Raw genomic sequence first — 916183 nt, 5'->3', positions numbered from 1 at the left:
TGGCCGCCTTCGTACCGTCACGGAAGCTCGTGTGCATATAGGGGTTGAGTTGGCCGGAGTCGGTGAGCTCCTTCGAGAACTCCCAGTTCTCCCAGACGTTGTCGGGGTTCATCTGGTGGTAGTGCTCGAGGAATTTGGCGCCCTTTCCGGCGCAGACCACGTCGAAGCCGCTGGTGCGGGCCCAGTCGACGAGCTCCATGATGAGGGCGGGCTGGTCTCCGTAAGCCATGGAATAGACGACCCCGGCCTTCTCGGCCCGTTTCTGCAGAGCCGGCCCCGCGAGGGCATCCGCCTCGACGGTGACCATGATGATGTGCTTGCCGGTCTCTATGGCGGCCAGCGCGTGGCGGATGCCGACGATCGGGTTGCCGGTCGCCTCGACGATCACGTCGATGTCGGCGTCGAAGAGCAACGAGGCGTCGGCGACGATCGTCGTGGTGCGGTTGGCGAGGGCCTCGGGGATGTCCGCCGCCATCTGGTCAGCGGGCCAGTCGACGAGGGCGAAGGCTCCCTTGGCCCGCTCGACATTGATGTCGGCGATGGCCACGACGTGCACGCCCGGGATGTTGCGGGCCTGCGACAGGTACATCGTGCCGTAGCGGCCGGCGCCGATGAGCCCGATCCGGATGGGCTTGCCGTCGCTCTCTCGTTCTTCGAGCAGTTTGTGCAGATTCACGTTGACCTCTCTGATCCGTGCGATTTGCGGCGGAGGACCAGAGGCCGGGGGCCTCACGACATCCTCGTCGCGGTGTGTGCGTGAAATTGTGAAGAATTCACCCGGATTGGAACCGGTACCACTTTTGTACCATCGGCTGATACGATGTGTCAACAGCCGGTTTCGACGGGCCTGAAACTGCTCGCGGCCTATGCTGTGGCAGGGGGAAGCGATCGTAGACAGCACGCCGGCGACGAGGGAGTCACGTGAAGAAGGCACCAACGATCAGAGACGTCGCCGCTGCCGCGGGCGTCTCTGTGTCGGTCGTGTCGCGTGTGCTCAATGAGGGTTCGGTCGCCGTCGCCACGCGCGAGAAGGTCGTCGCGGCGATCGCCGAACTCGGATTCCGGCCCCGGGCGGCCGCTCGCGAACTCAATGGGGCGAACCTCACGATCGGACTCGTTCTCGCCGACCTCACCAACCCGTTCTTCGCCCGTCTCGCCGACCGCATCGTCTGGGAGGCGCGTGGCCGCGGCGTGCAGGTGGTGCTCATGACCACCCAGGAAGACCCGCACATCGAGGCCGAGACCCTCGCCACACTGCTCGACCGATCGGTCGGAGGCGTCATCGCGACCCCCACGGGCGGCAACATCGACAAGTGGTCACGGCTGCAAGACCTGGGAGTCGACCTCGTCTTCGTCGACAGGTCGATCGCTGCGCTCGAGAACACCGACGTCGTCAGCATCCACAACGAGGCTTCGGCCGCAAGCGCCACCGAGCATCTGATCGGTCTCGGCCACCGTCGCATCGCCGTGATCTCGGGGCCGCTCACCACCTCCACGGGAACCGCCCGCATCGCGGGGTACGAGTCGGCTCTGGCGGCCGCCGGCATCCCCTCGGATGCGGCGCTCATTCGCGGCGTGCCTTTTCGAGGCGACGCCGGTGCCGATGCCGTGGCGGCCCTTCTCGCGTTGCCTCTCGCCGAACGGCCGACCGGGCTCATCGTGGCGAACACCGCGCAGGTGCAGTCGAGCATGCGCCAGCTCTACCAGATGGGCATCGATATTCCGCGCGAGCTCTCGGTGATCGTGTTCGACGACAACCCCTGGACGGAACTGGTGTCGCCGCCGCTCAGCGTCATACGGCAGCCCATCGACATGCTGGCACGACACTCCGTGGATCTTGTTCTGGGCCGGATGCAGGGCAGACTTCCTGTAGGCCCGCGTTTCATCGAGGTGCAGGCCGAGTTCGTGTCGCGCAGCAGCAGCGCTGCGCCCAACCCCGTGGAGTCCCATGTCTGAAGCAGTCGTCGTCACCGTCACCTTCCGTCCTGTCGAGGGCGCCAGAGACGAACTCGTGAAGGCCCTCTCGGCGGGCATCGCCGAGGTGCACACCGAGACCGGATGCGAGCTCTACGCGATTCACGACGCTCCCGACGGAACGATCATCATGCTCGAGAAGTGGAGCTCGGCCGCCGACCTCGAGGCCCACGGCTCCGGCGAGATCGTCGCCCGCATGAACGCGACCCTTGTCGGCCTGCTCGAGTCCGCACCCGAGATCACCCTGCTGTCACCGATTCCCGCGGGAAGCAGCTACCAGGGCCAGCTCTGATGGCGGGCCAGAGCGCGGGCCATGAGCTCGTGATCGTCGGGGGCGTCTCGGGGTCAGGCAAGTCGACGGTCGGAGCCCTGCTCGCCCAGCGCCTCGAGGTTCCGTTCATCGATGCCGACTCGCTGCACCCCGAGGCGAACGTCACCAAGATGGCGGCCGGCCTGCCGCTCACCGACATCGATCGCGAGCCCTGGCTGGTGCGCATCGGCGAGGTTCTGGCCGAGCACGACGCCTCGGGTCTCGTTCTCGCGTGCTCAGCGCTCAAGCGCAGGTATCGCGACACGATTCGCGCTGTGGAGCCGTCGACCGTTTTCATCACCCTCTCCGGGCCTCGCGAGCTGATCGCGTCGCGCATGGGAGCCCGTACCGACCACTTCATGCCGGCCTCCCTGCTCGATTCGCAACTGGCCGCGTTCGAGCCGCTGGAACCCGACGAGATCGGAGCCGACGTCTCGGTCGACGCGCACATCGACGACATCGTGGATGCCGCCGCCCGCGTCGTTCGCCCCGCCTGACAGACGTCACCACGGCCGACCCACCCTCTGCTGCCCTGCGGCGCGTGCCGGATTCTGCCGCCCGCGCCATCCGGGCTCGCGCACGTGCGGCTTGCCGCGGATCATCTCGAGTTGCCACGCCGAGGTGTGGATCGTGGCGTGGTGGAACGGGCACAGCAGCGCCAGGTTGTCGAGATCAGTTCTGCCCGCGAGGAAGCTGCTGCTGACCCACGGCACGACGTGGTGCGCCTGACACCGCGATGGCGGCACCCTGCATCCGGGAATCACGCAGCCCCCGTCGCGCGCGGCGAGGGCTCGTCGTTGTCGGCGGCTGGCCAATCGTTTGGCCTTGCCCTGGTTCAGCACACCTCCGTCGGAGCCGAACAGCGTGACGATCATGTCGGAGTCGCACGCGAGCATCTCGACGGTGCTCATGGGCACCGGTTCGGTGCTGCCGTCGATCCAGCCGACCCCACGCCCCGCCTCGAGGTCGCTCACGGAGACGTGCACGTTGATCGTGGGCGCGAAGCCGTTCAGTCTCGACGCCGCGGGCGACGCGGCCGCCAGCTCGATGAGGGCCATCACGGCGTCGAGGAGCTTCTGCTCCGAGGTACGCGTGTCGACGACGACATAGTCGCCCGCGCCGGCGCCGCGGCCGGACCCTTCATCCCCAGCAGCGTCGGCACTCACGCCCGCGTCGCCGTCTCCCTCCGCCCGCGGCGCCACCGGATCGCCCGTGCGTGGACTCAGAATCGAGTCGACCGCCGCAAGAAACACTCCCAGTTGCAGAGGCGGCAGCGCATACCGCCCGCGCGCCATGCCGTCGGCGCCCACCTTCGGGTAGCTGAACCCGCGCAGCTGCTGCTTGACGGCATCCCGAGGTTCGGCCCCGTCGGGGTCGAGGTGTTCCCGGATGCGTGTCGCAAGTCGGGCGAGCTCGTCGACGGTGAAGCGCGGGGTCGCGTCGACACGATCACACTCGCCGCCGTCGGCTGCGGACTCCTCAGCGGCCGAAGCACCGGGAACCACATTCTCTGTCGCCGCATCGACCAGTCTCCGTTCAGCCTCGTCGACCGCCGCGGACCACACGACGCGAGTCACCACCTCGGTGAGAGTGCGGCAGATGACCGACGCCGCGTCGACACCGATGCGGCCCGAGAACATGGCCCGCTCGACAGCCGGAAAACGACTGGCCAGCGGCAGTCCCGTGGGAGATGTGACCGACCGCACCTGCCGCCCCAGCATCATGCGCGCGCCGGCCGTGCGCTCGGACACGTTCGCCGTGGCCGCGAGCAGTTTCTTGCCCGTCGCGAACCCGTGCCGGTAGGCGAGCCCGTCAGACTCGAGTTCGCGCCGCGACTCGTACTCGACCTCGGCGGCGGCCCAGACGCGAGCCGCATCGGAGGCCCGGCCGACGGCCTCCCAGTCGTGCACAGCATCCAGGAGCTCATCGCCGACGACGCCACCCGCAGCACCGACGCCACCCGCAGCACCCGCAGCACCCGCGCCGCGCTGCTCATCGAGCAGCTCGAGCAGGCGCGCGGCGATGTCGCCGAGGGATGCGTCGCGGAGGTCCATACGAGAAGTAGAACAGCAGCCACCGACATCGGCATTGAGAACGTATTCTGGTCATGATCAGGGGATCTGGCTGTGGACAATTGCAGTTATACGTTGCCTGTGGAGGAGTAGCCAGGGCCGCGCTCCCGATACGGCCACACGTGGCCCATTCGATCACCGCGGCGCGCGCATGAGCGCAGTTCGTATCGCATGGTGCAGCCAACTGAATACAATCGGGGCCGGTAACACGTTGTTTACGGCCAGAAACATGGCTGAAACATCAAACTGTATACCGTTTGATCATGACCTTCGAGATCGACGTGCAGCCGTGAGCGCCTTCCGCCTTGTGGGCGTGATCCATCTTCCGCCCCTGCCCGGGGCCGCGAACTATCGCGGCGCATCCGTGCGTGAGATCGCGCGCATCGCCGCCGAGGATGCGCGCGTTCTGGCCGACGCCGGCTTCACCGATGTCATGATCCAGGACGCCAGCGACAACCCCCAGCCCGTGCACGTGGGTCCCGCGACGGTGGCCGCCATGGCCGTCGTCGGCGCCGCCGTGCGGAACGCCGTCGACCTCTCGCTCGGTGTCGTCGCCGGACACAACGACGGCGAGACATCCGTGTCGATCGCCCACGCCATCGACGCGCAGTTCGTTCGAGTGAAGGTCCTCACCGGGGTCTCGGCCGGCCCCGACGGGTGGATCGAGGGATGTGCTCACCGGGTCGCCATGCTCCGCCGCCTGCTCGGCTCCGAGGTGGAGGTCTGGGCCGACGCGCACGAGGCCACGAGCCGCGCCGTCACCGGCGACGTGGTGTGGGCGGCCCAGCAGGCCATGTCGTTCGGTGGCGCCTCGAAGGTCATCGTGACCCGAGACAGTGGAGTGACCGATGCCGTGACCGACATTTCTGCGGTCAAGGCGGCCGTGGGTGACGACATCGACGTTCTGATCGGTGGACGCGTCAACCTGGGCAACATCGCGATCGCCAGGGCAGGATCCGACGGCGCGATTCTCGGCAGCGCCATCAAAACGGGGCCCGGCGACGATGCTCGCATCGATCCCGAGGCCGCCCGCGCCTTCGCCACGAGCTGACCGACGACGCGCCCCCATCCACTCGAACCGACACCAGAAAGCACCGCACCCCATGAGCACCCCCATCCTCGACAGCCCCCTTCTCGGACCGGACAGCCCGCTCGACGCGCGGCAGAAGCAGGTCGTCGAGCGCGTCTCAGCAGCAGAACGGGCGAGCATCCTGGCCCTGCCGACCGACGACCCGCTCGACCCCAAGCGCCGCCTCCGGGTCGAGGCGACGCGAGGCGAGATGTTCGGCCAGCCCGACGCCATCCGCGCGACGTGGCTGCGCAACGAGCAGACCCTGAGGGACCTCGCGAACACGATCGCCGGAGCGTCGATCGACCGGGTCTTCCTCGTCGGTGCCGGAGACTCCCTCGCGGTGATGATCGCCGCGCGCAGCATCCTCGAGGAGATGCTCGGCGTCGCGTGCGAACCGGTGCAGAGCCTGGAGTTCGCCTACTACCGATCGCACCTCGTCACCGAGCGCAGCCTCGTGATCGCCCTGTCGAGCTCGGGCGAGACCACGCGCACCGTCGAGGCCGCCCTCGCGGCGCAGCACGCCGGCGCCATGACCCTCGGCCTCACGAACACCCCGGGGTCGACACTGGATATCGAGAGCCAGACCACCCTCCTCATCGAGGCGACCCGCGTCGGCTGGCCGACCCAGTCGTCGACGGCCGCCGTCGCCCTCCTCTTCCGTCTCGCCGTGCTCGTCGGCGCGCACCGCGGCATCCACCGCTCTGCCGAACTCTCGACGGCACTCGACGGGCTGCCCGAGCTGATGGCCGGGGTGCTCGCCTCCCTCGACGAGCCGATCGCCGCCGTCGCCGCGACCGAGGCGCATCGACCGATGTACCTCTTCTCTGCAGCGGGGCCGAACTGGGCCGCCGCGATCGTCGGCGCCGCCAAGATCAAAGAGACCACGCCCGACCACGCCGTCGAGATCGAGGTCGAGGAGTTCCACCACTACAACTCGCAGAAGCCCGGCGAGCCCATGTTCCTCATCGCCCCGACCGGCCCCTCCGTTCCCCGCGCGGTCGACACGGGAACCGACGCCCGCCGCTTCGGCGGCCAGCTCTACGTGTTCACCACGATCGGCGAGACGGCCTTCGCCGAACACGCCAACGTGATCTTCGGGCTGCCGGCGATCGACGAGACTCTGAGCCCCCTGCTCTACCTTCCCGCCGCGCAGCTCGTGGGCTACCACCTCGGCATGGCCAAGTTCGCGGCGGCCGAAGCAGAGCTGGCAGCAGCGAGCGAAAACGAGACCCCTCGTGCCTGAAACCCCGTCCCTCGTCTGCATCGGCAACCTCACCGTCGACGTCGCCGTTCACAACGGCGAGCCGAGCGAGCCCGCGATGGGAGGCGACGCCGCCTACGCCGCACTCGCCGCGCGACTGCACCTCGACGCGGTGCGCATGCTCGCTCCCGTGGGAACCGACCTGCCCGCGGGAGTCCTCGACTCGCTCGACGACGCCGGCATCACCGTCACGGATCTCCCCCGCCGAGACCTGCCCACCGTGCGCAACGTCATCACGTACCACTCCGACGGCACCCGCACCTGGGACATGCTCGCCTCCGAAGAGGACTTCGACCGACTCTCCGTCTACCCGGCCGACGTCGACGCCGACGCGCTCGGCGCATCCGGCATTCTCGTCTCGGCCATGAGCCTGGCCTCGCAGCTCGCCCTGGGCCCCTGGCTGCGCGCCAACACCGACGCCACCATCTACCTCGACCTGCAAGAGGACTACCTCGACGGCAACCGCGAGGCCCTGCTCGAACTGGTCGGCCAGTGCGATGTCTTCCTCCCCAGCGAGGTCGAGGCCGTGAACCTCGCCGGCACCGACGACCTCGCCGCCGCCGCGCGCCTGTTCGCCCGCCACGGCGCATCCGTCGTCGTCATCAAGCGCGCAGAGAATGGATGCCTCGTGCTGGCCGCCCCCGAGGCCGACGTCGTCGAGGTGGCCGCGCAGACGGTCGCGCCGGTCGACAGCACCGGCGCGGGCGACGCCTTCTGCGGTGCGTTCGCGGCCGTGCACCTGCTCACCGGCGACCCCGTCGCGGCGGCCGAGGCCGGCTCCGCTGCCGCCCGCATCGCGATCGGCGCCTTCGGCATCGACGGACTGCTGCGGGCGAGCAGCCGCGAACGCGGCACTAGCGCCGCATCCACCACCCCGAGCGAGGCGCGCTGATGCGCATCGCGATCATCAACCCGAACACAACGTCCGCGATGACCGCATCGGTCGTCGCGGCGGCCACCTCCGCGGCCCGAGAAGGCACCGAGCTCGTCGGCATCACCCCCGCCCACGGAGTGCCGAGCATCGAGAGTCACATCGACGAGGTGCACGGCGCCGCATCCGCGCTCGCCGAGGTGCAGCGGCTCGAGACCGGCGCCCCGGGCGAGCGACCCGACGCCTACGTCATCGCCTGCTTCGGCGACACGGGAGTTCCCGCCGCCCGCGAGGCCGCCTCTGGCCCCGTCGTGGGCATGACCGAGGCCGCCCTCTCCACCGCCGCACTCATCGCCCACCGCTTCACCGTCATCACGATGCCGCCGCGCACCCGCGAGATGTCCGACCGCGTCGTGCGTACGCTCGGCCTCGAACACCGGGTCGTCGTGCGGGCGATCGACGAGCCCGTCTCCGCCGTCGAAGACGGGTCGCTCCACCTCCTCCCCCTCTTCATCGACGAGGGCCGCCGCGCCCTCGCCGACGACGCGGCCGAGGCCATCGTTCTCGGATGCGCCGGGCTCGCCGAGCTGGTCGGCCCGCTGAGCGACGCCCTCGGCGCGCCGGTCGTCGAGGGCGTATCCGCCGCGGTCGCCTTCGCCGACGGCCTCCTCGCCCAGGGCCTCGGCACGTCCCGCGTCAGCACGTGGGCGGCACCCTCCGCTTCACCCGCCCCCGAGGGAGTGGCCGAATGAGCATCCTCTTCAGCGACGTCTACGTCTACGACGACACCGCGACGAGCGGCATGTTCGGCCCCACCGACGTGCTCGTCGAGGGCGACCGCATCGCGACCATCGGCCCGGATGCCCGCCGCCGGTTCGATGAGCGGGTCGCGACCCGGCCTGGCCGAGACCACGAAGAGCACCGCGAGATCGCCGGCCGCGCCCACCACATCGTTGTGCCCGGACTCATCAACGCCCACTTCCACTCCCCCGCCAACCACATGAAGGGATCGATGCCGAGCCTGCCCCTCGAGCTCTTCATGCTGTTCGAGTCGCCCTCCGACCCCGAGCTCACGCCCACGCCGCGCGAGGCCTACCTCCGCACGATGCTCGCGGCCCTCGAGATGCTGCGCACCGGCACCACGACCGTGCAGGACGACGCGTTCCTGATGCCGTACCCCACTCCCGAGATCATCGACGCGGTCATGCAGGCCTACGCCGACTCCGGAATCCGCGCATCCGTCGCGCTCGACCAGCCCGAGATTCCCGAGGCCGAGAAGCTGCCCTTCCTGCGCGAGACCGCCGGGGGCGACCTCGCCGCGGCGCTCGACGCGCCCGCTCCCCTCGATGCGGCCGGCCTGCTCGAGGCCTACGACTATCTGCTCGACCGCTGGCACGGTAGCCACGATGGTCGCCTCACCGCCGCGGTCTCGATCTCCGCCCCGCAGCGCGTCAGCCCCGAGTACTTCGGTGCGCTCGACGAACTGAGCCGCACCCACGGCATCCCGCTGTTCGCCCACATGCTCGAGACCAAGGCTCAGCGAACCCTGATGACTAAGCAACCACGCTTCGCCGGCCGCTCGCTCGTGCACTACACCGCCGACCTCGGGCTGCTGAGCGAGCGGATGAACGTCATCCACGCCGTCTGGGTCGACGATGACGACCTCGAGTTGATCGCCCGGGCCGGCAGCACCATCGCCCACAACCCGGTCAGCAACCTCCGCCTGGGCAGCGGCGTCGCTCCATACCGCCGGATGCGTGAGCTCGGCATTCCTGTCGCGCTCGGAGTGGACGAGGCCGTCTGCGACGACAGCGTCAACCTCTGGGGAGTCGTGAAATCCGCCGGGCTCGTGCACAACGTGTCGGGCCTCGACAGCGATCTCTGGCCGACCGCGGCCGAGGTGCTCGACAGCCTGTGGCGCGGCGGAGCCGCTGCGCTCCTGCGCTCCGACGACCTCGGCGCCATCGAGGAGGGCCGGCTCGCCGACATCGCCCTGCTCGACCTGCACAGCCCGGCGTTCACCCCGTTCAACGACCTGCGCGGCCAGCTCGTGTACTGCGAGCAGGGCGCGAGCGTGCGCCTCACCATGGTCGGCGGTCGTGTCGTCTTCGAGAACGGCTCCGTCACCACGGTCGACGAGACCGCGTTGCTCGACGAGGCTCGAGAGCTCTTCGCCCGCAAACTCCCCGTGATCGAGCGGGCGCGCCAGGCGGCGCGGCCGCTCGTGGCGCCCTACCAGGCGATGGTCCGACAGTCGGCCGCGGCCGATGTCGGCATGAACAGATGGATCGGACCCTCATGACCACCGAATCGATGACCGAATCGACGACCTCGGCGTCCCTCGCCCGACGCATTCCAGCCCACGACCGTTACCCGTACTCCCCGATCACGACGCGCGTCGGACCGACCTGGCCCGGCGGCGCCCGGCTTGCCGTCTACGTGGCCGTCGGCATCGAGGATTACCACTTCGGAGACGGACACACCGAGAATCTGCTCGACGGGGTTCCCACCCCCGACCTCGTGAACACGAGCTGGCGCGACTACGGCAACCGCGTGGGAGCCTTTCGTCTACTCGGTCGCTTGGAGCGGCTGGGCATCCCCCCGACAGTCCTCCTCAACACCGCCGTTTACGACAGCGCCCCCGATCTCATAGCCGAAGCCCGCAGACTCGGCGCCGAGTTCGTCGGCCACGGCATCTCGAACTCCGATTCGCTCGTGGGTCTCGACGAGGAGTCGGAGCGCGCCTATCTCTCCGCCGTCTCCGCCCGCATCGAGAAGGAGGAGGGCGCAGCCCCCCTCGGCTGGTCGAGCCCGTGGCTCTCGCACACCGACAACACCCTCGACCTGCTCGGCGAGACCGGCTACGGCTATCTCCTCGACCTGCGCATGGACGACCAGCCCACCTGGCTCACCACCCGCTCGCAGCCGCTGCTCTCCGTTCCCTATGCGCTCGAGCTCAACGACAGCACGTCGATGATCGGTCGCCATGTCGGCGCCGCCGAGTTCGCCGACATGATCATCGACGAGTTCGACGAGCTCCTCCTCGCGGCCACGCCCGAGCGGCCGCTCGTACTGAGCATCGTGGTGCACTCCTTCATCTCGGGCGCTCCCTTCCGGCTCCGCCAACTGACCCGCGCGCTCGAGCACATCGCCGCCCGGGCGGGCGACGACGTCTGGCTGACCCAGCCCCGTGACATCCATGCGGTCGTTCACGCCGCCCTGACGACGCCCGAGGTGACCCGCCATGTCTGACTCCGCCGCCCGCGTCGAGGGCCTCCGCGTCAGCCTGGTGCGCGACGGAGTGCGCTCCGACGTGCTGCGCGGAATCGACCTCACCGTCGGCCGGGGGGAGATCCTCGGCATGGTGGGCGAATCGGGCTCCGGAAAGAGTGTTCTGGCTCTCGCCATGATGGGCCTTCTGCCCGTCGCGGCCGATCCGCAGGTCGACGGAACCATCCGCGTCGGCGACGTCGACATGGTGCACGGCAGCCCCGAGCAGCTGCGCGCCGTGCGACGAAACGAGCTCGGCGTCATCTTTCAGGATCCGATGACGTCGCTCAACCCGACCATGCGCGTCGGCGCGCAGATCACCGAGGCCACACACGACTCGGCCGAGTCGATCCGGCTGATGTCGGCGGTGGGTATCGCCGACGCCCCGCTGCGTTTCACCGTCTATCCGCACGAACTCTCCGGCGGACTACGCCAGCGCATCATGGCGGCCATCGCCGTCGCCGGCCGTCCGTCGCTGATCATCGCCGACGAGCCGACCACCGCCCTCGACGTGACCGTGCAGGCCCAGGTGCTCGACCTGCTGCGCGAACTTCGCGACGAGTTCGGCTGCAGCGTGATGCTCATCACCCACGACCTCGCCGTGGCGGCCCAGATCGCCGACCGCGTCGCCGTGATGTACGCCGGGCGCATCGCCGAGATCGGCGCGACCGAGGAGATCATCCACCGGCCGACCCATCCCTACACGGTGGGGCTCCTGCGCTCCCGTCTCTCGCTCGACACCCCGCGCGACCGCCGGCTGCTCACCCTGCGACCTGAGACCGCGAGCGCCGCCGAGCGAATGAAGGGCTGCGCCTACCACTCGCGCTGCCCGCTCGCCGTCGAGCGGTGCGCGACCGAGCAGCCCCCGCTCGCGCCGGCGTCGCAAGGCGACACGGCAGGAACGGCAGACACCGCGACCGAGCATCTCCGCGCCTGCTGGCGCACGGTCGCCGATGTGCAGGGCTACACCCACGAGACGAGCGATGCGACGCCGATCGCCTCGCTCGCCCGACCCGGCGCGTCCGCTGACACCACCGCGACACCCGCAGCCCCCGCCGTGCGCATCACCGACCTCACCACGGTCTTCGCCCTCAAGGGCGGAGGCCGCCGCAAGCGCCAGGTGCACGCCCTCCGCGGCGTCGACCTCACCGTGGCGGCCGGCGAAGCCGTGTCGATCGTCGGAGAGAGCGGCTCGGGAAAGTCCACGCTCCTGCGCGTGATCGCCGGACTCGCCCCGGCCACCACAGGGCGCGTCGAACTCGCGGGCCGCGGCGCGCAGATGGTGTTCCAGGATGCCGGTTCCTCCCTCACGCCCTGGCTCACCGTCGGCGACATCCTGCGCGAGCGGCTGCGCCCTGCGAAGCTCGATCGCGCCGCCGCCTCCCGCCGGATCGGCGACGCCCTCGAGGCGATCGGCTTGCCCGAGACCGTCGCCGCGCTCCGTCCCGCGCAGCTGTCCGGCGGCCAACGCCAGCGCGTGGCCCTGGCGCGCGCCACGATCATCCCGCCGTCCGTTCTGCTCTGCGACGAGCCGACGAGCGCACTCGACGCGTCGCTCGCCGCGAGCGTGCTCAACCTCATCCGCGAGCTGCGCCGCAGCCTCGACATGACCGTGCTGTTCGTCACGCACGACCTCGCCGTCGCCCGGCTCATGGGTGATCGCGTCGTGGTGATGACCGAGGGCACGATCGTCGAGAGCGGTGACGCCGACGACGTCATCCATCACCCCGAGCATCCGTACACCCGGTCGTTGCTGGCATCGGTTCCCGACATCGGGGTGCTCTCGTGAGCGCGGCGGTTCCCGAGGTCGGCTCGCGCCGGTTCCGGATGCCTGCGGCCACCCTGGGCGCGCACGCCGGCACCCGGCTGAGCGTGGTCATCCTGGTCGCCCTGGGCATCCTGACCCTGGTCGCGCTGTTCGCCCGGGTGCTGACGCCCTACGATCCGGTGCAGCCGATCGGCGCGCTCAACCTTGCGCCAGGATCCGACGGTCACCCGCTCGGCACCGACTCGATCGGCCGCGACATCCTGAGCCGCACGCTCATCGGGGTGCAGGTGTCGTGGTTCTCGTCGCTCGTCATCGTGGCATCGGGGCTGGTCATCGGCGGCATCGTCGGCATCGCCGCGGGAGTGTTCGGCGGTTGGCTCGACGCGCTGCTCATGCGCTTCACCGATCTGTTCCTGGCGCTGCCCGGCACCCTCGTGGCGATCGCCATCGTCGCCGCCCTCGGCTACAACCTGCAGAACACGCTCATCGGCATCGCCGTGGTGTGGTGGCCGTACTACGCCCGCATCATCCGCGGCGAGGTCAAGTCGTTCGCCGCCCGGCCCCATGTCGAGGCGGCGCGGGTGGCCGGGGCCAGCCGCACCCGGGTCGTGTTCCGGCACATCGTTCCGGGAGTCGTGCCGACCGCGATCGTCACGGCAAGCCTCGACATCGGCAACGTCGTGCTCCTGCTCGCCGGCCTGTCGTTCCTCGGCCTGGGCCAGCCCGCTCCCGCCCCGGAACTCGGCGCCGACACCGCGCGCAACCTGTCGCAGCTGCTCAGCGAGTGGTGGGTGCCGGTCATCCCCGGTCTCGCCGTGCTCGTTCTCAGCCTGCTGTCCAACCTCGGTGGCGACGCCGTTCGAACGCTTCTGGCACGAAGGAGGTAGCCGTATGTTCCGATTCATCGTCCGCCGGGCCGGCTCCGCCGTTGTGCTCATGCTCGTGCTCTCGGCCATCATCTTCGTGCTGCAGGCCGTGAGCCCCGGCGACCCGGTCAAGGCCTACCTCGGCGCCAACGCGTCGCCCGAGGCCATCGCCGCCAAGCGCGAGGAGCTCGGGCTCAACGCTCCGATCTATGCGCAGTACCTGCGCTTCATCGCGAACCTGCTGCAGGGCGACCTCGGCCAGTCCTTCCGAACTCACCGCCCCGTGCTCACCGACCTGCAGTCCTTTCTGCCGGCGACGCTCGAGCTCGTGATCTTCTCGTTCCTCGTCGCGGTACTCCTCGGTGTGCTGTTCGCGGTCTCGGGATCCCTGCGCTGGAAGGGCGGCGCCCTGTTCCGCGGTCCGCTGCTCGTGCTCGCGGCCGCTCCGCCGTTCCTGCTCGCGCTCGGCGGGATCGTGCTGTTCTACGCCCAGCTCGGCTGGCTTCCGGCCAACGGGCGCGGCGTCGACAGCAGCTCGCCGACCGGATTCGTCATCCTCGACAGCATCCTGACCGGGCAGCCGGCCTCGATCGGGCTCGCGTTCCAGCATCTGCTGCTGCCCGGCGTTGTGCTGGCGATCGCCCCGGCCATCGCGATCGGTCGCATCCTGCGCTCGAGCCTCGACGCCACCATGAACGCCGACTATGTGCGCACGGCCGAGTCGAAGGGACTCACTCCGTTCACGGTGCTGAGGCGGCATGTCGTGCGCAACTCGATCGGCCCCGGCCTGTCGATGGCGGGCCTGCAGCTCGGCTTCATGTTCGCTGGCGTCGTTGTGGTCGAGCAGATCTTCAGCTGGCCCGGCATCGGCAACTACCTGGCCGGAAGCATCCCCGTCTCCGACTTTCCCGCGATCGCCGGCGTGACCCTCGTTCTCGGAACCGTCTACATCGTGACCAACGCGATCGTCGACATCCTGCAGGTCGCGGCCGACCCGCGCCTGGCCGCCTGACCCACCACCCCACAAGCTGCACCACCGCACCACACGGCACCATCTCCCTGTCCCACCCCACCCCCTCTCCAAGGAGTCGAAAGTGACATCTCGAAAGACCCGGAAGCTCGTTCGCGCGGGCCTCGCCGCCCTGGCCGTCGTGCCCATGCTCGCGCTGGCCGCCTGCACGGCGAGCGGCACGACCAGCACCCCCAACGCCGCGCCCAGCGACGGCGTTCTCACCATCGGACTGCTCGGCGACATCGGCCAGCCGCCGGACCCCGACATCTACTACGCCAACAACGGCCTCGCTATCGTCCTCAACACGTATGAGGGTCTTGTTCAGTACAAGAACGACATCGACACGGTCGAGATCGCACCCCGTCTGGCCGAGTCGTGGGAGGTCTCGCCCGACTTCACGACGTACACGTTCACGCTCAAGCCCGACGTCACGTTCCACGACGGAACCCCGTTCACTTCGGCAGCGGTCAAGTCGTCGCTGCAGCGCCGGGTCGATGTCGACGGCGGGGCCGCCTACATGGCGGCCGGCGTCGCATCGGTCGACACCCCCGACGACCTCACGGCCGTCGTGACGCTGTCGGAGCCGAACTCGGCGTTCCTCGACTACCTCGCGTCGCCGTTCGGTCCGAAGATGGTGTCGCCCACCGGGGTCGAGGAGAACGCCGGCTCCGACAACGCGCAGACCTACCTGCAGACCCACGACCTCGGCACAGGACCCTACGAGCTGAGCGCCGTCGAGCCGGGAGCCAAGTACACGCTCACGCAGTACGACGATTACTGGGGCACGAAGTCGCCCTTCACCACCGTCGAGCTGCCCATCTACAACGACGTGTCGGCTCTCCAGCTGGCCTTCGACAAGGGCGATGTGTCGGCGATCGTCGCGGCGCTGCCCTCGTCGAGCCTCGACAAGTACGACGGCAACGCGGCATTCAACAGCGACATGCTGCCGACGCTCCAGTCGGCCCTCGTCACCGTTAACCCGAGCAAGCCGTTCTTCGCCGAGAAGGAGGCCCGCCTGGCCTTCCTGCAGTCGATCGACCAGGAGAAGCTCGTCGACCAGGTTCTCGGGGCTCGCTCCGAGCCGGCCACGACGCTCTACGCCAAGGGCATGATCTCCGACGGCTCCGACAAGCAGAACATCGAGTACGACCCGACCGTGATGGCCGACTACGCGAAGACTCTGCCCGAGGGATCCGAGATGGTCGTGGGCTACGCATCCGGCAACACGAACGCCGAGCAGATGGCCAACATCGTCACCGCCAACCTGCAGACCACGGGTATCCAGGCCACGGCCCAGAGCTACCCGACCTCGCAGGTGTTCGGCTGGGCGAACGACCCCACCCAGGGACCGGACGCGTTCATCGACGGCAACAACGGACCGGACGGCGGCAACCCCTACATGTGGGGACACGTCTTCTGGGACAAGACCGGAGGAATCAACTACTTCCTCTGCGACGACCCGTCGACCGACGCCGACCTGAACGAGGCCGTCAAGACCGGTGACGAGGCGCTCTTCGCCAAGGCCGCGCAGACCTACTCGGCGACCGGCTGCTACATGAACCTGTCGTACAACAAGGACTGGGTCGTGTCGCAGAAGTGGCTCGACGGTGTTGCCGAATCGCACAACATCGGCGCGAACGAACTCGACTTCAGCCTTCTCTCGATCGCTGAATAGGCCATTCTGAATACAGGTGGGGCTTCCGGTTCTCCGGCGGCCCCACCCGTGTTCGCCCCCACCCAAGGAGAACTTGTGACGACGGAGACCGACCCGACAGCATTCGTCCGCCCGGATTCGCTGTCGCGGCAGGCGTATCTGGCGCTGCGCGAAGGCATCATTCTGGGCCGCTACCCGCAGGGATCGCGACTGGCCGAGCAGCGACTGGCCGAGGAGCTGCAGATCTCCCGGGTTCCACTGCGCGAAGCAGTTCCGCAGCTCGAGCGCGACGGCTTCGTCAAGACGTATCCGCGCCGTGGCGCCGTCGTCGAGACGTGGACCGAGAAGGGCGTCAACGACCTCTTCGACCTGCGCTTGTGCCTCGAGGTCGGGGCCGCCCGCTATGCCGCACGTCAGATCGCAGCGGGCGCATCCATCGCCGCCCTCGACGAGGCGCTGCACGATTCGCAGAACCTCGTGCATGAGGGCGACGCCTACAAGATCGCCCAGTCGAGCACCTCGTACCACGAGGCGATCGTCGAGCTGGCGGACAACGAGCTGATGACCACGCTCATGCGCTCGGTCTCTGGCCGCATGATCTGGCTCTTCTATCTGACGTCGCAGCTCGACGCCGATGACGCCTTCCACGACCACGTGACGCTGCGCGACGCGATCGCCTCGGGCAACGAGCGGGTCGCCGAGTCGGTGGCGTACGCGCACATCGAGCGCGATCGCATCCCGTCGTTCACAGCGCTAGACAGCTGACTGGGGACCGCCCGCTCTAGAGGCTCGGCAGGCGCCTGAGTACCATGACCCGCATGCCCATAAAACTGGAGAATGTCGGCATCGCGGTGACCGACCTCGACGCCACTATCGCCTTCTTCACCGACCTCGGCCTCACCGTTGTCGGCCGCGACGAGGTCAGCGGCGAGTGGGCCGACACCGCTGTGGGCCTCGACGGCAACCACGCGAAGATCGCGATGCTCCAGACGCCGGATGGCCACGGCATGCTCGAGCTGTTCGAGTACATCCACCCCGACGCCATCGAGACGTCGCCCACCCTGCCGAACGAGATCGGCATGCACCGCGTCGCCTTCTCGGTCGACAGCATCGACGACGCCCTGGCGATCGCGGCGAAACATGGATGTCACCCGCTTCGCGGGGTGGCGAACTACGAGGGCGTCTACAAGCTCAGCTATGTGCGTGGCCCGAGCGGCATCATCGTGATGTTCGCGGAGGCGCTGAAGTCCTGACCCAGCCAGCGCTGGCCGACGGATGCGCGGGCCGTGCTCACCGCCGGGTAGCGTGGGGCACTCGACTCCTACATCGCCCGCTGGATGCGCCTGTCCAACTCGTCGAGTTCGGCAAGAAGGTCGGCCGCCACCCAGACGCGGTCCCTCTTGCGCCCGGTGATCTCTCGGATCACCCCGGCCTCGACGAGCCGATCGATCGCTGCGTACGTCTGCACCGTCTTGGCACCCGAGTAGCGCTCGACCTCGTCGGCGTTCATGACGGGATGATCGAAGAAGACGGGCAGCAAGGCTGCCAGCGCCGAACCCTTGCGCGGCTTGACCTCGTCTATCCATTCGCCCGGCAGGGCCTTGATCCGGTCGATCGACGTTCGCGACTCCTGTGCCGCAACGCGTGCGGCGCGAGTGAAGAGCTCGACGACCGGGGCAGGGTCGCCCCGGCGATAGATTCCCAACGCCTCGAAGTAATCGTCCCTCCTAGCGAGAATTCCTGACGCCAACGGAATCACCGCGTTCCTGGTCACACCGCGCCGTCGCAGCGACGCCGAGACGAGTGCACGACCGACACGACCATTCCCGTCGGTGAAGGGGTGGATCGACTCGAACTGCGCGTGGGCGATCGATGCCTGAATGAGCGCAGGGACATCGTCGCGATTGAGGTAGCCGAGAAGGTCACGCATCAGCGGTTCGACCCGCTCGGGGGCGGGAGGAACGTGAAGCGCGCCTCTCGGCGAATAGTCCGACCCGCCGACCCAGTTCTGCATATCTCGCAGGCGACCCGCGTAGTCCGCCTCGACCGGATCCTCATTCATCAGCGATCGATGAGCATCGAGCACGTCGTCCAGCGAGAAGACACCGCGCTCTCCGACGACCGTCACCAGCTCGTGGAGTGCGCTGCTCGCCGCGACCATGCTCACGGCCGACGAGTTGCTTCGGTTTCCCGCGATCGCCCCCGCGTAGTCTTCAGCGCTGGCCGTGATTCGCTCGATCTTCGACGAGGCGACCGACTCTGTTCGGATCATGAACCGGCTGAGCGCGACAGACTTGCCGGCGGCATCCGTGTCGGCTTGGGCGATTGCAATGAGCGCACTCTCGGCCAGGGATATGAGCCCAAGGGATGGCGTGTAGTCGAGGTGTTCGATGAACGGCGGAACAGTGGCGTCGATCGACCGAACCATGCGGTCCTCACGCGTCCCTCCGCGCGCTCTTTGCTGCCACGGAAGGGCTTCGATCTCATGCGCGGGCCACCCGGGATGGTCCAACGAGGCCGACATACCGAAATTATGATCCGTTTAGTTCGGTTTAGCAACAACAAACCGAACTAACGCGAGTCGTCGTTCGGCCTGACGAACCAGCCGCGCCGACCCCGTCGCATCCGCTACCCCTTCAGCCCCGTCTGAGCGAGCCCTTCCACGAACTGGCGCTGCGCCAGCACGAACACCACGAGCACCGGCACCGCCGTCATGGTGGCCGCGGCCAGCTGCACGTTCCACATCTGCCCGCCATACGCATCCGTGTATCGGGTCAGCGCCTGGGGAAGGGTGAAGAGCTCGGGGCTCTGCAGGTAGACGGTGGGCTCGAGGTAGAGGTTCCAGGTGTGCAGGAACGTGAAGATCGCGACCGCACCGAGGGATGCCTTGGCGAGCGGCATCGCGATGCGCCACCAGATCGCGGCGCGGCCGAGGCCGTCGAGCCGCGCCGCCTCTTCGAGCTCGACGGGCAGGGTCACGAAGTACTGACGCATGATGAACGTGGCCAGCACGCTCGGCGCCCCGAAGGTGGTCACGAGCAGCAGCGGCCAATGCGTGTTCACGAGCCCCAGCTGGTTGAAGATCTGGAACAGCGGCACGATGGTCACCTCCGACGGCACGAGCAGGCCGACCAGCACCACGAGGAACAGGGCGTTCACACCGGGGAACCGGATGCGCGCGAACGCGTAGCCGGCCATCGCCGAGAAGAGCATGGTCGCCGCCGTCACGACGACCGCGATGTACATGCTGTTCCAGTACTGCAGCAGGAAAGGCTGCTCGGTGAACGCGTCGACATACGGCTGAATGGTCGGATGCTGCGGCCACAGCGTCGGGGGAAAGGCGAAGATCTCACCGATCGGCTTGAACGACGAGGTAATCATCCACCACGTCGGAAAGACGAACGGGATGGCGAGCAGGCTCAGCCCGACGTAGAAGAGGGCCCGCAGCGCGGGACGGCGCCTAGTTTTCATAGTGAACCCATCGCTTTCTGAGCTGCCATTGCACGACCGTGAGAATGAGCACGATCACGAACAGCACGAGAGCCAGCGTCGAGCCGTAGCCGAAGCGGTGGAACTCGAACGCCTGCTGGAAGAGGTAGTAGACGAGCACGGTCGTCGAGATGCCCGGCCCGCCCTGGGTGAGCACGGCGATCTGCGCGAACACCTGCAGCGAGCCGACGATGGTGATGATCGTGGTGAGCAGGATCATCGGCGAGATGAGCGGCAGTGTGATGCGGCCGAAGGTGCGGAACGGGCCCGCGCCGTCGATCGCGGCGGCCTCGGTGATCTCCTTCGGAACGCCTTGCAGCGCCGAGAGGAACAGGATCATGTTGAGGCCCACGTTCTTGAAGACCTGCACCACGATCACGCTGAGCATCGCGGTCGGTCCCTCCCTCAGCCAGTTCGGTCCCTCGACGCCGACGAGCTGCAGCAGCCCGTTGATGCCTCCGTCGTCTTGAAGCAGGAACCCCCAGACAATCGTCCACGCCACGAGCGACACGACGACCGGCGAGAAGAAGAGAGTGCGGAAGAGCGTGATCGCCCGGGCCTTGCGGTTGAGCAGCACGGCCAGCAGCAGCGCGATCGAGAGGTTGCCGATCACCAGGCCCACCGAGAAGATGCCGGTCGCCCCGAGAACGGGCGCCACCTTCGGGTCAGAGAAGAGCCTCTCCACGTTCTCGGTGCCGACGAAGCGGAAAGTGTTCGCCAGCACGTTCCACTCGTGGAAGCTGTAGTAGACGATGAGCACCAGCGGCAGCAGCACGAAGGCCACGATGCCGAGCACCTGCGGGGCTACGAAGAGGTAGCCCACGAGGTTGTCGTTGCCCGAGAGCGAGCGACGCCGCCGCCGGGTGACCCGGGCCGCGCTGCGATCGGCAGCGCGACCCGAACGACCCGAACGACCCGTGGTCACCGTCTCTCGCTCGAGGGTGTCGGTCACTGCTCGAGCAGGGGATCGATGGCGGCGCAGACGTCGCCGAGGGTGCCTTCGACATCGGCATCGGCCACCCAGAGAGCGTCGAGTGCCGAGCGCACCTCCTGCTGGATCTCCGCCGAGCCGGTGTGCGAGGGGCGCACCTCACCGTTTTCGATGGCGGGAACCACGATGTCTCCGAGCTGCTCCTCGGTCAGCACGGGGTTGGCCGCCGAGAGCGTGGCCGCGTCGAGCTGCGAGGTGCGGGCCGGCGGAAAGTACTGCGCCAGCTTCGCCGAGTTCTCGGGGTTGGTGAAGTAGGCGATGAACTCGGCCGACTGCTCCGGGTGTTCCGCCTGGGCGAGCGCGCCCACACCGGCCTGGCCAACGATCGAGTAGTCGCCATCCGGCCCCTCGGGCAGCGGCGCGAGCTCCCAGTTCTGGATGCCGGACTCGCCGAGCAGCGAGGCTCGCGAGATCTGGGTGACGGTGAACGCGGCCTCGCCGGCGAAGAAGTCGGCCGCGGTTCCGGGGCCGGGCATCGACTTCGCCGTGAAGGCGGCGTCGTGCAGGAAGGTGAAGGCGTCGACCATCTCGGGCGAGTCCATGGTGCAGGTGGCGCCGTCCTTCGACCACGGCTCTGCACCCCAGCCGCCCCACACGGTCGACAGGTAGTCCCACTGCGTGTAGTCGAAGTCGCGCACGACGAAGCCGGCCTTGCCGGTGGTCGCGTTCACGGCCGAGCCGACCTCGGAGATCGACTCCCAGTTCCAGCGGCCGTCGGCCTGCAGTTGGGCCGCGGTGGGCTGGCCGGCGGCGGCCAGCAGGTCGTCGTTGGCGAAGACGACGAAGGGCGAGGTCGAGAAGGGGTAGGCCGCGAGCTGCCCGTCGCCATCGGTCCACAGCTCGGTAGCGCTGGGCGACAGGTCGTCGAGGTCGTAACCCTTGGTCGCCTCGAGGGTCTCGTCGAGGGGAACCAGGGCGCCGGAGGAGACGAAGTCGGGCGCGGCGTTCTCGAGCACCCACGCCATGTCGGGCGGGTTTCCTCCGGCCAGCTGGGTGGTGAGGGTCGTCGTGTAGCTCTCGAAGTCGAGCGGATCGAACGTGATGCTCTTCACCTCGGGGTGATCGGCGATGTACGCGTCGGCGATCTCGTCGAACAGTGCGAGCTGGTCCTCGTTCGAGGTCCAGACGGTCATTCTCAGCGACACCGGAGTGTCGTCGTCGGAGGCGCCCGCGGCGCATCCGCTCAAAACCAGGGCCGAGACCGCGAGGGCTGCCGTCGCGCTCAGCTTCATTGCTGACATTCTCATGTGCTGTTTCTCCTTAGTAACCGGTGACGTCGGGCCAGTGGAGCTCGACGCCCTGACGGGCGAGCTGTGATTGGAATTCGCCGAGCAGGCAGGGGTCTGCCCGAACCTGACGAGGGGTGAGAGAACGTTCGACGCAGAAGGCCGCGAGCGCGCCCGCCGATTCGCCGATGTTCCATTCGACGGGATGGAGCCGGAAGGCCCCGTTGGTGATGTGGGTGGTTCCGATGTTCTTGCCGGCCGGAATGACGTTGTCGACGCGAACAGGGATGAGGGCGCCGAGCGGGATCTCGAACGGCGAGGAGGCGATGTCGAGGTAGTTGTCGCCGCCCGTCGAGGGGTGCAGATCGATGCGGTACATGCCAATGCCCACGGTGTCGTCGTACTGCTTCGGCTTGCCGTGTCCACGCAGCTCGATCGAGAGGTCCTGCTCCACGACCGTGTACTCGGCCTTGATGCGCCGCGACTCGCGGATGTACGGGGCCTGCGCGAATCCGTCGTGCGTGCCCGTGACGTCGCCCCGCAGGCGCAGCCCCGGCCATCCGGTGCCCCCGTCGGGACGGGGAGCCTCGGTCTGCAGCCAGTAGAGCATCGCGCGCGACTGCTGCTTGGCGGCCTCGAGGTGCTTCGACGGCTCGGGGCCGGTGAGGGTGCCTCCGATGTAGTCGATCATCGGCCAGTTGACCAGCACGATGTCGCTGTCGATGGTGCCCGGCTCGAGCAGGCGACGGGCCAGGATGCGACGGAAGGTCCACAGCTCGCGGTCGCCGCCCTCGGCGCGCTGGTCGGCGAGCTGCGCGAGCGGGTCGTCGTCGATCGTGGGGGTGAAGGTGCGCGTGAAGATCTCGAGGGTGCGGGGGTCGGGGCCGGTCAGCGAGATCATCGGCGCACCCCAGAAGTCGGGCTGCAGGGTGCGCCACCGGTCGTAGTCTTCGGGGCGATCGATCGTGTGGTCTTCGCCCTCGATGTGATCGATCACGAAGCACCAGCTGAAGGCCTGCTGGTTCTCGGGCTGCGCCTCGTCGGGAGCGCTCGGCTCCCCCGTGTCGTGCCGCGACTCGAATCCGGTGACGTGCTCGATGTTCGCGAGCGGCAGCAGCTCGCCGGTCTCGGTGGCGTCGAGCACGATGGTCGCGCTGAGCGTGGTGCGGATGCCGCGGGTCGCGTCTTCGACGTCGACCGACGTCACGAGATCGCCGTCGCGCACGGCGGCCACCGCACGAACGCCGTGGATCACACGCAGCCTGCCCGAGGAGATGTGCGGCGCGAGCAGTCCGTCGATGACGGCCACCGCGGCGCGGGGCTCGGCGCACATGCGACTCACGAGCCCGGCGCCGGGGTTGAGCGTCGGCTCGCGTCGGGCGGCCGCCGTGAGCGGATAGAGGCGGCGGTAGTAGTCGCGGATTCCATCGCGCAGCTCGCGGTAGCTGCGGGTGGCGCCGAACTGCTCGATCCAGGTGTGCTCGTCGAGCGGAACCGCCTGGCTCGTCAACTGGCCGCCGAGCCACGGGTACTCCTCGGTCATGATCACGGTTCGACCCCGGTGCAGCGCCGAGAGAGCGGCGGCCACTCCTCCGAGTCCACCGCCGATGATCAGCACGTCGGCATGCTGCGCGGTCACTTCGTTCCCTCGCTGCTCGGTGCGGCCAGGGTCGCGCCGTCGATGATCGTGCAGGCGAGCAGGCTTCGCATATCGAGATCGGAGGGCGACTGGTCGGGGTCGAGGATGCGCGAGAGCAGGTGCACGGCGCGTTCGCCGAGCTCGGCCCGAGGCGGGTTGAGCCGGGTGAAGTCCACGTCGTCGGGCGTGAGCCGCGGAGACGATCCGAGCACCACGATGCTGAGTTCGCCGGGAACGTCGACACCGTCGCGCTCGGCCGCCTCGTAGAGAGCGGATGCGACATCCGGCGACTCGACGACCAGCAGGGTCGGGGCGAAGGCCCGGATGGCGGCCCAGTCGTCGGCGACCGTGGCGAGGGTGCCGATGCGGCTCTCGATCGCGACCGCGCGATCGGCCGTGCCCATCCGCACGCCTTCGAGTCGGTCTCGCACCGACTCGCCCTCGCTGCCGACCCGGTGGTAGAAGACGCGTTCGTGGCCGAGGTCGAGGGCGCGGCTCACCAGGCTGCGCGTGGCCGAGGAGTAGTCGATTCCGACGTAGGGGATGCCAGGCGTCTCGCGCCGACCGACCGCGACCACGCGGTAGCCGCCTTCGACGAGGCGCTCGAGTTCGTGGGAGTCCATCTCGACACCGAGCAGGAGAACGCCGTCGGCGAGCAGCAGGCGGTTCTGCTCGTGGAAGAGCTGGCGGCGGCCGTCGACGACCGGGGTGCTCGTGAAGAGCAGCAGGTCGCTGCCGAGCTTCTCTGCGCCGGCCTCGATGCCCGCGAGCAGCGGCGTGTAGAAATCGAGGCTGCGGGTCGGGAACGCCGGCTCGTAGGTGAACACGCCGAGGATTCTGTTGTCGGCTCCCGCCAGGCGTCGGGCCGAGGGGTCGGCCACGTACTTCGTCTCCTCGATCACCCGCAGGACGCGTGCCCTGGTCTCCTCGGGAATGCGGATTCCCTCGTCGGTGCGCCCGTTCAGAACGAGCGAGACGGTGGCCTGGCTCACGCCGGCGAGTTCGGCGATCTGCTTCTGGGTGACTCGGCCATTGACGGCTCGTGACATGTGAGGTGCTCCCTTGGATCTCGTGTCGACCCGAAACGGTAATACGCATTATCGGGTCGAGAACCGACAGTAATACGCATTATCTCGATTGCGCAAGTGCGACTTTTCGACAGGGCCAAGATCGACCATGACTCTTCCTTTTTGCGGGTCACGTGGGGTAGCGTGAAAATCGAGTCGGTGATAATACGTATTATCAAAATCGGCCATCCACCCCGTCAGTGACGACGAAAGGACATCGCGTGATCCCCCTCACCTCTCAACCTCCGAAACGGTGGCCCGGCCGGCTATCCGTTCTGCTCGCGGCCGCTCTTGCGCTCGCCCTCGTTCCGGCGCTGGCACCGAGCTCCGCACCCTCTGCCGTGGCGGCCGATCCGCTGCCGACGTTCGCCTTCGCCGGCGAGATCACCGTGCCCGAGCAGCTCGACTACAACCCCACCGACGAGTTCATCTTTCCGAGCGTCTTTCACGCGGGCGAGCATCTGACGAATCCGCTCGGCGAGTGGTATCTCTACTACGCGCCGCACGACAGCCCCGGCGGAATCTCGATGATGTACTCCGACTCGCTCGCCGGACCCTGGACCGAGTACGCCTCGAACCCCGTGATCTCGAACGTCTGGTCGCCGAACTACAGCGTCAATCACGTGTCGAGCCCCGACGCCATCTGGAACGCCCAGGAGCAGACGATGTTCCTGTACTTCCACGGGGGCAACGACCAGACCCGCTACGCGACGACCGACGACGGCGTGACCTTCACCTACGGCGGCACCGCGGTGACGAATGCCATGGGCGGCGCGACGACGACCGAGACGTCGTACGCGCGTGTCTTCACGCATCCAGACCCGACGTCGAGCTTCAACTACGGCATGTTCTACATGGAGAACACCACGGCCAACTCCCGCCGCATCCGAGTGGCCGAGTCGGTCGATGGCCGCAGCTGGGTCGTGCGACCCACCCCCATCGTGACCCCGGGCAGCCTCGACCAGGGCAACGTGTCGGGCGCCAACCTGTGGGAGTGGGGCGGACAGAAGTACATCATCTACCACGCGTCTTCGGGCAAGACCTTTGCTCGTACGATCGACGACACCCTGTCGACGGTGGGCGCACCCGTTGTTCTTCACGCCTCCAGCGGAGTCGGAGAGGACACGGGCCGGGTCGCGGCACCCGAGATCGTGACCGACGACACGGGCACCTACCTGTTCTACGAATCGGGCGCACGGCTGAAGGCGACGATCAGCTACGCCACCGCGGTGACGACGCCTCCCCAGCCGGCGTTCGCCCTGAAGACCACGGCGACCGCCACCAGCAGTTGCGCGAGCGGAGTGGCACGGATCACGGTGGATGCGCTCAACGGGTCGACCGCCCCGAACGACGTGCGCGTCACGACTCCTCTCGGTGAGAAGAAGTTCACCGGTGTGGGAGCCTCGGGTCACGCGGTGTGGACCTTCGCGGGCAGCAGCGCCTCGCTCGCCGCGGGCCAGGCGACCGTGAAGTCGTTCGCCCGGGTCGACGGGGTCGCCTACAACGACACGATCACGGCGAACTACCCGGCGATCAGCTGCTGACCCGCGGGCGCTGTAACTGATTCAGGAGGAGAGCGTCGCCGCCGCCATAATCCACGCGGCCGGGCTCTCCTCCTGAATACGCAACACCTACCGGCGCGACAGCAGCGACGTCACCTTCAGCTTCTCGCTCTGGATCCACACGTCGGAGTACTCGATCGGTCGGCCGTCTGACAGGTACGTGACCTGCTGCATGTACTGCACCGGCGCACCCACGGCGATGTCGAGCGCCGACGCGACCTCGGCATCGGCGGCCTCGGCACTGAAGGTGCGTCGCGCCGTTCCGATCTTCAGGCCATAGTGGCCCTCGAGCGTGCCGAACAGGCTGACGATAGAAAAGTCGAAGTCGTCGATGCCGGGCACGACATCGGCGCGCACGTAGTTCGTGAGGTAGGTGACGGGCGCGTCGGCCATCGACCTCAGCCGCACGAGGCTCAGCACACGACCGGATGCCGGCAGGTCGAGCAGGGCCGCGACGGGCTTCGGCGGCTCGATCACGGCGTGGGAGATCACCGAGGTGTCGAAGATGACGCCCTGGTCTGAGAAGTCCTCCGACAGGGTGCTCAGCCGCTGGGCGATCGACGGCTCGAAGGTCATCGAGGTCACGAACGTTCCGCGCCCTCGAACCTGCCGAAGAAGGCCCTCGTGGATGAGCGTCGCCAGGGCGCGACGCACGGTTCCACGGCTCACTCCGAGGTCGGATGCCAGCTCGGGCTCGCTCTTGAGCCGGTAGTGCGCGGGCCACTCGCCCGTCGCAATCCGCGTGCGGATCCGCTCCGAGATCTGCGCATGGATAGCCACCGGGGCCTGCCTGTTGATGGCGGTCTCCCCGGCCGTGCTGTTCGTGCTGGTCATTGACGCTCCTGCCGTGGTCTCCCAGTCTCCCGGCCCGGAGCGTTTCGCGCATCCGGACCGGGAGGGTGTCGTGCGCTAGTAGCTGACGGTGGCGTCGTCGCCCGTGTCCGAGATGATCGAGATTCCCGCGCTCGTGCCGAGCAGCACGGCGCCTGCCTGCAGCAGCGAGAGGGCCTGCGGGTAGCTCTTGATCGATCCCGACGCCTTGACCAGAACACCCGGGCGGGCGCGCTCGACGAGGAACCGCACGCTGTCGGGGTTCGCCACCTCGACGGCGCCGCTCGACGCGTTCTTCAGGTAGGCGGCGCCGGCCTCCATGGCGAGCTCGACGGCGGCCTCCTTCTCGGAGTCCGTCAGCAGGGGCAGCTCGAGCATGACCTTCACGGGCAGGCCGGATGCGCGCACGACGCCCGCGATGTCTTCGCGGAACTCGTCGAACATCCCGCTCTTGAGCCAGCCGACCTGCACGCCGATGTCGAGCTGGGTGGCGCCGAGGCGGGCGATCTCCGCGGCTTCGGCCGCCTTGCCAGCGCTCGTCATCACGCCGACCGTCGGGAAGTCGAGGGCCGAGGCGATCTCGATTCCCGTTCCCTTCAGTTCCGCTGCGACGAGCGGCACCCAGGATGCCGGCACCATGGCCGCGTTGAATCCGTGCTCGGCGGTCTCGCGGGCGTGGGCGATCATCTCGTCGCGCGTGCTGCCCAACTCGATCTTCGTGTGCTGGATGAAGGGGGCGAGCTGCGCAGGAGAGAGCTCCTGCAGAGCGGTGGTCGTGTCGGTCATGGTGAGTTTCGCTTTCTTTTGAGGTGGTGAATCAGAGTTTGGATGCGTAGTAGTCGGGCGCGATGACGCCCTCTCCGCCGAACCACTGCGGCACGTCGACGCCGCAGAACAGGCCGATGTTCCCCCACGGTTCGAAGGCGCCCGTTCGCACGATGACCTTCGCCTGGCGGGCGAGTTCGCCGAGCATGTCGGCGTGGGTTCGAGTGCTGAACTCGGCGTCGGCGAACCGGTCGAGCAGCCACTCGTCGAGCTTCGGATTGTTGCTGGTCACGTCGTCGGCACGCACGACGCCCTCGACGATGATCTCGTCGGCGATGAGCGAGATGACGGTGCGCAGGTCTGGCAGGTTCTGCGCGATGGCCAGGTCGACGCGCTGCGCGTCACGCGGAATGGGGAAGCCGGCGTCGACGACGAGAATGAGATCGGTGTGGCCGAGGGTCGCGAGTGCGCCGCTCAGCTGGGCGTTCAGAATACCTGTGCGCTTCATGGTTGTCCTTTCGAGATGGTCGAGCGGGTGAGGTCCGGATGCTCAGGCGAGCGTTCCCGTATGGGTCACGGCTCCGGTCGCCGAGGTCATGATCGACTCCTCGGTGGCGGTCTTGGTCGCGACGATGTCGACGACGCGCCCCTCCGACATCACGGCGATCCGGTCGGTGATGGTGAGCAGTTCGGGCAGGTCCGACGAGGAGCAGATGATGGCCACGCCGCGATCCGCGAGAGCGAAGAGCTGTTCGTAGATCTCGGCCTTCGCCCCCACGTCGACGCCTCGGGTGGGCTCGTCGAGGATGAGCACTGCGGGGTCGATGGCGATCCAGCGGGCGAGCATGGCCTTCTGCTGGTTGCCGCCCGAGAGGTTCGTGATCGGCTGGTCCATGGTGGCGGTCTTGACCCGGAAGCCTCGCGCGAGTTCGGTGGCGCGCTTGTCGAACGCCCGACGCTTGAGCAGCCCGGCCGAGGTGAGGGCCTTCACCGTGAGCACGCCCACGTTCTCGGCCACGCTCATCGAGGTCAACAATCCCTGGGCCCGCCGCTCACCCGGAACGAATCCGAGCCGCCGCTCCACGCTCTCGATGGGGCTCCGGTTCACATAGGGCCGGCCGAGCAGCTCGACGGTTCCGTCGCCTCCGGCGTCTCCGGCGTCTCCGCCGAAGATGTTGTGCAGCAGTTCGACGCGTCCGCTGTCGGGCAGACCTGCGATGCCGACGATCTCTCCCGGCCGGATCTCGAGGTCGACGCCGTGGTGACGGCGGCCGGAGAGTCCGCGCAGGGCGAGAGCGGGCACCGATTCGTCGCGGTCGGTCGCACGGGCGACCGAGAGCTCGGCTCGCGAGGTGAACTGCCCGAGTTCTCGCCCGACCATGGCGGCGACCGCCTGGTCGGGGGTGACCTCGTCACGTCTCCATCCGGCGACCTGACGGCCGTCGCGCAGAACCTCGATGCGGTCCGCGAGCAGGAACACCTCGGGCATCCGGTGCGAGACGTAGACCATGGTCGTGCCGGCCCGTTTGAGCGTCGCCATCAAGGAGAACAGTCGGTCCGACTCGGCCGGGGTGAGCATCGCCGTGGGCTCGTCGAGGATCAGCACGCGGCATTCCCGGGCGATCGATCGCGCGACAACGATGAGCTGCTGGGTGGCCAGGTCGAGAGTCCTGACAGGCGCGTTGGGGTCGACCACGAGATCGAGGTCGGCCAGCAGATCCAACGCCCGCGTGATCATCCGGCGTCGTGACGGGAACCAGCGGTTGCCGGGCTCGATGCCCGCCAGGATGTTCTCGGCGACGCTCCGATCGGGCAGCAGCGAGAGTTCCTGCGGCACGATCGCGATGCCGTACCTCGTGAGCATCGTGTTCGGGTCATACGATTCGACGTTCTCGCCGAAGGCGACGACGCCTCCCCCGCTCGGGGGCTGAAGGCCGGCCAGGATCTTGAGCAGTGTCGATTTGCCGGCACCGTTCTCTCCGAGCAGCGCGGTGGTCTCGCCTGCGGTCACGTCGAAGCTCACGTCTTCGAGCGCCCGCACCGGGCCGAAGCTGCGGCTCAGGTTCTGGATGCGGATGGCGACGTCGGCCTGGTCGCCGGCGGCATCGGCCTTGTCGAGCGGGGAAGGCATCGTCATCAGCCCTCTACCGTCGCGTCGGCGATGTTCGACTTGTCGATGAACTGGGCGCCGGTATCGACGCCCTTGATCGCCGTCTTGTCCTTCAGGAAATCGACCAGCACCTTCACCGCCTGGTACCCCTGCTCCTCGGGGTTCTGGCTGATGGTGAACGAGACGACGCCGTTGTTCACGAAGTCGGCGGTCTGGGGAAGCAGGTCGAAGCCGACCATGGTGATCTTGCCCGTGTTGCCCGACTGCTCGACCCACTTGGCCGCGGCGGTCGTGCTGCAGCAGTCGAGGCCCGCGATGGCCACGACGTCTCCGGCACCGGCCATGGTCGACTCGACCGTGTTGTACGCGGCGTTCGGCTCGTTGCCGACGTTCACCGGGCCCATGACCTCGAGGCCGGACGCCTTGATTCCCTCTTCGAAGCCGCTGAATCGGTCGTTCGACCATCCGGCTCCCGTGTCGAGCGAGAAGACCACGACCTTGCCGGTCGCGCCGTCACCGAGCGTCTTCACCAGCTCCTCGGCCTCGGACTTGCCGGACCCCTTCAGGTCCTGGCCGACGAAACCCATCTGCTTGGAGTCGGGGTTGTCGGTGTTGAACGAGATGATCGGGATTCCAGCGTCGTAGGCCTGGGCGATCACGGGCTTGAGGGCGTCGCTCGAGGCCGACGAGACTGCGAGGCCGTCGATCGACTTCTGCTGGATGAGCGTCTGCAGTTCGGAGACCTGCTTGGCTGCGTCGCCACCGGTCGGGCCGATGAGCTGCACGTCGGCATCCATCTCGTCGCCGGCCTTCTCCATACCCTTCGAGATGGGCGTCGCGAAGGCGAGGGAGGGGTCGTGGTAGCTGAGCTTGATGCGCATGGGCTCGCCGCTGTCGACGCGGTCCTGGATGTAGGACGCGAGCTGGAATCCTCCGTCGGTGGATCCGGCCTCGTTGCCGGTGGTGATGGCGCCGCATCCGCTGACCGCGAGGGCGGTTGCGGCCACGAGCGCACCCGTGGCGAGAAGCCGCCGGGCTGTGGTGGTGAGGGACATGAGTACTCCTTTGTTGATGTCCGGTGCTATCAGGGTTTTTCTGGGGGGTGGGGTGAAGCTCGTCAGGCCTTCGTCTTTCGTCTGCGCTGCCAGGTGTCGGCGGCGACCGCTGCGACGATCACGAATCCGGTCACGACTGTCTGCCAGAAGCTCGAGATGCCGTTGATGTTGAGGATGTTCTGCAGCAGGCCGATGAACACGACGCCGATGATTGTTCCCCACATCGTTCCGGAGCCTCCGAAGAGGGCCGCGCCGCCGATGATCACGGCCGAGATCACGGTGAGTTCGAGGCCGGTGCCTGTGACGCCCTGCACATACGAGAGGAACGAGAGCCCGAGCACTCCGGCGATGCCCGCTGTGATCCCCGAGAGGATGAATGCGGTGAGCTTCACGCGCTTCACGTTGATGCCCACGAGGCGGGCGGCCTCCTGGTTTCCGCCGACCGCGTAGGTGTTGAATCCGAGGCGCGCTCGCGAGAGCAACACGATTCCGATGGCGGCGATGGCGGCGAAGATCAGCAGCTGCATGGGGATGACGCCGAAGAGGCGACCCTGGCCGATGAGGGTGAACTCGGCGACGCCCGGCTGCTCGCTCGAGAGCGAGATCGGTGCGCCGTTCGAGATGAGCAGCGTCGCGCCGCGGAACACGCTGAGGCTCCCCAGGGTGACGATGAACGAGGGCACCCCGAGCAGCACGACCGCGAGCCCGTTCAGAAGTCCGGCCAGCGCGGCCACGACGACGCCGAGCAGGATGGCGAGGGGCCAGGGTGTTCCGGCCGTGATGGCCATGCCGGTGGTGATCGCGGAGAGCGCGTAGATCGAACCGACCGAGAGGTCGATCTCCCCGTTGATGATCACGAACGTCGCGCCCACGGCCATGATGCCGATCTGTGCGACCTGCTGCCCGACAGAGAGCAGGTTGCTGGGCTGCACGAAGCTGGGCGAGAGCACGACTCCGAGGATGAAGAGCAGGATCAGGGCGGCGAACACCCCTGCCTCGCGCAGTTTGAGCAGCCTGCGGGGATCGAACGAAGAGGCCGGACGCGTCATCGCGGTGGCGGTGGTCATCAGAGATTTCCAATCAGGGGCGGGAGCTGGTTGCGGGTGGGGAGCGCCGGAATCACGCCGGCGATCGTGACGGCGTGCGCGCCGGCGGCCGCCGCGTAGTGCGCGGCGTCGACCAGCGGGATGCCCTGGGCCAGGGCCACCGCGAAGGCTGCGGTATACGAATCGCCGGCTCCGGTGGTGTCGACGACGTGGTCGACCGTCAGCGCGGGGATCGAATGCAGCTGCTGATCAGCGCCGCAGAGCAGCGACCCACCGCCTCCCCGGGTGAGCACGACGCAGCCGCCGGTGCGTTCCTGCAGCTCGCGGACGAGCTGCTCGTCGGAGCGGCCGTGGTCGGCGGGAAGCCCGAGGAGCACGGGCGCCTCGGTCTGGTTCGGGGTGATCACGTCGATCATCGACCAGACGTCATCGGGCAGGGCACGGGCGGGAGCCGGGTTGAGCAGCGTCGTCGTGCCGCGGCGACGTCCGATTCGCAGGGCCTCGACGACGGCAGCCTCGGGGATCTCCATGGAGACGACGAGCACGTCGGCCGCCTCGATCTCGTCGGCGAACGTCTCGACGTGAGAGGCGTCGAGCTCGTCGAGAGCACCCGGCGCGAGGGCGATGCGGTTCTCGCCAGATGGTTCGACGATGATGAAGCCCACCATGGTGGGGCGATCGCCGGTCATCACGTGCGACGCGTCGACGCCCTCGTCGATCCAGAGGTCTCGACCTGTCTGCCCGAAGGCGTCGTCTCCGACCGCTGTGAGGAACGAGACCTGCGCCCCGAGGCGTGCGGCGCCGACGGCCTGGTTCGATCCCTTGCCTCCGGGGCCTTCGTCGAATGTGCCTCCGGCCACCGTCTCGCCGGGCCCGGGGGCCTGCGGAACTCTCATCGTGAGGCCGACGCCATAGCTGCCGACTACTGCGATCTTCATTGATCAGTGCTGCCTTCTTGTGTATGAACAAACGTAGACAAGAAGAATCTATGTATAGAGATGTCCAGTGTCAAGCGGACAGCGAAAAACCCTCAAGAACTCATGAGTCGAGCGGCCGGCTCGCGCGGATCGAGATCACCCGCACCCGATAAGTCAGATCCGCGGCGCCGTTCCGGGCCCCTCGCTCGAGGGTGCGGGCGGCTGCTCCGCCGCCTGAGCCTGGCGACGATTGGATGCCTTCACCAGAAAGTAGATCCCGAGCCCGACCCCTACCGCGAGCACAACGAACACGACGAAGAGAACCACCAGGCCGATCGAGAGCACGCTCATGACTACAGGCTAGCCACCCGCCCGACGAAGGTGCCGGCGTATCGAGATCAGACCGCCAGAACCCGCGCCCGCGCCATCCACCCGACGACGACCCCGAGGCCGACCGCCACAAGAACGCCGCCGCCAACTCCACCAGCGACGCTCACCACGGTCACCCCCACAACCACCCCCGAAAGAATCACCGCATCGGCCTGCCACGCAGCCACCACCAGCGCCGACGCATCGCCCGCCGGAGTCGGCACCGGGGCCATCAACGTCAGCGGTAACGGCCCCTTCGCCGAGTCGTACACGCGCACGAGAACGAGCAGCAGCACGCACAGCACGGCGGCCACGAGCGCCGACCAGCTAGGCTCGACGCCGACGCCGCCACCTACGCCACCCAACGCACCACCCAACACCACTCCCCCGACGCCGACCCCCACCCCCGAGAACACCACGCCCCCAACAACAGGCAGCACCGCATGCAGCCCGAGCAGCCGAAGCGTCGACACCCCGTACAGCGGAGGCGCCGACGCCACCTCGGCCACGTGCCTGAACCCGTCGCTCCACACGCCCAGCGCCAGGAACCCCACGATCGCCGCGGCGCACGCCGCGATCCACACCCCGGGCCCGGATGCGCCCACCGCGACCGTGATCAGCAGACCGAACCCGACGCATCCGGCACACGCGAGAGCGAAGCGGGCCGGCGTGCGCAGCGAGCCCACCAGGTCGCGCCGCGCGAACATCAGCGCCAGCCCGCCACCGCCGATCGCAGCCAGCCGGCGTCCGCGCCGCGGCACCGCCCTGAACTCCCCCATGGCCATCGCGAGGTCGCCCGTGAAGGCGAGCGTTCCGGCGGTCTGCCAGCGCTGAGCCTGCGAAAGCAGCTCGGGTCCGCGGAGCCCGTCGAGCAGCATCGGAGTCACCGCGAGCGCCGCCGCAGCGAGAACGCCGAGCCCACTCAACGCGCCCCAGCCGAGAGCCGCGTCAGCTGCACCAACTTCACCGCCTCCCACCGGAAACAGCGACGCGAACCACCCCCACGGCAGCACACCGCCGATCCCGGGCACCGCCACCCACGCGGCCCACGTCGCCACCACGCCCACGACGGTCCACGCGCGAACCGCAGCCGTCACGCGCTGGCCGAGCAGCCAGCATCCGCCGCACACCACGCCCACCAGCGCGCCGGCCCCCGCGAACACGAGCGCCCCACCCACCGTGGCATCCCCCACGCCCGCCACCGCCAGCGCGGGAAGCAGTGCGAGCCCCGCCCCTGCTACCGCGAGCGCCAGCACGCTTCGCACGACCGGCCCCAGCAGGGTGCGGCGACGCGGATGCCCGCCGCCGGCCACCGCAAACAGGAGAAACGGTGACAGCAGGGCCGGTCCGCGAACTCCGCCGAGCGCCACGAAGGCGGCGCACGCGAGCGCGAAGACGGTGCCGCTCACGGTCGGCCCCACGTCGACGAGCACAGCGGATGCCGCGGGCTCGGCCAAGTAGAGAACGACGGCTCGCACAATGGGTACACCCACGATCGCCGCCACCATCACGCCCGCGTAGACGGCGTAGACCACATCGCCGCGCGAGCTGCCCTCGGCGCGCGCACGCCGGATGGCGCGCACGGCCCGCAGCGCGTGAGCGGCCTCGCGACTCACGCGTCGGAGCCCGAGGAGTCGGAGGAGTCTGCAGAGTCGGAGTCTGGCGAGTCGGAGTCTGGCGAGCCCGAGCCCGCGTCTCCCCCGCCCCCGCCCAACCGCAGAATCCGGCTCGCGATGGCCTCCCTCAGCACAACGCTGTGCGTCGCGAACACCACGGTGCGCCCCGCCGCGATCTCCTCTCGCAGAACCTCGATCACGATGCCGAGCCGGTCGGGATCGAGGCGCTGCTCGGGCTCGTCGAGCACCAGCACCTCATACGGACGCACCACCGCGAGCGCCAGCGCGAACAGCTGCGACTGCCCCGACGACAGCTCGTGCGGAAACCTGCGCCGCAGCGCGGTCAGCTGCCACCGCTCCAGCTCGGCGGCAGCGCGCTCTCGGGCCTCGCCCACCGACGACCCCCACGACGCCGCGACCAGGGCGAGGTGCTCCTCGAGGGTGAGGTCGCGGGCCACGGGAGGCCGCCCGATCGACCCGCTCACCACGCGCCGAAACGCGGGGCTGCGCTCGTCGACGGGTGCCCCGTGGATGCGCGCCGCTCCCGAGGTCGGCCGAGCGAGCCCGGCGAGGATGCGCAGCAGGGTGGTCTTGCCAGAGCCGTTCGATCCGGTGACGGCGAGGGCCTCGCCCGCGGCGAGGCGAATCGACGTCGGCTGAAGAAGAGCCACGTCATCGATCGCCAACCTCAGATTGCTTGCCTCGATTGCGTTGCTCACGTATCGAGTCTTGCAGAGCGCGTGCGGAGTCTCCTGCCTGGCTGTTACCAATTCAGGAGGAGAGCGTCACCGCCGCCACTATCCACACGACGACGCTCACCTCCTGAATACGTCACGCAGAGCTACCGCACGACGTGTTCTGTCCGCGCGACGCTACTGGTCGAAGCGGGCGCCGGCCGGCACGGGCGCCGTCAGCGTGAAGACGAGCAGAATGATGCCGCCGACGAAGGGTACGAGCCCGATCAGGATCCACCAGGCACTGTGATCGGTGTCGTGCAGCCGGCGGGCCAGCAGCGCAAGGCCGGGCACGATGGTGGCGAGGGCCCACAGTCCCCAGATCACCCAGACGATCACCGCCAGTGTGCGCGGAGTCGCATAGGTCTGGTCCATCTGAAGGCCGTAGCCGCCGGCCCCGAACGACAGCACGTTGAAGACGATGCCGACGATGGCTGAAACGAGGTACCACCACCAGTACTCGCTTCGGCTGGCCCGGCCGCTGAACGTCGCATACTTCTTCCAGAACCGCGCGACGGCGGCACCGAACGGAGCGTTGTAATACGGGGCCGCGAGCGGCACTGCGGAGGCTGGAGTGGTCATGGAGTTCCCTCGGGTCTTTCGACGGGGCATCCCCCGATCCCTAGCGGGAATCTAACGAGAACCCTCCGCGGGGCGCCACTCCCCTTACAGGGGGCGAACCCCGCTTTCTCATGACACGCCGGCCAGGTTCGGTCGGGCTCACGGCGTTGCAGAGGGGGGTCAGTTGGCGATGTCGTGCCGCTGCACGCTCTCGTCAGTGCCGGGTCGCGGGCTAACGCTGGGTGGGCAGAGGATCTGGAGCAGGATTGTCGAGGACATCTCCGTTCTCCGACCCGACGGTCGTGACCGTATAGGGGCTCAGGTTGAGAGTGTCGCCGACGTACAGCTCGAACGCTCCGTTGCGGCGTACCTGGTTCAGCGCATTGATGTAGTCCGGATGCAGACAGAACCGATCGGCGACGTCCGCCCAGAGGTCGTCGGGCGCAACGACGTACGCGACCGGACGCCCCTCGTCGTCGAGCATCGCTTCGCCCGATGCGTTCGCCCGAGCGCCGAGATCCACGGGAATGCGAAGCCGATTGCCGCCGAGTGTGGCACGCAACGGTGTGTCGGCCGACCAGGGTTCGTACAGGATTGGCGGTCCGCATCCATCTGTCGCGGTGGGCGAATCCGTCGTAGTCGCCTGGTGGTCGTCGGACGACGGGGTGGCCGTCGGGATCACGCTCGTCGTCGGCGAGCCCGCCTGCGAGAGATCCGTCGAATTCGGCGCGGTCACGCATCCGGCCAGGCCGAGCGCGAGGAACAGGCCCACGCACAGTGGCGCAAGCGCCCGTCTCTCTCCGGCACGATGCGCATCACAGCGTTCTCGTCTGGCCTCCATTCCCACACCTTGCCACCGCGCGCCTGCCTGCGCAGCACCTCCATGAGACCCCGCGTCCACTCAAATGCCCCGCTCATAAGGACACCTCGGCCACGTTGTGGTTAGGCTCACCGTCGATGGGGATCACGACACCGAAGGATTTTCATGGACTCGTTTCAGTGGCTCGGCGACCTGCCGACATGGATCACCACACTCTCTATCGCTCTGGCCGCCGCCCAGTTCTTGACTGATCGAAAGCGACGCGCGGCCGAAGAGGCCCGCGAATCGAAGGCGCAGGCCACGGGCCTCACGGCGTGGACCGTGAGCGACATAGAGACGCACGACCCGAAGGTTCTCGGCGTCGTCGTCTCGAACTCGTCGGGCTCGACGTTCCACGACGTCGTGATCACGGTCAAGATCGACGGCTCCCGCGTTCCGCGCCCGATCAGTCTCAAGATCCTTCCGCCGGGTGCGTACTTCGTCGCCTACGCTCCGAAAGCCAAGTTCGTCTGGGACTTCCCTCTTCCGATCGAGGCCTGCACCGGCGTCCTCCAGCCGTACATGAACACGGACGGGTACCAGATCGAGAGCATCGAGTTCGCAGACAACCTCAACCAGCGCTGGTCGACCGATGCGCGGGCGGTGCTCACCGCCCGGTAGGGGTTCAGAGGCGATGTCTCGTCTCGTCGTTGCACGCTCCCGCTAACGCGACTCCAGGAGACCCCCATGAGCACCGCCGAGTCACCACTCGCCCGCACTCGACTCGCGCCACAGAAGACCATGGTGATCGAGCAGGGCGATCCAGTGGTCGACGGCCAGGAGACGCGCCTCTGGTACGACGCGACCAACCCGGGCGACGTGGGCGGCATCGTGGTGGAGTTGGCACGCGAGCGGCGGCTGCGGCGGTAGGTGACCCGTGGATGCGCGCGGCTCCATCAGCCCCGATTGGCATTCCCCACCCGTCGAGTCTCACAAAGCCTAGGCAGGCACCAGCGTCTTGACGATGTCGTCGGTGTACCCGTCGGGCGCGAACTCCACGTAGAAGGTCGCGATCCACAGGCCGCCTCCGATGAAGTGCGTTTCTCCCCACGATGCGTACTCGTCGGTGCGGTCGACGGCGCAGCGGGTTCCGTTGCTCTGCTCCGTGCAGCCGAATTCAGCGGCGCTGAGCTGCGATACCAGGGAGGCCTGTTCGTCGGATGCGGCAAGGCTGATCGAGGTCGACAGCCCCATGCCGCTTCCTCCGCCCGGTGCCACCCAGAAGCAGTCGAGATGCTCGCGGCTCTCGAGCAGGGGAAGGAGCGCGGCCTCCTGCGTTCCCAACGTCGCCTGCCCCGGGGTGGCGGTCCACTCCGGGTTGAGCACCACGCCCGGCGTCGCCCGGAGGGTCTCGAGGTAGCCCGGGCTGTAGATCGACTCGCAGCTTGGCGGGATGACGGCTGCGCCGGCTGCCGGGTCGGGTGTCGCCGACGGCGCGACCGGAGTCGCGGTGCTCGTCTCCGCGGGAGTCGTCGAGCCCGATGTGGGCGCCGATGTCGCGCTGTTCCCACCCGCTCGGGCGGAGCATCCGGATGCCGTCACGAGCACGAGCAGCAAGACGGCCGGAAGCCAGCGGGATCGGGTCACGCGTTCACCATATCGGCCGGGTTCGGCTCACGTCCGCCCCCCATGCGGTGCGAGAGAGGGATCACGTCACTCGATGGCCCGCACGCCGACGTCAGGCCAGCAGCGGGATCGACCCCACCAACACCCCGACAGCGAGCATCGCGAGCGACACGACCACCGCGCGCCACAGAACCTTCTTGTGGTGATCGCCGAGGTTGACGTTCGCGAGCGAGACGAGCAGCAGGATCGCCGGAACGAGCGGGCTCTGCAGGTGCACGGGCTGGCCGGTGATCGACGCACGGGCCATCTCGACCGGGCTGATCCCGAAGTTCGACGCGCTCTCCGCGAGAACGGGCAGGATGCCGAAGTAGAACGCGTCATTCGACATGAAGAACGTGAACGGAATAGACAGCACGCCCGTGATCACGGCAAGGAAGGGACCCATCTCCGGCGGGATGCCTTCGGTGATCCAGGACGCCATCGCGGTCACCATTCCGGTGCCGTTGAGAACGCCGACCAGCACTCCGGCTGCGAGAACCATCGAGACCACCCCGACGATCGACGGCGCGTGCGCCACGATCTGGTCGGCCTGGGTCTTGATACCGGGGAAGTTCACGATCAGGGCGATCGCCGCGCCCACCATGAACACGAACGCGAGCGGGAACAGATCGAGCACGAGCAGCACCATCACGGCGACCGTCAGAACGAGGTTGAACCAGATGAGCTTCGGACGCAGCGTCGACCGGTTCGGGTCGAGCATCGTGTCGGCCATGGCCGTGTCTGCAGCATCCACCAGCGCGGTCGCCGAGAACGCCCCACCGCCTCCGCGCACGGTGACGATGTTGCCGGTGCGCAGCGTCACGGCCGCACCGGGCTTCGAGCCGGCCCCGCGGAACAGGCGGGGAGCGCCGAGGATGCCGTCGCCGCGAGGACCGTCGATGCGTGTCGTGTCGATCGACCCGGCGAGGCGCCGGCGCTCGCCGAGGCCGAGGAACCAGGCGAACGTGAGAGAGATGACGAGCCCCACCGCCAGCGACGGCAGCATGGGAACGAAGATATCCGTCGGCTCCAACGAGAGCGCGGCGGCCGCACGCACCGTCGGACCGCCCCACGGCACGATGTTGAGGGTTCCGTTCATCAGACCGGCGACGCACGTGAGCACGACCGGGCTCATTCCCAGCCGAAGGTAGATGGGCAGCATCGCAGAGGTCGTGATGATGAAGGTCGTCGAGCCGTCGCCGTCGAGAGAGACTGCGCCCGCCAGCAGCGCGGTGCCCAGCACCACCTTCGCCGGGTCATCGCCGAGCAGGCGGGTGATCAGTCGAATGAGCGGATCGAACAGGCCGACGTTGATCATGATTCCGAAGTACATGATCGCGAACATGAGCAGTGCGGCTGTCGGCGCCATGTCCTTGATCGCGTCGATCACCATGTCGCCGAGCCCGAACCCCGCGCCTGCGAAGAGGCCGAAGACGGTGGGCACCACGATCAGCGCGACCATCGGGGTCAGTCGACGCGTCATGATGAGCGCCATGAAGACGAGCACCATCGCGAACCCGAGCACGACCAGCGTGCCATCCGACGGGGTGAAGGCCAGGTCGTAGCCCTCCTCGGTAGCGGCGGCCGCAAGGCCGGAGAGAACAGGGGGCATCTCGACTCCTTTGTCTGCGACCGGCGAGCCTCGTCGATCGGATTCCGCGAATCTAGGTGCTTTTCGGCGGCGGCGCGCGCTATGTCTCATTGCCAGGACTTCTGCGCGAAGCGCGAGTTCAGCGCATTATGCTCACGGTGGAGGAATGATGAGGTTCGCAACCCGGGTGGTTCTGCTGCAGACGGCCACGGCCGTCGCCGTGGTGGCGGTGTGCGCGGTGGTCTTCCTGCTTCTCGGCATCCAGCAGCTGCGCACCGAGGCCGAGACGTCCGCCCTCAACATCGCCCGCACGATCGCCGTCGACCCGCAGGTGCGTGCCGAGGTGGCCGAGGCGAGCGCCGACCCGGGCACGCCCCAGGCCGCCGACCTCCGAGTCGGTGAGCTGCAACGGCTGGCCGGCGCGGTGACCGCACGCACCGGCACGCTGTTCGTGGTGATCGCCGACGACCACGGCATCCGCCTCGCCCACCCCGATGCCGATGCCCTCGGCCAGCCCGTCAGCACCGATTACCGCGAGGTGCTCGCCGGAAAAGAAGTGGTGACCTGGGAGCAGGGCACCCTGGGTGTCTCGGCGCGCGCGAAGGTGCCCGTGCTGCCGCCCGACGGCGAGGGCACCGCGCCCGTCGGCGAGGTGAGCGTGGGCTTCGAGCCGTCGAGCGTGTTCACCGACCTCCCCACTCTGATCGGCGGAATCGCCGCCGCCGCCGGCGCCGCTCTCCTGCTGGCGGCGCTCTCCGCGCTGCTGTTGCGACGACGGTGGGAGCGCACAACACTCGGCCTGCAGCCCGAAGAACTCATCGCTCTCGTGCAGAACCAGGCGGCGGTGCTCGACGGCGTCGGCGACGGCGTTGTGGCCCTCGACGCCGACGGCATGGTGCGCCTGTGCAACGAGACCGCCCGCGACCTCCTCGGCCTCGACGATCCGGAAGGCAAGAGCTTCGCCGCGCTCGGCATCTCCCCGGCCATTCTCGCGGCCGTGAACGACGGCACGGCCGGAGACGGGATCGTGTCGGGAGACCGCGTGCTCTACGTCGATGCGCAGACGGTGCGGCGAGACGGCCGCGATCTCGGCTCGGTGCTGATCATCCGTGATCGCACCGATGTGGTGGCCCTGAGCGAACGTCTCGAAACGGTGCGGGCGATGACGAGTGCGTTGCGGGTGCAGCGGCACGAGTTCGCCAACCGTCTGCACGTGGCGGCCGGTCTTCTCGACGCGGGTCGCGGCCTCGAGGCGCGGGAGTTCCTCGGCGAACAACTGCAGCGCGGTCCCGTCGACTACCCCGTTGAGAACATCGACCTGATCGGCGACGCGCTGCTGCACGCGCTCATCGGCGCGCACGCGCTCGAGGCGGGAGAGCGCGGCGTGCGACTGTCGGTCACATCCGACTCACTGCTGCTCTCACCGCTCGGCGACGTCGAGGATGTGGCCGCGGTGCTCGGCAACCTCGTCGACAATGCCGTGCGCGCCGCCGTCGCCGGGCGCGAGCCACGCAGCGTGAGCGTCGGCTGTTACGGCGACGGCGCCGATCTCGTGCTGACTGTGGCGGATTCCGGACCGGGCGTTGCGGACACAGACGATCTCTTCCGCCGCCGCGAGGGCGCCGGCGCCGGCCCTCGCGACGGTACCGATCGCATCCATGGCCTGGGTGTCGGCCTGCCGCTGTCGCGCGAGCTCGCCCGCCGTCGCGGCGGCGACGTCTGGCTCATCGAATCGGGTAGACCGGATGCCGACACGACCGACTCGGGCGACTCCCAGGGCGGGCCGGATGCCGACCACGCCCTCTCGGGTGCGGTCTTCGGTGCACGCCTGCGCGACGTGCTGGTCGTCTCACCCCATGTAGTCACACCCCTCGAGACCTCTCCCCTGATAAAGGACAGTGACCTATGACCGCGCCCGTTCGTGTCCTCGTCGTCGAAGACGACTTCCGCGTCGCCGGACTCCACTGCGACATCGTCGCTGAACGGCCCGGTTTTATGGCCTTGGAGCCGGCCCGCACCCTGGCCGACGCCGCAGCGGCGGTGCGCACGGAGCATCCGGATCTGCTGCTCGTCGACGCGTTCCTACCCGACGGCGACGGGGTCGCGTTCATCCGCGACGTCGGGGTCGACGCGTTCGTGCTCTCGGCGGCGACCGACGCCCGAACCGTGCGACGGGCGTTGCGCTCGGGTGCGCTCGGCTACCTGGTCAAACCGTTCGCGCGGCGTGCGCTCACCGACCTTCTGGATCACTACCTGCGCTTTCGCAACATCCTCGATGACGACCGAGCGGTCACCCAAGAAGACATCGATCGCGGCCTGGCGATCCTCCGCGCCGGTGGCGACACTCCCTCGGTCTCCCGTTCCGCGACCGAGCAGGTGCTGCTCGAGGCACTCGGCGACGCCGAGTCGTCGGCATCGGAGATCGCCGACCTCGCCGGCGTCTCGCGAGCCACCGCGCAGCGTCACCTGTCGACGATGGCCGAGCGCGGTGTGGTCGACGTGCGACTCCGCTATGGCACGACCGGTCGTCCCGAGCATCGCTACCTGCGCGTACGCGGCTGAACCACAGGGCGAAGTCGCCCGCCGGCTCGGCTTGGCTTGGCTTGGCTTGGCTCGTAAGACGGCGTTACAGCAGGGCGCGGCGTTGGGATGCGACGACCGCCGTGATGCCGGCCGTCGCGTCGCGCGCGAATCGGGGATAGTTGAGGAAGCCGTGCGGCATGGCCGGGTACTCGATCAGCTCGACCTCGACGCCCGCTTTCTCTAGCGCCTCCGCGTAGAGCACCCCGTCGTCGTGCAGTGGATTGCCCGCCCACCTCGATCAGGGTCGCCGGCAGGCCTGCCAGCGACGGAGCCTTGATGGGCGACACGCGCCAGTCGTCGCTCGGTCCTGCGTAGAGCTCGCCGAACCGGGCCATGTCGGCGCCGCTCAGAATGTAGGCATCCGCGTTCTGCCGACGCGATTCCGTGTCGCCCGCCCCGACCGAGGGATACAGCAGCGCCTGATGCCCGATCGCCACCTTTCGGGAGTTGAACCACTCGGCTTCGCCACAGACCAGAATAGAATCGCGAGCGGAATTCGCATCTGAAAACGCAAAGCTCCTGACGACCATCAGCGGAGCCGCCGGTACATCGAGCTGCAGCGATGGCCCTCATGTTGCTCCGTATCCTGCCTGTGCGGATCGCTGCCATTTCACCTCATGCGGCTCACATTGAGGCCGCAAGGAGGATTCTTGCGAGGCACCATGCTCGCCGTCAATCTCGTCTTCGTCTGCTCGATGAGCCTGGGAGTGTTGTGCGACAGACTGTCGGCAGTCCGTCCCATAATAATCAAATGACTTCAGCACCCTCAGCAAGCGATCGCGTTACTCGCATAGTGAACCTACATGGAACCAAATCTGTCGCTGCCGCCTTGGGTTGCAGTACCCGCACTCTCGAGAGGTGGGCATCGGGAGAAACGACACCGCCGCCCTTCGTCGCGAACGCAATTGATTCCATTTACGGCCCCGTCTCAGCTGCGCCGACCGAGCCCGGCAAGGCACGTTTCGTCGATTTGTTCGCCGGAATTGGTGGCTTGCGGCAGGGCGTCGAAAACGCCGGTGGTACATGTGTGTTCACCAGTGAGTGGGATCGGCACGCGGTCGCCACCTATTCCGCCAACTTCGACGCAGGACATGAAATACGAGGCGACATAACGAGCATCGGGGTTTCGGAGATTCCTGATCACGATTTACTCACGGCAGGATTCCCCTGCCAACCGTTCTCGCTCGCCGGGGTATCTAAGAAAAACTCGCTTGGTAGGCAGCACGGATTCTTGGACAAGACCCAGGGCACTCTCTTTTTCGATGTGGCTCGAATAATCAAAGAAAAACGACCTAGCGCGTTTATCCTCGAGAACGTTAAGAACCTGCTGAGCCACGACCAGGGGCGCACCTTCCAAGTGATCCAAGAAGTCTTAATGAAGGAGCTTAACTACCACGTCTCCTACCGCGTGATCGATTCATCACCGTGGGTGCCTCAGAAAAGGCAGAGAGTCATCATACTAGGGACCTTGAACGAGACTTCCTTTGATTGGGCTAACGTCGCGTCAGCCGCAGCGGGCCCAAAACTTGGATCGATACTCCACAGCGAATTGGACCCAATAGAGTCCCGAGATGCTAGGTATGTCGATATGTCCACCGGTCTTGCACTACCGAAGTACACACTGAGCGATAAGCTCTGGAGCTATCTTCAGGGGTATGCCAAGAAGCACAAGGATGCTGGCCATGGATTCGGGTTTGGGTTGGTCGACGCAACCTCTGTGACGCGCACGCTGTCGGCGCGCTACCACAAGGACGGCTCAGAGATTCTTGTTGACCAAGGCGACGGAGTTAATCCGAGACGCCTAACTCCCCGGGAGTGCGCCCGCCTTATGGGTTTCGACGACAGCTTTGCAATTCCAGTTAGTGACACACAGGCATATCGACAGTTTGGCAACTCCGTCGTTGTGCCGGTGATCACGCAGGTGGCGAGCGAACTGTTTCGCGCGATCCGCGATGCACCTACTGAACAAGCGGCCTAGGCTCATCGCATGATCGTCGACTGGCTGACCGACACCACCGACAGATACGTGATTGGAAGGGCTGAAGACGGAGCCCTTCATCAACTTTCGGGCCGCGAGGTTTGGAATGCTGAGTTTGCTCAATCCTCACCAACCGACAGACGACCGTCTCGCGCGCTTTCAGGGATTCGATTCGTGCAGGGGTCAGTCCGCCCACGCCTAGCTCTGGTCAACTACGAGTCAGGAGATTCGCGGGTTGCACTGATCGGCCGCGGTGGGCGAGAGATTCCGAGCGACATCCAACTCGAGCGAGGCCAGTTCGTCGCGGACGGACAATGGTTTTCACTGGAGCCTGAATCGACCACACGGATAGTCGCTCTACTCACGGCGTCGGGACTCCGAGTAGGGCAATATCTGACAGCGGCAGAGACTCTCTCGTTGGCCATGAACGACTTGGTCGAGGAGTTCATGACTGGTCATCCCTCCAGCGACACGAGCCGTTCTACGCCTGCCCGGACATACTTGGTCAACGCGGAGCTGTTCCCCTATCAGCAAGATGGCGCTGACCGCATATCCGACTTGGTAGGCGCGGGCATCGGGGCGCTCCTCGCCGATGAAATGGGCCTGGGAAAGACCATTCAAATATTGGAGATGTTGCTGAGACAACTCGGGCTCGAGAAAGGATGCAACTTGGTCGTCTGCCCCGCTAGTCTCATTCGGAACTGGACGAAAGAGATCGATCGCTTTGCGCCTGAGCTCAATTATCATGTGCACTACGGCGCGAGACGCTCCGGCGATCCTGACTTCCTCAGAGATTACGACCTCGTGATCACATCTTTTGACACGGTGATTCAGGATCGATTCCTGCTCGAGCTTGTTAAGTGGAATGCTGTCATTGCTGACGAAGCGCAGTATATAAAAAATCCTATGACTGCTCGCTCCATAGCAATAAAGGCACTGCCACGTCGAGCGGGAATCGCCGTGTCTGGCACACCGATCGAAAACGAATTCAGTGATCTGTGGAGCATCTGCGAGTTCGTAACTCCGAGCTTCCTCGGAGACCAAGAAGTCTTTCGCGCGCGGTTTCCGAATCAAACCGCCTCCGCTTCGCGCCTAGCAGCTGCAATACTGCCCATTACGATCCGGCGAACAGTCGAGGAAGTCGCAGGCGACCTACCTGAGCGCGTTGATGTGCCGACAACGTTCGACACAAGCGCTGAGATGGCTCTTCAATACAATGAAGCGCTCAAGAGTCAAGACCTGACATCTTCGGGGGCCATGCTGGCGACGATTACGCGGCTGCGCCAGATCACAAGTGAACCTTTCTCGATGACGGGTCCTGTGCGTCACGAATCACCGAAACTTTCGCGCCTTTTAGACATATTGAGCGAAGTTTTCAGGCGGCAAGACAAAGCACTTGTTTTCGCGCCATACCAATCGGCGCTGGACCAGCTGAACGCGACTGTTGGCGCAACGTTCCCCTTAGCTAGCGCCGCAATAATTGACGGAAGGGTGCCGGTATCGGCCCGCCAGTCGATCATCGATTCTTTCAACAATCAGGACCGCGCCGGCGTCTTGTTCTTGAACCCTCGGGCCGCAGGAGTCGGTCTCAATCTTCAAGGCGCGACAACGGTTGTCCACTTCGCCCCGGAGTGGAATCCTGCTGTTGTGGCCCAAGCCACAGCCCGTGCACACCGACGGGGTCAAAAGCGCCCAGTTGTGGTGCACTACTTCACGTATGCAGACACCGTCGAGTCCGTAATGGCGGGTCGGTTGCGCGACAAGGCCGAGCTGTCGGACGCGGTGTGGCAGGCTTTGCCCGGAGCGCCCACGAATCGGGAGCTTGCGCTTGCCCTTAGAGTTTCCCCAAGACGAGGAGGATTCAATGATTAGGTCCGGAAGCTCGGTTCAGAAAAAACTCAGCGCGAACGACGTCGGCGATACCGGAGGTCATCAGGACGGGATTCTGATCCCAAAGCACGTGGACATCCTCAACCTCCTGCCGAAACTTCCCACCGGAGAAACGAACCCTCGACTGACAGTCCGCTTCGAGGATCTCGACGATGGAGAGGCTTGGTCGTTTCAATACATCTACTACAACGGAAAGACCCTTGGTCACTCCACTCGAGACGAATATCGGCTCACAGGTTTCTCTGGTTTCTACAGAAAGCACAACGCAGTGCAAGGTGGCTACGTCGAACTCTCTAGGTCATCCGACAATAAGTACTACATCCGATACACAGGGCCCGCGGCGGAGCTCGCGGCGGATGAGGACGATGACGTCGTCGTCCTGAGCGGAACCTGGACAACAATCCGGAGCCGCACGCGATGACAAATATTGGGCCCATCCTCCATAACGTCGAACCTGACCCTGAAAGGGTCACAAGCACCCTCAGGGACACGGGTTATGACTTTAACGACGCTGTCGCTGACATTGTTGACAATTCGATCGCTGCCGAAGCAACTCGTGTAAATATCGAACTGGAGCTGGATCCCAACGGGGATTTGGTCTTCAGCGTCACCGATGACGGGATTGGAATGAACTCCGAAGGTCTCGTCAATGCGCTGCGGTATGGGTCAGCCCGTCGTTCGAACGCGGCGAGTTTGGGCAAATTCGGGATCGGCCTCAACACCGCTTCTACTGCATTTGCTAGAGCGATCCATCTCACCTCAAGAAATGAAACGGATGGTGCATTCACTACGGCGGTTTGGGATCTGGACCACGTTCCGGCTCGGGGTTGGAACGTCGAAGAACTGTCCGAAGCCGACGCCAATGACTCGCTTCTGATCGAGGACATCGCCGGTCACCAGAGCGGGACCACTGTCAGATGGAAGAAGATCGACAGGGTTCTGCGAGCGTACCGACTGCCGGTGGGTATGCACGCACAGAAGGCGGTGGAGAGGCTTTCCACCTCCCTGGGCGAACACCTCGGAATGGTATTCCAGCGATTCCTAGATCTGAACGACTCGAGAGCTGCAAACGTCGAGATTGCGATTAACGATGTTCTCGTGAGCTCGTGGGACCCCTTCAGACCAGCCGGGCAAGGCGATCCCATCTCGGAGAAGATTCTAAACGTCTCAATCTCGGAGACGGAGAAGGCCCCGCTCACACTCAGAGTTTTTATATTGCCCTCCAGCAAGAAAATTTCTGAGCTTTATGGCGACGCCGCCGCGAGCTCGATCGACATCTCGAACAAAAAGCAGGGTATCTACGTCTATCGGGAGGATCGCCTCATTCACGGACCGGATTGGCTGGGCATTTGGGCTCAAGAGCCTCACTCCTCAATTTGCCGTGTCGAATTGTCGTTCGACCACCGCTTGGACGAAGCCTTCCAGGTCGATATCAAGAAGTCGTCCATAACGCTCGACAATGCGCTCCTCGACAACCTAGAGAAGCGCGTCGCCCCATTTCGCAGGGAAGCCATCGAACGGACGAGACAAAACAGGCGGCAGCCAACCCCCGGAGTCGGAAAACCAAACATTCACGCCGGATCTGACGAAACAATCCGGGAGAAGGCCCAAGATATTGGAGTCTTTGAGCCAGTCGCGGTTGACACGGCGGCCAACACCGCGGCGATCTCCAACCGCTTCGGCAGCGTCCGAGTCAAGTTCTTTGAGAACGAAAACCAGCGCGCATACGTTGATCCAGTTGAATCGTTAACTGACGGCATTCTCTATGAGCCTGCATTCGTCGGAGGAAACCAGGGCGTTCGAGTGAACACATCGCATCCGTTTTACGAAAAGGTGTATCTCGCACACAAGGACGATCTGGACACGATTCAGGCGCTGGATTCACTTCTATGGGCGCTAGCCTCGGCCGAGTTTGCAAATACTAGAGACTCTAATAAGGCACTCTTCGTTGATATGCGCTATGAAGTTGCGCGTGCCCTGAGACGGCTTGTAGAGGATCTCCCTGAGCCCGAGGAAGAAGACATCTAGGTGCTCGACCGCGAAAGGCTAGCTGCGAATCTGAATGCCGAACTGGAACTTCCGTTTGTCGTCAAACCATTGGGCTCCGACCGGGTTGAAGTCCGCATAAATGGCCTTGACCGCCCCAACGGGTTTTCTGTGCAGGCTCACGAAGGGATGCAATTGACCTTTGCCGAGCTCCGGCTCGACAGTCTTGCACGAGAGCTGCTAGATGCTGCTCGCGTCAACTTCGCTTCAACTGGTCAGCGCTTCGGCGAGCTTTACGCGGCCTATCGAAATCTCGGAGTGAATGTTGCATTCCGCCTAAACGGAATCGAGCTACAACCCTCGCAAGTGGATCTCGCAACGACGCAATGGAACACTCTGGAGCTTGACGCAAGGGTCCTTCGATTGACCGGAGTCGACGATGAAGCCGCCGCCAACGTAGTATCGGCCGTCGTCGCATTGTTCGTGTCGCTACTCCCACTCGATGCTGGTACGGGCGCCTTCGAAAATGAGAGTTTTGCCGAGGAAGGCAAAGTGCGCTACGGCGTTTCAAAGTCATACGAACGGAGCAGGTCCAACCGCGCGATCGCCATATTGGCACACGGAACAAAATGCGTGGTCTGCGACTTCAGTTTCGAGGACTTTTACGGCGCAATCGGTCGCGGCTATGTGGAGGTCCATCACCTACTTCCAGTTCATTTGATGGACGGTCCCGCAGTGCTCAATCCGCTCACGGATCTGGTTCCGCTATGCGCCAACTGCCACCGAATGGCTCATCGGGTCGACCCACCCCTAACACCTCTGGAGCTTCTTGCGGCGACGAAGTCAATTAGAGGCTCCTACGCGGACTGAACACCCAACCAGTCTGCGCTGGTCTCAATCGTCCTGTCCGCGTTCAGCCGGAGATCGCATTCCCACACGACAAATGATCTCCAGCCCTGATCCGAAAGAGACCTCAAGGCCTGGACGTCTCTCTCAACAGTTCGTGCGCGCTTGTCGGCCCAGAATTGTGCTCGCGTCTTGGGCACAACCTGCCCCCACTTGCATGAGTGAGAGTGCCAAAAGCACCCATTGACGAAAATTACCGCCTGCCGCGATGGAAAGACCAGGTCGGGAGATCCGGGAAGATCCTTGGCATGAAGACGGAATCGAAGTCCTCGAGCGTGTAGCCCTTTTCTTAGGATCAATTCCGGGCGGGTGTTTTTGCTCCTGATTGCAGCCATGTTATTGCGGCGCGCGGCAGGTACGTCATCGAAAATACTCACGCATCCAGCATCCCCAATATCCGTCCTAACCCTCAACCACCTTCTAAGTCGTGAGTTTACTTGCGTCGACCCGGCTTGGATTGCTGTTGTTTTAGGAACGGCAACGACCATCGGCGGGCACGAGAATGGTTACCGTCTATGCGAACAGTGCGGTGAGAAGTAGCTAGTCCGCTGCAGGATGTCAACGCCGCCTGCAGCTCATCGAAGAACATCATCGTTCCCCACGGAAACGTGTACTGGGCCGGAATGGTTCTTGTTTTCTATTCAAGTGTTTCCGCTAAGAAGCCGCTCCAGCCCCGTCTCGTTCACAATCGCGATCCCATAATCGCGCGCCTTCCGCGCCTTCCCCGACAACGAATCCGGGTCCGACGCGACCACCAGCTTCACCTTCTTCGAGATCGCCGGCCGCGGCACAAAACCTCGCTGCTCCAACTCTCGATGCCAGTCCTCGCGGCTGCGCCGCATGTCACCCGTGAGCACCACGTAGTCGCCGACCTCTAGGCGGAATCCGCCTGCGGAACGAGGCGAAGCCGAGCCATCTAAGCCGAGGCCATCGGCATCCAACGGCGCCGCATGCCTGCCGGCGCTCTTCGGCGGCGGCTCCACCGCCGCGGCCACGTAGACAGCCGGAAGCCCAAGCAGGGTAGCGACCGCGGTGAGGTCCGCGATCTCATCGAGCGTGAGCACCCCATCCGACCAAGCCACATTCACCACGGCCTCGAAGTACTCGATGTGCAGACGTTCGCACGTTGATCGGCTGATGCTCAGCTCGTCTGCCACGCGCACGAGCGAGTTCGCCTCGTGCACCGACAGCTGCCGATCCAGCAGGCACTGGTCGAGCAGAGCCCAGTAGTTCTGGTGCTCGGCAGGCCCGCCGAACTCAGGCAGCTTTTCAGCGATGCGCTGCAAGAAGGTCAACGTGTCGCTCGAGGCGGCGGTCGCCTCTCGTGCTCGCCACACCTCGTCGAGAACGGTCTGCCTCGCGAGCGTGGGCCACACGGTGTCAAGCGCGCGGTCGAGGGTGTCATTCCACAGTTCGGATCCCTCTGAGGCTGCGATGTACTCCCCGAGAAGGCGAGCCGTAGCCGCCGCATCCACACTGGCCCGGTGAGCGTGCTCGAGCTCGATATCGAACGCGGCGCAGCAATCGGCGAGCGAACGTCCCGCCCCAGGGATGAAGTCTCGAGCCAGCTGCATCGTGCAGAGATGCTCGATGTCCAGCACGGATGCCGGCGGATAGCCCGCGCGAGAAAGCTCGGCAAGCAGAAAGCGCAGGTCGAAGCTGGCGTTGTGCGCTACCAGCACGCGGCCACCCAGCAGCTCGACGAGATGCGGGGCAATGGCAGCAAAGGTGGGTGCGTCGAGAATGTCGGCCGATCGGATGCCGTGGATGTGTTGTGCCCCGAGGTCGCGCTGCGGATTGACCAGAGTCTCCCACTGTCCGGTTACCCGCCCGGCGTCGCTGACGTGCACGACGGCGACCTCCACGACGCGATCATGCCCGCCCGCGAAGAGGCCGGTAGTTTCGAAGTCGAGAACGGCGAAGCCTGGTCCGGCCATGATGAAACCCCCTTGTTGATACCTTCTCGAAGGTATCGGAGGTGCGTACTCGTCGGGCAGCCCTCGAACAGGGCGCGGTCAGCGAAGCCAGGTACCCAAAGTGCTGACAGGCATTCCATTCCTGTCCCGCATCGAATGCAATGACCGTAGAGCGACTTGTACATGGAGTCGATCTACGCTGGCCGTCGCGTGAGATCTGGACGAATCAAATAGATTGCTCACATGTCCAAACGAGTACTGGAACAGCACATTGCCGTCTTCGGAGAGAGTGGGAGCGGGAAAAGCGTTCTGATTTCGTCTTTCTATGGACTCATGCGAGAGAAACGAACGCAGGAGAGAACGCGCCTCGATGTCGTGGCCGATGACCCTGGGCAGGGTGACAAGCTTTATCAAAACTATCTGGGCATGAGCCGTGATGGGCGCGTTCCCCAAGCGAACCGTTTCTCGTCAGTTCATTATTCGTTTACAGCTCGCCTCAAGCATCGCTCAGAATCGAAGAAGTCGTCCGACTACGACGGAATTCGACTGGTCTGGCACGACTACCCGGGCGAATGGTTTCATGAATCACCAAGCGGCCCTGAAGAGGCGCAACGTCGTGCCGAGACCTTCCGCGCTTTGTTGGCGTCGGATGTGGCGATCATCCTCGTAGATGGGGAAGAGGTGAAGCGGAATGCTGGACACGAGGGTGAGTACCTAAAGCTGCTTTTCACCAATGTAAGAAACGGGCTTTTACCCATCGTGGAGGACCTGACGGACTCGGGTAAGCCTCTCGCACGATTCCCTAGGATATGGATGTTCGCGCTCTCGAAATCTGACGTGCTACCCGACTTCGACGCAGCCGATTTCCGAGACCTCGTTATTCTCTACGCTGCCCACGAAGTCGGCCAGCTTCGAGATTTGCTTGGACGGGTCGTCCTCGGCCGTGAGGCACTATCGGTCGGGGAGGACTTTGTACTGCTCTCGTCTGCGAACTTTTCTCCGGGAGTCATCGAAGTATCAGAGCGTGTAGGGGTTGACCTCATCATGCCGATCGCCAGCGTGCTTCCACTCGAGCGCTTCGTGCGGTGGGCCGAAGCCCGAAACCTGCGCGGCAAGGTAGCTGAAGCCCTGCTCGGCCAAGCCAGCGCAATCGCGGGTGTTGTAGCGGTGCTGGTTGGTTTGATTGGTCGAGTTGCCAAACTTCCGGGGCGTGTGGGCGCCATCGCCGCCCTAATCTCGTCAGTGATCTCTAAGGAAATGATTGACAAAGCAGTGAACCTCGCCGGGGACAAGCTTCGTCAAGCCAATGCCGAAGCTGTCTCAAAGGGAGACTACCTACGGGCCGCACTTACGCAGTTCGGAATTGATCTTGAAGAGGGCGAAGGGCGGAATGTCCTCCTGCGGAGCCGTCGATGAGGATGATCTGGGCCACGCGTGGCCGGACATGGGGATTCCGATTTCTTCGTCGCGGAGGCCTAGATGATCCGCTGCCTACCTACTCTGCAGCCTTCGATGGATTCGACGGAGTCGAGCAACTCTGGACCCGCTCCGGCAAACTAACCGCGCTGCGTTTTGGCGATCCTTTGGGCAGGAAAGACCGAGCCGGCAGACTGATACCGCACGATTTTGTGATCTTAGGCGACCCCTCGACTGAGATAAATTCAGTCTCCAGCGGAATCGAACTTGTCTGGCAACTTGTCGCCGCGGACTACGCCCGTGACTACGACCTCCCACAACCGCTCGAAAACGAATCCTAAGCTGCCGTCGATCAGCGGGAACCTCGGACGCCGTCAGTTTGAAGGACGTCGAGTTCTTTGCTAATGCCCTCGCAGACCCCGACTCATACTGCCCATTGCCGATCGACGAAACGATTGACGATGTTCTTGGATGCAGCAAGTCCCTTCATACCGAAGCCTAGAAGCGTAACAAGCGCGGATTGGGCAGAGTCTTTATTCGGAGCGTCGAAGACGTCAGACCAACCATCCGGGAGCTCATTGGTCCAGCTGAGCGCAGGCTTGTCCGATTGATCAGTAACGATTCGATGACTAGTCGGCTCCTATCCCGTGCAACGATGGTCCGATGCCCACCCCGCCCAACCCTGCCCTCGTCCCCGAACTGCTCGTCACCGATCTCGGCCGCAGCCTCGCCTTCTGGCGCGACCTGTGCGGGTTTGGGGTCGCCTACGATCGGCCCGAGGAGCGGTTCGCCTACCTCACGCTCGGATCGGCGCACCTCATGCTCGAGGAGATCGGCGACGGGCGGCACTGGGTGACCGGACCGCTCGAGGCCCCTTTCGGTCGCGGCATCAACTTTCAGATCAGCGTTCCGGATGCCGAGTCGCTCAGCCAGTCAATGCAGGACGCCGGGGTCGAGTTCTATCTGTCGCTCGAGACGACCTGGTACCGCGTCGGCGACGAAGAAGCCGGAGTGCAGCAGTTCCTCGTCACCGATCCCGACGGCTACCTCGTGCGCTTCCAGTCGTCGCTGGGCCGCCGGGCCGCAGCTCAGGCCTAGCCCAAGGCCCAGCCCGCCATCGGCCGAGAAGCCCCCGAGGGCGCCGGCCACGATCGACGTCGTCGAACACGGAACCGCGCCACCGATTCGCGGCGGAGTCACCGAAGAATCCACCGAACCGTTCGGCGTACGCATCGCGTTAACGCGAGCTCCACGTCGATCTCGCAACGTCCGAGCCCGACAAGACGAGCAGCAGCTAACGTCTAGCCAAGCCAGTGCCGCGGCCTCCTGAGCGCAGGCGGCAGCACGGTTGCGCCGTCGCCCTGAGCTGCATCGACTTGCAGCTGCGTGAGAAACAGCGCACGCGACAGGTCCGCTCCGTCGAGCCGCGCGTCGCGCAGATCCGCACCGAGCAGGTCGACGCCCGCCAGGTCGCCGCGGCGAAGATCCGCCGCGATGAGGTACGCACCGCGGAGATCGGCGCCGCACAAACGAACTGATCGCAGGTCGCGACCGACCAGGTCCGCCGCCGGATGCAGCTCGCTCACGCCGGCAGAGGCAGCGGCAGCGGCAGCGGCAGCGGCGTAGCCGCCGCGCGCCTCTTCGCTCACCTCGATCAACGTGCTCCGCGCGTCTGCGCGAATGCTCGCGACATCAGCCGCCAGGATCGATGACGCATCGTCGTCTAGAGTCCGCAGGATTTCGCTTCGGAGCTCGTTCACCTGCTCCGCGAGGTCTGACATCGTGGTGAGTTCAGCAGCTTCAACCAGATACCAGAGCATCTCGTGCAGCTGCCGCACCACGGCGAATGTGCCGAACATGTCAGCGCTAGTGTCGGGGCGCTCCTTCCAGCTCGTTCCCCCGAACAGGGTCTGAGACACGTATTGGCCCGCACCGAAGCAGTCGAAGACAGTGCAGCCGCGAAAGCCTCGTGGCCGTAACGAGTCGTGGATGGAGCAGGAGAACTCGTCGGTGAGATTCGAGCACGGTGTACCCGCCGGCTTATCGATCGGAAAGTCGGCAGATCGTTGAAAGCCGAAGGCCGTGCAGCAGAGCGCGAAGCAGTCAGCACAATTCGCTCGCAGGGTTGAGCGGATGTCGGTGGGCACGTCGGAAGAGTCGGCGAACGTCATGAGTGAAAGGTCTTTCTGAGGTGGTTTCGTCAGGGGGCCAGGGTGCAGGGGAACTCCGCAAGGAGCTCCCTCTGCGGGCACACGAAATCAACGCCCCTCGAAGGAGGAGCAACCGGGTGTCGCTGAATGGCCTCTGGGTCACAGAGAGAAAGAAGGTTTCACTGAGCTCAGGGTAGTCCGATGCCCGGCGCTGCAGCTCACCCGCCGTCGCATAGCCGCGCTCGCGAGGCCGGAGTAGGGTGTCGCCCATGGTCCCAAACGCCGACAGTTTGACCTCGCTGACGCACCTCTACAAAGACCTGCACGCGCATCCGGAACTCTCTTTCGAGGAGCACCGCACCGCCGCGATCGTCGCCGAGCGCATGTCGGCGCTCGGCCTGCAGGTCGTCGAGGGCATCGGCGGCACGGGCGTCGCCGCGGTGCTCGCGAACGGCCCCGGGCCCACCGTGTGGTTGCGCGCCGATATGGATGGCCTGCCGGTCGCCGAACTCACCGGGTTGGATTACGCCAGCACCGCCATCGCGACCACTGCCGACGGTGTCGAGACTCCGGTCATGCACGCCTGCGGCCACGACATGCACGTCACCTGGCTGGTCGGTGCGATGGAGCAGCTCGTGGCGCAGCGCGACGAGTTCTCGGGCACGATCGTCGCCGTGTTCCAGCCGGCCGAGGAGGCGATCGCCGGGGCGCAGGCCATGGTCGACGATGGACTTCTCACGAAGGCGCCACGCCCCGACCTCGTTCTCGGGCAGCACGTCGGGCCTCTGCCCGCCGGCATCATCTCGCTCACCTCCGGAGCAGTGATGGCCGCGGCCGATGACATCTCGGTCGTGATGCACGGCCAGGGCGGCCACGGCTCGACCCCGCAGCGGACCATCGACCCTGTGCTCGCCGCGGCATCCACGGTGATGCGTCTGCAGGGCATCGTCTCGCGCGAGGTGACCCCGGGCGAACTGGCCGTCGTCACCGTGGGAAAGCTGCAGGCCGGAACGAAGAGCAACATCATCCCGGCCGACGCGTCACTCGGCGTCAACGTGCGCTCGGTCGAGGCCGCCACCCGCGAGCGCATTCTGGCCGCCGTCGAACGAATCGTGCGAGCCGAGGCCACGGCATCCGGAATGACGACCGACCCCGACATCACCCTGCTGGCCAGCGCGCCGGCCACCGTGAACGACGCCGAGGCCACCGAGCGACTGCGAGCGGGGTTCGTCGACGCCTTCGGCGAGAGGGCGGTCATCGACTACGGAACGATCTCGGGCAGCGAAGACGTGAGCGTGCTGTCGTCGAGCGCGAGCGTGCCGCTGGTGTTCTGGTTCACGGGTGGCGCCGATCCGGTCGCGTTCGCCGAAGCATCCGCCGCCGGCCGGGTCGAGATCGATATTCCGAGCAACCACTCGCCGTACTTCGCTCCGGTGATCGAGCCGACACTGCAGCGCGGCGTCGAGGCGCTGGTCGTGGCGGCGCGCACGTTTCTGGAGGCGCCTGCGGGCTGAGGGGCTGATCTCGACGCGGTGCTCGTTCCCTGAGCTTGTCGAAGGGCGCCGCTTCTCGTTCCCTGAGCTTGTCGATGGGCGCCGGTTGAGTAGCTCGAGGCCGCCCTTCGACAGGCTCAGGGAACGGGGCGGGGTCGGAGGCAGGGACGGCGCGGGGGCGGGCTAGTCGATCGGTGCTGAGGCGTCCGCCGGCAGCGGCACCTCCACCGCGTACGTCGTCGGCAGCCACAGCGCCTCCGGCCTCACCGCATCCGACGCGCTCAGCACTGGAAGTTCCCGTTGCCCTTGTCGACGCAGCCCTCGCGGTCGAACTGCCCGTTCTGCGTTCCGCCCTCGGGAGCCGAATCGACCACCGAGGTCCGCACCGCCGTGAAGCCCGTCGTCGTTCCGGCCGGGAAGCCCCAGCCCTCGTCACCCAGCTCCACCCGACGTTCCCCGATGAGCGCTCCGGTCTGCGTGTCGATGATCAGGTCCTGCCTCGAATTGTCGGCCGACTCCACCCGGCCGATCGAGATGCCCGTTCGTCCGTCGAGGTTGGCCACCTGCTCGGTGATCTCGACCCCGGGAATTCCGGCGGCCGCCTGGTAGAGCGCGGCACGGACATCCGCCGGCGCCACCCCGGTGCGCAGGGTGTCGGCGATCCAGCCGAGCGCCGCGCCATCCGCCGAATTGCCGCCGCCCGCCGTGACCTTATATATGTAGTTCAGCAGCTGCTGCGGATCCCTCGGCAGGGCATCGAAGTCGGGCACCGTCGAGTTGCCATAGAACTGCGCGTCGGGAGCCCGAAGCAGCTCGGGCACGCCGTCGGCCTCGGCCACCTCCTCGTCATAGCTCTTCTGCGCCAGCGCCTTACCCTCTGCGTTGAACGACGCGTACGGCTCGCGGAACGACCGCACCCACACCCAGTCGTCCGATCGATCCGCCGGAACATAGAGCTTGTCGCGGTTCATCGTGAGATAGCTCACGTAGTCGCCCGCCTCGGTGTACGTGGTGTTGCCGTAGACCGCGTCGGTCTCGACCAGCAGGTACTGCCCGGGCGCCACCACCGGGTCGGAGTTCTCGACCGCCGCGAGCGCCGCCGCCTGCAGCGCGTCGGCCGCAGCCGGCTCCGCACCACCGCGCCACCCGGCGAATCCGAGCACGTTCGTGGCGATCAGGGCCACCGTCAGCGCCCCGGCACCGAGGGCGCCCAGGCCGACCCAGCGCACCGGATGACGTCGCTTCGCGACGGCTGCCGCGGCATCCGGCGTCGTGCCCCGAACCCGCGCGCCCTGAACAGCCAGACCGGCCCGCGCATCCATACCCGCCTCGGTACCGGCGCGCTCGAGCAGAGCCGCGCGCCCCCGATCGAGAGCGGCCTGCTCGGGCTCGCGTACCTCAGAGCGAATCCGGCGAAGCAGAGACAATTCGTCCATGATCGACCTCCTCATCACGGGCAGCGCCCGGATCGATTGCGATGCGCAGCTTGCGGCGTGCGCGATTGAGACGTGAGCGAACGGTTCCGACGGGCACACCCAGAGCGGATGCGACGCCCTCGTAATCGAGGTCACCCCAGGCATACAGAAGCAGGGCGTCGCGATCGCCGGCCGGAAGCCGACGAAGCGCGCCACCGATGCGTCGCGCCGTGGCGCTCGCATCGAGGCGTGCCGCAGCCTGTTCGATCGCGTCGATGTCGACGCGGCCGAGATCGGATGCGACGAGGCCCTTCCATGCGCGCGCTTCGAGCCGCGCGTGCTTCTTGATGAGGTTCGTCGCGATGCCCAGCAGCCAGGGCAGGGCATCGTGCGATCCGTCGAAGGCGGCCCGGCGCTCGAACGCGACGAGGAACGTCTCGCTCATCACGTCGTCGGCAGCCCCCGCATCCAGCCGCCGCGCCGCGTACCGGTGAACGGTGCGCGCGTGGCGATCGAATACCTCGGCGAACGCCCCTGCGCTATGCAGGGAGCGCTCGATGATCTCGTTGTCGGTGCTCACAATGGGTATTGCACGATCCCGAGGATTAAGTTCACGACAAGTAGTCTCCCCGGTCGAGCGGGTTGCGCCGGTCGAGCGGCAGCGCACCCGCCGCGCCGGTCGAGTAGCCCGAGGCCGCCTGCGGCCGAAGCGTATCGAGACCACACCCGCCAGCCGAGTTGCCCGAATCGGCCGCCTCCCCACCCATTGAAGCGGCAGATCCGGGCAACTGGGCGGAGGGCGAAGAGCCCGGCCCGCCAGGCGAGGGGCTTTCTCGAGCGGCTTGTCCCTGAAAGACTGCATGAATGAGCACCGGTGGCGACAACGACGACTCGACCCCGAAGAGGTTTCGACGCCTCCGGTTCAACCCCCTTCGCGAGATCCTGCCCTATGTCTGCATCGTTGTCGGAATAGTGATGGCGGCTAGGAACGGGTTCACCTTCTCGGGAAACGAAGGCGTTCTGGTGATCTGCAGCCTCGCCCTGGTTGCCGTCGGCGTCATCGCGATCCCCGTCAACCTGTGGATGAAGAAGCGCGGACTCTGACTATGCCCGCCCGCGTCACCGAGCTACGGAAGTCATCATGCGATCACGAATGATCAGGTACATCATCGCCTCGCGCTGGACCTTTACCCTGGTCGGCGGACTCACCCTGGTCTCCACCTCGCTCTCCAGACTCTGGAGCGATCCGCCCGTGTGGTTCGTCATCGGAGCGGTCGCAGTCGGGATGATGTTTCTCACCGGACTGGCTGGACAGGTCGCGTTCCTGCTGTCACGCCGGGAGTCGACCGCAGCACGCCAGACCTCGAACGACACGGTCGATGAACGGAAATAGTCCGGTGAGCGCGTGACGGTGTTCCAGTCTCGGAAGGCTCGTTCATAGCTGGTCCCTGGTTTCGTCGTCGTCGAACGACACCCAGGGCTGCCGCGCGACATAGGCGTAGAAGCCGATGATGAATAGCTTGCTGGCCGCCAGAGGGAACAAGCCCCACGCGAACGCGTACCCGGCACCGACGAAGACGATCCCCAGGGCAATCGCTATGGCGGCTCCGAGTAATAGAAACACGCCGCCGGCCACGTTCAGCCCCGGTGACGCATTCATTGACAGCTGCATGTCACGCAGACGATCCGAGCCTTTCAGCTGTCTCGGCATCACTACGACGACGGCAAGAAAGACGGCGCAACAGGACCACGGAAAAAGACTTCCGGCAAGATCCATTGCGCGCCCCTCGGTCTGTCTACTTCACCACCGCCGCAACTCCTTGTGCAACTGAAATCGGCGCCACCAAGATACTGAGTGACAGAGACAGTGCCATTGAATGGGGAAGCCATGAGCGGTCGACACGGCAAGAAGGGCAGGCCGAACACAGTCCTCATTGCGATCATCAGCGGTGTCGCGATCGCCGCCTTCGGGCTCGTCATCGCATTCGCAGCAGACGCCTTCTGGGGGGCCATGATCGGGCTTGCCGGCGTCGCGCTCACGGGGGCGGCAGCGCGCATCCGAACCGACCGTCGCAACAGAGCAGCCGAAACCGCTCATGGTCCTGGCTCCCTCATCCAACAGCGGATGAGGATCAACCGATCGCGAAACTCAGGGCTGCAGTTTTTGGCAGCAAGTGCGCTTTTCCCGGCCCTCGAGGTGATTTTGGTCAGCATCAATCCGGATCGCCCACTGAGATTGTCCGCGATATTTCCCACCGTCCTGTTCGTCACCATTGGAATCACACAACTGGTTCTGGCTGCAAAAGAGCGAAAAAACTTCGAGAACGAGTTCGGCAGGGAAGCCGGCAAACAGCAGGCCGTGGAACACTGAAGCGCGCCGCTAACGGGCAACGGCGCCACTCTGGAACGAGCGTGTGCCCGCTCCGAGCGCGCTCGAGTAGCTAGCGTTACCCCATGGAATGGTGGCAGGTGCTTCTCGGCGTGCTCGGCGGCCTCGTGCTGCTCTGGCTCGCCCTGATCGCCGCGCTCGCCTGGATGTCGCGAGGCAGGTCCGAGAAGATCACCCTTGTTGCGGCCCTTCGCCTCGGCCCAGACATCGTCCGACTCACGCGCAGGCTCGTCGCCGATGCCACCGTTCCTCGCGGCGTTCGGGTGTGGCTCGTTGTGCTCCTCGGCTACCTGCTGATGCCGATCGACCTGGTGCCCGACTTCATTCCCGTGATCGGCTATGCCGACGACATGATCGTCGTGGCCCTGGTGCTGAGGTTCGCCACGCGCCATGCGGGGCCGGATGCCCTCGAGCGCCACTGGCCCGGCACCCCTCAGGGGCTGAACGCCCTCCGCCTGCTGGCCGGACTCGACTAGCCGGCATCCAGTTGCCCGAATCCGCCGCCTCCTCGCACACCGAAGCGGCAGATTCAAGCAACTGGGCGCGGGCGCGGGACTACTCTTCAGACGCGCTCCGAGACCCGGGCGACGAACGCGTCGATTCGAGCATCGAGTTCTCGGTCGACCACCCGTCGGCTCGGGTCCTCGTCGTACCAGTCGACGATCTCCCGGGCGCCGAGGGAGAACGGCACGCTGGCGACGAAGTCCGGAACCAGGGAGGTGATCTTGCTGTTGTCGAAGATCAGGGAGTGCGCCTTGTCGCCGATGATTCCGTCCGCCCACTCCGGGAAGGCCTGCGCCACCTCTGCCGACGCCGCGTGCACGAGGTTCGCCGTGGTGCCGGCGGCGGCCGCGAGCTCGTTCGCGATCATGTCCCAGGTGAGGATCTCGTCGCCGGTGATGTGGACGGCCTCGCCGATGCTGCGCGTGAGGCCGAGCAGGCCCACCAGGCCGCGAGCCACGTCCCGGTGATTGGTGAGCGTCCACAGCGAGGTACCGTCGCCGTGCACCAGCGTCGGCTTGCCCTGCCGCATGCGTTCGATCACCGTCCAACCGCCGTCGAGGGGCACCAGCGTGCGGTCGTAAGTGTGAGACGGACGCACGATCGTGACCGGAAAATCGTCTTCCTCGAACGCCTGCATCAACACCCGCTCGCACGCGATCTTGTCTCTCGAGTACTGCCAGAACGGGTTCTTGAGCGGAGTCGACTCGACGATCGGAAAGCGGGTCACCGGCTTCTGGTACGCCGACGCCGAACTGATGAAGATGTACTGGCCGGTTCGATCGCGGAAAAGGTCGACGTCGGCCCTCACCTGCTCGGGGCTGAAAGCACGGAAGTTGACGACCACGTCGAACGTTCTCGTGCCGAGAGCGTCCCGCATGCTCTGCGCATCCGTCGAGTCGCCGATGAGGGTTTCGGCACCCTCGATCGCAGGCCGCGAGGTGTCGCGACCCCGATTCAGCAGTGTCAGGTCGAAGCCTCGCTGCACCGCCAGCCGACTGCAGGCCGAGCTGATGATGCCGTTTCCGCCGATGAAAAGGACTTTGAGCATGGTGTCTTCCTTCTGAGAGGCTGTCATATTCACGCAGGCACGTCCGTGACGTCGCACTCATCCCAGGCGAATCGTCATCGGCCGCGCTCCAGCTTCGCACCCCGCGCCCATCGGCCGCAGACGCTTGAACCCGACGCGCTTCCGTGTGTCCCAGGAGAACGCCGTGCCAAGATCGTGGCGAACATCAGATCGATCACATTGCATGAATATGTCTGGAGTCCTTAGAAAACACAACGCCCCGCATCGAGCGGGGCGTTGGCAGGTGCGGGAGGCCTTTCAGCGTCCTGCCGTATCAGAGTACATCAGCGGTCTGACATCAGACCGAGGTCCGGCAGAACTCGAGTCCGTTCGGTATGGATGAGCGGGCCGCGGCTATGCCTATGGCAGCCATCGATGACCGTCGGAGTGCGCTCGGAGCGATCTCGATACGTCGGCTCCTTCGTCGCGCGACTACTCGATCAGCGCAGAACTGCGCCGGTCGAGTAGCCCGAGGCCGCCCGCGGCCGAAGCGTATCGAGACCATACCCACGAAGCGCGTTGTCATAATATAGAAATAGCGTTCTCATTCCGAGCAGCACAGGAGTCACCCCATGGCAGCCGAACCCACCGAGCCCAAGCGCGTTCCCGGTGCGGAGAGCAGTCGCAAGCTGCTTCAACTGCTGCTGAGCTTCACCGTGGAACACCCCACCTGGACTGTCGCCGACCTCAGCCACGCTCTCTCGATGCCTCAGTCGATGGTCTACCGCTACGTGGCCCTGCTGCGCGAAGTCGGTCTTCTGGACTCGGCGTCGGGCAAGGCCTACCGCGTCACCGATCTCGCCCAGAGCCTCGCCGAGGCCGCGAGCGTCGCTCGTGCACCGCTCTCCGACGTCTCGCTCCCCTACATGACGGCGGTGCGCGACGAGATCGACGAGACCGTTCTGGTGAGCCGCCGCAGCGGCTGGTTCAGCTACTGCGTCGAACGCGTCGAATCCCGCCAGCCGGTGCGCCTGCAGTTCGAGCGAGGCCAGGCCATGTCGCTGCACTCCGGCTCGATGTCGCGCATTCTGCTCGCCGCCATGAACCCCGCCGAACGCGAGTCGTACTTCGCCCGCTTCCCCGACGCGCTCGAGTCCAAGAACAAAGACCGCCTCGGCGACGAAGCACTGCGCGAGGTAGCCCGGCGCGGCCACACCGAGAGCTTCGAAGAGGTCGACGAGGGAATCTGGGGCACGGCCGCCGCCATCACGCTGGGCGGCGAGGTGATCGCCAGCATCGGAACGGCGGCCCCGATCTACCGCGTCGACGAAGCCCAGCGCGCCCGCACAAAGCAGCTCATCGTCGACGCGGCTGCGAAGATCTCGGCGGGCCTGCAGGCCCAGTCGTCCGCGAGCCGGGCAGGCTGAGCCCACCCTCGAGGCGAGATGCGAGATAGGCCGCGACACCGGATGCGACGGCGCATCCAGCCGCGACAGCCCAGCCGACCCCGAGGCCGGCCTGGGTCCCAAGGAACCCGAACAGCAGCGGGCCGACGGCCCCACCCGCGTAGGCACCGCCCTGCACTAGGCCCGTGGCCGATGCGGTGAACGCGCCCGCGCGCTGGGCGATCGTGTAGTGCACGAGGCCGTTCCACCCCCAGCCCGCGCCGAACGCCAGCACGCAGCCCGCGATGAACACCGGCCCGCTGCCGTAAGCGATTCCGCCGAGGCCGACGGCGCCCAGCAGCAGCATCACCGCCACCGTGCGCATCGTTCCGCCGAGGCCGCGGTCGGCCGCCATGCCCACGGCGATGCGCACCACGATGCCGGCGATGCTCGCGCCCACCACGATGAAGCCCGCCTCGGCCGGGCCGAAGCCGCGCTCGACGGCGGTCTGCACGGTGAAGCCGCCGATCACGTTGGCCTGCGCCACCCCGAGAAAACCCGAGACGGCCATCAGCAGAAAGTAGGTGCGCAGGGTGCCGGTGATCCCGTCGCCCTTCCCAGCGCGGCGCCGGGCCTCCAGGGCGGGCACGAACAGGCCGATGGCGAGAAGGGTGAGCGCGCACAACGCGGCGCCCACAATGAAGGTCGCCCGCCAGCCGAGTGTCAGCGCGATCAGCGGAACTGCGATTCCCGCGCACAGCGTCGAAATGGGAATGGCCGCCTGCTTGATGCCGAACGCGGTGCCCGTGAAGGTCGACCGCACGGTCGCCAGAATCAGCGCGTTCGACGGCGGATGGCCGAACCCGTTCGCGGCCCCGGCCACCAGCATCCACAGGGCGAACCACGGCCACGACGGCGACGCGAACGCCACCCCGACCATGGCCACGAATGCCAGGCCCACGGTGAGCATCAGCGTGGGCCGCACACCCCAGCGCTCGGCGATGCGACCCGCGGGCCGCGAGAACACCGACGACGACGCCCAGAACACCGCGATCACGATTCCGAGAATCGCGGCGGTCAGCCCGAGGTCGGCGTTCGCCTGCACCGAGAGGCTGCCCGCCAGGAACACCGGCAGCACCCCGCACACGGTCGTGGCGACCGCGATCGCGATGCCGGCGAACGCGCCGCGCCGGGTCCGTGCCGGCTCAGACACCGGATGCGCGTGCGAGCGTCTCGCCCGTCAGCTCGCCCACGAAGGCGGCGACCCTGTCGGCCACGATCGTCTCGAAGCCGCCGTACCAGTGGTCGCTGCCCACGATCGGGCCGCCGGTCGCGGGGGCGTCGATGCGGTCGAGCAGGCCGGCCCAGGCGGCGTTGCGGTCTTCGGTCTCGCCCCACATCATGAGCACCGGCGAGGCATCGCGGTTGACGGCCTCGATCCACAGACCCTCGGGCTGCGAGGCCCGCTCGATGAGAGAGCGCGCCGAGATGGCCCAGTACCACGAGGGCAGCGCCATGATCTCGTCGGGGCGACCGGCCGCAACGAGCGCACGGGCCTGCGCCAGCGCGGCGTCGAGCTCGCCCTCGCCGGGAAACCACCAGCCCAGCGCCGTGGTGTTCGTGAACAGCGGCGACAGCAGGATGCGACCGGCTACGGGGTCTCCCGTCACGCCGTACTCGCCGGCGTAGTACCCGCCCGACGAGTGGCCGCACACGATGATCGTTTCGTAGCCCTCGGCGCGCAGCCACGCGATGGCCGCGGCCACATCGACCTTGCCGTCGTCGAGCGCCTCGTACATGCCGCCCGCCACCGGGCGGTCCTCGCGGTCGGTGTTGTAGGCCAGGTCGTGGCAGCGCATGTTGAGTGAGAGGTGGGCCACGCCCGGCAGCATCTCGGGGAGGAACCGCGCCTGCACGCCCAGCATGTTCGCTCCCTTGCCGTGCAGGTGCAGCAGCACGGTGCCCGACAGGGGTGTCGATGAAGACGACGCCGTCGGCGACGCGACGGGCGCGGCCGGGTAGTGCAACGCATCCAGAACCCAGCCGTCGGCCGTCGCGACGGTCACCAACTCGGTGCGGATGCGCGCCAGCCCTGGGGTCTTGGGCTTGGGGATGGCGGCCATCAGTGCATCACCGTCCCGCCGTCGACGACCAGCGTCTGGCCGGTCACGGATGCCGCGGCGCCCGACGCGAGAAACCGCACGGCGGCCACGACGTCGGCGGTCGAGATGTCCTGGTCGAGGGCGCGCGTGGCACGGAAGGCGGCCGCGCCGTCGGAACCCCAGAGTTCCTGCTGGCCGGGAGTGGAGACGAGGCCGGGCGCGACCGCGTTCACGCGCACGCTGTCGGGGCCGAGGGCCAGGGCGAGAGCCTTGACCAGGCCGATGACCCCGGCCTTGGCGGCGGCATACGAGAGCATCTGCGGGTGTCCCTTCAGGGCGACGGCCGAGGCGATGCTCACGACGCTGCCCCGCGCCTCGCGCAGGCCGGCGCGCAGCGAGTGCACGGCGAAGTAGGTGGAGTTGAGGTTGATGTCGATCTGCTGCGACCAGATGGCCGGCGTCAGGTCGTCGAAGCTCAGCAGGGGCCAGGTGCCGACGGCGGTGACCAGCACGTCGACCCGGCCGATCGCATCCAGTTCGGCCACCGCGTCGGCGTCGGTCAGGTCGACGACGTGCCCGACAGCACCGAGCGACGCGGCGATCGAGAGCACCGCGACGTCGCGGTCGACGAGGTGAACCGCGCTGCCGTCGGCCACGTAGGCGCTCGCGAGCGCGCGGCCGATCTCACCGGCACCCCCGGTGATCACCACGACGTGCGCGGTCATCGGCTCGTCCCGGCCAGATACGTGCGCACCTCGTCGAGCGACACGACCTCGCCGATCTTGGCCTGGATGTCGAACAGGTTCGCCTCATGCGGGCCGGGCAGCCGATCGCCGACCGCCTCGCGCACGACCACGGGAACGAAGCCCGCCTGCATCGCATCGGTCGCGGTCGCGCGGATGCAGCCGCTCGTGCTCAGACCACCGATCACCAGGGTGTCGATGCCCAGCGCGGTGAGGGTGGCCGCGAACGAGGTCCCGGCGAAGGCGCTGGGGTACTGCTTGGTCACGACGGTCTCGCCGGCGAGCGGTTCGAGCCCGTCGATGTAGCCCGAGTACGGGCTCTCGGGGTCGAGCCATTTCAGGGCCGGCACCTTGCGGCGGAACACTCCGCCGTCGGCCGGGCCGATCACCACGCGGGTGACGAACACCGGGATACCCGCAGCCCGGGCCGCCGAGAGCAGCTCGCGCATGCCGTCGGCCGCATCCTCGACACCCGCGTAGAGCGGGCACTCGGGGTCGACGTAGGCCAGGGCCGGGTCGACGAGCACGAGCGCCGGGCGTCGGCCGAGCGCGAGGCGCCCCGCGAATCCGGCTGACTCGTAATCAGTGGTCGCGTCAGTGGTCGCCGCGTCTGTGGTCGCCGCGTCTGTCACGCGACGGCCCCGTCGACCTGCACGAAGGCCTTGGATGCGAGGACCGGCGCGATCCGCTCCGTCACGACGGCTACGTGGGCGGGATGCCCGCCGTACGCCTGCCACGACTCCGCGGTGTCGAAGGTCATGGCGAAGACGATCGACGCATTGCCCTCCTTGAGCCCGAGGTCGAAGCGCACGTCGGCCTTCTCGAGGCCGGGCACGACCCCCACCAGAGCCTCGAGTCCGTCGCGGATGCTCTCGCGGTCGGCGGCCGTCGCCGTGTCGACGAGGGTCAGCATTCCCATGTGTACGGTCATTTCGCTTCTCTCCTAGTGCTCGGCCATCAGCGAGCCGAAGCCCTCGAGCCGGTCGTCGATTCCATTGGTGCGGTAGGCGTGCCACACGGTGGCGGTGTTGATGGCGATCACGGGCTTGCCCAGTTCGGCCTCCATCTCGGCGGCCACGATCGAGGCGGGCAGGTTGGTTCCGGCCTGGATGAGCAGGTCGACATCGGGCCCGTCGACGAGCCGGAACGCCGCCTTGATCTCGTCGGGCGTGACATCGCCGATCGAGGTGGCCGAGTCGCACTTGAGACCGTGGATGGCGGCGACCTCGTATCCCATCTGCTCGAAGAAGTCGACGACCTGCTGGTCTCCGACGGGCTGATACGGTGTGATCACGCCGATGCGCTTCGCGCCGTAGGTGTCGAGCGCCGCCTTGCAGGCCGCGGCCCCGGTGGTCACGTCGAGGCCAGAGAGGTCGTTCATCCACGACGCGAACTCGGCCGCTCCCTCTTTGCCGCCCCAGAACGTCTCGGCCGACATCCCCATGACGAGGTAGTCGGGCTTGGCCGTCATGACGCCCTTCACCGCAGAGCCGATCTCCTCGCGCAGGCTCTCGAGAAAGGCCACGAACGAGGCGTCGTCGTCGAGGATCGGGTTCGGGATGAAGATGCGACCGGTGTGCCACGAGACGCCGGGCACGCGCATCCAGTTGAACTCGGCCTCGACGACCGTGTTGGTCGAGGGCAGGATGAGCCCGAACTGGGCCCGGGGCGACGAGATGCTGACCATGAGTGCTGTCCTTCTGGGAGTGGTTGTTTCAGTGGGCGAGCGCGGCGGCGGCCGGAACCCGGGCGCCCTCGATGACGATGCGCACCCCGGCGAGCATGAGCTCCTGCAGACTGGCGAGCTCGGCATCGGGCGGGGTGAGCAGCACGAGCGGAACCTGGGGCACCGCCTGGTGGATGGCCTGCAGCTCGTCGAGGTCGACGATGCCCACGAGGCCGAGCAGGTCGGCGCCCGCGGCCACATACTGCGTGCCGCGCTCGATCGCGACAGCCACGGGGTCCGTGTCGGCTCCGCTCGCGTCGACCGGTCCGACCGTCGCGAGCACGAGGATGTCGCGCCGCGCCGTGTGCGCGGCCGAGACCGCGGCGGCCACGACCGATGCGTCCGCGTCGCCGTGGTCGGCGATCTCCACGGCGGCCACGTCGCTCCGCTCGAGGGCGGCGGTCTCCGAGGCGACGGCCGCGGCATCCACCAGGTCGATGCCCAGCCCCAGGATCACCGGGGCCGCACTCGCGGCCGTGACCGTGTGCAGCGGGTCGGCGAGCAGCTGCGAGTGATGCGGTTCGAGATAGGCGACGGATGCGTCGGCCGAGGCCGCGCTGTCGAGCGCGGCTCCGGTGATCGCGCCCTCGCGGACGAGGTCGGAGAGCCGGCGCCCGGCGGGGAGCTGACCGGCGGGGCGAACGGGGGTGAGCCCCCTCAGCATCCGGCGCTTCGACACCTCGAAGCTCGCGATCATCGAGCTGCCGCGCAGGTAGGCCCGCAGGCGCACCGGGTCGGCGGCGATGTCGGCCATCTCGGTCTTGCGTCCGGCGCGCTGGGCGGCGTCGCGCTCGCGCATCTCCTCGTAGTTCTTCTGCGTGTTGGCCTGCACGTCGCCGGCGGCCGCATCGCGGCGAACCGTGGCGTAGGTCGCGACGGCGCGCACCGGATCGCCCCCGTCGAGGGCGTAGCGGATCGCCTGCACGGCCGCGTGGGCGTCGTGGATGCCGCTGTTCATGCCCATGCCGCCGAGCGGGTTGTTGATGTGCGCGGCATCGCCGGCCAGCAGCACGCGGCCCTGGCCGAACGTGGCGGCGAGACGCTGGTGCACCTTGTAGATGGTGCTGTGCGCGATGTCGTAGGGCTTGTCGAGGGCGATGACTCCCTGCAGCCGCTGTTGGACCCGCGCGGGGTCGAGGGCCTGGGCGTCGGTCTCGTCCTCTTCGATCGGAAAGAGCACGCGCCAGTGCTTGGGCGTGCGCAGCAGCACACCCCAGTCGTCGGGATCGTAGATGTAGCTCACGTAGGCGAGGTCGTCGAAGTCGTCGAGAAAATCGTGCGTGGTCGAGGCCACGAGGAACCGCTCGGGGTAGGTCACGCCCTCGAACGCGATGCCCAGGGAGTTGCGCACCTTCGACCCGGCGCCGTCTGCGGCGAGCACCCAGTCGGCGGTGTACGAGGGCTCGCGCCCATCGCCGGGAAGGAAGACGTAGGCCTTGTCGGTGCCCATCTCCACGCGCTCGACCGGCGCGTTGTAGCGCAGGGTCACGTGCGGCATCGCCTCGAGGTGACGCCGGATGATGCGGGTCACGTTCCCCTGTTCGTTCTGGATGCGGAACGGGAACCGGGTGTCGCCCTCCAGCGCCTCCATGTCGAGGTGCGCCAGCAGCTCGCGATTGTGGCCGCGGTACTGGAAGCCGGGCGCCTTGAGCCCGGTCTCGATCAGCTCGTCGGCCACGCCCAGCTCGTCGAGGATCTCGAGGCTCGGCGGGTGAAACGTGGATGCACGTGACTCGCTCGACAGGTCGGCGCCCGCCTCGAGCAGGGTGACGGGGATTCCGGCGAGGGCGAGGCTGAGGGCGGCGGTCATGCCGACCGGCCCCATTCCCGCGATGACAATGGTCGGCTGCGTCTCGCTCGTCACGATGGCACCTTCTAACTTGTGGTTCATAAGAGTGGGTGGGGTGATGGGTTCAGCGGGCTTCGTCGGTCAGCCGGTTCAGTGGCGTTCGACGAGCAGGTCGGGGAAGCCGTCGAGCGGCATGCCCGCGACAGAGAGCTGGCCGGCATCCACGGGCAGGATGTGCCCGGTGATCATCGACGCGTCTGCCGAGAGCAAGAACGCGATCGCGTCGGCGATGTCCGACGGGTCGGCCATGGTGCGCAGCGGAACGCGCAGGGTCAGCCCCTCTTCGCCCTGCGTCTGCCGCATGAACTCGGTCATCGGGGTGCGCACCAGCCCGGGGGCGACGGCGTTGACCCTGATTCCGTGCATGCCGAGCTCGCCCGCGAGCGCCCGGGTCATGGCCACGATCGCGCCCTTCGAGGCGTGATAGTGGGCGCCGAGCCCGGCGACATGGCCGAACGCGACGGTGGAGGCCACGGTCACGATCGCTCCGCCGCGACCTCCGTCGATCATGGCCCGCGCGGCCGTCTGGCAGGTGAGCGCCGTGGCGAGCACGTTCACGGCGAGCGTGGTCGACCAGGTGTCGACTCCGGAGTCCATGAACGACTCCTTCACCGAGACGCCCGCGCAGGCCACCAGGCCGGTCAGCTCGTCGGCCGCGATCTCGGCGACCGCCGCGACGAGCGCGGTGGTGTCGGATGCGTCGACCGTGGCCCAGTGCCCGCGTGACTCGGGCGCCAGCTCGTTCCACCAGTCGATGCCCTCGGGAGAGGTACGGTCGAGCACCGAGACGCGCGAGCCGGTCGAGGCGAGCAGCTGTGCGGTGCCCGCGCCGATGCCAGACGCTCCTCCGGTGATGAGTACGTGGTTCACGCTGTCCTCCGTGCGAGATGGGGGCTGTCGCGGGTGTCGATGGGCGAGGGCTCGTAGCCGGTGATCGGGGCGCCCGCCGAAGCGACCTGGCCGCCGTCGACCGGCAGCACGTGGCCGGTGGTGAGACCGGATGCCGGTGACAGCAACCATGCGGCGGCCGCGGCCAGCTCGTCGGGTTCGGCGAGCCTGCCGGCGGGTGCGCGGCGGCCGAGGCGGGACTCGCCCTGGGCGTCGCGCTGCGGAACGGTCATCGGGGTGCGCACGACGCCCGGGGCGATGGCGTTGACCCGGATCCCGTGCTTCGCGAGGTCCCCGGCCGTCGACCAGGTCACCCCGAGAACGGCCGCTTTCGACGCGTGGTAGGCGAGTCCGAGGCCCGAGACGTAGCCGATGCCGGCGGTCGAGGCCACGGTCACGATGCTGCCGGGGCGGCCGCTCGCCACGAGGTGACGAGCGACCGCCTGAACGGCGGCGACTGTTCCGCCCAGGTTGATCGCGAGGGTGCGATCGAAGTCGTCCTCCGTCACCTCGAGCACGTTCTCGCGGGAGGCGATGCCGGCACAGGTGACCAGGCCGTCGATGGCGACGGACGCGATCTCGTCGATCGCCGCTGCCACCGCCGCCCTCTCGGCGATGTCGACGACGACCCAGGTTCCGCGCGACGACTCGTCGAGCTCAGCCCACCAGGGGCATGCGGTCGAGGGGGTGCGGTCGAGGATGGAGACGCGCTGGCCGCTGCGGGCCAGCCGACGGGCCAGCGCTTCTCCGATACCCGATGCGCCGCCCGAGATGACGGTGTGGATCACTTCGGGTCGACGCTGAGCGACTCGTCGGTCGTGTAGACGCCGTCGACATAGTGACCGAGGGTCACTCCGAACGACAGGTTTCCGTCTTCAGTTCCTTCGTGGACGCCGCAGATGCCTTCGGTCGAGGGCAGCGACTGCAGCGCCTTCTGCAGCTCGGCGGGGTCGGTGCCCGCGGTCTTGAGCGCGTCGGCGAGCAGGTTCATGCCGTCGTAGGCGATGGCCGCGTACTCGGTGGGAGCCTCTCCGTACTCGGACTCGTAGTCGGCCGACCACGCGGCGAGGTCGTTGTCGACGGCAGCCGACGGAACGCACTGGTTGCGGTTGTAGATCTGCTCGAAGCCCTCCTGATTGAGCTGGGCGTACGTTCCGCCCTGCAGACCGGCCACGAAGGTGGGCAGCTTGACGCCGGCGGTCGCGAGCGCGTTGGCGACGACGATGTAGTCGGCCTGCTGTCCGTAGACGAACAGCATGTCGGCGTCGGAGCCGCGGAGGTTGTTGGCCTGGGTGGCGAGGTCGACGTCGCCCGACTGGAAGATCTCCTCGTCGACGACGTCGATTCCGAGGTCGTCCGCCGTCTCGTTGACGACTTCGGATGCGCCGGTTCCCAGCTCGCCGCTCTCGCGGAGCAGGGCGATCTTCTTCACGCCGAGGGTCTCGGCCGCGAACTCCACGGCGGCCGTCGTGGTGACGGCGTCGCTCGAGGTCATCGAGAACGCCCAGTCGCTGCCTGCGGCGAGCTTGGAGTTGGTGCCGCCCATGATCACGGGGATTCCTGCGCGGTCGACCTGCGTCATGACCGCGAAGCCCTGCGTCGAGACGGGGAAGCCGATGACGGCCGCGGGCGATTCGCTGGTGATGCGGTTGAAGGCGTTGAGGGCGGTGGTGTCGTCGGCTCCGCTGTCCTCCTGCACGAGCTTCAGGTTCGCGCCATCGATACCGCCGTCGGCGTTGATCGCCTTCACGGCCATCTCGAGGCCCTGCGCCATCGGCAAGCCGAGCACGGCCGATCCTCCGGTGGTGGGCAGCGCGACGCCGATGGTGATGTCGGCCTTGTCTCCGCCGTCGGCGGACGCAGACGAGGAGTCGCCGCTCGACGAGCAGCCGGCGAGCACGACGAGCGTGGTCGCCGCGGCGAGGAACGCCGCAGTCTTTCGGGTGGTGGTCAGTGCCATGAGGTGTTGTCCTTCGGGATGAGCGATGTGAGGTGCATAGGGAGGGTGGAGATGGGAGTCGGCGGCGCAGTCGGGCGGCGGCTTACGACCCCAGGTACGCCCTCCTGACTTCCTTGTTGTCCTGCAGTTCGGCAGCTGGCCCTTCGGCCACGATGCGTCCTGTCTCCATGACGTATCCGCGGTCACTGGCGCTGAGCGCAAGACGGGCGTTCTGCTCGACCAGCAGCACGGAGAGGCCGTGGTCACGGCTGTACCTGCTGATGAGCTGCACCACTTCTGTGGCGAGTTTGGGGGAGAGTCCGAGCGAGGGCTCGTCGAGCAGCAGCAGGCGCGGCTGGGCGATGAGAGCCCGGCCCATCGCGAGCATCTGCTGCTCGCCGCCCGAGAGCGTCCACGACAGGCTGTCGCGGCGCTCCTCGAGGCGAGGGAAGATCTCGTAGATCTCGCGGATCTTCGCCTTGAGCGCGGCACCGTGCAGGTTGCTGGCGGACGCCGCGACGTCGAGGTTCTCGGCCACCGTGAGGGCGGCGAAGACGCGTCGGCCCTCGGGAACCAGGTTGAGTCCGTGGCGTGCCAGCCAGTCAGTGCGGCGGGTGGTCGTGACATCGCCCGCGAACCGGATGCTGCCACTGACGGGCTTCACCAATCCGACGACGCCCTTCAGGGTGGTCGACTTGCCGGCGCCGTTCGCCCCGATCAGGGTGACGACCTCGCCCTCGGCGACGTGCATGGTCACCCCGCGCACCGCGGCGGCCGCGCCGTAGCTCAAGACGAGATCGGTGATCTCCAGGATGTTGGTCATTTGTCGTCCTCACTCGATCCGAGGTAGGCGCGCAGAACCTCGGGGTGCTCGCGCACCTCGGCGGGGGTGCCCTCGGCGATGATGTTCCCGTTGTCGAGCACCGTGACCTGGCTCGCGACCGACGTGACGAACTCCATGTTGTGTTCGACGACGAGGATCGACAGGTCGGGGCGCGCGATGCGGCGCACGAGCTCCGCGAGGCGCGCGGTCTCGGTGTCGTTGAGTCCGGCGGCCGGTTCGTCGAGCAGAAGCAGCGTGGGCTTGAGCGCGAGCGATCGGGCGATCTCGACCAGGCGGCGGTGCCCGTAGGGCAGCGTGCCCGCCTGTCGTTCCGCATCGCGTTCGACGCCGGTGAGAGCCAGCAGTTCGCGCGCCTCGTGGCGCATCCGGTTCTCGGCCTTTCTGAATCTCGGGCCGAGAGTGATCGCCGAGAACAGGCCGTAGCCGCGTGCGTGGTGCATGGCGACCATCACGTTCTCGAGCACGGTCATCTCATCGAAGAGGCGCAGCGTCTGGAACGTGCGGCTGATTCCGCGGCGGGCGGCGCCCACCGGGTCGCGACCCTTGATGGGGGCGCCGCCGAGGGTCACGGTGCCCTCGTCCCAGCGGTCGACCGCGGAGACGCAGTTGATCAGCGTGGACTTGCCGCTGCCGTTCGGGCCGATGAGGGCGCGCGTCTCGCCGAGGGCGACGCCGAGGCTCACCCCGTTGAGGGCGGTGACTCCACCGAAGCGGCGGGTGAGGCCGCTGATGACGAGCGCCTGGTCGGTGCTGGTGGTGGCGGCGAGCTGGCTCATGACTGGTCTCCCGTTCGAGCGCGTGTTCTGAAGCGGGCCGGCAGCGAGCCGACGAGCCGGAACAGGTTCCAGATGCCGCCGGGGGCGAAGGCCACGACGAGCAGCAGCAGGATTCCGTAGATGAGCAGGTAGTACTCCTGCACCGGGCGCAGCACCTCGGGGAGGAAGGTGAGGACGATCGCGCCGATCACCGCGCCCCAGGGGCTGGCCGCCCCGCCGACCACGATCATCGCGAGGATGGTGACCGACAGCGACAGGTCGTAGGTGCCCGGGCTCACGTAGGTGACGAAGCCGGCGTTCAGGGCACCCGCGAGGCCGGCGAAGATCGCGCCGACCACGAAAGCCAGAACCTTCACCTGGCTGAGCGAGACGCCCATCGATGAAGCGGCCACGTCGCTGTCGCGCACGGCCTGCATCGCGCGGCCGTACGAGGAGTTCTTGATGCGGGTCACGACGAATACCGACAGCACCGCGACGACTCCGATGAACATGGCCCAGTCGGGCACGGTCTTCAGCTCGAAGCCGGCCACGATCGGGGCGACGATATTGCGGATGCCGTTGGCCCCGCCGGTCAGCCAGGTCCAGTTCACGAGGATCAGGGCCACGACCTGGCCGAAGCCGAGGGTGGCGAGCGCGAGGTAGTTGCCGCGCAGTCGCAGCGACGGGATGCCGAGGCCGAGGCCCACGAGACCGCTGAGGATCACGCCGAGCACGAGCGCCAGCCCGAAGTCGAAGCCGAGGGTCGTGACGAGCAGGCCGGTCGTGTAGCCGCCGATCGCGTAGAAGCCGGCCTGGCCGAGCGACACCTGGCCGCTGAGCCCGAAGGTCACATAGAGGCCGACCGCGGCGATGACCATGATCTCGGCGTTGACCGCGATCTGCAGCCAGTAGTTGTTGTCGATGCCCTGCGCGAGGGCGATCACGAGAACGAGCAGCGCCGGCCAGATGAGCCAGGAGACGAGTGTCGTGGCGCGGGTGCGACGCACGGGCGCGGCCGTGGGCAGCGTGGGGGACTGGGGCATCGCGAGCTTCGAGGCGTTCACAGCTTCTCTCCTACCTTGGCCCCGAAGATGCCCTGGGGGCGCACGATCAGGAAGGCGATCATGAGCCCGAAGGCGATGAGGTCCTTGCTGTCTGTGCCGATGAATGTGCCGGCGAGGTTCTCGACCACGCCGAGGCCGACGGCGGCGATGGCCGCTCCCGGAAGATTGCCGAAGCCGCCGATGACGCAGGCGGCGAAGGCCTTGAGGGCGATGAGCACGCCGAGCCCGACCGTGACGGAGAACATGGGTGCGACGAGGATTCCGGCGACGCCGGCGAGGCCCGTACTGATGGCGAACGCGATGATCACTAGGCGACCGGTGCGGATTCCCATGAGCTGCGCCGTGTCGGAATCGACCGAGGTCGCTTCCAGCTGGCGTCCCAGGCGGGTCTTGGTCAGCACCAGGTGGAGTGCCACGATGAGCACCGCCGAGATCACGATGAGAAAGAGCGAGACCGTGCTGATGCGCGAGCCGAGAAAGTCGATCGAGACGTTGGGCACGAGCGAGGGCAGGGTGCGCGGGTTCGGTCCCCAGATCAGTTGCGCCGCCTGGGTCAGCACGATGCCGACCGCCACGGTCGAGATGATCATGGATGCGTGGGGCTTGTTGCGCAGCGGACGGTACGTCACGCGCTCCATGGCCACGCCCGCGAATGCCGCGGCGCCGACTCCGAGTAGAGCAGCGGCGATCAGCGGGATCCCGGCGATGCCCGCGACCGTCGACGCGACGAAGGCGCCGACCATCACGAACTCGCCCTGGGCGAAGTTGAGCACTCCCGACACCCGGTAGGTGAGCAGGAAGCTCACGGCGAGCAGCGCGTAGATGCCGCCGATCGCGAGTCCTGAGACGAGGGGCTGGATGATCACGTGGTCACCGCCGGCGCGACGAACGCGTCGTAGAGTGCCGGATTGCGGGTGCCGACGGGGTCGAGGTGGAAGCCCTGCATCTTGCTGTGCGAGTCCATGAGGTCGACTACGAGGAAGATGTTCTCCTCGAAGCCGGTGCGGGAGACGTAGGCCGTGGGGTATCGCATCAGCGCCACGGGCTGACCGGGGATGAAGCGGTCGGCCACCACGATCTGGCTGCCGAGCACGGCGGGGTTGTCGGTGCGCGAGGTCGAGACGAGGTGCGTGCGATTCTCTTCGGTGCGCTCGGTCGCGGCCTGCGTCGCTGCCTCGACGCGATCCCAGCTGGTGGGGTGGGCGATCACCTCGGCGCCGCGCAGGGTGAGGATGCGCGCGATCTCCGGCATCCAGATCTCGTTGCCGATCATCAGGCCTATCGCGCCGATCGGCGTGTCGGCGACCACGAACTCGTCGCCCGCCGTCGCCCAGGCGCGCTCGGCCTCGCCGAGGTGTGCCTTGCGGTACTTGGCGAAGACCTCGCCGGTGTCGGAGAGCAGGTAGGCAGTGGAGAAGTAGCGGGGCGAGCCGTCGTCTGCGGTGTCTCGTTCGACGAGGTTCACGACGGCCCACATGCCCGCTTCTTTCGTCGCAGCCAGAAGCGTCTCGAGCACGCTCTCGGAGAGGGCGGCCGCCGCCTGGACGTCGGCCTCGACCTCGCCGGGCGCGAAGCAGAACAGTTCGGGAAAAACGCCGAGCTGCGTGCCGCGGCTCGCCGCGTAGGTGATCTGGCCGACAGCGCGGCTGATGGTCCACGACTGCGCGTGGTACCAGGAGATCTGCAGGGTCGCCACGGCCAAAGGCTTGGCGGGGGTTCCGGATGCGACGGGCCCGTAGTCGACGACGTGACTGTCGAGCGGCGCGACCAGTTCGGCGTAGAGCTCTGGGCGGCGGAACGCGTCGAAGTCGCCGATGTCGCGCAGCCGCTTGGGGAACGAGGTCGCCGGCGTGATGTCGGCCCACACCATGCCCTCGTCTGTCTCGCCCGCGTTGGCGAGGATGTCGCCGACGGGGCTGATGACCTGCGAGCCGCCCGTCCAGGGGTAGCCGTCGGCCGGTCCGCCGACCGTGTTGGCCGCGATGTGCCAGACATGGTTTTCGATGGCGCGCAGCGGCTCGTGCACGCGCATCTCGTCGGGGCCGCGGGAGTTCAGCGAGTTGGCCAGGATCTCGGCACCCTTGAGGGCGAGGATGCGGGGAACCTCGGGAACGATGCCATCGGCGCACATGAGCATGCCGATTCGTCCGATCTCGGTGTCGATGACCTCGAGCTGCTTCGTGCCGGGCGTGAAGAGCGTGTACTCGTAATCCCAGAACACCGTCTTGTGGTGCACATGCAGGATGTCGCCGGTCGGGCCGATGAGCACCTGGGCGATGTTGACGTCGGGTGCGGTCTCGGCACGCAGGTCGACGCCGATCACGACGTGGATGCCGAGCGTCGCGGCCTCCGCGCGGATTCCGGTGATGAAGTCTCCGTCGAGCGTCTCGCTCTTGTCGAAGCAGTCTTCACGTGACGAGTAGGTGCGAACGCGGTTCGAGTTCTCGGGGGTCACCAGCAGCTTCGCGCCGGCGGCGGCGGCCTGCCGCATGTAGTCCACGACGATGGCGAGGTTGGCGGTGACGTCTTCGCCCGAGAAGAATTGCGCGGTCGCAACGCGCACGGTGCCGGCGGGAGACAGGGTGACAGGCGTCATTCTCAGACTTTCCATATTGTGTAAATCGCATTCTCACTTTGAGATATGGCGAGCGTAAACAACACCTGTCGAGCCAGTCAATTTCGTTTTCGGGCCCGCTCGTGCTCCGAAATATTGGCGAAACAATTCGAAGGCTGCCGCGGGACAGCACTCCCGGGCGAACTCGGAGCGGCAAAATCCGCGCGCCTATTCGGAATCGAGGGGATGCGAGCGCGCAGGTCATCACCGGAGTCCGCAAACTCAGGCGGTACTGGATGCGCTCCCGAACAGGAACGAGAACCGCTCAGAATTAACGCGGCCGTAACGCGGGAGTACCCTTGTGCTCGCGAGCTAGCCCGAGGCGCCCGGCCTCAGAACCTCTTTCACCACGATCATCCGATACGGCTCGCCGTCGCTCGAGCAGATACGGTGCTGGGTTCCCCCCTTGAAATAGGCGGAGTCCGACGTCTCCAATGCGAAGAGCCCGTCGTCGCCCAGATCGAGCCTGATCGACCCCTCGATCACATAGAGGAACTCGTCTTCGTCGTGCTGGAAGAAGTCGCCGAACTCCGAGTTCTCGCCACGTACATCCATCGGCAGAAGTGCCACATCGCCGCGCACGAGGATGCGACCCTGGCCCGACCCGAACCCACCCTCAGAGCCTTCTCGTCCGCGCACGATGTCGACGCGCGGCGCGGGCTGGTCGAGGGGCACCGTGCTCGAGGCTCCGGCGGCGAGCAGCTCGACCTGGCTGCTGCCGAGGGCACGCGCGATCCTGCCGAGCGAACCGATGCTGGGCTGGGCCAGGCCCCGCTCGACCTGGCTCAGGAACGGATGCGACAGCTCGGCCATCTTCGCCAGCTCGACGAGCGTCAGCCCGCGTTGGCGCCGGATGCTGCGGATCCGGTTGCCGAGGTCGGGCGACTCCCGCGGGTCGATGGTTGCGTTCGGCGACATGGAGTTCCTCAGTGGATCGAAGACGACGGCATCCGTCGGCGGAGTGCCGACAGGAGCGTCGCTGCCAAATTTACACGCCGCATTTCTGCCGTCACACGGCTGAAACATCGCGACACTACTTTAGCTTTTATCAACATTGTGTTGAACCTATCAACATTCTTGTTGATGACCACTCGCCCAGCACCCGCTCCACACCACCTCCCCACTCATCCACATCAGGAGACGACATGCGCAGCACCCGAACCAGGCTCATCGCAGCCAGTGTGGTGGCCCTCTCGGCCGTCACCCTTAGCGCCTGCAGCACCGACGCATCCGGCACCACCGACTCGAGCACGTCGAGCGATCTCGCGATCGGCTCGACCGACCTCGCGGCGGCCGGATGTCCCGCCAACGTGGTCATCCAGACCGACTGGAACCCCGAGGCCGAACACGGCCACCTCTACGAGCTGCTCGGCGACGACTACACGATCGACGCCAGCAACAAGCTCGTCTCGGGACCGCTCATGTCGAAGGGCGAGTACACCGGAGTCAATGTCGAGATCCGCGCCGGCGGCCCGGCCATCGGCTTCCAGTCGGTGTCGAGCCAGATGTACACCGACACCGACATCACCCTGGGCTACGTCGTCAGCGACGAGGCGATGCAGGTGTCGGACTCGCTTCCGACGACCGCGGTGTTCGCCCCGCTCGACAAGAGCCCCCTCATGGTCATGTGGGACCCGGCGACCTATCCCGACGCCGAGACCATCCCCGACGTCGTCGCCGAGGGCGCCATCGTGCGCTACTTCGACGGCTACACCTACATGGAGTACCTCAAGTCGACCGGCGTCATCCCCGCCGAGCAGGTCGACGGCGGCTACGACGGAACGCCGGCCAGCTTCGTTGCGGCGGCCGGCAAGGACGCGCAGCAGGGCTTCGCCTCGGCCGAGCCGTACATCTACCAGAACGAGGTGTCGTCGTGGGGCAAGCCGGTCAAGTACCAGCTGATCCACGACCTGGGCTACCAGCCCTACATCTCGGCAATGGCCGTGCGCTCGGGTGAGCTCGAAGACCTCTCGCCCTGCCTCACCGCACTCGTGCCGGTTCTGCAGCAGGCCGAAGTCGACTACTACGCCGATCCGGCCGCAGCGAACTCCCTGATCCTCGACCTCGTCGACCAGTACGACACCGGCTGGGTCTACACGCAGGGCGTCGCCGACTACTCGGTCAAGACGCAGCTCGAGCTGGGCCTGGCGAGCAACGGCGACAACGACACGGTCGGCGACTTCGACACCGACCGCGTCGGCGACCTGCTCACGAAGGTCGCCCCGATTTTCGACAAGCTGGGAACGCCGGTCAAGTCGGGCCTCACGGTCGACGATCTCGTGACCAACGAGTTCATCGACACGTCCATCGGCCTCGACAAGTAATCGAATGAACCAGCTGCCCGGCGCACACGACATAACGGCGACGAACGCCCTGGCCGAGAGAGCGAGAGCCGAACGCGCTCAACTCGCCTATCCCGACAGGGTCTGGACGAATCCGGGGCTCTCGGCCTCGGGCGAGGCCATCGACGACGTGGTCATCGTGGGCGCCGGGCAATCCGGGCTCGGCATCTACGAGGGGCTTCGTCGCGACGGCGTCGCGCGCATCCGTCTCGTCGACGCCGCCCCGCCCGGCCGGGAGGGCGTGTGGGAGACGTTCGCCCGCATGTCGACTCTCCGCACGCCGAAGATCCTCAACGGGCTCGACTTCGGCCAGCCCTCGCTCTCCATCCGCTCCTGGTACGTGGCCCGCCACGGCCAGACCGCTTGGGACGAGCTGCACCAGATCGGCCGCAGCGACTGGGCCGACTACCTCGCCTGGTATCGCGAGACCCTCGAGATCCCGGTCGAGAACGGCGTGACTGTCACTGATGTGCGATCGAACGGCACGGATGGCGTGGTCGTCGAGGCCCAGACCCCCGACGGCCCGCGGTCGTTCGCCGCGCGCACGGTCGTGCTCGCCACCGGGTATGACGGCGCGGGCAGCTGGTCGGCTCCGGCGATCGTGCAGGATGCCGTCGAACCGGCGCTCTGGAGCCACTCCAACGGTGACATCGACTTCGCCGCGCTCGCCGGACTTCGCGTGGGCGTGATCGGGCACGGCGCATCCGCGTTCGACAATGCCGCATCGGCCCTCGCGGCCGGAGCGGCCAGCGCCGACCTGCTCTTCCGGCGCGCGGCACTCCCGCGCGTCAACCCGCTCCGACACGTCGAGACCGCCGCTCTGATGGGGCACTACCCTGCCCTGTCCGACGAGACCCGCTTCGCCATCGCGCGCTTCATCAAGCGCGTCGACCAGCCGCCGGCGGAGTCGGGCTACCGGGCCGCGAACGCGATGCCCGGCTTCGCGATGCATCCGTCGTCGCCACTCGTCTCCGTCGAGCAGGTGGGGCAGACCGTGCACGTGACGACCCCGCAGCGAACGTTCGTGTTCGACCACCTCATCTGCGCGACGGGGCTGCGAGTCGAGCTCGAGAACCGAGCGGAACTGCAGACGCTCGCCCCGCTCGTCTCGCGCTGGAGCCAGCGGCGGCCCGACCTCGCCGGCGGTAGTGGCGAGAACGGCGAGGCCGGCCAGACCGATGCGACCGACCACGCCCTGGGGCAGTACCCCTACCTCGGCCCGTCGTACGAGTTCACCCCGGTCGACGACGCTCACGACTGGGTCTCGCGCGTCTTCGCCTTCAGCGGGCTGGGCTTCATCAGCCAGGGGCCCCACTCCACCTCGATCAGCGGGCACAAGCACGCGATCCCGCGCGTCGTTCGAGGCATTACGCAACGCCTCCTGCTCGACGAACAGCCCCGCATCCTCGACGACCTCGCGGCCTTCGACACCGCCGAGCTCTACCTCTGAACGCGACGAACGCGACGAACCCGACCGCCCTCTCCACCCCGACCGACCCCACCGCCCCACGAAAGGACAACCCATGACCACTCAACTCACCGAGCGCATCCTCGAGGTGCACGACATCACGGCCGAGAACTTCGCCCCGTTCGGCACCCTGATCGAGCCAATGGAGGACGGCACTCCCTTCGGCGAGCTCGACGCCAAGCTCGACTTCAGCGCCGGAACACCCCGCTTCTACGCCATGAAGCTCGTGGGTCGGGGCACCTCGTTCACCCGCATCACGCGGCACCGCCAGGTGTCGCAGCTGCTCGCATCCGTCGGCGGACACGAGTGGGCGATCGCCGTCGCTCCCCCGCTCGACCCCGAGAACCCGGATGCCGCCCCGAACCTCGACGACATCACGGCGTTCCGCATTCCCGGCGACGTCGCGATCGCCCTGCACCGCGCCGCCTGGCACGCCGGCCCCCTGCTGCCGAAGGGCGCGGAGCAGTCGTTCTTCAACCTCGAGCTGGCCGACACGAACGTGGTCGATCACCAGAACTTCGAGATCGGCGCCACGCACGGCATCACCATGACCCTGGCGCTGTGACGGAGGCCCCGGCCGAGCTGCAGCTCGACCCCCGTCTCACCGATCCGGATGCCGCCCGGCACGTCGCGCGGATGCTGCAGCAGGGCGCGGGTCAGCTTCCCGGCCCCCTCGCTGGCGTGGATGCTCTTCGCCAGCGCACGCGCAAGACTCGCGCCCCCGACGCGGCCGGCATCAGAACGGTCGACGTCTCCGTTCCGACGAGGGAGGGCAAAAGGGCAGGCCGCCTCTATGTTCCCGCCGAGGGATCGTCGGGCTCCGTGCTCTTCCTGCACGGCGGCGGCTGGATGAACGGCGACCTCGAGATGAACGATGCGCTCTGTCGCGACCTGGCCGTCGCATCCGGGGTCACCCTGCTCAGCCTCGACTACCGACTGGCGCCCGAGCATCCTTTTCCGGCCGCGATCGACGACTCGGCCGACGCCCTCCGCTGGATGGCGGCCGGCGCCGACGGCCGACTCAACGAGGGCCCGCTGGCCGTCGCGGGCCACAGCGCCGGCGGAAACCTGGCCGCCGTGATCGCGCAGCAGAGTCGTGACGGGGTGCTGCCGGCGATCGCGCATCAGCTGCTGCTCTGCCCGGTTCTCGACCACGACGTCGACCGCCCGTCGTACCTCGAGAACGCCGCCGGTCTGCCGCTGACCCGCGACGACATGATCTGGTACTGGCAGCTGTACCTGCCCTCCGCAGAGTTGCGGTCGCACCCCGACGCGAGCCCGCTGCGCAACGAGAACCTGCGGGGGCTCGCGCCGGCCACGATCGTGGTGGCCGAGGCGGATCCGCTCTGCGACGAGGGCGTGGAGTACGCGCGTCTTCTCGAGGAGCAGGGCGTCGAAGTTCGCCTGCTGCAGCAGCCGGGAGTGCCGCACCTGTTCCTCAATTTTCCCGACATGCCGTCGAAGTCGGCGGCGATCGCCTTCGCCGGAGCCGCCCTGCGCCCCGTTCCCTGAGCCTGTCCAAGGGAGCCCGTTCCACGCCGATCGCGTGACGCACTGAGGTGCGGAAAGTGGCCGCTTCGACGACGGATGACGCGGCCACTCTCCGCACCTCAGTGAGGCTGTGGCCTCGATACGGCCGCAGGCGGCCTACTCGACCAGCGCGGGAGGGTGCAGGGCCCGTTCCCTGAGCTTGTCGAAGGGCGTGTCGGCGGCGGGCAGGTACCATACTGTCAACTGTCAACGAAAGGCGCTCATGGTCTTCACCGCACATTCTCCGCGCCCCCTCGCCATGGGAGAACAGATCTCGCACAAGCTGCGGGTCGACATCATCTCGGGCTCGATCGCCGACGGCACCCACCTGTCGGAGGACAGCCTGGCCACCCGCTTTGACGTGAGCCGCGGGCCCGTGCGCGACGCGCTGCGCCAGCTCGAGAGCGAAGGCCTGGTCGACAACCGGCGCAAGCGGCTCTACGTGAGCTTCCGGGGCCAGCGCGACATCGAAGAGCTCTACTCCCTGCGCGAGAGCCTCGAGTCGATGGCCCTGCGACTGGCCATCGAGCGAACGAGCACCGAGGGCTGGGACGAGGTGCAGCAGCTCGTCGACGCGATGGCTGCGGCCGCGAAGAGCGGCGACCCCGAGGCGTTCGACCTCGCCGACATGGAGTTCCACACCAGCTTCTACCGCCTCTCCGAGCACCGCCGACTGGCGGAAGCCTGGCGCCCCTACCAGCGCACCTTCGAGGTTCTGCTCGACATGAGCAACACCGCAGACATGGATGCCGCGGTCATCGACCATCAGGGATTCCTCGACGTCGTGCGGGCCGGCGATCCGGATGCCGCGGTCGAGCGACTGCACGACCACCTGATGCGGGCCAAGGGTCGTGTGAGAGACGCCATCCAGTGGTCGGCCGACTCGTCGACCGACGCGGTGTGACACCGATCCCGAACCAACTTCCACAAAAACTGTTAACAGTTGCCAAAAAAGCTTGACGGGCCGATAGTGCATCTCATACGTTGACTGTTAACAAGTTACAGTTCCTCGATCAATGGCGACGAGCAACGCGGTTCTCCGGAACGCTGCCTGGGCCATAGAAAGCGACCCTCCTCATGGCGTCTCCCTCCTCGATCGGATCCGGTCGAACCGTGATCGTCGGCCCCGTGCGTTACGCAGAGCTCTGCGCCGCCGGCCGCGAGCTGCTGATCGAGAACGGTTTCACCCTCGTCGAGAACGAACGGTCCGTACCCTGGACGGCCGACGACCTGGCCGCGCTGCTCCCGACGGCCGCGGCATCCGTCTGCGGCGTCGAGGTCTTCGACCGTGACGCGCTGGCCCTGGCGCCCGAACTCCGCATCATCTCCCGCCTCGGCGTCGGCCTCGACAACATCGACCTCGCCGCGGCGCGCTCCCGCGGCGTCGACGTCGTGAACGCCCCGGGCGGCAACGCAGCGGCCGTGGCCGAGCTGGCACTGGGCCTGCTGCTCTCCGTCTACCGCCAGATCCCCGCCATGAACTCGGGAATCCGCACGGGAATGTGGGATCGCTTCGTGGGTGCCGAGATCTCGGGCAAGTCGATCGGCCTGATCGGCTTCGGCGCCGTCTCGAGGCTGCTCGCCCGTCGACTGGCGGGGTTCGACGTCGACATCGTGGCCTACGACCCGTTCGGCGACACCGACGAGGCTGATCGACTCGGCGTGCGCCTGGTCTCGCTCGAAGACGCGGTCTCGAACGTCGACGTCGTGAGCGTGCACGCTCCCCACGTCGAGTCCACCCATCACCTGGTCGACGCCGGACTGCTGGCATCGATGCGGCCGGGCACCGTGCTGCTGAACACCAGCCGCGGCGGCCTCGTCGACGAGTCGGCCCTCACCGACGCACTCGAATCCGGCCACATCGCCGGTGCCGGGCTCGACGTGTTCGAGGTCGAGCCCGTCGCATCCGACAACCCGCTGCTCGCGTTCCCGAACGTGATCGCGACCACGCACGCCGCCGCAGACAGCCTCGAGGCCTACCACCGCATCGGACTCTCGACGGCCCAGGCCATCGTTGACGTCTTCTCCGGTCGACGCCCGCAGGCACTGGCCAACTGATTCTCACCCCGCATTCCCGCACCAGAACACTCCACGCACACTCACCCAGAGAACAACGGAAAGGATCAATGATGATCACTCGATCACGACGAAACCGACGGGCAGCCCTCGCGGCACCCCTCGCGCTCGCCCTCGCGGCAGGCCTGATGGCCTGCGCGGGCGGCGGCGGCTCCTCGGAGAAGGTCACCGACCTCACCCTCATCGCGGCGAACAGCCCCTGGACCGAGGGACTGAAAGACCTCGCGACCGAATACGAAGACGAGACCGGGGTTAAGGTCAACCTCGAGTTCTACGGCAACGAGCAGCTGAACGACACCCTCAAGGTGAAGCTCAACGCCCAGTCGAGCGACTTCGACATCTACGGCTACCAGGTGCAGGACATCATGCGCGAGTTCAGCCGCAACGGCTGGCTCGCCGACATGACCGACTACGTCGAGAGCGACGCCGACTGGAACTGGGACGACTTCCAGGAGTCGTCGCGAGACGCCGTGACCCTCGACGGCGTCGTCTACGGCGTTCCCGTCATGACCGAGCGCCACATCATGTACTACCGCGCCGATCTGCTCGAGGCGGCGGGCATCCCCGTTCCCACGACGCTCGACGAGCTCGACGCCGCGGCCGCGAAACTTAACGACCCCACCAACGGCTTCTACGGCATCGCGATGCGCGGCGCCAAGGTGCCCCTCGTCACCCAGTTCTCCTCCTTCCTCTACAGCTACGGCGGCGACTTCCAAGACGAAGACGGCAACGCCACGGTCGACACCCCCGAGGCCAAAGACGCCTACGCCTTCTACGGCAAGCTGCTGAAGGACTACGGCCCTCCCGGAGCGACGAACATGGGCTGGCCCGAGGCCTCCGCGATATTCGCGCAGGGCAACGCCGCGTTCTACCTCGACGCCGACAGCCAGGCGTACACCTTCCTCGATCCGGCCAGCAGCGCCGTCGTCGACACCGTCGCATACGGTGCCTTCCCCGAGGGACCTGCCGGATCGCATCCGTACAGCATCGTGCCGCAGACCGTGGGCATCAACGAGTACTCGAAGAAGAAGGACGCCGCCTGGGAGTTCATCAAGTGGGTCACCAACGAGGAGAACAGCAAGACGCTGCTCGCCGATGACACCGTGCCGAGCGCCCGCGACTCCTCGTGGGCCGACGACGCGGCGACCGCATCCTTCCCCGCCGGTCTCGTCGAGATCGTGCGCAACAGCGAGGGCACGGTCGGGCACGACCGCCCCCAGCTCGAGAAGGTGGCCCAGGCCCGAGAGATCGTGGGCGCACCGGCCATCAGCGCCATCGAGGGAGGGGACGTCGATTCGGCCGCCGACAAGGCGAACACCGACTTCCAAGACCTCCTCGACGGCGAGAAGTAACGCCTCGTGCCGGGCGGGCGCTCACCCAGCGCCCTCCCGGCACACCCCCGAACAACACCCTCACGACATCGAAGGCAGATCATGACAACGACCAGTCACCCGAGCTACCTCGCCCCGAAGAGGCGGCGCGGCAGCGGGCTCACCACGTGGGCCGACCGGCACATCAAGTGGCTGTTCACCGCCCCTGCCATCGTGTTCGTCGCCCTGCTCATCATCTTCCCCATCGCCTACACGGTGTTCCTCTCGTTCACCGACTCGGCCAGCTCCGTGACCCGGCCCTTCTCGTTCGTGGGCTTCGAGAACTACGGCAAGTGGCTCGGCGACTTCGAGCGCTTCTGGCCCGCCGTGGGCCGCACCGCCTACTTCACGATCACGGCCCTCGTGATCGAGCTCGTTCTCGGCCTCGCGATCGCACTCCTGCTGCGCAAGACCTTCCGCGGCCAGAGCATCGTGCGGGTCTTCATCCTGCTGCCCCTCGTCGCGACCCCCGTCGCCGTGGGCATGATGTGGCTGCTCATCTTCGAACCTTCCATCGGCTTCGCCAACGTGCTGATGAAGTCGCTCGGCCTGCCCGCGCAGCTCTGGCTGTCGGGAACCGACACGGCACTCAACACCATCGTCTTCATCGACGTGTGGCAGTGGACCCCGATGGTCATCCTCATCCTCCTCGCCGGCCTGTCGACCCTGCCCGAGGAACCCGACGAGGCCGCCCGCGTCGACGGCGCCAACGCCTGGCAGCGGTTCCGCCACATCACCCTGCCCCTGCTGATGCCCACCCTGGCGGCCGCCGCCATCCTGCGCTCGATCGATGCGATGAAGACCTTCGACATCATCTACGCCACGAAGGGCCGCACCGGCGGCTCGAACAACGAGGCCGAGACGCTCAACATGCTCGCCTACAACGAGAGCTTCGGAAACTCGCAGTACGGCAGCGCCGCCGCCCTGCTGATGCTGTTTCTCATGTTCATCATCATCATCCTCACCGCACTCACCATCCTGCGCTCGAAAGGACACCGAGCATGACCGCCACCGCCCAGCGGCCCACGCGCTCCCCCGCCGCCACCGCTCGCGTCTCGCCACCGGCTCCCCGCCGCCGCAAGAAGCGCCTGCTCGGTCCGACCCTGCGCACCATCGCCATCGTGGTCGTGGTACTCCTCTTCGTGCTCCCCCTCGGCTGGATGCTCATGGCCGCGTTCAAGACGAACCTCGACATCGTGACGCCGTCGCGCACCTTCGACTTCACGCCGACCCTCGACAACTTCGGCACGGTGTTCGGTGCGCAGGACTTCGCACCGTTCATCGTGAACAGCGTGGTCGTGGGCGTCGGAGCCACGATCGTCGCCCTCGTACTCGGGGTCCCCGCGGCCTACGGCATCGCCCGGTACCGCATCCGCAACGCGACCGCGTTCGTGCTGCTCGCCCGCGTCATCCCGGGCGTGAGCCTGCTCATCCCCTGGTACTTCCTGTTCAGCCAGGTGCAGCTCGTCGGAACCTATACGGCGCTCATCCTCACCCACATCTTCGTGACGATGCCACTCGTGGTGGCCATCATGGCCGGCTTCTTCGAGGGCCTGCCCGAAGAGCTCGAGGAGGCCGCCCAGATCGACGGCTCCAGTCGTGTCGGCGCCTTCGTGCGCGTCGTGCTGCCGCTCGCTCTTCCGGGTGTGGCGACCAGCGCGATCCTCGCCTTCATCTTCAGCTGGAACAACTTCCTCTTCGCGCTCGTGCTCTCGAACCAGGAGACGCGCACCCTGCCCGTGGCCATCTCGAACTTCACCAGCTACGCCTCGGTCGACTGGGGCGGACTGATGGCCGCGTCGGTCATCATCACGGTTCCCGTGATGCTCGTCGCGCTGTTCGCGCAGCGCTACGTGGTCGCCGGTCTCACGGCCGGGGCGACGAAGGGATGACCGCGGGCACGCATCCGGTCGCCTGGATTCTGGGTGGCGGAAGCGGCATCGGGGCGGGTTCCGCCAGAGCTCTCGCTGACGCCGGCTACACCGTGGTGGTCTCCGGCCGACGCGAGGCCGAGCTGCAGCAGGTCGTCGACGCGCACGACGGGCGGCCGGGCCGCATCGTCGCGCTGCCCGTTGACGTCTCCGCATCCGCCGGCCCGGCCAGCCCGGCGGCGGCCCTCGCGCTCATCGAAGCCGAGCACGGCGAGGTGCAGGTGCTCGTGTACTCGGCCGGCACCAACGTGACCGCCCGCTACTGGAGCGATACCGACCCCGAGGACTTCGCCCGCGTGCTCGACGTGAATCTCACGGGCGCGGTCCGGGCCGTCCACGCCGTTCTGCCGGGCATGCGCCGGGCGCAGAACGGGCTGCTGATCCTCGTGTCGTCGTGGGCTGCCTGGCGCTTCGCGCCCACCGCGGGCGCCGCGTACTCCGCCAGCAAGACCGCGCTCGGAGTACTCGCCGAGACCCTGAACGTGCAGGAGCGCGAGCACGGCATCCGGGCCACGCACCTGTGTCCCGGCGAGGTGCGCACCGACATCCTCAAGACCCGACCGATCGTGCCCACCGAGGCCGAGCAGCAGCTGATGCTCACAGCCGACGACCTGGGCGAGACCGTGCGCTATCTCGCGGCGCTGCCCTCGCGCGTCTGCATCAACGAGCTCGTGATCACCCCGACCAGCAACACCTCCTACTCCGCGGCCAACGCGGCGGCTCGCGCACCCGCGGCCGACACTCCACCCAGCAGAAAGCGAATCCCATGACACGCCGCGACATCCTGACCGCCGTTCCCGTCGCCTTCCACGACGACGGAACCCTCGACCTCGACGGCTCGCGCGAGATCCTGCGCTACGTCGCAGCATCGGGCAACGAGGGCGCGTTCGTGCTGGGCACCACCGGCGAGTTCCCCTCGCTGAGCTTCGAGGAGCGCGGGCAGCTCACGGCCCTCAGCCTCGAGGAGCTCGCCGGCGCCATGCGCGTCGTGGTGCACGTGGGCGCTCCCAGCCTCTACGAGGTGCTGCGACTCATCGACCAGGCGCGAGACCTGGGCGCCACAGAGATCGCGGTGCTGACGCCCTACTACCTGCCCTCCGACGACGACGCCCTGCGCGAGTTCTTCACGGCGGTCGACGCCGCGGCCGAGGGCCTGTCGGTCTACATCTACGTCTACCGCAAGCGCAGCGGCAACTTCGTGAGCGCCGAGCTCATGGCCGAGCTGGCCCGGCTGCCGCACATCGTGGGCGCCAAGGTCAGCGAGGAGCCCCTCGACGTCATCGCCCAGTACCGCGCCGTGGTGACCGACGACTTCGTGCTCTACACCGGGGCCGACGCCGAGCTCGCGGCTGCCGCCGACTTCGGCGCACAGGGTGTCATCTCGGGCGTCTCGTCGGTGCTCCCCAAGCCGTTCCGCGCCCTTGCCGCCGCCGCCGAATCCGGCGACCCCGAGCAGCTCGCCGCGGCGCAGGCCGACGTCGACACCGTGGTCACGGCCATCGCCGGCAACATGGGCCGAATGAAGGCCGCCTACCGCGTGCTCGGAGTCAACGGGGGCACCACCCGCATGGCCATCACGCCTCCCGACGCCGATGCGCTGGCCGAGATCGAGCGCGTGACGGAGCTGCACCGCTGATGAGCACGTCCTACTCCCTCCCCGAGGTGCGCGACCGCGGCATCGTCGCCCCGAAGACCGCCTATCTCATCTCCAGCGGAGACCTGCGCGAATCGGCCAACACCGCCGGCTGGCCCACCCAGCAGCAACTCGAGGCGGCCCTCACCGAGGCCTTCGCGAAGCAGGGCTGGAGCGTCGTGCGCGCCCACGGCGTCGACCCCGTCACCGGCCACGGCTTCATCTCGAGCCAGCGCATGGGCCTCGACGTGTTCACCACGATTCCGCCCGACGCGCCCCTGATCGTGGCCGAGGCCGTGTGGCAGTACAGCCACCACGTTCTCGCCGGACTCCGCACGCACCGCGGTCCCATCCTCACGGCCGCCAACTTCGCGGGCGAGTGGCCAGGACTCGTGGGCCTGCTCGGCCTCAACGCCGGCCTCACCAAGATGGGCACCCCGTACTCCACGGTGTGGAGCGTCGACTTCACCGACGACTGGGCGCACGACCGTATCGCCGAGTGGATCGCGACCGGCGGCATCCGGCATGACGATTCTCACGTGCGCGCGTTTGGGCCCGTCGACTCGCTCGCGGCGACGCCCGAGGTCGAGCTCGGGCGGGCGCTCGCGCACCAGCTGCATACCGACAAGGCCATCATCGGCGTCTTCGACGAGGGCTGCATGGGCATGTACAACGCCATCATCGACGACGAGCTGCTCAACTCGATGGGCATCTACAAGGAGCGGCTCTCGCAGAGCGCCCTCTACGCCGAGATGCAGAAGGTCGACGACGAGACGGCCGATGCCGTCGGACGCTGGCTGCTCGACGCCGGAATGACCTTCAAGCTGGGCACCGACGATGCCACCGAGCTCACCGAGCGCCAGCTGCGCGAGCAGTACAAGATGTACGTCGCCGCGCTGCGCATCAGCGACGATTTCGGACTCGATGCCGTGGGCATCCAATACCAGCAGGGTCTCAAAGACCTGACCCCGGCATCCGATCTGCCCGAGGGGCTGCTCAACAACGTGGAGCGCCCGCCGGTCACGTCGCGCGACGGGTCGCGCGTGCTGTGGGAGGGCAAGGCGCTTCCCCACTTCAACGAGGCCGACGAGGGCGTCGCCGCAGACGCGCTCATCACGAACCGGGTGTGGACGGCGATGGGGCTCGACCCCGCCACGACGCTGCACGACGTGCGCTGGGGGGAGGAGTTCGACGGGCAGTTCGTGTGGGTCTACGAGATCTCGGGCTCGGTTCCGCCGTCGCACTTCGAGAACGGTTACGCGGATGCGGTGGGCTGGCGACAGGGCCCGGTGTTCTTCCCGGCCGGCGGTTCCACGATCACGGGCGTCTCGAAGCCCGGCGAGATCGTGTGGTCGAGGCTCTACATCGCGGGCGGCGAGCTGCACCTCGACATCGGCCGCGCGTCGGCGGTGTCGCTGCCGGCCGAAGAGACGTCACGCCGGTGGGAGGCCACCAACATCGAGTGGCCCATCATGCACGTGGTTCTGCACGGCGTCAGCCGCGACCAGTTCATGGCCCGGCACAAGGCGAATCACGTTCAGGTCGCGTATGCACCGGATGCGGCGACCGCCGATGCAGCCCTGCTTGCCAAGGCGGTGGCCTTCGCTGAACTCGGGGTGCACGTGCACCTCGCGGGCGACGTGCCCCTCGCGACGGCCGTTCCCTGAGCGGCCCCGTTCCCCGAGCGACCCCGTTCCCTGAGCGGCCCCGTTCCTGAGCCTGTCCAAGGGAGCTCGCCCTCGGCCGGTCGAGTTGCCCGAATCCGCCGCCTCATTCGCGATCGATGGGGCCGAATCGGGCAACTCGGCGGTCAGCCCAGCGGGGCCGGTTCCGCGGCGACTCCGAAGTTGTCTTTGAACACGAAGTCCGGGTCGACCTCGGCCTTGATCGCGCGGAGCCGCTGCAGCGTCGCCGGCGGAAAGGCCTGCGCCACGATCTGCTCGCCCGTGCGGCTCTCGAAGCTCAGGTACAGGCCGTCGAAGTGCTGCGCCAGGTCGTCCCACAGCTGCTCGAACCGGGCACTCCGCCCGACCGAGGTGATCGAGAAGTTGGCCGACCTGTGGGCGTAGGCCGTCGCATCCGGGGCCACGTCGTTGATCGCGCCGCCCACCGGGCGGATCTGGAACCACGGCGCCGAACCCGACGTCGCCAGCGCGGCCGCGGCCCGCGCGGTGTCGGCATCCAGATGCTCGACCAGCCCCGAGCGGAACGACGGCTCGCCCTGCCCGTTGTGCGCGACATCCGAGGCGTTCGCCATGACCGCCGCGTACGGCAGCAGTTGCACCTGCTGGCCGACCAGCGGTGCGAGCGCAGCGAAAGGCTCGAGCCTCGCGATGATCGTGTCGGGGTCAGAGGAGTTCACCACTCCGTACATCTGCGCCGTCGCGGGCTCGGCCGGGCGACCGCCGCTGAGGATCACGAAGAGCGTCGTGTCGCGGGGAGACTGCTCCTGCAGGGCTCCGAAGCGCTCGAGGAAGTCGGCCGCGTCGTCGACCTGGAAGGCCAGCTGCGCCCATCCGACGTCGCCCACCGGGTCGGCCACGAAGTCGAACGACACCACGATGCCCACGTTGGCACCCGCGCCGCGCACGGCCCAGAACAGCTCGGGGTTCTCGGTTGCCGAGGCGTGCGCGACGGTTCCATCGGCGAGCACCACGTCGGCGGCCACGATGTGGTCGATCGTGAGCCCGTGCTCGCGCCCGAGAAAGCCCACGCCGCCGGCCGTCGCGAGTCCGCCCACGCCGACTCCGCCGTAGTCGCCACTCGAGAGCGCCAGTCCGAAGGGCTGCAGGGCGGCGGCCACGTCCATCCACCGGGCGCCAGGGCCGATGCGCACGAGCCGGGTGTCGGCATCCAGAACCTCGATCTCATTGAGGTTCTTGAGGTCGATCACGATGCCGCCGTCGTTCGTGCTGCGACCGCTGATGCCGTGGCCGCCGCTGCGGATGCCGAGCGGCAGCGACGGGTGCCGTCGCGCGAACGCGAGCGCGTCGCGCACCTCGTCGACCGTGCGCGGACGCAGCACGAGACCCGGCGCACCGCCCCGCATATAGGTGGAGCGCACCGACGCGTACGCCGTGTCTCCCGGCTCGATCGCGGTCTCGCGCAGCGACTCGGGCAGCTCGTCGTAGGCGATGCCCTCGCGCCTCAGCGCGATCGCCCTGGCGGGCCGGATGCTGTCGGTCGCCACGGTTCCGCGGCTCGCGCGCTCCGTCGCCACCGCTTCACGCACCGGCTCCATGACCTGCTCGGCGAAGCGCTGCAGCGCCGACGGGTCGTCGCCCATCACGATGAACGTGCCCACGCCGTCGTCGAGTGCCATGCTCGTGAGCTGGTCGACGCTCTCGGTGCCGGTGATGTTGAGCATCCTCCTGACTTCCGCAGGTTTGCGCCCCGCCTCGGCCGCCGCGTCGTCGATGCGCGCGTTGCCCGATTGCAGGTCGCCGGGCTTGAGGTAGGGCAGGCTCGGCAGCCATCCATCGCCCTTTTCGCCTGTGAGCCGCAGCATGCGCGGCTTGTACGCGCCCACCCAGATCGGAATGTCGTGCGCCGGCGCCGGCCCCCGCTTCGCCCCGTTGACCGAGTAGTACTCGCCGCCTCTCAGCACGGAGCGCTCGCCCGCCGCCCAGATGCCGCGCATGATGTCGATGGCCTCGCTGAGGGCATCCACCGCCTGCCCCGGGGTAAGGCGACGCCCGCCCATCGCCTCGATCGCATCCCAGAAGCCGCCCGCGCCGAGGCCGAGGCCGAAGCGGCCGCCACTCAGCAGATCGAGCGACGCGGCAGCACGGGCCGTGACCGGCGCGGGTCGCAGGGGCAGGTTCAGCACGTTCGGGGCGATATGGATGCGCGTGGTCGCCGACGCGACGAACGACATCAGCGTCCAGGTGTCGAGAAACGACGACTGGTACGGGTGGTCTTGAAAGGTCACGAGGTCGTAGCCGAGGGTCTCCGACAGCTGCGCGAGCTGAACCGGAGCCTGCGGCTGGGCGGCCGACGGGGTGATGAAGGTGCCGAAACGGAGGGTGTGTCCGTAGTCCATGGTGCTACTTCTTCTCTGCGGGAGTGGTGTCTTGCTCGTTCTCGGCGGGACGCTCGAGGTTGGCCGCGGCCCACTGTCCGAGCTGCTCGAGCAGGGGCAGCAGCTGCTCGCCCTGCGTGGTGAGCGCGTAGGTGACGGCGACCGGAGGCCCGGCGTCGACGCTGCGGGTGAGCAGCTTCACCTCTGCCAGGCCGGTGAGGCGGTCGGAGAGCATGGCGTCACTGATGCCCGGAACGCCGCGCTTGAGCGCCGCAAACGAGAGCACGCCGGAGCCGAGCGTCGAGAGGATCATGCCGTTCCACCGCTTGCCCAGGATGCTGAAGGCCAGGCTCACGGCGGCGTCGCAGGTGTGCAGATCGATGGACGGGGCATCAGGCTTCGGGGTCATGCCCCTAGGCTACGCCGCTAGTTTTCTTAAAGCAACTCTGAAAAGCAGAGTTCTCTCGCCGCGGACGTCATCCATCCGTCAGTCGATGCTCTTCTGCGCGTGGGTGAGAGCGTTTTCTGACGGATGGATTCCCTTCGACAAGCTCAGGGAACGGGAGGGACGAGTCGACTCGGTACGCTCGTAGCTCGCGGAGGAGGGGACTACATGAACGAGGTTGCCGAGGCCTACGGAGCGAGAGCCGCCGAGTACGTCGAGCTGCTCGGCTCCATCGACGCCATGCACCCCTCCGATCGCGAGCTCATCGGCACGTGGGGCGACCAGCTCGTCGGCGCCGCGATCGATGCCGGATGCGGCCCCGGCCACTGGACGGACTTCCTCGCCCGACGCGGCGTCGACATGCGCGGCGTCGACCTCACGCCCGCGTTCGTCGAGCACGCGCGCCTGCACTACCCCGAGCTGCGGTTCGCGACGGGCAGCGTCGACGCGCTCGACGCATCCGACGCCTCTCTCGGCGGCGTGCTCGCCTGGTACTCGCTGATCCACCACGCACCGGATGCGATCGGCTCGGCCCTCGACGAGATCGCGCGCGTGCTGCGCCCCGGCGGGCTGCTGCTGATCGGGTTCTTCGTCGGCTCCGCCGTCGAACCCTTCGATCACGCGGTCACGACGGCCTACCGCTGGCCCGTGGCCGATCTGGGCGAGCGGCTGCGCGCATCCGGATTCGAGATCGTGGAGAGCCACACGCGCACCGGCGTCGGATACCGCCCGCACGGCGCCATCGTAGCCAGGCGGTAGCGGCGCCGGCCGGTCGTGACGTTGTGTTTCACCGGGTGGCGAAGGGTTACGCGAGGTGTCATGCGGAGCGACGCGGCTCCACGAGCATGGGTCGCACCGCGCACGAGCCCATTTTCGAGGAGACCCCCATGACCATTCAGACCGAGGCGCCCACGTCGGCCGACGCGTCGACCGTACGGCGAACGGCGCTGATCTCCGCGTTCGCCACCCCCAAGGGTTTCGGTGACGCCACGCTTCGCGACCCCCGTGCCGATGCGATCGAGCTGCTCGGCGGCGTGCCCGATCCCAGCGTGCTGCCCTCGGCCGAGCTCGCCGAGGCCACGGCCCGCGTGCTCTCGCGACCGGGCGTTCCGGCGCTGCAGTACTCGCGCACCGAGGGCATCTCGCCGCTTCGCGAATGGATAGCGGAGCGCGAGGGCGTCGCGGTGGAGCGCATCATCGTGACCAACGGAGGGTTCCACGGCCTCTCGCTCGCCATCCAGACGGTGGTCGAGCGCGGTGACTTGGTCGCCGTCGACAACCCGATCTTCCCTCTCTTCCTGCGGGGCCTCGAGTTGTCGGCCGCCGACATCCTGCCCATCCGGATCGGGGCGAACGGACTCGACCTCGAGCAGCTGGCCGATCGCCTGCGTGACGGCGTGCGACCGAGCGCGCTGTACACCGTTCCTGACTTTCACAACCCGTCACAGGGGTCGCTGACGGCGGAGGGGCGCGCCGAGCTCGTGCGTCTTGCCGAGCACTACGGCTTCGTGGTGTTCGCCGACAACCCCTATCGCGAGCTCTGGTACTCGGGCGCGCCGGAGAGCTCACGGGAGTTCAACTCTTCACCGCAGGTCATCCACATCAACACCTTCACGAAGACGCTCGGACCAGGCCTTCGTCTCGGGTGGGTTGTGGCGCCGGAAGGCCGTTCGGCGGACATCCTCGCCCTGCGCAGCCGTCAGGATTCGCACAGCTCGACGCTCGTGCAGGCGATCGTCGGCGAGCTGCTGACCAGCGACCCGACCCTGTTCGACACCACCCTCGATCGCGCCCGCGCCCTGTATTCGGAGCGGGCCCGGGCTCTCGTCGCGGCGCTCGAGCGCGAGGCTCCGGGAGCGTTCGAGGCGACAGTTCCAGGCGGTGGACTGTTCTTGTGGCCGCGACTCGTCGACGATGCGATCGACGCGGACAGGCTCGCAGCCGACGCCAGCGCCGAGGGCGTCGAGTATCAGCGCGGCGCGTTCTTCGCCTCCGGCCCCGGAACGGACTCCGCGCGCCACCTGCGGCTCGCCTACGGAAACGTCGACGTCGCCCTGCTCGAGGAGGCGGCCGCGCGCATAGGCCGCGCGCTCCGCAGGCAGTAGCTTTCGGGTCGCCTGCCCGCTCGCGACTTGCCACAAAATGCTCTCTCCGGCCAGAAACTGCGCGTTTTGCGGCAAGTCGAGGCCCGCCCGAGGCCAGAAGTACGTCCGCGCCGCCGAAACCCAGAGTTAACACGGGTGAAACGGCGCCGCAATTGCGATCGCCCAGCATGAGAACATCACCTGTCAATCGACAGGTATTCGAGTTGTTCTTCTGCGGAAGGTCGTGCCCATGAGCACCCTGGAACCAACCCCGATCCACCCCGCTCCATCTCAGAACCACAAGGTCTACCGTCAGGAACTGCACCGCGGTGTGGGCTCCTTCGCGTCGTTCGCGGCCGGATTCTCGTTCGTGTCCATCCTCACTACCGTGTTCCAGCTCTTCGGGCTCGGCTTCGGAATCGGCGGGGCCGCGTTCTTCTGGACCTGGCCGCTCGTGTTCGCCGGCCAGCTGCTCGTGGCCCTCAACTTCGCGCAGCTCGCCGCGCGCTGGCCCATCGCCGGCTCCATCTTCCAGTGGGCGTCGAGACTCGCGGGCACCACCTTCGGCTGGTTCACCGGCTGGGTCATGATCGTCGCGCAGACCCTGACCGTGGCCGTGGCCGCGATCGCCGTGCAGGCAGTTCTCCCCGCGATCTGGGATGGCTTCCAGATCGTCGGCGGGCCGACCGCCGACCCCTCGCTCGCCTCGGCCACCGGAGCGCAGAACGCCGTGCTGCTCGGCGTGATCCTGCTGGTGATCACCACCGTCGTCAACATCCTCAGCGTGCGCATCATGGCCCTCGCCACGAGCGTGGGCGTGCTCATCGAGATCGTCGGAGTGGTCGTGCTGGTCGTCGCGCTGCTGCTCCTGCCCGCGCGCAGCCCCTCCGCCGTCTTCACCACCGACGGGGCGGGCGCCACCGACTCCCCCTACATCTGGGCTTTCCTCGCCTCGTCGCTCATGGCGGCGTACGTGCTCGTTGGCTTCGACTCCGCCGGTGAGCTGGCGGAGGAGACGCACGCTCCGCGCCGAACGATTCCCAAGACGATCATTCGAGCGGTCGTCGTGTCGGGACTCGGCGGAGCGCTGCTGATCATCGCCGCCCTCGTCGCCGCACCCAGCCTGACCGACGGAAACCTCGCCGGCGGCGGAATCGCCTACGTCGTCACCGAGCGCCTCGGCCCGGTGTTCGGTCGACTGCTGCTCGTGGCCGTCGCGGTGGCCGTGTTCGCCTGCACATTGGCGGTGCAGACATCCGGCTCGCGCATGATGTTCTCGATGGCCCGCGAGCGCGCCCTGCCGTTCTGGCGCACCCTCGCCGCCGTGTCGCCGCGCACCGGCACCCCGATCGCCACCAGCGTGGTCGTCGGCGTGGGCGCGGCCCTTGCCCTCGCGGTGAACTTCGGACAGTCGGCCATCTTCACCGCCCTCTCGAGCCTCTGCATCGCCATGCTCTACCTGGCCTACCTCGGAGTCACCGTGCCGCTGCTCGTGCGCCGGTTCAGAACGCCCGACCAGGGTTTCCCGCCCGGCGTCGACGAAGACGGCAAGCCGCTCTTCACCCTGGGCCGCTGGGGAATCCCGGTGAACGTGATCGCCGTGGCCTACCAGATCGGCATGGTCGTGAACCTGGTCTGGCCCCGCGCCGAGATCTACGACCTCACCGGCGAGACCTGGTGGCTGCAGTGGAGCGCCCTGCTCTTCATCGGCGCCACGCTCGTGGCGGGCTTCCTCGTGCACCGCCACGGCCGCAGCCGACACGGCGCGATCCTGCTCGGACACCTGCCGACCTCGGCCGTGCCCGGGGCGCAGGCGGGCGCCGTCGCCACGATCGCCTAGAACACCACTACCCGCACCACCCGAAAGAGAGCACCGGCACCATGACCTCGATAGCCGACGACCACCAGACCGACAGCGTGCTGGCGGCGAGAGCCGACGCACGCGCGCAGGCCGAACGCACCTCGGAGTACATGCCCTACCGACCCGCCTCGTCGTCGCCGGTGGTTCCCAAGGGGGTCGATCGCGACGCCCTGGTCTGGGCCGAGACGGTCGCCCCCGGCGGGTACACGCACAAGGTCATCGCCCGCGGCACGCGGCTGCGGCTCGACGACCCCACGGGCACGGCATGCGCTCACGTCGTGGTGTTCAACGCCCTCGAGACGAACGAACGGCTCAACGTGGCCGACACCATCAAGATCCCGTGGCAGGCCTACCTCGGGGCAGGTCACCCGCTGCTCTCGGGCGACGGCCGCGCGCTGGCCACCATCACCTCCGACACCTCGGGCCACCACGATACGTTCTGCGGCACGAGCACCGACGAGTCGACCACGGCGAAATACGGATCGGCGGCTCCCGAGGGGCCGTCGCCATCCGGCCGCTCGCGCTTTCTGCTGGCCGCGGCCAAGCACGGGCTCACCGGGCGCGATCTGCCGCCGAGCGTCTCGTTCTTCCAGGGCGTTCGGGTCGAACCGGATGGCGCGCTGACCTTTCTCGGCAGCGCCGGTGCGGGCGCGCACGTCGAGCTGGTGGCCGAGCTTCCGCTGGTCGTGCTGATCGTCAACGTGCCTCATCCGCTCGATCCGGCCGACGACTACCTGGTCGGGCCGCTCGTCGTGCACGCCTGGCCGGGCGAGCCCACCCTGCCCGGCGACCCGCAGTTCACCGCGACGCCCGAGGTGAACCGCGCCTATCTGAACTCGATCGACTACGCGGAGGCCCGAGCACTGTGAGCACCAGCACCAGCACCACCCCAACAAGCACCGGCACCGCCACCGGCACCACCACCCACACCGTCGCAGGCCGCGCCCTCGTCACGACCGTGCCCGTCGGCGCCCACTATGTCGACGGCACCACGCTCGACCCGAACGGGCCCCTCGCATCCGGCCCCGTGGTGCTCGACCAGACCGTCGCCCCGCTCGCGCCCTGGTCAGCGCGGCTCCTCGCCGGGCAGACGCTCACCATCGTCGACGTCGGGGGCAACCAGTCGGCCGACTTCCTGGTCTACAACGCGCACGACACCGACGAGCGCTACTCGGCGCCCGACACCCTCGCGTGGCAGGGCAACGCCTACCTCAGGGAAGGATCGGTGCTGCGCTCCAACCTCGGCCGCCCACTGATGACCGTGACCGGCAACGAGATCGACCGGCAGGACACAATCGGGGGCGCCTGCTCGAAGGAGTCGAACACGCTGCGCTACGGGTTCCACACCGAGCACCAGCACGGCTGCCGCGAGAACTTCCTCGCCGAGGCGGCCCGCCACGGACTGGGCGCCCGCGACCTCGTCTCGAACATCAACTGGTTCATGAACGTGCCCGTCGAGCCCGACGGCGCGCTCGGCATCGTCGACGGCATGTCCGCTCCGGGCAAGCGGGTCGCCATCCGGGCCGAGATGGACGTGCTCGTGATCGTCTCGAACTGCCCCCAGATGAACAATCCCTGCAACGACTTCAACTGCACTCCCCTGCGCATGCTGGTCACCGACCCGCTGCGCGAGACAGGACCGGACAACGCATGACCCCCGCCTTCGACACCCTGCTCATCGCGAACAGGGGCGAGATCGCGCGCCGCATCATCCGCTCGGCGCGCACCCTCGGCCTCCGAACGGTGGCGGTCTACTCCGACGCCGACCGCGCCGCCCCGCACGTGCGCGAGGCCGATGAGGCCGTGCGCCTCGGTCCGGCTCCGGCCCGCGAGTCGTACCTCGACATCGACGCGATCCTCGCCGCCTCCGAGCGGCTGGGCGTCGGCGCCATCCATCCCGGCTACGGCTTTCTGTCGGAGAACCTCGAGTTCGCCCGACGCGTCGAGGCAGCAGGCATGAGCTTCATCGGCCCCACGGCCGCCCAGATCGCATCGTTCGGCGAGAAGCACACGGCCCGCGAGCTCGCCGCCCTCGCCGGCGTGCCGATGCTCGCCGGAACCGGCCTTCTCTCGTCGACCGACGAGGCGGTCGCGGCCGCCGAGAGCATCGGGCTTCCGGTCATGCTGAAGGCCACCGGCGGCGGCGGCGGAATCGGCATGCAGGCCTGCACCACCCTCGACGAGGTGCGCGAGGCCTACGACCGGGTCGCCCGTCTCGGCGAGAAGAACTTCGGCTCGGCCGGCGTCTTCCTCGAGCGCCTCGTGCGGCCGGCCCGCCACGTGGAGGTGCAGCTGTTCGGCGCCGGTGACGGCCGCGTCGCCGTGATCGGCGACCGCGACTGCTCGCTGCAGCGACGCAATCAGAAGGTCATTGAAGAGGCGCCCGCTCCCGCGCTTCCGGATGCCGTGCGCCGGCAACTGCACGATTCCGCCCGGTCGCTCGCGGCGTCGGTCGAGTACCGCTCGGCCGGCACCGTCGAGTTCGTCTACGACCCGATCCGCGAGGAGGCCTCGTTCCTCGAAGTGAACACCCGGCTGCAGGTCGAGCATCCGGTCACCGAAGAGGTCTACGGCGTCGACCTGGTGGCTCTGATGCTGCGCCTCGCCCGCGACGGCGCCGAGGGCATCGACCCCGCGATCTTCACCACCCCGTTCGAACCGAGCGGCCACGCGTTCGAGGCCCGCGTCTACGCCGAAGACCCCGACAAGAACGGCCTGCCCAGCTCGGGACTCGTCACCCAGGCCGCCTTCCCCGGCTTCGGCACCCCGACCCTCACCGGCGTTCGCATCGACGGCTGGATCGAGACCGGCCTCGAGGTGTCGCCCTACTACGACCCGATGCTCGCCAAGGTCATCGCCGCCGCTCCCACGCGCGACGCCGCACTCGATCTGCTGCGAGAGGGACTCGACGCCAGCCGCGTCGACGGCGTCGTCACCAACCTGGGCCTGCTGCGCTCGCTCACCGACGAGACCGGCCTGCGCGCCGCCGCGCACTCCACCTCCACCCTCGACAGCACGGCAGACCCCGATCCCCGCATCGACGTGCTGGATGCCGGCGCGATGACGACGGTGCAGGACATGCCGGGCCGCACCGGCTACTGGCAGGTCGGCGTGCCGCCGAGCGGCCCGATGGACGCCGTCTCGTTCTCGGAGGCCAACCTCGCCGTGGGCAACCCCGCCGGCGCACCCGGCCTCGAGATCACGGCCACCGGGCCCACCCTGCGATTCAGCGCGCCGGGCCTGATCGCCCTGACCGGCGCACCGGCATCCGCGACCCTCGACGGCGCCGAGCTGCCGATGTGGCAGCCGGTCGAGGTGGCCGCCGGCAGCGTGCTGAGCATCGGCACCCTGCACGGCCCCGGCCAGCGCTCGTATCTCGCTATCCGGGGCGGCATCGACGTTCCGCTGTATCTCGGCAGCGCGTCGACCTTCACCCTCGGTGGCTTCGGCGGGCATGCCGGCCGCGCCCTGCTGCCGGGCGACGTGCTGCGGCCGGGCTCGCCCGACTCCGACGCAGCACATCCGGCCTTCCCCGCGGGCACCCGTCTTACGCGGGTCGGCGGCGCCACCCCCGCCGATCGACGGCCGGCGCTGACGACCACCTGGCAGATCGGAGTGACCGAGGGGCCGCACGGCGCGCCCGACTTCTTCACCCGCGGCGACCTCGACGTCTTCTACTCCACCGACTACACGGTGCACTACAACTCCGCCCGCACCGGCGTGCGCCTCGACGGGCCGCGCCCGGAGTGGGCTCGCGAAGACGGCGGCGAGGCCGGCCTGCACCCGTCGAACATCCACGACAACCCCTACGCGGTGGGCGCGATCGACTTCACCGGCGACACCCCGATCATCCTCGGCCCCGACGGCCCGAGCCTCGGCGGCTTCGTCTGCCCGGCGGTGGTCGCGAGCGGCGAGCTGTGGAAGGTCGGGCAGCTGCGCCCCGGCGACACCATCCGCTTCGTTCCCGTGCGCGAGGCCGACGCGGCCGCGCTCGACGCCGACCGCGCCTCGTTCACCGTCGCGACCTCCGGCGGCGACGGAGACGACGGCGTGATCGACCGGCTCGAGGCCACCGACGCCCGACCCTCCGTCACGTATCGCCGCGACGGCGACGACAATCTGCTCGTCGAGTACGGCGACCTCACGCTCGACCTGGGGTTGCGGATGCGCGTGCACGCGCTGATGGAGAGACTGCAGAGCGAGTCGCCCCAGGGCGTGCTCGAGCTGACGCCCGGCATCCGGTCGCTGCAGATCCACACCGACTCCTCCGAGCTGAAGGCCACGGCGCTGGCGGGGCTGCTGCGCGAACTCGAGCAGGACATCCCGGCCACCCACGAGCTGGTCGTGCCCTCTCGAACCGTGCGACTGCCGCTGTCGTGGGACGACCCGGCGACCCACCTCGCCATCGAGCGGTACATGAACGGCGTGCGTTCCGACGCGCCGTGGACGCCGTCGAACATCGACTTCATCCGCCGCATCAACGGGCTCGACTCGGTCGACGACGTGCTGAAGACCGTGTTCGACGCCACCTATCTCGTGCTCGGGCTCGGCGACGTGTACCTCGGGGCGCCCGTGGCCACGCCGCTCGACCCGCGGCACAGGCTCGTGACCACCAAGTACAACCCCGCCCGCACCTGGACGGCCGAGAACTCGGTCGGCATCGGCGGAGCGTACCTCTGCATCTACGGCATGGAGGGCCCCGGCGGCTACCAGTTCGTCGGACGCACCGTGCAGGTCTGGAACCGCTTCCGCCGCGGCGGCCTGTTCCAGGAGAACCCGTGGGCGCTGCGCTTCTTCGACCGCATCGAGTGGTACCCGGTGGGCGCCGACGAACTGCTCGAGCTGCGCGCCGAGACCGACGCCGGCCGCGGCGAGTTCGAGACGAGGGAGGGCACGTTCGCGATCGCCGACTACCAGCGCTTCCTCGCCGACAACGCTGACTCCATCGCCGACTTCCGTGAGACGCAGGCGCGCGCGTTCGGCGAGGAGAAGGAGCGCTGGCGCGCATCCGGCGAATTCGATGTGCGCCCCGACGAGAAGGCGAGCGCGCCGGCCGACGCCGTCGTCGTCGCGGAAGGCTCTTTCGGCGTGGCCGCGCCGTTCACGTCGACGGTGTGGCAGATCGCCGTCGAACCCGGTCAGGCGGTGAGCGCCGGCGAGAAGCTGATGGCGCTCGAAGCCATGAAGATGGAATCATCCGTTTCGGCCACACACGACGGCATCGTGGGCGAGATCCACGTGCGACCCGGGGACCAGGTGTCGCCCGGCCAGATTCTCATTTCGATCATTGGAGCAGCAGCATGACCCTCGCCCCGACCGCAGTAGACCGGGTCGACGCCGCCTTCCGACGCATCGACGCCGTCGACCGCCCCGAGATCTGGATCAGCCTGCGCGACCGGCAGGACGCGCTCGACGAGGCGGCGGCGATCGACGCCCGCGTCGCGGCGGGCGAAAGCCTGCCCCTCGCCGGAACCGTGGCCGGCGTCAAGGACAACATCGACGCGGCCGGTTTCGACACCACGGCGGCCGCGCCCAGCTTCGCCTATCGGCCGGATGCGGATTCGACCGCGGTCGGTCGGCTCCGGGCGGCCGGCGCCGTGATCATCGGCAAGACGAACCTCGACCAGTTCGCGACCGGACTCGTGGGCACCCGCAGCCCCTACGGCGCGGTGCGCAACGCCTGGAACCCCGATCGCATCTCCGGCGGATCCAGCTCGGGGTCGGCCGTGGCCGTGGCGCTCGGCATCGTCGACGTCGCCCTCGGCACCGACACCGCCGGATCCGGCCGCGTGCCCGCGGCGCTCAACGGCATCGTCGGCGTCAAGCTCACCCGCGGCCGCATCCCCACGACCGGAGTCGTGCCGGCCTGCCGCACCCTCGACTGCGTCACCGTCTTCGCCCGTGAGCTCGGCCTCGCGCGCCAGACGGCGGAGCTGCTCGCCGGCCCCGACGGACTCGACCCCCTGGCGCGCACGCTCGAGGAGCAGGCCCAGCATGCGACGGCCGCCGCGCTTCCCCCGCGACCCCGTGTCGGCATCCCCACCGCCTCGCAGCTGGAAGGTCTGGCGCCCGGTTGGGCCGAGGCGTTCCACGCGGCGGCCGACCGCCTCGCCGCCACCGGCCTCGACATCGTCGAGGTAGACATCTCCGCCCTTCTCGAGGCCGCGCAGATGCTCTACAACAGCGCCTTCGTCGCCGAGCGCTACGCGGCCGTGGGTGCGCACATCGACGAACACCGCGACCTCATCGGCACCGACCTCGATGAGTCGGTGGCCACCATCGTGCTGGGCGGCGCCGAGCGCACCGCCGTCGAACTGTTCCACGCCCGCGAGGAGCTCGACAGGCTCGGCGCCGTCGCGACAGCCGCCCTCGACGGATGCGACGCCCTGCTCACCCCGACCACCACGTGGCATCCGACGCTCGACGAGATCGCCGCCGACCCGATCGGCGGAAACAGCCGCATGGGGCGCTACACGAACTACGCGAACCTGCTCGATATGGCGTCGTCGTCCGTTCCCGCCGGAACCGTCGACGGGCTCCCCTTCGGTGTCATGATCACCGCGCCCGCCTTCCACGACCTCGCCGTGCACCAGCTGGCGGAGCGCCTGCTGTCGCCGACCATCGACATCCTCGTGGTCGGAGCCCACCTCGCCGACCAGCCGCTGAACCACCAGCTCGTCGCGGCCGGGGGCTCGTTCGTGCGCAGCACGACGACCAGCGCGGACTACGCCCTGTTCGCGCTCGACACCACGCCGCCCAAGCCGGGCCTGCTGCGCGTCGACCACGACGGCGTCTCGATCGCCGGGGAGATCTGGTCGCTGCCGGCGGCCGGCTTCGGGGTGTTCGTCGCATCCCTGCCCTCGCCCATGACCATCGGTCGGGTGACCCTGGCCGACGGCGGCGCGGTGTCGGGGTTCCTCTGCGAGCCGATCGCCACGGTCGGTGCCGAGAACATCAGCGGGCACGGCGGATGGCTGGCCTGGCGACGGGCGCAGGCCTCGATCTAGTGAGACCATGGCACCCATGAGTTCCGTCTCCACGTCCGGCTCCGGCGCGGGCTCCGGCTCCGGCAAGGCGGGTCGGCCCCGGGCCAGCGCCCAGGCGCAGAATCCGACCCTGAGCTCGCGGGAGCAGATCCTCGACGCCGCGGCGGCGCTGTTCTCCGAGACGGGGTTCTCGGGAACGTCGACGCGCGCGATCGCCGATCGGGTGGGCATCCGGCAGCAGTCGCTCTACTACCATTTCGCCGGAAAAGACGAGATCCTCGCCGAGCTGCTCAGCGGATCGGTGCGCCCCAGTATCGACTTCGTTCAGCAGGTCGAGGCGCGCATCCCGCACGACATCACGCCGGCCGGAGCGCTGTTCGCGCTCGCCAGCGTCGACGCGCGAACCCTGCGGCAGACACCGCACAACATCGGCACGCTGTACCTCCTGCCCGAGATCCAGGAGCCGCGCTACGACGCGTTCCGGGCCGAGCGGGAGCAGCTGCGCGCCAGCTACGGCCGCCTCGGCGCGGCGGCTGCGCATCCCGATGTGGCGGCCACGATGAGCGAGGAGCGAATCGGCGACGTGCTGATTCAGCTCGCCGAGCTCGTGATCCGGCTGCGCCGCGACGGGGGCGCGTCGACGGGCTCGTCGGCAGACGCCTCCGACGACGACTCCACGATCGCCGCCTCGTGCCTGCGCGTGCTCGGCCTGTCGACGGCGCAGATCGCCGCCGCCCGCGAGGAGGCCGACGTGGTCACCGCACTCGAACCCCTCAGCGCTGCCACGCGCTGAACGCGGGGTCGTGCCCGGGCCAGACCTCCACGCCCGGCTCGCCCGCCAGATCGGCGAGCCGCTCGATCGACCGTTGCGCGGCATCCTCATCGCCGGGGACCGCCGTCCACCCGCACGGGATGCGCTCGGTCAGGTTGCGCTGCAGATCGGCGGCATCGCAGGCGAGAACGACAGAGCGCTCCGCCAGATCGACGCGGAACGACTGGTGGCCCGGGGTGTGACCGCGGGTGTCGAGAGCGGTGAAGCCCGGGGCCAGAACCGTGTCGCCGTCGAGCAGCAGAACCTGCACATCGGCGTCGAGCACGTCTGCGGCGACGACGATCTCGCGCCGGCCGATTCCGGTCTCGAGCCACTGCCACTCCCGGCGCTGCACCACGACGGGCGTGCCGGTGGGGGCGAGGCGCAGGCCTCCGGTGTGGTCGAGGTGCAGGTGCGAGATGGCGCAGAAGGTCAGGTCGCTCCAGTCGAGCCCGGCGGCCGAGACGCCCTCGGCGAGTGCGTCTCCGGGCGGCACGACGGCCGTGTAGCTCTCGTAGTCGTAGTGGGCGGCGCGGCGCTCAGGATCGCGCACGCCGTCGAGGTTGAACCCGCCGTCGACGAGCGCCCAGCCGTCGTCGTAGACGACGATCGCGCCCGTGACCGGCTCGAGCAGGAATCGCTTCGGGTCGCCGCCGCGCACCGAAAGCGACTCCTGAATGGGTTCGTAGCCCAGCACCAAGGGCACGACCCTGCGCGGGATACCGGCGAGGTCGAAGGGGCTGCTCCAGTCGCGCACGCTGCACTTCATGGGGTCTCCTCCGGGGTGACGCTTCATCTGGAACGAACTCTTGTGGCCCGTTCCAGATTGGATACAATATAGGTCAAAGCGAATCCATTCTATGGTTTTCCCGCCCGAGATTGTTTCCCAGCCCGAGATTGTTCCCAGCCCGAGGACGCCATGACCGACGCCATTGACATCAACATCCCCATCCACGGCGAGATGCTGCACTGGGGCCGACGCCCCACCTTCGAGATGGTCGAGCAGATGGCCGACGGCTACGCATCCGACGTCTCGCGCTGGCTCATCGGCGCCCACACCGGAACGCACGTCGACGCTCCCTCTCACTTCGTTCCCGGCAGCACCACCGTCGACCAGATCGCCCTCGACAACGTCGTGGGGCCGGTTCGTGTGCTCGACCTGCGCCACGTCGTCGAGGAGATCACGGCGGCCGACCTCGAGGGCGCCGGCGCCGAGGGCGCCGCTCGCGTGCTCTTCCGCACCCGCAACTCGACCGACGCGCTGACCCGGCCGGAGAAGTCGGAGACGTGGGTCGGACTCGGTCCGGACGGCGCCGCGTGGCTCGTCGAGCGGGGAGTGCTCTTCGCCGGCATCGACTACATGACCATGGAGGCGCCCGCGAACACCGCGACCTGGCCGACCCACGTGGCCCTGTGCGGAGCGGGCGTGGTGATCCTCGAGAACGCCGATCTCTCCGAGGTCGAGCCCGGCGACTACCTGATGGTCTGCCAGCCCGTGCCGTTCGCCGGTCGCGAGGCCGCCCCTGCCCCGACCGTGCTCCTGCCCCTCCCCGCGTAAGTCGTCCTTGATGAATACAGAGAGCCCCATGCATCTCGTCCTCGTTCACGGAATGGGCGGAACCCCCTTCACGTGGTCGTCCGTCGTTCCGCTGCTCGAGCAGCGCGGACACTCGTTCTCCCTGGCCGACAACCTCTCGCAGTCGCTGTACGACGACGAGGCGAACGTGCGCGCCCTGATCGACGCCGTCGACGGCCCCGTGCTGCTCGTCGGGCACTCCTACGGCGGCGCCGTCATCACCGCCGCGGGCAGGCACGACAGGGTGGTCGGACTCGTCTACGTCGCCGCGTTCGCCCCCGACGGCGGCGAATCGGTGAGCGAGATCGTCAGCGCCTACGAACCGGCCGAAGTGTCGAAGTACTTCACACGCGGAGCCGACGGCGAGTGGATCCCGGCGCCCGACGAGGAGTCGTGGCGCGAGCTCGCCTGGGACGTTCCCGAGGAGGTGCGCCTCGCCGGTCGCGCCGAGAGCAGAGTCTCGGCGGATGCGATCTTCACGCAGTCCACACCCGCGCCCGCCTGGGCGTCGAAGCCGAGCTGGTACCTGATGGCCACGAGCGACAAGCACCTGCGCCCCGAGATCCAACGCGACATGGCCGCACGCATGGAAGCGACGCTCGACGAGGTAGACACCAGCCACGCGATACCGCACGCGGCCCCCGAGCGCGTGGTCGCCACGATCGAGCGCGCCCTCGAGGGAACCTCTGCGCTGGTTGAGTAGCCCTCTGCGCTGGTTGAGTAGCGAGGGACGAGCATATCGAAACCACCGCCGACTCCAGGCCCTAGCCACCACGGCATCACCGCTCCGTCAGCGGGCAGCCGCGCGGTCCGCGACAGAGCTCTCACCCGTTAAGGGCGCGTTCGCCGTCGCGCGCACCTGCCGGTTCAAGGCTGGCGCCCTTCGACAGGCTCAGGGAACTATCCGTTCCCTGAGCCTGTCGAAGGGCGAGCGTTGCCCCGGAGTCGCCGGTAACCAATTCAGGAGGAGAGCGTCGCCGACGGCACTATCCACGTGGGCGACCGCTCCTCCTGAATTACGCACGACACTTCAGCGGGTCAGAGCGCGGCCGGCACCCTGCCGTCGAGGTCTTTGACGACGCGTCCGGCCTGAAGCACCATGCGCACGGCAGCGGAGTCGGCGAGTTCGCCGATACTCTCGAGCGGATCCACCGCGGTCACCACCAGGTCGCCCTGCTTGCCGGCCTCCACCGTTCCGAGGTGCTCCTCGAGTCCGAGCAGCCGGGCGCCGCCCAGGGTGCCCGCCCGGATGGCCGCGAGCGGGTCGAGGCCTACTTCGACGAGGCGCGCGAGTTCCGCGAGGTTGCGGCCGTGCGGGTGCACTCCCGCGTCTGTGCCGAGGGCGACGGGCACGCCGGCCGCCACGGCGCGGCGCACGGAGTCGAGGCCACGTCTCTGCCGCGCCTCGCGGTCGGCCAGCGCCGCGGGCGAAGTGGTCGCCGGGTCGAGCGTGCGCAGCAGCGTGCTGAGCGTGGGCACGAGCACGGTGCCGTGCTGCAGCATCAGCTCGATCGTCTCGTCGCTCAGGTCGTAGCCGTGCTCGATGCTGGCGGCTCCGCCCAGAACGGCGACGCGAACGGCAGCGTCGGTCAGAGCGTGCGCGGTGACAGGCCGCCCACCGCGCTCGGCCGTGAGCCGGGCCACGAGACGTACGTGTTCGACGGGCAGTCCCGCATCCGCCGGGTCGTCTGTGGGCGAGCCGACGCCGCCGGAGGTCGAGACCTTGATGGCGTCGGCGCCCATACGCATGAGCTCGCGCACGGTGCGGATGACGTCGTCGTCGGTGTCGACGACGCCCGGCGTGGGCATGCCCGGGCGCACGGCCCACGCGGGCAACGAGCCGTTGGGGCGCACCGGGTCGGCGTGCCCTCCGGTGGGCGACAGCATCGAGATCGCCAGGTGCAGTCGAGGCCCGATGGCCGAACCGCGCGCGATCGCGTCGCGGTAGCCCGGGGTGAGCCCGTCGAGGTCGCGCGCCGTGGTCACGCCCGCGAGCAGGGTCGTTCTCAGCACCGACGCGGTCTCGAGCACGTGCTCCTCGGCAAACCGCGAGCGCTGCGTCTCGGGGTCGCCCGGAACCATGCTGAGGTGCACGTGCGCGTCAACGAAGCCCGGCATCAGGAAGGCGCCCGTGAGGTCGATCGACGGCGCAGACGACACCGACGACACCGACGACACAGCGGCTCTGCGCGGTCCGGCGTAGGCGATCACCCCGTCGACGAGCTCGACCTCGGAATCCGCCAACGGCGGACATCCGGTGCCGTCGATGAGCGTCGCGCCCACCAGGCGCACGACGCCAACCGACAAAGGCGTCTGGGGAAGACGAGCCGCCATCAGCCGGCGAGGCTGAACCCGGGCGCGCCCGGATCGGCGTCGAGCAGCCGGCGGGTGTACCAGTGCTGCGGATCGGAGTAGACCTGCTCGACCGGGCCGGACTCGACCACCTCGCCCTGATAGAGCACCACCACGTCGTCGCTCACGCGCTGCACCACGGCGAGGTTGTGCGAGATGAACATCATGGTCACGCCCATCGACTCCTTGATCGAGGCGAGCAGTTCGAGGATCTGCGCCTGCACCGACACATCGAGCGCCGAGGTGATCTCGTCGGCGATCACGAGGTGCGGGTCGATGATGAGACCGCGCGCGATGGCGATGCGCTGGCGCTGCCCGCCCGAGAACTCGTGCGGGTGGCGGTGCATCATCTCGGGGCTCAGGCCGACGCGCACCAGCCACTCGGCGATCAGCTGCTCGTGCGTCGCCACGCGGCCGCGAGCCGGGTCGATGGCCTCGGCGAGCGTCTGCGCGATCGTGCGGCGAGGAGACAGCGACGAGTACGGGTCCTGCGGAATCATCTGGGTGCGACGACGATACGCGCGCATGGCCCGGCGGTCGGCCGCGACGATGTCGACGCCGTCGACGGTCGCGGTTCCGGATGCCGCGCGCACCGTTCCGACGAGGACCTTCGCGAGCGTCGACTTGCCCGAACCGGATTCGCCCACGACTCCCACGGTTCGTCCCCGCTCGAGACGCAGATCGACCCCGCGCAGCACCTGTGCGGACCCGAAGGCGACATCGAGGCCGCGAACGTCGACCATCGGCTCGACCGTCGGCTCGCTCATCGGCTCGCTCATGCGCGGGCCTCCCCCGGCGCCTTCGCCGGAGCCGACGCCGGCGCCTTCACGGCAACGGTCGGCGTCGCAGCGAGGAGCTGCTTCGTATACGGATGTTGCACGGTGTCCTCCGAGAGTGTGGCCACGTCGTCGATGCGCTCGACGATGCGGCCGTCCTTCATCACGAGCACGCGATCGCAGAGCGCGCGAACGACGCCGAGGTCGTGCGAGATGAACAGCACCGCGGTGCCCGACTGCTCGTTCATGCGCTTGAGCAGCGACAGCACCTCGCGCTGCACGGTCACGTCGAGGGCGGTGGTCGGCTCGTCGGCGATCAAGAGATCGGGCTTGGTGCTCATGGCAGACGCGATCATGGCGCGCTGCTTCATGCCGCCCGAGAGCTGGTGCGGATGCTGCCGCAGTCGACCCTCCGGATCGCTCAGCTTCACCGCCTCGAACGCTCGCGCCAGAAGCCCGAGGGCCCCGCGTCGCGAGAAGCCGAGGCGCATGGTGAGCACGTCCGACAGCTGGGTGCCGAGGATGAGGGCCGGGTTGAGGGCCGTGCCGGGGTCCTGGTAGACGAGGCCGATCTTCGAGGCGAGGGTGCGACCGGATACGCGGCCGAGCAGATCGGTGCCGCCGAGCTCGAGGCGCCGGGCCGAGGCCTCGAGGCCCTCGCCGAGCAGCCGGGCCACCACCGACGCGGTGAGCGACTTGCCCGAGCCGGATTCGCCGACGATGCCGAGCACCTCGCCGCGGCGGATCGTGAACGACACGTCGGAGACGAGGGGCCGCCCGGTGGTGCCGTGCAGCACCGTGATGCCGTCGGCGACCAGAACGGTGTCGTCCGCCTCGTCGAGGACGACGGCCGGTTCGCCCTCTGCCCGCACGAGACGGGCGCGGGTGGAGTTCGATCGGGGGTTCGCGGCCGCTGCGAGGCCGTCGCCGACCATGAGGGCAGCGAGCGAGGTGAAGGTCAGCGCCACCGCCGGCCCCACGATCACGATCGGGTTCACGGCGATCCTGCTCAAGCCGTCGTTGAGGAGAGTTCCCCAGTCGAACGCCGGGCTCTGCGCGCCGAGGCCGATGAACGAGAGGCCCGAGATCTCGACGAGGGCGCCCGAGAAAGCCCCGGCGATGAGAATCAGGATGGGCTCCGCCATGTTCGGCAGCACGTGGCGCAGCGCGAGGCGATGCACCGGCACGCCCATGAGGCGCGCGGTCGTCACGTATTCGCTCGACGAGATCTTCGCGGCGAGGTTGGCCGTGAGCCGCGCGAAGCCGGCGATGTTCGCCACCGCCACCGCCACGACCACCTGCACGACGCCCTGGCCGAGGATCGCCGCGACGATGATGGCGACCAGCATGGTCGGGTAGCTCACGGCGAACTCGATCAGTCGCAGGCCCAGTTCCCGGATGCGCCGGGGCGCCAACCACACGCCGATTCCGAAGGCGATTCCCACGATCGACGAGAGCGCGGTCGCGAAGAGCGCCATCAGAACGGTCGACTGGGTCGCGACGAGCGTTCGGGCGAGCATGTCGCGTCCGAGCGTGTCGGTTCCGAGCGGATGCGCGGCGCTCGTTCCCTGGCCAGGGTCGCTGCCCACGCCGGTGGCCTGCGTGCCGAGCATCAGCGGCGCGACCACGGCGATGACCGCCACGACGGCGAGCATAACGAGGCCGATCACGAGCCCGGGGTTCCAGGCGAAGCGGCGCGGCCGGTCGGCGGGGGCCTCCGCCATGCGGGCGAGGGCTGCGGGATTGGACTCAGTCACGCTTTTCTCCGAGAGTTCGGGGGTCGATGAGACCGAGGATGATGTCGATGACCAGGGTCATGACCAGCGAGATCAGCCCGATCACGAACACGGCCGCGCGGATCACCGGGTAGTCCTTGTCGATGGCGATGGCCTGCACGATCACTCCGCCGAGGCCGGGCCAGGCGAACACGGCCTCGGTGATGAGCGCCGATCCCAGCAGGGCGGTGAGGATGATGCCCGAGAGGGTGAGTGCCGTTGTCAGCAGGTTGGGCAGCATGTGCTTCACGTACAGCGATAGCGTCGGCAGGCGCCAGCCGCGCGCCGTGCGCATGTAGTCCTGCTCGAGGATCACGGCCGTCTCGCGACGCACGATGCGGGCGACCGAGCAGATGCCGCCGATCGAGAGCGAGGCGATGGGCAGGATGGCCGCAGTTCCGAGGTTGTAGGCCGGCGAATAGGCCGGCGGCAGCACGCGCCACAGCACGGCGAAGACCACGACGAAGCCGGTGGCGAGCACATAGGTGGGAATCGACGAGATGATCCCCGTCACGACGCTGAACGAGAGATCGAGCCAGCGCCGGCGGTCGCCGCGCGTGGCCACGCCCACGGCCATGCCGAGGGCGATGCCGAGCACCAGCAGGAGCAGCACGGCGGCGATGGTGATCGTGAGCGTGTACGGCACCGCCGTCATCACGATGTCCATGGCCGGCTGCCGGTAACGGTACGAGTCCCCGAAGTCGCCCTGCACGACTCCCGAGAGATAGGTCCAGAGCTGCACCGGCAGCGGCTGGTCGAGGCCGAGCTGGGTGCGCACCAGCTCCACCTGGTCGAGGCTGGCGTTCTCGCCGGCGATGGCCGTGGCCGGGTCGCCGGGAATCAGCTGCACGATCAGGAAGGTCACCAGCACGAGCAGCGCCAGGTTCACGACGAGGCCGACGACGCGGCGCACGAGGAACGTGCGCCACGCGCCGGCGAGGGTGGCAGCCTTGACGGGGCGGCCGTTTGTCGGGGTGCCCGGACCGGGCGCCGAGAGGCCTTCGGCGGTCGTGGTGCTCATCGCGTGTTCTCCTCAGTACTCCGGTCCGGGCGGTGCGTCATGTCGTTACGAGGTGATGCGCATGGCCGAGATGTCCCAGTAGCCCGAGAACACGTACGAGGCGAATCCCTCGCGTGCCACGTAGCGGTGGGTGTCGGTGATCAGCGGGGCCATGTCGACGCGCTCAAGAATCGTCTTCTGCGCGGCTTCGAAGTCGGCGCACTGCTCGTCGGGGTCGGTCGCGCTCATTCCGGCCTCGTAGTCGGCCACGCCCTCGGGGTTGTCGCTCGAGGCCACGTTCGTGCCGCCCTGGGCGTAGGTCGGTCCGAGGTAGCGCGCGATCGACGTGTCGATGAGCCCTGCCTCGGCGTTCTCTGCCGCTATGGCCACATCCCAGGTCTCGGGCTGGGTGCGCATCTGCTTGGTCCAGTCGGCGGGGTCGGGTGCCGAAACCGTGACGGTGGCGCCGGCCGCACGAAGCGACTCGGCCAGGAAGTCCGCCGCCGGGTCCCAGTTCGACATCATCAGCAGTCGGATGGTCTTGCCGTTGAGAACCTTCGCGGCCGCAGCGGGGTCGTAGGACTGAACCAGCGACGAGTCGTCGAGTGCACAGCGGTAGCTCGCAGCATTGACGGTGTTCTGCTCGACGCCCAGACTGTCGAGACCGGCGGCGTTGAAGCCCTCGCGGTCGATGGCCTGCGCGACGGCGGCGCGAAGATCCTGGTTGCCCTCGAAGACCGAGCCGGCACCCGGCGCCTGGTTGAACACCAGGTTGTAGGCCGAGCTCGCGAAGGTGACCGTGGAGTACCCGTCGCCTTCGAAACGCTGCGCGTTGGCGTCGTAGAAGCGAGCGAGATCGACGCCGCCCGACTCGAGCAGGTTGGCGCTCGTGTTGGAGTCGGCCTGAACGGTGAGGTTGATCGTCTTGGCCGGCTTGCCCTCCACGTTCTCCCAGGCGGGCCACGCGTCGTAGTCGTCGCGCAACTCGTACTGCACGCTCTTCCCGGCCGCGGACTCGCTCAGCGTGTACGGACCGGACCATGCGCCAGCGACAGTTCCCGCCGCGAGACCCTCGGGGTCGGCGATGCCTGCGGGGCAGATGATGCCGGAGCCGGGGCGGGTGAGTCCGCCCAGCATCTGCGAATACGGCGCACTGAGCGAGATGGCGAGGGTTCCGGCAGCGTCGTCCGGGGTGAAGGTGGGGGTACCGGAGCCGAAGGCCTGGTTCTTCCAGGTCTGGGCGCCCGAGTCGTCGAGGCCGACCAGGTAGCCGAACGAGTCGGCGACGACGGTCGGGGTGATCGGGGTGCCGTCGGAGCAGGTGGCGTCGTCTCGGATGGTGAACGTGTAGTCGGAGGCCGAAGTCGACGACCAGTCGGTGGCGAGGCCTCCGATGTATCCCTCGGTCTCGCCCTGACGCAGCAGGGTGTCGAAGCCGAGGCGGGCGACGGTCACGTCGCTCGACGCCGAGGCCTTCGCGGGATCGAAGGTGGCCGGGGCGTACCAGAGTTCGGCATTGATCGTGTCGGTGGTGCCGGAGGCGGCCTGGGGCGCGCCGGTGGAGCAGGCGCTGAGCGCGAGGCCCGCCGCCGCCACCAGCGCGACGCCGGCGATCATTCTCTTCCTAACCATGGTGCTGTCCTCCAAAGGATGTCGGTGGTGCGTCGGGTGCAGAATGTGTGGTCGAGGCCGCAGGCGCACCGTCTTCGCGCAGGCGAATCGGAAGCCGGTCTCTCAACTTGGATCCAATCTAGTGCGATACGCATCCAATAATGTTTCGAGGGGATTACAAAACCCGGAGATTTTCCCGCGTACCGCTGACCCCGGGCGGAGATTCCTGCCTACCGGGAGGCATAGACGGCCGGTGGCTCGAAATCTCCGCCCAACCTGGCGAACGGGAGGAGATACGCCAGACCGACGCAGTATTCGCGTCGGATGTGCTCATCTCCGCCCATTGCGCTGGTCGAGGAGGCCGCCCGCGGCCGTATCGAGACCATCCCGGGCGGAGATTCCTGCATACCGGGACGCATAGGCGGCCGGTAGCTCGATTCCTCCGCCCAACGTGGCGAACGGGAGGAGATACGCCACACCGACGCAGTATTCGCGTCGGATGCGCTCATCTCCTCCCGTTCCGCTGGTCCTCTCGCGCGGGAGTTCCGTCAGTGGGCGGGCGGGAGCTGGTGCACGGGAGCCCCGCCCACCTCCGTGCGCAGCACGCGCGACGCGGCGAACTCCGACGCCGAGCACGTGGTCGGGTCCACGTCGAGCAGCACCCAGTCGGCGAGGAATCCCTCGCGCAGCATTCCGCAGCGGTCCTCGGAGAAGGCCGCGTACGCCGCGCCGCGCGTGTACGCGCGCACCGCCTCGAGAACCGTGATCGCCTGATCCGGGCCGAGCGGGACATCCAGCCCGCGCATCCGCCGCTCGACGGCGGTCGAGACGAGCTCGCGAGGGTCGAACGGAAAGTAGGGGGCGTCGCTTCCCATGGCGACCGTGGTTCCCGCGTCGAACCACGCCCGCGTCGGGTTGACCGAGGATGCGCGGTCGCCGAGGCGCTCGGCCAGACCTCGCGCGTTGTTCCAGGCGATGGATGGCTGCAGCGACGCGATGACTCCGAGCCGGGCGGCGCGGCGCATGCTCTCGACGCTCGGCTCGAGATATGCGTGGATCAGCTGGCAGCGCAGCGGGCCGAGAACAGAGGGAGGCGCCGCGGCCTCGAGCCCGTCGAGCACCTGCTCGACCGCCCTGCTGCCGACGGCGTGCACCCCGAGGCCCCAACCGCGCTCGACACAAGCAGAAGCGAGACGCGCGAACTCGTCGGCAGAAAGGCGCTGAACGCCATGATCGCCAGACGCCCATGGTCGCTCGAGCAGCGCCTGGCCCTTCATGCCCTCTCCGTCGTAGTAGACCTTGATCGGGCCGAGCCGCAGGCGGTCGTCGCCGTCGCCGGTCGCGCCCGCGATGCCGTCGAGAACGCGCAGCGCGGCGTCGACGTCGGGCACCTTCTCCGATCCGAGCTGCGGCCACGGCATAGCCACCACGCGCAGGGTCAGCTGCGACCGGCGGTGGGCCTCGCGGTAGCCGGCGAGCTCGTCGACGGTCACGGCCGGGTCGACGACGCCGGTGAATCCCATCGCGTGCAGAAGGGGCTGCACCCGAGCGAGGGCGGCGAGCCGATCCTCGAGACGCGGGGGCGTGTCGCCGAGCCAATCCGGGGCATCCGGATCTGCGTCGCCGTCGGCGAGCATCACCGCCGAGAAGGTCGCGGCAGCCGCGCCGTCGTCGAGCAGCTGAAGAGCCTTCAACCCCGCCCGCTGCATGTGCGAGTGCGCGTCGATGAAGCCGGGCACGATGACACCCTCGAACCGCTCCTCGATCGCGCCCGCGGGAGCCGCCGCGCGCACCTCGTCGAGCAAGCCGATCGCCGCGATGCGCTCGCCGTCGATCAGCATCGCCTCGGCCTCGGGCCGCTCGTCGTTCATCGTGCGGATGGTGGCGACGATCAGCCGGGCAGTGGCGGCCGCCGTCATGGCCGAACCTCGCGACCCACCCGGCGGCGGCGGAACGGAAGCAGCTCGTGCACGCCCACAGGGGCGAATTCGTCGCCGACCGCGACCCAGACGGATGCGTCGGGCGCGTGATCGGCGAGGAGTTCGGCGCACACGCCGCACGGCTCGATGATGTGCCGACTGCCGCCCGGTCGGCGCAGCACGCCGACGACCGACACCACTGGCGAGCCCGCGATGACCGCCGCGCTCAGCGCCGCCGACTCGGCGCACACCGATGCGCGGCCCGCCGTCGCCTCGACGTGCAGGCCCGTCGCGATGCGACCGTCTGCGAGCCGGAGCGCCGCGGCGACCTCGTGCACGCCGACGAGGTAGCGGGCATCCAGAATCTCGAGTGCGACCGCGAGCAGTTCGCGGTCGTCGTCGCCCATGCCGGCCGGAGGCCCGTCGAGCACGGGCCGGTTCGACCCGGTCACGACCAGCCCATGATGCGGGCCATGTTTCCCCCCTCGATGAGGGCGCGGTCGGCCTCGTCGGGAACGGCCTTCGCGATCTTCATGCGCTCGAGGTCGAAGTCGCTGCCCGGCCACTCCGAGCCCAGCAGGATCTTCTCGGCACCAAGCCGGGCATAGGCGCGCTTCACGTCGGACATGAGCGTCGCCGAGGTCTCGAGGTAGATGTGCGGATTGCGCTCGGCCACGATGATGGCCTCGGGCACGTTCCACACGGCGCCCATGTGGGCGATGATCGTGGGCACGGTCGGATGCCCCTTCGCGATCTCCTCGATGGCGAACGGTGCGCAGAACGCGTCGTCCAGGGCGTTGATCAGCACGGGCAGGCCTAGCTCGGCGCAGACCTCGAACAGCGGGTCGAGCAGGCCGTGGTCGGCCACGTGGTAGCCGTGCATGCTCGGGTGCAGCTTGAGACCCACCAGGCCCGCCTCGGCGAAGCGGCGGATCTCGTCGGTGGCGTTGTCCCACTGCGGCATGACCTGGCCGAAGCCGAAGAGCCGGTCGGGATGCTGGGCGACGAGATCGATCAGGAAGTCGTTCTCGATGCCCTGCGCGAGCGAACAGACCATCGCCTTGTCGACGCCGGCGGCATCCATGCGGTCGAGGATGCGCCGCACGTCGAAGGGCGTGTACTCCGGCAGCTTCTCGCCGGGCCGGACTCCGCTGAGGTAGTCGCTGCGGCCTCGGCGATCCTGGGTGGTGTTGTAGGCATCGATGATCATGCGGCGTCTCCTGGCTTCTCGGCGCGGTACGAACGGCGCGCGGTAATTACATCCGATTCAATCACAATTGGATCCAATACTGAACTCTCCGTCTCGCATCGTCAGTTCAGCGCGGGCAGCACGACCATCGCGGCCATGGCGAGCAGCCCGGCGAGCGATGCCAGACAGCGCGCCGCCTCGACGCGACCCGGTCGGCGCAGCACGACCCACACCACCGCCGCCGAGTACGCGGCCACGGCCCCGGCGACCGCCACGACGAGGGCCGACGACGGCACGGCTCCGTGCGCGTGCACGATTCCGGATGCGCCGGGGCCCGCGAGCGCGGCCGCGTCGGGCGCGGCGGCCCCGACCAGCAGAACGAGGACGGCGCCCAGCAGCATGCCGGACGAGTGGAGGTGCGCGGCGGCCGCACCCGCGTGGCGCGAGCCGCGCATCCGGCCCGTGAAGGCGCTCGCCATCGCGCATCCGACCAGCAGAAGCGACCACAGCGGAGCGGGAACCGCACCCAGCGCTGACACGTGAACGTCGACCATGGCAGCGAGCATGACGCAGTCGAGCACCGGTGCGACGCGTCCGCTGTGCCGCCTGCCGATGATCGCCAAGGTCAGGGACGCGAGGCCGGCGGCGACAACGACGACGAAGAGGCCCGTCATCGCGAATCCGAGACACGACGGGGCCGACCTATCACTGCGAGTACATCAGGGCCCATAATTGGATCCAATCACAAGGTCGACGGATCCTGAACATCCGTTTCTCCGAATGCCTAACCCGGCTCGGGACCTACGGTATCCACTGTCTGACAGCATGGGGTACCGAACGGTTCCGACCGACAGACCAGAGAGGGTCACCACGTGCCCGAAACCGATGGCAGCGCACTCGTCGACGATCTCGCCGCGCGCATCCGCGCAAAGATCATGTCCGGCGAGATCCCGATCGGTGCGCCGCTGCGCCAGGCCGATCTCGCCGCGCAGTTCGGCATCAGCCGCACCCCCGTGCGCGAGGCGTTGCGTCAACTGCAGACCGGCGGACTGATCGAGGTCGTGCCCAACCGGGGCGCCGTCGTGCGCGTGCCCGTTCCCTGGGAGGTGCGCGAGGCCTACGAGGTGCGCGCCGAGCTCGAGTCGCTCGCGGCGAAGCGGGCCGTCGACCGGCTCGACGACGCGACCATCGCCGAGCTGCGCGCCGTGAACACGGCCATGTACGAGCGCTCCGTCGCCCTCGCCGCGGGCGCCGCCCCCGAGCACGACGGCACCGCCAACGACCAGTTCCACGGCCTGATCTACGAGGCCTCGGCCAATACGCGCCTCACCCGCATGCTGGGCGAGATCAACGACGCGTTCCCCCGCAACGTCTCCGCCCTCGTGCTGCGCGACAGCGCCCGCCATCGCGAGGAGAACTTCCGCGAGCACGAGGCGCTGCTCGAGGCCTTCGCCGCGGGCGACGGCGTGCTCGCCGCCGACCTCATGCGCCAGCACGTGCTGCGCGCCGGAGAGCACCTCGCTCACTGGTACGAGCGCCGCTCGTCGACGGTCTTCACGGGCTGACCACCGGCGGAATCGCCACGGGCGGCCGGACCGCGCGGTGGCATGACCGCAACGGCGCCGGCCCCGCGGCGGGCCATCAGAACGACGGCGCGCGGCTGATCCAGCCCGTCGCCTCCTCGATGGCCCGCGTCACCGCGAGCAGCTGCAGCTCGCGGCCGTGCCGGCCGACGACCTGCACGCCCACGGGGAGCCCGTCGGCGGTGAAGCCGGCCGAGGTGACGACCACCGGATGCGCCGTGAGGGTCAGGCGGTTCGCGAGCATCTGCCAGGTGAAGTAGCGCTCGAAACGGGTGCCGTCGACCGTCTCCACCCACTCGAGCCCGGCATCCGGAGCCGCGACCGGCGTGGCGGGCAGCACGATCACGTCGTAGCGCTCGAGCAGCGCGGTCGTGTCGCGGAACGCCCGCGTACGCCGCTCGTAGGCGTCTGCGAGCTGGGTCGCCGACGTCTGGCGGCCCTGCTCGACGTTGCGCAGGTAGTCGGGGCGGAATCCGGTGGCGCCGGCATCGACCGCGTGGCGGCCGCCGAGGAAGAACTCGAACGTCTCGATCGTCTCCCAGGCCTCGTCGGCGCCCGCGAAGTCGGGTTCCCCCGGCTCGACGATCGCGCCGAGGCCCGCCAGTTGCTCGGCGAACGCGGCGTGCACGGCGGCGACATCCGGATCGATCGGCAGCCCTCCCGCGTCGGCGCTCCAGGCAATGCGCAGCCCGTCGAGCTCGACGGGACGTGCCGCATGCACGGGGAGCGACGACAGGGGCCAGACGCCCTTCTCGACCGAGAGCGCATCGAGGAAGAGCGCGGCGTCGGCCGAGTCACGGGCCATCGGTCCGGTGACGCCGTGCGGCGTCCAGGCGTTGCCGGTGCGCCCGCTGGCCACACGGCCCGGGGTCGGGCGCACGCCGACGACGTTGCAGAACGCGGCCGGATAGCGCAGGCTGCCGCCGCTGTCGGAGCCGTCGGCGATCGGGAGCATGCGGGCTGCGAGTGCCGCGGCTGCTCCGCCGCTCGATCCGCCCGCGTGCCGGGTCGTGTCCCACGGGTTGACCGTGGTGCCGAACACGGGGTTGAACGTGAGAACGCCCTGGCCCATCTCCGGGGTGTTCGTCTTGCCGATGATGAGCGCTCCGGCCTCCCGCAGAAGCGTCGCGAGCACGCTGTCGTGCTGGGCGGGCGGGGCGTCGGCGAACGCGGCCGAGCCGTTCGTCGTGGGCAGGCCCGCGACATCCATCAGGTCTTTGACCGCGGTCGGCAGGCCGTGCAGGGGCGGCAGCGGCTCGCCGGCCGCCTTCGCGCTCGCCGTGCGCCGGTCCGCCTCCTCCGCAGCGGCCAGCGACACCGAGTCGGGCTGCTGCGAGACGACGGCCCGGATGTCGGGGTTGCGTTCCTCGATGCGCTCGAGGTGGGCCCGCATCACCTCCACGGCCGAGACGTCGCCCGACGCGATCGAGCTCGCGAGCCGGGTCGCGCTCCAGTCGGCGAGGTGCGACATCAGCGGCCTCCCTCGTGGCCGTGCTGCTGGTGGTCGTGCCCGGCATGATCGTGCCCGGCATGATCGTGGTCGTGCTCCGCGTTCGGCGCGGCGCAGTGGTCGGACATCGCCGACGGCGGCACGTCGAGCGAGGGATTGCGGTCGAAGAATCCGTCGGGCTCGAGTCGCAGCGTGATGCGGTCGACCGGCATGATCGGCCACTGCTCCGGGCGGGGGAAGTGATGCACGCCGAGCACGGGCCAGAGCACGAGCCTCTCGTTCTCGAGCGAGCGGTCGGCCTGCTGCCACACGTGCACGCCGTCGTCGCCGAGCTCGCCCTGGTTGGGGTACTCGCCGGCGATGAAGCGCTGCTCGGGGTCGAACGCGCTGGCCCAGAGGTGCTGCGCCACGAAGGGAGCCTTGCGCTCGACGACGCTGCCGGGCCGGGCGTAGAGCTGGGCCGTGTTCTGGATGGCGAGCCGGTAGGCGGTGCTGTCGCCGTAGCGGTTCACCGCCGATTCGCTCTCGACCCTCCAGTGCAGGGCCTTCGCCGGGTCGGCCCGCCGCGCTCCGAGCGCCTCCGACGAGATCGGCGTCTCGACCGCGATGCAGGCGTTGCCCCAGGGGTTCAGGGCCTCGTCGGGCTCCGGCTCGGCGTGCACCTCGACGAGGCGGTTCAGGGCGCCGTCGATCGCCATGTCGAGGCGTACCGCGAAGTAGTGCTGGTGGGTGGGGGCCTGCACGTTCGGGGCGACCAGTCGGCCGTAGCGGGGGCGCTCGCCGTCGGCGATGCCCGACACCGACATGAGGCCGGTGAGCTTCACCTCGAGCTCGATCGAGCCGTCCTGATAGAGCGACCAGTAGAAGCCGTAGTCGTAGTTCGCGACCGTGGCGAAGCTCGAGATGACGAGTCGGCGGCTGCGGCGCACCTCGGCGCTGCCCGTGCGGGTGTTGACGTGCTTCCAGAGGATCGAGTCATCCTCCTCGTGGATGCAGATGCCGTTCGCGATCGTCTGCGGTTCGCCGAGGCCGTCGAGGTATTCCACGTCGAAGTAGCGGATCTCGCCGAGGCAGTCGCAGCCGAGCTCGAGGCTCGCGGTCAGCGGCCCCGCGCCGTACTCGCCCCAGTCGAAGAAGTTCTTGCGGTAGGCGGTGGGGTCGCTGTCGAGGTACGGCACGTACATCTCGTTGACGGCCGCCCGGTCGATGACCGGTCGCACCGTGTCGCCGTCGCGGTAGCTCACCTCGTGCAGCACGAGCCCCTCGCGGTGGCTGAAGCCCACGCGGAACGACCAGTTCTGCCACGTCACCTGCCGGCCCTCGATGGTGAAGCCGGGGCCCTCGGGCTGCACGACATCCAGAGGCGCCACAGTGCGGTTCGGCCCCCAGGTTCCGGGCGTGTACACGCCTGTCTCGCTCGCCATGGGGATCACACCATGGTCCTCGATGCGGATCACCTCGAGGGTGTCGAGGTCGAGAATGGGCACGAGCCCCGCGACGGGGCGGGCGTAGCCGTTGTCCTCCGGGAACTCCCGGTACCAGACGGTTCCCCAGCTCAGTCGGCGATCGGCGAGGTCGTCGGGCACGAAGCCCGTGATCGACTCGGGGTCGACCCAGACCAGCGACGTGTCGGTGATGCCGCGCTTCGCGAGCGCCTCGACCAGCAGGGGCGAGTCGCGTGCCGCCCGCGCGATCAGGCGCGCCTCGTCGCTCGACACCCCGGGGCGCCGGTGGTCGACATCCGACCACACCTCGACGATCGCGTCGTTCGTCGGGCCGGCCGTCCAGCCGCGCACCTCCCAGGATGCGTGTGCGTCGGGGTTCATCACGACGAGCCGCACGGGTCGCGCGTCGCCCGGCTTCAGCGCCTTCGCCTTCTCCTCGTCGAGCGAGATGCCCCAGAAGCGGGGACGCGCGCCGATGCGGTCGCTGGCACGCACCGCTGCGACGAACGAGGCGATCTCGGCTGAGGTGAGGGGATCGAGAACGTGGGCGGTCATGGGGCTTCCTTCGGGTGGTGGGATGGGCTGGTTCAGGGGGCGTCGAACACGACGGCTCGCCCGTCGGCGCGGGGATCGCTCGCGGCGTCGAGGCGTCCGTCGGCGTGCAGGCGCACCACCTGCACGTGGCCGGCGTCGTCGATGAGACCGTCGGTGGTGACCACGGGCAGGCCGAGATCGTGCGCGGCCTCCGCGGCCACGCGCATCCCGGGCTCGGCGACCAGCGTCATGACCTCGTGGCCGATGTCGCGGGCGCCGATGATGAACCGCGGCCGGCCGAGCGTGCCGACCGGAGCTGCGGAGGGGTCGATGAGGTCGCGCACGAGCTGCGAGAGGATCCAGGGCTGGGCGCTGCCGCCCTGGCAGCCGAGTCCGACCACGAGTTCGTCGGTCTGCGCGATCACGGGCAGCAGGGTGTGCGGCGGCCGCAGGCCGGGCCCGACATGCCCCGGATGCGCGGGGTCGGTGCTGAATGCCGAGCCCCGGTTGTGCAGCAGCACGCCCGTCTCGGGGTCGAGGATGCCCGAGCCGAAGAGCTGGTAGACGCTCTGAATGAGAGTCACGACGGTTCCGTCGGAGCCTGCGGCGGTCACGGCGACGGTGTCTCCGAGCGCTCGGCCGGCGCGGGGAAGCGCGCCCTCGTACGCCCCAAAACTAGGGCGCAGCATCGCGTCGACGTCGATCGGGCCCCCGCGCGGATCGCCGAGCTGCGCCTGCCGGATGAGCGCCGCCCTGTGCACGGCACCCACGAGCTCGGCCGTGTCGCCGTCGAGCGCCTCGGGCAGGATGCCGAGCAGCACGACGCCCTGGCTGGGCGGCGGGGCCACCCACCAGCGCGCGCCGCCCAGCGACGACGTGACCGGTTCTGCGATCTCGGCCTCGTGCGCGGCGAAGTCGGCCTCGGTGTGCGCTCCGCCCAGCGTGCGCAACCGCGCGGCCAGGGAGGAGGCGATGCGTCCCTCGTAGAAGGCGCCGGGATCGAGAGCGAGCTCGTCGAGCGTGGCCGCGAGCGCGGGCTGCACGATGAGGTCGCCCTCGATCGCGAGCCCGCCCCGCCCGTCGCCGAAGATGTCGCGCGTGCCCTCGTCTGCCAGCAGCTCCTCTCGGCGGATCGCGACGGCGCGGGCCAGGCCCTTCGACACGGCGAAGCCGTCGGCGGCGAGGCGCGCCGCACGCTGCAGCGGGGCCGCGAGGCCGAGGCGTCCGCCGAGCGCATCGAGGGCCCGCCATCCGGCGACCACGCCCGGAACGGTCACGGTCTGCGCGCCCTGTTTGGGCATCCGCTCGTGGCGCGACAGTGCCGCGACGTCGATCGCGGCCGGGGCGGCGCCGGCCGAGAGCACCGCGGTCACGCTGCCGTCGGGGCGACGCACGAGCGCTACGAGGTCACCGCCGATCGCGCACTGGTGCGGGTAGACGACGGTCAGCGCCGCCGCGGCCGCGAGGGCCGCGTCGATGGCGTCGCCTCCCGCGGCTACGGCCTCGGATGCCGCTTCGAGCGCGGCAGGGTGCGGTGCGGCCACGGCGATACGGGCCGCCGAACGAGGCGTGTCGGTGGTCATACGTGGGCCTCCATGCGGGCGGGGCTGACGAAGTCGAGGTCGGGTCGAGCCACGCCGGTCACGAGGTCGGCGACCGCCTCGCCGATGGCCGGGCCGAACTTGAAGCCGTGGCCGGAGCAGGCCGAGGCCAGTACGACCTCGGGCGTTCCGGGCAGGGCGCCCACGACGAAGCGCTTGTCGGGCGTCATCGTGTAGAGGCAGGCGACGGCCTCGCCCTGCGTGGTGTCGATTCCGGGTACGAAGCGGCCGAGCAGCTCGGCCAGCTGCCGCACCTCGGCGTCGGTCGGCGGGGCGACGGGCACATCCGGGTTCCAGACCGGGCCGGCGTCGATGCCGATCTTGGCTCCCGAGCCCGATGCCTCGGGGAGGCCGAACACGAGCCCCTCTGGCAGGTCGACCGAGAAGCAGCCGAGCGCCGGGGGCTGGGCGACGGCCTGGCCGGCGGCAACGGTGAGCGTGACGATGCGCCACACCTCGAAGAAGCTCGCCGCCTGGGGAACAAGTGCGGGCGCCCAGGCTCCGCCCGCGAGAACGAGTCGTCTGGCGCGGATCGTCTCGGCCGACGTGCGCACGGTCACCACTCTCGCGTCGACGCTGTAATCGAGCACCGTTTCGCCGAATCTCAGCTCGGCACCGGCGGCTCGGGCGCCCGCGCGGGCGAAGGCGAGGGCGCCGGCCGCGTCGATCACGCCGGCGTCGGGATCGTGCACGACTCCGAAGTCGGCTGGGGGCGCGAACGACGGGGCGATCGTCTTGCGCTCCTCCTCGGCCACGGGTCGGCTGTGTCCGCCCTGCAGGGTCGGCGCTCCGTCGTGCGCGTAAAGCCCACCCGTGGTGGTCACGAACGGGCGACCGGCCGCGAGGTTCCAACGGTCCCAGCCGAGGTAGGCGCGGTCGACCAAGTCGTTCCAGACCGGATGCGGGTAGGCGCGGCGGATCATGCGGGTCGCGCCGTGCGACGACCCGCGCACATGACCCGACTCGAACTGCTCGATGCCGACGACGTCGAGCCCGCGCTGGGCGAGCTCGAACGCGGCGGCCGATCCGTGGATTCCGAGGCCGAGAACGACGACGTCGCGAAGAGTCATCGGCTCGCCTCCCGTGCGATGCCAGCCACGTGCCGGAGCAGCGCCGCCGTGTCGTCGTCGTCGTTGTAGACGTGGGGTGACACCCTCACGACGCTCGCGAGGCCGCGTGCGCCGAGATCCCATTGAGCATGCCCGGCGGGTACGGAGATGGAGTCGATACGGGCCTCGCGCAGCTGGGCGCTGACCCCTTTGCCCGCGACCCCGTCTACGGTGAACGTCACCAGTCCGGAGGGCGACGCTCGCGGGTCGGTGACGGAGACGCCGGCGATGTCGGCGAGACCGTCGCGCAGGCGCGTGCCGGAGGAGACCAGGTGAGCCTCGGTCTGCGCGACCCCGCGTTCGATCGCCTCGCTCAACGCGACGCCCAGTCCCAGGCGCGCGGCGACCGAGAACTCCCACGTCTCGAGCCGGCGAGCGGTGTCGTCCATCGTCCACTCCTCCGCCCCGGTCCATACCGAGCCTCGCACGTCGGGTGCCCAGCCTCCTATGCCGTCGAGCATCCCGGCGCGCAGGTACACGAATCCGGTACCCCGGGGACCGCGCACGTACTTACGGCCGGTGGTCACGAGCGCGTCGCAGTCGAGCAGCGTCACGTCGATCTCGAGGTGGCCCACCGACTGGGTCGCGTCGAGCACGGTGAGTGCGCCGTAGCGGCGGCCGAGTGCACCGATCTCGGCGACGGGCTCCACCAGCCCCGATGAGGTGGGGATGTGCACGGCGCTGATGACGGTGCGCCCGGGGGCCGACGCGAGCTCGCTCTCGAGGGCGTCGAGGTCCATCGCGCCCGTGCCATCCGTCTCGATGATCCGAAGCCGCACGCCGTCGTACCGGCTGAGGGCGAGCATCCGGAGCGCCTGGCTGACGTAGCTCGAGCGAGGGGCAAGAACGGTGTCGCCGTCGCCGAGACGCAGCGCGTCGAAGACGGCGCGCAGGCCGGAGGTGGCGCTGTCGAAGAAGGCGATCTCGTCGGGCCGGGCGCCGAGCAGAGCCGCGGCGGCCTCGTAGCCCGCCGCCAGCTCGGGCGCTCTGAGAGTCGCGGCCTCGTATCCGCCCATGCGCTGCTCGAGACGGAGGTGCATCACCATGGCCTCGATGACGGCATCGGTCATGAGTCCGGATCCGGCCGCGTTGAAGTAGTGGCGACCCGCCGCGCCGATCGTGCGAGAACGCTCGGCCGACACGTCGATCGGACGTGCCCGCAGCGAGGCGCTGGTATCGCCCTCGAGACCGATGGTCATGTCGCGGCTCCTTCCTCATGGCATCAGATTGGATGCATAATGGATCCCATACTAATCAGGTTGTATCCACTTACGCCACCGGCGGTTACGCTGGACGCCCGGCACGAGGAAGACACATGACGCACTCCGCAGAGGCACGAGCACTCGAGCTCGGCCTCGAGATCCCCGACTACTCCGACCCTCCCTACGGCGGCCGCTACGGCAGCTCGCTGCGCGCGTTCCACCGCACCGGCAACCTGCTCGAACTCAGCGGAATCACCCCGGAGTCCCGGAGCGGCGAGATGCTGCACGGCGGAAGCGTCGGCGTCGACATCACCCTGGAACAGGCTCGCGAGGCGGCCCGCTACACGGCAGTGAACGCACTGGGCATGATCCGCTACGCGCTCGGCAGCCTCGACGAGGTCGTGGCGCTCTCGCGCGGCCTCTGCTTCGTGCTCTGCCCTCCCGGCTTCACGCTGCTCAACGAGGTGTCCAACGCGGCGAGCGATCTGCTGCTCGACGTGTTCGGGCCCGACGCCGGCCGCATGGGCCGCGCGTCGATCGGCGCCACCGCCCTCTCTCGTAGCGCGTGCTTCGAGCTGTGGCTCAGCCTCGAGTGCCGGCCGCTCGACACCACCGGGTGAGGCCCCTTCGCGAGACCGGCACGAAGGGGATCGCGTTCTGGACGCTGGTTCTGGCCTCTACGGCCGGACACATCGTCAACGGCGCCACCACCCCCGTCATCCCCCGCCTCGCGCAGCAGCAGCTGGGGGCGGACGCCGCCGTCGGCGGGCTGCTCGTGTCGCTGGCCGCCTTCGCCTCGATCATCGCGATGCCCATCGCCGGGGCACTCACCGACCGCTGGGGACCCCGGCGCGTGATCGCGGGCGCGGCCGTTCTCAGCGCCGCCGGACTGCTTCTCGTGCTGGTGCTGCTGACCGTGCCGAGCCTGGCCGCGAGCCGTATCGTCTTCGGCGCCGGCAACGCGGCGGTCGCGACGGCCCTGACCGCCTGGGTGGTGGCCGAGACCCCGGTTGGAGAACGGGGCCGAGCACTCGGCTTCTTCGGGCTGAGCGTGTGGGTGGGCCTGGCGCTCGGCCCCGTGATCGGCGAGAACCTGCTGCAGACCTTCGGCTACCGGGCGGTCTGGGCGACCGCGGTGGTCGTGCAGCTCGCGGGCCTGTTCCTGGCCATGCTGGCGCGCGACGGCAGTGCCCCGCCTCGCGCGGTCGTCGACCGCGCCGAGCCGGCGCCGGCCGGCAGGCCCCTGATCGCGACCCTCCTGCGCCCCGGAAGCGTGGGATTTCTCGCCTGGGCCGCCGAGGGCTTCCTCATCGCCTTCCTCATCGCGCACCTGATCGGCCACGGGGTCGAGGCGCAGGGCCTCTTCGGAGCCGCGAACGTGTTCACCGTCTTCGCGCTCAGCGTCGTGGCGTCGCGCCTGCTTCTCGGAGGACTGCCCGATCGCATCGGCGCGACCATCACCGCCCGCATCAGCCTGGCGGTGCTGGCCGCGGGCCTCGCGGTTCTGGCGTTCGCCAGCGACTTCCCGTCTGCGGCGGTCGGCGCCGTCCTCATCGGCGTCGGGTACTCGCCGCTGTTCCCCGCGCTCACGCTGCTGTCGACGCAACGGCTCGATCCTGCGCGACGGGCCACAGGCGTGGGCGTCTTCTCCGCCTTCACGAGCGCCGGCTACGCGACGGGCTCGCTCGTCGGCGGCCTTCTCGTCTCGACCCTCGGATCACGCGAGGCGCTGGTCATCCTCGCCGTGCTGCAGCTCGCCGCCATCCCGATTCTGAGCAGACGGCTCGAGGGCGGCCGCGGCGTGGCCCCCGCGGTGGAGCCGCCGCTCGTCTGAGCGAAGCCCGCCCCCGCCCACGCGCCGGTCGCGTGACGCACTGAAGTGCGGAGAGTGGCCGCTTCGTCGACGGATGAGGCGGCCACTTCCCGCACCTCGGTGAGGCCGTGGCGTCCAGCGAGGGGAGGCGCGCGAGGGTCAGAGGGCGATGACCACGCTCTTCGACTCGCAGAACGAGAGCAGCGCCTCTTCGCCGAGGTCGCGGCCCAGCCCCGACTCGCCCACGCCGCCGAACGACAGCGCCGGGTCGAACACGTTGTAGGTGTTCACCCACACGGTTCCGGCCCGCAGGCGCTGGCCCATGCGGTGCGCCCGGGAGAGATCGCGGGTCCACACGCCGGCGGCGAGCCCGTAGCTCTGGTCGTTGGCGATGGCGACGGCCTCGTCTTCGTCGTCGAACGGGATGATGCCGACGACCGGCCCGAAGATCTCCTCGCGGGCGATGGTCATGTCGTTCGTGACTCCCGTGAAGAGCGTCGGCTCCACGTAGTAGCCGGCTCGATCGGGCACGCCGCCGCCCACCGCGATGGTGGCCCCCTCGTCCTGCCCTCGCGCGATGTAGCCGAGCACCTGCTGGCGCTGCTCCTCCGACACGAGCGGTCCGACGGTCACGCCGCCCGCGAGGCCGTCGCCGAGCGACACGCGCTTCACGGCCTCGGCCAGGCGCGCCGTGGCCTCCTCGAGGATCGACCGCTGCACGAGCAGTCGGCTTCCCGCGGTGCACATCTGGCCGGAGTGCCCGAACGAGGCGCGCATCGCGGTGAGCACGGCCGCGTCGAGGTCGGCGTCTTCGAAGACGATGTTGGGGCTCTTGCCGCCGAGCTCGAGCGTCAGGCGTTTGAAGTCGGCGCTCGCCGCGGTCATGACCTTGCGGCCCACCTCGGTGCTGCCCGTGAACGACACCTTGTCGACGCCCGGATGCGCCGTGAGAGCCGCGCCGACCCGGCCGTCACCGGTCAGCACCTGCACAACACCGGCCGGAACTCCGGCCTCCTCGCAGATCGCCGCGAGACGCAGCATGGTGACCGGGGTCTGCTCGGCGGGCTTCACGATGATCGCGCACCCCGCAGCGAGCGCGGGCGCGACCTTGAAGCTCGCCGTCATGATCGGGAAGTTCCAGGGCAGGATGAGGGCGGCGACGCCCACGGGCTCCATCGTCGTGTACACGTGGTGCTGGCCGCCGTCGATCGGGATGACCGTTCCTGTCAGCCGCGACGGCGCCCCCGCGTAGTAGCGGAAGACCCGGGCCGAGGTCGCGGTGTCTGCGCGCGAGCGCTCGATCGGTTTGCCGTTGTCACGGGTCTCGAGCTGCGCCAGCTCTTCGAGCCGCTCCTCGATCAGGTCTGCGACCCGGTTCAGGATGCGGCTGCGATCATGCGGGGTCATTCCGCTCCACCGGCGATCGTCGTGCGCGCGCCTGGCCGCGGCGACCGCAGCGTCGATCTGGGCCGCGTCGGCCTGCGGCACCCTCGTCAGCAGCTGCTCGGTCGCCGGGTCGATCACGTCGATCAGTTCGGCGCCCTCCGGCGTCACCCAGGCACCGTCGAGAAGGTACGGCTCGATACTCGCGAGCGGGGAAAGCTGGTCTCTCATGGGGTCCTCCGGGTGGTGGGTTCTGGTCAGTCGGAAAGGTCGAGGAGCCGGGCCGGCTCGAGCACGGTCATGCGATGGAGCACATCGTCGGAGACTCCGAGAAGCCTCAGCGCCGGCACGACCCGCGCGCTCAGATGGTCGAGGCCGTGTCCGCCGAACCGGCGCAGCTGCCCCTTCGTCCAGGTGCTGTGCCCGAGCACCCAGCGCGTGTCGGGGGCGTCTTCGAGAAGCGAGCCGAGGGCATCCAGTCGTTGCGGGTCGCTCGCATTGCGGATGCGGCCGACGTGCGAGCCCTCGTTGCCGAAGCACATCTCGAGCACCGAGCCGGCCTGGCCGAGGTCGCGCAGATAGGGCAGGTCGAGGAACTCGTCGACGGTGGTGAACACCACTCGCTGGGGCTCCACACCGAGGGAGGTGAGATGCTCGAGCACGACGAGCCCGTTGCGCGCGTCGGCGGCGAGCCGCACGCTGATCGCAGAGCCGGTCGCGAGCGCGGCCCGGCCCGCGGCGGTGAGGCTGCGACGCTCCTCGTCGCCGTCGGGGGTCGAGAACGCGCCGGTCGTTCCCATGAGGCCGAGGATGCCGGCGCGATAGTCGGCGCCCGGCACCGCGTCGGTCAGGGCCCGCTCGAACAGCGCCGTGCGCCCGTCTTCGTCGAGGGCCAGGTACCACTCGGGCAGCAGACGGGGAAGGTACGCGCCGTAGCCGGCGACGACGTGCATGCCGCCGCGGCGGGCGAGCTCGGGAAGACGCGCGTGATCGGGGCCGAAGCCGAGCGAGCTGAGGTCGACCACGGCCCCGAGTCCGGCGCGCGCGCCGCCCGCGACCTCGTCGGCCAGCAGATCGAGGTCGTCGAGCCGCAGGTTGTCGGCGAGCGCCAGCTGGCTCCAGCGCAGGGCGGCGGCGAGATCGGCTGTGACGGGCTGGTCGGGGTCGAGCGCCTCGACCCCGGGGCGCTGCAGCGCGCTGGCGTCGGTCAGCAGATGCTCGTGCATCGAGACCGAGCCGAGCGCGGCCGCCTCGACGGGCCCGAGTACGGTCTGGATCACTCGGGGCTCCTCACGTCGGAGGCGCGAGCCTCGCTGAATAGGATCCAATCTACACATTTATGTATCCGACTAGTGAGCGTTCTGCATGCCATCGAGGCCGAGGACCTGCTGAACAGTCCGCGGCTCCCGACCGAGCAGAGTCGCGAGAAGGGGGTCGGTCCCGGCGAAGAATCCCCCGTGGGCGGCCTGATACATGCCCAGCATGAAGCGCGCCACGAACTCCGGCTGACCGGCCGCGACCTGCGCAGCCACCCAGGCGTCGTCGCCGAGCTCGCGAATGCGCACGGGCCGACCCGTCGCATCCGATGCCATCGCCGCGATGCCTGCGAACGTGGGCGCCGCGCTCGCCGTGAGGGTCACGGCTCCGTCATGGCCGCCGTTCGACGCGAGGATCACCGCGGCCGCCTCGGCCGAATCCTCGCGCGCGGTCCACGACATCGGGCCGTCGACGGGAACGGTGACGACACCGGATTCGCGCCAGTCGCCGAGGCTCCACGCGAGGGAGTGCGCGTAGAAGCCGTTGCGCAGCGAGGTCCAGGCGATTCCGGATGCGGCCAGCAGCCGCTCGGTGGCGGCGTGGTCGCGGCCCGGCCCGAAGGGCGTGTCGGGGGCGGCGCCCTGGTGGCTCGTATAGAGGATGCGCCCGACTCCGACCCGCACGGCGGCGTCGACGGCGGCGCGATGCAGGCTCACCGCGTCGGCCTTCTGGTCGCTCGACGAGACGAGCAGCAGCTGGTCCGCCCCGTCGAAGGCCGGCGCGAGCGAGGCCGGATCTGCGTAGTCGGCGCGCCGCACCTCGATGCCGAGGTCGGCGAAGCGCTGGGCCTTGGCGGTGTCGCGCACCGCGACGACGATGTCGCTCGCCGCGACGCGCTCGAGGAGGTGGTCGACGGTTGCGCCATTGAGGGCTCCGGTTGCTCCGGTGACGATGATCATGGGTGAGCCTTTCGTGTTATCGATGAAATCGGTTAAACAGTAACACCGGAAACACTTTGTGATAACACCCGACTGTTATCGTCGTTACGTGGAGAAGGCGAACCGAGCGAGCGGCCAGGCCGATACGCGCGCCCGCATCATCGACGCCGCAGCGCATCTGCTGCAGAACGACGGGCCGGCAGCGGTCACGACGCGAGCCGTCGCAGTGCGGGCCGGCGTTCAGGCGCCGGCGATCTATCGCCTGTTCGGAGATAAGGACGGACTCCTCGAATCCGTCGCCGAGCACGTGATGAGCGAGTTCGTCGCCACGAAGGCCGCCATTGTGCAGGCGGCCGCCGACGACGACGTCGACCCGCTCGACGACCTGCGCCATGGCTGGGACACGCAGATCGACTTCGGACTCTCGAATCCGGTGCTGTTCCGCCTGCTCAGCGACCCCGCTCGAGTCGAGGGCTCCCCCGCCGCCCAGTCTGGCCGGCGCGTTCTCGAGGCCCGCGTGCACCGCGTCGCCGCCGCCGGCAGGCTCCGCGTCGGCGAGAACCGCGCGGTCGGAATCATTCAGGCAGCGGGCATCGGCACGATCCAGACCATGCTCGCGACTCCGCCGGAGCTCCGCGATGCCGGCCTGCCCGACGCCATGTACGACGCGGCGCTCAGCCAGATCCTCACGGATGCGCCGGGGCCGGTCTCCGACGATCGCCTCACGGCCGCCGTAGCATTCCGGGCGGTCGCTCCCGACCTCGACGCCCTGAGCTCGGCCGAGCGACAGGTGCTGGTCGAGTGGCTCGACAGGGCCATCGCCCAGGCCTGAGCTACGCCGAGCGCGGCAGCAGCACCCACACGCTCGCGCCACCCAGCGGCGACCGGTCGATGCCGATCGTGCCGCCGTGAGCATCCACGATGCGGCGGCACGTCGAGAGGCCGATGCCGAGGCCCGGGGTGTCGCCCGACGTGTTGCGTTCCATCAGGCCGAACACGCGCTCGCGCTGGTCCTCCGGAACGCCGGGGCCGTTGTCGTCGACCGTGATGCGCCAGGTGCCATCCAGCGCGTGAGCCCGAACCTCGACACGCGGGTCGACCCCGGCGGCGTGACTGAACTTCACGGCGTTGGCGATGAGGTTCTGGAACAGGGCGCCGAGCAGGGTCGGGTCGCCGGAGATCTGCGCGTCGGCATCGACCGAGACGACGGACTCGGTGATGCGGATCGCCTGGTCGAGGTCGTCGAGCACGGCGCCGATGAGTTCGCTCAGCTCGAGCTGCTGGCGGCGCGGACGGGCGCCCCCGAGCCGCGCGAAATCGAGCAGGTCGGCGATCATGCTGTCCATGCGGGTGGCGGCCGCATCCGCCCGGAAGAGCGCGGCGGCGACCTCGGGTGCGGCGACCACCGCGGGGCTGTCTGCTGCGAGTTCGATGAACCCGGCCACCGCCGTGAGCGGATTGCGCAGGTCGTGGCTGACCTGGCCGGCGAATCGCTCGAGCTGCTCGTTCGACGACTCCAGGTCGCGGGTGATGCGGCGCAGCTCGAGAACGTCGACGATCTGATGCGCGATCAGATCGAGGCTGTGCGCGATCTCGTCGGTGAGGTCGCGCGTGATCTCATCGAAGATGCAGATGGTTCCAATGGGCACGCCCGCCGGGGTGATCAGCGGGCTCGACGCGTAGAAACGCACGTTTGCCAGGTCTCCCGTGACGAACGGGTTGGATGCGAAGCGCGCGTCGAGAGTCGCGTCCGGCACCACGGTGAGGCCGGGCGTGCGCAGGGCCACCGCGCACATCGACTCCTCGATCGTGCACACCGACGGCTCGAAGCCCGTGGCCGCCACCTGGTACTGGTTCGTGTCGTCGATGAGGTTGATGACGGCGGTCGGGACGCCGCACATGAGCGCGGCCAGCTCGGCGAGCCCCTGCAGGTCGGTCTGCGGGGATGCGCCGACGATGTCGTACTGCGCGATGGCGTCGCGGCGGGTCACACTCTGGACTGATGACACTGAATTCCCCCATGCACGATGTGCGATCGTCGCTCCATTGTTCCAAGGATCCGAGAATTCCGCTCAGTTCTTCCTTATCGGCACGATCACCGGAAAGTACTTGCTTAAATGGAAAGTAGTTGCGAGACTGGAGGCAACGACAAGGAGATCACCATGAGCGACACCACCCCCGTAGCCCCGGCCGAAGCACAGGCGCTTCTCGATCGCGCAGAGCACCTCAGCCGTTCCGCCCACAACGCCACGCGCTGGCCGTACATCACGTTCATCCTCGCGCTCGGCGTCGCCACCTCGATGGGTACGCTCGCCATGGGCCTCACGACCGGGAACGCGTTCGGCCTGGCATACTTCGGCACGCTGACGGCGACGTTCGCGCTCATCATGTTCTTCATGATCACCATCCGTGGCCGCTCGGCGTTCGCGCGCGGACGCCGCTGGACCGCGTATATCGCGAGCTGGTTCGTGACGTATGCCGCAGCAATCTCCGTGGTGATCTGGGCTCACGGTTCTGTGCTCGCGTCGGGCATCACCTCGGCGCTCATCCTGGTCGTCACCATGGCGTGCGCCGCACGAGAGGCACGCTCGTGACCGCGATCGAGCAGCACCCACGGCACCGACTCGACGAGCTGCTGCAGAACCCGGTGCGGTTCTCGATCGTGGCCGCGCTCGATCGGGCGTCGACGCTGTCATTCAAAGAGGTTCGCGACGTCGTCGAGATCACCGACTCCGCCCTGAGCAAGCAGGTCTCCCTGCTCGAGGGGGCCGGATACCTGGCAGTGGGCAAGTCGTTCGCAGGAAAGATGCCGCGCACCTCGCTCACCCTCACGCGCGAAGGACGCGCCGCGTGGAAGGCCCACCTGGCGACGCTGCGCGAGATCGCGCAGGGACTCTCCTAGACCACGTGAGCCTCACCCTGCACGACCGATCGATGCCCGAGCGCGCTATCGGCGGGCGGGCGCGCCACCACCGGAGGCGCGCTCGCCCGCCAGGAGCGCGCTCGACCCAGCAGCCTGCCCCCATAAACACAAGAACTGTTGCGCAATAGTTCTTGTGTTTATAGTCTGAGGTCGTGACCCCCACCGATCCCACCCGCAGCACGCTCACGTCCGCCGCCTCGATGCGGGTGCTGGCGCATCCGACCCGCCTGAGGCTGCTCGGCCTGCTGCGCGAGCGCGGCCCGCAGACCGCGGCGCAGCTCGGAGACGTCGTCGACGAGGCGCCGGGCACCGTGAGCTACCATCTCGCGAAGCTGGCATCCATCGATCTCATCGAGCCGGCCGAGCCGCAGACGCGTGACCGGCGTGAAAGGTGGTGGAGGGCGACCGCCCCCCTCACCAGCTGGGACACCGCCGAGCTGCTCGACGATCCCGACAAGGCGGCGGCATCGTCGGCGCTGCAGAAATCGGTCGGGCAGGCCTATGCCGCACGCTTCTCCGACTACGTCGATTCGCTGCCCTCGCTTCCCCGCGCGTGGGTCGAGGCCGGCACGAGCAGCGACAGAATGCTGAACCTCACGGTCGACGAACTCGCCGCCCTGACTGCCGAGCTCGAGGCGGTCGTCGCCCGCTATGCCGAGGTGAGCGAGGCGCACGGCGCATCCGCAGGCCGCGGCGCCGAGCCCGTTTCGGTCGTCTATCAGACCTACCGTCGGCCGTGACGACGACCGCGACCGAGAGGCGCCGCGCCGTCGGCTCCCTCTCCGCGTTGCTCGCCGCCCACGCCATCTCGCAGACGGGCAACGTGATCACGGCGTTCGCCATCCCCTTCTACGTGCTCGGCCTCGGCGGCACGGGCGTCGAGGTCGGAGTCGCGGCGTTCTTCTCCACCCTTCCGGTCGTGGTCGGCGGCGCGCTCGGAGGCGTGGTCGTCGACCGGGTCGGACCCCGGCGGGCGGCGATCGTCGCCGACATCGTCAGCGGAGCGACGGTGCTGTCGATCCCCGTGCTCGCGCTCACCGTCGGCCTGCCGTTCTGGGCCCTGCTGCTGCTGGTCTTCGCCGGAGGCCTGCTCGACACCCCCGGCCAGACCGCGCGCCGGGTGATGCTGCCGCGGCTCACCGAGCGGGCCGGCATCCGGCTCGAGCGCAGCGTCGGCCTGCTCGACGGCTCGGAGCGCCTCGCCCGCATGATCGGCGCCACGGTCGCCGGGCTGCTCGTCGCCCTCATGGGCCCGATTGCGGCACTCTTCGTGAACGCCGCCACCTTCGCCGTCTCCGCCCTGCTCACCTGGCTCTTCGTCGCGGCGGTACCCGCTGCCGCCGCTGCTGCCGCCGCTGCTGCTGCGGGTGCTGCCGCTGCGCCGGCCGACGCGGAGTCGCCCGAGGAGCCGAGCGGCTACTGGCGCGACCTGGCCGTGGGGCTGCGATTCGTCATCCACGACCCGCTGATGCGTCTGATCGTCGGCCTCGTACTGATCACGAACCTGATGGATGCCGCGCGCGGCTCGACCCTGCTGCCCCTGTATGCGAATGACCGGCTCGGCGGCGCTGCCGCGCTGGGCGTGCTCGTCGCGGTGATGGGCGGATGCGCACTGCTCGGCAACATCGCCTTCGGATTCGTGGCGCATCGCGTCGGGCGTCGGGTCACCCTCGCGGCGTGCTTCGCGATCGCGGGCGGCCCGTCGAGCGCCGCCTTCGCGCTCGGGGCTCCCCTGCCCGTGCTGATCGGGGTCACCGCCCTGGCCGGACTCGCCGCCGGTTCGCTCAACCCGATCCTTGGAACAGTCGAGCTCGAGCGCGTTCCCGAGCACATGCGCGGCCGCGTGTTCGGGCTGGTCAACGCAGGGGCCTGGGCCGGCGTGCCCTTCGGAGCGCTGCTCGGAGGGATCGCGGCCGACACCATCGGACTCTCCTGGGCCTTCGGAATCATCGCGGTCGCGTACACTCTGGTCACTCTGAGCCCCCTGCTCGGCGGCCCGTGGCGGCAGATGGAGAGGCGATCCCCCGCCTCGGAGTTCAGCTCGTCGGCACCACATCCCAGTGCTCGCGAATGAGCTTGTCGTCTACCCGGAAGATGTCTGCGGCCAGGAATGGATCGCTCGCTGTCGCACCGGCGCTCTGCGAGAAGGTCCATACGAGGTCGCCATCCGATAGCGAGATCGAGGACTCCTGCGGCGGGAAGGTCGCGGAGCCCGAGAAGAAACCTTTGAGCGCAGCCGTGCCATTGGGAGCCACGGAGTTGTGCTGCAGGTAGTTCGGATCGAACGAGGTATCGAGCACGGATACGTCCTGATCGCGGAAGAGGGTGTTATAGGCGTCGACGGCGAACGTTCTGTTGCTCTCCTCCTGCGCTTCGGTCACCGAGCCCGGCTCGGCTGCGTTCGCGTAGAGGTCGCTGAACATAGTGTTCGTATTGCCGCTCGCCGGGGTGCCCGTCGGGATCGGCTGCGAGAACGACCACCGCTCGACGATCGTGCCGTCGGTCACCCGGAAGAGGTCGACGGCGGCCTCTCCGCTTCTCTCGTCGTTCGGGTCGGAGGCCACCTGCCAGTGCACGGCCACGAGGTCACCGTCTGCCGCCTCGTGCTTGACGACCGCTTGGGCATTGGCGACGCGCGTGTGCGTCGCCGCGAACTGGTCGAGCAGGCCATCCGGTCCGGCCGCAAGACCCGCTCCGTGTGCGACCGCATCAGGAGCGACGACAGCGTCGGCCTCGGTCTTCGCCGACGCCGACGCCGGATCCGGGAAGACATCCTCGATGAGGGTGAGCACCGTCTTCTTGTTGGCGGCTTCGACATCCGAATCCGCGCGGTCGGCGCTCGTACCGCCGTTCGAGGTCGAACTCGCCACCGCGGTCTCCGTCGGGCCGGACGCCGTCTCGCCGGCCGACGAAGCCGAGCCGGCCGACGAGCATCCGGCAAGAATCGCGACGCCCGCAACGGCCGCCGCCACCCGTGTGACCATACTGAGGGTTCCTCTATTAGTTGTCATGACAAGTATTTTGAGGATCGCAACTGAGAAGGGGCCCCAAGTCGGGTGCGGGTAACCCGACAAAGCTCACGGGCACGGAGAACAGTCAGGTTCATGCCTGGCGCACCCGCGCACGCACGACGCGAGGAGCGGCATACTGGGCGAATGACTCGCGCACTGCTCATCGTGGACATCCAGCTCGACTACTTCCCCGGGGGCGCGTTTCCCCTCGTCGAACCGGATGCCGCGGCCGCCGTCGCCGGCACTGTGCTCGACGACTTCCGCGCATCCGGCGAGACCGTCGTGCACATCTTCCACGTGTCGACCGAGCCCGACGCCACCTTCTTCCGCCCCGGCACGCCGGGCATCGGCATCCACCCGCTCGTCGCGCCGAGCGGCGACGAGATCGTGCTCGAGAAGCACGAGCCCAACAGCTTCATCGGAACGGGACTTCAGGAGCTGCTCGTCGACGAGGGCGTCACCGAACTCGTGATCGTGGGCATGATGAGCAGCATGTGCATCGACTCGACGACGCGAGCCGCCAGCGAACTGGGCTTCGAGGTCACGGTGGTGAGCGACGCGTGCACCGCGCCCGATCTCAGTTTCGGCGAGACCGTCGTTCCGGGGGCCACGGTGCACGCGTCATTCATGGCCGCGCTCGACGGCAGTTTCGCGACCGTCGTCTCGAGCGACGAACTGCACTAGCTTCAGCTCATACCCACCCCCTAGCCGCCTCATAGCAATCGCATAGCACCGCCCCGAAGACTGACGTTTCAGAACGAAGCAAACGTCACCCCGAGAGGCAGTCATGAGCAGGATCCCCGAACCAGAACTCACCCCGCAGGGGCCGGCCTACGAGGGCCGACTCCTCGACCGCGCAGACGAGGAGGTCGTCGACCAGGGCGTCGCCTTCGACATCCGCACGCTCGTCAGCCGCCGCGTCGTTCTGAGCATGCTCGGACTCGGCGCCGGAGCCGTCGCCCTCGCGGCCTGCTCCACGGGCGGCTCCGGCTCGAGCGCGGCAGGCACCGCGACGGCCACCGCCACCCCGACGACCACGCCCACCACGAGCAGCACGGCCGCGGCATCCACGACCGCGGTGCCCGCCGGCGAGATCCCCGACGAGACCGCCGGCCCGTACCCCGGCGACGGCTCGAACGGCGCCGACGTGCTCGAGGAGTCAGGCATCGTGCGCAGCGACATCCGCTCGAGCCTCGGTGGCGGCACCACCGCAGCCGGCGTTCCCATCGCGCTCAGCCTGACCATCCTCGACATGGCCAACAACGACGCCCCGTTCGCGAACGTCGCCGTCTACGTCTGGCACTGCGATGCCGACGGCAACTACTCGATGTACTCGTCGGGCGTCGAGAACGAGACCTACCTGCGCGGCGTGCAGGTCGCCGACGGCAACGGAACCGTGTCGTACACCTCGATCTTCCCCGCCTGCTACTCAGGCCGCTGGCCCCACATCCACTTCGAGGTCTACCCCGCGATCGGCGACATCACCGACTCGGCCAACGCCATCGCGACCTCGCAGGTCGCCCTGCCACAAGACGTGTGCGACACCGTGTACGCCCTCTCGGGCTACGACGGCTCGAGCTCGAACCTGTCGAAGGTCAGCCTCGACAGCGACAACGTGTTCGGTGACGACGGCGGCGCCCTGCAGCTCGCGACCGTGACGGGGGATGCGACGAACGGCTACCAGGTCGCGCTCACCGTTCGCGTCGACACGAGCACCGCACCCACCGCAGGCGCCGCGCCCAGCGGCGGCGGCGGCCCCGCCAACTAGCCGCATCCGCGCCCGTTCGGCGCATCCGCGGCCCGTCGACCGGGCGCACATGACCCCAGCGGGCGCGGACGCTCACCTCCTCCACCTCACACACGAAAGAAGGCCCCTCATGGGACTGCTCCAGAACCTCACCGGATGGCACGCGCTCATCCTCCTCGCCGTCGTGCTGCTCTTCTTCGGAGCCAGCAAACTGCCGGCGCTCGCGAAGAGCGTCGGGCAGTCGGCCCGCATCCTCAAGTCCGAATCCCGCGACGGGTCCGCCGCCGCAGACGCCCCTGCGACCTCGGCGACGACCGTGGATGCGCCCGTTCCCGCAGACCGGCTCTGACCGTGAGCGGCTCACGCCGCTCACGCGGCAGCAGGGCGGGCCGGGCCGAGAGAGGCCGGATGACGCTCATCGAGCATCTGCGCGAGGCGCGCACGCGTCTGTTCCGCATCCTGCTCGCGCTGCTCGTCGGAGCCGCCGCGGGGTACCTTCTCAGCGACCAGATCCTCGAGATCCTGCGCACGCCCATCGAAGCGCTGGCCCTCTCGCGCAACGCCAGCCTGAACTACGACAGCATCAGCGCGGCCTTCGACCTGAAGCTGCGCATCGCCCTCTTCGCCGGGGCGGCCCTGTCGAGCCCGGTCTGGCTGCATCAGGTCTTCGCCTTCTTCCTGCCCGGGCTCACCCGCCGCGAGAAGAACTACACGCTGGGCTTCTTCGTCGCGGCCGTGCCGCTCTTCGTCATCGGATGCGTCACGGGCTTCCTCCTGTTCCCGCACGTCGTCGAGCTGCTGGCCGGCATTGCCTCGACCGATGACAGCACGGTGCTCGTGGCCTCGTACTACGTGGACTTCGTGATGAAGCTCGTTCTCGCCGTGGGCGTGGCCTTCGTTCTGCCCGTGTTCGTGGTGCTGCTCAACGCGGTCGGCGTGCTTCCGGGCAGGACTGTGGTGTCGAGCTGGCGGATCGTGATCCTCGGCATTCTGGTGTTCAGCGCCATCGCCACACCCTCCGCCGACATCGCCACGATGTTCCTGCTGGCCGTTCCCATGGCGGCCCTGTTCGCCGCCGCAGCGCTGATCGCGGTGCTGCACGACCGCGTCGCCGCGAAGCGACGCGCCCGACTGCTGACCGACGACACGGCACACTATCGCGACGCGGACATCGACCGCGAACTCGACATCGACCGCAATCTCGTCGACGCCTGACAGGCGCCGACCCCCGCCTGCCCCGCCGCCTGACCGCCCGTCCCCGACCGGCTGACCGCCTGGCCTCCGCCCGACCGACCGACCGACCGAAAGGAGCACCCCGTGTTCGGACTCACCCTCGACAAGCTGGTCGTGATCGGCATCATCGCCGCGATCATCATCGGCCCTGAGCGCTTGCCCCACTACGCCGAGAAGCTCGCCTCATTCGTCACGACCGTTCGCGCGTTTCTCGACGGCGCGAAGGCTCGGGCCGCGGAGGAGCTCGGCCCCGAGTTCGATCCGGCGGAGTGGAGAAGGCTCGACCCCCGACAGTACGACCCTCGCCGCATCGTGCAGGAGGCGCTGGCCGTCGACCCGACCCCGCGCGACGACCCCGCCCCGCCTGTCGGCTCGGAGCCGGCCGTCGACCCCGCCCCGGCCGAACCGGCGTCGGATGCCCGGTCCGAGGCATCCACCCCGCCGCTGCGACCGGCCGCACCGGCGACCGGTTGGCAGCAGGCGCTGCTCGCCCGCGTCAATGCGGTGGAGTCACCCCAGCGAGCGAGCGAGTTGCCTGATTCCGCCGCGTCGCATCTACTCGAGGCGGCGGAATCGGGCAACTCGACGCCCGCCCGAGAGAAGCCGCGTCAGACCCAGTCAGCTCACGGAGTGGGCTTGCCTCCGTTGACCGTGAGCGTCTCGCCGATCACGTAGCTCGACTCCGGCGACGCGAGGAACACGTAGGCCGGAGCGAGCTCGGCGGGCTGTCCGATGCGGCCGATGGGAGTGTCCTGTCCGAGCTCGGGAAGCTCTTCGATGATCTGGCCGCCCGCCGTCTGCAGGGGCGTCCAGATGGGTCCGGGGGCGACGATGTTCACGCGGATGCCCTTCGGAGCAAGCTGCTGCGCCAGCGCCTTCGAGAACGTGTTGACCGCGGCCTTCGTCGTCGCATAGTCGACGAGGTTCTCGCTCGGGGTGTACGCCTGGTTCGACGAGGTGGTGATGATGGTTGCGCCGGGCTGGAGATGCGGGAGTGCGGCCTTGGTGATCCAGAACGTGGCGTAGACGTTGGTCTTCATGGTCTCGTCGAACTGCTCGTCGCTGATGTCGACCAGGGACTCCGCGTGCTGCTGCTTCGCCGCATTGTTCACCACGATGTCGAGGCCGCCGAGCTCCTCGACCGCCTGATCGACGAGAGCGCGGCAGTGTGCGGGGTCGGTAATGTCGCCCGGAATGCCTACTCCGGTGCGCCCGGCCTCGCGCACGAGCTCGAGGATCCTGTCGGCATCCGGCTGCTCTTCGGCGAGGTACGAGATGACGACGTCGGCGCCCTCGCGGGCGAAGGCGATCGCCACGGCCGCGCCGATGCCCGAGTCGCCGCCGGTGATGAGGGCCTTGCGTCCGATGAGTCGACCGGATCCCCGGTAGCTCTGCTCGCCGTGGTCGGCCCTGTTGTTCAGCTTCACGTCGAGTCCGGCGCCCAGCTGGTACTGGGCCGTCGTGTCGATGTCGGAGTACATGGCGGACGGATCCTGGAAGGTGTACTGGTCGGTCATGGCGATCCTTTCGGGGGTGAGACGCGTTCCAGCGACGCTACCCGCGGCATCCGATTCACCCCGATGGGGTTGACGCCGCGCACACCGGCCCCCGGAACCCGGATTCGACCCAGATGTTCTGCGGCCGTGCAAGCCACCCGTGCCCGGGAGCACCCGGACGTACGATTCGGATATGACCGACAACAAGAAGACCCAGGACGCGCCCATCATGGACGGCGCCACCGAAGCGACCGAAGAGGAGAAGGAGGCCGGACGCCGCGATCACGCCGAGGCGGATGCGAACCGCAACGCGGGGCTCGACGACGACCTCCGCAGCATCCGCGCCGTCGACGAGGGCAAGACCCGCCCCCGCACCGAGGGCAACGGCAACGGATCCGACGGCGCCGTCGACATCTCGAACACCGGTGACACAAACAAAGACAGCGACACCGCGGGCGACGTCGACCGCACTGCCGAGTAGCGCGGACGGGGCCCGGCTCCCCTCCAGGAGCCCGGGCCCCGCTCAGATGCTGCGCAGCTCGCCTCGCACGATCGAGTCGCCCGAGTGCGTGGTGTCTCCGTCGTCGGGCTCGGCCGAGACGTCGACGAGGGAGTACGTCGCGAGGTCGACGCCCGCCGGCAGCTCGAACCTGCCCTCGGCCCCGTCGAGGAAGCCGATGCTCACGAGCGCGGTTCCGTCTGTAGAGATGAGCCACACCTCGCGCAGCCGGTCGTCTGCGGGGCCGCTCTGCCCTGCCGTGTCGATGTCGACCACGACCTGACGCGTGCCATCGGCCAGAACCTCGACCACCGCGCTGCCGTGCGCATCCGCCCAGTCGGGGAACGGGTCCAGCTCGGCACCCGCGACCACGACTCCGGTGTTCGCGCTCTGGGCGGACTGCCACCAGATGCCGACTCCGGTTCCTGCGACGAGCCCCACCACGAGGGCGGCGACGGCCAGCGGAACCACCATGCGCGTGCGCCAGCGCCTGCGAGCACGCTCGGAGGCCGGCCGAGATGCCGCAGATGGCGACTTCTCGGCGCGCGAAGCAGCCCTCTGCGACATCTCAGGGCCCGCCGCGGCCTGAGCGTCGGCGGCGACATCCGCATCGGCGACGATCTGCGTGCGGATGCGCTCCCACACCGCGGGCGACGGTTCGACGAGCGACTCGCCGTGCGCAGACCGGCCCCGGTGCACCACCGTCGACAGCTCGCGCAGTTCGGCGGCGCACGAGGCACACGAGGCCAGGTGCTCGGCCTCGACGGCGCTCGGCGCCACCTCGCCCAGCGAGATCAGCGCCAGTTCATCGGCATCAATATGTGTCATCGTTCACCTCCAAACGTATTCGTAGCCGAGACAGACTTCGACGGATATGACTTTTCACGGTTCCGAGCGGAAGCCCGAGCCTGTCGGCGATCTGGGCATGAGTCAGGTCGGCGAAGAAGGCCAGCCGCATGATCGTGCGCGGCACGGGGTCGAGCCGCGCGAGCTCGTCGGCCATCATCAACCTGTCCGCCACCTCCGCCGTGTCGTCGACGGTCGCGGCGTCGCTCTCGAGAGCGTGCGCCTCATCGGCCCGGCGCATCCGGCTGCGCGCCTCGTGGGCGTCAGCGATGCAGTGCCGTGTGATTCCCACGAGCCAGCCGCCCATGCTCGCCCTGTCGGGGTCGTAGCCCGAGCGGCCGCGCCACGCGGCGACGAACACCTTCTGGGTCACGTCCTCCGCGTCGCGCGCGTCGCCCAGCGAGCGCAGCGCCAGCGTGTAGACGAGCGACGACCAGCGCTCGTAGACGCCGGCCAGAGCCCGGTCGTCACCCGAGCAGAAGGCGTCGACCAGCGCGCTCTCGTCGATCGATGTGTCGGTCACGTCAGTGTGCGGCTTCCTTGTGGACACCTCGAGCATACGTCGCCACCCCCATCACGCGATCGGTACCGCGGTGACGATCACGTTGCTGAGGTAGTGACCCGTATCGTAGTTGAACTCTCCCCCGCAGGTGATGAGCGCCAGACGGTGCGGGCCTGAGCGGTCGAAGACGGCGTTCCAGTCGACGCCGGTCTTGTCGATCATCGACACCTCCTGAACCGAGAAGCGGGCGACCCGGCCATCGACCGAGGTGGTCACGATCTCCGTGCCGACCGGGGCATCCAGCAGCAGGGCGAACTGGCCGACGCCGTAGTCGAACGAGTCGACGTGGGCGGCGATCACGGCGGTTCCGGCCGTGCTCCACGGGGTCGGTCCGTAGCGGTACCACGAGGCGATCGCGGGGTCGTCGGAGAGCGCGAGCGCCCCGGTCGCGTCGACTCCCTCGGGCGACACCGTCACGTCGATGCCGAGCGACGGCACCTGCACCCTGGCCGGCTGCACGACGGGCTCGGCGGGGTGGGCCCCCAGGCTCGCGTCGGTCAGGGGTACGCCGGATGCCGCGGGCCCGGTCGGCGCGCCCGTCGCGCTCGGCGTCGGTGCGGGTGTCGCCGTGGGTGTCGCCGACCGCGCGACGCCGGCCGGCGTCGGGGTGGCGGGGGCGTCGGCGGCGGCGCCGCATCCGGTGATCAGAAGCATCGAGGCGCACGCGAGCGCGCCGATGACCGCGGCCCGGGCTGCGTGTGCCCGAACCGCGGTCGCGAGGGAGTGCCTGCCGGTCAGCGCTCGACCTTGGCAAGCGCCCGGCTGCGCACGGCGGTGATTGCAAGCGCCGCGAGCAGCAGGGCGAGCGCCCCGCCGACCAGCAGACCGGTGGAGTCTCCTGGCTGGTTGGTGGCGACGAGGCCCGCGTTACCGGCGGGAACACCGCCCGGGTTCGAGTGCAGTCCGCCGATGGTCTGCACCGCGAGCGCCAGGTTGCCGTCGGCGAGGCTGCCCCACGCGTAGACGATGGTGTTCGTTCCCTCGGCCACGTCGACGTCGGCCGGGCCGATCACAGGGTCGGTGGTTCCTGTGGCGGCGACCGACGCCGACACGGTGCCGGCGGGAAGTGTGAGCACGGACTCGCCCGGGTTTGCGAGGTTCGTGATCACGGGGCTGCCTCCGGCGAGAACGTCGACCGCGGGAGCGGCGGCGACGTGGCGCACGGTCAGGCGTCCCTCGCCGGCGGCGAGGGTGGCTGTGTCGTTCGTGAACAGGGTTGCGGTGGGGTTGCCCGACGCGTCGAGGTGGGCCACGGCGGTGTAGTTGCCGTTCGCCGCGAGGGGCAGGTCGACCGGTCCGATCACCGGGGCGCTCGCGTCGGCGGCATCGGATGCCGTGATGGCCACCGAGTAGGTTCCGGCCGGCAACGGCAGGGGTCCGGCGAGCGTGCCCGGCGTGAAGTCGTCGAGGGTCAGGGCTCCGTTCACGTAGACGTCGACGGTGACGCCCGGAACCGCGTGCAGCACCGAGAGTTGTGCGTCGCCTTCGGCCGCGGATGCGGGAAGAGCGGCTGCGGCTGCGATGAACGCACCGGCTGCGATGCCGGCGATGAGGGTCTTGCGCATGGATACCTCCTGGTCGAGCCCCGATCGGGGGCGAAGAGAAAACTGCTTACACAGACCACTTCTGTCGAACCCATGCGTTTGGATGCACCTCTTCAGAACTTTTTTCCGACATCGCAAGCGGTAGCGGCTTTCGCGTCGGGTGACCCATCATCGAGTAATGACCTACCTCGCCTCAGACTCGCGCTACGACAGCTTCCCCTACCGACGCACGGGGCGAAGCGGCCTCAAACTTCCCGCCGTCTCGCTCGGACTCTGGCAGAACTTCGGCGACGACGTGGCCATCGAGACGCAGCGCGCGATCCTCCGCCGCGCATTCGACTCCGGCGTGACCCACTTCGACCTGGCCAACAACTACGGCCCGCCCTATGGCAGCGCCGAGACCAACTTCGGCCGCATGTTCGCAGAGGACTTCGCGCCCTACCGCGACGAGCTCGTGCTCTCGACCAAGGCCGGCTACGACATGTGGCCCGGACCCTACGGCGACCACGGATCGCGCAAGTATCTGCTCGCCTCGCTCGATCAGTCCCTCGCTCGCATGGGCATCGACTACGTCGACATCTTCTACAGCCACCGCGCCGACCCCGACACTCCCCTCGAAGAGACGATGGGCGCCCTGCATACTGCGGTGCAGTCGGGTCGCGCCCTCTACGCCGGCATCTCGAGCTACTCGCCCGAGCGCACGCTCGAGGCGGCGCGCATCCTCGCCGATCTCGGCACGCCGCTGCTGATCCACCAGCCCTCGTACTCCATGTTCAACCGCTGGATCGAGGACGGCCTGCTCGACACCCTCGGCGAGCTCGGCGTCGGCTGCATAGCATTCTCTCCGCTCGCCCAGGGCCTGCTCACCGACCGCTACCTCGACGGCATCCCGGCCGATTCGCGCGGCGCGCGAGGCGGCTCGATGCAGAAGCGGATGCTTACCGACGAGACGCTCGGGCGGGTTCGGGCCCTCAACGACATCGCCTCAGGCCGAGGTCAGACCCTCGCCCAGCTGGCGCTCTCGTGGGCGCTGCGCGACGAGCGCGTGACCTCGGTTCTCATCGGAGCGTCGTCGGTGAAGCAGCTCGACGACAACCTGGCCGCCGTGCAGAACCTCGCGTTCACGAGCGAGGAACTCGCGAAGATCGACGAACTGGCCGGCGACCGCGACATCAACCTCTGGGCGAGCTCGAGCGCGGTCTAGCGGCGCGCGATCGGCACGATGCCGAAGGCCCGCGCGAGGCGGTCGATCTTCTCGGCGCGTCCGAGCCTCGGCAGGTCGCTGCCGTCGCGGATGACCCGGCCCCGCGACTCGAAGTCGTCGAGGAAGTCGCGCGCCCACGTCGCATCCGACACCGTGGGGCTGATCGTCTCGTTGATGACCGAGAGCTGGTCGAGGTCGAGGCACAGCTTTCCGGTTAGGCCCATGGCCACGGCGTGCTCGGACTTCTGGCGCAGCACCGGGTGGTTGCTGCCGACCGTCGGGCCGTCGATGGGGCCGGGCAGGTTGCCGATGCGGCTCGCCACGACGAGGCGCGAGCGCGGATAGGCCATGGCCAGGTCGTCGGCGCTCGTGCCCGTGTCGCGGCGGTAGTCGCCGCTGCCGAAGCCGAGGCGGAACGCGCCGCGGGCGCGAGCGATGGCCGGCGCCTCCTCGATGCCGAGTGCCGATTCGACGAGGGCGAGAACGGGCACGGTGCCGCCGAGTCGATCGAACGTCTCGGTGACCTGTTCGGCCGACTCCGTCTTGGCGAGCATCACGCCCGACAGCCCCGGCACGCCCTTGAGGCCGTCGACGTCGTCGGACCAGAACTCGGTGGTGCGGTCGTTGATGCGCACCCAGCCGGCGCCGCCAGCGCTGAGCCAGTCGATGACCGACGTTCGCGCATCCGCCTTCAGTTTCGGGTCGACGGCGTCTTCGATGTCGAGGATGATCTGGTCGGCGCGCGAGTCGGCGGCCGGGTCGAAGTCCTCAGAACGGATGCCCGAGACGAGCAGCCAGGAACGCGCGATCTGGGGGTCGATGGTCGATGCTGTCATGTACTTTCAACTTCTCTATCGGCATGGAGGACACAGGCCCCGGTCGGTGAGGATCGGCGCTGGCCACACGACGGCGCTCCGCTGCGCGTGCCTCAGCATCGTATCGAACCCGGCCTGACCATGGCGTGAGACCACCCGATCGGGAGAGGATGGGCGCATGCCCGCGACCTCGAACGCGCCCGACAGCCAGCCCGGTCCTCCCGAGCCCGTCTCGCGCGGACCCCGCGGACAGCGCGGACCCCGCGGGCCGAGGCGGCTGCGGGCCGGTGCGATCGCCGTCGGAGCCATCGTCGGCGTCGCCGGAGTGCCCCTCTGCTACCTGATCCTCCAGCTGCTCGGCGTGATCATCTCCGACGCCGGGCTCATCGCGTGTCTGGTCGCACCGACGGCGGTGCTGCTGCTCGTGTGCCTCGTCCCGCGGGCGCGTGCGTGGGCGCTGCAGGCGGCGGTGGCGTCTGCCCTCGCATCCATCGCGCTTGTCGTGTTCGTGTTCGGCGGCATCACCCTGATCACAGCGATGCTCTCGGACCCCGCCTAGGACCGCAGCGATGCCGCGCAGGTCGACAGCATCGTTCGCAGCGCGACCTGTTCGGCCGGCGCGAGGCCCGACTTCATGCGGTCCTCGACTCCCCTGACCGCGGCGCTGGCCGTGGCGAGCTGGGCCCTTCCGGCCGCCGTGAGCTGCGTCGGCAGGGCGCGCCCGGAGGCAGGCTGCTCTGATCGCGTGACGAGCCCGTCAGCCTCGAGCGTCTGCAGCAGCACGTTCATCGCCTGCCTCGTCACGAAGGTGCCACGCGCGAGCTCGGAGTTGGACAGCCCCGGCCGCTGGGCGAGCAGTTCGAGGCAGGAGTAGTGCGTGACACTCATGCCGAGCGGACGCAGCACGGCCTCCATGGCGGTGCGCAGCGCACTCGAGACCTCCTTCATCAGGTACCCCAACGACGTCTCCAGCTCGATTCCCGCACCGTCTTGACTCATGTCAATATTCTGACATACTGGGGATGTCAACAAACTGACATCAATGAAGGAGAACATCATGACCGCATCCGGCCCCGGCTTCATCTCACTGCAGGTCCGCGACATCGAGGCGTCCGCCGCGTTCTACGAGAAGCACCTCGGTCTCACGCGCCAGCCCGGCCCGCCCCACGCCATCGTCTTCGGCACGACGCCCGCGGCCTTCGCCGTGCGCGACGCGATGCCCGGCGTCGACCTGAACTCGGGCGCGCAGCTCGGCCTCGGCATCGGCGTCTGGATGCACGCGCCCGACGCCCAGCAGATCCACGACACCCTCATGGCCGACGGATTCACCATCACCTCGGCACGCGTCGACGGTCCCTTCGGTCGCACCTTCACCTTCGCTGACCCCGACGGCTACGCCATCACCCTGCACGACAAGGCCTGACCCTCCGGCTCACGCGTGTCGAAACCTGATGGTCGAGCGCGCCCTTATTCGGCGAACGCTCCTGCGCCGACGGCGCGTTCGCCCGATAACGGCGCGCTCGGCCGGATGGAGCACCGCGCACAGGGCGCCTGACCTCAGGCGGCGGCCCGCTCCACGACGTCGCGGATCTCGGAGGCGCTGAGGTTCGCGCCGAACAGCTCGCGCCCCGGTTGCAGCACCGCACCCTCGGCCAGCGCACCCAGGTCGACGGGGTCGAAGCCGAGAGAGTCGATCAGGTCGGCGACCACGTCGTTGGCCGCCACGTCATCTCCCGAGAGCGCGATCGCCTTGCGATCCGGGTCGCCCGCGGGCCGCGCGCCCTCGTCGAGGTCGTGGTAGCCCATGTGATTGAACGCCTTCACCAGGCGTGAACCGGGCAGGGCTGTCGCCACGAGCTCGCTGGTCGTGACGTCGTCACCGGTCAGATCCGGGCGAACGCCGTCGACCTCCCACCAGTAGTTCATGGCGTCGATCACGATCTTTCCGCGCAGCTCGTCGACCGGCAGGGTCTCGACCCCGTCGAGGGGCAGGGCCTTGCCCAGCGGAAGAGCCAGGATGACGATGTCGGCCCGGCCCGCGGCATCCGATGCCGTCGTCGCCTCGGCGCCGTGCGCCAGCACGTCGATCGTGAGCTCGATCGCGGCGGGCGGCCGCGAGCTCGCGATCAGCACGGGGTACCCGGCTGCGATCGCGAGACGGGCGAGCACGGTGCCCACTTTTCCGGCGCCGAGGATGCCGATGGTCGCCTGCTTCGGTTCGGTCAAGGAATGCATGGGTGCGCCTCTCAGGCCAGGATGTCGCGGACGAGGGGAACGACCTCGGTTCCGTAGAGCTCGACCGCACGCATCCGGTCGCTCATCGGGGTGGTGCCGGCCGAGTAGATCAGGTCGAATCGCCCGGCCCCCAGCGTAGCGATCGCGCTCGCCATGCGACGGGCGACCGTCTCGGGCGAGCCCACGTACATCGAGCCGTGCTCGACCTCGTTCTCGAACTCGGCGCGGGTCACGGGCGGCCAGCCGCGCAGGGCTCCGATGCGGTCGCGCATCACCTTGTAGTGCGGAAAGAAGATCTCTTTGGCCTCGTCGTCGGTGCGGGCGATGAAACCCGGCGAGTGCATGCCGATCGGATGCGCCGTGGTGCCGAACTGCTCGGCCGCGCGTCGGTAGAGATCGGTGTAGGGCGCGAACCGTTCGGGGCTGCCGCCGATGATGGCCAGCATCAGGGGGAAGCCGTACTGCGCGGTACGCACGACCGACTGGGGCGAGCCGCCCACGCCGACCCAGGTCGAGAGGTGCCCCGACTCGGTCTTCGGAAAGACGTCGGCGTCGTGAAGCGCTGCGCGGGTCGTGCCGCTCCAGCTCACGGGCCGCTCGGTGAGCAGGCGCGAGAACAGCTCGATCTTCTCTTCGAAGAGGGTGTCGTAGTCGCTCATGTCGTAGCCGAAGAGGGGGAACGACTCGGTGAACGAGCCCCGGCCCAGGATCACCTCGGCGCGCCCATTCGAGAGGGCGTCGACGGTGGCGAAGCGCTGGAACACGCGAACGGGGTCGTCGGAGCTCAGAACCGTCACGCCCGAACTCAGCCGGATGCGCTCGGTCTGCGTGGCGATACCCGCCAGCACGGTCTCGGGACTCGAGATGGCGTACTCCGGCCGGTGGTGCTCACCGACGGCGAAGACCTCGATGCCGAGCTGGTCGGCCAGCACGGCCTCGGCGACCACGTGCCTGATCGCCTGCGCGTGGGAGGCGAGTTCTCCCGTGTCGGTCTGCGGAATGTCTCCGAAGGTGTCGAGCCCGAATTCGATGTCAGCCATGATCGCGTCCTTTGATGATCTAATTGACATGTCAAATGAATGGAGCGTCGTGAATATTCCCGAGGACGACGGCGAGCGCGGCGCCGGCCGCCGGTCCGGGCGCCCATCCGCCGGTCGGAAGTCGCCGACCCGCGACGAGCTACGGGCCTGGCGCACCTTCACCGAGACGACCGATCTCGTGAAGCGGCACATCGAGGCCGAGCTGCAGCAGGCATCCGGTGTCTCGTCGGGCGACTACGGCGTGCTGCTCGCCCTCTCGGAGCAGCCCGACCACCGGCTGCGCTCGTCGCCGCTGGCCGAGCAGATCGGCTGGGAGCGCAGCCGCCTCTCGCACCACCTCGGTCGCATGGAGCGGCGCGCGCTGATCGCGCGGGAGCGGGCATCCGACGACAGCCGCGGAGCGTGGGTCGTGCTCACCGACGAGGGAGCCCGCACCTTTCGCCGAGCGTCGTCACCGCACCTCCACTCGGTGCAGAGGCTGTTCGTCAGCGCCCTGACATCTGAGCAGCTCGCGGCCCTCGACGACGCGATGCGCGCGCTGGCCGCTCACCTCGAGGAGCCCTCCACCGTTCGACAGGACGAATCGACGACACTCCGGGTGTCGACCGACGACACACCGACGGACTGACGAAGCGTCCTGTAATAGGGGGGGGAAACTAGCGACGACGACGTCCGCGCCCGCGGCTCCGGCTCCGGCCGGTCGACTTTCCTCCCCTGGCATCGGCTGCCTGGCGCTTCTTGAGCTGCTTGGCAGCGATCGACAGAATGAACGGGAGAAGTCGAAGAAACACGGGTCGTCCTTTGAGTGGAGTGGGCGAGCACGATGCTCGCTCACCCTCGAGCGTGGTCGAGAAGACGATCTTCTGCAGAAGGCTTGACTTCGCAGAACCTCCTGTGGAGCGCAGCACGACCTCAGTCGCGCACTCCGAACAGGCCGTCTCCGTGCTTCACGAGCACGTCGTAGGCGTCGGCGTAGTTGTCAGGCAGGGGTGCACCCGGCTCGTACTTCGCGAGCAGAATCCCGATCAGGCCCAGCGCCGGAGGGGTCAGCGGGCGGGTGCGGTCCTTGTCTTTGTCCGCGCGCGGATTCGCCTCGGGGTTCGGCGGAACGTACGCCGGCGTGACCGTCGGCCAGAGCGCGGGCTGCCGCGGCTTCGTGAGATTCACCGCGTTGAAGATCGGGGTGGCGGATGCGTCGCGCTCGGTGAGCGGGTCGAGTCCGTGGAGCTCGGCGAGGGTTTTCGCAAGCGACCCATGGTGCATCTCGTCATTGATCACCGAACCGGCCTTGGTGTACGCCGACACCACGATCGTGGGAACCCGCAGCCCGAGGCGATCGAAGGTGAAGCCCATCTCTCCGGGCTTCTCGTTCTTCACCGGAGGAACCGCGGTCGGCGGCGCGACGTGGTCGTAGAGTCCACCGTGCTCGTCGAAGGTCACGAGCAGCACGGTGTTCATCGCGTTCGATCCGGTGGCCGAGGCGCCGTTCTTGACCGCCGTGTAGACCTCGCCGAGCAGCTGCTCCCCCGCGCGCATATCGGAAAAGGCAGACGCCATCTCGGGCGTCTCCGGGTCTTCTCGGTCTTTCGAGGGCCGCACCACCGGCGGGTGCATGTCGTTGTGGTCGAAGACCATGCGCGGCTCGACGAAGGCGTAGTCGGGCAGGTTGCCCTTCGCGGCGTCGTCGTGGAACTGCTCCATGCTGCGGAAGTTGCTCTTCCAGTACTTCTCGATCGACGGCGCGCTCAGCAGCCCGGTGAGCGAGACCACCTGTTGCGCGTCGTAGTACACGCGCCACGACTTGCCCGCGTCCTCGAGCCGGGTGAACACGGTCGGCACGGCCGGCGCATCCAGCCATTTGCCGATGCCCGCACCCTCGGCGTTCGTGACATAGCCGTGCGACGTGCTCGCGTGAAAGAACGAGCGGTTGCAGAATGTCTGCGACGGCACCGCCGCGTGCCAGTGGTCGTAGACCCCGAAGTTCTTCGCGAGGGCCGAGAGCACGGGCAGCATCGTGGGCGAGAAGCCTCCCATCACCACGGCGTATTCGTCGGGGGTGGGCTTGCGTCCGCGCGAAAGCGTGGAGTTGACGATGTAGTCCTTCACGAAGCCGTTGTTCTGCGGCTTCGACGTGTCCTTCGGAAGATTCCAGGGCTCCCTGAGCGGATTCTTCAGGTCGGCGTTGCTCTCGGGGTCGATCGTGCCGAAGAGCTGCGTGTTCACGTGCGGGTAGAACTCGCCGGGGTCGGGATCGGGCTGCGCCATGATCTGGTCGGTCGGCCCGCTGTAGACGTGGGCGGGCACGGCCTCGCCCGACTCGCCCGGATTGCTGTACGACCCCTGGTGCAGGCCGTCGAAGGTCTGCCCGGCGGGCTCCTGCCCCGACTCGTAGAGCCATCCCAGCATGTGGTCGAACGAGCGGTTCTCGAACATGACCACCACCACATGGTCGAAGCCCGGCTCGCTGCGAACGGGCAGCGGCGTGAAGCCGAGGTCGTCGGCATCGGCCTCAGACGATCGGATGCCGGCGGTCACGCCGCCGACGGCGGCTCCGCCCACCGCAAGGCCGGCGACCCCGATGCCGGCCGTTCGCAGAAAGTTGCGACGCGATGCGCCGCGCTCGGTCAACCCGTCGTTCTTCTTCTTGTCGTCGGCCATGGCGCGACCCCCTCCCGATCCCGCCAGATTACCTGTGCGAGCGGCGGGAGGCCCCACCCCTTGCGCCTGCGCCAGGAGGAGGCCGCCCTTCGACAAGCTCAGGGAACGACGCGGCGGCGCGGCTCCTAGAAGGCGGCCACTCCGTCTCTGTTGATGAAGGTGCCCGTCGGCCCCTCGCCGCCGCGGGTTGCGAGCTCTACGATCGCATCCGTGCCCTCGGTCACGGTCTGCGGGCCGCTGTTGTTGTTGAAGTCGGTGGCCGTGTAGCCGGGGTCGGCCGCGTTGATGCGGATCTCGGGGTACGCCTTCGCGTACTGCACCGTGAGCATCGTGACCGCCGACTTCGACGACTGGTAGATCGGCGCGATAATGGTCGATTCGATGTGATCCGGGCTCAGCACAGACGCGAACGAGCCCATCCCGCTCGAGACGTTCACGATGGTCGCCTCGTCGGAGCCGCGGAGCACGGGCAGGAACGCGCGGGTCATGCGCACGATGCTCACGACGTTGGTCTCGAACACGCGCGTCGCGTCATCGGGGGTCAACTCCTCGGCGGGCACGTAGGGCTGCGAGATGCCGGCGTTGTTCACGAGCACGTCGATTCCTCCCGCCTCGACGATCGTGTCGACGGCGGCGGCGACCGATGAGTCGCTCGTCACGTCGATCGGAATGAACCGTCCGCCCAACTCGTCGGCGGCCGTGCGGCCGCGGGTCTCGTCACGTGCGCCCATCCACACGGTGTGGCCGGCCTCGATGAGTCGGCGGGCTGTCTCGTGGCCGAGGCCTTTGTTGGCCCCGGTGATCAGTGTTGTTGTCATGCCCAGAAGTCTGCGCCGACCGTGCGCGGCTGTCGTGGCCCGTCTCAGCGTACGGACGGCCAGTACCACCCAGCCCGGGCGGACCGCTGGCACACTGAGTGAATGCAGGATGCGCACGGCGATCTCGGGTCCCTCCTTCGTGCGTGGCGCGATCGGCTCTCTCCCCTCGACGTCGGCTTCCCCGCCGGCGACTCCCGCCGCGCTGCGGGTCTGCGGCGCGAAGAGCTCGCCTCGCTCGCCGGGCTCAGCGTCGACTACATCGTGCGCCTCGAGCAGGGCCGTGCTCGCAGGCCGTCGGAGCAGGTGGCCTCGTCGCTGGCCAGAGCCCTTCAGCTCACCGATGCGGAGCGCGACCACCTGTTCGTTCTGGCGGGCCTGCTTCCTCCGTCACCGCACCAGGTGCCGGCGCACATTCCTCCGGGCGTGCAGCGGCTCGTGGCACGGCTCGGCGAGATTCCCGTCGCCGTCTTCACCGCATCGTGGGATCTGCTGAGCTGGAGCCCGCTGTGGACCGCGCTGCTCGGCGAGCCGGTGCGCCCCGCGTCGGGCAGGCCGAATCTGCTTCGCGCGCACTTCGGCAACCTCATGCTCGGCGACGGCGGCGGCAGAATCGTGAGCCGTTCCGGCAGCGTGGATGCCTTCGGCGCGTCTCTCGTCGCCGACCTGCGCCGGGTGGCGGGCCGGTACCCCGAAGACCGCGGGGTGCGCGCCCTTATCGCCGAACTGCTCTCGACGAGCGAGGAGTTCCGGGTGCTGTGGGAGAGCGGGATCGTGGGCGAGCACGAGTCCGAGAGCAAGGTCGTGAGCAACGAGCTGGTGGGCGACATCGCCCTCGACTGCGATGTCTTCAGTGTCGCCGGAACCGATCTGCGCATCGTCGCGTACACCGCACCGGCGGCGTCGGAGGCCGCGGCGAAGCTCGACTTCCTGCGTGTGACGATGGCAGCCGCGCTCCACTAGTTCGCCCCGCGCCGCATCCGCTCCCGCTGGGGCCATCCGCGCCCGGCCGTCCGGCAGCGGATGCGCCGGGCGGGCGCGGTTACGCAGGGTGGAGTGCGGAGAGCGGGGCCGTCGGGAGGGCGGTCCAGCCCTCGCGGCGCGCGCGGGCCAGCTGCTCCGGCGCCGGAGCGTCGTAGTGGCCGAGCGCCGCACTCCGCGAAGCGAGGGCCGCGATCACGGCGTCGAAGGCGTCGCCCGACCGCACCATGAGATCGGCGGAACCTTGCAGGTCGAGCCAGGGGGCGGCATCCAGAATCTGCGCCAGCAGCAGCTCGCGGGCCGTCGCGCCCACCCGGTACCCGGTGGTGTCGAACCCCCAGAGCCTGAGGCTCGCGCCGGGATAGATCTCGACCACGACGCCGGCGCCCGAGCGGTCGACCTCGACGCCCCGAGCCTGGATGCGGCCGAGCAGACCTGCGCACCGCATCGCGGTGAGGCCGAGTCGGTCGGTCGACACGCTGAGCGGCCAGCGGCCCGTCTTGGCTCGCACCTCGCGATCGGTCTCGCGGTAGGCGAGAGTGCGGCGCCAGTCCATGCCTCCGTCGACCTCGAGTCCATCGACGGATTCATGGTCGGCGTTGGCGACGACGAAGCTCACGAACTCGTCGGGCCAGCCGAAGGCGCAGTCGATGCCGAGCTTGTCGACCGCCGTGGCAGCATCGGCGATCGCCGCGTCGCCGACGCCGAGCGTAAGCTCCGCGAGCGTGGCCCGGGCGCCCGACCACTCGATCACCGCGAGGGCGGTTCCCTTGTTCTCGGCGGCGAGATCGACCCCGGCGGTGAGCATCCGTCCAGCGTAGTCGCGACCGCGGACAGGCTCATGAGTGGGGACTTCTCCCCATTCTCGATGCGCGGGCCGATCTATAGCGTGGAACCATGACAACCGGATCCTCTTACGAATCCCTGCCACCCCAGACTCCCGGCCAGCCCGAGCCGGCGCCCAGCTCCTACCAGTCGGCGTACCAGCAGCCGTATCCTCAGGTCGGGCAGCAGCCGAATCTGCCGGCGGGCTATTCGCAGCCACTCGCGGCTGCCCCCACGGGCGCTCTTGCCTACGGACTCGGCTTTCTCGCCTACATCCCGATCCCTTATCTGAGCCTGCTGGTTGCCGGAATCGTGATGGCGGCGATGTACCCCTCGCAGAAGACGAAGGGCGAGCTCGCCGCCGAGAACGCGCGCCAGGCCGCGAACTGGGGCCTCAGCCTCATCGCGTACATCGTGCTCGACTTTCTCTTCTTCGCCATCATGCTCGCGACCCGCGGCGACGACAGCACGGGATTCTTCCCCATCGGCATCCCCGTCGTGCTCTTCCTCGCCCTCGGCATCGCGCACCTCGTGGTGATCATCATGGGACTCGTCGCGGCGAACAAGCGCACCGTGCTGCGCAACCGCATCGCGATCCCGTTCATCCGCTAGGGCAGCAGCGCCCCGCCCGCCACCAGCAACCGATACCACTCCGGCCTGGTCAGCTCGATCTCCGAGCCGGCGGCCGCCTCGCGCACCCGCGAGCCCTTGGTCGTTCCGAGCACGAGCTGAATGCGCGCCGGATGCCGGGTGATCCACGCGGCGGCGATGGCGGTGGGCGTCACTCCGTAGACGGCGGCGAGGTCGTCGAGCACGTCGTTCAGCTCGGGGTAGTTCTCACGGTCTCCGATGAAGACACCACCGGTGCCGCCCGACTGGAACGGCGACCACGCCTGCACCGTGATGTCGTTGAGGCGGCAGTAGTCGAGAACGCCGTTGTGCCGATCGACCGACTGCTCGGAATGCGCCATGTTCATGGCGAGCCCCGAGGTGATCGACGGAGCGTGGGGGATGCTCAGCTGCAGCTGGTTCACCACGAGCGGCTGCGCAACGGACTTCTTCAGCAGCTCGATCTGGCCGGGCGTATGGTTCGAGACGCCGAAATGCCGCACCTTGCCCTCGGAGTGCAGCTGCTCGAACGCGGCGGCCACCTCATCGGGCTCGACGAGCGCGTCGGGACGGTGCAGCAGCAGAAGGTCGAGGTAGTCGGTCTTGAGCGCCGTCAGCGATCCGTTCACCGAGTCGACGATGTGCTCGGCCGAGAAGTCGAAGTAGCCCGGGCGGATGCCGCACTTGGTCTGCAGCACCATCTGCTCGCGCTCGGCCGACGTGTAGTTCAGCGCGTCGGCGAACAGGCTCTCGCACACGTGCTCGGGGCTTCCGCCCGAGCCGTAGATGTCTGCATGGTCGAAGAAGGTGATGCCCTCGGCTCGGGCGTCGCCCACGAGCGTGCGAATCTCGGATGCCGACAGCTCGGGAATGCGCATCAGCCCCAGAATGTGCTGGGAGACGGTCAGGCCGGTTGTTCCGAGGGGCACGTATTTCATGCTTCGCAGGCTATCGCGCCGCACCGACGGCCGGGTCGCGCCCGGGTCAGATGTTGTCCGGCTCCGCAGGGGTCGGCGTCGGTGTCGGCGTCTCCGTCGGCGTGGGGGTGGGTGTGGGGGTCGGGGTCTCCGATACCGACGGGGTCGGAGTGGCGGTGCCGATGTAGTCGGTATCCTGAGCCTCGCCCGTACATCCGGCGAGCAGGAGCAGGGCGGCAGTCGCGACGAGGGAGTGAGCGATGAACTTCTTCATTCCGCCAATGTACGGAGAAGCAACCGATCGTCGCCGACCCATAGATATACGGGCGATGCGGTGATAGCCGACCCGGCGCATCCGGCTGTCGCGCCTGCCGGCCCGCCGACCGTCATCAGGATGCGAGGCGTATCGTCGAGTGAGACCATTCGATTCACCCGAGGAGCCCCATGACGAAACAGCTCGACAAGCCCGCCTCGAAGGGCCGCACCGCAGCCCGCATCGCGCTCGGCGCCATCCTCGTTCTCGCCGGCACCAGCCACCTCACCTTCGCCCGCGACGACTTCCGCGCGCAGGTGCCCGAGTTCGTCCCCTTGAAAGAGGACACGACGGTGCTGTTGAGCGGCGTGGCCGAGATCACGCTCGGCGCGGCACTGCTCTTCGCTCCGCGCTCGCAGCGCGAGCGGGTAGGCGGCCTGGCAGCGGCCTTCTTCACCGCGATCTTCCCCGGCAACATCGCACAGGCGATCCACCACCGGGATGCGTTCGGTCTCGATTCCGACGCCAAGCGCGTCGGGCGCCTGTTCGGCCAGCCCCTGCTGATCGCGTGGGCGTGGTGGTCGACGCGCACGGCCAAATAAGAGTTCTTGCTTAAAGGAAGATAGCTTCCTATGGTGGACGTATGGCCAAACGTAAACCAGGACGACTCTTTCCCATCGAGTTCGATGTGCTCGAATGCGGCCTCGCGCTGCAGGCGAGCGACGGCACCTTCTACGGCTTCGCTCTCGCTCGCGCACTGTCCGATCACTCCGGCACCGAACTGACGGCCCACGGCACGCTCTACAAGGCGCTCGGCCGCATGAAGGACTCCGGGCTCCTCGAGTCGACGTGGGAGGACTCGGCAGCCGCCGACGCCGAGAACCGGCCTCGGCGCCGCCTCTACACGGTGACGGGCGAGGGCGAGAAGGCCTATCGCGCGGAGGCGCTGGCCCTCGGCGCGGATGCCGTGGCCGAACGTCGGCGCGCTCGTGCCGGTGGCGTCATTCCGGGGGTTCCGCTTCTGGGCATCGACGCGGGAGGGCTGGCATGAGCGTCGCACGCACGGCCGACTACCGGCGAATGACCGCGCATGTTCTGCGCTGGGCCGCCTGGTACACCCGGGGCATCGATCGACAGGCCACGAATGATCGGCTCGACGAGCTGACCTCCGACCTGTACGAACACGTCGTCTGGGCGGAATCGGTCGGCCTGCAACCCGACGAGGTGGCCCGCAGCATCCGCCGACGCCGCCTGCGCGGCATGGTCGACGACCTCCGCTGGCGGCGTGCGCAACTGCGAGAGGCCCGCGTGCACGACCCCCTGGAATTCCGCCTCAGGCGCAACGACAACGCCGCTCTCGCGATCACGGTCACGGTCGGATTGGGAGTCGTCGTCTTCGGAGCGTTCACGCTGACCCGCGTTGTGTCCTACCTCGCGGTCACGGGCGATACCGTGGTCACCGCGCTCAGTGGGGCGCTCGTCCTGTCGCTTCTGCTGTCCACCGTCGGCCTGATCCTCCTCGGGTGGAAACGCGCCCGGTTCGCGGGCGCACTCGCCCTGATGATCGCGCAGGCGGCCGTCGTGCAGTTCGGATTCCACGGTCTGCTCTACGGCAGCGCGGCGGTCAACTCGTTCATGTACTTCTCCGAGCTCTGGCCTCTTCCGAAGTACGCCCTCGTCGGCGCATTGGGCCTGTTCTTCGCCGCAGCCGCGCTCTGGTGGTGGCCGAGCAGCAGGGCGGTACGGCCGCCCCTCGCCTCCGCGTCAGAAGAAGGAAGCGCACGATGAAGCGCCGGATCGCCGCGATCATCGCAGCCGTCGCGGGCATCGGCATCGTCGCGACCGCCGTCTTCATCGGAGTCGGAGTCGTCGAGTCGCACGCCCTCCTCGAGTCGGCCTCGACTCCCGCTCTCCAGACCACCATCGACTCCGCGCTCTCAGAGGACGCACCTGCCGAGCCGGTGGTCTCGAACCTTCCAGCCGAGTTGATCGCAGGGTTGCCCGGCTATACCGACGAGCACGATCGAGACACCTACATCCGCGTTCAGACGGCGATCAAGATCTGCATGACCACGCACGGGTACAGCTACCAGTTCGCGCTGGCGCCGGAAACGGGCTCGGTGATCGGATTCGTCTCGACCGGGTTCAATCCGATGCCCGAAGGCTTCGACCAGAGCGAGCAGGGGTCCCTCTACGGCTCTCCCGACAACCTGCTCCCCCACTACGACTGGACGTCGGGCGGCTGCTACGGAGAGGCAGTTCACAAGGCGGGGCTCCTCGATGACGACTCGACAGGCTTCACCGACGCCGAGCTCGCGAAGATCACCGAGCTCTACAACTCGATGGCCTACCCGCCCGAGCAGCCCTATGGCTACGCCGGCGAGACTCCGGGCTTCGCCTCGGGGTTCGATGCGGCGACCGCGGAGGCCATCGACGCCTCCATCACGTCGTGCATGAACGACCGGGGATTCACCTTCGACATCTCCGACAACGTCAGGCCAGACGGCGCGATCCAATTCAACGGAGGCGCGTTCGACGTGAATCCACTGGCTGGAGACGGAGACACATCACAGTCGGATATGGACGACGCGTTCGTCGCCCTCTACGGCCCGCGGTTGTCGGCCGACCAGCCCTACGACTGGCAGACGGGCGGCTGCTACGGCGCGGCCATCCACGAAGCCGGAGTCCCCGGCGCATAGAAGCTGACCCCGTTCTGATCAAGTGCCGCCTACCCGACCCACTCCCCGCGGTCAACGCCACCCCGCACATCCATCGCGACGGCCTACCGTGAGGGAATGCCCTCCGCTCGCACCCTGACCACCGGCATCCGAGCATTCGTCGGTGACACGCACGCGAGCGACGCGGTGTCAGCATCCGGAGCGGGACCCGCGATCGTGCTCGTGCACGGCATCGGCACCTCGCACCGTTACTTCTCCCGGCTGCATCACGAGCTCGAGAGCGACGGCCCTGTCTACTCGCTCGACCTGCCCGGATTCGGCGGTACGCTCAAGCCGAGCTTCTCGCCAACCGTGCGCGAGATGGCCTTGCTGCTGGCTCGCTCACTCGACGAGCTCGCACTGCGCGACGTCGTGCTCGTCGGTCACTCGATGGGCGCGCAGTGGGTGGTCGAACTCGCTCTCCTCCGGCCCGACCTCGCGTCTCACGTCGCGATCATCGGACCGGTCTCCGACTCGAGGCACCGCTCGCTGCTCGCGCAGTCCCGAGCGCTGGCCGTCGACATCCTGGGCGAACCGCCCCTGACCAACGCCGTGGTCTTTCTCGACTACCTGCGCTGCGGCCCCGTCTACTTTCTCGCGCAGTCGAAGCCCATGCTGACCTACCCGATCGACGAGCGGGTCACGTCGCTCACCCAGCCGCTGCTGGTTCTGCGCGGCGGCAATGACCCGATCGCGAGCGAGGACTGGTGCCGACGGCTCGTCGCGCGAGCGCCGATCGGATGCCTCGCAACGGTTCCCCGCAATAGGCACGTCGTGCAGTACACGGCTCCCCGAGCCGTGGCGGGCGCGCTCCGCAGTTTCGTCGCGGGAGAGCTCGCGTCGTCGGTGCACGCCGCCGTGTCGGGATCGCGATCGTGAGGCCGCTGCGCATCGCCGGGTGGTGGGCACGCGACTACGTCTACGCCCTCTATTGGCAGGCGCGGGCGATCCTCGGCAGAACCGACCCCGCCTCGTTCCGCTCGGGAGAGGCGAAGCCGATCGTGGTCATTCCCGGCGTGTACGAGACCTGGCGTTTTATGCAGCCGCTGATCCGCGCGATGCATGACCGCGGGCATCCGGTGTACGTAGTCGATGCACTGAACTGGAACAACCGGCCCGTCGTCGAGGCTGCCGATCTCGTTTCGGCGTTTCTGGCCACCCACGACCTGCGGGGCGTCGTGGTCGTCTCGCACAGCAAAGGCGGGCTCATCGGCAAATACGCCATGACGGCGGGGAGGGAGGCCGCGCGAATAGAGTCGATGCTCGCCGTCGCCGCGCCCTTCGGAGGATCGTTCTATGCCCGGTTCATGGTGCTTCCCAGCCTGCGCATCTTCTCGCCGAAGAACGCGACGATCCTCGCGCTGGCCCACGACGAGTCGGTGAACTCGCGCATCGTGTCGGTGTACGGGGAGTTCGATCCGCACGTTCCCGCTGGCAGCGAACTGGTCGGAGCCAAGAACGTGCGGCTCGACACGGGCGGGCACTTCCGCGTGCTCGCGCACCCGCGCGTGATGGCCGAGCTCGCCGCGCTGGCGGAGTAGCGCTCAGTCCATGCCGTCGAGCTGTTCACGCAGTCCGGCCACGATCTGCGCCTCGCTGTCGTAGTAGGCGAGGCCCCAGTCGGCCACCATCGCGGCGTAGCGAACGCGATGCTCGTCGCCGAGCATGTCTCGCACACCCTGCAGGTCGGCCCGGCGCGCGGCCAGGTCATCCAGGTGCGTCTCGAGCATGGAGCCCAGCTGATCGGGCGTCGACAGCCGACCCATGAGCAATCGCAGCGCCACGGGGTGCTTGAGGATGGGGAAACCGACCTCACCGTGGAAGAGCCAGGTCTGCAGCTGTTCCTCGCCGAGCTCGGTCACGCGATAGCGCGTCGGCCCGTCGGAGGGCGCCGTCTCGACGAACTCGGCTTCGGAGAGCTTGCGCAGCTCGGTGTAGATCTGGCTCATCGCCGGACTCACCCAGTAGTAGCGCAGGGTGAAGTCGGCGCGCTGCTTGAGCTCGTAGCCCGTCATCCCCTCGGGGTTCTCGCGATCGAAGACGAGCAGGCCCAGCAGCGCGTACGCCGTGGGCGACAGAGCGCGATTCACCATGAATGCAACCTTAGGTTCCCGACACGGACATTCCTGCTAGGAACAATCAGGGCTATTCTGTGGCGGCGAGCACCCGGGCGAGTTGCGCCGCCTGGTGCCGGTGGCCGATCGTCTCGTAGCCGACGACCACGACATAGGGGCTGAGCGTGACGAGCATAAGGCAGACGCCGATCGATGCACCCGCCGCCGCCGCGATGACACCTCCGGCCAGAAACGCCGCGCTGATGGCGACCAGGACGATGTGGAGCGGGTCGAGAGAACGCATCAGCCAGGCATACAGGGCGAACGACGTGATCATGAACACGAACACCGGAATGGCGACGGAGAGCACGGTGCCGACGATGCCGATCTCCGTATGGTGCTCGATCAGGTACTCCACGAGGTGCAGCCCGGTGCCCGTTGCCGTGATCGACGCGAAGATCAGCAGGTGGCCATAACCCCAGACGAACGCGCGTGACCTGAACTTCTGCAGAACAGCGCCGGCATCGAGGATGAAGTAGGTCCACCAGAGACCGAACGCCAGGCCGACCCCCGTGATCACGAGGATGGCGGTCTCGCCGTTCCACCCCGACTCGTCTATCACGGCGGTCGCCGCGGTCACCGTGCCGAGCACCACTTCGCCGAGCGTGATGATCGCCAGCAGCCCGTAGCGCTCCGCGATGTGGTGCGCGTGCCACGGCGTGGAGCCCACCCCCGATCGCACACCCTTGCCCTCGGCGAAGACGGGCGCGGCCATCTCGGCCGCGAACAGCACCAGTGAGATCGGGATCGCCACTCCGATCGGAATCGGCAGGATGGCGACGACCACCCATCCGATCTGAATGAGGGCGATGTTCTTGGCATAGCTGAGCGCGACGACCTTGCGCGCCGGATCCTGGGCGGCTGCGCGAAGCCACTGCAGCACGAGCGCCACGCGCATGATCACGTAGCCCAGCACGACGATGGTGTTGTCGAGGCGGTCCCCGTGATCCAACGACTCGAACAGCACGGGGAGGCCCAGCGCGAGAACGATGACGCCGATCATCTGCACCATCGTCAGCACCCGGAACAACCAGTCGTCGGTGTCGTAGGCCGACGCGAACCACGAGAAGTTGATCCACGCCCACGAGATCGCGAACAGAGCGAAGCCGAATCCGAGCAGCGCGGGTCCGACGTGCCCCTCGGACAGCAGATGGGCCGTCTGCGAGCTGGCCACACCGAAGGCCACGACGAACGTCAGGTCGAAGAGCAGCTCGAGCGGAGTCGCCGCGCGGTGGGCCTGCTGCGGGTCCCGACCGGTCATGCGGCGGAGGCTGTGTGCGAAATGCGGGATGGACGTCACGATGACATCATGCCGCTCGCATCGCATTGCGTGCATTAACTGTCGATTCCTGTTTACAATATTCCTACTAGGAATAACGTCGACGCCGACCCCTCAGGAGAGCCGCATGGCCGAACTCGCGATCGAGACGCATGCGCTCGTGAAAAGATTCAAGAAGACCGTCGCCGTCGACGGCATCGACCTGGCGATACCCCGCGGTGGCGTGCACGGCTTTCTCGGTCCCAACGGTGCAGGCAAGACCACGACGATCCGCATGCTGGCCACCCTCACCAAGCCGGATTCGGGCACGGCCCGCGTTCTGGGTCGCGACATCATGACCGAGGCGAACGAGGTGCGTCGTCGAGTCAGCCTGACCGGGCAGTTCGCATCGGTCGACGAAGACCTCACGGGAGCCGAGAATCTGCGCCTCATCGGCCGCCTCTTCGGCTACACCGGCGCCCGCGCCACACGCCGGGCAGACGAACTGCTCAGCGCGTTCGGGCTGTCGGATGCGCGAGACAAGCAGGTCAAGAAGTACTCCGGCGGCATGCGTCGCCGCATCGACATCGCCGCGAGCATCGTCGTCACCCCCGAGCTGCTGTTCCTCGACGAGCCGACGACCGGCCTCGATCCGCGCAGCCGCAACGAGGTGTGGGACATCATCCGGGCCATGGTGTCGTCGGGCACCACGGTGCTGCTCACCACGCAGTACCTCGACGAGGCCGACCAGCTCGCCGACCGCATCAGCGTGATCGACACCGGTCGAGTCATCGCCGAGGGCACCTCGAGCGAACTCAAGGCCAGGGTCGGCAACGGTGCGTTGCACGTGCGGGTGATGCACCCGGCGGACCGGCCACGGGCATCCGCTGTTCTCGCGCGGGTCTTGCATGTCGAGATCCGAAACGAGGTCGATCCGGCCGCCGTCAGCGCGACCGTCGCCGATCCGGCCATCGTCACCGCCGCCCTCACGGCGCTGGCCGACGAGAACATCGAGCTGGCCCAGTTCTCGCTCGGCCAGCCATCACTCGACGAGGTCTTCCTCGCGCTGACCGGGCACACATCCGAATCGCAGACAGACGAGGAGGCCGCAGCATGACGCGTCTCGACAAACTCGACGAACGACCAGATGTCGTACCCGCGAGCGCGGAATCGCTCGCGGCGGCGATGCGCGCCGCCCTGGCCGACGTCGAACGACCGAATCCGCCCGGGCCGCTCTCGACATCGCTCACCTTCGGCTGGCGGGCGCTGCTCAAGATCAAGCACGTGCCCGAGCAGCTGTTCGACGTCACCGTGTTCCCCGTGATGTTCACGCTGCTGTTCACATTCCTGTTCGGCGGCGCGATCGCCGGAAGCGTGGGCGGGTACCTGCAGTACGTGCTGCCCGGCCTGCTCGTGCAGGGCGTCATCATGATCACGATGTACACGGGGTCGACCCTGCGCACCGACATCGACAGGGGCGTCTTCGACCGCTTCCGCTCGCTGCCCATCTGGCGCCCCTCTGCTCTCGTCGGAATGCTGCTCGGCGACGCCGTGCGCTACACGATCTCGGCGGCAGTCACGATCTCGCTCGGACTCGCGTTGGGCTACCGACCCGAAGGAGGAGTCGCCGGGGTGCTGATGGCGGTGCTGCTGATCCTGGTCTTCGCGTTCAGCTTCAGCTGGCTCTGGACCTTCTTCGCCCTCGTCCTCCGCACCCCCGGCGCCGTGATGGGCGTGAGCATGCTCGTGATCACGCCCCTCACCTTCGCGAGCAACATCTTCATCGAGCCGTCGACGCTTCCGACCTGGCTGCAGGCGTTCGTCGAAGTGAACCCGGTGTCGCACCTGGTCACCGCCGTGCGCGACTTCATGGGCGGCATGGATGCGTCGGGCGAGTTGAGCATCACGCTCCTGTGGTGCGCGGGGCTGGTCGCCGTGTTCGGCCCGCTCACCATGATCCGCTACAGAACGGCAGGATGATCACATGCCCCTCGAATCCAATCCCATCACGACGCTGTTCGAGAACTACACCTCACGGGTGCTCTCCAAAGACGTCGAGAGCTTTCTCGAGCTCTACGCGCACGACACCCTCGTCTTCGACGCGTGGGGCATGTGGGAGTTCGCCGGTGTCGACGCGTGGCGTCCGATGGTGACGATGTGGTTCGAGAGCCTCGGCGACAAGCTGTGCGAGGCGCGCTTCACCGAGGTCGTCGCCACCGTGCGCGACGACGTCGCCTTCGCCCACGCTGCCGTGCGCTACGCCGAAGTCACGGCCGATGGCGAGCAGGTCGACTCGATGATGAACCGCATCACGGTCACCCTCGAGAAGCGCGACGGCGAGTGGAAGATCACGCACGAGCACACCTCGATGCCCCTCGACATGCAGAGTGCGAAGGGCATCTTCGACGCCTACGAGAAGCGCGACGCGGGCTGATTCGAGGTGCGATCCTCGCTCGTCAAGGGCTGGATGCACACGCTCCGACGTCGTTAGCCTGATGCCTCGTCAACGATTAGGAGCACCATGAACACCTCTTCACTCATCAACCAGGTCAACGAGTCGCTCGCCACCCTCGGAGCGGGGCCGTTCATGACCGACAGCTCGAAGGACACCGAGACCGGCGCCGTGGTCACCGGACGCCTCGACGGACGGGCGCTGCGCATCGAATTCGTCGAAGAGGGCAGCGGCGACGGCCCCGAGAAGGGCCACCGTGTCGACGTCGTCGACGACGCATCCGGCGAGAACCTGGGCACGGGCCGAGGAGACTCGACCTTCGCCGACGCCATCTCGAGCCACAACTGGGGCGGAACCGTCGAAGCGTTGAAGCAGCTCGGCTAGTCCGCTCCGTGGGGCCCGAAGGTCAGCCCTTCGGGCCTCCGCGCAACTCGAGCGCGATCTGAGACCCGTCGAGGATCTGCAACGCGTACGCGAGAACGTCGGCGTCGAAGGTGCCGTGGTCGCGGGCCTCGAGGAGCGCCGACCTCTGCGCCGCGATCACACTCAGCTCGTGCTCCTTCGCTGAGATGAAGCCCTGCACCGTCTGCTCCACGGGCGGCGCCGGCGGCACGGCACCCGCACTCGTTCTCATCAGCTGCATCAGCCGCGTCCGCTCGGCGTTCGTCTTCTCATCGACCGCCGCCTGATCGACCACCGACGAGATCGCGCGCAGCAGCGGTCCGATCGTGCCGCCCTGCACGAGCAGCGACATCACAGCCACCGCGAACGCGATGAGCACGAGCACCGACCGCTGCGGGGTGTCGTCGGGCAGAGTCTGCGCCGCAGCCACCGTGACGGCCCCGCGCATGCCGGCCCACACGACGGCCGTGCCATCCCGCCACCCGAGCGGAGCGTTGCGGAAGTACGTGATATCGGCCAGCGACTGCACGATGCGACGACCCAGCCGCTCGATCTGGTTGTCGGATGCCCGGCGGCGGCGCCCGTTCGCCTCGCCGAACATCTGCTCGGCCCCCTCGGGTGTGCTCATCTTCTCGCGCATCTCGAGCAGCCTGTCCTGCATCTTCGCGTTGCGGTTGCGCAGGGTCGAGAGCCACCACAGCAGCGGAGCCACGTAGGCCGCGCGCACCACGACCGTCAGCACCAGGGCGCCTGCCGCGATGAGAACCGCGGGGCCGACTCCGGCGTGATCGCGCTCGACGTTGGCCACGATCGACGAGACCTGAACACCCATCGTCAGGAAGACCGCGCCCTCGAGCACGAGCTCGACCGTGCGCCAGTTCTGAGAGTCAGACAACCGGTTCTGCGCCGAGAGGTAGCGCGGCGCCCGGATGCCCGTGACGAGTCCGGCCACCACTGCGGCCACCAGACCGGATGCGCCGAGCAGCTCGGCGGGCACGGCCGCGGCGAAGGGCACGATGAACGAGATGACGGTGTTCACCGTGGGATCGGTGACCCGCTTGCGCACAACCAGGTTGCCCCAGCCGACCAGGCCGCCGACGATGATGGCGATCACCACGGAGTACGCGAAGGTGCCGGCCGCAGCCCAGAACGAGAACGACGCGGCGGTGGCCACGATTGCGGTGCGCAGCAGCACGAGCGCGGTCGCATCGTTGAGCAGGCTCTCGCCCTCGAGCATTGCCACGACCCGCTTCGACACCGAGGTCTGCTTGACGATCGACGTGGCCACCGCGTCGGTCGGGCTGACGATCGCCCCGAGCGCCACGCCCCAGGCGAAGCCGAGGTCGGGGATCACCAGCATGAAGAACACGCCCAGAACGAGCGAGCTCGCAATGACCAGCGCGACCGACAGGCCGCTGATCGCGCCGAACTCGCGCCGGAAATTCATGGCCGGCATCGACACGGCCGACGAGTAGAGCAGGGGCGGAAGAACCCCCGCCAGGATCCACTCGGGTTCGATCTCGATCGTGTCGAAGACGGGAAGGAAGCTGGCCCCGACGCCGATCGCGACGAGGATCAGCGGCGACGCGATGCCGAGCCGCGGGCCCAGCAGGGTCGACGCCACGATCACGGCGAACGCGGCCACCAGAACGACGAGAAGTTCAGTCACGGGTCCAGACTGGCACGGACCACGTGCTGCAGCGGCTAGTCGCGGCCGAAGAGACCCCCGAGCCCACCCAGTCCGGGGATCTCGAAGTTCGAGCCCAGCTCGGAGAGGTGGTCGCCGATTCCGCTCGCGTAGTCGCCCGCGCCGGACGCCACGTCGCCGAGTCCACCCTCGAGCCCCTCGAGCCCGCCGAGGGCCTCGAAGTCGACTCCCATGCCCGAGGCCTGCTCGAGCAGGGGGCCTGCGACGCTGCTGAGCACTGCTCCCCCGGCGACAGCCGCGAGAAGCCCGCCCGCGACGGCGCCGACTCCGACTCCCGCCACCGCACCGGCGGCCCCGGCGACTCCGGGCTTCGCGAAGAGCCCACGCAGGAACCCGGGCTTGTGCGCCTCTCCGCGCACGGCCGAGCGCGCCAGATCGTCGGGCGACGACGACGCCGGCTGCTCGCCGACGGGAAGCTCATCGCGTAGCCGCGACTCGACCTGCTGTCGCTGCGCCGGCGTGAGCCGCGCGAACGCATCGCGGTGCACCTGCTCGAGCTGCTCGGGCATCGCGGTCTTCAGCAGGTAGTCGTAGCGGGCGATCGCGGCCCGGTCCTCCGGGCTCGCGGCGGCCTGTCCGGGCGCCGCGTCTTGCACCGGCGCACCCGTGGGCGTGCCGTAGACGGGCACGTCGTGCACCGGCGCATCCTGAACCCGAGACGGCGTCGGATGCGTGGCCCCGCCGGTCGCGCTCGGCTGATGTGTCGAGGTGGTCGGGCGAGCATCGCCCGTGACCTTGTCTGCGGCGGTGCGCACGAGGTCGCGCCAGTCGGTTCCACCCGACCGCGACGAGCTGGACTGCCCTGACGAATCGAGTGCCTTCGACGCCATCTTCATCAATCGCTGGAGGGTGCTCATCTCGGGCCTTTCATTCGAACGGTCTGGGTCGTCCAGCATGCAGGACCGCTCTGGGCAGAACCCCGGAGCAGCCTGATGAAACGCCGGTCAGAGCGTGTCGCCGATCCGACTCGCAGGCTCGCGACGCTCGGCGACGGCACGTCAAAGGGGCGGGCACTCGGCCCGCCCCTCCTCTGGCGCTCTGCTGTTCGCGCGTCGACGGTCAGACGGTCAGCGTCTTGTGGTCGTCGGCGGCCTGAGCGGCCTTGACCTCGATCTTGCGCGGCTTCGCTCTCTCGCTCACGGGGATGATCACCGACAAGACTCCGTTGTCGTAGCTCGCGGAGATCTTCTCGGAGTCGACTCCGTCGCCCAGGCTGAACTGCCGCAGATAGTCGCCGTTCGGTCGTTCGCGGGTGAGCCACTTGACCCCGTCGTGCGCGGCGGCCGTGCGCTGCGCACGGATGGTCAGCAGCTGCCCGTCGACATCGACATCGACGGAGCCCGGATCGACTCCGGGCAGGTCGGCGCTCAGCACGTACTGGTCGCCTTCCCTGTACAGATCGACGGGCATGAACTTCGGCCCCGGGCGGAAGTGCAGCAGGTCACCGGTGAGCCGGTCGAGCTCGCTGAAAGGATCAAAAGACATTGCCATGAGGATTCCCCTTTCTTGAACCTGAGTCGGGTTGACTCAACTTGTGACAACTAAATTAGCACTCGACCCTCGAGAGTGCCAATATTTTTCTCTCACCGCATGCGATCGATCGCATCCCGCGCCTTTCTTTCATGGCCACTCCAGAATGCTCGTATGCTGGAGCCCATGACGGCAAAGCAGGTGGTTCTCGCGGAGTACCTGCGTGCTCGACGTTCCGCCCTCAAGCCCGAAGACGTGGGCCTGCCGCCCGATCCGCAGCGACGGGTGCAAGGGCTCCGGCGCGAGGAGGTCGCCGAGCGCGCGGGTATCAGCCTCGAGTACTACGTGCGCATCGAGCAGGGACAGAACCACAGGATCTCCGAACAGGTGCTCGACGCCTTGGCTCGCGCGCTCGACCTCGACGAGAGCGGACGGAGCTACCTCTACAGACTCGCCCTGCCGTCTCCGTTCGACACCCGACCGGTGCGGCCCGATCACGAGGTCAGTGAGCTTCTGCGCTCGATGCTCGACCAGTGGGCGGGCACGGCGGCGGTCATCTTCGATCGCAACCAGGACCTGTTGTTCGTCAACACGCTCGCAGCGGCGCTGTCGCCCGGCTACGTGGTGCCGGGAAACAACTACGTCGAGATGATGTTCGGAACCCCGGCCGAGAATCGGTCGAACGAGCGTTGGCGCGACACCGCGAGCGACACCGTCGCCGCCCTGCGCTTCCACGCCGACCCCGACGACCCCCGCCTGCAGCAGCTGGTCGCGAAGCTCACGCCCGACCCCGACTTCGCGGCCATGTGGGCCGCCCACGAGGCCCGACCGTTCTCGTCGGGACTCGCCCCCAACTTCGTCGAGGGTTACGGATGGGTCGAGCTCCCGTTCCAGGTGCTCGACGTTCCCGACGGACTCTTCATGAACGTGATCGTGTGCGAACCCGACTCCCCGGCGGGGTTCGCCATAGAGCATCTGCTGGCCCGGCTGCGCGCGCCTGACGAGTTCGACGAGTCGGATGCCCCTCAGTCCGAAGCGAGCGCAGAAGCAGGCGCCGAGCCGAGCGCTGCCGCCAGATAGGGCGCCGTTCGACTCTCCGCGTTCGCCGCCACGACCTCCGGCGCTCCGGCCGCGACGACGCGCCCGCCCTTGTCGCCACCCCCAGGCCCCATGTCGATGACCCAATCGGCGTCGGCGACCACGCTCATGTCGTGCTCCACCAGCACGACCGTGTTGCCGGCATCCACGAGGCCGTTCAGCTGGGTGACGAGCAGGCGCACGTCGGCCGGATGCAGCCCCGTCGTCGGCTCGTCGAGAACGTAGAGCGTGTGGCCGCGTCTGGCGCGCTGCAGCTCGGTGGCGAGCTTGATGCGCTGCGCCTCACCGCCCGAGAGCTCGGTCGCGGGCTGGCCGAGGCGAAGGTACCCGAGCCCGACCTTGCGGAGGGTGTCGAGGCTGCGGGCCGCCGCGGGCACGTCGGCGAGGAACCCGGCCGCGTCGTCGACGGTCATCGCCAGCACATCGGCGACCGACGCGTCACGGTAGCGCACCTCGAGGGTCTCGGCGTTGTAGCGCGTGCCGCCGCAGTCGGGACAAGGCGCGTAGCTGCCCGGAAGAAAGAGCAGCTCGACCGACACGAAGCCCTCACCCAGGCAGGTCGGGCAGCGGCCTCCATCGACGTTGAACGAGAAGCGGCCCGCATCGAAGCCCCGCCCGCGAGCTCCCTCGGTGGCGGCGAAGGTCGCGCGCACCGCGTCGAAGAGCCCCGTGTACGTGGCCAGGTTCGATCGCGGCGTGCGCCCGATCGGCTTCTGATCCACCTGTACCACCCGGTCCACGGCCGCGTCCGACAGCGCCTGCTCGGCGAGCACGCCGCCGACCAGGCTCGACTTGCCCGAGCCCGACACCCCGGTCACCGCCGTCAGCACTCCCAGGGGCACGTCGACGTCCAGATTCCGGATGTTGTGGCGCGAGACCGCGCGCAGGCTCAGCCAGTCGCGGGGCTCGCGGGCGGCCCGCCGCGCAGGCTCCTCGCCCGACGGGAACAGGAACGGCCGCGTGACCGACTCCTCAACCTCGGCGAGCCCGCCGACGGCGCCGCTGTACAGCACGCATCCGCCGCCCGAACCGGCCCCGGGGCCCACGTCGACGACCCAGTCGGCCTGGCGCACGACATCCATGTTGTGCTCGACCACGAACACCGAGTTGCCCGACGCCTTGAGCTGCTCGAGCACGGTGATGAGCGGCTCAGCGTCGGCGGGGTGCAGCCCGGCCGAGGGCTCGTCGAGCACGTAGATCACACCGAACAGCCCGGAGCGCAGCTGCGTCGCGATGCGCAGTCGCTGCATCTCGCCGGGCGACAGGGTCGGGGTGGCGCGGCTGAGGCCCAGGTAGTCGAGGCCGAGGCCCACGAGAACCTCGATGCGCGCGAGCAGATCGCGCGAGATGGTGACGGCGACCTCGGTGAGCTCGCCCGAGGAGCGGTCGGAGCGTGCGGCGCCCGCCGTCTTGAGCTCGGCGGTGGGGCGCAGAACGTCGGCGAGGCCGGCGAACGGCATGTCGTTCAACTCGGCGATGCTGTATCCGGCGAAGGTGACCGCGAGCGCGGCCCGGGTGAGGCCGCTGCCCCCGCACAGCGTGCAGGGCGCGGTCTCGACGAAGCGCTCGGCGCGGTTTCGCTGCGCCTCGCTCTTCGAGTCTGCAAGGGTGTGCATGATGAAGCTCTTGGCGCTCCAGAATCGACCCTTGTAGGGCTTCGCCACGCGGTCGCGCTGCGGAGTCACCTCGACCACGGGCTGCTCGTCGGTGAAGAGCAGCCAGTCCCTGTCCTTCTGCGGCAGCTCGCGCCAGGGCCGGTCGATGTCGTAGCCGAGGCCGGCCGTCACGTCGCGCAGGTTCTTTCCCTGCCAGGCGCCGGGCCAGGCCGTGATGGCGCCGTCGCGGATGCTCAGGGCCGGGTCATGCACGGCCGTCGCCTCGGTCACGTCGTGCGCGATGCCGAGTCCGTGGCAGCGGGGGCAGGCCCCGGCCGCCGTGTTGGGTGAGAACGAATCGGAGTCGAGCCGGCCCGTCGCATCCGCCGGATAGGTGCCGGCACGCGAGTAGAGCATGCGCAGCAGGTTCGAGAGCGTCGTGAGGGTGCCCACCGTGGAGCGCGAACTCGGCGCCCCTCGGCGCTGCTGCAGAGCGACCGCCGGCGGAAGGCCCGTGATCTCGTCGACGTGCGGGGTGCTGCCCTGGGCGATCAGACGCCGGGCGTAGGGAGCCACCGACTCGAGGAAGCGGCGCTGCGCCTCGCCGAAGATCGTGCCGAAGGCGAGCGACGACTTGCCCGATCCCGACACGCCCGTGAAGGCCACGATGCGGTCGCGCGGCACGTCGACGTCGACGTCGCGCAGGTTGTTCTCGCGGGCGCCGCGCACACGCACGAACCCGGGCTCGGCGGATGCGATGGGCTGGTTCGGGTCTGTCTGCACCATCTCAATCGTATGGGGGGTATGGGGAGTTCTCCCCCTGTGTGGGAATTCGTGCCGCTGTTAGTGTCCTGTAGGTGCCCGATTCAGTCCCACAGACCACACCCGCCTCACAGGCCGCAACGCCCCAGCCCTCCCGCGACCCGCAGCGCGACGCCCTGCGCCGCATGTACGGACCGCCCCGCACGTTCGAGCTGGCCTTCCTGTCGCCGGCGCCGGCACTCGCCTACGCGGTTCCGGTGGCGGTCTCCGTGATCCTGGCCACAGTGGTCGCCCTCACGATCGTGCCGCGCGACGCGGTGGTGATCGTGAACGGCAACCTCACCCAGCTGGCCTCGTCGACCGCGGTTCTCGTGGCCTCCGTGGTCGCCGCGATCCTCCTGTGCGCGGGCCACGCGTTCGGCATCACCGCGGCGACGCACTCGCTCATCGCGAACGCCACGGACTCGAGCCTCCCGGCGCGCGGCGCCTGGCGTCGTGCCGCCCGCCGCCCCGGCCTCGTCGCGCTGGCGTTCGTCGGCGCGCTCGCCCTCTTCGTCGCGGCCGTGGCCGCATCCATCGCGCTCATCATCGCCCCGCTCTGGACGATCGCCGGCCTCGTCGTCGTGCTCATCGCTCTGATCGTCACCGCCCCGCTGCTTCTGGCGTGGCCGCAGATCGTGCTGGGCGACACGTCATGGGGAACGGCACTCGCGCGGGCATGGCGCTCCGGGCGCGACATCGTGTCGGGACGAGCAGAGGATCGCACGCCGAGAGTCACTCTTGTCATCGCTGCCGCCCTCACAATCGGCGTCGGTGTCGGCCTGAAACTGCTCGCCGATCTCATTCCCCAGTCGCTGCTGTCCGGGATGGTCGCCGTCGCGGTCGGTCTCATCGTTCCCACCGTGTTCGTTCTGCTCATGACGGCCATCGCGGTGCGCGCGGTGATCGTTCGCGAGGAGTCCCGCGCCCGTATCGGAACCGAGCCCATCGTGCCGCACGCGGCGCCGTCGTGGGCAGCTCCAGAGCCGGATGCCGGCACGCGCGGGGGCGCGCTCGTCGGGCTGGCCGTGCTGCTGGTTCCCGCCCTGCTCGCGGCGCCGCTCGCGCTCGTGAACCCGTGGGGATTCGTGTCGTATTCAGCCGGAACAGTGACCGAATTCAAGGATTCGGTGAGCATCGTATCCGTGGGCGACGATCGCACCGCCGTGCTGGGCGGCAACCCCGGCTATGACCTCAACACCCTGAAACTGTGCGAGGGCGCGACCTGTTCGCCGGTCCTCACCATGTCGTCCTCCCTGTCGACCGCCACCGTCGGCACCGACGACGGCGGTCTCTTCACCGCACAGTGGAGGTTCGTCGGAGACGAAGAGGACATCGCCGACAACCGGTTCGAGCTCGACGCGATCTCGACGAGCGCCGATGAGCTGCGCGAGTGGGATGACGCGACGACTGCCGAGGAGCTGCCCTCCCAGCTGCCGCCCGGAGACCGCACGACCGTGGCCGGGCTCGATTCGACGTTCGATGAAGACGACGAGCTCGACTCCCGAACCGTGGCCGACCGCAGCGCGGTCGCCGTCTCCGACGACGGCGAGCATCCGGTGATCGCCGCTGTGGCGCGGCGCACCGGCGGGCCGCCCGTGGCGACGGTGTGGATCATCTTCTGCGACGACGACGCGTGCTCGTCCACCACTACGACGACGACGTCGCTCGAATGGATCGGCCAGGCTCCGAGCAGAGCATCCATCGACGTCGTCGTCACCGAGGACGGAACCGCCGTAGTGACCCTCGCGGACCGCTTCGATTCGCGCTCGGACGTACCGATCCCCGCTCTCCGGGTGATCTCGGCGAAGGCCGATGGCGCCGAGCCTCGCGTCGAAGCTCCCCCTCTGGCTGCTGCGGTCGAGAGTGAGTATCCGTCCAGCATGGGCTACGACATCACGTTCGGTGCCCAGATCGAACTTGGGGCCGACGGCCTTCCCGTCATCCTCTCCCGTCCCGAAGACAGCTCGGAACTCCGGCTCATCACCTGCGCCGACCCCACCTGCTCTTCGACCGGCACCAGCGATCTGAGTGGTTACGACGCGGGCTCTCGCACTCCGTCCTTCGCCATCGACGAGAGCGGCCGCCCTCTGATCGCCTTCGTCGACGAGCGGCGCGCATCCCTCGACCTGCTCGACTGCGCCGACGCGGGCTGCACCGATCTCGAGTCACGTTCGATCGCCACGCTGGCTCAGGGCGAAGACCTCTGGTCGTCCGACGCGCTCTCGCTGAGCCTTGATGCGCGGGGCAACCCGATCATCGCCGTGGGCGACAGGCTCGTCGGTGACGTCAAGCAAGACGTGGCCCCGACCAGTCAAGACGCGGGCTACGTCAAGCCGGACAATCGTGAGGAGCAATGGGCCGGCACGGTGATCCAGTGCGCCGACTCCCGCTGCGGGCTGAAGTGACGGGCCCCAGCTCCCTGGCTACTTTCCCGTGAACACGATGCGGTTGCCGTCGGGGTCGACGACGGGCAGGATCCGAGAGGACGACGCGGGTCTGATGCCGCCGTTCTCGATGCCGGCACCGTCGAGCAGCCGAAGCCGCGCATCCAGATCGTCGTCGTCGAGCACCATGCACGAGGTGCCGGCTCTCTCGGGCTCGACCCACACCTGCACGCCGAACGTGTCGGCGAGGTGCCACTCGACGAGTCCGTCCATGGGATGCGCGTCAGGCCCGCGCCCGAACAGCAGGGAGTACCAGGGAATGGACTGCGCGGAATCGCTCACCGTCATCTGGGCGAGCAGGCGCGATATCGTCACGACGACCTCCTTGTCTCGTGCTGCAAGGGTACGTCCGTCGGATGCCGCCCCTCTAGGCTCGACGCCATGAATATCGTGGATTCCGACGAGCGCGACAGCACGTGGGAGGAGCACTCCTCGCTCTTCCGCGTCTACTTCGCGACCGTTCCCGACGGCGCCGTGCGCACGATGGACGTGTCGGATGCGACGTTCACCGAGACCCTCGTTTGGGCACGCGGCGAGGCGGATGCGCGCGAGACGATCTCGATCGCACTGATCGGCACCGACAACCGAGGATTGCGCGGCCTCACGTGGCTCTTCGGAATGGACCCGAACGACTCGTCGGAGTCGGAACTCCACGACCGCATGCTCGCCGAGATGCACCAGGAGCGCCGCGACCGGGCGTGACGCCGCCACACGCCACCGAGGTGCGGAGAATGGTCGCTTCGACCTGTGCCGAAGCGACCGATTCCCGCACCTCAGCGCGCGGGGCGTGTCAGGCGGTCGCGCTGATGTCTTCTGCGAAGGAGGCCGCGCGGATCTGCAGCGTTGCGATGCGATCGAGGCGCGCGGCCTCGATGTCGAAGCCGATGTACGCCATGGTCGGGCGCTTGCGCACGTTGCGCGAGCACTCGAACTCCGAGCACACGAGCGTTCCGACGGTATCGCCGTTGCGCCCGGCCGCGCCCGCGCGACGGGCACTGAAGAACACGACGTCGTTGGGCAGCTGCACGTCTTGGCACCACGAGCACTGAGCTCGGGATGCGGGCTTCGCGTCGGCCCGCCGCAGCAGCACGCCGATAGCGACGTCGCCGACGGGAACCACGACGTAGGCGCGACGGGGGCGCTTCGGGTCGTTCCAGCCGAAGTAGTCGAGCTTCGCCCAGTCGATCTCGGCGAAGTCCTCGGGCAGTGTGAGGTCGGAGAGTTCTTTACGGGACGCGTTCACGAACGAGTCGCGGATGGTTTTTTCGTTCAGGGAAAACATGATGAGTAGCCAATCAGTGTCGACCCGCGACTCGAAGCCGTCGGGTGGATGTCCATTCGGACGGCGTGCGCACACAGAACGTGCCCGGCCTCGGCCGGTTCGCACACCGCTTGGCCGCCTGCGTCGAACGCAAGCGGCTGAGGAACGGGGCTATCTGATGCCGGCGAGAAAACCGCCGGCAACCCCCTCACGCCCGAGAGGCGACGCCGATGACCAAGAGGAACTCACAGATTCCACTGTAGCCACTCAGCACGGCACTCGCAGCGAACCGGACTAGGCTAACCGGACTAAGCTGAGGAAGAGGAGTGCCGTGAGAACAGTGAACATGCACGATGCCAAAACACACTTCTCACGCCTCGTGGCAGCTGCCGAAGCAGGCGAGGCGATCATCATCGCCAAAGCGGGCCGACCTGTTGCAAAGCTCGTGTCGTTGAGTGCCGCTGAGCACGTCATTCAGCGACGAATCGGCTTTCTCTCATCGACGGCCGTATTTCCCGATGACACAGACACTCTCGCCGAAAACGACATCGCGGCGATGTTCTCCGCTGACGAATGAGGCTGTTACTCGACACGCACGTGGTGCTCTGGGCTGCCACCGACAGCCCTCGCCTGACGCCACGAGCTCGCGCACTGCTGGAGTCCTCCGAGAACGCACTCGTCGTCAGCGCCGCCACGCACTGGGAGATCTCGATCAAGAACTCGCTTGCGCGACCCGACTTCGATGTCGACGTGGAGGCACTGCGCTCAGGGCTCCAGGCGAACGGTTATGTCGACCTGCCCATTACAGCCGCGCATGCTGCGGTGCTCGCAGGCCTGCCTGACCTGCACCGCGATCCATTCGATCGAATGCTCGTTGCTCAGGCACTCTCCGAGGGATTCACACTGGTGACCTCCGACGACAGGATCCTCGACTACCCCGTGTCGACGATCAGGGTCTGACGCCCGCCCCTACCGGCCTGGGTTCAGTTCACGGACGAACGACTCCGGCAGCCGCACGTTCAACGGCACACGCGCGAAGAGCGGCGCCACCTCGGCCGGCGTGTACCCGGCGATGCCGCAGCCGATCTCGGTGACCAGGAAGGTGAGCTCGGGGCGCGTCTCGGCGAACTCGACGAACGTGCCGATCTCGCGCTCGAGAACACCGAGTCCGCTCATCGTGTCGATCGCATACGACTGGCCGTGCAGCCCATGGCCCTCGCCCCACACGGCGCCGAAGTCGCGCTGCGCCTGCGCCGCGGCGCCGGCGCCGTGATGCCCGCTCGCGTTCGAACCGAAGACGAAGATCTCACCGGGCTCGAGGGCCCCGATTCTCGAGGCAGAGGATTGTATTGGCATGGCGGAAGACTACGTCGCTCGCGCACGCATCACCAGCGCCCTGTCACCACCGGCGACGACCGCGGTAGGGAGGGCGCTGGACGACCCTTGAGATGGCGGCCTCGAACGCCTCGTAGTCGTCTACGTCGACCAGTTCGTCGTTGACGAGCATGCGGCCGAGGCCTCGAACGACCTCGAACTGAGTTCGTCTGGCTGCTGAATCGAGTGCAAGACGATGCGGCGCCAGGAATCCCGGCAATGCGGCGAGCAGCACGCCCGCGTCGAACAGTCGAGCCACGACATTGTGCGGGTCGAACTGTCGCTCCGCGACGATGAGGGCTTGGCAGTCCGAGCACAGCCGACTCGGTATTTCGGTCTCGAGGTACTGACGCAGCCGGGCGTCGACGTCGCCCAGACGCTGCCTCCTCTCCGGTTTCGCGCGCTGCACTTTCGTATCGAAAAAGGCTTGCAGGAGGATATCTATCGGAGGGGTCAGGAATGTCATGCGCACAGTGTCGACCCGGCCACCGACATCCGGTGCTCTCTGTCGGCGCCCGCGCGCATCCGCTACCGTCGGGAGCATGTCAGCCGAATCATTCACCTACACGATCTACATTCGCGCGACTCCGGAACGCATCTGGCAGGCCATCACCGATCCGTCGTCGGCGAGCCAGTTCTGGGGCGTCACACACATCACCGATTGGATGCCGGGGTCGAGCATGACCTGGCAGGTCGCCGGCGCCACGATCGCAGACCCCGAGCAGGTGATCCTCGAAGCCGAGGCTCCGCATCGCCTCTCGTTCACCTGGCACACCATCACCGACGAGTTCGTGCTCGCGGTCGGCGACGACGACGATCTCGGCGCCTCCATGGCAGCCGAGGAACGCTCCACCGCGACGTTCGACGTCGAGCCGTTCGGCGCGCAGGCGAAGCTCACGGTGACCCACACCGGCTTCACCTCGGGCAGCGCGATCCTCGCCGGAGTCACCGAGGGGTGGCCGATGGTGTTCTCGAGCCTCAAGTCGCTGCTCGAAACGGGAGACGCGCTTGTCTTCGGTTGACGAGACGCAGACCGAGCTCGACGCGGCGATCGCCGAGGGATACGCGCGTCGCGACCGCGACGACATGGCCCCGACGATCGAGTACTTCACCGAGCTGCTGGCGAGGTATCCCGATCACCCCCAAGCCATCTATGAGGTCGGCGGGGCCTACGACACCGCGGGCGACGAGCAACGGGCTCGCGGTTTCTACGAACGCGCCCTCACCGCCGGCCTGCAGGGCGACACGCGCCGTCGTTGCCTGCTGCAATACGGCAGCACCCTGCGAAACCTCGGACTCTTCGACGAGTCGATCGCCATACTCCGCGAGGCGCGCTCCGACTACCCCGACTCCGACTCGGTGCGCGTGTTCCTTGCGCTCTCGCTGCACGCGGCGTCACGCAGCGATGCGGCCGTCGCCGAGCTGCTCTCATTGGCGGCCGATCGCATCCACTCGCCCGACATCGACCGCTACGAACCCGCCCTCCGCGGCAACGCCGACTACCTGCGCGACCTCGACGCGGCAGCACAGGAACGCACTCCACAATAGGAGTCATGGTCACCCTCCCGAGCGGCATTGTCGCTCCCGCCCTGCGACTCGCGCGCGCCAACCGCATCTTCGTCTCGGCCGACGAGGCCAGGCGCCACGTGCGCGCCCGCGAGCTCAGGCCGGCGTCGTACGCCCCGCCCGGCCGCCTGCATCCGGATGTTCGTGTCGACGTCGAGCATCGCGACGGCTGGCCCGTGTACACGGTCGCGCCGCGCGTCGGAACGCCGGTCGGCAGCCTCGTCTACGTGCACGGGGGCGGCTGGGTCAACGAGATCGTGAGCCAGCACTGGAATCTCGCGGCGCAGATCGCGGCCGAGGCGAACACCACCGTCACCCTCCCGATCTACCCGCTGATCCCCTTCGGAACGGCGGCCGACACTGCGGCGTTCGTCGTCGATCTCGTTCGACGCAACATCGATCGCTTCGGCAGCGCGAGCATCGCGGGCGACTCCGCGGGCGGCCAGATCTCGCTGTCTGCGGCCCTCGCCCTGCGCGACGACCACGATATCACTCTCGCCCAGACGATCCTCATCTCACCGGCCCTGGATCTCACGTGGAGCAACCCCGAGATCCCGCGGGTTCAGCCCAGCGATCCGTGGCTCGCGACCCCGGGCGGCAAGGTTCTGGCCGAGTACTGGCGCGGTGACCGCGATCTGCTCGACCCGGTCGTGAGCCCGCTCTTCGGCGATCTCACGGGCCTCGGTCCGATCACCCTGTTCTCGGGAACGCGCGACGTGCTGAACCCCGACGCCCGTCTCCTCGTCGAGAAGGCGGCGGGCGCCGGGGTCGAGCTCGACTATCACGAGGGAGTCGGGCAGGTGCACGTGTTCCCGTTGCTGCCGACCGTCGTGGGGCGCGACGCGCGCGCCGTCGTCGTGGCACGCATCCGGAATGCGCTCCGCGCGAGCGGCCCTGCGGTCTAGAGCCGGCCCTCTTTCGCGTCTTCGGCGACCTCGACCTCGTCTCGTCGGGCGTCGCCGCGCGTCTTGCGCAGGCTGAGCACCGTGGCGACGGCGATGGTGAGGCCGATGAACACGAGCGAGAACCAGATCGGGATCTCGGGCGCCCACTCCACGTGCTGACCGCCGTTGATGAACGGAAGCTCGTTGACGTGCAGGGCGTGGAACACGAGCTTCACGCCGATGAAGGCGAGGATGACCGCCAGGCCCTGGGCGAGGTAGACGAGGCGCTCGAGCAGGCCGCCGATGAGGAAGTACAGCTGGCGCAGACCCATGAGTGCGAAAGCGTTGGCGGTGAAGACGATGTACGCCTCGTTGGTGAGACCGTAGATGGCGGGGATCGAGTCGACCGCGAACACCAGGTCGATGAAGCCGATGGCCACGATGGTGAGAAGCATGGGTGTGAAGAAGCGCTTGCCGTCGATCTTCACGGCGATCTTGTCGCCGTGGTAGTCGTCGGTGATCGGCAGCACCCTGCGGGCGAACTTCACGATCTTGCCGTTGGCCGGGTCTGACTCGTGGTCACTGAACGCCTGGCGGTAGGCGAGCACCAGCAGCAGGGCGCCGAAGATGTAGAAGATCCACGACACGTTCTCGATCAACGTGGCGCCCACGGCGATGAAGGCGCCGCGCATGATGAGCGCGATGATGATGCCGATCATCAGCACCTTCTGCTGGAACGCCTTGGGGACGGCGAATCCGGTCATCACGATGAGGAAGACGAAGAGGTTGTCGATCGACAGTGCCTTCTCAGTGAGGTAGCCGGCGAAGTACTCGCCGCCGAAGTTCCAGCCGGAGACCATGCCGATGCCGACACCGAAGAGCAGGGCGAGGCTGATGTAGAAGACCGACCAGCGAGCGGACTCGGCGATGGTGGGCTCGTGCGGCTTGCGCACGTGCACGAAGAATTCGAAGACGAAGAAGGCGATCGTCACGGCGATAGTGATCAGCCAGATGAGAGGGGTGATCTGCATAGGGGTAACTCCACGTTCGGGTGTAGTCGGACCAAGGTCTCTTCCACCCTCAGAGATCTGAAGGCCGGCTGCCCGGAACCCGTCGATGGATCCGTACTGACGAGTCAGCCGTGCGGGAATACTCCCCTTGCAGGCTCAAGTCTATCCCCTGTCGTGCTCTCGCGCACTGCATGAAGCTGGACGAGTACCTACAAAAGGAGACAAATATCATGTCCGATTCACCCGCCGACGTCGCCAAGGTCGCCGAGCTCATCAAGGATTTCCGCTTCGCGATGGTGACCACCGTCAACACGCTCGGCGAACTCGTCGCGCGCCCCCTCACCGTGCAGGAGGCCGAGTTCGACGGCGACCTCTGGTTCATCGTGGCCCGCGACTCCCACGAGGTCGCGGAGCTCGAGGTGAACCCCGTGGCCGGAGTCTCGTTCGCCTCGAACGACACATGGGTCTCGCTGACCGGAACGGCGAAGCAACTGGATGACCCGGCCCGGCTCAAGGAGTACTGGAACCCGTTCGTCGAGGCCTGGTTCCCCGACGGCCCCGAGGACCCGAATGTGACCCTGGTCAAATTCTCCGCCTCCGGCGCCGAGTACTGGGACAGCCCCGGGGGCCGCATCGCCTCGGTGATCAGCTTCGTGAAGTCGAAGGTCACCGGCTCCGTCGGAGGCGGCAGCGAGAACGCCAAGGTCAACCTCGACTAGCTGACCGCACACGAAGAATGGCCCGCCACTGATGTGGCGGGCCATTCTTCGTTCCCTGAGCCTGTCGAAGGGTGTGCGTCTCGACAGCTCGACGAACGGGGTTCGTTCCCTGAGCCTGTCGAAGGGGCTGCGTCTCGACAGGCTCGACGAACGAGGTTCGTTCCCTGAGCCTGTCGAAGGGTGTGCGTCTCGACAGGCTCGACGAACGAGGGGGTGTTACTTGGTGTTGACGGTGATCTTGGCGATTCCGACGAGGAGGCCGGCCTTGACGGCGTCGGTCTTGANCCGGCGATCACCGCCGTGAGCTTGACGTCGCCCATGCCGAGCCCGAGCTTGTCGAAGGGTGTGCGTCTCGACAGGCTCGACGAACGAGGGGGTGTTACTTGGTGTTGACGGTGATCTTGGCGATTCCGACGAGGAGGCCGGCCTTGACGGCGTCGGTCTTGAACGTGTCGTTCAGCAGGCCAGCGGCGTCGGCRGAGATGTGCACYGTGGTGCCCTCGAGGATGGCGGTGTCGTTCGGGCCRGTCTGCAGCGGCTTCAGGGTTCCACCCCACAGGTCGAAGAGCAGGGCCTGCTCGACGGCGACGGTTCCGTTGACGCTGACGTCACCGTAGAGCTTGGAGGTGCCGGGGTCGATGGTGAAGTTSGTCAGGTCGACGACGGTGTCGCCGGCGGTGAGGGAGAAGCCGGAGCCTTCGTGCTCGATGGTTCCCTGCACGTAGGGGCGGTAGGACTCGTTGGGGTCGTAGTAGTCGACGTTTCCACCGGTGATGGGGAAGATGAGCGAGCCGTCGACGAGGGTCGCGGTTCCGACGGTGCCGGGGGTCAGGCCGAGGCTGGTGAGGGCGGCGGCGAAGTCGGCGTCGAGGAGCACGGCGGTGTCGACACCGGTGAGCTCGGGGATCGACGCGACCGGCGTCGGGGTGGACTCGGCAGAAGGTGAGGGCGGCGGCGAAGTCGGCGTCGAGGAGCACGGCGGTGTCGACACCGGTGAGCTCGGGGATCGACGCGACCGGCGTCGGGGTGGACTCGGCAGAGGACGACGGCGACGACGAGGTCGAGTCCGTGGTCTCAGAAGTCGTGGAGCAGGCGGCCATGGAGACGGCCAGGATGCCGGCCGTTGCGAGGCCGAGGGTGGCTTTCGTGAACTTGTTCATGATGATTTCCTCTTCTTTGCTGTCGTGTTTGGCAGGTGCCTATGATTCGGCACCCTCACGAAGGTGGTTTGGTCTGCTCTCAAATTGGTGCCGTGCTGCTGAGAGGATGGACGCGACGGAGGGCGAACACGATGGAACGAATCGATGTTGTGGAACTGAGCATCGTCGAGATGCGCGAGCTGCTCGAGAAGGGTGCGGTCACGAGCGTCGAGCTCGTCTGCGCCTACCTCAACCGCATCGCCTACTACGACCGCACGGGGCTCTGCCTGCACGCCATCGCCGTGCTCGATCCGAGCTGCCTCGAGCAGGCCGCCGAGTCGGATCGCCGTCGGAGCGCGGGCCAGGCCGGCCCGCTCGAAGGCATCCCGTTCACGGTCAAGGACAGCTACAAGGTGAAGGGCCTCACCGTCGCATCCGGCAGCCCCGCCCTCGCCGAGCTGGTCGCGACCGACGACGCGGCATCCGTGGCCCAGCTGCGCGCGGCCGGAGCCGTGCTGCTCGGCAAGACGAACATGCCGCCCATGGCGGCGGGCGGAATCCAGCCCGGCGTCTACGACTACGCGCGCAGTCCGTATCATCCCCACTTCCTCACGGCCGCCTACGGCTCGGGCTCGTCGGCCGGATCCGGCACCGCGACGGCGGCGAGCATGTGCGCCTTCGGCATGGCAGAGGAGACGGTGTCGTCGGGGCGAGCTCCGGCGTCGAACAACAGCCTGGTCGCGTACACGCCGTCGCGCGGGGTGCTGTCGATCCGAGGGAACTGGCCGCTGCGCCCGAGCTGCGACGTCGTCGTGCCGCACACGCGCAGCGTCGCCGACCTGCTGCTGCTGCTCGACGTGCTGGCCGTCGACGACCCCGACACCACGGGCGACTTCTGGCGGCAGCAGAGCGCGGTCGTCCTCCCCGCGCCGGAGTCGGTGCTGCCGCATCCGGTGTCGCGACCTCGGCGAGAGCGGCTCGACGGCCTGCGCATCGGTGTGCCCCGGCTGTACATCGGCGAAGACCCCGTGCCCCTCGACCCGCCCGTCGTGCGACCCAGCGTGCGGGCGCTGTGGGATCGCGCGGCCGCCGACCTAGAGGCCCTCGGCGCCGAGGTCGTGGCTGTGGACTTTCCCGTGGTGTCGAACTATGAGGAGGACCGCCCGGGAGCGCAGGGGCTCGCCGACCGGGGACTCGTTCCGGCGAACTGGCGCGCCCTCGAGGGCGGCCCGATCACGGCGATGGCACTCGATGCGTTCCTGCGGGAGAACGCCGACCCGACGTTGAGCAGCTGGGCCGACGTCGACGGCGACACCGTGTTCCCCACCCGCGACGCCCCGGTGCCGGTGTGGATCACCCGCGCACGCGGAGGCTTCGACTGGCAGCGCCTCGCCGAGCTCGTGAAGCAGGGCCTGCCCGCGAGCTACGACGAGGTGCCCGGCCTCGATCACCTGCTGCGGGGGCTCGAGAGTGCGCGCAAGCAGGACTTCGAGGACTGGATGACCGAGCAGCAGCTCGACGTCGTGGTCTTCCCCGCCGCGGGCGACGTGGGACGCGACGACCTATTCAGTCGTCCCGAGAGCCTCGAGGCGGCGTCGCGCAACGGGGTCGTCTACTCCAACGGCAATCGGGTCATCCGGCACCTCGGGATTCCCACCGTGACCGTTCCCATGGGGTTCATGTCAGACATCCAGATGCCCGTGGGCCTCACTTTCGCCGGCGCCGCCTACAGCGACGACGCGCTGCTCGACTACGCGTCGGCCTACGAGCAGTCGACGCGCAGGCGGCAGGCCGCGTTCCTGACACCGACCCTGCCGAGCAACCAGATCGAGCCGGTGGCGGCGAGTGCGAGTCCATCGGGCGACGGCGCCGCGGTACCCGAACCATCCGTCTTCGTCGAGGCGGTCGGTCGGTCGTGGCAGGTGGAGGTTCGGATCGCCGACGATGAGGCTGATGGCGACGCCAGCACCTCGACCGTTCAGGTGTGGGCCGACGGTCACATCCTGCGCCCCGTGCCGGGACAGCCGGGCACCTATCGAGGCGCCGTCTCGCTGTCGCGACCGCGCCTGACCGACGAGATGATGATCCTCACGCTGTCCGGCAGATCGAGCGCGTCACTCGCTTTCGTTCCCCTGCGCGCCCGCAACGTCTGATCGCCGGGCGCACCCGCTCCGACGAAGGAAATACCGAAGGGTCACGGCGCTGACAGGCGTCAGAACCCGGTTCTTCCTGAGTTGGAGCGGCTCCGCTCAGCAGCCAGCGTCACTGAAGTGCGGAGAGTGGCCGCTTCGATCGAGAATGAAGCGGCCCTTTTCCGCACTTCGGCGTCAGGATGCGGTGGCGGGCAGAGTGTGCGCGCGGCGGCGGCTGCGACGGAGGTACAGGGCGCAGGCCGCCGCGGTGAGCACGGCGACCGCGGCCCAGAAGAGGGCGAGGTTCAGTCCGTAGTCCAGCGGAAGGATCGTGGGGTTCTTGGTTCCGATCGACTTCTTGTAGATCTCGGGCAGCACCAGCATGCTCATGATCGCCCCCACGACCACGCCGCCCTGGATGATGGCGAGCACGGCGTAGGGGATGCGGCGACCGGCGCGGCGCATCCAGACGTCGACGAGCAGCAGCAGCGGCGACAGGATGCCGTCGTGCACGATGATCGCGGCGCCGATCCACACGATGACGCCCAGGATCTGGTCGGGGCGCTCCTTCTGCACCAGGATCACCGCACCGGCGAAGAGGCCGGCCAGGCCGATCGCTATCAGCGCGATGCGAACGATGGTCATGCGTGTGGGCTTCATGCCTCGACCTCCAGGCTGCTGAGCCACTTGGTCTGCAGCACACCGGGTCGGCCCGGCGCGATCATGCGGGCGGGGTAGCCGTGGTCGATGTCGAGGGTCTCGCCGTTGACCTCGAGCGCCACGAGGGTCGATGCGTCGAAGGCGTACTCCGGGCCCATCTGGGTGACCCGGTAGCCGCCCTTCTTCTCGAGGCTGGTGAGCTTGAGTCCCTGCGAGGTGTCGGCCCCGACCCGGTCGAGCAGGTCGCGCAGGCGCACGCCCTTCCAGGTGGCCATCTGGCTCCAGCCCTCGACGCACGAGATGGGCAGGTCGACGGTGGTCTGCGGCAGGGCCAGCAGCTCCGCGCGCGACATCGAGATCGTGCGCGATCCGTTGGCGATGGTCAGGCTCCAGTCCGGCGCGACGGCAGTATCGAGCACCTGTGCCGCCTTGGCCGTGCGGTTCACCGGCAGGCCGGCGGGGCCCGTTCCCTTCACACGCGGCGCGAAGATGTTGAACGGGCTGAGCGCCGCGAACGACTGGCCCGCGGTGAGCGCCACGACCGTCGCGGTCGAGACTCCGACGGCGGTCACGAAGCCGCGTCGGCTGACCGCGGGCTCGGCGGCGGGCGAGCCGTCGATCCAGCGGAAGACGCGGCCGGTGACGCCGCCGACCGGCGTGCCCACGGCATCCGGAGTCTTTTCGGTCGGCGTCTCGCCGTCGGCCGTCTCGCCGCGCAGCTCGCGAGTGCCCTCGGAGTTGCGCGTCCAGAACCGGGTGATCATGGGCAGCTTCACCGCGATGTGGATGGCGAGGGAGCCGATGACCACGAACGAGAGCGCCCAGTGCACCTGCCGGAAGCCGAAGTTCCACGGGTACCACTGGTAGGTGTTGAGCAGGCCGATCGTGATCTGCACGAGCGATGCGCCGACGAACAGCGCGATCGATGCGCGCTCGAGCAGGTGCAGCGGGCCCTTCACCGGAGGCGTCTGGAACAGCTGCGGATAGATCGTGTAGAGCTTGCCGAGAATCAGGGGGAAGCAGGCGATTCCGGCGGTGATGTGGATGCCCTGGGTCACCTGATACAGCTGCGCGGGCACCGTGGAGAACCGCATCCACGGCTCGGGCTCCTGCAGGAAGTGACTGTAGAGGCCGGTGCCGAAGCAGAGCAGGAACGCGATCGCGAGGAGTCGACCGATGACGACCGCCATGCGCGGATTGCGCGGGGGCGCGGCGAGAGCCTGCTGCGTCAATGCGAGAAGGCGTCTCACGGTGTCACCCTAGACCCGTCGATCGAGCAGCGGTTCGCGCACGCCGGCGCGGAGGCTGACGCGATCGAACACCTCGGCGAAACGGCCGTCGGGGGCGATCGCCGCCACCTCGCGGGCGTCGTCGATGGAGTCGACGTCATTGATCTCGGCGAGCAGCTTCACGCGGAGGTCGGCCTCGAGCAGGCGCTCCAACTGGTCGCGGCCCGTCTCGGCCTCCGACATGGCCACACCTCGGATGAGGTCGCCGTTCGGCTCGCGCATGCCGAGGGCCCAGAATCCGCCATCGCTGGCGAAACCGAACCAGGCGTCGATGTCGTCGTGCCAGCGCTCTACGACGGGGCTGAGCAGGGCCCGGCTCACCTGCGGAGTGTCCATGCCGATCATGAGCAGGGGCCCCTCGACTGAATCGAAGAGATAGCCGAGGCGCGCATCAAGCGTTCCCTCGTTCTGCTGCAGGATCTCGAAACCGTCGGCTTCTGCGGGCGGGTTGCTGCCGTCGAAGAACAGGATGCGCCGGTCGGCGGGCACGCTGCGCACCACGTCGAGCGTGTCACCGAGGCTCGCCGCCGCGATCTCCGCGGCCTCCTCGAGTGAGAACGGCGGGTGCAGCCGCGTCTTGACGCGTCCGGGGATGCATTCCTTGGCGATGACGGCGATGGTGAGCATGAGGCCTCCTGGCTTGGTCTCCTGGTTGGTCTCTATAGCGAGGCACAGTATCGAGTGAGCCTTATCGGCCACTGTATGTACTTCGTCGCGAAGGCCGGATCGGATTCCTATTAACCACGATCTGCGCTATGCGGTGCCGGGTGCGGTACGCCACTTGCCGCAAAACGCGCTGCGACGGCGCATTCTGCAGCATTTTGCGGCAAGTCGACGCAGCCGACCGGCTACTGCACTTCGCGCAGCAGCTTCGACATGTCCTTAACCGCGATGTAGGTGCCGCGGATCGTGCCGGTCACCTTCGATCGTCCGACGCGCGGGCTGTAGGGCGTGTCGAGTTCTTCGATGCGCCAGCCGGCGGCGGATGCCTTCAGCAGCATCTCGAGTGGATAGCCGCTTCGGCGATCCCGCAGGTCGAGCGACAGCAGGCCCTCGCGGTTCGCGGCGCGCATGGGACCGAGATCCTTGATAGCTATGCGCGCTCGACGCTTGATCAGGAAGGACAGGGCGCGGTTCGCGAAGCGCGCGTGCAGCGGCCACGCTCCCCGGGTGGTCGGCACTCGTCGACCGAGGATCAGCTCGGTCCGGCCATCGGTGATGCGCTTGACGAGTACGGGCAGTATCGACGGGTCCATCGATGCGTCGGCATCGCAGAACGCCACGATCGGCGCCGTCGCGGCGAGCAGGCCGGCGTGGGCTGCCGCGCCGAAGCCGCGCCGGGACTCGGCGACCACCGTGGCGCCGGCCGCGCGCGCGATCTCGGCCGAGGCATCCGTCGAGCCGTTGTCGACCACGATGGCGCGATAACCCTCGGGCAGCCGCGACAGCACCCAGGGCAGAGCCGCCGCCTCATTGAGACACGGCAGCACGACGTCGACCAGGGCGATGGATGCCTGCGGCACGTCGACCGCGTCGGTGTCTGTCATGAGGCGGCCGAGCGCAGCGGGGCCGTGGCGAACTCGGCCATTCCTGCGTCGAAGTCGACGGCGGCCCGCCAGCCGAGCTCGCGGGCGATCCTCTCGCTCGACGCCGTGATGTGGCGCACGTCGCCCAGGCGGAACTCGCCCGTGACCACGGGCTCGGCGCCGTTCGAGGCGCGGGCGATCGCGGCGGCCATGTCGCCGATGGTGTGCACGACACCGCTGCCCACATTGAAGGCGCGGAAGGTCGACGCCGACTCAGGGACCGCCGTCGCGTCGATGGCCGCCAGGTTCGCCGCTGCCACGTCGCTTACGTGAACGAAGTCCCGACGCTGGGCGCCGTCTTCGAAGACGCGGGGAGCCTCGCCTCGAGCGAGTGCCGAGCGGAACAGGGAGGCCACCCCGGCGTAGGGGGTGTTCTGCGGCATGCCCGGTCCGTAGACGTTGTGGTAGCGCAGGCCGATGGCCCGTCCGCCGGCGGAGCGCGCCCACGAGGTGGCGAGGTACTCCTGGCCGAGCTTCGACGAGGCGTACACATTGCGGGGGTCGAGCGGAGCGTCCTCGGTGATGAGGCCGGGAAGCAGGGGGTCACCTGTGGCCGGATCGAGCGGCTCGAAGCGTCCTGCCTCGAGGTCGGCGACCGCGCGGGCGGGAGGACGCACGGCCTCGCCGGCCGCGTTGCGGTAGTCGCCCTCGCCGTAGACCACCATCGACGAGGCCACCACGAAGCGATCGATACCGGCGCGGGTCATGCCGGCCAGCAGCACGGCGGTGCCGAGCTCGTTCGACGAGACGTAGTCGGGGGCGTCGTAGAAGTCGACGCCGAGGCCGACCTTGCCGGCCTGGTGGCAGACCGCGTCGATGCCGTCGAGCGCACGCGCCACGGTCTCCTCATCGCGCACGTCGCCGAGCACGAACTCGGCACGGGGCTCGAGCTCCGGGGCCGTCTCGTGCACGTCGGCCCGCAGCGAATCGAGCACGCGCACCGACCATCCGGCATCCAGAGCCTGGCGCACGATCTCGCTGCCGATGAAGCCGGCGCCGCCGGTGACGAGCAGATGCGGCATGTGAAGACCCTCCAAGATGTGGATGATCAGCCTAACCGCCGGTTCGCATCCATGCGGTTCCGCGGGCGCGCAGCCCGAGTGTGAGGGCCCGCGCGCTCATGTAGCCGAGGCCGAAGGCGAGCCACAGCCACACGAGGCCGGCGGTGCCGTCGGGGCCGAAGAGGGCGACGAGCAGCAGGAGCGGCGCGTAGATCACCACGGTCGCGAGCCCGGCGAGGGCGAGGTAGCGCGCGTCTCCCGCGCCGATCAGCACCCCGTCGAGAACGAAGACGTAGCCCGCGAGCGGAACTCCGATCGCCATCACCAGCACGACCACGAGGAGCGCCTGCTGCACGTCGCGGCTCGAGGAGAAGACGGGGCCGAGCAGGGGAGAGAGCGCTGCGAGGCCGAGCCCGAGCACGACGCCCGCGCCGATTCCCCACTGCACGAGCCGGCGCATCACGCCTCGCACGCGCGGCGCATCCTCTGCCCCGAGGCCGTGGCCTACCAGCGCCTGCCCCGCGATCGCCAGGGCGTCGAGGATGAAGGCCAGCGTGAAGAACAGAGTCGACGCGATCTGGAAGGTCGCCAGCTCGACGACCCCGAGACCGGATGCGACGACCACCGTTGCGAGCAGGGCCGCGCGCAGGCTCGCCGTGCGCAGAAACAGCCAGCCGCCGGATGCCGCGGCGCCGGTCACGCCCGCCAGTCCGGGCCGCAGGCTGACGCCGTCGCGCCGGGATGCCCGCACGGCGATCACGAGATATACGGCGGCCATCGCCCACTGCGCCACGACCGTTCCCGCCGCGGAGCCCGCGATTCCGGCGCCGAAGCCGTAGATGAAGAGGGCGTTGAGGCCTGCGTTCGCGGCGAAACCGCAGACGGCGACGATGAGGGGCGTCTTCGTGTCCTGCAGTCCGCGCAGCAGCCCTGTGGCCGCGATCACGAGCAGCATGGCGGGGAGCCCGGCGAGCGACACCGTGAGGTAGATCACGGCCTGCTCCTCGACCGCGGCCGTCGCGCCGAAGAGCTGAACGAGGGGGCGGGCCGCGACGATTCCGACAAGCACGAGCACGACGCCGAGCAACAGTGCCAGCCACAGGCCGTCGATGCCGGCCCGGATCGCGCCCGGCCTGTCGCCCGCGCCGAGCCTTCGCGCAACGGTCGGGGTCGTGGCGTAGGCGAGAAAGATGAGCAGCCCGATCGCGGTCTGGAGGAGGGCGCTCGCGATGCTGAGGCCGGCGAGCGGCGTCTCGCCGAGGTGCCCGACGAGGGCGGTGTCGGTGAGCAGAAAGAGGGGCTCGGCGACCAGGGCTCCGAGCGCGGGGACGGCGAGGCGCAGAATGTCTCGATCCAGTGCCTTCACCCTGCGAGCCTAGTCACGGTCGCAGTTGCCGGTTCCGGTATCACCACTGATACCATTTACGTATGCCTATGACCCTGCGCCTGTCCGATGACGAAGCCGACGCGCTCCGCCGACGCGCCGAGCTCGAGTCCCGCTCGATGCAAGACGTCGCCAAACAGGCGGTGCGGGAGTATGTCGAGAACCACAGCCGCCGTGATCTGCTCGAAAACGTGCTCGAGGCAGAACTTCCGCGCTACGCCGAGGCCCTTGATCGCCTCGGGCAATGATCTATCTCCGTTACGACGAGCTGATCTACATTGCGGAGCGGGCGATCGGACCTGACGTCGTCGTTCGAGACCACGGCCTCCTCGAATCGGCCTTGGCTCGTCCGCAGGCCAGCGTGTTCGGTCGGGACGCCTACCCCACTCTGATGCTCAAGGCGGCAGCGCTCACGCATTCTCTCGTGCGCAATCACGGTCTCGTCGATGGGAACAAGCGCCTCGGGCTGTCGGGCCTGATTGCGTTCCTCGGTCTGAATGGAATGAGCCTGACGTGGACGAACGACGAGGCGTACGAGTTCATCGTGGAGATCGCATCCGGAGCTCTCGATGAAGTCAGCGAGATCGCCGAGAGAATCGAGCGCGGCAGCACTCGTCGCTAGGCTGGCGGGATGACGACTTCCGGCATCGACTCGACCGAACTCGACCCCACGATCCGCCCGCAGGACGACCTGTTCAGGCACGTCAACGGAAAGTGGATCGCTCGCACCGTCATTCCCGATGACCGCGCCCGCGACGGCTCGTTCTACCAGCTGCACGAAGAGGCCGAGAAGGCCGTGCGCGACATCATCATCGAGGCGCAGGATGCCGTGCCGGGCAGCGAGGAGCGCAGGTTCGGCGACCTCTACGCCAGCTTCCTCGACGAGGAGCGCGTCGAAGAGCTGGGTGCCACACCCATCGAGCCGCAGCTCGCCGAGGCCGCCCGCGTCTCGAGCGTGCACGAGTTGCTCGAGACGGCCGCTCGTCTCGAGCGACAGGGCGTGGGCGGCTTCTTCCGCCTGTTCGTCGACAACGATCCGGGCGACCCCGAGCGCTACCTCGTGTTCCTCGAGCAGGGCGGCATCTCGCTGCCCGACGAGAGCTACTACCGCGACGAGAAGTTCGCCGAGATCCGCGCCGCCTACCTGGGGCACATCGAGCGGATGCTCGCGCTCGCGGGGCTCTCCGACCACGCTGCCCGCGCACAGCGCGTCTTCGACCTCGAGACCGCGATCGCGGCCACGCACTGGGACAACGTGCGGACTCGCGACGCCCAGGCCACCTACAACCTCGTGTCGTGGAGCGAGTTCACCGCTTCGGCGCCGACCGTCGACCTCGACCTCTGGCGCAGCGCGCTCGGCGCGCCCGAGGGCGTGTTCGACGAGCTCGTCGTGCGCGAGCCCTCGTTCGTGTCGGGCATCGCGTCGCTTCTGACCGAGGAGCGGCTCGACCAGTGGCGCGACTGGCTGTCGTGGCAGGTCGTGCACGGGGCCGCGGCCTACCTACCTGCCGTTTTCGTGAACGAGAACTTCGACTTCTACGGGCGCACCCTCACCGGAACGCCCAGCATGCGGGCGCGCTGGAAGCGCGGCGTCTCCCTCGTCGAGGGCGCGATGGGCGAGGCCGTCGGCCGCATCTACGTCGACCGCCACTTCCCGCCGACGGCCAAGGCGGCCATGGATGTGCTGGTCGCCAATCTCATCGAGGCGTACCGGGCATCCATCACCGACCTCGAGTGGATGACGCCCGCCACGCGCGAGCGGGCCCTCGACAAGCTCGACAAGTTCACCCCCAAGATCGGGTTCCCCGTCAAATGGAGGGACTACTCCACTCTGGCGATCGACGCGAAGGATCTGGTCGGCAACATCCGTGCCACGAGCGAGTTCGAGTTCCAGCGCGAACTCGGCAAGATCGGCAAGCCGCTCGACCGCGACGAGTGGTTCATGACGCCGCAGACCATCAACGCCTACTACAACCCCGGCTTCAACGAGATCGTCTTCCCGGCGGCCATCCTGCAGTACCCCTTCTTCGACGAGGGTCGGGATGCCGCGGCGAACTACGGCGCGATCGGCGCGGTCATCGGCCACGAGATCGGGCACGGATTCGACGACCAGGGCTCGCGCTTCGACGGCGACGGCCGGCTCACCGACTGGTGGACCGAGGCCGACCGCGAGGCGTTCGAGAAGCGCACCTCGTCGCTGATCGACCAGTACAACGCGCTGGCTCCCGCGCAGGTCCCCGACCAGCACGTGAACGGCGCCCTCACCATCGGCGAGAACATCGGCGACCTGGGAGGCTTGAGCATCGCTTGGGACGCCTACCTCATCTCGCTCGATGGCGAAGAGCCTCCGGTGATCGATGGACTCACGGGCGTGCAGCGCTTCTTCCTGTCGTGGGCCCAGGCCTGGCAGCAGAAGTCGCGCGACGAGGAGGTCATCCGCCTGCTCTCGATCGACCCGCACTCGCCGAACGAGTTCCGCTGCAACCAGATCGTTCGCAACATCGACGAGTACTACGACGCGTTCGGCGTGACAGAGTCGGATGCCCTGTGGCTGGCTCCCGAGGAGCGCGTCACGATCTGGTAGTCGGCCTCGCCCGCTGTGACAGCTGCTAGCCGACCTTCAGCTCGCACGTGTTGTCGGTGAAGTAGTTGTCGACGAGAAGCGAGCCGGAGTCCGCACCCGAGGTGGGCACGAACACCGCGATGTTTCCGGTGACCGAGTCGCCCTGCGAGAGGTCGGGGGCGAAGAGCAGCTCGGGTTCGGGCAGCACGGCGTAGTCGGCAGGCGACGCGATGTCTTCGGCGACGCCCTTGAAGATGCCGCGGCTGGCGCCCGCGGGGAACGACTCGGTTCCCAGCTGCTTGATCGTCAGCGAGATGAGCGCGTACTGGTAGCCGTCCGGCGGTGTCTCGTTGAGCGAGTTCTCGGCGAGCACCGTGTCGGTGGCGTCCAGCTGGACATCCTCGATCGTGACCTCGGCCTGGTTCTCGCCGTCATAGGTCAGGATGCCCGCCTTGCCGAGCGCGATCGCGGTTCCGTCGGCGCAGACCGTCGCACCGGCCGAGGGGGTGGAATCGCCGGGCACGACCGTCGGGTCGCCGGGGGCGGCCGTGGGCTCGTCGGGCGAGTCGGACTCAGTCGGGTCGTCGGAGGGGCTCGAGGTGTACGGGGTGTCGGTGTAGTCGGGGCCGGAACCGGCCGTGACGAAGGCGAGCGTGTAGATGACGATGAAGACGACGGTCAGGAGGAAGGCGACACCCGAGACGATCGTTCCTGTCAGCGACAGGGCCCGCGAACCGAACTTGCGGAACAGGGCGATGAGGCCGAAGACCAGACCGGCGATCGCGCCGAAGACCGTCAGGTAGTTCAGGAACGGGATCCAGCACACGAACAGGGCCAGGCCACCGAGCACGATGCTCAGGATGCCCATCCAGCCGCCCTTGCTGCGCGGCGGAATCTGGCCGGGCGCGTAAGGAGTCGTGTACGGCAGCCCGCCCGCGGGCGGTGCTCCGGCCGGCGTCGGGCCCGATCCGTAGGGCGAGCCGTACGAGGGCGTCGGTGCCGACGAGCCGGTGGATGCCGGGGTCCCGTAGACGGGCGGCGCCCCATAGGAGGGCGCGGGCGACGAGGCGCCTCCGCTGGGCGGGCCGTAGCTCGGGGCGGCGGGTGCCGCCGGTGCAGTGGGCGGCGTAGGCGGCGTCTGGACCGGGGGGAGAGAGGAGGATGCCGGCGGCAGCGGAGCTGTGGGCGGCGCGAACGAGGGCGCTGGCGGAGTGGAGGGCGCGGGCGGTGTCGGAGGAGTCGGTGGCGCGGACGGCGCAGCAGGAGTGCCCCCGGGGAACGGGGGCGCACTCGGCGGCGGTGCACTCGGCGACGACGGCGCGGCCGGAGTCGGCTCGCTCGGGGTGGGCTCCGCGGGAGTCGGCTCGCTCGGAGTGGGCTCCGCAGGTGTCGCGGGGGTGTTCTCGGTGGACTCGGGCTCGGAGGGCTCGCGGGGATCGGACATGCGTCGATTCTGTCAGAGGACCCCCAGTCGAATCGAGGCTGGTGCATATTCCGCGCATATGTGACGCGATGGCCGATCACAGGTGGATGTGGCACGATACCCGTTATCCCTCACGCGAGTTTCGGCCATGCGACCGTGCGACGAGGGAGTCCGGAGAAGGGGGGCGAGATGGCAGAGTCCACCAGGCGCCGCAACAGACGAGGCGACTCGCCCGACGCGCCCACGGCCCGACGCGCCCGGTCGGGCGCCACTCCTGCCGGCGACGATTCGTTCCGCCGCGGGTTCGCCAGCCTCACCCAGTTGGCCCTGTCCGGAGTCCAGATCACCGCCTGCGTGATCGACGTGAAGAGCGGACGCCTGCTCTTCTCCGTCGACGACCACCTCTCCGTTCCCACGGCATCGATCGGCAAGGTGCTCCTGCTCATCGAGGTCGCCGCCCGGCTGAGCGCCGGCGACAAGACGGCCCACGGCATCCTGAATCGCACGGCCCAGGATTCGGTGGCCGACTCGGGACTCTGGCAGCACCTGCAGGTGCCCGCGCTTCCCGTCGGCGATGTCGCCGCGCTGGTCGGCGCGGCCAGCGACAACCTGGCCACGAACGTGCTCATCAGGCGGGTCGGTCTCGACGCCGTGCGCGCCCGCGGCGAGGCGCTCGGTCTCACCCGCACTTTTCTGCTCGACACCGTTCGCGACTACCGCGGGCCGGACGACGCGCCCCAGCTCTCCGTCGGATCCGCACGCGAGCTCGCCACGCTCTTCGCGGGCCTCTCGCGCGGCGAGATCGTCGACGTGGCGACGAGTCAGCAGGTCATGGAGTGGCTCGCCCTCGGCTCGGACCTGTCGATGGTGGCCAGCGCCTTCGGGCTCGACCCGTTCGCGCATCGTACGAGCGACCACGGACTGATCCTCACGAACAAGACGGGCACCGACGTGGGCGTGCGCAGCGAGGCCGGCGTGCTGCGCGGACCGAGCGCGACCGTCGCCTACGCGGTCACGATGCGCTTCAACGACACCGATCTCACCGGCAGGCTCGCGGTGCTCGACGGCATGCGCACGCTCGGAACAGACATCCTGGAGTACGTCTTCTAGTCAGCCTCGATCCAGCGCAGCGGGCACGCGGGGCACTCTCACGACGAGCCCGTGATGCCGCACGGAGAGCGAGGCGGCCGTGACCGGTCCGTGGGTGTCGCCGTCGAGCTGGATCTCCTGGGCCTCCGGAAACCGCACGCGCATGCGCGAGGCCTGGGCCCAGCGGATCGCGCGCGGGGTCGGGGTGAGACTGGCGACCAGGCGGCCGAACCCCGTGCGGTGCAGCATCCGGTTGAAGGCGAGGCGATAGCCGATGTTGGTCCAGCCCGAGCCGCGGCCCGGCCGGAAGATGACGGCGTCGAGGCGCCCGTCGTCGATGACCGCCGCGGGAAGCAGCAGCAGGCCGCCCGTGAGCATGCCCGAGTTGCCCACGATCACGGTGTGCGCGCGGGTCGAGACCTCGGGCCGGTCGTCAAGGCGATAGTTCAGGTCGAACTGCCTGTTGCCGAAGACGCTGCGGGCGATCGGGTCCGAGTAGGCCAGCCAGCCGATGCGCTTCTTCAGACGCTCGTTGGTGTGCCCGGCCATGTGGGCGTCGAGGCCGATGCCGGCCATCACGAGGAACGCGTGCTGGGACTCGCGCCCATCCGCTCGCTCGAGAACGGCGAGGCCCGCGTCGACAGGGCGGTCGCTGCCGCGAAACGCGGTGGCGATGGATGCCCTCAGGTCGTTCAGAGGCAGGCTCAGCTCGCGGGCGAACAGGTTGCCGGTTCCTGACGGCACCAACCCGAGCGGGATGCCGCTGTCGACCAAGGCCTCAGCCGCGGCCCGGAGGGTTCCGTCGCCTCCGGCGACGACGATGAGGTCGGGAGCCGAGCGCACCGCATCCTCGGCTGCCGACCTGCCGTCGTCGGAGGCGCTCGTCTCGAACCACTCCGAGGCCGACCAGCCGGAGCGGGCCTCCTCGGCGGCGACGGCGGCGCGCAGTGTCTCGACCGAGACCTTCGCAGGATTGACGACGACGGCGGCCTTCCGACGGGGCATCGCCACAGCAGAATCTCCGGTCACGGCAGCCAAGAATAGTGCCCACAGGCCGTGCCCGACCGCGTGTCGCGGGGGTGTCAGCCAGTCTGCGCGAGGCGTTGGGGCCAGGTGCCGTAGCGGGCCTCGAGATCGGCGGAGATCATCGACAGCGCCGTCTGGGCGTACTCCATCGAGCGGATATCGAGCTCGGTGAGGGCCGCGGCCACTCCCGATGCCGTGCGGCCCGCGCCGGTCACGCGGATGACCGCATACCGTTCGGGCGCGACCTCGGTCTGCGACCAGACCTGCCTGAGCACCTGGTCGAGCAGCTCGGTGTCCGAGCCCGAGAAGTCATCGGAGAGCTCGATGTTGATACTCATATACGTCTGAAAACCGTCTTTGGCGTGGCCGATGCGGGCGTCGAAGACTCCCGGGATCGACTTCAGGGTCGCCTCGGCTTCGTCGGCGCTGCGCTCGACCGAGGAGGTCGAGTGGGAGGGCGTCGTCGTGATGCAGCCCACGAGGCCGAGCCCGAGAGCGCAGGCCAGCAGCGAGGCCGAGAGCGTGACGCGAACTCGGGATCCCATGTTTCGACCCTACAGTCGGTCGTGTGCCACTCTCGATTCATGAGTTCTGTGCGCCTGACCGGTCGGCTTGTCTGCGACACCCTCGAACAGGCTCGCGTGGTCGAAGAGAATCTGCCCCTGCACACGCAGCTCACTCGAGCGGAGCCGGGCTGCGTCTCGTTCGAGGTGACGCGCACACGCGATGAGCTGGTGTGGCAGGTCGACGAGCTGTTTCAGGATGCGGAGTCGTTCGCGGCGCACCAGCGGCGCGTCGCCGACAGCGAGTGGGGCCGCGCGACGGCGGGCATCGAGCGCCGCTACGAGATCGAGGGCGCGTAGGCCCTACGTCAGCGGGCGCGACAGGGCCTCGAGACCCCAGGCGGCGGCATCCAGTGAGCGGATCGCCGCGATCGTCGCCCCGATCGCGGGCACGCCGGCCGAGCCCTGTGCCGTCACGAGGTGCACCGTGCGGTAGTCGGCGGCCGCCGGCGGCCTGGTCGTGACCCCGGCAGGCAGGGGCGTCGCAGACAGGGCGAGCGACGGCAGCAGCGCCACGCCGAGGCCCGCCCCCACCATGGCCAGCACCGCCTGCACGTTGTCGGTCTCGTAGCCGAGCGAGGGGGTGAATCCGGATGCTTCGCACAGCTCGACGAGGTGCCCGCGGCACCGCGGGCAGCCGGCGATCCAGCCGGAGTCGGCGAGACCCGCCAGCTCGATCGCGCCATCGCCGAGGCCCGGCGCATCCGGAACCACGAGCAGCATCTGCTCGCGCCAGAGCGGCACAGTGGCGAGTCCCGTGGCGCTCGCCCGGTGCGGGTCGTCGGGGTCGCGCGGGTAGCTGAAGGTGAGGGCGATGTCGGCGGCGTGGTCGCGCACAGCCTGCACGGCCTCGGGCGGCTCCGCCTCGAGGTAGCTGAAGCGCACGCCCGGATGCCGGCGCGTGATGTCGCCGAGCAGGCGCGGCACCACGGTCGACGACGCCGAAGGGAACGCCGCGATGCGCACCAGCCCGGAGCGCAGCCCCGAGAGCTCCGACAGCTCGTCGGCCGCCGAGTCGATGGCTCGCAGCACCGTGGCCGCGTGCCGCGCCAGCACCTCGCCGGCCTCGGTGAGCTCGACACCCCGCGCGACCCGGGTGAGCACAGGCATGCCGAGCTTCTCCTCGAGCCGTCGGATGCTCTGACTGAGCGCGGGCTGACTGTAGCCGAGCGAGGCCGCGGCCGCCGTGATCGATCCCTTGTCGGCGACGGCCCTGATCACCCGCAGGGTCTGGGAGTCGAGATCGGTGGCCAGGCTCGATCGGGAGGGAGGGGTCAGCGTCATGCGATGAGCATAACGGCGGCTTATGTCAGCGATGCCCAAGCTGCCGTTGTCCAATGGGTCGTGAGAGGTCACTCTGGATGCATGACCACACTCGCCGAGGCCCGTGCCCAGTTCGTCGGAGGCCGACGATACCTCGGCGCATGCTCGCTGGGCATGGCGACGTCGTCGACGCTCGAGGCGATGCGGGCCGACCAGGCGGACTGGGCTGCCGGACGCTGTTCGCCGGCGAAATACGACGCCGTGATCGACCGCACCCGCGCATCCTTCGCCCGTCTGATGAACGTCGACGCGGGCCGCGTGGCGATCGGATCGCAGACCTCCGCGATGGTCAGCGTGCTGGCCGCGGCGGTGCCGGCGGGCCGCGAGGTGCTGTGCGTCGACGGGGACTTCAGCTCGATGGTGTTTCCGTTCGTCGTGGCCCAGGGCCGTGGCGTCGTGGTGCGGCACGTTGCGCTCGAAGCGCTCGCGGCATCCATCACCCCGGCTACGCATCTCGTGGCGTTCTCTCTCGTGCAGTCGTCGTCGGGCAGGGTCGCCGACGTCGACGCGATCGTGGCGGCGGCCCGGGCGAACGGCGCGTTCACCCTGTGCGACACGACTCAGGCGGCCGGCGCGATGCCCGTCGACGCCTCGCTCTTCGACGCCACGGTCTGCCACGCCTACAAGTGGCTGTGCGCACCGCGTGGAGCGGCCTTTCTGACCCTGGCCGAGGGCTACCAGCAGACGCTCGCCCCTCTTCAAGCGAACTGGTACGCCGGCGAAGACATCTGGGGCTCGTGCTACGGGCCGAACATGAACCTCGCCGCGGATGCACGCGGCTTCGACGTGTCGCCGGCCTGGCCCGTGTGGGTGGGCGCCGAGCCCGCGATCGAGCTCTTCGCGTCGCTCGACCTCGCCGAGGTGCACGCGCACAACGTCGCCCTGGGCGACGCGCTCTGCGACGGGCTCGGTATTCCTCGCCGCGGTCAGGCGATCGTCACGTGGCCGGATGCCGATGGCCGGCACCTGCAGGCGCTGGTCGCCGCCGGCATCGTCGCGTCGGGCCGGGCCGGATGCGCGCGCGTGGCGTTCCACCTCTGGAACGACTCACGCGACGTGGCCGACGTGCTCACCGCGCTCGCGCCCGTTCCCTGAGCCTGCCGAAGGGTGCCCCGCCCGTTCCCTGAGCCCGAGCTCGCACGCCCCCTCAGCCGCCCGTTCCCTGAGCCTGTCGAAGGGTGCCCCGCCCGTTCCCTGAGGCCGAGCTCGCGCGCCTCCTCAGCCACCCGTTCCATGAGCCTGTCGAAGGGCATCCACCCGTCAGAAGATGCACTGATGCCGGCCGACAAGAGCATCAACTGACGGATGGATCGCGCTACCCGTCGACCCGTCGACGGATGTGCACCACCGCAGCCCCGAGGGCCCACCCCAGAGCCGTGCCCGTGGTGTTCGTGATGAGGTCGTTGACGTCAGACGTGCGACCGACCTGCACGACGAACTGACTCAGCTCGATCGTGACCGAGAGCAGCAGTCCGATGAGCAGTGCGACCGGGAACCGGATGGCCGCCGCCGCGAGCAGCAGCCCGAGCGGCACGAAGACGCCCACGTTCAGCACCGCGTCGACCACGGCACCCGGACCCTCGAAGCTCAGGGGAACGAGGTTGAGCAGCGATCCTCTGCCCGAGCTCGGGCGCAGCGTCATGAAGAGGAGTCCGGCGAGCCACGCGGCGAGGAGGACGGCGATCGCGATGCGGTCGCCGCGAGGAATGCGCGCGCCGCGGGTCGAGCGGGAACCGCGCACGGCGAGGATGATGCCGGCGACTCCGATCACGGCGAGCAGCGCCGCGTAGGCGAGCTCGAAGGGAAAGCCGCTCACTCCGTTATGCGCAGGCTCACGCGCTTCTTCTTACGGCCCTTCTTGCCGAGGCGTTCGATGAACATGAAGATGCGGTACTCGAGGCGGTACTTGGCGAGGAAGATGCGCTCCTGGCTCGAGCGGGCCTCGTCGGTGTCGACGATCTCTGCGTGCCCCGAGACGGTCTGGGCGTCGTCTGCCACCTTGCCCATGCGATCGCAGGGGCGCAGCTCGACGCGGACGTCGTTGCGCAGCCGCTTCACCTTGCCCGTGCCGTCGGGAGTCGTGACGATGAGGGCGTCGCCGTCGCGGGCGATCCATACGGGAGTGGACACTCCCTCTCCGGTCTTGCGAAAAGTGGTGAGTGAAACGAACCGCTCGTCGGCGATCGAGGCGAGCCCGGCATCCAGTGTCATTGGCCAACCCTAACCGGCGCACAAGGTAGCCGGCCGGGCGGGGTCAGTCGATCAGGCCTAGCTCGGCCAGACGTCGAAGAGTCTCTCGGCCGGCCGGTGGGCAGCGGTCGGCGTCGGCAGTGGTCACCCAGTGCACGGCGTCGACCTCGGCGGATGCGACGGGCTCGTCGGGCGTGGACGCCTGGAACACGCGCATCTCGACCAGTCGGCCCTCGGGTTCGCCGTGCGCCTGCACGGTCACGGTGAAGAGTTCAGATACGGAGGCGGGGTCGAGGTCGACCGAGATCTCTTCGCGGGCCTCACGGATGGCCGCGTCGAACGCGGTCTCGCCGGCGTCGATCTTGCCGCCGGGCATGTAGACCACATCGCGTGCCCGCGCCGTGACCATCAGAACGCGGCGGTCGCGCACGAGCGCCACCGCCGCGACGAGGATCGTGGGCAGCCCAGGCGTGCCGGACCGCTCAGCCATCGAGCGCGTTCCGGGCGTTCCACTCCACGTCGAGGATCGCGTAGACGGCGAGGTCTCCCCACTCTCCCTTGAAGATCTCGCTGTGCACGAAATGCCCCTCGAGGCGCATGCCGAGCCGGTAGCAGAGCGACGATGAGGCCGTGTTGCGGGGATCGAGCTCGGCGATGACCCGGTGAGAGTGGAGCTCGTCGAAGGCCAGCGTGAGCACCCGGGAGGCGGCCTCCGCCGCGTAGCCCTTGCCCTGATACTCGGGGTTCAGCACCCAGCCGATCGTGGCCTGCCTGTGCTCGACGCTCGAGAGAACCAGAGTCATATCTCCGATGATGCGGGGTCGCGACTCCGGGTCGTCCGGTGTCGCGGGCAGCTCGATGCCGAGCACGATCACGTCGCCATCGGAGGCGAGTGTGGTGTTCAGCCGCCTCGCCAGGTGCTCGGCCACCTCGTCGCGATTTCGCTGGGGCCAGGGCAGGTACCGGATGACGTCGTCGCGTCCGGCGTACGCGAAGACGTCGTCGAGGTCGTCGGGGGTGAGCGTGCGCAGCAGGAGGCGCTCGGTGCGGATGGGGTCTGTCACACGCAGCAGGGCCTCGTCGCTCACTCAGCCTCCGTGGGTGCGGTGAGTAAGAGGAAGGGTGGAGGCGACCACGGCCTCGACAGCGCCGGAAGCGCCGGATGCGTCAGCGGGCGAGGCCTGCAGGCCGAAGAGCGCCTCGACGGCCGCGAACACGGTCTCGGTGCCGCCGGTGCGAGCCAGCTCGCGGGCCCTCACAGAGGGAGTGTGCAGGATCACGCCGACCAGGTGCCGCAGCGCCCGTTCGGTCTCGTCGGACGAATCTCCGCGCGAGCGTGCCCGCGCGATCTCCGCGTCGAGAAGGTCGAAGAGGTGCGAGCGCAGCGCCACGACGGCCGGAGTAACCTCGGCCTCGGCGCGGGATGCGCGGTACTCGGCCGCGGCCTCTCCCACGAGCGCACGCGCGTCGGATTCGGCGTTCAGCTCTTCGAGCGGCGCGTGCAGGCTGACGGTCTCGAGGTCGAGCAGCTCTGTGCCGGCGACCGTCGACACGGTGGGGTCGACGTTGCGCGGCAGGCCGAGGTCGATGACCAGGCGACGCTCGACGGCATCGGGCAGCTCGCCGGCCGCGGCGAGCTGGGCCGCGGTCAGAACGACGGTGGGTGCGGTGCTGCAGGTGACGATCACATCGGATGCCGCGATCGCCGCGATCAGCTCGGCCTTCGCAACGGCCTGCAGCTCATGAGAGGCGGCGAAGTTGGCGGCGCGGCCCGACGGCGAGTACACCCGCACATTCGTGACGCCGCGGTCGCGCAGGGCGGCGAGGCTGGCGCGGGCGTAGCGCCCGGTGCCCACGAGCAGAACCGTGGTGCCGGCCCAGTCGGTGACCCGGCTCTCGGCCAGATCGAGGGCGAGGCGCACGAGGCTGCGGCCGGCGCCGCCGAGACCCGTCTTGGTCTTGACGCCCCGCGAGGTCTTCGACGCGCGCTGGAACAGGCGCTCGAGGTCGCTCGACGTGGTGTGCTCGACGCGGGCCGTGGTGAGGGCCCGGCGAACCTGGCCGGCGATCTCGTCTTCGCCGATGGCGACCGACTCGAGTCCGCTCGAGACCGAGAAGAGGTGCTCGGCCACGGTGTCGCCGCAGAGAACGGTGAGGGTGCTGCGCACGTCTTCGACGTCGACGATGGATGCCTCGGCCAGCACCTCCATGGCCTGCTCGGCCGCGAGGGCTGCCGCGGCAGTGAGGGGCTCGTCGACGTCGAGGTAGGCCTCGAAGCGATTGCAGGTGGCGAGAACCACGGCGCCCTGGATGAAATCGCTGTCGGTGACGAGCGACGTCGCGAGGGAGGGTGCGCCGATCGACAGCTTCTCGAGGAGATCGAAGCTGGCGTTGCGATGGTTCGCAGTCAGGCAGAGCAGCACCAGCCAAGTCTACGTCGTGTAGAAGACCGCTCAGGCTGCGCAGGTAAAATCGCCCGGTGACTTCGACAACCGCCGCACCCGCCCTGCCCGCCGAGCATCCCCTGGTCGACGGGCGCACGGCATCCAGCGCCCTCGTCACCACCTACCGGGGCCGGCGCGGCGACGTCACCCCCGTGTGGTTCATGCGCCAGGCCGGACGATCGCTGCCCGAGTACCGCGAGCTGCGCGTGGGAACGCAGATGCTCGACGCCTGCCTCGACCCCGAGCTCTCGAGCGAGATCACGCTGCAGCCGGTGCGTCGCCACGGAGTCGACGCGGGCATCTTCTTCAGCGACATCGTGATTCCCCTCAAGCTGGCCGGCGTCGACGTCGACATCGTTCCCGGTCGTGGCCCCGTTCTCGCGAAGCCCGTGCGCACCGCCGCCGACGTGGCCGCGCTGCCCGCCCTCGACCCCGCCGCGCTCGCACCGATCTCGGCAGGCGTCGCCCGCACCGTCGCCCAGCTCGGCAGCACGCCGCTCATCGGATTCGCCGGGGCCCCCTTCACCCTCGCCGCCTACCTCGTGGAGGGCGGTCCGTCGAAGGACCACCTGAGGGCGCGCACCCTGATGCACTCCGACCCGGATGCCTGGGCCGGCCTGCTCGACTGGGCCGCGACGGTCACGGGCCAGTTCCTGCGGGCGCAGGTACTCGCCGGGGCCTCGGCGGCGCAGCTGTTCGACTCGTGGGTGGGATCGCTGTCGCTCGCCGACTACACCGCGCACGTGCAGCGGCACTCCGCGAAGGCGCTGTCGGCGGTGGCGGACCTCGGCGTGCCCACCGTGCACTTCGGAGTCGGCAGCGGCGAGGTGCTCTCGGCCATGCACGACATCGGAGCCGACGTCATGGGAGTCGACTGGCGCATCCCGCTCGCCGAGGCCAGCCGTCGCCTCGGCGGCGGCGTTCCCCTGCAGGGCAACGTCGACCCCGCCCTGCTGTCGGCGCCGTGGCCGGTGCTCGAGAAGCACGTTCTCGACGTTCTCGAGAGCGGCAAGGCCGCCCCGGCCCACGTTCTCAACCTCGGCCACGGTGTTCCGCCCGAGACCGACCCCGCCGTGCTCACCCGCATCGTCGAACTCGTGCACTCTCGATGAGCACCTCGGCTGCGGCTTCGGTGCTGAGTCAGCACGAATCGCCCAACACGCCGGCTGACGGCGCGAACGAGCGGCGTGGCGACATGAACGTGCTGACCTGGAGCCTCGAGTGACCGAGATGAACGCGGTCGACACCGACGTCGTGGTGATCGGGGCGGGCGTCGCTGGACTCGTCGCGGCCCGGGAGTGCGCTCGAAAAGGCCTTCGCGTTACCGTGCTCGACGCGGCCGAGACCCCGGGCGGATTCGTCGCCACGCACACGGTCGACGGCATCCGGCTCGACAGCGGGGCCGAGAGCTTCGCCACCCGCGGCGGCGGGAAGGGCAAGCCTGGCCCCGTCGCATCGCTGATCGCCGACCTCGGTCTGGGCGACGCGATCGTCACTCCGAATCCCCGTGGCGCCTGGGTGCAGCTGCCCGACGGAGCCGCGCCGCTGCCGAAGCTCAGCCTGCTCGGAATCCCGGGCGCCCCGCTCGCCGACGACGTGCGCCGCATTCTCGGGTGGAAGGGCGCGCTGCGGGCCCAGCTCGATCGCTACATGCCCCTCTTGCGCGTGCGCCCCGAGACCGACCTCGGCGGCATCGTGCGCCGACGCATGGGCCAGGCCGTTCTCGATCGTCTTGTCACGCCCATCGTCGGCGGAGTCCACTCGGCGTCGCCGACGGTGATCGACGTGCACGCCGTGGCCCCCGGCCTCACGAAGGCCATGACCAACCAGGGCTCGCTGTCGGGCGCAGTGCTGGCGCTGCTCGAGGAGCGCGGATCGAAGGTGGCCGCCGGTTCGGCCGTCGCGGGTATCGACGGCGGCATGTTCCGGCTGGTCGAGGCGCTCGTCGCCGACTGCAAGAAGTTCGGAGTCGAGTTCCGCATGTCGACGCCGGTGCAGAGCACCGGGCCTGCCCCGTTCCCTGAGCCTGTCGAAGGGAACGGCGGCCGCTGGGTCACCACCGCGACCGTCGCCGACGAGTCCGCGCAGATCACTTCGCGGGCCGTCGTCGTGGCCACGTCGTTCCGCACAGGGCTCGCGCTGCTCGGCGGCGGCCTCGGCCTCGACACCGGCGCCCCGGAGTCGTGGCCGGAGCCCGCCTCGGTCGAGCTCGCCACCCTTGTCGTCGACGACTCCCGCCTCGACGCGGCCCCGCGCGGAACCGGCGTGCTCGTCGCGACCGGCGTTCCCGGCATCCAGGCCAAGGCGCTGACCCACGCGACCGCCAAGTGGAACTGGCTGGCAGAGGCCGCGGGCCCGGGCCGCCACGTGCTGCGCCTCTCCTACGACCGAGACGTCGTCGCGCAGTCGCCGACACAGGCCCAGGCCCTGGCCGACGCCGGCGCCCTGCTCGGCCTCACCCTCGAGGAGAGTTCGGTGCGCGGCTTCGACGTCACGCGCTGGAACGACTCCCTGGCCTTCGCCACCGTCGGCCACCGCGCCCGAGTCGAGGCCGTGCGCGCGCAGGTGGATGCCGTTCCCGGCCTGCTGGTCGTCGGGGCCTGGATGGCGGGCACCGGGCTGGCCGCGACGATCGCGCAGTCGCGGCCCGCCGCATCCGATTTCGCTTTCGAGCTGCGCACGGGCGCGACGCCCGCGTGACGGGCCTCTAACACACTGCAGCCCGCGAAATCAGCCCGCTCGACGTTCAGGCCGCAAGGTCTACGCTTATAGCTCACGCCAACTCTTGAATGGATCGGAGTCGTTATGCGCGGCAAGTTGATTTTGGTGGTCGGTCTGGCCACAGGCTACGTTCTCGGCTCTCGTGCCGGACGGCCGCGGTACGAGCAGATCAAGGCGGGTGCAGACAAGGTGTGGAACCTCGCACCCGTTCAGCAGGTGGCCGGAGCCGTCAAGGAGTTCGCCGGCCAGCGCGTCGACACGGTGCAGCTGAAGGCGGGCAACGCCACGAAGAAGGCCGTGCGCTCGCTGCTGCACCTCGACGACACCCCCGCGAAGTCGACGAGCCCGGCGAAGAAGAAGTCGACCTCCGGCGCGAAGTCGTCGGCGGACAAGACCTCGACCGCCAAGATGAATCCGGCGACCCCGGCGCCCGCCACCGCGGCGACCGACACCGACGAGTAGGCCGGTTCCATGACGAACATCCCCAACCCGGCTCGCAAGAAGTCGCTCGGCGAACTTCTCGGCGAACTGCCCGGCCTGCTCGTGACGCTCGTCAAAGACGAGATCGAGGGCCTGAAGCGCGAGATCACCTCGAGGCTCGCCAAGCTCGGTGTCGGCGCGGCACTCTTCGTCGTGGCGGCACTGCTCGGCTTCTTCGCCCTCGCGGTGCTCATCGCGGCGGCCGTCCTCGGGCTCGCCACGGTCTTCGCGCCCTGGCTCGCCGCCCTGATCGTGGCGGGTGCGCTTCTCATCATCGTTGCGATCCTTGTGCTCGTCGGAGTGAGAAGCATCAAGAAGGGCATTCCGCCCGTTCCCGAGGAGTCTGTCGACTCTCTCAAGAAAGACGTCAACGCGATCAAGGGACTCGGCCGATGAGCACCGAAAAGAAAGAAGCGCCCGTCGACGGGGCCGCCGTTCGCGCGACCACCCAGCTCGCGAAGAACGCTCTCCAGAGCGACGACAAGCCCGAGCCCCCGAAGCGCAGTTCGGCCGAACTCTCCGCAGACATCGTGAAGAACCGCGACGCTCTTGCCGCGACGCTCGACGCCATCGAGTACAAGCTCAACGTGCCGAAGCAGGCCAAGCTCGCGGCGGCAGACATCTCCAACAAGATCCGCGTGCTGCGCGACGAGAACCCGGTGGCCCTGGCCGCGGGCGTCGGTGCGCTCGCGGTCGCCGTGGGCGGGGCCGTGTTCCTCGTCGTGCGGCTCCTCGCCCGGCGCTGACGCGTCGAGCCCATCACGGGTGCTCTGCGCCCGTGCGAACCACCCGAACAAGATGAATGAGGATCATGACTGACCCGACAGTCGACCAGACCGCCACGCCAGCCGAGGAGGTCATCGGCTACACGTTGTGGGCGGTCCTTCGACGCAACCCTGAGCGCCCCACCGCGCTCGATGGACACGATGTGGCCAACGCCGTCGGCCAGCTCGACGACGCGATCGCGATCGTCGAGGCCGAGGGCGTCGTCGTTCGCGGCATCTACGACGTGTCGGGGCTGCGGGCGGATGCCGACCTGATGTTCTGGCTGCACGGCCCCGTTCCCGAGACCCTCCAGTGGGCGCTGCGCGAGCTGCGGCGCACCGGCCTGGTCGAGCCCCTCCTCCCCACGTGGAACGCCCTCGGCGTTCACCGCGACGCCGAGTTCTCGTCGAATCACCTGCCCGCTTTCATGCGCGGCAAGGAGCCGGCCGCCTGGCTCACCGTCTACCCGTTCGTGCGCAGCTACGAGTGGTACCTGCTGCCCGAAGAGGAGCGTCGTGCCATGCTCGGCGAGCATGGCCGCAAGGGCAGCCAGTTCTCGAGCGTTCTCGCCAACACGGTCGCCTCGTTCGCCCTCGGCGACTACGAGTGGATCCTCGCGCTCGAAGACGACGACCTGCTGAACCTCGTCGACCTCATGCGCGATCTGCGCCAGACGGATGCCCGTCGGCACGTGCGCGAAGAGGTCCCGTTCTTCACGGGCCGCCGCATCACCACCGCCGAGGTCGTCGAGGTCCTTCAGTGAGCACTCTGGTCCGCAACGCGACGCCGGCGGCGGCGGACGGCCCCGAGCACGTCACCCAGCCCACGAAATACGACGCCATTCTGCTCGCCTCGTTCGGCGGCCCGGAGGGGCAGGACGACGTCATCCCGTTCCTGCGCAACGTCACGCGCGGCCGCGGCATCCCCGAGGAGCGCCTCGAAGAGGTGGCCCACCACTACCGCGCGTTCGACGGCATCAGCCCGATCAATGCGCAGAACCGTGCCCTGCAGATCGCGCTGCAGGCCGAGATCGATCGTCGCGGCATCGACCTTCCCGTGATCTGGGGCAACCGCAACTGGGACCCGTACCTCGCCGACGCGCTGCGCGAGGCATCCGCTGCGGGCCACCGCAAGCTGATCGCCATCGCGACCAGCGCCTACAGCTCGTACTCGAGCTGCCGGCAGTACCGCGAGGACTTCGCGCTCGCCCTCGAAGAGACGGGGCTCGGAGACGAGCTCGAGATCGACAAGGTGCGCCAGTTCTTCGACCACCCCGGCTTCGTCGAGCCGTTCATCGAGGGCGTGCGCGAGGCCTTCGTCTCGCTCGCGGCCGAACAGCCCGACCTCAACCTCGACACCGAGGTCGAGGTGCTGTTCTCGACGCACTCGATTCCGTCGACGGATGCCGCCCGCTCGGGCCCCGAGGCCCGTGGCTTCGGCGAGGGTGGCGCCTACAAGGCCCAGCACCTCGCGGTCGCCGAGGCTGTGATGCTCGCGGCGGAGTCCAGCGCACCGTGGCAGCTCGTGTTCCAGTCGCGCAGCGGTCCGCCTACCCAGCCGTGGCTCGAGCCCGACATCAACGATGCGATCGCCGAATTGCCGGCCCGCGGCATCCGGGCCGTCATCATCGTGCCGCTCGGATTCGTCAGCGACCACATGGAGGTGAAGTGGGACCTCGACAACGAGGCGCTCGCTTCGGCCGCCGAAGTCGGCATCGCGGCCGTGCGGGTGCCGACCCCGGGCATCCACCCCGCCTATGTCTCGGGACTGGTCGATCTGGTTCTCGAGCGGGTGCAGGCGACCCCCGTCGACGAGCGTCCAGCGGTGACCGAGCTCGGTCCCTGGTACGACGTGTGCCGCCCGGGATGCTGCGAGAACGTACGCTTGGGGTTCAAGCCCGCGATCTCCGGACTCGCCCCCTGAGCATTTTCGTTTCATTGAGTACACCCGTTTCATTCTGAGAGCATTTCTGCTGTGACCCGAACTCTTCGCATCGCCACCCGTGGCAGCGCGCTCGCGCGCGCGCAGACGGGCATGGTGGCCGATCAGATCACGGCGGCCACCGGCGTTCCGATCGAGCTGGTGATCATCAAGACAGAGGGCGACACCTCGCGCGAATCGTTGGCGTCGCTGGGTGGAACAGGGGTTTTCGCCAGTGCGCTGCGAGAGGCGCTGGTGCGGGGCGAGGTCGACCTGATCGTGCACTCGCTCAAAGACCTGCCCACCGCGGCCTACCCCGGACTCGTCATCGGAGGGGTTCCCGAGCGGGAGGATGCGCGCGACGTGCTGTGCACGGCGGGCGGCGTCTCGCTCGCCGATCTGCCCGAGGGCGCACGTGTGGGAACGGGTTCTCCGCGTCGGCGTGCCCAATTGTTATCACTTCGTCCTGATCTGGAGGTCGTGGATATTCGAGGGAATGTCGACACACGACTACGATCGGTTGAACGGGGAGACCTACACGGCGTCGTGTTGGCCGCGGCAGGGCTCGAACGACTGGGTCGGCTGGCGGAGGCGTCGGAGTTCTTTGATCTTGAGCTGTGGCCGACCGCACCCGGCCAAGGCGCTCTCGCCATCGAGGCGCGAGAAGGAGACGACATCACTGAGCTGTTGAGCATCGAACACGGTACGACACGAACCGCCGTTCGAGCCGAACGATCCGTTCTCGCCACCCTCGAAGCCGGATGCGCCGCACCAATCGGCGCGCACGCCACGATCGATGGCGACCTTCTTGTTCTCACCGCCGTGGTCTACGACCCGTCGGGCGATGCCGAACTCGGATGCACGCGACAGGCGACCCTCACTGGCATCGACGACGATGTGCTCGCCGAGGCGCTCGGTGCTGCGGTCGCGGCGCAGCTGCTCGAAGACGGGGCTGCAGAACTGGCTCCCCTCGGAGGCGCTGCATGATGACGCCCTGGAGCAATCGACCGCTCGGCGGCTGGCGCGTGCTGGTTCCGCGAGGCGGCCCCTGGGGCCACGGCGTGGCATCCGATCTTCGTGCCGCCGGAGCGACGCCCGTCGTCGCCCCCATGATCAACTTCGCCCCCGCCGCCGACGACGAGGCACTGAACGTGGCCCTCGCGTCGCTCGCCTCGGGCGCGTTCGACTGGCTCACGGTCACGAGCGCCACCACCGTCGACGTGCTCTCGGCGCACCAGGCCAGCGTTCCCTCGTCGACGCACATCGCGGCTGTCGGAGAGACCACCGCCGCGGCGCTCACCGCCGCCGGCTACCAGGTCGACCTCGTTCCGCCGGAGGACAACTCGGCCAAGGGACTCCTGCGCGAGCTCGCCCAGTTCGAGAAGTACGGCGCCGAGCTGCGCATCCTCACCCTGCGCAGCGACATCGCGAAACCCGTGCTCACCGAGGGCCTCACCGCCCGGGGCCACACCGTCGAGTCGGTCGTCGCGTACCGCACCATCGGCGTCGCCGTCGACGAGGCGATCGTGCGCGACATCCAGGCCGGGGCGTTCAAGGCGGTTCTCGTCACGTCGGGAAGTGTCGCGGAGCAGATCCAGCTGCAGTTCGGTCCTCTGCCCGAGACCATGATCGTGGCCGCGATCGGCCCGCAGACGGCCCGCGACGCGGAGGCCTACGGCGTGCGCGTCGACCTCGTGGCCAAGGAGCGCAGCGCGGTGTCGCTGATCGACGCGATCGTCGAAGTGGCCAAGGCACAGAAGTCCGACGACTAGGAGCCCGCTACGGGCGCTCGGCGTCGAGAACGAGGTCGAGCAGGCCGGGGAACCGGCGGTCGAGTTCGTCTTTTCGAAGCCAATTCCTGTGCCGGGTCCCGTGAGCCTCCTGCCTGATGATGCCCGACTCACGGAGCACGCGCCAGTGGCGGGTCAACGCCGACTTGGTGACTCCGAAGTCTCTGTTGCCGCATCCCGTTCCCGGCTCGGCCGCGATGAACGCGACGATCGCGCGCCGCGTCGGATCGGTCAGCGCCGACATGACCTCGAACAGGTCGATGTCCTTTTCGTCGGGGATCGTGAGTGGAGTCGCCAATCTGCTGGCCATCTTGCTCCTCTCGCTGGCTCGAACTCATCGCATATGTACGCGTGAACGTGTACATGATGTACCGTTTATGTACACCTAAAAGTGTACAAGAGCACAAACACCGGGAGACATATGACGACCATCGGTTTGATCGGAAGCGGAAACATCGGCAGCGGCCTTGCCCGTCTGGCCGTCGCGGCGGGCTACGACGTGATCGTGAGCAACAGCCGTGGCCCAGAGACCCTCGGCGACCTCGTCGCAGAGCTCGGCCCCCGTGCTCGCGCGGCCACATCCGCTGAAGCGGCCGCCGACTCCGACCTCGCCATCGTCACGATCCCCTTGAAGGCGTACCCGCACGTGCCGGTCGCCGAGCTTCGAGGCAAGACGGTGATCGACACGAACAACTACTACCCCGAGCGTGATGGCCACATCGCAGAACTCGATGACGAGAGCACGACCACGACCGAGCTCCTGCAGAGGCACGCGCCCGACTCCCGAGTCGTGAAGGCGTTCAACAGCATCTACTTCCCGCACCTCACCTCGCTCGCGCGACCGAGTGGGTCGGCGGACCGTTCGGTGCTCCCGATCGCTGGAGACGACCCGGCGGCCAAGCAGACCGTCGCGGAGTTCCTCGACCGCATCGGCTACGACACCCTCGATACTGGCCCGCTGTCCGAGGGGTGGCGTTTCCAGCGCGACACCCCCGCATACACGCGCCCGTACTTCAGCGGAGAGGATCCGGACCTGGGGCGGCCGGTCTCCCGAGACGAACTCGCGACGAAGCTGGCCGAGGCTCGACGCTACCGCGACATGTGACGACACCGGCGCGGGTGTTCACGCCGAGCGCTGTGGTTCGGCCACCGCGCTACGCGTGAACACCCGCGTTCGCCTCAGTCGGCGCGCGAGGCTTCGGCGACCTTCGCCGTATCGACGAACTGCTCGAACCGCACGATGAGGCCGCCGCGAACGACGAAGTGGTGGGCCACTCGCACGTTCATCGCCTTGCCGGTCGCCTTGTTGGTGGCGGTGTAGCGCGCGAGCACCACGACGTTCTCGCCGTCGACCACGTAGCTGTCGTCGTGCGCGGTCCAGTCGGCCCAGTCGCGACCGAGGATCTCCATGACACCGGATGTGACGCCCTCGGGCGTGCGGTAGGTGCCGGCCAGGGGGAACCCGGCCATCTCGGTCCATTCGACGTCGGGCGCCAGGGTCGCCCGCAGCGCATCGAGATCGCCAGCCGCGGACGCCAGATACTGGCGGCGCACGACGTCGCGAGCCGTTGTCGAGACGGCAAAGTCTTCGAGTGTCAGCCCCATGTCATCTCACCCTTCGCAACCTTCGGTCCGAGCTGGGCGGCGATGAGCATGCCCGAGTTCGGGTAGGCCTCGACCAGCGCTGCAGTGGCAGCCGCGCCGTCTTCGGAGCGCTCGAGCACCCTCTCGAACTCTTCGAGGTACGAGCGGGTGTAGTCGATGCCCGAAGCGTCGTTGGGCGTGCCGGGAAGGCGGTGCCCCGCGACCACCAACTCGGGGCGGAGTGCCGACATCTGGTCGAGGAGAGTGATCCAGTCCGCGCGCTGCTCGGGTCGGGCCGTGTCCGCGGTCCACACGTGCTCCTGCTGGAAGACGAGTACCCCGCCGATGATGGCCTTCTCTTCGGGTGCCCACAGGTAGTGGCGATCAGGCAAAAGAGTGGATGCGCCCCGCAGCTCGAGCTTGTGGCCATCGACGTCGAGATGGTCGGCGGTCAAGGGCTGGATGTCGACGAGGCGGGTGGGCAGGTTGGTTCCGAGGGCGGCCCACGCCGTCAGCTTGCCCTCGAACGAGGCCCTGATGTGGTCTATCACGATGGGCGTCGCGAGAATCTGCGCGTCGGGGAATGCGTCGGCGACGACCTCGAGACCGAAGTAGAAGTCGGGGTCGGCGTGGCTGACGAACACGGTCGTGAGCTTCTTGCCGGAGTCGAGGACGGCGGCGACGAGTCGGTGGCCGTCGGCGAGAGTGAAGCCGGCGTCGACGAGCAGCGCCTCCGTTTCGCCGGTGACGAGCGTCGCCGACTTGTTGGGTGAGCCGGCAGGGAAGTCGAGGTCGAAGACCTGAAAGGAGAGTGACATGGTGATGGTGGTTCCTTGTCTCTGGGCGCTCGGGGTGGCCGAGGCGGCAGCGCGGTGCTGCCATCGAGGAGAACAATAGCTGACTAGTCAGCTATTCCCATCTCGTCGAAAGTGATCGCGAATCGGGTCAGGGCATCACCGGAAGCTCGGCCGCCGCGTTCTTGCTGAGCGTGCGGATTGCTTCGGCGAAGCTGCGCGCCTGGTCGGCGGGAAGAACGTCGACGAGGTAGCGCTCGATGTTGCGGACGTGGAGTTCGCTGGCCTCGAGGAGCTTCTGCTCGCCCAGGTCTGTGAGCTCCACGAGCTGCACGCGGCCGTCGGTCTCCGAAGGGCGCCGTCGGATGAGGCCGAGTTCGACCGCGCGGTTCACGAGCCGGGTCGCCCCACCCGACGTCACCACCCTCGACTGTGCGACATCGCGCACGGGAACCCCGTCGCCCCCGGCCCGCCCCACGACCAGGAGCAGCTCGTAGATGGAGTGGGTCAGGCCGGTGGACTCCTCGAGCGCGTGCCCCAAAATGTACTCGAGTCGATTCGCTGCACCGAGGAGCCGCCCGAAGACCAGGATCCTCGGATCGTCGGCCGCCTGTTTCGCCGTGGTGAAAATCATCGTTCGCTCACGAGTCCACCTTAGGTCGGGGCATCCCCCGGCTTCCGCCCAGTTCACGCGATTAGGCTGGAACCCATGACTTCCGGCTTTCCTGTCGTGCGCGCGCGCCGTCTTCGCGCCACCCCCGCCCTTCGTCGACAGGTGGCCGAGACCCGGCTCCATCCCGCCGATCTCGTCCTTCCCCTCTTCGTGCGCGAGGGCGACGAGCCCCGCCCCCTGAGCTCCATGCCCGGAGTGGTGCAGCACACCCTCGACTCGGTCCGAGGCGTCGTCGCCGAGGCCGCCGCCGCGGGCATCGGCGGAGTCATGCTCTTCGGCGTTCCCGAGCACCGCGATGCCACCGGTACCGGCGCGACCGATCCCGACGGCATCCTGAACCAGGCCACCCGCGTGATCGCATCCGAGGTCGGCGACCAGCTGGTCGTGCAGACCGACCTGTGCCTCGACGAGTTCACCGACCACGGCCACTGCGGTGTTCTGGATGCCGATGGCCGGGTCGACAACGACGCCACGCTCCTGAGATACCGCGACATGGCGCTGGCGCAGGCCGACGCCGGCTCCGCGCTGCTCGGCCTCTCCGGCATGATGGACGGCCAGGTCGCCGCCGTGCGCGACGCCCTCGACGGGGCAGGCCGCAGCGATGTGGCGGTGCTGGCCTACTCCGCGAAGTACGCCAGCGCCTACTACGGACCGTTCCGCGAGGCCGTCGAGTCGACGCTCACGGGCAACCGCCGCAGCTACCAGCTCGATCCGGCGAACCGCCGCGAGGGCCTGCGCGAGGCGCAGCTCGATGTGGAGGAGGGCGCCGACATCGTTATGGTCAAGCCCGCCAGCAGCTACCTCGACGTGCTCGCCGACGTCGCAGCCTGGTCGCCGGTTCCCGTGTGGGCCTACCAGGTCTCGGGGGAGTACGCCATGATCGAGGCCGCCGCCGCCAACGGCTGGATCGATCGCGACCGCGCGATCCTCGAGTCGGTCCTCAGCATCAAGAGGGCCGGAGCCGACACGGTTCTCACCTACTGGGCGACAGAGCTCGCCACCACCCTTCGACAGGGAGTCTGACCCCATGACCCGCAACGACGAACTCTTCGACAGGGCGCGCCTCTCCATTCCCGGCGGCGTCAACTCGCCGGTGCGCGCCTACCGCTCGGTCGGTGGAACGCCGCGCTTCCTCACCTCGGCGAAGGGCGCCTACGTCACCGACTCCGACGGCACGCAGTACGTCGACCTCGTCTCGAGCTGGGGCCCTGCGATTCTCGGCCACGCGCATCCCGATGTGGTTGCCGCAGTGCAGGACGCCGCCTCCCGCGGCCTCTCGTTCGGGGCCTCGACCCCGGGTGAGACCGAGCTCGCCGAACTCGTGCGCGCCCGAGTCACCAGCGGCGGAGCGTCGCCGATCGAGAAGATCCGCCTCGTCTCCACCGGAACCGAGGCCACGATGACGGCCATCCGCCTCGCCCGCGGCTTCACCGGGCGCGACGTGCTCATCAAGTTCGCCGGCCACTACCACGGGCACTCCGACTCGCTGCTGGCCGAGGCCGGCTCGGGACTCGCCACGCTGGGACTGCCCGCATCCGCCGGCGTGCCCGCAGCGACGGCAGCCCTCACCCTCGTCCTTCCCTACAACGACCTCGACGCGGTGCGCGAGGCCTTCGCGCTGCATCCGGGTCGCATCGCCGCGATCATCACCGAGGCCGCGGCCGCCAACATGGGCGTCGTGGCGCCGGATGCCGGATTCAACGCCGCCCTGTCGGCCCTCGCTCACGAGAACGGTGCGCTGCTCATCATCGACGAGGTGCTCACCGGGTTCCGGGTGCACCCGGCTGGCTACTGGGCCCTCGAGTCCGAGGCCCAGGCCGCAGCGGGGTCGGATGCGTACAGTCCCGACCTCGTGACGTACGGCAAGGTCATCGGCGGCGGAATGCCCCTCGCGGCGCTCGGCGGTCGGGCCGATGTCATGGACTTCCTCGCGCCCGTCGGCCCGGTGTACCAGGCGGGCACGCTGTCGGGAAACCCGGTAGCCGTGGCCGCGGGCATCGCCACGCTGACGCTGGCCGACGCATCCGTCTACGCGCGCCTCGACGCGACGGCCGAGCTGCTGAGCGCATCCGTTTCGGAGGCGCTCGCCGACGTGGGCGTCGCGCACTCGGTGCAGCGCGCCGGAAACCTGTTCAGCTTCGTGTTCGGCGACTACTCGCCGTCGGCCGGGGGCGCCCCGCGCACCTACGCCGACGTGCAGCGGCAAGACGCGTTCCGCTATCCGGCGTTCTTCCACTCGATGCTCGACTCGGGAGTCTCGCTTCCGCCGTCGGTCTTCGAGGCGTGGTTCGTGTCGGCAGCCCACGACGACGAGGCGATCGGCCGCATCCTCGACGCGCTCCCGGCGGCGGCCCGCGCAGCGGCATCCGCGTCGCCCACGCTGGCGGTCTAGCTGCGCGTCAGCGCTTCCAGAAGCCCGAGAACGTGATGCGGCTCTTCGGCAGTCCGAGCGAGTGCAGGTGTCGGCGGCCCCCGGTGGCGAGGGCGGACTCGCCCACCACGAAACCGTAGCCGCGCGGGTCGACCGTGTTGCGCCTGCGCAGCGCATCCAGGGCCTTGCTGCCCGCGACCGTGTGCGTGTCGTCGCGAATCACCCAGGAGAGCGTCACGCCGGCCGGCTTCGCGAGGTCACGGGTGTCGTGCGCCGTCGGCACCTCCTGGATGACGTGGCCGACCGTGTCGCTCGGAAGCGATTTGAGGATGCCTGCGACAGCGGGCAGGCCGCTCTCGTCGGCGACGATCACCACCTCGGTCGCGTCGTCGGGTCGGTCGAACAGGATACCCTGGTCGAGCAGGGCGAGCTGGTCGCCTGGCCGGGCGCCGCAGGCCCAGATCGCGGCCGCGCCCTCGAGCTCGCCGCCCGGGCCGCGGTGGATCACGAAGTCGATGTCGATCTCGCGCTGCTCGTGGCGGTAGTCGGCCACGGTGTAGTTCGAGCAGTGCGGCCGGGTGTCCTCGGGAATCTCGAGGTACTCCTTCCACCACGTGGCGGCCGCGATCTCGGGCATGGCGAACTCGTTCTGGTGCGGGCGGCGCATGAACAGGCGGAACCAGTGGTCGTAGCCCATCCAGTCGAAGTCGGCGAGGCCGTCACCGGTGATCGTGACCCGCTCCATGCTGGGAGTCACGGGCGCGCTCGACACGACGTGCGCTCGAAAGAGCTGGGGATCGGCGGGTGCGGTGCGCGTGGCTCTCTTCGACATAAGGCAAGCCTAAGCTCACCTCATGCCGTCGAGCTCACCCCGGTGCTAGAGAACGCGGGCTTCGGCCTCGTCGTCGTTGTCGTCGTCGGAGGCGATGTGCACGTCGACGATGGTCACGTTGACCTCGGTGACCTGCATGCCCACGAGGGTCTCGACGGCGGAGATGATCGACGTGCGAACGCCATCGGCCACCTGCTGCAGCGGCGCCGGGTACTCGGCGACGATGGTCACGTCGACGGCGACCTGGGTCTCGCCGACCTCCACGCTGATGCCCTGCGACAGGTCGGTGCTGTTTATGGCACCGCGGATGGCGCCGAGAGCGCGGGCCGCGCCGCCTCCGAGGGCGAAGACGCCGGCGACCTCGCGTGCAGCGATGCCCGCCACCTTGGAGACGACGCCGTCATTGATCACGGTCTTGCCGAGGGCGGTCTGCAGGTTCGTGGGGGTGCTTACACTGGCGGGAGTCGTGCTGGCCATGGGGTGTCTCCTTTTTCGGTGTGGAATAGTCTCATTGATAGGTCGTATCTACTCGACGGATCGTCACAGATCCGCCGGAAACTTTTTCTCAGACGTCGGAACAGGGGAGTTCGGTGGATTCAGTTCCCTCTCGTTTCTCGCTCGACGAGGCCGACGACCGCACGCTCGCGGGGCGTGCGGCAGACGGCGACACCCGAGCTTTCGAGGTGCTGGCCCGGCGCTATGGGCCGTTGCTGCGCGCGTACGCCCGCCGCATCCTGGGCTCGAGCGATGAGGTCGACGACGTGGTGCAAGAAACGCTGATCACGGCATGGCGGGAACTGCCATCGCTCAACGACGGCTCGGTGGTCAAGAGCTGGCTCATGCGCATCGCGAGCCACAAGAGCATCGACCGCATCCGGGCCCGCAAGAACCACCTCGACGTCGACGATGTCGATGCGGCCCAGCCCGAGCGGCTGTCGCCCCACGCCGTCAGCCAGGCGACGTCGCTGCACGAGGCGGTGTCGCAGGCACTGGCCACGCTGCCGCTCGAGCAGCAGCGATGCTGGGTGCTGCGCGAGGTCGGCGAGCAGAGTTACGAGGAGATCGCCGAGCAGATGGGGATCCCCGCCAGCACCGTGCGCGGGCTGCTCTCGCGCGCCCGACGCAATCTCATGACCGAAATGGAGGCCTGGCGATGACCGATCTCGACAACGAGCGCGACGACCTCGACGGCCACACGATCGACGAGCTCAGCGACTATCTCGACCGCGGGCGCACGCCGCTCGACCCGTCTATCGAGGGGTCGCCGGGATGCCGCATCGCGCTCGGCTCCCTCGAGCGTCTGCGGCAGATCTCGCAGTCGCTCGTCGAGGTGGATGCCGCGGCCGAGGCCCCGCGCAACGACGACTGGTTGGGTGGGATCCTCGAGAGCATCGGCCGCGAGGCGCGGGCAGGGCGGGACATCCCGCTGCTGCCGCCGTCGCCTCGGGCCACCCTCTCGGTGACGGAGGGGGCGGTGCGCGGACTGATCCGGGCGGCGGGAGACCGCGCCGGCGGGCTGATCATCGGGCGCTGCCGTCTCGACGGAGACGTCACCGTGCCGGGCACTCCGATCACCGTGTCGATCGACGCATCGGTGTTCTGGGGCGAGCGCATCGTCGAGACCGTCGACCGGGCCCGCGAGGCCATCTACTCTGCGCTGCTCAAGCACACCGAGCTCACGATCGCGAGCATCGACATCACGGTGCACGACGTGTACTTCGCGCAGGTCGCGGAGCCCGATGTCTCGGCCTCGACCGATGCCCCGGAGCCCGACGCTTCGACCTCGACCGAAGGGGATGCGCTGTGACCGACGAGATGAGTGCCGCCGCCCTGACGATCGACGAGGTGGTGCGAGCAGTTCCCGGAGTCACGAGCGTCTACCCGCAGCTGCCTGAGATCCTCGGACTGCCCGCCCCCGTCGCCGGCCTGGCGCGCGGAGTCGCGGCGCACATCGGGGAGCCGACCCTGCGCATCCGGATCGGCATCGCCGATGTCGAATCGTCGCGCGCCGTGTGCGAGCGGGTGCACGCCGCGGTGCTGCAGCACCTGCTGCGGCAGTCTGCGGCGAATGCCGACATCGCGGGCGTTGCCGTGCCTCAGCCCCTGATCGCCGTGAGCGTCGTCGCGATCGGCTGAGCTGGCGTCATCGGTTCAAGGGACCGAGTTCTGTGTAACCAATTCAGGAGGAGCGCGCGGCCGCCGCCACTATCCACGAGGCCGCTCTCTCCTCCTGAATTGGTAGCGGCATCGCCCGTCGTAGTCAGATCGTAACGACGAGCATCCGGTGATTTACGCATATCACCAGCTATCGCGGGCAGGATAGACGTATGGCTGTTCTTCTCGTGCACACCGACCGACTCGAGATACGCCTGACCCGTGCAGAGAAGATCCTGTCGCTGCGCCGAACGAACATCGACATTCCGCTGGAGCGGATCCGCTCGGCCGTCATCACGGAGGATCCGTGGGTGTGGGTGCGCGGCATCCGGGCGCCCGGCTCGGCGGTGCCGAAGACGCTCGCCATCGGCACTTGGAAGGTGCATGACGGCAAGGACTTCCTGCTCATCAAGGGCACGCGCACCTCGGTGGTCATCGACATCGACGGCGACGGCTCGGAGTTCATGCGCGTGATCCTCACCACCACGCACGCACTCGAGCTGCTGCGTGCGCTGCGCCTTCCGCCGGCGATCGAGGATCCGGCGAAAGAGATCGTCACCGACTGAGGGGCTCGCCGTGACCGACGATGCTGCTGCCCACTACGCCGCCCACGAGACCTACTTTCGCGAAGAGGCCTGGGCGCTGATCGCTCCCGGTTTCACGACCCTCGACGAGGTGCTCGAGGTCATGATCGAACTCGTCGAGTACGACGACGACAACCCCACGACGGCGGCCCGCGCCGAGCAGATCGTGCGGCACTACTGGGCTCACCGGAAGGCCGAACTGGATGCGCCCGGCCCCCGGAAACCCAGCGACGACGAGCGGGTCACCCGTGCCTTCGTCAGCCTGCATCTGCAGGGCATCGTGGCGAAGATGAACGCCGGTTTCGACACCGACGAGGCGATCGCCGAGTGCGAGAGCGCCGTCGCGACCACGGCGTCGGGCCCGGGCTTCGTGTTCTTCCATGGGCAGGATGCGGCGCGCCTCGCCTACCCCGGCGCCACCCTGTACATCGGCTACGGAGCGGTCGTCGCGCCCGGCCCCGGCTGGGTCGAGGTCGCCGAGAAGGTTGCGAATGCGGCCGTCGCCGCGTTCCGCGAGCAGGGTCTGGATGCGCAGTGGGACGGCGATGTCGACCACCGCATCGAGCTGCAGAACGTGGTCTGGCGCAAGCCGCTGCCGACGTAGACCGATTACGTACGTGTGCTCTTAAGTAGGGCTTGAACCTTAAGAGATGATGCGACCCCCAGTTCGAGGGCCAAGTGGATCGCACTTCCGCATGCCTCCGCGGTGGAGCTTTTGTCAGCTTTTCGAGAGTTAGTTTGCGGGTTGTGCCCATGTTGCTTTGATCGCTACTTTGGGCCCGAGCCTTTCGGGGGAATGGCTTCCATCCCTTTCTCCTGGTCTGAAGGCTTGCCATGTCTGTGCTCTTCCGCGCGCTCAGCGCCATGTTCGCTCTGCTCGTTCTCGTCGGGTTGGCGTTCGTCGCGACTCCCGCGCAAGCGGCGACTGCCGCTTCTGCTGCCTTTTATGCGGCCCCGTCGGCGTTGGGCGCTGATTGCGAGGTCGAGTCGGATGCTGCGAATTGCGACATCGACAGGGACCGCATTCCCGACGTGGTCGAGCAGGTCGTCGCGGGCGGTCTGACCGGCGCCACGGGCACCGAGGACCACGACGGCGACGGCATCCCGTCGTGGACGGAGGTGCTCGCCTGCGGCACGGTGACGTGTGCGGATTCCCGCGCAGACGCCGACGAGGACGGCATCCCGGACTACGCGGAGCAGTTGGTGTGCGGGTCGGAGACGTGTTCGAACAGCAAAGAAGACGCCGACGGCGACAAGGTGAGCGATTGGATCGAGTTCGTCATCTGCGGTGACCGCACCTGCGCCACGGGTCTCGAAGACTACGACGGCAACGGTGTCGCCGATGCGGCGGAGTTGCAGGCCTGCGTGAAGGACACGTCGGGTTTGGCGCTGACCGGGTTCGGTATCGTCGGCATCCTGGCCGTCATCGCCGCGGCGCTGGTCGGGCTCGGTGTGCTGCTGCGCATCCGCCGCCGCAACGCAGCTGCCGCCTCCGCCACCGCGGACGCGGCGGCGGCTGCGGCTGCGGGTGACGCCGAGCTGGTCGGTTCGAACCTGTGACCGGTCGCATCCGCCCCGCCGTGACGGCCGGGCTTGCCACCCTGACCCGAAAACTAATGCGCACGCCTTCTCGCTGGGCTCGCCGCCACGGCAGAACCCTCGCGCAGGGCGTCGTCACGACGACCGCCGTTATCGCCCTGACCCTCACGGTCGGCGTCGCCCCGTCGATCGCATCGCCCGCCCTCGTCGCGCAGCGTCAGGCGGAGAAGACCCTCGCCGAGGTGCGCGACGCGGCCGCGAAGACCCAGCTCGCCCCCACCGAACCCGCCCCCGCCGCAGACCCCGCCGGTGAAGGAACCATCACTCCCGACCAGTCCTCCACGATCACGGCGCAGGACCCGAATGTTGAGGTCACCTTCTCGGGCCACGAGATCGACGAGAAGCTCGACGTCGACATCACACCTCTGCCCGACACCGCTGCTAAGTCTGCCGAGACGGAGACAGGCGGCACCGCTGTGGGAACTCCCGTCGACATCACCGCCACGACCGATTCCGGCGCAGAGGTCACGACGTTTCCCGCCGACGCCACGCTGACGGACCAGGCGAACGGCACGCAGGTGGCAACGGACGTGGTTCCCGGCGTGGCGCTGGAGATGGCCGTCACCGACAAGCAGATCAAGGGTCTCGACCCGTCGTCGCTGCAGATCTACACCCGCGAGAACGCGGGCGACCCGTGGGTGGCGCTTCCGTCGGTGTACGACGCGGATGCCGGTGTGGTGCGCGGCGAGTCCGGTCACCTGTCGCAGATGGTCGTGATCGGTATCGCGTTCATCGCGCCTCCCGGCCCGAAGATCGTTCTCGATCCAGACGACGATCTGGCCTATGTGACGCAGCCGGCGCCCGAACTGCATGAGCTGCCCTTGAACATCCAGCTGGCGCAGCAGGTGAGGCAGCGCCTCGAGACGAATTGCCGCGCCGATGTGACGATCACGAGGGAAGATCCGAACACGCCGATCGTGTCGACGCAGCTGCGTGCCGACATCGCGGCGGCGGCGAACCCCGATGCCACGATCACGCTGGCGTTCGACGCCATCCACACCGATGAGGCCTGGGATGCCGACGGCACCGAGTCGGGTGGACGCGTCTATTACCGCAGCAATCCGCAGGATCAAGCCCTGGGCGACACGGTGCTGTCGACGATGCCGGCCTACGTGCAGCGCCCCTTCAAGCCGGGCAACCTGTCGTACTTGCCCGCTCCGGAGTTCAACAATGTGCCCGGCGCGTATACGCACTTCGAGACGCTGTTCCTCGACAGCAACTACGACCGCGCCTACATCGATGATCCCGAAGGCTTCGCGTTCATCTCCGCCGGAGTGGCGGCGTCGCTGAGCGTCTACCTCGCTGACCGCTTCAACTGCATCGACCCCGCCACTGGTGGTCTTCCCGGGCGCCCGACCCAGGCGCAGCTCGACCACTGGCGAGACCTCGGCTACCAGAACTACGAGATGTACGGTGCCGAGCCGGTGTCGTTCTCGACCGGAAACCTCATCGAGGCCGCGCCGCTGTTCAAGCTCTCCGGCCCGGGCAACTCCGACCTCGACCTCAACCTGATCTACAACTCGCTCGACGGCCGGGACTCGCGCGTCGGTGCGGGCTGGTCGTTCGCGTATGGAGCCCGGGCGCAACGCTACGAGGACGGTTCCGTGCTGGTGGTGCGCAACGACGGGGCCACCTTCGACTTCGCCTCCGATGGCTCGGGCGGCTACATCGGTGAGCCCGGGCTGTTCCAGACGCTGACCAATGACGGCAACAATCAGCTGACGTTGACCGCCGTCGACGGTGAGTCCTGGGTGTTCGACGCCGCCGACATCGATGGCGTCGGCGAGCTCGTCAAGCACACCGACCAGCAGGGCAACGCGACGACTCTCACGTATGGCGCGACCGACTGGCGTGTGAACAAGTTCGCGCCCCTGCAGTCGATCACCGACGCTGCGGGCCAGACCATCACGGTCGGGTCGGATGCCGAGGGTCGGCTCACATCGTTCACTCACCCCGACGGCCGCACCTGGAGCCTCGGATTCGACGCGAACGCGAACCTCACCGCGATCACCAACCCCGATGGTCGGGTGCGCTCCTACTCCTACGACGACGCTCACCGCATGGTCACGGCCACAGACGCGCTCGGAGTCACCTATCTGACGAACGAGTTCGACGCCGAGGGGCGGGTCGCCAAGCAGACCGACGCCGACGGCAACGTGCGTTCCCTGAGCTACGACACCGCAGCGGGCACAACGACGTACACCGACAACGAGGGCACCGAGACGGTCTTCTCGTACGACGCGCAGCACCGCATCACGGGCAAGACGGATGCGGAGGGCAACTCCACTGCCTACGTCTACAACGACCTCGACCAGGTCGCCGCGTACACCGACAAAGCCGGCCATGAATGGGCGTACACGTACGACGCGACCGGCAACGTCGCATCCACGGTTCTGCCCGACGGTACGACGACCACGTTCACGTACACGCCCACCGGCGAACTCGCATCCCAGACCGACGAAGGCGGGCCGGATGGGGCCGAGCGCACGACGAGCTACCAGGTCGACCCGCTCGACCTGGTCACCGGCATCACTCAGGCCGACGGCACCGAACTGGCCCGCACGTATGACGGTCAGGGAAACCTGACGTCGTCGACGACTCCGTCGGGTGCCACCACGACGTATGCCTACGACAACCGGGGCAACGTCACCACGCTGACCGACCCCAACGGCAACGTCACCTCGTTCGCCTACGACGCGGCGAACCGGGTGACCTCGACCACCGACCCGACCGGCGCGACCACGACGCTGGCATGGGATGCCGGCGACCGGCTGGTGTCGAAGACGGATGCGATGGGCGGGGTCACGTCATACACCTACGACGCGAATGACAATCTCACCAGCTCGACGGATGCGGCCGGTGCCGTGACCTCGTACGCGTGGAACAACGCGTTCAACCTCGTGGCCGTCACCGCTCCCGACGGCGGAACGACGAACTACGAGTACAACACTGAAGACGAACTGACCAGGACCACAGACCCGCTCGGCAACGTGACGTCGTTCGTGCTCGACGACCTCTACCGTCCCGTGACCGTGGTCGACCCCAAGGGTGGCGAATGGGACCGTACGTACGACGAGACCGGCAACCTGCTCAGCCAAACCGATCCATCGGGTGCCGAGACGACGTACGTCTACGACGAGCTGAGCCGGGTAACGAGCGTGACCGGGCCCACGGGGATCACGTCGTCGACTTCGTACGACTCGGTTGGGCGCGTGGCGAAGTCGACGGATGCCGACGGCAACAGTGTCTCCTACGTCTATGACCTGCTCGACAGGATCACGCAGGTCACGGACCAGCAGGGTGAGACGTCCACGTTCACGTACGACGTGGACTCGAACCTCGTCGCCTCTACCGACCGGCGTGGTAACGAGACGACGCTGACGTATGACGCGAATGGTCAGCTGACCGGGTCGGTCGACCCGACCGGCGCGGCCACCCAGCTCGTCTACGATCCGGCGGGTCGTGTGCAGGAGCAGATCGACGCCCTCGGACGTTCGAGCACCGTGTCGTACGACCCGCTCGGCAGGGTGACCGCAGCGACGAACCCGCTCGGCGACACCACGACCTATGGGTATGACGCGGTGAGTCGGTTGACTGCGATCACTGACGCGAACGGCAACACCTCGACCACGGCGTACAACCCGACCGGCACGGTCGCATCGACCACGAACGCGGTCGGCTCGACGACAACGTACGGGTATGACCTGAACGGTCAGCAGACGAGCATGGTCGATCCGAACGGTAACGAGACTCGCTATTCCTACGACCCGGCCGGCCAGCTCGCGAAGGTCGTCGAGGGCTTTGACGTCGACGTAGATGCTGCAGCGACGGGCACCTCGGATGTGAACGTGACGACGGTGTACGACTGGACCGAGACCGGAAACCTCGCCTCGATTCTCGACCCGAACGGTCACAAGACGTTGTTCGATTACAACGCGGCCGGTCAGGTCACGTCGGAGACGAACCCTCTCGGCAAGTCCTGGAACTACGCCTACGATTCCCTCGGACGCCTCGCGTCTCAGCTGGACGGCAACGGCCAGACTACGAACTATTCGTACACGTCCCGGTCCGACCTGGCCCAGGTCTCCTACCCGACCTCGAGTGTGTCGTTCGAGTACGACGCGAACCAGCAGCCGATTGCGATGACCGACCCTCTCGGTGTGACCGGGTGGAAGTACGACGCCAATGGGTTGATGACCGAGCAGATCGACGCCAACGGCTCCCGCCTCGGCTACGCCTACGATGCCGCCCAGCAGTTGACTGCGTTGACGATGCCGACGGGCGAGTCGATCGGGTACGAGTACGACGATGCCGGGCGCCCGGTGGCGCAGACCTCCCCGTGGGGCAACATCGCCTACGAATGGGACCCGGCCGGGAACCTGACGACCATGCTTCGCTCCACCGGAGTCTCGACCGATTACACGTATGACGCGGCGAACCGGGTCACCCAGATCCAGCACGTTGCCCCCGCCGACCCGAACGCGGCACCGGCATCCACCGTCGCACCGGAGGCCGCAGCGGTGAAGCCGGTGACGACCGAGGTCGACCAGTGCGTCACTGCGGCCGGGTATCTCGAGAACCGGGCCATCCCTGCCGCGGGTTCGTCGTCGCATGAGTGTGTGAAGACGGGTGACTACCTCGACCGCCGCACCGTCCCCTCGCTGCCGAACCCGGTGGAGAACGTCGACACCATCACCTTCGACTACACGTACGACCCGGCAGGAAACGTCTCCAACGCCACAAGAACTCTCGGGGCACTCGATGACCCGGCCACCCCTGACACCGGAACAACACCCGGTTCGGCGACTATGCCGTCGGTGACGGCTCCCGATCCGACCCCAGCGTTCCCGTCGGTACTCGAGACCCCGGATGTCGACTCCCGCGACTACGCATACGACAGCCTCAACCGGCTCGTCGGCAGCGAAACCAGCAAGGGCAACACCGCCGAGTACGCGTACGACCCGGCCGGCAACCGAGTCCAGGCCACCACGACGACCAATGCGGGAACGACGGATGTGACCGCGTCGTTCAATGAGGCGAACCAGCTCACCGGAAGCACCAGCAACGGCGCATCCTCGAGCTACGGGTACGACGGCAACGGAAACCGCACCACCCAGAACGAGAACGGCGTCACCACCGACTTCAGCTACCAGACCGATAACCGCCTCACCGGAGTGAGCCGCGACGGACGCTCGACGTCGTACGCCTACGACGGCGCCGGCCGACAGCTGAACACCACCGAGACCTCTGGCCTGGGTTCGCAGACGACGAAGAGCGTTTGGAACGGCACATCAATCGTTCAGCAGTCGAACACCGCATCGGGAACCAGCACCCTCATGCGCGACGCCTTCGGCGAGGTCGCCCTGCAAACAGCCGACGGAAGGGACGCCTCCTGGGCGCTCTTGGATGGGCTCGGCACTACCGCAGCTCAAGCTGTAGGCGGTTCGGTCGCTCAGTTGTCGACGTTCGATGACTGGGGCAACCAGTCCTTCGACACTATTGGCTGGAACTCCGCCGTCAACTACACCGGAGAAACCACCGACCCCGGCTACGGACTGAACAACTACTACTCCCGGACCTATGATCCCACCACCGGGACGTGGATGTCCCAGGACTCCTGGCGCGGGCTACTCTCCGAGCCGCAGAGTCTGAGTCGGTACGCCTACGTCGACAATGGCCCGACGTCCCGACAGGATCTGCTCGGCTACTGCTATGCCGACAACTCCGGCGCGTATCTGTACGGCGGGCCGTGTCAGGTGAAGCCGACACCGGTCAGTTCGATTCCCTCATCGCGGGTCATGGAGGCGTACTCGTCCGAAGGCAATCCTGGTCCCCACACCACGGAGTGGGAACCACAGGTCTACAGCTACGACCCCTCCGGCGACCTGCAAGCAATCCCCGCACGGCACGTCCAAGGCTACGACGGCGCCTTTCCAGGGTACGAGGATGGATTCACCATCAGTCCTGAGGCGGCCGAGGCGCTAGGCAAGTCGTTCACTGAAGGCGCTTGCAAAGCATCCCGCAATTACGGCTACGCCGGAACCTGCTCTGCGACTGAGTCGGCTGCATCGGATCTGGCGCTCTCCAATCTCATTGGAGTAGCAACGGATGCATCTGAGTGGTTCTTTGCCCTTTGTATGGCCGACTTTTCAAACCCCTACTGTGGTGGATTTAAAACGGCCGGATTGGGAACGGCGGCGGCGGGACGTGCCATTGATGAAGCCGCAGTAACAGCCATGCTTGCAGGCGCGAAGCCAATTGGCAGTGCACTCAAGACGGACACTTATCATTTGGCGCCGGTGTTTGTGCAGGATTCGATTGCCGCCGACTCGACTGTCTTTGCTATCACAGGCGAGGACGGTGCCGCCTACACTTTGATCCAAGCGCCGGCGAATGTGAATGGCGTTGCGGGTCGATTCGAATGGCTGATTAATGGCGCGGGAGAGATGACACACAGGGCATTCATCGCAGGCGGGTCAATCAACGGACGGGTGAATGCCAGATGATTTCGCTTCGCTTTGATGCCCTACGTCGTGCAGATTTAAGCATCGAAATATCCGTCGATACGGTGCCAGACAGATTTCGGCCCAATCTCTCGGAATTGAGGCGAGCGCGCGCGGGTGGCTATATTTCACAATCTGACGTCGTCGAGTTTGCATTACGTCAGTATGGCTCGACGAACCAACCATCGATTTTGAATCAAATAGCTCTCCTGCTATCCGACGAGGTCAATCGCGTAGATGAACTCTTGTTCGACGGCGAAACGTCAGACGATGCCGCTGATGAGTCGGAAAAGATCTGGCTATTTTTGTTCCTACGCGAGATTGATCTGCATCCATCTCGGTGGTCGGAGCCTCTCGTTGCTATTGAACTTGTTAGTGACGAGTTCGGAAATCCGGACGAGACTCAGTCACTGATCTATTACGCCTCGCCAACATCCGACGAAGGTGAGTTGGGCAACATAATGGAACGACTCCACCGGTATGTCGAGGCCCGGGATGCGTACTACTCACGGCGTGATTGACGTCGACTAGTGAGCAGATCGGGTACGAAACATGACCATGTCGGTCGGTCAGTGGCACAGAGAAGCGCAGAAGTCGGATTCTTGCGTTCAGGCGACAACCGCGTTCCGCTCCGCTATCCACGCCATAGTAAGAGGCGTAACAAGTAGGGGCTCCGACATCATCTTCATAAACTGATCGGCTCATGTCGTGGCGAAGTTCAAGAAGGACCATCCTGGGGAAATCTTTCCCTTCGACATCGAAGGCTGCTCCAGATTTGTCGATGGAGCCACCTGCCGACTGATTGAGGCCGCACCGATTGAAGGCAACGGAGACGTTCGTGTGAACACCACCCCGACAAGTGTCCTGTTCACAGTGACATCGAACGACTACTTCGCCGCACCCGGGTCGACCATCGGTTTCGAGATCATACGAAAAACAGACGGCCTCTACTTGGTCCAGACTGGTGACGCTACGGCGACGAACATCTTCGTAACCACTGGTGTGAATGCCGGTATTGCCGCATACGCCTGGGAGGTTCAAGCCGCGAATTTACGCCAAGCGATCCTCAAGTACGGGAATAACTAAATGCGATCGTTATGTCTCTACCGAAAAACGTTTGTTAGTTCGGTCCTCTTCTTTGGACTGATGGCTGGTTCCATCGCGGCCGTTTGCTTCCAGCTCATCTACGTTCCGATTGTGAACGACTTACGAATCACGGTGGCGTTTTTTGGGGCATCTTCTTTCTGCTATTCGAAGTGCCGGTTGGAGCGATCGTTGGAGCGTTGCTTGGTCTGGTCGTGGGTGGAGTGAATGCGCTTCTGTCTCCACAATCGCACATAGCAAAACGCATCCTCTTAGCAGGATTCCTTTCTGCGATAACTCTCACAGCGCTACTCAGCGCGGCTGAGCTGCTAATACCGGGAGAAGGCGGCTTTTCAGTTACGTTCTACGCGTCAGTTGTAGTCATTGTGGGGCTAGTCTTTGGAGCCTTCACATGGGGCTATTTCCGGCGGGCTGAGTTTGCCGCCGGGGGCGACAACTGACTGCGCGTAACACCGCTTGCCAAGAGTTGTCGTGCAGAAAGCGGATGGAAAGTGTGCCTCATTGCTTGGAAACGCAACCGGCGAAGCTTCGAGAAGCAATCTCGAAGTACGGAACGTAGTCCCCAAGTGCTGAGATTCTTTTTGAAGCAACGACTGTGGGTGTTCCTTCTGATGAGCGGGTTCGCGTTGGGTGGGATCGCCGGAGTTGTTCTTCAGCTGGTGGTCACGTTTAGTTCGTCCACCTTCAGGCCCGCGATGGCGCTCTACGGGCTGTCATTTCTTCTCATCGAAGTGCCGGTAGGAGCCGTGCTCGGGCTGATAGCCGCCAGCATTCCGGCCATGTTCTCCCTCGTGTTTGCGGGCGGCAGTCGCCCTGGTCTAGCGATCGTCGTCTTGGGACTAGCGGGCTTCTTGGGAGGTGTCCTGTTCGAAGTGCTGGTCCGGCTCCTATTAGCGGCCGACGACTCTCCAACCGCTCCGATCTTGATCGCCGGTGCATTTTCAAGCGCACTGATTGTGCTCTTGCAGCAACTGCACAGACACCAGACCCCGGGTAAGCGTCTGGATGATTAAGAATGCTGCAGCCCGACGCAGGATCGAACTTCGTTTCACGTCACCGCGTGCACTATTGTCGAGACGTTGGGGGAAATGATCGGCAGGGGTCACTTCAATGCTCTCAACGTCCGGTTCGCTGTCGCCGTTCGGGCACCGTGCGCGCCCGCTGCTATTCGCAGTGGCTGTCGCAGCATGACCGAGTACCCTCCACGTCGGCTACGTGTGGCGTTGATCTCCTTCATGACCGCAGCGAGCGGTGCTGGCTTGCTGATCTGGGCCATGATCGGCACTGTCTACGGCAGCGGTGCCACCTACATCAATCTCTATCTTGGCTTTGCCTTCGCGTTGTTCCTCCCGTCGTTGTTCGCAGGAATGGTCGCAGCCATGGGAGCCATCGCTGCCATGAATATGACCTCTCGCTGCGGGTGGGTTTCAGAGACAGTGCGCGCGGGCCTCGGCGCGTTCGTCGCCTATGCGGCGACATCACTCGCTGTGATGTGGGGTCTGACCCAAGGACTCTTTCCGGCCTGGGTCGCGCTGGTGTCGGCCCTCGTTCTCGGATTGGTGGCGAGCGCCATCGTCTACATGTGGCGACACAACGAAGGGGAACAGTTCGACGTAGCTAGGAACGGGAACTCACCCGTGCCGGACGGTGGTCTGGACTCGTGAACGCATCCGTCAGTAGGCCGCATCGGGTCAAGGGAGTCCTGACCGGGTGGGGTGCGACGTTGGATCAGCGCAGAGGCGAGACCCACGGCGGACGAATCACGAATTCCTCATGTGGGACAGAAACGTCCCGATGATCGCCGTCTTCGCCCTCATGTTCACTGTGCCATCCATGGTCGCCCTCGTCTGGCTCATCCTGCTCGTCGCGAGCCCGGACGTTCTCCGGCAGAAGTGGATCTACATCGCATCGCTTCGGGTGGGTCTCATGTGCGGCGTGGCCGTAGCAATATGCATCTACTCGCCAGGGTGGTCCCTTGTGCTCGGATCTGAGGCCGACGAGTGGCGCGGCTTCTATGGCTACATTCTCGCGTTCAACGCGATCGGCGGCACCGCGGTCACGCTCGGAGCATGGGCGTTGTCGCCTCTTCTCGGACGGCCAGCTCGCGTCTCCGGCGAGGCCGCCCAACCCGGAGAATCGCATTACAGGGCCGATTGACGACACTCCGTCGATCCAGCGAAGAAACGCCGACGGCGGCGCGGTTAATCCTGTTGAACAACAACGCCGCGCCGCCCCCGCCACAGTCGCGCCCTACAGCGTCGGGTAGTCCGTGTACCCGACCGGTCCGGCTCCGTAGAACGTCTTCGCGTCGGGCTCGTTGAGCTCCGCCTCGTCGCGCCAGCGGCGCACCAGGTCGGGGTTCGCGAGCAGCGCGCGGCCCACGACGACTGCGTCGGCGAGTCCGTCGTTCACCAGGCCGTGGGCCTCCTCGCGGGTGGTCGGAGTCGTGAATCCGTTGTTTAGAATGACCGCGCCGCCGAAGCGTCCGCGCAGGTCCTGGACGAGCGACGAAGCGGGCTCGGGGTGCAGGATGCTCAGGTACGCGAGGCCGAGCGGTGCGATCGCGTCGACGAGCGCCTCGTAGGTGAGGCGGGTCTCCTCGGCGTCCTTCTCGAAGACGTCCTGGATGTTGCGCTCGGGTGAGATGCGCACGCCCACCCGGTCGGCTCCGATCTCGCGGGCGACGGCGGCGATGACCTGGGCGCCGAATCGGGCGCGGTTCTCGGGGGAGCCGCCGTAGGCATCCGTTCGCGTGTTGCTCGTGGGCGACAGGAACTGGTGCAGCAGGTACCCGTTCGCGGAGTGCACCTCGACGCCGTCGAGCCCGGCTTCGACGGCACGGCGGGCCGCGGCCACGTGCTCCTCGACGATGCGCGCGATGTCGCCTTCAGTTGCGGCAGTGGGCACGGGGTACGGGAACGCGCCGTCGGGGGTGCGCACCTCGCCCTCGATGGCGGTGGCGCTGGGCGCGTAGATCGTGAGTCCGCTGTTGATGAGCGGATGCGTGACCCGGCCCGCGTGCATCAGCTGCATGACGATCAGGCCGTCTTCATCGTGCACGGCGGCGGCCACGCGGCCCCAGCCCTCGGCCTGCTCCTCGGTCTCGATGCCCGGCTGGCCGGGGTAGGCCTGGGCGCCGGCCGAGGTGAACGTTCCCTCGGTGATCAGCAGGCCGGCCGTGGCGCGCTGCGCGTAGTGAAGGGCGATGAGCTCGCCGGGAACGCCGTGCTCCTCGGCACGCAGGCGCGTGAGCGGTGCCATGACGACGCGGTTGTCGAGGTCGAGCGAGCCGAGCGAGATGGGGGAGAAGAGCTGCACGAAATGCTTCTTTCGGTCGAGAACGTGTGAATCCGAGGCTAGAGCGCCTCTCTGGCAAACACGTCTGTGTGACGAATTCATTCCGCATGACCAGAAAGGGGGCCCGTGTTCGCACAGATGTGCAAACACGGGCCCCTCAGTCAGCGGCGGCCGACGCTAGTCGCGCGACACCGCCTGCGCCCTGCGCCGGTACATCACGAACAGGATGCCTCCGGCCAGCAGCACGGACGCGGCCAGCGCCCAGCCGGTCACCTGCAGGCCGGTGGCCGCCAGGTTGCCGGATGCCGCATCCCGGCTCGAGCCCGAGCCCGCCGGCACCGAGGTGCCGCCGTCGCCGTCGCCCGAGCCCGAGCCCGAGCCGGAGCCTGGGGTGCCGGGGTCGGTGCCGGGCGTTCCCGGGTCGGTGCCCGGATCGGTCGGGGTGACCGGAGCATCCGGATCGAGCACCTCGAAGGCGGCGGCGAGCGTACGCGCCGAGCCGTAGCCCGTGGCGGTGTACTCGTGGGTGCCGAACTCGGCATCCGCGGGAACCACCGTCTCGAACGAGACCGTTCCGTCGGCGCTCACGAGCTGGCCGAGGGCGACCGGCTCCGAGTGGAACACGAAGTCGACCGCTTCGCCGGCGCGGAAGCCTGCTCCGGTGACGACGACCGGGGTGCCGGGAACCGCGGAGGCCGGTGTGACCGTGAGCGTTCCGGTGCCGGAGAGGGCCTCGGCGCACGCGTCGCCCTGCGTTCCGACGGGCGGCACCGAGTCGGCGGGGAGGCCCGCCGGCGTGACCACACCGTCGTCTTCGCGAACGATGATCTTGCCGAACGAGTCGCCGATCGTGACGCCCTGCTGCGTGTTCGTCACGTTCGTGATGAACGAGGTCGTCGCACTGCGGCTGGCGATCGAGTCGCCCTGCACGGGAACGCTGATGACCTTGCACTGCTCACCGGGCGCGAAGTCGACCTTCTGCATGGTCGGCAGCACCTGGTTGGCGGCGCGCACTCCGATCGCCGAGACGTAGACCGACGAGGCCTCCTCCGCGGCGCGGGAGAGAACCACGGGCAGGTCGACCGAGCCGACACCCGCACCCTCCTCCACCTTCACATCGGGCATGGATGCGACGGGTCGGGTCGACAGCTCGGGCGTGCCGACCGTGGCCGCATCCTGCAGCGTGAGGTCGGAGAGCAGGACGCCGCCGACCTCCCGGGGCGCCGTGAAGCGCACCTGGCGGATGTCGGTGAGGTCTGCGCCAACGAACGACTCGACGGGAATCGCGATCTGCTGCAGCAGGACCTTGCGCAGCGGGTCGGTCGACCCGGGCAGCACGGTGAGCGCGTCGCCGAACTGCGAGGCGGTGACCGAAGCCGATCCACCAGAACCGTCGACGATCGTCACCGTGAGCTCGGTGCTGCCAGCGATCGCGACCGAGTCGTCGGGCGAGACGCGGAACGATAGGCTCTCGTGCGCCGAGAAGTCGGCGGCATCCGACGGCACGACGACTCGCAGCTCACCCGCGGCGGCGGTGTTCGATGCCGGCGCCGTGTAGGTGAAGTGCATCGACGGCGTGGACGGAACGGAGGTGGCCCGACCGTTTCCGTACGGCGCACTCAGGAAGCCGTAGTCCGGGGCCTGCGCGAATCCGAGTTTCGTCACGCAGTAGGGCAGCGTGGCCGGCACCTCGAGCGGGCTCATGCTCTCGCACGTCGCGTAGGTTCCCGCTCCGACGACCTGAACGGTGGTGTCGGTCGTGTCGAAGTTGGTGATGTCGACACGGTTGGATGCGGGCAGGGTCGCCGAGACGCGAACGTCGGCGCGACCGGCCGACTCGGGCTTCGCGTCGGATCCGTCGAACATCGGCAGGAACTGCTGCTCGTCGCCGAGGGTGAGGCGGAAGAATCCCGAGATATAGGCGTTGCCGGCGGCATACTGCTCGTCGGCGTTCAAACGACTCGGGGCGCTCGCTCCGCAGGTGGGGTCGGTCTGGTTGCGGTCCATGGCCGACCAGTCGTCGCTGGTGGCGACGGGGTACTTGCCCGGCGTCCACGCCGTGTTGAAGTAGTTGTGGTTCGTTCCCATGATCAGAACAGAGGAGCGGAGCACGTCGTCGTCGTACGCGTGGCGCGAGTCGTTGATGTACTTCTGGCCCATCTGGTCTTCGACGTCGCCGTCGCAGTAGGGCAGAACGACGGCGGTCGTGACACCGGGAACCGTCATGCGCGTGTAGTCGGTCGGCGCGAGCGGAAGGACGCTCGTGATGCCGAACGGCTCGCCCTGCTCGGCGTTCAGCAGCGCGGCGCGCATCACGCCCTCGCCTCCGCGCGAGTGGCCCATGAGGCCCACGTTGTCGAGGTCGAGCCGGCCGGTGAGCGAGGCGCTGAGACCTGCGGCCGTTCCGGCGTTGGCCTGACGCAGCAGCGACAGGTGGTCCATCACGAGCTGTGCGCGGGCGGCCGCGCCGGTGTCGTCGGCGAGCGAGCCGTCGAGCGCGTTGATGGCGTTGGCCGAGATCGAGACTACGGCGTAGCCCTGCGAGGCCAGCATGGTGGCGGCGTCGTTGTAGCCGAGGTAGCTCTCGACGTCGACCTGACCGGCGTAGCCCGTTGCCGGGTCGGCGGGGTAGCAGGGCCAGGCGCGGGCGACCGCTCCCTGCGGAATGGCGCCGGCGCACGAGGTGTGCCGACCGTGCAGGAAGACGACGACGGGCCGCTCGCCCGTGGCGCCGACCGGCATGAACACGGCCGCGCGGATCTCGCCCTTGCGGTTGAAGTCGCGCAGCTCGACCGCCTCGTCGCCGAGGTCGTAGTCGTCGCGCTCCACGGCGTAGGGCCCGGATGCCGTGGGGTCGGCATCGAGCACGGGTGCGACGGTCGGGGCGGCCAGGCTGCCGACCTGACGGGATGCGGCGCCCGAGCGGTCGGCGGCCGAGTCGTCGGCGGCCGGGTCGCCCGATCCGGACCAGCCCTGGCTGACCGAGGTCGCGGTAAGCACGCTGTCGTCGGCGGTCGTCACCGTCAGGGTCAGGCCGTCGAGCGAGGTGGTGGCCATGCCGAGTTCGACGCCGTCGGCCCAGAGGGTCGGGTAGTCGCTGCGGATCTCGATGGGCTCGGCGAGGGTCTTCGTGACCTCGTAGCCGCCGGGAACCTCGGTGATGGTCCAGTCGTCACCGCTGATGGCGACGGGGGCGACATCCTGCGTCACTCCGGCCGCAAAGGCGGGAACGCTGGCGAAGGCGGGTGTTGCTGCGATGAAGAACGCCGTGGCTATGGCCACGGCTCTCCACGGGCGCGCTGAGATGGACAAGCTGCTCCTGAGGTGAGAGGGGTCGGATGACCCGCCTCACGCCCCGATGCGCAGTCCCCCCGGTGCGGAGCGTGCAATCGGCCCGCCGGTGGGTCGACCACACACTATCCGGCAGATTCACAGCAAAAAGCGCGCGAAATCAGATCGAAACACGAAGTTAACGAGGCACTCGATCAGGGAGCGCCCAGAGCTCAGAGGCGGGGGCCGTCGCCCTCGAGCACCTCGGGGTCTTCGTCGTCGTCGACCTCGACGCGCTCATCGGGGTCGATCGTCGTCGGCACGTCGAGCTCGTCGACCTCGAGGTCGACCTCCCGCTCGTCGTCGGGGTCGGGCTCGAACAGGGGATCAGTCGTGCTGCTCACGGTGAGCTCCTCTCGTCGGTGCTGCTCCTTCCATCCTGCGCGCGCCGCCGCGATGCTGCAAGCGCGCCCGGCGCCGAGCGTCGATCAGGTGACGTCGCGGCGCCAGCTTGTGAACCAGCCCAGCACGCTCACGAGAACGGCGATGCCGAGAAGCACGAGGCCGCCCTGCCACCACTCGAGCATGGTGCCGCCGCCGCCTCCGGCGAGCGCGAAGAAGCTCGCACCGACCAGCGCATCGCTGGCGGCACCGGGAAGGAACTGGCCGATCTGCGCCGTCCAGTCTGCGATCGACGAGGCCAGTCGCAGAATGGGCTCGATGAACTGAGTGAACGCGAGCACGATCACGATCGCGGCCACCTGACTGGGAACGAGCACCCCGAGACCGACCCCGATGGCCGACCAGAGCGCCATGGCCAGAACGGAGCGGCCCACGAGTGCCCACGTGTCGGGGTCGCCCAGCTGCGGATCGATGCCGAACGCCAGCAGAAGCCCGGCGCCCGCTCCCACCGCCGCGACCATGGCGAGCACGCCGTAGAGTGCGCCCGCGCCCGTGAGCGCCACCAGCTTCGCCACGAGCACGCGGCCGCGCCGTGGGGTGGCGAGGAAGGTCGGCGTCAGCGTCTGATGCCGGAACTCGTTCGTGGTGGCCAGAGCTCCGAGCAGCACCGCGAACACGTAGCCCAGAGTGGGCCCGAAGCTGTAGATGAGCGGCGCCAGGCTCTCGCCGGAGATCGACGGGCCGTTCGTGGCGTCGCCGAGCCCTCCGAACAGCGCTGCAGCTCCGCCCGCGCACACGGCGACGTACGCGACCATGATGATCGCAAGGATCCACCACAGGCGGGTGGAGGTGATCTTGGTGACCTCTGACTGAAGGGCTCCGCCGAAACTGCTCACAGCGCCCCCTCCTCTCCGACGAGGTGCAGAAAGCTCTCTTCGAGGCCCACGCGCTTTTGCGACAGGGCCGTCACGGCAATGCCCGCGGCGAAGGCGATGCGCCCCACATCGGCGGCCTCCGCGTCGGCGACCAGGACGCCGCCGCGCAGCGGGCTCACGGTGTAGCCGGCGGCCTCGAGCGCCGCGGCCAGAACCTGGCGATCCGTCGCATCCACGATCACCTGCTTCTGCTCGCTCTGGTCGAGGCTGGCGAGCGACCCCCGATGGATGAGCCGGCCGTGCGACACGATGACGACCTCGTCGACGCTCTGCTGCACCTCGCTGAGCAGGTGCGACGAGATGAGCACGGTGCGACCCTCGTCGGCGAGTTCGCGAAGCAGAAGGCGGATCCATTTGATGCCCTCGGGATCGAGGCCGTTGATGGGCTCGTCGAGCACGAGGACGCGGGGGTCACCGAGCAGCGCGAATGCGAGCCCGAGACGCTGCCGCATGCCGAGCGAGTAGCCGCCGACCCGGCGATCGCCGTAGGCGCCGAGGCCCACCCGGTGCAGAACGAGCTGCACGCGCTCGCGGTCGATTCCCGCTGACTGGGCGTAGATGCGCAGGTGGTTGGCGGCGCTGCGGCCGGGATGGAAGCTGGCCGCCTCGAGCGCTGAACCCACGGTGGCCAGGGGCGACGGCAGGTCGCGGTATGCGGTTCCGCCGAAGGTCGCAGAGCCCGATGTCGGTCGCACGAGACCCAGCAGCATGCGCAGGGTCGTGGTCTTGCCCGCCCCGTTCGGACCGAGGAAACCGGTGACCTGCCCCGGCTCGACCGTGAACGACAGATCGGAGACCGCCTGCACCTGCCCGAAGGTCTTCGTGAGGCTGCTGAACTCGATCGTCACGCCCGCGCTCATAGTCGGACTTCTGCGCGCGGGCGTGGATCGAATAGTCGAGGCATCCACACCACCCTATTCGGGTGCGCGTGAGAAGTCACCGGTAATAGAGTGTGCATCCAGAGGCTTGTCGAACGAGAAGGTGCACGCGATGGTGGATGCGACGGGTTCCGTTGTGGTGATCGGCGACGCTCTTATAGACGAGTTCCGCACCCCGGAGGGCTCCGAGGATTTCGTTGGCGGCGCGGCCCTGAACGTGGCCGTCGGACTGGCCCGCCTGGGCGTCGCGACAACGCTCGTGGCGATGGTCGGAGACGACGCAGACGGCGAGAAGATCCGCGCCTTCCTCGGCGACTACGGCGTCGAGCTCATCGCCACTCCGAGCCCCCGCGGCACCGCCCGCGCCATCTCCGACCGAACAGACGGGGAGCCGCGCTACAGCTTCAACGAGGCGTCGGTCGAGCGCTTCATCGAGGTCGACGACCGAGTTCGCCACGCGATCGATGCGGCGCCGTTCGTGGTGGTGAGCTGCCTGCGCTTCGACTCGGCCGAGCAGGTCGAGCTGCTCTTCAGCGCCGTCTCCGATCCGCAGACCCGGCTTCTGATCGACCCGAATCCGCGCGAGGGCATGCTGCACTCCGCCCACGACTTCGTCGCCAACTTCGAGCGCGTCGCGTCGACGGCGTTGCTCGTGAAGGTCGGCGACGAAGATGCGGCCCTGCTCTACAACGCGTCGCTGCCGATGCTCACCGAGGGGCTCATGGCGACCGGCTCGCAGACGGTGCTGTCGACGGCGGGGCGCGACGGCGCATCCATCGCCACCGCGTCGGGAATCCTCGTGCACCAGCCCATCACGCTGATGTCGGAGCCGGTGGTCGACACGATGGGCGCCGGCGACTCCACCCTGGCGAGTGTCGCGGCCAGTCTCGTCGAGGCGCGTGAGCGGGGCGGGCTGCCCGAGACCGTCGACGAGTGGCAGGCGGTTCTCGAGCGTGCCATGGCCGTGGCGGCCGCGACCTGCCGAACGAAGGGCGCGCTGCTGCAGCTGCCTCCCTCTGCAACGCTCCCGGTGTAGCCGTGTCGACGCCGCTCGACGAGCTCGAGGCCGACGAGCGCGACGCGCATCCTGATTCCGTGCGCCAGCGCATCGGAATCGTGCGCATGGTCGATCGCGCCTTCTTCGTGTTCGGCACAGTGGCGACGGGATGGCTCGGCTACCTGCTCGTGACCGAGTCGTTCACCCGCGGCTGGCAGAACCTCTGGTTCATCGTGATCTTCTGGGCCGTGCTGGCCTACCTGCTGCTGCCGCGCATCCACACCCTGCTCACCGTGATCTACGTGCCCGACTACTTCATCGGTCGTGCCCGCACCCGTGAGGGCCTGCTCGGAGACCCCGTGAACCTCTCGCTGTTCGGCAGCGCCGAGCAGGTGCACGCCGCGATGGAGGCGGCCGGCTGGACGCGCGCCGACGAGGTGAGCCTGACCTCGGGGTGGCGCATCGTGATGTCGACGATCATGCGACGCAGCTACTCGGATGCGCCGGTGAGCCCGCTCTACCTGTTCGGCAACATCCAGGACTTCACCTACCAGCAGGAGGTCGCGGGCAACCCGGCGCAGCGTCACCACGTGCGGTTCTGGCGGGCGCCGGAGGGCTGGCTGCTGCCCGGTGGAATCGCCACGCAGTGGCTGGCGGCCGGAACCTACGACCGCAGCGTGGGCCTGTCGCTGTTCACCCTGCAGGTCACGCACAAGATCGACGCCGACACCGATGTGGAACGCGACCACATCGTGTCGACCGTCACGGCGGCCAACCCTGCCGCGGTCGTCACCGTCATCCGCAATTTCTCGACCGGCTACCACGCCGTGAACGGCGGGGGCGATGCCATCGTGACGGATGGCGACCTTCCGCAGATCGACCTGAGGGCGCTGCCCGTCACGCTGCCGGGGGCCGCGTCGTGAAGCGGCCCATCTCGATCTATCTCGGCGTGCTGATGATCCTGCTGCGCACAGTGACCACCGTCGTCACGGCCGTGAACATCGCCCTCGATTGGAAGAAGGTCGACATCTCGCTCGACGCGGGCACCAGCGCCGACATGGAGGCCCTGTCGGGAGCCCTGCTCGTGGGTCTGATGATCTTCTTCGGCGTGGCCGTGGTCATCGACCTGACGGTCGCGGCACTGATCTTCAGGGGAAGCAACCGCGCCCGGTTCGTGGCGATGATCCTGGCCACCGTGCTCGTGCTGGGCTCGGCCGTCGACTTCTTCGCAGACGGCACGTCGTTCACGCTCGAGAACGGCGGGCTGCTCGGCCTGTCGCTCGACATCCTCGTTCTGGTCGCCCTCTCCGATTCGGATGCGCGCGATTTCACGACCGGCAATTCCAACACGCGCAGCGACGCCCGACGCACCAGACGAACGCTGCGTCGCCGAGCGCGTCGACGGCCGCGATCGGCCTAGCGCCGACAGTCAAGTCCCTACCGCACATCCGGGGGGAGGCGTAGTGTCGGCGACACAACACTCCATCTTCACGTCGTCTCCCCCGGACCCGGGATGCGCCGCACCAGGCCCTGCACGGCCCGGCCGCCGCACGTTCCACCGAGGGAAGCCCCATGCAGATCGTTCAGGCTCGTATCGACGGGCAGGCCTTCGTGCTCGCCGTGGGGGTCGATCTCGGCGAACTGCAGGAGCGCATCCTCGAGGCGGCGCGTGTCGGAGCAGGATTCGTGGACCTCGATCTGGTGGGTGGCCGCCGGTTCTCGGTTCTGATCACTCCGGCGATCCCCGTTCGCTTCGAGATGTTCGAGATCGACGACGACGGCATCCCAGACCACGGCCAGCTCTTCTCATCGTTCGACCTCGCCGACCAGTTCGAACTCTTCGATTACGCCGACATCGAGTCCTGAGAAGAAGCCGCGGCCTCTCGGGCGAGGAGCGCGCGCTTCACGGGGATGCCCCAGGCGAATCCGGCGAGACCGCCCGCCGTGTTGACGACGCGGTGGCAGGGCACGAAGAGCGCGGGCGCGTTGCGGGCGCACGCGCTCGCCGCGGCCCGCACGGCGCGGGCGTTGCCGGAGCGCGCGGCCAGCTCGGTGTAGGTGATGGGGGCTCCCGGAGCGATGCGCCGGAGCTCCGTCCACGAGACGGTCTGCAGCGGTGTTCCGAACTGGCGAACCGGAACGGCGTCGATCGCCCGCACGTCGCCGGAGTAGAAGGCCTCGACCGCGTGACCGTTCCGGGATCGCCCGGCCCGCGCATCCGGTCGGTTCTTCGGCGCGAGGCGTGCGAACAGCGCCTCGGCCGCGTCCGTCCAGCCCGACGAGAGCACCCTGCCCTCGTCGTCTTCGAGGATCATGAACGGCCCATCGGGGGTGTCGATGGTGTCGATGAGAGCTGTTGTGGTCATGGGGTCTCCTTCGGAGTACGGGCGGGAGTCTGATTGGGGGCGAGGGTCGGAGCGCGGACCGCCGCCCGCCAGAGGTGCATGCACAGGTAGCTGCGCCACGGCGCGAAGGCGGCGGATTCGGCAAGGAGCGCCGCGTCGGACTGCGCGAAGCCGAGCTCGCGGGCACCCGATCGGATCGCGACGTCGCGGCGGACGAACACGTCGGGGTGTCCGAGCACGCGCATCGCCACGTAGTCGGCCGTCCACGGCCCGATGCCGCGGATCGCGGTGAGCCGGGCCGTCACGTCGTCGCGGGTGTCGGAGAGATCGATCGCGAGCGACCCGTCGGCGAGTGCTGTCGCGACCCGGCGCACCGTGTCGGTTCGAGCGGCAGGGCCGCGGAGGACCTCGTGCGCGTGCTCGGCGATCGCGACCGGGGTGGGAAAGAGGCGCGCGGCGGCCGCATCCGGGGCGTGGTCGCTGCTGTCGCTGTCGCTGTCGTCGCGAGCGTGCGCGATCGAGAGCGGCATCGGCTCGCCGAGCGCGTCGACGAGCCTCGACAACTGCGTACGCGCGGCCGCAACCGTGACCTGCTGGCCGATCAGGGCGCGCATGAGCATCTCGCCCGCGTCGAGAGCACCGGGCACGCGGATGCCGGGCACCCGCGCGACCTGCGCCGCGAGACGTCCGTCGCGCGAGAGCGTCGCATCCACCGCCTGCGGATCCGCGTCGAGATCGAGCAGTCGCCGAACGCGACCGAGGAGGGCGGGCAGGTCTCCGAGATTCTCGAAGCGCACGACCGCGTCTATGCGAGGGCGCCCGGCGACTCGCTCGGGCGCGCTGAGATCGACGTGGGCAGAGCCCCGCGGAAGCCGAACCGTGCGGGCGTACCGGCGCGCGCCGACGGACTCCATTGCCGGCACCGCGCGCGGGGCGAACCAGCCGAAGAGGCCCTCCACATCGAGCGGTTCGCGGTAGGGGAGGGCGAGACGGATCGTGCCGGCGGCGTCTGCCGCTCCGGGCGCAGGGGCCCGGTGCGACCGGGAGCGCAGGGCCGACGGGGTGAGATCGAACACCTCGGTGACGGTGTCGTTGAACTGGCGGATGCTGGAGAAGCCCGAGGCGAAGGCCACGTCGGCCATCGGCATCGTCGTGCCGGTGATCAGTGCGCGGGCGTTCTGCGCACGGTGGGCGCGGGCGAGCGCGATGGGCCCGGCGCCGAGCTCGGCCACGAGAATACGGTTGAGCTGTCGCGCGGAGTATCCGATGCGCCGCGACAGGCCGTCGACGCCGTCGCGCTCCACGACCCCGTCGGCGATGAGGCGCATGGCCCGCGCTGCGACGTCCTCGCGAAGATTCCATTCGGGGCTGCCGGGCGTCGCCTCCGGCAGGCAGCGCTTGCACGCGCGATAACCCGCCAGGTGGGCTGCCGCGCTCGTGGCGTAGAAGGTGACGTTCGACTGCTTCGGCGTGCGGGCCGGACAGCTCGGCCGGCAGTAGATGCCGGTGGTGCGCACGGCGGTGACGAAGCGGCCGTCGAATCGCGCGTCGCGCGACTCGATCACGCGATACCGCTCTCCGAAGTCCATGACTCAACCCTGCCGCATGGCAGAGGAGCCCGCTAGCGGAAATCGGACACGGCGGTGGAGGCTTGCTGGGTCGTGGACACAAGACCGGATGCGCGGAGTTGTCAATGTCTCGGCGCGATGAGCCCCGCGGCCTAGCGTGGGGGCATGACTGAGCTGAGCGGTTCGCGTGTTCTTGTGATCGGTGCGTCGGGCGGGCTCGGGTCGCGCATCGCGAGACGACTTGCCGATGCGGGTGCCATCCTGGCGCTCAGCGGCCGCGACGCCGCACGCCTCGACGCGCTCGACGTGCAGGCCGAGAGGATCGTCGCCGATCTGCGGTCGGAGTCCGGATCCGCATCGGTCGTTGCCGAAGCGGAGAGCCGCCTCGGCGGGCTCGACGCCGTCGTCATCGCGAGCGGAGTCGTGGCGTTCGGCCCGGCATCCGAACTCGACCCCGACACGGCGACCGAGCTGTTCGCGGTCAATGCGCTGTCGCCGATCGACACGATCCGGGCCGCGCTTCCCGCACTCACGCGCAGCGCCGGCGAGGGTCGCAAGCCCGTGGTGGTCAGGATCAGCGGCATCGTGGCCGAAGCTCCCACGGCGGGCCTCGCCGCGTATTCGGCGTCGAAGTCGGCGCTCGCCGCGTTCATGGTCGCGGCCGGGCGCGAGAACCGGCGGGCGGGCATCCGTCTGCTCGACGCGAGGCCCGGGCACACCGAGACGGGGCTCGTGACCCGGGCCATCGCCGGCGCCGCACCCGCGTTTCCTGCGGGACTCGACCCCGACCGCGTGGCCGACGTGATCGTGGAGGCCATCGCATCCGATGCCCGCGACCTGCCCAGCAGCGCCTTCTGAGCGAATCCGCGCCCGATCGGCGCATCCGCCGCCATGCGACCGGCAGCGGATGCGCCTGGTGGGCGCGGATGCGCGCGTCAGTTCAGCGGCTGGGTGCCCTCGGGCAGGTGGCCGCCGGCCAGCAGCTCGCGGGCGGATGCCTGCAGCGCGGTGAGCGCGACACGCTGGGTCCACGGTCCGTACGAGATGCGCGCCACGCCCAGCTGCTCGAGTCGGGCGGGGGTCAGCGAGCCGGGCACGTTGATGACGCTCACGCGGTGCTCGCCGATGCCCTCGACCAGGCGGATGACCGTCTGCTCGTCGAGCAGGCCGGGAACGAAGATGCAGGCGGCGCCCGCGTCGAGGTAGGCGCGGCCGCGCTCGATGGCGTCGGCGATCACATCGTCGAGGGGGCGATCGCCGGCCTTGACGAACGCGTCGGTGCGGGCATTGAGAACGAAGCCCACCTCCTCCTTCTCGGCGGCCCGGGTGACCTCGGCGACGTTCTCCACCGACTCGATGAGCGGCTTCATCTGGTCTTCGAGGTTCGCGCCGACGATGCCCACACCGATGGCCCGGCGCACCGTCTCGCCCGGGTCGCCGTAGCCGGCTTCGAGGTCGGCCGACACCGGCAGGTCGGTCGAGGCCGCGATGCGCCCGACCATGTCGAGCATCAGCTCGAGCGGGATGTTCTCACCGTCGTCGTACCCGAAGGTCGCCGCGATGCTGTGGCTGGCCGTGGCCAGGGCGGTGGTGCCGGGGAGGTCGGCGACCACCCGGGCGCTCGCCACGTCCCAGACGTTGACGACCTGGAGGATCGCACGCTGCTCGTGGAGGTGAAGAAGCTGATGAGCCTTGTCTTTGGTGTTCATGCCGCGAGCCTAGGACGAAAACCCTGTGGATAACTCTGTGGAAACTATCCCGCTATCATGCCGACGTGCTCGGGGCATTCCGGCGCTGAAACCGCAGCGCAGGCAGCGCAGACCACGAGCTGGGTTCGGCACGACACCTCGGTGCAGTTCTGCATGCGGTTCGTGGATGCGCCGCAGCGGTGGCACTGGCCGATCACCGCAGCGTCGGGCGTGAAGTCGATCGAGACGCGGTTGTCGAAGACGTAGAGCGACCCGTTCCAGAGGCCGGAGTCGCCGAAAGTCTCGCCGTAGCGCACGATTCCGCCGTCGAGCTGGTAGACCTCGCCGAAGCCCCGCGACGTCATGAGACTCGACAGCACTTCGCACCGGATTCCGCCTGTGCAGTAGGTAACTACTGGCTTTCCCTTGAGATGGTCGTAGACGCCCGAGTCGAGAACGGCCGCGAATTCGCGCGTGTTCGACACATCCGGCACCACCGCCCCCGCGAATCTGCCGATCTCGGCCTCGAAGGAGTTGCGGCCGTCGAAGAACACGACGTCGTCGCCCTTCTCGGCCACGAGTTCGTGCAGTTGTAAGGGAGTCAGCTTGGTTCCGCCGCCCTTCACCCCCGCATGGTCGACGAGCATTTCGTCGGGAGCGCCAAAACTCACGATCTCGTCTCGCACCTTCACCACGAGCCGCGGAAAGTCGAGACTGACCCCGTGCGGAGCCTGTGGATAACTCTGTGAAGAATCGAGGCCCGATCCTTCGCTCCACTTGACGTCGAGATGCTTGAATGCCGGGTAGTCCCGCGTTTTGCGCAGGTACTTCTTCACGGCTCCGAGCTCGCCGCCGACGGTTCCGTTGATGCCGTGCTTCGAGATGAGGATGCGTCCGCGCAGGCCGAGCGACTCGCACAGGTCGCGCTGCCACAGCCGAATGGCGTCGGGGTCGGCGAGCGGGGTGAACGCGTAATAGAGGACGACCTTCGAGACTGCCACCTGCCGATTTTACGCCGGGGTCGAGAACCCGGCGTCGGTAATAAAGCTGTTAGTTGTCGTAACAATCGCTGGATGCGCCGGGGGAGTCCCTAGGCTTGAGGGGTAGCCCCTCTGCTCGTCGACGAGCTCCCTCGTTCAGATTAAGGATTCGCCATGCCCAGTATCTACAACGACATCACCGAGGTCTTCGGAAACACTCCGCTGGTGCGCCTCAACCGCGTCACCGAGGGGCTCGGCGCCACCGTGCTCGCGAAGCTCGAGTTCTACAACCCCTCCGCCAGCGTCAAAGACCGTCTCGGCGTGGCCATCGTCGACGCCGCAGAGGCGTCGGGCGAACTTCCCCCGGGCGGAACCATCGTCGAGGGCACCTCGGGCAACACCGGCATCGCGCTCGCCATGGTCGGCGCGGCCCGAGGCTACAAGGTGATCCTCACCATGCCCGAGTCCATGTCGAAGGAGCGCCGCACCCTGCTCCGCGCGTACGGCGCCGAGCTCGTGCTCACCCCCGGACCCGAGGGCATGCGCGGCGCCGTCGAGAAGGCGGCCGAGATCGTGGCCAACACCCCCGGTGCTGTGCTGGCCAAGCAGTTCGCCAACGCGGCCAACCCGGCCATCCACCGCGCCACCACCGGCCCCGAGATCTGGAACGCCACCGACGGCGCCGTCGACATCTTCGTCGCCGGCATCGGAACGGGCGGAACGATCACGGGCGCCGGCAACTACCTCAAGGAGCAGAAGCCGGGTCTGCAGGTCGTGGCCGTCGAGCCCGCCGAGTCGCCGATCCTCAACGGGGGAGCACCCGGCCCGCACAAGATCCAGGGAATCGGCGCCAACTTCGTGCCCGAGATCCTCGACCGCGAGGTCTACGACGAGGTCATCGACGTGAACATCACCCAGTCGGTCTCGATGGCTCGCCGCCTGGCCGCAGAAGAGGGAATCCTCGCCGGCATCTCGTCGGGCGCCACCGTCACCGCCGCCCTCGAGCTCGCGGGTCGCCCCGAGAACGCGGGCAAGACCATCGTGGTCGTCGTCGCCAGCTACGGCGAGCGCTACCTCTCGACCGTTCTGTACGAAGACCTGCAGGACTGACCGGATGCCGCCGGTCGCGTTTCGCACGTCGGCCGAGTTCCGGGCGTGACCGCCCGGGGCTCGGTCGTGTTCGCGCGCGCCCGGGAGGACATCGCGACCGCCCGCAGGCGTGATCCCGCATCTCGCTCGCGGCTCGAGGTGCTGCTGAGCTATTCCGGGCTGCACGCGGTGTGGGGCTATCGCGTCGCCCACAGGCTCTGGATGCGCGGCCTGCGTCTGCCCGCACGGCTCGTCTCGCAGTACGTGCGCTTTCTCACGGGCGTGGAGATCCACCCCGGTGCCAGTATCGGGCGCCGCTTCTTCATCGACCACGGCATGGGAGTGGTCATCGGAGAGACGGCTGAGATCGGCGACGACGTGATGCTGTATCACGGGGTCACGCTCGGCGGGCGCAGCACGGCGCGCGAGAAGAGGCATCCGACCCTCGGCAACGACGTGACCGTCGGAGCGGGTGCTGTGCTGCTCGGCGACGTGGTGATCGGCGCGCACTCCGTGGTGGGCGCGCAGGCCGTGGTGGTCAACGACGCCCCCGCGTATTCGGTGATCACGGGCATCCCCGCCGTCGCGAGGCCGCGCGCGCACGCCGCGGAGCCGACCGCGGAGGCGTTCTACACCGACCCGGCGATCTACATCTGACGCCGAGCCGTTCCCTGAGCCTGTCGAAGGGCCTTGGTCTCGACGAACGGACAGCCCGTTCCCTGAGCCTGTCGAAGGGCCTTGGTCTCGGTGAACGGACAGCCCGTTCCCTGAGCCTGTCGAAGGGAAGGCGCCTCGACAGGCTCGACGAACGGGCCCGCTAGCTCTTGTTGCCCGTGAGGGCCAGGCCGCCGCCGAGTCCGATCATCAGAACCCCGCCGGTCGCGCCGAGCCTCGACATGCGACGGGGGTTGGTGGCGAACCAGGTTCGAGCCTGGCCTGCGGTGAGCGCGTAGATGCTGTCGAAGGTCATGGCGAAGACGAGGAAGACCAGGCCCAGCTCGGCCAATTGCAGCGGCAGCGAACCCGCACCCCGATCGACGAACTGGGGAAGGATCGCGACGAAGAACACGATCGACTTGGGGTTCGAGACACCCACGATCACGGCCTCGCCGTAGACCCGCCGCAGCGTGCGCGGGGTGGGGCGGGAGGCGACATCCGACACGTCGTTGCGGTGCCGGATCGCCTGCACGCCGAGGTAGACGAGGTACGCGGCGCCCGCGAACTTGATGATCGTGAATGCCACGATGCTGGAGGCGACGAGCGCGCCGATGCCGGCGGCGACCGCCGCCACCTGAAGAGCCATGCCGCTCGCGTTGCCGACCACGCTGAGCAGGCCCGCTACGCGGCCGAGCGAGAGGGAGCGTCCGATGATGAAGAGAACGCTCGGCCCGGGAAGCGCGGCGAGCGCGAGGGCGGCCAGCGCGAACGCGGCGAGGTTGTCGAGAGGCACCATGAGCCGATGCTAGCGGCGTCTCGACGGGCTCGACGAACGGACTCCCGTTCCCTGAGCCTGTCGAAGGGCGGGCTCGACGAACGGAGTCCCGTTCCCTGAGCCTGTCGAAGGGCGGGCTCGACGAACGGAGTCCCGTTCCCTGAGCCTGTCGAAGGGCGGGCTCGACGAACGGATTCCTACGCGGCGAGGACCTTCTTCAGGAACGCGACCGCCTGCGTCTCGTCTTCGATGCCGCCGCCCTCGTGCCCGTTGAACGCCCACTCGGTGATCTCCTTGGGGCCGCCATACGCGTTGAACGCGGCGTAGACCGTGGAAGCCGGGCACGTGGCATCCATCAGCGCGACCGAGAAGTGCGCGGGCGCCGTCGCCCGACGCGCGTGGCGCACGGCGTCGAAGCTGCCGAGCACCTCGTAGACGGATGCCGCCTGGTCGCGATGGATCCGCAGGTAGTCGACGATCTCGTGGTACGGATACGAGTCGGTGATCAGGGTGGCGCGCCCGAAATCGCAGAGGAACGGCACGAACGCCACCACCGCGGCGAGATCGTCGCGCAGCCCGGCCACGGCCAGCGCGAGACCGCCGCCCTGGCTTCCCCCGGCCACCGCGATGCGCGAGGCATCGACCTGCGGCAGCTGCTTCGCCGCGTCGACGGCGCGCACCGCATCGATGAACAGTCGGCGGTAGTAGTAGTCGTCGCGGTTCTGGATGCCCTTGGTCATGACCCCGGGGATCTGCGGGCCGCCCGTGCCGACATCCGGTGTGTCGCCGACGCTCCACGACGCGCCCTGGCCGCGCGTGTCCATGTGCAGATGCGCGAAGCCGGATGCGACCCAGGTCAGGGACTCCTCGGCCTTTCCGCGCCCACCGCCGTAGCCGACGTAGGTGACGATGGTCGGAAGGGGCTCCGTCGCGTCGGCTGGAACGCGGAGCCACGCCCTCACGTCGGTACCGTCTGCGCCGCGGAAGGTCACATCGAACACGTCGACGATGCTGAGCACACTCTCGACGCGCTCGACACGAACGTCGAGGGGAACTTCGCCTGCTGCAGCCAGAGTCGCCTCCCAATACGCGTCGAAGTCGGCGGGCTCGTCGCCCGCGATCTCGTGGCGGCGAACGGCGTCGAGGTCGGATTCGATCAGCATGGAACTCCTTTGTGCGAGTGACGACTGCGTCGAACATAGCCAAGTCCGTACGTTTGGGGCGACTTGCCGTGCGCACGCGGCTGATTTCCGGCGTGTTCCCTCGAATGTGCGGACTTAGCCGAGGCTCGCAGGCGTCGCGCTCCGCATAAAGTCGAACAATGACGACTGAGGTTTTTCGCGCGGCCCGCGACCAGCTGGTAGACCTGCGCGACGACTACGACACCGCCCGCCGAGACTTCGTATGGCCGGATGTCGGCCCCCGGTTCAACTGGGCGATCGACTGGTTCGACGAGATCGCCAGGGGCAACGACGCCGAAGCCCTCGTGATCGTGGAGGAGGACGGGCGCCGCACCACCCGCACCTTCGACGAGCTGGCCACCCGCTCCGACCTCCTGGGGCACTGGCTCAGCGCTCAGGGCGTCGCGAAGGGCGACACCGTGATGCTCATGCTCGGCAACCAGGTGGAACTGTGGGAGGCGATGCTCGCCATCATGAAGCTCGGCGCCGTCATCCTTCCGACGACAACGGCGATGGGGCCGGCCGATCTCCTCGACCGCGTCGAGCGGGGCGGCGTGCGTCACGTGATCGTGGATGCCGCCGACGCCGCCAAGTTCGATGCCGTGCCGGGGGAGTACACGCGCATTCGGGTGGGCCGAGCGGCGGCCGCGCCAGCGGCATCCGGCTGGCTGGATTTCGATGATGCGTTCGCAGCCAAGCGCGGCCGGCTCCCGCACCCCGGCAACGCGTCGAGCGACACCCTGCTCCTGTACTTCACGTCGGGCACGACCAGCCGCCCGAAGCTCGTCGAGCACAGCCACGTCTCCTATCCGGTGGGGCACCTGTCGACCATGTACTGGCTCGGCCTGCGCCCGGGCGACGTGCACCTGGCGATCAGCTCGCCGGGCTGGGCGAAGCACGCGTGGAGCTGCTTCTTCGCGCCGTGGATCGCCGAGGCCACGATCTTCGTCTACAACTACGCGCGCTTCGACGCGGTGGCGCTCGTCGATCGCATCCGTGAAGAGAAGGTGACCTCGTTCTGCGCTCCGCCCACGGTGTGGCGCATGCTCATCCAGACCGACCTGAGCGCCGGCGCCGGAGAGCTGCGAGAGGCGATCTCGGCGGGCGAGCCGCTGAACCCTGAGGTGATCTCGCGCGTGCGAGAGCACTGGGGCCTCACGATTCGCGACGGCTACGGCCAGACCGAGATGACCGCGGTGGTGGCCAACACTCCCGGCTCCGACATCAAAGACGGCTCGATGGGCCGCCCGCTTCCTGGGTGCCCGATCGTGCTCGTCGACCCGCTGACCGGTCTTCAGGCCGATGAGGGCGAGATCTGCGTCGGCGTGCGCTCGCGTCCGGTGAACCTCATGACCGGCTACGTGGGAGACCCCGCGAAGAACGCCGAGAGCGAGCACGACGGCTACTTCCACACCGGAGACGTGGCCACGCGCGACGCCGCCGGGTATCTCACATACGTGGGCCGAACCGACGACGTGTTCAAGGCATCCGATTACAAGATCAGCCCGTTCGAGCTCGAGAGCGTACTCATCGAGCACCCGGCCGTGGTCGAGGCGGCCATCGTGCCGGCACCGGATGCCGTGCGGCTCGCGGTTCCGAAGGCCTACGTCGTGCTCGCGGCCGGCTTCGACCCGACGGATGCGACGGCGAAGGAGATCCTGCGATTCGCGCGTGAGCGGCTGGCCCCGTTCCAGCGCGTGCGCCGCATCGAGTTCTTCGAGCTGCCGAAGACGATCTCGGGCAAGATCCGCCGGGTCGAGCTGCGCGAGCGCGAGGAGCGGGTCGCCGAGGGCGTCGTCGTCGCGGTGGAGTGGCGCGACGACCAGTTTCCCGAGCTGAAGTCCGTGGGCAACGCGGGAGGGGCGACGTCGTGACGGATGGTGTCGCCGGCGACGACGTTCTCTTCGAGGTTCGTGGCCGCCTCGCGCACATCACGCTGAACCGCCCGCGGGCGATCAACGCGTTGACGCACGAGATGGTCACCGCGATCGGGGAGGCCCTCGATGCATGGGCTCTCGACGAGTCGATCAGCACAGTCCTGCTCACGGGAAACGGCGCCCGCGGTCTCTGCGCGGGCGGCGACGTGACCCAGCTGCACGCTCGTGTTGCCGACGACGACGTGTCGGCGGCCGTCGGCTTTCTGCGCGACGAGTACCGGGTCGACAAGCTGATCGCCCGCTACCCGAAGCCGTTCGTGGCGATCATGAACGGCTTCGTGCTGGGCGGCGGCATCGGCCTCTCGGGCCATGCCTCGCACCGGGTGGTCACCGACGACTCGGCGCTCGGCATGCCCGAGGTCAGCATCGGCCTCACGCCGGACGTCGGCGGCAGCTGGCTGCTCAGCCGCGCTCCCCGAGAGCTGGGCACCTACCTCGCACTCACCGCACGCACCGCCTCGGCGGCGGACGCGATCGAGCTGGGGCTCGCAGATGCGTTCATTCCGGCGGACCGACTTCGCTCTCTCGTGGCGTCGCTCGAAGACCTGCCCGCCGACGAGGCCGTGGCCGCCCTGCGTGCCGAGCCGCCGCGGGGCGCCCGCGCATCCGGCGATCTGGTGTCTGACGCGTCGTGGATCGAGCCGGCCTTCGCGCACGACACCGTCGGCGAGATTCTGGATGCCCTGGCGGCGACACCCGAGTCGGCGGCGGCAGAGACCGCTGCGCTCATCAAGACGAAGTCGCCCACGGCGGTGGCGGTGACGCTCGAGTCGCTGCGTCGCGCTCGCGAGCTGCCCACCGTCGAGGCCTGCTTCGACCAGGAGCTTCGGATCATGGCGCACGCCCTGGCGCACCCCGACTTTCGCGAGGGAGTGCGCGCGCAGGTAATCGACAAGGACCGCACACCGCGGTGGGCGCCGGCGACTCTCGAGGAGGTTTCGCCGTCGACCGTCGCGTCGTTCTTCGAGGTCTAGCCGCTGTCGGAGGCGATGCCTACACTTCGGCTATGAGAGCCGATACCTTCTTTCTTCTGTCAGACGCCGCTCTTCGCAGCGTCATCGATCGAGTGCAGCCGGGCGACTTCGACAAGCCCGTTCCCGCATCGTGGTCCTCCTTCGAGAACCCCACCGTCCTCGACCTGCTGAAATCACACGCCTACGACGAGGCCTGGGTTCCCGGTGTGCTGGCCGGCAGGTCCATCGCCGACGGCGACGAGCTGCGTGACAAAGACCTGCTCGGCGACGATCCCATCGCCTCGTACGACGCCCTGAACGACGCGGCGACGGAGCGTGTGCAGGCCGGCGTCGACCTCGATACGACGTTCCGTTTTCAGTACGGCGACTATCCGGCCGACGAAGGTCTCTCACACCTCGGTATGTATCGGGCGACCCAGGCGTGGATGATCGCCAAGCATCTCGGCATCCCCTTTCATCTCTCGCCCGAGCTCATCGACGGGCTGAACGAGTGGGTCGTTCCTCACGCAGACGAGTGGCGCAGCTTCGGCGTCTTCCCTCCCGCGATCGAGCCGCCGGCCGGGGCAGACGACGAGACGCGACTGCTGTGTGCGATCGGGTTCTGGGTGCCGTAGCGCCGATCGGTGCCTCTCGTCACTGAGGTGCGGAAAGTGGCCGCGTCGATTCGTTGCGAAGCGGCCCTTTCCCGCACTTCAGTGAGCGACAGCGCTTACGCGAACGCGTTCACGCCCGTGAGCTCGGCCGACAGCGCCCACAGTCGGGCGGCGTCGTCGCGATCGATCGCGTGCGCATCCACCCCTGCGAAGCGGGCCGTCGGGCTGCCGGCGACCGTGGGCTCGGCGATGTCGCAGTCCTCGCAGTAGACGCCGCCCATTCCGTCGAGCTGCGGTGAGGTCGCTGCCCACGTCGAGGTCGCGGCTCCCTGGGCGGGCGTCTTGAAGCGCTCGTTCACGGTGCCGTCCTCGGTGATCCAGCCCGAGGCGATCATCTCCTCGCGAGGCAGGTGACGCTGCAGCTCGGTCATGATGCCGCCCGGATGCGCCGCGAAGGCCCTGACCCCGAACGGCGCCCCGAGCGTATCCAGCTGCACGGCGAACAGGCTGTCGGCCGTCTTCGCCTGGCCGTACGCCTGCCACTTGTCGTAGCCGGTCGTGAACTGCGGGTCGTCGAAGCGCATGGGGCTGAGCTTGTGACCCGTCGACGAGAGCGCCACGACGCGGGCTCCGCCGTCTGCGACGAGCGCGGGCCACAGCAGGTTCGTGAGCACGTAGTGGCCCAGGTGGTTCGTGGCGAACTGCGACTCCCAGCCGTCGCCCACTCGCGCCTCGGGCGAGGCCATGATCGCCGCGTTGTTGATGAGGATGTCGAGGCCCATACCCGAGGAGAGGTAGCGCTCGGCGAAGGAACGCACGCTGGCCAGATCAGACAGGTCCAGTCTGTCGACGGCCACGCCCATGAGACCGCGCTCCTCGAGGGCCTGCCGCGCAACGTCGGGTCGGCGGGCCGGCACGATCACCTGCGCACCGGCATCCGTCAGCGCCGCGACCGTCTCGATGCCGAGCCCCGAGTACCCACCCGTGACGATGGCCGTCTTGCCCGCGAGGTCGATTCCCGCGAGCACGTCGCTCGCCGTCGACCGGTCGGTGAATCCAGAGGGAAGCGCGTGCTGGGGAGTCGTTGTCATTGGTCAAGCGTATGCCTGTTTCGGAGGCTAGATTCGGGGGATGCACCTCTTCTTCCGCACGGTCTGGTACCAGTGGCGCGCCCGAACGAGACGTCGCGTCGGAACGTTCGACGTCGCATCCACGCCCTTTCGTGTGCTGCCCAGCGACCTCGACCTGTTCCGGCACATGAACAACGGCGTCTACCTGTCGATCCTCGACCTGGGCAGGCTCGACATGCTCGTGCGCAGCGGCATCTGGGCGATCGTGAACGGCCGCGGCTGGTACCCCGTGGTCGTCGCCGAGACCATCAGCTTTCGCAAGTCGCTCACCCTCTGGCAGCGCTTCGACGTCGAGTCGCGCGTGCTCGGCTTCGACGACAAGGCCGTCTACGTGGAGCAGCGCTTCACGGTCGACGGAGAGATCTACGCGCAGGCGTTCATCCGCGGCCGGTTTCTGAAGCGCACCGGCGGCGTGGTGCCGATGCACGAGCTTCTGGATGCCGTGGGCCCGATCCCCGCCGAGGTCACGGTCCCGGAATGGTTGCACGAGTGGGGCCAGACCACCGCGCTGCCCCCGACGAAGGCCCCCGCGCCGAGCGAGTGGTGACTAGTCTGGGTGGCACATCGCATCCACCTTCGTCAGGGGAGAACTATGACCACGATTCCAGGAATCGACCCGTCGGCGCCGCCGAGCGGCACCGGCTGCGTGGAGTGCCTCGAGACAGAGGATCAGTGGTGGTTCCACCTGCGTCGCTGCGCGCAGTGCGGGCACATCGGCTGCTGCGACAGTTCGCCCAACCAGCATGCATCGAAGCATGGCGCTGAGACGGGACACCCGATCATCCAGAGCTTCGAGCCCGGCGAGGACTGGGTGTGGAGCTTTGAGACCAACCAGTACTACGACGGTGCTCCGCAGCTCGCCGCCCCCGACAGCCACCCCGCCGACCAGCCCGTTCCCGGGCCTGCCGGGCGGGTTCCCTCGAACTGGCAGGAATTGTTGAACCAGTAGGGGAGTTCACTTCCTCGTTCCCTGAGCTTGTCGAAGGGGACTCGCGTTCCCTGAGCTTGTCGAAGGGCAGCGATTTCGAGGATTCCCTTCGACAAGCTCAGGGAACGGATACCTAGAGAGGGAGGGCGGCACCGTGGAGGACTCCGTTGTCACGATCATCTGGATCGTGTCGTTCGTGGTGGTCACCGTCGCCGTCAGCGGGCTGACGAAGCGCATCGGCTGGTCGGCACCCGTGTCGCTGGTGCTCGTGGGCGCCGTGGCCTCGTTCGTGCCCGGCGTGCCCCACCTCGAGATCGAGCCGGACCTCATCCTCTACGGGCTGCTGCCCCCGCTGCTGTTCGCGGCGGCCATCCGCACGTCGTTCGTCGATGTACGCGCCCGGCGCGACGGCATCCTGCTTCTGTCTGTGGGTCTCGTCGCCTTCACCGTGGTGGTCGTCGGCTTCACCGCGTGGCTCATCATTCCCGCGATCACGCTGGCCGCCGCGTTCGCGTTCGGCGCCGTGGTCGCGCCGACGGATGCCGTGGCCGTGACCGCCGTCGCCGGGCGCCTCGGGCTGCCCCGGCGGCTCGTCACCGTGCTCGAGGGCGAGAGCCTGCTCAACGACGCCACCGCCCTCGTCGCCCTGAACGCGGCGGTGCTCGCCATGATCAGCGTCATCAACCCGTGGATGGTGGCGGCCGATTTCGTGATCGCCGTGGTCGTCGGCGTCGCGGTCGGGCTGGGCGTGGGATGGGTGCTCTCGAAGATCCGGCAGCAGCTGCGCGCCCCCGTGCTCGACACGAGCCTGTCGCTGGTCACGCCGTATCTCGCGTTCATCCCCGCGCAGCTCTTCCACGGGTCCGGTGTGCTCGCGGTCGTCGTGGCCGGACTGTTCCTCGGCTACCGGTCGCCGGTCATACAGACGGCCGAGGCGCGCATCGCCGAGTCGATCAACTGGCGCACCATCCAGTTCCTGCTCGAGAACGCCGTCTTCCTGCTCATGGGCCTCGCCCTGGCCGAGATCTTCGACGGGGTCGTCGACTCGGGCCCGGGATTCTGGCCGACCGTGGGCATCTCGGCGATCATCCTGCTTGCGCTCCTCGTGTCGCGGGTGGTCTGGATGCTCATCACCACCTCGGTCTATCGGTTCGGCCCCCAGTGGTTGCGGGGTCGCGGATGGAGCTGGCGCACCGGGATCGCGGTGTCGTTCGCGGGCATCCGGGGCGTGGTCACGCTCGCAGCCGTGTTCCTGCTGCCGGAGGAGACGCCGAACAGGGAGTTCCTCCAGTTCCTGGCGTTCGTCGTGGTGGCGGGCACTCTGGTCGAGGGGCTGGGGCTGCCCTGGCTCATCCGCCGACTGCGGCTTCCTCCGCCCGATGTCGAGCAGGAGCGCGGGGAGACGCAGCGGCTCATGGTCGAGGCGCAGACCGCGGGGCTCGATCTGCTTGAGCAGCAGGAGCTCGAGGGAGTCGAACCCGGAGTCGTCGAACGACTGCGCACGAACGCCCGCTTTCTCGCAGAGGCGCTCGAGAACCCGCCCGAGGGAGACCGCGAGACGCGTCCCGCGTCGTACAACAGGCTGCGTCGGTTGATGGTGCAGGCCGAGCGGCAGGCGGTGCTCGACGCCCGGGCCGAGGGCCGCTACCAGGAGCGCGCGGTGAAGACGACGCTGGCGTTCATCGACGCGGAGGAGTCCGCGCTCGACATGCACAAGCCGCCGAAGCCGGGCTCGAACCTTACCTGAGCAGTTCTGCGCGGGCGGGTGTTGCCCGCGGCGACGGATGTTGCTGGTCGCCCGGCAACATCCGTCGCGACGAGCAACAATCGCCTACGGCTTGAGGAGTTCTGCGCGGGCGGCGGCCGCGCCGTCCACCCCGAGGGGCCACTCCGGGCGGGGGAAGTTCTCGCGGTCGAGGCGCAGTTTCTGCATCGTGTTCGGTTCTCCCGGGCGCGGTTCGACCACGGTGACGCCCGCGTCGACATAGCCCAGGCGGCGCGAGACACCGAGCGACGACGCGTTCCACGTGGCCGCGCTCGACTCGGCGACCTCCACATCGAGATGATCGAACGCGAACAGCAGGATGGCGGCCCGCATCTCGGTTCCGAATCCGTGGCCCTGCGCCGCCCGGGTGAGCCACGACCCCGACGACACGGTCTTCGTGCGGGCGAGGTTCTCTGCGCGCACATCCTGCATGCCGATCACGCGGCCCTCGTGCAGAACGACGAAGTCGAGGGTCCAGGTGCCGGGCTGCACGGTGGTGCGCAGGTGCCAGTGGTACTTCGCGAAGTCGCGGGCGAGCTGCTCGGGCTCCGCGTCGGTCCAGGGCGAGTCGAACGGCATCCGATCAGCCGGGTGGATGCCTGCCAGCACGGCCTCGACGATGGCCGGAAGATCGTCGTCGCGCATCAGCCGCAGCTCGAGCCGGGGCGAGCGAAGCCGCAGGGCGAAGAGGGGCCACACGTCGTCGAGGGTCAGCATGGTGCCCCAGAGTACTCGACCTCCGCTATCCGCTCCTGCTGGGTGCATCCGCGCCGCGTCGGCCGGTAGCGGATGCGCCGAACCGGCGCGGATGCGTTCAGGCGGCGGCGCGGTGACGGCGGATGCGGCGCACCACGAGCCACACGACCACACCGGCGATAGCCGCGTAGACGATGTAGTTGAGGTAGTCGCTGTACTTCTCGATGAGCTCGTACTGCGTTCCGAGGGCAGCGCCGAGGCCGATCAGAAGGCCGTTCCAGATGGCGCTGCCCGCGATCGTGAAGATGCTGAAGCTCACCAGGTTCATGCGCTCGGCACCGGCGGGAAGCGAGATGAGGCTGCGCACGCCCGGAATGAACCGGCCGAAGAATACGGCCGACTTTCCGTGCCTGGAGAACCACGAGGCGGCCTTCTCGAAGTCCTCTTTGTCGACGAGCGGCAGCTTCGACAGCCCCGCGATCGCCCTGTCCATGCCGAGCTTGGCGCCGAGCCAGTACAGAACGAGCGAGCCCACGTAGGCGCCGAGCGTGCTGGTGATGACGACGAGCACGATGCTCAGCTCGCCACGCTGCGCCAGAAAACCCGCGAGCGGCAGGATGACCTCGCTCGGAATGGGAGGGAAGACGGTCTCGATCAGGGTGAAGAGCCCCACGCCCCACTCGCCGATGCCTTCCATCAGGGTGAGCGCGAAGCCGGCGAGCCCGCCGAGCTCGGTGGGATTGCCTGCTGTTCGAATCATCCCTTCAAGGGTGGCATGCCAGCGAAGGCTCAGCCTCCTAAGGGGCTGGGAACAGCGCTCCTCGGAGCGCGGCCGCCTGCGCCCGCCAGAACCGTCGAGAGACGGGCTTCTCGGCGAAGAGCACGTCGAAGCCGTGGAACGCGCCCTTCACGACGGTGCTCTCGCACGGAACACCGGCCTCGCGCAGCCTGCGCGCGTACTCGAGATCCTCGTCGAGGAAGAGATCGAGCGACCCCACGCCGATCCACGCTGGCGGCAGGCCCGAGAGGTCTTCCCGCCGGGCGGGTGCCGCGTACGGCGAGATGCCGGGACCGCCGGGGGCGGTGCCGAGGTACGACGACCAGCCGTAGCGGTTGCTGCCCGGGCTCCAGATGCGCACGTTGCGGGTGTCGAGATCGTCGCGCAGAACCGAGCGGTCGTCGAGCATGGGGTAGACGAGCAGCTGGAAGGCGGGAACGATCTCGCCCCTGTCGTGCGCGTAGAGCGCGAGTCCCGCGGCGAGCCCGCCGCCCGCGCTCGCACCTCCGATCGCGATGCGCTCGGGGTCGACGCCCCGCTCGGCCGCGTGCTCGGCCAGCCAGCTCAGGCCGGCATAGGCATCCTCGATCGCGGCGGGCGCCGGATGCTCGGGGCCGAGCCGATAACGCAGGCCCACCACCGTGATCCCCAGCGTGCGGGCGAAGTCGATGCTGGAGCGCTCGTCTTGAACCGGGTCGCCCTGCAGGAATCCGCCGCCGTGAATCCAGAACAGGGCGGGCGCCGGCCCCGTGAGCGTTCTCGGCCGGTACACCCGCAGCGAGACGTCCGGACCGCCGGGAGCGCCGGGCACCGTGATCTCGTCGATCAGCATGTCCTCGGGCGTCGGCGGTGTTCGCTGCGGAACACGGCTCATCACCGACACCACTCGCGGCCCGAACGAGAACCGCGGAATGAAGCGGCCGACGGCGAGATCCGGATGAAAGGCGCTCATAGATCCTCCTCGATCAACGCAACCGTACAACAGTCTCCGGTACGGGCTCAGCTCGAGATCATCGCGATGCGCACCGTGACGCTGGCCTGCACCCTCGTGCGGGAGAGCAGGTCGACGATGTGGTCGTGGGCTGCGCGACCCGTCTGGTGGGCGGGCGCACGTTCATCGACGCCGATGACCGCGGTGACGGTCGTGCCCTGCTCACCCGCCTCGACACTGATCAGCGGGGCCGGAACTGCGGGCGCGGGAACGACGGCTGCGCCGACCTCCTCGACGACGACCTCGACGATGGGAGCGCTCGAATAGATGGCGGTGACGCCGTCGACGTCGCGGAGGACCTTCTCGATCTCGACGGCGAGCGCGGTCGCGGGGGAATCGGCCATGCGGGTGTTCCTCTGCATCAGGCTCGAGTCGATCACCCCCGAGCGGGTTCGGCATGCAGCCATTTCTCAGCTTTTTCGCACACCTGGGGCGTGACGATCGGGCGTCGACATGCGTCCTACGGGTAAGAGTCGCACACACGGATTTCTTCATCGAAGTCTTGACACGAGTCGATGTCGTCGGTTTCGGCGTCGACATGCGAGCGTGCGCGACTCCCGCCGGCCGCACCCCGCGAACCGGGAGAACCCGAGAAGAACAGGAACGACATCATGAGCGCAGCAGACAAGATCCAGAACGCCGCCGAAGACCTCAAGGGCAAGGCGAAGGAAGCACTCGGAAACCTCACCAACGACGACAGCAAGGTCGCGGAGGGCAAGGCCGACCAGGCCAAGGCCGACGCCAAGAAGGCCGGCGAGAACGTCAAGGACGCCTTCAAGCACTGATCGCACCTCACCCTCTTCGACCCCGGCCTCCGTCTACGAGGCCGGGGTCGAAGCATCCGAATCACCGACAGGACCCTGATGGGAAAAATCATCTACGGCAACTCGGGGGTCGAAATGATCCTCGACGACAGGCCGCTCAACCACGTGCGCGTGGTCGTGCTGGCCAAACTCCGACGGGGCGAGAGCTTCGCCCTCTCGTGGGAGAACGACCGCGGCCACCACATGATGTGGCTGCACCCCGCGATTCCACTCGCATTCACCTTCTCGGGCAAGAGGCACCCGGCGCTCAACCGCGCCTGGGTCGACGCGCTCATGCGCACGGCGAACTCGGCCACAGGTCTCGAGGTCGTGCCCGAACCGCCTGAGACAGAACGATGAGACACCGCCCACGGAGTGTGTGGTTCGCGCTCGGCACGGGAACCATCACGACGATCATCGTCGCGGCGATCGTGCTCGTGCCGGTCGCGGGGCTCGTCGGCTCCGCCGCGGCGGCGGCCCCGTTCGTCGACTTCCCCGTCGCGAGCATGACCGTCGCCGTCGTCGGCGGCTACGCGCTGGCTGCCGGACTCCTGGCGCTCATCCTGCGCATCCGTCGCGGCCCGCTGGCCTGGATCTGCGCCGTCGCCGCCGTCATCGCCGCGCTCGTCGTGTCGGTGTACCCGCTGGCCGCGGGCGCCGGAGCGGCCGCAGCAGAAGCCGGCGAGGCGATCCCGACGATCGTCGACTGGGTCGGCAGGCTGCAGCAACTGCTGCCCTGACCGATCGAGTTTCTGTTCCCGCCAAGTCGTCCAAAAGATTTTCAGATTCTTTCGTGACGAACCGGTCGCATCACACGACCTATCCATGAAGCAGCACCAAGCCCCGGAGAATCCGGGCACTCATACCAAGGAGACAATCATGGCCACCACGCCCACCCCCGCCACTCCCGCCACCGCGGCGAATGCACTGCCCGTGTCGACCACGCTCGGCAAGACCACCATCAACGATGGAGTCGTCGCCAAGGTCGCCGGCATCGCCGCCCGCGAATCCCGCGGAGTCTTCGCCCTCGGTGGCGGAGCCGCCCGCGCGTTCGGCGCCATCCGCGAGGCCGTCGCCGGTGCGGACCAGAGCCAGGGCATCAACGTCGAGGTCGGCGAGAAGCAGGTCGCCGTCGACGTCACCATCGTCGCCGAGTACCCCGCGCCCCTGCAGGACGTGGCCGACGGCGTTCGCGACAACGTGATCCGCGCCGTCGAGACCATCGTCGGACTCGAGGTCACCGAGGTCAACGTGACCGTCAACGACGTGCACCTGCCCTCCGACGACAACAACAAGGACGACGCAGCAGAGGCGCGAGTCCAGTGACCCCCTCGGCAACCCGCACGGGCATCCTCATCGGCGCGGTCCTCGCGCTCACCTGGATCGTGCTCGGATTCTGGGCGTTCTTCTTCGTCGCCATCGCCATGGCCATCGGTGCCCTCATCGGCCGCGTCATCGAGGGCAAGCTCGACGTGACCAGTCTTGTCGACGCGTTCCGCGGCAAGCGCTCCTCGTCATGAGCATCGCCTCGACGACCGAGACCGGAGCGGCACAGCGCGGTCGCACCCGTGTCACGTCGAAGGCCCTGAACAAGGTCGTGTCGGCGGTCACCGCCGACGCCCTCGGGGTCGACGCCGCGCGCGTGGGCGTCGAACTCGCCGACCACACGGGTGCGCTGGCCCTGGTCGTGACCACCCCCATCCGGATCGTGTCGCTCGATCGAGTGAGCACCGACAACTCGGTCGTCGCACGATCGGGCGGAACGATCCTCGACAGGGCCGGCCAGGCGCAGACGACGATCCGCGATCGGGTGAGCGCGCTCACCGGTTCGCAGATCGCCCGCGTCACCGTGAAGGTCTCCGGCGTCACCATCCAGCCAGAGGAGAGAGTGAAATGAGCTCCGACAACAAGGCTCTCTACGCGCGGATGAGCCGGCGCGAGACCCACTCGCCGCGCTCACTGCTCGCGATCGTTCTCGCGGTCGTGCTGATCATCGTGTTCGCCTGGGTGGGCACCGAGGTCGTGATCGCCCTTCTCGGGCTTCCCGCCCTGCTGGTCGCGCCATCCGACATGTTCGCGTCGGCCCTGGGCCTCGCCGAGCAGCCGGCAGCGATCGTTGCGGCCGCGGGAATCGTCGTGGCGGTGATCGGTCTCGTGCTGATCATCCTGTCGCTCTCGCCCGGCCGCCGCGCCCGTCATGTGATCGACACCGAGCGTGCGGCGACCGTCGTCGACAACGAGGTCATCGCATCCGCCCTGGCCCGGCACGCGTCGTACGCGGGCAACGTCGACCCCGACAACACCACCGTGTCGGTCTCGCACCGCCGCGCCGTGGTCGACCTCACCCCCACATCCGGAATCCCGGCCAATCGCGACGACGTGACCGAGGCCGTGACGGCCCAGCTCGACGCATACGGCCTGCGCCCCACCGTTCGGGCACGGGTTCAGATCGCAGAGAAAGCGAAGGTAGGCGCATGAACAGCACCAATCGTGCAGCCAACAGGCTGCTGATCTTCGTCTGCGGTCTACTTCTGCTCGTCGTCGGTGCGGCCGCGGCCGCCGCCGTGCTCGTTCCGTTCGTTCGGGATGCCTGGAAGGACAAGAGCGGGCAGGTCACCGACCAGGTGGCGAGCTGGCTCGAGCAGACTCAGCTCGCCGGCATCGGAGTGAGCTGGATTCTCATCGCCGTCGTCGCGCTGCTCGTGATCGCCATCATCGTTCTGATCGTGTTCATCTCACGGCAGGGGCGCGGCCACACCGGGATCGCGCTGACCGACCCCACGAGCGAGCACGGGTCGACCGTGATAGAGTCGTCGGTCGCCGAGAACGCCCTGAAAGACGCGCTCGACGCACACTCCGAGTTCGTCGGCTCCCACGTCTCGACGTACAAGGTGCGCCGCACCCCCGTGCTGAAGGTGTCCGTCACCTGCCGACGCGGCGTTTCGCCGAAAGACGCGGCCGCGATCGTCGAGTCGAAGCTCCACGCGCTCGACGAGCTGCTCGGCCGCGAGCTGCCCGCGCTGATCCAGATCAGCGGCGGCTTCCGAGCCCGGGTCACCAAGACCACCCGCCTGCAGTAACTCTTGAGAAAGAAGAAGAACATGCCCAAACCCCTCGTGTGGCTCGTCGTGATCGTCGTCGGAACAACCGCCTACGTCGTCGGAGCCAAGGCCGGCCACGGCCGCTACAAGGAGATCAGCGAGACGGCGAAAGCCTTCTGGAACGATCCCGCCGTGAAGAAGGCCCGCGCCCGCGCCCAGAAGAAGACGCAGAAGGCGGCCAAGAAGGCCGTGAAGAAGATCTCGAAGTAACTGCGCTCGTCCACCCCCGCCCCACCACGCAAGGAACGCACATCATGACCGACAAATCCCCGAAGCACACCGCCGATGATGTCATCGACAAGGCTGCAGACACCGCGCACGACCTGGCCGACAAGGCGGGCGTCGAGGGCGACGTGAAGAAGACCGTCGACCGGGCCTCCGACGCGGCCAAGGACGCCGCCGGCACAGCCTCCGACGTGGCCGAGGACATCGGTCGAAAGGTCGAGAAGACGGCCGATGATGTCGTCTCGTCGGCCCGGGACTTCGCTGATGAGGGCAGCAGCCGCATCCGTTCGGCCTACGATGACAACCCGACGCGGTTCGTGACCGTCGCCGCGCTCGTGGGTGCCGCTGTCATCGCGCTCGTGGTCGCCCTGGCCAAGCGCAGGTAGCCGCCCCGTCAGGCCGAGCCGTCGACGTAGACCCAGGCTCCGTCGACGCGCGTGAAGGTGCTGATCTCGTGCTGCACGCCCGACGATCGGCCCTCCGGCGCATCCACCCGGTACTTCGCGCGGAACTCGACGACACCGTCGGTGTCGCGTTCCGCACCGCGCTCGGTGCGCACGATCTCGAGCCACAGCCAGCGCGTGTCGGCGTCGAGTTCGAGCGTCGCCGGGCGGGTATCCGGATGCCACGACCGCAGCAGGTAGGCCGGGTCGCCCACCGCGAACGCCGAGAACCGCGACCGCATGAGCCGCTCGGCCGTCGGCGCGGGGGAGAGCCCGAGGTGGATCGGGCGACAGCACTCGCCGTAGCTCAGGCCGGAGCCGCAGGGGCAGCGCGCGTCCGTTTCCACCCCTCCATTATCGGTGGGGCAGCGCGTGTCAGTGGAACTGCGGAATGATCAGGTACAGCCCGTAGAGCACCGCCGCCACGCAGACGGCCAGGCAGGCGAACGCGCCGACGGTCGCGCCGAGAGGCCTCGAGCCCCTGGCGGTCGACACGATCGATCCGTCGGCGCCCGTGTCGTCGTCGGAGCCGACCGCCAGCAGGCGCAGTCCCAGTGCGAAGAACACGACGATGGCGACGGCGGCGCCGAAGGCCACGACGAAGACGATGCCGAATGCGGCCCAGTCGACGCCGAGGAACTTCTCCGAGCCGTCGGCTGCCACGACGAGAGCGGTGGCGGTGGAGTCGATCATGATCAGGCCTTTCCGGTCGATGCGGTCTCGGGTTCACGCGATTCCGCGTCGACGTCGTTCACATTGTCGTGGGTGACGGGGTGCCTGCGCGCAAGGAACACGAACGCCAGCCCGCCGGCGAGGGCCAGCACGGCCACGACGATGAGTCCCACGGTGCTGGTGCTCGCGATCCAGGCGGCGAGCCCGCCCACCAGAGCTGCGGCCGGCAGGGTGAACACCCAGGCCATGGCGATGCGTCCGACGACTCCCCAGTGCACGGTCGCGAGCTTCTTGCCGAGGCCCGAGCCGACGACGGCGCCGGAGGTGACCTGCGTGGTCGACAGGGCGAATCCGAGGTGTGACGAGATGAGGATGGTTGCGGCCGAGCTGGTCTCTGCGGCGAAGCCCTGGGCCGGCTGCACGTCTGTGATGCGCTTGCCGACCGTGCGCATGATGCGCCAGCCGCCCAGGTAGGTGCCGAGCGCGATGGCCAGACCGCAGGATGCGACGACCCAGAACTGCGGGCCCGTTCCCGACCCCTGGTAGCCGGCCGCGATGAGCGTGAGCGTGATGACGCCCATCGTCTTCTGCGCGTCGTTGGTGCCGTGGGCGAGCGACACGAGGGAGGCCGAGATCGTCTGTCCGTGCCGGAAGCCGGCATCCGCCCCTCGTGAGCGGGCCTGCTTGGTGATGCGGTAGGCGGCGTAGGTCGCCACCAGCGCGACGAGGCCGGCGACGAGCGGCGAGAAGAGCGCGGGCAGCACGACCTTCGAGAGCACGACGGCGAAGTCGACCGATCCGAATCCGGCGCCGATGATCGCCGCTCCGATGAGGCCGCCGAAGAGGGCGTGGGTCGAGCTCGACGGCAGTCCGAGGTACCAGGTGCCGAGGTTCCAGAGCACGGCGCCGACGAGTCCGGCGAAGATCATCGTGGGCGTGATCTGCACACCCCCGTCGCCCTCCTTGATGATGCCCTGCGAGATGGTCTTCGCCACCTCGGTCGAGAGGAAGGCACCGACAAGGTTGAGCACGGCCGAGATGGTGACCGCGACCTTCGGCTTGAGCGCGCCGGTCGCGACCGAGGTCGCCATGGCGTTGGCCGTGTCGTGGAAGCCGTTCGTGAAGTCGAACACGAGGGCGATGGTCACGACGAGCAGAACGGTGATGAGAACATCCACGTTTTCGTCCCTTCGAATCGGGCACTCCTGGCGATCGGGAAGCGGTTCGTTCGGCGATCGCGGGCGACGGTACGCCCCGACGGTTAAATCGGGATGAACAACGCCGGAGCGATAGTCTCAGCAGCCGTTAACCTCGGCGGCGCACCCTGAACGGCATGTCGATGTCAGAGCCTTTCGAACCCCAGATCGAGCGCCACCCCGCAGACCGAGACGAAGATCTCGACCTGCACGACGGACCGGTCGACGGACCGGACACACTCCCCGGCAACGATGCCGGGGAAGAGGGCACGCTGCAGCAGCACGAGTCCACGAAGGACATCCCTTTCCGACGTCCGACGCCCGGCGAGCACCTGACTCCGGAGCAGCTCGAAGCCGAACTCGACGACTGAGACGCCCCGCACCTGGCGCGCGTCAGCGCAGCGCGGTCGGCACCACGTCGCGGCGCTGCCAGCGCACCGAGATGCTGCGCCTGAAGTCGGAGCGGCCGAAGCCCTCCTGCAGTTCGTGAACGACGGCCGCCATCGATGCGGCGAGTGCCTTTTCGTCGGCCGCGACAACGCTGAGCGTGAGCGACCGGCCCTCCTGCCTCACCAGCGCGCGCCCCGCGATGGGAATCGACACGATGAAGCCCTGGGCATCCACCGGCATGCGTCGATATCGAGCGAGCCGATCGGTGAAGACCGAGAGGGCGTGTGGGGAGTCGAATGCGGTGAGGATCGCCGTTGACGTCTGCATGGGGGCACCCTCGCAGGTCGCGGTGACGGGGCGGTGAACGCGCCGTGACGGGAGATCGTCACGCGTCGATGCGATGAATGTCCGAACCTCGGGTTAGCCTGCCGTCACCATGACTCTCGAAGCGCCCCGCACCACCGTCGACACCGTCGCCGGTGACGTCGCCGCCGGTGCCGCCGTGGTCACCGTCTATGCGCCGGCGCACGAGGTCGACGTCGCGCGAACGATGGGCGTGCACTCCCGGGGCACGGGAGACCCGACCTGCCGGTCGACGCCCGAGGGGTTCTGGCGCACGGTGCGCACACCGGAGGGCGCTGCCACGTTGCTGATGCGCCAGCGACAGCACGGCATCGAGGCGCGAGCCTGGGGGCCGGGCGCGCACTGGGCGATCGACCGGGTGCCCGCACTGCTCGGTGCCGACGACGACTGGTCGGGGCTGACGCTGCACACCCATCCGGCGCTCGCCGAGGTGCGTCGCCGCAATCCGGGCATGCGCCTCAGCCGCTCCGGCCTCATCATGGAGGCGCTCGTACCCGCGATCATCGAGCAGAAGGTCACCACGCTCGAGGCGCATCGTGCCTGGTACCGCCTCATACGCATCTACGGCGAGGTCGCGCCGGGCCCCGCGCCCGCGGGCATGCACGTCGCGCCCAGCGCGGAGACCTGGCGCGGAGTGCCGTCGTGGCAGTGGCATCGTGCCGGCGTCGACCCGCGCCGCAGCCGCACCGTGGTGTCGGCATGCCAGTTGGCCACGGCGCTCGAGCGCGCCGCGACGGTGGATGCGGAGACGGCGGCCACACGGCTGCAGACGCTGCCGGGCATCGGCAGGTGGACGGCGGCCGAGACCACCCAGCGCAGCCACGCCGACCCCGACGCGGTGAGCGTGGGCGACTATCACCTCGCCGCGCACGTGGGCTACGCGCTCACGGGTTCGCCCGTCGACGACGACGGCATGCTCGAGCTGCTCGAACCGTGGCGCGGACACCGTCAGCGCGTCGTGCGGCTCATTCTCGCCAGCGGCTTCGCCAAGCCGAGGCACGGCCCGCGCATGACGATTCAAGATCACCGCGGTCACTGATCGGCGCCGCGGGGCTGCTCGACTACCGCAGCACGGCCTTCGAATGGTCGGCCGGGTTCACCAGAACGTCGACTTCGGTTCCCGGCTGCCACTCGAACTGCGCCCTCTCGGGAATCAGTTGGCGCTGCTGGAGTTCGTAGACCTCGAACCCCTCGAGATCGATGCGGAGCGTCACGTCGAAGAACTCGTTGCGGTCGACCCATTCGTCGGTGCGAGCGACCGAGACGATGATGGCCGTGCCGGGCAGCCAGTGGCGCATCAACCCCGAATCGACGTCGAACGGATTCTCGATGTCGTCGATGCCCCCGTCAATCATTGAGCCATCGTAGCCACAATGACTCAGTGAGAGTCAAGACTATTGAGTAACAATCAGCTACTGGCGGACGCATCCGAGCGCAGCTCGAGAACGGCCATCGCCGCGTTGTGGCCGCCGAGGCCGCTCACGGCCCCGCCGCGGCGGGCACCCGAACCGCAGAGCAGGATGCGGTCGTGACCGGTCGCGACTCCCCAGCGCTCGGCCGGGCTCTCGAGCGGGGCGTCATCGTCGACGAACGGCCACGACAGCGGTCCGTGGAAGATGTTGCCGCCCGGCATGCCGAGCGATCGTTCGATGTCGAGCGTGGTCTTGGTCTCGATGCAGGGGTGTCCCTCTGAGTCGAGCAGCAGGCATCCCTCGATCGGCTCGGCGAGCACGCTGTTCAGCGAATCGATGACCGCGGCCTGCAGGCGCTCACGCATCTCGTCGTTGTTCTCGTCGGTGATGAGGCGGGACGGCACGTGCAAGCCGAACACGGTGAGGGTCTGGGCGCCGGATGCCTGCAGCTCGGGTGACAGGATCGACGGGTCGGTGAGCGAGTGGCAGTAGATCTCGGCGGGCAAGGGCGACGGGAGAGCGCCCGCCTCGGCCGCATCCACGGCCCGATCGAGCTCGGCGTAGCCCTCGTGGATGTGGAACGTCCCTCCGAAGGCGGCCTCGGGTGACACACTCTCGTCGAGCAGCCGCGGCAGGCGCGAGAGCAGCAGGTTCACCTTCACCTGGGCGCCCTCCGGCTTGGGGCGAACCCCGGCCTCGCCCTCGCCGAGCAGGCGGTCGAGCACCCAGGGGGCGACGTTCGACAATACGTGGCCGGCGCGCACGAACCGCTCCGACCCGTCGAGAGTGAACGACACGGTGCCGTCGGGGTCGATCGCGGTGACCTCCGCACCCGTCACGATGGTGGCACCGGCCTCCGTGGCCGCATGCCAGAGCGCACCGCTCACGGCACCCATGCCGCCGACGGGCACATCCCAGTCCCCGGTTCCGCCGCCGATCACGTGGTACAGAAAACAGCGGTTCTGCGCGAGATCGTCGTCGGATGCTCGGGCGAACGTTCCGATGAGCGCGTCGGTGAGGAGAACGCCCCGCACGAGGTCGTTGTCGACGTCGGCCTCGATGGCTCCGGCGAGCGGATGCTCGATGAACGCGTTCCAGGCGTCGTCGTCGCCGACCAGGGCGCGGGCCTCCGCCCGCGTCATCAGCGGTTCGGTGAGGCTCGGCCACAGCGTCTCGGCGAGCCGCGCCGCGCGACCCTGGAACCGGGCGAGACCCTGCGCATCCGGTTCGGCCCCGATCGCGGCGAACGACGCCGCGGTGGCCTCGGAGTCGCCGGTGTCGATGAGCAGGCCCGTCGATGTGCCGGGCAGGGGAGTGTAGGAGGAGTAGCGGCGGCGCAGCAGCGTGAGGTCGAGACCGAGGTCGTCGATGATGCGCTGGGGCAGCAGGCTCACGAGGTAGGAGTAGCGGGAGAGCCGCGCGTCGTGGCCCGCGAACGCCTGCGCCGAGACGGCGGCCCCGCCGGTGTGATCGAGGCGCTCCAGCACCACGACCTCGAGGCCCGCTGTGGCGAGATAGGCGGCCGCGACGAGGCCGTTGTGGCCCCCGCCCACGATCACGATGTCGGCCGAATCGGGAACGGCTGCAGTGCTCATGCGTCGAGCATAGTTGCGGGGTGCGCTCCGCCTCCGGGCGTTGGGGGCACCCACGCCATATCCTCGAAGAGTGACCTCTGCGAACCCGAACTCGCCCGAATTCGAGGCCGACCCGAGCCTGACCCCCGTCGATCTCGCGGCACCGGCGATCGCCCTCGTGCGCCGCTGGCTCGACGAATCGAAAGACGTCGAGCCCGACCCCTCGGCCGAGCGCCTCGCGGGGGTTCTCGAAGATCCCGACGGCCTCGCCTTCACAGTGGGCTTCGTCGACGGTGTCGCGCGCCCCGAAGACCTGGCGGTCGCCGCCAAGAACCTGCAGGCCCTCGGCAGTCGGGTGCCCGCTTTCCTGCCCTGGTACCTGCGCAGCGCGGTCGCCGCCGGAGGCGTCTTCGGCGAGGTCGTTCCCGGAGTGGTGGTTCCCGCGGCGCGCAAGGTTCTGCGGCAGATGGTCGCACACCTGGTGATCGACGCGACCCCGGCGAGGCTGGGCGCGGCGATCGAGAAACTGCGCGCCGACGGCTCGCGGCTGAACCTCAACCTGCTCGGCGAGGCTGTTCTCGGCTCGGCCGAGGCCAGGCGTCGACTGGAGGGCACCGAGAAACTGCTCGCCCGAGACGACGTCGACTACGTGTCGGTGAAGGTGTCGGCGATCGCCAGCGACCTCTCGATGTGGGCGTTCGACGAGACGGTCGAGCGCGTCGCCGAGACCCTGCTGCCGCTGTATCGCATCGCTCTCCCCACGAACAAGTTCATCAACCTCGACATGGAGGAGTACCGCGATCTCGACCTGACCCTTGCGGTGTTCATGAGGATCCTCGACCGCGAAGAGCTGCTCGGCTACTCGGGCGGCATCGTGCTGCAGGCCTATCTGCCGGATGCGCTGGGCGCGATGCAGCGCTTGCAGACCTGGGCGGCCGAGCGTCGTTCCCGGGGCGGGGCTCCCATCAAGGTGCGCGTCGTGAAGGGCGCCAACCTCGCCATGGAGCACGTCGACGCGGCCCTCCACGGCTGGCCGCTCGCCACCTTCGACAGCAAGCGCGAGACCGACACGAACTACAAGCGGGTGCTCGAGTGGGCCCTGACCCCCGAGCGCACCGACGCCGTGCGCATCGGAGTCGCGGGTCACAACCTGTTCGACATCGCGCTCGCATGGCTGCTCGCCAAGCACCGCGGGGTGACCGACAGCATCGACTTCGAGATGCTGCTCGGCATGGCCACGGGCCAGGCCGACGCTGTGCGCCGCGAGGTGGGCGCGCTGCTGCTCTACACACCCGTCGTGCACCCCAAGGAGTTCGACGTGGCGATCAGCTACCTCGTGCGCCGACTCGAAGAGAATGCCAGCGACGAGAACTTCATGTCGAGCGTGTTCGACATCGCCGCCAGCGACACCGTGTTCGAGCGCGAGAAGAACCGCTTTCTGGCGTCTGTGGATGCGTTGGAATCTGAGCGGTTCCCTTCGACAGGCTCAGGGAACGGGACAGGCGCAGGGAACGGGAGCGGCTCAGGGAACGGGAGCGGCTCAGGGAACGGGAACGCGGCCAACCGCACGCAGGACCGCGGTGACCTCTCCGAGCTCGCCCGCGCGAACGCCTTCGAGAACACGGCCGACACCGATCCGTCGCTGGCGGCCAACCGCAGCTGGGGCCGTCGCATCCTGTCTCTTGTCGGGCCCGGCAACCGCATCGGCGTCGACACCATCGACGCGGCCGTGGTGACCGATCCCGCGGTTCTGGATGGCATCATCCACTCGGTGCGCGAGGCGGGGGCCCGTTGGGGCGCGCAGACCGGCGCCGAGCGCGCGGCCGTGCTGCGCCGGGCCGCGCTGGCGCTCGAGGCCAACCGCGACCGGCTGATCGAGGTCATGGCCTCGGAGACCGGCAAGACCATCGCGGAGGGCGACCCCGAGGTGAGCGAGGCGGTCGACTTCGCGAACTACTACGCCGAGCGCGCTGAGGAGCTCGACCGGGTCGACGGGGCCGTGTTCGTGCCGTCTGCGCTCACCGTCGTGACGCCTCCGTGGAACTTCCCCGTGGCCATCCCCGCGGGCGGTGTTCTGGCCGCCCTCGCCGCCGGCAGCGGAGTCGTCATCAAGCCGGCACCGCAGGCACGCCGATCGGCCGCCGTGCTGGTCGAGGCCCTGTGGGAGTCGGGCATCCCACGCGAGCTGCTCGCGCTCGTCGACATCGAGGAGGGCGACCTCGGCCAGAGGCTCATCTCCCACGAGCTCGTCGACCGCGTGATCCTCACCGGCGCCTACGAGACCGCGAAGCTGTTCCGCTCGTGGCGGCCGGAGCTGCCTCTTCTCGCCGAGACGAGCGGTAAGAACGCCATCGTCGTGACGCCCGCCGCCGACCTCGACCTCGCCGTGGCCGACATCGTGAAGAGCGCCTTCGGCCACGCCGGCCAGAAGTGCTCGGCCGCGTCTCTCGTGATCCTCGTGGGGTCGGTGGCGCGTTCCGAACGTTTTCACCGGCAGCTCGTGGATGCGGTGTCGTCGCTGCGGGTCGGCTACGCATCCGACCCGCTCACCGAGATGGGCCCGCTCATCGAGCCCGCCGAGGGCAAGCTGCTCGAGGGGCTCACCACGCTCGGACCGGGCGAGAAGTGGCTCGCCGAGCCGGTGCGGCGCAGCTCCGACGGGCGACTCTGGACCCCGGGGGTGCGCGAGGGCGTGCTGCCGGCCTCGACGTTCCACACCACCGAGTACTTCGGCCCCGTTCTGGGCATCATGCACGCGTCGACGCTCGAACAGGCCGTCGAGTACCAGAACGGCACCGACTACGGACTGACCGCCGGGCTGCACTCCCTCGACCCGGCCGAGGTCGAGCAGTGGCTGGCCACGGTCGAGGCGGGCAACCTCTATGTGAACCGCGGAATCACCGGTGCCATCGTGCAGCGCCAGCCGTTCGGAGGGTGGAAGCGCTCCGCCGTGGGCGCGGGCGCCAAGGCCGGCGGCCCGAACTACCTCGTGCACCTCGGATCGTGGGTCACCGAGCCGGGTGAGCCCAGCGAGGGCCTCAGCAACGCGGGGCTCGACGGTCGCGTCGGCGCTCTGCTCGACTCGGCGCAGGCCGGCCTCGACTGGACCAGCTTCGACCTCGCCCGGCGCGGGGCGAAGAGCGACGCGGTCGCCTGGTCGCAGTCGTTCGCGCCCGTCGACCGCTCAGGCCTCGGCGTCGAGCGCAACGTGCTGCGCTACCGGCCCGTTCCGGTCACGGTGCGGCTCTCCGACGACGGTGAACGGCACGAGCTGCTGCGCGTGCTGTCGGCGGCGACGCTGGCCCGGTCGAAGGTCACCCTGTCGTCGGCGCACAAGCTTCCCCGGCCGATGCGAGCGCTGCTCAAGGAGTGGGCCGTTCGCGTGGTCATCGAGAACGACGAGGCGTGGCTCGCCCGTGTGGCTGCGGAAGGGGTCTCGACCCCGCGCATCCGGCTGATCGGCGGCTCGGCTGCCGCTCTGGCCGCGGCCCTGGGTGACGAACCGGATGTCGCGGTGTACGCCGGCGAGGTCACTCGCGCCGGCCGCATCGAGCTGCTGCCGTTCCTGCGCGAGCAGGCCGTCTCGATCACGAACCACCGGTTCGGCAACCCGAGCACCCTGAGCGACGGACTGCTGTAGCTCGCGACTTCGAGTTGCCTTTTGCGGCCACGCGAGTTGGCATCGTGGCGCGGTCGAGCGGCGCGAAGTGTCATCTCGGCGAGGCGGGCCGGTGCGGGATGATGGGGGCATGAGCTCTGGCACCTTCGACTTCTTCGCGCAGGACGAGCTGCCGGGGCCGGCGCTCACTCTCGGCGAGGCGCAGCGGATCGCCCACGAGAAGTTCTGCATCGACGGCGTCGCCAGCGAGCTGGGCAGCCAGCAGGACGCGAACTTCCTGCTGATCGACGAACAGGGTCAGCGCGCCGTTCTCAAGATCGCGAACCCCGCGTTTTCGCGTCTCGAGCTCGAGGCGCAGGATGCGGCGACCCGCCATCTCGCCGAGCGGCAGCCCGGGCTGCGGCTGCCGATCTCGCGGGCCGGGGCATCCGGGGCCACGATCGAGACGGTCGACGTGGGCGGCGAGCCCATGCTCGCCCGGGTGATCGAGCACCTCGGCGGGGGCACCCTCTCGGGAGGCGGCTACCTTCCCCCGGCGGCCGTCGCGAGCCTCGGGGAGGTGGCCGCGCGCGTGTCGTCGGGCCTCGCCGACTTCGCGCATCCGGGTACCGAACGCACCCTGCAGTGGGACCTGCGGCATGCGGCCGCGGTCGTCGACCGGCTCGCCCCCTACATCTCCGACGGGTCCCGGCGAGCAGCAGTGCTGGATGCCACGGCCCGGGCCTCGGCGGCCGTCGCCACCCTCGCCGGCCGGCTTCCCGTGCAGGCGATCCACGGCGACGTGGCCGACGACAATGTGGTGTGCACGGTGTCGGCCGAGGGCTACCGGGTGGCCGACGGCGTGATTGACTTCGGCGACGTGATGACCTCGTGGCGCGTGGCCGAACTGGCCGTCGCGATCTCGTCGGTGCTGCATCACGCGGGCGCCTCCCCGCTCACGGCGCTGCCCGCGGTGCGCGCCTTCCACGCGATCGCGTCGCTCACGGGCGACGAGGTCGACGCCCTCTGGGCGCTCGTGGTTCTGCGCGGAGCCGTGCTCGTGGCCAGCGGAAACCAGCAGGCATCCATCGACGAGGGCAACGACTACGCGACCGGCGCCGTCGAGCACGAGTGGCGCATCTTCGAGGTCGCCGACAGCGTTCCGCTCGCCGTGATGACGGGCGTTCTGCGCGAGGCACTGGGTCTGGGTGCGCTGGGTTTGGATGGGCCGGGCTCGGATGGGCTGGGCGCGGCGACCTCGCCGGCGACGGTTCCGCCCGTGGTCGCGCCGCTCCTGCCTGCGCTCGATCCCTCTGCGCCGGCGGTGCTCTCGCTCTCGAGCGATTCCGACGAGATGAACGAGGGCCGCTGGCTTGCGGCGTCGGTAGAGTTCGACGCCGCCCGGCGCCTGCTCGCGACGGGCGCGGATGCCGTGATCACCCCGTACGGGGAGCGTCGGCTCTCGCGGTCTGCCGCCATGTCGCCGGAGGCCCCCGCCGTGGCCGCGCTGTCGACCTCGGTGTTCCTGCCGGTGCCGACCGCTGTGCACGCTCCCTGGTCTGGACGCCTCGAGCGCCGCGACGACGCGGTGGAGCTGGTGTCGCGCGGAGTCAGACTGGTGCTCCGCGGCGTCGACACGGGAGTTGCCTCGGGCACGCAGCTGCGGGCGGGCCAGCAGCTCGGAACGACGGCCGTCGTCGCGGCCGGGCTGTCGGCGCTGTCGGTTCAGCTCGTGACGATCGACGGGGCCGCGCCGGAGTTCGTGCAGAGTGCGCTGTTCGCCGGGTGGAGCGTGGTGAGCCCGGATGCGACGTACCTGCTGGGCCAGTCGTTCCCTGAGCCTGTCGAAGGGGAAGGGGCAGTCGACACGGGTTCCCTTCGACAAGCTCAGGGAACGGGCGCTGCTCAGGGAACGGAGGCCGCTCAGGGAACGGGCACCCCGTTGCTCGAGCGCCGCGCAGCCGTCTTCGCCGATGTGCAGGAGCACTACTACGCCGATCCGCCCCGCATCGAGCGCGGCTGGAGGCACACCCTCGTCGACACCGACGCCCGCTGCTATCTCGACATGGTGAACAACGTCGCCTCGGTCGGCCACGCGCATCCGAGAATCGCCGAAGCCGCGTACCGCCAGCTGCAGCGGTTCAACAGCAACTCGCGGTTCAACTACTCCTCTGTCGTCGAGCTCTCCGAGAGGCTCACGGCCCTGCTGCCCGACCCGCTCGACACGGTGTTCCTCGTGAACTCGGGCTCGGAGGCCGACGACCTGGCGCTGCGCATCGCGTGGGCATGGAGCGGACGGCAGGACGTCGTCTCGGTGCGCGAGGCGTACCACGGCTGGACCTTCGCGACCGATGCCGTGTCGACCTCGGTGGCCGACAACCCCGACGCCCTCGAGACGAGGCCCGACTGGGTGCACACCGTGCCGGCCCCGAACGCATACCGGGGCGAACTGCGCGGTGCCGACGCGACCCACTACGCGGGCCGAGCGGCCGCCGAGATCCGCGAGCTGACGGCATCCGGTCACCCGCCCGCGGCGTTTCTCGCCGAGGCCTTCTACGGGAACGCGGGAGGGATGCCGCTGCCCGACGGCTACCTTGCCGAGGTCTACGCGGCCGTGCGCGAGGCCGGCGGGCTGGCGATCGCCGACGAAGTGCAGGTGGGCTACGGCCGACTGGGCGAGTGGTTCTGGGGTTTCGAGCAGCAGGGGGTGGTTCCCGACATCGTGACGATCGCGAAGGCGATGGGCAACGGGCATCCGCTCGGAGCGGTGATCACGAGCCGCGAGGTGGCCGACAACTACCGCAACCAGGGGTACTTCTTCTCGTCTGCCGGAGGATCGCCGGTGTCGAGCGTCATCGGCCTGGCCGTTCTCGACATCCTGCGCGACGAGGGACTCCAGGAGAACGCGCGCGTCGTCGGAGGGCACTTGCGCTCGCGACTCGGCGCGCTCGGAGACGCACACGAGCTGGTGGGCGCGGTGCACGGATCCGGCCTCTATCTCGGCCTCGAGTTCGTGACCTCGCGCGAGACTCTCGAGCCGGCGACGCGCGAGACCGCGGCGATCTGCGAGCGGATGCGCGAGCTCGGCGTGATCATCCAGGCCACGGGCGACCGCCAGAACATCCTCAAGATCAAGCCGCCGCTGACCCTCACGATCGAGGCGGCGGACTACTTCGTCGACATGCTCGACCGGGTGCTCGCCGAGGGGTTCGGCTTCGACGAGAGGCGCCGCTCGGCGTGAGCGCCCCGTTAATCCGACTGCGCTAGCGTGCGGTCGTGACTTCACCGCGACTGGCCCGTCGACTCACGCTGGGCGACGCCGTCTTCATCGGCCTCGGATCGATGATCGGCGCCGGCGTCTTCGCCGTGTTCCAGCCCGCCGCGCAGACCGCGGGCGTCGGCCTGCTCGTGGGTCTGGCGATCGCGGCCGTCGTCGCGTTCTGCAATGCGCACTCCTCTGCGCGGCTCGCGGCGCAGTACCCCTCGGCCGGCGGAACCTACGTCTACGGCCGCGAGCTCCTCGGACCATGGTGGGGGTTCGCCGCCGGCTGGAGCTTCGTCGTCGGCAAGGTCGCCAGCTCGGCCGCCATGGCGATGACCTTCGCGGCCTACGCAGTGCCGTCTCCGTGGTCGCGCCTGGCCGCCGTCGCGGTGGTCGTCGTGCTGGTCACGGTGAACCTCTTCGGAATCACGCGCACCGCGTTTCTCACCCGGCTGATCGTGGTGCCGGTGCTGGCCCTGCTCGCCGTGGTCGTCGCATCCGGCCTTCTCGGATCGGCACCGAGCGGCCCGGGCGCCGACGCTCTCGCGGGCCCGTCGGGCGATGCCTTCGCCGTGCTGCAGTCGGCGGGCCTGCTGTTCTTCGCCTTCGCGGGGTACGCGCGCATCGCGACCCTCGGCGAGGAGGTACGCGACCCGGCCCGCACGATTCCGCGGGCGATCGGCATCGCCTTCGCTGTCGTCGTGGTCGTCTACGCCGCCGTCGGAGTGACGGCGCTCGGTGCCCTCGGCGCATCCGGTCTCGCGGCCAGCGACAACCCGCTCGTCGATGTCGTGACGGCCAATGGATGGGCGTGGGCCTCGCCGCTGGTGCGCATCGGGGCCGCTCTCGCCTCGCTCGGCGCGCTGCTGGCGCTCATCACCGGAATCGGTCGCACGAGCTTCGCCATGGCGCGCGAGGGAGACCTGCCGCGCTGGTTCAGCGCCGTGCATGCCCGCTACAGCACGCCGTATCGGGCGGAGATCGCGGTCGGCATCGTGGTGGTCGTGCTGGTGCTCGTCGCTGATCTGCGCGGAGTGATCGCCTTCTCGTCGTTCGGCGTTCTGCTGTACTACTTCGTGGCCAACGTGGCGGCGTTCCGGCAGCGCCGCGAGCTGCCGTGGGTTCGGATGCGCACTGTCGGGCGCGTGGTGAGTGTCGTCGGCGCGATCGGCTGCGCGGTGCTCGTCGTCACGCTGCCCCTGCCGGCCATCGTGACCGGTGCCGCAGTGGTTCTCGCCGGCTTCGCACTGCGGGCCCTGCGGATGAGTCGTGTCTAATTCAGGAGGAGTGCGTCACCGTGTGGATAGTGGCGACGGCCGCGCTCTCCTCCTGAATCAGTCGCGGGCAGCGGCGCGAACGAGGCGTGAGCCCTGGCGCTGCACCCGGTTCTGCGAGAGCGCGAGCTCGAGGCCGCGCTCGATCCACACGCGGGTCGACTCGGTGAGTCGCGAGTAGCCGAGAACCGACGCCGTCTCGCGCAGCAGCTCGTCGGAGTCGATGCTGAGCGACTCGGCGAGCAGCAGCTCGATCGCGTTCGAGATCTCCTGCGGGCTCACGTCGGTCACGGGACGAATGGCGGTCGAAGAGGTGCGACGCGCCCCCCTCCAGGTCGACGCGTCGAGCCCGGCGGGCCACACGAAGTCGTCGGGCGAGATCGCGAACGCTCCGCGCACGGTCTGCTGCAGCAGTTCACGCTTCGCGTCGCCGACGCGGCTGTAGTCGAAGCGGCGCGCGATCGTCGACACCAGTCGGTCGACGGGTATCGGCCCCTCCACCTCGAGGATGCTCGCCGCCTCGGTCTCGATGATCGGCACGGCGTCGAGGTTGTCGAGCTTCGACTGCGGGTACACCGCACTGTCGTCGGCCGGCTCGAACACGGGAAGTTCGCGCGCCAGAGTAGACGTCGACGCGGTCGTGGGGAACGCCCTCTCGGCCCGCGCATCCTCGGCGGCCCGGTCGGCGGCCTTGCCTGCGTCGCGCGTGGCCTCCACCGCATCCGCGTCGGGCAGGCGTGCACTCGCCGGGTGATCGACGGCCACGACGATCCGGGCGATCAGGGCGCTGCGGTCCCGGATCCACGCCGGCAGCCAGGCGCGGATGACCGCGGGCCACGACATCACGTCGACGAGCAGGTTCGGCGCGCCGTCACGGTCGCTCACCGTGGGGCGCGATGCCCAGCCGGGTCCGTCGACCATCACGGCGACGGCCCAAGACGACGATCCGCGGTGCCGCACGGCGAGGTCGACCGTGAACGACGAGAGTCCGAGGCCGGTCTCCACCTCGAGTCCGCGATCGCGCAGCGCGGTGGCGAGCTCGTCGACGAAGCGTCCCTGGTTGCCGGTGACGGCATCCTGCGCCCCGCCCCGGCCGCCGCCCGGAAGCGCGCCCGCGCTGCGGGTCGCCGCGAACTCGAGATACGACTTGAGGTCGGCGATTCCCTGGGCGCGCGATCGGGTGAGCTGGATGTCGGCCGCGTCGAACGAGCTGAACAGCACCACCTGCCGCTTCGCGCGGGTGACCGCCACGTTGAGCCGGCGCTCGCCGCCGGGCAGGTTGAGAGGCCCGAAGTTCAGGGGCAGGATGCCCGTGGCCAGGTCTTTCGAGAACGCGAGCGAGAACAGAATGGTGTCGCGCTCGTCGCCCTGCACGTTCTCGAGGTTCTTCACGAAGAGCTCGGAGCCGGGGGCGGCGAGCAGCGCCTTCTGGATCACCGGGTCGGTGCTGTCCTCGAGCTTGTCGAGGATGAGGTCGCGCTGCTGCACGTTGAAGCACACGACGCCGATCGACTCGCGCATCGTCGAAGGCGCCCGCAGCCGAGCCACGATCTCGTCGACGATGGCCTGCGCCTCGACCTCGTTCGTGCGGGTGCGCCCGCGGTCGAACGTGCCGTCGACCCGGCGCCAGCTGAGCCCGGTGCCGCCGGCGCCGGCCGACGCGCCGGAACCGGCCCCCGCAGCCGCCGCGCCGCTGAGCGGCGACGGCAGGCTCACGAGCTTGTTGCCGTAGTAGGCGGCGTTCGAGAACGCGATGAGGCTCTCGTCCTGGCTGCGATAGTGCCAGTTGAGCCAGAGCTGAGGCAGCCCGGACTCCACCGACTCGGTGAGGATCGACTCGAGGTCTTCGACCACCAGCGGTTCGTCGCGTTCGGGGGCCGGGGTGTCGGGACCCGTCGCATCCACCTGCATGATGCGCGTGGGAGGCATCTGCTTCGAGTCGCCCACCACGATCACGGCCTTGCCGCGCCCCATCGCCCCGATGGCCTGAGGCACCCTGATCTGCGACGCCTCGTCGAAGATCACGAGGTCGAATTCGATGCTGTCGGGGTCGAGGAAGTGCGCCACCGAGCCCGGGCTCATAAGGAACACGGGCACGATCGACGTGAGCGCGCGCGGGTAGCGGCGTGCCACCTCGCGGAAGGCGAGGCCGCCGCGCTTGCGCTCGATCTGGCGGGCGAGCTCGGCGACCTCGCCGCGCAGCTCGTCGGCGTCGAAGGGTCGGGCCGCCAGAAGTTCGGAGGCGAGTTCGCCGCGCAGCTGCTCGCGCACGAGCGCGCCCTGGTCGCGGTAGGCCGACACATGCCGATCCTGTGCGTCGCCGTCGAAGGTGTCGAGGTTCGCCGCGCGCAGCCGCTCCTCGAGCGACGCCGTGGCGAGACCCCGCATCAGGGCCTCGGATGCGTCGGTCGGCTCGATCTGGCCCGTCGCCAGCTGCGTGCTGAAGCCGGCCAGGCCCAGTTCGCGCAGGTGCTCGAGCTGGCGCCGCGTCTCGGTGAAACGCTGCAGCTGCAGCAGCCCGGTGGCGCGCACGTCGATCAGCCAGGCCACCTCGTCGGTGGCCCAGGACGAGACCCAGTCGCGTCCGTGCGTCCACTGGCGCACGGTCAGTCCGGTCGCGCCGACGGCGGCGAGCCAGCGGTTCCAGCTCGCGTCGATGTCGCGCACGATGGCGGCGTCGGCGTCGGTCGTTCCAGTGGCGCCCGCGCCCGCGCCGTCGCCTGCGCCCGCGGAGACCCAGCTCCAGGCCCTCGGGGTGCGCTTCGCCAGCCAGACGGAGCCGAGCGAGGTGCGCACGGCCGTGTCGAGGGCGGTCTTCGCCTCGGGCGCGTAGGGCTGCCAGCCGGCCGGAAGAACGAGACCCGCCAATGCCGACGCCTGGCGCTGCAGCTCCTGCGCATCCGATCGGGCCGCCTGCAACGCCACGAGCAGCGGAGTCACGGCCTTGCCGCTCGGCTCGAAGCCGGAGCGCAGCAGGGGGCGCAGGGCGGAGCGGATCGAGCGGCGGCGCAGCTCGGGAAGGAACCACGCGCCGTCGAGCGCCGTCGAGCGCTCGACCCACTCGTCGAGTCGGGGCGCCTCGATGGCGGCCGCCGAGGCATCCGTCAGAACGGCGGCGTGCCGCTCGAGGTAGTCGGCGAGGCCCGTTCGCAGGTCGTCGGATGCCTCGCGCCAGCTCGTGCGGTCGATGGCGGCCAGCGCGTCGGCGGGCGGCAGAAGGCCTCGCGAGCGGGCGTCGAGCAGCCGCGATGCGACGGGCAGCTCGGTGGCCGGGCGCAGGTCTCCGAGAACGAGGCGCGCCTCGGGCGACAGCTCGTCGAGCCGGGGGCGCACGGCGGCAAGGTCGCGCAGCGAATCCGTGACGGGTGCGACCTGCAGCCGGGCGGGATCCGTCGCGCCGACGACGAGCCACGGGTGCGCGGGCCGCAGGCCGAAGCGCTGCGCTGCATCACGGAAGTCGCGGGCGATGATGGTGGGACTCTCGTCGGGAGTGGTGGTGAGCCAGCCCGTCGGCACGGCCGCGGTCGGGCCTTCTCCGAGTGCGGCCAGGGCGTCGTAGGCCGACCACACCGTATAGCCGAGCGCGTTCGGCGAGTGCACCCGCGTGGGATGCCGGTCGAGCTCGGCGATCGCCGCGCGCAGCCGGGTGTCGGCCAGGGCCCACGCGTGCGGATCGGTGGCCACGCGCAGCCGCAGCGACTCGCGCAGCTGCTCGCGGATCGTGTTCATCGACTGCTTCGCGCCGTGCAGCTCGAGGCTGAACGCCCCGAGCCCGATCCGATCGAGCCGTCGCTTGACGACCTCGAGGGCGGCCTGCTTCTCTGCCACGAACAGCACCGTCTTGCCCTCGGTGAGCGCGTGCGCGATGAGGTTCGTGATGGTCTGCGACTTGCCCGTGCCGGGAGGGCCCTCGAGCACGAAGGACTGACCGCTGGTAGCGCGCACCACGGCCGCCATCTGCGATCCGTCGGCCGCGATCGGCAGTCGCAGGGCCGCCTCGTCGATCGTGGGACGAGAATCGCCGGCGGGCTCCACGAACGTCTCGCCCGGACGCTCGACGAGGTGCCTGACCACGGGATTCGACAGCAGGGAGCGCCAGTTGCTGTCGATGTCCTTCCAGATCTGGAAGGTGGAGAAGCGCAGGATGGCGAGACTCACCGACTCCTCGAGCCGGTAGGGCAGCTCGGCCTCCGCGAGCTGGCGGCGGATTCCCTCGAACACCGCCTCGATGGCGAGGCCGGAGTCGTCGATCGCCGGCGAGCTCAGCTCGGTGAGGTCGAGCCCCTGCGTGGTCTGGAACCACTGCAGAAGGCACAGATTGGGCTGCGCGAGGTCGTCTCCGTCGGCCGCGAGGAAGTAGGGGGTGAACGACAGGCCGCCCGTGAGGCGCACCGGCATGAGGAACAGGGGAGCGCGCGCCTCGCGCCCATCCGGCCTCGTGTGAACCAGCGTGCCCAGCGTGAGGTACAGGTAGTTGCTGCCCGTCTCCTGCTCGAGCGACTCGGCCTCGCGCTTCATGGCGCGCAGCTGCTTGCGATGCTTCTCATCGTCGAGCTGAGAGAACAGGGTGCGAGAGGTGCGGAAGACGGCGCTCAGCTCGTCGTGCGCGAGCGGCGTGTGCGAGTCGATGCCGTCGACCCGCTTGCGGCCGGATGCGTCGAGGCCGCTCGAGAGGCGCAGCTTGCGGCCCGCGTGCACGGCGTCGTCGATGGAGGGGAGAAGGCCCGGAGGCACCACGAGGTCGAGCACCTTCTGGGTGCGCGGCATGTTCAGCAGCGGATTGCGCAGGGTGAGGTCGAGCAGGTCGCGCTTCCAGTTGCGCACCCGGGCGGGGGAGTCGTCGAGGCGCTCGAGCCTCGACAGCACCTCGGCGTCGGCCGCGTCTTCGACGGGGTTCTGGGGAGCATCCTGCACGGCGTCCTGCAGGGGGGCTTGAACGGTGGCTTCGATCGGCGCGTCCTCGACTGGGGCATCACCGTCTTTGAGCGGTCCTGCGTGCCTGGCGCGCCTGACCGGCTCGTCGGTGTTCATGTTCATGGTGCGTGTCTCTCCCCTTGCATCCAGTGTCGCCTCTGTGCGCTGGAGGAAAGATGTGCCGAGCCGTGGAGGGCGAAACCGGCGGGCCGACTGCCCTGGTTTCCATGGCAGCGGGGGGTCTGTCAAGGCGGGGTGGCCGCAGAGGGAACATCCCTACCCTCGAAGCATGAAGCACATCATGTATGCAGAGAAGACACTGATGATCGGCGATGACGCGGCCGACCTGGCGATCGAGTATGCGGCGGTGCTGGCCAACCTCAGCAAAGCCGACACGATCACGCTGAACGCCTTCGACGCCGACGGCGACACGGTTGAAGCGAAGCTGCTTCTCAACTCGGGAACCAATATCGTCGCGGCTACGAGCCACAACAGCCTCGAGGAGCCCGACAACTCGGAGGCCGTCGCGTACATTCGCGAGCAGATGGTCGCTTTGAGCTCTCCGCGCTACGCGATGCCGCACGCCGGCGGCGACAGCTCCGACGCCGTCGACATCGACATGGACTTGGACGGCATCGACCGCTAGCGCCGCAAAGGGGGTCGCGCCGCTACCCGATCAGCGCAGCTTCAGGGCCTGCGAGACCAGGTCGAGGGCCTCGTCCGAAGTCAGGCCGAGCGAGCGGGTCTTCGCCGCGTAGTCCGCCGCGGCGTGCTGCGCGGCCCGATGTGCGGCGTCGCCCTGTGCAGACACCAGCGTGCCGCCCCGGCCATGGGTCTCGACGATGCCGTCGGCCTCGAGCTCCTTGTACGCGCGGGCCACGGTGTTCGCGGCGAGGCCGAGTCGTTCGGCCAGCGCGCGCACCGGCGGCAGCCGGTAGCCCGCGGGCAGCTCGCCCGAGGTGGCGAGCTCGAGAACGTGAGCCCGCAGCTGCTCGTAGGGGGGAGTGCCGCCCGCGGCATCCACCGACCAGTCGCCGGGAAACCCGGCGTCAGGCATCGGATGCCTCCGGCCGCTCGGGCGCGTCGGTGTCGGCCCGCCCACGGTCGGCCAGCGACTCGAGCAGCGCCTTCGGAACGATGAGCCGCTCGAGGTCGCCGAACGGAACCGCACCCTCGTCGGCCCGGTCGTCGGCGCTGTTGCTGAGCGCCCGCACCTGCGTGTGCAGGTTCTGCATCTTGAGGTCGAGGCGGTTCGCCGTGTCTGCCGCATCTTTCAGCTCGTCGAGCAGCGTGGCCGGAACCTCGCGGTTGTACTTGTAGTAGATCTTGTGCTCGAGGCTCGCCCAGAAGTCCATGGCGATGGTGCGGATCTGGATCTCGACCGGAACCTGCTCCACCCTGTCGGACATGAAGACGGGCACAGACACGATGAGGTGCAGGCTCGTGTAGCCGTTGGCCTTGGGGTTGGCGACGTAGTCGCGCTCGGCGATCACCGTGAGGTCGACCTGGCTCGCGAGCATGTCGCGGATCTTGTAGATGTCGCTCAGAAAGCTGCATGTGATGCGGATGCCCGCGATGTCGTGGATGCAGTCGCGGATCACCGCGGTGTCGATCGCGAGCCCCTTGCGACGCGCCTTCTCGAGAATGGAATCGGGCGACTTGAGCCTCGAGTTCACGTGCTCGATGGGGTTGTAGTCGTGCACGTGGTTGAACTCCTCGCGCAGGATGTTGATCTTCGTCATCACCTCGTCGATGCCGAACTTGTACGACATCATGAAGCGCGTGAACTCGGCCCGCAGGTCGCGGATCTCGGCCTCCGTGCGGGGCAGCTCGGTGACGGGCGGGGTGTCTGAAGGGGCGTGCACAGCGGAAGTCTGCCAGTGCTACCTGCGGATCAGGTTCGAGAGCACGATGGCGCTGCGGGTGTGATCGACGTTCGGCGCGATGCGCACCTTCTCGAGGGCCAGCTCCAGGCTCGGGATGTCGCGCGAGCGCATGTGCACGATGGCGTCGGCGCTGCCCGTGACGGTTCCCGCATCGACGACCTCGGGCACAGACGAGAGGATGCGCTTGAGCTCGGCGGGCGCGACCGTCCCGCGGCAGAACAGCTCGACATACGCCTCGGTGACCGTGCCGTCGAGGGTGGGGTCGAGCTGAATCGTGAAGCCGCGGATGATGCCGCTGCCCACGAGCCGGTCGATGCGTCTCTTCACCGCCGAGGCGGAGAGCCCGATGACCTGCCCGATATCGCCGTACCCGGTGCGGGAATTCAGCTTGAGCAGGTCGAGAATCTTGTAGTCCAGGGCGTCCATACCCCGAGGATACGCGGAATTGTTGCACGGGCAGGGAGTTCGCGCACAAGAACAGCGTTGAACGATAGTCACGCGCGGATTGCCGCATGCAAGACTGGTCTCAGGCGTGCCCGGCTGTGCAACAGGCCTGGGCCACTGGACTCAGTCCGCCTCCCGTGACAATCCTCGGAGGAACTCCCCATGACGTCCACCCTCGAAACCTCAGGCCAGTCCGCGGCTCCCGCCCGCGTCGCCACCCCGCGCCACTACCTCATGTGCCGCCCCGACCACTTCACCGTCGCCTACCGCATCAACCCGTGGATGGATCCGGCGATTCCCACCGACACCTCGCTCGCCGTGGCCCAGTGGAACACCCTCTACGAGACCTACCTCTCGCTCGGCCACACGGTCGAGCTCATCGACCAGATCCCCGGCCTGCCCGACATGGTCTACACGGCCAACGGCGGATTCGTCATCGACAACGTCGCCTACGGCGCCCTGTTCACACATCCGGAGCGCCAGCCCGAAGGGCCGGCTTTCATGGAGTGGTTCCGCGAGCACGGCTATCAGGTCGCCGAGCCGCAGAACATCAACGAGGGCGAGGGCGACTTCCTTCTCGTCGGAGATGTGATCCTCGCGGGCACCGGGTTCCGCAGCGCATCGAACAGCCACGAGGAGATCGGCGCCCTCTATAACCGCGAGGTCGTCACGCTGAACCTCGTCGACCCCCGCTTCTACCACCTCGACACCGCGATCTCGGTGCTCGATCCGCTGACGGGTGACTCGTCGGCCAACATCGCCTACCTGCCCAGCGCCTTCGACACGGCCAGCCGCCTCGAGCTCGAGAAGCGCTTCCCCGACGCGATCCTCGTCAGCGAAGAAGACGGTGCGATCCTCGGCCTCAACTCCATCTCCGACGGCTACAACGTGGTCATCGCGAACCGCGCGGTGGGCTTCGAGAAGCAGCTGTGCGAGCGCGGCTACAACCCCATCAAGGTCGACCTCTCCGAGCTGCTGCTCGGCGGCGGCGGCGTGAAGTGCTGCACGTTGGAACTCCGCCCTTCGGCAGGCTCAGGGACCGAAAAGTGATTACGGACAGCAGTCTTTCAGTTGCTCAGGCGGCGGCCATCCGGCTCGTCGACGAGCATGCCGCGCACAACTACCACCCGCTTCAGGTGGTCGTGGAATCGGGCGACGGAGCGTGGGTCACCGATATCGACGGGCGACGCTACCTCGACTGCCTCGCGGCGTATTCGGCGGTCAACTTCGGCCACTCGAACCCCGTGCTGATCGACGCGGCCAAGGCGCAGCTCGACCGCATCACGCTGACGTCGCGCGCGTTCCACTCCGACAGGCTCGGTCCGTTCGTCACCGCCCTGGCCCAGCTCGCCGGCAAAGACATGGTGCTGCCCATGAACACGGGCGCCGAGGCCGTGGAGTCGGGCATCAAGGTCGCCCGCGCCTGGGGATACCGCGTCAAGGGCGTCGCCCCCGAACAGGCGAACATCATCGTCATGGACGGCAACTTCCACGGCCGCACCATCTCGATCATCAGCTTCTCCGACGACGCCACGGCCCGCGACGGCTTCGGCCCCTTCACGCCCGGTTTCCGCAGTGTCGCCTACGGCGATGTGGATGCGATCGCGAACGCCATCGACGAGAACACGGTCGCCGTGCTGGTCGAGCCGATCCAGGGAGAGGCGGGCATCGTGGTTCCGCCCGCGTCGTACCTGCCCACGCTGCGAGAGCTGTGCACGGAGCAGAACGTGCTCATGATCGCCGACGAGATCCAGTCGGGCCTCGGCCGCACGGGAGCCACCTTCGCGTGCGATCTCGTCGGCGTCGTTCCCGACCTCTACCTGCTGGGCAAGGCTCTCGGCGGCGGAATCGTTCCCGTCTCGGCCGTGGTCGGCAACTCCGATGTGCTCGGGGTGCTGAATCCCGGCGAGCACGGATCGACCTTCGGAGGAAACCCGCTGGCAGCCGCCGTCGGCCACGCGGTCGTCGACCTGCTGGCCACCGGCGAGTACCAGGCCCGCGCGGCCGAGCTCGGAGCGCACCTGCACTCGCGTCTGCTCTCACTCGTCGGTCGCGGCGTGGTCGAGGTTCGCGGAGCCGGCCTCTGGGCGGGCATCGACATCGATCCCGCGCTCGCGTCGGGACGTGAGGTCTGCGAGGCGCTGCTCGCCCGCGGCATCCTGGCGAAGGATACGCACGGCTCGACCATCCGTCTGGCTCCGCCGATCGTTGTCTCAAGGGAAGACCTCGACTGGCTGGTCGACGAGCTCGAGCTCACGCTGGAGTCGTTCGCGGCCTAGCCCTCTGGCTATCCGCGCCCTTTTGGTGCGTCCGCCGCCGCTCGACGGGGCGCGGATGCACCAAGCGGGCGCGGACTTGCCTACTCGCTCGGCGCGTACACGTTCTGCACGAACGACTCGAAGGCGCTCGCGTCGTCGAGTGCCCCGGTGTAGGCGGTTCCGTTCACCACGACGAGCGGCGCGGTGTCGAGGGCCGCCACGTCTGAGTTCGGAACCGATGCTTGGGCCCTGCCCGTCGCATCCACGACCCAGTCGTCAAAGGTGCCCGACGTGATGCAGTCGGCGACCGCGGCGTCGGTCACGCCGGCGGTCTGCACGAGAGTGACGAGGGCGTCATCGGCGAGGCCCGACGCCCCCGCCGTGGACTGCGCGGTGGCCAGGGCCGTGTTCACGGCCGGAACGGCATCGGGTGACGCATCGGCGACGCAGGCCACCGCGTTCGCCGCGCGCTTCGAGTAGTTCTGGTTCACCGAGTCGTCGAGGGCCACGGGGTGAAGCTCGAGCGTCGCATAGCCCGACGTGACCCATGACAGCAGGGCGCTGCCGTTGGTGGTCTCGAACAGCGCGGAATCGGCGCTTCCGTAGTCGGCGTAGACCACCACGTGCAGAAGCTTGTCGCTCGTGTCGAGCGTGCTGGCCACGGGCGTCGCGTCCGACTCCAGCCCCGCCGCGGTCGCCGCGGTGACGGTGCTGCCGTCGCCCGAGAACAGGATGCCGTCGCTCGCCATGTTCATCGGCCCGAGCACGGGGGTCGGCTGGAGGGCGGACACGATGGTGACCGTTCCGACCGAGAGCACGGCGACTCCGACCACCGCCAGGCCCGTCCTCCAGGCGATGCGTCTGTGCCTCCGCCTGCGGGCGGCCTCCTCGCGTTCGAGCCGCGCGAGTTCGCGGGCCAGCGCGCGGCGGTCCTTCTTGACGAGTCCGGTGAACAGGGTCTTGTCGGCTCTCATCGGCGGGTCTCCTCGGCAGTGCACAGATCGAACGGCCCGACGCTATTCACGCCACCTTCGACGTCGCTATGACTGCGCTTGCAAAACGCTGGGCAGAATGGACCCATGGCATTCGAGAGTTTTCCTCTGCGTCGTGCCCACGAGCATCCACTCGAACCGATGCCCCGCGGCGCGTGGCCCGCGACGCTCGCGCCCGTCATCCACCTGCTCGACGAGGGAATCGACTTCGCGCCTGTCACGGTGTTCGTGGGCGAGAACGGCTCCGGCAAGTCGACCCTCGTCGAGGCGATCGCCCAGGCCTATGGGCTCTCGCCTGAGGGCGGCTCCGTGAACGCCATGCACTCGACCCGGTCGACCGAGTCCGGCCTGTGGCGGCATCTGCAGCTCGTGCGCAACGCGGGGGCGTCGAAGCGCGGCTACTTCCTGCGCGCCGAGACGATGCACGGCTTCTATACGTACCTCGAGCAGAATCCGGGCGCTCGCGCCGAACCGCGCTTCCACGAGCTGTCGCACGGGGAGTCCTTCCTCGAGCTGGTCGTCGACCGGTTCAGGGGGCCGGGCCTGTGGGTGCTCGACGAGCCGGAGTCGGCGCTCTCGTTCACCGGCTGCCTGTCGTTGATCGGCATCCTCAAAGACCTCGTCGCCACGGGAGACTCGCAGGTCATCCTGTCGACACACTCACCGGTGCTCGCCGCTTTTCCGGGCGCCGACATCCAGGAGGTGGGGGAGTGGGGCCTGCGTCGATCGGAATGGGCCGACCTCGACCTGGTGCGCAACCTGACGCTGTTTCTGGATGCCCCGGGCCGGTTTCTGAGGCACGTCTAGGTGGTCTCGATACGCCGTGCTCGTGCCTCGCGACGACTACTCGACCGGCGCAGTCGGGGAACGCATAGTGCAGAGCTAGAATTCTTCAAAACCGAGTAGCCGCTTGGTTTTGCCCACGACGCCTAGGATGCCACTGATGCCAGCCTCACTCGCCCGACTCCGCGATCTCGTTCCCGCCCGCGCCCGCGTGATCATCGACAACGACTTCTCCGGTGATCCCGACGGTCTTCTGCAACTCGCCCACCACCTGCTCTCGCCCTCCGTCGACATCCGCGCCGTCATCGGCTCGCACCTGCGCCCCGGCGACCCGTTCGACCCCAGCGAGGTCACGGCCGACAACGCCGCTCGAGAGGCTCTGGATGTCGTGACGCGGCTCGGCCTCGACGGCCACGTTCCGGTGGTGGCCGGCTCGAACGTCGGCCTGGCCGATCGGGCAACGCCCATCCGGTCTGCGGCGACCGACGCGATCATCGCCGAGGCGATGCGCGACGACACCGACCTGCCGCTGTATCTCGCGTTCGGGGCGGGGCTCACCGAGCTGGCCAGTGCCTGGCTGCTGGAGCCCCGCATCGCCGACCGCCTCACCCTGGTGTGGATCGGCGGGCCCGAGCACCGCGGTCTCGCCGTTGCGCCTCCCGGCTCGGTCGGCCCCGAGTACAACCTCAATATCGACCTGATCGCCGGCCAGGTGGTGTTCGGCGATTCCGGCATTCCCATCTGGCAGATCCCGCGCAACGCCTACCGGCAGACGCTGCTCTCGACCGCCGAGCTCATCACGCGAATCGGGCAGGCGGGGTCGCTGGGCGAGCATCTCGAGCGTGCGATCACCCGGGTGTCGACGATGGCGGGCCGGCAGGGCATCCTGCTGGGTGAGACCTATATCTGCGGCGACAGCCCGCTCGTTCTGCTCACGGCGCTGCAGTCGGCGTTCGAGGCCGATCCGTCATCGAGCGACTACGTCGTGCGGCCCACGCCCTCGTTCGACGACGAGGGCGGCTACATCGAGGCTGCGGGGGTGCGCGACATGCGCGTCTACACCCGGCTCGACGTGCGGCTCATGTTCGACGACCTGTTCGCCAAGCTCGACCTGTTCGCCGCGACAGAGCGATGAGGAGTCGCATGCTCGGCGACCTGGCGGTGTCGTCGATCGCGTTCGGCGGAGCCGGTCTCACGTTCGCGGAGCAGCTCGACGACGCGCGGCGCGAGCAGTTGCTGCGCGTCGCCGTGGATGCCGGGTGCACGCTCATCGACACCGCCCTCGCCTACTCGACGGCCGACGAGAGGCATCACAACGAACGGCTCGTCGCGCGCGCCCTCGGCTCATCGATGCGCGACGGCTCGGTGACCGTGATCTCGAAGGGCGGCCACTACCGCGACGGCGACAGGTTCCCGATCGATGGGCGTCCCGAGGCGATCGCAGCCGATTGCCGGGGCAGCCTCGCGGCGCTGGGCGTCGACGCCATCGACCTGTACCTGCTTCACAAGCCCGATCCCGACGTTCCCCTGGAGGAGAGCGTCGGAGCGCTCGCGACTCTGCGGGAGCAGGGCCTCGTGAAGCGGGTCGGGGTGTCGAACGTGAGCCGAGACGAGCTCAGACGCGCGCAGTCGGTCACCGCGATCGATGCGGTCGAGAATCGGCTCGACCTTGCGCTGCACGACTCGTGGGCGGTGCTCTCGTATGTCACGAAGATCGGTATGCCGTATCTGGCATATTCGCCTCTGGGCGTCGTTCGTGACTGGCAGAAATTCTCGGCGAACGACTTCGTCACGGCGCTCGCGGCTGAACAGGGCGCGTCGCCGCAGCAGCTCGTTCTCGCGTGGATGCTCGTGCAGGGAGCGACCGTGATTCCGATCACGGGGGCCACTCGCGAGGAGAGCATCCGCTCATCCGCCGCTGCGAGCGAGATCCAGCTCACCTCGGAGCAGGCGGTCCGACTCGGCGACCAGATCCGCGCGAGCGCCGGCTAGAGCGGAACGGTGAGCAGCGACTGCACGTAGCGCCGGGTCTCGTCGGCCATGTCGATCGAGTCCTTGTCGAGGAGCCATTGAACTTGCAAGCCGTCCATCAGGGCGACCAGAGATCGCGCGGCGCTGGCCGGGTCGACGCCGACCTCGAGCCGACCCTCGTGTCTCATGTTCTCGAAGGCCGCGGTCGTGAATCCGACGACCCATTTGTATCGATTGATGAAGTACTTGTGGGCGGGATGGTCGGCCGACGTGGCCTCGGCGGACAGAATGCAGTGCAGTTCGACAAGGCCGGGAACGCTGGCGTTGTATTCGACAAGGGACACAAGGCCACGAATCTGCTCGAGACCGTCGGGGTTGTCCATGTTCGTCAGTGTGCGCGACTGGTCGTCGCGCAACTCGAGCACGCCGGCCAGCAGCTCGTTCTTGTTCGAGAAGTGGTGCAGCAGGCCGGCCTGGCTCATACCGACCCGTTCGGCGATCTCGCGGATCGAGCCGCTGCGGAAGCCGTTCGATGAGAAGACCTCGATGCCGGCCTCGAGAATCTCTCGTCGCCGGGCAGCGGTCTTCGCGTACGTGCCGCGGGGCTTTCCGGTAACAGTCATGGGGGCGACTCTACCGGCGAAAATAACGATTCGGTCAAAACCTAGTGGTCGCTCGCTTTTCGTGTTAGCGTCGCCCCAGACGTAGCCCAATGGGGGTCTACATGCACCCGAAAGAGACAACGATGTTCCGATGGAAGAGATTGGCGGCGGTCGCTGCCGTCGTCGCACTGGGCCTGACCGGCTGCTCCGCTTCATCCGGTGGTAGCGAAGATGCGGGAGGCACGCTGACCCTCGGTCAGATCGTTCAGCCGACCACGTTCGCTGCAGCGCAGTCGAACTGGGCGAACGAGTCGCCCTACATGCAGGCCGTCTACGACACCCTCCTCACCGCCGACCCCGAGGGCGAGCTTCAGCCCGGGCTCGCCACCAAGTGGGAGTACAACGACGACAAGACGCAGCTCACGCTCACGCTGCGCGACGATGTGAAGTTCACCGACGGCACCGCCCTCGACGCCGAGGCCGTGGCCCAGAACCTGGTCCGCTTCCGCGACGGCGCCGGCCCCAACGCCTCGTACCTCGTCGACATGACGGATGCGGTCGCCACCGACGCCACGACCGTCACGATCACCCTCAAGGCCGCCAACCCGGCGCTCCTCACCTACCTCTCGCAGAACGCGGGCCTCGTCGAGGCGCCGAGTGCCTTCGAGTCGTCCGACATCCAGACCGTGCCGGTCGGCAGCGGCCCCTACACGCTCGACACGGCGGCGACCGTCATCGGAACCTCCTACGTGTTCAATAAGAACCCCGACTACTGGAACGCCGAGAACCAGCACTACGACAAGATCGTGATGAACGTGTACGGCGACCCGACCGCTCTGCTCAACGCGGTCAAGGGCGGACAGGTCAATGCGGCGAACACCCTCAACAACAACGACGTCGCGCAGATGGAGGCCTCCGGCTTCACGGCGAACCCGCTCGAGCTCAACTGGGCCGGTCTCACCCTGATGGACCGCGACGGAACCGTCGACCCGGCACTCGCCAACGTCAAGGTGCGCCAGGCCATCAACTACGCGTTCGACAAGGACGCGATGCTGAAGACGGTCGAGAGCGGCTTCGGCACCCCGACCACCCAGGTGTTCCCCGAGCGTTCCGCCGCCTACGACAAGAGCCTCGACTCGGCCTACGACTACGACCCCGCCAAGGCCAAGGAGCTCCTGGCCGAGGCAGGCTACGCCGACGGCGTCACCATCCAGATGCCGAGCACGCCCCTCCTCGGATCGGCCACGTTCACGCTGATCCAGCAGCAGCTCGCCGACGTCGGCATCACCGTCGAATACGGCGAGCCCGGCAACAACTTCATCGCCGACGTGCTCACCCCGAAGTACCCCGTGGTCTACATCCCGCTCCAGCAGGGTGGCGACTGGGAGCTGATCCAGTTCCTGATCTCCCCCACGGCGACCTTCAACCCGTACCACACCACCGACGACACGGTGAATGGCTACATCGCCACCGTGCAGAACGGAACCCAGGAAGAAGCCGACAAGGCGGCCGCTGACCTCAACAAGTACCTGGTCGACAACGCCTGGTTCGCACCGTGGTACCGCCCGCAGTCGACCTACGTGACCGACGCGAACACCTCGGTCGTGATGCAGCCCGGCAACGCGGTGCCCTACCTCTGGAACATCACGCCGAAGGCCTAGGCCCTCGGTGCCCGGCCGGCGCCGGCAACCCTTGGTTGTCGGCGCCGGCCGGCCTTCAGCGCAGCTTCATCCCTCTCATTCCCGTAAAGGAACAATGGTGTTGAGATTCATTCTGAGGCGTTTGGCCTCCGGCGTGGTGCTGATCGTCGTCATCTCGACGATCGCCTTCGGCCTGCTCTACGTCGGCGGCGGCGACATCGCCCGCCGCATCCTCGGTCAGACCGCGACGGCCGAGACCGTCGCCCAGAAGACCGAGCAGCTGGGTCTCAACCGGCCCCTCTACGAACAGTTCGTCGACTGGGTGTCCCACGCCGTCGTCGGCGACTTCGGCACATCGTGGTTCACCGGCCAGGAGGTCATTCAGGCCATCTCCTCTCGGGTCGCCGTGACGCTCTCCCTCGTGATCGGCGCGACGCTCATCAGCGCGATCGTCGCCGTGCTGCTCGGTGTGTGGGCCGCGCGCCGGCGTGGCTGGCCGGACAGGCTCGTGCAGGTCATCTCCGTTCTCGGCTTCGCCATTCCCGGGTTCCTCATCGCCCTCGGTCTGGTCATCGTCTTCGCCATCAACCTCGGCTGGTTCAAGCCGACGGGCTTCGTGCAGTTCGCGACCTCGCCCTCGGGCTGGTTGTCGTCGATCACCCTTCCCGTCATCGCCCTGGCCATCGGCGGCATCGCCGGCGTGACCCAGCAGATCCGCGGATCGGTCATCGACGCCCTGCGCCAGGATTACGTGCGCACCCTCCGCAGCCGCGGGCTCTCGGCGAATCGCGTCATCTACAAGCACGTTCTGCGCAACGCCGGTGGTCCTGCCCTCGCCGTTCTCGCGGTGCAGTTCGTCGGTCTGCTCGGCGGGGCCGTGATCGTCGAGCAGGTCTTCGCCATTCCGGGCCTCGGCCAGGTCGCCGTGAGCGCCACCAACCAGGGCGACATTCCACTCGTCATGGGCCTCGTCGTGGTCACGGCCATCATCGTCGTGGTCGTGAACCTCGTCATCGACATTCTGCAAGGCTTCCTCAACCCGAAGGTGCGACTCTCGTGACCTCCTCCATGCCCCTGCCCGATCCGCAGCTGACTCCCGCGCTCGAAGAACGCGCCGCTCGAGTCTCCCTCTTCCGCAAGCTGGTCAAGAACCCCGTGGGCCTCATCGCGCTCATCTTCCTCGGGCTGCTCGTGCTCTCCGCGATCTTCGCCCCGCTGCTCGCTCCGGCCGACCCGAACACCGCCTCGCTGCAGGAGGTTCTCGCTCCTCCTGGAGGCGAGCACCCGCTCGGCGCCGACTCGGCCGGACGCGACGTTCTCTCGAGGCTTCTCTTCGCCACACGGTTCTCGCTCGCCGGCGCCCTGTTGGCCCTCGCGGTCGCCGCGGTCATCGGTGTGGTCAGCGGGTTGATCGCCGGCTACTTCGGCAAGTGGTTCGACTCCGTCTCGTCGTGGTTCGCGGGCCTCCTCATGGCGCTCCCCGGCATCGTCGTGCTGCTCGCGGCCCGGGCCGTGCTCGGCCCGTCGATGTGGCTGTCGATGGCGATCTTCGGCGTGCTGCTGTCGCCCGCGTTCTTCCGGCTGGTCTACGCCTCGGTCTCGGCCGTGCGCAACGAGCTCTACGTCGACGCGGCGCGGGTCGCCGGTCTCTCGGATGCCCGGATCATCGCCCGCCACATCCTCACGGTCGTGCGCGCCCCCGTCATCATCCAGGCCGCCATGATCACGGGAATCGCGATCGCGATCCAGGCCGGACTCGACTTCCTCGGCCTCGGCGACACGACCGTGCCCAGCTGGGGATCGATGCTGAACGACGCGTTCGCCAAGATCTACACCAACCCCGATCTGATGATCTGGCCGGCATCGGCGATCGCCCTCACCTGCATCGCGCTGACGCTGCTCGCCAACGTCATGCGCGACGAGCTCGAGCGAACCGCCGGTCCGGTCAAGCGCCGCAAGAACCGCAACCGCGACACCGAGGCCCCCATCGTCAAGGCCGCCCACCTCTCCACCGTCGGCATGGCCACGATCTCCGAGGAGGAGCGCCGCCTGGCCCTCGAGCAGCCGACCGCCTCGGAGCCGCGAGAGATCGTGCACCCCGTGGTCGTGCATCCCGACCCCGAAGACGGAGGCCGGTCGTCGACCGGCAACCCGTTCGGCGAAGAGCTGCTCTCGGTCAGGAATCTCGCCGTCGGCTACGACCAGCCCGACGGGTCGATCAAGGTCGTGGTCAACGACGTGTCGCTGCGGGTGCGCCGCGGCGAGGTGCACGGACTCATCGGCGAGTCGGGCTCGGGCAAGACCCAGACCGCGTGGAGTGTGCTCCGCCTTCTGCCCGACGGAGGTCGTGTCATCGACGGGTCGATCTCGTTCGAGGGAAAGGACCTGGCCCACGCCACCGAGAACGAGATGACCAAGCTCCGCGGCGCGAAGATCGCGTACATTCCGCAGGAGCCCATGTCGAACCTCGACGCATCGTTCACGATCGGTTCGCAGCTCGTCGAACCGATGCGCGTTGTACTCGGGCTCGGCAAGGCGGAGGCGACCAAGCGTGCCCTCGGACTGCTCGAGCGGGTCGGCATCCCGAACCCCCAGCGCACCTTCGACGCCTATCCGCACGAGGTCTCTGGCGGCATGGCCCAGCGGGTGCTGATCGCGGGCGCCATCTCGTGCGACCCCGATCTGCTCATCGCCGACGAGCCGACGACCGCCCTCGACGTGACGGTGCAGGCCGAGGTTCTGAGTCTGCTGCGCGAGCTGCAGGCGGAGCTGAACATGGGTGTGATCCTGGTGACCCACAACTTCGGCGTCGTCGCCGACCTGTGCGACAGGGTCTCTGTCATGCGCGCCGGTCGCATCGTCGAGACCGGGCCGGTGCGGTCGATCTTCGCGGCACCCCAGCACGAATACACGAAAGCGCTCTTCGCGGCGATCCTCGAGGAGGGCGAGCCCCGCGGCGAGCTCGTCGCCGCACAGACTGAGAAGGAAGGCCTGCGATGAGCGAGCTGCTGCTCGACGTCAAAGACGTCGTGGTCGAATACCCCATCAAGGGATTCCGCAAGGCGCCCTTTAAGGCCCTCAAGGGGGTCTCGCTCGACATCCGACCCGGCGAGACCGTCGGTCTCGTCGGCGAGTCGGGATCGGGCAAGACCACACTCGGTCGCGCCGTGCTGGGACTCGCTCCGGTCACGGGCGGCTCCATCCTCTACAAGGGCGCCGACATCGCCCACCTCGGTCGTCGCGAGCGTCGCGCACTGTCGAGCGAGATCCAGGTGGTCTTCCAAGACCCCTACACCTCGCTCAATCCGTCTCTCACGATCGAGCAGATCCTGGTGGAGCCCCTGACGATCAAGAACATCCCCGCAAAGGAGGCGTCGCGGCGGGTTCTGTCGCTGCTCGACCAGGTCGGCCTGCCGCAGTCGGCCGCCGACCGCCTGCCCCGGGAGTTCTCCGGTGGCCAGCGCCAGCGCATCGCGATCGCCCGAGCCCTCGCCCTCGAGCCGCGACTGATCGTGTGCGACGAGCCGGTGTCGGCGCTCGACCTGTCGACGCAGGCCCGGGTCATGGACCTCTTCAAGGAGATCCAGGAGCGCACCGGTGTGGCCTACCTCTTCGTCTCCCACGACCTCGCGGTGGTGCGCAACCTCAGCCACCGCGTCGCCGTGATGTACCACGGAGAGATCGTGGAGTGGGGTGACGGCGACCAGGTCACCGCGCGCCCGAATCACCCGTACACGCAGCGACTGTTCCTCGCCGCTCCGGTGCCCGACCCCGTGCGCCAGGAGCAGCGTCGTGCCGAGCGCGAGCGCCTTCTGACAGAACAGAGCCAGCAGGGCCAGCAGGCGGCAGCTCTGTGAGCATCCGTTTCGGAGCCGCTTACTATCACGAGTACCAGCCGAGCCCCCGGCTCGACGACGACCTCGACCTCATGCAGCAGGCCGGATTCACGGTCATCCGCGTGGGCGAGTCGGTCTGGTCGACGTGGGAGCCGGAGGACGGCGTCTTCGACCTCGACTGGCTGCAGCCCGTGCTCGACGGCGCCCACGCCCGCTGCATCGGCGTGATCCTCGGCACGCCGACGTACGCCCTGCCCATGTGGCTGGCCCGCAAGCATCCGGAGGTCGCGGCCGACGTGGCGACCGGCGTGCCGAATCGCTGGGGCAACCGGCAGGAGATGGACTTCACCAACCCGGCATTCCTGTTCCATGCCGAGCGCATCATCCGCAAGATCGTCACGCGCTATCGCGACCACCCCGCGATCATCGGCTACCAGGTCGACAACGAGCCGGGCATCCGCCTGCTCTACAACCACGGCGTCTTCGAGGCGTTCAAGGACTCGTTGCGGCACAGCTATAAAGACGTCGAGACGCTGAACCGCGAGTGGGGCCTCGTCTACTGGTCGCATCGGCTCTCGACCTGGGACGACCTCTGGGTTCCCGACGGCAACTACCAGCCGCAGTACGACCTCGCGTGGCGGCGCTTCCAGGCGCAGCTCGTGACCGACTTCATCGGCTGGCAGGCAGGCATCGTGCGCGAGCTCGCCGACCCCAGGCACTTCGTGACCACTTGCATCTCGTACGATCAGCTGGGCGTCGAAGACGTCGACCTCTCGGCCGAGCTCGACGTGGCCAGCGGCAATGCGTACTACGAGATGGAGTCGTCGCTGGCGCATCCGTCGACCGAGGAGCGCTCGACCGGCTGGATCGTCAAGGGCACCTGGGCGCTTTTCCACCTCGCCGACCTCATGTACTCGTCGAAGCAGGCCCGTTTTCTCGTGACCGAGACGAACGCGTCGTCGATCGGGCACTCGCCCATGAACTTCTCGCCCTACGACGGCCAGTGGCGCCAGGCCGCCTGGGCGCTCGTGGCCCGCGGCGCCGACATGATCGAGTACTGGCACTGGCACACGCTGCACTTCGGCACCGAGACCTACTGGGGCGGAATCCTGCCGCACAGCCAGAAGCCCGGTCGCACCTATCGCGAGCTGGCCCTGCTCGGCGCCGAGTTCGGCCGCGCGGGCGAGCTCATCTCCGACGGCACACCCGACGTCGACGTCGCCGTGCTCTACGACTCCGACAGCAAGTTCGCCCTGTCGTCGCAGGCCCCGTTTGCGGCGCCCGGCCAGTACATGGATGCCGACGCGTACCGCAAGATCATGGCGTCGTTCGTGCGGGGCGCGTTCGACGCGGGCCTGCAGACCCGGCTCGTACGCCCGCAGCAGCTCTTCCCCACACGGGCCGCGGATGGCGTCGAGCCGATCGCGGGCCGGGATGCCGCCGCGGTCGCGGCCGAGCTTCCCGTGCTCATCGTGCCCGCCTTCTTCACGGCGGCAGACGCCGAGCTCGACTGGCTGCGCGACTATGCCGAGGCCGGCGGACACCTCGTTCTCGGGCCGCGCTCCGCGTACTCCGACCGAGAGGGCCGTGCCCGCCTCGAGCAGAAGCCCGCGCGGCTCGACGACGCCGCGGGCGCCTGGTACGACGAGCTCGCGAACCTGACCGAACCGCTCGAGGTGACCGCGGCATCCGATGCACCCGACGGCATCGCCGGCCTCGCCCTGCGAGACGGCTCGGCGGCGACCGACTGGATCGACGGACTCACCCCCACCACGGCCGACGACCTCGTGTCGTATGTGCATCCGCATTTCGGCCGCTGGCCCGCCGTGACGACCAGAGCCCATGGCCGGGGTCGCATCACGATGGTCGGCACCGTGCCCAACCAGCAGCTCGCTCACTCGATCGCCGAGTGGCTCGTCGCCGAGCCCGTGGCCGCGTGGGGCGAACTGCCGCCCAGCGTCACCGTGACGAGCTCGACCGGGCCCGATGGGCGCCGCGTCTTCTTCGTGCACAACTGGTCGTGGCTCGAGCACTCGGTCGCGATTCCGCGCGAACTCGTCGATGTGCTGGATGCCGCGGGCCCGGTGCTCGCGTCGGGCTCGGCTCTCGAACTGGGCGCGTGGGACGTGCGCGTGCTCGCGACCGAATCTTTGACGCCTTCTGAAACACCCTCACTCAAGGAGACCCCATGACCCGCTCGCTCGAACTCGACGAGGCCGGAGAAGCCCGCCTGGCAGAGATCGTCGCGTCGCTGACCCTCGACGAGAAGGCCGGCCAGATGTTCCACGCCATGGCCTTCGTCGATGCCTCCGCCATCCCCGCCGAAGACGGGCAGCCGCTGCTTCCGGGCCCGGTGCACGACTTCGTGGTGAAGCACCACGTGACCCACATGAACCTGGTCAACGTGCTGCCGCCCGCCGAGCAGGCGCGCTGGTACAACGCGCTGCAGGTGCTCGCCCGGCAGACCGGATCGGGCGTTCCCGTGACGGTGTCGAGCGACCCGCGCTCCGCCGCGACCGAGCGCGCCGGCGCCTCGCACGCGGCCGGACACTTCTCGGCCTGGCCCGAGCCCACCGGACTCGCAGCGACCCGCGACCCCCAGCTCGCCCGCCGCTTCGGCGACGCGGTGCGGCAGGAGTTCCGGGCCGTGGGCATCCGGCTTCTGCTCGGCCCCCAGATCGACATCGCGACCGAGCCGCGCTGGTCGCGCATCAGCGGAACCTGGGGCGGCGATCCCGAGCTCACGAGCGAACTCGCCTCGGCGTTCATCAAGGCGGTGCAGACTCCCGAGCTCGGACCCGACTCCGTGGCCACGATGGTCAAGCACTTTCCGGGCGGAGGCCCCCAGAAAGACGGGGAGGACCCGCACTTCGCCCACGGCAGGGAGCAGGTCTACCCGGGCGGGCACCTCGCCGAGCACGTCGTGCCGTTCCCGCCCGCGCTCGCGGCCGGAGCCAACCAGGTCATGGCCTACTACGGCATGCCCGTGGGCACCGAGCTCGAAGAGGTGGCGTTCGCCTTCAATCGCCAGGTGATCACCGGAATGCTGCGCGAGGGACTCGAATTCGAGGGCATCATCTCGACCGACTGGGGCGTACTGAACGACCACGAGATCATGGGGCAGATGTTCGTGGCGCGTGCGTGGGGCATCGAGCAGCTCGATCCGCCCGCCCGCACCCAGCGTGCGCTCGAGGCGGGCGTCGACCAGTTCGGCGGCGACTCCGAGAGCTCGCTCGTGGCCCAGCTCGTGCGCGACGGTCGCATCAGCGAGGAGCGCATCGACTCATCGGTGCGACGCATCCTGCGCGAGAAGCTGCGACTCGGCCTGTTCGACGCCGAGCCGCTCGACCCGGCGACGGCTGCGGATGTCGTGGGCCGGGCCGATCTCGTGGCCTCGGGCCTCGAAGCCCAGCGCCGCTCGCTGACGCTGCTCACGAACGGCGACCCGGCGCATCCGACCCTGCCGCTGGCCAACGGGCTGCGCGTCTTCGCGCCCGACATCGACGACGCCGTGCTGTTCGCGTACGCCGACGTCGCGAGCTCGGTCGGCGACGCCGACGTGGTGATCCTGCGCCTCTCGACCCCGCACGATCATCGGCAGACCACGATCTTCGAGAGCAACTTCCACTCGGGGCCGCTCGACTTCGCTCCCGACGAGCTGGCGCGCATCCGCGAAACGCTCGCGGGGCGGCCCACCGTCGTGGTGCAGAACCTCGAGCGCCCGGCAGTCATCCCCGAGATCGCGGCCGAGGCCGCGGCGGTGGTCGGCGACTTCGGATCGAGCGACCGCGCCGTTCTCGACGTGCTCTTCGGCAGGGCCGAGCCCGAGGGACGCCTGCCGTTCCAGCTGCCGCGCTCGATGAGCGACGTGCTCGCCGGCGACCTCGACCAGCCGCACCGCTTCGCCGACCCCCTCTTCGATTTCGGCCACGGCCTCAGCTACTCACACGCTCGACGCTCAACAGAAAGCAAATAAGTCATGACCGACCTCATCCAGGCCCCCGCCGACCCGCGACTGCTCGAACTGCTGTCGAAGCTGACCCTCGAAGAGAAGGTGCTCGTGCTCACCGGGCACGACTTCTGGGCCACGTGGCCGCTCGAGAAGATCGGACTGCGCCGCATGCTCGTCTCCGACGGGCCGTCGGGTGTTCGCGGCGAGGTGTGGGACGAGCGCAGCCCGTCGCTCAACCTGCCCTCGGCCACCGCGCTCGGCTCGTCATGGGATGCGGACATCGCCCGCCGCTACGGGAACGTCGCCGCCGTGGAGGCGCGTCGCAAGGGTGTCGACGTTGTACTCGGCCCGACCATCAACCTGCACCGCTCCCCGCTCGGCGGCCGCCACTTCGAAGCGTTCAGCGAGGACCCGGTTCTCACCGCCGACCTGGCCGCCGCCTACGTCGTGGGCATGCAGGAGAACGGCGTGGGTGCGACGCCCAAGCACTACATCGCCAACGACTTCGAGACCGACCGTTTCACCGTCGACGTGCGTGTGGCCGAGCGCCCCCTGCGCGAGCTCTACCTGCTCGCCTTCGAGAAGGCCATCACCGAGGCGCACGCCTGGCTCGTCATGAGTTCGTACAACTCCGTCAACGGCGCCACGGTCACCGAGAACGACCTGCTCGAGACCCCGCTGAACTCGGAGTGGGGCTTCGACGGCGTGGTCATCAGCGACTGGACCGCGGTGCGCGACGTGAACAGTGCGCGCTTCTCCCAAGACCTGGTGATGCCCGGACCGGCAGGTCCCTGGGGCGACGCCCTCGTCGCCGCCGTGCGTGCCGGCGAGGTCGAGGAGTCGGCCGTCGACCGAAAGGTGCTGCGACTGCTGGCCCTGGCCGCCCGGGTCGGAGCGCTCGAGGGATTCGACGCCTCCGTGCCCGAGCCGGTCGTGGTCGAAGACGGTGTCGCCTTCGCGCGCACTGCCGAGGTCGAGGGCGCCGTTCTCGTGCGCAACGAGAACTCCGAGCTGCCGTGGAACGCCGCATCGCTGACCTCGGTCGCCGTGATCGGGCACAACGCCCGCTTCGCCCGCACTCAGGGCGGCGGAAGCGCCACGGTTCTTCCCGACAAGGTGGTCACGCCGCTCGACGGACTGCGCAGCGCCCTTCCCGACGTCGCGATCAGCTACTCCGTCGGCGCGGTCGTTCAGGAGGGCATCGCCGAGCTCCCGCTCGAGAGCATGACCAACCCGGCCACCGGCGAACCGGGCGCGCACGTGCGGTTCCTCGACGCATCCGGTGCCTCGATCTTCGACGAGGAGCGCCGCGCTTCGGCGCTCGTCTGGTTCGGCGGCGACGCCCCGATCGCGCAGGCCTCGTCGCTCGAGTTCAGCACCCGCTACACGCCGGATGCGACAGGCGAGATCCTGCTCGGCTTTGCGGGCGCCGGTAACGGCCGAGTGATCGTGAACGGCGAACTGCTGCATGAGGAGAAGGTGGTCACCGCCGGAACCGACCTCGGCGCGGCGTTCCTCTCACCGCCCTCGAGCTCGGTCGCGGTTCCCGTCGTCGAGGGCGAGCCGATCGATGTCACCATCGAATACGACATCGAGCAGGGCGGTCCGCTGGCCGGCGCGCTGAGCATCACGATCGGCATCGAGCCGGATCGCTCGCACCCCGAGCAGCTCATCGCCGACGCCGTCGAGGCGGCCCGTTCGGCCGACGTCGCCGTGGTGGTCGTGGGAACGAACTCGCGCGTCGAGTCCGAGGGCTACGACCGCGAGTCGCTGGCTCTTCCGGGTCGGCAGGACGAGCTCGTGCGCGCCGTCGCCGCGGTCAACCCGCGCACCGTCGTGGTGGTCAACTCGGGATCGCCCGTGCTGCTGCCGTGGCGCAACGAGGTCGCCGCCGTTCTGCTCAGCTGGTTCGGAGGACAGGAGTACGGAGACGCGGTCGCCGACATCCTGCTCGGGCTCGCCGAGCCGGGCGGCCGCCTGCCCACGACCTGGCCGATCGAGCAGTCCGACGTGCCCGTGATCGACGTGACGCCCCAGAACGGTGTCGTGTCGTATGACGAGGGCATCCATATCGGGTATCGGGCCTGGCTGAAGGCCGGCACAGAGCCCGCCTACGAATTCGGCCACGGCCTCGGTTACACCACCTGGACCGTCGACGACCTCGCGCTCGACACCTCGTCGATCGCCGAGGGCGGCACCGTCTCGGCCGCCGTGCGCGTCACGAACACGGGAACGCGTCTCGGCAAGCAGGTCGTGCAGCTCTACGCCTCACGCGAGAGCTCGGCGATCGACCGCCCGGTGCGCTGGCTCGTCGGCTTCGCCGCCGTGCGCGTCGAACCGGGCGAGAGCGCGTGGGTCACCATTCCGGTGTCGGCTCGCGCCTTCGCCGACTGGGGCGTGGATGCGCAGGGCGCCCCGGGCTGGCACTACGAGCCCGGCGTGTTCCGTCTGCACGCGGGCACCAGTGTCTCGGCGCTCGCCCGCTCGAAGTCGGTCGAGGTCACCGCGTGAGCGAGGGCGTCACAGGCGGCAGCGCCTGGCCCAACCCGCTCATCGCCGGCTTCTACCCCGACCCGAGCGTGCTGAAGGTCGGCGACGACTACTACCTGGTGAACTCGACCTTCGAGTACCTTCCCGGAATCCCCGTGTTCCACAGCCGCGACCTCGTCGAGTGGACGCAGATCGGCCACGTCGTCTCGCGTGAGGGTCAGCTCGACTCGCACGCGGTGCCGACGCTCGGCGGGGCGTGGGCTCCCACGATCCGGCACCGCGACGGCGTCTTCTACGTCGTCGTGACGGATGCGATGGGTCGCGGAATGCTGATCTTCACGGCCACCGACCCGGCCGGCCCCTGGAGCGACGGCACGCTCGTCGACGGGGTGCACGGCATCGACTCCGACCTCGCCTGGGACTCGGACGGGCTCGCGTACATCACCTATTCGGGCCTCGACGTGACCAGCGGCAACCCTCCCGGCGAGCACGGCGGCATCCTGCAGGTGACCGTCGACCTCTCGACCGGCGCCGTGCTCTCTCCGCCCGTTCCGCTGTGGCAGGGATCCGGGCTCAAGTTCCCCGAAGCGCCCCACCTCTACCAGCACGGCGACTACTGGTACCTCGTGATCGCCGAGGGCGGCACCGAGCGCGGGCACGGCATCAGCGTGGCCCGTGGCACCCACCCGGCGGGGCCGTTCGAGCCGGGGCCGGGCAACCCCATCCTGTCGGCGCGCAGCACCTCGCGGCCCATCCAGAACACCGGCCACGGCGACCTCGTCGAGACCCCGGATGGCGGCTGGGCGATCGTGATGCTCGGCATGCGGCCCACCGGCATGACGCAGGCGTTCTCGGCGATGGGGCGCGAGACGTTCATCACCGATGCGCGCTGGACGGCCGACGGGTGGCTCGAGGCCGACCCTGTTCTGCTCAACCCGCGGGCGGGGGAGTTCGAGTTCTCGGATTCGTTCGAGGGAACCTCGTTGGGGCTCGAGTGGATCGGCGTGCGGCGGTATCCGTCGTCGTTCGCGTCGCTGAGTGCGTGGCCCGGGCAGGTCGTTCTGAGCGGCGACGGGTCGACCCTCGACGATCTGAGGCCGGCGTTCCTCGGGTATCGGCAGCAGCATCCGCTCGCCTCGGTGTCGGTGCTGGTCGACCCCGGATCGGATGGTCTCGGCGGGCTGGGCGTTCGCTACGACGAGCTGCACCACTACGAGGTGGAGGTGTCTGCGGGGCGGGTGACCGCGCGCGCGGCCGTGGCGGGCATCCGGCAGGAGTGGAGCGCCTCGATCTCACCCGAGTCGCCCGTGACGCTGCGCCTCGACTTCGTCGCGTCAGTCGGCGAGGGCTTCCTGCCGAATCTCACCAGCGATGTCGTCGTGTTGAGCGTCGAAACCGCCGAGGGCGAGCAGCACGAGCTGGCGCGCGTCGACGGCCGCTACCTCTCGCAGGAGACGGCCGCCTCGTTCACGGGCCGCGTCATCGGCCTCTACGCCACCTCCGGAGACGTGGCCTTCACGGCCTTCCACTACGAGGGCCGCGACTGACCCCTTCGGTGCGCTGGCGAACTGACGCGAAGTGCTCTGGGGTGCTGGCGAACTGACGCGAAGTGCTCTTTTTCTGTCGAGATAGAGCAGTTTGCGTCAGTTCGGTGCCCTCCGTCGGCCGGAAGGCAGCACTTCAGGTCAGCTCGCGGTGGTCGAACCAGCTGAACGCGACTCGTTCAGGGTGGTCAGGTACTGCTCGACGCGGGCGACGTTGTGCGGGGGCATCATGATGAGCGACTTGCCCAGAGGGCTGCCACTCTTCCAGCGGCCGTCCTTCGTCCAGCCCAGGCCGATGAAGTAGCCGAGCTCTGCGAAGAGCGCCTCGAGTCCGTCGCGCGCCTCGGTGTCGCCGACGATCCGAGACAGCGGAGTCTCCATGGTCAGCGGCTCGACCTCCGCGGCGGCGACGAGCGCCGACACGTCGGCCGTGAACTCGTGCCGCCCCGATCCGACCTCGATCGCCTCAGAGGCAGCGCCGACATCAATGCCTGAGCCCGGCAGCGTGATGCGCGCGGTGACGTTCGGCGGAACCACCGCGACGAGCAGGAACGACGCGCCCTCGAGCATCCACGACACGTCGACGAGACCGAAGCCGGTGTCGAGGCTCGCGTGCGCACGGGTGAGCCCGCCCCCGAGCACGGGAGCGATCTCGACGACCGAGTAGCCGGGCGCGCCGGGAGCGATTCCGCCGATCGAGCGCTGCATCCAATCCGCCACCGCGCCCAGCGCGTAGTGATTGAACGACGTCATCTCGCCCGGGTTGATGCTGCCGTCGGGCAGCATGCTGTCCCAGCGCTCCCAGATCGTGGTCGCGCCCATGGTGATCGGGTACAGCCACGACGGGCAGCCCTCTTCGAGCAGAAGCCTGAACGCCACGTCGCTCTGCCCGCCGCGCACGAGCGCGTCGCAGATCAGGGGAGTGCCCACGAATCCGGTGCCGATGCGGTAGCCGTGCGAGCGCACGAGCTCCGCGAGTCGCGCCCCGGCCGTGGCCAGCGCCTGCGGCTCGGTGATCAGCTCGAAGCCGATCGCGATCGCGTACGCGGTGTGCGCATCCGACATCACGCGCCCGGCGGGCGTCACATACTCGGCGAGGAAGGCCGATCGGATGCCCTCGGCCAGCTCGCCGTATCGGCTCGCGTCGGCCGCATGGCCGAGCACGCGGGCGGCCTCGGCGGTACGCGCCGTCGAGCGGTAGAAGTAGGCGGTGGCCACGATGTCCGGATCGGTCTTCGCCTTCGCCGGGTTCTCGGGCGGCGCGCTCGGGTCGAGCCAGTCGCCGAACTGGAACCCGCCCGTCCACAGGTGGTCGTCGCCGGCCAGCGCATCCACCACGTCGACCCACCGGGTCATGCTCTCGTACTGCGCGGCCAACGCGACCCGGTCTGCGAAACGCTCGAAGAGGGCATCCGGAACCAGCGTCGCGGCATCGCCCCACGCGGCCGCGGCCATCGGCGGGGTCGGAAGCGGGCTGGGGACGACGAACGGCACCACGCCCGCGGCCTTGCGCTGCTCGGCCTCAAGGTCGCGCAGCCACGAGCCGAGGAAGCCGCTCGTGTCGTAGAGGTAGCTCGCGGTGGGCGCGAAGACCTGGATGTCGCCGGTCCAGCCGAGGCGTTCGTCTCGCTGCGGGCAGTCGGTCGGCAGGCTCAGGAAGTTGCCGCGCATGCCCCAGAGCACGTTCGAGTGCAGCTGGTCGAGCATCGGATTGCTCGTCTCGAGGTAGCCGGTGCGCACCATGTCGTTGTGAACGACCACCGCGGAGATGTCGTCGAGCGTGAGCTCGCCGGGCCAGTTCGTGATCTCCGCATAGCGGAACCCGTGGAACGTGAAGCGCGGGCTCCACGTGCGCTCGCCGCCGCCGTCGCCGGTGAATGTGTCGGTCGCCTTCGCGAAGCGCAGCGGCCGGATGCCCAGCTCGCCGTCTTCGAGCACCTCGGCGTGGCGCAGGGTCACCTCGTGCCCCGCCGGCGCGTCGATCCGCAACTCGAGCCAGCCCACGAGGTTCTGGCCGAAGTCGACGAGGGTCTTGCCCGACGGCGAGGTGAAGATGCGCTGCGCGGGCATGGTCTGGATGCGACGCACGGGCGGCGCGAACGACGGCACGAGCCGCGCGGGGTCGGCTTCGTCGGTGCTCAGCTCGTGGGTGCGGGCCGGCTCGGGGAACCCGGCGCCGACGGCGAGGAGGGCGTCGTCGTCTTCGCGGGCGTCGAACGCCTCGCCGGGGTAGATGCCGGCGCTGACGACGGGCCCTGCGGCGGTGCCCTGCCAGCTGTCGTCGGTGATGACGCGCTCGACAGTGCCGTCTTCGTAGCTCACGACGAGCTGGGCCGAGAGGGCGACGGGGCCCGGGTAGAAGGTGGCGAAGTTGCCGTCGAAGCCGAAGCGCTCGCGGTACCAGCCCTCGGCAACGGTGGCGCCGAGCACCACGGCTTCGCCCGCGGCGAGGCGATCGGTCACGTCGTAGCTCTGGAAGGTGAGGCGGTCGTCGTAGGCGGTCCAGCCCGGGGTGAGCACCTCGTCGCCCACGACCGAACCCGCCAGGGTGAGCTCGTAGATGCCATGGGCGGTGGCGGAGAGCACCGCGGAGGTGACGTCGCTGCTCGGCGTGAACTCGGTGCGGAAGCGCACGGTTCCGCGGTCCAGGTTGCTGTGCTGCGCGAGGTCGGCATCGGTGGGCCCATCGACCGCGATGAAGGGGGCGACCCAGTCGTCGGCAGTGAGCGGGCCGGTGCGCAGCGATGCCCAGTCGCCGAACTCCGAGGTCGAGCCGTCTTCGCCGCGCACGCGCACGCGCACCTCGGCGGAGTCGTAGGCGGCGAGCGGCGCGAACGGCCACGCGACGTGCTGCGACTCGCGCCCGTCGACGGTGAACGACTCCGTGCTGCCGGCATTCGAGCTTCCGGCATGCGAGCCGCTCTGCGAGCCGCGGCGTATCTCGATGTCGGCCGACGCCTGCAGCCAGCCCGGCGCATCCGTGGTCACCTGCCACGAGAGCGACGGGATGCCCGTGGCCAGGAACTCGGGTCGGCCCCGGCCCTCGGCCCAGAGCTTCGAGACGGTGACAGTGGAGTCGGATGGTGACTGGGACATGGACTCTCCGTTGAGACGTGGGACGCGCGGCGAATGAACCGATTCAAAAACCTTACAGTCGTTCGGTTTTTACCGCTAGTGGGCGGGGCGGGGTGGTCTCGATACGCTCGTTCCTCGCTACTCGACCGGCGCAAGTGGGCGAGCGCGCGTTCAGCGGGCGAGCGCTCCACCGGCGACGGCGCGTTCGCCCGCTGGGGGCGCGCTCGCTGCCCTTCGACAGGCTCAGGGAACGACAGGCTCAGGGAACGGGAGGGGGCTCAGGGAGCGGCGGCGCTCAGCTCCAGGGGCGGGCGGCGCGCGCCTCCCAGTACTGTTCGGCCGGCTCGGCCAGTGCCGCGAGGCGCTCCTCGTCGAGAGAGGGCGCGCGCGCCTCGAGGTTCTGCTTGAGCTGCTTGCGGGTCACCGCTCCGGTCAACACGATGTCGGCCCACGGATGCGCGACGGCCGCACCGATGGCCAGCCCGTCGAGGCGCTGGCCGTCTTCGGCGGCGAGGGCAGCGGCGGCCGCACCGATGGCCAGCCCGTCGAGGCGCTGGCCGTCTTCGGCGGCGAGGGCAGCGGCGGCCGCGACCGCGGCATCCGGAACCGCCCCGCCGGCAGCGCCCGGAACAGACCCGTCAGACCCGGCAGCACCTGCGCTTGCAGCCCGCGACGTCAGCCGCCCATTGGCCAGCACCTCCTTCACCACGACGAGCCACTTGGCGTCGTTCGCCGCGGCGAGCGCCTCGCCCACCGAGGGCTCGAGAAGGTTCCAGGTGGACTGCACGGCAGAGAACGGGGAGTCGGCCAGGCCGAGCGCGCGCTCGATCACGGCGGCCTGCGCCGGCCCGCTCGTCGAGAAGCCCACGCGCACCCCGCTCTCGCGCAGCGCGCGCAGCCGGTCGAGCAGCGCGCCGTCGTCGAGGGCCGTGCTGTCGGAGGTCAGGGAGTGCACGAGGTACACGTCGGGTTCGGTGCCGAGCGTCTCGAGCGTCTGCGCCCACTGCCGCTCGAACATCGCGAGGGAGTGCTCCTTGCGCTCCTGCTGCGGCGCGTCGAGCCGCCAGTCGCCGGTGTACTCGTAGCCCCACTTCGATCCGATGGTCAGCTCGTCGCGATACCCCGGATGCGCGGCGAGCCACGATCCGAGGAACTCCTCGGCGCGTCCGTACGAGCGCGCCGCGTCGACGTAGCGGATGCCCAGCCACCACGCGGCATCCAGAAGCTTGTGCGCCCGCTCGCGCATCGCATCCACGCTGCGATCGGCGCCCTCGCCCAGGTCCTTCGTGCGCCCGGCGGTGATGTACGCGGGGCGGCCGATAGCGGCGAGTCCCAGCCCCAGGCGCGACGCGATGCTGTCTTCGATCTCGATGTCTTCCACCGTTCGAGCGTACGCGGGTCAGTTGACACGCACCCAAACACCACATAGTGTTCTTGCTTGTATACAGGTTCGGATACAAGGTCGATGCAGACCGCGGACCGTGACACGAACCGTCCACACGACACAAAGGAGTCTCCGTGGGGAACCATGATCTGGGCAGCAGCGTCGACACCACACTCGTCAGCGGCTCCTCGTTCCTGCGGGGCCACGTGCTGCGCGAACTCCAGATGGCCATCGGCGCCGAGCACGTGTCGATCGATCAGGCCGAGACGCAGGAGCAGGCCGCCGACTGGTCGTGGATGAGCAAGTACCTGCAGTATCGCGATCTCGCGGTGCCCGCCGCCGACTTCGTAGTGCGCCCGGGAACGACCGCCGACGTGCAGGCCGTCGTGCGACTCGCATCCGACTACCGCATCCCCGTGGTCCCGCGCGGCGGAGGCTCCGGCACCCAGGGCGGCACCTTCGCGCCCTACGGCGGAATAGCCGTCGACCTCACCCGCCTGAACACGATCGTCGAGATCGACGAGGAGAGCCTGGTCGTGACGACGGGTGCGGGAATCGACGGCCCGACGCTCGAGGCGGCCCTCAACGAGAAGGGCCTCACGCTCGCGCACTACCCCGGCAGCTACCACCTCGGCGCCACGATCGGCGGCTTCATCGCCGCCCGAGGCTCGGGAGTCGTGAGCACCAAGTACGGCAAGGCCGAAGACCAGGTGCTGCAGGTCGAGGCCGTCGTCGCGCCCGGCACGGTCGTCAAGACGCTGAACGTTCCGAGCCACGCCGCGGGCTCCGACCTGCTGCAGACCTTCGTCGGCAGCGAGGGCACCCTCGGCGTGATCACCGAGGCCAGCCTCCGCATCGACCCCCTGCCCGAGGCCCGTGGGTTCCTCTCTTTCAGCTTCCCCGACATCTTCGCGGGCATGGATGCGGGTCGCCGCATCATGACCGCCAGGTTGCGTCCCGCGGTCATCCGGCTCTACGACGAGGCAGACTCGAAGAAGCTCAAGGACTGGGTCGGCACCCCGTTCACCGGCACCCTCATGGTGATCATGTGCGACGGCGATCAGGAGCTCGTCGACTACGAGCTGCGCGCCATCACCGCGCAGGCGGAGAAGGCCGGCGGCACCTCGCTCGGCCCCGATGTGGGGCGCATCTGGTGGGACGGGAAGTACGAGCCCTACGCGAAGGGCAAGCTGCCCCAGCCGCCTCTGCTCTACGGAACCTTCGACACCGTCGCCCGCTTCAGCGACCTGCCCGCGATCTACCGGGCCAAGAAGTCGGCGATCGAAGCGCAGTTCGCCGACTACGGCGCCCGCTACACGGCCCACCTCTCGCACTGGTACGACTGGGGCGCCATGATCTACGACCGGTTCTATGTCGACGAGCCGCCCACCGACCCGGCCGAGGCCATGGCGCTGCACGACAGGCTGTGGGATGTTGGAATCCGTGAGGGAATCTCAGCGGGGGGCGTGCTCAATGATCACCACGGCGTGGGAATGAAGCTCGGTCGATTCATGCGCCTCCAGCACGGCACCGGCTTCGAGCTCATGCGTGCACTCAAAGACGCGTGGGATCCCGACGGAATCATGAACCCCGGCAAACTCGGCTTCGGGCCGCCCCGCAACTCCCGCTGGTAGCCGGCCCCCGGCATCCGGCCCCCACAACTGAACAGCCTCACCCCCACCCCGCAATTCTCAAAGGAGAGAGTCATGCATCTGTCCATGCACAACTGGATGCGATCGGAACCGATCGAGACCACGATCGCCCGTCTCGCGAAATACGGCTACAAGAGCATCGAGATCTCGGGAGAGCCCGAGAAGTACGACCCCAAGCATGTGCGCGGGCTGCTCGACCACTACGGCCTCGACTGCTGGGGATCCGTGACGCTCATGGTCGGCGGCCGCAACATGCAGTCCGGCGACGAAGGCGTGCGCGCGTCGAGCGTGCAGTACGTGAAGGACTGCATCCAGCTCGTCTCCGACCTCGACGGCCAGATCCTCACGCTCGTTCCGGGCGAGGTGGGCAAGATCACGCCCGACTCGACTCCCGAGAACGAGTGGGGCTGGCTCGTCGACGGCGTCAAGGAGATCTACGAGGTCGCCGAGGCCAAAGGCGTGCGCGTCGGCATCGAACCGCTCAACCGCTTCGAGTCGTATCTCATCACCCGCGCCGAGCAGGCGCTGGCGCTCTGCGACGCCGTGGGCCCGAACCTCGGAGTGGTGCTGGATGCGTTCCACATCAACATCGAGGAGGCGAACCTCTGGGACGCCATCCGGCTTGTCGGCCCGAAGCTCGTCGACTTCCACGTCGCCGAGAACAACCGGATGCCCGCCGGCTACGGGGACTACGACTGGCAGAGGGTCGTCTCGACGCTCGAGGAGATCGGCTACGACGGCGCCCTCACGGCGGAGTTCGTGGCCCCCGTCGACCGCACGCCGGCGAACAAGTACCCGAACGCGCTCGAGACGAACTTCGACGGGCTCGACATCGACCCCGACCAGCTGAAGTTCATCATCGACCACGGCTCGTCGATCCTCACCGAGGAGTACTACGACTGGCTGGTCAAGGTGAACGCCGAAACGCTGCTGCCGCTGATCACGAAGTAGGCCGTGGTTCTTTCTCGAAGGGAGCCCGTCATGGGTGCTGTCGTTCTCATAGCGACGCTCGACACCAAGGGGCCGGAGGTCGCGTATCTGCGCGACCGCCTCGCCTCCCTTGGCGTCGACACCTTCGTGATCGACTCCGGCATCCTGGGCGAGCCGGTGGGCATCACGCCAGACATCTCGCACGGCGAGCTGGCTCGTCGAGGGGGCATGACCCTCGACGAGCTGCAGCACGCCGGAACCCGCGGACGCGCCGTCGAGATCATGCGCACCCTCGTCACCGACCTGGTGCGCGAGAAGTTCGCCCTCGGAGAGGTGGTCGGCGGCATCAGCGTCGGGGGAGTGGGCTCGGTCATGGGCGCCGCCGCCATCCAGGTCCTGCCCGTCGGCGTGCCGAAGATCGTCGTCGCGCCGACGGCATCCGGTCACCACGAATTCGCGCCCTACGTGGGCACGAAAGACGTGATGGTCGTGCACTCGATCGTCGACATCCTGGGCCTCAACCCCATCTCGACCACGGTCTTCGACAACGTGGCCGCGGCGATGCTCGGGATGCTGCGGGCGGGTCATCCGCTCGGCCCGCCGTCGGCAGACACCCGCTATGTGGCCACCACCATGCTGGGCAACACCACCCACGCCGTGGAGGCGATGAAGGCGCGCCTCGCGGAGCTCGGCTACGAGACGGTGGTGTTCCACTCGAACGGCGTCGGCGGGCCCGCCATGGAGGAGCTCGCGGCGGCCGGCCAGTTCGTGGGGGTCATCGACTACACGACGAACGAGATCACGGATCCGCTGACCGGAGGCATCCACAACGGCGGGCCGAACCGTCTGCGGGTCGTGGGCGAACTCGGCTTGCCGCAGGTCATCGTGCCCGGCTGCATCGACTTCTCTGTCTTCGCGGCGGGGCAGATCCCCTCGGCGCTCGCGGGCCGACCCGTCTACGACCACAATCCCGAGTACACGCTCGTGCGCACTCCCGAAGACGAGATGCGACAGATCGGGCGCATCTTCGCGGATCGGCTGAACTCGGCCACCGGGCCGGTGCGCGTCGTCGTTCCGACCCGCGGGCTGTCGATCCCGTCGACGCCCGACGGTCCGTTCTGGAACCCCGCGGCCGACGCCGCGTTCCTCGAGGAGGTGCGGGCGAACATCCGGCCCGACATACCCGTCGAGACCATCGACCTGCACATCAACGACCCCGAGCTCGGGCGCCATGTCGCCGAGCTGTTCAGTACCATCCTCGACTCGACCCGCCCCAAGGAGGCACTCGCATGAGCGAACGCATTGTGAACAGACTGACCGAGGGGGACGAGGAGTTCCGCGAGAAGTTCCGCTCGTGGAACCTGGCGCACCTCTCGTACGTCGACATCGGCGAGTACCTCAAGACGAAGGACACGGTGCTCGTTCCCATCGCGTCGACCGAGCAGCACGGGCCGCACCTGCCGCTGTTCACCGACACGATCACGGCGGTCGAGATCTCGGAGCGCATCTCCGAGGAGATCGGCGTGCTGCACACCCCTCCCATCTGGACGGGCTACTCGCCGCAGCACATGTACGGCGTGGGCGAGGGGCGCGGCACGATCACGGTGCGCTCGTCGACGCTGCTCGCGCTGATGAACGACATCGCGCGCAGCCTCATCCATCACGGATTCAACCGCATCATCTTCATCAACGGCCACGGCTCGAACATCAAGGTCGTCGACCCGGTGCTGCGCAAGCTCCGCTACGAGACGGGCGCGCTGATCTCCTTCGTGAAGCCCTACATGGAGCGCTACGAGGGCATCCTGAAGGGACTCATGGAGAACCCGCCCGAGGAGACTCCCGGCTGGCACTCCTCCGAGCTCGAGACGTCGCAGGACCTGGCCTGGAACGAGAACCTCGTGCGCATGGAGCGCGCCGTCGACACCCGCGCGCACATCCCTGCCTTCCTGCCGAAGGCGTTCTCGAAAGACGACGGGATGCCCGACGCCGAGTTCGAGGGGTACCAGTACTTCAGCTTCCCCATGGACCACCACGAGTTCGTCGAGAACGGGATCATCGGCAACCCGATGCGCGCCACCGCTGAGAAGGGGCACGAGGCCTTCCGCCGGCTGTCGGAGCACGTCGCCCGGGGCATCCTCGAGCTGCAGAAGGTTCCGGTGACGGTGCACAACCGCGAGTTCGTCGACCGCGTGCTGTGATCGTTGCGCCGGTCGCTGAGCTTGTCGAAGCGGGCCGGCGTCGTCACGGGAGCTTATTCTTAGTGCACAAGAAGGGTGGTCTTCGATGGTGATCACAACGACCGAGGCGAGCTCACGGGTCAACGACGCCTACGAGTTCCTGCTCTCGGAGATAACGGGTTTCCGCCTGCGCTCCGGAGCGCCGCTCTCGGAGAACCGCATCGCCAACCAGCTCGGAATCTCGCGCACTCCGGTGCGCGAGGCCCTGCAGCGCCTTGAGAAGGAGGGGCTCGTCAAGCGCACCGACAATGCGCGCTTCACCGTGTCGCAGCTCACGCGCACCGAGGTCAACGACGCCTGCGACCTGCTCGAGGTTCTCGACACCTACATCTGCCGCAAGGCGGCCGAGAAGCTGACGGAAGACGACATCCAACGCCTGCGTTCGTCGGTCGAGGAGATGACGCGGGCGGCGCACGGCGACGATCGCGACTCCTGGTCGGAGGCGGACCTCGCGTTCCACCGACTGGTCAACGGAATCGCGGGCAACCAGCTGGTGGCCGACACGGTCAAGGAGACGCGACGTCGCATCCAGCGCTTCTGGCTGCGCGCGGCCACGCTGCAGCACCGCCTCGAGGCGTGCTCGACCGAGCACCAGGTGCTGGCCGACGCCATGATCGCCAAGGACTACGCGGCCATCGAGCCCGCCGTGAAAGAGCACATCGGCCACATGCGCCGTCGCATGCTCGACATGCTCGACGCTGCCGCGATGCTGCTGGGCGATGCGTAGCCCAGGCGCCCCGCCCCTCCGGCGTCCCGCTCCGCTCCTCTCCTCCCCAGCGACTTGCCGCATAGTGCGCTCCTTCTGCGAAAGGAGAGCAGTTAGCGTCGGTTCGCGTTCTCGGTGACGACGCGAACCGACGCAATCTGCTCTCCTGACGTCAAAAGGCAGCAATTTGCGTCGGTTCGCATCGCCGCCCAGCCGAAGACGACCCTGTGGAGAGGCATCCATCCAGTCGGGCTGCTGCCCCATCATGGGCGCATGACTTCGCACCGACCCCTTCCTCCCCGGCTTCGAGGGCGCGCGTTCTCCGTCAGACAAGCGCGCACCGAAGGTGTCAGCCCGGCACGTCTGCGTAGTTCCGACCTCGCCACCCCGTTCCGCGGGGTGCGGATGCCGGCCGGGACCGCAGTGCAGCTCAGCACTGTCTGCGCCGCCTATCGACACCGCATGTCAGACGGGCAGTTCTTCAGCCACACCACCGCAGCTCGCATGTGGCTTGCACCGCTTGCCGGTTACTTCTCAGCGCTCGAGCCCCTGCATGTGATGTCGAGATCACCGGAGCGCGCCGCCCGCGGTCGAGGCATCGTCGGCCACGAGACGAATGATCCGCGTCTGATCGTGGTCGATCGCTTCGGATTCCCCGTCGCCGACCCCGCCTCGACGTGGCTGCAGCTGGCCGCGACCCCCGGCGTCTCCCTCGACGAACTCATCATCGTGGCCGACCACCTTGTCCTTGTGCCCGAGTACGTGAATCCGGCAGACCCGCGCCCGTTCGTCACGCTCGACGAACTCCGGATGCGCGTGGCCGGCTACTCCGGGCGGGGCGCGCGCCGGGCGCGCGAGGCTCTCGAGCACGTGCGCGTCGGATCGGAGTCGCGCAGGGAGACCCAGCTCCGACTCGCCATCGTGAGGGCTGGACTGCCGGAGCCCGAGCTCAACCAGGTGATCTACTCGAAGGCGGGCGAGCGCATCGGGCGCGCCGACAAGGTGTACCGCCGCTACAAGCTCATCGTGGAGTACGACGGACAGCAGCACAGGACCGACTCCGTGCAGTACGACCGCGACATGACGCGAACCGAGGAGTTCATCAGGGCCGACTGGTTTCCCCTGAAGATCCGCAAGGAGCAGATGCGCAACGGCGCAGCCGAGGCGACGCGCCGCGTCGAACGCGCCCTCCGCGAGAGAGGCTGGACCCCGTGACCGCCTATGCTGCCGGCGACCATCTGTCGCAGAATGCGCTCCGCCCGCCCAGCTCCAGTCGGAAAGTGCCATCCACCCTCTCACAGGGGGCACTGCACCCCTAGGCTGGGGGCCATCCACCCGCAACGCACGAGAAGGACACTCCCCATGCGCTCGACACTCTTCAGCCAGGAGAACAACGAGGTCGAATCCGACGCTCTGATGGCCCTGCAGAACCCCTACATGCTGCGCTCCCGGGTCACGCCCGGGCGAGACCTCATCACCAGGAAAGGCGCGATGGTCGCCTACCAGGGCAACGTCGAGTTCAAGCACGAAGGTGCGAGGGATGCCGGTGCCCTGTTGCGCAAGATGGTCTCGTCGGACGACCAGCCGCTCATGCGCGTGTTCGGACACGGCGACGTGTTCTTCGCGCACCACCGGGCCAACATCCACCTCATTCAGCTCGAGGGCGAGGGCATCACGATCAACGGAACGTCCCTCCTCGCGTTCCAGGCCGACCTCGGCTACGAGCTCACGCGACTCAAGGGTGCGAGCATGCTCGCCGGCGGATTCTGGAACACGACCGTGCACGGCCACGGACACATGGCCGTCGCCACGCAGGGCACCCCGATGATCCTCGACTGCTCGCAGCAGCCCACGTTCACCGACATCAACGCCACCGTCGCCTGGAGTGCGAACCTGCAGCCGACCGTCAAGTCTTCGCTGAGCGCGGGGGCCTTCATCGGTCGTGGATCGGGCGAGGCGTTCCAGTACGCGTTCCACGGACCGGGCTGGGTCATCGTGCAGCCGTCCGAGTTCACGGGCGTGGTCGCGACGGCGTAGCCGCACCAATTGCGCCGGTCGAGTAGGCCGCCCGCGGCCGTATCGAGACCCGTCGAGGTGGTCTCGATACGCCCACTCGTTCCTCGCGGGCTACTCGACCGGCGCAGTGCAGCCGCTAGTCGACCTTCGTCGAGAAGGCGGCGTCGAAGGATGCCGTGGGCGCCTCCCAGAGCAGCGAGCGCACGAAGGCGAGGGCCTCGGGCGCGCCGCGCAGGCGGTCCATGCCGGCGTCCTCCCACTCCACCGAGATGGGGCCGGTGTAGCCGATGTGGTTGAGCGCGCGGAACGCGTCCTCCCACGGAACGTCGCCGTGCCCCGTCGACACGAAGTCCCAGCCGCGGCGCGGGTCGGCCCATGGCAGGTGCGAGCCGAGGATGCCTGCGCGCCCCGAGTTGCCGTTGCGCATGCGGGTGTCCTTGCAGTCGACGTGGTAGATCAGCTCGGCGAACTCGGTGATGAACTCGACCGGGTTGATGCCCTGCCAGACCATGTGGCTCGGGTCCCAGTTCAGCCCGAACGACTTTCTGTGGTCGATGGCTTCGAGGGTGCGAACGGTCGACCAGTAGTCGTAGGCGATCTCCGACGGGTGCACCTCGTGGGCGAAGCGCACGCCCTCGCCCTCGAACACGTCGAGGATCGGGTTCCAGCGGTCGGCGAAGTCCTGGTAGCCGGCATCGATCACGTCTTGACCCACGGGCGGGAACATGGCCACGTACTGCCAGATGCTCGAGCCGGTGAAGCCCACGACGGTGTCGACGCCGAGCTTGCGCGCCGAGATCGCGGTCTTCTTCATCTCCTCGGCAGCGCGCTGGCGAACGCCCTCACCGTCGCCGTCGCCCCAGACCTTCGCCGAGACCATGTCCTTGTGGCGGAAGTCGATGGGGTTGTCGCAGACCGCCTGACCCTTGAGGTGGTTCGAGATCGCGAAGACCTTGAGGTTGTTCTTCTCGAGGATGTCGAGGCGCGACTGCACGTAGGCGTCGTCTTCGGCTGCGCGCCACGGGTCGAGATGATCGCCCCAGCAGGCGATCTCGAGGCCGTCGTAGCCCCACTCTCCGGCGAGCCTGGCCACCTCCTCGAACGGCAGGTCGGCCCACTGGCCGGTGAACAGGGTGACGGGGCGTGTCATGTGCTTCTCCTTGTGCTCGTTCGTTCCCTGAGCCTGTCGAAGGGAACTCGTCTGAACGCTTCCCTTCGACAGGCTCAGGGAACGGATCTGTTACGGGGTGACGGATGCGCCGCCTGCGGCGGCAGAACTCTCCACGGCGGCGAGCACCTTCTGAACCCGCAGTCCGTCGGCGAACGACGGCTGCGACTCGGTGTCGTCGCGGATGGAGTTGAGGAAGTCGGCGAACTGGTGCACGAACGTGTGCTCCCAACCGATGATGTGGCCGTCGGGCCACCAGTGGCCGACATACGGATGCCCGGCCTCGGTCACCAGGATGCGTCGGAACCCCTGTTCCCCGGCCGCATCGCCGGAGTCGAAGAACATCAGCTCGTTGAGGTTCTCGAGGTCGAACGTCAGGCTGCCCTTCTCGCCATAGATCTCGAGCGCGAGGCCGTTCTTGGCGCCGAGCGCGAAGCGCGAGACCTCGAGCTGCACGATGCCGCCCCCTGAGAGCCGACCCGTCGCCCACGCGGCGTCATCCACTGTCACGTCTTCGAGCGCGACGTCAGCCGACCCCGAGTCGGAAGCCGAGCCGCCGATCGCCCCGTCACCGCTGTCGCCCGACGGCCGCTGCGTCACGAAGGTGTGCACGCCACCGGTGAGGCTGTCGATGCTCTCGCCCGTGAGGTGCAGCACGAGGTCGGTGGCGTGCGAGCCGAGGTCGCCGAGCGCGCCCGATCCGGCCTCCTCGCGGCGAAGCCGCCAGCTCATGGGGGAGGAGGGGTCGCTGAGCCAGTCCTGCAGGTAGCTGATGCGCACGTGCCGGATGGGGCCGATGCGGCCGTCGTCGATGAACTTCTTCGCGAGCGCGATGGCGGGCACCCGGCGGTAGTTGAAGTTGACGATCGCGTGCTGCCCGTTGGCCCTGGCCTTCTCGAAGGCCTCGGCCATCTCCTCGGCCTCGGCGACGGTGTTGGCCAGCGGCTTCTCGACGATCACGTGCTTGCCTGCCGCGAGCGCCGCGAGCACGATCTCGTGGTGCAGGATGCCCGGGGTGCAGACGTCGACGATGTGCACGTCGTCGCGCTCCAGCACCGCACGCCAGTCGGTGGCGCTCTCCTTCCAGCCGAACCTCTCGGCGGCGGCGGCGACCTTCGCCGCATCACGACCGACGAGCACGGTCTGCTCGACGGCGGGAACGTCGAAGTAGGCGGCCACGTTGCGCCAGGCTCCCGAGTGGGCCTTGCCCATGAAGGCGTATCCGATGACGGCTACGCCGAGCGGTGCGGCTGCCCGGGGAGTCACGGGGTCTTGGCTCACTTGGTCTCCATTCGCTTCGTCGCGATTTGTTGTGGTGTGCATCTATTCTGCTCCGTTGACAGCGGAGAGCCGTGCAATTAGTGTACAAGAAGTTGTATACAGGTGTGGATACAGTTACGTGTCCAATACCGAATGTTCAATCGATCACAGCGTTGTGAGAGAGAGGTGACATGGATCAGTTCCTGCTGATCGCGCTCAACGGGCTCACGCTCGGGGCCGTCTATTTCCTCGTGGCATCAGGGCTCACCCTGATCTTCGGGCTCATGCGCGTCATCACGATGGCCCACGGAACCAGCTATCTCCTGGGCGGATACCTCGGCTACGTCGTGGCCCGCGAGACCGGCAACTGGTTCCTGGGCGCTCTCGGGGGCGCGGTCGCCGTGGGAATCCTGGGACTCCTCATCCACCAGCTGCTGATCCGTCGTTTTCAAGACGACGACATGCGCGTGGCGCTCATCACCCTCGGTGTGAGCCTCATCGGCACCGACCTGATGCTCGCCACCTTCGGCGGAACGGCGACGCAGGTTCCCCTGCCGCCGGAGCTGCAGATCGGGCTCGAGCTGCCGGGCATCGGGCAGTACCCGCTCATCAGGCTGCTCATTCTCGCGGTGTCGATCGCCGTAGGAGTCGGACTCTGGCTGTTCGTCAATCGCACCCGCTTCGGCTCGATCGTGCGGGCCGGCGTCGACGACAGCCAGATGACCAGCGCCACAGGAATCAACGTGCGAGTCGTGTTCGCCCTCATCTTCGTGCTGGGCTCGGCGCTCGCGGGATTCGCCGGTGTGGTCGGCGGCACCCTCTTCCCGCTGCTGCCGGGGCAGGACGGCACCTACCTGCTCTTCTCCCTCGTGGTCGTGATCGTGGGAGGCATGGGGAGCATCCCGGGGGCGGCGATCGGGGCTGCCTTGGTGGGCCTGATCTCGCAGTTCTCGCTGGTCTTCGCCCCGACGTACTCGCTGGTTCTCACCTTCGCCCTGATGGTCGTCGTGCTCGCGTTCCGGCCCCAGGGAATCCTCGGACGACGGACGGCCACGGCATGAGCATCCTGACCAAACCCACCGACAGCGGACTCGTCGAGCCGCTGCCCGTCGGCACGCCGCAGAAGTCGACGTGGCAGCGCTACCGGTGGATCCTGTGGGTCGTCGTGCTGGGCGCGGCTCTCGCCTTCCCCTACGTGGTCGACAGGCCGCGCTTCTGGATTCCGAATATCGGCATCAAGTCCCTCTGGCTCGGCACGATCGCCATGAGTCTCGTCTTCCTGAACCGCTACGTGGGGCTGCTGTCGCTGGCGCAGATGACGCTGGCCGGCATCGCCGCCTACGGCGTCGGCTACATGGTCGTGACCCTCGACCAATCGGTGTTCCTCGCCGTGCCGGTGGGCATCCTCGTCGGCACCGTCGCGGGCTTCCTCGTCGCGCTGATCGCGGCCCGCACCAAGGCCATCTACTTCCTGATGATCACCCTCGCGATCGGCCAGGTCGTGTACTCGTTCGCATCGCAGTCGATCGAGGTCACCAACGCGCGGCGGGGGCTCGCCCCGATCCCGCGCCCCGACCTGGGAGTCGTCGATTTCGCCCAGCTGCACATCTTCTACTACGGCGCGCTGGCCGCCGCGGTGCTCTGCTACCTGCTCTGCCGCTACGTGGCCGCGACCAGCTTCGGCCTGGCGCTGCAGGGCATCCGCGATTCGCCGGAGCGCATGAGCGCGCTCGGCTACAACGTGAACCGGTACCGCATCGCGGCGATGACGTTCACCGCGTTCATCGCCTCCATCGGGGGCGTGATCATGGTCTTCGACAGGGCCCAGGTCGACCCCGATGTGGTGAGCCTCTCGTCGACCCTCGACATCCTCGTCGTCGCCGTGATCGGAGGGGTGGGGTCGCTGGGCGGAGTCTTCGTCGGCGGCATCGTGCTCACCCTGCTCGACAACTTCGCCCAGAACGTGACCGAGCGCTACATGACGCTCACCGGACTGGTCTTCATCGTCGTCCTGCTCTTCGCCCCCACCGGCCTGGCCGGCGTCGGCAAGCAGGTCGTCAGGGCACTCTCGACTCGTCGGCGCGCACCCCAGGCGCCGACAGCTCCCGACGTGCCGACACCCCCTGGAATCACAGATCCATCCAATGAAAGGAAACAGCAATGACGCTGAATACGAAGAGGACCGCGTTCGCCGCGGCCTCGGCCGGGGCGGGCCTCGTGCTCCTCCTGGCAGGATGCGCACCGGCCGGAACGGGCGGCGACTCGGGAGGCGACTCCGGCGACGGAGGCTCCGACACCATCAAGATCGGCGTGCTCGCCACGTCGGAAGGCAACCTCGCCTTCGGAATGGGCGAGGCCAAGGCCGCGATCGGCGTGGCCATGGAGGCCCGCGGCGGCACCGTCGACGGCGGTGAAGTCGGCGGCAAGAAGGTCGAGTTCGTCTACGAGGGAACCGACGGAACCTCGGGCTCCGCCCAGACGAAAGTGAAGAAGCTTGTCGAGAACGACGGGGTCGACATCGTGTTCGGACCGGTCTCGGGTGACGAGGGAGAGGCGGTCGTGCAGTACGCGCTCACGACACCCGACATCACGTTCGTGAACGGATCGGCGAGTCCCGTGAGCATGACTCTCGAGGGCGCCGAGAACTTCTTCCGCTTCCACGGCGACTCCGCCATGTGGATGGGCGGCCTCGGCGACTACGCCTACAACGACAAGGGTTACAAGAAGATCTACTCGATCGCCGAGGATTACTCCTTCCCCTACGACAACGCGGGCGGATTCTTCTCCGAGTTCTGTGCGGCGGGCGGCGAGGTGAACGGCAACTCGTGGGTTCCCGTCGGCACCACCGACTACGCCACGATCCTGTCGCAGATTCCGGCGGACACCGACGCGGTGTACGTCGGTCTCGGTGGTGCGGATGCCGCCAGCTTCCTCTCGCAGGCCGTGACGGCCGGCGTCAACAAGCCGCTCGTGGGCGGTTCGATCGCCGTCGACACGACGGCCCTGTCGGGGGATGCGAACATCGGCCAGGCCGCGATCGGCACGATCACCGGTGGCCCGGTTCCCGGTGCCGACTACGACAACCCCGACTGGAAGACGTTCGTCGACGCCTATGCCACTCAGCCGGACGCGTTCCCGAGCCCGTCGATCTTCTCGATCCTGTACTACAACTCGTTCGAGTCGCTGCTGCTCGGCATCGAAGACGTCAAGGGCGACCTCGGCGATGGACAGGCCGACCTGCGTTCCGCGCTCGAGGCCACGTCGTGGGACTCACCCACCGGACCGATCTCGATGGATGAGAACCGCCAGGCCGTCGTCGACAACTTCCTCGTGGAGGTCGCCGCGGGCGACGGCGGTGCGCTCACCCTGACCGATGTGAGCGAGGCCAACGGTGTGAAACAGGGCACCACTGTCTACGACCGCTTCGACGGCTGCCCGTAACAACCACCGTTCCCTGAGCTGCAACCACCCGTTCCCTGAGCTTGTCGAAGGGCCCCTTCGACAGGCTCCCCTTCGACAGGCTCAGGGAACGAACCGCTGAAAGGAAAAGACCATGACTGATGTCGCTCTCCGTGTCGCCGACGTGTCCAAGCACTTCGGCGGGCTCAAGGCGATGCGCAACGTCGACCTGGAGATCGCCGACGGGGAGCGCATCAGTGTGATCGGCACCAACGGTGCGGGCAAGTCGACGCTCTTCAACCTCATCGCGGGGGTCTTCCCCGTCACCTCGGGCCGCATCGAACTGTTCGGCCACGATGTGACGGGGCTCTCCACCGCGAAGAGGGCCAAACGCGGGCTTGCCCGCACATTTCAGACCTCCCGGCTGTTCGAGCAGCTGACGGCGGCCGAGAACGTGTTCGTGGCGCTCGGCGGCTCGGAATTCAGGGGCGCCTCGCTGCGCGTCGCGTGGCCGAGTTCGAAGCACGTGAACACGGTCAACCGCTGGTCGCGTGTCGAACGCCTGCTCGACCGCGTCGGGCTCGGCGACAAGGGTTCGGCGATCGTCGCCGACCTCTCGCACGGTGAGCAGCGCCAGCTCGAACTGGCCATGGCGCTCGCGCTGCAGCCCAAGCTGCTGATGCTCGACGAACCGGCCGCGGGATTCTCGCCGGCCGAACGCATCCATCTCGTGCGACTCCTGCGTGAGCTGCCCGAGGAGATCACCCTGCTGCTCATCGAGCACGACATGGACATCGCGCTCGCCGTGGCCAACCGTGTCGTGGTGATGCACGACGGCGAGAAGATCCTCGAGGGCTCGCCCGCAGACATCCGGGCGTCCGAACGTGTGCGCGAAATCTATCTCGGAGGCTCCCTTGACGACGTCGCCTGACCCCCTCTTCCGCGTCTCGAACCTGAACGTCTCGTACGGGCGGGTGCACGTGCTGCAAGACGTCTCGTTCGAGATGGGAGTCGAGCCCCTCGGAATGGTCGGCCGCAACGGCATGGGCAAGACCACGCTGGTCAATGCGATCGCCGGCATGCTGCCCGCCCAGTCGGGCTCGATCGAGTTCGAGGGGCGGGATGTCGCGAACAAGGCTCCTTTTCAGGTCACCCGGGCGGGCATCGGCTACGTGCCGCAGGGGCGCCGCATCTTTCCGTCGCTGACGGTGCACGAGCACCTCACGATGGTCGGCGCCAAGAAGTCGGCGAGGTGGAACCCGGACGCGATCTACGAGCTCTTTCCCCGGCTCGCCGAGCGCAAGAAGAACGGCGGCGGCGCGCTCTCCGGCGGCGAGCAGCAGATGCTCGCGATCGGTCGGGCGTTGCTCACGAACCCGCGTCTGCTCGTGATGGACGAGCCCAGCGAGGGCCTCGCGCCCGCGGTCGTCGACCACCTGGCCGACGTGTTCCGCCGAGTCGTCTCCGAGGGGCAGGCGGTGCTGCTCGTCGAGCAGAACCTGCGTTTCGCCGCCGAGCTGTGCGACAGGATCCTCGTAATGGTCAACGGGCGCATCGCCGCCGACCTGCCGGCGGCCGAGATCGCGGGCGACCCCGAGGTGCAGTCCCGCTACCTCGGAGTGGTGTGACAGATAGGCTCCCCCCATGTTCGATCTGACCGGAAAGCTCGCCGTCGTCACCGGCGCCCGTCGGGGCATCGGACTCGGCATAGCCACCGCGCTCGCGGATGCCGGCGCCGACATCGTCGGCGTAAGCCTCGGCATGGAGGCCTCGGGAAGCGAGCTGCAAGCGGCCGTCGAGAAGCGGGGGCGCGCGTTCACCGCCATCCGGTGCGATCTCGCCGACCGCACCGCGACCAGCGCCCTGGCGAGCCGGCTAGCCGAGCTGCCCGTCGGCATCCTGGTCGGAAACGCCGGAACGTTCCGGCGGGTGCCCGCCGCCGATCACTCGCAGGAGGACTGGGACCACGTTCTCGAGGTCAACCTGTCGAGCCAGTTCGTGCTCGCACAGGCGGTGGGGCGCGGAATGCTCGAGCGCGGCTCGGGCAAGATCATCTTCACGGCGTCGATGCTGAGCTTCCAAGGCGGGCTGAACGTGGCGAGCTACGCGGCCGCGAAGTCGGGGCTGGCCGGGCTGACGCGGGCGTTGTCGAACGAGTGGGCGGGCAGCGGCGTGAATGTGAACGCCATCGCGCCCGGCTACATCGACACTCGTGTGACCGAGGGGTTGAAGGCAGACCCGGTGCGCTCGAAGCAGATCCTCGAGCGCATTCCGGCAGGGCGACTCGGTCAGCCGGGCGACCTGGCGGGCGCCGCGGTCTTCCTGGCGTCGACCGCGTCGGACTACGTGAACGGCATCCTCCTGCCGGTCGACGGGGGCTGGCTCGGCCGCTGAGCTCGGCGTTCCTTCCTGCAGTGGCGCTGGGTCGTGCGACAATCGAGCGCGCCTCCAGCGGGCGAGCGCTCCGGCGCCGACCGCGCGTTCGCCCGGCGACGGCGCGCTCGGCACCCAGCGAGGGCAGACCATGCTGGGAATACGCTCCCGGGCGGCGTCGTGGGTCTTCCCTAGACTTCTGCTGACGAGAGGCTCACCATGGCGCGCAAGTCCGGCACCCAGGCACCGCGATTGGATGCGATCGTGCTCGACGACCTCGTCGCCGGCGATCCCGAGACGCTCGAGTCGCACGACGTCTACGAGGGCCTGCGCTTCGAGGCAGTCGACCTCTCCGGCCGCGACCTGTCGGGCATCCAGTTCAGGGAGTGCGCGTTCGACGAGCTGCAGGCGCACGATGCGGCTCTGCGCGGGGCGACGTTCGCCGACGTCGAGATCCACCGGCTGAACGCGCCCATCTTCTCCGCTCCGCGGGCGGAGCTGCGCTCGGTCTCGATCGACGGATCGCGCCTCGGATCCGCCGAGCTGTACGAGTCGGCCCTCTCGTCTGTGCACATCTCGTCGACCAAGCTCGGCTTCGCCAACCTCTCGGGCGCGAACCTGCTCGACGTGCTGTTCACCGGCTGCTCGATCGACGAGCTCGACCTGAGCAGCTCCAAGCTCAACCGCGTGGCGTTCGTCGACTGCACGATCGGAGTGCTGAGCCTCAACCACGCCACGCTGCAGAACGTCGACCTGCGCCGCGCCGAGATCTCGCGCATCGACGGGTTCACCGCGCTCGCGGGGGCGACGCTGTCGAGCGGACAGGTCGCCGACCTCGCGTCGTCGTTCGCCGAGCACCTGGGCATTCGCGTCGAGGACTGAACGGCCCCCTTCGACAGGCTCAGGGAAGGGCGATCACCTCCGCAGCTACACCCCGGCGCCCACAGGCAGCCGCTCCGCACCCGATGCGGAGACCGGCCCCGCGGCATCCAGAGCATGGCCCTCGGTGTCGATGTTCGGAACGATGCGGTCGAGCCACTTCGGCATCCACCAGGCCGACTCGCCGAGCAGGCTGAGCAGCGCCGGAATCAGGACGAGCCGCACGATGAATGCGTCGGCCATCACGCCGACCATCAGCCCGAAAGCGATGGATGCGCCGATCGCGAAGGTTCCCGTGGCGAACCCGGCGAAGACCACGGTCATGATGGTCGCCGCTGCCACGAGCACCGGGCCGGAGCGCGCGAAGCCCTCGCGGATCGCCTTCTTCGGGGACATTCCCCGGTCGTGCAACTCTTTGATGCGCGAGACCAGGAACACCTGGTAGTCCATGGCGAGGCCGAAGAGCACGCCCACCAGCAGCAAGGGGAGCAGGCTCATCATGGGGTCGCCCTGGGGCGCGGCGATCACCGGATCCAGCCAGCCCCACTGGAACACCGCCGTGCTGGCGCCGAACGAGGCCCCGACCGACAGCAGGTAGCCGAGCGTCGCGATCAGCGGAATGAGCAGCGATCGGAACATCACGACGAGCAGCAGCATGGAGATCACCACGATCACGATGATGTACTTGATCAGCGCGCTGGTGAGCGCCGCGTCCTGGTCGAGACCGATCGCCGTCTCGCCGGTGACCTCGAGGTGCACGCCTGTCAGCGAGTCGGCGTCGTCGGTGATCGTGGTCACCACGTCTTTCGTCGCCTGGTTGATCGGGCCGCCGTCGGGGATCACGACGATCCGCGCCATGCGTCCATCGGCCGAGATCTCGGCCGGAACCACCTGCTGAACACCCGCCAGCGCGCCCAGCCGGCCCTCGACATCCGGCGTCTTCGAGGCGATGTCGTCGCCTTCGGCGAGAACGATCAACGGGCTCTGGATGCCGCCGAACTCGTCGACGATGAGGTTGTACGCGGTGCGCTCCGTCGACTCCGGATCGGCGCCCCCGGGGATGCTGAACGCGGTCTTCATGCTGAACAGGGGCAGGGCGACGATCACGAGAATCACGATGCCGGCGAGCGCCGAGACGATCGGCCGGTTGACCACGACGCTGCCCCAGCCGCGCAGGAGTCCCCGCTTCTGCGTGGCACCCTCCACCCAGACGGTTCCGGAGGCGAGCTCCGCGCGCTGCTTCTTGGAGAGCGCCCGGGTGCCCATGGTGCGCATCAGCGCGGGCAGCAGGGTGAGGGCGAGCAGCACGGCGACGGCGACGGCCGCGGCGGCCGCGAAGCCCATCTCGGTGATGAAGCTGAGGTTCGCGACGAGCAGGGCCACGAGGGCGACGATCACGGTGAGGCCGGCGAAGACGACGGCCGTTCCGGCGGTTCCCGTCGCCCGGGCGACCGCGTCCTCGACGCTCTTGCCGCCTCGCAGCTCTGTTCGGAAGCGGGACAGGATGAAGAGGCTGTAGTCGATCCCTACGGCGAGGCCGAGCATGGCCGACAGGATGATCGAGTTGTCGCCCAGGGGGAAGAGCGCGCCATAGGCGAGCACACCGACCAATCCGACGCCGACGCCGAACACGGCGATGAGCAGATTGACACCGGCGGCCAGCAACGAGCCGAAGGTGAGGATGAGCACGAGGAACGCGATGATCACACCGACGCCCTCGCCGATGCCCGGCTCGGGGGCGCCGAGGGGAACGAGGTTGCCGCCGAGTTCGACGCCGAGGTCGCTCGGCGCGTTCGCCTGCAGCTCGAGGGCCGCGTCGTAAGACGACACCTGCTTCGCGTCGGACAGCTCGCCGTAGCTCAGCGTCGCGACGGCGAGGGTGCCGTCCTCGGATATGTAGGGCCGGTTCGCGTCGAACGGATCGCTGACGGCGTCGACTCCGGGGAGCGCCGCGGCGTCGCTCAGAACGTCGGCGATCTGCGCCGAGACCGCCGGGTCGGAGACGTCGCCGCCATCCGGCTGGAAGACGAGCTGCAGCGTGTCGCCTGTGGCATCGGCCGAGGCGGGGAACTCGTCGTTCATGCGATCGAGGGCCTGCGACGCAGGGGAGTCGGGAATCGAGTCGGTTGCCGCGGCCGGCGAGGCGAGGTTGCCCCCGATGATGAGGGTGCCGATGAGGCCGGCGAAGATCAGGAGCCAGGCTCCGATCACCACCATGCGGTGGCGGGCGCTGAACCGTCCGACGCGGGCGAGAAATGTGGACAAGAGAGGCTCCTTCGAGAGAGGCGGAAAGGTCTACCTCGATACTCGCGAGCGGTGTACTCCTCGGAATCGTCCTGTCGAATCGGTCTGTCTACTGCGTCTGGATGAGATCGGGTGTCGGGCCACCCGATCGATCACAGATCAGATGGATGCCGCCGGGTTCTGATCGGCCGGGTCCGAGACCGGGCCGTCGGCCGGGCCCGTGGTCGGCGGCGTGGCCGAGCCATCGACCGGCTTGGCCGCATCCGCCTTGCGTTCGACGACCAGCGTGATCTTGGAGACGACGGCCGCGATCGCGCCGATCGCGACAAGCACGGGCGCGAACGCGACGGTCAGTGCAAGACCGACGAGTCCTGCGTTCACCGGGATCTCGAGCAGCACACTGCCGTCTTCGCGCTTCAAGATGATGCGCTGCACGTTGCCCTCGTGGATCAGGTTCTTCACGGTCTCGACCAGCTTGTCGCCGGCAACCTCGAACTGCTCGAACGTGGATTTCTTGTCGCTCATGTCGCTTCGTCCTGTCTGACGTCGATGTTCGTACGACGATCCGGTTCGGAACGCCTGGATTCCAGTCTGGCCGTGTCGCGCCCTGCGCGCATCAGTCCTGGGTACGACTCACCCGATTCACATGCAGTACTACGACGCCGTGAACCCGGCCCGATAGGCGAATGTCACGAGTTGGGCGCGGTCGCGCGCACCCAGCTTCGCCATGGCCCTGTTCGCGTGGGTCTTCACCGTGTACGGCGACACGAACATCTCGGCGGCGATCTGCGTGTTGTCGAGTCCGCGCGCCGCGGCCTTCACGACGTCGAGCTCGCGCGGGGTGAGTGCCGAGAACCGGTCGAGCATGGCGGAGTCTGCAGCGGGTCGGCTCTCGTGGGCGACGTGGCCGATGAGAGCGGCGCTCGCGGAGGCCGACAGCGCCCCGCCGCCCGTCGCCACCTCGCGGATGCCCGCGGCCAGCTCGGCGGGGCCGATCCCCTTGCTGAGAAAGCCGTTGGCCCCGGCGCGCAGGGCCGCGAACACGTTCTCGTCGTTGTCGAAGGTGGTCAGCACGATGATGCGCAGCTGCTCGCTCGTGTAGGCGGCGCGCAGACGCTTGGTCGCCTCGACCCCGTCGATGCCGGGCATCCGGATGTCCATGAGCACGACGTCGACGCTCAGCCCGTCGATCGCGGCGAGGGCCTCGAACCCGTCGCCGACGTCGGCGACGATCTCGATGTCGGTCTGTGGCTGCAGAATCGCGCGGAGCCCGGCGCGGATCATCTCCTGGTCGTCGACGATCATCACCCGGATCATCGGATCTGCCCTCCGTCCACGCGCAGTGTCGCGACGACGCTGAAGGCATCGTCGGTGTCGACGACCTCGAGGCGGCCACCGGCCGAGGTGGCGCGCTCGCGCATGCCGATCAGGCCGTAGCCGCGCCGCGTAGCGGCAGTCTTCGGCGCCCGGCGCGCCCGGGCATTCGTGACCGTGATCGTCAGGATGCCGGCATCCGCCTGGGTCGTGACCGAGACCGCACCCGGGCCGTGGCGCTGGGAGTTCGTGAGCGCCTCCTGCACGATGCGGAACGCGGCCGTGCTGACCTCGGCATCGATCGCATCCGGTGCCTCGCATAGTTCAGCGCGCACGTCGACGCCGGCCGAGCGGTAGGACTCGATGAGGCGTGCGATGCCGCCGAGGTCGGGTGTGGGCCGGGACGAACCGTCGTCGACGTCGTCGGTGCGCAGCACGTGCAACAGGCGCTGCGTCTCCGACAGCACCGCCTGCACGTTCGCGCGCGCGGCGACCAGCGACGCGTGAGCCGTGTCGGCCTCGATCGGCAGGTTCACCTCGGCGACTCCGAGGTGCATGTTGAGCACGGCGATCTCGTGCCCCACCACGTCGTGCAGGTCGCGGGCGATGCGCAGCCGCTCCTCGCTCACGCGCTGGTTCGCCTCGGCGTCTCTCGTCGCCAGGGCCGCAAGGGCCCTCTGCTCGAGCTCGCGTCGGTAGCGATCCTGGCTGTACGCCGCGCTGCCCGCTGCCGCCGCTGCCAGGGCGAACGCGGCCGCCACGATCGCCACCGGATAGACGAGGCCCTGGTTCTGGAACAGGGCCACCGAGACGTAGTTCGAGAGCCCGATGAGCAGTGCGACCCGAACCGCGGGGCCGCCACGGACGGTGAGCGAGAATGCCGCGAAGACGGCGAGGTTCCAGCTCATCAGCGGATCCCACGCGACAGCGTTCGACACGAAGGGGGCCGCGGCGATCAGTGCGACTCCGAGCCAGCGCCACCGGTACGACGCCGCGATGCCGAGAAGCGAGACGATCAGCGGCACCCACGCGATGAATCCGTGGCCCTGGAGAGGAGGCGCGACGAACTCGGTGGCCGATGCCAGTCCGATCACGACCAGTGTGATGCGATCGAGCAGAGCCGGACGGCGGAACCACGACGGTCGATACGCCACCATCTCGGCGGGCGCATTCGGCGTGGTCATGGGTCGATCCTCCCACCGGGCTCTTATACGCGAGTACAGCGGACGCAGTAGATCCCTATGCCACCGACCAGCCGCCGTCCGACGGCAGGATGACGCCGTTCACGTTCACGCCGTCGTCGCTCAGCAGGAACGTGATCGACGCGGCGAGGGCGTCGCTCTCGACGGCCTCGGGCATGACCGACATGCCCACGCGCACCCGCTCGGCGCCGAGCTTCGAGTTGAACTTGGCTTCGATGTTCGTGATCGTCGGGCCGGGGGCGACGGCGTTGACCCGGATGCCGCTGGGTCCGTACATGAAGGCGCTGCTCTTGGTGAGCCCCGCGACGGCGTGCTTCGACGCGGTGTAGGCGGCGCCGGCGGCCGAGCCGCGAAGGGCCGCCTCGGATGCCGTGTTCACGATCGATCCGTAGGCCTGGCCGAGCATCGTGGGCATCACGGCGCGCATCAGCTTCATCGTGCCGTCGACGTTGATCGAGAAGACGCGCTTCCACACGTCGTCGGAGACGTCGCCGACCGGGGTCATGTCGTCCATGATGCCGGCGATGTTCGCGAGGCCGTCGATGCGGTCGCCGGCTGCGGTGATGATCTGCGCCACGGCCGCGTCGTCGGTGATGTCGGCGACGACCGTCACGATCTCCGCGCCGGGGGTCTTGGCCACGAAGTCGTCGAGGCGTTCCTGCGAGATGTCGACGGCGACGACGCGGCCGCCCTCGCGGGCGATTCTGGATGCCGTGGCCCGGCCTATGCCGGACCCTGCGCCCGTGACGATGATCGTCTTGCCCGAGAAGCGCCCGTCGTCGATGCGCTCGACCCACTCGGGGGACTGGACGGTCGGCTCGGCGTCCTCGGTCACGACGACGGCCGGCGTGCCCTCGGGAACCTCTCCGGCGGCCGCGCGGCGGACGAGGTCGTCGATCAGGTCCTGGCTGAACGCGCCCTGGCTCATCTCGACCAGTCGATCGAGCGAGAGCTTGCTCACGGTGCGCAACGCACTGGCATCCTGACCGGCCTTGGCCAGCAGGTCGTTCATGATGGGGCCGCCGACCGGGTGCGACAGCCAGGTGCCGATGGTCGAGGAGCTGGTGAGGGGCGTGTTCTCTGCGGTCATGGGGTGCATCTCTTTCTCTCGGGTCTTGAACCGGACAACTCTGTCCGCACGTAGGCTACACCCGTGACAACACCGAAACCTGAACCGCGCAAGCCGAATCGCGGGCCCAGTGCGGGGCCCGAGAATCGGCGCGCGCTCATCGCCGCTGCGCGCGAGGTGTTCGGCGACGGGGGCTACGCCGCGCCGCTGAGTTCGGTGGCCAAGCTGGCGGGGGTCGGCCAGGGCAGCCTCTACCGGCATTTCCCCGATCGGCTGTCGTTGGCCGTCGCCGTCTTCGACGAGAACATCGGAGAGCTCGAGACGATCGCCGAACGCGAAGGCAGCACTCTCGACGAACTGCTCGACGCGATCATCGCGCAGGCGCTGGTGTCGACGGCGATGATCGACATGATCACCGCCGACCTCGACGACCCCCGGGTGCAGCACCTCGAGACGCGCATCGAAGACGTGGTCGACACGGTCGTGCGACGCGAGCGGTCGGCCGGTCGACTCGGAGGCGAGGTCGAGACGGCCGACGTGCTGCTCGCGATCTCCATGCTCGCCGGCGTCGTCGCCCGCACTCCGGCCGATCGCCGCGACGCCGTGGCGCGCCGGGCCTGGTCGCTGTTCCACGTGGCGTTCGCGCGCTCGGAAAGCGGGACTCAGGTACCACCGACGCAGTAGGAGAAGTCATCCCTGCGCACGATTCGCATTCCTGCCGAACCCGCGAGTCTGGAGTCATCACACGCGAACAACCGAAAGGACGCGACACGATGACCACGACCTACACCCCGCTCCGAGCCCGTGACCATGCCGAACGGCCCTCGAGGCGCCCGTCGGCCCTCTCGACGCTCGCCTGCGTGGCCGTCGGCACCGGAGCGATGGCCGTGAGCGCACTCGCCGTCGGGCTGGGCGTCCTCGCCCAGAACTGATCGCGCCGGACTGATCGCGGGCGACCACTGTACGCACGGGCGACGGATGCGGCAACCCCGCGAGCCCAGACGGCCGGGTGCGAGGAGAGTTCCGCCATGGCCCATTCGAAAAAGTCCTCCTCGCGCGTGCAGCGCATGCCGAAACCTCTCTACGAGAAGGAGCTCGAGCGCCTGCAGATCGAGCTCGTGAGCATGCAGCAGTGGGTGATCGACACGGGCGCCCGCGTGGTCGTGATCTTCGAGGGCCGCGACGCCGCAGGCAAGGGTGGCGCGATCAAGCGCATCATGCAGTACCTCAATCCGCGGTCGGCCCGGGTGATCGCTCTGCCCACGCCGAGCGAGCGCGAGAAGGGGCAGTGGTACTTCCAGCGCTACATCGAGCGGCTGCCCACGACGGGCGAGATCGTGCTGATGGATCGCTCCTGGTACAACAGGGCCGGCGTCGAGCGGGTCATGGACTACTGCACGCCCGAGCAGTACCGACGCTTCCTTCACCAGGTTCCGACGTTCGAGCGCATGCTCGTCGAAGACGGCATCATCCTCATCAAGTACTGGTTCTCGGTGTCGGACGACATTCAGGAGGAGCGGTTCCACTCGCGCCTGAACGACCCGATGCGGCGCTGGAAGCTCTCCGACACCGACGTGGTCTCGATCACGAAGTGGGAGGACTACTCCCGCGCGAAGGACGCGATGTTCGAGGCGACCGACCACGCCGACGCGCCCTGGTGGACCATCGAGAGCGACGACAAGCGCGCATCCAGAATCAACACCATCAGCCACCTGCTGTCGCAGATTCCCTACGAGTCGCGCGACCCCGACGAGGTCACGATCCCACCCCGCCCCGTTGCCGACGACTACGACCGGCCGGAGAAGGGGCGCTACAAGTACGTGCCCGATCACGCGGGGGCAGTGGCGAAGAGCTAGTGGTCGTCCGCTAGAACTCCGCGCCCGCCTCGACCAGCAGCACTCCGCCCATGACGAGGGCGATGCCCGCTGCCATCACCCAGGTGAACGGCTCCTTGAAGATGAGCCGCCCGGCCACCGCGGTGAGCGCGACTCCGGCCGCCGACCAGATTCCATAGGCGACGCCGAGCGGCATGTCGTTCTGCAGGGCGAACGACAGGCACGTGAACGCGATTCCGTAGCCGACTGCGACCGGGATGTACCAGAGCTTGCTGCCGGTGATGGCGGCCTTGAGCGAGAGCGTGGCGGTGACCTCGGTGAGGATCGCGCCGACGAGGAAGAGCCAGGCCATCAGCGGGCCTGCCCGTGCATGGCCGACTCACGCGTCTTCTCGGCGCGCTGCCGTCCGAGCTCGATGCACAGCACCCCGCCGATGATCAGCACGAGCCCCGCCCCCATCACGGGAGTCAGCGGTTCGCCGAAGAGAAGAGCCGAGAACAGGGCGGTGAGCGCTACCCCGAGGGCGCCCCAGATTCCGTAGGCGACGCCGAGCGGCAGCCCCGCGCGCAGCACCAGCGACAGGAACACGAACGCCCCCGCGAAGCCCGCCGCCATCAGCGCGTACCAGCCCGGATTCTCGAGGCCGGCCTTCAGCGACAGCGATCCGGTCACCTCGGTCACGATGGCGCCGCCCAGAAACAGCCACTTCTTCATGCTTCTCCTTCGTCGGCGCAACGTATTCAGGAGGAGCGCGTCACCGTCGACACTATCCACACGGTGGCGCGCTCCTCCTGAATAAGGAACGACGAATCAGACAGCGACTATGCGTCGGCCGGCGTCGCCTCGACCTTCTTCGCCGCCGCCTTGGCGACCGCGGGGGTGGATGCGGCGGGCTTGCGGGTCGGCGCCTTGCGCGCGCCGGCCGACGACGCCGTGCCCTTCGCCGGCCGCGAGGCGGCCTGCTCGGCCACCGCAGCGGTCTGCGCCGAGACGGCGCGGGGCGCCAGACGCTGCAGCTGCGTGACGTGGGCCGGGGTCAGCTCCTCGATGGAGGCGACCTCGAGCAGCTTCATCGTGCGCACGATCTGCTCCGACAGGATTGCGATCGTGCGGTCGACGCCCGCGCGCCCTCCGGCCATGAGCCCGTAGAGGTAGGCGCGGCCGATCAGGGTGAACTTCGCGCCGAGGGCGAGCGAGGCCACGATGTCGGCGCCGTCCATGATGCCCGTGTCGACCATCACCTCGACGTCGCCGCCGACCTCGCGGGCCACGTCGGGCAGCAGGTGGAACGGGATCGGGGCGCGGTCGAGCTGGCGCCCTCCGTGGTTCGAGAGCAGGATCCCGTCGACGCCGAGGTCGGCGAGGCGCTTCGAGTCCTCGAGGTTCTGCACTCCCTTGATCACGATCTTGCCGGGCCACATGCTGCGGATGAACGCGAGGTCGTCGAAGTCGATCGACGGGTCCATCGCCGAATCGAGCAGCTCGCCCACGGTGCCGCCGGTCGACGAGAGCGATGCGAACTCGAGCGGGGGAGTCGTGAGGAAGTCGTACCACCACCACGGCCGGGGGATGGCGTTGATGATGGTGCCCGCGGTGAGCTGCGGAGGAATCGAGAAGCCGTTGCGCTTGTCTCGCAGGCGCGCGCCGGCGATGGGGGTGTCGACGGTGAACATGAGCGTGTCGAAGCCGGCCGCGGCGGCGCGCTCGACGAGACCGTAGGAGATCTCGCGCTGGCGCATCACGTAGAGCTGGAACCAGTTGCGCCCGGTCGGGTTCGCCGCCTTGACGGCCTCGATCGACGACGTTCCGAGAGTCGAGAGTGTGAACGGGATGCCGGCGGCGGCGGCGGCCCCGGCCCCCGCGATCTCGCCCTCGGTCTGCATCAGGCGGGTGAAGCCGGTGGGGGCGATGCCGAAGGGCATGGTCGAGGTGCCCCCGAGGATCTGCGTCGTCGTGTCGAGCCTCGACACGTCGCGCAGGATCGACGGGTGGAACTCGATGTCCTGGAACGCCTGGCGCGCCCGCCTCAACGAGATCTCGCCCTCGGCCGATCCGTCGGTGTAGTCGAACGCCGCCTTCGGGGTGCGCCGCTTGGCGATCGTGCGCAGGTCGTCGATGGTCAGCGCGCCCTGCAGTCGACGCTTCTTGCCGTCGAGCTCGGGCTTCTTGAACTGCATCAGGGGAAGCAGTTCCTTGGGGTTCGGAAAGCGGCGTTCAACCATGGGGCAGTCCTCTATCTGGTTCGGTCCCCTTCGACGAGCTCAGGGAACGGTTGCCCTCGACGAGCTCAGGGAGCGTTCCCTGAGCCTGTCGAAGGGGGTCGGTCGGTGCGGAGATGAAGTTGGTCTCGGTGTAGTAGCCCGTGATGTGGGCGCGAACGCGGCCGCGGGCGAGCTCGGCGTCGCCCTTCTCGATGGCGTCGACGATGTCGCGGTGCTCGTGGCGCAGGCGACCGGATGTCTCGGGCCACGACGGCAGGTTCGGCACGCCGGCGAGAACGTAGCTCTCGATGGAGTTGCGGAGGCCCGCCATCATCGAGGCGATCACGGCGTTGCCGGAGAGCTCGGCGAGCGCCAGGTGGAAGGCCGCGTCGAGCGCGAGGAATTCGGCCTCGGAGACCCGGCCATCGGCATCCATCGCGTCGAGCAACTCGACGGCCGGGCCGAGATCGAGCCCGTCGATACGGGCGACGGATGCCTCGGCGAGCTCGGTCACGACGGCGGCCTCGAGCACGAGTCGGGTCTTGACCACGTCGCGAACGTCGAAGCCCTGGGCGGCGACCTGCAGCCGCATCAGCGACGACATGCCGCCGGATGGGCGAGCCACGATGATGGCGCCGGATTGCGGGCCCGATCCGGTCTGCGTGCGGATGAGCCCGAGGACTTCGAGCACGCGCAGCGCCTCGCGAACGGACGAGCGGCCGACGCCCAGCTCGCTCGCGAGAGTCCGCTCGGCGGGCAGGTGATCGCCGGGAACGAGGCGCCCCGCGAGCAGGTCGGCCTCGATGTGCTGCAGCACGACCTGCCAGGCGCGGCGCGGGTCGACCGGGGCAACGGATGCGGGGGCGCGTGTGTCGATGGCGGTCACGTCGCGTCCTCCTCGATCGCTGGCTGTCACTGGACTCATGTGTGGTCAGGCCATGTGGTCAGACCACAGCATAATCGGGGCGTGGTCGGTTGTCCATCCATTCCGCTCTCTCAGGTGTCGGGTCTAGCGTTTAAGCCAGCCCTCTATCGACAGGCTCCCGGAACGCGTTCCCTGAGCGAGACGCGATCCCTGAGCCTGTCGAAGGGCAACGGCACCCGAACAAAGGACTCCCCATGAGCGCGAACCCCTACGACCGACTTCCGAAGCTCCCGGCATTCGACCTCGAGTCGACCGATGTGAAGCAGGGAGTGCGGCTGTCGAACGACCAGGTGGGGGCGGGGGCAGGGGGCGGCGACGTGTCGCCCCAGCTGAGCTGGTCAGGGGCGCCGGAAGGGACCAGAAGCTATGTCGTGACGGTCTACGACCCCGACGCACCCACGGCATCCGGTTTCTGGCACTGGGCCGTGTTCAACATTCCGGTCGAGGTGACGAGTCTCGCCGCCGGCGCCGGAACGCCGGGCAGCGATCTGCTGCCACAGGGCGCGATCACCCTGCGCAATGATGGCGGCGTCGCCGGATACGTCGGAGCCACCCCTCCTCCCGGCCACGGCGACCACGAGTACTACGTCGTCGTGCACGCGGTCGATGTCGAGACCCTCGACATTCCCGCAGACGCGTCCCCCGCGATGCTCGGCTTCAATCTCTTCTTCCATGGAATCGGTCGCGCCGTGATCAGCGCCCCCTACAGCGTGTCCGACTGAGTCACAGCGTCTCCGACTGAGTCGCGCGGGCGGTCAGCCGAGGAGCGACCGCACGTAGTCGAAGGATTCTCTGGTCAGCGCCGACCAGGTCTCGAGCGTCTTCGAGGGATCATTCGTGTGCAGATCGTCGCCCGCGGGCACCTCGACCCACTCGCGCATCGTTCGGCGACCCATCGACAGCGGCGCGGCGCGCCCCTGCTCGATCAACTCGAGCGCGCGCTCGCGCGGCACCTTCACGATGAGTCGGTCGTCGCTGCCGATGAAGGCGACGATCTTCGTGCCCGTGCGGATTCCGGGATTGTGGAACATGGTTCCGAGCTCGACGGGGCCGGCCGCGCCAAGGATGGCGGCGATCTCGTGCAGGAGATCGATCGCGTCGTCGGATGGTCTGCCCATGCGCACCACCGTACTCATCCTGCGCTCTTCTGCTAATCAGTATTGCTATGTACCGGTACTCATGCTTACTATGTAGTGGTAGTCAATATCACTGAGTAGTAGGGAGTCCGGATGGGCAAGCAGGCGACCGAGATGCTCAAGGGTGCGCTCGAGGGAATCGTGCTCGGCGTCCTCAGTGATCGGGCGGCGTACGGCTACGAGATCACGGCCTGGCTGCGTGATCAGGGTTTCGCCGACATCGCCGAGGGCACGATCTACGCCCTGCTCCTGCGCATCGAGCAGCGCGGCTACGTCGACGTCGTGAAGGAGCCCTCGGAGAAGGGGCCGCCGCGCAAGGTCTACACGCTGAACTCCGCCGGCGCCCGCACCCTCGACGAGTTCTGGAGCAACTGGAGCTTCCTGGCCGAGCGCATCGAGCAGCTTCGCACCCGCGTCGACGCTCCACCGACAGACACCGCACGAACACCGACACCACGAATCGAAGGAGAACACTCATGACCGCCGCCTGGATCGAACAGATCACCGGATCGTTCGAAGACAAGAAGCGCTGGCGCGAATACAAGGCGCGCAAGAAGCAGCTGCCTGCCAGCTACCGCACCGCGATCGACGGGCTCGAGCGCTACCTCACCTATGCCGGCGCGGTCAGCAAGGGAGACGTGCTCGTGCAGATGTTCGACGACCTCGCCGACCTCGTCGAGCGCGCGGCGACAGACTCGACGCCGATCCGCGAGATCGTCGGCGACGATCCTGTGGAATTCGCCGAGGAGTTCATCAGGAATTACAGCGACGGGCAGTGGATCAGCAAGGAACGCGCCCGGCTCGTCGAATCGATCGATCGTGCCGTCGCCGATCAGGCCTGACGCGGGGCCCGCCATCCGGGTGCGCGGGCTCGCCAAGTCGTTCGGCGACCTCGCCGTGCTCCGCGGCGTCGACCTCGATGTCGATCGGGGCAGTGTCTTCGCGCTTCTCGGTTCGAACGGTGCGGGCAAAACCACTCTCGTGCGCATCCTCTCGACGCTGCTGACGTCGGATGCGGGCTCGTCGATCGTGAACGGTTTCGACGTGGCCGTCGAGCCGGGGCGAGTGCGCGAGTCGATCAGTCTCACAGGGCAGTTCGCCGCCGTCGACGAGGTGTTGTCGGGGCGGGAGAATCTCATGCTCATCGCGCGGCTCCGCCACCTTCCGAAGGCGGGCGCGATCGCCGAGGAGCTGCTCGGCCGCTTCTCCCTCATCGACGCGGCAGATCGTCGCGCCGCGACGTATTCGGGTGGAATGAGGCGACGCCTCGACATCGCGATGAGCCTCATCGGCGCGCCTGCGGTGATCTTTCTCGACGAGCCGACCACGGGGCTCGACCCCGAGGCCCGCGCCGAGGTCTGGCAGACGATCAGATCGCTCGCCGACTCGGGGACGACCGTGATGCTGACGACTCAGTACCTCGAAGAGGCCGAGCAGCTCGCAGACCGGATCGCCATCCTGCACGAGGGAACGATCATTCGCAGCGGCACCCTCGATGAACTCCTCAGCCTTCTCCCCGCAGCGCGGGTGGAGTACGTGGAGAAACGGCCGTCTCTCGAAGAGGTCTTTTTCGCGCTGGTCGGTTCCGGCGCTCCAGATGGTTCACGTCGAAAGGATCAGTCATGACAACTCACGTGATCGGCGACACCGCCGTTCTGACCGCGCGGTCGCTGCGGCACATACTGCGCAGCCCCGACACGATCGTGACCACCGCCGTCACCCCGATCGCCCTGATGCTGCTCTTCGTCTTCGTGCTGGGCGGTGCGATCGACACGGGCGGCGACGTGCCGTACGTCGAGTACTTGCTCCCGGGCATCCTGCTCATCACCATCGCGTCGGGAATCGCCTATACGGCCTATCGCCTGTTCCTCGACATGCAGAGCGGCATCGTCGACCGACTGAGGTCGATGCCGATCGCGAGGTCGAGCGTTCTCTGGGCGCACGTGCTCACCTCGATGGCCGCCAATCTGATCTCGGTGGTCGTCGTCACGGGTGTGGCGTTGCTGCTCGGCTTCCGATCGGGTGCATCGGTGCTCGCGTGGCTTGCCGTCGCCGGTCTGGTGGTGTTGTTCACCCTCGCCCTGACCTGGATCGCCGTGATCGCGGGCCTCTCGGCGAAGTCGATCGATGGGGCGAGCGCGTTCAGCTATCCGCTGATCTTCCTTCCGTTCATCAGTTCGGCCTTCGTTCCCACCCACTCGATGCCGGGGCCGGTCGCCTGGTTCGCAGAGAACCAGCCTGTGACATCGATCGTCGACACGATCCGAGCTCTGCTCGCAGGGCAGCCCGTGGGCGGCGAGATCTGGATCGCGCTGGCGTGGCTCGGCGGCATACTCGTCGTCGCATACCTGGCGGCGCTCGCGATCTACCGTCGCCGGTTGAGCTGAGCTGAGCTGAGGTGAGCTGAGCTGAGGGTGTGGGGCCGTGGGGCCGTGGCGAGCCGGGGTCGACAGGCGGGTGGCGGTGGTTCGGCAGCGAGGGACCGTGGTTCACCATGGCTCGGCCGTTCGTCGCCTGCCCGCCGGCCGCGGTGTGCGTCGCGGGTCGACCCACGAGGGCGGTGTGATGTGCGGCGAGCCGTGGATCATGGTGAGCCGCCACGCGGAACTGTGAATAACCGAGTGGTGGAACGCGCAGAGCAGCGCCATGTTGTCGACGTCGGTGGCGCCGGGTTCGAATATCGTGCTGACCCAGGGAATCACGTGGTGCGCCTGACAGCGCGAGGGCGGGTGGTGACACCCGGGAAAGACGCAGCCGCCGTCGCGAGCGGCCAATGCTCTTCGTTGTTTTCGGGTTGCCACACGGTGGGTCTTGCCGTGGCTGAGTATTTCGCCGTGGGTGCCGAAAATGCTGACGATCGTGTCGCCTGTGCACTGGAGCATCGCCACCGTACTCACCGGGATCGGTTCGGAACTGCCATCGATCCAGCCCACACCCCGACCCGCTTCGAGGTCGATCGCCGCGACGTGCACGTTGACCGTGGGCGCGGCTCCGTTCAGCAGTGATGCCGACGGCGACCCGGCTGCCTGCTCGATCAACGTCATCAGGGCGTCGAGGAGTTTCTGTTCGTACGTGCGCTCGTCGAGCGAGGCCGACGAGACAGCGGGGCGGAGCTTGCTGGTCTGGGAGGGTCGGTCGTCGGGGGTGCCGGCGGGGTCGGCGTCATCGGATGATGTCGGCTCGCTGTCGGGGCCCGAGTCGGGCGGCGCAGGGTTGGCCTGCGTAGGGTCGGCCGGCGTAGGGTCGGCCGTGCGGGGGCTCAGAATGGGGTCGATCGCTGCCAGGAGGATGCCGAGCTGCAGCGGGGGTAGTGCGTAGCGGCCGCGGGCCATGCCGTCGGAGCCGATCCGAGGGTAGCTGAACCCCCGCAGGTGCTGCTTGGCAGCGTCGCGGGGTTCGGCGCCATCGGGGTCGAGATGCTCGCGGATGCGTATGGCCAGCCGGGCGATCTCTTCGACCGTGTAGAGCCGCGGGGCCGTGCCCGAGCAGCCGCCCGCGGTGTCGCCATCCGGATCGGTTTCGGTCGTGCCCCCGGGGGCACCGGTCGTCGGCATGGAGGCCGTAGCGACGCCCACGAGGTGCCGCTCGGCTTCGTCGAGTGCGGAGGTGAACGTGGTTCGCGACGCGATGTCGGTGAGCGCGCGGCAGATGACGGACGCCGTGTCTGCTCCGATCTGACCGGCGAAGAACGCCTCTTCGACGGCGGGGAATCTGCTGGGGCACGGAAGGCCGGTGTTCGAGAGGTGCGAGCGGATCTGTCGACCGAGCTGCATTCGTGAGGCCGCCGTTCGTTCGGAGACGTTGGCCGTGGATGCCAGAAGTTTTTTGCCCGTGGGGAAACCATGGCGGTATGCCAGGCCGTCTGCGCCGAGCTCACGGCGGGACTCGGCGTCGATCTCTGCGGCGACCCAGACACGGGCGGAGTCGGCGACCATGCCCAGTCGCTCCCAGGTGGCGGCCGACTCGAGCAGAGCGTCTGCCGATGAGCGGCCCCGGTCTGCCTCGAGGAGCTCGCGAAGGCGTTCGGCGATGTCGCCGAGGGTCGCGTTCTCGAGGTGCATGCAGGAAGTCAAACACGAGCCACCGACACTGAGTCGGACACGCGATTCGACGTTTGATCAGGGAATGTGCCTGTGGATAAAAGTGGCGAATCGAATCCTGTGGAGGAGATGCTCTGCATGTCGGTTGAGGAAAATTCGTGAATTAGCGTCATGAACTTACGGCTCGGCTCTCTCTTCCAGTAGGAGCATTCAGGCCACTTTCGAGGCTCGCCGCTGGCCTTCCCGTGTTCTGATCGCTCTGAATTAATTAATTCAGATCTCTTCAATTCCACATTTTAGAAATTTTTCTCACATATGAGTCGATCTGGCTCTATGGTGAGAATCGCACGGAGAAAGAGTGGGGACTCTCTCAGGTAAAGAACCCAAGGAGACCCACATGCCTTCACGGCCTGCACCGACCCGACCACTTCGCACCTTGCTCAGCTTCGTCGCCATCACCGTCATCGCCGCGAGCGGCGTCGCGGTCGCGGCTCCCGCCTCCGCGGCGGGTGAGACGCTGAACGTGACCCTCTCTCAGACGACCGGCACCGGCCCCTTCGATGCCGACGATGCGGCGGGCCACGACTCGTCGGACACCAACGATGTCGTCCGCACGAACGACACCGTGACCTACACGGTGGGAATTCGCTACGAGGGCGGCGACCAGACCGCACCGCATCTGAAGTTCACCCTGCCGCAGGGTGAGGAGCTCGTGGCGCTGCCGCCGTTCTGTCTCCCGGGGTCCACGTTGACTCCGGCGACACTGCCCGATCCGGTGGTGCCGACGACGGCCACATCGTGGACGTCGCTGCCCGCGCAGGCGATCGACTGCCTGGTCGCTCCGCAGAGCCAGGGCACCTCGCTGAACTACGACTTCCTGTCGAAGGTGCGCCCGGAGGTACCGAACGGCGCGGTCCTCGGGCCCGTCTCCGTCTCCGCCACCACCGACCAGGTGACCACCCCGGCGACATCGGAGAACGTGCAGCACACCGTTTCGGCTGCTGCGCAGTTCGACGTGTCCAAGCGCCTCGCAAGCACGAGCGACACCAGCGGGCCGTTCTATCAGTACTCCGCGCCCTGCTCCTTCGACAGCGCACGGTCCTGCTACGGCTTGGTCTTTCCGCTGACCATCAACGCGCCCTCGGGCGGCAAGGGCATTACGCCGCTGGCCTCGCCGATCACCGTGACAGAAGATCTGACCCCTGACGCCTTCTTCGGCGCGGGCACCACGACATCGGCTGCATGGACGGCAGCTGGTGCAGGTGCGCTCGACAAGTACGCGCCCCGCCTCTCGTCCTGCAGCCCCAGCGTCCTCTACCTTCACGGCGCGCTGCCCAGCCCGAGTGGGGGAAGCGAGACAAACACCGAGGCGGTGCGCAACAGCGGTTCCATCACCTGCGCGCAGACGTCGCTCGGCACGCCGGTCGACCTCGTGATCACCGGCGCCGACACCACCGCTTTCACCGTTCCCTCCTCGTCGCAAGACGGGCTCGCTCTTCCCGCGGATTCGGCGCTTGTCCTCTCCACCGTGGTCATCATCGAACTGCCTATCGAGGCCATCACCGATCTCGGCACCTCGGTCGACGGCGTTTCGAATCTGGACTGGCGCAACACGTACTCCGATGTCGTAGCGACCGACATCGCCGGCAATCCGAACCAGGGAGATGATCCGTCGAACAACACCCGAGCGGGTAACACCAACGTGCGCTCCTCGGGCACGTTCGACAAGGTGTTCTCCGGCGTCACGGGTGATCCGGGCAATACCCTGACGACCAGCGAGGGTGCGGTGCCGAACGGCTACACCGACTACGAGTTCGAGGGCCCTCCGGGGTCGAGCCAGTCCCACGATGGAAACACCGTCGTGCTGCCGGGCCAGACCGTTCTCAGCAACCTGTATTCGACTCAGTCCATACCGGTCAACACCGGTACGCAGTTCTCGACGAGCAAGATCGTCTGCGATGTCTGGGACGACACCAAGCTCGGACTGCCGTCGACCTTCGACTACGCAGGATCGACGCAAACCGTCGTTGCCCTTCCTTCGGGCGGTTCACCCGTATGGATCTCCGGTTTCCACAAGGACAGTGGCACCGACTACGACGCCGACGTCTCGCAGCTGGCAAACCTCACCATTCAGTACAGTTCCACGGCGACACCCGCAAGCGGTGCGGACAGCGACTGCTCGACCGGAACGTGGTACGACTCCGCGGCCGCGGTGCCCGGCGCCACTCTGGTGAACGGCCTCTGGCAGGGCGTGAACCGGGTGCGGGTCGGCTTCAGCACCAAGGCTGGTACCGACCAGACGTTCGCGGTCAATACCTCGATCGCTCTGACGGTGCTCGACACAGCCGGGGCGCAGGGCACGGTCCTCCCCAACTGGGCCAGCACCATCGAGTCCCAGGGCGTCATCGACCGCGACGCCGTGCTCGCCGACCCCGACGCCACGAAGCAGCTCTCGACGTACGACCCCACGACGAATGCGGGCGCCTACGGAGACCGCCTCATCGTCGGCCAGGCTGTGGCCCGCATCAAGAAGTTCGTCAAGAACCCCGACACGGGCGACTACACCGACACGGCGGTGCCGCAGTACACCGCGGGATCGAACATCGACTATCGACTGAACCCCAGCCTCACCGCGTCGTCATCCGCCGCGGGAACGTTCGGCGATGTCACGGTCGAGGACTGCCTGCCTCGCTACCAGTCGCTGGTGTCGTCGTCTCGTGAATCCGGTGCGCCGATCACGCCCGTCCTCACCCAGATCGGTTCGCCCGCCGGTGCCGGCATCACCTGCGCCGCCGACGAGACCTACGTCAAGTGGGACCTCGGCCAGAACGAGATCAACTCGCCGATCGATCCGATCCTCTACACCGTCGAGGTGTCGGCGACCGTGCGCAACGGCCTCTACACGAACACCACCCTCGCCACCTCGAGCGGCGACCCGTCGCCGGCATCCGCCCGCAGCGACACCGCCCAGGTGCAGATCGTCGTTCCCACGGGAATCAAGATCGCCAAGTCGGTCGACAAGTCTCTCGTCGACGTCACGCCCGACGGAGCCACCACACCCCGAGGCTTCACCTGGACGATCGACTTCGCCAACATCGACTCGCCTCAGAACGTGTCGGATGCCGACGTGATTGACGTTCTTCCGGCCAACGGAATCGGAGGGACGCACTTCACGGGTTCCCTCGAACTCGTCTCCGTCACCCCGGCGGGCGCCACCACCGGCGTCGCCACTCTCTACACGGCGGATCCCTCGGCCGATCTTCAGGTCGACCCGTCCGATCCGAGTAACGGAGCGACCGGCAGTACGGTCTGGTGCGATGCGGCTTCAGGAGGCGCGGTGGTGTCCGGCTCGGGCTCGGCCGCCGACTGCCCGACCTCGCTGGCCGATGTCACCGGGCTCCGATTCCTCCGGGCGGGCGAGTTCACCCCGACCGACGAGTTCACGATGGCCATCGCCATGGCTCCGTCGGGAAACAGCGCCGCCGATGTCTACGAGAACCGCACCTCCGGACGCGTCGTCGGTGTGTCGCAGCCCGTCGGACCAGCTGTGCGCGATGTCACCGTCGTGTCCTCCTCGATCGGTGACTACGTCTGGAACGACGTCGACGGCAACGGCATTCAGGATGCGGGCGAGCCCGGCATCGCAGGCTTCCCTGTGGCGCTGACCGGCACCGATATCGACGGCAACCCGATCACCGCGTCGACGACCACGGATGCGGCGGGCATGTACCTGTTCGCCGATCTGCCGTCGGGCACCTACACGGTGACCTTCGACCCCACTGGGCTGGGCAGTACCTACGCCTTCACCCAGTACAAGCAGGGTGCGGATGGCGAGCTGGATTCGGATGCCGATGTGACGACCGGTGAAGCAGCCGCAGTGACCCTCGGGCAGAACGAGCAGCGCCTCGACGTGGATGCCGGACTCACACGGCTCCAGACGGCCTCGATCATTCTGACCAAGGTCGTCGTCGACCCCGACACGAGTGACGAAGCGGGCGACGCGACGTCGTTCCCCGTGACCATCACCTGCACCGTTCCGGAGAACCCGGCGCCCATCGTGATCGACACGACGGTCGCGGCCGATGGAACGCCGACCAAGGTGACGGGCCTTCCTGTCGGTGCGACCTGTGTCATCGTCGAGACCGACACCGACGGCGCAGTCGTCACCTACTCGGTCGAGAACGGCACGATCACGACCATCGGCGAACCCGTCGACGTGACGATCACGAACACCTTCCCCGGAACATCCGTGGCCAAGCAGGTCGTGGGTGCGCCGGCGAAGAATGCCGACGGCAGCTACACGATCACGTACGACGTGACGGTGTCGAACACGGGCGAGGTCGACACCGTCTACACGGTCGAGGATGAACTGCACTACGGCGCCGGCATCGTCGTCGACAACGCGGAGATCACCGACTCACCCGACGGTGTCGACGTGAACGACGGCTGGAACGGTGTCACCGACCTGGTGATCGCCGAAGACGTCGACATCCCCGTCGATGGAGTGCACGTCTACCGGGTCGTCGTCACGGCGACGGTTCCGACCACCGTCACCACGGGAGCCCGCAACTGCGAGATCGGCACGGGCGAGACGGGCACAGGGTTCCTGAACTCCGCGACCGTCGTGACCGATCGCGGTGAGACCACCGCCTCTGACTGCGCCCCGGCGCCGGAGGAGCCCGTCGTTCCGGTTGCGAAGCCGGGAACCGGAAGCCTGCCCAACACAGGAGCGAACGTGACCATCGGGCTCGCGGCGCTGCTCGGGCTGATGCTCGCCGGCGGAGTCGCGCTCGTCATCTCGAGGCGTCGACGGGTCGAATGACGACTGACCCATCGCGCGCTCCTCACCCCCGACCGCGTGGGGTAGAGGACTGAGCCCGGCGGGCGCATCCAGAATCTTCAGCCACAAAGATGACGGATGCGCCACGCCGGGCTCAGTCGGTTCGGGGAGCCGGCGGCTCGCGTCGGCGGGCCGCCCGGTCAGGCCGCCTGATCGGGCCGACGCGAGCGAGGCTCGTATCTGGTCGGGACGAACGCCCGCGCAACCAGGGCGCGCAGGCTCTCGAGCGATCCGGTCACGAGGCCCTGGGCGCGGGCCTGGATGAGCACGTTGCCGATGGCGGTCGCCTCGACGGGCCCGGCGAGGACCGTGCGGCCTGTGCGGTCGGCCGTGAGCTGGCACAGCAGAGTGTTCAGCGATCCGCCGCCCACGATGTGGATGGTGCTGATCGTGCGCCCCGACAACTCGGCGAGCAGCTCGATCTTCGTCGCGTACGCGTGCGCGAGGCTCTCGATGATCGACCGCACGAATTCGCTCATGGTGCGCGGCGCATCCAGATCGTTCTCGACGCACCAGTCGACGATGCGCGACGGCAGGTCGCCCGGCGCGAGGAAGCGCGGGTCGTCGGCGTCGAAGACCGCGACCGGCGTCGTGACCTGGGAGGCCTCGGCGATGAGCGTGGGCAGGTCGATCTGTGTGCCGCCCGCCTTCTCCCACGTGCGCACCGATTCGCTCAGCAGCCACAGGCCCATCACGTTGTTCAGGTAGCGCACGCGCCCGTCGACGCCGCCCTCGTTCGTGAAGTTCGCCAGGCGGCTCGCCTCGCTCACGACGGCGCTCGGCAGCTCGACACCGACGAGCGACCACGTGCCGCTCGAGATGTACGCGAAATCGTCGCCGGTCGCAGGCACGGCGACCACAGCGGATGCCGTGTCGTGCGACCCGACGGCGGTCACCTGCAGAGACTGTGCCGCCCGGCGCGAGAGTCCGATCTCGGATGCGACGGTCGGCAGAAGGGTTCCGACGGGCGTGCCCGCCTCGACCAGCTCGGGGAACAGTCCGCGGGGCAGGCCGAGGCGCGTGATGAGTTCATCGTCCCACTCGCGGGTGTGCACGTTGAGCAGTCCGGTGGTCGAGGCGTTCGTCTTCTCGGCGCGGGCGACGCCCGTGAGCCAGTAGTTGATGAGATCGGGGATGAGCAGCGCGGTGTCCGCTGAATCGAGCGAGCCCGCGATGCTGTCTGCGGCGAACTGGTAGAGCGTGTTGAACGGCAAGAACTGCAACCCGTTCGACGAGTACAGCTCTGCGGGTGACACGATACGGTTCGTGGCCTCCACGCCGGCAGCGGTGCGCTCGTCGCGGTAGTGGTAGGGGTTGCCGAGCATGCGGGTGCCCCGCATGAGCGCGTAGTCGACCGCCCAGGAGTCGACGGCGATGCTCTCGACCGACGGCTCCTCGCGAACGGCGGCGCCGAGGCCCGAGACGACGTTGCGGTAGAGCTCGAGGATGTTCCAGTGCAGTCCGTCGATCGTCGAGACCGGGTTGTTCGGAAACCGCGCCACGGGGCGCAGGCTGAGCTCGTTGTGCGAGACGTGGCCCAGCATGACCCGACCGCTGGTCGCTCCGAGGTCGACGGCGGCGACGGCGGCGGTCATGCGGCGCTCCCCGTTCCCTGAGCTTGTCGAAGGGCTGTTCCCGTCGCCGTTCCTATCGCCGTTCCCTGAGCTTGTCGAAGGGAGACCACGCTGCGGCGAATCCCTTCGACAGGCTCAGGGAGCGACGAGGACATCATGCTGAGCATCATCGCAGGAAGGCAGCCGCGACGCCCGCGTCGACAGGAATGTGCAGGCCCGTGGTGTGTGTGAGGTCTTCGCCCGTGAGCACGGCGACCGCGTTGGCCACGTTCTCCGGGAGCACCTCGCGGCCCAGGATGGTGCGCTTCGCGTAGTACGCGCCCAGCTCCTCCTCGGGCACGCCGTAGACGGCGGCGCGCTTGGCACCCCATCCACCCGAGAAGATGCCCGATCCACGCACGACGCCGTCGGGGTTGATGCCGTTGACCTTCACTCCGTGCTCGCCGAGCTCCACGGCCAGCAGCCGCACCTGGTGCGCCTGGTCGGCCTTCGTCGCCGAGTACGCGATGTTGTTCGGGCCGGCGAACACCGAGTTCTTCGACGAGATGTAAATGATGTCGCCGCCCATCTTCTGTTCGATGAGTACCTTCGCGGCCGCCTTCGACACGAGGAACGAGCCTTTGGCCATGACGTTGTGCTGCAGGTCCCAGTCGCCCTCGGTGGTGTCGAGCAGCGGCTTCGACAGCGAGAGTCCGGCGTTGTTGACCACGAGGTCGAGGCCGCCAAAGGCGAGAACTGCCGCGTCGATCGCCGCCTGGATTTCGTCTGCGCTGGTCACGTTGGCCTGCACGCCGATGGCGACGTCGGTCGATCCGAGCTGCGCGGCGGCATCCTGAGCCTTCTCGAGGTCGAGATCTGCGATCACGACGCACGCGCCGTCTTTCGCGAGGCGGGTCGCGATGGCCTTGCCGATTCCGGATGCCGCACCCGTGACGAGCGCGACGCGCGTCGCGTGCGACTTCGGCTTGGGCAGGCGCTGGAGTTTGGCCTCCTCGAGGGCCCAGTACTCGATCGCGAACTTCTCGCTCTCTTCGATGGGGGCGTAGGTCGAGAGCGACTCGGCGCCGCGCATCACGTTGATCGCGTTGATGTAGAACTCGCCGGCAACGCGGGCTGTCTGCTTGTTCGCGCCGTAGCTGAACATGCCCACACCGGGAACGAGAACGATCGCCGGGTCGGCGCCGCGGATCGCGGGGGAGTCGGCCGTGGCGTGCCGGTCGTAGTAGGCCTGGTAGTCGGCCCGGTACTCGGCGTGAAGCTCGACGAGGCGCGCGATCGAGTCCTCGATGGATGCGTCGGCCGGCAGGTCTAGGATCAGCGGCTTGACCTTGGTGCGCAGAAAGTGGTCGGGGCAGCTCGTGCCGAGCTCTGCGAGGCGCGGTGCCTCGCTGGAGGCGAGGAAGTCGAGCACGACGTCCGCGTCGGTGAAGCTGCCGACCTTGGGGGCGTCGGTCGAGGCGAGGCCGCGGATCGTGGCGCCGAGGGCGGCGGCCTTCGCTCGGCGCTCCGCCTTCTCGAGCGCACCGAAGCCGTCGCGGGCAGGGCCGAAGGGCTCCGCCTTTCCGTGCTCGGCGATGTAGGCGGCGGCGGTGTCGATGATCCAGAGGCTGTTCGCCTCGGTCTCGTCGCTCGTGTCGCCCCACGCGGTGATGCCGTGGCCGCCCAGGATGCAGCCGATCGCATCCGGATTCTGGCGCTTGATCTCGGCGATGTCGAGGCCGAGCTGGAAGCCGGGGCGGCGCCACGGAACCCAGACGACCTTGTCGCCGAAGATCTTCTCGGTGAGTTCCTCGCCGTCGGCGGCGGTCGCGATGGCGATGCCGGAGTCGGGGTGCAGGTGGTCGACGTGCGCTGCGTCGACGAGACCGTGCATGGCCGTGTCGATCGAGGGGGCCGCGCCGCCCTTGCCGAACAGGGTGTAGTCGAAAGCGGCGACCATCTCGTCTTCGCGGTCGACACCGGGGTAGACGTTCACGAGCGAGCGCAGACGGTCGACGCGCAGAACGGCGAGGCCGGACTCGGTGAGCGTGCCGAGGTCTCCGCCGGAGCCCTTCACCCACATGAGCTCGACCTGTTCGCCGGTGACCGGGTCGGTGGCGGTGCCTTTCGCGGAGGTGTTTCCGCCCGCGTAGTTCGTGTTCTTCGGGTCCTGTCCGAGTCGGTTGGAGCGGGCGATCAGCTCGGCTGAGGCGACGGGGGTCTCGGGGGAAGTCATGGGCGCTCCAATGCACGGGGTTTGTTGCGTTTTGTTAGATGTTACAAAATCTAACGCGGGAATACAATGCTCGAGCGTCCCGTCCGTTCCCTGAGCTTGTCGAAGGGGGTCTAGAGCAGTTCGACCAGGTCGCGATACGGGTCGAGCGCCGGGTCGGCCGGGTCGAGCTCCGTCACGAGGATGCCGATCTCGTGCCACGCGAAGCCAACGGCGAGGGCCTGCTGGCCGAGCTTCGACGAGTCGACGAGCAGCACGATCTCCCGGGCGCGCTCGGCGAAGGCCCGCTTCACCTGGCTCTCGGCGAGCGACACCTCGGAGCTGCCGTTCGGCGCATCCAGCGAGTAGGCCGACGCGAAGAACCGGCCATAGAGCATGGACTGGGCGCTCTGGCACGCGATCAGCCCGACAAAGCTGCCGGTGCGGTCGTCGAGTTCGCCGCCGACCAGAATCGGCGAGACCGCCTTGTTCTGGGTGAGGGCGGCGAAGTTCTCGTAGCTGTTGGTCGCGACGGTCAGCGGACCGGTCGGTGCGAGGTGGGCGGCGAGGCCTCCGGCGGTGGTGGATGCGTCGACCGCTATCGATCCCGCGCCAGGGAGAAGGGCGGCGGCCTTCTCCGCGATACGCGTCTTGGCGGCGAGCCCCGTTGTGCGGCGCTCGCTGAAGGGCCGGGCGTCGAGGGCCGGAACGGCGCCGCCGCGCACCCGTCTCGCGAGGCCCGCCGCATCCAGTTCGTCGAGGTCGCGGCGCACGGTCATGACGCTCACGCCCAGCTGCTCAGCAGCGGCTTCGAGCCGAACGCCGCCCTCGGAGCGGAGGGTCTCGAGCAGCGCATCACGGCGGGCCTCGGCGCCGAAGCTGCGGGTCGTCGCCATGGTCGCCTCCTGACGTGCTTCTCGATGAGAGCGTTTGCGCGTTATCTCACATAAAGTAACATGCCCGACGGCCTAGGATGGCGCGCGTGCTGATCCGCGATGGGTTCCCCGGTCAACGGTTGCGTGTCTTGTCGCGACCGCGCGTCGTCGAGGCGCTCGCCGCGCCGATAACCGAACGTCTTCTGGTGACCGACGCGGGGCACTTCCCGCATGCGGCCGCCCACGGCCGCTCCCGACCGCGGGGTGCCGACGAGGTCGTCGTCATCCTCTGCACGGATGGTGCCGGGTATGTCGAATTGCGTGGCCAGACGTACGGCGTCTCGCCGGGCGACATCGTCGTGATCCCTGCCGGGGCGCCGCATCGGTATCGTGCCGACCCCCTCAATCCGTGGACGATCTGGTGGATGCACGTCGTCGGCCTCGACAGCGACGTGTTCGTCACGGCGATCGCCGAGTCGTCGACCGAGTTCTCTCCGGTCATGCCCGCGCACGATCCCTACGCCGCGCGTGCCGCATTGGAGCATGTGCTCGTCTCCCTCGAGCGCGACGACACGGTCGCCTCCCTTCGCTCGGCATCGGGGGCGGCATGGGGTGTGCTCGCCCAACTCGCGGCCGACCGCGCCAGAGGAACCACCGAGGCCGGCGACCCGATTCTGGCTGTGCAGGACTACCTTCGCGAGAACCTCCACAGCAACGCGAGCGTGGCCGAACTGGCGAAGATGGCGGGTTTCAGCGACTCGCACTTCTCGGCACGGTTCCGACACGCGTCGGGGACCAGCGTGGTGGAGTATCGCAAGCGTCTGAGAAGCGCCCGGGCGCGCGAGCTGCTGATCACGACGGATGCGTCCGTCGCGGCGATCGCGCTCGCGGTCGGATACGACGATCCCTTCTACTTCTCGCGCCATTTCCGGGCCATCAACGGCGCGAGTCCGAGCCAGTACCGTGAGGCCTTCCGGGATAGGTGACGGCAACCGAGGTCTCTGACTCGTAGCGCCGATGATCAGAGAATCGTCTAGGTGATTGCATCGGTTTGTACTCATGCCGTGGTCGTGCCCCGTCATATCGTTTAGGTGCGGTGAGTCCGTCGGCATGATCGCCCGCCACCGCCAGCACCGCCCAGGTCACACTCCGGCTCCGTTGTCGGCCAGTCAAAGAAGATGAGGAAATTACGGATGAACAAGCACACAGCGTCGCGCTCGTGGAAGCGAATCGCGATAGTCGGGGTCGCCGTCGCGGCGCTCGCACTCACCGGATGCACCTCCGGAATGGAGTCCAGTGGCACCTCCACTGATTCCGCAGCAGGCCCGAGTGACGGGCCGCTCACCATCGCCTTCCTGCAGAAGCAGGGCGATCAGCAGTACTTCATCGATGAGGCGAACGGGGCCAAGCAGGCAGCCGACGCCGACGGCGACGTCAGCATCAATGTCGTGGATCTCGGCACCGACTCGAACAAGGCGATCTCGGAGGTCGAGGCCGCTATCGCTCAGAAGGTAGACGGCATCATCATCGTGGTGCCCGACCAGCAGATCGGTCCGCAGGTCATTCAGCTCGCTGAGGAGGCCGGAATCCCGATCATGGCGGCCGACGACACGATCGAGGACGCTTCGGGTACCGCCGCACCCTTCTCGGGCTTCGACGGCACGTCGATGGGCGAGAAGGTGGGCGCCGAAGCCGCGCGTCTGTACCAGGAGGCGGGCTGGACTGCAGCGGACACGCGCATCCTCTCTGCGTACAAAGAGGACCTCTCCGTCTGCACCCAGCGCGTCGGCGGTGCGGAGAGCGCCTTCTCCGAGGCCGTCAGTGACGGTCCGGAGATCATCGACATCGGTACCGACAACTCGGCCACCGACGCTCAGGACAAGGCGGGTGCCATCATCACGGCCAACGCCGGGGTGAAGAACTGGGTCGTCTGGGGCTGCAACGACGAGAGTGAGACCGGTGTCGTCACTGCCCTGCAGAACTCCGGTGTCTCGCCCGACAACATCATCGGGGTCGGACTCGGCGCGTACCTGACCTGCAAGGACTGGAACGCCGGCCAGGAGACGGGCAACAAGGCTGCGCTGTTCATCTCGGGTATCGAGGTGGGCAAGGCCGCTGCCACCTCGATGATCGATCTGCTGCGCAACGGCACCGCCCTCCCGCCGATGTCGATCGCCAACACCGAGATCGTGGATGCCACGAACTGGGAAGCCAAGGGCGTCGTCTGCACCTAGCGGCTCGGCCGGGTGGGGTGGCGATCAGGTCGCCCCACCCGGCGCAGCCGACCATCCCGACGTCAACTGAAAAGGACATGCAATGACGCAGGAATCCATCGCTCTGCGCGCGACAGGCATCACGAAAAGCTACGGCCCGGTCAAGGCGCTCCGCGGAGTCGAACTGGAACTGCGCAGCGGCGAAGTCACCGCCCTGATGGGGGAGAACGGGGCCGGCAAGTCCACCCTGCTCAAGATCCTCAACGGCGACTTCCGGCCGGACGAGGGCGAACTCAGCATCGACGGGATGCCTGTCGATTTCGGTGATCCGTCGGATGCCCGCGCGGCCGGCCTGCGGGTCATAGCGCAAGAGCCGGAGATCATCGCCGCAGTCTCCGTGGCCGAGAACATCTTCGTGGGCAACCTGGGCTCCGTGGGTTACAACCGCACAGCGCTTCTGCGGCGCACGCGCGACGAGCTCGAACGCTGGGGCTTCCACCGCACGATCCGCGCCGAGGCGCTCGGATCCGAGCTCTCGCCCGCCCAACGGCAGATCGTCGAGATCATGCGGGCGGTCGTGAGCCGCCCACGCATCATCTGCTTCGACGAGCCCACGTCGTCGTTGGGTGATGAGGAGGTGACCCTCCTGTTCGCTCTGATTCGACAATTGCAGGCCGAGGGCATCGCCGTCGGCTACGTGTCGCACCGGATGGCCGAGATCTTCCAGCTCGCCGACCGCATCACGGTGCTCCGCGACGGTGCCTTCGTCGGCACCAAGCTCGTCGCGGATACCGATCACGATGAGCTGGTGCGCATGATGGTGGGGCGCGACCTCAGCCAGTTCTTCCACCGAGACCCCGCCCCACTGGGCGAGACCGTTCTCGAGCTGAGGGGCGTCGGCAACCAATTCGTCGACGGCGTCGACCTCACGGTCAGGGCGGGTGAGGTCGTGGGTATCGCCGGCCTCGTCGGTGCCGGACGCAGCGAGCTCATGAAGACCATCGCCGGCGACTACCCGACCACAAGCGGCGAGATCCTGGTTTCGGGCCAAGCCCGCCGAATCCGGCAACCCTCAGACAGTATCCGCGCCGGCATCGGCTTCGCTCCTGAGGAACGCAAGGCCGAGGCGTTGCTGCTGCAGCGGTCGGTTCGCGACAATGCCGCGCTCGTGGTCCTCCGCTCCCTGTCGCGGTGGATCTTCGTGAACAACCGCGCCGAGCGCGCCCTGGCCCAGGAGTACATCGACCGGCTTCGCATCCGCACCCCCTCTGCCGAGCAACTCGTGGGCAATCTCTCGGGCGGAAACCAGCAGAAGGTGGTGCTGGCGCGCTGGCTCGCGACCAAGCCCAAGATCCTTCTGCTCGACGAACCCACACGGGGCATCGACGTCGGGGCCAAATCCGAGATCTACGCGATCATCGACGAGCTCGCGCACCAGGGCGTTGCCGTCATCGTCGTCTCGAGCGAACTCCCCGAAGTGCTCGGTGTCTCGGACCGCATCTACGTGATGGCGGCAGGCCGCATCTCGGGCGAACTGCCGCGCTCCGAAGCGAGCGAAGAGCGCATTCTGGCCCTCGCGATGGACGAGGACGTCGCCGCATGAACATCGCCACCCGAAAGGACAACCCCGTGCTTCCTGCACAGACTCAGACACAACCATCCGCGCCGACGAGATCGGACGTGGAGCGGGTATCGACATTCAGACGCGTCATCACGACCGTCGGTGTGCAGAACATCTCGCTCATCCTCGCCATCGCCATCGTGGTCGCCATCATCGGCATCCAGAACCCGCTCTTCTTCACGGTGCCGAACCTCAAGGTCATCGGCACGGCGATCGCGATCGTCGGCCTGCTCGCCGTGGTGCAGACCATCGTCATCATCCTCGGAGCGCTCGACATCTCGGTCGGCTCGATAGCGGGCCTGGCCTCGGTGACCTCCGCCATGATCTTCACCTCGACGACGTCGGCGGCAATGGGTGTCCTCGGAGCCGTCGCCATCGGTGTGCTCTGCGGACTCGTGAACGGTTGCATCATCGTCTTCGGCCGCGTGAACCCCGTGATCGCCACTCTCGCCACCCTGGCGGCGTTCAAGGGCGTCGCCCAGCTCATCTCCGACGGCCGGGCCCAGGGCTACACCGGGGCCGACCCGTTCTTCGTCTTCCTCGCCCGGGGAACCCTCCTCGGCATCCCGACCCTGATCCTCGTGCTCGTGCTGGTGGCCGTGCTCGCCCATGTCGTGCTGCGGTACACGACCATCGGCCGCAACATCTACGCCGTCGGCGGCAACAACATCGCGTCGCGACTCGGTGGCATCAACATCAACCGCTACATCATCGGGGTCTACATGGTGACGGGCGCGGTCGCCGCGATCGCGGGCATCCTCATCACGGCCCGCACCGGTTCGGGCCAGCCGATCTCGGGTTCCGAGGGCCTCGAGCTCCAGGCGATCACCGCCGCCGCTCTCGGCGGCGCGGCGCTCAAAGGCGGCAAGGGCGCGATCGCCGGCACCATCCTCGCCGTCATCCTGCTGGGCGTCCTCACGAACGGCATGACCCTCCTCGGCGTGAACACCTTCTGGCAGAACGTCGCGCAGGGAACGCTGCTCGTCGTCGCCGTGGTCATCCAGCAGCTGCGTTCGGGCGAGCGCCGCATCGGCATCCCCGGCTGATCAGCCGCCCAGCATCCGAACCGCACCACTTCCGACTGCCGATATCGAACGAGGCGCACGAAATGACCGTCGAAACGACCATGCCCGCCACCCCCGACCCCTCGCATGCTCAGGCCAAGATCGTCCTGCCCGAGGCACCGGATGCGTTGAGGCCGGAACTCGAGGCGGGTCGGCCGGTCGCGTGGAGCGAGCCCCTGACGATCCGCACCTACGAGGCCGATGAGCCGAGCGCCTATCCCATGTATCTCGACCGGCGCGTCTACCAGGGCTCGAGTGGCAAGGTCTATCCGATTCCCTTCACCGAGCGTGTCTCCGACCAGGCGCACGATCGCGAATGGCAGGCCGTGCACCTCGAGAACGAGTACGTTCGACTCGTCGTGCTGCCGGAACTGGGTGGCCGCATTCACATCGGCTACGACAAGACGACCGGCTACGACTTCTTCTATCGCAACAACGTCATCAAGCCCGCCCTCGTGGGTCTTGCGGGCCCCTGGGTCTCGGGCGGTGTGGAGTTCAACTGGCCGCAGCACCACAGGCCGGCCACCTACCTTCCCGTCGAGACGACGATCGAGCACGGTGATGACGGCTCCGTGACCGTGTGGTGTGCCGACCACGACCCCTTCACCCGGATGGCAGGCCAGCACGGCGTGCGACTCCGACCCGGCAGCAGCGTCGTCGAGCTCGCGGTGCGCCTGCACAACCGCACCAGCGAGCGCCAGACCTTTCTCTGGTGGGCGAACGTCGCCGCACCTGTGCACGACGACTACCAGTCGTTCTTTCCCGAAGATGTGCGCTACGTCGCCGACCACGCGCGTCGGGCCCTGACCGCATTCCCGGCCGCCGACCGTGAGTACTACGGCGTCGACTACGCCGCGCTCGCCGAGGCGGAGCCGGGGGCCGACCGTATCGACTTCTACCGCAACATCCCCGTGCCGACGTCGTACATGATCGTCGATTCGCAGCAGGACTTCTTCGGCGGGTACGACCACGCTGCGGGAGCCGGCTTCGTGCACTGGGCGGAACGGCGGCTCTCGCCCGGCAAGAAGCAGTGGACGTGGGGAGACGCCGCCTTCGGTCACGCCTGGGATGCGCAACTCACCGACGACGACGGGCCATACGTAGAGCTCATGGCCGGTGTCTACACCGACAACCAGCCCGACTTCAGCTGGCTCCTCCCCGGCGAGACCAAGGTCTTCACGCAGTACTGGTACCCGTTGCCCGCGGTCGGCGCAGTGCACCAGGCGACACCGGATGCGGCCGTGCACGTCGAGCGAGGCGATCGGCCCTCGGCCAGCTTCGCTGTGACGTCGCCCCGGGTGGGTGCAACGCTTCGGGTGAGCGACGGAGAAGCGGTCACGGCATCGAGAATCGCCGACCTCAGGCCGGGCGCACCCGCCGTGATCGACTTCGATGCGCTGACGGATTCCACGGTGATCGAGCTCCTCGACGCCTCGGGACGGTCGCTGGTGCGATGGTCGCAGACGGTCGTCACCGACGAGGAGCCGTGGGTCGCCGACGAACCGCTTCCACCCTCCGAGATCGAGACGGTCGAAGAGCTGTATCTCACGGGGCTGCACCTCAGTCAGTTCCGGCATCCCACGCGTTCGCCCCTCGACTACTGGCGGGCCGCGCTTCTGCGCGATGGCGGCGATGTGCGCACGAATCTCGCGCTCGCGGACCTCGAATACAGGTCGGGAGCGTATTCGAGCGCGATCGAACGGATCGAGACCGCCCTCGCGCGATTGACCCGTCGAAACGCGAATCCGCAAGACGCCGAGGCGTTCTACCTCGGCGGTCTGGCGTCGCTCCGGCTCGGCCGCGTGCACGAGGCGGAGGCGTACTTCGGCAAGGCCGGGTGGGACGGAACCTGGGCCGCCGGCGCCGGCTACGAACTTTCAGCGTCGCTCGCGCGTCGCGGACGTCATCGCGCTGCGCTGCGGGTGCTCGACTCGCTCCACTCGGCCGCGGCTCACGACAGTCGTCGCGACGTACTCGAAGCCATCGTGCTCCGCCGCCTCGGCGACGCCGCGCGTGCGGATGCGCTGCTGCGCTTGGAGTCGGCCCTCGAGCCGGTCAACCCGACCATCCGCACGCTCCTGGGAGGGGCGCCTCTCACCGATCCGGGGGCCGCCTTCGACGTGGCCCTGGAGCTGAGGGCTGCTGGCGAATTCGACGAGGCTCTCGCGACGCTCCATCGCGTGACGGCGATGCCGGCCACGGCAGCGGGCAATCTCGTTCCGCTGGCCCACTACGTCGCCGCCGGGTTGCTCGAAGGGCTCGGACGCGCCTCCGCCGCCGCGGAACAGCGCCGGATGGCCAGAGAGAGCGACCTGACCCGAGCGTTCCCCTACGGTCTCGACGCGCACGACGCGTTGACGGCGTCGCTGCGAATCGAGCCGGCGGATGCGACGGCCCGGTTCCTTCTCGGCATGCTGCTCTTCGCGCATGGTCGCCGACAGGACGCCCTCGTGGAGTGGGAGTCGGCGATCGAACTCGGGCTGGCGCATCCGGTCTTGTTCCGCAACGCCGGCCTCGCCGCCTATAACATCGCGCACAACGACGAGGCGGCATGGCTCCGCTACGAACAGGCGGTCGAGCTCGCCCCCCACGATGCGCGACTCCTGTTCGAGCAGGATCAACTGGCGTCGCGCCTCGGCCACCCCGTTGAAGAGCGCCTCGCCCGTCTTCGACCGCACGCGAGCCTGGTGCTCACCCGCGACGACTTCACGATCGAATTCGTCGGACTGCTTGTGGCGGGCGGGCTGGCCGAAGACGCGTTCGCTATTCTGCGGTCTCGCGAGTTCCACCCCTGGGAGGGAGGCGAGGGGCAGGCCATCCGAGCCTGGGATTCGGTGATCGCAGCTCTCGGTCTCCCTCCCACGGATCCGCCCGCCAGCCTGGGGGAGGCGCGCTCGCCCTACCTGGCACCCCAGGCTGTTCGAGAAGACGGTGTGACCGACTACTTCGCGACCAGCCACCCCGAGCTGTTGCTCTTCGCGCGGGAGGAGCCGGCGGCTCCGGCCTCCCGGCCCGACACCCGGGGCTAGCCGAGCTCGTCGATCGCATCCGTGATGAACTGCGCGACCTCGGCCGGCTTGGTCTGCATAACGAGGTGCGGAGCATCCAGCTCGATCACCTTGCGGGCGCCGGCTCGCTTGTAGCCGAAGCGCTCGACATCGGGGTTGATGGTCTTGTCTGCGCTCGAGACGATGCCCCAGCTCGGCTTGGTCTTCCAGACGGCCACCGGTGCGGTCTCCGAGAAGGCGACGGCCGCGAGGGGGCGCTGTCCGACGGCGAGGACGCGCGCGGTGTCGGCGGGCACACCGGCTGCGAAGATCTCGGGGAAGGTGTCGATCTTCACCGAGACGTCGGTTCCGGGCTCGGCGCCCTCGATGGGGTACGGCGAGTACACCAGATTCGCGGCGAGCGGCGAGTCGGGGAAGCCGCCCTGCAGCTGGCCCAGGCTCTCGCCCTCGTCGAGCGCGTAGCCCGACACGTAGACGAGCCCGATCACGTTCTCGGCGACGCCCGCGACCGTGATGACGGCTCCGCCGTAGGAGTGGCCGGCGAGGATGACCGGTCCGTCGATCTGCTCGACGAACGACCTGATGTAGGCCGAGTCGCCGATCAGGCTGCGGTTGAACACCGGGGGAACATGCACGGTGTAGCCCTGGTTCAGCAGCGCGAGGGTGACGGGCGCCCAGCTGGCGGCGTCGGCGAATGCTCCGTGCACGAGCACGATGGTGGGTTTCGTTGACATGATTTCTTCCTTACTTGTTGGGTGACGGTTACTTGCCGGGTGGTGCTGCGCGATGAAAGGTTCAGGGGCCGGTCGTAGGGGTCTTCGGGATGTGGCGAGGCACGGCGACCGAGACGAGGTGCTCGACCGTGGGAGGGGAGGCCGCGAGCCTGCGCGCGGACTCCACGATCTCGGCGTCGTAGCCGGTCGTGCGCGTGTGGTGCTGGCTGAGGTGCTCCTGCCAGGTGCCGACCTGGAACGCCTCGATCAGGAATCCCGGATGCTCACGGTCGTCGTAGACGTGCCAGGTGCGGGCGCCCGTGCGACGCCGGCTCTGCTCGACGGCGCGCATGGCGTCGAGGAAGGCGGCGCGATCGCTGCCGGCGATCTCGTAGCGCACGATGACCAACGTCGAGCCGGCCGGGTCGAGCGGGTGCGCGGCCGGCGGCGCCGCATCCGGGACCGTGCCCGTGCCCGCCGTCGCGGCCGAATCGGGGTCGGCGTCGTCGTCGCCCGGCAGCGGCGTCGCGATGGGAGGAACGTCGGTGAGGGGCATCGCGGACGAGGCGCGGCTCTTGTCTGCGGTGGAGAGGAAGGGCCTCGCGAGAAGGATTACCGCGCCGAGCACCACGACCACGCCCGCGCCGATCATCGTCTCGGCCGTGCCGAAGATGCCGCCGAGCGCTCCAATGATCGCGGCACCGAACGCCGTGCCCCCGAACAGCACCAGCTGGTAGACGGAGAGTCCGCGCGTGCGCACCCATCCGGGCAGGAACGCCTGCACCGTGCCGTTCAAGGTGGCGATCACGCCGATCCACGACAGCCCGACGAGAACGAGCACCGGCAGGGTGATCCAGAGCGTCTGCGACAGGGCGGTCGCCGCGATGCCGATGCCGTAGGCCGCACTCGTGACGACGACGAGGCGGGAGGTGCCGAGGGCCGCCCGCGCCTTCGGAATGACGAACGCGCCCGCGATCGACCCGACGCCGAGGGCGGCGAGAAGCACGCCGTATCCGTTGGAGTCGAGACCGAGCCGGCCGCTCGCGAGAACGGGGAGCAGGGCCCAGAGTGCATTGGCCGGAATGATGAAGATGAGCAGCTGAAAGTAGATGCGCCGAACGACACCGGCGTGCAGCACGTAGCGCAGGCCCGCGCGGGTCGCCGACATGAAGGGCTCGCGGTCTCCTTGCGGCGGCGTGTAGCCCTTGAACGTGATCAGCACGATCAGCAGTCCGGCGAAGCTGAGGGCGTTCAGGGCGAAGACGAACGGGATGCCCCACGATCCGATCACGACGCCGGCGATGGCCGGTCCGATGGCTCGGGCAACATTGACGCCGATCGAGGAGAGCGAGGCGGCCTCGCCGACCAGGGGCTTCGGAACGACCCCCGGAACGAACGCCTGATACGCGGGAAGCTGGATGGCCGACGCGACCCCGAGCGCGAAGGTGAAGGCCAGGAGCAGGGTCGGCGTCATCGCTCCAGTGGCGGTGAGCACGGCCAGCCCGGCGGCCACGAGCGCCTGGGCCGACTGCACCCCGATCAGCAGGTGCCGTTTGTTCGCGAACTCGCCGAGAACGCCCGCGGGGATGCCGAACAGCAGCACGGGCGCGGCCGCTGCGGTCGAGACGAGCGCGATGATCGCGGGCGACGCGTGCTCTTCCACCAGAAACCACTGCGCGCCGACCGTCTGCATCCAGCCGCCGATGTTGCTCACGACATCGGCGATCCAGAGCCACCGGAAGATGGCGACGGCCAGCGGGGCGAGGGCTCCCGGAGCCTTCGCCGTCGTCTGACCGGTGCCGAGCGGAGAGGTCATGACAGCCCTTCTTTCGACAGCCGGTCTGTTGTGCGTATCCGGCTGTCCGAGGTCGAATGCGTCGAGACTACGACCGCGAGGAGAATGCAGGATAGTAACGCTGGGGTCAGGGCCGCGCGGTCGCTGAACGCGACGGATGGCGTTCTGAGCGGCCATGGCGCACACCGCTGGCCCGCGACCTGTCACAGAGTGCTGTCCGCGCGTGAGATCTGCGCGTTCCTTGACTGATCGCCGAGGGCGGGTGGTCTCGACCTGTCACAAAGTGCAGTTCCTGGCTGCAATCTGCGCGTTCCGTGACAAGTCGACGGTTATCGGGGGCGGTCCGACGCGGCGGCTCACCTGATCGCGGCGCGCACCCGCGTGCGCAGACGGCAGTATGGAGGCATGACGTGGCGAGAGAGACTCGGTCGCGCGGGTCGTCCTGTCGTCCTGTCGATTGCGAGGGCACTCCGTGGCGACTCCGAGGCGGAGAAGCCTCCGGTGCAGGTCACGCCGACGCCGACGCCGGTTCGGTCGGCCTCCGCGGCGGTTCTCCCCGAGCCCGCGCGGAAGCCCGAGACATCGAGCAAGGCGCACGTCTCATCGTTGCCCCCGTGGGGGCTCCTGCCCTCGCAGATTCCGCCGCGGCTCGAGTTGCTTCCTGGCCCGTCGTCACTGGAGCTCTTTCGCCGATCGCGCAGGATTGCCGCCTGGGGCTTCGCGTCGTATGGCGTGGTCGTCGTCGCGGCCTTCATCATCGTGGGCCAGCCGGGGCCGGTTACCCTTTTCGCCATGGTCACGCTGGTCGTCGCGGGCGCGGTGTTCGGACTGGCCGGACCGCCCTACGTCGAGCGCATCAAAGACGAGCAGCGTGCGGGCTACACCGTCTGGCGCCAGAACACCCTCTGGAAGCCGCAGGTGGATGCCGAGACCGGCTTCGTGATCAGGCCGGCGGGGGCTCGCGCGCTCTCCCTTCAAGAGGAGGCCGCGGCCCTGACGAGAGTGCGCGAGATCGCGCGCTACCTCGACGACCGCTGATCAGTCGGCTAACTGGAGGGTGTCGGTGTTGCCCAGCGCGACGGGTGTTGCCGGGCGACCGGCAGCATCCGTCGTCGCGGGCAACAGTCGCGGCGTACGAAGTGGGCTAGTGGGTTAGTGGGCCGCGGGGACCGCGTCGTGCGGGGCCTCTGACTGAGCCGGGGCCTTCACGAAGAAGCTGATCACGATTGCCGCGAGGGAGATGAACGCTCCGTACATGATGGCCGCGTGGATGCCCCCGGCGGTGTCGACCGCGCTCGGTGCGCTGCCGCCCGAGAGGGCGATCGCCCGTGCCGACATGACCGACACGAAGAGGGCGGTTCCGGCGGCTCCGGCGAGCTGCTGCACTGTCCCGACGACGGCGCTGCCGTGCGAGTAGAGCTTCGGGGTGAGCGACGCGAGCCCCGCGGTGAACAGGGGCGTGAACAGCAGCGCCAAGCCGAGGCTCATGGTGATGTGCGCGGCGAGCACCCAGCCCCACGCCGTGGTGGCGGTGAAGAGGGTCATGCCCCAGAAGGCGGCGCTCACGATGATCGATCCTGGAATGAGCAGGACGCGCGGCCCGAAACGGTCGTAGATGCGGCCGACGAACGGCGCCAGGATGCCCATGAGCAGTCCGCCGGGAAGCAGGAGGAGGCCCGTGGAGAGGGTGCTGAGACCGAGGACGCTCTGCGTGTAGATCGGCAGGATGATGAGGGTTCCGAAGAGGGCCATCATGCTGATCGCCAGCATCGCGATGGCCACAGAGAAGGTGCCCGAGCGGAACACACGAAGGTCGAGCAGCGCCTTCTCGCGACGGGCCAGCGAGACCTGGCGCAGGATGAACACGGCCAGTGCCACGATGCCGACGACGAGCGGCAGCCAGCCGGGCATCGCTCCCTCAGCGCTTTCGCCGCCGAGCGAGCTCAGACCGTAGACCAGCCCGCCGAACGCGAAGGCGGAGAGGATCACCGAGAGCACGTCGAGGGGAGCCTTGCGCGGCTCGGTGACGTTGGGGATCTTGAGGAAGCCGAGCACAAGCGAGCCGACGGCGATGGGCAGAACGATCCAGAACATCCAGCGCCAGTCGAGCACGCTGAGGATGAGGCCCGAGATGGTGGGGCCGATAGCCGGGGCGACCGAGATGACGATCGAGATGTTGCCCATGGTGCGGCCGCGCGTGGCCGGGGGAACGAGGTTGAGCACCGTGGTCATGAGCAGGGGCATCATGATGGCCGTTCCGCTGGCCTGGATGACCCGGCCCGCGAGCAGGACCTCGAAGCCGGGCGCCATGGCCGAGATGAACGTGCCCGCGCTGAACAAGGCCATCGCGGCGAGGAACACGGGCCGCGTGTTGAAGCGCTGCAGCAGGAACCCGGTGATCGGAATGACCACGGCCATGGTGAGCATGAACGCGGTGGTCAACCACTGCGCGGCCTCGGCGGCGATGTCGAGGTCTGTCATGAGCACGGGCAGGGCCACGCTCATGATCGTCTCGTTCAGGATGACGACGAACGCCGACACCAGAAGCAGCGAGATGACGAGGCGGTTGCGCCCGGCGAGCGCCGGATCTTCGGCCCAGGGGGATGCGGGTGCGTCGTGCTGAGTGGACGGCGACACGGCCGGCACGGAGTCTGTGGGTGGTGCGAGGCGATCAGTCACGAGAACTCCAAGGCTGAGGGAAAGAAGAGAAGAGGTAGCGGAGGCGAGCGGAGCGGAGGCTCGCGGGAATCGCTTCATCGGGAGAACCTGCCTCCACTCTGCTCTATTCCCCCGACACTCGAAAGAGTGCCCTTCGACAAGCTCAGGGAACGACGGGCCCTTCGACAAGCTCAGGGAACGGCGACAGGCTCAGGGAACGGTTCGTTCCCTGAGCCTGTCGAAGGGTGCTCGGCCAGTGCGGGTCGCTACGCGCCCCAGCTCGCCTGGGCGCCGACGCGCTCGGCCGAGATCTTCTCCTGGTAACCGGATGCCGTAAACGCGGCGATCGGGTCGGCCGGAAGACCGCGAGACTCGCGCCACTCGGCGAGCGGGCCCCGGACATCCGTGTAGAAGGCGTCCATGAGCACGGCATTGGCACCGAGCACATCGTTGGATTCCTGCGCTGCCGTAAGCGCGGCGCGGTCGACGAGCAGCGCGCGCGCCGTCATCTCCTGCACGTTCAGCACCGAGCGCATCTGGCCGGCGATCTTGGCCTCGATGTTGTGGCACTGGTCGAGCATAAAAGCCACGACCGAATCGGGTCCGTAGCCGCCGCCGCGAATGACCTCGTAGAGGATGCGGAACAGCTGGAACGGGTCGGCCGCGCCCACGATGAGGTCGTCGTCGGCGTAGAAGCGCGAGTTGAAGTCGAACGAGCCGAGCTTTCCGAGGCGCAGCAGCTGGGCGACGATGAATTCGATGTTGGTGCCCGGCGCGTGGTGGCCGGTGTCGAGGCAGACCAGGGCGCGCTCGCCGAGCGCGGCGACCTGGGCGTACGAGGTTCCCCAGTCGGGAACGTCGGTGTGATAGAACGCCGGCTCGAAGAACTTGTACTCGAGCACCAGGCGCTGCTCGGCGCCGATGCGGTCGTAGATCGTCTGCAGCGACTCGGCGAGCCGGTCCTGGCGACCGCGGATGTCGTCTTGGCCTGGGTAGTTCGTGCCGTCTGCGAGCCAGATCTTGAGGTCTTTCGAGCCCGTCGCATCCATGATGTCGATGCACTCGAAGTGGTGATCGATGGCCTTCTGGCGCACGGCCGGGTTCGACGAGGTGAGGGAGCCGAACTTGTAGTCCTCGTCTTGGAACGTGTTCGAGTTCACCGTTCCGAGCTCGACGCCGAGGTCGTTGGCGTAGGCGCCGAGGGCTGCGTAGTCGTCGACCTTGTCCCACGGGATGTGGATGGCCACCTTCGGGGAGAGCCCGGTGTACTTGTTCACCTGGGCGGCGTCGGCGATCTTCTCTTCGGGGTTGCGGGCGGTGCCCGGGGTTCCGAAGACGCGGAATCGCGTGCCCGAGTTGCCGAACGCCCACGAGGGCAGTTCGATGGACTGCCCCTCGAGCTGCGACGCGATGTCGTTGAACTGCACCATTGGAATTCTCCGTGTTTCTACTGTGGTCGTGTGAGCCGGATCCACTCGCCCTGAGGCGCTAATGAATCGATTCAATTGTGTTCAGGTTAGCCGGTGATCGGGGGTTTCACAATCGCTGTGCGGCCGCCAGCTGATCGGCGAGGTTGAACACCTCGGGGATGTAGTCGAACGCCTGGTCCGCAGGGCGTTGCTTACCAGAGGCATCGGCGAGGTCGACAAAGTTGTCGGCCATCGCCGCCTGCCAGCGTGCATTCACCGCAGTGAGGGCCATCCCGTCGAGCGAGGCCTGAAGGTCGTCGGTCTCGAAGTAGCCGATCACGAGACCGTCGGGTCGCAGGAAGATCGAGTAATTGCGCCACCCCGTCTCATCCAGGGCCTCGAGCATGTCGGGCCACACGGCCGCGTGGGCCTCGCGGTACGCCTCGATGCGGTCGGGCTTCACCTGAAGCTGAAAGCACACGCGCTGCGTCGTCATGGTCGGGTTCCTCTCAGCGCCACGCGGGCAGGGCCCGCATGTCGACGTGTCGGTGTTCGATTCCGAGAAGGCTGGCGGCCGCCCGGATGTCTGCGGCCCGGTGTCCGACACAGAGCGCCCAGTGATGGCCGATTCCCGTCTGCGACCACTCGTCGACCCACTCGCCGGGGTCGCCCCCGAAGTCCACGCGGGATGTCGTGTTGCCGATCGCCAGCAGCGGCCCCGGCTTCACGACGCCCTCGCTGGTGATGAAGGAGTAGCTGCCGTCGGCATCCTGCCCGATGCCGAAGGTGGTGACCGGGCCCTGCTTCACGTCGAACTCGACCGAGACTCCGTAGCCTCGCTTGCCGTGATAGATGCCGAGGCCGCGCAGCAGCGGGTCGCGCTCGGAGACCTGAAGGTGTGCAGGGCCGTCGTGGCCCATCTCCACCACGCCGTCGAAGAAGTTGAGTGCCTGGATCTCGGTGAACGAACCGCCGGCGCCGATCGTATGTGCGGCGAGCATGGCGAGGCTGGTGCGCAGCTCGTATTCGCCCACGAACGGGATGCCCCGGGCCGTCAGCAGGGACGAGCCGAGGATCATGCCGGCGCCGAGGCGCTCGTGCTGCTCTCCCTGCAGTCCGCGGTGATAGTACGCGGCCGAGTCGAGGTCGAAGTCCTCGACCAGGCGGTCGAGTCCGACAGAGACCTTGGCGCCCCAGGAGAAGTCGTCGTCGTTCACGGAGTCGTCGATGGTGAACAGGCGCCGGGCGAGTTCCTTGCGGTCGGCGACCTGCGCATCCGTCACCTCGTCGACCCGCACCCGCAGGTCGTCGAACTCGAGAACCTCGACGTGCGAGCCGAACTGCGTCGAGACGAGGGTCAGGTCGGTCGACACGTCGAGCATGCCGGGGTAGAGGTGGCCCATCAGGCCGTGGCGGGCGTTGCGCAGAACGCCGCGAACAGCGGCAGCGTGCACCCACTGGGTGATGCGGGCCCACGCCGACTCCTGCTTGAGGTGGCCCGACACGCTGCGGAACGGGATGCCCGCCCGCTTGAAGACGTTGGCCACCTCGGGCACCGGGCACTGGCCGCAGTAGGCGAGCCATTTGCCGGTGTCGAAGTTGGCGTGGTCCATGGCCTCGGTGGGCTGCAGGTCGATCACGAGCACGGGGGTCTTCGCGCGCTGGGCGATCGGCAGCACCATCGACGAGGTGAGGTAGGTGGTGAGGAAGATGACGATGAGGTCGCAGTCGGCGACCCGCAGTTTCTCGGCGGCGACCGCGGCCTCCTGCGCATCCGAGACGAAGCCCACGTCGACGACCTCGGCGTCGAGGGAGTTGAAGCGGCCGGTGACGTAGCGGCTCGACTCCTGCAGTTGCGGCAGGAGCTCGGGGAACTGGGGCCAGTAAGCGGCGAGGCCACCGGCGACGAGGCCGATGCGGGTCTGACGGCGCTTCTTCGGAGGAAGCAGGTCGGCGACGGCGGCGCTGCGGTCGGTCATGGGGTGCACTCGGCTTTCTGGTGGAGCCCTTCGACAGGCTCAGGGAACGGGAGTGGTTCGTTCCCTGAGCCTGTCGAAGGGGGGCCCTTCGACAAGCTCAGGGAACGAGCGGGGCGACTACTTCTTAGAAGTCGTAGTCGTCGATGTTGTCGGCGTTGAAGCGGGTGGGCGGTCCGACGATCGCGACACCGCCCTCGCCGACCGTGATCTCGCCCAGGTCGCCGGCGTCGAAGGTGTCGCCCTCGGCTCCGGTGATGGTTCCATCGACGAGTGCCTTACCGGCGAACGCGGCGACGTAGCCGAGCTGTGCCGGGTCCCAGAGAGCGAACTCCTTCACGGTGCCGTCCTTGACGAACTCGCGCATCTCGTTCGGCAGTCCGAGCCCGGTCAGCGCGACCTTGCCCTTGTAGTCCGAGGTCGAGAGGTACTTGGCCGCAGCCGCGATACCGACGGTCGTGGGCGAGATGATGCCCTTGAGGTCGGGGTACGACGAGAGCAGGCCCTGCGTCTCCTGGAAGGACTTGTCTGCGTCGTCGTCTCCGTAGACCTTCGCGACGAGCTTGATGTCCTTGTAGTCGGGGTTGGAGGCGAGCTCCTCCTCCATGAACTTGATCCACTCGTTCTGGTTCGTGGCCGTGGCCGTGGCCGAGAGGATCGCGATGTCGCCGGCTCCGCCGATCTGCTCCGAGATGATCTCGAGCTGGATCAGGGCGACGTCTTTGGCGACGACCTGGCTGATGAAGATGTCGCGGTAGTCGGGGTTGGTGTCGGAGTCGAACGCCACGATCTTGGCGCCGGCCTCGCGAGCCGTCTGCAGCGACGGGCCGACGGCATCCGGGTCGTTCGCGGCGATGACGATGACCTTCGAGCCCTCCTGCGTGGCCTGCTCGATGAAGGGGATCTGAGCGCTCGCGCTCGCCTCCAGCGGGCCGAGGACCTGCGAGGTGAAGCCGGCCTCCTTCGCGCCGTCCTCTCCGCCGCCGAGGACCACGTCGGTGTACGGGTTGTTCAGCTGCTTCGGCAGGAACGCCATGGTGTTGTCGCCACCGCCACCCGCCGAATCGGTGCCGCCGTCGGTGGATCCGCCCGCGGCGCATCCGGTTGCCAGCAGCGCGACCGAGACCGCGACCGCGGCGACGGTTGCTGCGCGGCGACCGCCGCGCGTCTTACGAGAAAACAACTCCATTGTTCTTCCTTCTTTCGTGTGATGTGGTGCGGACGCCTGGTGCTTTAGGCGTGGGGTGAACCAGAAGACGATGTCTGCTGGACAACTCGGTGAACGCGGGCGAGCCGCAGTCGTTCGCGTGCCCACGAGACGATGCTCGGGGCCACGACCGACAGAACGAGCAGGCTTCCGGTCACGATGATGAGGGCGGTCTCGGGCACCTTCGCGAGGCGCAGCGAGTAGGTGAGAACGCCGATGAGCAGCACTCCTCCGACGACTCCGGGGATCGACCCCTTGCCGCCGAAGATCGAGACGCCGCCGAGCAGCACGGCGGCGATGACGCTGAGCTCCATGCCGGTTCCGTTGTCGGGGCCGGCGCTCGCCAGGCGCAGGGTGAGAAAGACACCGACGATGGATGACACGACGCCGGTTCCCACGAACAGCCAGAATTTGGCCTGCCCCACCCGGATGCCCACGAACGTGGCGGCCTCCTTCGAGAAGCCGAGCGCGTAGAGGCCGCGGCCGAACGGGGTGAAGTGCAGCAGCACGGCGAAGAACGCGATGATGATGACCACGAAGATCATGACCACGGGGATTCCGGTCGTGCCGATCTTCGAGAGCACGAAGGTGTTGAGCTCCTTCGGGAAGTTCGCCACCTTCTGGTCGCCGATCACCACGAGGGCGAGTCCTCTATACAGGGCGAGCGTTCCGATCGTCACCGCGAGTGACGGCAGGCCGAGGGTCGTGATGAGGAAGCCGTTGAAGACGCCGCAGACCACGCCGACCAGCACCGAGACCAGGATCACGATGCCGATGTCCCAGCCGGAGTCTCGCCAGAGCACGCCCATCACCGCGCTGGTGAGGCCGGCGATGGAGGCGACGGAGAGGTCGATCTCGCCCGAGATGATCACCAGGGCCATGGGCATCGCGATGAGCAGGATGGGGATGACCTGAATGGAGAGGAAGCCCACGGTGAGGGTCGAGGCGAAGAACCTCACCGAGATCATCGACACGATGATCACGGCGACGAGGATGTAGATGATGATCGCGTCGCTGCCGGTGAGGCGCTTCGCGAGGCCGCTGCGGGCCTTGACGATATTCGGGCTCAGTGTTTCAGACATCGCGGGACTCACTCACTCGAAGCTTGCGGGCGTTGCGCACCGACACGGCGCGGTCGACGATGATGGCGGCCAGAATGAGCATGCCCACGAAGGCCTGCTGCCAGAACTTGTCGACCCGGGTCGCGGTCAGCGAACTCGTGATCGTCGAGAGCAGCACGGCTCCGATGGCCGCGCCGAAGACGGTTCCGGTTCCTCCCGAGATCGCAACGCCTCCGACGACCACGGCCGCCACGACGTCGAGCTCCAGGCCCGATCCGGTGAGCGCGCCCACCGAGTTGTAGCGCGAGGTGTAGAGCACGCCCGCCAGGCCGGTCAGGGCCCCGGATGCGACGAATGCGGCGAGCACGCGCGGCCCGACGGCGATTCCGAACAGCCGTGCGGCATCCCGGTCGCTGCCGATCGCGTAGAGGTCGCGACCCGCCCGCACCGAGTGCATGAAGATGCCCACCGCGATGACGACCACGATGGCCACGATCGTGATGATCGGAATGCCGAGGAAGACATCCACGCTCAGGTTGCCGAACGCCTTGGGGTTGTCGCCCGAGAAGTACTGCTTCGAGCCGGCCCAGCTCGTAAGGATGCCACGGAAGATGTACATCGTTCCCAGGGTGATCACGAGCGCGGGCACTTTCGCGGCCGTCACGAGGAATCCGTTTATCGCCCCCAGAACGGCCCCGAAGAGCATCCCGCCCAGAAAGACGAGGGGGATGGGAACGCCGGGCCACGCGTTGAAGAGCGTGCCCGTGCCGAAGGCGACGAGGCCGAGGATCGAGCCGATCGAGAGGTCGACGTTCTCGGTGATGATCACGAGCGCCTGGCCGACGGCGAGGATGATCACGATCGTCGCGTTGAGCATGAGGTCTTTGACGCTCTGCGGCGAGAGGAACCGCGGGTTGATGACCGTGGTGATGATCACGAGCGCGATCAGCGCCCCGGCGACCGGAATCTCGCGGGAGCGGAAGAAGCCCCGAACGGCGTGGAGCGGGCCGCCGTGGTCGGTGTGCACGGGTGGACGTGCGGTGTCGATGCTCACAGGGCGCCTTCCAGGCTCGAGGTGGCGGCGCTCATCACGCGCTCGGCGGTGGCCTCGGCGCGAGGCAGCTCGGCCGTGATGCGGCCCTCGTGCATGACCAGGATGCGGTCGGCCATGCCGAGCACCTCCGGCAGCTCGGACGAGACCATGATGATGGCGATGCCGCGCCCGGCGAGGTCGGAGAGAAGGCGGTGCACCTCGCTCTTGGTTCCCACGTCGATGCCGCGGGTGGGCTCGTCGACGATCAGCAGCGTGGGCTCGGTGGCGAGCCACTTGGCCAGCACCACCTTCTGCTGGTTGCCGCCCGACAGGGTCGACACCGCGTAGTCCTGCGACCCGGTCTTGACCTGAAGCCGGCTCGACCAGTCCTCGGCGGTGCGGCGCTCGCGGTTGCCCGAGATGAGGCCGAAGCGGGCGAGCGCCTTGCGCAGCGTGAGCGTGGCGTTCTTCGCGACCGAGAGGTCCATGACCAGGCCCTGCTTGCGGCGGTCCTCGGGCACGAAGCCGATACCGGCGGTGATCGCGGCCTGTGGATTGTGCGGGGCGAGCGCCTTGCCGTGTAACGTCACCGAGCCCGAGTCGTAGCGATCGATGCCGAAGACGGCGCGCACCACCTCGGTGCGCCCGGCTCCCACGAGACCGGCGAGCGCCACGATCTCGCCCGCCTTCACCTCGAACGAGATGTCACGGAACGTGCCCAGCCGGGTGAGACCCTCGACCGACAGCACCGTCTCGCCGACCGGGGCATCCACTTTGGGGAAGAGGGCGCCGAGCTCGCGCCCGACCATCTCCTTCACGATCTGCGGAACGGTGACGTCGGCGGTGTTGTGCACGCCGATATAGCGGCCGTCGCGCATCACCGTGATGCGGTCGCAGAGCGCGAAGACCTCTTCGAAGCGGTGCGAGATGAACAGGATGCCGGCGCCCTTGTCGCGGAGGCCCCGTGCGACCCCGAAGAGACGGTCGACCTCGACGCCCGAGAGGGCGGCGGTGGGCTCGTCCATCACGAGCACCTTCGCGTCGAGCGAGATGGCCTTGGCGATCTCGATGATCTGCTGATCGGCGATCGAGAGGCCCTCCGCGATGCGGTCGGGATCGATCGGCACACCGAGGGTGGTGAAGAGGTCGCGGGCCATCCGGCGCATCTCGCCGCGGTTGATGAGGCCGGCCCGGTTTCGCGGCTGGCGGCCGATGAAGATGTTCTCGGCGACGGTGAGGTCGGGGAAGAGGGTGGGCTCCTGGTAGATGACCGAGACGCCGGCGGCCTTGCTGTCTGCCGGCGTCTTGAACGAGACGCCGACGCCGCCCACCTCGAAGTCGCCTCCGTCGGGGGCGTGCACGCCGGCGAGGATCTTGACGAGCGTCGACTTGCCGGCGCCGTTCTCGCCGACGAGGGCGTGGATCTCGCCGGCTCGCAGGTCGATGGTTCCGTCGGCCAGGGCGACGACGGGCCCGAAGGTCTTGGATGCGCCGGTGAGCGAGAGCGCAGGCGTGCCGGATGCGGGGGTGCCCGATGGCGGGGGCGGCTCGATGCCGGGCTGGACTTCATTCGCCATGGGCTGGCGCACCTCCACGTTGAGGACGATTGAATCGATATAACTCGAATCTGTTGGAACCCTACGGCGACAGGAGCGGCAGCGTCAAGGCCGTTACCAGTTCGCAACCTTGCGCCGAGGCATCCGCTCTGTATGGTGGGGTGAATCGATACAAGGTTGTATCCCGATCATCCTCGTGTCCGCTGGTCGCCGTGCTCCCTGCGCGGTGTCGAAGAACCGCCTTCCGGAGGATGAATGATGGTCGCCGCCAATGTGCGTGATGTGGCCGCCCTGGCCCGGGTGTCGGTGGGCACGGTGTCGAATGTGCTCAACGGCACCAAGAAGGTCGCCCCCGGCACGGAGAAGCGTGTTCTCGAGGCGATCGAGACGCTGGGCTTCGTGCGCAACGACGCCGCCCGACAGCTGCGAGTGGGGCAGAGCCGCATGGTCGGAATGATGGTGCTCGACGTGGGCAACCCGTTCTTCACCGACCTCGCCCGCGGGGTCGAAGACACCCTCGCTCTCTCGTCGCGTTCGCTCATTCTGGGCAACAGCGCCGAAGACGCCGCCCGCGAGGAGTCGTACCTGCATCTTTTCGAGGAGCAGAGGGTCGCCGGCCTGCTCGTCACCCCGGTGAGCCGCACCACCGACCGGCTCGAGCGCCTGCGCCGCCGTGGAACGCCCGTGGTGCTCGTCGACCGGTTCGGCGGCATCGGAGACTTCAGCTCGGTGTCGGTCGACGACCGCAGGGGAGGACAGATAGCCCTGCAGCACCTCGTCGACATCGGGCGGGTGAGGCCCACGTTCATCGGGGGCTCGAGCGCCGTCGTGCAGGTGAGCGAACGCCTGCACGGAGCCCAGTCCGTTCTCTCCGAGGCCGGAATCGCGCCCCTGCGCGTGATCGAGCGCCCCTACATGTCGGCCGACGCGGGCCGGGATGCGGCAGAGGAACTGCTCGCTCTCGAGCCCTCCGAGCGGCCCGACTCGATCTTCGCGGCCAACGACCTGCTCGCCCTCGGGGTGCTTCAGGCGCTCACCCGGGCGGGCGTGCGCGTGCCCGACGACATCGCGATCATCGGCTACGACGACATCTACTTCGCCGCATCGGCGGCGGTTCCCCTCTCGTCGGTGCGCCAGCCGACCTGGGGAATGGGCAAGGCCGCCGCCGAGCTGCTGACCGCGGAGATAGACGGCACGGCGGGCTCCGAATTCCAGCACGTGGTGTTCGAGCCCGAGCTCATGGCGCGCGAGAGCACGCGGGTGCCGGCCTGAGCGTCAGCGCCCGAACACCCGTCGAACCGCGTCGAGGTAGGCCATGCCGTGGGTGGTGTCGGGCAGCAGATACGACCCTTCTGTCCACTCGTTCCACGCGTTGATGGTGACGATCGGATGCGGGCCGCCGTGTCGGTCGGCGAACGACTTCGCCTCGACCAGGCCGCCCTCGAACTGCGCAGGGGACGCATCCCAGGTCGTGAGAAAGGGGTAGGAGCCGCGCTCGTAGGGCAGCTGCTGGGCGGTGCGCGGGCTCGAGTCCCAGCCGACCGTGACGTTGGGGTGAAAGGGCACGGGCAACGCGGCGGCGGTGCGCTCGTAGTCGGCGAACGCCTCCCGTCGCAGCCGGTCGGCGTCGCCCGCGGGAAAATCGTGCGCGTCGACGTCGACGTGGTGCATCCACACATACGACGTGGCCGAGTCGAACGCGAGTCTCGTCACCAGTGACAGGGGGTCGTCGAGCACGACCGCGGTCGGCAGCACGCCGAATCCCCAGATCACCGCGTCGAGGTGGATGCCGGGCAGGCCGCTCGAGACCGCCTCGGCGCGGAGCCAGTCGAGCGCGTCGACGGTCTCGGCCACGCCGCCGAGCCCCGCGATGAGAGAACCGATCTCATAGACGGAGAGCCACGGCCTGCCGTCGACGCGCAGGTACGACGGATGGGTGAAGTACTCGGCGATGATGTGCCTGCCGAAGCGCTCGAAGGCCGCTCGGTCGATGGCGCCCGTGGCGAGTCGAGGGGGAGGCGCGTCTGGCGATGCCGCCGGAAAGATGTCGACGAGCTCGTGGTTGGCCCACATCAGGGCGAAGGTCATATCGCCCACGTTGGGAGCCCGCAGCAGGCCGTCGCGCAGGGCGCCCTCGAGGTAGCCGCCGTCGTCGTACCAGTAGTAGTCGATCAGAAAGCCGTCGATGCCGTTCTCGGTCGCCAGCTCTATCTGCCGCGCTCCCACCTCGGGGTCGGCCTCGTTCCATTCGCCGAGTGCGGGCACCCGCGGCTGCCTGTGGCCGGCGAAGCGCGGGCGAGCGTCGCGCAGCAGGCTCCACTCGGTGAAGCCCTCGCCGAACCAGGCGGCGTTGCGCGGGTCGTCGTGCCAGCTCGGAAAGTAGTACGCCAGCACCGTCGGCCGTCGAGCGTCGCCGGACCGTTCGCGCGGCGCGCTCATGCGTGCGCCCCGCTGTGCTCGGCGACGATGCCGGCGAAGCCGAGGCGCGTCATCCGCGAGTTCCTCGCGAGCTCGCTCGTGACCAGCGGCGCCAGCCGAACGGTGGTGCCGAACTCGTTGCGACCGGCCACTCGCACCGCGTACTCGCCCGTCGCGTCGCCACGCTGCAGCACCGGATGCGACGGGTCGAGCACGAGGGTGCGGGCGCGCACGAGGTCTTCCGCGTCATTCTCGTGCGCGTTCGCGGCGTAGGCGAGCTGCCCGAGAAAGAGGGTGACCCGGGTCTCGCCGAGCTCCGGTGCGCCCGACGTCGTGTTGCCGAACGGCGGCGTCGAGGCGGTTCCCGCCACATCGAACCACAGGGCGGGCGACACCTCGACGACGACGACGGAATTCGGATCGAGCGCGTCGAGGATCAGCCAGCCTGCCTCCAGGCGCCCCGTCGAGAACGACACCGTCACGCTCTCGGGGATCCGCAGCCGCAGACCGCTGCCCTGCGGCAGGGCGGCGCCCGCTCGCAGCTCGACGCGATCGCCGAACGGGTAGCCGCCGGCGACCTCGAGCAGCACGTCGCCATCGGCGGACTCGACCACGGCGTCGAGCGGCTGGTTCACGACCAACCCGCCCGACGCATCCACTCGCGCCAGCGACCGGCTCAGCGCGCCGAGCGCCTCGATGCCGTGGAAAGTGCAGCACCACCATGCCTCGGGCGCGTAGTCGAGGGCGAGCAGTGGGCCGTCGCCGACGAGCGTCTCGCAGCCGAAATGACCGGATGCCTGCTGCGCGTGGGCGAGACCGTTGAGGCCGGCCAGCCAGGCGCGCTCGCGAAATCGATCGAGGCCGGTCGCCTCGGCGAGTTCGAGGCAGAGCATCACCCAGTCAGCGGTGCCGCAGCCCTCGGTGTTGATGTCCCAGGGCGTCGAGAGGCTCTCGAGGGCCGAGCCGCTCGGCAGCAGGAACCGGGCCGCGACCTCGTCGGCCTGCTTGCACACCGCATCGACCTCCGAGCAGTCGTCGCGGGCGACGGCGACCTCGAGGCGACCCCGCAAGAAGAGCAGGTACCCGTGCAGGTGCAGCCGATCGACGATGGCGGGAGCCGCCTCGACGAGCCGGCGGGCCGCATCCATCGCCCGGTCATCGCCGCGCAGGGCGGCGAACCGGGCGAGCGGACGCACCAGCGACAGCGGGTCGAGGAGGAACTTGCGCGACGGTTCGCGCGAGAGCCAGTCGACCCAGCCGGCGGCGGATGCGACGGCGTGGCCCGCCAGACGATCGATCGCGTCACCGAGACGGTCGGCCCTCTCGGCCGACACCCACGAGGCGCTCGAGAGCAGGCCGTCGAGCAGTCGGCCGTGCCCCCAGGCGGCGCCGTGATCGCGGGCCAGGGCGGGCAGCGCGGGGGAGCCGAACGAGCCGTCGGGATTCTGGGCGGCGATCACGCGGTCGAGAATGCGGTGCGCCTTGTCGAGGTCGACGGGCAGGCGCTCGCGGTAGGCCACGGCGACGGCTCCGAGGTAACGGCCCGACAGATCGCCGCGGTAGTCCTGGAACAGGCGGTGCGCGCCCGGCCGGTGTTCGACATCCTGCACCACGAGGTCATCGCTGTAGGGCGTGCTCGAGCCGAGTTGAGCGGTCGCGAGACGCAGGCGTTCGCGCAGGATGCCCCGAGCGAACGCCTCGGCGCCGTCGCTCACTTGACGGCACCCGCCGTCAGTCCCTTCTCGAAGAACTTCTGCAGCAGCAGGTACGTGATCACGATGGGCAGGCAGACCAGCACGAGGGCGGCGAAGATCTTGGGCACGTCGGAGCCGTAGGTGCTCGTGAAGAACTGGGGCACCTGGGTGAGCACCTGCAGGTTCTGATCCTGCAGGAACAGCAGGGGCAGGAAGAACTCGTTCCACGCCTGCAGGAACGCCCAGACGATGATCACCGCGGTGATCGGGCGCGAGAGGGGGATCACGATGCGCACCAGCGTGCCGAAGCTCGTGGCCCCGTCGATCTTCGCCGCCTCGATCACCTCGTCGGGGATTCCGTTGAGGTAGTTGCGGGCGAGGAGCAGGGTGAGCGGAACCGTGACCGCGCTCAGCGGCAGGATCACCGCAAGGAAGTTGTTGAACAGGCCGAGCTGGCGCACGATGATGAACATCGGCACCATCAGGGCGATGCTCGGCAGCACGAGACCCACGAGGATCGCGTTGAAGAGGAGCTTGCGGCCCGAGAACTTGAGCTTCGCGAAGGCGAAGCCGGCCAGCATGGTCACCGCGTAGATGAGCGCGATGGTGCCCGCCGAGATCACCGCGCTGTTCAGCAGGAAGGTGAAGAACGGCGTCTGAGTGATCACGGCCGTGTAGTTGGCCAGTGGCCCCTGGCCCGAGAACGAGATCGCGACGATGGCCACGAGGGGGAACAGGAAGGGGATGACGAGAACCGTCGCCACCACCTGGTAGACGAGCCTCTGTCGAAGGGATACGCGTCCGAACATGATCAGTCCTCTCCGAAACGGTAGGCCCGCATCTGGAATGCGGTGAGAGTGAGGGCGAGCACCAGCAGAACCATGGCGAGCGCCGCGGCGTAGCCGGAGTTGAACTGCTGCACGGCCTGCTTGTAGATGTAGGTGGTCAAAAACTCCGTGCTGCGGCCAGGGCCTCCGCCCGTCACGAGGAACACGATGTCGAATGTCTTCAGGGCGCCAATCACGCCCGTGAGTGCGAGCGTCGCATGCGTTCCCTTCAGCTGGGGGATGACGATCGACCGGATGATCCGCCAGGTTCCGGCGCCGTCGATCTGGGCGGCCTCGTAGAGGTTCTGGTCGATCTGGCTCACCGAGGCCTGGTAAAGGATGAAGCTGAATCCCGTCCACTGCCAGATGTTGATCACGGCGAGGGCGATGAGTGCCGTCTTCGGGTCGGCGATCCAGGCGTTCGTCAGAACGTCGAGGCCGATGAACCGCAGCGCCTCGTTGACCTGACCGTCGGGGCTGAGCAGCTGGCGGAAAGCGATCGACACGGCCGCCGGAGAGAGGATGACCGGCACGAAGACGATGATCTTGTAGATGTTGCTGCCGAAGATCGGGCCGCTGAAGACGAGCGCCATCGTGAGCCCCAGCGCCATCTGCACGAGGATCACGATCACGCCGAAGATGGCGACGTGCGAGAGCGAGTCCCAGAAGATGCTGTCGCTGAAGATCTTCGCGTAGTTGTCGAAGCCCACCGACTCGGGGTTGGGGTCGATGCCGTTCCAGTCGAGGGTGGAGACCCACCCGTTGTAGCCGATGCCGAGGTAGACCACACCCACCACCAGGATCAGGGCGGGCAGGACGTAGAGGTACGCGGTGCGGCCGCCGCGGCGCTTCGGCCGTCGGGTGGGTGGATGCCCGTGGCCGCGTCTCGCGCGCGAGTCGCCGGGGGTGCCGGTTCCGTCCTCCGGGTCGGAGGTGTCGAGGGTGGGGCTCATCGTCATTGACTTGTCGCCTTCGTCGGGTGGTGCCGTGGGGGTGGGGGGAGTGTTGGGGGAGGTCGAGGGACCGCGGCGGTGCCGCGGGCCGGGAGGGGGCCCGGCCCGCGACACCGCCGCTTTCGGGTCGGCGGAGCGCTACTTGTACGCGGCCGCGATCGCGTCGTCGACGGCCTTCGCAGCATCCGCCGAACTCTGCTGGCCCGAGGCGACGGCCGAGAGGGAGTCTCCGAGGGCGGTCTGCACGTCGGCGCTCGAGATCTGTCGGGCACCGATCATGTCGGAGAGGGCCGGCCCCTGTGCCTCGAGCGCGGACTTCTGGGTGTCGGTCACCACGTCGCTCAGGTCGAGCGGCACGGAGGCGAGGGCGGGCTGTTGCACGCTCTTCGCCATGAGCTCCTGGCCGGCGTCGCTCGCGCTGAGCCACAGGGCGAAGGTCGCCGCGGCGTCTTTCACCTTGCTGCTCGAGGCGACGGCGAAGCCCACATCGGGACCGCCGAACATCGTTCCCGTCTTTCCACCGTCGACGACCTGCGGGAAGAAGTAGGGCACGAACTCGGTGTCGGCGAGCGCGGGGTCGCCGTAGGTGTCGACGTACTGGCCGAGTCGTGTCTTGGTGGTGTCGGAATTCTGCCAGCTGCCGAAGGCGATCAGAGCCGCCCCGCCCTTGTGGAACGCGTCGTTGGCGTCGGGGTAGGCGGCGGCTCCGAGGGCACCGTCCTGGAAGATGCCGTCATCGAACATGCTCTTCCACACGTCGAACGCCTCGATGAACTCGGGGGTGTCGAACGAGGCGTCGCCGGAGACCGCGTCGTAGAAGTCGCCGGGCGCGATCTGGTTGATGATCGACTGGTAGACGTCGATGTTCTGCCAGGAGTCTTTCGCTCCCTGCTCCATGCAGTCCTTGCCTGCGGCCTCGACAGCGGCGCAGAACGTCTTCAGTTCGGCCGCGGTGGTGGGCACGGTCAGTCCGAGCGAGTCGACGAGCGTCTGGTTCGCCCAGACGAGGCCTCCACCCGTGATCATCCACGGAACGCCGACCTGCTTGCCGTCGACCGCGAGCTGGTCCGTCGCCGTGAGCTTGTCCGACCAGTCCGCGCCAACCGTCTCTTCGAGGTACGGGGCGAGGTCGGCTGAGAGCGGGGCGAACTGCTCGGTGAGCGCGCCCACCTGCGTGCCGAAGACATCCGGCCCCGAGCCCGAGGTCAGGGCCAGCTGGGTGGCGCTCGTGTAGTCGGCGAACTGGATGAAGCGGTGGTCGATCGTGATGTCGGGGTGTTCTGCCTCGAAGGCCTTGATATACGGCTCGGCCGTCGTCTCGTCGGGGTTCCACGACCAGAAGGTCACGGTGGTCTTGCCGTCGGTCGGGGTGTCGCCGCCGGTGCTGCACGCCGAGAAGGCGAGCGTTGCGGTGACGCCGAGGGCCAGCGCGAGCGCTGCCCGTCGTTTCGTGATGCGGGTGATTCTCATGGTGTTGTCGTCCTCCAGTTACTTCGGTGTATTCGGGAAGAGCACCCTTGCGGCCAAGGGTACGTATGGATGCCCTGTCGGGGCAGGCTTCAGCCGCGATCCGGCGCGAATGCGTTCTCGATCCAGAGCGCGCTCGGCAGCTCGACCAGGCCGATGACCCACTCGGCTGCGGCTCGTTCGGCGGGCGGCTTGCGTACGGCGATGACGAGGTCGTGCACGCCATCGCCCAGCGTGAAGTCGTGGGTCTGGCCGACGGGCGCGGCGTGGGGAGCAGGGAACATGTACTGGCTTCCCTGGGCCCCGAACAGGAACTCGTCGTCGAGCCAGACCCTGAAGTGCTCGGTGCTGTTGAACATCAGTCGCACGTTCTCGCGGCCGCGGCCTGTCAGCGAGTAGCGGAGAACGAGGATGCGGTCCTCGAACTCCTCGCGGGGCTTCGTGACCCACGTGCCCGGAAGGGTGGCCGGGGCGAAGTCGACCTGCGCGGCGGGTGACGCGGAGCCGATCGGCGGCAGTTCTGTCTGGTCGCGGATGTCCCACTTGCCGAACATCGTGTTGTACCAGCTGAGCTGCACGGGGATGGCGTGCGAACCGGCGTCGAAGGCGGGGAGCTCGGGCTCCGGTGCTCGGCCGCCGAGGCGTTCGGCCAGGTCGATAACGAGGTCGGTGAAGCCGTCGATCGTGGCGGGGGGAGTGATGCCGGTGATCTCGTCGTTGAGCACGAGGTCGCGGCCGATGGGGGCGAGCCACTTCTGGTCGATGGAACCGGGGTCGAGAATTCCGAGCAGGGCGCCGAGCGAGGCGGTCGACGAGTCGCAGTCCTCGCCGCAGTTGTTGGTGATGCAGATGCGCTCCGAGAAGTCGGCGCCGGCGAGCCAGCCCAGCACGACGAATCCCGTGTTGGGACGTACGTCGGTGAAGTCGCTGCGCCCGTAGCGTTCCATGATGCGTTCGCGCACCTCGAGCCAGTCGAGACCTTCGGCCACCCAGGCGCGGGTGTCGGTGACGACGGCGTGGATTCCGCTGTCGGAGGGGATGCCGGCGAGTGCGCCGTCGAGCAGGGTGTCGGGGTCGGACTCGACGAAGGCCAGCGACTGCAGTCTGGCCAGGAACTGGGCCGCGACGATGCCGTCGCCCGCGTGGTCGAAGCACGCGTCTTCGTAGGCGTAGGCAGCGGCGAGGTCGGGATCTCCCGGGGCCAGGCAGGCCCAGAGCTCACTGCGGATGGCTGCCCCTTCGCCGCAGGTGAACCAGTTGTCGAACGACCCGGTAAAGGGAGGCCGCAGCCCCTCGGCGAGGTTGCGCATGCCGACTCCGTACTCGTTCCACGGGAACTCGACGTGATCCGCCCAGGAGGCGGCGAGGATGTGCCGGTCGACCACAGGGGTCTCGAGGCCGTCGATGATGCACGCGTAGAGCACCTGCAGATCGAGGTCGTCGTTGGGCACCATCTCCTCGGGAACGGGGTAGTAGAAGTCTGCGGACAGGGGCCCGGACAGGCCTTCGAAGGTCTGGCCCAGGGTTCCGCCCACGGCCTTGCCCAGCCAGCAGCCCAGGATCTTTTCTCGTGACGCCATCGTCAGGTGCCTCTCATCAGTAAGGGTTCGGCTCTCGGCCGGATTTCGATCAATCTTTTCTGAAACGTTCTATGAAACGATTCATGAAACGATTCACGAGTTATGATTGCACACGCCGGAGACGGTGACAAGAGCTTTATCGAATCGTTGCCCGCGGAGCCGCTCGGGGGCCGATGGTGGGCTCGGGGAGGGCAGCACATGGTCGTGAGCATCCGTGACGTAGCCGAGCACGTGGGAGTATCCCTGGGAACAGTCTCCAATGTGCTGAACCGACCGAACACCGTCAATGCCGACATGGTGGCCCGAGTCCTCGAGGGCATCCGTGAACTGGGCTACGTGCGCAACGACGCGGCCCGCCAGCTGCGTGCCGGCAACAGCCGCACCATCGGCATGATCGTGCAGGACTCGAGCAACCCGTTCTTCGCAGACATGGCACGCGGCGCGGAGGACCAGGCCGAGGTCGGCGGTCGTATGCTCATCGTCGGCAACTCCCACCAGAGCGCAGAACGCGAACTGCGCTACATCGACCTGTTCGAGGAGCAGCGGGTGCAGGGTGTCTTTCTGGCGCCGATCGACGACCTGACCGAGCGCCTCAAGCAGCTGCGACAGCACCGCATCGCCCCCGTGCTCGTGCAACGCCGTGTGAGTCTCGACGACTTCTGCTCCGTCGCCGGAGACGATGAGCACGGCGGATATCTGGCGGTGAAGCATCTCCTCGACATCGGCCGACGACGCATCGCCTTCGTCGGAGGGCCCGTGAGCATCATCGGTATCGAGGATCGCCTCACCGGTGCCCGCCGAGCTGTCGACGAGGTCGCCGACGCCACCCTCGAGGTCATCGACACGGCCGAGCTGACCGTCGGAGTGGGCCGGAGTGTGGGCGAGCAGATCCTCGACCGCGATCGCGGTCGCAGGCCCGACGGCATGTTCACCGCCAACGACCTCGTGGCCCTCGGACTTATCCAGGCCTTCGTCATGTCGCACAGCGTCCAGATTCCCGACGAGATCGCTCTTATCGGCTATGACGACATCGCCTTCGCCACCGCGGCCGTCGTGCCGCTGTCGACTATCCGCCAGCCCGGCGCCATGTTCGGCGTCATGGGCGTCTCGTTGATTCAAGAAGAGGTCGATTCGCCCGACGGCCACACGCATCGGCAGGTTCTCTTCCAGCCCGAACTCGTGGTCAGGGAGTCGACGGCGGGCTTCGCCGACCCGGAGGCGTGACGAGGGCCCGGTGATGAGTTCCTCGGCGCTGACCAGCGTCGTGGCCGGGCGATCGGCGGGCGTGGCCCTAGGGTGAGAACCATGTCAGCGTCGAGCGTGAGAGACGTCGCCCAGCGCGCCGGCGTCTCCGTCGGCACGGTGTCGAACGTGCTGAATCATCCCGAGAAGGTCTCGCCCGCGTCGGCGGAGCGCGTGCAGCGCGCCATCGACGAGCTCGGCTTCATCCGCAACGACGCCGCCCGGCAACTGCGCAACGGTCGTAGCCGCACCATCGGCATGGTCGTTCTCGACGTGCGCAACCCGTTCTTCACCGACCTGGCCCGCGGAGCAGAAGACGAGGCCTCGCAGTCCGGGCTCACCGTGACCCTCGGCAACAGCGACGAGGATCCGGCGCGCGAGGCCACCTACCTCGACCTGTTCGAGCAGCAACGGGTCTACGGGGTCGTGATCTCGGCCTACGCCGACATCAGCGAGCGCCTCTCCCGTCTGAAGAAGCGCGGCATTCCGGCCGTGCTCGTCGACCGGTCGAGCCCCGACGGAGCGTTCAGCTCGGTGTCGGTCGACGACCTCGCCGGCGGACGGCTCGCGGTCGAGCACCTCCTCTCTCTTGGTCGGCGTCGGCTGGCCTTCGTGGGCGGCCCCATGGGCATCCGCCAGGTCGCCGACCGACTCGAGGGCGCCCGCGCGGCCGTCGCGGGGCATCCGGATGCCTCGCTCGAGGTGATCGAGATCGACGCGCTGAGCGTTCTGGCCGGGCGCGCCGCGGGAGCCGACATCGTCGGACGGGCGTCCGGCGATCGGCCTGACGCGATCTTCGCGGCGAACGACCTCGTCTCGATGGGACTGCTGCAGGCGTTCGCGATGCAGGGTGCCGACGTGGCGGTTCCCGGGCAGATCGCGCTCATCGGCTACGACGACATCGACTTCGCGAGCGCCGCCGTGGTGCCGCTGTCGAGCATCCGGCAGCCGAGCGCGCTGATCGGCAGGACCGCGGTCGAGATCCTGCTGGCCGAGGCGGAGGACCCGTCGGCGCCTCCGCAGCAGGTGGTGTTCCAGCCCGAGCTCGTGGTGCGGGCGAGTACCGGCGGCTGACGCTAGCGCAGTCTCCCGTTTCTCATTCAGGAGGAGAGCGTTGCCGCCGCCACTATCCACTCGGCAGCGCTCTCCTCCTGAATTAGTGACCGTGCACCCGACATGCCTGTCGTCGGCACGGCAGTTGACACGTTTCAATATGTGTTCGAAGATGAGAGAGTGCCGCACTCCAGGGCGCGATCACAACGACGTGCACTCCGCGAACAGCGGGCCAGACGGCACCTCACGACGACGAGAGAGAGACCGAGTGAGCGAGACTTCGCCAGCCCAGGCGACCGAGGCGACCGAAGCAGCCGAGGCCCAGTCCGCAGAGGCCCAGTCCACAGAGGCCCAGTCCACAGAGTCACGACCGACCGTGGCCCTCGTGGGCACGCTCGACACCAAGGGCGCCGAGTACCAATGGATGTCCGATCAGCTCGCCGCCCTCGGCGTCACGGTCGTGGCGGTGGATGCGGGCATCCGCGACCCCCACGGCTACACGGGCGCCGTCGCGTTCCCGCAGACCGCCGTGGCCGAAGCGGCCGGCACCACGATCGACGCGTTGCGTGACGGCGACGACCGGGGTGCGGCTGTGACCCGAATGGGAGAGGGGGCCGCCGCCGTGCTCGCGCAGCTCGTCTCCGACTCTGGAGTGCACGCGGTGCTCGCCCTCGGCGGCAGTGGCGGCTCGGCGATCGCCGCCCGGGCCGTGCGCGATCTTCCCATCGGTCTGCCGAAGCTCATCGTGTCGACCATGGCCTCCGGAGACGTTTCTCCCTACGTCGGTGCCAGCGACGTGACCATGATGTACAGCGTCGTCGACATCGCCGGCATCAACCAGATCTCGCGCAGCGTGCTCGGCAACGCGGCCGCGGCGGCAGCGGGGATGGCTGCGGCGTACGCGGGGCGCGGGGGCGCTTCGACAAGCGGCGCTTCGACAGGCTCAGCGAACGACGGCGGCGCTTCGACAGGCTCAGCGAACGGAGGCGGCGGGGAGCGACCGCTCATCGGCGCGTCGATGTTCGGGGTCACGACCCCGGCCGTGGATGCCGCGCGCGAGCGACTCGACGAGCTCGGTTACGAGGTGCTCGTCTTCCACGCCACAGGCTCCGGGGGCAGGGCGCTCGAGGCGCTCGCCCGCTCGAACATGCTGGCCGGGGTGCTCGACCTCACGACCACCGAACTCGCCGACGAGCTGGTCGGGGGTGTCCTCACGGCCGGACCCGACCGGGTGACCGCGGCCGGAGCATCCGGAACACCGCAGGTGGTCAGCCTGGGCGCCCTCGACATGGTCAACTTCGGACCCGAGGCGACCGTGCCGGCGCCGTTCGCCGATCGGCACTTCTTCGTGCACAATCCCACGATCACGCTGATGCGCACGACCGTCGACGAGAACGCCGAGCTCGGCAAATCGCTCGGCGCCAAGCTCGCCGCGGCCGAGTCGCCGACGATCCTGATGATCCCCCGCGGGGGCGTCTCGGCTCTGGATGCCGCGGGCCAGCCGTTCCGCGACGTGGCGGCCGACGAGGCCCTGTTCGAGAACGTGACCGCCGCCGTGGAGGGATCCGCCGTGACCGTGCTCGAACTCGACGCGAACATCAACGATCCGCTGTTCGGTCGACAGGCCGCAGACGAACTGCACGCGCTCATCACGAAGAACTGAACGACTGAACCGAAGGACACCGACATGGACAGAGCCACCGCACTCGAGCGCCTGCGCGCCACGATCGCCCAGGGCAAGCCGATCATCGGCGCCGGAGCGGGCACTGGAATTTCGGCCAAGTCGGCGGAGGCCGGCGGCGTCGACCTGATCATCATCTACAACTCGGGCCGCTACCGCATGGCCGGCCGCGGCTCGCTGTCGGGGCTGCTGGCTTACGGCGACGCCAACCAGGTGGTCGTCGAGATGAGCCGCGAGGTGCTGCCGATCGTGCGCGACACCCCGGTGCTCGCGGGCGTGAACGGCACCGACCCGTTCCGCATCATGGAGAACTTCCTCGACGACCTCAAGCGCATGGGCTTCGCCGGGGTGCAGAACTTTCCCACGGTGGGACTCATCGACGGCGTCTTCCGGCAGAACCTCGAGGAGACGGGCATGAGCTACGACCTCGAGGTCGACATGATCCGCCTCGCCGCCGAGCGCGAGCTGCTCACCTCGCCCTACGTGTTCGACGTCGAATCGACGATCGCGATGACCGAGGCGGGGGCGGATGTGCTGGTTCCGCACATGGGATTGACCACCGCCGGCACGATCGGCGCCCACACGGCCCTGACGCTCGAGGACTGCGTCGGCCGCGTGCAGGAGATGCGCGACGCGGCCGTGAAGATCAACCCCGACGTGATCGTGCTCTGCCATGGCGGCCCGATCGCCGAACCCGAGGATGCGGCCTACGTACTCGCCAATACGACCGGTGTCGCCGGGTTCTTCGGCGCATCCAGTGCCGAGCGACTGCCCACCGAGCGCGCCATCAAGGCCCAGATCGAAGAGTTCAAGAACATCACGTTCTAGCCCTTCGACAGGCTCAGGGAACGGACCGTTCCCTGAGCCTGTCGAAGGGCATCCGCCCCCGCAGAAGAAGGAGTTTCACGCATGACCACATCAGCACAGTCCGGCCGTCGCCCCGACGAGGTTCCCACCCGCACCTTCGGCTGGGGAACCATCAAGTGGCTGGTCACCCCGCACCTCGACGAGGGAGCCCAGCTCACCGTCGGAGAGGTCATCATCTACCCCGGCCAGGGCCACGCGCCGCACGACCACCCGGGCGAGGACGAGGTCATCTACGTCATCTCGGGCGAGGGCGAGCAGACGGTCGGCGACGGCCCCGCGTTCCCGATCCGCGAGGGCGATGCGGTGTACATCCCGAAGGCCACGCAGCACTCCACCTACAACACCACCTGGCGGCCCCTGCGTCTCTCGGTCACGTACACGCCCGGAGGCGCCGAGACCGGCCTCGACGGTCTGCCCGACGCGCGCATCCTCGACCCCGGCACGGCACCGCTCTGGAGCCAGTCGAACTGATGCCGATCATCGCGCCGGGCTCCTGGCTCAACCCCGATACGAAACCCGACTGGACGGGCATCGCCTCGATCGGGCGCTTCGTCGTCGCCACGGAGGGCGGCCGGTTCGAGCGGCACCACCACGACGACGACGAGGTCTGGATGATCTGGGAGGGCAAGGGCAAGATCCTGCTCGAGGGCTCCGAGCACTATGTGCAGGCGGGTGACATCGTGCTCACCCAGGCCGGCGACAGCCACGACATCGTCGAGGTCTACGAGACCCTGCGCGGCTTCTTTCTCGAGAGCGGGCTGCCGGCCGGCGGTCTGGTCGGCCACCTGCACGAGAGCGAATCGGATGCGGCGGGGCACGACGTGCCGGCCGCGCCGGTTCCCGCAGATTTCCCCGCCCGCTGACCCGACCGCCTCCCGTTCCCTGAGCCTGTCGAAGGGAAGAACCTAAGAAAAGGACACCCCCATGCGCATCGCCGTCACCGGAAGCTCCGGCAAACTCGGACGGGCCACCGTCGACCGACTCCTGACCGACGGCCACGAGGTGATCGGCTTCGACCTCGCGGGCTCGCAGGCGGCCGACCCTCGACTGCGGTTCACGACCGTGGACTTCACCGACTACGGGCAGACGCTCGACAGCATGCTCGGGGTCACCGCGCGACACAGCGGAATCGACGCGCTCGTGCACCTCGCCGCCATCCCCGTGAACGGGCTGGTGCCCGACGCGACGACGTTCCACAACAACGTCACGGTGTCGTTCAACGTGTTCTTCGCCGCTCTCCGCGCGGGCATCACGACCATCGTCTACGCGTCGAGCATCACCGCCATGGGCTTCCCCTTCGACGAGGCACCGGCATCCCTGCCCCTCGACGAGAATGTGAGTGCGGCGAACAACACCTACGGCCTCGGCAAGGTCGTCGAGGAGGCGATGGCCGGGCAGTTCGTGCGCTGGAACGACGAGCTCTCGATCACGGCGCTGCGCTTCACGAACGTGATCACCGCCGAGGAGTACGGCAGCTTCGAGCGCGCCGGCGATCCCGCGTATCGGCGCGATCTGCTGTTCAGCTACATCGACGCGCGGGACGGCGCAGCCGCCGTCGCCCTCGCGCTCGCCGCAGCCGAGCCCGGCTTCGAGGTGTACAACATCGCGGCGTCCGACACCGGACTGTCCATTCCGTCGGCCGAGCTCGCCGAGATCACGTTCCCCGGAACCCCCGTGACGAAGTCGCTGGGCGAGTTCGAGACGCTGATGTCGATCGACAAGGCGCGCGAAAGGCTCGGCTTCGAGCCGGAGCACCTCTGGAGAGAGGGCTTCGCGGCGCTCGCGTGACGAATTCAGGAGGAGCGGCCGTCCGCCGCCACTATCCACGCGGCAGGGCTCTCCTCCTGAATACGTAGCGCACCCGACCGAGGTGGCGTCGACGGCAACATGCATGCCCCACGAACGGTCCGCCGCGAGCCGCCTACTCCTCCGTGAAGATCAGCCTGTCGAGCGCGGCGTTGCGGAACGCGCCCGTCGGATCCCACTCAGCGGCCAGAGCCCGGAACTCGGGAAGCCGCGGATACAGCCGTGACAGGGTCGCGGCATCCACCGTGTTGAGCTTGCCCCAGTGGGGTCGCGCGTCGAACGGCGCGAGCGCCTCTTCGATCTGCGGCAGCAGGGCCAGAACGGCGTCGGGCTCGTTCTTCCATGTGAAGTGGATGATGAGCGAGTCGCGCTGGTAGGCCATGCTCAACCAGAGGTCGTCGGCCGCGGCGGTGCGCAGCTCGGTGATGATCAGGTGGGGAGCGATCTTCTCGCCGAGCGCCCGCACGGCGCGCAGGGCGTCGCCGCCCTGGGAACGTGGAACGAAGTACTCCGTCTGGATCTCGTCGCCGTTCGACGGGATGCGGTCGAGTCGGAAGTGCGGTAGCCGCTCGAGCCACGGACCGGGCTTGCCGCCCTGCTCGTTGAGGTTGTCGTCCGAGGTCTCCCACAGCGAACCGGCCGAGACGATGTCGCGCTTCGCGCCGTTCCACTCGTCGGGAACGTCGACACCGGAGTCGAGCCGGGTCTTCACCCAGAAGTTGGCGATGGTGTCTTCGACCCAGTCGGTGAACACGCTCACGCTGTAGCCCAGCGAGGTCACTCCCTCGACGTCGTCGAGCAGCACGTCCCAGGGCAGGCCGCGGAAGACATCCTGCCGAACCTGGAACGACGGCTGGATGTCGAGGGTGATGCGTACGACCACGCCGAACGCCCCGAGGCCCACGACAAGGCCGTCGAAGCCGGGCTCTCCGCGACGGACGGTGCGCAGCTCGCCGTCGGCCGTCACGAATTCGAGCGCCGAGACCGCGGTCGAGAGCACGCCGTTGCCGTTGCCCGAGCCATGCGTTCCCGTGGCGATGGCACCCGCGATCGAGATGTGCGGCAGCGAGCCCATGTTGTGCAGGGCCCAGCCGTTGTCTTCGAGGTAGCGGGCCAGAATTCCGTAGCGGGTGCCCGCGCCGACGGTGACCGTGCGGGCCTCGTCGTCGAGAACGAAGTCGGGCTCGATCTCGGTGACCGTCACGAGCAGGGCGTCGGTGTCGGCGATGTCGCTGAACGAGTGCCGGGTGCCGAGTGCGCGGATCCGTTCGGCCCCGGCGACGAGGGAGGACACCTCATCGATCGTGGTCGCATCGATGATGTCTGCGGCCTGGTATTCGAGCGTTCCCGCCCAGTTCAGCTCGGGTTCGTTTCTCACGCGGTTCCTTCGGTCTCGATTCTCCAGTCGCCCGACGTGAGCGACAGGGTCGCGGCCGACGCATCCGGTGAGATGGCAGAAGCCGGCTCGCCGTTGACAGCCACCGTTGTAGCGTACGCGGGAAGAGTCACCACAGCAGACGTATTCGCCGGCACGGTCACATGAATGCGCGTGCTCTGCGCGCCTCGATCGATCCGCAGTGAGATGGTGCCACGAGGGGAGGCGAAGTCAGCGCTCACCGATGCGAACTCGCCCGTGTAGTCGGGGTCGACGGCGAACACCCGGTAGGCCGACTCGAGCGAACGCAGGCCGAGTACGCCGCGCCAGAAGTACTCGAGGGCATGGCCGAGCATGTCGTGGTTCTTCGACCGCACCTCGTCGGCCCAGAACTCCGGCAGGGTCGTCTCTCCGCGGCGGATGAACCGCATGTAGCTCGGGTGCTCCTCGCGGCGGGCCATGCGCATCCAGATGTCGCTGCGCTTGAGGTCGGCGAGCTGCAGGAACAGGTACCGCATGCCGATCTCCCCCGTCTCGAAGGTGGCCTTCGCGGCCTCCGCGACGAACGCCGCCTCCACGTCGGCCCTGTGCTCCGCGGGCACGAGGCCGAACTGCAATGCGGCGGCCTGGTTGACCGCGGTGATCGAAGTGGGCAGGCCGTCGCGATTCACGTAGCGATAGCGGCCGGTCTCAGGGTCGGCCTCCAGCAGGTGGTCGTTGTACACCCGGGTGACCTCGGAGGCCTTGTTGCGGTAGGCCACGGCGTCGGCCAACCTGCCGAGCCGGTCGGCGAACGAGGCCATGATGCGCAGGCAGTCGATATAGATCGCCGTCTCGAGATTCGCATGCCCGTTGCCGTATGCGCCGCTGACGCCCCAGTCGCCGAGGCCGTGCCGGATGATGCCGCCGAGAACCTCCTTGCCCTGCAGGTAGCTCATGTAACGGGCTGCCGCCGGATACGCCTCCGCCAGTATGCCCGTGGAGTCATACGCGTCGACGAGGAACTTCGGCAGGTAGACGATCGCGCTGCCCCACGCGATCGAGTCTCGGAACGGCCCCGTCATATAGCGGATCTCGGGTGCCATCGTCGGCACGAGCCCGTCGCTGTCCTGCGCTCGCATCACGTCGCGAAGGATCTTCGTGTAGAGATCCTCGACGTCGCGGATGTACTGCGTGCCGTTCGCCAGCAGGTGCACCACTTCGAGCCAGCCGAACTTCTCGATCTGCGGGCAGTCGGTGTGCAGGCTCTGCAGGTTGCTCGCGAACGTCGGCTCGAGCACGGCCAGGATGGCGTTCGCGTCGTCGACGTCCGTCGTCATCGTGCCGGTGCGCGCCGAGGCGCTGGACACGAAGTGGCCTCGCACGTCGGTGATGCGCGGCAGACCGCTCGAGCCGTCGTCATCCATCGGGGCGACGCCCTCGAGCTGCACCCAGCGGGCACCCGCATACGAGAAGTCGGGCTGCCACGTCTCGGGCTCGCCGGTTCCCGCGAGGGTGAACGTCGAATAGACGTGGGTGCCGAACTCCGAGAACTCGGGGTCGGTCATGACCAGTACGCCGTCGTCGCCGAGGGTCTCGCCGTAGCGCACCACGATCAGGTCTCCGGCGTTGCCCACCGCAGAGACCTCGACCATCGTCGACATGTTCTGGCCCAGGTCGAAGACGAGGGTGCCCGGGCGCGGTTCAGTCACCTCCACGGGCGTGCGTGTTTCGATCGCGGTGAGTGCGGGCTGCGACTGGTAGCGCAGATGCCCGCGCGGGCCCTGAATGAACGACGCCTGACGCCACTCGGAGTCGTCGAAGCCGGTCGCCGTCCACCCGGTCGGGAAGAGTCTGCGGTCATGGTCCTCCGACGCGTAGACGTTCGCCAGCGTCGTGGCCGATTCGCGGATGCGCCAGCTCTGGTCGCTGATCACCGTCTCGCGGCGGCCGTCGGCGTACGTGAGGTGCAGCTCGGCCACGAAGGGGAGCTCATTTCCATAGCGCACGTACGTCTTGTCCTCGTAGAGCGGCCAGAAGAAGCGGTCGCCCTGCTCGCCCGCGTAGAAGCCGTTGCCCACGTGCGCGCCGAGGACGTTCGGCCCGGCCGTGATGCGGCCCGTGAGGTCGTAGGCCGCGTACTGCACGGTCTGGTGGTAGTCGGTCCAGCCCGGGTCGAGACGGTGATCGGATGCGGGCGCGCCGTTCGCGAAGAACTGCAGGTGGCCGAGACCGGTCGCGAAGGCGACGGCGCGCACCGGCGTCTCGTCGAGCTCGAATGCGCGCCGCACGTAGAACGGCCTGTCGCTCGTCGTGCCGATCCAGCGTCCTTTCCACCGCGCATCCGGGTCGGCGAACCAGCTGCGGAACAGCAGGCTGTCGTCGGGCATGATGTCGCGGTTCGGGCTCAAGGGGGGAGCCGCGTGCGAGTTCTGGTAGCCCGTGTGGAAGGTGGCCGGCTCGCTCGTTGACTCGCGGCCGCGCTCGTCGCGCACGGCCACCCACCAGCGGTAGGCGGTCGTCGGCAGCAGGGGCTCCTCGGGCTCGAGTGCGATGTCGCGGGTGGCGTCGCAGTCGACCCAGTCGCTGTCCCAGACGGCGCCTCGAGGGTCCCCCGGCGCATCCATCAGGTCGAGCCGGATGCGGTACGCCGTCTGGCGCGCACCGCGTTCGGGGCTTTCGACTTGCCAGTAGACGCGCAGCTCGGGTTCGTCGACGGCGAGCGTCTCTGCGAAGCCGTGGATGCCGAGGCCGGTGACGTGCATGCAGGGTGCCTTTCGCGAAACGGACGCCGTTGAAGCGCTTCAATAGCCGAGTCTAAGCTGATCGCCCCTCGCAAGACAAGATGGTCCTGCCCGGCGCTGAGAGGGCGAGCACGAACCGACGCGAAGTGCTGTCTTCTGACGGGAATCAGAGCAATTCGGGGCGGATCGCGACGGCGATCGAGGCTGCGGCGGCGCTCAGCGGTGGCCGAGGGTGCTCTCGCGCTCGAGGATCGAGGGGCTGAGCACGGTCGTGCGGTGCTCGTGCGAGGCGCCGGCGATCTCCTCGACGAGCAGCCGCACCGCCTCCACGCCCATGCGATAGCCCGGCGGCTCCACGGTCGAGAAGGGCAGAGGGCTCTCCCACGCACTGCGGTTTCCGTCGCTGCCCATCACGGCGACATCGCCAGGGATCGAGATACCCGGCATCGCGAGCAGCGACTGCAGGATGCCGAGGGCCAGCAGGTCGGTCGAGGCGATGATCCCGACACGGCAGGCTGCGGCGGCCCAGGCTGCACCATGCTCGGAGCCGACGGCGCGCCCCTCGGCGGCCGTGACGGCATCCACCCGCACGAGTGACAGCTCGACGCCCGCCTCGGATGCCGCACGGGTGGCGCCCAGCTGACGATCGCGCACGGGCTGCAGGCGCTCGGGCCCCGCCACGAACACGAGCTCGCCCACACCGGTCGAGAGCAGGTGGCGTGCGGCGAGGTAGCCGTCGAGCACGTTGTCCATCAGAACGGTGCAGCACTCGATGAGCGGGTCGCTGTAGTTGACGAGCACCACCGGCCGGCCGTGGCTGCGCACGCGTTCGATGCCCGCGCGAGAGTCGTGCATCGGGGCGAGCAGCATGCCCTGGGTTCTGGCCTCGTCGAAGAGGTCGAGGTAGCGGTCCTGCTCGGCGAGGCTGTCGGCGCTCGATGCGATGAGCAGGCTGAGGCCGTGCTCGCGCGCTTCGGCCTGCGCGCCCTTCGACATGTCGACGAACAGGCTGTTGCCGAGGTCGGGAACGATGAGAGCGATGCTGTCGGTCGAGCCTCCGGCCAACGAGCGGGCGTTCGCGTTGCGCACGAAACCCAGCTCTGCGATGGCCTGCTGCACACGCAGTCGTGTCGACTCCGCCACGCGCTGCGGGTGGTTGAGAACGTTCGAGACGGTGCCGAGGGCGACGCCGGCCGCCGTCGCGACATCCTGCATGCTGGGTTGCGCAGCTCGCGCGGACTGCTTCGCCTCGTCAGACATCCGCTCGCCCTTTCGAATCACTTTCGTGAACTGCAGGAGAGTCTAGCGACGCGCCAGTGCGACTCCCGCGGGAACGCGATTGACGTGACTGCCGTGCTGCAGCGCGATCGGCTCGTGGCCCTCGAGCTCGAGCACGGCCGAGGCGCCCACGGGAACCTGCGTCTCGACCACGAGATCGTCGCCCTCGAACCTCCACGCGATCGAGACGGTGCCGTACGGCGACTCGTGCGTCGCCGAGGCGTGGGTGAGACCGCCGCCCGGCTGCGGTCGGAACGCGATGGTGCGGTAGCCCGGCTCGGCCGGGGCCAATCCCGCGACGACCCGGTGCATCCAGTCGGCGACCGCGCCCAGCGCGTAGTGGTTGAACGACGTCATCGTGCCCGGGTTCACTCGGCCGTCGGGCAGCTGGCTGTCCCAGCGTTCCCAGATGGTGGTCGCTCCCTGCGTCACGGCGTAGAGCCATGACGGGCACTCCTTCTCGAGCAGCAGGTCGTAGGCGGTGTCGACCGCGTCGGCCATCGTCAAAGCATCCGACACCAGCGGCGTGCCCGCGAAGCCGGTGGCGATGCGGTTGCCGGCAGCCTCCACGAGTTCCGCGAGCCGCCGCCCGGCAGCCGCCCGGCGGGCGTCATCCGGGATCAGGTCGAAGGTGATGGCGAGCGAGTAGGCGGTCTGCGCGTCGGAGGTGAGACGGCCGTCGGGCAGCAGGTACTCGGCGGCGAAGGCGTCGCGAACCTTGTCGGCGAGGAGGCCGTAGTGCTCGGCATCGTCGGTCTTGCCCAGAACCTCGGCGGTGAGACTGAGGTGCCGCGCGCTCCAGGCGAAGTACGCGGTCGCGACCAGGTACTTGTCGGTCGTAGCGTCGGCCGGGTCCTGCGGGGGAGCGGCGGGGTCGAGCCAGTCGCCCAGCTGGAAGCCCTCGTTCCACAGGTGGTCGTCGCCCGAGAGGCGGTCCATCAGGTCGACCCACCCCTTGGCGCTGTCGTACTGCTCGGCGAGCACGCCCACGTCGCCGTAGCGCTCGTAGAGCACCCACGGTGTGAGCACGGCGACGTCGCCCCACACGGCACCCGGGCGGACCGGTGTCCACATCTGGTGCGCGGGAATCGCGGGCACGTACCAGGGCACGGTTCCGTCGGGAAGCTGCTCGACGGCCACGTCCTTCAGCCAGCTTCCGAGGAAGCCCGACACGTCGTAGAGGAACGATGCCGTCGGCGCGAAGACCTGGATGTCGCCGGTCCAGCCCACGCGCTCGTCACGCTGAGGGCAGTCGGTCGGGATGTCGACGAAGTTGCCGCGCATGCTCCACACCACGTTCTCGTGCAGGCGGTTCACGAGTTCGTCCGAGCTGTCGAACCAGCCGGTGCGCTCCATGTCGGAGTGGTACACCCGGGCCACGATCGCGCCCCGGGCGACGGCCTCGCGAACGTCTCCGGGCCATCCGGCCACGTCGACGAAACGGAAGCCGTGCATCGTGAACCGTGGCTCCCACTCCTCGACCTTGCGGCCCGCGAGCGTGTAGTTGTCGGTCGAGCGCGCCTCGCGCAGGGGGCGAGTGTAGATCTCGCCGTGCTGCATCACCTCGGCGGTGCGCAGTGTCACCGTCTGGCCGGCCTCGCCCGACACCCGGATACGCACGCGCCCCACCAGGTTCTGGCCGAAGTCGAGCACGGTTCCGCCCGACGGGGTGTCGATGACCTCGACCGGCAGAACCTCCTGTGTGCAGCGCACGGGCGGCCCATCCGGGGCGGTGAGCGTGGCGGGGTCGCGATAGCGCACGGCGACGGGGGTCCACGCGCTCTCGTCGAACCCGGGGCTCGACCAGCCGGCCTGCTCGTCGCGCGCGTCGTAGTCCTCACCGTCGTAGTTGCCGGTGCGCACGATCGGACCGAACGCGGCGTTCCATGTTTTGTCGGTGGCGATCGTCTCGACGCGGCCATCGGTGTAGGTGACTTCGAGCTGCGCGATCAGCGACAGGTCGCTGCCGAAGAGGTTGCGCCATCCGCCGCGCCACCCCAGGCGGCCGCGGTACCAGCCGTCGCCGAGCCAGGAGCCGATCGCATTCTCGCCGTCGACCAGGTGTTCCGTCACGTCGTAGCTGTAGTAGCGCAGGCGCTGCGCGTAGCTGGTCCAGCCGGGAGACATGGCGTCGTCGCCCACTCGGCGGCCGTTGATCTCGACCTCGTAGAGGCCGTGCGCCGAGGCGTACAGGCGGGCGGATGCGACGGGCCCGGTCAGCGCGAACGCTCGGCGCACGAGCGCCGGGCGACGATCATCCGATTCGAATTCCTCGCGCCAGGCGCCACCGACCGGCTTGGCCACCCAGTCGGACGCGTCGAGCAGCCCCGTCTCGAGAGTGGATGGCTCGCTCCACTCGCCCTGAATGCCGTCCTCGCCGGTGAGGCGCACCCGCACCGTGGCCCGCTCGCGGGAGACGAGGTCGGGACCGGGCCAGGGAACGAGCACGGACTCCGTCGAGTCGACCCGGCGCGTGGCGGGGATGCCGTTGCGGGTGACCTCGAGCTCATAGCCGGCCTGCGCCCATCCGGGAGCGGCGGTGGTCTTCCACGACAGGCGGGGCCGGCGGTCTCCGATGCCGAAGGGAACGCGGTGATGCTCGATGGAGGGGGCTGATGGGGTGGCCGACATGGCATACCTCTGTCTGGGACGGTGAAGCTGAGGAAAGAGAACTGATGGCGACGGGAGCCCGTCGTCGGACGCGTTCGACTACCACCATCGAACGCATCCGACGCCGGGGTTCTAGCCCTTAACCGAACCGGCCGTGAGGCCCTTCATGATCTGCTGGTTGAGGAACAGGTAGAGGATCAGGATTCCGCCGGTCGTGATGCAGATCGCGGCGAAGAGCGGTCCGTAGTCGGTGGCACCGTACTCGCCCGAGAAGTTGAGCAGTCCGGCCTGGATGGTGTTGAGCGAGCGGTTGCTCGCGAAGGTGATGGCGATGAGCAGGTCGTTCCAGATGAGGAAGAACTGCACGAGGCCCACGGTGATCACGGCGTTGCGCACCATCGGGAAGCCGATGTACCAGAACGAACGCAGCATCGTGGAGCCGTCGATCGTGGCCGCCTCGAACACCTCGCGGGGGATCGCCCGGAAGTAGGTGGCCATCATGAAGATCGTCAATGGCAGGCCGTGTCCGGTGTAGATGATGATCAGGGGCAGCAGCGAGCCGGTGATGTTCAGGTTGAAGAAGATCGTGAACAGCGGCAGCAGGATCATCTGCACGGGGATCATGATGCCCGCGAGAATCAGCAGCAGGATGCCGCCGCGGCCCTTGAACACCATGACCTCGAGAGCGAACCCGCCGGCGACACCGAGGATCACGATGAGAGCGAGCGACGGGACGGTCGCGATGATGCTGTTCGTGATGGTCGTCGCCAGGTTTCCGGTGACCCAGGCCGAGACGTAGTTGCCCCACTCCCAGACCTCGGGCAGCGCCCAGGACGGGTTGTTCAGGAAGTCGGTGTTCGACTTCAGCGAGTTGATGAACATCCAGAACAACGGGTAGATCTCGATGATCAGCAGCACGCCGATCACGATGAGCACGGGAATGCGCTTGAGGAAGCGGATCGGTGCGGGCGTGCGTCCCCCGACGTCGTGCTTCACGAGGGCGGAGGTGCGGTCGAGGTTGTCGACGTTCGTCACGGTCATGGTCACGCCTCCTTAGATGGTGTTGTCGCGACGGGCGCCGCGGAAGATGAGGGCGGTCACGATGAGGCACATGATCGACAGGACGAGGGCGATGGTCGAGCCGTATCCGTAATCGCTGAAGGCGAATGCGGTGCGGTACATGTAGAGCGTCAGCGGCGTGGTCTCGTTGCCGGGACCGCCGCCGGTCAGGGCGAAGACCGAGTCGAAGACCTTGATGGTTCCGTTGATGCTGAAGATGATCGACGAGTAGAGGATCGGCAGCGACATCGGGAGGACGATGTTCTTGAAGAGCGAGAATCCACGGGCGCCGTCGATGCGAGCGGATTCGATGATGTCCTCGGGGATGTCGAGGAGGCCGGTGTACAGAAGCACGCCGTAGAAGCCCATCGATCGCCAGACATCCATGATCACGATGACGATGAAGGCGGTCGTTCCCGAACCCAGCCAGTCGACGCTGCCGAGGCCGACGTTCACGAGCAGCTCGTTGACCAGACCGTCTTTCGGGGCCGACTGGAAGAGCTTCTGGTAGAGCAGGGCGATGGCCACGGTGGGAACGACGACCGGGAAGAAGACGAGCGTGCGGATGATCGCCGACGACTTCTTGAGCACGAACGTGTAGAGCAGGGCGAGGCCGTAGCCGAAGACGACCTGCAGGATCGTGAGGAGCAGCGCGTACTTCACGGTGAAGCCCAGGGCGGCCTGCACATCCGGGTCGGTGAAGAGCCGGGTGAAGTTGTTGATGCCGTTGAACTCGAAACCCTCGAGGGCGTTGCCCTTGAAGAAGGTGTAGCCGAACGACCAGACCACGGGCACGAGGATGACGAGCGTGTAGACCAGCAGGGCGGGTCCGAGGAGGATGGCGATCGTTTTACGATCGCCCAGAACTGACTTCATGGGAGCCTTTCCCGTGGTAGGAGGCCGCCCGGGTGGTGGGTTCCCGGCGGCGGAGAGGGCAGCGTGAGGTGGGCTCTTCGTGGGGCCCGCCGCAGTCCGGTGCAGATCGGACGGAGACGGACCCCGCGAGGAGCGGGAGTGATGGTGGCGCTAGCCCGCGTCGAGGTCGGTCTGGAGGAGCTTCATGAAGTCCTCCGGGGTGAGCTGACCGGTGACCAGGAGCGACGCATTCTTCGAGGAGTCCTGTCCGGCCTTCGCGTTGAACAGCGCCTCGAACCACAGCACGCTCTCGGTGCTGCCGGCGATGCGGTCCTGCACATCGACGGTCAGGGCGGGCAGGTCGGTGACCGGCTCCTTCGACTTGAAGCCGGAGATGGCGCCCGACTGCTCGAGTGAGACCTGGCCGTAGTTCTCGGTGATGCACTTCAGCCAGTCGGCGACCTTGGGGGTGTACGTGTCGGCACCGAAGGTCTGGGGCAGACCGACGTTGGCGGGGTACTGGTCGATGCTGCCCTTGCCGCCCTCGACGGCGGGGAACGGCATGAAGCCGATGTTGTCGACGCCGACCGTGTTCTTCTCCGGGTCGTTGGCGCTCTCGAGGAACCAGGTTCCCATGTACATCATCGCGGCCTTGCCGGTCAGCAGCTCGTTGTAGGAGCTGTCGATGTCGAGCGAGGCGATGTTGTCGTCGAAGTAGCCCGCTGCGCCGAGGTCGGCGATGGCCTGGGCGGCCGCCACATACTCGGGATCGGTCAGCTTGGCGTCGCCATCGGCGACCTTCTGCAGGGCGTCGGGGCCGAGGTCGCGGAAGAGGTAGCTGGAGATGAGGCGCGTGATGGGCCAGCCCTGCTCGCCGGATGCCGTGAAGGGGGTGATGCCGTCGGCCTCGAACTGCGACGCGACCTCGACGAGCTCGTCGTAGGTCTGGGGCTCCTCGATGCCGCGCTCGGCGAACATCGTCTTGTTGTAGAAGATGCCCTCGATGTTGAACTGGAACGGAAGGAAGTTGAAGTTTCCGCCGTAGAGGTTCTTGATGGTCGAGATGGCCGCGGGCTCGATGTCGTCGAGAACGCCGAGCTTCTCGAGCTCGGTCTCGAAGTTAAGGAGCTTGCCGGCCTTGTCGAGCTTGGCGCCCTCTGCCGGGGTTCCGGCGGCGGCGAACATGACGGGGAGCGCGTTCTGGCTGGCGAGCAGCTGGATCTGGCTGTCGAGGTCGGCCTGCGGAATAGACGAGACCTCGAGCGGCAGGGCCGTGTTCTCGGTCTTGCACTGGTTCTCGGCGAGTTCGTTGAACACGGGCTCTGTGTTCGTGTTCTCGGTGTTCTTGAGGTACGTGAGCTTCGTGGGCTCTGAAGAGGATCCGCCTGCGGCGCAGCCGCTCAGGATCATGGTGCCGATGCCGACGGCAGCGAGTGCGGCAACGACGGGACGCCTGAGGCGTCGGCTGCGTGGTGCTGTGGTCACAATTCCTCCTTGAAGTGCGACGCCTCCTTTGAGACGTTTCAATTGGGGATGCTAGTTCGGCTTCTGAATCGTGTCAAGCGAATGGCCACTCCGAGATTGAATCGTGTCAAAGCGACCGTGGAGCGCTTCAATCCGGGGCCGCCCGCCTTGCCGGGCATCTCGACGGCCGCGCGCATCCGATCGTGGCCCTCTGGCCTGGTGTTTGCTACCATCATTCATTGAAACGTTACAAAGCCGGAACGCCGGTTTCGAGGTCGACGACGACACGAAGGATGAAGACACAGTGGTCAACGCACATTCAGACGAAGCACCGAACGGAACACTCGCGGGCAAGCGGGCGGTCGTGACCGGCGGCGCGGGCGCCCTCGGTCGGGTGATCGTCACGACTCTCGCGGCCGCCGGCGCTGACGTCGCGATCCTCGACCTCGACGCATCCGGGGCTGAGGCCCTGGCCGAGCAGGTGCGCGCCACGGGGCGTCGCGCACTCGGTGTCGGGGTCGACCTCACCGACTTCGAGGCCGTGCAGGCCGCGGGTGCGACGGTCGTCTCGGAATGGGGCGGCGTCGACATCCTGCTCAACGGCGCCGGAGGCGGAGCGGTCTCGTTCTTCCACGAGATGACGGCCCAGACCTGGAACACCCAGATCGAGCGCAACCTCACGACCGTCTTCAACGTGACGCGCGCCTTCCTCCCCTCGATGATCGAGCAGAAGTCGGGCCGCATCATCAACATCGCCTCCATTGCCGCGGTCTCAGGCGGTCGTCTGGTGCGCGGTGCCACCGCGTACGCCGCGGCCAAGGCAGGGGTCGTCGGGCTCACCAAGGCGCTCGCCATCGAGGTCGCCGAGGACGGCATCACGGTGAACGCCCTCGCGCCCGGAGCGCAGGCCACGCCCGGCCGCGACAACGACACCCCCGAGCGCCGCGAGGCCCTGCTCGACCAGATCCCCACCCGGCTGCTCGGGGAGCCGCAGCACCTGGCCGACACGGTGGTGTTCCTCGCGGGCCCGGCCGCCGTCAACATCACCGGACTCATCCTGCCGCTCGACGGCGGACACTCGATCTAGGAGCATTCGACCATGACGAAACGACTCGACAAGGGCAAGCACTGGTTCAACGAGGTCTACGGCGAGGGCAAGGCCGATGGGCTGATCGAGATGCAGACCGGTCTGGCGCAAGACCTGGCCCGCTTCGGCATCGAGTTCAACTTCGGCGACATCTACTCGCGCCCGGGGCTCACCCTCGCCCAGCGAGAACTGCTCACGATCGCCTCGCTCGTGACGATCGGCGGGCTCGAACCCCAGTTGCAGGGGCACACCCGCGGAGCGATCCGAGTGGGGTGCACTCCGACGGAGATCCTCGAGACGGTCATCCACACGGTGCAGTACTCCGGGTTCCCGAAGGCCCTCAACGCGATACGCGTCGTCACGGATCAGCTCATCGCACTCGGAGTCGAGATTCCCGAGGCTCTCGGCCCCGACGAGGACTGACGGCGCTCGCCGACCTCACCGCGCCCGTCAGGCGCATCCGCTGCCCGACGAGCGGGGGCGAACGTGCCACACGGGCGCGGATTCCATCAGCGCGGGCGGGGCGCCTGGGTTGTCGTGGTGCGGATGCGGTACAGGCTCGTCGAGGCGGTCACGTAGAGATCCCGGCCGGACGCCCCGCCGAAGCACACGTTCGACACCTTCTCGGGGACCGGGATGCGCTCCAGCACCTCACCCGTCGACGAGAGAATCTGCACGGAGTCCTCGCTCGAGGTCCAGATGCGCCCCTCGACGTCGACCCTGAAACCGTCGGATGCCCCGGGCCGCACCACGGCGAATTCGCGACCGTTCGAGCAGGTCGCGCCGCGAACATCCACGTCGTACGCCCTGATGTGCCGCGCGGCCGCCGAGCCCGCGTAGAACCCGGTGTCGGAGACGAAGAGCGTCTTCTCGTCGAGCGAGAACGCGAGACCGTTGGGGTGGATCATGTCGGTGATCACCGGGTCGACCGCGCCCGTGGCGGGATCGAGGCGGAACACGAAGCACCCCTCGTATTCGGGTTCGGCCGCGTGTCCCTCGCGCTCGGAGGGGTCGATTCCGTATGGCGGGTCGGTGAACCAGACGGTGCCGTCGGATGCGACGACGACGTCGTTCGGCGAGTTGAAGCGAACCCCGTTCCAGCGGTCGACGAGGGTCTGCGGAGGCGTGGAGCCGTCGATGCTCGTCTCGCGTTCGACGGAGCGTCTTCCGTGGCTGCACTGCACCACTCGGCCCTCGAGATCGAGCGTGCGACCGTTCGTGAACTCGACACCATCGCGGAACACGCGTGTCTCGCCGCTCGCCTCGTCGTACTGCAGGATGCGGTCGTTCGGGATGTCGCTCCAGCGCAGGCTGTTCAGCGGCTCGATCCACACGGGCCCCTCGCCCCACTCGGTTCCGGTGTAGAGGGTCTCGAGCGCGGCATCGTCGGCGATGAGGGAGGTCACGCCGCCATACTGCCAGACGGGGCCGCTCGCTCAGGAATGTCGCATCCGCGCCCCTGAGGCGCATCAGCTGCCGGGCGGCCGGTCGCGGATGCACCGAACGGGCGCGGACGCGGCCCGCGGACCCCGCGCCACGGGCGTCCACGTTGGAAATCGTGCGCTTCTTTGATACGTTTCAAAGAAGCCGGCGGCGAGATTCGTTCAGTAGGGTCGGCTGACGGCTGGATTTTGCCCGACAATGGCGCGGGTACGGAGGATTGATACGGATGACTCGACCACTCTTTCGACCCGGCTCGGTCGATGTGACGTGGAGAAGGTGACCTGAGACGTGGCTCGAGTAGGAATTCGCGAGGTCGCAAGCCTCGCCGAGGTGTCGTTGGGCACGGTGTCTCACTACATCAACCACCCCGACAGGGTGTCGCCGGAGAAGCGCCAGCGCATTCAGAAGGCGATCGACGACCTGGGCTTCGTGCGCAACAACGCCGCCTGGCAGCTGCGCCTGGGCCGCAGCGCCACCATCGCGTACATAGCGCCCGATGTGAGCAACCCCTTCTTCGCAACGATCGCCGAGGGTGTCGAGCGCAGGGCGGCAGCGGGAGGACTGAAGGTCTTCATCGCCAACTCCAACAGCTCGCGCGAACGCGAGGACAGCTACCTCGAGATGTTCGAGGCTCAGGGTGTGCAGGGAATGCTCGTCGCGTCGCACGAACCGGTCGAGGATCGCCTCACGCAGATCCGCCTGCGGGGAACGCCGTCGGTTCTGATGGGGCAGCGGGCGGCCTCGCCGGCGCAGCCCTCGGTCTCGCTCGACGAGATGAAGGGTGGATTCCTGGCGGTCAGGCACCTCATCGACATCGGCCGCACCCGCGTCGCCTATGTGGGAGGGCCGCTCTCGGTTCCTCAGGTCGGGGAACGTTACGAGGGCGCGCTCGCGGCGGTGCGGGAGAGCCCCGGAGTCACGATCGAACAGATCGACGCGGTGGACCGCACGATCGCCGAGGGTCGCGACGTGGCCGACCAGATCGCTGCGAGACCGGTCGAGGAGCGGCCCGACGCGATCTTCGCGGTCAATGATCTGATGGCGCTGGGGCTGCTTCAGACTCTCGTGGTCGAGCACGGCATCCGGGTACCCCAGGACATTGCGATCGTGGGCTATGACGACACGGTGTTCGGGGCCTCGTCGATCATTCCCCTCACCACGGTTCGCGGCCCGCACGACTCGTTCGGGCCGACCGCGGTCGACCTTCTGACGGCGGAGATCGCGGGGGAGGGGAGCGAGGAATCGAAGCACGTCGTCTTCGATCCCGAGCTCGTGATCAGGGCGTCGACGGTGACTCCCGCTGCGTCTTCGATGGCCGAGTAGGTCACCCTTCGACAGGCTCAGGGAACGGGCTGCAGGCTCAGGGAATGGGCGCCAGGCTCAGAGCAGAGAATCTGTTACACGGCCGACCCGCCCGCTTAACCGTCGTGAAACACGGTTCTCATACTCTGGCGACTTGCACACCCCGTTTCATCACAGCCCGAATATTCTTCTGGCCAATTTTGCAACTAAGTAGCATAATTCGAAACCAGCACCTGTTCCCTCCGCAGTCCCACCGAGATCTCGAGGAGCCACCCATGAATTCCCGTCCTCCGCTGAGGCGCTCGCGCCTCATTCCCCTCGCCGCGATTCTCGCGGTCACAGCCCTGGCCGCCACCGGATGCGGCCGCTCCAGCGACGGCGCGGCACCCGAGGCCGCGGGCAGCCTCGCAGACGGTCCGGCCACCGGAAAGGTCACCCTGTGGGCGCCGGACGGCGACGCCACCGCCCTCGACGAGGTGCTCAAGCCGTTCGAGAGCGACAACCCCGATGCCGACGTCGAGGTCACCCTCGTGCCGAGCGACGAGTACAACACCAAGCTGCAGACGGCGATCGCGGCCGGAACCGCTCCCGACATCGCGTTCCTCTACACCGAGGCGCAGACCCAGTTCCTGGCATCGGATGCCTTCGCACCCGTTCCCGACGGCGTGGCCGACTCCTCGTCGTTCTTCGAGGGCTCGTGGGATGCGGGCGAGGTCGACGGAACCGCCTACTCGGTGCCGTGGTACGCCTACACGCGACTGCTCATCTACCGCGACGACTTCGCGCAGAAGGCCGGAGCCACCCCGCCCGCGACCTGGGATGAGACGATCCCGTTCTTCCAGAAGCTCGAAGAGGGCGGAGCCGAGAGCGGCTACGGCGCCGACGTCGGCTGGGACACCTACAACGGACAGAACCTCGCGATCTTCGGCTATCAGGCCGGCGAGACCCTGCTCAGCGAAGACGGTTCGAAGTGGGAGCTCGACACCCCCGGCATGATCGAGGCGGCCGAGTTCAACGCATCGTTCTTCTCGTCGGGAGTCTCGTCGCCCGACACGCCCCAGTTCCTCGACACGCAGCCCTACCTCGTGGCGGGCAAGACCGGCTCGATGATCAGCGGCCCGTGGGTGATCTCCGGCCTCGACACCACTGCCGGCGAAGAAGGCTGGACCGCGGCGCACATCCAGACGGCGGTTCTCCCCGCGGGTCCGGATGGCAACGTCGGGCAGTTGGCCGGCGGAAGCTGGGCCGTCACGAAGAAGTCGGACAACGCCGATTCCGCCTGGAAGGCCGTGAGCTTCATGGCCCAGGAGGACACGCAGGTCGCCCAGTACGAGGCGGCAGGCAGCATGCCCGCCGTCGTCGCGGCGTGGAGCGACCCGTCGATCGCCGACCAGCCCCTGCTCAAGCCGTTCTTCGAGCAGCTGAAGAACGTGAAGCCCATGCCATCGGTGAGCACCTGGAACGAGGTCTCGACCATGCTCGGCAAGGAGCTGGAGCAGGTCGCCCGCGGCAAGGAGACCGCCGCAGAGGCGATGGCGAACGCGCAGAAGAAGGCCGACAGCATCGGTACGGGCACGGACTGATCCGATGGCATTCGCCGTGCAGTCGAACAAGACGGGGGCGCCGCGCACACGGCGGCGCCCCGCGCATACGGGGATCGCGTGGCTGTTCCTCGCCCCCTTCGCCGTGATCTTCGTGGTCTTCAGCGCCATCCCGATCATCTCGTCGCTCGCCATCAGCGTGACCGACATGCGCAGCGCAGACCTGCAGACGCCGTTCGGGGTGAACTTCGCAGGCCTCGAGAACTACGTGGCCCTGCTCTCCGACGGCAACTTCGTGCGGGCGATCCTCAACACCCTCCTCTTCGTGGTCGTCGGCGTTCCCGTGACCATGGCGGTGGGCTTCGCCCTCGCGCTCGTGCTCAACAGCGGCATCCGTCGGTTCCGCTCCGTCTTCCGCGGCCTCTTCTACGCACCCGTGGTCACGAACATCGTCTCCGTGGCGCTGATCTGGCAGTACGCGTTCAACCAGAACGGCACGGTCAACGAGGTGCTCGCGAACCTCGGCTTCGCCGGCCCGAACTGGCTGGGCGACGAGAATCTCGCGATGCCGGTCGTCATCCTGCTCGGCATCTGGCGCAACTTCGGAACGGCCATGCTGCTGTTCCTCGCCGGCCTCCAGTCCGTTCCGGAGGACGTGCAGGAGGCGGCCGCCCTCGACGGCGCCGGCCCGTGGCGGCGCCTCTGGTCGATGACCATTCCGCTGATCATGCCCACGACGCTCCTGGTCTCCGTGCTGCTCTCGGTCTTCTTCCTGCAGGTCTTCGACGAGCCCTACCTGCTGACCAACGGCGGCCCGCTCGGGTCGACCGAGTCGATGGCGCTCTTCACCTACCACCAGTTCGGGTTCGGCAACTTCGGCGTCTCGAGCGCGGCATCGTTCATCCTGCTGCTCATCGTCGCGGCCGTCAGCGCGCTGCAGTTCCGTCTGCTGAGGAGTCGCTCATGACCTCGCGCCTGCGCCCCGCCGTGCTCTATACGGCCCTCATCGTGCTCGCTCTCGTCACGATCCTGCCGTTCATCTGGGTGATCTCCGGGTCGCTCCGCACGACGAGCGACATCCAGGCGAACCCCGGGGCCTGGCTGCCCTCCGAGGTGACCCTCGACAACTTCGCCCGCCTGTTCAGCCGCAACGGCTTCAGCACGTTCCTCGGCAACAGCGTGATCGTGGCGGTCGTCATCGTCATCGGCAACATCATCGCCGCCTCGATGGCCGGCTTCGCCCTGGCGAAGCTCGAGTTCCGCGGCAAGAGGATCGCCTTCGCCGCCGTGCTGATCGCCCTGATGGTGCCGTTCTCGGCCACCTTCGTTCCGCAGTTCGTGGTGACCGTTCAGCTCGGTCTCGTCGACACCCTCGCCGGAATCGCCCTGCCCAGCCTCGTGCTGCCGATCTCGATCTTCATCATGAGGCAGTTCGCCGCGAGCATCCCCGACGAACTGCTCGAGGCCGCCCGCATCGACGGCGCGAACGAGGTGCGCATCTTCTTCCAGATCTTCCTGCCCCTGGCCGGCCCCGCGGTGGCGACGGTCACGATCATGTCGTTCCTGGCCTCGTGGAACAACTTCATCTGGCCCCTGATCGTGGCCCAGAGCGCCGACAGCTACACCCTGCCCGTCGGCCTCGCGGCGATGAGCCAGGCGGCCCAGAACGTGACCGACTACGGCCTCGTGCTCGCCGGCGCCGTCATCGTGATGCTGCCTGTTCTCGTGCTGTTCCTGTTCCTGCAGCGCTACTTCGTGCAGGGCATCGTGTCGACCGGACTGAAATGATGGAGGCCATGATCGAGGTCGACTGCGCTGCGGGCACGATCGTCGGCTTCACCGACGGGGTGGATGCGCGATTCCTCGGCATCCCCTTCGCCGAGGCGCCCGTCGGTGCGCGACGCTTCGCCGCGCCCGAACCGCGGGCCGTCTTCGACGAGCCGTTCGCGGCATCCGCTTTCGGAGCCACGCCGCAGCGCGGCCGCCCGTACCCCGTCACGACCATCCCCGAGCCGTCGATCCCGGGAGACGACACCCTCACCCTCAACGTGTTCGCGCCGACCGACGGTGTCGGCTCCGGCGCCGCGCCCGTGCTGGTCTGGATCCACGGCGGGGGATACGTCACCGGCTCCGCGGTCGGCCCCTGGTACGACGGCGCCGCTCTGACCCGCGACGGCATCGTCATGGTCACGCTGTCGTACAGGCTGGGTGTCGACGGCTTCGCCGCGGTGGATGGCCGCGCCAACCGCGGTATGGCCGACTGGCTGCTGGCCCTCGCGTGGGTGCGCGACAACATCGCGGCGTTCGGGGGAGACCCGGGCCGCGTCACCGTCGCCGGGCAGTCCGCGGGTGGCGGCGCCGTTCTCGCGCTTCTCGCCAGCCCCGCCGCGCAGCCGCTCTTCGACAGGGCCGTCGCGATCTCACCCGTCGACCTCTCGACTTCCCTCGACGAGGCCGCCCTGGCCACCGCCGCGCTCGCGGACTCGCTCGGCGTCGCGCCGACGGCCGAGGGCCTCGCCTCGGTCGACCCGGATGCGCTGCAACAGGCGGTCATCACGTGGGGCGAGCGGCACCCGGGCGCTGCGCCGCTGCTGTTCGAGCCGGTGAGCGGCGACGAGCTGCTGCCCCTGTCGATCCGAGCGGGCCTCGCGGTGACCGGGCTCGACAAGCCTCTTCTCATCGGCGCGACCGCCGACGAGTTCGACAGCCCCGGCTTCGCGGGCTCGAGTACGGAGCCGGAGGTCGAGGCGCATGAGACGACGGACGTCGCTGCTCCGCGCCAGACCGATGTTCTCTTCAGGGCGAGCGTTCTGCGCACGGCCCGGGCACGGGCATCCGCCGCCGCAGGCACGTGGCTCTACTCGTTCGACTGGGCGTCGCCGGTGCTGCGCGGGGCTGCCCACTGCATCGACCTGCCCTTCTTCTTCGACATCCTCGGTGCCGAGGGGGTCGAGGCGGTTCTCGGCGACGAGCCACCCGCCACCCTCGCCGCCCGCATGCACCGCGAGTTCGTCGCCTTCATCGCGGGGGCCGAGCCCTCCTGGCCCGCCGCCCACGGTGTCGAGTCAGACCCGGTGCTCGTCTTCGGTGTGGTGTCGAGCGACTCGACCGCTCTCGTTGCCGGCGCGTACGACGCGGTTCTGCCGCTCGTCGACGCCGATCTGGGAGAGTGAGCAGATGCCTGGACTCGACCCGAGCGCGATGCGCCGACTGAATACCTCCGTGGTGCTGCGCGCCCTCGCCGAGCACGACGAGCCCGTGACGATGGCGACCCTCGTGGGGCAGGTCAAACTGTCGCGGCGCACGGTCGAGCTCATCCTCACCCAGCTCTGCGAGAGCGGCTGGGCCGTCGAGGTCACGCCCGTGCACGTGGATGTCGGTCGGCCGCCGCGGTACTTCTCGTTCGAGGCCGACCGCGCCCTCGTCGTGGCCGTGCGCATCGACACGCACGCGGCCAGCGCGGCGGTCTCCGACATCCGCGGTCGGGTGCTCGGGCGCGGCCTCGTGACCCTGCGCAACTACTCCGACACCGGCCAGACGATGATCGACGCCGAAGAGGCCGTGGATGCGGCGATCCGGGAGTCGGGCCAGCCCCGCGGCCGGGTGCGCGCCGGGGCCGTCGCATCCGGTGGAGCCATCGACGAGGACGGTGTTGTGCACCGTCTGATCCACGCGCCCGCCTGGAACGAGTTCGCTCTCGCAGACGTGCTCGGCGCGCGGCTCGGCATTCCCCTCTTCGCCGACAACGACGCGAACCTCGCCGCCCTCGCCGAGCACTGGCGCGGTGCGGCGCAGGAGACCGACACGTTCGCGTGGTGCATCCTCGGAAACCGCGCCGGTGTCGGCATCGTGATCAAGGGAGCCGTGCACCGGGGATTCAGGGGAGCCGCCGGTGAGATCGTCGAGGCGGGCGTGCTCGACGTCATGCGCATGGAGACGCAGCCGTTCGGTCTGCTGAGCTCGCCGCTGCTCGAGGAACGCCGCCAGGCCGCCGCGTGGCTCGTCAGGGCGCGCGCCGGCGACGCCGAGGCTCTGCAACTTCTCGGCGAGTTCGCCGACGACGTCGCCCGCCTGCTCTCGTCGCTGGCGTGGACGATCGCGCCCGAGGTGATCGTGCTCGGGGGAGGCCTCGAGGTGGCGGAGGACCTGCTTCTTCCCCGCGTCGTCGAGGCCATGAAGCAGCTCGGCACCCTGCGCATCGACGTGCGCGCCACCACCATCGGGGCGGATGCGCCCCTGCTCGGCGCGGTCAAACTTGTGCTCGACCGCATGGACGTGGAGTTCTTCGGACCGACCATCGCGGCGTGACCCGCGGCGAGCATCCCGCTCGCATTGTCATGAGGAATTTTGCAACACAGTACGAAATCACCCGCAGTACAGGAACCAGGAGCTTCGAATGTCTGACTCGCAGAACACCCCCGACATCCTCATCGTCGGCAGCGGAATCATGGGTGCCGCGACGGCCAGGCTGCTGCGCGAGGCCGACCCGACCGCGCGCATCCTCATGATCGACGGCGCGCCCGTGGTGGGAAACGTGCCCGGGCTGCATCTGCACGACAGCACCGAACCCGCCATCTGGGAGCGCTACAACCAGCGCGTCTCCTCAGGGATCCAGGGCATGTACACGGGCGCCGATGTGACCCCCGACATCACCGACGAGCTGCGCTCGGTGGAGCCCGGCATGTACAACCTCTCGGCGCTCGGAGAGGACGCGGCCGCCATGCCCGCGAGTGCCCTGTCGTGGAACGTGGGCGGAATGGGCGTGCATTGGACCGGGGCGACGCCGTGGCCCGCGGGCGACGAGACCTTCGACTTCGGAGACTCCGAGCAGTGGCAGGCCGACCTCGGGAAGGCGCGCGAGGTGCTCGGCGTGCACCCGGCCGTGCTCGGTCCGACCGTGCCCGGCCAGCAGGTGCTCGACGTGCTCGACGAGCTGTTCGGCGCCGCGAGCCCCGCCGACCGGCACCCGCAGGCCATGCCGATGGCCGTGCAGCCCGGCGCATCCGGGCCCCTGCCGCGCACCGGCCCCAGCCGCATCTTCCCGCCGATCGCCGAGGGAGGCGACGCCGCCTTCGAACTGCGCGCCGGCACGCTCGCGATCGCGGTGCTGCACGACGGAGGCCGCGCCCGCGGGGCGCGCGTGCGCGACATCGCCTCGGGCGAGGAGTACGACATCGAGGCTTCTGTCACGATCGTGTGCGCCGACGTGATGCGCACGCCTCAGCTGCTGTTCGCGTCGGGCATCAGGCCCGAGGCGCTCGGCCGCTACCTCAACGAGCACGCCTTCGTGACGAGCCGCGTGCTCATGGACCTCGACCGCTTCGGCCTCACTCTCGATGAACTGCCCCGCGCCCTCGAGGGCGAGTTCGCCACCGACTCCCTCTGGCTGCCCCAGAACGGGGCGGCCCAGCCGTTCCACGGGCAGATCATGAACTCCGTCTACGTCGACGACGACGATGAGGCTCTTGCGTACTCCGTCGGCGTCTCGCTCTACACGCCCGTCGAGTCGCGAGCCTCGAACAGGCTGGCGTTTTCGCCGACCGAGACCGACGTCACCGGCATGCCGCGCATCACCGTCGAATTCGAGTACACCGACACCGACCTCGCGCTCATCGAGCAGGCGGCCGACACGATCGAACTCGTCGCTCGACGATTCGGAGCGTTCGATCCCGAGACCGAGTCGGCCGTGCTCGCCCCCGGCTCGTCGCTGCACCAGACCGGCACCGTGCGCATGGGCGCCGTCGACGACGGCACGAGCGTCTGCGATCCGGATGGGCGGGTCTGGGGATTCGACGGCCTCTATCTGGCCGGCAACGGGGTCATCCCCACGCCGGTCGTCGGCAACGCCACCCTCACCGGCGTGATCACCGCCGTGCGCGCGGCGCGAGCCGTCGCCCGCCTGCGGGTGTCGGCCGCCTGACCGGCGGTCGCGCATCCATTCGTCTTCACCCATCTGCACCGTCTTGAAGGGACACTCATGAACATCGACACCCTGGCCACCTCGTATTCGATCGAGCTGCCCGACTGGATCGCCGACGAGCTCGCCGACGTGCCGGATGCGCTCGGCAGCTACGAGGAGCGCATGCGGCTCGTGCACCGGCTCGCTGCCCGCAACTTCAGGGAGGGAAGCGGGGGACCGTTCGCGGCAATCGTGGTGGAGTCGGACACCGGCAAGATCGTATCGGTGGGCGTGAACGTGGTGCTGAAGAGCGGCGTCTCGTCGGCGCACGCCGAGGTCACCGCCCTCGGGCTCGCGCAGACGCGCGTCGGATCGTGGGACCTCGGCGGCGAGGGCCAGCCCGCGCACGAGCTCGTCGTGAACTGGCGCCCCTGCGTGCAGTGCTACGGCGCGACGCTGTGGTCGGGAGTGCGCACGCTCGTCGTCGCCGGCGACGGGCCAGAGCTCGAGGAGATCACGACGTTCGACGAGGGCCCCATGCGCGAGGACTGGGCACCGCAGTTCGAGGCTCGGGGCATTGCCGTGGTGCAGGACGTGACCCGCGACGAGGCCCTCACGGTGTTCCGCGACTACCGCGAGCACGTGGATGCGGGTGGCGCGGTCGTGTACAACGCCCGCGCGGCCGAGTGACGGCATCCGGCCCCCGTTCTTTGATTGTTCGACCAGGAAGAAGACCATGACGCTCAGCCGCTCGCAGTTCGCGCTCAACCCCATTCAGTGGATCAACATCAAGGCCGACCCGGCGGACCCGGCCAGCGACGACCTCTGGCTCTTCGCCGAGCCGAGCTTTCGGGCGCAGTACCCGGATGTGCTCGCGCAGGTGCGTCGCTCGGGTTTCGACGCGACGATGATGGAGGTGCTCGACACGCAGACCCTGCAGGACTATGCCCGCATGCTGCGCGAAACGGGCCTTCGTGTGGCCTCGGGGTACTGCTCGGTCTCGTTGCCCGAGGACCACGGGGTGTCGCTTGCGCCGGGCAGCGCTTCGTTCGTGCGCTGGTTCGACGGCGTGCGGCGCAAGGCCGAGGAGTCGAACTTCTTCGGGCTGACGTCGGTCTTTCTCGCCCCCGAGGTGTCGTGGGCTCCCGGCACGGTGCGCACGCTCGACGCCGTGGCCGTGGGTGCCGTCTTCGACGAGGGTCGTCTCGACCGGGTGATCGACGTGCTCGGCGAGGCCGCGAGCGTGCTCGCCTCGGAAGGCATTAGGGCCGGCCTGCATAATCACGTGGGCACCTGGGTCGAGACCGAGTACGAGATCGACCGCGTGCTCGCCGCCATCTCGCCGGATCTGCTGGGCGCCTCGTTCGACGTGGGGCACCTCGCGTGGGCGGGTATGGACCCGGTCTCGATGCTGGAGCGCTACTCGGATCGCCTCGTCGACCTGCACATCAAGGACCTCGACCTCGACGTGGCGGCCGCGAGCCGGGCGACGCCCACCCCCTACCGCACCGCGACCGACCAGGGGCTGTTCCTCGAGCCGGGGCTCGGCGGGATGGACCTCGACGGCATCCTCGGAGCCCTGCCCGACGGCTTCGGCGGCTGGATCATCATCGAGGTCGACCGCGCGAGCATGGAGCCGTTCGAGAGCGCGAAGGTGAGTCGCGCCTGGCTGGAGTCGACGATCCCGGCGTGACCGTCCAGCATCCGCGCCCCATAGGCGCATGCGCCGCCGGTCGTCTGGCAGCGGATGCGCCCACACGGCGCGGATGCTCGCTAGAGCGTGCGGGTCGTCGGGTCCCAGGTCTCCGGGAGGACCGGGCTCGCGGGGGCCTTGCTCGTGACTCGCACGAATTGGCCGGCCGTCGACGACTCCTCCATCGCGGTCATCACGTCGAGCACGTGGTAGCCCAGCTCGGCCGGCAGCAGGTCGCCGCCGCCCGACCGGATGGCCCGGGCCATCTCCAGCACGGCGGATCCGCGGCCGCCGGCGTACCCGGTCTCGGCCAGCTCGATGCTCTCCCCGCCGCGCACCAGCGTGCTCGCGCCCTCGAACATGTTCGGGTCGGGCAGCACGAGGGTTCCGGTCTCGCCGGTGATCTCGACGAAACCCGAACGCTGCAGCGGTGAGTCGAAGCTGAAGATGCTCTGCGACGATTCGCCGCCCTCGAAGCGGGCGAGCGCGCTCATCTGTGTGTTCACGGTCACGGGCAGCTCGGTTCCGGCGCGCGGGCCCGATCCGATCACCCGGATGTCGCGGGCCCGTGAGCCGATCGCGGCCACCTCGGTGAATGACCCAAAGATGCAGGCGAGCGTCGTGAGGTAGTACGGCCCCATGTCGAACAACGGCCCCGCGCCGGGAACGAAGAAGAAGTCGGGGTTGGGGTGCCACGACTCGGGGCCGGGGCCCTGGAACGCGGTCATCGCCGTGAGCGGCCGGCCGATGTCGCCGCGGGCAATCGCGCGGAGCGCGCTCTGCACGCCCGGGCCGAGGATCGTGTCAGGCGCGACACCGATGCGCAGGCCGGCGGCGGATGCCTGGTCGAGCAGCGCCTGTCCGCTCTCGCGGTCGAGACTGATCGGCTTCTCGCTCCACACGTGCTTGCCGGCGCTGAGCGCGGCCGACGAGAGTTCGGCGTGCACGGCCGGAATCGTGAGGTTGATCACGATCTCGACGTCGTCGTCTTTCAGAACCTCGTCGGCGCGTCCGGAACGCGGCACGCCGTATTTCTCGGCCTGCTGCGCGGCCCGCGCGACATCCAGATCGCCGATCATCACGACGCGAACGTCGGGGAAGGTCGTGAGGTGGGTGAGGTACTGGTCGCTGATCGCACCGGCGCCGATGATGCCGATGCCGACGGGGCCGGATCCGACCGGGCTGTAGGTGGCGGGGCTGTAGGCGGCGGTGCTCATCAGCGGAGACCCCTCTCGACGAGGAACTGTCTGGCTTCGGCGATGCCGGCGAACAGGTCGCCCGAGTAGACGTCGAACTCGACGACGGCGAACTCGAGGTCGGGAACTGCGTCGAGGCCGGCGGCGAGGGGGACGACGCCCTGCCCTGCGGGAAGCTGGCTCGACAGGTGCTCGGGCTGCTCGAGAGAGGCATGCCCGGCGGGAACCTGGTTGGGCAGGTCGCCGGTGAGCGAGCCGTCTTTCACGTGGATGAACTTGACCCGGTCGGCGTTGCGGGTGAGGAACTCGACCAGATCTTCGCCTCCCGCGGCGACCCAGTAGGCGTCGACCTCGAGAACGACTGCGGGGTCGAGCAGGCTCGCGAAGTGGTCGAGGCCGGTGACGCCCTCGACGCGATTGCGGATCTCGCCGTCGTGGTTGTGGTAGCCCACGCGCATGCCCCGCGCAGCCGCGGGCTCGACCGCGGAGTTGAGGCGGTCGGCCAGGCGGGCGATGTTCTCGGCGCTCTCCCACAGGGTCGGCGGGGTGAACGACTCTATGACCGTCTTCACTCCCAGGCGCTCGGCCAGGTCGAAGGACTCCTCGAGCTCGCCGGTCGCGAGCGGCACGTGGGCGCTCGGAGCGGTGAGTCCGTGCTTCGCGAGCCCCGCGGCGTAGGCGTCGCCGAACTGCTGCAGGCCGTAGAGCTCGACGGCCGTGAAGCCGAGGCCGGCGATGCGCCCGAGCATCGCATCCGGATCGGCGGCCAGCGAATCCTTGACCGTGTAGAGCTGGAGCGAAATGGTCGCGGTCATGCGTCTCCTCAATGAGTGCGTGCGGGGTGTGCGACAAGCCTAGTTGGCGCGGTGGGATGCGCATACATTTTCGTCGGTCGGCTCGCAGCAGGCGTTGATCGAGTGGTGAGGAACGAGCGGATCGAGATCAGACCGCGCGGTTCAGTGGGGGCCACGTTGCTGATGCGGTCCTGTGCTGTCACGAACGATGAGCGTCGTCTCGAGCAGGTCGTTGGATGCGGGCGTACCGCCGTCGATCAGCTCGACGAGGTGTGCAACGGCGCTCTCGCCGGCAGTCTGCAGCCGGGCTCTGACGGTGGTCAGGGCTGGCACGATCAGCTCGCTACCGAAGATGTCGTCGAATCCGGTGACGCTGAGGTCTTCCGGCACGCGGATGCCCGCGCTGGTCGCAGCCTGAATCAGCCCTATGGCCATGAGGTCGTTGAAGGCGATGACCGCAGTCGAGCGAGCGGCGAGCACACGGCGCAGAGCAAGCTTGCCGGCCTCGATGGTGGGACTGTGCGGTCCCACCTCGACGATGGCAAGGTCGCGATCGGCAGCCGTCTGCAGCAGGTGATCCCAACGACGGCGGCTGATCCACGAAGTCTCCGGCCCGGAGAGATACAGCAGGGAGCGGTGGCCGAGTCCTGCGAGGTGATCGACCAAGGCGTCGACACCGGTCTCGACATCCGGCAGCACGCTCAAGACGCCCTCCACCGGGCGGTTGATGAGCACGACCGGCTTGCGTGAGGCGACGCTGGAGATCCGCTCATCCGAGAGCCGGGTGGTGGCGAGGACGATGCCGTCGACGCTCGGCAGAAGTCGGGAGATCGCTTCCGCTTCAGCATCACCGGACTCCTGCGACTCGGCAATGACGAGGGTGTAGCCCGCTGCGGAGGCCGCGTGCTCGGCACCGCGCACGATGCCGAAGATGACGGGGTTCGTGATGTCGGCGACGAGAAGCCCCAGGGTGTGGCTGCGGCCGGTATGAAGTCCGCGCGCCATGGGGTTGAAGTGGAAATCGAGGCGGTCGGCGGCCGCCTTGATCTTGGACTCGGTCTTCTGGCTGATACGGCCCGGTTTGCTCAGGGCCCGTGACACGGTCGATGGGTTGACGCCGGCGAGCTCGGCGATGTCGTAGATCGTCGCGGAGCCTCCACGCTTGGCAATCTTGGCCGCGAGCTCGGGCGGGATGTCGCCGACCGTCGAGGGGTCGGTTCCGTTGGCGTTGCTCACACGACCAATCTAGAGGGTGATGCACGACGGGGATGGGCCGAAGCCCATCCCCGTCGAGACAGCAGACCTTATGGCTACTTCCCGTCGAAGGCGAAGTTGCTCACCGTCGCCGGCACGCCGCCGATCTGGATCAAGGAGATGCCGTCGGCGGTGGCCCACGTGGAGTTGATGAACGTGATCGGGGCCTCGAAGGCCTGATCCACGCCGTATTCGTTCAGCTCCTTGTATGCCGGCAGCGAGGCGGACTCGTCGACGCTCGAATTGATCGTCGCGAAGAGTTTGTCGATCGTGGCGTCGGTGTAGTGCCGAGGGTTGCCGAAGCCGTTGGGCGAATAGTGGAAGAACGCGTCGGCCGGATCGGAGTTCACGCCGGTGATCTGGAAGGACAGACCATAGTCGCCGGAGGTCAAGGCCGACTGGGCCTGCTGCGGCGGCACGGTGACCCATTCGAGCCCGAGCCCGATGTCGGTGAATGCCTGAGAGAGAGTCGCCTCGACGGATGTCGTGAGGAAGGTGCTGGGAATCTGGAACGTCTCGCCTGCATACCCGGCGTCGGCGACCAGCTTCTTGCCGAGTTCGGGATCGTATGAGTAGGTGTCGTTCAGGGACTCGTCGAACACCTGGCCGTTCGGGCTGAAGATCTGCTCGGTCAGGGTGCCGTCGCCCGAGTAGATGCCCTTCAGGATGCCCTCGCGATCGATCGCATGGTTGATTGCTTGGCGTACCTTCTGGTCACCCAGCGCCGGCCATTTCTCGCCGCCCCGATCGAGGATGTCGAGGTAGGCGAGGGCTTGCCCGGGCACGGTGCTGATGCTGAACTTCGTCGTGTCGAGCTGTCCGACGAGCTGTGCCGACACGGTCGCAGCGTTGATCTCACCGGCCTGGAGAGCATTGAAGGAGGCGGTGGGGTCCTGCAGTACGCGCACCGTGACGGAGGGGAAGGGGTAGGCGTCCGCATTCCAGTAGTCGTCGCGCTTGGTGAGTACGTAGGACGTGCCGGGTACGGTGTTCGCGACGTCCAGGGTGTAGGGCCCGGAGCCGACCGGATTCGTCGCAGCTTCGGGGAGATCGAGCGAGTCGGGGTCGCCGATCGCCCCGGCACCCAGGGAGAGGTTGTAGATGAACTGCGGGTCGAAGGATGCGAACGTCACCTCTACCGTCAGGTCATCGACCGCCTTCACGTCGGTGACGAGGGCGAACTTGGGCTGGACGATGCCCGGCGTGTTCTTGGTGCGGAGCATGGTGGCGGCGACGGCCGCGGCGTCGACCGGGTCACCGTTGGTGAAGGTCATGTCGGCGTGCAGCTTAAGGGTGAGGACGGTGCCGTCCGCGTTGTATTCCCAGCTCTCGGCCGCATTGGGTGCCACGGCACCGGTCTTCTGATCGCGTGCGAGAAGGGTGTCGTACACCGACGCCCAGACGAAGGCCTGTTGACCGTCGGCCAGCTGCGCTGTGTCGAGCGAGTTCGGCCCGGACACTGCGGCCAGGGCGAGCGGGGGCGCTGCGGAGGCGGCGTCGGTCGACGTCGCGTCGCCGGGCGCGCTGCATGCGCTGAGGAGAAGGGCGCCGCTGACGAGAGCGGCGATTGCCGCGCTCCGGGTGCCGAGACGGTGCTGTCGGTGCATTTTTCAGACTCCTTTGAATGAAAGCGAGGACGGTGGCAATCGTTTGACGAATCGAACGGACCTGTCGCGTTCACTCAGTAAACCAGTAGCCGAGCCGTTTTGACAACCGATTGCCAAAACTGTAATCAATTGTGACCGACCGATTAGTGACGGTCGTTCGTCAGGTGGCGGGAGATGTCGCCGGCGAGCGCCTCGGGGCCGGGTCCGACGTTCACAACGAGGCCTGCCTCGGTCGGCTCGAGCGGCTCGAGTGCGGCGAACTGGCTGGCGAGGAGAGTAGCCGGCATGAAGTGATTCGCGCGGGCGGTGAGGCGATCGCGTATGAGATCGACGGGTGCGGTGAGCTGCACGACGAAGAGCTCGGGCGCCCAGAGGCGGAGGCGGTCGCGATGTACGACGCGCAACGCTGAACAGGCCACGACGACCCGACGGCCCTTGTGTTGGAGGATGGCACGGCCGACGGCGTCGAGCCAGGGACCGCGGTCGTCGTCGGTGAGCGCTATGCCCGACGCCATCTTGGCGATATTGGCTGGCGGGTGGAGATCGTCGGCATCGAGGAACGGACGATCGAGGCGCCGTGCGAGAAGCGCGCCGACGGTCGACTTGCCCGACCCGGACACACCGGACACGGCGATGGCCGCTGGGCCGCGCGGCGACCCAGCGGCGTCGGTCACTGTACCGACCATCCGCCGTCAGAGGCGAGGACTGCGCCGTTGATGTTCACGGCATCGTCGCTCAGCAGGAAGGTGATGGAGGCGGCGAGCTGATCGGCTGTGGCGATCGTGGGAATCATGTCCTGGAACGGCTTGAGCCGGCCGAGTCCCGAGGCCGAGATGTTCGCGGGCATCGGGATGCCGGTGGCGACGCCGCCGGGCGCCACCGCGTTCACCCGGATGCCCTGCGGTCCATACATGAACGCGGTGCTCTTCGTGAGTCCGATCACGCCGTGCTTGGAGACGGTGTACGCGGTGCCCGAGGAGTTGCCGCGCAGAGCGGCTTCCGATGCGACGTTGACGATTGCGCCCCGGCCGGCGGTCTGCATCGCGGGCAGCACGGCCCGGGTCAGTTTGAAGCCGCCGGTGAGATTGACCGCGATCACACGGTCCCACACCTCGTCGCTCGTTTCTCCGGCGGGGGAGAAGTCGTCGTTGATGCCGGCGACGTTCGCGAGGGCGTCGATCCGATCGCCTGCGGCGGCCATGATGGCGTCGATACCCGACTGCGAGGTGATGTCGGCGGGCACCGCGATCACTTCGGCGTCGGGGAGGGAGTCCACGAGTTCGGCCAACCGAGCATCAGAGATGTCAACAGCGATCACGCGGCCGCCTTCGCGGGCCACCCGCGACGCTGTGGCCCGGCCGATTCCGGAGGCGGCGCCGGTCACAACGACGGTGCGGCCGGCAAAGCGGCCCGGCGTGATGGTCTCGCGCCACAGGCCGTCGTCGGCGACGGCGGACTCGGCTGGGATTTCACCGCCGTTCGCCTGCCGTACGAGGTCGTCCACGAGCTGCTGGGGCAGTTGTCCTTGGCTCAATTCGACGAGCTGCTGCAGCGGCAGTGCGGCGACCGGAGCGAGAGTCGTCTCGTCGATTCCGGCCTGGGCGAGAAGCCCGCGAACGAGCGGGCCGCCCTCAGGGTGGGCAAGCCATGAACTGATCGAGCTCGCGGCGGTGATGGGGTTACTGGTCATGATGCTCTTTCCTGTCGAGGCGATGTGAGGGGTGCGATGAGGGTCAGGCGGTTTCGCCGCCGTCGGCGAGCAGGGTGCTGCCTGTCATGAAGGCCGAGAGATCGGACGCTGCGAACAGGGCGACTCGCGCGATGTCATCGGGCGTGCCCGTTCGGCCGAGAAGGGGCGTCGCCATATAGTCGACCGGCGGCCCGTCGGTCTGACCGAGCGCCTCGAGGGCGGCAGCCAGCATGAGCTGGTTTCCTACGGTCGGAACGTAACTCGGCGCGACCCCCAGTACTCGGATGCTCTGCGGTGCGAGCTCGAGGGCCAGCTGCCTGGTGAGCCCGCGAACTGCATGCTTCGAGCCGACGTAGGCGGCGAGGCCGGGTCCTGTCCCACGGAATCCGGCGGTCGAGACGACGTTCACGATCACGCCGCCCGTACCGGCTGCCGTCATCCGTCGCGCTGCCTCTCGGGCGCCGGCAAGTGTGCCGCGGGCGTTCACGGCGAAGACCTGGTCCCAGAGCTCGTCGCTCAGCTCGAGCAGCGGCGTGTTCGGGAAGATGCCTGCGTTATTCACCCAGATGTCGAGACCGCCGAAGTGCTCGACAGTGGCATCGGCCAGGGCGACGACGGAGTCCGTCGATGCGACGTCGAGCCGAAGGCCCTCTGCGCGCACCCCGTGAGTTCCCGAGAGTTCGTGAGCGGTACGCACGGCCAGGTCCTCGTCGAGGTCGCCGATGACGACATCGGCACCTGCCTCGGCGAGGCGCAACGCGATCGCCTTGCCCAATCCGCGAGCGCCGCCAGTGACGACGGCGCGACGGCCTCTGAGGGAGATGAGCTCGGCGAGGGTGTGCTGGGAGACATCGGGAACGGGCATGGTGATCCTTCGGGTCGGTGATAGAGGGGCAGGAGACGAGACAGTCAGTGGGGTGACGGGCAGGTAAGGCGGAAATGTCCTGGCCCGTGTTCGCTTCGGGAGCCGTCAGGCAGTGCGATGACGGCGACCGAGTCGGCCGGCACGGTCACCTCGAGCGTGAACAACGCCGTCGTTCGGTGCCAGTCGACGACGATGTCGCCTTGCGGTGACTGGAATGTGTAGCCCGCCGACTCGAGGTCCCCGCCAAGCACGGGTCGCACGACGAAGCTCTTCCAACCGGCTGAACCGGGGCTCTGACGCAGCCCGACGACGTGCTCGTGGAGGAAGCGTATGACGGCGCCCTTGCTGTAGTGGTTGAGCGACTCGTGGGCGTGACCGTGCTCGTCGATACCGTCCCAGTCTTCCCAGACCGTCGTCGCTCCGCGGTCCAGCATGCCGAGCCACGACGGAGTGCCGTGGCGTTCGAGCAGCCGGTAGGCGAGGTCGGAATGGCCGTGATCGGCGAGGGCTCCGAGCAGCAGGCCGCTCGAGAGGAACCCGGTGCTGAGCCGGTCGTCGGCCTCGTGCACGAGTTGCGCGAGACGGTCGGCGGCGGGGGCGACAAGGTCGTCGGGGAGGAGGTCGAAGACGAGGGCGCGCACATAGGCTGCCTGCGTATCGTCGCGGGTGCGGCCGTCTGCAGTAAGGAACTCCGTCTGCCAGGCGACCTTCACCTGCTCGGCGATGTCGACGTAGTGGGCGGAGGCGGTCTCGTCGCCGAGCACCTCGGCAGCCCGGGCGAGCGTTCGTGCTGACAGGTGGAGATAGGCGGTGCCGACCTCGCCCCGGTCGGCCGACATATAGGCGTAGGGATTCTCGGCCATCGGGTCGATGAGGCTGCCGTCGGCACGGCGCTTCTTGGGCTCGAGCCATTCGCCATAGTGGAAGGGTCCGTCCCAGATGAAGCGCTCATGGGGTTGCGGCTCTGCGGAGCGGGCGAAGCGGTCGGGGTGGCGCAGACTCTCAGCGAGGCCGAGTGCGTACTCGACCCAGCCGCGCATCGACTCCCAGGACTCTTGGAGCACGGCGGTATCGCCGTAGGCCTCGTGGATGGTCCAAGGCACGAGCACGAGGGCATCGCCCCATCCTGCGGCGCCGCCGAGAACCCGTGTGGGCAGTTCGGGATGGTGCTTGATCCGCAGTGAGTCGGGCGAGAATGCGGCGGGCAGTCCTTCGGGAGTCTGGTCGTCACGCACCGATTGCAGCCATTTGCGCGAGAACGCCTCGACGTCGTAGAGCATGGTCGCTACTGGAGAGAAGACCTGGTAGTCGCCGGTCCAGCCGGAGCGTTCCCGGGTCGGGCAATCTGTCGGCACGTCGACGATGTTGCCGCGAAAGCTCCAGAGCGCCGCTTCATGCAGCCGTGTGAGCTCGTCGGACGACGATCGGAACCAGCCGCGTCGCCTCACGTCGGAGTGCACCACGATCACCGTGAGGTCGTCGATCGACAGGGTGCGACCGGGATGCTCGATGCGGGCGAATTGGAAGCCGTGCACGGTGTGGCGCGGTTCGAACACGACGTGTTCTCCGTTGGAGATGACCGTGTCGGTCTGGTGGAACGCCAGCCGATCTCCCTGCGGCGTCGTGAGATCGAGATGCGCGGTGGTCAGGTCGCCGACCGCGTCGAGGTGCTCGCCGAAGTGGAGCACGGTCTCGCTTCCCGTCGGCCCCACGTCGTCGAGCCGGAGCCAGCCCGAGAGGTTCTGGCCGGTATCGAGGAGAGAGACGCCATCGCTCAGCAGGGTGAGGGACGCCGGCCTGCGCTCCTCGATCCGCCGCACAGGGGGGCCGGGAGACCAGCTGGGCTCGGGCGGCGACACGATCCCGACACGCACGGGGAGACCATCGGTGAGGTCGGGCTCGATGCGCAGATCGGTGGTCTGGCCGCCCATCAGGTCGGCGCGCACGATCTGGCTCGGCAAGCTCGTCCAGGTGTCGTCGGAGGCGATGACCGAGCTCGATCCATCCTCGGCTGTGATCTCGAGCTGTACGAGGGCTGCTGTGGTCCGCCCCCAGACGTCGCGTCGCTGCACACCGCTGTTTCGCCCGCGGTACCAGCCGTCCGAGAGCACGACGTCGAGGACGTTCCGGCCGGGCCTGAGGAGATCGGAGACCGCGTACTGCTGGGCGTGCAGCGTCTCGTCGTAGCTGGTTGATCCGGGAGCGAGTTCGACATCGCCCACGCGCAGTCCGTTCAGGAACGTCTCGTAGAGCCCTAGCGCTGTGGCCGTAAGGAGACCGTCGGCCGCGGGCGAGTCCAGCTCGAAGACGCGTCGTAGAAGGTGGGCGCCGCGGTCGGGCGCGTCGGCATGTTCGGGGGTCTCTGCGGGGGAGATCCACTGCGGAGCATCCGGTGCTGTCAGATCGAAAGGACGCCGGGTCATCGGACCGACTTGACCTTGGTCGCGACGATGATTCCGCCGATGAGCGCCAGCACTGCGCCGGCCAGGTAGAGCGCGGTGTAGTTCTTGTCGGCGCCCACGGCTCCGATGGTGATGACGAGCGGTGCGATCAAGGGGGCGATGCCGCTGGGGATCTTCTGGGCGAACGCGACCACCGCGAGGTAGCGACCGGTCTGGGTGCGGTCGGGGATGACGGCGAACACGATGGCCTGGTCGACAGCGCTGAAGGCGGCGATGGCCAGCTGCATGATCAGCGAACCGATCAGAAGAGTCACGAAAGTGTGGGCGAAGGCCTCGGTGACGGCGCCGAAGACGAACAGCACGGCACCGATCAGGGCGAAGAGTTTACGTCGGCGCAGTTTGTCGGAGAGGAAGCCGGCGCCCAGCGCTCCGACGGTCGCCGCGGCGATGCCGATGAGGCCGATGATCGCCACGGTTCCGGCGACCTCCCTGACGGGCAGTCCGAGGCGCTGGGCGTAGAAGAAGGTTCCGAAAGAGGTATTGAAGTAGAGGCCCATGAAGAACAGGAAACGTCCGAGCCAGTTCCAGCCGAAGTCCGGGTGTTTGCGTGGGTTGAAGACGTAGCTAGCGAGGATCGTCTTGATCGAAACCGCCTGCGTTCGAACGATATCGACCGAGCTGCGTTCTTTCTTGAGCACAGTGAACAGCACGATGCAGACCAAGCCGACGAGGCCCGGGATCACGAAAACGAGGAGGGTGCTCGCGGCCACCGCGTAGGCGATGCCGATGCCCAGCACCGGCGCGACCTGCGCCAGCAAGCCCGTGACGGCTGAGATTCGGCCGCGCTGTTCCTCCGGGACGGTCTCGGCCTGGCGATTCTGAATCGCCTGACCCGCCGTCGCCCAGCCCATCAGGCCGATCACCCAGCCGAGCCCCACGATCAGGACGCTGGGTGCTGCGGCAATGACCAGCAGACCCACGATACCCAGCAGCCCACCGCCGATCATGAAGGGACTCCGGCGGCCGAAGCGCGATTGGAGACGGTCGCTCCATACGCCGATCAGAGGACTGGCGACGAGGTAGATGATCTGGGCGATACCAGTCACATAGCCGAGCACCTCTTCATGACCCGGGGCGAGTTCCGAGATTCGCACGGCGAGGGAGAACGACAGGGGCACGATGAATGCCATCGAGACGCCGAAGTTGGCGATGGCGGAGAGTGCGAGCCAGCTTCCCTTGACGCGGGCCATCGGCGCGGCTGCGTCGGCGCCCGCCGAAATGTCGTCAAGCTGTGGGCCCGCTGTGGGCCCGGCGCTCACGGGCTGAGCTGTTGCGCCATCTATGACGGCGTCGTGTTTCGTTGTGTGCTGCTCGTCCCTGGGCATGAGACTCCTTTGTCTGGGTGTATTCGTCGGGAAGGCCTGATCACCAGTCGTGGACGGTGCCGTCAGCCAGTCTGTTGTAGGGCAGGTAGGCCTGCACGTAGGGGTATTTGCCTGCTTCATCCATGTCGAGTTCGACACCGATTCCAGGCTTGTCGCCGGGGTGAAGCATCCCGTCGTTCCAAGTGAAGGACTGCTGGAAGACCTGATCGGTCTTGGTGCCGTGCTTCATGTACTCCTGGATGCCGAAATTGTGGATGGCGAGGCCGAGGTGCATTGCCGCCGCCATACCGACGGGGGAGATATCGGTAGGACCGTGCATACCGGACTTGATCTGATATTGCGAGGCGTATTCGAGCACCTTCTTGAGGTGAGTGATGCCGCCGGTGTGGGTGACTGCGCTACGCACGTAGTCGATGAGCTGCTCTCGAACAATCAACTGGTAATCCCAGATGGTGTTGAAGATCTCGCCGATCGCAAGCGGGGTGGTGGAGTGCTGACGCACCAGGCGCAGAGCCTCTTGATTTTCTGCGGGCGTGCAGTCCTCAAGCCAGAACAGGTCGTAGGGCTCGAGTGACTTCGCGAGCTTCGCAGCCTGGATAGGCGTCATGCGGTGATGGGCATCGTGCAGCAACGGCAGGTCGGGACCGAATTCGTTGCGTACGGCCTCGAACACGGTGGGAATGTGTCGGAGGTAGGAGCGGGTGTCCCAGTCCTCTTCATTAGGTAGGGCGCCGCGTTGGGCCGGCTCGTGGTCGTATCGCACGCCCTTGTTCGCCTCGAACGTCGCGTTGGATGCGATGCCGTAGATCGACTTGAGGCCCGGAACGGCTGCTTGTACTCGAATGGCCTTGTAGCCCTGCTCCTGGTGCAGGCGGATGCTGTCGAAGATCTCTTGGTTCGTCTTGCCCGAGGCGTGCCCGTAGGCGAGGAGACCGGTACGGGAGGCGCCGCCGAGAAGCTGATACAGCGGCATGCCCGCGGCTTTGGCTTTGATGTCCCAGAGAGCGACATCGACTGCAGCAATGGCGGCCATGGTGACCGGGCCGCGCCGCCAGTAAGCCGATCGGTAGAGGAACTGCCACGTGTCTTCTATGTTCGAGGCGTCTCGGCCGATCAGAAGCGGTACGACGTGGTCGCGAAGGTAACTGACGACGGCGAGTTCGCGGCCGTTCAGCGTGGCATCGCCGAGGCCCGTCAGGCCGTCGTCGGTCGTCAATTTGAGCGTGACGAAGTTGCGGTCCGGGCTGGTGACGATGACTTCGGCCTGTTGGATCTTCATGAGCGTCTTTCGGTGTGGGCGCGAGCAGACAGCCCTGCGCGGCGTTGCGGCGATCGAGGACAGTACAGCAGATGAGAAGCACTTTGGCAAGCGATTGCCCACAGGAATTATATAGGAACGTACCTTCTTGGCATGTAGTGCGGCAATCGGTTGACATAACGCCTGTCGCTGGACAGAATACTGAGCATGCACGAACCACGACGGCGTGATCCTGACCGCTTGTTCCCCGTAGACCCGGTGACCCGCGGTATCGCTCGCGACCTCTACCAGCGAGTCGCTGAGGCCCCGATCATCTCCCCCCATGGGCACGTACCGATCGACTGGCTGGCGAACGATACGCCGTTCGCCGATCCCGCTGCGCTGTTCGTCACCCATGATCACTACGTCACTCGATTGCTGCACGCCTCCGGCGTCTCGTTCGACGATCTCGGTCTCGGTCAGGGCGCATCCGACCCGCGCGAGGTCTGGCGACTGTTGGCGTCGAACTGGCACTTGTTCGCAGGCACGTCCTCGGGCTACTGGCTCGAAGAGGAACTCGACGACCTCGGGGTGGCTGCGGAACTTTGCGCCGACACGGCCGATGAGACCTACGACGCCATCGCAATGAAGCTCGCCCTTCCTGAGTGGCGGCCGAGGTCGCTCTTCGAGCGTTTCGGCATCGACGTGCTCGCGACGACAGACGATCCGCTCGACGACCTCGCGCAGCACGTCGCGGTGGCCGACGCGCTCGCCGGCCGAGTCCTGGCCACGTTCCGCCCGGACCGCTACCTCGATCCCGATGCTCCCGCCTTCGCAGAGAACGTCGAACGCCTCCTCGGGGAGGCGGCCTTTCCCTCGACGTTCGTCGGATATCTAGCCGCGCTTGCAGATCGGCGCCGGCACTTCATTCGCCACGGCGCGGTGTCGGCCGACCACGGCGTGGAGGAGCCACTCACGATCGATCTCGAATCCGCACGGGCCGAACAACTCTTCCAGTCCGTGCTGCGCGGACGCGCCAGCTCCGAAGAGAAGCGGTTGTTCCGCGGGCACATGCTCTTCCAGATGGCCCGGATGAGCGTCGAGGACGGTCTGGTCATGACCGTGCACGCCGGAGTTCTCCGCAACCACAGCACTTCCACCCTCCGTACCTACGGGCCCGACACCGGCCATGACATCCCGGTGCCGGTGGATTTCACGCGTGGATTGCGTCCGCTGCTCGAGGCCTTCGGCCTCGCTCCCGGGTTCCATCTCGTGCTCTTCGGCATCGACGAATCCGTCTACTCCCGGGAGCTCGCCCCGCTCGCCGGCTTCTACCCGAGCGTGTACATCGGGGCGCCCTGGTGGTTCCTCGACGCCCCCGACTCGATTGGACGCTTTCGCTCCGCCACGACCGAGACGGCGGGTTTCTCTCGTGGCTCGGGATTCATCGACGATACCCGTGCGTTCCTGTCCATTCCCGCTCGACACGACATGGCGCGCCGCGCAGACTCTGCGTTTCTTGCCCGCCTCGTCGTGGAGGGGCGCATCCGAGCACAGCAGGCGGAACGAATCGCTGACGATCTCGTGGGGCCGCTGCCTCGGCGGGTGTTCAAGCTATGACCGGGACCAGCGCGCACCCGACTCATACTGCGCTCGAGCGTGACCGCCCGGCCCCTCCGGTGCGCATCGTGCATCTCGGGCTCGGCGCTTTTTCTCGTTCTCACCTTGCCTGGTACACCCAGAACGCCAGTGACGGCGATGAGTGGGGCATTTCGGCCTATACCGGCAGCAGCCGGACGCTCGCGGAGTCGCTCACCAGCCAGGACGGCGTCTACACGCTCATCGCTCGAGATCCCGACGGCGACCGCACTGAACTCATCCGAAGCATCGTCCGTGCGCGATCCGGCGACGACATCGAGTCCCTCCTCGCCGATGTCGCCTCGCCGTCAACCGTGATAGTCACCCTCACGATCACCGAGAGGGGCTATCGATCGACTGCGGACGGATCGCCCGATGTCGGGGATCCGGCGGTCGTCGAGGACCTCGCTCTGCTCGCTGCCGCCAGCTCGCAGCCTCTGTCCGAACGCGCACCTCGCACGGTGCTGGCAAAACTCGTTCTCGGTCTCGAGGAGCGACGCCGTCACGGCGGCGGCGCTATCGCACTGCTCTCCTGCGACAATCTTCCCGATAACGGGGGCCGCTTGGAGCGGACAGTGATGGGTCTCGCACGCGCACTGTCTCCCGAGCTCGTGGAGTGGATCGCCCGTGAGGTGAGCTTCCCCTCGAGCTCAGTCGATCGGATCACGCCCCGGATCATGGAGGCAGAGCTCGATCTGCTGTCCGACATCACCGACGATCTCGCGCCCGTCGTCGCAGAGCCGTTCAGTGACTGGGTCATTTCGGGCACGTTCCCGGGCGGGAGACCGCGCTGGGAAACGGCCGGCGCCCGCTTCGTCGACGACCTGCATCCCTGGGAAGCCCGAAAGCTCTGGATGTTGAACGGGTCCCATACGCTTCTCGCCTGCCTCGGGCTTCTGCGCGGCCTGTCCACCGTCGCTGAAGCCATCGCCGACCCCGTTTGTCGCCAGGCCGTCGACGAGCTGTGGGACGAAGACGCCGCCTGTCTGCCGTCCGGCCTCGACCTCTCGTCTTACAGGGCAGCGCTGTTGACGCGCTTCGCGAATGATCGTATCGAGCATCGTCTCGAACAGATCGCCAGCGACAGTTTCGCGAAGTTGCGGCTACGCATCGCCCCGGTGGCGGAGACCCTTCTCGCCCGCGGTGAGCAGTCGCCTGCCACGGCCGTCGCGATCGCCGCGTGGATCGCCGCGTGCGATCGCGGTGTCCTCCCGCCCGGGGCCGGGCCGAAGCCCGCCGACGGGGAGACGACTCTTTCGATCGTGGGCCGACTCAGCGCGCCCCTGGCCACAAACTTCGGCTATGTCAATTCCGTCGAAGATTTTGGCAATCGGTTGTCAAGCACCTGTTTCATCTGATTTACTAGCCCCAAGGCCTCTCCCGCCACCTGATTGTCAAGCGGTTGCAGGGGTGTTTCTGACAAAGGAGTTCGAGAAGCATGTCGACGCACATTCAGTGGAGCCTCGGCGATGAGGTCGGCGATCGATGATCACCTATATCGCCAAGCGTCTCGGGACGGGCGTGATCCTCGCCCTCCTGGTGACCTTCATCACGTTCTTGCTCTTGTCGACATCGTTCGGTGATGTGGCCCGAACGATTCTGGGACAGTCAGCCACTCCGGAGAACACCGCGGCTCTCATGACGGCCAAGGGGTGGGATAGGCCGGTGATCGTGCAGTACGGCGACTGGCTGCTCAGCGCCCTCCGCGGCGACTTCGGTACGTCTGTCTACACGTCGCTTCCGGTAGGGCCCTCGGTGGTTCAGCGCCTTCTGGTCACCCTGTCGATCATCGTGCCGGCTCTCCTGATCACGGCTGTGATCTCCACGATGCTGGGCGTCTGGGCCGCGACCCGCGGCGGTGTCGTCGACCGGATCGCGCAGGGCATCTCGCTGATCGGCTACATCGTGCCCGGCCTGCTGCTGGCCATCGGGCTGGTCGTCATCTTCGCGGTTCAACTGAAGTTGCTTCCAGCCACCGGATACACCCCGCTCGCCGACGACCCGGCCGCGTGGATTCGCAGTATCACGATTCCGGTCATCGTGCTCACCATCGGCGGCGTCGCCAACATGTCGGCCCAGGTGCGCGGTCGCATGATCGATGAGCTGCGCAGAGACTACGTTCGCACCCTCCGTACCCGTGGAGTCTCATCCACCTCGATCGTCGTGAAGCACGCCCTTCGCAATGCGGGCAGCCCGGCACTGACTGTCATGTCGCTGGAGTTCATCCAGATGTTCGGCGCGGCCCTCATCATCGAGAACGTCTTCGCCTTGCCCGGCTACGGCAGCTTCGCCTTCAACGCGTCTCTCCAGGGCGACATCCCGGTGATCCTCGGTATCACCGCATTCGGCGTGGCGCTCGTCACGATCGTCAACCTCACCACAGACCTCCTCAACGGATGGCTCAACCCGAAAGCGAGAGACCATTGACCCGGCGAATCGAGCCGGTGACGAAGTCGGTCACCGCCCCCAGCACGTCGTCCATCGCGGTCGCCAGGGCGAACGGCGGCGCGACGCCCCGAACGCCGCTGTGGAAGAAGCTCCTCAGGGACCCTCAGGCTGTCGTGACCACGGGCATCCTGGTCGTGATCTTCGCCCTCGGTCTGCTCACTCCGCTGATCGCCCCGCATGGACCCAACGAATCCGTGCTCAGTATGGTGAACGCTCCACCCGGCACTCCGGGCTACCCGCTTGGAGCCGATGAATCGGGCCGGGACATCTTCAGTCGCCTGCTTCACTCGATCAACACGGCCGCGATCTCCGCCATCCTCGGCACCGGAGTCGCCCTGATCGTCGGCATCACGGCCGGTCTGATCGGCGGATACTTCGGCCGCGCAACTCGAGCCACCACCGAGTGGATCTTCAGCCTCATCATGACCTTCCCGGGACTGCTGCTGCTGATCATCCTCATGCCCGTCACCGGAGGGGATTACCGAGCAACGATGTTGATCTTCGGTGTCCTGCTCGCGCCCGGCATCTACCGCATCGTTCGTAACCTCGTGCTGGGTGTCAAGAACGAGCTCTACGTCGACGCCGCCCGTGTCTCGGGCGTCGGGACTCTTCGCATCCTGGGCCGTCACGTACTCACGGTGGTACGCGGGCCGATCATCATCGCCGCTGCGTTCATGGTGGGCTCGACGATCGCCGTGCAGTCTGGCCTTGCCTTTCTCGGAGTAGGGTCGCTCGAGATACCGAGTTTCGGTGCGATGATCTCGTCCGGCTTCCGCAACCTCTATATCGCCCCGACCCAGTTTCTCTGGCCCAGCCTCCTGCTCGGGCTGATCACCGCCTCGCTGGTGCTGCTCGGCAACTCTCTTCGCGACGCATTCGAGGGCTCGAAGCCAAAGCCGTCGAAAGTCGGAGCCGGTCAGCGCGTCGCCGAGATCGACGCAGAAACCCTCGCGGTTCCGCCCGCCGTCCTTCTCGGAGTGAGGGGCCTGGCCATCGCGTACCCGACACCCAGCGGCGACTTGATCGAGGTCGTGAAAGGCGTCGACCTCGACATCGCTCGGGGCGAAGTGCTCGGCCTTGTGGGTGAATCGGGGTCCGGCAAATCGCAGACCGCGTTCGCGACCTTGGGAGTACTGCCGAATGAGGCCGTGATCACCGGCGGCTCGATCCTGTTCGAGGGCCGTGAGCTGATCGGGCTCTCCGACGCCCAGATGCGCCCGCTTCGTGGCAAGGCGATCGCCTACATTCCTCAGGAGCCGATGTCGAACCTCGACCCGTCCTACCGTGTCGGCTCGCAGCTCGTCGAAGGAGTGCGCTCGGCCCTGGGCATCTCTAAAAAGGAGGCGAAGTCCCGGGTGCTTGCGCTGCTCGAGCGCTGCGGCATCGCCGATCCGGCGCGCACGTTCGACTCCTACCCGCACCAGATCTCGGGCGGTATGGCCCAGCGCGTGCTCATCGCCGGCGCCGTTGCCAGTCGACCGAAACTCCTGATTGCGGATGAGCCGACCACGGCGCTCGACGTGACAGTGCAAGCCGAGATCCTCGATCTGCTGCGCGATCTGCAGTCGGAGCTCGACATGGCCGTGCTGATCGTCACCCACAACTTCGGTGTGGTCGCCGACCTCTGTGACCGTATCGCGGTGATGAGGCAGGGCCGGATCGTCGAGACAGGCCTGGCCGCGCAGATCTTCGGCGACCCGCAGCACGAGTACACCAGGACACTGCTCGGAGCGATCCTGGACGAGTCGTCGTACCGCACCGACCCGCCGGTCACGGCGCCGACCCAAGGAGGACAGGCATGACCCTGCTCGAGATAGACGGCCTGCGGGTCGCCTTCCCAGGACGCGGCTTCCGGGCCGCTCCCAACGAGGTGCTTCACGGGGTGTCGCTGTCCGTAGCGCCCGGGGAGACGCTGGGACTGGTCGGTGAGTCCGGGTCGGGCAAGACGACCATCGGACGAGCCGTCCTCGGCCTGGTCAAGCCGTCAGGCGGCGCGATCCGATTCGAGGGGCGGGAGATCGGCGGGCTGCAGGGCCGCGCACGGCGTGGTCTGTCCGATGACATTCAAGTGGTCTTCCAAGACCCCTACTCCTCGCTCAACCCTTCTCTCACGATCGGCGACACGCTTTCGGAACCCCTGATAATCCAGGGTGCCACCCGGCGTGACGCTCGCGCACGGGTACGAACCCTTCTCGATCAGGTGGGGCTGCCGTCCGACGCGGTCGAACGGCTGCCGCGCGAATTCTCCGGCGGGCAGCGGCAGCGCGTCGCAATCGCCCGCGCACTCGGTCCGCGGCCCAAACTCATCGTGTGCGACGAGCCGGTCTCAGCCCTCGACCTCACGACGCAGGCTCTGGTGATGGATCTGCTCGTCGACATCCAGAGGCAGACGGGTGTGGCATACCTCTTCGTCTCGCATGACCTCACCGTCATCAGGCACATCAGTCATCGAGTGGCAGTGCTCTACCGCGGCGACCTGGTAGAGACCGGTGCCGCCGTCGACGTCACGTCGAAGCCGGAGCATCCCTACACTCGCACCCTGCTTCTGGCGGCCCCCGTCGCCGACCCCGCTGAGCAGCGCCGCCGCCGAGACGAGCGGAGGGCAACCGCTTCGGCGGGGGTAGACCGATGAGCGTCCTGATCATCCCGGGATTCCACCCCGACCCCACCATCTGTCGTGTCGGCGAGCGGTACTACCTCGCGACATCGAGTTTCGAGTACTTCCCCGGAGTACCGCTCTACACAAGCATCGATCTGGTCGAGTGGAAGCTCGTGGGCAACGTTCTGAACCGCCCGTCGCAGCTTCAGACTCGTTCAGGGATCGATGGCGCAAGCGGAGGAATCTACGCCCCTACCCTGCGCCACCACGGCGGTCTGTTCTGGCTCGTCACAACGAATATCCACGACGTCGCCCGAGGGCACGTGATCGTGCACGCCGAAAGTCCAGAGGGGCCATGGTCCGAGCCGGTGCACGTGCCGGGCCTCATCGGCATCGATCCCGACCTGCACTGGGACGACGACGGCGTGTGCCGCCTGACCTGGTCCGACGTCATTCGCGGCGGCATCTCGCAGGCCGTCATCGACCCGCTCCAGGGCACCGTGCTCTCCGAGTCGTACGGTATTTGGAACGGCACCGGCGGCGCACATGCCGAAGGCCCCCACATACACTCTCGGAACGGCTGGTTCTACCTCCTCGCCGCTGAGGGCGGAACCGGAGCGGGACACATGGTCACGGTGGCCCGATCACGAGCCGTCGACGGACCATACGAATCACACCCGGCGAATCCGATCCTGACCCACCGCAGTAGCTCGTCACCCGTACAGTCCACCGGTCACGCCGATCTCGTCGAGCTATCGAACGGCGACTGGGCACTCGTCCATCTGGGGACCCAGCCTCGAGGATCGTTTCCGCGCTGGCACACGAATGGCCGAGAAACCTTCCTAGCCGGCATCGACTGGATGGACGACTGGCCCGTGGTTGTGGAGGACCGCTTCACCCCTGCAGACGATTCGCTGGGTTTCGTCGACACGTTCACCACGGAAGCACTGCATCCCCGATGGGTGTCCCCCGGAGCGAACCCCGTGGAATTCGCCATTCCGGGACCAGAGGGCTTGGCACTCGCCGCAGGCCGGTCCGGCGACGCCAGCGCCGCTGAGCGGATGCTCGCCACCCGGATCGAGCACCTCGAATGGACCGTCTCGGCCGAGGGCTCCGGAGACTTCGCGCTGTCGGTGCGCATCGATGACGAACACCAGGCGATCGTCGAGCGTGTCGGCGGCGAAGCACGAGCCAAGGTCGTCATCGGCCCGCTCACGCAGGTGGTCGCGAGTTTCGAGGGGGTACCGCCCTCGGCGCGGCTCGTCATCAGATCCGTTCCATTCGATGGACCGCTGGGCGAACGGAAGGGACCGGACAGGATCGTGCTTGCATACACCGACGACCAGGAACACCACCTCTTCGCTCTCGACGGCCGTTACCTCTCTACCGAGGTGGCAGGCGGCTTCACCGGCCGGATGGCCGGCGTCGAGGCGCTCGGAAACGACGCCACCATCACCCGCTTCGAATACACAACCTCAACCGAAACAAGCGCGACACCGAAGGATCAACGATGAGCATCACTTTCCCGAACGACTTTCTCTGGGGCGCGTCGACCGCCGGACACCAGATCGAGGGCAACAACGTCAACAGCGATTGGTGGGCGCGCGAGCAGGTGACCCCAGGAATGGAGCTCTCCGGCGATGCCTGCGACAGCTACCACCGCTACGGCGAAGATATCGCCCTCCTGGCCGAGGCCGGCCTCGACTCCTACCGGTTCAGCTTCGAGTGGTCGCGCATCGAACCGATCGAGGGTCACTTCTCTCGGGCCGAGCTCGCGCACTACCGGCGAATGATCGATGCCTGCCTCGAGGCCGGCGTCACGCCGGTCATCACCCTCCAGCACTTCACCACCCCGCAATGGTTCGCCGAAGCCGGGGGCTGGTCGGCGCCAGAGGCATCGGAGAAGTTCGCTCGCTACGTCGCCGAGGCCTGCACAGTACTCGACGGGGTCGAGTGGGTCGTCACGATGAACGAGCCCAACATGCAGGCCGCCATCATGACCGCCATGAAGCGGATGCAGCAATCGGCGGACGGCAGTTGGACGAGCCCCACCGTCGAGCACGCCACTGACGAAGAGCGTCAGCGCGCCTCCCGTAATTTCCTCGCGAACGCCGATCCCGAGATCGGTCGGATGTTCGTGCGCATCCACCACGCCGCCCGTGCGGTCGTGCGAGAGAAGACATCCGCTCAGGTCGGCTGGACGATCGCCGCCGGAGCATTGACCGCCGCCCCCGGCGGCGAAGACAAGCTGGCCGAGATCCGCTACGGCAAGGAGGACGTGTTCTGGGAGGGCAGTCGCGGCGACGACTTCGTGGGGGTCCAGGCATACTCCAGTCAGGAGGTCGACGCCCTCGGTCTCGTGCCGCACCCCGTCTCTCCCGACAACACCCTCGTCGGCACGTCGTACCGTCCGGACTCGCTGGCGATGGCTGTGCGCCACGCATGGGAGGTGACCGAAGGTGTACCCGTGCTGATCACCGAGAACGGCATCGCCACGAGCGACGACGAGCAGCGCATCCGATACACGGCCGAGGCCCTGCATGGCCTTCACGACACCATCGAAGAGGGTGTCGACGTGCGCGGCTACCTGCACTGGAGCCTTCTCGACAACTTCGAGTGGGGTCACTGGGAGCCGACCTTCGGCCTGATCGCCATCGACCGCGAGACCTTCGTTCGCACGCCGAAGCCCAGCCTCAACTGGCTCGGCGAAGTCGCTCGCCGCAACGCACTCGTCTGACACCCACCTCGATCTGCCCGAAGGACTTGAAATGCTGAAACCTCGTTCCACCCCCACCCGTGAACTCGTCAACCTCGACGGCGTCTGGCGATTCGCGATCGACTCGCGTGTCGGCGACCGACCATGGACCGCCCTGCTCGACACCCCCTTGGAAGCGGCCGTTCCGGCGAGCTACAACGACCTCTTCGTCGACGCCGAGATCCGCGACCACGTGGGGTGGGTCTACTACCAGCGCTCCGTGCGTGTTCCACGGGGTTGGGCCAATGAGCGAATCCTGCTGCGGTTCGACGCTGCCACCCACGCCGCGAAGGTGTACGTGAACGACGATCTGGTCGGGGAGCACATCGGTGGCTACACACCGTTCGACATCGACCTCACCGACACGATCTCTGCCGGTGAGGAGTTCCGGCTCACCGTCGCGGTCAGCGGCGACCTGACTAACGAGACCATCCCGCCAGGCAAGATCGAGGTGGGGATGGACGGACGTAAGAAGCAGGTCTACTTCCACGACTTCTACAACTATGCCGGCCTCGCGCGCTCGGTCTGGCTGCACAGCGAGCCGCTGTCTCGCGTAACAGACGTCACCGTGGTCACCGGCTTCGAGGGTGCGACCGGTTCGGTCGACTACCGAGTCGAGACCGACGGCACAGGCGAGGTCGCCGTGCGGCTTTCGGATGCCGCAGGTGTTGTCGTGGCCCAGGGAAGCGGACCACGTGGAACACTCGAGGTCGCAGACGTCACGCTGTGGAAGCCGGGTGCCGCCTATCTCTACGAATTGACCGTCGAACTGCACGACGCGGGCTCCGTCGTCGACAGCTACCCGGTCGCGGTCGGAGTGCGCACGGTCGAGGTGCGCGGGCACGAGTTCCTGATCAACGGTCAGCCTTTCTATTTCACGGGCTTCGGCAAGCACGAGGACACGGCTGTGCGTGGCAAGGGCCATGACAACGCCTTCCTCGTCCATGACTTCCAGCTTCTGGAGTGGGCAGGTGCGAACTCGTTCCGAACCTCGCATTACCCCTATGCCGAGGAGGTGCTCGACTTCGCCGACCGCCACGGCATCGTCGTCATCGACGAGACCGCTGCCGTCGGACTCAACATGGGCGTGGTCGGTGGAATGTCCGGCACGCCCCCGTTCCCCACGTTCTCGGAGCAATACGCCGGCGCCGCTACGCAGGCGGCTCATGCCCAGCACATTCGTGAACTGATCACGCGAGACAAGAACCACCCCTCCGTCGTGATGTGGTGCATCGCCAACGAGCCCGCCTCGAATGAGGAAGGCGCGCTCGAGTATTTCACCCCCTTGGTCGAACTGGCCCGAGAGCTGGATCCCACCAGGCCCCTCACCTACGCGCTGGTCATGTTCGCAACGTTCCAGAACGACAAGATCGTCGACCTGTTCGACGTCGTGAGCATGAACCGCTACTACGGGTGGTACATCACTCCTGGCGACCTCACCACGGCCGAGCAGTACCTGCAGGGCGATATCCAGGGGTGGGTGGATCGAACGGGCAAGCCAATCATCATGTCCGAATACGGCGCCGATACACAGCCCGGCGTTCACTCCGTCTGGGACCAGCCATGGACCGAGGAATACCAGGCTTCGTTCCTCGAGATGTATCACCGGGTGTTCGACCGGTTCCCGCAGTTCGTCGGCGAGCAGGTGTGGAACTTCGCCGACTTCGCCACCTCGAACGGCATCCACCGGGTCGAAGGCAACAAGAAGGGCGTGTTCACGCGGGACCGCAAGCCGAAGGCGGCGGCGTGGGCGCTGCGCAAGCGGTGGCGGGGACTCGAGGGTCGGAAGCCGGGTAGTGACGGAGAATAAGCGGTCCGTGCGCTGGGCGGTGCTCGGAACCGGGCGGATCTGCGAGACGTTCGTTCCGGACATCCAGCTTGTCGAGCCGGACTCGGTGGTCTCGGTCTGGGGTCGGCGCGCCGAGGTCGTCAACGACTTCGCGGCGCGACACGCAATCTCTCACGCATCGTCCGACCTGGACGACGTCTTGTCTCGAGACGATGTCGATGCCGTATACGTCGCCACCCCGACTGCGACCCACGCTGAACTCGCCATTCGTGCGCTCGAAGCGGGGAAGCACGTTCTGGTCGAGAAACCGATCGCATTCACTGCAGCTGAGGCCCAGGCGATCTTCGCCCAGGCGGAGTCACACGACCGTTTCGTCATGGAAGCGATGTGGATGAAGTTCAATCCACTCCACGTCGAGGTCGTCCGCCTCATCGCCGACGGACTCATAGGCGAGCCTCGCTTTGTGAGGGCTGCGTTCGGAATGCCATTTCCCGCCGGCGGAAGCCGTTGGAACGCCGAGCTGGGAGGAAGTACCGTTCTGGATCAGGGCATCTACCCCGTGACGCTGGCGGACTGGGTTCTGGGCCCAGCGCGTGGGGTGACGGCGACCGGCCGAATTCTCGACGGAGTAGATGTTTCGGCACACATCACGCTGGAGCACGACAGTGGGCGCTTTTCGCACTCCGTCTGCTCCCTGATGGAGTTCACGGATCCGTCGGCCTCCCTCAGCGGCACGGCTGGCTGGATCGAGATCCCGGCCATGTTCTGGGCCACGGACAGCGCCAGGCTTCACGCCGGATCAACCGGAGCGCTCTTCGGAACCCCCGATCAGCTCTCGCGTCCTCGCGAGGGCAACGGCTACGTGCCGATGATTCGATCGGTCGTGACGGCGATCACCAACGGGCTTCGGCAACACCCTCAGCACGATGCTGCCGCAACCGTGCGCGTGGCGCAGACTCTCGACCGTATCCGGGAGCAGGTCCACGCGCAGGATGTTCAGGAGGGTCGACGTCCGACATGAGCGTTTCCGATGACATCTCCGGTGTCGACATAGTACGGCCACGGCGGCGAAGTGGGGCCCCGACGATTTACGACGTTGCGGAGCTTGCCGGTGTGAGTCCGTCCACTGTGTCGCGAGCGCTGTCCAAGCCGGGTCGTATCAGCGCAACCACCGAGGCGAAGATCCGTGTCGCAGCCGAACATCTTCATTTTCGTTTCAACCCGATGGCCCGCGCCCTGCCCACGGGGCGCACACACACCATCGCCCTCGTCGTGGCAGACATCACGAATCCCGTTGTATTCGGTATCGTCCGCGGCGCGGAGAGCGCTGCAAAGGCCGACGGATACACGCTCGTGATAGCGGAGTCTCAAGAATCCGGAGATGCCGAGTCGGAGGCCATCGAACGTCTAATGCCCAGCGTCGATGGAATCGTCCTGGCAACGACGCGGCTACCCAGCGCGCGCATTCATGAGATCGCAGAGCAGAAGCCGGTCGTCCTTATCAATCGGGCTGTTGAGGGAATCGTAGGGATCCTTCCTGACATCGGCAGCGGCGTCAGAGAACTCCTGACCCATCTGGAAGAACTCGGACACCGATCGATTGCATACCTCGCAGGGCCCGAAACGTCGTGGATCAGCGATCAGCGATTCGAATGCATGCTTGATGCCACGGAGCGCTTAGGTATCGCGCTCGTCGAAATTGGACCGAACGCCCCCACCATCGAGGGGGGCCGTGCCGCTCTCCGACGAGTCATGGCGTCGCGCACAACAGCAGTTATCGCGTTCAACGACCTCATCGCGATCGGACTCATGCAGGCCGCCGCAGCCGAGGGAATCACCGTGCCCCACAATCTCAGCGTCGCCGGATTCGACGACATTTTCGGCGGCGAACTCATAACGCCGGCGCTCACCACTGTGCGTGCTCAACTTGTAACTGCGGGGGAGCGCGCCGTGGAAAGTCTTCTAGCTGAATTGGCCACCACCGACTCGGCCACCCAAAGGCCTCCCAATCCGCTACTCACGACCACGCTGGTGGTGCGGGATTCGACGAGCTCTCCCTCGAAGCTGATCACTCGCAGCGCTCCCGATTGACTGCGTCAATTCCCAAAACAGTGCCCGCACTCATGATGGCTCAGACGTCTCGAGACTTCGGATGTGGATCGGGTGGTGTCAGCGGTTGATGTAGCCCATGTGGACTTCGTTGTAGCGGTCACCGTGCACGCCGACTCGCTGGGCGAGGGCGTCGAGGTCGGCGACCTCGTCGGCGGAGAGACCGACGGATGCGGCTTCCGCGTTCTCCTGGATGCGGGACGTGCGGCGGGTACCGGGGATGGGGACGATCCAGGGCTGCTGGGCAAGGAGCCAAGCCAGGGCTATCTGCCCGGAGGTCACACCCTTCTCGGACGCCAGCGTCTTCACGTGGTCGACGAGGGCCTGGTTGGCGGCGAGGTTGTCCTGCTCGAATCGGGGAACGCGGCGTCGGATGTCGTCGTCGGAGAGCGTCGTGCTGGCATCGACGGTGCCCGTCAGGAACCCCTTGCCCAGCGGGCTGAAAGGAACGAATCCGATACCGAGCTCGGCGAGAGCAGGAAGAACCTCGGCCTCGGGGTCCCGCGTCCACAGCGAGTATTCGCTCTGCACCGCGGTGACCGGATGCACGGCGTGGGCGCTGCGGATCGTCTGTGCCGATGGCTCCGACAGCCCGAAGTGGAGCACTTTGCCCTCGGCGACGAGCTCGCCCACCGTGCCGGCGACGTCTTCGATGGGAACGTCAGGGTCGACGCGGTGCTGATAGAACAGGTCGATCACGTCGGTGCGGAGGCGTTTCAGGGATGCCTCCGCAACGCGGCGGATCTGCTCGGGACGGCTGTCGAGTCCGACGCTCTGACCGTTCTCGATGCGCCATCCGAACTTCGTGGCTATCTGCACCCGGTCGCGGATCGGTTCGAGAGCCTCGCCGACGAGTTCCTCATTGACGTAGGGGCCGTAGACCTCGGCGGTATCGAAGAAGGTGACGCCGTGGTCGATGGCGGATCGGAGAACGCCGATCATCTCATCGCGGTCTCCCGGGTTCGGGCCGTAGCTCTGGGACATGCCCATGCAGCCCAGCCCGATGGCTGAGACCTGGAAGCCCTGGCCGAGAGTTCGTGTGTGCATGATCAAGCCTCCGTTGTCGAGTTGATGTCGGGTGAGGTGCGGTCGTCGGTGTCAGGAGCGACGTTCCGTGCGTGAACCGGGGCCGCGGCGTCGGACGTGACGGCAAGGCTCGCCAGCAGCCGAAGTCGTTCATCGCTGGGCGAGCCGACCTCGGCCGTGTAGATGAGAAGCGACAGGCCGGGTTCGGCAACCAGTTCCAATCCCTCGTAGCTGAGAGTCAGCTCCCCGACAGCGTGGTGGTGGAACGTCTTGGTTCCCGTGCTGTGCTGGCGCACGTTGTGGGCACCCCACCGAGTGCGGAACTCGTCGCTTCGGGTCGAGAGCTCTCCGACGAGATCCTGCAGGCCACGGTCGTGAGGGTCGCGTCCGGCTTCTGTACGGAGAATCGCGACGGTGATATCGGCGGCGGCAGGCCAATCGGGGTAGAAGCTCGTGGCCCGTTCGTCGAGGAACGCGTACCGAGCGATGTTGCCACCCCCGGGACCATCGAATGCCTCGTCGTAGAAGATCCGCCCGAGGCTGTTGGTGGCAAGGATGTCCATACGACCGTTTCGTACGAATGCGGGTCCGCCGGTGATGGCGTCCATCGCCCGTTGCAATCCTGCGCGAGGTGCCCATCCCCGAGGGCGTCGGCGCGGTGTGGTGAGAGCCGGACCGGTGGCCGTCCGTGCGAGATCTGCCAGATGGGCGCGTTCTGCGGAGTCCAGCTGCAGGGCACGGGCGATCGCATCGAGCACGCTGTCGGAGGTGCCGACAAGATTGCCGCGTTCGATCTTCGCGTAGTACTCCACGCTCACTCCCGCGAGCTGGGCGACCTCGCCCCGCCGCAGCCCGGGCACCCGTCGAGTGCCGCCCTGAGCGAGGCCGGCCTGCTCCGGGGTGAGCCTCGCGCGGCGAGAGGTCAGGAACTCGCGTACTTCGTCTCGATTGTCCACACAACGACCGTACGGCTATGCGGCACGTCGAGGGGTGCTCTGTCAGTACACGTTCCCGTGGAGACTCCCTCTGCCGGGCGAATCGGCGAACCATGGGAACCGCGGCCACACACCCACGCGGGTGACGCCGCTGACAGACAAGGAGCCGACTTCATGACCGACAACACTCCCCGCACCGGTTGGACAGGCGGACAGAACGCGTTCGGGGACTTCGCCCCCGCGCTCGCCCACTACACCGACCAGATCCTCTTCGACGAGGTGTGGGAACGGCCCGGCCTGTCCAAACGCGACCGCAGCCTGGCCACGGTCACGGCGCTGGTCGCCATGGGCAGCATCGACCAGCTGAACTTCCACCTGCCGTTCGCCCGGGACAACGGAGTCACGGAGCAGGAACTGGTGGAGACGATCACCCACCTCGCCTTCTACACGGGCTGGCCGAAGGCCATGAGCGCGATGACGCTCGCCAAGAAGTTCTTTGCGGACGACCGCGAGAAGTGACCCTGGCTCCCGAGCCGAACCCGACGCATCTTGGGAGGGGGACTCAGACCAGCGCCACCGCCGGCACCTCGTAGACCCCGTCGACGCGGCGGGGGAGCCCTAACGGGTTCGACTCCTTGAGGGCGTCGGGCAGCGCGCGCTCCGGGGCGTCCTGGTAGGCGACCGGGCGCAGCCAGCGGCGCACCGCCGTGGCGCCGACCGAGGTGAACAGCGACGAGGTCGTCGACGGCCAGGGGCCTCCGTGCTGCTGCGACCAGGTGACTCCGACGCCGGTGGGCCATCCGGAGAACAGCACGCGCCCGGCGATCGACTCGAGTGCCGAGACCAGAGGCCCGACTTCCTCTGATGAACCGGCATGAAGCGTCGCCGTCAGCGTTCCCTCGACGGCGCCGACCGCGGCCAGCGCCTCCTCGGGTGACGAGTACGACACGAGCAGCGTCGTCGGACCGAAGTGCTCCTCGAGCAGCGCCGACGGGTCGGCGAGCACGGCGGCAGCGGTCGTGCGCAGCACGGTCGTCGAGCCCGACCCCGAAGAAGACGACGCGGGGGCGGCAGCCAGGACCTCGACGTCGTCGCGAGCCGCCAGCGACGAGATTCCCGAGGCGAACGCATCCGCCATGCCCTGCGTGAGCATCGCGCCCGAGCCGGGAGTTCCGACGGCGGCGACGAGCGCCGAGTCGAACGCGCCATCCGCGGGCACGAACACCACACCGGGCTTCGTGCAGAACTGCCCGACGCCCATCGTGAACGACGAGGCGAGACCGGCCGCGAGCGACTCGCCTCGCTCTGACACGGCAGAAGCCGTGATCACCACGGGGTTGATACTGCCGAGCTCTCCATAGAACGGGATGGGCGACGGCCGGTTGACGGCCAGGTCGTAGAGGGCTCGCCCGCCGCGCACCGAGCCGGTGAAGCCGACGGCGGTGATCGCCGGATGCACCACGAGGGCGAGGCCCTCCTCGAATCCCTCGATGAGCGCGAACGTACCGGCGGGCGCTCCCGCGTCGGCCAGGGCAGACGCCACGAGCGATGCCGTGAGGCGCGACAGCTTCGGATGCCCCGGGTGCGCCTTCACGATCACCGGGCAGCCCACCGCGAGGGCCGAGGCGGTGTCGCCGCCGGCCACCGAGAACGCGAACGGAAAGTTCGATGCCGCGAACACGGCCACCGGCCCGAGCGGGCGCAGCAGGCGCCGGATGTCGGCGTGCGGCGGGGTCGCGGATGCGTCGGCATGGTCGATGGTCGCCTCGAGATAGGCGCCCTCGCGCACGACCGTGGAGAACAGCCGCAGCTGGGCGGTCGTGCGGGCCAGCTCACCGGTGAGGCGCGGGGTGCCCAGATGACTCTCCTCGTCGGCGAGCTCGATCAGTTCGGCGGCGTTCGCGTCGAGGCGGTCGGCGACGGCCTCGAGCCAGGTGGCGCGCTGCTCGCCCGATGCCGTGGAGAGCACGGGTGCGGCAGAGACGGCCGCGGTGGCGAGCTCGTCGAGAGTGCTCGACGAGGTCGAGGTGATCGAGGCGGGAGCAGTGCTGGTCATGATTCCTCCGGGATAAGAGAAGCAGAAGTGGTCGGGCTGATGCCGGTGCACGCGAAGTCGAGGCCGAGACCGGGCCGCGCGTCCTCGCGCAACCTGGCCCGGGCATCCACGATCTCGACGGGCGACGGCGAGGTGATGAGGCCGAGAGACTCGAAGGACGCCTCATCGACGTCTTCGACGGCGGTCTCGGCGCCCACGGCGAGGGCGAGCTGGCCCGACAAGTCGATGAGCAGGTGCGGCGCGAGCGACGCAGAACTCTCGGTAGAGATGAAGGACGCGATCTCGAGGAACGGAGTGATGCCGCCCACCCGGATGATGTTGGGCTGAAGCACGTCGGCGAATCCGGCATCGACGATGTCCTGGAACCGCTGCAGCGTGTGGATGTTCTCGCCCAGCGCGATCGGCACGCCCGTGCGCTCGCGGAGGGCGCGGTAGCCGCGGGTGTCCTCGGCGCGCAGCGGCTCCTCGATCCAGCCGAGGTCGAAGCGGCTCAGCGCGTCGAGGGCGGTGGTGGCCTGCTCGAGGGTCCAGCGCTGGTTGGCGTCGATGAGCAGCGTACGGTCGGGGCCGATCGCCTCGCGCACCGCGCCGACCCGCTCGATGTCGACGGCGAGCGAGGGCCCGCCGACCTTGATCTTCACCGTGTCGTAGCCCGACGCGACCCAGCGCGAAGCCTGCGCCACGAGCTCGTCGAGCGGGTAATGCAGGTTCACGCCGCTGCCGTAGACGGGCACGGATGCGCGCCGCTCGCCGAGCAGGGACGCCAGGGGCAGGGCGGCCCGCTTTCCCGACAGATCCCAGAGCGCGGTGTCGAGTCCGGCGAGAGCGATCGTCGTGATTCCGGCACCGCCCGCCTCGTGCAGCCGAAGCCAGAGGGCAGGCCAGAGCGCCTGCGGATCGGTCGTGCGTCCGATCGCGTAGGGCGCGATCTCGGTGTCGATCATGGCCTGAACGGCGGCGGCGCCGATCGTGGGAGTCCACGAGAAGCCTGTTCCGACGAGGCCGTCCGAGTCCTCCACCTCGACGATCACGAGGTGCAGGTGCGGTTCGTCGGGAACCCAGGGCCGCGGCATCCGGGCACTGAGCCGACGCGTGCGAACGGCCGCGATCGTGGCGGTCACGCGACCAGCGACGGCGCGTACTCGGCGGCGAGCGAGTCGCCCACGGCGAGGATGCGCTCGAGCTCGGCGAGCTGCGCCGGATTCGGGTCGACGAGCGGCGCGCGCACCGAACCGACGGGCAGGCCGCGCTGGCGGATTCCGGCCTTGATCAGCGAGACGCCGAAGCCCGGAACCTGGTCGCGCAGTCGCACGAGGGGAACGTAGAACTCCCGCAGCAGTCGCAGTCGGGTCAGCTCGTCTCCCGAGACGTAGGCGCGGTAGTGCGCGGTGGCGAGCTCGGGGATCATGGCGAACGCCGCCGACGAGTAGAGGGGAATTCCGAGGCCGCGGTAGGCGCCCTGCGTGAGCTCGGCGGTCAGCAGCCCGTTGAAGAACTGGAAGTCGCTTCGGCCGGACTCCCCGACCGCGAGCACGATCTCCTGCGCGAGGCCCACGTCGCCGATGCCGTCTTTGAAGCCGATCACTTTCGGGTTCGCGGCCAGGCGGCGCATGGCGGCGGGAGTGAAGCGAGCGGTGCCTCGGTGGTACACGATCACGGGCAGGCTGCTCGCGGCGGCGACCTGCTCGACATACGAGATGAGGCCTTCTACGGGTCCGCCCACGAGGTAGGGAGGAAGCACGAGCAGGGCGTCGGCTCCGGCCGCCTCGGCGCGGCGGGCCAGCTCGACCGCCTGGCCGAGCGGTCCGCCGGTGCCCGAGATCACGGGAACGCGGCCGCCGACGACCTCGACGGTGGCCGAGACGACGGCCGAGATCTCGTCGCCGGTCAGGGCGTGGAACTCGCCCGTGCCGCACGCCGGGAACACACCGCCGGGGGAGTGCTCCAGCCGCGACGAGACATGCTCGCGCAGCAGTCCGAGCTCGACCGCGCCCTGATCATCGAACGGGGTGACGGGAAAGAACAGCACGCCGTCGAAGGCGATGGGGGCGGTGGTCATGACACTCTCACTTCGGTCGGGAGGGATGAGGGATCGGGTTCAGTTCGCGCTTCGGTCGCCTCCTGCACGAGCTCGGTGCGCCAGCTGTAGCGCGGCTCCCAGCCGAGCAGCTCGCGCGCCTTGGCCGACGAGAAGGCGGGGCTCGTGCCGGTGAGCCCGGCCGCGAGACCGGATGCCTCGGGCAGGTACCGCGGGACCAGCTCGGCGAGCGGCTCCCGGGCCAGCGCGTCGGCCGCGCCGACGAAGAAGACCGAGCCGTTCGGGGCGAGCTCCGCGCGCTCGAGCCAGACGCGCACGAACTCGGCGGCATCCCGGGCGTCGAGGTAGTTGAACAGCGACACGGCGGCGAGCGACGGATCGTCGAGCCGGTCTGCCACCGTATGTCCCTGCTGCGTCGGTGCGCCCGCCCACTCCTCGGGCGGAATGACGAAGCACGGCCGGAAGACCCCGAAGGTCACGTTGTCGCTGTTGCGCACGAAGCGCTCGATCACGTTCTCGATCACCTGCTTCGAGAGGGCGTAGGCGTTCCAGGGCTCGACCGGGTGCGTCTCGTCGAGCGGCAGGAACCGAGGCGCCCAGCCCTTCGGATTGCCGTAGCCGAGCACGGTCGGGCTCGACGCGGCGAGCACCAGACGGGCACCGGATGCGACGGCCGCGTCGACCACGGAGAACGCCAACGCCGTATTGACGTTCAGGATGGTGGCCTCGGGGGCGCTGAACGGAACCGAGATCGCGGCCAGGTGCACGACCGCCTCGGGGGCGATCGCGATGAAAAGGGTGCGGGTCGCGTCGGCGTCGGTGAGGTCGGCCTGCAGCTGCGTTCCCGGCAGGCCGGCTACGCCCTCGCGGTCGATCGAGGTCACGTCGTGGCCGGCCTCGCAGAGCCCGCGAACCACGCTCTGGCCGAGCCGGCCGGAGCCGCCTGTGACGACGACTCTCATTTCGAGACCTCGCCATCGACGGCAGAATCTGTTGCGGCGGTGTCTTCTGCGAATTCCGCCAGTTTGGCGAACATGTCCTCGAGAAGAAAGCGCGTGTCGACGGTCTCGAGCACGAGGATGTCGCCGCCCCGGCCCTCGACGTAGCTGCCGTCGGGCGCGAAACGCACGGGCTTCTGTCGGCGGAAGACCCCGCTCCACGGTTCGAGCATCAGGCCGATCGCGGGGGAGTCGCCCAGCGAGCGACTCTCGATCGGCACCTTGTGGTGCGCGTCGTTGAACTCCACGATCTGCCGCACGAGGTAGCGGCCGAGCTCGCCGTGCGGCTCGACCTTGCGGCGCAGCTCCGCGTAGCCCACGCTCAGAAGCCGGTAGATCGTCGAGGGAACCTGCCAGACGGTGATGCCCGAGTCGAAGACCACGTTGGCCGCGGCGAGGTCGTTCTTGAGGTTGAACTCGGGCGACGACCCGAGCGGCACCACGTCGGGGTCGTAGGCGCCGCCACCGATCCAGATCACCACGACGTCGCGATCGATGATCGAGGGCTCCAGCAGAATGGCCGAGGCCATGTCGGTGAGCGGGCCGAGGAATCCGATGAAGAGAGGGCCGTCGCCGTCGGCCAGGGCTTCCGAGATGATGAGCCGCGATCCGTCGGAGTCGACGGGAGTCTGCTCGTCGGGCAGTGCATGGGCGCCGCCGTTCGCGACCGCCACCGTGCCCTCCCGACCGAGCATTTCCACCAGCAGGTCGATCTCGACGCGGGATTCGAGCATGCTCGTCTGCGTGCGCTGCGTGCCGAAATGTGCCGCGACCAGGCCGCGCACATCCAGCGTCGGCGACAGCAGCGCGTGAACGATCGCGAACTGGTCGTCGGCCTCGTTGCGGGCGTCGGTGTCGACGATCACCCGACGTCGCCGGGAGAGTGCGGAGGCGGTGCGTTCGGGGGGAGTCATACGATTCCTTCGCTGACGAGGTGGGCACGGTGAGAAGACGGAGAGGCGATGTCGTAGTGGCACACGAAGTCGTAGCTGCCCGAGCCGACGCGCAGCAGCACGCCGTCGCCGGTCTCGCCGAGCAGCTCGACGCCGGGTGCATCCGCCGCCGACACGCCCCCCTCGGTGACGCTCGACGCGAGTCGTGTCGGCAGTGAGACCTGGGCCGTGGAGCCGGGCGGAACGGTCACCTCGAGCCGGAAGACCCCGGCCTTATCGAGCATCCAGGCGCTGCGCGTGACGCCTCGCGCCGTCTGCTGCGACGCGGCGGCCCAGTGCATGGCGCGGCTCGGGCGGGGGCGGATGGCGAGCCGCTCGTAGGCCACCGACCCGGGCGCCTGGTCGATGCCGCCGACTGTTCCGTAGAGCCATTCGCCCACGGCGCCGAGGCTGTAGTGGTTGAACGAGTTCATGTTCGCGCTCTGGAATCCGCCTTCGGGGGTCCAGCCGTCCCAGCGCTCCCAGATCGTGGTCGCACCGGCCTCGACCGAGAACAGCCAGCTCGGATACTCGGTCTGCATCAGCAGCGAGTGCGCGATGTCGTCGTAGCCCCAGCGGCTCAGCACCGGGCACAGCTTCGAGACCCCGATGAACCCCGTCGAGAGACGCATCCCGTTGTCGCGCACGAGGTCGGCGAGCCGAGCTGCGGCGCCCGCCTCGAGCTCGGCCGGCAGCAGCGCGTAGTCGAGCGCGAGCAGGTAGCCGGTCTGGGTGTCGCCCGCGACGCGGCCGTCGGCCGTCACGTATTCGCGCTGAAACGCATCCCGGATGTCGTCGGCCAGCGCGGCGAATCGCGTCGCGTCGGCGTCATGGCCGAGCAGTGCGGCCGCGCGCGAGACGAGTCGCGCCGAGTTGGCGAAGTACGCGGTGGCGACGAGGTCCTTCGGGGTCTCGGGGCCGGCCTGCAACCAGTCGCCGTAATTGCGCCCCACTCGGGAGCGCCACAGCAGCGACGGGTTCTCACGCAGCACATGCTCGATCCAGCGCACCATCGGCGCGTAGGCCGTCTCGACCGCGCGCAGGTCGCCGTAGATGTCGTACAGCGCCAGGGGAATGATCACTCCGCCGTCTCCCCAGGCGGGAGCGCCATCACCTGACCAGCTGGCGACGGGGGCGATGTCGGGGAAGGCGCCGTCGGCGTTCTGGCCCACGATCACGTCGTCCATCCAGCTGGCGAAGAAGGTTCCGACGGTGGCGTTGCGGGCCGCGGTCGGCAGGAAGACCTGCGCGTCGGCGAGCCAGCCGAGCCGCTCGTCGCGCTGCGGGCAGTCGGTGGGAACCGACAGGAAGTTGCTGCGCTGGCTCCAGCGGATGTTCGATTCGAGCTGCATCACGGCGGGGTCGCCGCAGTCGAAGCTGCCCGACTCCTCGAGGTCGCTCGACACGACCCGGGCGGTCAGGTCATCGACGGTGAGTTCCGTGCGCAATCCGGCCACGCGCACGTAGCGGAAACCGTGGAAGGTGAAGTCGGGCTCGAAGATGTCGTCATCGATGCCGGCCGGGTAGAAGATGTCGCGTGCCTCGGCCCTGCGCAGGTTCTCCAGGTAGAGCTCGCCGGCGTCGTCGAGGGCCTCAGCGTGCAGCAGTTCGACGAGGTCGCCGGCAGAGGCACCGCGCACCCTCAGCCGCACGTGGCCCACGAGATTCTGGCCGAAGTCGACGATGTATGCCCCGTCGGGCATGGAGGTGACCGACCGCGGGGGAACGGTCCGAACGATCCGCATCGGCGGCGAGACGGCGGCTGTCACGAGAGAGGTGTCGCGCCCGAGAACGCGCGCGGCGATCCATACCGAGTCGTCGAACGCCGGCTCTGTCCAGCCCGCGACCTTGTTGCGCGCATCCTGGCCCTCGCCCATGAGCAGGTCTGCGTAGAGCCAGCGACCCCGCGACTCGCGCCACGTCTCGTCGGTGGCGACGATCTCGGTCGAGCCGTCGTCGTAGCTGAGGTGCAGCTCGGCGAGCAGCGCGGGGGCGTTGCCGTAGAGCTTGCCGGCGCGCCGCGGGTCGTAGCCCACGAAGCCGCTCCACCAACCGTCGGCGAGCGTGAAGGCCAGAGCGTTGCCGCCCCGGCGCAGCAGCTCGGTCACGTCGTGGCTCTGGTAGAGGATGCGGCTGGTGTAGTCGGTCCAGCCCGGCGCGAGCTGCTCGTCCGAGACCTGCTCGCCGTTGATCCAGGCGCGGTACAGGCCCTGCGCGGTCACGTGCAGGCGCGCCCTCAGCAGCGTCTTCTCGATGGGCACCTCACGGCGCAGCAGCGAGGGCGGCTGCAGCATGCGCGAGTTCAGGGTGAAGTCGTCGTTCGCCGGAGGAAGCAGCGCGGGGCGGTCCCGCGTGTCGCGTCCGATCCACACGCCGCGCCAGCTCGAGGGTTCGACGAGGCCGGTCTCGAAGAAGGCGTGCTTCGGGGCCGACTCGCGCCCGTCCTCGTCGGTGACCGTGAGCATCCATTCGTAGCGCGTGGTGCGCTCGAGAGCGTCGCCGGCGTACTCGACGCCCAGCTGGGCGGTGGATGCGACGGTGCCCGTCGACCAGACCCGCCGCCGGGCGCCGTCGGGCGCCACCGCGTCGACCTCGATGCGGTACGCCGTCTGTGCGGCGCCGCGCCGGGTCGACGCGAGACGCCACGAGAAGCGGGGCGCATCCTGTTCGATGCCGAGCGGCGAGTCGAGGTACTCGGTCTGCAGATCGTAGGGGTCGAGGGGCATGGAACTAATCCTGTCGCGCGGCGGCCGTGCGGCCGAGCCTCGTGTCGATCGCCACGGCGCCGAGCACGAGCGGGCCGAGGCAGACGATGGTGAGCATGGGGGTGAAGAGCGCCAGGGCGATCGAGGTGCCGAGAGCGCCGGCGAGCAGCAGGCTGCCACCGAGGTCTTCGCCGAGGGCCGCGAAGGAGCGCTGCACGGTCGGGATCCAGCGCAGGCCGGGGCGCCAGGCGGCGGCGGTTCGGATGCCGAGCACGGCGACCACGGCTGAGACGACGCCGAGCGCGATCCACATGACGGGATTCTCGCCGAGGCCGGCGTAGAGAGCGAACAGGTCGACGACGAGCACGAGGCCCAGGGCGGCGGGGATCACGATGACGCCGACCGACGAGCGCACGGCCGTGCGGAACTCACGCCAGAACGCGGCGGGGGTGATCTTTCCCTCGCCGCGGGTGCGGGCGCGGAGGATCGCGCATCCGGCCACGAACCCGGCGAACCCGGTGACGAGCGGGATGAACGACAGCAGCACCATGATGCCCACGACGAGGCAGTCGGCCAGCGACGAGATCGGGCCCTCGTAGCGCTGGAGGAAGGCCTGTCGGTGCGGGCGGGTGCGGTTCTTCTCTGCGGTACTCATGGTCTGACCCGCCCTAACCCTTGAGGCCCGAGGTCGCGACGCCGTCGACGAGGTATCGCTGGAACACCGCGAAGAAGATCACCACGGGCAGGATGGCGAGCACACTCATGGCGAACATGGGGCCGAAGCTCGACGCGGACGTCTGGTCGACGAACAGGCGCAGGCCGAGCTGCAGCGTGTAGGTGTCGGGGTTGTTGAGGTAGATGAGCTGGCTGAAGAAGTCGTCCCAGCTCCAGATGAACGAGAAGATCGTGGTCGTGATCAGCGCCGGGGTGAGCAGCGGGAAGATCACGTAGCCGAAGGTGCGGTACGGGCCGGCTCCATCGATGGTGGCCGCCTCGTCGAGCTCGCGGGGGATTCCCTTGATGAACTGCACGATGAGGAACACGAAGAACGCCTCGGTGGCGAGGAACTTCGGCAGCACCAGCGGAAGGAAGGTCCCGATCATGCCGAGCTGCTGGAAGATGATGAACTGCGGAATGAGCACCACGTGCATGGGCAGCATGATCGTCACGAGCATGAAGGCGAAGAAAGGTGCGCGCATCCTGAAGCGCAGGCGGGCGAAGGCGTAGGCGGCGAGCGTGCACGAGAACACGTTGCCGACCACGGCGAGCGTCGAGATGAGCAGCGAGTTGCCGAGCATGGTCCAGAAGCTCAGACCGCCCACGCCCTCGAAGACCGTGGCGTAGTTGTCGAAGGTGAACGCATCGGGCAGCACGTTCATGTTCGTGAGGATCTCGGTTCCCGGCTTGAACGACGAGCCGAGCAGCCAGGCGACGGGGTAGAGCAGCAGCGCGAGCAGGGCGAGGCAGAACACGTGCCAGACGATGGATGCGACGCGCGAGCGCCCGGTCTTGGCGCGTTGGGCGGCGCGCGGCGGGCGCCTCTCGATGATCGTGGCCATTATTTCTCCTCCCCGGAGTAGAAGACCCACGCCCTCGAGCTGCGGAAGATCAGCGCTGTGACGATGCCGATGGCGACGAGCAGCACCCAGGCCATGGCCGAGGCGTAGCCCATGTCGAAGGCGGTGAAGGCCCGGTCGTAGAGATAGAGCGTGAAGAACAGGGTCGAATCGATCGGGCCGCCGCGGCCGCCCGAGATGATGTACGAGGCGGTGAACGCCTGGAAGGCGTTGATGACCTCGAGCACCAGGTTGAAGAAGATGACCGGCGAGAGCATCGGAACGGTGACCGACCAGAAGGTGCGCAGCCTGCCCGCGCCATCGACGGCGGAGGCGTCGTAGAGGTCCTGCGGAATCTGCTTGAGTCCGGCGAGGAAGATCACCATGGGAGCTCCGAACTGCCAGATGGCGAGGATCACGAGCACATAGAGCGAGAGCTTGGGGTTGGAGATCCACCCGCCGCCGTCGATGCCGACGGTGGAGAGGCCGTTGTCGACCACGCCGTCGTTGGCGAAGAGCGTGCGCCAGACGAGGGCCACGGCCACGCTCGCGCCGAGCAGCGAGGGTGCATAGAACGCCGAACGGTAGAAGCCCTGCCCGCGCCGCGCCTTGTTGAGCAGCAGCGCGATGGCGAGAGCCGCCAGCAGCTTGAGCGGCGCCGCGACCAGAACGTAGTTCAGGGTCACGCCGACCGCGCTCCAGAACCGCGGGTCGTCGACCATGCGCTGGTAGTTGGCGATGCCGATGAACTCGGGTGCCGAGAACAGGTCGTAGTCGGTGAACGAGAGATAGAGGGAGGCGATCATCGGGCCGACCGTGAGGAGGGCGGCGCCGATGAGCCAGGGGGTCAGGAAGACGTAGGCCGCGCCGTTCTTGCCGGTGCGCCCGGTGCGGGGTCTCTGCCGGGATGCTTTCGCCGGGGGTTGGGCGGGGGCAGTGAGGGCACTGTCCGTCGGTCGATCGACTGCAACGGTCATGGATGTGGCCTACGTCTTCCTGTGTTCGCGGGTTCGGTGGTGCCTAGGAGATGGCCGAGGTGATCGAGGCGACCGTGGCCTTCGCCGCGTCCTTCAACTCCGTCTGGCCGAAGATGATCTGCTCGTAGGCGAGAGTGAAGTCGGCCGGGATGGTGCTGGCACCGGCCGGGGCGAGCGGCGCCGGAGCCTGGAACGTGTCCTGGTACTCGGAGACGAAGTCGCTCACGGTCTTGTTGCCGCCCTCGAGCGTCGGCGAGATCGCCTCGTAGGTGGCCGAGTTGGTCGGGATTCCGCGCGACAGGCCGAGGATCTTTCCGGCCTCTGAGTCGTTGATGATGAAGTCGAGCAGCTTCGCAGCCGCCTCCGGGTGCTTGGACTTCGACGAGACCGCGGCGACGTTCGTGCCGTTGAGTGTCATGCCCGACTCATCGGTGTCGGTCGGGAACGGCGCGATGGCGATGTTCTCGGCGCCGAGCGTGTCGGAGTACGCGCCGGTCAGCGACGCGGCCGAGAACTCGGCGGCGCTGATGCCGCGGGCGAGGCCCGAGTTCTGCATGCTCTGGTCGATGGTCGAGGTGGTCTCGGCATCGGTGGTCGTTCCGGCTTCGCGCAGTTCGCCGGCGAGGGTCCACCAGTCGGCGAGGTCCTTCTCGGTGAAGCCGACCTCTCCGTCTTCGGTGAAGAGGTGCTTGCCGTTCTGCAGCAGGTACATCTCGAAGTAGGCGATCTGTCCACCCGGGTCGCTGAGGGCTGCGGTCTTGCCGTCCGACGCCCCGCGGATCTTCTCTCCGGCCGCCTTGAGGTCGTCCCAGGTGAAGTCGGCTCCGGGAGCCTCGGCTCCGGCCGCCGCCCAGACGGTGGGGTTGTAGACCATCGCGTTGTTGGCGAGGCCCAGCGTGAGGCCCATGACGGTGTCGTCGATGGTGCCGACCTTCAGGGCCTCTTCGGTGATGTCCTCGGTGCGGATGGTGCCGTCGTCGATGTAGTCGGTGAGCGGGGTGAGCGCGTTCTTCGACGAGTACTCGCGCACGCTCTCCATGGGGATGAGGAAGAGGTCGGGCGCTCCACCACCGGCGATCTGCGTGGCGAGCTTGGGGATGTACGCGTCGATCGTGGAGAACGACGACTTCACGGTGATGTCGGGGTTGGCCTCTTCGAACAGGTCGATCGCCTGCTCTGTGAGCGCGGCACGCTCGTCGTTGCCCCACCAGGTGAAGCTGATGGTCACGGGGCCGGATTCGGCCGTGTCGTCTGGTGATCCCGAGCTGCAGGCGGTTGCGCCCACCAGCGTCAGGGCCGCGATTCCGGCGAGTGCGATGACTCCCGGTCGTGTGCGTCGTGGCATGGGTTTCTCCTCTTTGAGTCTCCGGTCACACGCGGCGCCGGTGCCTGGGTTGTGGTCGGTACACTCTGTCACAAGAAACCGGTTTCCCGCAATAATCGAATTTCACAGACCGGGATAGATCAGAAGTTGCCTGGATTAGAGCCGATCAGTGGTCGCCCTACGAAATGGCGACTTCCGTCGACCATCGGATTCGCTATACAGTGAGGAACCGGTTTCTACCTCCGACCGTCCTCAGACCCACGCAGAAGGAGCGAGCAGTGTCGCTCACGCCCCGCCCCGCCCATGGCCTCGGCTACACCAATCCGATCCTCGACGCCGACTGGCCCGACCCCGACGTCACCCGTGTCGGCGAGCAGTACGTGCTCGTCGCATCCAGCTTCAATCGCTCGCCAGGGCTGCCGGTTCTCGTCTCCGACGACTTCGTGCACTGGAGCATCGCCTCGCACGCCCTCGCCCGCATTCACCCGGTGGAGCACTTCGAATTCCCTCGACACGGCCAAGGGGTATGGGCGCCCTCGATCCGGTTCCACGATGGGCTGCTGCGCATCTACTACCCCGATCCCGATCGCGGCATCTTCGTGGTGACGGCGCCCGGCCCTGAGGGGCCATGGAGCGAGCCCATCGCCGTGCTCGAGGGCCTCGGCCTGATCGACCCCTGCCCGCTGTTCGACGGTGAGCACGTCTACCTCGTGCACGGCTGGGCCGCATCGCGCAGCGGTCGCTCGAACGAGCTGACCGTGGTCGAGCTCGACGCGTCGGGAACCAGGCCTGTCGGCATGCCGCGCACGGTGATCGACGGCGACGAGGTGCCGGGCTGCAGCACTCTCGAGGGGCCGAAGTTCTATCGCCGCGGCGAGCACTACTACGTCTTCGCGCCCGCCGGCGGCGTGGCGACGGGGTGGCAACTGGCTTTCCGCTCGACATCTCCGTGGGGTCCATACGAGTCGCGAATCGTGCTCGAACAGGGCGAGACCGCGGTCAACGGACCGCATCAGGGAGGCTGGGTCACGGCGGACGACGGCAGTGACTGGTTCGTGCACTTTCAGGACACCGGGGCCTTCGGTCGAGTCGTGCACCTGCAGCCCGTGAGCTGGAACGACGGGTGGCCGCTCATGGGCGAGCCGCGCGAGGGCCTGCCGGGTCAGCCCGTGGCTGGGATGCGTCGGTCGAGTGGCAGCGCGACGAAGGAGTCGGCGTCTCGAGACCACCACCGCTTCGCCCGACCCGGTGCCGGCGTTCCCACGCGCAGCGACGATTTCGCCGCCACCTCCCTGGCGCCGCAATGGCACTGGCAGGCCAATCCACGCCCCGGCCAGGTGACGCTTCGAGGGGATGGAGCGCTCGTGTTGCCGCTTCGGAGCAACGATTCCGGCAATCTGCGAACGCTGCCCCAGGTTCTCTCGCAGCAGCTGCCGCAGTCGCCGACCGCGGTGACGACCTCGCTGCATCTCGACAGCCGAGTGGAAGGTGCCCGCGCGGGCCTCACCGTGCTCGGAACCGAGTACGCGTGGATCGGCCTCGTCGTCTCCGACGGCAGTGTGCACGTCACCGGCGGAGTCGGGCCTGGCCATCGCGGCGACCGGGCGTTCGTCGAACCGGCGCCCGTCGCATCCGGTGCCCCCGTCGAACTGAGGCTGCGGTCGACGAGCGACGCCCGCGTCGACGTCGCCTGGCGGCAGGGAGACGGGGAGTGGACCGAGGCGATCATGCCGTTCCGGGCGAAGCAGGGAACGTGGATCGGCGCCGAGATCGGGCTGTTCTCGGCAGCCCCGTACGGCGCCGTCGACACCGGTGAGGCCGTGTTCGGCGCCATCGATATCCGCACCGATCGAGAAGGGAACGTCGCATGAGCCGCGAACGCTACGGGATGGTCGGCACCGGTCACCGGGCCGAGATGTACATCGACGCCCTCATCGGGCCGCACTCCGACGTGGCCGAGCTCGTGGCCTGGAGCGACTCGAACCCGGGCCGCCTCGACTATTACGCCGACAAGGTGCGCGCCGCCGGGTTCGCCGACCCGGTGCGCTTCGACCCCGCCGCCCTCGCCGACACCGTGCGCGCGCAGCGGCTCGACCGGATCATCGTCACCACCCCGGACTTCACGCACGCCGGGTTCGTGTCGGCCGCGCTCCTCGCCGGCGCCGACGTGGTCGTCGAGAAGCCGCTCACCATCGACCGCGCGGGGCTCGACACGATCCGCGCCGCCGTCGAGCAGTCGGGCCGCCGCGTCGTGACCACGTTCAACTACCGCTACAGCCCCCGCAACAGCGCACTGCGCACGCTCATCGCCGAGGGATCGATCGGGCGGGTCACCTCGGTGCACTTCGAGTGGGCGCTCGACACCATGCACGGCGCCGACTACTTCCGCCGCTGGCACCGCGACAAGGCCAACTCGGGAGGCCTGCTCGTGCACAAGTCGTCGCACCACTTCGACCTCGTCAATTGGTGGATCGACTCGTCGCCCGTGCGCGTCTTCGCGAGCGGAGGCCTGCGCTTCTACGGGGAAGGGAACGCAGCCCCGCGCGAGCGCACGGGGGCCGACCCCTTCGCCCTCGACATCGCCGCGGACCCGCGACTCAAGGCCCTCTATGTCGACACCGTCGCCCACGACGGCTACCACCGCGACCAGAACGTCTTCGGCCCGGGAATCACCATCGAGGACAACCTCGCCGTGCTCGTCGACTACGCATCCGGTGCCACGATGTCGTACTCGCTCAACGCGCACAGCCCCTGGGAGGGTTACCGGGTCACTGTCAACGGCACCGAGGGCCGCGCCGAGCTCGAGGTCGTCGAACGCAGCTCGGTGCTTCTGGATGCCGACGGCCGGGCCGTGCTCGACCCCAGCGCGAATCCCGTGGCAGGCCCCGCCGACACGGTGCGCCCGATGACGGAACGCCTCGTGCTGCAGCGGCACTGGGAGTCCGCGCGCGAGGTGCCCATCGCCGAGGGCATCGGCGGTCACGGAGGCGGCGACGCGTTCCTTCTCGAGCACCTCTTCACCCGTGTCGAATCGGATGCGCCGCTCGGCCGGGTGGCCGGCTTCGACGACGGCGTGCGCGCGGTGTCGGTCGGCATCGCGGGGAACGAATCGCTGCGCACCGGCCTGCCGGTCAGCCTCCCTTTCGATCCGCATCGCTGAGCGCGCCTTCCATGGGATCATCGATCACGGGCAGCGGCGACGACGCCGCACGCTCCGCATTCCGACACCGCGACCGGCTGGAGCTCGAATGACACGCGACACCTCCGCGCCCACGACACCCGGCGCATCCACCCCGGCCACCATCGCGCAGGTCGCGACGGCCGCCGGGGTCTCGCGGGCGACCGTGTCGCGGGTCATGAACGGCCGCGCGACGGTCGCTCCGGTCATCGCCGAGCGCGTGCGCCAGGCGGTGCGCGATCTCGACTACACGCCCTCGACCGTCGCCCGCAGCCTCTCGCTCGGCCGCACGAACACCGTCGCGCTCGTCGTTCCCGACCTCGCCAACCCGATGTTCCAGCAGGTTCTGCGCGGGGTCACCCAGGCCGCGGCCGTCGACGGCTACCGCGTGCTGGTCGCCGACTCCGCAGAGAACGTCGACGAGGAGAGGCTGCTCGCGATCGAGGCGCGCATGCGCTGCGACGCCCTCGTGCTGTGTGCGCCCCGTATGCCGATCGCGCAGCTCACCGAGCTGCTGCCCCGGGTCTCGCCGACCGTCGTCATCAACCGCGACCTCGGGGCGCTCGCGGCCCCCGCCCTGTCGATCGACTACGCGTCCGGCATCAAGGGGCTCATGGCGCACCTTCTGTCGCTCGGGCACACGCGTTTCCTGTTCCTCGGCGGACCCGAGCAGAGCGCGTCGAACCAGGAGCGGATCGAGGGGCTGAGCGAGATCGCTGCCTCGCATCCGGCAATCACGATCGACACCGTCACGTGCGGCGCCGCGATCGAAGACGGGTACGCGGCGGCGGAGGCCGTGCTCTCGAACGGGGCCACGGCCGTGCTGGCGTTCAACGACCTCGTCGCCGTGGGGCTTCTGGGGCGGCTCGCCGAACTCGAGGTCCCCGTTCCCGCACGAGTCTCGGTGACGGGATTCGACGACATCCAGTTCGCCCGCTTCGCCACACCCTCGCTCACGACCATGTCGGTGCCGCAGATGGAGCTCGGCCGCCAGGCCTGGGCGCAGCTGCGCGAATTGCTCGAGGGCGGCCAGCCGGAGCACGCGGTGTTCTTCCGGCCGAGGCTCGAGGTGCGTTCGAGCACGGGGCCCGTGCCGGATGCCGTGGGCCCGGTTCTCGGCGCATGACCGCTTCGAGTGCACCCTCGGCCCACGATCGCGCGGTGAAGCGCGCCAGGCTGCTCGCGATCCTCGACGAGCGCGACGCCGAGAGCCTCGTGCTGTCGAGCCACGGCGCGCTGGCCTGGTACCTCGACGGGGCTCGCACCCACACGAGCCTCATGGGCGATCCCGTTCTGCAGGTGAGGGTCGATCGCGAGGGCGATGCGGTCTCGGCATTCTCCAACGAGGCCGCGCGGCTGCTCGCCGAGGAGCTTCCGTCGGGCATCGAGGTCTCGACCGTGCCGTGGTTCGGAGCGCTGGGCGACGGGTTCGCCGGTTCTGCCGGTGCCACAGTGGAGCGCTCGCTTGTCGAGTCCGACATCGCGGCCGAACTGCGGGCGGCCCGTGCATCTCTTCTTCCCGCAGAACTCGCGCGCTACCGCGCCCTCTGCGTCGACGCGGCCGAGTCCATGACCGATGCTCTCTCGGCCGCCTCGCCGGGCCAGTCCGAGCGGGCGCTCGCGGCATCCGTCGGCGCCGGGCTGCTGGAGCGCGGAGCCGACCCGATCGTGCTCATGGTGTCGGGGCCTGCTCGAGCCGGCTTCAGGCATCCGCTGCCCGGCGACGAGCCGGTCGGCTCGCGCGCCATGGTCGTGGCCTGCGCCAGGCGGCACGGAATGATCGCGAACATCACGCGCTGGGTGAGCTTCGGGGCACCGGCCGCCTCGCCCGGCTCGGGCGATCGCGCCGAGGCCGAGCGGCGCATCCTCGAGGTGGAGGCCGCCTACCTCGACGCGACGACCGCGGGCGCGACCCTGGCGTCGGCGTTCGAGGCCGGATGCGCGGCGTACGGCCAGGCGGGATTTGCGGCCGACGAGTGGCGAAACCACCACCAGGGAGGCGCCGCCGGCTACAACGGACGCGACCCGCGCGCGACATCGGAGACCCGCGATGCGATCCAGCTCAACCAGGCCTTCGCGTGGAATCCCAGCGCTCCCGGGGTGAAGGTCGAGGACACGGTGCTTCTCGGCCCATCCGGAATCGAGTCGCTCACCGTCGACCCGCGCTGGCCTACGGTGCAGCACGCGGGCCGAGCCCGCCCGGCCGAACTGCGCCTGTAGCCCAGCTCTACGCGTAACTAGTTCAGGAGGAGCGGCCGGCCGGCGCCACTATCCACACGGCGACGCGCTCCTCCTGAATAGGTCGCGCGCTCCTTCCTCGCGCTGATCGAGTAGGCCGCCCGCGGCCGTATCGAGGCCACCCGACGCAGTGAACGGGCGGAGCTCAGTACATCCGAGCCGAATACGGCGTTGGATCGTCGCATCTCCGCCCATTCCGCCGTGTCCACCTCACCGCTACCCTGATCTGAAACGCTTCAACCGGCCGCACGAACACAGGAGTTCCCGCTATGCCCCTCGATCCGCACATCGCCGCGCGCATCCACCTGCTCGAGGGCATCCCCGGCTGGGACTCGGGCCGCACCAACCCCGAGCACGCTGCCGCCTTCACCGAATTCGCCATCGACCCGGAGCCCTACGAGCTACCCGTGAACGTCGAGATCGGCGATGATGTCGTCGCCGGCCCGCACGGCCCCATCCCCGTTCGCATCTATCGCCCATCCGGCACAACAGGCCTGTTGCCGGCCCTGCTCTGGAACCACGGCGGCGGCTTCGTCGGCGGCGACCTCGACATGAACGAGTCCCACGTCACGAGCGCCGAGCTCGCCCACCGCGCCCGCGCGCTCGTCGTCGCGGTCGACTACCGGCTCGCGAATGACGGTGTTCAGTATCCGGTTCCGGTCGACGATGTCGAGGCCGCGTGGCTCTGGCTTGCGGCTCACGCAGATGGTCTGGGGGTGGATGCCCGCCGCATCGCGATCGGCGGTGCGAGCGCGGGGGCCAACCTGGCCGCCGCGACGGTCGTGCGGCTCGTCGCGACGGGCGGCATCCTGCCGTCGAGGCTGCTGTTGGCCTACCCGGCGCTGCATTTTCCGTTCCCCGCCCTCTCCGACGAGGTGCAGGCCGTGATGGCGACTCTCCCAGACATGATCCGGTTCCACCCCGAGGGCTCCCGCCGCATGCTGCTGAACTACGCCGGCCGGAGCGTGGACCTGCCGCCCGAGGTGATGCCCGGACACGCGCCGCTCGCGGGGTTCCCGGCCACGCGCATCCTGGTCAGCGAGTACGACGACATCAGGCCGTCGGGAGAGCTGTTCGCCGAGCAGCTGGCCGAGGTGGGAGTGCTTGTCGAGACCCAGCTCGCGACGGGAATGCTGCACGGACATCTGAACCGCACGCCGACGCTGCCGGAGGTCTCGCGGTCGCTCGACTTCTTCGCGGAGGCGCTGCGCGCAGGGACGACCGCCTGAGTTCCCCTTCGACAGGCTCAGGGAGCGGGAGTAAGGCTCAGGAAGGTCCGAAACACCCCGGCAACAACGCCGCACTAGGCTCGGGTCATGGTTGACCTGTTCGCCGGCTACGGCGCCACACTCACCCCCCGTTCGTCGCGAGGGTCCGCGAGTGCCTGGGACGAGATGTTCCCCGAACCCAGCTCTCTGGCCCCCGTCGAGGCGCGCGCCGCCTATAAAGACGTGTACCAGGCGCTGGCCCGCATGACGCAGGAGGAACTGCGCGGGCGCACCGACGCCCTGGCCAGTTCCTACCTCGCCCAGGGCGTGACGTTCGACTTCGCGGGCGAGGAGCGGCCCTTCCCCCTCGACGCCGTTCCGAGGGTGATCGAGCAGAAGGAGTGGGTGACCGTCGAGGCCGGAATCAAGCAGCGCGTGCGCGCTCTCGAGGCCTTTCTCGCCGACATCTACGGCCCCCAGCACGCGGTGCGCGACGGAGTCATCCCGGCCGGCCTGATCAGCTCGTCGAGCCATTTCCACCGCCAGGCTGCGGGCATCGTCTCGGCCAACAACGTGCGCATCCAGGTGTCGGGCATCGACCTGATCCGCGATGAGAAGGGCGCCTGGCGGGTGCTCGAAGACAACGTTCGTGTTCCGTCGGGCGTCAGCTACGTCATCTCCAATCGCCGGGTCATGGCGCAGACGCTGCCCGAACTCTTCGTGAGCATGCGCGTGCGCCCCGTCGGCGACTACCCCAACAAGCTGCTGCAGGCCCTGCGCGCCTCGGCGCCCGCCGGCGTCGACGACCCGAACGTGGTCGTGCTCACCCCCGGCGTCTACAACTCCGCCTACTTCGAGCACACGCTGCTGGCACGACTCATGGGCGTCGAGCTCGTCGAGGGCCGCGACCTGTTCTGCTCGGGCGGCAGGGTCTGGATGCGCACCACGGCCGGTCCGATGCGCGTCGACGTGATCTATCGCCGGGTCGACGACGAGTACCTCGACCCGCTGCAGTTCCGCGCCGACAGCCAGCTGGGCTCGCCCGGCATCATGATGGCCGCGCGGCTCGGGAACGTGACCATCGCCAACGCGGTCGGCAACGGTGTGGCAGACGACAAGCTCGTCTACACCTACCTGCCCGACCTCATCCAGTACTACCTGGGCGAGAAGCCGATCATCCCCAACGTCGACACGTGGCGCCTCGAAGACCCGGCCTCGCTCGAGGAGGTGCTCGACCGCCTCGACGAACTCGTCGTGAAGCCCGTCGACGGATCGGGCGGCAAGGGCCTCGTTGTCGGGCCGGCGGCATCCAAAACCGAGCTCGAGACGCTGCGCAAGCGGCTGCTCGAAGACCCGCGTGGCTGGATCGCGCAGCCGGTCGTGCAGCTCTCGACGATCCCCACGCTGGTCGAAGACGGGATGCGGCCGCGTCACGCAGACCTGCGGCCGTTCGCCGTCAACGACGGCAGCGACATCTGGGTTCTGCCCGGCGGGCTCACGCGGGTGGCGCTTCCCGAGGGCGAGCTCGTCGTGAACTCGAGCCAGGGCGGCGGATCGAAGGACACGTGGGTCATCGGCCTCGAGCCCGATTTCTTCCAGGAGTCCTCGGCCCGCAACATCCAGGGCCTGGTGGCCGACCAGGCGGCGAACACGCAGTCGATTCCGATCGTGGGCAAGCACGCGGTCGACCACTCTCCTCAGGACAAGCCCAACAACGACCAGCAGCAACAGCAGCAGCAGGCGCGCTGGAGCCCGGGGCACCCGCCCTTGCCGACCGTCCGTTCCCTGAGCCTGTCGAAGGGAGCCCGTCTCGACAGGCTCGACGAGCGGGGTCTCCGTTCCCTGAGCCTGTCGAAGGGAGCCCGTCTCGACAGGCTCGACGAACGGAGTCTCCGTTCCCTGAGCCTGTCGAAGGAAACCAGGCTCGACGAGCGGAGCGAAGGAGAAGACGCATGCTGAGCCGCATCGCCGAGAGCCTCTTCTGGATCGGGCGCTACATCGAGCGCAGCGACGGCACCGCCCGCATCCTCGACGTGCACCTGCAGCTCCTGCTCGAAGACCCGTGGATCGAGGAGGACCTCGCCTGTCGCTCGCTCCTCGCCCTCATGGGCAGCGAGGTCCCCGGACCCGAGCGTGAACTCACGCGACAGGACGTGCTCGCGACCCTCGCGGTAGACCGCACGCATCCCGCATCCATCGCCTATTCGCTCGGAGCAGCCCGCGAGAACGCCCGTCGGGCGCGCGAGATCGTGTCGACCGAGCTGTGGGAGTGCCTCAACACGACCCGGGCGAAGATGCCGCGCAAGATCGCGGGCGAGAAGACCCACGAGTTCTTCGGCTGGGTGCGCGAACGCGCGGCGCTCGCGGTGGGCATCGTCGAGTCCGGCACGAGCCGCGACGAGGCCTGGCACTTCTTCAACCTCGGTCGTTCGCTCGAGCAGGCCGACATGACGGCTCGCCTGCTGGCGACGAGAAGCCTCACCGAGGCATCCGGCCCGAGCTGGACGACCATTCTGCGATCGTGCGGCGCCTACGAGACCTATCTGCGCACCTACCGGGGCGTGCCGTCGGCGCGCAACGCGGCCGAGTTCTTGCTGCTCGACCGGCTGTTCCCGCGGTCGATCATCTTCTCGGTCTCGCGGGCGGAGGAGTCGCTGCGCGCGATCGAACCCCGCAACGACCGGGTCGGCGTCACCGACAGGGCGCAGCGACTGCTCGGCCAGATCCGCAGCCAGCTCGAGTACCGCCCGATCATGGACATCCTGCACGAGCTGCCGAAGCACATGGACAGCGTGCAGGATGCGACATCGACGGCATCCGAGGCGATCCGGCAGCGCTACTTCCCCACCAACGCCGCCCCTTCCTGGACGGGAGAGAACACATGAACCGGCTTCGCATCCGGCACGTCACCGGTTACCGCTACGAGGGCGAGGTGGCGGCCTCGTACAACGAGGCGCGCATGCTGCCCGTGTCGAGCTCCGACCAGTTCGTGCTGTACTCCAACCTCGAGATCGCGCCCGTGTCGAGCAACCACAACTACCTCGACTACTGGGGCACCCGGGTCTCGAGCTTCGAGGTGCTGACCCCGCACAAGGAGCTGTCACTCACGGCGAACAGCCTCGTCGAGGTGCGTCCGCGTGCGCACCAGCCGCACAAGGTCGGCTGGGAGTCGCTCGCCGACGCGGCCGCCAAGGCCACCTCGTACGTCGAGCATTCGAAGCAGACCCGCCTGACCGACCCGGCCGACGACATCGTCGAGCTCGCCAACGAGATCGCATCGCGCTACGACAGCCCGTGCGAGGCCGCCCTCGAGATCTGCTCGGCGATCGGCGACCAGATGCAGTACGTGCAGGGTGTCACCCACGTGCACTCCACGGCCAAGGACTCCTGGGCAGACAAGCGCGGCGTCTGCCAGGACATCGCGCACATCGCGCTCGGTGCGCTGCGCTCGGTCGGAATCCCCGCACGCTACGTCTCGGGCTACCTGCACCCGAAGCCGAACGCCGAGATCGGCGAGACGGTCGCGGGGGAGTCGCACGCCTGGGTCGAGTGGTACTGCGGCGACTGGCGCGGCTTCGATCCCACGAACTCGATCGACATCGGAGACCGCCACGTGACGGTGGGCCGCGGCCGCGACTACAACGATGTTGCCCCGCTGCGCGGCGTCTACGCCGGACCTTTCGGGTCGAGCCTCTTCGTGACCGTGGAGATCACCCGCGAGAGCTGAGCGCGTCGTTCCCTGAGCCGGTCGTTCCCTGAGCCCGTCGAAGGGCGCCTTCCCTTCGACAAGCTCAGGGAACGGCGACACGGGTTCCCTTCGACAAGCTCAGGGAACGGCGACACAATGGGCACGTGCCCCAGTTTCTCAGCGACCACGGCGTCGCGATCCACTACTCCGCCTGGCCCATCGAGAACCCGCGCGGCATCGTGCAGATCGTGCACGGCCTCGGCGAGCACTCGGGGCGGTACGCCGAACTCGCCGGCCGGCTGAACGCATCCGGATACGCCGTCTACGCGCACGACCTGCGCGGCCACGGCGAGACGGCGCGGCTGCCCGGCGGAGAGACGCAACCCGGCCATCGCATGGGCCCCGACGGCGTGCGCACGGCCGAGTCCGACATCCTGCGCTTCACCCGGCTGCTGCGCGACGAGGTGCCCGGCGTTCCCCTCGTGGCCCTCGGCCACAGCCTCGGGTCGCTGCTGCTGCAGCGGGTCGTCAACAGCCGGTCGACGGTGTTCGACGGCGTCGTGCTCACGGGCACGGCATTGCGGATGCCGGGGTCGATGGATGGCGGCGACCTGACGCGGCGTCACCGCCCGGCCCGTGGCCGGGGCACGGGGTTCGAATGGCTGAGTCGCGACGTGGCCATGCAGCAGAAGGCCGCCGACGACGCGTACATGTTCGAGGCGAAGGCGCTGAAGGAGCTCGGCGTGCGCGACGGGCTGCGACTGTTCGGCGTGCCCTCTCGTCGCATCCGGCGCGATCTGCCGGTGCTGATCATGGGAGGCTCCGACGACATCCTGGGCGGAACCGCCAGCATGCGCCGGCTGGCCAAGGCCTATACGCAGCGCTCGAAGCTCGCCGACGTCGAGGTCGTGGTGTTTCCGGATGCCCGGCACGAGGTCTTCAACGAGACGAACCGTGCCGACGTGGCCGACCGCCTCGTCGACTGGCTCGAGCACCATACGGCGCAGTGATCAGCGCGGCGTAGGCTGGCTGCATGCATGGTGAGTACAAGGTTCCCGGCGGCAAACTCGTGGTCGTCGACCTCGACCAGGTCGATGGTCGCATCGCGAACTTCCGACTGGCGGGTGACTTCTTCCTCGAGCCCGACGACGCTCTCCCGCTGATCAACGCGGCTGTCGAGGGCCTGCCGGTCGAGAGCGATGCGGCCACGATCGCGGCCGCCGTCAAGGCGGCGCTGCCCGAGGGGGCGCAGCTGCTCGGCTTCAGCCCCGAGGCCGTGGCGGTCGCCGTGCGCCGCTCGCTCGCGAAGGCCACCGGATGGCGCGACTACGACTGGCAGGTCATCCACTCGAAGGCCGTTCCGCCGGTCGAGCAGATGGCTCTCGACGAGGTGCTCGCGGTCGAGGTGGGCGAGGGGCGTCGACAGCCCACGATGCGCATCTGGGAGTGGGAGTCGCCGGCAGTTGTGATCGGCAGCTTCCAGTCGCTGAAGAACGAGGTCGACCTCGAGAACGCGGCGAAGTACGGATTCGATGTGGTCCGACGCATCTCGGGCGGTGGCGCGATGTTCATGGAGGCCGGGTCGGTCATCACCTATTCGATCTACGTTCCCGCCGCCCTCGTCTCGGGGATGACCTTCGCCGATTCCTACGCCTTCCTCGACGAGTGGGTCATCATCGCCCTGAAGTCGCTCGGCATCGACGCGCACTACGCGCCGCTGAACGACATCACGAGCCCCACGGGCAAGATCGGCGGAGCGGCCCAGAAGAGACTCGGCAACGGCGCCGTCGTTCACCACGTCACCATGAGCTACGACATGGATGGCGAGAAGATGGTGCAGGTGCTGCGCATCGGCCGCGAGAAGATGAGCGACAAGGGCACCAAGTCGGCAGCGAAGCGCGTCGACCCCCTGCGCAGCCAGACGGGTCTGTCGCGGGCCGAGATCATCGACAAGATGATCGCCACCTTCACCGGCCTCTACGGGGCGACCCCCGGCGACATCACCGACGACGAGTACGCCAAGGCCGAAGAGCTGGTGCGCACCAAGTTCAGCACGCCGGAGTGGATCGCCCGCGTTCCCTAGGCAGAGCGGTCGACGAACAGCTCACCGGGTCGTGAGCGGCCGGTATTCCTCGTGGTTGTCGATGTAGGTCGCCACGAAGGGGCAGGCCGGAATCACGCGCTGCGTTCCCTCGGCGATCTGGTCGAGCACGCCCTGCACGAGAACGCTGCCGAGCCCGCCGTGCTGCTTGCTCGGATCGATCTCGGTGTGGGTGATCGCGATGGCGTCGCCCCGCAGTTCGTAGTCGGCGAGTCCGACCTGTTCATCGTCAACCCAGAGGGTGTAGCGGCTGGCATCGGGCTCGTGGCGCACTTCGCGGCTCTGCATTCAACGAACGATACGCCCACTCCAGACCTGCCACAATTGCAGGATGCCCGACCATGCGATCGATCCGGCGTCCGTCTCGGGCGTCAGCCGGGTCATCCAGGGCGACAATCTCCCCGTTCTGGCGAGCCTGCCCGACGAGACCTTCACGCTGATCTACCTCGACCCGCCATTCAACACGGGCCGGGTGCAGAAGAGGCAGTCCACGACGTCGGTCCGCACCGCAGCGGGGGTCGGGTCGATCACGGGGTTCAAGGGCCGCAGCTACGAACGCATCAAAGGCGATCTGCTCGCCTACGACGACGCGTTCGAGAACTACTGGGAGTTCATCGAGCCGCGACTTCTCGAGGCCTGGCGGCTGCTCGCTCCTGACGGAACTCTTTATCTCCACCTCGACTACCGCGAGGCGCACTACGCGAAAGTGCTGCTCGACGCGCTATTCGGCCGGGAGAGCTTTCTCAACGAGATCATCTGGGCCTACGACTACGGGGCCAAGTCGAAGAGTCGGTGGCCCGCCAAGCACGACACGATCCTCGTCTACGTGAAAGACCCGGCGCGCTACTACTTCGACTCGTCGACCGTCGACCGCGAGCCGTACATGGCTCCGGGGCTGGTCACGGCCGAGAAGGTCGCCCGCGGCAAACTGCCCACCGATGTGTGGTGGCACACGATCGTGTCGCCGACCGGCCGCGAGAAGACGGGCTATCCCACCCAGAAGCCCGAGGGCATCCTGCGGCGCATAGTGCAGGCATCGAGCCGTGAGGGCGACTGGGTTCTCGACTTCTTCGCCGGGAGCGGCACGACCGGCGCCGTCGCCCAGGCCCTGGGGCGCCGGTTCGTGCTGGTCGACCAGAACCCCGAGGCCATCCAGGTGATGCGCGACCGCCTGCCCGACGTGCCTGTGGTGGTGGCGTCGGCGTCGTAGGCCGCCGCGCGTATAAACGTCTGCGCCCGGCCGGCGCATCCGCCACCGGTCCAAGGGCAGCGGATGCGCCGAGCGGGCGCGAACGACGGTGGTGCGGGCGGGGCTAGTGCACGGGCATCGGCACGGCGTCTGCCGAGTCGGATGCGCCGGCCCCGGCGGGTGCCGCCCCATGGCTCAGCGACAGGCCCTGGCCACGGCGGCGGAACAGCAGGGCTGAGACCACGGCGCCGAAGGCGAAGAAGCCGGCACCCCACCAGTAGGCGGTGGCGTAGCTGGCGATGGCGGCGTTCGCGGCGACCTCGGCGGTGACCGGGGCGTTCGACGCCAGGTAGTCGGCGGCCGCGGTGGCGGCGAGCGTGTTCATCAGGGCCACACCGATCGAGCCTCCGACCTGCTGGCTCGTGTTGACCATCGCCGACGCGACGCCCGCGAACTCGCGGTCGACGCCGAGGGTGGCGGTCTGCATCGAGGCGGGCATGATCGTGCCCATGCCGAAGCCCATGATCATGAGCGCCGGCAGGACGTTGGCCGCGTAGCTGCTGTCGAGGTCGAGCCGCGTGAGCATGACCATCGCGATCGTGGCGATGATCATTCCGGCGGGCACCATGATCTTCGGGCCGAAGCGCGGAACGAAGAGGTTCGTGCCGAGCTGGGCGGCCAGAACGAGCATCGCGATCATCGGCAGGAACGACAGGCCGGTCTGGATGGGGGAGAAGCCCAACGAGGCCTGCAGGTAATAGGTGACGAAGAGGAAGATGCCGAACATGCCGGCGCCCGCGATGAGCACCGAGGCGTAGGCCGCTCCGCGGTTGCGGTCGAGCACGATCTTCAGCGGAAGCAGGGGGTGTGCCGCCCTCCGCTGCCAGAGGACGAAGGCGACCAGCAACACGGCTGCACCGGCGAGCATGCCCCAGGTGAGGGGGGAATCCCAGCCGTCGGTCTCGGCGTTCGCGAAGCCGTAGACCAGGCCGAAGAGGCCGCCCGAGATGAGCACGGTGCCCGGGATGTCGAGCTTCGGGCGGGGGCCCGTGCGCTTCGACTCCGAGAGGTAGACGGCCGCGCCGATCACGCCGATGATGGCGATGAAGACGTTGATGTAGAGGTTCCAGCGCCAGTCGAAGCGCTCCGTGAGGAACCCGCCGAGCAGCAGGCCGACGGCTCCACCGGCGCCGGCGATCGCGCCGAAGATTCCGAACGCGCGGGCGCGCTCCTTCGGAATGGTGAAAGTGGTGGTGAGCACCGCGAGGGCGGTGGGGGCGAGCAACGCGCCGAACACACCCTGCAGCGCGCGGGCCGCGACGAGGGTTCCGAAGCTCTCGGCGGCTCCTCCGAGGGCCGAGGCGACGGCGAATCCGATGAGGCCGATGATGAAGGTGCGCTTGCGGCCGATGAGGTCGGAGACGCGCCCACCGAGCAGCAGCAGGCTTCCGAAGGCGAGGGAGTAGGCCGTGACGACCCACTGGCGGTCGCCGTCGCTGAAGCCGAGGTCGGCCTGGGCGGCGGGGAGGGCGATGTTGACGACGGTCGAGTCGAGAACGACCATGAGCTGGGCGAGGGCGACGACGGTGAGCGTCAGCCAGCGGCGTGAAGAGACCTTCGCAGCGTCGGCGACGCTCGAGGGCGAGAGAGAGGTCTGAGTCATGGGGCCAGCATATACGAAACTCCAGAGTTCCGGATAGCCGCAGTTCCGAATTTATCCAGTTCCGATTCTTAACAGTTCCCTAATTGCTAGAGTAGGTGCAGCAGCACATCGCGGACAACAGAAGGAGACGAGCGCAATGACGCAGCTCGACGACGTTCACACGAGTAGTGACGCCCCCAAACTCGGCCGCAGGCGAGACCCTGCCAAAGACCAGCAGATTCTGGATGCCGCGGTCGAGGTTCTCGCCGAGACCGGCTTCGACGGTATGACGATCGACATGGTCGCCTCCCGCGCCGGCGCGGGCAAGGCCACGGTCTACCGCAGGTGGACCTCGAAGAACGAGCTCGTGCTCGATGCGGTGGCATGCATGAAGAAGGGCGACCTCGACTCGCTTGCGATTCCCGACACCGGCACCCTGCGCGGCGATCTCGTCGCTATGATCCGACCCCCGTCGATTCACGACGCCGAGCGCAAGCTCAAGGTGATGGCCGGCCTCGCGTCGATGCTCTCGTCGGCGCCCGAACTCGCCGACGCGGCCAACGAGGCCATTGTCGAACCGCGTGCCCGCATCAACCGCATGCTGCTGAACCGGGCTATCGAGCGCGGCGAGATCTCGTCCGACACCGACATCCAGCTCATCTCGCTGATCTCGCCGTCGATGGTGGCGTATCGATCGCTGATCCTGCGCAAGCCCGTCGACCGCGAGTTCCTGATCACCATCATCGACGGCATCATCCTGCCCGCCGTGGGCCTCGGCCCGACAGCCCCCGCGCCCTCCGCGCCGGCCGAGTAGTCGCGCGCCTCTGCACCCTGAGCCGGTCGAGTAGTCGCGCGACGAAGGAGCCGGCGTATCGAGCGGTTAAGCCGCTTCGCCTCTCGGTGGTGGGGGGGCGCTGTTCTGCGCTGGTGCCGCGTCGACCGTCGGCGAGGCGGCCACTTTCCGCACTTCAGTGCGTCACACGACCGGCGCAGTGGGTGGGTCACGTCAGGTGACCCCTCGGCCGGATATTGCTGCCTACCGGGACGCAGAGGCGGCCGGTAGCTCGACATCTCCGCCCAACCTGGCGAACGGGCGGAGATACGCCACACCAACGCAGTATTCGGCTCGGATGCGCTCATCTCCGCCCGTTGAGCTGTCGAGTAGGCCACGAAGCTGCCGTATCGACGCCACCGTGGGAAGGATTTCGATAACACCGGATCGTTCCTCGCGCGGCCACTCGATCAGCGCATGGTGGGGTCACGTTTATTAGGAGACCATTCGCGAGTCGATCTCGATACGGCCGTGGCCGGCCTACTCGATCAGCGCAGTGGAAAGGGCGGCCTACGCGGTCGGCTCGCCTCCCGACGACTCTCGGATCACCAGCGTGGTCGACATGATCTGTTCGTGCTCGAGCGTGTCGCCCGCGATCAGCCGCACGAGGGCGGCGGCCATGCCCGCACCGAGTTCCGACGAGGGCTGGTGCACGGTGGTGAGCGTCGGGCTCAGCGCGGTGCCGAGCGGATCGTCGTCGAACCCCGCCACGGCGATGTCGCCGGGAATCGCCCGTCCCCGTTCGCGCAGCACCGGGTAGGCCCCCGCCGCCATCTGGTCGTTCGCGAAGAAGACCGCGTCGATCGACGCGTCGCGGTCGAGCAGCCGACCGATCGCATCCGCCCCCGACGCGGGCGAGAAGCCGCCGATCTCGACGAGGTCGTCGGCGAGCCCTGCGGCATCCATGGCCTCGCGCCAGCCGCGCAACCGGTCGACGCCGGGCGGCATGTCCTGGGGGCCGGCCACGGTGGCGATGCGGGTGCGGCCGAGGCTGATGAGGTGCCCTGTCGCAGAGCGCGCGGCGGCCACGTTGTCGACGTCGACGAAGTAGCTGTCGTCGAGTTCAGGAGTCAGGGGTCGGCCTCCGAAGACGATCGGCAGCTTCTGGCCGAGGCGCGTGTAGGAGTGGTCGCCGGAGTGGTGCGATACGACGAGCGCTCCGTCGACGTTTCCGCCGAGTAGATATCGCCGGGTCTTGTCGCTCGAGGATTCCGACGCGATGAGCAGATTGAGCGTGTAATCGGTGTCGTTGAGGTAGACGGCGACGCCCTGGATGACGGACGCGAAGAAGGGGTCGCTGAAGACGGTCGACGTCTGTTCGGGAACGATGAGCGCGATCACGTTCGTGCGCCGACTGGCGAGCGAACGGGCAGCACGGTTGGGCACGTAGTTGAGCTTCTCGATGGCGGCGTTCACCAGGGCGGTCACCTGCGGGGTGACCGCGGTCGAGCCGTTGACGACTCGCGACACCGTGGCGCGTGACACTCCGGCGACGTGCGCGACCATCTCGAGCGTGGGCGCCTGCGGGGTGGTCGCCTGCTCTGACTGGTCGATCGTCATTGACGGAGCCCTTCTGATGAGAGGGTCCCATTCTAGAAGCGCGAACTTCGGCCTCAGCGCAGGCGAGCCGAGATGCGCTCGTAGGCTCACTGTATGACCGAATCGATTCCGCCCACCTCCGTTCGCCAGCTGCGCCTCGTGGTCGAGGCCGAAGACTACGACGCCGCCGTCGCGTTCTATCGCGATGCGCTCGGCCTCAGCGAGCAGGCCGCCTACGAGGGGGAGGGCGATGCGAAGGTCATGATCCTCAACGCCGGCATCGCGACCCTCGAGATCTCCAACCCCGCGCAGGTGCGCATGATCGACCGTGTCGAGGCCGAGGGAAAGCCGAGCGCGCGCATCCGGATCGCCTTCGAGGTCGACGACTCACCGTCGGTCACCGCCGATCTCGTGACGGCCGGTGCCGAATTGATCGCCGAGCCGCGCGAGACGCCGTGGCGCTCGGTCAACTCGCGCCTCGATGCGCCGGCCGGCCTGCAGCTCACGATCTTCCAGGAACTCGACTCGCTAGAGACCCGCGAGTCGAACCCGGACTTCGGCACGAACACCTGACCCGCCGCCACCTGACCCGCGGTCGCGTCTGTTGCCCGGAGCGACGTCTGTTACCCGGCGCCCGGCAACAGGCGTCGCGAACGGCAACAGGCGCGGCCGGATGCGCGGCGCCGCTATTCGGCGGCGGGTCGGCCCGCGAACACGGCCGCGAACGCGCGTCCGGAGTCCTTGATCGTGCGCTCCTGCGTGTCGTAGTCGACGCGCACGATGCCGAAGCGCTTGTCGTAGCCCCAGGCCCACTCGAAGTTGTCGAGCAGCGACCACACGAAGTACCCACGAACATCCGCGCCCTCGGCGATCGCCTCCGCCACGGCGGACACGTGCGCCAGGATGAACGCGGCCCGTTCCGGGTCGTGCACTTCACCGTCAGAAGACACGACGTCGTCGTAGGCCGCGCCGTTCTCGGTCATGAACAGCGGCGGCAGGTTCGGGTACTCGTGGCCGAGGCGCACGAGAAGGTGGCGCAGTCCGTCGGGGTTCACCTCCCAGTCCATGGCCGTGCGCGGCAGGCCGCGGCTCGGGAACGTCAGGAACTCGGAGCCCACGAACGGCGAGCTCAGGGGGCGCCCGGTGTCGACGAGGTGCGGGTCGATGGCGCCCTCGCCCAGCGGATGACCGCTCACGACGTCGTCGTGGTAGTGGTTGATGCCGAGGAAGTCGATGGGTGCCGAGATGATCTCGAGGTCGCCGTCGCGCACGATCTCCGACAACGGGATGCCGGCGGCCGCAAGGTCGTCGGTGACATCGGCGGGGTAGGCCCCGCGCAGCACGGGGTCGAGGAAGATGCGGTTCATCATGCCGTCGAGGCGGCGGGCCGCATCGACGTCGACGGGATCGGCCGCGTCGGCGGGGATCGCGTTCGTCAGGTTGAAGGTGACGCCGAGGTTCTGGGCGCCGAGTTCGCGCAGGCGATTCACCGCGAGGCCGTGGGCCAGGTGGTGGTGATGCACGGCCTGGATGGCGGCCAGCGGCTCGCGACGGCCGGGTGCGTGCACGCCGGCGCCGTATCCGAGCAGGGCAGAGCAGAACGGTTCGTTGAACGTGGTCCAGTGCTCCACCCGATCGCCGAGGACCGCGTAGACGCCCTCGGCGTAGTCGCGGAAGCGGTAGGCCGTGTCGCGGTTGGCCCAGCCGCCCTGCTCCTCGACCGCCTGGGGCAGATCCCAGTGGTAGAGGGTGAGCCAGGGCAGGATGCCCGCGCCGAGCAGCTCGTCGACGAGGCGCGAGTAGAAGTCGAGCCCGGTGCGGTTGAACTCGCGGTCTCCGGGCTTGATGCGCGACCAGCTGGTCGAGAAGCGGTAGGAGTCGAGCCCCAGTTCCTTCATGATCGCCACGTCGTGCTCGAAGCGGTGGTAGTGGTCGACGGCGACCTCGGGGGTGTCGCCGTTGATGATCGCGTGGGGAACGCGCGCGAACGCATCCCACACGGAGTCCTCCTTGCCGCCCTCGTGCGCCGCACCCTCGATCTGGGCGGCGGCCGTGGCCGAGCCCCAGATGAAGCCGGGAGGGAAGGACGAGAACGTGGGTGCGTCGAGCGACATGGTGTGGAGTGCTCCTCTGTAGCGTCGGAGAGAGCGCTCTCTCCGCAATCTCACAACGGTAGGCGACCGCTCCGACGGGTGTCAAACCTGTCGGAGCGGTCGATGCATATGCGCAGGGCTCCGAGCTACTCCCGCGGCTTCTGCGCGGGCACGCTTCCAGTCGTGGGCTCGATCATCGCTCCGGCCTGGCCGGCGGCGCGGGATGCCTCGAGCTGCATCTCTAGAGCAGCCGCATCCTCGCGCTCGGCGTCGGAGGAGTTCTTCGACGCCGCCAGAGCGGCCGCATCGTCCGAGGCCTCCTGCAGTGCCGACTTCTGGCGCAGGGGAGTCGCCTTGAGGAACCAGCTCAGCAGGAACGCCAGGAGCACGACGCCGAGGCTGATGTAGAAGCCGGTCACCATGGCGCTCGAGAAGCCGTCGAGGAACGGACGGGCCAGGCGGGGATCGATCAGGTTCAGGAACGACGTGTCGCCGTTCAGTGCCTCGCCGAGCGTGTTGGGCTGGCCGGACTGCGCCAGCTGGATCTGCGTGAGCACGTCGACGTTCGCCTGATCCGCGACCACCTTCGGGTCCTGGCTCGCCGCGGTGATGCCGGCCACGACATCCGGATCGCCGAAGGCCGTCTTGATCGCGCCGGGAGCGCGGGAGAAGACGACCGAGAAGATCACGGCCGTGCCCAGCGTTCCACCGATCTGGCGGAAGAACGTGGCCGCGCTCGTGGCCACGCCGATGTCGCGCGGGCCGACCGAGTTCTGGCTGGCGATGGTCAGCGTCTGCATCAGCTGGCCGAGACCCAGTCCGAGCATCAGCATGCCGCCCATGATGAAGATGACGCCGCTGGTCGCCGTGGCGAACGTCAGGTAGAAGAACGCGGCCGACATGAGGAACGTGCCGACGATGGGGAAGATCTTGTACTTGCCCGTGCGGGCGATCACCTGACCAGAAACGATGGAGGCGATCATCAGGCCGACGACCATCGGAATCATCAGGAGGCCGGACTCGGTGGGCGTGGCGCCGTTCACGATCTGCAGGTAGAGCGGCAGGGTGAGCATGCCGCCGAACATGCCGAAGCCGACGAGGGTGCCGATGACGCTCGCCATCGAGAAGGTGGAGGAGCGGAACAGCGACAGCGGAATCAGCGCGTTGCTGCCCATGCGGCGCTCGACGAGGATGAACGCCACGATGCCGACGGCGCCGATGATGTAGCAGGCGAACGCCCCGACGGATCCCCAGCCCCAGTCACGGCCGTTCTCGGCCACGAGCAGCAGCGGTGCGATTCCCATGACGATGAACGCGGCACCCCACCAGTCGATGCGGGTGTCGCGGCGCGTGTGCGGAATGTGCAGGAAGCTGACCACGAGCACCATGGCGATGGCGGCAACGGGAAGGTTGAGCAGGAAGATCCAGCGCCATCCCGTGATGAAGAAGATCTCGTTGGTGCCGGAGATCAGGCCGCCGAGCAGCGGGCCCAGCACACTCGAGACGCCGAAGACGGCGAGGAAGTACCCCTGGTACTTGGCACGTTCGCGAGGCGCGAGGATGTCGCCCATCACGGTGAGGGCGAGCGACATGAGCCCGCCGGCGCCCAGACCCTGAATGGCGCGGAAGCCCGCGAGCTCGAGCATCGACGTCGAGATGCCGGCCAGCAGCGATCCGAGGATGAAGATCGAGATGGCGATGATGTAGAGGGGGCGGCGACCGAAGATGTCGCTGAGCTTGCCGTAGATCGGTGTCGCGATGGTCGAGACCACGAGGTAGGCCGTGGTGACCCAGGCCTGCTGGTCCTGGCCCTTGAGGTCGTCGCCGATCGTGCGCATCGAGGTTCCGACGATCGACTGGTCGAGAGCGGCCAGGAACATGCCGGCCATCAGTCCGAAGATGATGAATTTGATCTGGCGGGGCGAGAGCACTCCGCCCGACTCGGCGGCGGCCCGTGCGCGGTCCGCGCTGGTGCTTTTTGCGCGGCCTGAGGCGGCGCCATTCGTGCGTGGCATGAGGAGTCCTGAGCGAAGAGGTGAAAGGAAAGAAGGGGAGAGCGCGAACAGAGCGTCGACAAACTTGCGCGGACTGCAAATTTACACCCCGTGAATGCGCTTCTCAACCACGCGATCGGCGGTCTCAGGCAAACGCGGGCTTGCCCCGTAGGGTGGGGTGGTGAACGAGTTGAGACCGCGCCGAGAACTGCGGCGCCGCGAACCCTCTCGCCGCTCCAAGAACCGTGTGCTCATCGCCGGGTTCGTCGCCATCGTGCTCGTGATCGCAGGCGAGGCGGCGGTGTGGTCCGCGACGACCCAGCGGAACGACGCCGATGCGTCCGTCGCTGCAGACGCGATCTCTGCCGCGGGCGACGCGAGCTCCTCGTTGACCATGCCCACGCTCATCCCGGCGCCCGTCTTCACCGCGGCCGCGGCGACCCCGCAGGAGCCCGCCCCGGCGCCGGCGCCCGCCGGCTTCGACAAGTCGGCCCGCTCGATCGACGACCCCACAAGCATCTGGTTCGTCGTCAACAAGACGCGCCCGATTCCCAACGCGTCCACCTACATCCCGCCCGACCTGGTCGACCTGCGCGCCGACATCCCGAACCCCTACGGCTACCCCCTGCGCCAGGAGGCCGCCGACGCGCTCGCCTCCATGGCCGACGCCGCGACCGCCGAGATCGGCCAGCAGCTCGTGGCCCAGAGCGGCTACCGCGCCTACGACATCCAGGAGATCGTCTACAACCGCTACGTCGCCCAGCTCGGCGTGGCCGGGGCAGACCTCACCAGCGCCCGCCCCGGCTACAGCGAGCACCAGACGGGCATGGCCATCGACATCCTCGCCACGGGCAGTGGATGCTCCCTCGACGGCCCCTGCTTCGGCGAGACGACCGCGGGCCTGTGGCTGGCCGCCAACGCCTACCGCTTCGGCTACCTGCTGAGCTATCCGGCAGACAAGACCGCGGTCACGGGCTACGAGTACGAGCCGTGGCACTTCCGCTACATCGGCGTCGACCTCGCGACGCAGATGCACAACGAGGGCGTCACGACACTCGAAGAGTTCTTCGGCCTGCCCGCCGCCCCCGGCTACCTTGAGTAGGCCAGAGGCCGCCGCGCGATCCCAGAGCATCCTCGACCGGCCGTACCGCCTGGTGAGCATCGGCGCGTGCGCGCTCATCGTGATCGCCGCCTTCGAGCAGCTCGCCGTCACCACGATCATGCCCGCGATCGCGCGCGATCTGGATGGGCTGGCCCTCTACGCCCTGGCCTTCGCGGGCCCGCTCGCGTCGGGCGTGATCGGCATGGTGCTGGCCGGCGACTGGTCGGACCGGCGGGGCCCCGTGAAGGCGCTCTACGCATCCGTCGCCCTGTTCGCGGTCGGTCTGGTGATCGCGGGAACGTCCGTATCGATGCCGCTCTTCGTCGCCGGCCGGCTGGTGCAGGGACTCGGCGGCGGAGCGCTCACCGTGGCCCTCTACGTGATCGTCGCCAAGATCTACCCTCCCAGCCTGCAGCCCAAGATCTTCGGCGCCTTCGCGGCGGCCTGGGTCGTTCCCGCGCTCGTGGGACCGTTCATCGCCGGGGTGGTGGGCCAGTACCTCGGCTGGCGCTGGGTGTTCCTCGGCGTCGTCGTGCTGGTCGTTCCTGCCATGGCGATGGTGCTTCCGGCCATGCGCAGCATGGCGCCGCACGACCGGCTCGAGCCAGACGGTCGCAGCAGCGCCGCGCGGGCCCTGTGGGCCGTTCTGCTGGCCGTCGCCATCCTGGGCCTGAACATCGCCGCCGATCTGGATGGCGTGGGCCGCTGGCTGCTGGCCGTCGGCGGCCTGGTCGTCGCGCTCGTGGCCCTCCGGCCGCTGCTGCCCGCGGCCAGCCTGCGCCTCAGACGAGGACTCCCGAGCGTGATCGCGGTGCGGGGTCTTCTCTCGGGCGCGTTCATGGGTGCCGAGGTCTACCTGCCCTACGTTCTCACCGAGCGGTTCGGCCTCACGGCGGCGCTCGCCGGGCTCGCGCTCAGCTTCTCGGGAGTGGCCTGGGGTTCGTCGTCGGTGGTCCAGGGGCGCCTCGGCGACCGGGTCACGCACCGCACCGCCATCCGCATCGGCATTGTCGGCGCGACGATCGCGATCGCGATCGTGCTGCTCGTGACCGCTCTCGACCTGCCCGCGTGGATCATCATCGGGGGCTGGTTCGTCGGGGGAGCGGGAATGGGCTTCGCCTATCCGCGCATCACGGTGCTCACCTTCGACTACTCGGCGCCGGCCGAGCAGGGGTTCAATTCCTCGGCCCTCGCCATCGCCGACTCGGGTGGAGCCGCCATCGCGCTGGCGCTCGGAGCCGTCGCGTTCTCGGTCGCCGGCAGTCCGGGGAGCCAGCCGTCGTTCGTGGCGACCTTCGCGTTCTCGCTGGTGGTCGGCATCCTGGCCCTGCTGGTGAGCGCACGTGTCTCGGAGCGTTCGCCGCGCATCTGAGGGGTCGGACGTAGCACAGGCCAATTCCTGACGTCACCCATATGAGGCACACATAAAGATGTGTTGGGATGGAAACAACCCTAGTCAGGCGCTCGTCTTTCCTCTTCGTGCGCCTCGAGTTTCTCCGGAGGAAACCATCTCTCGCCGTACCCGTACCACCCGCTCGTTCGTCGCATCCCTCTTCGTCGCCGCCCTCGCCATGACCGGCTGCGCGGCCGTCGAAGAGCCCAAGACCGAGGGGGCGGAGCAGGTCAAAGCAGAAGACGTGACGCGCATCGACACGATCTCCCCGGCATCCGGTTCGCTTCTGGGCGGCGAGACGATCACGCTCACCGGCGAAGGACTGTCGGATGTGTCGAGCGTGGTCTTCGGAGGAGTCTCCGCCACGTCGATCACGGCGGCGGCCGACAATCAGCTGCAGGTCGTCGCCCCCGCTGCGGTCGACTATGCGGTGGGCGCCGTGAGCGTGACCGCCCTGAGCGAAGACAACGAGGTCATCGCCAGCGCCGCGAATTACGACTATCAGGTCCTCACCGGGGTCGATGCGCAGATGCAGTACGCGTTCGCCCACTGGCAGGACTACAACGACGAGGTGTGGGGCATCTTCCCCGACAACGACTGCGGCAACTTCGTGAACCAGACCCTCATCGCTCGTGGATGGGTGGAGACGGAGGAGTGGTACAGCGAGTGGAACACCACCGGCGACTTCAGCGACAGCTGGGCGCGCGGCCCCGCGATGGACGCGTACTTCGCATCCCAGACCGACCGGGCCACGCGTCTGTCGCTCGACCAGCGCAGCCAGGTCAAGGTCGGAGACGTCGTGATGTTCGACTGGGATCCGGCGGGGGAGAACGGCGTCGACCACACGATGCTCGTCTCGAAGGTCGATCCCGCGACCGGGGCGATCAGCATGGCCGGACACACCATCGACGCGCAGTACCGTGACCTCGACCAGGCCATCACGGTCGAGAACCCGGGCGCGACCGCCTGGTTCTACAGCATCGCGTAGGGTCGCGCCGGCGCGCTGAGCCTGTTCTCGTTCCTTGAGCCTGTTCTCGTTCCCTGAGCCTGTCGAAGGGGTCCCTTCCGTTCCCTGAGCCTGTCGAAGGGGTAGCGGCGTGACGAAGGAGCCCGCGACTCGAGGTCACTTCCGCGAGCTGCCGCGTCGCGTAGCGCCGTCGCGCCCATCCCATCGCGCCGGGTGGGCTTGACGGCGCCACGCAATCGACGAGTCGCATTCGTGTGGCGCCGTCGCGCCCATCCCATCGCGCCGAATGGGCTTGACGGCGCCACCGAACAGCACCGGTCGAGCAACGACGACGAAGGAATCTGCCTGTCGAGGTCCCCTTCGACAGGCTCAGGGAACGACGGAGGCCGTTCGACAGGCTCAGGGAACGGCGGGGCTACTCCGCGAGGGCCTCGTCGACGATCGCCTTCGCCTCTTTCTGAACCTTCCGCAGGTGATCCTCGCCGAGGAAGCTCTCCGCGTAGATCTTGTAGACGTCTTCGGTGCCGCTGGGGCGCGCCGCGAACCAGGCGTTCTCGGTCACGACCTTGACCCCGCCGATGGCCGCACCGTTTCCGGGAGCGTGGCTGAGCTTCGCGACGATCTGCTCGCCCGCGACCTCCGTGGCGGTGATCGCGTCGCCGTCGAGTTTGCCGAGCCGGGCCTTCTGCGCCTTCGTGGCGGCGGCATCCACTCGCTCGTAGGCGGGCGAGCCGAACTTCTCTGTGAGCTCGGCGTAGAGCACGCTGGGCGTCTTGCCGGTCACGGCGAGGATCTCCGCCGCGAGCAGGCACAGGATGATGCCGTCTTTATCGGTCGTCCAGACGGTGCCGTCGAAGCGCAGGAAGCTCGCTCCGGCGCTCTCCTCGCCGCCGAATGCGACGGTTCCGTCGACCAGCCCGGGAACGAACCACTTGAACCCCACGGGAACCTCGAGCAGTGTGCGGCCGAGCTCGGTGGCGACCCGGTCGATCATGCTCGACGACACGAGGGTCTTGCCGATCGCGGCGTCGGGCTTCCAGTCGGCGCGGTTCGCGTACAGGTACTGGATGGCGACGGCCAGGTAGTGGTTGGGGTTCATCAGGCCGCCATCCGGTGTCACGATGCCGTGCCGGTCGGCGTCGGCGTCGTTGCCCGTGAGGATGTCGTAGTCGTGCTGGTGGGCGAGTACCGATGCCATGGCGCTGGGCGACGACGGGTCCATGCGGATCTTGCCGTCCCAGTCGAGGGTCATGAAGCCCCACTGCGGGTCGACCTCGGGGTTCACCACGGTGAGGTCGATTCCGTAGCGCTCGCGGATGGCCTGCCAGTAGTTGACGCTCGCGCCGCCCAGGGGATCGGCGCCGATGCGGATGCCGGACTTCTTGATGGCTTCCATGTCGATGATGGTGCCGAGGTCGTCGACGTAGTTGTTCATGAAGTCGTAGGTCTCTACCGCGCTGGGCTCTGCGCGCTTGACGCCGCGCAGGCCGTCGGCGAGAAGCTCGTTGGCGCGGTTCGCGATCCAGCCGGTGGCGTCGCTGTCGGCGGGGCCTCCGTGGGGCGGGTTGTACTTGAAGCCGCCATCCGCCGGCGGGTTGTGGCTGGGCGTCACGACGATGCCGTCGGCCTGCCCTTCGTTGTTTTCGGTCGTTCCCTGAGCCTGTCGAAGGGCCACGTTGTACTTGATGATCGCGTGGCTCACGGCGGGCGTCGGGGTGAAGCTGTCGAACTCGTCGACGAGAACGCGCACCTCGTTGCCGACGAGCACCTCGAGGGCCGTGGTCTGGGCGGGGCGGCTGAGCGCGTGCGTGTCGATGCCGATGAAGAGGGGACCGGTGATGCCCTGGCTCGCGCGATACTCGACGATCGCCTGCGTGGTCGCGGCGATGTGGTCTTCGTTGAAGGCGGTGTTCAGCGACGAGCCGCGATGGCCGCTCGTGCCGAACACGACCTTCTGGTCGGCGATGGAGACATCGGGCTTCAGGTCGTAGTAGGCGCGAACGAGCGCCTCGACATCGACCAGATCTTCAGGGAGGGCAACGGTGCCGGCGCGGTTTTCCATGCCTCACAGTCTGGCACCGGATGCGCCGGCTTGGCAGACCTTGCGTCTCCCGTTCCGTGATTCGTCGGGGCGCCATGGGGCGAGGCCGCGGCCGGCCCGGCTCGTGTCGGGCATGTCTCTCGTCATCGCCTGGGCAGAGCTCAGATCTCCTCGAAAAATCATTCGAACACTTGTACTATATAGCTCGTATGGATACCATAGTTATATGGAAGACAAATTCGACACACTTCGAGCGGTTACCGCGCAGGTGTCGAATATCCATGAGACGGCAGATCTTGCGTCGCTGTCATCCGAAGAAGTGAAGACGTTCATGCGGCTCGCCGCGCGATTACGGCAAGAAGCCGACCGGGTATTGGCCTGCGGGTCGGCCGAGATCAATCAGCGGTCTCGTCGAGAGCTGGGTGGGGCCGGGCTGGCAAAGGCCGAGGGCTTCGCCAATCCGCAGACCCTGATCGCAGCGCTGACCGGGTCGACAAAGGCCGACGCGCGAAAGATCGATCACCTGGGCAAGTCGTTGATGGATGCTTCGCCCGCGTCGTTCCCGTCGGCGACCGGTTCCGCAGACGCTGGCGCGGATGGGCCAGGCGAGGCTGGTGATGACGCCGAGCTCGGCGACACGGGGTCCGGCGACGCCGGCCCGATGCGGCCACCATGGTTCGCAGCGATCACGGAGCAGATGAGATCGGGTGCCATCACCCCCGATCGGTTCGAGGCACTGCGGGCCGGGCTCGGCAGCAGCAGCGACACGGTCCCGGGAGAGGCCCTTGCGGCCGCAGCGCAGCGCATCCTGGACTGCCTTCACCCCGAGGATCTACCCGAGACCGTCTTCCGAGACGCCGCGAACGCCCGCGCGTTCCTCGACCGCGCCGGAGTGGCAGAGAAAGAACGGCAGCAGCTCGCCCGGCAAGAGGCGAAGGTGTGGACCGACCGCGAGGGAATGGTTCACCTTCGCGCCACATTCGCTCCTGAAGATGGCACCTGGGTGAAGAACGCTCTCGATCTGGTGCTCGGGCCGCGCATCGGCGGTCCGCGATTCGTGCACGGCAAAGCCGCCGCCGCCGCCACAACGGTCGTAGAAGACGAGCGCAGCACAGAGCAGATCCGCGCATCGGTGCTGGTCGATCTTCTCAAGACCGGCGCGCTCGCCGACGAGAACGCGATCTTTTCCCAGAAGCGCCCGGCGGTGCAGGTGGTGGTCACCGCCGCAGAGCTCGCTCGCCCCAACGCTGACGGAGTCGCGTTCATCCAGGGAACAGGCATCCCGGTATCGATGAACATGGTTTCGAGGCTGGTCTGCGACACCGGCCTGGTGCCGATCGTGCGCAACGCCGATGGGTCGCCATTAGACCTCGGCCGCGAAGTGCGGCTCTACACTCGGGCGCAACGTGTGGTCATAGCGACTCTCCAAGGCGGCTGTGCCGCCCCTGGCTGCGACGCCCCGGCCTCGTTCTGCGAGGTGCACCATCTGCAGCACTGGAGCGAGGGTGGCAAGACCGATATCAACGACGGAATCCTGCTCTGCCGGTTCCATCACATGCAACTTCACAATGATGGGCACCGAATCATCAGAATTCCTGGCAGAAAGTACGAGGAGTCGTACTACTGGGTGCCGTCCGCACTCCGAGATCCGGGTCAGACACCGATCAAACTGAGATTCAGGGGCGTTGCGCGCCACAACGCCCAAGCAACCCACGAGCCGCACGAGGCCCACACCGTGCTGCCCGCAGCGAGGTCGCTCTGACGATGCTGGCCGGGCTGAGGTCTACCAGTGCGCCGCTCGAGCCGCGGCTGAGCCTCAGCTGTCAGCGCAGGATCTCCACGAGCAGGATCCAGGCGTTCAGCACCGACGCCATGAACACCACGATCATGCCGCCCGCCACCCAGTAGAGCCCTGACCAATCGCCGGTGAGCAGCATGACCGCGCCCACCAGGAACGGCACGATCTGCGCCAGCGAAAGGGCGATCTTCGGTGCCGGCGGGCCGGAGGCGTAGTCGGGCCGCCTCGACGCCTGCACCACTCTCCAGGCGGAGTCGAGATTGATGCCGAGCACCACCACCGAGACGACCAGGATCTCGAGGCCGACGAACAGGGCGCCTTGGCCCGGGATGAGAGCCACGGCGCCGGCGACCACGATGAGCGTGAGCGAGCCGATGGTGGCTCCGGCTCGCGACGTCATGCCCTGGATGCCGATGATCATCTTGATGTTGGCCGTCATGGCCACGATGATGAGGCCCGCCAGTGCCGCGCCGGCGCCCGTCGTCGCCACGAAGAAGTCGCTCCAACCCTCTGGCAGTGTGGTCATAGCGACCAGTGTGCCGCAGGCGCGGGCCGCTGCAACAGGGTCTCCGCAACAGGGTTTCCGCAGTCCTCTGCGGGAAGTGTCCAATAGGCTCTGAGCCATGTCCGATGCACCCGAGCCCGCCGCCGCCTCCGAGAGCTACAGCTACCTGGGTCCGCGGGGCACGTTCACCGAGGCGGCCCTCGCGCAGGTTCCGGATGCCCGGGGCAAGATCTGGCGGAGCGTCAACAACGTGGGTGAGGCGCTCGACGACGTCGTCTCCGGACGCAGCGTCGCGGCGATGATCGCGATCGAGAACTCGATCGAGGGCGGGGTGAGCGCGACCCAGGATGCGCTGGCGAACATCCCGAACCTGCGCATCGTGGGCGAGTACCTGGTGAAGGTGCAGTTCGTTCTGGTGGCCCGCCCGGGAACGACGCTGGCCGACGTGAAGGTCGTCAACGCGCATCCGGTCGCCTATACCCAATGCCACCACTGGCTCGACGCCAACCTGCCGAGCCACGGCCACATCCCGGCTACCTCGAATGTCGCGGCCGCCGCCTCGCTGTTCGACAACGACCTGGCCGACGCGGCCGTCGCACCTCCCGGAATCGTCGACCACTACGACCTCGAGGTTCTCGCCGAGAACATCGGCGACAACGACAACGCGGTCACCCGCTTCGTGCTGGTGAGCAGGACCACGGAGATTCCGCCCCGCACCGGCGCCGACAAGACGAGCCTCATCGTCGAGCTGCCCGACGACCGGGCCGGTTCGCTGCTCGAGCTGCTCGAGCAGTTCTCGACCCGCGGGGTGAACATGAGCCTGCTGGAGTCCCGGCCGATCGGCGACGCCCTCGGCCGCTACCGCTTCGTGATCGACGCCGACGGACACATCCTCGACGAGCGGGTGGCGGACTCGCTGCTCGGTGTGCGCCGCTTCAGCCCGAAGGTGATCTTCCTCGGCTCGTACCCGCGCGCCGACAAGGCTCCCATCGAGTACATTCCGCGCTACGACGACGACGTGTTCATCGAGGCGCGCGATTGGTTGCGCGGAGTGATCTCGGGCGAGCCCGACGCCTCGTAGGGCCGCTGCTAGAACTCGGTGATCGCCGTCTCGCCGCGCAGGTGGGCGATCATGTTGAGCGCCAGGAAGTTCCAGTTCTGGAACCCCTTCGTCATGATCGGTTCTCCGTTGTCGGGATTGTAGAACTCGTGCATGCTGCCGGTGCGCTCGAGGTCGCGCCCGAACAGCAGCACGGTCTTTTCGGCCAGTTCGGTCGCCTCGGCCTCGAACCCGTACTTCTGCAGGCCGCGGAACACCAGGTAGTTGCTCACACCCCAGATGGGTCCGAGCCAGTTCGACGGGTTGTTGGACGCCCGCAGGTTGTACTGCTTCTCGAGTCTCGAGAGGGTGCGCACGCCGTAGTTGGCGAAGAAGGTGCGCGGCTCGAGGTACCTCTGCCGCATGCGCTCGGCCTGCTCCTGCGACGCGAAGCCCGCCCACATGGGCATGAAGCTCGACCAGCTGTCGATGCGCAGCAGCAGTGAGTTCCAGGTGCGTGGGGCACCGCGGTGCAGCCAGTCCTCCGGGTCGATCTGGCGCAGGTTGAGGTCGACGCTGTAGTAGGTGCCGTCGCGCTCGTCCCAGCAGTGCAGGTTCACGGCGTCGGCGAGGTCCTGCGCGTAGCCGCGCCAGACATTCGCCTCTTTCACACGGCCGGCCTCCTCGAGCAGGTAGCCGAACGCGAGGAGCTCGCGGTAGAGCAGGGAGTTCAAGTAGATCGATGCGGTGCTCTTGGCCGGGCGGTAGAACACCGATGGGTCGTTGTCGACGCCGATCGCGAAGTCGCTCTGCCAGTAGGCGAGCCCGGTGGCCTCGTCGACATGGCTCTCGAGATAGCGCCGCAGGTAGGTCTCGATCGCGTCGAGGTGGTCTGTCACCCAGGCGATACTGCCGGAGCGCTGCGAGAGCAGCGCCGCGTGCTGGGCGACGATCGGCTTGTGCATGTTCTCGGAGAAACCGGCCGCTCGAGACGGATCACCGTGGATCATCGGGCCATCCGGTGTCAACAGGATGGGCATCACGCCGTCGTCATCGGTGTGATCGAGGAAGTTGAGAATGACGCCCTCCTCGTACTCGCGGAAACGGCCCCGCTCGTCGATGTCGGCCTCGACCTGACCGAGCGCGACGCTGATGAACCAGGAGTCCCAGTCCCAGAGCGTCGACGAGTAATAGGCGGAGTCCGCCGTGGCCGGAACCGTGTACGGGTGACGCAGGATGCCCGTGGGCGGTCGCATCATCTGGTCGCTGCTGGTGTGGATGTAGTCCACGATCCTATGGGCCAGGTGGTCGTGCATCGGATGCCTCTCGTTCGTCGCCTTTGATGACACGATCGTACATTGAAACGTTCCAACACGAAGGAGCAATTTGCGGATCTCATCCTGAGACGGAGCTACGCGGGCACCCTCACGCGCAGCGCGCCGGGCTCGACCCAGCTGTGCACCGCGGTGACCTCGCCGAACTCGTCACCGTCGAGCTGGAACTCCTCGGGCTCTGCCACCACCAGCTGCAGGTCCTTGCCGGTGCGGTACGTGACCGAGCGCACGTCCTTCGACAGGTCGATGATCTTGCGACCGGCCGCCGACTTGCGCAGCACCCCGTTCTCCCACGCGATCTTGTTCCACACCTTGAGCCAGCCGAACGGGCCTTCGGGGCGCAACGCCATGATGTCGAGCACCCCGTCGTCGAGCCGGGCATCCGGAATGAGGAGCACGCCGCCGGGCAGCACCCCGCAATTGCCGACCATCACGGTGTGCGCCGAGGTCGACTTGAAGGGGGAGCCGTCGATCGAGAAGCGGAACTTCACCGGGTGCAGTTCGGGCAGCGACCGACCCACGCCGTCGACGTAGGCCAGCCATCCGACGGCCTTCTTGAGGCGCGAATTGGTGTTGGCGATCATCTTGGCGTCGAGGCCCAGGCCGGCCATCACCAGGAACACGTGCTCCTGAACATCGCCGTCGGGTCGGGTGATCGCGGCGAGGCCGAGGTCGATGACGCGGTCTTTCCCCGCGAAAATGATGCCGAGCGCCCTCTCGGTGTGCGGAACGCCCATGTTGAGGTTGCGCGCCAGCAGGTTGCCGGTGCCGCTCGGCAGGAGGCCCAGGGCTGCGCCGGTGTTGCGGAGTCCTTCGGCGACGGCCCTGACCGTTCCGTCGCCGCCAGCCGCGATGACCACGGTGGCACCCTGCTCGACCGCCTGTCGCGTGAGCTTCTGGCCTGCTTCGTCGATCGTGGTCTCGAACCAGAGGGTCTTGTCGAACCCGGCCGTGGCGGCGGCCCTGTCGACCTCGGCGCGCAGCTTCGAGACGTCGACCTTGATCGGGTTGTACACGACAGCGGCCCTTCGGGGCTGCGCGGGTTCCTCGATAGTGGCCACGAGTGTAAAGCTACCGTCTTGTTCACCGTCGGCGACCCGGGCGCGCGTGCGACGAAAGGTAGGCTTGAACGGTGATCGATCCCGTACTGCTGCGCGAAAATCCCGATGTCATCCGCCGATCGCAGGCGGCGAGGGGCGATTCCGTCGACCTCGTCGATGCGGCCCTGTCTGCCGATGCCGCGCGGCGAGCCGCCATCGGTGAGTACGAGAACCTGCGCGCGACCCAGAATTCGTTCGGCAAGAAGGTGGCCCAGGCCGCCAAAGACGAGAAGAAGGCGCTGGTCGCCGAGGCCCAGTCGCTGGCCGCCGAGGTCAAGGCCGCGAGTCAGCGGGCGACGGATGCCGAGGGCCAGTTCACGACGATCGTGCGGCAGATCGCCAACCCGATCATCGACGGCGTGCCCGCCGGCGGCGAAGACGACTTCGTGACGCTGCGCGAGGTGGGCGACCGCCCCGCATTCGATTTTGAGCCGAAAGACCACGTCGAACTCGGCGAGACGCTCGGCATCTTCGACCTGGCTCGCGGAGCCAAGGTCTCGGGTGCGCGGTTCTACTACCTCACCGGAATCGGTGCGCGCCTCGAGCTCGCCCTGATGACGCTCGCGCTCGACCGGGCAGAAAAGAACGGGTTCGTCCCGCTCATCGTTCCCACGCTGGTGCGGCCCGAGATCATGGCCGGCACCGGATTCCTCGGAGAGCACTCCGACGAGATCTACTACCTGCCCGCCGACGATCTCTATCTCACGGGCACGAGTGAAGTCGCGCTCGCGGGCTTCCACTCCGACGAGATCCTCGACCTCGAGGGCGGCTCGAAGCGCTACGCCGGATGGTCGACCTGCTACCGACGCGAGGCCGGCTCGGGCGGAAAAGACACCCGCGGAATCCTGCGCGTGCACCAGTTCAACAAGCTCGAGATGTTCAGCTACGTGCTGCCCGAGAACGCCGAGGCCGAGCACCTCGCCCTGGTGTCGTACCAGGAGCAGATGATGCAGGACCTGGGGCTCAGCTACCGCGTCATCGACACGGCCGCCGGCGACCTCGGCTCGTCTGCCGCCCGCAAGTACGACATCGAGGCGTGGATTCCCACCCAGGGTTCGTATCGCGAGCTCACCTCGACGTCGAACTGCACCACGTTCCAGGCGCGCCGACTCGACACCCGCTACCGCACCGAGAGCGGAAAGACGGCCCCCGTCGCGACGCTCAACGGCACCCTGGCGACGACCCGTTGGATCGTCGCGATCCTCGAGACCCACCAGCAGGCCGACGGCTCGGTGATCGTGCCCGAGGTTCTGCGCCCGTACCTCAACGGGGTCGAGAGAATCGAACCGAAGTGACCGACTCCGCGACCGGGCCCGACGTGTCCGACCAGCCCGCGGCATCCGCTGATCGCTGGCTGCTCGCGCTCGATATCGACGGCACCATCATCTACGAGGACGGCACCCTGACCGACGCCGTTCGCGACGAGGTCGCCCGGGTGTCGGCGCTCGGCCACGAGATCATGCTGGCGACGGGGCGGTCGGTCGCGTCGACGCTGCCCGTGCTCGATCAGCTGTCGATCACGCCCGAGTACGTGGTGTGCTCCAACGGGGCGATCACGCTCAAGCGCGACCCCACCGCCCCGGTCGGCTACAGTCGCGAGTTCGTCGAGACGTTCAACCCGGGGCCGGTGCTCACGAAGATCCGCTCGCACCTGACAGAGGCCAGCTTCGCCGTCGAAGACGAGGAGGGCAACTTCTGCTACTACGGCGCGTTCCCCGTCTCCGTCGCCGACGTCGGCAGCCGGGCCGTGCCGTTCGAACAGCTGCTCGACATCGAGGCCACCCGGGTCGTCGTGATCTCTCCCGACCACGACATGGAGGACTTTCTGGCCCTCGTCGAGCGCATGGGTCTGCACCGCGTGAGCTACGCGATCGGCTGGACCGCCTGGCTCGACATCGCTCCCGACGGCGTGAACAAGGCCACCGGCCTCGAGCGCGTGCGCGAAGCGCTGGGCATTCCGCGCGATCGCGTCTTCGCCATCGGAGACGGACGCAACGACATCGACATGCTCACCTGGGCCGGCGCACACGGACGCGGGGTGGCCATGGGCCAGGCGCCCGACGACGTGCTGGCCGTGGCCAGCGAGGTGACGGCATCCGTTCACGACGACGGCCTGGCCGTCGCCCTTCGCCCGTTCTGACGGGCGCCGTGCTCGTTCCGAACCCATCGGTGGATGCGGTTCGGTTAGAATCGTGGCTTGTTCGGTTCTGCCGGGCAAGGAGGGCTGTCCGAGCGGCCGATGGAGCCAGTCTTGAAAACTGGTGGGCAGAAATGTCTCTAGGGTTCGAATCCCTAGCCCTCCGCGCATTCCACCCCGATGACCATGGACCCGAAACCATGGGCGTGAAAGGACCCGAATGAGTGCAGCCTCGTCGCGTCGACGCACGCTCGCGCCTCGACCCTCGGCCATCCGTCACGGGCGCCAGCGCACGGGCACCGTCTTCGCGGAGCTGTTCAGAGCCGTCGGGCTGGTTCTCGCCGTGGTGATGGTGAGCGGCGTCTCGCTCGCGGCGATCGCCACCTGGGACGTGCGGAAGGATCTGACCGTGGTCGCGCTCGCCGGTGAGGAGTCGGACGCTCCGCCGCCGAACATCGCGGCTATCGACGGGGGAGTGAACCTGCTGCTCGTGGGCAGCGACAGCCGCGAGGGCCAGGGCGAGGCATACGGTGACGAGACCTCGAATCTCAACGACGTGACCATGCTGCTGCACATCTCGCAGGACCACTCCAGCGCCTCGGTCATCAGCTTTCCCCGCGACCTCGTGGTGTCGATCCCCGAGTGTCCCGACGGCCAGGGCGGCACAAGCGAGGCGATGTCGGCGCAGCCGATCAACGTGACACTGCTCTACGGCGGCCTGCCGTGCACCGTGCTGACCGTCGAGAAGCTCACCGGGCTCACGATTCCGTTCGCCGCCGAGGTGCAGTTCAACGGCGTCATCGAGATGTCGAATGCGGTGGGCGGCGTACCCGTGTGCGTGTCGTCGCCGATCGACGACGAGTGGACCAACACGCACCTCACCCCGGGCACGCACCAGTTGCAGGGCATGGATGCGCTGCAGTTCTTGAGAACACGGCATGGGGTGGGCGACGGAAGCGACCTGGGGCGCATCAGCTCGCAGCAGGTCTTTTTGTCGTCGCTCGTGCGCACGGTGAAGAGCACCGAGACCCTCACCGATGTGACCAAGCTCTACGGGCTCGCGAAGGCGGCCACCGGCAACATGCAGATCTCGACCAGCCTGAGCTCGCCCGACACCATGGTCTCCATCGCGCTCGCTCTCAAAGACATTCCGCTCGAGGACATCGGGTTCTACGCCTACCCGGGAACGACAGGCGGGTCGGGTGTGTACGCCGGCAAGGTGCAGCCGATCGCGGCCGACGCCGAGGCGATGTTCGCGGCGATCCGCGCAGACGAGTCGATCGTCGCCGAGGCGGGCAACACGGGGCTCGGCGCGGAGATCGATCCCAATGCACTTCCGGCCGTGACCGAGGCGGCGTCGAGCGATGCCGCTGCGCCTGACGCCGGTGCGCCTGCCGCTGGCTCCGCTGCGCCGGCCGACATTGCGGATGCCGCGGCGCGGGACTCCTCTGCCACCGTCCTGCCGAAGAGCATCACGGGCCAATCGGCTGCCGAATACACCTGCAGCAAGGGCTTCGACTACTGATCGATCGGGCCGAAGAGAGACATTCGGCCGACGTCGGCTATGATTGCTGAGGCGCAAGCCAAGGAGACGTCGCATAGTCCGGCCTAGTGCACCACCCTGCTAAGGTGGAGTGGGGGAAACCCCACCGAGGGTTCAAATCCCTCCGTCTCCGCACTGATGTTCATCACTCGGTGAAACCCGCTCGGCCTTCGTGGCCAGGCGGGTTTTTGTGTATCCGCAGGGGTGCCTGTCACTGAAGTGGCGCCCGCGACCCGGCCCATGGTCTCAGGCTCCGGACAGCCCGGCGCCCGAAAATGAACTGCCCGCCAACAGCGGCCCCGTGGTCGACGACGCAGCCTCGTCGCGAAGGAGAGCAGGGAGCGTTCATGAGCGAACAGGAATCGCCGTCGACAGACATTCTCGCCAGCATCTCGAGGGCCGATGGAAGTCGCTTCGAAGTGCGCCGAGTTGTCCTGCCCAGCGGAACGTCGACAGGGTGGCACTATCACGATGGCTGGCAGACCGGCTTTCTGCTGCGCGGTGCGATCATCCACTCCACCGACGATCGCGACACCGTCTTCGAGATCGCGATACCACTCCTGGAGCAGCCCGCGATCGCCCACATCGCACGCAGCACGGGTGACGAAGAGGCGGAGTTGCTCTTCCTGTCCCATATCCCGGCGGGTTCCGAGGCCGCAGTGCCGTGCTCGCCGCCGAGCGAGCCCCGGGCGGGTGCCGCCGCCGAGCAGAACGCCTCCGTGGCGCGAGCGCCGCGGGCGGCCACGTCGTCGATCGCGGTGCCGCTCGGCAACCCGATCTTCGCTCAGGCATTCCGCTACACCGCCATGTACGGCCCCAAGCCCTTTCCCGAAGCGCTGCTCATCTACCTCGACAACGGCTCCTACAAGATCCTCTCTCCGGGCGAGGAGCACTACGGCAGCTACGTGTCGGCCACCGCGCTCGGGGCCGGTGCGCCACCTCGGCACGTCTCGTTCCTCTCGTGGCCGTCGCATGACTGGGACCGAAACGTGGCGTCGCACACGCTGACCTTCAACGTCGACACGGGCGCCTACATCCAGACCCTCGTTCTGCCGGGTGACCCGGTGCCCCACGCCCAGGCGGGCTATGCGCTGCCCATCGATGACCCAGCAGGCATCGACATGAGTGCGTCGTGGGAGCAGGTGCGCGTGACCTACGTCGAGCTGTTCGAGCGGCTTCTGGCGGGCGAGCACAGTCTCTGATGTGGGTGGCATTCACGTCATCGAGGTCTCTCAGGTCGCCGCCGCCGTGTCTTCGCGGATGGCCGCTGCGATCGCCGCCGCGAGCACCACGAGGCCTCGGGCCGTCGGGTGCACTCCATCGAACTGCATGAGCTGGGGCCGACCGGCGAGCGGCTGTCCGATGTCGAGATAGTGGGCGCCGATCGACGCCGACGCGTACTCGAGGTCGGAATCCAGGGCCGCAAGCTCCGGCGGCGGCGCATCCGCACCCCAGAAGGCGTTGAACGCGATGATCTGCGCATCCGGAAGCGAATCGCGAAGGTAGGACATCGTCGCGGTGATGTCGTCGGAGACCTCGGTGGGGTCTTCGCCGAGATCGTTGCTGCTGGCGGCGATGATCACGATCGACGGATGCAGCGCCACGGCCTCGACGGCCTCGTCCTGGAATGTATCGCCGTCGTCTCCGACCGCCGTGAAGCCGGTGCCGTCGCTGGCCAGGTCGGTGAGCTGCCAGTTGGTGGCCTGACCGATCAGCTCAGGCCAGGCCCGGCTCGGCTTCAGGCCGTGGCCGTCCATGATCGAATCTCCGATCGCTACGACGACCGACTTCGAGTCCGTGTCCGTGTCCGTGTCCGTGTCCGCGTCGGTCTCGGTCGTCGACGACACGCTCTGCGACGACGACGATGATGACCCCGGTGGCGACGTGCTCGGTGCCGCGGTGGCCGAGAGATCTTGGATGCCTCGCGCGGCGGGCATCGGATGCCCGGGCCGTCCCGCGATTCCGACTCCGACGAGGGCGCCGACAGTGAAGAGGGCCATCACGATCACCACGGCGATCGGCCATTCCCGACGCACAACAGACATCGACTGCCCTTCTCTCGACACATCGATGACCGTAGTCCGACAGCCCCACCGCCACCGGCAGTGCTGCTGTCAGCTCGCTTTGAATCGTCGGCGGCGACATCAGGATGCTGTCGATCACGTCTCGAAGACGTGTCGCGCTAGGTGCCCGAGCCCTCGCCGGCCCCCGCGCGCCTCGTGCGCTCCGCGATCGATGTGAAGGCCGCGCGCAACGCGGGCGGTTCGACGTCGCTCACGTCGAAGGTGAATCGACAGAATTCGGCGGCCAGGGCCTCCCATGACCAGGAGCCGAGCCGCACCCTGCAGCGGTCCGCGCCGATGGCCTCCGCCGATCCGTCGGCGACGTAGGGCGCGATCGTCGACAGGGGGCCATGAACGGTGGCCGTTCCGGTGCACGGCCAGACGTCTTCGGCAGTCGAGCTGGTCGAGCCCTTGAAACGTGCCGACAGATAGCGCGCGGGGTCGCCACCGGGAACCGATCTGGCGGTGAACGAGCGCCCCGTGTGGGTGCGGGGAGTGATGCGATCAGCTCGATAGATCCGCCATTCGTCTTCGGCGGGCGAGTATGCGATCAGATACCAGCGGGCGTTGTGCGCGAGAAGGTGGTGCGGTTCGACCGAGCGCACGGCTGGGGCGGCGGCGTTCGCAGCCCGGTCGGGCGTCGCGTAGTCGAAGCGCAACTCGCGCCTGGTGCGGATGGCCTCGCCGATACTCAGGAGTACGGCGGGGTCCGTCTGCACCGATCCGCGCGTGGCGGCAGGCCCGACCGTGTCGACGAGATTTGCGACTCGGTGGGACAGCCTCTCGGGCATCAGACGGCTCACCGTGCGGAGCGCTCGGTCGGCGGCCTCGTCGATGCCTGCGCCGAGGCCGCCCGCCGTGCGCAGGGCCAGCGCCAGCGCGATCACCTGCTCGTCGTCGAAGAGAAGGGGAGGCAGCTGACTTCCCGCCCCGAGCCGGTAGCCTCCGTCGGGGCCGCGCGTGGCGTCGATCACGTAGTCGAGTTCGCGCAGTCGGTCGATGTCTCGCCGCACCGTGCGCTCGCTCACCTCGAGCCGCCCGGCGAGCACGGGGGCGGGCCAGTCGCGCCGCGACTGCAGCAACGACAGCAGCGCGAGCAGGCGCTTCGAGGTCGAGGGGGATGATGCGGTCGGCATGCTGTCATCCTCTCGCACGAAGCGGACGTTCCCTGACTTGAACCGCTGAGACGCTGATCTCACCAACCCACGAAGGAGCACATCATGTCCGCTACGCCCGTCATCCACCTCAACTTCCGCGGCCAAGCCCGCGCCGCCCTCGAGTTCTACGCCACGGCGTTCGGCGGCCAGAGCTTCGCGCGCACCTACGGAGAGTTCGGCATGCCCGCGGGCCTGCCCGACACCGACAAGGTCGTCTTCGGTCAGGTCGTCGCCCCCGGCGGCTTCACGGTCATGGCCTACGACGTGCCCGGTCAGGATGCCGGTCCCGCGACGGGCTCGACGCACCGGGAGAATGGCACGACCGTGACCGATCAGTCCTTCTTCATCGCCCTCAACGCCGAGACCCTCGCCGAGGCCACCGGCTACTGGGCGGCGCTCGAGGCCGGCGCCACGGTCGTCGAGCCGCTGGCCGCCTCTGCATGGTCGGCGGGCTTCGGGATGCTCACCGACAGGTTCGGCGTGACGTGGCTGTTCAACGTGGTCGCCGGCGAGCAGGCCTGACACACCTGACACACCTGACCGCCGCCGACGTTCTGCAGGCGGAGCGTCGCGGTCGAGGTGCAGAGAACGGCCCTTCCGGTGGCCGACGAAGGGCCATTCTCTGCACCTCACGTGCGTCCGGTCAGACCGTGACGTTCACTAAGACGCTATAGCCCATAGTGGAGCTCCGCGCCAAAGCCGAAAATGTCCACAAACCCAGCTACGGGTGTCGGAAAACGCAATTCTCGTGGCCGCTTCTGAACAATAGACGAACGGATTCCCCCGTTCTTCGCCAGCCCCGCCCCCGTCGATAGATTCGCAGAGTCCGGCTGACCTTTCGTCAGTTTTCGGCATTCCTGCACATCCCGGCCATACCGGGGCAATCACTGAGGGGCATCCACAAGGATGAAAATCGACGTATTCTCGCGCGCGCTCTCGACGCGCTCACGACGCACAGGGGTGATCGCGGCCACGGTCGCCGCCTCGCTCGCGCTCATGGCACTCGGCGGCGGCATCGCCTCGGCCGCGGGCGGCGGACTCGCACCGCCTCCCGTCGCGCCGGCACTGATCCATGTCGCGTCAGCCGTGCCCGACCGCGTCATCCTGACCCCCTCGGAGACGCCGGCCACCACGCAGAACGTGTCGTGGCGCACCTCGCTCGACGTCACGACCCCGCAGGTTCAGCTGGCCACGATGACGGATGGCCCGATCACCTCGTCGACCACGATCGCGGCGGCCAGCACCGTCGAGATGGCCACCGACCTGGGCTACAAGATCAAGTACCACTCGGCCCTGATGACAGGGCTCACGCCCGACACCGCGTACCTCTACCGCGTGGGCGACGGGGAGACCTGGAGCGAGTGGTTCGAGTTCGCCACGGCCGCCGCCTCGAACGAGCCGTTCTCGTTCCTCGTGCAGGGCGACGCCCAGAACGACGTGAAGTCGTACGCCTCGCGCACGTTCCGCGCCGCCTATGAAGCCCGCCCCTATTCGAAGGCCGTCGTGCACCTCGGCGACCTCATCGACACCGATGTCGCGGATGCCGAGTGGGGCGAATGGTTCTCGGCCGCCGGTTTCGAGAACGCCTATCTCAACGTGATCGCCGCCCCGGGAAACCACGAGTACTACCCGGGCCCGCAGCTCAGCCGCTACTGGAAGGCCCAGTTCGCCTACCCCGAGAACGGCCCGGCCCAGACCCCCGAGCTCAAGGCGGCGTTCAGCGAGAACGTCTACTTCACCGACTACCAGGGCGTGCGGTTCATCTCGCTCAACGCGTCGGTCATCAACGGCCCCGAGCTGGATGCCCAGACAGCGTGGCTCGACCAGGTTCTGACCGAGAACCCCAACAAGTGGACCGTCGTCGCCTTCCACCAGCCGGTCTTCTCCGTGACGAGCGGACGCGACAACAAGACGCTTCGCGAGGCGTGGCTTCCCATCTTCGAGAAGCACAACGTCGACCTCGTTCTGCAGGGCCATGACCACGCCTACGGCCGCGGCAACCTGTTCGCGAACGAGCAGAATCTGCCGGCGGGCGCCGACCCGAAGACCAGCCAGACCGGCCCGGTCTACATGGTCACCATCGCCGGTCCGAAGATGTATGTTCCGGATGATCTGGCGACCAACAACTGGATCACGAACGGCGCGAACCTCCGCAGCACCAACGGCTACACCCAGATGTACCAGACGGTCGATGTCACCGCCGATGAGATCCACGTCGAGAGCCGCAAGGTCACCGGCGAGCTGTTCGACGGCTTCACGATCACCAAGTCCGACGACGGAGCCAAGCTCGTGACCGACGACCTGACCCCGCGCGACTCGGGTCCGGGTTCCGCCCGCACCACGATCAACGCGCCCGAGCTGCCCGAGGTCACGATCCCGTCGGGCGAGCCGACGACGGAGCCGACGACACCGCCGACCACCCCGCCGACGACGGAGCCCACGACGGAGCCGACGACCGAGCCGACGACCGAGCCGACGACCGAGCCGACCACGGAGCCGACCACGGAGCCGACGACGGAGCCGACGACGGAGCCGACCACGGAGCCGACGACGGAGCCGACGACGGAGCCGACGACGGAGCCGACGACGGAGCCGACGACGGAGCCGACGACGGGACCGACGACATCCCCGACCGGCGGGCCGACCACCCCCACGACCCCGCCGACCGAACCGACCTACACCCCGTCGGCACTCGAGCTCTCGGCAACAGGCGTCGCGGCGGGAGGATCGGTGTCTATGAAGGCATCGGGCTTCAAGCCGAACGAGGACATGGAGATCGTGCTGCACTCCGACCCGATCACCCTCGGCTACACGAAGGCCGACGCCTCCGGCGCGGTGCTCTACACGGCGCACATCCCGGCCGGAGCTCCTGTCGGAAAGCACACGATCGTGCTTCGCGGCCTCGAGTCGGGCGCGACGACCTCGGCTGACCTCACCGTGCTGGCGGTCGGCGCCCCGAGCACCGGAGTGAAGGACCTGGCGAACACCGGCGCATCCTGGGTCGGGTCCGCGATCTCCGCCGCGGGAGCCCTGCTCCTCGTCGGAGCCCTCGGACTCGTCTTCGTGAGCCGCCGCCGCCACGCGACGGGCGGCGCCCGATGATCGCGACCGGCGCGGGACCCCGCGCATCCGGTGCCCCCGCTTCGACCGCACCGACACCCCGAAGCACCCGAGCCACACGACCACCGAAAGGTTCCACTCCCATGACGACCTCGTCATCCCGGTTCGGGTCGGGCTTCCGCAGGGGCGTCGCCATCACGGCGGCGGTTCTGGCCGGAGCCCTGCTCGTTCCGCTCGGTTCGACCTCTGAGGCGGCACAGGCCGTCACGGCGACGCCGATCGAGCAGTACGGCCCGACCAGCGTGCCCGACCGCCTCGTGCTCACACCCTCGGGAGACCTCTCGAACTCGCAGGCGGTCACCTGGCGCACCTCGACCAAGGTCACCGCGGCCCAGGCGCAGGCGCAGATCCGCGTCGCCACGGCCAAGCCCTACACCGACGACTACACGGTCGTCGCGGCGTCGTCGACAACCACCGTGCCCACCGACAAGGGCTACGACGAGGCGTTCCACACGGTGAAGTTCACGGGCCTGACCCCGTCGACGCAGTACATGTACCGCGTCGGCGACGGCACGAACTACAGCGAGTGGCAGCACTTCACCACGGCGTCGGCCACACCCGACGACTTCTCGTTCATCTACCTCGGCGACGTTCAGAACGGCATCAAGTCCGACGCCTCGCGCGTCATCCGCAACGCCTTCCGCGACCGCCCCGACGCCAGCATCGTGCTGCAGGCGGGCGACCTGATCGACGAGGCGAACAACGACACCCAGTGGGGCGAGGTGTTCGACGCCGCCGGCTACCAGTTCGGAACGCAGAACTTCCTGGCAGCCGCGGGCAACCACGAGTACGAGGGCGAAGCGCTGTCGAAGCAGTGGCAGGCCCAGTTCGCCTACCCCGAGAACGGCCCGACCGGACCGGCCGAGGTCGAGGCACTGCTCGACGGCACCGTCTACTACAGCGACTACCAGGGCGTGCGCTTCATCTCGCTCAACAGCAACATCACGGATGCCGCGGCCCTGGCCGTGCAGACCGCCTGGCTCGAGAAGACCCTCGACGAAAACCCCAACAAGTGGACCGTGGTGTACTTCCACCACCCCGTCTTCTCGCTCGACGAGGGGCGCAACAACCGCGCGATCCGGGATGCCTGGGTGCCGCTCTTCGAGAGCCACAACGTCGACCTCGTGCTGCAGGGCCACGACCACGCCTACGGGCGCGGAAACTCCGACGAGTCGGAGCTCGGCAACCCCGTGAGCTGGAACAAGGACCTCAACTACGACGGCCCCGTCTACGCGGTGTCGGTCGTGGGATCGAAGATGTACAACAACACCGGCCCCCGCCTGTGGAACGACAACGGCGCGCACCTGCGCAAGCTCGGCGGCGGAATCGAGCTCTACCAGCTCATCGACGTGTCGGGCGACAAGCTGCGCTACGAATCGCGCACGGCCGACGGCGAGTACTACGACGGCCTCACCATCGTGAAGAACGACAGCGGCAAGGCCGTGACCGACGACACGGTTCCGCAGGTCATCGACGAGAACGGCGGAGAGCCCTGCCTCGGCTGCGAGCCCAACCCCGACCCGGGCGGAGAAGAGCCCGAGGAGCCTACCACCACGGTCGACTACCGCGTCGTCGGAGACCTGAAGTCCGTCGCCAAGCCGGCCGCTCAGCTGCCCGCGGGCTCGGCATTCTCGGAGAAGCGCGATCACCTGTTCCTCGGTGACCAGAACGGCCGCACGATCTTCGAGATGGATCCCGCCACCGACACGATCGTTCGTCAGATGACTCTGCCGGAGAACATCCGCGACATCGGAATCGACGACGCGAACGATCTTCTGTACGTCGGCCAGCAGAACTCGAACTGGGTGGTCGTGTCGACGGCGGATGCGACGTACGGCCAGGTCGTGCGGGGCCCGTTCCCGTTCGTGCAGTCGAACCGCTCCATCGACGTCGACCCCGTCAATGGTTACGTCTACGGCGCGATCCCGTCGCGGGGTGTCGAGGTACTCGATGCCCAGACCGGCGAATCGGTCGGCGTGATCAACGGAACGGCCGGCGCGTACTACGTCGCCGCCGACCCCGAGGGCGGCCGCGTGTCTGCTGCCTTCTTCGAGGAGACGGCCGATGTGAAGAACATCGCGGCGTTCGACGTGAAGAACAACTTCGCCCAGCTCTGGGAGCAGCCGACACGTCCCAACGCCCGCCAGCTCGACATCGACTCGACCCACGGTCTGGTCTATGTCGCCTACACGGGCACGGCGGCGGGAACCGGCGGGTTCTCGGTGCACGACATCGCCACCGGCAAGCGGCTCGGCGACTTCGCCGATCCCAAGTACGGCAAGGACGTCTACGGCATCTCGATCGACGAGGAGCACCAGCGGGTGTTCGCGTCGAACCGCGACTTCAGGCTGAACCCGCCCGGATCGGAAACGATGTCGGCGGCCGTCACCGTGTCGGAGAGGATCGTCGAGCAGGGCTTCGACTACTCGCCTGCCGGCCAGGTCGTCTCGGTTGCGAAGCCGGCGGCGCAGCTGCCCGCGGGCTCGGCGTACTCGGAGAAGCGCGACCACCTGTTCCTCGGTGACCAGAACGGCCGCACGATCTTCGAGGTCGATCCGAACACCGACACGATCGTTCGCCAGATGACTCTGCCGGAGAACATCCGCGACATCGGAATCGACGACGCGAACGACCTGCTCTACGTGGGTCAGCAGAACACCAACTGGGTCGTGGTGTCGACAGCGGATGCGACGTACGGCCAGGTCGTGCGGGGCCCGTTCCCGTTTGTGCAGTCGAACCGCTCCATAGACGTCGACCCCGTCAACGGTTACGTCTACGGCGCGATCCCGTCGCGGGGTGTCGAGGTTCTGGATGCCCAGACCGGCGAGTCGATCGGCGTCATCAACGGAACGGCCGGTGCCTACTACGTGGCCGCCGACCCCGAGGGTGGACGCGTCACCGCGGCCTTCTTCGAGGAGACGGCCGATGTGAAGAACATCGCGGCGTTCGACGTGAAGGACAACTTCGCGCAGCTCTGGGAGCAGCCCACGAGGCCGAACGCTCGCCAGCTCGACGTCGACTCGACCCACGGTCTCGTCTACGTGGCCTACACGGGCACGGCGGCGGGAACCGGCGGCTTCTCCGTGCATGACGCGAAGACCGGAAAAGTTCTGGCAGACCTGGCCGATCCGAAGTACGGGAAGGACGTCTACGGCATCTCCGTCGATGAGGAGCACCAGCGGGTGTTCGCGTCGAACCGTGACTTCAGACTGAACCCGCCCGGGTCGGAACTGACCTCGGTCGCGGTGACCATCAGCATCCGGAACGTCGGAACGCCGGTCGACCCGACGGACCCCACGGACCCGACGGATCCCACGGACCCGACGGATCCGACCGATCCAACGGATCCCACCGATCCCACGGACCCGACGGACCCGACGGACCCGACGGACCCGAACGACCCGGAGGGGCCGCCCACTGGACTCACCTATGCGCCGACCGCGCTGGGAGCGATCCCGTCGCAGACCGCGAACGCCGATCTCGACGTGAAGCCGGTCGGCTCGGTGGTCGACCCGACCACAGAGCACCTCTTCGTGGGCAACGAGCAGCGGCCCGCCCGGGTGCTGGAGATCGATCCGGCGACCGACACGGTCGTGAAGACGCACGCCATCGCCGGGGGAGAGGCCGAGGGCGTTCGAGACGTCGCGCTCGACACGGCGAAGGGCGAGCTCTACGTCGCCTACGGTGCGGCGTGGGCCGTGCTCGACGTGAAGGCCGACGCGATCGTTCGCGGACCGTTCGCCTTCTCGGCGAACGTGCGCGGCATCGACGTCGATCTCGAGGCGGGCCGCGTGTACGGTGCGACCCGAGGCACGGGCTTCCAGGTCATGGATGCCGTCACCGGCGCCCAGATCGAGACCGTGGCGACGACCTCGTCGACGTCGTGGAAGTCGCACGGAATCGCCGTGGACCCCACGACGAAGCGCCTCTACGTCACCAGCGAGGACACCTCGGGTGTGGACGGCGTCCGGGTCTACTCGACCGTCGACTACTCGCTGCTGCAGACGCTTCAGGTGGCGGCGCCGGATCTGCGTTCGGTGGCGGTCGACCCGGTCGCCCAGCGGCTGTACATCGGACACATGACCGACGCCTTCGAGAAGAGCGGAGTTCTCGTGCTGAACGCGGGAGACCTCACGCAGATCGCGAACTACTCGGCGACGACCTACGGCAACAAGGTCTACGGGGTGTCGGTCGATCCGACGAAGGGCACGGTCTTCGTCTCGAACCGCGACCGGTTCCCGACGGGCATCATCTCGCTGCAGCGCTCGCGCTAGCCGCTGCGCCCGGGGCGCATCGCGCCCAGTTGCCCGAAGTGGCCGCTTCCCTTCACGGGGAGGCGGCCATTTCGTGCAACTCGTTCGCGGTCGACGGGAGCGGTTCGCCTTCAGTGGGGGAGGAGCTCGCGCGCCATGGCCAGGTACGCGGGGCCGTCGAACTCACGGAAGAGCGCGGACTGGGCGATGTACCCCTGTCCCAGGCCCACCGCGATCGACGTGAGCCTCGTCGCGTACTCGCGCGCTTCGTCGTCGCCGAGGCCACGCTCGGACTTCGCCCAGTCGGTGAAGAGCTGCAGGTAGCTGGCCCGGGGCTCGCCGAAGACAATGTTCGCGCTCGCGGTCATCGGGCACTTCCGGGCCGGCGTGAAGGTGGAGGTCGAGAACGAGGTCGACCTGCCTCACGCCTCGACGAACGCCGAGCCGGAGCTGGCCACGGCCCGCTGATCACGGACGCTGTGCAGAAGGGCTCCGAAAGGCGTGCTAGGATTTCATCTGGTCTTGACCTGCGCCCTTAGCTCAGCTGGATAGAGCGTCTGACTACGGATCAGAAGGCCAGGGGTTCGAATCCCTTAGGGCGCACAGAGATACACCACGAAAGCGGCTCGCGAAAGCGGGCCGCTTTTTTGTGTGCTCGGGAAAGACTGCGCGACGGGACTGCTTCGGCGCTCAGGCCTCGCCGCCGGGAGGGCCGATGAAGAGCAGCGTCGCCATGATCGCGACGAGAGCCACGATCAGGCCTCCGGCCAGAGGGATGGGCCGCTGCAGCGCCCAGCGGAAGGCGCGGTCGAGCGGGCGCGCGTCTCGGGGGTCGTCCGTCGCATCCGTTCGCCATCCGCCCTCGAGGCTGCCTCGGCGGGCGAGCCAGCGCTCGACCGGAATAGTGGCGTAGGGCACGACGGCGGATGCGACGGCCAGGGTCGCGAGGCCGAGGTGCCACCGCTGGTTCACGGCCACCACGCCCGCCTGCAGCGCGTAGGCGATGAAGATCAGACCGTGGATGAAGCCGGCGATCGACACGGGCCAGTCGCCGACACCGACCGCGTACTTCAGGATCATGCCCACGATGAGCAGCGTCCAGGTGATGGTTTCGAGCAGGGCGAAGACGCGGAAGAGTCTCTCGGGCGTGAAAGTGCGAGCGGAGGCCATGCATCCAGTCTGACGCATCGGCATCCGCGCCCTCTGGGAGCGTGCGCCCCCGGCCGTCCGGGCGCGGATGCGCCGACATGGCGCGGACGTCGCGCGCGCTCTAGCGTGGACGTATGGCACAGCTTCCCCGCGCCGTGAGGCCCTTCGCCACAGGGCAGTACCGACTGCTCTTCGGTGCGCTCACCCTGTCGCTCTTCGGCGGGGGCATGTGGCTGGTCGCCCTGGTGTGGCAGGTCATCGAGCTCGGGGGCGGCCCGCTGCAGCTCTCGATCACGGCCACGGCCACGAGCATCGGCATGGTCGGTGCCACCCTCATCGGCGGTGTCGTCGCCGACCGCGTGCCGCAGCGCCTGATCCTCGTCGGCATCGAGAGCGTCAAGCTGCTGAGCATGGCCGCGGTCGCCGCGCTCGCACTCGCGGGGTCGCTCGAACTCTGGCACCTCGTAGTCGCAGCCGCGCTGCTCGGCATCGGGGAGGGCTTCTTCTATCCGGCCTACTCGGCGATCCTGCCGGCGCTCCTCCCGGCCGACGACCTGCTCGCGGCCAACGGCATCGAGGGGGTGCTGCGCCCCGCCGCGCTCCAGGCCGCAGGCCCGGCGGTCGCGGCCGGCCTCATCGCACTCGGCGGGCCACCCACCGCATTCGCGGTGATCGTCGTCGTGCACCTCGCCGCGCTCGCGGGCCTTGTCGTGATGCGCAGCGTGCCCATCGCGCGCGACCGCTCGGGCGACTCCGCACATCCGCTGGTCTCGATGTACCGAGACATGCGCGAGGGCGTCGTCTACATGGTGCGCACGCCCTGGCTGTTCGCGACCCTGCTCTTCGCCTTCGGCTGGGTGCTCGTGCTGCTCGGCCCCATCGAGGTGCTGCTGCCGTTCGCCGTGCGCGACCAGACCGGGGGAGGGGCCGGCTCGTTCGCGCTCGTGCTCGCGGCCTTCGGCGTGGGCGGTGCGATCGGATCGATCGTGGTCGCGTCGCGCCGGCTGCCGCGCCGCTACCTCACGGTGATGCTGCTGGCGTGGGGAATCGGCTCCGTTCCGCTCGCCGTCATCGGATTCACGAACGAGCTCTGGGTCATGGCGGTGGCGGTCTTCATCGTGGGGTTCACGGGCTCGGCGGGGCAGGTCATCTGGGGAACCCTGCTGCAGAGGAGAGTGCCGCGTGACCTGCTCGGGCGAGTCTCGAGCCTCGACTTCTTCATCTCGCTGGCGCTCATGCCGGTGTCGATGGCGCTCGCGGGGCCGGTGGGCGAAGCGGTCGGGCTGGCGCCCACGTTCCTCGTCGCCGGGGTGGTTCCCGTCTTCTTCGCGGTGGCCGCGCTGCTCATCGCGCGCATGCCGCGCGACGAGATCGCGCATCCGCTCGACGCCGAGGGCTGATTTTCGACATCCGTCGAGTCGCGCAGCTGGCGCGCTCGGATAGCGTGAGGGCGTGACCGATCCCCTCGGCGGCGAGCCGCTGCCCGCATCCCAAGCCATCCTCAATCCGCTGAGCGACTCGGCGATCTTCCTGGTGCTCACTGTCGCGCCCGGTAGGGAAGAGCTGGTTCACGACGCGCTCGGCGACGTCTCGGGGCTCGTGCGCTCGGTCGGCTTCCGCGTGCCGAGCAGCCTGCTCACCTGCATCACCTCGATCGGGTCGGATGCCTGGTCGCGGCTCTTCGACGGACCTCGCCCGAAAGAGCTGCACGTTCTGCCGGAGTTCCATGGAACGGTGCACTCCTCGGTCTCGACGCCCGGCGACATCCTGTTCCACATCCGCGCCCAGGGCATGGACCTCTGCTTCGAGCTGGCGAGCCTGCTCGTCGAGCGGTTCGGAGGGCCGACCGCCGTGGTCGACGAGGTGCACGGCTTCAAGTCCTTCGACGAGCGCGACCTGCTCGGCTTCGTCGACGGCACAGAGAATCCGACGGGCGCCCTCGCGGTGCAGAACGTGATCGTGCGCGACGACGAGCCGCAGTTCGTGGGCGGCAGCTACGTGGTGGTGCAGAAGTACCTGCACAACCTCACGGCCTGGAACCTGCTCACGGTGGAGCAGCAGGAGCAGGCCATCGGTCGGGGCAAGGCGAACAACGTCGAGCAGGCCGAGGAGAAGAAGGCCCCGAACGCCCACACGGTGCTCACCGTTCTGACGGATGCCGAAGGCAACGAAGAAAAGATCGTGCGCGACAACATGCCGTTCGGCCGCATCGGAGAGGCCGAGTTCGGCACCTACTTCATCGGCTACGCGAAGACTCCGGCGGTCACGGAGCGCATGCTGAAGAACATGTTCGTGGGCGACCCGGAGGGCACCTACGACCGCATCCTCGACTTCTCGACCGCGGTGACAGGATCGCTGTACTTCACGCCGACTGCGGACTTCCTCGACGATCCGCCGCCGCTTCCCCGCTGACGACCGCCCGCTGACGGGCGCCGTCTGACGAGCGCCGTCTCTCGACTGTGCAATTTCTGCTCGTGTCGGCGACGAGGACCGACGCTTTTTGCACATCCGCAACGGGCGTGGACGTGTGTCGAATGCACGGTTCGGTGCTTTCTCACTGAGTAGTGCCACTCTGGAACCCCGGCGCGACAGCGTCGAGCGAGTTGTATCAACCAGAGGGAGCTGCAATGGCTGAGAAGAAGACGAAGAAACCCGCGTCGAAGGCGACGAAGAAGTCGGCGACGAAGAAGTCGAACGAGAAGACCGCGTCGAAGACGGCGAAGTCCATCGAGCAGAAGCTCGAGAAGGCCGCGCGCGAGGCGATCGCCGCGGCGGAGACCGCCGTCAAGAAGGCGCGCAAGGCCGCGAGCGAGCGCTCGAAGGAGCTGCGCAAGCAGGCGAAGAAGGTCGCCCGCGAGCTCGAGACCGTGGTGAACGACGCGAAGGCCGAGGCGAAGAAGCCCGACACCGCGAAGCCTGACGCGAAGAAGCAGGCGCCAGCGAAGACACCTGCGCCGGCCACGAAGGCGACCGTCGCATCGGTGCCGGTCGCGGCCGAGCCGCCCATCGCATCCGCACCCCCGGCGACCAAGCGCGGGCTCGACCTGCCAAAGGCAACCACTGCGCCGAAGGCGGCACCGAAGGCCGCACCGAAGGCCGCACCGAAGGTTGCCGCGAAGGCCGCGGCGCCTGCGAAGCCGCCGACGCTGGTCGAGCTTCGCGCCCAGGCGAAGGCCAAGGGCGTCGTGGGGTACTCGCGCATGAGCCGCGCGATTCTCGTGGAGCGCCTGAAGGACTAGCGCCCGTACGCAATTCAGGAGGAGCGCGTCACCGAAGCCACTGTGGCTACGGCGACGCGCTCCTCCTGAATTGATCGCGCCTAAGCCGAGCGGCGGCGGCGCAGCGCCATTCCTGCTCCGAGAACGAGCAGGGCGAGGGCTCCGAACAGCACGGGTGCCGCGTCGGTACCCGTCGCTGCGAGGCGTCCCGATCCCGCGCTGCTGGCTGCCGCTCCGGGCGCCGGCACGCCGGCTCCGGGAGCACCGGTGCCCGGAAGCCCGGTGCCCGGATCGACGGGTGCGTCCTCACGCAGCGCCAGTCCGACGACCACGGGATCGTGGTCGCTCGAGCGGTAGGGGTCGGCGCTGTAGAGGTTGACCGCGTTGTAGTTGTACCGGCTGTACTCCAGGGCGATCGACTCGACCGAGTTGATGTTCCAGATGTCTGTACCCGTCACATCCGCCGCCGCAGCCTGCGAGGCGAAGACGTGGTCGAGCGAGCCGACCGCGCCGTCGAAGGCGTAGCTCTTCTTGCCGGTGGCCTCGCCGAGGTCGGTGTACCCGGCCGCGAGAATGACGTCGATCGGGTCCTCCTTCTCATACGAGTTGAAGTCGCCGCTCAGGAGCACGCGGTCGATGCCGGTGTCCGTCACGAGACCGTCGGCGAACTCCACGAGGGCCGTCGCCTGGCGAACGCGGGAGGCGTTGGACGCGCCCTGCCCGTCGTTCTGGTCCGCATCCTCGCCGGTGCCCGACCCCTTCGACTTGAAGTGGTTCACGATGGTGAGGAACCGCGTGGACTCTCCTCCATCGACCAGCTGGAACGCCTGGGCGAGCGGGTAGCGCGCGTTCGAGAACGCCGTGTCGTCGTCGATCACCGAGTCGCCGACTGTCTCCACGACCGCCGCGCGATAGATGAATGCCGTGCGAATGACATCCTCGCCCGCCGGAACCGCCTCGGGAGAGGGCACGAACGCCCAGGTGCCTGCGCCGGCCGCCGCGTTGAGCGCGTCGGTCAGCTCGGCGAGGGATGCGTCGCGGTCGAGGCCGAAGCGGCTCGAGTTCTCGATCTCCTCGAGCGAGACGACGTCGGCGTCGAGCGCGTTGATTGCCGAGACGATCTTGGCCTGCTGCCGGTCGAGGTCCTCCTGCTCGGCGGCCCCGCGCGCATCGCAGCCGGAGTTCACGGTCACGGGGTCGCCGTCACGGTCGGTGTAGTAGCTGCATCCCGTGAGCTCGTCGCCCGTGGTCGAGAAGTAGTTGAGCACGTTGAACGAGGCCACCGTCGCGTCGCCACCCACGTCGAGAGGCTCCGGCGTGCGGGTGTTCTCGAAGGTCGCGGGCTGAACGGTCGCGGCGTTGGCGGGGGTGAGCTCCTGCGTGGGCTGCAGGCTCCAGGCGCCGAAGCGGTAGTCGACGACGACCGGCCCGGTGAAGGTCACGGCCGCGCCGATCCGAACCGGGTTCTCGACGGTCAGGTACGGCAGGGGCTTCGACTTGTTCGCGGCGCTGTTGAAGTTGGTGCTCGCTCCGTCGTCGAGGGTCACCGCCGCGGCGGCATTGGCCGCGACGAGTGCCGTGTACTCCGCGCTGCCCGGCTCGGTGATCGAGGTGGGTGTCACGAGGGGGTCGGTGCCGGCGGTGAGCACGACCGAACCGTAGTAATTCGTGTCGTAGTTGTCGGTCACCGTGTAGTCGCCGGCGGGCGCGAGCAGCATGCTCTCCAGCGACTCCCGCTGGGCGGGGACGCTCGGCAGGGCGACGGCTGCGGGCGCAGGCGGGGCGACCGCCTCGGTGAGCACGGCGAGGCCGTCGGATGCGACGGTCAGCTCGGTCAGGCCCTGGTACTCCGATACGACGCCGGTGACCTCGACGTACGCGCCGATCGTCGCCTGCGGCACGGTTGCCGATGAGAAGACGAAAAGGCCATCGGATGCCGTGTGCGTCGCCAGATCGAGGCTTCCTCCGGTGCCGGGCGTCTGGATCACGTAGCCGTTGAACCCGCCGGTCGGGTAGCTCGCGGTGACGACTCCGCGGGTGACCACAGTCTGGCCGGCCAGCGGACTCGTGTCGGTCGTTCCCTGGATCTCGGCGATCGTCGCGGGAACCGCGGGACCGCTCGGCTCCTCCGGCTCTTCCGGCTCTTCGGGCGGAGCCTCACCGCCGCTGTTCTGCGGTGTCGGCGCCGCGAGGCCGAAGTCGGCCGAGTTCACATCGGTGTCGAGGCCGGCGCTGCGGTTCATCGAGGTCGTCACCGACGGGGCCGCGGCCACAGACGTCTCGAAGGTGTTCGATGTTCCATAGCCGAGCAGGTCGATAACGGCTGGGTTGTTCACGAGCGACCCCGTGGCCGGCATGGTGAGCGGCGTCGTCTGGTTGGCGAGGAACAGCGTGCCTCCGCCTCCGGCGAACGCGAAGGCCAACGAGGCGTCAGGCGTGGGCAAGGCGGCGCCATTGGCGGCATTGCTGTTTCCCTGGATCAGGTAGTAGCCGCCGGGTGCGATGCTGCCCGAGAGGGCTAGAACTCCAGTCGGCGCGACCGTTCCGCCCGCAGAGCGGTACTGCAGCGACATGGAGCTGAGGTCGATCGGGGCGGTCGTCGGGTTGTAGAGCTCGACGAACTTGTTGAGGTACGTGGCGCCGGCGGATCCGCCGTTCACATAGGCCTCGTTGATGACGACGCCGGTGCTCGCGGCGAACGCGGGTACGGCGAGTAGCGGGCTTGCCGCCAGGGCGGCGCCAGCCAGGGCAGCGATGCCGAGTCTGAAGCGCCGGGGGTGGGTGCGGGGCATGGATTTCCCTTGATCGAGATACGGGTGGATATCTCTCAATCAAAGTCAGACCGCGCGACGAAACGGAGTCGCCCGTGTAAACAGCAGGTTTAAGTTACCCCTGTTAAGGGGGTGTTGGGCGTGTCCGCCGGTGCTGTGATACTGCCGTGCCGACAGCTCTAGACGTGGCCTCGAGGCGGGTTCGTCGCACCGTTCGGCTCCTCTGAGAAGATGAGACCCTGGCCGCTGTTCGCCGAAGAGGTGAGGATCTCGAGCCACTCGCGATTCAGGGTGGGCATCTTGCCGCCGAAGAACTTGAAGTAGAGCGGAATGGACTTGTCGAGCCAGATGCTCGAGCGGCCGTCGCCGATGGCCGGGTCGTCTTTCCACGAGAAGAAGAAGCTCTCACCTCGGCGCAGCTTGGAGCCGATCACGATCTGCAGGTGCGTCAGAGCCCTGTCGTCGAACTCGATCTCGATATCGGAGTCACCGTAAAGCAACTTTCCCATGCTGTCCCCTTGTGTCTTACCGCATCGCGGAGCGCGATGTTCCTCCCACATTAGGTGAGAGTCGAGGGGAATCTCGCTTCGACGCGAAGAGTGCCAGTGCGCCATCTAGGCTCGTCGCAGTGTACGATGCGACGCCCTGATTCAAAACCGTCACTTCGAACGAACTTCCGCGGGCTTCGATGAACCCGAGAAGCGATGCGGCGTCGTGCGCCGACGCACGAGGATCGGAGACTCTCCACTCCGTCGGGGACAACTTCACGAGTGTTACTGAATCTGCTACTGAATCGGGGGCCGTCTGGGCGGTGCTGTGTGCGATCACGCTGTTCCTGTCATTGGTCGCCCCTCTCGCGACACTGCGAATCGAAGCTCTGACCAGTCTGCGTCAGAGCTTCGATTCGCCAGCAGGGCTAGATATCCCCGGGTGGTCGTGAATCACTTCCCGGGCCGGCTCCCAGCTTGGGGCGGCGCAGCACGAGCAGGGTCACTGCGACCGCGACGGCGACGGCGGCCAGTGCGCCGCCGCCCCACGCCAGCACCGAGAAGAACTCGTCGTCGGACGAGGCAGCCGAAGCCGCGTTCGAGTCGCCCGACGTCGCGCCTGTCGAATCGTCGCCACCCGCGGCACCCGCCGCGTCGCTCGCGGTCGGGCACACGGGGGCCGCGGCCGATCCGGTCGACGCGACCTGCGCGGCATCCGGCTGCCAGGTGAACGCGAACTGGTTCGACACCGGATGCCCGTCGGTCGACACGACCCGCCAGATCACGGTGTAGTCGCCGGCCGGTCCGAGCGCAGCCGCCGTCGAGATCGACGGCCCTGATACCGTCACGCATCCGTCGCCGTAGAACAGGCCGTCGGGGCCCTGCACCTCGAGCGCGCCGGCCGATCCGGTGTTCTCGCCGCCGAAGTCGAGCAGCACGTCGTTGGTCGTGATCACGAACTCGGGCGGCAACGAAGTGAGCACGGAGCCCGCCTCCGGAGTCGACGACACCAGGTAGTTGTGCGCCGAGGCGGTCGGCACCTGGCCGACCGCCCCGACCGTCACCGCTGCGAGCAGCGTCAGCGCGCCGACGACCGCCGTGCGGCGAGCCGTCTGCTTCGGTGGAGCGATGCGCATGCGACTACGCCGTTCGAGCGCGTCGGGTCGCGACGACAGCGATGACGACGCCGACCGCGCCCACGACGAGTCCGCCGATGCCGAGCACGCGGGCGAGCACGTCGTCACCGGAGCCGGAGCCGGAGCCGGCGTCGGCCACCGAGCCCGACGCATCCGATGACGCCGTGTCGGCGGCGCTCACCGGGTCGCCGTCCGCCTCCGTGGCGACGGCCTCCGTGACGGTGATCGCGGGCGCCGGGTGCTCGACCGAGTCCTCGTCGGCTCCGTCGGCCGGAACCTCGTTCCAGTTCGTCGAGCCCGTCTCGCACGTCTGCAGCACGGGGAAGTCGAGGGTCGTGCCGGCCGCGTCCGCCGGCAGCTGCAGCGAGAGCGCGAACGTGTCGCGGTAGCCGTCGGCCAGCGGGGTCTTCGCGGTGTAGACGACCTGGCCGACGCGCTCGGTCGCCGCCTCGCCGTGAGCGCTCGTCGAGGGCGTGGCCAGCGGCGTCATGACCTTCGAGACATCCCAGTTCGGGTTGACCGTCGGCGTGACCGAGGCGATCTCATCGGGAATGTCGATAGCGATCGTCGTGGTGGCAGACCCGTCGCATCCATGGGGAACGGCGAACGTGAGCACCGTGTACGAGCCGGCCGCGGTCGCGGCGGGCGTCACACTCACGTGGGCGCTGGCGGAGAGGGGAACGGCGACGGCGAGCAGCACGCCGATTCCGAGTCCGGTCGAGGCGAGGGCGAGAGGGGTGGATTTCTTCATGATGGGTCCTTGAAAGTGTGCGGAGGGGCGCGTCGAGCGCGCGCGTGCTCCGGCGAGTGGATGCGCAGGGTGCGCGAAAGAATTCCGGCGCGCGGGCGAGTGCCGGCCGGATGCGTGGGGTGAGGGTCAGGCGGCGAGCGGTGGGCCGCGATGCCAGACGGATGCGCGCAGCACCTCGAGCGCGGCAGGGGCGTCGATGCGAGCCACGCGGCCGAGTCGCACGGACCGCGGAGCGAAGACCGGGGCGGGGAGAAGCAGTGCGGCGAGGCGGGTCGCGCGCACGAGCGCGGCGGCCAACAGGCCTCGAACGGCCCGCTCGCCCCACACGATCGCGGCGAACGTCGCGACGGCCGCGAGCACGTGGCCGGTCACCATGGCGACGTCGACGGTGATCGCTGCGCCGCCGGATGCCGCGGCGCCCGTGGGCAGGAACATGGCGGCCATGTCGTGGCCGGCGTGGGCCGTCGCCGGGGCCGCCGGCGAGGTGGGGGCGGGCTCCACGATGAGGCTGAACAGAGTGTGGAAGAAGACCTGGCTCGCGGCAACCGAAGCGCCGATGCGCCAGTACGACAGGCCGCGACCGGCGAGGGCCACGCACACCAGGGTCGAGAACGCGACCGCGAGCGAGAGCGCTGCGATGCCGGGCGCCGATCCTCCGGAGACGGCGTGCGAGAACGCCGCGACGAAGGTGGAGAAGGCGGCGGCGAGGCTGCCGCGAGCGACGCGTGTCCAGCGTGCGCTCATCGTGCTCCTCGTCTTGCGGTGATCACCCGAGTCTATTCGGGTCTGCGCGCACGACGCTGACCGGTCACCAGTAGCGCTCCTCGCGCCAGGGGTCGCCGTGGTTGTTGTAGCCGTTGGTCTCCCAGAATCCCGGCTGGTCGTGCGCGTGGAGGGTGATGCGGTTGATCCACTTGGCGCTCTTCCAGAGATAGAGGTGGGGAACGAGCAGCCGGGCCGGGCCGCCGTGGCTGTCGCTCAACGGCTTGCCGTCGTAGCGCGTCGCGATCCAGGCCTTGCCGCCGCGCAGTTCGTCGAGGGGGATGTTCGTCGTGTAGCCGCCGTAGCTTCGGGCCACCGCGAACGAGGCGGTCGTCTCGACCCCTTCGAGCAGCAGATCGAGCGAGACTCCGCGCCAGGGCATGTCGAACTGCGACCATCGGGTCACGCAGTGCAGGTCGACGGTGACATCCTCCGTCGGAAGCTTCTGGAACTGCTCCCAGGTGTAGCCCGTGGTCTGGTTGCGCTCGTTGGTGATTCCGAACGTCCACCGATCGAGGCGCACGTTCGGAATGGGCCCGGCCGACAGCACGGGGAAGTTGGTGACCGCGTGCTGGCCGGGCGGCAGACGAGGGTCGCGCTCGCGTCTGCGACCGAGGAATCCCGGAGAGAACACACCCATGAGCAGCGCCCTTCCTGGCGTCGTCGACGATGGGCTTCATTCTCGCAAAATCAGAGGCCCGCTATCGTGGAGGGGTTGCGACGAGTGTGAGGAATCTTTGTGAGTCTGCCCCCGTATCCCGCCGGCCCTGAGCAGGGCGGCGCACAAGGTCGACCGCCGGTTCCGCCGATGCCGCCGCAGCAGCCTCAGTTTCCACAGCCGCAGCAGCAGCCTCAGTTCCCGCAGCAGCCTCCGCAGCAGCGGCCGTATCCGCCGCAGCAGACCCAGAAGTTCCCGGCGCCGGCGCCGCAACCGTACGCATCCGGATCGCCGAAGCCCGCGCGCACGCGCGGAATGACCTGGTGGCAGGGCCTGATGGTGGGCGTCGCGGCGCTGCTGGCCATCGCGCTGCCCGTCTCCGGCGGCGTCTACTACGCCGCGAACGCGCGGATCATCGCCGATCGCCAGTCGGTCGCGGACTTCACCCCGAGCGAGAACATCGAGTCTCTTGTGGAGCGCGCCGACATGAACGAGGTCGGCACCTTCCTCTTCTACACGAGCCACCCCGAGCTGAACACGGCCAGCGAGTTCAACACCGCGTGCGGAATCAGGCCGGAGCAGTTCCTGCTCGGCTGCTACACCGGCGAGACGATCCACCTCTACGACGTGACCGAGGAGCGCCTCGACGGGCTGCGCGAGGTCACCGCAGCCCATGAGATGCTGCACGCCGCGTTCGACAGGCTCGACGCCGCGTCTCAGGAGCGACTCGGCGTTCTGCTCGAAGAGGCCTACACCGCGCACGGAGACGATCCGGAGCTGGCGGCGCGCATGGACGCCTACGCGGTCTCGCAGCCGGGAACCCGCCTCACCGAGCTGCACTCGATCATCGGAACCGAGTTCACCGACCTCGACCCGGAGCTCGAGACGTATTACAAGACGTACTTCACCGATCGCAGCATCGTCGTCGGCCTGCACGCCGCCTACGAGAAGGTGTTCAGCGACCTCGAGCAGCAGACCACCGACCTGTCGAACCAGATCCTCGCGCTCGCGGATGAGATCGAGTCCGACACGAACACGTTCAACGCCGACCAGACGCAGCTCAACACCGACATCGACGCGTTCATCGCCAAGAACGAGGCCTACGGGTATTCGGACGACCCCGCGGGTTTCGACGCCGATAAGGCGGCGCTGATCGCTCGCGACGCCGACCTCGAGACACGACGAACGGCCATCAACGGCAAGATCACCCAGCTCGGAGACCTGCAGCAGCAGCTGCGCGATCTCGACGCCGACGCGCAGGCGCTGAACCGCAGCATCGACTCGACGATCGTTCCGGGAGAGGGCATCTAGCGGCGGCTGTTCTGCCCTTCGACAGGCTCAGGGAACGGCGTCATGCCCGTTCCCTGAGCCTGTCGAAGGGCCGCCGGCCGAGATGTCGTTCCCGTTCCCTGAGCCTGTCGAAGGGCCGCCGGCTGAGAAGTCACCCGTGCGTCTGCATCGACTCGGCCCAAAGGCGCTCATAAGCCGGTCCTTGCGTGCATAAGAGCCGGGTCGATCGCGCGCAGCGGATCCAGTCGTCGGAGATGCACCTTCCGAGACCGTGGAAGGTGCATATGTTGCTAGTCGATGTGCTGCCCTTCGACAGGCTCAGGGAACGGCCTTCCTTCGACAGGCTCAGGGAGCGGGCCCCCTTCGACAGGCTCAGGGAGCGGGCCCCCTTCGACAGGCTCAGGGAGCGGGCCCCCTTCGACAGGCTCAGGGAGCGGGGCCCCTTCGGCGGGGTCAGGGAGCGGGCTGCGCCCTAGCCGGGCTCGCCCAACGCGCGATCCTTCGAGATCGAGGCGTACGCATCCAGAGCCGCCGCACGCGACTGCTTCAGGTCGACGAGGGGCGGCGGGTAGGTCTCGGCGTCGATGTCGGGCACGAAGCGGCGGATGTACTCGCGGTGCGGATCGAACTTCGTCGCCTGCAGCTCGGGGTTGAACACCCGGAAGTACGGCGCCGCGTCGACGCCCGACCCGGCCACCCACTGCCAGTTCACCGCGTTGGCCGCGGGGTCGGCGTCGACAAGCGTGTCCCAGAACCACCGCTCGCCCTCACGCCAGTCGATGCGCAGGTTCTTCACGAGGAACGACGCCACGACCATGCGCACCCGGTTGTGCATGATGCCCGTCTTCCACAGCTCGCGCATGCCCGCGTCGACGAGGGGGATGCCGGTGCGTCCCATCTGCCAGGCCTCCATGACCACATCGGTCGGCTCGGCCCACGGGAAGTCGTCGAAGGCCGGCCGCATGTTCGAGTGCGTGATCTGCGGCCAGTGGAACAGCAGGTGGTACGAGAACTCGCGCCACACGAGCTGGCGCAGAAACGCGCTCGCCCCCTCGGATGCGCGTGCGCCCTCGGCGGTGCGTCGGTCGAGCGAGGCGACGTACGAGCGCGTCTCGTGCCACACCTGAAACGGGCTGATCTCGCCCCAGCGCAGATACGGCGAGAGACCGGATGTCGCGTCCTGCGCAGGCAGGTCCTGCTCGGCCACATACGACGACAGTTCGGTCTCGAGGAACGACCGCAGACGCGTCATGGCGGTCGCCTCGCCGGGCGTCCACGACTCGCGCAGGCCGCCGGCCCAGTCGGGGGTGGTGGGCAGCAGCTCCCAGTCGGCGAGATCGTCGCCTGCGACGTCGGGCAGTGCCGTCACGTCGTCGTCGACAGGCAGTGGATGCCGTGGCTCCTGCTGGGCGAGGCACGAGCGGTAGAACGGGGTGAAGACCCGATACGGGGCGTCCTGGCCGGTCATCACCGTCCAGGGCTCGAACAGCAGCGAGGCCTGCGTGCTCTGCGCCTCGATGCCGGCGGCCCGCAGCGACGACTTGATTCCGGCATCCACGGTTCGTTCGGCCTCGCCGTAGCGCCGGTTCCAGAAGACAGCCTGCGCGCCCGTGTCGGCGACGACGGAGTCGATGACCTCGGCGGCCGCTCCACGACGAAGGGTGAGCTCGAGTCCGATGTCGCGCAGCGACGAGGCGAGCGAAGAGAGACTGTGGTGCAGCCACCAGCGGGCCGCGCCGCCCAACGGCCGGATGCCGGGGCTGGCGTCATCCAGAATGTAGAGGCACACGACGGGCCCGCCGTGCTCTGCGGCGGCATGCAGGGCGGGGTTGTCGGAGACCCGCAGGTCGTCGCGGAACCAGACGATGCTCGGAGCGGTCATCGGGCGGTGACGCTGGCGTAGAGCTTGCGTGTCAGGCGCGCGAGTTCGGTGAGCTCGTCGGGCGACAGGGCCGTGCTCATACGGCTGGCGATGGAGCGCCCGTGAATGTGCGCGGCATCGCGGAACAGGTCGAAGCCGGTGTCGGTGAGCGCCACGAGGGTGCCGCGGCCGTCGTTGGGGTCGGTGAGCTTGGTCACGAGCCCGCGGGCGGCGAGTCGATCGACGAGGCGGGAGATGCTCGGCTGCGTCAGGAGCACGTTCTCGTTGAGTTCGCGGATGCGCAGGGTGCGGTTCTCGGCGAGCGACAGGGTGAAGAGAACGTCGTACTCGTTGAGCGAGATGACGTCGGAGGGGAATTCCGAGGCGATCTGGCGCATCACGGCGACCTGCGCTCGGAAGAGCGACTCCCAGGCGGCGACGGGGGAGACGGGCTTTGTCATAGAGATCCTCTCGTGGCCTCCACACTAGGGCGGCCACTGAGGATTCCCCGAAAATCCGGGGCGGGTTGACATGCTGCAGACAGACAGGCAATCACATTCCGCGGTAGCTGCCACAGCAAACAACTAACGCTCTTGAACCATATAACGGTTGAGTAACGGAGCGCCAGTTATCAAAACGTTATTTTGCTGGGAGGTGTCTGGGAGCCCCTGATCGGGGGTGACTGGGAATCAGTCGCGGACGAGTCCGTTGAGTGCGGCCCAGCCGAGAGTGGGGGGTGATGAGACGCGAGCGTCCGGCGTCTCGAACATCGCGGAGGCCCAGTGCTGCGCGACGCTGTACGCGGCTTCGGCGATCGAGGATCCTGCGCTGATGCGACGTGCACCTGCCCTCGAGAGTTCGCTGATCGACAGGGTGCCGGGGCCGTAGGCGACGTTGAGCGGCAGCGTCGTCGCGTCGGCAAGTCTCGTGATCGTGTCTGCCGCCAGGGGGCCGACTACGAAGATTCCGCTCGCTCCGGAGCGTGCGTACGACGTGGCACGCGTTACCGTCTCCTCGAACCAGTCATCGCCTCCGATGTTGCCGAGCCGATGCGTGTCGATGCGGGCATTGATGAATAGCGGGATACCCGCGTCGTCTGCTGCGGTTCGGGCGGCGGCGATCCTCTGCTGCTGTTCATCGATCGGTCTGAGGGAGTCCTCGATGTTCACGCCGGAGATGCCGACGTCGATGAACGAGCTGACGGTCTCGGCCACGTCGCTCGACGTCTCTCCGTACCCGGCTTCGACATCTGCCGAGATCGGCACGGTCACAGAGGACGCGATCCGCCTCACGGCATCGAGTGCGGCGTCGCGACTCAGCTCGTTCCCGTCGCGGTGTCCGCTCGACCACGCGACACCGGCGCTCGTCGTCGCGATCGCTCGAGCGCCGCACGCGAGAACGACGCGGGCGGACGCGACGTCCCAGGCGTTCGGGAGGATGAGGGGGGAGGCCTGGTCGTGCATGGCGCCAAAGGCGCGTGCTCGCTCGAGTTTCGTGCTCATTCAGCAATTCCAGCACGCCCCGGGTCTGGCCGATTGCGTTCGCGGCGTGCCGGTTATCTAATGGGCCGGTTAACGGACGAAAGCCCGTCGCAATCACATTCCGCGGTAGCTGCCACAGCAAACAACTAACGCTCTTGAACCATATAACGGTTGAGTAACGGAGCGCCAGTTATCAAAACGTTATTTTTCTGGGAGTTGCCTGTAAGCCCCTGTTCGGGGGTCACCGTGTTCCTCTGGCTGCTTCCCCAACGTGGGCCGGTTCGAAAGACGCTGTCAAACTGACGGCGGGGAGGGGCCGGCGATTGCCCCGTAGCCCATCAGCACCGCTCGTCATTGGCCGGTGCCCGCGTAGCGGGGATCGCGGGCGTAGTCCTGCTGGCGCAGATCGAGCGCTTGCCTAACCTGTATGGGCGCGTCGTCCCCGATGAGTACCCGAAGCCGGCGGTCGTCAGACGCGGCCACCCGATCGAGGATCGCCGTCGCGGCATCCCGTGGGGCCATCCCCCCGGACGACTCTCCCCCTGGCGGCCAAGGGACCTCCGCCGTCCCGAACATCTCGATCCGCTGAGCCTCGTAGGCGTCTGACGGTGAACTGAACCGCATACTGCCGCCCGCCCAATCCGTGTCGAGGGCCCCTGGTTCGATCAGAGATACGCGGATGCCGAATCGCGCGACCTCCGCGGCCATCGCCTCACTGAACGCTTCCAATCCCCACTTGGTCGAGTTGTAGAGTCCGAGCATCGGCATCGTGCCGACCGCGCCCACGCTGGAAATCTGGACGATATGTCCGGATTCCTGGCGCCGCATGACCGGGATGACGGCTTGGCTCAGCCAGAGCGGGCCGAGCAGATTCGTGTCGATGATCGCGCGGGCGTCCTCCTCGGTCGCCTCTTCGATCGCGCCGATGAGGCCATAGCCGGCGTTGTTCACGAGTACGTCGATTCTTCCGAGCGTGTCGACAGCGTGCGACACCGTGGCCTGCGCCGCCGAGCGATCCCGAACGTCGAGGTGCAGCACTGTCAGGCGATCGTGTTCGGGTAGGGCGCTCTCTCCTCTGACGGTTGCGACGACGGCATGCCCCGCGTCCAGGGCGGCGTGAACGAGTGCTCGGCCAAGGCCGCGGTTGGCTCCGGTAATCATCCAGGTCTGCGGTGAACTCATGAGGCGAGCCTACCTCCAAACTGGACGCTCCGTCTCGTTAGCTCCGGTATGCTGCTGCTCATGGCCCGCGATCAAACCCGTGCGAAAGTGCATGCTGCCGCGCTCTTGCTGGCTCTCGACGCGAACGGGGCAGGGCCGCTCACGATGGAGGGGATCGCAGCGCGGGCCGGCGTCAGCAAGCAAACCGTCTACAGGTCGTGGCCGTCGACCGGGGCAGTCTTGTTCGATGCACTCCTCGCGCGCAGTGCCGATGAGAGCGGCCGCGTGGTCGTGCCGAACTCTGGTGACCTGTCGAGCGACCTCCTCGCACTGGCTACCGGAATGATCGGGGAACTGAAGGACCCACTCGAGGAGGCTTTGCTGCGCGCCCTCACAGCTGATCTGCAATCGGATGCCGTTCTTGCCGCGCAGTACCGAGAGCTGCTGCTGGGGCCTCAGCTGAGCGCTATCTCCACCCGCCTCAGTGAGGCCGGGGTGCCGGCGTCGGGCGATGTCGCGGAGTTGTTCGTCGGCCCGATCTTCTACCGCTGGTTGCTTCGCACTCGACCGTTCGATTCGGAGTGGGTCAGCGCCCACGTGGAGCGCATCATTCGGAGCATCGGACGATAGCAAGAAAGCGACCCGTGGCCATCGTTTGCGGGATCGACGGTCAGGCTGTCGCCGGGTGAGTACCGGCCCACGGCTGGTGGCGTTCGAGCTGCGCGCTCAGGGCGAGCACCGACAGCTCGCCATTCGGCGGCCCGATCACCTGCACGCTGAGGGGCATTCCGTCGGCACCGAACCCGGCGGGCACGGCGGCGGCCGGATTGCCGAGGACGTTCCATACCGAGGTGTACGAGCTGACAGGCGTGGCGCGTCTTATCGCCGCGAGCGCCCCGGCGCCCTGCAGCTGCCCGATCGGCCAGGCAGCCGTGGGTGTGGTGGGAGTCAGCAGGAGATCGACCCTGCCGAACAGCTCATCGAGAAACGGCTCGCCCAGCCGAGAGGCGGCTCGCTCGGCCCAGCCTCCGAGCCGACGCAGCGGGCGACCGATGCGCAGCATGGTCCTCGTCCGCGACTCCAGCCGTCGGGGCTCGTCTGCGCGGGCCGCCTCGTCTCCGATGCCGCCACTCAGCTGAAGCTGGAACGGCACGTTCAGCTTGGGGTAGGCGGGGTCGGCTTCGATGATCTCGTGGCCGAGCGTCGCCAGAAGAGCCGCGGTTCGCTTGAGCGCCTCCGTGGTCTCGGCGTCGGGCGAGGGTCCGCCGGAGGGGTTCTTCGTCGACACCATGATTCGGAGGGATGGCACGGTCTCGCTCGTCGCCGCCGCATACATCGACCCCGCCAGCGGCGCCGCGTGGAATCGGTCGACCGCCGTGGTGCCGGTAATGACGTCATGGATGAGCGCGCTGTCGGCGACCGTGCGAGTGATCGGCCCGATGACGCCCAGCGATCGCCACAGATCCCCGTTCGGCGCGAGGCTCATGCGGCCGCGCTGCGCCTTGAGCCCGAACAGACCGCACCAGCTGGCGGGCAGCCGAATGGATCCGCCGCCGTCGCCGCCGATACCGGCTGCCACCAGGCCGGCTGCCACGGCCGCCGCGGTACCGCCGCTCGATCCGGCCGGCGATCTGTCGAGATCCCATGGATTGCGAGTCATCCCGAAGGCTTCGCTCTCGGTGAAAGGCCAGATTCCGAACTCGGGCATGCGCGTCGTGCCGATGATGACCGCGCCGGCCGCGCGGAGCCGGCGAACCACCTCGCTGTCTGCGCGGGCGGGAGTCGAGTAGGCCGCGCTGCCGTAGCGGGTGGGGATGCCGGCGATGTCGTTCTCTTCTTTGATCACCATGGGAACGCCGTGCAGCGGCCCGAGCGGGGAAGAGCTGCGACGCTGCGCATCGAGGGCGTCGGCGCTCAGCCGGGCCTCGTCGGCCATGATCGTGGCCACGGCGTTGAGCGACGAATTGCGGGCATCGATGGCCTCGAGCGAGTGCTCGACGAGCTCCCGCGCGCTGACCTCGCCCGACGCGACCCACTCCGCCTGCTGCACAACCGAGCTGTACGTGAGTTCGCGCATCTGGCTCCCGCCTTCGTCTCGGTGCCTACGCTATAGCCGCATCATTTCGCGCGGATTTCGGGATGGCCGGTTCTCGAGGGCGGTAGCGGGAGCTGCCCTGACAGGCGAAGGATCTTAGCCAGCCGGCGGGCGGACCGGAAGTACCTGACGTTGTGTTACGTCGGCGTCCAAAAGTTACGCGCTGAGCCCCTGCGGCGGCCGTGGCTCCATCAGTATCGGTCTCCTTACGAGGAATGGACCGATCCACGATGACAACAGCCGAGACGACCGCGACGATCAGCCCTGCGGGCGCCCTGACGCGCGCCGTGCAGAACCGGCACCCGCAGATCGACGTGCGGCCGGCATCCACCGACACCGCGGCCTATCGGTACGACTACGCGACCGCGCCGCGGCCCGATGCGGTGCCCGAAGGCCGCCCGGGTCCGGCCGTGGCCTTCCCGGCGACGGCCGACGAGGTGCAGACCCTCGTGCGGCTCGCATCCGAACTCGGCGTCACCGTCGTCGCCCGGGGTGCCGGAACCGGGCTGGCCGGCGGCGCGAGTGCGACCGTCGACCAGCTCGTCATCTCGACCGAGCGGCTGAACCGCATCGTCGAGGTCTCTCCACTCGACGAGGTGGCGGTCGTCGAACCGGGCGTCATCAACGGAGATCTCAACGCGCATCTGCGCGAGTTCGGCCTGTTCTACGCCCCCGACCCGGCCAGCTTCGAGATCTCGTCGATCGGCGGAAACATCGCCACGAACGCCGGCGGACTGCGCTGCGCCAAGTACGGGGTGACCCGCGAGTCTGTTCTCGCCCTCGACGTCGTGCTCGCCGACGGCAGCCTCATCAGCGTCGGCCACCGCTCTATCAAGGGAGTCACCGGGCTCGACCTGACCTCGCTCTTCGTGGGGTCGGAGGGCGTGCTGGGCATCGTGGTGCGCGCCACCCTTCGCCTGCGTCCCCTTCCCGTCGCCCGTCGCACGGTCACGGCGTTCTTCGACAGCACGGCATCCGGTGCCGACGGTCTGGGCGCGATCACGCTCTCGCCCGTGCGCCCGGCCATCGTCGAGTTCTTCGACAGGGTCAGCCTGGAGGGCATCGATGCGCACTCGGGCACCCGGCTCCGAGAACGGGGCGAGTCGCTCATCCTGATCGAGCTCGACGGCTACGGCATCGACGAGCAGGCCGCAGACCTCGAGGATGCTCTCACCAGGGTCGGCGCGCGCGTCACGGTGGAATCGGACGAGGCTGCGGCGGCGCTCTGGGAGCTGCGCCGGCACGGTCGGGGCCTGCCAGGGTCGCGCAGGTTCATCGGCGAGGACATCGCGGTTCCCAAGTCGGCGCTTCCGGCGGTCTATCGTTCCTTCGCCGCCCTCGAGGCCCGGTTCGGCGTCGAGATCTCGGCCGTCGCCCACGCGGGTGACGGGAATCTCCACCCGCTGATCACCCAGGAGATCGCACCGGGCGACGACCCGGCGGTCGTTCCGACCTCCCTCGCCGACGCGGCCACGGAGCTCGTTCGAATCGCGCTGGCGCTCGGCGGAACCGTCTCGGGCGAGCACGGCATCGGCACGCTCAAGCGCGAGTGGGCCGCCCTCGAACTGTCCCAACGGTCGATCGATGCGCAGCGTGCCATCGCGACCGCGCTCGATCCGCAGCACCTGCTCAATCCCGGCAAGGCCATCTAGGCCGTCATCCCCTTGCACCTCTCCATCAGAAAGAGAACACCATGACCATCTCGAAGAGAATACGGCGGGCCGCCAGCGCCGTCGTGGCCGCCGCCGCGACGACAGCACTGCTCGCAGCGTGCGCCGCGGGCACCGCCTCCGCGCCGTCGTCCTCCGACTCCGCTCCGGTCGAGGGCGGCGACCTGACCTTCCTCATCCAGGGCTACGACGCGGGCTGGGTATCGAGCAAGACCTCGATCTCGAGCTATGAGGGCAACCTCTGGGGTGAGATCACCGACAAGCTGATCTACGTCGACGAGCAGGGAACCCTCAGCCCGTGGATCGCGACCAGCTGGGAGGAGCTGAACGGGGCGACCGAATTCGTTCTGCACCTCAAGGAGGGCGTCACCTTCTCCGACGGCAGCCCGCTCGATGCGGCCGCGGTCGTCGACAACATCAACGTCTGGGCCAAGGGCGACCCCGACCGGGGCATCAGCAAGGTGGGTCTCTTCCCCTCGGGCAACTTCGACCGGGCAGAGGCGACAGACAGCTCGACGGTGCATGTCTACTTCACCTCGCCGGCGCTGAGCTTCATCCCGACGCTGGCCTATCACGGCACGATCCTGCTGTCGCCCGCGACCCTGGCCCTGTCGATCGACGACCAGGCCGATCTCGCGAAGCAGGTCGGCAGCGGGCCGTTCACCGTGAAGTCGTTCACGCAAGGCGACAGCTACGTGCTCGAGAAGCGGCCCGACTACGACTGGGGGCCCGAGGCGATCGGCCACACCGGCGCAGCGTATCTCGACACCATCACCTACAAGGTGATCAAGGACACCTCGGTGCGCACCTCGACCGTGGCGTCGGGGCAGGCCGACGTGGCGTACAACGTCGAACCGCAGGAGATCGAGTCGCTCACCGACCAGGGCTTCGTCGTCGACACCCCTCGCTACCTGGGGTTCACCGACGGGTTCCAGGTCGACACCAGTGTCGCCCCCACGAACGAACTCGCCGTCCGACAGGCCATCCAGCACGGCATCGATCGCCAGGACATCGTCGACACCGTGTACACCGACAAGTGGGACGTGGCCACGTCATTCCTTCAGGGCAACGTTCCCGAGGCCGGCGACTACAGCGAGCTGCTTTCGTACGACCCCGACAAGTCGGAGAACCTGCTCGACGAGGCGGGGTGGGTGCTCGGCTCCGACGGATACCGGTCGAAAGACGGCACGACGCTCGAGTTCACGGTGACCCCCAATCCCTACGTTCCCTCGACCCAGGCCGAGGACGAACTCATCGCGCAACAGCTGAAGCGCATCGGCATCAAGGTGAACCTGAACGTCGTCGACGTGTCGGGCTACGCGGCGGTCCTCGCCGCGCATCCGCCCCTGTTCCAGACGTCGCGAAGCTTCGTCGACGTGGGCACCGTCGCGGGAATCCTCACGAGCCAGAACAAGGGCGAGGACTGGTTCAAGACGGGAACGAGCGACCAGAAGCTGAACGACCTGGCGAACGGAATCGCCACGGCCTCGGATCGCGACTCCCGAACGGTGCTCGTCGACGAGCTGCAGCAGTACGTGCTCGAGCAGGGCTATTCCATTCCGACCGTGCAGCTCGTACAGCGCCTCTACCTGCTGTCGCCGAAGGTGAAGGGTGTGACCTTCAACGGCCTTGCGTACGCCAACTTCGCGACCGCCTGGATCGCGCCGTGAGCAGGTCGTACGGGCGATACGCGCTGCTGCGAGCCGCGCAGGCCCTGATCGTCATCCTGTTGGCCTACGTCGGAACGTTCCTGGTCATCAGCGTGCTGCCCGGGGATCCCATCACGAACATGCTCCGCGATCCGCAGAACGGCCTCACCGACGACGAGATCCAGCAGGTCGTCGCGCACTACGGACTCGACAAGCCCGTCGTCATTCAGCTGATCCTGTCGCTCGGGCGTTTCGTGACGGGCGACCTGGGGTTCTCACTGCAGTCGAATCTGCCCGTGTCGCAGCTGCTGGGCGATGCGCTGCCCTCGACGCTGACGCTGGCCGGCACCGCGCTGCTGCTCTCGGTGGTGATCGCCGTGGTCATCGCGTACGGCGTGCAGTACCTGCCGAGTCGATGGGCTCGCGGGGTGCTGCGATCGGTGCCGTCGCTCTTCCTGTCGGTTCCCAACTTCGTCGTCGGCCTCATTCTGATCGAGATCTTCGCGTTCCGGCTGCACGTGTTCACCACCATCGATCCCGACAGCGCGGCGGCGACCCTGTTCGCCGCCCTGACCCTCGCCATCCCTGTATCGGCGCCGCTCGCGGAGGTGCTCATCGCCAATCTCGACCACGAGTCGCGGCAGGAGTACGCCCTCGTCGCACGCTCACGCGGGCTGAGCCAGGCTCGTCTGTTCGCGCGGCACCTGGTCAAGCCGTCGATGCTTCCCGCGGTCGCGATGATCGCACTCATCGTGGGCGAACTGCTCGGAGGAGCCGTCATCACCGAGACGATCTTCGGTCGCGACGGTCTCGGCACGGTCGTGCAGAAGGCCGTCACCAGCCAGGACGTGCCGGTGCTCCAGGCCGTGGTGTCGCTGGCCGCCGTCGTCTTCGTGACGGTGAACCTGCTCGCCGACCTCGCGTCGCCGCTGCTGGATCCGCGGCTCGACGCGAGGCCCCGGCGAAAGGCAGCGCCCGAACGAGACGCGACGCCCGAACGCGAGCTCGAGGTGTCCGCATGACCAGCCTGACAGGACTCGTGACACCGACGGAGCGCATCCGCGCCGCTGGGCGCTCGGCCGTTCGTGTGCCGCCGACGGTGGCCGCCGCCGCGGTCGTCATCGTCGTCGTGCTGCTGTGGTCGTTGGTGCCCTGGCTGTTCACCTCGTACGACCCGACGGTCGGAGACACGGCCGAGAAGCTGACGGCGCCGAGCGGTGCGCACTGGTTCGGAACCGATCACCTCGGACGGGACGTGTTCGCGCGGGTGGTGTACGGAACGGCGTCGTCGGTGACGAGCGCACTGGTGGCCGTGTCGATCGGACTCGTCGTCGGAAGCATCATCGGCCTGGCGAGCGGGTTCCTTCGCGGCGCGGTCGACGTCGTGCTCGGCCGGGTCGTCGACGTGCTGCTCGCCATCCCGAGCTTCCTCCTGGCGGTCGTCATCGTGAGTTCGCTCGGCTTCCAGACGATCAACGCGGCGATCGCGACCGGGGTCTCCGCCATCGCGATCTTCGCCCGGCTGATGCGTGCCGAGGTGCTGCGGGCGCGCGGGTCGGTCTTCGTCGAGGCCTCCTATCTGCAGGGTGGCAACCGGCTCCACGCGCTGCTCGGCCATGTGCTCCCCAATACCTACACGTCGGTGGTCGCGCTGGCCGTGCTGCAGTTCGGCACCTCGATCCTGGTGATCGCCTCACTGGCGTTCCTCGGCTATGGGGACCCGCCACCGGCATCCGATTGGGGCCTGCTCGTGGCCTCGGGCAAGTCGTACGCGACCGCACCGTGGCTCATCTACGCGCCCGCGCTGGTGATCGTGATCACCGTGCTGTCTGTGAACCGCATCAGCACCTGGTTGAGGAGAACACAATGACCGTATCGATCGACACCACGCGGCCGGCGCTTGCCGAGGTCGTGCCACCCGTTCGTTCCGGTCCGTCTGACGCGCAGCCCCTGCTCAGCGTCGAAGGCTTGTCGGTCTCCTATGGCGACACCACCGTCGTGCGCGATGTGGGTTTCACCCTCGAGCGCGGCACGAGCCTGGCGCTGATCGGCGAGTCCGGCTCGGGCAAGTCGACGGTGGCGAAGAGCATCCTGCGCCTGCTCCCGACGGTCGACAGCGCCGTGAGCGGAAGCGTGAGCCTCGACGGCCGCGAGCTGTTCGGCCTGCCCGAGCGGCAGTTCAGGCCCCTGCGCGGTCGCCTTCTGGGCTACGTTCCGCAGGACCCGTCGTCGGCCCTGAACCCCGTGCGCACCATCGGCTCGCAGGCCCACGAGGCCGCCGCGCTCGCGGGCGAATCGGATGCGCGGGTCCGGCGCCGAGACATCCTGTCGGTTTTCGAGCGGGTCGGCCTTCCCGACCCCGAGAGGGTCTACGCCTCGTACCCGCATCAGCTTTCCGGCGGCATGCTGCAGCGCGTTCTCATCGGACTGACCGTGCTGCCGAGGCCGGCGCTCATCGTCGCGGACGAGCCCACCTCGGCGCTCGACGTGACGATCCAGAAGCTCATCCTCGACCTGCTCTCCGAGCTGCGTCGAGACCTGGGCATCAGCCTGCTGCTCATCACGCACGACCTCGCGGTCGCGGCCGAACGGGCGGACTCGATCGTGGTGCTGAAGAACGGGATCGTCGAGGAGAGCGGTTCGTCGAGCCAGGTCTTCTCGACCCCGACGTCTGAGTACGCGCGGCAGCTCCACGCCGACGTGCCCGCCCTGAACCCCGACCGGTACCGCATCCAGCGCGGCGCGGCATCCGGTGCCACCCCGGCCATCGCCCCAGCCGTCGCGCCGCCCGCGGTCGAGGTCGACGCCGTCACCAAGCGGTTCCGTTCGGGCGACGTCGACGTGACCGCGCTCGACGGCGTCTCGTTCACGCTCGCGAGGGGAACGACCCACGCGCTCGTCGGCGAATCGGGGTCGGGCAAGACCACCGCGGTGCGCCTTCTGCTGGGCCTCGAACAGCCGGATGCCGGACGGATCGAGGTGGCGGGCACGCCGGTGCACGGGCAGACGTCGGCGGGGCTGCGCGGTCTGCGGCGCCACCTGCAACTCGTCTACCAGAACCCGTTCACGTCGCTCGATCCCACCTGGCGGGTGAGCCGGATCGTGCGGGAACCTCTCGACCGCTTCCGCGTCGGCGAACGGGCCGAACGCGCCCGTCTCGTCGAGCAGACGATCGAGGAGGTCGGGCTGCCGGCATCCGTTCTCTCACGCCGACCCGGCCAGCTCTCGGGCGGTCAGCGCCAGCGCGTCGCCATAGCCCGGGCCCTCATCGTGCGGCCGGATGTTGTGGTGCTCGACGAGCCGACGTCGGCCCTCGACGTGAGTGTGCAGGCGGGCATCCTCGAGCTACTCTCGCGCCTCCAACGAGAGCACGGCCTGTCGTACCTGCTCGTGTCGCACGACCTGGCCCTGGTCAGGCAGCTCGCAGACACGGTGACGGTTCTGCAGCGGGGGAAGGTCGTCGAGAACGGCACCGTCGATCAGATCTTCGCGCGCCCCGAGAATGCATACACCCGCGCCTTGCTCGACGCGATCCCGCGCACGAGCGGCGGCACGGCTCAGTCGTGAGGCCGGCTTCCCCGAGCCTCGATCGTCTCGACGATCGAACCGAGCACCCGGCCCATGTAAGGCGCCCAGAACAGCCCGACGATGGCGCGCACGACGAACGCCCGGCCGGGTAGCGGAAAGAAGCGGTACTGCCAGCGGATGTTCGTGGTCGCCGACTCGGAGTGCGGGCTCGAGCCGCCGGGGCCGCCCGAGGCGTCGGAGCCACCGGGACCCGCCGGGGTGAAGGTCCACTCCGCGCGCCCTCCGCTCACGAGTCGGCCGAGCACGCCGGTGAACTCGTTCAGGTCGTAGGCGAAGAACGCGCCCGGCTCGCTGTGCGTGATCGTCTCGACGACGGTGCTGCCGTCGGAGAGCCGGAGTGTGCGCGTGTAGCCGACGACGTCCCACGTGTCGGGCTGGTCCACGACTCCCACGACCGCGGGCAGAGGGCCGAAGCGCGGATAGAACTCCGTGGGCGTGGTCTGCAGGGCGACAGTCCAGCTGCGGAGGGCCACGGCGCCCGCGACGAGCTCGGTGGTGAAGCCGATTGCGCGGCGCGGGTTCGTCGTCATGAGCGTTCTCCGATCGATTGGGTCTCGGCGACCACGAGTCTCACGACGTCGTCGAGCTGCTGTGTGCGTGCGAACGTGGCGCGTTGCCTGTGCGACGAGTTGCCTCGGGCGAGGGTGTCCTCCGCCAGGGACCGCACCTCGTCGTAGTCGCCGAACTCGTCGAGCGCGGGACGGAGGCTCTCGACCAGGCTGCGGACGGCCTCCGCCGCTTCGATGGGATGCGGTCGCGCCCCCGCGCTGAGCAGTTCGGCTGAGAGCCCTGTGCGCGCTGCCTGCCAGAGCGCGGCTCGCTGCACGGGTGCTCGCCGAGGCTGCAGGGGAACGCCGTTCTCGATGTCGATCTCGGCGGCGCGCACGGCAGCCCTGAACAGTCCGGCGATGAGCACCGCGTCGTCGACGAGGGGCAGCGCGTCGCACACGCGCAGTTCGAGGGTGGGCGCGTGGGCCGACGGCCGAATGTCGAAGTAGGCCATGCCGTCGTCGGCGATCACCCCGGTGCCGATCAGGTCGGCGATGAGCTCGTCGTACTCGGCGGCTGATTCGAGCGGCCCGGTCGCCCCCGCGCTCGGCCAGCGCTGCCAGACCAGGCTGCGCACGCTCGCATAGCCGGTGTCGTGTCCGTTCCAGAACGGCGAGCTCGCCGAGAGGGCCAGCAGAACAGGCAGATGCTCGGCCACACGCTGCGCGAGCTGGATGGCGAGATCGCGGTCGGAGACTCCCACGTGCACCTGGAAACCGCAGATCAGCTGCTCGTCCACGAGCAGCCGGTACTTCTCCTGCATCGCCCCGAAGCGCTGCGACGAGGTGAGCTCGAAGTCGGAGATCTCCGAGCGGGGCGCGGTGCCGACGGCGGCGATTCCGACGCCCAGCGGACCGGCGACATCCATCACGCCTCGCCTCAACCGCACGAGCTCGGCTCGCAGTCCGGCGAGGGTCTCGGTGACCTCGGTGTTCGTCTCGACGGTGGTGCGCTGAAGCTCGGCGGCATAGCTGCCGCCCGGCAGCTGCTTGAGCAGCTGCGGCGCCGAGGCCGACAGCCGCCAGGAATCGAGGTCGATGAGGTGAAGCTCTTCTTCTGCGCCCAGCGTCAGTTCCGCGCTCATGACCACAACCTAATGCGGGCGCCCGAACAAAGCGACCGGGAGCGCATCGCGGGCCGGTCTGCTAGCGGCTTAGAACAGGTCGGGCGACGGCGTCGACGTGTGCTGCACCGAGACGTCGGCGTGGCGATCGAAGCGGTAGCCGGCGCCGCGCACCGTGCGCACGATGTCTTCGTAGTCGCCGAGCTTGGCGCGCAGGCGACGCACGTGCACGTCGATGGTGCGCTCGTTCGGAATGTCGCTGTCGTCTGCCGACCACAGCGACGCGATGAGTTCGGCGCGGTCGATGGTGCGGCCCTCGCGCAGAACGAGGTACTGCAGCAGCTCGAACTCCTTGTAGGTGAGGTTGGCGGCATCGTTGTCGAGCAGCACGCGCTTGCGCGACAGGTCGATGACGACGCCGTCGCGGGCGCGATCTTCATCTTCGGGAGCGTGGCGGTGCTTGGCCAGGGCCGCGGGATCCTGCAGGGCGAGCCGCACCACGTCGACGTCGCGTCCGCCGGCGCCGCGCGGCGCCAGGGCGACAGCGGCGTAGGTCTCGGAGGAGGGGGAGAGCTGTGCGGCGAGGGCCCGCAGCTGGGCGACGATCTCAGAGAGGTCGGTGCCGTCGGCTGCGGCCTTGTCTTCGTCGATTCCGACGTAGAGAACGAATCCGCGTGCTTCGGTGCCCGTGGGAACGGCGCGAAGGCGGGTCGGCGTCGATTCGGCGGCGAACTGCTCGGGGCGGCCGATCGAGGCGACGGGGGCGGAGGGACGGGTGTCGAGGTGTGCGAGAGACATGGGGGAGATCCTTCGATGAGGTGCCCAGGTCATCCGGCCGGATACGGCGAAGAAACGGATGCCCGTGGGCGGGTCGTGCGAATGGTGCGGCGGGAAAGCCGGAGACCGCGGACGGTTCTGTGGTTCAGAACCAGGCGGGGGATTCGGAGATCTCTTCGTGACAGAGAGACGAAGACCTCGGAACCCAGCGAACCTGAATTGTCAGGCGCAGTGTCTGGTCAAGCACACATTCGGCAACACATGACAGCGCTGCTGGGCATCATCATGCCAGCAGTCCCCAATGCCTCAAAGGAGGTAAGGGCGAGCGCGTTGTCAGTCATAAAGGAGAGCTAAGCGGAATATGACTCCGCGTGTCAAGCATTTTTTTGACGCGGGGTGGATCAGACCGCCCCGCGCGCGATCAGACGAGGCCGTAGAGGCGGTCGCCCGCGTCGCCCAGGCCCGGAACGATGTAGCCCTTCTCGTTGAGGCGCTCGTCGAGCGCCCCGAGCACGAGGTGCACTTCGCGGCCCTCGGTGGCCTTCTCGAGCGCGGCGACTCCCTCGGGGGCTCCGAGCAGGCAGATCGCGGTCACGTCGACGGCACCGCGGGCGAAGAGGAAGTCGATGGCCGCTCCGAGCGACCCTCCCGTGGCCAGCATCGGGTCGAGCACGAAGCACTGCCGGTCGCTCAGGTCGTCGGGCAGGCGCTCGGCGTAGGTGGTGGGCTCGAGCGTCTCCTCGTTGCGCACCATGCCGAGGAATCCGACCTCGGCGCTGGGAATGAGCTTGACCATGCCCTCGAGCATGCCGAGCCCCGCGCGGAGGATCGGAACGATGAGGGGACGCGGCTCGGAGATCGCGAGGCCCTGGGTCTCGGCTACCGGCGTCTGGATCGTGACGACCTCGGTGCGCACCTCGCGGGTGGCCTCGTAGGCGAGCAGGGTGACGAGCTCTTCGGTGAGCGCCCGGAACGTGGGTGCCGGCGTCGACTTGTCTCGCAGCACGGTGAGCTTGTGCGTGATGAGCGGGTGGTCGGCAACGTGAACTCGCATAGGCTCAATCTACTGGAGCGGAAGGGGACTGGCGGCATGTCGGAACGACCGGGCCCCGCGCATCCATGGCCTGCCGCGTACGGCGAGCGCATGCGCCAGCTGCTCGCAGACGCCCGGCTCGCCGAGGCGTCGGGCGACGTTCCCGTGTCGGCACTGGTTCTGGATGCCTCGGGCCGGGTCATCGGGAGCGGCCGCAACGAGCGCGAGCTGCGGCACGACCCCACCGCGCACGCCGAGGTGCTGGCGCTGCGGGCGGCCGCCGAGCGGACCGGCGACTGGCGGCTCGAGGGGTGCACGCTCATCGTCACCCTCGAACCGTGCGTGATGTGCGCCGGGGCGATCCTGGCGGCGCGCGTGCCCACCGTGGTGTTCGGCGCGTGGGACGAGAAGGCCGGCGCGGTCGGCTCCGTCTACGACGTGCTGCGCGACCGCCGCCTCAACCACACGGTCGAGGTCTGGGCGGGCGTCGAAGCCGACGCCTGCGCCGCGGCCCTGACAACCTTCTTCCGCTCGCGACTGTAGGTCGAGCGCGCCCGCGCTCAGCTCGTGGCGGGCGTGTCGGCCGAGTCTGCGACGGCCTCGTCCACGCTCGGCACGTACACGTCGGGCTCCAGGTAGATGACGCGGGCGATCGGCACTGCCTCGCGGATGCGCGCCTCGACCGCGTTGATAGCGAGGGCGATGTCGGTGAGCGTCGTGACCGCCGGCAGCGTGATCTTGGCGCCGACGAGCATCTCGTCGGGCCCGAGATACATGGTCTTCAGGTGCACGAGGTGCTCGACCTCGGGGCTCGACGTGATGGCGTTCTCGATCTTCGCGAGGTCTTCGTCGGTGGCGCCCTCGCCCACGAGCAGGCTCTTCGTCTCGATGCCGAGAATGATGGCGACGAGCACGAGCAGGGCGCCGATGAAGATCGTTCCGATGCCGTCCCAGATACCGTTTCCGGTGAGCACGGTGAGGCCCACGCCGGCGAACGCGAAGACGAGACCCAGCAGGGCGGCCGTGTCTTCGAGCAGAACGACCGGCAGCTCCGGTGCCTTCGCGCGGCGGATGAACTGCAGCCAGCTCTGCGAGCCCCGCGTGTGGTTCGACTCGCCGATGGCCGTGCGCAGTGAGAAGCCCTCGAGCCCGATGGCGATGGCCAGCACGAGCAGCGGAAGCCACCACACCTCGAGCGGATGCGGATCGTTCACCTTCTCTATTCCCTCGTAGAGGGCGAAGACTCCACCCACCGAGAACAGGATGATCGACACGACGAAGGCGTAGACGTAGCGCTCGCGGCCGTAGCCGAACGGATGCGCGCGGTCGGCCTGTTTGCGCGACTTGCGGCCGCCGAGCAGCAACAGCAGCTGGTTGCCGGAGTCGGCCGCGGAGTGCACGCTCTCGGCGAGCATCGACGACGACCCGGAGAAGAGGAACGCGATGAACTTGGTGAGGGCGATGCCGATGTTGGCCGCCAACGCCGCCAGGATCGCCTTGCTGCCTCCGGATGTGCTCATGTGTGTGACCTCTGCGCGCTGTGTGTGGCCCGATGGCGGCTTCCCCGTCGAACCCCAATCCTAGGATGGACGGGTGACCGACACCTCTCCTGTCTCCCTGCCCGCCATCGCCATCCTCGGTGCCGGATCGATGGGCCGCGCCATCCTCTCCGGCCTGCTCGCGCCCACGGTCGAGGTCTCCGGCGGAATCCGCGTGACGAACCGCTCGGCCGCTCGTGCCGCAGAGTTCGACGGTGTCGACGCGGTCACGGCCTGGGCGACCGACGACGAGCCCGAGGCCAACCGCCTGGCCGTGGCCGGGGCATCCATCGTTCTGGTGGCGGTGAAGCCGCCCATGGTGCCCGCGCTGCTCGACGAGATCGCGGATGCGCTCGAGCCGGGCGCGATCGTCGTGAGCGTGGCGGCCGGCGTGACCGTCGCCACCTTCGAGCAGCGCCTGCCCGAGAGCGTCGCGGTGCTGAGGTCGATGCCGAACACGCCCGCGATCGTGGGCAGCGCGGTGACCGGGCTGTCGGCGGGCAGGCGCTCGACGTCGGAGCAGCTCGCCCTGGTCACCCGGGTGTTCGAGACGGTCGGCGAGGTCGTCGTCGTTCCCGAAGAGAAGCTGGATGCGTTGAGCACGATCTCGGGGTCAGGTCCGGCGTACGTGTTCTTCCTCATCGAGCAGCTCACCGCGGTTGCCGTGCAGAAAGGCTTCACTCCGGAGGAGGCGGCCGTTCTCGTGAACGGAACGTTCCTGGGCGCGTCGCGGCTTCTCGCCGCGTCGGAGTCGACGCCGACGGAGCTGCGCCGGCAGGTGACGAGCCCGAACGGAACGACGGAGCGCGCCATCGCCGTGCTGCAGGACGGGGGAGTCGACGACCTCTTCGCCCGGGCGACGGATGCGGCCCTCGCCCGCGCCAAGGAGCTCGCCGCCGGCTGACCCCCGTTCCCTGAGCCTGTCGAAGGGAACCCCCTCTCCCGTTCCCTGAGCCTGTCGAAGGGAACCCGACAAGAGGCGACGTGCTTTCATCAACCCCTTCGACACCCTCAGGCAACGGGCGTAGCGTTTCAGCGTGAACCTTCTCTCCCTCTGGCCGATCAGTCTGATCGCCCGCCATCGCGAGGCCGAGGCCGCTCGCATCAACCTCACGATTCCGGTCAACTCGGCGTTCTGGAGGGCCCGCCAGAAGAAGGCGGGCGAGCTGCTCTACGTCGTGATCGGGGACTCCGCAGCCCAGGGCATCGGAGCGTCCAAGCCCAACCGCGGCTACGTGCAGATCGTGGCCGACCGCTTCGCGGCGGAGACGGGGCGCACCGTTCGCATCGTCAATCTCAGCGTTGCGGGCGCCCGCCTGCGCGAGGCGATCGCCATCCAGATGCCGAAGCTGGCCACGCTGCTGGGAGATGCCCAACCCGACCTGCTCACCGTGTCGATCGGCGCGAACGACATCAACAGCTTCGAGAAGGAGCGCTTCACGCGCGAGCTCGAAGAGGTCTACGCCCAGCTGCCGCCGTCGACCATCGTCGCCGACCTGCCCTGCTTTCACATTCCGCAGCGGGAGCGTCTGGTCGCGGTCGCGAATCGCATCGTGCGCGCGACTGCCGCCCGGCACGGCCTGACCGTAGCGCCGCTGTATGCGGTGACGAAGCGCCAGGGAATCGTGCGCGCCGTCTATCAGGCGGCCGGCGACCTCTTCCACCCGAACGACCGGGGCTACGTGGTCTGGGCGTCGGCCTTCCTGCCGGCGGTCTCGAGGCGGGCGCGGAGCGTGCGCGCGAGCTCGGAGCCGCGTCCGGTGGCCTGAGTCGCCGCCTGTTGCCCGGCGCGACGAACGTTGCCGGGCGACCGGCAACATCCGTCGCCCAGGGCAACAGGCGAGCCGCTACTCGAGGGCCGAGAACTTCTCGATGTCGCTCGAGGTGCCCGACACGATGATGATGTCGTGATCGGTGACGACGGTCTTCTCGGTGGCGTAGGTGAACGGCTTGCCCGGGGACTTCACGCCGACGACGGTGATGTTGTGGCGGCTGCGAACGCCCGACTCGGTGAGGTTCTTTCCTCGGATCGGCTTGGGCGGGTACATCTTGACCAGGGCGAAGTCGTCGTCGAACTCGATGAAGTCGAGCATGCGGCCGGAGACGAGGTGGGCGACGCGTTCTCCGGCCTCGGCCTCGGGGTAGATCACGTGGTTGGCGCCGATGCGCTCGAGGATCTTGCCGTGCGACTTAGAGATGGCCTTGGCCCAGATCTGCGGAACCTTGAGGTCGACGAGGTTGGCGGTGATGAGCACGCTCGCCTCGATGGAGGAGCCCACGGCGACGACGGCGATCGAGAACTCGGCCGCGCCGATCTGGCGCAGGGCATCGATGTTCTTGGCGTCGGCCTGCACCGTGTGGGTGATGCGCTCCGACCACTTCTGCACGAGCTGGTCGCTCATGTCGATGGCCAGGACCTCGCGGCCGAGACGGTCGAGCTGCCCTGCCGTCGCGGCACCGAACCGTCCGAGGCCGATCACGAGTACGGGGGCGTCGTGCTTGATGCGATCAACCAACGATGGGCCTCTCTTCGGGTCGTCTGAACAGCTGCCGACGCTGGCTCGCTGCCAGCGCGGCGGCGAGTGTCACTGTACCAACGCGGCCCATGAACATCGTGGCGGCCAGCACGTAGATGCCGGAATCGGGAAGGGATGCGGTGAGTCCGGTCGACAGACCGGAGGTCGCGAAGGCCGATATGACGTCGAAGAGCACGAAGTCGAGGGGTGCCTTGGTGATCTGCAGAATGATGATCGACGCCACGGCCACCGTGGTCGCCCCCCACAGCACGACGCTCACGCCGAGTCGGAGCACGTCGCCGGGAATGCGTCGACCGAACGCCTCCATCGACTCGTTTCCGCGGGCCTCCGCGAAGGCGGCGAGGAACAGCACGGCCAGCGTCGTGACCTTGATGCCACCGGCCGTCGACGCCGAGCCGCCTCCGATGAACATGAGCATGTCGGTCACGAGCAGGCTCGAGCCGTTGAGCTCGTCTATGGGAACGGTGGAGAAGCCGCCCGAGCGAGTCATGACGGAGAGGAAGAGCGACTGGAAGATCGTGTCGCCGGCGTTGAGGTCGCCGTATGTTTTGGGGTTGTCGAACTCGAGAATGATGTAGAGCACCGCCCCCGCGACGATGAGGATCAGCGATGTCAGAAGCGTGAGCTTGACGTGCAACGACCAGCGCAGCGGCTTCTTGATGTTGCGCGACAGCACGTAGATCACGGGGAATCCGATGCTGCCCATGACCACGCCCAGCATCAGGATGCTGAGGAACCAGTAGTCGTTCTCGAACGGCGCGAGTCCCTCGGCGTTGGGCGAGAACCCGGTGTTCGTGAAGGCCATCGCCGAGTAGTAGAAGCTGTCGGTGATGGCCGGCGCGAGCGCGACCCCGTCGACGACCATGCGCGGGATGAGGAGCAGGGCGATCACGAGCTGGATCACCAGGGAGCTCACCGCGACAGTGGCCAGCAGCCCGCCGATCTCGCCGAGCCGCACGGCCTGGCCTTCCGACACGGCGCCGTGGCGCATCCGCATGGGGTTGGTGTCGCCCGCCGCCATGAGGCGACTCTTGAGGCCGAGCTTGCGTGACACGGCGAGGCCCAGGATGGAGGCGAGGGTGAGAACGCCCAGGGCGCCGATCTGCACGCCGATGTAGATGAAGATGTGGCCGACGACAGACCAGTGCGTGGCCATGTCGACGGTCGAGAGCCCGGTGACGCAGATGACCGAGACGGCGGTGAAGAGCGCGTCGGCGAGAGGGGTGACCGCGCCCTTCGCCTGCGAGATCGGAAGCGAGAAGAGCACCGTGAAGATCAGGATCATCGCCGTGAAGATGAGGATCGCGAACCTCGAGGGGGACTGCTCGGAGAACTCGTCGACCATGTCGCGCAGGCGGCCGATCGGCGTGCGGCTGGCGTAGACGGAGCGTCGCGTGGGTGCGGGTATGCGCATCGTGCGTCCTTCGTCGACATGGCCGACAGGTGCTCGGTCGGCCGAATGAATTCCCGCCATGGTACTCCGGAGAGGCATCCGGTCGGCGCGCCAAGCCCTGCGGCTGGGGAGCAATCGGGCGTCTACTGACTAGCCTTGTGCCATGGCCGACATCTTCTCCGTGATCGCTGACCCCACGAGGCGCCACCTGCTCGAGTTGCTGCTCGAGCGCTATGCGGCCGCCGATGCCGTCGAGTCGTCGCCCCACGCGGGCGAGTCGAGCGTCTCGGAACTCGTGCACGCGCTCGACCTCAGCCAGCCCACGGTGTCGAAGCACCTCAAGGTGCTGCGCGACGCGGGCCTCGTCGCCGTTCGCGAAGAGGGCCAGCACCGCTACTACAAGCTCGACGCGTCGCCGCTCGAAGACGTGGAGGACTGGGTGATCCCGTTCCTCTCGGCCGACTTCGACGGCTCGGTCAAAGAAGACGACGCCGAGTGGGCCGGCACCGCCTCAGGCGCCGCCTCGGACATCGCCTCCGGCGCACAGGCTCCGGATGCTGCGGGCGTGGCCTCGGAGTTCGCCCGCAACGTCGGGCGCACGGTCGCGACGTCGAGCCACCAGGCGCGCAGCGTGGTCGAAGACCTGCAGGCCAACGCGAGCAAGCTGGTGTCGCGGCTGCGAAAGTAGGGCCTCGTACCCGGTTGCCCCGCATCCGGTGCACCCCCTAGAGTTACGAATCATCACGGAGTCTCGTTCGTCACTCCTGTGACTCGCGGATACTCGCCACTAGGGGGAAGCATGGCTGGTTCAGACCTGCCCGATGTGCGCTTCCTCACGGTCGCCGAGGTCGCCGACATGATGCGCGTCTCGAAGATGACGGTCTACCGCATGGTGCACTCGGGCGAGATGCCGGCGATCCGCTTCGGCCGCAGCTTCCGCGTGCCCGAGACCGCGGTCGCAGAGGCCCTCACACAGCACGCGGCAGACACGGCGTAGCCGCCCGCCGCGCCGTCCGCGCCCGATAGGCGCATCCGCCGCCGGACGACCGGAAGCGAACGCACCTGTGGGGCGCGGATGTTCAGCGTCGCCACCGGCGATTCGGGTCGACGACGGGCAGGCCGTCGCGCATGAGCCGGGCTCGCATCTTCGGGACGCTGATGCAGACCGCCCAGTCCCAGCGCGTGACCTTCTTGGGAAGGGCTTTGAATCTGTCTTCGCGGATCTTCTCCTCGTAGATCACGTCGCCTGGCTCACGGCCGTGGAGGAATTCGGGTTTGAAGTACTTGAACTTGCCATCGACTTCGCCCAGATGGTCATAGCCCTCGAAGTCGTAGTCGGGTTCACCGATGAATCCGTCTACGTCGTAGAAGGGAGTCTGAAGCCGAGGTTCAGGGAAGCCTGCGAGATACATGTTGACCCGCCCCGCCGACTCGGCGGGTGAGTCTGCGAGGTGGGTGGCGAACTCGAGGATGCGCAATGACCGGGCGGTGGCCTTCAGCGGCTTGGCCGCCTCCCACTCGGCCAGCAGCTGATCTTTGCGGAGGTGTCCGGGTCGCTTCCGGTGCAGGGCGTAGTCCGCGCCCGCGACTCCCGACATGGCCGAGCTCACGGTGGCCAGGTCGACGATTGTTCTCGCGAACGACGTCACGAGCAGACCGTCGATCTCGACGACGTCGACCGAAGCCATCTCGGTCACATGGGCGACGATTCCGTTCTTCGACCGTCCACCGGAAGTGCGATCGATCACTCGGTGCACGTCGCTTGGCCACCGGCCGATGATCGGGATTCCCCACACCGCGGCTGCAGACCAGTGCGACAGCACCGGCCGCTCGCGACGAGTCTCCGCGGCAGCGCGTATGCGCAGGAGGTAGCGGTCGAGATCCTCGAGGTTCGTCCACTCGGCGGCTGATGCGTAGACACCTCGCCGGAGTCTGATCGCGCGACCGGACGTGTGCGCACGAGCAAGGGCGTGGCGATCGCCTCCGAGTCGCTCGAACTCACGGGCGATAACGAGGCGGGTCGTGTTGCTCTGGGTCATGCATGCCAGCCTGCGACGCTGAAGCCGCACCATGGCATCCGGAGCAGGATATGTGGACAACCGCGGAACGGACCGCGTGCGGAGGAGAGGAAACGACGTGTGTCCGCGCCTTCTGGGCGCGTCCGCTGCCAGACGTCCGGGCGCGGATCGACCGAACAGGCGCGGATGCGGCAGGGCTAGAGCAGGGCCAGGGCCTCTTCGAGGACCGTCGCCGCGTCGTCGATGAGCTCGTCGCTGATGACCACACTCGGCATGATGCGCAGCACCGAGTCCCAGCTGCCCGCATCCAGCACGATCACGCCGTGGGTGGTGGCGTACTTCAGGATGGCGGTGAGCGCCTCGGGGTTGGGCTCTCGGGTGCCCGGCTTCACGAGCTCGACGCCGAACATGGCTCCCTTGCCGCGAACCTCGCCGACCACGTCGAACTTCTCGGCCCAATCGCCGATGCGCGCCCTGAGCGACGCCTCGACCCGCTGCGCCTCGGCCAGCAGGCCCTCGCGCTCGATGATGTCAAACACTTCGAGGGCGGCCGCGGTCGAGACCGGGTTGCCGCCGAACGTGCCGCCGATGCCGCCGGGCTGCACGGCATCCATGATCTCTGCGCGACCCGTGACCGCGGCGAGAGGGAACCCGCCCGCGATGCCCTTGGCCGTGGTGATGAGGTCGGGGATCACGCCGTCGTGGTGCTCGATCGAGTACCAGGTTCCCGTGCGGGCGATGCCGGCCTGGATCTCGTCGGCGACGAAGACGATGCCGTTCTCGCGGCAGAACTCGGCGATGCGGGCGAAGTACCCGGGTGCCGGAATGACCACGCCGCCGTCGCCCTGGATCGGCTCCACGAAGAACGCGGCGATCTCGGACGCGCCGATGTGGGTCGTGATGTAGTCGATGGTCTTCTCAGCGGCCTCAGGTCCGGAGAGCCCGTCGCGGAACGGGTAGCTCGTGGGCACGCTGTAGACCTCGCCGGGGAACGGGCCCATGCCCGCGCGCTCCGGCCAGGGGCGGTAGGTCATGGCCATGGTGAGGTTGGTGCGGCCGTGGAACGCGTGGTCGAGGCTCACGATCGCGCGTCGCCCGGTGAACTTGCGGGCGATCTTCACCGCATTCTCCACCGCTTCGGCGCCCGAGTTCACGAGGATCGAGTGCTTCTCGAAGTCGCCAGGAGTGATCTCTGCCAGCTTCTCGGCCACCCGCACGTAGTTCTCGTAGGGGGTGACGGTGAACAGGGTGTGGGTCAGCTTGCCGGCCTGCGCGGCCGCGGCTGCGGCGACATCCGGATGCGCGTGGCCGATCGTGGTGACACCGATTCCGCACCCGAGATCGATCAGCTGGTTGCCGTCGACGTCGACGAGGATCGCTCCGGCGCCGCGGTCCATGTAGATGTTCGCGAGGGTGCCGGCGCCGCGCGAGACGGAGCGTTCCCGCCTCTGCTGCAGGGCGACCGAATTGGGGCCGGGCAGTTCTGTGACGAGCGAGCGCTGCTGGGGGATGTCGAAGTCGCGAACCATGCTGCCAGCCTATGCGGCTGATCCCGTCGACAGGCTCAGGGAACAGGAGGGGTTCTGGGCGCATTAGTCGTTCGGCGTTCGTCCTTGTAGACTGCTCCGAGGCAAAAATTCTCTTCCGCTGCGACCTGCGCAGCGAAGCCCAAAATCGTGAGGTCCCTGTGGGTTCAGTAATCAAGAAGCGTCGCAAGCGTATGGCGAAGAAGAAGCACCGCAAGCTGCTTCGCAAGACACGTCACCAGCGCCGCAACAAGAAGTAGCACGTCGCGCAGCGCATCGCGCTGCCGATGGAGCCGAAGCGCCAGGCCTGAGGTCTGGCGCTTTTGCTGTGCCCGGATGCGCCCTTCGACAGGCTCAGGGAACCGCCGTATCCGCGCCCGTTCGGCGCATCCGCTGATGGACGACCGGGCGCGCATGCGCCGGACGGGCGCGGATGCCGGTCAGCGGGCTCGGCGGGCCTCTCGGCGAACGCGCTTGCGTGCCTCTTTGATGCTCGACGGGTTCAGGCGCATGACCGGCCAGTCGTGCTGCACCGCGTGCGCGTTCAGCGCGTGATCGGGGTTCACCACGACCGGATTGCCCACGAACGTGAGCAGCGGGATGTCGTTGCTCGAGTCGGAGTAGGCCCAGCACTCGGCAGGATCGACGCCCATGCCGGTGGCGAGGGCGATGGATGCGTCTGCCTTGTCTTGCGCATGCATGACGGGCCCCTCGAGAACACCCGTGTAGACGCCGTCTTTCGACTCGAAGCGCGTTCCGAGTGCGCCGGTGAGGCCCAGGCGGTGGGCGAACACGTCGGCGACCTCGCTGGCGGTGGCCGACACGATCCAGACCTGGTGACCCATAGCGAGGTGCTCTTTGGTGAGCGCAACCGTCTCGGGCCAGAGTCGCTGGCTGATGCGCCGATCGAAGATGTCCTCGCTCAGCGAGCGGATCTCCGCCTGGGTCTTGCCCGCGATCAGAAGCAGCGCCTTCTCTTTGATGTCGCTGAGGTGGCCCATGTTCTCGCCCACCTTGATGAAGTGGCGCTGCTGCCAGAAGAACCGCCAGATGTCGCGAGGCGACAGCATGCCCCGGCGCCACGCGCCGATGGCCACATGCCAGATGCTCGCACCACGCAGAAGCGTGTTGTCGACATCGAAGAAGGCGATGACAGGTCGTCCTCCTGCGGACGACGCGGGGTCGCCGTGGGAGGGGAGCTCGGTATTCGCCATGGGTTCTCTCATGGTACCCATCCCGGGTGCCGGGCGGCGCCCGGGGTCTAGGGTGAATGAGTGCCCGCCATCCACGTGACCCTGCTCTCGAAGCCGGGCTGTCACCTCTGCGACGACGCCCGCGAGGTGGTCGGAGACGTCCTCGCGACGTTCCCGCCTCGCGAGGGTTCTGCCGTGGTCGTGTTCGACGAGAAGTCGATCCTCGACGACCCCGAACTCTTCGACGAGTACGTCGAGGAGATCCCCGTGGTGCTCGTCAACGGTCGGGTGCACACGATCTGGCGCGTCGATCCCGAACGCCTGCGCACCGCACTCACCACCGAACTCGAGGAGTCCGCATGATCCGTCACGTCGTCGCATGGAAGCTCGCCGCAGAAGACGAGGAAGGTCGGGTGGCCGCTGCCGCCGCGATTCAGGCCGCGCTCGCCCCTCTGCCGGCCATCATCCCCGAGATCAAGACGTTCTCGATCGGCCCGAACGTCGCCTACGCGGACAAGAACTGGGACATCTGCCTGGTCGCCGACTACGACGACCTCGAGGGCCTCGAGACCTACCAGGTGCACCCCGAGCACCTGAAGGCCGTCGACATCGTCAAGCCGCTCGTGTCGGCGCGGGCGAGCGTCGACTTCGAACTCTGAACCGGTGGCGGCGCTCCAGCGCATCGAGACGCCGAGACTGATCCTGCGTCGGTGGCTGCGCTCCGACCGTGAGCCGTTCGCGGCGATGAACGCCGACCCCGAGGTCATGCGCTACTTTCCCGCGGCGCTCGACAGGTCGACGAGCGACGGTCTCGCCGACCGACTGGATGCCGGGTTCGACCTGCACGGACACGGGCGCTGGGCGCTCGAGCGCCGCGATACAGGGGAGTTCATCGGCTTCACGGGGCTGGGCCCGATGCCGCCGGATGTGCCGGGCTCCGGAGGCATGGAGATCGGCTGGCGGGTCGCCCGTGCCCACTGGCGGCAGGGATTCGCGATCGAGGCGGCGACGGCGGCGCTCGACGCCGCATTCGCGCCGGATGCCGCCTCTGCATCGGATCCCGATGCCGCCCCGGCAGCGCTTCTCGAGGTGAACTCCATCACCGCCGTGATCAACGAGCCGTCTCGGGCCGTGATGCGCCGTCTCGGAATGCGCCACGTCGACGACTTCGCGCATCCGGTCGTGCCCGAGGGCTCGCCCATCAGGGCGCACGTGCGCTACGTGCTCACCCGCGACGAGTGGATGCGGTCGCGTGTCAAGACGCCTCGGAGCGACGTGCCGCCTCGCGTTCGCGCTCGCGGATGAAGTCGGCGGCGGTCAGGCCGTGCACCCGCTTCTCGTACATCGACGAGTTCAGGCCCTCGACGAAGACTCCGGGGTCGGCGTTGAGGGCCGTCGCCAGGCGCACGAGTGTCTCGACGTTCGGATGGACCTGACCGCGTTCGATCTTGCCGACGCTGGTCCAGTGCATCTCGGAGAGCGACGCGAGGTCTTCGAGCGTGAGGCCCAGCTTGAGCCGCTGCTGGCGCACTCGCTCGCCGAGAATGGCGGCGGCATCCGAGTGCGTTTTGGTCACGCGTCATGATGTCGCGCATAAGAGAAGCGAGACCAGAGGGTCGCAGCCCTATGCTTTTGTGCCACAATCGCGGCGGTGGGCGCCGTGAAGGCGCCCGGTCGATCAGCGTGCGGCGTACTCGCGGGTGGGCTGGCGACGGTAGCCGTCGGTGGCGACGGCGCGAATGGTCGCGGTGATGCCGGCGACGGAGATGACGGCGAAGATGGACGATACGACGATGGCGATAAGCATGAGTTGTGAACCTTTCTTGTAAGTAAGTCTCATCTTCTTAACGCGGAAGCACAACTAACTATTTCTTCCATTCACGTGTATTTCTGCTACTTCTTTGGAGCGCTCGTGATGCCCCCGAATCGGCTATCAGCCTTTTCCCCGATCAGCCCTACGTAAACTGGACTCCGTGGTAGCCAGCCAGATCCATCTCGTGCGTCACGGCGAGGTATTCAACCCCCGACGCGTGCTCTACGGTCGACTCCCCGGATTCGGGCTCTCCGACCTCGGGCACGAGATGGCGCGCTCCGCCGCAGCCGATCTGGTCGAACGCCGCCGTACCATCAGCGCGCTCTACGCGTCGCCGCTGCAGCGCACCCAGGAGTCGGCGCAGCCCATCTCCCAGGCCTTCGAACTGCCGATCATCACCGATCCGCGCATCATCGAGCCCACGAACCGCTTCGAGGGTCTGAACATGCGCGGCCGCAGCTCCGCCCTGAAGAATCCCCGCACCTGGCCGTGGCTGCGCAATCCCACGATTCCCAGCTGGGGCGAGCCGTACGCATCCATCAGAACCCGCATGCTCTCGGCCATGAGCGACGCCTACAACTCGGTCGAGTCGGGCGACGTCGTTCTCGTGAGCCACCAGCTGCCCATCTGGACGACGCACCTCGCCATCGCGGGCAAGCCCCTCTTTCACGACCCGCGTCGTCGCCGCTGCGAGCTGTCGAGCATCACCAGCTTCGAGCGCATCGGCAACCGCTGGGTCGAGACCGGCTACGCCGATCCCGCCGCCGACCTGGCCGAGAACGCCACCGACGTGGGTGCCGTATGACGGGCATCCGGATGCGTCGGGCGACCCGTTCGGGCCTGGCCGGTCTCGTCGTGGTCGGCACGATGCTGCTCGCGGGGTGCGCGAACGACCCCCTCGCCGACCAGTACCTCTCGGGCGACAGCAAGAACTACATCGCGGGCGACGGCACCGTGACCGAGATCGAACCCGATTCGCGGCAGCAGGCGGTCGACTTCGCGGGCACGACAGCCGAGGGCACGAGCGTGAGCCAGGCCGACTACACCGGTGAGGTCGTGGTGCTCAACTTCTGGTACGCCAGCTGCGCTCCCTGCCGCGTCGAGGCCCCCGAGCTGGCCAAGCTCAGCGAGAAGTACGACGGAGAGGGAGCCAGCTTCCTCGGCGTGAACGTGCGCGACCAAGCACCCCAGGCCATCAGCTTCGAAGAGAACTACGGCATCGACTACCCCTCGGTCATCGACACCGACGGGGCGCTGCAGCTCGCCTTCAGCGGAGACGTGTCGCCCAACGCGGTGCCGACCACGCTCGTGATCGACAAGCAGGGCAGGGTTGCCGCACGCATCTTGGGCCAGGTCAGCGAGCCGTCGATCCTCGACACGCTGATCCGCGACACCATCGCCGAGTCGAGCTAGCACCGGTGAACAATCCCTTCGCGGAGGCGGTGCTCTCCGGGCAGCTGCTGCTCGCCCTGCCCATCGCACTGCTCGCCGGGCTCGTCTCATTCGCGTCGCCCTGCGTGCTGCCGCTCGTTCCCGGCTATCTCGGCTACATCGGCGGCTTCGCCTCCGCTCCGGATGCGACGGGTCGCGCACGCGGCCGAGGCCGGCTCCTGCTCGGCGTGGCCCTGTTCGTGCTCGGATTCTCGCTGGTGTTCGTCGCCTACGGTGCGGCGTTCGGCGCCGTCGGCGCGTGGCTGACCACGTGGCAGGACCTCATCACCCGCATCCTCGGGGTGGTGGTCATCGTGCTCGGTCTGGTCTTCGTCGGGCAGTTCACGTTCATGCAGCGCACCTTCAAGCCATCGTGGGCCCCGGCAACCGGCCTCGCGGGGGCGCCCCTGCTCGGGCTCGTCTTCGGGCTGGGCTGGACGCCGTGCATCGGCCCGACGCTGTCGGCCATCTTCGCTCTCAGCCTGAACGGTGCGTCGCCGTGGCGGGGGGCTCTTCTCGGCCTGGTGTACTGTATCGGTCTCGGAGTGCCGTTCCTGCTGGTCGCCCTCGGGTTCAACTGGGTCACCGGATCGGTCGCATTCCTCAAGCGGCATATTCGCGCGGTCAACATCGTCGGCGGCGCGCTGCTTATCGCCGTCGGCCTTCTGATGGTCTCGGGAATCTGGACCATCGTCATGAACAACCTGCAGGGGGTGATGTTCTCCTTTGTCACGCCCGTCTGATCATTACGATTCCCCGAGCCCGGCGCCCGAGTCCGCACGCGAGGCCGGCTCGGCATCCATCACCCAGCCGAAGCTGGGCGTCGTCGGATGGCTGCGCTGGTTCTGGCGGCAGCTGTCGAGCATGCGCACCGCGCTGTTCCTGCTGCTGCTTCTCGCGCTTGCCGCGGTTCCCGGCTCGCTCGTTCCCCAGCGCTCGAGCGACCCGAACGGGGTCACCCAGTACTTCGTCGACAACCCCACGCTCGCTCCGATCCTCGACAGCGTGCAGATGTTCGGCGTGTACAGCTCGGTGTGGTTCTCGAGCATCTATCTGCTGCTCTTCATCTCGCTCGTGGGCTGCGTCATTCCGCGCACCAAGCACCACTTCGACGCGCTGCGCTCGGCTCCGCCCAAGACGCCCGCGAGGCTGAACAGGCTCGGCGGCTTCATCACGCGCGAGTACGCGTTCGCTGAGCCTGTCGAAGCGGGCCCTTCGACAGGCTCAGGGAACGAAGCGGGCCCTTCGACAAGCTCAGGGAACGGCGGGAACGGGGACCGCCCTTCGACAGGCTCAGGGAACGAGCGGAACGGCGGCAGCGCCGCGATTCTCGAATCGGCGCGCGTGATCCTCAAGAAAGCGGGCTACCGGGTGCGCACGTACCAGGATGCGCGCTCCACGTCGGTCTCGGCCGAGCGCGGTTACGCGCGGGAGAGCGGCAACCTCGTCTTCCATACGGCGCTCGTCGGCATCCTCATCACCGTCGGTATCGGCGGCGGCTTCGGTTACGCCGGTCAGCGCGTGGTGGTCGAGGGGCAGACCTTCGTGAACACCCTCCTGGCCTTCGACTCGTTCAACCCGGGGCGCTTCTTCTCCGACGACACGCTGACTCCGTTCACCCTCAGGCTCGACGAGTTCGACGCGACTTACGAGACCCAGAACCTCGACGCGTTCGGGCAGCCCATCGACTACACCGCGCACGTCACGACGACGGAGGACGGCGACGAGTCCGATGGCGAGGTCAAGGTCAACAGCCCGCTCAAGATCGGCGGCTCCGACGTCTACCTGCTCGGAAACGGCTACGCGCCCACCCTCACGGTGAAGAACGCCGAGGGCACGGTCGTGTTCACCGACTCGGTTCCCTTCCTGCCGCAGGACGCGAATCTCACCTCGCTCGGAGTGGTGAAGATCACCGACGGCCTGCCCGAACAGGTGGGCATGATCGGCTTCTTCTATCCCACCCAGGACGTGTCGTCGACGGGCGCCTACTTCTCGTCGTTCCCCGAGGCCGAGTATCCGGTCGTCACCCTGAACGTCTACACGGGTGACCTGGGGCTGAACGAGGGCGTGCCGACATCCGTCTATTCGCTGGCGACCGACAAGATGACGCAGCTCACCGGAGGCAAGACCGGAGTCGACTCCATCGAGCTCAAGCCGGGCGAGACCGCTCAGCTGCCGAACGGCATGGGATCGGTGACGCTCGACGGCATCAAGCGGTTCGCCTCGTTCGACATCCACCGCGACCCCACCCAGCTGTGGGTTCTCGTCTTCGCGATCCTCGTGCTCGGCGGCCTGCTCACCTCGCTCTTCATCCCGCGCCGACGCGTGTGGGTGAAGCTCATCGAGAACGCCGACGGCACGGGTGTGACCCTCGAGTACGCGGGGCTGGCCCGAGGCGACGATCCGCGCCTCGACGACGCGGTCGCCGAACTGGCTGACAAGCACATCGCGAGCCTGCCCTCGGCCCGGGCCGCGACCACTTCACCCGAAATCACCGGCGCGAAGACGCCGGACGACGCTTAGGATTGCCTCCGTGATGGAAACGCTGGAACAGTACTCGATTCTCCTCGTCTATTCGGCGATGGCGATCTACGCTCTCGCGTTCATCTCGTTCGCGCTCGACCTGGCCAAGCGGTCGTCGCAGATCAAGGCCGACGAGGTCGCGGCTGCGCCCGCCGAGCTGGTCGGCGCATCCGTGTCGGGCCGCAGCGGTGTGACCGACGCCCCTGTCGTCGCCACCACAGGCGCGGCCGGCGCATCCGGTGCTGATGCCGGCCCGAAGCGTTCGGTCACCCTGCGCATCGGCGTGGCGCTCACCGTGATCGGATTCCTGCTGCAGCTCGTCGGCGTGGTTCTGCGCGGTATCGCGGCGGAGCGTGTGCCGTGGGCCAACATGTACGAGTTCTCGATCACCGGCACGCTGCTCATCATGGGCGTGTTCCTCGTGGTGCTGATGCGCCAGGACCTGCGATTCCTCGGAACGTTCATCACCGGACTCGTTCTGATCCTGCTCGGCGTCTCGACGGTCAACTACTACGTGGCGGTCGTTCCGCTGCCGCCGGCGCTCGACTCGGCGTGGCTCGTGATCCACGTGTTCGTGGCCAGCCTCGGAACGGCGTTCTTCGCCCTCGGAGGCGCGCTGTCGGGCATCCAGTTGCTGCAGAATCGACGGGAGACGGCGAAGGGCTCGAAGTTCCTGAACTTCCGCCTGCTCGACACCCTGCCCGACTCGGTGCGCCTCGAGAACCTCGCCTACCGCATCAACATCGTGGGCTTCGTGTTCTGGACCTTCACCCTCATCGCCGGCGCCGTCTGGGCCGAGCGTGCCTGGGGTCGCTATTGGGGCTGGGACACGAAAGAGGTGTGGACCTTCATCATCTGGGTCATCTACGCCGGCTACATCCACGCTCGCGCAACGAAGGGCTGGAGAGGATCGCGCTCCGCCTGGCTGGCGCTGATCGGCTTCGCGGCGGTGCTGTTCAACTTCGGCGTCGTGAACGTGTTCTTCAAGGGACTGCACGCCTACTCGGGCCTGTAGGCCTCGGCTCGTATCGTGAGCGCTCGAGAATGAGCGACGCTCCGAACAGTCCCATCGCGAGCAGGAGGGCCGCCAGCATTCCGGGCTGCGCTACCAGGGCGGCGAGAAGCAACGCGCCACCCGCGATGTAGAGCACGAGCCGGGGCCGAGCGCCGCGCACGACGAGCAGCGCGAGCACGACCACCGCGAAAGCGGCGAGCACGATCGTCACCCCCAGCATCGGCGCCGTCCAGAGGTCGCGCGACTGCGCGGTGCTGGTCCGCCCCGCCGAGTCCGCCGCGCCCGCAGCGATCCAGCTCAGGTAGGCAAGCGGAGCGAGGGCGAAGACGCCGAGCAATCGAGGCCGCAGCGCGGCCGGCACCCACGCCGACATGGCGACGATCGCCGCTGCGCAGACGAGCGTCCAGATGACGAAGGTCGTGACGACGGGAACGATGTACCCGATGCCATCGGCGCAGAAGTAGGTGCCGGGGGCGGATTCGCCGACGTCCGAGTACTCGCAGTGAAGGTGCGCTCCGTCGCGGAGGAATGCCAGAAGCGGAACGCCCCCGACCACGATCGAGAGGACCAAGGCGGCGCCGACGATCAGTGCACTCGGCCACCGGCCGGGAACATGCGTCACCGGGCCGCCAGCACCTCGTAGCAGCGGGCCAGCCGGGCTCGCCACCACGCGTCGCGTTCGGCCGACGCCGCGTGCTGCGCCAGCAGGGCCGCGTCGAGCTCGACGCGCTCGACCTGGATGAAGCCGCCGGCCGCCCGCACGGGCCGCGCCGTCACATCCGCCGCCAGCAGCGACGCCGTGCCCAGCCCGCAGTCGTAGTCGAGCTCGGGAACGCTCGCGGCGAGCCAGGCCCCCATAGACAGGCCGACCGAGGTGTCGAGTGCGCTCGAGACGACCACCGGCAGCCCCGCCTTGCGCACGATGTCGAGCGCCGCGTGCACGCCTCCGAGCGGCTGCGCCTTGATCACGAGCAGGTCGGCGGCGCCGGCGCGGGCCACCTCGAGGGGGTCGGATGCCTTGCGCATGCTCTCGTCCGCCGCGATCGGGATGTCCCAGTCGTGCAGGCGTTCGCGCAGCTCGGCGAGCTCCTCGATCGAGGCGCAGGGCTGCTCGACGTATTCGAGGTCGAATTCGGCCAGCGCGTGGATCGCGTGCTCGGCCTCGTCGACGTTCCAGCCGCCGTTGGCGTCGATGCGGATGCGCCCCTCCGGGCCGAGTGCGTCGCGCACGGCCCGGACGCGGGCCACGTCGTCGGCGAGCACCTGCGACGCCTCGGCCACCTTCACCTTCGCGGTGCGGCAGCCGTCGTACAGGGCGAGTACCTCGGGAACGCGGGACGCATCCACCGCGGGCACCGTGGCGTTGACTCGGATGCGGTCGCGCAGAGGCGTGGGCTGCGCGTTCCACCCGAAGTCGATGGCAGCGGCCAGCCAGGCGGCCGACTCGTCGTCGCCGTACTCGACGAAGGGCGAGAACTCGGTCGAGCCCTGCGGCCCGCGGAACACCATGGCCTCGCGGGTGTCGATGCCGCGGAACCGCGTGGTCAGCGGCAGCGAGACGACGTGGGCGGCGGAGAGCAGCTCTGCCAGAGGAGGAAGCGCGGGGGAGGCCATGGCGTAAGCCTAGGCCGACGCTTCGGCCGCGCGGTGTCCGCTCCGCGAGCCTAGAAGAGGGCGGGCGGCGCCGTGTCCTCGGCGAGAACGGGCTCGACTGGCGTCGTCGCGGCCGCTCCCGGCCATCCCGGGCCGCTCGGCACGGCCGTGCGGTTCTGATACGCCGTGGATGCCGCCCGGGCGCGCGAGTCGGCCGCCTCGTTCATGGGGTGGTTGGCGTGGCCCTTGACCCACTCGAACGTCACGACGCGGCCCTGCAGCGCCTCGTCGAGCTGCTTGATGATCTCGACGTTGAGCACCGGCTTGCCGTCGGCCTTGCGCCAGCCCTTGCGCTTCCAGCCCGCCATCCACTCGGTGCAGGCCTTGATGGCGTACTGGCTGTCGCAGATGATGTGCAGCGGCTCGTCTTCGCCTTCGGTCGCGCGCAGCAGCTCGAGAACCGCGGTGAGCTCGCCGATGTTGTTCGTGGCGCGCGGCCATCCGCCGGCCGCCCACCGCTCGTCGTCGACGTACCAGGCCCATCCGGCGGGGCCGGGGTTGCCGAGGGCAGAGCCGTCTGCGGAAGCGACGATCGTCACGAGGTACTCCTTCTGGCGCGGGGCGGGTGTTGCGCACTATCGAGGGTAGGCGACGCGGGCTGACAGACTGGACGCATGCGTGACGACTCCGCCCCGGTGCACGACGACGAGACGCCCGGTGTGCCCGATTACGGAACCCCGGGAGGTGTGCCGGCGCGGGTGGGTGGCCCGGTCTACGGGTCGGCCCGGCCGTCAGGCACGGTCTCGGATGCTCCGGCGACGGATCTCGAGGCGCAGCCCGACGACGACGAGGGCGGCTTCGCCGACTTTCTGGATGCCGTGCAGGACCGCGCTCAGGCGGTGCTCTCCGATCTCGGCATCGGCCCCGACGACGACCTGCCCACCGTGTCCGACGGAGTCGACTGGTCGCACTACCCGGGAACCCGTCTGCACGACGCCGAATTCGCGCTCGCGGCGCTCTCGCAGGAGCAGACGATCGAGCGCAACGAGGCCCTGCTTGCGAGACTGCGCGACGCCATCACGCCGCGCTTCGGGCTCAGCTGGGGACTGTTCGGGGAGATTCCGCGCATCGAGCCCGAGGCGAACGACTGGGGAGGGGAGAGCCTGCTCGAGACGTGCACCACGGGAACCTGGCGCTCGACGGCGCGGCTCACCAATCCACTCGTGAAGAAGCAGCTCGTCGACCTCGTGAGCGGCCTGCTCGAGGCCGAGGGTTTTCACGACGTGACCCTGCGCAACGACCCGGCCCGCGCATCCGGTCAGGCCGCACTGGACGAACTCAAGCGGGAGTTCGGGGGCACGCAGCTGAAGGACCAGGTGATCTGGTCGCTGGTGGCCCGCGAGTCCGTGCACTCCGACAGCGAATTCGAGCTGACGATCATCGAGTTGAAGCACGATCGCACCGGCCGATTCCTCGAGGCTGCGCGTGCCAGGGCCGAGCTGCGTGGCGGGCCGATGAGCTCTGTCGACCTCGAGATCGTGAGCCGCGGAACGCTGCCGACCGAGTCGGCGGCCGAGTTCCGCGAGCGGGCCCGCCGCTACGACGACCGCGAGCCGCCCGCGCCGTGACGTGCGGCTGGCAGACTGACTGCATGTCTGAAACGCCGTTCGTCTCCGAGATCTTCGATGCATCCGAGTGGGCTGTCGCGCCCGGGGCCAGCGCCCTGACCGACATCACCTACCACCACTCGAACGACGGGCGCGTGGCCCGCATCGCCTTCAACAGGCCCGAAGTGCGCAACGCCTTCCGACCGCACACGGTCGACGAGCTCTACCGCGCCCTCGACGACGCTCGGCAGAATCCGCGCATCGGCGTCGTGCTGCTCACCGGCAACGGCCCGAGCCCGAAAGACGGCGGCTGGGCGTTCTGTTCGGGGGGCGACCAGCGCATCCGAGGCCGCGACGGGTACCAGTACGCCGACGGCACCGCGCCCGACGGGCCGCTCGCCGGCGCTGCGACCGGACGGCTGCACATCCTCGAGGTGCAGCGACTGATCCGCACGATGCCGAAGGTGGTGATCGCCGTGGTTCCCGGCTGGGCGGCGGGTGGCGGGCACTCGCTGCACGTGGTCTGCGACCTGTCGATCGCCAGCGAGGAGCACGCGAAGTTCAAACAGACGGATGCCGATGTCGGCTCGTTCGACGCCGGTTACGGCAGCGCGTACTTCGCCCGGCAGATCGGGCAGAAGTTCGCGCGCGAGGTGTTCTTCCTGGCCCGGGAGTACTCGGCCCAGCGCGCCTACGAGATGGGTGCGGTCAACGCCGTCGTGCCGCACGCGGAGCTCGAGCGCGAGGCGCTGGCCTGGGCGCGCACGATCCTGACCAAGTCGCCCACAGCCATCCGCATGCTGAAATTCGCGTTCAACGCGGTCGACGACGGGCTCATGGGCCAGCAGGTGTTCGCGGGCGAGGCCACGCGGCTCGCCTACGGAACCGACGAGGCCGTCGAAGGGCGCGACTCGTTCCTGGAGAAGCGCGAACCCGACTGGTCGCCGTTCCCGTACCACTACTGAGGCGTCGCCCGTTCCCTGAGCCTGTCGAAGGGCCTCACAGCGTCTCGACAAGCTCGACGAACGACGAACTAGGTTGCGTACAACTGAATTGTGCGCAATGCTTTTGTGATGACCACCTCGACGGCTCCCGCTGCAGCGCCGCAGCACTCCGTGATCGATGAGCTCGTCTGCTTCGCGCTCTACAACGCATCCCACGCGATCACGCAGGCCTACCGCTCGGTGCTCGCGCCGTGGGGGCTCACCTACCCGCAGTACCTCGTGTTCGTCGTGCTCTGGAACGAGGGAGCGATGCCCCTCGGAGACCTCGGCCGACGGCTCGAACTCGACTCCGGCACGCTCTCGCCGCTGACCCGCCGCATGGAGCAGGCCGGCTATCTCGAGCGCCTGCGCGCATCCGACGACGCCCGGGTGGTGACGATCGCGCTCACCGCCGAGGGCGAACGGATGCGCAAGGAGCTCGCAGCCGTTCCGGCCTGCGTGGCCGGCGCGATGAAACTCGACCAGCCGACCGCCGTGCAGCTGCGCGGCATGCTGCACCAGCTGGCCGACGACACCCGCGGGTTCGACGCGGCGTCGTCGGGCCTCACTGAGACCACCGGCGCACCCGACGCCGGTCGATGAAAGGAAACACCATGGAGATTCTCTACACGGCGGAAGCGCTCTCGACCGGCGAAGGCCGCAACGGCCACGTGCGCACGAGCGACGGCCAGGTCGACCTCGACCTCGCTGTTCCCAAGGAGATGGGCGGCTCGGGCAACGGAGCGAACCCCGAGGACCTCTTCGCCGCCGGATACGCGGCCTGCTTCCACTCCGCGCTGCAGAGTGTCGCTCGTGCCCGCAAGGTGAAGATCTCCGACTCGAGCGTCGGCGGCCGCGTGCACATCGGACCGAACGGCGAGGGCGGATTCCAGCTCGCTGTTCTGCTCGAAGTCGTTCTTCCCGGCCTGGAGCTCGCCCTGGCGCAGGAGCTCGCCGACGCCGCACACCAGGTGTGCCCGTACTCCAACGCGACCCGCGGCAACATCGACGTGCAGATCGTCGTCGAAGAGGGCTGATCCGCCCCCTCCGGCGCTGAGGCGCGGCGCTTCAGCCGCGCTTCAGCGCCCGTCGGGCAGACTGGGCGCATGCGCGTGCTGGTTGTCGAAGACGAGAAACGCCTCGCCGAGGGGCTCAAACGCGGCCTCGAGGCCGAGGGGTTCGCCGTTGACGTCGCGTCGACCGGCACCGACGGGCTCTGGATGGCCACCGAGAAGGACTATTCGGTGATCCTCCTCGACATCATGCTGCCCGGAATGAGCGGCTACCGCGTGTGCGAGCGACTGCGCGCGGCCGAGAACTGGACCCCCGTTCTGATGCTCACCGCGAAAGACGGGGAGTGGGACCAGGTCGAGGCGCTCGACACCGGCGCCGACGACTATCTCACCAAGCCGTTCTCCTTTGCGATCCTGCTCGCGAGAGTGCGCGCCCTCATCAGGCGGGGCGCCGCCGAGCGGCCGGCCGTTCTCGAGGCCGGCGACATCCGTGTCGACCCGTCGACCCGCCAGGTCACCCGTGGCACCGAGCGCATCGATGTGACCGCCCGGGAGTTCGCCGTTCTCGAATACCTGATGCGGCGCAAGGGCGACGTGGTGTCGAAGCGCGACATCATCGACAACGTCTGGGACGACGACTTCGACGGCGAGCAGAACATCGTGGAGGTCTACGTGGGCCACCTGCGCAACAAGCTCGACCGGCCCTTCGGGCGCAACGCGATCGAGACGCTCCGCGGCGCGGGTTACCGGCTTGCCTCCCATGGCGGCTGAGCAGGGAAGGCGTCGCCGGCTCTCGCTGCGCTGGCGCATCGTCTTCGTGGCCACGGCCGCCGTCGCCGTCGCGCTCGCCGTGGGGTCGGCGGCGTTCGTCGGCGTGCTGCGGGAGTCGCTGGTCGCCGGCGTGCAGTTGACCGCAGAACGGGATGCCGCGGAGTTCGTCGGTCAGGTCGAGACGACCGGGGCCTCGTCGGTCGACACCGACGCGGACGACGACGAGCAGATCGTGCAGCTCGTGGCCGCCGACGGCTCGCTCGTGGCATCGAGCGACAACGCCGACGACGGCCCGGCGCTCTCCCTGCCCGAGCTGCGGCGCACCGACGTGCCCGTGCCCGCCGACGACGTCGAGAGCACGCCCACGCCGTCGAGCAGCGACGACGACGACGATGACTCCGACTCGGGCAACTCAGGGCGGGGCTCGAGCGACGATTCGGACGACGGCTCGGATGACTCGGGTGGCTCGAGCAACTCCAGCGGCTCGGCTCCGACATCGACCGCGCCCGCCGCGCCGCAGCCCACGACGACACCCGTGCTCATCGATGACACGACGACCGCAACCGTGACCGACTCGGACGGCGCGTCGTTCGTGGCCGTCGCGCGCACCGCGACCGAGTCGGGATCGGGCAGGGAGCTCTGGGTGGTGGCCGGGCGCAGTCTCGCCACCGTCGACGGCACGATCTCGACCGTCGTGGGGCTTCTTGCGGCGGCCGTTCCCCTGCTGCTCATCGTGCTCGCCGTGACGATCTGGTTCGTCGTGGGCAGGGCGCTCCGCCCCGTCGACCGCATGCGGCAGCAGGTCGACGAGGTCACGGCGTCGAGTCTCGATCGCCGCGTCGCCGACCCCGGAACCGACGACGAGGTCGGCCGCCTCGCCCACACCATGAACCGCATGCTCCAGCGCCTCGACGACTCCCGGCGCTCGCAGAACCGCTTCATCTCGGATGCGTCGCACGAGCTCAAGTCGCCCCTCGCCTCGCTGCGCCAATACGCCGAGGTCGCCCGCGCGCATCCGGATCGCATCTCGCCCGACGAGCTGTCGGCGGCCGTGCTCGACGAAGGGGCCCGCCTCGAGGGGCTCGTACAGGGGATGCTCGTGCTCGCCAAGGCCGACGAGCGCATGCTCACGAGGCCCGCGACCCTCGTCGATCTCGATGACATCGTCTTCGCGGAGGCACGCAGGCTGCGCCGCTCGACCTCGCTGACGGTCGACTCGAGCGCGGTCGGCGCGGCGCAGCTGCACGGAGACGTGGCGCTGCTCTCGCAACTGGTGCGCAACCTCGTCGACAACGCCGCCCGCCACGCGGTGACGACGGTCGCGCTCGCGGTGCGGGCCGACGACGCGGATGGCACGGTCACGCTCGTGGTCGACGACGACGGCGCCGGCGTTCCCGAGGCAGACAGGGAGCGCGTGTTCGAGCGCTTCGTGCGCCTCGACGAGGCGCGTGCACGGGACGGCGGCGGAAGCGGCCTGGGGCTCGCGATCGTCCGCGAGATCGCTGCGGCCCATGGGGGCACCGTGGCCGTGCAGCAGGCCCCGGGCGGGGGAGCCCGCTTCGTCGTCACGCTTTCGACGAGCTGACCTGATCGCGTCGTTCCCTGAGCCTGATCGCATCGTTCCCTGAGCTTGTCGAAGGGCGGCCGAAACCCTCTTCTGCGCGGGTCGAGTAGGCCGCCCGCGGCCGCATCGAGACCACTGCGGGGCGTGATTTCGATACGCCGGCTCGTTCCTCGCGCGGCTACTCAATCAGCGCAATGAGCGTGGCACGGGTCTTCGAAGTCCGCAGATGCGAGCGGTCGCGTCGCGTCGTTGCGCCCATCCCGACGCGCGGGATGGGCGTGACGGCGCCACCGGAACCGGCGTTCCCTGAGCTTGTCGAAGGGCAGCCGTTCCTGAAGGCGGCTTCAGGATGCTTCAGGGCCGCTTCAGCGCCCGCGCGTCACAGTGGGTCTCATCACCACGACGCCAGGAGGCAACCATGCAGAAGAAGACCATGTGGATCACGGCCGCAGCAGTCGGAGCCGTACTCGTTCTCGGAGGCGCGGGAGCAGCCTTCGCATCGAGCGACCTGTTCGACGATGACGACGACCGCGCCACCAGCACCTCGTCGGGGACCGGGTCGGACGACCGATCGCGGAGCGATGACGGTTTTGACGACAGCGACGACCGTAGTGGCAGCGGCGACAGCAGCAGCGGCCGCGACGACAGCGGCGGCGACCGCGACGACAGCTCCGACGACAACACCGTGCCGGCGACGGCCGACGAGCGCTCCGCCGCCGAGGCCGTGGCCCTCGACGAGATCGGACAGGGCACCGTTCGCGAGTTCGACACGGGCGACTCCGACGACGATTACGCCTACAAGGTCGAGCTCGTCATGAACGACGGCAGCGAGGTCGAGGTGGAGCTCGCCTCCGACCTGAGCGTTCTGCGCATCGACCGCAACTGAGAAAGCGCGTGCACGCGGGTGTTCGCGCACGCCGCGGTGGCTCAGCCACCGCGCTGCGCGCGAACACCCGCGTTCGGCGTCGGCTCGGAGCCGCCTCGCCGCTCGACCGGCCCAGACGTTACTTTCCCGAAACACGCGCTGACGTAGGGTGAACGGATGACACGCCCGCTCGACATCGTGGTTGCGAACGACGCACTGGCGGTGCTTCCGCGCCTGCGCGAAGCCCTGTCGCAGGGCGGCGCGGCCATCCTGCCTCGCACCATCGACCAGCGCGAGGTCGACTCGCGTCCGCTGCCCCGCCACGCTGCACCCGCCCCCGGCGAGACGCCCGCGGTGCGCGATGAGCCCGTTCCCGATCAGGTGGCCAAGAACGTCGCCCTCGTGATCGAGACCTCGGGGTCGTCGGGAGCGCCCAAGCGGGTCGCCCTGTCGACGGGTGCCCTGCTCGCCAGCGCTGCCTCGGTCGAGAGCGAGCTGGGCGGCAGCGGCCAGTGGCTGCTCTCCCTGCCCACCCACTACATCGCCGGCGCGCAGGTGCTCGTACGCTCCATCGTCGGCGGAACGACCCCGATCGTGCAGCCGCCCGGCCACTTCTCGGCCCGCGTCTTCGCCTCGCTCGTCGACGAGATGGATGCGCCGCTGCGCTTCGCCTCGCTGGTTCCGGCCCAGCTCGCCCGCGTGATCGACGCCGGAGAGGCCGATGCCGGCATCCGGGAGCAGCTGCGTCGACTCGACGCCATCCTCGTGGGCGGACAGGCTCTGCCGGCCGCCCTCTACCAGCGCGCGAAGGAGCTCGGCCTCACCGTTCGCCGCACCTACGGCTCGAGCGAGACGGCCGGCGGATGCGTGTACGACGGCATTCCCCTCAGCCAGGTTCAGGCGCGGGTCACCGCGGGCGAGCTCGAGCTCTCGGGGCCGATGCTCGCCGAGGGCTACCTCGGCGACCCCGAGCTCACCGACCGCAAGTTCTACACCGACAACGGCCGCCGCTGGTACCGCACCGCCGACTCGGGAGACGTCGTCGACGGCGTCGTGCGCGTCTCCGGCCGCATCGACAACGTGATCATCTCGGGCGGCATCAAGGTGTCGCTCGACCGGGTCGAGCGGGTCGTGCAGTCGCTCGACGGCTTCCGCGGGGCCGTCGTCGTTCCCCAGCCGAGCACCGAATGGGGGCAGGTGTCGGTCGTGGTCACCGAGGGCCCGGTGGATGCCGACAGCCTGCAGCGCGTGCGCGACGCGGTGATCGCGGGGCCGGGTCGGGCGGCCGCCCCCGTGCGCATCGTGACCGTCGAGGCGATGCCGACCCTCGCATCCGGCAAGCCCGACAGGCTCAGCCTGGCCCGCTCGCTGGCGTCGGCCGCGGCATCCGCCTCCACCTCGGACTGATCAGGCGGAGCGCATGCGTTCAACCGCGTTCTCGCGAAGCACCCGCAGGCGCTTGTAGTACGCGGCGAGGGTCGACACGAGCACCGCGGCGATCACGATGGAGATCGACGAGCCGAGCAGCACCGCGAGGGTTCCCTCGTCGGCCACCTCCTCCTTGCCGGCGAACGCGAGCTCGTTCATCAGCAGCGACACGGTGAAGCCGACTCCTCCCAGCGCGCCGGCGGCGAGCAGCCCGTGCAGGGTGAGGTGGGGGCGCTTCTCACGCGGTCCGACGAAGCTCGACAGCCACCCGCCCAGACTGATGCCGATGATCTTGCCCACGGGCAGGGCGATGAGGATGCCCCAGAACGGTGCGGCGAGTTCGCCCGGCGCCACCTGCGGGATGGCGACGAGCGCGGCGGAGAAGGCGAAGATCGGCAGGATCGCACCGTTGGTGACGGGCTCGAGCACGTGCCGCACGCGCATCGCGGGCAGCCGCACCATCGCCAGGCCGAGCGCGACGCCGGCGATCGTGGCGTGCACTCCCGACAGGTAGGTGAGCGACCAGGTGATCACTGCGACGAGGCCCATCGCGATGGCGACGGGCGCGCGGTAGCGGCCGCCGAGACTGCGGCTGAGCAGCCAGAAGAGCGCGACGCCGACCGCGGCCAGGCCGATGAACAGCAGATTGGGGTCGGCGGTGAAGAACACCGCGATGATCAGGATCGCGACGATGTCGTCGAGGATCGCCAGGGCGAGGATGAAGATGCGCAGGCGCGACGGGATGCCCTTGCCGAAGACCGCGAGCACGCCGAGGGCGAAGGCGATGTCGGTCGCCGTGGGGATGGGCCATCCGCCCTCGTAGCCGGAGCCCGCGGTGATCGCGATGTAGATCAGGGCGGGCACGATCACGCCGCCGAGCGCCGCGATCGCGGGGCGCACCGCCTTCGAGACGCTGTTCAGCTGACCTACGGCGAACTCGTTCTTCAACTCGACCGCCACGACGAAGAAGAAGATCGCGAGCAGGCCGTCGCTGATCCAGTGGCCCACCGAGAGGTCGAGCGGAGTTCCGGGAATGGCGAGGTGCGCGTCTTGCAGGCCCATGAGTGCCGGACCCACGGGGGTGTTCGCGAGAAGAAGCCCGGCGGCCGCGGCCACCAGCAGGAAGAGGGCGGCAACCCGCTCGGAGCGGATGAAGGTCATGTGGTGTCCTTGCTGCCCCCTGCTCGGAGGCGTGGCGAAGTGGAATGAAAACGATCCCGCGATCGTCTGCCGACCAGACTTCCCGGCGCACCAGCATCCATTCTACGTCGAGCCCTACAATCGTCGGGTGCCCACGAGTAAGAAGTCGCCCCGCAAGAAGTCCCCGTCGCGCAACGCCCGCCGCGTGAAGTCCACCGGGCATCCGGCCGGGCCCCGGGTCGCCCCGAACCGCCCGAAGAAGGTCACGGCGGCGGATTGGATCGCCGGCGCTCGTCTGCGAACCCTGCCCCTGGCCATTGCGCCCGTCGCGCTCGGAACCGGCGCCGCCACGATCCTGGGCTCCGTGCACGATCAGTGGCCCCTCGTGGCGCTCTGCCTCGCGGTGGCCCTGTTCCTGCAGATCGGCGTCAATTACGCGAACGACTACTCCGACGGCATCCGGGGCACGGATGCCTTCCGCGTCGGCCCCGCGCGCCTGACCGGCTCGGGCGCGGTGCGGCCGAAGCTCGTGCTCACGGTGGCACTCGTCTTCTTCGGCCTCGCCGCGGCCGCCGGCATCGCCATCGTGATCATCACGCAGATCTGGTGGCTGCTCGCCGTGGGGGCCGTGGCCATCGTGGCCGGTTGGTTCTACACGGGCGGCAAGCGCCCCTATGGATACGCGGGGTTCGGCGAGCTCTTCGTGTTCGTCTTCTTCGGGCTGGTCGCGACCCTCGGCACGATGTGGGTGCTCGTGCGCGACATCAGCCTCGAGGGGCTGCTCGCCGCCGTGGCCATCGGATTCATCTCGTGCGCCGTTCTCATGGCGAACAACATCCGGGACATCCCGCAGGACCGCATAGCGAAGAAGAAGACGCTCGCGGTCCGCGTCGGCGACCGGCCGGCGCGCATCCTGTACTGCGTCTTCATGCTGATCCCCTTCCTCGTCGTGGGATTCCTGACGCAGCTGTTCCCGCTGGCGGTCCTGGTGTTCTTCGCGCTGCTGATCGCCATTCCGGCTGGGCTCATCGTGCTCACGGCGAAGACGCCGAAGGAGCTGATTCTGGCGCTGCAGCTCACGAGCCTCACGGGGCTGGTCTACGGACTGGGGTTGGCCGCCGCCATCGCGTTCTAGCCGAGGGCGTTGCGCTCCCTGAGCTTGTCGAAGGGAGAAACGACCGAACGGGCGGAGATCAGCGAGACCGGCGCCGTATTCGGCCCGGATGCGCCCTGCTCCGCCCATTGCGCGGTGACGAAGCCGTCGAGCGCCTAGAGTCGAGGGATGGCTGACTTCAGGGGACCGAACACATCCGCCGGCTGGGATGTCGGCGTCAAGCAGACGGTTCCCGGCAGCCGCAAGGCCGTCTGGGCCTTTCTCATGGGCGAGGGCCTGCCGCTGTGGCTGGGCAAGACGACGAAGCTTCCGCTCGTGAAAGGCGCAGCCTACGAGACCGACGACGACATCACGGGCCGCGTGCTCAGCGTGCAGCCCGGGGTCGACCTTCGCGTCAGCTGGCGACCGGGGGAATGGAACCACGATTCCACCCTGCAGCTGAGTCTCAAAGAGGCCGACGGGGCCACGATCATCTCGTTCCACCAGCAGAAGCTCACCAGTCGCGACGAGCGCAAGATGATGCTCGGCCGCTGGAAGGGCGCCGCGAGCGACCTCGAGAAGGCCCTCAAGCACCAGTCGAAGTAAGAGCGCGCCCCGCTACTTCGACGTCGTTGTGCCGTCGACGGCCGCGTCTTCGCTGTCTTCGTCGTCGCCCGACGCCGTCGACTGCGAGCGCTTCGTGCTGGACCGCGCCTCGTAGAGGCTCTTCGCCGCCTCCTCGCGCTGCCTGCGCAGGAAGATGAACGAGAGGCAGAACGCGATGATCGCGGCGAGGAGCGCCGAGATCCATGCGGGCACGCCGCCCGGGGTCAGAAGCAGCAGCAGAACCGCGAGCACGACGGCGAACAGCCCGATTCGGATGAGCGAGAAGAGCAGCCAGGTGCGTCGAGGATTCACGGCATTCAGTGTAAGCGCTGCACGACAGGCAACCCCCGGGCAAACGTACGGTTAGCGCGCCTATCATGGGTGCATGGCCCGCTTGCTGTTCGTCCTCGGTATCGTCGCCGTGACGTTCATGATCTATTCGATCGTCGACGCTGCCCTTCGTCCTGTTCGCCTCATCCGCGGTCTCCCCAAATGGGCCTGGCTGCTCGTCATCATCGTGATCCCGATCATCGGTGGCGTGCTCTGGTTCGTGATCGGCCGCGGGCGCGAACAGAAAGCTGCCGTCTACCGCACCGTCGGCCCCGACGACGACCCCGACTTTCTGGGCAAGCTGGGCTACACCACGCCGCGCGACCCCGCGGCCGAGGCCCGCACCGACGAGCAGATCCGCGACCTCGAGAAGCGGCTGGCCGAGCAGTCGGGCGACAAGCCGTCTGACGACCCCACCTCAGGTCGCGGCGGAAAGCCCGGCCCGGCATAGTGAGTCCGGCAACGGACTTCTCCGTCGCCCTCCTCAGGCACCTGGTGGCACGAGGGCTTCGTCATGTCGTACTCACCCCCGGCTCGCGTTCGCAGGCTCTCGCCCTGGCAGCCGCTGAGCTCGATCGTCGCGGCATCCTGAACCTGACCGTTCGACTCGACGAGCGATCCGCGGCCTTCACCGCGCTCGGCATCGCGCGCGAGACCGGCCTGCCCGTGGCCGTCGTGACCACCTCGGGCACGGCCGTGGGCAACCTGCTCCCCGCCGTGATGGAGGCGCACCACAGCGGCGTGCCCCTCATCGTGCTCTCCGCCGACCGCCCCGCAGAGCTGCGCGGAACCGGCGCGAACCAGACGACCTGGCAGCCCGGCATCTTCGGCGCGTTCGTGCGGCTCGAACTCGATGTGGATGCCCCGTCGGGCCCCGCAGACGAGCCGGTCGACGAGGTGCTCGGCCTGAACCCCGACGCCGCGGGGCTCGCGGCGCAGGCGATGGATGCAGCGCTCGGCGTCGCCGGCATCGACGACATGCCCGGCCCTGTGCACCTCAACCTCCAGTTCCGCGAACCCCTGTCGGGAGACTTCCCCGAGGTCGCCGTGCCGCGCCTCGATGACCCGGCCCCATCGCATCCATCGCCCGCCCACCTGCTCGAACCGGGTCCGCGCACCATCGTCGTCGCCGGCGACGGCGCGGGCGCCGACGCCGAGGAGGTGGCCCATGCGGGCGGCTGGCCGCTGCTCGCCGAGGTCTCGAGCGGCGCCCGTTTCGGCCCCAACCTGATCGTCGCCTACCGCTCCCTGCTCGGCAGCGAGCTGGCCCGGCACGTCGAGCGCGTGATCGTCTTCGGCCATCCGACGCTCAGTCGCGAGGTGCCCGCGCTCCTGGCGCGAGACGACGTGCAGATCGTCGTCGTGGCATCCGGGGGCGAGCGCATCACGCCCGGTCACGAGGGCCGGATGCTGGTCGACCGCGTCGAGGTCGGGCCCGAGGCCGTGGCCGCGAGCCGCGAACCGGATGCCCGTGCCTGGCTCGGGCGCTGGGTCGTCGCGAGCCGCGCCCAGCTCGAACTCGACGATCCCGAGCTGCCAGCTCCCGACGTCGAGGCTCCGCGCTCGGGCGACCTGAAGCGTCGCCGCGAGTACGCGAAGGCCGAGCTCGCGGCCGCGCGCGCGACGATCTCGCGGCCGATCCTCGCCCTGTCTGTGTGGCGCGCGACCTGGCCGCACGACCGACTCGTGCTCGGGGCATCCCGACTCATTCGCGAAGCCGACAAGGTCGTGCCGGGCAAAAAGATCACGGTGCACGCCAACCGTGGCCTCGCCGGAATCGACGGCACCATCTCGACCGCGATCGGCGTGGCCCTGGCCAGCCAGTCCGACGCGAAGGGCGGCATCACGCGGGTTCTGCTCGGCGACCTCACGCTGCTGCACGACGTGGGCGGGCTGCTGATCGGCGACGGCGAGACCCGACCCCGGGTTCAGCTCATCGTGGGCAACGACGGCGGCGGCACGATCTTCGATTCGCTCGAGGTCGCGTTCTCCGCAGACCCGGATGCCTTCGCCCGGGTCATGCGCACCCCGCAGTCGGTCTCGATCGAGCAGCTCGCCGCAGCCTACGGCTGGAGCTACACGCGCGCCACGACGCGCGCCGAGCTCGACCGCGCGCTCACGAGCCCGGAGGGGCCGCTGAGCATCGTCGAAGTTCCGCTCGCAGAGACGCACTGAACGAGCCGGTGCCGCCTCAGGTCTGTTCGGCGCCCCAGCGCCGCAGGGCGGTGATAGCCGCGCTCAGCGCCAGCCCGCGTTCGGTGAGTGCGTAGGCCCGGGTGTTGTGCCGGAGGGGGAGACGGCGGAGAACGCCGGCGGCCTCGAGTTCGCGCAGCCGGGTGGCGAGCATGTTCGTGCCCATGCCGAGCTCACGCTGCAGATCGCCGTATCGTCGAGGTCCTTCGAGCAACTGCTCCACGATCAGAAGGGCCCACCGCGCCCCCACGATGTCGAGGGCCGCAGCCAGCTCGCTCACGCGGTCGGATCGGCATCCGCCTTCAGCCAGAACGGCGAGTAGTGGTAGCCGTCGGGGTCGTCGAACTGTCGCTGGTACATAAAGGGGTAGTCGTCGGTGTCACCGATCCGTCCCCCTGCGGCAGCAGCGCGCTCGACGAGCTCGTCGACCGCCTCGCGGCTGCCGAGGTCGAACGAGACCGTGACCTTCGAGGGGGTATCCGGCCCGCCGACCAGCTCCTCGGTGGCTCCGACGCTGGCGTACATCTCGCGGCTGCCGAGCATCACGTACTGCTCGGGCGCTATCGCGAAGCACGACACGTTGTGATCGGACATCTCGGCATTGAGGGTCCAGCCGAGAGCCGCATAGAAGGCGGTGGCCCGTGCGACATCCTCGACCGGGCAGGTGATGAAAAGGCTCATGGGCTAACACTTTCAAAATGGAAGTGCGCCGTCAAGGTCGAAAACAGCGTCGGAAGGCATCGCCGGGCGATCGGTAGAACCCGTGACGCGCGCCTCTCCCTTTGCTAGGTTGCCCTCGTGACGAAACTTCGAGTGCACAACCTGGCCGTCTCTATCGACGGCTTCGCGACGGGCGAGGGTCAGTCGTTCGAGACTCCGTTCGGCCATGCCGGGCAGAGGCTCATGAGCTGGTTCTTTCCCACGCATGCCTTCGTCAGCATGACCGGACATGACGCCGAAGCGATCGGCGGCGGAACCCGAGGGATCGACGACGCATTTGCCACGGCGACCAATGTGGGCATCGGCGTGGAGATCATGGGTCGGCGAAAGTTCGGCCCGCAGCAGGGGCCGTGGGCGGACGAGTCCTGGCGCGGCTGGTGGGGCGAGGAGCCCCCGTTCCATTCGCCGGTCATCGTGCTGACTCACCACGCGCGCCCCGACCTGCACGTCGGCGAGACGTCGTTCCTGTTCCGGGATGCGTCGCCGCGCGAGGCCCTCGACCTCGCGACCGAGCTGGCGGGCGGCCTCGATGTGCGCCTCGGCGGCGGACCGACCGTCGTGCGCGAGTTCCTCGAGGCCGACCTCGTGGATCACCTGCACATCGTCGTGGTACCGATCGTTCTGGGTCGCGGAGTTCGACTCTGGGACGGCCTGGAGAACCTCGAGGAGCGCTTCGACGTCGAGGTGACCGCGTCGCCGTCTGGCGTCGTGCACTACGTCTTCACCCGCAAGCGGCTCTAGCGCCGTCTACAGTGGGGGACACGCTCGGCGAAAGGGAACAATGATGGCCAAGAACGACGACTCCTTCTTCTCGGGTAGTGCCCGCGAGCTGCTCGCCGCGCGCGAGGGTTTCGTTCTCGCCGATCTCGACCCCGAGAGCACGCCGGGCGTCGCCGCCTCGAAGAAGCAGGGAGAGAAGGCGCTCGCGGCCGGCGCCCCGACCCTCGACGACCTGCAGGTCAGACTGCACGCCAACAGCCTCTCGGGCGACAACCGCAGCGTGCTGCTCGTGCTGCAGGCCATGGATTCCGCGGGCAAGGGCGGCATCGTCAGTCACGTGATCGGCACGGTCGACCCCGAGGGCGTGGCGCACACCTCGTTCAAGAAGCCGACGCCCGAAGAACTCAGCCACGACTTCCTCTGGCGCATCCGCAACGCCCTGCCGAAGGCCGGCCAGATCGGCGTGTTCGACCGCTCGCACTACGAAGACGTGCTCATCGCGAGGGTGCGCAACCTCGCAACCCCCGACGTGATCGAGCACCGCTACGAGCTCATCAACGAATTCGAGCGCCAGGTCACCGATTCGGGAACGGCCATCGTGAAGGTGATGCTGCACATCAGCTCCGACGAGCAGAAGGCACGCCTCGCGGCACGGCTCGAACGCGAGGACAAGCTGTGGAAGTACAACCCCGGCGACGTCGACGAGCGCCTCCTCTGGCCCGCGTATCAAGAGGCGTACCAGCTCGCCATCCAGAACACGTCGACCGACATCGCGCCCTGGTTCGTAGTGCCCGCAAACCACAAGTGGTACGCCCGGGCCGCCGTGCAGCAGCTGCTGATCGAGACGATGACGGCGTTCGGCCAGGGCTGGCCTCCGGCCGACTACGACATCGAGGTCGAGAAGGCGCGGCTCGCGGCGAGCTAGTCCGGCATGCCGGCCCGCTACACCAGGTCGGTGTCGATGTCGTAGCCGTCCCAGAACACGGAGAGCGACGTCGTTCCGGTCGTCGTCATGACGATGCCGGCCGCGGTCATGTCTTGCGGGGTCGCGCAGGCGGTGCCGCTCACTCCGCTCGCCGCCTCGAGTGCGATGACACAGAAGTTGCCCTGCAGGTCTCGGGCGACCCACACCTGCCATCCCTCGACGGTCGATGTCACAGAGCGCGTCGAGGCGGCGTCGATGTTCTGCGACGTCCGAGGAGCGAAATCGGCATTCTGCTGCGCGGCATCGAACCAGTGCTCGGCCGACGCGGCGCTTCCGGTCGTGACCGCCTCCGCGGGAACGCGAGTCGGCAGGGGAGCCACCTCGCGGTGGCCGAGCTCCATGGTGTCGACGAACGGCTTGTCGTCGCGCGATGCCGGCGGGGAGAGCAGCATGGAGGCGCCCGCCGCGACGAGGCCCAGCACGGCCAGCACGCTCGACACCCGAACGACGCGAGACCGGATGCGATGGGCCCGGCGCTCGTGGGCATCCGCGGCATCGAGGGCGGCTCGGTCGAGGGCCGCGCGCTCGGCTGCCTCATGGAGCTCGAGCTCGTGCAGCTCGCGTGCGGCGTCGGCGGCGCGCGCTTCGTCGGCCGGTGTCGACGTGCGCCCGTAGGCGGCACGCTCGAGCGCGGAGCGCTCTGCCGACGTTCCCTGAGCCGCCGGTCCCTGACCCGCCGTTCCCTGAGCTTGTCGAAGGGAAGGATTCGAGCGGGGCCCTTCGACAGGCTCAGGGAACGGGCCCCCTTCGACAAGCTCAGGGAACGGGCCCCCTTCGACAGGCTCAGGGAACGAGCTGCGAGAGCGGCGCACGGGTCATCTCCTAGCCGAAGGCCTCGACGATGGGACGGAACTTCATCTTCGTCTCGATGAGCTCCCGGTCGGGGTCGGACTCGGCGACGATCCCCGCGCCGGCGTAGGCGGTGATGTCGCCGTTCTCGGCGATCTGGGCGCAGCGCAGCGCGACGGCCCACTCGCCGTCGCCATCCGCGCCCACCCAGCCGACGGGGCCGGCATAGCGACCACGGTCGAACGGCTCGAGCTCGTCAATGACGGCCAGGGCGGTCGCCGTCGGTGCGCCGGCCACGGCGGCCGTGGGGTGCAGGGCCGCGATCAGGTCGAGCGACGTCGAGCCGTCGGAGAGGATGCCCTCGACGTCGGTCGCCAGGTGCCACAGATTGGGCAGCTTCAGGGTGAAGGGGATCTCCGAGGTGATGAGCGTGCGCGTGTGGGGCTGCAGAGACTGCACGACGCTGGCCACGGCGAAGCGGTGCTCGTCGAGGTCTTTCGCGCTCGTGGCCAGCGCGATGGCGGCCTCGTGGTCGGCCTCCGCATCGCGGCCGCGCGAGATCGTGCCGGCGAGCACTCGCGCGCTGACCGTTCCGTGGTCGACGCGCACCAGAGTCTCAGGGCTCGATCCGATGAGGCCGTCGACCGCGTAGGTCCAGCAGTCGGGATAGCCCAGGGCGAGGTCGGTGAGGGTGCGGCGCAGATCGCTCTCCGCGGGCAGATGGCCGACGAGGTCGCGGGCGAGCACGACCTTGTTCAGCTCGCCCGCCGAGATGCGCGCGACGGCGGCCTCGACCGATGCCCTGTAGTCGTCGGGCTTCACCTGGCCGGGCAGCAGCGACAGTCGGTACTCGGCCCCGAGGGGGCGTGCCACAGGTGCGGGCGGCGGGGGTGCGATCGGATCGCCGGACTCGGAGAGGGCGGTGATGCGAGTCATCCAGTAGACGCCCGCGCGCTTGCCGATGACGATCTCGGGAACGATGAGCGTGGAGATGAGGGCCGAGGTGGCGGAGAAGGCGAATGCGCCGAACGCGACGAGCCCCGTGCCCGGCGACTGCAGCGGATCGGTCACCTGCGCGAGCCGGGCGACCTCTCGCCACGTCTGGCAGGCATCCACGAATCGGTTCTCGCCCGAGAACTCGAGCCGCAGCGCCACGCCCGCGCCGGCCATGCCCTCGCCCTTGCGCATCCAGAGCAGCGGATGACGCGAGTCGAGCAGCGGCACCAGAAGTCTGATGTCGTCGACGCGGGTGGTCTCGACGACCAGGCGGGGGAGGGTTCGTGACGTTTCGCTCACCTGTTCAGCCTAGTTCGGCCAAGGGCTGGCTAGGGTCGAGTTGTGAACCGCACCGATCGCCTCTATGCGCTCGTGGAGGAGCTTCGTGCGGTGGCGCCGCGGCCGCGCAGCGCCCGGTGGCTCGCCGACCGTTTCGAGGTCAGCTCGCGAACGATCGAGCGAGACCTGTCGGCCCTGCAGCAGAGTGGCGTGCCGATCTGGGCGGAGCCCGGGCGCACCGGGGGCTACTGCCTCGACGCGTCGCACACCTTGGCGCCTCTCGGCTTCACCGTCGACGAGGCGCTCGCCGTCTCGATCTCCCTCGAGATGCTGGCGACCAGCCCGTTCCGGGAGGCGGCGAGCTCGGCGCTGCGCAAAGTGGTCGCCGTGATGAACGATCGGCACCTCGCCGAGACCGTGGAGCTGTCTGCTCGCGTCCACCTGCTGACAGACGGGCCGGTCGCCGAGCTGCCGGAGGAGAGAGCGCCGGCGCTTGTGCCGGAGCTTGCGTCGGCCCTCCGCACCGGGCAGGTGCTCCGCATCTCGTATGCCGACAAGAACGGTGAGCGCTCGACCAGGGAGATCGAACCCATGGGATGGGTGGGTCGGGGCCAGCACTGGTACCTGATCGCCTGGAGCCGTGATCGCGAGGCGATTCGTGCCTTCCGCGGAGACCGGATCGCCCGTGCGGAGCCCACGGGCGAGACTCCTGCGCGCCGCATCCTCAACGCCTCGGACCTCGACATCTCGTTCGGAGAGCTGCGCAGCATCACGACGAGCGAGAAGACGACCAGCCAGACGACGAGCCGGACAAGTACCTAAACGCCGACAGGACGGTGTCGCCGACGAGCCCCAGCATGGAGACGTCGAGCCGACCGGCGCGACGGAAAGGCCATCGTGAACCTCACCTCCATCCGCCTCATCACCGACGACGTCGACCGCCTCGTCGAGTTCTACGAGACAGTCACCGGCGTTGTCGCCACTCGACCGGCGCCCGTGTTCGCCGAATTCCGAACGGAGACGGGAACCTTCGCGATAGCGAGCTCGGCGACCGTCGCGACGCTCGGCGACGACGCCCCGAAGCCCGGGCCCGGCGGATCGATCATCGTCGAGTTCGAGGTCGCCGACGTCGACGCGGAGTTCGCGCGGCTCCGCCCCGTGATCGGCGACGTCGTGCTCGCCCCGACGACGATGCCGTGGGGCAATCGTTCAACGCTGTTCCGCGATCCCGACGGCACCCTCGTGAACCTGTTCTGGCGGCCGCTCTCCTGAATCCGAGGTGCGCTCTGCACAGCTGGTCAATCCCAGCCGCCATGCGGGCAGCGCAACTACACTGGACGAGTGAATAAGGCAGACCTTACTAAAAAGCCCCAAGCGGTCTCCGCGATGTTCGACCAGGTCTCCACGCACTACGACCGCACGAACGCGGTTCTCTCGGTGGGCAACGACCAGCTGTGGCGCGCGGCCACGGTTCGTGCCGTCGACCCCCGGCCCGGCGATCGCATCCTCGATCTCGCCGCCGGAACGGGCACGTCGAGCGCCGCCCTGGCGGCCAAGGGCGCCCACGTGGTCGCCGCCGACTTCTCACCCGGCATGATCGAGGTCGGCAAGCGGCAGCAGGCGGGCAACCGCAACGTCGAGTTCGTGCAGGCCGACGGCATGGACCTGCCCTTCGCCGACGACGAGTTCGACGCCGTCACCATCTCGTTCGGGCTGCGCAACATCGTCGATCCGCATGTGGCCCTGAAGGAGCTCTACCGGGTCACCAAGCCGGGCGGGCGCATCGTCATCTGCGAGTTCTCGAAGCCGCCGGCCAAGCTCGTGCGCTCGGGCTACTTCACCTACCTCAACAGGGTCATGCCCACGCTCGTGAAGCTCGCCTCGTCGAATGCCGAGGCCTACGACTACCTGGGCGATTCGATCAAGGCCTGGCCCGACCAGAAGACGCTCGCCGAATGGATGCGTGAGGCCGGCTTCTCGAGGGTCGCGTACAAGAACCTCAGCCTCGGCATCGTCGCCCTGCACCGGGGCATCAAGCCCCGTACGGGTCAGTAGGCTGAACCTGTGACCCCGAAAACACCCGCTGCAGGCACGCGCGCGCCCGCAGGCAAGGCCCGGCGCACCCAGAGCCTGTCGTCGTCGCTCAATCTGCACGACCGACTCTTCTCCACCAGTCGCGACCGCGAGGTGGCCCGTGCGGTCGACGACGGAATCGAGCGCCTCGAGGCGCGGCTGTTCGCCGAGGTCAAATTCAGCGACGAGCTCGCCGACGTGGCGGCCCGTTATCTGCTCGAGGCCGGCGGCAAGCGCGTGCGGCCCATTCTGGCCATGCTCACGGCCCAGCTCGGCGACGGCGTGACCGACCAGGTCATCATGGCCGGCGCATCCATCGAACTCACCCACCTCGCGTCGCTCTACCACGACGATGTCATGGACTCGGCTCCCGTCAGGCGCGGCGTTCCGACCGCCCAGAACGTCTGGGGCAACTCCATCGCCATCCTCGTGGGCGACCTGCTGTTCGCCCGGGCGTCGAAACTGCTCTCCATTCTGGGAGAGCGCGCGATCCAGCTTCAGGCCGACACGTTCGAGCGCCTGTGCCTCGGCCAGCTGCACGAGACGATCGGTCCCAAAGACAACGAGAACCCGATCGAGCACTATCTCCAGGTGCTCAGCGACAAGACCGGATCCCTCATCTCGGCCTCTGCCCAGATGGGCGTCATCTTCTCGAACGCCCCCGTCGAGTACGAGCAGCCCGTGATCGAGTTCGGCGAGAAGATCGGCGTCGCGTTCCAGCTCATCGACGACGTGCTCGACATGTCGCCGCCCGTCGAAGACGGCACGGCGCAGCCCACGGGCAAGAAGGCCGGCACCGACGTGCGCGCCGGCGTGGTCACCCTTCCCGTTCTCTACCTGCGCAAGCGCGCCAAGCGCAATCCCGAGGCCGCGGCGCTGCTCAAGCGCATCGACGCCGTCGCCACGGCGAAGCCGGGCGACACGGTCGACGAGGCCGCCGTCGACGCCGTCATCGCCGAGCTGCGCGCGCATCCGGTCACCAAGGCCACCATCGACGAAGCGCACCGCTGGGCCCGCGGCGCTGTCGAGGCCCTCGCTCCTCTTCCCGACGGAACCGTCAAGAAGACCCTCAGCCGATTCGCCGACACCGTGGTGGATCGAACAAATTAAGGAAACACCTCCCTCCATGACCACGTTGCGACTGGCCATCGTCGGAGCCGGCCCCGCCGGCATCTACGCTGCCGACCTTCTGATCAAGGCCGAGCGTCACTTCGACGTCTCGATCGACCTCTTCGAGCACCTGCCTGCTCCGTATGGGCTCGTGCGCTACGGCGTCGCTCCCGACCACCCCCGCATCAAGGGCATCATCACCGCGCTCCGCGAGGTTCTCGACCGCGGAGACATCCGCTTCTTCGGCAACGTGCGCTACGGCGTCGATGTCACCCTCGACGACCTCAAGAAGCACTACAACGCAGTGATCTTCGCCACCGGCGCCATCACCGACGCGCCGCTCGCCATCCCCGGCATCGAGCTCGAGGGCTCCTACGGCGCGGCCGACTTCGTGAGCTGGTTCGACGGCCACCCCGACGTGCCGCGTACCTGGCCTCTCGACGCCGCATCGGTTGCCGTGATCGGCAACGGCAACGTCGCCCTCGACGTGTCGCGCATCCTCGCCAAGCACGCCGATGACCTGCTGCCCACGGAAATCCCCGACAACGTCTACGAGATCCTCAAGTCGTCACCCGTCACCGACGTGCACGTCTTCGGCCGCCGCGGCCCCGCGCAGGTCAAGTTCACCCCCCTCGAGCTGCGCGAGCTCGGCGAGATGAACGACGTCGACATGATCGTCTACGACGAGGACTTCGAGCTCGATGAGGCCTCGAAAGCCGCCATCGCGAGCAACAAGCAGGTCTTCGTGATCAACAAGGTGCTCAACCAGTGGCGCGAGCGCCCGGTGGGCGAGGCGTCGCGCAGGCTGCACCTGCACTTCTACGCGAAGCCGCTCGAGATCACAGCGGATGCCGATGGCCGGGTCGCGTCGATCCGGTACGAGCGCACGCGGCCCGATGGCGCCGGCAGTGTCGAGGGCACCGGCGAGATCCGCGAGATCGAGATCCAGGCCATCTACCGGGCCGTCGGCTATTTCGGATCGCCGCTCGCCGACATCCCGTTCGACGAGCGCCACGGCGTGATCCCCAACCACGAAGGCCAGGCGCTGGCCGACGACAACTCGGTTCTTCCGGGCGTCTACGCCACCGGCTGGATCAAGCGCGGACCGGTGGGGCTCATCGGCCACACCAAGTCCGATGCGATGGAGACCGTCCAGCACGTCGTGAACGACCAGGCCAGCTGGTGGACGCCGTCGCACCCCGACGAGCAGAGCATCATCGACCTGCTCACCTCGCGCGGCGTGGAGTTCACGACCATCGACGGCTGGCACCAGCTCGACCAGCACGAGCTGGCGCTCGGCGAGGCCGAGGGGCGCCTGCGCAAGAAAGTCGTTCCTCGGGATGAAATGATCAGGGTTTCCAACGCCTGACCCAGATCGTTATCGGCCGTACCGATTTCGTGACATAGCATGTGGAGTGCGAGTTCTCTGCGACGGGAGGTGGTGGCATGACTGAGCTGGCTGCTCGACCGAGCGTGCCTGACGTTTCCGTCGACCCCTCCACAGGCGGTGCCGAGGCCCAGCCGTCGACCAAGCGCTGGGTCCTCCCTGCGCAGGCGAAGAAGAAGCGTCATCTCGGCCGGTGGATCGGTATTCCCGTCGCCGCGATCGCGGTCTCGCTGGCCGTGGTCGCCTCGCTCGTCTTGATCGCACCGGGAACGACCGTCGCCAGCGTGAACGTCGGAGGCATGACAGAGGGCTCGGCGGCCGACGCCGTGAGCCAGCGACTCGCCGACACCACCGTCGTCATCAGAGGTGCCGACGGCACTGCGACCATCCGCGGCGGTCAGCTCGGTGCCAGCCTCGCGAGTGCGTCGACCGATGACTCCGAAGCCGAACTCAGCGGCGGCGACCTGGGCGCGTCGGTCGACGCGCAGGCGCTCGCCGAGCAGGCACACGCGCAGAACCCGCTGTGGAAGGTGACGGCGTGGAATGCGAAGGCGCCCGTCACGCCGACCGTCGCCCTCGACGAGAAGACAGCGACCGCTGCTCTGCACGATGTCGCTCCCGCCCTGTTCGTCGATCCGGTGAACGCGACCATGGCGTTCGACTCCGCGTCGGGTTCCTACGCAGTCACGCCCGCCGTCGACGGTGCCGGTGTCGACCTCGAATCCATCCGCGACGCGCTGCAGGGCGCCCTTGTCTCCGGTGAGTCCAGCGTCGAGGTCGACGCGACGCCCACCGTCGTTCCCGCATCCGCCTCGACCGAAGCGGTCACCGCCACGGCCACCCAGCTGAACACGATCCTCGACGGCGTCGGCTTCTATGTCGGCGACGAGCGCACCGTGCCGATCGACCGCACCGTCGCGGCGTCGTGGATCACGCTCTCCACGAACGACGACGGCACCTACAGCTACAGCGCAGATACTGCGGCGATCCAGAAGGTCGTCGACACCCTCCCGGCCGCGGTGAACCGCGATCCGGTCAACGGTTCCGTCATCACCGACACCGGGGGTGAGACGCTCGACACGATCACCGCGGGCGTCGACGGCCGCGCGTTGGGCGACACCAGTGGAGTCGCCGCCGCCTTCGCGAGCCAGCTGACCGGAGGCGACCCGGCCTTCGTCCTTCCCGTCACCGTCACGCCCGCCCAGGTCACCAAGACGTCGCGCAACATCGTCGTCAACCTCAGCGAACAGCGCGAGTACCTCTTCGAGAACGGCCAGGTCGTCGACAGCTTCCTGATCTCGTCGGGTGTGTCCGGGCACGATTCGCACACGGGAAGCTTCCGCATCACAGCGAAGCTGACCTCGCAGAACATGGGCAATCCAGACCTCACCCAGGCGCCCAACTACTACACGAAGAACGTGCCCGACGTCATGTACTACAACGGCGACGAGGCTCTGCACGGCGCCTACTGGCACAACAACTTCGGCAACGTGATGAGCCACGGCTGCATCAACATGCCCCTCGACAAGGCCGCGCAGGTCTTCGACTGGGCTCCGATGGGCACCGAAGTAACCGTCACCTACTGACGTTCAGCTGGCCGCGGGGCCGAGGCGGCCGCGCCGTCGAGGTGGCCGTGCTGTCTAGGTGGCCGTGCCGTCGAGGTGGCCGTGCCGTCGAGGTGGCCGTGCCGTCAAGGTGAATCTGAGGGTGAAAACGCCCCTCGAGATCCCCTCGAAGTGAGAATTTCCCAATTCGCGTGAAAACATAACTGAGCTTCAGTTATTTACGTCGCAGAGTGATCTATCCCGACGATGGTGCTGAAAGCATCAGCTGGCGTTTATGCGCCGATCCAACTTCGTGGGGAAATCACCATGGCATCGCTCCGTCTTCAGCCCGGCACCCGGCTGGCCGCCGTCGCCGCGACACTCGTCGCCATACTCATCGGCTCGGTCGTCGTCGCGACTCCCGCAGTCGCCGCCCCGCAGGGCCTGTTGACGATCGCCAAGATCGTCAATGGCGAAGAGGCCGTCGACCTGGCGCCCGGCGACGAGTTCGACTACACGATCACGGTCGGATGCGACGACAACGACTGCCTGGACGCGACGCTGGTCGACGCCATCCCCGCCCAGTTCGACGGGTTCGGCCTGCGCAGCACAACGGTGCAGCCGAGCTCGCAGGCGAGCTCCATCTCGTGGAACGGCTGCTCGACGGTCGTCACCACCGCGTGCGAGCTCGACGTCGCGTTCACGCAGGACCTGGGAGAGGGAGCCGTCGGCATCAAAGCGGGCCTCACCTACCAGGTCGTCATCGGACTCACGGTTCCCGAGAACCTGCAGCCGACCTGGCCGTCGAACGGAGTCGCCGTGACGAACACGGCAGAGGCCTCCTCGTCCTCCGCCGACACGGTGAGCGATGGTGCCGACGTGACGGTGGTCATCCCCTCGGTCGTCGATGTCGCCGTTTCGAAGACCTGGCAGCCCGGAAGCCAGCTCTTCACGCCCGGCTCCGAGTCGACGATCGTCCTGTCGGCTCAGAACACCTCGAACGTCCCCGCCGGCTCGATCGAACTCCTCGAGCCGAGCTCCGCGTCCGCGGCATCCGCGGTGCTGGCCGCCGACAACCCGTTCTCCCTGGTCGACTTCACGGGCTTCGGCGCGGTCGCCCTGCCCGAGGGTGCCGACTCCGTGCGTGTCGACGCCTACGTCTTCGACACGGGCTCGGGCAACTACGAGTGGGTTCCTGGATCGCCTCGCGCGCCCGGTGATATCGCCCTGCCCGACGCCGTCGCGGCAGCCGACGTCGCCGGCCTGCGGATCACCTTCCTCTCGGGTGACGGCGACGAGATCGTGCCGTCGGGCACCGCGGGCAGTGTCGCCCTAGCCGTCGCGCAGCGAGCCACCGACCGGCGAGACGATACGCCCCTGTTCACCGGAGCGTCCATCACCAACCAGGCCTCGGCCACGATCACGGTCGACGGGTCGGACCCGGTGACCAAGCAGGCCACGGCGCCGTTCGTCATCGAGCCCCTTTCGGTCGCGGTGTCGGCCGGCAAGTCGATCACGCCGTCGCGCATCCCGGGAGGCACCAGCGCGGATGCCTCGATCTCCGCGAAGAACGACTCGTCCGGACCGGTGACGACACTCACCCTCACCGACGACGACTTCTTCACGACGGAGCTGACCTTCGACGGCTTCTCGTCGCCGATCTCCTACCCGACCGGGGCGACGGGGGCGACGGTCACCTGGCTGTTCAGCGGCAGCGTGGGCAGCCCGACGCAGGTCGCTGAGGGCACAACGCCGTCTGCCCCGACACCTCCGACCGGGCAGTTCATCACAGGCTTCGAACTCTCCTTCACGGGCAGCATCGCGTCGGGCGCCGTGGCGAACGCCGCATTCGGCATCGCCGCGTCGGCAACGATCGTCGCCGACGACGCGAGCCCGCTGCGCGTCACGAACACGGTCGACGTCGAGGCGCGGAACGCGCGCGGCTCGGCCACGGCCTCCGCGTCGGCTCCGCTCGACATCTTCTTCCCGCAGATCGATGTCCAGCTCGAGAAGACCATCTCTCCGGCCGGTTCTGTCGCGCCCGGCGCCACCGTGGTGGTGCAGCTGCCGACCTCGACCACCGTCGACTCGGCCTACGTCGATCCGAACAAGGTCGTCGTCACCGACCTGTGGCGTGACACGGTGGGCGACGACTTCTGGAACGCGTTCGATCCGATCGCCGTCGCGCCGACGCAGGTGCTCGCCGGCTCGACGTTGACCATCGACTACTCCACCGACGGGGGCGCGACCTGGACGCAGTTCCACGTCGTGGACGCGACCGCCGGGACCACGGTCTACTCCGGCAACCTGCCCACCGGCCTCACCTCGTCGATCACGGGTCTTCGGTACACCTTCGAGAATCCTGCCGGTTTCTCGCAGGGAACCGAGGTGACGCCCAACATGGTGTTCCAGGCCCGCGGTCAGCTGCGCGATGGCAGCGGACCGACCTCTGTCGCCGACGCCGGAGCGAGCACCTACACGAACGTCGGCACCGCCGTCGCCGAGGGTCAGGTCGAGGGCGTTCCCGTCGTTCGCAGCGAGACCGTCGCCGCCACGGCTCCGGCGGCCATCCGCTCGAACTCCGGTCCCGGCTCGTTGATGGCATCCAAGGCGTGGCTCACCCCGAGCTTCTCGGCCGACCTCTCGCTGCTGAGCTCCCAGTCGGGTGACCGCGCGGGCACCGTGCTCGGCTGGGGTGTGACCTCCACCGGTTTCGACTCCGTGACGATCTCCGACCCGTCGAGCGATCCGGGCAACGTCGCCCAGACCGTCTTCCAGGCCTTCGATCTGCTGCAGATCGCCCCCGTGGCCTTCGCCCAGGATCCTCTCCTCCGGTGGGACACCGTCTCGCAGGTCGAGCTCTTCAGCGACGGCGACTGGCAGGTCGTGACGGCTCCGTCGGGCGGGTGGATGTCGGGCGCGGGCTTCAAGGGCTACACCCTGACGCCTGGCCAGGCGGCGTCGACGACGGGTGTGAGGCTCACCGTCGTCCCCAACGATGAGGCCAGGGCCGCGAGTTCGAACCCCCTCGCGCCTCCGGTCGGCACGGGTGTCGCCAGCAGCGCGAACGATGCGACCCGGTCCATCGGGCTCGTCTGGCAGCTGCGCAACACGGTGCGCGACACGACCTCGAACCCGAACCGGTGGGTCACCGCCACGCACGGGTACAACGACGCGAACCCCAGCACCGTCGTCAACACGGTCGATGTCTCGGGAATCGTGAACGGCGAGCCGGTCGGCCCGCGCAGTGCCGAGGACAGCATCGCCCTCATCGACCAGCCGCCGGCCGTCACCGTCTCGAAGAAGTCGAGCCGGTCGAGCATCGTGGTTCCTCAGCCGGGAGACGTGCCCGCGACGGGCTACCCGCGCAACGACTTCACGATCACCGCGACGAACCAGTCGAGCTCGCGTGCCTCGTACATCAGGGTCTCCGACCCGATGACCTGCTCTGTCGAGTCGATCGGAGACTGCGTCTCGCCCGCAGACGGGTGGGATGCGAACCCCTACGCGTCGGCGAGCTACGACCCGGCCACCAACCCGTTCGAACGCTTCGATCTGACGGGCGTCGCCTTCTCGGCTCCCGACGCCGGTGTCGATCCGGTGGCCTCCACCGTCACCCTGTGGAAGCGCTCCGCCGCCGGTGTCCTGTCATCGTCGACGGCCACGCTCCTGGCGACGCTCGCGATGCCGTCCTCCGCGCTCGTAGACGTCGTGGGGATCAGCGTGCTGTACCAGGGCGCAGACCCGGAGACCGACGGCGGATCGATCACGGTGGGCGACCCCATCGCGTTGACTCTGAAGACCCAGCTGCGTGTGTCACTGCGCAGCGATGCGTCGGCCTTCGTCACACCCGTGACGGTCGGCAACGACACCTTCACGCAGGGCTATGACCCCGTGCTGTATCCGACGGGCATGCAGAGCACGCCCAACGCGAGCGCGAACGCGGCCGTCGTTCTGCAGCAGGGGGCGCTCGGCGTCACCGCCGCCAAGACCTTCTCGCCGAAGACGCTGATCGAGAAGGACCGCGCCAACCCGGTCACCGCCACGCTCCGCGCGACACAGGGCTCGGCCTCTGTCGCTTCGCACGAGGTGACCATCGAAGACACCGACCAGGACTTCTGGAACCTCTTCCGTCTGACCGGCCTGTCGGCGAGCGACGTCACGCTTCCGGCCGGAGCCGATCGGGTGCGTGTCGACGTGCAGCAGAACGGCACGTCGGACTGGGTTGCGGGCGCGGCGTCCGCGACCGCTGCCCTCCCGGCAGTCGATCCGGCCTCGATCACGGGCATCCGGTTCGTCTTCAGTCGCGCCGACGGCGCCCTGCTGTCGCGCACCGCGCCGCCGGCCGACTTCACGGCGACCGCCATCCTGCATCTCGCACTGCTGGATGCGGCCAGGGCGGACGGCTCGGCCGTCGTGTTCCCGAGCACCGTCTCGAACGACGTGACGACACGGTCGCACCGAACCGACGATCCGGCGATCTATGCGGATGCGACGGCCGTCGCGACCGACAGCATCCAGCTCGGTACCGGCTCGTACACGCTCGATGTGGCGAAGAGCCCCCAGAACGGCGTGCACTCCGTGACCCCGGGCGACCCCAACCAGTGGAGCCTCGTGTTCACGAACACCGGCTCCGGGTTCCTGACGGTGCCGAGCGTCGTCGACGTGCTCGACGACCACCTGAGCTGGGACGGCGAGACACCCACATTCGCCACCTCCTCGGGCGGGCTCCTCTCCACCGACGTGCAGACCTCGTTCGACTCCGCCACCGGCACGATCTCGTTCGCGTGGCCCGAAGGCGGGCAGCGCATGGCGCCGGGGGAGAAGTTCACGATCTCGCTCGGCATCGTTCTCGAGGCGGGTCTCGTCGGCGGACAGCGCGCGACGAACCAGTTCACCGTCGAGACCGCACAGACGCTGACGGCCTGCACCAACACGTCGGGCAACGGGCAGGGAACACTGCCCGGCCTCGCCGTGAACGAGTGCGGCACGAGCAACTACGTGCAGCCCGTTCTGGGCGCCTCGCTGCTGACCACGAAGGCGGTCAAGGGCGATGTTGTCGACCGCACGGTCTCCGGCGCCCGCAACATCACGACGCCCGGCGGCCCGTGCATCGCCGATGCCGACGGATACTACCGATCGCCGTGCGCCGCCAACACGATGGTGGGCGGAACCGACGAGTGGAAGCTGCGCGCCGTGAACAGCGGAACAGTGGCGTACACGAAGCTCACGTTCGTCGAGCCGCTCCCCGTGGCGGGAGACCGACTGCTCGCGACCGGCGGCAGCCGCGGGTCGACCTACCGGCCCGTGTTCGACGGCACCTTCCCGCTGGCCGTCGACGCTCCGGCCGGCACGACCATCACCTGGCAGGTCACCGCGGCGTCCGACGTCTGCGTCGGCACCGGAGCGACGGCCTGGCCGAGCGACCCGAGCTGCGCCAATCACCCCGCGGCATCCGACTGGACCGACGGCGCCACCTTCGCCGGCGACTGGTCGACCGTCACGGGCATCCGGGTCGTGCTCGACTTCGCTTCGACGGCGGGCGCGGTTCTGGCGCCGGGCGGATCGGCCCAGGTTCTGTACCGCACGGTCAATGCTCCCGCCACCGAGGCGGAGCCGGATCGCGCGCCGGTGGCCGTTCCGGTCGGCGACCCGATCGCCTGGAACCAGTTCGGCGCCCTGGCCGCGCTCAGCACGGGAGGAACCCTGTCTCGTGCGCCGATCAAGGCGGGCGTCGTGCTCGATTCCGGTTCGCTGCAGGTGACGAAGTCGGTCACCGGCGAGGGCGCGGCATTCGCGCCCGACACCTTCGAGGCCACAGTCTCGTGCACGGTCGCCGGTGCGCCGGTGCAGTTCGCGGGCGGCGGAGTCGTCACGCTCGACGCCGCCAACGGATACACGACTCGAGTCGACGGCATCCCCCTCGGCGCCGAGTGCGGCATCACCGAGAACGGAGACGAGGGCGCCTACGGCGAGACCACGCGCACCGTCACACCGTCGACGGTGACGATCAACGTCGCCTCGGATGCCGACGGTGAGGTGCCCGTCTCGCAGCGCGTGGCCATCACCAACGACTACGCGGTCGGATCGCTGGTGGTCTCCAAGGCGGTCACGACGCAGGCCACGGTCGGCTCGTTCGGGCCGTTCGACTACACGGCGGTCTGCGCGGCGTACGACGGCACCCCCGTTCCGCTCGCCGACGGCGACGCCGCGTTCTCGCTGGCCGCGGGAGAGTCGCACTCCATCGCCGGTCTCCCGGTGCGTGCCGAGTGCACGATCACCGAGACCGACACCGATGGCGCCGACGCCGCGCCCAACTCGGTCGCATCCAGCACCAACGGTGCACCGGCGGTCGTCGGCGCGTCGGTCGACGTCACGGTGGGAACCGATACGACCACGCTCGACTACACCAACGACTACGCCGCGGGCACGCTCTCGGTCACGAAGACGCTGGCCGGAGAGGGTCAGGAGGAGTACGGTGACGGACCGTTCACGATCGCGGTGCTCTGCACCTACGACGGCCAGCAGCTCTACGACGGCTCGATCGAGCTGACCGGGGGCGAGACGCGGACTCTCGACGACGTCTTCCCCGCCGGCACGGAGTGCGCCGTCTCGGAGACCGCGGCAGGGGGCGCAAACGAGACGACGATCGACTCGCCGACCGTCATCGTTCCCGGCCCGGCCGATGGGGCGACCCTCGGAGCGGTGACCGTCGACGTGACGAACACCTTCAACCTCGGCAGCGTCGACGTCACCAAGGTGCGCGACGGAGCTGGGGCCGAGACCTACGGCGCCGGTCCCTTCACCGTGCAGGTCACCTGCACGTGGCAGAAAGACGGCGAGACCCTCACGATCCCGCTGCCCGACGGAGGAGTGCTGCAGCTCTCCGACGAGAACGACTACCGTGCCACGGTGTCGGGTCTCATCGAGGGCGCGCTCTGCGACACGGTCGAGACCGTCGACGGCGGCGCATCCTCATCGACCGTGACTCCGGCCGGCGGGGTGACCGTGCCGAATGGCGAGGCCGCCGACGTGACGGTCACCAACACCTTCGACACGGGCGACCTCGTTGTGGTCAAGAACCGCATCGGCGACGGCGTGGAGGCCTTCGGCGCCGGACCGTTCCAGGTGCAGGTCACCTGCACCTGGGTGAAAGACGGAGTGATCACGGGCATCGACCTCGGTGACGACGCGCAGATCGAACTCTCGGAGGAGAACGACTACACGGCCACGGTCACCGGCATCATCGCCGGCGCCGACTGCGAGGTCGTCGAGACCGACCGCGGCCTCGCCACGGCATCGGAGACCGACCCGGCCGACGGTCGCATCCGGATTCTGGCCGACGGTGATGAAGCGGGACCGGCGACGGTCACGGTGACGAACACGTTCGACGTCGGGCAGCTGTCGGTGCACAAGACCGTCGACAAGGCCGCCGCCGTGGTGGGCGACACCGTGCGCTACACCATCGTCGTTCAGAACGTCGGCCAGATCGACGCGCGAGACGTGCTCGTCTCCGATCGACTGCCTGAGGGGCTGTCATCGGTGGTCTCCGATCCCGCTGCGGATGCGTCGGCCCCCGGCGTTCTGACCTGGACGGTCGCATCGTTGCCGGTGGGCGCCTCCGCGACATTCCATGTCAGCGCGATCGTCGATCGAGCGGGAACGATCGTGAACCGCGCCTCGGTCGAGACGCCGGACGGCCCATGGGTCGACCCGGAGGTCGTCGGCTCGTGCGTCGACGATCACGACGAGTCCTGCGCCGACACCGTCGTGACCGTGCCCGCGCTGGCCGGCGACTCCCTCGCCTCCACCGGTCTCGGCAGTGTCGAGCGCGTGCTGCTGTTCGCCCTGCTCACCCTGCTGATCGGACTGGGACTCGTGACTCTGGTGCGAAGGGCGCGACGAGCCTAGTCTCGTCGCATGGACGCATCCGTCGCGGAATCCGCAGCAGAACTCGCACAGTCGTGCCTCGGTCCCGTCTTCGTCTCAGGCGAAGACGGGATCGAGGGTGAGCTCGAGGGCTCGAACCTGGTCATCCATCACCGCCCCGACGTGGTGGTCGGTGCAGCATCCGAGGCCGACGTGGCCCTCGCCGTGCGCTTCGCCCGAGACCATGGGCTGCCCATCACCGTGCACGCCACCGGCCACGGCGCCCACGCCTCGGTCGGCGGCGGTCTCATCATCACGACGCATCGGCTGGATGCGCTGGAGGTCGACCAGCACGCGCGCACGGCCCGCGTCGGCGCCGGCGTGCGCTGGGGCGCAGTCGTCGAGGCCGCCGCGCCGTTCGGCCTCGCGCCCGTCTCCGGCGCATCCCCGAACGTCGGCGTCGTGGGGCTGCTGCTCGGCGGCGGCCAGGGGCCGATCGGCCGCACCTTCGGCTACGGTTCCGACTGGCTGAGGAGCGCCCGCGTGGTGACGGCCGACGGCGACGTCGTGACCGCGAGTGCGACCAGCGAGCCCGAACTCTTCTGGGCCGTTCGCGGGGGCAAGTTCGGCCTCGGCATCGTGACCGAGGTCGTGATCGAGATGCCGCACGTGCCGTCTCTCGACGCCGGTTCCCTCTTCTTCGCCGACGACGCGATCGAGCCGGCGTTCCGCGCCTGGCTGCGCTGGGTAGACACCGTTCCCGACTCGGTCTCCAGCTCTGTGGCCTTCATCTCGTTCCCCGATCTCGAGGCGGTGCCCGGAATCTTCAGGGGGCGCTTCGTGCTCACCATCCGGTTCGCCTTCGTCGGGCCGGTCGAGCAGGGCGAGAGCTGGGCCGCGCCGCTTCGCGCGGCGGCGCCCGTGCTGCTGGATGCGATCGGCCCCCTTCCGCTCGACCGTGTCGCGAGCATACACAACGACCCCACCGCCCCTGCGCCGGGCTGGACCCGAGGCGCATTCCTCGGTGCGGTCGATGAGGAGTTCGCCGACGTTCTCCTCTCGTCCGTCGCCGGCGAACGCAGGCCTCCCTTCATCTCGGTCGAGCTGCGCCATCTCGGCGGACGGCTGGCGCGAGACGTGCCCGGGGGCTCGGCGGTCGGAGGGCGCGGGGCGGAGTTCGCGCTCGTGCTCGTGGGCGTGCCCGATCCCTTGCTGTTCGAGCGCGTGCTGCCCGAGGCGGCCGACGCGCTGATCGGCTCACTGGCAGCGTGGGTGCATCCCGAGATCAACGTCAACTACGCGGGGGAGCTCACGCCGCAGAACGTCGAACGGTGCTGGCCCGCCGCCGTGCTCGAACGGCTCGAGGCGGTGCGGCAGCAGTACGATCCGACGTCCACGTTCCGCCTGCCCTGATCGGGCGAGGCGCCTCGACATCCGTGTGCGCGCTGCGACGGCAGGGGCACGCTGTCATACTTAGGTAATGCTTACCTCAACCCGGCGCGCGTCGAAGGCGCTGGGTCTCGTCGCACTCTGCGCGCTCGTGCTGGTCTCGGTGGTGCTGAGTCTCTTGCTGGGCAGCCGGTCCATCGACCTGTCGTCGGTGGTCGACGCCGTGCTGGGGCGAGGCGGCGACGCCGTCGAGGGCATGGTTGTGCTCGATCTGCGGGTGCCCCGAACCGTGCTGGGCCTCGCGGCCGGGGCGGCACTCGGGTTGGCGGGCACGCTGATGCAGGGGCTCACCCGCAACCCGCTCGCCGACCCGGGGCTGCTCGGTGTCAACTCCGGCGCATCGCTCGCGGTCGTCGTCGCGATCGCCGTGTTCGGCGTCACCACGCCGTCGGGCTATGTGTGGTTCGCCTTCGTGGGAGCCGCGCTCGCGGCCGTGCTGGTCTACGTCGTCGCCTCCGGGCGCACGGGTCCGTCGCCGCTGAGTCTCACCCTGGCCGGTGCGGCCACGACGGCCGTGCTCACCTCGCTCATCACACTGGTCCTTCTGCGCGACCTCGACACGCTCAGCCAATACCGCTTCTGGTCTGTCGGATCCCTCGTGGGCCGCGACCTCGGCACGGCCGCCACGCTCGCACCCTTCCTCGCCGTCGGTGCTGCGGCGGCGTTGCTTCTGGGGCGCAGTCTCAACTCCCTCGCGCTCGGCGACGACCTCGCCCGCGGTCTGGGCCAGCGCGTCGGCATCGTGAGGATCGTCGCCGGCGTCGCCATCATCCTGCTCTGCGGCTCGGCGACCTCGCTCGCGGGCCCTCTGGTCTTCGTGGGCCTCGTCGTGCCGCACATCGCCCGCCGGTTCGTGGGAAGCGACTACCGCTGGATCCTCGTCTACTCGATTCCGCTCGGAGCCGCCCTGCTGGTTCTCGCCGACACCGTCGGGCGCCTCGTCGCTCCGCCGTCGGAGCTCGAGGCGGGCATTGTCGTCGCGATCCTCGGCGCCCCTGTGCTCATCGCGCTCGTCCTGCGAGACAGGGCCGTGACCCGATGAGCGAGCGCAGAACCTCCGGCCGCTCTGCAACCGGCCACCCCGCCACCGACGATGTCGCCCTCGTCGGCGCCGCCCTGCGGGCCGGGCGCATCCGGCTGCTCGTCGTCGCATCGGTGCTCGTGGTGCTGCTGGTGGCGTTCGCGGTGCTCGCCCTGATGCTGGGCGACCGCATCATCTCTCCCGGCGACGTGCTGGCCACGCTGCTGGGCGGCGGCAGCGGGGGCGATCGTTTCGTCGTCCTCGGCCTGCGCGTGCCGCGGCTCGTGCTCGGGGTCATGGTCGGGGCGTCGTTCGGGCTCGCCGGAGCGATCTTCCAGAGCCTTCTCGGCAATCCGCTGGCGAGCCCCGACATCATCGGCATCTCGCAGGGCGCCTCCGCGGCGGCCGTCGGCGCGATTCTCCTCGCCGGGTGGAGCGGCCTGGCCGTGTCGTTCGCGGCATTCGGAGGTGCGGTCATCGTAGCCGGGCTCATCACTCTTCTCGCCGCACGGCACGGAATGGTCGGTTCGCGCTTCGTGCTGATCGGCATCGCGCTGGCCTTCCTCGCGCAGGCCGCCATCAACTTTCTGCTCACCCGGTCGGACGTGCGCGATGCGCAGTCGGCCCTCGTCTGGCTCGTCGGCAGTGTAGGAACCGTCACGACCGAGGAGCTGACGGTCACGGCCGTCGGCCTGGTCGTCTTCGTCGGCGCGCTGGTCGCCCTCGCGCCACGGCTCCGGATGCTGCAGCTCGGCGATGAGACGGCCACCGGCCTTGGCGTGCGGGTGATTCGCGCACGCCTCCTGATCACCCTCGTGGGTGTGGGCCTGGCCGCCGTCGCCACGGCTGCCGCCGGCCCCGTGGCGTTCGTGGCCTTCGTCTCGGCGCCGATCGCGCGGCGCCTGCTCGGGGGCACTGGGCCCGCCCTCGTGGCGAGCGCTCTCGTGGGCGCGGTCGTGGTCTCGGGCGCGGATCTGCTCGCCCAGCACGCCATCGCGGGACTCCAGGTGCCGGTGGGCATCGTCACGGGCATCGTCGGTGCGCCCGTGCTTCTTCTGCTGCTCGCCCGCGGCAATCGATCGAGAGGAACAGCATGACGTCTCATGAACTGCGAGCGGATGCCCTGTCGCTCGGCTACGACGGGCGTCGCGTCGTCGAGGGCCTCGACGCCGTCATCCCGGATGGCCGCGTGACGGTCATCGTCGGACCGAACGCCTGCGGCAAGTCGACCCTGCTGCGCGCGTTCGCCCGGCTGCTGCGCCCGGAGGCCGGCATCGTGACGCTCGACGGCACCGACGTGCACCGCTACCCGAGCAAGCAGCTCGCCACCGTGCTCGGGCTTCTTCCCCAGCAGCCGATCGCGCCCGACGGCATCACGGTGGCCGACCTCGTGGGCCGCGGACGCTTTCCGAGGCAGGGGCTGTTCCGCCAGTGGAGTGCGGAGGACTCGGCCGCGGTCGCGGAGGCGCTCCGCTCGACCGACACGGCCGAGCTCGCCGACAGGCGCATCGACGAGCTCTCCGGCGGGCAGAGGCAGCGGGTCTGGATCGCCATGGCGCTCGCCCAGCAGACCGACATCCTGCTGCTCGACGAACCGACCACCTTCCTCGACGTGACGCACCAGATCGAGGTTCTCGACCTGCTGCACGAGCTCAACCGCGAGCGGGGAACGACCGTGGTCATGGTGCTGCACGACCTCAATCTCGCCGCGCGCTACGCGGATCATCTCGTGGTCATGTCGTCCGGCCGCATCGTGGCCGAGGGCGCGCCCGCAGACGTGATCTCCGCCGATACCGTCGGCGCGGCATTCGGGCTCGAGGCCGTGATCATCGACGACCCGATCAGCCATTCGCCGATGGTCGTGCCGATGGGTCGTTTTCATCACGCGCTGTGATGCATTAACGTGAAGGGGCCAGGTGAGCTTAGGCTAGCCTAACCACCCGATACACAGTCCTTGCCCCCGGCCGCGCGATGCGCGGCATGCATCACCATTGGAGAATTCCCGTGCCCCGAAGAATGAAACTCGCCGCGATCACCGCAACGGCGGTCACCGCCGCACTACTGCTGGCCGGCTGCAGCACCGCCTCCTCCGACTCCTCGACCGACGCCGCGTCGGCCGACGGCGTGACCATCGAGCACGCGTTCGGCGAGACGACGGTTCCTGCCGACCCGAAGAACGTGGTCACATTGGGCTGGGGAAGCACCGACGCGTCGATCGCCCTGGGTGTCATCCCCGTAGCGATCCCCTTCGACTCCTACGCCGGCGACGAAGACGGCGTTCTGCCGTGGGTCTCCGACGCGATCGACAAGGCCGGCGCCGACATGCCGACGATCCTTCCGGACTCGCCGGACGACCCGCCCTACGAGGCGATCGCCGATGCCGACCCCGACGTCATCCTGGCCGTCTACTCCGGCATCACCGAGGAGCAGTACGAGAAGCTGTCGGAGATCGCCCCGACCGTGGCCTACCCCGACCAGGCGTGGAGCACCCCGTGGCGCGACGTCGTCACCACCGTGGGCGAGGTCCTCGGCAAGAGCGACGAGGCCGAGACGGTTCTCTCCGACATCGACGCGCAGATCGCCCAGAAGGCGTCGGAGCACCCCGAGTTCAAGGGCAAGACGCTTGCCGCGGTGGCCGACAGCGCGGGCACGTTCTACGTCTACAAGAAGAACGACCCGCGCGTGGGCTTCATGTTCGACCTCGGCTTCACGAACGCTCCGGCTGTCGACGAGCTGGCGAACGGCGACGGCACGTTCTTCTACACGCTGAGCTACGAGCAGCTCGACAAGCTCGAGGCCGACGTGGTGCTGAACTACGCGACCACGCAGCCCGAGGCCGACGCGTTCACCAGCTCACCGCAGACGGCGGTCATTCCGGCCGTCGCCGCCGGGCACGCCGCCCAGCTCGTGGGAGCGCAGAACATCTCGGCCGTGTCGCCGCCCACCGCGCTGTCGCTGCCGTGGGGCCTCGACAACCTCGTCGACAACCTGGCCGCCGCCACGAAGTAGCGCCCGCGCCGTTCGCGTCGTTCCCTGAGCTTGTCGAAGGGCCCCTTCGACAAGCTCAGGGAACCGGTCTGTCGAAGGGCCCCTTCGACAGGCTCAGGGAACGGGGCTCAGGCTCCGGGAACGCGGCGGAACGGCCCGCTCAGCGCCGCCCACTGCAGCAGCATGATCGTCTTCGCGTCGATGATGTCGACGCCGATGCGCCCGAGCGCCTCGTCGATGTCGATCTCGAGCAGCTCGATCTCTTCGCCTTCGTCGGCGAGCCCGCCACCGGCATCCATGCGTGTGTCGGGCGAATAGGGCGCGGCGAAGAAGAACAGCTTCTCGGTCACCGAGCCGGGGCTCATGTACGCCTCGAAGACGGGGCTCACCTCGCCGATCTCGTGCCCGGTCTCTTCGCGGGCCTCGCGCCGGATGGCGGTGAGCGGGTCGTCGTCGTCGTCGAGCAGGCCTGCGGCGGTCTCGATGAGATTGCCGTCGGCATGACCGTTCACGTACGCCGGATAGCGGAACTGACGGGTCAACAGCACCGTGCGCTTCTCGAGCGAGTACAGCAGGATGGTCGCCCCGTTGCCCCGGTCGTAGGTCTCGCGGTGCTGGGTCTCCCACACGCCGTCGGCGCGCTGGTACTCGAGCGTGTTCGCCCTGAACACGTGCCAGTTCGACGAGAGCAGGCGCACGTCTTTCACGCGCACACGCGGATTGCCGGTCAGCTCGCGGCCCGTGCGGTCGAGGCCGGTGCGGCCACGGGCGTCGGGGATGTCGACGCCCGGCTGGCCGGGGCGCGTCGGGTCGATCGGGTCGGTCACCGGAAGTTGATGAACTGCAGGGCCACGTCGAGGTCGGCACCCTTGAGCAGCGCCATGGTGGCCTGCAGGTCGTCGCGGCTCTTCGATGAGACGCGCAGCTCGTCGCCCTGGATCTGGCTCTTGACGCTCTTGGGGGCCTCGTCGCGGATCAGCTTGCTGATCTTCTTGGCCGCGTCCTGCTCGATGCCGTTCTTCATGGATGCCTCGAGCCGGTACTCCTTGCCGGATGCGTAGGGCTCGCCCACGTCGAGGCTGCGCAGCGAGATGCCCCGCTTGATGAGCTTGGCCTCGAACACCTCGAGGATCGCCTTCACGCGCTCGGCGGAGTTGGCCTTCATCAGAACCTTCTCGCCGCTCCACTCGATGGAGGCGCCGATGTTCTTGAAGTCGTAGCGCTGCTCCACCTCTTTGTGCGCCTGGTTGAGGGCGTTGTCCGCCTCCATCTTGTCGACCTTGCTGACTACGTCGAAGCTTGAATCTGCCATGCGCACCAGTTTAGCTTCGAGGCCGCTGTCAGAGCCGATCCGTACACTGGGGGCCGTGCGTCGTTCCCTTCTTGTTGCCCCGGTTCTCGCCGTCGCGTTCGCCCTCGCCGGGTGCACGACGACGCCAGAGCCCAGCGAGCCCGCCACCGCCGAGGCTCCGGCGAAGGCCACACCCGATGCGGCCGTCGCCCCCGTGGTCGAGCCCTGGGCGGGTCTGCCGACGCTGGTCGACGCCGACTGGGCGGCCAAGGCGGCCGCGGCCACGGGCATCCCGCAACGCGCCATGCTCGCCTACGGCGGCGCGGCCGTCTACTCGGCCAACCAGAACCCGGGCTGCAACCTCGGGTGGAACACGCTCGCGGGCATCGGAGAGATGGAGAGCCACCACGGCACCATCGACGGGTCGTCGATCGGCGCCGACGGGCTCGTCACACCACCTATTCTCGGCATCGCCCTCGACGGCGCGACGACGAACGCCATTCCCGACAGCGACCAGGGCACGATCGACGGCGACGCCGAGTGGGACCGCGCGGTCGGCCCGCTGCAGTTCATTCCCGACAGCTGGCGCAACTGGGGCGCCGACGGATCGGGCGACGGTGCGGTCGATCCGCAGAACTTCGACGACGCCGTTCTGGCCACGGCCAACTACCTCTGCCACGCCGGCGGAGACCTCTCGATCGCCGACAACTGGCGCACGGCCATCGCGGCGTACAACGACGCGGCACCCTATGCGGTGGGCGTCTCGGAGTACGCCATCCGGTATTCGAACGACGTGACGTCGGGCTGATTTCGCCGAAGCCGGGATGGCGGGTAATGTGTACTCGCGCCTTCGGTTGTGTGTTTCACGTGGTCGGGTGCGCCCTGGCAAGTTACCCAAGCGGCCAAAGGGATCTGACTGTAAATCAGCCGTCTTAGACTTCGGGGGTTCGAATCCCTCACTTGCCACCAGGGTTGTTCGGAGAATCTGTAGATCGAATGCAGAGATCACCGCACATCGAAAAGCCCCCGAATCTTCGGGGGCTTTTCTGTTTCTCACGGCGCAAGACTTAGTCTCGGTTTTGTCTTTCGGCTCGTAAATCGGTACTTCTAAATCTGTGTGTGGATTAACCCCCAATGCGAGGGGTATGTCCTGCGCACTTCCGCAAGTTCATCAGGGTGAAGAAATCTCGCCTTCCTCCGTGGACTCGTTCAGCTTGTGTAGAAGCAGTGAGTCCGCTTAGGTAAAGCCATCGCAGCCATTTCGGGTAACGTGCGAGTCATCGTAAACGAATCAAATCCATTCAAGTCCACGGCCTACTACTTTTGACGGAGACCTATGAGTGAAATCAATCTCCTTGAGACCCCAATTCGTTATGGCCCCGGTGAGCGACCGCTTTACGAGCTCATCAATTTGTGGGCATATGAAGTGCTCACATACCGGGACATCGCTCTCGGAGAGGGGGGACACAACCCGCGAAATAGGTGGGCGCAGGATTTTGTGGGTGCCTTGCACATTCGCCAAGCCATCGGTCGCGCTGTCTCTGAGTCCGACCTTGCACGACTTCCAGTTCTTCAGGCGGTAGATACTCTGCATTTGCAGTCGACAGAGCCGGACGACAAGCGAGTCCTGCGACTACTCGAACCGTATTACGACCAGTTCATTTCGAATCCGTCTTGGTGGTGGTGGACGCGCTTCCCATCAACTGGCGCGGTATTCGAAGAAGCGGTCGGCATGAAGTAGCTTCGTTGCGCAGCGCGGCGTGCACTAGCGAACGGCTGCCGTGTACGTGGCGAGACAACTCGAACACCATCGGCTTCGCGCGAATAGAGCAAATTATCGAGCATCAATCGGAAACGGTCGAAGCGTCCGCCGAAGAGTGGGTCGGCCTACGCCATCTACTTAAAGGGACATCCCGTGAAGATAATCAGCGTCAACGAAAACAAATCCGTTCTCGTCGAACTGACTCTCGTATGGAATCTCGGAAGAGATAGATAGTGATACGTCGATTCAGGAGCGAATGGCCATGGCTGAAGTACAGTCGAACCCCGGTGGTCGACAGCTGCCACTGGCCTTGGGTGACTCGCGATGGCCTAGCTCGGACGGGTGGGAGGTTGTTTGATGTCCGGTTGGCAGCGAGAACGGGCAAATGAATGGCTGTCCTGACCGAAGCTCGCCGGATGAAGGGAGCTAACCATGTCGTCCTTGTCATTTGAGAAGGCCATAACCGACGGCGGGGCCATCTCTTTGGTACCTCAGGTTGACGGAACGCCTCTGACTGAACTTATCGAAGCGTTTGAGGCCGGCCTCAACGACAGCCCAGTCGGCAGTTACGGCGGCATCGTTCCGGAGTACTTTCAGTTCGGCGACCTTTCGAAGTACTACCTCGGGTGTGAGAACCAGCAATGGCCGGCTCCGGGCCACCTGTGGCTCCTGGGATGCGCCTGCGGCGAAGTGGGATGTTGGCCGTTGAGTGCACAGGTGACCGTTACGGACTCCACGGTGATGTGGTCGGCGTTCAGTCAGCCTTTTCGTGAGCAGCGGGACTACTCCGGGTTCGGGCCGTTCGAGTTCGAACGCACGCAATACGAGACGGCAGTGCGTGAAGTCGTCGCGGGTCTGGGGACGTGACCAATGAGTGCTCGCCGGTCGAGCCTCGGTTACATGTAGCCCGGAGGAATAACTCCTCCGGCTCAGAGGAATGGCGTTCTACAGGGTGCGAAAGTGCCCCGAGATTCCGGGCCTCAATGAGATATACGAACAACCCACCAGAGAAGCCCTGCAAATCACCGTTTTTGCAGGGCTTTTTTCGTTGCTGCGGGTACGCCCGCTGCGAGGGCCTCGTTGGCATACTCCACCAGTCGATGATCCTGCCCCTCTTCGTGGGCGGTGATCGTGATCACCGCGTCGCGGGCATCGTCGACGATCACGTATTGGCCATATCGGCCGTCGAGCCTCCACGAGTCGCCGGGTCCGGCCCAGGTGGCGACGCCGTAGAGCTCGAATGGAGCCGTCCCGCCGGTGGCCACCCATGTGCCGTGCAGCGCATCGATCCGATCGGCAGAGACGAGGCTGTGTCCATTCCAGCGGCCACGATCGCGAAGCAGCCGCCCGATCCGGGCCAGCTCGGAGGTTCGCAGATAGAGGCCGCTTCCACCGACGATCCAGCCGAGCGGGCAGCGGTGCCACTGGGGGTTGTGAATACCCAGTGGATCGAAGAGCCGTGGCATTAGCCAGTCGCGCACATCGCCCACGACCGAGCCGAGCATTCTCATGGCCAGGTACGTGCTCGCATCCGAGTATTGGAAGACACGGCCGGCTCCGCGCGTGGGCCTTCGGATCATCTCGAGGGCGAGATCGGGCCAGACGACCTCGTCGTCGCCGAACCACTCGAAGTCGATGCCACTCGTCATCGTGAGGAGATGGCCGAGAGTCACCTCCGCCGTGCCGTCGCCCAGCGGAGCACCTTCGAAGACCTCGCCGACAGTGGTGGCGAACGAGATGACGCCCTCGTCGGCAGCCATGCTTGCGGCGAGAGCGCAGATCCCTTTCGAGACCGAGTAGAGGTTTTCGCGGTCGTCGCTGCGCCAGCGATGGTGAACCTCCTCCCCGGCGACGAGCACCTGCACGCCGTATGCGCCGAGATGTTGGGCGTCGATGGATGCGACGAGGGCGTCGAGGACGGAGGCTGCGGCAGACACGACACCAGTATGCGGCGCTGCGCGGGCGTGCCGCCGATTGTTGGCAGACTGGTCGCGTGAACTCACTGATCCCAGCCGCTCCGCGCGCGAAGAAAGTCATGTCCTCCGACGGGCTGCAGCTGGCGACCTATGAGTTCGGCCACCCCGACGCACCCACGGTTCTCGCGGTGCACGGCTTCGCGTCGAGCGCCCTCGTCAATTGGCATGCGACCGGATGGACCCGCGACTTGACCCGCGCCGGGTACCGGGTGATCGCGCTCGACCAGCGCGGGCACGGCGAGAGCGACAAGCCGCACGACCCGGCGGCCTACTCGATGGAGCAGCTCGTCGCCGATCTTCTCGTCGTGATCGACACCTACCTCATCGATGAGGCTCTCTATGCCGGCTATTCGCTCGGCGCCCGAGTGGGATGGCAGGCTGCTCTCGATCTCGACGGTCGCATCACGCGGGCTGTACTCGGCGGCATCCCCGACGGTCAGCCGCTCACCCGCCTGCGCACCGACGAGGCGCGCGCGTACATCGAGTACGGCACCGCCATCGACGACCGGATCACCAGGGCGTACGTGACCATGGCGTCCGCCATTCCCGGCAACGACCTCGAGGCGTTGATGAGCCTGGTCGACGGCATGCGCGATGGAATCCAGCCCGATCCGGCCAATCCGCCTCGACAGCCCGTGCTGTTCGCCACGGGCAGCGACGACGCCATTCTCGAGCGCTCGAAGGGCCTGGCCGAGGCCACGCCGAACGGCGTCTTCTACGAGATTCCCGGCCGCAATCACTTCAACGCGCCGACCTCGCGCCACTTCCGCGACGCGGCGATCACCTTCCTCCGCGCCTGAGCGCCGCCGCGCCGCCGTGCCGCCGAGCGCGCGACTTCGCGCCGAGCGCGGTGGCGCAGCACGCGCGCGGCACAGCAACACCCGCGCTCGGGTGGCCCGGATCCAGACGCGGAACAGTCAGGGGCGCGCGGCCGCGGCGAGCACGGCGAGGATGCTCGCTTCGAGCACTGAGCGGTGTCGCCCTGCCGCCCACCTCGTCGCCGCCCCGCGCCGGTACTCGAGCAGAGTCAGTGCGTCACTGTTGTTGCCCGCCGAGAGCGCTGTCTGGTGAAGCGACAGGATCTGGACGGCGATGCCGTTCGCGTCGAGAAGGAGAGTGACGGCTTCCACGGGCCCGATGTCGTCGAAGGTCTGCATGCGTTCCGTGCCATCCATCGCGATCCGCAGTGTGGTGCGGGTCGTGCCCCCTGCCGTGACGACGTCGAGCTCGCGCAATTCGATTGCCGCAGCCGCCGACGTCAGATAGCTGCGCTCGAAGATCGCCCAGAGCCCGGCCGAATCGAGTTCGAAACCCGTGTCGTCGGCGTGCTGCTGTACGCGACGAGAGAAGTCGATCTGCAGTCGACGCGGCATCTCGATGCCGTAGTCGCGCTCGAGCAGATAGGCGATGCCGCCCTTACCTGACTGCGAATTGACTCGGATGACGGCCTCGTAGCTGCGCCCCAGATCGGCGGGATCGATGGGGAGGTAGGGAACTCGCCACGGCAGTTCCTCAGGCGGCGTGCCCGTGTCTGCGGCGCGCAGAGCGTGCTCGGCGAAGCCCTTCTTGATCGCGTCCTGGTGGGTTCCGGAGAACGCGGTGTGAACAAGGTCGCCCACGTAGGGGTGCCGAGGGTGGATGTCGATACGGTTGCTGTGCTCGACGACCCTCCTGATGTGATCGATGTCTGAGAAGTCGATCATGGGATCGACGCCCTGGGCGTGCAGGTTCAGGGCGAGGGTGGCGATGTCGACGTTGCCTGTGCGCTCGCCATTACCGAAGATGCAGCCCTCCACACGCTGGGCGCCGGCAAGCACGGCGAGCTCCGCGCACGCGACGCCTGTTCCCCTGTCATTGTGCGGGTGCACGGACAGGATCACCGAGGAACGCCGATCGAGGTTTCTGTGCATGTATTCGATCTGGTCGGCGTAGACATTGGGGGTCGCGGCCTCGACGGTCGCCGGTAGGTTCAGAATGACAGGTCGATCGGCGGAGGCATCCCACAGCGTCGTGACCGCGTTGCAGAGTTCGAGGGCGTAGTCGGGCTCGGTGAGGTTGAAGACCTCGGGCGAGAACTCGAAACGTACGCGTTCGAGGTCTCCGGCGAATCGCAGCACCTCCCTTCCGCCATCGAGGATCAGTTCGCGCAGCGACGCACGATCGTGGCCCAACACCACCTCACGCCACAGGGGCGCGGTTGCCGTGTACATGTGAATGACGACGTCGTTCCGGATGCCTCGGATCGACTCGACGGTGCGCTCGATGAGATCTCGCCGCGCAGGCGTGAAGACGACGATCGTGACGTCGGACGGAGCCATGTCGGACTCGGCGATCAGCCTCACGAAGTCGTAGTCCGTCTGCGATGCGGACGGGTAGCCGACCTCGATCTCCTTATAGCCCATCGTGACCATCAGCTCGAAGAAGCCCCGCTTGCGATCGGGGTCCATGGGCTCGGCGAGTGCCTGGTTGCCGTCGCGCAGGTCGACCGGAACCCACAAGGGTGCGGCGGTGAGGCGACGCGACGGCCACTCGCGATCGAGCAACGGCAGCTCGACTCGAGAGAAGACGTCCTGATAACGCGATGACGGCATCTGAGAGTGGCGTTGCCGATTCCACGACGGGGAGTGCTGGGGCACAGGGCCGCGCGGGGAGGACAGCTGGGAGTCGGAGGAGATCACCCGGCAACGGTAACACAACTCCTCAGACAAGCTGAGGAGTACAATGTGAGCATGGTTTCCGTCCAGCGAGAGTCATTGTCCGAGCAGGCGGCACGTCTGCTTCTCGATCGCATCCAGGCGGGCGAGTGGGAGGTCGGCCAGAAGCTGCCGGGTGAAACCACACTGGCGCCCCAGCTGGGTGTCGGGCGGTCCACCATGCGAGAGGCGATCCGCCAGCTCGCCGGTCGGGGAATCCTGACGACCCGCCAGGGATCAGGCGTTTTCGTCCACGCAGTCGTCCCCGTCGGCGACTGGGATTCGTTCGTGATCCGGGCGACCATCGCATCCATCCTCGAGGCGCGCATCGCCGTCGAGTGCGAGGCGGCGGCACTGGCCGCCGAGCGGTGCACGGGTGACGACCTGCTGGCCATCCGGACCGCCCTTACGCGCCGAGGCGGCGAGGTCGTCACGGTCGATGCCAGGGTCGATGCCGACATGGCCTTTCACCGCAGCATCGTGGCCGCCAGTCAGAACGAGTTGCTGACCGAGCTCTTCGACACCTTCGCGGCGAGAAGTCGTGAAGCGATGGTGCAGATGCTCGAACTCAGTGGCGAACCGGCCACACAGGCCGACCAGCTCGTGCACGCCGAGATCGTCGAGGCGGTCGCGGCCCATGACGCCGTGGTCGCACGGGATCTCAGCCGGTCGCACCTCGAAGCTCTGCGCGCTGCGATAGCTCAGCACCGCCCGTGACGACTGTGCCCGTTTGCCTCCGATTGTGCGATCGAGCGCCGACAGAACGGAGGTAAACGGGCACACTCACCGGGGTCCGCCGCAACACGGAGCCCCGACGCTACGCCACAGGCAGCCTCACCAGGTCGTGAGCTGCGATCGTCACCGTGTCGCCTCCGACAGTGACCGTCGCCTCGGCGCGACCGAAGTTCAGCACCCAGCGCGTTCCGGCGCGCTCGACGACCTCGATGTCGGGGTTCGACCCGTCGAGCAGGGGCCGCACGCCCGCGCGGTCGAGCGCATCGAGCAGCAGCTCGAACACCGTGGCGGTGTCGGGGCGGGTCGCCACGTACCAGGCCGTTCCGCCCGCCGCATCCGGCGCATCCGGCCCGCCTGCCGGCACGCCCGACGAGCGGCGCGTGATCGCGGGTGACCCCTCGGCAAGCCCCTCGGTGAACGTCGACAGAACCTCGGCGTCGTCGGCGTGCAGAAGCTCGGTCCAGACCGAGGCCGCGCGCACCGTGTCACCGAACCGGATGGCGGTGGTCGGCACGGGCGCGGTTCCTGTGCCCCGCAGATCGGGGCCGGCGAGGGGCGCGAACTCCTCGACCCGCACGCCGAGTGCGGCTTGCAGAGGACCGAGGTAGCCGCCCTGCTGCACGTGCAGGTTCTCGTCGAGGATGCCGGTCTGGTAGCCCACGATGAGTTGCCCTCCGCGCGCGGGAACCGCAGCCAGCGTCTCGAGCGCCGCGCGGGGCACGGCGAAGAGCGCCGGTGCGATGACGAGCGAGTACCCGTCGAGAGAAGCGCCCGGCTCGACGAAGTCGACCGTCACGCCGAGCGCTCGCAGCGACCAGTGCCACGACATGATCTCGTCGAGATAGACCAACTGGGCAGGTGACGCGGCCTGCTCGACGGCGTTCCACGAATCCCAGTCGAAGACGATCGCGACAGAGCTCGGAACACGGGAGCCGATCACGTCGCCCATGGTCGACAGCTCGGCGCCGAGGGCGGTCACCTCGCGGAAGATGCGCGTGTCCTCTCCGGCGTGCGGCACCATCGCGGCGTGGAACTTCTCGGCTCCGGCGACCGACTGCCTCCACTGGAAGTACAGGATGCCGTCGGCGCCGCGGGCCACCGACTGCATCGAGTAGAGCCGGTTCTCGCCCGGCAGTTTCGGGGCGTTGCGGGTGCGCCAGTTGACGGCGCCTGTCGTCTGCTCCATGAGCATCCACGGCTGGCCGCCGCGCAGCGAGCGCATGAGGTCGCGGGTCATTGCCGCGAACGCGGGGGAGAGCGGGTCCGCCGGGTCGGGGTAGGAGTCGTCGGAGACGAAGTCGACCTCCTTCGCCCACTTCCAGTAGTCGACCGGCTTGAAGAAGCCCATGAAGTTCGTCGTGACGGGGATGTCGGGTGTCACCTCGCGCAGGACCGCCAGCTCGGCCCGGTAGCACTCGAGCAGCGCGTCGGAGGAGAAGCGATGGAAGTCGAGCATCTGCGTCGGGTTGGGGAACGACGGCATAGCGCGGGGCGGGCCCACCTCGCTGAACTCGGCGTAGTGCTGCGACCAGAACGCCGTGCCCCACGCGTGGTTCAGCGCCTCGATGCTGCCGTACTTCGCCTCGAGCCAGACCCGGAACGCGGCCGCCGACTCGTCGTCGAACGACTGCGACACGTGGCATCCGTATTCGTTGTTGATGTGCCAGGCCGCGACGGCCGGATGCGCGCCGTAACGTTCGGCGAGGGCGCGCACGAGGCGGGTCGCGTACTGGCGGTACACCTGCGAGCTCGGGCTGTACTGCTGCCTGCTGCCCACGCCGAGGCGCACTCCCTCGGCGGTCACGGGCAGGATCTCGGGATGCGCGGCGCTGAGCCACGGCGGGGGAGAGGCGGTGGCCGTGGCCAGGTCGACCTTCACTCCGCCCGCGTGCAGCCCGTCGATGACCCGGTCGAGCCAGGCGAAGTCGAACTCGCCGTCTCGCGGTTCGAGCTTCGCCCACGAGAAGACGCCGACCGTGGCGATGGTGACCCCGGCCCTCTGCATGAGCCGCACATCGTCGGCCCACACCTCTTCGGGCCATTGCTCCGGGTTGTAGTCGCCGCCGAACCACACGGGCGCGTTGTTGCCGATCATCCTTTTACTGCTCCTGTTCCGAGACCTGACTGCCAGTACCGCTGAAGAAAGAGGAACGCGATGACGAGGGGGATGATCGACACGAGCGAACCCGTGATGACCGTCGAGAACAACGCCTGCGATCCGCTGCCGGCCGCCGCCGTCGCCTGCCACTGCGCGAGCCCCACCGTGAGCGGGTAGAGATCGGAGGTGTTCAGCATGATGAGCGGCAGGAAGTAATTGTTCCAGGTCGCGACGAGCGAGAAGAGGAACACGGTGACCACGCCCGGGCCCAGCTGCCGCAGCGCGACCTGCCAGAAGATGCGCAACTCGCCCGCGCCATCCATTCGTGCGGCCTCGATCAGGCTGTCGGGAACCGACTCGGCCGCGTAGACGCGCATCAGATACACGCCGAACGGGCTGACGAGCGAGGGGATGATGACGGCGAACGGGGTGTTCGTGAGCCCTGCAGAGCTGAACAGCAGGTAGGTCGGGATCGCCAGGGCGGTGAGCGGGATCATGATCGATCCGAGCACGACGCTGAAGATGGCCCGCCCGCCCGGGAACCGGTACTTCGCGAAGCCGTAGCCGGCCATCGTCGCGAGGAGAGAGGCGCCGAATGCGCTCACTCCGGCATAGACCACGGTGTTCAGAACCCAGCGCAGGTAGACGCCGTCTTTGAACGTGAACACCTGGGCGATGTTCGTGAACAGGTTGAAGTCCTTGCCGAACCAGAACCCGAACGACGAGAAGAGGTCGGCGTTGCTCTTGGTCGAGGCGATCAGCAGCCAGAGCAGCGGCAGCAGGAAGTAGGCGGCGCACGCCCAGAGCAGCACGGTGAGCAGGGTGCTGCGGCGACCCTCGCGCATGATCTGGCGGCGGTGCCGCTTCGCGCGGGGTGTGGATGCCCGGGGCGCGTCGATCGCGGTCGGCGTCGGTGCTGAGACGGTCGGGGCGCTCATGAGAGGTTCTCCTTGCGCTGGGTCGAGAGTTGCACGACGTACGAGACGACCATGATGACGAGGCCCAGCAGGAAGGCGATCGCCGCGGCGTAGGGCACGTCCTGGTTCACGAAGGCCACCGTGTAGGCGTACTGGTTGGGGGTGAAGTCGTTGCCGATCACGTTGGGCGCGAGCCGGTACAGAAGGTTCGGCTCATTGAAGAGCTGGAACGACCCGATGATCGAGAAGATGACGGTGAGCATGATGGCCGGCCGGATGGCGGGGATCTTGATGCTCCAGGCGACGCGCCACTCGCTGGCACCGTCGACCTCGGCTGCGTCGAAGAGCTCCGTCGGGATCGTGCGGAGGGCCGCGTACATGATGATCATGTTGTAGCCCACGAACTCCCACGTGACGATGTTCATCATCGACCCGAGGATGTTGTCGTTGGCCAGCAGGTTCGGCGCATCGATTCCGATCGCGCGGAAGGTCTGGGCGATCGGGCCGAAGTCGTTGCCGTAGAGGTAGCCCCACATGAGCGTGGCGACGACGCCGGGAACCGCGTACGGCACGAAGATCGCGAGGCGGGCGGCCTTGCTTCCCCTGACCCGGGAGCTGTCGAGCGCCAGGGCGAAGAACAGGGCGAGAACGAGCATGATGGGCACCTGGATGAGCAGGAAGAGTCCCACCCGCCCCAGGCCGCCGAGGAAGCTCGGGTCGGTCAAAGCCTGGAGGTAGTTGGCGAGGCCCACGAACTCCTGTCCGCCGATCAGCTGCGTGGCGAAGAGGCTGAGGTATCCCGAATAGAAGAGGGGAACGATCAGCATCGCGACGAAGACGATGAGGAACGGGGTGATGAGTAGGTAAGCGGCCCGCGTCTGGCGGCGGGTCGACTGCGTCGAGCGCTGTCGAGGCGGGCGTTGGCGTCGACTGTTCGGTGGTGCGGATGCGGATGCGGCGAGGACGGCCACGGTTCTTCCTTATCTCGTCATTGAAATCACAGGGGAAGGGGGAGGGGAAAGCGGGTGCCGCCCGCGTCGACGCACGGCACCCGCTCGTGGCTACTCGACCGTGAAGCCCTGCTTCTTCGCGTACGCGGTGACCTCGTCGTCCCAGGCCTGGAGGGCGGTCGAGAGGTCGGTCTTGTCGGCGATCGCCTTTCCGAGCGTCTCGTTGTAGCTCGAGTAGACGTAGTCCATGAACGGCAGCCACTCGAACGAGACGTCGACGGTGTCGGAGACTCCGGCAAAGAGCTCGTTGACCTTCTGTCCTCCGTAGAACTCCGCCTCCTGATCGACGAATGCCGGGTCGGCGAGGGTGTCGGTCTTGGTCGGGAACAGGAACTGGTCGGTCGCGAACTTCAACGTCGACTCGGGGTCGTTGTTGATGAACTTGGCGAGTTCGTACGCGGCGATCGGGTTCTCGCTCGTCTTGAGCACGACATCCGACGACCCGCCCCAGTTGCCCGACACGTCGTCACCCTCGTTCCACTGCGGGATCTTGGCCGCGGTCCACTTGCCCGAGGTGTTGGCGGCGGTTCCCTGCAGGAACACGGGAGCCCAGGCGGCGGTCACCCATCCGGCGTACTTGCCCGACGCGAGGCTCTGGTAGAAGCTGTCGTTGAAGTCGGGATCGACCGAGACGAGGTCCTTCTGGATGAGGTCGTTCCAGTAGTCGACGACCTTCTTCGTCTCGTCGCTGGCGATGTCGACCTTCACTGTCTTGTCGCCGTCGTAGCCGAACGGCTTCGCGCCGGCCTGCCAGAAGAGTCCGACCATCTGGCCGGGGTCGTTGCCCGGCATGTTCGAGATGTAGGAGCCGGTCGCCGCCTTGATCGTCGCGGCGTCCTCGGCGTACTGCGCCCACGTGGTGGGGGCCTCGGTGATGCCGGCCTGCGCCAGGATGTCGCTGCGGTAGAGATTGCCGAGGGGGCCGGAGTCCTGCGGGATCGCCCAGACCGAGCCGTCCTCCGTCTGCACCTGGTTCCAGACCCACTCGACGTATTCGTCCGACAGATCCGCCGCGCCGTACGGCGTGAGGTCGGCGAGGCTGTCGGTCAACCGGAACGACGAGAGGTACTGGTATTCGATCTGCGCGACATCCGGGGCGCCCTTGCCCGCCTTCAATGCCGTGCGCAGCTTGGTGTACTCATCGGCGCCGTTGCCCACGTTCACGACCTCGACGTCGATCTTCGGGTACTTCTTCTCGAAGAGGGCGACCTCGTTCTCGATGTCGGGAACCCAGGTCCAGAAGGTGAGCTTGGTGGGGGTGTCGAGGGCCTTGTCGATGTCGGCCTGCGACACGGTCGTCTTGTCGGTCGTCGAGCTTCCGGGGCTGGTGCAGCCCGTCAGCAGGAGTCCGGCCGTGACGACGATGGTGCCCAGCGACAGTGCTGTGCGGCGTGCTGTGGTTCGCATGTGACCTTTCCTTTTGTGTGAGTGGTTCACGTTCGCCCGGTGGCGAACGGTCAGTCCTCGCTGAGAACCCTGACGGACCAGGGGGCGAGGAGAATGTCCGACCCGTGCGCGACGGCGGCGCCGTCGACGAGATCGGTGAGGGATGCGGGGGCCGTCACGGTGACGGCATCGGGCGACCAGTTGTGCACGAACCAGATGGTGTCGTGCGCGTCGCTCGAGCCGGAGACGACCGACACCGCGGCCGGCACCGGCCATCCGGTCTTCACGGTGTCGCCCTTCACCCAGCGGGCGACGGATGACGAGAGCCCTGCATCGGGCACCGTGCCCACGTAGGTGATGCGTCCGGCTCCGAAGGGTGTGCTCGTGACGGCGGCGAACCGCCCGAGGAAGTGGTGGTCGTAGGTGGCGAGCACCTCGGCCCCGTCGGCGATCACGCCGTCGGCCCACGCCGTGGCGCTCGCGGAAGGCGCGAGCTCGAGCTGCCCCGTCGACACGACTGCGACGGGCGCGTCGAGATTCGAGTACTCCTCGTACCAGGCTCCGGCCGCCTCGGCGAGGCGGTCGGGGGCGACGCCGCGGCGGGCCCGGGCGAGCTCGTCTCCGTAGCCGGTGCGGGGGCCGAGCACGAGGTGCCCGCCCGCCTCGGCGTAGGCGCGCAGCTGATCGAGCAGCGCGTCGTCGGCCACGTAGACGGCCGGGGCGAACAGAATCGGGATGTCGCGGGCCAGTTCGGCCGGATCGAGTGCGGCGAACTGACGGTCGTGCAGCACACGCAGTTGCAGGCCGGCGTCGTGCGCGCCCCGGTAGAAGCTGTCGTAGATGCGCTGGTACGACTCGGGGTCGCGGTCGCCGTCTGGCTTCGCGAGGGGCGGGTACGACTGGAACGACCACCGGGTGTCGGTCGACCAGATGATCGCGGCATCCGCACTCGGGGTGTAGCCCTCGAGCTCGGAGCCGAGCGTGCCGAGGATCGATCCGAGCTCGGCGACCTCGCGGTAGATGCGGCCGGGGCGCTGGCTGTGCGGGAGCACGCCACCCCAGTAGGTCTCGACGCCGAAGTGCAGGGTGTGCCAATGCCAGTACTCGATCATGCGTGCGCCGCGGGAGACGAGGGCGAGCCCGGCCTGCACGATCTGCCCCGGATACGGCGGCTGGTTCTGCCAGTGGCCGCCGATCGACTGCGCGTTCGTCTCGGTCACGAGGAACCTGTCCTGCGAGGTCGAGTACATGCGGTCGGCCTGCCCGAACAGTGCCCAGGGCCCGGATGTCCACCACGGGGCGTCCGCGCGGGTCTCGACGACGTTCGAGAGCCCGTCCTGCATGCGGTAGTAGGGATTGCCGGCGGTGATGTCGAGTCGTTCGACGAGTTCGTCGTCGCTCACCGGGGGCCGGTTGTAGCTGATGCACGTCGTCACGAACTGCCCCTCGTTCGCGTACTCGCGCACGATGTCGGCCTCCCAGCCGATGAACTCGGTCACCAGCGCAGAGTGGTAGCGGCGCCACTCCAGCGCGTACTGCGGCTGTAGGTTGCCCTTCGGGGTCCAGAGGTCGGCCCATTCGCTGAGGCGGTGAGACCAGTAGACGAGGCCCCACTGCTCGTTCAGGTTCTCGAGGGTGCCGTACTTGGCGCGGAGCCATTCGAGGAAGCCCTGCATGACGTGGTGGTTGTGGGCCAGTTGCTGGCCGGGTTCGTTGTCGACCTGGTATCCGATCACGGCCGGGTGTTCGGCGTAGCGTCCGACGACGGCGCGGATGATGCGCTCGGCGTACCAGCGGAACGTCGGATGCGAGTAGTCCATCTCCTGGCGCTGGCCCCAGCCGACGGTGGAGCCGTCGGCGTTCTCGGCGGCGATCTCCGGATGGATGCGCTGCAGCCACGGCGGAACCGCGTAGGTCGGCGTTCCGAGGATCACCGAGATTCCTCGGGCGTGAGCCCCGTCGAGAACCGGCAGCAGCCACTCGAGGTCGAACTCGCCGTCGCGCGGCTCCCAGGTCGACCACACCGACTCGCCTACGCGGATGACCGTGAATCCGGCCTCGACCATCAGGTCGAGGTCGCGGTCGAGGGTGCCTGAGCGCTGGTACTCGGCGTAGTAGGCGGCGCCGAAGAGAATGCGATCGGTCAGTGCAGGGAAGCGTCGTTGCATGGCTGTCTGTGACTCCGTTGTCGAGGTGATCAGCCGGATGCTTCTACAAATGTTGTCGACAACATTCGGCTGAGTGAAAACTACGACACGGAGTCGCCGAATGCAACAGTCAGTTTTTCCCGTTGGAGAAAAGGCTGATGAGGCCCTAGATCGCTCGGGTGGATTCTCGCTCTATGAGCCGGGGCGCCGGAACTCGCTCCGGCCCCGGCCGTTCGGCGCCGTCGACCCGCGAGACGAGCAGATCGATCGCGAAACGCCCCTCGGCCTCGAAGTCGATCGCCACCGTGGTCAGCGGCGGAGTGAGGTAGCGGGACTCGAGAATGTCGTCGACGCCCATGATGCTGATATCGCGGGGGGCTTCGCAGCCCCGCTCGTGCAACGCACGTATCGCACCCAGGGCCATGTGGTCGTTCTCGGCGAAAATGGCCGTGATCCCGGCGTCGAGGTCGAGCCCCCGACCGATGCGGTAGCCCGATTCAGGTGTCCAGTCGCCGTACTCGACCAGCACCTCGATTCCCGACCGAAGACCCTCGGCCTGGAACCCTTTGAGTCGTTCCTGTGCAGACATCCAGTCGCGGCCGCCGCTGATGACGAGCGCTTTGCGGTGGCCGAGGCCGGCGAGGTGCTGCGCGGCCAACTGGCCGGTCTTCGCCTGGATGTCGTGGCGTCCCGCAGGGTCGTCGACGTGGGAGCCCATCTGCATCGGCACCGTGATGGGAAGCGACAGGAAGATCTGCTGCATCTGCTCCGTCTGAGCCGTGGCGAGGATGCCCGCGACCCGATCGTGCTGGAACGTGGTCAGCACATCGAGGATCGAGTTGTCGTCGTATCCGTCGACCATCACGATGTCGAGCACGTAGCCGACCTCGTGCGCCCGCCGGCTGGCGCCTTTGATGACCATCGAGGGCCCGCTCTTGGTCATCTCCTGCGCCAGCGCTCCGATGCGATTCGAGCGGTTGGTGCGCAGGAGTCGAGCGGCCCGGTTCGGTCGGTACTCCAGAGAGGCGATGGCCTCCTCGACGCGCGCCCGGGTCGCCGGTCGTATGCCTTCGAAACCGCTGAGCAGGCGAGTAACGGTCTGGTGGGAGACCCCGGCCTGGCGCGCGACGTCGTAGATCGTCGCGGGTCTGCCGTCGCTTTTCATGAGCCATCCTCCGGGAACGACACTAGTGTCTTCTCCTCGCCTGCCGGCGTTCGTTTCGCCTCGTCTGCTTCGCAGTTCTCTAGACTCCTGAGCATGCAGAACCCCACGATCGACGAGGTGCGTCGACGCATCGACGACATCGACCGCGAGATAGTCGAGCTCATCGGGCGCCGCCAGGCCTGGGTGGTCGAGGCTGGAAGGCTCAAGACCGACAGGGCGGCGGTGCGTGCTCCCGATCGAGTGGAGGCGGTCATCGCGAAGGTGCGTTCCCTCGCAGCCGACGCGGCCGCGTCGCCCGAGGTCGTCGAGAGCACGTATCGGGCCATGATCGCTGCCTTCATCGACCTGGAATTGCACGTTCACGAGGCGCGCACCGACCAGTGACGCGATGCCGCGGAACGCCCATCCGCGCCGATCGCAAAATTTTCTCACTATTTCTCCCACGGCGGCGTAATGGAGACGCCCATGACACGTCTCTTTTCATGAGGGCATTCGCGTGCGGATGTCCCTCCGGCGGTGGCCGCGGCGTAACCCCCATATCGTCGCGGTCACCGTTGCCGGTTCCGGGGGCCCGCGCCCGCTGTGTCAGGCTCTACCCATGACGATCGCTGCGAACACCGACCTGCTCACCATCGCCCGCCGAGTCGGCCTCGAAGCGGGAGCTCTCGCCGCTCGCCGCAGGGCCGAGGGGGTCGAGGTCGCCGCCACGAAGTCCTCCATCGTCGACGTGGTGACACTGGCCGACCGCGAGGTCGAGGCCTACGTGCGCGCCGCCATCGCAGACGTGCGGCCGGACGACGGCTTCCTGGGCGAGGAGTCGACGGGCACGACCGGCGGCTCCGGACTCACCTGGATCGTGGACCCCATCGACGGCACCGTCAACTACCTCTACGGAATTCCGCAGTACGCCGTGAGCATCGCCGTGGTCGAGGGAGGATCCGACCCCGCGGAGTGGAATGCGCTCGCAGGCTGCGTGGTGAACCCAGCGAACGGAGAGGTCTTCACGGCGGCCCAGGGCGGCGGGGCATACCTCGGTTCGCAGCAGCTGCAGGTCAATTCCGGCGTCTCGCTCGAGCAGACCCTCCTCAGCACGGGGTTCTCGTACAGCGCAGAGACGCGCTCGCGCCAAGGCCAGGTGCTGGCCGGAATCCTCGGGCAGGTTCGTGACATCCGTCGAGCGGGCTCGGCCTCGCTCGACCTGTGCTGGGTGGCCGCGGGCCGCCTCGACGCCTATGCCGAACGCGGCCTCAATGCCTGGGATCACGCGGCCGGCGCTCTGGTCGTCCGCGAGGCAGGCGGCCACGTCGGCGGCTTCGACGGCGACGCCGAGAGCATCCGCTTCCTGCTCGCGGCCGATGAGACGCTGGCCGGCGAACTCGAGCCGATCCTGCGCGATCTCTACGCATCCGCCGGCCTGATCTGACCTCACTCGGGCGCAGACCGTACTGAATCGTCTCACTCTGCGGGAATTTTCAGACTCTGCCGTTAGTGTCGACAGTCGCGTCTTCCGCTTACCCGAGTTGGTACGAGACGCCCATCCACTGAAAACCCGAATCGGTATTGGAATTCCTGCGCCTTGGCTCGTCACAACCCCCGTCCAGATGATCTCTCGTCTGAGGCCGACGGTTCAACGCCCGTGACAGACGCAGCACCGCAGTCGCGCAGGGCCAGAAGGCAGGCTTCGCCCGGTCTTTCGGTCGTGTCGCCGCCGAGTTCGTCGGTCTCGACCCAGACACCGGATGCGCCTGCGGCCGCCGCACCGCTCACCCGCAGGGCGGCTCGCGCCGCCGGGGCCGCCGCCCCCGTCATCCTCTCCGAAGCCCAGGAGCGCGAAGCGGAGCGCATGGCCTTCGAGAACGCCGTCCGCCCACGCGGGCGCCGCGCGGCAGCCTCGACCGAGGAGCTCGCGTCGGCCGTCGCCTTCGCCACGACCGAGCCCGAGCAGGTCGCTGCGGGTGTGACGCAGACCGTCACCGCCGTCTCCGCCGTCGATATCACGGTCGAAGGGCCCGATTCCTCCGCCACCGACTCGCCCGTCGACCTTCCCGTCGCACTCGATGCGGCATCGACGAACACCCCGGCATCCGGCACCAAGGTCATCGGCCTGGCCGATGTTCTCGGCGAGGTTCCGGCTCCTTCGCAGGGCCGCCGACCGGGCCGCCGTGCCGGGTCCGACTCCTCCGACGACGAGAACACGCCGCCCCGTGCCAAGGCCGGTCGCCGGGCAGCCAGTGCTGCGGCGGAGCGGACCCGTGTCAGCTCGCCCAAGTCGGCCTCCGCCGCATCCGGAGCCGGAGCCGGTGAGGCCGCGATCCCGCAGCGCCGCCGCCGCCCGTCGACCAAGTCGATGGCCAAGAAGAGCTTCGGCATGTTCGCGTTCCTTGTGGCCGGTGGAATCGCCGTGGCGACGTCGCTTCCGGCAGAGGCCTACTTCGCCGCCACGCCGGATGCCTCGATCTCGCAGAGCGTGCAGGTGCAGGCCCAGCAGAACACGCTCGGCGAGACCGCCAAGCAGCAGCTGAAGACCGACGCCGAGGCATCCGCCTCGCAGGTCGGTCGCGACGGCTACACGGTCACGAGCGTTCCCAAGGTGTCGATGACCGGCTTCAACACCGCCGACACCTTCTCGAACGACACGAGCGGCACCATCCAGTGGCCGTTCCCCACGGGCGTTCCCATCAGCGACGGGTTCGGCTACCGCTCGTCGCCCGGCGGCATCGGAAGCACGAACCATCAGGGCATCGACTTCAACCCGGGCATGGGCGCGCCCATCCAGGTGATCGCCGACGGCACCGTGCGTCTCGCCCAGAAGAGCGACGCCGGCGGCTACGGCTGCTACGTCATCGTCGATCACAACGTCAACGGCATGAAGTTCGCGAGCCTCTACGGCCACATGCAGTGCTCGTCCGTCGCCATGAGCAAGGGCGAAGACGTGAAGGTCGGCCAGCAGGTCGGCAACGTCGGCAGCACCGGAACCTCCACGGGTGCGCACCTGCACTTCGAGATCCACGACTCCGGCGACACCCCGATCGACCCGATGCCCTGGCTCAACCAGTACGCCAACTAGGCGCGGATCGGTTCCCTCGAACTCACTCGTCGAAAAAGCACCCAAGACCGGATTCTTGGGTGCTTTTTCGAGGAGTCGATGCGTGCTGGGGCCGCGGCGGGCTCCCGTGGGCTAGTTGGCGAGCCAGACCGTCGTGTCTACGGGCAGAACTCCCTCGTCGACCGTCTCGGACGCGAGCAGCACCGTCGCCACGGGCAGTTCGACGGGCACCGAGCCGATGTTCGAGATCACGGTGACCGCCCCGTTCGAGAAGGCGATCACGTCGTCTCCGTAGCCCGGCAGCCAGTCGATCGCTCCCGTTCCGAGCTCGTGCTCGGCTCGCAGCGAGAGGGCCAGCTTGTAGAGCTCGAGTGTCGAACCGGCGACGCCGTTCTGGCTGTCGCGTGAGAACTCGTCCCAGTCGTCCGGCTGCGGCAACCAGCTCGCGGTCGTGGGACCGAAGCCGTAGCTGGGCTTGCCGGCCTCCCAGGGAATCGGCACGCGGCATCCATCGCGCCCGTATCGCTTGCCCTTGGTGCGGAACCACGTGGGGTCCTGGCGCGCGTCGTCGGGCAGGTGGATGGCCTCGGGTAGCCCCAGTTCCTCGCCCTGGTAGACGTAGGAGCTGCCGGGAAGGGCGAGCATCAGCGCCGTGGCGGCGCGGGCGCGGCGGAGTCCGAGCACCGGGTCGGGAAGGCCGGGGGACTTGGGGCCGATGCCGTCGCCCTGCAGGTTGTCCGCGCCGAGTGCGAGTCGGCTGGCGTGACGCACCACGTCGTGGTTGGACAGCACCCAGGTGGAGGGGGCTCCGACCGTGCCGAACGCGTGGATCGACGTGTCGATGACGGTGCGCAGCTCGGGGGCGTTCCACGACGCCGAGAGGTAGGTGAAGTTGAACGCCTGCTGCATCTCGTCGGGGCGCACCCAGCGGGCGAGCTTGGTGAGGGGCTCGACCCAGGCCTCGGCGCAGAGCACCCTGTCGCCCTCGTACTCGTCGAGCACCGCGTGCCACGATCGGTAGATCTCGTGCACGCCGTCCTGCGCCCAATAGGGCGGGGTCGCGGGCTCGTCGGCGTCGATGCCCGGCTCGAGCGGCGGCAATCCGCCGCCCATGCTGCCGGCGTCGGCGGGAGGCGTGTAGTCGGGAAGCCCGGCCTCCTTGATCAGGCCGTGCGCGACATCCACCCTGAAGCCGTCGACGCCGCGATCGAGCCAGAAGCGCAGCACGCCGAGCATCTGCTCGCGCACCCACGGATTCTCCCAGTTGAGGTCGGGCTGGCTCACGTCGAAGATGTGCAGGTACCACTGGCCGGGGGTGCCGTCGGCGTTGGTCGTGCGCTCCCACATGGGGCCGCCGAACACGGACTGCCAGTTGTTGGGGGCGATCTCGCCGTTCTCGCCGAGGCCGTCGCGGAACATGTACCGATCGCGTTCGGGGCTGCCTTCGGGCGCGGCGAGGGCGGCCTTGAACCACTCGTGATCCCAGGAGGTGTGATTGGGAACGAGGTCGACGATCACCTTGAGGCCGAGTTCGTGCGCGCGAGCGAGCATCGTGTCGAAGTCGGACAGGGTGCCGAACAGGGGGTCGACATCGACGTAGTCGGCCACGTCGTAGCCCGCGTCGTGCTGCGGAGATGTGAAGAACGGCGACAGCCAGATGGCGTCGACGCCGAGGTCGGCGAGTGACTCGAGGCGGCTCGTGATTCCGGGCAGATCGCCGATGCCGTCGCCGTCGCTGTCGGCGAACGATCGAGGGTAGATCTGGTAGATCACGGCGGAGCGCCACCACTCGGTGCCGCTGCCGATCGCGATCAGGGATGCCTGCGACGACGATTCGGGCGCGTCGGAAGTCTCGGTGAGTTCGACTGTCATGCCGAACACTCTAGCCTCGAATCGTTTCGACCCCAGACAGCGGTTCGGAGCGGCCGTGTTGTGATGCTATTCTCTACAGGTGCCAAAACGCGCGACTTCATCGTCATGCGCTGGCTACGCCCCCTTAGCTCATTGGTAGAGCACTTCCTTGGTAAGGAAGAGGTAGTGGGTCCGATTCCCACAGGGGGCTCCGTCCTCCACAGGCAGGCAGCGAGAGCTGCCGGCCGACCGGACGGCACCCGGCGGGGTAGCTCAGGTGGTTAGAGCACACGGCTCATAATCGTGGTGTCGCGGGTTCGAGTCCCGCTCCCGCTACGAAACCCCCAAGATCTCGCCATCTTGGGGGTTTTTTGCTGCCCGGGTGTCGCCCTGCTGGGGGTGGTGCGATCCATCCGTCAGTCGATGCTTGTATCGACGGGAAGTGGGTGCATCTTCTGACGGATGGATGCCCCTTCGACAGGCTCAGGGAACGGGCGGGTGCAGGAACGGCGGGTGCCGGCTAGTCGGCGTCGTGGGGTCGGATGCCGTGGGTCAGGTCGGCGAGTTCGGCCCACAGGCTCTCGGGTACGGCCGCCGCGGCGGTCGCGTCGGCGACCGCCCTTCTCCAGCTGCTCATCGAGGATGCGCCGACGATCGTGGTGTGCACCCGCGGATCGCGCAGGCTGAAACCGAGCGCCACCGCGCTCATCGCGACGCCGTGATGGTCGCAGATCGCGCGGAGGCGCTCCAGTGCCGCCGCCATGTCGGGCCTGATCGGGCGGTACCCGTACGTTCCCGCCGACTCCGTGCGGCCGGTCAGTACGCCGCCCCCGTAGGGAGCCGCGTTCGAGACGCCCACGGTGCGCGCGGTCGCCGCATCCAGCAGCGCCTCGGCCGAACGATCGAGCACGGTGAAGCGATTGTGGGTCACCAGGGCGTCGAAGAGGTCGGTCTCGACGAATCGCTGCAGCATGCCCACCGGTCCTCCCGAGATGCCGATCGAGGTCGCGAGACCCTGCTCCTTCATCGCCACCAGCGCGTCGACGGCTCCGCCGGGCGCCATCACGGCGTCGAAGCCGACGACCTCTGGGTCGTGCAGGTAGAGCACGTCGATGCGGTCGACCCCGAGGCGGGAGAGCGATTCCTCGAGCGATCGGCGCATGCGGTCACCGCTGAAGTCGTCGTTGGCCACGTCGCGGTCGAGCTTGGTCTGTATGACGAGACCGGATGCTGCACGCCCGCCCCCGACATCCGGGCCCGCCGCCTGCGCCAGGGCCTGCCCCGCGAAAAGCTCGGAGAGGTGCCCGGCGTCCGTCGGTCCGTACATGTTCGAGGTGTCGAGCAGGGTGGTCTCGAGCGTCCCGGCGAAGAAGGCCTCGGCGACCTCGCGGATGCGCGCATCGCGCTCGTCGCCCGACTCGCCTTCGCGCAGCTGGCCCCACGACGAGGTACCGAGGGCGAGCGGGCTCACGTCGAATCCGGTGCGGCCGAACGGCGTTGTCTGGCGGAGATCAGTCATGCGGCCAACGCTAGCGGTCTGCTGGGGCGCAGCTCGGGCGCATCAGTCGTCTCTGTCATCGAGGCGCGTCACGGAGGCGCCGGGGATGAGGTGGGCGTCGAGGTATTCGATCTTCGGTTCGGGTCGATCGCTCGGCGACTCGATGTGATCGGCGATGAGGCGGGCCGCGTGCCTGGCGATCTTGCGGGTCGGCTGCACGATGACGGTCAGTTTCGGCACGAGCGCCTGGGCGAGCTCGCGACTGTCGAACCCGACCACCGAGATGTCGCGGCCGATGCGCAGCCCGGAGTCGTTCACGGCGGTCACAGCGCCCAGGGTGAGCTCGTAGTTCGCGGTGAACAGGCCGGTGGGGCGAGGCCGGAGAGCGAGGAGCTCCTGCGTGGCTCGATAGCCTGCCTCGATCGTCAATGGCTCGAAGCGCTCCAACGCCGGGTCCACCTCCACTCCGTCGGAGGCCAGCGCGCGCTCGAATCCTTCGGTCCGCAGGCGCATCGAGGAGACGATCGGTTCGCCGCCGACGAATCCGATACGACGGTGACCATGATCGAGGAGATGTCGGGCGCCGAGAGCTCCTGCTGCCACGTTGTCGAGGAAGACGCCGTCTGCGTAGAGATCGTCGATGTACCAGTCGACCATCACGACAGGCACTCGCGCCGCCGCGGCACTCAGTGCGCGCACGTCGTGCGGTGAGGTGATCGCGATGATTCCGTCGACCATCCGGTCCATCAGCAGGTTCACGGGGTCGTCGCTCGGGTCGGGACTGGCTGCCACGATGACGCTGATCCCGCGCGGGCGGAGCGCTTCCTCGACGCCCGCGACGATGGTGAGGTGGAAGTCGTTGTCGAGTGCAGGCAGCAGCACACCGACCGTCCGTGACCGTCGCGACCGCAGCATCCGAGCATGCTGATTGGGGCGGAAGTCGAGGTCGCGGGCCGCCGACTCGATGGCTTCGCGATTGGCTGCCAGAACGTTTCGCCCGTTGAAGTACTTGGAGATCGTGGCGAGTGACAGTCCGGTGGCCCGCTGGATGTCCTTGTATGTCGTCACAGCCCCGTCTTTCCTGTTGTCGGCACCGCGGCCCCAATATTCGCCGGTGTCCGAGGGTCGCCTGCGCTCAGCATAATCCAGCGCCGGAGCCGTACGAATCGTTTCGACCGAAAGTGTCTTGCTGTCGATCCCGCTGCGTCTCAACCGAGTCGGACGGGTGGAACTCCGTCGCCCAGACGACCGGCCTGCCGGAGCCATTCCACCGACTCCGCGACGGCTGCGATCGACGAGTGCGCCGGCGCGTACCCCAGCAGTCGGCGCCCCTTCTCGATGCTCATCGAATGGCTGCGGGCGATGTGCTCGTAGGCGGCGTCGCGGTGCTCCTCGTCAAGGGAGGCGCTGAACTCCTCGAACGGCACGAAGCGCAGCCGCGCCTCCAGGCCGAACCACCGCGCCGCCGTCTCCGCGAATCCGCGCAGCGTGAGGGCGCGCTCGGAGACGGCGTGGAATGCCTGCCCGTTCGCTTCGTCAGGGTGTTCGAGGCAGAGCCGGATGAGCTGGGCGACGTCGTCGGCGTGCACGTGATGCACGGTCTCGAGCCCGAACCCCGGCAGCAGCAGCTCGCGCCCTGTCGCGAGCGTGCGCCAGACCTCGAGGTCGACAGTTCCCTGCGGTGTGATGACGGGCCAGCCGGGTCCGGAGATGTGCCCCGGATGCACGATCGCCACGGGGAGGCCGTTTTCGCTTCGCGACTCGGCCAGCAGCAGACGTTCTATCGCCTCCTTCTGGATGCCGTACTCGCCCCAGGGCTGTTTGGCCGCGTCCTCGAGGGCGGGAACCTCGGTGAGGGTTCCGTGTGTCCAGATCGTGCCGACGTGCACCAGCTGCCGCACTCGTCCGCGGAGGGCGTCGGCGAGCTGCCGTGCGGACTCCGGTGAGAAGCAGATGAGGTCGACGACCACGTCTGCTTCGAGCGCGGCGATGCGGGAGGCGAAGGTGCCCGCGGCATCCTCCGCCTCCCGGTCGGCGATCACGCGTTCGACGCTCTGCCAGGCCGGGTCGTCGCGGTACGGAACAGACGTTCCGCGGGTGATCGCGACCACGTCGTGCCCGTCCTCCACAAGACGTGGCACGAGATAACCGCCGACGTGCCCTGTTGCTCCGATGATGGCGATGCGCATGTCTGCTCTCTCTTCTGCTGGTCGTCGGCGGTGCTGCGATGAGACCATCCTTGCGCACGATCAACGCGGGTGGGTGAGCTGAACGAAACGTTTAGTGCATGCCGAAAACTCTTGACTTCGATTATCCATCCTCTTAGCATCCCTTTGAGGCGTAACGTTTCGCTCAAATACTCAAGGAGGAGTTTATGAAGGCACAGTGGAAGTTCACGAGGAGCCGGAAACGCGCTGGTGTTTCCGTCGTGGTCGTGGGAGTTCTCGCCCTCGGTCTCGCCGCATGTTCGGGAGGCGGCAGTGAGAGCTCGGGCCTCGACGGCGACACCCTGAAGATGTACACCTGGATCGGCGGCAAGGCCGACAAGAAGCAGTGGGCCGACTACGTCGCCGGAGGCGTGCACGCCGACCCGGACATGAAGGTGAGCTTCACGGGGCCGCCGATCGGCGACTACTACACCAAGCTGCCCACCGTTATGAGGAGCAGCAGTGCACCCTGCCTCGTCACGTTCCAGAACGGCCGGGTCAACCAGTACGTCGAGGGGCTGGAGCCGCTGGACGACCTGGCGAAGGAGAACAACCTCGACCTGACGGCGTACAGCTCGGCGATGCTCGAGCAGCTCAGCGTCGACGGCAAGCTCTACTCCATCCCGTTCAACACCGGGCCCACCGTGGTGCTCTACAACAAGCAGATGTTCAAGGACGCCGGCGTGGCCGAACCGACCAACGACTGGACGACCGACGAATTCATCGCGGCGGCGAAGGCGACCACGAAGGACGGCGTGTACGGGTTCGCGATTCCCCAGGCGTCCAACCCCATCGCCACCCTCATGGCGGCCGACGGCCACCCGTGGGCCGATGAGGACGGTCCACTGCTCGACGACCCGAACTTCAAGGACGCGCTGCAGCTGCTCGTCGACCTGTCGAACAAGTACAAGGTCGCGAAGCCGCTCGAGGCGGCCGCGGGCGGAACCTTCCCCGACATCGACGCATTCAACACGGGCCAGGCGGCCATGGAGATGCAGGGGCTGTGGGATCTGCAGCACGCGCAGGAGTCTCTCGGTAAAGACAACGTCGGCATCGCCGTCATTCCGAGCAAGAACGGTGCCTCCAAGGGGTTCATCGGCGGATCGGGCTTCGGCATCACGAAGACCTGCGGTGACAAGCAGAAGGCGTTCGAAGCCATCGAGGCGATGACGAGCAAGAGCGGACTCGAGTTCGTGACCAAGTCGCAGGCCTCCGTGCCGGCGCGGCTCGACGCCCTGGATGCCTGGTCGGAGAACGCCGGATCGCCGGAGTTCGCCACGGTCATCGAACAGATGACCGGTGACGCGACGCCCTCGCCGGTACCGGCGAACCAGGCCGAGCTCGACACGCTCCTGACGCAGTACGAGGTCGACGCCTTCTCGGGTAAGAGCACGGTCGATGAAGTGCTGCAGCAGGTGAAGGCCGGCCTCGCGCAATGACCTTCGTGCGTCTGGACCGCCCGGAGGAAGAGGTCGCCGACGCGTCCGTCGCCCCACCGGGTCGCCCGAAGGGCCGGCTTCGCCGCCGGCCCCTCGGGGGCCCCCGATGGGTCGGGTGGGCTTTCGTCCTCCCCGGCCTCATCGGGCTCGCGGTGTTCATCGTCATACCGCAGGTCGCGTCGCTGATCCTCGGATTCTCCGACTCGACCCTGCTGGGAGGCACCCAGTTCACTGGCGGGGAGAACTTCGCACGACTGCTGCGCGACCCGCAGTTCATCAACAGCGTCATCGTGACGTCGATCTTCGTGCTCGTCTACGTGCCGGCGAACATCGCGATCTCGATGGCGATGGCGATGTGGCTGAAGACGCGCATCGCCGGCCGCAACTGGATCCGCGTGATCTTCCTGATCCCGGCCCTCTCGCCGATGGTGGCGAACGCCGCGGTCTTCCGGTTGCTCTTCCAGCAGGACGGCGTCGTCAACCAGGCTCTGGCAGCCATCGGACTGGAGCCGATTCCCTGGCTCAGCGACGGCAACTGGGCTCTGGCCGTTGTGATCGGCGTCTCGGTCTGGCAGTCGTTCGGCTACAACATGATCGTGCTCGGCGCAGGCCTCGACTCGATCAGCCCCGACGTCATCGCGGCGTCACGGATCGACGGCGCCGGCCCGATCCGCCGCTTCGTCTCGATCACGCTGCCGCTGGTCAGCCCGGCTCTGTTCTTCACCACGGTGCTGACCGTCATCGGTGCATGGCAGACCTTCGCCCAGGCCTACGTGATAACGGGCGGCGGCCCGGGCAACAGCACGATGACGATCATGCTCTACCTCTATCAGACCGCTTTCACGAACAATCAGCTCGGCTACGCGTCGGCCATCGCCACCGTGCTCTTCGTGATCATCGCGATCTTCACGCTGTTCCAACTCTGGGGACAGAGGAAGTGGGTCCACTATGACTGATCAGAAGCTCCAGGCCCCGGGTCTCTCGTGGCGTCGCCGGGGGCGGGCCATCGGGTTCGCCGCAAACACCACCGCGGCGTGGCTGGTCGCGCTCGTGTTCTCCTTCCCCCTGATCTGGACGTTCTTCACCGCTCTCAAGCCGGGCAACGAGGTGTTCGGAGCCAAGATCAGTTTCATCGGCTCGGAGGTGCTCTGGTCGAACTTCGCGGATGCGTGGACCGAGGTCGACTTCGGGCGCCTGCTCCTGAACAGCCTCGTCGTCGCCGCGATCTCGACCGCGCTGACGCTGGTCATCGCGACCTTGACCGCGTTCGCCTTCGCACGGTTGCGATTCCCCGGTCGAAGCGCGATCTTCCTGTTGTTCGTCATCACGCTGACGCTGCCGAGCGAGGTCGCCGTCGTGCCGCTGTTCCTCGGTTTCGACCAGGCGCGGCTCGCCGACACCTGGTTCGCGCTCATCATTCCCGGCCTCTTCGGCGCCTTCGGAGCGTTCCTGCTCCGGCAGTTCATGCTCCAGATCCCGGGGGAGTTGGAGGAGGCCGCCCGCCTCGACGGAGCCTCGACATGGCGCCTCCTGATCAGCGTCATCGTTCCCCTCGTGCGACCGGCGCTGTCGGTTCTGGCGATCTTCGCCTTCCTGGGCAGCTGGAACAGCTTCCTGTGGCCGCTGATCATCCTCAACAGCTCCGACAAATGGACGATCCCCATCGGGATCGCCGGATTCACGACGCAGACGGGTACGCAGTGGGAGCTGCTGATGGCGGCATGCATGATGACGATCGCCCCCGTGGTGGTCGTGGTCGCCATAGCCCAGAGACAACTGGTGGCCGCGATCGGCGCGGGCGCCTTCGGCGGCCGGTGATCCGGTGAGCCGCTATGAACGGAGACGTGTGAACCTCGAACCGCTTGACCCCAAGACCCTGCCTGCGCCGGTCGACGTGTCGGACAACCGTCCGGCGCTCGCGATGGTGGATGCCGTCATCGAAGCCGGGCCGTACGACGCCACCTGGGAATCGCTGTCGCGTTATCGCGCCCCGCAGTGGTACCGCGACGCCAAGTTCGGCATCTTCCTGCACTGGGGAGCCTTCTCGGTGCCGGCGTTCGGAAACGAGTGGTACCCCCGCACGATGTATCGCCGCGGCACACCCGCGTTCGAGCATCACGTGGCGACCTACGGACCGCACGATCGATTCGGGTACAAGGATTTCCTTCCGCACTTCGGTATGGAGCGCTTCGACCCGGAGGAGTGGGTCGCGCTGTTCAAGCGCGCGGGCGCGCAGTTCGTGGTGCCGGTTGCCGAGCACCACGACGGTTACGCCATGTACGACACCGCGCGCTCGCGCTGGAAAGTGACGCAGGTGGGCCCGGAGCGCGACGTGATGGGAGACCTCCTGACGGCGGTCGACCAGGCCTGGCTGATCTCGGGCGCATCGACCCACAGGGCTGAACACTGGTTCTTCATGAACGGGGGAGCGGAGTTCGACTCCGACGTGCGCGATCCCGCCTACGCCGACCTGTACGGCCCCGCGCTGCGCAAGGAGATGAACCCCACCGAGCGGTTCCTCGAGGACTGGCTGCTGCGCACGGTGGAGATCATCGACTCCTACCGCCCGCAGATCCTGTACTTCGACACCGGCATCGAGGAGCCCTCGTTCGATCCCTACGTTCGGAGGCTCGCCGCCTACTACTACAACCGGGCGGCGGAGTGGGGGCGCGAGGTCGTCATCAACTACAAATGGGAGTCGTTCGCGCCGGGTTCTGCGGTTCTGGACATCGAGCGCGGCACGATGGGCGGCATCCGGCCCGACGTCTGGCAGAACGACACATCGGTGTCTCGCACGTCGTGGAGCTGGGTGGAGGGGCACGACTACAAAGACGCGTCCGAGCTCATCCAGGAGCTCGTCGATGTGGTCGCGAAGAACGGCAATCTGCTGCTGAACGTCGGTCCGCGCCCCGACGGGACCATCCCCGAGGAGGAGGCCGCGTTGCTGGAGGCGGTCGGCGACTGGCTGGCCGTGCACGGCGAGGCGATCTACGGTTCCAGCCCATGGGTCGTGTTCGGTGAGGGCCCCACGGCTCCCGCAGCCGGATCGTTCACCGACGCCGCCGCGGCCGTGTACACCGCGGAGGACATCCGCTTCACGACGATGACCGAGGTCGGCCACGACTACGTCTACGGCATCGGGCTCGTCCGTCCGGCTGACGGGCGGATGCGCATCCGCGGCTTCGGCTCCGACAGCCGGTTTCTCGATCGTCCGATCGTCGACGTTCGGGTCCTGGGTTCGCGGGAGCAGCCGGAGTGGACTCGCTCGGGCGAGTACCTGGAGGTCGTGCTCCCCGAGTCCGAGACGGCAGGTCCCGGCGGTGCCGTCGTGCGGATCGAACTCGCGCCACAGGCGGCCGAGACGCGCATCGACTTCTTCCACGGTCTGAACCTCTGACGGCGACGCGGATCGCCCCCTTTAACCGAACGAAATGGAGATGACCGACATGGTCACAATCGACAGCGTGCCCACCCGGCGGCTCGCGAGCGGGGCGGTGATGCCCGCAATCGGCATGGGGACCTTCGGGTCCGACCGCTACGGGGCGCCAGAGGTGGCGGCCGCGGTGGCCGGCGCGATCCGGGCAGGCTACCGCCTGATCGACTGCGCATCGGTGTACGGCAACGAGGCCGAGGTCGGTGCCGTCCTTCGAGAGGCCATCGCCGACGGTGTTCCCCGCGACGAGCTCTTCGTCATGTCGAAGGTCTGGAACGACGCGCATGAACCGGATGCGGCGGTCGCCTCGGTGCGTCGGTCGTTGCGCGACCTCGGGCTCGACGCGCTCGACGCGGTGTTCGTGCACTGGCCGTTCCCGAACCACCACGCGCCGTTCGCCGACGCGGTCGACCGTGACCCGGTTGCGCGCCCGTACATCCACGAGGAGTACATGGCGCTCTGGCACGCGCTGGAGGGCCTCGTCGACGAGGGGGTCGTGCGGCACCTCGGCACCTCGAACGTCACCATCCCCAAGCTGACGGCGATCCTCGCCGATGCCCGGATCCGCCCGGCCCTGAGCGAGATGGAGCTGCATCCGTGCTTCCAGCAGCCCGAGCTCTTCCGGTTCTGCCTCGACAACGGCATCCAGCCGGTGGGCTACTCGCCCCTGGGTTCGCCGTCTCGACCCGAGCGAGACCGCATCGAAACCGACGTCTCGGACATGGAGCATCCCGTCGTGGTGTCGATCGCCCAGGCGCACAACGCGCATCCGGCACTGATCTGCCTGAAGTGGGCTGTGCAGCGCGGCCAGATCCCGATCCCGTTCTCGGTCAAGGAGTCGCAGTTCGTCGCCAACCTGCGGGCGGTGACGGAGGACCCGCTGACGCCCGCCGAACTCGAGGAGCTGCGATCGGCGGAGCAGAACAACCGCCTCATCAAGGGCCAGGTGTTCCTGTGGCCGGGCGCCGACAGCTGGCTCGATCTGTGGGATGTCGACGGCACGATCCCGGGCTGGGACGGCTACGCCGCCGATCGCGCGGCGGGTCGCATCGCCGGTCGCGTCGCAGCGGAGGTGACCGCGTGATCACCGGCCCGCTCATCCATCCTCCGCTCCTGGAGGCGCTCGCCTCGTCGGGCCACGGCTCCGGGGTTCTCATCGCCGACGGCAACTACCCCTACCTGACGGCCATCGGGCCGGGCGTGCGCCTGATCCATCTCAATCTGCGTCCCGGCATGCTCGACGTCGCGACGGTGCTCGACGCGGTGCTCACGGTCGTCAACATCGAGTCGGCGACCGTTATGCAGACCCCGCCCGAGGTCTCCGCACCGGCGCAGGACGACTACGCACGCAGGCTGGGCGACGCCGTGCCCATGGAGAAGGTCGACCGGTTCGTGTTCTACGACCGGGTGCGCTCTCCCGACGTCGGCGTCGTCATCGCCACCGGCGACGAACGCCTCTACGGCAACCTGCTGCTCACGGTCGGTCTGCGCTGAGAAGCGGCTCGAGCAGCCACCCCCGAACACGTGAACGGATCTGAGGAGACAATGAACAACGCGCCCGAGTGGAACGACCCCGCCGTCTACGAGTGGGGGAGCGAACCGGCCCATGCCACTCTCGTGACCTACGACACGCTGGCGCAGGCGAAGCGTGCCGATCGCTCGGCATCGGCCTTCCGGGCCGGCCTCGACGGAGACTGGCGATTCCGGTGGTCGCCCAATCCGGAATCCCGGCAGTCGGACTTCGCGGGCGAAGACGAGGATGACTCGGGCTGGGATCTCATACCGGTTCCGTCGAGCTGGCAGCTGCACGGGTACGACTACCCCATCGGGGTCAACACGGTCCTGCCCTGGACCGGCGAGAACGGCCTGAACGAACAGCCCGCTCCCTCCGGCGACTACCCGCACGCTCCGACGCGCTACAACCCGGTCGGGCAGTACCGCACGACGTTCGAGCTCCCCGACGGCTGGGCTGGCCGGCGCACATTCGTCCAGTTCGAGGGCGTGGAATCGGCGTACTACGTCTGGATCAACGGCCGGCGCATCGGGTATCGCGAAGACAGCTACACCCGGGGCGAGTTCGACTTGACGCCCCATCTGCACAGCGGGCGCAACCTTCTGGCCGTCGAGGTGTACCGGTGGTCCACGGGTTCGTACCTCGAGAACCAGGACAATGTGCGGCTCTCGGGCATCTTCCGCAGCGTGCTTCTGCTCTCTCGCCCGCCCGTCTTCATTAGGGACTTCACCGTCAGAACGCCGCTCGCCGACGACTTCTCCGAGGCGGCCCTCGAGCTGAGTGTCGAGGTGCGCGAGAACGCCGGCACCAGCACGGGGGAGGAGCTCCAGGTGCGGGCCACGCTCTTCGACGGAACGGACGCGGAGGCCGTCGAGGTCTGGTCGCGATCCGTGCCGGTCGGTTCGGCGGCTCCCGGTCGAGACGCATCCGCGGCCCTGACGGAGCCGGTGGTGGCGCCCCGGCTCTGGTCCGCCGAGCGCCCCGAGCTGTACACGCTGGTCGTCGAACTCTGCGACGCGAACGGGTCGGTCGTCGACCGCGTGTCCACCCGCGTGGGCTTCCGCCGGGTCGAGATCGTCGACGGCGTCTACCGCATCAACGGGCAGCCGCTCTCTCTTCGAGGGGTCAACCGACACGAGTGGAGTCCGCGAACCGGGCGCACCCTCAGCTCGGCCGACATGATCGCCGATATCACTCTGATGAAGCAGAACAACATCAACGCCGTGCGCACCTCGCACTATCCGAACGACCCGCGGTGGTACGAACTGGCCGACGAGTACGGGCTGTACGTGTTCGACGAGGCGAACAACGAGACCCACATCAATCGCATCGATGCCGACGGACGCCCGAACATCCCGGGCGATCGCCCAGAACTGCGGGCACCCCTGCTGTGGCGCATGCGCAACGTGGTCGACCGCGACAAGAACCACGCCTGCGTGATCGCGTGGTCGATCGGCAACGAGTCGGGAGTCGGATCGAACCTCACGGCCATGTACGACTGGGCCAAAGAGCACGATCCGACCCGCCCGGTGAGCTATCAGGATGCGACCGGCTCGGGCTCGATGGTCGTCCCGTCGGACACGTCCGATTTCGACGGCGACTTCTACCCTCCCGTGTCCGAGCTCATCACCCGGGCCGGCCGTGATCCGAGGCCCTATCTGCTCGTCGAGTACGCGTTCAGCCAAGGGAACACGTCTGGCTACCTGGACGAGCATTGGGCGGCCATCCGAGAGAATCCCGGTCGCGTACTGGGCGGCTTCCTCTGGGACTGGGCCGACAAGGGGCTGTGGCGGGATGTCCCGGGTCGGCCGGGTGAGGAATTCCTCGCCTATGGCGGCGATTGGGGCGACGATCCCAACGAGGACAGCGCGCACATGAGCGGCCTTGTGCTCGCCGACCGCACGCCGACACCGAAGCTCGAGGAGGCCAGACTGGCCTACCAGCCGGTGAGTATGGCGCTCGCGCACCCGGACACCGGCACCGTCAGGATCACGAACGAGTACCTGTTCACCACTCTCGACAGGCACAGGCTGCGCTGGGCGGTCACGGAGGACGGAATCGAGATCGGTCGCGGAACGATCTCGGGCGAGCACCTCTCGGCAGAGCCCCTGCACAGTGCAGACATCACGCTCCCGTACTCGCTGCCCGAGCAGCCGCAGCCCGCTTCCGAATACAGGCTGGAGCTCTCACTCGTTCTCGACGCTCCGACGTCGTGGGCGGATGCGGGGCACGTCGTGGCGAGGGCGCAACACGATCTGCCCGTAGTCGCCCCGGACCGCGCGATCACTCCGTCGGCGGAGTCGGCCTCGCCGCAGGTGCGAGAGACCGAGCAGGTGATCGACGTCGATGGTGAAGGCTTCGCGGTCAGCATCGACCGTTCGACCGGCCGGCTGACGTCTCTGCGTTACGACGGCCGCGAAATGCTGGCGAGCGACCTGATGCCCAACTACTGGCGCACCCCGAACGATCCGGAACTGTCGATCCCCGAATTCAGGGAGACCCTGCCCGAACCGTCTGGCCCGTGGCGTGGCGTCGGCGAGGACTGGGTCGTCAGCGAGATCGAATCGTCGACCGTCCCGGGCGCTGTTCGCGTGGCCGTGCGCGGAAACGTCACCACCACGGTGCCGTTCCGCCCCGACAACCGCATCACGACATCGCCCCAGTCGATCGTGTACACGATCCACGGCACCGGGCAGGTGGACGTGCGCTCGGCCTTCGAGCCGGTGCCCGGAACGCCCAACCCGCAGGTGGTGGGCACGACGTTCGGCCTCCGGCCCGAGTTGGCGAGACTCGAGTGGTACGGCCGCGGCCCGTGGGAGTCGACCGCCGACCGGAAGAGCTCGGCGTTCTTCGGTCGCTACTCGGGAACTGTCGCCGATCAGGTCACGCGGTACAGCCGGCCGCAGGACACCGGGAACAAGGCCGACACCCGCTGGGCCGCTCTCACCGACGACGACGGCAGGGGAGTGCTGCTCGTGGCGGAGGAAGGCATGTACCTCAACGTGCAGCCGAACAGTCCGGCCGAACTGGCAGGTCACCGCCACTGGCACGAGGTGCCGGAGTCGTGGAGGACCGTCGTGCGCGTGGACGCCGCCCAGGAAGGCGTCCAGGGCGGCAACTGGGATCAGTTGAGGCGCCCGGAGAAGTACAGCAACACGCAGGCCAAAGGGCCGTACAGCATCCTCTATCGCGTGCTTCCGGTTCGCGAGGGGCAGGACCCTGCAGCACTGGCGACGCACTACAGAGAGACCGTGAAGGAACAATGACACAAGCACACCTGACCCTCGACCCCCACTTCGTCGTCGGCCGCATCGACCGCCGCGTGTTCGGCAGCTTCGTCGAACACCTCGGGCGGTGCGTGTACGACGGCATCTACGAACCCGGCCACCCCTCATCCGGAGAAGACGGATTCCGCACCGACGTGATGGAACTGGTTCGGGAACTCGGGGTCTCGACCATCCGCTATCCCGGCGGCAACTTCGTCTCGGGCTACCGGTGGGAGGACGGGGTGGGTCCGCGCGAGAAGAGGCCTCGCCGCCTCGACCTCGCCTGGCACTCGCTCGAGACGAACGAGATCGGCCTCGACGAGTTCGCTCGCTGGTCCGAAGCGGTGGGCAGCGAGATCATGTACGCCGTTAACCTCGGCACCCGCGGTGTGCAGGAGGCACTCGACGTGCTCGAGTACGCGAACATCCACTCCGGCACGGCGCTGTCAGACCAGCGGATCGCCAACGGCACGACCGAGCCGCACAACATCCGCATCTGGTGTCTCGGCAACGAGATGGACGGACCATGGCAGCTGGGTCACGGCACCGCGCAGGACTACGCCCAGCTCGCCGGAAAGACCGCTCGGGCGATGCGGCAGATCGACCCCGATCTCGAGCTCGTGATCTGCGGCAGCTCAGGTGCTGGTATGCCCACGTTCGGGGAGTGGGATCGGATCGTGCTGGAGGAGACCTACGACGACGTCGACTTCATCTCCTGCCATGCCTACTACGAACCGGTCGACGGAGATCTGTCGAGCTTCCTCGCATCGGCCGTGAACATGGACCGCTTCATCGAGTCGGTCGTCGCCACGGCCGATCACGTCAAGGCCCTGCGTCGCAGCGAGAAGACGATCAATCTCTCGTTCGACGAGTGGAACGTCTGGTACCTGTCGCGCTACGACAACGTCGACAAGATCACCGACGTCGCCAGCTGGCCCAAGGCTCCACGCATCCTCGAAGACTCGTACACCGCCCTCGATGCCGTGGTCTTCGGAGGCCTGATGATCTCGCTCCTCCGCCACGCCGACCGGGTGACGGCGGCGAGCCTCGCCCAGCTCGTGAACGTCATCGCCCCGATCATGACCGAGCCCGGCGGCCCGGCCTGGCGCCAGACCACGTTCCACCCCTTCGCGATCACCTCGCGGCTGGCCCGGGGCGTGACCCTCGAACTGAAGCTGGAATCGCCCACAACACCCACCGCGCTCTACGGCGAGGTTCCCGTGGTCGACGCGGTCGCGACGTACGACGAGACCGCCGGTGCGGCATCCGTCTTTCTGGTGAACCGCAGTCTCACCGAGGAGGTCACCGTGCAGATCGACGCGAGCCGGCTGGGGATGTCGGAGCTGAGCGCCGAGACGCTCCACGACGACGACATCCACGCCCGCAACACGGCCGACGACCCCGACCGGGTCGTGCCCGCACCGAACACCAGCGCGCGACTGCACGACGGAATCATCACCGTCACTCTGCCCGCCGTGTCGTGGACGGCGGTCTCGCTGAGTTGACGCTCGACGCTGTTCTCGTACCCTCGTGCGGTGGCAGGATGAATCCATGGCCATCGAAGTCCGTGCCGCCACGTCGTACCCCGATGTGAAGACCATGCTGGGTCCCAAACGCCCCGACGCGACCGTGTGCTGGTGCCTGAGCTATCGCATCCCGTCGTCTGAGAACAACCAGCTCAGATCGACGGACCGCGGCGAACGGGTCAAGACTCTGGTGAAGCAGAAGCCGCCACCGGGCGTTCTGGCGTATGACGATGGCGAGGTCGTGGGATGGGCAGGCGTGCATCCGCGATCGGACACGACCTTCGCGCGCAACCGAAAGATCCCGCATCTCGACGATCTCGATGTGTGGTCGGTGTGGTGCATCAGAGTGCGGCCCGGGCACCGTGGGAAGGGGCTGTCGCATGCGCTTCTCGAGGGCGCGGTCGCTTTCGCCAGGGATCACGGTGCTCCGGCGGTGGAGGGATATCCGGTCGACAACAGAGGCGAGAAAGTCGATCTCACGATGGCGTACGTGGGCACGAGAACACTCTTCGAGAAGGCCGGCTTCGAGAAGGCGAGCGACACCGATTCGGTGCTGAACGGATTTCCGCGAGTGCTCATGAGACTCGACCTCCGCTGAGCGGGTGAGCGGGAGGCCGCCGACACATCAGTCGACCGGCAGGGTGAGCACGAAGGCGGCGCCGGTCTGCCCGCCCGACGGGTCGACGCAGACGACGTCGCCGCCGTGCGCTCGGGCGATCCCTCGGGCGATGGGCAGGCCGAGGCCCGCGCCGCCGCCGGAGGCGTTCCTCGCCGAGTCGAGCCGCACGAGGCGATCGAAGATGCGCGATCGATCCTGCGGCGGCACGCCGGGCCCCCGGTCGCGCACCTCCACTCGAACGGTCTGCTCGGCCTGGCTGATCGCCACGGTCACGGGCCCCGCTCCGCCGGTCATGCGCGCCGCGTTGTCGACGAGGTTGGCGATCACCTGGCTGAGCCGCTCCGCGTCGCCGTCGAGCAGTCCCGCGCCGAGGTCGCTGCGATCGTCGGTGCAGATCAGCTCGAGGGCCGGTCGCCGGATGCGCTGGCGCTCGGCCTCGCGCGCGACGACCTCCGCGATATCGAGGGGAGCCATGCGCAGATCGAGCCCCTGGTCGACCCGGGCCATCATGAGCATGTCGTCGATGAGGCGAGAGGCCCTGGCGGCCTCGCGCACGACGTGACTGGCAAGCCTCTCCCGCTCGGCGCGATCGACGGATGCCCGCACCAGGGTGTCCGCCGCCGCCCTCATTCCCGACACGGGGGTGCGCAGTTCGTGCGCGGCATCGCTCACGAATGAGCGCACCCTCTGCTCGGCCTCCCGGGCCAGCCGCTCGGAGTCGACCGCCGCGCGCTCGGCCCCCTCGACCCCGTCGAGCATCTCGTCGAAGGCGATGGCCACCCGCCCGATCTCCGTTCGGGGCCTCGTCGGTCGAAGGCGTCTGCCGCGATCTCCCCGAGCGATGTCGCGGGCCACCGCGGTCATCGACTCGAGCGGGTGCAGGGCCCCGCGTACGACCACGGTCAGTGCCGCCGCCGCGAGCAGGAGGAAGACGGCCGAGGCGCCGAGCATGATCCAGAGCAGCTGCTGCAGGGTCTGATCGACGCCGCCCGCTCCCACGCTGAGCGTGAGCACGGTGTCGTCGCTCAGCGTCGACTCGAGGGTCACGATCTGCGGATCGGACGTGGTGACGACCGACGAGGCGATGGTCCTTCCCGACGTCGAGCTCGTCTGCGAATCCGCGTCGGTGCCCGACCCGGTCGCCGAGGCGCTCCCGTCGCCGGCTCCGGGGCGGCCCTCCTCGAGACCGGGCGCTCCGAGCGGGCCGAGACCGGCGGCATCCGGCCCTTGCCTTAGTTGTTCGGGGGACGGGCCGGCCACGACCGAGCCGCCGTCGGGGCTCTCGATGAGCACCGAGAGGCCCTGCGCCGAGAGTCGGCTCGCGAGGTCGTCGTTCGAGAGGGTGCCGACGAGCGCGGCGGCGGCCGACGCCCGGTCCTGGAGCCGCTCCTCGAGCTGTGCGCGCAGGCGCTCGCCGAGGACGAATTGCACGGTGAAGCACAGGGCGAGCAGAAGCACGGTCAGCAGGGCGAGGACCGACAGCACGGTTCGGGTGCGCAGCGACCCGGTTCGCAGCCCGCCTCGGCCGATGGTGTCGGGGCCGGATGGGCGGGTCATGCGCTCAGCCGGTAGCCGATGCCGCGCACGGTGTGGATCAGACGCGGCCCGTTCGCCTCCATCTTGCGGCGCAGCGAGCTGAGGTGCACCTCGACGACGTTCGCATCGATGTCGTCGTAGCCCCACACCTGGGTGAGGATCTGGCCCTTCGACAGCGCGACCCCTGCTCTGCGCGAGAAAGCTCAGCAGGCGGAACTCCGTGGCGGTCAGCGCCAGGGGAGTGTCGCCCCGTGCCGCGCGCGCCCCATCGACGTCGACCATCAGATCGTCGATCTCTACGACCGACGGCAGGCGTCCGCGGCGGCGGAGAACGGCGCCGACTCGCGCCACGAGTTCGGCCATCGAGAACGGCTTCACGAGGTAGTCGTCGATACCCTCGGCGAAGCCGCGCAGGCGGTCGTCGACCTCGTCGCGCGCGGTGAGCATCATCACGGCGCAGTCGCTGCGGGCCCGCAGCTGCGCCGCGAGGGTGAGGCCGTTCGGACCGGGCAGCATCCAGTCGAGGATCGCGATGTCGGGAACGAAGGAGGCGACATCGTCGTCGAGGGCCGTGCCGTCTTCGCGGGCGGAAACGATGAAGCCCTCGGCGCCCAGGGCGGTGGCGACGGAGGTGCGGATGGTCTCGTCGTCTTCGACGAGCAGGATTCTGGCCGAGGAGATCATTGGAGGAACCTATGACAGCTTCCGAGCACGTTTCTATGGGCCGGCTGACAAAGCCCTGAGCTTAACGGAAGCTTCAGATTCGCTCGCAACTGTGGATGAGGTCAGGACGCCGTGTTCTGACCGGCGCATCGAATCGCGCCGAATCTGAAAGGAACGACCCCGTGTCAGAACTCAACCTCTTCACCGGTCCCGGATCGTCGAATGATCCCTCCACTCCGCCGCACCGCCGGTCCTTCCGCACGCGTATCGCCGTCGGCGTCGCGTGCGGCGTGATCGGTCTCGGAATCGTGGGGACGACGGCCGCCTTCGCCGCGCAGGGCGGTGAGCCGACCCCGATGCCCACCTCGTCGATCTCGCCCACTCCGGGCTCGACCGATGCTCCCGCGCCGGTCGCGCCCGACGACGGAACGACGCCGCCGACCCCGCCCGCTCCGGGCGCCGGCGGGGTGTGCGCGCCGGGTGGTCCCGGTGCTCCTGCGGCGCCGGCCGACGGCGCGGTTCCGCCGGCACCGCCCGCGCCGGGCGACGGGACGGCACCGCCCGCCCCGGCTGACGGAGCCGCACCGCCCGCGCCGGCCGACGGCGGAGCGGCTCCCACCCCTCCCTCGAACGCACCCGCACCTCCGACTGAGGCGCCCGCACCGGCTCCCACCGAATCCGCTCCCGCCTCCTGACCCGTCAACGCACCAGAGCGAGCAGGGCACCGGTTACCCTCAAGGTGTGGACACCTCGACAGCGCACCCGGAGCGCGAGCGGATTCTGAACGTGCCGAACACGATCACGTTCGCCCGTCTCATCCTGTTCATGCCCCTCTTCGTTCTGCTCGTTCTGGTGTGGCACGAGAACTTCTGGGCGTTCATCGTGCTCGTAGCCCTGGGCGCTACGGACTGGATCGACGGTTTCGCCGCGCGGAAGCTCGGTCAGGTGACGCACTTCGGCGCGGTGCTCGACCCCGTGGCCGACCGGGCAAGCCAGGTGGTCGTGTGCGTGACGCTGGTCATCAGCGGCATCCTTCCGCTCTGGATCCTCATCGCCATCGCCGCGACAGACCTGATCCTGGGGCTGATCATCCTCGCTTACAAGCGCCAAGGGTCGATGACGATCACCTACATCTCGAAGATCCGCACGACCTTCCTGATGCTCGGGTTGCCGCTACTGCTGCTCGCGCACTCCGACTTCGCCGGCCACGAGATCCTGGCGGTCGTCGCGTTCTACGGCGTGGTCATCGGATGCCTGCTGCACGTCTTCGTGGGCGCTCAGTATGCGGCGATCGTCATCCGCGAGGGCCGCGCACATCCGCGCCCACTCGGCGCATCCGCTGCCGGCCGTCCAGACGCGGACGCGCCGAATCGGCGCGGGTAGCGGCAGCTCCATGCCCGTCGTGCGCATCGAGAGCCTTGGTGATGCGAGGCTCAGCGACTACGCCCACCTCACCGACGTCGCCCTCAAGAAGGCCCGCGGCTCCGAGCACGGCCTCTACCTCGCCGAGTCTCTGCTCGTGTTCGAGCGTGCGCTCCGGGCGGGGCATGCTCCACGGTCGGTTCTGGCCCTCGGAACCTCGACGGAGGAAGCCGAGGCGGTTCTCGCCGAGCACGGCTTTGCCGACATCCCGATCTTCACCGGACCGGGCGAGCTGCTCGCCGAGCTCACCGGCTACATCCTGCACCGCGGACTCATCGCCTCGATGAATCGCCCGGCGCTCGCGAACCCGGCGGAGCTCATCCGGAACGCCCGTCGAATCGTCGTTCTCGAGAACGTGGTCGACCCCACGAACGTGGGCGCGATCTTCCGTTCCGCGGGTGCGATCGGGGCCGACGCCGTTCTCGTCACGCCCCGGTGCTCCGACCCGTTCTACCGCCGGGCCATCCGAGTGAGCATGGGCACCGTGCTGCAGGTGCCCTGGACGCGCGTCGGGGAGTGGCCCGAGACCCGGGAGCTGCTCGTCGAGGCCGGTTTCCATGTCGCCGCGCTGGCCCTGACTCCGGATGCCGTCAGCCTGCGCGACTTCCAGGCTCGGCTTCCCGAGAAGCTCGCCCTGGTGCTGGGCGCGGAGGGCGACGGCCTGACGCCCGAGGCGATCGCGGCGGCCGACACGGTGGTGCAGATCCCGATGAAGCACGGAATCGACTCCCTGAACGTGGCGGCGGCCAGTGCGGTCGCGATGTGGGCGGTCTCCGGCTGACCTTGTGCACCGCGCTGGTCGAGTAGGCCCCCTTCGACAGGCTCAGGGAACGGTTCTGCGCCGGTCGAGTAGCGAGGAACGAGCGTATCGAGGCCACCGTCGGGGTGATGTCGATACGCCGTGCTCGTCCCTCGCGCGGCTACTCGACCGGCGCAGTGGTGACGACTCCGAGCCCCGAGTCGGCCTTCTTGACCGCGTCCCACGCGCTCGACGACGGGCACGCCACGCCGAGCGACACGAAGATGCCCGCATCACCGAAGGCGCGCACGGCCAGGTAGTTGCTGTTCGACGCACCCCAGAGCAGATCGACGAAGTCGACCTTGGCCGCCGAGGATCCGCCGGTGAACGTGTGCAGCGCGAACTCGTCGGCGGGAATCTCCTCGTCGCGGATGAACGAGGCCGCATTGCGCGATGTCGCCTTCTCGTCGCCTGAGACCACGTCGATGCCGTCGAGCGACGACTGCCAGATGCGCAGGCGGCACCCGGTCGACGCGCTGATGTAGCTCATCGTGTCGGCGTCGTCCGAGGCGTCCTGGTCGGGCGCCCAGTCGGTGTCCGCCGGCGGCTGGAACGTGAGGGAGGCGAGACTGCCCGCCGGCAGCGTGGAGGAGGAGTCGAAGGTGAGGTCGCCGTCGTCGACGTCTCCGGGCGTGCCACTGGATGGCGCCGGGTCGGGCTGCGGTGCGGCCGTTCCCGCGCCGCGCGTCACACCGGCGAGCAGCGCGAAGACCGTTACCGCCGCTGCGATCGTCACGATCAGCGCGAGCCCGCCGCCGAGCCCGAGGGCGAGCAGGAGGGTGCGGTTCGATGTCGTGCGCGGTTTCGGCGTGGGGGGAGTGCTCATCGTTCATCAGTCTAGGCAGGCGGGTGCGCCCAGCAGTCGCAGAGCAGACGCCGCCGGGGCGTTCGTAGAATGGACGGGTGCCAGTGAACCCCGAACTCGTCGGACGCGTCTTCGCGCCGACCCCCGCCTATCTCGTCGGGCGAGAGAAGGTGCGCGAATTCTCTGCGGCCGTCTTCGCCACCAGCCCACTCAACACCGACGTCGAGGCCGCCCGCGCGGCAGGCTACGCCGACGTCGTCGCGCCGCCGACCTTCGCGGTCGTGGTGCAGGAGCACACGCTCAAGCAGTTGCTGAGCGAGCCCGACGCCGGCATCGACTTCTCCCGTGTCGTCCACGGCGACCAGCGCTTCACCTTCACCCGCCCGATCGTGGCCGGCGACGAGCTCACCGCCACACTGAACGTGGCGAGCATCAAGTCGCTCGGAGGCCACTCCATGGTCACGGCCGAATCGACCATCGTCGACGCGACGGGCGCGCACGTCGTGACCGCGACATCCACCCTCGTCGTCAGGGGAGACGAATGACCGCCGGAATCACCATTGCAGCCGACGAGCTGACCGCGGGCGATGTCGTCGCGGGAGGCCACTTTCCGCTGAGCCGCGATTCGCTCGTGCGCTACGCCGGGGCCTCCGGAGACTTCAACGCAATCCACTACCGCGACGACGTCGCGGCATCCGTGGGCCTGCCCGGCGTTCTCGCCCACGGCATGCTCACCATGGGGCTCGCCGTGCAGCCTGTCGTCGACTGGATCGGCGACCCTGGTCGGGTGCTCGACTACCAGGTGCGCTTCACCCGGCCCGTGCTGGTCGACCCCGTCGAGGGCGCCGAGCTCGTGGTGAGCGCCAAGGTCGGCAAGGTCGACGCGGAGGCCGGCACGGTGCGCATCGACCTGACGGTCACGTTCAACGGCGACACGGTGCTGGGCAAGGCTCAGGCCGTCGTCTCCCTGGCCCCCACCGCTTCCGTCGTATGACCGGTCGGCACGGTCGCACCGAACCGCACCCCGGTGAGCCCACGGGCGGCCGCATCGAGGGCTCGGATGTTCCGCTCGGCCCCCTGACGACGCTCCGGGTCGGCGGGCCGGCCGCGCGCATCGTCGAGCCGCACGACGAACCGCAGCTGCTGCAGACCGTGCTCGAGGTGTGGGACTCGGGCGACGACTGGCTCGCACTCGGCGGAGGATCGAATGTCGTCATCTCCGACGACGGCTTCGACGGCACCGTGATCCGCGTCGCGACCCGCGGGGTCGCCCGCATCGTCGCGCCCAGCGGAACCGTGCGACTGCGCGTGCAGGCCGGCGAGCCGTGGGACGAGCTCGTGGCCTATACGGTCGAGCAGGGCTGGTCGGGGCTCGAGGCGCTCTCCGGCATTCCCGGGTCGACGGGCGCGTCGCCCATCCAGAACATCGGGGCCTACGGGCAGGAGGCAGGCGACTCGATCGTCTCGGTCGACTTCCTCGACTACGGCACCGGCCGCGTGGAACGCCTCGTGCGCGACGACCTCGAGCTCGGCTACCGCACGAGCGTGTTCAAGCGCGGCAGGCGAGGCGTCGTGCTCTCGGTCACGTTCTCGCTCACCGATGCGTCGGCACAGGCGGGCCCTGCGGGTGGCGACTCCGGCTCCGACGCCCCCGGCCCTCTCGCGCTCGGCGATCCCATCGCCTACCCGCAGCTGGCGACGGCGCTGGGCGTGGCCGTGGGCGACCGGGTCGCGCTGGGCGGCGTTCGCGCGGCCGTTCTGCGGCTGCGCGCGTCGAAGGGCATGGTTCTGGATGCGACGGATCCCGATTCCGTCAGCGCCGGGTCGTTCTTCACCAACCCGATCGTGTCGGAGAATTTCGCTCGATCTCTGCCGAGCGACGCGCCCCGCTGGCTCGTCGAGCCGGAGGCCGAGCCCACCGTCGTGGCGCTGCCCGACCCCGCCTCGGGCCTGACGGTCGACCTGACCGGGCCGCTCGAGGCATCCGGCCAATCGGCGGAGCCGCAGGTCAAGCTGAGCGCCGCCTGGCTGATCGAGCGAGCAGGAATCGGCAAGGGGTTCGCGCTGCCCGGCTCGCGCGCCGCGATCTCGTCGAAGCACACCCTGGCGATCGTGAACACGGGAGGCGCGACGGCTGCGGATATCTCGGAACTGTCGCGCTACATCCAGAACCGGGTGTCGTCGGAGTTCGGGGTGCGGCTGCACCCCGAGCCCGTCTTCGTGGGCCTCGACTAGCCGCGTCTCTCGTTCGACGCGCGAGCCCGTGAGGCGACGTGGGAGCGCGCTCGTGCACCTGTGCGTCGATGTCAATGGTGAGCACTGCCCATGCCCGCGCCCCCGCCCGTATCCGCGCGGCTGCTAGGGTTTTGGGACCACGCACCCCCCTAAAAGGAGTACAGACACATGCGAATCTCGCGCACCAAGACCACATCGCTGATCGGCGCGCTCGCCATCACCGGACTCCTGCTCACCGGCTGCGCAGGCGGCCAGAGCAAGGCCGACGCCTGCAAGGTTCTCGAGTCGGGCCTCACCGATCTGCAGAGTGAGCTCACCAGCAGCCTCTCCGACGCGGCCACCGACCCCGAGGGCGCCTCCGAAGCCCTGCAGACCGTGTCCGACAAGTTCTCCGAGAACGCGTCGAAGGTCTCGAACGACGAGGTCAAGGGCGCTGCAGACGACGCCGACAAGGCGCTCAGCACGCTCGTCAGCGAGTTCAAGACCTACGCGTCAGACCCGACGAACGCCGACACGACGGCGCTGACCGACGCGTCGACCGATGTTCAGGAGACGTTCACCGAGCTCTCGACCGTCTGCAACTGACGAGTTCGATCCACGTCGGCCCGGGGCATTTCGCCCCGGGCCGGCCGTGTTTAAGCCGGTTCGGATGCCTGTGGCCGGGTCGATCGGCGTCTCGCGCCGTAACGTGAGAGTTCGTCACGTTGCACTCGAGGCCAGATGTCTTTAGCTTGAACTAATAGGCAGAGGCCGACAGGGATGTGGGGATCTGGTCCGGGGGGACCGGTCGGCCTCTGCCCTACATCTCTCGATGCGATCGTCTGATTAGACGACGACCGCGTTCAGCACCTCGTCGAGCAGCAGCGACGCATCTTCGTCGCTGACGCTGCGGGCGAGTGCGAGCTCGGAGATGAGCACCTGCCGAGCCTTGAGCAGAAGGCGCTTCTCGCCGGCCGAGACGCCCTGTGCCTGCTCGCGGCGCCACAGGTCGCGCACGACCTCGGCGACGCGGTGCACACTGCCCGACGCCATCTTCTCCTGGTTGGCCTTGTAGCGGCGCGACCAGTTGCCCGGCTCCTCGACGAAGTCGTTCTGCAGAACGGCGAACACCTCGCCCACTCCGGCAGCGTCGATCACGTCGCGCACGCCCACGAGCTCGACGTTGTCGATGGGAAGCTTGATGATGAGGTCGCTCGTGTGCACTCGGAGCGTCATGTAGCGCTTGTCCTCGCCCTTGACCGTCTTGGTCTCGAGCTCCGTGATGGTGACCGCTCCGTGGTGCGGGTAGACGAGGGTTTCTCCGATATCGAATTTCACGGCTGGCTTCTCTTTTCTGTGTGACGTCGTGTGCGGCGGATAGATCTGGTGTGAGTGGTCAACTGAGCCGCGGGGGGAGCAGGGCGATGAGTTCATCGACCAGCTGGTCTGCGCTGATGTCGCGGTGGTCGGCGATCCAGGCGCTGAGCAGGCTCACCGTGCCGCCGGCCACGTAGGTCGCCGCGAGGCGTGCCCGGATGGCGTCGGCCTCGGATTCGGGCTCGTCGAACGACGCGAGCACCTGCTCGGCGTAGGCCGCGATGACGTCGTCGAACGCGCGGCGCGACAGGGGCAGGCCCAGGGCGTAGGAGTAGATGGACTCGCGCTGCGAGAAGTGCTGCACGAGCTGCGAATAGCTCTCGCGAAGCTCGGAGGCCGGGTCAGCAACGTTCGAGCTCGGCACGGTGATCGACGCGAACTCCTGTCTGAGCAGAGCGACCGCGAGGTCGTCGAGGCTCGAGAAGTGGGCGTAGAACGAGCTGCGGCTGATCTTCGCCTCGCGCACGATGTCGGTCACCGAGATGTCGCCGGAGTCGTGCGAGTGGAGGCGAGCGACCGCGGCGAGGATTCCCTGCCTCGTGCGAGCGGCCCTCGGGTCTGCCGGGGTGTCGGCGGAGGATCGAAAACTGTCGGTTAGAACAGCACTCCTCACAGTTGACATCACGGTAGTATAGCACGATTTCTCGGACACTTGTCCGAGAAAGAACAGAAGATGCCTAGCCTGCCTAGCAAGCGGCCGTAGAATCGACTCATGGAATCCTCGGAGACACGCGCTTCGGGCTACTGGTATGGCCTTGATCCCGAGGTCAAGACCGGAGTCGACGCACTCAATGCTCTCCGCAAGTATCGGGTGGCGGAGATGGCGATGCGTCGTCGAACCCGCGCTGCTCTCCGGCTCAACGAGACCGACGTGACAGCCCTTCGATTCGTCGTCAATGCCGAGCGTGATTCGCGGGCCGTGAGCCCGAAGGACCTGGCCGTGCATCTCGGCATCTCATCGGCATCCACGACCGTGCTCGTCGACAGGCTCGAGGCGAGTGGTCATCTGCTGAGGGACCGGCATCCGAGTGACGGACGTGCCGTCGTGCTGACCGCCACGCCTACGACGCACGCCGATATGCGTGAGGTCTTCGGCGACATGCACAGCCGCATGATGGACGTGGCCCGACAGCTCGACCCTCACGAGGCCACCATCGTCACGGCCTTTCTCGACCAGATGATCGATGCCGTGTCGCATGACGAGAAATAGCTAGATAAACTAACTAGGTGGGCAAACTCATCTATGGTCCGACGGGCCTCGAAATAGACATCGACGATCGTCTTCTCGCGCATCTGCGCGTCGTCGTCAACGCCAAGTTCCGGCGTGGAGAATCGTTCCTGTTCAACTGGGAGCACAACTCCGACGAGGGGAACGGGCGCAGCTCCATCTGGATGCACCCGACCATCCCCCTGCACATCCGCTTCTTCGGCAACAGGCAGCCCCCGGTGAACAGGGCGTGGATCGAAGCGCTCATGGTGACCGCGAACAGCGCCAACGGCATGGTGCTGATCCCCGAACCGGGAGGAACGGGACCGCAGGCGTAGCCTCAGGCGCAGGCGTTCAGGTGGCCCGCGCGTTCTGTGCCGCCAGGGCATCCATCACCTGGGTCGCGACGAGGCGACCCGCGCGATTCGCCCCGATCGTGCTGGCCTGCGGCCCGAACCCCGCGAGAAAGATGTTCGGATCGCGCAGGGAGCGACCGCGTTCGACGGCCACGCCGCCGCCCGATTCACGCAGTCGAAGCGGTGCGAGGTGGGCCAGCTCTGCTCGGAAGCCGGTCGCCCAGATGATGGCGTCGGCATGCTGGAACGACCCGTCGGCCCACCGAACGCGATCGGGTTCGATCGCCGAGAACATCTCTCGATCGACCAGCACTCCTCGCTCGCGGCCCGCCACGTTGCGGGGGCTCGCCGGCAGCCCTGTTCCGCTCGAGACGCTCGGAATGGGCAGGCCGGCGCGGGCTGCGGCGTCGGCGCGCTCGACGGCAGCGACCTTGGAATGCTCGTCCATGGTGAACTCCACCGGCCTCCGCGTGACCCAGGTGGTCGACGAGGCCACGTTCTCGAGCTCGAGCAGAAACCCGACGGCCGATGTTCCCCCGCCGACGACCACGACGTCGAGCCCGGCGAAGTCGCTCGCCGCCCGGTACTCGGGCGTCGAGATCTGGATGCCGGAGAAGGTCTCGGCGCCGGGATACGAGGGGCGGAACGGCCGCGCCCAGGTGCCGCTGGCGTTCACGACCACATCGGTACGCACGGTGCCGAGGTTCGTCTCCACCTCGTAGCGCCCGCCATCCACTCGCGCCACCCGTCTGACCTCGACCGGCCGCACGACCTCGAGGCCGAAGTGCCGCTCGTAGCGACCGTAGTAGTCGCCGACGACGTCTCGGGCCGGGAGGGTCTGGTCGGCCGTGGCGAAACTCACGCCCAGCTCCGACATGCCGGGCAGGTCGTCGACCTTGTGCGCGGTGTCGAGACGCAGCGACTCCCAGCGGAACTGCCATGCTCCGCCCGGCTGCGGCCCGCGGTCGAGCACGACGACGTCTTTCGCGGGCACGAGGCCCAGGCGGCGCAGGTGATAGGCGACCGACAGGCCGGCCTGCCCGGCGCCGATGATGACGACGCGGGTGTCGGTGACCGGAAGTGTGGTGCTCACGAGCGCATCAACCACCCGACCGCGGGTTTTATTGCAGCGCGGGGCTATTCCGGTGTCGGTGGTGCAGGGATAGCGTGGTGGCATGTGCGGACGCTTTGTCGTGGCCAGGGCCTCAGGAGACCTGCTTGAGGGCCTGATGCACGACCTGCCAGACCTCGAAGACAACTACAACGTGGCCCCGACCGACGACGTGGCGGTCGTGCGGCAGCGTCGCGAGCATCCGCGCGAGCTCGACGCCGTGCGCTGGGGCTTCGTTCCCGGGTGGTACCCCGACCTCACGAAGCGGCCGCAGCCCATCAACGCGCGCATCGAGACGGTGGCGACCTCGGGCATGTTCCGTAGGGCCTTTCAGGCGCAGCGCTGCATCGTGCCCGCGGCGGGCTACTACGAGTGGACGATCCTGCCCGACGGCTCGAAGCAGCCCCATTTCGTGTACGCGCCAGACCAGGCCCTCGCCATGGCGGGCATCGTGTCCGCCTGGCGCGACAAGGCGAAGTCCGACGACGACCCCGACCGGTGGGTCATCTCGATGGCCATCGTCACGCGAGATGCGCACGTGGCCCCCGGCGAGGTGCACGACCGCATGCCCGCGTTCCTCACGCCCGACGGCTACGACGCCTGGCTCGGCAGCGACCTCGACTCCGATGGGCTGCTTCACCTGCTCGATCGTGAGTCGCTCGAGGTGGCCCACGAGCTGCAGCACTACGAGGTGTCGAAACAGGTCAACAGCGTGCGCAACAACGGCCCGGAGCTGATCGAGCCGCTGGCCTGAGGGCCCTTCGACAGGCTCAGGGAACGGGCGGGTGGTTGCGCTTGGGGAACGGGCGGCGGTTGGGCTCAGGGGCGGGCTGGCGGCTACGCGCAGAAGTCGTCGATCGTGCCCTCGAGCACGCGGGCGACCGTCTCGACCGACGCGAGGTCGACCCACTCGCTGGCCGCATGAGCGCCGCCGCCGGTCACCCCGAAGAGCACAGACGGGATGCCCGCGGCCGCGAGCAGGGCGCAGTCCGTCCAGAACGGCTCGCCCCTCAGCACCGGCGGCCTGCCCGTGACGCGCTCGACGTTCGCGAGCACGCTCCGCACGACGGCCGACGAGCGATCCGCCTCGAACGGGGGCTCGGCGAGGCCGGGCACGATGCGGTACGAGAAACCCGGATGCTCGGCCGACACAGCGACCAGAAGCGCGTCGATCTCGGAGACGACGGTGTCGACATCCTGCCCCGGGAGCGTGCGCCACTCGACGCCGATCGTGCATTCGGCCGGGTAGCTCGACATCTCGACGCCGCCGCGCACCAGAGATGCGTGCACGTTGGCTGCCCCGAGAAACGGATGCTCGGGGCGGCTCGCGAGGTCGTTCGCCAGGTCGCCGAGGCGGGCGAGAAAGCGGCCCGCCTGCACGATGGCATCGCGGCCGAGGTCGGGGCGCGAGCCGTGGGCGGCGAGGCCGGTGATGATCACGTCGAGCCAGACGAGGCCGCGGTGCGCGAGGGTGACCTCGCCGTTGCTCGGCTCGACGACGATGGCGCCGTCGGCGGAGAAGGAGCGCAGGACCTCGATGGTTCCGGCGCTCTCGAACTCCTCGTCGGCGACGAGGGCCAGCACGATGTCGCCCCGGTGCGGGCGCTCCGCGGCCGTCGATGCGGCGACCATCATGGCGGCGATTCCCGACTTCATGTCGTAGCTGCCCCGCCCGAACATCGCACCGTCGCGGATCACCGGCGCGAGGCCGTCTCCGTCGTAACTGTCGAGGGAGACGGTGTCGATGTGGCCATTGAGCATGAGGGAGCGGCCGCCGCCCGTTCCGGCCCAGGTGGCGACGATCGACGGGCGGCCGGGAGTGGCCTCGAGACGCGAGATCTCGCATCCGCGCGGCGCCAGCCAGCTCGTGATGACGTCGGCGACCGCCGCCTCTCCTCGCCCCGTGCTGCCGAGGTCGGGATTCGAGGAGTCGACCTCGATCAGCTGTCGAAGCAGGGAGACCAGTTCGGACTCGCCGGTGCCGTCAGTGCTGCGGCCGGGGGTGTCGTCACTCTCGCTCATGACCCCATTGTCTCGCGGGGGAGGCCGCGACGGCGAGCCGGGCCCTCCCGCTCAGACGAGACCGTGGAACGCGCGGCGGTACTGGCGCGGTGTGCTCACCTCGAGCCCGGCGTGGAACCACGCCTCCGACAGCATCTCGGGAGGCGTCAGGCGCCTCACCTGTCGCAGGGAGAGCGACTGCCGGGCCCTGCTCGGCCCGCTCCACGAGACGATCGCCATGACGACGGCCAGCAGTGCGAGCGCACCGCACGCCATGGCGGTGACCTGCCACACGTCGAGGGGATCGGCGCTCTGGAGATACGACCAGATTGCCGCGGCGGCGAGCACGAGCGCTGCGACGAGCCAGAGGCTGCCCGAGACGCGCGATCGCCGCACGAGACGCTCGTAGGCGAGCAGTTGCACGGCATCCGCTCGTTTGCGGCGCTGGAAGTGCGCCTCGTGCAGCGCGCTGGTGAGCTCGTTGCGGATGACGGCGAGGTCCGAGTTCGTCGTCTCGGGCAGATCGGGGGCGGGAGCGGGTGCCGGATCGTGCGTGGGATCGGGCGAGGGGTCGGGTGCCGGGTCGTGCGTCGTGACCGGCTCGGGGAGCGAGAGCTGCTTCGTCGCACCTTCGTCGGCGAGCGGCTCGTCGCCGGCAGCGGCCGGTTCGCTCTGGTGGTTCAGTTCGGCGGATTCTGCTGCAGTCATGGCGGGGATCTCCTCGTTGTACGACCCCCACTCTTCACCGAATGTACAACATGGCTGAAAAAATAACGGGAAGACATTCCCGCGTCGATAAATCCTCAGCTATTCGATGTATTCTCAACGCATGACCGTCGTTTCGACCACTGATGAGCGCGCGCTCGTGCGTGCTCTCCTCGCCGAGCACGGCGTCGCGGGCGCCGCGTTCTTCGGCCGTTTCGTCAACGACAGTCGCTACTTCGACAACTCCGCCTTCGACTCCCGCGCGGCGACTCCCGTGCTCGTCGACGTGCTTCCTCGACTGACAGACCCCGCCGTGATCGAGACGGTCGCCCTGCACCTGAAGAACCCCGCAGCCCGGCCGAAGGCGTTCGGTGCGCTGTACTCGGCATTCCTCGAGTGGGGTACCGCATCGCGAGGCAGGGTCGGCTGGCAGCTGGGAGAGGCTCTCGTGAACGCGGCGCCCCTGCGCGAGGCACCCGTGCTGATCGACATCGTCACCGACCCCCGCTACGGCGTGAATCGACAGCAGGTCGTGCTGGGTCTTCCGCGCTTCCGCCGAGCACTCGGCACGGAGCGCACGCTACGCGAGCTCATCCACGACCCGGAGGTGGCCCAGCAGGCCATGTACGCGCTGCGCCGGGTGGTCGGTCCACAGCAGACCGTCGATGCGCTCGAAGGAGTGCGGCAGGCTCACCCCGGCACCGTTCTCGAGCGCCAGGCCCGTCACGAGATCCGCAAGATCAACCGCGCGCTGCGTCGGCAGGATGGCGGCGGTGTCGATCCGACGGGCGCCGAGCTCGGCCAGTCGTTGCCGCTCGACGCCTTGTCGGCCTAGCGCTCGACCGCGGCGCGGGCCTCGCTCAGTATCCGGGGGCGAGCGACGGCATATGCCCGATGCCGAAGCTGTGCTTCAGCGCGCTCTTCGCCGCGTACCAGCCCGCGAGACCGTGCACTCCCGGCCCGGGCGGGGTCGACGACGAGCACAGGTAGATTCCGGATGCCGGGGTGCGCCACGGGTCGAGCGAGAGCACGGGCCGACGCACCAGTTGCGACAGCGTCGCCGCACCCGCCGCGATGTCGCCTCCGATGTAGTTGGGGTTGTAGTTCTCCATGTCTCGCGCGGTCATGCTCGACGAGGCGAGGATCAGGTCGCGGAAGCCGGGCGCGAACCGTTCGAGCTGCGTGATGATGGCCTCGGTCTGGTCGATCGTCGAGTCCTTCGGCACGTGCGTGTATGCCCAGAGCACGTGCTTTCCCTCGGGCGCGCGCGACGGGTCGAAGCTCGACGGCTGGGCGACGAGCACGTAGGGGTTCGACGTGTGTCGGCCCGACGCGACCTCGGCCTCCGACGCTGCGATCTCGGCTCGGGTGCCGCCCACGTGCACGGTTCCCGCCTTGCGCAGCTCGGCGTTCGACCACGGCACGGGCCCCGAGAGGGCGAAGTCGACCTTGGCGACGCCGTTGCCGTAGCGGAACGTGCGCAGCGCGTCCGTGTAGACGGTGGGCAGCCGTCGTCCTGCGATGTCGGCGACAGCGCGCGGGGTCGTGTCGAAGAGCACGGCCGTCGACGACGGAAGCTGCTCGAGCGACCGGATGCCGGCATCCGTCTCGATCTGCCCGCCGTGGGCCACGAGATCCGCGGCCATCGCATCCACGATCGCCTGGCTTCCGCCGACCGGAACGGGCCAGCCGCGACCGTGTGCGTAACTTCCGAGGCTCAGGGCGGCGGCCGCCGTGACGGGGCTGGGCATCGGCCGGATGGCGTGGGCCGCGACACCGGCGAGCATCGCGGGCGCCACATCGCCCTCGAAACGCAGGTTCCAGGTGGGCAGTCCCTGTTCGAGCACGCGCAGGCCGAACAGAGCTGCCGTGATCGGCTGGCGCGGGGCCATGAGCAGGTTCGATCCGGCGAGTCGGGCGACCTGGTCGGCGCGCTCGACGAGAGGTGCCATGAGCGAGTGGAAGGCGGCCCCGTCGCGTCCGAGTGCCCCGGCGGTGCGGTCGAGGTCGTGATACGCGATGCCGGCGCGGCCGCCATCGAGCGGATGCCCGTACGACACCTCGGGGAGCACGAGGTCGATGCGTTCTTCGAGCCGGAAGCGCTGGAAGAACCCGGAGGCCAGGGCCATGGGGTGCACGGCAGAGCAGACGTCGTGGAGGAAGCCCGGCAGGGTGAGCTCCTTCGAGCGCGCCCCGCCGCCGATGGTGGAGTTCTTCTCGAACACGCGAACCGACAGCCCGGCGCGCGCCAGGGTCACCGCTGCCGCGAGACCGTTCGGACCCGCGCCGACAACGACGGCATCGACTTCGCTCATGCGGCCCAGCCTACGACCGGCGCAGGCGCGAGACGAGCGCGGTGGCCGCCACTGCGGCGCCCCCGACGGCGGCGGTACCGAGGCCGATCGCGGCCGCGGCCATCGTCTTGCGGTGGCCGATCGCCCAGGTCGCCGGGCTGCCGTTGCGGGACTCGCTGCCGAAGATGCCGCGCGCGCCCTTGTCGCCGCTCGCCGGCTCGTAGAGGTTGTTCGGCAGCATGGCCTCGACCTTCTCCGGGGCCTGCTGGCCGTCGTAGGCGGCGTTCGCCAAGTAGTTGTCGAGCCAGCCGGCCACGAAGCGGTTGCCCAGCACGGTCATGATGGTGGGCTCTCCCACCCAGGTGCGTCGCCGGGGGTGGTCGGCGACGTCGGCCACAGCCTTGGCTCCGACCTCGGGCTGGTAGATCGGCTTGACCGGCTGCGGGTGATTCGGAAGCTGCGACTTGACCCAGTTGAACTGGATGGTGTTGAGCGCCGGCATGTCGACCGTCGAGATGCGAACGGGGCTCTTGGCGTGGATGAGTTCGGTGGTCACCGACTCCGTGAAGCCCTGCACGGCGTGCTTCGCTCCGCAGTAGGCGGCCTGCAGCGGGATGCCGCGGTGCGCGAGGGCGGATCCGATCTGGATGACGTGGCCGCGCTCGCGGGGAACCATGCGGGAGAGGGCGGCCCGCGTTCCGTTGACGAAGCCGAAGTAGTTCACCTGGGTGGCGCGCTCGAAGTCTTCGGGGGCGGTCGTGAGGAACTCGCCGAACACTCCGACCATGGCGTCGTTGACCCAGAGCTCGATGGGCCCGAGCTCGTCTTCGACCTGGTCGGCGGCCGACTCGACGGCCTCGCGGTCGGCGACGTCGGTGCTGATGCCCAGCCCGCGGCCTCCGCGAATCCGCACATCCGACACGGCACCCGCCAGCCCGTCCTCGCCGCGGGCGAGGACGGCGACGTCCCATCCCCGATCGGCGAGCTCCCGCACGATGGCTCTGCCGAGCCCGGCGGTTCCTCCGGTGACGACGGCTACTCCACGAGTCATGACAATCCTTCGATTCGTCGGGCGGTGCCGGATGCGGCGCGAACTGTCCCGAGGTATCGAGTCTGTGCCACGGCGGTACGCTGCGCCGCCCCGTCGACAGGATCCGATTCGTGGCGTATGGCGTCGCTCAGTAGGCGAGCTCGGCTCTCGCGAGATTCCCCGTCACGTCGCCGATCAGGTCGTCGAGGCGCGGATTCAGGGCCAGCAGCTCCGTGCCGTCGGCGAGCGCGGCCAGATCGACCCAGATGACGGACGGGCTGAGCGTCGACCAGAAGTAGTACACGCGATTGGTCACGTCGCTGGCCGCATGCCACCACGTGGGGTACACGCCGCCGTCGCTGTACGGCGCTCCCGGAGGAACAGCCGCGTTCTGCGTGACCCGGAACACCCCGGCCACCGTCTCCGCGATGCTCGCGGGCTCGGGCAGGTAGTGCCTGAAGTAGCTCGCCCGCACGAAGCGGTCGAGCGAGGTGATGTCTCCGGGAGGCGTGAGCTCTCCGCCGAACGGGGCATAGCGGGCGAGGTTGGCCAGCTGCTCGTCGAAGTCGGGGGAGTTCGCCATGACGGTGAACTCCTTGCCGTGGTGCACGACCAGCTCGCCGTTGATGGGCTCGATGATCGCCGAGTCGCCCGACGGGTCTTCGAGGGCGAGGTGGGCGCCCATGTACTGCCCCCTGATGGGCGGCGCGATGAGCTGCACGTCGTCGATGTGATCGAGCACCTCGGCGACGGTCGCGAAGTGGTCGAGCACGTACTGCACCCACAGTTCTATGGTGATCGTGGGCGCGCCCGTGCCCGTGGGTGGCTCGATACCGTCGAGGAACAGCGCGTGTGCCGCCAGCCCCTTCTCGTTCATGCCGTCGGACGTGCCGATGTTCCACATGCTGAGAGCGACGCTCGAGTACGTCGACCGCCACGTGGCGGCATCCGACTGCGAGCCGCCCGAGCGTTCGAGGCCACGAGGGTGGAACCACAGCTCGGGCTCGTCGCTCACCTCCCAGTCCATGCAGCGCGAGGTGACCTTCGCGATGGGGTTGTCGTTCCAGAAGACACGGGTGCACATAGGGCCGAGACTACTGCCCACGAACCGCAAGCCCTAGACCCCCGTTCGTGGATGCCGGATGCTGGTGTGTCATGTCGACAAACGTCCGAGAGATGGCCTGTTCGCCCGAGGATGTCTTCGCCGTGCTCGCCGACGGGTGGCTGTTTCCCACGTGGGTGGTGGGGTCGTCGCGCATGCGCGACGTGGAGAAGGCGTGGCCCGCCGAGGGCTCGCACCTGCACCACTCGTTCGGCTCGTGGCCGGCGGTCATCGACGATGAGACCACGATGCACGAATGGGATCCGCCGCGACACATGCTGATCGTCGCCAAGGGCTGGCCCATCGGTGAGGCCTCCGTGCAGATCGACGTGAAGCCTCGGGGCTCCGGATGCGTGGTGCGCATCATCGAGAAGGCCGTCGCTGGGCCGGGAAAGTACATTCCGCCGGCGCTGCTCGACATCGGACTGTACGTGCGGAACATCGAGACGCTCCGCCGACTGGCGTACATCGCCGAGGGCAAGGCCGACGGCAAATAGCACGACCCACACCACCAATCGAAAGGCTCCACCCATGCTGAAAGACCACCCCGTCGACGTTGTGCTGCTCTCGAAAGACCTGGATGCGTCGCGCGAGTTCTATGAGAAGCGACTCGGCCTCGATGTGATCGAGGCCACAGACACCGCCATCACCTATGCCTCGGGCAACACCCGTCTGAAAGTGACGGCATCGACCGTCGGCACGAAAGACGAGCAGACCCAGGCGGAGTGGCGGGTTCTCGACCTGCGCGCCGAGCTCGATGAGCTGAAGCACCGCGGCGTCGAGCCCGAGAACTACGACACCGACGAATTGAAGACGGTCGACGGCATCGCCGATCAGGGTGATGCCTGGGTCGCCTACCTGATCGACCCCGACGGCAACGCGCTCGGCATAGGCCAGGCGAAGTAGGGCGTTCTCAGCAGTCCCCGCTGCGAACATCGCCGAGGCCGCTCGGTATGGCGTGTGCCGTGCCGGCCCACGGGGGCATGTGCAGGCACGGCACACGGGTGGTGTTCGGAGCCCGGGCCGTCAGGGTTTGGGTCGAAGCCCGAAAAAAAGAAAAATCCCCATTTATGAGTATTTGCTGTTAGTTTTTCCCTGTATCGATGGGGGCGTCGATGCATCGCGAACCCGACTGCGGGCAGAAGTCACTGGTGACCTCGGCCGTCGTTCGGACTCACTACAGAGCGCGATGACGCGCCCGACCATCAGGAGAACCACACACAATGACGTCAATTCTCAAGCGCACCTTCGCGGTGCTGGGTGTCGCAGCCCTCACCGCCGCCGGTGTCGCACTCACAGCTGCGCCCGCGCAGGCCCTGCCCGGCTCCGTCACCTTCGAAGAGGGCAACTGCGCCATCAGCACCGGCGAAGGAACGGTCGACGGGCTGGCATTCACGGTCACGAACGCCGACACGACCGATGAAGACCTCACGTACGAGGTCGTCATCAACTTCGACACCGTCGATCAGACGATCACCCTCGGGCCGGGCGAGTCCCAGCGCACGGTGCTCGAGCTTCCCGAAGACGAGAACACCACCGTGCAGGTACGAGGCAACGGAGGCTTCTTCGGAGGCAACCTCGCGTCGGTCGACTGCGTGGGCAACTACAGCCCCGACGTGACCGGCAGCATTGAGGCATCCTGTCTGTTCGACACCGGCGGAACCGAGGAACCCGGTCTCGGTGTGCTGCTGACAGCCGACAACTCGGACGGCGACACTGTGACCGAGTACTACTTCACCGTCGGCGACGTGTCGCTCGAGGGTGGCCAGCTCGACCCGGGCGAGGTGCGCCAGCGATCGACCACTCTCGACGAGGACACCCCGACGCACGTCGAGGTCGGCTCGGTCGACGAAGAGGGCGACTACCGCGTTCTCGCCGAGGCGGACATCACGCTCAACTGCATCGCCGACACCCCCGTGATCACGTCGCCCACGGAGGGACAGGTGCTCATCGGATCGCCGACGACGATCACGGGAACCGGCACCCCCGGTGACCAGATCGCGCTGTTCGTCGTCGAGGCCGCCGTCTTCGACGCGGCCGCCGAGGACGCCGGACCTGCTGCCCTGGCGGTGCCCGTGACGGTGCCCACTGTCGACGAGGATGGCGTTCTGATCTTCGAAGCGACGGTCGACGAGAACGGCGAGTTCGCCGCTCAGACCCCGCTGGCGATCGGTGACTACGTCACCTTCGCCATCGCAGCCCGGGATGCCACCGACGAGTCCGATGCGTCGGTCTCCGGGCAGAGCAACGTCGTGCGCTTCTCGGTCGCCGCCGCACCGGTCGTTCCGGTGAACCCTGCTGTTCCCGCCGGAACCGCAGCCACGGGTGGCAAGACGCTGGCCTCGACGGGCTTCGCACCCGTGCTGCCCATCTCGATCGCGGGCGGTCTGCTGCTCGCCGGTGCCGCGGTCTTCATGCTGCGACGCCGCTCGGCTGAGTAGTTCACCACCAGCAGTGCCCACTGCGGACGAGAGGTACCGGTGCACCGGTCCCTCCAGTCCGCAGTGGGCACTTCTCTGCCTGCGGTCGGCGGCGTAGCATCAGGTCACTGCCGTGCGGAGTGGATGAGCGGGAGGCATCGTGCGCCGAGTGACCTATTCGATGAGCGTGTCGCTCGACGGTTTCGTCGAGGGGCCCGACGGGGACTTCTCCTGGCCCGGCCTGAGCGACGAGGTCTTCGACATCGCCCTCCGCGAGATCAGCGATGTCGGAGTGCATCTCCTGGGCCGACGCCTCTACGAGGCGATGCTCTACTGGGATACCGTCGACATCGACACGCTCCCCGCGCCGCGCCGCGAGTGGGTCACGCGCTGGAACGCCCTGCCGAAGGTCGTGTTCTCTACGACCCTGTCGAGCGTCCAGGGCAAAGCCCGCCTCGCGTCCGGTGGCCTGGCCGACGAGATCGAGCGCCTGCGATCAGGGCCGGATGAGGGCGACATCGCCATCGGCGGCGCCACCCTCGCCGCCGAAGCGGCCAGGCTCGGACTCATCGACGAGTACTACCTGAGGGTGTTCCCCGTGCTCGTCGGGGGAGGGCTGCCGTTCTTCGCCCGAGACGAGCAGCGGCGCGACCTCGAGCTTCTCGAGTCCCGATCATTCGAGTCGGGAGTCGCCTACCTGCGCTACGCGGTGCGCCACTGACGCGCATCCGGAAACGGGGGTTTCGAGTGGCGTCTTCGTGCCCATCCCGCCTCAGCGGATGGGCATCACGGCGCCACTCGAACCCTTCGGCTAGCCCAGTTCGGGCAGGATGTGCTTCACGATCGTCTCGAGCAGGTGGGCGTTGTAGTCGACCCCCAGCTGGTTCGGAATCGTGACCAGCACGGTGTCGGCGTCGCGCACGGCCGCGTCGTCGAGCAATTCCTTGACGATGGCGTCGGGCTCGCCCACGTAGCTCTTGCCGAAGCGGGCGATCCCGTTGTCGAGGTAGCCCACCTGGTCTTCGCGGTCGCGGCTCATGTCGCCGAAGTAGGCGCGGTCCTGATCGGTGGTGATCGGCAGGATGCTGCGGCTCACCGACACGCGCGGCTCGCGTTCCCAGCCGGCGTCCTTCCATGCGGCGCGGTACAGCGCGATCTGCTCGGCCTGGAGGTCGCCGAACGGCACGCCGGTGTCCTCCGAGAGAAGGGTCGAGCTCATCAGGTTCATGCCCTGCTCGGCCGTCGACACGGCGGTCGCCCGTGTGCCCGATCCCCACCAGATGCGGTCGGCCAGACCCGGCGACTGGGGCAGGATGCCGAGGGGCTGGCTCACGCCCGTCATCTGCGGGTTGCTCATGGCCACGCCGGCATCGGTGATGGCCGCGCGGAACAGTTCGGTGTGCGCCCGGGCGAGGTCGGCATCCGTCGTGCCGTCTTGCGGAACGAAGCCGAACGACTCGGAGCCGCGGAGCGCGGTCTCGGGTGATCCACGGCTCACGCCGAGCTGCAGTCTGCCGCCCGAGATGAGGTCGGCGGTCGCGGCCTCTTCGGCCATGTAGAGCGGGTTCTCGTAACGCATGTCGATCACGCCGGTGCCGAGCTCGATCTTCGAGGTGCGGGCGGCCATGGCCGAGAGCAGCGGAAACGGCGACGCGAACTGTCGGGCGAAGTGGTGCACGCGCATGTACGCGCCGTCGACGCCGATCTCCTCGGCGGCCACCGCCAGCTCGATCATCTGCAGGTGCGCGTCTGCTGCGGTTCGCGTCAGCGATCCGGGGATCGGCTTCCAGTGACCGAAGGAGAGGAACCCGATTTTCTTCATGTTCATGTGAACGCATGAACGCGAGCGTGTATTCCTCGCGCCCCGTCCAGCGAACGGGCGCATTAAGAGGACGTAAACAATAAAAGGCACAGCCGCAACCGATCCAAATCCCAGCCGGTCACGAATAGTCTGTCGTCTAGCAGACCTGCGAGAGGACCACCCGGAATGCGCGTTTTGAGTTACAACCTTCGGAACAACAGTGCCAGCGGCGAACTCGCAGCCCTCACCGATGACTTCGATGCCGACATCTTCTGTGTGCAGGAGGCCGACACCGCCTCGCTTCCGTCGACGATGGGGCACCTCACCATGTCGCACGCCACCACGGAGAACCGGCTCGGCCTCGCGCTCTACTATCGGGCCGAGCGCTTCTCCGTCGAGGACAGCACCACCTTCACCCTCAAGAAGTCCATGCACGACAGGGTCATGTCTCCCGGCACCCAGCGCCTGCTCGGTGCCCGGTTGCATGATCACGAGACCGACCGCTCCTTCGTCGCCGCGTCGTTCCACGCCGCGCCGCTCACGGCATCCAATTCTCTGCGTCGAACCCAGATCACTGCCGCCCACGAAGAGCTGCAGCGTATCGGCGTCGACATTCCCATTCTCATGGTGGGCGACTTCAACTACCCGCTGTTCCAGAACAAGCTGCGCGCCGGTATCAAGGATTCGGGTTACGAGCTCTCGCTGAGTGACAGCGTGACCTACCTGCGCTACAAGTGGGTGCGCGGCCACTTCGACTTCGTGACCTCGAACGGGTTCCGCATCGACGAGGTCAAGACGCTTCCGCAGGGCGACTCCGACCACCTGCCCATTCTGGTGAAGGCCGAGTACGACATGGCCGGGGTCGTCGGCGACTAATCGTCCGGCTCCGTCGACGTGGGCATGCGATCCGGCGCTCGCGGACGGGATGGCTCGTCCGCGCGCCGAGCCACCTTCCGGCCGGCCGAGAAACCGGCACGTCGTCTCGCCGTGGTGGCCGCGGCGATTGTCGTCGTCGCGGCTGCGTCGTCGTTCGCGCTGATGATGGGCGGCGAACCTCAGCGGGAGTTGGTCGAGGGTTCCGTTCGGCACATTCCGGTCACCGAGGAGGTCGCTGCGCCCGCGGCGCCGACCCCGACAGTTCCCGTCTCGGTGCTCAGCGATTCGCACGCGTACTTCGCCGAATCATGGTGGAGGCAGACGGTCGTGGCGAATGCCGTCGAGGGTGCGTCGCTGGGCGCGTTCGCGTCACAGCCCGGAGCGGTCGCTGCGACCATCGCATCCGGTCTCGATGAGGCCACCGCCGCCGCGCAGAACGGCTACGTGCTCGTGCAGGCCGGAACCAACGACCTGCGCGCCGGTCGCTCGCCTGCCCAGGCGGCGGCCGACATCCAGAGCCTGTGGGCGGGTGTACGCGAGCGCGGGTCGACGCCGATCGCTGTGCTCGTGCCGCCGTCGGCCGAAGTCGGTGCCGAGGTCATCGAGCTCAACCGGCTGCTGGCCGGGGCGGCTCGTGCCGACGGCATCGCGATTCTGGATGTCTACACGCCGGTCGCGGACGCGGGCGGCGGCTGGCAGGCGGGCATGTCGGACGACGGCACGCACGCGAACCTCGCCGGCGCGTCGCTGCAGGCGAACGAGGTGATCGCGCAACTGCCCGGGATCCTGGCCGGAAGGCTGGGCCAGCTGGCACCCGTCCCCTGACCCCCGCCGTTCCCTGAGCGACCCCGTTCCCTGAGCCTGTCGAAGGGACCCCCGAAGCCCTACCCCTGCTGCGACTCGGCGAAGTCGCGCCGGATCGCGGCCAGCGCCCCGGGTGACAGCTCGAAGCCGATCGGATGTCCGGGGTTGACCACGATGCCCACCTCATCGGCGACGCTCGCCACGAAGCGTCCGCCGGTGAGGGTGACCGCATGCGGTGCGACCTCGAGGTACTCGGCCGGCACGCGTCCGAGGTCGGTGAAGAGCGGCAGCATGGGCGCCCCGTCGGTCGTGCTGAGAACCAGGGGACTGAACCCCTGTGACGCGTCGGCGGATGCCTCGGTGCGGCTCAGTGCGTAGACCGGGGTCGTGAGAAAGGCCGAGATGAAGACCGTCTGCCGCACCTCGCCCCGGATGCCGTCGAGCATGGACTGCTCGAGCTCGTTGTGCACGGGGTCGGCCGCGAGGCGGGCGTCGAAGTCGGATGTGCCGGCGGAGTTTGTCACCCGTCAAGCGTATCGAGCGCGGCTACCCGATCAGCGCAATCGTGCTGTCACCGAGACGCTGCGGTGCGCCGCGCCCTCACGGCGAAGCCGCCGCCGACCAGCAGCAGGGCCAGAGCCAGCCCTCCCACGAGAGGCCCGGCATCCAGGCCCGTGTTGGCGAGCGCGGGCTTCGGCGCGACCGCGGCGGGTCCGGATGCGACGGGGTCGGTCGTCGGGGTGACGGTCGGCACGACCGCGGGGAACGCGGCGTCGAATGCGAGGCTGACGGAATCGGTGAGGAACGTCTCACCCAGCGCGTTCGGGTGCAGCGATGAGGCGAAGCCGGTCTCGCTGAGCGTCACGCCGTTGATGTACGGCGTTCCAGCGGAGGCGCAGGCGCTGTGACCGGCGCTGCCGGCGAAGGTCGGAAAGTAGGTGAAGCCGGCATTGGCCGCGGAGGCCTGGATGGCGGCATCGAGCTTCTGCTCCGTTGCGCGCAGGTAGGCCGTGTCGATCGTGGTGAAGGGGAACGAGTTCGGTGTCGTGAAGGCGTCGGTGAAGCATCCGGCTTCGGGAATCGTGTCGGGGAACAGTCCCGGGTACCCGACGACGAAGACCGTGGCGTTTGGAGCCGCGGCGGCGATCGCCGCGTAGGTGATGGCGAGGTCGGGGGCGACCTGCGCCGCGATCCTGGCGGCCAGGAGGTCGACCTGTGCGTTGTAGAGGCTTGCGCAGTTCTGCGCCGGCGGATTGGCGAAGACCAGCGGGCCGTCGGGGCCCGCCGCAATGCACGACCCGGCGATCTCTTGGAAGCCGAGGTCGTTGCCGCCGATGGTGATCGTCACGATGTCGGTGTCGGCGGAGAGAGCCTCGATCTGGGGGCCGACCCCGGCATACTGCGAGGTGACGGACACGTCGTCGGTCGTGGCACCCGAGCAGGAGACGTCGGTGAGTGACAGGCCGTAGGCCGCCGCCAGCTGGTGGGGGAAGTTGACCGCGCTCTGGCCGCATTCCGGAATGGGCAGGGCGGTGCCCGGCTCCAGCCCGAGGCCGGCCGAGTACGAGTCTCCGAGCGCGACGTAGTCGAGGCCCGCGGTCACCTCGGGCACGCCGGGTGCGGGTGCCGCCGTCGAGACCGAGGCGGTGAGCATCGATCCTGCGGCCAGGCCCAAGGTGATGATGGCGGCGCTGATGAAGCGGGCACGCGTGTGCCCGGAAGTGCTGTGTGACGTCATTGTGGAGTCCCCCTCAGCGGACATACTACGGGTTGTAACGGGTGCGCCGCTCGCCGCATTCGTCAGATGCCCGAGGGCGACACGAACGCACCGATCTAGGCGATGCCCGCCCGCTGCGCGATGTCGGCGGCGGCTCGCCTCGAATTGACGCCCAGCTTTCGGTAGAGGCTGCTCGTCGTCGTCTTCACGGTGTTCTTGCTCACGAAGAGAGTGTCGGCGATCGACTGCAGCGACTGGTCGGATGCCAGATGGACGAGCACCTGGCGTTCCCGACGGGAGAGCGATGCGAGGGCTGCCCCGGTCGTCGCGGTCTGGTCGGTCGAGACCGCCGGGGAGTGAACGGAAAGCCCTGTCGACGCGGAGAGTTCGAGCAGGTGGGCCGGGGCGATGATCGAGTAGTTGCTGTAGAGCCGCTCGATCTCGATGATCGCATGAGCCGTCGTGAACGACGTCGCCGCTGCCTCGGATCGTCCGAGACTGAGTCGGGCCGCCGCGGCGAGGAGCTTGGCCGCGGACTGCAGCCGCGGGCCGCGATCCTCCTGAAGCGCACGGGCGGCCTCATCGAGAGCGGCGTGCATCGAGCCGGCGCGGTAGGCCGACACGGCCGACATGAGGTGGGCGAAGGCCGAGGGATCGGAGTCGCGCTCGACCGGTGTGGTGTTCCTGCCTCGAATCGTCGCCAGCCCGTCGTAGGCCGCAACCAGATACCGCGCGAAGGCGCCGCTGCGTCGCAGAGCCTCCGGTTGGCTCAGGCGCTGCGCGTCGAGAAGGGTCTCGACCTGCACGATGTCGGCCTCGCTGTGGGCAGCCCAGGCCCTGACCCACGCTTCGGCCGCCCAGTACTCGCCGATGGGAACGGTCGCCAGCTCGGCCAGGTGCCCCGGTATCGAATCGGAGTCGCATCGATCGATCGCGACCAGAGCCGCGGCAAGATGGAGCGGGGCGTCGTATCTCGATCCGATCGTGGTGATCTGTCGACCTCGGGCGATCCAGGACTCGGCCTCGTTCAGCCGTCCGTGGTCGGCGTGAAGCCAGGCCAGCGATGCCGCGGCCCGCCGCGCGATCAGCGGCTGGCCCGTCAGATTCGACAGCTCCCACGCCTCCTCGTACTCCAGCACACCGCCGACATCGGCCACCTCGAACGATCGCCCCCACTGCAGCAGCAGATGGGGCAGCTCCATCTGTCGCTCGGCGCGCTCGGCGGCCGTGATCTCGTTGAGGATGCGACGACCTTGCCGGGCCGATCGCACAGCGTCGGCCAGTCGCCCGTTCGTTCGATATCCGGCGGTGCGCCCCGCCGAGTTGATCATGACGTCGAGCGGTTCGGACTCGTCGTCGGAGCGCCCGCCCTCAGCGATCGCGATGTCGTGGAACCGCCGGGGGTCATCGCCGCTGATGACGTGCTGGAGGTAGTTGACGGCGACGAGGAGGCTGGGAATCTCGACGAAGGCCTCGCCCGGCAGGTTTCTGATCGAGGCGAGAAGGGCCTCGGGGCGACTGGTGACGAAGCGATCCCAGTGGGCCGACTGCAGCGCGAGCCCGGCACGCCACCCCCGCGTTCGCGCAGCCTCTGCCACCGCCGCGGGCAGGGCTTCGGGTGAGAGGGACTCTCCTTCGTGCGGCGCCTGGCTGCTCTGCGCAGAACGAGGGTCGCTCAGGTTGTCGTCGATAGCAGCACCGGGGTCTAGGGCTCAACATCTCACCGGATGATCCGGCCGACTACAAGTCTCTCACGGCCCCCAGATGTGGGTAATTGTCACGCGCAAGGAACTCGCCTCGAGGCCGCTCGGTTGCGATGATGGAGCATGACCGATGGGCAGAACGAACTGCGGGCGATCGCTCGATCACTCTACGAACTGCCGCCGTCTCGTTTCACTGCGGCTCGCAACGAAGCGGCGTCGGAGGCATCGAAGAACCCCGCCCTGCGCGCACTCGCGCCCACCCTGAAACGGCTGCCCAAGGCATCCCCGACCGCCTGGGCCGTGACCGCGCTGGCCCGCGACGACGCAGAGTTCTTCGACAGCCTGCTCGATCTCGGTCGACGCCAGCGCGAGGCGCAGTCCGCCCTCGACCCCGTCGAGATGCGCTCGCTCGGCGCCGACCGCCAGCGGCTCGTGGCCGACGCGTCGTCACGGGCGCGTGAACTCGCCGTGCGGGAAGGAGTCGTGCTGAGCGGCTCAGCGCTCATCGAGGTCGGTCAGACTCTGCAGGCGGCGATGACCGACGAGGATGCCGCGGCCGCGGTGCGCGGTGGGCTCCTGGTGCGCGGTCTCACCGTCTCGGGGTGGGAGCCGGTGGCGCTCGCGGGTGCCGAGGCCCTTCCGGCTGACGGGGTGCCCGAGCCGGCCGGCCGAACGACGGGCCGTGCACGGTCGAGGCGGGCGAACGCATCCGAGGCCGCCACCGAGGCGGCGGCCCGGGAGCGCAAGCAGGCCGAGGACCTGGCCTGGCAGGCCGTCGACGACGTCGCGGTCGCGCGGGCCCGGGTCGCGGAGGTCGACGACACCCTCGCCGGACTCGCGGAGCGTCGCACGGAGCTCGAGGCCGAGCGGGCGGAGATCGAGGAGCAGCTCCGAGGTGTCGAAGCCGACCTGGCCGAGGTGTACCGCGACACCCAGCTGGCGAATCGCGAGAAGAAGTCTGCGGAGCGCGATCACCTGCGCGCGACCCGCAGGGCGAAGCAGGCCCAGGAGAAGCTCGATCAGCACGGGTGACCGCGTCGAGGGTGAATACGAAGGTGAAAGACCCCCGTATCTCCTCGACAGATGTCGAGAATTCCTTACCTTGAATACTGAAGCGCCGGCCCAACCCCCAAATGGGCCGGCGCTTCCTTGTATGTCAGGCCTGACGCGACTACTCCGCCCGGCGCTGTCGACGCCACACGGCGGCGGCCGCGAGCGCGGCTCCGAGCAGCAGCAGGATGCCTGCGGTCCAGATGATCGGCGCGGGCGCCGATCCCGTGGATGCGAGCGTTCCGGAGCCGCCTGCTCCCGCGGCCGCTGTCGAGACGTACCGGAAGGTCGTCGTGCTCGTAGCTCCTCCGGCCGTGGTGACGGTGACGACCGCGTTGCCGGCCGCGCACGGAGGGGTGCGGAAGGTGAGCACGGTGCCGTCGGCGTTCACCGACACGTTCTCAGCGGCGATGGTGACCCCGCAGATCGTCACCGTGGTCGCTCCGGGAACGAAGCCCGAGCCGCCGATCTTCACGGTCGTGCCCCCGGTGGTCGGCCCGGAGCCCGGTGTGATCGTGGTCGAGGTGGGCGGGGCCACATAGAGGAACGCGTCGTCGACACGCTCGGCGTCGTCGCCCGACGTGATCAGAACCACGTCGGTGAAGCCCGCCGGGTTCGCGGGAGTGACGACGACGATGCGTGTGTCGGTCGGCTCGCCCACGATCGTGGCCTCGGCGTCGCCGAAGAACACCTGGGTCACGTCGGCGAGGTCGGTGCCCGTGATCGTCACCGTGGTGCCGCCCGCGGTCGGTCCCGATGACGGGGTGATTCCCGTGACCTGGGGAGAGTCGGCGGACACGTAGAGGAACTGCTCAGGAGAGGTCACGTCGTTGTCGCCGCCGAAGTTCACGACGACGTCGGCGAGCCCCGTTCCCGGGGGAGTCTCGATGACGATCGAGGTGCCGTCGTCGGAGATCGAGACGATGTCGGCGTCGTCGCCGCCCACCGTCACGCCCGTCGCTTCGCCGAGACCGGTGCCGGAGATCGTGACCTCCGTGCCGCCGGCGTCGGGACCCTCGTTCGGCGAGATGCCCGAGATCGACGGCTCGACGTAGAGGTAGGGGAGCGTGGCGGCGCTGCCCGGGTTCGCGACCGAGACCACGGCGTCTCCTGCTGTGTTCGCGGGGGTCACTGCGGTGAGCGAGGTTCCCGCCTCGTTGGGCACGATGTCGGTTGCGGCGATGCCGTCGAAGGTCACGGTCGTGGATGCGTTGAAGCCGGTTCCGCTGATCGTCACGGTCTGCCCGCCGAACGTCGGCCCCGACGGGGGAGTGATGCTCGAGAGCGTCACCGGAACGATCGCGGGCGTCTCGCACTCGGCGTTGGCCAGGGTGATCGTGGCGGCGATCTGGTTGACCAGCTCGATCTCTCCGACCGTGCCGGTGAGGAAGACGCGCGCGACGAGCGCGCTCGCGGTGGCGGCGGTGGCCGTCGCGTCCTCGATCTCCTGCACCTCGACCCGGAGGGTCACGCCGGCGAGGGCTCCGACGGCGTCGCCCTCGAGGGTGGTCTCCGTGCTCACGATGTCGCCCGACGAGACGTCGACGCCGACCTGGTCGAGAACGTTCAGGTTCGCGATCTGAGCGACCGCGGTGGCGTCCTGGCCCACGACGCAGGTCGTGTCGGCGGTCACCCCGCTCAAGGTCAGAAGATCGAGGCCGAGCAGGTCGACATCGGCGGTGGCGATCGCCGCACTCGATGACGATCCTGCAGGACCTGTCGTCGAGGTGGAGGTCACGCCGTTGACGTCGATGCCCGCGAGCAGGGCGTCGATGAGCGTGTAGTCGTCGGTGGGCGACGTCTGCGTGCCCGGCGCGGTCACGGCGGTCTGGCCGACCGTGGTCTCGTCGAGGACGATCTGGATGCCGGCGATGTCGACCGTCAGTTCGGCCTGGGCGCCGTAGGCCGATGCGTCTCCGGGTGCTGCGAGTGCGGGACCCGCCACCACGAGAGTCGTTCCCGCCACGAGTGCGGCGGTCACCCCCGTCGCAAGCAGGCGTCGTGCGATGCGTCGTTGCATGTGTGTTTGCTCCTTTGCAAACCCGGCGCTCCCCTGGGGCCGGATGCGATCACGCTACTCAGCGCTGATACCCCCCGATTGGGGAGCCGACGATTTCAGTAGTGCGTGTTAGCGTCCCCGGCCTGACGGCGACGGTCGACGCCGGTGCCCACGCACTACGGGTATGTCACGCGAGCGCTACGGAATAAACACGGGGTACTACCGAGCCCCGGTACGGGCGCTACGGGACTGTCCTCGCACCACTACTCGAAGTGCTCTCAGGCGCCCCATCGTGAATTCTCCTCATGTCATCGTTCAACCCTCAGAGGCCACATAGGGGCGGCTTCATCTAGTTCGGGGAGATCAGTCATGTCACAGTCATCAGAATTCGAAGCGCCGGAGACGCCGGCCGGTTCGTCGCTCAGAAAGCGTTCCACGAGGCAGAAGGCGTTCGCCGTTCTCGCCGCAGGTCTTGTGCTGGGTGTCGGCGCAACCGTGACACTGGCCGTGTGGAACGACTCGGAGTGGGTCGTCGGTGGAACGGCCGGAGTCGATGGCGACCCGGGCACTCCGGGCGTGGGCACCAGCACCTTCGAAGTCCAGCAGAACACGAGCGTCGACTTCGACGCCGACGCGTGGACCGACGAGGAGACCAACCCCGGCGGCTCGCTGACCTTCACCACCGGTGCCCTCACGCTCACCCCGGGTGATGCCATCTACGCGCCGGTCTCGCTCAGTACGACCGATGGCTCGGTCGCCGCGCCTTCCGTGCGCCTCAGCGGAGCGGTCGCCGCGACGAACATCCCCATCGACGACCCGGGCAACCTGCTCACGGCTGCCCTCGAGCTGCGCGTCGTTGTGGCGACGGGCGCACGAGATGCCGATCCAGCCGCCTGCACCGCTGCAGCCTTCGGCCCCGCCGCGACCTACGTCGTGGGCACGGCAGACGAGGCCGCCGGGCTTGCCACCGCCAGCACCGTCGTCAGCGCCCTCGCAGCAGACTCGGGCGACCAGCTCAACTACTGCTTCCAGGTCTCGCTCCCCGATGACGCGCCCGACACTCTGCAGGGTCGAGCGGTCGCTCCCGCCTGGCAGTTCGTGTCGGCCTCCGAGCTCGACTAGCGGTCCGCATCACACCACCCGAGACCGACTGACCGGAAAGGCGATTCACATGACGCGAGTCGCCGAGTTCCGCGAGACCCACCGTGGACATCCCCATGCGCACGGTGGGTCTCGTCGGCCGGGGCGACTCAGGATCGTCGCCTCCCGAATCCGAGATGTCGCGCTCGCGGCCGCCGGAGTCGCCGGCCTCGCCGCCATCGCCTGGGGCATAGCCACTCTGTTCTTCGGATTCTCGCTCGTGACCTTCGCGACCGGATCCATGGCCCCGACGATTCCGGCGGGATCACTGGCTCTAGTCCGCCAGGTTCCGGCCTCAGAGCTCGAGGTCGGGCAGGTCGTCACCCTCCAGAGAGGAGGGGAGCGGCTGCCGATCACCCACCGCATCACGCGCATCGAGCCCGACCCGAACGTGCCGAACGGTCGCATCGTCTCGATGCAGGGCGATGCGAACACGATTCCCGATCTCTTCCCGTACCACGTGAAGACCGGAAAAGTCGTTCTCGGCTCGATCGCCGGCGGGCAGGCCGTGAGCGATGCGATGGGCAGCCCGGTCACCCTCGTCGTCGTGACTCTCGGCGCCGGCGCCCTCGTTCTCTGGGCCTTCTGGCCCCGCACCCAGCAATCCAGCACCACCGAACCACGAAGAGGTGAGAGACGCCATGCGCGTTGAACCCGCATCCGCGAGACGCCGAGCAGCGACAGCGCTCGCCATGGTCTTCGCCGTACTGCTCATGGTGGCGGGCATCGCGCTCGTCTCCGCCCGGGCATCCGCGGCCCTCGTTCTGCCGGGTGATCCCGACCCGCAGCCCGGCGCCCCGGGGTATCTGACGCTCGAGACGTCGCCCGATCCGCTGCAGTTCCTCGACATGAGCCCGGGAGACGTGGGGTACGGGCAGATCGAGATGACCCTCGAGACGGCGACGACCGCGCGTATCGCCCTCGAGATGTATGCCGGGGGAGAGCTGCTCACCCACCCCAACGGTGTGGTCATCTCCATCGCCTCCTGCGACGCGGCCTGGACAGGCATTCCCGCCGAGCCGGTCACCTTCGATCCGGCAGACCCCGGATGCGGCGACAATCCGCAGGCGATCACCTCTGTCGGGCCGGGTGCCGGATCCGACGGAACACCATTGTTCGACCTGGGCACGCTCGACGCCGGAACCCCCCGCTTCATCCTGGTCGAGGTGCGGATGCCCGACGTCTCCGCCAGTCGCGACGAGAGTCTCATGGGGCTCACGGGCGACTTCGCCTTCCACGTTCTCGCCGAGGGCGACGACGTGGTGCCGACCAATCCCACGACCACGCCGGGCGCCCCGGCAACGCCGGGCACCTCGGGTTCGGGTACGAAGGGTCCGGGTGGGCTCGCCAACACCGGACTCGACGTCCTCGCCGTTGTCCTCATCGGCTCCGGGGCCATCGCACTCGGAATGATCGTGCGTCACCGCCGAACACTCACGCCACGACGAAGGAGCGCGTCATGACCCCGCGCAGCACGACCCGCCGCACCCTCTCGCGCTCGGCCACGCGCCGACTCGTCGGAACCCTCGCGGGGGTTGTCGCCATCACCGTCTCGGTGGCGACGTCGATCACGGCGGCCCCGACAGACGCCTCCTGGCTCGATGCCGAATGGGACTCGTCGACCATCGGTACGCTCGACTGCGGACCCGACGGCTCGCCCTTCACGACGCGGGCATCGGGCAAGCTGCTGGGCGGAAGCCTGGCCGGTATCGACCTCGACGATCTCGCTGAGCTCGACGGTATCAGCGGGGTGAACGACGCATCCGGTGTCGCGATCACGCCCCCGCCGCCGCAGTCGAACTCGCTGGGCGAGAACGCCTACGCCAACCCGCTCACGGTCACGGCGCTCAGTACTCTGCAGGCCAGCCTGGGCGACCTGCTGCTGCTTCCGCTCAATGCCGACCTCGGTGTCGACAACAGCTACGTGCAGGTCAACTCCGATGGAACATCCACCGGTGCGACCGGCGCGGTGAGCAACAGCGGGGCCATCCAGACGACGGCCAGTCAGCCCGGCCCTAACCCGCCCACGTTCGCCACCCTCCAGCTGAGCACCATCGTGCAGTCAGCCCTCGGACAGAGTCTGAGCACCGTCGTTTCCGGCCTCGCCGACGCGTCGCTCGACGTGGGCGCGGTCGCATCGAGCGCAACGCTCGATGCGTGCGCCGCCACCTGGACGGGCTCGATCGTCTCATCGCTCCAGCGCCAGTACGCCGTGGCGGGAGTGGACCTCGACCTCACATCTCCCACGGTCGGCACTCTCGTGACGAACACGAGCTCCGTGATCACGGGACTCGACGGCACGGTGGAGGGTCTTGCAGGCAACGCGGGAGTGCTGTCATCGCTGACGACCGGGCTCACCGGTCAGCTCAACGCCCTGCTGAACACGCTCGGACTCGGGTTGGGGTCGATCACGATCAGCAACCTCGCCGTCGGTATCGATCTCGACGACGTGAACGGGCTGCTCGACGACACCATCTCCGACGACGCCGGCATCGTGAGCATCGATCTCGTGACGGGACGGATCTCTGTCGATCTCGACGGTCTGCTCGGGGCGGCCTACGGCACGACGGGCATCAACGGGCTCCCCGCCAACACGCAGCTGCTCATCAACGACGAGATCCTCAACGCGCTCACGGCGGCGACGACCGAGGCGCTCGTCAACTGGGTCGACGATCTGGAGGGCGCCATCAGGGCGGCGCTCGAATCGATGACCGTGTCTGCCAAGGTGGTCGTCAACGTGCTTCAAGGGTCAGGCCCCCCTGTCGCCTCGATCACGTTGACGATCCCCGAGGTCTCGCTGGCCGCTCTCACCGCCGGCACGCCGCTCGTCACCACGTCGATCTCCCTGGCGGGAGGCGCGGCCTGCAACGTCGTCACGGCCATCCTGTGCGGACTGCTCAACACCCTCGCCGGAGGATTGGCGGCGAACGTCTCCGCGTCACTCGGAACGGCGCTGAATTCGGCGCTCTTCACTCCCGTGACCGGTGTTCTCGCCACGACCAGAACGGCGCTGCTCGCGCTGACCACCCCCGTGGTCACGCTCGTATCGAATGCGACGGATGTGCTGTTCGGAGAGGACTCCCTCCTGTCGCTGACCGCGAATGCGCAGAACACTCCGAACCCGGCTAACGGCAACCCGGAACCTGCATGGACGGTCGATGGGCCGGATGCGGCGACGAGGTCGACGGGGCAGTACGACGTGGCCGCCCTGCGGCTCACCGCGGAGGGAACTGCGGTGCAGCTCGACCTGGCGCGGTCGTCGGTGGGATCGAGTGCCCCGCGCTAGCCGATCTCCCGGAGCCGTGTGCGGGAGTCGGCCGGCGTGGCCGCCTCGGCGTGCGGGGCGATCCACCGGCTCTCGGCCGTGAGCCAGCGGATGCACAGACCGGCCAGCAGCGAGCCGAACCCGCCCACGGCGAGGTCTCCGATGGTGTCGGTGTAGCTCACGAAGATGGCCGAGTCGATGAAGGTGTGGCCCGCCCACTCTCCCATCTCCCAGAGCACCCCGGCGGCGAGCCCGAACACCGTCGTCAGGAGCGCGGAGCGGAGCAGCGACGGCGTTCCCGCCGTGACGTCGGGCACGACGCCCGTTCGCGCCGCCACCACGAAGAACAGCGCGGCGAGCAGTCCGTTGGCGGCGAAATGGATCACGATGTCGAGCCAGTCGATCGACGTGTACAACTCGAAGACGCCGCTCCAGGCGGCCACGAGCAGCGTGCCGCCCACCGCGATGTCGAAGCCGGGGCGCAGCCCGAGAAAGCGCGGCACGAGCATACCGAGCAGTGTGAGCGCGAAGACCGCAACCTCCACGAACCCCCAGTGGATGCCGCCGATGGCGATGCTGACGACGCCGAGCACGCGAAGAGCGTCGGCCGTCAGTTCCGCACCGCCGCGCGGTCGCCGCAGGAAGGTCTCGGTGATCACGCTCGAAGATTACCCGGCGGTGCCCTGCGCGGGCAGGGCCTTGCCAGGACGCACGAGAACCTGCACGGGCTCATGGTCGGATGCGGCGGCGGCGTCGAAACGCGAGGCATTGATGGCCGCCTCGCGCACCTCGATGCCGGGGCTCACGAGAATCCAGTCGATGCGTTTCGTGCCGGTCTTGGGCGTGCGGTAGTTCGAGAACGTGCCCCACGGGGGCGTGAGCCGCACGCCGGCCGCGGTCCAGGCATCCACGAGCGGCCCGGCGTCGCCGGCGATCGCCTCGAACGGGGCCGTGCCGACGTCGGTGTTCGTGTCGCCCATCACGATGACGGGCTCGTCGCTCGACGTGGCGAGCGCGGCGAGCTGCTCCGCCGAGTGCAGCCGGGCCCTCCGTGCGATGTGGTCGAAGTGGGTGTTGATCACGCGCAGCGGCTCACCAGTCTTCACGTCGATGAACCGGGCGACGACCGCGACGCGCGGAATCATGTTGCCCCAGGAACGCGACCCCGCGACATCCGGTGTCTCTGACAGGGCGATCTGGCGCCAGCTCTCGAGATGCAGTCGGCGCGAGTCGTAGAACAGAGGGCATCCCTCGCCGGTGCCGTCGGCGTTGCGTCCGTAGCCGATGCGGCGGTAGTGGGGCCCGAGCACAGCCGAGATGAAGAGGGCCTGGTCGGGCAGCGCCTCTTGCGTTCCGAGCAGAGTGGGGCGCTCGCGAGAGAGCAGCTGGCGGATCAGCGGCTGCCGCCTCGACCAGAGGTCGGGGCTTCCGGGGGCGTTCTGCCTCATGCGGCGCCGGATGTTGTAGGTCATCACATGCAGATCGGGTGCGTGGGCTTCGCCGAAGATCGGGGCGTCTGTCATGGGGTCAGCGTAGGCCGGGATGCGGGGCTGTTGCTGAGGGCTGTTGCAGAGCGCTGTTGCTGTGCGAGTCGTGCGTCAAGGGGGTCACCCCCGGCTCCCCCTGCCCGTAGCGTCGAGGAGGTACAGACAAGTTGATACCGCACTACGAGGAGTTGTTCACATGCCCCAGATCATCGAGACCGTCGACGTTTCTGTTCCCGTTTCCGTCGCCTACAACCAGTGGACTCAGTTCGAGGAGTTCCCCAAGTTTCTCGACGAGGTCGAGTCGATCCAGCAGGTGACCGACACCCTGACCGAGTGGAAGATCAAGGTCGGCCCCGTCGAGCGCACGTTCGAGGCCAACATCACCGAGCAGCACCCCGACGAGCGCGTCGCCTGGACGAGCACCGGCGGCGAGGTCGACCACGCCGGCGTCGTCACGTTCCACAAGCTCGCTCCCACCGAGACCCGCGTGACCGTGCAGCTCGACTGGGAGCCCACCGGCCTGCTCGAGAAGCTCGGTTCGGCTGTGGGTGTGGGCGGCCACGCGGTGAAGAAGGACCTGAAGAACTTCAAGGAGTACATCGAGTCGGAGGGCCACCCCGACGGAGCATGGCGCGGCGACGTCGAAGCCTGATAGCTCGCACAGCACGAGAGGCCACCCCACTCGGGGTGGCTTTTCTCGTGTTGGCTGCAATCCGATTCCGCTGCCGCGCCGAATCGTGAGAATACGTCGTTTACCGGGCCCTGTGAAGTCCCTTGTGCCAGAACACGACGCTCTGTAGCGTTGCTGCAAATACACTGAGAATCACTCAACCTACCGTGATCGCGCCTGCGATCAGCAGAAGGAGCGAAACACCACCCATGTCTTCCGCCATCATCGAACGTCACGGCCCTCGTCGCGCGTACATCCTCCAGACGGACGGCGCCGAGAGAACGAGCCGCCTCGCCACGGTCTATCGCATGAGCGACGGCTGGCACGCGAAGCTCAGCGACGACCACACGAGAGACGGCTGGTCGGGCCCGTATGGATCACCCGAAGAGGCCTTAACGCAGATCGTCGCCTGACGAGACTGCGCAGAGATTCGACAACTAACTGACTGATCCTTATCTTTAGAGAAGAAGGCGTCGGCTCGCCCCTCAGCTCGAGCCGCCGTTTCTCACCCAGACTCTCTGCGCACCGGTTTTCTCCAACGGATGCGGCTCGCCCCTTATCTGCTCGGATGCCATGATCGCCCCTGTGCCTGCACGTGCCCACGCCAACATGTCTGCAACGGAGCGCGAGCTCACGTTCGACTCCCTTCTCGCCGAGTTCGGCGAGGCGGAGGAGGTCGAGGCACCCGTAGCGGAGTTGGCGCCCGCGAAGTTCGAGATGCAGTCGGCCCCGGTTCCGGATGCTGCCGCCCCGAGGTCGGCCTTGCCCGGTGCCCCTGAGGCTGCGCGGCCCACGTGGGCCGCGCGGTCTCGCGCCCTGCTGTCGCGCCCTGTTTTCTCGCGACCCCTTCTGTCGCGGCCTGTCCTGTCCCGACTGCGGGCGAAGGCGTCTCCTGAGGTGCTCAAGCTCAGCGGCCTGATCGTGGTCGCCGCGCTCAGCCTGACCCTGGTCTTCGTCGCGCTCTCTCGCGCGTGATCCATCCGTCAGAAAACGCGCGTAATCGGGCCGCAAAGAGCGTTTTCTGACGGATCGATGCAGCTCTTCGTCGCGCTCTCTCGATGACGACTGCGTAGCGTGGAGGCATGACGTCCTCCACCCCGAAGCGCCTCCTGCTCGCGATCGCTGTCGTCGCCCGCTCGCGGCCTCGCCCCTAGGTCGAGTAGCTTCGCGCGTCATCCATCCGTCACAAGATGCTCGTATGAGGGCCGCAAAGAGCGTTTTCTGACGGATCGATGCAGCTCATCAGCGAATAGCGACGACACGTTGCGAACCTGCCCGTCACCCCGCGTTCATCTTGCATCTGCATGACTGCCCCCGATTGGGGAGGTCGCGGCTCGTAGGTTCGAGGAGTTTTGTTCCACCACCTCTGGGGTCTCCACGTTGTCTCGCTCACGCCTGTTCGCCTTGCCCGCCTTCGCCTCGGTTCTCGCCGCAGCCCTCATCGCTTCGAGCGCGGTTCCGGCCTTCGCGGCATCGCCGGCGGGAGAGGTGATCGTCACCGAGATCGCGCCTGACAACACGGGCGTCGACTCGTTCGAGTACGTCGAGGTCGTGAACACCGCGTCGACAGACGTCACCGTCGGCGCGGGCGGACTCTCGCTCGCCTACATCTACGCCGATACCGACGACCGGGCCCGTGACATCCCGCTAACGGCTCCCGCCGGCACGGTGCTGCCGGCAGGCCAGCCGGTGGTGCTGTGGCTCAACTACACCTCGGGCTCGGTCGACACCTCGGCGTTCACGGTCGACGACTTCCGGGCTTATTGGGCGGGCGTCACCGGCACGACACCGGATGCCTACACCGTCGTTCCGCTCACCGGCCAGGCCGGCATGGCCAACAGCGGGGGCCGCGGAATCCGCGTCGTCGACGCCGACGGCACAGCCATCTCGTGGTCGTTCTACCCGTCGGGCTCCGTCGCCGTCGACCGAGTCGCCCAGTTCGCCCGCCCCGCAGACACCGCTCAGCGCAGCATGACCCTCGCCGCGTCGGCCGCCGTTCCGAGCCCCGGGGTCGTCGACCCCGCTGTGCTGGTGCCGCCGACCCCGACCGACCCCGAGCCGACGGCGCCCCCGACGACCGAACCCACGACATCCCCCGAGCCGACGACCGAGCCGACCACGCCCCCGACGACCGAGCCGACGACCGAGCCGACCACCCCGCCCACCGAGCTGCCCGCCGACCCGACCCTGGTCGCATCGCCGCTGCAGATCACCGAGCTGCTGCCCGACTCCACCAACGTGGGCAGCGCCGACGGCTACGAGTTCATCGAGGTCTACAACTCGAGCGACAGCCCGGTCGACTGGGCCGACTACACCCTGCGCTACCTCTACCCGGTCACCGACCAGACCAACTCGTCGACCGCGCTGTGGCCGAGCACGCCCCGCGACGTCGTCATCCCCTCGGGTGGCAAGCTCGTGCTCTGGGTGAAGAACGCCTCCAACAGCAGCCTCGGCCTGGCCGACTTCAACACCCACTTCTCGACTGATCTCACGCAGGACCAGCTCGTCGACGTGGTCTCGGCCGGCATGGCCAACGGTTCCGCCCGAGGCATGCAGATCGTGACCAACACCGGCTTCGCCCTCAACCGCGCGTATTACAACATGGTCTCGACGGTCGACGATGTCGATGCAGAGCAGGGAATCCAGTACGGCTTCGACGCCGCCGACATCACCAAGCAGGCCCTGCTGCGCAAGGCTCCGGCGACGCCCGGCTCCGTCACCGCAGACCAGGTTCCGGCCGGGCTCGTGGTCGTGCCGACGGATGCGCAGGCGCCCGCGATCACCGACAACACGGGCGACACCGTCGACCCGGCGGTCGACTTTCCGATCGACTTCACCATCACCGACGACCGCCAGGTGCGCACCGTGCGCCTCACGGTATCGAACGACGTCGACCAGACGCCGACGGTCATCGACCTGCTCGGCCAGCGCGTCGACCCCGCCGACACCGATCCCGCCGACCCGCTCTCGCGCTACGCCTACGAGATCCCCGGCGTCGACCTCTACGGCAAGGCCTGGCTCGAGTACTCGGTCGAGGTGCGCGACGGAACCAACACCGTCACCACCGAGACCCGCCGCGTCACCGTGAGCCAGGGCGACACCGATCCCGTGCGCCTCAATGTGACCGAGGGCCAGTGGCTCAGCGGAACCACCCGGGTCGCGGCGTCCGCGAGCACCCCGCCCGGCGCATCCCTCGACATCGACGGCGCAGCCGTGACCGACACGACCCGCTCGCTCGAGCGCGAGCCCTACTTCGCGTTCGAAGCCGGCGGAGTCAACACCTTCTTCCGCAACGGCGTTCTGATCGGCCCCGACATCCTCACCATCTTCGACGAGGGCATCTTCGAGGGCGTCGAGACGATCACCACGAAGGTTCCGCTCAGCTACGTCACCGCGGGCCAGCCGCTGACGCTCAGTGTCTGGGCCGGAACCAAGGCGGCTCCCGAATTGAGCGTCGAGAACAACGACGACTTCACCATCCAGAACCCGCGGCTCGTGCTTCCGGATGGGCGGGCCCTGCGCCCGGCCGGCTACGACGACCCCACGAAGGTTCTGCAGATGGGCGACACGACCGGAAAGCTCGACTTCTACGACGCCGTCTTCACGCTTCCCGATGACGCGTTCGGCGCTGTCGCCCACCAGTGGAACACGACCGCCGTCACCGACGGGGCCCACGTGATCGGGGCATCCGCCGCAGACCTGCGCGTCGAGCGCACGGTCAATGTCGACAACACCGCCCCCGAGGTGACCACCAACATGGTCGCCGAGACCGAGTACCGCGGCGAGTTCGTGATGACCGGCGGGGCCACGGATGCCGGATCGGGCCTGAGCGCGTTCGTCGCGACCCTCGACGGCCAGGCCGTGCAGCTGCCGTACCGGGCATCGAGCGTCGACCTGGCCGGAGGCTCGCACACGCTCGCCATGAAGGCCACCGATGTCGTGGGCAACGTGACCGACTCCTCCGTGGTGTTCACCACGCCGGTCGAGCAGCCGTCGGGCATCGCCGTTCTTCCTGAGGAGGGCGCCGAGGTCGTCGAGGGCGAGGCCGAGCTGAAGGCCCGCGTCGACGACCCGAGCGGCGACACGCTCGCCGTGGAGTTCGCCCGGGGCTACGAGCTCGACGCGGCGAACGGGGGAGTGTCGAGCCGAGTGGGCACGACAGAGGTGTCGACCGAGGTCGACTCCGCTCTGGCAGCCGCGGCCGCTCGCGCCCTCAGTGCCGACGAGGTCTCGGCGCTCGGGGGAGTCGACGGACTCGACACCGAGATCAGCTCGGACACCGCCCTGCCGTACCAGGTCTTCGACGTGGCGATCCCGGCCGATGCCGGCGCCGACTACCAGACGAAGCTCACCTGGACGGGATCGGCGAACACGGGCGCCAAGGTGCTCATGTACGTGCGCAACGTCACGACAGGGGCGTGGGAGGAGATCGACCGCCACGTGACCGTCGACGCCGACGACGTGGAGTTCGGGCTCACGGCCACCGTCGCCGCAGCGGACCACGCGGCGAACGGAACCATGCAGGTTCTCGTGCAGCACTCGGAGGGATTCTCGGGTGCACCGCGCTCGACGCGCGACACCCCGATCACGCCGCTGAACGCATCCGACACCCCGCGCAGCGACTACGACTTCACGCTCGGGTGGGAATCGGACACGCAGTACTACAACGCCGACCCGAACAACTACAAGCACCAGGAGGCGATCCACAACTTCTTCCTGACGCAGCGCGACAACCTCAACCTGCAGTACGTGACGCACACCGGCGACATCGTCGACAACAGCCTGATCAACGACCAGTGGGTGCGGGCCGATGCGGCCTACGACAAGCTCGATGCCGCGGGCCTGCCCTACGGTGTGCTGGCCGGCAACCACGATGTGAACCAGATGACCAACGACTACACGCAGTTCAGCCAGTGGTTCGGTCAGCAGCGGTTCGAGTCAAACCCCTGGTACGGCGAGAGCTACCTCGACAACCGCGGTCACTACGACCTCATCAGCGCGGGCGGCATCGACTTCATCCAGGTGTACATGGGCTGGGCTCCGGGCGACGCCGAGATCGCGTGGATGAACGAGACCCTCGCGAAGTACCCCGAGCGCAAGGCGATCCTCAACCTGCACGAGTACATGCTCACCACGGGTGGCCTCGGGCCGGTGCCGCAGCGCATCTACGACGAGGTCATCGCCACCAACCCGAACGTGATGATGGTGATGTCGGGGCACTATCACGACGCCTTCACGCGCTACGACGCGTTCGATGACAACGGCGACGGCACGCCCGACCGCACGGTCACGCAGATGCTGTTCGACTACCAGGGCCTGGCCGAGGGCGGCCTCGGCTACCTGCGTCTCATGCAGTTCGACAACGCGGGGCAGAAGATGACGGTGCGCACCTATTCGCCGTCGCTCGACGACTACGACTCCGAAGACCCGTCTCTCGAGCAGGAGCACCAGGAGTTCGTCGTGCCCTACGCGACTCTGGGCATCCAGCCGAAGACGAAGACGCTGCGTACCAACGCGTTCACCGCCGAGGTGCAGACCACGCAGACGATCGGAGCCCTCACCGGCATCGCCAGCGGAACCGAGGCCGCCATGCCGTGGCCGACCGCGCCGCTGGGGGAGCAGGGCTGGTACGTCACGGTCAGCGACCCGTATGGCGCGCAATTCAGGTCGGGCGTGAGTACCTTCGTGGTCGTCGCGGCGCCCGAGGAGCCGACGGAGCCGGCCGAGCCCGGTGAACCCGGCCTCCCCGGTGAACCGCAGCAGCCGGGCCAGCCCGGTGCACCGGATGCCGGCACCCAGCCGGCTGCGCAGCCCGCCGGCTCGGGCTCGGGTTCGGGTTCGGGTTCGACGGAGACGCTGGCCGCGACGGGTACGGACCCGCGCGTCGGTCTGTGGATGGCGCTGGCCCTGCTGCTGGCCGGCCTGGCAGGGGCACGGCTGGCGGCCCGCCGCCGCACTGTGCGCCCGTCGGCGTCGGTCGACTAGGCCGCCCTCGGCCTGTCCGCGCGGCATCGAGCCGTCACGAAGTGCTGTTATCAGGCCTGGGAACAGCATCTAGTGACGGGTCGATGCCGCCCGGGCAGCTCTGCCGGGCAGCTCTGCCGGGCAGCTCTGAGGGCCAGTGAGCGCCGAGGCTATCGGCGGCGCGTGACTCTCGTCGCGAGGGACAGGCTGTACGCGAGGGCGATCGCTCCCACGGTCGCCACGAGATCGATGGCGAAGCGCGCTCTCGCCGGCGGCGTCTGCTCGTCGTAGAGCTGTGCCGAGGCGGCCACGAGAACAAGCCCGGGCCTGCTGTGCGCTGTGTCAGTCATGTGATCCCCCATGGGGAATCTGCGGCCTGCGTTCTCCCCGCTGCCCAGCCTAGGTCATGACGGGCTTGCGGGCACAGTGAAGGCCCGGCTGCTCGGGGAGACCAGCCGGGCCGTTGGGGGTATAACTCTTGTCAGCTGCCAGTCGCGCCTCCGTTCGCCGTGCGTGCATACTCGGGTTCGAGCATGAGGTCGAGAATGCGCCGGAGCTTGCTGCTCGACGTGTGGGCTGTGTACGGGAAGTAGACGACGTCGACGCCGACCTCGGCGAACTCCGCTTCGAGGCGTCGGCCCTTGTCTGTGTCGCGCCAGTCGTCGCCCTTGAAGAAGACGTCGAAACCGACCTCGCGCCAGGTGTCGAGCTTGTCGGGCACGACCTCGGCGCGGGCCTGGTCGACGTAGGAGATGTGGCTGACGATCTCGAGCCGTTCGGCCAGGGGGATCACGGGGGTGATGCCCTTGTTCTGAATCAGCATCTCGTCGGAGACGACGCCGGCGATCAGGTAGTCGCACTGGCTCTTGGCGTGCTTGAGGATGTTGAGGTGTCCGACGTGAAAGAGGTCGAAGGCGCCGGCCGCGTAACCGATCTTGATGACCATGGGGGCTCCAACCGCATAAGTGAGAAAACGTCAAGTTTCCACAACGCTAGCGAAAGATGAATTCTGAACGCAAGGATTTCTCACTTTTGACCTGTATTGGGGGTGGGATCCCGGCTGAGACCCCCGTGGATGCTTCGCCGGCTCGTGCGAGAATGCTCGATAACTCCAAGCAAAAGGTTGACGACATGAGCGGTTCGAACGCAGACGGCCCTGATCTCTCGCAGGGTGTCTCCACGCCTGAACGGCCTCGCCGCATGCGTCCCTGGCTGCTGGCGGTCATCGGCGCTGTGCTCGTCGTGGTCATCTGCGTCGTCGTATGGGCCGCCGTCACGTCCGCCAACTCCGCCGGATCGCCCTCGCCCTCAGCGTCTGCGACGACCGCGGCCGACGACTCGGCGGCGACGTCCACCTCCTCGCCCTCCGCCTCGTCCGACCCGAGCGCAGACCCGACGACGGCTCCGGATGCTGCCGGTGGCGACGTGCGCGCCACCTCCGACCCGAATCCCTTCGATACGCCTGCAGAGGTCGCGCCGGGAGTGACCGCGTCGATCGGTGCCATCACTTCTGTCACGGGCGTGGCGTCAGGGGTGGGGGAGTCGGGAGGCCCGGCCATCCGCTTCGAGGTCACCATCACCAACACGGGCGGCGAGGCCGTCGACCTGCAGAACACCAGGGTGACCGTCGACTCGGGCGCGGATCGCGCCCCGGCCAGCGAGCTGAGCGGAGGCCCCGACATCGTCGCCTTCCCCGCGACTCTCGACGCCGGCGCGAGCGCTACCGCTGCCTACGTCTTTACCGTTCCGGCAGAGGGGCGCTCCGACGTGCGCATCTACGTCGACTACCTCGCCTCGGTTCCGTTCGCCCTGTTCGCCGGCTCGACTCCCGCCGCCTAGAACCCGAAAAAGACCCCCGATTGAGGGATATTCATTATTTGGATATCCTGATAGTTTCCGTACCCAGGGACACACTTCTGCTCAAAAAGTTGAGCAATCATCACTAAATTCTTTCATCCAGAACCGCGTAGACGCTGAGGAAACCATGGCAAAGCCACGCACGCTCCGGGCACGGGCCCTTCTTGTATTGACGACCGCCATCGCCGTCGTCGGTGCCACACTCGTGGCGTCGCCGGCCATGGCCGACTCGAAGCCGATCGACCCGACGAACCCGGCCACGCCGACGACGGTGTCGGCCGACGCTCTTCCGACGGTGCAGATCGACGGAGTCGTGTGGCAGCAGGTCATCATCGGTGACACCGTCTACGCAGCGGGAAAGTTCACCACCGCTCGCCCCGCGGGCTCGGCGCCCGGGGTCAACACCGTGCCGCGCAACAACATCCTCGCCTACAGCCTGTCGACGGGTAACCTCATCACGTCGTTCGCGCCGAGCCTCAATGCCGAGGCCTTCTCGATCGCCGCGTCGCCCGACGGATCGCGCATCTACGTCGGTGGCTCGTTCACCCAGGTCAACGGATCGTCGGTGTGGCGCATCGCGGCGCTGAACCCCACGACCGGTGCCCTCATCACCTCCTTCCTCCCCAAGCCGGCCGGTCCGGTGCGGGCGATCGTCGCGACGAACACCTCGGTCTACATGGGCGGTCTCTTCAGCACGGTCGGTTCGGAGCAGCGGCCGGGCGTCGCCGAGGCCAGCGCGGCCAACGGAGCCCTCACCGCCTTCGCCCCGCAGGTCACCGGCGGGCGAGTGAACGGCCTCGTCCTGTCGCCCGACAAGTCGCAGCTCATCATCGGCGGGCAGTTCACCGCCATCAACGGATCGTCGAACCCCGGCTACGGGCTCGGCTCCGTCAGCACGACGGACGGCTCGCTCCTGCCCTTCGCCGTGAACAACACGGTGCGCAACGGAAACACCCAGTCCGCGATCACGAGCCTCTCAAGCGACGGCGACTCGTTCTACGGAACCGGCTACGTCTTCGGCAGCGGGGGAAACCTCGAGGGTGCCTTCCGTGCCAACTTCAACGGCGGCACCGTCGACTGGATCGAGGACTGCCATGGTGACAGCTACTCGGTGAAGCCGGTCGGCGACGTGGTCTACGTCGCGAGCCACTCCCACTACTGCGGCAACATCGGCGGATTCCCGCAGACCGACCCGTGGGGCTTCCACCGGGCGCTCGCGTTCTCGAAGACCCCGACGGGCACCCTCACACAGGACATCTACGGCTACCCGAGCTTCACCGGCAACCCGTCGCCCTCGCTGCTGAACTGGTTCCCCGACCTCGACACCGGAACGGCGACGGGACAGAACCAGGGTCCGTGGAATGTCGACGGCACCTCGAAGTACGTCGTGATGGGTGGCGAGTTCAAGAACGTGAACAACACGGCTCAGCAGGGACTCGTGCGCTTCGCCGTATCGAGCGCCGCACCCAACGTGCAGGGCCCCCGCGTCACGGGCTCCCGTTTCAACCCCACGGTCACGTCGACCGTGAGCGGCACCGTGCGCATCCGCTGGGCGGCGAACTGGGACAGGGACAACAGCAACCTCAAGTACGAGGTCTTCCGTGATGGCAACACCACGACCCCGATCTACACGACCACGGCCGAGTCCTCCTTCTACAACCTCCCCTCGATGGGCTACGTCGACAAGGGTCTGGTTCCCGGCAAGAGCTATCGCTACCGCGTGTTCGCCACCGATCCGTTCGGCAACATCGCGCGCTCCGACTCCGTCAGCATCGTCGCCACGGCCACCGGGCAGAGCGACAGCGCCTACTCCACTGCGGTCATGACCGACACTCCCGCCGAGTACTACCGGCTCGGAGACGCCGCCGGTACGACGGTGGAGGACTGGGCGGGCTTCAATGACGCCGCGGTCAACGGCCCCGTCGACTTCGGTGCCGCCGGCATGGACGAGGGCAACAGCAACACGGCCATCGGCCTCACCGGCTCGGGATATCTGACCACGCCGAAGGCGGAGAAGAGCCCGAACACCTTCACCGTCGAATCGTGGGTGAAGACCACGTCGACCGACGGCGGAAAGATCATCGGCTTCGGCAACGCGGCCACGGGCACATCCGGCTCGTACGACCGCCAGGTCTACATGGGCAATGACGGCAAGATCTGGTTCGGCGTCTACACGGGCAGCACCGCCACCGTCACCTCGGCCAAGTCGTACAACGACGGCGCCTGGCACCACGTGGTCGCGTCGCTCAGCCCCCAGGGCATGAAGCTGTTCGTCGACGGCAAGACCGTGGGCGCCCGCTCCGACGTCACCCAGGGCCAGGACTTCACCGGCTACTGGAGGATCGGCGGCGACAACCTCGGCGGATGGCCGGGCCAGCCCAACAACTCCTACCTCACCGGAAACATCGACGAGGTCGCCGTCTACGGCGCAGCACTGACCCAGGACCAGATCGTCGCGCACTACGTGGCGTCGGGCCGGGTGTCGCCGATTCCGCCGGCACCGGCCGACGCCTATGGCGCATCCGTCTTCAACCTCGACCCGACGCTCTACTGGCGCCTCGGCGAGAGCAGCGGACAGGTCGCTGTCGACTCCAGCAAGAGCGAGAACCCGGGTGACTACACGGGACTCGTGACTCAGGGTGCCGCGGGTGCTCTCTCGGGTGTCGGCAACACGGCGGCCACCTTCGCTCCCGTCGACAACGGCGGGTGGCAGGAGGCGGGCGTCTCGAGTGCGACCCAGTTCAACAACCCGAACACCTACGCTCTCGAGCTCTGGTTCAAGACGACCACCACCCAGGGCGGCAAGCTCATCGGCTTCGGATCCAATAAGACCGGTGGGTCGGGCGGCTACGACCGCCACCTCTACATGGAGAACGACGGGCGCCTGACGTTCGGCACGTGGACCGGCCAGACCAACACGATCACCACCCCTGCCGCCTACAACGACGGTAACTGGCACTACGTGTCGGCGTCGCAGTCGTCTGCAGGCCTGAAGCTGTTCGTCGACGGTGAGCTCTCGGGCACCAACCCGCAGACGCAGGCTCAGGACTACAGCGGCTACTGGAGAGTCGGCGGAGACACGACGTGGGGCAACACCGCGCCTTACTTCTCGGGCACGATCGACGAGGTCGCGGTCTACCCGCGGGCTCTGACAAGCGGTGAGGTGCAGAACCACTACGAGCTCGGCTCCGGCGTGCTGCCGAACGTCAAGCCGGTCGCCTCGTTCTCGTCTGTCGTGACCGATCTCGATGTGGCGTTCGACGCCTCGGGTTCCGTCGACCAGGACGGCACGATCGCCTCCTACGCCTGGGACTTCGGAGACGGAGCCACGGCGACAGGAACGACGCCGGTGCATCACTACTCGGCGGCGGGAGACCACACGGTCACCCTGACCGTGACCGACAACAAGGGAGCGACCGATTCCGTGCAGCACACGGTCACGACGATCCTTCCCAACGTCGCTCCGGTCGCCGCGTTCAGCACTGTGGCGACCAACCTCGGCCTGACGGTCGACGCCTCTGCGGCGTCTGATTCCGACGGCACGATCGCCACCTACGCCTGGGACTTCGGAGACGGAGCGACCGCGACCGGCGTCACGGCCGGCCACGTCTACGCCGCAGGCGGAACCTTCCCGGTCACCCTGACGGTCACCGACAACCGCGGCGCCGTCGTCTCGGCCACGCAGTCGGTCACGATCACCGCTCCGCCCGCGAACGTGGCCCCCACGGCCGCCTTCACGAACACCGCGGCCGATCTCACCGCGTCGTTCGACGCGACGACATCATCGGATGCCGATGGCTCGGTCGCCTCGTACGCCTGGGCATTCGGAGACGGCACCACGGGAACGGGCGCGACGACCAGTCACGCCTATGCGACGGCGGGCACGTTCAGTGTCGTGCTGACGGTCACCGACAACGCCGGTGCCACCGGCACGGTGACGAACTCGGTCACCGTCACCGCTCCGCCCGTGCAGCCCTCGCCGACGCTGGCGACGGATGCGTTCGGACGCACGACGACGGGCGGACTCGGCACCGCCGACGTCGGAGGCGCCTGGTCGGTGACCGGCGGCACCGCGAACTACTCGGTCTCGGCGGGCAAGGGCCAGCTCAAGTCGACGAAGGCGGGAGCGTCCCTTGCGGGATCCCTCGCCGGTGTCTCCTCGACGAAGACCAACGCCAAGGTGACCTTCTCTCTGTCGGCCGTCCCGAACGGCTCCGGTGAGTTCGTCTCGCTCGCCGGCCGTCAGGTCGCCGTGGGAACGGACTACCGGGCACGGGTGAAGGTCGCCTCCAACGGTGCGATGACCCTCTACATCGGCAAGACCGTGGCAGGGGCGGAGACGACCCTGAAATCGGTCAACCTCACCGGCAGCTACGTCGCCGGTACCGAGTACGTGATCCGCACGGAGGTCGAGGGATCGGGCACGACGTCGATCCGGGCAAAGGCGTGGCCGAAGTCGCAGACGGAGCCGGCCAACTGGCAGGCGACGATCGATGACACGACCGCCGCGCTGCAGGCTGCGGGCACGGTCGGCGTGATGACCTACCTCAGCGGTTCGTCGACCAACTTCCCGATCGTGACGTCGTTCGACGACCTGTCGGCCACGACGATCGGCGCGGTCGTCACTCCGCCGACGCCCACCAACGCCGCACCCGTCGCGGCCTTCACCAGCTCGACGGCCGGCCTGACGGCATCGGTCGACGGTTCGTCGTCGACCGACTCCGACGGCTCGATCGTCTCGTACGCCTGGAACTTCGGTGACGGCGCCACGGCGACCGGTGCCACGGCATCCCACGCCTACGCGGCCAGCGGCACCTACACGGTGCAGCTCGTCGTCACCGACAATGCGGGCGCCACGGCGACGCTGTCGAACTCGGTGACCGTCACGAGCCCGGTCGTGCCGGTCGACCCGAACCCCGGGGCTGCCCTCGCGACCGACTCGTTCGAACGCGCGGCGACGGCAGGGTTCGGATCGGCGGACGCGGGAGGCGCCTGGACGGTGAACGGCGGAGCCGCGAACGCGTCGGTCGCCTCCGGAAAGGGAGTCCTGACCTTCAGCAAGGGCGGGGCCGGTCTCAACGCCTTCCTGCCCGCCGTCAGCTCGGCCAGAACCAACGCGGTCGTCACCTTCTCGGTCGACAAGCTCGACAACGGCACGGGGCAGTACGTCTCGCTGGCCGCCCGCCAGGTGACTCCCGGCAACGACTACCGCGGCAAGGTCAAGATCGCCGCGAACGGCGCTCTGACCCTCTACCTGGGCAAGACGGTCGGCGGTGTCGAGACGACCCTGAAGACGCTCGCCGTGGCCGGAACCTACGTGCCCGGCACCGAGTACTCGCTGCGGGTGCAGGCCATCGGCTCTCCCTCGACGACCGTGGCAGCCAAGCTGTGGCCGACCGGCCAGCAGGAGCCCGTCGACTGGCAGCTGACGATCGATGACACCACCGCGTCGCTGCAGGCGCCCGGAGCAGTCGCTCTGATCACGTACCTCAGTGCATCGACGACGAACTTCCCGATCCGGGTGTCGTTCGACAACCTGTCGGCCGCACCGGTCCTGTAGTCAGAGGATGGTTGAGCTGGTAGAGAAGACGGCGGCAGCACGACGGCGAACGGATGCGCCGGGTGCGTTGCGCAGGGTGGCCCGACGCGCCCGCAAACGGTTCCGCGGCCGACGCGCCGTCTCGGAGGCGAAGATGCTCGGCCGTCGTGAGCGGCGCTCGACCGATTCGGTGCTCGGCACCGCACCGGTGGTCGTGTCGCTCACGAGCTACGGCTCGCGCATCGACACCGTCCATCTGGCCATCGAGTCCATCGCGCGCGGCTCGGTCCGCCCGGCCCGCCTGATCCTCTGGATCGACTCCGTCGATGACCTCGCCGCGCTTCCGCCGGCACTGGAGCGGCAGAAGGCGCGCGGGCTCGAGGTGCTGCTCGCGACCAACTACGGGCCTCACACCAAGTACTACCCCTATGTCGAATCGCAGACGCGGTTCACGGTGCCGATCGTCACAGCCGACGACGACATCCTCTACCCGTCCGACTGGCTGTCGGGCATCATGGCAGCGAGCTCGGCCCATCCCGATTCGATCGTGGGCTACTGGATCCGACGCATGAGCCTGGATGCCGACGGCCTGCCGACGACCTACACGTCGTGGCCCTACGCATCCGACACCCGCCCGCATGCGGCGAATGTGCCCCTGGGGGTCTCGGGCGTGCTGTACCCGACCGGGATGCTCGAGCACCTGCGCGAGAACGGCGATGCGTTCCTCTCGATCGCGCCTCACACCGACGACCTGTGGCTGCACGCGATCGCCCTGCGCTCGGGCGTGCCGGTGCGTCAGATCGCGGGCAAGCCCGTGCACTTCCTCACGCTTCCCGGAACGCAGGAGGTGACGCTGGCGTCAGAGAACCTGGCGGGCTCCGGCAACGACCGCGTGGTCGCCGGTCTCTACTCCCGGTCCGACCTCGAGAAGGTCCGCGGCGTCGGAGCGTAGCTCGGCCTTGCGGATCAGGCTCGACGCGGTGACGACGGCCAGGATCGACCAGACGAGGATGCCCGCGACCGAGCGGGTCGCCAGCGCGCTGTAGGTCATGGGAATGACGAAGGCGAGCACTCCGGCGAACTGGATGCCGCGAACGGTCGACGACGACCGGTAGCGCACCAGTAGGTAGAGCATCGAACCGAAGTACAGCACGGCGAAGACGATGCCGATGTCGATTGCGTACATCAGGATCGAGCTCTCGAGGCTGGTTCCGAGCCCGGCCGCCGAGGCGACGCGGTAGCTCGAGGAGATTCCCTGGCCGACGAGGAAGAAGTCGGGCCAGTCGCTGAGGAAGAAGCTCACGGCGAGCTCGCGCGCGTGGGTCGAACCGGTGTCGTTCTCGAGGCGGCCGAGGACTCCCGCCGCGAGGGGGGAGAACGCGGCGCTGACGATGGCGGTCGCGGTGACGAGGAGGCCCAGGGCGCGTCGCGCCGGCGTGGTCGCCGTGGCGATCACGACGTAGACGGCGGCCACGACCACGAGCGCGATGCCGAGCCGCGACTGCGAGACGAGGGCGCCGGTGACCATCAGGGCGAGCAGCGGCACCCGCAGCCACCAGTGCTTGACGCCGGCGAGCAGCGGAGTGACCACGCAGACGACGAGCGACAGGGCGAGCGGCTGGTCGAATGTCCCCATCCAGCGGTCGTAGCGGGGGTCGAACCAGTAGGTGTCGGCGAACTGAGCCGAGTAGAAGACGGTCTCTTTGAGACTCCACTGCACGATGGCGACGATGACCGAGGCGGCCGTCAACACGATCAGCGTGGTGCGGAAGCGCTGCAGGCTGCGCGTCGTGGCGCCCAGGAGGATGAGCATGAAGACGAGCAGAGGAACGACGATCTGGTCGATGAGGATGACCGTTCCTCCGCCGAAGGTGCTGTAGCGGGTGTTCACCAGGGCCACGGCGATGACGACGATGAAGATGAGAAACAGCATGACGTGATCGGCCAGCACCGCGACCAGGCGCCGGCCGTTGTAGAAGCACTGCACGCCGAATGCCGCGAGCACGAGCCACGATGCGGGGTGGAACGACAGGGAACCGTCGGCCTGGCCCGTGATCAGGTGACCTGCGATCGAGGGGACGAGAAACCAGAGCGCGGTCGCCAGCCCCACGCTGAGCATGGGGCGGTTTCGCGCGAGCACGGCGAAGACCGCGCAGAACGCGATCCAGGTCGCGAGCAGGATCACGGCTTGGCTACCGGAACCTTCTTGGTGCGGCCCGAGCCGATGCCCTTGGCCGGACGGTCTGCGCCGGCGGCCGCCGTTTCGGCTCCGTCGACCGTCTCCTTCTCGGGAGCAGAACCGGACGACTCCTGGGACGCCGTGGACACGGGCCGTTCGGAGATCAGGCCGCTCAGGGTCGTCGCCTTGTCGACGCGCCGGCCGATGCCGAGCCGCGAGAGCCAGGTCGACGACGTGGGTGACGCGTTCATCACCGTTCCGAGCATGCGCGGTGACCGGTGCGAGAGCGTCGCCATGGCATCACGCAGTTCCTGCCTCGTCGAGCGGTCGCGATTGACGACGAACAAGACGCCATCGGCCTTGTTCGCGATGACGGCGGCATCGACGTGCGGAAGCAGCGCGGGAGTGTCGAAGACGACGATGTCGAAGTCCCGAGCCAGCTCGTCGACGAACTCGGAGAATCGTCGCGACGTCAGCAGCTCGGCGGGTTTGCCGTCGGCCGATCCGCTGTGGATGATCGAGAGCAGGGGCACGCCGGTGTCGCTGATGGCGTCATCGACCAACGCCCGGCCGGAGAGAACATCGGTCAGCCCGGGCTTGCCGGAGACTCCGAAGGCCTGGCCGAGCGAGGGGCTTCTCAGGTCGGCGTCGACGAGGATGACGCGGCGATCGAGTGAGGCGAGCACCGAGGCGAGGCTCGAGGCGATCAACGTGCGCCCGTCGCCCGATCCGGCGCTGGTGACCTGGATGACGCGGGTCTCCGGGGTGGGGAGGACGTCGAGTCCGAGATTGGTCACGAGTCGCTCGGTCGCGAGCGTCAGAGCGGCGCGGGCGTCGGCGGGGTGACGTCGGTGCAGCCGAGGCACGAATCCGACCGAGGGAAGACCGAGCACGTCGGCGAGCTCGCCGTCTGTGCCGACGGTCTTCTTGCTCGTCTTGCGCAGGATGGCGATGGCGAAGCCCAGGCCGAGACCGATGATGCCGCCGAGCGCGAGGTTCAGGTTGACGCGCGGGGTGATCGCCTTCTCGGTGAGGGTGGGGCCCGAGACGACGTTGAGCTTCACGTTGGCCGCGTCGGCGTTGCCTCGGTTGTCGAGTTCGGCGACCAGTCCGCCGAAGTCCTCGGCGATCGCGTTGGCGATGTCGAAGGACCTCTCCTTGTCGGTGTCGTGCACCTCGACACCCAGCAGCACGGTCTCGGGATCGGAATAGGCCGAGACCATCGAGGTGAGCTGGCTGACGCTGAGGTCGACGCCGCTCGAGTCGATGACCTTGTTGATCATGGCCTCGCTCGTCATGAGCTGCACGTAGGAGTTGATGCGCCTCTGGGCGAACTCGTCGGCCTGCAGGGGCGTCTCGCCGACCTCGCTCTGGGTCGAGACGAAGAACTTGACGTTGCTCGAGTACACCGGTCTGCTGACCGAGTTGTACGCCGTCGCCAGTCCGAGCCCGGCTACAAGGGTGATCACGATGATCCACCATCCTGTAGCGATCGCTCGCAGGTATACCTGCAGTGCCATAAGAACTCCCCGAGATCCGCGCGAAAAAAGTGGTGCCCCATTCAGCGGATCGTGACCAAAGCTTTGGTGCTGAGAGGGGCTCCCTACTATTATGTGAGGAATACTCGCATTTAACCACCCCTTGTTCGCGGCACAAATCATTTTCGGAGGTTCGGCATGGCACAGCCACGCATTCTCGTCGTGCATCCGAGCGCCGAGCTCTACGGCTCCGACCGGGTGCTGCTCGAGAGCGTGGCCGGCTTCCTCGATCATGGGGCGCACGTCGACGTCGTGCTCGCATCGGACGGCCCGCTGAGGGCACAGATCGAGGAGCGCGGCGCATCCGTGACGATCGAGTCGATGCCGGTGCTGCGCAAATCCATGCTCCGCCCCCGGGCACTGCCGGGCTTTCTCGCGGCCCACGTCTCGGGTCTCGTGCGCGGCGTGCGCCTCGTTCGCCGCCTCAGGCCGTCGGTGGTCTACGTCAGCACACTCACCATTCCGCTCTGGAACGCGGTGGCCAGAGTCGCGGGTGTTCCGTTGGTCGTGCACGTGCACGAGGCCGAGCGCAGCGCCGGCCGGATGCTTCGGGCCGGGCTCGTCGCGCCGCTGCGGCTGGCCTCGCTCATCGTCTTCAACAGCCGCTACGCACAGACCACCGTCGAGATGGACTATCCCCGCGCCGCGAGAAAGTCGCGCGTCGTCTACAACGGCGTTGTGGGTCCTGCCTCGACGACGACGGCGAGACCGTCGCTCGACGGCGAGCTGCGGCTCGTCTACGTGGGCAGGCTCTCGCCCCGTAAGGGCCCGGATGTTCTCATCGAGGCCATCGCCAGGGCTCGGCATTCGCAGATGATCACCCTCACGCTCGTCGGTGCGGTCTTCGCGGGATACGAATGGTTCGAAGAGCAGCTGCGGGCGCGAATCGACGAACTCGGGCTGACGCCGCGGGTGCGGCTCGTGGGCTTCCAGCCCAGCGGCTATCCCTATCTCGCCGAATCCGACGTGGCCGTCGTGCCGTCGACCGTCGACGAACCGTTCGGCAACACCGCGGTGGAGGCCATGCTGGCCGCACGTCCTGCCATCGTCAGCGACACGTCCGGGCTGCGCGAGGCCGGCGCGGGCTATGACTCGGTGGTCTTCGTGAGCCCCGCCGACGCCGGTGCCCTGGCCGATGCCATCGATCACACCGTCGACGAATGGGCGACCCTCGCCGAACGGGCGAGCACCGATGCGCTCCGGGCAGAGGAGCGTCACGCCCTCTCGGCCTATCACGCCCAGATCTGGGCGGCCGTGCAGCGTTTCGTGCCGGCAGCCGCTCCCCGAGAACGCGGCCTCGCCGTCGTGGCTGAAGAGTAGAGCGATGACCACGGGGGAGTCGAGGGGAGCACGCACACCGAGCGTGGCCCATGGGGTGCGCTGGTCGGGCATCGCCGTGATCGCGCGGCAGCTGGTGCAGGTGCTGAGCGCGGTGCTCATCGCGCGCATCATCGGTCCGTCGAGCTACGGAATCATCAGCGCAGCGATGATCTACGTGACCCTCACCTCACTGATTCTCGACCAGGGGCTCTCGGCGGCCCTCATCCAACGCCCGAAACTCAGCGACCGGGCGCCCGGCGCGGTCGCCACCGTGAACATCCTGCTCGCGGTGCTGATCGCCGGCGTGACCTGGTTCACGGCACCCCTGCTCGCGGCATTCTTCAGCACCCCCGAGCTGGTGCCCGTGTTCCAGGTGCTCGCCGTGCTGCTGCCCCTGAAGGCGATCGCGATCGTGCCGCGGGCCATGCTGTCTCGCGGGCAGCTCTTCAAGGGCATCGCCCTCGCCGACGTGGCGGGCGGAGTCGCGGGCGCGGCAACCGGCGTCATGGCGGCGATGCTCGGTGCCGACTTCTTCTCGCTGATCTACCAGGTGGGCGTCACCGACGCGATCGTGGCCGTCATGATGCTCGTCTTCTCTCGCGGACCCGTGCCCAACTTCGCCTTCGGCCAGGTCAAGAACCTCATGTCGTTCAGCGTGAAGGTCTTTCTCACGAACTGCATCGCCTACTTCTCGCGCAACGTCGACGGCATCCTGGTGGGCCGGGTGCTCGGCGTCACCTCGCTCGCCATGTACGGCATGGCCTACCGGGTGCTCTCCCTGCCCGTGCAGTTCGTGGGCCAGACCGTGAACCGTGTGCTCTTTCCCGTGTTCTCACGCAACACCGACGACCGGGCCAAAGTGGCCTCGCAACTCACCGGCGCCACCGAGACGCTGGCGCTCGCGGTCGTTCCCGTGATGGTGTTCATCTCCTGCGCGGCGCCCGAGCTCGTGCACCTGGTGCTCGGACCCGAGTGGTTGCCCGCCGCGGCACTGATCTCGGTCTTCGCACTCGGCGGCGCCCGCGAGACCATCTTCTACATCACGCCCGCCTTGATGAAGGCCTTCGGCCGCACGACCCTGCTGCTCAACTACGAGTTCCTGGCCACGGGGCTGCAGGTCGCGGGCATCATCATCGGTCTTCAGTTCGGCGTCTTCGGCGTAGCGGTCGGCTACACGGCCGTGGGCTTCCTTCTCGTGCCCGTGCTCTTCGCCATCCAGGCCCGCATCTCCGGCGTGCGCGTGCGCAGCCAGCTGGCCGCGATCCTGCCCGCCGTGCACGCGAGTGTCTGGGGTGCGGCGGCCTACCTGGCCGTCGGCCTGCTCGAGCTTCCCTTCATCGCCCACCTCGCCGTGGGCGGCGCCGCGTATCTCGCTCTGGCGCTCGCGGTGCTGCTGCTCGTGCACCGCAGGATCACCCTGCGTTTCCTCGGCCGTGCCGGCGAGATCCTGGGGTCGCGTCGTCGCGCCCCGGGTCCGCGCCGCGTCGGCAACCCACCCGTTCCCACCGAAGAGGTCGTCCGATGACAGATCCAGCTCGCGAACCGTCGCTCACCATCGCGGTTCTCACCTACAAGCGCGTCGAGCAGCTCGTGCCGCTCATCCACATCCTGCGCGCGCAGGCCGACACGATCGACGGCACCGCCTCGATCCTCGTCGTCGACAACGATCCGGATGCGTCGGCCCGGCGGCCCGCATCCGGTGCCCTTCGTGGGGTCGGGCGCTATGTGCACGAGCCCACCCCGGGCATCGCCGCCGCGCGCAACCGCGCGCTGCGCGAGGCGACGGAGTCGTCACTGCTCGTCTTCATCGACGACGACGAGATCCCCGAGGAGGGATGGCTGCAGCAGCTCTTCGACGAGTACCTGCGTTCCTGGCCTGTTGCCGTCGTCGGCCCTGTCGTATCGAGCTACGAGAAGCAGCCCGAGCCGTGGATCGAAGCAGGCAAGTTCTTCAACCGCCGCAGGCTGGCATCGGGCACCCGGGTGGAGGTCGCGGCCACGAACAACCTGCTGCTCGACCTCGACTGGTTGCGGCGCAAGGGCATCGAGTTCGACGACGAGTTCGGTCTCTCGGGCGGCAGCGACACTCTCTTCTCGCGGCAGATCACGGCGGCGGGCGGCGAGATCGTCTGGTGCGACGAGGCCGTGGTGCGCGACATCGTACCTGCGTCGCGCAGCAACAGGGAATGGGTTCTGCAGCGGGCCTACCGTAGCGGAAACTCATGGAGCAGGTCGTCGCTCGCTCTCGAGCCGAGTGTTGTCGGACGCGCAAGGGTGCGTACCGTGCTCGTGGCTCGTGGATCGGTTCGCTATGTCGGAGGAACCGTCCGCGAGGTCATGGGACGAGTCGCCGGTCGTATCGGCGCCGAAGCGCAAGGCATGAGAACGCGTCGACGGGGAGCCGGCATGATCGCGGGCGCCATCGGCCGCGTGTATTCCGAGTACTCACGCCCGCACATCGTCGACCCGAAGACAGAGAAGGTCTAGCCTGTGAGCCCGAAAACACCCCTCATCGCCCTCGTCGCACTCGCGCTCGTGTTCAGCGGAACACCCGCAGCGAGTGCCGCGACGCCCACGGCCACGGATCCGTGGCAGACCGACAAGGTGGTGGCGACGGATGATTTCGGGCGGGCCGATCAGGCCGGCTGGGGTTCCGCGGCCACGGGCGGCGCGTACCAGCTCTCGAGCGCGCCGTCGTTCTCGGTCGCGTCGAAGAAGGGACTGGTCGTCGTTCCCGCAGCCGCCACGTCACGGTCGGCGAACCTCTCCGCCCAGAGCGTGCGTGACGCGGTCGTCACGACGCAGTTCTCGGTGCCGTCCATTCCGAAGGCGGGTGGTGGCCTGCGCGTCGCGATCTACGAACGCCAGGTGGGCGTCACCGCCTACCGGGCGACAGCGACCATCGCGCCCGATGGCAGCGTCCAGCTGGCCATCGGTCGTATCGACGACAACTCGGGAAAGGTGTTCGCACTCGGAGGCGCGACCATTCCCGTGTCGGCCGCGGGTGCTGCCAGCCTGACCCTGCAGCTGCGCATCGTGGGCGACGCGTCGGTCGAGTTGAGCGCGCGACTCTTCAAGACGGGCTCGGCGGTTCCCGACTGGGCGGTCACGGCCACCGACAGGAGCGAGCAGCGCATCGCCGCGCCCGGCGTTCCCGGAATCTGGGTGTACACGGCGAATGGCTCGTCGGCTGCCACCGTCGCCTACGAGAAGATCGCCGTCGAGACGGTCAAGATGACCTTCGCGCCGGTTCCTGCGCCGGCTCCCGCTCCCATCCCTGCTCCGGATCCGGCCCCAGCGCCTGCACCCGCGCCGGCTCCCGCCCCTGCTCCCAGCGTCGGTGTGCTGACAGCCGGCTCGGCTGCCGTCGGAACGACCACGTACCCGGTGCCCTCCGGTGCGGTGTTCGTGGCGGCATCCGGTGGCTCCGACAGCAATGCGGGCAGCCAGGCCAAGCCGTACAAGACGCTCACCAAGGCCCTCGCCATGGCCCCGGCGGGCTCCACCATCGTGCTTCGCGGCGGCACCTACCACGAGGCCGTGGTGATTCAGCAGAACAAGCCCGTCACCATCCAGAGCTACCCCAACGAGGCCGTCTGGCTCGACGGCAGCGCGCCCGTGACGGGGTTCACCCGCAGCGGATCGACGTGGGTGCACTCCGGCTGGACGACGACGTTCGACCACAGCCCCACCTACAGTCGCGGCAAGCCCGACTACACCCAGAAGGGCTGGGTCTTCCTGAACCCGGACTACCCGATGGCGGCGCATCCCGACCAGGTCTTCATCGACGGCGCGGCGCAGAGGCAGGTCTCGTCTGCAGCCAAGGTCGTGCCGGGCACCTTCTATATCGATGAAGCGTCCGACAAGATGATCCTCGGCTCCGACCCGTCGGCGAAGGCCGTCAGGGCCAGCACGCTGCAGCGCGCGGTCACCATCCGGGCGCCCAAGACCGTGATCCGCGGAATCGGCCTCCGTCGCTTCGCCCCCTCGATGCCCGACATGGGTGCTCTTCGCGTCGACGACGTCGCCACCGGTGTGACCCTGCAGGATGTCACGCTGACCGACATCTCGACGATGGGAATGAGCGCTGTCGCCTCGGGCCTCACCCTCACCCGCGTGACGTCGTCGAACAACGGTTTCATCGGCATACAGGTCACCTACGCCGACGGCATGAAGGCGTCGTCGGTGCTGGTGTCGGACAACAACACCGAGAACTTCAACTACACACCGGCCGCCGGCGGCTTCAAGGTGGTGCGGTCGCGCAACGTGTCGGTCGACTCCAGCGTCATTCGCGACAACAAGGGCACGGGGCTCTGGTTCGACGAGTCGGTCTACGACGCGACGGTCACGAACAGCACGATCACGGGCAACTACCACCACGGCCTGATGATCGAGCTGAGCGAGAAGGCCGTCGTGGCGAACAACTTCATCGCGAGAAATGCCCAGGCCGGTGTCAAGTTCTACAGCAGCGGCGGTGGGCAGATCTGGAACAACACGCTCATCGACAACAAGCGCAACATCGACCTGACGCAGGACACGAGGGTGGCCAGCAACGTGAATGCTGCGGGCCACGATCCTCGCCGGCCCCTGCCCGACCCGACGGTTCCCTGGCTGGTGAAGAACATCACGGTGGCCAACAACGTGATCGGGCGTCCCATCGTGGGCACGGACTGCCTGCTCTGCGCGCAGGACAACCTGCAGAAGAGCACGGGTGCACAGCTGAACATCGTCGTGACAGGCAATCTGTTCCAGCGCGCCCTCGTGACGACACCGAAGATCATGTTCCGGTGGCCCAATGGCGCCAGCGGCACGGTCACCTACAACTCGGTCGCCGATTTCTCTCGGGCGAGCGGCCAGAAGGGCGGCTTCGAATTCACCGGGGCCATGGATGCGACGGGTGCCGTCGATTCGGCCACCCTGACGGCTGCGAAGGCGCTCACCATCGCGCTGCCCTCGGCCGTCGCCGCCAAGGCGGGCATCTCTGCCGGCGCCGGCACCATCGGGGCATCACACCGCTAGCCGCGGCACGGTTTTTCAGGGGGATCTATGACAACGACACGAACGCAACCGACCGCGGCCGCTCCGGCGGCGCCCGAGGGCAAGCGCGCCTTCCGCACCGATGTGCAGGCGTTGCGCGCCGTGGCCGTCATGGCCGTCGTGCTCTATCACCTGTGGCCCGAGCGGCTTCCGGGCGGGTTCGTGGGTGTCGACATCTTCTTCGTCATCTCCGGATTCCTGATCACCCAGCACCTGATGGGCGAGATCTCCCGCACAGGCCGCGTGGCGCTGGGAGCGTTCTGGGCGCGGCGCATCCGACGCCTTCTCCCTGCGGCGTTCACGGTCATCGCCGTCTCGCTCGTGCTGCTGTTCGCGATCATGCCGAGAGTGACCTGGCAGGAGAACCTGCAGCAGCTCGGGGCATCGGCGGCCTACGTCGAGAACTGGCTGCTCGGCTTCGACGCCGTCGACTACCTCGCCGCCGAGAACAGCGCCACCCTCGCGCAGCACTACTGGTCTCTGTCGGTGGAGGAGCAGTTCTACGTCGTGTGGCCGATCGTTCTGCTGGCTGCGCTGGCCGTGGCGCGACTGCTGAGGCGCGGCACGCCCAGGACCGCCGTGCGGTGGGCGCTCTTCGCGGTGTTCGTCGGCTCGCTCATCGTGTCGGTCGTGATGACCGCCCGTTCGCCCGAGCTCGCCTTCTTCGCCACCCCGACTCGGGCGTGGGAATTCGCCGCCGGCGGCCTGCTCGCGCTCTTCCCCAACGTGGTCGCCGGAGCGCGTCTCGCCTCGCTCCGGGCGGCGATGAGCTGGGTCGGCCTCGCGGTGATCGGCTACTCGGCCTTCTTCATCACGGGCTCCCTTCCGTTTCCGGGCGTCATCGCCCTGGTGCCTGTTCTGGGTGCCGTGCTCGTCATCGCCGGGGGCACGTCGTCGTTGGGCTGGTCGTCGTCGCGGGTCGCCGGCCTTCGCCCCGTGCAATGGATCGGCGACTACTCCTATTCGATCTACCTCTGGCACTGGCCGCTCATCATCGCTGCGCCGTGGCTGCTGCACGGCGCCACGAACTGGGTCGCGAAGCTCGGCATCCTCGCGCTCACCCTGGTCTTGGCGGTGCTCACGAAGAAGCTGGTCGAAGACCCGCTCCGAAGCAAGCCCGGCGTCAAGCAGCGTCGCCGCACGGCCTTCGGATTCGCCGCCGCGGGCACGGTCGTGATCGTTCTCGTCTCGGGCCTGGGATTCGTCGGGGTGCAGCGGAGCAACGACGACGCGGCCGCACGCGCGCAGGTGAGCCTGCAGCAGGATGCCTGCTTCGGCGCTCGAGCCATGGTCGCCTCGAACGGGTGCTCCGACCCGTTCGCGCGACCGGTAGACCTCGACACCGCGTTCGCGGCCAGTGACCTGGGCACCGACGAGTCATGCCAGCAGACGGCACAGGCGACCGAGGTGATCCTCTGCCGCTTCGGCGAGACCGTCGCACCGGCCAAGACGATCGTGGTCATCGGCAACTCGCACGCCCTGCGACTGGTGCCCGCGCTGCAGTATTACGGGGCATCCCGCGACTGGCAGATCATCCTGGCCGCCAAGACCGACTGCACGGGGGCGAGCACGAGCGCGGTGCCCGGGCAGTCGTCGGCCGACGCGTGCGTGGCCTGGTCGGCCGACCTGCAGCGGCAGATCCTCGCGATGCCGCAGGTCGACGGCGTGGTCTTCGCCAGCCACGCGAGCGCGCAGGACTACCTCGCCGGTGTCGGCGCCACGGTAGACGACGTGAGTGCCGCGAAGGCCGACGTCGTGCAGACCTGGTCGACGCTCGAGCAGGCCGGAATCCCCGTGATCGTCACCGAGGATGTTCCCGGCATGCGACCCGAGCCCGGGCCGGAATGCATCGCCATGTCGAGCGCCGCGGTCGATCCGTGTGCCCTGCCCCGGGCATCCGTCGTCGTGCCCAACCTGCTCACCGAGCTGGCTCAGCAGAACCCCTCGCTTGCCGACTACGTGACACTCGACCAGTACATGTGCGACAGCGAGCTCTGCCACAGCCTCGTGGGCGGTGTCATCGTCTACAGCGACTCGCACCACCTCACGGGCACGTTCTCGCGCTCTCTCGGCGACTACCTCGGCGCCGACGTCGAGGCGGCACTCGCGCGCTAGGCGGAGTCCGCGCGGGGACGGGAGCGGCGGACGCGGGCGTTCCTGCGCACGGACTCGTTGATCGCCAGAGCCACCCAGTCGCGCAGGGTGTAGCGGATGTGGGACCGGGCGAAGACGCTCGACGAGAACGGGGGGTCGTAGGTCTCGATCTGCAGCAATGACCGGCCGGACAGGCCGGATCGCGCGAACGGATCGTCTCCGGCGATGCCCTGGAGGCGGTTCTCGTCGGCCAGCTTGTCGATCCTCACGCCGATCACGGGAGTGCCGAACTCGTGCACGGCTCGGCTGATCGCGTAGATCACTCCCGGGTCGGACGCGGTGTTCTGGCCGATGAGCACCACGAGGCATTCCGCAGCGTCGATGCCCGCATCGATGCGCTCCTTCATCGGCGAATCGAGTGGCCGGTCGTCGAAGGTGATGTCGACGTTACCCGGCACGGCGCGCACGCCTTCCGCCGTCTCGGCGATCTTCTGGGCTCGAAAGCTGTCCAGCTCCGAGTCGAAGGCAAAAAAAGCGTTGTGCATTGAGATCGTTCCCCATCTGGTGAGCACAAGGGCTCCCATATAGGGGACGCATCGTTCTGACGATCATTACGCCAGAACGTTAACTTCTTTGGCACTTGCAGTCCACAGTCAGTAAACCACGGCGCCGGTACTCAGCCCAGGCGGCTCATGTCCTTGAACCACTTGACGCTGGCGAGCGCAAGGTGGGCCGCGTTGGCGACGAAGAACGCTGCGTACGCCACGAAGAACAGGGCAGGGAAGCCCAGCAGCACGAACAGCATGCAGAGGAACCCGTAGTCGGTGGGAACGAGCACGAGAGAACGCAGGCGGCTGCGGCCGTCGGCCTTCGCCGCGGGCCCCGTGACGGCGGCGGATGCCGATGCCGCGCCGTAGGCGGCCTTCAGCTGGTCGTTGAGGATCATGGCGAAGAACGACACCGCCGCCACGATGCAGTAGCCGATCGGCACGAGCAGCAGGGCATCGTTCGGCAGTTCGAAGAAGCGGTAGGCGCTGATCAGCACGGCGAGGTGAAGCGTGGAGATCTTGAGTGCATCGACGACGTGATCGAGCCACTCGCCGCTGGCCGATCCTCCGCCGCGCAGGCGGGCCACCTGCCCGTCGGCCGAGTCGAACGCGTAGCCGGCGGCCAGCAGCAGCCAGACCACGACACCGAGCCACCACACCGGAGCGACGGTCGCGATGAGCACGATCGCCGTGAAGGTGAAGGCGGCGCTGATTCCCGTGACCGCGTTGGGGGTGAGCCCCGCGCGGAACGCCCAGGCCGCCAGGTAGCGACCCACGCGGCGGTTCACGTAGATGGAGTACGGGGGAGCCCCGCGGGCAGCCTTCTTCTGGGCGGAGGCCAGACGACGCACGGTGCCGAGGTAGGTCTCCGCTGCGGGGGAGGTCTGCGTGCCGGCGGCGCTCACGAGGCCCGCTTGAGGTTGCGCAGCGGGGCGGGCTCGACGTCGTTCGCGGCGAGTCCGGCGGGGGCCAGTTCTGCGGGCGCGAGTATCGGCGACGGTTCCCAGGCGATCGAGTTGCGGTTGCGGCGGCCGAGGCCGCGGGTGCTGTAGCCGGAGTTCAGCCGTTGCGCGAGTTCCTCGTAGCCGTCGGTGACGGCATCCCAGTTGTAGCGCTCATTGGCGCGGTCCTGCAGCAGCGCGGCGGCCTTGGCCGTCGCGCGGGGCTCCGACTCCGACTTGTCGACGCGCTGGGCGAGGGCCGCGGCATCGCGGAAGAACAGGCCGTCGGTTCCGAGCACGTCGCGGTTGAAGACCACGTCATAGGCGATCACGGCCGTACCGGCGCCCATGGCGCGCAGCAGCGACGGGTTCGTGCCTCCCACGGAGTGGCCGTGGATGTAGGTGTAGGCGTGCGCGTACAGCTGGTCGAGCAGCTCCTGGTCGAAGATGCCGCCGACGAGGTGGATGCGCGGGTCGCCCGCGGCCAGACGCTCGATCTCGGTCGTGTGCGCCGCTGCGTAGGGCGCGGAGCCCACGACGACGAGGGGCAGCTCCGCGTTGCTGCGCCGGTAGCCGTCGACGATGACGTCGACGTGGTTCTCCGGCTCGAACCGGGCGACCACGAGGTGGAACTTGCCCGCGGCGAGACCGAGGTCATGCAGGCGGTTCGTGGGCGTCTCGTTGAGAATGGGGGCGCCGTACGTGATCAGTTCCGTGGGGATGTTGAACTCGTGCGTGTAGTAGTCGGCGATGCCCTGCGCGTCGGAGATGAGCGCATCCGCGTGGCGAACCGAGAACTGCTCGGCCCAGCGGTAGTAGCGGCGGCCGTTCTTGCCCCACTTGCCCCGCTTCCATTCGAGGCCGTCGACGTGCACCGCCGTGGGGATGCGCTGGAGGCGAAGCGCGGGGAGGAAGGGCGCGTTGGCTGCGTTGAAGAGGAAGGCCATATCCGGCTTCCTGACCGTGGCGAGGTGACCGACCGAGAGGGCCGTGTGGCTCAATGTCTCGATCGCCTTGGAGCGCACCGACGGCAGGTGCACCAGTTCCATGCCCAGGTAGCTGTCGCGGGGCTCGTCGCCCTCGCTACGGCGACAGTAGACGGACACCTCGTGCCCACGAGCGGCGAGGCGCTGGCCGATCTCCTCGACAGCGGTCTCGAACCCGCCGTAGGCGGCCGGAACACCTCGGGTGCCCAGCATCGCGATCCTGAGTGAATTCATCAGTATGCTCCTGTTGGTTTGGTGAGCACCTTGACAGTGCGCCACATGATGATGAGGTCTCCCGTGAGAGACCAGTTCTCGACGTAGTACAGATCGAGGCGAACGCCCTCGTCCCAGCTCAGGTCGGAGCGTCCGTTGACCTGCCACATGCCCGTGAGTCCGGGCTTGATGAACAGACGGCGGTGAACGTGGTCTTCGTAGCTCGCCACTTCGCGCACCAGGGGAGGCCGCGGGCCCACCAGGCTCATGTCTCCGACGAAGACGTTCCACAGCTGGGGCAGCTCGTCGAGCGAGAAGCGGCGCAGCACGGCGCCGACCCGGGTCACCCGCGGGTCGTTGCGCATCTTGAACAGCACGCCGGCGCCGTCGTTCTGGTCGCGCAGGCTCTCGAGTTGAACCTCGGCGTCGACGACCATCGACCTGAACTTGCGCATGCTGAAGGTCTTGCCGTTCCGGCCCACGCGTTCCTGGCGGAAGATCACGGGTCCGTTGCTGTCACGCTTGACGAGCAGTGCCAGCACGGCGAAGACGGGAAGAAGCGCGATCAGCGCGAGGCCCGAGAGGGTCACGTCGAAGGTGCGCTTCAGAGCGTGCTTGAGGCCGTCGTACTGGGGGATCTCCACGTGGATGAGGGGGAGCCCCTCGACCGGGCGGAAATGGATGCGCGGCCCCGCGATGTCGACGAGTCGCGCCGCGAGCACGAGCTCGGTGGCCGCGCCCTCGAGCTGCCAGCCGAGGCTGCGGATGAAGTCGGTGCCCTGCTGGGGCTGGCCCGCCACGATCACGGCGTCGACACCGAGGCGGCTGGCCGTCGAGGCGATGCTGTCGAGACCCGTGACGACCGGGATGTGCTGGCGCGCGGCGACGAGCTCGTTCGGGTGGCTGCCGTCGACCACCGCGCCGACGATGCGGTACGCGGCACCGGCCTTGCCGTCGATCTGCCCGATCACGTAGCTCACGTCGGCGATGTCGCCCACGACGAGGGCGCGCGAGAGAAAGTGCCCGCGCGCACGCTGACGCACCAGCCAGCGCCGCCAGAGATAGCGGCCGAAGAGCAGGCCGATCAGGCCGATCGGCAAGGCGACGATGAAGTACCCCCGAGCGACGTTGATCTGCAGAATGAGAAACGCGATGGCGGCAAGGCCGAAGGTCAGCATGCTCGCGTTGACGACGAGCCGGTATTCGGATGCGCCGGCGCCGACCACGCGCGAGTCGCGCGTTCTGAAGATGCCGATCATCGCGAACCACGACAGGGCGACGATCGCCGACACCTGCGAGTAGTCCACGGGGTAGCCGCCGACGGCGACTGTTCGCTCGTCGATACCGAAGCGCACCACCTGCGCCACCGCGATCGAGCAGAGAATGACGACGGCGTCGGTGACGCGCAGTCGTTGGCGGTAGCTGCGAGCCCACTTCGAGAGATTGGGAGCGGCGACGTCGGACTGGTCGACGCTGACACCCGGTCGAGCGAGACGGTGCGCGGTCCACGCCGTACTCAGACGGGGTGTGGTCTCGGTCATGCGCGGGCGATCCTTTCAGCGTGATGTCGCGCAGATCCGGATGAAAAGTGAACCAGAAAGATGAAAATATCTCGTCTTTTATGGAAGAGCTCCCCGCCCCGGAGATGCACGAGTGAATTAAAGATGAACTTATCTCATTTATGAATAATTCTCATATAACCCAATTCGGGGGGTTGGAATTACCCCCAATGTGGGCGCATTGTGTACCAACGTCGATTCCCAGCAGTCAGGTCGACGTCCCGCCCCGGGTTGGGGACTATCTAAATAGATGAGGAAAAGTCAAGCCCCACAGCGATTCACATCCGAAGTGGTCACTGTTGCGAATGTACAAAGGGTCCGCGTCCCGACCGGATTTCCTTGCGGCCAGAACCTGCGGCCCAGCCCCTCAACAGCTGCCCTGAGTAGAAGGAGCGCGTATGCTGAAGTTTTTTTTCATGTTCGACACCGACGGTGACCTGTCCCGTGCGCGCAAGCTGACCGCCACGGACGATGTGAAGGTGACCGCGGAGCCCCCGATCGCCGACTACGCAAACATGATCGACCAGTCCGACGACGAGATCCGCTTCTGGATCGATGCCCAGCTCGCCGCCACGTCGTGCCTCGTCGTGCTGATCGGTCAGCACACGGCCAATCAGCGCTGGGCGAAGTACGCCATTGGCAGGGCTCGCGAGCTGGAGCTGCCGATGATCGGTGTGGCCATCGACAAGCTGACCGACGACGACGGCAACCAGGGCGTCGCGGGGCCGAACCCGTTCGCGAACGCAGGCATGTCGGCGAGGACCCTCTCGGCTCTCGAGATCTACGAACCCCCGTTCACGACGTCGTCTTTCGCGCGCGCCCATATCCGCTACGGCCTCCCCGAGTGGGTGGAGGGCGCTATACGGGAGAACCGATTGCGTCGAGAGTCGCGCGTGCGTCGTCACGGGCGTGAGGCGGGCAGCGAGCGCCACGAAGCGAGCTGACGTACTCCGCATAGAAGGGTCGCCCCGGCGGATCCGCGCTTCTCGTCGGCGCAGAAGGTAACACCGCGACGTCTATGAGTCCAGCCCGCGCGGTTCGTCAGGCGATCTGTGAATGATGGTGGTGTCGTCTCGGTTCCCAAGACCGCTGCGACGGTTCGTCTTCCGCCGACACTGGGGGCGAACACCCGAAGGCTCCTGAGTTTGGCCCATGCCAGGCGCGGGGGCCTTCACATGTCTCTAGCGGTTATCGAGTAGGCCGTCCACGGCGCCGCGTCGATCGAGTAGGCCGTCCACGGCCGTGCGTCGATCGAGTAGGCCGCCTGCGGCCGTATCGAGATCCCCGTCCCGCCTCCTCACCCAGTGCCACCAAAAATGGGGCCCAGATTTTCCCGACGCGTCACCTTCGATCGGGCTACCCTCAGTGGTGGGGGCAGCGTCGTCTGACAGCATCAGGCGTCGCCGGCGTCTCACGGGTGTCAGAGGCACGAAGCTGGTCCACGATCGGGGGATCACATCGTGGCAACAGAAGACAACGCAGAGAACGACATTCCGTTCAAAGTCCTGCAGATATTCAAGGATGAAAAGGCTCGGCCTAAAGTCGTGCGCACCTATGACGTAAATATCGGATGGCTCGCCGAGTCCCGTTCGCCCGTGATCACATGGCGAACGGTGGACGAGCTTATAGAAGGTGGTAAGACGTCGGCGGAGTTGAAATGGCGATCAAAGAGGCACCAGGTCTCTCTTCTCGACTTGCGTCCGAAGAAGTCAATCGCCCCTCGTGTTCCTCGCGCTGAATCACGTGCGCTACCTCCGCAGCGCTGAATGAGCGTGCCGTATTCAAATGCCGCTATGAGGTTCACATTCGAATTCGTCTGCCTTAGTGCGTGCTGCCGGGTAATCGCATGCGCGTGGCGGCCTGTCCCAGAGCCTCATCCGTAGGATGTCTTGATCGACGACGGTGGTTGCCATATCGTTCGAGCGCGACTTCATCACCCGTCCCTCGTCGAAACATGAATCAGATACGATCCGCTCCATGGGGGAAAACTACAACGCACGACCAGTTTTGAAAACTCTGACAGGGCTGCGGTTCGTTGCTGCTTTCGTTGTCGTCGGTTACCACTTGTCCAGGTATTTGTTGCCGGAGATCCAGCCATTTGCGGGTTTGGGATATGTGGGAGTCACTTTCTTCTTCGTCCTCAGCGGCTTCCTGCTCACGTGGTCGTTCAAGCAAGGAGATGCCAAGCGTCGGTTCTATTGGAAGCGGTTCGCCCGCATCTACCCACTGTTCCTGCTGACAACGATCCTGGCAGGGGCGCTCATCCTTGCGAGGGGCCAGACGCTTCCACTGATCAAGCTGCCTCCGGTGCTGTTGATGATTCAGTCGTGGATACCTCCAGGCGACTGGCATTACGCATACAACGGCGTCTCTTGGTCCTTGTCCGATGAGGCTTTCTTCTACCTGCTGTTTCCGCTCGTCGTTCCGCTGATTCTGCGTCAGTCGTTGTCGACTTTGGCGCGGCTCTCGGCCATTCTCATCGTGCTGATGGTCGCCGTAGCGGTTGCTGTCATCGCGATATTGCCCGAGCAAACGTGGGGTGCCCTGCTCTACGTCAATCCCGCATATCGCTTTGGCGAGTTCCTTCTTGGTGTTATTGCCGGATGTGCTTTCGCGCGTGGCTGGCGACCACAATTTGGTTTCCCGGTGGGTGCAGCTATTGCCGTTGTCTGCCTGATTATTGATTACGCTGTGGCACTGCTCGTCTTCCCTCGGGTGCTCGACATGCCCTTCGCAATTGGTGACCTCATCATTCTTCCCGGGGTCGTTGCGATTGTTATCGGCGCAGCGTCCACCGACGTCGCCGGCAAACGGACTTGGCTCGCGTCCAAACCTTTTGTGAAGCTCGGAGAGTGGTCTTTTGCCCTCTATTTGATCCACGAGCTTGTTATAAAGCTGATAGTGCATCTTCTGCCAGGAGAGGACCTTGGGGCTAGGTTGATCGGCGCGATCGTGGCGATAGCTGCCTCACTTGCTCTGGCAGGCTTGCTCTATACGTTCTTCGAGCGTCCTGTGGAGAAGAAACTTCGGGGCTTGGTCGGCTCCGGTCCGCGTCAGGCGATGAAAGTCGAGAGGCAGAAACGCTAGGCGCGCAACGCGCGTGAAATCGACCCGTCGTCGCCTCCACCGCTCGCATCATGATGCTGCGTTGAGCTCCGAGAAATTTGCGCGGCCCTAGCGGCACCGCCCTGGTTCGACCGCCCGCGTTCGCGGTCAATGAGTTTGTTAGATAGACCTCAACCTGAGCGGGTCGTCCATCGACAGAAGGCATACCACGAGCAGTTCGCTGACGTTCTCCGTCGGGTCCTCACCTACTTGAATAGGCGCATGATTGACGATGCGAGCCTGCAGCTGCTCTACCAATTCCTGAGAATCGGGCGCGTCTGACGCCTCAGCAATGTTCAGGCTTCGCCGGTCCTTCGGACATCGGATGCCTATCGCAAATAGGGCGCGAGACTGGCCAGACTTTCGACTCATCTCTCAATCCAATCTTGGGAGGATCACCCGTGCGCACATTGAAGTTGGGGCCTCGCGACGTTTGCCCTTAACCTCGCCGAATCCCTGGCAGCGTCAGGTTGTCTTGCCAGCCAGCCAGTGCTGACATCATTTCCTGTACCCGTTCCCTCCGGAAGGTTGCTGGTGCCGTCGGTCACCCCACCTCCCACGGCTGCCTCGCAGCCGAAAGCCAAAGTTCTCAGGACCAGGTCGTCGCATCGCTCGTCGAAAAGAATGGGTAGGCCGCCTGCGACGTGCTCGCCTTCAGGCCGACCACCGACATGAATGAGTTCATCGATCTTGCCCTCCCCGCCTACGGCATCGAGGGCACGGACGACGACAGCCGGAGTGCACTTGCCGGCAGGTCCATGCGGACGTTCCCCACCGCACGCTGCCCGGAGCAGAGCTCGCACATCGACGCGGACCTGGATTCCGACGGATCTCGCTACAGGGCGTAACGAGGATGTAACGTCGGCCGTCTAGGGTGTGATTACGACTTTGGGGGAAGTTCACATGAAGAAGATTGTTCTCGACGTTCAGAATGACGGGCTCGCGTTCATCCTCGAGGCCCGTGATGATGACGAGCCGAATCGGCTCGCCACCGTTTATCGCATGAAAGACGGATGGCACACCAAGCTGGCGACCCAGCACACGCGGCACGCTTGGTCCGGACCATTTGACTCGGCGGAGGATGCGCTCGAGGCGATGGAAGCGTCGGTATCGGAGCCTGCCTAGTCAGGTTGCCCCAAGGTGCGCAGCTAGGGTTGAGCGAGACGAGGGGGAGAGTCTGGTGAGCAAACGGTCGAGCAAGGTCCGCGCGGGTCGATTACGTCGCACATCGAGCGAAATTCCTCTTTATATTGCTTTCGCAATGGTTGCCGTGGCGTCTCTTGGGCTCGCCTACCTGGCGCTGAGCGGCGTCCATCTGGGTGAGCGCCCGGCCTCTTCCCCCGCTCCGAATTCTTATCCGTCTGAGGTCGTCGTTCCGTCGGTGACGCCCACCGCGACGGCCGAAAGCGGAAACTCCTCTGTTGGCCTTGTTGGCGCAGACTATTCGGCCTGGTGGGTTGGCTCCGTCGGCGCAGGAGCTCTGCCTGGAGTGACCGCAGGACCGCTGATTGGTGAGCAGAATGCGAATATTGAGAGTCTCACAGAGCAGTTCGCTGCGTCGGATATCAGCCCCGGCCAACTCGTGGTCATTCAGGCTGGCGCTCAAGACATTCGCGAGGGCGCATCGAGCGAACAGATCATGACTACATTGCAGGGGCTGTGGCAAATTGTTCGAGATCGTGGTGGCCGGCCCGTAGCCGCACTGCTTCCGCCGTCCAACTCGTATCCTGCGGCCAATCTTTCAGTCAACGGCCTCATCAAGACGGCGGCTGCACAACAAGGTGTCGCGGTTGTTGACGTGACTACGGCGGTGAGTGTCGTCGATGGAACGTGGGCGATCGGGTATTCAGACGACGGAGTTCAGCCGAATGCTTCGGGCGTGTCTGCGATGGTTCAGTCCGCCGTGTCTCAGCTCTCCGGCCTTGTGGACGTCCCCTCGACAAATGTGACCGGCTGAACATCCGAGAGGGCGCCGCGGCCACTCTGACACGCAATTGTCACGCGAGATTCATGAGCATGAAACCGTTTCCAGATTGACTGAAGTCATGACGGATTCGATACCTAGCCAGGTTCTGCATCGCTTCCGTGGCAAGGGAGCGCGACCGAAAGTTATTCGTGTCTACAGGGTGGACGAAGGTTGGGTGCCGAGCCCGATACGGAAGGTTCTGACCGAGAGTGTTGCCAAAGAATTGAAGTTAAGAGGCTTCACCTCTGCGGAGATAAAGTGGCGTCGGACAACGAAGCAGCTTTCTCTGCTGTAGAACGGCCCTTACGCGAGGAGAGCCGCGAGGATTAAGCTCCCGTTGTACGTGGAGTGCGCGACGATCGAGCCGCCGATGCGTCCGGTGAGCGCAGCCAACACGCCTGATGCCAGCCCGAAAACCAAGGTGGATATACCTACCACCAGTGCGCTGGTGACGTTCGTGACCTCGGCGAGATGCAATGCGGCGAAAAGAGACGCGCTCACAACGACGGAGATGATGACGGAGGTTCTCTTTGTCATCCGGCAAGAAATACGTAGCGCGGTGCGCAGGACCAGTCCTCTGAAGAAGATCTCCTCGACGAATGGCGCGACGATGATCGGTGCGACGATGACCCCGAAAATCCACCAACCGTCGTAGACGACCTCGCCGAACGTGACACCCAACCCATTCATTTGGCCGTAGAACGCAATCTCTGTGATGCTTGCCGCCGCTCTGGCGAGAAGTCCGATGCTTAAGCCGAAAAGACTGTCGAGGTACGTGAACTTCAACCCGAGATCCTTGCTCAGGGAGCGCGTTCCTGACACGAAACACGCGAACGTGCACGCACCGAGTAAAGGAACCCAGACGACGGCGTAGCTGAGTATGAGTGCTAAGCGGCCGTCATAATATCCGCCGGATGTTAGCCACTCGACCAAGAGCCACATGAGTACGAACGAGATAGTAATACCAATGAGTGACTCAGGAACTCCCCAGCGCCTCGACGCCAGCCCAACCCTCCCCGATGGCATGCTCACGTTGACAAACCTAGCCCTTTAGTTGTTCGTAGACGGACCCTCGTTGCTGCCGCGCTGTCGGAAGTGCCGAACGGATTTGTCTGCCAAGCCATGTCGGCGCACGATTTCAAAGTTTTCCTCCCGGAAACAGACAGCGAGCTTGAACGCTGGAAGACTTGGCTTATGACATTCGGGGGAAGTCTTTCGGCTCGGCGTATCAATCACAGCTTGGACGTAGTGAGGGGCCTTGCGGCACTCTTGGTCGTAGTGAGTCACGCACGTCTATACATTTTTTCGGCGGCAGGTGTGCAGCTCGACGAAGCCCCGACCTGGCTGAGGATCGCACTGGCTCCCACCGCCTTCGGTAAAGAAGCCGTCGGCGTCTTCTTTGTGCTGTCGGGCTTTCTGGTTGGAGGGCAGGTAATTCGACTAGTCAGGGCGGACAAATTTGACGTCGTTGATTACGGCGTGAAGAGGCTATCGAGATTGTGGTCGGTGCTGATTCCTGGCCTCCTTTTCACCATCGTCATTGATCTGATGATGAGGATAGTTTCCGGAAAACTGGCATCCTTCAGCCTCATCGAGGGAACTGACAGTCTGCAAACCGCAAGCTGTAACGCAGTATTTCTTATGCCAACTCGATGCTCGACCTTCGGCACAAATGATTCTCTCTGGTCTCTCGGATACGAGTTTTGGTTTTACATATTCTTTGCTGCTGTGGCGGCGGGGGTGGGACTACTCGCACGGCGGAGATGGCTGGCAGGCTCAATCGCACTGGTCGTAGGGTTGCTGTCGGTAGTGGTGTTCGGAATGGAGTTATTAGCGCTCATACCGGCATGGCTCCTGGGCGTCGGGGTCGCAGTCATAGTTGGGAATCGGTCGGGCAAACTGCATAGCAAGAGGGGGGCGTCTATTCTCGGAGGTCTCATTCTCGCGATCGCATGCATGTTGGCGCCAAATCTCCTTCACGTCACCGAGCCGATTAAGTTCCTCATTGTCGGGGCTGGTGCTGCCGCGCTCGTCCTTGTTCTGGCCCTGAGAGATCCATCTCCAGGCGCTGGGCTGAGGCTCTTCCGATTCGTCGCGTGGATTGGAACCTGGTCGTTTTCGATCTATGTATTCCATCTCCCGATGGTGAAGCTGATTGCAATGCTCTTGCCTGACGGGCTTGGCGGCGTCGCTCTGCTTATCGCAATCTACGGCACGGCCGTAGTGGTGGTTGCGGCTTCATACCCCCTCTACCTTGTCTCGGAAAAGCGAATGGCAGTATGGCGTTCCGTGCTCTTCCGGGCAGTCGGAAGACGGCAGCGAATCACACCTGTTTCTGTCGAGCGATGACGTGAGACCGTGGATCGAATGCCTGTATGCCTCGGGTTCTTGCCTCATTCCAGATAGTGATTTATTCCTCCGGCGGATAGTTTCGACCGTCAGTGAGATGACGAACGTGTCGACGCCAAATTGCACCGCGTCATGATCGAAGGACGACCCTTTACATTGCCGTAACGCAATCGAAGCGAGCTACCGATCGATTTATGGCACCATGAGCCGTGGGGGTTGTTAGGCCACCATGCTCGACGACCTGAAGGGGAAGGCCGCAGAAGTGGAACTTCGCGATTACCTGCGTATCTTGCAGAAAAGCTGGATATTGATTGCAATTCTTCTCCTCCTTGGTATCGCTGCTGCTGCGGCGTTTTCGATACTCCAGACTCCGAAATACAGTTCGTCTGCAAAAGTCTTCGTATCTACCTCGGGTGGTTCGACTGTGGCTGATCTTCAACAGGGGAACACATTCACGCAACAACGCGTAAAGACGTACGCTGATCTGACGACGACGCCAATCGTGCTGCTGCCCGTAATTGCGGATCTCCAACTCGATCTGAGTAGCGGAGAGCTCGCCTCGATGATCAGTGCTTCTGCGCCCCTGGATACGACTCTCATCGAAATAACCGTAACGAGCGAGGATCCGGCCTTGGCTGCCGAGATTGCTACGGCGGTGTCCGCAAGCCTCACCCAGGTCGTCGAAAACATCGAAACCTCGGGAGACGATGTGCAAGCTATATCGCCAGTCAAACTCACGCTGGTGCAGCATGCCGAGTCCGCCCAGGCGCCAGTGAGTCCGAATGTACCGCTTTACATTGCTCTCGGTGGGGTAATTGGACTTGCGTTGGGTGTCGGTGTGGCCGCTCTCCGTGAAGCTCTAGACAACCGCGTGAGAAATGAACGCGATGTCGAGGTAATCACTGACGCTCCCATCCTCGGAGGAATCGTTTTCGATCCGAAGGCGAACGAGCGTCCCCTCATCGTTCATGATGATCCGAGAAGCCCTCGAGCCGAGTCTTTCCGGACCCTTCGAACGAACCTTCAATTTTTGGATGTGGGTAGAACGAACAGGGCATTCGTAGTCACATCATCAATTCAGAGCGAAGGCAAGAGCACCTCGACCGCGAACCTCGCCATCGCCCTGGCTGACACCGGTGCACGCGTTCTGCTGGTCGATGCCGACCTTCGTCGGCCCAAGCTGCATGAGTATCTCGGTCTTGAGGGTGCCGTTGGATTAACGGATCTGCTCATAGGCACTGCTGAGCCAGAGGACGTCATTCAACCTTGGGGCAAGAATGATCTGTTTGTATTGCCCGCGGGAAAGATTCCTCCGAACCCAAGCGAACTGCTTGGATCCGAGGCCCTCACTCGACTCCTCAACGAATTCAATCGTGCGTTTGATGTCGTTTTGTTCGACTCTGCGCCTCTTCTTCCCGTGACCGACGCAGCAATTCTCGCGCGGACCGTAGGCGGGACGATCGTTATATGTGCCGCCGGGAAGACGCATAAGAATCAGTTGAAGGGTGCGCTTGCTGCTCTGAACAACGTGGACGCACCTGTCTCCGGCATCGTTTTAACCATGCTTCCGACGAAGGGTCCGGACGCCTATGGGTACGGACGCTACGGCTACGGCTATGGCTACGGCGATGTCTCTACGCCGCTTGCTTCTACCGCGACCTAAGGCTCAGCAGCGATTAGACGAGGTCTGATCGCTCGAAGAAGTAAACAAAACTCTGGGGGGAGAAACGAATGTCTGAGAGCCATGAGAGCAATCAGTTCTCAGTTCTGTTTGTTTGTACGGGGAATATCTGTCGATCGCCACTAGCGGAGCAGCTGTTTACTTCGGCCGTCTCGAATCTTCCGGCGCTGCGAGCGGGCAGCGCCGGTACGATGGCCAACCAAGGCGCACCGATGACTGAACAGGCGGCCGACCTGTCTACTTCATACGGGGGATATCCCAAAGAGCATCGGGCAAAGATGCTATCTCCACATCTGATTTCGGCGGCAAGCCTCGTTCTCACTGCGACGCGTGCGCAACGATCCGAAGTTGTTTCGATGCTTCCTAAGGCGATACGGAAGACCTTCACCTTGCGCGAGTTCGCTCGGCTCGTGAGCGCCTTTGAATGGAATGACTCGCTGCGTCAGGCCCCATACCCCTCGAGTGACATCGCAGATCTCCATGCCTTTGTGGACGTCGTTCGACGGATGCGCGGACTGGAGCGCGAAGTGATTGAGCCTCTCGACGACGACATCGTGGATCCATATAAAGAGAGCCAGAACGTATATGACGAGGCCGGAAGGGTAATATCTGGCGCAGTTAGGACGGTGGCGGAAGCGTTCGCCAGACTTGTCGGCGATTCCAGTTCAGGACTCCGGGCAACTGGCCCGATCCAGTCAAATTTGGCGACCGACCTCCAAAGGTCTTCATTCACACGGTTCGATCGATGATCGATCACGGTGCAAGTCCCGTACTCCACGCGTCTGAAGAACGACCTGCGGGGAATTGGCGTGAGCGGTATGCAAGAGGGCTTCTCATATCCGACATTTTGGTTCTTGTCTGGGTTGTGTTCGGCGTTCAGATTGCTTGGTTTGGTTTCACCACGTCAGACGTTGCCTTCAGCGGAAGCCTGAGCGACGTTGCACTTAGCTACACGGCTATTTCCGTAATTCTGACGGTGTCCTGGACTTTTATGCTCGGTATCTTTGGGTCCCGAAGCTATCGAGTGTTAGGGACGGGCACGCAGGAATACCGGTTGATCACGGATTCCAGCGTTCGTCTCTTCGGGCTCACTGCGATCGTGGCATTTCTGTTTCAGATTGATCTCGCCCGAGGGTACATCCTGATCGCATTTCCGCTGGGTGTGCTCACTCTCATTTTTTCACGTTGGATGTGGCGTCAGTGGCTTCGCGCACAGCGCGCAACTGGTGGCTATTCATCAAGGGTTCTGTTGGTCGGATCGGAGGAATCGACTACCCATTTAGCACGCGAGCTGGCGAGGCAGCCCATGGCTGGATATCGGGTGGTCGGAGTTTGCGTACCCGGCGGTCCAGTTGCCGGATACATGGGGGACACCGCAATACCGGTCTTTGTGAGCATCGACCATCTGGAAGAGGCGATGGCGGCGAGTGGCGCCGATACCGTCGTGATTACGAGCAGCGAGGAGCTCTCGGCTGAGCGAATACGCCAGATCAGCTGGAGTCTGGAGCCAGGTCGTCAACATCTAGTCGTCGCGCCCAGCCTTACCGATATCGGAGGCCCGCGGATTCACACCCGACCGGTTGCGGGGCTGCCTCTCATACACGTGGAAATGCCACGTTACACAGGTGCGAAGCAATTTACTAAGAGGGCGTTTGACGTCATCGCGGCCGCTCTTCTGTTGGTGGGATTATCTCCGCTGCTGGGCCTTTTAGCTGCGACAGTGAGACTCACATCGACGGGACCTGTCTTGTTCCGACAAGAACGTGTGGGCAAGAACGGGTCTCATTTCGAGATGCTGAAGTTCCGGTCGATGGTGACCAATGCTGAGGAACTCCTCGAGAATCTTCAGTTGCAGAACCGTGATAAGGGCAATTCGATTCTTTTCAAGATGGAGAATGACCCTCGGATTACCCCTATCGGCCGTGTACTGCGGAGGTTCAGCCTCGATGAGTTACCACAACTCTTCAACGTATTCGCAGGAAGCATGTCGCTTGTGGGTCCCCGGCCGCCCCTCGAGCGGGAAGTCAATCAATATGACTCCCACGTGCATCGTCGATTTCTCGTTAAGCCTGGCATAACTGGATTGTGGCAAGTAAGCGGCCGGTCCAACTTGTCGTGGGAGGATACTGTCCGCCTGGATCTCTACTACGTAGAAAACTGGTCCCTTACTGGTGATCTAGGAATTTTGTGGCGTACGGCCAAGGCCGTCTTCTCAAAGGACGGAGCATATTGACTGCAGTAATCGAGATGCCAGTTCGGCAGAATGCGTCACTTCTGGCCGGTTCAAAGCTTGTCATTCTTGGGCCCCTCATCGCGATCGCGGGTGGACGATGGGGAAGCTACCTAGGTCTCGGCGGAACGCCTGTCTATTTCGCCGACTTGGCGGTTGGGGTCGGGGCGCTGCTGCTACTTAGTGCCAGTCTTGGAGAACGATCCGAAGCCGGCAGCGAATCGGGGAGAGTTCCACGGTCTCTTTGGTTTGCCTCATCGTGTATGGCGGTAGTTCTTGTCATTGGTTTGATTCGCACCCCAAGCCTTTCGCTCTTTACCGCTCGAGATGCACTTCCCTTTTTCTATTTGCTTCTCATCCCGCTCTTCTATCGAGCGATACAGACTCTCGGGCGGGATACGTCGTTTCGCTGGTTGCGCAACGCAGCTATCGTGCATCTCGTTTGGTTCGCGCCGGCCGTATTCAAGGTCTTACCCGAGATCACCATTCCGTTTTTCGGAGGAACTCCTGCGTTTTCACCACGTGGAGATTTCGACTTAATGATTTGTGGACTGACGATCGTCGTCGTAGCTGCCGACAAAAAGATGAGAACCTCCTGGCGCGTCATACTTGTGCTGATAACACTTGTTGCTGCATTCTCCAACGGAAGCCGAGCCGGTCTCATCGCGGCGTTTGCCGTGGTTGGGGTCGTCCTAATCATTAGCCGGCCATTTTCGGACCCTGCCCGGGGTCTCCTACGATTCGGCCTAAGCGCGCTCGCGGTCGTTCCGCTGACGGCAATCATCATTCTTCTGGTAGTTGATCCGCCGGAGTGGGCTGTGGCCGTGCAGAAACTGCTCCCTAGCGACTCATCCGTTTATCAGTCCGGCCAGAATACTTGGAACGCGAGAATCTCCGCGTGGCAGTTGATCGCCAACTATGCTTCGGCTGACGGTGGTGCCGTGAGTTTTGGTTTCGGATTCGGCTCGTTTCCGATTCGAGACAGTGGAGCCGTCCAGTACCTATCAGGCGACGTTGCTGTGCGCGCCGCCCATAACTTCTTGGTGACATGGTTTGCGTTCACGGGTCTTGTAGGAGTCGGATTTGTCGTCTTGGCGTTGGTGGCCTGGGCAGTAGCTACCGTGCCGGCTGCCTTCAGTATGCGTGGAACGAACGCAATCGGTCTGGGTCTCGTGGTCGGAGTTCTGGTGGCCGCTGTGGCCGGGGTCATCCTGGAATCACCATTCGGTTATATGACTTTTGCTTTGGCGATCGCCTTCGCGGCGCAACGTCAGGAGCTCAGTTCGGGCGAGGCACCTGGGAACCTCAAGGACTTCTCGACGTCGCTGCCCTCGCCCAGACGCGAGCGGTAGAGAAGGCGGATACGTCGAGGCAAAACTTTCCGGTTCAGTTGGTACATAGGTATTAGTGGTGCGTAAATCTTGGGGAGCAAGTCATGGGGAAAAGGGCACTAATTTTTGCATTCGCCTGCGATCCTGAAAAGGGAAGTGAGCCGGGCGCTGGTGCGACCTTAGTGCGAGCGGCAGCGAGAGTCACCGGCGAGGTTGTGGTAATCACTAGGTTCGAGAATCGGTGGACGCCGGAGTTGTTGGCATCATCGCTTGGCGACAACGTGACCGTTCATCAGATAACTACTCTGCCCACCCATTTCCCGACCTACGCGCGATATCTCGCTTGGATTTTGGGGGCGGCAAAGCTCGCTAGACGCCTACGCAAGGAAAAGTCATTCGATGTATTTCATCACGCGACGTATGCCTCCGATTGGTTTGTGAACCCATTTGCACTGATGGGCAAGGGGCGGCATGAAACTTGGGTATGGGGTCCCGCTGGGGGAGCGAGCTACGCCCCGACCGCGGTGAGCCGCGCAGTGATGGGTTCGACCACGAGGGTTGAGACTGCGCGTCGGGTGGCTACTGGTGTCGTCCGCACGATGGTCCATGCCTTAACTCGTCGAAAGGTCGATGTTGCGCTCGCTCTCAATGCCGATTCCGCATCGAGTTTTCTTGCTTCGGGATTCAAGAATGTCATCGTTAAAACCAACGCTGTTATTGACTACGAGGGTTTGCCCCCAAGGTCACCTTCTGACGGACCGGTAATCGTATTCGCGGGCCGGGGCGTGCGCTGGAAGGGGCTGTCCCTTGTAATCGCTTCCATTGCATTCCTGCCTGATACCTGGCGCATTGTAATCGCCGGACCAGAGACAGATTCGGACTATTACCGCGGGCTGGCTTCCGCCTTCTCCGACAGAGTTGATTTTCTCGGCGTCTTGGATCGAAACGACACGCTCGAGCTGTTCGCGCGAGCAACCGCGCTTGCGCTTCCGAGCCTCCACGATTCAGCCCCCTGGGCGGCAGCAGAAGCCTCTGGCATCGGTATTCCCGTTGTATGCCTTGATCTAGGCGGCGTAGCCTCCATGGCGGGGGAACTGGCGATGCCAGTTAGCACGGAAAACCCGAGGACCTTGCCCAAGCGGTACGCAGCTGCTCTCATTGCCGCTGCGAATGTCGATCTCGATCCCGACAGGTCTCATACAGAGGGAGCGCTAGAGGCCTGCATCGCCCGTTCCTATGGCGAGTCCGTCGCATGAGGGTTCTTATGCTTTTTAATGACTACTTGCAGGCCGGCGGTGAGCGCGTATCTGTCTCGACGGAGTACGCGGCGCTCCGAGAAGCTGGCGTTGACGTTCGTTTGCTGACCGTCCAAAACGACCGCTTGAGTCAGATGAGTCCCATCGGCAAGATGTTGGCGACTTTTCCCAACGAGGATTCGAAAACTCTGGTTGCGGACGAGATTGCGCGATTCAAACCTCATATTGTCCATGCTCAGAACCTATTTCCACAATTGGGTGCGGGTGCCATTTCGGCCCTTCGAGAGCACCAGACTCCCTGGGTCAGAAGCATTAGAAACTATCGAAAAGCCTGTATTGCAGGAACCCTGACCAGGGACGGTAAGCCTTGTACAGACTGCCTAGGAAAGTTAGGAAAGGCACCCGGGATTGTTCATGGCTGCTATCAGGGCAGCAGGGCCGCTTCCATCGGCGCCACGAATTACGCATGGTGGGAGGATCGTCACGAAAGGGCTCATCCCCCCGCTGCTTACATACTCATAAGCAACGCCATGAAGAAGAACATCGAGACAAAGCTCAACCCAAAAGCGGCTGTCCGCGTCGTGCATAATGCTGTTAAAGCGATCGACGTACCGCTCATCCCCATGGCCAATCGTCGACACGATGTCGCATTTGTCGGCCGATTCGCGCCAGAGAAGGGCATCTCGCTGACGCTGAATATCGCGAAACTTCTGCCGGACACGTCTTTTGTATTCGCGGGAAGCGGACCGCTGCTGGAGGACGTTAGACGCGCGGCCGAAAAAGAATCGAATATTGAATGTGTCACTGACCTGAGCCCGGATGGTGCGATGCGCCTAATGAGTGACAGTCGTGTCGTCGTCGTCCCATCGCAATGGGAGGAGCCGTTTGGACGCGTAGCCGCCGAAGCATTGGCCACGGGAGCGATTCCTATGGTTTCCCGCTACGGGGGACTGCCGGAGATCGTATCCCCGGTCGATGCTCGTCTGGTCATCGACTCTGATGACCCTCAGACATGGGCAGATGAGATCCATGAGTTGCTGTCAGCGGACCCTTCAGTCCTGGACTCGATGTCGGCATCGTCAGTGGAACGGTGGAACGCCAGCTTTTCCTCTCGGGCATCAGCCGCTCACTTGCAAGGCGTGTACCAAGAGTTCGCGCGGCGCGATTAGACACCCACACAATATTCGACATACTGGCGAACGCCTCATTGCAATTACACGACTCAGACAAGGGCACTTCAAATGGCTAGACGACAAATTATTTGGTCGTGGACGAAGCCTGACGATCCGAACCGGTCTGGCTACATACCTTCAGGTGCGGCCGCAGGGCCCCGGTCTCACGGCGATCGGGCGTCTCAATGAGCGGCCCTAGCCTTGCCGCAGCCGGAGCGCGCGGCGGATTGGTCACTGTCGCATCGCAATTGGTCAGTCTCGTGACTAGAGTCGTGGGACTCGTCTTTCTGGCTAGGCTTCTCTCTCCCGAGGTTTTCGGTCTTGCCGCGATCATCGTGTCGATATCGACGTTTGCCTCCGCGGTGATCTTTCTTGGCCTGCCGATGGCCACGGTTCAAGCAACCGTGTTATCCCAACGAGCGAAATCAAGTCTGTTCCTAGTAAATTCCGGCCTTGGCGTACTGCTCGCTTCCATTCTGTTCTTCTCCGCTGACGCTATTGCCGATTACTATGGCCAGCCGGCTCTCTCATTCATGATGCGTTGGCTGGCAGTCGTCCCCTTACTAAGCGGGGTCCAGTCGCAGTTCAGGCTTCAGATGATCCGCGACCTAAAGTTCACGCCGTTGGCCGCGACCGAGGTGATTTCACAGTTTCTCTCGACGGGTACCGCCATCGTCATGGCTCTGGGAGGCGCCAGCTACGCCGCTATTGTGGCGCAGGGCATCGTCCAGTCCGGTAGTCAGTTGCTTATGGTTGTCGTGATCTCTAGATGGTGGCCAACGAAGCCTGGGTCGTGGTCACCGGAGGTCAGGGGGCTGCTTGCGATCGGTCTGAGGATTTTCGGCACGAACTTGCTTCGAGACGGGTCTCGGAGTGTGGTCGTTCCGATCATGGCGATCTTTGCTAGTCCGGCGGCAATCGGGAACTATGACCGCGCACAGCAACTCGTCGTGGTGCCGATCAACTTGACTGTCGACCAATTGCAGCGAGTAGCGATTCCGATCCTCACTCAATTCCGAGATGAACCAGCTCGCATGCTGGCGTACATGCGAAGAGCGCAACTAGCAGCCGCTTACGTAACGGCCACCGCCTTCCTCGTCGGCGCCGCTCTCGCAGAACCGCTACTTGCAACTCTCCTTGGCCAGGATTGGAAGCTTGCAGGGACCGTTCTGCAGGCCCTGGCAATCGGGGCAGTCTTTCGCACGCTCGGCCAGTCGATGCAATGGATCTTTATCTCATCGGGGATGACCAAAAAAGCCCTAACCTTCAGTCTTTGGTCCCAACCGCTTATCGTGATCATCACGTTGCTGGGTTTGCCCTGGGGAGTCTTAGGAGTGGCCGTTGCCAATGCGGTGGCATGGTCTCTTTACTGGCCCGTGTCGACATATACCGCCTCCAAAGCAGCTGGTTTCGACGCCACTCCTCTCATCCTCGATGCACTGCGCGCATTCGCTTTCTTCGGCATCCCGGTCGGTGCGAGCGCCCTCGTGGCACGTTTCCTCGGTCTTAACGACCTACTGACTGTCCTCGCAGGAATTGGGTTTGCCGTCATCGCCGCTTCAGTCCTGGCCCTGGCCCTACCTGCGGTAAGACGGGACATTCTTGCCCTCGTTGAAATACTTAAACTCGCGGGTAGACGATCGCGATGAGGATCAAATTGCACTATCCAACTCGAATTGGCCGATATCTAACTTGGAGTTCATGATGACGACAAATACACAGGTTCTTCTAGTTGGAGCCTACGAGCGAGAGAACTTTGGTGATCTACTCTTTCTGCTTCGTACTCGTGACTACATGATCAATGCCCAGACGACCGCAGTCGCGCCGTTCAGTGGCGACATGATGGAAACCCTCGGTCAAAACATCCCGGCTTTCGCCGAGACAGTGAGAGATAAGGCGTTTGACGCGATCTGGGTAGTCGGCGGTGAGGTGGGAGGAACTACGGTGGCCGACGCGTATCGGATGTCAGCTGCTGAAGACGACTACGAGAAATTTCTTGCCCTCAGCCCGAAGGCACGGATCGCAGAGCTGGAGCGTGTGTCGGGAATGACAGTTGCCGCGTCGCCCTACCTGCCCCGACCGTCCTCTCGTGTCAGCACGATGGGTTCCAATTTGGTGGTGAACTCAGTGGGTCTTAGCGGCATGCGCAATCTGTTTGGATCGCGGCGCGACGAAACGTGGGGTGCTATTCAGGAAGCCAGTTACGTCTCTGTCAGGGACAAAGAGTCGAGCGACGTGCTGACCAAGAATTCGATCCAACACGAGCTGGCACCCGACCTCGTTCATTCCTACGGTTTGACCGTGGACCATTTTGGACCCCGAGATTCGGACGTCGCTCTGATCCAGGTCAAGGCAAAAGTGCTTGCCTCGTTGGGAGCCGAAGAGTTCGCTGCGACTCTTGCGAAGAGCAAACAGTTGGAGAATTTTCGACTTCGGCTCTTCAGCGCAGGCAACGCTCGTGGTCACGACTCGATAGAGCTGTATGAAGAAGTGGCGCTGCATTTCAACCGCATCGCACCGAATCGCAGCATCGAAGTATCAAGGACGCTCATGCCGTTGGAAAAGCTCCGAGAGATTGCGACCTGTGGACTATGGGTGGGAACGTCTCTTCATGGTCTGATCATCTCCTCCTCGTTTGACACGCCCCGCGTTGCACTGGAGTTGGACAAGCTGGTTAGGTATGCCACAACGTGGCAGGAGACCATGCCAGTAGGCGTGGCGATGTCGGATGTCGACGCAGCGATTGAAAGCGCGCTCTTGGAAAGCCCCCGATCTATCGCATCCGGCCGCGCGATGGAGCTGGCCGAGATGGCGGACCGTAGCGCAAAACTGGCCGCGTCTGCTGCTTTGGAACAGCGGCCCAGGGGTCCCCTTGTCTCTGAAAGGGCGGCCGTCAGCGAGTCCATTATGAGGCGCAGACGATCATTGCCGAACCGTATCCACCAAGTTCTCCGCCCGCTTGGCTGAAGGGCAACTAAGGGCGATGTGACACTCGGGAGACGGCAGCCAAACACGCGCCTTCAAAAGCGGGCGAAATTCGTTCGACGATGAAGAGTTCGAGTGCGCGATCGCGCATCGCCGTACCGAGACGAGCACGCGTTGTTGGATCTTTGAGAGCCAACAGAGCTGTGGCGATAGCCTCCGGGCTGCCCTCAACGACAATCCCATTTTCACCCACTGCCCACGGGAGAGGGTCTACGTCCGTTACAACCACCGCTCGTCCTAGAAGCATTGCGTCGACGAGCTTTACGGGCAATTGACCGATTGAGTTGTCGTTCCGGCGGCTGGGAATTACAACAATGTCGGCCTCTGCAACGAACTCCAGGCCCTTCTCGAACGGAACCCGTCCGATCCACGACTCCCAAGGCTTTGCGTCAGGCGGAGCATCCGCTGTGATGCCGATCGTAAATCCTGCGTCAGACGTGAGTGCTACGGCCTGTCGGAGAATATCAACGCCTTTGTGGGCGCGCGTTGTACCGACGAAAGCAACTTTCGGTTGATCGCTGGCGTGGGTTGCTCCGGCGAACGTGTCAGTGCGTGCGTGTGGAACAAGAGCGCCGCCGTACTTCTTCTGAAGCGTGGGGTTGCTGACGATGACTTCGGCTTTGTCGTGGATCGCCGGCGGGTTTCGAATAGAGACCCAGTATCTGAAGAAACGGATACGCCACGCCACCGCTCGCCAGAGAGGCTTCCACGCCAGGCGGGCTTCTATGTCGGGATCGTCAATATCGACCACAAGAGGAAACGGCTTGATCTTGAGGGCGGAGATGGCGATTCCGAATGAATCTCTGAGCGGCTTTACCGCGACTACCACGTCGTACTCGGAGGCCACCCGCGATAAATACTTGGCCTGCTCAGAACGGGACGAGATTCCGATCTTCGAGCATGCGGCTGCAAATTCTGAATCGAGTAGCGGAGTCCAGACCGATTCGCCCCTAAAGGAGATGACCTTCGACGACCACCCGAGTGCGTTTGCCAACAGCCACAGAGAGTACGTTCTCCCTGTTGAGTTGTCCTCAAGGTTCGGTGTGACGAACAGGACCGATCGCTTTGGGGTGGCGGGGATGTGTGAGTCCGTGGCAGACATCGACATCCGCGACTCACCTACTCCTCTGGAAAAGCGCAACACGAAGGAATTTTGCATTGCCGAACAGGTAGCGCTTCCACAACCGACGGGGCTCTGCAATGAAACGATAGAACCATTCGAAACCGCTCTTTTGCACCCACACGGGAGCCTCGCTGACCGTGCCAGCAACAAAATCAAATGCTGCGCCCACCCCAGCTGTCGTGATACCTAATCGATCAGTCAAGGCTTGGGCGACAAAGTCTTGTTTAGGCGTGCCGAGGCCGACCCAGATAACATCAGGCGATTCAACGAGAACGTGTTTCTCTATGTTCGCTAGGTATGCCTCGTCGACCTCGGCGAAGGGTGGCGAATATGAGCCGGCGACGATCACCCCAGGGAAGCGTGTAGAAACCTCATTTCGAAGTTTCTGAAGGGTCGAGGGGGCTGAACCTAGAAAAAAGTGCCGTGTGTTAGTCGTCTGACTCTTCGCCAGAACGTCAACGAAGAATGAGGGCCCTCGAACTCGCTCGGGTCGCAGGCCTCGCGCGACTGTCTTCCATTTCATCAACTTCGCGACTGGATAGCCATCGGGAAGGTTCAAGCCCTTCTCGCTGAGTAGGCGAGCGTACTCTGGATTCTCCGATGTCAGAGCGAGACAGTAGGCGTTCGAGAGCCTCACCGAGATTGCTTCGGACGCCCCCGTTTGAGCGCGATTCAGGAACCAAGCTGAGGCCTCAGACGGGTTCGTGCATGCAAACGGAACGCCCCCAACTAAAATTCGATGGAACGGATCGGTCGACGACTGCTCTCCGAACTTTGAACTTTTACGTGTCATTTCGATTTCCCCCGAATCGTTGACCGAGGCCCGCAGGCCCTCGTCGAGACGAGCATATATCGTGCGAATAAAGCCAAATACTCTAAAGCGGCCCTTTCTCGCACCCCAGCACATACCGACACATCGAGTTAACAACTTCGAAACGTGGACGCTCATTAGCGCACGCCGGAGGGCCAGTAGAGTAAATCCGCGTGGATGTCGACTGTGGGCCACTTAAAGTTCGAGACGTCGGCTGTCAATTATTCCTGGGGGAGAATTCGTGCAAAAGAAAGCGTTTATTACGGGCATCACGGGGCAAGACGGCTCGTACCTCGCTGAGTTGCTCCTCAGCAAGGGCTACGAGGTCCACGGCCTGATCCGCCGTTCTTCGACGTTCAACACCGCTCGTATCGACCACCTCTACCTCGACCCGCACGACCCTGCCGCGAAGCTGTTCCTGCACTACGGCGACCTGAGCGATGGGTCGCGTCTCGTCACGCTGCTCTCGCAGATCCGGCCAGACGAGGTCTACAACCTGGCTGCCCAGTCGCATGTGCGGGTCTCATTCGACGAGCCCGAGCACACGGCCGACACCACGGGCACCGGAACGATCCGGCTTCTGGAGGCCGTTCGACTGTCGGGAATCAAGACCCGGTTCTACCAGGCGTCATCGTCGGAACTGTACGGTGCCACGCCGCCGCCGCAGAACGAGACCACCCCGTTCTATCCGCGCTCGCCGTACGGCGCGGCCAAGCTCTACAGCTTCTGGATCACCAAGAACTACCGCGAGGCCTACGACATGTTCGCGGTCAACGGCATCCTCTTCAACCACGAGTCGCCGCGTCGCGGCGAGACCTTCGTGACGCGCAAGATAACCCGCGCCGTTGCCGCCATCAAGGCAGGCACCCAGGACAGCGTCTACCTCGGCAACCTCGACTCGATTCGGGACTGGGGATACGCGGCGGAGTACGTGGAAGGCATGTGGCGGATGCTGCAGGTCGATGAGCCCGACGACTTCGTTCTGGCGACGGGCGGCAACTTCACCGTGCGGACGTTCCTCGAGACCGCCTTCTCGCACGCGGGCCTCAACTGGGAGGACCACGTCAAATTCGACGAGCGATACCTTCGTCCGACGGAGGTCGACGCATTGATCGGCGACGCGTCGAAAGCGGAGGCAAAGCTCGGGTGGAAGGCGACGGTGGATACCGCCGAACTCGCCCGGATCATGGTCGACGCCGACATCGCGGCGCTCGCCTCGCCGGGGAAGCACTATGTCGACAAGGTCTACCTCGAGAGCTGGGGGACGAAGTAGCCATGTCAGCAGCACTGCAGAAAGTTTTGGACGAGCGCGACGCCGTCGCGTTCGAGCCCGCACCGCTCGATCGTTCGGCCCGGTTCTACGTCGCCGGTCATCGCGGTCTGGTGGGTTCGGCGATCTGGCGCGCACTCGAGAACGAAGGGTTCACCGATCTGGTCGGTCGTAGCTCGTCCGAACTCGATCTGATGAACAGGGATGCCGTCTTCGAGTTCTTCGAGCAGACCAGACCGAGGTATGTGGTTCTGGCTGCGGCGAAAGTCGGGGGAATCCTTGCTAATAGCACCTACCCCGTCGACTTTCTGAGCGACAACCTGCGCATCCAGGTGAATGTGCTTGACGCAGCGCTCAAGTACGACACCCAACGTCTGCTCTTTCTGGGCTCTTCGTGCATCTACCCCAAGTTCGCTCCGCAGCCGATACCCGAGGACAGCCTGCTGACCGGCCACCTCGAGCCGACGAACGACGCCTATGCGATTGCGAAGATCGCGGGCATCATGCAGATCCAGGCGATCCGCCGACAGTACGGGCTGCCGTGGATTTCGGCCATGCCGACGAACCTCTACGGCCCCAACGACAACTTCTCGCCTCAAGGCTCACACGTGCTTCCCGCCCTTATCCGACGGTATGACGAGGCGGTCAAGTCCGGAGCAGACGTGGTGACCAACTGGGGTACCGGTACCCCGCGTCGTGAATTTTTGCATGTCGACGATATGGCCGCCGCGTGCCTGCACCTGCTGGAGCATTACGACGGTCCACAACAGGTCAATGTTGGAACAGGATCCGACGTTACCATTCGCGAAATTGCTGAAACCATCGCGAGCGTCGTCGGTTACGAGGGCGTAACGGAGTGGGACGCCACAAAGCCCGACGGCACTCCCCAAAAACTTCTTGATGTCACAAAACTCAATAACGCAGGGTGGTCCGCGCAAATCGACCTTAAAGAGGGACTTCGTTCGACGATCGAGTGGTACCGAGATCACGTCGAGAGCGTGAGGCAATAGCGTTGTCAGCTCGCGCAAGGTTGGCGCGGCGGCGTCGGTGGGATCCTGTGATTGAATCTGCCCATGTCCCCCTCTGATCGGTCCAGTAATCGTCGGCAATCCCGTCGCCGCCGATCGATGAATCGGCGTCGGTGGGCAATTTCGCTCTCCGTCGTTCTTCTCGTAGTAGTCGGCGTTGCTGCCTGGGTGGGAGTTAGGGCCTATTTGGCAAAGGGCGAGTTAGAGGCCGCGATTCCGCTCGCGTCGACCGTTCAGCAGCAAATCGTGGCGGGCGATGGAGCTGGGGCTTACAAGACGGGACAAGCGTTGGCGGCTCGTGCCAACTCCGCAGCGTCCCTAACCAGCGATCCGATTTGGCGCGTAGCCGAACTTGTTCCTGTGGCCGGCAAGAACCTCTCGGTGATGCGCCAACTGAGCGAGGTGACGCAGGACGTGTCCGTACGTGCGATCCTCCCGCTATCTGAAATCGCGGGAACCTTAAGTCTCGATAGCTTCAGGCCGAACGCGGGTCAGATCGATGTGCAGCCCATTCTCGACGCGCAACAAAGCACGGGGCTCGCTGCCAATGCAGTAGCGCATGCCAGAGATAAGACCCATGATATTAATACGGACGGTGTGGTCGGCCCATTGAGAGATGCTCAGTCGAAGCTCGACAGCCTTTTGGGCGATGCATCTTCCGCCATCAGTGCCCTAGACGGTGCTGCTCAGCTCATACCTGCAATGCTGGGTGCAGATGGTCCCCGCAACTACCTCATCATGTTCCAGAACAACGCTGAACTCCGATCCACTGGCGGCATTACTGGAGCCATGGCGTTGGTTACAACGGACGGAGGTTCATTCTCGCTCGTTCAGCAGGCGTCGACAGTTGACTTTCCAAAGTTCGATGGGCCAGTCGTCGAGTTGCCAGTAGAAACCCGTGCCATTTATGGCAACAACACTGCTGAATATATTCAAGACATCAATTTCACCCCGCAGTTCGCGCTATCGGGCCAGATTGCCCGTGAAATGTGGAAACGACAGTTCGGAGTCGAGGTCGATGGCGTGATATCCATTGATCCGATCGCGCTTTCGTACCTTCTCGACGCGACTGGACCAGTCGCCCTTCCGACAGGCCAGGAGCTGAACAGCCAGAATGCCGTAAAGCTTCTACTCCAGGACGTCTACTCGATCTTCGAAAAACCGGCAGATCAGAATGAATTTTTCGCCGCAGCGACAGCAACTGTGTTCGACAAGATCTCGGACGGCGGTGTCGACGCCAAAAAACTCGTGGCCGCTCTGGCCAAAGCTGGCGGGGAGAGTCGAGTGCTCATCTGGAGCGCACACGATGAGGATCAAAAAGTTCTGAGCGAGTCGACACTTTCCGGTCCGCTCCCACAAAGCGACACGGAGACTCAGGCGTTTGGTCTCTACTTCAACGACGCTACTGCGGCAAAGATGGATCCGTATTTGGACGTGCAAGTTTCCACGTCTAGCAAGATCTGCCGAAAGGACGGTCTGCCGAACTACGCGATCAACGTCACCCTGACGAACACTACGACGGCCGAGGCGGTTTCGATCCTTCCGAGCTACGTTACGGGCGGTGGCTCGAGCGGAGCTCCAGTAGGCAGCATCCGGACCAACGTCGCGGTCTATGGCGCGCCCGGGCTCTACAATTTGGGCGTGCTCAGAGACGGGTCGGCGGGGCAGTATCACCCGGCATCTGACTCGGGTTACACACTCAGCAAGCTGCAGATCGAGCTGGCACCGGGTGAAAGCACCACATTGCAGTTCCAATTCCTTGGCGGAGACGCGAAGTCGAAAGAGGTGGTTGTGCAACATACACCGCTTGTTTACAGCCTTGAAACATCGACGGTTGAGTTTGCCTGTGAAAGTGCCTTACAGTAGAAGTACCCCAATCTGGGGTAAATGCCCACTCGGGCTGCCAGTGTCGGCAAAATTCACAAACTATTTTGGGGGTAGTTTCAATATGTTCAAAAAGGCTTTAGCAACAGGCTTGCTCGCAGTTCTCGCAATTTTCGCTGTACCCACGGCTGCGAATGCTTATGAAACGACCGACGGTTCCGACGTCACCATCGCGCCTGGCCAGGCGGTCACCCTGACGTTCTCCGGCTTCGACGCCAACGAGCCGACCACCGCGTCCGCTCCTGATGCCGTCACCCTCGGTGTCGTCAAGGTCGTCACGACCTTCTCCCGCCCCGCAGACAGCGCGGGCGTCGTCAAGTACACGGCTTCGGCGACCCAGCCGGGCACGTACACCATCACCGTCACGGGTGTCTCCGGAAAGGTTGCCGTCGGCACCCTGACCGTCGCTCCGACTGACTCTGGTGCCGGAAGCGGTTCGGGCTCGGGCTCGAACGGTGCTCTGCCCAACACGGGTCTCGAGACCCCGATGCTGATCATCTGGGGTGCTGCCGGTGCTCTTGCTCTCGGTATCGCTCTGACCGTGGTTCTCACCATCGTTCGCCGCCAGAAGGCGTCGGTCTAGCAAACGCCTGGAAGGTGTCTTGAACCGACACTCGGATAGCTTCTTGTAGGCGTCTTACACGGAATGCCCTCGGCGAAAGCCGGGGGCATTCTGCGTGTGTGCCCTCGGCAAAAGCCGGGGGCATTCTCCGTATATGCCCTCGGCCCTCGGAGAGGGGGTAGCGCCGCCCAGTTCTTCACCATAAAGTGAGCATTATTCATTTTATGGGGAGTGGCGACATGTCGAAGAACACAGCGGCGACGACACGGGTGCGTCGCCATCCGTGGAGAACAACTGCCGTGATCATCGGCGTGCTGGCACTCGTCGGAGGCGGGTCGGCTGCCGCGTACGCCATGCAGCTCGGACAGACCTGGGATCAGAAGACCGTGAAGCTCGCCAACGCCTTCCCCGCCGCCGACGTGCGGCCGGAGGCGCCGGCGCCGACCGCTGCCCCGGCCGCCCAGAACATCCTGGTGCTCGGCTCCGACACGCGTGGGGATGGCAACACGTCGATCGACGGCCTCGAGGGCCAGCGTTCCGACACGATCATGGTCGTGCACATTCCGGGCGACCGTCAGCACATCACCGTGATGTCGATCATGCGCGACAGCTGGGTCGACATTCCCGGCTACGGAGAGGCGAAGATCAACGCCGCGCTCTCTTACGGGGGAGTGCCTCTGGCCGTGCAGACCATCGAGGGCATGATCGGTGCCCGCATCGACCACGTGGCGGTCGTCGACTTCGCGGGGTTCCGCGGTGTGGCAGACGCGCTCGGCGGGGTGAATGTCTACAACTCCATCCCCTTCGACTCGTCGAAGATGCCCGGTCACCGCTTCGAGCGGGGTATGCAGGCCATGAACGGCGAGGAGGCGCTCGCCTTCGTGCGCGAGCGCTACGCCTTCGACGACGGTGACTTTCAGCGGGCTCGCAACCAGCAGGAGTTCGCGAAGGGGGTCATGAGCCAGGTCATGAACGCCGCCATCCTCACGAACCCCGGCCGCCTCGGCGGGCTCGTCTCGGCCATCGCGCCCTACCTCGTGGTCGACAGCGGATTCGACGCCGCCTACGTGGGCCAGCTCGCTGTGGAGCTGCGCGACGTGACCCCCACCGATGTGTCGTTCTTCACCGCCCCGACCAGCGGCACCGGAACATCCAGCGACGGACAGTCGATCGTGAACGTCGATTGGGATGCCTTCGTGGCCGTGAAGTCGGCCTTCCAGAGCGACTCGGCCGAGCAGTTCGCGGCGCTCATTCCGCCGAAGTAGTCGCCGAGACCGAAAAAGAGGGACCGCAATGGCGCGGTCCCTCTTTTTTGGTACTGCCTGCTAGGGGCGACCCAGCCCGATGTAGGACCAGCCGGCGGCACGCCAGGCCGTCGCATCCAGTGTGTTGCGGCCGTCGATGATCGTCGCCGTCTTCACCAGCGGAAGTGCCCACGCCGGGTCCATGTGCCGGAACTCGTCCCACTCCGTGACCAACACGACCAGGTCGGCATCCTGCAGCGCCGCGGCCGGCTCGGCCTCGTACGTGAGCTGTGGATGCACACGGCTGGCCGTGTGGATCGCTTCGGGATCGGTGGCCACCACGTTCGCACCCAGGCCCTTGAGCTGCACGGCAACGTCGAGCGCCGGGCTGTCGCGGATGTCGTCGGAATGCGGCTTGAACGCCAGGCCGAGAACGGCGATCTTCTTGCCGTTCACCTGGCCCCCGAGCGACTCGACCGCGAGGTCGACCACACGCTGGCGGCGACGCAGGTTGATGGCGTCGACCTCCTTGAGGAAGGCGACGGACTCGCCGCGGCCCAGCTCCTCGGCGCGAGCGGTGAACGCGCGGATGTCCTTCGGCAGGCACCCGCCGCCGAAGCCGACGCCGGCCTTCAGGAACTTCCAGCCGATGCGGTCGTCGAGGCCGATGGCGGTCGACAGCTGCGTGACATCGGCGCCGGTGACCTCGGCGATCTCGGCCATCGCATTGATGAACGAGATCTTCGTCGCCAAGAAGGCGTTGGCCGAGACCTTCACGAGTTCGGCGGTCGCGTAATCGGTGACCACCAGCGGCGTGTCCTTGCCGAGCGCCGACTCGTAGACACCGTCGAGCAAGGCCTTGGATGCCTCGGCCTGGGCCGGCTCGGGCGGCAGCCCGTACACGAGACGGTCGGGAGAGATGGTGTCCTGCACGGCGAAGCCCTCACGCAAGAACTCGGGGTTCCAGGCGAGCATCGCGCCCGTGCCGGATGCCGTCACCTTGGCCGCGAGATCGGCTGCGGTGCCGACGGGCACCGTCGACTTGCCGACCACCAGGTCGCCATCCGAAAGATAAGGGAGCAGCCCGTCGAGCGCCGCGTTCACATAGGTGAGGTCGGCCGCGTAGCTGCCCTTCTTCTGCGGCGTTCCCACCGCGATGAAGTGCACCTGGCTGCCGGCGGCGTCGGCGAGGTCTGTCGAGAAGCGCAGTCGTCCCGTGGCCGTGGCTGACGTGAGGATCTCGGGCAGGCCCGGTTCGAAGAACGGCGCCTTTCCCGCGGCCAACGCGTCGATCTTGGCCTGGTCAATGTCGATGCCGATCACGTCGTGACCGAGCTCGGCCATCGACGCGGCGTGAACCGCGCCCAGATATCCGCATCCGATTACAGAGAGCTTCATTTGCTGCCTTCCCCCGATTGAGCAAAGTGATGCACCTCGTCGTGCTTATCCATCCCTCATTCCTACCAGACTTATGTATCCGGCGAGTTTCCTTCAGGAGTGCAGCGGCGCATCCGGCCCGGTATCAGCGCGCGGGGGGCCGGCTCAGTCGTTCGTCTGGCCGGTTCAGTCGGTCTCTGCCGTGTGGGGCCGCCAGGCCAGGCGGCGTTCGGTCAGGGATCGGATCAGGGGAGTCGTGTCGAGCTCCTGGTGCGGCGTCGCCGAGTCGGAGATCTCGAGGGCTTCGCCCGGGGAGAGAACGAGCTGCACGACCGGGCCATCGTGGTCGATCACGACCGGAACGTCGATGATCACCACACGCCCGCGACGGCTGGCGGCGGCCGCGAAGTTCGCGACCGCCTGTGCGACATCGTCGGTCGTCACGAACGACTTGCCTTGGCATCGGATGAATTTCACGCCTGCCCCCTCGTCACGATCACGACAGCTGTCTCGTCGCGCGCATCGCTTCCTTGCGATCTCGTTGTGGATCAAGCTCCGAGGCTAGCCCTGCCGATTTGCGGCGAGATTGACGCTAGCCAGGCGGGCTTGGATGTCGTAAGGTCGCGCTCTCACGCGAGTGTCTTGCCACTCTATTGCAGGGTGAACTCGGGTGCGTGTTGTGGCGGCAGGGGGGCTGGGAGCGGGTAGTCCTCTACGTCGCCGTTGATGTCGCCCACGGTGGTGACGGTCTCGGCATCGAAGTTGAGGATGTCGCCGGCATAGAGCACCATGGCGCCGCCTCTGCGGGGGCCGTTGACGTTGTTGAGGTAGGCAAGTCCGACGCAGAAGCGGTCGGAGATGAAGTCGGGTATGTCATCGGCGGCGACGACATACGCCACCGGCGTGCCGTCGGGATCGAGCAGTGCCTGGCCGGTGGCCCCGACGCGGGGTCCGTTGTCGACGGCGATCTGCTGGCGCTCGCCACTGATCTTCGGCTTGTCGTCGGATCTGAGGGGCGTGCAGGACATCGGCTCCAAGACGTCGCCCGCATTGTCGGGTACGACGGTCTTCGTCGGGCTGGGAGTGGGGCTGGGACTGGGGCTGATGCTCGACGTGCTCGGGCTGCTTGCTGTCGGCGTGAGTGTCGGCGTGGGTGCCTGCGTGTTCGTGCAGCCGCCGAGGATTGCCGTGCCCACGGCAGCGGCCAGCACCGCCCAAACGAATCGTCTTCGCCTCATCTCTGCAACCTTAGTGTCTAGAACACTTGTTCTATTGTGTGCGATACGGTAATCTATGTGTATGGAAACAGTATTCGACACGATTCGAGCCTTTACGGCTCGTCTGTCGAGTATTCATGGTGCCACCGACTTCTCAGAGTTCAGCTCGGATGAGTTGAAGACATTCATGAGCGTGGCGGCGTCCCTTCGGCACGAGGTCGATCGGGCGCTGGCCTGCGGGGCCGCCGAGATCAACCAGCGCTCCCGCAGAGAGCTCGGCGGGGCGGGGCTCGCGAAGACCGAGGGGCATCTGAATCCGCAGTCGATGATCGCCGCGCTGACCGGCAGCACGAAGGCCGACGCCCGAAAGATCGACAACCTCGGCAAGTCTGTGATGCAGGCATCACCTGTGCGCTTCGCACCGCCCGCCGGGCAGGCCGACGCAGGGGTGCCGCAGGGGCCGTGGTTCGCGTCGATCACAGAGCGCATGCAGTCGGGCGAGATCAGCCCCGACAGATTCGAGGCGTTGCGTGCGGGGCTCGGCGGCAAGGCGGATGACGTGTCTCCAGAGGCGCTGGCCGCGGCGGCAGACCGAATCCTCGAGTACCTGCATCCACTCGATGCGCCCGAACTGGTCTACCGCGACGCGCGAAACGCGCGTGCGTTGCTCGATCGCGAAAGCGTGGCGGAGAACGAGCGCGAAATGCAGGCCAGGCAGGAGGCGAAGATCTGGACTGATCGCGACGGCATGGTTCACCTGCGCGCGTCGTTCGCGCCCGAAGACGGCGCCTGGTTCAAGAACACCCTCGACTTGCTACTCGGTCCCCGAATCGGCGGACCTCGACTCGTTCACGGCAAGGCCGCCACCATGGCAAAGGCTCTCGAAGACGACCCCCGCACGACCGAGCAGATCCGCGCCTCCGTGCTCGTCGCCCTGCTCAAGGCCGGTGCCCTCGTCGATGAGAACGCGCTGCTCGCGCAGAAGCGGCCCACGGTGCAGGTCGTCGTCAGGGCCGACGAACTCACGCGGCCCAACAGCGACGGTGTCGCATTCATCGAAGGAACAGGCATCCCCGTCTCGATGAAGACGATCGATCGACTGGTCTGCGACACCGGAATCGTTCCCGTGATCGTCGACTCCGCCGGCGCCCCGCTCGACCTCGGCCGCGAAGTGCGACTCTTCACGGCCAAGCAGCGCCTGGCGATCGCCTCCCTCCAAGGCGGATGCGTCGTGGCGGGCTGCAACGCCCCGCCGTCGTTCTGCGAGGTGCATCACATCGATCCGTGGAGCGAAGGCGGCAAGACCGACGTCGAAGACGGAGTCCTCCTCTGCAGGTTCCATCACATGCACCTGCACAATCACGGTCATCGCATAGCGCGGATCGCGGGCGAACGCTACAAAGACAGCTACCGCTGGGTGCCGTCGGCAGAGGTCGATCCGCTGCGATCACCCATCAGAGTCAGGTTTCGTGGGGTCGCGCTCCACTATGCCCATGCGAGTGGGATTGGGAGTGCGAGTGCCCGCACCAAGAGAAACCGACCACGGAAGCCGAGTCCTTCAGCCGGCACCGTTCGGTTCACGCGGCGGGGATGAGCCGCTCGTGTCGATAGCGATCGAAGAGGGCTGTGAACGAGTCCACTGTGCGGTGATGGGTGTGGAACCCGGCCAGGCGGCTCTTGCTGATGTCGGTCACGACCTCGATGTCACGACCCAAGTCGGCATCGGTGTGCCACCACGAGGCAAGACGACCGAGGTCAGGCTCGACGAGCTCGTGCTGGGCCGCGATCGTCGCCCACACATCACCCATTCCCTCCATCTGCTGCTCCAGAGGTCGGGGGCTCGTCTCGAAGCCGACGGGTTCGACGCCGAAGTATGCGGCGAGCTGCGGCCACATCCAGCGCCAGCGGAAGATGTCGCCGTTCACCACGTTGAACGCTTCGTTCGCGCCTGCCGGCGACGTCGAGGCCCAGACCATCTGCTCGGCGAGAACGGTGGAGTCGGTCATGTCTGTCACGCCGTTCCACTGCGTCTCGCTGCCGGGAAAGACGAAGGGTCGATCGAGGTGACGGCAGATCGAGGCGTAGGTCGCGAGGGTGAGCCCCATGTTCATCAGGTTGCCGACGGCGTGGCCGATCACCGTGTGGGAGCGGTGAACCGACCACGTGAAGCCCTGCCGCTCTGCAGCAGCGAAGAGCTCGTCCTCTTGCGCGTAGTAGAAGTTCGGCACGTCGAGCCGGGGCTCATCCTCGTGAAAAGGAGTGTCGGGCATCTCGCCTTGGGCGTAGGCGTCGAAGGGGCCCAGGCAGTGCTTGAGGCCCGTCACCAGTGCAGCGTGCACCACGGCAGATCCGTCGAGCGCTGCGAGCAGGTCGCGCACCATGCCGCCGTTCACGACGATGTTCTGCTCCTCGGTCGCCTGGCGCGACCAGGCGGTGAAGAAGACGTGGCTGACGCCTCGCCCTTCGAGGGCCTGGCGCAGGCTCTCCGGCGAACGCAGGTCCGCAGCGATCCATTCGACCCCGGGGGCCTGCCGGCCCTCGGAACGGGCCAACGCGAGCACCCGCCATCCATCGGCCGTCAGTCTGTCGACGAGGGCCGAGCCCGCGATGCCCGACGCGCCGACCACCAGGGCCACGCGGTCGGATGCCGCAAGAGAGTCTGATGCTGGGGGAGAAGGGGGCTGGGAGGAGTTCGGTGAGAATGACATCCCCCTCTCGAACCGCGCCCGTCGACGAGGTATTCCGCCCGAGGCGGTTACACAGGGGAGCGGTTACACGGGGGAGCGGTTACACAGGCGAGCGAACGGGCTGCGGTTCCAGGGCGGCGATCGCGGCGGCGTTCGCGTTCGCCGTGGCCACGGCCCGGTCGCCGCGCAGGCCCAGGGTGAACACGACCACGGCGCCGACCGCCGCGATTCCGCCGGCCAGCCAGAAGTCGAAGGCCAGGCCGTTCGCGGTCACGGCCAGGGCGCCGAACACGGATCCCGCGGCGATCGACAGCTGGATCGTGGTGACGAAGAGCGCCAGGCCCCCTTCCGATGCCGACGGCGAGGCGTTCGCCATCCAGGTCTGCATGCCGAGCGGCAAACCGCCCCACACTAGGCCCCAGGCGGTGATGAGAACGAACACGCCCACGAGCGACGACGCGAGCAGGGGCAGCAGCACGATCGTGGCGGCGACCACGGTCATCGCGACTCCCACGGTCGCGGTCACGCTGCGCGACAGAGTGAAGCCCGCGGCGAAGTTGCCCACGATGCCGGCCACTCCGAAGATCAGCAGTGCCAGAGTGATGGTCCCCGCGTCGAGCTCGACGAGCTCTTCGAGGTACGGCGACACGAAGGTGTAGGCCGCGAACTGGGCGATGAACACGAACGCCGCGCCGATGAGTCCCACCCGGGCGCGCGGCAGCTTCAGCAGCGCCGCCAGAGTCGACGCGCGCACCCGCTGCACCGACGGGATCTTCGGCAGCAGCAGCAACTGTCCGACGAGCGAGACAGCGCCGAGTGCCGCGCCGATCACGAACGCGAGGCGCCAATCGGCGACGGATGCGATGAACGAGCCGAGCGGAAGGCTCACGACGGTCGCCACCGAGATGCCGGCCGTGATGAACGACGACGCCCGGATGACCGATTCCGGGCGCACGAGCCGCGCCGCGACGCCGGCGCCGATCGACCAGAAGCCGCCGAGTGCGACGCCGAGCAGCAGTCGGGCAACGATGAGCACCGTGAAGTTCGGGGCCATTGCGCCCAGCAGGTCGGCCAGCACCAGCAGAAGACTGAGCGACCACAGCACGATCCTCCGGTCGATCCGCGAGGTGGCGATGGTGACGATCGGCGCACTGACAGCCCCGGCCAGCCCCGTGGCGACGACCATCAGGCCCGCCGTTCCGATGCTCACGTCGAGATCGTCGGAGATCGCCGTGAGCAGGCCGATCGGCAGGAACTCCGAGAGCACCAGCACGAACGAGCCCAGAGACACGGACAGCACCCCGAGCCATCCACGCAGGTCGGAGGAGGTGGTGCCGGGCCGGGTCGCGACAGAGGTCATGACGAGCTACAAGCATCGAGAACCCGAGTCCATTCCCGGCGCAACGGAGTGACCCTCGCGCCGGTTCCCGGTAGGCTCGCTGCGCGCGACCGAACGCGCGCGGCAAGAGAAAGCACAGGTGTTACCGATGACCGAAGCGAACGAACTGCGTCTGACCGAGACCGCGATTCCGGGGCTCGTGATCCTCGACCTTCCGGTGCACGGAGACAACCGCGGCTGGTTCAAAGAGAACTGGCAGCGCGAGAAGATGCTCGCCCTGGGGCTGCCCGACTTCGGTCCGGTGCAGAACAACATCTCCTTCAACGGCAAGACCGGCACCACCCGCGGAATCCACGCCGAGCCGTGGGACAAGTACGTGTCGGTGGCCACCGGGCGCATCTTCGGCGCCTGGGTCGACCTGCGCGAGGGCGACTCGTTCGGCGCCGTCGTGACCGTCGAGCTCGACGCGGGCCGCGCCGTCTATGTGCCGCGCGGAGTCGGCAACTCGTATCAGACCCTCGAAGAAGACACGGCCTACACCTACCTGGTCAACGACCACTGGAGCCCGGCCGCCTCGTACACGTTCCTCAACCTCGCCGACGAGACCGCGAACATCCCCTGGCCCATCGCGCTCGCCGACGTCGAGATCAGCGCGAAAGATCAGGCCCACCCGCGACTCGCCGACGTCGTTCCCATGAAGGGTGCGCGCACGCTCGTGCTCGGCGCGGGCGGTCAGCTCGGCCTCGCGCTGCGCGACGTCTTCCCCGACGCCGAATACGTGTCGCGCGCCGAGTTCGATGTCGCCGACCCGGCCAGCTACACCTCGCGGCACTGGGGCGACTACGACACCATCATCAATGCGGCCGCCTACACGAAGGTCGACGAGGCCGAGACGGCGTCGGGCCGATCGGATGCCTGGGCCGCGAACGTCTCGGCCGTCGCGTTGCTCGCATCGGTCGCCACCGCCAACCGGCTCACCCTCGTGCACGTCTCGAGCGACTACGTCTTCGACGGAACCGCGGCCGAGCACCCCGAAGACGAGGCGTTCTCGCCGCTCGGCGTGTACGGCCAGACCAAGGCGGCGGCAGACGCCATCGTGTCGACGGTTCCGCGTCACTACATCGTGCGCACCAGCTGGGTCATCGGCGAGGGCAACAACTTCGTGCGCACCATGGCATCGCTCGCGTCTCGCGGAGTGGCTCCGAGTGTCGTGAACGACCAGATCGGGCGCCTGACCTTCACGACCGACCTGGCCGACGGCATCCGGCACCTGCTGACGACGGGCGCCGACTACGGCACCTACAACCTCACGAATCAGGGCGAGCCGCAGTCGTGGGCCGCCATCGCCGCGCGCGTCTACGAGCTCACAGGACACTCCGCGTCGGATGTGACCGGGGTCTCGACCGAGCAGTACTTCGCCGGCAAGTCGGTCGCGCCGCGCCCGCTGGGCAGCGTGCTGCCCCTGGGCAAGCTCGCCGGCACCGGGTTCGTTCCTCGCGATGGCGACGAGGCTCTGAAGCACTACCTGGGCGTGTAGAACCTTTCGGCGTTCCGACGGAAATGGCGTCGAAACACGGTTCGGGTACCCTCGGCGAATGGACAGCCCTCGATTCAGACGTTGGGCATGGAGGGCTCTGGGGCTGATCACCCTGGCGGTGATCGCCATCACCTTCTGGCCCACGCCGGTCGACAGGCCTTTCCACCTGGCGATCGGCCGCACGCTCGCGTTTCTGCATCGCAACGGCCTGCCGCACTGGGTGACCTATGCGGTCGTCGAGTCGGCCTCGAACGTCGTGATGTTCGTGCCCATCGGCGCCCTGATCGCGATCCTCGTGCGGCCGTCCCTCTGGTGGGTGTCGGGTGTGCTCGGCCTGCTCGCGTCGGCGTGCATCGAACTCGCGCAGCTGCTTTTTCTTCCCGCACGATACGCCTCGCTCGGCGATGTCGCGGCCAATACGAGCGGCGCCCTGCTCGGGGGAGCAGTCATATGCATCCTGCGTTATATACAGACGCACCGATCGCCCGCGTGACGCACCGGGGCTGGCAAGCGCCTGTGGGTCGTCCGTGCATCCGGCCTTCGACCCCATGATCGAGGCCGCGCCCCGTAGAGTAGCAACAAGTCACCCCTAGAACCCGGTTGTCTTGCTGCCCTGCTCGGGCCCGATGGCCGAAGGGGGCCTCTGTGACTGACACAGTAAAACCGCGCATCACGTTCACGAAGACCAAGCCCGGCGGGGCGCGCACCAGCCCGACCAGCGAGTACTCCTCGCTGCTCAACACCGTTCGCGACGCCGGCCTGCTGCGCCGCCGCAAGGGCTTCTACTACTCCATGTTCGGCGTGCTCGTCGCCGCCCTCGGGGGCGTCGGCGTCGGCATCGTGCTGCTCGGCGACTCGTGGTTCCAGCTGCTGATGGCTGCCGCACTCGGCATCATCTTCACCCAGTTCGCGTTCCTAGCTCATGAGGCCTCGCACCGTCAGGTCTTCACCTCGGGCAAGGCGAACGACATCGCCGGACGCGCTCTCGCCAATCTCTTCGTGGGCATCAGCTACTCGTGGTGGATGACGAAGCACTCCCGCCACCACGCCAACCCCAATGTGCTCGGCAAAGACCCCGACATCGAACGCGACTTCATCTCGTTCATCCCTGAAGATGCGGCCAAGTCGAAGGGCCTCTATGCCTGGGCCACGAAGCGCCAGGGTTACTTCTTCTTCCCCGTGCTGATGTTCGAGGGCCTCAACCTGCACATCCACGGCTTCCGCACGGTGTTCGGCAAGGGCAAGGTCGACAAGCGCTGGCTCGAGATCAGCATGCTGACCACGCGCATCGCGGCCTACGTCATCGTCATCTTCCTGCTGCTCGAGCCCGGAATGGCCTTCGCCTTCATCGGAGTTCAGCTCGCCGTCTTCGGCGTCTACATGGGCGCCTCGTTCGCCCCGAACCACAAGGGAATGCCCACGCTGCCTCACGACAGCAAGGTCGACTTCCTGCGTCGCCAGGTGCTGACCTCGCGCAACATCCGCGGCGGCTTCGCGATGGACACCTTCATGGGCGGACTCAACTACCAGGTCGAGCACCACCTCTTCCCGAACATGGCCCGGCCGAACCTCAAGAAGGCTCAGGCCATCGCCAAGGAGTACTGCGAGAAGCACGACATCCTCTACACCGAGACCGGTCTACGTCAGTCGTACGGCATCGTGATCCGCTACCTCAACAAGGTCGGACTCTCGGCCGGCGGAGACCCGTTCGACTGCCCGGCCGCGCAGGCGTTCGGCCGCTAGGCCCAGCACAGCTCCGCGCTCCACGCGCCTCACTCGCTTCACTAGAGAGCACTTCCCGTCAGATCGTCAGGTTCGCCAGACCTCGACCTGACGCGAAGTGCTCTCTTTTTGCGGAAACGACCGCACTTCGGGTCAACTCGAGACTCCGCCGGGGCGTCGACTTGTCAGAGAGTGCTGTTTCCCGGCTGAATCTGCGCGTTCTGTGACAGGTCGCGCGTGCGGGTGGGCGTCGACTTGCCTGAGAGTGCTGTTCTCCGGCCGGATCTGCGCGCTCTGTGACAGGTCGCGTGGATGGGTGGGCGTCGACTTGCCAGAGAGTGCTGTTCATCGGCCGGATCTGCGCGTTCTGTGGCAGGTCGCGTGTGCGCGCACGCAGCCCCTGCTCACGAGTTCAGGGGCAGCGCGGAGGTGCCGCAACCCGCGACGCGTGCATAATGGACTGGCGCTCACCCTTGTGAACGTGAACAACGATGAGGTTAGAGCGCGTGGCAGACGAACCCGAGCCGGTGGCGAAGAAGTCACGGGCGCCGAGCATGCACGATGTCGCGCGCCTCGCCGGGGTCTCCCACCAGACGGTCTCCAGAGTCATCAACGACGCCCCCAACATCCGTGACGAGACCAAGCAGCGGGTGCTCGACTCGATGGAGCAGCTGCAGTACCGGCCCAACCGGGCCGCCCGCGCGCTGGTCACGTCCCGCTCCCGAACCATCGGCATCCTGTCGGCGTCGCGCACCAACTACGGCCCCGCCGCCAGTATCCAGGCGATCGAGGACGCGGCCAACGCGGCCGGCTACGCGGTGACGACGGCGAACATCCAGGGCTTCGAATCGACCTCGATCGTGCGCGCCATCGATCGGCTGCTCGACCAGGCCATCGAGGGACTCGTGGTCATCGCGCCGCAACGGCGCACCTTCGACACCCTCGCGGGCATGGCGCTGCGCCTGCCCATCGTCACCCTGCAGTCGACGGGGACAGACGGCGACAGGTCGCTCTCCGTCGACCAGATCATGGGTGCGCGTCTCGCAACCCGCCACCTGATCGAACTCGGCCACCGTTCCATCTACCACCTGGCCGGCCCGCAGGACTGGATCGAGGCGGAGGCGCGCATGACCGGCTTCCTCGACGAGATGAACGCCCAGGACATGCCGACGACGGCCCCGTTCCTGGGCGACTGGACAGCCGAGTTCGGCTACTTCGCCGGGCGCGAGCTGCTGCGCGTGCGCGACTTCACGGCCATCTTCGCGGCCAATGACCAGATGGCCCTGGGGCTCATGCACGCCATCCGCGACGCCCGTCTCGATGTTCCGGGCGACATCAGCATCGTCGGCTTCGACGACATTCCGGATGCCGCCCACTTCTGGCCGCCCCTGACGACGGTGCGGCAGGACTTCGCCGAGCTCGGCCGGCGCTGCGTGGCTCTGCTTCTCGGCGGCCTCGACGCGGGGGAGCAGTACGACGGCATCATCGCTCCGACCCTCGTGGTGCGCGGATCGACCGGCCCGCCGCTGAATCGGTAACGATCGTGACACGGCACAAAATGGTGGTTGACACGGTGATCCGTTGCGGGTCTAGTATGAACACGCGTTGTGAACGTTCACAAGGAATGTGGATCGCACCACGCACCAGAGCAGACAAGGGAGTCGTAGACATGGCCAGCAGCACGCGCAGCGCAGCCCGTCCATCCTCTCCCTAGCCCGCGCCCCCCTCTGCCGCGCTGGGCTCTCGCCCTGCACGGCGAACGAATCGGTCTCCGGGACGATGCCGGTTCGTGCACCACTGCAGACAACGACGTCCACTGCACATTCGAAAGGAATTCACACAGTGAAAATCAAAACCCTCCTCGCCGGCGTCGCCGCCGGCGCGATGATCATCGGCCTCTCGGCCTGCTCCAGCGGCTCAAGCGGCGGCGGAGAAGGCGGCGGAGACGGCGGCCTCATCGGCGTCGCGATGCCCACCAAGTCGAGCGAGCGCTGGATCCAGGACGGCGACGCCGTCAAGTCGCAGCTCGAAGACGCCGGCTTCACCGTCGACCTGCAGTACGCAGAAGACGACATCCCCACCCAGGTCTCGCAGATCGAGAACATGATCACCAAGGGCGCCAAGGCCCTGATCGTCGCCTCGATCGACGGCACCACGCTCACCAGCGTTCTGCAGGATGCGGCCGACGCCGACATCCCCGTCATCGCCTACGACCGCCTGATCCGCGACACCGAGAACGTCGACTACTACGCGTCGTTCGACAACTTCAAGGTCGGCCAGCAGCAGGCCTGGTCGATGCTGAACGGTCTCGGCCTCACCGAGCTCGACGGAACGCCCATCTCAGGCGCACCCGCCGGCCCGTTCAACATCGAGCTCTTCGCCGGTTCGCCCGACGACAACAACGCCACGTTCTTCTTCGACGGCGCCATGCAGGAGATCCAGCCCCTCATCGACAGCGGCGTTCTCGTCGTCGGCAGTGGCCAGACCGACTTCGAGCAGGTCGCAACCCTCCGCTGGGACGGCGAAACCGCACAGAGCCGCATGGAGGACATCCTGACCTCCACGTACTCCGACGGATCCAAGAAGGTCAACGCGGTTCTCTCGCCCTATGACGGCATCTCGCGTGGAATCATCTCGGCTCTCACCGACGCCGGCTACACGGTGGGCGACGAATGGCCGACCATCTCCGGCCAGGACGCCGAGCTCGACTCGGTCAAGGCGATCAACTCGGGCGAGCAGTACGCGACCATCTTCAAGGACACGCGCGAACTCGCCAAGGTCGCGGTCGCCATGGCCACCGCGATCCTCAACGGCGAAGAGCCCGAGGTCAACAACACGAAGGACTACGACAACGGCGCGAAGGTTGTTCCTTCCTACCTGCTCGAGTCGCAGATCGTCGTGAAGGACAACATCACCGAGGTTCTGGTCGACTCCGGCTACTGGACTGAAGACGAGATCAAGGGCTAATACCCGAAAGATCCCGGATGTTCCGGGCGCGTGACCCGATCGGGTCGCGCGCCCGGCGCATCCAGTCTCTCGTCGCCGCCTAGGGCGACGTAAAACCCACCACACGAACAACCAGCAAGGAAGCAGGTTCGCAGATGACGGACATGGTCGACGCACCTCTCAGCGACGCTCCGCTCGATGGCGGTGCCCCCAACATCCTCGAGATGCGGGGAATCACCAAGACGTTCCCCGGCGTCAAGGCGCTGCAAGACGTCACGATCGAGGTCGGCCGTGGCCAGGTGCACGCCATCTGCGGCGAGAACGGCGCCGGCAAGTCCACGCTCATGAAGGTGCTGTCGGGTGTCTACCCGTTCGGTACCTACGAGGGCGACATCGTCTTCGAAGACAAGATCGTCGAGTTCAAGGACATCCGCGATTCCGAGGCCGAGGGCATCGTCATCATCCACCAGGAGCTGGCCCTGAGCCCGTACCTGTCGATCGCCGAGAACATCTTCCTCAACAACGAGCAGCGTGGGGCCATGGGCCTCATCGACTGGAACAAGACCAACTCCGAGGCGGCCAAGCTGCTCGCCCGGGTCGGCCTGCGCGAGAACCCGACGACCAAGATCATGGACATCGGAGTCGGCAAGCAGCAGCTCGTCGAGATCGCGAAGGCACTGTCGAAGCGCGTGAAGCTGCTCATCCTCGACGAGCCCACCGCCGCCCTGAACGATGAAGACAGCGACCACCTGCTGAACCTGATCCTGCACCTGAAGGAGCAGGGGATCACGGCGATCATCATCAGCCACAAGCTGAACGAGATCAAGAAGGTCGCCGACTCCGTCACGGTCATCCGTGACGGCAAGACGATCGAGACGATCAAGAAGAGCGACGTCACCGAAGAGCGCATCATCAAAGACATGGTGGGCCGCGACCTCGAGCACCGCTACCCCGATCACACGCCGCACATCGGCGACGAGATCCTGCGCGTCGAAGACTGGACCGCGCACCACCCCCAGGACCCGAGCCGCGTGATGGTCGACAACGTGAACATCAACGTGCGTCGTGGAGAGATCGTGGGCATCGCCGGGCTCATGGGCGCCGGCCGCACCGAGTTCGCGATGAGCCTGTTCGGCCGCACCTACGGCTCGAAGATCAGCGGCCGCGTCTACAAGAGCGGCGTCGAGATCAAGACCCGCACCGTGTCGGAGGCGATCGCGAACGGCCTCGCCTACGCCACGGAGGACCGCAAGACCTACGGGCTCAACCTCATCGACGACATCAAGCGCAACATCTCGATGGCGGCGCTGAAGAAGCTCGAGAAGCTCGGCCTCGTGAATGACGGCCAGGAGTGGACCGTCGCCAACGAGTACCGCAAGAGCATGAACATCAAGTCTCCGACCGTGCTGGCGAAGACCGGCAAGCTGTCGGGCGGAAACCAGCAGAAGGTCGTGCTGTCGAAGTGGATCTACTCCGACCCCGACGTTCTGATCCTCGACGAGCCCACCCGAGGCATCGACGTGGGAGCGAAGTACGAGATCTACAGCATCATCAACAAGCTGGCCGCCGAGGGCAAAGGCGTGATCGTCATCTCGAGCGAACTGCCCGAGCTGCTCGGAATCTGCGACCGCATCTATGCCCTCTCCGAGGGACGCATCACCGGCGAACTGCCGATCGAAGAGGCGAGCCCCGAGGCTCTGCTCAAACTCATGACCATGGAAAAGGCCCGCTAGCGCTCGCGCTGGTGGATATAGGAGCACAACGACATGTCTGACCTCGAGACCAAGCCCGCCGACGGCGTCGCGGCCGGCAGCCAGGTGAACCCGGTTGAGAACAGGTTCACCGAACGGTTCAGCCACATCTTGTCCGACCTCGGCAAGAACGGCATCTTCATCGCGCTCATCCTGGTGGTGGTGCTGTTCAGCGTGCTGACCAACGGCATCCTGCTGCGACCGCAGAACATCTCCAACCTGATCGTGCAGAACGGCTACATCCTCGTTCTCGCGATCGGCATGGTGATGGTCATCATCGCCGGCCACATCGACCTGTCGGTCGGATCTGTCGCGGCCTTCGTCGGCGCCGTCTCGGGTGTCTTCGCGGTTCAATGGGGTCTTCCCTGGTGGCTGTCGATCATCCTGTCGCTGCTGGTCGGAGCCCTCGTGGGTGTCTGGCAGGGCTTCTGGATCGCCTTCGTGGGCATACCCGCGTTCATCGTGACGCTCGCGGGCATGCTCATATTCCGAGGCCTCGCGCTCGTCGTGCTCGGCAACGCCAACATCGGTTCGTTCCCCACCGAGTACCGCGCTCTGGGCAACGGCTTCCTCAGCAACGTCTTCGGTGAACTCGAACTCGATCCGCTGACACTCGGCGTCGCCGCCATCGCGATCATCGCGCTCGTCGTGCAGCAGTTCCGCACCCGCAAGGGCCGCGCGAGCTACGGCCAGGCCGTCGAGCCGATCGTCTGGTTCGTCGCCAAGCTCGTGCTCATCGCCGTGGCCATCGGATTCTTCGCCTACGCGCTCGCCAGCTACAAGGGCATCCCGATCACGCTGATCGTGCTCGCCGTGCTCGTGCTCGTCTACGGCATCGTGATGAACCGCTCGGTCTTCGGCCGGCACATCTACGCCATCGGCGGCAACCTGCACGCTGCAGAGCTCTCGGGCATCAAGACCCGCAACGTCACCTTCTGGCTGTTCGTCAACATGGGCTTCCTCGCGGCTCTCGCGGGCCTCATCTTCACGGCGCGACTCAACCTCGCAGGCCCGAAGGCCGGTGACGGCTTCGAGCTCGAGGCCATCTCGGCCGCCTTCATCGGTGGAGCCGCGGTGCAGGGTGGTGTCGGCACCATCGGCGGTGCCATCATCGGTGGTCTCATCATCGGTGTTCTGAACAACGGTATGTCGATCATGGGCATCGGCATCGAGTGGCAGCAGGCCGTCAAGGGCCTCGTGCTGCTCTTCGCCGTGGCCTTCGACGTCTACAACAAGCGCCGCTCCGGAGGCCGCTGATCCCCGAGCAGTTCAGCCCGAGCCCGGGCGAGATCCACGTCGTTCTCGGCGTCGACTCGCCCGGGCTCGACGCCGTCCTGGCTCAGGTCGCGGGCGAGGTTCCCTTCGCCCATGTTCGGCGGGTGTCCGGCCTGACCGGCACCCTCGACCTGGCTGACAACGTGTTTCTCGGCATCGAGCCGCGCCGCCGGCTGTTCGGACTTCCGGGCATCGTCGACCGGGTGTCGATGCGCACCCGCACGACCGCCCTGTTGCGCCGCGTCGACGTCTACACGCCTCTCCCTACTCCGGCGAAAGAGCTCGACGACGCGTCGCGCGTGCTCGTCGAGGTTGCTAGAGCACTCGCCCACGGGGCGACCACGATCGCCCTCACCGAGCCGACCGCCGGTCTGACCGAGGCCGGCGCCAACCGCGTCATGCAGGTGCTGCGCCGCCTCGCGAACGACGGAGTCGCCATCGTCATCGCCTCGCAGCGTCCTCTCCTGGCGCTCGAGATCGCCGACGCGGTATCGGTTCTCTCGTCGGGGTCGGTCACGACCGTGCTGCGGCCCGGCGACAGTCGAGTGGATGCCCGTGGCCGGCTCCTCCGAGCGATGGCCGGCGGGGTGATGGCCGGTGAAGAACCGGCCAGCCGGGCACCGGCCGGCGCCACGGGCCCTTCGCCACGCGACCGGGCGACGGAGTCGCCATCCGGAACCCTGGTCGAGATCGTGAACTGGAGCACTCTCGACGAGTTCGACCGCACGACCCCGGTGGTCGTCGATGCCTCGGTGAGCGCTGCGGTCGGCGAGATCGTCGGCCTGGCCGGACTCGAGGGATCTGGTCGCAACGAACTGCTGCTCAGCGTGTTCGGGCGCACCGCGGGAACCGCGCCCACCGGCGTGGTGCTGCTTGAGGGGCTGCCCGTCGACACGAGCACGACCATCGCCGCGATCCGCGCCGGCATCTTCGCCATCGTGACCGTGCAGCCGAAGTACCGGGTGCGCATCGTGGGCGGCATCTCCGCGCCCGCGACGCCCTCGATGCTGCCGACGCTGGTGAACACGGGGCTGGTCAGCCGTGACGACGAGCAGCTTGCGTCGACGCCGGGTGCCCGGGCGCTCGACGCCGTGCGCATGCGGGGACGCGATGACGAGTGGGTGCGCATCCGCAGCCTGCTCGAGCTGTTCCCGGCATCGGAGCACCGAGTGCTGCTGCTCGTCGAGCCGACCCGCGAGCTCGACGCCGAGCAGCGCGCCGAGGTGTGGCGGCTCCTCGGGCAGATCACGGCGGCGGGCAAAGCGGTGATCATGACCTCGTCCGACCTCGACGAGCTGCAGGAGCAGTGCGACCGCACCGTGGCGATGGCCAGCGGTCGCGTCGTGGGCGAGGTGCCCCGGGGTGGCGGTCGACTCGAGTTGCTCGAGCTGATCGCGCCGCTCTAGCGCAGGAGGAACTACTCCGAGACGTCGAGCGTCGGCATGCGGTTGACGCTCAGCACGCGCCACGAGCCGTCGGCCCACTCGATCTCGTTGATGGCGGCGTTGTGGATGTGGGGGATCTCCTCGCCGAGGATCTCGGAGAGGACGTATCGGATGATCGTGCCGTGGCAGACCGCGGCGATCGTCGCATCCGGCCCGTCGATCGGCAGTCGTGTGTCGCGGATCTCGCCGATCGCGCGCATGCCGCGCACCGTCACGGACTCGCGGCTCTCGATATCGGGGTACTCGGCGTCGGGCTCGTCGGGCATGGGGCCCGACGCCACGGTTCCCTCGAAGGAGGCGTAGTCGCGCTCGATGAGGTCGTCGTAGCTGGCGCCGAGCTCGATGCCGAGGATGTCGGCGATGATGCGAGCGGTGTCGCGGGCGCGCGCCAACGGCGACGACACGATGGCGGCCAGGCCCTGGTCGGCGAGCAGGGCCGCGGTCTCGACGGCCTGCGCACGGCCGGTCGCGTTGAGGGGAATGTCGCTCGATCCCTGCAGCCGGTCGTCGCGGTTCCAGTCCGTCTGGCCGTGGCGGATGAGTTCGATGCGCATAGAAGAAGGGCTTTCGTCGGCAGAGTGGGGGAGGGCGATCCGGTCAGACGTCGGGGCCCTGACCCATCGTAGAACCCCGCTCGACGACACGCCCCGTGGCGCTCGATTCTGCACATCCGTTCGGGGCGGAACAGCGCTTGTGAGCAATGATCGCCTTCGACTTGCGCGTTAACCTTGGCCTGAGAGAATGCCCCCATGACGAAGAAGATCACCACGGCGCTGGCCGAACTCATCAAGGCTCTGGGGAAGCACGCGGAGATCGCCGCCACCCCCGATGCGTCGGTCTCGAAGATCGAGCGGGCGACCGTTCGCGTGCAGAAGGCGGCCACCGCCTACCTGTCGTCGCTGCCCGCGAAGAAGCGGCTGGCCAACCCGTTCCTCGGTGTCGTCGACGACCGCATCGACGACAATCTGCGGGCCACGCTCGAGGCCGAGCGCGAGACGATCTCGAAGAAAGAGAAGAAGGCCTCGAAGTAACAGCCCGCCAGGGCTAGGCCGACGGCGCGCTGGCGATAGTCCACAGCGCCGAGCGCAGCGCCCGCTGCTCGGCCTCGGGCACGTCGCCCAGTCTGGCCGCGATGGCGGCGTCGCGTTCCACGGTGACCTTCTGATAGACCGCTGTGCCCGCCGCCGTCGCAGCGGGGATGCGCACCCGCCTGTCGGTCGGCGAGGCGCTGCGCACGATGAGGTCGCGGCCCTCGAGCCGATCGAGCACCGCGATGAGCGTGGTCTTGTCGATCCCGAGCTGTCGGGCGATCTCGAGCTGGGTGCGGGGGATGCCGTCGGTCACCACCGACAACACCAGCCAGTCGCGCAGATCGGCCAGCCCCGCTGCCTTCGCGACAGCGTCGAAGTCGGCACGCAGCACCTCGGCTGCCCTATGCATCAGCCAGGTGAGATCGGCCGTCTCGGGGTGGTCGACCGAGGAGCAGACTCCCGTCGGCATCGAAGCCTGAACAGCACCGGCGCACGCCTCGGAGGAGATATCGATCGAGTCGCGGGACATGACCCAAGGGTACGACTCCCGGCCGAGTTCGTCCAGAGTGAGATCGTCTTGCTTCGGATGATCTGATGTCGTATCGTTGGCCACGACCTCAGGAGAAAACCCATGTTCCTCGCTTCGATCATCGTGTCCGCCCTGCTCGCCATCGCCGTCGGCGGCTCGGGCTACAACAAGCTCATCAAGAACGAGACCGTCATGAAGGGCATGGACGTGGTGCGCATGCCCCGCGACAGGGTCTGGATGCTCGGGGTGCTCGAGATCGCGGCCGCCCTCGGTCTCGTGGCCGGCATCTTCTGGTGGCCCATCGGCGTCGCCGCGGCCATCGGTGTGATCGTCTACTTCATCGGCGCCGTCGTCGCCCACCTGCGCGTGAGCGACACCAAGGGACTCGGAGCTCCCGTGGTGCTCCTGGTGGTGGGCATCGCCGCCCTCGTGCTGCGCCTGCTCAGCGTCTAGGCCTGTCGTTCCCTGAGCCTGTGGCAGGGCCGTTGCCTGAGCCTGTCGAAGGGCCGTTCCCTGAGCCTGTCGAAGGGAAACCGACCCGACCCGCTAGAGGCTAGACCGCGAAGAGCTTCTGCAGGCGGGCGATGCCCTCGGCCAGCGGCTCGTCGCCCAGGGCGTACGACAGACGCAGGAACCCGCTGGGACCGAAGGCCTCACCGGGAACGACGGCGACCTCGGCCTGGTCGAGGATCAGATCGGCCAGCTCGAGCGACGTGGTGGGAGTGACTCCGCCCCATGTGCGCCCCAGCAGCCCGGTGACGTCGGGGTAGACGTAGAACGCGCCCTCGGGAGTCGGGCAGACGATTCCCTCGATCTCGTTGAGACCCGCGACGATGGTCTTGCGCCGACGGTCGAAGGCCTGGCGCATCTCCTCGACCGCGTCCTGCGGACCGTTCAAGGCCTCGATGGCGGCGCGCTGCGACACGTTCGAGACGTTGCTCGAGAGGTGCGACTGCAGGTTCGCGGCGCCCTTGATGGCGTCGGCCGGGCCGACCATCCACCCGACCCGCCATCCGGTCATGGCATACGTCTTCGCGACGCCGTTGACCAGGATCGTGCGGTCGGCCAGCGCCGGAACGGCCTCGACGATCGACACCGCCTTCACTCCGTCATAGGTGAGGTTCTGGTAGATCTCGTCGCTGATGACCCAGAGTCCGTGCTCGTCGGCCCATTCGCCGATCGCCTTGGTCTGCTCCTCTGAATACACCGCGCCGGTCGGGTTCGACGGCGACACGAACAGCAGCACCTTGGTGCGCTCGGTGCGTGCGGCCTCGAGCTGCTCGACGGTCACGAGGTAGTTCTGGTCGCTGCCCGCGAACACGTCCACCGGCACGCCTCCCGCGAGACGGATCGCCTCGGGGTACGTGGTCCAGTAGGGAGTGGGCACGAGCACCTCGTCGCCCGGATCGAGCAGTGTGGCGAAGCTCTGGTAGACGGCCTGCTTGCCGCCGTTGGTGACGATGACCTGCGAGGCAGACACCTCGAGCCCCGAGTCGCGCAGCGTCTTCGCCGCGATGGCCTCGCGCAGGTCGGGCAGGCCCACCGCGGGGGTGTACTTGTAGTTCTTGGGATCGAGCACGGCGCGCGACGCCGCTTCGACGATGTGCGAGGGGGTGGCGAAGTCGGGCTCGCCCGCCGCGTAGCTGATGACAGGGCGGCCCTGCGCCTGGAGCGCCTTGGCCTTGCTGTCGACCTTCAGGGTCGCCGATTCGGCGATGGATGCGATGCGGTGCGAGATGCGGGTGGGTTCGGTCACAAGAGTCAAGCCTAGCGGGAGGGGCCGCGAATCGACGGGAGAGTTTAGGGCCTCCGCGGCCGTTTGCGCATCCGGTCGGAGGGATATATTCCCGCAATCGCACGTCACCCATACCCTTGACCCATGAGCGAAAACCAGCCCGACGCATCCGACAGCCAGAAGCCCGTCGCCGCCGTCGTCTACAACCCGATCAAGGTCGACCTCGACGCGCTGCGCGCCTCGGTCGAGCGGCACGAGGGCCCCAACGGGTGGGGCGAGACGCTCTGGTTCGAGACGAGCGTCGACGACCCGGGGCAGGGTGTCACGAAAGACGCTCTGGATGCCGGTGCCGACATGATCCTCGCGGCCGGCGGTGACGGCACGGTGCGGTCGGTCGCCGAAGCCGTGCACGGAAGCGAGGCCTCGCTCGCCCTGCTTCCCAGCGGAACGGGCAACCTGCTCGCCCGCAACCTCGACCTCACCCTGAACGACCTCGACCACGCCGTCGAGACCGCGTTCTCGGGCGACGATCGGGCGATCGACGTCGGCATGATCCAGGTGCGCCGCGAGGACAGCTCTGTCGAGAAGTTCGCCTTCGTGGTGATGGCCGGTCTCGGCATCGACGCCACGATGATCGCGAACACCGACGACGACCTCAAGAAGAAGGTCGGCTGGCTGGCCTATGTGAGCGCCATCGCCAAGGCCCTGCGCGACAAGAACGAGCTGCGCATGCGCTACAACCTCGACAAGCAGGGCAACCACTCCGTGCGCGCCCACACCATCATCATCGGCAACTGCGGCTCGCTGCCGGCCAACATCCTGCTGCTTCCCGAGGCGGCCGTCGACGACGGACTCTTCGACATCGTGATGCTGCGACCCAAGGGCGTCGTGGGCTGGGTGCAGATCATCGTGAAGATCGTCTGGGAGAACGGCGTGCTGCGCCGCACCGCCGCGGGCCGCCGCCTTGCCGGTCTGTCGAAAGAGGTGCGCGCCCTCAACTACGTGAAGGGCAAGGAGCTCGTCGTGAAGCTCGACCGTGCCCACGACATCGAGCTCGATGGCGACAGCTTCGGCACCACGGTCGCCTTCCGCACCTGGGTCGACGCGGGCGCGCTGCGCGTGCGCATCCCGGCGGCCGCCACGCTCGAGGAGCCGCAGCCCGAGGACGAGCCGGAAGAGACCCAGCTGCCGGGCGAACGCATCGAAGACGGCGACGACGCCGAGTCGGACCTCTTCGAGGCATCGGGCGACGAGACGCCATCGCGCTGACGATCTCGGTCGTCATCCCTGTCAAGGACGACGCCGACCTGCTGGCGCGCTGCCTGCGCGCGATCGCGGGCCAGTCGCGCCGGCCCGATGAGATCGTCGTCGTCGACAACGGATCGACCGACGACAGCGCCCGTGTCGCCCGCGACGCCGGCGCCCGCGTGGTCTTCATCGAGGGCGGCGGAATCCCGGCGGCCAGCGCGGCCGGCTACGACGAGGCCGCCTGCGACGTCATCGCGAGACTGGATGCCGATTGCCTGCCCGGGCGCGACTGGCTCGAGCTGATCGAACGGGCCCTGGTCAGGCATCCGGATGCCGTCGCCGTCACCGGCGGCGCGCACTTCATCGACGGGCCGAAGGCCCTGCGTGCGCCCCTGGCGCTGTTCTATCTGGGCGCCTACTTCGGCACGGTGTTCCTGGCCCTCGGGCATCCGCCGCTCTTCGGCTCGAACTTCGCCATCCGGCGCGATGCCTGGGTGTCGGTGAGCGACGCCGTGCACCGCGGAGACGAGGTCGTTCACGACGACATGGACCTGTCGATGCACATCGGGCCGCGCCGACGCATCCGCTACGTGCGAGGGCTGGGAATGGGCATCTCGATGCGTCCGCTCTTCGATGCGAGCGGTTTCGCCACCCGCATCGGCCGGGGGTTCCACTCCCTGTTCATCCACTGGCCGCACGATCTGCCGTGGCTGCGCTGGGCCCGGCGCATCCTGCGCCTCGTTCCCTGAGCCTGTCGAAGGGCCCTCCCGCCGTTCCCTGAGCCTGTCGAGGGGCACCCCTTCGACAAGCTCAGGGAACGAGCTCAGGGAGCGGGCAGGCGCGTCGCGTAGGCGATGGTCTGTTCGAGGAAGCGTCGGGCGAAGCGCGTGAAGTCGGCGGCCTCGTCGGCCGGCCAGTCCGCGAGAAGCTCGGAGATCATGTCGTCGCCCGCGTCGTAGAGGTCCTGCGCGGCGGCCACTCCCGCATCGGTGAGCGCGATCGTGTGCGCGCGGCCGTCGCTGGCGTCGACATCGCGGCGAACGAGACCGGATGCCGTCAGCTTGACGAGCGCCTTGCTGATCGTCGGGGCGCCGGTCACCAGCAGCTGGGCGAGGGCCGACGACCGGAGCGGGCCGCGACGGGCCAGGGTCCAGAGGATGCGCACCTCGATGGCGCCGAAGTCGCGTCGTCGCGAGTGCGCGATGCCGGACTGGAACCGCGGCGAGTCCCACACGCCCTGCAGGTCGGCAAGGATCGCGACGAGCTCGGAGCGGTACTGCAGAGGAGCGGCCTGCTCGCCTGAGGATTCGCCGCCGACCATGGAGTCCACGCTAGTCGACAGATATGCTTTCCAATGGAAACCTTTTCACGATCAAAGGAGATCGCATGACTCGCACGTACGTCGTCACCGGAGCCGCATCCGGAATCGGGCAGGCCACCGCCGCCCTTCTTGCGGAACGGGGCGCCACCGTCATCGGCGTCGACCTGAAGAACGCCGACATCACGGTCGACCTCACCACGGAGGAGGGCCGCTCGACGCTTGTGACCGAGGTCGAGCGCATCAGCGGCGGGTCCATCGACGGGGTGCTCGCGATCGCAGGACTCGCGGCCGAGATCCCCGCCACCGTCGGGGTCAACTTCTTCGGAATGGTCGCCACGCTCGAGGGGCTCCGCCCGCTGCTCGCGACGTCCGACGCGCCGCGCGCCGTCGGGGTCGCCTCCATGGCGAGCCTGCACCCCGTCGACGACGAACTCGTCGCCGCGATGACCGCGGGTGACGAGGCGGCGGCGCTCGCGAGGGCCGAGGCCGTGTCGCAGGGAGGCACCGGCGGCTCGATCTACGCTTCGACCAAGAAGGCGTTCGCGCAGTGGATCAGGCGCAGCGCTCCGACGCCCGACTGGGCCGGTGCGGGCATCCCCCTGAACGCGATCGCGCCGGGGGTCATCGTGACTCCCATGACCGCGCCGCTGCTCGAGACCGAGGAGGGCAGGGAGCAGATCCGCCAGGGCGTGCCCATGCCGCTCAACGGATTCGCCGAGGCGATCGTGCCGGCGCGACTGCTCGCGTGGCTTGTGAGCGAGGAGAACTCGCACCTCTGCGGCCAGGTCGTGTTCGTCGACGGCGGCAGCGACGCGGTGATCAGGGGCGACTCCACCTGGTGATCGCCGGCGGCCCCGTTCGTCGAGCTTGTCGAGACGGGTTCCCTTCGACAGGCTCAGGGAACGGGCCCCCCGTTCGTCGAGCTTGTCGAGACGGGGCCCTTCGACGGGCTCAGGGAGCGGGGTCCCCGTTCGTCGAGCTTGTCGAGACGGGCCCTTCGACGGGCTCAGGGAGCGGGCCCCCCGTTCGTCGAGCTTGTCGAGACGGGGACCTTCGACAGGCTCAGGGAACGGGACCCCCGTTCGTCGAGCCTGTCGAGACGGGTTCCCTTCGACAGGCTCAGGGAACGGACGGGCTCAGGGAGCGGGGGCCTACAGCGTCGGGATGAGCTCGTCGAGGTAGGCGGCCGTGTCGTGCCAGCCCTCGACCGCGTGGCATTCGACCCCTATCACCTTCACCGGGTAGTCGTTGCCGTCGGGGTCGAGGCGGTCGCCCACGAACAGCATGTCGTCGAGGGGGATTCCCGTGATCTCGGCCAGGCGCGTCATTCCATAGGCCTTGTCGATGCCCTGTCGCGTGATGTCGACGGAGGTCGAGCCCCCGCTGCGCACCTCGAGGTCGGGAAGAAGCGCCTGCACGGCCTCGCGCAGCGTGTTCTTCTTCACCCCGTCGGCGTCCCACACCGACTTCTCGGCCACGGGAGCGCCCTGGCCGAGAGCCGAGAACGTGATCTGCGATCCGCGGTCCTCGAGGATCGGGCCCCAGGTCTCGCTCTCCCAGTAGCCGAGCCGCTTGGCCTCCGACTCGACGGCGGCGAGCGCACGCTGCTTCTCGTCGTCGGTGAGGTTCTGTGCGTAGACCTGATTCCACGTGCCTCCGCCGTATCGGTAGTACTGGGTGCCGCAGGTGGGCATGAGGTGCAGTCGCTCGAGGGCCGCGGCGCTCGCGTTCGTGAGCCTGTCGATGACCTGGGCCGTGAACTGGCCGTACTGGCCGCCCGAGATGATGCAGACCTCGACGCGCTCGAGCAGCTCGAGCAGCAGGTCGGCCATGCGCGGATCGATGGCCGTCTTCGACGGAGCGAGGGTGTCGTCGAGATCGAAGGCGACGAGGCGGGGAGTCGAAGTCATGGCTGTCCGTTCTGCACCGGTCGCAAAAGTCGCGGGCGCGTCGATTCTAGAGGGGCAGTGCGATGGTGAAGCTCGGCCGGGGATCGGCGTCGCCGGCGAGAGGCTCGCTCAGGGTCACGACGACGTCGCGATAGTCGCGGATGCGCGGAAGCCCGCGGGTGGTCTCGCTCTCGTGCGAGCCCACGACCACGGTGCGCATGCCCGCCGCGAGACCCGCGGCGATGCCGGCCTCGGCATCCTCGAAGACGATCGCGTCGGCGGGGTCGACGCCCAGCAGCGACGCCGCCATCAAGTAGCAGTCGGGGGCGGGTTTGCCGTGCTCGACGTCGGCCGCGGTGACGACCACTCCGGGGGCCGGCACCTCGGCCAGCTCGAGGCGGCGCAGCGCGAGCGCGCGCCTCGCAGAGGTGACGAGGGCGATGGATGCCGCGGGCAGGCTCTCGACGAACGCGGCGGCCCCGGGAACGGCGACGATCCCGTCGACCGCGGCCAGCTCGAGGTCGAAGAGGCGGTCGGCGCCCCGGGCGACGTCGAAGCCGGCGGGTCCGTGGCGGAGCATCGTGTCCTCCGCCCGCACGCCGTGGCCGGTCGCGATGATCGCCTGCGCATCCAGGCCGTGCTCGGCCGCGAATGCGGTCCAGACCTGCTCGACGACGGCCGTCGAGTCGACGAGCGTGCCGTCCATGTCGAACAGAACGGCACGCGCGGTGAGGTTCGTCGTTCCGTCGGCTGCTGTCGGAGCGGCGGTCGTCACGCTACTGCCCCTGAAGCTGGTACTTCGCCTCGGTCTCGGCCTTCTGCGGCTTCCACCAGTTCTCGTTGTCGCGGTACCAGGCCACCGTGGAGGCCAGGCCCGACTCGAAGTCGGAGTACTGCGGGGTCCAGCCGAGCTGGGTGCGCAGCTTGGTGGAGTCGATCGCGTAGCGCAGGTCGTGGCCCGGGCGGTCGATGACGTGGTCGTAGGCGTCGGACGGCTGGCCGAGGGTGTCGAGGATCAGCTCGACGACCTGCTTGTTGTTCTTCTCGCCGTCGGCGCCGATGAGGTAGGTCTCGCCGATCTCGCCCTTGTCGATGATCGTGAGAACGGCCGAGGAGTGGTCGTTCGCGTGGATCCAGTCGCGCACGTTCTCGCCCGCGCCGTAGAGCTTGGGGCGCTCGCCGGTGAGCACGTTCGTGATCTGGCGGGGGATGAACTTCTCGACGTGCTGGTACGGGCCGTAGTTGTTCGAGCAGTTCGAGATGGTGGCGCGCAGTCCAAAGGAGCGCACCCAGGCGCGCACCAGCAGGTCGCTGCCGGCCTTGGTCGAGGAGTACGGGCTCGACGGGTTGTACGGGGTCTGCTCGGTGAAGCGCTCCGGGTCGTCGAGTTCGAGGTCGCCGTAGACCTCGTCTGTCGAGATGTGGTGGAAGCGCACATCGTGGGTGCGGGCCGCCTCGATCAGGGTGAACGTGCCGATGATGTTCGTGTCGAGGAAGGGGCGCGGGTCGTGCAGGGAGTTGTCGTTGTGGCTCTCGGCCGCGTAGTGCACCACCACGTCGGCATCCTTCACCAGCCCGTCGACGAGGGCGGCGTCAGCGATGTCGCCCTTGACGAACGTGAACCGCTCGGGATCGAGCCCCTCGAGCGAGGCCAGGTTGCCGGCGTAGGTCAGTTTGTCGAGCACGGTCACGTGGTCATCGGTGTTCTCGAGCACGTAGTGCACGAAATTGGAACCGATGAAACCGGCCCCACCGGTAACGAGAAGCTTGCGCACGGAGATCTCCTGAAGTAGAGGAAAAGAATGACCCCATAGTAACGGGGGCCCGATGCCGCTATCAGGGAGGGCCGTGTGTGCTGGCTTTACTCTCGTTCTGCTCTCGCCTACACTTGGTCGAGGTAGTTGAAGTCTGCCAAGCTTTTTTGTGCCCTTTTTGGGCAGAGCAAAGCTTGGAGGGCATCGATTCCCGGGCTTTTCAGCCCGAAGGGTGGTGGCTCAATTGGTAGAGCAGCGGTCTCCAAAACCGCAGGTTGCAGGTTCGAGTCCTGTCCGCCCTGCTGATCGAATCCGGTAGCCCTCGCTGTTCGGCGAGGGAGAACGGATGCGATTGGGCCGGATGGCCGAATTGTGAAGGGTAACTACTTACGTGGCACGCAAAGTCATCGACGAACCGAGTGAAGACGTCGTCGAGAGCGCCAAGAAAGAACGGGCTGCTCGCCGCAACCCGTTCGCCCGTATCGTGCTCTTCATCAAGCAGGTCTTCCAAGAGCTCAAGAAGGTCGTCACCCCGACGCGCAAGGAGCTGCTGAGCTACACCGCAGTCGTTCTGGTCTTCGTCATCATCATGATGGCGCTGGTGTCGGGTCTCGACGCAGTGTTCGCCTGGCTTGCACTGATCGTCTTCGGCAACCCGGTTTAGTCCTTACAACAGGTACGACCTCCATCAGGTCGTACGGCCGGGCTCCGCTGAGCGGTGACCGACGGCCCCATGCGCAGTGCGCATCAATAAACGAATTGGAACGGATTTACGTGGCAGACACACAGCGCGACGACGTCGACATCGTCGCAGGCGAAGAGAAGCCCGAGAGCACCACGGCGCGCGAGACGCCCGCCGACCTCGACGCTCTCCTCGATGCGATCGACGCGAATCCAGACCCCGAGGCCGACGCCATCGTCGATGACGCACTCGACATCAGCGACGCCGACGAGGCCCGCGCGGCCATCGACGTGATCGACGACCCCGACGCCGACACGGTGCTCGACGCCGATGCAGACGACATCGCCACGGCGGTCGCCGAAGCCGAGGCCGAAGCAGACGTGATCGACGCGGCCGACCAGCCCGACGCATCCGGTGACGATGAGGCCGACGAGGCTGAAGCCGAGCCCGCCGAGGTCGACCCCTACGAGGCGTTCCGCAAAGAGCTCCGCACCCTCCCCGGCAAGTGGTACGTCATCCACTCCTACGCCGGCTTCGAGAAGCGCGTGAAGCAGAACATCGAGAGCCGCAAGACCTCGATGGGCATGGAGGACTTCGTCTTCCAGGTCGAGGTTCCGATGGAAGACGTCGTCGAGATCAAGAACGGCCAGCGCAAGCTCGTCACCCGCGTTCGCATCCCCGGCTACGTGCTGGTGCGCATGTTCCTCAACGAAGACAGCTGGTCTGTCGTGCGCCACACGCCCGGCGTCACCGGCTTCGTCGGCAACTCTCACAACCCCACGCCGCTGCGTTTCGAAGAAGCGTTCTCGATGCTTCAGTCGCTCGTCGTCGTCGCCGAGGTTCCCGTTGCCAAGGCTTCGGGTGGCAAGGGCGGCAAGGCCGTCTCTCGCTCGATCCCGGCCGAGGTCGACTTCGAGATCGGCGAGACCATCACCATCAAGGAAGGCTCGTTCGCGGGCCTGCCCGGATCGATCAGCGAGATCAAGCCCGAGAGCGGCAAGCTCACGGTGCTCGTCTCCCTGTTCGAGCGCGAGACTCCGGTCGAGCTCAGCTTCGACCAGGTCACCAAGCTCTAACCTCTTCAGCACATCGAGCCCACCGTTGATTCGGTGGGCTCGATGGCGTTAACGAGTTGAATCGCGTATGCTTGCGGGGTTGTGCTCATTCCGGCGCGCCAGTGGCGTGCTGACGGGGTCGACCACAAACCGCGTTCACCGAACGGCGGGAGAGTTCGCCAATCAGGGCCGACTCGACACAGAGAAGGAAGAGAAATCATGGCACCGAAGAAGAAGGTTACTGGTCTGATCAAGCTTCAGATCAAGGCCGGCGCCGCCAACCCCGCACCGCCCATCGGGCCGGCGCTCGGACAGCACGGCGTCAACATCATGGAGTTCTGCAAGCAGTACAACGCAGCCACCGAAGCTCAGCGCGGAAACGTCATCCCCGTCGAGATCACCGTCTACGAAGACCGTTCGTTCACGTTCATCCTGAAGACGCCCCCGGCCGCCGAGCTCATCAAGAAGGCCGCCGGAGTCGCTAAGGGTTCGGGTACGCCGCACACCGTCAAGGTTGCGAAGCTCACGCAGGCTCAGGTCCGCGAGATCGCCGAGACCAAGATGGCCGACCTCAACGCGAACGACATCGCCGCCGCGTCGAAGATCATCGCCGGCACCGCCCGCTCCATGGGCATCACGGTCGAGGCGTAACCCCTCACCGCCCTCCGCTGATCGAGTAGGCCGCCTGCGGCCGTATCGAGATCCGGAACATCCAGCACGGCGTGGGAGAGCCAGCCAGGCTCACGTAAACCACACTCTCAGATTCAGGAGAATCGACAATGGCAAAGAATTCCAAGGCTTACAAGGCCGCGGCAGAGAAGATCGAAGAGGGCAAGGTCTACACGCCCACCGAGGCAGTCGCCCTCGCGAAGGTCACCGGCTCCGCCAAGTTCGACAGCACCGTTGAGGTCGCCCTCAAGCTCGGTGTCGACCCCCGCAAGGCAGACCAGATGGTCCGCGGCACCGTGATTCTTCCTCACGGCACCGGTAAGACCGCCCGCGTCATCGTCTTCGCGACGGGCCCCGCAGCAGAGGCCGCCATCGCGGCCGGCGCCGACGAGGTCGGTGGCGACGAGCTCATCGAGAAGGTGGCCGCCGGCTACACGAACTTCGACTCCGCCGTCTCGACCCCCGAGCTCATGGGCAAGGTCGGTCGTCTCGGAAAGGTGCTCGGCCCCCGCGGTCTTATGCCCAACCCGAAGACCGGCACCGTGACGCCCGACGTCGCCAAGGCCGTCAACGAGATCAAGGGCGGAAAGATCGAGTTCCGCGTCGACAAGCACTCCAACGTGCACTTCGTCGCCGGCAAGGCCTCGTTCTCTGAAGACCAGCTCACCGACAACATCAAGGCCGCCCTCGAAGAGGTCGTTCGCTTGAAGCCGTCGTCGTCCAAGGGTCGCTACATCCACAAGGGCACGGTCTCCACGACGTTCGGCCCGGGCATCCCGCTCGACGTCAACGCCATCTAGGCTCAGCTCCTTCAAGAAAGGGCCGCCCTCGCATCGCGAGGCCGGCCCTTTCTGCATCCACGGTCCACCCGGAGGGCAGTACTCTGGCGGGATGTCTGTTTCTGTGAGGCCTGCGACCGCGTCCGATGCTGCGGCGCTCGCCCGGGTCGCCGCTGTCACCTTTCCGCTCGCGTGTCCTCCGCACACCACCGACGAGGCCAAGGCGGCCTTCATCGCGACGCACCTCAGCCATGCGAATTTCGAGGCCTACCTCGCAGACCCGGCCCGCGACATCCTGATCGCCGAGGTCGACGACGAGGTCGTCGGCTACACGATGCTGGTGTTCGCCGAGCCGAGCGATCCCGACGTCGTTGCAGCCCTCAGCCTGCGGCCGTCGATCGAGCTCAGCAAGTTCTATGTCATGCAGGGCCACCACGGCCAGGGCATCTCCGGTGCCCTCATGAGCGAGACGCTGTCGACGGCGCGTGCACGCGGGGCCGCCGGCGTCTGGCTCGGAGTGAACGAGGAGAACGCCCGCGCCAATCGCTTCTACGAGAAGAACGGCTTCGCGAGGGTCGGCACGAAGCACTTTCTCGTGGGCGACAACTATGAGGACGACTTCGTGAGGCAACTCGCCCTGTAGGCGCCCTTCGACAGGCTCAGGGAACGGCACCCTTCGACAGGCTCAGGGAGCGGGGTGCCCCGACGCGCTCAGCGGGCGGCGGAGACGAGCACCGGCTCCGGGGTGAGCGGGGCGGCATCGCGCATGCCTCGGCTCCGTCCGGCCGGAAGGAAGAGCGCGATCACGGCGGCGAGGGCCAGGGCGCCGGCGCCGACGAACACGGCCGGCACCGCGGCATCCACGTAGCCGGTGGGCGTGAGTTCGCCGCCCGCCCCGGTGAAGACGGCGGTCAGCACGGCGATGCCCAGGGCGACGCCGATCTCGCGCAGCGTCGAGTTGGTGCCCGAGGCCTTGGCGTGGTCGTCGGGAGCCATGTTCACCAGCACGGCGGTGGAGCTGGGTGCGAAGACCAGGCCCATGCCCAGCCCCGCGAAGATGAACCCGGGAAGCATGCTCGGGTACGTCGCATCCGGGGCCATGGTGGCGGCGAGCCAGCCGATGCCGATCGTCAGCGACGTGAGGCCGGCGACGATCAGGATGCGCGTGCCGACGCGGGGAGCGACCAGCCCGGCGAGCGGGGCCACGACCATGGGCGCGACCGTCCAGGGCATGGTGAGGACGCCCGCCTCGAGCGGGGAGTATCCCTGCACGATCTGCAGGAACTGGATGAGGATGAACACGGAGCCGAAGGCACCGAAGCTGAAGGTGAGGCCCACCGCGTTCGAGATCGAGAAGCTGCGGTCCCGGAAGAGACGCAGCGGCAGCAGAGGTGCTGACACACGCGACTCCCGCACCAGGAACAGTGCCAGCAGGATGGCGCCGCCGAGCAGGCCGACGAGTACCTCGGCGCTCGTCCAGCCGGCGTCGTTGCCGCGCACGATTCCGTAGACGATGCCGAGGATCCCGACGCCGGCCAGGATGACGCCGATGACGTCGGAGCGCACCCGGGCGCCGAATGAATTCGGGAGGGCGGCGATGGCGAGGGGCACCGACAGGATGCCCAGGGGCACGTTCAGCCAGAAGATGGCCTGCCAGCTCCAGCCCTCGACGACCGCGCCGCCGACCAGCGGGCCGAGCGCCACGCCGAGCCCGGAGATGCCGCCCCAGATGCCGATGGCCAAGGGGCGCATGCGGGTCGAGACGCTGCCGACGAGGAGGGTGAGCGACAGAGGCATCACGGCCGCGGAGCCCGCACCCTGCAGAGCCCGGGCGAGCACCAGCATCCACGGTTCGGTGCTGAGCGCGGCGGCGGCGCTCGAGAGCGTGAAGAGCACGATTCCTCCGACGAAGAAGTGCCGCCTGCCGAAGCGGTCGCCGAGACTGACGAAGAGCAGCATAAGAGCGGCGAAGCTCAGGGTGTAGGCGTTCGTGATCCACTGCAGCTCGGTGACGCCGGCGCCGAGGTCCTCGTGGATGACGGGAAGGGCGCTCGTGACGACGAGATTGTCGAGGGTGGCCATGAACATGGGCAACGAGGCGGCGACGAGCGCGAGCCAGACGGGAATGCGACGGGCGACGGACATGAGCTCTCCACACGTTTCTCGGTAGTAATCAATCAATAACCAGAGGCTAAGTTATCACCTGATACCATGTCAAGCGTGACCAACAACGCAGCCGTCGAACAGCCGGTCAGAGAACGCATGCCCGCCGCCGAGCGCCGGGAACTGATCCTCGGCCACGCGAGCGAGGTGTTCGGCAGGCGCGGTTATGCGGGAACGACGACGGAGCAGATCGCCCAGGCGGCCGGAATCAGCCAGCCCTACGTGGTGCGTATGTTCGGCACCAAGGAGAAGCTCTTCGTCGAGGTGATCGAGCGCGCTCTCGGCAAGCTCACCGTGGCATTCCGGGAGGTCCTCCGGCAGCACAGCACGGGGGAGATCCCGTCGGACGAGCTCGGCGCAAGGCTCGGTCAGGCCTATGTCGACCTGATCGAAGACCGGGGAATCCTGATGTCCCTGATGCAGGGCTTCATCCAGGGGCACGACCCGGTCATCGGGGAGCGGGCACGGGCGGGCTTCCTCGAGATCTACCGACTGCTCCGCGACGAGGCGCACTTTCCGGCAGACGAGGTGCGCAGCTTCCTCGCCGACGGCATGCTCATCAACACGCTTCTCGCCATCGGTCTGCCCGACAACTTCGAGGGCGACGAGGCGGCCACCGAGCTGATGACCCTGTCGTTCGGGGCGAAGCTCGACACCGTGCTGTGCGCCGCGACCGACCGACCACCGGGCGACCGGGGCTAGCGCCGACCCGGGCCTAGGCCCGACCGGGCGAGCCCCGACCTGTCTCAGGCGACGAGCTCGAACTGCACCCGACCGGTCGCGATCTCCGCCTCGACGAGACGCACGCGGACCCGCTGGCCGGGCGTCAGGGCGCCGGTGCACTCGGCGTCGACGGCAGGGTCGATCACCTGCACGACTCCGCGGGACTCCTTTGCCGAGATCACCGAGGCGTCGAAGACCTCGCCCACTCGATCGCTCAGCAGAGCCGCCTCGACCGCCCCGATCGACTTTTTGTCGAGCTGCGACGCACGCGAGTCGGACGAGGCCATGATCTTGGGCAGTGTGGGAAGGGCGTCGCGGACCCACTGCGGCGGAGCCTCAGCGGCGCACAGCGCCTCGCAGACGACCAGCACGAAGCGGTCGACCAGGCGTCGGAGCGGAGCCGTGGTGTGAGCGTAGGGCGCCGCGACGGCGGCCTGCATCACCTGCTCGGGCAGCTCTCCGTCGAAGGCGGTATAGCCGGCGCCCCGGAACAGCGAACCCGCGGCGTGCGTGATGGCCAGCTGCAGAGGGTCGTTCGGGTCGAGAGACGCGAGGTACTCGCCGTAGGGCATGCTCACGGGCCATGGATGACCCAGCGCCTTCGTGCGGCGTCGGAAGCGATCGACGGTGTCGGGCTCGGGCTCGGGCATCGTGCGCAGGATGCCGACACGACCGTCGAGCATGATGCGCGCGGCCTCCATGCCGGTGAGCAGCGAGACATGCGCGTTCCATTGTTCGACGGGCAACGACGAGCGACGCTCGAGCGTGTAGTGCCCGTCGTGCGATTCGACGATCTGCTCGGGTCTCGACAGGCTCGCACCCCCGCGCAGGCGCTCGAGCTCACGTCGTGCAGGGCCGAGCTCGGCGAGCAGCAGCAGCGTCGACCGCACCGGATCGGACTCGATGGGCCCCGCGTCGATCTCGCGCTGGGCCTCGAGGTACGACAGCTGGCGCACGCTCCGGATGCGCGCGCGCGAGAGGGTGGTGTCGAGCACGGCGCCGTCGCCGTCGAGTTCGAACCTCCACACGAACGCGCCTCGCACGAGGTTCGGCAGCAATGACGCGGCGTGCTCGCTGATGACAGTCGGATGGAGGGGAATGCGCCCGTCGGGTGCGTAGAACGTCTGGCCGCGGAGTCGGGCCTCCGCGTCGATCTCCGCGAGCGGTTCGACGAACGCGGGCACGTCGGCGATCGCGTAGCGAACGAGGAACCCCTGGCCGAGTCGTTCGATCTGCACGGCCTGGTCGAGGTCGGTCGACCCCTCGGGGTCGATGGTGATGAACGGTATCGCCGTGAGATCGGCGGCGGGCAGCGGATTCGCGGCGACGACGCGCTCGGCCTCGCGCTCGACCGCGGGCGGAAACTGCTGCGGCAGGTCGAGGTCGTCGCGGATCGCCGCTATCGCGGCGGTGAGCCGATCGTCGGTCGAGGTCAGTCTCAGCGGAAACGTGGTCACCCGCCCCAGCGTACGCGGCGCCGGTGACGCCGCACGAAGGGATGTCGCGCTAGGGAATCTCGAGCACGATCTTGCCGCGGGTGTGCCCGCGCTCGAGCAGCGCGTGCGCCTCGGCAGCGTCCTCCAGGGGGTAGATCTCGGAGATGTGCACGTGCAGATCGCCCGAGTCGATGAGCCGGGAGATGATGGAGAGGCAGGCGGCGTCAGGGGCCACGGAGTATCCGCTCGACCGCATGCCGGCCGCCTCCGCCTCCGCTGCGAAACCGGGCCAGCTGCCCGTGGGAACCGAGATGATCAGACCCCCCGGGCGCAGTGTGGCGAGCGAGCGCGTTCCGGTGTCGTCGCGAACGTTGCCGACGAGGTCGATCACCACGTCGACATCCGTCACCCGGTCTTCGAAGCGCGTCGTCGTGTAGTCGATGACCTCCTCCGCTCCGAGCTCGCGCAGCCAGCTCGCATTGGCGGCCGAGGTCGTGGCGACCACCCGGGCGCCGAAGTACGCGGCGAGCTGCACGGCGAGATGGCCCACTCCGCCGGCTCCGGCGTGAATGAGCATGCGCTGCCCCTCGTGCGCCTTGGCCACGTCGACCACCAGCCCCCATGCGGTGAGCGCCGCGGTCGGCACCGCGCCCGCCTCGACGGGGGTGAGCCGACGCGGCTTGCGCGCGACCTGCAGGCTGGGCACCGAGACGTACTGGGCGTACGAGCCGGCCACCCGCGGCGAGGCGCTGATGCCGTACACCTCGTCGCCGGGCTTGAGCGGATGCCCGTCGTACGGGCTCTCGACGACGATGCCGCAGAAATCGCGGCCGAGAACGGCGGGGTAGAGCGGGATGGCCGCCGCGACGCCGGCGCCCGCCCGTGTCTTCGCGTCGATCGGGTTGACTCCCGCCGCCGACACCTTCACGAGAATCTCCGAGCCGGCCCGGATGGGCGTGGGCACCTCTGCGAGGCGCAGAACGCCCGGGCCTCCCGGCACGTCGAACACGATCGCCGTCATGGTTGCGGGAGTGTTCGAGGGGGGAGCGCTGACGAGGCTCGGGGTGATCGAATGGGTCTCGTGCGGCGTCATTGCTGGCCTTTCATCGACGGGTTCTGGGCATCCCGTGAGGGATTCTCGATGGGAATACTGAGTCCATCGAGCGTGAGGGTCGTTCGGGCTTCCCGCAGGCTCCAGTCAATCGGTCGAATGATTCACCGGTGTTACGACGGTGTTCCTTGGAAGCAAACAAAAGGCACCCCCGGTACCATTCGCATATCGTGACAGTCCGAATCCTCCTTCCGATCGCTGCCACAGCCGTTCTCATCGGGCTCGCCCTGTTGTGGGGAGCGCGCGTCGCCGCGAACCGTTTCGTCTACGTGAGCGAACTCGGGGCCGACGGCGAACCCACCGCGTGGGCGTTCCGCTGGGCCCTCCTTCTCATCGCCTCGGCCGCTGTGGTCGTGGCCGTCGCCGCGCGCCACCTACGCTCGCGGCTGCGCGTCCTCGCGGTCTGGACTCCCTCGGTGTCATTGGTCGTCGCCGGCGTCTCGTTCGCGGTGGCCTCGCAGGTGACCTGCACGAGCGGATGCCCCCTGCCCGTCGGTTCGTCGTTCACCTGGCAGGACCTCATCCACACGAGCATCGCCGTGCTCGGATTCGCCGCGGCCTGCGTCGCGATGCTTCAGGTGGCGACGGCGAAGGACCACCCGGGCCTGGCCCGACTCTCGTGGATCTCCGCCGTCGTGGTCGCCGTCGTCGCCGGAACCGGCGGCATCCTGTCTCTGGCCCGTTTCATGGTCGACCTCGGCGGCATTCTCGAGTTCGTCGCCACGACCGTGGCCCTGCTCTGGCTGGCCGTGCTCGCCCTGGCTCTGCTCGGCGCTACGCGCCCCACCCCAGAAATGCGGTGACGCTGCGGCGGATCGCCGCCACCTGCGCTCCGTAGCCCGCGTCGCGCGACGGCACTTCCGTGTAGTCCGGGTCGGGCAGCAGCTCGGCCCAGCGGCGGGCGACGGCGACCGGATGCACGGGGTCGCCGATCGCGGCGACCACGGCCGTGCGGGCGGTCACGGCGGCGAGCTCGGATGCGTGGGACCAGGCGCGGTTGCGGGGGATCTCGACGAGTCTCCTCGAGCGCTCCACGGCGAGCGGACTGCGGAACTGCTGAAGCAAGGCGTCGGCGCCGACGGGGGACTCCGCGGCGGCACGCGCGAACACCGCGCCGCTCGTGAAGCGTCGCTCGCCCTCGACGGCGCCATGGTCGGCCAGCAGCTGTGCGATCACGGGAAAGGGTCTGAGGTTGGGCGGAAGCCCGCTGTCGGTGAAGGCCGGTCGCACGAAGACGGCCTCGCGCACGTCGAGGCGCTCGTCGAGCGCGAGCCGGAGAGCGATCGCGGCTCCCATGGAGATGCCGATGAGGGTCAGCGGCGTGGCGGCGTGGCCGGCCACCAGGAGTGCCAGGGCCACCTCGTCGGCGAGGTTCGCCAGCGAGAAGTCGGCCGCCGATCCCACGACCGAGCTGCTGCCGTGCGCCCTGACGTCGGGTGCCACGACGGTGATCGCGGGCGGGATCACCGGGCCGAACAGGCTGAGCGGCTGGGAGCTCTCGCCGCCCAGGCCGTGCAGCAGGACGACGGTCATCGGCCGGGCTGGATGAGCGCGAGCAGTTTGTCGGCGAGGCTCACGAGGCGCGCGATCTCGTTCTCGTCGCGGTCGACCCAACGGCTCTGCGGTTCGGGGTCGACGGGAAGGAAGTTGTCGTGCTGCTCCCACACGACGATGGTTCGTTCGGCGCCGAGAACGTACTGCTGCCACCAGACCTGCCGCAGGTAGTGCCGCGGAATGGATCGCCAGGCCTTGTTCGTGGTCTTGATCTCGGCGAGTTCGACCGTGCCGTGCTTCGTGACCGCCACACCGTCGGGCGTCGCGAGATGCCGCTTCTCGCCCTCGGCGTGGAACAGCGACGAACTCGGCAGCACGCCGTACATGGCTCGAACGTAGCGCGCGATGTGCGGCTCGCGATCCCTGCCGTGCTCGGTGAAGATGTTGCCCCCGAAGCCCGTGCCGTTGATCTTGTCGTAGGCGACCGACTCGAGGTTCTGCGGCCCTGTGAGGCGGGCGACGTCGGTGGCGGTGACCCCGCGGCTGCGTGCGCGCAGCCACTCGACCCGGTTCGTGCCGTCGGCGACGAGCCGGTCGAGGTGCGCGGGGCGGGCTGGCCTCTGCTCGTCTTCCCAGGGGAAGGAGAGCATGGGCTGAAGAGTCACCTGCTTATTCTCGCTCACGACCGGTGACAGACTGGGGGGACGCGCTCGGCATCGACCGGATGACCGCCTCGCGCCCGCCTCATGACAATGGAGTTTCAATGCGTATTGCCCTGACCGGTGGTTCTGGAAAGCTCGGCAGCGTTGTGCTGTCGTACCTGCGTTCCGAAGGCCACACCGTGACCAACTTCGACGTCGTCGGCGAGCGGGGGTCGGGCTTCGTACGGCTCGACCTCGCGAACTACGGCGACGTGGTGGATGCGTTCCACAGCATCGACGACGGACCCGACGGCTTCGACGCGATCGTGCACCTCGCCGCGATTCCGGCCCCGGGCATGCGGAGCGATGTCGTGACCTTCGAGAACAACATGCTCGGCACCTACCACGTGTTCAAGGCCGCGGAGCGGGCCGGCATCACGAACATCGTCTACGCGTCGAGCGAGACGGTGCTCGGCCTGCCCTTCGACGTGCCGCCGCCCTACATCCCGGTCGACGAGGAGTACCCGGCCCGGCCCGAGAGCACCTACTCGCTCGTGAAGCACCTCGAGGAGACGATGGCGATCGAGCTCACGAGGTGGAACCCCGAGCTGAAGATCGTGGCCTTGCGCTTCTCGAACGTGATGCACGTGTCCGACTACGCGGAGTTCCCGTCGTTCGACTCGGATGCGCTGAAGCGCAAGTGGAACCTCTGGGGCTACATCGACGCGCGCGACGGGGCCCAGGCCGTGCTGAAGGCGCTCGAGTGGCAGCACACCGGGTTCGATCGCTTCATCATCGCGGCGGCCGACACGGTGATGAGCCGCCCGAACGCGGAGCTCGTCGCCGAGGTCTTCCCCGGGGTCGAGACCCGGGGCGACCTCGACAACACGAAGACGCTGCTCTCGATCGACAAGGCCCGTCGCCTGCTCGGCTACGACCCGAAGCACAGCTGGCGCGACTGACGCCCCCCCGCTCCCTGAGCTTGTCGAAGGGGCCCTTCGACAAGCTCAGGGAACGGATCTTCGACAGGCTCAGGGAACGGATCTTCGACAGGCTCAGGGAACGGCCCTTCGACAAGCTCAGGGAACGGCGCTACAGCTCCTTCACCGTGCCGCCCTTGATGTGCAGGCGGCGCTCGGCGCGCTTCGCGACCGCGGAGTCGTGCGTGACGATGATCAGCGTCAGCTGCTTCTCGCGCCAGATGCCCTCGAGCAGCTCCATGATCTCGTCGCGCGTCTCCTCGTCGAGGCTTCCCGTGGGCTCGTCGGCCAGCAGCACCTCGGGGTCCTTCACGATCGCCCGCGCGATCGCGACCCGCTGCTGCTGACCGCCCGACAGCTCTGCGGGCAGGTGCAGCATGCGCTCGCCGAGCCCCACCGATTGCAGGGCCGTCGATGCCCGCGAGGTGCGTTCGGCGTTGGAGAGCCCCAGGGGCGCGAGCGCAGTCTCGACGTTCTCGCGTGCGGAGAGGGTGGGAATCAGGTTGAAGCCCTGGAAGACGAAGCCGATCTCCTTGGCCCGGATGTGGGCAAGCTTCGTGTCTCCGAGCTTCGACAGCGTCGAGTCTCCGAGCATCACCTGGCCCGATGTGGGTCTATCCAGTGCGCCGAGCATCTGCAGCAGCGTCGACTTGCCTCCGCCCGTCGGGCCCTGGATGGCGACCATCTGGCCGCTCGGAATGGTGAGGGTGACGCCCTTGAGCGCGGTGACGGTGTGCTTCGACTTCGTGTAGCTCTTCGTGACGTCGGTGAGTTGGTACATGTGTCGCTCCTTCATGAATGCGCGAGTAATGGATGCGCGGGTAATGGATGCGCGGGTGGGGGATACGCGGGTGGGTGGATGATCAGGCGACGGCGCGCAGCGCCTCGGCCGGCCGGAGGCGCGATGCCCTCCAGCCGCCGATGGCGCCGGCGAGCAGGCCGCCGACCACGGCGAGCCCCACCGCGATCACAATGACCGACACCGTGACGGGCGCGTTGAGCACCACGTCGGAGGTCGTTGCGGCCTGCGCCGCCTGACCGAAGCCGCCGCCGCCCATGCCGGGCCCGCCGGCTGCCGCGCCGTCCGGTGCCGCAAGCCCGCCGGCCGTCTGGGTCGACGCCGTCGCGCTGAGGGTCGGGGCCACGAGGTTCACCACGACCACCCCCACGAGTCCGATCGCGATGCCTGCGACGCCACCGATGAGCCCCTGCACGAGCGACTCCCCGGCGACCTGGCCGACGATGCGCCGGTTGCTCCAGCCGATCGCCTTCAGCGTTCCGAACTCGCGGGTGCGGCGCGTGACTCCCGAGATGGTGAAGAGGATCGCGATCAGGAACGCGGCGGCGAGCACGATGACCGACAGCCAGGTGCCGAGGTTGCCGACGAGGGTCGACGCCGTCGACAGCGAACCCGACACGCTCGACGCGAGGTCGGACTGGGTGCTCACCGTATTGTCGGGCAGCGCCGACTCGAGCGAGGTCTTGAGCGACGCGATGTCGTCGGCGGAAGCGGCCTGCACGTAGATGCTCGAGATCATGCCGTCTTCGCCGCTCAGGCTCTGCGCCACGTCGAGGGGGATGTACACGTTCGATGCGGTCGACGCGTCGCCGCTCGACGACTCGACGAGGCCGACGATCTCGAACGACGTGCCGCCGATGTCGATCGTGCCGCCGACGGCGAGCTCGGCCGTCGTCGCGTAGGCGCTGTCGAGCACGGCCACGAAAGTGCCGGTGTCGCCGGATGCGAGGGTGCGGCCGTCTGTCAGCGTCACGGCCGAGAGGGGGCCGACAGCGGATGCCGCGGGGTCGAGACCCAGCACCGTGAACGAATCGACGTTGAACGAGGAGCCGCCCGCGCCGTCCGCCCCGCCGGTCGGGGCTGTGCCCTCGGCCGCCTCGCCCGGAGCGGCGCCCTGCGGCATCTGGCTGAAGTCGGGCAGCTCGCCGTCGAAGGTGGTGTTCGTGAGCGTCAGCACGCCGGCGGCCTCGGAGACGCCGTTCTCGGCGGTGACGGTGTCGAGGGCCGTCGCGTCGAACGTCGACGTGCCCATGCCCGCCGTCAGGCGCGAGGTCGCGACGGCCGTCGATCCGTCTGTCGTCGAGCCCGCGTCGGCGCCGAAGTCGAAGCGCTGGCCGGGCCCTCCGGTGCCGTCCGCGCCCGGGGCCGCTGCGGCCTTGGAGACGGTGATGTCTGTTCCGACCCCGTAGACGCTGCCGAGAACAGAGGTCTGGGCGTCTTTGACGCCGGCCGCGACGGAATTGACGATGATGACGAGGGCGATGGCGAGGGCCATGCCGACGGCGATGATGATGGTCTGCTTTCGTCTGTTGACGAGTTCTCGCCGGAGGTAGGTGATGAACATGGGGCTCCTTGGGAAGGCGGTGTCGGTGCGGGTGATCCGCGGTCACACGGTAGGGACGCCGCCCCGGCGAGGCTTATGACGAGGCTATGAATCACGTAAGAGCGGGAGGGCTTCCGATGTCCACAGCCGATCGCAGCCCGATTCATAGAATCCGCATAGGAACCGGGTCGATACTTGGGGCTTGTGACCGAGACCCACGCTTCCTCCTCCCGCCCCAAGATCACCCGGGCCGACGGCTCGCCCGTGCGCGCCCTCGTCGTCGATGACGAGGCCACGCTCACCGACCTGCTGCAGATGGCCCTGCGCTACGAGGGGTGGGAGATCCGCACGGCGGGCGACGGGCAGACCGCTCTCCGCATCGCCCGTGAGTTCAAGCCCGACGTGATCGTGCTCGACATCATGCTGCCCGACATCGACGGCCTCGCCGTGCTGCAGCGCCTGCGCGCCGACGGGCAGGAGACGCCCGTGCTGTTCCTCACCGCCAAGGACGCGCTCGACGACCGCATCGCCGGCCTCACCGCGGGCGGCGACGACTACGTGACCAAGCCGTTCAGCCTCGAAGAGCTGGTGGCCCGCCTGCGCGGGCTCATCCGTCGTTCGACCCTGACGCTCACCGACGCGTTCGACCCGGAGGTCTCGATCGGCGACCTCGTGCTGAACGAGGACAGCCACGAGGTGCACCGCGGCGGCGACCCCATCGAGCTCACGGCCACCGAGTTCGAGCTGCTGAGGTTTCTGATGCGCAACCCCCGCCGGGTTCTGTCGAAGGCGCAGATCCTCGACCGGGTCTGGAGCTACGACTTCGGTGGTCGCTCCAGCGTGGTCGAGATCTACATCTCATACCTGCGCAAGAAGGTGGATGCCGGACGCCCGCAGATGATCCACACCGTGCGCGGCGCCGGCTACATCCTCAAAGCGGCCTGAGCGCCGACCGGCCTTCATCCGTGCGATCCATGACCCTGCGCAACCGGCTCATCCTGAGCGTCCTCGCCCTGATCGCCCTGGTCGGACTGATCATCGGCGTCGTCTCGTCGCTGGCCCTCAACGGGTTCCTGCTCGCGCGGCTCGACGCTCAGCTGAAGACGGCCACGGACAGGTCGCTCATGTCGATCGACGGGCCGCGGCCCGACTCCCCGAGCTCGGGCAGCACCGGATCCTCCGGAGACCCCGCCTTCGTGGGAGGCCCCGGGCAGGCCGCAGGAACCCTCGGCGGCTTCAGCCTCGGGGGAGTCGTGGACCGCGCCGCGATCGTCGACTCCGCCGGGGTGCTGCAGCAGCTCACGACCGAGCAGCTCGACACCCTCTCCTCGCTCACCGCGACCGACCAGCCCCAGACCGTGAACCTGGGCGGGTCGCTCGGCGACTACCGGGTGGCGTTCGATCGCTCCGAATCGGGCAACGGCATCGTCGTGGGTCTTCCCCTCGCCGATGTCACCGCGACGGTCACGCAGCTCGTGATCGTGACCGTTCTCGTGACGATCGGCGGCCTCGTGGTGGCCGCGCTGCTCGGAACCGTGCTCATCCGCCTCGCTCTGCGGCCGCTCGATCGCGTCGTCGCCACGGCGACCCGCGTCACCCGACTCCAGCTCGACCGGGGCGACGTGGCGCTCGCCGAGCGCGTTCCGGATGCCGACACCGATCCGCGCACAGAGGTGGGCAGGGTGGGGGCCTCGCTCAACAAGCTGCTCGGACACGTGGCCTCCGCGCTGACGTCGCGGCAGGCGAGCGAGAACAAGGTGCGCCAGTTCGTGGCCGACGCCAGCCACGAGCTGCGCACGCCCCTCGCCTCGATCCGCGGCTATGCGGAGCTGACCCGGCGCGGCGACTTCGACCTGCCCCCCGACGTGACGCACTCGCTCGGACGCATCGAGTCGGAGGCCACGCGCATGACGAGCCTCGTCGAGGACCTGCTGCTGCTCGCCCGTCTCGACGAGGGGCCGTCGATCGAGAAGGCTCCGGTCGACCTCACCCGCGTGCTCGTCGACGCCGTGAGCGACGCCCACGTCGCGGCAGGCGACCACGAGTGGGTGCTCGACCTGCCCGAGGAGCCCATCGAGGTCTCCGGCGACGGACCTCGGCTGTACCAGGTGGTGTCGAACCTGCTCGCGAATGCGCGGGTGCACACGCCCGCCGGCACCGAGGTGACCGTGGCGCTCGCGTCCGGCGTCGACGCATCCGGGGTTCCGAGCGCGATCATCACCGTGTCCGACGATGGTCCCGGCATCGATCCCGTGCTGGTGGAGACCCTGTTCGAGCGGTTCGTGCGCGGCGACGTGTCGAGATTCCGGCAGGCCGGTTCGACCTCCACCGGGCTCGGTCTCGCGATCGTGCGGGCCGTGGTGGATGCGCACGGCGGGGGCGTCGAGGTCGAGTCGCGCCCCGGTGCCACCGCGTTCCGCATCACGCTGCCGAAGCGAGCGGTGGGCGCGGCCGCCCGCTGACTCAGCCTGCGGCAGCGACGCTCGCGGCATCGCTCGCGGCGTCGCGCAGCTGGGCGAAGCGGCTCTCGGCCGTGTCTGCGGTCGCCGACACGACCGTGACGAACGCGCTGTCGCCGGGCTGCGCGGCGGTTCCGCCCGAGTAGGCCGTCAGCCAGTCGTCGAGCGCGGACTGGCCCGCCTCGAATTCGGCGTCGGTCGTCTCGAGCCAGGCGCTGTACTCGGGCAGCGGAACGCCGGCGTTCAACGGCGTCTCCTTGGCGAACCGGGCTGCCGACTCGGTGTCGACCGCGGAGCGCTTCGACCAGAGATCGGCCGCGAGAACGCAGTAGTCGGCGAGAGCGGCCACGGGGCAGTGATCTGAGTAGAGAGCTGCTGCGGCGTCGTCGAAGCGGGTGTTCACCGCGCTGATCGCCGCGCCGTAGCTCTCGCGCGCGGGGCTCGCGAGCGGCTGGCAGGGAGTATCGCCCGAGCAGGCGAACTCGACCGTGCCGCTGGTGGTGACGACTTGCTCTGACTCCCCGGGCGGAACCATCAGCGGTGTGGCGGTGGCGGTCGTCTCCGATGCGCGTGCGTCGGCGATCGGCCGCAGTCGCGTGAGCGAATCGCAGAGGGTGTCGAGGGTGTCGAGCTGGGTTCTGCCGTCGGAGAGCAGCTCGTTCGCCGCAGCGAGCAGGGGCGCGATGGAGGCGGTCGCCTCGTCGACGCGGGCGTTCACGGACTCGTCGGTCGAACGCTGGGCCGGCGAGGGAGCCGTCGGCGGCGGTACGCCGGCGAGAGCATCGAACCGGCTGCGCGTGCCGCCGAGCGCCGCGCACTGCTGCGCCAGCGCATCGTAGGCGCGCGTCGTCTGCGAGAACTCGTCGTACTTCGTCTCGAGCGTGATGCCGATCGAGGTCGCGCCGAGCCCGGTGATCGCCTCCGCCGACCAGGTGCTGCGGAACTCGTCGACGGCCGCCAGGTACGCGTCGGATGGGGAATCGGGATCGGACGCGGGTGGATCGTCCGATCCGCCCGAGCCGGTGGCCGCGACGATCAGCGACGTTCCCCCGGCGACGAGGGCGAGCCAGAAGGCGATGCTGAGCACGACCCACGCGGCGCGCCGGCGGCGACGCGGGGCGGCGGGCTTGGCGAACGGAAGCGCAGTGGCGCGTTTCAGGCGGGCGCCCGAGGTCGAGCCGGAAGGCACGAGCTCGGGCATCTCGGGCGTGTTTCCCGGAGCGAGGTGATGGCTCGCGCCGACGGACGGAAACCGTGCGTCGTTCTTGGCCATCTGTTCTCCGGGTGCGTGAGTCGGCGGTGCATCATCGACAGAACCCGCCCCCCGTGGGCCCTGTGGGCTATAGTACTGAGGCTGGGGGAAAAGATACGTTCTCGAGACCGAATTGGATTCCCCACATAGTGAGTACTAGTGCACTCCGTCGTCGCATGATCGATCGTCCCGCCGCCGCGAGGCGTGTCACCGGCCTTCTGGCCGTCGCAGCGGCCCTTGCCGGCGGCCTCGTCGCCGCGAACCCGCTGGGCGCACCGCTCGCGGCGTCCGGCGCAGAAGCCGCTCCGGGCATCCTCACGATCAGCGCATCGGCGTCGCGCATCGCTCAAGGAGACCGGGCCTTCATCAGCGTGCACCGCAGCGGCGGTGCAGACGGGGTCGTCGGCGTGAGCGTCGACTCGCAGGCGCTGCCCGCAGAACTCGCCTCGGTGATCGCCCCCATCGACACCCAGGTCACCTTCCTCGATCGCGACACCGCCGACAAGGTGATTCCGATCGTCTTCCTCGGCGACGTGCCGGGTGGGCTGCCCGGCAGCGGCGATGTGCCGTCCGGTGGCGAGGTCCCGCCCGGCGGCGCGGTGCCGCCCGGCGGCGGCGATGCGCCGCCGAGCGATCCGACGGATGCGCCGGGTCTCGGGGGCGCATCGGCGCGGGCAGCGACATCGGTCGTCGCCGACCATGCGGTCGCGCGGGCGCTCGCCGCAGCCGAGGTGGGAAGTGCTCCGTTCACCGTGTCGCTGTCGGCTCCCACGGGCGGCGCGGTTCTCGGCACGCCGTCGTCCGTCTCCCTCCTGGTCGCCACACCGCCCACGACCACGCCGGTCGACGGCGGGTCGGATTCCGGGGGATCGAGCACGGGCGGCACGACCACGCCGGGCTCTGCCACGCCGGGGTCCAGCACGAAGAACAGCACGGGCACGACCAGTCCCGTCGGCGGCGACCGCTCCCTCGCGCACACGGGGGCCGACGTGATGCTGCCCTTCATCGGGGCGACTCTCGCCGCCATCCTGGGCCTCGCCGCGGTGCTGTTCGTGCGCCGACGCCGCACGCCGGAGTCGAGCTGAGTCGGACAGCCGCGGCAGGCGGCCAGAATGGAGGGCATGACGTTCCTGACCCTCCGCGCGGATCAGCGCGCCGACGTGCGCATCTTCGACCTCGATTCGGGTGAAACGTCGGTCGTGTTCAGCTCGACCTCGCTGTTCGTCGAGGCGCCGAACTGGCATCCCGAGGGCGAATGGCTCGTGCTCAACGTCGAGGGCGGCCTGGTGCGCCTGCGGGCAGACGGGTCATCGGCGCTCGAGCCGATGCAGGTGCCCGCACCGCTCGTGCTGAACAACGACCACGTGATCTCGCCCGACGGGCGGCACCTTCTGATCTCGGCCCGCGACGGCCGGCTGTACCGGCTTCCCTGGGGCGGCGGTGCGGCGACTCCGGTGACCGAGCTGCCCGATCCGGCGCTGCGCTTCAAGTACTACCTGCATTCGGTCTCGCCCGACGGCCTGACGCTGGCCGCCATCGGGGGCGGCCTCGACGCATCCGGCGACTGGGTGACCAATGTCTACACGCTGCCGGCCTCGGGCGGGCCGCACACGCAGCTCACCGACGACGCGTTCGCCGACGATGGAGCCGACTTCTCGGCCGACGGCGAGTGGATCTGGTTCAACTCCGAGCGGGCCGGCGAGTATCCTGGCCACGCTCAGTTGTTCCGCATGCGCACCGACGGCACGCAGCTGACTCGGGTCACGCACGACGATCGCGTGAACTGGTTCCCGCATCCCTCGCCCGACGGGCGGCACGTGCTCTATCTCAGCTACCCGGTGGGAACGACGGGCCATCCGCCGAACCTCGAGGTCGAGCTGAGGCTGATCGAGCTCGCGTCGGGCACGGTGTCCACGATCGATTCTTTCCTGGGCGGGCAGGGCACGACGAACGTGCCCGGCTGGTCACCGGATGGCCGCCGCGTCGCCTACGTCGCCTATCCGACGACGGAGAGCGCGGGCGGCGGCCTGCGACCGGCGCATCAGCGATAGGAGCCGATGGCGCCGACCGCTCCGAGGAAGAGCGCCCCGAAGAAGAACAGGGCGGCGAGAAGGTAGCCCGCGAGGCCGATGTATCCGAGCACGAGGCCGGCGATGGTGATGCCGCGACCGTCGTCGCCCGTGCGCTTGATCTGCGCCAGGGCGATGTGCCCGGTGATCACCGGAACGATCGCGAATCCGAGCACGCCGAGAACCAGGGTGATGATGCCCAGCACGTTGGTCGGACGCACGGGCGGGTAGCCGTACTGGGGGGATGCCGGGGTGGCCGGCTGGGCGGGGGTCGTCTGGCCGGGGGCCGTCTGCGGCGTGCCGGGCAGCGGGGTGGTGGCCGCGAGGTCGGGGGTGATCGTCGCCGTCTCGGTGGTGTCGGGCGTGTTCGGGGTGTCTGGGGTGAGTGTCGAAGTTGTCATGCTTCAACGCTACAAACGAGGATGTTCCCCGGCATCGGACCCGGGACGTGTTCTCGTAGTACCACGGCATGATCCGGGGCCGCACTTGCATGGCTCCGGCGCATGACGTACAGTGAACGAAGCCAAAGACCGCCGGTTATCGCCGTGCCCGCATTCGACTCGTTCGAACGCAGACGCTGTGATCGAAGGTTCACGTCCGTGAAGACCTGCGCAGGAATAGTCAGTAAACGCACACTCGTGTGCATTCGCTCCGGCCTCCTGCGCCGGAGCTTTTTTTGTGGGGTGAGCCCGGGGCTACCGGCATTGAAACCACAAGGAGCGCCATGGCGAACAAGGAAGCCTCGGTTGCCGAACTCACGGAACTTTTCCAGAGCTCGACCGCCGTTCTGCTGACCGAGTACCGCGGTCTCACGGTCGCCCAGCTGAAGACGCTGCGCGGCACCCTTCGTGAGCACGCAAGCTACGCCGTGGTAAAGAACACGCTGACCAAGATTGCGGCCAACAACGCCGGCATCTCGTCGTTCGACGACGAACTCGCCGGCCCGTCCGCCATCGCATTCGTTCACGGTGACCCTGTCGCCGTTGCGAAGTCCCTGCGCGACTTTGCCAAGGCAAACCCTCTTCTCGTTGTGAAGGGCGGTTACTTCGACGGTAACCCCCTCTCCGCCGAAGAGGTCTCGAAGCTCGCCGACCTCGAATCCCGGGAGGTGCTGCTTGCCAAGCTCGCGGGCGCCTTCAAGGCCTCGCTGTTCGGTGCCGCATACCTCTTCAACGCACCGCTGTCGAAGGCCGTTCGCACGGTCGATGCGCTGCGCGAGAAGCAGTCAAGTAACTAACACCCTTCAACAAACCGTTCCCTGAGCGTTGTGCGCAGGTAACACCAAACCGTTCCCTGAGCTTGTCGAAGGGGAAACAAGGAGAAAATCATGGCAAAGCTGTCAACTGCAGAGCTGCTCGACGCGTTCAAGGAGCTCACGCTCATCGAGCTGAGCGAGTTCGTCAAGGCGTTCGAGGAGACCTTCGAGGTCACCGCTGCTGCCCCCGTCGCGGTCGCCGCGGCCGGTGGCGCTGCCGCCGCAACCGAAGAGGTCGAGGAGAAGGATTCCTTCGACGTCGTCCTCGAGGCTGCTGGCGAGAAGAAGATCCAGGTCATCAAGGAGGTGCGCGCCCTCACGAGCCTCGGTCTCGGAGAGGCGAAGGCACTCGTTGACGGCGCTCCCAAGGCCGTCCTCGAGGGCGCCAACAAGGAGACCGCCGAGAAGGCCAAGGCTCAGCTCGAAGAGGCTGGCGCAACCGTCACCCTCAAGTAGTCTGCGCTCCGGTTTCGGAGCACGCTACTGAATCAGAAGGCCCCCGCACTGAACGTGCGGGGGTCTTCTGTGTTTCGGGAGAGGCGATGTTTCCTGAGGGGCTGTGTTCCCAGCCGTCATGTGTACCCTGAAGACCTGCGCAGGGAAGGAGCGATCATGGCCACGGTCTACGACGATGTTCCCCCGCGGGTGCACGACGCCCCGCCCGCCCGAGACAGACGCTCCTTCTTCGATCCGAGTGCACGTGCCGGCGTTCGAGCATCCGCGACCCGGGTCGTCGGCACCGTCAAGGCCGTCGCCCCTCCCGTGGCGAGCGGCGCGGCTCAACTCGGAGTGCTGACCGCGCAGGTCATCGCAACCGGCGCTGCTCTCTCCGTGGCCGCCACGATCCTTCTGCTCGGTTCGGGCTACGCCGACGGCGGGGTCGGGGCTTTTCTGCTCTGCCTGCTCGCCGCGGTCGTCACTTCGGCGATCTCCACCGTCTTCGTCGTGGTGCTCGGGGTTCCGCTCCGTTTCACGCGCCGCGCCCGGCTCTGGTGGATCCGCAACGGCGAGCTCGCCCTCGTCGGCACCGCGATCGGTGCGGGTCTCGTCATCGCGTCGGCCACCCTCGGGGGAGGGGGCGCGCCGAACGGCTGGCTGCTCGTTCCGGGGTGGCTGCTCCTGGCCTTCTCGCTCGCGCACGCCTGGTGGCCGGATCGCTGGCGCCCCGAACGCCTGCGCACCAGACGACCTGAGCCGCGCGTGCGCGCGGCCGGCCACGCCCGCGGCGACCGCCGTCGCCGGGCGCGAGCCACCTTCGACGAATTCCTGACCGCCTCGGGCCGAGCCTTCCGAGGAGAACGCGACTAGTCGCATCCGGCCCTGTTCTGCGCTGATTGGGTAGCCGCGCGAGGAACGAGTACGGCGTATCGCCTCACGGTGGTCTCCTATGAAACGTGACCCCACCATGCGTTGATTGAGTGGCCGCGCGATGAACGAGCCGGTGTTGTGGGAATCCTTCCCGCGGTGGCGTCGATGCGGCAGCTTCGTGGCCTACTCGACAGCGCAATGGGAGGAGATGAGCACATCCGGCCCGAATACTGCGTTGGTGTGGCGTATCTCCTCCCATTCCGCCAGGTTGGGCGGAGATGTCGAGCTACGGCCGAGGGGTCACCTGACGTGACCCACCCACTGCGCCGGTCGTGTGACGCACTGAAGTGCGGAAAGTGGCCGCCTCGCCGACGGTCGACGCGGCCACTTTCCGCACTTCAGTATGACGGTGGCCTCGATACGGCCGCAGGCGGCCTACTCGACCAGCGCAGAACAGCGTTTCCCCCCACCACCGAGACGCGAACCGGCTTAACCGCTCGATACGCTCGTTCCTCGCTACCCGACCGGCGCCGGAGGGGTTCGCTCGACCGGCACCGAAGCAGGATTGCGCGAACGGCGCGGTCGTTTCAGCGCTGGGCGCCCGTTCTCGGGGCCGACGTGCTCGAGCGCATCACGAGCTGTGCGGGCACCATCGTGTGGATGCTCGGCGGAGTCCAACCGGAGGTCTCGAGCTGGCGGATGACCAGGTCGACCGCCTGCTCGCCCTGCTTCGCCGGGTTCTGCGCGATCGAGGTGAGGCCGAAGAGCTCGGCCAGCGGATGGTTGTCGATGCCGATAACCGAGAGGTCGTCCGGCACGGAGATGCCGAGCTCGCGGGCCGCCAGAATGACACCGATGGCGACCTCGTCGGCTGCCGCGAAGATCGCCGTGGGTCGCCGTCGGGGATCGCCGAGGATCTGCTTCGCCACCGCGTAGCCTCCGGGGATGTCGAAGTGGGTCGCCATGTACGACTCGTCACTGAACGGCAGACCGGCGGCTCCGAGCGCATCTCGGAAACCCTGCAACCGCTTCGAGTGCACGTGGAAATCCATGAGCTCGGCCGAATCGCCGCCGACGTGCATGATGTTCGTGTGCCCGAGGGCGATCAGATGCTCGGTCGCGAGCCGCGCCGCAGCGATGTCGTCGATGCTCAGCGTGGGGATTCCGGCGAGGGGACCGCCGATTCCGGCGATGGGCTTGCCGAGCGCGAGCAGCGATGCCGCCTCGTCGGGTGAGATCTCGAGGGTCACGGCGATGATCGCGTCGACGCGCTTGCGCACGAGGAAGTACTCGAAGACCCTGCTGCGGGCCTCGGTGTTCTTCGTGAGGTTGTAGAGCATGAGGTCGTAGCCGCGATCGAGGAGCGCGCGTTCGACTCCCTCGATGATGCTGCCGAAGAACCACTGGTTGATCACGGGGATGATGACGCCCACGTTGTTGGTGCGACCGGTGACGAGGCTCGAGGCATTCGACGACACCACGTAGCCGAGCTCGTTCGCCGCGGTCTCCACCCTGCTGCGGGTGATGGTCGACACGTACCCCCGACCGCTCAGCGCGCGCGAGACAGTGGCTTTCGATACCCCCGCTCGAAGCGCGACGTCTTCGATGCCCGACATTCCTGGCCGACCTCCTCGTCTGCAACCGCTTCCAGAATCGTAACGTCTCCGTCACAATTCCGCTGCCCACCATAGTGTCGTCCCTGGAAACGCGCGGAACTCTGAGAGCGCTCTCGGTATCGAATCGTTACGGAATTTTCGACTGCCGAGAGAGAGCTTGTGATTTATTAGGACTTATGGAAAGGTTTTCCTACCTGCCCTCCTCGCGGCCTGTTCGCGCGGTTGGGGCGCCCTAGTCCGGTCACTCAACCGGCAGGCAGATCGGCAGTCCTGACGATCTGTTCTCGACTCAATGAGGAGGAGAAATGCGGGTTTCCCTGCATCGCCGTATCACAGCACCCATCGCCATCGCCACAATCGTCGGACTCGCACTCGTCGGCTGCGCCGAAGAGAGCGGCACCGACTCCGGTTCGACCGAGGGTCAGACCGTCAAGATCTCCGGTGGCATCACCGGCACCGAGGCCGACGCCCTGAACAAGTCGTTCGACGCGTTCACCAAAGACACCGGCATCAAGGTCGAGTACACGGGTGACAAGAGCTTCGAGGGCAACATCGTGACGAAGGTCACCGGTGGTTCCGCCCCCGACATCGCCATCGTTCCCCAGCCGGGTCTGCTCAAGACCCTCGTCGACACCGGCGAGGTGAAGGAGGCCGGAGAAGAGACCGAGGCCAACGTCGACAAGAACTGGTCGCCCGACTGGAAGAAGTACGGCACCTTCGACGACAAGTTCTACGCTGCTCCCATGCTCGCCAGCATCAAGGGCTACGTCTGGTACTCGCCGGCCAAGTTCAAGGAGTGGGGCATCACGGTTCCCACGACGTACGACGAAGTCCTCACCATGACGCAGACCATCCGCGACAAGACGGGTGCCGCCCCCTGGTGTGCAGGCTTCGCCTCCGACGCCGCGTCGGGCTGGCCCGGAACCGACTGGATCGAGGACCTCGTCCTTCGCCAGTCCGGCCCCGAGGTCTATGACAACTGGGTCGCAGGAGACGTCAAGTTCACCGACCCCGAGATCAAGGACGCGTTCGACGCCGTCGGAAAGATCCTGCTGAACCCGGACTACGTGAACGCGGGCTACGGCGACGTGAAGAGCATCAACTCCACCGCATTCGGTGACGTCGCGGCGAAGGTCGCCGACGGCAGCTGCGCCCTGACCCACCAGGCATCGTTCCTCTCGGCGAACTTCCTCGACGTGAAGACCGCTGCCGGTGAGACGCCCACCGTCGGTCCCGACGGAGACGTCTACGGCTTCGTCCTCCCCGGCATCGAGGCCGACGCGGCCAACATCGAGGTCGGCGGCGAGTTCGTCACCCCGTTCACCGACTCCGAGGCAGTCCAGAAGGTCACGGCCTACATGGCGACTCCCGAGTGGGCCGACATTCGCGTCGGACTCGGCGGAAGCATCTCGGCCAACCTGAACGCCGACCCGTCCAAGGCATCCAGCCCGCTTCTGCAGGACGCCATGAAGCTCCTCCAGGACCCGAACACCACCGTTCGTTTCGATGGCTCAGACCTGATGCCGTCGACCGTCGGTGCCGGTTCGTTCTGGAAGGGCATGGTCAGCTGGATCGATGGCAAGGACACCGACACGGTGCTCAGTGACATCCAGGCCGGATACGACAACTAACGCATAACCACCTGTCGGGCACACGTGCCCGGCGCCCAGTGGGGGCCGCTCTTGCAACGGGGCGGCCCCCACTCTCGGCCCCGCAGATCTCATGATCAACGCGCTGGTTAATTAAGCGCTACTGTTGGCCAATCCAAGAGTCCACCGTTGTACTCGAAAGGGTATCCATGTCCGACACACGAACGAAGACGCCTCCGGTGTCGCAAGTACCTCCGGAGCCGCACGACTCCCCGAAGCGGCCGCCGTCGGCACGAACGACCAGGCTGGTCGTCGCCGGGGCCGCGGTCATCCTGGCCGTCGTCTTCATCCTGCTGATCACCTCGCCTCCGAACGATGACGCCAAGCCCGTCTCGCTCGGCTTCTCGCTGAACAGCCTCTTCCGATGGATGGGCAACCTGAACCCCCTGGTTCAGATCCCGATCATCATCGTGATCTTCGGCCTCGTGATCGCGTTGATCCTCGTTCTCATCGAGTACGCGCCTCGCTCAGGCAACTTCTACTTCTGGCTGCGTCTCGCCGCGTGCTTCGTGATTCCCGTTCTCGCGTTCATGCTGCTGCGCCCGTACCAGAACGCCCTGATCTGGGTCCTCGTCATAGCGCTCGTCGTCGGCGCCCTGCTCTTCTTCGCCGACTACCGGTCGAGGCAGGGAGCGGGCTACCTCTTCCAGCTGGTGACGTTCATGGCGCCGGCAGTGCTGCTGCTCGCCATCGGACTCATCTACCCGACCGTCGCGACGATCTACCAGTCGTTCTTCGACAAGACGACGACCACGTTCGTGGGACTCGAGAACTACTTCTGGGTCTTCACCAACCCCGAGGGATTCTGGTCGGTCGTCAACACCCTCATCTGGGTGCTCGTCGCTCCGGTGTTCTCTACGATCATCGGCCTCGCCTACGCCGTGTTCATCGACAAGGCCCGCGGCGAGAAGTACCTCAAGTCGCTCGTGTTCATGCCGATGGCCATCTCGTTCGTGGGCGCCGGAATCATCTGGAAGTTCATCTACGACAACAGGCAGGGCGAGCAGGTCGGTCTGCTCAACGCCATCGTCACCGCGTTCGGCGGCCAGCCCGTCTCGTGGCTCGACGCGCAGCCGTTGATCAACACGCTCCTTCTCCTCGTCGTCTTCATCTGGACGCAGACCGGTTTCGCCATGGTGATCCTGTCGGCCGCCATCAAGGGAGTTCCGACCGAGCAGATGGAGGCCGCCGAACTCGACGGCACCAACGCCTGGCAGCGCTTCCGCAACGTCACCGTTCCCGGCATCCGTTCCTCCCTGATCGTCGTTCTGACAACGATCGCCATCGGTTCCCTCAAGGTGTACGACATCGTCGCCGTGATGACCGGTGGTCGCGCCAACACGACCGTTCTCGGCTTCGAGATGGTCAACCAGCAGCAGCGTTTCCAGAGCTACGGACACTCGGCGGCCCTCGCCGTGGTGCTGTTCCTGTTCGTGCTGCCGCTGATCATCTACAACGCAAACCAGATGAGGAAGCAGAGGGAGATCCGATGACCGCCGACACTCTCGTCGACACACGCACCAAGCGTCAGGTCGCCCGGCAGACTCAGAAGAGCGAGAAGATGGCGCAGAAGCGCCTCACCTCGAAGGGCGCGACGATCGCCGCGATCATCATCGCGGTCGTCTGGACCATCCCGACCTTCGGCCTCTTCGTCACCTCGTTCCGACCCGGTGCCGACACCCAGTCGAGCGGCTGGTGGACCGTCTTCGTCAACCCGTCGTTCACGCTCGACAACTATTCGCAGGCGCTGAACTCGGGTGGAACCGCGTTGACCCTGGGGCAGTCGTTCATCAACTCGCTCGGCATCACGATTCCCGCAACCGTGTTCCCGCTCGTCATCGCCTCGCTGGCGGCCTATGCCTTCGCCTGGATCGACTTCAAGTTCAAGAACATCGTGTTCGTGGGTGTCTTCGCCTTGCAGATCGTGCCCATCCAGATGGCACTTGTTCCGCTGCTGAGCCTCTTCTCGAAGGGTCTCACCGTCAACGGCGTCGGCATCTTCCCGGGGTTCGAGCTGCGTGACGCGGAGCACAGCTTCGCAACGGTCTGGATCGCCCACGCGATCTTCGCCCTGCCGCTGGCCATCTTCATGCTGCACAACTTCATCTCGGAGATTCCGGGTGAGGTCATCGAGGCCGCTCGCGTCGACGGAGCCGGACACGGACAGATCTTCTTCCGTATCGTGCTTCCCCTGGCCACGCCGGCCATCGCGTCGTTCGCCATCTTCCAGTTCCTCTGGGTGTGGAACGACCTGCTGGTCGCGACGATCTTCGCGCCGTCGACCTCGCTGCCGCTCACGCAGACGCTCAACTCGCTGTCGGGCACCTGGGGCAACCAGTGGTTCCTGCAGTCGGCCGGTGCGTTCATCTCGATTATCGTTCCGCTCATCGTGTTCTTCTCGCTGCAGCGCTTCTTCGTTCGAGGCCTGCTCGCGGGAGCCACGAAGGGCTAGCTCACCTCAGGCAAGCTCAGGCACTGAGTCGCCCTTCGACAGGCTCAGGGAACGCATCGTTCCCTGAGCCCGTCGAAGGGCTTTGTTCGTTGTGCGGCGGGTAAGTTGAAGAGATGAGTATGCGAGGGGGCGGCGGCGGCCGCCGAGGCGGGGTCAGCGCCGGCGACGCAGACCTCCAGAAGGAGCTCAACAAGGACGCCCCGAAGATCGACCACCTGCTGAGTCGCATCCTCTCGCTGTTCTCTCCCTATCGCCGACCGATCATCGGCACGATCGTTCTCGTGCTGCTCGGCGCCGGTCTCACGGTGATTCCGCCGCTGCTCACGCAGCGAGCGTTCGACGACGGGCTCTTCCCCTCGGCCGACCCTTCGGCAGGCGCAGGGAGCGATACGGGAGACGCCGGCTCGATCATCCAGGGCCCCAACCTGCCGGTGCTGATCGAGATCGTCGTGCTGATGATCGTGATCTACGTCGTGTCGAGCCTGCTGAGCGTCTGGCAGACGTATCTCACCGCGAAGGTCGGCAACAGTGTGATGGGCGCGCTCCGCGTTCGCCTGTTCACCCACCTCGAGGCGATGGAGCTGAGCTTCTTCACCAAGACGAAGACCGGCGTCATCCAGTCACGCCTGCAGAACGACGTGGGCGGCGTGGCCAACGTTCTCACGAACACGATCTCGTCGATCCTCGGCAACACGGTCACGCTCATCGCCGCCGTCGTCGCCATGATCCTGCTGAACTGGCAGCTCACGATCGTGGCCCTGGTGCTCATGCCCATCCTGGTTCTCGCGCAGCGCCGGGTCGGCCAGGTGCGGGCCCGGATCGCCACGAAGACGCAGGAGTCGCTGTCGGACATGACGGCGATCACCCAGGAGACGCTGAGCGTCTCGGGCATCCTGCTGTCGAAGAGCTTCAACCGCCAGCAGACCGAGATCCGCCGCTACGCCGACGAGAACGCCACGCAGGTTCGGCTGCAGGTCAGCCAGCAGATGAGCGGCCAGTGGTTCTTCGCCATGGTCAACATCTTCCTGTCGGCCATTCCCGCCATCGTGTACCTCGTCGCCGGCTGGCTGCTTGTCGGCGGGGCGCCAGACATCACGGCGGGCACGATCGTCGCCTTCACGACCGTGCAGGCCAGGCTGTTGTTCCCCCTGCTCGGGCTCATGCGCGTCGCGCTCGACCTGCAGACCTCGAGCGCCCTCTTCGCGCGCATCTTCGAGTACCTCGATCTGAAGCCGGCCATCGCCGACGCACCCGATGCGCGGTCGGTCGAGACGGCATCCCTCGGCCGGGTCGAATTCGACGAGGTCGTCTTCCGCTACCCGGATGCCGAGGCCGACTCGCGGCCGACCCTCAACGGGGTCTCGTTCGTGATCGAGCCCGGCCAGTTCGCCGCATTCGTCGGGCCGTCGGGGGCGGGCAAGACGACGGTGTCGTACCTGGTGCCGCGCTTCTACGAGGCGACAGACGGCACGGTGCGCTTCGCCGGCACCGACGTGCGCGAGCTCAGCCAGGACTCGCTCGTGGCGAACCTCGGAATCGTCAGCCAGGAGACGTACCTCTTTCACGCCACGATCGGCGAGAACCTGCGCTACGCCAAGCCGGATGCGACGCAGGCCGAGATCGAGGATGCGGCGCGGCAGGCGAACATCCACGATCGCGTCATGAGCTTTCCCGCGGGATACGACACGGTGGTGGGGGAGCGGGGCTACCGCTTGTCGGGTGGCGAGAAGCAGCGCATCGCGATCGCGCGAGTGCTTCTGAAGGACCCGGCGGTGCTCATCCTCGACGAGGCCACCAGCGCGCTCGACACCATCTCCGAACGGGTGGTGCAGGCAGCGCTCGACACGGCATCCCGGGGCCGCACCACCATCGCGATCGCCCATCGTCTGTCGACCGTGCTGTCGGCGGATGTGATCTTCGTCATCGACAACGGCGAGGTCGTCGAGCGCGGAACGCACCAGGAGCTCATCGACGCCGGCGGGGTCTACTCGACGCTGTACTCGCAGCAGCGAGAAAATTCGTCGTGAAAAGTGACGGGTGTGACTAAGGTTGCACCCAGGGGGCGGCGGTTCGGAGGCGGCTCGGGGAATCGAATCGGGGCGCGATGTCAGGGGATAACTCTCTCTCGAACAGCCGGAGGCGAGCCGCACGACTCGGCTCGTCGGCGGGAACGCTGGTACGACGCGGGCTGAGCATCCAGTCGAAGCTGCTGATCATGCTGCTCGGCGTGAGCATCGGGTCGACCCTGATCGTCGGCTACATCGGCTACACCTCCGGCACCGACAGCCTGCGGCAGGCCGAGTTCGACCGCATGACGAACCTGCGCGAGGCGAAATCGGATGCGATCGAGTCGCTGTTCACCAACATCGAGATCGGGTTGAATCTCGACTCGCAGGGCGCGACGGGCAACCAGGCGGCCGCGGAGTTCGCCTCGGCCTTCCAGGAGCTGCAGAACCAGCCCACCGACCCCGCCCAGACGGCCGCCGTCGCGACGTACTACGACGACAGCTTCATCCCCCAGCTCAACGAACGCACCGGCGCCACGAGTGTCTCCGACGCCTTCCTGCCGCAGACGAGCGCCGAGACGTATCTCCAGAACTACTACACCGTTCCGCCGGCGGGTGACTTCGATGCGGCCGCAGAGGTCGAGAATGCGGGCGACGGCAGCGCCTGGTCGGCCGTCAACGAGAAGTACAACCCGTACTTCCGCGAAATGGCGCAGCTGTACCAGTACGAGGACGCGCTCATTCTCGACACCCAGGGCAACATCGTCTATTCGGTCTACAAGGGCGTCGACCTCGGCTCGAATGTGAACACGGGGCCCTATAAGGGCACGAATCTCGCCGAGGCCTACACCGAGGCGCTGAACTCGAACGTCGTCGACTTCGTGAAGGTCACCGACTTCGAGCGCTATCAGCCGAGCCTTGGTGTGCCGACGGCGTGGGGAGTCTCCCCGATCGGACAGGACGGAAACGTCGTCGGCGTGCTGGCCGTGCAACTGCCGATCAACGCGATCAACGACGTGATGACCGGCGATCAGCAGTGGAAGGAGGACGGACTCGGCGACACCGGTGAGGCGTACATCGTGGGCCCCGACGACACCATGCGGTCGGTGTCCCGTCTGCTGATCGACGACCCCGAGCAGTATCGCGAACGTGCCATCTCGGGCGGCCTGTCGCCCGAGCTCGCTCAGCGCGCCGTCGACGTGAAGGGAACGGTCGAGCTGCAGACGGTCGACACGGCCCCGGTGCGCGAGGCGCAGCAGGGCAAGACCGGTGTGATGGTGGCGCAGAGCTACCTCGACAGGGAGACCCTCGCCGCCTACGGCCCCCTCGACATCAAGGGCCAGCAGTGGGTCATCGTGGCGAGCATCACCGCGGCGGAGGCCTTCGCGCCGGTGGCCGACTTCACGCGCAACCTCGTGCTGTCGATCGCGGCGCTGCTCGTGGTCGTGGCCCTGCTCTCCCTTCTCCTCGCGCAGGTCTTCACCCGCCCGGTGCGCCGACTCGTGGGTGCCGTCCGACAGGTGGCCGGGGGAGATCTCGGCGTGGAGGTGGCGGCGAACACCCGCGACGAGTTCGGCGACCTCGCGTCGGCGTTCAACGACATGAGTCGGAGCCTCCAGGTGAAGCAGGCGCTCATCGACGAGCAGCAGGCCGAGAACGACAAGATCCTGCACACGCTCATGCCCGAGTCCGTCGCGCGACGCTATCGCGACGGCGACGAGACGATCGCAGAGGACCATCAAGACGTGTCGGTGCTGTTCGCCGACCTCGTGGGCTTCGACGACTTCGCGGCCGGGCGGGGAGCGGAGAAGGAGCTCGCCCTGCTCAACGACCTCGTGCGCCAGTTCGACGAGGCCGCACAGGAGAAGGGCATCGAGAAGGTGCGCACCCTGCGCGAGGGATACCTCGCCAGCTGCGGACTGATCGTTCCCCGGGTCGACAGCGCTCGCCGCACGGTGGACTTCGCCCTCGAGATGATCCGCATCGTGGAGCGGTTCAACGCCCAGCACGGGGCGACCCTCTCGCTGCGCGCGGGAATCGACACGGGCACGGTCACCAGCGGACTGGTCGGCCGCTCGTCGATCGCGTACGACATGTGGGGCGACGCGGTGAGTATCGCCAACAGGGTGCAGGCGCTGGCCGGCAAGCCCGGCGTGTTCATCAGCCAGCGGGTGCGCGACAAGGTGGGCGAGCTGCCGAACATGACCGAGGTGGGCACGATCGAGACGAAGTCCGGCCCGCAGTCGGTCTGGCAGATCTCGCAGCAGAGGGGATGACGACGCCGTGATCGATCTCTGGAGCGAACCGTGGTTCGGCTGGGCCCTGGGCGTGGTCATCGCCCTGCCCGTTCTGCTCGTCGTGCTCACCGAGATCTACGGGGTGCTGCAGCGACGCGAATCACCCGCCGCCAAGCCCGTTCGACTCCTGCGCAACTTCGTGGTTCCCGTCGCCGCGATCTTCGCGCTGCTCACCTTCGCATCGCAGCAGAGCTTCGATCTCACCTGGGTGCGCGTCGTCGGCACGGTGCTCGGCTTCCTGCTCATCCTGCTCGTGCTCTCCGCCTTCAACGTGGCCATCTTCGGCAACGCGCGCGAAGGCAGCTGGCGGGAACGCCTGCCCTCCATCTTCGTCACCCTCGCGCGGCTCGCGCTCATTCTGGTGGGTCTCGCCATCCTGTTCTCGTGGGTGTGGGGCGCGGATGTCGGGGGTCTCTTCGCGGCGCTGGGTGTCACATCCATCGTCATCGGCCTGGCGTTGCAGAACGCCGTGGGGTCGATCATCTCGGGCCTGCTGCTGCTCTTCGAGCAGCCGTTCAAGCTCGGCGACTACCTCGACGTGGGGGATGTCAGGGGCCGGGTCGTCGAGGTCAACTGGCGCTCGGTGCACATCGACACGGGCAACGGAATCCAGATCATGCCCAACTCGTCGCTGGCGGGCGGGTCGTTCACCAACCTGAGCCAGCCGGTCGACGGCTATGTGGCCACGGTGCCGGTCACGTTCACCACGGATGATGCCCCGCATGTCGTTCTGACCATGCTCTCCGAGACCGCGTCGGCGCTGCCGCAGCTCGACAGCCGCAGCAGGCCGAGTGTCAGCTACGAGGGCAAGGCCTCGTACACGGTGAGCCTGCCGGTGACCAGTCCCGCGGTCGAGGGCGAGACCGTCTCGCTCTTCCTCGCCTGGCTCTGGTACGCCGCGCGCCGGCACGATCTCGGCCTCGACGGCGAAACGACAGATCCGGTGAACACGCGAGAGAACGTGATCGAGGCACTGGGATTCGTCGGCCCCGGGCTCAACCTCCCGCAGGAGGATCTCGACGCGGTCGCCGATTCGTGTCGCATCGAGCAGTACGGTGCGGGAGAAATACTTCAGAAAGCGGGAATTGTTCCGGACTGTGTGCGTGTCGTTCTTAGTGGCGTGCTCGAGCTGTCGGTACCGTACGAGGCGGGGAGGCTGCGCATCGGCGTCGTCGAGCGAGGCGAGTTCATCGGACAAGCCGCGCTCACGAGGCAGAAGACCACCACCGTGGTGGTCGCCAGTCGCCCGGTGACCGTTCTGCGTGTGCCCAGTTCGGTCGTCGACGACATGGTGCACAAGCACCCGTCGCTCGCTCGCCGCATCGGCGAGACGCTCGACAACCGGCGTTCACTCGCCGCGGCCGCACTCGCTGCCGCGCAGGCCTCGTCGGGAACCATCGCACTCTGACGCCCGTCCCGCAGCCCTGGAGGAACCCATGTCCTTTCCCGATGCCCCCGCACCCGCCGAGCCGTCGCTCGCGGCCAAGATCATCGCCGAGATCGCCGGAACGTTCCTTCTGGTCTTCGGCCTCGTCGGCACCGCCACCTTCTCCGCCTTCTTCGGCGACGCCGACGGCACGAACCCGCTCGGCGTGGGCTTTCTCGGCGTGGCCATCGCCCTCGGCCTCACGGTGATGATCGGCGCGTACGCGTTCGGCCCCATCTCCGGAGGCCACTTCAACCCCGCCGTGAGCATCGGACTCGCCGCGGCCGGCCGCTTCGCCTGGAAGGACGTGCCGATCTACATCGTGTCCCAGCTGGTCGGCGCGGTGCTCGGGGCGCTCGCGGTGTTCGCGATCGCGTCGGGCGGCCCCGAGGGCTTCCTCGACAAGGCCGTCGCGGGCGGATTCGTGTCGAACGGCTTCGGCGAGCACTCGCCAGGCGGTTTCGGGCTCGGCTCGGCCATCGCGATCGAGATCGTCATCACCTGCCTGTTCCTGTTCGTGATCCTCGGCGTGACCCACTCGCGCGCTCACCAGGGCTTCGCCCCGATCGCGATCGGCTTCACGCTCACCCTGCTGCTGCTCATCGCCATCCCCGTCGACAACGCGTCGATCAACCCGGCCCGCTCCATCGCGACGGCCGTGTTCGGCGGAGGCGACTGGCTCGCGCAGGTCTGGGTGTTCATCGTCTTCCCGATCGTCGGCGGCCTGATCGCGGGCCTCAGCTACCGCTACCTGTTCGACGGCGTGCGAAAGCTCGCCGCCACCTGATTCCCGGGGCTGCCCGACAGGCGTCGGTGATAGTTTCGTGAGGTGAAATACGCGAACACCGTCATCGACCTCGTCGGCAACACCCCCCTCGTCAAGCTCAACAGCGTCACCGAGGGCATCCAGGCCACGGTGCTCGCGAAGATCGAGTACCTGAACCCGGGCGGATCGTCGAAGGACCGCATCGCCACCCGCATCATCGATGCGGCCGAGCGCGAGGGCAAGCTGAAGCCGGGCGGCACCATCGTCGAGCCCACCTCGGGCAACACGGGCATCGGTCTGGCGCTCGTGGCCCAGCAGCGCGGCTACCGCTGCGTGTTCGTGCTCCCCGACAAGGTGGGCGAAGACAAGCGCAACGTGCTCACCGCCTACGGCGCCGAGATCGTGGTCACCCCCACGTCGGTGGCGCCCGAAGACCCCAACTCCTACTACTCGGTCTCCGACCGGCTCGCCCGCGAGATCCCCGGCGCCTTCAAGCCGAACCAGTACTCCAACCCGAACGGTCCGCTCAGCCACTACGAGACCACCGGCCCGGAGATCTGGGCGGACACCGAGGGCAGGATCACGCACTTCGTCGCCGGCGTCGGCACGGGCGGCACCATCTCGGGCGTCGGCCGCTACCTCAAAGAGGTCTCCGACGGCCAGGTCACGATCATCGGCGCCGACCCCGAGGGGTCGGTCTACTCCGGCGGCACCGGTCGTCCCTACCTGGTCGAGGGAGTCGGCGAGGACTTCTGGCCCGAGGCCTACGACGCCAGCGTGGTCGACGAGATCATCGCCGCGAGCGACGCCGAGTCGTTCGCCCTCACCCGCAGGCTGGCGCGCGAGGAGGGCCTCCTCGTGGGCGGGTCCTCCGGGCTCGCCGTCGCCGCCGCGCTCAAGGCGGCCGCGAAGCTCGGCCCCGACGACGTGGTCGTCGTGCTCCTTCCCGACGGCGGTCGCGGCTACCTGGGCAAGATCTTCAACGACAAATGGATGCGCAGCTACGGTTTCGCAGACGCCACCGACGAGGCGACGGTCGGCGACATCCTCAAGGCCAAGACGGGGGCGCTGCCGGCGCTCGTGCACGCGCACCCCAGCGACACGGTGCGCGACGCCATCCAGATCATGACGAGCTACGGCGTCTCGCAGCTGCCGATGCTCTCGGCCGAGCCGCCCGTCGTCATGGGCGAGGTCACCGGCTCGCTCAACGAGCAGAGCCTGCTCGAAGAGGTCTTCTCAGGACGCGCCGCGATGACCGACCATGTCGGGGCCTTCGCCAGCGATCCTCTGCCGCTCATCGGCATCCATGAATCGGTCGCCTCGGCGCGACGCTTCCTCGGCAAGGCCGGGGCCCTGCTGGTGACCGATGACGGCAAGCCCGTTGCCGTGATCACCCGGCACGACCTGCTCACGTTCCTGAGCGAATAGCGCGCGGCCGAATAAAACGCCTCCGAAGAGACTTGAAAGTAAACATGCCCCAGAAAAAGCAGCAGTTCGAGACCGTCGCCGTTCACGCCGGACAGGAGTTCGACCCGACGACCGGCGCGATCATCCCGCCGATCTACCAGACGTCGACCTTCGTTCAAGACGGCATCGGCGGCTTCCGCGGCGGCTACGAGTACGCCAGGGGCGGCAACCCCACCCGCTCCTCGCTCGAGACGCTCGTCGCGGCACTCGAGGGCGCGAAGCACGGGCTGTCGTTCTCCTCGGGGCTCGCGGCGGAGGACGCACTGCTGCGCGCCGTGCTCGAGCCCGGTGACCACGTGGTGCTGGGCAACGACGTCTACGGCGGAACGCACCGGCTCATCAACCGCGTCTTCGGTCGGTGGGGCGTCGAGAACGACACCGTCGAGATGATGAACCTGCAGGCGGTGGCCAAGGCCGTCATCCCCGGCAAGACCAAGGTGCTGTGGCTCGAGACGCCCTCGAACCCGCTGATGAAGGTCAGCGACGTGGCCGAGCTCGCCGAGATCGGCCATGCGGCGGGCGCGCTCGTCGTCGTCGACAACACCTTCGCGTCTCCCTATCTGCAGCAGCCCCTCGTGCTGGGCGCCGACGTGGTCGTGCACTCCACCACCAAGTACCTGGGCGGCCACTCCGACGTTCTCGGCGGCGCGCTCGTGCTCGACGACGACGAACTGCACGAGAAGGTGCGCTTCCAGCAGTTCGCCGCCGGCGCCGTCTCGGGCCCGATGGATGCCTGGCTCACCGTTCGAGGAATCAAGACCCTCGCGGTGCGCATGGAGCGCCACAGCGACAACGCGCAGAAGATCGCCGAGTACCTCGTCGGACACTCGGCCATCGAGACCGTCTTCTACCCGGGTCTCGAGTCGCACCCCGGCCACGAGCTCGCCAAGCGGCAGATGCGTCGGCCGGGCGGCATGCTGTCGCTCGCCTTCAAGGGCGGACCGAAGGCTGCGCGCAGGTTCGCCGAGTCGACGAAGCTGTTCTCGCTCGCCGAGTCCCTCGGAGGCGTCGAGTCGCTCGTGGGCTACCCGACAGAGATGACCCACGCTTCGGTCAAGGGAACGGCGCTCGAGGTGCCCGAGAACCTCATCCGCCTCTCGGTCGGCATCGAGGGCGCCGACGACCTGCTCGCCGACATCGAGCAGGCCCTGCCCAAGAAGTAGGGTCACGCAACCCCCTCGTTCAGCGGGGCGGCCACGCTTAGCGTGGAGACATGAACTCCACCGACATCGTATGGAACGACGAAGCCCGCGCCAAGATCCTCGACGACAGCGACCGGGTGCTGCGCGAGGCGGTGCTCGAGCTGTCGAAGACCCTCGAAGGACACGAGTCCGACGAGGCCTATGAGCAGCTGTTCGCGCGTCTGAAAGACCGTTTCATCGACTTCGAGCCGGGGCCGGACATCCGCAAGTACGCGGATGCCATCGTGGCGGGCGACATCGCCGAGTAGCGCCCGGCCCCGGGGTCGGCGGCCCGTGGCCTAGGGTCAGGTATGAGCGAAACCACTTCAGCGTCCGCCCTTCTGCGCCTCGGCGTGTTGGCGACCTCGCGCAAAGCCGATGAGCGTCGGCTGCCGATCCACCCGGCGCACCTCGAGCGCATCGACGAGGATCTGCGCGCGAACATGATCCTCGAGCGCGGCTACGGGCTGCGGTTCGGCATCCACGACTCCGAGCTGGAGCCTCTGGTCGCGGCCATGGGGACGCGCGACGAGATCATCGCGACAGCCGACGTGGTGCTGCTGCCCAAGCCCCAAGCATCCGACCTCCAAGACCTGCGCGACGGCCAGGTCCTGTGGGGCTGGCCGCACTGCGTGCAAGACAGGGAGATCACCCAGCTCGCGATCGACAAGCGGCTCACTCTCATCGCCTGGGAGGCGATGAACCACTGGCAGTCCGACGGCGGATTCGGGTTGCACGTCTTCCATAAGAACAACGAGCTCGCCGGCTACTGCTCGGTCATCCACTCGCTGCAGCTCTGCGGATCGACGGGCGACTACGGGCGTCGCCTGACCGCCGTCGTCATCGGATTCGGTGCGACCGCCCGCGGGGCCGTCACCGCCCTCAACGCCCACGGCATCCACGATGTGCGGGTGCTCACCAACCGCGGGATCGCTGCGGTGGGGTCGCCCATTCCGTCGGTCGACATCATCCAGTTCGAGCACAACGACTCCGCGCCCTTCGAGAGCACCGTGAACACCGACGACGGGCCTGTGCTGCTCGCTCCCTTCCTCGCCGAGAACGACATCGTGGTGAACTGCACGCTGCAGGACCCGAACGCGCCGCTCACCTACCTGCGCACCGAGGACCTTGGAGCGTTCCGGCCCGGAAGCCTCATCGTCGACGTCTCGGTCGACGAGGGCATGGGGTTCGAATGGGCCAGGGCGACCACGTTCGCCGACCCGATGTTCACCGTCGGCGAGTCGACCAACTACTACGCGGTCGACCACAGCCCCTCGCTGCTGTGGAACTCCACGACCTGGGAGATCAGCGAGGCGCTGATGCCGTTCCTCCGCATCGTCATGGAGGGCGCCGCGTCGTGGGCGGAGTCCGACACCATCAGGCGGGCGATCGAGATCGAGGGCGGCGAGGTACGCAACCCGGCGATCCTGGAATTCCAGAAACGTTCAACGGAATACCCCTATACGCCGGTGCAGTGACGCCTAGCGTGAGGGTACGACCGGGGTGCCGCACGGATGGTCCCTCGGGTGGAGGTGCCGACGGCCGTTGATTCCTACGGTGGGAAGTACGTCGTTCGTCTCTCACCCCCGGAGGCTCCATGGAATTCGTCACAGACCTTCTCGTCGGTGCGGTGTCGTCGCCTTTCGCCCTGCTGGTGGTTTTCGCGGTCTGCATGCTCGACGCCTTCTTTCCTCCCGTGCCGAGCGACATCGTTCTCGTCGCGGCCGTCGCCGTCGCGGTCGGCAGCAGTCCCGCTCTGCTCGTGCCGCTCATCGTGGTCGCCGCGCTCGGCGCGATGATCGGCGACAACATCGTCTTCACGCTGGGCCGCCGGATCGGCACGACGAGATACCGCTGGATGCGCAGTCGTCCCATGCGGGCTGCGATCGCGAGTGCGGAGCACCAGCTGCTCGCCCGCCCCGCGAGCCTGATCATCACGGGCCGCTACATACCGGTGGGTCGGATCGCCGTGAACCTCACGGCGGGCAGCGTGGGGCTGCCGCGCCGCACCTTCGTGCCGCTCAGCATCGTGGCGGGCGCATCCTGGTCGCTCTACATGTTCGCCGTCGCCCTCATCGCCTCGGCCTGGATCCAGGACAACCCGCTGCTGTCGGCCCTCATCGCAGCCGCGTCGGCCGTACTCCTCGGCCTGCTGGTCGATCGCGTGATGTCTCGCGCGGCCCGGGCGAAGAGGGATGCGTCGGGCGAGGCCGCCGGGCCCGTCGCGACCCCCGACATCGTGGCTGTCGGTGCGCCGTTGTAGCGTGAACGCATGACCGAGCCCCGCATCGCCCCGTACGGAACCTGGACCTCGCCCATCAGCGCGGAGTCCCTCGCGAGCTCGGGTCACCCCGTCGGCGGGGGCGCCTACGCGGGCGACGAGGTGTGGTGGCAAGAGCTCCGGCCCACCGAGGGCGGCCGCATCTCCATCCGCCGCGCGGGGCAGGCCGGCGAACCGGTCGACGTGCTGCCGCAGCCGTGGAACGCGCGAACCCGCGTGCACGAATACGGCGGGGGAGCGTGGACCGTGGCGGGCCTCGCCGACGGCCCGCCGGTGCTCGTCTTCGCGAACTTCGACGACCAGCGGGTCTACCGCCTCGACGTCGACACCGTGGGCGCTGCCCCGACGCCTCTCACTCCCGACGGGCTCGGCATGCGCTTCGCCGAGCTGCAGTACCGCGGAGCCGAGATCATCGCGGTTCGCGAGACCCATTCGGGCGGCGACCTCGAGCGCGACATCGTCGCCATTCCGCTCGACGGCAGCGCCGCGGCCGACGCGGGGCGCATCCGTTCGATCGTGGCGGGGTCGCGCTTTCTGGCGTCGCCGCGCCTCTCGCCCGACGGCACGATGATCGCGTGGATCGCGTGGGAGCACCCGCAGATGCCGTGGGACGGCACGGAGTTGCGGGTCGGGTCTCTGGGCGACGACGGCCGGGTTCTCGACTGGCGCACCCTGGCCGGCAGCACCACCGAGTCTGTTCTGCAGCCCGAGTGGCGCGACGAGCAGAGCCTCTTCGTGATCAGCGATCGCACCGGCTGGTGGAACCTCTACCTGCTCGATCTCGGGTCGCAGAGCCCCGAAGCGCGGGCGCTGCACACCGCGCCGAGAGACTTCGGCGGCGCCCTGTGGATGCTCGGCACCACCTGGTACTCGGTGCTCGATTCAGACACGCTGCTGACCGTGAGCACCTTCGGCACCGACCAGGCCGCCGTCCTCGACGTGAACACGGGTCAACTGAGCGACATCGAGCTGCCCGTCGACTCCGTCTCCTTCGGGGCGCGCCGAGGCGATCGCATCCTCGTCACGGGCGGCAGCGCCGTTCTGGCGTCGGGGCTTCGCGAACTCGACCTGCAAACCGGCGTGCTGACAGACATCCGGCTTTCTGTCGATGACCTGCCCGACGACGCGTATCTGCCCACCGCGGCCGCGCGCACCTTCGGCACGGCCGACAGGCCCGTGCACACCTTCGTCTACGAACCCGCCAATCCCGACTTCGCAGCGCCCGAGGGCGAGCTGCCGCCGTTCGTGGCCTTCGTGCACGGCGGCCCCACGAGCCGCACCGTGCCCGCGGTCAATCCTGCGATCGCGTATTTCACGTCGCGGGGCATTGGCGTCGTCGACATCAACTACGGCGGCTCGACCGGCTACGGTCGCGAGTACCGCGACCGGCTGCGCGGTCAGTGGGGCATCGTGGATGTCGACGACACGGTCGCCGCCGTACGCGGGCTCGCAGAGGCGGGCCTCGCCGATGGTTCGCGGTTGGCCATCCGCGGCGGCTCCGCAGGCGGGTGGACCGTTCTGGCCTCGCTGACGCAGTCCGACGTGTTCGCCTGCGGGGCCTCGTACTTCGGCGTCGCCGAGCTCACCCTCTTCGCCCAGGAGACCCACGACTTCGAGTCGCGCTACATCGACGGCCTGGTCGGCCCGCTGCCCGAGGCCGCAGCCCTCTACGAGGAGAGGGCCCCGTTGAACAACGTCGACGGGCTGTCGTGCCCGGTGCTGCTGCTGCAGGGGCTCGACGACGAGATCGTTCCGCCGTCGCAGGCCGAGCGCTTCAGAGACGCGCTCGAGGCCAAGGGTCTGAAGCATGCCTACCTGGCCTACGAGGGCGAGTCGCACGGGTTCAGGCGCGCATCCACCATCATCTCGGCCACCGAGGCCGAACTCTCGTTCTACGGACAGGTCATGGGCTTCACCCCGGTCGACGTGCCGGTGCTCGAACTCAAGGGGTAGACCGCACACCGGCCCCCATGCAGTCTTGGTGCAGACGGGCACGACGGTGGTGACGGACGGGAGTGAGTGCGATGACGGTTCTCGATGACAGGAAGGCCGGCGACGGCGACTCCGCGCAGCCCGAACTCAAGCGGGTGATGGGCCCCAAGCTGCTGCTGCTGTTCATCGTCGGCGACATTCTCGGCACGGGCATCTACGCGCTCACGGGCCAGGTCGCGGCCGAGGTCGGGGGAGCCGCGTGGCTGCCCTTCCTCGTGGCCTTCGGCGTGGCCATGCTCACCGCTTGCTCCTATCTCGAGCTGGTGGGCAAGTACCCGCAGGCCGCCGGAGCGGCGCTGTATGTGCACAAGGCCTTCGGCATCCATTTCGTGACGTTCATCGTGTGCTTCACGGTGATGTGCTCGGGGCTCACCTCGGCCTCGGCCGCATCGGGCGCGTTCGCCAGCAACTTCGCCACCGGGTTCGGCCTCGACAGCTCCAATCCGGGCATCCTGCTGGTCGTGGCACTGCTGTTCATGCTGCTGGTCATGGCGGTCAACCTGCGCGGGGTCGCCGAGAGTGTGGGGCTCAACGTGGTGCTGACCCTCGTCGAGCTGTCGGGCCTGCTGCTCGTGATCCTCATCGGCAGCTTCGCCATCTTCGGCGGCAACGCCGACTTCTCGCGCGTCGTCGCGTTCGAGACGCCCGAAGACAAGGGTCTCTTCCTGGCCATCAGCACGGCGACGTCGCTGGCGTTCTTCGCCATGGTCGGCTTCGAGGACTCGGTGAACATGGTCGAAGAGGTGAAGAACCCCTCCCGCATCTTCCCCCGTGCATTGCTCTCGGGCCTCACCATCACGGCCGTCGTCTACGTGGTCGTCGCGATCATCGCCGTGGCCGTCGTGCCCGTGGGCGAGCTGGCGGGCAACGACACCCCGCTCGTGACCGTCGTGCAGACCGCGGCGCCCGACTTCCCGATCTCGGCCCTGATCCCGTTCATCTCCCTCTTCGCGGTCGGCAACAGCGCCCTCATCAACATGATGATGGCGAGCCGTCTGCTCTACGGCATGAGCAAGAGGGGCGTGCTGCCGTCGTTCCTGTCGAAGGTGCACACAAAGCGCCAGACGCCGTTCGCCGCCATCCTGTTCACCACGGCCATCGCTCTCGCCCTGACCGCCTACGTGTCGATCGATCCCGAGAACCCGCTCGTCATCCTGCTCGGCGGAACGACCTCTCTTCTGCTGCTCGCCGTCTTCGCTCTCGTGAACGTGAGCGTGCTCGTGCTGAGGCGCGACAAGGTCGAGCACAAGCACTTCAGAACTCCCACGGCGCTTCCGGTTCTGGGCGTGATCGTGTGCGTCTACCTCGTGCTGCCCTGGTCGTCGGGAAGGCCAGCGGAGCAGTACGAGATCGCGGGTGTGCTGCTCGGTATCGGAGTGGTGCTCTGGGGTGTCGGGCGTCTGGTGGGAAGACGCGTTGCGACACGCCGAGCGGAATGATCGCCGCATCTTTTTTGGAAAGTTTTTCGCAGCCCGAGTTATCCACAAGTGGTGAGATCAACCGTGAATTTCAGGCATTTTTCTTGTGGAGAAATGGTTGATAAGGGTGTGCACTTCGTGTGGAGAATTACACGGGTGTAACACTTCATCTAGTGGCAGTCGAAGAGACCCATCCCTATATGTAGTATTGAACTCCCGGCACGGTGACGGGGCCTCACGGCCCCCGAGACACCCCGCCAGTACCACAAACCAATACAGAACATCCCACCTTCTCCTTCGTCTGAAAGGCGCATTTCCATGGCAATCATGGTTTACACGAAGCCCTCCTGCGTGCAGTGCACGGCCACCTACCGCGCCCTCGAGAACAAGGGCCTCGAGTACGAGATCTTCGACGTGTCGGTCGACGAGAAGGCCCTGGCCGCCGTCAAGGAGCTGGGCTACCTGCAGGCGCCCGTCGTCATCACCGACAACGACCACTGGTCGGGTTTCCGCCCCGACAAGATCGATGAGCTGGCCCGTCTCGCCGGCTAGTCACCCCGTGTCCCTCGCAGCGGTGGTCGACACGATCCCCACCCTGTCGAACCTGGTCTACTTCTCGTCGGTGTCGGGCAATACCCATCGCTTCATCGAGAAGCTCGGGATGCCGGCCGATCGCATCCCACTGCACAAGTGGCAGCCGAGACTGATGGCCACCGAACCCTACGTTCTCGTGCTTCCCACCTACGGTGGGGGCACCGAGGGCGGGGCGGTTCCCAAACAGGTGATCTCGTTCCTCAACGACGAGCACAACAGATCCCTCATCCGCGGAGTGATCTCTGCAGGCAATACCAACTTCGGGGAAGCCTTCTGCAAGGCCGGCGACATCGTCTCCCGCAAGTGCAAAGTTCCCCACCTCTACAAATTCGAAGTATTCGGAACCCCGGACGACGTCACCGCCGTCCACGAAGGATTGGAAGCGTTTTGGACGTCCCCACAGCATCACTAGAGAACACCCGCATCGAGACCCCGGGTCAGGTGCAGATGGATTACCACTCGCTGAACGCGATGCTGAACCTCTACGGCCCGAACGGCGAGATCCAGTTCGATAAAGACAAAGAGGCGGCGCGCGAGTTCTTCCTGCAGCACGTCAACCAGAACACGGTCTTCTTCCACTCGCTGCGCGAGCGCCTCGACTACCTCGTCGAGAAGGAGTACTACGAGGCCGAGACCATCGAGCAGTACTCGTTCGAGTTCATCACCAAGCTCAACGACCTCGCCTACTCGAAGAAGTTCCGCTTCGACACCTTCCTCGGCGCGTTCAAGTACTACACCTCGTACACGCTGAAGACGTTCGACGGAAAGCGCTACCTCGAGCGCTTCGAAGACCGCGTCGTGATGACGTCCCTCGGCCTCGCCGGCGGCAACGAGCAGCTCGCGATCAACCTCGTCAACGAGATCATCGGCGGCCGCTTCCAGCCGGCCACCCCCACGTTCCTCAACACGGGCAAGGCCCAGCGAGGCGAGCTCGTCTCCTGCTTCCTTCTCCGCATCGAAGACAACATGGAGTCCATCTCCCGCGCAATCAACTCCAGCCTCCAGCTCTCCAAGCGCGGCGGCGGGGTGGCACTGCTGCTGTCGAACATCCGCGAGTCGGGTGCGCCGATCAAGCAGATCGAGAACCAGTCCTCGGGAATCATCCCCGTGATGAAGCTGCTCGAAGACTCCTTCAGCTACGCCAACCAGCTGGGCGCGCGCCAGGGTGCCGGTGCCGTGTACCTGCACGCCCACCACCCCGACATCATGCGCTTCCTCGACACCAAGCGCGAGAACGCCGACGAGAAGATCCGCATCAAGACGCTCTCCCTCGGCGTCGTCGTTCCCGACATCACGTTCGAGCTCGCCAAGAAGGGAGAAGACATGTACCTCTTCTCGCCGTACGACGTCGAGCGCGTCTACGGCGTGCCCTTCGGCGACATCTCGGTCAGCGAGAAGTACCACGAGATGGTCGACGACTCGCGCATCAAGAAGACCAAGATCAAGGCCCGCGACTTCTTCCAGACGATCGCCGAGATCCAGTTCGAGTCGGGCTACCCGTACATCATGTTCGAAGACACCGTGAATGCGGCGAACCCCATCAAGGGCCGCATCAACATGTCGAACCTGTGCTCCGAGATCCTTCAGGTCAACACCCCGACCACGTACAACGAAGACCTGTCATACGACACGATCGGCAAAGACATCTCGTGCAACCTGGGCTCGATGAACATCGCCCTGGCGATGGATGCGCCCGACTTCGGCCTCACGGTCGAGACGGCGATCCGGGGTCTCTCCGCAGTCTCCGACATGAGCCACATCACGTCGGTGCGCTCCATCGAAGACGGCAACGACAAGTCGCACGCCATCGGCCTGGGCCAGATGAACCTGCACGGCTACCTCGCTCGTGAGCGCATCTTCTACGGCTCCGAAGAGGGCATCGACTTCACGAACATCTACTTCTACACGGTGCTGTTCCACGCCCTGCGCGCCTCGAATGCCATCGCCATCGAGCGCGGCGTCAAGTTCGAGGGTTTCGAGGACTCGACCTACGCATCCGGCGCGTTCTTCGACAAGTACACCGACGCCGAGTGGGTGCCCGCCACCGACCGCGTCCGCGAACTCTTCGACACGGCCGGGGTGCACATCCCGACACAGGCCGACTGGGACCAGCTGAAGGCATCCGTCATGGAGCACGGCATCTACAACCAGAACCTGCAGGCCGTGCCGCCCACCGGATCGATCTCGTACATCAACAACTCCACCGCATCGATCCACCCGATCGCGGCGAAGATCGAGATCCGCAAGGAAGGCAAGCTGGGTCGCGTCTACTTCCCGGCCCCATTCATGACGAACGACAACCTGGAGTACTACCAGGACTCGTACGAGATCGGCGCCGAGAAGATCATCGACACCTACGCCGCGGCAACGCAGCACGTCGACCAGGGTCTCTCGCTGACGCTGTTCTTCAAGGACACGGCGACCACCCGCGACATCAACAAGGCGCAGATCTACGCATGGCGCAAGGGCATCAAGACGATCTACTACATCCGTCTCCGCCAGATGGCCCTCGAGGGCACCGAGATCGAGGGATGCGTGAGCTGCGCGCTCTAGCGCTCCCGGCCTTTCGACAGGCTCAAGGAACGAGTCGTTCCCTGAGCCTTGCCTGCGGGCATCCACACCCACGCTCCACATCGACAAGCTCAGTGAACGAAAGAAAATAGACCATGGTCGAGAAGCTCAAACTGGTGTCGCACGTCAATGCGATCAACTGGAACAGAATCCAGGACGACAAAGACGTGGAGGTCTGGAACCGGCTCGTCAACAACTTCTGGTTGCCCGAGAAGATTCCGCTGTCGAACGACGTGCAGTCGTGGAACACGCTGACGCCCGCCGAGCAGCAGCTCACCATGCGCGTGTTCACCGGACTCACCCTGCTCGACACGATCCAGGGCACGGTCGGCGCGGTCAGCCTCATCCCCGACGCGATCACGCCTCACGAAGAGGCCGTCTACACGAACATCGCGTTCATGGAGAGCGTGCACGCCAAGAGCTACTCCTCGATCTTCTCGACCCTGTCGAACACGAAGGACATCGACGAGGCGTTCCGCTGGTCGACCGAGAATGAGAACCTTCAGAAGAAGGCTCAGATCGTCATGGACTACTACACGGGTGACGACCCCCTGAAGCGCAAGGTCGCCTCGACGCTGCTCGAGTCGTTCCTGTTCTACTCGGGCTTCTACCTGCCCATGTACTGGTCGAGCCGCGCCAAGCTCACGAACACGGCAGACATGATCCGCCTGATTATCCGCGACGAGGCCGTGCACGGGTACTACATCGGCTACAAGTTCCAGCGCGGGCTCGAGACGGTCAGCCAGGAGCGCCGTGACGAGATCAAGGACTACACGTTCTCGCTGCTCTACGAGCTCTACGACAACGAGGTGCAGTACACGCAAGACCTCTACGACGAGGTCGGCCTCACCGAAGACGTCAAGAAGTTCCTGCACTACAACGCCAACAAGGCGCTCATGAACCTCGGCTACGAGGCCATGTTCCCGAAGACGGTCACCGACGTGAACCCGGCCATCCTGTCGGCGCTCTCGCCGAACGCCGACGAGAACCACGACTTCTTCTCGGGCTCGGGCTCGTCGTACGTCATCGGCAAGGCCGTTGTCACCGAAGACGAGGACTGGGACTTCTAAGCCCAGCCCTGCACACAACGAACGCGGGTGTTCCCGCCCAGCGCAGTGGTTGAACCACCGCGGCAGGCGGGAACACCCGCGTTTCGTGTTGCTGCCGTGCGTCAGACGATGGCGGCGCGCAGCTCTGCGGCGGCGGCTCCCACGTCGGGGGCTCCGTAGATGGCGCCTCCGGCGACGGCGACCTGGGCGCCCGACTGCTGAACGGAGGCGATGGTCGAGGCGTTGATGCCACCGGCCACCGAGAACGGCACGCCGGATGCCTTGCCGTCGTCGAGCAGGGTCGAGAACGTGAAGCCCTCCTCGGCCTGCTCGTCGAGGCCCGCGTGCATCTCGACGAACTCGGCGCCCAGGGCGACGACCTGCTGGGCGCGCTCGGACTTGTTCGCGACGCCGATCAGGTCGACGACGATGCCCTTGCCGTGCTTCTTCGCGGCCTTGACCGCGCCGACGATCGTGCTGTCGCCGGCGGTGCCGAGCACGGTCACGAGGTCGGCTCCCGCGGTGAACGCGATGTCGGCCTCGAGCTCTCCGGCATCCATCGTCTTGAGGTCGGCGAAGACGATCTTGTCGGGGTGAGCGGCCTTGATGGCCGTGACGGCCGAGAGGCCGGCGCTCTTGATGAGCGGGGTGCCGAGCTCGAGGATGTCGACGTGCGGCGCGGCCGCCGCGGCCAGCTCGAGGGCGGCTTCGGTGGTGAGGGTGTCCATGGCGAACTGCAGTTTCATTGTGTTCCTTCGTGTTGCGGGTGGAGGGAGGGGAAAGTCGAATCGATCGGCGTCACTCGAGGTTGGCGTGTCGCGGCCAGAGCTCGTCGGCCGTGCGGCCCGAGCGCTGCCACACGGTGTGGAAGAGGGCGTCGCCGACCAGCACGACCGTCTGCTCGAAGAGGCCGCCGGCATACTGGGCGGATGCCGTCATCGACCTGTCGAGTTTGGCCGCGGCGGGCACGACGAGGGTCGCCGATGCGAGTTCGGAGAGCGGAGACTCCGTCGCCGTCGTGATGAGTGCGACACGGGCGCCTGCCTCGATCGCGGAGCGGGCGGCGCGCACGATGCTCTCGGTCGTGCCGGAACCGCTGGCGGTGAGGAGCACGTCGCCCTCGGCGATCGCCGGTGTCGTGGTCTCTCCGACGACGTGCACCTCGAGGCCGAGGTGCATCAGGCGCATCGCCGTCATGCGCAGGGCGAGCCCCGAGCGGCCGGCGCCGTGAACGAAGACCCTGCGGGCTCGCGCGATCTCGTCGACCAGCGCCTCGGCGCCGTCGTGATCCGAGGAGGCGTCATCGACGGCGGTGAGCCGCTCGACGACCGATCCGAGCTCTTCGGCGATCAGCGAGAGGGAACGGTCGAACCCGGGTGCATCTGAACTCATTTCTCCAGTCTTCGCGGGTCGGCAGACCGGTGCCCCCGCCCGGACGGCCGGTTTCACCTATACCGATGGGTAGGTACGGCTCCAGCGGGTAGGGTGGCCGGATGCCTGACCCCGACCTCGACGACACCGCCTTCGACGACACCGCCTCGGCCGCCAGCAGACGGTGGCGAGCCGAGCAGGCCCGCCTCTCCGCAGAGCAGACCGACAGGCACGCCGTGGTGCTGGAGTCTGTGCTCGCCGTGCTCAGATCGACCCGGCTCGACGATCGCGCATCCAGAGCCATGGCGATCGACGTGGCCGCGTCGGCTCTCGTGGGACTGCGCACGGCAAGCGACGAACGCTCGAGTGTTCAGCTCGAGCCGGTGGTCGGAGCGTTCGCGCGCCTTCGCAGCGACCTTCGCCCCCTTGTGCGCTTCGGCGACCTCGACGTGCAGTTCGTCGAGCCGCCGTCGACCGGCCGGGCGCTTCCCGGTGAGGTCGCGCACGCCGCCCGCGCCATCGTTCGCAGCGCCGTGCTCGCGCTCGTCGACGCGGGCGAGAGCCGCAAGGTGCGCATCCAGTGGGACTGCGACGGGCTGAACCTGCTCATCGGAATCCGCGACGACGGGGCGGGCGAGCTCACGCCCCACGATGATTCGCTGCGGCCGATCGCCGAACGTGTCACCGCGTTGAACGGCGGCTTCGACGTCACAGCGACTCCCGGGTGGGGATCGTCGCTCGCGATCACGCTGCCCCTCGATCCGCCCGCCGTTCCGGAGCCGCTCGCCGACGTGGTGTCGCTGTCGCCGCGGGAGCGCGAGGTGCTGAAGCTCGTGGCCTCGGGCGCCCAGAACCGCGCGATCGCGGAGCAGCTGGGAGTCAGCGCCAACACGGTGAAGTTCCACGTGTCGAACGTGCTGCGCAAGGCCGGCGTCCGCACCCGTGGAGAGCTCGCCGTGCTGAGTCGCCCGGGGGCGTAGCGGCCGCCCCGACACGGCAGGGTTCTAAGAGCCCTCGAGCCGGCCGATGACGGTTCCGTCGGCCGACTTCACAGTCATGACGCCGGCCTGCACCTGGGCGGTCGCGACCTGAGAGAGCCACGTGTCGATGCCCTCGCAGGCGATCTCCGTCGACGCGATGTCGCCCAAGACCACCCCGTCACTCTCCGCGTACGTCCACGTTCCGCTGAGCGTGTTGCATCCGTCGCTGCCTCGAAATGTGCCGTTTTTCTCAAGGGATAAGTACGGCTGCAGGAGGGAATCGCTCCCGTCTTCTGTCCACGTACCGACGAGCCCGCCGGGGAGGAGGATGACGTTCGACGCGGGCGTCGAGGCAGGTCCGCCGATGGCGCAGGCGGAAAGAAGGAGCGATGCAGCGAAGGCGGATGCGGCCCCGACAAGGCGGAGTCGGCGTCGTGGGGCGTGTCTCACCTCAGCTCGCCATCGTCGTCCGCGGGGGCAGCGGCCAGCAGTGCCCTCGCCGCCATACCGATCACGGCGCTGTAGGTGGGGTAGGCGAAGCGCACGTTCGCGAGGGTCGACACGTCGACTCCCGCTGCCATCGCGGTGGTCACCGACTGGATGACCTCGATCGCGTTCTCCCCGACGGCGTGGGCTCCGAGGATCAGCTCGCGTCGTGGGTCGGCGATGAGCTTCAGGAAGCCTGTCTCCCGGTCGTCGATGACCGCGCGGTCGACAGCGGCGAAGGCGACGGTCGCAACGACGCACTCGATACCCCGCTCGCGGGCATGCTGCTCGGTGAGTCCGACGCCCGCGTAGTCGGGGTCGGTGAAGCCGCCCGCCGGAAGCAGATGATGCGGAGTTCGACGGTTGGCGCCCAGCACGGCGTTCTCCGCCGCGGCCTCGCCCTCGAACTGTGCCGCCTGCACGAGCATGTCCCGCCCGTTCGCGTCGCCGACGGCGAAGATGTGCGGAACGACCGTGCGGAAGTACGCGTCGGCGGGAATGGCCGAGCGCACGACCTCGATGCCCGCCTTCTCGAGACCCAGGTCCTCGACGTCCGCCGGCCATCCGGTCGCCATGATGACGGCGTCGAAATCGGCCGAGTGCGCGGCGCCGTCGTCTCTCCACGACAGGGTGATGCCGCCGTCGTCTGCGCGCGCCAGACCGTCGACGCCGTCGATGCCAGTGCGCACCTCGATTCCCTGCTCGACGAAGGCGGCCGACACGGCCTCGGAGATCGACGGATCGGAGGGCATGAGCACCCGCGGCGCGAGGTCGAGCACGGTGACCTGCGATCCGAAGGAGCTGAACACGGTGACCAGCTGGGCTCCGGTGTTGCCCGCCCCGATCACGGCGACGCGGCCCGGCAGCGACGGCAGGTCGAGCACCTGTTCGGGCACCGTGGCAAGCTCGGCGCCGGGGATCGGCAGGCGCCGCGAGTGACCGCCGACGCACACGAGGATCGACGAGGCCGTGATGCGGCGACCGCTGTCGAGAACGAGGGTCTTGTCGTCGGCGAACCTCGCCCGTCCCTCGTGAATGAGGTGGATGCCCGCCTCGGCGAATCGTTCGGCCTCGCGTTTGATCGAGCGCACGCGGTCGACGCGCTCCCTGACGCGGGCGACCGTCGTGGCCCAGTCGATCGTGGGAGCCGCGACCTCGACCCCGTAGACGTCGGCGTGACGCGTCTCGCGAATGAGTCGCGCGGTCTTGGCCAGCACGCGCGTGGGAACGCATCCCGTGTTCACGCAGGTGCCGCCGACCCGCGCCGCCTCGAGAACGACGACGCTCGCGCCGAGTTCCGCCGCGCGGAGAGCGGCGGCAGTTCCCGCGGGGCCGGCGCCGATCACGGCCACATCGTAGTGATCCCTGTAGTCAGTCATGGTGGGAGAGTAGCGCGGCCGACCATGAACACGGCAGGGGTGGCGCGCGAAATTCGGGTTGACCAAAAGCGCAATGGGTGCATCGCGAGGCGGATGCGAGCGTATGATTCTGAAGTCGTCCGCACCCGGGCTTCGTTCGGGCGATCGATTCGCTCGGCTGATTTTGAGTCTGAAAGGCCCGTTCGTGGCTGAAACTGTCCGGGGCGACAACCCCACTTCCTCTCCCTCCGCTCCTCCCGTCGTGTCGCGCCGGGCGTGGCAGGCGCTCATCGTGCTGCTCGCCGGCATGTTCATGGCACTGCTCGACACCACCATCGTCAACGTGGCCCTGCCCACGATCCGCACGACCCTCGACGCCAGCGAGGGCACGCTCTCATGGATCATCTCGGGCTACGCTCTCGCGTTCGGCCTCGCCCTGATTCCGGCCGGTCGCGTGGGCGACCGCATCGGGCACAAGTGGGTGTTCTTCACCGGGCTCGCGCTCTTCACTCTGGCCAGCCTCTTCTGCGGCCTCGCCCAGAACGACCTGCAGCTCGTGATCGCCCGCGTCGTGCAGGGTCTGGCCGGCGGCATGTTCGTGCCCGCGGTGACCGCATTCATCCAGCTTCTGTTCCCCGGCCGCGTGCGCGGCAAGGCCTTCGCCATCATGGGCGCGGTCATCGGTGTCTCCTCTGCGCTCGGTCCGATCATCGGCGGTCTCCTCATCCAGGCCTTCGGCGAGACCGACGGCTGGCGGCTGGTGTTCTGGGTGAACCTGCCCATCGGCATCGCGACGCTCGTGGCGGCGGCCATCCTGCTGCCGAAGCAGAGCGACGAGGAGGCGAGCCACGCCGACCGCTCGGGCCTCGACTGGATCGGCCTCGTGCTGGTCTCGGCGAGCCTCATCGCGCTGCTGGTTCCGCTGATCGAGGGCCAGGACACCGGCTGGCCGCTCTGGACGATCCTCTCCCTCGTCGCGGGCGCGCTGCTCATGGTCGCCTTCGGCGCGTGGGAGGTCGCCTACACGAAGCGCGGACGCAGCCCCCTCGTTCCGCCGCGGCTGTTCTCGCACCCGGCGTTCACCGGTGGAGTCATCCTCGCGCTCGTCTACTTCGCCGCCTTCACCAGCATCTTCTTCACGATCTCGATCCTCTGGCAGTCGGGCCTCGGCCACACCGCCCTCGAGTCGGGCATCGTGTCGATTCCGTTCGCGATCGGAAGCATCGTGGGCAGCTCGCAGAGCAACCGCCTCACGCAGCGCCTCGGTCGCACCGTGCTGATCCTCGGTACGCTGCTGGTCGTCGTCGGCCTGGCCTGGCTCTGGCTCGTACTGCTGCTGACCGACGCGGCGGACCTTACCAACTGGCTGCTCATCGCCCCGCTGCTCATCGCGGGCCTCGGCAACGGACTCTTCATCGCGCCGAACGCGCAGTTCATCGTGGCCACGGTCGACCCCCGCGAGGCCGGCGCGGCCAGCGGCGTGATCGGCGCCGTCCAGCGCATCGGAAGCGCCGTGGGCATCGCGGTGATCGGCAGCGTGTTCTTCGGCAGCCTCGTGATCGGTGGCAAGACGCCGGATGCCGTGGCCACCGGATTCACGGACGCGGCGGCCGCCGCGATGGTCGTCTCACTCGGCTTCGCGGTGCTGGCGTTCATCCTCGTGTTCGCGCTGCCGCGCCGCACGAACACGGGTCACTAAAGCCGTATCCGCGCCTGTTCGGCGCATCCGCCACCGGACGACCGGGCGCCGATGTGCCGAACAGGAGCGGATGCCTCGGCAGCCTCAGGCGGTCGCGCGCGTCTCGTCGTAGGTGGCGCGCGACGCCCCGATGCCGTCAGCGGATGCCTCGAGCAGGTCGGCGAGGGTGCGCAGGTTCTCGGCCACCAGGGTGCCGAGTGCGGTGAGGGAGTACTCGACCCGCGGCGGAATAGTGGAGTGCACCTCGCGCGTGACCATTCCGTCGCGTTCGAGGGTCTGCAGCGTCTGGGAGAGCATCTTCTCGCTGACTCCCTCGACCTTGCGCCGCAACGCGTTGAAGCGGAAGTCGCCTTCGCCGAGGGCGAGCAGAGCAAGGCTCGACCACTTCGTCGACACGTCTTCGAGAGCTGCGCGTGACGTGCAGTCGCGCGCGAAGACAGAGGTCACGAGCTCGTTGCTCGGAGTTTCCTGATCTGTCATGTCTCCATCGTAGCCTGTGCTGCGCTTTTGGGGGTACTGTGTAATAGTTAGTGCTACACGAACGAAAGCCCTCGAGAAGGAGCAACATCATGACCACCTACGCCGTCACCGGAGCATCAGGACCGTTCGGTCACCACGCCGTCACCTCGCTCATCGAGGCCGGGGTGCTCGCGAGCGACATCGTCGCCCTCGTGCGCACGCCCTCGAAGGTCCAGGACCTCGCCGATCAGGGCGTTCAGGTCCGCGCCGCCGACTACTCCGACGCCGCCACGCTGCCCGACGCCCTCGCGGGAGTCGACACCCTTCTGCTCGTCTCGGGCAGCGAGGTCGGCCAGCGCGTGCCTCAGCACACCAACGTGATCGATGCGGCGAAGGCGGCCGGCGTCTCGCGCATCGCCTACACGAGCGCGCCGCGCGCCGACACGACCGAGCTGGCTCTCGCCCCGGAGCACAAGGCGACAGAGGAGGCTCTTCGGGCATCCGGCATCGCCTTCACCATTCTGCGCAACGGCTGGTACATCGAGAACTACCTCGGCCAGGTCGAGCAGTACCGCGCGACGGGCGAGATCGTCGGAGCAGCCGGCGACGGACTCGTCTCGGGCGCACCCCGCGCCGACTTCGCCGAGGCCGCGGCCGCCGCGCTCGTGCAGTCCGGCCACGAGAACGCGGTCTACGAGCTGGGCGGCGCTCCGGCCTTCACGATGACCGACCTCGCTGCCGCGCTCTCCACGGCCACGGGCACGACGATCGTCTACCGCGACGTGACCCCCGACGAGCTCGTCGCCACGCTCGAAGGCGTCGGTCTGGATTCGGGAACGGCCGGCTTCGTGACGGCGCTCGACGTGGCGACGAAGCGCGGCGACCTCTTCACCGACTCGGGCGACCTGCAGCGCCTGCTCGGGCGCGAGAGCACGCCGCTCGCCGACGCGATCGCCGCTGCACTCAAGTAGCCCACCGAGAAGACGTGGATGCGCGGGAGTTCCCGCCGAGAGCCGTGGCCCAGCCACCGCGCCCGGCGGGAACTCCCGCTCTGCGGTGAGGAGTCAAGTGGGGCAACCCCCAGCTTGTGAGGAACTAAACTCTCCTGTGGACGATCGCTCAGTTTGCGAGCCGCACCCCACGAACACAACTCGATAGGAACCTCCGTTGGACGGAAACGCTACGACGACTCACCGCAATGTCGCACTTCTGTCGGTCGCAACCACCATGGCGACCCGAATCACGACATCCGAAGAGATCGATCGTCGCCTCGCTCCCGCGCTCAAACGCCTCAAGCTTCCCACCGGGCTCCTGCAGCGCGTCGCCGGAGTGCACGAGCGCCGCAACTGGGGAGAGGGCCAGACCTTCGACGACGCCGCCATCGAAGCGGGCAAGAAGGCCCTCGCCGAGGCGGGCATCCGGCCCGACCAGGTGGGCCTGCTCATCAACACCTCCGTGACCCGCAAGCACCTCGAGCCCTCCGTCGCCGTGCGCATCCACCACGGGCTCGGCCTGCCGAGCTCGGCAACGAACTTCGACATCGCCAACGCCTGCCTCGGCTTCGTGAACGGCATGGCGCTCGCGGGCCAGCTCATCGACGCCGGCCAGATCGACTACGCCGTGATCATCGACGGCGAAGACGCCGACGAGATCCAGGTCAACACCATCGAGCGCCTGGGCCGCGAGGGCATCAAGCGCAAGGACTTCATGAGCGAGTTCGCGAGCCTGACCCTGGGTTCGGGCGCCGCAGCGGCCGTGATCGGCCGGGCCGACCTGCATCCGGAAGGCCACCGCATGCTCGGCGGCATCACCCGCGCGGCCACCCAGTTCAACGACCTCTGCGTCGGCAGCGTCGACGGCATGTTCACCGACGCGAAGGCCCTGCTCAAGGGCGGCATGGAGCTGGTCGTGAGCGCCTGGAAAGACGCGAAGCGCCAGTGGAGCTGGTCGCACATGGACCGCTACATCATGCACCAGGTCTCGTCGGTGCACACGAACGCCATCGTCAAGGCCGCGAACCTCGACGCCACCCGCGTGCCCATCACCTTCCCGCTGCTCGGCAACGTGGGTCCCGCGTCGATTCCGATCACGCTCGCGCAGGAGGCCTCGAAGCTCGTGCGCGGCAATCGCGTTCTGCTGATGGGGGTCGGCTCCGGCCTCAACACCTCCATGATGGAGATCGCCTGGTGAGTCACGGCTCCTCCCGCCTGCCCCGGTCGGCGGGTCGAACCGCTGCCGCGTCTCTCCCGCCCGCCGGCCTGCCGGGCATGGATGCGCGATTCTCCCGCCTCGTCGAGGTCGCAGACAGCGGCTCCGGTCGCCCGGTCACCTGGCATCTGCTCGACAACGGCCCTGTGCTCGACGAGCTCGGAGTGACCCCCGTGGGCACGCTGCTCTGCGTTCACGGCAACCCCACCTGGTCGTACCTGTGGCGCGGGCTCGTGGCCGCAGCGACGGGCTCCGGCTCGGACGACGTGTGGCGGGTCATCGCCGTCGACCAGCTCGAGATGGGCTTCTCGGAGCGCACAGGCACGGAGCGGCCGCTCGAACGTCGGGTCACCGACCTCGCCGCCCTCACCGACACCCTCGACCTCACCGGCCCGGTCGTCACGGTCGGGCACGACTGGGGCGGCGTCGTCTCGATGGGCTGGGCGGTCGACCACCCCGAGCTCCTCTCCGGCGTCGTGCTGCTGAACACCGCCATCCACCAGCCCGAAGACCGCGCCATCCCCTGGCCGCTGCGGCTCGCCCTGCAGCGCGGGGTGCTGGGGCGCGCGACCGTGGCCACGCCCGCCTTCCTCGAGACGACGCTGGCGCTGGCGCATCCGCCTCTCTCCGCCGAGGTCAAGAACGGCTACCGCGCGCCGTATCGCTCGGCCGACCGGCGCGGCGGCATCGGCGCGTTCGTGGCCGACATCCCGGTCGACGAGCAGCACGAGTCGTGGAATGAGCTCGAGCGCATCGCGGCCGGTGTGCGCGAGCTGGGCGTTCCGTCGCTCATGCTGTGGGGCCCGCGAGACCCGATCTTCTCCGACACCTACCTCGACGACCTCGCCGAACGGATGCCGCTGGCCGACATCCACAGGTTCGAGGGCGCCGGGCACATGATCGCGGAGGACGTGGAGTACGCGCCGGTCGTTCTCGACTGGCTGGGTGGTCTGTCCCGTTCCCGTTCCCTGAGCCTGTCGAAGGGAACCGAGCCCGTCGACAAGCTCCCCTTCGACAAGCTCAGGGAACGAGAGCTCGACAAGCTCCCCTTCGACAAGCTCAGGGAACGGGAGGCGTCGGAGCGACCCCTCTGGAGCGTGCTCGACGAGCTGCGCGACAGCTCCGAGACGGCGCTCGTCGACATGAAGCCGTACCGCACGGTCTCGTGGAAGCTCCTCTCCAAGCGCGTGCGCCAGCTCGCCGCAGGACTCGTGCGCGCAGGAGTGAAGCCCGGCGACCGCGTCTCCCTCCTCATCCCGCCGAGCGCAGACCTCACCGCCGTGCTCTACGCCTGCCTGCGCATCGGCGCGGTCGTGGTCGTCGCCGACGCGGGCCTCGGCCTGCCCGGCCTGACCCGCGCCGTGCGCGGTGCCCGCCCCGACCACGTGATCGGCGCCCTGCCCGGACTCACCGTGGCCCGCGCGTTCTCCTGGCCCGGCCAGAAGATCTCCACCACCACGCTTCCCCTGCCCACCGCGCTCGCCCTCGGCGTGCGTCACTCCCTCGGCGAGGTCGCGCGGCTGGGCGCCGACGAATCCCTGCCGGAGCCGCCCGCGGCATCCGCTGTCGCCGCCGTTCTCTTCACGTCGGGATCGACCGGACCGGCCAAGGGCGTCGTGTACACGCACGAACAGCTCGAGGCCGTGCGCGACGCCCTCTCGTCGCAGTACGACGTGGGCGTCGGCACCGGGCTCGTCGCCGGCTTCGCCCCGTTCGCGCTGCTCGGCCCCGCCCTCGGTGCGCGCTCGGTGACTCCCGATATGAACGTGACGTCGCCGCGCACGCTCACGGCGAAGGCCACCGCCCGGGCGGCGGCCGCGGTGGATGCCTCGGTCGTCTTCCTCTCGCCGGCCGCGCTCGCCAACGTGGTCGCGACGGCGGATGCCCTCGACGCCTCCGACATGGCGGCGCTCGCGGGCGTGCACACCTTCCTCTCGGCGGGTGCCCCCGTGCCCGAGTCGCTGCTCGCCGCGGCCGGTCGCCTGATGCCGAACGCCACCCCGCACACCCCCTACGGCATGACCGAGGGGCTGCTGATGACCGACATCACGCTCGACGGAATCCGCGCCGCCGCCGCCGATGCCGCCGCGCTGCCCGGCGGCGAGCACGCGGGCGGCGTCTGCGTCGGACGCCCCGCGGGGTCGGTGCGTGTGCGCATCGCGGCCCTCGACGAGAACGGGATGCCCGTGGGCGGGCCGAGCGATCGGCCCGGCGTCACGGGGGAGATCGTTCTGTCGGCTCCGCACCTGAAGCAGTCGTATGACAGGCTCTGGGCCACCAACCGCATCGCCGACGCCGACTCGGTTCCGGCCGCGGAGGGCGAGCGGTGGCACCGCACCGGAGACGTCGGGCACCTCGACGCCGCCGGACGCCTTTGGGTGGAGGGCCGCCTTCCCCACGTGATCATCACGGCCGGGGGAGTCATCACACCCGTCGGCCCCGAGCAGAGGATCGAGTCGCTGCTCGGCGTGAACAGGGCGGCCCTCGCCGGCATCGGTCCTCGCGGAACGCAGCAGCTCGTCGCCGTGCTCGAGACCGACCCGGCCGCGAGCCGCCCCGCAGCCCTCGGCGACAGCGACCTCGTTGCCGCCGTTCGCCACGCGACAGCACTCGACATCGCGGCAGTGCTCGTCGTCGCCGCCCTGCCCACCGACATCCGGCACAACTCGAAGATCGACCGCTCGGCCCTGTCGCGCTGGGCCGAGGGAGTGCTCTCGGGTGCGAAGCTGAGCGCACCGTGAAGGTTCTCGTCACGGGGGCCAGCGGCTTCCTCGGAGGCGCCGTCGCCCGCGAGATCGCCGGCGCCGGGCACGAGGTGCGCACGTTCCAGCGGCGGCCATCCGGTGTCGACGGCGTCGACGACGTCCTCGGCTCCCTGACGTCGCAGGCCGACGTCGAACGCGCCGTCGAGGGCATGGATGCCGTGGTGCACCTGGCCGCGAAGGTCTCGTTGGCCGGCGACCCGGCCGAGTTCGAGGCCGTGAACGTCGGCGGCACGCGTACCCTGATCGCGGCGATGCGCCAGGCCGGGGCCGGCCGTCTCGTTTTCGTGTCGTCGCCGTCGGTGGCGCACGCCGGGGCATCCATCGTCGGAGACGACGCGCAGCCGGCCGACCCCGCGCACGCACGCGGCGAGTACGCCCGTACAAAGGCGCGCGCCGAGCTGCTGGCCCTTGGTGCGGACTCCGCGTCGCTGCGGGTCGTGGCCGTGCGGCCGCACCTGGTGTGGGGGCCGGGCGACACGCAGCTCATCGAACGCATCGTGGAGCGCGCGCGGGCGGGGCGGCTGCCGCTGCTCGACCGGGGCGCCGCGCTGATCGACACCACGTACATCGACAACGCCGCGACCGCGATCGCCGCCGCCCTCGAGCGCGTCGACGAGGTGCACGGCAACGCCTACGTGATCACCAATGGAGAGCCGCGCCCCGTGGCCGAGCTGCTCGCGGGCATCTGCGCTGCGGCAGGTGTTCCGGCGCCGGCGTGGAGCGTTCCCGCCGGGGTCGCCCGGGTCGCGGGCTCCCTGATCGAGGCCGTCTGGCGCGTGAAGCCGGGGGTCGACGAGCCGCCGATGACGCGTTTTCTCGCGGAGCAGCTCTCGACCGCGCACTGGTTCGACCAGCGACGCACCCGCGCAGAGCTGCGATGGCAGCCCGCGGTGAGCCTCGACGAGGGGCTGCGCCGCCTTGCCGCGCACTACGCGACGGCTGAGCGCTCCGTTCCCTGAGCTTGTCGAAGGGCGCGTCTCGACAGGCTCGACGAACGGCCCGTTCCCTGAGCTTGTCGAAGGGGCCGTCTCGACAGGCTCGACGAACGGGGCTCGACGAACGGGGCGCGACGAACCGGGCCGGTAATGTCGAAGGATGCGTTTACTGCTGATCCGCCACGGCCAGACCCCCTCGAACATCATCGGAGCCCTCGACACCGCGATTCCCGGACCCGGCCTCACCGACCTCGGCGTCGAGCAGGCCGCCGCTGTTCCGGGCGCGCTCGTCGACGAGACGATCGGCGCGATCTTCGCCTCGACGCAACTGCGCGCGCAGCTCACGGCGGCGCCGCTTGCCGAGGCCCGCGGCCTCACGGTCGAGATCCGCTCGGGCCTTCGCGAGGTGGATGCCGGAGAACTCGAGATGCGCAACGACGATGAGGCCGTGCGCATCTACATGGAGACCGTCATCGCCTGGGCCGACGGCGACGTCGATCGGCGGATGCCCGGGGCCGAGTCGGGCGCCGAGGTCTACGCCCGCTACGACGAGGTGATCGCAGAGGCCGCCGCCACGGGGCATTCCGCGGTGGCGATCGTGTCGCACGGAGCCATCATCCGGTCCTGGGTCGGAGCCCGCGCCGAGAACGTGAGCGCCGACTTCTCGGCCGAGCACTCGTTGAGCAACACGGGCGTCGTCATTCTCGAGGGCAGCCCCGAGTCGGGCTGGCGCGCGCTCACCTGGATGGGCCAGGCCATCGGTGGGGCCGCGGTCGACGACGCCGCCCACGCGGGCCCGGCATCCGAGACCCGCTGATCATGACCGCCGCATCCGAGCTGTCTGCCGACGTCGTCGCGCGCCTTGGCTCCTGGTTCGACGACACCGAGCTGGTGAGCCCGTCGATCAGCTACGCCGTCTTCGATCGCAGCGGGGTGCTGTTCCACCACGGCATCGGCGAGTTCCAGCTCGACGGCCGGGCGCCCGCCGAGAACACGATCTACCGCATCGCCTCGATGTCGAAGAGCTTCTGCATCGCCGCCGTGCTCGTGCTGCGCGACCGCGGACTGCTCTCGCTCGACGATCGGGTTTCCGACCTCGTGCCGCAGTTCCGCGACCCGGTCGACGAGGCCGGGGTCGTGCAGCCCGTGACGGTGCGGATGCTCATGAGCAACTCCTCGGGGCTGCCCGAGGACAACGGGTGGGCCGACCACGAGCTGGCCCTCTCGCGTGCCGACTTCCTCGACGTCGTCGAGGCGGGCCTGGGCTTCGCGGGCCTGCCCGGCGTCGGCTTCCAGTACTCCAACGTGGGCTTCTGGCTGCTCGGCGTGATCGTCGAGGACCTCACCGGCCAGGGCTTCGAGCAGTTCGCCCGCGAGACGTTCCTCGGGCCGCTCGGGCTCTCCTCCACCGGCTACAAGCCCGCCGATTTCGCGGGCGACGGCGAGGGCGGCGGCGGCATCGCGCACGGCTTCACGAGCTACGACAAGGGAGCCAGCTGGGTCTCGCGCCCCGTCGTCGGTGGCGGCATCGGGGCCTGCGCCGCCAGCATGTTCAGCACCCCGCCCGACATCGCCCGCTGGAGCGCCTGGCTCTCGAGCGCCTTCGACCCGACGAACACCGACGACGCCATTCTCAGCAGGGCATCGCGGCGCGAGATGCAGCGCATCCACACCGTCGCGCCGGGTGCCGCCGATCGAACCGCCGATCAGACCCTCGAGGCGCAGGGCTACGGCCTCGGTCTCTACGTCGAGCACGACGTGCGCTTCGGCCGCTTCGCCCAGCACTCGGGCGGTCTGCCCGGCTGGTCGTCGAACATGCGCTGGCACCTGGAGTCGGGCGTCGGCGCCGTGGTCTTCGGCAACACCAACGGTCTGAAGCTGTCGGTCGCGGCGGCCGGCATGCTGCGCCTGGTGCTGGGCTCGCGCGACGAACCCGCGCGGCGCATCCCGCTCTGGCCCTCGACCGTCGAGGCTGCCCGCGCCGTCGACACGGCCGTTCGCGGGTCGGGGCGCATCCTCGACGCGGCCACGCCGCCCACGATCTTCAGCCCGAACCTGCTCGGCGACGTGCCGGCCGACGTGCGCGACGCGCGCATCGCGGCGGCGATCGCCGAGGTCGGCGGGGTTCTGGATGCCGACGGCACGCCGCCGCTCGACGCCCGGCTCACCTGGTCGGTCGCGCCGGCCCACGTCGCCTGGACGATTCCCGGCCGCACGGGCGAACTGGAATGCCGCATCGAGCTGACGCCGACCACGCCGGCGATGCTGCAGCGCTTCGACGTGGCGGTGCGCACCCCGACGACCCCGCTCTCGCCGGTGCTGCGTCGCTACCGGCCTGTGGACGCCGCTGCGCCGACCGACTAGCCCGACGACTGCTCGTGTCGAGGGGGACAACTCCCCATCGTCTTGCGGGGGACGGTGGCCGTAGGCTCACGGCATGAGTCGCATGCCGGAGTCGAAGGCGCCGCCGTCGCGCGCGTTGGTCGTCGTCGGGCTGATCCTCAGCGCGCTCGGGGTGCTCGGGCTGCTCGGAGGAGCATTCCTGGTGCTCGGCGCGGGGTTCCAGCTGGCCCCGGCCGTGCCGTTCGGCGAGGTCATGACGGTGGAGGTGTCGCGCGGAGACCACGCCGTGTACGTCACGCCCAACGACCAGTGGGGCGACATCTCCTGCACAGGTGATCTCGACGGTCAGGAGATAGGGCTCAGGCCAGACATGACTCAGCAGGGGCTGCTGCTGCCGGAGCGGTGGGACGCTCAGGGAAGCTTCGGGACCACCACATCAGGCGTACTCGAGATCTCCTGCGACGGCCCTGTGCCGGATGGCCGCTTCACCGTGGGCCCGGTCGTGTCGTTCTTCTCCATCGTCGGGGCCGTGGCGGTCGGTGCGCTGGCGATCCTATTCTTGGTCACCGGCCTGGTGCTGCTGGGTCTGGCGCGCTGGAGAGCCCGCCGGTCCGCTCAGCCGAGCGCCGGCTTGCCCGCCGTGTAGATCCAGGTGTCGAAGAATTCCGTGAGGTCCTGTCCCGACACGCTCTCGGCGTAGTCGACGAACTGCGTCGTCGACACCGAGGTGCCCGCGTTCTCCGTGGCCCAGCCCTTGAGGATGGCGAAGAAGTCGTCGTCTCCGACCTCGTTGCGCAGCGCCTGCAGGGTCATGGCGCCGCGTGAGTAGACGGCGCCGGCGAAGATACCTGCCGAGCCCGGGTCCGCAACGACGGTCTGCCAGTACGACGAGGTGCCGGAGCGCGCGTAGGCCGCGTCGAAGCTCTGCTGGGTCGTGCGACCGCCCTGTCCCTCCTCCCACAGCCATTCGGCGTAGGTGGCGAAGCCCTCGTTGAGCCAGATGTCCGACCAGCGGTTCATCGACAGGTCGTCTCCGTACCACTGGTGGGCGAGCTCGTGCACGACGACGCTGGCATCGACGTCGGCCGGGAACGCCCACGCCGGGTAGATGGGTCGCGTCTGGTTCTCGAGCGCGTAGGGCAGGTCGTCTCCCGTGTCCTCGTCGATGTAGCCGATGGCGATGCCGCCGGCTTCTGAGAACGGGTACGGGCCGAAGTATGTCGACAGGAAGTCGATGACCTCGGGCTCGGTCGCGAAGATCTGAGAAGCGATGTCGCCCACCTTGACTCCGGGGGCGCCGTCGACGTCGCGGTCGAACAGCGTCGGGTCGATCGCGTCGACATAGGTGATGCCGGTGGCCGGGTCGGTGTTCGTCTCGACGTCGAAGTCGCCCAGCGTCGCCGTGGCCAGGTAGGTGGCCATCGGCTTCTCCATCTCCCAGTCGAAGGTGTCGAGGCCTGCGGCGGTCGTCTGCGAGGCGAGCCGGCCGTTGCCGATGACCTCGAGGCCTGTGGGAACGGTCATGCGCGTCGAGAAGGTGGCCTTGTCGCTCGGGTGGTCGTTCGACGGGAACCACGTGGCCGCGACCCGCGGCTGTCCCACGACGACCGCGCCGGTCGGGGTGGGGAACACGCCCGCCGGACCGAACGCATCCGCTACCACGATTGGCACGCCGCTGTAGGTGACGGCCGTCGTGATCGTGGCGCCGAGCGGGATGCCCGCGGGCGGCACGATGGTCAGCTCGGTGCGCGGGGGCGTGGCGTCGTCGTCGCCCGAGCCTTCCACCTGCGGCTGGCCGGTGGATGCGCTGATCTGGGTGGACGCGAGGCTCCATGCGGCGGGCACGCCGTCGACGGTGATCGACGAGATGACGATCGCGTCGTCGCCGTTCACATCGCGGGTGTCGAAGTCGAGGTTGAAGGCCGACAGGTTCTGGGTGGCGGTCGCCGTGACCGTGGTCGTGCCCGAGAGCACGTCGGTGTCGGGCGCGTAGGCGAGGTCGAGGTCGTAGTGCTGCACGTCGTAGCCGCCGTTGCCGTCGAGCGGGAAGTAGGAGTCGCCGATGCCGGCCGCCCCGGGCTCGAAGTCGACGGGCGTGACAGGGTCTGGCGTGACCGGGTCGGTCGTCGCGGGGGGCGTCGCCACGGGAGCGCTCATCCCCGGCGGGCACGGTTCCGCGGCACTGGCCGGGGCTGGTGCGATGCCGCCGGTGGCGACGAGGGCCAGCAGCAGGAGGGGGACGGCCGCGAACACGGCGGCCTTCGCGCCGCGCTGGCGACGGCCGAGCAGCAGCCAGGCGGCACCTCCTGTCGCGAGAAGAAGTACGGCGATGATCAGGAGCATCGGCCCCGAATCGAATCCGGTCGCGGCAAGAACACACGTCGTCACAGAAGGTTCCCATCTTGTTGCAGTCTGGCGACCTTATCGAGATTCGGTCGGTGCGCACCAGACACGAACGAAGTCAGTTTGTTACAGGTACATTTCGCGCCGTGGGGCCCCGTCCGTAGCGTGGGCAGCTGCTTGACGACAGCACCTGCTCCATCGAAAGGAAACACCCATGTCCCTCACCAAGAAGATCCTGGCCGCAGCAGCCACTCTTCCCCTGATCGCCGTTCTCGCCGGTTGCGCCGGATCCGCAGCCGATGCGGAGAAGGGCACGGAAGACAACCCCGTGAAGATCGGCGTGGTCGGCGCCAGCGACCCGTACTGGGAGGTCTACAAGAAGGCCGCGGCAGACGAGGGGATCGCCGTCGATATCGTCGACTTCACCGAGTACCCGCAGCCGAACCCGGCTCTCACCGAGGGCGAGATCGACCTCAATCAGTTCCAGCACATCGTCTACCTCGCCCAGTACAACGAGGCGTCCGGCGAAGACCTGGTGCCGGTCGGCGCCACCGCCATCTATCCGCTGGCCCTGTACTCCACGAAGTACGACTCGGTGAAGGACATCAAGGAGGGCGACACCGTCGCCATCCCCAACGACGAGTCGAATCTGTCGCGCGCGCTGCTGGTTCTGCAGTCCGCCGGACTGGTCGAGCTGAAAGACGGCGGAAGCATCTTCTCGACCGTCGACGACGTCGACACCGACAAGTCCACGGTCAAGGTGACCACGCTCGAGGCATCGCTCACCCCCACATCGCTTCCCGACGTGGCCGCGGCGATCATCAACAACGACTTCGTCGCCGACGCAGGCCTGACGTTCGAGGACGCGATCGCCCAGGACGATCCGTCTGATCCCAACGCGCTGCCCTACGTGAACATCTTCGCCGCGCGCGCCGAAGACAAGGACAACGAGACGTACGCAAAGCTCGTGAAGATCTACCAGGACACGAAGACCGTCACCGACGCCGTGCAGGAGAACTCGGGCGGAACCGCCGTGTTCGTCAAGACGCCGGTCGAAGACCTGCAGTCCTCGCTCGAGAAGGTCCAGTCCGACATCAAGGCCAAGGGCTAGCCGCAGCTGCTCGCCACCCCTTCGACAGGCTCAGGGAACGGACCCGTTCCCTGAGCCCGTCGAAGGGCATCCGCCGTTAACAGAGAGACTCACCCGATGCCCCTCATCAGCCTGCGAGACGTCACCAAGTCCTATCCACCCTCCCAACGCGGCGGTCCCGTCGTGAACGCCGTCGAAGGACTGAACCTCGACATCGACGCCGGCGACATCTACGGAATCATCGGCTACTCGGGTGCAGGCAAGAGCACACTCGTGCGCCTCATCAACGCCCTCGAGCACGCCACGAGCGGCAGCATCCTCGTCGACGGCGACGAGGTGACGAGCATGAAGGAGAGCGAACTGCGTCGTCTGCGTCTCGGCATCGGCATGATCTTCCAGCAGTTCAACCTCTTCAACTCGAAAACGGTCGCCGGCAACGTCGCGTACCCCCTCGAGGTGGCCAAGACGAAGCGGGCCGACATCGCGCCGCGCGTGGCCGAGCTGCTCGACTTCGTCGGCCTCGCCGACAAGGCGCGCAACTATCCCGAACAGCTGTCGGGCGGCCAGAAGCAACGCGTCGGCATCGCACGCGCCCTCGCGACGAGCCCCCGCATCCTGCTCGCCGACGAGGCGACCAGCGCGCTCGACCCCGAGACCACCCACGAGGTGCTCGACCTGCTGAAGCGCGTGAACACCGAGTTCGGCGTCACGATCGTGGTCATCACGCACGAAATGGATGTCATTCAGACGCTGGCCACGAAGGTCGCGGTCATGAATGGCGGGCGCATCGTCGAGCAGGGCGACGTGTTCGACGTGTTCTCGAAGCCGACGGAGGCGTCGTCGCAGCGGTTCGTCTCGACCGTGGTGAGGGGGGTGCCCTCCGAAGCAGAACTCGTTGCGCTGCGGCAAAGGCATCGGGGACGCATCGTGACGCTCTCCTTCCGCGACGGCAACACCTCGCAGGGCGCCGTATTCTTGACCCTCGCCGAGGCAGGCGTCGCATTCGAGCTGATCTACGGCGGCATCAACGACATCCAGGGTCGTGTGTTCGGCCACCTCACCCTCGCCCTCACTGCCGACGGCGCCGCCATCGACCGAGCACTCGCCACGATCTCCACGCAGGTCGACGTCACGGAGGCACCGAACCATGGATGACCTGATTCCTCTTCTGCCCAAGCTGTGGCAGGCCAGTTACGAGACGCTCTACATCGTGGGCCTCAGCCTGCTCTTCGGAGGCATCGGCGGGCTCATCCTGGGCCTCGGTCTGTACACGACGCGGTCGAACAGTCTCTTCGCCAACAAGCCCGTGTTCGGTGTGCTCAACGTTCTCGTCAACGTCTTCCGGCCGATTCCGTTCATCATCTTCCTGGCCGCCGCGCAGCCGCTCGCTCGCTTCGTCACCGGCACGGGAATCGGCAACACGGCCATCATCTTCACGCTCTCGCTGGCCGCGGCGTTCGGCATCAGCCGCATCGTCGAGCAGAACCTGCTGACCGTGCAACCCGGGGTCATCGAGGCGGCGAGGTCGGTGGGTGCGAGTCGCAGCCGCATCATGCTGACCCTGCTCATTCCGGAGGCGCTCGGGCCGCTGATCCTCGGGTACACCTTCATCGTGGTCGCTCTCGTGGACATGTCGGCCGTCGCAGGGTACGTCGGCGGTGGCGGTCTCGGAACATTCGCCATCCAGTACGGCTACCGCCAGTTCCACCCGGTGGTCACGTGGGCAGCCGTGCTGGTGATCATCGTGATCGTGCAGCTGGTGCAGTTTCTCGGCAACTACCTCGCCCGCAAGGCGCTCCGCCGCTGACGGGTGATCTCGATACGGTCGCGGGGCAACCTACTCGATCAGCGCGGGAGTGCGTCGCTGCGCGAGCTACTCGATCAGCGCGGGGGAGGACGGCGCCGGTCGAGTGGGTCGCGAGGAACGAGCGGGCGTATCGAGACCACGCTCCTCGGCCAGCTCGGCGAGGCGGGCCAGAATGGCGCGGGCGACCTTGTCGTTCTCCCGGAACGAGATCGCATTGGTGCGCGGGCGCGAGAACGCCCCCACGAACGGAGAGTTCGTGTACGGCCCGATCGCGTACTGGCGTGAGGAGTGCGAACCGCCCGCGCCCAGCAGCCTCGTGTCGAGCTGCCGCACCGACAGCCTTCCCGTGCTGGCCGAGTACGCCCCGTCGCTCACGATCTCCTCGAGGCCGGCTCCACTGGTCACCAGCGACCTCAGCAGCTCGTTGTCGCTGCGCGAGATCGCGGTCTCGGGCAGCCGCGCATCCACCAGGGCGCTCGCGGTGACGGTCGTGGGCGTCGTGGCGCTGCCCGCCCGGAAGATGCCCTCGTTCTCGTCGGCCTCCACCCAGATGCCAGCACCGAGGAACTCGACGATGCCCGCCTCGGACAGGGCCACGAGCTCCTCGAGCCGGTGCGCGGGCGGCCCGCTGGCGATGAAGCTGAAGTAGCCGAGCCACCAGCCGTGGATGTCACGCACCCTCGACTGGGCGGTCCACTTGGGCGAGTCCACGATGTCCGACAGGGTGAAGAGGCTCGTGAGCAGGGCGATGAACAGCCCGAGGGTGGCGCTGTGCTCCGGCCGGGTGCGCAGCTGCAGGTCTGTGCGGATGTAGTCGCGCACGAGCTCCTGCAGCTCGGCCGGGTCGGCGACGAGGGCGCCGCCGAGCGGTCGGTCGAGCTCCGGCAGGAAGAGCCTGTCCTCCGCGTAGGCGACCGTGCCCTCGACCAGGTCGACGAAGGTCTGCGCGTCGCGGGCGATGTGCTCGTCTTCGCCCTCGAACGACGGGATCGCGTGGCCGCGCGGTGTGCTGTCGGCGACATCGATGTGCGGGGCGGCCAGCAGCAGCGCCCGCGGATCGAGCCGGTCGAAGACGTGAACGAAGGCATCCCAGCTCGACTCGACCCGCTCGGGGTGTCCGGTGAACAGCTCGCGGTAGTAGCCCCACAGCATGTCCTTCGCGGTGAGGGGCCACACGTCGACGCTGAGGTCGAGCGACGGCAGCGACTGCTCGAGCGAGCGGGCCACGGCGGGTGTGAAGTACCGGGCCTCCGGACGCTCGCCCGCGAGCGTCGACGAGATCTTCGAGTGGTACGGAACCCCGCGGCGCGATCCGAAGTACAGCCGCGGCTCGAGGCCCGACGCCGTGTAGCGCAGCACCCCGTCGTCGCCGCGACCGAAGCGGCCGCCGCGCCCCTCGGTGAGCAGCACCGTGAGGTCGACGGCCGCGAGGCCCATGCCGCGCACGATCACACGCTGGCCGGGCACGATCGCGCGGGTGTCGGCATCCGCCGTGAACGCCGGCGGCAGGTAGAACAGCTCGCGGCGGCGCGCGAAGTCGATGAGGTCGGCGTGCTCCGGCTCGGCCTCGGCACCCGTGTGGCCGAGCGAGTACAACACCACGTCGGCCGCGATCGAGACGCCATCGTCGAGCCGGATGCGATGGGTCGGCCCCTCGTCGACGGTCTCGACGGCGGATGCCCGGTGCACGACGACCGTGACGGTCTCGGGAAGGAGACCCACGGCATCCTCGAAGAACCAGCTGAGGTAGAGGCTCTGCAGCCGACGCGTGGGAAAGCTCGCGGGCGACAGATTCTCGATCTCCTGACGGAGACGCGCATCGACGCGCGGAATCGCGATCTCGCCCGCGTTCACGAGGCCCGCCCACTCGATGAGCGACGGGCCCGGCCGCACCGGTCCGTCGATCGTCGACGACTCGTCGGTGAACATCGTCACGTCGGCCGCCATCGAGTTGAGCTTGAGAAGAGGGGACTGCGCGTAACGCCAGATGCGGCCGGGGCCGGCCGGATGCGGGTCGATCACGTGGAGGACGATCCGTGCGTCGGTGGTCCACAGCTCGGGCAGGTTGGCGGCGAGCCGCTCGAGAACTCCGGCTCCGCGGGGGCCGCCTCCGATGAGGGCGACGTGGAGCTCGGGCGAGGTGGCTGGCTCGGGCGAGGTGGCTGAGGAGTGGTGCGCGTGCGACATCCCACAACCGTCGACGTTTCGTCCACCGAAATCGAGGTTTGTGACCCCGCGTGACGACGTGACGAATTGTGAACGAAACCGCTTGGCCGGCTTGCGCGAGCACACCTAACGTCTCTCCAACGCGACACGGCCCGTGTCGAGACCATAAGAAGGAGGCAGCCATGCCCATCGAATTCCTCGGCATCGCCGGGCTCAATGACGGCGGCGAGACCCAGTCGCGTTCCGGCGCCAGTTTCGACAAGGACTACACGCTGCGGTTCGCCCGAGCCCATGAGGACAACGGCTGGGACCGCATCCTCTTCGCCTACCACTCGGGCTCGCCCGACCCGGCGACCGCGGCGGCCTACATCGCGTCGAAGCTCGACCACCTCAAGATCCTGCTCGCGCACCGGCCGAACGTGTCGTATCCCACCTACGCGGCGAAGGTCTTCGCGACGCTCGACCAGATCAGCGACGGACGCCTCAACGTGCACGTCATCACGGGCGGATCGACGGCCGACCAGGCGGCGGAGGGCGACTTCCTCACCAAAGACGAGCGCTACGCCCGCACCGGCGAATACATCCGGATCGTGAAGAAGGCGTGGACCAGCCGCGAGCCGTTCAGCTTCGACGGGGCGCACTACCGCTTCGAGAACTTCGTCAGCGACATCTGGCCGGCGCAGCAGCCGCGGCCGCAGATCTCGTTCGGCGGATCGAGCGATGCCGCGTACCGCATCGGTGCGGCCGACGCCGACATCTACGCGCTGTGGGGCGAGCCGCTGGCGAACACCGCCGAGCAGATCGAGCGCATCACGGTCGAGGCGCTCGCGGCCGGACGCACCGAGCGGCCCCGCATCCAGGTCGCGTTCCGTCCGATCCTCGGCGCCACCGAGGAGCTGGCGTGGAAGAAGGCCGAGGAGATTCTCGGAAAGATCGAGGCGCGGCAGGCGCAGGCGGCGCCGAACTCGTTCGTCGGCGACCTGAAGAATCCCGAGAACGCCGGATCGCAGCGCCTGCTCTCGATCGCGAGCCAGGGCGACCGCTTCGACCGGGCGCTGTGGACGAGGCCCGCTGCGGCATCCGGCGGTCGGGGCAACTCGAACGCCCTCGTCGGCACACCCGAGACGGTGGCCGCCGCCCTGCTCGACTACATCGACCTCGGAGTCGACATCATCTCGGCCCGCGGCTACGACTTCGTGAACGACACGATCGACTTCGGCCGCTACGTCATTCCGCTGGTGCGCGACGAGGTCGTCAAGCGCGACGCCGCCGCGGCGAGCGTGTCCTCTGCAGCCCGGCCGGAGGCATCCCGTGACGCTGCATGAGCACACCGTGCAGGTGATCGACCGCTTCGTCTACGTGGCGGCCGATGACGTGCTCGCCGAGCCCCTGCTGCGCGAGCTCGAGCAGGAGTACGACGCGCGCTACGGCGAGTTCTTCGGCGAGAAGGCGTCGGCCGAGATCCGACGCTATCCGGTCGAGGCGTTCTCGCCCGAGCAGGGTGGAGCGTTCGTGCTGTTGCTGCGGGGCGGCGTGCCGATCGCCGGCGGCGCCTACAAGAGGTTCGACGAGCGCACGGCCGAGCTGAAGCGCATCTGGACCTCGTCGGCGCACCGCCGCCAGGGCCTCGCCCGTCGGGTGGTCGCCGAGCTGGAGGCCGAGGCGGTGCGCCGCGGCTACACGCGGGCCTACCTGACCACCGGTCCGCGTCAGCCCGAGGCCAAGCACCTCTACTTCCAGACGGGCTACACCCCGCTCTTCGACACCACGCTCGACCCCGAAGAGGTGGTCGTGCACGGGTTCGCCAAGAGCCTGGATGACGTGCCGCTCGACGTGGCCGGCATCACGACGGCCCATGACGCGAGCCTCGCCGTGCGTTCCCTGAACCCGTCGAACCGTTCCCTGAGCCCGTCGAAGGGGGATGACCGTTCCCTGAGCCTGTCGAAGGGGGAACGACGCTCGGATGAGCCCTTCGACAAGCTCAGGGAACGGGCCGTGAAGGTGGTGCCCACGCGGCACTGGTGGCGGTGGGTGCTCAGCGCACTGGTCGCGTTCGTCGTGCTGCAGTTCGTGTGGTCGCTCGTCACGAACCAGCAGTACGAGTGGAACGTGTTCGCCGAGTACTTCTTCTCGCAGTCGGTGCTGAACAGCCTCGGCGTGACCCTGGGCCTCACGGTCGTGTCGGTCATCGGAGGGTTCGTCCTCGGAGCGGTGCTCGCGAACTTCCGGCTCTCGAAGTCGCCGCTGCTCAGCGGAGCGGCCTACGCGTACATCTGGTTCTTCCGCTCGGTTCCGCTGCTGGTGCAGATCCTCGTCTGGTACAACCTCGGCTACCTCTATCCGACGCTGGGGCTGGGAACCCCGTTCACCACGGACTTCTGGCTCGTCGAGTTCTCGACCACCACGCTCATCACGGCGTTCGCCGCGGCGACCATCGGACTCACGCTGCACCAGGCCGCGTATTTCGCCGAGATCATTCGCGGCGGCATCCTGTCTGTCGACCAGGGCCAGCTCGAAGCGTCGGCCGCCCTCGGCCTGCCGCGCCGGGTTCGATTCTTCCGCATCATCCTGCCCCAGGCCGCGCGGGCGATCCTGCCCAACTTCTTCAACGAGGTCATCGGTCTCGTGAAGGGCACCTCGGTGGTGTTCGTCGTGGCGCTGCCCGAGCTGTTCTACACGGTGCAGGTCATCTACAACCGCAACCAGCGGGTCATTCCTCTGCTGCTCGTGGCGGTGGTCTGGTACGCGATCATCACGACCGTGCTCTCGATCATCCAGTTCTACGTCGAGCGGCACTACGCCCGCGGCGCGCATCGCGAGCTGCCGCCCACGCCCATCCAGCGGGCCACGGCCTGGATAAAGCTGCAATGGGCGCGCCTCGGCGACGAGACCGGTGACGACCCGCTCGCTGCCGAGAAGAACCGACGACACGACACCGTTCTGGGGAGTGGATCATGAGTACACCGACGTTCATCCGATCCTTCGACGAGCAGGCGATCCCGCTCGCGCTTCCGGTCAAGCCGGTTCGCGCCACCGTCGGGCTCGTCGAGATCACCGACGTCTCGAAGAGCTACGGCGCCGTGCGGGTGCTGCGCGACGTCTCCCTGACCGTGCAGCCCGGCGAGGTCATCGCCCTCATCGGGCCGTCGGGTTCGGGCAAGTCGACGCTGCTGCGCACGATCAACCACCTCGAGACGGTCGACTCCGGATCGGTGACGGTCGACGGCCAGTACATCGGCTACGAACTGCGCTCGGGCCGGCTGCACGAGCTGCCCGAGAAGAACGTGCTCGAACGCCGCACGCAGATCGGCATCGTCTTTCAAAACTTCAACCTCTTCCCGCACCTGACCGCGCTCGAGAACGTCGTCGAGGCGCCGGTCGCTCTCAAGCGGGCCACCAAGGCCGAGGCCCGCGAACAGGCGAAGGCCCTGCTCGCCCGGGTCGGGCTGGCAGACAAGGAGCACCACTACCCGCGGCAGCTCTCCGGCGGTCAGCAGCAGCGCGTGGCGATCGCCCGAGCGCTGGCCTTGCACCCGAAGGTGCTGCTCTTCGATGAGCCGACCAGCGCGCTCGACCCGGAGCTCGTCGGGGAGGTGCTCGACGTCATCCGGGAACTGTCGAAGAGCGGCACGACGCTCATCATCGTGACCCACGAGATCGGTTTCGCCCGCGAGGTCGCCGACCGCGTCGTGTTCCTCGAGCAGGGCGAGATCCTCGAAGAGGGCACGCCGAGCCAGGTTCTGCTGAAGCCGCGCCACCCCCGAACCAAGGACTTCCTCCGCAAGGTGCTCTGACGACCCGTCACAGCCCGAGCATCACGCATCACTCCAGCAATCCAGAGAGGCATCACCAGATCATGGCAATAAACAAGAAGCAGATCGGGGCTATCGTCGGCGCAGTCGTCGTCGTGGCCTTGGCCGGCGGAGGTATCGCCCTCGCCGCCAATGCAAACGGCACGAGCTCTGCCGACGTCAAGCCGACCGGTTCGACAGAGGACCAGGTCGCTGCGGCCACCTCGTTCGACCTCACGTCGAAGACCGCCGACGATCGGCCGAGCATCGATCCCGTCGCCGACGCGGTCGCATCCCTCAAGGCGAGCGGCTTCCAGCCGATCGAGGCGGGCAAGCTCACCGTCGCCCAGACCGTCGCGAGCGGCGCCCCGCCCCTGGTCTTCGCGGCATCCGATGACAACACCACCGCGCTGGGAAGCGAGGCCGACTTCGCCGCCCTCGTCGCCGACGGACTCGGCCTCGAGTACAACCCGGTCTCGGTCGACTGGGCCGACTGGCCGCTGGGAATCCAGTCGGGCAAGTACGACATCATCCTCAACAACGTGACCGTCACCGAGGAGCGCAAGGAGCTGTACGACTTCGCCAGCTACCGGGTCGACCTGCTCGGCTTCTACGTGAAGGCCGACAGCGACATCACCTCGATCGAGGAGGCCAAGGACATCTCCGGGCTCACTGTCATCGTGGGATCGGGCACCAACCAGGAGAAGATCCTGCTCGCCTGGAACGAGGAGTTGACCGCCGCCGGCGAGAAGCCCGCCGAGCTCGTGTACTACAACGACACCGCTGCGGCGAACCTCGCTATCCAGTCGGGTCGAGCAGACGCGTACTTCGAGCCGAATGCGACCGGTGCCTATGCCGCGGCCTCGACGGGCGACACGAAGCTCGTCGGCACCATCAGCGGCGGATGGCCCCAAACGGCCGACATCGCCGCGGCCACCAAGAAGGGCAACGGCCTGATCGACGCCGTCAGCATCGTGCTGAACTCCGTCATCGAGGGCGGTGAGTACCAGGAGGTGCTCGATCGCTGGGGCCTCGACAGCGAGTCCGTGCCGACGAGCGAGGTCAACCCTCCGGGACTGCCGAAGACCGACTAGCTGAAGGGAAGATGCCTCGTTCCCTGAGCCTGTCGAAGGGGGCCTCTTCTCCGTCTAACCGAGGTCGAGTCCGAACGCGACGATATCCACGAATCGTCCGGGCTCGACCTCGATGCGTTCCTCCCGCTCCAGCAGGCGCACGAAACCGAGCCGCTCGTAGAGACGGTGGGCCGCAACCATCGAACCGCCGCTGTTCATCACGACGCGCTTCACGCCGCGGATGCGGCCCAGGCCGACCACGTGCTCGGTGAGCGCGGCCCCGATTCCGCGCCCCCGCGCATCCGGGGCCACGGCCAGCAGCCGGAAATCGAGCTCGTTGTCGCGCGCGACGGGCGAGAGGCGCGCGCCCTCGCGAGGAGTCCAGACGGTGCCGAGGATGGCACCGGACGCCGTGTCCTCGGCCACCCAGACCTCGTCGGCGCGGGCGCGGTCGTGCACGTCGGCCAGCGACGCGCGGTATGCGGCGGAGAGGTCGTAGTCGTTCGTGTAGGCCTCGACGGTGAGCCGCGCCACGGCATCGAGCTCGTTCTGGCGCACGAGTCGGATGCGCACGGGCGCGACCGCGTCGAACGGGTAGCGGTAGACCTGCGGGGTTCCGATGCCGGTCTCGGTGCCGAGCTCGCGTGCGGCGACGCGCTCGAATCCGGCGCGCAGGTAGTTGCGCTGCGCGGTGTGGTTGAGGGGTCCGGTGTCGAGGACGAGCCCGGTTGCGCCCCAGCCGCGGGCCAGGTCAATGGATGCCTGCACCAGCGCCTGTGCAACGCCCCGACCCCGGGCGGCCGGGTCGACCGCGACCAGACGCAGCTCGGCTTCGCCGTCGCGCGCCTGCCTCGAGATGGGGTTCTCGGCGCGGGTCACGGTGGCGGTGCCGAGGAGGCGGTTCGTGTCGTCTTCGACGGCGACGAGCAGTCCGCCGTCGACGGCGCGGGCACCCGCGTCGCGTTCGAGGGCGACTCGCTCCGGTCGGCGGGGCAGGTGGGCGTAGGGGCCGGTGGCGAAACCGAGCGAGGTGAGTTCGCCGGTGGCCACGTACTCGTCTTCACGCGCCTGACGCACGGTGAAGGAGAGGGTGGCGGCGGGCTGGGTTTCGAGCGGTTCTGACACCAGTCGAGACTACGAGATGCGGCCGACGCCAGCCGCACCGGCGGCGCCCATTTCGTCGTCGCCGGTGGTCTCGCTACGCCGCCCTTCGACGAGCTCAGGGAACGCTCGGGCCGTATAGAGACCCACGGTTGCGTCGGTCGAGTAGGCCGGCCACGGCCGTATCGAGACCCGTTCCCTGAGCCTGTCGAAGGGCAGCCCTTTCAGCCGCGACTGCTCCTCCACAGGGTGCCCTTTCGGCGGGTTGTCCACAGGTGTAACCCCTGATCAACGTTAGATTGTTGTGATCGACCCGGTGTCGGTGGTTGCTGTTTGACTTCTTCCATGACACCAGCCGACATCCCTCCCGAGCAGTCACCGTATGTGGTGGCGCTCGAGCGAATAGCCGCCCGAGACAAACAGATAGCCGAGCTGTCTGCGTTGCGGGCCATCGATGTGCACGACGCCTGGCAGCTGTTGCTGGCCGAGGCGCCGCACGACCAGTCCACGGCAGGCCCGCAGTGGTCTCCTCAGCGTGTTGCCGAGGTGGAGTTCTTCACCGAGGTCGCGATGCTCACTCACCGCACCGAGTACCGGGCCCGCACCCTCGCCGATACGGCGATCGCACTGGTGTCCAAACTGCCGGCGTCGTTCGCGGTGCTGGCGGCGGGCGACATGTCCGAGGAGCACGCCTCAGTGATCGCGACGCACTCCGAGGGGTTGGAGGGGGAGGCGCTCGAGAAGTACGACGCTCGCATGGCCCGGCTCGCTCCCGGGCTCACCTACAAGCAGCTCGAGTACCGCGCCCGCTCGCACGCGCAGATCGCGCAGCCCGAGACGGTGCTCGAGCGGGTCGAGAAGGCGGTCAAGACCCGCCGCGTTACGGTCGACCCCGCGAAAGACGGCATGGCGTATCTCACCCTGTTCGCCCCGGCTCCCGAGGTGTATGCGATCGCGAACCGGGCGGTGGCGCTGGCGAAGGGCCTGAAGGTCGGGGGCGATCCGCGCAGCATCACCCAGCTGCGAGTCGACGTGCTCTGCGACCTGATGCTGAACGGTGAGACCTCGATCCCGGGCGCAACCACGGGCATCCGGGGCCGGGTGCACGTCATGGTTCCGGCCATGACACTGCTCGGCGTGGGCGAGGAGCCGGCGATCCTCCGCGGCTACGGCCCGATCGACCCGGTGACCGCGGCCAGGCTCACGGCGGATGCCACGTCGTGGCGCCGCATCCTGACCGACCCGATCACGGGTCGCATCCTGCAGCTGAGCCCCACCGACTACCGGCCCACCCAGGAGATGCGCGATCACGCGACGCTGGTGCATCCGTACTGCGTGTTCGGCGGCTGCGCCGACGACTCCGTCGATGCAGACATCGACCACACCCGCGACTTCGCGGGCGGCGGGCTCACCGAAGACGAGAACCTCGCACCGCTCTCGCCCACCCACCACCGGGTGAAGCACCACACCCGATGGCAGATCGAACAAGGAGAAGACAACACCCTCATCTGGACCTCACCCGCCGGCCTCGTCTACGTCTTCGAACCCCAGGGTGTGATGCGGCCCGCGCCGAAGGCGCTCGTCGACGCGGTCGCGAAGACCACACCGAGGGAGGTGACCGCAGAAGAACCCTGCCCCTTCTGAGAATTCTCTCGGCTGCGCACACTTGCAATGCGCGCCGTCGCGAACTAGCGTCGCGCTCGACCCGCCTCATGCAGAACGCGTGGGCATGAGCAGAAGCAGAAGAGGGAGTCGAACGATGGCGACGATTGTTCAGTATTCACGTCTCGGAGGGCCAGACGTTCTGGAGGTCGTCGAAGTTCCGATTCCGACTGTGACGCCGGGGCAGGTGCTCGTCGAGGTGCAGGCCATCGGGGTGAACCCGATCGACTCCAAGCTGCGCTCGGGCAAACGGCCGACGCCTCCGATCGACGCGCCGCGGCGCGTGGGGTCGGATGCGTCGGGCGTGGTTCTCGAGGTCGGTTCCGGGGTCGACGGCTGGGCCGTCGGCGACGAGGTCATCGTTCAGGGCGCCACCGGCGCCTACGCGAGCCACCTTGTGCTCGAGCCCTCCACCCTCGTGCGAAAGCCATCGGTGTGGACGTGGTCGCAGGCCGCGGCCGTCGGCATTCCCGTGTCGACGGCGTACCAGGCGCTCCGCTCGCTCGGCGTGGGCGAGGGAACCCGCCTGCTCATCCACGGCGGAACGGGCGGCGTCGGTCAGGCCGCCGTTCAGTTCGCGGTGGCCTGGGGTGCTACGGTGTTCGCCACCGCGAGCCCGTCGAACCACGCTCGGCTCGTCGAGCTGGGTGCCGTGCCCCTGAGCTACGGCGACGGTCTCGTCGAGCGCGTGCGGGAGGCGGCGCCCGACGGAATCGACGTCGTGCTCGACGGGGCCGGCACTGACGAGGCGCTCCAGGCCTCCCTCGACCTGGTGACCGATCGCTCTCAAATCGGCACCATCGTCGCCGGAGCACGTGCTGCCGAGCTGGGCATCCGCGCCTGGTCGGGTGGAAGCCCGGTTCCGCTCACCGAGGAGGAGCTGCGGCTGCGCTCCGAAGGAGTTCCCGCGGCGATCGAGCTCGCGTCGCAGGGACAGTTCGACGTCGAGGTCTCGGAGCGTTTTCCGCTGGCCCGCGCCGCCGACGCGCAGCGCCTCAGCGAAGAGGGCCACACCCGCGGAAAGATCGTGCTCATCCCTTAGCGGATCTTCGCATTGAACGGTCACGGGGTGCCGACGCGCGGCGATGCCTGGGCAGTCCAGAGCGGATCGACGTCTGCAAGACGTTGGAACGGTTCAACTATGAGCGCTCACAATTTTGATCATTGCTGTCTCATAACGCATACCCTATGGTCATTGTTACCGCTCACATCGTGCACCATCGAGCGCTTCTGAATTGACCTGGTACCTCAGCAACGTTGCTGTCGACAAAAGGAAAGAACTATGACCGGCGTCATCTCGCGAACTCGTCTTCGCACGCCTCTCGCCCTCGCACTCTCCACCGTTCTGGCCCTCGGGCTGTCGACGGGAGCGCCCCAGCTCGTCGCGGCCGAGCCCGTCGCCTCCGGGGCCCTCGACGCAGCCAAGGTGCTCGACCTGACGTTCGACGGCTCGCTGTCCGACTCGAGCACGCGCGCCGGCAACGCCACGATGCAGAAGGGCACCGAGAAGTACGACTCCGGAATCGACGGGCAGGCCTTCTCGTTCGACGGGTCGAATGCGATCAACCTCGGAACCGACTCGGCACTGCAGCCGAAGGACCTCACGGTCTCGTTCTGGTTCAAGCCGAACGGCGCGATGTCGGGCGAGCAGGTGTTCGCCTGGAGCAAGACCGTGTACAACTCGGATGGCTGGTACCTCACCTCGGAGGGTGCCGGCACCCCGCTCGCTCTCTCGATCGGGCCCTCGGGTGGGCAGCCGTACAAGGTGGTCGTTCAGTCTCCCCGCTCCGACTTCTTCCCGTCCGGGGCGTGGACGCACGTGGTGGCAAGCTACGACAGCGCCACGAAGAAGGTCGATTTCTACCGCAACGGAGTGCGGCAGGTCGCAACGATCTCCACTCCCGTGTCGTCGGCGGCATCGGGCGTACTCGGCTCCGAGAACACCTCGGTCAAGACCCTCGGCTTCAACGGCCCGATCTACAACGGCGGACACGTGGCGGGACTGGTCGACGACTACTCGCTCTACAGCGCGGTCGCCACGATCGACGATGTCGTGACGCTGACGCAGAAGAACGACTCCGCATTCGACCCCCAGACGATCGCTCAGGCGGCGCTCGATGCGGTGACCGTCCCCGCCCAGTCGGCGACATCCTTCACACTGCCGGTCGAAGCATCCGATGGAACCCGCTTCGCCTGGTCGTCGTCGAACCCTGAGCGCATTTCGGTCGACGGAGCCACAGCCACCGTCGTGCGTGGCGATGATGCGGCGACCGTTGTTCTCACCGCGTCGGCCACCTACGGATCGGGCGCCCCCGTGTCGAAGACGTTCGAGGTGGTCGTGCCGACCGACGCATCCGCCGAATCGCCGTTCCTCGACGCGACGGGGCTCGATCAGGTACTGCTCGAAGATCCCTACCTCGTCAACGGCAACCAGAAGATGATCGACTACCTGCTGAGCCTCGACCCCGAGAAGTTCCTCAACGGTTTCTACACACAGGCGGGCCTGCCCGTGACGGCCGATCCCTACGGCGGATGGGAGCGCACGAGCGGCGTCCGTTTCCAGGGCCACTTCTTCGGGCACTACATCTCGGCCCTGTCGCAGTCGTATTCGACGACCACCGACGCGACAACCAAGGCGGCGCTCCTCGCCAAACTCACGACCGCGGTCAGCGGTCTCAAGAAGGCGCAGGATGCCTATGCCCAGGTCGATCCCGCGAACGCCGGCTACGTGGCTCCCTTCTCGGTGAACCTGCTTCCGGGCGGTGGCGACGGACTGCTCGTTCCCTTCTACAACCTGCACAAGATCGAGGCGGGGCTGCTCGACGCCCACAAGTACGCCCCCGCGGATGTGTCGGCGGATGCGCTGGCGGTGGCGAGCGGATTCGGCACCTGGGTCACGAACTGGGCAGACCGACAGTCGAACCCCGGCGCTCTGCTGAACACCGAGTACGGCGGAATGAACGAGGCGCTCTACTCGCTCTACGCCATCACCGAGGATCCGACCCACAAGCGCGCGGCGGAGTACTTCGACGAGGTGACGCTCTTCCAGCAGCTGGCCGCCGGTCAGGACGTGCTGAACGGAAAGCACGCGAACACCACCATCCCCAAGCTCATCGGAGCGCTCAAGCGCTACACCGTGTTCACCGAGAATCCGAACCTCTACGCCACGCTGACCGAGACGGAGAAGGCGAACCTCGGCATGTACCGCACCGCGGCCGAGAACTTCTGGCAGATGGTCGTCGACGACCACACTTACGCCAACGGCGGCAACAGCTACTCGGAGCACTTCCACGAAGCCGACACCCTCTACCAGTACGGCACGAGCGGATCGACCACCGGGTACGGCGAGAACAGCACCTCGGAGGGCTGCAACGAGTACAACATGCTCAAGCTCTCGAAGGCTCTCTTCCAGGTCGAACCCGACGTGAAGTACGCCGACTTCTACGAGTCGACCTACATCAACACCATCCTCGCCTCGCAGAACCCCGAGACCGGAATGATGACCTACTTCCAGCCCCAGGCGGCGGGCTACGCCAAGGTGTTCGGGCGCGAACTCGACGAGTTCTGGTGCGACCATGGCACCGCCACCGAGAGTTTCACGAAGCTCGGTGACTCGATCTACTTCACGAAGGACTCCACCGTCTACGTCAACCAGTTCCGGTCGTCCGTGTTCACCTCCGACGCGCAGAACCTCCGGCTCCGGCAGGTGGCCGACGTGCCCTCGAGTGACACGGTCTCCCTGACCGTCGAGTCCATCGATGGCGGCGCCCTTCGCGACGGAACGACCCTGAAGCTCCGGGTGCCTGCGTGGGTCGCTTCGACCCCGACCCTCACGGTCAACGGATCGCCCGTCGATGTCGCGACGATCACGTCAGATGGTTACGCCGTTCTGCCTGTCTCCGCCGGTGATCAGGTCAGCTACGTGATTCCCGCGTCGGTGACCGTCGACAACAACACCGAGAACAAGGACTGGGTCGCGTTCAAGTACGGCCCCGTGCTTCTCGCGACCGAGCTCAACCGCAACAACGTCGACGCCGACTATGTGGCCGGCGTGCTCGTGCGCATGAGCCAGGCCGACAAGTCGGTGAGCAACGACATCGTCGTTCCGGATGCGACGGCATTCAGAGACGACATCGCCCACAACCTCGTGCGGCTTGACGATGGTGCCAACAACAACGGCCTTACGACGATGCGCTTCGCTCTGCAGGGAACGGACGCCGCATCGGCCGCACTCGTCTTCGAGCCGTATTACAGCCTCTACAACGCGCGTTACGCCACCTACATGAACCTGATCGAGCCCGACTCGGCGCAGGCCCAGGCTCTGATCCGCCAGAACAAGGAGCAGCTGCGGGTCGACGAGACGACGATCGATTCGCTCACTTCGTTCGACAACAACAACAGCGAGGCCGACAAGAACTACCGCTTCGCCAAGTCCGGCGTCGGGGTGCACCTCGGCCAGGGCTACCGAGACGGGCAGAGGGCCACCGACGCGTTCTTCCAGTACGAGATGATCGTCGATCCGTCGCTGCCGAAGAACTACCTCGGGGTCCGCTACTTCGGAGGTGACAATGGGCGCACGTTCGATATCTACCTCAACGACGTTCTGCTGAAGAACGAGCGCGTGACGAATGCCAATGGATCCAGCTCGTGGTACATCCAGTACGACGAGATTCCGGCCTCCGTGCTGGCTTCCATCGAGGCAGAGGACAGCTACAAGCGCGATCAGAGCGGTGCCTACGTGCTCGACGCGCAAGGCGAGAAGATCCCCGTCGTGACTGTTCGATTCCAGGGAAACGGATCGAGCTACGTGGGCGGCGTATTCGGCGTCTACACCGCATCCGATACCTCATTCGCCACCGAGTCGGATCTGGCGGGCCTGTCGTTCGAGGGCGGCAGCCTGACCCCGCAGCTGGCGGGTGGCGTCTACTCCTACAGGGTGAGCGTGCCCGAGGGCGCGACGACCGCGACGTTCGATGCCGACCCCGCCGTGCCGAGCGGCCTCGTCTTCGTGGGCGACGTGCTCATCGACGACTCGCTGCCTCGCACCGTGGCTCTCGCAGAGAATGGACCGACCACCCTGACCCTGCGTGCCAGTGCGCAGGACCACGTGACGATGTCGACCTACGACATCACCATCACTGCAGATGCGGCACCTCCCGTCGAGGCCGCCGTCCTGGAACTCGACTCGACCGAGCTTCGGGCCGGTGGCAGTTTCACCCTGAGCGGCACCGGCTTCGACCCCGACGAGAAGGTGACCGTGCAGTTGTTCTCCGAGCCGGTCACGTTGGCCGAGGTGCAGAGCGACGGTGCGGGCGCGTTCACGGGAACATTCATCGTGCCTGCCGAGCAGCCGGTGGGAGCGCACACCCTGCGCGCCACGGGTGAACGCTCCGGCATCATCGGAGAGGCGGCCGTCACCGTGCTGGCTCCGACGGTTCCCGATCCGGGCACGGACCCGGGCCCTGGTCCGACTCTGCCCGGCTCGGGTGGATCGCCCTGGATCGTCGTTCCACCGGCGGACGCGGCCGGCGCCGGAACGGACGACACGATGCTTCCGGCGACGGGGCTTTCCGTCGACCAGAATCTCTGGGGGTCGGCCCTCCTCGCGCTTCTCGCGGGCGCGGCACTCCTGATCCCGGCCCGGCGTCGGCGGTCGGCGAGGGCCTAGCTCGGGGGCGGTGGTCTCGATACGGTCGCGGGGCGACCTACTCGACCGGCGCATCCATGTTGCGCCGATCGAGTAGCGGTCGCGAGGAACGAGCACCGCGTATCGAGATCACCGGGCCGCCGCGAGCGAGAACAAGGCGGGCGCCGGGCCCGTGCCATCGACGAGGTCGGCAAGGATGCGTCCGATCGACGGGGTGAACTTGAACCCGTGGCCCGAGAAGCCCGCGCCGACGGAGACGGGTCCGACGCTGTCGACGACGAAATTCGAGTCGGGGGTCGTCGTGTACGTGCAGCTGATCTCGACGAAGTCATCCGGGTCGGCGCCCGGAAGCCACTCTCGCGCGTAGCGCCGAAGCGCCGCCAGCTGGGCCGGCTCCGAGACGAACGTGCGCGCATCCGGGTCGACCACCGCGCCCACGCCGTGCCATCCGGCCTTCACGCCCTGGCCCGGAGTGAACATGCCATAGACGCCCGAGTACCAGTAGTCGTATGACGGGTCGACAGGGTTCGGAGCGTGATTGAAGCCGGGCCAGGTCAGCGTCGTGTCGCGCACGGCGAAGTGCGCGGGCTGCTCCTGCGTCACGACGAGCCGCGGCAGCGCGATGGAGGGCACAGACGAACCGAGCAGTTTCGACGTCCAGGCGCCGAGCGTCACGACCACCCGCCGCGCGTCGAGTGTCTCGACGGCGCCGGCCGGCTCGCCGGAAATGGGATCGACAGGCTGCACGTCGACGAGCACCGATTCGTCCGACACGACCCGGATGGCGACGACCCGAGAGTGGTGCCGAACCACGGCGCCGCGGGCGGCCGCGGCCCGCTGCAGGGCCGACACCGCGGCATCCGCATCGAGCCTGCCGGCCTGCGGAGTGAAGAGCACTCGACCATCGAAGCGGATGCCCGGCCAGCGTTCGCCCGCCTCCTCCGGTGTGAGGAATGACGCGTCGAAACCGTACGTCGGCAACGCCGACGCCACGGCATCGAAGGCCGGGTTCGCGCCGTGGTTCGCGAGCCCGACCTGGTCGAGAACGGTAACGCCCGACTCGGCCTCGAGCTCGCGCCACAGCGGCAGCGCCTCGTGCAGCAGCGACAGGTAGGTGTCTTCGCCGTAGCTGAGGTTGAAGTTGCGCGACGCCCCGTGCGAGGCGCCCTGGGTGTGCCCGGGGCCGAAGCGCTCGAGCAGCGTCACCTCGCGTCCCCGGCGGGCGAGCTGCCAGGCGGCGGCGGAGCCCATGGCCCCGCCGCCCACCACGACGACGTCGGCGCGCGTGACCACTAGGCCGAGGCCAGCGCCGCGGTCGAACGAGAAGGCACCGGCGGCAGTCCGAGCGTCTCGTGCAGGGTGGCGTTCTCGTCGTAGTCGGTGCGGTACACGCCGCGCTCTTGCAGCTCGGGAATCACCCGGTCGACGAACTCGTCGAGGCCGGTCGGGTTGGTGTTCCCCACGATGACGAAGCCGTCCGAGGCGTCCTCCTGCACGTGCCGGTTGATCGTCTCGGCGACCTCGACCGGCGTGCCCACGAAGGTGTGCTTCGCGGCGAACGAGATCACGAGCTCGCGGATCGACCAGCCGGATGCCGCGGCCTGTTCGCGCCACGCGTTCGCCGTGGCAATCGGGTCAGTGTGCACGTGGGCCCGGCCCTTCGCCCCGCCCTCCGCCGTGACGACGGGATCGATCGACGGCAGCGGCCCCTCGACGTCGTAGCTCGAGAGATCGGTGTTCCACACCTGCTCCAGGAACGAGATGGCCGTCTGCGGGCTCACCTGCAGGCGGGAGATCTCGCGCGACCGCTCCCGTGCCTCGGCGTGCGTGTCGCCGAGAATGAAGGTGGCGGCGGGCAGGATCTTGAGCGAATCGCGGGGGCGACCCACCGCATCCAATCGCCCTTTCACGTCGTCGTAGAACGCGCGACCGGCCTCGTAGTCGGCGTGCCTCGAGAAGATGACATCGGCCGAACTGGTCGCGAAGTCGCGGCCGTCGGGCGAATCGCCGGCCTGCACGATCACCGGATGCCGCTGCGGGCTGGGCGGGAGGGTGGCGTAGCCGGTCACGTCGAACTGCGGCCCGTGGTGGTCGACGAGCCCGAGACCGGAGGTGCGCACGAACTCGCCCGACTCCGTGTCGGCCACGATCGCGTCGTCGGCCCAGCTGTCCCAGAGCTGCGACGAGACGTCGAAGAACTCCTGCGCTCGGCTGTAGCGGTCGGCGAGGTCGAGGAACTGTCCGCGGCGGAAGTTCGCCCCGTGGAACGCATCCGACGTCGTGACGATGTTCCAGCCCGCGCGTCCCCGGCTCAGGTGGTCGAGCGTGGAGAGCTGGCGGGCCAGTTCGTAGGGCTCGTTGAAGGTCGAGCTCAGCGTTCCGACGAGCCCGATGTGAGACGTGACCCCGGCGAGGGCCGCCAGGATCGCGAGCGTGTTCGGGCGCCCGACCACGTCGAGGTCGTGGATGAGGCCGCGCGTCTCGCGCAGCCGCAGCCCCTCGGCCAGGAACAGGAAGTCGAACTTGCCTCGCTCGGCGTTCTGGGCGAAGTGGCGGAACGACGAGAACGCGATCTGGCTCCGGCTTCTCTCGTCGCTCCACACCGTGGTGTTGTTCACGCCGGGAAAGTGGGCGGCGAGATGGATCTGCTTGGCGGGCTTCTGGGTGCTCATCGGTGTGCGCTTTCGATCAGTTCTGCGGCGTAGCGGTTGCTCGGGCGCGCCAACTCCAGGCGCTCGCGCAGCGACGACGCGGATGCCGGCCGCTCGAGCACACCCGTCTCGGCGAGCACGGGCACGACGTCGCGCGTGATGCGCTCGAGGTCGAGCGGCAGTCGGGCGGGGCGTAGGCGCACGCCGGTGATGCCGGCCTGCTGCCAGCGCAGCAGCTGCGCGGCCACGTTCTCGGCGGTGTCGGCGAGAATCACGGCGTCGGATGCGTAGGGCGACCCGTGCAGGTCGTCGAGCGCCGCGAGGGCGGCGACGGCCGACTCGTGCGTCTCCTCGATGAGCACCACGGCCTCGGTCCAGACGCGCAGGGCTTCGGGAGCACGGCGTTCGACCGTCAGCTCCGCGTCGCCGAGTTCGCCGAGGATCTGCTCGAGGTGCTCGTCGGAGTGCGGCGTGATGCCCACGATGTCGGCCTGGGCGACGGCGAGCTCATAGGGCACCGTCTGGTGGGCCAGAACGAAGACGACGGGCTGGCCCTGGGGCGAGCGAGGCACGATCGACGGCCCCTTCACGCTGAAGTTCTCACCCTCGAAGTCGACGTAGTGCAGCCGGTCGCGGTCGATGAAGCGGCCCGTCGGCACGTCGCGGATCACCGCGTCGTCCTCCCAGCTGTCCCAGAGGCGGCGGGCCACCTCGATGGCATCGGCGGCCTCGCCGAACAGGCTGCGGATGAGCGCGGTCTGCTGCTCGTCGGTGCCGCTCGCCGCGCGTGCCGGGTCGAGCACCGGGATCTCGCGGCGGCCCACGTGGGCGGCCTCGTGGGAGCGGCCGGAGACCTGCACCCGCCATCCGGCCCAGCCCTCTGAGACGTGGTCGAGGGTCTGGATGCCCGTGGCCGTGTGGAACGGCTCGGTGTGCGTGGTGGTCACGGTCGGCACGATGCCGATGCCGGGCACCTGCGCCGCGATGGTGTTGGCGAGGAGCAGCGCGTCGAGCCGGCCGCGCACCTCGTCACCGCGCAGCTCGAAGGGACCGTACCCGCTGGTCTGCAGGCCGAAGGAGTCCTCGATGGTGACGAGGTCGATGCCGGCGGCCTGCGCCTCGACGACGAGCGAGACCCAGTAGTCGTGGTCGAACAGCGCTTCAGGCCGGGCGGTGGCGTCGCGCCAGGCCGCGGGATGCCAGCCGGCCCCGTCGAGCGCGACGCCGAGGTGGAACGGGGTGCGGCTCATCGCGCGTCGCCGTGCGGTGCGGCGGTCGGGCGCAGCGGCGTCTTCTCGCCGGCCTCGATGCCGATGGGCAGCCGGTTCTCGGCGGGAGGCAGCGGGCAGGTCGCGAACTCGGTGTAGGCGCAGGGCAGGTTCGTGGCCCTGTTGAAGTCGACGGTCACGCGGCCCGAGGCATCCGGTGCGTCGATCTGCAGCGAGCGGTTGGCGGCGTAGGTCGTGACCCCGCTGGTGGCGTCGGTGAAGAGCACGAACAGCGCCCCGGGCGTGGGGCCGTTGAAGGCCGTGAGCGAGAGGCTCTCGCCGCCCAGCTCGAACTCGATCACGCCGGGGGAGTCGTAGACGTGCTCGAGCCCCTCGGCGACCGAGCCCACGGTCACCGGCTTCGGTGCATCGAACGCACGGAACGTGCCCTCGGCCACCCAGCTGCGGTTCGCCGGGTATACCGGCGTGCCCGCGTACTCGACGCGGGTCGGGTGCGATGGATGCCGCGGGCGCACGATGTCGGCGCCGCCGCGGCGGGCCACCTCCAACTCGGCGTCGCCGGAGATCACCGTGACGCCGCCGCGCTCGGGGATGACGCCGAACTCGTATGTGACGCGGTCCGGGCTGCCGGCGATGGTCCGCCCGTCGACCACGATCCGCTCTCCGTCTGAGAGTGTCACGACGGGACCGGCGGCCGACGTCGACCACTCGCCCGGCGCATCCGGGTATCTCGTAGGCGTCTCGTCGAGCCAGTTCAGGCTCGTGACAGCGAGAAACCCGTGCGGGTCGGCGCGGTTCTTCTCGTGGGCGTCGTGCCACGCCTGCCACTCGGCGGTGAAATCGATTGTGTCTGCAGCTGTACTCATGGCAGTCACGCTACGAGTGCGTGTGCGACGTGATGCGATGGGTCCGACATAGAAGGTCACGCACGAAACAGGGCGTAACGCGGCTTGACTGCAGTGCCCGTTCAGACCGTCTCAGATCACCCAGTGCGGGCCGACCGTTGGGGCGACCGGCGCCTCGCGAGCGGGCTTCGTGAGGTTCAGGTGGCCTCGCAGGGTCTTCGCGTCGTAGCCCTCGTGCACGAGGCCGCGGCGCACCAGCTCGGGAACCACCTGATGCGCGAACGCGTCGAACTGCTCGTGCAGGAACGCGCTCTGGATGGCGAAGCCGTCGGCGGCGCTGGCGCGGAACCAGGTCTCGAGGTGATCGGCGATGTCGACGGCCGACCCCACGACGAGCGGAGCCGCGATGGCCTGCGCCACCACGAGGTGCCGGTAGGTGATCGGCCGCGCGCCGCCGACCGAGCGCCCGGAGCGCGACTCGACGACCTCGAGCAGGCGCTGCCCCACCGCGTTGAAGCGTTCGGCGGTCGCGAGCGACACTGCTTCGTCGAGACCGCGTTCGAGCAGGGGCAGGCCCACGGAGCGCAGGAGCGCGGCCGTCGACCTGTTCGCCGGCAGTCCGAGCGACTGCGCCCGGGGGCTGCCGTCGTCGAGGGGCACGAGCGCTACGAGCTCGTCGTAGATCGCGAAGGCCGCCTGTCGCGTCTCGCCCACGATGGGCAGGATGGGCGCGATGATCGTGATGTCGCCGGGTGCCCGCCCGGCCGCCGTCGCGCGGAGGCCCGCCTCGCGATAGAACTTCACCGCGTCTCCGAGGCTCGACGGCGCCACGATGTGGATGTCGGCGTGCGCGGCCGCGAACTCCCGGGCGCGAACCGAGACGCCCGCGTGCACCACGGGGATCTGCCCCTGCACGGGGCGCAGCGCGTTGAGCGGCCCGGCCACGCTGAACCGCCTGCCCTCGTGGTCGACCGGATCCACCCGCGAGTGGTCGACCAGGATGCCGCGTTTCGCGTCGGCCACCACCGCGTCGTCGTCCCAGCTGTCCCAGAGGCTGCGCAGCAGCCGCACGTACTCGACCCCGGTCTCGAAGCGGTTGTCGTCGGGGCCGCCGGCATCCGTTCTGCCGAAATTCGCACCGGCCCTCGGGTCGGTTCCCACGGTCAGGTTGAGGCCGAAGCGCCCGCCGCTGAGGCGGTCGATGGATGCCGCGGCCCGGGCGATCGCGTAGGGCTCGGAATGCGCGGTGCTGGCCGTGGCGATCAGGCCGATGCGGTTCGTGACGGCGGCGAGGTACGCGGCCGAGCTGAACGGATCGATGCGCGCCAGGAGCGAGGGTTCCGTGTACTCGAGGTCGGAGCTCGACGACAGCCAGTCGCCCAGGAAGAGGAAGTCGAGGCCGGCCTTCTCGGCTGTGCGGGCGAGGCGTTTGAGCGCCGCCGGGTCGTTCGCCGGGTTCCTGTGGGCGCCGGGATACCTCCATCCGGAGGGGAACGCCCCGAGCGTGCGCACCATCGCCCCGAGAACCAGCTGTCCATCGCGTTCGAACATGCGGACAGGCGTGGGCGTGGTCATGCGACGACCATAAGCGCGGAGACGGGGAACGCCGAGGGCCGATGACACATGGCGTAAAGCAGCGACGGGGTCGGGCGCATTGTCCGTACGATCGCTGCATGACTCACGCCCGCTTCGACCACATCACCCGTGCCGAGCTGAGCATTCCCTCGAGCCGCAAGTGGAGCCTGCACCCCGGAACCATCGGAGCCTGGGTGGCCGAGATGGACTTCGGAACGGCGCCGCAGGTGACCCGCGCGCTGCACCAGGCCATCGACGACGGCAACCTGGGCTATCTGGCCCCGGCGACCTCGCACGAGATGGGCAAGGCCACCGCGGCCTGGCACCGCGACGAGTACGGCTGGGATTTCCCGTGGCAGAACGTGCACGCCGTCTCCGACGTGATGGCCGCGCTAGAGGTGGCCATCACCAAGTTCTCGCCATCCGGAACGGGAGTCATCATCCCCACGCCGGCGTACATGCCGTTCCTCAGCTTCGTTCCCACGCTGGGCCGCGAGGTGTTCGAGGTTCCCGGCGTCGTGAACGCCGACGGCCGCTGGCAGCACGACCTCGCGGGGCTCGAGGCGGCCTTCCGCGCCGGCGCCCGCACCCTCATCCTCTGCAACCCGCAGAACCCCACCGGAACGGTACTCACGCGCGACGAGCTCGAGGCCATCGCCCGCATCGTCGACCGGCACAACGGGCGTGTGTTCGCCGACGAGATCCATGCGCCCCTGCGCTACGACGGCGTCGCGCACATTCCCTACGCGTCGCTGTCCGAGACCACGGCGCGGCACACGATCACGTCGACGTCGGCATCCAAGGCCTGGAACCTGCCCGGCCTGAAGACCGCACAGCTGATCACCTCGAACACGTCCGACGAGGAGCTCTACCAGACCTTCGGGTTCGCGGTCATGCACGGCGCTGCGACCCCGGGCGTGATCGCCGCGACCGTCGCCTACACCGAGGGGCGCGAGTGGCTGGGCGAGGTCGTCGACTACCTCGACGGCAACCGCCGGCTTCTCGCGGAGCTGCTCGACGAGCACCTGCCCGAGGTGCGCTACACGATCCCGGATGCGACGTACATCGCCTGGCTCGATTGCTCCGATCTGCAGATCGACGGCTCGGTCGCCGACTTCTTCCGCCTCGAGGCGGGCGTCACCCTCACCGACGGATCCCTCTGCGGCCGCGGCTACGAGGGGTACGCGCGTCTCATCTTCGCCATGCCCCGACCCATCCTCGAGCAGGCCGTGCTCGACATGGCGCACGCCGTGCGCCGATGTCTCAGCCCCTCCGCCCAAGAAAGCAGTGTTCTGTGACCGATGCCACCCCGCCCTCGACCGACATCGCCCCGCCCGAATACGACTGGCAGGGCTACGCCTTCGACACGCGCCAGGTGCACGCCGGCGAGTACGACGACCTCAACGCCGGAGCCCGCGTCTCGCCCATCGCGATGACCGCCGGCTACCGCTTCGACTCCTTCGACGATGCCCGAGACCGGTTCTCCGGAGACGCCGACGGGCTCATCTACTCCCGGCAGCGCAACCCCTCGGGAGCCGTGGCCGAGAAGCGCATCGCCTCGCTGGAAGGCGGCTCGGAGGCCATCGTCGTCTCGTCGGGGCAGGCCGCGATCACCGCAGCCCTGCTCGCGCTCGCGGAGAACGGCGAGCGCATCGTGTCGACCGCCAGCATCTACAGCGGAACGCGGGTGCTCTTCGGTCGCAGCTTCGCCCGCTTCGGCGTCTCCGTCGACTACGTGTGGAACACGGCCGACGACGACGAGTGGGATCGCGTCATCCAGCCGAACACGAAGGCGATCTTCACCGAGACCATCCCCAATCCCAAGAACGACATCGTCGACATCGACCAGGTCGCCCGCGTGGCCGCCCGGCACGGCATCCCGCTCGTGGTCGACAACACCATCGCGTCGCCCTACGTGATCCGCCCGATCGAGCACGGCGCCGCCGTCGTGGTGCACTCGTCGACGAAGTTCCTCTCCGGCCATGGCGCGGGGCTCTCCGGGGCGATCGTCGATGGAGGCACGTTCGACTGGGCCGCCTCGGAGAGGCGCTATCCGCTGCTGACCGAACCCCAGACATCCGGTGGCAGATCGCTGCTCGAGCGCTACGGCCGCACCGGCTACGCGCGGCTCGCCCGCGAGGCCGTGGTCAACGACATCGGGCCGGCGCTGTCGCCCTTCAACTCGTTCCTGCTGCACCAGGGAATCGAGACCCTGTCTCTGCGCATGGAACGGCACCTCGACAGTTCGGTCACGATCGCCCGCTGGCTCGAGCAGCACCCGAAGGTCGAGAGCGTCGACTTCGCCGGGCTGGAATCCAATCCGGCGTACGAGCTGGCGCAGCGCCTGTACGGCGGCCGCACCGGGTCGGTCTTCGCCGTGACCGTGCGCGGGGGAGCAGCCGGGGCGCGGAGCTTTCTCGACGGTCTGCGGGTGATCTCCCGCATGACGAACATCGGCGACGTGAGGTCGATGGCGCTGCATCCCGCCACCACGACGCACATCTCGTTCACCGAGGAGCTGCGGCAGAGGCTCGGGATCACCCCCGGGCTCATCAGGCTGTCGATCGGCATCGAAGACGTGAACGATCTGATCGCCGACCTCGACCAGGCGCTCGCCCGCGTCGCCGTTCCCTGAGCCTGTCGAAGGGAATCTCAGCGGACGTACCCTTCGACAGGCTCAGGGAACGGATCTAGGTGTACATCAGCGAGCCCGGCGTCGTGAGCTTCTCGCCGGTCTCGAGAAGCGTCTTGAGGCCGGAGAGGATCATCGGCCAGCCGCCGTACAACTCTTCGTTCGCGCCCTCGCGCAGTTCGTCGTGGGTCACGACGAGTCGGCACGAGTCTCCGACCTGCTCGATCTCCCACGTGATGCGGGTGGTGCCCTCGGACGCGACCTCGTCGCTCCACCTGGCCACCATCGACTGCACCAGCTTGCGAGGCGGATCGACCACGAGGTTCACCCCGTCGCCGAGCGGCGCGTTCGCCTTGGGATTGGTCTGCGTGTAGCTCGACCCCTCGGTGAAGTCCGACTCGATGCGGTTGCCGAAGCTGTACACGCTGCGCATCTCGGGGTCGGTGATCGCCTGCCACAGGCGCTCCGGCGTCGTGCGGATGTAGATCTCGAATACCTTCTCCATGGTTCTCTCCAGTTCTGTCTTGAGGTCGCTGAGGGCGGCCGTCCAGGGTTCCGCGTACTTGCTCGTCCACCGGTCGTGTACGAGCCGGATGGGCACGGGATTGAGGAAGTGCAGCTTCTCGCGGCCTCGTCGTCGAGCGATCACGAGCCGGGCCTCCTCGAGGATTCCCAGGTGTTTCATCACGCCGAAGCGGCTCATGTCGAACCGCGCCTCGAGTGCGCCCAGGGTCTGACCGTCTTCGATGAAAAGCGCGTCGAGGATCGCCCGCCGCGTGGGGTCTGCCAGAGCCCGGAACACCTCGTCCATGTCGTCAAAAATAGGTGACTATATGGTCACCTGTCAACGAATCCCTTCGATTGCTACGCTCGGTCAGGTGATCCGTCCAATGCCCGTCGACCCGCTCGACACGGCGGAACTGCACGACTTTCTGGCGGAGGCCGACCTCACGACGGCCGGGCTGGATGCGCGGGGCGCGCGTTACTGGATCGTGCGGGGGGAGCGGGGCGAGATCGTCGGCAGCACCGGCTTCGAGCGGTCGCCCTCGGCGCCGGACGCCCTGATCCGCAGCGTGGCCGTCGCGTCGGCCGTTCGATCGTGCGGACTCGGAAGCGAGTTGGCGCGGTTCGCCCTCGATGCGGCACGCGCCGCGGGCGTCGAGCGCGCCTGGCTGTTCAGTCGGCGCTCCGGCCCGTTCTGGCAGAAGCTCGGCTTCGAGCGCGTGTCGACCGCGTCGTTGGCCGCGGCTCTCGGCGAGACGGCCCAGGTCGCGCTCTTCCGGCAGACCGGGCAGCTCGACCGCGAGGTCGCCTGGAAGCGCGCCGTTCACATTCGGTAACACGAATTGGTCGGCCGGTTCGGGCTCGGCCACACTGGGGAGCACCTGAAGTTGCGCGGTGCTGTGCAATGTCGTCTGCACCACCGAGCCCGGGGAACCCCATGATCGCCATCACCGACGTCACCAAGACGTTCGGCCGCGCAGACCGCCGGGTCACCGCGCTCGACAACGTAAGCCTCGCGGTCGAGCGGGGTGAGATCTTCGGTGTCGCCGGCCAGAGCGGGGCGGGCAAGAGCACGCTCATCCGCACCGTCAACCTGCTCGAGCGCCCCGACTCGGGAAGCATCGAGGTCGACGGACGCGTTCTGACGAGCCTCGGCGCCGCTGAGCTGCGCAGTGCACGTCGAGGCATCGGCATGATCTTCCAGCACTTCAACCTGCTCACCAGCCGCACCGTGCAGGGCAACGTCGAGCTCGCCCTCGAGATCGTGGGCGTCGATGTGCGCGAGCGTCGCCGCCGGGCGGCGGAGATCCTCGACCTCGTCGGCCTGTCGAGCAAGGCCTGCGTTTACCCGGGCCAGCTCTCGGGCGGCCAGAAGCAGCGCGTCGGCATCGCCCGGGCGCTCGCGGCGAAACCGTCGGTGCTGCTCAGCGACGAGGCGACGAGCGCCCTCGACCCCGAGACGACCCGATCGATTCTCGCGCTGCTCAAGACGATCAACTCCGAGCTCGGACTCACCGTGCTGCTCATCACCCACGAGATGGATGTCGTCAAGACGATCTGCGACTCGGCCGCGCTTCTCGAGGGCGGCCGGGTCACAGAGACCGGCAACCTCGTCGACCTCATCCGCACTCCTGGTTCGCGTCTCGCCCGCGACCTGTTCCCGCTCGGCGAGGTGCACACGCCCGCCGGCCACACCGTCGTCGACATCACCTTCAGCGGCGGCCTGGCCGACCGGCCGGTGATCGCCCAGCTGGCACGGGTGCACGGACTCGACGTCAGCATCCTCGGCGCCGCCGTCGAGACCATCGGCGGCAACCAGGCCGGGCGCACGCGGCTCGCCCTCCCCGGCGCGCGCGACGACATCGACAGGGCGCTCGCCGACCTGCGCGGCCAGGGCCTTCTCGTCGAGGTCGTCGGAGGTGCGGACGCATGATCGATCCCTCCGCTCCCGGATTCTGGTCAGACCTGTTCCAGGTGCTCCTGATCGGCACCGGCCAGACCCTCTACATGGTCGGGGTCGCGCTGCTCGTGACGATCATCGTGGGCCTGCCCCTCGGAATCCTGCTGGTCGGCACGGAGAAGGGCGGCCTCTTCTCGGCGCCCTTCGGCTCGCGCCGCGCAGGCGTCGTCATCAACCGGATTCTCGACTTCGTCGTCAACCTCGGCCGCAGCGTGCCGTTCATCATCCTGATGATCGCGGTCATCCCGTTCACCCGCCTCATCGTCGGCACGTTCATCGGTTCGACAGCGGCGATCGTGCCGTTGTCGCTGGTGGCCATCCCGTTCTTCGCCCGCATGGTCGAGATCGCGATCAAGGAGGTCGAGCCCGGGTTGTCCGAGGCGGCCGACTCCCTGGGCGCGACGTCGTGGCAGATCGTGCGCAAGGTGCTGGTGCCCGAGGCGCTGCCCAGCATCCTCCTCGGGCTCGCCACGACGGTCACCTCGATCATCAACTTCTCGGCCATGGTCGGCACCGTGGCCGGCGGTGGACTCGGCGACGTGGCATTCCGCTACGGCTACCAGCGCTACAGCACCATCCACATGGTCGCGGTCATCATCGTCATCTATCTGATCGTGCAGGCCCTCGCCGCCCTCGCGGCGTGGGGCGCGCGACGCCTCCAGCGCCAGAACTCCTGACACCCCCACTCCTACCCCCTGCACCTCGATCCGAAAGGCACCATGATGAAGAACAGCATCCGCATCGTCGCCGCCGTCGCAACGGCCGCACTGTCCCTGACCGCGCTCGCCGCGTGCTCGACCACCTCCGATTCGTCCTCCGATTCGTCCTCCGACGCCGGCTCCGGGTCGGGCTCCGGCGATTTGGGCACGATCAAGGTGGGCGCGCTCGCGACGCCCGCCGGCGACATCCTGAAGTTCGTCTCCGACAACCTGGCCGCCGACGCCGGCCTCACGATCGAGTTCACCGAGTTCACCGACTACAACACGCCCAACACGGCGCTGAGCGACGGCTCGATCGACGCGAACCTCTTTCAGAACAGCACCTTCCTCGACACGTACAACGATCAGGCCGGCGGCACGCTGGTCAGCGCGGGCGAGGTCTACCTGCCCAGTGCGGCGTTCTACAGCGACAAGGTCACCAGTCTCGACGACCTGAAGGACGGCGCCAAGATCGCCATCCCCAACGACCCGACGAACGAGGGCCGCGCCCTCAAGATCCTGGCCGCCGAGGGCCTGATCGAGGTCACCGATGAGCCCACCGTGCTCGCCGACATCACCGAGAACCCCCACGACTACGAGTTCGTCGAGATCGAGAACGCCACCCTCGCCCAGGCGGTCGCCGATGTCGACACGGCCTTCGTCACGATCTCCTTCGCACTTCCCGCCGGTCTCACCGCCAAGCAGGCCATCCTCATCGAGGGCAGCGACAGCCCGTACTTCAACGTGCTGGCCACCAGCGACAAGCTGAAGGACGACCCGCGGGTGGCGAAGCTCTACGAGCTGCTGACCTCGCAGGAGACGAAGGACTACATCGACGAGACCTGGGGCGGGCTCGTCGTGCCCGTCTCGTAGGCCCGACGCGCACTCTCAGGGCGCGCGGCGCTGGCTCAGCACGGCGATCGCGTCTGCGCGATTCGAGACGCCGAGCTTGCGGTAGAGCGATCTGAGCTGGCTCTTGACCGTGTTCGGCGACACGGTCAAGGCCGTCGCGATGTCCGAGACCGAGGCGAAGCGCGCCAGCTGTTCGGCGACAGCCTCCTCCCGGGCGGTCAGCGACACGCGGGTCTCGGCGACCGGCACGAGCGACGGTGCGGACGCGAGGGCGGGATTCACGGCCAGCATGCCCGGCATCATCCCACGCTGGTGCGTCTCCGGGATGAGCGCGAAGGCGAGTCCCTGGTGGCTGTGCTGCAGGAAGGTCGCCGCCCGACGCGTGGCGGCCGACGCCTCGGTGCGTTCGCTGGCCGTGAGCGCGGCGGCCCTGAGAACCAGCACCTCGCCCTCGACCCGGGGCGTCTGATCGTCGCCGGGCGCGGCCTGCCCCAGCAGCTCGAGGGCGCCGTCGGGATTGCCTCGCGCCAGCATGATGCGCGCGAGAGCGACCGTGTCGCGCCGCGCGCGCCGACCCTGAACCGCGAGGGCGCTCTCGGCGGCGTCGGCGTCGCCCGCCGCCAGGTGCAGGAGCGATCGGGTGGCACGGAGCCGTGCCGCAGTGAAAGGACCGAGCGAGGAGCGCTTCGAGTGGGTGGCGATCTCGCGCTCGAGGTCGAGCAGTGCCCGATCGGGGTCTCCCCTGAACATGGCGATCAGGGCGTCCAGGTGCGCGAGGATCGGCCAGTGCTCGATGGTCGCGCGATGCCGGTCGAGCGAGCGCACATGCTCGTCGGCCTTCTCGGCATCGAAGTGTTCGAGGGCGATGAACGCCTCGGCGACCTGGTAGAAGCTGCCCATGTACCCGGTGATCCACCCGTCGGGCCAGTGTCGGCGCAGCGCATCGGCCGAGCGATCCTCGGCCGTCACGAGATCTCCCGTGATCGCAGCGGCCCCCGACTCGAGGGCGAGCCCCTCGAGTCCCGACGGCACGTTCTCGGCCTCACCGATCGACGAGCTGCGCCGGAAGCTGGCCATGGCCTTCTCCATGCGTCCGTTGTAGAAGAAGCTGATGCCGACGTGGTTGAAGAGGGCGGGCTGCAGACGACCGAGTCGGGCGATGTCTTCGAGGTCGAGCCCCACGAGCGTCTCGTAGGCCGATTCGGCTGCCGAAAGTGCAGGCTCGAACGACCCGAGCACTCGCAGCGAGCTGCTCTCGATCGTGCGGAACAGGGCGCGGTCGGCCGGGGCGGCGCGCGAACCCAGGATGCGCGAGGAGGCGATCGCGAGGCCGAAGAACTCGATCGCCCGAACCCGATGGTGCGCGCGTGCGTTGAAGATCAACGCGAGAAGCAACGAGAGCAGCGGGTACTGGCGCAGTGCGACGAGGGGCGTCGTGGAGAAGGCCTCGATGACCTGCGACCCGTGGTTGCGCAGCAGCACCATCCACGAACCGCGAGCGACAGTCGACGCGAAGGCGAGGTCTTTGGCGCGCACCGCGAAGTCGAGGGCCTCGAAGGGGCGCCCGTGCGCGCGCGACCACACGGCGACCTGCCGGCGCAGCCCCACGAGCGCTGCGCGTCTCTCGCTCTTCAGTTCTTGCAAAAAAGTCTCGCGCAGCAGCGGCGTCAGGGTGAAGGTGCGGGTGGCGCCTTCGCCGTGCCAGAGCCCGAGCCCATCGCGTTCGGCGCGATCGAGCAGCGCCGCCGCATGCGGCGATCCGGAGAGGGTCTCGACCAGCTCGCCGTCGAGCGCGTCGGCGATCGAGATGGCGAGGAGGAAGGATCTGTATCCCTCGACGCTCGCGCCGGAATCGTCGTCGGCCGCGGTGTTCGCCCAGACGTAGCTCGCGTAGGTATCGGCGGCACGGGCGATCCGCTCGGGCACGTCGGATGTTCTCGGTCCGGCCGCTGCGAGGGCTCGCGCGAGCAGGGGTGAACCGCCGAAACGCATCACCTCATCGACGAGCTCGTCGGTCTCGCCGGCCCCGAGGGCGACGCGCACGTCGGAGCGGGAGAAGGCGAGCTCCTTCCATCCGATGACGGAACGCACGACGCCCACGACGGGCGTCGACGCGTCGACGACGGAGATGCGTCTGGTCGAGAGGACGAGTCGCAGGCCTTCGACTCGGGGAAGGATCGACAGGAGCGAGTGCAGCTCGGAGGGGATCAGGAGATCGGCGCGGTCGATCACGAGAACGAGCTCGCGACCGAGCGCCTGAAGGCCGCGACGCAGCAACGACCATTCGTCGGTGCCGCCCGCCATCGCGGCATCGGCCAGCTGGAGGGGGTTCGGCTCCGAGATCATTCCCGCGGCCGACAGCTCGGCGGCGATCATCGACACCGCCGCGGGCCCTGTCGTGTCGGCCGTCTCGAACTGCACCCAGACGCCATGCTGGGCGGTGCCGGCCGCCCACTCGGCGAGCAACGACGTCTTGCCCGCACCGGCCGGCCCGTGCACGATGGCGAGCGGAACCGGCGACTCGAGGATCTCGACCAGTCCCGGCCTCGAGACGAAGTGCGGCGGCAGTCGCGGGGCGCCCCACACCGTCACGGCGCGACCCCGCCGATGGGCCGTCGACGGAGGCCCGAGCGGGTGAGCGCCTTCTCCACGCGCACCGCGACGGCTGCGAGCAGCAGAATCGACAGCACGCGGCCGAGCAGGGTGAGAACGACCACCCACGGCGACATGACCGCCGGGTCGATCACGACGAGCGAGATCGCGAAGAGCACCAGGGCGAGGGTGGCCGCCGCGGCGTACCAGGACGCCTCTCGGGGCCTGGTCGAGAAGCTGCTTGCCAGCAGCACCAGTTCGGCGGCGAGCGCGGGCAGTCCCAAGGCCAGGATGATCAGGAATCCGAGCGCGGTGAAGGGCATCGCCAGGAGTCCGGCCACGAGTGCGGTAAGCACGAGCGAGCCCGGTGCGCGCAGCCACCGGGCGGCGACCAGCGGGCCGAGCGACGAGATCGATCCCACGAGGGAGTAGACCACGGGGGACGCGAGGGCGATCGACGAGGTGATCGGACTCATGGCCGTGATGAGCACCGCCGTCAACGCTCCGAAGGCGGCGCACTGAAGCAGCATCGACGTATTCCACGCCGATACGATTCGTGATCTGCTCGCGGTTCTCGTCACGTCAGGAGTGCGGGGTCGATCGGGTGGAATCCGAGAAGTCCCATATCGTCATGATGACTCATTAAACACCCGCGCCGGGGGTGCGGGCCGCGCATCGAGCCAGCCGCTATCCTTTCGGCACGACGTTCGACAAGGAGATCGTGTGAGCCAACCGACTCAGCCGCCCGGCTTCTCGTACCCGAACCAGCGCATCGTGAGGCCACCGCTGACGCGGGCGCACCGCAACCGTGCGCTGCTGGCGGGCGCCGTGTCGAACACCGTGCTCACCGCCGGCCTGACCATCGTGACGCTGGCGGGCATCCTGTTCCTGATCGTGGTGATCATGTCGCTGGTGCAGGGCATCGTCCGGCAGTCCGACGGCTACCAGGTGAGGCCCCTCGATTCCGTCCTCGAAGCCGCGGGGCTGTCGCCTGAGCATGCCTGGGTGGCGTGGCTCGTGCTGATCGTCGCCATGCTGCTGGGTGCCGCGGTCAGCTGGGCGGGCATCTGGATCGGCAAGGCCATGATCTCTCCGGTCGGAGTCGCTCGCCCCTGGGCGGTCACCTGGAGCGCGACGGGCATTCTGGTCGGCTTCGGTCTCATCGCCTCGACCGCGATCTCGCCCCTGGTCGCGCCGCTGATCACGATCATCTTCGGCGCCGTCCTCGGCAGCGGATCCGTCTCCGGCGAGGACGCATCCGGAATCGGCCTGACCTTCGCGGTCTCCATCCTCGCCACGATCTTCTCGCTCCTCGTCTACGCGACCGCGGGCTCCCTGGTGTGGTGGTGGATGGCGCACGCCCTGCGGAGGGCGGAGTGACGCAGCCGCCGGCATCCGGTCGCGCCCCCAGCATTCGCGACGTCGCCCGCATCGCGGGGGTGTCGCACCAGACCGTGTCGCGCGTGCTCAACGCGCACCCGAGCATCCGGCCCGAGACCAGGGAGCGGGTGCTCGCCGTGATGGGCGAGCTCAACTACCGACCCAACCGGGCTGCCCGGGCCCTCGTCACCTCGCGCTCGGCGACCCTCGGCGTGCTGTCGGCGTCGAGTGCGCAGTACGGGCCGGCATCGAGCATCCGTGCCATCGAGCGCGCGGCCCGCGCCGAGGGGTACTTCGTGAACACGGTCAACGTCGACGGCAACGACGTCGACGAGATCCAGGCGGCGCTCACCCACCTGCTCGACCTCGGAATCGAGGGGCTGGTGGTGATCGCGCCGCAGGTGCGCGTGTTCGACGCGCTGGTCTCGCGCGGGCTCGAACTGCCGTTCGTCACGATGCAGTCCACCGGTCGGCGCGGTGATCACGCGCTCTCGGTCGACCAGATCACGGGGGCCAGGCGCGCCACGCGGCACCTCCTCGAGCTGGGGCACACGCGCATCCGGCACCTCGCGGGTCCGCTCGACTGGATCGAGGCGGAGGCGCGCATCGTGGGCTTCCACGCCGAGCTCGAGGCCGCCGGGCTCCCTCCCAGCGAGCCGCTCGTGGGCGACTGGACCCCCGAATCCGGCTATCTCGCGGGCCAGAGGATCGCCGCCGAGGGCGATGTCACCGCCGTGTTCTCGTCGAACGACCAGATGGCGCTGGGCCTGCTGCACGCGCTCCGCGACGCGGGGTTGGATGTTCCGGGTGACGTGAGCGTCGTCGGTTTCGACGACATTCCCGAGGCCGCCCATTTCTGGCCGCCGCTCACGACCGTGCGGCAGGACTTCGACGAGTTCGGGCGGCGCTGCATCGCGCTGCTGCTGGCGGCGATCCGCGGCACCCCGGTGGAGGAGCGCGCCCTGGTTCCCGACCTCATCGTGCGAGCGTCGACGGCTGCGCCCCGCGCGCTGTGAGTATCCGCGCCTGTTCGGCGCATTCGCTGCCGGTCGTCCGGGCGCAGATGCACCGGCCGGGCGCGGATAGTTCGCTTGACAGCGGGCGGCGGCGCTCGGGTAACATGAACACGGCAATGTGAACGGTCACATTAACTGGATCCACCGCGTGATGCGAACAAAGGAGTTCCCCCGATGAGCACTTCCGACATGAACGACGACGAGCGCTACGTCGTCGGCATCGACTACGGAACCCTCTCCGGCCGGGCCGTCGTCGTTCGCGTGAGCGACGGCGCCGAGCTCGGAAGCGGTGTTCTCGAATACCCGCACGCGGTCATGGATCGCACGCTCGCCGCATCCGGAGCCGCCCTGCCGCCCGAGTGGGCCCTGCAGGTGCCGAGCGACTACGTCGACGTGCTCAAGCACACCGTTCCCGCCGCGCTCGCCGAAGCGGGCATCGATCCGTCGAAGGTCATCGGGGTGGGCACCGACTTCACCGCCTGCACGATGGTTCCGACCCTCGCAGACGGCACCCCGCTGAACGAGCTGCCCGAGTACGCCGACCGCCCGCACGCCTACGTGAAGCTGTGGAAGCACCACGCCGCGCAGCCCCAGGCGGACCGCATCAACCGGGTCGCCGAAGAGCGCGGCGAGGCCTGGCTTCCCCGCTATGGCGGACTCATCTCGAGCGAGTGGGAGTTCGCCAAGGGCCTGCAGCTGCTCGAGGAGGACCCCGAGCTCTACAACCGCATGGACCACTGGGTCGAGGCCGCCGACTGGATCGTCTGGCAGCTCACCGGTGAATACGTGCGCAACGCCTGCACAGCCGGCTACAAGGGCATCTGGCAGGACGGCGAATACCCGAGCTCCGAGTTCCTCGGCGCGCTCAACCCCGACTTCGCCGACTTCGCCACCAGCAAGGTCGAACACCGCATCGGCCAGCTGGGGGATGCCGCGGGTCGGCTCTCCGCGGAGGCCGCGGCCTGGACCGGCCTGCCCGAAGGCATCGCCGTGGCCGTCGGCAACGTCGACGCCCACGTGACCGCCCCCGCCGCGCGCGCAGTCAAGCCCGGACAGATGGTGGCCATCATGGGCACCTCGACCTGCCACGTGATGAACTCCGACATTCTCAAGGAAGTTCCGGGCATGTGCGGCGTCGTCGACGGCGGCATCGTCTCGGGCCTCTACGGCTACGAGGCGGGACAGTCCGGCGTCGGAGACATCTTCGCCTGGTACGTCGAGAACCAGGTGCCCTCCCACTATCGCGAGGCGGCAGACGCGCGCGGCATCAGCATTCACCAGTACCTGACCGAGCTGAGCGAGCACCAGCCTGTGGGCGGGCACGGCCTGCTGGCCCTCGACTGGAACAACGGCAACCGCTCCGTGCTCGTCGACACCGAGCTGTCGGGCCTCCTCGTCGGCCAGACGCTCGCGACCCGCGCCGAGGAGATCTACCGCGCGCTGCTCGAGTCGACCGCGTTCGGAACCCGCAAGATCATCGAGACCTTCAACGCGTCGGGAGTCGAGGTGACCGAGTTCATCGTGGCCGGAGGCCTCATCAAGAACGCGTTCCTCATGCAGACCTACAGCGACATCCTGCGCCTGCCGATCTCGATCCTCGCCAGCACGCAGGGCCCCGCGCTCGGCTCCGCCATCCACGCCGCCGTCGCGGCCGGCGCCTACCCCGATGTGCTCGCCGCGAGCGACGCCATGGGCCGTCTCGACGAGGCCGTCTACGTGCCGAACAAGGCGAACGCCGATGCCTACGACGCCCTCTACGCCGACTACTCCGAGCTGCACGACTACTTCGGTCGTGGCGCCAACGACGTGATGAAGCGGCTGAAGACCGCCAGAAAGAAGGCCCTCGCGTGAGCGACACCGTGACAGACTTCACCCCCGAGATCCAGGATGCGATCGCGCGCGTTCGCGACGACGTCGCGCGGCTGCACGGCGAGCTGGTGCGCTACGGCCTCGTCATCTGGACGGGAGGCAACATCTCCGGCCGCGTTCCGGGCGCCGACCTGTTCGTGATCAAGCCGTCGGGCGTCGACTACGACGACCTGGCGCCGGAGAACATGATCCTCTGCGACCTTGACGGCGCGGTCATCCCGGGCACTCCGGGCTCCGAGCGCTCGCCCTCGAGCGACACGGCGGCACACGCCTACGTGTACCGCCACATGCCCGAGGTCGGGGGAGTGGTGCACACGCACTCCACCTACGCGGTCGCCTGGGCCGCTCGCGCCGAGCCCATTCCCTGTGTCATCACGGCCATGGCCGACGAGTTCGGCGGCGAGATCCCGGTCGGACCGTTCGCAATCATCGGCGACGACTCGATCGGTCGCGGCATCGTCGAGACCCTCAAGGGCCACCGCTCGCGCGCCGTGCTCATGAAGAGCCACGGCCCGTTCACGATCGGCAAGGACGCCCGCGACGCGGTCAAGGCCGCCGTCATGGTCGAAGACGTCGCCCGAACGGTGCACATCTCCCGCCAGCTCGGCGCCCCCGTCGAGATTCCCGAGCCCGCGATCGACTCCCTCTTCGACCGCTACCAGAACGTCTACGGACAGAACCCCGAAGGATCCCTCGCATGAGCACACTCCGCACCACCCTCGACGACTACGAGATCTGGTTCCTCACCGGCAGCCAGGGCCTCTACGGAGAGGAGACCCTCCGCCAGGTGGCCGAGCAGTCGAAGACGATCGCCGACACGCTCGAGGCGTCCACGGGCATCCCGGTTCGCATCGTGTGGAAGCCGGTGCTGACCGACTCCGACGCGATCCGCCGCATGGCCCTCGAGGTCAACGCGAACGACAAGGTCATCGGCGTCACGGCCTGGATGCACACGTTCTCGCCGGCCAAGATGTGGATCACGGGACTCGACCTGCTGCGCAAGCCGCTTCTGCACCTGCACACGCAGGCCAACGTCGAGCTGCCCTGGGGCGAGATCGACTTCGACTTCATGAACCTCAACCAGGCCGCCCACGGCGACCGCGAGTTCGGCTACATCCAGGCCCGCCTCGGCGTCGCCCGCAAGACGGTGGTCGGCCACGTCACCGACCCGAGCGTGCAGAAGCAGATCTCCGACTGGAGCCGCGCGGCCGCAGGCTGGGCCGCCACGCACGAGATGAAGCTCGCCCGTTTCGGCGACAACATGCGCTACGTGGCGGTCACCGAGGGCGACAAGACCGAGGCCGAGCTGAGGTTCGGCGTGCAGGTCAACACCTGGGGCGTGAACGAACTGGTCGAGGCCGTGGATGCGCAGAGCGACGCCGCTGTCGACGCTCTCGTGGCGGAATACATCGAGCTCTACGACGTCGTGCCCGAGCTCCTCGTCGGCGGAGAGCGCCACGAGTCGCTGCGCGACGGGGCCCGCATCGAGCTTGGACTGCGCTCCTTCCTCGAGGCCGGAGGATTCTCGGCCTTCACCACGAGCTTCGAAGACCTCGGCGGGCTGAAGCAGCTTCCGGGTCTCGCCGTTCAGCGCCTGATGGCCGAGGGCTACGGCTTCGGAGCCGAGGGCGACTGGAAGACGGCCGTGCTCGTGCGCGCCGCCAACGTGATGGGCGCGGGCCTGCCCGGAGGCGCGAGCCTCATGGAGGACTACACCTACGACATGACTCCCGGTGCGGAGCTCATCCTGGGCGCCCACATGCTCGAGGTCAGCCCGTCGCTCACGACGAAGAAGCCCACCCTCGAGATCCACGCGCTCGGCATCGGCGGAAAGGACGACCCGGTGCGCCTGGTCTTCACCGCCGACTCCGGCCCCGCCGTGGTCGTCGCCCTCTCCGACATGCGCGACCGCTTCCGCCTCGTGGCCAACGTGGTCGAGGTCGTGCAGCCCACGGCTCCGCTGCCGAAGCTGCCTGTCGGACGTGCGGTGTGGAAGCCCGAGCCGAACTTCCAAACGTCGGCCGCCGCGTGGCTCACGGCCGGTGCGGCGCACCACACGGTGATGTCCACCGCCCTCGGGTTGGAGGTCTTCCAGGACTTCGCCGAGATCGCGAAGACCGAGCTGCTGGTCATCGACGAGAACACCGAACTGCGCGAGTTCGCCAAAGAGGTGCGCTGGAACGCGGCCTACTACCGTCTGGCGCAGGCGATCTGACCCGAGTCGTCCCGTGGGCCCGGCGGGTCGCATCCATCGCGGTGCGGCTCGCCGGGCCTTTCTCGTGTCGGCGGTTGTGCACCTGACGAGTGACCGATCACATTCTCTGTCGGCTATGCGTTAACTTCTTGACTACAAGGTGAACATGATGCACCCTTCTAACATGCCTGCACGAACACGCTCAGCGAAGAGCCGTCCTCGAAACCCGGGGTCGCAGGGGGCCTTGAGGCAGCTGAACCAGCAACGCATCGTCGAGTCGCTGCTCACCGGAGGACCTTCGACCCAGGCCGAGCTCGCCCGCATCACGGGGCTGTCCACCGCCACCGTCTCCAACATCGTGAAAGAGATGGAGTCGAACGGTCTCGTCGACACCTCGCCTGTGACCAGCTCCGGCCGCCGCGCGCTCTCTGTCCGTCTGCTCGACAGCGGATCCGTCGCCGTGGGAGTCGACTTCGGACGGCGGCACGTGCGTGTCGTCATCACCAGCCTCGGCTACGAGGTGCGAGCGGAGGAGGCCCTGGCCCTGCCCCTCGGCTACGCCGCGGAAGACGGCCTCGTCGTCGGTGCCGAGCTGCTCGACCGGCTGCTCGAGGAGAACGGCATCGAGCGCCCCCAGGTGCTCGGTGTGGGCATCGGAATCCCCGGACCGATCGACCGGCGCACCAACACCGTGGTCGTCGGCGCCATCCTTCCCGAGTGGGTGGGAGTGGGCCTCACCGATCTCGAACGACACTTCGAATTCCCCCTGATCATTGACAACGACGCCAATTTCGGCGCTCTCGCCGAAGTCACCTGGGGCGAGAATCGCGGCGTCCGCAACCTCGTCTTCGTGAAGATCGGCTCGGGCATCGGCTCCGGTCTCATCCTGAACGGGGCGCCCTACGGGGGTCACCTCGGCATCACCGGCGAGATCGGGCACACCCCGGTCTCCGACCACGGTCTCGTGTGCCGCTGCGGAAACCGGGGATGCCTCGAGACCGTGGCATCCATCTCGATCATGATCGAGCTGCTCGGGCGCGGGTCGCCCGTGCCGGTGACCACGGCCGACATCGTGCGGCGCGGGCTCGCACGCGACCCCGCCACCCTGCGCGTGCTCGACGATGCCGGCACGGCCGTGGGCCGCGCCATCGCCAACATGGCCAACATGATCAACCCGGAGGTGGTGCTCATCGGAGGACCGCTCGCTGCCCTGGGCGACATCATCCTGGAGCCCGTGAAGCGGGGCCTGGTGCGCAACGCCCTGCCGATCGTGGGCGAGACCACCGCCATCCGCATGTCGTCGCTCGGCGACCGGGCCGAGGCCCTGGGCGCGGCCGCGCTCGTGCTGCAGCAGCCGGGCGTGCACCCGCACTGACCTCCCGTTATCAAGTCGTTGCGTTAACTATTTGACGACAAGGGGGTCGAGGGCGTTTACTACCTAAGCGAGAGATTTCGACAGAGTCCTCGAGTCCGACAGCGGAGTCTTTCAAGGAGCGCATGAATGTCTTCTAGTCCCACGATCCTTGAGATGCGATCCATCACCAAGGAGTTCCCCGGGGTCAAGGCCCTCTCCGACGTATCGCTGACGGTCAAGGCCGGCGAGATCCACGCGATCTGCGGCGAGAACGGTGCGGGCAAGTCCACCCTCATGAAGGTGCTCTCGGGCGTCTACCCCTTCGGCACCTACGAGGGAGACATCGTCTTCCAGGGCAACGAGGTGCGCTTCCGCGACATCCGCTCCAGCGAGCAGACCGGCATCGTCATCATTCACCAGGAGCTGGCGCTCATCCCCGAGCTCTCGATCACCGAGAACATCTTTTTGGGCAACGAGCCCGGCCGCGGCGGCGTCATCGACTGGAAGGACGCGAAGAAGCGGGCCATCGAGCTGCTCGCCCGGGTCGGACTGAAAGACGACCCCGATTCGCTCATCAAGAACATCGGCGTCGGCAAGCAGCAGCTCGTCGAGATCGCCAAGGCGCTCAACAAGAGCGTGAAGCTGCTCATCCTCGACGAGCCCACGGCGGCGCTCAACGAGAACGACTCGCAGCACCTGCTCGACCTGATCCGCGGCCTCAAGTCCAAGGGCATCGCGTCGATCATGATCTCGCACAAGCTGAACGAGATCGAGCAGGTGGCCGACTCCATCACGATCATCCGCGACGGCCGCAGCATCGAGACCCTCAACGTCAAGGAGGACGGGGTCAACGAGGACCGCATCATCCGCGGCATGGTGGGTCGCGACCTCGAGAGCCGCTTCCCCGAGCACACCCCCAAGATCGGCGAGGTCTTCTTCGAGGTGCGCAACTGGACCGTTCAGCACCCGCTCATCTCCGACCGCCTGGTCTGCAAAGACGAGAGCCTCTTCGTGCGCCGCGGCGAGATCGTCGGAATCGCCGGACTGATGGGCGCCGGGCGCACCGAGCTCGCCATGAGCATCTTCGGCCGCTCCTACGGAACCTATGTGTCGGGAACGATCATCAAGGACGGCAAGGAGATCGTGCTCAAGAACGCGGGCGACGCGATCGACCATGGTCTCGCCTACGTGAGCGAGGACCGCAAGGTCCTGGGGCTCAACCTGCTCGACGACATCAAGCGCTCCACGGTCTCGGCCAAGCTCAAGAAGATCTCGAAGCGCGACGTGGTCGACGAGGTCAAGGAGTACGAGATCTCGGATGCCTACCGCAAGAGCCTGCGCATCAAGACGCCCACGGTCAACGAGGGGGTCGGCAAGCTCTCGGGCGGCAACCAGCAGAAGGTCGTTCTGGCCAAGTGGATGTTCACCGACCCCGACCTGCTGATCCTCGACGAGCCGACCCGCGGCATCGACGTCGGTGCCAAGTTCGAGATCTACGGCATCATCCAGAAGCTCGCCGACGAGGGCAAGGGCGTGATCGTCATCTCGAGCGAGCTGCCCGAGCTCCTCGGAATCTCCGACCGCATCTACACGGTCTTCGAAGGCGCCATCACCAATGACATCCCGGCCGCAGAGGCCGATCCCGAAACGCTCATGAAGAGCATGACCTCCGCCAAGAAGAAGGTTCTTTCCTGATGACTCAAATCACCGAAGCCCCCAAGAAGTCCGGAGGCATTCGCGACCTCGGCAAGATGTTCGGCAGCGGATCGGGGGCCAAGCAGCTCGGCATCCTCGGCGCCCTGGTCGTCATCATCATCATCTTCCAGGTGTGGACGGGCGGGCTGACCCTCACCCCGGGCAACCTGATCGCCCTGGTGAGCCAGTACTCCTACATCCTCATCCTCGCCATCGGCATGGTCATGGTGATCATCGCGGGGCACATCGACCTCTCGGTCGGTTCGGTCGCGGCGTTCTCCGGCATCGTCGTCGCGAGCCTCATGCAGAACTTCAACGTGCCGTGGCCCGTGGCGATCGTGCTCGGACTGGTCGTCGGCGCCCTCATCGGAGCCTGGCAGGGCTTCTGGGTCGCCTACGTGGGAGTGCCTGCGTTCATCGTGACGCTGGCCGGCATGCTCATCTTCCGCGGTGGCAACCAGTTCATCGGAAACGCCAACTCGGTGGCCGTGCCCAAGGAGTTCCAGTTCATCGGCGCCGGCTACCTGCCCGAGATCGGCCCCGACACCGGCTACAACAACCTCACCCTGCTGCTGGGGATCGTCGTGATCGTGGCCATCGTGTGGCGCGAGTTCTCGGCCCGCCGCACGCAGGCCGAGATGGGCAGCGACATGGCTCCTCTCTGGGTCTCGCTGATCAAGATCGCCGGGCTCGTCATCGTGACGGGCTACGCCACCTACCTCTTCTCGTCGGGCCGCGTCGGCACCAGCTTCCCCATCTCGGGCATCATCCTCGGCGTGCTCGTGCTGCTCTACTCGTTCGTCACCCGCAACACGATCTTCGGCCGTCACATCTACGCGGTCGGCGGCAACTCGCACGCTGCTGAGCTCTCGGGCGTCAACTCGCGCCGTGTCAACTTCTTCGTGATGATGAACATGTCTGTGCTCGCCTCGCTGGCCGGCATGATCTTCGTGGCCCGCTCCACGGCATCCGGCCCGCAGGACGGCCTGAACTGGGAGCTCGACGCGATCGCGGCCGTGTTCATCGGTGGCGCCGCCGTCGCCGGTGGTGTCGGAACCGTGACCGGCTCGATCATCGGTGGTCTGGTCATGGCCGTGCTCAACAACGGTCTGCAGCTCGTCGGCGTTCCGTCTGACCGGGTTCAGATCATCAAGGGCCTCGTCCTCCTTGCCGCCGTTGCGATCGACGTCTGGAACAAGAGCCAGGGCCGCCCGTCGATCACCGGGTTCCTCACGCGCAAGCGCACAGGTGGCGCCGTGGCCGTCGAGACGCCCCCGGTTCCCCGGGTGCAGGACGACACGAACGCCCTCGAGCCCACAGTCGGCGCGTCGGAGACCAACCGCCCCTCGTCGGTCACTCCCAACAACTAGATCTTTCCTTCCTGCACCACTCATCCCTGCACCACACAAAAGAAAGTGATTGAAATGCGTAAAGTCGCACTAACCGCTGCAGCTGTCGCTGCGGTCGCAGCATTGGCGCTGTCGGGTTGCTCCAGCCGCGCCGGAGACACGACCTCCACCGATGGAGCGTCGGCCGGTTTCGCCGCCGATTCCGTCATCGGAGTCGCACTGCCCTCGAAGACCAGTGAGAACTGGGTTCTCGCCGGTGGACTGTTCGAAGACGGCCTCAAGGAGGCCGGCTACAAGGGTGACGTTCAGTACGCCGCCGCATCCGGCACCGTCGCCGACCAGCAGGGCCAGATCCAGTCGATGGTCACCAAGGGCGCGAAGGTCATCATCATCGGTGCCGCCGATGGTTCGCAGCTCTCGACCCAGGTCGAGGCCGCGCACGACGCCGGCGCCATCGTCATCGCGTACGACCGCCTGATCCTCAACACCGAGGCCGTCGACTACTACGTCGCCTACGACAACTTCAAGGTCGGCGAGCTCCAGGGCCAGGCCCTGCTCGACGGCATGAAGGCGAAGAAGGCCGAAGGCCCGTACAACATCGAGCTGTTCTCGGGTTCGTCGGATGACGCCAACTCGGCCGTCTTCTTCGACGGCGCGATGAGCGTTCTGCAGCCGGCCATCGACGACGGCACCGTCGTCGTGGGCTCGGGCCAGACCGACATCAAGCAGACGGCGACCGCCGGCTGGAAGGCGGAGAACGCCCAGAGCCGCATGGACTCGCTGATCACCAGCACGTACAGCACCACGTCGCTCGACGGAGTCCTCTCCCCGAACGACACGCTGGCTCGCGCGATCATCACCTCGGTGAAGGCCGCCGGAAAGCCGATCCCGGTCGTCACCGGTCAGGACTCCGAGGTCGAGTCCGTGAAGTCCATCATGGCGGGCGAGCAGTACTCGACCATCAACAAGGACACCCGCGCGCTGGTCAAGCAGGCCATCGACATGGTCGGCGAACTGCAGAAGGGTGGCAAGGCCACGACGAACGACGACAAGTCGTACGACAACGGCGTGAAGGTCGTTCCGGCCTTCCTGCTCGACCCGGTCATCGTGACCAAGGACAACGCGGCCGAGGCGTACGCCAACGACCCGACCCTCGAGCCGCTCACCAAGTAGCACGCTCAGCAGCACCAAGGCTCAGGCCGATCCGAGAGACTTCTCGGGTCGGCCTGAGCTGTTTCTGCGGCCGGCCGCCGAGCGGATGTTGCCGGGCGCGACGGATGTTGCCGGTCGCCGGGCAACATCGGTCGCCCTGGGCAACAGGCGCGAGGGCGGGTGGGCCTGGAGAGTGGGCCTGGAGAAGGGCGTCAGACCGCGTGAGCTGCGTACTGGGCTCGGATTTCCGGGCGGTAGTCGGGGGCGGGAGTGGCGACTGTCGAGACCGTCCAGTTCGGGCGCGTGCCCGTGAGAACCCAGGCGGCCTGTGCCGCGGCGCCGTCGGCCACGTATTCGCCGGGCGTCGGGATGCTCACGGGCAGCTCGAACACCTGGGCGGCGATCGCCTGCACGGCCGGGTTCAAGGCGGCTCCGCCGATGATGAGCAGTCGCTCGGCCTGTACGCCCAGCGCGGTCACGGCGGCGACGCCGTCTGCCAGGCCGCAGAGCAGTCCCTCGATGGCGGCGCGGGCGAGGCCTTCGCGGGTGGTCGAGGCGAGGGTCATGCCGAAGAGGGTGGCCGTGGCATCCGGCAGATTCGGTGTGCGCTCGCCCTCGAAGTACGGCTGCAGAACGAGACCGTTCGATCCCGGGGCCGCGGCCAGGGCCAGCGAGCCGAGCTCGTCGTGGGTGACCCCGAGCAGCCGGGCCGTCGCATCCAGGATGCGCGCGGCGTTGAGGGTGGCGACCAACGGCAGCGACAGCCCACTCGCGTCGGCGAAGCCGGCGACGGTGCCCGACGGGTCATTGATGGGGGCCTCGGTCACGGCGAAGACCGTGCCGCTCGTGCCGATCGAGACGACGACGTCTCCGGCCCGGGCTCCGAGGCCGAGGGCCGCGCCCGCGTTGTCGCCCGCGCCGGCGCCGAGGACGACGCCCGAGGGGGTCGTTCCGGCGGACTCGGCCGGGCCGAGCACGCGCGGAAGAATGCAGTCGTGACCGAGCGCGGCGACGAGGAGTTCGCGGTCGTACTCTCCGGAGACGGAGTCGAAGTAGCCGGTGCCGCTCGCGTCGGAGCGGTCGGTGGTGAGCTCGGAGAGGACCGGTCCCAGCGGGCTGGTCTCGTCGCCGGCGGGGCCGTAGCCGCGCAGGCGCCAGGTGAGCCAGTCGTGGGGCAGGGCGACGGCGGCGACGCGCTCGGCGTTGGCCGGTTCGGCATCGCGCAGCCAGCGCAGTTTCGTGATGGTGAAGGATGCGACGGGCACGGTTCCCGTGCGTCGCGCCAGCTCCTCGGCGCCGAATTCCGCGATCAGCTCCGAGGCCGCGGGGGCCGAGCGGGTGTCGTTCCAGAGCAGGGCGTCGCGGATCACCCGGCCGTCGGCATCCAGAGCGACCATGCCGTGCTGCTGGCCTGCCACGGCCAGCGCGTCGACGTCGTCGAGCCCGCCCGAGGCGGTGAGCGCCTGGCGCAGGGCCTGCCACCAGGCGGCGGGGTCGACCTCGGTGCCCTCCGGATGCGGCGCGCGGCCCATGCGCACGAGCGCGCCGGTCTCGGCGTCGAGGATGACGACCTTGCAGCTCTGGGTGGACGAGTCGACTCCGGCGACGAGGGGCATGGGGGAATCCTTAAGCGAGGTGAATGAGATGGCCGGCCGCGGGGCTCACGTTGATGAGCCTGCCGCGGCCGGGGGCTGCCGCCTTTCGCGCGCTAACGCGGCGACGCACCAGCGTCGCCGCGTTAGCGCGCGCCCAGCAGGTGCTCGAGGGCCAGCTGCTGCAGGCGCACGAAGCCGAAGCCCTTGCCGTTGAAGTAGGCGTCGGCGTCGAACTCCTCGTAGGCGCTGCGGTCGGCGAGCAGGTCGTCGTAGCTCTCGCCCTCGCCCAGCGTGTTCTGCGACAGCTCGAGAACGCGCGACGCGGCGAGCTGCTCCTGCACCTCGGGGTCGGCGCGGAACGCGGCGGCGCGCTCCTTGAGCAGCAGGTAGGTGCGCATATTCGCGGCAGCCGAATCCCAGACGCCCGTGATGTCCTCCGTGCGCGAGGGCTTGTAGTCGAAGTGGCGGGGGCCGTCGTAGGCCGGTCCGCCGTTCGGGCCACCGTTCTCGAGCAGGTCGACGAGGGCGAAGGCGTTCTGCAGGTCGCCGTGGCCGAAGACCAGGTCCTGGTCGTACTTGATGCCCCGCTGGCCATTGAGGTCGATGTGGTAGAGCTTGCCCTGGTAGAGCGCCTGCGCGATTCCGGCGGCGAAGTTCAGCCCGGCCATCTGCTCGTGGCCGACCTCGGGGTTCACGCCGACGAGTTCGGGGCGCTCGAGGGTGTTGATGAAGGCGAGCGCGTGGCCCAGGGTCGGCAGCAGGATGTCGCCGCGCGGTTCGTTGGGCTTGGGCTCGATCGCGAAACGGATGTCGTAGCCCTTGTCGGTGACGTAGTCGCCGAGCATGTTGACGGCCTCGCGGTAGCGCTCGAGGGCCTGGCGGATGTCCTTGGCCGAGTCGTACTCGGCGCCCTCGCGGCCACCCCACATGACGAAGGTCTTGGCGCCCAGCTCGGCGGCCAGGTCGATGTTGCGCAGAACCTTGCGCAGCGCGAAGCGGCGAACGCCGCGGTCGTTCGAGGTGAAGCCGCCGTCTTTGAAGACGGGAGCAGAGAAGAGGTTGGTGGTGACCATCGGCACGATCACGCCGGTGTCGGCGAGTGCCTGCTTGAGGCGGTCGATCTGCGTCTGGCGCTCGGCGTCGGTGGAGCCGAAGGCGAAGAGGTCGTCGTCGTGGAAGGTGAGTCCGTAGGCACCGAGCTCGTTGAGCTTGTGCACCGCTTCGACGACGTCGAGGGGGGCTCGGGTGGGGCCGCCGAACGGGTCGGCTCCGTTGTAGCCGATGGTCCAGAGGCCAAAGGAGAATTTATCGTCGCGCGTGGGCTCGAGGGCCATGGTGATTCCCGTCTCTCAACGTCATTGGTGAATTGTTGCTGTCGAAAACATATCAGCTTTCGACGACGATCGGGAGACTAGTATTCGGATCATGAGTGTCGAGTCTGTGCCCGCCCCGCTGAGTCGCGTGGGCAACAGCAACGACCAGGCCAGGCGGCACAACCTCTCCACGATCCTGACGCTGCTGCACCACGGCGGGTCGCAGACGCGGGCCGGTCTCACCCGCGCGACGGGCCTGAACCGCTCGACCATCGCGGCACTCGTCGCCGAGCTGGCGGAGCTCGGGCTCGTGTACGAGACCCAGCAGACAGACCCCGGAACGGTGGGGCGCCCCAGCCCGTTCGTGCACCTGACCGACCGCATGCTCGCGGTGGCGGTGAACCCCGACCTCGACGCCGTGACCATCGGCCTGGTGGGCCTCGGCGGCCGTGTGCACTCGCGCGTGCGGCACGAGACCCCCGCAGCGCCCGGCGTCTCCGAGACGATCGACATCGTGAGACGAGAGGTGGATGCTCTGCGCGCCGGCCTCGACGACGACCAGCGCATCGTGGGTGTCGGCCTGGCCGTGCCCGGGCTCGTGCGCACGTCGGACGGTGTCGTCACCCTCGCCCCGCACCTTCTCTGGAACGACGAGCCGCTCGCCGAGCCGGTCGCCGCCCAGGTCGGCATCCCGGCCCTCGCCGCGAACGACGCGCAGCTCGGCCTGCTCGCGGAGAGCCTCTTCGGCGCCGGACGCGGCGTCGACGACATCGTCTACCTCAATGGATCGACCTCGGGCATCGGCGGCAGCGTGCTCGTCGCCGGCCGTACCCTGCAGGGCGCGCGCGGCTACGCCGGCGAGCTCGGCCACACGCTGGTGAACAGCAACGGCGTCACCTGCTTCTGCGGCAAGACCGGATGCCTCGAGACCGAGGTCAGCGTCGGTCGCCTGCTCGACGTGCTCGGTGCGGACCCCGTCGACGGCGACGAGTTCGACCGGATGCTCGGAGAGACGGTCGACGACGCGGTGCGAGCCGAGATCGACAGGCAGCTCGACGTTCTGGGCACAGCGCTCGGCAACTTCGTGGCCATCTTCAACCCGTCGTCGATCATCCTCGGCGGATTCCTCGGATCGCTCTTCGCCGCGAATCCCACCCGGCTGCAGGACGGCATCCGACGCGCGTCGTTCGGCACCCTCGGCGAGCAGGTCACGGTGGAGCGAGCCCAGCTGCGCACGCGCCTGCTGATGGTGGGCGCCGCCGAGCTGGCCTTCGGGCCGATGCTGGCCGACCCCGCGGGAGTGCTCGGGCCGTGAGCCGGGTGGTGATGGCCCCCGATTCCTTCAAGGGCAGCTCGTCGGCCGATGCCGTGGCCCGGGCGATCGCCGGCGGCTGGGCCCGCGCGCGCCCCGACGACGACCTCGTGCTGCTGCCCCTGGCCGACGGGGGAGAGGGCACGATCGATGCCGTCGCGGCCGCGGTGCCTGGCTCGCAGCGCATGCCCGTTCGCGTCACCGGCCCGGACGACGCGGTGGTCGACGCCGAGTGGCTTCTCCTGCCCGACGGCACGGGCGTGGTCGAGCTGGCGAACACCAGCGGCCTCCCGCTGCTCGCCGGCCTCAGGCCCCTGGATGCGCACACGCGCGGATTCGGCCAGGCCGTGCGGGCGGCCCTCGACCACGGGGTGGGCCGTCTCGTCCTGGCCATCGGCGGCAGCTCGTCGACAGACGGGGGAGCGGGCGTGCTCAGCGAGCTCGGCGCGCGGTTTCTGGATGCCGAGGGCTCGCCGATCGCCGACGGCAACCGGGGCCTGCACGACCTCGTCGAAGCCGAGCTCAGCGGTCTGCGGCCGCTGCCGCCGGGCGGGGTCACGGTTCTCTGCGATGTGACGAACCCCCTGCTGGGCGAACGCGGATCGGCCCGGGTCTTCGGGCCGCAGAAGGGTGCGTCCCCGGACCTCGTCGATGAGCTCGAGCGCGGTCTCGCCGCCCTCGCCTCGGCCCTGCCGGCGGTGCCCGCCGATCTTCCCGGCGTCGGCGCGGCCGGGGGAGTGGGCTTCGGCCTCGTGGCCTGGGGCGCGGTGCTCGTCTCGGGATCGGACGAGATCGCGCTCCTCTCCGGCCTCGACGCGGCGATCTCCGCAGCAGACGTCGTGGTCACGGGCGAGGGCAGCTTCGACGAGCAGTCGGCCGACGGCAAGGTGGCGTCGCGCGTGCTCTCGGCCGCTCGCGCCGCATCCACCGTGCCGATGCTGGTGGCCGGGCGCATCGCCGCGCCGAGCGACGACTTCGCCGCGGTCGTGTCGCTGACCGACCTTGCCGGGTCCCGGGAGCGCTCGCTCGCGCATCCGCTCGTCTATGCGGAGCAGGCCGGAGCCGTTCTCGCCGTCGATTTCTCGCGCCGCGGCTGAAAGCGGATCGAACCGATTCGAGCGCACGGGATCAGAAGTCGAATCGATTCGGTAGTGTGGATTCCATTCGTCTATCGCCGCGACCGCGCAAGGAATCCCGTGACAACTGACTCCATCACCGTCGTTCACCCGGGCGACTCTCTCTCGCGGCGCCAACGCCTCGTCTACGTGCTTCTGCTCGGCGGACTCACCGCGCTCGGGCCGCTCACGATCGACCTCTACCTGCCCGCGTTCCCGATCCTCGAAGAAGACCTGGGGGTGTCGGCCGGAGCGATCCAGCTCACCCTCACCGGCACCACGATCGGATTCGCGCTGGGTCAGCTCGTGGTCGGCCCGTGGAGCGACAAGGTCGGTCGACGGCTGCCGCTCATCGTCGCGACCCTGCTGCACATCGCGGCCTGCATCGGAGCCGCGGTCGCTCCGGAGATCGTGTCGCTCGGCATCTTCCGGGTGCTCCAGGGCGCCGGCGCCGCCGCGGGCGGAGTGGTCGCGATGGCCATGGTGCGCGACCTGTTCGGCGGTCGTCCGCTGGTGCGCATGCTCTCGCGCCTCGCCCTCGTCACCACGCTCGCACCCCTGCTCGCGCCGCTCATCGGCTCGCAGATGCTGCGCTTCACCGACTGGCGTGGAATCTTCTGGGCGCTCGCGATCTACGGCATCCTCGTCGTGGTGGCCGTCTGGCTCTGGATCGTCGAGACCCTGCCCAAGGATCGCCCGCGAGACGACGGGCACTCGACCCTGGGGCAGCGCTACAAGTCCGTGCTCAGCGATCGCATCTTCGTGGGCGTGGCCCTCATCGGCGGCATGACGTTCGCCGGGCTCTTCACCTACCTGTCGGCGTCGTCGTTCCTGTTCCAGCTCGTCTACGAGCTCGACCCGCAGCAGTACGGGCTGCTCTTCGCCGTCAACTCGATCGGTATCGCCGTCGGCACGCAGGCATCGGCCAGGCTCACGAAATACGTGCCCCCGCAGTGGATCCTGGCGGGAACGACGATGGTCATGCTCGTCTGCGCCATCGCGATCGTCGTGCTCGACTCCGCCGGGGCCGGGCTGGTGGGCATCCTCGTTCCGCTCTGGTTCTTCATCGCCTCCTGCGGCTTCGGGTTCCCGTGCGTGCAGGTGCTCGCCCTCGACCGGCACGGCAAGGAGGCCGGCACGGCCGCGTCTCTTCTGGGCGCGGTCAACTTCGGCCTCGCCGGCCTCATCTCCCCGGTCGTCGGGTTCCTCGGCATCACCAGCGCGGTGCCCATGGGAGCGGTCATGGCCGTGACAGCGGCCGTCGCCGTGCTCTCCCTGTGGCTCATCGTGCGGCCGTCGACGGTGCCGGCGCTGGGTCACTGACGCCGATAGCAAGCCCTGCGCGGGGATTCGACCGAGCCGGTACGGTCGGTGGATGACGACGCGCAACCCCGAGAATATCGAGCCGGGCACGGAGCCCAGCACCGACCAGAAGACCCGCAGAGTGCAGCGGTTCTGGCCCCTGGTCAGCGCGTTCGCGGTGCTGGTGGTCGCCGTGCTGATCGGCGCGCTCGTCATGCTGCGCGGGGCCGGCAACCCGCTCGGCTTCGACACCGAGTGGATGGACGAGATCGTCGAGCACCGCTCGCCCGTGTGGGAGATCCCGTCGCTCGCGATGAACTACCTCGGGGGCGGGGTGATCGGGGTGTTCATCGTTCCGATCGCCATCATCGTGGGGCTCTGCCTGTTCCGCAGGTTCTGGGCCGCGCTGTACTTCGCGGTCGCCACGATCCTGTCGGCCGGCCTGGTGCAGCTGCTCAAGGGCATCTTCGGCAGGGCGAGGCCGGAGGAGATCCTGGTGCACGCCGACTTCGGGTCCTTCCCGTCGGGCCATGTCGCGAACGCGACGACCATGGCCGTCGTGCTCGCGATCATCCTGCGCCGCGGCTGGGTCTGGATCGCGGGGGTCGTGTACGTCGTGCTCATGCTGCTGAGCCGCACCTATCTCGGAGCGCACTGGCTGAGCGACACGTTCGGCGGACTGCTGCTGGGTGCCGGAGTCGCGGTGATCGTCTGGGCTCCGATCGCGAACAGGCTGTTTCGGGAGAACGAGCGCAGGCATCGCTTCGTTCTGTCGCGAGGGTGATGGCCGCCGTTTCTGCAACGTTGTAGTCTCAAGCCGTGGCCATTACCCTGCACGATGTCGCCCGGCTGGCCGGCGTGTCGATCAAGACCGTCTCGAACGTCATCAACGACTATCCGCACATCAGGCCGGCCACCCGCACCAAGGTCGAGTCCGCCATCTCCGAGTTGGGCTACCAGCCCAATCTCTCCGCCCGCAGCCTGCGTTCCGGGCGCTCCGGTGTGATCAGCCTGCTCATCCCCGACCTGCGCAACGCCTACTTCGCCGAACTCGCCGACGCGGTCATGCGCGCGGCCCAGGCGAAGGGGCTCTCGGTGATCATCGAGCAGATGCCCGGGGGCAAGAAGGAGGAGCTCGAGATCCTGCGCGGGCCCCGCATGCAGCTCGTCGACGGCATCCTCTACAGCGTTCTCGCCCTCGGCGAGGAGGACGCGCACGAGCTCGACAGCCGGATGCCGATGGTGCTGCTCGGCGACCGCATCTTCCACGGGCCGAAGGATCACGTGACGATGCAGAATACGGCGGGCGCGAAGGCCGCCACCGAGCACCTGCTCTCGCTCGGCAGGCGGCGGATCGCCGCCCTCGGCTCGCATCCCGGCGAGGTGGTCGGATCTGCGGGGCTCAGGCTCGAGGGGTACCGACAGGCCCTCGACGAGGCCGGGGTCGCCTACGACCCGTCGCTCGTCATCCCCGCTATCAACTGGCACCGCAAGGACGGCGCTGCGGCGATGCGGCGCTTCCTCGAACAGGGCGTGCCGTTCGACGGGCTCGTCGCATTCAACGACTCCATGGCCCTCGGTGCCATGCGCGTGATGCAGGAGGCGGGACTCCGCATTCCCGACGACGTCTCGGTCATCGGGTTCGACGACATCGACGAGACGCGGTATTCGATCCCCTCGCTGTCGACGATCGATCCGTCGAAGGATGAGATCGCCGAGACCGCCGTCGACCTGCTCCTCGAACGCATTGACAATCCCGAATCCGATGCTCCGGCGCGGGATCTCGCGACCGAATTCCGTGTGGTGCAACGGGAGTCGAGCGCGCGCTGAGTGCCGCCTGAGCGCCGCGTGGACGGCGTTCATATCGATTGCGCACTCGTCGCGATCTTCGTCTTGACAGGGGTGGCGAGGCAGTGCAGAATCGCTTTTACAACGTTTACTTTACAACGTTGTAAATGACAAGAATTCGATTTCACGCCTCATGGGCGAAGTCGATTGCCCGAATCAAGGAGGATTCGCTGATGGTCATATGCCGCTACCCGCAGGCAGGCGTCATCGCCGAATTCTTCCACTCCTCTCCCGCCTCGGCGCACGCACCGCTGCGCTAGGGAGACGACGCACCCCCACCCGAACTCGCGACAGCATCGTCGCGGTTCTTTCCTCGAAGGGAACCATCACAGTGAAGACCAAATCACTTCTGGCCGTGGTGAGCGCTGGCGCTCTCCTGGTCACTCTCGCCGGCTGCTCGCCCGATGTCAGCGCAGGAGGCAGCACCGACTCCGCAGGCGGTGACGCAGGCTCGTGCAGCAACACCATCGTCAACAAAGACGCCCCCCAGGTGTCGGTCTGGGCGTGGTACCCGAACATCAACACGGTCGTGGACATGTTCAACAAATCGCACGACGACGTGCAGGTCTGCTGGTCGAACGCCGGTCAGGGCGCAGACGAATACGCCAAGTTCTCCACCGCGATCGCGGCCGGAACGGGTGCCCCCGACGTGGTCATGCTCGAGGCCGAGGTCGTTCCCGGGTTCATCCTGCAGGACGCTCTCGTCGACCTGAGCGAGCACGGCGCCGACGACGTGAAGGCCAACTTCAGCGCCGGTGCGTGGAAAGACGTCTCCAGCGGCGACTCCGTCTACGCCATCCCGGTCGACGGCGGCCCGATGGCCATGATCTACCGCGCCGACATCTTCGCGAAGTACGGCATCGCCGTGCCGACGACGTGGGACGAATACGCCGCTGCGGGGCAGCAGCTCAAAGACGCGGGCGGCCCGTTCATGGGCGACTTCGGCAGCAACGTACCCGCATGGTTCACGGCTCTGATGACGCAGAACGGCCAGAAGGCCTGGGACTACGAGTCGGCCGACCCGCAGAACATCGGCGTCGAACTGAACGACAGTGGCTCGAAGAAAGTCGCCGACTACTGGGCAGACCTGGTCAAGAAGGGCATCGTCGACACGCAGGACCAGTTCAACACCGACTACATCGGCGGCCTGGCCAACGGCTCCTACGCCACCTACGTCTCCGCGGCGTGGGCTCCCGGATACCTGACCGGAGCCGGAGCCTCGACCGAGGGAGACGGCGCAGACTGGAAGGCGGCCCCGCTTCCCCAGTGGGATCCCGCCAACCCCGTCTCCGTGAACTGGGGCGGATCCACGTTCGCCGTCACCACGCAGGCCAAGGACAAGGATCTGGCGGCGACCGTCGCCAAGGAGCTGTACGCATCCGATGAAGAGCTGCAGGACGGCGTCGACACCCAGACGATCTTCCCGCTCAACCAGAAGATTTTGGCCTCTGACGCGTTCGCCGACACGCCCGTCAAGTTCTTCGGCGGCCAGACAGCCAACAAAGAGGTCTACATCCCCGCCGAGAACGCGTACGAGGGCTACACCTACAGCCCGTTCACCACGTACTACTACTCGGAGCTCACAAAGGCGATGGTCTCGATCATCGACGGGTCGAAGTCGGGTTCCGATGCTCTCGACGACCTGCAGGGCACGATGACCGACTACGCCAAGGCGCAGGGCTTCACGGTCAAGTAGAACGTCTTTCCCCTTCGACAGGCTCAGGGAGCGACACCGTTCCCTGAGCCCGTCGATGGGCCCCCCCACTCTTTCCTCACAGTCGATCGAAGGACTGACATGACACACCCCGCCGCCGTGCTGAGAGCACCCTCCCGGCGCCGCAACCTGCGTCGCCCCTGGATAGGCTGGCTCTTCATCGCTCCGTTCGGAGCGATCTTCCTCGTCTTCCTCGTGGCGCCCCTGGCCTACGCGTTCTATCTCAGCCTCTTCTCCAAAGGCCTCGCCACCGGCACGATCTTCGCCGGCGCCGGCAACTACATCAAGGCGTTCACCGACCCGGAGTTCCTCTCGGGCATCTGGTTCGTCATCCGCTTCGCGGTCATCCTCATCCCCATCCAGATGGCGGTATCGCTCGCGGCGGCGCTCGTGCTCGACGCGCTCACCACGAGGCTGTCGCGCTTCGCCCGGCTGGCCATCTTCGTGCCCTACGCCATCCCGGCCGTCGTCGGCACGCTCATGTGGGGCTTCCTCTACAGCCCGACCTTCGGTCCGCTCACCGACCTCTTCAAGGTGGTCAATCAGAGCGCACCCGAGATCCTGAGTTCGGGAAACATCTTCGGCGGGCTGCTCAACATCGTCGTCTGGCAGTGGGCCGGCTACTACATGATCATCATCTACGCGGCGCTCCGGGGCATCGACCCCTCGATCTACGAGGCCGCGCGCATCGACGGCGCGACGCCGAGACAGATCGCGCTGCGCATCAAGGTGCCGATGATCTCGAGCGCGATGGCCCTGATCCTCGTCTTCGCTCTCATCGGCACGCTGCAGTTCTTCACGGAGCCGCAGGTGCTGAGGCCGATCTCGAACGGCTCGATCACCTCGAGCTTCACGCCCAACATCTACGCGTTCGATCTCGCCTTCCGGTTCTCGCAGTTCAACTACGCGTCGACCATCTCGTTCTCGCTCGGCATCGTGGTCTTCATCGCGGTGTACATCTTCTTATTCGCCAGCCGCAAGCGCCGGGGAGGCCTCTCATGACGACGATCACGAGCCCGATCAAGGTCAGGAAGAAGCCGAACGTCGCGGCGCACGTCTTCCTCGTCATCCTCATCGTGTACTTCCTGCTGCCCCTGTGGTGGCTGTTCGTCGCCAGCACGAAAGACCCGCAGGGCCTGTTCACGGGCACGGGAGGTGCGCTCTGGTTCGACAAGAACTTCAATCTGCTGGCGAACATCCAGGAGCTCGTCACCTACAAGGGCGGCCTCTACTTCCGCTGGCTCGGCAACTCCGCGCTGTACTCCCTGCTCGGCGGCGTCGGCGCCACCGTGCTCGCGGTGCTCGCGGGCTACGGCTTCGCCAAGTTCGCCTTCAAGGGTCGCGACTTCTCGTTCGCGATCCTGCTCGGCTCGGTCATGGTGCCGCTCACCGCGCTCGTCATTCCGACGTTCATGCTCATGTCGCAGCTGCACCTCACGAACACGATCTGGGCGGTCATCCTCCCGTCGCTGCTCAGCCCGTTCGGCGTCTACCTCATGCGGGTCTACGCGGCCGACGCCGTTCCCGACGAACTGCTCGACGCCGCCCGCGTCGACGGTTCGGGCGAGCTGCGCACGTTCTTCACCGTCGCGCTGCCGCTCATGCGGCCCGCCGTCGTCACGGTGCTGCTGCTCTCCGTGGTCGGAACGTGGAACAACTACTTCCTGCCGCTCGCCGTGCTCAGCGACCAGAACCTCTATCCCGTGACCGTCGGTCTGGGCGGCTGGCAGGCGCTCGCGGCCTCGAACAACGGCGGCGGAACCTCGCTCTACACGCTCATCGTCGTCGGGTCGCTCATCTCGATCATCCCGCTCGTCATCGCATTCCTCTCGCTGCAGAAGTACTGGCAGGGCGGCCTCTCGCTCGGCGCCCTCAAGTAGTCCCGCTCGCGAAGCACCACTCACCTCACTCACCCCCTGAAAACCAGGAGACACCCATGGTCACCGCACGCCTCACCCTCGACCCCCACTTCGCCGTCGGGGCGATCAACCGCCGCATCTTCGGCTCGTTCGTCGAGCACCTCGGACGCTGCGTGTACGACGGCATCTACGAGCCGGGGCACCCCACGGCCGATGCCGAAGGCTTCCGGGGCGACGTCATCGACCTCGTCAAGGAGCTCGGAACAACCACCATCCGCTACCCCGGCGGCAACTTCGTCTCGGGGTTCAAATGGGAGGACAGCGTCGGCCCGCGGGAGGACCGCCCGCGGAGGCTCGACCTGGCCTGGCACTCCACCGAGACGAACGAGATCGGGCTGCACGAGTTCTCGTCATGGCTCACGAAGGTCGACAGTGAGCTGATGCTCGCGATCAACCTGGGCACCCGCGGTGTCGAGGAGGCGCTCGACCTCGTCGAGTACACGAACATCCGCTCCGGCTCGACGCTCAGCGACCTGCGCATCGCCAACGGCCAGGTCGACCCGTTCGGCGTCACCATGTGGTGCCTCGGCAACGAGATGGATGGCCCGTGGCAGCTCGGTCATCGCAGTGCGGAGGACTACGGCAAGATCGCGAGCCAGACCGCGAAGGCCCTGCGCCAGCTCGACGAGCGGCTCGAGCTCGTGGTGTGCGGATCGTCGAGCGCGCAGATGCCCACCTTCGGATCGTGGGAGCGCACCGTGCTGCAGCACACCTACGAAGACGTGGACTACATCTCGTGCCACGCCTACTACGAGGAGCGCGGGGGAGACCTCACGAGCTTCCTCGCCTCGGGCGTCAACATGGACCACTTCATCGAGTCCGTCGTCGCGACGGCCGACAGCGTGAAGGCCGAGCTGCGGTCGTCGAAGCAGATCAACATCTCGTTCGACGAGTGGAACGTCTGGTACATCGAGCGCTACCAGACGGTCGATCGCATCACCGACGTCGAGGAGTGGCCCGTCGCCCCGCGCCTGCTCGAAGACGTCTACTCCGTCGCCGACGCCGTGGTCTTCGGCAGCCTGCTCATCTCGCTGCTGAAGCACGCCGATCGAGTGCAGTCGGCCTCGCTCGCCCAGCTCGTGAACGTGATCGCGCCGATCATGACGGAACCGGGCGGCGACTCGTGGCGCCAGACCACCTTCTTCCCCTTCTCCGTCACCTCGCGCCTCGCCCGGGGCACGGTGCTCGAGGTCAAGCTCGATAGCGACACCCACGACACGAAAGACTATGGAACGGTCGCGACGGTCGACGCCGTCGCCACCTTCGACGCCGAGACGGGAACCGCCGCCGTCTTCCTGGTGAACCGCAGCGAGACCGAGGAGGCGACCGTGACCATCGACGTCGCGGGCCTGGGCGCTCTGGGCATCCTCGAGGCCTCGACGCTCGCCGACGCCGACGTCTACGCGGCGAACACGCTCGCCGATCAGAACCGAGTCGGCCTCACCCCCAACACGAGTGCGAGCCTCGTCGACGGCGTCGTCACGATCACCCTGCCGGCGGTCTCGTGGAGCGCGGTGAGCCTGGGGTAGCGTTCACCCATGAGAATCCTCCTGGTCGGCGCCGGCGGCGTCGGCGATGCCATTGCCAAGATCGCAGCGCGGCGGTCGTTCTACGAGCAGATCGTCGTCACCGACTACGACATCTCGAGGGCGCAGCGCACCGTCGACTGGATCGCCTCGAAGCACGGCAGCGAGGTCGCCGGCCGTTTCGCGGTCGACGCGATCGACGCATCCGACCCCGACAGCGTCGCCGACGTCGCCAGGCGACACGGCGCCACCCACGTGATGAACGCGGTGGAACCCAAGTTCGTGCCCACGATCTTCGCGGGCGCGCTCGCCGCGGGCGCCGACTACCTCGACATGGCGATGAGCCTGTCGGAGCCGCACCCCACCGACCCGCACTCCGAGACAGGCGTGAAGCTCGGAGACGACCAGTTCGCGCAGGCCGCCGACTGGGAGACCGCGGGGCGCCTCGCCCTCGTGGGCATGGGAGTGGAGCCCGGGCTCAGCGACGTGTTCGCACGCTACGCCGCCGATCACCTCTTCTCAGAGATCGACGAGCTCGGCACCCGCGACGGCGCCAACCTCGTGGTGCGCGATGAGGCAGGCAACGAGATCTTCGCCCCGTCGTTCTCGATCTGGACGACCATCGAGGAGTGCCTCAACCCCCCGGTCGTCTGGGAGAAGGATCGCGGCTGGTTCACCACCCCGCCGTTCTCGGAGCCCGAGGTCTTCACCTTCCCCGAGGGCATCGGCGACGTCGAGTGCGTCAACGTCGAGCACGAGGAGGTGCTGCTGATGCCGCGCTGGGTCGACGCCAAGCGGGTCACGTTCAAGTACGGCCTCGGCAACGAGTTCATCGGAATCCTCAAGACGCTGCACCAGCTGGGGCTCGACTCGACCGTGCCCTTGAGGGTGCGCTCGGCGAACGGCCCCGTCGAGGTCGCACCGCGCGACGTGGTCGCCGCCGGACTGCCCGATCCCGCCACCCTCGGACCCCGCATGTCGGGCAAGACCTGCGCGGGCCTGTGGGTCACGGGCACGGGCGTCGACGGCCGGCCTCGCGAGGTCTACCTCTATCACGTCAGCGACAACGAGTGGACGATGCGCGAGTACGAGGCCCAGTGCGTGGTCTGGCAGACCGCCCTCAACCCGGTGATCGCGCTCGAGCTGCTCAGCACGGGCGCCTGGTCGGGCGTCGGCGTGCTCGGCCCTGAGGCCTTCGACGCGAGCGCCTTCCTCGACCTGATGAAGGCGCCGGAGTCCGAGGGCGGCTACGGCCAGGCCTGGGGGCTCGAAGACCGGCTCGTTCCGCTCGTCTCGTGAAGATCGCGCGGATCAGCCTGCATCGCCTGGCGATGCCCCTGGTCAGGCCGTTCGAGACCAGCTTCGGCACCCAGACCGAGCGTGACGTGCTGCTCGTGCACGTCGTCACCTCAGACGGCGTCGAGGGCTGGGGCGAGTGCGTGGCGGGGGCAGACCCCGTGTATTCGAGCGAGTACGTCTCCGGCTGCGAGCACGTCATCGAGCACTACCTCGCGCCCGCCGTGCTGGCCGCGCGCGACATCACGGCCGAGACACTGGATGCGCGACTGCGCTTCGTGGTCGGCCACCGCATGGCGAAGGCCGCCGTCGAGGCGGCCGTTCTGGATGCCCAGCTGCGCGCATCCGGGCTCTCGTTCGGGCGGTACCTCGGCGCCGCGCGCGACGAGGTCGACTGCGGAGTCTCGGTGGGCATCGCTCCGAGCATCGACGAGCTGCTCGACGAGGTCTCCGGGTATGTCGCCGAGGGGTATCGGCGCATCAAGCTGAAGATCAAGCCCGGCTGGGACCTGGAGCCCGTCGGTGCGGTGCGCGCGCTGCTCGGCGACGGGACCCTGCTGCAGGTCGACGCCAACACCGCCTACACCCTCGACGACATCGATCACCTGCGCGAGCTCGATGCGTTCGGGCTGCTCCTGATCGAACAGCCCTTCGTCGAGGAGGACATCGCGGGCCATGCCGTGCTCGCCGCCGCCATCGACACCCCGGTCTGCCTCGACGAGTCCATCACGTCGGCCGCCGTAGCGAGCGATGCGATCGAGCGCGATGCGACATCCATCGTCAATGTGAAGCCCGGACGGGTCGGGGGATACCTGGAGTCCGTGCGCATCCACGACGTGTGCCTCGCGCGCGACGTTCCCGTGTGGTGCGGGGGCATGCTCGAGACAGGGCTGGGCAGAGCGGCGAACGTGGCGCTCGCGGCGCTTCCGGGATTCACCCTGCCCGGCGACACCTCGGCCTCGAAGCGCTACTACGCAGACGATCTGACCGAGCCGTTCGAACTGGTCGACGGGCGCCTTCGTGTTCCCACGGGCCCGGGAACGGGCGTCACCGTGCGCACCGACCTCATGGCCGAGTGGGCGACCCGGCCACCGCTGCTGCTGCGCTGAGCCCGCCCGCCCGCCCGCCCCGGCTCTGCGCGACGTCGAGTTGCACGAATCTGCCCGCTCGACCGCCTGCCAGGCGGCAGATTCGGGCAACTCGGCTACGACCGGGCCCGAATCGAGGCCGCCAGATCGGCGATGAACTCGTCGGGCGCCGTGAGGTCGTCGGCTGTGTAGCGCTTCGCGTCCCAGCCGATCGTCTTCAGCCTTCTGAATCGAGCGATGTCGCGGCGCCACTGCTTCTTGTCGGTGCGGTGGTGGTCACCCTCGTAGTCCATCGAGATCTTCAGGGCGGGGTATGCGAGATCGACGCGCGCCACGAAGACGCCCCGATCGTCGAATACCTCGTAGTTGGTGACGGGCGTGGGCAGCCCCGCCAGAATGATGATCACCCGCTGCCATGACTCCATCGGTGATTCGCTGCCGTCGTCGAGCATCGGAAGTGCCCGGGCGAGAAGCCTGGCACCCCGCCCGGAACCGTGGTTGGTGACGGCGAGAGCGAGACGGGCGAGGTCTGTCCGGGGGAGGGAGCGGTGGATGAGACGGTCGCCGATCGCTACCAGCGGCGCAAGGGCGAGAACCGCAGCCAGATCGCACCAGGTGCGTTCGGGCGTTGTCGCCCCGAAGCCGAACCGGGAATCGACATCGCCGGGCGACAGAGTGGCTTGATGCCCGACCACTCCGTGCCGGTGAGGCGCGCGCCGGCCACGAGGCACCGTCACGTGCAGAGGTGAGTTCTGCAACTCGGTCGGCAGGGGCAGGCGGTGCAGGGCTGCGGCGGTCGCATGACTGAAGGCCGCCTCGGGAGGAAGGGTCTGTGCCAGAGCGCGGCACCTCTCCTCGAACACCATCGCAGGCGGAAGACCGTCTTCCCATCCGGCGCGGAGGCGTAGGCCGTGGAACGGCGTCGTCAGGTCGCGGGCGCGGAGGCGCTTCTCCGTGACACCGTTCGCTCGGGCCTCGGCCACCGTGAACGCGCGGGGCGGGAACACGATTCGCTTGGGAGGGACCGGACTCACCCGCTCACTATGCCCACAATCGTGAATGCTCACAGAAGTTGTCCACAGCGTTGCCGAGTTGCCCGAATCTGCCGCGTTGTCGCCCGGGAAGGCGGCGAAACGAGGCAAGTCGACTCGTCGATCGGAGCGCGGGCTTCGTCGGTAGAGTCTGTGTATGACGAACGACGACGGTTCTGTTCAGGATGCTGCTGCCGCACTCGCGCAGGCGAAGGCCGCGGCGGCCGCGGCGCAGGCCGCAGCGGATGCGGCCGAGGCGGCGCTCGCTGAGGCCACACGGCGAGCCGCTGAGGCGGAGGCCGCTGCAGCGCCGGTCGATCCGGAGCCCGTTTCGCCCCCGCAGCCTGTCGCGCCCACGCAGCCCGTCGCATCCCCGCAGCCTGTCGCATCCCCGCAGCCCGTCGCGTCCGGGCCCCTGAGCCAGGCGGCGGTCGACGCTGTGCGGGCGGGCTACGACTTCGCGGGCGAGGCCCTGCAAATGGGGGCGCTCGTCAACGGCGAGGCGCTCGCCGACGTGCAGGTGCGCATCCCGCTCGGCATGGTCGCGAGGCACGGCCTCGTGGCCGGAGCGACCGGCACGGGCAAGACGAAGACCCTCCAGGGGCTCGCCGAACAGCTCTCCGCCGCGGGCGTTCCCGTCTTCGCGGCCGACATCAAGGGCGACCTGTCGGGCATCGCCACGCCCGGCGCATCGAGCGACAAGCTCACCGACCGCACCCGCGGCATCGGCCAGGACTGGAAGTCAACCGCCTTCCCCACCGAGTACTTCACCCTCGGCGGCCTCGGTACAGGAGTGCCGATCCGCGCGACGATCACCAGTTTCGGGCCGCTGCTGCTGTCGAAGGTGCTCGGCCTCAACGAGACGCAGGAGTCGAGCCTCGGGCTGGTGTTCCACTACGCCGACGCGCAGGGCCTGCCGCTCGTCGACCTCGCCGACCTGCGTTCGGTTCTGAGCTACCTGCAGAGCGACGAGGGCAAGGGCGAGCTGAAAGATCTGGGCGGCCTCGCACCCGCCACCGTCGGAGTGATCCTGCGCGAGCTCATCACGTTCTCCGACCAGGGCGCCGATGTCTTCTTCGGGGAGCCCGAGATCGACACGGCCGACTTCCTGCGGCTCGCATCCGACGGTCGCGGCATCGTCAGCCTCCTCGAGGTTCCGGGGGTGCAGGACAAGCCGGCGCTGTTCTCCACCTTCCTCATGTGGCTGCTCGCCGATCTCATGAACGACCTCCCCGAGGTCGGAGACATCGACAAGCCGAAGCTGGTGTTCTTCTTCGACGAGGCGCACCTGCTCTTCGCGAACGCCTCGAAGGACTTCCTGTCGGCCATCACGCAGACCGTGCGCCTCATCCGCTCGAAGGGCGTGGGCATCTTCTTCGTGACGCAGACCCCCAAGGATGTTCCGGGCGATGTGCTCGCCCAACTCGGTTCGCGCGTGCAGCACCAGCTGAGGGCCCATACCCCCGACGACGCCAAGGCGCTGCGGCAGACCGTGCAGACGTATCCGGTCAGCGAGTACGACCTCGGCGAGGTGCTGCAGAGCCTGGCCATCGGCGAGGCGATCGTCACGGTGATGAACGAGAAGGGCGCGCCCACTCCGGTGGCGTGGACGCGCATGCGCGCCCCGCAGGGTTCGATGGATCCCACGCCGGCGGCCGACATGCAGGCCACCGTGCAGGCTTCGCCGCTGCTCGCGCGCTACGGCACCGCCGTCGACCCCGACTCGGCGAAGGAGATGCTGGCCCGTCGCCTCGACGCCGCATCCGCCGCCGCCGCTCAGGCCGAGGCCGAGGCGGCAGCCGCGGTGCAGGCCGCCAAGACCGAGAAGGAGCGACTGGCCGCGCAGAAGAAGCTCGACGCCGAGTACGACCGGATGACCCGGCAGACTCAGCCCCGCCGCACCACGACGAGGTCGTCGTCGACCCGCCGATCGTCGAAGACGCCGATGGAGCAGGTGCTCGGATCGCCCGTGACGAAGACCATCCTCACCGAGGTCATGCGCGGCATCTTCGGCAACGCGCGCCGACGCTGATGGCCGAACCGCGCATCCGGCCGTTTCGAGAGGGCGACGAGTCGCACGTCTTCGATGTCTGCGTGCGCACCGGCCAGGGCGACCCCGCGATCCTCGCGGACGTGTATGCGGCGCCGTACCTCCGTCTCGACCCGGAGCTCGCGTTCGTCGTCGATACGGGCGAGCGGGTCGCGGGCTACATCCTCGGCACCGCCGACACGCGCGAGTTCGTTCGCCGGTACCGGGCCGAGTGGCTTCCCGCTTTCGCCGCGCGTCACGCGGTGCCCACCGACGCACCCGACGACGGCCCGCACGGAGTACTTGCGGCCGGGCTGCGCCCCGAGCGGATGCTCGTGCCCGGGGTCGACGAGTATCCCGCCCACCTTCACATCGACCTGCTTCCCGAGCTGCAGAGGCAGGGCCTCGGCCGGATGCTCATCGAGACCCTCGCAGACGCGTTGCGGGCCCGCGGCGTGCCGGGTCTGCACCTCGTCGCCGACCCGGCGAACACGTCGGCGATCGCGTTCTACTTGCGACTCGGCTTCGTCGCGCTGCCGGCCGAGCCCGAGGTCGGTGCGCTGATGGGCATGACGCTCTAGGATCGCCACATGACCGACGACGCTCCCTTCATCGCCCCCTTCGAGATCATCGGCTGGGAGCAGTCCTCCTACGGAGACGAGGGGGAGCGCAGCGAGCTCGCCCGGGTGACGGTGACCAAGGTCTTCACCGGCGACATAGAGGGAGAGAGCGCGGCTGAACTGCTGATGGCAAGCAACCCCGTCGGCGCCGGGTACGTCGCGTCCGAGTTGTTCACCGGCGTGATCGGCGGTCGCGCCGGATCCCTGGTCATCCAGCACGGCGGGCTCGCCGAGGGTGACGACGGACACAGTTTCGGCAGCATCGTTCCGGGGTCGGGCACAGGTGCGCTGGCCGGCGCCCGGGGCGAGGCGATCTACGCGAACAACGAGGAGGGGCACACGCTCACCCTCACCCTGCGGTTCGTCGACGAGGGCTAGCCGACGACGAGGTTCTCGGGCGACATCAGCAGGATGAGCACGAGGGACAGGCCCGCGATCGCGCCCGCGGAGACGACGGCGCCCAGCAACGGCCACCGCTCGAACCAGTAGAGGATCGGCGCGTAGTCACGACGAAGCGCGGCCCGGGTGATGGGTTCTTCGACGCGACGCACCGGCACGTCGAACGCGGAGGCCAACGCCTCGATGCTGTCGACCGACCAGAACTGCCCACGCATGCGCAGCAGCGCATCGCCGGTGGTGTCGAGCAGGAAGAGCTGCTGAACCGTCTCGAGCGACTGACCCCGGTAGACAGTCAGGATGAGGACGCTCTCGATGCGCTTGCCGGCCACCCTGTTGGTGGTGAAGAAGCCGCGTTCGCTCACGCAGTCGTGCGAGATGCGGATCGACACGCGCGAGAGCAGGAACGACGCGAGGGCGTAGACAACGGTGACGACCACCAGCGCGACCAGCACACGGGGCCAGGTTCCGCGGGGGATGGTGAACCAGAACACCGCGGCGAAGACGGGAATCAGCAGGGCGGCGGTGACCAGACGCGTCTGACCGTGCAGCTGGGCCACCGGCCGAAGAAGGCGCTCGGCGCGCGAGACCGGGTTCTGTATCACCGCGACCCCATTCCTCAAGCTCCGAAGGAGAGGAGGGGCCGGGCGCCCCCGCCTCCGGCAATCGTAGATCGCGCGGTGCGGTGTCGGACAGCCGCATTAATGAGGACACGCCGTATCGGCGTGTCAGTTCACTTCGAGGCGGCGGGCTCTCCGGCGCCGACCAGCTCGACGGCGACGTCTGCCAGGCTCTCGATGAGCGTGTCGGATGCAGGCTTGTGCAGCACGAGCTCGCTGAAATAGACCGGCCCGACGAGCTGCGCGAACTGCTCCTCGGTGACGGGGCCGATGAGCTCACGCAACTGCTCGAGGCGCTTGTCGCTCATGTCGTCCATCGATGCGACGGCCTTGTCCTCCTGCGTCGCGTGGTGGATCAGCGAGGTCAGGGCCACTTTGGTGATCGGTTCGTGGATGCCGTCGCGCACGCTGGTCAGGAAGTGCACGACCCGCTCGCGATTCGACAGGCCCTCGGGATCGAATCCGTCGCTGCCGGGCGCGAGGCTCACGGCCTCGCTGATGACCTGCTCGATGGTTCCCCAGTGCACGTAGAGCGTGCGTCGGGAGACCTCCGCCTCCTTCGCGAGGCTGCTCAGGGTGATCGTCTCGCCGTTGCGCTCCGAGAGCATACGACGGGTCGTCTCGAGGACGTGCAGGCGGGTTCTTTTGATTCGGGGGTCAGTCACGAACGCAATGATAGGCGAGACGTATCCTTTGCAGCACCGCCTTGACTAAGATCGTTAGACACTGTAAGTAACTTGCCGGAATTCTCTAATACCGTCAGATCGGTCAGAGGGGAAGCGCGAGAGTCTCCGGCATCGAAGCTTTCACCTCATAGATCACCCCTTTCACTCGATTGGGAGGGATTCGGGGGTATCTTGTCTGCGGAACGACTGCGGCCTGCCGGGCGGGTGGCCCGTTCTAAAGTACGTGGTGGTTCTCAGTGATGTAAAACAGTCGAAGGAGTGTGTCGTGACCACAATCGGTTCATCGGATCTCACCGTTTTTCCCCTGGCTCTCGGGGGCAACACGTTCGGCTGGACGAGCGACGAGCCGTCGTCGCGGGCCGTGCTCGACGCGTTCATCGCCGGCGGGGGAGACCTGATCGACACCGCCGATGCCTACTCCGCCTGGGTTCCCGGCAACTCGGGTGGCGAGTCCGAGACGATCATCGGCCGATGGATGGCGGACGCGGGCAACCGATCGGATGTCGTGATCGCGACCAAGGTGAGCCAGCACCCCGAGTTCCGCGGTCTCTCGGCGCGCACGGTCGCCGCGGCGGCCGACGCGAGCCTCACGCGTCTCGGCACCGACTACATCGATCTCTACTACGCGCACTACGACGACGAGAACACTCCTCTCGAAGAGACGGTGGCCGCCTTCGATGCGCTGGTCACCGCCGGCAAGGTGCGCTACGTCGGCATCTCGAACTTCACGGCCGAGCGGGTCTCCGAGTGGGTCGGCATCGCCCGTCGAAACGGCTTCGCAGCCCCTGTCGCCCTGCAGCCCCACTACAACCTCGTGCATCGTTCCGCCTTCGAGCAGCACCTCGCTCCCGTTGCCGAGCGGAACGACCTCGGTGTTCTGCCCTACTACGGACTCGCGAGCGGATTCCTGACCGGCAAGTACCGCACGGCCGCCGACCTCGACCAGAGCAGCCGCGGGGCGGGTGCGAAGAGCTACCTGACAGACGAGGGCCTCGGCGTCGTCTCCGCGTTGGCGACGGTGGCGGATGCGCGGGGCGTCGCGATCGCGAGCGTCGCGTTGGCCTGGCTGCTGGCCCGGCCGACCGTGGTCGCGCCGATCGCCAGTGCCCGCACGATCGAGCAGCTGCCCGATCTGCTCGAAGGCGCCCGCCTCGGGCTCACCGCTTCGGAGATCGCCCTGCTCGACGACGCCTCTGCCGGATTCTAAGGACTAAGGGCTGACCGTCTCCGTGGCGCCGGAAGCGCGGCGCAGCTCGAGGCGGAGTTCCAGTTCGTTCATGACCATCGCGGCGAGGTCCGTCAGGGTCTCGAGCTCGTCCGGGCTCGTCTGGCGGGGCTCGAAGTCGAGCACGCAGAGGGTGCCGAGGTTGTGCCCGTCACGCGTGGTGAGGGGCACTCCGGCGTAGAACCTCAGTCCGAACTCCCCGGCCACGAGCGGATTGGCCATCGCCCGCGGGTCGAATGACGCGTCATCCACCACCCACGCCTCGCCGCCGAGGATGGCGGAGGCGCAGAGGCCGGCGTCGCGGCCCGTCTCCGAGATCTCCAGGCCGTGATGCGACTTGAACCAGATGCGGTCGAGATCGACGATGCTGACGATGGCGATGGGAACGTCGAAGAGTCGGGCGGCGAGGGCCGTGATGCGGTCGAAGGTGCCGTCGGCGGGGGTGTCGAGCACGTCGTAGCGCCTGACGGCGGCGAGACGGGCAGCTTCGTCGTGAGGCAGCACCGAGGCCGCCGGTGCGCCATGCCGAGCCGAGTCGGTCAGGAAGGCACGACGGAAGAACAGGATGATCTCGCCCAGGGCCGGCCGGTCGGCGATCGTGCGCGAGGTCATGCCGGTGAGCACGATCCGCCAGTCGACGGGCAGGTCGTCGGGCACCTCGGGGTCGTCGAGGAGCCGCGCCATCGCGGCCTGCAGCTTCGGACCGCTGAACGAGGGGTGGCCGCTCAATGCTTCGAGCAGCACAAGGCCGAGCGAGTACACGTCGCTCGCGGGGCCGAGCGCCTCGCCTCGGGCCTGTTCCGGGCTGAGGTACGCGGCGGTTCCCGTGGCGGAGCCGCTGCTCTCGGGCAGGCTCCTGGGCGACTGGGCGATGCCGAAGTCGGCGAGCTTCGCCCGCGTGCGCACGCCGTGGCTCGTGTACTCGGCCAGCAGGATGTTTGCCGGCTTCACGTCGCGGTGAACCACGCCGTGGTGGTGGGCGTACTCGAGTCCTTCGGCGAGGTCGTATGCGAGCTGGGCGACCTGGCGACGGGTCATCGGCCCCTCGGCGAGCGCCTCTTTGAGGTTCTTGCCCTTCACGAGTTCCATGACCAGGAAGCGACGCGGGTTGTCGGGGTCGGTGCGGTCGATTCCCGCATCGTGGAGCGTGACCAGGCTCGGGTGGTTCAGGCTGGCGAGCACGGCGAGCTCGTGATGCTGGCGCGCAAGCTCCTCGGTGTTGGCCGGTGCGGGCTCGAAGAGCTTCACCGCCACGTCTCGACCGAGCATCTGGTCGTGTGCGCGATAGACGGAGGCCATTCCGCCTTTGCCGACGAAGGAGTCGATGCGGTACCGATCGTGCAGCACGGAGTACGGGTGGCGCGCCGTTTTCTCGCTCATCGTGCAGCCCCCATCCCCAGTGGATGCCGTTCACCCCTATCAGTGATCGTAGAGGTGTATACGACGGAACCTCAGCAATGGAGTCGGGGGTTGACGAGTGGTGCCCGGCCGTGCTGCGGCGGCTTTTGTCTGGTGCCGGTGTGTTTGCGAGAATCGTCGGATGCCCGCACCTCACGCACCCGAGATTCAGCACGTCGAATGGACCGATCCCCGCGCGGTGGCGATGCGCGCGCTCATGGATGCGGAGATGCACGTGCGCTACGGCCTCGACAGCCCGGCCGACGCCGACTTGTCGGCGGAGATCGAACGTGCGCTCGCGGTCGATGAGACAACGGTCGTCGACACGGTGCTGCTGGTCGACGAGGGCGTCGCGGTGGCTCATGCGGGTCTTCGGATGCTCGCCACCGATTCCGGTCAGGAGTGGGAAGTCAAGCGGGTCATCGTCGACGGCTCGCAGCGCGGGCGAGGCCTGGGTCGCGCAGTGATGACGGAGATCATCGCCATCGCCCGCCGCGGGGGTGCGCGTCGCCTCATTCTGCAGGCGGGAGACCGGCAGCCCGAGGCGGTCGGCCTGTATACCAGCCTGGGATTCACGCCGATCCCGGTGTACGCGCCCTACGCCGAGGTCATGCCCCAGTCGCTGTGCTTCGAACTCGTGCTTCGGTAGCCTGACGGCAGAACAAGGAGCGCACGTGAACGACATTCCCGGCAATGCGGCCGACCAGGACGCGGACCCTAACGACGGTCGAGACGAGACTCTCACCGAGAGGCTGGATCGCAACTGGGACGAGATCCTGCAGGAGCTGCGCGTCATTCAGACGGGAACCCAGATCCTCACCGGCTTTCTGCTGGCAGCGGTGTTCCAGAGCAGATTCTCCGACCTCGACGACTATCAGAGAACCGTCTACGCCTGCCTCGTGGTCGTCACCATCCTCACGACCGTGATGGGGCTGGCTCCGGTCAGCCTGCACCGCGTGCTCTTCCGTCAGCGGGCGAAGGCCACGATCGTGGCCTCGACCGACCGTCTTCTGCAGGTGACGATGGGCGGTGTGGCGATCACCCTGGCCGGCACCGCGATGCTCATCTTCGACTTCGTCTTCGGACGTGTCGGCGGTGTGCTCGCCGGTGCGGGCGTGCTCGCCGTCGTGTGCATGCTCTGGGTCGTGCTGCCGCGCGTGCTGCGGCGTCGCACCGCCGCCGCGGCCGCCGTCTCGCATCGCGTCGATCGGAGCGTCGATCAGCCCGTCGGCAGCTCGACCTCGAACGACCGGCGCGAGTAGCGGCGACCGTTGATCTGCAACTCGATCAGGTGCGTTCCCGCGTAGTGCACCCGGGTGGTCATCTGGTGGATCGCGTGTCTTTTCCTCAGTTCCACGGACTCTCCCGGCTCCAGGTCTCTGGTGGTGAGCTTGAACACCTTCTCGGCCAGCGCCCCGGAACTCTTGACGTAGGACACGACGTAGTCGACCGCGAGCCTCACACGTGACTCGGCGTCGTTGGTGACGCTGAAGGAGAAGTCGAGCGCTCCGGGAAGCACGACCGTGTCGTCGACGACCGAGATCTCGGAGGCCACGACGGAGGTGTCCGAGAAGCCCATGAGGGCGAGGGCTCCGGGGTCGGCCTTCTTCACCAGGGTGCGGAGCCCGTGCCGCACCACCCAGCGGGTGTTCTCGTCGGGCTCGCGCATCCATCGTTCTGCCGTCTGCACCACGAGGCCGGGGTTCTGCCGACTGAGATCGTTCAGGTGGTTGGCGACCGAGCGCCGCACGTACTCGCTCGGGTCGCGACGGAGCGCATCGAGGATCGGCACGGTCTTCTCGGGTCTCGCGGTGAGCTCGGCCACCCGAACCGCCCAGGGCAGGAACGCACGCGTGCCCTCGGTGGCCAGCCGACGAACGTGCTCGTCGTCGCTGAGGGTCCAGGGCAGGATGCGGTCGACGGCGCGGTCGAGGTCGGCCGCCAGGAACCGCCGGATCGCGAACTCGGAGCTGAGGCGGGGCGTCAGCTCGGAGAGCAGGTCGAGGCCGTCGTCGAAGGGATCGTTATCGAAGGGGCCGTCGTCGTGGGGCATGCCGCTCGACCAACACAGGAGTGCCGCCGAGGTGACGGCCTCCGACACGGGCCAGACCATCCATCCGGCGAGCGCGTTCTCGCGCAGTGCCCGACGAACGGTTTCGGCGAGACGACGGTAGTTCGCAGCGTGGTCGTCGTCGGCGCCCGAATTGTCGCGCAGAATGGCCGCCGCCACGACGTCGCTGCGTGCGCGCAACTGAAGGCCGTTTACTGCGTCGGCCGACTCCTCGACGGCGATCCAGTCGCGCGAGGAGTCGGCGTCGCGCAGCAGAGCCGTCAGGCGCACGACGGTGGTTCTATCGATCAGTTCGTTCATCACACCCATGCGGTCACGGTACTCGACAGGTGTGACAGGGAAGAATGCGCCGCTAGAGCTGCGTCAACAGGCGCGAGCGCGCGGTGTCGTACTCCTCGCTCGTGATGGTGCCGGCAGCGCGCAGCTGTTCGATCTTCTGCAGCCGCGCCTCCACCGTGGGCTGGGAGCTCAGCGCGTCGCTGTCGAGCAGCTTCGTCGCGATGTCTGTCTGGAGGGTCAACGGATTGTGGCCGGCCTTGCGAACGCGAGCCGCGTTCGTGACCGCGGAGACGATCACGAAAATCGCGACGACGACGACGATGCCGCCGATGACCCAGAAGATGATGGGGAAGAATCCGGACATGGTGCTCTCGGGCATGATGATTCCCTTCTCTCTGACTTCAACCCTGCCGTCGATCATCCCCGAACGGGGGGTTTACGGAGGGAACTCGGAGGAAGGTCAGGCGTCGATGATCGCGATGAAGCGTGAGCCTATGCCGTCGAGTTCACTGCGCTTGAGGCCCTCGGCGGGCAGGGGGATGTCGCCGATGCTGTGGTGATCGCACGTCAGGTAGGTGAAGTCGGGCCACCATTTCTTCGGCCTGACCGACTCCTCGAAGCCGCATACGTCGCACCTGAGCTGCACCCAGACGGCCTTCTTGCCGGTGCGGTTGGCTCGCGACTGGGCGAGCCAGGGCGGCGGGTTGTCGTTCAGCTCGTCGAGCTCGGCCTCGGAGATCTTGCCGGCGATGCCGTGCTTTCGAGCCATCTCCACAGAGATGTCGAGGCGGAGGGCGGCTTCTCGTCGAGTGATCATCGCTGTCCACGATAGTTCGTCCCACGCGGGCACCCGGTGGTTTAAGATCGCAGGGTGCCCACACTTCAGACTCCGTACGAAGATCTTCTGCGCCACACGCTCGAGACGGGGGCCGCGAAGTCCGACCGCACGGGCACGGGAACGACGAGTGTCTTCGGCGCCCAGCTGCGCTTCGACCTGAGCGAGGGCTTTCCGCTGATCACGACCAAGCGGGTGCACTTCAAGTCGATCGCCTACGAGCTGCTGTGGTTCCTGCGCGGCGAGAGCAACGTGGGCTGGCTGCGCGAGCACGGCGTCACGATCTGGGACGAATGGGCCGACGCCGACGGCGAGCTCGGCCCTGTCTACGGTGTGCAGTGGCGATCATGGCCCACGCCGTCGGGCGGCCACATCGACCAGATCGCACAGGTCATCGAGACGCTGAAGACCGATCCCGACTCGCGGCGCATCATCGTGTCGGCGTGGAACGTCGCCGAGATTCCCGAGATGGCCCTGGCTCCCTGCCATGCCCTCTTCCAGTTCTACGTCGCCGACGGCAAGCTGTCGTGCCAGCTCTACCAGCGCAGCGCCGACCTGTTCCTCGGTGTGCCGTTCAACATCGCGAGCTACGCGCTGCTGACCCACATGGTCGCCCAGCAGGCCGGCCTCGAGGTCGGCGACTTCGTCTGGACGGGCGGCGACTGCCACATCTACGACAACCACGTCGAGCAGGTCACCGAGCAGCTCACCCGCGAGCCCTACGCGCTTCCGACGCTGCGCATCACCCGCACGCCCGACAGCATCTTCGACTACCGCTACGACGACTTCGAGATCGTCGACTACGTGCACCACCCCGCGATCAAGGCGCCCGTCGCCGTATGAGCGTCGCCCTCGTCTGGGCCGAGGCGCGCGGCGGAGTCATCGGCGGCGACGGCACGATCCCGTGGCACCTGCCCGAAGACCTCGCGCATTTCAAGAAGGTCACTCTCGGGGGCACCGTCGTCATGGGGCGCCGCACCTGGCAGTCCCTCCCCGAGCGCTTCCGGCCCCTTCCCGGCCGGCGCAACGTCGTGCTCACCCGCGATCGCGATTTCGCCGCCGAGGGCGCCGAGGTCGCGCACTCGCTCGACGAGGTTCTGGATGCGACGGGTCGCGACGATCCGTCGGCTCCCGTCTGGGTCATCGGCGGCGGCGACATCTACGCGCAGGCCCTGCCCCGGGCATCCCGTCTCGAGGTCACCGAGGTCGACCTCGACGTGGCGGGCGACACCCGGGCGCCGGCCGTCGACCCCGCGGCCTGGGGCTCGACCGAGGCGACGGACTGGCTCGTCTCGCGCACGGGCATCCGCTACCGCTTCGTGAGCTACGCGCGCACCGCGCCGGTCGAGTAGCGAGGAACGAGCGTATCGAGGCCACCCTTCGACAAGCTCAGGGAACGCTGTGGCCGCTGTGCCAGTCGTCCTCGAGCACGCGGGGACGCGCGACCACCCGACCCGCCACGACGACGACCACAAGGGTGAGCAGCAGGAACACGAGGGGAGCGGTCCAGCCGCCGGAGAGCTCGTGCAGCACGCCGACGAGCAGCGGCCCGAGGGCGCCGAGCGCGTAGCCGATGCCCTGGGTGAATCCGCTGAGCGCGACGGTTCCCTCCGGCGTGCGGCTTCGGAGCCCCACGAGCACGAGCACGAGCGGGAACAGCAGGGGACCGGCTCCGGCCAGGGCCACCCACAGCCAGGGGAGGGCGGCCGGCGCGAGCAGCAGACCGCCGTAGCCGAGCACGTAGAACACCAGACCGAGCGCGATCAGCGGCCCGACGGAGCGCATGCGGCTCGCGAGAACCGGCACGAGGAGCGAGAACGGGATGCCCATGCCGGCGTAAAGCGACAGCAGCACGCCGGCCTGCGCGGGCGACACCCCGGCGAGATCGATGAGGATCTCGGGGAGCCACGCGAAGGCCGCATACACGTTGAGGCTGGTGGCGCCGAACAGCAGGCCCATCGACCAGGCCAACCGCGAGTGCCAGACCGAGCCGGCGACGGCCGACGAGACCTGCGGCAGCAGCTCGGCGTCGAGCCGCGAATCGGATGCCGCCGGTGCGGCCGCCGCCGTCGACCGGCGGTCGCGCATCCAGAGACCGAGCCACGGCACGATCGCGACCAGCGCCAGCACCGCCCACATCGAGACGCTGACACGCCAGCCGATGGAGTCGGCCACGGGCACGGCGACGAGCGGAGGGATCAGGCTGAAGAGCGCCATGATCGTGACGTAGACAGAGGTGAGCGCCCCGATCGACGCGGGGAAGTACTTCTTGACGATGGGCGGCAGGGCGACATTGGCCACGCCCATGCCGGCGAAGGTGAGCACGCTCGCCAGGGCGAGCACGGCGTAGTTGGGCGACAGTCCCCGCGCGAGATGACCGATCAGGATGGCGCACAGCGCCGCGATCAGCAGGGTCTCGAGGCGCAGGTGCCGTTTGAGAACGGGGGCCAGCAGTCCGAAGACCGCGAAGCAGAGGGGAGGGAGCGTTCCGAGCAGGCCTACTCCCACACTGTCGACGGGAACGTCGACGCTGATCTGGGAGAAGATCGGCGACAGGGCCGCCACGGCGGTGCGCAGATTGACCGCGACGAGAACGATGCCGACAAGGGCGAGCGCGCGACCGCCGGCCCGCGCCGACGAAGCCGAATCGCCGGTCGGGGGATGAGGGCGGTGCGGCACCGGGCAAGTATAGGTGCGCGCGTCCAGGGGGGTGCGCCGATCCGATCATTCCCTAGGGTGTCTGTATGACCGTTCCCTCCGGCGAGCCCACGACGACTCCCTCACTGCGATCCCTGCTGACCGACAAGATGGGTTCCCTGGCCATCCGCAGCGGCCAGATCCTCATCGTGCTCGCGCTGGCGGTGGTCGTCGTGTTCGCGCTAGTGCAGCTCAAGCTCGTGGTCATCCCCGTGCTGATCGCACTCATCATCGCGGCCGCCGCGTCGCCGATCATGCGCTTTTTGAAGAACCGCGGCATGTCGGCGATCCTGGCGACCTGGCTGACGCTGCTCGCCGGCATCGTCGTGATCGGCGGTCTGGTCACCCTCATCGTCTTCGCCGTGCGCGGCCAGTGGGACACGCTCGCGTCGTCGGCGAAGGACGGCCTCGACCAGCTGCAGAACTTCATCACCAACGGTCCGATCCCGGTCGACGCCGACCAGATCGAGTCCGCCAAGCAGGCCCTCATCGACTTCGCCACGAGCAGCCAGGCCGGATCGGGTGCCCTCGCCGGCGCATCCGTCGTCGGAGAGCTCGCCACGGGAGCGGCGCTGGCCGTCGTGATCCTGTTCTTCTTCCTCAAAGACGGGCCGGCTATCTGGGCCTTCTTCCTGCGGCCGTTCCGCGGCCACCGCAAGGCCCGTGGCGAGCGCATCGGCGCGACCGCCGTGCGGGTGCTCGGCGGCTACGTGCGCGGCACGGCCATCATCGCCTTCGTCGACGCGGCCGGTATCGGTATAGGCCTCGCGATCCTGGGCGTGCCCCTCGCCCTGCCTCTCGCCGTCATCGTCTTCGTCACGGCCTTCATCCCGATCGTCGGAGCGACCGCCGCCGGCGTGCTCGCCGCCCTGGTGGCCCTCGTGGCGAACGGGCCGGTCATCGCGCTGATCGTGATCATCATCGTGATCGCCGTGAACCAGCTCGAGGGCAACTTCCTGCAGCCCGTCGTGATGGCGCAGTCGCTCAAGCTGCACCCGCTCGTGATCCTCGTCGCCCTCACCGCCGGAACCATCCTCGGCGGCATCACGGGAGCGGTGCTCGCCGTGCCGATCGCCGCCGTCGGGTGGGCGATCATCAAGACCTGGAACGACGACGAGTCGCGCCCGCGTGCGGGTACGGGTGTCGACGCCGCAGCTTAGGCGGCCCGAAATCCCGTGAATCGGGGCTTTTCGGCCGGGCGGTGTGCGCGCGGCTGGCAGGCTGGAGATCTCAACGGCGAGCAGTTCTTTGCTCGTTCCGTGAAAGGTCTCCCCTCGCATGGCCCTCTGGTCACTCTTCCTCGTCGCGCTCGGAGTCTCGGCCGATGCCTTCGCCGTCGCCTTGGGCAAGGGCCTGCACATGCGCCGCTTCAACGTGCGCAACGCCCTCATCATCTCCGCCGCGTTCGGCCTGTTCCAGGCGGTCATGCCCGTGATCGGGTGGTTCCTCGGCACCCAGTTCGCCGCCTACATCACGGGCGTCGACCACTGGGTGGCCTTCGGGCTGCTCGCCCTCATCGGCGGCAAGATGCTCTGGGAGGCGTTCTCGAACCCCGAGGACAAGGAGGTCGACGACCGCCTGAAGATCAGGGAGCTGCTGGTGCTGTCGGTGGCCACGAGCGTCGACGCGCTCGCGGTGGGCCTGTCGTTCGCGTTCCTGTCGATCTCGATCGCCGAGACGGCCGTGCTCATCGGAGTGACGACGTTCGTGCTGACGTTCGCGGGCATCCTGATCGGTCATCGCGCGGGCGTGAAGTTCCGCCGCCCGGCCGAGATCGCCGGCGGGCTCATCCTGATCCTCATCGGCACCCGCATCCTGCTCGACCACCTCGGCGTGCTCTGACGGCGGCGCCGGGCGGTCTCGCGCTCATTCCCCGTCGAGTCGGGCGGCCACGTCGGCCGGAAATCCTCCGGTCGAGATCGGGCTCCACCTGGTGGGCGTGATGCGCAGCAACGACTTGTTCTGGATGGCCATGGCGGCCCGGTACTCCTGCCAGTCGGGGTGCTCGCCCGCGATGCTGCGGTAGTAGTCGACGAGGGCGTCGGCGGCCTCGGGCATGTGCAGCACCTCGGCGTCGCCGTCGACCTGGATCCACGCGTCGTTCCAGTCGTCGGAGAGCACGAGCACCGACGCGGCCGATCGCCGTTCTGCGTTGCGGGTCTTGGCCCGGCCGGGGTAGGTGGAGACGACGATGCGACCGAGCTCGTCGACGCCGCCCGAGACGGGCGACATCTGGGGCCGGCCGTCTGCGCGCGTCGTGGCGACGAGCATCCGGTGCCGGGGGCGCACGAAGGCGAGCATTCCGTCGCGGTCGACGGTGGTGTTGGTGGAGATGGTTCTGGCCATGCGCCAAGGCTAGGCGCTGTCGGCTGCCGCCCGCTCGCGGAACGCGATCATGTTCACCCGGTTGCCGCAGCGCACGCTGCAGAACCTCTTCGAGCCGTTGCGCGACAGGTCGGCGAAGATGCCCTCGCAGTGGGGTGCCCCGCACGAGCGCAGGCGCGTCATCTCATCGGTGCGGATCACGTCGACGAACGCCAGCGCCGCTTCGCTCAGGATGCGATCGGCCAGCGGCTCGTCGTCGGCCGACGCGTGCAGGTGCCAGTCGAAGGCGTCGTGTCGCACCAGCTGGGGGAGTGCTCGTGTCTGCCGCAGGATCTCGTTGACCTCGTCTGCCGCCGCCTCGCGTTTCAGGCTCCAGACGTGTCGCAGCCGGGCGCGTGCGCGGTGCACGTCGGCCAGCTCCCGCTCGTCGCGATCGAAGCGCCCGGTGTACCCGTGGGCGCTGAGAAGCTCGGTCAATCGGGCGGGAGTGGCGATCTCGTCGGTGCCGCTGCGAGACGCGGAGGCGACCGTATTGCCGAGCGCCACGATGAACGCCAGGATGTCTTCAGTGTCAGGGGCTAAATGCAAATTGACTCCTTACTCATTCTGAGACTAGCGTCTGGATCAGGGAGCATCAACAGCGGTTCGAAAGGGAATGCCATGCCACGGTCTCAGACCTCAGCCGGTCTCGTCATCGCTGTGATCGCGGCGGCCACGTTCGGCAGCTCCGGCGCCCTGGTCAAGCCGCTGCTCGAGGCCGGCTGGAGCCCAGCGGCGGCCGTCACGGTGCGCGCCCTCGTCGGCGGCATCGTGCTCTCGCCCGTTGCCATCGTGATGCTGCGCGGACGCTGGTCAGCGCTCTGGCGCTCGCGTGGTCGTGTGCTCGCCATGGCGCTCATCGGCGTGGCCGGCACCCAGCTGCTCTACTTCGCGGCGATCCAGCGCATCCCGGTCGGCACCGGCGTGCTCATCGAATACATGGCCCCGCTGCTGCTCGTCGCCTTCGCCTGGGCGCGCACGCGCCGGATGCCCAAGGCCGTGGTCCTGATCGGCTCGGTCGTCGCCCTGGTCGGCCTCGTCATGGTCGTGTCGCCCGGAGGCTCGGCGAGCTTCGATGCGCTCGGACTCGGCTTCGCGCTCGCGGCGATGGTGGGCTGCGCGGTCTACTACCTCGTCGCCGCACAACCGAGCGACGGCCTTCCTCCCGTCGCCCTCGCAGCCGCCGGGCTGGTCATCGGCGGGGTCGCGCTCGGAGCAGTCGGCCTGACCGGGCTCGTGCCGTTCACGGCGACCTTCGGCGACGTGGCCCTGTTCGGCGGAACGGCGCCCTGGTGGATCCCCCTGGCGATCGTCGGCGTCGTATCGACCGCGATCGCCTACGCCACGAGCATCACGGCCAGCGAGATGCTGGGCTCCCGGCTCGCCTCCTTCGTCGGTCTGCTCGAGGTCGTGGCCGCGACCTTCTACGCCTGGCTGCTGCTCGGCGAGCAGCTGACGATTCCGCAGCTGCTCGGGGGTGTGCTCATCCTCGTGGGCATCGGCTTCGTGAGGAGCGAGAAGACCGAACCGCCGCTCGACGCCCCGATCGAGCCCGCCTCGACGAAGCGCGGAACGCCTCGGAACGATCGGGTGCGGTTGCCCGAGTAGACGAGTAGTGTCCTGACCATGGCGAAGCTGCTGTATTTCGGGATCGGGTCGCTCGACGGCTACGTCTCCGACGAGAACGGTCGATTCGACTGGGCCGAGCCCGATCACGAGGTGCACGCCGCGGCCAACGAGGTCGCCCGGCCGATCGGCACCTACCTCTATGGCCGCCGCATGTACGACGTCATGTCGTTCTGGGCCTCGTCCGAAGCCGAGTCCGACCCCGAGCCGGTCATGCAGGACTACACGCGCATCTGGCGGGCGGCGGAGAAGGTCGTGTTCTCGACGACGCTCGCCGAGGCATCCACCGACCGCACCCGTATCGAGCGCTCGTTCGACGCCCGCTCGATCGCGGAACTGAAGCGCACGGCCGCCGCCGACATCAGCATCGGCGGAGCGCACCTCGCCGCGCAGGCGATCGCCGCCGGGCTCGTCGACGAGTACATCTTCTTCGCCTATCCCGTGGTCGTGGGCGGCGGCACTCCCTTCTTCCCGCGCGCAGTGCACCTCGACCTCGACCTCGTCGATGTGCACCGGTTCGGCAACGGAGCAATCTCGATGCGCTACCGTTCACTGCACACACACCAGCACTGACGAGGAGTACGACCATGGCAGAACTCACCATCACCCGCTCGTTCGCCGCGCCTCGCGAGGCCGTCTTCGACGCCTGGACGAACCCGGAGAAGTTCGCCGTGTGGTTCGGCACCGATGGTGTCGACGTTCCCGCCGAGACCCTGTCGATGGATGTGCGCCCGGGCGGATCGTGGAAGGCCGTGATGAAGCTGCCCGACGACACGTCGATCAGTTGGATCGGAGAGTACCTCGAGGTCGATGCGCCGTCTCACCTCGTGATGACCATCACCGACAATCCCGCGCTCGATGCGCGCGGCGTGATCACGGTCGATCTCGCCGAGGTCGGCGGCGGCACCGAGATGATCATGTCGCAGGAGTCCCCGGGTTTCGACCAGGGCCAGCTCGACCAGACCGCCATCGGATACAACGCGTTCTTCGATGTGATGGGCACCCTGGTCGCCGAGAGCGAGTAGTGGCGTCGCAGCACCTGCGCGATGCCGCCGACGCGATCGACGAGGCGCTGCAGTACGAGTCGTCGTGGCAGCGCGCCGAGGATCACCGCGCCCGCTTCGGCGACGGAATCGAGTACTACGGTGCGTCGGTCGGCGCCATCCGGGCGACCCTTCGCGACACCCTGAGGCGGTATCCCGCGCTCGTACACGACGACATCACGGCTCTGAGCTCGCTGCTCTGGTCCACTCCCGTGTATGAGCGCCGCCTGGCTGCGATCATCCTGCTGCAGGGCAATCTGTCGGTGCTCGTGGCCTCCGACCTCACGAGGCTCGAGGGGTTCCTGCGGTCGAGCATCCTCCCCGACATCGCCGAAGGGCTCGCACACGACGTGATCGGGCCGCTCGTGCGGTCTCTCGACGCTCGGGATCGACCCCGCGCAGACACCGTCGTCGCCCGCTGGGCGCGAGGTGACGAGCCGCTCCTGAGCAGGGCGGCGGCCGTTGTGGATGCCCGTTCCTGAGTGTTTGCCGACACCGGAACATCCGGTGGTGCACGCCTGTTCTACCTGATAGTCGCGGCAGCCAGCTGCGCACCATACGAGGAGACGACAGTGTCAGCCCAGTACAGCAAGACCCCCGAGGCCATAGCCCGCCTCTCCCGCCAGCAGCGCCGCGTCACGCAGGACGACGCTACCGAGCCCGCGTTCCAGAACGAGTTCTGGGACAAGAAGGACGCGGGGCTCTACGTCGACGTCGTGTCGGGTGAGCCGCTCTTCGCATCGACAGACAAGTACGACAGCCGATCCGGCTGGCCCAGCTTCACCGTTCCGATCGACCCCGCCAACATCGTGGTCAAGACCGACAAGGCCTTCGGCATGGTGCGCACCGAGGTGCGCTCCGCCCACGGCGACAGCCACCTGGGTCATGTCTTCGACGACGGGCCGGCCGAGGCGGGAGGGCTGCGTTACTGCATCAACTCCGCGTCGTTGCGTTTCATCCCTGAGGCGGACCTCGAGAAGGAGGGCTACGGTGATTACCGGAGCCTGTTTTCGACATCATCGACGCTGAGTACATCGACGACGAGCACGACGACCACCACTGCATCCACGAGCACCGAGGAGATCTCACGATGACCACGACAACCGAAACCGCAATCCTGGCCGGCGGATGCTTCTGGGGCGTCCAGGACCTGATCCGCAAGCGCCCGGGAGTGATCTCGAGCCGCACCGGCTATTCGGGCGGCAACACCCCGAACGCCACCTACCGCAACCACGGCTCCCACGCCGAGGCGCTCGAGATCGTCTTCGACCCCTCGCAGATCAGCTACCGCGACCTGCTCGAGTTCTTCTTCCAGATCCACGACCCGTCGACCAAGAACCGCCAGGGCAACGATGTGGGCGAGAGCTACCGCTCGGCGATCTTCTACACCTCCGACGAGCAGAAGCAGGTCGCTCTCGACACGATCGCCGATGTCGACGCATCCGGTCTCTGGCCCGCGAAGGTCGTCACCGAGGTCGAGCCCGCGGGCGCGTTCTGGGAGGCCGAGGAGGAGCACCAGGACTACCTCGAGAAGTACCCGAACGGCTACACCTGCCACTACGTGCGTCCGGGCTGGAAGCTCCCGCGCCGTGAGCAGTCGGTGGCCTGAGCACTGACCTCGAGTTGAACCCGCGCCGGGTTCGCCGCGTCATCGACGCGGCGGACCCGGCGTTCTCGTTCTCGGGTGGATGCGTCGCGCGACGAGCCCGTCGAACGCGAGCAGCAGCAGTGCCCACGGCCCGATGACGGGCACGAGCACGGCGAGAATCAGGGCGACGGCCATCGTGATCGCCGTCACGACGTCGCCCTTGAGCTTCGCAGCGCCCCGATTCTGCGGAGACTGCAGTGCGGGCGTGCGGGTGACGTGCCACTGCATCGCCAGGGCGGCCAGGCAGGTCACGAGCATGTTGCCGATGTAGACGCCTGTCGTGGCGGGATCCCGGCTGTCGGACGTGCCGATCAGGCTGGTCGTGAACGGCAGCAGCACGATCGAGACGAGCCAGACGGCGTTCGCCCAGAAGAGCGGCGAGTCGAAGGTGACGAGCTCTCGCATGATGTCGTGGTGATTGAGCCAGAACCGGCAGATGACGAGAAAACTGAGAAGCAGAAGCAGAATCTGGCTGCCGCTCGATGCGACGATCTCGCCGAGCGACGGAGCACCGCCCTGTGTGGCATTCTCGGCGAGCGGCAGAACGAGCAGCGTGGCGGCGATCGCCACGACGGCGTCGCTGAAGGTGACAAGCCGGGCGAGGTCTCCCCGCGTCTGCTCAGCCAGGATGCACCTCGACCGGCACGATGAGGGCGATCAGTTGCGGCGACATGCACTGAACTGTAGCCGCACGCCTCTCAGTACTCGAACTCGAAGTCCGGGTAGGCCGCGGCGTCGTTGGACAGCGCCATGATCGGTCGATGCAGTCCGTCGATGCGTGCGCGCAGATCACTGACGACCGCGGGGTCGTCGAGATCGCGGTGGGTCACGCCTGCGGGAGTGCAGAAGATCTGGGTGGTCGGCCCCAGCAGCAGGTTCGACTCGTCGACCTCGCCGTTCACCAGCACGGGCACGGTGATCAGGTCGGACCTGCCCGACCTCACCAGCGCGAGGGCATAGTCGAAGACGGCGGTACAGACCTCGTAGCCGACGATCAGGGTGCCGCCCCCATAGTGAAGCTCTCTCATGTGTCCACTCTCGTGTGCCCGGCGTTGCCGGTGCAATGGGGTTGCACGGGCCGATGCCCGTGACTAAGGTCAGCCTAAATTATTCTCTTGGTGTGACCGAGTGCGGCGCAGTCTTCGCCGGTCTCGCCAGCTCATCGCCCGGTATTCCGCCTCCTCGCGCTGCCGAGCCTCCGCGTATTGCCGGTAGCGCGCATCCCGCCGTTCGCGCCAGCGCAGCACCTCGGCGTCGACATCGCGCGGACGCGTGACGACCGGCGGCCCGCCCTGCAGCTGCCGCCGGGCCTCGATGATGCGCGCGTTGAAGTCGGTGAGCATGCCGCGCACGGCCTCCTCCGATGGGGCGGCATCGAGGCGCTCGTCGAGCTCGGCATCCTCCGTTCGGAGGGTCAGCGCCGGCGGACCCAGTCCGGTCAGACGCTCCCGCTCGATCTTCTGCCTGATCCACCAGTTCGGGTCGTAGGCGTTCTGCAGGCCCGTCAGAGGCTTGCCCGCGCCGGGCAGATCGTCGAAGTCGCCCCGGCGCATGGCCTGCTGGATCGAGATCTCGACGATCTGCGCCCGCTGCTCCATGGTCGGCTGTCCGGCGTCGGCCGCATCGTCGTCGCGTTCGCTCTCGGGCGTGAGCTTGTCGACCTGATACCGGGCGACGTTCAGCCGCGAGTCACGAGGTTCCGTGGGACCACCCATGCATCAAGCCTACGAGTGCTCAGCCGTGCGCCAGCAGTTCGAGGCCGACCACCGCTGCGCCGACGGCGAACTCCGCTCCCAGCACGATGAGGCGTTGCCACCAGGCCAGTTTCACGCGGCGCACGGCGAGAAAGCCGATGGCGATCAGCGAGATCGTGAGGGCGATGGTGGATGCGCGCAGGGCCGCGTCGACGCTCCAGGCATCGAGAGCGGCGAACCCGATGAAGATGAGGGGGAGCACGACCGTGGCGAAGGCTCCGAAGCTCACCGCGGCCATGCGTCGGATCTCCGCCGCTGTCGGCACGGTCGCGTGCACCGCGAGGTGGGAGACGACGTCGGCCACGAAGACCGCGAGCAGGGTGCCGATCACCGTGATGCTCAGGGTCGATGCCGCTTCGCCAGCACTGAGCTCGTCTGTGGAGTGCGACTGCATCGCCAGCACCACCGCGAGGCTGGTGAAGGTGACGTAGACGCGTTCCTTCAGCGCCTCCGCGCGGTGCTCCGGGGCGACGGTCGCCGGATCGCTCCGCACCGCGGCTACTGCGACGGGGTGGGCAGCGACGATTCGATCAGCCCGATGATGGCGGGGTCGTCGGGCTCCGTGCGCGGGCTGAACCGGTGCACCGCGCCGTCGGGGGTGACCACGAACTTCTCGAAGTTCCAGCTGATGCGCCCCTTCTTGCCGTCGACGTCGGGCGTCTTGGTGAGCTCCTTGTAGAGCGGGTGGGCGTTGCGGCCGTTGACCCGGATCTTCTCGAAGATGGGGAAGGTGATGCCCCACGTCGTCGAGCAGTACTCCTGAATAGCCTCGTCGCTCGAGAGCTCCTGGAGGAACTGGTTGCTGGGGAAGCCGAGCACGGTGAAGCCCTGGTCTCCGTAGGTCTTCTGCAGCGTCTCGAGCTTCTCGTACTGCGGGGCGAGGCCGCAGCGAGAAGCGACGTTGACGATCAGCCTCACGCCGTCGTAGGCGCCGAGGGTGGTCTCTTCACCGGTCGTCGTGGTGATGGGAATGTCGTCGAGGTTCATGTTGTCAGCCTACGACTCCTTCATGTCATATCGCCCGTGGCGGGCACCTCGCCCGTCGGGCCGTATCGGAGGAGGAGCGTTCCCTCCCTGGAGACCGTCGACGACGAGAGAGGCTCGAGTCTCATGGCCGGGCCGTCGGCCGGGAAGAGGCGTTTGCCCGCGCCGAGCACGATCGGATAGACCCACAGGTTGAGCTGGTCGAAGAGGCCCTCGGCCACCAGGGTGCGAGCGAGGTCGATGCTGCCGATCACGTGCACCTCGCGGTGGCGCTCGCGGAGTGCGTCGATCTCGGACGCCAGATCGGGGCCGAGCAGGTGCGAGTCCCGCCACGGCAGTTCCGGCTCCCCCCGCGAGGCCACGTACTTCGGGATGGCATCGAAGGCGGCCGCGATCTCGTTCTCGACACCGCCATCGCCGACGAGCTGGTTCGGCCAGTACGCGGCGAAGATGTCGTAGGTGCGCCGACCCAGCAGGAGCGCATCCATGCGCCGGATGCCCTCGATCACCTGCTCGCCCACGGCCTCGTCGTTCATCGGCGCCTGCCACCCGCCGAAGCCGAAACCACCGGACGGGTCCTCCTCGGGCCCGCCCGGGGCCTGCATAACGCCGTCGAGCGTGCTGAACAGATCGATCTCGATGCGACCGGCCATGGTGGGCTCTCCTTACGCTCCTAGCTGCGCACTACTTGCGCAGCTCCAGGTACTTCGCGATGAGCGACTTGCTCGACGAGTCCTGAGTCTCGAGGGCGGCCGCATCTCCGGCGACGGCGGGCGTGATCTGCAGCGCCAGCTGCTTGCCGAGCTCGACACCCCACTGATCGAACGAGTCGATGCCCCAGACGGTGCCCTCGACGAAGACGATGTGCTCGTAGAGAGCGATGAGCTGGCCCACCACGCTCGGCGTGAGCGCGGGCGCGAGGATCGACGTCGTCGGCCGGTTCCCGGCGAACTCGCGTGCGGGAACGACGGACTCCTTCGTGCCCTCGGCGCGCACCTCGTCGGCCGTCTTGCCGAAGGCGAGGGCCTTGGTCTGCGCGAAGAAGTTGGCCATGAACAGCGTGTGCACATCCTGCCCCGGCTCGACGCCTGCGCCGTCGCCCGTCGCGTCTTTCAAGGGATGCGCGGGGTTGGCCACCGCGATGAAATCGGCGGGGATGAGACGGGTGCCCTGGTGGATGAGCTGGTAGAACGCGTGCTGGCCGTTCGTGCCCGGCTCGCCCCAGAAGATCTCGCCGGTGTCCGTCGTCACGGGCGAGCCGTCCCAGCGCACGCTCTTGCCGTTGGACTCCATCGTGAGCTGCTGCAGGTAGGCCGCGAAGCGGTGCAGGTACTGGGCGTAGGGCAGCACGGCGTGGCTCTGGGCACCGAGGAAGTTCGTGTACCAGACGTTCAACAGGCCCATCAGCACGGGCACGTTCTGCTCGAGGGGGGCCGTGCGCATGTGCTCGTCGACCGCGTGGAATCCGGCGAGGAACTCGCGCCAGTTGTCGGGTCCGATCGCGATGACGACGGAGGTGCCGATGGCGGAGTCGACCGAGTAGCGGCCACCCACCCAGTCCCAGAAGCCGAAGGCGTTCTCGGGATCGATGCCGAATGCGGCGACCTTGTCGAGCGCGGTCGACACGGCGACGAAGTGCTTGGCCACAGCGTCGGTGCGCGCCTCGTCGGTGTCCTCCAGAACGCCGGCAGCGCCCAGCTGAGCCCAGAGCCACTCGCGGGCGAGGCGCGCGTTGGTGAGCGTCTCGAGGGTGCCGAAGGTCTTGGACGCGACGATGAAGAGGGTGGTCTCGGGGTCGAGTCCGACCGTCTTCTCGTAGACGTCGTTGGGGTCGATGTTCGACACGAATCGGGCCTCGATGCCCTGCTGCACGTAGGGCTTCAGTGCCTCGTAGACCATCACGGGACCGAGGTCGGATCCGCCGATGCCGATGTTGACCACGGTCTCGATGCGCTTGCCCGTGACGCCGGTCCACTCGCCAGAGCGCACCTTGTCGGCGAACGCGTACACCTTGTCGAGGGTGGCGTGCACGTCGGCGTCGACGTCCTGCCCGTCGACGATGAAGCCCGCGGGCGGAACGAGGCCCTCGCCGTTCTTCGGCCGACGCAGTGCCGTGTGCAGAACCGCGCGGTCTTCGGTGACGTTGATGTGCTCGCCGGCGATCATGGCCTGGTAGCGGCCGGCCACGTCGACGTCTGTCGCGAGCTGCAGCAGGTTCGAGAGGATCTCCTCGGTGACGAGGCCCTTCGAGAGATCGACGGTGAGGTCTGCCGCCTGGAAGGTGTAACGCTCGGCGCGGCCGGCGTCGGCGTCGAACCAGGCTCGGAGATCAGGTGCGAAGCCATCGGCGATGGCGGCGAGGTTCTTCCAGGCGTCTGTCGTGGTGGGATCGACGGGAGCGGATTCGGTCAAGGGGTTCTCCGTAAGTGCCGGTGGCGCGCGGCCCGCGACTCTCGCAGCGGTGCGAGGCGAGCCACGGACAAGCCTATTCCTGTGGGGGTGCCCATGCGACGCCCCATTCCGACGCATGCGCGTGCGTCGGAAAGAACCCCTCGCTTTGGGGGCACCAGCGCGGCAATCGTCGCATGGGCCGAGTCCGAACAATGCGTATACATATTGTTCGACGCCTGGAGTCTGCATGCTCGCCACGATCTCAGCACCCCGTCCGCCTCGCTCTGCCGATCACGTCGAGCGAGTGCCCCTTGCGGGGCTGCAGTCGGATTCGGATCGTGTCCTGATCATCCGAGCGGCTTCCGGCGATGATCGGGCCTTCGGTGTGATCATGCGTCGGTACACGACGCTCCTCAACGTCGTCGCGTATCGGGTTCTCGGGGGCACCGCCGATGTGGATGATGTCGTGCAGGAGACATTCCTCGCCGCCTGGACCCATGCCGACAACGTCATCGACGGCGATACGATCGCGGCCTGGCTGATCACGACCGTTCGTCGCCGCTGCTACGACCGGCTGCGATCAGCCGCGCTACGCAGCCGGGCCGATCTCGACGACGATCACAGGGCATCCGATGACCACGGCCCGGATGCCGTCGCCGACCGGCGAGCGTTCGTCGCCGACGCTCGGCGCGTTCTCGACCTGATGACCGACGTGCAGCGACGGTGCTGGGAGCTTCGGCAGATCGACCGCCTGAGCTACGCGGCGATCGGCATCGAGTTGGGTATCCCCGCCACGACCGTGCGCGGGATGCTGGTTCGCACCCGGGCCCTGCTGGCGGGGGAGCTGTCGGGCTGGCGCTGAGATTTGGTCGAGCGCGCCGTCAGCGAGCGAGCGCTCGTTCGACGACGGCGCGCCTGCCCGCTGAGGGCGCGCTGACGCTGGATCAGCGCACTCGGGTCATGGTGCTTCGGGAGTCAAGGTCAGGCTCACCGTGGGACGGCTCGGCGCCGGCTGGTCGGCGACGACGTCATCCAGCGTCAGGATGCCGTACCCCTCGACCGCGCGGGACTCACCCGTGGTCATCGTGACGGCGATGTCGCCGGTGGGCAGCCGCAACAGCAGGCGGGCCTTCGACACGCCGGCCCGTGTCGCGGCATCGATGATGCCGATCGTCAGCTCGTCGATGGTCGGCTGTGAGCCCTGTTCGGCGGTGATCGTGCTCATGTCTGGCCTCTACTTCTCTTCGATGGTGCCGGAGTAGACCGAATCGAAGTTCTCTTTGTACTCGTCCTCGGTCAGCCAGACGTCGCCCCAGCGCTGGTTCTCGCCGTTCTCGCCCGGGGTGTCACCCGTGAGGTTACCTCCGTTGGGGCCCCACGGGTTGAGCAGGTGGATCATGGTCTCCTCCTCGCCCGTGGCCTCGTTCACATGGGTCTCGATGGTGTCGACCATGTAGGCGTGATTGGGCACGATGTGGTCGTTGTCGACCTCGTCGTCCCACCACCACTTCGCGTCGTCGCCCTCGGTTCCCACAGCGACGGGCCCGTCTGCCATCTTGTCCTTGATCCCGTCGAAGTCCGACTCTCCGCTCCGGTCGGTGTCGCCGCCGGTGATGGCCGCGAAGGCGTCGTCGGAGTATCCGCCGTCGATGTCCTCGTAGCTCCCGCCGAAGAACTCGGCGGCCGCCTTCTCGTAGATGGTCGCGAAGTTGAAGTTGCCATCCGCATCCCTCACCGCTCCCGGGAGCGCGGTCGGGTCGACGTTGATCTCGACAGGCTTGCCGTCGTCGTACATCGTGACCGTCCAGCTTCCGTCGTCGTTCTGAGTCATGTGCTCCCGGATGAAGTCCGGGTCGGCATCGGCGACCGTGCCCAGCGCGGCCAGGAACCAGCAGTCGCCGAGCGCCCCCTGCTTGATGTTCTGGGGGTCGAGCGCGTCATCGTCGAGCGCGATCGGGTTGGTGATGTCGATGTAGTCCTTGCCCAGGTCGCCGTACGGATCCGGTTCGGGCTTGTCGCCATCGCCACCGCCTGACCTGTCGCCGCTGCCGGGGCCACCCGCGGATCCGCCCGAATCCGTGCTGCTGCTCTCCTGCTGGTCGGCGTTCGCGCGGATCGTCGAGGCCACCTGGACCAGGCCCAGCTGGGCCGCCTGCAGGGTGAGGCGATGCTGGCCGTGCCACGCGGCCGTGAACTGACTGCCATCGGGCCCGTGCCACGGAACCCTGTTCAGCTCACCGGTGAGTCGTGCGATGGTCTCCTCCAGTTGGCGGCCGCTCGCGTCGGCGAGTTTCGCAAAGGTGCGCAGCTCGGTGACGTCGGCCCCGTAGAAAGTACCCATGACCAGCTCATTTCCCACAGTGTGATCGTGATCGCGAAATCTCGCGATGAGAAGAAAGATACTCGTCGCTTCGCTGCATGCCCATGGGGAGAGGTCCCCATGGGCGCGAGGGCGCCGTTCGCTACGCTGGGTGCGCGGACCTGAGATGTGGCTCGGTGGCGCGCGATGCAAGGAGTGAAGATGACGCTCTCGGATTCCTGGCGGTCGAACAACGGTCGCAGGCGGAGTCTCGCCGGTTCACGCCGGGGTGCGGCTGTCGCGACGATCGGCCTGATGGCGGTGGTGACGACACTGCTCTCGGCGTGCTCGGCCCAGCCGAAGCCGGTCTCCTCCGACGAAGCCTCGGCGAGCTATCCCGTCGTGCTGGGCGACGTGCAGTCCGCGCTGCGATCCGCCTACCCCGACCTCGCCTGGGACGGATCGGCGACGGATGCCGCCGAGATCACCGCCGACAACGACGGCGGATGCGTGCTCATCCTGCCCACTCTTCGCAGCGATTCATCGCTGTGGGCCGAGGCGGGAGGGTGGAAGGCGGTCATGGACGTCGTCAATCCGGTGCTCGACGAGCACGACTTCGACACGGTGTCGTCTGAAGACACCCTCGACGGCGGCTGGACCGGCATCTCGTCGTCAGACGACAGCGGTGCCGAGATCCGCTTCATGGACAAGGACTACACCGAGATCACCCTGACCGCTCCGGTGTCGGACGGGGACTGCTCGGACTCCGAGTAGAGCCATGCGCACACGCCTGCACGTCATCGGTTACGATAGTCAGGTTCGTCAAGAACGCAAGGTGGCGTACTCAAGCGGCCGAAGAGGCACGCTTGGAAAGCGTGTATAGGGCAACCTATCGAGAGTTCGAATCTCTCCGCCACCGCCGAAACCCCTGATCGAAGGTCTTTCCTTCGGTCAGGGGTTTGTGCGTTTCGGGGTCTCCGCGGGTGATCGCCGCAGCTGAGACGACGCTAGTAGCGCGCCATGGTGAGTGCCTCGGCCACCGGGTCGTCGCCCTCGATCGCCTCGAACTGGGCGTGCAGGCCCACCCCGTCGACGAGGCTGCAGTACACGAGCGCTGCGACGTCGGCGCGGGGGATCGAGCCCCGGCCCGTGCTCTCGGCGAGGTGCACCAGGCCCGTTCCGGGGTCGTCGGTGAGGGCGCCCGGGCGGATGATGGTCCAATCGAGATCGCGCTGGCGCACGGCCGAGTCGGCCTCGCTCTTGGCCCGCAGATACACTTGGAACACATCGTCGGAGTCTGGCTCGAACGAGTCGGCCGACATCGCCGAGATCATCACGTAACGCCGGATGCCGGCGATCACGGCCGCGTCGGCCAGCAGCACGGCCGCATCCCGATCGACGGTGAGCTTACGAGCCGCCCCGGAATCGGGACCGGCCCCGGCGGCGAACACCACGGCATCCACCCCGGCGAGATCGGCGGCGAGCGTCTCGGCCGAGACCTGCTCGAGGTCGAGCACGACGGGGATGCCGCCCGCGACGAGCAGATCGCCCGCCTGCTCAGGGTTTCGGATGAGGCCGACGGCCTCGTGGCCGGCGTCACTGAGAAGTTTCTGGAGAATCAGGGCGATCTTGCCGTGACCCCCCGCAATTGCAATACGCATGCGTCAAGTACACCTCAGTTCGCGAGAGGCGCACAACCTCGCGTAAAGTGGTTGACGGCTCCCCGCGTGGCGCCATCCAGGCCAACTCCCCCAGGACGGAAACGTAGCAAGGGTAACCAGGCTCTGGCGGGTGCGCGGGGGGTCTTTTCTTTTGCCTCGGTACTACTGGGGCGAGCCCGCGGACTACTGGATTGTCTGCGTTCTGCTGCTGGAGATCGGCCTTTTCGGCCCCCGGCCCCGCTTTCCCGTTCCACCATGTCGAGATCAGGCCGCGCTGTGCGGCGAACGATCCGGGGGACTCGAGGGGCACCGACATGAGCACATCGACCAGCGAACACACGACGACAGAGCAGGCGACAGAGCGCGGCACGCGGCGAAGGGGGATCGTTCGCGCGGTTCTCGCGGGCGGCCTCGTCCTCGGGGTGGGGGCGGCGGTCACTCTGGCCGCCTGGAACGATTCCGAATTCGCGACCGGCACCTTCGGCGCCGGCTCGTTCAACCTCGAGGGTCAGGAGACACCCGGCGGCGCGTTCAGCGACCACGAGACCGCGCCGGGCGCGGCACTCACGTTCGAGGTGGAGCCGTTGAACCTGGCACCGGCCGACGTCGTCTACGCACCGTTCGCCGTGCGCCTCGATGCGGCCACCACGACGGATGCGGTCGTGACGCTCAGCAGCGTCGGCGCGGGCGCGAACGCGGCCAACCTCACCTACGAGATCCTCACGACGGATGCCTTCGGCTGCGATGCAGACACGACCGGCGGCGAGCTGGTCGCCGCGGGCACGGCCACCACGGCAGCGGACGCCGCGACGTTCGACCTGACGCAGGGAGCGGCCGCGGCAGCCGGCGATCCCGTGAACCTGTGCCTGATCGTGACGGCCGGCGACGGCCTGGTCGAGGGCGGCGCCGCAACCGTGACATGGGAGTTCGCCGCCGAGTCGGTCTCGGACAACGACTGAGAGCCTCGGACGACGACGGAGAATGATGCGCCACGCACACGGGCACCGAGCCGAGGATCGTCCCCGCCGCTTCACGCGGATCCGGGCGATTCTGGCCGGGGGTCTCGTGCTCGGCGTCGGAGGGTCTCTGACCATGGCGGCGTGGACCGACAGCGAGTTCGGCCAGGCCACGTTCACGGCGAGCAGCTTCAACACCGAGTCGTCGATCAACTCGGGTTCGACCTGGGCCGACTCGACGGCCGCCGCGCCGCTCGTCTTCGCCTTCTCCGCCGCGGCCATGTCGCCCACCACGGTGAAGTACGCGCCGTTCTGGGTTCGCACGAAGGCGGTGTCGCTCGACGGCACACTGGCGCTGCAGACCGCGACCTCCAACAACACGGCCTTCGCCGCAGCGCTCAAGTACCGGGTGGTCCGGTATGCCAGCGGCACCTGCGACGCGAGCCAGTTCAGCGCCGGAGCGGTCTACATCGTGGGCGCAGCGGGGCTTCCCGCCGCAGGGGGTGCCGCGCTCACCAGCACGCCCACGGTGACCACGGGCGTGGCGGCCAACCAGTCCGCCGTCACCCAACTCTGCTTCGAGGTGTCGATGAACGCCGATGCCCCGAACACCCTGCAGGGAGGAAGCATCACCGCCACGTGGGAAGTGAAGGCGACCTCGAGCTCATGATCGGAACCCTGGCCGCGGTCGACTCCGGCGTCGGATCCGACGCCGCGGCATCCGCCCCGCACGGTCGACGGCACGGCGTCGTTCGAGAGGTGCTCCTGAACATCGCATCCGTGCTCGGCGCAGTCTGCATCGCACTCACGCTGGCCGCGGTGCTGTTCCACGTCACGCTGATCATGTTCAAGACCGGGTCGATGTCCCCGACGATCCCCGCCGGGTCGCTCGCCGTCGTGCGCGAGATTCCGGCATCCGAAGCGAAAGTCGGCGACGTCGTGACCGTCGACCGCCCCGACCAGCTGCCCGTCACCCACCGTGTGGTCGCCACCGAACGAGGCGCCGACGGGCAGACGATCCTGACCCTGCGCGGAGATGCCAACCCCGTCGACGACCCGGCGCCGTACACGGTCTCGACGGTGCGCATCGTCATGGCATCCGTTCCGGGACTCGCCGTGGCGGTCGTGGCCATGTCGAATCCCGTGGCGCTCGGCTCGGTGACCGTCGTCGTGGCCTCGTTCATCACCTGGTATTTCTGGCCCCGATCGACGAGGCCGCGACGAACGACCCGCGCCCGACACGGTGCCGGCGCCGACTCGTTCGGAGGATACGTCTGCTGATGCGGCGGGGAAACAGGGTCGTCGCGATCGTGCTGGGCGCGGCCGTGATCGCGGGATGGGGTGTCGGAGGCGTCGACGAGACCGAGGCCTCCTGGGCGGAGAAGGAGGTGGCCCAGACCACATTGACCGCCACGACTGTTCCGAAGCCGGTCATCCAGAGCTGCGTGCTCAGCCCCGGAACGCTGGGGACGAGCCCGACGATCACCGTGAAATGGAACTTCCCGGCCGGCACCGGCTACGCGGCACCGGCGAACATCGCGTACGCGGTGGCCGAGGGTGGCCTCCTGCCGAGCCTCACGGTGGTGCTGCTCGGCCAGGGAGTCACCACGACGGGGCCGGTCGCAGGAACGTACACGACAACCTTCGCCGCTTCAGTACTGGGGGGCCTTCTCGGCGGCAGCTACGGGCTCTACCTGCAGACCGTCGACGCGACGGGATGGACCTCCGGGCGGGCCGGAGCCACGGCCGCCATGGGCCTGCTCGGGGCGAATCCCACCTGTGCGCCGAACCCGACGTGATCACACTGCACATCCTCTCGACCTGAGAGGGTTCCCCGCTGAACGACAGCACGAGCGAATAGGGTGAGGAGAGCCTAAGCAACCACGAGTTCGAAGGATCCGAAGTGTCGAGAAGCATCTATGTCGCGTCAGCCGAAGGCCACTCCGGCAAGTCAACGATCGCGCTGGGGGTGCTCGACACCCTGTGCCACTCGCTGCAACGGGTCGGAGTCTTCCGGCCCATCGCCCGCTCGGTCGCAGAACGCGACTACGTTCTCGAGATGCTCCTGGCTCATGACGGCGTCGAGCTGAGCTACGAGCAGACGATCGGCGTCACGTACGACGACGTGCACAACGACCCGGATGCCGCCCTGTCGGTCATCGTCGAGCGCTACAAGGCGGTCGAACGAGAGTGCGACGCCGTGGTCATCCTCGGCTCGGACTACACCGACGTCGGCAGCCCGAGCGAGCTGTCGTTCAACGCCCGCGTCGCCGCGAACCTCGGTGCGCCCGTGCTGCTGGTGCTCGGTGGACGCAAGGGCCAGGGCTCGTCCGAGACGCTCGGCTACTCCGAGTCGCGCACTCCCGACGACATGCGCCAGCTCACCGAGCTGGCCCAGGTCGAACTCAAACTGGCGCATGCCACCCTGCTCGGCATCGTGTCGAACCGCGCCGATCCCGAGCGCCTCGACGAGATCCGGGATGCGATCGGTTCCGCCATCGACGCACCCGCATCCGTTCCCATCTGGGCCATCCCCGAAGACCGCGTTCTGGTCGCGCCGACCATGCAGCATCTCGTCGAGGCCACCAACGGCTCGCTGCTCTCGGGCGATGCGAGCCTGCTCAATCGTGAGGCCCTGGGCGTGGTCGTCGCGGGCATGTCGATGGTCAACGTGCTTCCCCGGCTCACCGAGAGCGCCGTCGTGGTCATCCCCGCCGACCGCTCCGAGGTGCTCCTCGCGGTTCTCATGGCCAACGCTTCGGGAACCTTCCCGTCGCTGTCGGGCATCATCCTCAACGGCGGTTTCGAGCTTCCCGAACCGATCACCCGGCTGATCTCGGGCCTCGATTCGACCCTGCCGATCGTCACGACCGACCTCGGAACCTACGACACGGCGCTGCGCATCACCTCGACCCGCGGGCGCCTGGCCGCCGACTCGCAGCGCAAATACGACAGCGCGCTGGCCCTGTTCGAGCAGCACGTCGACGGAGCGAAGCTGCTCGAGCTGCTCGATGTGAGCTCTTCGACCGTCGTCACTCCGCTCATGTTCGAGTACGGTCTCATCGACCAGGCCCGTCATGTGCGTCGACACATCGTGCTCCCCGAGGGCGACGACGATCGCGTGCTGAAGGCCGCGAGCACCGTGCTGGCCAGAGGCATCGCCGAGCTCACGATCGTGGGCGAGGAGGACGAGGTGCGCACCAGGGCTGCTGGACTCGGACTCGATCTCGAGGGCGCGCACATCGTGAGCGTGTTCGATGAGAAGTACCGCCAGCCGTTCGCCGAGGAATACGCCCGGCTCCGAGCCCATAAGGGCGTCACGGTCGAGCAGGCCCGCGACACGATCACCGACGTCTCCTACTTCGGAACCATGATGGTCAAGCTCGGCCTCGCCGACGGCATGGTCTCCGGTGCGGCGCACACGACGGCGCACACCATCCGCCCGGCGTTCGAGGTCATCAAGACCCAGCCCGGCGTATCCGTCGTCTCGAGCGTGTTCCTCATGGCGCTCGCCGACCGCGTGCTGGTCTACGGCGACTGCGCCGTCATCCCCGACCCCACCGCAGAGCAGCTCGCCGACATCGCCATCTCGTCGAGCGCGACCGCCACGCAGTTCGGAGTCGACCCGCGCATCGCGATGCTCTCGTACTCCACGGGAACATCGGGCTCGGGCGCCGAGGTCGAGAAGGTTCGCGAGGCGACCGGACTCGTGCGCGAGCGGCGGCCCGACCTGCTGGTCGAGGGTCCGATCCAATACGACGCCGCAGCGGATGCCGCGGTGGCGGCCACGAAGATGCCCGACAGCAAGGTGGCCGGTCGCGCCACGGTGTTCATCTTCCCCGACCTCAATACGGGCAACAACACCTACAAGGCGGTTCAGCGAAGCGCGGGCGCCGTGGCCATCGGGCCGGTGCTGCAGGGACTCAACAAGCCGATCAACGACCTCTCGCGCGGCGCGCTCGTGGCCGACATCGTGAACACCATCGCCATCACGGCCATCCAGGCGGCGGCGCAGCCCGTCGACGCCGTCGCAGCAGAAGGAGTCCCCGCATGAGCGCGATCCTCGTGGTGAACTCCGGTTCGTCGTCGTTCAAGTACCAGCTCATCGAGATGACGACCGAAGAGGTGCTCGCCTCCGGCCTCGTCGAGCGCATCGGCGACGAGACCGGTCACTCCAAGCACACCACCGCCGACGGCTCGAGCGAACTCGACCTTCCGATCAAAGATCACTCGCAGGGATTCCAGGTGATGCTCGACGCGTTCCGGGCGAACGGGCCGTCGCTCGACGAGCATCCGCCCGTGGCCGTGGGCCACCGCGTCGTGCACGGAGGAAAACGCTTCTTCGAGGCGACGATCGTGACCGATCTCGTGAAGATCAACATCGAGGATCTGGCCGATCTCGCTCCGCTGCACAATCCGGCGAACCTGCAGGGCATCGACGCGGCGCAGAAGGCGTTCCCCGATGTGCCGCACGTGGCCGTCTTCGACACCGCGTTCCACTCCACCCTGTCGCCCGCCGCGTACACCTACGCCATCGACAAGAAGCTCGCAGACCAGCACCGCATCCGTCGCTACGGGTTCCACGGAACCTCGCACAAGTTCGTGTCGGAGGCCGCGGCGGAGTTCCTCGGCCGGCCCCTCGACGACACGAAGACGATCGTGCTGCACCTCGGCAACGGGGCATCCGCCTGCGCCGTCTCCGACGGAAAGTCGGTCGAGACGTCGATGGGCATGACTCCCCTCGAGGGGCTCGTGATGGGCACCCGCTCGGGCGACCTCGACCCCGCCGTGCTGTTCCACCTGCACCGCAAGACGGGTCAGACGTTCGACGACATCGACACGCTGCTCAACCGCGGCAGCGGAATCCTCGGGCTCAGCGGCCACGGCGACATGCGCGACCTCATCACGGCGGCGCGGGCGGGAGACGCCGACGCGCAGGCGGCGCTCGACGTGTACCTGCACCGCCTGAAGCAGTATGTCGGCGCCTACGCGGCGCACCTCGGCCGCCTCGATGCGATCGTCTTCACGGCGGGCGTGGGGGAGAACACCCCCCTCATCCGCGCCGGGGCGCTCGCGGGCCTGGGCATCCTCGGCGTCGAGATCGACGAGGAGCGCAACGAGTCCTCCGAGCGCGGGCCCCGACTCATCTCGACGGATGCGTCCCGGGTCGCGGTGCTGGTCATTCCCACGAACGAAGAACTCGAGATCGCGCGACAGACACTGGCCGTGATCTGAAACGTCGTCGCCGAGGGTTCGACTCGAGCGTCAGGTCGAAACGATCGACGCGAGTTCGGAGCGGCGCACGTCTCCCAGTTTTGAGCGGGCCTGGAGGATATGCGATTCGACCGTTCGCACGCTCAAATAGAGTCGGGCAGCGATCTCGGCGTTAGACATGCCGTCAGCCGCGAGCGTGGCGACCTCCCGCTCCCGAGGTGTCAGCGCGGCGAGCATGGTCGAGCGCCGCTGGTCGGGATCAATCGATGGTGACTCGGACCATGCGCCGTTGTCCACGAGTCCGAGTTTCGGAGTGGCCGGCAGCTTCGATCGAGTGGTGCGGGCGTTCTCCAATGCGGTGGCTCGGCGTGCCTCCTCTCCCGCCACGTCGAACAGTGTGGCGGCCGTCGTATACGAGAGCACGGCCTCCCACCAGTGGTTCAGGGAGGCGAGTTCGTCGCCGATCCGCTCGAGCGCGGGTGCATCCCCGCTGGCGGAGGCGCGAACATGCTCTTCGAGCAGCCGCGTCGAATCCCACATCTGCTGCTCGGGCAGCCTGTCGATCTCTGCGACTAGCGTGCTCGGATCGGTTCCCAGCGCCGCCGCGACGTGAAGTGGACGCATGGCGAAGAATCGAGAGTTCGATTCTTCGTCGGCGATGGTACGGCAGGCATCGATCGAGCCGGCGACGTTTCCCTCATAGGCCCTCATCCGCGCGCTGAGATGACCAGAGTAGTGCGCGAGCCACGGAGTGCTCTCGCGTTCGATCGGCGAGATCTCTCGTTCCAAGAGCAGGGCATCGTCGTGCCGCTGAAGCATTGCGAGAGCATTGGATCGGAGAATCTGCATCCAGGTCACCCACTTCGTCTGAGGGCTGTTGCCGACTCTCTCCAAGGCGCGCGCCAACTCGTTCTCGGCACGCTGGGCATCGCTCTGTTCGAGTGCGAGGTGGCCCGCTACAAGGTTGACCAGCGACATTCCGTACTCGTCGGCCGTGTCGACTGTGCGAAGGGCGAACGATTCGAGCTCCCGCGACAGCCCGGCCCGATCATGACCGATCGTGGCCCGGACAAGCGAGGCCTGAATGATGAACTCGGTCGTCGAGCGGGCCGGGTCCCATCTCATATCTTCCGGATTCGACGCGAGGATGGGGGCTATGAGCGCCCATCCCTTCTCGAGAGCCCACGTGAACTTCGTCTTCTCGCCCCGGTGCACGTAGCACGGCATCAACTCGGTCAGGGCTCGCAGAACGAAGTAGGCCGATGACGATGAATCCCGGGCGATCGACTCCATCTCTGCGACACCGTCGCGATAGGTGCTGAGCATCATGTTCGACCGCGCGGTGAGAAACACCTTCCACTCGTCGAGTGCCGAGTCGACAGTTCCCCAGGATCTGGCCTCTTTCTCGAGGCGTTCGACTCGCTCGAAGGAGGGACCGCGACGGCTCAGCACCAGCATCCACCATGACAGGAACGCAGCGTCCTCCGAAGGATCGACGTGTTCGACGGGCACTCTTTCGAGCACGTCGAGCGCCTCGGAGAACTTGCCTTGGGCGACGAGGCATCGAGACAGCTGCTCGACGCCCGCGAGAGTAGGGGCATAGCCGAGCGAGCGATGGGCGAACATGCGAGCGGAGCCGGGCATACCCGTCTTGTTCGCATGGCGGGCGGCCCTGGCGAGGAGAATCGCCGCCTCTGTGTTGGAGATCTCGGATAGCGGATCGGGGCCTGGCTCGTTGACGAGGTACTCGGCCACGAAGGCGCACTCCGCGTTCGACAACTCCAGACCGGCCGACAGGTCACTCAGCAGGATGAGTTCGGCCGTGTGCCCGGCCTCGAACGGATTCTCCCCCACCTGGATCGCGAGGGCCGCAGCAGCGTAGATGGGCCTGCTCGAGACGCTGTCCGGTGTGCGGGGGTCGTAGCTCACGAGTCCCCTGCGCAGAAGCGAGCGGAGCGGGCTGTTGCCGACCAGCCGGGCTGCTCTCGCGAACGGGAGAGCGCCCAGGCGAGCGAGGGTGACGAGTGCGTATTCCTCATCGTCTGACATCCCGCGCAGGAGGGGGCGAACAAAATCGAGGATGCGGGGCGACATGTAGGACGGTCCGAGCAGGATGTTCTGCTGTCTGGCGGAATAGGTGCCTCGGTGCAGTTCCTCCCGAGTCAGTTCCTCGAGCAGCCGAGGGTTGCCTTCAGCGAGAAGAAGGATGCGTGCCCGGGTGACGACATCGATACGATCGCGCCCGGCGACTCCCTCGATGATGATCACGGCCTCGTCATAGCCGACCCCGCTGAGGTCGATTCGGGAGACGCCATGCTCTGTCCATAGTGTGGTGAGTTCTCGATGGCACGCTTCGCTGCGGGGTGCCGTGCATGACATGCCCGAGTCGATCGTGATCAAGACGCTCCGCTTCGGGTCGAGGGCGAGGCGGGTCAGCCGCACCGCATCGTCGAAGCTGAGCAGGTGAGCATCCTCGATGATCAGCAGATCGCTGCGTGGAACGACTCCATCGACGAGCTGGTCTTCTCTTGTGTGGACGCAGGCGACGGTGCTGACCGAGCCGCCGAGGGCGGTCACCGCAGCGGCGATCCCCCGTGCGACAAAGCTCTTGCCAAGGCCGGCTGCGGCCGCGATGATCGCTGTGCCTCCGCCGAGAACGATCGATCTCAGTCGGGCTATGTGCTCATCCCGATTGCTGCCCGACGACTCTGCGATCGTGCGCAGATCGGACTTGTATGCCACATATCTGTGGCCCGCCTGCGGAATCACTGTCACACCCCCCATGCCCGATCACCCCTGATCGGTAGTATTTGAGCCTACGTGGAGAACGCTCTCAGAGCCTCGGCGCGGACTACTGAGTTGTGGGACTCGGGGTCTCAGTAGTCGAATTCTCAGTAGTGCGGGGTTCGGCAGCTGCCGTGTCGGCAGCCCCGGCCTCAGTCGGTAATCAGCCGCTTTCCGTAGCTCACCGCGGCATCCTCCGTGTAGCCGAGGTGCTCGTAGAAGGCGCGCACCGCGGCGTTGTCGCTGCGGATCTGCAGGTTGAGCTTCGGGCAGCCGAGCTCGATGAGCAGTCGCTCCGCCTCCTCCATCATGCGGCGACCGTAGTCGAGGCCCTGGGCTCCGGGCGACACGGCCAAGTAGTTGACCCACCCGCGGTGGCCGTCGTACCCCACCATCGCGGCCGCCACGACCTGGCCGTCCGACTCGCCCACGAGGAACAGCTCCGGCTGCACCGTGAGCTTGCGCTCGATGTCCTTACGCGGGTCGTTCCAGGGGCGCACGAGTCCTGCGGTGGTCCACAGCTCGATCACGGCATCGGTGTCTTCGGGGGCGAAAGGTCGAATCTGCATCCCTCCATCCTGCCCGGTCAGCGAGGCGCCGATGGAGAGGGAGTCGGCGAGGGCGTCGGAGTCGTCGTGGGGGTCGGTGTCGGAGTGGGGCGGGGCGTGGTGAACGCGATCAGCACGGTCACGGTACTGCCCAGAACGAGCCGTGAACCGCCAACGGGTGTGCTCCCGACCACGGATCCGGTTGCGGCGACCGGGTCCTCGACCGTCGCCGTCGTCACGGCGAAGCCGGCATTCTGAACGGCCGCCACCGCGTCGTCGCGGCTCATCGCGGTCACATCGGGCACGCTGTTCGATCCGGAGGCGTACGAGAGCTGCACGACGTCGCCGGGCGCAAGCCAGTCGCCCGCCGGTGGAGAGCTGGCGACAACCGTGTTCGCGGGCTGCGTGCCGTCGACGGCCGTGAGCCCTCCGGTCGTGAGTCCCAGGGACGCCAGCGTCTGCTGCGCCTCCACGATGGCCAGCGACGCGAGGCTCGGCAGCTGCAGGCGCACCGGCTCGTCGGCCACGACGGGCGCCACCGGGGCGGGCTCGACCGCGGCGGTCGAGGTGATCGGAGCCGCGATCGTCGGAGTCGGAGGCGCCTCCAGCACCGCGGCGACGACGCCCCAACCGACGACTGCGGCACCGAGCGCGATTGCCAGGACCACGACGGGGTTCGCCCGGCGGCGCGTTCGTCGCGCGGGTGCGGCGGGTGCGACGGGCCGAACGGATGCGCGACGCGCGGTGACCGTGGAGCGCACGCCGGGCGATGCGAACCTCTCGGTCGCCGCGTCGCGCGGAGCGGTGACACGCGTGCGAACCGAGTCCGGCGGCATCACCGTGGTTCGTGCGAGGGTCTCCGACGACTGGCCGGACCGCTCCCGCTGCTGCAACTCCGCAACGGCCTCGAGCATCAGGGCCGCCGAGTCGAATCGCGCGCTCGCCCTCTTCGACATGCCTCGGGCGATGAGGCCGTCGAGCCCGCGCGACACCCCCGGTCGCAGTGCCGAGGCCAGGGGCGGGGGCGAGTTGACCTGCGCCCGCAGCGTCAGTTCGCTCGTCTCGCGCGGAAAGGGAACCTGACCGGTGACGCAGAAGAACAGCACGGCGCCGACGGAGTAGAGATCCCCGCGGGCGTCGACCTCGAGCCCTCTGGCCTGCTCCGGCGAGATGAAGTTGACGCTGCCGGCCACGAGACCGTCGGCGTCGCGGGCGACCCGGCCCGGAGCATCCGCCAGCCCGTAGTCGATGAGGCGCACGTCGGAGGTCTCGAGGGCGCGATCGGCGGGCCTCGAGATCATCACGTTGTTGGGCGACACATCGCGGTGCACGAGTTCGTGGGAGTGCAGCGCGGCCAGGCCGCCGAGCAGGGCCGCCGAGACGGTCAGCGCCTCGGGGATGTTCAGCGGCCCGAACAGCTCGATCGATTCGGCCAGGGTGATGCCCGGGGCGAGGTCGAGGGCCATCCACGCCTGCGCGAGCCCGCCGGTGTCGTGCACGCCCGACGCGCGCGTGCGCACCAGATTCGGGTGCGGTGCCGTGGGCGACGTGGCCGCCTCGCCGAGGAATCGCACCACGTCATCGTCTCGTGACGAGAGGTGCGGATGCAGCATCTTGAGCGCGACAGTGTCGCCGCGCTCGCGGTCGTGCGCCTCGAACACGGCCGAGGATGCGCCGGAGCCGAGCAGGCGGCCGAGCTCGAAGCGTCCGCCGACGACGAGTGCATCGTCGGGCGCGGATCCGGGCGCGTCGGAGGTGTCCGTCACGCGATCAGCCGAATCGACCGTTGACGTAGTCGAAGGTGCGCTCGTCCTGGGGGTTCGTGAACATCGCCTCGGTGTCTCCGTGCTCGACGATCATGCCCGGGGTGCCCTGCGACGCGAGGAAGAACGCGCAGTTCTGCGACACCCGCTGGGCCTGCTGCATGTTGTGGGTGACGATCACGATGGTCACCTCCTGCACGAGTTCGAGCATGGTCTCCTCGATCACCCGGGTGGATGTCGGGTCGAGGGCCGAGCAGGGCTCGTCCATCAGCAGAACGCGCGGCTTCACGGCCAGGGAGCGCGCGATGCACAGGCGCTGCTGCTGGCCTCCGGAGAGGCCGCCGCCGGGCTGGCGCAGGCGATCCTTGACCTCCTTCCAGAGGCCGCCCTTCGTGAGGCACTCCTCGACGAGGGCGTCCTTGTCGTCGCGCGATGCGCGCCGGCCGGTGAGCTTGAGGCCTGCGATCACGTTGTCGTAGATCGACATCGCGGGGAACGGATTGGCCTTCTGGAACACCATGCCGATCTGGCGGCGCGCATCGATGAGCTTTCGGCTCTGGTCGTAGACGTCGACGCCGTCGAGCAGCACCTCGCCGGCCAAGGACGCCGACGGCACGAGCTCGTGCATGCGGTTGAGGATGCGCAGGAAGGTCGATTTGCCGCATCCGGAGGGCCCGATCAGAGCCGTGACCTGGCCCGCGGGCATGTCGAGCGACACACGGTCGAGCACCTTGTGGTCGCCGAACCAGGCCGAGATGGCTCGCGCCTCGATGCCGGCGAGAGGAGCGGGGGCGCGGAACGGCTCGCCCACGGTGGGCGGGAACGGGTCGCCCATGGGCGGGAACGGGTCGGTCACGGGCGCGAACGCCGGGGGCAGCACGATGCTCGTCTGCGCCTCATCGGGCTGGGGGAGCTCTGTCGTCGTCATGGGGTCGTCTTTCAGATCAGGTTGGGAAGGGCGCTGCCGATGCCGTCGGCGGTGGCGATGGCGAGGGCGAGAATGACGGGGGCGCTGACGATCCACGTCTGCCACGCACCCCAGCGGCGGCGAAGCCAGAGGGCGCCGAGGCTGGCGAGGACCACCCACTGCATGCTGAAGAAGACGCCGATCCAGGCGCTCGGGTCCATCGCCATCGGCTTGTCCGCCTCGGGGAGGGCGAGGGCGCTGAATTGGAAGGCCGGGGTGGTGACCGCCTTCGTCGTGAGTTGCGCGTCGATGTAGAGGGCGCCGTTCGGCAGCAGGGCCGGTCCGTCGGCTGTCACGAGCTCGAGTCTGCTCTGGCCCGCTGCCAGAGCCGAGGGCAGCGGATCGCCTGCCTTGCGGGTGCCGAAGACGGTGAACGTCTGCGCGCCCTGCCCTGTCGTGACCGTGATCTCGGCCCCGATGGCGAGGCGGGTGAGGGAGTTGAAGGGACCGCCGTAGGAGGCCTGCCGGCCGAGGATGGTGCTGGTGCCCTCCTGGCCGGGCATGACCGTGTCGGCGCTGTGCCCGGGGCCGCTGCGCAGCACGGTGCCCGTCGTTCCCTGGCTCACGACTTCGCGCAGGCCGATCGAGGGGATCTCGAGGAGCGCGACGGGAGTGCCGTAGGCGACCATCTTCTCCTCGTAGTCGAGCTGGCCGACGGGGGTGACCGCCTTGGCGAGGCTGGTGCGCAGTTCGTCGTAGCCGACCGCCTGGTCGCGGGCGTGCTGCAGGCCGCTGGCGAACGAGATCTGCACGGCGAGGGCGACGATGAGCGCGGAGATCGCGAGCAGCACGGCCCCTGCCCACCAGCGGCCGTCCCGGATGCTCACCGGTGCGGGCCGGGGCGGCTGCATGAGAGCGGCGAGTCGGGCGGGCGACAGGCGACCCACCGCGGCGGCGGCCGGACTCACGGACGGGGCGGCGTGGCTCATGCGAGGGGCGCCAGGGTGCCGGGTCTGGCGAACCAGCCGTTGCTGCGGCCGACGATGATCAGCACGGTCGCGATCACGGCGAGACCGCCCACGATCAGCAGCCACCACCACTGGGGCAGGCCGCCGAATCCGGCGGGCGTCGCATCGCCGACCAGCACCGTCACGGCGGCGACGTAGCCGCAGTTCCAGCCGACCAGCTGCACGGCCAGCTCGCCCGTGGCCGTGGCGTCGGGAATCGTGACGTCGTACGAGACGGCCCCCGCGGCATCCGCGACCGGGTCGGCGACGATCACGTCGCCGGCGAAGGTCATGGCCCGAACGGGCTGGGATGCCGCGAAGCCGCCCCCGGACACATGCACCGTGTCGCCGGGGGAGTATGCCGCTCTGTCGGTGATGAGCGTGTTCTGAGTGGTGACCGGCGAGGCGGGAACGACGGGAGCGCCGTCTTCTGCGATCGAGCAGGTCGGGGCGGGAGTGCCGCTTGTGGGAGTCGAGGTGGTGGCCGACGTCTTGCCGCCCGATCCCGACCCCGACCCCGCGGGCGCAGGCACGGTGGCGGGGCTCACCGCGGGAGTCGTGGACTTCGGGATGACGACGGTCACGGGCGACGTGTCGGGCGTGCCCTCGGTGATGGTGCCGTCGTCTCCCGTCTCGGCGCTCGCGGGCGCGGCCGCGCCGCCCAGGACGAGGGTGAGCACGAGGGCGGCGAGCAGCGCTCGACGGGCGAGGGGCGAGGGTCCGCGGCTCATGAACGCACCGGCACGGACTCGGAGGCCGGGGTCGGCGAGGCGGGCGCGGCGACGCCGGCCGAGTCGCGCGACTGCTCCTGCAGGAAGGCGATGGCGGCGCGCAGCCGGGCATTGTGCACGCGGCGACGCCACACGATGACCACCACGAGCAGGGCGAGCAGCGCGATCACGGCCAGCATCGACCACGGCATGGCCCACGTGGAGGCCGACTCCGTCGCGGGAGTGACATCTGCCGTCCCCACTCCGGGCTGCACCTTCTGGCGTACCTCGACATCGACCGTGAGCAGGCCGAGCGGCAGGATGGCGCTCGAGACGACCGGCACGCTGATGATCTGTCCGGGGAGGAGGTTGGTGGCGGCGTCGGACGAGAGGGTCGCCAGCCGGATTCCAAACGGGCCGGAGATCTGGGCGGTCTGTTCGAGGTTGAGACGGGTGTTGCCGGTGTTCTGCACCGTGTAGCTGCCCTCGAGGTCGCCGCCGGCGAACGGGTTCAGCACGCCGTCGTAGTTGGCGACGAGACCCTGCGTGTTGATGCCGCCGACGATGGTGCCCGACACGCGAAGGTAGATGCGCGCCCCCACCCGCTGCTCGACGTCGATGGCCTGGCCGCCGTCGCCCGTGCCCTTGCGGGTGATGGATGCGACGACGCCCGCCGAATGGTCGCCGGGGGTCGCGTTGGTGGGAACGGTGACCGTGAAACCGATGGCCTGGCTGCTGCCCGGCTCGATCGTGACCTCTGCGGCGTCGATCGATGTCCAGGCGCCGAGGTCGGCGTTCGGCGTTCCGCCCGACTGCAGGGAGAACTGCCCGTTGTCGAAGTCGTTCAGGCCGTCGGCCGCGTAGAGCTGGAATGTCTGGGGGGTGCTGCTGTAGTTCGTGATGGCCATCGTGTCGCTGATGACGGTGCCGGGATCGACCGAGTAGTCGTAGAGGAGTCGGCCGTCCGGCCCCTGGGGACCGCTCGGTTCGACGCTCCACGTCACGTCGCCGTCGGCGGCCTGGGCCGAGGTCGGCACGGATGCTCCGGCGAAGGCGAGCAGACCGGCGATGGCGACCGAGAGGACGGCGGCGGGGAACTTTTTCACGAGGATTCCTACTGTTCAGGGCGAAGCTGGCTCGGGGGTTATCGGGGGGTGAACGTGCCGCTACGGACCCGGGGCTTATTGCCCCGGATCCGCAGCGGTTCAGCGTCTTGCGACTGCCGACTCGACCTAGATGAGGGTCAAGGTCAGCGTCGCGCCGTAGGTGCCGGGCGCGACC

The 916183-nt window shown here is 67.7% G+C and carries 850 protein-coding genes, 8 tRNA genes, 1 other RNA gene and 3 pseudogenes (2 of these 862 cut by a window edge); 497 read left to right on the top strand and 365 right to left on the bottom strand.

The genetic code is table 11. From position 1 onward, the window contains the following. Positions 1–676: the 5' end (the start) of an NAD(P)H-dependent oxidoreductase gene (locus ASF51_RS04955; RefSeq protein WP_055925984.1), read on the bottom strand. 680 nt of this gene lie to the left of the window's left edge; the window shows 676 of its 1356 coding nt (coding positions 1–676); it begins with the start codon at positions 674–676; the stop codon falls past the left edge of the window. Positions 677–921: 245 nt separating this feature from the next. On the opposite strand from ASF51_RS04955, the gene ASF51_RS04950 reads away from it, so the two are divergent. Genes ASF51_RS04950 through ASF51_RS04940 form a run of 3 tightly spaced genes read left to right on the top strand, consistent with a single transcriptional unit; the run spans position 922 to position 2781 of the window. Beyond that, positions 922–1956 carry a substrate-binding domain-containing protein gene (locus tag ASF51_RS04950; RefSeq protein WP_055925981.1) on the top strand — a complete coding sequence of 345 codons (1035 nt, stop codon included), beginning with the start codon at positions 922–924 and terminating at the stop codon, positions 1954–1956. Next, the gene (locus ASF51_RS04945) at positions 1949–2266 is read left to right on the top strand and encodes a putative quinol monooxygenase (protein WP_055925978.1); all 318 of its coding nucleotides are present in this window, start codon (positions 1949–1951) and stop codon (positions 2264–2266) included. The genes ASF51_RS04950 and ASF51_RS04945 overlap by 8 nt, the downstream gene beginning before the upstream one ends. Then, positions 2266–2781, top strand: a complete 516-nt coding sequence (locus tag ASF51_RS04940; RefSeq protein WP_055925976.1) for a gluconokinase — start codon at positions 2266–2268, stop codon at positions 2779–2781. The genes ASF51_RS04945 and ASF51_RS04940 overlap by 1 nt, the downstream gene beginning before the upstream one ends. 6 nt (positions 2782–2787) lie before the next feature. Here the strand turns inward: ASF51_RS04940 and ASF51_RS04935 are convergent, their stop codons facing one another. Next, positions 2788–4338: an HNH endonuclease signature motif containing protein gene (locus tag ASF51_RS04935; protein WP_055925973.1), complete on the bottom strand. Its 1551-nt coding sequence runs from the start codon at positions 4336–4338 to the stop codon at positions 2788–2790. Positions 4339–4645: 307 nt separating this feature from the next. On the opposite strand from ASF51_RS04935, the gene ASF51_RS04930 reads away from it, so the two are divergent. From ASF51_RS04930 to ASF51_RS04875, 12 genes are all read left to right on the top strand, one after another. Next, positions 4646–5407, top strand: coding sequence for a BtpA/SgcQ family protein (locus ASF51_RS04930; RefSeq protein WP_162236922.1), 762 nt, complete (start codon positions 4646–4648; stop codon positions 5405–5407). Between the two features lie 52 nt (positions 5408–5459). Next, positions 5460–6671, top strand: coding sequence for an SIS domain-containing protein (locus tag ASF51_RS04925; protein WP_055925967.1), 1212 nt, complete (start codon positions 5460–5462; stop codon positions 6669–6671). After that, positions 6664–7581 carry a carbohydrate kinase family protein gene (locus tag ASF51_RS04920; protein WP_055925964.1) on the top strand — a complete coding sequence of 306 codons (918 nt, stop codon included), beginning with the start codon at positions 6664–6666 and terminating at the stop codon, positions 7579–7581. The genes ASF51_RS04925 and ASF51_RS04920 overlap by 8 nt, the downstream gene beginning before the upstream one ends. Further along, positions 7581–8312 carry an aspartate/glutamate racemase family protein gene (locus ASF51_RS04915; RefSeq protein ID WP_055925961.1) on the top strand — a complete coding sequence of 244 codons (732 nt, stop codon included), beginning with the start codon at positions 7581–7583 and terminating at the stop codon, positions 8310–8312. Before ASF51_RS04920 ends, ASF51_RS04915 begins: the two co-directional genes overlap by 1 nt. Then, complete coding sequence (locus tag ASF51_RS04910; RefSeq protein WP_055925958.1) at positions 8309–9862, top strand: amidohydrolase family protein; 1554 nt, start codon at positions 8309–8311, stop codon at positions 9860–9862. Before ASF51_RS04915 ends, ASF51_RS04910 begins: the two co-directional genes overlap by 4 nt. Next, positions 9859–10812 carry a polysaccharide deacetylase family protein gene (locus ASF51_RS04905; protein WP_200926086.1) on the top strand — a complete coding sequence of 318 codons (954 nt, stop codon included), beginning with the start codon at positions 9859–9861 and terminating at the stop codon, positions 10810–10812. Before ASF51_RS04910 ends, ASF51_RS04905 begins: the two co-directional genes overlap by 4 nt. Further along, the gene (locus ASF51_RS04900) at positions 10805–12619 is read left to right on the top strand and encodes an ABC transporter ATP-binding protein (RefSeq protein ID WP_055925955.1); all 1815 of its coding nucleotides are present in this window, start codon (positions 10805–10807) and stop codon (positions 12617–12619) included. The genes ASF51_RS04905 and ASF51_RS04900 overlap by 8 nt, the downstream gene beginning before the upstream one ends. After that, a complete protein-coding gene (locus ASF51_RS04895; protein WP_055925953.1) occupies positions 12616–13485 on the top strand; it encodes an ABC transporter permease in 870 nt (289 codons plus the stop codon). The genes ASF51_RS04900 and ASF51_RS04895 overlap by 4 nt, the downstream gene beginning before the upstream one ends. 4 nt (positions 13486–13489) lie before the next feature. Next, positions 13490–14476, top strand: a complete 987-nt coding sequence (locus ASF51_RS04890; protein WP_055925949.1) for an ABC transporter permease — start codon at positions 13490–13492, stop codon at positions 14474–14476. An 82-nt stretch (positions 14477–14558) separates the two neighbouring features. Beyond that, positions 14559–16151, top strand: coding sequence for an ABC transporter substrate-binding protein (locus ASF51_RS04885; RefSeq protein WP_055925946.1), 1593 nt, complete (start codon positions 14559–14561; stop codon positions 16149–16151). A gap of 75 nt (positions 16152–16226) precedes the next feature. After that, positions 16227–16895 carry a GntR family transcriptional regulator gene (locus tag ASF51_RS04880; protein ID WP_055925945.1) on the top strand — a complete coding sequence of 223 codons (669 nt, stop codon included), beginning with the start codon at positions 16227–16229 and terminating at the stop codon, positions 16893–16895. A gap of 53 nt (positions 16896–16948) precedes the next feature. Continuing rightward, positions 16949–17383, top strand: coding sequence for a VOC family protein (locus ASF51_RS04875; protein WP_055927893.1), 435 nt, complete (start codon positions 16949–16951; stop codon positions 17381–17383). Positions 17384–17451: 68 nt separating this feature from the next. Here the strand turns inward: ASF51_RS04875 and ASF51_RS04870 are convergent, their stop codons facing one another. From ASF51_RS04870 to ASF51_RS04845, 6 genes are all read right to left on the bottom strand, one after another. Continuing rightward, the gene (locus ASF51_RS04870; protein ID WP_082479547.1) at positions 17452–18558 is read right to left on the bottom strand and encodes a Fic family protein; all 1107 of its coding nucleotides are present in this window, start codon (positions 18556–18558) and stop codon (positions 17452–17454) included. Positions 18559–18758: 200 nt separating this feature from the next. Then, a complete protein-coding gene (locus ASF51_RS04865) occupies positions 18759–19601 on the bottom strand; it encodes a carbohydrate ABC transporter permease (protein WP_055925940.1) in 843 nt (280 codons plus the stop codon). Continuing rightward, on the bottom strand, positions 19591–20571 hold the full coding sequence (locus ASF51_RS04860; protein WP_235497135.1) for a carbohydrate ABC transporter permease: 981 nt from the start codon (positions 20569–20571) through the stop codon (positions 19591–19593). Before ASF51_RS04860 ends, ASF51_RS04865 begins: the two co-directional genes overlap by 11 nt. Continuing rightward, complete coding sequence (locus tag ASF51_RS04855; RefSeq protein ID WP_082479546.1) at positions 20568–21857, bottom strand: ABC transporter substrate-binding protein; 1290 nt, start codon at positions 21855–21857, stop codon at positions 20568–20570. The genes ASF51_RS04860 and ASF51_RS04855 overlap by 4 nt, the downstream gene beginning before the upstream one ends. A gap of 13 nt (positions 21858–21870) precedes the next feature. Then, entirely contained in the window at positions 21871–23475 is a 1605-nt protein-coding gene (locus ASF51_RS04850; protein WP_082479545.1) for an FAD-dependent oxidoreductase, read from the bottom strand. Then, entirely contained in the window at positions 23472–24524 is a 1053-nt protein-coding gene (locus ASF51_RS04845) for a LacI family DNA-binding transcriptional regulator (RefSeq protein ID WP_055925934.1), read from the bottom strand. The genes ASF51_RS04850 and ASF51_RS04845 overlap by 4 nt, the downstream gene beginning before the upstream one ends. A gap of 239 nt (positions 24525–24763) precedes the next feature. Between ASF51_RS04845 and ASF51_RS04840 the strand changes: the two genes are divergently transcribed. Beyond that, positions 24764–26086: a hypothetical protein gene (locus ASF51_RS04840; RefSeq protein ID WP_055925931.1), complete on the top strand. Its 1323-nt coding sequence runs from the start codon at positions 24764–24766 to the stop codon at positions 26084–26086. An 87-nt stretch (positions 26087–26173) separates the two neighbouring features. Here the strand turns inward: ASF51_RS04840 and ASF51_RS04835 are convergent, their stop codons facing one another. The 12 genes from ASF51_RS04835 to ASF51_RS04785 all read right to left on the bottom strand — a co-directional run bounded on the left by ASF51_RS04835 (position 26174) and on the right by ASF51_RS04785 (position 36880). Next, positions 26174–26938: a GntR family transcriptional regulator gene (locus ASF51_RS04835; RefSeq protein ID WP_055779366.1), complete on the bottom strand. Its 765-nt coding sequence runs from the start codon at positions 26936–26938 to the stop codon at positions 26174–26176. A 75-nt stretch (positions 26939–27013) separates the two neighbouring features. Next, a complete protein-coding gene (gene deoC, locus ASF51_RS04830; protein WP_055925928.1) occupies positions 27014–27721 on the bottom strand; it encodes a deoxyribose-phosphate aldolase in 708 nt (235 codons plus the stop codon). Between the two features lie 31 nt (positions 27722–27752). Next, a complete protein-coding gene (gene rbsD, locus ASF51_RS04825) occupies positions 27753–28208 on the bottom strand; it encodes a D-ribose pyranase (protein WP_055925925.1) in 456 nt (151 codons plus the stop codon). Positions 28209–28250: 42 nt separating this feature from the next. Beyond that, positions 28251–29837 (bottom strand): sugar ABC transporter ATP-binding protein, encoded by a 1587-nt coding sequence (locus ASF51_RS04820; RefSeq protein ID WP_055925922.1) that lies wholly within the window; start codon positions 29835–29837, stop codon positions 28251–28253. Next, positions 29837–30865 (bottom strand): substrate-binding domain-containing protein, encoded by a 1029-nt coding sequence (locus tag ASF51_RS04815; RefSeq protein WP_055925919.1) that lies wholly within the window; start codon positions 30863–30865, stop codon positions 29837–29839. The genes ASF51_RS04820 and ASF51_RS04815 overlap by 1 nt, the downstream gene beginning before the upstream one ends. A 62-nt stretch (positions 30866–30927) precedes the next feature. Continuing rightward, entirely contained in the window at positions 30928–31932 is a 1005-nt protein-coding gene (locus tag ASF51_RS04810) for an ABC transporter permease (protein WP_055925916.1), read from the bottom strand. Further along, on the bottom strand, positions 31932–32849 hold the full coding sequence (locus ASF51_RS04805) for a ribokinase (protein WP_055925914.1): 918 nt from the start codon (positions 32847–32849) through the stop codon (positions 31932–31934). The genes ASF51_RS04810 and ASF51_RS04805 overlap by 1 nt, the downstream gene beginning before the upstream one ends. A gap of 153 nt (positions 32850–33002) precedes the next feature. After that, the gene (locus ASF51_RS18955; protein ID WP_157412014.1) at positions 33003–33179 is read right to left on the bottom strand and encodes a hypothetical protein; all 177 of its coding nucleotides are present in this window, start codon (positions 33177–33179) and stop codon (positions 33003–33005) included. Positions 33180–33226: 47 nt separating this feature from the next. Further along, entirely contained in the window at positions 33227–34813 is a 1587-nt protein-coding gene (locus ASF51_RS04800) for a hypothetical protein (protein ID WP_055925911.1), read from the bottom strand. After that, positions 34810–35532: an ABC transporter ATP-binding protein gene (locus ASF51_RS04795; RefSeq protein ID WP_082479544.1), complete on the bottom strand. Its 723-nt coding sequence runs from the start codon at positions 35530–35532 to the stop codon at positions 34810–34812. The genes ASF51_RS04800 and ASF51_RS04795 overlap by 4 nt, the downstream gene beginning before the upstream one ends. A gap of 153 nt (positions 35533–35685) precedes the next feature. Then, the gene (locus ASF51_RS04790; protein ID WP_055925908.1) at positions 35686–36129 is read right to left on the bottom strand and encodes a DUF805 domain-containing protein; all 444 of its coding nucleotides are present in this window, start codon (positions 36127–36129) and stop codon (positions 35686–35688) included. Between the two features lie 211 nt (positions 36130–36340). Beyond that, positions 36341–36880, bottom strand: coding sequence for a hypothetical protein (locus ASF51_RS04785; RefSeq protein WP_055925907.1), 540 nt, complete (start codon positions 36878–36880; stop codon positions 36341–36343). A gap of 213 nt (positions 36881–37093) precedes the next feature. Here ASF51_RS04785 and ASF51_RS04780 point away from each other — a divergent pair, with 213 nt between their 5' ends. Further along, positions 37094–37588 (top strand): hypothetical protein, encoded by a 495-nt coding sequence (locus tag ASF51_RS04780; RefSeq protein ID WP_055925904.1) that lies wholly within the window; start codon positions 37094–37096, stop codon positions 37586–37588. 66 nt (positions 37589–37654) lie between these two features. Continuing rightward, positions 37655–37837: a hypothetical protein gene (locus ASF51_RS04775; protein ID WP_055925901.1), complete on the top strand. Its 183-nt coding sequence runs from the start codon at positions 37655–37657 to the stop codon at positions 37835–37837. 69 nt (positions 37838–37906) lie between these two features. Here ASF51_RS04775 and ASF51_RS04770 read toward each other — a convergent pair whose 3' ends face one another. Further along, on the bottom strand, positions 37907–38554 hold the full coding sequence (locus tag ASF51_RS04770) for a hypothetical protein (protein ID WP_055925898.1): 648 nt from the start codon (positions 38552–38554) through the stop codon (positions 37907–37909). 91 nt (positions 38555–38645) lie between these two features. Next, on the bottom strand, positions 38646–40184 hold the full coding sequence (locus ASF51_RS04765; RefSeq protein WP_055925895.1) for a CitMHS family transporter: 1539 nt from the start codon (positions 40182–40184) through the stop codon (positions 38646–38648). Between the two features lie 148 nt (positions 40185–40332). On the opposite strand from ASF51_RS04765, the gene ASF51_RS04760 reads away from it, so the two are divergent. Further along, the gene (locus ASF51_RS04760) at positions 40333–42072 is read left to right on the top strand and encodes a sensor histidine kinase (RefSeq protein WP_055925892.1); all 1740 of its coding nucleotides are present in this window, start codon (positions 40333–40335) and stop codon (positions 42070–42072) included. After that, on the top strand, positions 42069–42725 hold the full coding sequence (locus tag ASF51_RS04755) for a response regulator (RefSeq protein ID WP_055925890.1): 657 nt from the start codon (positions 42069–42071) through the stop codon (positions 42723–42725). Before ASF51_RS04760 ends, ASF51_RS04755 begins: the two co-directional genes overlap by 4 nt. 64 nt (positions 42726–42789) lie before the next feature. Here ASF51_RS04755 and ASF51_RS18620 read toward each other — a convergent pair. Then, a pseudogene (locus ASF51_RS18620) lies at positions 42790–43276 on the bottom strand (alpha/beta hydrolase fold domain-containing protein). 221 nt (positions 43277–43497) lie between these two features. On the opposite strand from ASF51_RS18620, the gene dcm reads away from it, so the two are divergent. The 5 genes from dcm to ASF51_RS18610 are packed head-to-tail and all read left to right on the top strand — an operon-like array spanning position 43498 to position 49470. After that, a complete protein-coding gene (gene dcm, locus ASF51_RS04750; RefSeq protein WP_055925887.1) occupies positions 43498–44724 on the top strand; it encodes a DNA (cytosine-5-)-methyltransferase in 1227 nt (408 codons plus the stop codon). Positions 44725–44733: 9 nt separating this feature from the next. Beyond that, positions 44734–46596 (top strand): DEAD/DEAH box helicase, encoded by a 1863-nt coding sequence (locus ASF51_RS18615; RefSeq protein WP_082479542.1) that lies wholly within the window; start codon positions 44734–44736, stop codon positions 46594–46596. After that, positions 46589–47035: an EcoRII N-terminal effector-binding domain-containing protein gene (locus tag ASF51_RS04745; protein WP_082479541.1), complete on the top strand. Its 447-nt coding sequence runs from the start codon at positions 46589–46591 to the stop codon at positions 47033–47035. Before ASF51_RS18615 ends, ASF51_RS04745 begins: the two co-directional genes overlap by 8 nt. Then, on the top strand, positions 47032–48642 hold the full coding sequence (locus tag ASF51_RS04740; protein WP_055925881.1) for an ATP-binding protein: 1611 nt from the start codon (positions 47032–47034) through the stop codon (positions 48640–48642). Before ASF51_RS04745 ends, ASF51_RS04740 begins: the two co-directional genes overlap by 4 nt. Then, positions 48643–49470 (top strand): HNH endonuclease, encoded by an 828-nt coding sequence (locus ASF51_RS18610; RefSeq protein WP_157412013.1) that lies wholly within the window; start codon positions 48643–48645, stop codon positions 49468–49470. On the opposite strand, the gene ASF51_RS18605 is transcribed toward ASF51_RS18610, so the two are convergent. Then, positions 49458–49994 carry a very short patch repair endonuclease gene (locus ASF51_RS18605; protein ID WP_082479539.1) on the bottom strand — a complete coding sequence of 179 codons (537 nt, stop codon included), beginning with the start codon at positions 49992–49994 and terminating at the stop codon, positions 49458–49460. The two genes, ASF51_RS18610 and ASF51_RS18605, sit on opposite strands and share 13 nt — an antisense overlap. Before the next feature lie 153 nt (positions 49995–50147). Further along, positions 50148–51443, bottom strand: coding sequence for an exonuclease domain-containing protein (locus ASF51_RS04735; RefSeq protein WP_055925878.1), 1296 nt, complete (start codon positions 51441–51443; stop codon positions 50148–50150). A gap of 222 nt (positions 51444–51665) precedes the next feature. On the opposite strand from ASF51_RS04735, the gene ASF51_RS04730 reads away from it, so the two are divergent. Beyond that, on the top strand, positions 51666–52838 hold the full coding sequence (locus ASF51_RS04730; protein ID WP_055925875.1) for a hypothetical protein: 1173 nt from the start codon (positions 51666–51668) through the stop codon (positions 52836–52838). 663 nt (positions 52839–53501) lie between these two features. Further along, the gene (locus tag ASF51_RS04725) at positions 53502–53936 is read left to right on the top strand and encodes a VOC family protein (RefSeq protein WP_055925872.1); all 435 of its coding nucleotides are present in this window, start codon (positions 53502–53504) and stop codon (positions 53934–53936) included. Positions 53937–54139: 203 nt separating this feature from the next. Here ASF51_RS04725 and ASF51_RS04720 read toward each other — a convergent pair whose 3' ends face one another. Continuing rightward, positions 54140–55009 (bottom strand): pentapeptide repeat-containing protein, encoded by an 870-nt coding sequence (locus ASF51_RS04720; protein ID WP_082479537.1) that lies wholly within the window; start codon positions 55007–55009, stop codon positions 54140–54142. A 248-nt stretch (positions 55010–55257) separates the two neighbouring features. On the opposite strand from ASF51_RS04720, the gene ASF51_RS04715 reads away from it, so the two are divergent. After that, a complete protein-coding gene (locus tag ASF51_RS04715; protein ID WP_055925870.1) occupies positions 55258–56502 on the top strand; it encodes an amidohydrolase in 1245 nt (414 codons plus the stop codon). A 260-nt stretch (positions 56503–56762) separates the two neighbouring features. On the opposite strand, the gene ASF51_RS04710 is transcribed toward ASF51_RS04715, so the two are convergent. Together ASF51_RS04710 and ASF51_RS04705 are read right to left on the bottom strand one after the other, a co-directional pair. Continuing rightward, on the bottom strand, positions 56763–57917 hold the full coding sequence (locus tag ASF51_RS04710; protein ID WP_157412012.1) for a CU044_5270 family protein: 1155 nt from the start codon (positions 57915–57917) through the stop codon (positions 56763–56765). Beyond that, the gene (locus ASF51_RS04705) at positions 57880–58476 is read right to left on the bottom strand and encodes an RNA polymerase sigma factor (RefSeq protein ID WP_055925864.1); all 597 of its coding nucleotides are present in this window, start codon (positions 58474–58476) and stop codon (positions 57880–57882) included. The genes ASF51_RS04710 and ASF51_RS04705 overlap by 38 nt, the downstream gene beginning before the upstream one ends. 284 nt (positions 58477–58760) lie before the next feature. Here ASF51_RS04705 and ASF51_RS04700 point away from each other — a divergent pair, with 284 nt between their 5' ends. Both ASF51_RS04700 and ASF51_RS04695 read left to right on the top strand, forming a co-directional pair. Further along, the gene (locus ASF51_RS04700; RefSeq protein ID WP_055925861.1) at positions 58761–59000 is read left to right on the top strand and encodes a hypothetical protein; all 240 of its coding nucleotides are present in this window, start codon (positions 58761–58763) and stop codon (positions 58998–59000) included. 49 nt (positions 59001–59049) lie between these two features. Then, positions 59050–59289: a hypothetical protein gene (locus ASF51_RS04695; protein ID WP_055925858.1), complete on the top strand. Its 240-nt coding sequence runs from the start codon at positions 59050–59052 to the stop codon at positions 59287–59289. A gap of 42 nt (positions 59290–59331) precedes the next feature. On the opposite strand, the gene ASF51_RS04690 is transcribed toward ASF51_RS04695, so the two are convergent. Next, positions 59332–59673 carry a hypothetical protein gene (locus ASF51_RS04690; protein ID WP_055925855.1) on the bottom strand — a complete coding sequence of 114 codons (342 nt, stop codon included), beginning with the start codon at positions 59671–59673 and terminating at the stop codon, positions 59332–59334. Positions 59674–59751: 78 nt separating this feature from the next. Here ASF51_RS04690 and ASF51_RS04685 point away from each other — a divergent pair, with 78 nt between their 5' ends. Beyond that, positions 59752–60267, top strand: a complete 516-nt coding sequence (locus ASF51_RS04685; RefSeq protein WP_157412010.1) for a hypothetical protein — start codon at positions 59752–59754, stop codon at positions 60265–60267. Between the two features lie 83 nt (positions 60268–60350). After that, positions 60351–60761, top strand: coding sequence for a YkvA family protein (locus tag ASF51_RS04680; RefSeq protein WP_055925850.1), 411 nt, complete (start codon positions 60351–60353; stop codon positions 60759–60761). An 86-nt stretch (positions 60762–60847) separates the two neighbouring features. Here ASF51_RS04680 and ASF51_RS04675 read toward each other — a convergent pair whose 3' ends face one another. After that, positions 60848–61837 carry an NAD-dependent epimerase/dehydratase family protein gene (locus ASF51_RS04675; RefSeq protein WP_157412009.1) on the bottom strand — a complete coding sequence of 330 codons (990 nt, stop codon included), beginning with the start codon at positions 61835–61837 and terminating at the stop codon, positions 60848–60850. Positions 61838–62427: 590 nt separating this feature from the next. Here ASF51_RS04675 and ASF51_RS04670 point away from each other — a divergent pair. Next, positions 62428–63222: an IclR family transcriptional regulator gene (locus ASF51_RS04670; protein WP_055925844.1), complete on the top strand. Its 795-nt coding sequence runs from the start codon at positions 62428–62430 to the stop codon at positions 63220–63222. On the opposite strand, the gene ASF51_RS04665 is transcribed toward ASF51_RS04670, so the two are convergent. From ASF51_RS04665 to ASF51_RS04590, 16 genes are all read right to left on the bottom strand, one after another. Next, positions 63152–64393 carry an MFS transporter gene (locus ASF51_RS04665; RefSeq protein ID WP_055925841.1) on the bottom strand — a complete coding sequence of 414 codons (1242 nt, stop codon included), beginning with the start codon at positions 64391–64393 and terminating at the stop codon, positions 63152–63154. The genes ASF51_RS04670 and ASF51_RS04665 overlap by 71 nt on opposite strands. Beyond that, positions 64386–65303, bottom strand: a complete 918-nt coding sequence (locus tag ASF51_RS04660; protein WP_055925838.1) for an alpha/beta fold hydrolase — start codon at positions 65301–65303, stop codon at positions 64386–64388. The genes ASF51_RS04665 and ASF51_RS04660 overlap by 8 nt, the downstream gene beginning before the upstream one ends. Further along, on the bottom strand, positions 65303–66007 hold the full coding sequence (locus tag ASF51_RS04655) for an SDR family NAD(P)-dependent oxidoreductase (protein WP_055925835.1): 705 nt from the start codon (positions 66005–66007) through the stop codon (positions 65303–65305). The genes ASF51_RS04660 and ASF51_RS04655 overlap by 1 nt, the downstream gene beginning before the upstream one ends. Continuing rightward, positions 66004–66657 carry an isochorismatase family protein gene (locus ASF51_RS04650; protein ID WP_055925832.1) on the bottom strand — a complete coding sequence of 218 codons (654 nt, stop codon included), beginning with the start codon at positions 66655–66657 and terminating at the stop codon, positions 66004–66006. Before ASF51_RS04650 ends, ASF51_RS04655 begins: the two co-directional genes overlap by 4 nt. Continuing rightward, positions 66654–66956 carry a Dabb family protein gene (locus tag ASF51_RS04645; RefSeq protein ID WP_082479535.1) on the bottom strand — a complete coding sequence of 101 codons (303 nt, stop codon included), beginning with the start codon at positions 66954–66956 and terminating at the stop codon, positions 66654–66656. Before ASF51_RS04645 ends, ASF51_RS04650 begins: the two co-directional genes overlap by 4 nt. A gap of 12 nt (positions 66957–66968) precedes the next feature. Next, positions 66969–67712: an arylmalonate decarboxylase gene (locus ASF51_RS04640; RefSeq protein ID WP_055925826.1), complete on the bottom strand. Its 744-nt coding sequence runs from the start codon at positions 67710–67712 to the stop codon at positions 66969–66971. 28 nt (positions 67713–67740) lie between these two features. After that, the gene (locus ASF51_RS18950) at positions 67741–69615 is read right to left on the bottom strand and encodes an FAD-dependent monooxygenase (protein ID WP_200926085.1); all 1875 of its coding nucleotides are present in this window, start codon (positions 69613–69615) and stop codon (positions 67741–67743) included. A 75-nt stretch (positions 69616–69690) separates the two neighbouring features. Beyond that, the gene (locus ASF51_RS04630) at positions 69691–70470 is read right to left on the bottom strand and encodes an SDR family NAD(P)-dependent oxidoreductase (protein ID WP_055925822.1); all 780 of its coding nucleotides are present in this window, start codon (positions 70468–70470) and stop codon (positions 69691–69693) included. Continuing rightward, positions 70467–71276 (bottom strand): SDR family NAD(P)-dependent oxidoreductase, encoded by an 810-nt coding sequence (locus tag ASF51_RS04625; RefSeq protein ID WP_055925819.1) that lies wholly within the window; start codon positions 71274–71276, stop codon positions 70467–70469. The genes ASF51_RS04630 and ASF51_RS04625 overlap by 4 nt, the downstream gene beginning before the upstream one ends. Next, the gene (locus tag ASF51_RS04620) at positions 71273–72448 is read right to left on the bottom strand and encodes an ABC transporter substrate-binding protein (RefSeq protein WP_055925816.1); all 1176 of its coding nucleotides are present in this window, start codon (positions 72446–72448) and stop codon (positions 71273–71275) included. Before ASF51_RS04620 ends, ASF51_RS04625 begins: the two co-directional genes overlap by 4 nt. A gap of 82 nt (positions 72449–72530) precedes the next feature. Then, positions 72531–73241 (bottom strand): ABC transporter ATP-binding protein, encoded by a 711-nt coding sequence (locus tag ASF51_RS04615; RefSeq protein WP_369797300.1) that lies wholly within the window; start codon positions 73239–73241, stop codon positions 72531–72533. A 5-nt stretch (positions 73242–73246) separates the two neighbouring features. Continuing rightward, a complete protein-coding gene (locus ASF51_RS04610) occupies positions 73247–74047 on the bottom strand; it encodes an ABC transporter ATP-binding protein (protein ID WP_055925810.1) in 801 nt (266 codons plus the stop codon). Further along, the gene (locus ASF51_RS04605) at positions 74044–75090 is read right to left on the bottom strand and encodes a branched-chain amino acid ABC transporter permease (protein WP_055925807.1); all 1047 of its coding nucleotides are present in this window, start codon (positions 75088–75090) and stop codon (positions 74044–74046) included. The genes ASF51_RS04610 and ASF51_RS04605 overlap by 4 nt, the downstream gene beginning before the upstream one ends. Further along, positions 75087–75956, bottom strand: a complete 870-nt coding sequence (locus ASF51_RS04600) for a branched-chain amino acid ABC transporter permease (protein WP_055925804.1) — start codon at positions 75954–75956, stop codon at positions 75087–75089. Before ASF51_RS04600 ends, ASF51_RS04605 begins: the two co-directional genes overlap by 4 nt. Continuing rightward, on the bottom strand, positions 75953–77686 hold the full coding sequence (locus ASF51_RS04595; RefSeq protein ID WP_055925801.1) for a carbon-nitrogen hydrolase family protein: 1734 nt from the start codon (positions 77684–77686) through the stop codon (positions 75953–75955). The genes ASF51_RS04600 and ASF51_RS04595 overlap by 4 nt, the downstream gene beginning before the upstream one ends. Positions 77687–78016: 330 nt before the next feature. Continuing rightward, the gene (locus ASF51_RS04590; protein WP_055925797.1) at positions 78017–78622 is read right to left on the bottom strand and encodes a helix-turn-helix domain-containing protein; all 606 of its coding nucleotides are present in this window, start codon (positions 78620–78622) and stop codon (positions 78017–78019) included. A 227-nt stretch (positions 78623–78849) separates the two neighbouring features. Here ASF51_RS04590 and ASF51_RS04585 point away from each other — a divergent pair, with 227 nt between their 5' ends. From ASF51_RS04585 to ASF51_RS04530, 12 genes are all read left to right on the top strand, one after another. Next, the gene (locus ASF51_RS04585) at positions 78850–80028 is read left to right on the top strand and encodes a hypothetical protein (RefSeq protein WP_055925794.1); all 1179 of its coding nucleotides are present in this window, start codon (positions 78850–78852) and stop codon (positions 80026–80028) included. A 4-nt stretch (positions 80029–80032) separates the two neighbouring features. After that, positions 80033–81496, top strand: coding sequence for an FAD/NAD(P)-binding protein (locus ASF51_RS04580; RefSeq protein ID WP_055925790.1), 1464 nt, complete (start codon positions 80033–80035; stop codon positions 81494–81496). Positions 81497–81569: 73 nt separating this feature from the next. After that, positions 81570–82079, top strand: coding sequence for an ureidoglycolate lyase (locus tag ASF51_RS04575; RefSeq protein WP_055925787.1), 510 nt, complete (start codon positions 81570–81572; stop codon positions 82077–82079). Continuing rightward, positions 82076–83026: an alpha/beta hydrolase gene (locus tag ASF51_RS04570; protein ID WP_055925783.1), complete on the top strand. Its 951-nt coding sequence runs from the start codon at positions 82076–82078 to the stop codon at positions 83024–83026. Before ASF51_RS04575 ends, ASF51_RS04570 begins: the two co-directional genes overlap by 4 nt. 241 nt (positions 83027–83267) lie before the next feature. Next, positions 83268–83948 (top strand): GntR family transcriptional regulator, encoded by a 681-nt coding sequence (locus ASF51_RS04565; RefSeq protein ID WP_055925780.1) that lies wholly within the window; start codon positions 83268–83270, stop codon positions 83946–83948. Positions 83949–84121: 173 nt separating this feature from the next. Next, complete coding sequence (locus ASF51_RS04560) at positions 84122–85102, top strand: phosphoglycerate dehydrogenase (protein ID WP_055925777.1); 981 nt, start codon at positions 84122–84124, stop codon at positions 85100–85102. 71 nt (positions 85103–85173) lie between these two features. Then, positions 85174–86472: an ABC transporter substrate-binding protein gene (locus ASF51_RS04555; protein WP_055927881.1), complete on the top strand. Its 1299-nt coding sequence runs from the start codon at positions 85174–85176 to the stop codon at positions 86470–86472. Positions 86473–86553: 81 nt separating this feature from the next. Further along, positions 86554–87495 (top strand): carbohydrate ABC transporter permease, encoded by a 942-nt coding sequence (locus ASF51_RS04550; RefSeq protein ID WP_082479530.1) that lies wholly within the window; start codon positions 86554–86556, stop codon positions 87493–87495. Next, positions 87492–88382 carry a carbohydrate ABC transporter permease gene (locus ASF51_RS04545; protein ID WP_055925774.1) on the top strand — a complete coding sequence of 297 codons (891 nt, stop codon included), beginning with the start codon at positions 87492–87494 and terminating at the stop codon, positions 88380–88382. Before ASF51_RS04550 ends, ASF51_RS04545 begins: the two co-directional genes overlap by 4 nt. Beyond that, complete coding sequence (locus ASF51_RS04540; protein WP_055925771.1) at positions 88379–89191, top strand: SDR family oxidoreductase; 813 nt, start codon at positions 88379–88381, stop codon at positions 89189–89191. The genes ASF51_RS04545 and ASF51_RS04540 overlap by 4 nt, the downstream gene beginning before the upstream one ends. Continuing rightward, positions 89188–90057 (top strand): dihydrodipicolinate synthase family protein, encoded by an 870-nt coding sequence (locus tag ASF51_RS04535; RefSeq protein WP_055925768.1) that lies wholly within the window; start codon positions 89188–89190, stop codon positions 90055–90057. Before ASF51_RS04540 ends, ASF51_RS04535 begins: the two co-directional genes overlap by 4 nt. Then, positions 90057–91721, top strand: a complete 1665-nt coding sequence (locus ASF51_RS04530) for a hypothetical protein (protein ID WP_055925765.1) — start codon at positions 90057–90059, stop codon at positions 91719–91721. Before ASF51_RS04535 ends, ASF51_RS04530 begins: the two co-directional genes overlap by 1 nt. A 143-nt stretch (positions 91722–91864) precedes the next feature. Here ASF51_RS04530 and ASF51_RS04525 read toward each other — a convergent pair whose 3' ends face one another. Together ASF51_RS04525 and ASF51_RS04520 are read right to left on the bottom strand one after the other, a co-directional pair. Further along, entirely contained in the window at positions 91865–94096 is a 2232-nt protein-coding gene (locus ASF51_RS04525; RefSeq protein ID WP_055925762.1) for an LLM class flavin-dependent oxidoreductase, read from the bottom strand. Between the two features lie 4 nt (positions 94097–94100). Then, entirely contained in the window at positions 94101–94484 is a 384-nt protein-coding gene (locus tag ASF51_RS04520) for a helix-turn-helix domain-containing protein (protein ID WP_055925759.1), read from the bottom strand. A 204-nt stretch (positions 94485–94688) separates the two neighbouring features. Here ASF51_RS04520 and ASF51_RS04515 point away from each other — a divergent pair, with 204 nt between their 5' ends. From ASF51_RS04515 to ASF51_RS04480, 8 genes are all read left to right on the top strand, one after another. Further along, on the top strand, positions 94689–95279 hold the full coding sequence (locus tag ASF51_RS04515) for a class I SAM-dependent methyltransferase (RefSeq protein ID WP_055925757.1): 591 nt from the start codon (positions 94689–94691) through the stop codon (positions 95277–95279). Positions 95280–95407: 128 nt separating this feature from the next. Further along, positions 95408–96625, top strand: coding sequence for a PLP-dependent aminotransferase family protein (locus ASF51_RS04510; protein ID WP_055927874.1), 1218 nt, complete (start codon positions 95408–95410; stop codon positions 96623–96625). A gap of 229 nt (positions 96626–96854) precedes the next feature. After that, on the top strand, positions 96855–98444 hold the full coding sequence (locus ASF51_RS04505) for an APC family permease (protein WP_055925754.1): 1590 nt from the start codon (positions 96855–96857) through the stop codon (positions 98442–98444). Between the two features lie 41 nt (positions 98445–98485). Beyond that, complete coding sequence (locus ASF51_RS18945; RefSeq protein ID WP_055925751.1) at positions 98486–99334, top strand: urea amidolyase associated protein UAAP1; 849 nt, start codon at positions 98486–98488, stop codon at positions 99332–99334. Positions 99335–99423: 89 nt separating this feature from the next. Beyond that, complete coding sequence (locus ASF51_RS18940; RefSeq protein WP_200926113.1) at positions 99424–100119, top strand: urea amidolyase associated protein UAAP2; 696 nt, start codon at positions 99424–99426, stop codon at positions 100117–100119. After that, on the top strand, positions 100116–103769 hold the full coding sequence (gene uca, locus ASF51_RS04490; RefSeq protein WP_055925745.1) for an urea carboxylase: 3654 nt from the start codon (positions 100116–100118) through the stop codon (positions 103767–103769). Before ASF51_RS18940 ends, uca begins: the two co-directional genes overlap by 4 nt. Next, entirely contained in the window at positions 103766–105472 is a 1707-nt protein-coding gene (locus ASF51_RS04485; RefSeq protein ID WP_055925742.1) for an allophanate hydrolase, read from the top strand. The genes uca and ASF51_RS04485 overlap by 4 nt, the downstream gene beginning before the upstream one ends. A 16-nt stretch (positions 105473–105488) precedes the next feature. Then, positions 105489–106244: a TetR/AcrR family transcriptional regulator gene (locus ASF51_RS04480; RefSeq protein ID WP_055927872.1), complete on the top strand. Its 756-nt coding sequence runs from the start codon at positions 105489–105491 to the stop codon at positions 106242–106244. On the opposite strand, the gene ASF51_RS04475 is transcribed toward ASF51_RS04480, so the two are convergent. After that, positions 106225–107031, bottom strand: coding sequence for an N-acyl homoserine lactonase family protein (locus tag ASF51_RS04475; protein WP_055925739.1), 807 nt, complete (start codon positions 107029–107031; stop codon positions 106225–106227). The genes ASF51_RS04480 and ASF51_RS04475 overlap by 20 nt on opposite strands. A gap of 150 nt (positions 107032–107181) precedes the next feature. Between ASF51_RS04475 and ASF51_RS04470 the strand changes: the two genes are divergently transcribed. Together ASF51_RS04470 and ASF51_RS04465 are read left to right on the top strand one after the other, a co-directional pair. Then, positions 107182–107820, top strand: a complete 639-nt coding sequence (locus tag ASF51_RS04470) for a cyclase family protein (protein ID WP_055925736.1) — start codon at positions 107182–107184, stop codon at positions 107818–107820. A gap of 28 nt (positions 107821–107848) precedes the next feature. Then, positions 107849–108541 carry an alpha/beta fold hydrolase gene (locus ASF51_RS04465; RefSeq protein WP_055925733.1) on the top strand — a complete coding sequence of 231 codons (693 nt, stop codon included), beginning with the start codon at positions 107849–107851 and terminating at the stop codon, positions 108539–108541. Between the two features lie 335 nt (positions 108542–108876). Here ASF51_RS04465 and ASF51_RS04460 read toward each other — a convergent pair whose 3' ends face one another. The 9 genes from ASF51_RS04460 to ASF51_RS04420 form a co-directional block, all read right to left on the bottom strand. Then, a complete protein-coding gene (locus ASF51_RS04460) occupies positions 108877–110130 on the bottom strand; it encodes an amidohydrolase family protein (protein WP_235497133.1) in 1254 nt (417 codons plus the stop codon). A 41-nt stretch (positions 110131–110171) separates the two neighbouring features. Further along, positions 110172–110969, bottom strand: a complete 798-nt coding sequence (locus ASF51_RS04455; RefSeq protein ID WP_235497132.1) for an ABC transporter ATP-binding protein — start codon at positions 110967–110969, stop codon at positions 110172–110174. Further along, positions 110966–112723 (bottom strand): dipeptide/oligopeptide/nickel ABC transporter permease/ATP-binding protein, encoded by a 1758-nt coding sequence (locus tag ASF51_RS04450; protein ID WP_235497131.1) that lies wholly within the window; start codon positions 112721–112723, stop codon positions 110966–110968. The genes ASF51_RS04455 and ASF51_RS04450 overlap by 4 nt, the downstream gene beginning before the upstream one ends. Beyond that, positions 112716–113762, bottom strand: coding sequence for an ABC transporter permease (locus tag ASF51_RS04445; RefSeq protein WP_082479526.1), 1047 nt, complete (start codon positions 113760–113762; stop codon positions 112716–112718). Before ASF51_RS04445 ends, ASF51_RS04450 begins: the two co-directional genes overlap by 8 nt. Before the next feature lie 45 nt (positions 113763–113807). Then, complete coding sequence (locus ASF51_RS04440) at positions 113808–115373, bottom strand: ABC transporter substrate-binding protein (protein WP_082479525.1); 1566 nt, start codon at positions 115371–115373, stop codon at positions 113808–113810. Between the two features lie 527 nt (positions 115374–115900). Next, positions 115901–117271 (bottom strand): amidohydrolase, encoded by a 1371-nt coding sequence (locus ASF51_RS04435; RefSeq protein ID WP_055925720.1) that lies wholly within the window; start codon positions 117269–117271, stop codon positions 115901–115903. Next, complete coding sequence (locus ASF51_RS04430) at positions 117268–117723, bottom strand: cytidine deaminase (protein WP_055925717.1); 456 nt, start codon at positions 117721–117723, stop codon at positions 117268–117270. The genes ASF51_RS04435 and ASF51_RS04430 overlap by 4 nt, the downstream gene beginning before the upstream one ends. After that, the gene (locus ASF51_RS04425; RefSeq protein WP_055925714.1) at positions 117720–118481 is read right to left on the bottom strand and encodes an amidohydrolase family protein; all 762 of its coding nucleotides are present in this window, start codon (positions 118479–118481) and stop codon (positions 117720–117722) included. The genes ASF51_RS04430 and ASF51_RS04425 overlap by 4 nt, the downstream gene beginning before the upstream one ends. 101 nt (positions 118482–118582) lie before the next feature. Continuing rightward, positions 118583–119134 carry a hypothetical protein gene (locus ASF51_RS04420; RefSeq protein ID WP_055925710.1) on the bottom strand — a complete coding sequence of 184 codons (552 nt, stop codon included), beginning with the start codon at positions 119132–119134 and terminating at the stop codon, positions 118583–118585. A gap of 198 nt (positions 119135–119332) precedes the next feature. Between ASF51_RS04420 and ASF51_RS04415 the strand changes: the two genes are divergently transcribed. Then, a complete protein-coding gene (locus ASF51_RS04415) occupies positions 119333–120025 on the top strand; it encodes a GntR family transcriptional regulator (RefSeq protein WP_055925708.1) in 693 nt (230 codons plus the stop codon). 76 nt (positions 120026–120101) lie between these two features. Here the strand turns inward: ASF51_RS04415 and ASF51_RS04410 are convergent, their stop codons facing one another. From ASF51_RS04410 to ASF51_RS04390, 5 genes are read right to left on the bottom strand one after another with little or no spacing between them, the layout of a single operon-like run. Then, positions 120102–121514 carry an amidase gene (locus ASF51_RS04410; RefSeq protein ID WP_055925705.1) on the bottom strand — a complete coding sequence of 471 codons (1413 nt, stop codon included), beginning with the start codon at positions 121512–121514 and terminating at the stop codon, positions 120102–120104. Continuing rightward, positions 121514–123493, bottom strand: coding sequence for a primary-amine oxidase (locus ASF51_RS04405; RefSeq protein WP_082479524.1), 1980 nt, complete (start codon positions 123491–123493; stop codon positions 121514–121516). Before ASF51_RS04405 ends, ASF51_RS04410 begins: the two co-directional genes overlap by 1 nt. Before the next feature lie 32 nt (positions 123494–123525). Continuing rightward, positions 123526–125055: a gamma-glutamyltransferase gene (locus tag ASF51_RS04400; protein WP_055925702.1), complete on the bottom strand. Its 1530-nt coding sequence runs from the start codon at positions 125053–125055 to the stop codon at positions 123526–123528. Next, a complete protein-coding gene (locus tag ASF51_RS04395; protein ID WP_055925699.1) occupies positions 125052–126143 on the bottom strand; it encodes an FAD-dependent oxidoreductase in 1092 nt (363 codons plus the stop codon). Before ASF51_RS04395 ends, ASF51_RS04400 begins: the two co-directional genes overlap by 4 nt. Continuing rightward, the gene (locus ASF51_RS04390; protein ID WP_055925695.1) at positions 126140–127381 is read right to left on the bottom strand and encodes an aminotransferase class V-fold PLP-dependent enzyme; all 1242 of its coding nucleotides are present in this window, start codon (positions 127379–127381) and stop codon (positions 126140–126142) included. Before ASF51_RS04390 ends, ASF51_RS04395 begins: the two co-directional genes overlap by 4 nt. Before the next feature lie 116 nt (positions 127382–127497). Here ASF51_RS04390 and ASF51_RS04385 point away from each other — a divergent pair, with 116 nt between their 5' ends. Then, positions 127498–128004 (top strand): RidA family protein, encoded by a 507-nt coding sequence (locus tag ASF51_RS04385; RefSeq protein ID WP_055925692.1) that lies wholly within the window; start codon positions 127498–127500, stop codon positions 128002–128004. Next, complete coding sequence (locus tag ASF51_RS04380; protein ID WP_055925689.1) at positions 128001–129218, top strand: MFS transporter; 1218 nt, start codon at positions 128001–128003, stop codon at positions 129216–129218. The genes ASF51_RS04385 and ASF51_RS04380 overlap by 4 nt, the downstream gene beginning before the upstream one ends. 138 nt (positions 129219–129356) lie before the next feature. Here the strand turns inward: ASF51_RS04380 and ASF51_RS04375 are convergent, their stop codons facing one another. The 3 genes from ASF51_RS04375 to ASF51_RS04365 form a co-directional block, all read right to left on the bottom strand. Beyond that, the gene (locus ASF51_RS04375; protein ID WP_055925686.1) at positions 129357–130811 is read right to left on the bottom strand and encodes an aldehyde dehydrogenase; all 1455 of its coding nucleotides are present in this window, start codon (positions 130809–130811) and stop codon (positions 129357–129359) included. Positions 130812–130837: 26 nt separating this feature from the next. After that, positions 130838–131860, bottom strand: coding sequence for a hypothetical protein (locus ASF51_RS04370; RefSeq protein WP_055925683.1), 1023 nt, complete (start codon positions 131858–131860; stop codon positions 130838–130840). Between the two features lie 69 nt (positions 131861–131929). Beyond that, positions 131930–132796: an SDR family oxidoreductase gene (locus tag ASF51_RS04365; RefSeq protein WP_055925680.1), complete on the bottom strand. Its 867-nt coding sequence runs from the start codon at positions 132794–132796 to the stop codon at positions 131930–131932. Between the two features lie 88 nt (positions 132797–132884). Here ASF51_RS04365 and ASF51_RS04360 point away from each other — a divergent pair, with 88 nt between their 5' ends. Further along, entirely contained in the window at positions 132885–133607 is a 723-nt protein-coding gene (locus tag ASF51_RS04360) for a TetR/AcrR family transcriptional regulator (RefSeq protein ID WP_055925677.1), read from the top strand. Between the two features lies 1 nt (position 133608). On the opposite strand, the gene ASF51_RS04355 is transcribed toward ASF51_RS04360, so the two are convergent. After that, on the bottom strand, positions 133609–134784 hold the full coding sequence (locus tag ASF51_RS04355) for an ATP-binding protein (RefSeq protein WP_082479519.1): 1176 nt from the start codon (positions 134782–134784) through the stop codon (positions 133609–133611). 153 nt (positions 134785–134937) lie between these two features. Here ASF51_RS04355 and ASF51_RS04350 point away from each other — a divergent pair, with 153 nt between their 5' ends. The 4 genes from ASF51_RS04350 (at position 134938) to ASF51_RS04335 (ending at position 137772) form a co-directional block, all read left to right on the top strand. Continuing rightward, entirely contained in the window at positions 134938–135369 is a 432-nt protein-coding gene (locus ASF51_RS04350) for a hypothetical protein (protein WP_055925670.1), read from the top strand. Beyond that, on the top strand, positions 135366–135677 hold the full coding sequence (locus ASF51_RS04345) for a transcriptional regulator (RefSeq protein ID WP_200926084.1): 312 nt from the start codon (positions 135366–135368) through the stop codon (positions 135675–135677). The genes ASF51_RS04350 and ASF51_RS04345 overlap by 4 nt, the downstream gene beginning before the upstream one ends. 173 nt (positions 135678–135850) lie before the next feature. Next, positions 135851–136438, top strand: a complete 588-nt coding sequence (locus tag ASF51_RS04340) for a helix-turn-helix domain-containing protein (RefSeq protein ID WP_055925667.1) — start codon at positions 135851–135853, stop codon at positions 136436–136438. Beyond that, entirely contained in the window at positions 136435–137772 is a 1338-nt protein-coding gene (locus ASF51_RS04335; protein WP_055925664.1) for an MFS transporter, read from the top strand. The genes ASF51_RS04340 and ASF51_RS04335 overlap by 4 nt, the downstream gene beginning before the upstream one ends. Here ASF51_RS04335 and ASF51_RS04330 read toward each other — a convergent pair. Then, on the bottom strand, positions 137735–138709 hold the full coding sequence (locus ASF51_RS04330) for a nuclear transport factor 2 family protein (RefSeq protein WP_055925662.1): 975 nt from the start codon (positions 138707–138709) through the stop codon (positions 137735–137737). The two genes, ASF51_RS04335 and ASF51_RS04330, sit on opposite strands and share 38 nt — an antisense overlap. Before the next feature lie 144 nt (positions 138710–138853). Here ASF51_RS04330 and ASF51_RS04325 point away from each other — a divergent pair, with 144 nt between their 5' ends. The 5 genes from ASF51_RS04325 to ASF51_RS04305 all read left to right on the top strand — a co-directional run bounded on the left by ASF51_RS04325 (position 138854) and on the right by ASF51_RS04305 (position 142364). After that, a complete protein-coding gene (locus tag ASF51_RS04325; protein ID WP_055925660.1) occupies positions 138854–139393 on the top strand; it encodes a cysteine hydrolase family protein in 540 nt (179 codons plus the stop codon). Positions 139394–139496: 103 nt separating this feature from the next. Then, positions 139497–140477, top strand: a complete 981-nt coding sequence (locus tag ASF51_RS04320; protein ID WP_055925656.1) for an intradiol ring-cleavage dioxygenase — start codon at positions 139497–139499, stop codon at positions 140475–140477. 115 nt (positions 140478–140592) lie between these two features. After that, entirely contained in the window at positions 140593–140805 is a 213-nt protein-coding gene (locus ASF51_RS04315; protein WP_055927865.1) for a twin-arginine translocase TatA/TatE family subunit, read from the top strand. 59 nt (positions 140806–140864) lie between these two features. Then, positions 140865–141671, top strand: a complete 807-nt coding sequence (gene tatC, locus ASF51_RS04310) for a twin-arginine translocase subunit TatC (RefSeq protein ID WP_055925653.1) — start codon at positions 140865–140867, stop codon at positions 141669–141671. A gap of 102 nt (positions 141672–141773) precedes the next feature. Next, entirely contained in the window at positions 141774–142364 is a 591-nt protein-coding gene (locus tag ASF51_RS04305) for a hypothetical protein (protein ID WP_055925650.1), read from the top strand. Here ASF51_RS04305 and ASF51_RS04300 read toward each other — a convergent pair. After that, the gene (locus tag ASF51_RS04300; protein WP_055925647.1) at positions 142313–143206 is read right to left on the bottom strand and encodes an SDR family oxidoreductase; all 894 of its coding nucleotides are present in this window, start codon (positions 143204–143206) and stop codon (positions 142313–142315) included. The two genes, ASF51_RS04305 and ASF51_RS04300, sit on opposite strands and share 52 nt — an antisense overlap. A gap of 172 nt (positions 143207–143378) precedes the next feature. On the opposite strand from ASF51_RS04300, the gene ASF51_RS04295 reads away from it, so the two are divergent. Further along, positions 143379–143666, top strand: a complete 288-nt coding sequence (locus ASF51_RS04295; RefSeq protein ID WP_055925644.1) for a hypothetical protein — start codon at positions 143379–143381, stop codon at positions 143664–143666. A gap of 42 nt (positions 143667–143708) precedes the next feature. Here the strand turns inward: ASF51_RS04295 and ASF51_RS04290 are convergent, their stop codons facing one another. The 4 genes from ASF51_RS04290 to ASF51_RS04275 form a co-directional block, all read right to left on the bottom strand. Then, positions 143709–144512, bottom strand: coding sequence for an anti-sigma factor (locus ASF51_RS04290; protein ID WP_055925641.1), 804 nt, complete (start codon positions 144510–144512; stop codon positions 143709–143711). After that, positions 144499–145053, bottom strand: a complete 555-nt coding sequence (locus ASF51_RS04285; protein WP_235497130.1) for an RNA polymerase sigma factor — start codon at positions 145051–145053, stop codon at positions 144499–144501. The genes ASF51_RS04290 and ASF51_RS04285 overlap by 14 nt, the downstream gene beginning before the upstream one ends. A 51-nt stretch (positions 145054–145104) precedes the next feature. Beyond that, positions 145105–145746 carry a class F sortase gene (locus ASF51_RS19550; protein ID WP_055925635.1) on the bottom strand — a complete coding sequence of 214 codons (642 nt, stop codon included), beginning with the start codon at positions 145744–145746 and terminating at the stop codon, positions 145105–145107. A gap of 80 nt (positions 145747–145826) precedes the next feature. Beyond that, a complete protein-coding gene (locus ASF51_RS04275; RefSeq protein ID WP_055925632.1) occupies positions 145827–146657 on the bottom strand; it encodes a DUF4397 domain-containing protein in 831 nt (276 codons plus the stop codon). 157 nt (positions 146658–146814) lie between these two features. Here ASF51_RS04275 and mgrA point away from each other — a divergent pair, with 157 nt between their 5' ends. Further along, positions 146815–147840: an L-glyceraldehyde 3-phosphate reductase gene (gene mgrA / locus ASF51_RS04270; RefSeq protein ID WP_055925629.1), complete on the top strand. Its 1026-nt coding sequence runs from the start codon at positions 146815–146817 to the stop codon at positions 147838–147840. On the opposite strand, the gene ASF51_RS04265 is transcribed toward mgrA, so the two are convergent. Continuing rightward, positions 147837–148676 carry a CoA ester lyase gene (locus ASF51_RS04265; RefSeq protein WP_055925626.1) on the bottom strand — a complete coding sequence of 280 codons (840 nt, stop codon included), beginning with the start codon at positions 148674–148676 and terminating at the stop codon, positions 147837–147839. The genes mgrA and ASF51_RS04265 overlap by 4 nt on opposite strands. Before the next feature lie 157 nt (positions 148677–148833). Here ASF51_RS04265 and ASF51_RS04260 point away from each other — a divergent pair, with 157 nt between their 5' ends. Further along, the gene (locus ASF51_RS04260; protein ID WP_055925623.1) at positions 148834–149214 is read left to right on the top strand and encodes a hypothetical protein; all 381 of its coding nucleotides are present in this window, start codon (positions 148834–148836) and stop codon (positions 149212–149214) included. Here the strand turns inward: ASF51_RS04260 and ASF51_RS04255 are convergent. Beyond that, the gene (locus tag ASF51_RS04255; protein ID WP_055925620.1) at positions 149211–149654 is read right to left on the bottom strand and encodes a MarR family winged helix-turn-helix transcriptional regulator; all 444 of its coding nucleotides are present in this window, start codon (positions 149652–149654) and stop codon (positions 149211–149213) included. The two genes, ASF51_RS04260 and ASF51_RS04255, sit on opposite strands and share 4 nt — an antisense overlap. Before the next feature lie 58 nt (positions 149655–149712). Here ASF51_RS04255 and ASF51_RS04250 point away from each other — a divergent pair, with 58 nt between their 5' ends. Beyond that, positions 149713–150078, top strand: coding sequence for a VOC family protein (locus ASF51_RS04250; protein ID WP_055927864.1), 366 nt, complete (start codon positions 149713–149715; stop codon positions 150076–150078). A 134-nt stretch (positions 150079–150212) separates the two neighbouring features. Here ASF51_RS04250 and ASF51_RS04245 read toward each other — a convergent pair whose 3' ends face one another. Then, positions 150213–150890 (bottom strand): NADPH-dependent F420 reductase, encoded by a 678-nt coding sequence (locus ASF51_RS04245; RefSeq protein WP_055925617.1) that lies wholly within the window; start codon positions 150888–150890, stop codon positions 150213–150215. A gap of 11 nt (positions 150891–150901) precedes the next feature. Further along, positions 150902–151930: an LLM class flavin-dependent oxidoreductase gene (locus tag ASF51_RS04240; protein ID WP_055925613.1), complete on the bottom strand. Its 1029-nt coding sequence runs from the start codon at positions 151928–151930 to the stop codon at positions 150902–150904. A 49-nt stretch (positions 151931–151979) separates the two neighbouring features. Between ASF51_RS04240 and ASF51_RS04235 the strand changes: the two genes are divergently transcribed. Next, positions 151980–152558, top strand: coding sequence for a MarR family winged helix-turn-helix transcriptional regulator (locus ASF51_RS04235; protein WP_235497129.1), 579 nt, complete (start codon positions 151980–151982; stop codon positions 152556–152558). A 284-nt stretch (positions 152559–152842) separates the two neighbouring features. On the opposite strand, the gene ASF51_RS04230 is transcribed toward ASF51_RS04235, so the two are convergent. Both ASF51_RS04230 and ASF51_RS04225 read right to left on the bottom strand, forming a co-directional pair. Beyond that, positions 152843–154588, bottom strand: coding sequence for an alkaline phosphatase family protein (locus ASF51_RS04230; protein ID WP_055925610.1), 1746 nt, complete (start codon positions 154586–154588; stop codon positions 152843–152845). A 125-nt stretch (positions 154589–154713) separates the two neighbouring features. Continuing rightward, a complete protein-coding gene (locus ASF51_RS04225; protein ID WP_055925607.1) occupies positions 154714–155406 on the bottom strand; it encodes an SDR family NAD(P)-dependent oxidoreductase in 693 nt (230 codons plus the stop codon). 102 nt (positions 155407–155508) lie between these two features. Between ASF51_RS04225 and ASF51_RS04220 the strand changes: the two genes are divergently transcribed. Next, entirely contained in the window at positions 155509–156366 is an 858-nt protein-coding gene (locus tag ASF51_RS04220; RefSeq protein ID WP_055925604.1) for a helix-turn-helix transcriptional regulator, read from the top strand. 79 nt (positions 156367–156445) lie between these two features. On the opposite strand, the gene ASF51_RS04215 is transcribed toward ASF51_RS04220, so the two are convergent. Beyond that, the gene (locus tag ASF51_RS04215) at positions 156446–157192 is read right to left on the bottom strand and encodes a DUF429 domain-containing protein (RefSeq protein ID WP_055925601.1); all 747 of its coding nucleotides are present in this window, start codon (positions 157190–157192) and stop codon (positions 156446–156448) included. An 89-nt stretch (positions 157193–157281) separates the two neighbouring features. On the opposite strand from ASF51_RS04215, the gene ASF51_RS04210 reads away from it, so the two are divergent. Next, complete coding sequence (locus tag ASF51_RS04210) at positions 157282–157821, top strand: DUF4870 domain-containing protein (protein ID WP_055925598.1); 540 nt, start codon at positions 157282–157284, stop codon at positions 157819–157821. On the opposite strand, the gene ASF51_RS04205 is transcribed toward ASF51_RS04210, so the two are convergent. Beyond that, positions 157818–158756: an aldo/keto reductase family oxidoreductase gene (locus ASF51_RS04205; protein ID WP_055925595.1), complete on the bottom strand. Its 939-nt coding sequence runs from the start codon at positions 158754–158756 to the stop codon at positions 157818–157820. The two genes, ASF51_RS04210 and ASF51_RS04205, sit on opposite strands and share 4 nt — an antisense overlap. A gap of 46 nt (positions 158757–158802) precedes the next feature. Next, a complete protein-coding gene (locus tag ASF51_RS19390) occupies positions 158803–159009 on the bottom strand; it encodes a hypothetical protein (protein WP_055925592.1) in 207 nt (68 codons plus the stop codon). A gap of 170 nt (positions 159010–159179) precedes the next feature. On the opposite strand from ASF51_RS19390, the gene ASF51_RS04195 reads away from it, so the two are divergent. The 6 genes from ASF51_RS04195 to ASF51_RS04170 all read left to right on the top strand — a co-directional run bounded on the left by ASF51_RS04195 (position 159180) and on the right by ASF51_RS04170 (position 163246). Continuing rightward, on the top strand, positions 159180–159590 hold the full coding sequence (locus ASF51_RS04195) for a MauE/DoxX family redox-associated membrane protein (protein WP_055925589.1): 411 nt from the start codon (positions 159180–159182) through the stop codon (positions 159588–159590). A gap of 41 nt (positions 159591–159631) precedes the next feature. Then, positions 159632–160039 carry a PadR family transcriptional regulator gene (locus tag ASF51_RS04190; RefSeq protein ID WP_055925586.1) on the top strand — a complete coding sequence of 136 codons (408 nt, stop codon included), beginning with the start codon at positions 159632–159634 and terminating at the stop codon, positions 160037–160039. Beyond that, the gene (locus tag ASF51_RS04185; RefSeq protein WP_055925583.1) at positions 160036–160776 is read left to right on the top strand and encodes a hypothetical protein; all 741 of its coding nucleotides are present in this window, start codon (positions 160036–160038) and stop codon (positions 160774–160776) included. Before ASF51_RS04190 ends, ASF51_RS04185 begins: the two co-directional genes overlap by 4 nt. After that, the gene (locus ASF51_RS04180) at positions 160773–161687 is read left to right on the top strand and encodes a hypothetical protein (protein WP_055925580.1); all 915 of its coding nucleotides are present in this window, start codon (positions 160773–160775) and stop codon (positions 161685–161687) included. Before ASF51_RS04185 ends, ASF51_RS04180 begins: the two co-directional genes overlap by 4 nt. A 96-nt stretch (positions 161688–161783) precedes the next feature. Next, the gene (locus ASF51_RS04175) at positions 161784–162584 is read left to right on the top strand and encodes an alpha/beta fold hydrolase (protein WP_082479518.1); all 801 of its coding nucleotides are present in this window, start codon (positions 161784–161786) and stop codon (positions 162582–162584) included. Further along, positions 162578–163246, top strand: coding sequence for a triacylglycerol lipase (locus ASF51_RS04170; protein WP_055925577.1), 669 nt, complete (start codon positions 162578–162580; stop codon positions 163244–163246). Before ASF51_RS04175 ends, ASF51_RS04170 begins: the two co-directional genes overlap by 7 nt. Before the next feature lie 3 nt (positions 163247–163249). Here the strand turns inward: ASF51_RS04170 and ASF51_RS04165 are convergent, their stop codons facing one another. Both ASF51_RS04165 and ASF51_RS04160 read right to left on the bottom strand, forming a co-directional pair. Beyond that, complete coding sequence (locus tag ASF51_RS04165) at positions 163250–163798, bottom strand: PadR family transcriptional regulator (protein WP_055925574.1); 549 nt, start codon at positions 163796–163798, stop codon at positions 163250–163252. Between the two features lie 52 nt (positions 163799–163850). Next, positions 163851–165080, bottom strand: coding sequence for a low temperature requirement protein A (locus ASF51_RS04160; protein ID WP_055927858.1), 1230 nt, complete (start codon positions 165078–165080; stop codon positions 163851–163853). Between the two features lie 145 nt (positions 165081–165225). On the opposite strand from ASF51_RS04160, the gene ASF51_RS04155 reads away from it, so the two are divergent. From ASF51_RS04155 to ASF51_RS04140, 4 genes are all read left to right on the top strand, one after another. Continuing rightward, positions 165226–166194: an ATP-binding cassette domain-containing protein gene (locus ASF51_RS04155; RefSeq protein WP_055925571.1), complete on the top strand. Its 969-nt coding sequence runs from the start codon at positions 165226–165228 to the stop codon at positions 166192–166194. Continuing rightward, positions 166191–167057, top strand: a complete 867-nt coding sequence (locus ASF51_RS04150) for an ABC transporter permease (RefSeq protein ID WP_055925568.1) — start codon at positions 166191–166193, stop codon at positions 167055–167057. Before ASF51_RS04155 ends, ASF51_RS04150 begins: the two co-directional genes overlap by 4 nt. A 4-nt stretch (positions 167058–167061) precedes the next feature. Then, the gene (locus ASF51_RS04145; RefSeq protein ID WP_055925565.1) at positions 167062–167511 is read left to right on the top strand and encodes an SgcJ/EcaC family oxidoreductase; all 450 of its coding nucleotides are present in this window, start codon (positions 167062–167064) and stop codon (positions 167509–167511) included. Between the two features lie 87 nt (positions 167512–167598). Next, the gene (locus ASF51_RS04140) at positions 167599–167913 is read left to right on the top strand and encodes a hypothetical protein (RefSeq protein WP_055925562.1); all 315 of its coding nucleotides are present in this window, start codon (positions 167599–167601) and stop codon (positions 167911–167913) included. 22 nt (positions 167914–167935) lie between these two features. Here ASF51_RS04140 and ASF51_RS04135 read toward each other — a convergent pair whose 3' ends face one another. The 3 genes from ASF51_RS04135 to ASF51_RS04125 all read right to left on the bottom strand — a co-directional run bounded on the left by ASF51_RS04135 (position 167936) and on the right by ASF51_RS04125 (position 171130). Beyond that, positions 167936–169600, bottom strand: coding sequence for a sodium:proton antiporter (locus ASF51_RS04135; RefSeq protein WP_055925559.1), 1665 nt, complete (start codon positions 169598–169600; stop codon positions 167936–167938). A 35-nt stretch (positions 169601–169635) separates the two neighbouring features. Further along, entirely contained in the window at positions 169636–170496 is an 861-nt protein-coding gene (locus tag ASF51_RS04130) for a hypothetical protein (RefSeq protein ID WP_055925556.1), read from the bottom strand. Positions 170497–170698: 202 nt separating this feature from the next. Beyond that, on the bottom strand, positions 170699–171130 hold the full coding sequence (locus tag ASF51_RS04125) for an Hsp20/alpha crystallin family protein (RefSeq protein ID WP_055925553.1): 432 nt from the start codon (positions 171128–171130) through the stop codon (positions 170699–170701). 165 nt (positions 171131–171295) lie between these two features. Here ASF51_RS04125 and ASF51_RS04120 point away from each other — a divergent pair, with 165 nt between their 5' ends. Beyond that, on the top strand, positions 171296–172189 hold the full coding sequence (locus ASF51_RS04120) for a helix-turn-helix domain-containing protein (protein WP_055925550.1): 894 nt from the start codon (positions 171296–171298) through the stop codon (positions 172187–172189). Here the strand turns inward: ASF51_RS04120 and ASF51_RS04115 are convergent. Beyond that, a complete protein-coding gene (locus tag ASF51_RS04115) occupies positions 172135–174588 on the bottom strand; it encodes an excinuclease ABC subunit UvrA (RefSeq protein ID WP_055925547.1) in 2454 nt (817 codons plus the stop codon). The two genes, ASF51_RS04120 and ASF51_RS04115, sit on opposite strands and share 55 nt — an antisense overlap. Before the next feature lie 71 nt (positions 174589–174659). Between ASF51_RS04115 and ASF51_RS04110 the strand changes: the two genes are divergently transcribed. After that, a complete protein-coding gene (locus ASF51_RS04110; RefSeq protein WP_157412001.1) occupies positions 174660–177011 on the top strand; it encodes a hypothetical protein in 2352 nt (783 codons plus the stop codon). Between the two features lie 18 nt (positions 177012–177029). Here ASF51_RS04110 and ASF51_RS04105 read toward each other — a convergent pair whose 3' ends face one another. Beyond that, complete coding sequence (locus ASF51_RS04105; protein ID WP_157411999.1) at positions 177030–177365, bottom strand: VOC family protein; 336 nt, start codon at positions 177363–177365, stop codon at positions 177030–177032. Between the two features lie 66 nt (positions 177366–177431). Between ASF51_RS04105 and ASF51_RS04100 the strand changes: the two genes are divergently transcribed. After that, a complete protein-coding gene (locus tag ASF51_RS04100; RefSeq protein WP_055925541.1) occupies positions 177432–177752 on the top strand; it encodes a hypothetical protein in 321 nt (106 codons plus the stop codon). 88 nt (positions 177753–177840) lie between these two features. On the opposite strand, the gene ASF51_RS04095 is transcribed toward ASF51_RS04100, so the two are convergent. After that, the gene (locus ASF51_RS04095) at positions 177841–178332 is read right to left on the bottom strand and encodes an FBP domain-containing protein (RefSeq protein WP_055925539.1); all 492 of its coding nucleotides are present in this window, start codon (positions 178330–178332) and stop codon (positions 177841–177843) included. Between the two features lie 310 nt (positions 178333–178642). Here ASF51_RS04095 and ASF51_RS04090 point away from each other — a divergent pair, with 310 nt between their 5' ends. Further along, the gene (locus ASF51_RS04090) at positions 178643–178888 is read left to right on the top strand and encodes a type II toxin-antitoxin system Phd/YefM family antitoxin (protein WP_055925536.1); all 246 of its coding nucleotides are present in this window, start codon (positions 178643–178645) and stop codon (positions 178886–178888) included. After that, positions 178885–179271, top strand: a complete 387-nt coding sequence (locus tag ASF51_RS04085; RefSeq protein ID WP_055925533.1) for a type II toxin-antitoxin system VapC family toxin — start codon at positions 178885–178887, stop codon at positions 179269–179271. The genes ASF51_RS04090 and ASF51_RS04085 overlap by 4 nt, the downstream gene beginning before the upstream one ends. A gap of 9 nt (positions 179272–179280) precedes the next feature. Here ASF51_RS04085 and ASF51_RS04080 read toward each other — a convergent pair whose 3' ends face one another. Further along, positions 179281–179667, bottom strand: a complete 387-nt coding sequence (locus ASF51_RS04080) for a hypothetical protein (RefSeq protein ID WP_055925530.1) — start codon at positions 179665–179667, stop codon at positions 179281–179283. Between the two features lie 43 nt (positions 179668–179710). Beyond that, positions 179711–180094: a hypothetical protein gene (locus ASF51_RS04075; protein ID WP_055925527.1), complete on the bottom strand. Its 384-nt coding sequence runs from the start codon at positions 180092–180094 to the stop codon at positions 179711–179713. A 133-nt stretch (positions 180095–180227) separates the two neighbouring features. On the opposite strand from ASF51_RS04075, the gene ASF51_RS04070 reads away from it, so the two are divergent. From ASF51_RS04070 to ASF51_RS04060, 3 genes are read left to right on the top strand one after another with little or no spacing between them, the layout of a single operon-like run. Next, a complete protein-coding gene (locus ASF51_RS04070) occupies positions 180228–180707 on the top strand; it encodes an SRPBCC family protein (protein WP_055925524.1) in 480 nt (159 codons plus the stop codon). Then, the gene (locus ASF51_RS04065; RefSeq protein ID WP_055925521.1) at positions 180694–181233 is read left to right on the top strand and encodes a tetratricopeptide repeat protein; all 540 of its coding nucleotides are present in this window, start codon (positions 180694–180696) and stop codon (positions 181231–181233) included. The genes ASF51_RS04070 and ASF51_RS04065 overlap by 14 nt, the downstream gene beginning before the upstream one ends. A gap of 5 nt (positions 181234–181238) precedes the next feature. Then, positions 181239–182156 carry an alpha/beta hydrolase fold domain-containing protein gene (locus tag ASF51_RS04060; RefSeq protein ID WP_055925518.1) on the top strand — a complete coding sequence of 306 codons (918 nt, stop codon included), beginning with the start codon at positions 181239–181241 and terminating at the stop codon, positions 182154–182156. On the opposite strand, the gene ASF51_RS04055 is transcribed toward ASF51_RS04060, so the two are convergent. After that, entirely contained in the window at positions 182153–183166 is a 1014-nt protein-coding gene (locus ASF51_RS04055) for a TerC family protein (RefSeq protein ID WP_055925515.1), read from the bottom strand. The genes ASF51_RS04060 and ASF51_RS04055 overlap by 4 nt on opposite strands. A 209-nt stretch (positions 183167–183375) precedes the next feature. Between ASF51_RS04055 and ASF51_RS04050 the strand changes: the two genes are divergently transcribed. Continuing rightward, positions 183376–183864, top strand: a complete 489-nt coding sequence (locus ASF51_RS04050; RefSeq protein ID WP_055925512.1) for a pyridoxamine 5'-phosphate oxidase family protein — start codon at positions 183376–183378, stop codon at positions 183862–183864. 379 nt (positions 183865–184243) lie between these two features. On the opposite strand, the gene ASF51_RS04045 is transcribed toward ASF51_RS04050, so the two are convergent. Next, the gene (locus tag ASF51_RS04045) at positions 184244–184855 is read right to left on the bottom strand and encodes a hypothetical protein (RefSeq protein WP_235497128.1); all 612 of its coding nucleotides are present in this window, start codon (positions 184853–184855) and stop codon (positions 184244–184246) included. 300 nt (positions 184856–185155) lie between these two features. On the opposite strand from ASF51_RS04045, the gene ASF51_RS04040 reads away from it, so the two are divergent. Continuing rightward, on the top strand, positions 185156–187156 hold the full coding sequence (locus ASF51_RS04040) for an amidase (protein ID WP_055925506.1): 2001 nt from the start codon (positions 185156–185158) through the stop codon (positions 187154–187156). Positions 187157–187330: 174 nt separating this feature from the next. Here the strand turns inward: ASF51_RS04040 and ASF51_RS04035 are convergent, their stop codons facing one another. The 6 genes from ASF51_RS04035 to ASF51_RS04010 form a co-directional block, all read right to left on the bottom strand. Beyond that, positions 187331–187795 carry a hypothetical protein gene (locus tag ASF51_RS04035; RefSeq protein ID WP_055925503.1) on the bottom strand — a complete coding sequence of 155 codons (465 nt, stop codon included), beginning with the start codon at positions 187793–187795 and terminating at the stop codon, positions 187331–187333. Next, on the bottom strand, positions 187792–189045 hold the full coding sequence (locus tag ASF51_RS04030; RefSeq protein WP_055925501.1) for a molybdopterin-dependent oxidoreductase: 1254 nt from the start codon (positions 189043–189045) through the stop codon (positions 187792–187794). The genes ASF51_RS04035 and ASF51_RS04030 overlap by 4 nt, the downstream gene beginning before the upstream one ends. Before the next feature lie 9 nt (positions 189046–189054). Continuing rightward, entirely contained in the window at positions 189055–189711 is a 657-nt protein-coding gene (locus ASF51_RS04025; RefSeq protein ID WP_055925498.1) for a DUF2064 domain-containing protein, read from the bottom strand. Positions 189712–189932: 221 nt separating this feature from the next. Next, complete coding sequence (locus ASF51_RS04020) at positions 189933–190631, bottom strand: glycosyltransferase family 2 protein (protein ID WP_055925495.1); 699 nt, start codon at positions 190629–190631, stop codon at positions 189933–189935. Beyond that, positions 190628–191692, bottom strand: coding sequence for an SDR family NAD(P)-dependent oxidoreductase (locus ASF51_RS04015; RefSeq protein WP_055925492.1), 1065 nt, complete (start codon positions 191690–191692; stop codon positions 190628–190630). Before ASF51_RS04015 ends, ASF51_RS04020 begins: the two co-directional genes overlap by 4 nt. A gap of 31 nt (positions 191693–191723) precedes the next feature. Further along, entirely contained in the window at positions 191724–193037 is a 1314-nt protein-coding gene (locus ASF51_RS04010; RefSeq protein WP_055925489.1) for an MATE family efflux transporter, read from the bottom strand. 68 nt (positions 193038–193105) lie between these two features. On the opposite strand from ASF51_RS04010, the gene ASF51_RS04005 reads away from it, so the two are divergent. Genes ASF51_RS04005 through ASF51_RS03995 form a run of 3 tightly spaced genes read left to right on the top strand, consistent with a single transcriptional unit; the run spans position 193106 to position 195639 of the window. Beyond that, entirely contained in the window at positions 193106–193303 is a 198-nt protein-coding gene (locus ASF51_RS04005) for a ribbon-helix-helix protein, CopG family (RefSeq protein WP_055925486.1), read from the top strand. After that, positions 193300–193677 (top strand): type II toxin-antitoxin system death-on-curing family toxin, encoded by a 378-nt coding sequence (locus tag ASF51_RS04000; RefSeq protein ID WP_055925483.1) that lies wholly within the window; start codon positions 193300–193302, stop codon positions 193675–193677. Before ASF51_RS04005 ends, ASF51_RS04000 begins: the two co-directional genes overlap by 4 nt. A gap of 9 nt (positions 193678–193686) precedes the next feature. Then, positions 193687–195639 (top strand): M13 family metallopeptidase, encoded by a 1953-nt coding sequence (locus ASF51_RS03995; RefSeq protein ID WP_055925480.1) that lies wholly within the window; start codon positions 193687–193689, stop codon positions 195637–195639. Between the two features lie 25 nt (positions 195640–195664). Here the strand turns inward: ASF51_RS03995 and ASF51_RS18935 are convergent, their stop codons facing one another. Continuing rightward, a complete protein-coding gene (locus tag ASF51_RS18935) occupies positions 195665–197062 on the bottom strand; it encodes a DUF308 domain-containing protein (protein ID WP_157411998.1) in 1398 nt (465 codons plus the stop codon). A gap of 168 nt (positions 197063–197230) precedes the next feature. On the opposite strand from ASF51_RS18935, the gene ASF51_RS03985 reads away from it, so the two are divergent. Then, complete coding sequence (locus tag ASF51_RS03985; RefSeq protein WP_055925474.1) at positions 197231–198151, top strand: serine hydrolase; 921 nt, start codon at positions 197231–197233, stop codon at positions 198149–198151. Here the strand turns inward: ASF51_RS03985 and ASF51_RS03980 are convergent, their stop codons facing one another. Both ASF51_RS03980 and ASF51_RS03975 read right to left on the bottom strand, forming a co-directional pair. Then, on the bottom strand, positions 198152–199135 hold the full coding sequence (locus tag ASF51_RS03980) for a diacylglycerol kinase family protein (RefSeq protein WP_055927853.1): 984 nt from the start codon (positions 199133–199135) through the stop codon (positions 198152–198154). Positions 199136–199212: 77 nt separating this feature from the next. Continuing rightward, positions 199213–199701: a hypothetical protein gene (locus ASF51_RS03975; protein ID WP_055925471.1), complete on the bottom strand. Its 489-nt coding sequence runs from the start codon at positions 199699–199701 to the stop codon at positions 199213–199215. A 39-nt stretch (positions 199702–199740) separates the two neighbouring features. On the opposite strand from ASF51_RS03975, the gene ASF51_RS03970 reads away from it, so the two are divergent. Further along, on the top strand, positions 199741–200019 hold the full coding sequence (locus ASF51_RS03970; RefSeq protein WP_055925468.1) for a putative quinol monooxygenase: 279 nt from the start codon (positions 199741–199743) through the stop codon (positions 200017–200019). Between the two features lie 3 nt (positions 200020–200022). On the opposite strand, the gene ASF51_RS03965 is transcribed toward ASF51_RS03970, so the two are convergent. Next, positions 200023–201003 (bottom strand): LysR family transcriptional regulator, encoded by a 981-nt coding sequence (locus ASF51_RS03965; protein WP_055925464.1) that lies wholly within the window; start codon positions 201001–201003, stop codon positions 200023–200025. An 81-nt stretch (positions 201004–201084) separates the two neighbouring features. Here ASF51_RS03965 and ASF51_RS03960 point away from each other — a divergent pair, with 81 nt between their 5' ends. Beyond that, the gene (locus tag ASF51_RS03960) at positions 201085–202137 is read left to right on the top strand and encodes an aminotransferase class V-fold PLP-dependent enzyme (protein WP_055925461.1); all 1053 of its coding nucleotides are present in this window, start codon (positions 201085–201087) and stop codon (positions 202135–202137) included. Between the two features lie 220 nt (positions 202138–202357). On the opposite strand, the gene ASF51_RS03955 is transcribed toward ASF51_RS03960, so the two are convergent. From ASF51_RS03955 to ASF51_RS03935, 5 genes are read right to left on the bottom strand one after another with little or no spacing between them, the layout of a single operon-like run. Then, complete coding sequence (locus ASF51_RS03955; protein ID WP_082479516.1) at positions 202358–202858, bottom strand: VanZ family protein; 501 nt, start codon at positions 202856–202858, stop codon at positions 202358–202360. Further along, positions 202855–203253, bottom strand: a complete 399-nt coding sequence (locus ASF51_RS03950) for a PPOX class F420-dependent oxidoreductase (RefSeq protein WP_055925458.1) — start codon at positions 203251–203253, stop codon at positions 202855–202857. The genes ASF51_RS03955 and ASF51_RS03950 overlap by 4 nt, the downstream gene beginning before the upstream one ends. A 43-nt stretch (positions 203254–203296) precedes the next feature. Continuing rightward, complete coding sequence (locus ASF51_RS03945) at positions 203297–203722, bottom strand: NUDIX domain-containing protein (protein ID WP_055925455.1); 426 nt, start codon at positions 203720–203722, stop codon at positions 203297–203299. Continuing rightward, entirely contained in the window at positions 203715–204320 is a 606-nt protein-coding gene (locus tag ASF51_RS03940) for a GNAT family N-acetyltransferase (RefSeq protein WP_055925451.1), read from the bottom strand. The genes ASF51_RS03945 and ASF51_RS03940 overlap by 8 nt, the downstream gene beginning before the upstream one ends. Next, complete coding sequence (locus ASF51_RS03935) at positions 204321–205655, bottom strand: glutamyl-tRNA reductase (RefSeq protein ID WP_055925449.1); 1335 nt, start codon at positions 205653–205655, stop codon at positions 204321–204323. It abuts the gene before it with no gap. Between the two features lie 56 nt (positions 205656–205711). Between ASF51_RS03935 and hemE the strand changes: the two genes are divergently transcribed. From hemE to ASF51_RS03890, 9 genes are all read left to right on the top strand, one after another. Then, positions 205712–206788 (top strand): uroporphyrinogen decarboxylase, encoded by a 1077-nt coding sequence (gene hemE / locus ASF51_RS03930; RefSeq protein ID WP_082479515.1) that lies wholly within the window; start codon positions 205712–205714, stop codon positions 206786–206788. Between the two features lie 118 nt (positions 206789–206906). Continuing rightward, on the top strand, positions 206907–208376 hold the full coding sequence (locus ASF51_RS03925) for an NAD(P)/FAD-dependent oxidoreductase (RefSeq protein WP_082479663.1): 1470 nt from the start codon (positions 206907–206909) through the stop codon (positions 208374–208376). Between the two features lie 105 nt (positions 208377–208481). Continuing rightward, complete coding sequence (locus ASF51_RS03920) at positions 208482–208859, top strand: hypothetical protein (protein ID WP_055925443.1); 378 nt, start codon at positions 208482–208484, stop codon at positions 208857–208859. 9 nt (positions 208860–208868) lie between these two features. Beyond that, positions 208869–209273, top strand: a complete 405-nt coding sequence (locus tag ASF51_RS03915; protein ID WP_055925442.1) for a phage holin family protein — start codon at positions 208869–208871, stop codon at positions 209271–209273. After that, positions 209270–209623, top strand: a complete 354-nt coding sequence (locus ASF51_RS03910; protein WP_055925439.1) for a DUF3618 domain-containing protein — start codon at positions 209270–209272, stop codon at positions 209621–209623. Before ASF51_RS03915 ends, ASF51_RS03910 begins: the two co-directional genes overlap by 4 nt. 65 nt (positions 209624–209688) lie before the next feature. Continuing rightward, positions 209689–210405, top strand: coding sequence for a hydrogen peroxide-dependent heme synthase (gene hemQ, locus ASF51_RS03905; RefSeq protein ID WP_055925436.1), 717 nt, complete (start codon positions 209689–209691; stop codon positions 210403–210405). Then, positions 210402–211565: a ferrochelatase gene (locus ASF51_RS03900; RefSeq protein WP_055925434.1), complete on the top strand. Its 1164-nt coding sequence runs from the start codon at positions 210402–210404 to the stop codon at positions 211563–211565. Before hemQ ends, ASF51_RS03900 begins: the two co-directional genes overlap by 4 nt. Positions 211566–211616: 51 nt before the next feature. Further along, positions 211617–212549, top strand: coding sequence for a hydroxymethylbilane synthase (gene hemC / locus ASF51_RS03895; RefSeq protein ID WP_082479514.1), 933 nt, complete (start codon positions 211617–211619; stop codon positions 212547–212549). After that, a complete protein-coding gene (locus ASF51_RS03890; protein ID WP_157412077.1) occupies positions 212549–213334 on the top strand; it encodes a uroporphyrinogen-III synthase in 786 nt (261 codons plus the stop codon). The genes hemC and ASF51_RS03890 overlap by 1 nt, the downstream gene beginning before the upstream one ends. Before the next feature lie 7 nt (positions 213335–213341). Here ASF51_RS03890 and ASF51_RS03885 read toward each other — a convergent pair whose 3' ends face one another. Further along, positions 213342–213662: a helix-turn-helix transcriptional regulator gene (locus ASF51_RS03885; protein WP_055925424.1), complete on the bottom strand. Its 321-nt coding sequence runs from the start codon at positions 213660–213662 to the stop codon at positions 213342–213344. Between the two features lie 111 nt (positions 213663–213773). Between ASF51_RS03885 and ASF51_RS03880 the strand changes: the two genes are divergently transcribed. Continuing rightward, positions 213774–214457: an NADPH-dependent F420 reductase gene (locus tag ASF51_RS03880; RefSeq protein ID WP_055925421.1), complete on the top strand. Its 684-nt coding sequence runs from the start codon at positions 213774–213776 to the stop codon at positions 214455–214457. A gap of 74 nt (positions 214458–214531) precedes the next feature. Here the strand turns inward: ASF51_RS03880 and ASF51_RS03875 are convergent, their stop codons facing one another. The 3 genes from ASF51_RS03875 to ASF51_RS03865 all read right to left on the bottom strand — a co-directional run bounded on the left by ASF51_RS03875 (position 214532) and on the right by ASF51_RS03865 (position 216364). After that, positions 214532–214957 carry a nuclear transport factor 2 family protein gene (locus tag ASF51_RS03875; RefSeq protein ID WP_055925418.1) on the bottom strand — a complete coding sequence of 142 codons (426 nt, stop codon included), beginning with the start codon at positions 214955–214957 and terminating at the stop codon, positions 214532–214534. Beyond that, entirely contained in the window at positions 214948–215754 is an 807-nt protein-coding gene (locus ASF51_RS03870; RefSeq protein ID WP_055925415.1) for an MBL fold metallo-hydrolase, read from the bottom strand. The genes ASF51_RS03875 and ASF51_RS03870 overlap by 10 nt, the downstream gene beginning before the upstream one ends. Positions 215755–215881: 127 nt before the next feature. Then, on the bottom strand, positions 215882–216364 hold the full coding sequence (locus ASF51_RS03865; protein WP_055925412.1) for a MarR family winged helix-turn-helix transcriptional regulator: 483 nt from the start codon (positions 216362–216364) through the stop codon (positions 215882–215884). A 75-nt stretch (positions 216365–216439) separates the two neighbouring features. Here ASF51_RS03865 and hemB point away from each other — a divergent pair, with 75 nt between their 5' ends. Both hemB and ASF51_RS03855 read left to right on the top strand, forming a co-directional pair. Further along, on the top strand, positions 216440–217426 hold the full coding sequence (hemB, locus tag ASF51_RS03860; protein ID WP_055925408.1) for a porphobilinogen synthase: 987 nt from the start codon (positions 216440–216442) through the stop codon (positions 217424–217426). 4 nt (positions 217427–217430) lie between these two features. Next, positions 217431–218795: a glutamate-1-semialdehyde 2,1-aminomutase gene (locus ASF51_RS03855; protein ID WP_055925405.1), complete on the top strand. Its 1365-nt coding sequence runs from the start codon at positions 217431–217433 to the stop codon at positions 218793–218795. Between the two features lie 7 nt (positions 218796–218802). Here the strand turns inward: ASF51_RS03855 and ASF51_RS03850 are convergent, their stop codons facing one another. Together ASF51_RS03850 and ASF51_RS03845 are read right to left on the bottom strand one after the other, a co-directional pair. Continuing rightward, complete coding sequence (locus tag ASF51_RS03850) at positions 218803–219606, bottom strand: siderophore-interacting protein (protein ID WP_055925402.1); 804 nt, start codon at positions 219604–219606, stop codon at positions 218803–218805. Positions 219607–219651: 45 nt separating this feature from the next. Continuing rightward, positions 219652–220083: an Asp23/Gls24 family envelope stress response protein gene (locus tag ASF51_RS03845; RefSeq protein ID WP_055925399.1), complete on the bottom strand. Its 432-nt coding sequence runs from the start codon at positions 220081–220083 to the stop codon at positions 219652–219654. Positions 220084–220196: 113 nt separating this feature from the next. On the opposite strand from ASF51_RS03845, the gene ASF51_RS03840 reads away from it, so the two are divergent. From ASF51_RS03840 to ASF51_RS03790, 12 genes are all read left to right on the top strand, one after another. Next, entirely contained in the window at positions 220197–220763 is a 567-nt protein-coding gene (locus ASF51_RS03840; protein WP_055925395.1) for an RNA polymerase sigma factor, read from the top strand. Continuing rightward, on the top strand, positions 220760–221413 hold the full coding sequence (locus ASF51_RS03835; RefSeq protein WP_200926082.1) for an Asp23/Gls24 family envelope stress response protein: 654 nt from the start codon (positions 220760–220762) through the stop codon (positions 221411–221413). Before ASF51_RS03840 ends, ASF51_RS03835 begins: the two co-directional genes overlap by 4 nt. Then, positions 221410–221742 carry a hypothetical protein gene (locus ASF51_RS03830; RefSeq protein WP_055925392.1) on the top strand — a complete coding sequence of 111 codons (333 nt, stop codon included), beginning with the start codon at positions 221410–221412 and terminating at the stop codon, positions 221740–221742. The genes ASF51_RS03835 and ASF51_RS03830 overlap by 4 nt, the downstream gene beginning before the upstream one ends. A 191-nt stretch (positions 221743–221933) precedes the next feature. Next, positions 221934–222326, top strand: a complete 393-nt coding sequence (locus tag ASF51_RS03825; RefSeq protein ID WP_055925389.1) for a hypothetical protein — start codon at positions 221934–221936, stop codon at positions 222324–222326. A 10-nt stretch (positions 222327–222336) separates the two neighbouring features. Continuing rightward, entirely contained in the window at positions 222337–222948 is a 612-nt protein-coding gene (locus ASF51_RS03820; protein WP_055925386.1) for a hypothetical protein, read from the top strand. Between the two features lie 230 nt (positions 222949–223178). Next, positions 223179–223904 (top strand): hypothetical protein, encoded by a 726-nt coding sequence (locus ASF51_RS03815; protein WP_055925383.1) that lies wholly within the window; start codon positions 223179–223181, stop codon positions 223902–223904. Next, the gene (locus ASF51_RS03810) at positions 223901–230449 is read left to right on the top strand and encodes a DUF6531 domain-containing protein (protein ID WP_157411995.1); all 6549 of its coding nucleotides are present in this window, start codon (positions 223901–223903) and stop codon (positions 230447–230449) included. The genes ASF51_RS03815 and ASF51_RS03810 overlap by 4 nt, the downstream gene beginning before the upstream one ends. Further along, entirely contained in the window at positions 230446–230967 is a 522-nt protein-coding gene (locus ASF51_RS18930) for a DUF2247 family protein (RefSeq protein WP_157411994.1), read from the top strand. The genes ASF51_RS03810 and ASF51_RS18930 overlap by 4 nt, the downstream gene beginning before the upstream one ends. Before the next feature lie 187 nt (positions 230968–231154). Continuing rightward, entirely contained in the window at positions 231155–231532 is a 378-nt protein-coding gene (locus ASF51_RS03805; protein ID WP_157411992.1) for a hypothetical protein, read from the top strand. A 584-nt stretch (positions 231533–232116) separates the two neighbouring features. Next, positions 232117–232563, top strand: coding sequence for a hypothetical protein (locus ASF51_RS03800; RefSeq protein WP_055925374.1), 447 nt, complete (start codon positions 232117–232119; stop codon positions 232561–232563). A gap of 174 nt (positions 232564–232737) precedes the next feature. Beyond that, positions 232738–233214, top strand: a complete 477-nt coding sequence (locus tag ASF51_RS03795) for a hypothetical protein (protein ID WP_157411991.1) — start codon at positions 232738–232740, stop codon at positions 233212–233214. A 130-nt stretch (positions 233215–233344) separates the two neighbouring features. Further along, positions 233345–233707 carry a hypothetical protein gene (locus ASF51_RS03790; RefSeq protein ID WP_055925368.1) on the top strand — a complete coding sequence of 121 codons (363 nt, stop codon included), beginning with the start codon at positions 233345–233347 and terminating at the stop codon, positions 233705–233707. A 93-nt stretch (positions 233708–233800) separates the two neighbouring features. Here the strand turns inward: ASF51_RS03790 and ASF51_RS03785 are convergent, their stop codons facing one another. The 5 genes from ASF51_RS03785 to ASF51_RS03770 all read right to left on the bottom strand — a co-directional run bounded on the left by ASF51_RS03785 (position 233801) and on the right by ASF51_RS03770 (position 240302). Beyond that, positions 233801–234868 carry an alkene reductase gene (locus tag ASF51_RS03785; protein ID WP_055925365.1) on the bottom strand — a complete coding sequence of 356 codons (1068 nt, stop codon included), beginning with the start codon at positions 234866–234868 and terminating at the stop codon, positions 233801–233803. A 156-nt stretch (positions 234869–235024) separates the two neighbouring features. Continuing rightward, positions 235025–238159, bottom strand: a complete 3135-nt coding sequence (locus ASF51_RS03780; protein WP_157411990.1) for a hypothetical protein — start codon at positions 238157–238159, stop codon at positions 235025–235027. Between the two features lie 191 nt (positions 238160–238350). Beyond that, a complete protein-coding gene (locus ASF51_RS18925) occupies positions 238351–238521 on the bottom strand; it encodes a hypothetical protein (protein ID WP_157411989.1) in 171 nt (56 codons plus the stop codon). Between the two features lie 84 nt (positions 238522–238605). After that, positions 238606–239415, bottom strand: coding sequence for an ABC transporter permease (locus ASF51_RS03775; RefSeq protein ID WP_055925359.1), 810 nt, complete (start codon positions 239413–239415; stop codon positions 238606–238608). Beyond that, on the bottom strand, positions 239412–240302 hold the full coding sequence (locus ASF51_RS03770) for an ABC transporter ATP-binding protein (protein WP_235497127.1): 891 nt from the start codon (positions 240300–240302) through the stop codon (positions 239412–239414). The genes ASF51_RS03775 and ASF51_RS03770 overlap by 4 nt, the downstream gene beginning before the upstream one ends. A 118-nt stretch (positions 240303–240420) precedes the next feature. Here ASF51_RS03770 and ASF51_RS03765 point away from each other — a divergent pair, with 118 nt between their 5' ends. The 4 genes from ASF51_RS03765 (at position 240421) to ASF51_RS03750 (ending at position 243195) form a co-directional block, all read left to right on the top strand. Continuing rightward, positions 240421–241368, top strand: a complete 948-nt coding sequence (locus ASF51_RS03765) for a PfkB family carbohydrate kinase (RefSeq protein WP_235497126.1) — start codon at positions 240421–240423, stop codon at positions 241366–241368. Between the two features lie 2 nt (positions 241369–241370). Further along, complete coding sequence (locus tag ASF51_RS03760) at positions 241371–242252, top strand: LssY C-terminal domain-containing protein (RefSeq protein WP_235497125.1); 882 nt, start codon at positions 241371–241373, stop codon at positions 242250–242252. Further along, positions 242249–242749 carry a hypothetical protein gene (locus ASF51_RS03755; protein WP_055925354.1) on the top strand — a complete coding sequence of 167 codons (501 nt, stop codon included), beginning with the start codon at positions 242249–242251 and terminating at the stop codon, positions 242747–242749. The genes ASF51_RS03760 and ASF51_RS03755 overlap by 4 nt, the downstream gene beginning before the upstream one ends. Before the next feature lie 152 nt (positions 242750–242901). Next, positions 242902–243195 carry a hypothetical protein gene (locus tag ASF51_RS03750; RefSeq protein WP_055925350.1) on the top strand — a complete coding sequence of 98 codons (294 nt, stop codon included), beginning with the start codon at positions 242902–242904 and terminating at the stop codon, positions 243193–243195. Here ASF51_RS03750 and ASF51_RS03745 read toward each other — a convergent pair. After that, positions 243174–243695, bottom strand: a complete 522-nt coding sequence (locus tag ASF51_RS03745; protein WP_055925347.1) for a methylated-DNA--[protein]-cysteine S-methyltransferase — start codon at positions 243693–243695, stop codon at positions 243174–243176. The genes ASF51_RS03750 and ASF51_RS03745 overlap by 22 nt on opposite strands. Then, positions 243692–245263: a DNA-3-methyladenine glycosylase 2 family protein gene (locus ASF51_RS03740; RefSeq protein ID WP_055925344.1), complete on the bottom strand. Its 1572-nt coding sequence runs from the start codon at positions 245261–245263 to the stop codon at positions 243692–243694. Before ASF51_RS03740 ends, ASF51_RS03745 begins: the two co-directional genes overlap by 4 nt. Before the next feature lie 144 nt (positions 245264–245407). On the opposite strand from ASF51_RS03740, the gene ASF51_RS03735 reads away from it, so the two are divergent. Then, positions 245408–246100: an SDR family oxidoreductase gene (locus ASF51_RS03735; RefSeq protein WP_055925341.1), complete on the top strand. Its 693-nt coding sequence runs from the start codon at positions 245408–245410 to the stop codon at positions 246098–246100. A 77-nt stretch (positions 246101–246177) separates the two neighbouring features. On the opposite strand, the gene ASF51_RS03730 is transcribed toward ASF51_RS03735, so the two are convergent. Next, positions 246178–246951, bottom strand: coding sequence for an isocitrate lyase/phosphoenolpyruvate mutase family protein (locus ASF51_RS03730; RefSeq protein ID WP_055925339.1), 774 nt, complete (start codon positions 246949–246951; stop codon positions 246178–246180). 44 nt (positions 246952–246995) lie between these two features. Beyond that, entirely contained in the window at positions 246996–247931 is a 936-nt protein-coding gene (locus ASF51_RS03725; protein ID WP_055925336.1) for a rhodanese-related sulfurtransferase, read from the bottom strand. A 153-nt stretch (positions 247932–248084) separates the two neighbouring features. On the opposite strand from ASF51_RS03725, the gene cysK reads away from it, so the two are divergent. Next, positions 248085–249020, top strand: coding sequence for a cysteine synthase A (gene cysK, locus ASF51_RS03720; protein WP_055925333.1), 936 nt, complete (start codon positions 248085–248087; stop codon positions 249018–249020). A 45-nt stretch (positions 249021–249065) separates the two neighbouring features. Beyond that, positions 249066–249656, top strand: coding sequence for a serine O-acetyltransferase EpsC (gene epsC, locus ASF51_RS03715; RefSeq protein ID WP_200920298.1), 591 nt, complete (start codon positions 249066–249068; stop codon positions 249654–249656). A 160-nt stretch (positions 249657–249816) separates the two neighbouring features. Here the strand turns inward: epsC and ASF51_RS03710 are convergent, their stop codons facing one another. Then, the gene (locus ASF51_RS03710; protein WP_055925329.1) at positions 249817–250452 is read right to left on the bottom strand and encodes a LysE family translocator; all 636 of its coding nucleotides are present in this window, start codon (positions 250450–250452) and stop codon (positions 249817–249819) included. Positions 250453–250628: 176 nt separating this feature from the next. Continuing rightward, the gene (locus ASF51_RS03705; protein ID WP_055925326.1) at positions 250629–251594 is read right to left on the bottom strand and encodes an acetylxylan esterase; all 966 of its coding nucleotides are present in this window, start codon (positions 251592–251594) and stop codon (positions 250629–250631) included. Between the two features lie 158 nt (positions 251595–251752). On the opposite strand from ASF51_RS03705, the gene ASF51_RS03700 reads away from it, so the two are divergent. From ASF51_RS03700 to ASF51_RS03690, 3 genes are read left to right on the top strand one after another with little or no spacing between them, the layout of a single operon-like run. Next, a complete protein-coding gene (locus ASF51_RS03700; protein ID WP_055925323.1) occupies positions 251753–253486 on the top strand; it encodes an AMP-binding protein in 1734 nt (577 codons plus the stop codon). Continuing rightward, on the top strand, positions 253483–254523 hold the full coding sequence (locus tag ASF51_RS03695) for an enoyl-CoA hydratase/isomerase family protein (RefSeq protein ID WP_055925320.1): 1041 nt from the start codon (positions 253483–253485) through the stop codon (positions 254521–254523). The genes ASF51_RS03700 and ASF51_RS03695 overlap by 4 nt, the downstream gene beginning before the upstream one ends. 32 nt (positions 254524–254555) lie before the next feature. Then, positions 254556–255137: a hypothetical protein gene (locus tag ASF51_RS03690; protein ID WP_055925317.1), complete on the top strand. Its 582-nt coding sequence runs from the start codon at positions 254556–254558 to the stop codon at positions 255135–255137. Between the two features lie 95 nt (positions 255138–255232). Here ASF51_RS03690 and ASF51_RS03685 read toward each other — a convergent pair whose 3' ends face one another. After that, the gene (locus ASF51_RS03685; RefSeq protein WP_055925315.1) at positions 255233–256207 is read right to left on the bottom strand and encodes an SDR family NAD(P)-dependent oxidoreductase; all 975 of its coding nucleotides are present in this window, start codon (positions 256205–256207) and stop codon (positions 255233–255235) included. A 40-nt stretch (positions 256208–256247) separates the two neighbouring features. Here ASF51_RS03685 and ASF51_RS03680 point away from each other — a divergent pair, with 40 nt between their 5' ends. The 3 genes from ASF51_RS03680 (at position 256248) to ASF51_RS03670 (ending at position 258921) form a co-directional block, all read left to right on the top strand. Further along, positions 256248–256793: a thioesterase family protein gene (locus tag ASF51_RS03680; protein ID WP_055925312.1), complete on the top strand. Its 546-nt coding sequence runs from the start codon at positions 256248–256250 to the stop codon at positions 256791–256793. A 45-nt stretch (positions 256794–256838) separates the two neighbouring features. Next, entirely contained in the window at positions 256839–257195 is a 357-nt protein-coding gene (locus ASF51_RS03675) for a UBP-type zinc finger domain-containing protein (RefSeq protein WP_055925309.1), read from the top strand. A gap of 133 nt (positions 257196–257328) precedes the next feature. After that, complete coding sequence (locus ASF51_RS03670; protein ID WP_055925306.1) at positions 257329–258921, top strand: Na+/H+ antiporter; 1593 nt, start codon at positions 257329–257331, stop codon at positions 258919–258921. A gap of 84 nt (positions 258922–259005) precedes the next feature. On the opposite strand, the gene ASF51_RS03665 is transcribed toward ASF51_RS03670, so the two are convergent. The 4 genes from ASF51_RS03665 to ASF51_RS03650 all read right to left on the bottom strand — a co-directional run bounded on the left by ASF51_RS03665 (position 259006) and on the right by ASF51_RS03650 (position 261748). After that, positions 259006–259656, bottom strand: a complete 651-nt coding sequence (locus ASF51_RS03665; RefSeq protein ID WP_055925304.1) for a GNAT family N-acetyltransferase — start codon at positions 259654–259656, stop codon at positions 259006–259008. Between the two features lie 97 nt (positions 259657–259753). Continuing rightward, positions 259754–260395: a DedA family protein gene (locus ASF51_RS03660; protein ID WP_055925301.1), complete on the bottom strand. Its 642-nt coding sequence runs from the start codon at positions 260393–260395 to the stop codon at positions 259754–259756. 37 nt (positions 260396–260432) lie between these two features. Beyond that, positions 260433–261365: an alpha/beta hydrolase gene (locus ASF51_RS03655; protein WP_055925298.1), complete on the bottom strand. Its 933-nt coding sequence runs from the start codon at positions 261363–261365 to the stop codon at positions 260433–260435. A 47-nt stretch (positions 261366–261412) separates the two neighbouring features. After that, positions 261413–261748 carry a hypothetical protein gene (locus ASF51_RS03650; RefSeq protein ID WP_157411986.1) on the bottom strand — a complete coding sequence of 112 codons (336 nt, stop codon included), beginning with the start codon at positions 261746–261748 and terminating at the stop codon, positions 261413–261415. Between the two features lie 267 nt (positions 261749–262015). On the opposite strand from ASF51_RS03650, the gene ASF51_RS18590 reads away from it, so the two are divergent. The 10 genes from ASF51_RS18590 (at position 262016) to ASF51_RS03600 (ending at position 265919) form a co-directional block, all read left to right on the top strand. Next, on the top strand, positions 262016–262189 hold the full coding sequence (locus tag ASF51_RS18590) for a CsbD family protein (RefSeq protein ID WP_082465913.1): 174 nt from the start codon (positions 262016–262018) through the stop codon (positions 262187–262189). A gap of 78 nt (positions 262190–262267) precedes the next feature. Next, positions 262268–262567 carry a hypothetical protein gene (locus ASF51_RS03640; RefSeq protein WP_055925290.1) on the top strand — a complete coding sequence of 100 codons (300 nt, stop codon included), beginning with the start codon at positions 262268–262270 and terminating at the stop codon, positions 262565–262567. Beyond that, positions 262564–262947: a hypothetical protein gene (locus tag ASF51_RS03635; protein ID WP_157411985.1), complete on the top strand. Its 384-nt coding sequence runs from the start codon at positions 262564–262566 to the stop codon at positions 262945–262947. Before ASF51_RS03640 ends, ASF51_RS03635 begins: the two co-directional genes overlap by 4 nt. A gap of 139 nt (positions 262948–263086) precedes the next feature. Continuing rightward, positions 263087–263533: an Asp23/Gls24 family envelope stress response protein gene (locus tag ASF51_RS03630; RefSeq protein ID WP_055925284.1), complete on the top strand. Its 447-nt coding sequence runs from the start codon at positions 263087–263089 to the stop codon at positions 263531–263533. Continuing rightward, the gene (locus tag ASF51_RS03625; protein ID WP_055925281.1) at positions 263530–263727 is read left to right on the top strand and encodes a DUF2273 domain-containing protein; all 198 of its coding nucleotides are present in this window, start codon (positions 263530–263532) and stop codon (positions 263725–263727) included. Before ASF51_RS03630 ends, ASF51_RS03625 begins: the two co-directional genes overlap by 4 nt. Then, positions 263724–264104 (top strand): hypothetical protein, encoded by a 381-nt coding sequence (locus ASF51_RS03620; protein WP_055925278.1) that lies wholly within the window; start codon positions 263724–263726, stop codon positions 264102–264104. The genes ASF51_RS03625 and ASF51_RS03620 overlap by 4 nt, the downstream gene beginning before the upstream one ends. After that, positions 264101–264685 (top strand): DUF6286 domain-containing protein, encoded by a 585-nt coding sequence (locus ASF51_RS03615; protein ID WP_055925275.1) that lies wholly within the window; start codon positions 264101–264103, stop codon positions 264683–264685. The genes ASF51_RS03620 and ASF51_RS03615 overlap by 4 nt, the downstream gene beginning before the upstream one ends. Continuing rightward, positions 264682–265287 carry a hypothetical protein gene (locus ASF51_RS03610; protein ID WP_055925272.1) on the top strand — a complete coding sequence of 202 codons (606 nt, stop codon included), beginning with the start codon at positions 264682–264684 and terminating at the stop codon, positions 265285–265287. Before ASF51_RS03615 ends, ASF51_RS03610 begins: the two co-directional genes overlap by 4 nt. Before the next feature lie 21 nt (positions 265288–265308). Further along, positions 265309–265518 carry a hypothetical protein gene (locus ASF51_RS03605; protein WP_055925269.1) on the top strand — a complete coding sequence of 70 codons (210 nt, stop codon included), beginning with the start codon at positions 265309–265311 and terminating at the stop codon, positions 265516–265518. Positions 265519–265562: 44 nt separating this feature from the next. Beyond that, positions 265563–265919: a hypothetical protein gene (locus tag ASF51_RS03600; protein ID WP_055925266.1), complete on the top strand. Its 357-nt coding sequence runs from the start codon at positions 265563–265565 to the stop codon at positions 265917–265919. A gap of 8 nt (positions 265920–265927) precedes the next feature. On the opposite strand, the gene ASF51_RS03595 is transcribed toward ASF51_RS03600, so the two are convergent. From ASF51_RS03595 to ASF51_RS03585, 3 genes are read right to left on the bottom strand one after another with little or no spacing between them, the layout of a single operon-like run. Next, positions 265928–266323 (bottom strand): YchJ family protein, encoded by a 396-nt coding sequence (locus ASF51_RS03595; RefSeq protein WP_055925263.1) that lies wholly within the window; start codon positions 266321–266323, stop codon positions 265928–265930. A 28-nt stretch (positions 266324–266351) separates the two neighbouring features. Next, entirely contained in the window at positions 266352–266669 is a 318-nt protein-coding gene (locus tag ASF51_RS03590) for a hypothetical protein (RefSeq protein WP_055925260.1), read from the bottom strand. A gap of 2 nt (positions 266670–266671) precedes the next feature. Continuing rightward, positions 266672–267826 (bottom strand): inorganic phosphate transporter, encoded by a 1155-nt coding sequence (locus ASF51_RS03585; protein ID WP_055925257.1) that lies wholly within the window; start codon positions 267824–267826, stop codon positions 266672–266674. Positions 267827–267981: 155 nt separating this feature from the next. Here ASF51_RS03585 and ASF51_RS03580 point away from each other — a divergent pair, with 155 nt between their 5' ends. Next, positions 267982–268215: a hypothetical protein gene (locus ASF51_RS03580; RefSeq protein ID WP_055925254.1), complete on the top strand. Its 234-nt coding sequence runs from the start codon at positions 267982–267984 to the stop codon at positions 268213–268215. A 22-nt stretch (positions 268216–268237) separates the two neighbouring features. Here ASF51_RS03580 and ASF51_RS03575 read toward each other — a convergent pair whose 3' ends face one another. Then, positions 268238–268561 (bottom strand): hypothetical protein, encoded by a 324-nt coding sequence (locus ASF51_RS03575; RefSeq protein WP_055925250.1) that lies wholly within the window; start codon positions 268559–268561, stop codon positions 268238–268240. A 109-nt stretch (positions 268562–268670) separates the two neighbouring features. Here ASF51_RS03575 and ASF51_RS03570 point away from each other — a divergent pair, with 109 nt between their 5' ends. Then, positions 268671–269636, top strand: a complete 966-nt coding sequence (locus tag ASF51_RS03570) for a DNA-3-methyladenine glycosylase (RefSeq protein ID WP_055925247.1) — start codon at positions 268671–268673, stop codon at positions 269634–269636. Positions 269637–269658: 22 nt separating this feature from the next. Here the strand turns inward: ASF51_RS03570 and ASF51_RS03565 are convergent, their stop codons facing one another. Beyond that, positions 269659–269952, bottom strand: coding sequence for a hypothetical protein (locus ASF51_RS03565; RefSeq protein ID WP_055925243.1), 294 nt, complete (start codon positions 269950–269952; stop codon positions 269659–269661). A 53-nt stretch (positions 269953–270005) separates the two neighbouring features. Next, positions 270006–271604: an NAD(P)/FAD-dependent oxidoreductase gene (locus ASF51_RS03560; RefSeq protein ID WP_055925240.1), complete on the bottom strand. Its 1599-nt coding sequence runs from the start codon at positions 271602–271604 to the stop codon at positions 270006–270008. A gap of 70 nt (positions 271605–271674) precedes the next feature. Here ASF51_RS03560 and ASF51_RS03555 point away from each other — a divergent pair, with 70 nt between their 5' ends. The 3 genes from ASF51_RS03555 (at position 271675) to ASF51_RS03545 (ending at position 279720) form a co-directional block, all read left to right on the top strand. Continuing rightward, positions 271675–275223, top strand: a complete 3549-nt coding sequence (locus ASF51_RS03555) for a bifunctional proline dehydrogenase/L-glutamate gamma-semialdehyde dehydrogenase (protein ID WP_200926081.1) — start codon at positions 271675–271677, stop codon at positions 275221–275223. A gap of 109 nt (positions 275224–275332) precedes the next feature. Further along, the gene (locus ASF51_RS03550; RefSeq protein ID WP_055925237.1) at positions 275333–278422 is read left to right on the top strand and encodes an aminotransferase class III-fold pyridoxal phosphate-dependent enzyme; all 3090 of its coding nucleotides are present in this window, start codon (positions 275333–275335) and stop codon (positions 278420–278422) included. A 35-nt stretch (positions 278423–278457) separates the two neighbouring features. Continuing rightward, on the top strand, positions 278458–279720 hold the full coding sequence (locus ASF51_RS03545) for an APC family permease (RefSeq protein WP_055925234.1): 1263 nt from the start codon (positions 278458–278460) through the stop codon (positions 279718–279720). Positions 279721–279777: 57 nt separating this feature from the next. Here ASF51_RS03545 and ASF51_RS03540 read toward each other — a convergent pair whose 3' ends face one another. Next, positions 279778–284754, bottom strand: a complete 4977-nt coding sequence (locus ASF51_RS03540; RefSeq protein ID WP_055925231.1) for a DUF4011 domain-containing protein — start codon at positions 284752–284754, stop codon at positions 279778–279780. Positions 284755–284920: 166 nt separating this feature from the next. On the opposite strand from ASF51_RS03540, the gene ASF51_RS03535 reads away from it, so the two are divergent. Next, positions 284921–285277 carry a hypothetical protein gene (locus ASF51_RS03535; protein WP_055925228.1) on the top strand — a complete coding sequence of 119 codons (357 nt, stop codon included), beginning with the start codon at positions 284921–284923 and terminating at the stop codon, positions 285275–285277. A gap of 30 nt (positions 285278–285307) precedes the next feature. Here the strand turns inward: ASF51_RS03535 and ASF51_RS03530 are convergent, their stop codons facing one another. The 3 genes from ASF51_RS03530 to ASF51_RS03520 are packed head-to-tail and all read right to left on the bottom strand — an operon-like array spanning position 285308 to position 286943. Then, entirely contained in the window at positions 285308–285688 is a 381-nt protein-coding gene (locus ASF51_RS03530; RefSeq protein ID WP_055925225.1) for a GntR family transcriptional regulator, read from the bottom strand. Next, the gene (locus tag ASF51_RS03525) at positions 285681–286496 is read right to left on the bottom strand and encodes a GTP pyrophosphokinase family protein (protein WP_369797280.1); all 816 of its coding nucleotides are present in this window, start codon (positions 286494–286496) and stop codon (positions 285681–285683) included. The genes ASF51_RS03530 and ASF51_RS03525 overlap by 8 nt, the downstream gene beginning before the upstream one ends. Positions 286497–286514: 18 nt before the next feature. Next, positions 286515–286943 carry an Lrp/AsnC family transcriptional regulator gene (locus ASF51_RS03520; protein WP_055925222.1) on the bottom strand — a complete coding sequence of 143 codons (429 nt, stop codon included), beginning with the start codon at positions 286941–286943 and terminating at the stop codon, positions 286515–286517. Positions 286944–287123: 180 nt separating this feature from the next. Between ASF51_RS03520 and ddaH the strand changes: the two genes are divergently transcribed. Both ddaH and rocD read left to right on the top strand, forming a co-directional pair. Further along, positions 287124–288011, top strand: coding sequence for a dimethylargininase (gene ddaH, locus ASF51_RS03515; RefSeq protein ID WP_055925219.1), 888 nt, complete (start codon positions 287124–287126; stop codon positions 288009–288011). Then, on the top strand, positions 288011–289240 hold the full coding sequence (gene rocD, locus ASF51_RS03510; RefSeq protein WP_055927831.1) for an ornithine--oxo-acid transaminase: 1230 nt from the start codon (positions 288011–288013) through the stop codon (positions 289238–289240). The genes ddaH and rocD overlap by 1 nt, the downstream gene beginning before the upstream one ends. A gap of 80 nt (positions 289241–289320) precedes the next feature. Here the strand turns inward: rocD and ASF51_RS03505 are convergent, their stop codons facing one another. Continuing rightward, positions 289321–290193: a thioredoxin domain-containing protein gene (locus tag ASF51_RS03505; protein WP_055925216.1), complete on the bottom strand. Its 873-nt coding sequence runs from the start codon at positions 290191–290193 to the stop codon at positions 289321–289323. A gap of 105 nt (positions 290194–290298) precedes the next feature. On the opposite strand from ASF51_RS03505, the gene ASF51_RS03500 reads away from it, so the two are divergent. The 3 genes from ASF51_RS03500 to ASF51_RS03490 all read left to right on the top strand — a co-directional run bounded on the left by ASF51_RS03500 (position 290299) and on the right by ASF51_RS03490 (position 292986). Continuing rightward, positions 290299–291018, top strand: a complete 720-nt coding sequence (locus tag ASF51_RS03500) for an AAA family ATPase (protein WP_055925213.1) — start codon at positions 290299–290301, stop codon at positions 291016–291018. 136 nt (positions 291019–291154) lie between these two features. Next, entirely contained in the window at positions 291155–292129 is a 975-nt protein-coding gene (locus tag ASF51_RS03495) for a nucleoside hydrolase (protein WP_157411982.1), read from the top strand. An 8-nt stretch (positions 292130–292137) separates the two neighbouring features. Then, positions 292138–292986: an aldo/keto reductase gene (locus ASF51_RS03490; protein ID WP_055925206.1), complete on the top strand. Its 849-nt coding sequence runs from the start codon at positions 292138–292140 to the stop codon at positions 292984–292986. On the opposite strand, the gene ASF51_RS03485 is transcribed toward ASF51_RS03490, so the two are convergent. Continuing rightward, the gene (locus tag ASF51_RS03485; protein WP_055925203.1) at positions 292983–293588 is read right to left on the bottom strand and encodes a TetR/AcrR family transcriptional regulator; all 606 of its coding nucleotides are present in this window, start codon (positions 293586–293588) and stop codon (positions 292983–292985) included. The genes ASF51_RS03490 and ASF51_RS03485 overlap by 4 nt on opposite strands. 101 nt (positions 293589–293689) lie before the next feature. On the opposite strand from ASF51_RS03485, the gene ASF51_RS03480 reads away from it, so the two are divergent. From ASF51_RS03480 to ASF51_RS03445, 8 genes are all read left to right on the top strand, one after another. Continuing rightward, entirely contained in the window at positions 293690–295228 is a 1539-nt protein-coding gene (locus tag ASF51_RS03480) for an ABC transporter substrate-binding protein (RefSeq protein WP_235497124.1), read from the top strand. Between the two features lie 94 nt (positions 295229–295322). Continuing rightward, a complete protein-coding gene (locus ASF51_RS03475; protein ID WP_235497123.1) occupies positions 295323–296267 on the top strand; it encodes an ABC transporter permease in 945 nt (314 codons plus the stop codon). Next, complete coding sequence (locus ASF51_RS03470; protein ID WP_235497122.1) at positions 296264–298207, top strand: dipeptide/oligopeptide/nickel ABC transporter permease/ATP-binding protein; 1944 nt, start codon at positions 296264–296266, stop codon at positions 298205–298207. The genes ASF51_RS03475 and ASF51_RS03470 overlap by 4 nt, the downstream gene beginning before the upstream one ends. Further along, positions 298204–299064: an ATP-binding cassette domain-containing protein gene (locus ASF51_RS03465; RefSeq protein ID WP_055925197.1), complete on the top strand. Its 861-nt coding sequence runs from the start codon at positions 298204–298206 to the stop codon at positions 299062–299064. Before ASF51_RS03470 ends, ASF51_RS03465 begins: the two co-directional genes overlap by 4 nt. Further along, positions 299061–301235, top strand: a complete 2175-nt coding sequence (locus tag ASF51_RS03460) for a beta-galactosidase (RefSeq protein WP_235497121.1) — start codon at positions 299061–299063, stop codon at positions 301233–301235. The genes ASF51_RS03465 and ASF51_RS03460 overlap by 4 nt, the downstream gene beginning before the upstream one ends. Further along, positions 301232–303019 carry a glycoside hydrolase family 3 protein gene (locus ASF51_RS03455; protein WP_055925193.1) on the top strand — a complete coding sequence of 596 codons (1788 nt, stop codon included), beginning with the start codon at positions 301232–301234 and terminating at the stop codon, positions 303017–303019. The genes ASF51_RS03460 and ASF51_RS03455 overlap by 4 nt, the downstream gene beginning before the upstream one ends. Positions 303020–303022: 3 nt before the next feature. Further along, complete coding sequence (locus ASF51_RS03450) at positions 303023–305506, top strand: beta-glucosidase (RefSeq protein ID WP_055925190.1); 2484 nt, start codon at positions 303023–303025, stop codon at positions 305504–305506. Then, a complete protein-coding gene (locus tag ASF51_RS03445; protein ID WP_055925187.1) occupies positions 305503–307032 on the top strand; it encodes a glycoside hydrolase family 43 protein in 1530 nt (509 codons plus the stop codon). The genes ASF51_RS03450 and ASF51_RS03445 overlap by 4 nt, the downstream gene beginning before the upstream one ends. A gap of 138 nt (positions 307033–307170) precedes the next feature. On the opposite strand, the gene ASF51_RS03440 is transcribed toward ASF51_RS03445, so the two are convergent. Both ASF51_RS03440 and ASF51_RS03435 read right to left on the bottom strand, forming a co-directional pair. Then, complete coding sequence (locus ASF51_RS03440) at positions 307171–310125, bottom strand: alpha-L-rhamnosidase (RefSeq protein ID WP_082479511.1); 2955 nt, start codon at positions 310123–310125, stop codon at positions 307171–307173. Positions 310126–310399: 274 nt separating this feature from the next. After that, on the bottom strand, positions 310400–311485 hold the full coding sequence (locus ASF51_RS03435; protein ID WP_055925184.1) for an aldo/keto reductase: 1086 nt from the start codon (positions 311483–311485) through the stop codon (positions 310400–310402). 137 nt (positions 311486–311622) lie between these two features. On the opposite strand from ASF51_RS03435, the gene ASF51_RS03430 reads away from it, so the two are divergent. The 7 genes from ASF51_RS03430 to ASF51_RS03400 all read left to right on the top strand — a co-directional run bounded on the left by ASF51_RS03430 (position 311623) and on the right by ASF51_RS03400 (position 319050). Next, on the top strand, positions 311623–313122 hold the full coding sequence (locus tag ASF51_RS03430; protein ID WP_055925181.1) for an FAD-binding oxidoreductase: 1500 nt from the start codon (positions 311623–311625) through the stop codon (positions 313120–313122). A gap of 72 nt (positions 313123–313194) precedes the next feature. Beyond that, on the top strand, positions 313195–314091 hold the full coding sequence (locus tag ASF51_RS03425; RefSeq protein ID WP_055925178.1) for a sugar phosphate isomerase/epimerase: 897 nt from the start codon (positions 313195–313197) through the stop codon (positions 314089–314091). A gap of 30 nt (positions 314092–314121) precedes the next feature. Next, positions 314122–315363: a Tm-1-like ATP-binding domain-containing protein gene (locus tag ASF51_RS03420; protein ID WP_055925175.1), complete on the top strand. Its 1242-nt coding sequence runs from the start codon at positions 314122–314124 to the stop codon at positions 315361–315363. Beyond that, complete coding sequence (locus ASF51_RS03415; protein WP_055925172.1) at positions 315360–316268, top strand: creatininase family protein; 909 nt, start codon at positions 315360–315362, stop codon at positions 316266–316268. Before ASF51_RS03420 ends, ASF51_RS03415 begins: the two co-directional genes overlap by 4 nt. Before the next feature lie 85 nt (positions 316269–316353). Continuing rightward, the gene (locus ASF51_RS03410) at positions 316354–317034 is read left to right on the top strand and encodes a GntR family transcriptional regulator (RefSeq protein ID WP_055925169.1); all 681 of its coding nucleotides are present in this window, start codon (positions 316354–316356) and stop codon (positions 317032–317034) included. A gap of 441 nt (positions 317035–317475) precedes the next feature. After that, positions 317476–318228: a hypothetical protein gene (locus ASF51_RS03405; protein WP_055925166.1), complete on the top strand. Its 753-nt coding sequence runs from the start codon at positions 317476–317478 to the stop codon at positions 318226–318228. Positions 318229–318375: 147 nt separating this feature from the next. Further along, positions 318376–319050 carry an AIM24 family protein gene (locus tag ASF51_RS03400; RefSeq protein WP_055925162.1) on the top strand — a complete coding sequence of 225 codons (675 nt, stop codon included), beginning with the start codon at positions 318376–318378 and terminating at the stop codon, positions 319048–319050. Between the two features lie 115 nt (positions 319051–319165). Here ASF51_RS03400 and ASF51_RS03395 read toward each other — a convergent pair whose 3' ends face one another. Both ASF51_RS03395 and ASF51_RS03390 read right to left on the bottom strand, forming a co-directional pair. After that, entirely contained in the window at positions 319166–320179 is a 1014-nt protein-coding gene (locus ASF51_RS03395) for a sugar phosphate isomerase/epimerase (RefSeq protein ID WP_055925159.1), read from the bottom strand. A gap of 90 nt (positions 320180–320269) precedes the next feature. Continuing rightward, positions 320270–321478, bottom strand: a complete 1209-nt coding sequence (locus ASF51_RS03390; RefSeq protein ID WP_255354399.1) for a Gfo/Idh/MocA family protein — start codon at positions 321476–321478, stop codon at positions 320270–320272. A gap of 170 nt (positions 321479–321648) precedes the next feature. On the opposite strand from ASF51_RS03390, the gene ASF51_RS03385 reads away from it, so the two are divergent. From ASF51_RS03385 to ASF51_RS03355, 7 genes are all read left to right on the top strand, one after another. Beyond that, a complete protein-coding gene (locus tag ASF51_RS03385; protein WP_055925154.1) occupies positions 321649–322518 on the top strand; it encodes a branched-chain amino acid ABC transporter permease in 870 nt (289 codons plus the stop codon). After that, a complete protein-coding gene (locus tag ASF51_RS03380; protein WP_055925151.1) occupies positions 322515–323621 on the top strand; it encodes a branched-chain amino acid ABC transporter permease in 1107 nt (368 codons plus the stop codon). The genes ASF51_RS03385 and ASF51_RS03380 overlap by 4 nt, the downstream gene beginning before the upstream one ends. Further along, on the top strand, positions 323618–324898 hold the full coding sequence (locus ASF51_RS03375) for an ABC transporter substrate-binding protein (protein ID WP_055925148.1): 1281 nt from the start codon (positions 323618–323620) through the stop codon (positions 324896–324898). The genes ASF51_RS03380 and ASF51_RS03375 overlap by 4 nt, the downstream gene beginning before the upstream one ends. A gap of 112 nt (positions 324899–325010) precedes the next feature. Beyond that, a complete protein-coding gene (locus ASF51_RS03370; protein ID WP_055925145.1) occupies positions 325011–325787 on the top strand; it encodes an ABC transporter ATP-binding protein in 777 nt (258 codons plus the stop codon). Further along, positions 325771–326484 (top strand): ABC transporter ATP-binding protein, encoded by a 714-nt coding sequence (locus ASF51_RS03365; RefSeq protein WP_235497120.1) that lies wholly within the window; start codon positions 325771–325773, stop codon positions 326482–326484. Before ASF51_RS03370 ends, ASF51_RS03365 begins: the two co-directional genes overlap by 17 nt. A gap of 16 nt (positions 326485–326500) precedes the next feature. Next, entirely contained in the window at positions 326501–327250 is a 750-nt protein-coding gene (locus ASF51_RS03360) for an SDR family oxidoreductase (RefSeq protein ID WP_055925142.1), read from the top strand. Positions 327251–327448: 198 nt separating this feature from the next. Further along, entirely contained in the window at positions 327449–328111 is a 663-nt protein-coding gene (locus ASF51_RS03355; RefSeq protein WP_055925139.1) for a pentapeptide repeat-containing protein, read from the top strand. A 45-nt stretch (positions 328112–328156) separates the two neighbouring features. On the opposite strand, the gene ASF51_RS03350 is transcribed toward ASF51_RS03355, so the two are convergent. The 5 genes from ASF51_RS03350 to ASF51_RS03330 all read right to left on the bottom strand — a co-directional run bounded on the left by ASF51_RS03350 (position 328157) and on the right by ASF51_RS03330 (position 333958). Next, a complete protein-coding gene (locus tag ASF51_RS03350; RefSeq protein WP_055925136.1) occupies positions 328157–330373 on the bottom strand; it encodes an MMPL family transporter in 2217 nt (738 codons plus the stop codon). Positions 330374–330511: 138 nt separating this feature from the next. Next, positions 330512–330877 (bottom strand): DUF4342 domain-containing protein, encoded by a 366-nt coding sequence (locus ASF51_RS03345; RefSeq protein WP_055925130.1) that lies wholly within the window; start codon positions 330875–330877, stop codon positions 330512–330514. A gap of 129 nt (positions 330878–331006) precedes the next feature. Then, positions 331007–331669: a response regulator transcription factor gene (locus ASF51_RS03340; RefSeq protein ID WP_055925129.1), complete on the bottom strand. Its 663-nt coding sequence runs from the start codon at positions 331667–331669 to the stop codon at positions 331007–331009. Next, on the bottom strand, positions 331666–332850 hold the full coding sequence (locus ASF51_RS03335; protein ID WP_055925127.1) for a sensor histidine kinase: 1185 nt from the start codon (positions 332848–332850) through the stop codon (positions 331666–331668). Before ASF51_RS03335 ends, ASF51_RS03340 begins: the two co-directional genes overlap by 4 nt. Before the next feature lie 55 nt (positions 332851–332905). Next, positions 332906–333958, bottom strand: a complete 1053-nt coding sequence (locus ASF51_RS03330) for an SDR family NAD(P)-dependent oxidoreductase (protein WP_055925124.1) — start codon at positions 333956–333958, stop codon at positions 332906–332908. Between the two features lie 63 nt (positions 333959–334021). On the opposite strand from ASF51_RS03330, the gene ASF51_RS03325 reads away from it, so the two are divergent. The 3 genes from ASF51_RS03325 to ppk2 all read left to right on the top strand — a co-directional run bounded on the left by ASF51_RS03325 (position 334022) and on the right by ppk2 (position 335793). Continuing rightward, positions 334022–334621, top strand: coding sequence for a TetR/AcrR family transcriptional regulator (locus tag ASF51_RS03325; protein ID WP_055925121.1), 600 nt, complete (start codon positions 334022–334024; stop codon positions 334619–334621). An 89-nt stretch (positions 334622–334710) separates the two neighbouring features. Next, entirely contained in the window at positions 334711–334869 is a 159-nt protein-coding gene (locus ASF51_RS18920) for a hypothetical protein (protein ID WP_157411981.1), read from the top strand. Between the two features lie 96 nt (positions 334870–334965). Beyond that, positions 334966–335793 (top strand): polyphosphate kinase 2, encoded by an 828-nt coding sequence (gene ppk2 / locus ASF51_RS03320; RefSeq protein WP_055925118.1) that lies wholly within the window; start codon positions 334966–334968, stop codon positions 335791–335793. 10 nt (positions 335794–335803) lie between these two features. Here ppk2 and ASF51_RS03315 read toward each other — a convergent pair whose 3' ends face one another. The 4 genes from ASF51_RS03315 to ASF51_RS03300 all read right to left on the bottom strand — a co-directional run bounded on the left by ASF51_RS03315 (position 335804) and on the right by ASF51_RS03300 (position 338859). Continuing rightward, a complete protein-coding gene (locus ASF51_RS03315; protein WP_055925116.1) occupies positions 335804–336124 on the bottom strand; it encodes a multidrug efflux SMR transporter in 321 nt (106 codons plus the stop codon). Beyond that, complete coding sequence (locus tag ASF51_RS03310; protein ID WP_055925113.1) at positions 336124–336486, bottom strand: multidrug efflux SMR transporter; 363 nt, start codon at positions 336484–336486, stop codon at positions 336124–336126. Before ASF51_RS03310 ends, ASF51_RS03315 begins: the two co-directional genes overlap by 1 nt. Positions 336487–336593: 107 nt before the next feature. Continuing rightward, a complete protein-coding gene (locus ASF51_RS03305) occupies positions 336594–337994 on the bottom strand; it encodes an alpha-hydroxy acid oxidase (RefSeq protein WP_055925110.1) in 1401 nt (466 codons plus the stop codon). Continuing rightward, a complete protein-coding gene (locus ASF51_RS03300; RefSeq protein WP_369797279.1) occupies positions 337987–338859 on the bottom strand; it encodes a FadR/GntR family transcriptional regulator in 873 nt (290 codons plus the stop codon). Before ASF51_RS03300 ends, ASF51_RS03305 begins: the two co-directional genes overlap by 8 nt. Before the next feature lie 233 nt (positions 338860–339092). Here ASF51_RS03300 and ASF51_RS03295 point away from each other — a divergent pair, with 233 nt between their 5' ends. Then, entirely contained in the window at positions 339093–339620 is a 528-nt protein-coding gene (locus ASF51_RS03295; protein ID WP_055925107.1) for a YbhB/YbcL family Raf kinase inhibitor-like protein, read from the top strand. Positions 339621–339653: 33 nt separating this feature from the next. Here the strand turns inward: ASF51_RS03295 and ASF51_RS03290 are convergent, their stop codons facing one another. Then, positions 339654–340016: a hypothetical protein gene (locus tag ASF51_RS03290; protein WP_055925104.1), complete on the bottom strand. Its 363-nt coding sequence runs from the start codon at positions 340014–340016 to the stop codon at positions 339654–339656. 111 nt (positions 340017–340127) lie between these two features. Here ASF51_RS03290 and ASF51_RS03285 point away from each other — a divergent pair, with 111 nt between their 5' ends. The 4 genes from ASF51_RS03285 to ASF51_RS03270 are packed head-to-tail and all read left to right on the top strand — an operon-like array spanning position 340128 to position 342421. Further along, positions 340128–340514, top strand: a complete 387-nt coding sequence (locus ASF51_RS03285) for a PadR family transcriptional regulator (RefSeq protein ID WP_055925101.1) — start codon at positions 340128–340130, stop codon at positions 340512–340514. Next, positions 340511–340876: a DUF1048 domain-containing protein gene (locus ASF51_RS19545; RefSeq protein ID WP_055925098.1), complete on the top strand. Its 366-nt coding sequence runs from the start codon at positions 340511–340513 to the stop codon at positions 340874–340876. Before ASF51_RS03285 ends, ASF51_RS19545 begins: the two co-directional genes overlap by 4 nt. Beyond that, positions 340854–341660: an ABC transporter ATP-binding protein gene (locus ASF51_RS03275; RefSeq protein ID WP_235497119.1), complete on the top strand. Its 807-nt coding sequence runs from the start codon at positions 340854–340856 to the stop codon at positions 341658–341660. The genes ASF51_RS19545 and ASF51_RS03275 overlap by 23 nt, the downstream gene beginning before the upstream one ends. Then, positions 341657–342421 (top strand): ABC transporter permease, encoded by a 765-nt coding sequence (locus ASF51_RS03270; RefSeq protein WP_055925095.1) that lies wholly within the window; start codon positions 341657–341659, stop codon positions 342419–342421. The genes ASF51_RS03275 and ASF51_RS03270 overlap by 4 nt, the downstream gene beginning before the upstream one ends. A 102-nt stretch (positions 342422–342523) precedes the next feature. Here ASF51_RS03270 and ASF51_RS03265 read toward each other — a convergent pair whose 3' ends face one another. Continuing rightward, on the bottom strand, positions 342524–344095 hold the full coding sequence (locus ASF51_RS03265) for an HNH endonuclease signature motif containing protein (protein ID WP_055925092.1): 1572 nt from the start codon (positions 344093–344095) through the stop codon (positions 342524–342526). Positions 344096–344471: 376 nt separating this feature from the next. On the opposite strand from ASF51_RS03265, the gene ASF51_RS03260 reads away from it, so the two are divergent. Beyond that, complete coding sequence (locus tag ASF51_RS03260; protein ID WP_082479656.1) at positions 344472–348896, top strand: SdrD B-like domain-containing protein; 4425 nt, start codon at positions 344472–344474, stop codon at positions 348894–348896. 158 nt (positions 348897–349054) lie between these two features. Here the strand turns inward: ASF51_RS03260 and ASF51_RS03255 are convergent, their stop codons facing one another. From ASF51_RS03255 to ASF51_RS03245, 3 genes are all read right to left on the bottom strand, one after another. Continuing rightward, the gene (locus ASF51_RS03255) at positions 349055–350509 is read right to left on the bottom strand and encodes a rhamnulokinase family protein (protein WP_055925086.1); all 1455 of its coding nucleotides are present in this window, start codon (positions 350507–350509) and stop codon (positions 349055–349057) included. Between the two features lie 145 nt (positions 350510–350654). Beyond that, a complete protein-coding gene (locus tag ASF51_RS03250) occupies positions 350655–352703 on the bottom strand; it encodes a bifunctional rhamnulose-1-phosphate aldolase/short-chain dehydrogenase (protein ID WP_055925083.1) in 2049 nt (682 codons plus the stop codon). Positions 352704–352813: 110 nt separating this feature from the next. After that, on the bottom strand, positions 352814–353575 hold the full coding sequence (locus ASF51_RS03245) for a DeoR/GlpR family DNA-binding transcription regulator (RefSeq protein ID WP_055925080.1): 762 nt from the start codon (positions 353573–353575) through the stop codon (positions 352814–352816). Between the two features lie 128 nt (positions 353576–353703). Between ASF51_RS03245 and ASF51_RS03240 the strand changes: the two genes are divergently transcribed. The 5 genes from ASF51_RS03240 to ASF51_RS03220 all read left to right on the top strand — a co-directional run bounded on the left by ASF51_RS03240 (position 353704) and on the right by ASF51_RS03220 (position 361481). Beyond that, a complete protein-coding gene (locus ASF51_RS03240) occupies positions 353704–354540 on the top strand; it encodes an AraC family transcriptional regulator (protein WP_235497118.1) in 837 nt (278 codons plus the stop codon). A 207-nt stretch (positions 354541–354747) separates the two neighbouring features. Beyond that, positions 354748–355788, top strand: coding sequence for a substrate-binding domain-containing protein (locus tag ASF51_RS03235; protein WP_082479509.1), 1041 nt, complete (start codon positions 354748–354750; stop codon positions 355786–355788). Between the two features lie 82 nt (positions 355789–355870). Continuing rightward, positions 355871–357370 carry a sugar ABC transporter ATP-binding protein gene (locus ASF51_RS03230; protein WP_055925076.1) on the top strand — a complete coding sequence of 500 codons (1500 nt, stop codon included), beginning with the start codon at positions 355871–355873 and terminating at the stop codon, positions 357368–357370. Beyond that, positions 357367–358434 carry an ABC transporter permease gene (locus tag ASF51_RS03225; RefSeq protein WP_055925073.1) on the top strand — a complete coding sequence of 356 codons (1068 nt, stop codon included), beginning with the start codon at positions 357367–357369 and terminating at the stop codon, positions 358432–358434. The genes ASF51_RS03230 and ASF51_RS03225 overlap by 4 nt, the downstream gene beginning before the upstream one ends. 62 nt (positions 358435–358496) lie before the next feature. Further along, a complete protein-coding gene (locus ASF51_RS03220; protein ID WP_055925070.1) occupies positions 358497–361481 on the top strand; it encodes a DUF5107 domain-containing protein in 2985 nt (994 codons plus the stop codon). On the opposite strand, the gene ASF51_RS03215 is transcribed toward ASF51_RS03220, so the two are convergent. Both ASF51_RS03215 and ASF51_RS03210 read right to left on the bottom strand, forming a co-directional pair. Then, positions 361478–362194 (bottom strand): alpha/beta fold hydrolase, encoded by a 717-nt coding sequence (locus ASF51_RS03215; protein WP_055925067.1) that lies wholly within the window; start codon positions 362192–362194, stop codon positions 361478–361480. The two genes, ASF51_RS03220 and ASF51_RS03215, sit on opposite strands and share 4 nt — an antisense overlap. A 61-nt stretch (positions 362195–362255) precedes the next feature. Next, positions 362256–363989 carry an MFS transporter gene (locus ASF51_RS03210; RefSeq protein ID WP_055925064.1) on the bottom strand — a complete coding sequence of 578 codons (1734 nt, stop codon included), beginning with the start codon at positions 363987–363989 and terminating at the stop codon, positions 362256–362258. Positions 363990–364373: 384 nt separating this feature from the next. Here ASF51_RS03210 and ASF51_RS03205 point away from each other — a divergent pair, with 384 nt between their 5' ends. Then, positions 364374–365006, top strand: coding sequence for a hypothetical protein (locus ASF51_RS03205; RefSeq protein WP_055925061.1), 633 nt, complete (start codon positions 364374–364376; stop codon positions 365004–365006). Between the two features lie 114 nt (positions 365007–365120). Here the strand turns inward: ASF51_RS03205 and ASF51_RS03200 are convergent, their stop codons facing one another. The 8 genes from ASF51_RS03200 to ASF51_RS03165 form a co-directional block, all read right to left on the bottom strand. After that, positions 365121–366647, bottom strand: a complete 1527-nt coding sequence (locus tag ASF51_RS03200) for a DHA2 family efflux MFS transporter permease subunit (protein ID WP_235497117.1) — start codon at positions 366645–366647, stop codon at positions 365121–365123. A gap of 245 nt (positions 366648–366892) precedes the next feature. Then, the gene (gene rhaI, locus ASF51_RS03195; RefSeq protein ID WP_055925057.1) at positions 366893–368056 is read right to left on the bottom strand and encodes an L-rhamnose isomerase; all 1164 of its coding nucleotides are present in this window, start codon (positions 368054–368056) and stop codon (positions 366893–366895) included. Between the two features lie 106 nt (positions 368057–368162). Next, a complete protein-coding gene (locus tag ASF51_RS03190) occupies positions 368163–368531 on the bottom strand; it encodes an L-rhamnose mutarotase (protein ID WP_055925054.1) in 369 nt (122 codons plus the stop codon). 13 nt (positions 368532–368544) lie between these two features. Further along, on the bottom strand, positions 368545–370014 hold the full coding sequence (locus ASF51_RS03185) for an L-fucose/L-arabinose isomerase family protein (RefSeq protein WP_055925051.1): 1470 nt from the start codon (positions 370012–370014) through the stop codon (positions 368545–368547). 124 nt (positions 370015–370138) lie between these two features. After that, complete coding sequence (gene rhaS / locus ASF51_RS03180; RefSeq protein WP_055925048.1) at positions 370139–371200, bottom strand: rhamnose ABC transporter substrate-binding protein; 1062 nt, start codon at positions 371198–371200, stop codon at positions 370139–370141. Positions 371201–371244: 44 nt separating this feature from the next. Next, positions 371245–372300 (bottom strand): ABC transporter permease, encoded by a 1056-nt coding sequence (locus tag ASF51_RS03175; protein WP_055925045.1) that lies wholly within the window; start codon positions 372298–372300, stop codon positions 371245–371247. Continuing rightward, on the bottom strand, positions 372293–373333 hold the full coding sequence (locus ASF51_RS03170; RefSeq protein WP_200926078.1) for an ABC transporter permease: 1041 nt from the start codon (positions 373331–373333) through the stop codon (positions 372293–372295). The genes ASF51_RS03175 and ASF51_RS03170 overlap by 8 nt, the downstream gene beginning before the upstream one ends. Continuing rightward, positions 373330–374889, bottom strand: coding sequence for a sugar ABC transporter ATP-binding protein (locus ASF51_RS03165; protein WP_055925042.1), 1560 nt, complete (start codon positions 374887–374889; stop codon positions 373330–373332). The genes ASF51_RS03170 and ASF51_RS03165 overlap by 4 nt, the downstream gene beginning before the upstream one ends. Positions 374890–375126: 237 nt before the next feature. Here ASF51_RS03165 and ASF51_RS03160 point away from each other — a divergent pair, with 237 nt between their 5' ends. Continuing rightward, entirely contained in the window at positions 375127–376140 is a 1014-nt protein-coding gene (locus ASF51_RS03160) for a LacI family DNA-binding transcriptional regulator (RefSeq protein ID WP_369797277.1), read from the top strand. Between the two features lie 3 nt (positions 376141–376143). On the opposite strand, the gene ASF51_RS03155 is transcribed toward ASF51_RS03160, so the two are convergent. From ASF51_RS03155 to ASF51_RS03130, 6 genes are all read right to left on the bottom strand, one after another. Beyond that, positions 376144–377307: a glycoside hydrolase family 99-like domain-containing protein gene (locus ASF51_RS03155; RefSeq protein WP_055925035.1), complete on the bottom strand. Its 1164-nt coding sequence runs from the start codon at positions 377305–377307 to the stop codon at positions 376144–376146. Then, entirely contained in the window at positions 377304–379001 is a 1698-nt protein-coding gene (locus tag ASF51_RS03150) for a hypothetical protein (RefSeq protein WP_055925032.1), read from the bottom strand. Before ASF51_RS03150 ends, ASF51_RS03155 begins: the two co-directional genes overlap by 4 nt. Next, positions 378998–379789: a carbohydrate ABC transporter permease gene (locus tag ASF51_RS03145; RefSeq protein ID WP_055925029.1), complete on the bottom strand. Its 792-nt coding sequence runs from the start codon at positions 379787–379789 to the stop codon at positions 378998–379000. The genes ASF51_RS03150 and ASF51_RS03145 overlap by 4 nt, the downstream gene beginning before the upstream one ends. Positions 379790–379791: 2 nt before the next feature. Next, positions 379792–380766: a carbohydrate ABC transporter permease gene (locus ASF51_RS03140; protein WP_055925026.1), complete on the bottom strand. Its 975-nt coding sequence runs from the start codon at positions 380764–380766 to the stop codon at positions 379792–379794. Positions 380767–380898: 132 nt separating this feature from the next. Further along, positions 380899–382230, bottom strand: a complete 1332-nt coding sequence (locus ASF51_RS03135) for an ABC transporter substrate-binding protein (protein ID WP_055925023.1) — start codon at positions 382228–382230, stop codon at positions 380899–380901. An 89-nt stretch (positions 382231–382319) separates the two neighbouring features. Then, complete coding sequence (locus ASF51_RS03130; RefSeq protein ID WP_055925020.1) at positions 382320–383807, bottom strand: ADP-ribosylglycohydrolase family protein; 1488 nt, start codon at positions 383805–383807, stop codon at positions 382320–382322. A gap of 198 nt (positions 383808–384005) precedes the next feature. Between ASF51_RS03130 and ASF51_RS03125 the strand changes: the two genes are divergently transcribed. The 7 genes from ASF51_RS03125 to ASF51_RS03095 all read left to right on the top strand — a co-directional run bounded on the left by ASF51_RS03125 (position 384006) and on the right by ASF51_RS03095 (position 390438). Continuing rightward, a complete protein-coding gene (locus tag ASF51_RS03125; protein WP_055925017.1) occupies positions 384006–385031 on the top strand; it encodes a LacI family DNA-binding transcriptional regulator in 1026 nt (341 codons plus the stop codon). A gap of 81 nt (positions 385032–385112) precedes the next feature. Continuing rightward, entirely contained in the window at positions 385113–386123 is a 1011-nt protein-coding gene (locus tag ASF51_RS03120) for a LacI family DNA-binding transcriptional regulator (protein WP_055925015.1), read from the top strand. A 247-nt stretch (positions 386124–386370) separates the two neighbouring features. After that, complete coding sequence (locus ASF51_RS03115; protein ID WP_235497116.1) at positions 386371–387765, top strand: Tm-1-like ATP-binding domain-containing protein; 1395 nt, start codon at positions 386371–386373, stop codon at positions 387763–387765. A gap of 24 nt (positions 387766–387789) precedes the next feature. Continuing rightward, a complete protein-coding gene (locus tag ASF51_RS03110) occupies positions 387790–388611 on the top strand; it encodes a phosphoenolpyruvate hydrolase family protein (protein WP_055925012.1) in 822 nt (273 codons plus the stop codon). Positions 388612–388692: 81 nt separating this feature from the next. Continuing rightward, a complete protein-coding gene (locus tag ASF51_RS03105; protein ID WP_055925010.1) occupies positions 388693–389121 on the top strand; it encodes a cupin domain-containing protein in 429 nt (142 codons plus the stop codon). Continuing rightward, on the top strand, positions 389121–389513 hold the full coding sequence (locus tag ASF51_RS03100) for an AraC family ligand binding domain-containing protein (protein ID WP_055925008.1): 393 nt from the start codon (positions 389121–389123) through the stop codon (positions 389511–389513). The genes ASF51_RS03105 and ASF51_RS03100 overlap by 1 nt, the downstream gene beginning before the upstream one ends. Positions 389514–389574: 61 nt before the next feature. Continuing rightward, positions 389575–390438, top strand: a complete 864-nt coding sequence (locus tag ASF51_RS03095) for an NAD(P)-dependent oxidoreductase (RefSeq protein ID WP_055925005.1) — start codon at positions 389575–389577, stop codon at positions 390436–390438. 133 nt (positions 390439–390571) lie between these two features. Here the strand turns inward: ASF51_RS03095 and ASF51_RS03090 are convergent, their stop codons facing one another. From ASF51_RS03090 to ASF51_RS03060, 7 genes are all read right to left on the bottom strand, one after another. Continuing rightward, on the bottom strand, positions 390572–391834 hold the full coding sequence (locus ASF51_RS03090) for a D-arabinono-1,4-lactone oxidase (protein WP_055925002.1): 1263 nt from the start codon (positions 391832–391834) through the stop codon (positions 390572–390574). Then, positions 391831–394575 (bottom strand): family 78 glycoside hydrolase catalytic domain, encoded by a 2745-nt coding sequence (locus ASF51_RS03085; protein ID WP_055924999.1) that lies wholly within the window; start codon positions 394573–394575, stop codon positions 391831–391833. Before ASF51_RS03085 ends, ASF51_RS03090 begins: the two co-directional genes overlap by 4 nt. A gap of 195 nt (positions 394576–394770) precedes the next feature. Next, positions 394771–395814, bottom strand: a complete 1044-nt coding sequence (locus ASF51_RS03080; protein ID WP_200926077.1) for a LacI family DNA-binding transcriptional regulator — start codon at positions 395812–395814, stop codon at positions 394771–394773. Positions 395815–395856: 42 nt separating this feature from the next. Continuing rightward, positions 395857–398463: an alpha-L-rhamnosidase gene (locus ASF51_RS03075; RefSeq protein ID WP_055924996.1), complete on the bottom strand. Its 2607-nt coding sequence runs from the start codon at positions 398461–398463 to the stop codon at positions 395857–395859. A gap of 111 nt (positions 398464–398574) precedes the next feature. Beyond that, positions 398575–399483 (bottom strand): carbohydrate ABC transporter permease, encoded by a 909-nt coding sequence (locus tag ASF51_RS03070; protein ID WP_082479655.1) that lies wholly within the window; start codon positions 399481–399483, stop codon positions 398575–398577. A gap of 12 nt (positions 399484–399495) precedes the next feature. Further along, a complete protein-coding gene (locus ASF51_RS03065; protein WP_055924993.1) occupies positions 399496–400377 on the bottom strand; it encodes a carbohydrate ABC transporter permease in 882 nt (293 codons plus the stop codon). Between the two features lie 150 nt (positions 400378–400527). Beyond that, complete coding sequence (locus ASF51_RS03060; protein WP_235497115.1) at positions 400528–401841, bottom strand: ABC transporter substrate-binding protein; 1314 nt, start codon at positions 401839–401841, stop codon at positions 400528–400530. Positions 401842–402124: 283 nt separating this feature from the next. Between ASF51_RS03060 and ASF51_RS03055 the strand changes: the two genes are divergently transcribed. Both ASF51_RS03055 and ASF51_RS03050 read left to right on the top strand, forming a co-directional pair. After that, positions 402125–402907: an SDR family NAD(P)-dependent oxidoreductase gene (locus ASF51_RS03055; protein WP_055924990.1), complete on the top strand. Its 783-nt coding sequence runs from the start codon at positions 402125–402127 to the stop codon at positions 402905–402907. A 12-nt stretch (positions 402908–402919) separates the two neighbouring features. Then, complete coding sequence (locus ASF51_RS03050; protein ID WP_055924987.1) at positions 402920–403330, top strand: carboxymuconolactone decarboxylase family protein; 411 nt, start codon at positions 402920–402922, stop codon at positions 403328–403330. Positions 403331–403416: 86 nt separating this feature from the next. Here ASF51_RS03050 and ASF51_RS03045 read toward each other — a convergent pair whose 3' ends face one another. Next, positions 403417–404313: an SMP-30/gluconolactonase/LRE family protein gene (locus ASF51_RS03045; RefSeq protein WP_235497114.1), complete on the bottom strand. Its 897-nt coding sequence runs from the start codon at positions 404311–404313 to the stop codon at positions 403417–403419. A gap of 325 nt (positions 404314–404638) precedes the next feature. Here ASF51_RS03045 and ASF51_RS03040 point away from each other — a divergent pair, with 325 nt between their 5' ends. The 9 genes from ASF51_RS03040 to ASF51_RS03000 all read left to right on the top strand — a co-directional run bounded on the left by ASF51_RS03040 (position 404639) and on the right by ASF51_RS03000 (position 414785). Continuing rightward, a complete protein-coding gene (locus tag ASF51_RS03040) occupies positions 404639–405673 on the top strand; it encodes a LacI family DNA-binding transcriptional regulator (RefSeq protein WP_082479504.1) in 1035 nt (344 codons plus the stop codon). A gap of 254 nt (positions 405674–405927) precedes the next feature. Beyond that, a complete protein-coding gene (locus tag ASF51_RS03035; RefSeq protein WP_055924981.1) occupies positions 405928–407235 on the top strand; it encodes an extracellular solute-binding protein in 1308 nt (435 codons plus the stop codon). A 4-nt stretch (positions 407236–407239) separates the two neighbouring features. Next, a complete protein-coding gene (locus ASF51_RS03030) occupies positions 407240–408160 on the top strand; it encodes a carbohydrate ABC transporter permease (protein ID WP_055924980.1) in 921 nt (306 codons plus the stop codon). Continuing rightward, positions 408157–408981, top strand: coding sequence for a carbohydrate ABC transporter permease (locus ASF51_RS03025; RefSeq protein ID WP_055924977.1), 825 nt, complete (start codon positions 408157–408159; stop codon positions 408979–408981). Before ASF51_RS03030 ends, ASF51_RS03025 begins: the two co-directional genes overlap by 4 nt. Positions 408982–408989: 8 nt before the next feature. Further along, positions 408990–410366 (top strand): carboxylesterase family protein, encoded by a 1377-nt coding sequence (locus tag ASF51_RS03020; RefSeq protein ID WP_162236921.1) that lies wholly within the window; start codon positions 408990–408992, stop codon positions 410364–410366. Positions 410367–410370: 4 nt separating this feature from the next. Beyond that, positions 410371–411501 (top strand): ROK family protein, encoded by a 1131-nt coding sequence (locus ASF51_RS03015; RefSeq protein ID WP_055924971.1) that lies wholly within the window; start codon positions 410371–410373, stop codon positions 411499–411501. 88 nt (positions 411502–411589) lie between these two features. Then, positions 411590–413113, top strand: a complete 1524-nt coding sequence (locus ASF51_RS03010) for a GMC oxidoreductase (RefSeq protein WP_055924968.1) — start codon at positions 411590–411592, stop codon at positions 413111–413113. 57 nt (positions 413114–413170) lie between these two features. Further along, positions 413171–413782 carry a nucleoside deaminase gene (locus ASF51_RS03005; protein WP_055924965.1) on the top strand — a complete coding sequence of 204 codons (612 nt, stop codon included), beginning with the start codon at positions 413171–413173 and terminating at the stop codon, positions 413780–413782. Between the two features lie 46 nt (positions 413783–413828). Beyond that, complete coding sequence (locus ASF51_RS03000; protein WP_055924963.1) at positions 413829–414785, top strand: sugar phosphate isomerase/epimerase; 957 nt, start codon at positions 413829–413831, stop codon at positions 414783–414785. Positions 414786–414865: 80 nt separating this feature from the next. On the opposite strand, the gene ASF51_RS02995 is transcribed toward ASF51_RS03000, so the two are convergent. The 10 genes from ASF51_RS02995 to manD all read right to left on the bottom strand — a co-directional run bounded on the left by ASF51_RS02995 (position 414866) and on the right by manD (position 427257). Next, positions 414866–416002: a Gfo/Idh/MocA family protein gene (locus ASF51_RS02995; RefSeq protein ID WP_055924960.1), complete on the bottom strand. Its 1137-nt coding sequence runs from the start codon at positions 416000–416002 to the stop codon at positions 414866–414868. Continuing rightward, on the bottom strand, positions 416002–416796 hold the full coding sequence (locus ASF51_RS02990; protein WP_055924957.1) for a sugar phosphate isomerase/epimerase: 795 nt from the start codon (positions 416794–416796) through the stop codon (positions 416002–416004). The genes ASF51_RS02995 and ASF51_RS02990 overlap by 1 nt, the downstream gene beginning before the upstream one ends. Positions 416797–416937: 141 nt before the next feature. Further along, entirely contained in the window at positions 416938–418011 is a 1074-nt protein-coding gene (locus ASF51_RS02985) for a LacI family DNA-binding transcriptional regulator (RefSeq protein WP_055924954.1), read from the bottom strand. 74 nt (positions 418012–418085) lie between these two features. Next, complete coding sequence (locus ASF51_RS02980) at positions 418086–419636, bottom strand: ABC transporter substrate-binding protein (RefSeq protein WP_055924951.1); 1551 nt, start codon at positions 419634–419636, stop codon at positions 418086–418088. Between the two features lie 143 nt (positions 419637–419779). Then, positions 419780–420310 carry a gluconokinase gene (locus tag ASF51_RS02975; protein ID WP_235497113.1) on the bottom strand — a complete coding sequence of 177 codons (531 nt, stop codon included), beginning with the start codon at positions 420308–420310 and terminating at the stop codon, positions 419780–419782. Further along, positions 420307–421326: an SDR family NAD(P)-dependent oxidoreductase gene (locus ASF51_RS02970; protein ID WP_055924945.1), complete on the bottom strand. Its 1020-nt coding sequence runs from the start codon at positions 421324–421326 to the stop codon at positions 420307–420309. The genes ASF51_RS02975 and ASF51_RS02970 overlap by 4 nt, the downstream gene beginning before the upstream one ends. 43 nt (positions 421327–421369) lie before the next feature. Continuing rightward, a complete protein-coding gene (locus ASF51_RS02965) occupies positions 421370–422191 on the bottom strand; it encodes an SDR family NAD(P)-dependent oxidoreductase (protein ID WP_235497112.1) in 822 nt (273 codons plus the stop codon). A gap of 44 nt (positions 422192–422235) precedes the next feature. Further along, positions 422236–424614, bottom strand: coding sequence for an alpha-L-rhamnosidase (locus ASF51_RS02960; protein WP_055924939.1), 2379 nt, complete (start codon positions 424612–424614; stop codon positions 422236–422238). Beyond that, positions 424611–425843: an MFS transporter gene (locus ASF51_RS02955; RefSeq protein WP_235497111.1), complete on the bottom strand. Its 1233-nt coding sequence runs from the start codon at positions 425841–425843 to the stop codon at positions 424611–424613. Before ASF51_RS02955 ends, ASF51_RS02960 begins: the two co-directional genes overlap by 4 nt. Before the next feature lie 175 nt (positions 425844–426018). Continuing rightward, the gene (gene manD / locus ASF51_RS02950; protein WP_055924932.1) at positions 426019–427257 is read right to left on the bottom strand and encodes a D-mannonate dehydratase ManD; all 1239 of its coding nucleotides are present in this window, start codon (positions 427255–427257) and stop codon (positions 426019–426021) included. A 186-nt stretch (positions 427258–427443) separates the two neighbouring features. On the opposite strand from manD, the gene uxaC reads away from it, so the two are divergent. The 10 genes from uxaC (at position 427444) to ASF51_RS02900 (ending at position 440535) form a co-directional block, all read left to right on the top strand. Next, positions 427444–428835, top strand: coding sequence for a glucuronate isomerase (uxaC, locus tag ASF51_RS02945; RefSeq protein WP_055924929.1), 1392 nt, complete (start codon positions 427444–427446; stop codon positions 428833–428835). A 59-nt stretch (positions 428836–428894) separates the two neighbouring features. Beyond that, complete coding sequence (locus ASF51_RS02940; protein WP_055924926.1) at positions 428895–430211, top strand: mannitol dehydrogenase family protein; 1317 nt, start codon at positions 428895–428897, stop codon at positions 430209–430211. A 127-nt stretch (positions 430212–430338) separates the two neighbouring features. Further along, the gene (locus ASF51_RS02935; protein ID WP_055924922.1) at positions 430339–431280 is read left to right on the top strand and encodes an ABC transporter permease; all 942 of its coding nucleotides are present in this window, start codon (positions 430339–430341) and stop codon (positions 431278–431280) included. Further along, positions 431250–433103, top strand: coding sequence for a dipeptide/oligopeptide/nickel ABC transporter permease/ATP-binding protein (locus ASF51_RS02930; protein WP_082479501.1), 1854 nt, complete (start codon positions 431250–431252; stop codon positions 433101–433103). The genes ASF51_RS02935 and ASF51_RS02930 overlap by 31 nt, the downstream gene beginning before the upstream one ends. Continuing rightward, positions 433100–433933, top strand: a complete 834-nt coding sequence (locus tag ASF51_RS02925) for an ATP-binding cassette domain-containing protein (protein ID WP_055924919.1) — start codon at positions 433100–433102, stop codon at positions 433931–433933. Before ASF51_RS02930 ends, ASF51_RS02925 begins: the two co-directional genes overlap by 4 nt. Next, positions 433930–435414 carry a glycoside hydrolase family 43 protein gene (locus tag ASF51_RS02920; RefSeq protein ID WP_055924916.1) on the top strand — a complete coding sequence of 495 codons (1485 nt, stop codon included), beginning with the start codon at positions 433930–433932 and terminating at the stop codon, positions 435412–435414. Before ASF51_RS02925 ends, ASF51_RS02920 begins: the two co-directional genes overlap by 4 nt. Beyond that, a complete protein-coding gene (locus ASF51_RS02915; protein WP_055924913.1) occupies positions 435411–436637 on the top strand; it encodes a glycoside hydrolase family 1 protein in 1227 nt (408 codons plus the stop codon). The genes ASF51_RS02920 and ASF51_RS02915 overlap by 4 nt, the downstream gene beginning before the upstream one ends. A 31-nt stretch (positions 436638–436668) precedes the next feature. After that, entirely contained in the window at positions 436669–438465 is a 1797-nt protein-coding gene (uidA, locus tag ASF51_RS02910; protein WP_055924910.1) for a beta-glucuronidase, read from the top strand. Positions 438466–438472: 7 nt separating this feature from the next. Beyond that, on the top strand, positions 438473–439465 hold the full coding sequence (locus ASF51_RS02905) for a Gfo/Idh/MocA family protein (RefSeq protein WP_055924907.1): 993 nt from the start codon (positions 438473–438475) through the stop codon (positions 439463–439465). Further along, positions 439462–440535: a LacI family DNA-binding transcriptional regulator gene (locus tag ASF51_RS02900; RefSeq protein ID WP_082479499.1), complete on the top strand. Its 1074-nt coding sequence runs from the start codon at positions 439462–439464 to the stop codon at positions 440533–440535. The genes ASF51_RS02905 and ASF51_RS02900 overlap by 4 nt, the downstream gene beginning before the upstream one ends. Before the next feature lie 78 nt (positions 440536–440613). Here the strand turns inward: ASF51_RS02900 and ASF51_RS02895 are convergent, their stop codons facing one another. Together ASF51_RS02895 and ASF51_RS02890 are read right to left on the bottom strand one after the other, a co-directional pair. After that, positions 440614–441600: an aldo/keto reductase gene (locus ASF51_RS02895; RefSeq protein WP_055924904.1), complete on the bottom strand. Its 987-nt coding sequence runs from the start codon at positions 441598–441600 to the stop codon at positions 440614–440616. 2 nt (positions 441601–441602) lie between these two features. Further along, the gene (locus ASF51_RS02890) at positions 441603–442535 is read right to left on the bottom strand and encodes a helix-turn-helix transcriptional regulator (protein WP_055924901.1); all 933 of its coding nucleotides are present in this window, start codon (positions 442533–442535) and stop codon (positions 441603–441605) included. Positions 442536–442688: 153 nt separating this feature from the next. Between ASF51_RS02890 and ASF51_RS02885 the strand changes: the two genes are divergently transcribed. Further along, complete coding sequence (locus ASF51_RS02885) at positions 442689–443033, top strand: carboxymuconolactone decarboxylase family protein (protein ID WP_055924898.1); 345 nt, start codon at positions 442689–442691, stop codon at positions 443031–443033. Between the two features lie 43 nt (positions 443034–443076). Here ASF51_RS02885 and ASF51_RS02880 read toward each other — a convergent pair whose 3' ends face one another. From ASF51_RS02880 to ASF51_RS02835, 10 genes are read right to left on the bottom strand one after another with little or no spacing between them, the layout of a single operon-like run. Next, on the bottom strand, positions 443077–444570 hold the full coding sequence (locus ASF51_RS02880; protein ID WP_055924893.1) for an aldehyde dehydrogenase (NADP(+)): 1494 nt from the start codon (positions 444568–444570) through the stop codon (positions 443077–443079). Continuing rightward, on the bottom strand, positions 444567–445691 hold the full coding sequence (locus ASF51_RS02875; protein ID WP_055924890.1) for a mandelate racemase/muconate lactonizing enzyme family protein: 1125 nt from the start codon (positions 445689–445691) through the stop codon (positions 444567–444569). Before ASF51_RS02875 ends, ASF51_RS02880 begins: the two co-directional genes overlap by 4 nt. Then, positions 445688–446614 carry a 5-dehydro-4-deoxyglucarate dehydratase gene (locus tag ASF51_RS02870; RefSeq protein ID WP_055927780.1) on the bottom strand — a complete coding sequence of 309 codons (927 nt, stop codon included), beginning with the start codon at positions 446612–446614 and terminating at the stop codon, positions 445688–445690. Before ASF51_RS02870 ends, ASF51_RS02875 begins: the two co-directional genes overlap by 4 nt. Before the next feature lie 11 nt (positions 446615–446625). Next, the gene (locus tag ASF51_RS02865) at positions 446626–447570 is read right to left on the bottom strand and encodes an NAD(P)-dependent oxidoreductase (RefSeq protein ID WP_082479498.1); all 945 of its coding nucleotides are present in this window, start codon (positions 447568–447570) and stop codon (positions 446626–446628) included. Beyond that, a complete protein-coding gene (locus ASF51_RS02860; protein ID WP_055924887.1) occupies positions 447567–448520 on the bottom strand; it encodes a nucleoside hydrolase in 954 nt (317 codons plus the stop codon). The genes ASF51_RS02865 and ASF51_RS02860 overlap by 4 nt, the downstream gene beginning before the upstream one ends. Next, positions 448517–451264: an alpha-L-rhamnosidase gene (locus ASF51_RS02855; RefSeq protein ID WP_082479497.1), complete on the bottom strand. Its 2748-nt coding sequence runs from the start codon at positions 451262–451264 to the stop codon at positions 448517–448519. Before ASF51_RS02855 ends, ASF51_RS02860 begins: the two co-directional genes overlap by 4 nt. Before the next feature lie 4 nt (positions 451265–451268). Further along, complete coding sequence (locus ASF51_RS02850; protein WP_055924884.1) at positions 451269–451898, bottom strand: hypothetical protein; 630 nt, start codon at positions 451896–451898, stop codon at positions 451269–451271. 13 nt (positions 451899–451911) lie between these two features. Then, the gene (locus ASF51_RS02845; protein WP_082479496.1) at positions 451912–452802 is read right to left on the bottom strand and encodes a carbohydrate ABC transporter permease; all 891 of its coding nucleotides are present in this window, start codon (positions 452800–452802) and stop codon (positions 451912–451914) included. Continuing rightward, positions 452802–453776, bottom strand: a complete 975-nt coding sequence (locus ASF51_RS02840) for a carbohydrate ABC transporter permease (RefSeq protein ID WP_055924881.1) — start codon at positions 453774–453776, stop codon at positions 452802–452804. The genes ASF51_RS02845 and ASF51_RS02840 overlap by 1 nt, the downstream gene beginning before the upstream one ends. Before the next feature lie 43 nt (positions 453777–453819). Then, entirely contained in the window at positions 453820–455121 is a 1302-nt protein-coding gene (locus tag ASF51_RS02835) for an ABC transporter substrate-binding protein (protein WP_055924878.1), read from the bottom strand. Between the two features lie 257 nt (positions 455122–455378). On the opposite strand from ASF51_RS02835, the gene ASF51_RS02830 reads away from it, so the two are divergent. From ASF51_RS02830 to ASF51_RS02785, 10 genes are all read left to right on the top strand, one after another. Continuing rightward, positions 455379–456971 (top strand): glycoside hydrolase 43 family protein, encoded by a 1593-nt coding sequence (locus tag ASF51_RS02830; protein WP_055924875.1) that lies wholly within the window; start codon positions 455379–455381, stop codon positions 456969–456971. Further along, complete coding sequence (locus ASF51_RS02825) at positions 456968–458260, top strand: Gfo/Idh/MocA family protein (protein WP_055924872.1); 1293 nt, start codon at positions 456968–456970, stop codon at positions 458258–458260. The genes ASF51_RS02830 and ASF51_RS02825 overlap by 4 nt, the downstream gene beginning before the upstream one ends. Before the next feature lie 88 nt (positions 458261–458348). Next, on the top strand, positions 458349–459404 hold the full coding sequence (locus ASF51_RS02820) for a LacI family DNA-binding transcriptional regulator (RefSeq protein WP_055924871.1): 1056 nt from the start codon (positions 458349–458351) through the stop codon (positions 459402–459404). Further along, positions 459401–460498 carry a Xaa-Pro peptidase family protein gene (locus tag ASF51_RS02815; protein WP_055924868.1) on the top strand — a complete coding sequence of 366 codons (1098 nt, stop codon included), beginning with the start codon at positions 459401–459403 and terminating at the stop codon, positions 460496–460498. The genes ASF51_RS02820 and ASF51_RS02815 overlap by 4 nt, the downstream gene beginning before the upstream one ends. A gap of 287 nt (positions 460499–460785) precedes the next feature. Next, positions 460786–461745, top strand: a complete 960-nt coding sequence (locus ASF51_RS02810; RefSeq protein WP_055924865.1) for an alpha/beta hydrolase — start codon at positions 460786–460788, stop codon at positions 461743–461745. 87 nt (positions 461746–461832) lie between these two features. Continuing rightward, complete coding sequence (locus ASF51_RS02805) at positions 461833–463683, top strand: circularly permuted type 2 ATP-grasp protein (protein WP_235497110.1); 1851 nt, start codon at positions 461833–461835, stop codon at positions 463681–463683. Beyond that, positions 463677–464609: an alpha-E domain-containing protein gene (locus ASF51_RS02800; protein ID WP_055924862.1), complete on the top strand. Its 933-nt coding sequence runs from the start codon at positions 463677–463679 to the stop codon at positions 464607–464609. The genes ASF51_RS02805 and ASF51_RS02800 overlap by 7 nt, the downstream gene beginning before the upstream one ends. After that, entirely contained in the window at positions 464606–465451 is an 846-nt protein-coding gene (locus ASF51_RS02795) for a transglutaminase family protein (RefSeq protein ID WP_055924859.1), read from the top strand. Before ASF51_RS02800 ends, ASF51_RS02795 begins: the two co-directional genes overlap by 4 nt. Before the next feature lie 125 nt (positions 465452–465576). Then, entirely contained in the window at positions 465577–466422 is an 846-nt protein-coding gene (locus ASF51_RS02790) for an alpha/beta hydrolase (RefSeq protein WP_055924856.1), read from the top strand. Between the two features lie 23 nt (positions 466423–466445). Then, positions 466446–467495 (top strand): biotin/lipoate A/B protein ligase family protein, encoded by a 1050-nt coding sequence (locus ASF51_RS02785; RefSeq protein ID WP_055924854.1) that lies wholly within the window; start codon positions 466446–466448, stop codon positions 467493–467495. A 21-nt stretch (positions 467496–467516) separates the two neighbouring features. Here the strand turns inward: ASF51_RS02785 and ASF51_RS02780 are convergent, their stop codons facing one another. Next, positions 467517–467801 (bottom strand): GNAT family N-acetyltransferase, encoded by a 285-nt coding sequence (locus ASF51_RS02780; RefSeq protein ID WP_055924851.1) that lies wholly within the window; start codon positions 467799–467801, stop codon positions 467517–467519. A gap of 43 nt (positions 467802–467844) precedes the next feature. Here ASF51_RS02780 and ASF51_RS02775 point away from each other — a divergent pair, with 43 nt between their 5' ends. Beyond that, entirely contained in the window at positions 467845–468723 is an 879-nt protein-coding gene (locus ASF51_RS02775) for a site-specific DNA-methyltransferase (protein WP_055924848.1), read from the top strand. Between the two features lie 103 nt (positions 468724–468826). Here ASF51_RS02775 and ASF51_RS02770 read toward each other — a convergent pair whose 3' ends face one another. Beyond that, positions 468827–470365, bottom strand: a complete 1539-nt coding sequence (locus ASF51_RS02770) for an MFS transporter (RefSeq protein ID WP_082479494.1) — start codon at positions 470363–470365, stop codon at positions 468827–468829. 136 nt (positions 470366–470501) lie between these two features. Between ASF51_RS02770 and ASF51_RS02765 the strand changes: the two genes are divergently transcribed. After that, the gene (locus ASF51_RS02765) at positions 470502–471158 is read left to right on the top strand and encodes a TetR/AcrR family transcriptional regulator (RefSeq protein ID WP_055924845.1); all 657 of its coding nucleotides are present in this window, start codon (positions 470502–470504) and stop codon (positions 471156–471158) included. A gap of 528 nt (positions 471159–471686) precedes the next feature. On the opposite strand, the gene ASF51_RS02760 is transcribed toward ASF51_RS02765, so the two are convergent. Continuing rightward, positions 471687–472736, bottom strand: coding sequence for a LacI family DNA-binding transcriptional regulator (locus ASF51_RS02760; RefSeq protein WP_055924843.1), 1050 nt, complete (start codon positions 472734–472736; stop codon positions 471687–471689). Between the two features lie 93 nt (positions 472737–472829). On the opposite strand from ASF51_RS02760, the gene ASF51_RS02755 reads away from it, so the two are divergent. Then, a complete protein-coding gene (locus ASF51_RS02755; RefSeq protein ID WP_055924838.1) occupies positions 472830–473288 on the top strand; it encodes a VOC family protein in 459 nt (152 codons plus the stop codon). 113 nt (positions 473289–473401) lie between these two features. Here the strand turns inward: ASF51_RS02755 and ASF51_RS02750 are convergent, their stop codons facing one another. After that, the gene (locus ASF51_RS02750) at positions 473402–474829 is read right to left on the bottom strand and encodes a glycoside hydrolase family 1 protein (protein ID WP_055924835.1); all 1428 of its coding nucleotides are present in this window, start codon (positions 474827–474829) and stop codon (positions 473402–473404) included. A gap of 125 nt (positions 474830–474954) precedes the next feature. After that, positions 474955–476823 carry an MDR family MFS transporter gene (locus ASF51_RS02745; protein ID WP_082479493.1) on the bottom strand — a complete coding sequence of 623 codons (1869 nt, stop codon included), beginning with the start codon at positions 476821–476823 and terminating at the stop codon, positions 474955–474957. 160 nt (positions 476824–476983) lie between these two features. Between ASF51_RS02745 and ASF51_RS02740 the strand changes: the two genes are divergently transcribed. From ASF51_RS02740 to ASF51_RS02730, 3 genes are all read left to right on the top strand, one after another. Further along, positions 476984–477904 carry a D-alanyl-D-alanine carboxypeptidase family protein gene (locus ASF51_RS02740; RefSeq protein WP_157411979.1) on the top strand — a complete coding sequence of 307 codons (921 nt, stop codon included), beginning with the start codon at positions 476984–476986 and terminating at the stop codon, positions 477902–477904. After that, on the top strand, positions 477897–479276 hold the full coding sequence (locus tag ASF51_RS02735; RefSeq protein WP_055924826.1) for an MFS transporter: 1380 nt from the start codon (positions 477897–477899) through the stop codon (positions 479274–479276). Before ASF51_RS02740 ends, ASF51_RS02735 begins: the two co-directional genes overlap by 8 nt. A 199-nt stretch (positions 479277–479475) precedes the next feature. Further along, complete coding sequence (locus ASF51_RS02730) at positions 479476–480285, top strand: amidase domain-containing protein (protein ID WP_055924823.1); 810 nt, start codon at positions 479476–479478, stop codon at positions 480283–480285. Positions 480286–480679: 394 nt separating this feature from the next. Here the strand turns inward: ASF51_RS02730 and pgm are convergent, their stop codons facing one another. Next, the gene (pgm, locus tag ASF51_RS02725) at positions 480680–482326 is read right to left on the bottom strand and encodes a phosphoglucomutase (alpha-D-glucose-1,6-bisphosphate-dependent) (protein WP_055924820.1); all 1647 of its coding nucleotides are present in this window, start codon (positions 482324–482326) and stop codon (positions 480680–480682) included. Positions 482327–482531: 205 nt separating this feature from the next. Here pgm and ASF51_RS02720 point away from each other — a divergent pair, with 205 nt between their 5' ends. Further along, complete coding sequence (locus ASF51_RS02720) at positions 482532–484067, top strand: HNH endonuclease signature motif containing protein (protein ID WP_055924818.1); 1536 nt, start codon at positions 482532–482534, stop codon at positions 484065–484067. Positions 484068–484128: 61 nt separating this feature from the next. Here ASF51_RS02720 and ASF51_RS02715 read toward each other — a convergent pair whose 3' ends face one another. Beyond that, positions 484129–484629: a hypothetical protein gene (locus tag ASF51_RS02715; protein ID WP_055924815.1), complete on the bottom strand. Its 501-nt coding sequence runs from the start codon at positions 484627–484629 to the stop codon at positions 484129–484131. Positions 484630–484726: 97 nt separating this feature from the next. Here ASF51_RS02715 and pheA point away from each other — a divergent pair, with 97 nt between their 5' ends. After that, the gene (pheA, locus tag ASF51_RS02710) at positions 484727–485689 is read left to right on the top strand and encodes a prephenate dehydratase (RefSeq protein ID WP_055924812.1); all 963 of its coding nucleotides are present in this window, start codon (positions 484727–484729) and stop codon (positions 485687–485689) included. A gap of 8 nt (positions 485690–485697) precedes the next feature. Here pheA and ASF51_RS02705 read toward each other — a convergent pair whose 3' ends face one another. Beyond that, complete coding sequence (locus ASF51_RS02705; protein WP_157411977.1) at positions 485698–486996, bottom strand: trehalase family glycosidase; 1299 nt, start codon at positions 486994–486996, stop codon at positions 485698–485700. Between the two features lie 62 nt (positions 486997–487058). Continuing rightward, entirely contained in the window at positions 487059–488042 is a 984-nt protein-coding gene (locus ASF51_RS02700; RefSeq protein ID WP_055924806.1) for a diacylglycerol kinase family protein, read from the bottom strand. Between the two features lie 71 nt (positions 488043–488113). Between ASF51_RS02700 and serS the strand changes: the two genes are divergently transcribed. From serS to ASF51_RS19540, 6 genes are all read left to right on the top strand, one after another. After that, positions 488114–489376 (top strand): serine--tRNA ligase, encoded by a 1263-nt coding sequence (gene serS, locus ASF51_RS02695; protein ID WP_055924803.1) that lies wholly within the window; start codon positions 488114–488116, stop codon positions 489374–489376. After that, positions 489373–490221, top strand: a complete 849-nt coding sequence (locus ASF51_RS02690) for an HAD family hydrolase (protein WP_235497109.1) — start codon at positions 489373–489375, stop codon at positions 490219–490221. The genes serS and ASF51_RS02690 overlap by 4 nt, the downstream gene beginning before the upstream one ends. A 78-nt stretch (positions 490222–490299) precedes the next feature. Continuing rightward, positions 490300–490384: transfer RNA gene (locus ASF51_RS18915), tRNA-Ser, on the top strand. Positions 490385–490438: 54 nt separating this feature from the next. Beyond that, positions 490439–491743, top strand: a complete 1305-nt coding sequence (locus ASF51_RS02685) for an LCP family protein (protein WP_055924799.1) — start codon at positions 490439–490441, stop codon at positions 491741–491743. Between the two features lie 62 nt (positions 491744–491805). After that, positions 491806–491894, top strand: a tRNA-Ser gene (locus tag ASF51_RS02680). A 214-nt stretch (positions 491895–492108) separates the two neighbouring features. Then, entirely contained in the window at positions 492109–492963 is an 855-nt protein-coding gene (locus tag ASF51_RS19540; protein ID WP_235497108.1) for a cupin domain-containing protein, read from the top strand. A gap of 30 nt (positions 492964–492993) precedes the next feature. On the opposite strand, the gene ASF51_RS02670 is transcribed toward ASF51_RS19540, so the two are convergent. Together ASF51_RS02670 and ASF51_RS02665 are read right to left on the bottom strand one after the other, a co-directional pair. Beyond that, positions 492994–493806, bottom strand: a complete 813-nt coding sequence (locus ASF51_RS02670) for an SGNH/GDSL hydrolase family protein (RefSeq protein WP_082479490.1) — start codon at positions 493804–493806, stop codon at positions 492994–492996. 137 nt (positions 493807–493943) lie between these two features. Next, positions 493944–494960: a YafY family protein gene (locus ASF51_RS02665; RefSeq protein WP_055924793.1), complete on the bottom strand. Its 1017-nt coding sequence runs from the start codon at positions 494958–494960 to the stop codon at positions 493944–493946. A gap of 84 nt (positions 494961–495044) precedes the next feature. Here ASF51_RS02665 and ASF51_RS02660 point away from each other — a divergent pair, with 84 nt between their 5' ends. The 3 genes from ASF51_RS02660 (at position 495045) to ASF51_RS19665 (ending at position 502375) form a co-directional block, all read left to right on the top strand. After that, on the top strand, positions 495045–495503 hold the full coding sequence (locus ASF51_RS02660; RefSeq protein WP_055924790.1) for a VOC family protein: 459 nt from the start codon (positions 495045–495047) through the stop codon (positions 495501–495503). Positions 495504–495887: 384 nt separating this feature from the next. Further along, positions 495888–498083, top strand: coding sequence for a metallophosphoesterase family protein (locus ASF51_RS02655; RefSeq protein ID WP_082479489.1), 2196 nt, complete (start codon positions 495888–495890; stop codon positions 498081–498083). A gap of 101 nt (positions 498084–498184) precedes the next feature. Next, positions 498185–502375 (top strand): metallophosphoesterase, encoded by a 4191-nt coding sequence (locus tag ASF51_RS19665; protein ID WP_055924784.1) that lies wholly within the window; start codon positions 498185–498187, stop codon positions 502373–502375. Positions 502376–502485: 110 nt separating this feature from the next. Here the strand turns inward: ASF51_RS19665 and ASF51_RS02645 are convergent, their stop codons facing one another. Continuing rightward, the gene (locus ASF51_RS02645) at positions 502486–502722 is read right to left on the bottom strand and encodes a hypothetical protein (RefSeq protein ID WP_055924781.1); all 237 of its coding nucleotides are present in this window, start codon (positions 502720–502722) and stop codon (positions 502486–502488) included. Between the two features lie 161 nt (positions 502723–502883). Here ASF51_RS02645 and ASF51_RS02640 point away from each other — a divergent pair. Beyond that, positions 502884–502957, top strand: a tRNA-Arg gene (locus ASF51_RS02640). Positions 502958–503044: 87 nt separating this feature from the next. Here ASF51_RS02640 and ASF51_RS02635 read toward each other — a convergent pair. After that, positions 503045–503524 carry a DUF3817 domain-containing protein gene (locus ASF51_RS02635; protein ID WP_055924778.1) on the bottom strand — a complete coding sequence of 160 codons (480 nt, stop codon included), beginning with the start codon at positions 503522–503524 and terminating at the stop codon, positions 503045–503047. 113 nt (positions 503525–503637) lie between these two features. Here ASF51_RS02635 and ASF51_RS02630 point away from each other — a divergent pair, with 113 nt between their 5' ends. The 3 genes from ASF51_RS02630 to ASF51_RS02620 all read left to right on the top strand — a co-directional run bounded on the left by ASF51_RS02630 (position 503638) and on the right by ASF51_RS02620 (position 506742). Further along, positions 503638–504903 (top strand): MFS transporter, encoded by a 1266-nt coding sequence (locus ASF51_RS02630; protein ID WP_055924775.1) that lies wholly within the window; start codon positions 503638–503640, stop codon positions 504901–504903. Positions 504904–504955: 52 nt separating this feature from the next. Next, on the top strand, positions 504956–505915 hold the full coding sequence (locus ASF51_RS02625) for a Dyp-type peroxidase (protein ID WP_200926076.1): 960 nt from the start codon (positions 504956–504958) through the stop codon (positions 505913–505915). Between the two features lie 215 nt (positions 505916–506130). Continuing rightward, the gene (locus ASF51_RS02620; RefSeq protein WP_055924772.1) at positions 506131–506742 is read left to right on the top strand and encodes a hypothetical protein; all 612 of its coding nucleotides are present in this window, start codon (positions 506131–506133) and stop codon (positions 506740–506742) included. Positions 506743–506822: 80 nt separating this feature from the next. Here the strand turns inward: ASF51_RS02620 and ASF51_RS02615 are convergent, their stop codons facing one another. The 6 genes from ASF51_RS02615 to ASF51_RS02590 all read right to left on the bottom strand — a co-directional run bounded on the left by ASF51_RS02615 (position 506823) and on the right by ASF51_RS02590 (position 513269). Then, positions 506823–509513 carry an ExeM/NucH family extracellular endonuclease gene (locus ASF51_RS02615; RefSeq protein ID WP_055924769.1) on the bottom strand — a complete coding sequence of 897 codons (2691 nt, stop codon included), beginning with the start codon at positions 509511–509513 and terminating at the stop codon, positions 506823–506825. 158 nt (positions 509514–509671) lie between these two features. Beyond that, entirely contained in the window at positions 509672–510001 is a 330-nt protein-coding gene (locus tag ASF51_RS02610; RefSeq protein ID WP_044442452.1) for a hypothetical protein, read from the bottom strand. A 407-nt stretch (positions 510002–510408) separates the two neighbouring features. Continuing rightward, positions 510409–511116, bottom strand: a complete 708-nt coding sequence (locus ASF51_RS18580) for a copper resistance CopC family protein (RefSeq protein ID WP_055924766.1) — start codon at positions 511114–511116, stop codon at positions 510409–510411. A 4-nt stretch (positions 511117–511120) separates the two neighbouring features. After that, entirely contained in the window at positions 511121–511867 is a 747-nt protein-coding gene (locus ASF51_RS02600; protein ID WP_055924763.1) for a YcnI family protein, read from the bottom strand. 126 nt (positions 511868–511993) lie between these two features. Then, positions 511994–512611, bottom strand: coding sequence for a hypothetical protein (locus tag ASF51_RS02595; RefSeq protein WP_055924760.1), 618 nt, complete (start codon positions 512609–512611; stop codon positions 511994–511996). A 64-nt stretch (positions 512612–512675) separates the two neighbouring features. Continuing rightward, positions 512676–513269 (bottom strand): molybdopterin-dependent oxidoreductase, encoded by a 594-nt coding sequence (locus ASF51_RS02590; RefSeq protein ID WP_055924758.1) that lies wholly within the window; start codon positions 513267–513269, stop codon positions 512676–512678. A gap of 99 nt (positions 513270–513368) precedes the next feature. Between ASF51_RS02590 and ASF51_RS02585 the strand changes: the two genes are divergently transcribed. After that, the gene (locus ASF51_RS02585) at positions 513369–514598 is read left to right on the top strand and encodes a hypothetical protein (protein WP_157411974.1); all 1230 of its coding nucleotides are present in this window, start codon (positions 513369–513371) and stop codon (positions 514596–514598) included. 451 nt (positions 514599–515049) lie between these two features. Here the strand turns inward: ASF51_RS02585 and ASF51_RS02575 are convergent, their stop codons facing one another. The 4 genes from ASF51_RS02575 to ASF51_RS02560 all read right to left on the bottom strand — a co-directional run bounded on the left by ASF51_RS02575 (position 515050) and on the right by ASF51_RS02560 (position 519101). Continuing rightward, complete coding sequence (locus ASF51_RS02575; protein ID WP_055924749.1) at positions 515050–516459, bottom strand: deoxyribodipyrimidine photo-lyase; 1410 nt, start codon at positions 516457–516459, stop codon at positions 515050–515052. Beyond that, positions 516456–516899: a MarR family winged helix-turn-helix transcriptional regulator gene (locus ASF51_RS02570; protein ID WP_055924746.1), complete on the bottom strand. Its 444-nt coding sequence runs from the start codon at positions 516897–516899 to the stop codon at positions 516456–516458. Before ASF51_RS02570 ends, ASF51_RS02575 begins: the two co-directional genes overlap by 4 nt. A 228-nt stretch (positions 516900–517127) precedes the next feature. Further along, positions 517128–517940 (bottom strand): isocitrate lyase/phosphoenolpyruvate mutase family protein, encoded by an 813-nt coding sequence (locus ASF51_RS02565; protein ID WP_055924743.1) that lies wholly within the window; start codon positions 517938–517940, stop codon positions 517128–517130. Positions 517941–518270: 330 nt separating this feature from the next. Then, entirely contained in the window at positions 518271–519101 is an 831-nt protein-coding gene (locus tag ASF51_RS02560) for an SDR family NAD(P)-dependent oxidoreductase (RefSeq protein WP_235497107.1), read from the bottom strand. 48 nt (positions 519102–519149) lie between these two features. Between ASF51_RS02560 and ASF51_RS02555 the strand changes: the two genes are divergently transcribed. Continuing rightward, positions 519150–519710 (top strand): TetR/AcrR family transcriptional regulator, encoded by a 561-nt coding sequence (locus ASF51_RS02555; protein WP_235497106.1) that lies wholly within the window; start codon positions 519150–519152, stop codon positions 519708–519710. A gap of 40 nt (positions 519711–519750) precedes the next feature. On the opposite strand, the gene ASF51_RS02550 is transcribed toward ASF51_RS02555, so the two are convergent. Then, positions 519751–521157, bottom strand: coding sequence for an amidase (locus ASF51_RS02550; protein WP_055924740.1), 1407 nt, complete (start codon positions 521155–521157; stop codon positions 519751–519753). A gap of 248 nt (positions 521158–521405) precedes the next feature. Here ASF51_RS02550 and ASF51_RS02545 point away from each other — a divergent pair, with 248 nt between their 5' ends. Genes ASF51_RS02545 through ASF51_RS02525 form a run of 5 tightly spaced genes read left to right on the top strand, consistent with a single transcriptional unit; the run spans position 521406 to position 528061 of the window. Next, positions 521406–522827, top strand: coding sequence for an FAD-binding oxidoreductase (locus ASF51_RS02545; protein ID WP_055927757.1), 1422 nt, complete (start codon positions 521406–521408; stop codon positions 522825–522827). Between the two features lie 41 nt (positions 522828–522868). Further along, the gene (locus ASF51_RS02540; RefSeq protein ID WP_055924736.1) at positions 522869–524515 is read left to right on the top strand and encodes an ABC transporter substrate-binding protein; all 1647 of its coding nucleotides are present in this window, start codon (positions 522869–522871) and stop codon (positions 524513–524515) included. Continuing rightward, on the top strand, positions 524512–525516 hold the full coding sequence (locus tag ASF51_RS02535) for an ABC transporter permease (protein WP_055924733.1): 1005 nt from the start codon (positions 524512–524514) through the stop codon (positions 525514–525516). Before ASF51_RS02540 ends, ASF51_RS02535 begins: the two co-directional genes overlap by 4 nt. Further along, positions 525513–526364 carry an ABC transporter permease gene (locus ASF51_RS02530; protein ID WP_055924729.1) on the top strand — a complete coding sequence of 284 codons (852 nt, stop codon included), beginning with the start codon at positions 525513–525515 and terminating at the stop codon, positions 526362–526364. Before ASF51_RS02535 ends, ASF51_RS02530 begins: the two co-directional genes overlap by 4 nt. Beyond that, complete coding sequence (locus ASF51_RS02525) at positions 526361–528061, top strand: ABC transporter ATP-binding protein (protein ID WP_082479486.1); 1701 nt, start codon at positions 526361–526363, stop codon at positions 528059–528061. Before ASF51_RS02530 ends, ASF51_RS02525 begins: the two co-directional genes overlap by 4 nt. Here the strand turns inward: ASF51_RS02525 and ASF51_RS02520 are convergent. The 4 genes from ASF51_RS02520 to upp all read right to left on the bottom strand — a co-directional run bounded on the left by ASF51_RS02520 (position 528052) and on the right by upp (position 531525). Continuing rightward, positions 528052–528612, bottom strand: coding sequence for an SRPBCC family protein (locus ASF51_RS02520; protein WP_055924726.1), 561 nt, complete (start codon positions 528610–528612; stop codon positions 528052–528054). The genes ASF51_RS02525 and ASF51_RS02520 overlap by 10 nt on opposite strands. Beyond that, positions 528609–529715, bottom strand: a complete 1107-nt coding sequence (locus tag ASF51_RS02515) for a glutamate--cysteine ligase (protein WP_055924723.1) — start codon at positions 529713–529715, stop codon at positions 528609–528611. Before ASF51_RS02515 ends, ASF51_RS02520 begins: the two co-directional genes overlap by 4 nt. Before the next feature lie 69 nt (positions 529716–529784). Further along, the gene (locus ASF51_RS02510) at positions 529785–530492 is read right to left on the bottom strand and encodes a winged helix-turn-helix domain-containing protein (protein WP_055924720.1); all 708 of its coding nucleotides are present in this window, start codon (positions 530490–530492) and stop codon (positions 529785–529787) included. A 400-nt stretch (positions 530493–530892) separates the two neighbouring features. Then, a complete protein-coding gene (gene upp, locus ASF51_RS02505) occupies positions 530893–531525 on the bottom strand; it encodes a uracil phosphoribosyltransferase (RefSeq protein ID WP_055924717.1) in 633 nt (210 codons plus the stop codon). A gap of 90 nt (positions 531526–531615) precedes the next feature. Between upp and tadA the strand changes: the two genes are divergently transcribed. Further along, positions 531616–532047 carry a tRNA adenosine(34) deaminase TadA gene (gene tadA, locus ASF51_RS02500; protein WP_055924714.1) on the top strand — a complete coding sequence of 144 codons (432 nt, stop codon included), beginning with the start codon at positions 531616–531618 and terminating at the stop codon, positions 532045–532047. 17 nt (positions 532048–532064) lie between these two features. Here tadA and ASF51_RS02495 read toward each other — a convergent pair whose 3' ends face one another. After that, positions 532065–533024 (bottom strand): cation diffusion facilitator family transporter, encoded by a 960-nt coding sequence (locus ASF51_RS02495; protein ID WP_055924711.1) that lies wholly within the window; start codon positions 533022–533024, stop codon positions 532065–532067. 73 nt (positions 533025–533097) lie between these two features. On the opposite strand from ASF51_RS02495, the gene proC reads away from it, so the two are divergent. Both proC and ASF51_RS02485 read left to right on the top strand, forming a co-directional pair. Continuing rightward, positions 533098–533946, top strand: coding sequence for a pyrroline-5-carboxylate reductase (gene proC, locus ASF51_RS02490; protein WP_082479485.1), 849 nt, complete (start codon positions 533098–533100; stop codon positions 533944–533946). A 133-nt stretch (positions 533947–534079) separates the two neighbouring features. After that, positions 534080–534811 carry an SGNH/GDSL hydrolase family protein gene (locus tag ASF51_RS02485; protein ID WP_055924708.1) on the top strand — a complete coding sequence of 244 codons (732 nt, stop codon included), beginning with the start codon at positions 534080–534082 and terminating at the stop codon, positions 534809–534811. Positions 534812–534889: 78 nt separating this feature from the next. Here ASF51_RS02485 and ASF51_RS02480 read toward each other — a convergent pair whose 3' ends face one another. Together ASF51_RS02480 and ASF51_RS02475 are read right to left on the bottom strand one after the other, a co-directional pair. After that, positions 534890–535558: a TrkA family potassium uptake protein gene (locus ASF51_RS02480; RefSeq protein WP_055924706.1), complete on the bottom strand. Its 669-nt coding sequence runs from the start codon at positions 535556–535558 to the stop codon at positions 534890–534892. Next, a complete protein-coding gene (locus ASF51_RS02475; protein ID WP_055924703.1) occupies positions 535551–536993 on the bottom strand; it encodes a TrkH family potassium uptake protein in 1443 nt (480 codons plus the stop codon). The genes ASF51_RS02480 and ASF51_RS02475 overlap by 8 nt, the downstream gene beginning before the upstream one ends. A 142-nt stretch (positions 536994–537135) precedes the next feature. Here ASF51_RS02475 and ASF51_RS02470 point away from each other — a divergent pair, with 142 nt between their 5' ends. Next, positions 537136–537660 carry a helix-turn-helix transcriptional regulator gene (locus ASF51_RS02470; RefSeq protein WP_055924700.1) on the top strand — a complete coding sequence of 175 codons (525 nt, stop codon included), beginning with the start codon at positions 537136–537138 and terminating at the stop codon, positions 537658–537660. Positions 537661–537771: 111 nt separating this feature from the next. Continuing rightward, entirely contained in the window at positions 537772–537969 is a 198-nt protein-coding gene (locus ASF51_RS02465) for a helix-turn-helix domain-containing protein (protein ID WP_044442490.1), read from the top strand. Between the two features lie 82 nt (positions 537970–538051). On the opposite strand, the gene ASF51_RS02460 is transcribed toward ASF51_RS02465, so the two are convergent. Together ASF51_RS02460 and gabT are read right to left on the bottom strand one after the other, a co-directional pair. Then, positions 538052–539011 (bottom strand): type IV toxin-antitoxin system AbiEi family antitoxin domain-containing protein, encoded by a 960-nt coding sequence (locus ASF51_RS02460; protein WP_157411973.1) that lies wholly within the window; start codon positions 539009–539011, stop codon positions 538052–538054. Between the two features lie 176 nt (positions 539012–539187). Beyond that, a complete protein-coding gene (gene gabT / locus ASF51_RS02455) occupies positions 539188–540519 on the bottom strand; it encodes a 4-aminobutyrate--2-oxoglutarate transaminase (protein WP_055924693.1) in 1332 nt (443 codons plus the stop codon). Between the two features lie 158 nt (positions 540520–540677). Here gabT and ASF51_RS18575 point away from each other — a divergent pair, with 158 nt between their 5' ends. Beyond that, positions 540678–540776: a 30S ribosomal protein bS22 gene (locus tag ASF51_RS18575; protein ID WP_003792170.1), complete on the top strand. Its 99-nt coding sequence runs from the start codon at positions 540678–540680 to the stop codon at positions 540774–540776. 180 nt (positions 540777–540956) lie between these two features. On the opposite strand, the gene ASF51_RS02450 is transcribed toward ASF51_RS18575, so the two are convergent. Beyond that, on the bottom strand, positions 540957–541730 hold the full coding sequence (locus ASF51_RS02450) for an HAD family phosphatase (protein WP_055924690.1): 774 nt from the start codon (positions 541728–541730) through the stop codon (positions 540957–540959). Between the two features lie 60 nt (positions 541731–541790). Here ASF51_RS02450 and ASF51_RS02445 point away from each other — a divergent pair, with 60 nt between their 5' ends. The 3 genes from ASF51_RS02445 to ASF51_RS02435 are packed head-to-tail and all read left to right on the top strand — an operon-like array spanning position 541791 to position 543014. Continuing rightward, positions 541791–542072, top strand: a complete 282-nt coding sequence (locus tag ASF51_RS02445; protein WP_055924688.1) for a glutaredoxin family protein — start codon at positions 541791–541793, stop codon at positions 542070–542072. Next, complete coding sequence (locus tag ASF51_RS02440; protein ID WP_055924685.1) at positions 542069–542368, top strand: Dabb family protein; 300 nt, start codon at positions 542069–542071, stop codon at positions 542366–542368. Before ASF51_RS02445 ends, ASF51_RS02440 begins: the two co-directional genes overlap by 4 nt. Positions 542369–542372: 4 nt before the next feature. Then, positions 542373–543014, top strand: coding sequence for a GNAT family N-acetyltransferase (locus tag ASF51_RS02435; RefSeq protein WP_200926075.1), 642 nt, complete (start codon positions 542373–542375; stop codon positions 543012–543014). On the opposite strand, the gene ASF51_RS02430 is transcribed toward ASF51_RS02435, so the two are convergent. Continuing rightward, on the bottom strand, positions 542965–543285 hold the full coding sequence (locus ASF51_RS02430) for a helix-turn-helix domain-containing protein (RefSeq protein ID WP_055924682.1): 321 nt from the start codon (positions 543283–543285) through the stop codon (positions 542965–542967). The genes ASF51_RS02435 and ASF51_RS02430 overlap by 50 nt on opposite strands. Before the next feature lie 102 nt (positions 543286–543387). After that, positions 543388–543516, bottom strand: coding sequence for a hypothetical protein (locus ASF51_RS19635; RefSeq protein WP_255354396.1), 129 nt, complete (start codon positions 543514–543516; stop codon positions 543388–543390). A gap of 166 nt (positions 543517–543682) precedes the next feature. Between ASF51_RS19635 and ASF51_RS02425 the strand changes: the two genes are divergently transcribed. From ASF51_RS02425 to ccsB, 5 genes are read left to right on the top strand one after another with little or no spacing between them, the layout of a single operon-like run. Beyond that, complete coding sequence (locus ASF51_RS02425) at positions 543683–544327, top strand: histidine phosphatase family protein (protein ID WP_055924678.1); 645 nt, start codon at positions 543683–543685, stop codon at positions 544325–544327. After that, entirely contained in the window at positions 544324–544935 is a 612-nt protein-coding gene (locus ASF51_RS02420) for a TlpA disulfide reductase family protein (protein ID WP_055924676.1), read from the top strand. The genes ASF51_RS02425 and ASF51_RS02420 overlap by 4 nt, the downstream gene beginning before the upstream one ends. A 5-nt stretch (positions 544936–544940) precedes the next feature. Next, a complete protein-coding gene (locus ASF51_RS02415; RefSeq protein ID WP_055924673.1) occupies positions 544941–545696 on the top strand; it encodes a cytochrome c biogenesis CcdA family protein in 756 nt (251 codons plus the stop codon). Continuing rightward, complete coding sequence (locus ASF51_RS02410; protein WP_055924670.1) at positions 545680–547476, top strand: cytochrome c biogenesis protein ResB; 1797 nt, start codon at positions 545680–545682, stop codon at positions 547474–547476. Before ASF51_RS02415 ends, ASF51_RS02410 begins: the two co-directional genes overlap by 17 nt. A gap of 13 nt (positions 547477–547489) precedes the next feature. After that, on the top strand, positions 547490–548491 hold the full coding sequence (gene ccsB / locus ASF51_RS02405; RefSeq protein WP_055924668.1) for a c-type cytochrome biogenesis protein CcsB: 1002 nt from the start codon (positions 547490–547492) through the stop codon (positions 548489–548491). On the opposite strand, the gene ASF51_RS02400 is transcribed toward ccsB, so the two are convergent. Genes ASF51_RS02400 through ASF51_RS02390 form a run of 3 tightly spaced genes read right to left on the bottom strand, consistent with a single transcriptional unit; the run spans position 548460 to position 550683 of the window. Beyond that, complete coding sequence (locus ASF51_RS02400) at positions 548460–549113, bottom strand: hypothetical protein (protein ID WP_055924666.1); 654 nt, start codon at positions 549111–549113, stop codon at positions 548460–548462. The two genes, ccsB and ASF51_RS02400, sit on opposite strands and share 32 nt — an antisense overlap. Further along, the gene (locus ASF51_RS02395) at positions 549110–550105 is read right to left on the bottom strand and encodes an o-succinylbenzoate synthase (RefSeq protein WP_055924664.1); all 996 of its coding nucleotides are present in this window, start codon (positions 550103–550105) and stop codon (positions 549110–549112) included. The genes ASF51_RS02400 and ASF51_RS02395 overlap by 4 nt, the downstream gene beginning before the upstream one ends. 50 nt (positions 550106–550155) lie before the next feature. After that, positions 550156–550683, bottom strand: coding sequence for a ribonuclease H (locus ASF51_RS02390; protein WP_055924662.1), 528 nt, complete (start codon positions 550681–550683; stop codon positions 550156–550158). A 75-nt stretch (positions 550684–550758) separates the two neighbouring features. Here ASF51_RS02390 and ASF51_RS02385 point away from each other — a divergent pair, with 75 nt between their 5' ends. The 8 genes from ASF51_RS02385 (at position 550759) to ASF51_RS02350 (ending at position 558294) form a co-directional block, all read left to right on the top strand. Then, positions 550759–551712: a hypothetical protein gene (locus ASF51_RS02385; protein ID WP_055924660.1), complete on the top strand. Its 954-nt coding sequence runs from the start codon at positions 550759–550761 to the stop codon at positions 551710–551712. Between the two features lie 23 nt (positions 551713–551735). After that, positions 551736–552656, top strand: a complete 921-nt coding sequence (locus tag ASF51_RS02380; protein WP_055924657.1) for a 1,4-dihydroxy-2-naphthoyl-CoA synthase — start codon at positions 551736–551738, stop codon at positions 552654–552656. Between the two features lie 108 nt (positions 552657–552764). Beyond that, on the top strand, positions 552765–553277 hold the full coding sequence (locus ASF51_RS02375) for a MarR family winged helix-turn-helix transcriptional regulator (protein WP_055924654.1): 513 nt from the start codon (positions 552765–552767) through the stop codon (positions 553275–553277). An 11-nt stretch (positions 553278–553288) separates the two neighbouring features. Next, positions 553289–553711 carry an organic hydroperoxide resistance protein gene (locus tag ASF51_RS02370; protein ID WP_055924651.1) on the top strand — a complete coding sequence of 141 codons (423 nt, stop codon included), beginning with the start codon at positions 553289–553291 and terminating at the stop codon, positions 553709–553711. Between the two features lie 69 nt (positions 553712–553780). After that, positions 553781–554458, top strand: a complete 678-nt coding sequence (locus ASF51_RS02365) for a response regulator transcription factor (RefSeq protein WP_055924648.1) — start codon at positions 553781–553783, stop codon at positions 554456–554458. Continuing rightward, positions 554448–556043, top strand: coding sequence for a cell wall metabolism sensor histidine kinase WalK (locus ASF51_RS02360; RefSeq protein WP_055924645.1), 1596 nt, complete (start codon positions 554448–554450; stop codon positions 556041–556043). The genes ASF51_RS02365 and ASF51_RS02360 overlap by 11 nt, the downstream gene beginning before the upstream one ends. Before the next feature lie 397 nt (positions 556044–556440). Further along, entirely contained in the window at positions 556441–556908 is a 468-nt protein-coding gene (locus ASF51_RS02355; protein ID WP_055924643.1) for a hypothetical protein, read from the top strand. 156 nt (positions 556909–557064) lie between these two features. Then, a complete protein-coding gene (locus ASF51_RS02350) occupies positions 557065–558294 on the top strand; it encodes an AMP-binding protein (RefSeq protein WP_082479484.1) in 1230 nt (409 codons plus the stop codon). On the opposite strand, the gene ASF51_RS02345 is transcribed toward ASF51_RS02350, so the two are convergent. After that, positions 558295–559476, bottom strand: coding sequence for a Na+/H+ antiporter NhaA (locus ASF51_RS02345; RefSeq protein WP_055924640.1), 1182 nt, complete (start codon positions 559474–559476; stop codon positions 558295–558297). A 127-nt stretch (positions 559477–559603) separates the two neighbouring features. On the opposite strand from ASF51_RS02345, the gene ASF51_RS02340 reads away from it, so the two are divergent. Both ASF51_RS02340 and ASF51_RS02335 read left to right on the top strand, forming a co-directional pair. Continuing rightward, positions 559604–560590, top strand: coding sequence for a 1,4-dihydroxy-2-naphthoate polyprenyltransferase (locus ASF51_RS02340; RefSeq protein WP_369797276.1), 987 nt, complete (start codon positions 559604–559606; stop codon positions 560588–560590). Between the two features lie 147 nt (positions 560591–560737). Then, positions 560738–561154: an SRPBCC domain-containing protein gene (locus tag ASF51_RS02335; protein WP_055924637.1), complete on the top strand. Its 417-nt coding sequence runs from the start codon at positions 560738–560740 to the stop codon at positions 561152–561154. Positions 561155–561166: 12 nt separating this feature from the next. Here the strand turns inward: ASF51_RS02335 and ASF51_RS02330 are convergent, their stop codons facing one another. After that, positions 561167–561466: a DUF4229 domain-containing protein gene (locus tag ASF51_RS02330; protein ID WP_055924634.1), complete on the bottom strand. Its 300-nt coding sequence runs from the start codon at positions 561464–561466 to the stop codon at positions 561167–561169. Between the two features lie 73 nt (positions 561467–561539). Between ASF51_RS02330 and ASF51_RS02325 the strand changes: the two genes are divergently transcribed. Together ASF51_RS02325 and menD are read left to right on the top strand one after the other, a co-directional pair. Continuing rightward, the gene (locus tag ASF51_RS02325) at positions 561540–561935 is read left to right on the top strand and encodes a PLDc N-terminal domain-containing protein (protein ID WP_082479482.1); all 396 of its coding nucleotides are present in this window, start codon (positions 561540–561542) and stop codon (positions 561933–561935) included. Beyond that, positions 561935–563659, top strand: coding sequence for a 2-succinyl-5-enolpyruvyl-6-hydroxy-3-cyclohexene-1-carboxylic-acid synthase (menD, locus tag ASF51_RS02320; protein ID WP_235497105.1), 1725 nt, complete (start codon positions 561935–561937; stop codon positions 563657–563659). The genes ASF51_RS02325 and menD overlap by 1 nt, the downstream gene beginning before the upstream one ends. 16 nt (positions 563660–563675) lie before the next feature. On the opposite strand, the gene ASF51_RS02315 is transcribed toward menD, so the two are convergent. After that, entirely contained in the window at positions 563676–563957 is a 282-nt protein-coding gene (locus ASF51_RS02315; protein ID WP_055924628.1) for a helix-turn-helix domain-containing protein, read from the bottom strand. Next, on the bottom strand, positions 563954–564358 hold the full coding sequence (locus ASF51_RS02310) for a VOC family protein (RefSeq protein WP_055924624.1): 405 nt from the start codon (positions 564356–564358) through the stop codon (positions 563954–563956). Before ASF51_RS02310 ends, ASF51_RS02315 begins: the two co-directional genes overlap by 4 nt. 117 nt (positions 564359–564475) lie before the next feature. Between ASF51_RS02310 and ASF51_RS02305 the strand changes: the two genes are divergently transcribed. Both ASF51_RS02305 and ASF51_RS02300 read left to right on the top strand, forming a co-directional pair. Further along, positions 564476–565138, top strand: coding sequence for a dihydrofolate reductase family protein (locus ASF51_RS02305; protein ID WP_055924621.1), 663 nt, complete (start codon positions 564476–564478; stop codon positions 565136–565138). 43 nt (positions 565139–565181) lie between these two features. Then, positions 565182–566042 carry a PPK2 family polyphosphate kinase gene (locus tag ASF51_RS02300; protein WP_055927742.1) on the top strand — a complete coding sequence of 287 codons (861 nt, stop codon included), beginning with the start codon at positions 565182–565184 and terminating at the stop codon, positions 566040–566042. A gap of 17 nt (positions 566043–566059) precedes the next feature. Here ASF51_RS02300 and ASF51_RS02295 read toward each other — a convergent pair whose 3' ends face one another. Beyond that, entirely contained in the window at positions 566060–566914 is an 855-nt protein-coding gene (locus tag ASF51_RS02295; protein ID WP_055924617.1) for a hypothetical protein, read from the bottom strand. 10 nt (positions 566915–566924) lie between these two features. Further along, entirely contained in the window at positions 566925–568187 is a 1263-nt protein-coding gene (locus ASF51_RS02290) for an isochorismate synthase MenF (protein WP_055924614.1), read from the bottom strand. 42 nt (positions 568188–568229) lie between these two features. Between ASF51_RS02290 and ASF51_RS02285 the strand changes: the two genes are divergently transcribed. The 12 genes from ASF51_RS02285 to ASF51_RS02230 all read left to right on the top strand — a co-directional run bounded on the left by ASF51_RS02285 (position 568230) and on the right by ASF51_RS02230 (position 587628). Then, positions 568230–568988 (top strand): YafY family protein, encoded by a 759-nt coding sequence (locus tag ASF51_RS02285; protein WP_055924612.1) that lies wholly within the window; start codon positions 568230–568232, stop codon positions 568986–568988. Positions 568989–569063: 75 nt separating this feature from the next. Next, positions 569064–569438 carry a VOC family protein gene (locus tag ASF51_RS02280; RefSeq protein ID WP_055924609.1) on the top strand — a complete coding sequence of 125 codons (375 nt, stop codon included), beginning with the start codon at positions 569064–569066 and terminating at the stop codon, positions 569436–569438. 69 nt (positions 569439–569507) lie between these two features. Continuing rightward, positions 569508–570221, top strand: a complete 714-nt coding sequence (locus ASF51_RS02275; RefSeq protein ID WP_055924606.1) for a demethylmenaquinone methyltransferase — start codon at positions 569508–569510, stop codon at positions 570219–570221. A gap of 9 nt (positions 570222–570230) precedes the next feature. Further along, complete coding sequence (locus ASF51_RS02270; protein WP_082479481.1) at positions 570231–571349, top strand: polyprenyl synthetase family protein; 1119 nt, start codon at positions 570231–570233, stop codon at positions 571347–571349. Between the two features lie 16 nt (positions 571350–571365). Continuing rightward, on the top strand, positions 571366–572718 hold the full coding sequence (locus ASF51_RS02265) for an FAD-dependent oxidoreductase (RefSeq protein WP_055924603.1): 1353 nt from the start codon (positions 571366–571368) through the stop codon (positions 572716–572718). A 77-nt stretch (positions 572719–572795) separates the two neighbouring features. Next, a complete protein-coding gene (locus tag ASF51_RS02260; RefSeq protein ID WP_055924600.1) occupies positions 572796–574322 on the top strand; it encodes a L,D-transpeptidase family protein in 1527 nt (508 codons plus the stop codon). A gap of 285 nt (positions 574323–574607) precedes the next feature. After that, positions 574608–582191 (top strand): DUF5979 domain-containing protein, encoded by a 7584-nt coding sequence (locus tag ASF51_RS02255; protein ID WP_055924598.1) that lies wholly within the window; start codon positions 574608–574610, stop codon positions 582189–582191. Positions 582192–582200: 9 nt separating this feature from the next. After that, positions 582201–583562 (top strand): FAD-binding oxidoreductase, encoded by a 1362-nt coding sequence (locus ASF51_RS02250; RefSeq protein WP_055924595.1) that lies wholly within the window; start codon positions 582201–582203, stop codon positions 583560–583562. A gap of 67 nt (positions 583563–583629) precedes the next feature. Continuing rightward, a complete protein-coding gene (locus ASF51_RS02245) occupies positions 583630–584640 on the top strand; it encodes an iron ABC transporter permease (RefSeq protein WP_055924592.1) in 1011 nt (336 codons plus the stop codon). Next, positions 584637–585716 carry an iron chelate uptake ABC transporter family permease subunit gene (locus tag ASF51_RS02240; RefSeq protein ID WP_082479479.1) on the top strand — a complete coding sequence of 360 codons (1080 nt, stop codon included), beginning with the start codon at positions 584637–584639 and terminating at the stop codon, positions 585714–585716. Before ASF51_RS02245 ends, ASF51_RS02240 begins: the two co-directional genes overlap by 4 nt. Then, complete coding sequence (locus ASF51_RS02235) at positions 585713–586513, top strand: ABC transporter ATP-binding protein (protein WP_055924590.1); 801 nt, start codon at positions 585713–585715, stop codon at positions 586511–586513. The genes ASF51_RS02240 and ASF51_RS02235 overlap by 4 nt, the downstream gene beginning before the upstream one ends. A gap of 110 nt (positions 586514–586623) precedes the next feature. Then, positions 586624–587628 carry an iron-siderophore ABC transporter substrate-binding protein gene (locus tag ASF51_RS02230; protein WP_235497104.1) on the top strand — a complete coding sequence of 335 codons (1005 nt, stop codon included), beginning with the start codon at positions 586624–586626 and terminating at the stop codon, positions 587626–587628. 107 nt (positions 587629–587735) lie between these two features. Here the strand turns inward: ASF51_RS02230 and ASF51_RS02225 are convergent, their stop codons facing one another. Together ASF51_RS02225 and ASF51_RS02220 are read right to left on the bottom strand one after the other, a co-directional pair. After that, entirely contained in the window at positions 587736–588434 is a 699-nt protein-coding gene (locus ASF51_RS02225; protein WP_235497103.1) for an NUDIX domain-containing protein, read from the bottom strand. Then, positions 588431–588919, bottom strand: coding sequence for a YajQ family cyclic di-GMP-binding protein (locus ASF51_RS02220; RefSeq protein ID WP_055924583.1), 489 nt, complete (start codon positions 588917–588919; stop codon positions 588431–588433). The genes ASF51_RS02225 and ASF51_RS02220 overlap by 4 nt, the downstream gene beginning before the upstream one ends. 55 nt (positions 588920–588974) lie before the next feature. On the opposite strand from ASF51_RS02220, the gene ASF51_RS02215 reads away from it, so the two are divergent. The 4 genes from ASF51_RS02215 (at position 588975) to ASF51_RS02205 (ending at position 591527) form a co-directional block, all read left to right on the top strand. Then, positions 588975–589706 carry a lytic transglycosylase domain-containing protein gene (locus ASF51_RS02215; protein ID WP_055924580.1) on the top strand — a complete coding sequence of 244 codons (732 nt, stop codon included), beginning with the start codon at positions 588975–588977 and terminating at the stop codon, positions 589704–589706. 76 nt (positions 589707–589782) lie between these two features. After that, positions 589783–589867, top strand: a tRNA-Tyr gene (locus tag ASF51_RS02210). 367 nt (positions 589868–590234) lie between these two features. Next, positions 590235–590639 (top strand): hypothetical protein, encoded by a 405-nt coding sequence (locus ASF51_RS18910; RefSeq protein ID WP_157411970.1) that lies wholly within the window; start codon positions 590235–590237, stop codon positions 590637–590639. A gap of 453 nt (positions 590640–591092) precedes the next feature. Continuing rightward, positions 591093–591527 carry a hypothetical protein gene (locus ASF51_RS02205; RefSeq protein ID WP_082479477.1) on the top strand — a complete coding sequence of 145 codons (435 nt, stop codon included), beginning with the start codon at positions 591093–591095 and terminating at the stop codon, positions 591525–591527. A 155-nt stretch (positions 591528–591682) separates the two neighbouring features. On the opposite strand, the gene ASF51_RS02200 is transcribed toward ASF51_RS02205, so the two are convergent. Then, on the bottom strand, positions 591683–592597 hold the full coding sequence (locus tag ASF51_RS02200; RefSeq protein ID WP_055924577.1) for a serine hydrolase: 915 nt from the start codon (positions 592595–592597) through the stop codon (positions 591683–591685). 56 nt (positions 592598–592653) lie between these two features. Between ASF51_RS02200 and ASF51_RS02195 the strand changes: the two genes are divergently transcribed. Next, positions 592654–593436 carry an alpha/beta fold hydrolase gene (locus tag ASF51_RS02195; RefSeq protein WP_055924574.1) on the top strand — a complete coding sequence of 261 codons (783 nt, stop codon included), beginning with the start codon at positions 592654–592656 and terminating at the stop codon, positions 593434–593436. Positions 593437–593553: 117 nt separating this feature from the next. On the opposite strand, the gene ASF51_RS02190 is transcribed toward ASF51_RS02195, so the two are convergent. Continuing rightward, entirely contained in the window at positions 593554–595227 is a 1674-nt protein-coding gene (locus ASF51_RS02190; RefSeq protein WP_055924571.1) for a 2-isopropylmalate synthase, read from the bottom strand. 138 nt (positions 595228–595365) lie between these two features. Between ASF51_RS02190 and ASF51_RS02185 the strand changes: the two genes are divergently transcribed. After that, positions 595366–596046, top strand: a complete 681-nt coding sequence (locus tag ASF51_RS02185) for a FadR/GntR family transcriptional regulator (protein WP_055924568.1) — start codon at positions 595366–595368, stop codon at positions 596044–596046. A gap of 100 nt (positions 596047–596146) precedes the next feature. On the opposite strand, the gene ASF51_RS02180 is transcribed toward ASF51_RS02185, so the two are convergent. From ASF51_RS02180 to ASF51_RS02155, 6 genes are all read right to left on the bottom strand, one after another. Continuing rightward, the gene (locus ASF51_RS02180; protein ID WP_055924565.1) at positions 596147–598159 is read right to left on the bottom strand and encodes a beta-galactosidase; all 2013 of its coding nucleotides are present in this window, start codon (positions 598157–598159) and stop codon (positions 596147–596149) included. Beyond that, complete coding sequence (locus ASF51_RS02175) at positions 598156–599100, bottom strand: carbohydrate ABC transporter permease (protein WP_055924562.1); 945 nt, start codon at positions 599098–599100, stop codon at positions 598156–598158. The genes ASF51_RS02180 and ASF51_RS02175 overlap by 4 nt, the downstream gene beginning before the upstream one ends. Further along, positions 599097–600050 (bottom strand): carbohydrate ABC transporter permease, encoded by a 954-nt coding sequence (locus ASF51_RS02170; RefSeq protein WP_055924559.1) that lies wholly within the window; start codon positions 600048–600050, stop codon positions 599097–599099. Before ASF51_RS02170 ends, ASF51_RS02175 begins: the two co-directional genes overlap by 4 nt. A gap of 90 nt (positions 600051–600140) precedes the next feature. Further along, on the bottom strand, positions 600141–601496 hold the full coding sequence (locus ASF51_RS02165) for an ABC transporter substrate-binding protein (protein WP_235497102.1): 1356 nt from the start codon (positions 601494–601496) through the stop codon (positions 600141–600143). 50 nt (positions 601497–601546) lie between these two features. Continuing rightward, positions 601547–603643, bottom strand: coding sequence for a beta-galactosidase (locus ASF51_RS02160; RefSeq protein WP_055924556.1), 2097 nt, complete (start codon positions 603641–603643; stop codon positions 601547–601549). A 145-nt stretch (positions 603644–603788) separates the two neighbouring features. Then, positions 603789–604787: a LacI family DNA-binding transcriptional regulator gene (locus ASF51_RS02155; protein WP_055924552.1), complete on the bottom strand. Its 999-nt coding sequence runs from the start codon at positions 604785–604787 to the stop codon at positions 603789–603791. A gap of 93 nt (positions 604788–604880) precedes the next feature. Between ASF51_RS02155 and ASF51_RS02150 the strand changes: the two genes are divergently transcribed. The 3 genes from ASF51_RS02150 (at position 604881) to ASF51_RS02140 (ending at position 607854) form a co-directional block, all read left to right on the top strand. Beyond that, complete coding sequence (locus tag ASF51_RS02150; protein WP_055924549.1) at positions 604881–605171, top strand: chorismate mutase; 291 nt, start codon at positions 604881–604883, stop codon at positions 605169–605171. Between the two features lie 214 nt (positions 605172–605385). Continuing rightward, positions 605386–606210: an inositol monophosphatase family protein gene (locus ASF51_RS02145; RefSeq protein ID WP_055924546.1), complete on the top strand. Its 825-nt coding sequence runs from the start codon at positions 605386–605388 to the stop codon at positions 606208–606210. 213 nt (positions 606211–606423) lie between these two features. Further along, the gene (locus ASF51_RS02140; RefSeq protein WP_157411968.1) at positions 606424–607854 is read left to right on the top strand and encodes a M23 family metallopeptidase; all 1431 of its coding nucleotides are present in this window, start codon (positions 606424–606426) and stop codon (positions 607852–607854) included. Between the two features lie 111 nt (positions 607855–607965). Here the strand turns inward: ASF51_RS02140 and ASF51_RS02135 are convergent, their stop codons facing one another. Beyond that, complete coding sequence (locus ASF51_RS02135; protein ID WP_082479647.1) at positions 607966–609705, bottom strand: glycoside hydrolase family 13 protein; 1740 nt, start codon at positions 609703–609705, stop codon at positions 607966–607968. 118 nt (positions 609706–609823) lie between these two features. Between ASF51_RS02135 and ASF51_RS02130 the strand changes: the two genes are divergently transcribed. Together ASF51_RS02130 and ASF51_RS02125 are read left to right on the top strand one after the other, a co-directional pair. After that, positions 609824–609895: transfer RNA gene (locus tag ASF51_RS02130), tRNA-Thr, on the top strand. A 51-nt stretch (positions 609896–609946) separates the two neighbouring features. Beyond that, positions 609947–610020: transfer RNA gene (locus ASF51_RS02125), tRNA-Met, on the top strand. Between the two features lie 184 nt (positions 610021–610204). On the opposite strand, the gene ASF51_RS02120 is transcribed toward ASF51_RS02125, so the two are convergent. The 3 genes from ASF51_RS02120 to ASF51_RS02110 all read right to left on the bottom strand — a co-directional run bounded on the left by ASF51_RS02120 (position 610205) and on the right by ASF51_RS02110 (position 613371). Then, positions 610205–611203 (bottom strand): aldo/keto reductase, encoded by a 999-nt coding sequence (locus tag ASF51_RS02120; protein WP_055924540.1) that lies wholly within the window; start codon positions 611201–611203, stop codon positions 610205–610207. Between the two features lie 42 nt (positions 611204–611245). After that, the gene (locus ASF51_RS02115) at positions 611246–612250 is read right to left on the bottom strand and encodes a LacI family DNA-binding transcriptional regulator (protein ID WP_055924537.1); all 1005 of its coding nucleotides are present in this window, start codon (positions 612248–612250) and stop codon (positions 611246–611248) included. A 140-nt stretch (positions 612251–612390) separates the two neighbouring features. Further along, complete coding sequence (locus ASF51_RS02110) at positions 612391–613371, bottom strand: NAD(P)-dependent oxidoreductase (protein ID WP_055924534.1); 981 nt, start codon at positions 613369–613371, stop codon at positions 612391–612393. Positions 613372–613556: 185 nt separating this feature from the next. Here ASF51_RS02110 and ASF51_RS02105 point away from each other — a divergent pair, with 185 nt between their 5' ends. The 9 genes from ASF51_RS02105 to ASF51_RS02065 are packed head-to-tail and all read left to right on the top strand — an operon-like array spanning position 613557 to position 625164. Then, complete coding sequence (locus tag ASF51_RS02105) at positions 613557–614828, top strand: sugar ABC transporter substrate-binding protein (protein WP_055924531.1); 1272 nt, start codon at positions 613557–613559, stop codon at positions 614826–614828. Further along, positions 614825–615784 carry a carbohydrate ABC transporter permease gene (locus ASF51_RS02100; RefSeq protein WP_055924528.1) on the top strand — a complete coding sequence of 320 codons (960 nt, stop codon included), beginning with the start codon at positions 614825–614827 and terminating at the stop codon, positions 615782–615784. Before ASF51_RS02105 ends, ASF51_RS02100 begins: the two co-directional genes overlap by 4 nt. Next, a complete protein-coding gene (locus tag ASF51_RS02095; RefSeq protein ID WP_055924525.1) occupies positions 615777–616646 on the top strand; it encodes a carbohydrate ABC transporter permease in 870 nt (289 codons plus the stop codon). The genes ASF51_RS02100 and ASF51_RS02095 overlap by 8 nt, the downstream gene beginning before the upstream one ends. A 28-nt stretch (positions 616647–616674) precedes the next feature. Then, positions 616675–618225, top strand: coding sequence for an alpha-L-fucosidase (locus tag ASF51_RS02090; RefSeq protein ID WP_055924522.1), 1551 nt, complete (start codon positions 616675–616677; stop codon positions 618223–618225). A gap of 49 nt (positions 618226–618274) precedes the next feature. Further along, positions 618275–619345 carry an aldo/keto reductase gene (locus ASF51_RS02085; protein ID WP_055927720.1) on the top strand — a complete coding sequence of 357 codons (1071 nt, stop codon included), beginning with the start codon at positions 618275–618277 and terminating at the stop codon, positions 619343–619345. Then, positions 619342–619755, top strand: coding sequence for an RbsD/FucU family protein (locus ASF51_RS02080; RefSeq protein ID WP_055924520.1), 414 nt, complete (start codon positions 619342–619344; stop codon positions 619753–619755). Before ASF51_RS02085 ends, ASF51_RS02080 begins: the two co-directional genes overlap by 4 nt. Positions 619756–619806: 51 nt before the next feature. Further along, entirely contained in the window at positions 619807–623040 is a 3234-nt protein-coding gene (locus ASF51_RS02075; protein WP_055924517.1) for a glycoside hydrolase family 2 TIM barrel-domain containing protein, read from the top strand. Next, positions 623037–624545 carry an alpha-N-arabinofuranosidase gene (locus ASF51_RS02070; protein WP_055924514.1) on the top strand — a complete coding sequence of 503 codons (1509 nt, stop codon included), beginning with the start codon at positions 623037–623039 and terminating at the stop codon, positions 624543–624545. Before ASF51_RS02075 ends, ASF51_RS02070 begins: the two co-directional genes overlap by 4 nt. 46 nt (positions 624546–624591) lie before the next feature. Further along, the gene (locus ASF51_RS02065; protein WP_055924510.1) at positions 624592–625164 is read left to right on the top strand and encodes a GNAT family N-acetyltransferase; all 573 of its coding nucleotides are present in this window, start codon (positions 624592–624594) and stop codon (positions 625162–625164) included. Positions 625165–625191: 27 nt separating this feature from the next. Here ASF51_RS02065 and ASF51_RS19685 read toward each other — a convergent pair whose 3' ends face one another. From ASF51_RS19685 to ASF51_RS19520, 3 genes and pseudogenes are all read right to left on the bottom strand, one after another. Next, complete coding sequence (locus tag ASF51_RS19685; protein WP_055927717.1) at positions 625192–626742, bottom strand: sensor histidine kinase KdpD; 1551 nt, start codon at positions 626740–626742, stop codon at positions 625192–625194. Continuing rightward, positions 626739–626870 (bottom strand): winged helix-turn-helix domain-containing protein, encoded by a 132-nt coding sequence (locus tag ASF51_RS19525; protein ID WP_235497181.1) that lies wholly within the window; start codon positions 626868–626870, stop codon positions 626739–626741. Before ASF51_RS19525 ends, ASF51_RS19685 begins: the two co-directional genes overlap by 4 nt. Before the next feature lie 250 nt (positions 626871–627120). Further along, a pseudogene (locus ASF51_RS19520) lies at positions 627121–627405 on the bottom strand (response regulator); the annotation flags it as partial. 161 nt (positions 627406–627566) lie between these two features. Here ASF51_RS19520 and ASF51_RS18905 point away from each other — a divergent pair. From ASF51_RS18905 to ASF51_RS02045, 3 genes are read left to right on the top strand one after another with little or no spacing between them, the layout of a single operon-like run. After that, a complete protein-coding gene (locus ASF51_RS18905) occupies positions 627567–628079 on the top strand; it encodes a hypothetical protein (RefSeq protein ID WP_055924508.1) in 513 nt (170 codons plus the stop codon). A gap of 46 nt (positions 628080–628125) precedes the next feature. Continuing rightward, a complete protein-coding gene (locus ASF51_RS02050) occupies positions 628126–628767 on the top strand; it encodes a CDP-alcohol phosphatidyltransferase family protein (protein ID WP_055924505.1) in 642 nt (213 codons plus the stop codon). Positions 628768–628777: 10 nt separating this feature from the next. Then, positions 628778–629587, top strand: a complete 810-nt coding sequence (locus tag ASF51_RS02045; protein WP_055924502.1) for an RNA methyltransferase — start codon at positions 628778–628780, stop codon at positions 629585–629587. Between the two features lie 139 nt (positions 629588–629726). Here ASF51_RS02045 and ASF51_RS02040 read toward each other — a convergent pair whose 3' ends face one another. Next, on the bottom strand, positions 629727–630431 hold the full coding sequence (locus ASF51_RS02040; RefSeq protein ID WP_055924499.1) for a hypothetical protein: 705 nt from the start codon (positions 630429–630431) through the stop codon (positions 629727–629729). A gap of 77 nt (positions 630432–630508) precedes the next feature. On the opposite strand from ASF51_RS02040, the gene ASF51_RS02035 reads away from it, so the two are divergent. The 4 genes from ASF51_RS02035 to ASF51_RS02020 all read left to right on the top strand — a co-directional run bounded on the left by ASF51_RS02035 (position 630509) and on the right by ASF51_RS02020 (position 633230). Continuing rightward, positions 630509–630955 (top strand): MaoC family dehydratase N-terminal domain-containing protein, encoded by a 447-nt coding sequence (locus ASF51_RS02035; RefSeq protein WP_055924497.1) that lies wholly within the window; start codon positions 630509–630511, stop codon positions 630953–630955. Further along, on the top strand, positions 630952–631404 hold the full coding sequence (locus ASF51_RS02030) for a MaoC/PaaZ C-terminal domain-containing protein (RefSeq protein WP_055924494.1): 453 nt from the start codon (positions 630952–630954) through the stop codon (positions 631402–631404). Before ASF51_RS02035 ends, ASF51_RS02030 begins: the two co-directional genes overlap by 4 nt. Then, entirely contained in the window at positions 631401–632645 is a 1245-nt protein-coding gene (locus ASF51_RS02025) for a UDP-N-acetylmuramate dehydrogenase (RefSeq protein WP_082479475.1), read from the top strand. Before ASF51_RS02030 ends, ASF51_RS02025 begins: the two co-directional genes overlap by 4 nt. 168 nt (positions 632646–632813) lie before the next feature. Continuing rightward, the gene (locus ASF51_RS02020; protein ID WP_055924491.1) at positions 632814–633230 is read left to right on the top strand and encodes a hypothetical protein; all 417 of its coding nucleotides are present in this window, start codon (positions 632814–632816) and stop codon (positions 633228–633230) included. Positions 633231–633470: 240 nt separating this feature from the next. Here ASF51_RS02020 and ASF51_RS02015 read toward each other — a convergent pair whose 3' ends face one another. Beyond that, positions 633471–633962, bottom strand: coding sequence for a CarD family transcriptional regulator (locus tag ASF51_RS02015; RefSeq protein WP_055924488.1), 492 nt, complete (start codon positions 633960–633962; stop codon positions 633471–633473). A gap of 58 nt (positions 633963–634020) precedes the next feature. Continuing rightward, positions 634021–634623, bottom strand: coding sequence for a TetR/AcrR family transcriptional regulator (locus tag ASF51_RS02010; protein WP_082479474.1), 603 nt, complete (start codon positions 634621–634623; stop codon positions 634021–634023). A gap of 90 nt (positions 634624–634713) precedes the next feature. Between ASF51_RS02010 and ASF51_RS02005 the strand changes: the two genes are divergently transcribed. Together ASF51_RS02005 and ASF51_RS02000 are read left to right on the top strand one after the other, a co-directional pair. Next, positions 634714–635211, top strand: a complete 498-nt coding sequence (locus ASF51_RS02005) for a MarR family winged helix-turn-helix transcriptional regulator (RefSeq protein ID WP_055924482.1) — start codon at positions 634714–634716, stop codon at positions 635209–635211. Between the two features lie 17 nt (positions 635212–635228). Further along, positions 635229–635546, top strand: a complete 318-nt coding sequence (locus tag ASF51_RS02000; RefSeq protein ID WP_055924479.1) for a hypothetical protein — start codon at positions 635229–635231, stop codon at positions 635544–635546. 16 nt (positions 635547–635562) lie between these two features. On the opposite strand, the gene ASF51_RS01995 is transcribed toward ASF51_RS02000, so the two are convergent. After that, complete coding sequence (locus tag ASF51_RS01995) at positions 635563–636657, bottom strand: FAD-dependent oxidoreductase (RefSeq protein WP_055927712.1); 1095 nt, start codon at positions 636655–636657, stop codon at positions 635563–635565. Positions 636658–636739: 82 nt separating this feature from the next. Between ASF51_RS01995 and ASF51_RS01990 the strand changes: the two genes are divergently transcribed. Beyond that, entirely contained in the window at positions 636740–637429 is a 690-nt protein-coding gene (locus ASF51_RS01990; RefSeq protein ID WP_055924476.1) for an SOS response-associated peptidase, read from the top strand. 83 nt (positions 637430–637512) lie between these two features. On the opposite strand, the gene ASF51_RS01985 is transcribed toward ASF51_RS01990, so the two are convergent. Both ASF51_RS01985 and ASF51_RS01980 read right to left on the bottom strand, forming a co-directional pair. After that, a complete protein-coding gene (locus ASF51_RS01985) occupies positions 637513–638697 on the bottom strand; it encodes a M20/M25/M40 family metallo-hydrolase (RefSeq protein WP_082479472.1) in 1185 nt (394 codons plus the stop codon). A 51-nt stretch (positions 638698–638748) separates the two neighbouring features. Next, positions 638749–639384 carry a hypothetical protein gene (locus tag ASF51_RS01980; protein ID WP_055924473.1) on the bottom strand — a complete coding sequence of 212 codons (636 nt, stop codon included), beginning with the start codon at positions 639382–639384 and terminating at the stop codon, positions 638749–638751. 121 nt (positions 639385–639505) lie between these two features. Here ASF51_RS01980 and ASF51_RS01975 point away from each other — a divergent pair, with 121 nt between their 5' ends. Beyond that, entirely contained in the window at positions 639506–640216 is a 711-nt protein-coding gene (locus tag ASF51_RS01975; protein ID WP_055924470.1) for a hypothetical protein, read from the top strand. 25 nt (positions 640217–640241) lie between these two features. Here ASF51_RS01975 and ASF51_RS01970 read toward each other — a convergent pair whose 3' ends face one another. From ASF51_RS01970 to ASF51_RS01960, 3 genes are all read right to left on the bottom strand, one after another. After that, on the bottom strand, positions 640242–641696 hold the full coding sequence (locus ASF51_RS01970; protein ID WP_055924467.1) for an NAD(P)/FAD-dependent oxidoreductase: 1455 nt from the start codon (positions 641694–641696) through the stop codon (positions 640242–640244). Positions 641697–641706: 10 nt separating this feature from the next. Next, positions 641707–642726: an SDR family oxidoreductase gene (locus tag ASF51_RS01965; protein WP_055924464.1), complete on the bottom strand. Its 1020-nt coding sequence runs from the start codon at positions 642724–642726 to the stop codon at positions 641707–641709. 127 nt (positions 642727–642853) lie between these two features. Next, positions 642854–643789 (bottom strand): linear amide C-N hydrolase, encoded by a 936-nt coding sequence (locus tag ASF51_RS01960; protein WP_055924461.1) that lies wholly within the window; start codon positions 643787–643789, stop codon positions 642854–642856. A gap of 71 nt (positions 643790–643860) precedes the next feature. Here ASF51_RS01960 and ASF51_RS01955 point away from each other — a divergent pair, with 71 nt between their 5' ends. From ASF51_RS01955 to ASF51_RS01940, 4 genes are all read left to right on the top strand, one after another. Further along, positions 643861–644304, top strand: a complete 444-nt coding sequence (locus ASF51_RS01955) for an SRPBCC family protein (protein WP_055924458.1) — start codon at positions 643861–643863, stop codon at positions 644302–644304. Between the two features lie 34 nt (positions 644305–644338). Continuing rightward, positions 644339–644713 (top strand): VOC family protein, encoded by a 375-nt coding sequence (locus ASF51_RS01950; RefSeq protein ID WP_055924455.1) that lies wholly within the window; start codon positions 644339–644341, stop codon positions 644711–644713. A 317-nt stretch (positions 644714–645030) separates the two neighbouring features. Continuing rightward, positions 645031–646248, top strand: coding sequence for a hypothetical protein (locus ASF51_RS01945; protein WP_055924452.1), 1218 nt, complete (start codon positions 645031–645033; stop codon positions 646246–646248). Positions 646249–646396: 148 nt separating this feature from the next. After that, entirely contained in the window at positions 646397–646948 is a 552-nt protein-coding gene (locus tag ASF51_RS01940) for a dihydrofolate reductase family protein (protein WP_200926074.1), read from the top strand. A gap of 90 nt (positions 646949–647038) precedes the next feature. Here ASF51_RS01940 and ASF51_RS01935 read toward each other — a convergent pair whose 3' ends face one another. Further along, complete coding sequence (locus tag ASF51_RS01935; protein ID WP_055924446.1) at positions 647039–648055, bottom strand: LLM class flavin-dependent oxidoreductase; 1017 nt, start codon at positions 648053–648055, stop codon at positions 647039–647041. Positions 648056–648214: 159 nt separating this feature from the next. Here ASF51_RS01935 and ASF51_RS01930 point away from each other — a divergent pair, with 159 nt between their 5' ends. After that, the gene (locus tag ASF51_RS01930) at positions 648215–648904 is read left to right on the top strand and encodes an endonuclease/exonuclease/phosphatase family protein (RefSeq protein WP_055924443.1); all 690 of its coding nucleotides are present in this window, start codon (positions 648215–648217) and stop codon (positions 648902–648904) included. A gap of 114 nt (positions 648905–649018) precedes the next feature. After that, positions 649019–649729, top strand: coding sequence for an SGNH/GDSL hydrolase family protein (locus ASF51_RS01925; RefSeq protein ID WP_235497101.1), 711 nt, complete (start codon positions 649019–649021; stop codon positions 649727–649729). 59 nt (positions 649730–649788) lie between these two features. On the opposite strand, the gene ASF51_RS01920 is transcribed toward ASF51_RS01925, so the two are convergent. The 3 genes from ASF51_RS01920 to ASF51_RS19515 all read right to left on the bottom strand — a co-directional run bounded on the left by ASF51_RS01920 (position 649789) and on the right by ASF51_RS19515 (position 653023). Continuing rightward, a complete protein-coding gene (locus ASF51_RS01920) occupies positions 649789–650232 on the bottom strand; it encodes an SseB family protein (RefSeq protein ID WP_055924438.1) in 444 nt (147 codons plus the stop codon). 47 nt (positions 650233–650279) lie between these two features. After that, positions 650280–651446, bottom strand: a complete 1167-nt coding sequence (locus ASF51_RS01915; RefSeq protein ID WP_055924435.1) for an SGNH/GDSL hydrolase family protein — start codon at positions 651444–651446, stop codon at positions 650280–650282. Between the two features lie 95 nt (positions 651447–651541). Beyond that, on the bottom strand, positions 651542–653023 hold the full coding sequence (locus ASF51_RS19515) for a LuxR family transcriptional regulator (RefSeq protein WP_055924433.1): 1482 nt from the start codon (positions 653021–653023) through the stop codon (positions 651542–651544). 228 nt (positions 653024–653251) lie between these two features. Between ASF51_RS19515 and ASF51_RS01905 the strand changes: the two genes are divergently transcribed. Next, positions 653252–654160: a hypothetical protein gene (locus ASF51_RS01905; protein ID WP_055924430.1), complete on the top strand. Its 909-nt coding sequence runs from the start codon at positions 653252–653254 to the stop codon at positions 654158–654160. 139 nt (positions 654161–654299) lie between these two features. Here the strand turns inward: ASF51_RS01905 and ASF51_RS01900 are convergent, their stop codons facing one another. Further along, positions 654300–656198, bottom strand: coding sequence for an IPT/TIG domain-containing protein (locus tag ASF51_RS01900; RefSeq protein ID WP_055924427.1), 1899 nt, complete (start codon positions 656196–656198; stop codon positions 654300–654302). Between the two features lie 348 nt (positions 656199–656546). Between ASF51_RS01900 and ASF51_RS01895 the strand changes: the two genes are divergently transcribed. From ASF51_RS01895 to ASF51_RS01880, 4 genes are read left to right on the top strand one after another with little or no spacing between them, the layout of a single operon-like run. Continuing rightward, complete coding sequence (locus tag ASF51_RS01895; protein WP_055924424.1) at positions 656547–657299, top strand: SipW-dependent-type signal peptide-containing protein; 753 nt, start codon at positions 656547–656549, stop codon at positions 657297–657299. 49 nt (positions 657300–657348) lie between these two features. After that, a complete protein-coding gene (locus ASF51_RS01890; protein ID WP_055924421.1) occupies positions 657349–657969 on the top strand; it encodes a S26 family signal peptidase in 621 nt (206 codons plus the stop codon). Next, positions 657959–658780, top strand: coding sequence for a hypothetical protein (locus ASF51_RS19300; protein ID WP_162236920.1), 822 nt, complete (start codon positions 657959–657961; stop codon positions 658778–658780). Before ASF51_RS01890 ends, ASF51_RS19300 begins: the two co-directional genes overlap by 11 nt. Beyond that, positions 658777–660603 carry a choice-of-anchor G family protein gene (locus tag ASF51_RS01880; protein WP_055924417.1) on the top strand — a complete coding sequence of 609 codons (1827 nt, stop codon included), beginning with the start codon at positions 658777–658779 and terminating at the stop codon, positions 660601–660603. The genes ASF51_RS19300 and ASF51_RS01880 overlap by 4 nt, the downstream gene beginning before the upstream one ends. Here ASF51_RS01880 and ASF51_RS01875 read toward each other — a convergent pair. Together ASF51_RS01875 and ASF51_RS01870 are read right to left on the bottom strand one after the other, a co-directional pair. Then, complete coding sequence (locus ASF51_RS01875; RefSeq protein ID WP_055924414.1) at positions 660600–661241, bottom strand: hypothetical protein; 642 nt, start codon at positions 661239–661241, stop codon at positions 660600–660602. The two genes, ASF51_RS01880 and ASF51_RS01875, sit on opposite strands and share 4 nt — an antisense overlap. Positions 661242–661250: 9 nt before the next feature. Next, positions 661251–662105 carry an endonuclease/exonuclease/phosphatase family protein gene (locus tag ASF51_RS01870; RefSeq protein ID WP_055924412.1) on the bottom strand — a complete coding sequence of 285 codons (855 nt, stop codon included), beginning with the start codon at positions 662103–662105 and terminating at the stop codon, positions 661251–661253. A gap of 160 nt (positions 662106–662265) precedes the next feature. Here ASF51_RS01870 and ASF51_RS01865 point away from each other — a divergent pair, with 160 nt between their 5' ends. The 4 genes from ASF51_RS01865 (at position 662266) to ASF51_RS01850 (ending at position 668724) form a co-directional block, all read left to right on the top strand. Continuing rightward, positions 662266–662721: an SRPBCC family protein gene (locus tag ASF51_RS01865; RefSeq protein WP_055924409.1), complete on the top strand. Its 456-nt coding sequence runs from the start codon at positions 662266–662268 to the stop codon at positions 662719–662721. 227 nt (positions 662722–662948) lie between these two features. Next, complete coding sequence (locus tag ASF51_RS01860; RefSeq protein WP_055924406.1) at positions 662949–663152, top strand: hypothetical protein; 204 nt, start codon at positions 662949–662951, stop codon at positions 663150–663152. Positions 663153–663324: 172 nt separating this feature from the next. Continuing rightward, entirely contained in the window at positions 663325–663714 is a 390-nt protein-coding gene (locus tag ASF51_RS01855) for a hypothetical protein (RefSeq protein ID WP_157411966.1), read from the top strand. Between the two features lie 405 nt (positions 663715–664119). Beyond that, positions 664120–668724: a metallophosphoesterase gene (locus ASF51_RS01850; protein WP_055924400.1), complete on the top strand. Its 4605-nt coding sequence runs from the start codon at positions 664120–664122 to the stop codon at positions 668722–668724. 149 nt (positions 668725–668873) lie between these two features. Here the strand turns inward: ASF51_RS01850 and ASF51_RS18900 are convergent, their stop codons facing one another. Next, positions 668874–669053: a hypothetical protein gene (locus ASF51_RS18900; protein WP_157411965.1), complete on the bottom strand. Its 180-nt coding sequence runs from the start codon at positions 669051–669053 to the stop codon at positions 668874–668876. 131 nt (positions 669054–669184) lie between these two features. Beyond that, positions 669185–669649: an adenylyltransferase/cytidyltransferase family protein gene (locus tag ASF51_RS01845; protein ID WP_055924396.1), complete on the bottom strand. Its 465-nt coding sequence runs from the start codon at positions 669647–669649 to the stop codon at positions 669185–669187. A gap of 185 nt (positions 669650–669834) precedes the next feature. Here ASF51_RS01845 and ASF51_RS01840 point away from each other — a divergent pair, with 185 nt between their 5' ends. From ASF51_RS01840 to ASF51_RS01830, 3 genes are all read left to right on the top strand, one after another. After that, positions 669835–670542: a hypothetical protein gene (locus ASF51_RS01840; protein ID WP_055924393.1), complete on the top strand. Its 708-nt coding sequence runs from the start codon at positions 669835–669837 to the stop codon at positions 670540–670542. Between the two features lie 145 nt (positions 670543–670687). After that, complete coding sequence (locus ASF51_RS01835) at positions 670688–676120, top strand: PKD domain-containing protein (RefSeq protein WP_082479470.1); 5433 nt, start codon at positions 670688–670690, stop codon at positions 676118–676120. Between the two features lie 7 nt (positions 676121–676127). Further along, on the top strand, positions 676128–677051 hold the full coding sequence (locus ASF51_RS01830; protein WP_157411964.1) for a hypothetical protein: 924 nt from the start codon (positions 676128–676130) through the stop codon (positions 677049–677051). Here ASF51_RS01830 and ASF51_RS01825 read toward each other — a convergent pair. Together ASF51_RS01825 and ASF51_RS01820 are read right to left on the bottom strand one after the other, a co-directional pair. Further along, positions 676959–678284 carry a hypothetical protein gene (locus ASF51_RS01825; protein WP_055924391.1) on the bottom strand — a complete coding sequence of 442 codons (1326 nt, stop codon included), beginning with the start codon at positions 678282–678284 and terminating at the stop codon, positions 676959–676961. The two genes, ASF51_RS01830 and ASF51_RS01825, sit on opposite strands and share 93 nt — an antisense overlap. After that, a complete protein-coding gene (locus ASF51_RS01820) occupies positions 678281–679798 on the bottom strand; it encodes a polysaccharide biosynthesis tyrosine autokinase (RefSeq protein ID WP_055924388.1) in 1518 nt (505 codons plus the stop codon). Before ASF51_RS01820 ends, ASF51_RS01825 begins: the two co-directional genes overlap by 4 nt. Positions 679799–679954: 156 nt before the next feature. Here ASF51_RS01820 and ASF51_RS01815 point away from each other — a divergent pair, with 156 nt between their 5' ends. From ASF51_RS01815 to ASF51_RS01795, 5 genes are read left to right on the top strand one after another with little or no spacing between them, the layout of a single operon-like run. Then, positions 679955–681136, top strand: coding sequence for a glycosyltransferase (locus ASF51_RS01815; protein ID WP_055924385.1), 1182 nt, complete (start codon positions 679955–679957; stop codon positions 681134–681136). 4 nt (positions 681137–681140) lie between these two features. After that, positions 681141–682661 carry a lipopolysaccharide biosynthesis protein gene (locus ASF51_RS01810; protein ID WP_162236919.1) on the top strand — a complete coding sequence of 507 codons (1521 nt, stop codon included), beginning with the start codon at positions 681141–681143 and terminating at the stop codon, positions 682659–682661. Continuing rightward, positions 682658–683623 carry a glycosyltransferase family 2 protein gene (locus ASF51_RS01805; RefSeq protein WP_055924379.1) on the top strand — a complete coding sequence of 322 codons (966 nt, stop codon included), beginning with the start codon at positions 682658–682660 and terminating at the stop codon, positions 683621–683623. Before ASF51_RS01810 ends, ASF51_RS01805 begins: the two co-directional genes overlap by 4 nt. A 3-nt stretch (positions 683624–683626) precedes the next feature. Then, positions 683627–686155 (top strand): right-handed parallel beta-helix repeat-containing protein, encoded by a 2529-nt coding sequence (locus tag ASF51_RS01800; RefSeq protein WP_055924376.1) that lies wholly within the window; start codon positions 683627–683629, stop codon positions 686153–686155. A 27-nt stretch (positions 686156–686182) separates the two neighbouring features. Beyond that, the gene (locus tag ASF51_RS01795) at positions 686183–688288 is read left to right on the top strand and encodes an acyltransferase family protein (RefSeq protein WP_055924373.1); all 2106 of its coding nucleotides are present in this window, start codon (positions 686183–686185) and stop codon (positions 688286–688288) included. On the opposite strand, the gene ASF51_RS01790 is transcribed toward ASF51_RS01795, so the two are convergent. The 4 genes from ASF51_RS01790 to ASF51_RS01775 form a co-directional block, all read right to left on the bottom strand. Further along, a complete protein-coding gene (locus ASF51_RS01790) occupies positions 688285–688812 on the bottom strand; it encodes a TIR domain-containing protein (protein ID WP_055924370.1) in 528 nt (175 codons plus the stop codon). The two genes, ASF51_RS01795 and ASF51_RS01790, sit on opposite strands and share 4 nt — an antisense overlap. A gap of 131 nt (positions 688813–688943) precedes the next feature. Next, positions 688944–689720: a CDP-alcohol phosphatidyltransferase family protein gene (locus ASF51_RS01785; protein ID WP_055924367.1), complete on the bottom strand. Its 777-nt coding sequence runs from the start codon at positions 689718–689720 to the stop codon at positions 688944–688946. Continuing rightward, positions 689717–690976 carry a DUF1972 domain-containing protein gene (locus tag ASF51_RS01780; RefSeq protein WP_082479465.1) on the bottom strand — a complete coding sequence of 420 codons (1260 nt, stop codon included), beginning with the start codon at positions 690974–690976 and terminating at the stop codon, positions 689717–689719. Before ASF51_RS01780 ends, ASF51_RS01785 begins: the two co-directional genes overlap by 4 nt. Beyond that, on the bottom strand, positions 690976–692496 hold the full coding sequence (locus tag ASF51_RS01775) for a sugar transferase (protein WP_055924364.1): 1521 nt from the start codon (positions 692494–692496) through the stop codon (positions 690976–690978). The genes ASF51_RS01780 and ASF51_RS01775 overlap by 1 nt, the downstream gene beginning before the upstream one ends. A 416-nt stretch (positions 692497–692912) precedes the next feature. On the opposite strand from ASF51_RS01775, the gene ASF51_RS01770 reads away from it, so the two are divergent. The 5 genes from ASF51_RS01770 (at position 692913) to ASF51_RS18565 (ending at position 697576) form a co-directional block, all read left to right on the top strand. After that, positions 692913–693458 carry a TIR domain-containing protein gene (locus ASF51_RS01770; RefSeq protein ID WP_082479464.1) on the top strand — a complete coding sequence of 182 codons (546 nt, stop codon included), beginning with the start codon at positions 692913–692915 and terminating at the stop codon, positions 693456–693458. Positions 693459–693974: 516 nt separating this feature from the next. Beyond that, complete coding sequence (locus ASF51_RS18895; RefSeq protein ID WP_157411962.1) at positions 693975–694280, top strand: hypothetical protein; 306 nt, start codon at positions 693975–693977, stop codon at positions 694278–694280. A 211-nt stretch (positions 694281–694491) separates the two neighbouring features. Next, complete coding sequence (locus tag ASF51_RS01765) at positions 694492–695601, top strand: acyltransferase (RefSeq protein WP_157411961.1); 1110 nt, start codon at positions 694492–694494, stop codon at positions 695599–695601. Between the two features lie 921 nt (positions 695602–696522). After that, positions 696523–696744, top strand: coding sequence for a hypothetical protein (locus ASF51_RS01755; RefSeq protein ID WP_157411960.1), 222 nt, complete (start codon positions 696523–696525; stop codon positions 696742–696744). A gap of 55 nt (positions 696745–696799) precedes the next feature. Beyond that, a complete protein-coding gene (locus ASF51_RS18565) occupies positions 696800–697576 on the top strand; it encodes an SGNH/GDSL hydrolase family protein (protein WP_162236918.1) in 777 nt (258 codons plus the stop codon). Positions 697577–697888: 312 nt separating this feature from the next. On the opposite strand, the gene ASF51_RS01750 is transcribed toward ASF51_RS18565, so the two are convergent. Further along, positions 697889–698371 (bottom strand): CPBP family intramembrane glutamic endopeptidase, encoded by a 483-nt coding sequence (locus ASF51_RS01750; protein ID WP_162236917.1) that lies wholly within the window; start codon positions 698369–698371, stop codon positions 697889–697891. A 336-nt stretch (positions 698372–698707) separates the two neighbouring features. Here ASF51_RS01750 and ASF51_RS01745 point away from each other — a divergent pair, with 336 nt between their 5' ends. The 9 genes from ASF51_RS01745 to ASF51_RS01715 all read left to right on the top strand — a co-directional run bounded on the left by ASF51_RS01745 (position 698708) and on the right by ASF51_RS01715 (position 710571). Beyond that, positions 698708–699934 carry an acyltransferase gene (locus tag ASF51_RS01745; RefSeq protein WP_055924344.1) on the top strand — a complete coding sequence of 409 codons (1227 nt, stop codon included), beginning with the start codon at positions 698708–698710 and terminating at the stop codon, positions 699932–699934. Positions 699935–700163: 229 nt separating this feature from the next. Continuing rightward, positions 700164–701597 (top strand): polysaccharide biosynthesis tyrosine autokinase, encoded by a 1434-nt coding sequence (locus ASF51_RS01740; protein ID WP_369797274.1) that lies wholly within the window; start codon positions 700164–700166, stop codon positions 701595–701597. Positions 701598–701665: 68 nt separating this feature from the next. Then, the gene (locus ASF51_RS18560; protein WP_082479462.1) at positions 701666–702364 is read left to right on the top strand and encodes a hypothetical protein; all 699 of its coding nucleotides are present in this window, start codon (positions 701666–701668) and stop codon (positions 702362–702364) included. Next, positions 702361–703848, top strand: a complete 1488-nt coding sequence (locus ASF51_RS01730; RefSeq protein WP_055924338.1) for a sugar transferase — start codon at positions 702361–702363, stop codon at positions 703846–703848. Before ASF51_RS18560 ends, ASF51_RS01730 begins: the two co-directional genes overlap by 4 nt. Further along, on the top strand, positions 703845–705197 hold the full coding sequence (locus ASF51_RS18890) for an O-antigen ligase family protein (RefSeq protein WP_157411958.1): 1353 nt from the start codon (positions 703845–703847) through the stop codon (positions 705195–705197). Before ASF51_RS01730 ends, ASF51_RS18890 begins: the two co-directional genes overlap by 4 nt. Positions 705198–705457: 260 nt before the next feature. Continuing rightward, positions 705458–706432 (top strand): glycosyltransferase, encoded by a 975-nt coding sequence (locus tag ASF51_RS18555; protein ID WP_162236916.1) that lies wholly within the window; start codon positions 705458–705460, stop codon positions 706430–706432. Between the two features lie 8 nt (positions 706433–706440). Beyond that, on the top strand, positions 706441–707601 hold the full coding sequence (locus ASF51_RS18550) for a glycosyltransferase (RefSeq protein ID WP_162236915.1): 1161 nt from the start codon (positions 706441–706443) through the stop codon (positions 707599–707601). Between the two features lie 188 nt (positions 707602–707789). Continuing rightward, positions 707790–709253, top strand: coding sequence for a lipopolysaccharide biosynthesis protein (locus ASF51_RS01720; protein ID WP_082479459.1), 1464 nt, complete (start codon positions 707790–707792; stop codon positions 709251–709253). Positions 709254–709398: 145 nt separating this feature from the next. Further along, positions 709399–710571 carry a polysaccharide pyruvyl transferase family protein gene (locus ASF51_RS01715; RefSeq protein WP_162236914.1) on the top strand — a complete coding sequence of 391 codons (1173 nt, stop codon included), beginning with the start codon at positions 709399–709401 and terminating at the stop codon, positions 710569–710571. A 7-nt stretch (positions 710572–710578) separates the two neighbouring features. Here ASF51_RS01715 and ASF51_RS18545 read toward each other — a convergent pair whose 3' ends face one another. Both ASF51_RS18545 and ASF51_RS18540 read right to left on the bottom strand, forming a co-directional pair. Beyond that, entirely contained in the window at positions 710579–711691 is a 1113-nt protein-coding gene (locus ASF51_RS18545; RefSeq protein ID WP_162236913.1) for a glycosyltransferase family 4 protein, read from the bottom strand. Between the two features lie 13 nt (positions 711692–711704). Next, entirely contained in the window at positions 711705–712505 is an 801-nt protein-coding gene (locus ASF51_RS18540) for a WecB/TagA/CpsF family glycosyltransferase (RefSeq protein WP_082479457.1), read from the bottom strand. Positions 712506–712764: 259 nt separating this feature from the next. Between ASF51_RS18540 and gmd the strand changes: the two genes are divergently transcribed. The 5 genes from gmd to ASF51_RS01690 all read left to right on the top strand — a co-directional run bounded on the left by gmd (position 712765) and on the right by ASF51_RS01690 (position 718532). Further along, positions 712765–713796, top strand: a complete 1032-nt coding sequence (gmd, locus tag ASF51_RS01710; RefSeq protein ID WP_055924325.1) for a GDP-mannose 4,6-dehydratase — start codon at positions 712765–712767, stop codon at positions 713794–713796. 2 nt (positions 713797–713798) lie between these two features. Then, positions 713799–714803, top strand: a complete 1005-nt coding sequence (locus tag ASF51_RS01705; protein ID WP_055924322.1) for a GDP-L-fucose synthase — start codon at positions 713799–713801, stop codon at positions 714801–714803. Between the two features lie 63 nt (positions 714804–714866). Next, positions 714867–716687 carry a DUF4012 domain-containing protein gene (locus ASF51_RS01700; protein WP_082479456.1) on the top strand — a complete coding sequence of 607 codons (1821 nt, stop codon included), beginning with the start codon at positions 714867–714869 and terminating at the stop codon, positions 716685–716687. A 109-nt stretch (positions 716688–716796) separates the two neighbouring features. Then, positions 716797–717288: a hypothetical protein gene (locus ASF51_RS01695; RefSeq protein WP_055924316.1), complete on the top strand. Its 492-nt coding sequence runs from the start codon at positions 716797–716799 to the stop codon at positions 717286–717288. Between the two features lie 218 nt (positions 717289–717506). Continuing rightward, a complete protein-coding gene (locus ASF51_RS01690; protein WP_162236912.1) occupies positions 717507–718532 on the top strand; it encodes an LCP family protein in 1026 nt (341 codons plus the stop codon). A 60-nt stretch (positions 718533–718592) separates the two neighbouring features. On the opposite strand, the gene ASF51_RS01685 is transcribed toward ASF51_RS01690, so the two are convergent. From ASF51_RS01685 to ASF51_RS01675, 3 genes are all read right to left on the bottom strand, one after another. Next, on the bottom strand, positions 718593–719909 hold the full coding sequence (locus tag ASF51_RS01685; protein ID WP_055924310.1) for a UDP-glucose/GDP-mannose dehydrogenase family protein: 1317 nt from the start codon (positions 719907–719909) through the stop codon (positions 718593–718595). 165 nt (positions 719910–720074) lie between these two features. Continuing rightward, on the bottom strand, positions 720075–720365 hold the full coding sequence (locus tag ASF51_RS01680) for a hypothetical protein (protein WP_055924305.1): 291 nt from the start codon (positions 720363–720365) through the stop codon (positions 720075–720077). Positions 720366–720538: 173 nt separating this feature from the next. Further along, entirely contained in the window at positions 720539–721126 is a 588-nt protein-coding gene (locus tag ASF51_RS01675) for a hypothetical protein (protein WP_157411955.1), read from the bottom strand. A 166-nt stretch (positions 721127–721292) separates the two neighbouring features. Between ASF51_RS01675 and ASF51_RS01670 the strand changes: the two genes are divergently transcribed. Then, the gene (locus ASF51_RS01670; protein WP_055924299.1) at positions 721293–722699 is read left to right on the top strand and encodes an HNH endonuclease signature motif containing protein; all 1407 of its coding nucleotides are present in this window, start codon (positions 721293–721295) and stop codon (positions 722697–722699) included. Here the strand turns inward: ASF51_RS01670 and ASF51_RS01665 are convergent. Together ASF51_RS01665 and ASF51_RS01660 are read right to left on the bottom strand one after the other, a co-directional pair. Then, entirely contained in the window at positions 722683–723813 is a 1131-nt protein-coding gene (locus ASF51_RS01665) for an SDR family oxidoreductase (RefSeq protein ID WP_055924298.1), read from the bottom strand. The two genes, ASF51_RS01670 and ASF51_RS01665, sit on opposite strands and share 17 nt — an antisense overlap. A gap of 79 nt (positions 723814–723892) precedes the next feature. Further along, complete coding sequence (locus ASF51_RS01660) at positions 723893–725152, bottom strand: MFS transporter (protein ID WP_082479453.1); 1260 nt, start codon at positions 725150–725152, stop codon at positions 723893–723895. A gap of 127 nt (positions 725153–725279) precedes the next feature. On the opposite strand from ASF51_RS01660, the gene ASF51_RS01655 reads away from it, so the two are divergent. The 8 genes from ASF51_RS01655 to ASF51_RS01620 all read left to right on the top strand — a co-directional run bounded on the left by ASF51_RS01655 (position 725280) and on the right by ASF51_RS01620 (position 735768). After that, positions 725280–726668, top strand: coding sequence for a bifunctional dTDP-4-dehydrorhamnose 3,5-epimerase family protein/NAD(P)-dependent oxidoreductase (locus tag ASF51_RS01655; protein ID WP_055924295.1), 1389 nt, complete (start codon positions 725280–725282; stop codon positions 726666–726668). A 58-nt stretch (positions 726669–726726) separates the two neighbouring features. Continuing rightward, positions 726727–727161: a VanZ family protein gene (locus ASF51_RS01650; protein ID WP_055924291.1), complete on the top strand. Its 435-nt coding sequence runs from the start codon at positions 726727–726729 to the stop codon at positions 727159–727161. 152 nt (positions 727162–727313) lie between these two features. Then, positions 727314–728411, top strand: a complete 1098-nt coding sequence (locus ASF51_RS01645) for an acyl-CoA desaturase (protein ID WP_082479452.1) — start codon at positions 727314–727316, stop codon at positions 728409–728411. Positions 728412–728944: 533 nt separating this feature from the next. Further along, positions 728945–729928, top strand: a complete 984-nt coding sequence (locus ASF51_RS01640) for a LacI family DNA-binding transcriptional regulator (RefSeq protein WP_235497179.1) — start codon at positions 728945–728947, stop codon at positions 729926–729928. 304 nt (positions 729929–730232) lie between these two features. Further along, positions 730233–731357, top strand: coding sequence for a multiple monosaccharide ABC transporter substrate-binding protein (gene chvE / locus ASF51_RS01635; RefSeq protein WP_055924285.1), 1125 nt, complete (start codon positions 730233–730235; stop codon positions 731355–731357). Between the two features lie 143 nt (positions 731358–731500). Next, on the top strand, positions 731501–733069 hold the full coding sequence (gene mmsA, locus ASF51_RS01630) for a multiple monosaccharide ABC transporter ATP-binding protein (protein WP_055927697.1): 1569 nt from the start codon (positions 731501–731503) through the stop codon (positions 733067–733069). Positions 733070–733102: 33 nt separating this feature from the next. Next, entirely contained in the window at positions 733103–734344 is a 1242-nt protein-coding gene (gene mmsB / locus ASF51_RS01625) for a multiple monosaccharide ABC transporter permease (protein ID WP_055924280.1), read from the top strand. 122 nt (positions 734345–734466) lie between these two features. Continuing rightward, positions 734467–735768: a sugar ABC transporter ATP-binding protein gene (locus tag ASF51_RS01620; RefSeq protein WP_055924278.1), complete on the top strand. Its 1302-nt coding sequence runs from the start codon at positions 734467–734469 to the stop codon at positions 735766–735768. 11 nt (positions 735769–735779) lie between these two features. Here the strand turns inward: ASF51_RS01620 and ASF51_RS01615 are convergent, their stop codons facing one another. After that, complete coding sequence (locus tag ASF51_RS01615; protein WP_055924274.1) at positions 735780–736361, bottom strand: histidine phosphatase family protein; 582 nt, start codon at positions 736359–736361, stop codon at positions 735780–735782. Between the two features lie 195 nt (positions 736362–736556). On the opposite strand from ASF51_RS01615, the gene ASF51_RS01610 reads away from it, so the two are divergent. Continuing rightward, on the top strand, positions 736557–736838 hold the full coding sequence (locus ASF51_RS01610) for a hypothetical protein (protein WP_055924271.1): 282 nt from the start codon (positions 736557–736559) through the stop codon (positions 736836–736838). A gap of 13 nt (positions 736839–736851) precedes the next feature. On the opposite strand, the gene ASF51_RS01605 is transcribed toward ASF51_RS01610, so the two are convergent. Further along, positions 736852–737367, bottom strand: coding sequence for a MarR family winged helix-turn-helix transcriptional regulator (locus ASF51_RS01605; RefSeq protein WP_157411954.1), 516 nt, complete (start codon positions 737365–737367; stop codon positions 736852–736854). Between the two features lie 102 nt (positions 737368–737469). On the opposite strand from ASF51_RS01605, the gene ASF51_RS01600 reads away from it, so the two are divergent. Beyond that, the gene (locus ASF51_RS01600) at positions 737470–737820 is read left to right on the top strand and encodes a DoxX family protein (protein ID WP_055924264.1); all 351 of its coding nucleotides are present in this window, start codon (positions 737470–737472) and stop codon (positions 737818–737820) included. A 100-nt stretch (positions 737821–737920) separates the two neighbouring features. On the opposite strand, the gene ASF51_RS01595 is transcribed toward ASF51_RS01600, so the two are convergent. Continuing rightward, positions 737921–739123, bottom strand: coding sequence for a pyridoxal phosphate-dependent aminotransferase (locus ASF51_RS01595; protein WP_055924261.1), 1203 nt, complete (start codon positions 739121–739123; stop codon positions 737921–737923). 123 nt (positions 739124–739246) lie between these two features. Between ASF51_RS01595 and ASF51_RS01590 the strand changes: the two genes are divergently transcribed. Further along, complete coding sequence (locus tag ASF51_RS01590) at positions 739247–740371, top strand: diacylglycerol kinase family protein (RefSeq protein WP_082479451.1); 1125 nt, start codon at positions 739247–739249, stop codon at positions 740369–740371. Further along, the gene (locus ASF51_RS01585; RefSeq protein WP_055924258.1) at positions 740344–741099 is read left to right on the top strand and encodes a glycosyltransferase family A protein; all 756 of its coding nucleotides are present in this window, start codon (positions 740344–740346) and stop codon (positions 741097–741099) included. The genes ASF51_RS01590 and ASF51_RS01585 overlap by 28 nt, the downstream gene beginning before the upstream one ends. Positions 741100–741173: 74 nt before the next feature. Here the strand turns inward: ASF51_RS01585 and ASF51_RS01580 are convergent, their stop codons facing one another. Further along, a complete protein-coding gene (locus tag ASF51_RS01580; RefSeq protein ID WP_055924254.1) occupies positions 741174–741671 on the bottom strand; it encodes a MarR family winged helix-turn-helix transcriptional regulator in 498 nt (165 codons plus the stop codon). Between the two features lie 65 nt (positions 741672–741736). On the opposite strand from ASF51_RS01580, the gene ASF51_RS01575 reads away from it, so the two are divergent. After that, on the top strand, positions 741737–742513 hold the full coding sequence (locus ASF51_RS01575) for an SDR family oxidoreductase (RefSeq protein WP_055924251.1): 777 nt from the start codon (positions 741737–741739) through the stop codon (positions 742511–742513). Positions 742514–742822: 309 nt separating this feature from the next. Here ASF51_RS01575 and ASF51_RS01570 read toward each other — a convergent pair whose 3' ends face one another. The 3 genes from ASF51_RS01570 to rfbB are packed head-to-tail and all read right to left on the bottom strand — an operon-like array spanning position 742823 to position 745335. Then, entirely contained in the window at positions 742823–743581 is a 759-nt protein-coding gene (locus ASF51_RS01570) for an HAD-IIB family hydrolase (protein WP_055924248.1), read from the bottom strand. 46 nt (positions 743582–743627) lie between these two features. Further along, positions 743628–744335, bottom strand: coding sequence for an HAD-IA family hydrolase (locus ASF51_RS01565; protein ID WP_055924245.1), 708 nt, complete (start codon positions 744333–744335; stop codon positions 743628–743630). A gap of 1 nt (position 744336) precedes the next feature. Next, positions 744337–745335: a dTDP-glucose 4,6-dehydratase gene (rfbB, locus tag ASF51_RS01560; RefSeq protein ID WP_055924242.1), complete on the bottom strand. Its 999-nt coding sequence runs from the start codon at positions 745333–745335 to the stop codon at positions 744337–744339. Between the two features lie 208 nt (positions 745336–745543). On the opposite strand from rfbB, the gene ASF51_RS01555 reads away from it, so the two are divergent. The 6 genes from ASF51_RS01555 (at position 745544) to ASF51_RS01530 (ending at position 749142) form a co-directional block, all read left to right on the top strand. Then, a tRNA-Trp gene (locus ASF51_RS01555) sits at positions 745544–745616 on the top strand. Positions 745617–745705: 89 nt separating this feature from the next. Next, positions 745706–745978 carry a preprotein translocase subunit SecE gene (secE, locus tag ASF51_RS01550; RefSeq protein WP_055924239.1) on the top strand — a complete coding sequence of 91 codons (273 nt, stop codon included), beginning with the start codon at positions 745706–745708 and terminating at the stop codon, positions 745976–745978. A 110-nt stretch (positions 745979–746088) separates the two neighbouring features. Beyond that, positions 746089–747072 carry a transcription termination/antitermination protein NusG gene (gene nusG / locus ASF51_RS01545; protein WP_369797273.1) on the top strand — a complete coding sequence of 328 codons (984 nt, stop codon included), beginning with the start codon at positions 746089–746091 and terminating at the stop codon, positions 747070–747072. A 198-nt stretch (positions 747073–747270) separates the two neighbouring features. Beyond that, positions 747271–747702: a 50S ribosomal protein L11 gene (gene rplK, locus ASF51_RS01540; protein WP_055776148.1), complete on the top strand. Its 432-nt coding sequence runs from the start codon at positions 747271–747273 to the stop codon at positions 747700–747702. Positions 747703–747830: 128 nt separating this feature from the next. Continuing rightward, positions 747831–748520, top strand: coding sequence for a 50S ribosomal protein L1 (gene rplA / locus ASF51_RS01535; protein ID WP_055924235.1), 690 nt, complete (start codon positions 747831–747833; stop codon positions 748518–748520). Between the two features lie 91 nt (positions 748521–748611). Further along, positions 748612–749142, top strand: coding sequence for a GNAT family N-acetyltransferase (locus tag ASF51_RS01530; RefSeq protein ID WP_055924232.1), 531 nt, complete (start codon positions 748612–748614; stop codon positions 749140–749142). Positions 749143–749210: 68 nt separating this feature from the next. Here the strand turns inward: ASF51_RS01530 and ASF51_RS01525 are convergent, their stop codons facing one another. Further along, positions 749211–750644 (bottom strand): MFS transporter, encoded by a 1434-nt coding sequence (locus tag ASF51_RS01525; RefSeq protein ID WP_055924231.1) that lies wholly within the window; start codon positions 750642–750644, stop codon positions 749211–749213. Positions 750645–750719: 75 nt separating this feature from the next. Between ASF51_RS01525 and ASF51_RS01520 the strand changes: the two genes are divergently transcribed. Next, the gene (locus tag ASF51_RS01520; protein WP_055924228.1) at positions 750720–751364 is read left to right on the top strand and encodes a TetR/AcrR family transcriptional regulator; all 645 of its coding nucleotides are present in this window, start codon (positions 750720–750722) and stop codon (positions 751362–751364) included. Between the two features lie 44 nt (positions 751365–751408). On the opposite strand, the gene ASF51_RS01515 is transcribed toward ASF51_RS01520, so the two are convergent. Both ASF51_RS01515 and ASF51_RS01510 read right to left on the bottom strand, forming a co-directional pair. Next, positions 751409–752842, bottom strand: coding sequence for an RNB domain-containing ribonuclease (locus ASF51_RS01515; protein ID WP_055924225.1), 1434 nt, complete (start codon positions 752840–752842; stop codon positions 751409–751411). A 49-nt stretch (positions 752843–752891) separates the two neighbouring features. Next, on the bottom strand, positions 752892–753914 hold the full coding sequence (locus tag ASF51_RS01510; RefSeq protein WP_055924223.1) for an NADP-dependent oxidoreductase: 1023 nt from the start codon (positions 753912–753914) through the stop codon (positions 752892–752894). Positions 753915–754102: 188 nt separating this feature from the next. On the opposite strand from ASF51_RS01510, the gene ASF51_RS01505 reads away from it, so the two are divergent. Further along, positions 754103–754735: a DUF998 domain-containing protein gene (locus ASF51_RS01505; RefSeq protein ID WP_235497100.1), complete on the top strand. Its 633-nt coding sequence runs from the start codon at positions 754103–754105 to the stop codon at positions 754733–754735. Here ASF51_RS01505 and ASF51_RS01500 read toward each other — a convergent pair. Both ASF51_RS01500 and ASF51_RS01495 read right to left on the bottom strand, forming a co-directional pair. Further along, positions 754707–755465, bottom strand: coding sequence for an alpha/beta fold hydrolase (locus ASF51_RS01500; RefSeq protein ID WP_055924220.1), 759 nt, complete (start codon positions 755463–755465; stop codon positions 754707–754709). The genes ASF51_RS01505 and ASF51_RS01500 overlap by 29 nt on opposite strands. Then, positions 755462–756109 carry a YqaJ viral recombinase family protein gene (locus ASF51_RS01495; RefSeq protein WP_369797272.1) on the bottom strand — a complete coding sequence of 216 codons (648 nt, stop codon included), beginning with the start codon at positions 756107–756109 and terminating at the stop codon, positions 755462–755464. The genes ASF51_RS01500 and ASF51_RS01495 overlap by 4 nt, the downstream gene beginning before the upstream one ends. An 80-nt stretch (positions 756110–756189) precedes the next feature. Here ASF51_RS01495 and ASF51_RS01490 point away from each other — a divergent pair, with 80 nt between their 5' ends. Next, positions 756190–757029 (top strand): NAD(P)-dependent oxidoreductase, encoded by an 840-nt coding sequence (locus ASF51_RS01490; RefSeq protein WP_055924217.1) that lies wholly within the window; start codon positions 756190–756192, stop codon positions 757027–757029. 130 nt (positions 757030–757159) lie between these two features. Here the strand turns inward: ASF51_RS01490 and ASF51_RS01485 are convergent, their stop codons facing one another. Together ASF51_RS01485 and ASF51_RS01480 are read right to left on the bottom strand one after the other, a co-directional pair. Continuing rightward, positions 757160–757828 carry an ABC transporter ATP-binding protein gene (locus tag ASF51_RS01485; RefSeq protein WP_055924215.1) on the bottom strand — a complete coding sequence of 223 codons (669 nt, stop codon included), beginning with the start codon at positions 757826–757828 and terminating at the stop codon, positions 757160–757162. Positions 757829–757910: 82 nt separating this feature from the next. After that, the gene (locus tag ASF51_RS01480) at positions 757911–759410 is read right to left on the bottom strand and encodes an ABC transporter permease (RefSeq protein WP_055924212.1); all 1500 of its coding nucleotides are present in this window, start codon (positions 759408–759410) and stop codon (positions 757911–757913) included. Between the two features lie 183 nt (positions 759411–759593). Between ASF51_RS01480 and ASF51_RS01475 the strand changes: the two genes are divergently transcribed. Both ASF51_RS01475 and ASF51_RS01470 read left to right on the top strand, forming a co-directional pair. Beyond that, positions 759594–760334 (top strand): response regulator transcription factor, encoded by a 741-nt coding sequence (locus tag ASF51_RS01475; protein ID WP_055924209.1) that lies wholly within the window; start codon positions 759594–759596, stop codon positions 760332–760334. A gap of 29 nt (positions 760335–760363) precedes the next feature. Continuing rightward, positions 760364–761851 (top strand): HAMP domain-containing sensor histidine kinase, encoded by a 1488-nt coding sequence (locus ASF51_RS01470; RefSeq protein WP_055924206.1) that lies wholly within the window; start codon positions 760364–760366, stop codon positions 761849–761851. 1 nt (position 761852) lies between these two features. On the opposite strand, the gene ASF51_RS01465 is transcribed toward ASF51_RS01470, so the two are convergent. Beyond that, positions 761853–763121, bottom strand: a complete 1269-nt coding sequence (locus ASF51_RS01465) for a hypothetical protein (RefSeq protein ID WP_055924203.1) — start codon at positions 763119–763121, stop codon at positions 761853–761855. A 155-nt stretch (positions 763122–763276) separates the two neighbouring features. On the opposite strand from ASF51_RS01465, the gene ASF51_RS01460 reads away from it, so the two are divergent. Further along, positions 763277–764185: an LPXTG cell wall anchor domain-containing protein gene (locus ASF51_RS01460; RefSeq protein ID WP_055924200.1), complete on the top strand. Its 909-nt coding sequence runs from the start codon at positions 763277–763279 to the stop codon at positions 764183–764185. A 36-nt stretch (positions 764186–764221) separates the two neighbouring features. Further along, the gene (locus ASF51_RS01455) at positions 764222–765151 is read left to right on the top strand and encodes a biopolymer transporter Tol (RefSeq protein WP_235497099.1); all 930 of its coding nucleotides are present in this window, start codon (positions 764222–764224) and stop codon (positions 765149–765151) included. Here ASF51_RS01455 and ASF51_RS01450 read toward each other — a convergent pair. Then, complete coding sequence (locus ASF51_RS01450; RefSeq protein WP_055924197.1) at positions 765142–765570, bottom strand: DUF4190 domain-containing protein; 429 nt, start codon at positions 765568–765570, stop codon at positions 765142–765144. The genes ASF51_RS01455 and ASF51_RS01450 overlap by 10 nt on opposite strands. Before the next feature lie 323 nt (positions 765571–765893). Here ASF51_RS01450 and rplJ point away from each other — a divergent pair, with 323 nt between their 5' ends. The 3 genes from rplJ to ASF51_RS01435 all read left to right on the top strand — a co-directional run bounded on the left by rplJ (position 765894) and on the right by ASF51_RS01435 (position 767732). Next, positions 765894–766406: a 50S ribosomal protein L10 gene (gene rplJ / locus ASF51_RS01445; RefSeq protein WP_055924194.1), complete on the top strand. Its 513-nt coding sequence runs from the start codon at positions 765894–765896 to the stop codon at positions 766404–766406. Positions 766407–766496: 90 nt separating this feature from the next. Next, positions 766497–766880, top strand: a complete 384-nt coding sequence (gene rplL / locus ASF51_RS01440; RefSeq protein WP_055924190.1) for a 50S ribosomal protein L7/L12 — start codon at positions 766497–766499, stop codon at positions 766878–766880. 156 nt (positions 766881–767036) lie between these two features. Next, positions 767037–767732 carry a hypothetical protein gene (locus ASF51_RS01435; RefSeq protein ID WP_055924187.1) on the top strand — a complete coding sequence of 232 codons (696 nt, stop codon included), beginning with the start codon at positions 767037–767039 and terminating at the stop codon, positions 767730–767732. Between the two features lie 587 nt (positions 767733–768319). On the opposite strand, the gene ASF51_RS01430 is transcribed toward ASF51_RS01435, so the two are convergent. Then, the gene (locus ASF51_RS01430; protein WP_055924185.1) at positions 768320–769348 is read right to left on the bottom strand and encodes a LacI family DNA-binding transcriptional regulator; all 1029 of its coding nucleotides are present in this window, start codon (positions 769346–769348) and stop codon (positions 768320–768322) included. A 305-nt stretch (positions 769349–769653) separates the two neighbouring features. On the opposite strand from ASF51_RS01430, the gene ASF51_RS01425 reads away from it, so the two are divergent. From ASF51_RS01425 to nrdF, 18 genes are all read left to right on the top strand, one after another. Beyond that, positions 769654–770979: an ABC transporter substrate-binding protein gene (locus tag ASF51_RS01425; RefSeq protein ID WP_055924182.1), complete on the top strand. Its 1326-nt coding sequence runs from the start codon at positions 769654–769656 to the stop codon at positions 770977–770979. 167 nt (positions 770980–771146) lie between these two features. Beyond that, positions 771147–772490 carry a carbohydrate ABC transporter permease gene (locus ASF51_RS01420; protein WP_082479447.1) on the top strand — a complete coding sequence of 448 codons (1344 nt, stop codon included), beginning with the start codon at positions 771147–771149 and terminating at the stop codon, positions 772488–772490. Further along, a complete protein-coding gene (locus ASF51_RS01415; RefSeq protein ID WP_055924179.1) occupies positions 772487–773449 on the top strand; it encodes a carbohydrate ABC transporter permease in 963 nt (320 codons plus the stop codon). The genes ASF51_RS01420 and ASF51_RS01415 overlap by 4 nt, the downstream gene beginning before the upstream one ends. Before the next feature lie 119 nt (positions 773450–773568). Beyond that, entirely contained in the window at positions 773569–775476 is a 1908-nt protein-coding gene (locus ASF51_RS01410; RefSeq protein WP_369797299.1) for an ABC transporter ATP-binding protein, read from the top strand. A gap of 77 nt (positions 775477–775553) precedes the next feature. Further along, a complete protein-coding gene (locus ASF51_RS01405; RefSeq protein ID WP_200926072.1) occupies positions 775554–777731 on the top strand; it encodes an adenylate/guanylate cyclase domain-containing protein in 2178 nt (725 codons plus the stop codon). Between the two features lie 7 nt (positions 777732–777738). Further along, positions 777739–779160: a mechanosensitive ion channel family protein gene (locus ASF51_RS01400; RefSeq protein ID WP_055924173.1), complete on the top strand. Its 1422-nt coding sequence runs from the start codon at positions 777739–777741 to the stop codon at positions 779158–779160. Between the two features lie 28 nt (positions 779161–779188). Further along, positions 779189–779965 carry an aquaporin Z gene (gene aqpZ, locus ASF51_RS01395; protein WP_055924170.1) on the top strand — a complete coding sequence of 259 codons (777 nt, stop codon included), beginning with the start codon at positions 779189–779191 and terminating at the stop codon, positions 779963–779965. Positions 779966–780007: 42 nt separating this feature from the next. Then, positions 780008–781372 (top strand): cystathionine beta-synthase, encoded by a 1365-nt coding sequence (locus ASF51_RS01390; RefSeq protein WP_055924167.1) that lies wholly within the window; start codon positions 780008–780010, stop codon positions 781370–781372. Positions 781373–781416: 44 nt separating this feature from the next. Continuing rightward, complete coding sequence (locus tag ASF51_RS01385) at positions 781417–782574, top strand: cystathionine gamma-synthase (protein WP_055924164.1); 1158 nt, start codon at positions 781417–781419, stop codon at positions 782572–782574. 50 nt (positions 782575–782624) lie between these two features. After that, a complete protein-coding gene (locus tag ASF51_RS01380) occupies positions 782625–782861 on the top strand; it encodes a hypothetical protein (RefSeq protein ID WP_055924161.1) in 237 nt (78 codons plus the stop codon). A gap of 42 nt (positions 782862–782903) precedes the next feature. Continuing rightward, positions 782904–784070: a N(5)-(carboxyethyl)ornithine synthase gene (locus ASF51_RS01375; protein ID WP_055924158.1), complete on the top strand. Its 1167-nt coding sequence runs from the start codon at positions 782904–782906 to the stop codon at positions 784068–784070. A gap of 119 nt (positions 784071–784189) precedes the next feature. Next, positions 784190–784855, top strand: coding sequence for a DedA family protein (locus tag ASF51_RS01370; RefSeq protein ID WP_055924156.1), 666 nt, complete (start codon positions 784190–784192; stop codon positions 784853–784855). A 9-nt stretch (positions 784856–784864) separates the two neighbouring features. Beyond that, positions 784865–786826, top strand: a complete 1962-nt coding sequence (locus ASF51_RS01365) for a prolyl oligopeptidase family serine peptidase (RefSeq protein ID WP_055924153.1) — start codon at positions 784865–784867, stop codon at positions 786824–786826. Positions 786827–786897: 71 nt separating this feature from the next. Beyond that, positions 786898–788304, top strand: a complete 1407-nt coding sequence (locus ASF51_RS01360; protein WP_055924150.1) for an APC family permease — start codon at positions 786898–786900, stop codon at positions 788302–788304. 297 nt (positions 788305–788601) lie between these two features. Further along, complete coding sequence (gene nrdH, locus ASF51_RS01355) at positions 788602–788835, top strand: glutaredoxin-like protein NrdH (RefSeq protein WP_055924147.1); 234 nt, start codon at positions 788602–788604, stop codon at positions 788833–788835. 43 nt (positions 788836–788878) lie between these two features. Next, positions 788879–789289, top strand: coding sequence for a class Ib ribonucleoside-diphosphate reductase assembly flavoprotein NrdI (nrdI, locus tag ASF51_RS01350; RefSeq protein WP_200926106.1), 411 nt, complete (start codon positions 788879–788881; stop codon positions 789287–789289). A 35-nt stretch (positions 789290–789324) separates the two neighbouring features. Beyond that, on the top strand, positions 789325–791430 hold the full coding sequence (gene nrdE, locus ASF51_RS01345; RefSeq protein WP_055924141.1) for a class 1b ribonucleoside-diphosphate reductase subunit alpha: 2106 nt from the start codon (positions 789325–789327) through the stop codon (positions 791428–791430). A 113-nt stretch (positions 791431–791543) separates the two neighbouring features. Further along, positions 791544–792518, top strand: a complete 975-nt coding sequence (gene nrdF / locus ASF51_RS01340; RefSeq protein WP_055924138.1) for a class 1b ribonucleoside-diphosphate reductase subunit beta — start codon at positions 791544–791546, stop codon at positions 792516–792518. A gap of 101 nt (positions 792519–792619) precedes the next feature. Here the strand turns inward: nrdF and hxlA are convergent, their stop codons facing one another. Beyond that, positions 792620–793243: a 3-hexulose-6-phosphate synthase gene (hxlA, locus tag ASF51_RS01335; protein ID WP_055924135.1), complete on the bottom strand. Its 624-nt coding sequence runs from the start codon at positions 793241–793243 to the stop codon at positions 792620–792622. A 52-nt stretch (positions 793244–793295) separates the two neighbouring features. After that, positions 793296–793889 (bottom strand): 6-phospho-3-hexuloisomerase, encoded by a 594-nt coding sequence (gene hxlB / locus ASF51_RS01330; protein WP_055924132.1) that lies wholly within the window; start codon positions 793887–793889, stop codon positions 793296–793298. 101 nt (positions 793890–793990) lie between these two features. Here hxlB and ASF51_RS01325 point away from each other — a divergent pair, with 101 nt between their 5' ends. Continuing rightward, on the top strand, positions 793991–794848 hold the full coding sequence (locus ASF51_RS01325; RefSeq protein ID WP_055924129.1) for a LuxR C-terminal-related transcriptional regulator: 858 nt from the start codon (positions 793991–793993) through the stop codon (positions 794846–794848). Positions 794849–794872: 24 nt separating this feature from the next. Here the strand turns inward: ASF51_RS01325 and ASF51_RS01320 are convergent, their stop codons facing one another. Continuing rightward, positions 794873–795298, bottom strand: coding sequence for an META domain-containing protein (locus ASF51_RS01320; protein ID WP_055924126.1), 426 nt, complete (start codon positions 795296–795298; stop codon positions 794873–794875). Next, complete coding sequence (locus tag ASF51_RS01315) at positions 795295–796713, bottom strand: NAD(P)/FAD-dependent oxidoreductase (protein ID WP_055924123.1); 1419 nt, start codon at positions 796711–796713, stop codon at positions 795295–795297. Before ASF51_RS01315 ends, ASF51_RS01320 begins: the two co-directional genes overlap by 4 nt. 184 nt (positions 796714–796897) lie before the next feature. On the opposite strand from ASF51_RS01315, the gene ASF51_RS01310 reads away from it, so the two are divergent. Further along, on the top strand, positions 796898–798391 hold the full coding sequence (locus ASF51_RS01310) for an MFS transporter (protein WP_055927679.1): 1494 nt from the start codon (positions 796898–796900) through the stop codon (positions 798389–798391). Positions 798392–798475: 84 nt separating this feature from the next. On the opposite strand, the gene ASF51_RS01305 is transcribed toward ASF51_RS01310, so the two are convergent. After that, positions 798476–798871, bottom strand: a complete 396-nt coding sequence (locus tag ASF51_RS01305; RefSeq protein ID WP_055924120.1) for a helix-turn-helix domain-containing protein — start codon at positions 798869–798871, stop codon at positions 798476–798478. An 89-nt stretch (positions 798872–798960) separates the two neighbouring features. Between ASF51_RS01305 and ASF51_RS01300 the strand changes: the two genes are divergently transcribed. The 7 genes from ASF51_RS01300 (at position 798961) to ASF51_RS01270 (ending at position 807747) form a co-directional block, all read left to right on the top strand. Next, positions 798961–799821 (top strand): SDR family oxidoreductase, encoded by an 861-nt coding sequence (locus tag ASF51_RS01300; protein ID WP_055924117.1) that lies wholly within the window; start codon positions 798961–798963, stop codon positions 799819–799821. A 196-nt stretch (positions 799822–800017) separates the two neighbouring features. After that, a complete protein-coding gene (locus ASF51_RS01295; RefSeq protein WP_055924113.1) occupies positions 800018–801040 on the top strand; it encodes a 3-oxoacyl-ACP synthase III in 1023 nt (340 codons plus the stop codon). Positions 801041–801117: 77 nt separating this feature from the next. Further along, positions 801118–803799 (top strand): alpha/beta fold hydrolase, encoded by a 2682-nt coding sequence (locus tag ASF51_RS01290; protein WP_055927676.1) that lies wholly within the window; start codon positions 801118–801120, stop codon positions 803797–803799. After that, entirely contained in the window at positions 803796–804782 is a 987-nt protein-coding gene (locus ASF51_RS01285; protein WP_055924110.1) for an NAD(P)-dependent oxidoreductase, read from the top strand. Before ASF51_RS01290 ends, ASF51_RS01285 begins: the two co-directional genes overlap by 4 nt. Before the next feature lie 136 nt (positions 804783–804918). Further along, the gene (locus ASF51_RS01280; protein ID WP_055924108.1) at positions 804919–805575 is read left to right on the top strand and encodes a histidine phosphatase family protein; all 657 of its coding nucleotides are present in this window, start codon (positions 804919–804921) and stop codon (positions 805573–805575) included. Between the two features lie 2 nt (positions 805576–805577). Then, positions 805578–807122 carry a serine hydrolase gene (locus tag ASF51_RS01275; RefSeq protein WP_055924106.1) on the top strand — a complete coding sequence of 515 codons (1545 nt, stop codon included), beginning with the start codon at positions 805578–805580 and terminating at the stop codon, positions 807120–807122. Positions 807123–807195: 73 nt separating this feature from the next. Next, positions 807196–807747 carry a hypothetical protein gene (locus ASF51_RS01270; protein WP_157411952.1) on the top strand — a complete coding sequence of 184 codons (552 nt, stop codon included), beginning with the start codon at positions 807196–807198 and terminating at the stop codon, positions 807745–807747. On the opposite strand, the gene ASF51_RS01265 is transcribed toward ASF51_RS01270, so the two are convergent. Then, the gene (locus tag ASF51_RS01265; RefSeq protein ID WP_055924099.1) at positions 807717–809444 is read right to left on the bottom strand and encodes a M1 family metallopeptidase; all 1728 of its coding nucleotides are present in this window, start codon (positions 809442–809444) and stop codon (positions 807717–807719) included. The genes ASF51_RS01270 and ASF51_RS01265 overlap by 31 nt on opposite strands. 214 nt (positions 809445–809658) lie before the next feature. On the opposite strand from ASF51_RS01265, the gene ASF51_RS01260 reads away from it, so the two are divergent. From ASF51_RS01260 to ASF51_RS01250, 3 genes are all read left to right on the top strand, one after another. After that, on the top strand, positions 809659–810555 hold the full coding sequence (locus ASF51_RS01260) for a MetQ/NlpA family ABC transporter substrate-binding protein (RefSeq protein WP_055924097.1): 897 nt from the start codon (positions 809659–809661) through the stop codon (positions 810553–810555). Positions 810556–810651: 96 nt separating this feature from the next. After that, complete coding sequence (locus ASF51_RS01255) at positions 810652–811689, top strand: methionine ABC transporter ATP-binding protein (RefSeq protein WP_055924094.1); 1038 nt, start codon at positions 810652–810654, stop codon at positions 811687–811689. Further along, entirely contained in the window at positions 811682–812341 is a 660-nt protein-coding gene (locus tag ASF51_RS01250; protein WP_055924091.1) for a methionine ABC transporter permease, read from the top strand. The genes ASF51_RS01255 and ASF51_RS01250 overlap by 8 nt, the downstream gene beginning before the upstream one ends. A 66-nt stretch (positions 812342–812407) precedes the next feature. Here ASF51_RS01250 and ASF51_RS01245 read toward each other — a convergent pair whose 3' ends face one another. Further along, positions 812408–814528: an FAD/NAD(P)-binding domain-containing protein gene (locus ASF51_RS01245; RefSeq protein ID WP_055924086.1), complete on the bottom strand. Its 2121-nt coding sequence runs from the start codon at positions 814526–814528 to the stop codon at positions 812408–812410. 161 nt (positions 814529–814689) lie between these two features. Here ASF51_RS01245 and ASF51_RS01240 point away from each other — a divergent pair, with 161 nt between their 5' ends. The 5 genes and pseudogenes from ASF51_RS01240 to ASF51_RS01225 all read left to right on the top strand — a co-directional run bounded on the left by ASF51_RS01240 (position 814690) and on the right by ASF51_RS01225 (position 819392). Next, positions 814690–815832 (top strand): LLM class flavin-dependent oxidoreductase, encoded by a 1143-nt coding sequence (locus ASF51_RS01240; protein ID WP_055924083.1) that lies wholly within the window; start codon positions 814690–814692, stop codon positions 815830–815832. Then, positions 815819–816253 (top strand): annotated as a pseudogene (locus ASF51_RS19510) (GNAT family N-acetyltransferase); the annotation flags it as partial. The gene ASF51_RS01240 and the pseudogene ASF51_RS19510, both read left to right, overlap by 14 nt. A 192-nt stretch (positions 816254–816445) precedes the next feature. Continuing rightward, a complete protein-coding gene (locus tag ASF51_RS19505) occupies positions 816446–817465 on the top strand; it encodes an amino acid ABC transporter permease (RefSeq protein ID WP_369797298.1) in 1020 nt (339 codons plus the stop codon). Then, positions 817462–818301 carry an amino acid ABC transporter ATP-binding protein gene (locus ASF51_RS01230; RefSeq protein ID WP_082479444.1) on the top strand — a complete coding sequence of 280 codons (840 nt, stop codon included), beginning with the start codon at positions 817462–817464 and terminating at the stop codon, positions 818299–818301. The genes ASF51_RS19505 and ASF51_RS01230 overlap by 4 nt, the downstream gene beginning before the upstream one ends. Before the next feature lie 62 nt (positions 818302–818363). Next, a complete protein-coding gene (locus ASF51_RS01225; RefSeq protein WP_055924081.1) occupies positions 818364–819392 on the top strand; it encodes an ABC transporter substrate-binding protein in 1029 nt (342 codons plus the stop codon). A 54-nt stretch (positions 819393–819446) separates the two neighbouring features. On the opposite strand, the gene ASF51_RS18530 is transcribed toward ASF51_RS01225, so the two are convergent. Both ASF51_RS18530 and ASF51_RS01215 read right to left on the bottom strand, forming a co-directional pair. Then, positions 819447–820496: a GNAT family N-acetyltransferase gene (locus ASF51_RS18530; protein WP_082479443.1), complete on the bottom strand. Its 1050-nt coding sequence runs from the start codon at positions 820494–820496 to the stop codon at positions 819447–819449. A gap of 9 nt (positions 820497–820505) precedes the next feature. After that, entirely contained in the window at positions 820506–820745 is a 240-nt protein-coding gene (locus tag ASF51_RS01215) for a hypothetical protein (RefSeq protein WP_157411951.1), read from the bottom strand. 72 nt (positions 820746–820817) lie between these two features. Between ASF51_RS01215 and ASF51_RS01210 the strand changes: the two genes are divergently transcribed. The 3 genes from ASF51_RS01210 (at position 820818) to ASF51_RS01200 (ending at position 827802) form a co-directional block, all read left to right on the top strand. After that, on the top strand, positions 820818–822116 hold the full coding sequence (locus ASF51_RS01210; protein ID WP_055924074.1) for an HNH endonuclease signature motif containing protein: 1299 nt from the start codon (positions 820818–820820) through the stop codon (positions 822114–822116). A 115-nt stretch (positions 822117–822231) separates the two neighbouring features. Next, the gene (locus tag ASF51_RS01205) at positions 822232–823176 is read left to right on the top strand and encodes an NADP-dependent oxidoreductase (protein ID WP_055924071.1); all 945 of its coding nucleotides are present in this window, start codon (positions 822232–822234) and stop codon (positions 823174–823176) included. A 240-nt stretch (positions 823177–823416) separates the two neighbouring features. Beyond that, the gene (locus ASF51_RS01200; RefSeq protein WP_055924068.1) at positions 823417–827802 is read left to right on the top strand and encodes a beta-L-arabinofuranosidase domain-containing protein; all 4386 of its coding nucleotides are present in this window, start codon (positions 823417–823419) and stop codon (positions 827800–827802) included. A 108-nt stretch (positions 827803–827910) separates the two neighbouring features. On the opposite strand, the gene ASF51_RS01195 is transcribed toward ASF51_RS01200, so the two are convergent. The 5 genes from ASF51_RS01195 to ASF51_RS01175 form a co-directional block, all read right to left on the bottom strand. Then, positions 827911–829074 carry an FAD-dependent oxidoreductase gene (locus ASF51_RS01195; protein ID WP_082479442.1) on the bottom strand — a complete coding sequence of 388 codons (1164 nt, stop codon included), beginning with the start codon at positions 829072–829074 and terminating at the stop codon, positions 827911–827913. Continuing rightward, complete coding sequence (locus ASF51_RS01190; RefSeq protein ID WP_055924066.1) at positions 829074–830453, bottom strand: NtaA/DmoA family FMN-dependent monooxygenase; 1380 nt, start codon at positions 830451–830453, stop codon at positions 829074–829076. The genes ASF51_RS01195 and ASF51_RS01190 overlap by 1 nt, the downstream gene beginning before the upstream one ends. Further along, positions 830450–831682, bottom strand: a complete 1233-nt coding sequence (locus ASF51_RS01185; RefSeq protein ID WP_055924063.1) for an LLM class flavin-dependent oxidoreductase — start codon at positions 831680–831682, stop codon at positions 830450–830452. The genes ASF51_RS01190 and ASF51_RS01185 overlap by 4 nt, the downstream gene beginning before the upstream one ends. Next, positions 831679–832527, bottom strand: a complete 849-nt coding sequence (locus tag ASF51_RS01180) for a DUF1684 domain-containing protein (protein ID WP_200926071.1) — start codon at positions 832525–832527, stop codon at positions 831679–831681. The genes ASF51_RS01185 and ASF51_RS01180 overlap by 4 nt, the downstream gene beginning before the upstream one ends. Before the next feature lie 111 nt (positions 832528–832638). Continuing rightward, on the bottom strand, positions 832639–834081 hold the full coding sequence (locus tag ASF51_RS01175) for an NtaA/DmoA family FMN-dependent monooxygenase (protein ID WP_157411950.1): 1443 nt from the start codon (positions 834079–834081) through the stop codon (positions 832639–832641). Positions 834082–834179: 98 nt separating this feature from the next. Here ASF51_RS01175 and ASF51_RS01170 point away from each other — a divergent pair, with 98 nt between their 5' ends. Both ASF51_RS01170 and ASF51_RS01165 read left to right on the top strand, forming a co-directional pair. Beyond that, positions 834180–835379, top strand: a complete 1200-nt coding sequence (locus ASF51_RS01170) for a MalY/PatB family protein (RefSeq protein WP_055924054.1) — start codon at positions 834180–834182, stop codon at positions 835377–835379. Further along, positions 835376–836716, top strand: a complete 1341-nt coding sequence (locus tag ASF51_RS01165) for an O-acetylhomoserine aminocarboxypropyltransferase/cysteine synthase family protein (RefSeq protein WP_235497098.1) — start codon at positions 835376–835378, stop codon at positions 836714–836716. Before ASF51_RS01170 ends, ASF51_RS01165 begins: the two co-directional genes overlap by 4 nt. A gap of 55 nt (positions 836717–836771) precedes the next feature. Here the strand turns inward: ASF51_RS01165 and ASF51_RS01160 are convergent, their stop codons facing one another. Then, a complete protein-coding gene (locus tag ASF51_RS01160) occupies positions 836772–837524 on the bottom strand; it encodes an SRPBCC domain-containing protein (protein ID WP_055924051.1) in 753 nt (250 codons plus the stop codon). A gap of 67 nt (positions 837525–837591) precedes the next feature. On the opposite strand from ASF51_RS01160, the gene ASF51_RS01155 reads away from it, so the two are divergent. From ASF51_RS01155 to ASF51_RS01140, 4 genes are all read left to right on the top strand, one after another. Then, positions 837592–838053 carry a GNAT family N-acetyltransferase gene (locus tag ASF51_RS01155; protein WP_235497097.1) on the top strand — a complete coding sequence of 154 codons (462 nt, stop codon included), beginning with the start codon at positions 837592–837594 and terminating at the stop codon, positions 838051–838053. Between the two features lie 101 nt (positions 838054–838154). Beyond that, complete coding sequence (locus ASF51_RS01150) at positions 838155–839150, top strand: methionine ABC transporter ATP-binding protein (RefSeq protein ID WP_055924045.1); 996 nt, start codon at positions 838155–838157, stop codon at positions 839148–839150. Then, complete coding sequence (locus ASF51_RS01145) at positions 839147–839854, top strand: methionine ABC transporter permease (protein ID WP_055924042.1); 708 nt, start codon at positions 839147–839149, stop codon at positions 839852–839854. Before ASF51_RS01150 ends, ASF51_RS01145 begins: the two co-directional genes overlap by 4 nt. Before the next feature lie 42 nt (positions 839855–839896). Beyond that, positions 839897–840748, top strand: coding sequence for a MetQ/NlpA family ABC transporter substrate-binding protein (locus ASF51_RS01140; RefSeq protein ID WP_055924039.1), 852 nt, complete (start codon positions 839897–839899; stop codon positions 840746–840748). Positions 840749–840763: 15 nt separating this feature from the next. Here ASF51_RS01140 and ASF51_RS01135 read toward each other — a convergent pair whose 3' ends face one another. After that, a complete protein-coding gene (locus ASF51_RS01135) occupies positions 840764–843319 on the bottom strand; it encodes a LuxR C-terminal-related transcriptional regulator (RefSeq protein ID WP_055924035.1) in 2556 nt (851 codons plus the stop codon). Then, the gene (locus ASF51_RS01130) at positions 843316–843849 is read right to left on the bottom strand and encodes a hypothetical protein (protein WP_055924032.1); all 534 of its coding nucleotides are present in this window, start codon (positions 843847–843849) and stop codon (positions 843316–843318) included. The genes ASF51_RS01135 and ASF51_RS01130 overlap by 4 nt, the downstream gene beginning before the upstream one ends. A 193-nt stretch (positions 843850–844042) precedes the next feature. Here ASF51_RS01130 and ASF51_RS01125 point away from each other — a divergent pair, with 193 nt between their 5' ends. The 9 genes from ASF51_RS01125 (at position 844043) to ASF51_RS01085 (ending at position 855349) form a co-directional block, all read left to right on the top strand. Continuing rightward, complete coding sequence (locus tag ASF51_RS01125) at positions 844043–844699, top strand: hypothetical protein (protein WP_055924029.1); 657 nt, start codon at positions 844043–844045, stop codon at positions 844697–844699. After that, positions 844696–845715, top strand: a complete 1020-nt coding sequence (locus tag ASF51_RS01120; protein ID WP_055924026.1) for a LacI family DNA-binding transcriptional regulator — start codon at positions 844696–844698, stop codon at positions 845713–845715. Before ASF51_RS01125 ends, ASF51_RS01120 begins: the two co-directional genes overlap by 4 nt. Positions 845716–845889: 174 nt before the next feature. Then, the gene (gene araB, locus ASF51_RS01115) at positions 845890–847566 is read left to right on the top strand and encodes a ribulokinase (RefSeq protein ID WP_055924024.1); all 1677 of its coding nucleotides are present in this window, start codon (positions 845890–845892) and stop codon (positions 847564–847566) included. Next, entirely contained in the window at positions 847563–848285 is a 723-nt protein-coding gene (locus ASF51_RS01110) for an L-ribulose-5-phosphate 4-epimerase (RefSeq protein WP_369797271.1), read from the top strand. The genes araB and ASF51_RS01110 overlap by 4 nt, the downstream gene beginning before the upstream one ends. Continuing rightward, positions 848282–849799, top strand: coding sequence for an L-arabinose isomerase (gene araA, locus ASF51_RS01105; protein ID WP_055924021.1), 1518 nt, complete (start codon positions 848282–848284; stop codon positions 849797–849799). The genes ASF51_RS01110 and araA overlap by 4 nt, the downstream gene beginning before the upstream one ends. A 163-nt stretch (positions 849800–849962) precedes the next feature. Beyond that, positions 849963–851153: an ROK family transcriptional regulator gene (locus ASF51_RS01100; protein WP_055924018.1), complete on the top strand. Its 1191-nt coding sequence runs from the start codon at positions 849963–849965 to the stop codon at positions 851151–851153. Between the two features lie 126 nt (positions 851154–851279). Next, a complete protein-coding gene (mmsA, locus tag ASF51_RS01095) occupies positions 851280–852827 on the top strand; it encodes a multiple monosaccharide ABC transporter ATP-binding protein (protein WP_055924015.1) in 1548 nt (515 codons plus the stop codon). Continuing rightward, complete coding sequence (mmsB, locus tag ASF51_RS01090; protein ID WP_055924011.1) at positions 852827–854197, top strand: multiple monosaccharide ABC transporter permease; 1371 nt, start codon at positions 852827–852829, stop codon at positions 854195–854197. The genes mmsA (ASF51_RS01095) and mmsB (ASF51_RS01090) overlap by 1 nt, the downstream gene beginning before the upstream one ends. Positions 854198–854251: 54 nt before the next feature. Beyond that, on the top strand, positions 854252–855349 hold the full coding sequence (locus ASF51_RS01085) for a sugar-binding protein (RefSeq protein ID WP_055924008.1): 1098 nt from the start codon (positions 854252–854254) through the stop codon (positions 855347–855349). 191 nt (positions 855350–855540) lie between these two features. Here ASF51_RS01085 and ASF51_RS01080 read toward each other — a convergent pair whose 3' ends face one another. Together ASF51_RS01080 and xylA are read right to left on the bottom strand one after the other, a co-directional pair. Further along, positions 855541–856944 carry a xylulokinase gene (locus ASF51_RS01080; RefSeq protein WP_055924006.1) on the bottom strand — a complete coding sequence of 468 codons (1404 nt, stop codon included), beginning with the start codon at positions 856942–856944 and terminating at the stop codon, positions 855541–855543. A gap of 122 nt (positions 856945–857066) precedes the next feature. Then, positions 857067–858257 carry a xylose isomerase gene (gene xylA / locus ASF51_RS01075; protein ID WP_055924004.1) on the bottom strand — a complete coding sequence of 397 codons (1191 nt, stop codon included), beginning with the start codon at positions 858255–858257 and terminating at the stop codon, positions 857067–857069. A 91-nt stretch (positions 858258–858348) separates the two neighbouring features. Here xylA and ASF51_RS01070 point away from each other — a divergent pair, with 91 nt between their 5' ends. From ASF51_RS01070 to menC, 11 genes are all read left to right on the top strand, one after another. Further along, positions 858349–859551 carry an ROK family protein gene (locus tag ASF51_RS01070; protein ID WP_055924001.1) on the top strand — a complete coding sequence of 401 codons (1203 nt, stop codon included), beginning with the start codon at positions 858349–858351 and terminating at the stop codon, positions 859549–859551. Between the two features lie 11 nt (positions 859552–859562). Next, entirely contained in the window at positions 859563–860645 is a 1083-nt protein-coding gene (locus tag ASF51_RS01065; RefSeq protein ID WP_200926070.1) for a glycerate kinase, read from the top strand. A gap of 99 nt (positions 860646–860744) precedes the next feature. Then, a complete protein-coding gene (locus tag ASF51_RS01060; RefSeq protein ID WP_235497096.1) occupies positions 860745–861986 on the top strand; it encodes a multidrug effflux MFS transporter in 1242 nt (413 codons plus the stop codon). A 52-nt stretch (positions 861987–862038) separates the two neighbouring features. Then, on the top strand, positions 862039–862749 hold the full coding sequence (locus tag ASF51_RS01055) for a phosphatase PAP2 family protein (RefSeq protein WP_082479440.1): 711 nt from the start codon (positions 862039–862041) through the stop codon (positions 862747–862749). 35 nt (positions 862750–862784) lie between these two features. Continuing rightward, positions 862785–863795, top strand: a complete 1011-nt coding sequence (locus ASF51_RS01050) for a LacI family DNA-binding transcriptional regulator (RefSeq protein WP_055923995.1) — start codon at positions 862785–862787, stop codon at positions 863793–863795. Positions 863796–864144: 349 nt separating this feature from the next. After that, positions 864145–865509, top strand: a complete 1365-nt coding sequence (locus tag ASF51_RS01045) for an ABC transporter substrate-binding protein (RefSeq protein ID WP_055923991.1) — start codon at positions 864145–864147, stop codon at positions 865507–865509. A gap of 99 nt (positions 865510–865608) precedes the next feature. Further along, on the top strand, positions 865609–866529 hold the full coding sequence (locus ASF51_RS01040; protein WP_055923988.1) for a carbohydrate ABC transporter permease: 921 nt from the start codon (positions 865609–865611) through the stop codon (positions 866527–866529). Continuing rightward, on the top strand, positions 866526–867407 hold the full coding sequence (locus ASF51_RS01035; RefSeq protein WP_055923985.1) for a carbohydrate ABC transporter permease: 882 nt from the start codon (positions 866526–866528) through the stop codon (positions 867405–867407). Before ASF51_RS01040 ends, ASF51_RS01035 begins: the two co-directional genes overlap by 4 nt. A 56-nt stretch (positions 867408–867463) precedes the next feature. Then, entirely contained in the window at positions 867464–868975 is a 1512-nt protein-coding gene (locus tag ASF51_RS01030; protein WP_055923982.1) for an alpha-N-arabinofuranosidase, read from the top strand. Positions 868976–868984: 9 nt separating this feature from the next. Continuing rightward, positions 868985–870271 (top strand): saccharopine dehydrogenase family protein, encoded by a 1287-nt coding sequence (locus ASF51_RS01025; RefSeq protein WP_055923979.1) that lies wholly within the window; start codon positions 868985–868987, stop codon positions 870269–870271. Beyond that, positions 870268–871377, top strand: a complete 1110-nt coding sequence (menC, locus tag ASF51_RS01020; protein WP_055923976.1) for an o-succinylbenzoate synthase — start codon at positions 870268–870270, stop codon at positions 871375–871377. Before ASF51_RS01025 ends, menC begins: the two co-directional genes overlap by 4 nt. A gap of 95 nt (positions 871378–871472) precedes the next feature. Here menC and ASF51_RS01015 read toward each other — a convergent pair whose 3' ends face one another. Then, positions 871473–872390, bottom strand: coding sequence for a hypothetical protein (locus ASF51_RS01015; RefSeq protein WP_055923974.1), 918 nt, complete (start codon positions 872388–872390; stop codon positions 871473–871475). A gap of 154 nt (positions 872391–872544) precedes the next feature. Between ASF51_RS01015 and ASF51_RS01010 the strand changes: the two genes are divergently transcribed. Genes ASF51_RS01010 through ASF51_RS01000 form a run of 3 tightly spaced genes read left to right on the top strand, consistent with a single transcriptional unit; the run spans position 872545 to position 875414 of the window. Continuing rightward, complete coding sequence (locus tag ASF51_RS01010; protein WP_055923973.1) at positions 872545–874419, top strand: helicase HerA-like domain-containing protein; 1875 nt, start codon at positions 872545–872547, stop codon at positions 874417–874419. Next, a complete protein-coding gene (locus ASF51_RS01005) occupies positions 874419–874997 on the top strand; it encodes a GNAT family N-acetyltransferase (protein WP_055923969.1) in 579 nt (192 codons plus the stop codon). The genes ASF51_RS01010 and ASF51_RS01005 overlap by 1 nt, the downstream gene beginning before the upstream one ends. Before the next feature lie 9 nt (positions 874998–875006). After that, positions 875007–875414 (top strand): DUF3224 domain-containing protein, encoded by a 408-nt coding sequence (locus ASF51_RS01000; protein WP_055923966.1) that lies wholly within the window; start codon positions 875007–875009, stop codon positions 875412–875414. On the opposite strand, the gene ASF51_RS00995 is transcribed toward ASF51_RS01000, so the two are convergent. Together ASF51_RS00995 and ASF51_RS00990 are read right to left on the bottom strand one after the other, a co-directional pair. Continuing rightward, positions 875411–876037, bottom strand: a complete 627-nt coding sequence (locus tag ASF51_RS00995; RefSeq protein ID WP_055923962.1) for a hypothetical protein — start codon at positions 876035–876037, stop codon at positions 875411–875413. The two genes, ASF51_RS01000 and ASF51_RS00995, sit on opposite strands and share 4 nt — an antisense overlap. A gap of 128 nt (positions 876038–876165) precedes the next feature. Further along, the gene (locus ASF51_RS00990; RefSeq protein WP_157411948.1) at positions 876166–876717 is read right to left on the bottom strand and encodes a TetR/AcrR family transcriptional regulator; all 552 of its coding nucleotides are present in this window, start codon (positions 876715–876717) and stop codon (positions 876166–876168) included. 286 nt (positions 876718–877003) lie between these two features. On the opposite strand from ASF51_RS00990, the gene ASF51_RS00985 reads away from it, so the two are divergent. Then, positions 877004–877945, top strand: a complete 942-nt coding sequence (locus tag ASF51_RS00985) for an aldo/keto reductase (RefSeq protein WP_055923956.1) — start codon at positions 877004–877006, stop codon at positions 877943–877945. A gap of 3 nt (positions 877946–877948) precedes the next feature. On the opposite strand, the gene ASF51_RS00980 is transcribed toward ASF51_RS00985, so the two are convergent. Beyond that, entirely contained in the window at positions 877949–879343 is a 1395-nt protein-coding gene (locus tag ASF51_RS00980; RefSeq protein ID WP_055923953.1) for a protein kinase, read from the bottom strand. 160 nt (positions 879344–879503) lie between these two features. Here ASF51_RS00980 and ASF51_RS00975 point away from each other — a divergent pair, with 160 nt between their 5' ends. After that, positions 879504–880010, top strand: a complete 507-nt coding sequence (locus ASF51_RS00975; protein ID WP_055923950.1) for a GNAT family N-acetyltransferase — start codon at positions 879504–879506, stop codon at positions 880008–880010. A 25-nt stretch (positions 880011–880035) separates the two neighbouring features. Further along, on the top strand, positions 880036–880623 hold the full coding sequence (locus tag ASF51_RS00970) for a DUF6328 family protein (protein ID WP_369797270.1): 588 nt from the start codon (positions 880036–880038) through the stop codon (positions 880621–880623). Here the strand turns inward: ASF51_RS00970 and ASF51_RS00965 are convergent. The 3 genes from ASF51_RS00965 to ASF51_RS00955 all read right to left on the bottom strand — a co-directional run bounded on the left by ASF51_RS00965 (position 880581) and on the right by ASF51_RS00955 (position 882528). Then, complete coding sequence (locus ASF51_RS00965; RefSeq protein WP_055923947.1) at positions 880581–881741, bottom strand: DNA alkylation repair protein; 1161 nt, start codon at positions 881739–881741, stop codon at positions 880581–880583. The two genes, ASF51_RS00970 and ASF51_RS00965, sit on opposite strands and share 43 nt — an antisense overlap. Positions 881742–881784: 43 nt before the next feature. Beyond that, positions 881785–882090, bottom strand: a complete 306-nt coding sequence (locus ASF51_RS00960; protein WP_162236911.1) for an SHOCT domain-containing protein — start codon at positions 882088–882090, stop codon at positions 881785–881787. Between the two features lie 81 nt (positions 882091–882171). Continuing rightward, a complete protein-coding gene (locus tag ASF51_RS00955) occupies positions 882172–882528 on the bottom strand; it encodes a hypothetical protein (protein ID WP_055923941.1) in 357 nt (118 codons plus the stop codon). Positions 882529–882582: 54 nt separating this feature from the next. On the opposite strand from ASF51_RS00955, the gene ASF51_RS00950 reads away from it, so the two are divergent. Together ASF51_RS00950 and ASF51_RS00945 are read left to right on the top strand one after the other, a co-directional pair. Further along, the gene (locus ASF51_RS00950; RefSeq protein ID WP_055923938.1) at positions 882583–883389 is read left to right on the top strand and encodes a thymidylate synthase; all 807 of its coding nucleotides are present in this window, start codon (positions 882583–882585) and stop codon (positions 883387–883389) included. Beyond that, positions 883386–883898 carry a dihydrofolate reductase gene (locus ASF51_RS00945; protein ID WP_055923935.1) on the top strand — a complete coding sequence of 171 codons (513 nt, stop codon included), beginning with the start codon at positions 883386–883388 and terminating at the stop codon, positions 883896–883898. The genes ASF51_RS00950 and ASF51_RS00945 overlap by 4 nt, the downstream gene beginning before the upstream one ends. A 37-nt stretch (positions 883899–883935) precedes the next feature. Here ASF51_RS00945 and ASF51_RS00940 read toward each other — a convergent pair whose 3' ends face one another. Continuing rightward, positions 883936–885225 carry an MFS transporter gene (locus ASF51_RS00940; protein ID WP_082479439.1) on the bottom strand — a complete coding sequence of 430 codons (1290 nt, stop codon included), beginning with the start codon at positions 885223–885225 and terminating at the stop codon, positions 883936–883938. Positions 885226–885290: 65 nt separating this feature from the next. On the opposite strand from ASF51_RS00940, the gene ASF51_RS00935 reads away from it, so the two are divergent. Both ASF51_RS00935 and ASF51_RS00930 read left to right on the top strand, forming a co-directional pair. After that, positions 885291–886403: an AI-2E family transporter gene (locus ASF51_RS00935; RefSeq protein WP_055923932.1), complete on the top strand. Its 1113-nt coding sequence runs from the start codon at positions 885291–885293 to the stop codon at positions 886401–886403. Positions 886404–886521: 118 nt separating this feature from the next. After that, positions 886522–887085, top strand: coding sequence for a manganese efflux pump MntP family protein (locus tag ASF51_RS00930; RefSeq protein WP_055923929.1), 564 nt, complete (start codon positions 886522–886524; stop codon positions 887083–887085). 24 nt (positions 887086–887109) lie between these two features. On the opposite strand, the gene ASF51_RS00925 is transcribed toward ASF51_RS00930, so the two are convergent. Then, the gene (locus ASF51_RS00925; RefSeq protein WP_055923926.1) at positions 887110–887589 is read right to left on the bottom strand and encodes a PPOX class F420-dependent oxidoreductase; all 480 of its coding nucleotides are present in this window, start codon (positions 887587–887589) and stop codon (positions 887110–887112) included. Between the two features lie 9 nt (positions 887590–887598). Further along, the gene (locus ASF51_RS00920) at positions 887599–888156 is read right to left on the bottom strand and encodes a CGNR zinc finger domain-containing protein (RefSeq protein WP_082479438.1); all 558 of its coding nucleotides are present in this window, start codon (positions 888154–888156) and stop codon (positions 887599–887601) included. A gap of 72 nt (positions 888157–888228) precedes the next feature. Between ASF51_RS00920 and ASF51_RS00915 the strand changes: the two genes are divergently transcribed. From ASF51_RS00915 to msrA, 6 genes are all read left to right on the top strand, one after another. Next, positions 888229–889215, top strand: coding sequence for a DMT family transporter (locus tag ASF51_RS00915; protein WP_082479437.1), 987 nt, complete (start codon positions 888229–888231; stop codon positions 889213–889215). An 18-nt stretch (positions 889216–889233) separates the two neighbouring features. Next, on the top strand, positions 889234–889806 hold the full coding sequence (locus tag ASF51_RS00910; RefSeq protein WP_055923920.1) for a dihydrofolate reductase family protein: 573 nt from the start codon (positions 889234–889236) through the stop codon (positions 889804–889806). Positions 889807–889820: 14 nt separating this feature from the next. Further along, on the top strand, positions 889821–890258 hold the full coding sequence (locus tag ASF51_RS00905; protein ID WP_055923917.1) for an SRPBCC domain-containing protein: 438 nt from the start codon (positions 889821–889823) through the stop codon (positions 890256–890258). Then, positions 890258–890758, top strand: a complete 501-nt coding sequence (locus ASF51_RS00900) for a DNA alkylation repair protein (protein WP_235497095.1) — start codon at positions 890258–890260, stop codon at positions 890756–890758. Before ASF51_RS00905 ends, ASF51_RS00900 begins: the two co-directional genes overlap by 1 nt. A gap of 90 nt (positions 890759–890848) precedes the next feature. Further along, complete coding sequence (msrB, locus tag ASF51_RS00895) at positions 890849–891370, top strand: peptide-methionine (R)-S-oxide reductase MsrB (RefSeq protein WP_055923914.1); 522 nt, start codon at positions 890849–890851, stop codon at positions 891368–891370. Continuing rightward, positions 891367–891885 (top strand): peptide-methionine (S)-S-oxide reductase MsrA, encoded by a 519-nt coding sequence (msrA, locus tag ASF51_RS00890; protein WP_055923911.1) that lies wholly within the window; start codon positions 891367–891369, stop codon positions 891883–891885. The genes msrB and msrA overlap by 4 nt, the downstream gene beginning before the upstream one ends. Positions 891886–891924: 39 nt before the next feature. On the opposite strand, the gene ASF51_RS00885 is transcribed toward msrA, so the two are convergent. The 7 genes from ASF51_RS00885 to pgi all read right to left on the bottom strand — a co-directional run bounded on the left by ASF51_RS00885 (position 891925) and on the right by pgi (position 897074). Further along, positions 891925–892551, bottom strand: coding sequence for a TMEM175 family protein (locus ASF51_RS00885; protein ID WP_255354413.1), 627 nt, complete (start codon positions 892549–892551; stop codon positions 891925–891927). A gap of 71 nt (positions 892552–892622) precedes the next feature. Continuing rightward, entirely contained in the window at positions 892623–892952 is a 330-nt protein-coding gene (locus ASF51_RS00880; RefSeq protein ID WP_055923905.1) for a hypothetical protein, read from the bottom strand. 69 nt (positions 892953–893021) lie between these two features. Next, on the bottom strand, positions 893022–893639 hold the full coding sequence (locus ASF51_RS00875; protein ID WP_055923902.1) for a DUF1992 domain-containing protein: 618 nt from the start codon (positions 893637–893639) through the stop codon (positions 893022–893024). A gap of 19 nt (positions 893640–893658) precedes the next feature. Further along, positions 893659–894171 carry a hypothetical protein gene (locus ASF51_RS00870; RefSeq protein ID WP_055923899.1) on the bottom strand — a complete coding sequence of 171 codons (513 nt, stop codon included), beginning with the start codon at positions 894169–894171 and terminating at the stop codon, positions 893659–893661. Between the two features lie 5 nt (positions 894172–894176). Next, positions 894177–894665: a glutathione peroxidase gene (locus ASF51_RS00865; protein WP_055923896.1), complete on the bottom strand. Its 489-nt coding sequence runs from the start codon at positions 894663–894665 to the stop codon at positions 894177–894179. Positions 894666–894685: 20 nt separating this feature from the next. Beyond that, positions 894686–895315, bottom strand: coding sequence for a dihydrofolate reductase family protein (locus ASF51_RS00860; RefSeq protein WP_055923893.1), 630 nt, complete (start codon positions 895313–895315; stop codon positions 894686–894688). Positions 895316–895346: 31 nt separating this feature from the next. After that, positions 895347–897074 carry a glucose-6-phosphate isomerase gene (gene pgi / locus ASF51_RS00855; RefSeq protein ID WP_055923890.1) on the bottom strand — a complete coding sequence of 576 codons (1728 nt, stop codon included), beginning with the start codon at positions 897072–897074 and terminating at the stop codon, positions 895347–895349. On the opposite strand from pgi, the gene ASF51_RS19295 reads away from it, so the two are divergent. Further along, on the top strand, positions 897013–897915 hold the full coding sequence (locus tag ASF51_RS19295) for a sigma-70 family RNA polymerase sigma factor (RefSeq protein ID WP_082479642.1): 903 nt from the start codon (positions 897013–897015) through the stop codon (positions 897913–897915). The two genes, pgi and ASF51_RS19295, sit on opposite strands and share 62 nt — an antisense overlap. 96 nt (positions 897916–898011) lie before the next feature. On the opposite strand, the gene ASF51_RS00845 is transcribed toward ASF51_RS19295, so the two are convergent. After that, positions 898012–898278 (bottom strand): hypothetical protein, encoded by a 267-nt coding sequence (locus tag ASF51_RS00845; protein ID WP_055923884.1) that lies wholly within the window; start codon positions 898276–898278, stop codon positions 898012–898014. 9 nt (positions 898279–898287) lie between these two features. Beyond that, entirely contained in the window at positions 898288–899394 is a 1107-nt protein-coding gene (locus ASF51_RS00840; protein ID WP_055923881.1) for a C2 family cysteine protease, read from the bottom strand. 180 nt (positions 899395–899574) lie between these two features. Here ASF51_RS00840 and ASF51_RS00835 point away from each other — a divergent pair, with 180 nt between their 5' ends. Further along, a complete protein-coding gene (locus ASF51_RS00835; RefSeq protein WP_055923877.1) occupies positions 899575–900126 on the top strand; it encodes a hypothetical protein in 552 nt (183 codons plus the stop codon). A 60-nt stretch (positions 900127–900186) separates the two neighbouring features. Continuing rightward, positions 900187–900271: transfer RNA gene (locus ASF51_RS00830), tRNA-Ser, on the top strand. Positions 900272–900359: 88 nt separating this feature from the next. On the opposite strand, the gene ASF51_RS00825 is transcribed toward ASF51_RS00830, so the two are convergent. Next, complete coding sequence (locus ASF51_RS00825) at positions 900360–901013, bottom strand: SDR family oxidoreductase (protein WP_055923874.1); 654 nt, start codon at positions 901011–901013, stop codon at positions 900360–900362. 53 nt (positions 901014–901066) lie between these two features. Here ASF51_RS00825 and ffs point away from each other — a divergent pair. The 7 genes from ffs (at position 901067) to ASF51_RS00795 (ending at position 907204) form a co-directional block, all read left to right on the top strand. Further along, an RNA gene (gene ffs, locus ASF51_RS18525) (signal recognition particle sRNA small type) lies at positions 901067–901163 on the top strand. A gap of 164 nt (positions 901164–901327) precedes the next feature. Then, the gene (locus ASF51_RS00820) at positions 901328–901972 is read left to right on the top strand and encodes a SipW-dependent-type signal peptide-containing protein (protein WP_055923871.1); all 645 of its coding nucleotides are present in this window, start codon (positions 901328–901330) and stop codon (positions 901970–901972) included. A gap of 22 nt (positions 901973–901994) precedes the next feature. Continuing rightward, positions 901995–902639 (top strand): SipW-dependent-type signal peptide-containing protein, encoded by a 645-nt coding sequence (locus ASF51_RS00815; protein WP_055923868.1) that lies wholly within the window; start codon positions 901995–901997, stop codon positions 902637–902639. Then, positions 902636–903250 carry a signal peptidase I gene (locus ASF51_RS00810; RefSeq protein WP_055927646.1) on the top strand — a complete coding sequence of 205 codons (615 nt, stop codon included), beginning with the start codon at positions 902636–902638 and terminating at the stop codon, positions 903248–903250. The genes ASF51_RS00815 and ASF51_RS00810 overlap by 4 nt, the downstream gene beginning before the upstream one ends. Beyond that, on the top strand, positions 903250–903768 hold the full coding sequence (locus ASF51_RS00805; protein ID WP_055923865.1) for a hypothetical protein: 519 nt from the start codon (positions 903250–903252) through the stop codon (positions 903766–903768). The genes ASF51_RS00810 and ASF51_RS00805 overlap by 1 nt, the downstream gene beginning before the upstream one ends. A gap of 104 nt (positions 903769–903872) precedes the next feature. After that, positions 903873–906023, top strand: a complete 2151-nt coding sequence (pta, locus tag ASF51_RS00800) for a phosphate acetyltransferase (RefSeq protein ID WP_055923862.1) — start codon at positions 903873–903875, stop codon at positions 906021–906023. Continuing rightward, positions 906020–907204, top strand: coding sequence for an acetate/propionate family kinase (locus tag ASF51_RS00795; protein WP_055923858.1), 1185 nt, complete (start codon positions 906020–906022; stop codon positions 907202–907204). Before pta ends, ASF51_RS00795 begins: the two co-directional genes overlap by 4 nt. Before the next feature lie 30 nt (positions 907205–907234). Here the strand turns inward: ASF51_RS00795 and ASF51_RS19500 are convergent, their stop codons facing one another. The 8 genes from ASF51_RS19500 to ASF51_RS00755 all read right to left on the bottom strand — a co-directional run. Further along, positions 907235–909967 (bottom strand): LuxR family transcriptional regulator, encoded by a 2733-nt coding sequence (locus ASF51_RS19500; protein WP_082479434.1) that lies wholly within the window; start codon positions 909965–909967, stop codon positions 907235–907237. 152 nt (positions 909968–910119) lie between these two features. Beyond that, the gene (locus ASF51_RS00785) at positions 910120–910536 is read right to left on the bottom strand and encodes a GNAT family acetyltransferase (RefSeq protein ID WP_055923853.1); all 417 of its coding nucleotides are present in this window, start codon (positions 910534–910536) and stop codon (positions 910120–910122) included. Between the two features lie 17 nt (positions 910537–910553). Further along, positions 910554–912281, bottom strand: a complete 1728-nt coding sequence (locus tag ASF51_RS00780) for a serine/threonine protein kinase (protein ID WP_055923850.1) — start codon at positions 912279–912281, stop codon at positions 910554–910556. A 4-nt stretch (positions 912282–912285) separates the two neighbouring features. Continuing rightward, positions 912286–913206: a phosphate ABC transporter ATP-binding protein gene (locus ASF51_RS00775; protein ID WP_082479433.1), complete on the bottom strand. Its 921-nt coding sequence runs from the start codon at positions 913204–913206 to the stop codon at positions 912286–912288. Between the two features lie 11 nt (positions 913207–913217). After that, positions 913218–914174: a sortase gene (locus ASF51_RS19290; protein ID WP_055923847.1), complete on the bottom strand. Its 957-nt coding sequence runs from the start codon at positions 914172–914174 to the stop codon at positions 913218–913220. Then, entirely contained in the window at positions 914171–914923 is a 753-nt protein-coding gene (locus tag ASF51_RS19285; protein ID WP_055923844.1) for a hypothetical protein, read from the bottom strand. The genes ASF51_RS19290 and ASF51_RS19285 overlap by 4 nt, the downstream gene beginning before the upstream one ends. Then, on the bottom strand, positions 914920–916008 hold the full coding sequence (locus ASF51_RS18885; protein WP_055923841.1) for a WxL protein peptidoglycan domain-containing protein: 1089 nt from the start codon (positions 916006–916008) through the stop codon (positions 914920–914922). Before ASF51_RS18885 ends, ASF51_RS19285 begins: the two co-directional genes overlap by 4 nt. Before the next feature lie 126 nt (positions 916009–916134). Beyond that, on the bottom strand, positions 916135–916183 hold the final stretch of the coding sequence (locus tag ASF51_RS00755) for a hypothetical protein (RefSeq protein WP_055923838.1). It continues 1316 nt past the right edge of the window; 49 of the gene's 1365 nt are visible here — the last part of the coding sequence; its start codon lies beyond the right edge, outside the window; the stop codon is at positions 916135–916137.

The organism is Agreia sp. Leaf283 (assembly GCF_001422485.1).
GTDB lineage: Bacteria > Actinomycetota > Actinomycetes > Actinomycetales > Microbacteriaceae > Agreia.
This window is presented reverse-complemented; position numbering and strand designations above follow the sequence as displayed.

Bases quoted from the DNA above. Each gene is read 5' to 3' on its own strand.
- ASF51_RS04455 (WP_235497132.1), bottom strand. From the start codon at position 110,969: ATGAGCGAGCCGATGAGCGAGCCGACGGTCGAGCCGATGGTCGACGTT.
- ASF51_RS04330 (WP_055925662.1), bottom strand. From the start codon at position 138,709: ATGACAACTAATAGAGGAACCCTCAGTATGGTCACACGGGTGGCGGCG.
- ASF51_RS00820 (WP_055923871.1), top strand. From the start codon at position 901,328: ATGAGCACATCGACCAGCGAACACACGACGACAGAGCAGGCGACAGAG.
- rplL (WP_055924190.1), top strand. From the start codon at position 766,497: ATGGCAAAGCTGTCAACTGCAGAGCTGCTCGACGCGTTCAAGGAGCTC.
- ASF51_RS02440 (WP_055924685.1), top strand. From the start codon at position 542,069: ATGATCCGTCACGTCGTCGCATGGAAGCTCGCCGCAGAAGACGAGGAA.
- ASF51_RS03250 (WP_055925083.1), bottom strand. From the start codon at position 352,703: ATGACTTCCCCCGAGACCCCCGTCGCCTCAGCCGAGCTGATCGCCCGC.
- ASF51_RS01470 (WP_055924206.1), top strand. From the start codon at position 760,364: ATGACCCTGCGCAACCGGCTCATCCTGAGCGTCCTCGCCCTGATCGCC.
- ASF51_RS19635 (WP_255354396.1), bottom strand. From the start codon at position 543,516: ATGCTTATCGCCATCGTCGTATCGTCCATCTTCGCCGTCATCTCCGTC.
- ASF51_RS03140 (WP_055925026.1), bottom strand. From the start codon at position 380,766: ATGACGATGAGCCCCACCCTCGACACCTCCGACCCGGAGGACGGAACC.
- ASF51_RS02385 (WP_055924660.1), top strand. From the start codon at position 550,759: ATGCGTGACGACTCCGCCCCGGTGCACGACGACGAGACGCCCGGTGTG.
- ASF51_RS01770 (WP_082479464.1), top strand. From the start codon at position 692,913: ATGCTGAAGTTTTTTTTCATGTTCGACACCGACGGTGACCTGTCCCGT.
- ASF51_RS01210 (WP_055924074.1), top strand. From the start codon at position 820,818: ATGACACCAGCCGACATCCCTCCCGAGCAGTCACCGTATGTGGTGGCG.
- ASF51_RS02250 (WP_055924595.1), top strand. From the start codon at position 582,201: ATGGACGCATCCGTCGCGGAATCCGCAGCAGAACTCGCACAGTCGTGC.
- ASF51_RS03210 (WP_055925064.1), bottom strand. From the start codon at position 363,989: ATGACCTCTCCGCTCGGCACCGGTCAGACGACGGCGAAGGCTCCGGGA.
- ASF51_RS03410 (WP_055925169.1), top strand. From the start codon at position 316,354: ATGGTGATCACAACGACCGAGGCGAGCTCACGGGTCAACGACGCCTAC.
- ASF51_RS01455 (WP_235497099.1), top strand. From the start codon at position 764,222: ATGACGTTCCTGACCCTCCGCGCGGATCAGCGCGCCGACGTGCGCATC.
- ASF51_RS02470 (WP_055924700.1), top strand. From the start codon at position 537,136: ATGGCCGACATCTTCTCCGTGATCGCTGACCCCACGAGGCGCCACCTG.
- ASF51_RS02355 (WP_055924643.1), top strand. From the start codon at position 556,441: ATGCAGAAGAAGACCATGTGGATCACGGCCGCAGCAGTCGGAGCCGTA.
- ASF51_RS02720 (WP_055924818.1), top strand. From the start codon at position 482,532: ATGGAAGACAAATTCGACACACTTCGAGCGGTTACCGCGCAGGTGTCG.
- mmsA (WP_055924015.1), top strand. From the start codon at position 851,280: ATGTCTTCTAGTCCCACGATCCTTGAGATGCGATCCATCACCAAGGAG.
- ASF51_RS03405 (WP_055925166.1), top strand. From the start codon at position 317,476: ATGTCAGACGGGCAGTTCTTCAGCCACACCACCGCAGCTCGCATGTGG.
- ASF51_RS01730 (WP_055924338.1), top strand. From the start codon at position 702,361: ATGATCGATCACGGTGCAAGTCCCGTACTCCACGCGTCTGAAGAACGA.
- ASF51_RS02670 (WP_082479490.1), bottom strand. From the start codon at position 493,806: ATGTCTGTTGTGCGTCGGGAATGGCCGATCGCCGTGGTGATCGTGATG.
- ASF51_RS04300 (WP_055925647.1), bottom strand. From the start codon at position 143,206: ATGACCGACCAGTACACCTTCCAGGATCCGTCCGCCATGTACTCCGAC.
- ASF51_RS04695 (WP_055925858.1), top strand. From the start codon at position 59,050: ATGATCAGGTACATCATCGCCTCGCGCTGGACCTTTACCCTGGTCGGC.
- ASF51_RS03145 (WP_055925029.1), bottom strand. From the start codon at position 379,789: ATGTTCGGACGCGTATCCCTTCGACAGAGGCTCGTCTACCAGGTGGTG.
- ASF51_RS01605 (WP_157411954.1), bottom strand. From the start codon at position 737,367: ATGTCCCGCGACTCGATCGATATCTCCTCCGAGGCGTGCGCCGGTGCT.
- ASF51_RS19500 (WP_082479434.1), bottom strand. From the start codon at position 909,967: ATGGGGGGTGTGACAGTGATTCCGCAGGCGGGCCACAGATATGTGGCA.
- ASF51_RS03710 (WP_055925329.1), bottom strand. From the start codon at position 250,452: ATGGTGCCTCTCGACAACCTCGCCGCGTTCGCGCTGGCCGCCCTCGCG.
- pheA (WP_055924812.1), top strand. From the start codon at position 484,727: ATGTCCGATGCACCCGAGCCCGCCGCCGCCTCCGAGAGCTACAGCTAC.
- ASF51_RS01755 (WP_157411960.1), top strand. From the start codon at position 696,523: ATGAAGAAGATTGTTCTCGACGTTCAGAATGACGGGCTCGCGTTCATC.
- ASF51_RS02150 (WP_055924549.1), top strand. From the start codon at position 604,881: ATGCAGAACCCCACGATCGACGAGGTGCGTCGACGCATCGACGACATC.
- ASF51_RS03135 (WP_055925023.1), bottom strand. From the start codon at position 382,230: ATGAGAATCACCCGCATCACGAAACGACGGGCAGCGCTCGCGCTGGCC.
- ASF51_RS02765 (WP_055924845.1), top strand. From the start codon at position 470,502: ATGACGCAGCTCGACGACGTTCACACGAGTAGTGACGCCCCCAAACTC.
- ASF51_RS01250 (WP_055924091.1), top strand. From the start codon at position 811,682: ATGGATGACCTGATTCCTCTTCTGCCCAAGCTGTGGCAGGCCAGTTAC.
- ASF51_RS03660 (WP_055925301.1), bottom strand. From the start codon at position 260,395: ATGATTCGAACAGCAGGCAATCCCACCGAGCTCGGCGGGCTCGCCGGC.
- ASF51_RS03215 (WP_055925067.1), bottom strand. From the start codon at position 362,194: ATGTCAACGAAACCCACCATCGTGCTCGTGCACGGAGCATTCGCCGAC.
- ASF51_RS01410 (WP_369797299.1), top strand. From the start codon at position 773,569: ATGCGAGGGGGCGGCGGCGGCCGCCGAGGCGGGGTCAGCGCCGGCGAC.
- ASF51_RS03970 (WP_055925468.1), top strand. From the start codon at position 199,741: ATGAGTTCTGTGCGCCTGACCGGTCGGCTTGTCTGCGACACCCTCGAA.
- ASF51_RS02065 (WP_055924510.1), top strand. From the start codon at position 624,592: ATGGCCATCGAAGTCCGTGCCGCCACGTCGTACCCCGATGTGAAGACC.
- ASF51_RS03415 (WP_055925172.1), top strand. From the start codon at position 315,360: ATGAGCGAACGCATTGTGAACAGACTGACCGAGGGGGACGAGGAGTTC.
- ASF51_RS04210 (WP_055925598.1), top strand. From the start codon at position 157,282: ATGACAACCGGATCCTCTTACGAATCCCTGCCACCCCAGACTCCCGGC.
- ASF51_RS03675 (WP_055925309.1), top strand. From the start codon at position 256,839: ATGACCACGATTCCAGGAATCGACCCGTCGGCGCCGCCGAGCGGCACC.
- ASF51_RS01660 (WP_082479453.1), bottom strand. From the start codon at position 725,152: ATGACCTCTGTCGCGACCCGGCCCGGCACCACCTCCTCCGACCTGCGT.
- ASF51_RS02800 (WP_055924862.1), top strand. From the start codon at position 463,677: ATGCTGAGCCGCATCGCCGAGAGCCTCTTCTGGATCGGGCGCTACATC.
- ASF51_RS02465 (WP_044442490.1), top strand. From the start codon at position 537,772: ATGGCTGGTTCAGACCTGCCCGATGTGCGCTTCCTCACGGTCGCCGAG.
- ASF51_RS04550 (WP_082479530.1), top strand. From the start codon at position 86,554: ATGACAACGACCAGTCACCCGAGCTACCTCGCCCCGAAGAGGCGGCGC.
- pgm (WP_055924820.1), bottom strand. From the start codon at position 482,326: ATGGAAAACCGCGCCGGCACCGTTGCCCTCCCTGAAGATCTGGTCGAT.
- ASF51_RS04375 (WP_055925686.1), bottom strand. From the start codon at position 130,811: ATGAGAGACCAGCTTTCCCCGCTCGCGAGTATCGAGCCGTACCTTCTC.
- ASF51_RS01055 (WP_082479440.1), top strand. From the start codon at position 862,039: ATGACGACGCGCAACCCCGAGAATATCGAGCCGGGCACGGAGCCCAGC.
- ASF51_RS04655 (WP_055925835.1), bottom strand. From the start codon at position 66,007: ATGACCGCGCACGTCGTGGTGATCACCGGGGGTGCCGGTGAGATCGGC.
- ASF51_RS04580 (WP_055925790.1), top strand. From the start codon at position 80,033: ATGAACCAGCTGCCCGGCGCACACGACATAACGGCGACGAACGCCCTG.
- ASF51_RS03815 (WP_055925383.1), top strand. From the start codon at position 223,179: ATGTCTGTGCTCTTCCGCGCGCTCAGCGCCATGTTCGCTCTGCTCGTT.
- ASF51_RS00930 (WP_055923929.1), top strand. From the start codon at position 886,522: ATGGCCCTCTGGTCACTCTTCCTCGTCGCGCTCGGAGTCTCGGCCGAT.
- ASF51_RS18605 (WP_082479539.1), bottom strand. From the start codon at position 49,994: ATGGTCGTTGCCGTTCCTAAAACAACAGCAATCCAAGCCGGGTCGACG.
- ASF51_RS02345 (WP_055924640.1), bottom strand. From the start codon at position 559,476: ATGACCTTCATCCGCTCCGAGCGGGTTGCCGCCCTCTTCCTGCTGGTG.
- ASF51_RS01670 (WP_055924299.1), top strand. From the start codon at position 721,293: ATGAGCGTGGCGGCGTCCCTTCGGCACGAGGTCGATCGGGCGCTGGCC.
- ASF51_RS04810 (WP_055925916.1), bottom strand. From the start codon at position 31,932: ATGACCACCGCCACCGCGATGACGCGTCCGGCCTCTTCGTTCGATCCC.
- ASF51_RS04410 (WP_055925705.1), bottom strand. From the start codon at position 121,514: ATGTCGCACCTCGCCGACTGGAGCGCGACCCGGCTCGCGAGCTCGATC.
- ASF51_RS04745 (WP_082479541.1), top strand. From the start codon at position 46,589: ATGATTAGGTCCGGAAGCTCGGTTCAGAAAAAACTCAGCGCGAACGAC.
- ASF51_RS01245 (WP_055924086.1), bottom strand. From the start codon at position 814,528: ATGTCGCACGCGCACCACTCCTCAGCCACCTCGCCCGAGCCAGCCACC.
- ASF51_RS19665 (WP_055924784.1), top strand. From the start codon at position 498,185: ATGACGACCTCGTCATCCCGGTTCGGGTCGGGCTTCCGCAGGGGCGTC.
- ASF51_RS01900 (WP_055924427.1), bottom strand. From the start codon at position 656,198: ATGCAACGACGCATCGCACGACGCCTGCTTGCGACGGGGGTGACCGCC.
- ASF51_RS03520 (WP_055925222.1), bottom strand. From the start codon at position 286,943: ATGGACGCCCTGGACTACAAGATTCTCGACCTGCTCAAGCTGAATTCC.
- ASF51_RS01745 (WP_055924344.1), top strand. From the start codon at position 698,708: ATGTCGGCGCACGATTTCAAAGTTTTCCTCCCGGAAACAGACAGCGAG.
- ASF51_RS03740 (WP_055925344.1), bottom strand. From the start codon at position 245,263: ATGGACTTCGGAGAGCGGTATCGCGTGATCGAGTCGCGCGACGCGCGA.
- ASF51_RS04910 (WP_055925958.1), top strand. From the start codon at position 8,309: ATGAGCATCCTCTTCAGCGACGTCTACGTCTACGACGACACCGCGACG.
- ASF51_RS03735 (WP_055925341.1), top strand. From the start codon at position 245,408: ATGACTGAGCTGAGCGGTTCGCGTGTTCTTGTGATCGGTGCGTCGGGC.
- ASF51_RS04925 (WP_055925967.1), top strand. From the start codon at position 5,460: ATGAGCACCCCCATCCTCGACAGCCCCCTTCTCGGACCGGACAGCCCG.
- ASF51_RS01255 (WP_055924094.1), top strand. From the start codon at position 810,652: ATGCCCCTCATCAGCCTGCGAGACGTCACCAAGTCCTATCCACCCTCC.
- ASF51_RS01895 (WP_055924424.1), top strand. From the start codon at position 656,547: ATGTCACAGTCATCAGAATTCGAAGCGCCGGAGACGCCGGCCGGTTCG.
- ASF51_RS03025 (WP_055924977.1), top strand. From the start codon at position 408,157: ATGACCTCGCGCCTGCGCCCCGCCGTGCTCTATACGGCCCTCATCGTG.
- ASF51_RS01485 (WP_055924215.1), bottom strand. From the start codon at position 757,828: ATGTACCAACTCACCGACGTCACGAAGAGCTACACGAAGTCGAAGCAC.
- ASF51_RS01160 (WP_055924051.1), bottom strand. From the start codon at position 837,524: ATGGACGAGGTGTTCCGGGCTCTGGCAGACCCCACGCGGCGGGCGATC.
- ASF51_RS02185 (WP_055924568.1), top strand. From the start codon at position 595,366: ATGGTTTCCGTCCAGCGAGAGTCATTGTCCGAGCAGGCGGCACGTCTG.
- ASF51_RS01845 (WP_055924396.1), bottom strand. From the start codon at position 669,649: ATGGTCATCAAGATCGGTTACGCGGCCGGCGCCTTCGACCTCTTTCAC.
- ASF51_RS01715 (WP_162236914.1), top strand. From the start codon at position 709,399: ATGATCAATGCCCAGACGACCGCAGTCGCGCCGTTCAGTGGCGACATG.
- ASF51_RS04040 (WP_055925506.1), top strand. From the start codon at position 185,156: ATGGAACGAATCGATGTTGTGGAACTGAGCATCGTCGAGATGCGCGAG.
- ASF51_RS02820 (WP_055924871.1), top strand. From the start codon at position 458,349: ATGACACGCGACACCTCCGCGCCCACGACACCCGGCGCATCCACCCCG.
- ASF51_RS02610 (WP_044442452.1), bottom strand. From the start codon at position 510,001: ATGGGAAAGTTGCTTTACGGTGACTCCGATATCGAGATCGAGTTCGAC.
- ASF51_RS01225 (WP_055924081.1), top strand. From the start codon at position 818,364: ATGGCAATAAACAAGAAGCAGATCGGGGCTATCGTCGGCGCAGTCGTC.
- ASF51_RS04845 (WP_055925934.1), bottom strand. From the start codon at position 24,524: ATGTCACGAGCCGTCAATGGCCGAGTCACCCAGAAGCAGATCGCCGAA.
- ASF51_RS02515 (WP_055924723.1), bottom strand. From the start codon at position 529,715: ATGAGCGCGGAACTGACGCTGGGCGCAGAAGAAGAGCTTCACCTCATC.
- ASF51_RS01700 (WP_082479456.1), top strand. From the start codon at position 714,867: ATGTCCCCCTCTGATCGGTCCAGTAATCGTCGGCAATCCCGTCGCCGC.
- ASF51_RS03560 (WP_055925240.1), bottom strand. From the start codon at position 271,604: ATGAGCACTGCAGCCGTTCCCGATTCGGCCGACATCGTGATCGTGGGC.
- ASF51_RS01930 (WP_055924443.1), top strand. From the start codon at position 648,215: ATGCGCGTTTTGAGTTACAACCTTCGGAACAACAGTGCCAGCGGCGAA.
- ASF51_RS00805 (WP_055923865.1), top strand. From the start codon at position 903,250: ATGCGGCGGGGAAACAGGGTCGTCGCGATCGTGCTGGGCGCGGCCGTG.
- ASF51_RS18580 (WP_055924766.1), bottom strand. From the start codon at position 511,116: ATGCGCATCGCTCCACCGAAGCAGACGGCTCGCCGCACGGCGGTCGTC.
- ASF51_RS00925 (WP_055923926.1), bottom strand. From the start codon at position 887,589: ATGGCCAGAACCATCTCCACCAACACCACCGTCGACCGCGACGGAATG.
- ASF51_RS04070 (WP_055925524.1), top strand. From the start codon at position 180,228: ATGTCAGCCGAATCATTCACCTACACGATCTACATTCGCGCGACTCCG.
- ASF51_RS03565 (WP_055925243.1), bottom strand. From the start codon at position 269,952: ATGATTGACGGGGGCATCGACGACATCGAGAATCCGTTCGACGTCGAT.
- ASF51_RS04245 (WP_055925617.1), bottom strand. From the start codon at position 150,890: ATGCATTCCTTGACCGAACCGAAGCAGGCGACCATCGGCATCCTCGGC.
- ASF51_RS02025 (WP_082479475.1), top strand. From the start codon at position 631,401: ATGACCGGTCGGCACGGTCGCACCGAACCGCACCCCGGTGAGCCCACG.
- ASF51_RS04420 (WP_055925710.1), bottom strand. From the start codon at position 119,134: ATGACGGGCCTCTTCGTCGTCGTTGTCGCCGCCGGCCTCGCGTCCCTG.
- ASF51_RS04205 (WP_055925595.1), bottom strand. From the start codon at position 158,756: ATGAAATACGTGCCCCTCGGAACAACCGGCCTGACCGTCTCCCAGCAC.
- ASF51_RS04350 (WP_055925670.1), top strand. From the start codon at position 134,938: ATGAGCGACACCACCCCCGTAGCCCCGGCCGAAGCACAGGCGCTTCTC.
- ASF51_RS04510 (WP_055927874.1), top strand. From the start codon at position 95,408: ATGACCATTCAGACCGAGGCGCCCACGTCGGCCGACGCGTCGACCGTA.
- ASF51_RS00905 (WP_055923917.1), top strand. From the start codon at position 889,821: ATGGCAGAACTCACCATCACCCGCTCGTTCGCCGCGCCTCGCGAGGCC.
- ASF51_RS01985 (WP_082479472.1), bottom strand. From the start codon at position 638,697: ATGAGCGAGAGTGACGACACCCCCGGCCGCAGCACTGACGGCACCGGC.
- ASF51_RS01830 (WP_157411964.1), top strand. From the start codon at position 676,128: ATGGTTGAGCTGGTAGAGAAGACGGCGGCAGCACGACGGCGAACGGAT.
- ASF51_RS02300 (WP_055927742.1), top strand. From the start codon at position 565,182: ATGGCCAAGAACGACGACTCCTTCTTCTCGGGTAGTGCCCGCGAGCTG.
- ASF51_RS04700 (WP_055925861.1), top strand. From the start codon at position 58,761: ATGAGCACCGGTGGCGACAACGACGACTCGACCCCGAAGAGGTTTCGA.
- ASF51_RS03095 (WP_055925005.1), top strand. From the start codon at position 389,575: ATGCGCATCGCCGTCACCGGAAGCTCCGGCAAACTCGGACGGGCCACC.
- ASF51_RS18910 (WP_157411970.1), top strand. From the start codon at position 590,235: ATGAGTGAAATCAATCTCCTTGAGACCCCAATTCGTTATGGCCCCGGT.
- ASF51_RS04545 (WP_055925774.1), top strand. From the start codon at position 87,492: ATGACCGCCACCGCCCAGCGGCCCACGCGCTCCCCCGCCGCCACCGCT.
- ASF51_RS03650 (WP_157411986.1), bottom strand. From the start codon at position 261,748: ATGGCCGATTCCCCCGCGACCGCGCTCGCCGTCGAGATCGAGAAGGTC.
- ASF51_RS01600 (WP_055924264.1), top strand. From the start codon at position 737,470: ATGTTCCTCGCTTCGATCATCGTGTCCGCCCTGCTCGCCATCGCCGTC.
- ASF51_RS04515 (WP_055925757.1), top strand. From the start codon at position 94,689: ATGAACGAGGTTGCCGAGGCCTACGGAGCGAGAGCCGCCGAGTACGTC.
- ASF51_RS03490 (WP_055925206.1), top strand. From the start codon at position 292,138: ATGCTCGGCGACCTGGCGGTGTCGTCGATCGCGTTCGGCGGAGCCGGT.
- ASF51_RS02745 (WP_082479493.1), bottom strand. From the start codon at position 476,823: ATGCCACGCACGAATGGCGCCGCCTCAGGCCGCGCAAAAAGCACCAGC.
- uca (WP_055925745.1), top strand. From the start codon at position 100,116: ATGACCCCCGCCTTCGACACCCTGCTCATCGCGAACAGGGGCGAGATC.
- ASF51_RS01375 (WP_055924158.1), top strand. From the start codon at position 782,904: ATGAGCGAAACCACTTCAGCGTCCGCCCTTCTGCGCCTCGGCGTGTTG.
- ASF51_RS04215 (WP_055925601.1), bottom strand. From the start codon at position 157,192: ATGCTCACCGCCGGGGTCGATCTCGCCGCCGAGAACAAGGGAACCGCC.
- tadA (WP_055924714.1), top strand. From the start codon at position 531,616: ATGCGCCAGCTGCTCGCAGACGCCCGGCTCGCCGAGGCGTCGGGCGAC.
- ASF51_RS01590 (WP_082479451.1), top strand. From the start codon at position 739,247: ATGAGCGAAAACCAGCCCGACGCATCCGACAGCCAGAAGCCCGTCGCC.
- ASF51_RS01570 (WP_055924248.1), bottom strand. From the start codon at position 743,581: ATGACTTCGACTCCCCGCCTCGTCGCCTTCGATCTCGACGACACCCTC.
- uidA (WP_055924910.1), top strand. From the start codon at position 436,669: ATGCTGAAACCTCGTTCCACCCCCACCCGTGAACTCGTCAACCTCGAC.
- ASF51_RS02960 (WP_055924939.1), bottom strand. From the start codon at position 424,614: ATGACCCGGCGTCCTTTCGATCTGACAGCACCGGATGCTCCGCAGTGG.
- ASF51_RS04465 (WP_055925733.1), top strand. From the start codon at position 107,849: ATGCATCTCGTCCTCGTTCACGGAATGGGCGGAACCCCCTTCACGTGG.
- ASF51_RS03375 (WP_055925148.1), top strand. From the start codon at position 323,618: ATGACGCTGAATACGAAGAGGACCGCGTTCGCCGCGGCCTCGGCCGGG.
- ASF51_RS02530 (WP_055924729.1), top strand. From the start codon at position 525,513: ATGACCAGCCTGACAGGACTCGTGACACCGACGGAGCGCATCCGCGCC.
- ASF51_RS02105 (WP_055924531.1), top strand. From the start codon at position 613,557: ATGAAGGCACAGTGGAAGTTCACGAGGAGCCGGAAACGCGCTGGTGTT.
- ASF51_RS01690 (WP_162236912.1), top strand. From the start codon at position 717,507: ATGTCGAAGAACACAGCGGCGACGACACGGGTGCGTCGCCATCCGTGG.
- araA (WP_055924021.1), top strand. From the start codon at position 848,282: ATGAGCACACTCCGCACCACCCTCGACGACTACGAGATCTGGTTCCTC.
- ASF51_RS04610 (WP_055925810.1), bottom strand. From the start codon at position 74,047: ATGAGCCAGCTCGCCGCCACCACCAGCACCGACCAGGCGCTCGTCATC.
- ASF51_RS02885 (WP_055924898.1), top strand. From the start codon at position 442,689: ATGACCGACAACACTCCCCGCACCGGTTGGACAGGCGGACAGAACGCG.
- cysK (WP_055925333.1), top strand. From the start codon at position 248,085: ATGCCCAGTATCTACAACGACATCACCGAGGTCTTCGGAAACACTCCG.
- ASF51_RS01860 (WP_055924406.1), top strand. From the start codon at position 662,949: ATGTCTTCCGCCATCATCGAACGTCACGGCCCTCGTCGCGCGTACATC.
- ASF51_RS19545 (WP_055925098.1), top strand. From the start codon at position 340,511: ATGACCGCCGCCTGGATCGAACAGATCACCGGATCGTTCGAAGACAAG.
- ASF51_RS04915 (WP_055925961.1), top strand. From the start codon at position 7,581: ATGCGCATCGCGATCATCAACCCGAACACAACGTCCGCGATGACCGCA.
- ASF51_RS01805 (WP_055924379.1), top strand. From the start codon at position 682,658: ATGACAGATCCAGCTCGCGAACCGTCGCTCACCATCGCGGTTCTCACC.
- ASF51_RS01035 (WP_055923985.1), top strand. From the start codon at position 866,526: ATGACGACGATCACGAGCCCGATCAAGGTCAGGAAGAAGCCGAACGTC.
- ASF51_RS03165 (WP_055925042.1), bottom strand. From the start codon at position 374,889: ATGGCGAATGAAGTCCAGCCCGGCATCGAGCCGCCCCCGCCATCGGGC.
- ASF51_RS01230 (WP_082479444.1), top strand. From the start codon at position 817,462: ATGAGTACACCGACGTTCATCCGATCCTTCGACGAGCAGGCGATCCCG.
- ASF51_RS03400 (WP_055925162.1), top strand. From the start codon at position 318,376: ATGCGCTCGACACTCTTCAGCCAGGAGAACAACGAGGTCGAATCCGAC.
- ASF51_RS03455 (WP_055925193.1), top strand. From the start codon at position 301,232: ATGACCCGCTCGCTCGAACTCGACGAGGCCGGAGAAGCCCGCCTGGCA.
- ASF51_RS03850 (WP_055925402.1), bottom strand. From the start codon at position 219,606: ATGTCGAAGAGAGCCACGCGCACCGCACCCGCCGATCCCCAGCTCTTT.
- ASF51_RS01150 (WP_055924045.1), top strand. From the start codon at position 838,155: ATGATCGCCATCACCGACGTCACCAAGACGTTCGGCCGCGCAGACCGC.
- ASF51_RS01610 (WP_055924271.1), top strand. From the start codon at position 736,557: ATGACGAAGAAGATCACCACGGCGCTGGCCGAACTCATCAAGGCTCTG.
- ASF51_RS01305 (WP_055924120.1), bottom strand. From the start codon at position 798,871: ATGACAGATCAGGAAACTCCGAGCAACGAGCTCGTGACCTCTGTCTTC.
- ASF51_RS03630 (WP_055925284.1), top strand. From the start codon at position 263,087: ATGGCCACCACGCCCACCCCCGCCACTCCCGCCACCGCGGCGAATGCA.
- ASF51_RS01650 (WP_055924291.1), top strand. From the start codon at position 726,727: ATGGACAGCCCTCGATTCAGACGTTGGGCATGGAGGGCTCTGGGGCTG.
- ASF51_RS19300 (WP_162236920.1), top strand. From the start codon at position 657,959: ATGCGCGTTGAACCCGCATCCGCGAGACGCCGAGCAGCGACAGCGCTC.
- ASF51_RS04525 (WP_055925762.1), bottom strand. From the start codon at position 94,096: ATGGACTACGGACACACCCTCCGTTTCGGCACCTTCATCACCCCGTCG.
- ASF51_RS01140 (WP_055924039.1), top strand. From the start codon at position 839,897: ATGATGAAGAACAGCATCCGCATCGTCGCCGCCGTCGCAACGGCCGCA.
- ASF51_RS01905 (WP_055924430.1), top strand. From the start codon at position 653,252: ATGACCGATGGGCAGAACGAACTGCGGGCGATCGCTCGATCACTCTAC.
- ASF51_RS04715 (WP_055925870.1), top strand. From the start codon at position 55,258: ATGGTCCCAAACGCCGACAGTTTGACCTCGCTGACGCACCTCTACAAA.
- ASF51_RS04395 (WP_055925699.1), bottom strand. From the start codon at position 126,143: ATGACTCTTCGCGACGTCGTCGTTCTCGGCCTCGGAATCCACGGATCG.
- ASF51_RS02955 (WP_235497111.1), bottom strand. From the start codon at position 425,843: ATGGCCCGCGTCAAGGGAAGCTGGCTCGCACTCTCCGCCATCGCCAAC.
- ASF51_RS03870 (WP_055925415.1), bottom strand. From the start codon at position 215,754: ATGTCACTCTCCTTTCAGGTCTTCGACCTCGACTTCCCTGCCGGCTCA.
- ASF51_RS04645 (WP_082479535.1), bottom strand. From the start codon at position 66,956: ATGACCGTACACATGGGAATGCTGACCCTCGTCGACACGGCGACGGCC.
- ASF51_RS03640 (WP_055925290.1), top strand. From the start codon at position 262,268: ATGGGAAAAATCATCTACGGCAACTCGGGGGTCGAAATGATCCTCGAC.
- ASF51_RS03795 (WP_157411991.1), top strand. From the start codon at position 232,738: ATGACCGAGTACCCTCCACGTCGGCTACGTGTGGCGTTGATCTCCTTC.
- ASF51_RS04505 (WP_055925754.1), top strand. From the start codon at position 96,855: ATGAGCACCCTGGAACCAACCCCGATCCACCCCGCTCCATCTCAGAAC.
- ASF51_RS04155 (WP_055925571.1), top strand. From the start codon at position 165,226: ATGGCCGAACTCGCGATCGAGACGCATGCGCTCGTGAAAAGATTCAAG.
- ASF51_RS03035 (WP_055924981.1), top strand. From the start codon at position 405,928: ATGAATTCCCGTCCTCCGCTGAGGCGCTCGCGCCTCATTCCCCTCGCC.
- ASF51_RS02930 (WP_082479501.1), top strand. From the start codon at position 431,250: ATGGCTCAACCCGAAAGCGAGAGACCATTGACCCGGCGAATCGAGCCG.
- ASF51_RS04275 (WP_055925632.1), bottom strand. From the start codon at position 146,657: ATGCGCAAGACCCTCATCGCCGGCATCGCAGCCGGTGCGTTCATCGCA.
- ASF51_RS03980 (WP_055927853.1), bottom strand. From the start codon at position 199,135: ATGCCCCGTCGGAAGGCCGCCGTCGTCGTCAATCCTGCGAAGGTCTCG.
- ASF51_RS02550 (WP_055924740.1), bottom strand. From the start codon at position 521,157: ATGCGCGAACTCACGTACAGCTCGGTTGTGCAGCAGGCGGAGTGGGTC.
- ASF51_RS02860 (WP_055924887.1), bottom strand. From the start codon at position 448,520: ATGACTCCCCCCGAACGCACCGCCTCCGCACTCTCCCGGCGACGTCGG.
- ASF51_RS03305 (WP_055925110.1), bottom strand. From the start codon at position 337,994: ATGGTTGAACGCCGCTTTCCGAACCCCAAGGAACTGCTTCCCCTGATG.
- ASF51_RS04565 (WP_055925780.1), top strand. From the start codon at position 83,268: ATGGTCTTCACCGCACATTCTCCGCGCCCCCTCGCCATGGGAGAACAG.
- ASF51_RS02255 (WP_055924598.1), top strand. From the start codon at position 574,608: ATGGCATCGCTCCGTCTTCAGCCCGGCACCCGGCTGGCCGCCGTCGCC.
- ASF51_RS02845 (WP_082479496.1), bottom strand. From the start codon at position 452,802: ATGGCCACGATCATCGAGAGGCGCCCGCCGCGCGCCGCCCAACGCGCC.
- ASF51_RS01360 (WP_055924150.1), top strand. From the start codon at position 786,898: ATGACGGTTCTCGATGACAGGAAGGCCGGCGACGGCGACTCCGCGCAG.
- ASF51_RS03705 (WP_055925326.1), bottom strand. From the start codon at position 251,594: ATGCTGATCGAATCCGACCTCGACGCCGTTCGCCGCCACGAGATCGCG.
- ASF51_RS01840 (WP_055924393.1), top strand. From the start codon at position 669,835: ATGAGCGGTTCGAACGCAGACGGCCCTGATCTCTCGCAGGGTGTCTCC.
- ASF51_RS00785 (WP_055923853.1), bottom strand. From the start codon at position 910,536: ATGCAGATTCGACCTTTCGCCCCCGAAGACACCGATGCCGTGATCGAG.
- ASF51_RS03245 (WP_055925080.1), bottom strand. From the start codon at position 353,575: ATGGCGACGACCCGCAGCTTCGGCGCCGAGGCCCGCCGTGATGCGCTG.
- ASF51_RS01810 (WP_162236919.1), top strand. From the start codon at position 681,141: ATGACCACGGGGGAGTCGAGGGGAGCACGCACACCGAGCGTGGCCCAT.
- ASF51_RS02265 (WP_055924603.1), top strand. From the start codon at position 571,366: ATGACCACGTTGCGACTGGCCATCGTCGGAGCCGGCCCCGCCGGCATC.
- ASF51_RS03910 (WP_055925439.1), top strand. From the start codon at position 209,270: ATGAGCACCGAAAAGAAAGAAGCGCCCGTCGACGGGGCCGCCGTTCGC.
- ASF51_RS02475 (WP_055924703.1), bottom strand. From the start codon at position 536,993: ATGCGCATACCCGCACCCACGCGACGCTCCGTCTACGCCAGCCGCACG.
- ASF51_RS01460 (WP_055924200.1), top strand. From the start codon at position 763,277: ATGATCGATCGTCCCGCCGCCGCGAGGCGTGTCACCGGCCTTCTGGCC.
- ASF51_RS01280 (WP_055924108.1), top strand. From the start codon at position 804,919: ATGCGTTTACTGCTGATCCGCCACGGCCAGACCCCCTCGAACATCATC.
- ASF51_RS02865 (WP_082479498.1), bottom strand. From the start codon at position 447,570: ATGAGAGTCGTCGTCACAGGCGGCTCCGGCCGGCTCGGCCAGAGCGTG.
- ASF51_RS02155 (WP_055924552.1), bottom strand. From the start codon at position 604,787: ATGAAAAGCGACGGCAGACCCGCGACGATCTACGACGTCGCGCGCCAG.
- ASF51_RS01145 (WP_055924042.1), top strand. From the start codon at position 839,147: ATGATCGATCCCTCCGCTCCCGGATTCTGGTCAGACCTGTTCCAGGTG.
- ASF51_RS18550 (WP_162236915.1), top strand. From the start codon at position 706,441: ATGCTTTTTAATGACTACTTGCAGGCCGGCGGTGAGCGCGTATCTGTC.
- ASF51_RS02310 (WP_055924624.1), bottom strand. From the start codon at position 564,358: ATGAGCCTTTTCATCACCTGCCCGGTCGAGGATGTCGCACGGGCCACC.
- ASF51_RS01315 (WP_055924123.1), bottom strand. From the start codon at position 796,713: ATGACTGACTACAGGGATCACTACGATGTGGCCGTGATCGGCGCCGGC.
- ASF51_RS03620 (WP_055925278.1), top strand. From the start codon at position 263,724: ATGAGCATCGCCTCGACGACCGAGACCGGAGCGGCACAGCGCGGTCGC.
- ASF51_RS03475 (WP_235497123.1), top strand. From the start codon at position 295,323: ATGGTGTTGAGATTCATTCTGAGGCGTTTGGCCTCCGGCGTGGTGCTG.
- ASF51_RS01890 (WP_055924421.1), top strand. From the start codon at position 657,349: ATGACGCGAGTCGCCGAGTTCCGCGAGACCCACCGTGGACATCCCCAT.
- ASF51_RS18590 (WP_082465913.1), top strand. From the start codon at position 262,016: ATGAGCGCAGCAGACAAGATCCAGAACGCCGCCGAAGACCTCAAGGGC.
- ASF51_RS03440 (WP_082479511.1), bottom strand. From the start codon at position 310,125: ATGTCCCAGTCACCATCCGACTCCACTGTCACCGTCTCGAAGCTCTGG.
- ASF51_RS00835 (WP_055923877.1), top strand. From the start codon at position 899,575: ATGACGCTCTCGGATTCCTGGCGGTCGAACAACGGTCGCAGGCGGAGT.
- ASF51_RS04015 (WP_055925492.1), bottom strand. From the start codon at position 191,692: ATGCCGCATCTGCTCGTCACCGGCGGCGCCGGCTTCATCGGCAGCGAG.
- ASF51_RS04120 (WP_055925550.1), top strand. From the start codon at position 171,296: ATGACGGCAAAGCAGGTGGTTCTCGCGGAGTACCTGCGTGCTCGACGT.
- ASF51_RS04035 (WP_055925503.1), bottom strand. From the start codon at position 187,795: ATGAAGCCCACACGCATGACCATCGTTCGCATCGCGCTGATAGCGATC.
- ASF51_RS01200 (WP_055924068.1), top strand. From the start codon at position 823,417: ATGACCGGCGTCATCTCGCGAACTCGTCTTCGCACGCCTCTCGCCCTC.
- ASF51_RS03505 (WP_055925216.1), bottom strand. From the start codon at position 290,193: ATGAGAGCCGACAAGACCCTGTTCACCGGACTCGTCAAGAAGGACCGC.
- ASF51_RS19285 (WP_055923844.1), bottom strand. From the start codon at position 914,923: ATGAGCCGCGGACCCTCGCCCCTCGCCCGTCGAGCGCTGCTCGCCGCC.
- ASF51_RS01130 (WP_055924032.1), bottom strand. From the start codon at position 843,849: ATGCTGCTTCAGTGCGCCGCCTTCGGAGCGTTGACGGCGGTGCTCATC.
- ASF51_RS03825 (WP_055925389.1), top strand. From the start codon at position 221,934: ATGGCTGTTCTTCTCGTGCACACCGACCGACTCGAGATACGCCTGACC.
- ASF51_RS04740 (WP_055925881.1), top strand. From the start codon at position 47,032: ATGACAAATATTGGGCCCATCCTCCATAACGTCGAACCTGACCCTGAA.
- ASF51_RS18540 (WP_082479457.1), bottom strand. From the start codon at position 712,505: ATGACACGTAAAAGTTCAAAGTTCGGAGAGCAGTCGTCGACCGATCCG.
- ASF51_RS04765 (WP_055925895.1), bottom strand. From the start codon at position 40,184: ATGCCCCCTGTTCTCTCCGGCCTTGCGGCCGCCGCTACCGAGGAGGGC.
- ASF51_RS02780 (WP_055924851.1), bottom strand. From the start codon at position 467,801: ATGCAGAGCCGCGAAGTGCGCCACGAGCCCGATGCCAGCCGCTACACC.
- ASF51_RS03370 (WP_055925145.1), top strand. From the start codon at position 325,011: ATGACTGATGTCGCTCTCCGTGTCGCCGACGTGTCCAAGCACTTCGGC.
- ASF51_RS03730 (WP_055925339.1), bottom strand. From the start codon at position 246,951: ATGAACACCAAAGACAAGGCTCATCAGCTTCTTCACCTCCACGAGCAG.
- ASF51_RS01575 (WP_055924251.1), top strand. From the start codon at position 741,737: ATGACTCGCACGTACGTCGTCACCGGAGCCGCATCCGGAATCGGGCAG.
- ASF51_RS04165 (WP_055925574.1), bottom strand. From the start codon at position 163,798: ATGGTGAATCGCGCTCTGTCGCCCACGGCGTACGCGCTGCTGGGCCTG.
- ASF51_RS03835 (WP_200926082.1), top strand. From the start codon at position 220,760: ATGACCGATCTCGACAACGAGCGCGACGACCTCGACGGCCACACGATC.
- ASF51_RS02365 (WP_055924648.1), top strand. From the start codon at position 553,781: ATGCGCGTGCTGGTTGTCGAAGACGAGAAACGCCTCGCCGAGGGGCTC.
- ASF51_RS01675 (WP_157411955.1), bottom strand. From the start codon at position 721,126: ATGAGGCGAAGACGATTCGTTTGGGCGGTGCTGGCCGCTGCCGTGGGC.
- ASF51_RS01685 (WP_055924310.1), bottom strand. From the start codon at position 719,909: ATGAAGCTCTCTGTAATCGGATGCGGATATCTGGGCGCGGTTCACGCC.
- ASF51_RS04440 (WP_082479525.1), bottom strand. From the start codon at position 115,373: ATGGTTAGGAAGAGAATGATCGCCGGCGTCGCGCTGGTGGCGGCGGCG.
- ASF51_RS04755 (WP_055925890.1), top strand. From the start codon at position 42,069: ATGACCGCGCCCGTTCGTGTCCTCGTCGTCGAAGACGACTTCCGCGTC.
- upp (WP_055924717.1), bottom strand. From the start codon at position 531,525: ATGCGAGTTCACGTTGCCGACCACCCGCTCATCACGCACAAGCTCACC.
- ASF51_RS03550 (WP_055925237.1), top strand. From the start codon at position 275,333: ATGAGCTCTGGCACCTTCGACTTCTTCGCGCAGGACGAGCTGCCGGGG.
- ASF51_RS02070 (WP_055924514.1), top strand. From the start codon at position 623,037: ATGACACAAGCACACCTGACCCTCGACCCCCACTTCGTCGTCGGCCGC.
- ASF51_RS01720 (WP_082479459.1), top strand. From the start codon at position 707,790: ATGAGCGGCCCTAGCCTTGCCGCAGCCGGAGCGCGCGGCGGATTGGTC.
- ASF51_RS03315 (WP_055925116.1), bottom strand. From the start codon at position 336,124: ATGGCCTGGCTCTTCCTCGTCGGCGCGATCCTCACCGAGGTCACCGCC.
- ASF51_RS00825 (WP_055923874.1), bottom strand. From the start codon at position 901,013: ATGCGTATTGCAATTGCGGGGGGTCACGGCAAGATCGCCCTGATTCTC.
- ASF51_RS04290 (WP_055925641.1), bottom strand. From the start codon at position 144,512: ATGACACATATTGATGCCGATGAACTGGCGCTGATCTCGCTGGGCGAG.
- ASF51_RS04590 (WP_055925797.1), bottom strand. From the start codon at position 78,622: ATGTCGCCGAACGCAACCATCGACCCGCGGGAGTCGCCCGACCTCGGC.
- ASF51_RS01880 (WP_055924417.1), top strand. From the start codon at position 658,777: ATGACCCCGCGCAGCACGACCCGCCGCACCCTCTCGCGCTCGGCCACG.
- ASF51_RS03580 (WP_055925254.1), top strand. From the start codon at position 267,982: ATGTCGATGTCAGAGCCTTTCGAACCCCAGATCGAGCGCCACCCCGCA.
- ASF51_RS02970 (WP_055924945.1), bottom strand. From the start codon at position 421,326: ATGACCAGTAACCCCATCACCGCCGCGAGCTCGATCAGTTCATGGCTT.
- ASF51_RS01030 (WP_055923982.1), top strand. From the start codon at position 867,464: ATGGTCACCGCACGCCTCACCCTCGACCCCCACTTCGCCGTCGGGGCG.
- ASF51_RS01040 (WP_055923988.1), top strand. From the start codon at position 865,609: ATGACACACCCCGCCGCCGTGCTGAGAGCACCCTCCCGGCGCCGCAAC.
- ASF51_RS02010 (WP_082479474.1), bottom strand. From the start codon at position 634,623: ATGTCAACTGTGAGGAGTGCTGTTCTAACCGACAGTTTTCGATCCTCC.
- ASF51_RS01180 (WP_200926071.1), bottom strand. From the start codon at position 832,527: ATGAGTACAGCTGCAGACACAATCGATTTCACCGCCGAGTGGCAGGCG.
- uxaC (WP_055924929.1), top strand. From the start codon at position 427,444: ATGCACGAACCACGACGGCGTGATCCTGACCGCTTGTTCCCCGTAGAC.
- ASF51_RS01490 (WP_055924217.1), top strand. From the start codon at position 756,190: ATGCGTATTGCCCTGACCGGTGGTTCTGGAAAGCTCGGCAGCGTTGTG.
- ASF51_RS03270 (WP_055925095.1), top strand. From the start codon at position 341,657: ATGACAACTCACGTGATCGGCGACACCGCCGTTCTGACCGCGCGGTCG.
- ASF51_RS04905 (WP_200926086.1), top strand. From the start codon at position 9,859: ATGACCACCGAATCGATGACCGAATCGACGACCTCGGCGTCCCTCGCC.
- ASF51_RS18935 (WP_157411998.1), bottom strand. From the start codon at position 197,062: ATGTCCGATCCCCGCGAGCCCTCCGAGCCCGAGTCCACCGAGAACACC.
- ASF51_RS01795 (WP_055924373.1), top strand. From the start codon at position 686,183: ATGACAACGACACGAACGCAACCGACCGCGGCCGCTCCGGCGGCGCCC.
- ASF51_RS02085 (WP_055927720.1), top strand. From the start codon at position 618,275: ATGGTCACAATCGACAGCGTGCCCACCCGGCGGCTCGCGAGCGGGGCG.
- ASF51_RS00955 (WP_055923941.1), bottom strand. From the start codon at position 882,528: ATGATCACTCGACGAGAAGCCGCCCTCCGCCTCGACATCTCTGTGGAG.
- ASF51_RS03875 (WP_055925418.1), bottom strand. From the start codon at position 214,957: ATGGGGCTGACACTCGAAGACTTTGCCGTCTCGACAACGGCTCGCGAC.
- ASF51_RS02815 (WP_055924868.1), top strand. From the start codon at position 459,401: ATGACCGCTTCGAGTGCACCCTCGGCCCACGATCGCGCGGTGAAGCGC.
- ASF51_RS00815 (WP_055923868.1), top strand. From the start codon at position 901,995: ATGATGCGCCACGCACACGGGCACCGAGCCGAGGATCGTCCCCGCCGC.
- ASF51_RS03690 (WP_055925317.1), top strand. From the start codon at position 254,556: ATGAGAGCCGATACCTTCTTTCTTCTGTCAGACGCCGCTCTTCGCAGC.
- ASF51_RS02460 (WP_157411973.1), bottom strand. From the start codon at position 539,011: ATGACCCAGAGCAACACGACCCGCCTCGTTATCGCCCGTGAGTTCGAG.
- ASF51_RS03110 (WP_055925012.1), top strand. From the start codon at position 387,790: ATGGACAGAGCCACCGCACTCGAGCGCCTGCGCGCCACGATCGCCCAG.
- ASF51_RS19550 (WP_055925635.1), bottom strand. From the start codon at position 145,746: ATGCTTCTGATCACCGGATGCGGCGCCGCCGCCGACGCCCCCGCCACC.
- ASF51_RS02100 (WP_055924528.1), top strand. From the start codon at position 614,825: ATGACCTTCGTGCGTCTGGACCGCCCGGAGGAAGAGGTCGCCGACGCG.
- ASF51_RS02350 (WP_082479484.1), top strand. From the start codon at position 557,065: ATGACACGCCCGCTCGACATCGTGGTTGCGAACGACGCACTGGCGGTG.
- ASF51_RS18615 (WP_082479542.1), top strand. From the start codon at position 44,734: ATGATCGTCGACTGGCTGACCGACACCACCGACAGATACGTGATTGGA.
- ASF51_RS04640 (WP_055925826.1), bottom strand. From the start codon at position 67,712: ATGGTCAGCATCTCGTCGCCCCGGGCCCAGTTCGGGCTCATCCTGCCC.
- ASF51_RS01300 (WP_055924117.1), top strand. From the start codon at position 798,961: ATGACCACCTACGCCGTCACCGGAGCATCAGGACCGTTCGGTCACCAC.
- ASF51_RS00935 (WP_055923932.1), top strand. From the start codon at position 885,291: ATGACCGTTCCCTCCGGCGAGCCCACGACGACTCCCTCACTGCGATCC.
- ASF51_RS03500 (WP_055925213.1), top strand. From the start codon at position 290,299: ATGGCATTCGAGAGTTTTCCTCTGCGTCGTGCCCACGAGCATCCACTC.
- gabT (WP_055924693.1), bottom strand. From the start codon at position 540,519: ATGGTTCGCGACTTCGACATCCCCCAGCAGCGCTCGCTCGTCACAGAA.
- ASF51_RS03065 (WP_055924993.1), bottom strand. From the start codon at position 400,377: ATGAAGTCAGTTCTGGGCGATCGTAAAACGATCGCCATCCTCCTCGGA.
- ASF51_RS02620 (WP_055924772.1), top strand. From the start codon at position 506,131: ATGGCTGAGAAGAAGACGAAGAAACCCGCGTCGAAGGCGACGAAGAAG.
- ASF51_RS01510 (WP_055924223.1), bottom strand. From the start codon at position 753,914: ATGACGCCGCACGAGACCCATTCGATCACCCCGAGCCTCGTCAGCGCT.
- ASF51_RS03685 (WP_055925315.1), bottom strand. From the start codon at position 256,207: ATGACAACGACTCCCCAGCACGCGCTTCCCTCTGGATTCACCGACCGG.
- ASF51_RS04225 (WP_055925607.1), bottom strand. From the start codon at position 155,406: ATGACAACAACACTGATCACCGGGGCCAACAAAGGCCTCGGCCACGAG.
- ASF51_RS04540 (WP_055925771.1), top strand. From the start codon at position 88,379: ATGACCGCGGGCACGCATCCGGTCGCCTGGATTCTGGGTGGCGGAAGC.
- ASF51_RS02075 (WP_055924517.1), top strand. From the start codon at position 619,807: ATGAACAACGCGCCCGAGTGGAACGACCCCGCCGTCTACGAGTGGGGG.
- ASF51_RS02565 (WP_055924743.1), bottom strand. From the start codon at position 517,940: ATGAGCACGAAACTCGAGCGAGCACGCGCCTTTGGCGCCATGCACGAC.
- ASF51_RS01530 (WP_055924232.1), top strand. From the start codon at position 748,612: ATGTCTGTTTCTGTGAGGCCTGCGACCGCGTCCGATGCTGCGGCGCTC.
- ASF51_RS03605 (WP_055925269.1), top strand. From the start codon at position 265,309: ATGCCCAAACCCCTCGTGTGGCTCGTCGTGATCGTCGTCGGAACAACC.
- ASF51_RS01740 (WP_369797274.1), top strand. From the start codon at position 700,164: ATGCTCGACGACCTGAAGGGGAAGGCCGCAGAAGTGGAACTTCGCGAT.
- ASF51_RS02825 (WP_055924872.1), top strand. From the start codon at position 456,968: ATGAGCCGCGAACGCTACGGGATGGTCGGCACCGGTCACCGGGCCGAG.
- ASF51_RS18545 (WP_162236913.1), bottom strand. From the start codon at position 711,691: ATGTCTGCCACGGACTCACACATCCCCGCCACCCCAAAGCGATCGGTC.
- ASF51_RS03255 (WP_055925086.1), bottom strand. From the start codon at position 350,509: ATGACCGCCGCCGTCGCCGCCGTCGACCTCGGAGCGACCAGCGGTCGG.
- ASF51_RS03080 (WP_200926077.1), bottom strand. From the start codon at position 395,814: ATGTCTGACGAGGCGAAGCAGTCCGCGCGAGCTGCGCAACCCAGCATG.
- ASF51_RS03105 (WP_055925010.1), top strand. From the start codon at position 388,693: ATGACCACATCAGCACAGTCCGGCCGTCGCCCCGACGAGGTTCCCACC.
- ASF51_RS04260 (WP_055925623.1), top strand. From the start codon at position 148,834: ATGCCCGCGACCTCGAACGCGCCCGACAGCCAGCCCGGTCCTCCCGAG.
- ASF51_RS01775 (WP_055924364.1), bottom strand. From the start codon at position 692,496: ATGACCGAGACCACACCCCGTCTGAGTACGGCGTGGACCGCGCACCGT.
- ASF51_RS01265 (WP_055924099.1), bottom strand. From the start codon at position 809,444: ATGCTCCTGATCATCGCCGTACTTCTTCTCGCGACAGGAGGTGCCGCC.
- dcm (WP_055925887.1), top strand. From the start codon at position 43,498: ATGACTTCAGCACCCTCAGCAAGCGATCGCGTTACTCGCATAGTGAAC.
- ASF51_RS02915 (WP_055924913.1), top strand. From the start codon at position 435,411: ATGAGCATCACTTTCCCGAACGACTTTCTCTGGGGCGCGTCGACCGCC.
- ASF51_RS19390 (WP_055925592.1), bottom strand. From the start codon at position 159,009: ATGAAGAAGTTCATCGCTCACTCCCTCGTCGCGACTGCCGCCCTGCTC.
- ASF51_RS04140 (WP_055925562.1), top strand. From the start codon at position 167,599: ATGAACACCTCTTCACTCATCAACCAGGTCAACGAGTCGCTCGCCACC.
- ASF51_RS02630 (WP_055924775.1), top strand. From the start codon at position 503,638: ATGGCACAGCTTCCCCGCGCCGTGAGGCCCTTCGCCACAGGGCAGTAC.
- ASF51_RS01000 (WP_055923966.1), top strand. From the start codon at position 875,007: ATGACCGACGACGCTCCCTTCATCGCCCCCTTCGAGATCATCGGCTGG.
- ASF51_RS03680 (WP_055925312.1), top strand. From the start codon at position 256,248: ATGCACCTCTTCTTCCGCACGGTCTGGTACCAGTGGCGCGCCCGAACG.
- ASF51_RS01955 (WP_055924458.1), top strand. From the start codon at position 643,861: ATGTCGACAAACGTCCGAGAGATGGCCTGTTCGCCCGAGGATGTCTTC.
- ASF51_RS04145 (WP_055925565.1), top strand. From the start codon at position 167,062: ATGCCCCTCGAATCCAATCCCATCACGACGCTGTTCGAGAACTACACC.
- ASF51_RS03570 (WP_055925247.1), top strand. From the start codon at position 268,671: ATGACTCTCGAAGCGCCCCGCACCACCGTCGACACCGTCGCCGGTGAC.
- ASF51_RS01580 (WP_055924254.1), bottom strand. From the start codon at position 741,671: ATGGTCGGCGGCGAATCCTCAGGCGAGCAGGCCGCTCCTCTGCAGTAC.
- ASF51_RS01175 (WP_157411950.1), bottom strand. From the start codon at position 834,081: ATGACCACGCCCACGCCTGTCCGCATGTTCGAACGCGATGGACAGCTG.
- ASF51_RS01615 (WP_055924274.1), bottom strand. From the start codon at position 736,361: ATGCGCATCGAACTCATCCGCCACGGCCAGACGGACTGGAACCGCGAC.
- ASF51_RS01290 (WP_055927676.1), top strand. From the start codon at position 801,118: ATGGATGCGCGATTCTCCCGCCTCGTCGAGGTCGCAGACAGCGGCTCC.
- ASF51_RS02755 (WP_055924838.1), top strand. From the start codon at position 472,830: ATGACCGAATCGATTCCGCCCACCTCCGTTCGCCAGCTGCGCCTCGTG.
- ASF51_RS04835 (WP_055779366.1), bottom strand. From the start codon at position 26,938: ATGACCAGCACGAACAGCACGGCCGGGGAGACCGCCATCAACAGGCAG.
- ASF51_RS03355 (WP_055925139.1), top strand. From the start codon at position 327,449: ATGGCGCGCAAGTCCGGCACCCAGGCACCGCGATTGGATGCGATCGTG.
- ASF51_RS03310 (WP_055925113.1), bottom strand. From the start codon at position 336,486: ATGAAGAAGTGGCTGTTTCTGGGCGGCGCCATCGTGACCGAGGTGACC.
- ASF51_RS03995 (WP_055925480.1), top strand. From the start codon at position 193,687: ATGACGACTTCCGGCATCGACTCGACCGAACTCGACCCCACGATCCGC.
- ASF51_RS02260 (WP_055924600.1), top strand. From the start codon at position 572,796: ATGACTGAGCTGGCTGCTCGACCGAGCGTGCCTGACGTTTCCGTCGAC.
- ASF51_RS04175 (WP_082479518.1), top strand. From the start codon at position 161,784: ATGCCCTCCGCTCGCACCCTGACCACCGGCATCCGAGCATTCGTCGGT.
- rbsD (WP_055925925.1), bottom strand. From the start codon at position 28,208: ATGAAGCGCACAGGTATTCTGAACGCCCAGCTGAGCGGCGCACTCGCG.
- ASF51_RS02980 (WP_055924951.1), bottom strand. From the start codon at position 419,636: ATGCACCGACAGCACCGTCTCGGCACCCGGAGCGCGGCAATCGCCGCT.
- ASF51_RS03915 (WP_055925442.1), top strand. From the start codon at position 208,869: ATGACGAACATCCCCAACCCGGCTCGCAAGAAGTCGCTCGGCGAACTT.
- ASF51_RS01815 (WP_055924385.1), top strand. From the start codon at position 679,955: ATGGCACAGCCACGCATTCTCGTCGTGCATCCGAGCGCCGAGCTCTAC.
- ASF51_RS02040 (WP_055924499.1), bottom strand. From the start codon at position 630,431: ATGAGCACTCCCCCCACGCCGAAACCGCGCACGACATCGAACCGCACC.
- ASF51_RS02045 (WP_055924502.1), top strand. From the start codon at position 628,778: ATGCCCGTCGTGCGCATCGAGAGCCTTGGTGATGCGAGGCTCAGCGAC.
- ASF51_RS04675 (WP_157412009.1), bottom strand. From the start codon at position 61,837: ATGCTCAAAGTCCTTTTCATCGGCGGAAACGGCATCATCAGCTCGGCC.
- ASF51_RS03450 (WP_055925190.1), top strand. From the start codon at position 303,023: ATGACCGACCTCATCCAGGCCCCCGCCGACCCGCGACTGCTCGAACTG.
- mmsB (WP_055924011.1), top strand. From the start codon at position 852,827: ATGACTCAAATCACCGAAGCCCCCAAGAAGTCCGGAGGCATTCGCGAC.
- ASF51_RS03005 (WP_055924965.1), top strand. From the start codon at position 413,171: ATGAACATCGACACCCTGGCCACCTCGTATTCGATCGAGCTGCCCGAC.
- ASF51_RS04005 (WP_055925486.1), top strand. From the start codon at position 193,106: ATGACCCTGCGCCTGTCCGATGACGAAGCCGACGCGCTCCGCCGACGC.
- ASF51_RS03535 (WP_055925228.1), top strand. From the start codon at position 284,921: ATGAAGCACATCATGTATGCAGAGAAGACACTGATGATCGGCGATGAC.
- manD (WP_055924932.1), bottom strand. From the start codon at position 427,257: ATGAAGATCCAACAGGCCGAAGTCATCGTCACCAGCCCGGACCGCAAC.
- deoC (WP_055925928.1), bottom strand. From the start codon at position 27,721: ATGACCGACACGACCACCGCTCTGCAGGAGCTCTCTCCTGCGCAGCTC.
- ASF51_RS03030 (WP_055924980.1), top strand. From the start codon at position 407,240: ATGGCATTCGCCGTGCAGTCGAACAAGACGGGGGCGCCGCGCACACGG.
- ASF51_RS02810 (WP_055924865.1), top strand. From the start codon at position 460,786: ATGCCCCTCGATCCGCACATCGCCGCGCGCATCCACCTGCTCGAGGGC.
- ASF51_RS01260 (WP_055924097.1), top strand. From the start codon at position 809,659: ATGTCCCTCACCAAGAAGATCCTGGCCGCAGCAGCCACTCTTCCCCTG.
- ASF51_RS03340 (WP_055925129.1), bottom strand. From the start codon at position 331,669: ATGATCCGGGTGATGATCGTCGACGACCAGGAGATGATCCGCGCCGGG.
- aqpZ (WP_055924170.1), top strand. From the start codon at position 779,189: ATGTCCTTTCCCGATGCCCCCGCACCCGCCGAGCCGTCGCTCGCGGCC.
- ASF51_RS04190 (WP_055925586.1), top strand. From the start codon at position 159,632: ATGGCCAAACGTAAACCAGGACGACTCTTTCCCATCGAGTTCGATGTG.
- rhaI (WP_055925057.1), bottom strand. From the start codon at position 368,056: ATGGTGCAGTTCAACGACATCGCGTCGCAGCTCGAGGGGCAGTCCATC.
- ASF51_RS01820 (WP_055924388.1), bottom strand. From the start codon at position 679,798: ATGGCACTGCAGGTATACCTGCGAGCGATCGCTACAGGATGGTGGATC.
- ASF51_RS03530 (WP_055925225.1), bottom strand. From the start codon at position 285,688: ATGCCTGACGCCGGGTTTCCCGGCGACTGGTCGGTGGATGCCGCGGGC.
- ASF51_RS04805 (WP_055925914.1), bottom strand. From the start codon at position 32,849: ATGAAGATCGCAGTAGTCGGCAGCTATGGCGTCGGCCTCACGATGAGA.
- ASF51_RS03380 (WP_055925151.1), top strand. From the start codon at position 322,515: ATGAGCATCCTGACCAAACCCACCGACAGCGGACTCGTCGAGCCGCTG.
- ASF51_RS04240 (WP_055925613.1), bottom strand. From the start codon at position 151,930: ATGGCTGACATCGAATTCGGGCTCGACACCTTCGGAGACATTCCGCAG.
- ASF51_RS19295 (WP_082479642.1), top strand. From the start codon at position 897,013: ATGGCGGCGAGGTTCTTCCAGGCGTCTGTCGTGGTGGGATCGACGGGA.
- ASF51_RS02420 (WP_055924676.1), top strand. From the start codon at position 544,324: ATGACGGGCATCCGGATGCGTCGGGCGACCCGTTCGGGCCTGGCCGGT.
- ASF51_RS04555 (WP_055927881.1), top strand. From the start codon at position 85,174: ATGATCACTCGATCACGACGAAACCGACGGGCAGCCCTCGCGGCACCC.
- ASF51_RS02190 (WP_055924571.1), bottom strand. From the start codon at position 595,227: ATGCCGTCATCGCGTTATCAGGACGTCTTCTCTCGAGTCGAGCTGCCG.
- ASF51_RS02525 (WP_082479486.1), top strand. From the start codon at position 526,361: ATGACCGTATCGATCGACACCACGCGGCCGGCGCTTGCCGAGGTCGTG.
- ASF51_RS02835 (WP_055924878.1), bottom strand. From the start codon at position 455,121: ATGCCACGACGCACACGACCGGGAGTCATCGCACTCGCCGGAATCGCG.
- ppk2 (WP_055925118.1), top strand. From the start codon at position 334,966: ATGGCCCATTCGAAAAAGTCCTCCTCGCGCGTGCAGCGCATGCCGAAA.
- ASF51_RS02220 (WP_055924583.1), bottom strand. From the start codon at position 588,919: ATGGCAGATTCAAGCTTCGACGTAGTCAGCAAGGTCGACAAGATGGAG.
- ASF51_RS02770 (WP_082479494.1), bottom strand. From the start codon at position 470,365: ATGACTCAGACCTCTCTCTCGCCCTCGAGCGTCGCCGACGCTGCGAAG.
- ASF51_RS03330 (WP_055925124.1), bottom strand. From the start codon at position 333,958: ATGACCGCAGAGAACACGCCCCTCACCAGCTCCTCGACCATCGGCACC.
- ASF51_RS03175 (WP_055925045.1), bottom strand. From the start codon at position 372,300: ATGTCTGAAACACTGAGCCCGAATATCGTCAAGGCCCGCAGCGGCCTC.
- ASF51_RS04735 (WP_055925878.1), bottom strand. From the start codon at position 51,443: ATGGCCGGACCAGGCTTCGCCGTTCTCGACTTCGAAACTACCGGCCTC.
- ASF51_RS03185 (WP_055925051.1), bottom strand. From the start codon at position 370,014: ATGACCGACCGCAGCGCCGCCGTCGCCGACCTGCTTCCTCCGAAGAAG.
- ASF51_RS04680 (WP_055925850.1), top strand. From the start codon at position 60,351: ATGGAATGGTGGCAGGTGCTTCTCGGCGTGCTCGGCGGCCTCGTGCTG.
- ASF51_RS03950 (WP_055925458.1), bottom strand. From the start codon at position 203,253: ATGACACTGGATGCCGGGCTCGCCTCGATCGCCGACGAGCGGTTCGTT.
- nrdH (WP_055924147.1), top strand. From the start codon at position 788,602: ATGGCAATCATGGTTTACACGAAGCCCTCCTGCGTGCAGTGCACGGCC.
- ASF51_RS03750 (WP_055925350.1), top strand. From the start codon at position 242,902: ATGCAGATCGTTCAGGCTCGTATCGACGGGCAGGCCTTCGTGCTCGCC.
- ASF51_RS01430 (WP_055924185.1), bottom strand. From the start codon at position 769,348: ATGTCGGGCATCGAAGACGTCGCGCTTCGAGCGGGGGTATCGAAAGCC.
- ASF51_RS03655 (WP_055925298.1), bottom strand. From the start codon at position 261,365: ATGAGCGCCTTTCATCCGGATCTCGCCGTCGGCCGCTTCATTCCGCGG.
- ASF51_RS01170 (WP_055924054.1), top strand. From the start codon at position 834,180: ATGACTCACGCCCGCTTCGACCACATCACCCGTGCCGAGCTGAGCATT.
- ASF51_RS04025 (WP_055925498.1), bottom strand. From the start codon at position 189,711: ATGCTCACCATCGCCGTCATCGCCAAGGAATGCATCCCCGGACGCGTC.
- ASF51_RS04535 (WP_055925768.1), top strand. From the start codon at position 89,188: ATGACACGCCGCGACATCCTGACCGCCGTTCCCGTCGCCTTCCACGAC.
- ASF51_RS01010 (WP_055923973.1), top strand. From the start codon at position 872,545: ATGACGAACGACGACGGTTCTGTTCAGGATGCTGCTGCCGCACTCGCG.
- ASF51_RS04660 (WP_055925838.1), bottom strand. From the start codon at position 65,303: ATGGCCGCCATCCCCAAGCCCAAGACCCCAGGGCTGGCGCGCATCCGC.
- ASF51_RS04760 (WP_055925892.1), top strand. From the start codon at position 40,333: ATGAGGTTCGCAACCCGGGTGGTTCTGCTGCAGACGGCCACGGCCGTC.
- ASF51_RS02240 (WP_082479479.1), top strand. From the start codon at position 584,637: ATGAGCGAGCGCAGAACCTCCGGCCGCTCTGCAACCGGCCACCCCGCC.
- ASF51_RS04775 (WP_055925901.1), top strand. From the start codon at position 37,655: ATGAGCACCGCCGAGTCACCACTCGCCCGCACTCGACTCGCGCCACAG.
- ASF51_RS00910 (WP_055923920.1), top strand. From the start codon at position 889,234: ATGGCGAAGCTGCTGTATTTCGGGATCGGGTCGCTCGACGGCTACGTC.
- ASF51_RS03120 (WP_055925015.1), top strand. From the start codon at position 385,113: ATGTCAGCGTCGAGCGTGAGAGACGTCGCCCAGCGCGCCGGCGTCTCC.
- ASF51_RS04585 (WP_055925794.1), top strand. From the start codon at position 78,850: ATGCGCAGCACCCGAACCAGGCTCATCGCAGCCAGTGTGGTGGCCCTC.
- ASF51_RS01025 (WP_055923979.1), top strand. From the start codon at position 868,985: ATGAGAATCCTCCTGGTCGGCGCCGGCGGCGTCGGCGATGCCATTGCC.
- ASF51_RS04435 (WP_055925720.1), bottom strand. From the start codon at position 117,271: ATGACGGCGGCCGCCACTGCCCGGCTGATCGTCGCCACCATCCGCACG.
- ASF51_RS04185 (WP_055925583.1), top strand. From the start codon at position 160,036: ATGAGCGTCGCACGCACGGCCGACTACCGGCGAATGACCGCGCATGTT.
- ASF51_RS18900 (WP_157411965.1), bottom strand. From the start codon at position 669,053: ATGACTGACACAGCGCACAGCAGGCCCGGGCTTGTTCTCGTGGCCGCC.
- ASF51_RS04180 (WP_055925580.1), top strand. From the start codon at position 160,773: ATGAAGCGCCGGATCGCCGCGATCATCGCAGCCGTCGCGGGCATCGGC.
- ASF51_RS02325 (WP_082479482.1), top strand. From the start codon at position 561,540: ATGGCCCGCTTGCTGTTCGTCCTCGGTATCGTCGCCGTGACGTTCATG.
- ASF51_RS04875 (WP_055927893.1), top strand. From the start codon at position 16,949: ATGCCCATAAAACTGGAGAATGTCGGCATCGCGGTGACCGACCTCGAC.
- ASF51_RS04405 (WP_082479524.1), bottom strand. From the start codon at position 123,493: ATGACCGCCCACGTTCTCGATCCCCTCACCTCAGCCGAGATCGCCTCG.
- ASF51_RS02545 (WP_055927757.1), top strand. From the start codon at position 521,406: ATGACAACAGCCGAGACGACCGCGACGATCAGCCCTGCGGGCGCCCTG.
- ASF51_RS02715 (WP_055924815.1), bottom strand. From the start codon at position 484,629: ATGACCACACTGCCAGAGGGTTGGAGCGACTTCTTCGTGGCGACGACG.
- ASF51_RS01425 (WP_055924182.1), top strand. From the start codon at position 769,654: ATGCGGGTTTCCCTGCATCGCCGTATCACAGCACCCATCGCCATCGCC.
- ASF51_RS04470 (WP_055925736.1), top strand. From the start codon at position 107,182: ATGACCGACGCCATTGACATCAACATCCCCATCCACGGCGAGATGCTG.
- ASF51_RS01450 (WP_055924197.1), bottom strand. From the start codon at position 765,570: ATGACAACTTCGACACTCACCCCAGACACCCCGAACACGCCCGACACC.
- ASF51_RS03190 (WP_055925054.1), bottom strand. From the start codon at position 368,531: ATGACGACGCAGCGCGTGTGCTTTCAGCTTCAGGTGAAGCCCGACCGC.
- ASF51_RS02840 (WP_055924881.1), bottom strand. From the start codon at position 453,776: ATGACCGTTGCAGTCGATCGACCGACGGACAGTGCCCTCACTGCCCCC.
- ASF51_RS01870 (WP_055924412.1), bottom strand. From the start codon at position 662,105: ATGACAGACGCCCCGATCTTCGGCGAAGCCCACGCACCCGATCTGCAT.
- ASF51_RS02375 (WP_055924654.1), top strand. From the start codon at position 552,765: ATGACCACCTCGACGGCTCCCGCTGCAGCGCCGCAGCACTCCGTGATC.
- ASF51_RS01240 (WP_055924083.1), top strand. From the start codon at position 814,690: ATGCCCATCGAATTCCTCGGCATCGCCGGGCTCAATGACGGCGGCGAG.
- ASF51_RS03745 (WP_055925347.1), bottom strand. From the start codon at position 243,695: ATGACCACAACAGCTCTCATCGACACCATCGACACCCCCGATGGGCCG.
- ASF51_RS02175 (WP_055924562.1), bottom strand. From the start codon at position 599,100: ATGAGCGCCCCGACCGTCTCAGCACCGACGCCGACCGCGATCGACGCG.
- ASF51_RS04150 (WP_055925568.1), top strand. From the start codon at position 166,191: ATGACGCGTCTCGACAAACTCGACGAACGACCAGATGTCGTACCCGCG.
- ASF51_RS02665 (WP_055924793.1), bottom strand. From the start codon at position 494,960: ATGCCGACCGCATCATCCCCCTCGACCTCGAAGCGCCTGCTCGCGCTG.
- ASF51_RS00810 (WP_055927646.1), top strand. From the start codon at position 902,636: ATGATCGGAACCCTGGCCGCGGTCGACTCCGGCGTCGGATCCGACGCC.
- ASF51_RS03635 (WP_157411985.1), top strand. From the start codon at position 262,564: ATGAGACACCGCCCACGGAGTGTGTGGTTCGCGCTCGGCACGGGAACC.
- ASF51_RS04790 (WP_055925908.1), bottom strand. From the start codon at position 36,129: ATGACCACTCCAGCCTCCGCAGTGCCGCTCGCGGCCCCGTATTACAAC.
- ASF51_RS02920 (WP_055924916.1), top strand. From the start codon at position 433,930: ATGAGCGTCCTGATCATCCCGGGATTCCACCCCGACCCCACCATCTGT.
- ASF51_RS03615 (WP_055925275.1), top strand. From the start codon at position 264,101: ATGAGCTCCGACAACAAGGCTCTCTACGCGCGGATGAGCCGGCGCGAG.
- ASF51_RS04095 (WP_055925539.1), bottom strand. From the start codon at position 178,332: ATGTTTTCCCTGAACGAAAAAACCATCCGCGACTCGTTCGTGAACGCG.
- ASF51_RS01790 (WP_055924370.1), bottom strand. From the start codon at position 688,812: ATGCACAACGCTTTTTTTGCCTTCGACTCGGAGCTGGACAGCTTTCGA.
- ASF51_RS04720 (WP_082479537.1), bottom strand. From the start codon at position 55,009: ATGACGTTCGCCGACTCTTCCGACGTGCCCACCGACATCCGCTCAACC.
- ASF51_RS03845 (WP_055925399.1), bottom strand. From the start codon at position 220,083: ATGGCCAGCACGACTCCCGCCAGTGTAAGCACCCCCACGAACCTGCAG.
- ASF51_RS02180 (WP_055924565.1), bottom strand. From the start codon at position 598,159: ATGATCGGCAACAACGCGCCCGTGTGGTTCGGCGGCGACTACAACCCG.
- ASF51_RS02785 (WP_055924854.1), top strand. From the start codon at position 466,446: ATGCATGGTGAGTACAAGGTTCCCGGCGGCAAACTCGTGGTCGTCGAC.
- ddaH (WP_055925219.1), top strand. From the start codon at position 287,124: ATGACGTCCACCCTCGAAACCTCAGGCCAGTCCGCGGCTCCCGCCCGC.
- ASF51_RS03070 (WP_082479655.1), bottom strand. From the start codon at position 399,483: ATGACCGTGACGAACGTCGACAACCTCGACCGCACCTCCGCCCTCGTG.
- ASF51_RS01370 (WP_055924156.1), top strand. From the start codon at position 784,190: ATGGAATTCGTCACAGACCTTCTCGTCGGTGCGGTGTCGTCGCCTTTC.
- ASF51_RS04195 (WP_055925589.1), top strand. From the start codon at position 159,180: ATGACGAAACAGCTCGACAAGCCCGCCTCGAAGGGCCGCACCGCAGCC.
- ASF51_RS03480 (WP_235497124.1), top strand. From the start codon at position 293,690: ATGCACCCGAAAGAGACAACGATGTTCCGATGGAAGAGATTGGCGGCG.
- ASF51_RS02020 (WP_055924491.1), top strand. From the start codon at position 632,814: ATGCGAATCTCGCGCACCAAGACCACATCGCTGATCGGCGCGCTCGCC.
- ASF51_RS01435 (WP_055924187.1), top strand. From the start codon at position 767,037: ATGGCCACGGTCTACGACGATGTTCCCCCGCGGGTGCACGACGCCCCG.
- ASF51_RS04900 (WP_055925955.1), top strand. From the start codon at position 10,805: ATGTCTGACTCCGCCGCCCGCGTCGAGGGCCTCCGCGTCAGCCTGGTG.
- ASF51_RS04385 (WP_055925692.1), top strand. From the start codon at position 127,498: ATGACGCACTCCGCAGAGGCACGAGCACTCGAGCTCGGCCTCGAGATC.
- ASF51_RS02995 (WP_055924960.1), bottom strand. From the start codon at position 416,002: ATGAGCACCGCCGCCTACAGCCCCGCCACCTACAGCCCGGTCGGATCC.
- nrdE (WP_055924141.1), top strand. From the start codon at position 789,325: ATGGATTACCACTCGCTGAACGCGATGCTGAACCTCTACGGCCCGAAC.
- ASF51_RS01500 (WP_055924220.1), bottom strand. From the start codon at position 755,465: ATGACCGTCGTCCTGCTGCACGGCCTGGGCGGCGAGAGCTCCCAGCCG.
- ASF51_RS02805 (WP_235497110.1), top strand. From the start codon at position 461,833: ATGGTTGACCTGTTCGCCGGCTACGGCGCCACACTCACCCCCCGTTCG.
- ASF51_RS04390 (WP_055925695.1), bottom strand. From the start codon at position 127,381: ATGACCATCGGTCTCGAGGGCGATACCAGCGCCTCGCTGCGGGCACGT.
- ASF51_RS03290 (WP_055925104.1), bottom strand. From the start codon at position 340,016: ATGGGCAGACCATCCGACGACGCGATCGATCTCCTGCACGAGATCGCC.
- ASF51_RS01945 (WP_055924452.1), top strand. From the start codon at position 645,031: ATGACGTCAATTCTCAAGCGCACCTTCGCGGTGCTGGGTGTCGCAGCC.
- ASF51_RS04115 (WP_055925547.1), bottom strand. From the start codon at position 174,588: ATGGTGCAGACAGACCCGAACCAGCCCATCGCATCCGCCGAGCCCGGG.
- ASF51_RS00915 (WP_082479437.1), top strand. From the start codon at position 888,229: ATGCCACGGTCTCAGACCTCAGCCGGTCTCGTCATCGCTGTGATCGCG.
- ASF51_RS04320 (WP_055925656.1), top strand. From the start codon at position 139,497: ATGAGCAGGATCCCCGAACCAGAACTCACCCCGCAGGGGCCGGCCTAC.
- ASF51_RS03925 (WP_082479663.1), top strand. From the start codon at position 206,907: ATGAACGCGGTCGACACCGACGTCGTGGTGATCGGGGCGGGCGTCGCT.
- rplJ (WP_055924194.1), top strand. From the start codon at position 765,894: ATGGCGAACAAGGAAGCCTCGGTTGCCGAACTCACGGAACTTTTCCAG.
- ASF51_RS01960 (WP_055924461.1), bottom strand. From the start codon at position 643,789: ATGTGCACCCGTGTCTTCTGGAACGACAACCCCATCGCGAAGGTCACC.
- ASF51_RS01275 (WP_055924106.1), top strand. From the start codon at position 805,578: ATGACCGCCGCATCCGAGCTGTCTGCCGACGTCGTCGCGCGCCTTGGC.
- ASF51_RS04780 (WP_055925904.1), top strand. From the start codon at position 37,094: ATGGACTCGTTTCAGTGGCTCGGCGACCTGCCGACATGGATCACCACA.
- ASF51_RS00945 (WP_055923935.1), top strand. From the start codon at position 883,386: ATGAGCGTCGCCCTCGTCTGGGCCGAGGCGCGCGGCGGAGTCATCGGC.
- ASF51_RS04445 (WP_082479526.1), bottom strand. From the start codon at position 113,762: ATGAGCACCACGACCGCCGAAGGCCTCTCGGCGCCCGGTCCGGGCACC.
- ASF51_RS04575 (WP_055925787.1), top strand. From the start codon at position 81,570: ATGACCACTCAACTCACCGAGCGCATCCTCGAGGTGCACGACATCACG.
- ASF51_RS01420 (WP_082479447.1), top strand. From the start codon at position 771,147: ATGTCCGACACACGAACGAAGACGCCTCCGGTGTCGCAAGTACCTCCG.
- ASF51_RS03125 (WP_055925017.1), top strand. From the start codon at position 384,006: ATGGTCGTGAGCATCCGTGACGTAGCCGAGCACGTGGGAGTATCCCTG.
- ASF51_RS02360 (WP_055924645.1), top strand. From the start codon at position 554,448: ATGGCGGCTGAGCAGGGAAGGCGTCGCCGGCTCTCGCTGCGCTGGCGC.
- ASF51_RS04520 (WP_055925759.1), bottom strand. From the start codon at position 94,484: ATGACCCCGAAGCCTGATGCCCCGTCCATCGATCTGCACACCTGCGAC.
- ASF51_RS02160 (WP_055924556.1), bottom strand. From the start codon at position 603,643: ATGCAACGACGCTTCCCTGCACTGACCGATCGCATTCTCTTCGGCGCC.
- ASF51_RS03020 (WP_162236921.1), top strand. From the start codon at position 408,990: ATGATCGAGGTCGACTGCGCTGCGGGCACGATCGTCGGCTTCACCGAC.
- ASF51_RS18945 (WP_055925751.1), top strand. From the start codon at position 98,486: ATGACCTCGATAGCCGACGACCACCAGACCGACAGCGTGCTGGCGGCG.
- ASF51_RS04365 (WP_055925680.1), bottom strand. From the start codon at position 132,796: ATGATCATCGTCACCGGAGCAACCGGAGCCCTCAATGGCGCAACCGTC.
- ASF51_RS04560 (WP_055925777.1), top strand. From the start codon at position 84,122: ATGGCGTCTCCCTCCTCGATCGGATCCGGTCGAACCGTGATCGTCGGC.
- ASF51_RS02760 (WP_055924843.1), bottom strand. From the start codon at position 472,736: ATGACGATCGACCAGTCAGAGCAGGCGACCACCCCGCAGGCGCCCACG.
- ASF51_RS02540 (WP_055924736.1), top strand. From the start codon at position 522,869: ATGACCATCTCGAAGAGAATACGGCGGGCCGCCAGCGCCGTCGTGGCC.
- ASF51_RS03920 (WP_055925443.1), top strand. From the start codon at position 208,482: ATGCGCGGCAAGTTGATTTTGGTGGTCGGTCTGGCCACAGGCTACGTT.
- mgrA (WP_055925629.1), top strand. From the start codon at position 146,815: ATGACCTACCTCGCCTCAGACTCGCGCTACGACAGCTTCCCCTACCGA.
- ASF51_RS03225 (WP_055925073.1), top strand. From the start codon at position 357,367: ATGAACATCGCCACCCGAAAGGACAACCCCGTGCTTCCTGCACAGACT.
- ASF51_RS03575 (WP_055925250.1), bottom strand. From the start codon at position 268,561: ATGCAGACGTCAACGGCGATCCTCACCGCATTCGACTCCCCACACGCC.
- ASF51_RS02590 (WP_055924758.1), bottom strand. From the start codon at position 513,269: ATGGGTGTGTTCTCTCCGGGATTCCTCGGTCGCAGACGCGAGCGCGAC.
- ASF51_RS03075 (WP_055924996.1), bottom strand. From the start codon at position 398,463: ATGTCGGCCACCCCATCAGCCCCCTCCATCGAGCATCACCGCGTTCCC.
- ASF51_RS02685 (WP_055924799.1), top strand. From the start codon at position 490,439: ATGAGTGCAGCCTCGTCGCGTCGACGCACGCTCGCGCCTCGACCCTCG.
- ASF51_RS03395 (WP_055925159.1), bottom strand. From the start codon at position 320,179: ATGACACGCCCCGTCACCCTGTTCACCGGCCAGTGGGCCGACCTGCCG.
- hxlA (WP_055924135.1), bottom strand. From the start codon at position 793,243: ATGAAACTGCAGTTCGCCATGGACACCCTCACCACCGAAGCCGCCCTC.
- ASF51_RS02935 (WP_055924922.1), top strand. From the start codon at position 430,339: ATGATCACCTATATCGCCAAGCGTCTCGGGACGGGCGTGATCCTCGCC.
- nrdF (WP_055924138.1), top strand. From the start codon at position 791,544: ATGGTCGAGAAGCTCAAACTGGTGTCGCACGTCAATGCGATCAACTGG.
- ASF51_RS04060 (WP_055925518.1), top strand. From the start codon at position 181,239: ATGGTCACCCTCCCGAGCGGCATTGTCGCTCCCGCCCTGCGACTCGCG.
- ASF51_RS01190 (WP_055924066.1), bottom strand. From the start codon at position 830,453: ATGAGCACCCAGAAGCCCGCCAAGCAGATCCATCTCGCCGCCCACTTT.
- ASF51_RS01865 (WP_055924409.1), top strand. From the start codon at position 662,266: ATGCCCCAGATCATCGAGACCGTCGACGTTTCTGTTCCCGTTTCCGTC.
- ASF51_RS03960 (WP_055925461.1), top strand. From the start codon at position 201,085: ATGACCACACTCGCCGAGGCCCGTGCCCAGTTCGTCGGAGGCCGACGA.
- ASF51_RS02895 (WP_055924904.1), bottom strand. From the start codon at position 441,600: ATGCACACACGAACTCTCGGCCAGGGCTTCCAGGTCTCAGCCATCGGG.
- ASF51_RS18920 (WP_157411981.1), top strand. From the start codon at position 334,711: ATGACCACGACCTACACCCCGCTCCGAGCCCGTGACCATGCCGAACGG.
- ASF51_RS03590 (WP_055925260.1), bottom strand. From the start codon at position 266,669: ATGATCGACTCCACCGCCACCGCTCTCGTCGTGGCAGCCGACGGCTCG.
- ASF51_RS02135 (WP_082479647.1), bottom strand. From the start codon at position 609,705: ATGACAGTCGAACTCACCGAGACTTCCGACGCGCCCGAATCGTCGTCG.
- ASF51_RS04130 (WP_055925556.1), bottom strand. From the start codon at position 170,496: ATGAGCACCCTCCAGCGATTGATGAAGATGGCGTCGAAGGCACTCGAT.
- ASF51_RS04480 (WP_055927872.1), top strand. From the start codon at position 105,489: ATGAGTTCCGTCTCCACGTCCGGCTCCGGCGCGGGCTCCGGCTCCGGC.
- hemQ (WP_055925436.1), top strand. From the start codon at position 209,689: ATGACTGACCCGACAGTCGACCAGACCGCCACGCCAGCCGAGGAGGTC.
- ASF51_RS03285 (WP_055925101.1), top strand. From the start codon at position 340,128: ATGGGCAAGCAGGCGACCGAGATGCTCAAGGGTGCGCTCGAGGGAATC.
- ASF51_RS02880 (WP_055924893.1), bottom strand. From the start codon at position 444,570: ATGACCAGCACTGCTCCCGCCTCGATCACCTCGACCTCGTCGAGCACT.
- ASF51_RS01100 (WP_055924018.1), top strand. From the start codon at position 849,963: ATGCCTGCACGAACACGCTCAGCGAAGAGCCGTCCTCGAAACCCGGGG.
- ASF51_RS02850 (WP_055924884.1), bottom strand. From the start codon at position 451,898: ATGAGTACCGCAGAGAAGAACCGCACCCGCCCGCACCGACAGGCCTTC.
- rplK (WP_055776148.1), top strand. From the start codon at position 747,271: ATGGCACCGAAGAAGAAGGTTACTGGTCTGATCAAGCTTCAGATCAAG.
- ASF51_RS03885 (WP_055925424.1), bottom strand. From the start codon at position 213,662: ATGGCCAGCAGATTGGCGACTCCACTCACGATCCCCGACGAAAAGGAC.
- ASF51_RS00840 (WP_055923881.1), bottom strand. From the start codon at position 899,394: ATGGGTACTTTCTACGGGGCCGACGTCACCGAGCTGCGCACCTTTGCG.
- ASF51_RS02990 (WP_055924957.1), bottom strand. From the start codon at position 416,796: ATGACCGCGACCATTTCGCTCCAGCTCTACACGGTCAAGGATTCGCTG.
- ASF51_RS04425 (WP_055925714.1), bottom strand. From the start codon at position 118,481: ATGATCATCGATGCCTACAACACCACCCAGGATCGCCGAGGCCGCAGC.
- ASF51_RS01270 (WP_157411952.1), top strand. From the start codon at position 807,196: ATGAGTCGCATGCCGGAGTCGAAGGCGCCGCCGTCGCGCGCGTTGGTC.
- ASF51_RS03865 (WP_055925412.1), bottom strand. From the start codon at position 216,364: ATGATTTTCACCACGGCGAAACAGGCGGCCGACGATCCGAGGATCCTG.
- ASF51_RS04620 (WP_055925816.1), bottom strand. From the start codon at position 72,448: ATGGCACTGACCACCACCCGAAAGACTGCGGCGTTCCTCGCCGCGGCG.
- ASF51_RS04160 (WP_055927858.1), bottom strand. From the start codon at position 165,080: ATGACCGGTCGGGACCCGCAGCAGGCCCACCGCGCGGCGACTCCGCTC.
- ASF51_RS03985 (WP_055925474.1), top strand. From the start codon at position 197,231: ATGGCAGAGTCCACCAGGCGCCGCAACAGACGAGGCGACTCGCCCGAC.
- ASF51_RS03945 (WP_055925455.1), bottom strand. From the start codon at position 203,722: ATGGCTGAGCGGTCCGGCACGCCTGGGCTGCCCACGATCCTCGTCGCG.
- ASF51_RS00775 (WP_082479433.1), bottom strand. From the start codon at position 913,206: ATGACGACGACAGAGCTCCCCCAGCCCGATGAGGCGCAGACGAGCATC.
- ASF51_RS04485 (WP_055925742.1), top strand. From the start codon at position 103,766: ATGACCCTCGCCCCGACCGCAGTAGACCGGGTCGACGCCGCCTTCCGA.
- ASF51_RS01980 (WP_055924473.1), bottom strand. From the start codon at position 639,384: ATGACTGCAGCAGAATCCGCCGAACTGAACCACCAGAGCGAACCGGCC.
- ASF51_RS04265 (WP_055925626.1), bottom strand. From the start codon at position 148,676: ATGACAGCATCGACCATCGACCCCCAGATCGCGCGTTCCTGGCTGCTC.
- ASF51_RS03015 (WP_055924971.1), top strand. From the start codon at position 410,371: ATGCCTGGACTCGACCCGAGCGCGATGCGCCGACTGAATACCTCCGTG.
- ASF51_RS04865 (WP_055925940.1), bottom strand. From the start codon at position 19,601: ATGAAAACTAGGCGCCGTCCCGCGCTGCGGGCCCTCTTCTACGTCGGG.
- ASF51_RS02925 (WP_055924919.1), top strand. From the start codon at position 433,100: ATGACCCTGCTCGAGATAGACGGCCTGCGGGTCGCCTTCCCAGGACGC.
- msrA (WP_055923911.1), top strand. From the start codon at position 891,367: ATGACCACGACAACCGAAACCGCAATCCTGGCCGGCGGATGCTTCTGG.
- ASF51_RS02370 (WP_055924651.1), top strand. From the start codon at position 553,289: ATGGAGATTCTCTACACGGCGGAAGCGCTCTCGACCGGCGAAGGCCGC.
- ASF51_RS01975 (WP_055924470.1), top strand. From the start codon at position 639,506: ATGACCGTCGTTTCGACCACTGATGAGCGCGCGCTCGTGCGTGCTCTC.
- ASF51_RS19540 (WP_235497108.1), top strand. From the start codon at position 492,109: ATGAGCGAACAGGAATCGCCGTCGACAGACATTCTCGCCAGCATCTCG.
- ASF51_RS01085 (WP_055924008.1), top strand. From the start codon at position 854,252: ATGCGTAAAGTCGCACTAACCGCTGCAGCTGTCGCTGCGGTCGCAGCA.
- ASF51_RS02395 (WP_055924664.1), bottom strand. From the start codon at position 550,105: ATGGCCTCCCCCGCGCTTCCTCCTCTGGCAGAGCTGCTCTCCGCCGCC.
- ASF51_RS00960 (WP_162236911.1), bottom strand. From the start codon at position 882,090: ATGCCCGAGAGCACCATGTCCGGATTCTTCCCCATCATCTTCTGGGTC.
- ASF51_RS01965 (WP_055924464.1), bottom strand. From the start codon at position 642,726: ATGACTCGTGGAGTAGCCGTCGTCACCGGAGGAACCGCCGGGCTCGGC.
- ASF51_RS02615 (WP_055924769.1), bottom strand. From the start codon at position 509,513: ATGCCCCGCACCCACCCCCGGCGCTTCAGACTCGGCATCGCTGCCCTG.
- ASF51_RS02900 (WP_082479499.1), top strand. From the start codon at position 439,462: ATGAGCGTTTCCGATGACATCTCCGGTGTCGACATAGTACGGCCACGG.
- ASF51_RS01835 (WP_082479470.1), top strand. From the start codon at position 670,688: ATGGCAAAGCCACGCACGCTCCGGGCACGGGCCCTTCTTGTATTGACG.
- ASF51_RS04710 (WP_157412012.1), bottom strand. From the start codon at position 57,917: ATGGACGAATTGTCTCTGCTTCGCCGGATTCGCTCTGAGGTACGCGAG.
- ASF51_RS02510 (WP_055924720.1), bottom strand. From the start codon at position 530,492: ATGTCTCTCGCACACCTCGACACCCGTCCCTCCGCCCCCGTCGCCTCG.
- tatC (WP_055925653.1), top strand. From the start codon at position 140,865: ATGACGCTCATCGAGCATCTGCGCGAGGCGCGCACGCGTCTGTTCCGC.
- ASF51_RS04855 (WP_082479546.1), bottom strand. From the start codon at position 21,857: ATGAGAATGTCAGCAATGAAGCTGAGCGCGACGGCAGCCCTCGCGGTC.
- ASF51_RS03880 (WP_055925421.1), top strand. From the start codon at position 213,774: ATGACGACCATCGGTTTGATCGGAAGCGGAAACATCGGCAGCGGCCTT.
- ASF51_RS04230 (WP_055925610.1), bottom strand. From the start codon at position 154,588: ATGGCCGACGACAAGAAGAAGAACGACGGGTTGACCGAGCGCGGCGCA.
- ASF51_RS03345 (WP_055925130.1), bottom strand. From the start codon at position 330,877: ATGAGCGACAAGAAATCCACGTTCGAGCAGTTCGAGGTTGCCGGCGAC.
- ASF51_RS02600 (WP_055924763.1), bottom strand. From the start codon at position 511,867: ATGAAGAAATCCACCCCTCTCGCCCTCGCCTCGACCGGACTCGGAATC.
- ASF51_RS03235 (WP_082479509.1), top strand. From the start codon at position 354,748: ATGAACAAGCACACAGCGTCGCGCTCGTGGAAGCGAATCGCGATAGTC.
- ASF51_RS00865 (WP_055923896.1), bottom strand. From the start codon at position 894,665: ATGAACCTCGACGACATTCCCATCACCACGACGACCGGTGAAGAGACC.
- ASF51_RS01950 (WP_055924455.1), top strand. From the start codon at position 644,339: ATGCTGAAAGACCACCCCGTCGACGTTGTGCTGCTCTCGAAAGACCTG.
- ASF51_RS02660 (WP_055924790.1), top strand. From the start codon at position 495,045: ATGTCCGCTACGCCCGTCATCCACCTCAACTTCCGCGGCCAAGCCCGC.
- ASF51_RS04250 (WP_055927864.1), top strand. From the start codon at position 149,713: ATGACCGCATCCGGCCCCGGCTTCATCTCACTGCAGGTCCGCGACATC.
- ASF51_RS03085 (WP_055924999.1), bottom strand. From the start codon at position 394,575: ATGCACGTCACCGGCCTCGGCATCCACGGCTTCGCAGAGACGCTCGCC.
- ASF51_RS03220 (WP_055925070.1), top strand. From the start codon at position 358,497: ATGACCGTCGAAACGACCATGCCCGCCACCCCCGACCCCTCGCATGCT.
- araB (WP_055924024.1), top strand. From the start codon at position 845,890: ATGAGCACTTCCGACATGAACGACGACGAGCGCTACGTCGTCGGCATC.
- ASF51_RS04080 (WP_055925530.1), bottom strand. From the start codon at position 179,667: ATGCCAATACAATCCTCTGCCTCGAGAATCGGGGCCCTCGAGCCCGGT.
- ASF51_RS02965 (WP_235497112.1), bottom strand. From the start codon at position 422,191: ATGCCCGTTCCCGATGTCTCCCAGCACACCCTCGCCGAGCTCATCTCC.
- ASF51_RS03385 (WP_055925154.1), top strand. From the start codon at position 321,649: ATGGATCAGTTCCTGCTGATCGCGCTCAACGGGCTCACGCTCGGGGCC.
- ASF51_RS02750 (WP_055924835.1), bottom strand. From the start codon at position 474,829: ATGTCGCTCGACGCACCCACGTTCTCGTCCTTCCCTCCCGGCTTCATC.
- ASF51_RS02595 (WP_055924760.1), bottom strand. From the start codon at position 512,611: ATGAGCGCACGCTGGACACGCGTCGCTCGCGGCAGCCTCGCCGCCGCC.
- ASF51_RS19290 (WP_055923847.1), bottom strand. From the start codon at position 914,174: ATGAGCCACGCCGCCCCGTCCGTGAGTCCGGCCGCCGCCGCGGTGGGT.
- ASF51_RS02655 (WP_082479489.1), top strand. From the start codon at position 495,888: ATGAAAATCGACGTATTCTCGCGCGCGCTCTCGACGCGCTCACGACGC.
- ASF51_RS01640 (WP_235497179.1), top strand. From the start codon at position 728,945: ATGCACGATGTCGCGCGCCTCGCCGGGGTCTCCCACCAGACGGTCTCC.
- ASF51_RS03495 (WP_157411982.1), top strand. From the start codon at position 291,155: ATGCCAGCCTCACTCGCCCGACTCCGCGATCTCGTTCCCGCCCGCGCC.
- ASF51_RS03360 (WP_055925142.1), top strand. From the start codon at position 326,501: ATGTTCGATCTGACCGGAAAGCTCGCCGTCGTCACCGGCGCCCGTCGG.
- ASF51_RS04085 (WP_055925533.1), top strand. From the start codon at position 178,885: ATGAGGCTGTTACTCGACACGCACGTGGTGCTCTGGGCTGCCACCGAC.
- ASF51_RS01765 (WP_157411961.1), top strand. From the start codon at position 694,492: ATGGGGGAAAACTACAACGCACGACCAGTTTTGAAAACTCTGACAGGG.
- ASF51_RS03130 (WP_055925020.1), bottom strand. From the start codon at position 383,807: ATGGCGTCACGAGAAAAGATCCTGGGCTGCTGGCTGGGCAAGGCCGTG.
- ASF51_RS01365 (WP_055924153.1), top strand. From the start codon at position 784,865: ATGACCGAGCCCCGCATCGCCCCGTACGGAACCTGGACCTCGCCCATC.
- ASF51_RS04050 (WP_055925512.1), top strand. From the start codon at position 183,376: ATGTCCGATTCACCCGCCGACGTCGCCAAGGTCGCCGAGCTCATCAAG.
- ASF51_RS04125 (WP_055925553.1), bottom strand. From the start codon at position 171,130: ATGGCAATGTCTTTTGATCCTTTCAGCGAGCTCGACCGGCTCACCGGT.
- ASF51_RS03260 (WP_082479656.1), top strand. From the start codon at position 344,472: ATGCCTTCACGGCCTGCACCGACCCGACCACTTCGCACCTTGCTCAGC.
- ASF51_RS01005 (WP_055923969.1), top strand. From the start codon at position 874,419: ATGGCCGAACCGCGCATCCGGCCGTTTCGAGAGGGCGACGAGTCGCAC.
- ASF51_RS18560 (WP_082479462.1), top strand. From the start codon at position 701,666: ATGTCTGAGAGCCATGAGAGCAATCAGTTCTCAGTTCTGTTTGTTTGT.
- ASF51_RS04730 (WP_055925875.1), top strand. From the start codon at position 51,666: ATGTCCAAACGAGTACTGGAACAGCACATTGCCGTCTTCGGAGAGAGT.
- ASF51_RS03425 (WP_055925178.1), top strand. From the start codon at position 313,195: ATGCATCTGTCCATGCACAACTGGATGCGATCGGAACCGATCGAGACC.
- ASF51_RS03230 (WP_055925076.1), top strand. From the start codon at position 355,871: ATGACGCAGGAATCCATCGCTCTGCGCGCGACAGGCATCACGAAAAGC.
- ASF51_RS03540 (WP_055925231.1), bottom strand. From the start codon at position 284,754: ATGAACATGAACACCGACGAGCCGGTCAGGCGCGCCAGGCACGCAGGA.
- ASF51_RS04870 (WP_082479547.1), bottom strand. From the start codon at position 18,558: ATGGTTCGGTCGATCGACGCCACTGTTCCGCCGTTCATCGAACACCTC.
- ASF51_RS03890 (WP_157412077.1), top strand. From the start codon at position 212,549: ATGACGCCCTGGAGCAATCGACCGCTCGGCGGCTGGCGCGTGCTGGTT.
- ASF51_RS01185 (WP_055924063.1), bottom strand. From the start codon at position 831,682: ATGAGCCGCACCCCGTTCCACCTCGGCGTCGCGCTCGACGGGGCCGGC.
- ASF51_RS02005 (WP_055924482.1), top strand. From the start codon at position 634,714: ATGGAATCCTCGGAGACACGCGCTTCGGGCTACTGGTATGGCCTTGAT.
- ASF51_RS03665 (WP_055925304.1), bottom strand. From the start codon at position 259,656: ATGCTGACCCTCGACGACGTGTGGCCCCTCTTCGCCCTGCGGCTTCGC.
- ASF51_RS04820 (WP_055925922.1), bottom strand. From the start codon at position 29,837: ATGACGATGCCTTCCCCGCTCGACAAGGCCGATGCCGCCGGCGACCAG.
- ASF51_RS19685 (WP_055927717.1), bottom strand. From the start codon at position 626,742: ATGACCCGCCCATCCGGCCCCGACACCATCGGCCGAGGCGGGCTGCGA.
- ASF51_RS00875 (WP_055923902.1), bottom strand. From the start codon at position 893,639: ATGGGTGGTCCCACGGAACCTCGTGACTCGCGGCTGAACGTCGCCCGG.
- ASF51_RS01705 (WP_055924322.1), top strand. From the start codon at position 713,799: ATGTCAGCAGCACTGCAGAAAGTTTTGGACGAGCGCGACGCCGTCGCG.
- ASF51_RS04935 (WP_055925973.1), bottom strand. From the start codon at position 4,338: ATGGACCTCCGCGACGCATCCCTCGGCGACATCGCCGCGCGCCTGCTC.
- ASF51_RS01465 (WP_055924203.1), bottom strand. From the start codon at position 763,121: ATGGCCAAGAACGACGCACGGTTTCCGTCCGTCGGCGCGAGCCATCAC.
- ASF51_RS02520 (WP_055924726.1), bottom strand. From the start codon at position 528,612: ATGACGACGAACCCGCGCCGCGCAATCGGCTTCACCACCGAGCTCGTC.
- ASF51_RS03155 (WP_055925035.1), bottom strand. From the start codon at position 377,307: ATGAGCGCGCCGCGCGAACGGTCCGGCGACGCTCGACGGCCGACGGTG.
- ASF51_RS01665 (WP_055924298.1), bottom strand. From the start codon at position 723,813: ATGTCATTCTCACCGAACTCCTCCCAGCCCCCTTCTCCCCCAGCATCA.
- ASF51_RS04815 (WP_055925919.1), bottom strand. From the start codon at position 30,865: ATGTCCCTCACCACCACAGCCCGGCGGCTTCTCGCCACGGGTGCGCTC.
- ASF51_RS02205 (WP_082479477.1), top strand. From the start codon at position 591,093: ATGTCGTCCTTGTCATTTGAGAAGGCCATAACCGACGGCGGGGCCATC.
- ASF51_RS18930 (WP_157411994.1), top strand. From the start codon at position 230,446: ATGATTTCGCTTCGCTTTGATGCCCTACGTCGTGCAGATTTAAGCATC.
- ASF51_RS03700 (WP_055925323.1), top strand. From the start codon at position 251,753: ATGACGACTGAGGTTTTTCGCGCGGCCCGCGACCAGCTGGTAGACCTG.
- ASF51_RS02775 (WP_055924848.1), top strand. From the start codon at position 467,845: ATGCCCGACCATGCGATCGATCCGGCGTCCGTCTCGGGCGTCAGCCGG.
- ASF51_RS03465 (WP_055925197.1), top strand. From the start codon at position 298,204: ATGAGCGAGCTGCTGCTCGACGTCAAAGACGTCGTGGTCGAATACCCC.
- ASF51_RS02795 (WP_055924859.1), top strand. From the start codon at position 464,606: ATGAACCGGCTTCGCATCCGGCACGTCACCGGTTACCGCTACGAGGGC.
- ASF51_RS02030 (WP_055924494.1), top strand. From the start codon at position 630,952: ATGACCGCCGGAATCACCATTGCAGCCGACGAGCTGACCGCGGGCGAT.
- ASF51_RS03010 (WP_055924968.1), top strand. From the start codon at position 411,590: ATGTCTGACTCGCAGAACACCCCCGACATCCTCATCGTCGGCAGCGGA.
- ASF51_RS02165 (WP_235497102.1), bottom strand. From the start codon at position 601,496: ATGCGAACCACAGCACGCCGCACAGCACTGTCGCTGGGCACCATCGTC.
- ASF51_RS04020 (WP_055925495.1), bottom strand. From the start codon at position 190,631: ATGACAGACACCGACGCGGTCGACGTGCCGCAGGCATCCATCGCCCTG.
- ASF51_RS04055 (WP_055925515.1), bottom strand. From the start codon at position 183,166: ATGCAGATCACCCCTCTCATCTGGCTGATCACTATCGCCGTGACGATC.
- mmsA (WP_055927697.1), top strand. From the start codon at position 731,501: ATGGTCGACGCACCTCTCAGCGACGCTCCGCTCGATGGCGGTGCCCCC.
- ASF51_RS02560 (WP_235497107.1), bottom strand. From the start codon at position 519,101: ATGAGTTCACCGCAGACCTGGATGATTACCGGAGCCAACCGCGGCCTT.
- ASF51_RS02110 (WP_055924534.1), bottom strand. From the start codon at position 613,371: ATGCGCATCGCCATCATCGGAGCAACAGGGCACGTCGGCGGTTATCTC.
- ASF51_RS02570 (WP_055924746.1), bottom strand. From the start codon at position 516,899: ATGACAAAGCCCGTCTCCCCCGTCGCCGCCTGGGAGTCGCTCTTCCGA.
- hxlB (WP_055924132.1), bottom strand. From the start codon at position 793,889: ATGAGTTCAGATGCACCCGGGTTCGACCGTTCCCTCTCGCTGATCGCC.
- ASF51_RS03485 (WP_055925203.1), bottom strand. From the start codon at position 293,588: ATGACTGTTACCGGAAAGCCCCGCGGCACGTACGCGAAGACCGCTGCC.
- ASF51_RS01070 (WP_055924001.1), top strand. From the start codon at position 858,349: ATGAGTGTCGAGTCTGTGCCCGCCCCGCTGAGTCGCGTGGGCAACAGC.
- ASF51_RS03610 (WP_055925272.1), top strand. From the start codon at position 264,682: ATGAACAGCACCAATCGTGCAGCCAACAGGCTGCTGATCTTCGTCTGC.
- ASF51_RS00975 (WP_055923950.1), top strand. From the start codon at position 879,504: ATGCCCGCACCTCACGCACCCGAGATTCAGCACGTCGAATGGACCGAT.
- ASF51_RS02335 (WP_055924637.1), top strand. From the start codon at position 560,738: ATGGCTGACTTCAGGGGACCGAACACATCCGCCGGCTGGGATGTCGGC.
- ASF51_RS00845 (WP_055923884.1), bottom strand. From the start codon at position 898,278: ATGAGCACGATCACCGCCGAACAGGGCTCACAGCCGACCATCGACGAG.
- ASF51_RS01480 (WP_055924212.1), bottom strand. From the start codon at position 759,410: ATGTTCATCACCTACCTCCGGCGAGAACTCGTCAACAGACGAAAGCAG.
- ASF51_RS04100 (WP_055925541.1), top strand. From the start codon at position 177,432: ATGAATATCGTGGATTCCGACGAGCGCGACAGCACGTGGGAGGAGCAC.
- ASF51_RS01065 (WP_200926070.1), top strand. From the start codon at position 859,563: ATGGCCCCCGATTCCTTCAAGGGCAGCTCGTCGGCCGATGCCGTGGCC.
- ASF51_RS01385 (WP_055924164.1), top strand. From the start codon at position 781,417: ATGCCCCAGAAAAAGCAGCAGTTCGAGACCGTCGCCGTTCACGCCGGA.
- ASF51_RS01205 (WP_055924071.1), top strand. From the start codon at position 822,232: ATGGCGACGATTGTTCAGTATTCACGTCTCGGAGGGCCAGACGTTCTG.
- ASF51_RS02495 (WP_055924711.1), bottom strand. From the start codon at position 533,024: ATGAGCACATCCGGAGGCAGCAAGGCGATCCTGGCGGCGTTGGCGGCC.
- ASF51_RS00860 (WP_055923893.1), bottom strand. From the start codon at position 895,315: ATGGCCGGTCGCATCGAGATCGATCTGTTCAGCACGCTCGACGGCGTT.
- ASF51_RS02245 (WP_055924592.1), top strand. From the start codon at position 583,630: ATGCTTACCTCAACCCGGCGCGCGTCGAAGGCGCTGGGTCTCGTCGCA.
- ASF51_RS02555 (WP_235497106.1), top strand. From the start codon at position 519,150: ATGCTGCTGCTCATGGCCCGCGATCAAACCCGTGCGAAAGTGCATGCT.
- ASF51_RS04000 (WP_055925483.1), top strand. From the start codon at position 193,300: ATGATCTATCTCCGTTACGACGAGCTGATCTACATTGCGGAGCGGGCG.
- ASF51_RS01970 (WP_055924467.1), bottom strand. From the start codon at position 641,696: ATGAGCGAAGTCGATGCCGTCGTTGTCGGCGCGGGTCCGAACGGTCTC.
- ASF51_RS01935 (WP_055924446.1), bottom strand. From the start codon at position 648,055: ATGAACATGAAGAAAATCGGGTTCCTCTCCTTCGGTCACTGGAAGCCG.
- ASF51_RS04295 (WP_055925644.1), top strand. From the start codon at position 143,379: ATGACCGACAACAAGAAGACCCAGGACGCGCCCATCATGGACGGCGCC.
- ASF51_RS03855 (WP_055925405.1), top strand. From the start codon at position 217,431: ATGACCCGCAACGACGAACTCTTCGACAGGGCGCGCCTCTCCATTCCC.
- ASF51_RS04890 (WP_055925949.1), top strand. From the start codon at position 13,490: ATGTTCCGATTCATCGTCCGCCGGGCCGGCTCCGCCGTTGTGCTCATG.
- ASF51_RS01405 (WP_200926072.1), top strand. From the start codon at position 775,554: ATGTCAGGGGATAACTCTCTCTCGAACAGCCGGAGGCGAGCCGCACGA.
- ASF51_RS04400 (WP_055925702.1), bottom strand. From the start codon at position 125,055: ATGACCACCGACACGCCTCGTTCGGCGGCCCGTATCGCCGTGGCCGCA.
- ASF51_RS03295 (WP_055925107.1), top strand. From the start codon at position 339,093: ATGAGCGCGAACCCCTACGACCGACTTCCGAAGCTCCCGGCATTCGAC.
- ASF51_RS00965 (WP_055923947.1), bottom strand. From the start codon at position 881,741: ATGGGTGTGATGAACGAACTGATCGATAGAACCACCGTCGTGCGCCTG.
- ASF51_RS03265 (WP_055925092.1), bottom strand. From the start codon at position 344,095: ATGCACCTCGAGAACGCGACCCTCGGCGACATCGCCGAACGCCTTCGC.
- ASF51_RS04945 (WP_055925978.1), top strand. From the start codon at position 1,949: ATGTCTGAAGCAGTCGTCGTCACCGTCACCTTCCGTCCTGTCGAGGGC.
- ASF51_RS04220 (WP_055925604.1), top strand. From the start codon at position 155,509: ATGCAGGATGCGCACGGCGATCTCGGGTCCCTCCTTCGTGCGTGGCGC.
- ASF51_RS02635 (WP_055924778.1), bottom strand. From the start codon at position 503,524: ATGGCCTCCGCTCGCACTTTCACGCCCGAGAGACTCTTCCGCGTCTTC.
- ASF51_RS02575 (WP_055924749.1), bottom strand. From the start codon at position 516,459: ATGACCGCTCCGAGCATCGTCTGGTTCCGCGACGACCTGCGGGTCTCC.
- ASF51_RS03975 (WP_055925471.1), bottom strand. From the start codon at position 199,701: ATGGGATCCCGAGTTCGCGTCACGCTCTCGGCCTCGCTGCTGGCCTGC.
- ASF51_RS04530 (WP_055925765.1), top strand. From the start codon at position 90,057: ATGAGCACGTCCTACTCCCTCCCCGAGGTGCGCGACCGCGGCATCGTC.
- ASF51_RS01990 (WP_055924476.1), top strand. From the start codon at position 636,740: ATGTGCGGACGCTTTGTCGTGGCCAGGGCCTCAGGAGACCTGCTTGAG.
- ASF51_RS02380 (WP_055924657.1), top strand. From the start codon at position 551,736: ATGTCTGAAACGCCGTTCGTCTCCGAGATCTTCGATGCATCCGAGTGG.
- ASF51_RS00880 (WP_055923905.1), bottom strand. From the start codon at position 892,952: ATGAGAGAGCTTCACTATGGGGGCGGCACCCTGATCGTCGGCTACGAG.
- ASF51_RS04325 (WP_055925660.1), top strand. From the start codon at position 138,854: ATGACTCGCGCACTGCTCATCGTGGACATCCAGCTCGACTACTTCCCC.
- ASF51_RS04725 (WP_055925872.1), top strand. From the start codon at position 53,502: ATGCCCACCCCGCCCAACCCTGCCCTCGTCCCCGAACTGCTCGTCACC.
- ASF51_RS02645 (WP_055924781.1), bottom strand. From the start codon at position 502,722: ATGACCGCGAGCGCGAACATTGTCTTCGGCGAGCCCCGGGCCAGCTAC.
- ASF51_RS02120 (WP_055924540.1), bottom strand. From the start codon at position 611,203: ATGACTGATCTCCGCCAGACAACGCCGTTCGGCCGCACCGGATTCGAC.
- rhaS (WP_055925048.1), bottom strand. From the start codon at position 371,200: ATGGAGTTGTTTTCTCGTAAGACGCGCGGCGGTCGCCGCGCAGCAACC.
- ASF51_RS03100 (WP_055925008.1), top strand. From the start codon at position 389,121: ATGCCGATCATCGCGCCGGGCTCCTGGCTCAACCCCGATACGAAACCC.
- ASF51_RS04255 (WP_055925620.1), bottom strand. From the start codon at position 149,654: ATGAGTCAAGACGGTGCGGGAATCGAGCTGGAGACGTCGTTGGGGTAC.
- ASF51_RS02450 (WP_055924690.1), bottom strand. From the start codon at position 541,730: ATGGCGAATACCGAGCTCCCCTCCCACGGCGACCCCGCGTCGTCCGCA.
- ASF51_RS00980 (WP_055923953.1), bottom strand. From the start codon at position 879,343: ATGAGCGAGAAAACGGCGCGCCACCCGTACTCCGTGCTGCACGATCGG.
- ASF51_RS03335 (WP_055925127.1), bottom strand. From the start codon at position 332,850: ATGACCACGCCGAATGCGCCCGCCGAGATGGTGGCGTATCGACCGTCG.
- ASF51_RS02855 (WP_082479497.1), bottom strand. From the start codon at position 451,264: ATGCCCCTCGACCCCTACGATCTGCAGACCGAGTACCTCGACTCGCCG.
- ccsB (WP_055924668.1), top strand. From the start codon at position 547,490: ATGGAAACGCTGGAACAGTACTCGATTCTCCTCGTCTATTCGGCGATG.
- xylA (WP_055924004.1), bottom strand. From the start codon at position 858,257: ATGGCCCTCGAGCCCACGCGCGACGATAAATTCTCCTTTGGCCTCTGG.
- ASF51_RS04670 (WP_055925844.1), top strand. From the start codon at position 62,428: ATGGCAGCCGAACCCACCGAGCCCAAGCGCGTTCCCGGTGCGGAGAGC.
- ASF51_RS02095 (WP_055924525.1), top strand. From the start codon at position 615,777: ATGACTGATCAGAAGCTCCAGGCCCCGGGTCTCTCGTGGCGTCGCCGG.
- hemB (WP_055925408.1), top strand. From the start codon at position 216,440: ATGACTTCCGGCTTTCCTGTCGTGCGCGCGCGCCGTCTTCGCGCCACC.
- ASF51_RS01325 (WP_055924129.1), top strand. From the start codon at position 793,991: ATGCCTGACCCCGACCTCGACGACACCGCCTTCGACGACACCGCCTCG.
- mmsB (WP_055924280.1), top strand. From the start codon at position 733,103: ATGTCTGACCTCGAGACCAAGCCCGCCGACGGCGTCGCGGCCGGCAGC.
- ASF51_RS00795 (WP_055923858.1), top strand. From the start codon at position 906,020: ATGAGCGCGATCCTCGTGGTGAACTCCGGTTCGTCGTCGTTCAAGTAC.
- ASF51_RS18955 (WP_157412014.1), bottom strand. From the start codon at position 33,179: ATGAGCGTGCTCTCGATCGGCCTGGTGGTTCTCTTCGTCGTGTTCGTT.
- ASF51_RS01415 (WP_055924179.1), top strand. From the start codon at position 772,487: ATGACCGCCGACACTCTCGTCGACACACGCACCAAGCGTCAGGTCGCC.
- ASF51_RS01915 (WP_055924435.1), bottom strand. From the start codon at position 651,446: ATGACGTCACACAGCACTTCCGGGCACACGCGTGCCCGCTTCATCAGC.
- ASF51_RS01525 (WP_055924231.1), bottom strand. From the start codon at position 750,644: ATGTCCGTCGCCCGTCGCATTCCCGTCTGGCTCGCGCTCGTCGCCGCC.
- ASF51_RS04690 (WP_055925855.1), bottom strand. From the start codon at position 59,673: ATGGATCTTGCCGGAAGTCTTTTTCCGTGGTCCTGTTGCGCCGTCTTT.
- ASF51_RS03965 (WP_055925464.1), bottom strand. From the start codon at position 201,003: ATGACGCTGACCCCTCCCTCCCGATCGAGCCTGGCCACCGATCTCGAC.
- ASF51_RS01655 (WP_055924295.1), top strand. From the start codon at position 725,280: ATGACCGAAGCGAACGAACTGCGTCTGACCGAGACCGCGATTCCGGGG.
- ASF51_RS03000 (WP_055924963.1), top strand. From the start codon at position 413,829: ATGACGCTCAGCCGCTCGCAGTTCGCGCTCAACCCCATTCAGTGGATC.
- ASF51_RS02145 (WP_055924546.1), top strand. From the start codon at position 605,386: ATGACGATCGCTGCGAACACCGACCTGCTCACCATCGCCCGCCGAGTC.
- ASF51_RS04940 (WP_055925976.1), top strand. From the start codon at position 2,266: ATGGCGGGCCAGAGCGCGGGCCATGAGCTCGTGATCGTCGGGGGCGTC.
- ASF51_RS01380 (WP_055924161.1), top strand. From the start codon at position 782,625: ATGAACTCCACCGACATCGTATGGAACGACGAAGCCCGCGCCAAGATC.
- rplA (WP_055924235.1), top strand. From the start codon at position 747,831: ATGGCAAAGAATTCCAAGGCTTACAAGGCCGCGGCAGAGAAGATCGAA.
- ASF51_RS02730 (WP_055924823.1), top strand. From the start codon at position 479,476: ATGACCGGCTGCGCGGCCGTCGAAGAGCCCAAGACCGAGGGGGCGGAG.
- ASF51_RS03600 (WP_055925266.1), top strand. From the start codon at position 265,563: ATGACCGACAAATCCCCGAAGCACACCGCCGATGATGTCATCGACAAG.
- ASF51_RS03420 (WP_055925175.1), top strand. From the start codon at position 314,122: ATGGGTGCTGTCGTTCTCATAGCGACGCTCGACACCAAGGGGCCGGAG.
- ASF51_RS03160 (WP_369797277.1), top strand. From the start codon at position 375,127: ATGGTCGCCGCCAATGTGCGTGATGTGGCCGCCCTGGCCCGGGTGTCG.
- ASF51_RS02235 (WP_055924590.1), top strand. From the start codon at position 585,713: ATGACGTCTCATGAACTGCGAGCGGATGCCCTGTCGCTCGGCTACGAC.
- ASF51_RS04475 (WP_055925739.1), bottom strand. From the start codon at position 107,031: ATGAAGTGCAGCGTGCGCGACTGGAGCAGCCCCTTCGACCTCGCCGGT.
- ASF51_RS03790 (WP_055925368.1), top strand. From the start codon at position 233,345: ATGATCGCCGTCTTCGCCCTCATGTTCACTGTGCCATCCATGGTCGCC.
- ASF51_RS01080 (WP_055924006.1), bottom strand. From the start codon at position 856,944: ATGCCCCTCGTCGCCGGAGTCGACTCGTCCACCCAGAGCTGCAAGGTC.
- ASF51_RS01780 (WP_082479465.1), bottom strand. From the start codon at position 690,976: ATGAATTCACTCAGGATCGCGATGCTGGGCACCCGAGGTGTTCCGGCC.
- ASF51_RS04595 (WP_055925801.1), bottom strand. From the start codon at position 77,686: ATGACGCCTGTCACCCTGTCTCCCGCCGGCACCGTGCGCGTTGCGACC.
- ASF51_RS03205 (WP_055925061.1), top strand. From the start codon at position 364,374: ATGACGTGGCGAGAGAGACTCGGTCGCGCGGGTCGTCCTGTCGTCCTG.
- ASF51_RS03050 (WP_055924987.1), top strand. From the start codon at position 402,920: ATGACGAAACGACTCGACAAGGGCAAGCACTGGTTCAACGAGGTCTAC.